Origin of the sequence: Microbacterium plantarum (assembly GCF_035231185.1) — a bacterium.
In the GTDB taxonomy this organism is placed as follows: domain Bacteria; phylum Actinomycetota; class Actinomycetes; order Actinomycetales; family Microbacteriaceae; genus Microbacterium; species Microbacterium plantarum.
In genome coordinates this window covers 1080065-2002810 of the sequence record NZ_CP141117.1, presented here as the reverse complement: position 1 = coordinate 2002810, position 922746 = coordinate 1080065, and the positions used below count along the sequence as shown (strand labels likewise).

The following is a 922746-nucleotide window of genomic DNA, read 5'->3' as shown; positions in this document are numbered from 1 at the left end:
GAGGTCGACCCCGACCAGATCCACCTCTACGGCGCCGCGGCCGTCGAGCCGACCGACGATCCGGATGTCGTGAAGGTCACCGGCCTCGTCGAGAAGCCGAAGAAGGAGGACGCCCCCTCCAATTACGCGATCATCGGGCGTTACGTCCTCAAGCCGAACGTGTACGAGATCCTCGAGCGCACCGAGCCGGGCAAGGGTGGCGAGATCCAGCTGACCGATGCGCTGCAGGAGCTCGCGACGACCGAGGGAGTCCTGGGTGTCGTCTTCCGCGGACGCCGTTATGACACCGGGGACCGACTGGACTACATCAAGGCCATCGTGCAGCTCGCCTCTGACCGTGATGACCTCGGACCCGAGCTCCGCCCGTGGCTGAAGGACTTCGTCGGAAACCTCTGACACGAGAACCGGAACGCGCGTGGATGCCACCGCACCCCGCCACCACGGATCGGTGGCCATTCGGCTGATCAGGCCGCGCGATGCCCGCACTCTGCAGGCAGAACTCCTCGCGAACCGTTCCTGGTTGCAGCGGTGGGAGGCGACGAGCCCGGACGGGCCGGTGTCTTTCGACATGCGGCTCGGCATCCGGCGTCTGTTGCAGCAGTACCGTGATGGCGCCGGTGTGCCCTTCGTCATGGAGCACGACGGGCAGATCGCGGGACAGCTGAACGTCTGGGGCATCGCGCGCGGCTCACTGTCGTCGGCGACGATCGGGTACTGGGTGAGCGAGCGGTTCGCCGGCAAGAGCATCACGCCGACCGCTGTCGCCTTGGCGACCGACCTCTGCTTCGAGGAACTGCGGCTGCACCGGATGGAGATCTGCATCCGGCCGGAGAACCGGGCGAGCCTGCGGGTGGTCGAGAAGCTCGGATTCCGCTACGAGGGACTCCGCCGTCGCTACATCCACATCGACGGCGACTGGCGCGATCACTTCGCTTTCGCGCTCGTCGCGGAGGAGGTGCCGCGCGGCGTCCTCGGGCGCTGGCTCGAGGGCGCAGTGCCGCCTGATGCAGCGGCCATCCCCCGTGCCGACCGTCGCGCGGCCGGACTCGAACCTTAAAGTTGAACAAGAACTTCAGACACGCGTGTGTCTGGGGTGTCACCACGCGGGATGCCACGTACGGTTGTCCCCATGGGTGGGCAGGTTCTCGGCGGCGGCGTGATCGTCCTCGTCGCGGTCGCGTTGTGGATGGTCTATCTGCTTCCGTCCTGGCACAGTCGTTACCGCTACGACGCCGCCGAGCGCAACGCCGTCCGCCTGAACCAGGCGCTGCGCGTGCTCGCCGAGACGGCTGAGGCGCCGGAGGAGGTGCGGGTCGAGCTCTCGACGCGCACCGCGCTGGCGCAGCAGAAGCTCGCGCGTCAGGTGCAGCACGAGAAGGAGCAGCTGCGACTCGAGAGCGAGCGCCGCCGGCTCATCGAAGCGCGCCGCGAAGTGCGTGTCGCGCGCTCCGCACGCATGACGTCGCCCGAGCACCGCGCGCGTGTCCGTCGCCGTCTCCGCCTGGCGACGACGATCGTCGCTCTGCTGGCTGTCGGCGCGAGCGGCGCCGGCGGCTGGATGCTGGCATCGTCCGGATCGGCCGCGCTGCTGATCGCGGGCATCGCGACCCTGCTCGTGGCCACCGTCGTGCTCAACCGTATGGCTGCGGTTGCTCGACGCGCCGCCCGCTCTGCCGTCGTCGCGCCGTCTGTCACCGCTACCGTCCAGCCGGCCTCGGCCGTGGTGCCCGAGTTCGAGTTCGCCGACGCGCGTGCCACCTGGACTCCCCGCGAGCTGCCCCGCCCGCTTACGGCCTCGGCCGGGTCGCGTGCCGCCGCCGTGCTCGACGAGGTCGACGCGCGCGAAGCTCTCCGTCAGGCCGCCGTCGGTGAGGCGATCCAGCGAGAGGCCGCGCGTCGCGCGCCGGCATCCATTGCCGCCAGCCGCGCCGCCAAGGCACCCACCCCGGCGTTCGTGCCGACGGGTCAGGTCGACGACGCGCAGATCGAGGACCACGTCCGGCGACTTCTCGCGCAGCGCGCAGCAGGCTGATCCCGGCTCAGCGCTGCAACAGGACGCGCCCGTTCCCCACGACGAGCTCGCGCTCGGGCGTCCGAACGAGGGCGTCCATCGGGTTCTCTGCGTCGACGAGGATGATGTCGGCGCGAGAGCCCGCCTCGATCCGGCCGACCGGCAGTCCCGCGAAGGGGGCCGAACCGCCCGTCGCGATGTCGACCACACGGCGCAGGTCGTCGTCGCGGACGAGGCTCGAGGCGCGGGCGTACTGCCAGGCGATGCCGAGCAGATCACCGGTGCCGTAGGGGCTCCACAGGTCGCGGATGCCGTCGGTGCCGAAGCCGAAGCGCACGCCCGCGGCATCCATCTCGTGAAGCGGCAGCTGGGAGAGGCGCAGGGGCGCCACTGTCGTCATCGTGATGTCGAGCGCGGCCATCGCCTGCAGCAGGTCGCGTCGGTGCGACGCGCCGACCTGTGCGAGCGCGAACCCGTGCGCGAGGTTGACGCGTCCCGCGAGGCCGAACCGCTCGGTCCGCTCGATGATCAGCTCAATCTGGAACGCGCCGAGCTCGGCGGGGTCGTGCAGATGCAGGTCGATTCCGACCCCGCGGTCGGCGGCGACGCGGAAGAGCGCGTCGAGCTGGCCGACCGGGTCGCGATCGATCGACGCAGGATCCAGCCCGCCGATGAACTCCGCGCCGGCGGCGGCCGCCTCGTCGAGCAGGTCGATGACGCCGGGGCGGCGCAGCACGCCGTCCTGGGGGAAGGCCACGATCTGCACCTGGAGGGCCCCGTCGTATGCCGCGACCGCTTCGCGCACCGCTTCGATGCCGCGCTGGGCGACACCGAGGTCGACATCGACATGCGTGCGGATCGCGGTCGTGCCGTGACGGACGAACTGCTCGAGGACGTGCGCCGTCGTCGCGACGCTCGGGATCCCCAGCTCGTCGCGGCGGGCGCGTTCGTGTCGGATGCGGCCATCGGTGCCGCCCTCGCCGCCGTACGACTGCCACGGCAGGCCCCACCACGACTTGTCGACGTGAGCGTGGGTGTTCACGAGGCCGGGCAGCGCGAGCATCCCGCGTCCGTCGATCTCGAGGCCTGTGTCGCCCGCGTCTGCCGACGGCGCCTGCGGCGTCGCCGGCTCGATGGAGGTGATCACGCCATCGGCGATGCGGATGTCGACGGCGGAGGCGTCGGAGACACGGACATTACGAATCAGGGATGCCGCGGGGTGGTGCATCCCTCCATTGTGCGCGCACGGAGCAGTCCCGACAGCGTGATAGTGTGGGGGAGTTCCGGGCCTGTGGCGCAGTTGGTAGCGCGCTTCGTTCGCAATGAAGAGGTCAGGGGTTCGAATCCCCTCAGGTCCACCGAGAAAGCCCCCGCATCGCGGGGGCTTTTCACATTCTGACGACGCGTACACTGTATGCAACTGAATCGATCCCCCGGGAGGTTTCGTCCATGACCACCTACAACGTCGGCGTCATCGTCGGCAGCATCTCGTCGACCTCGATCAACCGTCGTCTTGCGAAGGCGCTCACCAAGCTCGCCCCGCAGGCCGACCTCGAGCTCACCGAGATCCCGATCGCCGCGCTGCCGTTCTACTCGGCCGACAACGACGCGTCGATCCCGGCCGAAGCGGCCGAGTTCAAGGCTGCGGTCGAGAAGGCCGACGGCGTCATCATCGTCACCCCGGAGTACAACCGATCGGTGCCCGGCGTCCTGAAGAACGCTCTCGACACCGCGAGCCGTCCGTGGGGCGACAACAGCTTCGCCGGCAAGCCGTCCGCCGTCATCGGCATCTCCATCGGCGCGGTGGGCACCGCCGTCGCGCAGCAGCACCTGCGCTCGATCCTCTCGTTCCTCGCGTCGCCCGAGCTCTCGCAGCCCGAGGGCTACCTGCAGCTCACCGAGGGGCTGATCGACGACGACGGCACCGTCACCAACGAGTCGACGTCCGAGTTCCTGCTCTCGTGGCTGAAGGCCGTGCACGCGCACGTCGCGAAGAACCTCGCTGCCGCCAGCTGATCAGCAGACCCCTCTCGACAGGGCGCCCGACCACACGGTCGGGCGCCCTGTCGTCGTGATGCACCCCGGCGCATGGTGTCGTCGCCGGTAGGGTGACAGGCGTGACGCGCCCTCCCGAGACCGACGAAGCCCAAGCGGTGCGCGCTCTCGGCGCGACCGTCCGTGACTCGCGTAAGCGCCTCGGGCTGAGCGTGCACGCCCTCGCGGAGAAGGCGGGAGTGAGCTTCGGGCTCGTCAGCCAGCTCGAGCGCGGAATGGGCAATCCGTCGCTCCAGTCGATCCATCGACTCGCGGGTGCCCTCGGTGTGCCGGTCGGCCAGTTGCTCGACGAGCCGGCGGGTGAGCTCGCCGTCGTGGTCGCCGGCCAGGGGCACCGGATGCCGCCGATCGCCGACATCCCCGCCGATCAGCAGTCGGTCCGCGAACTGCTGACCCCCCGGGGGGAGTCGATGCTGCAGCTGATCCGGTCGACCCTGCCGGTCGGGTTCAGCAACGAGAGCCGCCCGTTCCGGCACATCGGCACCGAGACCGTTACGGTCGAACGCGGGGTGCTCATCGTCGCGCAGGGCGAGCGCCGCGTGCGGCTCGAAGCCGGCGACACGGTGACCTACGGCTGTTCCGAGGCGCACTGGTGGGCCAACGGGCACGACGATGTGACGGTCGTGCTCGGCGCCGTTACGCCCTTCGAGCGCTGAGATCCGCGCGCAGATCGCTCGCGCGCAGCTCGACGAGCCGGTGGAGCTCGGCGAGTGGGTTGCCGTGGTCATCGACCCGGAGGTCGACCCATGCGTCTCCGGCGAGACTCGGCGAGGTCACGACGACCGCAGCGCTCTGGCGACCCCGGCGATCACCGCCTTGCGCTTCCCCCGCCGCGAGAGCGGCGACGAGACGCGCGGCGAACGCGGCCGCATCGGGGGCCGGGGCGACCTCGCCATCGTCGTCACCTGCCATCCAGGCGTCTCGGATGGCAGTGAGCACGTCTTCGCCGGTCAGCAGGTTGCCGGCGACGACGAGGTCGTGCTCGACGAGGTGGCCGCTCCACGGCGAGGTGTTCGCGCCGGTGTGCGCTGCGCCGGGACCTGCCGACGGCAGGACGGCGGCCTGGCGCAGTGCCGGCTCGTCATCCCAATGGGGGATGAGGGCGACGGCATCCGCTGCGGATCCCGACGCGACGGCGTCGAGAAGGCGGCCCCGCAACGCCCGGTTGGTCCAGGCCTGGCTCGCCGCCGCGCCGACGCCCCGCCGCACCTCGATGACGGCGTTGCCGACGGCGAGCGACCTGCTCGCCGTGGCGGCGCCGATCAGGCCCGTGCGGCCGTCGCGTGCCAGGACGGTGAAGGTCATGCGATTCCTCTCGCGGGGCGATTGTGAAGATTCTGTTTCGAGATGGGCCTGTGCTTGTCGCCCTCCCTCATGGTGGCACATACTGATCGAATCATCATCAAAATGATGCACCAGCGATGATGCCCTGACCGATGACCCGATAGGCAGACCATGAACAAGCGCACCGCATTCGGCGCCGTGACTTTCGTCGCGGCGCTCACCCTCGTCGGTTGCTCCGCGGGCGAAGGCGTCGACCTCGACGGCGCCGCCGGCGTCGAAGGAGACGTCCTCGTCGCGGCCATCGGCGGTGAACCCGACCAGCTCGACCCGCATCGCACGAGCTCGTACTTCGCGTTCGAGGTGCTCGAGAACGTCTTCGACACGCTCGTCGCCCCCGATGAGAACCTCGAGATGCAGCCCGCTCTCGCCGAGAGCTGGGAAGTCAGCGACGACCAGCTCACCTGGACCTTCGATCTGCGCGACGGCGTCACCTTCCACGACGGATCCGACTTCACCAGCGCGGATGTCGTCTACTCCTACGACCGCATCATCGACGAGGAACTCGCCAACGCCTGGAAGTTCAGCGCGGTCACCGACGTCACCGCTCCCGACGACGACACCGTCGTCATCACCGTGTCGCAGCCCACGCCGAACCTGCTGAGCAACCTCGGCGGCTTCAAGGGCATGGCGATCGTGAAGAAGGAGAACGTCGAGTCGGGCGACATCACCACCGCGCCGATCGGCACCGGACCGTTCTCGGTCGCGAGCTACACGGCCGGTGACCGCATCGACCTCGCCGCCAACGAGGACTACTGGGGTGGTGCGCCCGACCTCGGCGGTGTCGAGTTCCGCTTCATCTCCGAGCCGGCGACGGCTCTCGCCGCGCTCCGCGCCGGAGACATCCAATGGACCGATGTCGTGCCGACGCAGCAGGTCTCCGACCTGCAGGGCGACGACGCCGTGCAGCTCGGCCTCACCCCCTCGAGCGACTACTGGTACCTGGCTCTGAATGAAGCGCGGGGACCGTGGAGCGACGTGCGGGTGCGGCAGGCGATCGCGTATGCGATCGATCGGGACGCGATCGTCCAGGCGGTCAGTTACGGAACCGCAGCCCAGAACCAGCTCGCGATCCCCGAGCAGAGCGTCTGGTACACCTCGTACGACCGGTACTCGACCGACCTCGACACCGCCCGCGGGCTGCTCGACGAGGCCGGCTTCGCCGGCGGAACGCTCGACCTGCTGGCCACGTCCGACTACCCCGAGACCGTCACGGCTGCACAGATCATCGCCGCGAACCTCGAACCGCTCGGCATCGACGTGCAGATCCGCCAGCCCGACTTCTCGACCTGGCTCGACGAGCAGAACTCCGGCAACTTCGACATGCTCATGATGGGCTGGCTCGGCAACATCGACCCCGACGACTTCTACTATTCGCAGCACCACACTGACGGGGCCAGCAACGCGCAGAAGTACTCCAACAGCGAGGTCGATGGACTGCTCGACGCCGCTCGCGTCGAGGTCGACCAGGACGCGCGCAAGGGCCTCTACGCCCAGGCCGCGACGATCATCGCCGACGAGGCCAGCTACATCTACCTCTACAACCCGTCGGTCATCCAGGTGTGGTCGCCGCAGGTCTCGGGCTACGAGACGCGTGCCGACCGCGCCATCCGGTTCGACGACGCATCGATCGGCGACTGAGGTGACGACCTCGAGCAGCACGGTCCGTCCGAGAGGAGGCCTCTTGAGAATCAGCCCCGCGCGTATCGCCCGGTTCCTCGGCGTGCGCCTGCTCTCGTCGGCGCTCGTGCTGCTCGGGGTCGCCGTCGTCGTCTTCGCCCTCATCCAGCTCGTGCCGGGCGACCCGGTGCGCCTGGCCCTCGGCACGCGGTACACGCCCGAGGCCTACGAGGCCCTGCGCGCGGCATCCGGCCTCGATCGCCCCCTGTGGGAACAGTTCTTCGGCTACCTCGGCAGCGCCGTCACGGGTGACCTCGGGGTGAGCTTCCGCAACGGGCAGCCGGTGACCGTAACGCTGCTCGACCGCCTGCCCGCGACGGTCTCGCTGGCTCTGGTGGGTCTCGTCATCGCCCTCGTCCTGGCCGTCCCCGCGGGAATCCACTCGGCGCTGCGCGAAGGACGCGTGAGCGATGTCATCGTGCGGCTCACCAGTCAATTCGGCGTCTCGATCCCGGACTTCTGGCTCGGGATGCTGCTCATCTCGCTGTTCTCCGTGACGCTCGGCTGGCTGCCGGCGAGCGGCTACGTCGCCTTCGGAACGGATCCCGGCGGATGGCTGCGACAGGTGTTCCTGCCGGGGCTCACCGTCGGCCTGGTCGCGGGGGCGATCATGACCCGCTACATCCGAGCGGCCGTCATCGACGTGGCGTCGGCAGGGTATGTCCGCACCGCGGTGTCGAAGGGGCTTCCGCGCCGAGTCGTGACATTCCGGCATATCGTGCGCGGAGCCCTGGTGCCGGTTCTGACGATCGCCGGGATTCAGCTCGCGACCATTCTCGGCGGCGTCGTCGTCGTCGAGGTGGTCTTCGCCTGGCCGGGTCTCGGACGTCTCGTGTTCGAAGCCGTGGCCGCGCGCGACTATCCGCTCATCCAGGGGGCCGTGCTGCTGGTGGCCGTGATGTTCATCGCGGTCAACCTCATCGTGGACGTGCTCTACGCGATCGCCGACCCGAGGATCCGTGTCTCATGACCATCGACGCCTCTTCCGCCCCCGAGCCCGCCACGGCACCCGCCGCCACCGAGCGTGGCCGCACGCCTGCCTGGCGTCTGCTGCTGTCCAACCCGACGACCGTGGTGAGCGGTGCGGGCCTGCTCGCCATCGTGCTGCTCTCGGTGCTGTCGGGCTGGATCGCCCCCTACGGCATCAACGACATCGACGTCTCGCGTGCGTTGCAGCCGCCCGGCCCCGAGCACTGGTTCGGCACCGACGAGCTCGGTCGCGACGTCCTCTCGCGTGTGCTCGTGGCGGGGTCGACCTCGCTCACGATCGCGGTGGTCGCCGTGCTGTTCGCCCTCATTCTCGGCCTCGCGATCGGGGCCATCGCGGGCTATCGCGGCGGTTGGGTGGATGCCGCCCTCATGCGGGTCGTCGACGTGATGTTCGCGTTCCCGGTGCTGCTCCTCGCGCTCGCGATCGTCGCGATCTTCCAGCCCGGCCAGGTGACGACGACGATCGCGATCGGCATCGTCTACACCCCGATCTTCGCCCGGGTGGCTCGAGCCAGCGCGCTGTCGGTGCGCACCTCGGCGTTCGTTCAGGTGTCGCAGACGATGGGGACGCCCGGATGGTGGATCCTCAGCCGCCACGTCCTCCCCAACATCGCCGGACCCGTCGTCGTCCAGACGTCGCTCTCGCTCGCCTTCGCAATCCTCTCCGAGGCGGCGCTGTCGTTCCTCGGACTCGGCGTGCAGCCTCCCGCGCCCTCGTGGGGAGGGATGCTGTTCACCGCGCAGGGCTTCCTCGGCCAGGCCTGGTGGATGAGCGTCTTTCCCGGCGCCGCGATCTTCGTCACGGCGCTCGCCTTCAACCTCGTGGGCGATGGCCTGCGCGACATCCTCGATCCGCGTCAGCGGACCCTTATCGAAGCGAGGAGGGCGCGATGACCGCCGCTGCTCACCCGGTGCTCTCGGTGCGCGATCTGCGCGTGACCATCGGTACGAGAGAGATCGTTCACGGCCTCGGCTTCGACGTCGCTGCCGGCCAGACCCTCGGTATCGTGGGCGAGTCGGGGTCGGGCAAGACGATGTCGGTGCTCGCCGCGACCGGGCTCATCGACGCACCCGGGGCGCGTGTCAGCGGGTCGAGCGTGCTGCGGCGCCGGAACGAGGACGGCAGCATCGATGCCACGGGTGTGGAGCTCGTCGGTGCATCCGAGCGCACGCTGCGCAGCGTGCACGGCGACCGTGTCGGCTTCGTCTTCCAGGATCCGTCGACATCGCTCAACCCCTTCCTGACCGTGGGCCGCCAGATCACCGAGTCGCTCGAGACCCATCGCCGCCTCTCTCGTCGCGCGGCGCGTACGCGCGCGATCGACCTGCTCGACGCTGTCGGGCTGCCGCGGCCCGACGAGCGCGTCGACGCCTACCCCCACCAGTTTTCCGGCGGTCAGCGTCAGCGCGCGATGATCGCGATCGCGCTGGCCTGCGATCCGGCGCTGCTGATCGCCGACGAGCCGACGACTGCGCTCGACGTCACCACCCAGGCCCAGATCATCGACCTCGTGCGCGAGCTCCAGAACGAGCGCGGCACCGCCGTGGTGTGGATCAGCCACGACCTCGGCGTCATCGGGCAGGTGGCGGACGACGTCCTCGTACTGCGCGAGGGACAGACCCGCGAGCACCGGCCCATCGGCGACATCTACGCCGCCCCCGAAGACGACTACACGCGAGAGCTGCTCCGCGCGCGGCCGCGGATCGTGGCGGATGCCGGCCCGCCCGAGCCCGCGACATCCGACGTCCTTCTCGACGTGACGGATCTCGATGTGTCGTTCACGATCCCGACTCCCACCGGACGTCGCACCATCCACGCCGTTGACGGGGTGTCGTTCTCGGTGCGGCGGGGCTGCACGACGGCCCTCGTGGGGGAATCGGGTTCGGGCAAGTCGACGATCGCGAACACCCTGACGGGTCTCGTGCGCCCCGACTCGGGCACCGCCACGCTCGCCGGACGCGACGTGCTGCGTGCCGGGCGGCGCGAGCGCCGGCGGATCTCCATGGTCTTCCAAGACCCGTTCGCCTCGCTCGACCCGCGACGGAGCGTCGGCGACGCCATCGCCGAACCCCTCACCGTGCACCGGCTCGGCGGGCCGAACGCCGTCGCGAGAGAACGGCGCACGGCAGAGCTCCTCGACATGGTCGGTCTTCCCGCGGCATTCGCGACCCGGTTCCCCCACGAGCTGTCGGGCGGGCAGCGTCAGCGCATCTCGATCGCTCGCGCCCTCGCCCTCGAACCGGAGCTGATGATCCTCGACGAGGCGACGGCGTCGCTCGACGTCTCGGTGCAGGCGCGCGTGCTCGACCTTCTGCGCGACCTGCAGGGCGAGCTGGGACTGACGTACCTCTTCATCGCCCACGACCTCGCGATCGTGCAGCAGATGAGTCACGACGTGGTCGTGCTGCGCGACGGCAAGGTCGTCGAGTCGGCGCCGGCCCGGCAGATCTTCGCCGAGCCGTCGGATGACTACACCCGGCGACTCCTCGCCGCCGTGCCGCCCGAGGAGCCGCGCGTCCGCCTGTCGCTTCCGTGACCTGGCGACGGCGCGGGTCGCGACGGCGCTGGTCGCGACGGCGCTGTCGGGTTCGTTCAGGTGCGAGGCGTAGCATGGTCGGCGGGGTTCGGCCCGCGGCATCCGATGTTCCGCCGCCCGGCCCGTGATCGACGGCAGATCCTCTTCTGTCCGTCGTCGACCTGCGAGAAAAAGGAAGCGAGGTGAGGTGCTCCATGAGCGGTGATAGTTGCCATCGCGAGATCATCAGCGCCGCGCCCGCTGCCGCCCCGCTCGTCGACCGAATCGACTCCTGAGCGGACGAGCCGCGGTGCGTCGCACCAGCAGGCTTCGCGATGTTCTCCGTGCCGTCGTCGTCGTGACGACGCCGCGGATGCGCGCGCGTCCACATGAGGAGGGCTCCCATGACTCCGGAGCAGATCAACGAACTGACCATCGTCGTCGACGGCATTGCCGCGCCCCTGTCGCGCGGCGATCTGGCGTCCGCCGCGGCCGCTCTCGCCGCGGTCGAGCCCGAGCGCCTCGCTGACGTCCTGGAGCGCCTCGACGGGCGACGCCGCGCGGTGGCCTACCGGCTGCTGCCGAAGGGACACGCCCTGCAGGTGTTCGAAGCGCTGTCGCCGAACATGCAGGGCGAACTGATCGGTGACCTGCGCGATGCCGAGGTGGCGCACATCTTCGGTGATCTCGACCCCGACGACCGCGCCTGGCTCGTCGACGAGCTGCCGGCCTCGCTCGCATCCCGCCTGATGCGCGGGCTTCCCGCGCACGAGCGCGAGATGACCGCGGCGGTGCTCGGGTACCGCCGGGGATCCATCGGGCGCCGCATGAGCCCGGAGTTCATCTCGGTTCCGATCGGCAGCACCGTCGCAGGAGCGCTCGAGCGGGTGCATGCGCGACTGCACGACGCCGAGACGGTGTACACGCTCCCTGTCGTCGACGCGGGTCGTCGTGTCGCCGGAGTCGTCAGCCTGCGCGATCTGCTCGCCGCCGAACCCTCCGATGCCGTGCGCGACATCATGCAGGCCGCGCAGACAGCGGGGGTGGACGACGACGCCGAGACCGCCGCGCGCCGGTGCACCGAACGCGGCCTGCTCGCGCTGCCCATCGTCGACAGCGAGGAGCGACTCGTCGGCATCCTGACTGTCGACGACGCCGCCCGCATCCTGGAGCACGAGGAGAGTGAGGATGCCGCGCGCCAGGGTGGCGCCGAACCCCTGCGCCGGCCCTACCTCTCGACGCCGATCCTGCAGATCGTGCGATCGCGGGTCGTCTGGCTGCTCGTCCTCGCCGTCGGAGCCACCCTGACCGTGCAGGTGCTGTCGGCGTTCGAGGCGACGCTCGCGCAGATCACGGTGCTCGCGCTGTTCGTCCCGCTGCTCATCGGCACCGGTGGCAACACCGGCAATCAGGCGGCGACGACGGTCACGCGTGCGCTCGCGCTGGGCGACGTGCGACCTCGCGACGTCGTGCGGGTGCTGAGCCGCGAGGTGCGCGTGGGATTCTTCCTCGGCAGCATCCTGGGGCTCGTCGGGTTTGCGGTCACAGCACTCGTCTACGAGCCGCGCATCGGTCTCGTCATCGGGGTGACTCTGATCGCGGTGTGTACGATGGCCGCGACGGTCGGGGGCGTCATGCCCCTGCTCGCGCGTGCGATCCGGGTCGATCCGGCCGTCTTCTCGAACCCGTTCATCACGACGTTCGTCGATGCCAGCGGCTTGATCCTGTACTTCCTGATCGCCCGCGCCATCCTGCAGATCTGAGCCCATGCCTGCGCCGTGGGTCGGTGCCGGGATGCAAGGGATCGGGCGCGGCGCGCCGGTGCGGATGCCGTTCCGCCGGCGTGTCGGCCACGATCCCTTGCATCCCGGTTACGCGGTCAGACCAGGGCGTCGCGCGCTGCCCCGGCGGCGAGGCGTTCGGCGGCGAGCGACTCCGCGGCGGCGAGCGGCGTGACACCTCGGGCCTCTGCCTCGTCGAAGATGCGCCGCAGCACGTCGCCGATGCCCTCGACGCGCGTCGCGATCACGCTGCGATCGCGCTGCTTCGCGGCGAGGTCGAGGTAGATGACGCCGCCCGCGTTCACGACGAAGTCGGGGGCGTACAGGATGCCGCGCGCGGCCAGGCGGTCGGCGCCGGAGCGGTGCGCCAGCGGGTTGTTCGCCGGTCCGCACACCGCCTGCGCATCGAGGGCGTCGATCACCTCGTCGGTCAGCACCCCGCCGATGCCCGCTGGCACGAACACGTCGGCCGAGGCGAGATGAGCCTCCGCGGGCTCGATCCACGTCGCACCCAGGCTCGTCGCGAGCTCGCGCTTGGCCGGGTTCACATCGGTCACGGTCAGCTCTGCTCCCTCGGCCGCGAGCTGCATAGCCAACCGGCTGCCCACCTGTCCGAGCCCGGCGATCGTGACCCGGCGTCCGGCGACCTCGCGAGAACCGGTCGCGCGCTCGAGCGTCGCGAGCAGCGACGCGTGCACGCCGATGCTCGTGGGGCCTGCGGGCTCGCCCGAGCCGCCCACACGGTCGGGGAGCCCCACGACGTGTGCCGTTCGCTCGCTGACGGTCAGCATGTCGTCGGTGGTCGAGCCGACATCCTCGGCCGTGCGGTACAGGCCGCCCAGCGACTCGACGGCGTCACCGAGGTCGAGGAATGCGGCACGGCGCCGCTCGGCGTCGAGCACGGTTCCCGGAGGCAGTCCGATCACGGCCTTGCCGCCGCCGGCATCCAGACCCGCGGCTGCGTTCTTCAGCGTCATCGCCGCCGACAGGCGCAGGGCGTCGCCGAGGGCGTCGCTCCAGTGCGGGTACGTCCACACCCGGGCGCCACCGAGGGCGGGGCCGAGCACCGAGGAGTGCAGCGCGGCGGCGATGAAGAGGCCGCTCCGCCGCCCCGTGATCACCTCCACGCGCTCGTGCGTGAAATCGGGCAAGGGCAGGGCGTGGGTCATCGCGATCCTCTTTCGGCGGAGCCTTGTGGGCTCATGCTCTCCGTGCCGCGGCGTTGCGGCATCCAGCCCATTGTGCCCCTTCTAGAGTGTGAGCGTGACCACCGATCTGCCTCCACGAAGCCGAATCGTCCACGCCTCCCTGCGCGCTGCCGGCATCCTCGGCGACATCGTCGTTCTGCCGGATGCCGCATCCACGGCCGCCCTCGCCGCAGCGGCGCTCGGCGTCGAGGTGGGGGCAATCGCCAACAGCCTCGTCTTCTGGTCCGACGGCGAGCCGCTGCTGGTCATGACCAGCGGGGCGCACCGCGTCGACACGGCCGCACTGGCCGAGCGCACCGGGCGCAGCGCGATCACGCGCGCGAGCGTCGAGCAGGTCCGCGCCGCGACGGGACAGGCGATCGGCGGGGTCGCGCCGACGGGACACCCGGCACCTCTCGCGACGCTCATCGACGAAGACCTCGCGCAGTACGACGAGATCTGGGCGGCCGGCGGCACCCCGCACACCGTCTTCCCGCTGACCTTCGACGAGCTGGTGCGCCTCACCGGCGGAACGGTCGTCGCCGTCGTCTGAGCGGGGCTCAGCCCTTCGGGCTGTCGAAGGTCCATTCGTCGGGGTCGGTCGCGGTCGCGACATCCCAGTCGTCGGTCCGCCACGTGAAAGTGGCCACCGCGCACGTCGGCATCCCGCCGATGCCGCCGTTCGACAGACGCTCGGCGAGCACCGTCATCCCCGGGTCATGCGCCACCACGAGCACCGACCGCGCACCGCTGCCGCTCGCCGCGTCGAGGAGCACGCGCGCCGAGGCGCCGTAGAGCTCGTCGCGCAGTTCGGGTTCGAGCCCGAGCACGGCACCGAAGGCGGCCGCCGTCGTGCGAGCGCGAAGCGCGGTCGAGGCGAGGATGCGCTCGACCTCGACGCCCGTGCTCGCCAGCCGCTCAGCCATCGCGGGGGCGTCGCGCATGCCGCGGTCGTTCAGCGGACGGTCGTGGTCGTCGAGTGAGGGCGAGCCCCAGTCGCTCTTGGCATGCCGCGCGAGGATGAGCGTCGTCATGGAATCATCCTCCCGCGCCGAAGACCGCGTGGGCGATCGTGTAGATGACGAGTCCGGCGAGCGATCCCACGATCGTACCGTTGAGTCGGATGTACTGCAGGTCGCGGCCGACCATGAGCTCGATCTTCTCGGTCGTCTCCTGAGCGTCCCAGCGCTCGACCGTCTCGGTGATCACCGAGGCGATGTCGGCCCGATGCCGGGCCACGAGCGTCGCGGCGGCGTCGATGACGCGCGCGTCGATCCGCTGCTGCAGTGCCGTCTCGGTCGACAGGCGTTCGCCGACCTCGGTGAGCGCGGCAGCGATGCGACGGCGGAGCGGGCTCTCGGCGTCGCCGAGCGAGCGGACGAGACCGGCCTTCGCCGTGCCCCACGCCTCGGCGGCCAGGGCGCGAACGCGAGGACTGTCGAAGACCGCCGCTTTGGCGGCCTCGAGCCGCGCCGCCGTCTCGGTCTCGCCCTGCAGATCGCCGGCGAGACGAGCGAGGTAGCCGTCGATGGCCTTTCGTGCCGGGTGCTCGGGGTCGTTTCGCACGGCCGCGACGAACGTCAGCGCCTCGCGGTAGACGGTGTCGTCGACGAGCCGTGTTGCCACCGACGGTAACCACGACGGCAGGCGGCGGGAGACGAGCCCGGTGAACACCGAACGGTTGGCGACGAGCCAGGTCTCGATGTTGTCGATGGCGAGATCGACGGCGCCGTGGTGAGCGCCGGCGCCGACGACGCGCTCGAGCCATCCCCCGATCGAGGGCCCCCAGGAGGGGGCCAGCAGGTGCTCGCGCGCCAGGTCTTCGAGCAGGTCCTGCACCTCGTCGTCGCTCAGCGCCGTCAGGATGCCGGATGCCGCCGCCGATGCCTCGGCCGAGACGCGCTCCGCGTTCTCGGGACGCCGCAACCACGCGCCGAGCCGCGTCGCGATGCCCATCGATTCGAGCTTGCCGCGGATGACGCCCGCTTCGAGGAAGTTCGTCTCGACGAACTCGCCGAGGGTGTGGCCGATCTCGTCCTTGCGCCTCGGGATGATCGCCGTGTGCGGGATGGGCAGGCCGAGCGGATGCCGGAACAGCGCCGTGACGGCGAACCAGTCGGCGAGGGCTCCGACCATGCCGCCCTCCGCGGCGGCGCGGACATAGCCGAAGGCGGGGACGGTCTGCTGCAGGGGGAAGGAGATCGCGAAGACGATCGCCATGAAGATCAGCGCGCCGAGGGCGACGGCCTTCATCCGCCGCAGCCCCTGGCGTCGAGCCTGGTCGGCGGGGGAGAGCAGGGAGGTCGGCGTGCGTGCCATCCGGTCATCCTCCCACGGGGCTTCGCCGAGCGGGGCCGGTCTCGGCGTATCCTGACCGCGTGATCGACGACATCCAGAAGCGAGCCCTGCGCCGCACGAGCATCCTCGAAGGCCAGGTCCGCGGGCTCGCCCGGATGATCGAGAACGAGGACTACTGCATGGACATCATCGCCCAGTCACGGGCCATCCAGAAGGCACTCGCCTCGCTCGACAAGCTCCTCATCGAGAACCACCTCCGCACCCACGTGACCCACATGTTCGAGAACGGCGGCGCCGATCGCGAGCAGGCCGTCGCCGAGCTCCTCAAGGCCTATGACCTCGAGACCCGCTGACCGCATCCGTCCCTCCGCCTACCGTCGAGTCGCCAGGAATTGCGGATCCGGTGGCCCCGGCATCCGCGGTTTGTGGCGAGTCGACCGGCCCGGGCCGAGCGGGCAACCGGTCAGGGGGTGAGAGGGCCGAGCCAGGCGGCGGCGACGGTGCTGTGGGCGGACTCCGGATCCGAAGGGTGGAACATCCCTGCTACGACGTCACGGTAGAGGCGACCGAGCTCGGAGCGGGAGAAGTACGACGACCCGCCCGCCACCAGCATCGCCTCGTCGACGACGGCCTTCGCCGAGGTGACGGCGCGGTGCTTCAGCCCGCTGAGCTTCGCGAACCAGAGGCCGCCGTGATCGGCCCGCTCGTCGATGTCGCGCGCGATCGCCTCGAGCTGCGGCAGCATCCCGTCGTACATGAGCGCCATCTCGGCGATGCGCCAGCGGATGTCGGGATCCTGGCTGTACGCCAGCCCCGTCTTCTTCGAGGTGCGCGACCGGGCGGCGACGACGGCGACGTCGAGAGCGCGTCGGGCGATGCCGGTGTACACCGACGCGAGCAGCAGCTCGAAGACCGAGAAGATGCCGAAGACGAGCGGATCCGGGTTCGGGCCGGGGGAGAGCCGACGGACGACGCGGTCGGGTGATGCGATGGCGCCGTGCAACTCGGTCGTGCGCGACTGCGTCCCCCGCATGCCGACGGTGTCCCAGTCGTCGCGCGTGCGCACCGCGTCCGTGCGGTCGACGAAGGCGAACACCATCTTCGGCGCGTCCTCGCTCGTGGTGTCGAGGCCGTGCAGCCCGAGGTGGTCCCACACCGGAGCGAGCGAGGTGAAGATCTTCGTGCCCGTGAAGGCGTACCCGCCGTCGGACTGCGGCTCGGCCACGGTGTCGCTGCCGAACAGGACGAGGTCGTTGCCCGCCTCGCTGATGCCGAACGCGAACACCTCGCCCGCAGCGGCGCCCTCCTGCACGATGCGCAGGGCGTCGTCACCGCGGTCGGACAGCACCTTGGCAACACCCGTCCACACGAGGTGCATGTTGATCGCGAGCGCTGTCGCGGGCGCGGCACCGGCCAGCCGCTGCTGCAGAACGGATGCCTGCGCGAGCGACAAGCCCGCGCCGCCGAGCTTTTCCGGAACGAGGATGCCGAGGTAGCCGGCTTCTCGCAGCTCGGCGAGATCCTCGTCGGGGAAGACGTTGTCCGCGTCGACGCCCGCGGCTCGCCCGCGGATCCGTTCGATGAGGCTGTCGGGAAGGTATCGGGCCGGGTCGAAGTCGCTCACGGCATCCATTCTGCTCCCGCCCTCCTCACCCGGTCGCCTGGTGCAGGATGGGGGCATGATCTCGACCGACGCCGCGCTCGCCCTGCGCGAGGCCGGGCTCGTCTGGCGCCCGGCATCTGGAGACCGCTTCCAGCTCAACGAGCCGGAGTTCGAGGCCGACGTCTTCACCGTCAGCGAGATGACGATCGAGCCGCGGCGCTATCCGACCGGGACGATCCTCGCGTTCAACGGCACGACGGAGTGGGCGCTCGACTCCGTCGCGCTCGACGAGGCGCTATGGCTTCCCCGTGAGGACCAGCTGCGTGAGATGCTCCGCGGCGGCTTCCGGAGTCTGCGCCGGCTCGCAGACACTCACCGCGTGGAGATCGAGTTCGCCGGCGAGGAGCTGGCGTTCGAGCATCCGCAGCCCGAGGATGCCTACGCGGCGGCCGTCCTCGCGATGCTGCAGCGCGTCAACGACTGAGCGATCGTCTGCGCGGAACCAGCCTCACGTGATCGTGTGGACCGGTGCGGTGTCGGGAATGGGTGACGCGTCGCGCCCGCGGAGGTCGGGGAACCACTGCACGCACGTCACCGCGACGAGGAGGCCGACGACGGCGAACAGGGCAGCGGCCACATATGCGCCCTGCGGGCCCACACCGTCGATGAGGAAACCGGCGATGGCGGAACCCGCCGCGGCTCCGATGAGCTGCCCGGTGCCGATCCAGCCGTAGGCTTCGGCCGTCTCGCTGAACTTCACGCTCGCCGAGGTGATGGCGAACATGACCGCGAGCGCCGGCGCGATGCCGATGCCGGCGACCAGCAGCGAGCCGCCGAGCCACCAGGCGTTGAGCGAGAAGATGGTCGCCGCCAGCCCGACGGTGACGATGAGGAAGCGGCGAGCCATGGCCCACCGTCCGATCGGGATGTGGCCGAACGACAGGCCGCCTGCCAGGCTGCCGACGGCGAAGACCGCGAGGACGAGGCCGGACTCGAGTCCGCCGTGACCGAACGACGCGACAACGCCCGCTTCGACCGCGGAGCACGCGCCGATGAGGAGGAAGCCGGTCGCGGTCGCGAGCATGACCGGCGGCTTGAGCAGCACGCGGCCCAGGCTGCGCCGGCTGCGCGGGATGCGGACACGTCCGAGCTCCGGCGAAGAGATGAACCATGCGCCGCCGCCGATGAGGATGACGACGACGAGCAGGAGCCCCGGCACGGTGCCGGCCTGCAGCGCGACGAAGGTGATGAGCACCGGCGCGATGATCCAGATGATCTCCTGCAGCGATGCGTCGAGGGAGAAGAGGGGGGTGAGCTGCCGCGACGTCACCATCTTCGGGTAGATCGTGCGCACGGCCGACTGCACCGGCGGGGTCGACAGGCCCGCGATGAGACCGAGCGCCATGTAGACCCAGAGCGGCACGTCGAGCACCGCGAGCAGAGCGATCGACGCCGCGCACACGGCGAGCGTCAGCGTCAGCACCCGCCGCATGCCCCAGACGCCCATCCATCGACTCGTCACCGGACCTGCGATCGCCTGTCCGACTGAGGTCGCCGCCAGGACCAGACCGGCCGACCCGTAGGACCCGGTCACGTGCTCGATGTGGAGCAGGATGGCGAGGCTCGTCATCCCGCTCGGAAAGCGAGCGGTCAACTGTGCGGCGATGATGCGCGCGACACCCGGTGCGCGCAGCAGTTCTCTGTATCCCGCCACCCCTCAACGGTAGCGATTCCGAAGCCCGGTCGGCGACGCCCGGGCGGCTGCCGTGGCGACACGCCCGCGACACGCCGATGCGACGAGATCCGCCCGAATCGGATGTCGGTGGGTCGGTCTAGCGTCCGACCTGTGGACAGACTCGCTCGACGTCGCCCGGAAGCGCGGAATCACGCGTCGAACCGGGCTTCGATCGAGTCGCCGATCTGTGGATGAAACGGTGGACAAGATGTGTTGTACCTGGGGAGAGCGGTGCAAAACTACAGACTTGTAACTACTACCCCTTGTGGTGCCCCCCGATGTCGGCACCCATATGTAGTATTGAGGCTCCGGCAGGTTCTCAGCCGGAGATGCGTAAGAAGCGAAGGGAAACCACACTCGACATGGCGATCACGGTCTACACCAAGCCCTCCTGCGTGCAGTGCAACGCGACGTACCGTGCGCTGGACTCGAAGGGCATCGAATACGACGTCCTCGACCTCTCCGAGGACCCGGCGGCGCTCGAGCGCGTCAAGTCGCTCGGCTACCTGCAGGCCCCCGTCGTCATCACCGACGAGGACCACTGGTCGGGCTTCCGTCCCGACAAGATCGACGAGCTGGCCGCTCGCTTCGCCTGAGCCATGAGCACGGCGGTCGCGACGCGGGCGCCTCTGCTCGTGTACTTCTCGAGCGTCTCCGGCAACACCGCGCGATTCATCGACAAGCTCGGACTGCCGGCGCTCCGCATCCCCCTTCACTCCTCACCGACGCCCCTCGTCATGACCGAGCCCTTCGTGCTCGTCACCCCCACCTACGGCGGGGGACAGGGGCGCGGTGAGGAGAAGGGTGCGGTGCCCAAGCAGGTCGTTCGCTTCCTGAACGACGTGCGCAACCGCACCCTCCTCCGGGGAGTCATCTCCACCGGCAACACGAATTTCGGCGAGTCGTACTGCCTCGCCGGCGACATCATCAGTCGCAAGTGCTCCGTGCCGCACTTGGACAAGGTGGAACTGTTCGGCACGCCCGAAGACGTCGAGCGCGTGAGCGCAGGATTGGAACGATGGTGGAATCAGCACTGGAAACAGCCTTGACCGATAACGGCTTCAAGGTCGACGCGCGCTTCGACGGGCTCGACTACCACGCCCTCAACGCGATGCTCAACCTCTACGGCGCGGACGGCAAGATCCAGTTCGACGCCGACAAGCGCGCCGCGCGGGAGTACTTCCTCCAGCACGTCAACCAGAACACGGTCTTCTTCCACTCCCTCAAGGAGCGTCTCGACTACCTCGTCGAGAAGGAGTACTACGAGCCCAAGGTCATCGAGAAGTACTCGCTCGAGTTCATCCAGAAGCTCAACGACTTCGCCTACGGCAAGAAGTTCCGCTTCGAGACCTTCCTCGGCGCGTTCAAGTACTACACGAGCTACACGCTGAAGACCTTCGACGGCAAGCGCTACCTCGAGCGCTTCGAGGACCGCGTCGTCATGACCGCCCTCGGCCTCGCCGACGGTGACGAGAACCTCGCGATGCAGCTCGTCGACGAGATCATCTCGGGTCGTTTCCAGCCCGCCACCCCGACGTTCCTCAACACGGGCAAGGCCCAGCGCGGCGAGCTCGTGTCGTGCTTCCTGCTCCGCATCGAAGACAACATGGAGTCGATCGCCCGCGGCATCAACTCCGCCCTGCAGCTCTCCAAGCGCGGCGGCGGCGTGGCCCTGCTGCTGTCGAACATCCGCGAGGCCGGCGCTCCGATCAAGCAGATCGAGAACCAGTCGTCGGGCATCATCCCCGTCATGAAGCTGCTCGAAGACAGCTTCAGCTACGCCAACCAGCTCGGTGCGCGTCAGGGAGCCGGCGCGGTGTACCTGTCGGCGCACCACCCCGACATCCTCAAGTTCCTCGACACCAAGCGCGAGAACGCCGACGAGAAGATCCGCATCAAGACGCTGTCGCTGGGTGTCGTCATCCCCGACATCACCTTCGAACTCGCCAAGAACGGCGAGGACATGTACCTGTTCTCGCCCTACGATGTCGAGAAGGTCTACGGCGTTCCGTTCGGCGACATCTCGGTCACCGAGAAGTACCGCGAGATGGTCGACGACGCGCGCATCAAGAAGACGAAGATCAACGCTCGTGAGTTCTTCCAGACCCTCGCCGAGATCCAGTTCGAGTCGGGCTACCCGTACATCATGTTCGAGGACACGGTGAACAAGGCCAACCCGATCAAGGGTCGGATCAACATGTCGAACCTGTGCTCGGAGATCCTCCAGGTCAACACGCCGACGACGTACAACGAGGACCTCTCGTACGCCCAGATCGGCAAGGACATCTCCTGCAACCTCGGGTCGATGAACATCGCGCTCGCGATGGACGGCAAGGACCTCGCCCAAACCGTCGAGACCAGCATCCGCGCCCTCACCGCGGTCAGCGATCAGAGCCACATCGCCTCGGTCCGCTCGATCGAGGACGGCAACGACCGTTCGCACGCGATCGGTCTCGGTCAGATGAACCTGCACGGCTACCTGGCGCGCGAGCACGTCCACTACGGCTCGGAAGAGGGCCTGGACTTCACGAACATCTACTTCTACACGGTGCTGTTCCACGCGCTGCGGGCCTCGAACAAGATCGCGATCGAGCGCGGCACGTACTTCGAGGGCTTCCCCGACTCGACCTACGCGTCGGGCGAGTTCTTCGACAAGTACATCGAGCAGGAGTGGGCGCCCCAGACCGACAAGGTGAAGGGTCTGTTCGACGGCATCCACATCCCGACGCAGGACGACTGGCGCGAGCTGAAGGCATCCATCCAGCAGCACGGCATCTACAACCAGAACCTGCAGGCGGTGCCCCCGACCGGCTCGATCTCGTACATCAACAACTCGACGTCGTCGATCCACCCGATCGCGTCGAAGATCGAGATCCGCAAGGAAGGCAAGCTCGGCCGCGTCTACTACCCGGCGCCGTTCATGACGAACGACAACCTCGAGTACTACGAGGACGCGTACGAGATCGGCTACGAGAAGGTCATCGACACCTACGCCGCCGCGACCCAGCACGTCGACCAGGGTCTGTCGCTCACGCTGTTCTTCAAGGACACCGCGACCACGCGCGACATCAATAAGGCCCAGATCTACGCCTGGCGCAAGGGCATCAAGACGATCTACTACATCCGCCTGCGGCAGATGGCGCTCGAGGGCACCGACATGTCCGAGTGCGTCAGCTGCATGCTGTGACGGATGCCGGAACCCGAACCAGGAACTGAAGCGACATGACTCCCGAACCGCTCAAGCTCGTCGACCACGTGCAGGCGATCAACTGGAACCGCATCCAGGACGATAAAGACCTCGAAGTCTGGAACCGTCTGGTGAACAACTTCTGGCTGCCCGAGAAGGTGCCGCTGTCGAACGACATCCAGTCGTGGAACACGCTGACGCCCGATGAGCAGACGCTCACCATGCGCGTGTTCACGGGGCTGACGCTCCTCGACACGATCCAGGGCACCGTCGGCGCCGTCTCGCTCATCCCCGATGCGATCACGCCGCACGAGGAGGCCGTCTACACGAACATCGCGTTCATGGAGTCGGTGCACGCGAAGAGCTACTCGTCGATCTTCTCGACGCTCGCCTCGACCCCCGAGATCGACGACGCGTTCCGCTGGTCGGTCGAGAACCCGAACCTTCAGAAGAAGGCCTCGATCGTCATGGACTACTACCGTGGCGACGAGCCGCTCAAGCGCAAGGTCGCCTCGACCCTGCTCGAGTCGTTTCTCTTCTACTCGGGGTTCTACCTGCCCCTGCACTGGTCGGCGAAGGCGAAGCTGACGAACACCGCCGACATCATCCGCCTCATCATCCGTGACGAGGCCGTGCACGGCTACTACATCGGCTACAAGTTCCAGAAGGGCTACGAGCAGCTCACGCAGGCCGAGCGCGACGAGATCAAGGACTACACGTTCTCGCTGCTCTACGAGCTCTACGACAACGAGGTGCAGTACACGCAGGACCTCTACGACGCCGTCGGCCTGACTGAAGACGTCAAGAAGTTCCTGCACTACAACGCCAACAAGGCGCTGATGAACCTCGGCTTCGAGGCGATGTTCCCCGCCACGGTCACCAACGTGAACCCGGCGATCCTCTCGGCCCTGTCGCCGAACGCCGACGAGAACCACGACTTCTTCTCGGGGTCGGGCTCGTCGTACGTCATCGGAAAGGCCGAGGCCACCGAAGACGAGGACTGGGACTTCTAAAGTCCCTGACCAATAGAGAATTCTGCAGAGGAGGTGAAGATGAGCAAGCGCAGCACCACGATCGATCGACAGCGGCAGGTGCGTTCCCGTGCCCACATTCTGCCCACGGCTCATCGACACCGATTCAGCGCGACGTTCTCGTCGCGCTCCTCGGCAACCCGATTCGAAGGGCCCTCGCGCATACCCGCGAGGGCCCTTCGCCCGTTGTCCCCGGCATCCGCATCGGGGCGAACTGCATCGAAAGGAGGTACCCCGCAATGACGAAACACTTCCCTCAGGGGCCTGACGGCTCCTGGAAGACCGGTCAGCGCGTCCCGTTCGACGGAACGTGGGCTGACCAGCACGGGATCGTCAGCTTCCACGAACGTGGAGCGACGTTCCCGCCGTGCATCGACCGCAAGGGAGAATGCGCGTTCCGTTATCTGGTCGAGGCTGTTGCAGCAGCGTAATTCGATCAGCTGAGTAAGGCATCGGCCCCCGACTTCGGTCGGGGGTCTTTGTCGTTCACGGGGGGGTCAGCCTTGCGGTCGACGCACGGTGGGATCAACAGACAGCATCGTTCACGTATGCCCCCCGCCGCAAGTTGGGATCCCGGGCGTGTCACGAAACCGCTGACGCGCGAGCGACGGACATCGCAGCGGCCACCGCGTCGAGGTCATCGTCGAATAGGTCGGCGTAGACGTCGAGCGTCATTGCCGCCGAAGCGTGTCCGAGCATCCGCTGTACGGCCTTCACGTTCGCGCCCGACGAGACCGCGAGCGACGCCGCGGTGTGCCGTAGGTCGTGCGGAGTGATGCGAGGGAACGTCGCGTCTATCGCTTGGGCCGCCTTCACCGCTCTCGCGAACCATCCGCTGGTCGCATGGGTGTGGGCGAGCGGCGCAGCGCCATCGCCGAACAAAAAGCCGTCGGGGCCCTTGCCCTCGCAGAGTCGCGCGAGCTCCTGCACGAGATGGGGCGGCATTGGGACGATGCGAGCGAGCCCGGACTTCGGCGTTCCGATCTCGTAGGTGCCCTTCACCGTGACGGCGTTCTCCTCGACGGAGATCCGTCGCCGCAGCATGTTAATGTGGCGCACACGTAGCGCGACAGCCTCACCCCAGCGCAGGCCCGTGTACGCGAGGAACTCGATGACGAGCGACTTGTCGCCGGCCGCTTGAGCCAGTGTCGCGACCTGCGCGTGCGTCAGGTAGCGCGCCGGCTTCCGACGCTTCTTCGGGAGCGCAATCCCGGCCGCGGGGTTCGTCGGGCGTGCGCGCTCTCGCACGGCGATCGCAAGCACGCCGGAGAGCACGAACACGATCCGTCGGATGGTCTGCGCTGACTTCCCAGCCGCGAGCATCTCGGCGACCCACGCCGCGATCTCCGACTCGCTGATCCCGGCGACACCTCGGCTCGCCCACTTCGGCTCGACGTGCACGCGCCAGGCGGTCTCCATCGCGTGACGAGATGAGGGCTTGAGTAGAGCGAGGCGTTCCGCCTTCCACTGCTCGCTGAACATGCTGAGGGTGCGGCGCCCGTCTGACGGGTCGACATACTCGCCGCGGGCCTTCGACACGGTCACCGACGCCAAGAACAGCTCGGCATCTCGCTTCGTCTTGAAGCCGCGCTTATCGGTCTGAGACTTGTCAGGCTTCCGGTAGCGCACCCGGTATCGGCGGCCTTTTGCCGTCTCGTACGGGTCGATCGAGCCGGCCACGTCAGGCGATCTCCTCGCGGTGCGCCCACATCCCGGCGCCCATCTTCGGCGCGATGTAGACCGTGTCGCCCACGCGCAGCAGGATGCGCTGGTACGCCTCGACGATGCTGCGGACGACGCCGAGGTCGTGCGCCATAGCGCCGGCATGGCCGTGGTGGATCGCTTCCGAGTTCCTGTAATCCTCGTGGCGGATGAGTCGCATCGCTGCCCACTCGTCCGCACGGCGCTCTTGCTTGGCGTTCAGCGGTCCGAACATCGACGGCTCGTCGCCGAAGACAGCGTGCGCGCATTCGTGGGTCAGGACGGAGCGGTGCAGGCGGTTCGTCATCCCGTGACGGAGCCGGATCAGCTTCCGCTGGTGGACGTACTCGCCGTCTCGGTCAGCGGGGAGAGCCGCGTACTCGATGCGCACGCCCATCGCGTCGAGAGCATCGTGGATCTGGTCGTCAGGTGTCATTGCTCCTCGCCGCGGTCCGGATCGGCCTTGCGTGCCGCAGCAGGGAGATCCTCTCGGCTGGCTCCGACATCTCCACGCGGGCGCAGCTCAGTGACGGTCGCGGTTCGTTCTCCTGCAGCCCTCGTGAAGATGACCTCCGGCTCGACGCCGAGCGCGTCGGCCAGCTTCGAGATGTCGTCGGTCGTGAGCGCGGTCTCTCCGCGCATCTTCACGAAGAACGTGTTCCGGCGGATGCCGGAGCGGGCGATGATCTCTGCGCGAGTCAGGCCGCTGTCGTTGATGAGCTTCTCGATCTGGTCGATCACGCGCCAGTTGAAGGTTCGGGGGGTCACGTTGGTAGACGCTACCCAATTTCGGTACTTTCGGCAATAAGTACTGATTTCGGTTGCGAGACGGTACGGAAATCGGTACCGTCTCCCGCATGGCAACCGAACTTACCGACTTCTCGCTCCGGGTGGCGGGTGCAGTGAGGGCCGAACTGGCCCGACGCAACCTCTCCCGTGAGCACCTCATCCCCGTGCTCGGCATCGGCAAGAACGCCGTTTATGCACGCATCCGCGGCGAGCAGTCTTTCGAGGTCGAGGAACTCGCGAAGATCGCGGCGCACCTCGAGATCGACATTTCGGCTCTCGTCTCTCCGGCGATGCAGCCTGCGATGGCGGTGGCCTCGTGACTGCGCCCGTCGTGCAGCTGCGCCCGGCTCCCGCCGCCGCATCCACCAAGCGCTACCTTTCGCCCGAGCAGGTCTGCGAACTCATCCCCGGCATGACCGTCGCGAACCTCAAGGACCTCCGCGCGTCGGGCAAGGGCCCGGCCTACTTCAAGCCCACGGGAGAGCGCGGGCACGTCACTCTCTACAGCGAGGCCGACATCATTTGCTGGGTCGAGGCGAAGCGCGTGACGACTCGGGAGCAGTCGTGAGTATCGCTGCTCGCGCTCTCGGCATCGTAGTGCTGGTCGTTCTCGTCATCCTCGCGGCGCCGACCGCCGCCGCCCCCGTCCTCAACTCGGCTGACTTCGTCTGCTGGTCGGCTCCCTTCATCTTCATCGCGCTGGCCATGCCGCGCCGATCCCAGACCCCCGCCGGGGACCTCGCGTCCCCCAGCGCCTCGGCTTCCCCCATCGCCGAGTCCCCGGCGGGTTCCCTCCAGTAGCGCACTCGCGCACCGCACCCCACCTCCACCCTCGCGTCGCGGCACCCGCTGCGGACCGCTATTCGTCGCGCCCTGACGCGACCTGACCAATCCAAGGAAGAGACATGACCATCGACCTGACGACCACTCCCGAGCTGCCGGCACCTGTGCCCGCTCGCGGCGGCGAGGGTGTCGACGTCCGCGTGAGCCGGGACGACGAGGTGCTGGCGCGTGTCGCGCTGGCCTCGCTCGCTGGCTTCGGCGCTGCCGTGCTCATGCTGCTCGTGTTCGGGATCTCGGCGATCTCGTGAGCACCGTCATGGGCTACGACACAAGCCTCAGCATCACCGGTGTCGCGCAGATCGATCTCGGTGTCGGCGCGTTCGATCAGGTCGAGGCCGTCGGCTGGACGTGGGGCCGCCCGAAGATCGATGCGATCGAGGATGTCTCGCCGCTCGGGATGCGTCGCCGCCAGCGCGCGATGCTTCGCGAGGTCCTGGCGCTCACCCCGGACCGGTTCGACCTCGCGGTGGTTGAGGGCCCGTCGATGAACCAGAAGTTCGCGGCCCTCGCTGACGAGCGCGCCGGGCTCCGGTGGATGCTCATCGACCAGCTGCTTGCCCGCGGGCCGGTGGTGCTGCTGTCGCCCAAGACTCGGGCGCTGCTGGCGACCGACAACGGCAACGCGGGCAAGGCCGATGTGCACGCCGCGGTGCTTGAGCTGTTCCCGCGTGCGCAGATCCCGAAGACGGGTACTGGCCGGTTCGACGTGGCGGATGCCGCGGTGCTCGCCGCTGCTGGCGCGCACGCCCTGGGGATGCCGTGGCCCGGCGTCCTGTCCAAGAAGCAGATTTCGGCGCACGCGAAGGTCGCGTGGCCGGTGACGACGGCCGCCTGAGCCGTCGGAAGAGAGGAAGAAACCATGGAGACCAAGCCCACCTCATTCGCCCGTGGCGTGCCGCCCGAGGAGCGCAACGGCTTCTTCGGCATCGAGGAGGAGCTGATCGCTTCGGCCGCGGATCCGCAGCCCGTCATCGCGATCGTCACCTACCAGCTCGACGAGGTCGTCACCAAGACGATCGCCGGTCAGACGTACCCGGTGATGAAGGCGTTCTCGATCGAGCCGCTGCACAACGAGGACGCGGTGAAGGCCGCGAGCGCGCTGCGTGACGCCGCGATGAAGGCACGGACGGGCGTCGAGGCGCTCGACCTGCCGGAGATCGACGACTGATGGCCGCCGCAGCACCCGCCCTCGCCGGCGTCAGCGCCGGTCGCTTCCGTCGACGGAACTACGGCCGCAACCACGGATACCTGCTCGACGGCCAGAAGATCATCTCCGTCACGAAGATCCTCAGCCTCGGGATGCCGAAGCCCGCGCTCATCAACTGGGCGGCGAATGAGGCCGCGCAGCTCGCGTGGGAGCAGCGTGAGGAGCTGTCGAAGGCCGGCTACTCCGAGTTCATCATGACCGTGGCGAAGGCCCACGAGCGGAAGCGGAACACGGCGGCCGTGAAGGGCACCGCGGTGCACTCGTTCGGCCAGCGCCTCGTCACCGGTGAGCGCGTCGACGGCATCCCCGACGAGGTCGCGAAGAAGGTCGACCAGTACGTCCGGTTCCTGAACGAGTGGCAGGTCGAGCCGATCGCCGTCGAGCGTGCGATCTGCAACCTGTCGACCCCGTACGGCGGGACGTTCGACCTCGTGTTCCGGTCGCCGCTGTTCCCGGGGCGCGTGTTCCTCGCCGACATCAAGACGGCGAAGGCGGTCTACGGCGACAACGCGCTCCAGCTCGAGGGCTACGCCCGCGGCGACTTCTACGTCGGTGAGGGTGAGGGCGAGGTGCCGATGGCTGACCTCGGCATCACCGACCACGTCGTGATTCACCTCGAGGAGGAGCGGTACAACATCGTCGAGATGGTCCGCGGCGATGACGTGTGGGCGATTTTCCAGTCGGTGATCGGCGTCGCGAAGGCGATGGACGGTCCCCGGGGTGAGTCCGAACTGGACTCGATGGTCGTCGGCGAGCTGTACCGTCCCGGGCAGGGCTGGCTGTGAGCGCCGGCACGATCGAGCGTCGCCCGACGATCGCGCTCCCGACCACGTCCGACCCGGAGCTGTGGACCGACGACGAGAAGGCGCTGCTCGACGCCGCCGGCCTCGTGGTGCGGAAGAAGGGCAAAGCCCCGGAAGCCGCACCGCGGCCGACGGTCGTCGCCTTCCTCGCCCACTGCCAGCGCACGGGGCTCGACCCGATCGCCCGTCAGATCTACGCGATCGAGCGCGGCGGCAAGTGGGGCATCCAGGTGTCGATCGACGGGTTCCGACTCGTCGCCGAGCGGTCGCGGCAGTACGCCGGCCAGAAGCCGGTGGAGTGGACCGCCGACGGCACCACCTGGACGGACGTCTGGGTCGCCGAAGGTGCGCCGCTCGCCGCCCGCGCGACGGTGCTTCGCCGGGACTTCGACGAGCCGCTCGTCGCGGTCGCGCGCTTCGCGTCGTACGTGCAGCTCATCGACGAGTACGAGGGGTCGTACGACAACCGGCGCAAGACCGGCAGGAAGGTCCCGGGCGACATGTGGGCCCGGATGCCCGAGGTCATGATCGCGAAGGTGGCGGAGGCGCTCGCGCTCCGCAAGGCGTTCCCGATGGAGCTGTCCGGGCTCTACGCGGAAGAGGAGATGGACCAGGCGCTGAACGCCGATGCCGCTCCGCAGACGCCGCGCGCCGCGGCGCCGACGCTGGAGCCGGGTACCCGCTCGGCGCAGCGCGACCCGCTGCCCTCTGCGGTCACCGAGGCGTCCGGTGAGGTCACGACCCCCGCAGATCCTGCTGAGCCGTCCACGGCGACGTCAGAGCCGGTGGCGGGGGAGGACGACCCTCTGCGGCCGACTCCCGAGGAGCTGGCGGAGTGGGGCGGGCAATCGTGAACGGGCTCCGTGGCGACGTCGACGAGGCGGTGCGGGAGTACGTCGCGCAGCCGGCGAACTTCGGCGTCGACACTAACGACCTCCGCGCTGCAGAGGGTGACGCGTTCCGGGCGGCCGTGAAGTGGACGCTCGACAACGCCGACTGGCGGGTGCTCGCCGGGTTCATCCCGGGTGCACTGCGGGTCACCCACCTGCGGGTCGGCGACGTCGTGGTGGCGCAGGGCGTGACGGGGACGGTCATCTCGATCGTCCCCGGCGCGCGGGCCACGCACTTCGTCGTCCGCACCGAGGGCGGCGCGGAAATCGTCCTCGAGCGGCAACCGTCCGAGCGTGTCGCGGTCCGTGAGACGGCGGCGATGGCATGAGCGAGCACGAGGATCAGTCGCTCGTCTGGCCGAACGGCGAGATGGTGACCGTCGAGTCTGTCGAGGGATACACGGAGGATGCGCGGGTCGTTGCGCACCCGCTCGACGACGCGCAGATCCTCACTCCGGACTGGGTGATCTCGCAGCTCACGGACGTCTCCCGATGGGCCGCGAGGATGCCGAAGCTGACGGCGAAGGCGGAAGCCCTGAAGAAGGATCGGAAGCGCGAGCTGGATGCGAAGCGCGCGCAGGCGGTCCTGGATGTCGCCAAGTACCCGGTCCGGGAGCATTCCGCGCGGGTGACGCTCGCGATCGCCGAGGAGCGGCGCGCATACGACCGGGCCGCCGTGGCCTTCGAGGAGGCGCGTCGCGTCGGGAACCTCCTGTCGGACTACACCAGTCGGCTGCAGTCAATCGGCAAGCAGGTCGAGCTGGTCTACCGCGGCGAGGGGCGGCAGTGATGGGCGCCGAGTACTCCGCCGCGAAGGTCCGCCACCTGTTCTTCGAGCGAGAGGGGCAGCGGTGCTTCTACTGCCGTCGCCCGCTGTCCTTCTCGCTCCGGGGATCGATGCTCGCCGGCGGCTGGTCGCTGCACCACCGGAAGGGGCGCCGCGGCGACGACACGTCGTACCCGAACGCGCTGATCCTCTGCGGCACCGGGAACACCGGATGCCACGGCTGGGTCACCGAGCACCCCGATCAAGCGCTCGACCTCGGCCTCGCGATCCGTCGCCTCGCGACGACGCCCGAGTTCGAACCCATCAACGTTCGCGCCCGCGACAAAGCGGGTCGCTGGTTTCTGCTGACCGCCAACGGTCGAGCAGTGGAAGTGGAGGACACGCCATGGGCGTGAGGAGAACGCACCTCGATTTCGAGGGCAAGTTCACGCAGGTCCCGAACGCATGGGCCCGCGATGAGCGGCTGTCGCGAAAGGCCCGCGGGCTGTTGGTCGAGATCATGTCGCACCGAGTCGGCTGGCACGTCTCGGTGTCCGCGCTGCAGAAGGCAGGCATCGAGGGTCGCGACGCGATCAAGTCGGGCCTCGTCGAGTTGAAGGACGCCGGCTACCTGCGGGTGTCGCAGTCCCGCGGCGAGCAGGGCCGGTTCAACGAGGTCGAGTACGAGCTCCAGGAACCGCCCACCGCGAGCGGGTTTTCCGTCACCGGTGGATCAGCCGCTAACGGGTCGACCGCTGACGGGTCATCCGCTAGCGGCCAATCCGCTACTAAGAACACCAGTCCTATAGAAGACCAGTCAGAAGAACATGGTCTGTTCTCTGGGGATGGGCTCGAAGTGCCGACGGCGCCGACGGCGACGTTCGATGAGTTCTACTTCGCGTACCCGAGGAAGGTCGGCCGGGCCGCGGCGCAGAGGGCGTTCGAGCGCGCGGCCAAGACGACCGACCCGGCTGTCATCGTGGCCGGCGCTCGCCGGTACGCCGCGGATCCGAACCTGCCCGACAAGCAGTTCATCCCGCACCCGTCGTCCTGGCTGAACGCAGGACGCTGGGACGACGAGGCCGAGGCTGCGCGTGACGGCGACCAGCGTCCCGCGATCGCTGCCGAGGACGAATGGATGTTCCGGTGAGCGCCGACACGTCGACGTCGGTCGCCATGGCGGAGAAGTACGTGATCGGCGCGATCTTGCAGTCGCCGTCGATCCTGCGGTCGGTGATGGAGGAGGTCGTCCCGGCCGACTTCGAGGACATCCGCCTCGGCGCGATCTACGGCGGCATCTGCCGGATGCAGTCCGACCGCGAGCCGATCGACTACATGACCGTCTGGGAGAAGTTCGACGTCTGGGACGTCCGCGGCGTCGACCTCACGCAGCTCGGCACCTGGATGGACAACGTCCCCACGGTGTCGAATGCCGGCTACTACGCGGGCATGGTCCGGCGGGCGGCGCTGCGGCGCGAGCTGCAGGTCGTCGCGACGCAGCTGCGCGAGGACGCGGCGAAGGACGAGACGGCCGCGCTCGAGCGGGCGATGTCGAACCTCACGCTGCTGCGTGACCGCGACCTCACGTCGAACGCCGACACGTCGAAGACGCTGCGCGAGATCCTCGACGTCCCCGAGCACGAGGACGCGTACGACTGGGTCGTTCCGGGTCTCCTGGAGCGCTCTGACCGGCTGATGCTGACCGGCATCGAGGGCGGCGGCAAGTCGACGCTGCTGCGGCAGGTGTGTGTGCTCACGGCCGCGGGGCTGCACCCGTTCCAGTTCGTGCCGGTGCAGCCGATCAAGGTCGTCGTCATCGACGCGGAGAACAGCGAGCGGCAGTGGCGTCGTGCGGTGCGCAGCATCGCGGACGAGGCCAAGCTGCGCGGCGCGCGTGACCCGGGGGACTCGATCAAGCTCCGCTTCATGCCGCGGTCCGACGTGACCCGCGCGGACGTGCTCGGCAGCGTGCACAAGCTGCTCGACCAGGAGAAGCCCGACCTCCTGATGATCGGCCCGCTGTACCGGCTCACGAAGGGTTCGATCAACAACGACGACGACGCCGCCCCGGTGCTCGCCGCGCTCGACTCCATCCGGGATCGGGGCGTCGCGATGCTCATCGAGGCCCACGCCGGCCACGCCGTCGCGAACCACGGCGAGCGGGATCTCCGGCCCCGCGGATCGTCGGCGCTTCTCGGGTGGCCGGAGTTCGGGCTCGGCCTCCGGCGCGCGAAGGAAGTGCACCAGGGCCGGGTCGCATTCGAGCTCGTCAAGTGGCGAGGGGACCGGGATGCCCGCGCGTGGCCGACGCGGCTGTCGCGGCATCCGTCGCAGGTATGGCCGTGGGAACCGGCCGGTCAGTGAATCAGGAAGGAACGAAGTACATGGCACAAGCAACCAAGCCGCGCCGCACGCAGGTCGAGGCGGTCGACGCTCTCGCCGCGGAGGTGCGCACATCGAATCTGATCGCGGTGCTCGCGCTCGGCACCTCGGCGCTCGACGACGTCGACGTGTCGAAGTTGAAGCAGCCCGCGACCGTCGCCCGGCAGGAGCGTCTGAACGTCGCTCGCGCCGGCATCCGGGAAGGACTGGGTCTGTGAGCGAACGAATCGACCACGCCGCGGAAGCGGCGAGCGACATCCGCTACGCCGACGAAGTGCTCGAGCAGGGCGCAGACCTCGAGGTCGCGAAGGCGATCGCTGCGGTCGGCCAGGTGCAGGCGACGCTCGCGCTCGTCGAGCAGCAGCGCATTGCGAACATCATCGCGCTGAGTTCCCCTCAGGAAGCTCTCGATGGGGCGGAGTGCCGCATCCCTTCGTTCGTGCGCTCTGGGTCCGTTCCGGACCTGCGCGACGACATTCGGGAAGGACTGGGGCTGTGAGCGCGGTCGTTGACGGAATGGCGCAGGCGATGTGCGCCGTCGAGACCAGATCGAAGGCCGCGACGCTCGAAGAGGTGGCAGACGGCATCCAGCGCTGGACGCGTCATCGCTACGAGGCGGAACGTCTGATCGACGAGCTTCGGGACCACGGCCTCCAGGTGACGCCGATCCCCGAGCCGCCCACCGAGCCGAGCGTCGAGGAGTGGTCCGCCGCGATGGACGCTGAACGCGCCCGGCAGATCGAGCACGGCTACGACGACGCTCACGACCAGGAGCACGGCCCCGCCCATCTCCTGAACTGGGCCATGGACTACGCCCGCCGAGGCCGGGTGCTCGAAGCCGCCACGATGATGCGGTCAGCGCTCCGTCTGCTGTCCGCCGAGCCGCCCACCGACGACGAGCGGGAAGCGCTCGCGGACCTGCTCGACGAGGTGCACGACGGATGCATCACCGAGGGTGGCTGCGAGTTCCGAGGATGGGTGCGGGGATACCGACCTGGCGACGCGGCGAAGCCGAGCGCCCACGTCGACCGCATCCTCACCGAGTGGCGCGACCGTGGGCGCGGACCGATCACCGACGACGGCGCGTCGCATGCCGGCACCGAGTACGCGCTTGAGGTCGGCCATAACGAAGACACCGAGGGGGTGTATCTCGCCGACGCGTTCGAGGAGATGGCAACGCCCGCCGAGCTGCTCCCATACGTGCCTGGTGCCCGCCTCGTGAAGCGCGAGTGGTCCGTCACCGACTGGGCGCCCGTCCCCGCCGACGAACTCGACGACGACGAAGCCGCTCGCGATGCGGAGGTCGGCCGATGAGCATCACGATCCAGGTGGAGCTGCCCGTCGTCGATGTCGAGGTCACGAACGACTACACGGTGGCCGTCACGGTCACTGACCCGCTCACGCACACGACCGCGACCGTCTCGCTCGACCAGGAGCAGACCGCCGAGTTCATCGGGATGCTGCAGGTCTCGAAGGCTGAGGCGCTGTCGGCGTACTGGGAGGACCGTCGCGCGCGGCCCGTGACTCGGATCCACGGGTTCGACACCGACGGGCCCGTGCACCCCGAATGCCGCCAGGGGAAGTGCGGCAACTGCGACGGCCAGACGATGGACGGCCGCGACCAGATGGTCCCGTGCACGCACGGATGCCACGCCGGAGGCCAGGCATGAGCGCGCCGGCTCTGTCGCCCACCGAGCGAGCCGAGGTCGACCGCTTCGGTGCGCACGACGAGGAGATCCTCGCCCATCTGGAAGAGCACGTCGACGAGGAGCCGGAGTGCCAGGTCGCGCGGTGCGAGGAGGCGGCGACGCACGTCCTCGTCTGCGAGTACTGCGGGAAACAGGCGGGCCTCGTCTGCGGGACGTGCTCGAAGCGCATCGGCAACTCGCTCACCCGCGCCGAGCACACGCCGTGCCACGCCGTCGACATGGTGTGCCTGCTGCTTCGGTCGGTGCCGTTCTGAGTACCGACGTCGTGCACGCCGATGGACGTGCGCTGCACCACACCACCGGCCGCGCCTACTGCGGCCGCAAGACCAAGAACACCGAGAAGGACTGGAACCGGGTCACCTGCGTGGACTGCCACGCCGCCCGACGAGCAGACGAGGAAGCACGATGACCGCTCTACTGACACTCAACACCGGGAACGATGGTTCCCTCGACTACGAAGCGTTCCTGCGCGAGAAGGTCGCGTTCGACCGTGCGTTCGGGTTCGAGGTCACCGATGACCAGCTCTCGCCGATCATGCGCGAGGGTCACCCCGACTTCAAGCCGCACCAGGCCGCGATCGTGAAGTGGGCTGTCGCCGGCGGCCGGCGCGCGATCTTCGCCCGCTACGGGCTCGGCAAGTCCGTGATGCAGCTCGAAGTACTCCGCCTCGTCGTCGAGCACGCTCACGAGCACGGCGAGCGGGATGCGCTCGGGCAGCGGGTCCGCCGCGGCCTGATCGTCGCGCCGCTCGGGGTCCGCTTCGACATCATCCGCGACGGCCGGAAGCACCTCGATACCGAGGTCCGCTTCATCCGCCACTCCGACGAGATCGACCCGGACTGGTCGGGCCTGTACGTCACGAACTACGAGTCCGTGCGCGAAGGCAAGATCGACGTCGACCGGTTCACCGCCGTCTCGCTCGACGAGGCCGCGATCCTCCGCTCGTTCGGCTCGGAGACCTACCAGCGGTTCCTGCCGATGTTCGCCGACGTCGCGTTCCGGTTCGTCGCGACCGCCACGCCGTCGCCGAACCGCCACAAGGAGCTGATCCACTACGCCGGCTTCCTGGGCATCATGGACACCGGCCAGGCGCTGACCCGGTTCTTCAAGCGCGACTCGACGAAGGCCGCGAACCTCCAGCTGTACCCGCACAAGCGCCGCGAGTTCTGGCTCTGGCTGAACACCTGGGCGTGCTTCATCCAGCGGCCCTCCGACCTCGGCTTCTCCGATGAGGGGTACGCGCTTCCCGCGCTCGACGTCGTCTGGGACGAGGTAACCGTCGGGCTTCTCTCCGACCAGGTGGAGCGCGACGGTCAGGGCGTGCTGGTGCGTGGGGGAGCGATGTCGATGGTCGACGCCGCTCGCGAGAAGCGCCACACCCTCGAGGCTCGGATCGAGCGCGCGATGAAGATCGTCGGTGCGCACCATGACTGGAACTGGGAGCCCGAGGTGTACGGGGCCCGACCCCAGATCATCCTGTGGTGCGACCTGAACGATGAGCAGGAGGCGCTCGAGCGTGAGCTGCGCGACCGTGGCATCTCGTTTTCGTCCATCCACGGCGGCCTCGCCGACGAGCAGATAGAGCAGCGCCTGCAGGAGTGGCTCGATGGCGGGACGTACGCGCTCATCGGTAAGCCGGTGCAGCTCGGCCGCGGATTGAACCTCCAGCAGTGCTCGGCGGCCGTGTTCGTCGGCATCACCCACAAGTACGAGCAGATCATCCAGGCCGTGCACCGCATCCACCGCTTCGGTCAGACCCGGCCTTGCACGGTGCACCTGATCTACGCCGAGACCGAGACCGAGGTGCGGTCCTCGCTCGAGGCGAAATGGGCGGAGGACGATGCGCTCACCGACACGATGTCTGAGGTCCTCCGCGAGTTCGGCCTCTCGGCATCCGCGATCTCGCTCGCCCTTGTCCGGGCGATGGGTGTTGAGCGTGAGGAGCACTTCGGCGACGCGTGGACGATCGCGCTGAACGACTCCGTCGCCGAGGCCCGGGACCACCTCGAGGAGAACAGCGTCGGCCTGATCGTCACGTCGATCCCGTTCGGCAACCACTACGAGTACTCGCCGAACTACGCCGACTTCGGCCACACCGACGACAACGCGCACTTCTGGTGGCAGAACGACTACCTCACCCCGTCGCTCTACCGGGCCCTGATGCCCGGCCGGATGCTCGCCGTGCACGTCAAGGACCGGCTGCTGTTCGGCTCCGTCACCGGCCGCGGCGTCTACACCGTCAGCGAGCTGCACGCCGAAGCGATCGCACACTACCGACAGCACGGGTTCGACTACTACGGCATGATCACCGTCACCACCGACGTCGTGCGCGAGAACAACCAGACCTACCGGCTCTCGTACACGAAGATGCTCCGCGACCACACGCCGATGGGCGTCGGCTCGCCTGAGTACGTGCTGCTGTTCCACAAGCCCCAGACCGACCGGTCGAAGGGCTGGGCCGACGAGCGTGTCGTGAAGGACCGCGACGAGTACTCCGTCGGCCGGTGGCAGATCGACGCGGCCGCGGACTGGCGGGCATCCGGCGACCGGCTCCTGTCGATCGACGAGCTCGCAGTACTCGACCCCGGCACCCGCTCCCGCCTGTTCACCCAGCAGGCGCAGCTGTCGGTCTACGACTACGAGCAGCACGTCGCCCTCGCCGAGCGCCTGGCCGCCGCCAACGCGCTCCCGGGCACCTTCGCGTCGCTCGTACCCGGGTCGGCCCGCCCCGACGTGTGGACCGACATCCTCCGCATCGAGACGCTGAATTCCGCGCAGCGTCGCCGCAACGTCGAGCAGCATATCTGCCCGTTCCCGCTCGAGATCCCGCGCCGCCTCATCGCGCAGTACTCGAACCCGGGGGAGCTGGTCTACGACCCGTTCAGCGGGCTCGGCTCCACGGTGCTCGAGGCTGTGCGCCAGGGCCGCCGCGGCTACGGATCCGAGCTGAACCCGGCATCCGTCGCCGACTCGCTGGTCTACCTCCGCCAGCACGACGCGGCCGAGACGACGCCGACGCTGTTCGACCTGCTCGACCTCGAAGGGACCGCAGCATGAGCGCGTTCGGATCTGCGGCGCCGGGCTCACGCCGAGATGCCACGCCGCTGTGGACGAAGGCACCGGACGGCTTCTGGCCGCACGGCGACGCGTGGACCGCGAGTGTCGCTGACGGTCAGCTGCGCGCTCTTCGTTCGACTGATGCCGGTCGCCTCCACGTCTCCGTGTCGCATTCGTCACGGCTGCCGTCGTGGGATGAGCTTGCCGACGCGCGGTACCGATTCATGCCGGATCGCATGACTGTCGGTCAGCTCCTCCCGCCGCGCGCCGAGTGGGTTGATCACCACCCGCGCACGCTTCACCTCTGGGAGCTGCCCGAGGCTTCCGACGTCGACGAGAACCTCGCACCATGAGCGGCCGCCAGCTTACGGAGCAGCAGCGCGAGCGGGTCGTCGCGCTGCGCACCGAGGGACTGCCTGCCCGGTGGATCGCGGAGGACCTCGGGACGACCGAGAACACCGTCACGAACGTCTGCCAGGCGCGACCGGAGGAGGTCGCCGAGTGGCGGTCGGTCTTCCAGTACATCCGCCGTCATCCGGAGCTGTTCAAGCTCCACACCGAGATCGCGCCGAAGCGCAAGAGAGGGGCATCCCGATGAGGATTCTCACCGTTCGCCAGCCGTGGGCGTGGGCGATCATCCATGGCGGCAAGGACGTCGAGAACCGCGTCCGCAACATCGCCGGGGGCTATCGCGGGCCCGTCGCCATCCACGTCGCCCGCGAGATCGACACGCACGCGATCGCCACCCCGTCTCACATCCATCCGTCTTTCCGTGAGGCGGCAAAGCGCTACATGGCGGCCAACACGGACCCACTCAAGGGATCACCCTGGATGGGCGGCATCGGACACATCATCGGTGTCGTCGACCTCCTGGACGTGCACAGCGCCTCGGTGATCAACGGCTGCGGCCGCATTGATCACCACTGCGCCGAGCACCCGGCTGGATGCCGCCACCACTGCTCCCCGTGGGCGATGGGCCCGGCACCCGAGGGCTGGTATCAGCACCTCGTGCTCGCGCATCCGCGCGCCCTGGTTGAGCCGATCCCGTATCGGGGTGCGCTCGGTCTCCGCCGACTCGACGACGACACGGTGTCTCGCATCGAGGCGGCGATCGCGTGAGCATCCCGCTCGACGCCATCGACCCCGAGGCGGGGTACCGCGAGTGGGTGCGCCAGTATCTCTGGCACATCGACCAGATCCCCGCGCTGTTCGAGACGGTCGGCGTCCTCGCAACGCCGAGCATCGGCGTCTCGCGCGGCGGCTCCCGCTTCGACGCGGTTCAGATCACCGGCGGCGGCTACTACGACAACGTCCCGATCCGCGACGGCGCCGCCACGGCGGACTCCGAGGAGCTCTGGATGACGGTCCGCCAGTACCTCGACGCGGTGCGCCGACACGGGACCGACGCGCCAGCCCTCGCGCTCAGCTTCCCGGGCGTTGTCGACGTAGCGCGGCGGGAGGCATACCGGGTCACGGCATGGCTCGCCGAGCACGTCGAGCACATCGTCGACTGGGGGGACCTCGGCCAGCTCGAGGACGAGATGTTCAGCCTCATCCGTCGGATGAAGGGCCGCTACCGCGGAGCCGGTACCGAGCGCAGGGCCCGGCCGCGCGTGTGCGCGTCGTGCGCGGAGCCTGCCGTCGTCATCGACTGGATCGACGGCCCGAACGGGTCGCCGAAGCCCGTGCAGGTCGGCGTGTGTCGCTCCTGCGGTGCCACCTACTCAGAAGGCGCATCGCCCACGGAAGCAGCTGGGGCAGGAGGCGGAGGATGAATTCCAGGAGGTCGATGTCGATCATGCAGGCATCGTGTCGGGGCGGAAGCCCGACCAGCGGTCCGTGCCCTCCCTCGTGAAGACTCTGACCTACCGGCAGGCCGCCGCGCGCACCCGCCGAAGCATTCGGACTATCAACCGGTGGCGCAAGCGTGGGATGCCGATGACGTGGGAGCTGCGCGGCGGTCAGCGCGTCCGGGTGGTGGAGGAGCGCATCCTTCTCGCGTGGTGGCGGGACCGTATGACGGCTGACCCGGTTCACCAGATCCGGCTGCGCCGAGCACTCGCCGCTCAGGCCGCGCAGGACGACGATCCCTCACCCGCACCCACGGAACGGCGTTCAGGGACGCCACGAGGCGCACACGACCGGTGAGATACGAATCCGAGTTGACACGTCCGCGGTGTCAGACCCTACGTTCATGGTTAGACAGTTCTCACACACCGAGAACACGATCGAGAGCCCCGGCCAGCCACACGGCAACCGGGGCTCTCGCATTCCCCGTAGACGGTCCCGGGCAGGCGCGCCAACGCCCACCCGAGACCTCACCCACACCATCGAGTGCAATCGATAGGAGGGCTGCCGTGGAGCCTAACCACGGGCACGGACACGACTACCTCGCCACGAACCGTCGCAACATCGAACGGCTCCGCGACGACCGGGATCGTGCCGGACTCATCCAGCTCGCCGACGTCCTCGACGGCCGGCACACGCACGACGCCCGCACCCTCGCCGCCGAGGCACGCGACGCGGCCGCGTTCATCGACTCCACCGCACCCCGCACCTTCGACGTCGACGACGCCGACGGCATCCGGGTCGGCGACATTCTCCGGTACTGCCGGGGCAGGCACACCCGCGAGGGCCTGGTGCTCTCCATCGACGGATACACCGTCACCACGAACCACGGCGACCAGGTCGCCATCTAGATCCCTCGGCCGGGGGTTCGAGCCCATGGCACGCAGCGACATCGGGATTCGCGCGTCCAGCTCCTCCCGGCCGAGGTGACCAGACCGGTGTCAACGCGGCGATCTTCCCCGCGAAGGGCTCCCACAATCGCCTGCCATCTGCTCAGGCGAGGAGATACCTGCACCGCCCGAGGGGCGCCGAACCGTGACGGCGCCGGCGCCCCTCGTCACCACCTCAGGAGGCACCGTGGCGAGAACGAACACCCGCCTCGACCACGACCTCCGCGACGAGTTCTTCGACGAGGGGAAGCGGCTCGACGCCGAGCCCGAGACCCGGCCCGCGTCCGTCTGCTGGCTGTGCGACGGCCGCATCGACTACAACGTCGGCGCCGGCACCGCCCCGGACTCGCACCACCTCGACCACTACTTCCCGGTGTCCACGCATCCCGAGCTGCAGCAGGACCCCGACAACTTCCGCCACTCGCACATGCTCTGCAACCAGCAGCGCGGCAACGGATCCCCGGCGCCCGAGCTGGGCGACATGGTGCCCGACTGGTGGTAGCGGATAGCGGTAGCAGGCGCTGACGCTCTAGCCGTCGAGGTCGATGGGCTGCCACGACTCCATCAAGTCGAGGCTATCCGTTACTCGAGTCACGCCATTACGAGCCGGCCGCAACGCCTTTCGGAGCGGAACGGAGATCACTTCGGCGGGCTTGAGGCTATCGAGAAGGCTCGTCAGCTGGTCACGAACGGTGCCCATCCCTTGCAGGGGAGCTATAAGTTCGTTGTAACCCCTCGCGTACGCGGTTTCCGGCAGCAGGCTCTTGGTCAGCTGTCGCACACGCCGCATGTCGACGTCGAGCGCCTTGGTCACGTTGAGCATCTCCTCGCCCTGGGAGGCGAGCGCGTTGGCGGGCTCCTCGAAGGCACCAGCCGCCCGGCGACTCCACGCCTGCAACTGCTGCGGCGTTTGAGGCCGAGAACCTTGGTTACTCTGCCTCGCTGCTTCTCCCAATTGCTGCACAGTAGGTGTCAAGCTCGACGCGATGCTGGTGACGCGGTTCACGTTGTTCTGAATCGATTCCATGAGCTCTGCCAATACCGGACCATCGTCGTCGAGGTCGCCGTCACCGTCGGCGTCGTCGCTGGCGTGGTGGTCCCCGGCTTCGTTGGCTGGCTTGACCGGCTGCAGGTCGGCGCCGTCGAGCGTCGCGAGCCGCGCCTCGGCTGCGGCGTAAGAGTCCACAAAGCGGTCTGCCAGATGGGCCATCGTCACCTTCCACGCCGACGTGCCTGGATCGGACAGCACAGCGTCCTCGATCACCTCCCACTGGCGAGCCGCGGCATCACGCACTAGTTCATCGTCGGAGTTGCGATTGAAGATAGCCGGAGCGTTCAGGAGAAGCACCGGAAGGATGAGTTCTCGAACGCCGAGCGCCGAGGCATTCGAGTGAAAACGGTTGAACTCCCAGCGGCAGTTCTCGCTGTCCAGGTAGCTCGCGCTGAGCATGGGGATGAACACCGAAGCTCCGAGGATCCGAGTCTCGAGTTCGTTCTCCCAGATGTCGCCCCACCGGAGGTCGTCCTGGTCGAAGAAGGCCTTCACCTTGCGACCGGACTTCGCGTGAACGAAGTGGATAAGCAGCTCCTTGAAGTGGCGCACCATCTTGTAGACCTTGTCGTCAGCTCGTGCATAGCTGAGAAAGATCGTGATCTCGCCGTCCTCCGACTCACGCATGGTGCCGCTTGTCGTCGAACTGAGTGAACGGTTGTTCCCTTGTGCAGGGTTCTGCGGACGCTTGCCGCTTCGTGCCTTCGCCATAGTTGCCCCCCAGTGCTCACGATTGCTGCCCCCGACGGTAGCGGAACGGCGCGTTCGGTTGCGACGCCAGTTCGCTTGGACGCCCAGAAAATCCAGCAAGTCCATCGGGGGTGGACCAGAGCCCGGGGGAGCTGTCCTCTCTCCCCGGGCGATCTGCCCACCCCCATCACGCGCGCCCGCGCAGAAAAGAGGTCCAGCGATGCTGTCCGTGGTCCGTTTCCCCGTCGACGAGCTGCAGGTGTTCCATCGGAACCCGCGCCGTGGCGATGTGCGGGCGATCGCGGCGTCGCTGGATGCTCAGGGTCAGTACCGGCCGATCGTGGTGAACGTCGGGACGCTCACGGGGCGGCCGAACGAGATCCTGGCGGGGAATCACACCTACCTCGCGGCGTGCTCGCTCGGGTGGGCGGACATCGAGGCGACGACGGTCGACGTCGACGAGGCGACCGCGCACCGGATCGTGCTCGCTGACAACCGGCTCGCGGATCTCGGCGCGTACGACGACGCCGACCTGATCGCCGCGATGACGGCCGCGGGTGACCTCGAGGGCACCGGCTACACCGGCGCCGACCTCGACGCGCTGCTCGCCGCCGCCGACGAGCCCGTCTCGCTGACGGACCCCGACGACGTGCCGGCCCGGCCGGATGCCACGGACGCCGTGTCGCGCCTCGGTGACGTGTGGCAGCTCGGCCCGCACCGGCTGCTCGTCGGTTCGTCTGGCGACCTGGACGCCGTGCGCGCCGCGATACCGGAGGGCGTCGCGTTCGACTGCGTGTGGACGGATCCGCCGTACGGCGTCGAGTACGTCGGCGGCACCGGCCTGAGCATCCAGAACGACGGCGAGGCGGACGCGATCGCGGTGTCGGTCGCGTTCCTGGAGGTCGCCGCGCAGGTGTGCCGCCCCGGCGCGCCCGTCTACGTCGCGCACTCCGACGTGCTGCGCGTCCCGCTGCAGGCTGCGATGGGCCGGCTCGGCATCCGGTACCGGCAGACGCTGATGTGGGTGAAGGACCGCTTCGTCCTCTCGCGCGCCGACTACCACTACCAGTCCGAGCCGATCCTGGAGGGCGAGGTCGACCGCGACTTCGACCCGATCGCGTACGGCTTCACCGCCGGCGGCGATGGTCGCCTCGGCCGTGGCGGTCCGCAGTGGTTCGGCGACAACCGCTCGTCGACGGTGTTCGACGTCGCGCGGCCGTCGCGGTCCGCGGAGCATCCGACGATGAAGCCCGTCGAGCTGGTCGAGCGGATGCTGACCAACTCGTGCCGTCCGGGCGGCTGGGTGCTCGACGGGTTCGCCGGATCCGGTACGACCCTGATCGCCGCGCATCGCCTCGGTCGCCGCGCGATGGTCGTCGAGCTGGACCCGACCTACGCCGACGTGATCTGTCGCCGCTACCAGGAGCACACGGGCGTTCAGCCGGTGCGCGGGGGCGTGGCCGTGGACTTCTCGGAGATGGTCGATGCCTGACGTCGATCCGTCGAAGGCGTTGGCGCTGTTCCGTGCCGCGATCCCGTACGACACGATCGCGCAGCAGCTCGACTGCACGGTCGACGAGGCGCGCGATGCGGTCCAGGTCGCGATCGCCGCATCGCCGGTCGCGCTCGACCAGACCGCGTCGCGCATCCTGGAGCTCGAGCGCCTCGACGCTCTGCACCGTGCGATGTGGAAGAAGGCGATCAACGGCGACGTCGCAGCGACCGACCGCGTCATGCGGCTGATCGAACTCCGGCAGCGACTGCTCGGCGAGCCGAACCGCGTAAAGGACGCCATCACCGACGCCTTCGAGGACACACTCAAGGAGCTGAAGACCGAAGGCGCGGATGCCGCGCTCATCGCGTCATGCCGCCAGGTCGCTCGGCAAATCGACCACGCCGTCGCGAACGGCACGTCCCTCGAGGCGACCAAGGCGCTCTACCTGCTCCCGCACCTGTGGAACGGGCTGCGCGAGCTCGGCGCGACGCCGGCCGCGCGCGCCGCCCTGAACGCATCGGTGCCCGCACCCACCGACCCGCCATCCGGCGAGTCGACGTCCGACGAAGGAGGTCCGGTTGACCTCGGTAGCTTCAAGGACCGGCGCCGACGCGGGGGAGCTGCAGGCTGACCTGTCCGACCTCGTCGGCCGGGAAGAACCCCGGCTGTGGACGCGACCGCTGCGCCCGCTCACGGAGGAGACTTCGCTCGGCTTCGAGGTGATCGAGTTCGCGCTCGTGTTCCTCGGGGTCGACCTGTACCCGTGGCAGAAGTGGCTTCTGATCCATGCGCTCGAGCTGAACTCGGACGGCACCTTCCGGTTCCGCCGCGTCGTCGTGCTCGTCGCCCGCCAGAACGGCAAGAGCATGCTCGCCGCAGTACTCGCGGCGTGGTGGCTGTTCGTGGACTCGGACCGCTTCGAGGACCGCCTCCCTCCGTTCCGGTTCAAGGTGCTCGGCACCGCGCAGAACCTCGACACCGCTCAGGACGTGTGGAACCTCACGGCCCGCTGGTGCGACGAGGACAACGACGGCTGCGTGCCGGCGCTCGCGAGGGTGCTGTCGAAGATCCAGCGGAAGAACGGCCAGCCCGGCATCTACCTCCGCAACGGCGCACACTACGAGGTCCGCGCGGCATCCCGAAAGGGCGGCCGCGGCAAGTCCGCCGCCCGCGTCCTGATGGATGAGGGTCGCGAGCAGCAGACCTGGGATGCGTGGGACTCCGTCGCGCAGACCACGAAGGCCGTGTTCAACTCCCAGCTCTGGATGATCTCGAACGCCGGCGACGCCCGGTCGGTCGTGCTCAAGAAGCTCCGCGAGAACCTCATCGACGAGATCGAGGCGTGGCTCGAGCGCGGCATCGACGAGCTGGAGGCGTACGCCAACGGCGAGCTCGCGGCGCCGACGTCGGCCCTGTTCGAGTGGTCGGCGCCGGACGGCTGCGCTCTCGACGACATCGACGGCATCCTGCAGGCGAACCCGAGTATCGGGTACGGCGAGATCACGATCGAGATGATCCTCCAGGACTCGCGCGACATGCTCGAGGCGTCCTACCGCACCGAGGTGCTCTGCCAGTGGGTCACGTCGAAGGTCCGTTCCTTCATCGCCCCGAAGGACTGGCGGCAGCTCCACGTGCCCGTCTCCGAGATCGTCATCCCGCGAGGCACCCGCACGGTGTGGTCGATCGACACCTCAACGCCCGACAGGTCGACGACCTGGATCGGTGCGGCCGCGATGACCGCCGACGGACGGCCGTTCGCCACGGTGCGCCACCGCCGCGCCGGCATGCTCTGGGTGCCTGACTACATGGCCGAGCTCGCTGAGGCATCCGGCCAGCGCGAGGTCGTCATCCAGGCGCGCGGTACCGCGGCGGTCGAGTTCATCGAGCCGCTGAAGGCGCTCGGCCTGCACGTGCACGCGCTTGACGGCGGCACGTTCGCGACCGCGACCGGCCGGATCCGCGACCGCGTTCGGGATCGCCGGCTCGTTGTCGTCAATCAGCCCGCGGTCGACCTGGCCGTCGAGGGCGGTGTGGTCACGCAGTACGCCGAGAACCTCGCATGGTCGCGGCACAAGTCGCAGCCGGTGGACATCGCCGGGCTCGTCGCCATGACCGAAGCGCTCTACGGGCTCGAAGTACTCGAGCCTCCGGCGGCGCCGACCATCAGCCCGCCGCCGCCCGCGGCTCGCATCATCACCCGCGACGACGTCGCGAACGACGAAGAGAACCTCGCTCACGCAGCGTTCTGACAGGAGGTCCCGTGACCGAGATTGGATACCAGTCCGGCGGTGCCGTCCGATCGTGGGCGGGCCTGACCGCGGAGACCCACGAGACGAATCGCGACCTCCAATGGCCGCAGTCGCTGAACGTCTTCGATCGCATGCGCCGCGAGGACCCGCAGGTGAAGTCGGTCACGCGGGCGGTGATGCTCCCGATCATGCGCACGGAGTGGGCGATCGACGGCACGGGATGCCGTGACGAAGTCACCCGGCTCGTCGCCGAGGATCTCGGCCTGCCAATCAAGGGGCAGCCGCCTGTTGCGCCGCTGCGGACGAAGGGCCGCTTCTCGTGGAAGGAGCATCTTCGCCTCGCGCTGCTGGAGCTCATCTACGGCCACTCGTTCTTCGAGCAGGTCTACGACCAGTCCACGGGTCGCACGCGGCTGGCGAAGCTCGCCTGGCGACCGCCTCGCACCATCCGCGAGATCAAGGTGGCTCGCGATGGCGGCCTCGAGGGCATCTTCCAGTACGACGTCGATCGGATGATCGGCGTCGACCGGCTGGTCGCCTACGTCAACGAGCGCGAGGGCGCCAACTGGATCGGCGAGTCGCTGCTGCGGTCCGCCTACAAGATGTGGCTCCTGAAGGACCGGGTGCTCCGCATCCAGGCGCTCACGGCGGAACGGAACGGGCTCGGCCTGCCGACCTACACCAGCGCACCGCCGCCCGACGGCGCGACCTACGAGCAGGTCATGGCCTGGCTCAAGGAGGAAATTGACCGCGGCCTCGACATCGCGAAGAACGCGCGGGCAGGCGAAGGTTCCGGCGCCTCGCTGCCGCACGGTGCGCTGCTGAAGTTCCTTGGCGTCGAGGGCGACCTGCCCGATACCGATGCGCCGATCCGGTACTACGACGAGCAGATCGCGCGCGCAGTACTCGCGCACTTCCTGAACCTCGGAACCGAGACCGGATCGTGGGCTCTCGGGTCGACGTTCGCGAACTTCTTCACCGACTCGCTGAATGCCGTCGCCCAGCACATCGCCGATGTCACCCAGCAGCACGTCATTGAGGATCTCGTCGATAAGAACTGGGGCGTGACCGAACCCGCGCCCCGGCTCGTGCCCGCCCAGATCGGCGAGCGGCAACCCGTCACCGCCGCCGCGCTCGAGCAGCTGGTGCGCTCGGGTGTCGTTCGCCCTGACGACAAGCTCGAGGACTTCGCTCGCGACCGCTTTGGCCTGCCGATCCCGGATCTCTCGACCCGCCGGGAAGTCACCGTCCCACCAGCAGCCAAGGAGGCCGCATGACCAAGGAAGCGAAGCAGACGAACCGCTTCTGGGGGCAGAAGCCTGTCCCCACGACCAAGGCAGAGTTCTTCAACGCCGTCACGACGCCGGCACCGTCGGGAGACGGCACCGTGGCGACCATCCGCATGTACGGGCCCATCGACTCGTGGGGCGCATTCTGGGGCATCTCTACGAAGGACATCGGCCAGGTGCTCGACGCGATGCCGGACTCTGTGGACCAGATCATCCTGCGCATCAATTCGCCGGGCGGCGAGGTGTTCGAAGGTGTCTCGATCCTCAACATGCTCCGGGCGCACAAGGCGAAGGTCACTGCGGTCGTCGACGGGCTCGCCGCGTCCGCTGCATCCGTCATCGCGGCGGGATGCGACGACACGGTGATGTCGCCTGGAACCCAGATGATGATCCATTCGCCGTGGACGTTCACCCTCGGGAGCGCTGCCGAGCTGCGGAAGGACGCCGAGCGGCTCGATGGTATCGAGTCCTCCATCATCGAGATCTACGAGGACAAGGCCGGGGTCAAGAACTGGACCCAGCTCCTCGCCGATGAGACCTGGATGAACGCCACGGAGGCGGTGAACCTCGGTCTCGCTGACCGTGTCGCCGTCATTCCCGACGCCGGTGAAACCGAGACCGTCGGCGAGTCCGAACAGGTCATCGTCATCCCCGACGACGACGAGACCGACGACAGCGCTGCCGCGCGCGTCGTTCGGATCACGGCGCGCGCTGCGGCCGCGCCCTCCATGCCCCCCGTCTCGACCGAGCCGGGGTCCACCATCCGAAAGGAGAACGTCGTGGGATACGACGACCTGAAGGCTGGCTTCGCGCAGCGGCTCGGTGTGACCGACGCCGACCTGACCGACGAGTCGCTGCTTGCAGCGCTCGACGAGGCGCTCGAAGAGCAGACCGACACCAACCCCACCCCGGCCCTCGCGGTCGCGTCCGTCGAGACGCTTCCCGACGGCGCGATCGTCGTGGACAAGGCCGCGTACGAGGAGCTGCAGAGCAACTCGGCCGCCGGCCGCCGTGCGATGGATGCGATCGACGGTGCGCGCCGTGACGGCGTGATCGCGTCGGCGCTCCGCGAGGGCCGCATCGCTGCGTCCGCGAAGGACGACTGGCGTGCCCAGCTCGATAAGGACGAGGACGGCATCACGAAGCTGCTGGCCTCGTTCCCGAAGAACGCGGTGCCCGTGACGGAGATCGGTAAGGCCGACTCGCTCACGAGCGCTGACGACGCGCTCTACGCCTCCGCGTGGGGCTCCGACGAGAAGCAGGAGGCCTGAGATGGCTGACCACATCCACCTGTTCGAGCCCGGCGCGAAGATCACCTGCGTCGCCGGCGCCGACGTCATCGGCGGCCGCCTGGTCGAGATCAGCGGCCCTCGCGAGGTGTCGCCGGCCGCAGTGTCGAGCGTGAAGGTGTTCGGCGCCGCCGCGCGGGATGCGAAGGACGGCGAGGACGTCCTCGTGCTTCGCGGCGGCGTGCAGAACCTCGTGGCCTCCGCCGCGATCACCGCGGGCACCCGCATCAAGGCCGCCGCCGACGGCAAGGTGCAGGCCGTCGCAGCGGGCGAGACCGGCAACGGCCTCGCCATCACCACCACCACCGCGGCGGACCAGCTGGTCCAGGTCGCACTGGACTGAGAAGGAGAACGAACTGATGGGAAGCTCCCTGACGTACCCGGTCCCGGCGATCGATGACACCGCGGACCTCACCCCCGAGCAGATCCACCAGCTGCTCGGTTCGCAGTCGGCCATCGGCCGGCGCATCCGCACGCTCGCGGCTCAGCGCTTCATCTCCGACGCGCTGCTGAAGGGCCGCTTCCGCAGCATCGGCGGCGCGGTGCTGTACGAGAACGGTGACCCGCTGTTCGCGCCCGACGACCCCGAGTCGATCGCGCCCGGCGGCGAATACCCGCGCTCGCAGGTCACGGCCGGCGACCTCGCGGCTGCGCGAGTCGACAAGTGGGGCCGCGACGTGCCGGTCACCGACGAGTCGATCAAGCGCCGCGGCATCGACGTCGTCAATCGCGCGCTGCTGCAGCTCGTGAACCGCATGGTGAAGTTCGTCGACTCGGCGGCGCTCGGCGTCATCGCGTCGAAGATCACCGCCACGATCGCGTCGCCCGGTCCGTGGACCGACGTCGTGAACATCGTCCTCTCGGTCGAACTCGCGAAGGCCAAGGCGGAGGAGTCGGGCGAGGGTCACAGCCTCGACACCATCGTCCTGACGCCGACCGCCTACGCGAAGGTGATGGCGGCCTTCCTCCAGGCTGGCCTCCTGCCTCGCGAAGCCGCGAACCCGCTCATCACGGGCACGTGGCCGACGGTGCTGGACCTGATCTGGCTCCGCTCGCCGCACACGCCCACCTCCGCGCCGCTGCTCATCAACAGCGACGAGCTCGGCGGCATGGCGGACGAGGACCTCGGCGGCCCCGGCTACACGAAGGCGCTCCCGGGCGTCGAGACGAAGTCGATCCGCGAGGACAAGACCGACAGCTACCTGCTGCGGTCGCGGCGCGTCACCGTGCCGATCGTCCTCGACGCCACCGCGGGCGTCACCATCACCGGAACGGAGCTCTGATCATGGCAGCCAAGACCCGCCACCGTGTCACCGCGGTCATGATCGTCGCGAAGGTGCCCGGGGCGCAGGGCGGGGAGACCTACCTGCGCCAGGGCCGCTTCCTCCCCGACTCGGTCACCGCGGACGAGGTCAAGCGACTCAGGGGCCTGGGTCTCGTCGAGACCGTGAAGGTCGAGGACGCGGTGACCGACGAGGCTGCCGCCGCAGCCGCGGCCGCGAAGAAGGCAGCCGACGACGCCGCGAAGCAGCAACAGACGCCGCCGGCGTCCTGACCGAAGGGGCGATGATGCCGATTAAGCATTCGGATATCACCACGGACGAGGACCTCGGCCGTCGGGTGCTGGTGCGGGCTCGCATCATCGCCCCCTGCCTCGACTCGCTCGACACGGAGACGGAGGCGGGGAAGGATGCGATCGCGATCCTCAAGGGCGTGATCGCGGAGCTCCCCGCCGCCGGCTCCCGGCGTACACGGTCCCTGAGCCGCAACGGCACGTCGATGTCCTTCGAGGCGATCGACGCTGCGTTCGATTCCGACTCGCGCGCCTCTCTGCGTTCGCTGTGCGGCCTCACGTCCGCGCCTGGGCTACCACGGGGGAGCTTCCCCGTTGAGTCGCCCATGGCGCGCGTGTGGCCTGAGGGGCGGTATTCGTGACCTGGCCTGCTGCGTTCTTCTTCCCCGACAAGGTGCGCATCAAGGCGTACCTCGGGTCGGGCGGCGCCGGCGAGGTGTTCGCGGACGAGGTGCAGGTCGACGCTGAGGTCATCGACAAGACCGAGCTGATCCGCAGCGCGGACGGCGACGAGGTCGTGTCTTCCTCGCGCGTCACTGTCCCGCTCGAGACGATCGTTCCGCCCGGATCGCTCGTCACGCTGTGGCCCAGCCGTGGCTTCGAGCGGACGGCGAGCGTCCTCCAGGTGGCGCGGGAAGAGAACCCGCCGCCGCTGCCGTCGCACCTCGTGCTCTACCTGAAGTGAGGGGGCCCCGTGGCGAAGTTCAATCCGATCGTCACCAAGCTCGAGAAGTCGATCCAAGCGGGCCTGCGTGACGCCGGCCGCGCGGTGCTGAAGGTGTCGCGCGCGAAGTCCCCCGAGGACGCCGGCGACCTGAAGAAGGAGGGGTTCGTCGCGGTCGATGACCTGACAATGCAGATCGGGTATCAGTCGCTCAAGGCCCGCCTCAATCACGAGGACCTCGACTACGAGCACGACGACGGCCAAGCGAAGTTCCTCGAAGCAGCCGCCGACGAGGTCGATATCGGCCCGATTCTCGCCGCCCGGAACCGGAAGGACCTCGGCGGTGGATGACGCGGCCCTCACTAACTGGCTATGCGAGCAGCTGGGCTCCATCGACGGGTGGCTGTACGACGCCGGAGGATCCGCCGTCTACACGTCCGACGTCGTCGGCGTCCGTCAGGGCCGCCTCGCCGCGTCCCCGGACCGCGGCGTAGGAGTCCGCATCTACGACGGCTCCGACGACCCGGAGACCGGCACCAAGACGCGTCGCGCTCAGCTGCGATCCCGCGGTGCGCCCGGCGCGCTGCTCGGCGCCGACCAGATCGCGGATGCCGCGTTCGATCGCCTCTCGCAGCTCATGCGGGAGGGGGTCATCAGCGAGGTCATCCGCCTGTCGTTCTCGCCTGCGGGCGTCGACGTATCCAAGCGCGAAGAGCGCACCGACAACTACCTGATCATCTTCGACAATCCGGAGGCATAACCACCATGAACAAGCGCGTTCCCCTGCCCGAGGGCTTCGTCCGGGGCAAGTCCTACGAGTACGGCATCGACGTCAACCTCGCCCCTCGCGGCGAAGAGAAGATCTGGCAGCCGCTGCGGCGCATGTTCGGCTACCAGCCGAACGAGACGCCCACCACCAGCGACTCCCGCACCTACGACGACCTCGGCGCTCAGAACAACAGCGTCGACGCCTGGTCGTTCGGCGCGTCGGTGTCCACCCACGTCAACCGGTCCCGGACGACCGGCGAGTACCTGCCGGAGATCGAGGCGCTCCTCGATCGCATCCGCCCCAGCGCCCTCGACGAGGACGCGGAGATCGAGATCCGCGAGTACCACAAGCCGGCCAAGGGCGCCCCGAACCTCCGGGACGCGCGGCAGGGCTACGTCACCGTCGCCCGCCAGCGCGGCCAGACCGGCGCCGACGGCCAGACCGAGACGTGGAACTGGACCTTCACCGGCGTCGGCTCGGCCACCGAGATTGAGAACCCGTGGGGCGGCTGGGACGGCGACGCCCCCCTCGTCTCCCACGTGGACCCGATCAGCGGACCCGCCGCCGAGCTCGTCACCCTCCGCGGCACCGGATTCAAGGACGGCCTCGGCGCCGTCCTCGTCACCGGCGCCGACGGCGTGAAGTTCGGCGGCGCGAACGCCGTCGACTACACGGTCGTCAACGCCACGACCATCGTCGCCCTCGTGCCCGCCGGCGCGGACGGCCCCGCGCCCATCACGGTCAAGACCGTCAACGGCACATCCACCGCCCGGCCCTTCACCCGGACGGCCTGACCGTGGCCACCGCGGTCGACTTCGCCGAGTGGGCCGCGCCGGATCTGAGACTCACGCTGGGGGAGCGCACCTACAAGGTCGCGCCCCCCAGCGTGAGCCGGGCCCGGAAGATCATCGCGCTCGCCGCTCGAGCGGAGATCAATCTCCGCATCGTCAAGGGCGAGCTCGACGAGGACACTCGCGAGGTCATCGACAGCATCGGCCCGATCGAACGCCCCGGCCTCGGCAAGGCAGCCGCCAAGATGGCCGCCGACGACATCGACGTCGAGACCATCGACCGGATGGAGTATTACGCCATCTTCTACTGGGCGCGCGGCAAGATCTACGCCGACGCCATCGCCATCGCGCTCTGGGCGCCGCGCGCGGATGCCCTGGACGGCGGTGACGCGCCGGCCCCAAAAGCGCGGACGCGCTCACCTCGAAAGAGTGGGCGCAGTACGGCGTAGGCGAACCCATCGACCACGACGAGGCTGGCATCCCGATCTACGCCGACTACCGGCTGCCCCCGGAGATGCAGGCGCCCGCCATGACCCGGGCGCCCGAAGTCGAGGTCGACGGCTCGTGGGTCGCCCTCATTCGCCACTGGCGTCTCGTGGTCGCTGACCTCCGCAAGGAGGAGGGTATCGACCTGTACTCGCCGGCAGTGCTCGCCGGGTCGTGGCTACCCGTCCGGTCCGCGATCTTCTCGCTCCTCGACTCGCCGACGCGGCTGAGGAGCGCACTCACCCGGAGGTGATCCATGCCCGCTCTGCGCGCCGCCGAGCTCGAGGTGCTCTACACCGCCAACACGGTCGGGGTGCAGAAGGGCGAGAAGGAGGTCAAGGACTCCGCTGAGCGGATCGAGAAGAAGCCGGTCGTCAAGAAGGTCGGCGCCGACACCAGCGACGCCGTCGCGGGCATGGACCGTGTCGAGGCCGAGGCTAAGAAGCTCGTCTCCGAGCGCGCGGTGCTTCAGGTCGAGGCCGACATCACCCGCACAGAGAAGAGCCTGCAGCGCGCACGCGACAAGGTCGAGGACCTGCAGATCCGCGGCGAAGCCGGGTTCGAGGTCACAGCCGAGACCAAGCGCGCCGAGGCCGCGGTCGCCCGCCTCGAGCAGCAGGCCGAGCGGCTCGGCAAGCTCCGCGAGTCGATCACGGTCGAGGCCGAGACAGAGCGCGCCGAGAGCGGCCTCAAGAGGTTCCTGGCCCTCTTCAAGCGCGAGGCCGAAGACGCCGGTACCGAGTCCGGCCGGTCCCTGTCGCAGGGCCTCGACACCGCCACCCGCGGCGCGGGGGAGAAGGTCGGGCAGGTCGTCGGCGGTGACATCGAGGGTTCCCTCATCGCCGCGCTCACCGCGATTCCGATCGCCGGCGGCATCGTCCTCGGCGGCGTCGCGATCGGCAAGGCCATCGCCGCCGGCGTGCAGGACGGACTGCAGCAGGAGGTCAGCTTCGACCGCCTCGAGGCGCTCACGGGCATCAGCCCCGAGCAGGCGATGCGCATCGGCCGGGCTGCCGGCGAGGCGTACACCAATGTCTTCGGCGAGTCGATCGAAGCGAACATGGACACCGCACGGCTCGCGCTGCAGTTCCGCATCATCGACCCCGACGCCTCCAACCGCGACGCGCAGAAGGTCGTCGAAGGGCTCTCCGGCATCGCCGACGTCCTCAGCGAAGACGTCCGGCCCGTCGCGACCACCGTCACGCAGCTGCTGCGCAACGGCCTCGCCGGGTCGGCGCAGGAAGCGTTCGACCTGCTCGCCACCGGTGCCCGCAACGGCCTCAACGCCAACGAGGACCTGCTCGACACCCTCACCGAGTACCCAACCCTGTTCCGTCGCCTCGGCCTCACCGGACCTGAAGCGCTCGGGCTCATCAACCAGGGGCTCGCCGCCGGAGCCCGCAACAGCGACCTCGCCGCCGACGCGCTCAAGGAATTCCAGATCCGCGCGACCGACGCCTCCGAGCTCTCGGCCGAAGGTTTCCGCTCGCTCGGACTCGACGCCGAGGAGATGACCGCCAAGATCGCGGCCGGTGGCCAGGGCGCGCGCGACGGGCTCGACGAGGTCCTCCGCAAGCTGCGCGAGACCGAGGACCCCGTCCTGCGCAACGCCGCCGCCGTCGCCCTCTTCGGCACCCAGGCCGAGGACCTTGGCGACGCGCTCTACGCGATGGACCCCTCCAACGCCGTCGCGTCGCTCGGCCAGGTCGAGGGCGCCGCGCAGCGCATGTTCGACACCCTCGCCGACAACGACGCGACCAAGATGGAGCAGGCTCAGCGCAACATCGAGGTCGCCGCCGACGGCATCAAGGGTGCTCTCGCTGCGGCGTTCTCGGACCCGCTGCAGGACTTCGCCGACTTCGTGTCGCAGAACCGTGGTCCCGTGCTGCAGTTCTTCCTCGATATGGCCAACGGCGCTCTCGACTTCGCCGAGACAGCATCCGACGGGTTCGGTGACTTCGTCACGGGACCGCTGCGAGAGACGCTGCAGGGGCTCCGCGACTTCGTCGAATGGCTGCCTGGCGATGCCGACCTCGAAGGGCTCGACGCGGTCATCGAAGGAATGGGCGACGTCGACAAGACCACCGACGCCATGTCCGACAAGATCGCGGACGCGCGGGACCGGCTCAACGAATTCGCCGAGCCCGCGGTCAGGATTGGCTACCTCAACGACGCGCAGCTTCGGCTCGCTGAGGCGATCGACATGGTCGGGGAGTCCGCCACCGAAGGGCGGTCGCTCCTCGACGGACTGACCGAGGCGCAGGACGGCAGCACCCGGGCCACGGGTGAGCTCGACGCGCAGATCCGTTCTGCGGTTGACGCGCTGATCGCGCAGCAGACTGCGGCCGCGGCAACCGGTGAGGAGCAAGACGCTCTCAGCGGCCGGTGGCGCGATGGTGCCGGCGCGATCGCTGAGCAGCTGCAGCAGATGGGACTCACCGAGGTGCAGGCGTGGAAGCTCATCGCCGCGTACGCCGGCATCCCGGAGTCGGAGGTCACCGAGATCCTCTCGAACGCTCCCGACGAGCAGTCGAAGGTGCAGGCGCTCGTCGACCGGGTCAACACCATCCCCGACGGCGCGACGACGATCTACGCGGACACATCGCCCGCCGAGGAGGCTATTCGCGCGCTCCGCTCGAGCATCGCTGCCGGCGCCACCCTGGGCGTCAACGTCGCAACCGTGGGCGCGCGCGATCGACCCGGCGGCGGCCAGTTCGCCAACGGCGCGATCGTCGAGTTCATGGCCGCCGGTGGTCTCCGCGGCCTGCGTCCGATGGAGCCGCTCGCGCAGATGGTCCCGGCAAGCTCCTGGCGCGTCGTTGGCGACCGAACGGACGTCCCCGAGGCATACATCCCGCTCGACGGGTCAGCACGCTCGCTGGCGCTCCTTGCGGAGACAGTTCGTCGGATGCCGGGGCTCGAGATGCAGAGCCCGGGAGACAGTGCCCCTCGGCACGTCTCCGTGTCGCTGGCAGGAGCCGTGTTGACCCTCCTGGTCGACGGGCAGCCGATCCGCGCTGTCATCCAGGAACAGATCGTTGGCTCCCGTGCCGAGTCCGGGCGCCGGCTGTCGAGTGGGGAGTCGTCAAGGTGATCGTTTCGCTCATCGCGCACGCCGACTTTGTCCCCGTACCCCGGGTGGAGGTCCGGCTGCAGGACGCCCCAGCACTCCAAGGCGGATCGCCCGGGGAGACGGGGCCCGTGTTGAGCGGCGGAACGCCCTCGGTGATCGGTGAGCCGATTACTGGGGGTGCGGCAGCCCAACTCAACGTCACAGTTCCGGAGACGGCCGATGCGTTCACCCTGTGGCGCGTCGACGGGGATCGGAGGCGAAAGGTCCAAGGAGTCGTGGATCGCCCGTACGCCGGCGCCGCGTCGGCGATGGACTTCGCTGCGCCCCCGGATGCGACGAGCTCCTACGAATGTGAGTTCACCTCGCAGGGCTACCCCGTTGGGAATGTGCCTTTGGGAACCGTCTTTCTCCCGTGGTCAGGGCCCGACAAGCACGTTCTGATTCAGAACCCGCTCAATCCGAGCCTGAGCGCTTTGGCGAAGAACATGGCAGGGTCCTGGCCAGAAATCAGCAGGACGGCTCCTGGGGCGGACGTGTTCGTCGAAGCGGATGACCTCCCGGTCTTCGTCGGAGGGGGGCCACTGACCGGGATCGAGGCGCTCGCGGTCGACTTCCAGGTGCCTGATCGGCAAACAGCGGCGCGGGTGTGGGCGACGTTGGGGACGAAGGAGCAGCCCCAGGTCCCCGTCTGGCTAGTGCGCTCGCCCAACCCGGGCTTGATGCCTCGGGTGTTCTACGGGCGGGTGTCGTCACTTCAGGAGTTGGACCGCACCGTTGGGCGTAGCCGCGGCGCGGGCGGAGGCGGCTCGTCCCGATTCCGAGCCACCCTGATCGAAACCCGACAGCCCACCCCGGGGATCATCGCACCGTCGCTGCGGTACTCGGATCTCGCAGCCGCGCTCGGTGGCACGTACAGCGGCATCGCGGACGTGCTGCCGCGGTATAGCGAGTGGGCCTCGGCGTGGGAGTACAGCGGCGCAGCCGGGTAGAAGGGAGCGCGTCGTGCGACAAACATCCGCTCGTATCAGTCAGGCGATCGCGGACGGCGGGACGAGGAAGTCGTGGGTGTTCGACCTCATCTACGACAATGCGCGTCGTCTCGCGAACGTCCCAATCCAGCGCGAACCCGCGCTCGACTGGGACGCGTCCCGCTTCGTTACTGGGTCCGGGTCGGCGCGCGTCGTCTGGACCGACGACCACGCGCACACCCTCGTGCCGCGCGAGATCGGCGACTGGTTCTCCCCGTTCGGTGCTGAGATGCAGGTCGACTGCATCATCGGCGCCGGAGTGTTCGCCGAGCGCATCCCCACCGGGCGGTTCGTCATCACCGAGGTGCCGGACGCGACGGAGTCGCGGATGCTGTGGGAAGGGCGCCTGATCCACCCCGGCGAGGCGTTCACCGTCACGTTGAAGGACCGGCTCGCGAAGGTCCAACGGGACGACTTCGGGATGCCGGCCGCGCCGCGCACCGCGTCGGTCTGGGATGAGATCCAGGACCTGACGGGGATGCCGGTGGTGCGGAACCTTCCGGATGCTGCTATCGGGGCAATCGCCTACGAGGGGCCGAAGGAAGACGCGCTGAAGGCGCTGTACGACCGCATCGACGCGTGGGCGCACCCCGACGCTACGGGGGCGCTCACGGCCCGCCCGAAGGCGTGGCCGGAGCCGGTCGACACCATCCGGAACGTCGTGTCCGCGCCCACGTCGATGACGTCGCAGTTCACCTACAACCGGGTGGTCGTGAAGGGCCGCTCGGCGGAAGGGCGGCCGCTGTACGGCGTGCGGGAGATCACCGAGGGGTTCCTCCGCGTGCGGAACAGCAACGGCTCCCAGTCGCCCTACGGCGGCGCGACGTACACCTACCCCGACACCCTCGGGGTGCTGGATACGCAGACGAAGGTGGACGAGTACGCCGCGAGCCTGCTTCCTCGGGTGTCTCGCATCCGGTCTGTGACCCGCGAGGTCACCGAGCCTTTCAACCCGCTGCGAGAGATCGGTGACGTCCTCGTGTTCGAGGACCGCCGGGCGTACGGCACGGCCCCGGTGCGGGTGCAGACCCTCCGGCACCGCGGGGCGCACACCGTGATGACGGTGGAGGTGCCGGATGGATGACATTCAGGCGATCCGCGCGCTCGTCGCGGGCAAGTCGCGGGTCACCCCGTACGTCGGGCGGTATGTCGGGAACGACAGCATTCACGCTCTCGTCGACATGGGCGGTGAACGGCTGACGATGCCGTTCGTGTCCGCTCTGGTGCCCGAGATCAACGAGCCCGTGCACGTGTGGTCTATCGACGGTGCGATGTTCATGGTCGGCCCGTCCACCCCGAAGCCCGGCATGGGAGTGGTGAAGACAACCAGCGGCGACTTCGTCACCGTCGGCACCGATTTCGGCGACTTCGTGATGCCGTACGGGCCGCCCGGAGAACCGCCGACATCGGGCGACACCGTCGCGATCAACTGGTCGACCAGCCCGTCCTGCATCAAGCTCTCCACCTCACCCGACCCGGTCGAACCACCGCCCGCGCCTGGTGGAGGTCAGGCCAGGGAGCAGACGGTCGAGATCCGTGCCTCCGAGGCCGGGTCGATCGCGAAGACCGGCGCCAACGGGTGGTGGCAGGCGCGCCCGTGGAACTCGCCCAGCAACTACGGGGTGTGGTTCTACCCGCGCATCGCGGACCTCATTCCCGCCGACGCGGAGTTCGTGTCGCTCGAGATCTTCCTGACGTGGGCGGTCCGCCGGTACGACAACACCCTCCGTTGGGGCACGCACACCTCCCCGTCGAAGGGCGCCGGCCTCCCGGCGGTGAACGGCAGCGCACCGTGGGACCCCGGCCGCGGTGCCGGCTGGTTCACCCCACCGTGGGCGCAGGACTGGTTCAACGCCGCGAAAGCGGGAACCTTCGGTGTCGCTCTGAACGCTCAGGGCGTCGGCCGAGAAGAAGCGAAATCACTTGCCGAGGACGGCCAGTCCGGAGCTCTCAGGATCACCTACCGGAGGTAGCGGATGGGAAACACCAAGAGCGCGAACGGGTCGCTCACCATGAACGACGACGCCACGAACGACGGCGGCCCTGTCGCTGACTTCCAGGCGATCGCTGACCGTGTCGAGCAGATCGGCGGCGTGCTGAAGCTCCCCTCCGCCGAGCGTGAGCAGCTCGTCGCCTCGTCGACGAAGGTCGGGTGGCTGCTGGTTGAAACGGACACGAGCCGGATCTTCCTCCGCACCCCCGACCGCCCGCAGGGGCTCCTCATCATCGAGGACACCGGGTGGATCGACCTGACCCTCGCTTCCAACTGGAAGAACTGGGGCGAAGCGTACGAGCTCGCCCGGGTCCGACGCGTGAGCCGGGTGGTGCACGTCACCGGCCTGATCCGCGACGGCGAGCCCGGGGTCGGGACGCTCCTCACGACCCTGCCCGTCGGGTTCCGTCCCGGGAAGGTGCAGCAGAAAGTCGTCTGGGCGAACGGGCAGGCCCGCCAGGTCGACATCTACCCCGACGGCCGCATCCTCGTCGGCGACACCCCGGTCTCGTCGTTCCGCACCACCCTCGACCTGTCGTTCGTCGCGGAACAGTAGGAGGCGGATCATGCTCACCCGAGCTGAGTTCTACGCCGTCCGCATGTGGACGCTGCTGTTCGCCGCTTGGGGCGCCGCGTACTCGATCGTCGAGTTCCGGCATATCGGTATCGACATCGGCACGAGCCGACAAGCGATCGACGTGCCGGCGCTGCTGGGTGGCGCCGTCGTCCGGGTCATCCGGATGTCGCAGACGCTCGGGTCCGTTGTCGTCCTCGACGTCGGACACGGCCTGTTCCATTCGTACTGCCACCTGTCGAAGGACCGTCTCCCGGCGGTCGGGCAGTGGATCGGGGCTGGTGACCGGGTCGGCCGTCTCGCCGGCGGGCCGCGCACCCTGCCCTTGAGTCACATCGATTACCCCGGCAGCGCATGGGGCGGCATCCACCTGCACCTCGTCATCAGCACCCACCCCGATTCGGCGCACAGCAAGGTGCGAGGTCACCGCACGCTCGGCGCGTTCCGTGACCCCGCCGAAACCATCCGCGCGGTCCTCGCGCAACCCGCTGGCGGCAACAGTCGCCCGTTCGTCCCGCAGGCCGTCGAGGTCGTGGAGGAAGAGGAAGAGATGAAGATCATCACGTCGAGCATCGGTCAGTCGCTCGTCATCGGCTCCTTGGTCGTGCAGTTCGGCTCGCCCGAAGAGGTCGAAGTCGCCATGTCGAAGGGCCTCGAGGTGCAAGAGGTTCACCCCGAGACGCACAAGCGGATGATCGCGGAGTCGAACCTCCGGCGCCACGACCGGCTCCCGTTCGTGCTCGTCTACGGCGACCCGTCCGGCACCGTCTACACGTTCGCCGGCGACGAGCTCAACCCAGTGTTCGATCCCGCGACGCTGCCGGTTCTGAAGCAGTCCGCGTACGACACGGTCACGTGGTCGCCGGAAGAGATCCGCCTACGGCTCGCCCGGCAGGCCGCGGCGACGAGCTGACGCGTGGCCGAGTCGGAATCGATCGAGATCAAGCTCGCCCGCCTCGATGAACGCACCAAGGGCACCGCCGACGACGTCGCCGAGATCAAGCTCAACATGGCGACCCGCTCCGACCAGGCCCGCGTCGACGAACGCATCCGCGACCTCACCGGCGCGCTCGAGCGTGAGCGCGCCGAGAGGGTCGCCGCGGTCGACGCGGAGAAGGCCGAACGCATCGCCGCGGACGAGAAAGAAGCTGCCGAGCGGAAGGCCGTCGCGGGCCGACTGCAGATCGTCGAGGACCGCATGGAAGCACGGAAGTACAACACCGCGATCGCAATCCTCCTGTCATTCCTCGGCACTGCGCTCGGCGTTATCGCGCTCGTGTTCCGACCGATCTTCGGAGGCTGAGATGACTCGCGCACATCGTTCACGGACAATCTTCGTCGGCCTCGTCGTCGCGCTCCTTGTCGCGATCGCCGCCCTGGCGACGTTCACGCTCAGCAACCTCGCGCAGCGCGTCGGCGCGGCGAATGACCGCAACGCCGCGCAGGCGCAGCAGATTGACGGGCTCCTCGACGACCTACACGCGTCGCAGGAGAACGCGCAGCGGTTGTACGACCAGCTGCTCGCGCTCGGCGCCCCGCCAGATGGCTCGTCGCCGGACGATGTCGTGACCGGCCCCAGCGGGCCGTCTGGGCTGCAGGGGGCTCGAGGCGAACGCGGGACCGCCGGTGAGCCCGGCATGCCCGGTGAGCCCGGCGCACCGGGAGAGCCCGGACCTGCTGGTCCTCCTGGCCCGGCAGGCACCGACGGCGACAGCGGGGCGCCCGGAAGCACCGGACCTGCGGGCCTGTCCGGACCACAAGGCGAACCGGGTCCGGCAGGACCGCAAGGGCCAGCAGGCGAAACCGGACCCGCCGGCGCACCAGGACCGGCCTGCCCCGACGGCTACTCCGCCTATGCCTTCGACGTCCAAGTCATCGACCCGGACACGGGCCTACCCACCACACAACAGGCCGCGCTCTGCGTCCCCACACCTTCGACCTGAGGAGGTCATCATGAACACCCCCACGCGCCAGGAACTCATCCTCGCCACCATCCGCACCGCTGTGCCGGCCGCGATCGGCTGGCTTCTCGCATGGCTGATCGGCACCATTCCCGCCGTCGCCGGCATCATCGCGACCATCGACGGCATCCTCGCGACGTCGGCGCCCGGTTACACGGTGTCCGTGATCCTTACGGCGATCTCGATCGGTCTCGTCACCGCCCTCTACTACTGGGTGGTCCGTGAGCTCGGGAAGCGGTGGCCGATCGTGGAGCGGTTCCTGCTCGGCTCCGCGAAGCAGCCGACGACTTACGTGATGCCCGAGGGCACCTACAGCACGCGCGTCAACGGCGCACACAACGAGTAACGCGGGGAAGGAGAGCAGCATGGCCGAGGTTCGGCAGATCATCCTTCGCTCGGGCACCAGTGCCGAGTGGGAGGCATCCGGCGCGGTCCTCGCGCTCGGTGAGCTCGGATTCGACTCGACCGTCGGGCGGGTGAAGACCGGCAACGGTAGCGACTCGTTCGCGGGCCTGCCGTGGTCGACGATGTCCGGCGCGGAGGTGCAGCGCGTGCTGGACGCGGCGGAGATCATCGAGTCCGCCGGCACCGCGACGGACGCGGCGATGGCCGTTGAGCTCGCGAAGCCCGACTCGGCATCCCGGGCTGTACTAAGCGACGCCTTCGTCGAGGCACTGGAAGAGGACGCGGCCTCACCTGCCGGCGTCATCCCGATATCAGTGGCGTCCTATGGCGATGGCCGCTACGCCGCATTCAGCAAGATGAAAGCTGGCTCCCTTGCCGCGGCTTTCGGAACCGTTCGTGAGCCGTTCCCGCCGGTCACGGCAGACGCACCGGCGATCGTCCACGCAGCGGCGACGGGAATGTCGGGCGCTTTCGAGATCGTTTCGGCGCAGGACGCGCGCATCACAAAGCTGGGACACCCAGGGGAATGGAACTCCACCTTCGGGCAACTGCGAGTTTCAGGGCCCGGGCACGCGGTTGGCTTCATCGTGGGGAGCGCGACGTTCGAGATTCGTTGGTATAACAACGCTCCTGACAACGTTCTCTGGCTGTGGGTTGATGGTCATCCGATGACCGTCTCGCCTGAAACGCCGGCCGGGCTGTCGGCGGCGACGCTCTACACGAAGCTCACATTCCCGACCGCGAAGGTGCGACGCATCGAGTTCTGGGCGCAGAACAATGACAGCTGGCTCGACGTTCGCGTGCCCATCGGCGCGTACGTGGCTCCGCTACCGAAAGCACCAAATATCGCCTTCGTCGGCGACTCGTTCCTAGCGGGAAGCGACACCACCTTCTGCCCAACCCAGAAGACCGCCGCCTACGTGATGGCACGGTCGCTCGGCGCGCGAGCCTACAACGCTTCTATCGGCGGGACGGGGTACGCGACGCCCACTGCGGCAACCCGATTCGGTTCCGCGGATCGGGTTGCGCTCGTGGCGAAGACACCCGACCTTGACCTCATCGTCATGGAAGGTTCCGTCAACGACGACCCCTACGCTGCAAACGTCCAAGCTGCTGCCGAAGCGACCTACGCCGCTTACGCTGCAGCGTGCCCGGGCGTGCCGATCATCGTCTTTGGCCCGCAGCCTTCCAACGCCACAGATACGATCAGCGCCAACCGGCGGAACAACGTCAACGCGGTGAAGGCCGCTGCAGCATCGGCTCCCAATGTGATTGCCTTCATCGACATGGTGGGAACCGCGGGGCCGGCGATCCCCGCATGGTCGTCTGCCACCACCTACAGCACGGGGTCACTGGTTACCTATCGCGGTTCCGTGTGGGAGGCCGCCAACGGAACAGGCACCGTCTCGGGCTCAGGGGAGACCCCCGGGTCATCCATCCGCTGGAAGCTCCGAACTCTCCTGTACACCGGGACTGGGAAGGTCGGCGCCACAGTAGGAGACGGCACGCGCGACACTGTGCTGTACTCAGACTCGGTGCACCCCACCGAGACCGGGTCATACCTTATGGGGCTCCGTCAAGCCGGAGACATCATCCGGGCACTGCAGCTGTATGCCTCTGGTGCCTAACCTGTCGCACGCAGGGGTGTCCGCCCCTATCGCAAGAGGGGTGCAGGGCGTGCTCCGCTACGCCGAGATGCCGCAGAAGGGCTTCGGCGGGACGTCGATTCGGTGCAGAGCCACCAGACGAGCATGATGACCGCGAGATTTGCGACAGCCTGCAATAAGGAGCCGCGCCAGAGGAAGATGAGGTAGAAGGGGATGACGCTTCCGAGGACAGTGGGCGCGCCCCAGACACGCATCTGTGCTTCGTTCCTCTCATCGGCACGACGCAGGACGATGCCGATCGCGAGCATGGCGATGATGACGCCCGGCCAACCGAAGTTGATGAACGCTTCGGCGGGCAGGGGAGCCGAGAGATTCTGGAAGACGTAACCCTTCTGCTCGGCGAGAAGGATGCCCGTGTCGACAGGCTTCGTAGGCCACAATGCGCGAGGTACGAAGAATAGGGCGACCCCGAGCAGCTGCAAGCCCCAGGTGAGACCGAACGTGTCGACGCTCCACGCAGTGTTCACAATTTGCCCGAAACCGTCGAAATCACCGGACAGCAGATCCTCAAGCGGGTTCGACTGTTCAAGGACGCTCGATTCGCGGCGGAAGGAGTCGAGGATCGGGAAGACCGTGACGAGCCCGACGACCGAGGCGACGGCGGCGATGCGGTATCGCCCCATGGAACGGAAGAACCCGCCGGCAGCGAGCAGCCCGAGGATCGCAACGGCGAGGATGAACCGCGCGGAAGCGAAGGGATTCACCAGCAGGATGAGAATCGCCGTGGAGCCGGAAGCGAGCATGATGGGCGCTTTCACGCCGGCCGCGCGTCGACGTCGGAACAACTCGTATTGGCTGACCACCGCCACCAGAAGGCCGACCGTCACGAATGCGATCAGGAGCGTGCGTAGCGCCTCATCTGACACGGCGGACTCCGTGGCGAGGTTCCGGGCCTCGCGGTTGACCAACAAGTTGCTTGCCCCGATAAGGCCGATGTAGGCGGCGGACAGCAATAGCAGCAGCATGGAGACGGAGGTCGCGCGCGATCCGCTCAAGCGACGGCGGGGCTCGTGAATCTCGCGACTGGCATTCCGCTTCCCGAAGGAGCTGCCGGCGATCAGGCAAACCTCGCTCGCGAGCACGATCGCCCAGGCGGTCCCGTCATATTGGTGAAGAAGGTTGGGTGTGGTACCCGGGTCGGTGGCGAGTCGCAACTGCACCAACGGCGCCAGCCCAAGGAAGATGTAGAAGAACAGCCACGTCATCAACTCGTACAGACGGCGCGTGGCGGACCCGATGATCCAGGTGAAGCGGGCTCCGGAGATGACCATGGAGACGATCGCCCAGGGCCAGGACTGGATGGGCGCCGCGCTCTCTGTCGCCTCGACCACCACGAGCGGGACGGCGACGCAGAGTGCAAGACCCACGTAGGTTGCGAGGAACGGCGCGGTCTTACCTTGTCGGTGAGTTGCCGAGTCGTGTGCTTCGTGTGCGCGGAAAGCTGCCATGTTTTCAGTCCTCAGATGGGATGCGTTCCTGCACCAATGGCCTCACGAAGTCGGCTATGGCGACGTGACCGGCATCATTCGGGTGGACGCCGTCAGCGCCGATCAAATCGTCGCGGTCGGCGAGGAGCCCGGTCTCGGTCGGATCGACGAAGTCGAATCCGTGTGCGGCAGCAGCCTCCGACAGGGCCGCATTGATGTCGATGATGCTGTCGGGGACGTCGCTCGAGGTCCACGGCGGTCCGATGATCAATACTCGCGCGTTCGGCGCCTTCACGCGCACAGCGTCGTACATGGCGTTCGCGGCGTCCTGCACGTCGTCGGCGTCGTCATCGTTGCGGCTGCCCATAATCACGATGAGGTCCGCGGTGGAGGGAATCTCATCGGCGAGCGTAGGCAGTGGAGGCCCGACCGGCCCCTCATTTACATACCCGGACCCTCCGCGCGCGAGCACTGTCGCTGCGAGGTTCAGATCATTGTCGAGCAGCGTCGTCCACCGTGCGTCAGGGCCGGAGTCCTCGCCGGACCCGCCTGTGTACGAGTCGCCGATGAAGACGACCTGCGCTCGGTCGGGCTGCCCGTTCGAGAAGCTGAAGGTCGGGACCGGACGCGGCTGCTGGTTCGGGTCTGCGTTGCTCTGTGCAGGCATCGCGAGCACTGTGCCGACGCCGAGCGCGACGAGCAGCGCAAAAGCGCCCACGATGCCCCACAGCGGCATCCCGCCGAACTCTTGACGCCAAAACCCCCCGGGCTGGTCGTAGCTGCGGCGGCCGCGTCGTTTCCCCATGCGCGCGATTCTATGCGAGCGTCGACCGACCCCCGACGCTGCATCGTCGAAAGCACAAACAGCAGTTGCCCCCGCATGACGGCGGTGCCGCTCAGCAGACGTCAGCGCATGTCGGAAGCGGGCTGCTCGACCGGTGGGGACGCCGGACGGGCCGGCCGGTCAAGGCGCTTCCTCAGCGCTTGGACCGGCCGCTCGACGAGCCACCAGCTAGCCGTCGCAGCCACGATCGTCAGCACGATGGAACCAATTGCGGCGATAGGGGAGAGGGGCCGATCGCCGAGCCACAACACGATCGGATAGTTCCACAGGTACGCGGCGTACGAAATTGTCCCCAGCGCGAGCAACGGGCGCAGCACCGGGGACGGCAGGTCCCGCCACGACGACCACGCCATCATCAGCGCTACGGTCACTACAGCGACAACGGGGCCGAGCAGCAGGTAGCCGAACGGCGAATTTTTCGGGTCGGGGATGAACGACAGTGCGACGAGGATGAGCGCCGCGGCGCTACCTCCGGCTCGCGGGGTGAACCACGTCGGCATCGTTCCACGCACCTGGTGCTCCCACACCTTCGCGGCTGCGCCGATGATCATGGCAATCGCCCAGGACGTCGGCAGCGTGTAGATGCGGTGGATGTTGGGGGCCGTCAGCAGGATCGAGGCGACGACTGCGGTCGCGAGGAGCACCGTCGAGATGCCGAAGGCTCGGCCCATCGATTTCCGACGGAACGCGAACGTAAGTATGAGCGGCCACACGAGGTAGAACTGCTCCTCGGTCGCGAGCGTCCAGAGGTGGTCGACGGCGGCGGAGCCGTGATCGTACGGCAGGTTGCCCGTGTAGGTGACGGCGGTGAAGATCGCCCGCACGATGCCATCGCGATCGTCGAGGGGATTGAGCGTCAGGGTGACTACGACGAACCCCGCCAGCATGAAGAGTAGTGGGGGGAATAGACGCAGCGCTCGGTTCCGGTAGAAGCGGCCGTAGCGCACGCGGCCGCGCGAGCGCACGTCCTTCATGAGAATGCCGGTGATGAGGTAGCCGCTGAGCGCGAAGAACGCGACGACGCCCACGATGCCGCCTGAGCCGACGATCTCAGGCCACGCGTGCCGCAATAGCACGAGACCGATAGCTATTCCTCGGATGAGGTCCAGTCCGGCGAGTCGACCGTGCACCCCGGTTCCTGCTGCTGACGTCATCTCGGCACCTTCCAGACTCGGCTTAGAGTACTGGGCCGGGATCACCTATGCGTGACGCGATCGACCCAGCAGTTCTCCACAGATAGTTCAGCCCCCGGCTGCCTCACCTCGAGGCGGCCGGGGGCTTTCGTCGTTCCGCGAGCTCACGGGCGCGGGATCGGCGCACCATGCCGGGGGATGCCGCGTCGTCGCCGGCCTTCGGTGACCCAGCGCTCAGCACCCGGGAGCGCGCGCAGTGCGGCCGCGAGCGCGCGGGTCTCGGCGCCATCGAAGTAGCCGGCCCAGATCCCAGCGGCCCGTGCGAGGACGTCGTCTCGTCCGCCCGCCGCGGCCGTGAGTTCAGCGATGACCGGCGCCGGGTCGCGGGTGTACTGGTTCCGGGCGCAGATCGCGGACAGCGTCACGTCCAGCATCGCGTCCGGGTCGAGCGGTGATCTCATGGCCGGGCATCCCTTCCCCGGCCGAGAGGATGCCATCGTACGCCGACATAGGCTGGCCGCATGGACGAGTTCGACGACTTCGACATCGGCTCGGAGCCGCGGTGTGAGGTCTGCGGAACCGTCATGCGCACCGTCGACGGTGCCTACCGCTGCGGCGGGTGTGGGTGGGAGATCGAGGTTCCCTGGATCGAGCACCCCGGTCCTGGAGACGTACCTGGCATCCACGGTGGGTGAGCCGGTGGCTAGGCTCTCGCCTGTGAAGAGAGTTTGGAGCACGGCAGTCGTCGCTGTGGTGCTAATCCTGTCCGGCTGCGGCGCGCAAGGTGACGCGGGAGAATCGACTGCGACGTCGCCCTCTGCGTCCCCGACTGCGGACCTCAGCGCCCTCGACGATCTCCGGGAATCCTACGTGGCGGCCGGAGGTCAGTGCGCGACCATGACCGCGAGGGAGACCGCCGTGGCGGAGGACGCAGGGGACTGTGATGGGGGCGCTCTCCTCACGACCTATCGGTCCGAGTCGCAGCGTGACATCGCGATCGACACGCTCGAGGCTCTTCAGGAATCGAACCCCCGCCCGCATGTCATCGCGGTCGGCCCCGACTGGATCGTCAACGGCACCGACGCCGAGTCTCGCGCAGAGGCGACGGGGGGCGCGGTAGTCCAGATCGGGCGACCCGCTGCCTCTGCCCCTGCATTCGACTTGGCCACCGACGAAGGCCTGTGCGCCGCCGACGCGGACATGACGAACCTCGAGCTCAACGACGCGCTGGCTCCGCTTCTCGGGTATCCGGCTCATCGTGATGCTCGGACCTCTGACCAGGACGACGCGATCCGCGAGTACAAGAACGCAGCGTTCGAGCGGGCGTGCCCCGCACGTGCCGGTTGATCTTCGGCCCCTCCCTTTGCTTCGGCCCCCATCCTGATCCTCAGGGTGGGGGCATCTTTGCGTCAGCCGGAGTGCTTCGTAGCCTGGGCTCGTGCCCACACTTTGCCCACAGGTGCTCCCAACATGTGCCTGCGGCTGCCCCCGCTTTCCTACGCGCTCACCGCGTGTTTCTGCGGGTCGGGCCCGACAATGCGACGAAGCCACGAACCACGACTTCTTCTCGGGGTCGGGCTCGTCGTACGTCATCGGCAAGGCCGAGGCCACCGAAGACGAGGACTGGGACTTCTGAGCCGACTCGCGCACGAAAGCGGCGCGTGTGACGGGATCGCTCCGGCGATTCCCGGCGCACGCGCCGCTTTTTCGTTGACGCCGCGCCGCGCCCACGCATAGGGTTGCGACGCCGCGCGAATCCGCACGGCATCACCGGAGGAACGACATGACCACGCGCAACGAGCGCCTGATCGCAGCGGACCTGGACCAGTTCCAGCTCCGCAATGAGTCGTACCCTCCGGTGCGAGACGTCTGACCCGCCACTGTCAGAACGCCCCGCACCGCACAGGTCCGGGGCGTTCGTGTGTTCCTCTCCATGCGCCCGTTCCCGGACCGTCATCACAAGGAAAGGAACCATGGAGAAGCTCTCGAACAGGCTGCTGTCGTGGGCGAGCATCATCGACGAGAAGACCCTCGATCAGGCTCGCACCGCGTCTGGCATGCCGTTCATCCACCCGCATCTGGCGCTCATGCCGGATGCGCACCTCGGCAAGGGGGCGACCGTCGGATCGGTCATCCCGACGCTCGGGGCGATCATGCCGGCTGCCGTCGGCGTCGACATCGGATGCGGCATGATCGCCGTCCGCACGCAGTTCACGAAGTCGCAGCTGCTCGGCCGCGACCTGGGGGCGCTGCGTGAGCAGATCGAGCGGGCGATCCCGCTGTCGGCCGGTCGCGACAACCGCAGAATCGTCGCGACCGCTGAGCCGCGCGTCGCCGAGCTGGAGGAGCTCGCCGAGAAGAACGAGTTCGACCCCGCCCGCTATGCCGGGCACTGGCGCAACCAGCTCGGGTCGCTCGGCTCGGGCAACCACTTCATCGAGGTGTCGGTCGACGAGACCGACGCGGTGTGGATGTTCCTGCACTCCGGCTCGCGAGGAGTGGGCAACAAAATCGCGACGCACCACATCGGGGTCGCGCAGCGGCTAGCGAAACAGTGGTGGATCGACCTTCCCGACCCCGACCTGGCGTACCTCGTCGAGGGCACGGAGGAGTTCCGGCGCTACATCCGCGAGCTCCGGTGGGCGCAGCGCTTCGCGCTCCTGAACCGCGAGGAGATGATGGACCGCGTCGCCCGTCAGCTGTCCGAGACGATGGGCGCCGATGTCGAGGAGCTCGAGCGCATCAACTGCCACCACAACTTCACCGAGAGCGAGAAGCACTTCGGCAAGCAGGTGTGGGTGTCGCGCAAGGGCGCGATCCAGGCGGATGCCGGCCGGCCCGGCCTCATCCCGGGATCCATGGGCACGGCGTCGTACGTCGTCTCGGGGCTCGGCAACCCGCTGTCACTGAACTCGTCCCCGCACGGGGCGGGGCGGGAGTACTCGCGGTCGGCCGCGCGCCGGACCTTCACGCACGACCAGTTGCGTGCGGCGATGGCGGGGATCGAGTTCCGCGACACGGATGCCTTCATCGACGAGATCCCGCAGGCCTACAAGCCGATCAATCGCGTCATGGCGGATGCCGCCGACCTCGTGGAGGTGCGGCACACACTGCGTCAGCTGGTCAACGTGAAGGGCGACTGACCCTCGTCGTGACGGATGGGAGGGGCGGATTCTGCGGCATCCGCCCCTCCCTACCCGCGGTACCGGAGCAGACCTGCACAAAGGAGGTGGCCCAGGGGGAAATCACCCTCCGTTGTGCGGATCTCCTCCGGAAGCGGTCAGGCGTCGCCCTGGCCGATATCGGCGGCCTCGGCGAGCGCGGTCTCGTGCGGGCGGCCGAGGTGGCTGAGGGTCCGGCCGGCGAAGGCGAGGATCGCGATCGCGACGATGAGCGCGGCGACACCGAGCCAGTAGGGCGCACTCGGGGTGATCGCGGCGGCGAGGGGGCCGGCCACGGCGGGAGCGATCGCGCCGCCGATGAAGCGCACGCCCGAGTAGGTGCCGCTCGCGACGTTCCGGGGGAGGTCGGTGGCTTCCATGACAGCCTCGGTCAGCGCGGTGTTCAGCACGCCGAGGAACAGACCGGCCACGATGACGGTGACGATCAGCACGGTGGCGCTGTCGATGCCGATCGCGAGGACGGCCTCGGCGACGGCCAGCAGCCCGAGCATCGTGAAGAGAACGGGCCGCAGGCCGAGCCGCCGGGTCAGCACGGGAGCTGCGAGCACTGACGTCAGTGCGACGGCGAGCCCCCAGCCGAAGAAGACGAGTCCGAGCTCGTGGGCTCCGAACGTCATCCCGGCCTGCGCCGCGGCGGACTCGATGGGATACGGGCTATAGGCCAGCAGCACGAAGAACGCGACGTTGTAGAAGAACGCCGTCAGCGACAGCGTCAGCAGGGCCGGGTTGCGCAGCGCGCGGAACGACGCGAGAAGCGACACCTTCGCCGGCGCGGCGGCACCGGCCGCCCGCGCGGGGGAGCGGAACACGACGAGGATCGCGAGCAACGCGATGGCCATGAGTGCGGCGGTGCCGAAGAAGGGACCGCGCCACGACAGGTCGCCGAGCGCGCCGCCGAGGAGTGGTCCGACCGCCAGGCCGATGCCGAGGGATGCCTCGTACAGCACGATCGCCTGACGGCTTCCGCCGCTCGCGGCTCCGACGATCGCGGCCAACGCCGTCGCGATGAAGAGCGCGTTGCCGATTCCCCAGCCGGCGCGGAAGCCGATGATCTCGACCACGCCGCCAGAGAGTCCTGCCGCCGCGGCGAACACGACGATCAGGGCGAGCCCGAGCAGCAGGGTCTTCTTCACCCCGAGCCTCGACGACACCCAGCTGGCGAAGAGCATCACGATGCCCGTGATGAAGAGGTAGCTGGTGAACAGCAGCATCGTCTCGGACGGCGTGGCATCCAGCTCGCGGCTGATCGCCGGGAGGATCGGGTCGACCAGGCCGATGCCCATGAACGAGACGGTGCAGGCGAAGGCGATCGCCCATACCGCGACGGGCTGTCGCCAGATCGACGCCTTCGCGGTCTCGGCTGTCGCCTTCGTCTGATCGCCGGTCGCGGGCCGTTCTGTATGCATCGCGCTGGTCACGCGCACCTTCCTCTCTTCGGCGTCTGTGGTGGTCATTGCAGTTCCGGCTCCTCGAGCAGCCCTGCAAGGAGCTCGGCAGCGCGCGCAAGGGTGGATCGGTCGGCGGCGCTGAGCCTCGCCCAAGCCGGCCCGGTCACCTCGAGCGCCTGCGAGCGGAACGCCTCGAACTGGCGCCGCCCCTCCGCGGTGATCGACACGAGCGAGGCCCGGCCGTCCTCGGGGTCGGCTGCGCGCTCGACGAGCCCCTCCGCTTCCATCCGACGCACCAGCGTCGTCATGGTGGGCTGGCTGACGCGTTGCCACTCGGCCAGGTCGCTCACCCGCGTGGGGCCGAGCTCGTCGAGGGCGGCGAGCGCACGCCACGTTCCCGCGGCGGCGGCGACCTCGACCCGGCGGGCCACAGCACGGTTGAACCGGCTCGACGCCGACATCAGGAGGATGGGGGAGTCGGAGAACTGCATAGCTCAACTATACAACATGCATAGAGGAGCTATCTAAAAGGCTCGACCCCCGAAAATGACGAAGCCCCCGGCATCCTCCTCGCGAGAGAGGATGCCGGGGGCATTCGCGTGGCGTCAGCGGCCGCCGTTGATCAGCCCGAGCCATTGACCGAACGGCTTCTCGCCGCGGATGTCGGTGTGTTGCTCGTTCTGCTCTTCGTTCGTGATCATGGTGACCTCCCCGCTTCTTCCGTGGAACTCATCATGAACATCGGCTCGCGTCGGCGCGCGGTCCTTGACGAACGACGCTCGGCGCGTTAGGCGCGCGACACAGCTTTTCTCGGTCGCCATCACCGCATGAGAGAGCCCGCGCCTCCTACAATCGTGACCGTGTCGGAAACTCCTGCCCTCACGCGCGAGCCGCGCTTCAGCCCGGTCATCGCGCTCATCGCCGTCTCGGCGTCGTGGGAAGGCCGGCTCTCCGCAGCCCTGCGCGACCTCGGCCTGTCCACCCGCAAGTTCGGCCTGCTCGGGCACATCGGGTCAGAGCCCGGAATCTCGTTCTCCGAGCTCGCCCGCCGGTCGCACATCACGGTGCAGTCCGCGCACACCGCGGTGCGCACCCTCGTCGACGAGGGGCTCGTCGCCGATGCGACCGCGCACGCCGGCTCGGCATCCGATCTGCGCATCACAGCGAAAGGCATCGCAGTCATGGAGCAGGCCCACCAACGGCTGCTCGAGCTCGACGCGACGCTCAGCGACAACATGCCGGGGCTGGCCTCGTCGATGGACGGCATCCGCGCAGGAATCGTCTGAGTCGGCTGGATAGGGTTCGAGGGTGTTCCGAACCCCGCTGACCGCATTCCGTTCGCTCGCGATCGCCGAGGCATTCTCGTGGACGCTGCTCATCCTGGGCCTCATCCTCCGGTCCGCCTTCGACCTTCCGATCGCCGTGACGATCGGCGGGGGCATCCATGGCTTCGTGTTCCTCTGCTACGGCGCGACCGCGGTCCTCGTCGCGTGGAACAACCGGTGGTCGCTCGTCCCGACGATCTGCGCCGTCGCCGCCGCCGTGGTCCCGTACGCGACCGTGCCGACGGAGATCGTGCTGCGTCGTCGCGGGCTCCTCGAGGGGGAGTGGCGCACCGAGGCGACCGACGACCCGCGCGACCAGCGGGCAGTCGACCGATTCCTCCGGTGGTTCGTCCGCCGTCCGGCGGTGCTCGCCGTGATCCTCGCGGTCGGCATCATCGCGGCGTACGTCGTGCTGCTGGTGATCGGACCTCCCGGACGGGCGTAACGTGATCGAATGCTGCGCATCGTTGCCCGCTTCGCCCTTGCCGCTCTGCTGATCGTCGCGGGAGCCGCGCATCTGACCGTGCTCCGGCGGGGGTATCGCATCGCGGTGCCCGACTGGGCGACGCGGCTGCTGCACACCGACAAGGACATGTTCGTCGTCGCCAGCGGCGCGGTCGAGATCATGCTCGGCACCGGGCTCATCGCGCTGCCGCGCGAGCGCCGACGCATCGCCGCCGCGATCGCCGCCTTCTTCGTCGCGGTGCTCCCGGGCAACATCCACCAATGGCGCACCGGAGCCGCGGCTCCCGGCCTCGACACCGACGCGCGGCGATTCGGCCGCCTCTTCCTCCAGCCGGTGCTCGTCGCCTGGGCGCTGTGGGTGGGCGGCCCCGCGCGCGACACGTCAGCGTCGTCGCGCTGACGACGCAATACGCGGACACGGAATTTCTCGGGACGGCCCCGCGTTTGGTTGCCTGTCATGGTGAGCACATCCGCATCCGCAGCAGCATCCGTCTCTTCGGCTGAGTCCGACTACCGAGCCTGGGCGGCCTACCGCCGGGAATCGGTCTCAGCTCCGCAAGGGTCCCTCGCCCTCGTGCTCACGCACTGGTCGGCTCCGGGCGAGCCCGCCGTCGACGACGAGACGGCGCGTGCGGGGCATCCGGTCGACGCGCTGCTCACCCGACTGCAGCGAACCGACATCGAGACCGGTCTTCCCCAGGAGGGCTACCGCATCTGGCGGCAGGACTCGCCCGCCAACGAAGCGTTCGAAGACATCGAGCGCTGGGAGTACGACCCGGCCTGGGTGATCGAGGGCCGCTTCGAGCTCGTCGACGAAGACCGCGTGGTCCCCTTCGAGCACATCAAGGACGGCGGCGCGACGCGCGGCCTCCCGGTCTCGGGCGACCTGGTCTTCGAGATCGACGGCACCGAGTACCGGCTCGCCGCGTTCGACACCAACTACGGCGGTCCCAAGCTGCACCTCGTCTTCGGCGACCAGACCAACGGGGCCGAGTCCTACGGCGCCGGTCGCTTCCTCTTCCTCGACCACCCCGGCGCGACCGGCGACCTGGCCCCCGGCGACAGCACGCCGGTCACGGTCGACTTCAACCGGGCCGTCGTTCCGCCGTGCGGCTTCTCGAACCAGATGAACTGCCCCCTCCCGCCGCTGCAGAACCGCCTGCCCTTCCCGGTCCGTGCCGGGGAGAAGAAGGTCCGGTTCGCCGGCGACTTCTCGCTCTGACCTTTCTCCCGCACCACTCGAAACGGCGAGCGCCCGCACCTCGCTCCGCCGCCCCCTCCACACAGCAAAGGAACACCCGTGACTTCACGCGGCTTCTCCCGGATCGTCGCCGCCACCGCGGCAGCGACGGCCGGTCTTCTCGTCCTGGCCGGATGCTCCGGATCCACCGAGCCGGCCGGTTCGGCCGGCGCGAGCGACCCGAATGCCGAGATCGTCGTCGGATCGCAGAACGAGCCGACCAACCTCGACCAGATCTTCGGCGGCTCATCCGGGGTCACCGAGGTCTTCACGGGGAACGTGTACGAGGGTCTGTTCCGGATCACCGATGACGCGCAGGTCGAGCCCCTTCTGGCAGCCGAGACGACGGTGTCGCCAGACGGGCTGGTGTACACCTTCACCCTCGAGGACGCGACCTTCCACTCGGGTAAGGAGCTCACCGCGGATGACGTGAAGTACAGCCTCGAGCGCTTCGTGGGCGACGAGTCGATCGCGGCGCGCAAGCGCCAGCTGAGCGTCATCGACACCGTCACGGCGGTCGCCGACAAGACCGTCGAGGTGACCCTCTCGCAGCCCTCGATCAGCTTCACCTACAACCTGGGCTACGTCTGGATCGTCAACGAGGATGCCGGCGACCTGACGGCGACTGCCGACGGCACCGGTCCCTACGAGCTCGGTGACTACCGCAAGGGCGACTCGATCACCCTCGATGTCAATGACGCGTACTGGGGCGACGCGCCGAAGAACGGCGGAGTCGTCTACCAGTACTACGCCGACCCGACGGCCCTGAACAACGCTCTGACGACCGGGGCGGTCGACCTCGTCACGAGCCAGTCGAACCCCGACAGCATCGCCGAGTTCGAGGCCGCCGGCTTCCAGGTCATCGAGGGCACCTCGACGACGAAGGAGCTGCTGGCGTTCAACGACCGGATCGCTCCGTTCAACGACGCGCGCGTGCGCAAGGCGATCTACTCGGCTATCGATCGCGAGAAGCTGCTCGATGCGATCTGGGACGGCCGCGGCGAACTCATCGGCTCGATGGTGCCGCCCTCCGAGCCCTGGTACCTCGACCTCGCGGACAACAACCCCTACGACCCGGCGCTGTCGGAGAAGCTCCTCGCCGAGGCCGGTCAGCCGGGAGGGTTCACGTTCACCGTCGACACCCCCGACTCGGGCGTGCACTCGACGGTGGCCGAGTTCCTGAAGTCGGAGCTCGCGAAGGTCGGAATCACGCTGAACATCAACATCATCACCGACGACGAGTGGTACCAGAAGGTCTACACCGAGAAGAACTTCGAGGCCACGCTGCAGGGCCACGTCAACGACCGCGACATCAACTTCTACGGCAACCCTGACTTCTACTGGGGTTACGACAACGCCGATGTGCAGACGTGGCTCGCTGACTCCGAGGCGGCCGCATCCGTCGACGAGCAGACCGAGCTGATCAAGAAGGCGAACCAGCAGATCTCGGATGACGCGGCCAGCGTGTGGCTCTACCTCAACCCGCAGCTGCGCATCGCGGCCGAGGGCGTGTCGGGCGTGCCCAAGAATGGACTGAACTCGTTGTTCTACGTCTCCGACATCACGAAGGCCTGATCTCCATCACCCGGTATCTGATTCGACGGACAGGATTGCTGCTGCTGGCCTTCGCGCTGGCGGTGGTGATCCTGTTCGTCGTGCTGCGCGTTCTCGGCAACCCGGTTTTCGCCCTCATCTCGGTGGGGGCGACGGACGCCGAGATCGCGGCCGCCGCCGCGCGGCTCGGCGTCGATCGGCCGATCCCGGAGCAGTTCCTGGCCTACCTCGGCCAACTCGCGAGCTTCGACCTGGGGCGATCGTTCACGAACAACCTGCCGGTCGGCGACGAGATCCTCCGTCGGCTGAACGTCACGCTGCCCCTGACGCTCATCGCGTTCGTCCTGTCGGTGCTGATCGCGGTGCCGGTGGGGTTCATCGCGGCCTGGAAGGCGCGCACCTGGTACGGGACCGCGTTCTCGGCCGTGTCGCAGCTGGGCGGAGCGATCCCGGTCTTCTGGGTCGGCATCCTGCTCGTCGCGGTGTTCGCGCTGAACTGGCGATTGCTGCCGGCAGGCGGCTTCCCGCGGCGCGACTGGGAGGACCCCGGCGCCGCGCTCGTCTCGCTCACGCTCCCGGTGCTCACGATCGCGCTCGTGGCGGGCAGCGATCTCGCGCGGTACGTCCGCAGCGCGACGCTCGACGTGCTCGGCCAGCAGTATCTGCGCGCGGCTCGGGCCACGGGGCAGAGCTTCGCCACGGCGATCTGGCGTCACGGCGTGCGCAACGCCGTCGTCCCGTTGATCTCGATCCTGGCGATCCAGCTGTCGACGACTTTCGTCGGCGCCGTCATCATCGAGCGGGTCTTCGCGCTCCCCGGTCTCGGCGACATGCTGCTGGTCGGCATCAAGGAGCAGGACTTCCCGAGCGTCCAGGGGGTGCTGCTCTTCTCGACCGCCCTCGTGCTGCTGCTCGGCTTCGCGGCCGACATCACGCAGCGCATCATCGACCCGCGACTGCGCGACACGATCTCGGGCAATCGCAGAGCGAAGGCGGCGGCATGACAGCGACGACCCTTCCGGACTCGGGTGCCGTCAGGGCGCCCGGGCGCGGGCGCCCGCGACGCCGGCGCTCGGTGAACCTCGCCGTCGGCGGCATCCTGTTCGGTGCCATCGCGGTGATCGGCCTGATCTCGCTGCTGTGGACCCCGTTCACCTTCGACGACACCAGCGGCGGCCGGCTGCAGCCGCCGTCCGCCGAGCACTGGGCCGGAACCGACCGCCTCGGGCGCGACCTCTTCACGCAACTCATGATCGGGGCGCGGCTCGCGCTGACCGTCGGATTCGGGTCGGTGCTGATCGCGGCCATCGTCGGCATCGGGCTCGGTCTGCTCGCGGCTGTGGCCCGGCGGTGGGTCGATGATGCGCTCACGAGCCTGCTCGACATCGCGATCGCCTTTCCGACCCTGCTGCTGGCGATGCTGATCGTCGCCTGGCGCGGGGCATCGGTCGACTCGGCGATCCTCGCGATCGGTCTCGCCGGCTCGGCGGTGATCGCCCGGCTCACCCGCATCGCCGCGACACGCGTCCTCGCGATGGACTACGTCACCGCCGCTCGAACCTCGGGCACGAGCAGGCTCGGCATCGTGTTCCGACACGTGCTGCGGAACGTCTGGCCGACCCTCATCGTGCCGCTCGCCCTGCAGTTCGGCGGCGCGGTCGGCGCGGAGGCGTCGCTGTCGTACCTCGGGCTCGGCTCCCCGCCGCCCAACGCATCGTGGGGCCGGATGCTCGAGGAGGCGCAGAGCACGGTGCTCGTCGCACCGACGGCGGCGATCCTCCCCGGCGTCCTGCTGGTCGCCTTCATCATCGGCGCGAACCTGCTGGCCGACGGCCTGCGCGACATCGCCGATCCGACCACGAGGAGCATCGGATGACCGCCGCGCTGACCGCATCCGGTCTCGGCGTCCGGATCGGCGACGACCGCACGCTCGTGCACGGCGTCGACGTGACGCTCGAGCCCGGCGAACGTCTGGGCATCATCGGCGAGTCCGGCTCGGGCAAGTCGCTGACCGCGCTGGCGATGCTCGGTCTGCTCGCGTTTCCGCTGACGCCGTTCGGTTCGGCGACGATCGCGACCCCCGACGGCCGGGTCGAGGTTGTCGGAACCGCCTCGCGCCGCCTCGACCGGGTGCGCGGCCGGACGATCTCGGCGGTCTTCCAGGAGCCGCTCGCCTCGCTCGATCCGCTCATGCGTGTCGGCAGACAGCTGGCGTGGCCGCTCGCCAAGCACCGCGGCCTGAGCGGTGACGGGCTGCGTCGCGGCGTGCTCGATGCGCTCGCGGACGTGCAGCTGCCCGACCCCGAGCGCATCGCGCGATCGTTCATCCACGAGATCTCCGGCGGCCAGCGACAGCGCGTCGCGATCGCGCTCGCCCTGGCCGCCGGGCCGAGCATCCTCATCGCCGACGAGCCGACGACCGCGCTCGACGTGACGGTCCAGGCAGGCATCCTCGATCTGCTCCAGCGCGAGGTGAGCGAGCGAGGGATGACGCTGCTGTTCATCAGCCACGACCTGCCGGTCGTCTCGCGTATCGCCGACCGCGTCCTCGTCATGCGTGATGGGCGTCAGGTCGAGCTCGGCGACACGGCGCAACTGCTCCGGTCTCCCCAGCACGAGTACACCGCGCAACTGGTCGCCGCCTCGCGCGCTCTCGACGACTTCCTGCCGGCGAAGGGAACCCGATGACGGCCGACGGTCGCGCGACACTCGCGCTCGAGCATGTCGACTTCGCCTACGGTCGCAGCGCGAATGTGCTCCACGACGTATCGCTCTCGCTCGCTCCCGGCGAGACCGTCGGGCTCGTGGGGGAGTCGGGCGCGGGGAAGACGTCGGTACTCCGGCTGCTGCTGGGCCTGGCGACGCCGACATCGGGGCGCGCGCTCTTCGAGGGCGCGCCGCTTCGCGGCGCGGACCGTGCACAGATGCGTTCGCTGCGCCGAGCGGTGCAGCCGGTCTACCAGGACCCGTTCTCGTCGCTCGACCCGCGGATGACGGTGGGGCAGTCGATCGCCGAACCGCTGCGGTCCCTCCGCATCACCCGCGACCGATCGCAGCTCGACGCCCGGGTCGCCGAGCTCCTCACGGCGGTCGACCTCGACGCGGATGCCGCGGGCCGCTACCCGGACGCGTTCTCCGGAGGACAGCGCCAGCGGATCGCCATCGCTCGCGCCCTCGCGCCGCGGCCCCGACTGCTGCTGGCGGATGAGCCCGTGAGTGCTCTCGACACGTCTGTGCGCATGCATGTCATCCAGCTGTTCCAGCGGCTCGCGGCAGAGCAGGGCATCGGAATGCTGCTGGTCTCGCACGACCTGACGATCGTGTCGGCGCTGTGCGAGCGGATGACGGTGCTCCGCGCCGGTCGCGTCGTGGAGGAGGGCCCGACGTCGCGGCTGCTCACTTCGCCGGCGAACGAGTACACCGCGCAGCTCGTCGACGCCGTGCCCCGTCTTCCCGCGGAATGACGCGGATCTGCGGACGCGACACGCCCGGGATGTCGCGTCGCTTTGCCACGATGCCGGGAGCCGCGTAACTTATTACTTGTTCGCCCCACAGGGAAGAGCGAGAGGGCCGGAAGGTCCCGCCTCCCTCAAGCGGAGAACAACCCGAAACAGACGCTTCCGAGCGTCGCAGGTCCAAGGCCTGCCACAGGGTCCCCATCACACCCCCACAACTGACTCGGTCTCCGAGTCTCGTTCTGGAACAGGTCGTCGGTGGGGTATGGTTGTGAAGTTGCCCTCTGGGCTGGCTGTGAGGTCAGTTGGGGGAGCGTCCGATCCTTGAGAACTCAACAGCGTGCACTTGTCAAATGCCAAATAACCTCGACTCCACTTCGGTGGGGTGAGATTCCTTTGGATCAAAGACCTTCCCTTCGGGGGAGGCAACGGATAGTCAGCAATGATTTATCTCTTTGGTCAGCATCAAACTCGCTGCTCCAGTCTTTTTCCGGCTGGTCGCAGCAAATTTTCTTTACGGAGAGTTTGATCCTGGCTCAGGATGAACGCTGGCGGCGTGCTTAACACATGCAAGTCGAACGGTGAAGCAGAGCTTGCTCTGTGGATCAGTGGCGAACGGGTGAGTAACACGTGAGCAATCTGCCCCTGACTCTGGGATAAGCGCTGGAAACGGCGTCTAATACCGGATACGAGCTGCGACCGCATGGTCAGTAGCTGGAAAGAATTTCGGTCAGGGATGAGCTCGCGGCCTATCAGCTTGTTGGTGAGGTAATGGCTCACCAAGGCGTCGACGGGTAGCCGGCCTGAGAGGGTGACCGGCCACACTGGGACTGAGACACGGCCCAGACTCCTACGGGAGGCAGCAGTGGGGAATATTGCACAATGGGCGAAAGCCTGATGCAGCAACGCCGCGTGAGGGATGACGGCCTTCGGGTTGTAAACCTCTTTTAGCAGGGAAGAAGCGAAAGTGACGGTACCTGCAGAAAAAGCGCCGGCTAACTACGTGCCAGCAGCCGCGGTAATACGTAGGGCGCAAGCGTTATCCGGAATTATTGGGCGTAAAGAGCTCGTAGGCGGTCTGTCGCGTCTGCTGTGAAAACCCGAGGCTCAACCTCGGGCCTGCAGTGGGTACGGGCAGACTAGAGTGCGGTAGGGGAGATTGGAATTCCTGGTGTAGCGGTGGAATGCGCAGATATCAGGAGGAACACCGATGGCGAAGGCAGATCTCTGGGCCGTAACTGACGCTGAGGAGCGAAAGGGTGGGGAGCAAACAGGCTTAGATACCCTGGTAGTCCACCCCGTAAACGTTGGGAACTAGTTGTGGGGTCCATTCCACGGATTCCGTGACGCAGCTAACGCATTAAGTTCCCCGCCTGGGGAGTACGGCCGCAAGGCTAAAACTCAAAGGAATTGACGGGGACCCGCACAAGCGGCGGAGCATGCGGATTAATTCGATGCAACGCGAAGAACCTTACCAAGGCTTGACATATAGAGGAAACGTCTGGAAACAGTCGCCCCGCAAGGTCTCTATACAGGTGGTGCATGGTTGTCGTCAGCTCGTGTCGTGAGATGTTGGGTTAAGTCCCGCAACGAGCGCAACCCTCGTTCTATGTTGCCAGCACGTAATGGTGGGAACTCATGGGATACTGCCGGGGTCAACTCGGAGGAAGGTGGGGATGACGTCAAATCATCATGCCCCTTATGTCTTGGGCTTCACGCATGCTACAATGGCCGGTACAAAGGGCTGCAATACCGTGAGGTGGAGCGAATCCCAAAAAGCCGGTCCCAGTTCGGATTGAGGTCTGCAACTCGACCTCATGAAGTCGGAGTCGCTAGTAATCGCAGATCAGCAACGCTGCGGTGAATACGTTCCCGGGTCTTGTACACACCGCCCGTCAAGTCATGAAAGTCGGTAACACCTGAAGCCGGTGGCCCAACCCTTGTGGAGGGAGCCGTCGAAGGTGGGATCGGTAATTAGGACTAAGTCGTAACAAGGTAGCCGTACCGGAAGGTGCGGCTGGATCACCTCCTTTCTAAGGAGCATCTGACTCTTCGGAGTCCAGAACCCAGTTCGAAGGCACATGTTCTTCGCTGGGAGCTCATGGGTGGAACATTTGACATGGTGCGAAGGATGAGGTTCTTCTCTAGTACGCCGCTTGCGGTGGGAACGGGGAGGGTTTCGGAGGTCGCACCTGCACGCTGTTGGGTCCTGAGGGACCGGATGAGAGTCCGCAACCTCTGGGCCTTTTCTTCATGCTGCTTGGGTGGCATGTGGGGAGGGTACCGCCCGTACTTTGAGAACTACACAGTGGACGCGAGCATCTTCGATGCGACACCTTCGGGTGTTGTGTCGTGAAGATGATCTTAAAGATCATTAGTCAATTTTTTGACGATTCAACTCATGTGATTTCAAGTCTTTAAGAGCAAACGGTGGATGCCTTGGCATCTGGAGCCGAAGAAGGACGTAGCAATCTGCGATAAGCCTCGGGGAGTGGATAAGCACACTGTGATCCGAGGGTGTCCGAATGGGGAAACCCCGCTGGGCGGCGTGCCGACCTAGTGACTCCCGCCTGAATATATAGGGCGGGTAGAGGGAACGTGGGGAAGTGAAACATCTCAGTACCCACAGGAAGAGAAAGCAACAGCGATTCCGTTAGTAGTGGCGAGCGAAACCGGATCAGGCTAAACCTTGCGTGTGTGATAGCCGGCAGGCGTTGCACGTTGGGGGTTGTGGGACTTTTCTGATCATTCTGCCGAGTGGTCGACGTTACAAGAAGGTATAGACGAACAGGTTTGAATGCCTGGTCATAGAGGGTGCGAACCCCGTAGTCGAAATGCTTCTCTTGGCGTGAAGAGTATCCCAAGTAGCACGGGGCCCGAGAAATCCCGTGTGAATCTGTCAGGACCACCTGATAAGCCTAAATACTCCCAGATGACCGATAGCGGACAAGTACCGTGAGGGAAAGGTGAAAAGTACCCCGGGAGGGGAGTGAAATAGTACCTGAAACCGTTTGCTTACAAACCGTTGGAGCCTCCTTAGTAGGGGTGACAGCGTGCCTTTTGAAGAATGAGCCTGCGAGTTAGCGATACGTGGCGAGGTTAACCCGTGTGGGGTAGCCGTAGCGAAAGCGAGTCTGAATAGGGCGATTCAGTCGCGTGTCCTAGACCCGAAGCGAAGTGATCTATCCATGGCCAGGTTGAAGCGACGGTAAGACGTCGTGGAGGACCGAACCCACTTAGGTTGAAAACTGAGGGGATGAGCTGTGGATAGGGGTGAAAGGCCAATCAAACTTCGTGATAGCTGGTTCTCTCCGAAATGCATTTAGGTGCAGCGTTGCGTGTTTCTTGCCGGAGGTAGAGCTACTGGATGGCCGATGGGCCCTACAAGGTTACTGACGTCAGCCAAACTCCGAATGCCGGTAAGTGAGAGCGCAGCAGTGAGACTGTGGGGGATAAGCTTCATAGTCGAGAGGGAAACAACCCAGACCACCAACTAAGGTCCCAAAGCGCGTGCTAAGTGGGAAAGGATGTGGAGTTGCTCTGACAACCAGGAGGTTGGCTTAGAAGCAGCCACCCTTGAAAGAGTGCGTAATAGCTCACTGGTCAAGTGATTCCGCGCCGACAATGTAACGGGGCTCAAGCACGCCACCGAAGTTGTGGCATTGACATTATTGGTAGGCCTTCGTGGTCCAGCCGTGTTGATGGGTAGGAGAGCGTCGTGTGCCGGGTGAAGCGGCGGGGTGACCCAGCCGTGGACGGCACACGAGTGAGAATGCAGGCATGAGTAGCGAAAGACGTGTGAGAAACACGTCCTCCGAAAGACCAAGGGTTCCAGGGTCAAGCTAATCTTCCCTGGGTAAGTCGGGACCTAAGGCGAGGCCGACAGGCGTAGTCGATGGACAACGGGTTGATATTCCCGTACCGGCGAAGAACCGCCCAAGCTAATCCAGTGGTGCTAAGAGTCCTAACCCGGGCTTAGTTGATCCCTTCGGGGTGAGACGGTCCGGTCTAACGCTCGACCCCATGCTGGTGCGGCTAGCGTATTAACAGGTGTGACGCAGGAAGGTAGCCCAACCCGGGCGATGGTTGTCCCGGGGCAAGTGCGTAGGCCGAGTCATAGGCAAATCCGTGACTCATCAAGGCTGAGACACGATGCGGATAAAAAGTGGGTGATCCTATGCTGCCGAGAAAAGCATCGACGCGAGGTTCTAGCTGCCCGTACCCCAAACCGACTCAGGTGGTCAGGTAGAGAATACCAAGGAGATCGAGAGAATCGTGGTTAAGGAACTCGGCAAAATGCCCCCGTAACTTCGGGAGAAGGGGGGCCTTCCACTTATTAGGATTTACTCCGAAAGGGTGTGGAGGCCGCAGAGACTAGTGGGTAGCGACTGTTTACTAAAAACACAGGTCCGTGCCAAGTCGCAAGACGATGTATACGGACTGACGCCTGCCCGGTGCTGGAAGGTTAAGAGGACCGGTTAGCCGCAAGGCGAAGCTGAGAATTTAAGCCCCAGTAAACGGCGGTGGTAACTATAACCATCCTAAGGTAGCGAAATTCCTTGTCGGGTAAGTTCCGACCTGCACGAATGGCGTAACGACTTCCCAACTGTCTCAACCGCGAACTCGGCGAAATTGCACTACGAGTAAAGATGCTCGTTACGCGCAGCAGGACGGAAAGACCCCGTGACCTTTACTACAGCTTGGTATTGGTGTTCGGTGTGGCTTGTGTAGGATAGGTGGGAGACTTTGAAGCGGTGACGCCAGTTACCGTGGAGTCATTGTTGAAATACCACTCTGGTCACTCTGGATATCTAACTTCGAACCGTAATCCGGTTCAGGGACAGTGCCTGGTGGGTAGTTTAACTGGGGCGGTTGCCTCCCAAAAAGTAACGGAGGCGCCCAAAGGTTCCCTCAACCTGGTTGGCAATCAGGTGGCGAGTGTAAGTGCACAAGGGAGCTTGACTGTGAGACTGACAGGTCGAGCAGGGACGAAAGTCGGGACTAGTGATCCGGCAGTGGCTTGTGGAAGCGCTGTCGCTCAACGGATAAAAGGTACCTCGGGGATAACAGGCTGATCTTGCCCAAGAGTCCATATCGACGGCATGGTTTGGCACCTCGATGTCGGCTCGTCGCATCCTGGGGCTGGAGTAGGTCCCAAGGGTTGGGCTGTTCGCCCATTAAAGCGGTACGCGAGCTGGGTTTAGAACGTCGTGAGACAGTTCGGTCCCTATCCGCTGCGCGCGTAGGAAATTTGAGAGGATCTGACCCTAGTACGAGAGGACCGGGTTGGACGAACCTCTGGTGTGCCAGTTGTTCCGCCAGGAGCACCGCTGGTTAGCTACGTTCGGGATGGATAACCGCTGAAAGCATCTAAGCGGGAAGCCGGCCTCAAGATGAGATTTCCATGCCTTCGGGCGAGAGGCTCCCAGCCAGACTACTGGGTTGATAGGCCGGATGTGGAAGCGTGGTAACACGTGAAGCTGACCGGTACTAATAAGCCGATGACTTGATAACACACCGTTTTTGGTGCTTGCGTCCACTGAGTGGTTCTCGATGTACGGTCGAGAACCGCATAACGAATTGATCGTTGTGCAGACTGAAACATCAATAGTGTTTCGGCGGCCATAGCGTGAGGGAAACGCCCGGTTACATTCCGAACCCGGAAGCTAAGCCTCACAGCGCCGATGGTACTGCAGGGGGGACCCTGTGGGAGAGTAGGACACCGCCGGACTTCTTTCGTAAGAGGGCCACCCAATGCTGGGTGGCCCTTTTTCGTGCCCCCGGGGCCGTTCGCTTGACGTACTGAGCCAGGTAGTGTGCAATATATTGCATGCCGCTCGTTCCCGTCTCTCGCCCAGCCTCTCTGCGCGACCACGCGTACACGGCGCTTCGCGACGCGATCGTGAGTGGCAGGCTCGAGCCGGGCGCTCGTCTCCGCGATAGCGAGCTCGAGGAGTGGCTCGGGGTCAGCCGTACGCCGATTCGCGAGGCGATCGCCCGTCTGGAGGCCGCGGGGCTCGTCCGGACGCGGCGGGCGAAGGCCACGGAGGTGGCGCCGCTCGATGAGCGCGAGGCTCTCTCGGCGCAGCGTATTGCGGCATCACTGCATGAGTTGGCGGTGCGCGAGGGAGTGCGCCAGCTCACGGTGTCGGACCTCGATGCGATGCGTGCTGCGAACGACCGGTTCGCGGACGCACTGCGCGCGGATGACATCGACGCAGCGCTCGCGGCCGACGACGACTTCCATCGCGTCGCGGTTTCGGCGAGTGCCAACCCTCTTCTCGGCACTCTGCTCGAGCAGGTGACACCCCTTCTGCGACGCCTGGAGCGTGCTCGGTTCTCGAGCCTCGCCGGCCGCGACTCGGTGGCGGCCCATGCCCGCATCATCGAGCTCTGCGCCACCGGCGAGGGCGAGGCGGCCGCTGCAGCGACGCGTGAGAACTGGCTGACGCTCGAACGCCTGTTGACCCATCCCGATCCCGCCTGAGCTCCACCCGACCCCAGGAGAACCGATGTCCCTCGCCGACTTCCCTCGTCACCCGCTCACCTTCGGACCCAGCCCCGTGCACCCGCTGGATCGCCTCTCAGCCCATCTCGGGGGTGCCCGTGTCTGGGCGAAGCGAGAAGACGTGTCGAGCGGCCTCGCATACGGCGGCAACAAGACTCGCAAGCTCGAATACATCATTCCGGATGCTCTCGCTCAGGGCGCCGACACGCTCGTCTCCATCGGCGGGATCCAGTCGAACCACACTCGCCAGGTGGCGGCGGTCGCGGCGCACCTGGGGCTGAAGGCCGTCGTCGTTCAGGAGAACTGGGTCGACTGGCCGGACGCTGTCAACGACCGGGTCGGCAACATCCTGCTCTCGCGGCTCATGGGAGCGGATGTCCGCCTGTCGCCCGCGGGCTTCGACATCGGATTCCGAGACTCGTGGAAGGAAGCGATCGCCGATGTGGAGGCCTCCGGCGGCAAGCCCTATGCGATCCCGGCGGGCGCGAGTGATCACCGCCTCGGCGGACTCGGGTTCGCCAATTGGGCGCACGAGGTGCGCCAGCAGGAAGAGCAGCTCGGTGTGTTCTTCGACACGATCGTCGTCTGCACCGTGACGGGGTCGACCCACGCCGGGATGGTGGCCGGGTTCGCCGACCTCGCGGAGAACTTCGGTGACCGTCCCCGGCGGGTCCTCGGCATCGACGCCTCGGCCACGATCGACAAGACCCGTGACCAGGTGCGCCGGATCGCGCGTCGCACGGCGGAGCTGATCGGTGTCGGCCGTGAGCTGCGCGAGGATGAGATCCAGGTTCTCGAGGGCTGGGCGGGGGAGCGCTACGGCATACCCGTGGACTCGACGGATGAGGCGATCTACCTCACGGGGCGCCTGGAAGGAGTCATCCTCGACCCGGTCTACGAGGGAAAGTCCATGGCGGCTCTGATCGACCTGGTCTCTTCCCGCGACATCCCCGCTGACTCGAACGTGCTCTATGCGCACCTCGGCGGGCAGCAGGCGATCAACGCCTACAGCGGCCGCTACCACTGAGACGGTCAGCGGCGCGTGGACACCGTGACCGTGAACTTCGGGTCTCGGGCCACCTGCCGGGTGGGGCCGACAACGCGCTCGAGCTCCGCTCGGTACTGCAGCGCGGAGTTCCAGACGCACCACAGTTCGCCGCGCGGCCGCAGCACACGCGCCGCATCGCGGAACAAGCGCGGGGCGATGCGGTCGCTCACCGCGGCACCGGAATGGAACGGCGGGTTCAGCGCGATCAGCGACGCGCTCGCATCCGGGCGCCGGGCGAGCAGGTCATCGCGTACCACCTCGACGCGCTCGGACACACCGTTGGCCCGCATCGTGGCCGCCGTGGACGCCACGGCTGCGGCCGATTGATCCGAGGCATACACGCGGACGTCGGGGTGACGGGTGGCCCACGCGGCCGCGACGACTCCCGTGCCGCAGGCGAAGTCGATCCACGGGTCGTCTGCCGTTCCGCCCGGTGCGGTCTCGGGCAGGTTCGCGAGGAGGAGTCGTGTCCCGATGTCGAGGCGCGGACCCGCGAACGCGCCGCCGTACGCGCGGATCTCGATCCCGTCGCTGCGTCCAGATCGCGCCTCGGGAAGCGTCGTCTGCGGGAGTGGACCGCGGGCGACGAGCACCCGCGACTTCCCACGCGCATGCGTGACGTCGAGGCGCTCGAAGGAGCCGCGGAGAACGTCGTTCATCGCGACCGTCATGTGCTTGATTCGCCCTCCGGCGTAGACGACGACGTCGGGGGAGGCCGCCGCCGCGATGGTGGCGGCGATGTCGGCGAGAGCATCGAGCGAGCGTGGCAGCCGAAGCAGCACGACTCGCGCGCCCGCGACGAGCGCGGCATCGAGCGGGAGAGAGGTGAATGTCGCCTGGGGGACGAGACGCTTCGCGTTCGCGGCGAGAGCGGCCTCGCCGCTGAGGGGGTCCTGGTGGACTCGGATGCCCTCGGCTCCGGCGGCCGCAGCGCCCAGGGTGAGCGCGCCGTAGCTGTCTCCGATGACGGTGACCTCGTCGGGGCCCGTTTCGGCGCGGGCAGATTCCGATTCATCCAGGATCAGGAGATCGGCGGCATCGGCGGCGACGAGACCGGGCGCTTCGACGTCGGGCCAGCGGCGGAGAAGGGAAAGATCGAGCGCGCCGGACACCCGGGTAAGCCTAGTGCGGAGAAAGCAAGGGTTCGCCGGGCGGCCGTGGAGCGCGCAGACTGAACGCATGAGAACCGCGCTCCGCTGGCTGCTCGCCGGCGCCATGATCTTCGCCGGCCTGAGCCACCTGTTCTGGGCGCGCCGTGACTTCCAGGCCCAGGTGCCTGACGCGGTCGTCGAGAAGCTCCCGATCGATCGTGATGGCGTCGTCGTCGCCTCCGGAGCGGTGGAGGCACTGTTCGGGGTGGCGCTGCTCGCCTTGCCGCGCGAGCGCTCGCGCATCGGTGCGCTGCTCGCCGCGTTCTTCATCGCCGTCTTCCCCGGCAACATCGATCAGTGGCGAAAGGGACGCAGCGCCTTCGGGCTCGACACCGATCGGCGTCGATTCGTCCGGCTCTTCTTCCAGCCCGTTCTCGTCACGTGGGCCTGGTGGTCGACGCGTCAACCGCGCGACGCTGCGTAACGGTGCTCCGGGCGGCCCGTCGATCCGTAACGCAACCGCACGTCGACGACCCCGCGCGCGGCCATCGCCGCGAGGTGGCGCTGAGCCGTCGCCCGTGAGATACCGCATTCGGTCGCGATCTCGCCCGCCGATGCCTCCCGCGCCCCGAGGGTCGTGAGGATCATCTGCTCGGTCGCCGAGCGCGTCGTGGTGGCGGGACCGCCGTGGACGATCGACAGGGCGCGATCGATGTCGTCCTGCTCCACGTCGGCGGTGTCGAGGACGTTCCGGTAGCGGGCGTACCGCTCCAGGCGCTCGCGGAGAGCGCGGGAATCGAACGGCTTGATCAGGTAGCCGATGGCCCCCGCACGCAGGGCGCGGCGCACCGTCTCGGCATCGGAGGCCGCCGACAGCACGATGGCATCGGTGTCGATCGAGCGCACGAGCTCGACGCCCTCGCCGTCGGGCAGGTAGTTGTCGATGAGAACGAGGTCGGGGCGGTGCTCGGCGATCGCGGAGCGAGCTGTGCCGATCGACCGGGCCGGCTCGAGCGCGCGGAACCCGGGAACCGCGTCGACGGCGTCGCGGTGGAGATCCGCGACGCGGAAGTCGTCGTCGACGACGAGGACCCGGAGCGGGGCTGTCGTGGTCATGAGTCGTCCTCCTCGGGGCGGGGTGCGGTCGGCTCGGTAGTCGCGGTCGTGTCGGGCGCCGCGGTGCGCAGCACGCCCGGTAGCCGGGCGGCGAAAACCGCTCCGGATGCCGCGGAGCCGCGGCCGCCCGGATCGATCAGCCACACGTCGCCGCCGAGACGGCGCGCCAGCTCGCGCGAGAGCGGCAGGCCGATCCCGCGCCCGCGCACGCGGTCGTCGCCCGGCTCCGCAGACGGCGCGAAGACATCGCGGCCGTCCGCCACACCGGACCCCGAGTCGGCGACGGTCGTCACGAGCGCGTCGCCGTCGCCGAAGAAGGTGACCTCTACCCAGCGGGGTTCGGCTTCGCGCGCCGCGGCGGCGACGGCGTTGTCGATGAGATTCCCGATGACGGCCGCGGCATCCTCGACACGCGAGAGCTCTCCGAGGACGAGGGTGTCTTCGCCGACGGCGATGCCCACTCCGCTCGCGGCTGCTTCGGTCGCTTTCGCCGCGAGGAGCGCCTGGAGGAACAGGTCGTCCACCCGCTCGATGCCGGCGACGGCGATCGGAACGCTGCCGCGCTCGAGGAGTTCGTCGAGGAACGCTCGGGCGTCGCCGACCCGCTCGGCGTCGATCAGGCCTGCGGCGACATGCAGGCGGTTCGAGAACTCGTGCCGCTGCACCCGCAGCGCCCCGGTCACGGTCTGAACCGACGAGAGCTGTTCGCCGAGCTCGGCGACATCCGTGTGATCCCGAACGATCACCACGTCCCCGAGCTCGCGGCCACCGCGCCGCACCGGATGCACGTCAACGGCCAGCACGCGGGGGCCTACGACGACACGGTGCAGCGGAAGCCCTTCCATGATCGCGGAGACGACAGCCGCGGGCAGGGGCAGAGCGGAGAGCGGCTGCCCCACGGAGCGCTCGAGACCGAGCAGCTGTTCGGCAGTCGTGGACGCGACCCGCACGACACCGTTCTCGTCGAGGGCGAGCACGCCGTCTCCGATGCCGTCGAGGACCGCGCTCTGCTGCTGCACCAGCGCGGTCAGCTCCTCGGGCTGCAGACCGAGCGTCGTCTTCTCCCAGCGGCGTCGCAGAACCGAGCCCGCGGCGATGCCGATGCCGAGTGCAAGAAGCGCGGCGATCCCGATCGCGAGAAGCACGGACGGCAGGTCGTCGAGCACGCTGCCCTCTTCGAAACCCACACTCACCTCACCCACCGGCTCGCCGCCGTCGGGCGGGAGGACGGGCACCTTGGCGCGTGCGGAGCGCCCGAGGGTTCCGACCTCCCAGTCGACGACCTCCTCGCCGCCGAGAACGCGGTCGAACGGGGTCGACACGGTCTCGCCGAGACGACGCGGATCGGGGTGGGCGAGCCGGATGCCGTGGTCGTCGGTGATCACGACGAAGAGCGCGTCCGTGCGCTCGGCGATCGCGAGAGCCGTGCTCTGCAACGATCCGCCGACGAGGTCGGCAGCATCCGGGGTACCGGGGTCGTCGGACCACCGGGCGACGGCGGTGCGCACCTCCGGGGTCGCTGCGACCGAGCGCGCGATGTTGAGGGCGCTCTCTTCCGCGGCGTTTCGCACCTGCGTCACCGCGATCACCGCGAACGCCGCCGTGCACACGAGCAGCACGGTCGCGACGACGCCGAGCTGCACGAGGAAGAGCCGCGTCGTGAAGCGCATCCGACCTCCCCTTGCTCGCGCGCAGAATGCGCAGAACACACGCTACGCGCTCAAGTCGCCGGAATGAGCCCAAGCGCGCGGGTCGACGGCGAAGCGACCTAGATTCGACCGATCGCACCGTGGGTCCGTGCGCCCGCCGACGAAGGAGTCGACATGACAAATCCTGTGAACCTCGTGGCCGCCGCCGCGGCCGAAGAGGGGTACGACCTCGCCTTCATCCCGCCCGAGGGCGTTCTCGTCGCGCTCGGGTTCACGATGGTGCTGACCTTCATGGCGCTCATCATGACGCGCCGGCTCACCCCGATGGTCGCGCTCATCATCGTGCCGACGGCATTCGGCCTCTTCGCCGGCGCCGGCCTGGGGCTCGGCGACATGATCATCGACGCCATCACGAGCATGGCGCCGACCGCGGCTCTGCTGATGTTCGCGATCATGTACTTCGGCATCATGATCGACGTGGGGCTCTTCGACCCCCTCATCCGGGTGATCACCCGCGTGCTCAAGGACGATCCCGCCAAGGTCGTGCTCGGGACCGCTGTGCTCGCGGCGGTCGTCTCGCTGGACGGCGACGGCTCGACCACGTTCATCATCACGACCTCGGCGATGCTGCCCATATACCTCCGCCTGGGCATGAGTCCCGTCGTGCTCACTTGCGTCGCGGGCCTGATGAACGGCACGATGAACATCGTCCCGTGGGGCGGGCCGACCGTGCGTGCGGCGTCGGCGCTCGGTCTGCAGCCGACCGACGTGTTCGTGCCGATGCTGCCCTCGCTCGCGGCAGGCATCGTCGTCTCGCTGACCTTCGCCTGGTTCCTGGGACTCTCGGAGCGTCGACGGCTCGCGGGCAGCATCGACACGTCCCGTCTCGGCGGGGGAGACGGCGTGCTCGGTGGGCCCAAGCTCTTCCGCGGTGCCGACCCGCGACCGGGCGCGCTGGCAACGCTGCGCACCGGGAACGTCGTGACCGTGCGCGGCCGGAAGCCCGTTCCGGCGGCGCAGTGGGTCGAGGAGCGCGACACCGCTATGGCCGACACGATGCTCGACCCGAACCGGGCCACGCTGCGTCCGCGCCTGGTGTGGGTCAACCTCGCGCTCACGCTCGTGGTCATGGTCCTGCTCGTCCTCGACCTGTTCCCGCTCGCGTACGTGTTCATGGTGGGCGCGGCGCTCGCCCTCGTCATCAACTTCCCGAAGCTCAAGCAGCAGGCGGACGAGATCGTCGCCCACGCGCCCTCCATCGTCGGCGTGGTCTCGATGGTGCTCGCGGCGGGCGTGCTCGTGGGCGTGTTGAACGGTACGGGGATGGTGGCCGCGATGGCCTCGTGGGTCACCGAGGTGATCCCGTCGCAGCTCGGACCGCACCTCGCAGTGATCACGGGCGTCCTGTCGATCCCGTTCACGTTCTTCATGTCGAACGACGCCTTCTACTTCGGCATCCTTCCGATCCTCGCCGAGAGCGCCGCGACCTATGGCATCGAGCCGGTCGAGATGGCGCGTGCGTCGATCACGGGGCAGCCTGTCCACCTGCAGAGCCCGCTCGTGCCCGCCATCCTGCTCCTCGTGTCGCTGGCGAACGTGAATCTGGGCGACCACCACAAGAAGGTGCTGTGGCGTGCGTCGATCGTGTCGCTCGTCATGCTCGCCGTCGCGGTGCTCGTGGGCGTGGTGCCGTTCGCCGCCTGAGCGGGATCACCCTTCCTGCGGGTAGCGCACGCCGATCTGATCGCGGATATCGTCGAGCACGCCCATGATCGCGACGGTCTCTGCGATCGGCAGAACGTCGCCGTCGGTCCGTCCGGCGGCGACGAGGGCCTCCGCCTCGAGGGCCTGGAACTGCATGCCGCGCCCCTCGATCTCCGAGCGGTACTCCTCGAGGATCGTGCCGTCGTGCGATACGACGCGGAAGTCGGTGGCCGCGTACCAGACGCCCGAGATCTCGACCCGCGCTTCGGTACCGACGATGTGAGCGGTGTTCGGCCCGGCCCCGCGGGAAGACGACACGGTCGTCGAGACCGCACCCGAGGGGTGGGTCATGACCGTCGCGACCTCGGCGTCGGCGCCTGTCTCCATCAGCCGCGCGAGCGCCCTCACCTGCGTCGGGAGCCCGAGGAGGTCGCAGACGAACGACACGGGGTAGATGCCGAGGTCGAGCAGCGCGCCGCCACCCAGCGAGAGATCATTGAGACGGTGCGTGGGATCGTCGGAGATCCGCTGCGTGTGATCGGCGAACACCGTCCGGACCTCGCCCAGGGTTCCGGCGGCGACGATCTCGCGCAGGCGGACCATGTGCGGGAGGTAGCGAGTCCACATCGCCTCCATGACGAGGACGCCCGCGTCGGCTGCCAGATCGCGCAGCGCCACGGCCTCGTCACGGTTGAGGGTGAACGGCTTCTCCACCAGCACGTGCTTGCCGTGCTGGATCGCGAGCGCGGCGGCGTCGCGATGACCCGGATGCGGGGTGGCGATGTAGATGATGTCGACGTCGGGGTCGGCCGCGAGCTGCTCGTACGAGCCGTGAGCGTGGGGGATGCCGTATTCCTCGGCGAAGCGTGTCGCCGAGTCCTGTGTGCGTGAGCCGACGGCCACGACCTCCCGGCCCGCTGTTCGCAGATCGCGGGTGAACGCGTGGGCGATTCCGCCGGTCGCCAGAATGCCCCATCGCAGGCCGGTGTCGGAGCTGCCGGACGTCGTCTGATTCGTCATAACGCGAGCCTAGCCAGCGGCTGACCGACCCGCGCGGCGTAGGCTCGCAGGGTGGACACCGCTGCCGTCGATCGCTTCCGCGAGCTGTTGCGGATCCCCACCGTCTCGCACGCGGAGCCGGCCTCGTCCGATGGGGCTCAGCTCGTGCGCTTCCGCGAAGCGGTGCGTCGGCTCTACCCACGCCTGCACGACGAGCTCGAGTACGAGACGGTGGGGGAGCACGCGATGCTCTACCGGTGGCGGGGCCATGCCTCGGACGCGTCGCTCGTACTCATGGCGCACTACGACGTCGTTCCGGTCGTTCCCGGCGAATGGATGCATCCGCCATTCGACGCCGTCCTGGCCGGCGAGGGCGAGGAGAGGACGATCCATGCGCGCGGTGCGATCGACGATAAGGGCTCACTGGTGGCGATTCTCGAAGCCGTCGAGGCTCTCGTCGAGGAAGGATGGCGGCCGGCGCGCGACGTGTATCTCGCCTTCGGGCACGATGAGGAGGTCGCCGGTCTCGGTGCTCCCGCGATCGTGGAGGTGCTGCGCTCCCGTGGCGTCCGGCCGGCGCTCGTCCTCGACGAGGGCGGGGCAGTCGTCTCGGGTGCCGTGCCCGGCGTCGACGTCGAGACCGCGATGATCGGCGTCGCCGAGCGCGGGGTGATGACGCTCGGGCTCACGGCGCGCGAGGCGGGAGGGCACGCGTCCACTCCGCCCCCGCTGCCGGCCACCGCGCGACTGGCGCGGGCGATCGACCGGTTGCATCGACACCCGGCGCCCGTGCGGCTCGTGCCGCCGGTGCGGGCGATGTTCCGCACCCTGGCACCATTCGCCCGCGAGCCGTTCCGCTCCATCTTCACCAACCTCTCCGTCACCGGAGCGCTGCTCGCGCGGGCGCTGCCTCGCTTCGGCGCCGAGACCAACGCACTGGTGCGCACGACCGCGGTCGTGACGGAGCTCGACGGGGCGGATGGCGAGAACGTGCTCGCCACGGCTGCTCGCGCAGCCGTCAACATCCGCCTGCTCACGGGCGACTCGGTTGCTGCGGCAACCGAGCGCGCGCGGCGAGCGATCGCCGATCCCCGGATCGAGATCGAGGTTCGCCACGGCTCGGACCCATCGCCCGTGTCACCCTGGCGCGGCGAGGGATGGCGCCGGATCGCGAGTGCGGTCGGTTCCGCTCTCGGCGAGGACGTCGTCGCCACGCCGTACCTGCAGCTCGGGGCGAGCGACAGTCGGTGGTTCACCGCGATCTGCGAGAACGTCTACCGATTCGCGCCGTTCCGGCTGACCGCCTCCGAGCGCGAAGCGCTTCACGCGCACGACGAGCGGATCCGTGTGCACGTGTGGCTTCGCGGGATCGAGTTCTACCGCGACCTGCTGCGACTCAGCTGACGGGGGAACGCCGGGGCGGCGAATCGGAGACGCCGGTGAGGAACGCGACGATCTCGTCGGCGCTCGCCGAGATCTCGGGTCCGCGACCGAAGGTCCAGCCGGCGTCGGTCGCGCGCACGGTGTGGCCTGCGATGGCGGCCCGTCGTGCGAACGGGGCGCTCGTCGAGGCCGCGAGCGCGACCGCGCCCGCGATATCGAACGGGAGCGGACGCCGGTCGCTCGGCAAACGGAGGTAGGCACGCGCGACCGCCGTGAGTTCTCGGACGCTGCGCCGTCGCCCCCGCGCGATACGGCCGGCGAGTTCGGCGAGGGAAGCGCCGTCGCCGTCGCCCGACAGGCCTGCTTCGTCGACGAAGGCGCGGCGGCGATCGAATGGAGCACCGTCGAGCGCGGAGGCTGCGAGGGCGACCACCGTCGCGATCTGCCCACGACGGTCGGAGGGGGCCGCCGCGGCGTCATCCGCCGACCGGTGACTCAAAGGCAGGAAGCGCGCCAGGTCGGACATGCGGTCAGCATACGGCGGTGTCGGGGCGGGAGGGCTTCTCGCCGCTGGTGTGACGCGAACCGCGGTCGTCACATGGCCGCGGAGCGCTCCGTGTGACTGTCACATAGAGCGGACCACGTGTTTTCGAAACCCGCGGTGCATAATGGGCACGAGCCGATGTGAACGTGCGCATCGGGCCGGAGGAACCATGAGCGAAGACGCTACGGGCCGTCGCCCGAGCATTCGCGATGTCGCGCGTCTGGCCGGTGTATCGCATCAGACGGTCTCGCGCGTGCTCAACAATCATCCGAGCATCCGCGCGGAGACGAAGGATCGCGTGCTCGCGGTCATGGCGGAACTGGACTACAGCCCCAATCGGGCGGCCCGCGCGCTCGTCACGAGCAGGTCGCACACGATCGGAGTGCTGACGTCGTCGGCGACCCAGTACGGTCCCGCGTCCTCGATCGCGGCGATCGAGGCGGCCGCGCGCGAACGCGGCTACTGGGTCTCCACCGCCAACGTCGACGCCCGGGATCCGAGCTCGATCCAGGCCGGGCTCGCGCACCTGGTGGCCCAGGCGGTCGAGGGACTCGTCGTGATCGCGCCGCAGGTGCGCGTGTTCCGTGCCCTGGCCGCCCAGCCGATCGGCATCCCGTACGTCACGCTGCAGTCCACCGAGGTGGATCCCGGCCACGCCCTGTCGGTCGACCAGATCGCCGGCGCCCGACTGGCCACACGGCACCTCATCGAGCTCGGCCACCGGTCGATCTACCACATCGCCGGCCCCCAGGACTGGATCGAGGCAGAGGCGCGGATGCGCGGATTCCTCGAGGAGATGAGCGATTCCGACATCCCGACGACGGCGCCGGTGCTAGGCGACTGGACGGCCGAATTCGGCTACTACGCCGGGCGCGAGCTGCTCCGGGTCCGTGACTTCACCGCGATCTTCTCGTCGAACGATCAGATGGCGCTCGGGCTCCTGCACGCCATCCGCGATGAGGGGCTGGACTGCCCGCGCGACATCAGCATCATCGGGTTCGACGACATCCCCGAGGCCGCGCACTTCTGGCCGCCGCTGTCGACCGTGCGTCAGGACTTCGCCGAGCTGGGGCGTCGTTGCGTGGATCTGTTGCTCGGCCAGGGCTCGGGCGAGGTGGACCCGGCGGTGCTCGTGCCCGAGCTGGTCGTTCGCTCGTCCACCGGGCCGCGCCGCTGAGTCGTCGTTATCGATCCGAGACACGCCGGGAGTTGACACTCCCGTTCGGACCGTGGCTATAGTGTCGCAATGTGAACGGTCACATCGATCGTCACACGATCGAGGCCCGCCGATGGTGGCCGGGCGAAGGAGCACTCGAGTGGCACGCAACGCAGCGATCAGCAGCGAGTACGTCGACGGCGTGAAGGTCGAAGTCGCGGTGGCGCGGGTTCGGGCCGAGGTGGCGTCGTTGCACGCGGAGCTGGTGCGTTACGGGCTGGTCGTGTGGACCGGTGGCAACGTGTCGGGGCGGGTTCCGGGGGCTGATCTGTTCGTGATCAAGCCGTCGGGGGTGTCGTATGACGAGTTGGCTCCGGAGAACATGATCGTGTGCGATCTGGACGGCAATGTGGTGCCGGGGACGCCGGGCAGTGACCGGTCGCCGTCCAGTGATACGGCGGCGCATGCGTATGTGTATCGGAACATGCCCGAGGTGGGTGGTGTGGTGCACACGCATTCGACGTATGCGGTGGCGTGGGCGGCGCGGGGTGAGGAGATCCCGTGTGTGATCACGGCGATGGCTGATGAGTTCGGGGGGCCGATCCCGGTGGGGCCGTTCGCGATCATCGGTGATGACTCGATCGGCCGGGGGATCGTGGACACGCTTCGGGGGCATCGTTCCCGGGCGGTGTTGATGCAGAACCATGGGCCGTTCACGATCGGGTCGAGTGCGAAGGATGCGGTCAAGGCTGCGGTGATGGTGGAGGACGTGGCTCGCACGGTCCACATCGCCCGGCAGGCGGGGGAGTTGCTCCCGATTCCGCAGGACGCGATCGATGCGCTGTACGACCGGTATCAGAACGTTTACGGACAGACCACCGACGACCGCCGGTAGCCCCGCACCGGGGCGCGGTCACCATTTCCCGCAAGACAGTGAAGTCACTGGAAAGGACACACAGTGAACAAGAAGTTCCTGTACGCAGCAGCGACGCTCGCCGTCGGCGCCCTGGCGCTCTCGGCATGCTCCAGCACCGGCGGCGGCGCCGGCGGCGGTGAGGGCGGCGGAGACGGCGGCCTCATCGGCGTCGCGATGCCCACCAAGAGCTCGGAGCGCTGGATCCAGGACGGCAACGCCGTCAAGAAGGCCCTGGAGGACCAGGGATACCAGGTCGACCTCCAGTACGCCGAGGACGACATCCCGACCCAGGTCTCGCAGATCGAGAACATGATCACCAAGGGTGCCGAGGCGCTCATCGTGGCCTCGATCGACGGCACGACGCTGACCGAGGCGCTGCAGAACGCCGCGGACGCGGAGATCCCCGTCATCGCCTACGACCGACTGATCAAGGGCACCGAGAACGTCGACTACTACGCGACGTTCGACAACGCGCTCGTCGGCCGTCAGCAGGCCTGGACGGTCCTGAACGGCCTCGGGCTGACCGACCTCGAGGGCAAGCCGCTCGACGGCGCGCCGGCCGGTCCCTTCAACATCGAGCTGTTCGCCGGCTCGCTCGACGACAACAACGCGTTCTTCTTCTGGGACGGTGCGATGGAGGTCCTCGAGCCGCTGATCGACGACGGCACCCTCGTGGTCAAGTCGGGTCAGACCGACATCGAGCAGGCCGCAACGCTGCGCTGGGACGGCGAGACCGCCCAGAGCCGCATGGAGGACATCCTGACGGCCAACTACTCCGACGGCACGCAGGTCGACGCCGTCCTCTCGCCCTACGACGGCATCTCGCGAGGCATCATCTCCGCGCTCGAGGGTGCGGGATACTCCACCGGCGCCGAGTGGCCGATCATCTCGGGCCAGGACGCCGAGGTCGACTCGGTCAAGGCGATCCTCGCCGGTGAGCAGTACGCGACCATCTTCAAGGACACCCGCGAGCTCGCCAAGGTCGCGGCCGACATGGCCGCCGCCGCTCTGAAGGGCGAGGAGCCCGAGGTCAACGACACCGAGACGTACGACAACGACGTCAAGGTCGTGCCCTCCTTCCTGCTGGCGCCGGTTCCCGTCGTGAAGGACAACGTGGAGTCGTCGCTCGTCGACACCGGTTACTGGACCGCCGAAGAGCTCGGTCTCTGAGCCGCGGCATCCGCCCATCCTCGGAACGGCGGCGGGAGCGAACCGCTCCCGCCGCCGCACCCGAGAAATCATCCACCCCCACAAGGAAGTCGGAGACGTGAGCGAAACCATCCTCGAGATGCGCGGGATCACCAAGACCTTCCCCGGCGTCAAGGCGCTCTCGAATGTCAATCTCGCCGTCCAGCGCGGCGAGATCCATGCGATCTGCGGTGAGAACGGCGCGGGGAAGTCGACCCTCATGAAGGTGCTGTCCGGGGTCTACCCGCACGGCGCCTACGACGGCGAGATCGTCTACGCGGGCGACACCGTCGAGTTCAAGAATCTGCGCGACAGCGAGGCGCGCGGGATCGTCATCATCCACCAGGAGCTGGCGCTCAGCCCGTACCTGTCGATCGCCGAGAACATCTTCCTGAACAACGAGCGGAAGGGCGCCGGCGGCCTCATCGACTGGAACAAGACCAACTTCGCCGCGGCCGAGCTGCTGCGTCGCGTCGGGCTCAAGGAGAACCCGACGACGAAGGTCAACCAGATCGGCGTCGGCAAGCAGCAGCTCGTCGAGATCGCCAAGGCTCTGTCGAAGGAGGTCAAGCTGCTGATCCTCGACGAGCCGACCGCCGCGCTCAACGACGAGGACTCCGACCACCTGCTCGATCTGATCCTGAGCCTGCGCGAGCAGGGCATCACGTCGATCATCATCAGCCACAAGCTGAACGAGATCAAAAAGGTCGCCGACACCGTCACGGTCATCCGCGACGGCAAGACGATCGAGACGATCTCGAAGAACGACGTCACCGAGGACCGCATCATCAAGGACATGGTGGGCCGCGACCTCGAGCACCGCTATCCCGATCACGAGCCGCAGATCGGCGACGAGCTGCTGCGGGTCGAGAATTGGACTGCGCACCACCCGCAGGACCCCACCCGCGTCGTCGTCGACGACGTTTCGGTGACGGTCCGGGCGGGCGAGATCGTCGGCATCGCCGGGCTCATGGGCGCCGGACGTACCGAGTTCGCGATGAGCCTGTTCGGCCACAGCTACGGCACCCGCATCTCGGGCAAGGTGTTCATGCGCGGCAAGGAGATCCGCACGCGCACCGTCTCGGAGGCCATCGCCAACGGGCTCGCGTACGCCACCGAGGATCGCAAGACCTACGGGCTGAACCTCATCGAGGACATCAAGCGCAACATCTCGATGGCGTCGCTGAAGAAGCTCGAGAAGGCCGGGCTGGTCGACGACAACGAGGAGTTCTCCGTCGCGAACCAGTACCGCAAGAGCATGAACATCAAGGCGCCGACCGTCCTCGCCAAGACCGGGAAGCTCTCGGGCGGCAACCAGCAGAAGGTCGTGCTGTCGAAGTGGATCTACTCCGACCCCGAGGTGCTCATCCTCGACGAGCCCACGCGTGGCATCGACGTGGGGGCGAAGTACGAGATCTACACGATCATCAACAAGCTCGCCGCAGCGGGGAAGGGGATCATCGTGATCTCGTCCGAGCTGCCCGAACTGCTCGGCATCTCCGACCGCGTGTACGCCCTCTCCGAGGGGCGCATCACCGGTGAGCTGCCCATCGCCGACGCGACTCCCGAGTCGGTCCTCAAACTCATGACCATGGAGAAGCCCCGCTGAGCGGGGCCGCAGGAGATCCTCGAATGTCTCAGAACAACGCCCCAAACCGCCGCCGGCGGCGGGCTCAACCCGACCGAGAACCGCTTCACGCGCTGGATCGGACACATCCTCGCCGACCTCGGCAAGAACGGCATCTTCATCGCGCTGATCGCGGTGGTCGCCCTGTTCGCCATCCTCACCAACGGCATCCTGCTGCGCCCGCAGAACCTGTCGAACCTGGTCGTCCAGAACGGCTACATCCTGGTGCTGGCCATCGGCATGGTGATGATCATCATCGCCGGCCACATCGACCTCTCCGTCGGCTCGGTCGCAGCCTTCATCGGCGCCGTGTCCGGTGTGTTGGCGGTCAAGATGGGGATGCCGTGGTGGCTCGCCATCGTCCTGTCCCTCCTGATCGGCGCGCTCGTGGGAGCCTGGCAGGGCTTCTGGGTGGCCTACGTCGGCATACCCGCGTTCATCGTGACATTGGCGGGCATGCTCATCTTCCGCGGTCTCGCGCTCGTGGTGCTGGGCAACGCGAACATCGGCTCGTTCCCCACCGAGTATCGAGCGCTCGGCAACGGCTTCCTGGCGGGCATCTTCGGTGAATCCGATCCCGACCTGTTCACCCTCGTCATCGGTGCGCTCGGCATCGTCGCGCTGATCGTGCAGCAGTGGCGGACTCGCGCCGGACGCCAGAAGTACTCGCAGGACGTCGAGCCGCTCGTCTGGTTCGTCGCGAAGCTCGCCCTCATCGCGGTCGTCATCGGGTGGTTCACGTGGGCCCTCGCCTCGTACAAGGGCATCCCCGTCACCCTGATCGTGCTCGCGGTGCTGGTGCTGGTGTACGGCATCGTCATGAACCGCACCGTGTTCGGCCGTCACATCTACGCGATCGGCGGCAACCGCCACGCGGCCGAGCTCTCGGGCATCAAGACGCGCCGCGCGGACTTCTGGCTGTTCGTCAACATGGGCGTGCTCGCCGCTCTCGCCGGTCTCATCTTCACCGCCCGACTGAACCTCGCCGGGCCCAAGGCCGGTGACGGATTCGAGCTCGAGGCGATCTCCGCGGCCTTCATCGGCGGTGCGGCGGTGCAGGGTGGTGTCGGCACCATCGGCGGCGCGATCATCGGTGGTCTGATCATCGGTGTGCTGAACAACGGCATGTCGATCATGGGCATCGGCATCGAGTGGCAGCAGGCCGTGAAGGGTCTCGTGCTCCTGCTGGCCGTCGCCTTCGACGTCTACAACAAGCGGCGCTCGGGCAACTGACGACCCGCGCCTGAGCGAAGCGGCGCCCGCGCCGGCATCCTTCCGAGGATCGCCGGTGCGGGCGCCGCTTCGCTGTGGTCGGGGGAGCTGCCGGTCAGGGCAGGAGCGTGATCTTGCCCGGAGTGTGTGCGGCGACGAGACGGTGCGCCTCTGCAGCCTCGGCGAGGGGCAGTTCGGGTCCGAGCTCGACGCGGAAGGCGCCGGCGGCGAGCAGCGCCGCGGCCACCGGGATCGCCTCGGCCCGCCAGGCCACCTGCTGCTCGGTGAGCGGCTCGGGGCTTCCCCCGGAGAACGCGCGGATGCCGAGCCCCGCGGCATCTGCTCCGCGCACGATCGTCGCGATGCGGGAGCGGTCGGCGACCAGCTCGAGCGAGACGTCGAGCGCCTCGTCGGTGCCGGCGCAGTCGAGGGCCACGGTCACCCCCTGCGGGGCGGCCGCGCGGACACGGTCGGCGAGGCCGTCGCCGTACCCGACGGGCGTCGCGCCAAGATCGCGGACACGGTCCGAGCGGGCCTCGCTCGCCGTGGCGATGACAGCAGCTCCCCTCAGCCGGGCGAACTGGATCGCCGCCTGACCGACCGAGCCGCTGCCGCCGTGCAGCAGCAGGGTGTCGGCGGGTCCGACGTCGAGCGAGCGCAGCGACTGATACGCCGTCGCCACGGGGATGCCGAGAGCGGCGCCGACCGCGGGGGAGACCCCGGCGGGGAGCGGCGTCAGCTTGTCGGGCGTGACGACGATGTCGGTCGCATAGACACCGCTCGCCCCGAAGACCACGACCTCGTCCCCGACACGGAAGCCGTCGACATCCGCGCCGACCGCCGTGACAACGCCGGCGCCGTCATTACCGATGCGCCGCGGCTTCGAGATCCTCGCCGACGGCCGCAGGCCCGCCCGCAGCTTGTGGTCGATCGGGTTCACACCGGCCGCTGTCACGCGTACACCCACCTGACCGGGGCCCGGAGCGGGCACCTCGATGTCGCTGAGGGAGAGGACCTCGGGTCCGCCGAACTCGGAATACGTCACTGCGTGAGCCATGGGGCCACGCTACCGACTGATCAGCCCGTGCCGGCCAGCGTCTTCGTGATCCGCTGGATCGACACGGGCTCGGCGGTGCCGAGACGCTGTGCGAAGAGGCTGACGCGGTACTCCTCCAGCAGCCAGCGTGCGTGTCGCAGGTTCGGCGGAGCGTCGTCCGCTGGTGGGATCGTCCCGCCTGCTTCCGTGAACAGCGTCGCGGCGCGCTCGTACTCGGTGAGGCGCTGCCGGTCGCGTCCGGGGTTGTCGCTCAGGGACGACACCCGTTCGAGAGCGCCCTGGAGGTACCGCGGCAGGTGCGCGAGCCGGGACGTGCCGGTCCGTGACAGGAAGCCGGGGAACACCAGGCCGGCCAGTTGCTGCTTCACATCGCCGAGAGCGGCGAGCAGGACCATCGAGTTCTCCTTGCGGATCGCCCGCTCGACGTCGCGCTGAAGGGTGAGGATCCGCGCGCTCAGCGAGACGGTCTGGAACAGCTCCTCGACCACGGCCGCCGAGAACGCGGCGCGCACCGCCTGGAACTGCGCCGGCGTGCGGACGGATGCCGCGGTGCGGTCGATGACAGCATCCGCGACAGCGACACGCGCATCCTCGATGAGAGCCTTCGCCGACGCGTACGGGGATGCCGCGAGCGCGAGCTTCTCGGGCGCAGTGAGGTGGTCGAGGACGTACGTGGCCGGAGAGGGGACGGAGAGCAGGACGAGTCGCCTGACGCCCGCGCGGGTCAGGCGATGGGCCCGCTCGGGGGTCGCCTCGATACGCAGGGCGACGGATGCTCCCTCGTCGACGAGGGCGGGATACCCCCGCACGATGCCGCCGGCGACCCTGGTGTCGACGAGCTCGGGAAGATCGCCGAAGGTCCAGTCGGTCAGGCCGGTCTGCTCGACGATCCCGGTCCGCTGGTCGCCTTCCGGTCCGGCACCCGTCGGCGCGGCCGGTGACGCTGCGGCGGGCTGCGCGCCGGGACGCGGGGCGGCCTTCGCGAGGGAGCGGGCGACGGAGGCCCGGCTGCGGTTCGCGAGTCGCTGCTGCAGCTCGGCGAGATCGCGCGACGAGCCGAGCGGGCGCCCGCGCTCGTCGACGGCGCGGAAAGACATCGACAGGTGCGCCGGCACGCGTTCGAGGTCGAAGTCCGATGACGTGACCGGCTGATTCGCGACCCGCTGGATCTGCGCAGCGAGCGCGTCGCGCAGCGTCAGGGCGGGCAGGCCGTTCCGCGACTCGGGTCCATCGCCGGCGAGTTCCTCGGCGAACCGGGAAGCCCAGTCCGCGGCGGGCACGACGTGCCGGCGGATCGCCTTGGGGAGAGCACGCAGGAGGCCCGCGATCAACTCGTCGCGCAGCCCCGGCACCTGCCAGTCGAACCCGTCCGGGCGGAGCGAGGCGAGCAGCGCGAGGGGGACGACCACGCTGACGCCGTCGTCGGGCGCGCCGGGTTCGAAACGGTACGCGAGCGACAGCACCTGATCGCCCTGGCGCCAGCGCGCCGGGAAGGCGCGCTCGTCGCTTCCCGCGGCATCTCCGGCGAGGTCGCTCTCGGTCATGTCGAGCAGACGCGGCGTGCGGGCGCTGGCGTCGCGCCACCACGCTTCGAAGGATCGGACATCGAACACGTCGCGCGGGATGCGGGCGTCGTAGAACGCGAACACCGCTTCGTCGCCCACGAGGATGTCGCGACGCCGTTCGCGTTCCTCGATCTTCTCCAGGCGTCGCCGCAGCTCGAGGTTGCGGCGCTCGAACGCCGTCAGGCGCTTGTCGAGGTGCGCGGAGTTCCAGTCGCCCTCGACGAGCGCGTGCCGGAGGAACAGCTCGCGGGCGAGCTCACGGTCGCGCCCGGCCAGCTGCACTCGCCGGCGCGGCACGATCTCGACCCCGAAGAGGGTGACCTTCTCGGCGGCGACGGCGGCTCCGGCATCCTTCGACCAATGCGGATCGCTCATCGAGCGGTGCGCCAGATCTCCGGCGAGTTCTTCGGCCCAGGCGGGGTCGATCGCCGCCACCGTGCGGGCGTACAGGCGCGAGGTCTCGACGAGCTCAGCGGCCATCACGGCGTCCGGTGACGCCTTGCGCAGACCCGAGCCGGGGAAGATCGCGAACTTCGCGCCGCGGGCGCCGCGGTACTCGGCACGGGGGCGCTGGGGCTTGCCGCCGCCGCTTCGACCGGCCGCGGTCCGCGTGGCCGAGGTGCTCCGGGTGTCGAGAATGCCGATCTGCGAGAGGAGACCGGCCAGGATCGCACGGTGCACATGGTCGGGCTGCGCGGCGCCCGTCGTCGCGATGGGCTCGTCGCGTCCGCGCTTCCCGCGGTCGCGGTCTCCGCGGGCGAGCGCGCTCAGCTGGCGGTGGACGTCGAACCATTCCCGCACGCGGACGTAGTTCAGGTGTTCTGCGCGGCAGGTGCGGCGGAACGCGCTGGAACCGAGCTCGCGCTGCTGGTCCTGCAGGTGGTTCCACAGGTTGAGCAGCGTCAGGAAGTCGCTCGTCGGATCGGTGAACCGGGCATGCAGCCGGTCGGCTTCCTCGCGCCGCTCTTCGGGGCGCTCCCGCACGTCCTGAATCGACATGCCCGCCACGATCGCGAGGACGTCGCGCGTCACGCCGAGCGTGCGTGCCTCGACGAGCATGCGCGCGAAACGCGGATCGATCGGAAGACGCGAGATCTCGCGGCCGGTGTCCGTCAGGCGCCAGGCGCCCTTCTCGTCGCGGCGTACCGCCCGCAGCTCCACGAGCAGATCGAAGGCCGCCTTCACACCGCGGGAGTCGGGCGGGGTCAGGAACGGGAAGTCGGCGATGTCGCCGAACCCGAGCGCGAGCATCTGCAGCACCACCGACGCGAGCGATGTCCGCAGGATCTCCGGCTCGGTGAACTCGGGCCGCGAGATGAAATCGTCCTCGGCGTAGAGGCGGATCGCGATACCCGCCGAGGTTCGGCCGGCACGCCCGGCGCGCTGCTGCGCGGAGGCCTGCGACACGGCCTCGATCGGCAGCCGCTGGATCTTCGACCGGTTGCTGTAGCGCGAGATGCGCGCCGTTCCGGCGTCGACGACGTAGCGGATGCCGGGGACGGTGAGGCTCGTCTCGGCGACATTGGTCGCGAGGATGACCCGGCGCCGGACTCCGGCGACCCGCGAGGGCTCGAAGACGCGGTGCTGTTCCGCGGCGGAGAGCCGCCCGTACAGAGGGAGCACCTCGGTGGGGCGTGCGTCTTTCGCGTACGCGGAGCGCACGGCGTCCATCGCGTCGCGGATCTCCGCCTCGCCGGGGAGGAAGACGAGCACATCGCCGTCGGGCTCGCGGTCGAGTTCGCGCAGCGCCGCGATGAGCCCGTCGACATCGTCTGCGGTCGTCTCATCCTCGCCGTTGTCGTCGTGCGGCCGGTACCGCACCTCGACGGGGTAGGTGCGCCCCGAGACCTCGATGATCGGCGCGGGGGCGCCTTGGGCGTCGGCGAAATGCGCCGCGAAGCTCTCCGGATCGATCGTCGCCGAGGTGACGATGACCTTCAGGTCGGGGCGGCGGGGGAGGATGCGGCGCAGATAGCCGAGAAGGAAGTCGATGTTGAGCGAACGCTCGTGCGCTTCGTCGATGATGATCGTGTCGTACCGGCGCAGCATCCGGTCGCGGTGGATCTCGTTGAGCAGGATGCCGTCGGTGACCAGTGCCACTTGCGTGTCGGCGGAGACCTGGTCGGTGAACCGGACCTTGTAGCCGACGGCGCCGCCGAGGGGCACCTCCATCTCGGCGGCGATGCGCTCGGCCACCGTCCGCGCGGCGATCCGACGCGGCTGAGTGTGGGCGATGCTCGTGCGTCCGAGCTCGAGACAGATCTTCGGCAGCTGAGTGGTCTTGCCCGACCCGGTGGCACCCGCGACGATCACGACCTGGTGGTCTCGGATGGCGCGCGCGATCTCTTCCCGTGCCCCGCTGACGGGCAGCTCAGGCGGGAAGGAGATCACAGGGGCGGGCGAGGACACAGCCCTCCATCGTACGGCGCTGCGGCGCGGTTCAGGCCTGTTCGCTGCGGATCTCGTCGAGCAGTGGCAGATCTGCGGCGGTCACGAGGCGTGAGAGCACCGCGTGCTCGACGAGTCGCGCCCGCCGATTGGTGGCCAGCTTGCCCACGCCGCCGCGGAGGCCGCGCACGCCCTCACGGTCGAGCTTGTCGCAGACGTTGTCGAGCTTGCGGTTGAACGTCGTCAGCGGCCAGCCGAGACGCTCCGCCGCCGCAGCCGACGTCGGCACCTGGCTCGAGCCGACCATGCCTCCCCGGAGGATCGGCTCGCACAAGGCCAGCAGCAGCAGACGCTGGCTGGAGGTCAGCGCGACGGCGCCCACGGTCGTCGTGCCGACGTGGTCGTCCGTCGTGCGAGGAAAGCTGTCACGGACGGTGAATCGAGACCCGTCGGTGTGGACCGTCAGCTCGTAGGTGTACGCGCCGGCCGTGAACATGACCACGAGAGCGGGGAACACGAGGGGAACCCGCGCTCCCGGGCCGAGTACGGCCTGATAGGCGCCGTCGGGAGTGGCGAGACTGACGGAGATCGACTGTCCGATGTTCGACAGCCACCACAGGCCGTGCTCGGCATCGATGGCGAGCAGCCGACGGTGCAGGTACGGGTTCGTGTCGATGACGAGGTCGGCGTCGCGGCCGATCGCGTAGGTGGTCCCCGCGACCGGACGGAACCACTCGCCGCAGAACTCGATCGCGACGCTCTCGGCAGTCTCGCCGGCAGCGGCGCCCACCTCCTCGCGGTCGTGCTCGTCGGTGTCGTGCTCGATGGCTGTCATGCTCCTCCTCCGATGATCAACACGATGGCCGTCGCGGCGGCGCCGAGGAGGATGACCCCGGCCCCGACGACCGCGATGACCGTGCCGTTCCCGCGGCGCTTCGCGGCGGTCGCCGCGGGCTGGCGGACGGGCGCCTCCACGCGGACGCGCGCGACCTCCGGGACCTCGCGCGGCGCGCGGGCCCGGTAGCGCTCGCCGTCGGCATCCGGCCCGACTGCGAGACGATCGGTGTCGACGCGGCCGCGCACCACCTCATCACGCAGCGCTCGCCGCACGAGGGTCGTCGGCTCGCTGTCGGGACCAGCCAGGGGGAGGTCCTGCGGCGGCCGGGATCCCTGCGCGCCGGGGAGGGACCGCGACACCAGACGCGTGTGATCGTTGTCGGGGTCGCTGCTCCGGGCCGAAAGGACGGTGCGGTCGTCAGCCTCGGCGGCGCGACGGACGGCCAGAGCGGTGCGGTCGTCGTCGGGGCCGGTGCGCCGCGCGGCCAGCACGGTGCGCTCGTCGGAATCGTCGTCGACCGGGTCGCGGCGGCGTTCGGCGAGCACGGTGTGGTCGGGGGCGTCGTCGTCGCCTTCGGGTCGGCGCCGACTCGCCAGCACGGTGTGCTCGTCTGCGGGAGAGTGCCGCGTCGACAGCACGGTCCGCTCGTCCTCGTCGGGCGGAGCGTCCGCCGTAGCCGCAGCATCCTCTTCGACCGGCTCACGGACGTCGAGGTGCGTGACCGGGAGGTGACAGTCCGACTCGATGCGCTGCAGCTCGAGGCCGAACTCGGCGGCAGACGGACCTCGCCCCGCCTCCGTCGACTCGAGGGTCGCGAGGACGAGCGTCTCCAGTTCGGCAGGAACCGAGTCGACCCCCTCGAGCGGCGATGCCGTGTCGGCCACGGGGCGTCCCGTCAAGAGCTCGGTGGCCGCCGCGGCGAGGCCGTGCACATCGGTGGCTCGCGCACGAGGCGACAGGTCATGCCCGTCGCGAAGAAGCAGATCGTCACTGTCGAAGCCGATGATGGCGGGCCAGCCGTAATCGGTCGTCAGAACGTTCTCGATACGGATGCGGCCGTGGGCGATTCCGCTCCTGTGGGCGGTCTCGACAGCGCCGCAGAGGCGGACGAGCAGCCGGAGGGTCTCGGGCACGCTCATCGGACGCCGCGAGGCGGTCTCGGCGAGGGCAGCGCGCGAGCAGTACTCCATCACGAGGTACGGTCTGCCGTCGTCGGTCGTGTCAGCGGAGTGCACCGTCGCCGCGCTCGGATGCGTCGTCAGGGCGATCAAGCGCGCGGCGGCTGCGGCGAACGCCGTGCGCTCGCGCTCGCCGAGCGGATGGCGGAAGACCTTGACCGCTACCGGCTTCCTGCCGGCGGCATCCCGGTACAGGTGAACGTCCGCGCGGTCGCTCGACGACAGCACTCGGTCGGGGTTCCGGCCGTCGATGGCCGCAGGGACCGGGACCGGCGGGCGGGACCGACGACGCAGCTCAGCCATGGTCCGCTCGGCGGCGTCGAGAGCGCGCCGTGGCGACCTCGACCGTCGCGGTGACGGACTCGCTGTTCATGAAGCCGCCGGTCGTGTCCTCGAGCCGAGGACTGATGCCGCCGGCGACGACGTCCAGGACGATCGTGCTGATGTTGTCGCGGCCGCCGTGAGCCAAGGCCTGCGTGACGAGGGACTCCGCGGTCTGCGCGGGGGAGCCGCCCATCATGAGCCCCGCGCGAAGAGCCTCGTCGGAGAGCTCTCCGGTGAGCCCGTCGGAGCAGACGACGATGCGCTCACCGGTGACGATCGGGATGAGCCAGAAATCGGCGCGGCTGCGCTCGCCGCCGATCGCTCGGGTGATGACGTTCCGGCCCTCGTACGTCGACATCTGATCACGGGTCAGCTGCCCGGCATCCACGAGCTCCTGCGCGACCGAGTGGTCGATCGTCAACTGCTCGAGGCGCTCGGCGAGCAGACGGTAGACGCGCGAGTCGCCGACGTTGACGATGAGCCAGCGCCGCACCCCGCCCTGCTGCACGGCGACGACGCCGGACAGGGTCGAGCCCGCACCGCGGGAGGTTCCGGCGGCGACGACGGACACCGCGGAATGGGCCCGTTCGACAGCGTCGGCGACCTCCTCGGGGCGCAGGTCGTCGCGGCCCACGAGCGGCCGGAACACCTCGATGACCGCGGCAGATGCGCGATCGCCGGCATCATGTCCGCCCATGCCGTCGGCCACGACGAACACGGGGTACTCGGCCAGCAGAGCGTCCTCGTTCACCGACCGGCGGCGCCCCGTGTCGGTGCGGCTGCCGCTGGTCACATGGACGTCGATCGGAGGAGTGGCGGTGGTCATCAGGCCTCGGTGAGCTGGAGCTCGGCGTCGCCCAAGTGGAAGACGCCCGATACCGGCGTAGGCCCGGAAGCCTCGACATCGTCGGGACCGACGAAGACGCCGTTGGTGGACGCCAGGTCGGTGATCGTCCAGACCGTACCGGTGTGCTGCAACAGCGCGTGCGTCTTCGACACCGTGCGGGTGACATCGTCGATCGCGATGATCTGCGCGTCGGGCGCTGCGTCGGGGGCGACCGGGTTCCGGCCGAGGACGACGGCCGCAGCGGAGAGCGCGACGGACGACCCGTTCGGCAGACGGAGCGTGGCCTGCGGTCCGCGGCGGGCCGCGAGCACGGTGCGCTCATCGACATCCGCCTCATCGTCGACGGGCGCGGCCACCGGGGCGGCCACCGGGGCGGCCTGCGCGACCGGTGCCGCAACCGGCTGCGGTGCCGGCGAAGGCGAAGCCGTCGGAGCGGACCACGACTGGGGGGCCGGATCCGCAACGCCGGGCCCGGCGGGCGGAGGCGGCGGAGCCCAGGGGCTCGCGCTGATCGGCTCGGCTGCGGGGGCGGCGGGCGTCGGCACGCCGGGCGCGGCGTTCGACGGTGCGGCGCTCGCGGGAGCGAAGAGCGGCGGTGCCGGTGGCGCGGCCGGCGCGGGCGACGCGAGAGCGGCCGTGGCCGGGGCGGACGGGACACCGGCATCCGTCGGGGGACTGCGGAAGGGCGCCGGCTCGGCGGGCGCCTCGCGGCCGAGCCACCGGGCGGAACCCCACCCGACGACGCTCGCCCACACCGGGAAGAGCAGGGCGCCCAGCACGACGAACCCCGTGCCCAGGCCGAACCCGCGGCACAGGGAGCGCAGCATGCGGATCTGGATCACCAGCGCGAAGGCGAGGAAGCCCAGCCAGATGAGAGCGGGCACGACCGCCGCGGCAGCCAGGGCGCCGGCGGCGCTGCCCGCGTCGCCGCCGAAGCCGGCGTTGAGGGCGATCCCGGCGAAAACCCCGGCGACGACCCCCGAGATGATCGTGACCAGCACGGCACCGCCTGCCAGCACCGCCGCCCACCAGCCGCGCATTCCGGCGAGGACGTAGAGCTCCCAGAAGTTGAGCACCGGGACCCACGCCCGCCAGGGATCGACACCGGTCTTGCGGAACACCGCCGTCAGCGCGAGCGCGGTCCACACATAGATGCCGATGCCGAGCACCACCTGGACGATTCCGAGCGCCGCGAACGCGCCCGAGGGCCCGCCGTTCCCACCGCCGAGCGCCATGACGGTCGTCGCAGCGTCGATCGTGAAGCCGTGTGCCTTCACCTGTTCTCCTGCCCTCGAGCGCGGTGCATCCCGCGCGTGCCGCGTGCCACCTTATCGATCCCGTCGGCTGCGCGGCAGTCGTTGCGCACGGCTGATGCGACGTTCCCGTCGCATCAGCGAACGCAGCGACACCCGCGCGCGCAGCCGAGCCCAGAAGCTCAGCCCCTCGTCGAGCCGCGAGCGCTCCGACTCGACGATCCGCCAGAAGCGATCGGCGTCGTCCTCATCGGGCGGTGCGACATCGAACACGGAACGGTCCGCGAGCGTCGCCAGCTCGGCTGCTCCGGCCGAACCGCCGTACGCCGTGACGAGCTCGTGCCGCGTCCGTGAGCCGGGGCCGGGGAGACCGTGGTCGACCGCGGAATCGACGAACTCCTGCCAGCCGCCGGTGAATCGCGCGACCGGGTCGGTGCTCGTGCGGCGACCGCGGCGCCGCGCAAGCTTGACCAGCACGATGAGCGCGAACGGTCCGAAGAGCAGCAGCAGGACGAGCAGCGAGACCCCGCCGATGCGAAGCGCCGTCCACAGGGCGGTGAGGTCCTGCGAGGTTGCGGAATCGTCGTTCGGACTCCGCCCGCCGTCGCTCGGATTGGCGTCGGCGGGCTGCACCGTCTCGGCCTGCTCCTGTCGCACGTCGGTCGGGATCTTCGGGTCCTGCCGCTGCTGCGTATCGGGAGAGGGGAACACCGCGTGCTGGGGAGTGACGTCGACGGCAACCCACTCGGGGCCGACGCCGCGTACCTCCAGCCAGGCCGAGACGTCGCCTGCCGCGCAGACCCCCTCGTCACAGGTCGTGAGCGTGTCGTCGGTCGAATCCAGCCGCGCGCCCACGACGATCCGGGCGTCGAAGCCGAGCCGATCGGCGATCATCATCGCCGCCACGGCGAACTGCTCGTCGTCGCCGACCGCGGCGACCAGCGCCGCGTCGTCGTCACCGCCCACCTCGTCCTCGCGTGCGAGGAGATCCGCGAAGAGCTGGTCGATGCGATCGGTGGAGTGCCCGGCCCGGCTCGGCTGGAACGCGTAGTCGCCCAGCTCGGCAGTCCACGCCGGCGGTGCCGCCGGATCGATCGTGAGCGCATGGCTGAGGAAGCCCCGTGCGCGCAGCAGCTCCACGAGCTGTTCGAGGCCGGCGCCTCCGGACCCGCTCGCGTGCTCGTCCACCCACCGCACGAGAGTCTCGGGCACGACATCCTCGCTGAGCGTCGGACCCGATCGTGCCGGCTCAAGCGAGCCGAGAGTCGGCGGATCCTCGCGATACGCGGTGCCCTGTCGGTACTCCGCCCCGGGCGCGAGCCCCGGCGGGGCCAGCTGGACCCCCGCGGCCGTCTCGGCGTTGTAGTAGAAGCCGTCGGCGAGGGTTGCGGCATCCGATCCGTCGAAGTCGACCGAGGTGACGGCGCCGAGCGTCGGCATCCAGACCTCGTTCCACCCCTCGATGACGATGCGCCCGGCACCGGCCGCGGAACCGGGGTCGGCAGGCAGCGCCGACGGAACCCGGGTGAAGGAGGAGCGCGCGTCACCCGGCGCCGCGGCGGGGTCGACGACCCGGGCCGACCGGCCGTCGTAGTACGGCAGCGTGGCCAGGCGCACGCGGTCGACACCCGCCGGCGCGGCCACACGGAACATCGTCTGGTCGAACCGGTCGTCGCCGAACCAGGTGCGGTACTGCCCGAGGGGGCTCAGCTCGGCGGCGATCTCGAGTCGCGGGTCGACCTCGGCTCGCAGAACGTCGCGCGAGGTGCCGGCGAGCGCCCACGGCGCGACGACGGTCGCCGCGACCAGCCCGACGGCGACCATTCCCGCCGCGGTCGCGGCGCGGCCGGCGAGCCCTCGGATGGGGCGGTTTCCGCTCCGTACCCCCGTCGCGGCCGTCGCGGCCGCTATCGCGCGTCGGCGATCCGCCGTGGTGCGCCACACGATCGCGACGAGAGCCATCACGAGCGCGGCCATTCCGACCAGCGCCTCCCGGCTCAGCGACACCGGCCCGACGCTCAGGCCCGGCATCGGTGCGGTGGCGCCGAAGGCGATTCCGAAGACGGTCGGGAGGAGTGTCGTGACGACGGCCAGCGGCCACCATCGTCCGCCCCGCCACGCGATCGAGAGGGCGAGCACCGTCGCAGCGAGGAAGACCAGAAAGGCCGGTGCGAGTGTCGCCTGGTAGCTGCCGAGCGGCAGCTCGAGCGTCAGCAGGTCCTTCCATCCGGTGACCGGGGCCGTCACGACTCCCCGCAGTCCCTGAAGGGCCTGAGACACCGAGCCGAGCGAGCCGGGGGCCGCGAGCGGGAGGCCGAGGACGACGTACGTCGCGATCGTCGCGAGCGCGAGCCACCAGCCGTTCAGGCGCCAGCGCAGGCCGGCTGCTGCGAGGGCCGTCCCCGCGAGCATCGCGGCGACGACGACGATGACGAACGCGGCGCTGCGATAGATCGGCCAGGCCGCGAGAGCGCCCACGGAGATCACGAGCAGGAGGACCGCGGCCTGCGCGATGAGGAATCGCCACGCGGTTCGGGGGGTGCGTCGAGCCCGCAGGTCGCGCCGTGCCGGGGCGCTCACGACTGCGCCGCCCGCGACAGCAGCTGACGGAGGTCGTCGAGGAGCCCGATGGAGAGCACCGACATCGACCCGAGGGCCTTGAAGCCGGGCTCGGCCTCGAGTGAGCAGGTCACCGCGATGACCCCGACGTCGGCGGGGAAGGCCAGCGCGGCGGACTGCAGCTGCGCGGCGGTCAGGGTCGAGCCGCAGACGAGGAACGCGATCGACACGTCGGGGTGGCTCTCCGCAGCGAGCGACGCGGCATCGCGCAGGGGGCTGACATGCTCGATGCGGTCGAGCCCGGCGAGGTCGTCGAGCAGCGTGCGGGTCGTGATGGTGGTGAGCTCGCGGATGGTGCGGATGCGCCGACGTGCGAACTCGGGCACCTCGCCGCCGACGACGACGTCTACGTCGCGGCCGTCGCGGATGCCGCGGATGCCGAGTGAGGCGGCGGCGCTGACGGCGAGCTCGAACTCCTCGTCGGAGGCGTACTCGTCGTCACCGACCGCGAGGGCGATGACCATACGACTGCGCCGGGTCTCCTCGTACTGGCGCACCATGAGGGTGCCGGTCTTCGCCGTCGACTTCCAGTGGATCTGGCGCTGCGAGTCACCGGCGACATACGGCCGGATGGCATGGAAGGAGAAGTCCGCGTCGACGACGGTGCGCGACGCGCTGCCCTCGAGATCGCGGATGTAGCCGGTCGTGGTGCTGCGCAGCGTGGTGGTGACGGGGTGGATGTAGAGCGTGTGCACGTCGTCCCACGTCCCCTCCCGCTTGAGGATGCCGAGGGGGTCGCCCCGCACGGTGCGAGCGGGGCCGACCGTGATGATGCCGCGCCGGTGCGTCGGCACCACGACCTGTTCGGTGTGGGTGTGTCCGTGGCGCAGCAGGGGAACGTGCACATCGACGATGCCGTCGCCCACCGGGACGTCGATGCGACCGGGCAGGGCGGGCGCTGTGCCGACGTTGGTCACGACGAGCGTCCCCTCGACCTGCGTTCCGGCGACGACCCGGTCGTGCTCGAGCTGCAGGTCGACCTGGTAGGCGCGTGCGCTGAAGAGGAAGGGCACCGACAATGCGAGGAGCACGAGGGCCGCCACACCGGCGGCGGCGAGCTCCATGAGACCGAGCGGCAGTCCGACACCGAGCCCGACGACAGCGGTGATGACCATGAGCCACCCGGCCACCGTGACCGTCTCGGAGATCCATCGCGCCGTGGCCGTGGCTGCGCGTCGCAGACGCCGCCACGATTGCACGCCGCGCACCGCGAGCACGGTGGTGCGGCCGGTCGTGCCGAACCGCGTGCGCGCGAAACCCGTGCCCTCCGAGAAGGAGGTGCGGGTGAGGCGGGACTCGGTGTCGAAGCTCACACGGTCTCTCTCTGGCTGGGCGGCACCGTGTCGAGGAGCACCTGCCCGATGACGGCGCCGGCCGTCACACCGTCGAACTCGGCCTCGGGGTCGAGGATCAGCCGGTGCGCGAGCACCGGCTCGGCGAGGGCCTTCACGTCGTCGGGCGTGACGTAGCTGCGACCGTGGGCGATCGCCCAGGTCTTCGCCGCCTTCGTCAGCGCGATCGCGCCGCGGACGCTCACCCCGAGGCGCACTTCGGTGGCGAGGCGGGTGGCCTCGATCAGACGGGCGATGTAGTCGAGGACGAGCGCGTCGAGGTAGACCCCGCGCGCGATGTCGGCCATGCTCACGACGCCCTGGGGGGTGATGACGGGCGAGACCTCGCGGCGGGTCTCGGCAGCGCCCTCGAGGATGCGCACCGTTGCCGCGTGGTCGGGATACCCGAGTGTCGTCTTCATCAGGAAGCGGTCGAGCTGCGCCTCCGGCAGCCGGTAGGTGCCCGCCTGCTCGACGGGGTTCTGCGTCGCGACGACGAGGAAGGGCACACCCACCCGGCGGCTGACGCCGTCGACGGTGACCTGGCCCTCTTCCATGACCTCCAGCAGCGCCGACTGCGTCTTGGGCGAGGCGCGGTTGATCTCGTCGGCGAGCACGACGTTGGCGAAGATCGGACCCTGGTGGAACTCGAACTCGCCGCGGCTCTGGTCGTAGACCGTGATGCCGGTGACATCGCCGGGCAGCAGGTCGGGGGTGAACTGGATGCGGCTGCTCGTGCCCTGCACGGTCTGCCCCATGGCGCGGGCGAGCGAGGTCTTGCCGGTGCCGGGGTAGTCCTCCAGCAGCAGGTGTCCCTCGGAGACCATCGCGGTGAACGCGAGCTCGATGACATGCCGCTTGCCGAGGACGACCTTGTCGACGTTGTCGACGAGCGTCGCGAACGTCTCCTGGAACCAGGAGGTCTGCTCCGGTGTGATGCTCATGGGGTCCTCTCGCTTCGCCGTGCGGCGGGGGTCAGGGGGTGCCGTCGCCGGCACCGCCGGCGGGGTCGGTGGGAGTCGGTTCCGGTGCGGCGATCTGCTCGCAGGTGCGTTCGAGGGTGAGCTTCTGCAAGCTGGACAAAGGCCCCGCCCACGTGATCGTGTAACGGTTGCTTCGTACCGCGCCCGTGCCGCCGACGGCCTCGGAGGCCACCGAATACGTGCCCGACGGGAGACCGGGCGGATTCCAAGCCGGAACCGACGTCTGATCCGAACGGCACGACGGTAGCGAGTTCGCGGACACCTGAACCGGGAAGGAAGCCGTGGACGACGCAGGACCGATGGGTGAAGCATCCGAGCAATTGGTCGGGTAGCCGAGGAACGTGTCGCACCACTGTCCCGACCAGCCAGTCACCGGTCCGTTGTAACTCGGCGCGAAGTCGCGGGCCGGGTTGCCACCCTGCAGCAGGCGGAACTGCGCGTCGTCAAACGGGGGGTTGGTCGGCTGATTGAGCCGGGCGTCATAGGTGTACGTCGTCCCATCGCCGTTCGGCCGCGTGTTCACGGAGAACGTGATCCCGTCCGGCGCCTCGACGTTGCCGACGGGACGCGCAGAGATCTCGGCGCCGGTGACGCCGAAGCCCTTCTTGCCGTTGAACGTGTGCTCAGCGCATGCCCACACCGTCTTGCGTTTGAACGCCTGCGCTTCGAACTGCTGACTCGTCGCCGAACCGGTGGGCACGCATGCGTCGGCCGAGACGTCGCTGAAGCCGATGAGGGTCTGCGTCCCATCGCCGTTCGAGGTCACCGATGCGGTCACGCGCATCGAGTTCGACGTGTTGGTCTCCGACAGGGTCAGGCCCGGGGCCCCGACTCCGTGCGCCGTCACGGCACGCGACTGTCCTTCGCTCGAGCCCGCCGCGATGGGAGGCAGGTCGAAGGTCGTCAGCGGCGTCGCAGTGAGCGTGGTCGCGGAGTTGGAGCCGACGTCGTAGTTCGTGAAGGTCGCGGTACCGCCGACCACCGGACGCGTGTCCGATCCCTGGCGGCCGCCGGTCAGTCGGACGCTGCCGGTCGTGGCGTCGAGTCCTGTCACCGTGATCGTCGCGCGGCCGCCGTCGCGGCCGTTGGGCACCGGCTCGAACGACGAGCCGGCGGGCTGTGCCGGCGGGCGGTAGGCCCAGGCCTGCGCGCGGACGGTCGAGCGCGATTCGCCGACCGAACTGTACGCGCGGGCCTCGTAGGTGATCTTCTCGCCGACGGGCGCGGAGATCGGCGAGCACGACCCGGAGGCTGGGCACGTGGCGACCTCGCGACCGTCCGCCGTGATGCGGTAGCCCTGGACCGCGGGGTAGGAGCCGCCGTCGGAGGTCACACGCAGGCTCACCGAGTCGCCGGTGTACGCGGTCCACTCCATGCGGGCGGGATTCGCCGGAAGGCCTTGCAGGTCGAGGATGACCTGTCCGTTGCGGGCACCGCTGGACTGCCGCCCCTGCGCGTCCTCGACGGTGAAACTCCCCGTGCACTCGGCCGCGCCCGGCGCATCCGAGCTCCACGTCGCGCGCACCGCGGTGTCGCTCGCCCGGGAGAAGGACACCCCGGTGCAGTTGCCAGGGCCGCTGGCTCCGACAAGCCGCAGCGGAGTGCCGGGCAGCGGGTTGACCTCGCCGGCGCCGCCGATCACTTCGATCGTGCACGAGGTCGCGCCGCCGGACTGCGAGCAGGTCTGCACCGCCGACCCGCCCTTGGGGAGCGTCGACGGTGCCGGACCGACGGTCAGGAGGAGGTTCGCCGGTGCGGCGTCGGAGTGACTCGGGAGCGAGATCGCGACCGGTTCCTGGCGGCCGGGGCGCGCGGTATCCGCTGCCGTCACCGTCGCCGTGTTTCCGTCGACTGTGACGGTGAACTGGTCGCCGCCGTACGAACCGGCGTAGCGGACCGACTCCCAGTCGGCGCGGCCGGCCCACTGGACCATCTGCGCGAGGTCGTAGGTCTGCGTCGATCCGGGACTCACGGTGAGCGACGCGCTCCGCAGAATCGGCTGCGGGATCTCGGCCTCGACGGTCACGCGGAGCGTCAGGAACGTCGGGACGTCTTGCGTGCTCAGCCGCGCCGGCACGATGCAGCTGTCGGTCCACGGTGCACCGGCGCCCGCGGTGTAACGGATCGTGGTGCCCGATACGACGCTGCAGACGGCTTCGCCGCGCGCGCCGCCCGTGCGGATGCCGTCGTCGATGACCAGGGTCGCGCCGCGGGGCACGCGCACCGCGTCGGCGAGGTCGACCTCGACGCTTTCCTTCTCGCGCACCTGCAGGGGCGGGTAGCCTTCACGCAGCGCGAGCCGGACGTCGGCCTCACCGGGCACACGGAGGAATCCGTAGGACGTGACCTCGGTGCCGTCGAAGGCGGTTCCGGTGACCTCGAAGGGGATGAGGCGTGATCGCTCGGGCAGCTCACCCGAGATCTTCCAGCCGTCGACGTCGAGATCCGTCGGTTCGCCCCAGAGCGAGAGACGCAAGCCCGAGGCGTCGCCGGTGTTCCACGACACCTGTCCGTCGAGGACATCGACGCCCTGCGGGAAGTCCTCACGGTTCTCGAGCGTCAGCACGGTGTCGCGCACGACGGGATAGTCGGGAACCGGCTCGCGCACCGTCTTGACGACGATAAGTCCGATGGCGGTGTCGCCGCGCTCGTTCCTCACGGTGTAGGTGTACGAGAAGGTGCCGAGCACGTCGCCGGCCCGCAGCGTCACGGCGCCGTTGTCGACGGTTCCGATCAGGCTCTGCAGGGTCTCGTACTCGCTCGAGCCTTCCTGAGCGTTGGGGGCGACGCCGATCAGCTCGAGGTCGCTCCCCGCGGGATCGATGTCGTTGTCGGTGGGCCGCACGACCGCCGTGCTCTCGGCGCCGACCTGCACCTGCAGGTAGTCGCTGTAGGTGACCGGGCTCGGGTCGGTCTGCGTGTCGATGACACCGACGCGGACATCCGCGGTGCCGGTCGCGCCACTGGGGTCCCGGACGGCGTACGGGAACCTGACCTGACCGCTGAAGCCGTCCGGGCTCGTGTAGATGATGGCCGAGCCGTCTGCGGAGATCGTCGCCGACCCCTGCTCGGGCTGCGCGACGATCCGATCGAGCACGACGGGGTCGCCGTCGGGGTCGACCGCGTAGCCGTCGAGGGGGATGCTGACCGATTGCCCGCTGAGGACACGGCCGACGAGCGTGCGCGGGAGCGGAGCCTGATTCGACTCGTCGCCCACGACCGTGACCGTCACGCGGGCCGTATCGGTGACCTCGGGGAAGCCCAGCCGGAAGACCGTGTAGGTCAGCGCGTACGTCCCGGCCTGCTCGGGCGCGAGATAGCGCAGCAGACGGCTGGTGGCGAAGGCGAGTCCGCCGCCGGTCTCGTTCACGATCGACGACGGGTCGATCGCGATGAGCGCGCCCGACGGGGCGGTGTCGTTCGCGAGCACGGGGATGTCGATCTGCGTGCCCGCTCGCACCGTCACAGCATCGTCGACCGCGATGGGAGGCTCGGCGCTGGCCGAGGGCAGCAGGACCACGGTGAGCTCGCCCTGGGCTGTCGCGGCTGCACTGCCGGTCCCGTCCGAGACGGTGTACCGCACGACGCCGAGGCGCCCCGGCTCTCCCGAGTCGGTCGTCCCGCTGACCCGCAGCAGGCTCTGCCCGACCAGGTCGACGCCCAACGATGCGAAGGGATCGCTCTCGGGGCGGATGTCGCTGAGCAGCAGCACCGAACCGGCGGGGTTCGACACCGCCGCGGCGACGTCGATGGTCGCGTCCTCGTTCGGCCGCACGAACGCCGTGAGAGGCGGGGTCGTGATGCCCGCGGATTCGGGCGCGAGCATCGTGACGCGCACCATCGCGGTGGCCTCTGTCAGCGAATCCCGCACGTTGTACTGCACGAGATATGAACCGGGGGCCGAGGCGGTCACGACCATGCTGAGGGCGGCGGGGTTCGCCGCCGCCGTCGTCTGCGCCTCGTTGAGCGGCACGACGCCGGTGAGGGAGACCGGCCCGGCGGCGCCGGCGACGTACGGCGCCACGGACACATCCAGGGGCTCACCGACGACTCCCGTAACGGCGAACGACTCAGCCGTGAGCTCGGGCGTCGGGGTCACGGTGATCGTGAGCGGCTGCGTCACCGTCGCTCCGCGCGCGTCGGAGACCGTGACCGTGATGGTCACGGCCAATCCCTCCGTCGTGTTGGGATCGGGATGCTGGTAAGTGAGCGTCCCCTCGGGCGACGTCGTCACGGTTCCCACGCCGGTGTCGTTGGTCGCGCCGGCGAGGAAGACCGGATCGCCCTCCGGATCGACCCAGCCCTCGAGCAGCTCCGCTGAGACGGTTCCGCCGGGAGCCACCGTGAGCGATGGCCACGTCGCGAGGCATCCCTCGACGCCGCACCACACCGGCGGGCTGTTCTGATCGTCGGGGACGACCGTGAGGGTGACGGTGGCGACCTCGGAGAGCAGGCCGTCGGCGGCAGTGCCGTCGGTCACGCGGTAGCGGAGCGTCGCCGTGCCGGAGGCCTCGGGGGAGACCGCGACCGTCAGCTGCTGCTGCGCGCCCGTGATGGACGCCGTGCCGAATGCCGGATCGAGGTTCTCGAGCGAGGCCGGGTCGATGCTCAGCACGTCCTCGTTCGGGTCGTGGTCGTTGAGCAGGACGGGCAGGAGCGTCACCGAGCCGGCGCGGACGCCGAACGCGTCGTCGACGGCCACCGGCGGCTTGGGGTCGACCACGCGCTCCGAGGTGGCATCATCCTGCTGCTCGACCTCGACTTGGCGATCGAGGTCCCACTGCTGCGACGATGCGATGAGGGCCCCGTCCGGGACGTTCCACACCCAGCCGGAGCGGCGATCGTTGAGTGCGAGCCTGGTGCCGTTTCCGACGAATGCCGGGTCGACGTTGTCGCCGATGTCAGCGCCCCGGTAATCCAGGTCGGTCACGGCGCCGGGATCGGCGCTCGACCAGAGCGAGCCGGCGGATTCACCGTCGCCGAGCCACGCGGCGTACACCGTCGTGTCGAGCACGGCCGGCTTGGCCGGGGTGCCGGCGCCGGGGCGGTCGAGCACCCGCGATGCGGTGCCGCCGGAGATATCGACGGCCACGACGCCCTCGGCGTCGGCGACGTAAGCCCGGTCTCCCTCGGGAGCGGCATCCTGCAGCCGCGCGCCGGTGGCGAGGTCGGTCGTGATGGGCTCGTCGCGGCCGCGCAGCCAGACGTCGCCGGTCGCTTCGTCGAGGAGCACCCAGCGGGTTCCGACGACACTGAGCTGCGCCGTCTCGAGCTCCGCCGGTCCGGTGTCTTCGCCGAAGATGCTGCCCGTGCGCGAGTCGGCGCGGACCACACGACCCTCGTCGGCCGAATAGGCGTACACCACGCCTGCCGCGTCGACGGCGACGGCGGTAGCGACGAAGCGGGGCCGCTCCTCGCCCTCGGGCACCTCGGCGTCGGCGTACGGATCGATCGGGATGCCTTCGCCGCCGCCGGACAGGCTCGACCCGAACACGGCGCCGGCGTCCGTCCGGTACGCGATCGCGTCGCCGGTCACGGCGATGTCGGCGGTTCCCGGAGGCGTCGGGGTGAAAGCGTCCTCCGCGTCGTCCGTGAGGTCGGCGGGACGCCCCATGTCGACATCGGAGAACTGGGAGGCGCCGTCGCTGTAGACGAACAGACGGTCCGTCGTCTGCGCGACCGCACTGCCGTTGTCGACCTGCTTCACGGTGTCGATCTCGCCGAGCTCGAGGTTGACACGGGCGTATCCGCTGCCGGCGCCGTTCTGCAGCGCCCACACGGTCGGGTCGTCGGGCGGCGTCTGCTGCGCGTCGTATCCGGGCCACACGACCGCCAGGGCCGCCGTGACCGCGAGGACCGCCGTCACGGCGCCCGCGGCGATCCAGGTGGTCCGGCGCACGCGGGGTCGCGTGCTCTCGCGCCGCGCCATCTCAGAACCCTCCGCCGACGATGAGGAGCGTCGTCGCCGCTCCGGCTCCGGCCACCAGCAGAGCGCCGCCGGCGATCAGCGCGACCCGCGCGGCGGTGCCGAGACGGCGGGTCGGCTCGGCCCCGGCGAGGATCGTCCCCTCATCGGGGCGACGGTCGACGGCCTTCGCTGCCCGCGCCGGGCGACGCGACTCGTATGCCACCGACGGACGGACGGGTCCGCGCGCACGGTCATCGGCGAAGTCGACGCTGGCGCCAGCCGCGGCCCACTCGTCGACGGCGACCTCCATCGGAGTGTGCGGGAGTCCGAGTTCGTGCTGGACGAGCTGCAGGTCGTGGGCGAGGTCGGCTGCCGTGGCGTGCCGCGCACCCGGATCGCGACTCATCGCGCGTGCGAGGACCTGTTCCAGGCGCTCGGGCACGTCGCCGCGGCCGATCGGTGTGTACGACGCTTTCCGGATGCGCGACTTCAGCTGCTCGCGGCTGTTCTGGCCGCTGCCGGCACGCTCGAACGGGCTGCGGCCGGCGAGGAGTGAGTACAGCGTCGCCCCGAGTCCCCAGACCTCGGCCGTCACCGAGCCCGAGATGCGCTCGTCGATGATCTCGGGAGCACTCCAGGGCACCGACATCGCGAACACCTCGTCGCCGTCGGAACGGCCCGAGATGGCGGCGGCGATGCCGAAATCCGACAGCACCGGAGTTCCGAAGGTCGTGATGAGGATGTTGGACGGCTTGATGTCGCGGTGGAGCAGTCCGGAACGGTGCGCGGTCTCGAGCGCCGAGCCGATCTTCACGCCGAGCTGCAGCACCTCCGCGACCGGGATCACCTCGCGGCGGTAGCGATTGGTGAGGGAGGTGGGGCAGTACTCCATCACGATGTAGGGCCGACCATCGGAGGAGATCGAGGCCTCGTAGATGGTCAGGATCGAGGGATGCGAGCTCAGACGCGCCATCACGTCGGCTTCGGCATTGAACATGCGGAGCAGGTTCTCGTCGACGATGTCCTCGAGGAGCACCTTCACGGCGACAGGACGGCGCGGGAGGTTCTGCTCGAAGAGGAAGACATCGGCGAACCCACCGGTTCCGAGGGGGCGGACGTAGGTGAATCCCGCAAGACCGGGCGGCGCGGAGGGCAGTCTCGACGCCACAGTCATGCACCCCCTGTCAACGGGGGCGCGATGTCATCGTCCCCCGGAATCCGAATCCGGTGAGATTTTTCTAACACACCGAGGTCGGGCCGGGAAATCGCTTGTCGTCGCCTCACGAGAGCGACTCGAAAGTCGCGCGGATCCCGTCGCCGAGATCGAGCACGGCCCCGGGGGAGACGCGCGAGGCAGCGCCGCTCCGCAGCAGGCCGGCTTCGCCCGAAGCGTCGCGCACGATGGTGCCGTTGGTCGAGCCGAGGTCGCGCACGACGAGCGCGCCATCGTCGAGCCGGACCTCCACGTGAGTTCCCGACACCTCCTTGCGGGGCGAGGGCACGGCAACGATCCGGGCGCCGGGATGCTGCGCCGCACGGGGCGCCCTCCCCAGCACAATGGGGCGGTCGAGCGGGTAGTCGCCGCCGGGCTCGAGACGCAGGACGTACCGGTGGGATGCGGGTGCGTCGGCTACGGGGGCGGGGGCGCGACGGGACCCGAGGACCGTGCTGTCGTCGACCTCCGCCTCCCGAGGCGATTCCGGTTCCGATACCAGTTCGGGTTCGGACTCGGGTTCGGGCTGCGGGCGCCGTCGCGGCCCGAAGGGCGGGGTCAGCGCGCGTCGGTCGACGGCGACGGTCTCGAGCGGGTCGGCGTCTTCGAGCGCGGCAACGGGGTCCGCGGAGGATGCGGCGGAAGCCGTCATCGCCGCGACGGCGGCGCGTGCGGTCGCGCCCCATTCGAGGGCGTCGGTGCGGACGACGCCCCGACCGATCGGGAGCAGTGAGCGACCGGGCTCGGTGCCGAGCCCGAGCGAGATGCCGGCCACGTGCTGAGCCGATCCCTCGACCCACGTCCCGACGCCGGTTCCGGCATAGCTGCTGCGCTGCGGACCGTGCAGGTCGATCGTGGCCGCGCCGCGGACGGCGACCGAGACCGCGCTCGATCCGGCGTCGACGACCTCGACGAGGGCGAAATCGGGCAGGGCTCCGATGCCGACGGCCGCGATCGCCGAGAGGACGTCCTCGAACGCGGCATCCCTTCCCGTCATCGCCTCCCACACCGCAGCGGCGAGCGCCTCGCCGGCACCCGGACCGAGCAGCAGGGCGAAGTGATCGGTGACCATCGCGAACCCCGCGCCGCGGGTGTCGTCGGGCGTCGGGTAGCGGAACACGCGCCTAGCCTACGGTGCCGCGCGCGGCGGGCGTCAGACCCAGCCGGGCAGCCAGTTGTGCAGCCGGTAGAACTCGTAGGGCACCGAGATCGCCGACCATAGCGGGAACCAGAATGCGGCGAGGACCAGGACGAGGCCGAGGAACACGATGACGACGCGTTCGACGCCGCGGGTGGTTCCTCGATCGCGACGCGCGGACCGGACCGCCGATCGGATGACGAACACCAGAGCGAGCAGGAGGAACGGCTGGATCAGGACCGTGTAGAACTGGAAGATCGTGCGCTCGGGGAAGAGCAGCCACGGCGAGTACGTCGCGACGACACCGGTCAGGACGATGCCGTACGCGCCGTCACGGGTGCGGAACAACAGGTAGACGAGGTACAGCACGCTCGCGACGCCCGCCCACCAGACGATGGGGTTCGGCATGCTGTACAGGATCTCCCAGCAGCCGTTGGGGTCGGTGCACGAACCGGTTCCGCCGGGCGTGCTGCCCGCGTACATCGAGGTCGGGCGCAGAAGGAGCGGCCATTGCGCCGCGGGGCTCGCGTAGGCGTGGGGAGTCGACATCCCGGCCGTCGACCCGTACATCGACTCGTGATATCGCCACAGGCTCTGCAGCGACAGGGGTACCCATGACCAGAATCCGGTCGCGGGGTTCGCGTCCGCAGCGTGCCGGTCGTACCCGCCGTCGGTCACGAACCAGCCGGTCCACGACGCGAGGTACACCACGAGCGCCACCGGCACGAGCAGCACGAACGACACCGCCCCTTGCCGGACCGTCGCGTCGGCGGGCCAGAACAGGATGCCGGCGCTGCGGCGGGCGAGGGCATCGCTGACGACGAGATAGATGCCGATCGCCGCCAGCACCCAGACGCCCGACCACTTCACCGCTGTCGCCGCGCCGGCCGCCGCACCCGCGGCGATCACCCACGGGCGGTTCCACAGCACCGGTCCCCAGGCGGGGGCGCCGACGTCGTCCCATCGCGCCGCGATGCGCTCGGCGAGAACGACCCGGCTGCGTTCGCGGTCCAGCACGACGAACCAGAACGCCAGCAGGGTGAACAACGTCAGGAAGATGTCGAGCAGCGCCACCCGGCTCATCACGATCCCGAGGCCGTCGATCGCGAGCAGGCCGGATGCCAGCGACGCGAAGACGATCGAACCGGTGAGGCTGCGTGCGAGGAGGTAGAGCACGAGCACGCACGCCGTGCCGGCGAGGGCCGTGCCCAGGCGCCAGGCGAAGGTCGAGTCGGCGCCGAACAGGGCCATCGGCAGCCCGATGAGGTACTTGCCGAGCGGCGGGTGCACGACGAAGCTGCCCGTCGTCGTGAAGATGTCGGTCTCGCCCGCGAGGAAGCGTTCGTCGGCGCCGTCCGGCCAGGTTGCGGCGTACCCGAGCACCCATTGGCTCCAGGCGTCCTTGACGTAATAGGTCTCGTCGAAGACCACGGCGTGGGGATGAGCCAGGTTCCACATCCGCAGGACGGCGGCGATCAGCGTGATCACCAGCGGTGCGATCCAGGCCATCCGCCGGGCGAAGGCCGGGTCGCCGCTGAAGCGGGCGTGCCACCGGGCGAGAAGGGTCGGCCGACGCCTCTCGGGGAGCAGCGGCTCAGCGGTCGTCGTCACGTCGCCAGCCTATGCTGGGGCGGTGATCATCCTCGCCGCGACGCCCATCGGCAACCTCGGCGACGCCACGACGCGGCTCGTGACCGCGCTCGAACAGGCGACGACCATCGCCGCCGAGGACACACGCACCACCCAGCGCCTGCTCCAGGCCCTCGGGGTGACCAACCGTCCCCGTCTGATCGCCCTTCACGACCACAACGAGAAGCAGCGAGCCGTCGAGCTTGTCGAGCGCGCCCGTACCGAAGACGTCCTCGTCCTCAGCGACGCCGGGATGCCCACGGTCAGCGACCCCGGGTTCGGGCTCGTCGCCGCTGCGGCGGCAGCAGGGGTCACCGTGACCGTCCTGCCCGGCCCGAGCGCCGTGCTCGCCGCGCTCGCCGTCTCCGGGCTTCCGACGGACCGGTTCGCCTTCGAGGGCTTCCCGCCCCGCAAGCCGGGGGACCGGCGCCGGCTCTTCGACCAGCTGGCCGGCGAGCAGCGCACGCTCGTCTTCTTCGAGGCGCCGTCGCGCATCGCCGAGGTGCTGCGGGCGATGGCCGAGGCGTTCGGAGGCGACCGCCGAGCGGCCGTCTGCCGCGAGCTGACGAAGCTGCACGAGGAGGTGGCGCGCGGCACGCTCGATGAGCTCGCCGAGTGGGCTGCCGACGGCGTCCGCGGCGAGATCGTCATCGTGGTGGAGGGCGCCGGGGCGCGCGAGATCGACCCCGCCGACGCGCTCGCGCAGGTGCAGCGGCTCGTCGCCGACGGCATCCGGCTCAAGGAGGCCGCCGCCGAGGTCGCGGCCGCGACCGGCCTGTCGTCCCGCGACCTGTATCAGGCCGCTCTCGCCGCCCGCGCTGGGTCCTGACGCGGGCCCGTTCGCGCGAGAACGCACCGACCCCGCGAGAACGCACCGTATCGGGCACGTTCTCGCGACGACGGTGCGTCTTCGGCGTCAGCTGCGCCGCATGCGGGCGCCCCGCCGGACGGCGAGGGGCAGACCGACGAACACGAGAAGCGCGGCGGCCGTGAGCGCGGCGAGGGGGAGTGCGCCGCCGGATGCTGCCAGGGCATCGGGTCCGGCGGTGAGCGCGGACGCCGTGCCGGGCAGCGCAGGTGCGGATGCCTCGGGGGCGGGCACCAGCCCGACGAGCGCATCGAGCGCAGCCCGGAGCGTCGTCGTCGAGGCGTCGACCTCCGCCTGCGGCGTCGCCGGGGCCGCCAGGACCGAGCGCGCAGACGCCAGTGCCGCGTCGACCGCGGCGAGGGATGCCGCGGTGTACATCGACCGGTCCAGCGAGGCGGCCTCGACCGTCGCCGCGGTCAGCGCCGCGAAGTCCGCCGCGGGTGCTGCGCGGACGAGCGCGACGTCGTCGATCGTCCCCCAGGCGCCGGCGGGCAGGTCGCCTGCGATCCGGACGGTGAGCGTATCGCCCGCTGACGCGAACACGGCGTCGGTGACCGGGGTCGACCACACGCGCCAGCCGTCGAGGGCGAAGCCGGTCTCCGCAGGCAGCGCGCGGGCAGCAGCCGCTTCGTTGGACAGGCTGAGCTGCAGGCGTCCGTCGGCCCCGGCGGCCCCACCCTGGGCGGCCGCGGAGGCGGTGTACCAGCCCGCCTCCGGCACGACGACCTCCTGCGCGAGGGAGAAGCCGTACGCGGCGTCGGCCCAGAAGTGCGCCGAGTACGTGCCGGTACGAGGATCGTCCTCCGCCCGCACGGTCAGGCCGCCTCCTTCCGAGCGCCACATCGAGACGTCCGCGTCTTCGAAGCCGCCGTTGCGGAGCAGGTTCCGCGCGATGACGGTGACCGTCGCCGACGTGGAATGGCCTGCCGAGGTGGTGCCCGAGAAGGTGTGCACGCCCACGCCGTCGACGGCATCCGGTCCCGGGGTCCAGTCGACGCTCTGCTCCTCGGTCGTCCCATCGGTGTACGACACGGTGACGGTGTCGGGCAGCGCGATCGGGTCGCCGTCCGTGACGGTGAGCGCGACACGCTCGACATCGCTGACGGTCCGCGGAGCGATCGCGCCGGTGCGCACGTACGAGAACACGTTCAGCGACGCGAGGGGGTAGCCGTCGTGGTCGAACAGGGCCTGGTTGTCCCACGCGGAACCGCCGAACCACTGTCCCGCGTCATGGGGCTCGTAGCCGCCGGCGTAGCTCGACGCCCAGCCGGATCCGTCGCGCTCCCAGAGCACGCGGTTGGACTCGAGCTGCTCGGGCGGACCGACCGGCAGCCACGCGGGCTCCCAGTAGAAGACGCCGAGCCCGGCCTCGCCCACGTTCGCCACGGCTTGCACGACGTCGCGTACGGCGGTGGCCTGGCCCTGCACGCTCACGGGGTAGCGCGTCGCGTCTTCCGGGGTCTTCACGACGTTCGGGTGTCCGTCGCCGTCGTCGAGCGTGTACGCCCACGACGTCTCGGCCACGAGCACCTTCTTGTCGTACGTCGAGGCGATCTGCGACAGCACCGCCGTGAGGTTCTCGGGCGTGCCGTGCCAGAACGGGTAGTACGACGACGCGAACACGTCGTAGTCGACATCCCGCGCCTCGAGCTCCCGGGCGACGCCCGCGTAGAACCCGGGGCGCTCGGGGTTGGTGAAGTGCAGCACGACGCGGGCGTCGGGCATGACGTCGCGGATCGCGGCCGACCCAGCGCCGAAGATCCGCGCCATGTCATCCCACCCGGTCACCCCGGCGATGCCGCCATTGGTCTCGTTTCCGACCTGCACCATTCGCACGTCGACCCCGGCGTCGCGGAATCGTATGAGCGCGTCGCGCGTGAACGCCCCGGTCGCCGCGACCTTCTCGTCGACGGTCATGCCCGCCCAGGCCTTCGGAGCCTGCTGCTTGGCGGGGTCTGCCCAGAAGTCCGAGTAATGGAAGTCGACCAGGACGCCCAGGCCCGCCGCCGTCGCGCGACGGCCGATCTCGATCGCCCGGGTGACGTCGACGTCGCCACCGCCGTACCCGTTGCCGTCGGCGTCGAAGGGGTCGTTCCAGACGCGGATCCGGATGTCGCTGACCCCAGCATCCCGAAGGATCCTGAACAGGTCGCCCGGGTTGCCGTCGGCGTCACGGAACACCACGTCCGACTCCTCGAGCGACAGCACCGACGACACGTCGACGCCGCCGATGAAGTCGGCCGGCAGGTTCTCGACCCGCGGCACGGTGATCGTGCTCGGGACTGGCGCCGGGTCGTCGGCTGCCGACGCCGGCAGCGCGAGCGCCCCCAGCGACAGGACCGCCGCAGTGACGGCCGCGGTCAGCCGCGGGATGATTCGTGGCATGTGCCTCTCCTTCGAGGTCGGCGCGCGCGGGCGCGCGAGAGCGTACGGTCCCGGCGAGTGCGTACCGGGGAGGGTGTTGTTTGGGCGAGAGGGTGCGTTCTCGGGCGTCAGCCCTTGACGGAGCCGGCGGTCAGCCCGCCGATGATGTAGCGCTGCAGGCCGAGGAACAGTGCGAGCACGGGGATCGCGGCGAGCACCGCGCCGGCCGCGAAGAGGCCCCAGTTGCTCGCGAGCTGGTTCGACACCCACTGGTACATGCCCACGGCGAGGGTCCAGTTGTCCTGCGACACCAGCACGATCTTCGAGATGATGTAGTCGCCGAACGATGCGATGAACGCCAGTAGGGCCACGACCGCGAGGATCGGGGTGACGAGCGGCATGATGATCCGCCAGAACACCTGGGCGTGCGTTGCGCCGTCGATCTTGGCCGACTCGTCGAGCTCCATCGGGATCGTGTTGAAGAACCCGTACATGAGGAAGGTGTTCACACCCAGGGCGCCGCCGAGGTAGACGCAGATGAGCGCGATCTTCGAGTTCAGGCCGAGGGCGGGGAACACCTCGCCGAGGGCGAGGAGCATCAGGAAGATCGCCACGAAGGCGAGCGCCTGCGGGAACATCTGGATGATGAGCAGGGCCGTGAGGCCCGGACGGCGACCGCGGAAGCGGAACCGGGAGAAGGCGTACGCTGCCGCGGCCCCCATCAGGACGGCGCCGACCGCCGACGCCCCGCTCACGATCAGCGTGTTGCCGTACCAGGTCCAGTACGACGTGCCGCTGAGGGAGGCGAAGTTCGCGAGGTCGAAGACGCCGAACAGCTGGTTGCTCGCGGCGAGGCTGCCGCGCGGGTTGAGCGCGGCCGAGATGACGTAGAGCAGCGGGAACATCGCGTAGAAGAGGATGACGAGCGCGACGAGGTACTTCCAGCCGACTTCGAGCAGCCACCGGCGGCGGCGAGCGCCGACGCGGCTGGGCGGGGTGGCGACGGTGGTGGTTGCGGACATCACTGGTACTCCTCCAGCTTGCGGGTCTGGCGGAACGCCAGGGCGGAGATCGCGCCGACCACGATGAACACGAGGATCGACAGGGCGCTGGCCAGGCCGTAGTCGGCAGCGCCGCCCGAGACTCCCGAGATGTCCCAGATCGCGGAGATCAGGATGTCGGTGGATCCGAGCGCATAGGGCGCGCCGGGGATCGCCGGCCCGCCGCTGTTGAACATGTAGATGACGGTGAAGTTGTTGAAGCTGAAGGCGAACGACGAGATCAGCAGCGGGGCGGTCGCGACGAGCACGAGGGGGAGGACGATCGCACGGAACTGCCGGAACCGGCCCGCGCCGTCGATCGACGCGGCCTCGAGCGTGTCGGACGGCAGTGCCTGCAGCGCGCCCGTGCACACGAGGAAGTAGTACGGATAGGTCAGCCACACGTTGACGAAGAGCACCGCGATGCGAGCCAGCCACGGGTCGCCGAGCCAGTCGATGTTCGCGCCGCCGAAGAAGAACTCATTGATGACACCGAACTCGGCGTTGAACATGCCGCGGAACAGCAGGGCCGACATGAACGCCGGGAAGGCGTACGGGAGGATGAACAGCGTCCGAAGGATCTTGCGGCCCTTCACCCGCGGGTCGTTGAAGATGAGCGCCACCACGAGCCCCATCGCGAACGGAATGAGCACCGACAGCGCCGCCCAGACGAACGTCCAGAGCGTGACGAGCGCGAGCGGCTCGAGCAGGCCCGGGTCTGTGACGAGGCGCAGGAAGTTGTCGAACCCGACGTTCACGACCCAGCCGGTGGGCAGGGCCGCTCCGTCCGCGGAGACGAATCGGCCGTCGTCTGTTGCCGTGTAGACGGCACCGGATGCCGTATCGGTGATGGTCTGCGCGTCGGCATCCCACGTCAGCGTCGAGAGGTACACGGCGCCGGTCGAGCCGTCGCGCGTGCGGATCGAGCCGTCGTTGGGGTCGTCCGAGACCGGTACGCGCAGCTCGACGATCTGCTCCTGCAGCGCGGGGTCGCCGAGGAAGGTGCCGCGGGGAACGACGTTCCAGCCGGGAACGTCGGTGGGGGCGCCCGAGCCCGACGCGTCACCGACGACCTCGAGCGGCCGGTCGGTGGCCCCGGCCTTGATCTCGCCGTCGTCGACGATCGCGAAGCCGTACTCGCCGCCCTGTTCGACGACCGAGAGCGGGTACGAGGGCGAGGTGTCGATGCGTCGCTCGCCCTGGGCCAGGGCAGCGGCCACCGCCTGGTCCTGCGAACCGACGTGGCCGGCGCCGTAGTTCGTGAAGGCGATGTACGCCGTGTAGCCGAAGATGAAGACCTGGAACACCAGCAGGAAGGCGAGCCCCGGGAGCAGGTACTTCAGCGGCAGTGCGCGCTTGGTGAAGTACACGATGTCGGCGGCGACGAGCAGGACGGCCGCCGCGGTCGCGATGAGCCACGACTCGGCTTGGACGGCGGCGAACACCCCCATCAGGCCGAAGGCATTGACGATCGCCATCAGCACGAGCTTCACGACGAAGCCCCAGCCGATGCCCGACCAGCGTCGGCCATGCGGTTCTGACTGCTGCGAGCGGTCGGGGGAGCGAGGCGGCGGTGCGCTCTCGCTCACGGTTCCCTGGGGGACCGACATGTGCATCTCCTTCACGAGAGAGGTCCGGGGGCGGAGCGGTGTGCTCCGCCCCCGGAGGGGGTCAGCCGATCGCGGCCTGGACGTCGGTCACCATGGTGTTCCAGGTGCTGACGGGGTCGCCGCCCTTGATGATCTGCACCTGTGCGGCGTTCCACAGGTCCCAGACCGAACCCATCTCGGGGATCGAGGGCTGCGGCACGCCGTTCGCGGCGGAGGCGAGGAAGCCGGCGACGACGGGGTCGGACGAGACCTCGGCGGCGAGGGTCTTCCACGCGGGCAGGCGCGGGTCGGCCTCGTAGAGGGCGCGCTGCGCGTCATCCGTTGCGAGGTAGGTGGTCAGGAACTCCTGGGCCAGCAGCTTGTTCGCGCTCTCCGAGCTGATGTAGAAGCCCTGGACGCCCACGAACGGCGCGGCGGTCTCGCCGCCGGCCGACGGGATCGGGTTGACCTTGACGTTCACACCGTTGGCGGTGAGGGCCTCGATCGCCCACGGGCCCTGAACCGTGTACGCGGCGGTACCGGCGGCGAAGAGCTCGTTGTTGGTGTCGTAGTCGATCGTGGTCGAGATCTCGCCGGAGCCGGCCTCGCCGTGCGCGCCGAGCCAGGTGGCGAAAGCCTCGCCGCCCGCGCCGCCCATGCCGACCTCGGTCGTGTAGGAGCCGGTGGCGTCCTGCACGAACACCGGGGCGCCGAACGACGTCTGGAACCCGTACATCGTGTACGCGTCGCCCTTCTGACCCGCCGTGTTGATGACGAACGGACGCTCGGCGCCCGCGGTCTGGGCGCGGGCGATCATGTCGTCGAACGACGACGGCGCCTCTTCGCCGACGAGGTCGGTGTTCTGCACGAGCGCGATCGTCTCGAGCGCGTAGGGGAAGCCGTAGAGCTGCCCGTCGTAGGTGAACGCGTCGACGGCGACCTTCTCGATCTGGTCGGTTTTGTCGCCGAGGTCGATCGTGTCGACGACGCCGGCCGAGACGAAGGAGCCGAGGAAGTCGTGGGCGCCCACCGTGATGTCCGGACCCTCGCCGGTCGGCACCTGGTTGATGAAGTCGTTGCGGATGTCCTCGAAGTTCTTCTGGACCAGCTCGATCTTGGTGCCGGTCTCGTCTTCGAAGGCCTTCGCCGCCGCCTCGATGGCCGGCGCGCGGTTGGCGTCGGTCCAGACGACGAGCGAGCCGCCGCCCGAGCCGCCTTCGGCGTTGCCGCTGTCGCTGGGGGTGCTGCCGCCGGAGCAACCGGCGAGCAGGACGGTGGTCGCCGCGATGGCGACGATTCCGGTCCCGATCTTGCGCATGGATCTTCCTTCCGAAGTGGTCGATCGGAAGGGCCTCGTGCGAGGTCGCTCCGTCACGACCGATGTGGATGCCGCTGCCGGGTGGCGGCGGCGCTTTCTCAGTGCATGCCGTGAGACGTCGGCTGTCTCCCGGCGTCGGGGTGGGTCAGTGACCACCCCCGGGTGCTGTGCGCGGTGCGCGGATGACGGCGACGTCGCCCGCACTCACCTCCAGCGTGCCCCGGACGGCGCGCCCTGAGAACAGGTCGACACCTTCCAGGGCGAGCTCAGCGTCCGTCGCCGCATGGTTGATCGCGATGACGTAGTCATCGGCGTCGCCCGCGCGGCGGACGATCTCGAGGCCGGCCGGCGCGTCGACCGGGGCGATGCCCGCGTCGGCGTAGACCTCCGCCATGATGGCGGCGAGGCCGGCGGCATCCGGTCGCGTACTGACGTACCAGCCGGTGCCCGCTCCGTGCCGCTTGCGCGTCACCGCGGGCATCCCGGCGCCCGGTCCGTCGACGTAGGTCGCGCGGGTCTCCGCGTCCGACACCACCAGGTGCTCGTGCCAGACGTCGGCGGTATGGGACGCGCCGCCGAACTCGATCGTCGTGGTCGCGCCCGCGCGCAGCGGCAGGTGCTCCTCGACGCGGACTCCGAGCGACGGCTCGAGGGGAGCGGCGAAGCCGCCCGGGTGCACGGCATCGTTCTCGTCGACGACGGCCGAGAAGAACGAGACGACCAGCGTGCCGCCGGCTTCGACGTACCGGTTGAGGTTGTCGGCGTCAGCCTGACGCAGGAGGTACTGCGCGGGGGCGATGACGAGCTTGTAGCCGGAGAGATCGTGGCCCGGCAGGGCGAAGTCGACCGTGATGTTGTCGCGCCACAGGCGCTCGTAGAACGCCCGGATCCGCTCGTCGTGCGAGACGTCCTCCGAGGGACGCCACTCGAGGTCCTGCGCCCAGAACGACTCGAAGTCCCACAGGATCGCGACGTCGGCGTGGACGCGCGAGCCGCGCACCTCGGTGAGGCGATTCAGCTTCGCGCCGAGATCGACGACCTCGCGGAAGACGCGTGACTCGGTGCCGGCGTGCGGCAGCATCGCCGAGTGGAATTTCTCGGCGCCCGAGCGCCCGGCGCGCCACTGGAAGAAGAGGATGCCGTCGGCACCGCGGCCCAGGTGCGACAACGAGTTGCGCGCCATCTCGCCCGGTCGCTTGGCGACGTTGCGCGGCTGCCAGTTGACCGCCGAGGTCGAGTGCTCCATCAGGATCCAGGGCTTGCCGCCCCCGACCGAGCGTGAGAGGTCGGCGGCGATGGCCAGGCCGATCTCGCCCTCGACGTCTGCAGCCCACAGGTAGTGGTCGTCCGAGACGATGTCGACCTCACGCGCCCAGGCCCACAGATCGCAGCCGTGGTGCTGATTCGCCATGAAGTTCGTCGTCACCGGAAGGGACGAGAACCGCCGGATGGCGTCGCGCTCCGCGATGAAGCACGCGCGCAGCTGGGCGTCGGTGAACCGCGCGAAGTCGAGCCGCTGCGCGGGGTTGACGACCGAGGGAGCGGCAGCGGGGACGCCGACGTGCTCCCAGACGCCGTAATGCTGCCCCCAGAAGGCGGTGCCCCACGCCGCGTTGAGGGCGTCGAGCGAGCCGTACTTCTCCTGCAGCCAGCCGCGCCAGGAGCGCTGGGCGTGCTCGGAGTAGTCCTCACCGACGGGGACGCCGTACTCATTGTGGACGTGCCACATGACGACGGCCGGGTGGTCGGCGTAGCGCTCGGCCAGCGTCGAGGCGATGCGCACGGCCGCCTCGCGGTAGGCGGGGGCCGAGTGCGACGCCATGCCGCGCGACCCGAAGCCCATCACCACGCCGTCGCGGTTGACGGCGCGGGCATCGGGGTGCTCGGCGAAGAACCAGGCCGGCGGGGATGCCGTCGGGGTGCCGAGGTCGACGGCGATGCCGTTCTCGTGGAGAAGGCCGATGATCTCGTCGAGCCAGTCGAAGTCGAAGACGCCCTCGCTGGTCTCGATGAGCGCCCACGAGAAGATGCCGACGCTGACGAGGTTCACTCCGGCTTCGCGCATGAGGCGGACGTCCTCGCGCCAGACCTCGCGGGGCCACTGCTCCGGGTTGTAGTCGCCGCCGTAGGCGATCCCGTCGATGGCCGGCCAAACGCTCGCAGGCATGAAACGCGTCCTCGTGTCTCTCAGATGCGCCGGTCGTACTGTGACCGGTCACAGGGGTGTGTGACCACTGTAAGCGCGCGACCGATTCGCGACCCGCCCCGTTATCGAACTGTGACCGGTCCCAGAAGGATTGCCAGCCTCGGCGCGTCCTCCAGGGCGCGAGACGGGTGAACGTCCCGTCCGGAGTAGGCTCGCGACGTGAACGGCTCCACCGGCGCGTCGCGCAAACCGACCATCCGCGACGTCGCGGCAGCGGCCGGCGTCTCGCACGGCACCGTGTCGCGGGTCATCAACGGCGGGCACTGGGTGTCGCCCGAGGCGCGGGACGCCGTCGACCGCGCGATCCGCGAGACCGGCTACACCGCGAACCACGCGGCCCGGAGTCTCGCGACGGGGCGGTCGAACTCGCTGGCCTTCCTGCTGACCGAGCCCCAGCACCTGCTCTTCGCCGACCCGACCTTCGCCCTGCTGCTGCGCGGAGCGACCGAGGCACTGGCCCAGCGTTCGATGACCCTCGTGCTGATGATCGCCGACACCGCGGCCGAGCGGGCGAACGTCGAGCGGTACGTCCGCGCGGGTCACGTCGATGGCGTCCTGCTCATCTCGTCGCACGAGTCGAACCCGCTGCTCGCCTCGCTGATCTCCGCGGGCGTGCCCACCGTGTGCACCGGTGTCCCGCTCGGCGATCGCGCGCACGTGCCCACCGTCTCGGTCGATGAGCAGGAGTCCGCGCGCATCATGACGCGTCACCTCCTCTCGCGTAGCCACCGCCGCATCGCTGTGATCACCGGGCCCGACGACACCCCGGGCGGTCGGTACCGCCTGCAGGGGTTCCGCGAGGAGATGGGCGATCTGTTCGATCCCGAGCTCGTCGAGCAGGACGTCTATTCGAGCGACGCCGGCGCGGCGGCCATGACCCGTCTGCTGGAGCGCGCCCCCGACATCGACGCCGTCTTCGCGGCATCCGATGTCATGGCGGTGGGGGCGATCGCCGCCATCCGCCGCAGCGGACGGCGCGTTCCGGACGACATCGCCGTGGCCGGCTTCGATGATTCGGGCCTCGCGGCGACGCACGATCCGCCCCTGACGACGATGCGTCAGCCGTGGAACGAGATCAGCTCGGCGATGGTCGACATGGTGCTGCAGGTCATCGCCGGAGGCGACCCGGAGCCGCTCGTGCTGCCGACATCCCTCATCGTGCGCGAGACCGCGTGACGCATCGCCGTGTCGACACACGGCCGCGGCGGTCCGCGCACTCGAACTAGAATCTCGGGGTGAGCAACGGCCGCAGCTTCTACATCACCACGCCGATCTACTACCCGAGCGACCTGCCCCACATCGGGCACGGCTACACGACGGTGGCGGTGGACACGCTCGCGCGCTGGCACCGCCAGGCGGGCGACGACACGTGGATGCTGACGGGCACCGACGAGCACGGTCAGAAGATGCTCCGCGCCGCGGCGGCGAACAACGTCACCGCTCAGGAGTGGGTCGACAAGCTCGTCGAGGAGTCCTGGTTCCCGCTGCTGCGCACCCTCGACGTCGCGAACGACGACTTCATCCGCACGACGCAGGAGCGTCACGAGGAGCGCGTGAAGGTGTTTGTGCAGACGCTGTTCGACCGCGGATACATCTACGCGGGCGAGTACGCGGCGCTGTACTGCGTCGGCTGCGAGGAGTTCAAGCCCGAGGCCGAGATCGTCAACGGCACCGGTGCCTTCGAAGGCCTCAAGGTCTGCGCCATCCACTCCAAGCCCCTCGAGCTGCTGCAGGAGAAGAACTACTTCTTCAAGCTCAGTGAGTTCCAGGACCGCCTGCTCGAGCTGTACAAGACCGTCCCCGATTTCGTCCGCCCCGAATCGGCGCGCAACGAGGTCGTGTCGTTCGTGAAGTCGGGCCTCAAGGACCTGTCGATCTCGCGGTCTGCGTTCGATTGGGGCATCACGGTGCCCTGGGACCCCTCGCACGTCATCTACGTGTGGGTAGACGCTCTGCTGAACTACGCCACTGCGATCGGCTACGGCACCGACCCCGATGAGTTCGCGCGGCGCTGGCCCGCGTATCACGTCGTGGGCAAGGACATCCTGCGGTTCCACGCCGTGATCTGGCCCGCGATGCTGATGGCCGCCGGGCTCGACGTGCCACGCGGCGTCTTCGCGCACGGCTGGCTGCTCGTCGGCGGCGAAAAGATGTCGAAGTCCAAGCTCACCGGCATCGCGCCGACCGAGATCACCGACGTGTTCGGCTCGGACGCCTACCGGTTCTACTTCCTCTCGGCCATCGCGTTCGGCCAGGACGGCTCGTTCTCGTGGGAAGACCTGTCGGCCCGGTACCAGGCCGAGCTCGCCAACGGGTTCGGCAACCTCGCGTCGCGGACGATCGCGATGATCGAGCGCTATTTCGAGGCGATCGTGCCGGCGCCCGCCGAGTACACCGAGAGCGATCTCGCGATCCAGCGCATCGTCGCCGACGCCGCCGTCGCCGCGGACACTGCGATGGAACGGTTCCGGCCCGACGAGGCGATCGCTGCGATCTGGACGATCGTCGACGCGCTCAACGGCTACATCACCGAGAACGAGCCGTGGGCTCTCGCGAAGGACGACGCCCAGCGGGCGCGTCTGGGCACCGTGCTGTACACCGCCGCCGAGGGGCTGCGCGCCCTCGCGGTGCTCCTGTCTCCCGTGATGCCCGAGTCGACGCGCAAGCTGTGGGTGGCGCTCGGCATCGACGCCCGGCTCGAGGACCAGCCGCTGCGCGACGCCGGCACCTGGGGTGTGCTCCCCGCCGGTACGACGGTCAACGGCCTCGCGCCGCTGTTCCCCCGCGTCGAGCAGCCCGCCTGAGCATGGTCGACTCGCCAGAAAGCGCGGATCCGGCAGGCCCGACATCGTCACGTGGTGGCGAGTCGACGGATGACGTGTCGCAGTACGTGCGCCAGCGCTCCCAGGCTGCGCGGGATGTGCGCTGGCCGGAGGCGCCGGAACCGCTTGCGGTGCCGGTCTACGACAACCACACCCATCTCGAGATCGAGGACGGTGACGAGCCCCGCTCTCTGGCGGAGCAGCTCGAGCTCGCGGCATCCGTCGGTGTGATCGGCGTCGTCCAGGCCGGCGGCGACATCGACTCGTCGCGGTGGTCGGCGTGGGCGGCGGCATCCCAGCCGCGCGTCCTCGCCGCCGTCGCCATCCACCCGAACGAGGCGCCCCTCTACGCTGCGGCGGGCCGGCTCGGCGAGGCCATCGCCGTCATCGACGAGCTGGCCGCGCAGCCGCGCGTGCGTGCGATCGGCGAGACGGGGCTCGACTTCTTCCGCACCGAGGAGGACGGGCTGCCTGCCCAGTTCGAGAGCTTCGAGGCGCACATCGAGCTCGCGAAGAAGCACGGTGTCGCGATGCAGATCCATGACCGAGACGCGCATGACGCGGTCCTCCAGACGCTCGAGCGGGTCGGTGCCCCCGAGCGCACGGTCTTCCACTGCTTCTCGGGCGACGCCGACATGGCGCGGATCGCCGCCGACCGGGGTTACTGGCTGAGCTTTGCCGGCAACGTGACCTTCAAGAACGCGCAGAACCTGCGCGACGCCCTCGCGGTCACGCCCCGCGAGCGCATTCTCGTCGAGACCGACGCCCCGTTCCTCACGCCGACTCCGCACCGGGGGCGGCCCAACGCTCCGTACCTGATCCCGGTGACGCTGCGCTTCATGGCCGCCGAGCTCGGGGTCGACGTCGAGGAGCTGTCCGCTCAGGTCGCCGCGAACACGCTCGAGGTCTACGGCGAGTTCTGACGCGTCAGCGCGTCGACGAGCCGCGGACGATCTCCCATGGAAGGTCGACGACGTCGGGCGACGTGGCATCGCGGATGCTGCTGAGCGCCTGGAACATCGCGGCGGGGGCGAGCTCCGGGTGCACGCAGACGTGCGTGACGCCCAGGCGCGTGTTCACGGCGCAGTCACTGGTGCACAGCGCGACGAACTGCATGTCGCGCGGGATGACGAAGTCCATCTCCTCCAGCTGCAGGTAGATGGCCGGCCCCTCTTCGGCGAAGGAGAAGATCGCATCCGCGCCGGCATCTCGGAGCTCGCCGACCCGGCGGGGGAGGGCGCCGTGCTCCGCGTCGAGATAGGCGACGAGGGGTTCACGGCCGCGCACGGTGCTCCACGCGCGGTACGCGGTCTCGCCGATTTCGTCGCGGGGCGAGCCCGCATCGTCGACGAGGAACCCGATTCGCCGGGCCCCACCGGCTTCGAGCAGGGCGAGCGCCGCGCGCACCGCCTCGTCGTAGCCGGTGCGGACGGTGATGGACAGCTCGGTGTCGACGTAGAGGTCATTGGTCGCGACGGGGATGCCGCGGGCGATGGCCTCGCGCAGCAGCAGGTCGTCGGCGGCCACCTCGGCGAAGTAGACGACGTCGATCTGCGCACCACGGAGCAGATCGGGTCGTGCCGCGGGCAGCATCGTGACCGTGAAGCCCTGATCGGCGGCAGCGCTGACGAGCGCGCCGATGTGCCGGCTGCGGTGGAGGGCGCCGCGCTTGGACAGGTCGAGCTCGGCATCCTGGGGAACGACGAAGCCGACCGACATCGTGCGGCCGCTCCGCAGCGCCGCGGCGTACTTGTTCGGCTGATAGCCGAGCTCGGCGGCGATCGCCTTGATGCGCTCCCGGGTCTCGGGGCGCAGGCTTCCGCGATCGTTGAGCGCCTGACTGATGGCGGCCGTCGAGACACCCGCGCGCAGCGCGATGTCTTTCAGGGTCACCGGCCGGCTCATGACCGACCGGCTCCCGCTTCGGCGTCGCCCGGGGCGCGCTCGGTCGGGACGGTGCCGCCCGGCGAGGTCGCTCCGGGCGCGGCGGGGAAGACGGTGGCCACCGCATCGGCCCAGGCTGCACCCGAACCGGAGGAGGCGAGCGTGTGCCCCTGCGCGATCAGGCGATGCAGCAGGACGCCGGAGAAGTGGCGCAGCGCAGCCTCGACCTGAGGCGATTCGCCCCGCAGGTGAGCCCGCTCGAGCTCGTCGTCGAGGATGCCGGTGATGTAGCCGCGCATCGCCACGACCGACGGGGCGACCTCGTGCACGCGACGCGCGGCGGCGTGCCGTGCTGCGGCTCCCGCGACGATCTCGCGCGCCTCGTCGAGCGTCGCGAATTCGTCGATCGGCGCGTGGATGCGGATCGTCTCGAGGTCGAGCAGCTCGATGTCGGGAACATCGCGCAGCGCCGGGTCGACGTTGCGGGGCAGACCGAGGTCGATGATCAGCTGCGTGCGGTCGGCGCCGCTGCGCCGTGCCGCGTGCTCGGCAGCGGTCAGAGCGTAGGTGTCGGTCGTGGTCGTGCAGGTGATGATGACATCGGCGGCTGCCGCCTCTTCGGCGTAGTGCTCGGCGTAGACGGCGACGAGGTGCTCGCGCTGGGCGAAGCGGCTGCGGCCCGAGCGCGAGTGCACGCGGACGTCGACGGCACCCTTGTCGCGCAGAGCGGCGAGGGATGCCGCGGCGTAGCGGCCGGTGCCCACGAGCAGAACCCGTGCAGTGGACCAGTCCGCCACCCGCGAGGATGCGAGCTCGAGGGCGAGTCGCACGAGCGAGCGGCCCGACTCGCCGATGCGTGTGCTGTTCTTCACGGCGCGCGAGGTCTCGGTGGCCCGCTGGAAGAGGTGCTCGAGGGGCGCCGTGGTCAGTCCGCCGCGCCGCGCGTCGTCGAGGGCGCGGCGCACCTGGCCGGCGATCTCGTCCTCGCCGACGGCGACGGAGTCGAGTCCGGATGCGACGGAGAAGAGGTGGTGGGCGACCTTGTTGCCGTGAGCGAAGTCGACGGTCTCGCGAACGGTCCGGTACGGAAGATCGCTCAGCTTCGCGATCTCTTCCATCGCGGCATCCATCGCCGGGATCGTCGAGGGGAAGTCGGCGTCGTCGCGCAGGTCGAAGTACGCCTCGAAGCGGTTGCAGGTCGCGAGCACGACGGCACCCTGGATGGCGTCATGGGCCTCTGTCAACCGGGTGCCGACTTCGTCTCCGATGACGGAGAGTCGCTCGAGTGAAGCGAGCGGCGTGGAGCGCTGATGCGCGGTGAGAGCGACGAGCACGTGCGGAAGAACCCCCTGGAATCGTGACTAGTATATCGATTAACTCATTCGAGGAGATCATCATTCCGGCATCCGCCCACCCTCTCGTCACGCACGCCACCGGCTCGAGCCGGCTCGTGCGCACCCTGCTCGGCGAACGCGTCGAGAAGACCCCCGTCTGGTTCATGCGCCAGGCCGGCCGGTCACTGCCCGAATACCGTGCGCTGCGCTCGCAGGGCACGATGCTCGACGCCTGCCTGACGCCCGAGCTCGCCAGCGAGATCACGCTCCAGCCGGTACGCCGGCACGGCGTCGACGCGGCGATCTTCTTCAGCGACATCATCGTGCCGTTGGCGATCCTCGGCATCGAGGTGGAGATCGCGGCGGGTCGCGGACCCGTCTTCGCCCAGCCGCTGCGGACGGCGGCCGACATCGCCCGCGCCGTCGAGATCGATCCCGCTCTCGTGCGCGAACGCGGCGAGGCCATCGCCCGTGCCGTCGAGCTGACGACCGGGATGCTGGCCGAGGAGTCCGAGTCGCGCGGCGAGCCGCTGCCGCTCATCGGCTTCGCCGGAGCCCCGTTCACCCTCGCCGCCTACCTCGTCGAGGGCGGACCGTCCAAGGACCACCTGGCCGCCCGCCGTCTGATCCACGAGGACCCGGCTGCCTGGCGAGCGCTGACGGAGTGGCTCGCCCGCGTGACGGGGGAGTTCCTCGCGCTGCAGGTCGAGTCCGGCGCCAGCGCCGCGCAGCTGTTCGACTCGTGGGCGGGCGGTCTCCCTCCCGAGGACTACCGCGCGGCGGCTCTGCCGGCATCCGCGGCGTCGTTCGACGCCGTGCGAGCTCTCCCGGTCCCCGTCGGCTCGGGCATCGACCACATCCCGCTCGTGCACTTCGGTGTCGGGACGGGCGAGATCCTGCGTGACATGGCCTCGATCGGCATCGACGCCCTCGGAGTCGACTACCGCGTGCCCCTCGACGAGGCCGCTCGTCGGGTCGGCGGCGACCTGACGCTGCAGGGCAACCTCGATCCCGCGTTGCTCTTCGCTCCGACCGAGGTCCGCGACGCGGCGATCGCGCGCATCCTCGAGGCCGGGCGTGCGGCCCGCGCACACGTGTTCAACCTCGGGCACGGGGTGCCCATGGAAGCCGATCCCGACGCCATCAGCTCGGTGGTGCGGACAGTTCACGCCTGGCGGTCGGCATGACCGTCGAGACCGACGTCGTCGTCGTCGGGGCCGGTATCGCCGGGCTGGTCGTCGCGCTCGAAGCCGTGACAGCGGGGAAGCGCGTCACCGTCCTCGAGTCCGATGACCAGATCGGCGGGATGCTGCGCCGTGGGCGCATCGCCGGAATCGACGTCGACCTCGGGGCGGAGTCCTTCGCCAAGCGGACCGATGCGGTGCCGCGACTCATCGCCGACTTCGCCCTGCCGCTCGAGGTCGTCGCACCGCGGTCGGGTCCCGCGCACCTGGTCTCGCAGCACGGCGTCGGCCTGCCCGGCACCCGGTGGAGCCGTCTGCCGTTGCCGCGACGCACGGTCATCGGCATCCCGGCCGACCCGCTCGCTTCGGATGTGGTCGCGATCATCGGCGACCGCGCGGCCGAGCGGGCCGCCGCCGAGGTGCTCGACGCCCCGATCGACCCGACCGCCTCGCTCGCCGACGTCGTCGAAGAACGCCTCGGCGAAGGCCTCCTCCGTGCTCTCGTGGATCCGCTCTGCCGCAGCATCTACTCGCAGCCGGCCGCGGCCGTTCCGCTCCCGCGTCTTCACCCGAAGATGTGGGCGGCGTTCGAGCGAACCGGATCGTTGCTGGCCGCGGCCGCGGAGGTCGCCCCGAACGCGCCCGGCGGAACCGCTGTGGGCGGGATCTCCGGGGGCATGTGGCGGCTCGCCGACGCCGTCGCCAGCCTCGCCGCCGAGCGAGGCGCGGTGATCCGCACCGGCACCGCGGTCGGCCGGGTCGATTCGGCGCGGGGCTCCGGCGTCACGGTGGCGCTCGCCGACGGCGGGACGATCCGGGCCGAGCACGTCGTCATCGCGACCGGCCCGCGAGGCGCCGCAGCCCTGCTCGGGCAGGACAGCGGCGCCATCGACGCAGCCGCCACGGCGCCGATCCAGCCCGCGGTTCGCCTGCTCACCGCGGCGGTCACCTCCGACGACCTGTCTGCGGAGCCGGTCGGCTCCGGCGTCATCGTCGCTCCTGACGCGCGCACCGCGGCCAAGGCTCTCACCCACATCGACGCGAAGTGGGCCTGGGCCCGGGAAGCGCTGCCCGAGGGAACGCATGTCGTGCGCCTCTCAGCGCGTGCCGACGACACCGCCGGCCTCGACTCCGCCGCAGCCGTTGCCCGCGAGATCTCGCATCTCACCGGTGCGCGCGTCGACCGAAGCGACGTCGGTGAGATCATCACCACCCGCTGGCGCGATGCCGTCGTCCCGGCCGAGTCCGAGGCGTGGACGGCGACGGTGATGGATGCCGCCGCCCGCGGCATCCACGTCACCGGCGCCGTCGCCGCCGGGACCGGACTCGCCTCGGTCATCCCGCACGCCCGCGCGCTGGCCCATGAGCTCTTCGCCGTTCCCTCCGTTCGAAAGGACTCCCGATGACCGAAGAACAGATCCCGCTCGGTTACACCCTCTTCGCGATCCTCGCGGGCCCGCGCCCGCGGCCGCAGACGCCCACCGACGCCGACCTCGCCGAACTCGAGCGCGTCGTCGCCGGACTGCCCGACGCAGGAGTGACGGTGCGTGGCCTGTACGACGTCACCGGCATGCGTGCCGGCGCCGATCTGATGGTCTGGCTGCACACCGCCCCCGGCTCCGACGACGACCCGGCGGCGCTGCAGCGCGCCCTGCGCGAACTTGGGCGGACGGCCGCGCTGGCCGCCTTCGACCTCGAGTGGAGCGCCATGGGCGTGCACCGCGAGGCGGAGTTCAACAAGCGGCACGTTCCCGGTTACCTTCGCGGCGAGCACGCCCGCGACTGGCTCTGCCTCTACCCGTTCGTGCGCAGCTACGAGTGGTACCTGCTGCCCGAGGAGGAGCGCTCGGCGATGCTCGCCCAGCACGGCCGCCGCGGCGCGAAGTTCTCGGACGTCATCGCCAACACCGTCTCGACCTTCGCCCTGAGCGACTACGAGTGGCTCCTGCCCCTCGAGAGCGACGAGCTGATCAGTCTCGTCGACCTCATGCGCGACCTGCGCGCCACCGATGCGCGGCGGCACGTCCGTGAAGAGGTGCCCTTCTACACCGGCCGACGCGTCGAGGTGTCCGAGCTGGCGGAGGTGCTGTCCTGATGAGCGCGAACGAGTTCCGCCCCAAGCCCCCGCGTGCCCAGAGCGCGCCGCCGTGCGCCCCCGGCTGCGCGGTTCCCGCCGCCGGTCCGGCGTCGTGCGGGGGAGCGCCCCACGTGAGCGAGCCCACGTCGTACGACGCGCTCCTCCTCCTCGGCTTCGGTGGCCCCGAGGGCCAGGACGACGTTCTGCCGTTCCTCCGCAACGTCACCGCCGGGCGCGGCATCCCCGACGAGCGCCTCGAAGAGGTCGCGCACCACTACCGCCACTTCGGCGGCGTGTCGCCGATCAACCAGCACAACCGCGAGCTCAAGGCCGCCCTCGAGGCGGAGATCGCCGCGCGCGGCCTCGGGCTGCCGGTGTACTGGGGCAACCGCAACTGGATGCCGTACGTCGACGATGCCCTGCGCGACCTGCACGCCGACGGGCATCGTCGCGTCATCGCGATCGCGACGAGCGCCTACAGCTCCTACTCGTCGTGCCGCCAGTACCGCGAAGACCTGGCCGACGCGATGGAGGCCACCGGACTGGCGGGCGAGGTCGAGATCGATAAGGTCCGGCAGTTCTTCGACCACCCCGGGTTCGTCGCTCCGTTCGTCGACGGCATCCGCGACGGCCTGGCGAAGGTGCGCGAGCGCGGCATCGCCGAGGAGGACATCGAGATCCTCTTCTCGACGCACTCGATCCCGAACTCCGACGCCGACCGTTCCGGCCCGCCCGAGCGCGGCTTCGGCCCCGGTGGCGCGTACGTCGCGCAGCACACCGCTGTCGCGGAGGCGATCGTGGCCGAGCTCGGCACGACGAGCCCGTGGCAGCTGGTGTTCCAGAGCCGGTCGGGCCCGCCGTCCGTGCCGTGGCTCGAGCCCGACATCAACGACGCGATCGCCGAGCTGCCCGCCGCGGGGCGCAAGGCCGTGCTGATCGTGCCGCTCGGGTTCGTCAGCGACCACATGGAGGTGCTCTGGGACCTCGACACCGAGGCGATGGAGACGGCCGAGGAGCACGGGCTGTTCGCGGTGCGCACCGCGTCGCCCAGCACGCACCCGGCCTACGTCGCGGGTCTGGTCGACCTCGTCGAGGAGCGGCTCGAGGGGACGCCCGTCGAGGAGCGTCCCGCGGTGACCTCACTGGGCCCCTGGTACGACGTGTGCCGTCCCGGATGCTGCGAGAACAAGCGCCTGGGCTTCCAGCCGGCGCTCGCGGGGGTGGCGCCGTGACAGCCGGTGCACACGACGTCGACAGGTCCGCGGCGCCGGTGCTCCGTCTCGGGACACGGGCGAGCCTGCTCGCCACGACCCAGTCGCGCCACGTCGCCGACGCGATCACGGATGCAACCGGGATCACCGTCGAGCTCGTCGAGATCACCACTGACGGCGATGTGCTGACCGGCTCGCTCGCGCAGATGGGCGGTACCGGTGTGTTCGCCACCGCCTTGCGCGAGGCGCTGCTGCGGGGCGACTGCGACCTCGTCGTGCACTCGATGAAGGACCTTCCCACCGCGCCCTACCCGGGATTGACCATCGGTGCCGTGCCGCCGCGGGCTCCGCAGCGCGACGTGCTGTGCGGTCCGAGCGAGGAGACGACTCTCGACGGTCTGCCCGAGGGGGCCGTCATCGGCACTGGGTCGCCGCGCCGCGTCGCGCAGGTCCTCCGGCGCCGGCCCGACCTGCGTGTGCGCGACATCCGCGGGAACATCGACACGCGCCTGCGCAAGATGCGCGACGGTGAGTACGACGCGATCGTCCTCGCCGAGGCGGGGCTGCGGCGCATCGAGCGCGACGCGGCGATCGGCGAGGTCTTCGGGCTCGACCAGTGGCCGACATCGGCCGGTCAGGGAGCCCTCGCGGTCGAGATCCGCACGGTCGACCTCGACGGACCGATCGGTCGCGCGGTCGCGCTGATCGACGACGCCGAGTCGTCGTCGCGCGCCCTCCTGGAGCGTGCGGTCCTCCGCCGCCTGGAGGCCGGGTGTGCCGCGCCGGTGGGGATCTCGGTCACCGGGCTCGCGGCCGAGTCCGTCTTCGTCGCCGAGGTCTACGCGCCCGGGGGCGACCGCACGGTGCGCGCCCAGCGTGCCCTGCGCGCCGACCTGACCTCCGAGGGCGAGCGTGAGTCGGTCGCCGCCGATGTCGTCGCCGAGCTGCTGGACGGCGGTGCCGCGGACATCGCCGATCTGCCGGGGACGAGCCGATGACGGGCGGCCTGAAGGGACGCCGCATCCTGATCCCCCGCGGGGGATCCTGGGGCGAGCGCGTGCGCGATGAACTCGAGCGCCGCGGCGCGACCGGCGTGATCGCGCCCCTCATCCAGTCGCGGCCCCCGCGCGATCTCGCCGCCCGCGACGCCGCCTTCACCGCTCTGGCTGCGGGGGAGTACGCCTGGGTCTTCATCACGAGCGCCGCGACCGTCGAGCAGCTCGTCGCCCAACGAGTGAGCATCCCGATCGGAACGCGCATCGCCGCGGTCGGCCGCCCGACTGCGCGCGCCGTGGCCGACGCCGGCTTCGAGGTCGAGTTCGTGCCGGTCGGCACCTCGTCGGCGACCAACATGATCGCGCAGTGGTGCGCCGGACGCTCGCCGCGATCGACGGGGCGCTGTCTCGTGCTCCGCTCGGACCTGGCGATGGCCGTCATCAGCGACGAGCTCGAGCTCCAGGGCTACGAGGTCGACGTCTGCATCGCGTACCGGACGGTCGGGGTCGACCTGACCCCCGAGATCGCCGAGGAGGTGCGCACCGGGAAGATCGACACCGTGCTCCTCACGTCGCTCAGCGTCGGGCGCGAGCTCCGCCGTCAGGTCGGCATCCCCGGGCCCGAGGTGTTCATCGCCTCGATCGGTCCCGGCACCACGCGCGACGCCGAGAAGCTCGGCTACACCGTGCACCACACCGCACACTCGCAGAGCGTCGACGCCCTCATCGCAGAGCTCGACGCGCGACCCGCACCAGAGGATTCCCCATGAGCACCTTCCCCGAGCGGCGCCTGCGCCGCACGCGCCGCACCCCCGCGATGCGCCGCCTGTCGACCGAGCACCACCTCGTCGCCGCGCAGCTGGTGCTGCCGGTCTTCGTGAAGGAGGGCATCGACGAGGCGCTGCCGATCGCCAGCATGCCGGGCGTCATGCAGCATCCGATCGAGGCCATCGCGAGCGTCGTGACGGATGCCGCGGACGCGGGCATCGGCGGCATCATGCTCTTCGGCGTTCCGGCCGTCCGCGACGCCGAGGGATCGGGGGCGGTCGCCGAGGACGGCATCCTCAATCGCGCGATCCGCGTCGCGCGAGACGCCGCTCAGGGACGCATCACGGTGCAGGCCGACCTGTGCCTCGACGAGTTCACCGACCACGGTCATTGCGGGCTGCTCGCGGCCGACGGGTCGGTCGACAACGACGCGACCCTCGAGGTCTACGCGCGGATGGCGCTCGCCCAGGCTCGGGCCGGTGCCGAGGTGCTGGGGCTGTCGGGGATGATGGACGGCCAGGTCGCCGTCATCCGAGCCGCGCTCGACGAGGCCGGTCACAGCGACGTCGCGCTGCTGGCGTACTCAGCGAAGTACGCCTCGGCCTATTACGGGCCCTTCCGCGACGCCGTCGAATCGACTCTGCAGGGCGACCGCCGTACGTACCAGCTCGACCCCGCCAACGGGCGTGAGGGGCTGGCCGAGGCGATTCAGGACATCGCCGAGGGCGCAGACTACGTCATGGTCAAGCCCGCGGGCCCGTACCTCGATGTGCTCGCGCGCGTCGCGGAAGCCGCCACAGTGCCGGTCTGGGCGTACCAGGTGTCGGGGGAGTACGCGATGATCGAGCTGGCCGCGCGGGCCGGCGCGATCGATCGTGACCGTACGATCGCCGAGTCGCTCGTCGGCATCCGGCGCGCGGGTGCCGATGTGATCCTCACGTACTGGGCCCGCGAGGTGGCGGACTGGATCCGCGCTGGAAAGGACTTCGCATGACCCGCAATGACGAACTGTTCGACCGTGCCCGGGCTGTCATCCCCGGAGGTGTGAACTCCCCGGTCCGCGCCTTCGGCTCGGTGGGGGGCACACCGCGCTTCTACGTTTCCGCGACCGGTCCCTACGTCACCGACGCGGAGGGACGCGACTACGTCGACCTCGTCGCGAGCTGGGGGCCGGCGCTGGTCGGACACGCTCATCCCGAGGTCATCGACGCCGTCGTCGACGCTGCCCGCCGCGGTCTGTCGTTCGGTGCGTCGACCCCCGCCGAGACCGAGCTGGCGGAGGAGATCCGCCGCCGCGTGCCGATCGCGGAGAAGATCCGTCTCGTCTCGACGGGCACGGAAGCGACCATGACCGCCATCCGGCTCGCGCGCGGTGCGACCGGACGTGACCTGCTGGTGAAGTTCTCGGGCCACTATCACGGTCACTCCGACGGGCTCCTCGCTCAGGCCGGCTCGGGACTCGCGACCCTCGCCCTGCCCGGATCGGCGGGCGTCCCCGCTCCGATCGCCGCGCAGACCCTCGTGGTGCCCTACAACGACCGGGCCGCCCTCCAGGCCGTCTTCGCCGAGCACGGCCCGAACATCGCCGCGGTGATCACCGAGGCCGCCGGCGCGAACATGGGGGTCGTCCCGCCCGTGCCCGGCTTCACGACGTTCCTCCGCGAGCTCACGACCCGGCACGGCGCGCTGCTCATCAGCGACGAGGTCCTGACCGGATTCCGCTCCGGACCCTCGGGCTACTGGGGAGTCCTGCGCGAGACGGGCGAAGACGTCGCTCCCGACCTGCTCACCTTCGGCAAGGTCGTCGGAGGTGGTCTTCCGGTCGCGGCGCTGGCGGGACGCGCTGAGATCATGGATCTGCTCGCGCCCCTCGGCCCCGTCTACCAGGCCGGCACGCTCTCGGGGAATCCCGTCGCGGTCGCGGCCGGTCTCGCCACCCTCCGGCTCGCCGACGCCGACGTCTACGCGCGCATCTCGCGAGCGGCCGACACGGTCTCCGTCGCGGCCTCGGCCGCCCTCGATGCGGCCGGTGTGCCGCACATCGTCCAGCGCGCGGGAACGCTCTTCAGCGTCTTCTTCGGCTCGGCGGTGGTCGCGGGCGTCCCCGACTACGAGACGGCGACGCGTCAGGATGCCGGCGCCTACGCGGCCTTCTTCCACGCGATGCTCGACGCGGGGGTGTCGCTTCCCCCCTCGGCGTTCGAGGCATGGTTCCTCACCGCCGCGCACGACGACGTCGCCCTCGGCCGGATCCTCGAGGCGCTGCCGGGCGCCGCTCGGGCTGCCGCTGGCGTCTCCGCGGACGTATGACCTGCAGCGCCGCGCCGTCCGCCGGGCGACGCGGCGCCGCGCAACTAGGCTGGTCCTCATGCCTGTGACCCTGCTCGGTGCCGCCGAGATCCGCGCCCTCGCGGCCGAACTCGACGTGACGCCGACCAAGAAGCTCGGGCAGAACTTCGTCGTCGACGCCAACACCGTCCGCAAGATCGTGCACGCCGCCCGCGTCCAGCCCGGTGAGCGGGTCGTCGAGATCGGACCCGGTCTGGGGTCGCTGACGCTCGCGATCCTCGAGGCCGGAGCGAGCGTCACAGCGGTCGAGATCGACCACCGCCTCGCCGCGCACCTTCCGGTCACCGCGGCCCGGCACGGCGTCGCCGACGGCGCGCTGACGGTCGTCGACGCCGACGCGCTGCGCGTCACCGAGCTTCCGGGCGAGCCGACCGTGCTCGTCGCGAACCTGCCGTACAACGTCAGCGTTCCCGTCCTGCTGCATTTTCTCGAGACCTTCCCGTATCTGCGGCGCGGTGTGGTGATGGTGCAGGCCGAGGTGGCCGAACGCCTCGCCGCTGCGCCCGGGTCGAAGATCTACGGCTCGCCGAGCGCGAAGGCCGCGTGGTACGGATCGTGGCGTCTCGCCGGCACGGTGTCGCGGCAGGTGTTCTGGCCCGTCCCGAACGTCGACAGCCTGCTGGTCGCCTTCGAGCGGGATGCCGAGGGGCGCGGCGACGAAGCCCTCCGCCGCCGCACGTTCCAGATCATCGACGCGGCATTCGGCCAGCGGCGAAAGATGCTCCGCCAGGCGGTCTCGCCGCTGTTCGGCGGAACCGCGGCGACGGCGTCGGCGGCTCTCGAAGCCGTCGGCATCGACCCGACCCTGCGTGGCGAGCAGCTCACGATCGACGATTTCGTGCGGCTCGGGGCATCTGTTCACTGAACGCTCATCAGCGCGTCATCGGGTTCTCCCGAAACATGCCGGTAACATTCGGGACGAGCCGCGAACGTCGCGGCGAGCATCACCCGACCCGGAAGAGACGATGCGAACCGCCGAGTACCCGGCACCCGAGAGGGTGCTGCTGCACCTGAGCGACACCCACCTGCGAGCGGCCGGCTCCCAGCTGTTCGACCGCGTCGACGCGGCCGCCCACCTGCGCCGGGCCCTCGACGCCATCGAGACGGCCGCCCTCCGCCCCGACGGGATCGTCTTCACCGGCGACCTCGTCGATCTCGGCGAGCGCGGTGCGTACGCCGAGCTGCGCGACCTGGTCGAGCCGTTCGCCGAGCGTCTCGGGACGCGCGTCTTCTGGGTCATGGGAAACCACGACGACCGTGAGGGATTCCGCGAGACGCTGTGGCGCGAGCCCGGCACCGCTGAGGCCGCCGATCGCGTCGACGAGATCGACGGGCTTCGGCTCATCACGCTCGACACCAGCGTCCCCGGCGCCCATCACGGCGAAGTGCGCCCCGCGCAGCTGGCGTGGCTGCGCGAGGTGCTGTCGACCCCCGCCCCGCTGGGGTCGATCCTCGCCATGCATCATCCGCCGGTCCCGAGCGTCCTGCCGCTGGCGGCCAGCGTCGAGCTCCGCGACCAGCGCTCGCTCGCCGCTGTGCTCGCGGGCTCGGACGTGCGCGCCATCATCGCGGGCCACCTGCACTATTCGACCTTCGCGACGTTCGCCGGCATCCCGGTCTCGGTGGCGTCCTCGACCTGTTACGCGCAGGACCTCACGGTTCCCGTGGGAGGCACGCGCCCGCAGGACGGCGCGCAGTCGTTCAACTTCGTCCACGTGTACGACGACACGGTCGTGCATTCGGTCGTGCCGGTCGATGCGCCGGCCACCCTCGAGTACACCGACGCGGGCGAGGCTCAGCGGCGGCTTGCCGAGGCCGGGATCGCGCCCGTCAGCGCTTCACGCCGGAGCGCGCCGCCGACGCGTCCCGTGCCCGTCCTTCGCTGACCGCCGGGATCTCCCAGGGCGCGCGGATCGGGAACATCCGCTCCAGCACATCGCGCAGCGATGCGACCCGGATCTCCTCCGGAACCTCGGTCTCGCCGCCGTCGTTCAGGCAGAACATGTCGATGTCGCGACGCTTCGCCAGCCGCTCCATTCCGGCGAGCGAGCGGGCGAGCGTCGTCTGCACGTACCGGGTGCGCGGCACCGATGTCGGCAGCGCGCGCCCCGTGAACATCGCGTAGTAGTGGTAGAGCGAGTTGGTCACGGAGATGTCGGTCGCAGCGCGGAAGCGGGATGCCGCGGTGCGGCGGAAGTCCTCGGGGAACGTCTCCTCGAGCTCCCGCATGACGCTGCGGCGCAGGGGAGCGGCGCAGTGCTCGAGGTCGCGGACGATGACGCGCCCGAAGCGCTCCTGCAACAGGGCTCGGTTGACGCGCAGGCCGTTGTCGTGGCCCGAGCGCTCCAGGCGCGGGTCGCCCGCGCCGATGCGCACGTCGCACTCGACGAACGACGAGATGCCGCCCGGCGAGAAGAAGAGCTCGGGATGCACGGGGCGACCGAAGAACATGTCGTCGTTCGAGTACAGGAAGTGCTCGGCCAGCCCGTCGATGCGGTGCAGCTGGGCCTCGACCGCGTGCGAGTTGTGCGTGGGCAGAGTGGAGGGGTCGGCGAAGAACTCCTCGCTGCGCACGATCGTCACCTTCGGGTGGTCGGCGAGCCATGCGGGCGCGGGGGAGTCCGTCGCGATGAAGATCCGCCGCACCCACGGCGCGTACATGTGCACGCTCCGCAGGGCGTAGCGGAGCTCGTCGACGTGCCGATAGCGGGCCGGACCGTCATCTCCCTCGCCGACGACGTACTCGGAGAGCTGGGCGGCGCGCTGCCGCTGGAACTCGCTCGCCGAGCCGTCGACCCACGAGAACACCATGTCGATGTCGTGGGTGACCTCGCGGGGGTGCGGGTCGAGCATTCCGACCACCGTCTGCCATTCGCGTCCGTACCGCGACCCGCTCACGATGTGCACGTCCTGCGCCGGCGTGATGCGCCGCATGAGCGCATTCGCCTGCGGAGCCTCGACGGCCGTCTCGCCGAACCGCCAGAACTCCACGCGCACGCCGTACTCGTGGTCGTACCGCCGGCCTCCGCCAGCGCTGACGCGGGGGCGGTAGGCCCGGAGCGCGTGGGGTGCGGAATCGGGGATGTCCGCATCGGCCGCGAAAACAGGGGCCGTGCCTTTCGCCTTGAGATACAGCGGCTCGCGCTGACCGAGGCTGCGCAGGGTCGCCGCCGTCCTGTGCGCGTCCGCGAGGTCGATCGCGAGCGCGGGCGTGTGGAGATCGTGCCGGATGAGCAGCGTGCGGATGCCGGCGGACTCGAGCGCGTCGGCGATCAGCAGCAGGTCGGCGGTGCGGGCGCCGTCCGGCGTCGTGGTCTCGTGGACGAGGCGCAGGACGCCTTCGTCGAGGATCACGTCGTCGCGGCTCGCGGGCAGATCGATCCAGGGGTTCTCGCGGCGGGGCAGAGCGGAAAGGGCCAGGGTTTCCTCCTCGGGGGATGATTGTCTCGGTAGGCAGACTAGACATTCTCCGTTACATCGGTGTTTCCGCGCACCTCGGAGACTCTGCGCGAATGAGGACGCAGGCGGGTGCGCGCTCGATAGGCTCGGACGGTGACCGCCTCGCCCCGCTTCCCCGCCTCGCGCGGCGGAGACCTGCACCGTCCCTATACCGCAGCCCCCGATCGCTACGAGAGCAGCGGGTACCGCCAGGTCGGGGCCTCCGGGCTGTTCCTGCCGCCGATCTCGCTCGGGCTGTGGTGGAACTTCGGCGACAACATCCCCTTCGACCGTCAGCGCGAGGTGCTGCGCCACGCCTTCGACCGCGGCATCACGCACTTCGATCTCGCCAACAACTACGGGCCGCCCTACGGTTCGGCCGAGACGAACTTCGGACGCATGATGCGCGAGGATTTCGCGCCCTACCGCGACGAGCTGATCATCTCGTCGAAGGCGGGGTACGACATGTGGGACGGCCCCTACGGCAACCACGGTTCACGGAAGTACCTGATCGCGAGCGCCGAGCAGTCGCTGAAGCGGATGAGCGTCGACTACGTCGACATCTTCTACTCGCACCGCGAGGACGACACGACCCCGATCGAGGAGACGGTGGGAGCGCTCGACGCGCTCGTGCGTCAGGGCAAGGCGCTCTACGTCGGGATCTCGTCGTACTCGGCCGAGAACTCCGCTCGAGCCGCCGCGGTGGCCCGCGACCTCGGCACGCCGCTGGTGATCCACCAGCCTTCGTACTCCATCCTCAACCGCTGGATCGAGGACGGCCTGACCGACCAGCTGCGCCGAGACGGGATGGGCGCCATCGGCTTCATGCCGCTGCAGCAGGGTCTGCTGACGGGGCGGTATCTCGACGACGGCACGTCCGAGCGGTCGATGCAGCGCTTCTCGCTGCCCGATGACGGGCGGCTGTCGGCGTCCGCACTGGCGGGCCTGCGCGAGCTCGGCGACCTCGCGCGCGATCGTGGGCAGACCCTCGCCCAGCTCGCCATCCGGTGGACGCTGCGTGACCCGGTGGTTGCTTCGGCTCTCATCGGCGCATCGCGCACCGCTCAGCTGGACGAGAACCTGGCGGCGCTCGACGGGCCCGACCTCACCGAGGACGAGCTCGAGCGGATCGACGACATCGCCTCCCGCATCGGCTCGATCTGGGACGGGCCGGACGGCTCATGAGCCTCAGCGCCGTCCCCGACCGCGTGCGTGTGCGGGCTCCCGGCAAGATCAACCTGTTCCTCGACGTCGGGTCCGTCCAGGACGACGGCTACCACGACGTCGCCTCGGTCTATCAAGCCGTCTCGCTGTACGAGGACCTGGTCGCCACACCGGCGGACGACTTCAGCGTGAGCGTCGTCGATGAGGCGGGTGCGCCCGTGCCCGGCGTTCCGCTCGATGATCGCAACCTCGCTCTGCGCGCCGCACGGATGGTGGCGCGCGAGGTGGGGTATCTCGGCGGCGTGCACCTGGAGATCTGCAAGGCGATCCCGGTGGCCGGCGGCATGGGCGGAGGCTCGGCGGATGCCGCCGCCGCCCTCGTGGCCTGCGACGCGTTGTGGGGCGCCGGGCTCACCTCCCCGGCACTGCAGGAGCTGGCAGCGCGACTGGGCGCCGATGTCCCCTTCTCTCTCATGGGCGGCAGTGCCGTCGGGACGGGACGCGGCGATCGCTTGAGCCCGGCGCTGGGGCGGGCCCGCTTCGACTGGGTCGTGGTGATCGACGAAGCCGGACTCTCCACCCCCGAGGTGTACGCGCAGCTCGATCGGCTGCGAGCCGAACGCCGTCCCGACATCGCGCCACGGCCCGAGCCGCCGGAGGTCGACCCGGTCGTCCTGCAGGCCCTGCGTTCGGGTTCCCCCGACCTGCTCGCGGGCGCGTTGCGCAACGATCTGCAGGATGCCGCGTGCGCGCTGCGCCCCGACCTGGGCGAGCTGCTCGATCGCGCCGTCGAGATCGGCGCGCTGGCCGGCCTCGTGTCGGGCTCCGGCCCCACGCTGGCCTTCCTCGCCGCCGACGCCGACGCGGCGCGCGGCATCGAGCAGAACCTGTCCGCGATGGGCCACCGTGCCCGTCACATCTCCGGCCCGGTGACGGGCGCGAAAGTGGTGACCCGATGACCGAGCCCCAGACCTCCTTGCTGAACCGTGACGTCGACGAGGCGTCGCATCGCGCGCTCGCCGAGCGCGGCTTGACGTACCTGACCGTGGCCGCCGGCGAACCGGCGTTCGAGGGCTGGATCCAGGCCGTCTCGCGCGGTTTCCAGGACGGCGAGCGCTCGCCCGAGCAGATCGCCGGCGCACGCGGCAGGAACAGCGGTCGGCGCCTGACCGGCGTGTTCGACGAGAGCGGGCCGATGCCGGAGGTGGCGGTCGGCACGATCGCGTCGTGGCCCTCCGAGCTCACCGTGCCGGGCGGAACGATCCCCGCCGGTGCGATCAGCGCCGTGACCGTCGCGCAGACGCACCGGCGCCGAGGCATCGCGCGGGCGCTCCTGGAGGGCGAGGTGCGCACCGTCGCGGCGGCCGGGCTTCCCATCGCCATGCTCACGGTGACCGAGTCGACGCTCTACGGCCGTTACGGCTTCGCCTCGGCGGCTTCCGCCGCGATCCTCGACATCGACACCCGCCGGGTGCGCTGGGCGGGTCCGACGCCCGACGGGCGCCTCGATTTCATCGATCGGACGGCCGCACGCGACCTCGTGGCGACGCTGCACGAGCGCACGCGTCACCGCACCCCCGGCGACATCGCGCTGCCGCCGGGACACGGCGACCGCTTCACCGGCACGGATCCCGACGAGAAGGACGGGGGAGCGATCCGCTGCGTGCAGTATCGCGACGCCGCGGGCGAGGTGCGCGGCATCCTGACCTACTCGCTCGCGCCTCATGAGCGGGACATCGTCAAGGGCACCGCGAAGGTGACGATCCTCATCGCCGAGACCGACGATGCGTACGCGGCGCTCTGGCGGTTCCTGCTGGAGCTCGACCTGGTGGCCCACGTCCGCGCGGAGCTGTGCTCGGTCGACGAGGCGGTGCTGTGGATGATCGGCGATCGGCGGGCCGCCTCGGTCTCGGTGTTCGACCACCAGTACCTGCGCATCCTCGACGTGCCGGCCGCCCTCCGCGCGCGCACCTACGGCTCCGCGGGGCGCGTGCTGCTGCGAGTGAGCGACCCGCTCGGGATCGCCACCGGCGAGTACCTCCTGACGGTCGATGACGACGGCGAGGGCGCGGTGGCGACGGCGGCGGATGCCGATACGGCCGGCGCCGATGTGCTCGAGCTGTCGGTCGTCGCGCTCGCGGCCGTCTATCTCGGCGGTGTGTCGCCCGAGACTCTCGGGCGCGCTGGACGCCTGACCGGCACCGACCTCGCGGCATCCTCGCGCATGTTCGCATCGACGATCGTTCCCCGCGTCGGCCTCTGGTACTGATCGCTCCGCCCGAGCCGGGATGCGCTGTTTAGTCCATTTCGCGACATGACGCAACACGGCCCGAGTGTCGGCTCCGAACGCTAGCGTGAGAGACCACAACGGAGGGCGGCGCCATGCGTGCACGACTGGGCGACACGATCATCGCCGAAGCCGACGAGAGCGATCTCGTGCGGATCGAGGGCAACTGGTACTTCCCGCCGCGGAGCATCGCTCCGGGCGTCCTGACCGAGAGCGACACCGCGTACACGTGCGCGTGGAAGGGTGACGCCCAGTACTTCGACGTCGCCGGTTCCTCGGACAAGGCGTGGTCCTACCCCACGCCGTACCCGACCGCGATCGAGCGCGTCGGCACAGATTTCTCCGGCTACGTCGCATTCGACCGCTCGGTCGTCATCGAGAGCTGAACGCGTGATCGAGTTCCGCGACGTCGTCAAGGAGTTCCCCGACGGCACCCGCGCGGTGCAGGACTTCTCTCTGGTCATCCCCTCGCACAAGACGACCGTCTTCGTCGGATCGTCGGGATGCGGCAAGACGACGCTGCTCCGCATGATCAACCGCATGGTCGAGCCGACCTCCGGAGCCATCGAGATCGACGGCGAGAGCGTCGCGACCGGTTCGCCGGTGCATCTGCGCCGCCGTATCGGATACGTCATGCAGAACTCGGGGCTGCTGCCGCACTTCACCGTCGCCGACAACATCGCCACGGTGCCCGTGCTGACCGGCACGAGCCGGCGTGACGCGCGTCGCCGGGCGCTCGAGCTGATGGAGACGGTCGGTCTCGACACCCGGATGGCCGATCGCTACCCGAGTCAGCTGTCGGGTGGCCAGCAGCAGCGCGTGGGAGTTGCCCGGGGCCTCGCGAACGACCCCAACATCCTCTTGATGGACGAGCCGTTCGGCGCGGTCGACCCCATCGTGCGTGACGAGCTGCAGCAAGAGCTGCTGCGTCTGCAGCGCGAGCTCGGCAAGACCGTCGTCTTCGTCACCCACGACATCGACGAGGCGTTCCTCCTCGGCGACCAGGTCGTGATCCTCGCGGCCGGCGCCCGGAAGCTGCAGGTCGGCTCGCCCAGCGAGATCATCCGCGACCCGGCCGACGAGTTCGTCGCGAGCTTCATCGGCGTCGACCGGGGCAAGCGCGCCCTGCGCGTCGAGCGGACGGCCAACGGCGCGGTTCTCGTCGATTCCGAGGGGCGCACGCAGGGCACCCTGGTCGAAGGCGACGCCTGACGTGTCGTGGATCTGGTCGAATCTCGACCTCATCTTCTCGCTCGCTCTGGATCACATCCGGCAGAGCGTCATCGCGATCGTGCTCGGGTTCGTCCTCTCGGTGCCGCTCGGGTGGGTCGCGTGGCGCTATCGCCTGCTGCGCGGGTGGGTCATCACCCTGACGGGGCTTCTCTACACGATCCCCTCGCTCGCGCTGCTCGTTCTGCTGCCGAGCGCGCTCGGGTACGGCATCCGCACCGAGACGAACCTCATCGTCGGGCTGACGATCTACGCCATCGCGATCCAGACCCGCTCGGTCGCCGACGGCTTCGACTCGGTCGACCCCGGCGTCCGGCAGGCGGCCACGGCCATGGGATACGGCGGGTTCCGTCGTTTCTGGGCGGTCGACCTGCCGCTGTCCGGACCCGTGCTGCTCGCCGGCCTGCGGGTCATGGCCGTCTCGACGGTGTCGCTCGCGACCGTCGGCATCCTCGTCGGCGTCACCAACCTGGGGTATCTCTTCACCAACGGCATCCAGCGCCGCCTGCTCGAAGAGGTGTTCGCCGGCATCGTCGCCGTCGCGATCATCGCGCTCGTTATCGATGCGCTGCTCGTACTGATCGGACGACTCGTGATGCCTTGGGCGCACGCGGGCTCGGCCCGCCGCGATCGTCGCGCGCGCCGCCGACGGGAGGTGACCGCATGAACGTCTTCGTCGACGCGATCGCCTGGATCCTCGACCCCGCCCAGTACACGGGCAGCAACTCGGTGCCGTTCCTGATCGGCCAGCAGCTGTTCTACACCTTCGTCTCGGTCCTGATCGCCGCGCTCATCGCCGTACCGATCGGCTGGGCCATCGGCCACACGGGGAAGGGCCGCGAGTTCGCCGTGGCCGTCTCGGGAGCGGCCCGCGCCATCCCCTCGTTCGGACTGCTGATCCTGCTGATCCTGCTGCTGGGCGTCACCCAGAAGACCGAGGCGGCGTTCATCACGTTCGTCGTGCTGGCGATCCCGCCGCTGCTCGCGGGCGCCTACAGCGGACTGCAGGCGATCGATCGCCGCACGATCGACGCCGCCCGGGCCGTCGGCATGACGGAGTGGCAGATCCTCTGGCGCGTGGAGGTTCCTCTGGGCCTGCCGCTCCTGATCGGCGGACTGCGCTCCGCGGTGCTGCAGGTGGTGGCGACCGTGACGATCGCGGGGTACACCGACCTCGGGGGGCTCGGCTTCCGCATCATCCAGGGCATCGACCTCCGCGCGATCGACCAGGTGCTCGGCGCCGCACTGATCCTCGCGCTGCTCGCCCTCCTGCTCGACGCCGTCTTCGCCCTCCTGCAACGTCTCAGCGCGCCACGCGGTGTGCGCGCCGCCGACGCCCCGCAGCGGAACCGCCGGCCCGTCGCCGCGACCGCCTGACCGACCTTCCCGACCCACAGCACCGAACTCCCGCACCATCGAAAAGAGGAACCCATGTCCCGCTTCACCACCCGCCGCCTGCTGACGGCCGGTGTCGGCGTGCTCGCCGCCACCACCCTGTTCGCCGGATGCGCGAGCTCCGACCCGCTCGCGGAAGGCGGCGGCGAGTCGGCGGCCCCCGCCGACGGCACCATCGTCATCGGCTCGCAGGACTACTACTCCAACGAGATCATCGCCGAGATCTACGCCCAGGCGCTCGAGGGCGCAGGCAAGACCGTCGACCGTCAGTTCACGACCGGCCAGCGCGAGGCGTACCTGCCCGAGCTCGAGAGCGGCTCGCTGACGCTGTTCCCGGAGTACACCGGCAACCTGCTGCAGTACTTCGACGAGGACACCACCGCCCGCACCTCCGAGGACGTGTATGCCGCTCTCGCCGACGCGCTCCCCGAGAACCTCACGGTGCTCGACCAGGCGACCGCGAGCGACCAGGACTCGTACACCGTGACGGCGGCGTTCGCCGAGCAGTGGAACCTGACCACGATCGCCGACCTCGCGAACGTCACCGAGCCGCTGACCCTCGGCGGCCCGGCCGAGCTCGAGCAGCGTCCCTACGGCCCGACGGGCCTCGCCGACACCTACGGCATCGAGGTCGGCTTCCAGGCGACCGGCGAGACCACGGTCGACGACCTCGTCGCCGGCACCGTCAACGTCGCGAACGTCTTCACGGCCGACCCGCGCATCCAGACCGACGACCTCGTCGTGCTCGAAGACCCCGAGGGGCTCTTCCTCGCGTCCAACGTCGTCCCGGTCGTCAACAAGGACCTCGCTGGCGAGGTCGAGGACACCATCAACGCCGTCAGCGCGAAGCTCACCCCCGAGGCCCTGGTCGCCCTGAACGTCCAGAGCACGGTCGACAAGCTCGAGCCGGCCGCGATCGCGAAGAAGTTCCTCGAGGACAACGGACTCGTCTGATCCGCAATGAAGCCCCCGGTGCGCACAGCGCCGGGGGCTTCGTCGTGCGGCGCGCACTCAGCCGTCGATGGCCTCGCCGAGCTCGAGCCAGCGTTCCTCGAGGGTCGTCGTCTCGGCGACGAGTTCATCGCGCCGGCGCTGCAGGCTCATGATCCGCTCGAAGTCGTCGTGAGCCTCCGCGAGCTGGGCGTCGACGGCCGCGATCTCGCCCTGGATCTTCTCGAGACGGCGGTCGATCGCCGAGATCTCCTTCTCGGCCGCTCGCCGCTCCGCGCCGCTCAGAGTGGGGGCCGCCGGGCTCGCCGCCCCGCCACCCGATGCCGGAGCGGATGCCGCTGAGGTCGACCCCGTGCGCCCGGGCTGCTCGCGTCGCAGCCGCAGGTACTCGTCGACACCGCCGGGAAGATGTCGCAGCCGCCCGCCGAGGATCGCGTACTGCTGATCGGTCACGCGCTCGAGGAAGTAACGGTCGTGCGAGACGACGATGAGTGTGCCGGCCCACGAGTCGAGCAGGTCCTCGATGGCCGCCAGCATGTCGGTGTCGAGGTCGTTGGTCGGCTCATCGAGGATCAGCACGTTCGGCTGGTCGAGCAGGATGAGCAGCAGCTGGAGACGCCGCTTCTGCCCGCCGGAGAGGTCCTTGACCGGCGTCGAGAGCTGCGCCGAGCTGAACCCCATGCGCTCGAGGAGCTGCCCCGGGGTCAGGTCCTGCGCCTTCGATCCCGAGCCGATCGTGTAGCTCGTCCGCAGATTCGAGATGACGACGCGGACCGGCTGGTCGAGGTGCTCGTCCAGTTCGCTCATGCGCTGGGAGAGGGTCGCGACCTTGACGGTCTTGCCGTGCTTGACGCGTCCCGCGGTCGGCTCGACGGTACCGGAGATGAGCCCGAGGAGCGTCGATTTGCCCGCGCCGTTCACGCCGAGGATGCCGGTGCGCTCGCCCGGCGCGATGCGCCACTCGACCTTCTCGAGCACGACGCGATCGCCGTAGCTGACACCGGCGTCGAGGACGTCGACGACATCCTTACCCAGTCGCGACACCGCGAGCGACTGCAGCGCGACCCGATCGCGGATCTCGGGAACGTCGGCGATCAGCTCGTTCGCCGCGTCGATGCGGAACTTCGGCTTCGAGGTGCGGGCGGGGGCGCCGCGGCGCAGCCACGCCAGCTCCTTGCGGGCGAGGTTCTGCCGTCGGGCCTCGATGGCGGCGGCTTGCCGGTCGCGTTCGACCCGCTGCAGGATGTACGCCGCGTAGCCGCCCTCGAACGGTTCGACGATGCGGTCGTGGACCTCCCAGGTCGCGGTGCAGATCTCGTCGAGGAACCAGCGGTCGTGCGTCACGACGAGGAGCGCACCGGAACCGGCCGACCAGCGGCGCTTGAGGTGCTCGGCGAGCCACGAGATGCCCTCGACGTCGAGATGGTTCGTGGGCTCGTCGAGGAAGATGACGTCGTGATCGCCCGCGAGGAGCGCGGCGAGCGAGACGCGACGGCGCTGACCGCCGGAGAGCCCGCGGATCGGACCTTCCCAGTCGAGGTCGCCGAGAAGGCCCGCGATGACGTCGCGCACGCGGGCGTCGCCCGCCCACTCGTGATCGGCGAGGTCACCGACCACCGCGTCGCGCACCCGGAGGTCGTCGTCGAGGTCGTCCGCCTGCGCCAGGACGCCCACCCGGGTGCCGCCGCGAACCGTCACGCGGCCCGAATCGGGCTCGACGAGCCCCGCGAGCATGCGCAGGAGGCTCGACTTGCCGTCGCCGTTGCGGCCCACGATGCCGATGCGGTCGCCCTCGTCGACTCCGAGGGAGACCCCGTCGAACACCACTTTGGTCGGATACTCGAGGCGAAGGCCCTCGGCTCCCAGAAGATGCGCCATATTGCTTCCAGGCTAGGCCACGCCCGCGGCGGGGCCGCTGTCAGCCGGAGCGGGATGCGTCAGGCGGACGCCGGCGGGGGAGAGCCGTCGAACCCCAGCGACAGCTTGCGCAGCAGCGACGCCAGGCGGTCCCGGTCGCCCTTCGACAGGCCGGACAGAAGCACGGCTTCCGCGTCGACGAGACGCGTGATGGCCGCATCCACGCGGATGCGTCCGTCGTCGGTGAGGGTCACCAGGACACTGCGCCCGTCGCCCGGATCGGCCTCGCGCCGAACGAGCCGGCGCGCGACGAGCCGGTCGATGCGGTTGGTCATCGTGCCGCTCGAGACGAGGGTCTGCTGCAGCAGCTGCTTCGGGCTCAGCTGGTAGGGCTCGCCCGCGCGGCGCAGGGCCGAGAGCACGTCCCACTCCCACGGCTCGAGATCGCTGCGGCGAAACGCCTCGCGCCGCGCCCGGTCGAGGTGACGCGACAGCCGGTCGACGCGCGAGAGCACCCCGAGGGGGGAGAAGTCGAGGTCGGGGCGCTGCAGCGACCACGCACCGACGATGCGGTCCACCTCGTCGGTCTCGTGTGCCATGGCACCATTATCCCGACCCGCGGGGCGGGACTCAGCCGCGGCGCAGACGCGACCCCGCGCGCTCTGGCAGACTTGTCGGGCTGCACCTGCGTGCGGCGTTCCGCCGTGGTGTAATGGCAGCACGACAGCCTTTGGAGCTGTGAGGTCTAGGTTCGAGTCCTGGCGGCGGAGCATGAGCGACACCCCACTCGACCCCCGTCTCGCTGTCGTGATCCTCGCCGCGGGGCAGGGGACGCGGATGAAGTCCTCCCTCCCGAAGGTGCTGCACCGCATCGGCGGTCGCCCCCTCGTCGGCCATGTGCTCGACACGGCACGCGACCTCGCACCCGCTCACGTGCTCGTCGTCGTCCGGCACGAGCGCGATCGCGTCGCCGAGGCCGTGCTCGGCGTCTCGCCCGAGGTCGTCGTCGTCGACCAGGACGAGATCCCCGGCACCGGCCGGGCCGTCGAGGTCGCTCTCGACCAGCTGCCGGACTTCGACGGTGACGTGCTCGTACTCAGCGCGGACGTCCCCCTTCTCGATGACGCGACGCTCGGCGAGATGCTGCGCACCCATCGTGCATCGGGCGCCGCCGCCACGATGCTGAGCGCACGCCTGAGCGACCCGACCGGTTACGGTCGCGTCATCCGTGACACCGCGGGCAGCGTCGACCGCATCGTCGAGCACAAGGACGCGTCGGATGCCGAGCGCGCCGTCGACGAGGTCAACGCCGGGGTCTACGTCTTCCAGGCAGCGCCGTTGCGCGAGCGGCTCGGCCGCATCAGCATCGCCAACGTGCAGGCCGAGAAGTACCTCACCGATGTCGTCGGCATGCTCCGCAACGACGCGCTCGCGGTCGCCGCGCAGCTCGTCGCGGACGCGAATCTCATCGTCGGCGTCAACGACCGGGTGCAGCTGGCCGAGGCCGCGCGCCTGCTCAACGCCCGCACCGTGCGCCGCTGGCAGCTCGAGGGGGTGACCGTGCAGGACCCCGCCACGACGTGGATCGACGTCACGGCGACGCTGGCCCCCGACGTGACCGTTCTGCCGAACACGCACATCCTGCGTGCCACGGTGATCGCGGAGGGTGCGACGATCGGGCCCGACACCAGCCTCTCGGACTGCGAGGTCGGCGCGGGCGCGACCGTCACGCGGAGCGACGCGACCCTCGCCGTCATCGGGGCCGACGCGACCGTGGGGCCCTTCTCGTACATCCGGCCGGGCACGCAGCTCGGCGAGCGCGGCAAGATCGGCACGTTCGTCGAGACGAAGAACGCCGTCATCGGGGAAGGCAGCAAGGTCCCGCACCTGTCGTACGTCGGCGACGCCGAGATCGGCCGCGGCGTGAACCTGGGGGCGGGTGCCATCACCGCGAACTACGACGACCTCGCCAAGCACCGCACCGTGATCGGCGACGAGGTCCACGCCGGCTCGCACAACGTCTTCGTCGCGCCGGTTAAGATCGGTGAGGGCGCCAAGACGGGCGCCGGAGCGGTCATCCGCAAGGACGTCCCGGCCGGTGCTCTCGCGCTCAGCGTCGCCCCCCAGCGCAATGTCGCAGGGTGGGTCGAGAAGAACAGACCCGGTACTGCAGCCGCCGCAGCAGCGGCACGCGTGCGGTCTTCACAGGAAGCGGACGATGGCTCGCAAGAAGAACACGGTTGACCTCGACGTCTCGCGGGGCATCGCCCCGGGACTGGTCGCCAAGACCAAGAAGCGTCTCGTCGTGGCATCCGGTGGCTCGCACCCCGCGCTGTCGGCCGATGTAGCAACGCAGCTCGGCACGGAGCTCGTCCCGACCGAGCACCGCACCTTCGCATCGGGCGAGATCCTCACCCGCTTCGAGGTGTCGATCCGCGGATGCGACTTCTTCCTGGTGCAATCGTTCGGACCGCCGGTCAACGAGTGGCTCATGGAGACGCTGATCATGCTGGATGCCGCCAAGCGCGCGTCCGCCAAGCGCATCACCGTCGTCGCGCCGTACTACCCCTACTCGCGGCAGGACAAGAAGGGTCGCGGCCGCGAGCCCATCAGCGCGCGTCTCGTCGCCGATCTGTTCAAGACGGCCGGCGCCGACCGCGTGATGAGCGTGGACCTTCACGCCGCGCAGATCCAGGGGTTCTTCGACGGTCCCGTCGACCACCTGTTCGCCAAGCCGGTCCTGCTCGAGCACTTCGAGCGCACGCTGAGCCCGGAGGACCGCGAGAAGCTCACCGTCGTGTCGCCGGACACCGGCCGCGTCCGCGTCGCCGACACCTGGTCCGACAGCCTCGGCGCTCCGCTCGCGATCATCCACAAGCGGCGCGACCCGAACGTCGCCAACCAGGTCACCGTCAACGAGATCGTCGGTGATGTCCGGGGTCGTGTCTGCCTGCTGGTCGACGACATGATCGACACGGGTGGCACGATCGTCAAGGCCGCGCAGGCCCTGAAGAACAACGGCGCCGAGCGCGTCATCGTCGCGGCGACGCACGCCGTCTTCAGTCACCCCGCGGTCGAGCGTCTGCAGGATGCCGCGATCGACGAGGTCGTCGTCACCGACACGATCCCGCTCGGTGACGACAAGCGCTTCCCCGGCCTCACCATCCTCCCGATCGCCCCGCTCCTGGCGCGCGCGATCAAGGAGGTCTTCGAGGACGGCTCTGTCACCAGCATGTTCGACGGCGCCGCCTGATCCCCGTCGCGCCCGGCTTCGGGCCTTGCGCGGCGGGCTCCGGTGTTTCGCGAGGCCGCACGCCGTAGGATCGGCCGCATGGCTGCCCCTGTCTCCGAGGCGGACCTCGAGTCGCCTCACCCATACGCCCACGCCGGAGGCGAGGTCGCTGCGGCGCTCGGCACCGGCCCCGACGGACTGAGCGCGGACGAGGCGGCGAGGCGCCTGGCGAGGGTCGGGCCCAATCTCCTGCCCGAGGCGAAGCGCACGCCCGCGTGGCTGCGGTTCCTGTCGCACTTCAACGACACGCTGATCTACATCCTCCTGGCCGCCGCGGCGATCAAGGCCGTCATGGGCGACTGGCTCGACGTGTGGGTCATCCTTGCTGTCGCGATCATCAACGCGGTGATCGGGTTCGTCCAGGAAGGACGCGCCGAGAAGGCTCTCGCGGGCATCCGCGGGATGCTGTCATCGGAGGCGAGCGTGCGTCGGGACGGGGCCTGGCGCCGCGTCGCCGCCGCTGACCTCGTGCCGGGCGATGTGGTGCGCCTCTCGCCGGGCGACAAGGTGCCCGCCGACATCCGGCTCCTGCAGGCCAGCCAGCTGCGCATCGACGAGGCGGCGCTGACCGGAGAGTCGGTGCCCGCGTCGAAGCAGACCGACCCTGTCGATGCGGATGCCGGCGTCGGCGACCGCGCGTCGATGGCGTTTTCGGGCACCATCGTGGCTGCGGGTCAGGGGCGCGGCATCGTCACGGGCACCGGCGCACGCACCGAGATCGGCAGGATCCAGGAGCTCGTCGGGGGAGCGGGTTCGCTCGCCACGCCCCTGACCAAGCAGCTCGACGCCTTCGGCAGGATCCTGACCCTGGTCATTCTCGGGATGGCCGCGGCCATGATGCTCATCGGCCGGTTCGCGCACGGGATGCCGTTCGGTGAGCTCGTGTCGGCGACCATCGGCTTCGCGGTGGCGGCGATTCCCGAGGGCCTTCCGGCGCTCGTGACGATCACGCTGGCGATCGGCGTCCAGCAGATGGCCCGCCGTCGGGCCATCACGCGCAAGCTTCCCGCCGTCGAGACGCTGGGTTCGGTGACGACCGTGTGCTCGGACAAGACGGGCACCCTGACGAAGAACGAGATGACGGTTCGCCGCATCATCACCCCGATCGCTCGTTACGAGGTCTCGGGTCTCGGTTACGAGCCCGCGGGGGAGATCACGCGGGCCGACGGCGACGGCGTCTCGGGCACCGACCTCGCTGCCCTGCTGGCGGTCGCCGATCTGTGCAACGACGCCGATGTGGTGGCGGATGACGACGGCTGGAAGCTGGTCGGCGAGCCGACCGAGGGCGCGCTGCGCGTCGTGGCGATGAAGGGTGGACGCGTCGGCAATGCCGAGGGGGTCAAGCGCATCGACGTGTTGCCGTTCGACTCGGCGAACAAGTTCATGGCGACGCTGAACGAGGGCGCAGACGGCTCGCGCGCGCTGCTCGTCAAGGGGGCGCCCGACCGGCTGCTCGATCGTTCGACGCGCCAGCGCGGGGCAGCGGGGTCGGATGAGCTCGACCGCGACTTCTGGGAAGCCGCTGTCGCCGAGCTGAGTGCGGAGGGTCTGCGTGTGCTCGCTGCAGCGCGCAAGCCCTCGCGGCTCGACGAGGTCGCCATCGACGACGTCGACGAGCTCGAGTTCCTCGGGCTCTGGGGCATCGTCGATCCGCCGCGTCCCGAGGCCATCGAGGCCATCGCCGACTGCCACCATGCCGGCATCCGCGTGAAGATGATCACGGGCGACCACGCGGGGACGGCGGTGGCGATCGGCCGCGAGATGGGATTGGTCGCGGACGATGAGCCTCGTGTCCTGACCGGCAGCGAGCTCGAGTCGCTCAGCCAGGAGAAGCTGAAGGATGTCGTCCGCGACGTCGACGTCTACGCGCGCACGAGTCCCGAGCACAAGATCCGCATCGTTCGCGCACTCCAGTCGCATGGTGAAGTCGTCGCGATGACGGGAGACGGCGTCAACGACGCTCCGGCGCTGACGCGAGCCGATGTCGGGGTCGCGATGGGCATCAAGGGCACGGAGGCGACCAAGGAAGCAGCCGAGATCGTACTGGCCGATGACAACTTCGCCACGATCCGCTCGGCCATCCGCGAGGGGCGGCGGATCTACGACAACCTGCGGAAGTCGATCGTCTTCCTGCTTCCCACCAACGGCGCGCAGTCGCTCGTCATCCTCGTCGCGGTGGTGTTCGGGCTCGCTCTTCCCCTCTCGCCGGTGCAGGTGCTGTGGGTCAACATGGTGACCGCCGTGACGCTGTCGCTCGCGCTGGCGTACGAACCGGCGGAGCCGGGGATCATGTCCCGTGCGCCACGAGCGAGCGGAGGACCGATCATCTCGCTGCGCGAGCTGATGTTCGTCCTGGTCGTATCGGTGCTGATCGGGGGCGCGACGCTCGCCGCCTTCGCGATCAGCCGGGCGACGGGCGCAGACCTCGAGGTCGCACGCACCGTGTCGGTGTCCGTGCTGGCGCTCGGGCAGCTGGCGTTCCTCCTGAACTGCCGGTTCCTCACCCGGTCGAGCCTGACCGCGGACGTGCTGCGCGGGAACCGGGTGATCTGGTGGTCGGCTGCGGCCCTGATCGTGCTGCAGCTCATCTACACCTACGTGCCGTTCATGAACGCGCTGTTCGATTCGCGCCCGCTCGCGGTGCAGGACTGGCTGCTTCCGCTCGGATTCGCCATCGCGATCTTCCTGGCGGTGGAGGGGCTGAAGGCGCTGCGGCGATCGCGCGAGCAACTCGATGCAAACGCATAGGAACCGCAGAGGGGAGGCATGGCATCGGGCCGCTAGCGTGAGATCAGCCCACCTCCCCCCGGAGGGGCACGACACAGGAGGACCCGCCATGATCCGCGCCACTGCCGTACCCCGTTCGCTCCGCGTCACCGCTGCGGCGGCATCCGTCGCCGGCCTCGCTCTTCTCGCGGGCTGCGCCGGACAGGCCGACGCCGAGCAGACCGTTTCCGGCTCGACGCCGTCCGCCGACGCGACACCCGCGACCGGATCGACCGGCTCGGCCGGTGGGGCGGGCGCAACCGGCGGCACGTACACGGACGGCACCTACACGGCTGAGGGTACGTACCAGACGCCCGAGGGACCCGAGACGATCACCGTTGAGCTCACGATCGCGTCCGATGCCGTGACCGCTGTCGAGGTCACGGGCGAGCCGACCCGCCGCGAGAGCAAGCAGTACCAGTCGCAGTTCATCGGCGGCATCTCGGATGCGGTCGTCGGCAAGAGCCTCGACGAGGTGAAGGTCGATCGTGTCGCCGGCTCATCGCTCACGAGCGGTGGCTTCAACGCCGCCGTGGAGGAGATCCGTACCGACGCGGCGGCATGATCCCTGCGCCTGTCGCGCCCGGCCGGTGGGACTTCGAGGCCATCGGCACTGCGTGGCGCATCGACAGCGAGGCGCCGGTGCGAGACGCCGATCGTGCGGCCGTCCTGGCGCTGGTCGACGCGTTCGACCGGGACTGGTCGCGGTTCCGCGCGGACTCGACCGTGAGTCGGCTCGCGACTGGTGGGACGGTAGCGGCGCCGCGAGATGCTGAGGCCATGCTCGGGCTGTACGACGAGCTGGCGGATGCCACGGACGGCTCCATCAACCCGCTCGTCGGTGACGCGCTCGCCCGACGCGGCTACGATGCCTCGTACTCGATGCGCGACCGCGGCGCAGCGGCTGCGCCTCAGCGCTGGCGGGAGGTCGTCGACCTCTCCGGAGACAGCCTGACCCTGCACCGTCCCGCCACGATCGACGTCGGCGCCGTCGGAAAGGGGCGCCTCGTCGATCTCGTCCGGGCAGAACTGCGGCAGCGGACCACGGGGTGGCTCGTCGTCGACGCGAGCGGCGACCTGGCGATCGACGGGGTGCAGCAGCGGGTCGCGCTCGAGCATCCGTACGATCCGTCGCGAGCGGTGGGCGTCTGGACGCTGGATTCCGGGGCGCTGTGCGCCTCGGCGACCAACCGCCGCGCGTGGGGCGACGGGTTGCACCACGTGCTGGACGCCCGTACGGGTGAGTCGGTGCGGGAGTACGCGGCGACGTGGGCGGTCGCCGCCGATGCGATGACGGCGGATGCCGTCGCCACCGCCCTTTTCTTCGACGGCGGCCCGCGGTTCGCGCAGGCGCAGGGGGCATCGTGGGTGCGGATGCGCACCGACGGTTCCGTCGAATGGTCACCTCACTGCGAAGCGGAGTTGTTCGTATGACGTCCCTGACAGCCTTTCGGAATCGGACCGTCGGCGCGCTCGGGCGAGTGTCGATGTACCGGTTCGTCCTCGTCGCACTCTCCGCGCTCGCGGTGATCGCTTTCGTGCTCACTCTCGTGGGTCAGATCGCCGGCGACCCGCTCGCGCTGCCGGTGTCGCTCATCGTGCTGGCCGTCGCGATCATCGCGGTCGATGCCGTTGCGCAGCGGATGCTCGGTCGCACCTGGCGCATCGAGTCGGCGCTCATCACCGCGCTCATCCTGTTGTTCGTCCTGCGCCCGACGCTCGAGCCGGTCGGACTCCTGGGGCTCGCCGTCGCGGGAGCGGTGGCCTCGGCCTCGAAGTACCTGCTGGCCTGGCGCGGGCGGCACATCTTCAACCCCGCGGCGGCGGGCGCGACCGTGCTGACGGTGCTCAGCATCCCGTTCCCCGACCTCGGCGCATCCGCATGGTGGGTGGGTTCGCCTGTGCTGGCCGTGCCGGTCATCGTGCTCGGCGGGCTGGTGCTCGTGCGCACGGAGAAGGTGCGGGTGGTCGCGGTCTTCCTCATCGTCGCGGTGGCCGTCGCGCTCGTGCGGACGTTCGTGCAGTACGCGCAGGTGTCGCTCCCCGTCGACGCGTCCGTCATCGCGCAGGTGCTGTGGTCGTCGCCGTTCCTGTTCCTCGGCGCGTTCATGCTGTCGGAGCCGTTGACCCTGCCGCCGCGTCGGCGGCAGCAGTACGCGGTCGCGGCTCTCGTGGGGGCTCTCGCGGGATGGCCGATCCTCGTCGGCGACGTGAGCCTCGGGCAGGAGCGTGCGCTGCTGATCGGCAACCTGCTGGCGTTCTTCTTCGCGTACCGCGCCGCGGTGCGGCTGACCTTCGTCGAGCGCACAGCCCTGACTCCGTCCGTTCGCGAGCTGACCTTTCGGGCGCACCGGGGTTTCCGATTCCGCCCGGGTCAATACCTCGAGCTCGAAGTGCCGCACCGTCGCCCCGATGCGCGGGGGACCCGACGCGAGTTCTCGATCGTCTCGGCGCCCGCGGAGCTGCCGGAGGTGCGGATCGCTATCCGCGAGGGTTCGCAGTCGAGCTATAAGAAGGCGCTCGCACTGGTCGAGCCCGGTCGCGATCTGCCCGTCACCGGCGTGTGGGGCGATTTCGTGCTGCCCGCACGGACCGATGCCAAGGTGCTGCTCGTCGCGGCCGGCATCGGGGTGACCCCGTTCGTGTCGCAGTTGCGCGAGATGCGTCTGGCGGGGGAGCGGCGGGATGTCGTCATGGTCTACGTGGCATCGGATGCCGACGAGCTGGCCTTCCGCGATGACATCATCGCTGCGGAGATCCCGGTGATGGTCGTGACGCGAGACGAGCCTCGGAACCTGCCCGACCACTGGACGTGGACGGGCGGGGCGCGGCTGACCGCGGCATCTCTCGCCACGCTCGTGCCGGACCTCACCGAACGGCACGCGTTCATCTCGGGACCGCCGCGGCTCATCGCCGACCTCGCCCCGGCGCTCTCGAAAGCGCGGTCGCTCACCACGGACGCCTTCGCCGGATACTGAATTCGCAGTGCGTGTCGAGATCGCGCGACGCATCAGAAGGGTCGCGACGCATCAGAAGGGTGGAGCGAGATCCGGCGGCGGCCCGCCGGATCCGACGCGAGATCGCGGTGGGCCGGAGGTGTCGATGGTGAAGCACACCGCGGGTATGGGGACGTCTTCGCGGTAGACCCTGCCCAGGGGTGAGGTCCATTCGAGAACGCCGCCGCCGACCTGCCTGACCTCCCACTTGGTGAACTGCTTCATGGAGTGGTGTCGTTGGCAGAGGTGGGCGAGGTTGAAGATGTGGGTGTGCCCACCGAGGGCGTAATCGATCGTGTGGTCGAGTTCGCAGCGGATCGCGGCCCGCCGGCATCCCGGGAACCGGCAGTGCTGATCCCGAGCCATCAGGAGCTTCTTCATCGACGCGGTCGGCCGGTAGGTGTCGATCTCAACCGGCGTCCGGGTGACGGGGTCGATGAACAGCCGGTCCCACTCGCTGACCTGCCCGGCGAGCTGCCGCACGGTGTCAGCATCGACGAGCCCGGCCCCAACGGCTTCGGCGGGGTTCTCGTCGCGCCCCATCAACGTCTCGGCGGTGACCGCCACCTGCACGCGTGCCCGGATCGCCCCGAGCCCACCAGCCCGATCGATCCCATACGTCGGGTCAACGACCGGCGCCCCGCCGAGCACCAGGTCGCCGAGGATGTCGGCCCGCAGCTGATCCATCGTCCGCGTATCGGCGGGCTCGCCCGCCCCGACGGCATCCGCCCCGGCGGCATCCGCCCCGGCACCCGCACCCGCACCCGCATCCGCACCCACGGTCCGGGCGTCCTTGACGGACTGTCCCATCTGCGTGAGCCGGTCGAGCATGCCCACCGCGATCACGGTCGGGACGGTCGCGATGACATCCGACATCCCGTCCGTTCCGTGTGAGACCCGCACACACCGCCCGGCGGCGGCGTCGCGGTGCCGGTCGGTGAACGTGCGCTCATGAAGTCTCTCCGCGAGGGCACGCAGCGCCGGTTTCACCCGGGTGGCGATGTCGCGCTCGCACACCGCGATCGCCGCGACCTCGAACTCGCCCCGCACCTCATCGGGCAGCCCGGTCCCCGCTGTGACGACCGCGTCGACGTGGTCGCGGGTGATCCGCCGCTCCTCCCACGCCGAGAAGACGGTCGGGTAATCGTCGACGATCGTCAGCGCATGGTCGATGTCGGCCTGCAGGCGCCGGTCGGTCCGCCGGGCCAGCCCCGCAGCTTGAGCCGCGACCGACCGCAGCTCCATGTCCGAGGCCATCCCACGCACTCCGTCACGGCGCGCCTCACGCAACGCGGACCGGCCCAGCTCGGCCAGAGCCCGCACCGAAGCGACATCCGCGTCATGCACCAGCGCGAGCGCCTCGCCGTAAGCCGCGATCGCGGGGCCGTGCGGCGAGACCTCGATCTCGTCCGAGCCGCCACCCCTGTTCGCTGACATGTTCCCATTGTGGCAGCCGGGTCAGACATTCACATCGAACATAGCTACGAAATGCAAAACTCGTCAGACCCCACCCCTGGGGAGGAATCGCCGACCGGCTCAGCCGCCCGCCCGACCGCGCCCGTCGATCTCGGAACAACGGTGTTCGACAGCACGTGCGATGTCATCCACCGCGCGCCACAGCGCCGTCGATGCATCCGTCGGCGACGGGCTGGCATCCCCGCGGAGACGGCGCTTGAGGAGGTCCTTCGCTTCAGCGCGTTCGATGTCGGCGGCGAGCTCGAAAGCGAGAACGTCGAAGTCGCGCTCCGCATATCCGTCTACGGTCGCTCGTACTCTGCCCAGCTGCGCATCGTCGCTCTCGAGGTGCAGGTGAGTGCGGAGCGCTGGGTCGTACGGTGTCGCACCGACGTAGGCGATGTCGCCTGTCGCCGCGTCGACCCAGACGTAGATCCATGAGCTGGACGGCTGCACCCGCCCGCGGCGGACCGCCACGATCCGCGGCTCACCGAGCGTCACGGCATGTCCTGCGTTCCGCTCGCCTGCTCATTCGTGGTCGGTCCCGTCCCGGCATCCGACGGCTCGCCCGTCTCCGGGGCGGCCGGTCTCGCGGTCAGGCGCAGTTCGAAGGTGGTCGAGCCGGGCTCGCTCTGCACGGTGAGCGAGCCTCCGTGCGCGGCAACGATCGCGCGCGCGATCGACAGGCCCAGCCCTGTGCCGCCGGTCTGACGCGCGCGGGAGCGATCACCGCGTGAGAAGCGTTCGAAGATTTCGTCAGCCACGGCGGGGTCGATACCCGGGCCGTCGTCGTGCACCGACAGGATCGCCGTGCCGTCCGCAACGCGCACGGAGGTGGTGACGGTGGTCCCCGCCGGGGTGTGCACGCGGGCGTTCGCCAAGAGGTTCGCGACGACTTGCGTGATGCGGGTGGCATCCGCGGCGACGATGACCGGATCGTCGCCGACGTCCAAGCGCCATTCGTGGTCCTGGCCCGCGGCACGCGCGTCGGCGACGGCATCGACCGCGAGCGCCGTCAGGTCGACGGTGCCGTAGACGAGCTCCTGGCCCTCGTCGAGGCGGGCGAGGAGCAGCAGGTCTTCGACGAGCCTGGTCATGCGCAGCGACTGCGCCTGGATGCGCTCGAGGGCGGCCGTCGTCGTCTCTTCGACCCCGGGCACGCCCTGGCGCATCGCGCGCAACGAGAGCTCCGAGTATCCGCGGATCGAGGCGAGCGGGGTGCGCAGCTCGTGGCTGGCGTCGGCGACGAACGACCGCATGCGCTCCTCGTTGCGCTGGCGTGCGATGAGGGATGCGTCGACATGGTCGAGCAGCGTGTTGAGGGCGGCGCCCACGCGGCCGATCTCATCATGGTCGTCGGTCTCCTCTGCGGGCACGCGCTCGGTGATGGAGACAGCGCCCTGCGCGAGGGGGAGCGACGCGACCCTCGTCGCGGTGTCAGCCACAACGCGCAACGGCCGGAGTGAGCGCTGGATGACAACCGCGATCGCCGCGCTGAGGAGGAGCAGGCCGCCGACGGTCACGATCGTGATCGTGGTGACGACGATTGCGACAGTCGTATCGACCTGTGCGAGCGGAAGAGCACCCAGCCCGGTGATGTCGCCCGCTTTGAACGACACGACGCGGAACGCGCCGAGATCGCCGATCTCGATCGTCGCCGGAAGGGCGCTGAGGTCGGTCGAAGCCAGATCGTTGAGCTCCGCGGTCGTGAGGCTGCGCACTCCCTCGTCGCCGTCGAAGGTCGCGCCGGTGACGGGACCGCGCGGGTCCTGCACCAGCAGCGTGTAACCATACGGGAGACCCGTCGTGCCGGCGATCGTCTCCTCCGCGGAGCGCACACGCACGACGTAGCCGCTGCTGTCGAAGAGTTTGAGCCCGCGCGTGAGCGATTCGGCGTTGGTGGTGACGGTTGAGACCAGCACAGTTCCGATCGTGGTCGCGAGCCCGACGGCGCTCGAGATGAGCGTCAGCGCGACGACACCGACCACCGTGACCATCAGCCGCGTCTGCAGCGTCCAGCGCTTGCGGGCGCGCCGGTCCGTGCGCCCGTGCGCGCCGGCGCCATCCGGGGCGGACGTCACTGCGGAGCTTTGATCATGTAGCCGACACCCCGCACGGTGTGGATGAGCGGCTCGCGACCCGCATCGATCTTCTTGCGCAGGTACGAGATGTAGAGCTCGACGACCGAGGATCGCCCGCCGAAGTCGTAGTTCCACACGCGGTCGAGGATCTGGGCCTTCGACACCACGCGGCGCTGGTTTCGCATGAGGTAGCGCAGGAGCTCGAACTCGGTGGCGGTGAGCTCGATGCTCGTCCCGCTGCGTTCGATCTCGTGCGAGTCCTCGTTGAGCGTGAGGTCCCCGACGCGTAGCACGGGGTCGGCGCCACCGGCTGTCGCGGTTCCGGCGCGCCGCATGAGACCCCGCAGCCGTGCGACGACCTCCTCGAGACTGAAGGGCTTCGTGACGTAATCGTCGCCGCCCGCTGTGAGCCCAGCGACGCGGTCGCCCACGGAATCCTTCGCGGTGAGGAACAGCACGGGAACATCGTCGCCGGACTGACGAAGGCGCTGCAGCACCGACATCCCGTCGAGGTCGGGCATCATGATGTCGAGCACCATGGCGTCCGGCTCGAATTCCCGGGCGAGCGAGAGCGCCTCGAAGCCGGATGCCGCGGAGCGGACCTCCCAGCCCTCCATCTTCAGTGCCATCGAGAGCAGATCGGTGAGCATCTGCTCGTCGTCGACGACGAGGATGCGCAGCGGGGAGCCGTCGGGACGCTGCAGTGCCGTGGGAGCGGGAGTGGTCATGAGCCCATTGTGAGGCGTTCGCTATGGAGAAGCTATGGACGATGCTATGTGCGCGCTGTGAGCTCGGGATGTGGCATACGGTGACGTCATGACGAACGTTGAGGCGGCGGTGTATGTCGACGGGTCGCGGATCGGCGACGGTCTGGCGCCGCGCGACGCCGCGGTGCTCGCGCGCGAACGGGGCGGCTTCGCGTGGGTCGCGTTGATCGACGTCGACGACGCGCAGATCGAGTCTCACGCGGTCGAGCTGGGGGTATCTCCCATCGCGGTCAAGGAAGCCCTCCGCCCGCATCAGCGGTCGATCTTCGAGCGGTACGGCGACCACGCCTTCGTGGTGCTGCAGCCCGCGCATTACGACGATGCCTCCGAGACGGTCCGCTGCGACGAGATCGACGTGTTCCTCGCACCGCACCTCATCGTGACCGTGACGCGCTCGGATCGCATCGACCTCAGCGAGCTCCAGGGTCGTCTCGACAGCCACCCCGACCTGCTCCGCCGCGGCCCGGCATCCGTCATGTGGGTACTCGCGGAACTCGTCACGACCGGTTACCGCGACGTGCTCGACGGCGTCGAGAACGACATCGACGAGATCGAGGATCAGCTGTTCGGCGACGACCCCGGAGTGTCGAGGCGCATCTTCGACCTGCAGCGGGAGGTGATCGACCTCGCTCACGCCACGACGCCGCTGCCGGACGTCCTGACGCGGCTCGGTTCGACCCTCACGGATGCCGCGGCCGGCGCCGAACCGGCCGGATGGGACGACGTCCGCGGCCGCGCGCAGTACGTGGCGGAGCGCGTGCAGTCGATGCGACACACGCTCGACGACGCGTTGACGATCCACGCGACCCTCGTCAACCAGCGGCTGGACGAGAAGATGGCTGACCTCACCGTCGTCCAGGTGCGCCAGAACGAACAGGTCAAGAAGATCTCGTCGTGGGCGGCGATCGGATTCGCCCCGACGTTCGTCGCGAGCGTTTATGGCATGAACTTCAGATTCATGCCCGAGCTGGACCAACCGTGGGGCTACCCGATGGCGCTCGGGCTGATGGTGCTCCTGAGCGCCGGTCTCTACGGGATCTTCAAGCGCAACGACTGGCTCTGACGTCTCGTCGTCGCGTACAGCGAAGGCCCCGCCGAGCGGAGATGCTCGACGGGGCCTCGTGACCTCAGGAGTGGGGTCAGTGCGTGTCTTCGGCCTCGACCTCGGAACGGTCTCCCGACCACAGCGTGTGGAAGGTGCCGTCCTTGTCGATGCGCTTGTAGGTGTGCGCACCGAAGAAGTCGCGCTGGCCCTGGATGAGGGCTGCCGGCAGGCGCTCCGCACGCAGGCCGTCGTAGTACGACAGCGACGAGCTGAAGGCGGGAGCGGGGATGCCGGCGCCGGCCGCGGCCTGCACGACGTGGCGCCACGCGTCCTGGGCGCGGCCGAGCGCCTCGACGAAGTACGGCGCGGTCAGCAGGACGGGGAGCTCGTCGCCGGTCGCGTACGCGTCGGCGATGCGGTTGAGGAACTGCGCGCGGATGATGCAGCCGCCGCGCCAGATCTTCGACACCGCGCCGAGGTCGATGTTCCAGCCGTACTGGGCAGCGCCGGCACGGATCTCGTCGAAGCCCTGCGAGTAGGCGACGATCTTGGAGGCGTAGAGCGCGAGGCGCACCTGCTCGATGAAGGCGTCGGCGTCCTCGACCGTGAACGACGCGTCGTCAGGGCCGGGCAGCGAGCCGGACACGTCGCGCTGCTCGCGGTGGCTCGAGAGCGAACGCGCGAAGACGGCCTCCGCGATGCCCGAGACGGGCACGCCGAGGTCGAGCGCGGTCTGCACGGTCCACGCGCCGGTGCCCTTGGCACCGGCCTGGTCGACGATCACGTCGACGAGGGGCTGACCGGTGGCGGCATCCGTCTGACGCAGCACCTCGGCGGTGATCTCGATGAGGTACGACTCGAGCTCGCCGCGGTTCCACTCGGCGAAGATGTCGGCGATCTCGGCGGGCGTCTTGCCGGTGCCGCGGCGGATGAGGTCGTAGGCCTCGGCGATGAGCTGCATGTCGGCGTACTCGATGCCGTTGTGCACCATCTTCACGAAGTGGCCGGCGCCGTCGTGGCCGACGTGCGTCACGCACGGCTCGCCCTCGGCGACCGCGGCGATCGACTTCAGGATGGGGCCGAGGGTCACCCACGACTCGTCGGGGCCTCCGGGCATGAGCGAGGGCCCGAGGAGGGCACCCTCCTCACCACCGGAGACGCCCATGCCGACGAAGTTGAAGCCGGCCTCGCGGACCGCCTTCTCACGACGGATGGTGTCGGTGAACAGCGAGTTGCCGCCGTCGACGATGATGTCGCCCGGCTCGAACACCCGCATGAGCTCGTCGATGACGGCGTCGGTGGGGCGACCCGCCTTGACCATGATGATCGCGGTGCGCGGCTTCTGTAGGTTCGCCGCGAACTCCTCGTACGAGAAGGCGGGGATGAAGTCCGCCTCGGGGTGAGTCTCGATGAGCTCGTCGGTCTTCGAACGCGACCGGTTGAACACGGCGACCGTGTTCCCTTCGCGGCTCGCGAGGTTGCGGGCGAGGTTCGAGCCCATGACGGCGAGTCCGACCACACCGATGTTCGCGGAGCCGGACCCGGCCTCGGCGGGAGCGCTGCTCTCGTCGGGGGTCGGGCGGTCGACCTCCTCGGGACGCGGGGCGCCCTCGTGGACCGTGGCCGCTTCGTGCGGCGCCTGATCCTGATCGGTCGAGGGTCCTGTCGGTGAGGGGGTCGACGCCATGCGTAGCTCCAGGTTCGCGTGCGGGTGGGGTGGCCAGGTGCTGCGAGAGAGCCCGGCTCTCTCGCCACTTTATCCGTTCGGCAGGCCGGCCGGAGCGGCTTGCGACAAGGCGTCGACACGTGCGACCGCGTCGGATGCGGCGCGGGTGATGGCGGCGGCATCGCGTGCTCGGACGGCGGTCCGCGGCAGCATCCACGAACCGCCGACGGCGGTCACCTGCGGGTGCGCGAGATAGGCGTCGAGGTTCGTGGCGTCGATGCCGCCGGTCGGCACGAACCGCAGGTCGCCGAAGGGGCCGGCGAGAGCACGCAGGGCGGGGAGGCCGCCCGAGGTCTCGGCGGGGAAGAACTTGACCGTGGTGATCCCGGCCGCGAGCGCCCCCATGATCTCGCTCGCGCTGACGGCTCCGGGAATGAGGGGAACCCCGAGGTCGGCGGCGCGGTCGGCGACCGCGGGGTGGAAGCCGGGGGAGACGAGGAAGCGGGCACCGGCGGCGACGGCGGTGTCGACCTGGGCGGGCGAGACGATCGTGCCCGCGCCGACGAGCACGTCGCCTCGTTCGGCGATGGCTTCGATGGCGGCCGGTGCTGCGGGGGTGCGGAAAGTGATCTCGGCCACCGGGAGCCCGCCCTCGGCGAGCGCAGCGGCGATGAACAGGCCCTCGTCGGCGGTGTCGGCCACGACGACCGGAACGAGGCGGTGGCGGGCGATCTGATCGAGAACAGCGACCATGATGTTTCTCCTCGGGGTGTCCATCGTCGGCCGAATGATCATATCATTGAGTCTCGGCGACGCTGCTGCCCGCCGGACACCCGACGATGGGCCCCTATGAAGATCCTCGCTCTCGAAGCCAGCACCACCTCGGCGAAGACCATGCTCTTCGACACGGACACCGGCGCGGTCGCCGTTCGCAGCCGCCGGTTCGAAGTCGATGGGCCCGATTCGGCCGTCCGAGATGCCGACGCGATCTACATCCAGCTCATGGCCCTCGGTCGCGAGGCCGCAGCCGGCCAGCGGATCGACCTCATCGTGCTGAGCGGCACGTGGCACGGCCTCACCCTTCGCTCCGACGACCTCTCGGCGGTCACCCCGGTGATGGAGTGGCCCTACACCGGCGCGCAGGACCTCAGCGCCGCCCTCCGTGCGGACGACGACTTCACGTGGTGGTTCTACGAGCGCACGGGCTGCATGGTCAATGCCATCTATCCCGTGTTCAAACTTCAGCACCTCCGTGCGCAGGGGCTCGACATCGACGGGCTGCTGGCCCTCGACCAGGCCAGCCTCATCTTCGCTCGGATGACGGGTGAGGTCTGGACGAACGATTCCCTGGCCTCAGGCAGCGGGCTGCTCTCCGCCACCGATGCGACGTGGGACAGCGAGGTCATCGACCGGTTCGATCTCGGTCGCGTCCGGCTGCCCGAGCTGCACGAGACCACTGCCACGGCGCCCCTGTCGGCCGAGGCCGCGGTGCTCCTCGGACTCGCCGCGGGCATCCCGGTGCTCACCCCCGGCCCGGACGGCGGCTTGAACCAGATCGGCGACCTCGCGACCGAGCCCGGCGAGATGACCTTCTCGATGGGGACGAGCGGCGCCCTCCGCGTCGCGTCGCGTCATCCGGCGTTCTCGCCCACGCTGAGCACCTGGTCGTACCGCTCGCCGCTCGGTGCGCTGAGCGGCGCAGCGACCTCGGGATGCGGCAACTGCGTCGACTGGGCGCGCGACCGCCTGTTCGGGGCTTCGACCGACTACCTCGACATCGAGCCGTCGCTGTCGACCGACCGGGTCGACCTGCCCGTCTTCCTGCCCTTCTTGTTCGGCGAGCGGAGCCCGGGCTGGCAGGACCAGCGCCGCGGCGGCTTCGTCGATCTCGCGCCGGCACACTCGCGCGTGGACATGTACCAGTCGGTGCTCGAGGGCATCGTGTACTCGCTCTACCACTGCTACAAGGAGCTCACCGCCCTCGGTGGGACGCCTCGTCGCATCGTCCTCTCCGGCGGCGTCCTGTCGTCGCCGTTCTGGACGCAGCTCACGGCCGACGTGTTCGGGGTCGAGATGCAGGTCTCGGCGCAGCAGCACACCTCGATCGTCGGTGCGGTGCGGATGGGGATGCTCGCGAGCGGGCTCGACCTGCGGCATCCGGCCTTCGACGACGTCGAGGTGCGGACGATCACGCCTCGTGAGCAGCACCGAGATCGATACGACGAGGGGTTCGCCCGGTACCTCGATCAGTATCAGCGCACGGTGCCCGGATCGTTCGAGGCAGTCCGATGAAGGTCCTGGTGACGCCGACGTCTCTGTGCCGCGACCCGCACGGCGCATCGCTCCGCCGCCTCCGCGAGCAGGTCGGCGAGGTTATCCTCAATCCTCACGGGCGGCCACTCACGGCGGCGGAGCTCATCCCGCTCGTCGCCGATGTCGACGGCATCATCGCCGGGCTCGACGAATACGACGGGGCCGTCTTCGCGGCCGCGCCCCGATTGCGTGTTCTCGCTCGCTACGGGGTGGGTGTCGACCGGGTCGACCTGGACGCCGCCGCGTCGAGAGGCGTCATGGTCACTCGGACTCCCGGCGCGAACGCGATCGCGGTCGCCGAGCTCGCGATCGGCCTCGTGCTCGCCGCAGCGCGGGGCATCCCGCGGCTCGACGAGGCGGTGCGTGCGGGGGAGTGGCCGCGCCTCGAGGGCAAGGAGCTCACGGGCACCACCGCGGGGGTCGTGGGCTTCGGCGCCATCGGCCGCCTGGTCGCCGAGCGTGCGCGAGGGCTCGGTATGGAGGTGGTCGCGTACGACCCGATGCTGCCCGACGAGGCGTTCGCGCAGGCCGGGGTCGAGCGGGTCGGCATCGACGAGCTGTGCCGCCGCAGCGATGTGGTGAGTCTGCACGTCCCGCTGCTGCCCGAGACCCGTCATCTGCTCGATGCGCGCCGACTGAGCCTGCTGCCGCCGGGAGCGATCGTCGTCAACACCGCGCGAGGCGGCCTGCTCGACGAGGCCGCGGCGCGCCGCGCACTCGACGAGGGGCGCCTCCACGGGGTCGCCGTGGATGTCTACGAGACCGAGCCGCCGTCCAGTTCGCCGCTCGTCGGGCATCCCGGCGTGGTGGCGACGCCGCATGCGGGAGGGCACACGAGCGGTGCCGTGCAGCGAATGACGGATCAGTCGATCGATGCGCTGCTGGCGGCGCTGCGCGGCGAGCAGCCCGACGGCCTGGTCACACCAGCGCCCGGACCTCGCTGAGGACCGCGTCGACGTAGCCACGGGTGTGGCGCTCCGCACCGTCGGCGTCGCCGCGCGCGATCGCCGCGGCGGTGCGCACGTGGTTGTCGAGCGCCGCTTCGTAGGGGATCGCGGGAGTGAGTCCCACGTCGGAGCGCCCGGCGATGACGGCGGCGATCGCCGCCTTGTTCGCGGCGAGCATGAGGTTGCCGCTCATGTCGAGGATGAGGTCGTGGAACTGGATGTCGACCTCGAGGTACTCCGGCGATGCGCCCTTGCCGCTGCGACCGAGCTCCTCGAGACGCGCCGCGAGGCCGAGGAGCTGCGAGCGCTGCACGTCGGTGCCGCGCTGGGCGGCCAGTCGTGCGGCGATCGGCTCAACGGCGGACCGCAGCTCGTTCACCACGACGATCTGGTGGTCGCGGCGCGGTGATGCGAGCTGCCAGCCGATGAGGCGGGTATCGAGCGCGCTCCACTCGTTCGTCGGCGTCACGGTGAGACCGACGCGTCGGCGCGACGAGAGCATCCCCATCGCCTCCAGCACCCGAACCGCTTCGCGGATGACGGTGCGGGAGACCCCGAACTCGGCTTCGAGGTCGGCCAGAGTGCACACCGATCCGGGGGCGAGTTCGCCCGAGGCGATGCGCAGGCCGAGCGCGTCGAGCACGGATCCGTGGGATGCCTGCGCCATGACGCCTCCGATAAATACGATCAGTGGTTGTAAAAAATACGATCATTGTGCGAGGATCGCTCTGCTCCGCTGCCGTGGCACGGGGCAGCTCGAATCCTAACGCGGGACGATCCGCGGGGCTCAGCCCTCGGTCGTCCGCTTCCCGACATCAACGGAGATACCGATGGAAGACTGGACCCAGACCCTGGGTGCCGGACCGCTGCTGCTCATCGCAGTCGGCGCGATCGCCCTCATCCTGTTCCTGATCATCGTCTGCAAGGTCCACGCCTTCCTGACGCTGATCATCGTCTCGCTGCTCACCGCGTTCGTCGCGCAGGTGCCGGTCTCGGCGATCGCGAAGACGCTCACCGATGGATTCGGTGGGACACTCGCCGGAGTCGCCCTCCTCGTCGCCCTCGGCGCGATGCTGGGCAGGCTCATCGAGCACTCCGGCGGCGCCAAGGCGCTCGCCGACAAGTTCGTCGAGGTCTTCGGCGAGAAGCGAGCACCCTTCGCGCTCGGCATCGCCTCGCTCATCCTCGGCTTCCCGATGTTCTTCGACGCGGGCCTGGTGATGATGCTCCCGATCATCTTCGCGATCGCCCGCCGCGTCTCGAAGGCGAACGTCCTGCTCTTCGGCATCCCCGCCGCCGCGGCGTTCTCCGTCATGCACGTCTTCCTGCCGCCGCACCCCGGCCCCGTCACGGCGACCGAGGCGTACGGAGCCAACCTCGGTCTCGTCCTTCTCCTCGGCCTCGTCGTCGTCTTCCCCGTCTGGTACGTCTCCGGTTACCTGTGGGGCAAGTTCATCGCCGCGCGCATCCCGCTGCCGGTGCCGGCTCTCTTCGGCGAGAAGGATGACGACCAGCCGGCGAACCCGCCGCGTCCGCTGACGATCGTCCTGCTCCTGCTCCTGCCGATGTTCCTCATCTTCATGAACACGGGGCTCACGACCCTCGCCTCCGCCGGCGCCGTGTCGACGGACGACCTGTGGGTCCAGGTGCTGGTGCTCCTCGGCAACTCCTTCGTGGCTCTGCTCATCACCGTCATCGTCGCGACCTTCGTGCTGGGCACGCGCCGCGGCGAGAACGGCACGGCGCTCGAGAAGGTCGTCGACTCGGCTCTCGGTCCTGTCGCCTCGGTCATCCTCATCACCGGCGCCGGCGGCATGTTCGGCGGCGTCCTGCGCGCCTCGGGCATCGGCGACGCGCTCGCCGACACGCTGTCCGACCTCGGCCTGCCGATCATCGTGGCCGCATACGTCATCGCCGTCATCATCCGCCTCGCGCAGGGGTCGGCCACCGTCGCTCTGGTGACGGCAGCAGGCCTCGCGGCGCCGGCTGTCGCTGCGGGTGACTTCAACCCGCTCCAGGTGGCCGCCATCGTCCTGGCCACCGCGGCCGGCTCGGTGTTCGCCGGACACGTCAACGACTCGGGCTTCTGGCTCGTGGGCCGCCTCATGGGCATGGACGTGAAGACGACCCTGAAGACGTGGACCGTGCAGCAGGCCATCGAGTCCGTGACCGCGTTCGTGCTCGTGCTCGGTCTGTTCGGGCTCGCGTCCCTCATCTGAGCCGCTGCTGACGGCTCTGCCCTGACGTTAAGGAGTTCCGATGTCCTCTCTGTTCGATGTGACCGGACGCGTCGCCCTCGTGACGGGCTCGTCGCGCGGGCTCGGGCGCTCCCTCGCGCTCGCGCTCGCCCGCGAAGGCGCACGTGTCGTCGTGCACGGCCGTGATGCCGAGGCGGTCGAGCGCACGCGGCGTGAGGCCGCCGAAGCCGGTTCGCCGGAACCGGTGGCGGCGGTCTTCGACGTCACGGATGCCGCTGCCGTCGAGGCGGGGGTCGCGGCCATCGTCGCCGAGGTCGGGGTGCCCGACATCCTCGTCAATAACGCGGGGATCCAGCGGCGGGCCCCCTTCGCGGAGTTCTCGGTGTCCGACTGGGACGAGATCGTCGCGGCCAACCTCAACGGCGTCTTCTACGTCGCGCGCTTCGTGGCCCCGGGAATGGTCGAGCGCGGGTCGGGGAAGATCGTCAACATCGCCTCGGTGCAGTCGGCGCTGGCGCGCCAGACGATCGCGCCGTACTCGGCGACCAAGGGCGCGGTAGCGCAGCTCACGAAGGGGATGGCGGCCGACCTCGCTCGACACAACGTGCAGGTGAACGCGCTGTCGCCCGGCTACTTCGCGACCGAGATGAACCGCGCCCTCGTCGACGACGCCGATTTCAGCGCGTGGCTCACGCAGCGCACCCCGGCACAGCGCTGGGGCGACTTCAGCGAGCTCGATGGGGCCCTGCTCTTCCTCTGCTCGGATGCCTCGAGCTTCGTGTCGGGGCAGAACATCTTCGTCGACGGCGGCATGACCGCCGTCGTCTGATCCGGAAGGACCGCCATGCGCGCAGCGCACATCCATGGAAAACAGCACATCGAGATCTCGGACGTCCCCGAGCCGTCGCCCGGCGAGGGAGAGGTGCGGATCCGGGTGGACTTCGTCGGCATCTGCGGGTCCGACCTCCACTACTACTACGAGGGTGCCAACGGGGCTTTCGTCGTGAGGGAGCCGCTGATCCCGGGGCATGAGCTCAGCGGCCGCATCGATCTCGATCCGACCGGGGAGTGGGAGTCCGGCACGCCCGTGACGCTTCACCCCGCCACCTTCGGCCGCAAGGTCGAGGCGATCGCCGACGACCCGCACCTCTGGCCGGGCGGAGCGTATCTGGGCAGCGCCTCGACGACGCCGCACACCCAGGGCGCCCTCGCCGAGCTCATCGTCGCCGATCGGTCCATGGTGCGACCCCTCCCGCCGACGCTGCCGGTCCGTCGTGCCGTGCTGGCCGAGCCGCTCGCGGTCGCCCTGCACGGGCTGAGCAAAGTAGGCGACGTCGCGGGTGCGCGGGTCCTCGTGACCGGTGCCGGGCCGATCGGACTGCTCGCGGTGGCAGCGGCGACCGCTGCCGGGGCGGCGGAGGTGCACGCCACCGATGTGCTGGCAGGACCCCTCGACCGTGCGAGCCGACTCGGCGCGACCCGAACGTTCGACGTCACCACGGAGCAGCCCCCCGCCGACGCCTACGACGTCGTGCTGGAGTGCTCGGGCGTCGCGGCGTCGGTGTCCGCCGCGTTGCGCGCCGTGCGGCCGGCGGGGCGCGTCGTACAGGTCGGCATGGTCCCCAACGAGCCGCGACCGGTCAACCTGGCGCCCTTCATCTCCAAGGAGGTCGTCTACGTCGGCACGTTCCGCTTCAAGGACGAGATCGACGAGGCGGTGCGCCTCCTCGACGAGCGACCCGAGATCGAGCAGGTGATCACCCACGTCGTCGACGCCGCCGACATCGTCGAGGCGTTCGCGACGGCGAGGGACTCGGAGGCGTCCGGCAAGGTCGTCGTCGCGGTCTGGCCCGCCTGAACTCGACACGAAAGCGCGAGGCTGACGGAGACGATCGACCCGAGCGTCATCGCTCCGATGACCCACAGAAGCACGTGAGAGAACCAGCCGTATTCCATTTTTCCTCCGGGCGTAGACGACGTCTCACCCACCCTACCCAGCGCTGGTAGAGTAGGGGTGTACTTCGGCGAGGGATGCCGCGTGCCCGCTGTGCGGGAACCGGGATCCGTGATCGACGAGGGTGTGTGCAGGACGTTTCCTCTCCACGCGCTCGCGTTCGCGTCGAACCCGCATACCGCTGAGCAGGGCCCCGGGCCCACAAGGAGAAACGCATGTCCATCGAGACCGACACCAAGGTCGTTGCAGAGACGCGCACCAACTTCGGCAAGGGCTTCGCCCGCCGTCTGCGTGCCGCCGGTCAGATCCCCGCCGTCATCTACGGGCACGGCACCGACCCCGTGCACGTCGCCCTGCCGGGCCACCAGATGCTGCTGCTCGTCCGCCGCGCTAACGCCGTCATCGAGCTGACCATCGACGGCAAGGAGCAGCTGGTCCTCGTCAAGGACGTCCAGCGCGACCCCGTGCGCCAGATCATCGAGCACATCGACCTCCTCGTCGTGAAGAAGGGCGAGAAGGTCCAGGTCGACGTTCCCGTCGTCGTCACCGGCGAGCCGTTCTCGGGCACCATCGCGACGCAGGACGCGTCGTCGATCACGCTCGAGGTCGAGGCCACCCACATCCCCACCAACGTCGAGGTCGACGTCGAAGGCCTCGAGGACGGCGCGCGCATCACGGCCGCCGACCTGACGCTGCCCCGCGGCGCCACGCTGGTGACCGACCCTGAGACGCTCGTCGTCGCCGTGTCGGTCCCCGCAGCGACGCTCGCCGCCGTCGACGAGATCGAGGCCGCCGACGAGGCGACCGCCGCCGAGCAGTCCGACGAGGCTGAGGGCGACGAGAAGTCCGAGTAATACTCACCCCTGCGGAGCCCGTTCTCACCTCGTGAGGACGGGCTCCGTCGTTCGAAAGGCGCGCCATGGCGGATACCTGGCTCATCATCGGTCTCGGCAATCCGGGGCCGCGCTACGAGGCGACCCGGCACAACATCGGCCAGATGGTCATCGACGAACTGGCGAGCCGGCGCGGTGAGACGCTTCGTTCGCACAAGGCCAACTCCTGGGCAGCCGAGTCCTGGCTCCGGCCCGGTGCTGCCAAGATGGTGCTGGCCAAGCCGAAGACGTTCATGAACGTCTCGGGAGGCCCCGCGGCTGCGCTGGCCTCCTTCTACGGCGTCGACCCGGACCACGTCGTCGTGGTCCATGACGAGCTCGACATCCCCTTCGACACCATCAAGCTCAAGACGGGCGGCGGCCACGGCGGCCACAACGGCGTCCGTGACATCGCCAAGGCGCTCGGCACCCCCGAGTTCGCGCGTGTCCGCGTCGGGATCGGGCGGCCCACGGGGTCCCAGGATCCGGCCGACTGGGTGCTCGACCCCTTCTCGGCGACCGAGCGCAAGACGCTCGGCATCCTTGTCTCGGATGCTGCGGACGCGGTCGAGGCGGTCGTGGGTGATGGTCTCCTCGCCGCGCAGCAGCGCTTTCACGCACCGCGCTGAGCACGCTGCCCGGGCACGGCGAGGCGCCCGTGTCGGCGGCCGGCGGTAGGCTTCTGTGGTGACAGTTCCCGGGATCGTGCGCGCCCTTTCGCAGGCTGACTCCTTCCGGGAGGCGGTGACATCCGGTGCGGTCGGCAGCGTCGACTACTCGCTGGCCGACGGCCTCGACGCCCCGCTCCTCGCCGCGCTGCTCGAGCAGCGCCGGAGCGAGGGCCGACCCGCTGTCGTCCTCGCCGTCGCGCCCACCGGTCGTCGCGCCGAAACGCTCGGTGCTGCGCTGCAGTGTCTCGTCCCCGAGGCCGAGATCGTTCACTTCCCCGCCTGGGAGACCCTGCCGCACGAACGTCTGAGCCCGAGCCCCGAGACGGTGGGGCGTCGGCTCGCCGTGCTCCGCCGTGCAGCGGCCCATGATGGCGGCACGCCGTTGATCATCACCGCCTCGGTGCGCGCCGCTCTGCAGCCGCTTGCCGCGGGCCTGACCGACGCCGAGCCGATCTCGCTCACGGTGGGCACGCGCGGGAGCGACCTCGAGCAGGTCGTCCGCCGTCTCGTCGAACTCGCCTATCACCGTGTCGACATGGTCTCCCGCCGCGGCGAGTTCGCCGTGCGCGGCGGCATCCTCGACGTCTTTCCGGCCGCGGCCGACCACCCGCTGCGCATCGACTTCTTCGGTGACGAGGTCGACCAGATCCGCGCGTTCTCGATCGCCGACCAGCGGTCGCTCCCGGGCGAGGTCGAGAAGGCCGAGCTGCTTCCGGCCCGCGAGCTGCTCCTGACGCCGGCCGTCCGCGAGCGCGCTGCGGCGATGGCGCCGACGTTCCCCAGCCTGACCGGCATGCTCGAGAAGATGTCGCAGGGCATCCCCGTCGAGGGGATGGAGTCGCTCCTGCCCGCGCTGGCGGAGGGGGTCGTGCCGCTCGTCGACTACCTGCCCCGAGGCTCCGCGATCGCGCTGGTCGATCCCGAGCGCTCGCGCACTCGGGCGCGCACGCTCGGCGAGACGAACCGTGAGTTCCTCGAGGCGGCGTGGAGCGCGGCCACCGCCGGGGCGGACAGCCCGGTCGATCTCGGCGCGGGCGACTTCCTGACGCTCCCCGCGCTGCGCGAGGCGATGCGTGAACGCTCCGGCGTGTGGTGGACGCTCAGTGCGTTCGACTCGGGAGCAGCGGATGCCGCGGACGAGGGGCTGACCGACACGGGCGACGACCTGCGCATCGACGGCAGTGCGGTGCCGTCTTTCCAGGGCAACGTCGACGGCGCCACTGCTCATATCGGTGACCTCCTCTCGCGCGGCTGGCGCGTCGTGGTGTGCGCGTCCGGTCCCGGGCTCGTCGACCGTGCCCGCGACGTGCTCGCCGAGCGCGGCATCGCCGCACGTACGAGCGATGGGGTCGCCGAATTGGCCGACGAGGCCGTCGCGGTCTGCGTCGTCGCGTCGCTCGAGCGCGGCTTCGAGTCGGCGGAGGCGAAGCTCGCCGTCCTGACCGAGAGCGAGTTCTACGGGCGCACGATCGGCAGTGACGGCCGCGTGGTGAAGAAGCTCGCGACACGACGGCGCAACGTCGTCGATCCGTTGCAGCTCAAGCCCGGTGACGTCGTCGTCCACTCGACCCACGGCATCGGAAAGTTCGTCGAGCTCGTGCAGCGCGAGGTATCGAGTGGCGGACGCAACGCGGTGAAGACGCAGCGCGAGTACCTCGTGCTCGAGTACGCGCCCGCCAAACGCGGCTATCCCGGCGACAAGCTCTTCGTGCCGACCGATCAGCTCGACCAGCTCTCGCGCTATGTCGGTGGTGAGGCGCCGGTGCTCTCGAAGATGGGCGGCAGCGACTGGGCGGCCGCGAAGGGCAAGGCGCGCAAGGCCGTTCGTGACATCGCCGTCGAGCTCGTCAAGCTGTACTCGGCCCGCATGGCGTCGAAGGGTCACGCGTTCGGGCCCGACACCCCGTGGCAGCGCGAGCTCGAAGAGGCGTTCCCGTTCGCGGAGACGCCCGACCAGCTGCAGACGATCGACGAGATCAAGGCCGACATGGAGAAGCCGATCCCGATGGATCGCCTGCTCTCGGGCGACGTCGGGTTCGGCAAGACAGAGGTCGCCGTCCGCGCCGCGTTCAAGGCGATCCAGGAGGGGAAGCAGGTCGCGATGCTGGTCCCGACCACGCTTCTCGCGAAGCAGCATCTCGAGACGTTCACCGAGCGCTTCGCCGGATTCCCGGTCAAGGTGCGCCCCCTGTCGCGGTTCCAGACTGCGAAGCAGGCCCGCGAGACGGTCGACGGGCTCGCCGACGGCACCGTCGACATGGTCATCGGCACCCACCGCATCCTGACCGAGAAGGTCGCCTTCAAGGATCTCGGGCTCCTCATCATCGACGAGGAGCAGCGGTTCGGTGTCGAACACAAGGACTCGCTGAAGAAGCTGAAGACCGGCGTCGACATCCTCGCGATGAGCGCGACGCCGATCCCGCGCACGCTCGAGATGGCCGTGACCGGCATCCGCGAGATGTCGACCCTGGCGACCCCGCCCGAGGAGCGGCATCCGATCCTGACCTATGTCGGACCCCGCAGCGACAAGCAGATCGCGGCGGCCATCCGACGTGAGCTGCTGCGCGAGGGCCAGGTGTTCTTCGTGCACAATCGCGTGCAGTCGATCCAGCGGGTCGCGGCGCAGCTCGGTGAGCTGGTGCCCGAGGCGCGCATCGCCGTCGCGCACGGCCAGATGGGGGAGCACCAGCTCGAGCAGGTCGTGGACGATTTCTGGGAGCGGCGTGCCGACGTCCTCGTCTCGACGACGATCGTCGAGACCGGACTCGACATCTCGAACGCCAACACCATCATCATCGACCGTGCCGACAAGTACGGACTGAGCCAGCTGCACCAGCTGCGCGGCCGGGTCGGGCGCGGGCGCGAGCGCGCTTACGCGTACTTCCTGTACGACGAGAACAAGCCGCTGAGCGAGACCGCCGCCGACCGGCTCGAGACGATCGCGGTCAACAACGACCTCGGCTCGGGCATGCAGGTCGCGCTGAAAGACCTCGAGCTGCGTGGCGCGGGCAACCTGCTGGGCGCCGAGCAGGCCGGTCACATCGCCGGTGTCGGATTCGACCTCTACCTGCGGATGATCGGCGAGGCCGTCTCGACCTTCCGGGGCGAGGAGGTCGACGGGCCGGCCGAGCTGCGGCTCGAGCTCCCCGTGGCGGCGCGCATCCCCGAGGACTACATCGACAGCGAGCGCCTGCGCCTCGAGGCCTATCAGAAGCTGTCGGCTGCGGCAGCCGTCAGCGCGAAGGATGACGCGATCGATCTCGTCGTCGAGGAGCTGACCGACCGGTACGGCCGCCCGCCGGCCGAAGTGGAGGGACTGCTCGCGGTCGCTCGTCTGCGTCGTCGGGCCGCCCAGTCGGGGCTCACCGACGTCGTCGCGATGGGGCCGAACCTGCGGGTCGCGCCGGCGCGCCTGCCCGAGTCGATGCGCATCCGACTGCAGCGGCTGTACCCCAAGGCCAAGCTCCTCGCCGGCGGCGAAGCCCTCGTGGTCCCGCTGCCGACGGCAGGCGGCACCGTGCTCGGCGATGCGGATCTCATCGCCTGGACGGGTCAGCTGCTCGAGCAGCTCTTCCCCGTCGCCGCGCCGACGACGCCCGCCGCGACGTCCTGACGCGTCTCGGCCTCCTCGTCGGGGGCGCGCGTCAGAGGGTGATGCGACCGGTCGCCAGCAGCACGACGGCGCACACGGCACCGAGCACCGACGCGCCGAAGATCACCCATTCGATGCGCGTGAAGACGCGGGCTCCGGCGCGCCGACGCGCCGCGGCGAAGAGTGCTGTGCCCGGCACGATGATCAGCAGCGAGAGCAGGAGGTAGTGCGCTCCGGCAGCGATCAGGAGGAACGTCGTGTACGCCGTCGCGATCACGGCGACGACGAGGTCGCGCATCCGCGCACGATCGCCCGGGCGATAGGTCTCGCCGGTGACGGTGAGCTTGAGCGCGTACCCGGCCGAGAGGACGAACGGGATCAGCACGAGGACACTCGTCAGATCGAGTGCCACCGAGAACGCGTTCTCGGCGAAGAGGACCACGACCAGCAGCACCTGCACCAGCGTCGTCGACAGGAGGAGCGCACCGACCGGCGTGTCGTCGGCATTGGTCCGCGAGAGGAATCTCGGGAGATCGCCCGACCGCGACGCCTCCAGCAGGACCTCCGCGGCCATCAGGGTCCACGACAGGTACGCGCCGAGCACGGCGACGATGAGGGATGCGCCGATGAAGACTGCACCGGCCGGGCCGACGATCGTCTCCAGGACTCCGCCCAGCGACGGCTCGGGCAGAGCGGCGATCTCCTCCCGCGGCAGCACGCCGAACGAGACGATGGTCACCGACGCGAACACCGCAAGCACGCTGAGGAAGCCGAGGAGGGTCGCGCGGCCCACGTCGCGGCGCGACCGGGCGTGCCGCGAGTTGACGCTCGCGCCCTCGAGACCGATGAAGACGAAGACGGTGACGAGCATCGTGGCGCGGATCTGGTCCCACAGCGGAGCGCCCGACGGGCCCGCCCAGTTGGCGGCGAACACCGCGGGATCGAAGACGGTGGCGCAGAGGATGACGAACACGACGATCGGCAGCGTCTTCGCGATGCTGACGACGCGGTTGACGGCGGCCGCCGATCGCACTCCGCGGCGGATCAGGATGAAGAACAGCCAGAGCCCCGCCGAGGACACGGCCACGGCTGCCACCGTGTCGCCTGCGCCGAGGGCCGGGAACACCGCTCCGAGGGTGGAGGTGATGAACACCCAGTAGAAGACGTTGCCCGCGCACGCGCTGGCCCAGTAGCCGAACGCCGAGAAGTATCCGAGGTACCTCCCGAAACCGGCTCGCGCGTAGCTGTAGACACCCGCGTCGAGATCCGGCCGACGATTGGCCAGAAGCTGGAACGCGAAGGCGAGCGCGAGCATGCCCCCGCCCGCGACCGCCCACGCGATGAGCGTCCCGGCGACCCCGGTCTCGGCCGCGAAACCAGCGGGGAGCGAGAACACGCCCGCTCCCACCATCGACCCGATGACGAAGGTCGACAAGGTGAGCATCGACACGGTCGCCGGGCGGGCTCCGGGGCGCGTGAGAGCGGACTCCATGGGGGAGGAGGGGTCGGAAGGCACGGGGTGAAAGCCTAACCCGGCTCGCACCCCGCCCGGCCCCGCGGCAGCGTCAGATGACGCCCTGGGCGAGCATCGCGCGTGCCACGCGCTCGAACCCGGCCGCATTCGCCCCGACGACGTAGTCGCCCGGGTGGCCGTAGCGCTCCGCGGCCGCGAATGCGGCGTCATGGACGTTCTTCATGATCTCGCGGAGCTTGTTCTCGCTGTCGGCGAAGCCCCACCGCTGGCGCGACGCATTCTGGCTCATCTCCAGCGCGGATGTCGCGACACCGCCCGCGTTCGCCGCCTTACCGGGGCCGAAGAGCACTCCGGCCGCACGGAACGCATCGACAGCCTCGGGGGTCGAGGGCATGTTGGCTCCCTCGACGACGACCCGGACGCCGCTGTCGACGAGCGCGCGGGCGTCGTCTCCGTCGAGCTCGTTCTGCGTCGCGGACGGGATGGCGACGTCGACCGCGGTGCGCCACGGGCGGCCACCTTCGATGAACGTCGCGCGGGGCCGGTGATCCAGGTACGCCGAAATGCGTCGGCGGTCGATCTCCTTGACCTGCTTGAGCACGGCGAGGTCGATCCCGTCCTCGTCGACGATGGTGCCCGACGAGTCGGATGCCGTGATCGGGGTCGCACCGAGCTGGTACGCCTTCTCGATGGCGTACGTCGCGACGTTGCCCGAACCCGACACCGCGACGCGCTTGCCCTCGAGCGAGTCGCCCGCGACGGCGAGCATCTCCTGCGCGAAGAAGACCGCGCCGTAGCCCGTCGCCTCGGTGCGGACCTCGGCCCCGCCCCACTGCACGCCCTTGCCCGTGAACATGCCCGACTCGTGGCGGTTGGTGATCTTGCGGTACTGCCCGAAGAGGTACCCGATCTCGCGCGCACCCACGCCGATGTCGCCGGCCGGGACGTCGGTGTGCTCGCCGAGGTGGCGGTACAGCTCGTTCATGAACGACTGGCAGAAGCGCATGATCTCGGCATCCGAGCGACCGTGCGGGTCGAAGTCGCTGCCGCCCTTGGCGCCGCCGATGCCCTGACCGGTGAGGGCGTTCTTGAAGATCTGCTCGAAGCCGAGGAACTTCACGATCGACAGGTTCACGGTCGGGTGGAAGCGCAGCCCGCCCTTGTACGGTCCGAGCACTGAGGAGAACTGCACGCGATAGCCGCGGTTGACGCGAACGGTGCCGGCGTCGTCGAGCCACGGCACGCGGAACATGATCTGTCGCTCGGGCTCGACCAGACGTTCGAGGATGCCGTCGCGCGCGAGCTCGGGCTGGACCTCCACGACCGGCGCGATCGCCTCGAGCACCTCGTGCACGGCCTGCTGGAACTCGGGCTCGTGCGGATTGCGCTGGAGGACGGTGTCGAAGACCGGCTGAACGGAGGAGGGCAGGGGAGCGTGGTGTTCGGTCATGGTGGAGCTTTCTGGCCGAGCGGGCGGGACCCGATCCACGCTAGCGGGCACGACGGTGCGCGCCCGGCCATATGACGATCACCCGGTGTTCTGGAGGCCCGCCGCGACGCCGTTGACGGTGATGAGCAGCAGGCGCTGCCACTCGGGCGGGGTGGGTGCGTCCTGCTCGGTCGAGCGGAGCACACGCAGCGCCCGCAGCTGCAGGAGCGAGAGGGCGTCGACGTACGGGCTGCGCATCTTCACGGCGCGCTGGAGCACGGGCTTGTTGGCGAGCAGACCGTCGCCTCCCGCGATGCGCACGACCCAGTCGCGGGTGAGCAGCATCTCGTCGACGACGAGCTGTGCGAGATCATCGCGGTCGGCGAGCGCGAGGTGCCGACGAGCCATGCGCGGGTCGGCCTTCGCGAGGCTCATCGCCACGTTGTCGATGACCGTGCGCAGCAGGGGCCACTGCTGGTACGCCTCACGCAACAGCGCTTCGTCTCCGACCGCCTCGAGTGCGGTTCCGAGCCCGAACCAGCCCGCGAGGTTGATACGCGCCTGCGTCCAGGCGAAGACCCACGGGATCGCGCGCAGGTCTTCGAGCGACTCGACGGACAACCCGCGGCGCGCCGGGCGCGAGCCCAGGGCGAGGAGGCCGATCTCCTCCATCGGCGTGACGGCGGCGAACCACGGGGCGAACCCGGGTGCCTTCACGAGGGAGAAGAAGCGCTCGCGCGAGGCGGCATCCATCGTCGCCGCCACGTCGGCATACCGCTCGGCGGCTCGGCTGTTGCGCTCTTCGATCGACGGCGCGGAAGCGAGCAGGATCGCGGCGGCCACCTGATCGATGTGGCGCAGGGCGATGTCGGGGTCGCCGTAGCGGGCGAAGATGACCTCGCCCTGTTCGGTGAGCTTGAAGCGACCGTCGACCGAGTGCGGCGGCTGGGCGAGGATGGCGGAGTTGGCGGGCCCGCCGCCGCGGCCGAGAGCGCCGCCGCGGCCGTGGAACAGAGTGAGCTCGATGCGCTGCTCCTGCGCCCATGCGGCGATGCGTGCCTGCGCCTCGTAGAGGGCGAGGTTGGCTGCGACCGGTCCGACGTCCTTCGACGAGTCGGAGTAGCCGAGCATGACCTCCAGGCGCCGGCCGGTGGCTTCGAGGCGCGCGGCGAACGCCGGGTGGTCGACGATCTCGGCGAGGATTCCGGGAGCTGCCTGCAGATCGGCGAAGGTCTCGAACAGCGGGATGACGTCGAGGACCGGCGGGGTCCCGTCGGGACCGACGGCGTGACGCGCGAGGGCGTGCACGTTCGCGAGGTCGTCCGCCGACTGCGTGAACGACACGATGTAGCGGCCCGCGGCCCGCGGGCCGAAGCGCTTCTGCACCTGCGAGATGGTGCGGAAGACCTCCAGGACCTCGTTCGCGAGATCGCTCAGCTCGCCGCCCGCCTCGCACTCGGCGAGAACCTTGGCGTGGACGGCGGAGTGCTGCCGGACCTCGAGCTCCGCGAGGTGGAAGCCGAAGGTCTCGACGGCCCAGATCAGCTGCTGGAGCGCGCCGAAGGCCTGGCGCTTGGCGCCGGCCTCGTCGAGCGAGCTCTGCACGACACGCAGGTCGGCGAGGAACTCCTCGGGGTCGCTGTAGGCGAGGTCGGCGTTGCGCGCACGGGTGGCGCGGATGCGGCGTGCGAGCAGCATCATGACGCGCTTGTGGTGCTCCCCGGGGGCGCGCTTCACGGCGTCGGCGGCGCCCTCGTCGTCGGACGCGGCGAGGCGATCCCACAGTGCTCGCAGCGCGGGACTCGGGGGCGTCGTGTCTCCCGACATGGTCAATCCGCGGCCGACGCGCTCGGTGCTGCGCTCAAGGCCGAGGAGCACGTGCTCGGCGGCGATGCCGGCGGCCTTCTTCGTGACCGACGCGGTGACGAAGGGGTTCCCGTCACGGTCGCCGCCGACCCATGTACCCAGACGCACGAACGGCGCCACCACCGGGGGACGGCTGCCGGCGACCTCGCCCTGCAGGGCGTCGTCGAGACGACGGTAGACCAGCGGGATCGTCGTGTAGAGGGTGTCGTCGAACACGGCCATGACGGCGCGGACCTCGTCGGTCGGCGTCGGCTTCTCGGCGCGCAGCGGCGACGTGCGCCAGAGCGTGTCGATCTCCTCGAGCATGCGGCGGCGGGCCCGTCGGTGCTCGGCGCCACCGGCAGCGGAGTTCTCGAGCGTCTCGAGCAGGGTCACGAGCCTCCGGATGCTCTGCGAGACCGCGCGGCGACGTGCCTCCGTGGGGTGCGCCGTGAAGACGGGGTGGAAGCGCAGTTCGCGCAGCCGGCGCGCCGCTTCGTCCTCGCCCACCTCGGACGACAGCTGCGCGTACGCGGCGGGGATCGAGTCGCTCGCGCTGTCCTGATCGGAGATGCCCGCGCGCTCGCGCAGGAGGCGCACGCGCTGGTGCTCCTCGGCCAGGTTCACGAGGTGGAAGTAGACGGTGAAGGCGCGTGCCACCTCGTCCGCACGCGCGACGCTGAACGACTCGGCGATGGCTGCCGCGCGCTCGAATGCCTCGGGGGAGTCGTCGGTGTACGCCTGGATCGTGGCGCCTCGCAGGCGTTCGACGTCGTCGAAGAGGCCGGGCGAGCCGCTCTCTCGCAGCACCTGGCCCAGCATCGAGCCGAGCATCCGCACGTCGGCGCGCATCGCCTCGGGGATCTCCTGCTCGGCCTCGTATCGGCCGACGAGATCGATGGCTTCGGTTCGGGTCAGCTCGCGCATGCCTCCAAAGTACTGGCACGCGCGACCGCGCTTTGACACGGGCGTCACACACGCGCCGTCGGCTGCCGCTGTGTTACGGCGGGGCTAGCCTGGGACCGTCCCGTACGAAGGAGCCCGATGTCCGATCCGCTGCGTGACGCCGCCGAGACGATGCGCGCCGTGCGCGACCGATGCGTGTGGACGGCGCAGATCTCCCATCGCGATCTCGTCCCGTACCTCATCGAGGAGTCGGCGGAGGTGGTGGATGCCGTCGAGGCGGGCACGGTGGACGACCTCCGGGAGGAGCTCGGAGACCTGCTGTGGCAGGTGCTCTTCCACGCTGAGATCGCGTCGCGTGCGGCATCCGATCCGTTCGACATCGACGACGTCGCCCGGGGTCTGACTGAGAAGATGGTGCGGCGGCATCCCCACGTTTTCGGCGACGCGACGGCCGAGACTCCCGAGCAGGTGCTCGTGCTCTGGAACGCCGCGAAGTCGGCCGAGAAGCGTGCGCGCACGAGTTTGCTCGACGGAGTGTCCGCCCACATGCCGACGCTCGCCCTGGCCCAGAAGATGCTCGCCAAGTCGGAATCCGTCCTGTCGGCCGCACCGGCGCCACCCGCGGAACCGCCCGCCGACGAAGCCGGGCTCGGTGACGCGCTGCTCGCGCTCGTCGCTCACGGCCGCGCCCAGGGCTGGGATGCCGAGCGCGCCCTGCGCGAACGACTGCGCACCCTGGGCGCCGACATCCGCGAGGCCGAGGGCACCAGTGGCGCCGCCGCCGACCTGGAAGGATAGGACGGTGCCCACCGTGAACCCGCCGCGCGGCATGCGCGACTTCCTTCCCGCCGACAAAGCCCGCCGCGAGCGCGTTCTCGCCGTCGTCCGCGAGCGCTACCGAGCGCACGGCTTCGACGAGATCGAGACACCCGTCATGGAGGAGTACGGACGTCTGCACGCCGGAATCGGCGGCGACAACGAGAAGCTCGCTTACAACGTGCTCGCGCGCGGACTCGACGCCGACGGCATCCGTGCCGCGGCGGACGACCCTGCCGCGCTCACCGATCTGGGGCTGCGCTACGACCTGACGGTGCCGCTCGCCCGCTTCTACGCCTCGCACCGTGCCGAGCTGCCCACGGTGTTCCGCGCGATCCAGATCGCGCCGGTGTGGCGCGCCGAGAGGCCGCAGAAGGGTCGCTACCGGCAGTTCGTGCAGTGCGACATCGACATCATCGGCGACGCGACCTCGCGAGCGGAGACCGAGCTGATGACGGCGAGCCTCGACGCTCTCGACGCGCTCGGGCTGACCGGTGCGTCGGTGCGCATCAACGACCGGCGCGTGCTCGATGCGATGCTCGCGACGTTCGGGTTCGCCGAGTCCGAGCGCCCGGGAGTGCTCATCACGATCGACAAGCTCGACAAGCTCGGGACGGACGGCGTCGTAGCCGAGCTGCGCGAGCGTGGTGCGACCCCGGCCGCCGCGGACGCGTTCGAGGCGTTCCTTCGCCGCCCGCAGTCGGATGCCGCGGCCTTCGACGCCGACGGCATCCGCTCGCGACTTCCCGAGGGCGTGGGCGACCACGTGATCTCGCACCTCGTCGGCATCGGCGAGGCCGTGCGGTCGGCGCGGGGCGGGTCGACCGAGGTGCCGCTCGTCTTCGACCCGTTCCTCGTGCGGGGCATGGGCTATTACACCGGCACGATCTTCGAGCTGGCGCACCCCTCGGTGTCGTATTCGCTCGGCGGGGGCGGCCGCTACGACGGCATGATCGGCCGGTTCCTCGGCTCGGACGTGCCGGCCGTGGGCTTCTCGCTGGGGTTCGAGCGGCTCGTCGACCTGCTGGGCTCGTCGGCGGGCGATGACCGCACCGGCGTCGTGCTCGTCCACGATCGTGACGTGCCGCTGCCCGAACTCCTCGCCGCGAAGGCACACCTTCTCGCGACCGGTTCGCGGGTGCGGCTCGAGCAGCGCCCGAAGAACCTCAAGGCGCTGCTCGAGCGCGCCGCTGCCGACGGCTACGCCGCCTTCGTCACGCTGCGTGCGGGGGAGGACGTCGGATCGGTCGAGCCACGCCCGATCGGCTGAGGGACTCCCGACGTCGTTCGCGCGAGCGTCGGATAGTCTTCCGCGCCCGTTCACTCGACGATGTTGTGCTGGCGTCATGACCACACCTGTCGTGCGCATCGCCGCGGCCGTCGGCGGCGCCGTTCTCTCGGCTGGAGCCGTCGCGCTGGCCTCGGGCGTCGTGCTGGCACGGCAGGCCGCGCTCGCGCGAGAGCGAATCGGCAAGCCCCTGGGTGAGCTCGCCCTCGACGCCGACCGGCTGTGGCGCCGCTCCTATGCGGGCGAGCCGGTGCGTCTGGTCATGCTCGGCGACTCGCTCGCCGCGGGCCTCGGGGCCGAGCGTCGGAAAGACACTCTCGGCGGACGGCTCGCGCGCGGACTGGCGAAGCGGGCGCGCCGCCCCGTGCGGCTCCGGACCGGCGCCGTCGTGGGCGCGGAGTCCTCGACGCTGCCGGACCAGATCGCAGCACTCGGCGACGATGCCGCAGCCGATGTCGCGGTGATCGTGGTCGGCGGCAACGACGTCACGCACCGCATCCCCGCCGCTGACGCGGCTCGCAGCCTCGCCGACGCCGTCGAGACGTTGCGCGCTCGGGGGTGTGCGGTCGTGGTGGGCACCTGTCCGGACCTCGGGGCCCTCCGACCGGTCCCGCAGCCGCTGCGGAGCTTCGCATCGCGGGCGTCGCGGGCGCTCGCGCAGGCTCAGGAGACCGCGGCGCGGGCAGCCGGCGCGCGGGTCGTCTCACTCCGCCGCGCTGTGGGACCGGTGTTCGTCGACAATCCGGACGAGATGTTCTCCCTCGACCGATTCCACCCGAGCGCACTCGGGTACCGGCGCACCGCTGACGCGCTGCTCCCGGCGGTCGCCGCCGCCCTCGACGAGGTGATGGCGGAGCGGATGCTGGCGCGCGCGGACGCCGTGCGGTTGGCTGAGAGCATGACGACCGACCCCACTCCCGACAGCTGGCGGCGTACCGACGCGTACCTGACGGCGACTCTCGTCACGCCCGATCCGGATCTGGATGCCGCCCTCACCGATCAACGCGAGGCCGGGCTTCCCGCCATCGAGGTCTCACCGCTCAGTGCCAAGCTCCTGCAGCTGCTCATCCGGATCGGTGGCGTTCGGCGGGTCCTCGAGATCGGCACGCTCGGCGGCTTCTCGACGATCGCGATGGCGCGCGTCCTGCCGGCGGACGGACGGCTGCTGACCATCGAGGCCGAGCCCCGGAACGCGGAGGTCGCCCGAGCGAGCATCGCGCGCGCCGGCGTCGACGACCGCGTCGAGGTGCGCGTCGGACGCGGCGCGGACGTGCTCCCCGACGTCGACGAGGAGTTCGATCTGGTCTTCATCGACGCCGACAAGGAATCCAACACGATCTACCTCGATCACGCCGCGCGGCTGACCCGGCCCGGCGCGATCGTCGTCGTCGACAACGTCGTGCGTGCGGGCCGCGTCAGCGACCCGGCGACGGAGGACGAGCAGGTGGCCGGCACCCGCCGAGGACTCGAGATGCTCGCCCGTGATCCGCGCTTCGAGGCGACCGCGCTGCAGACGCTCGATCTCAAGGGCTGGGACGGGCTCGCGATCGCGCTGCGAGTCGACCCCGCGTCATAGTCCCGGCAGACCCGGTGGCGGCGGCTCCGGTCATCACTAGACTCAGAGTGGACCGACGACGCTCCACGACTCACCCTCCACAAGCAAGGAGTACCCCTGTGGCACTGATCGAGGCTGTAGGCGCACGCGAGATTCTGGATTCGCGTGGCAACCCGACCGTCGAAGTGGAGGTGCTCCTCGACGACGGCATCGTCCAGCGCGCGGCCGTCCCCTCCGGCGCATCCACCGGCGCGTTCGAGGCGTACGAGCTCCGCGACGGCGACAAGAGCCGCTACGGCGGCAAGGGCGTGCTCAAGGCCGTCACCGCCGTTATCGACGAGCTCGGCCCCGCCATTGAGGGCGTCGACGCGAGCGAGCAGCGCATCATCGACGAGATCCTCATCGAGACCGACGGCACCGAGAACAAGTCGCGCACCGGCGCGAACGCCATCCTCGGCGTCTCGCTCGCCGTGGCCAAGGCGGCCGCCGATTCGGCCGACCTGCCGCTGTTCCGCTACCTCGGTGGCCCGAACGCGCACGTCCTGCCCGTGCCGCTGTTCAACGTCATCAACGGCGGCGAGCACGCCGACAACGGCATCGACATGCAGGAGTTCTTCCTCGCGCCGATCGGCGCCGAGACCTTCAGCGAGTCGCTGCGCTGGGGTACCGAGGTCTACCACGTCCTCAAGGGCGAGCTGAAGGCCGCCGGCTACGCCACCGGTCTCGGCGACGAGGGCGGCTTCGCGCCCGACCTGCCCAGCAACCGCGAGGGCCTCGAGTTCCTCGTCAAGGCGATCGAGAAGGCCGGTTTCAAGCCCGGCTCCGAGATCGCCCTCGGCCTCGATGTCGCGGCGACCGAGTTCTTCAACGACGGCGTCTACCGCCTCGACAATAAGGACTGGAACGCCGAGCAGCTGACGGACTACTACGTGCAGCTCGTCAACGACTTCCCGATCGTCACGATCGAGGACGCCCTCGCCGAGGACGACTGGGACAACTGGACCGCCCTCACCGAGAAGCTCGGCGACAAGGTGCAGCTGGTCGGCGACGACCTCTTCGTCACCAACCCGGCGCGCCTGGCCGACGGCATCCGCCGCCAGGCCGCCAACTCGCTGCTGGTGAAGGTCAACCAGATCGGCACGCTGTCCGAGACGCTCGACGCGATCGCGGTCGCTCACCGTGCGGGCTACACGACGATGCTCTCGCACCGTTCGGGTGAGACCGAGGACACGACCATCGCCGACCTGTCGGTGGCGGTCAACGCCGGTCAGATCAAGAGCGGCGCGCCCGCGCGATCGGAGCGTGTGGCGAAGTACAATCAGCTTCTGCGCATCGAGGAGGAGCTGGGTGACGCCGCGGAGTTCATCGGCCGCGCTGCGTTCCCGCGATTCCAGGGCTGATCTGCGCTGAAACGTGACGAGAGGGGGAGCCGTGGTCAAGACGACGGCTCCCTCTCCTCGTTCCCGGCGGCGGGTGGACGTCCGCGAGTGGATGGGCGGCATCCGCGTGTCGGGCTTCGCCTTCATCATGCTCGGGCTCGTCGTGCTGGCCGCGTGCGTGCTCGTCCCCTCGGTCAGCACCTACCTCGATCAGCGCGCTCAGATCGCAGCGCTGGAGGAATCGGTCCGTGTCAGCCAGGAAGAGGTCGACGCCCTCTCCGCGGAGCGCGAGCAGTGGCGTGATCCGGCCTTCATCATGACGCAGGCGCGCGAGCGCCTGTACTACGTCCGTCCCGGCGAGGTCGTCTACCTCATCGACGACGATCTGCCGGCATCCGCCCTGCCCGATGATCCGGCCGCTGTCTCGAGCGACGTCGAACGCACCCGCACCGACTGGATGTCGCAGTTCGTGCGCTCGGTCGTGACCAGCGGATCCGCTCGAACGGCAGCCACCGGCCCCTGAGCACCGCTGCCGTGCCGCCCCAGGAGTCGGCCAGCGGCGGACGGTAGCCTGTCAGAGTGACTGCTCCCGCTCTGACGCCCGCGACCGACGCCGACCTCGAGGTCATGCGCGAGCAGCTGGGACGCCCGATGCGCGGCGTGGTCGGGATCGCGGCGCGTTGCGTGTGCGGCAACCCGACGGTCGTGTCGACCGAGCCGCGGCTGCCCGACGGCACGCCGTTCCCGACGTTCTACTACCTGACCCACCCCGGTGCCACCGCCGCGATGTCGGCCCTCGAGGCGACCCACGTGATGCGCGAGCTCTCCGACCTGCTGGCCGACGACTCCGACATCGCCGCGGCCTATCGGAGCGCCCATGAGAAGTACCTCGCCGACCGCGCCGCGTACGGTGAGGTCGAAGAGATCGCGGGGATCTCCGCCGGGGGCATGCCGACGCGCGTCAAGTGCCTGCACGCCGTCGCGGCCCACGCCCTCGCGGCGGGGCCGGGGGTCAACCCCATCGGCGACCTCGCGCTGGAGCGATCCACCTGGTCGCCCGAGCGGTGCACGTGCGCGAACCCCCGGGTGGCCGCGTGACGCGGCGCGTCGGGCGGCTTCTGCGCGCGGCCGTCGTCGGCGTGCTCGTCGTCACCACGACGACGGCCGGTGCGGTGGTGCCTCCGACAGACCCCGCGCGTCAGGCGGAGTACTGGCTCGACGACTACGGCATCCGCACGGCGTGGCAGACCACGCGCGGTGCAGGTACGACGATCGCGGTCATCGACACCGGCATCGGACGCGGACCGGCCGAGTTCGAGGGGGCGGTCACCGCCGGAGCGGACTTCTCGGGCTCGGGCAGCGCCGACGGCCGCACTCCTGTGGGAGGCGACGACCGCGACCACGGCAGCTGGGTCGCCTCGCTCGCGGCATCCCGCGGCACCGGCCCGGACACCGGGATGATCGGCGTGGCTCCCGAGGCGAAGCTGCTGTCGCTCTCGATCGGCTTCGGCGGCAGCTCCGACATCCCGTTCGCCACGCAGGTCGCCGATGCCATGACGTGGGCTGTGGACCACGGGGCCGACGTCATCAACCTCTCGTTCACGACGAACCTGCTCGAATGGGACCCGTCGTGGGACACGGCCTTCCAGTACGCCTACGACCACGACGTCGTGGTCGTCGTGGCCGCGGGCAACCGGGGGACCGGAACCGACCGCGTCGGAGCGCCGGCGACGATTCCGGGTGTGCTCACGGTGGGCGGCGTCGACCGAGGCGGGCTCGCGAGCCAGGAGGCCTCGACGCAGGGCATCACGATCGGCATCTCCGCGCCGAGCGAGGGGCTGCTCGGGGTTTCCGCCGACGGACGCATCGTCGTATGGGACGGCACGAGTGGCGCAGCCCCCATCGTCGCGGGCGTCGCGGCCCTGGTGCGCTCGGCGCACCCCGGGCTCGACGCGAACAACGTCATCAACCGCATCATCAAGACCGCGCGCGCGGTGCCCGGCGTCTCGGCGAAGCCCGACCCGCTCTACGGCTACGGACTGTTGGATGCCGCTGCCGCGGTGAACACCGCCGTTCCGGCGGTTTCGGAGAACCCGATGGGTGATCTCGCCGAGTGGGTGCGCATCTACCGTCGGGCAGAGCAGGCGCCGGCGCCGCAACCCTCGACATCGCCGGTCGCGCTTCCGGAGATCCCGGCCGCGGATCCGCCGTCCGAGGCTGGTTCGCCGCTGCTGCCGAGCCTGAACACGCTCCTGTACGGGACCGTCCCGCTCGTGGGTGTGACCATCGCCGCTATACTGGTGGCGCTCGGCGTCACTGCTGCTGTCCGGCGCATCCGATCGGCCCGCGCGTCGCGCTAGCCGAGCCCCCGATCAAGGAGTTCTTCCGAACGTGTCCACATCTGTGCCCCAGATCCTCGTCGTCGGTGGCGGCTACGCCGGCTTCTACACTGCGTGGAAGCTCGAGAAGCACCTCCGCAAGGGTGAGGCCGAGGTCACCATCGTCGACCCGCTGCCGTACATGACCTACCAGCCGTTCCTCCCCGAGGTCGCGGCCGGTGAGATCGAAGGCCGCCACGTCGTCGTCGGCCTCCGTCGTCATCTCAAGCGCACGAACGTCGTCAACGCGAAGGTCACCAAGATCGACCACGCGAACAAGGTCGCCACGATCACCCCCGCTCAGGGCGAGCCGTGGGAGCACCGTTACGACCAGATCGTCGTGACCGCGGGTGCTGTCTCGCGCACGTTCCCGATCCCGGGCATTGCGGACAACGCGATCGGCCTGAAGACGGTCGAAGAGGCCATGGCCATCCGCGACCGCATCCTCACGAACTTCGACCGCGCGGCGAACCTGCCGGCCGGTCCCGAGCGCGACCGCCTGCTGACCGTCGTCGTGGTCGGCGGCGGCTTCGCGGGCATCGAGGTGTTCGCCGAGCTGCGCGCGATGGCGTCGTCGCTCCTCAAGAGCTACCCCCAGCTCCGTTTCGAGGACACGCACTTCCACCTCATCGAGGCGATGGGCCGCATCATGCCCGAGGTCTCCCTCGAGACCAGCCAGTGGGTCCTCAAGGACCTCGCGAAGAAGGGTGCCAACGTGCACCTCGACACGCAGGTGCAGGGCGCCGAGGGCGGCAACGTCGCGCTGTCGACGGGTGAGGTCATTCCCACCGACGTCATCATCTGGACCGCCGGCGTCATGGCGAACCCGACGGTCGTCCGCGGCAGCGACCTGCCCGTCGAGGAGCGCGGTCGCATCCGTACGCGCGCTGACCTGCGCGTCGGGACGCCCGAGGAGATCGTCGAGGGCGCCTGGGCTGCCGGTGACATCTCGGCCGTTCCCGACCTCACCGGCGGCGGCGTGGGCGGGTACTGCGTGCCCAACGCGCAGCACGCCGTACGCCAGGCCAAGCTGCTCGCGAAGAACCTCGTCGCGGTTCTCCGCGGTGAGACGCCTCGCGAGTACTTCCACAAGAACCTCGGCGCAGTCGCCGGTCTCGGCCTCGGCAACGGTGTCTTCCAGTCCGGCAAGATCGCGATCAAGGGCTTCTTCGCCTGGGTCGCGCACCGCGGCTACCACGGCCTCGCGATGCCGTCTTGGGAGCGCAAGTGGCGCGTCGTCGGCGACTGGTGGATGAACTTCTGGCTCGGCCGCGACAACGTCGCGCTCCAGGGCACGCTCACCCCGCGCGCCGCGTTCGAGGAGTTCGCCGCGCGTCCGCGTCCCGCTCAGCCGGCCGCGGAGAACCCGCAGCCGCCGATCGACCCGAAGAGCGTCGCGAAAGACGAGGGCGCCGCAGCGGTCGCTCCCGCCGAGAAGGACAACAAGGTCGACGCGAACTGATTTCGCCCGTCACGACGAGGCCCCCGCACCGCACGGTGACGGGGGCCTCGTCGTTTCTGCGCAGTGCGCTCAGTTGGCAGGTTGCGCCGCTTCGTGGGGTGCGAGTGGGCGTGTGCTGCCAGGTGAAGGGTCACCCCTGGGCCCGAGCGGCCACCCGGGGGCCGGTAACGTGGGACCGGGCCCCCGTAGCCCAATGGCAGAGGCAGGCGACTTAAAATCGCTTCAGTGTGGGTTCGAGTCCCACCGGGGGTACGTCGGGGATCTTCGGGCCCCGCTGTGCGACGGCGGCGGTCACCGAAGCGAGCACCGTGACGAGGCCGGCGGTTTGGAGGGCGCTCAGCGTCTCGCCGGCGACGAGCAGCCCGAGCAGGACCGCCACGACGGGGCTCAACAGCCCCAGGAACGCCGGAAGGCGCGTCGGCAGCGCCCGCACGCCGCGGAACCACAGCAGGTAGGCGAGCGCCGTGCCGATGAGCGTGAGGTACGCGTAGGCCCCGAGTTCGGGCGCGGTGGGAAGCGCGTCCGGCAGCGGCTCGAGGAACGCCGTGAGCACCGCGAGCAGGATCCCGCCCGTGACGAGCTGCCACGCTGTGATCGTGAGCGGCGGCTGCCCCGCGCCCCAGCGCTTCGTCAGGACTGTGCCGACGGCCATCGAGACTGCGCCGCCGAGCGCCGCGGCGATACCGATCGGGTCGAGGTCGGCGCCTCCGGGCGCGACGATCATCCCGACGCCGATGACACCGGCGACTCCGGCGATCGACGTCAGCACGGTCAGCCGCTCGGAGAGGATCCACCAGCCGAGCATTGCGACGATGAGCGGCTGGATCCCGCCGACGACGGCTGCCACGCCGCCGGGTAGCCGGTCGGCGGCGACGAAGAGGCACCCGAAGAAGACCGTGAAGTTGAGGGCGCCGAGGATCCAGGCGCGCCACCACCACGACCCGGTGGGCAGACGTCGGGCCACGAGAAGCAGGATCAGCCCGGCCGGCAGCGCGCGCACGGTCGCGATGAGCAGCGGATGCCCCGGCGGAAGGAACGTCGTCGTGGTCAGGTACGTGGTTCCCCAGACCAGGGGCGCGATGGCGGTCAGGGGAACGAATGCGGTCCGATTGCTAAGCACTTAGTGACTATAGCTCAGTGCTTAGCCAGTAGGATCGAGGACATGGACCGCGTCGACCGGATTCTGGAACAGTGGGCGCGTGAGAGGCCCGGCCTCGACGTGACCCCGATGGCGGTCATCGGGCGGCTCGGGCGGGCGGCGGCCGCCGTCGATGCGCGCCTCGCGGCCACGTTCGTGCGTCACGGTATCGACGCGGCGACCTTCGATGTGCTTGCGACGCTCACCCGGCAGGGGAAGCCCTATGAGCTGACGCCCGCTGAGCTCGCGGCGGATGCCATGATCACCTCGAGCGCCGTCGCCCAGCGGCTGAACCGGCTCGAGGGCCTGGGCTACGTCAGCCGCCATCCTGACCCCGCGGACGGACGGGGGAAGATCGTGCGCCTGACCCCGAAGGGGCTCCGGGTGGTCGACCGCGTCCTCCCGGACCATCTGGAGAGCGAGCGTGCGGTGCTCGCGCCGCTCACCGAGAGCGAACGGTCTCAACTCGCCGTGCTCCTGTCCCGGCTCGCCCCGGGTGGGTAAGACCTGCGAGTTCGCGTGCGTGGCCGGTTCGGCCGGATACGCCCTGGTTAGACTGGTCGCGGAGAAGGGGGACATGCAATGGAGTGGCTGATCCCGGTCATCGTCATCGTCGCACTGCTTGCCGTGATCGGCATCTACCTGTGGGCGACCTACAACTCGCTCGTGGCGTTGAACGTCCGCGTCGACGAGGCCTGGAGCGACATCACCGTGCAACTGAAGCGGCGCGCGGACCTTCTCCCGAACCTCATCGACACGGTGCGCGGCTATGCCGCACACGAGAAGGCGGTCTTCGAGAACGTCACCCGTGCTCGTGCCGAGATCCTTTCTGCGAACGGGCCGGCCGAGGCGGGAGTAGCCGAGGGGCACGTCCAGCAGGCGTTGAAGTCGCTGTTCGCGGTCGCCGAGGCGTATCCACAGCTCCAGGCGAGCCAGAACTTCCTGCAGCTGCAGCAGGCGATCGTCGACACCGAGGACAAGATCCAGGCGTCGCGTCGCTTCTACAACGGCGGCGTGCGAGAAATGAACACGAAGATCAAGGTGTTCCCCAACAACCTCTTCGCGCGCAGCCTCGGGTTCTCCGAACGAGAGTTCTTCGAGGTTCAGAACGGCGCGGCGATCGCGGAGCCGCCGCGCGTGCAGTTCTGAGCGGACGCTCTGAGACCGCCCCCGACGGTCGGACGCGCCCGCGGCGCAGTCTTAGACTGGCCGGATGAGCGACGACAAGGTCGGGCGGTCCTTCTTCGACGCCCTGCGCACCCGAACCGTTGCCACCGAGACGTCGACGGGAATTCCCCGGGGCCTGCGTTTGGCCACGGCGTACTCCTGGCGGCTGCTCGTGGTCGCTGCCGCCGCGGGCGTGGCCATCTGGATCATCATCCAGCTCAAGCTGCTCGTCATCCCGCTGCTCATCGCGATCCTGATCGCGGCGCTGCTCTGGCCGGGTCTGCTCTGGATGCTGGAGCACCGTGTGCCGCGCTGGGCGGCGATCGTGGTGAGCGTGCTCGCGACCATCGCCGTCATCTCGGGCCTCCTCTGGCTCGCGATCTGGCAGATCAGCCGGCAGTGGTCTTCGGTTCAGGCGAGAACGGTCGAAGCCGTCGGCCAACTTCGTCAGTACCTCATCGACGGTCCGCTCCATCTCACTTCGACGGAGATCGACGGTCTGCTCCAGCAGGGCTGGGGCTTCCTCGAACAGCAGGCGTCACTCCTGTGGTCGGGCGCCCTCGCCATCGGCTCCACCGTGGGGCACGTCGCGACCGGAGCGCTGCTCGTGCTCTTCATCCTGCTGTGCATCCTCGCCGACGGCGGGCGCATCTGGCGTTGGGTCGTCCGGCTCTTTCCCCGTCAGGCTCGTCCGGCGGTCGACGGCGCCGGCCGGACGGGGTGGCGCACCGTCGTGACCTACGCGCGCACCCAGCTGCTCGTCGCGACGATCGACGCAACCGGTATCGGTCTGGGCGCCCTCTTCCTCGGCGTGCCGCTCGCGGCCCCGATCGCTGTGCTCGTGTTCCTCGGTGCCTTCATCCCCTTCGTGGGGGCCGTGGTCACGGGGGCCCTCGCCGTCTTCCTCGCGCTCGTCTACAACGGCCCCTGGATCGCGCTGTGGATGCTCGTCATCGTGCTCGGCGTGCAGCAGCTCGAGGGGCACATCCTGCAGCCGCTCCTCATGGGCTCGGCGGTGAAGGTCCACCCGCTCGCCGTCGTCATCGTCGTCGCCGGCGGTGCGATGATCGCCGGCATTCCCGGGGCCCTGTTCGCGGTTCCGCTGGCCGCATTCATCAACGTCGTCGTGCTCTACGTGTCGCGACGTTCGTGGGAGACCGGGGTCGCCCCGCGGCCCGATGAGATGATCTGGAGCACCGTGCCCCGAGACCGGAGGAAGAACGCATGACCGGACCCACTCCGGCCGACCTCGACGCCGCAGCGGCCGTGCTCGACGGCGTCGTCACCCGCACGCCGATGGAGTACTCCGAGCACCTCTCGGATCTCCTGGGCGTGCCCGTGCACCTGAAGCTCGAAAACCTGCAGCGCACCGGCTCGTTCAAGATCCGCGGAGCGACCTACCGCCTCTCCCGCCTCACCGAGGAAGAACGCGCGCGCGGCGTCGTCGCGGCGTCGGCCGGCAACCACGCCCAGGGCGTCGCGCTCGCAGCGCAGAAGCTCGGTATCCGGGCGACGATCTTCATGCCGCTCGGCGTCCCCGTCCCCAAGCTCCTCGCCACCCGCGGTTACGGCGCCGATGTCGTGCTCGAGGGCGCGACGGTCGAGACGCCCCTGCGCCTGGCCGCCGAATTCGCCGAGCGCACCGGTGCCGTGCTGATCCATCCGTTCGACCACCCCGACGTCATCACGGGCCAGGGGACTCTCGGACTCGAGCTCGTCGACCAGGTGCCCGACATCGAAACACTCCTGATCCCGATCGGGGGAGGCGGTCTCATCGCCGGCGTCGCCGCCGCAGTGAAGGGCCGCGCTGCCGCCGAGGGGCGCCGCGTGCGCGTGATCGGGGTGCAGGCGGAGAACGCGGCTGCGTATCCATCGTCGCTGGCTGCAGGGATGCCGCTCGCGGTCGAGACGACCCCGACGATCGCCGACGGCATCGCGGTCGCCCGCCCCGGCGACGAGACGTTCGCGGTCATCCGCGAGCTCGTCGACGAGGTCGTCACGGTCTCGGACGACGACATCGCCCGTGCGCTTCTGGTGCTGCTCGAGCGCGCGAAGCAGGTCGTCGAGCCCGCCGGCGCAGTGGGTGTCGCAGCCATCCTCGCGGGCAAGGTGACGGCGTCGGGCCCAACGGTCGCGGTGCTCTCGGGCGGCAACATCGACCCTCTGCTGCTGCAGCGCGTCGTCGCCCACGGCCTCGCGGCATCCGGTCGGTACATGACGCTGCAGATCCCGCTTCCCGATCGGCCCGGCCAGCTGGCTCGCGTCTCGGAGCTCCTGTCGGTCGCGGGCGCGAACGTCATCGAGGTGCTGCACACCCGCCACGGGCAGGGGCTGCAGATCAGCGAGGTGATCCTCCAGCTGAGCGTCGAGACGCGGGGTGAGGAGCACCGCGCTCAGGTCATCGCGATCCTCGAGGATGCCGGCTTCGCGCCGACGGTCGTCGCCGATTGACGGACGCCGGCGCGAAGCTCGCGGGTCACTGGCCCGAGTAGGTCTCGACCTTGACGATCTCGACGGAGATGTCGCGCCCGTTCGGCGCGGTGTACGAGGTCTTGTCGCCCTCCTTGAGGCCGAGGATGGCCTCGCCGAGCGGTGACGCCTCGCTGTAGACATCGAGCTCTGAGCCGGCCGCGATCTCGCGGCTGCCGAGGAGGAAGACCTCCTCGCCGCCGGCGACGAGCGCGGTGACGACGGTGCCCGAGAGCACGGTGCCGTCGGATTCGGGAGCCTCTCCGACGGTCGCGTCCTTGAGCAGCTGCTGCAGCGTGCGGATGCGCGCCTCCTGCTTGCCCTGCTCGTCCTTCGCGGCATGGTAGCCGCCGTTCTCCTTCAGGTCGCCCTCCTCGCGCGCGGCCTCGATGCGCTTGGCGATCTCCTCGCGGCCCGTCGTCGAGAGGTGTTCGAGCTCCGCGACGAGACGGTCGTAGGCGTCCTGCGTGAGGAAGGTGACGGGAGCGTCGTTCGACATGTGATCTCCTTGGACTGGCGCGGCGCACAGCCGCCTATGGCGAACGCCCCGGCATCCGACCGGGGCGCACAAGAAATGCCTAGACTACGGGATCCAGCAAGAGGTCACCAAACCATTGGTCGCCAGCGCCACGGTCGGGATGGTCTCGGTGAACGCTCGTGAGACACCGTCAGCGGCCGGATACTCGACGACCCGCCACCCGACGACGCCGTGCTCGGTGTCCTGGGCCTCGAGGGCGCACGCGAGCGGCTTGTCTCGCGCGCCGCTGACCTGGAACGAGACGACCACCGAGTGCTCGTCGATCACCTGGAATCCGGTCGCGTCGGTGTCGACGGAGTCGATGGCGCCGGTCACGGTCGTCCAGGCGACGAGTCCGAGAACGCTTGCCCCCACCACCGCAGCGGCACCGATCAGAATCCGCCGGGACCGCTTCTCACGCGTCCGACCGTAGCGCTGGTCGAGCTTGAGCTGCGTGGTCATGATGACGGTCTCCGGGGTGGTTCTGACGGGATTAGGCTGGTGGTTCCAGGCTAAGCGCTTCTCGCGCAGATCGAGGAACCATGAACTCCCTCCTGTGGCTCACGTCGGCGGCGACACCGCTCCCCGAGATCACGGTCGACCCCACGTCGGTCACGCCCGGCCCGTGGGGCTTCGGAGCGATCGTGATCCTGACGATCGCCGTCGTGCTCCTCCTGCTCGACATGCTGCGACGGGTACGTCGGGGCCGATACCGTGCCGAGGTGCGCGAGCAGCTCGACGAAGAGGATGCCGCCGCTCGCGGCGAACGGGACGCCGACACGCGCTGACCTAGGGGGCCGTCGGCCTCGTCCCTCCGCGACCTCAGCCCGCGTGATACGCGGGCTCGAGCGCGATGAGGAGGCACGCCGTCCAGTGGCAGAGGAATGCCAGGACCGTGCAGACGTGGAAGATCTCGTGGAAGCCGAAGTGGCCCGGCCACGGGTTCGGCTTCTTCAGCGCGTAGACCACCGCGCCGCCGCTGTAGAGCAGGCCGCCGATGATCACCAGGATCATCATGGCGGCGTTGGCCTGGAACAGCGGAACGATGTACATCACCGCGGCCCAGCCCAGCGCGAGATAGAGCGCGACATAGAGCCAGCGCGGTGCGTGTATCCAGAACACGCGGAAGAAGATGCCCGCGATCGCTCCGCCCCACACCAGCGACAGCAGCAGCACCGTCTGCTCGGTGGGAAGGGCCAGCACCGCCAGCGGCGTGTACGTTCCGGCGATCAGGAGAAGGATGTTCGCGTGGTCGATCCGCTTGAGGATCGCCTTGGTGCGCGGCTTCCAGTCGAACCGGTGGTAGAGCGCGGAGTTGCCGAACAGCAGCAGCGAGGTGGTCATGAACACGGCGCTCGCCCACTTGGCCGGCGCGCCCTGTGCGAGCACGATCAGAACGATGCCTGCGGCGATCGCGACGGGGAAGGTCGCCGCGTGGATCCAGCCCCGCCACGACGGGCGCAGCTCGACCTGAGCGCTGACGGCAGCGGCGTCCAATAGGGGAAGCTGGGGCATCTCGACGCCCTCATCGGGTGCGGGTCGGGTCACAACACGAGCGTACGCTCTGGCATATGCCAGCGTTCACATGAGGGCGAGGAGTAACGTGGGGGAGTGGCTGCGAACCGCGGACGAGGACCCCTCTATCGCCTGTATGCGTCCCGGCTGCGCCGGCACCTGACGCCGGAGACCGTTCCGCATCACGTCGCGATGATGATCGACGGCAACCGTCGGTGGGCGCGCCAGGCGGGTTACCCCACGCCCGCCGAGGGCCACCGCGCCGGAGCCGCGAAGATGCACGAGTTCCTGCGCTGGTGCGACGAGCTCGGCATCCGCGTCGTCTCGCTCTATCTGCTCTCGCACGACAACCTCGCCAAGCGCGACTCGCGCGAACTCGCCGACCTGCTCGAGATCATCGCCGAGCTGGCCGAGACGCTCTCGAGCGAGCCGGGGTGGCGCGTGCAGCACGTGGGCCGCGCGGGCCAGCTGCCCGAGGATCTCGCCCGCGTGCTCGCCAAGGCGGAGGACCGCACGCGCGAGAACACCGGTCTGCACGTCAACCTCGCCGTGGGTTACGGCGGGCGGGGCGAGATCGTGGATGCGGTGCGGAGCATCATCACGAGCCACCACGAGCGCGGCGGATCTATGGAGGAGCTCGCGGAGAGTCTGACGCCCGAGCAGATCGGCGAGCACCTCTACACCGGTGGCCAGGCCGACCCCGATCTCGTCATCCGCACCTCCGGCGAGCAGCGCCTCAGCGACTTCCTGCTCTGGCAATCGGCGCACAGCGAGTTCTACTTCGTCGAGGCGCTCGGACCCGACCTGCGTGAAGTGGACTTCCTGCGCGCGATTCGCGACTTCGCGACGCGCGACCGCCGCTTCGGCGGCTGACGCGCCAAGCACGGCACGCAGAGTTCACGTTCGCGAAACCTTCGCGGGCGTGTCGCGCTGGCGGGCTGCCGGTCGCCCGCCGTACTGTCATCGCAACGGGCACGGCGCCCGTTCGAGTCGGCCTTCTCACGACTCGTGACCCCTGGTCGACTCGTGTGAATCGGGTGAGACACCCGAGGCGGGGAGTGGGTTGTGGCCGCACGAGCAACAGAGCAGCAGCGTCACGTCATCCACGGCGGAGGTGACGAGCTCGACCAGGAGCTGCGCACCTACGTGCTGGACACGTCGGTCCTGCTGAGTGATCCGCGAGCATTGTTCCGCTTCGCCGAGCATTCGGTCGTCGTCCCCGTCGTGGTCGTCACCGAGCTCGAGGGCAAGCGGCACGATCCCGAGATCGGCTATTTCGCCCGCCAGGCGCTGCGCCACCTCGACGACCTGCGGGTCGAGCACGGCCGGCTCGACTTCCCCGTTCCCGTCGGCGAGGGCGGCACTCTGCGGGTGGAGCTGACGAACACCGACCCCTCGGTGCTCCCCGCCGGGATGCGGCTGGGTGACAACGACACGCGCATCCTCGCCGTCGCGATGCACCTCGCTCAGGAGGGGCAGCCGGTCACGGTCGTCTCGAAAGACCTGCCGATGCGGGTCAAGGCGGCTTCGCTGGGCATCAGCGCGGAGGAGTACCTCGCCGAGCAGGCTGTGGACTCCGGATGGACCGGCATCGCGAACATCGACCTCTCCGGCGACGAGATGAGCGATCTCTACGAGAGCGAGGTCGCCACGAGTGACGAGGTGCGCGGCGTCCCGGTCAACACCGGGCTGGTCATCCACTCCGAGCGGGGGTCTGCCCTCGGGCGTGTGACGGGGCCGGGCTCGTTCCGCCTCGTGCGGGGCGATCGTGACGTGTTCGGACTGCACGGACGCTCGGCGGAGCAGCGGATCGCGATCGACCTCCTGCTCGACCCGGATGTCGGCATCGTCTCGCTCGGCGGTCGCGCGGGCACGGGAAAGTCCGCGCTCGCGCTGTGCGCTGCCCTCGAGTCGGTGCTCGAACGGCAGCAGCAGCGCAAGATCATCGTCTTCCGCCCGCTCTTCGCCGTCGGCGGTCAGGAGCTCGGGTACCTTCCCGGCGACGCCCAGGAGAAGATGAACCCCTGGGGTCAGGCCATCTTCGACACTCTGGGCTCGGTTGTCTCGGGCAACGTGGTCGAGGAGATCATCGCGCGCGGGCTGCTCGAGGTGCTGCCGCTGACGCACATCCGCGGTCGCTCGTTGCACGATGCCTTCGTCATCGTCGACGAGGCCCAGTCGCTCGAGCGCAACGTGCTGCTGACGGTACTCAGCCGCATCGGTCAGAACTCCCGCGTCGTCCTCACCCACGACGTCGGCCAGCGCGACAACCTGCGGGTCGGCCGGCACGACGGCATCGCCTCCGTGATCGAGACGCTCAAAGGCCACGACCTGTTCGGCCACGTGACGCTCACGCGCTCGGAGCGGTCGGCGATCGCGGCGCTCGTGACGGATCTGCTCGAGGCGGGCGAACTCAGCTGATCCCGGATGAGGTCGGCCTCGGAAATACCGGGGCCGGCCTCAATCCCAGCGGTACCCCTCGCCGCGTACCGTGACGATGCGCGAGGCGCCGACCTTGCCCCGCAGGTAGCGCACGTAGACGTCGACCACGTTCGACCCCGGGTCGAAGTCGAGCTCCCAGACGCGGCTCAGCAGTGTCTCGCGGCTGAGCACCTCGCCGGCATGGCGGAGGAACTGCTCGGCGAGCGCGAACTCCCGTGCGGAGAGGTCGATGTCGCGACCGTCGACGGTCGCGCGTCGGGTCAGCATGTCGAGGCTGACGCCGTCGCGGGTGATCACGGTCGTCGGGCCCGCGCTCTCGCGCAGCCGCGAGCGTACCCGGGCGAGGAGTTCGGCGACGACGAACGGCTTGGACACGTAGTCGCTCGCCCCCGCATCCAACCCTTCGACGGTGTCGTTCGTTCCGCTCCGAGCGGTGAGCATGATGACGGGCACAGCCGATCCGGACGCGCGGAGGCGGCGCAGCACCTCGAACCCATCGATTCCCGGAAGCCCGACGTCGAGGATGACGAGGTCGACCTCCTCGCCCTCGAGCAGGTCGAGCGCCGTCTCACCGTCCTCGGCGACGAGCGGCTCCATGTCGGCGGTGCGTACCGCACGCTCCAGGAGGCCGATGATGTGGGGCTCGTCGTCGACGAGCAGGATGCGGGTCATCCGATCTCCTTGCGCTGGAGGACGACCTCGTCAGCCCGCACCGGCGCGGGGAGGCGCCGGGCCGAGCGGAGCGGGATCGTGATGGTGAAGGTAGCGCCGCCGCCCGCGGTCTCCGTGACCGTGCAGGAACCGCCGTGGCCCTTGGCGATCGCATCGACGATGGCGAGGCCGAGACCCGAGCCGCCGACCGACCGCCGGCGACCGCCGCGATCGAATCTGCGGAAGATGCGATGCCGGGCCGCGGGCGGGATGCCGGGGCCGTGGTCGCGCACCCAGAGGTGGAAGGCGCCCGCGTAAATGCCGCTGCCGAGCTCGATCGCGGTTCCCACCGGGGTGTGCTTGGCGGCGTTGTCGGCCAGCTGCAGCCATGCCTGGAGCAGGCGGTCGGCGTCGCCGTGGATGATCCCGCGCTGCGTCGATTCGACGGCCCAATCGTGCCCGGGGATGACGGTGACGAGGTCGACCACGCGCTGGGTCAGGCTCTCGATGTCGACCTCGTCGAGGGCGAACCGCTCGCCCTCGACCGAGGCCAAGAGATCGATGTCACCGATGAGGCGGGTCATGCGATCGAGTTCGCCGATCGAGATCTCGCGGACGGCGTCGACATCCGCCGGGTCATCGGCATCGACGAGTTCGAGGTGCCCCCTCACGATGGCGATCGGTGTCTTGAGCTCGTGACGCACGTCGTCGAGCAGACGTCGTTGGGCCTCGACCGCCGCGTCGAAGGCGTCCTGAGCCGCCGCCTCGCGCGGCGGGGTGGCCAGGAGCGGCCAGCCGACGAGCCATACCGTCACAAGAGTGCCGGCGCCGGCGACGGCGAAGACCAGAACAGCCGCCCAGGGGAGCTCGACTCCGAGCAGCAGGAACACCAGCAGCGAGCCGATCGCGGCTACGACGAAGCCGGCGCACACGATCGCGAGGACGATCCCCAGGATGCGTGCGCGCCGGGCTTCCGACCGCGACGGGTTCACCCTCCGATTATCAACCAGGGTGCGTCATCGAGAGCAGATCGAGCTTCTCGTCGAGCTGCGCCTCGGTCAGCTCGCCCCGCTCGACGTATCCGAGGTCGATCACGGCCTCGCGGACCGTGATGCCCTTGGCGACGGAGTGCTTGGCGATCTTCGCGGCGGCCTCGTACCCGATGAGCTTGTTCAGCGGGGTGACGATCGACGGCGACATGCCTGCGAACGCGGCGGCGCGTTCGACGTTGGCCTGCAGACCGGCCACCGTCTTGTCGGCGAGCACGCGCACGGCGTTCGAGAGCAGGCGGATCGACTCGAGCAGCGCCGTGCCCATCACCGGGATGGCGACGTTCAACTCGAACGAGCCGGATGCCCCGGCCCACGCGACCGTCGCGTCGTTGCCGATGACCCGGGCCGACACCATCAGCACGGCTTCGGGAACGACCGGGTTGACCTTGCCGGGCATGATGGACGAGCCGGGCTGGAGGTCGGGGATGTGGAGCTCACCGAGACCGGTGTTCGGGCCCGAGCCCATCCAGCGGATGTCGTTGTTGATCTTCGTCAGCGATACCGCGATCGTGCGCAGGGCGCCGGATGCCTCGACGAGGCCGTCTCGGTTGGCCTGCGCCTCGAAGTGGTCCTTCGCCTCGGTGATCGGAAGCTCGGTCTCGGCCGCGAGCAGCTCGATGACCTTCTGCGGGAAGCCGAGGGGCGTGTTGATGCCCGTCCCGACGGCGGTGCCGCCGAGGGGGACCTCGCCGACGCGGGGCAGCACGGCCTGGACGCGCTCGATGCCGAGGCGCATCTGGCGTGCGTAGCCGCCGAACTCCTGACCGAGGGTCACGGGCGTGGCATCCATGAGGTGCGTACGACCGGACTTCACGACGTCCTTCCACTCCTCGGCCTTCGTCTCGAAGGCGACCGCGAGGTGGTCGAGGGAGGGGATGAGGTCGTCGATGAGCGCCTGGGTCACGGCGATGTGCACCGACGTCGGGAAGACGTCGTTCGACGACTGCGACGCGTTGACGTGGTCGTTCGGGTGCACCGTGCTGCCGAGCGCGCGGGTCGCGAGGGTGGCCAGCACCTCGTTCATGTTCATGTTCGACGACGTGCCGGAACCGGTCTGGTACGTGTCGACGGGGAAGTGCGCGTCGTAGCGCCCGGTGACGACCTCATCGGCTGCTCCGGCGATCGCATCGGCGATGGCGGGGTCGAGCGTGCCGAGCTCCTTGTTGGCGAGCGCGGCGGCCTTCTTGATCCGCGCGAGTGCGGCGATCTGGCTCGACTCGAGCCCCGAGCCCGAGATCGGGAAGTTCTCGACCGCGCGCTGGGTCTGCGCGGCGTAGAGGGCGTCCTTCGGGACGCGGACCTCTCCCATGGTGTCGTGCTCGATGCGGTACTCGATGTCGGTCACGTCGTTGTTCCTCTCTCGGTGGGATGTCGTCAGGATGCGGCGTCGTCGTGGACGTCGCCGAGGATGATGGAAGCCTCAGCGGCGCCTTCGCCGAGGCGGTAGTTCGCTCCGATGATGGCCAGTCGGCCCTCGGCGACGGCGGTGCTGATGAGCTCGGACGCGTGGAGCAGCTGACCGACCGTGTCGCGCAGGTGCTCGCGGCCCACGACCTCGGCGTCCACGTTCTCGGCGGTGACGCCGGCGTCGGCTCCTGCCCGCAGGACGCGGCGCACGGCGGGCACGATGGGGGAGATCTGACGCCAGATGAGCGGCGGCAGCGGGGGAGCGTCGATGCCTGTGCTGTCGATCGCGGCACGCACGGCGCCGCAGGCGTCGTGGGCGAGGACGACGATCAGCGGCACGTTCAGCACGGCGACGGCGTACTCGAGGCTGCCGACGACCGAGTCGGAGATGACCTGACCGGCGTTTCGGATCACGAAGAGGTCGCCGAGGCCCTCGTCGAAGATGATCTCAGCCGCGAGGCGCGAGTCGGAGCAGCCGAAGAGCGCGGCGCGCGGAGTCTGCGAGCCGGCGATCTCGTGGCGGCGCTCGACGTCCTGCCGGGGGTGGCGCGGGGCGCCTTCGACGAATCGGATGTTTCCCGCGCGCATCTCGTCCCAGGCTTCCTGGGGCGTAGGGGATGCCGGAGCGGCCGCGGTCGACGTCATGGTGTCTCCTCCTGCAGTTCGACGATCTGGGTCGCGAGGCCGCGCGCAGCGGTGCGCACGGTCTCGGCGTCGATGGCCCCGCCGCCGTAGACGAGGATGGTGTCGACTCCCGCCTGGGTCGTCAGGGCATACGAGATGTTCCCGGCGCGCGCGGGATCGGGGATCTCGAAGACCTCCCACGACACGCCGTCGATGGTCTCGGTCGACGTCGTGCGCGAGCCGCTGACCTGCCGCGACGCCCAGCCGGCATCGGCGTCGAACGCCTGCTGCACGTTGACGTATCCGCTGGCTGGCGCGTAGACGATCTCCCAGGTCTGGACGTCGTCGCCGGCGAGCTCCGCCTTGTTCACGCGCCACGCTTCGGGCACCTCGGGAGCCACGAGCTGGCGACCGATGCCGGAGCCGACATCCGTCGCGACCGCGGCGACGTCGATGCCGGGCTGTTCGGGGACCGAGCCGCGCGGCACGGCGAACACGATGACCGCGACGACGGCCACCGTGACGATGAGGGCGGCGAGCAGGTTCCGCACGTTCTGGCTCGAGCGGTAGACCTGCGACGACGCCGCCTTGCGGGCGGCGGTCTCGTCGGGCGTCTCGGGGCGGCCGAGCTCCGCGACGACGCGGGGCCCCTTGGCCATCACGCGTCGTCCGCGCGCGTGGCGCGCGCTTCGTCGAGCCGGCGCTTGGCGCCGAGCAGCCATTCCTCGCATCGTGCGGCGAGCTGCTCGCCGCGCGTCCACAGGGCGAGCGACTGCTCGAGAGTCGGCGCACCTTGTTCGAGCTCGGCCACGACGCGCACGAGCTCGTCGCGCGCCTGTTCGAAGCTGAGGGTCTCGACGTCGGCGGAGAGCCCTTCGGCCGGCGGAGTCATGTCAGCCATTCTAGGACGGGTCCGCCGGTGCGCCCGCCGCCTCAGCGGGCGCGGCCCCGTCGTCGACGACGCCTTCGGAGCGCGCCGCGAACGCGCCGCGGCCGACGGTGACGGTGACGTGCGAGCCCGCCGGGGCCTGCGCGGCGTCTCGGATGATGACTCCCGCATCGAGATGAGCGATGGCGTAGCCACGGTCGAGTGTGGCGCCCGGCGAGAGCGCCTGGAGTGTGGCGCGGAGCCGGGCGATGTCGTGGCCCGCGGCATCCATGCGGCGCGTCACGACGTCTCGACCGCGCGCCGTGAGGACGTGCAGTTCGTGCGCGCGGGTCGTCATGAGCGATTCCGGATTGCGCAGCACCGGCCGCGATCGCAGTTGCTCGAGCTGCGCGAGATCGTGCGAGACGCGCTGCGTGAGGCGCGTACGGGCGCGGCTGCGCAGCTGCTCGACGAGCGCGCGCTGCTCCACGACGTCGGGCACGACCCGCTTGGCGGCATCCGTCGGCGTCGACGCGCGGAGGTCGGCGACGTCGTCGAGGAGCGGATGGTCGTTCTCGTGGCCGATCGCCGACACCACCGGCGTCGTCGCCGCGGCCACGGCCCGCAGCAGCCTCTCGTCGCTGAAACCGAGGAGTGTCTGCGGGTCGCCGCCGCCGCGCGCTATGACGATCACATCGACCTCCGGGTCGGCGTCGAGGGCGCGCAGAGCCGCGATCGTCTCGGGAACGCACCGATCGCCCTGCACCGCCGCGTGCACCGTGCGGAAGGTGACGTGCGGCCAGCGCAGCTCGGCGTTGCGGTGCACGTCGCGTTCCGCGTCGCTGCGCTCACCCGTGATCAGGCCGATCATATGGGGGAGGAACGGCAGGCTCCGCTTGCGGGACGGATCGAACAGACCTTCCGCCCGCAGCTTCGCGCGTAGACGCTCGAGCTGGACGAGCTGATCGCCGAGACCTGTCGGTCGCATGGCCGACACCGTGAACGAGAAGTCGCCGGACTTCACGAAGTAGTCGCTCTTGACGCACGCGACGACGCGGTCGCCGACCTGCGGGCTCGAGCCGAGGCGCTGCAGGGTGCTCGACCAGAGGCGGAACGAGAGCGCGGCATCCGCTTCGGCGTCCTTCAGGCGGCCGAAGACATGACCGCCGCGGAGGTTCCAGGAGGTGATCTCGCCCTCGACCCACACGGCGTTCCACCGCTGCACGAAGTCGCGGATGGTCTCGTTGAGCCGCGAGATCGAGGTCGGCGTCTGCGGCGACGAATCGCGAGGATGGACGGCATCCGGCGGCGGCGTCTGATCGGGCGCGGTCTCGAACGACGGCATGGGGCTCCTCACGGCCGGTTCCGAGCGGCTGGCAGGATGCGCCTCGTAGAATCGAGGAGTGAGCACTCCCGCCGTCCGGCTGCCCGTTCCCCGCGTGCCGGGGCGTCACGGCCGTCTCCAGGATATCCCTGTGGGCGCCGCCAAGCGGGTGCTCCTGGCAGCTCCGCGAGGATACTGCGCCGGAGTCGACCGCGCCGTCGTCGCGGTCGAGAAGGCGCTGGAACGCTTCGGTGCGCCCGTCTACGTGCGCAAGCAGATCGTGCACAACATCCACGTCGTGCGCGAGCTCGAGGAGCGCGGCGCCGTCTTCGTCGACGAGGTCGACGCGGTGCCCGAGGGCGCGCACGTCGTCTTCAGCGCGCACGGGGTGTCTCCCGCGGTGGTCTCGGCGGCGTCCGATCGGGGGCTGCAGGCGATCGACGCGACCTGCCCGCTCGTGACCAAGGTGCACCGTGAGGCCGTGAGGTTCGCGCGCGACGACCGCGAGATCCTGCTGATCGGCCACGAGGGGCACGAGGAGGTCGAGGGGACCGCCGGCGAGGCGCCCGAGCACATCACGATCGTGACGTCGCCCGAACACGCAGACACCGTCGAGGTGCGCGACCCGTCGCGGGTCGTCTGGCTCTCGCAGACCACGCTCTCCGTCGACGAGACGATGGAGACCGTTCGGCGGCTGCGCGTGCGGTTCCCCGAACTGCAGGATCCGCCCTCGGACGACATCTGCTACGCGACCCAGAACCGCCAGGTCGCCATCAAGAAGATCGCCGCCGAAACCGACCTGGTGATCGTCGTGGGGTCGGCGAACTCGTCCAACAGTGTGAGGCTCGTCGAGGTCGCGCTCGAGTACGGCGCTCGCGCCGCGTACCGCGTCGACTATGCCGATGAGATCCGGCAGGAGTGGCTCGACGGCGTCCGGACGGTCGGGGTCACGAGCGGCGCTTCGGTACCCGAGGTGCTCGTGCAGCAGGTGCTCTCCAGTCTCGCGGATGCCGGTTACGCCGATGTCGACGAGATCCGAACGGCCGAGGAAGACCTCATGTTCTCCCTGCCGAAGGAGCTGCGCACGGATGCCGCCGGGAAGCAGGACGCCCGCGCACGCGGCGGACGGGGGCGGTCATGAGCGAGCAGGAACGTCCGCGCCCGCAGTACGGCGAGTACGCCACCCCCGAGGAGCAACGCGCCCGCATCGCGGCACTGGGCGGGGAAGCACCGCACCCCGATGTGGTCGAGACGGCGCAGGTGCCGGCCGGCTCAGCGGCACCCCGTCCCCATGAGTCCGCACGACAGCAGCTTCCCTCGCCGCGCCCGACCACGTCGGCTGCGCGCCCCACGCGGCTCGCCGACCGGATCATCACGGTCGCGCTGCTCGCGTACGGGCTGGTGACGGTGCTCGGAGCCATCCCGCAGCTGGTCGACTTCACGGGCTTCGCGCAGACGTGGATGGACATGGCTGGTATCGACGGGACGCTCGCGGACCCGGCGGGCGGACGGGCGTGGGGCATCGCCGCCGCCGTCGTCTACGGCGCGGGGTGGCTGCTGACCGCGGTGCTGTCGTGGTGGTCGCTGTCGCTGCGGCGGCTGTCGTGGTGGATCCCGCTCGTCGGCGCGATCGTGACATTCATCATCGTGAGCCTGCTGCTGGCGGTGCCGCTGCTGTCCGACCCGGCTGTGCTCGACGGGTTCTCGACCAGCCGCTGACGCGCACCCGAGAACGACAGAACGGCGCCCCGCGAACGAATCCGCGCGGCGCCGTTCCGTGTGGCCGGCGGTCAGCTCTGGGACTGGCCGAACGAGCCGAGCTGGCGGGTCGCCTCGACGACGCGAGCGGCCATGGCCGACTCGGCCTTCTTGCCCCAGGCGCGCGGGTCGTAAGCCTTCTTGTTGCCGACCTCGCCGTCGACCTTCAGGACGCCGTCGTAGTTCTGGAACATGAACCCGGCCACCGAGCGCGTGAACGCGTACTGCGTGTCGGTGTCGATGTTCATCTTCACGACACCGTTCGCGACGGCGAGGGCGATCTCCTCGTCGGTCGAGCCGCTGCCGCCGTGGAAGACGAGGTCGAGGGGCTTCTCGCCGGTGCCGAACTTCGACGCGATGCCGGCCTGGATCTCGCCGAGCAGCTCGGGCTTGAGCTTGACGTTGCCCGGCTTGTAGACGCCGTGGACGTTGCCGAAGGTGAGAGCGGCGATCCAGCGGCCCTGGTCACCGAGCCCGAGAGCCTCGACGACCTGCGAGACGTCACCGGTCGTGGTGTAGAGGGCGTCGTTCGAGCCCTCGTGCTGCACGCCGTCCTCTTCGCCGCCGACGACGCCGATCTCGACCTCGAGGATCGCGCGGATCGCCTTGATGCGGGGAAGCAGCTCCTTGGCGATCTCGATGTTCTCGGCGAGCGGCACGGCCGAGCCGTCCCACATGTGCGACTGGAAGATCGGCTGACCGCCGTCGGCGACGGCCTCCTCCGATGCCGAGATGAGTGGCAGCAGGAAGTCGTCGAGGGCGGGCTTCGGGCAGTGGTCGGTGTGGAGCGCGACCGTGACGGGGTAGTTCTTGGCGACCTCGTGGGCGAACTTCGCGAAGGCGAGCGCACCGGTCGCGCGGCCCTTGACGGTGTGTCCGGCGAAGTAGTCGGCGCCACCGGTCGTGACCTGGATGATGCCGTCGGAGCCGGCCTCGGTCAGGCCCTGAAGAACGGCGTTGATGGACTGCGAGCTGGCGGCGTTGATGGCGGGGTAGGCGAAACCACCGGCCTTCGCGCGATCCAGCATCTCTGCGTACTGTTCGGGGGTGGCGATGGGCATGAGAGCTCCTCAAATCGGCGGTGTTACCGAGCCCACTTTATCGAAGGCCGCTCTCGCCGTCCGCGGGGCGGCCGGAGAAACGACGCTGCTTGTTGTCACGTGTTCGCGACGCGGCTGGATGTACGGATTCGTTAAGAATCCCGATTCCTTCGTGGGCGCGCGGCCGAAAGCGGCGGATCCCCGCGCCTGCCCGCACCTATGCTGTGGCGCATGGTGAGTTTGACCGCCGACATGAGTCCGCTGCATCCCGATCGAAACCTCGCGCTCGAGCTCGTGCGCGCGACAGAGGCGGCGGCGATCCGTTCGGTGCCGTTCATCGGCCGCGGGCAGAAGGAACTCGCCGACGGGGCGGCCGTCGACGCCATGCGCGCGTTCCTCACGACGGTCAACTTCGACGGCGTGATCGTCATCGGCGAGGGTGAGAAGGATGCCGCACCCATGCTCTTCAACGGCGAGAAGGTCGGCACCGGTCGCGGGCCCCAGGCCGACATCGCCGTGGATCCGATCGACGGCACGACCCTCACCGCGGAGGGGCGCAACAACGCGCTCTCGGTCATCGCGGTCGCCGACCGGGGAGCGATGCTCGACGCCTCGTCGGTGTTCTACATGGACAAGCTCGTCACCGGCCCTGCGGGTGTCGGCGTCGTCGACATCCGACTGCCCATCGCCGAGAACATCCGGCGGCTCGCGAAGGCTCTCGGCAAGCCTGTCGATGAACTGGTGGTCTCGGTCCTGAACCGTCCGCGTCACGCGGAGCTGATCCAGGAGATCCGGGATGCCGGCGCGGGCACGCGGCTGATGAGCGACGGCGACGTCGCGGGTGGGATCAACGCGGCCCGGCACAACGCGCGCACGGACATGTGCGTGGGTGTCGGCGGCAGCCCGGAGGGCATCGTCACCGCGTGCGCCATCAAGGCCCTCGGCGGTCACATCCAGGGCCGGTTGTGGGCGCGCGACGACGACGAGAAGCAGCGCGGCATCGACGCCGGGCTCAACCTCGACGGTCACGTCTACGAGGCCGACGATCTCGTCCGCGGCAAGAACACGATCTTCGTGGCGACCGGTGTGACCAACGGCGAGCTCGTCGGGGGCGTTCGGCGCGAAGGCGACTACGTGTACACCGAGAGCGTGGTGCTGCGCGGCGCGTCGGGGACGCTGCGTCGGATCACCTCGGAGCACCTCACATCCAAGTGGCTCTGAACTCGGTCGGGTAACTATCACGACACGACTGCGTGTCAACCACTGATGCTCCCAGCAAGGCTCTGTCAGAATGGCAGCGGTATCAACGGCGATGACCACCCTTACGTCAGCACCCGGGAGAACCATGTCGATGACAGCAAACAACCCGCCGACCGGCCAGGTCGCGGTGACGATCGACCCCGCTCGACGTCCGGACGTGCTGCTGCGTCGGCGCCACCCCGAGGGACATCAGATGAGTGCCTGGTGGATGATCGGCGCCTTCCTCGCCGTCTCCGTCGCCGTCGTCGGCCTCGTCAACATGTTCCCGGCCTGACCGGACAGCTCGCCTCCCTTCCCCTCCGCCGACGCGTCACAGCCGTTCGCGAAGCTCGCCGACGTCCGCGCTGAGCAGCTCGGGAGCCGTCGTCATCCGCGTCGACGTCTCGATCGGGCTCGGCGCGCTCGTTGCCTCGAGCCGTGTCTCGTCGATGCCCGGGAACTTCCGCGCCGTCACGAGCACCCTGCTCTCGAGCGTCCCCACGAACTTGTTGTAGGACTCGACCGTCCGCTCGATCGCACGGCGCAGGTCGCCGGCGTGGGAGGCAAGCCCTCCGAGACGCTGGTACAGCTCGTTGCCGAGGTCGAACAGGCGCCGGGCCTCGTCGGAGACGTCTTGCTGGGTCCACGTGTATGCCACGGTCTTCAGCACCGCCCACAGGTTGACCGGTGACGCGAGTGCGACGCGCCGGCTGAAGGCGTAGTCGAGCAGCGCGGGGTCTTCGTCGAGCGCCGCCGCGAGAAGCGATTCGCTCGGGATGAAGCAGACGACGAACTCGGGACTCGAGCTCAGGCCCTGCCAGTAGGCCTTCTTCGCGAGGGCGTCCACGTGGGCGCGCACCGCCTTGACGTGCGCCGTCAGCAACGCTTTGCGGCGTCGCGCCTCCTCACCCTGCGCGGTGACGGGTATCGCGCTCGCCTCGAGATACGAGTCGAGCGGCACCTTCGCGTCGACCGCGAGCGCCTTGTCGCCGGGGAGACGGACGATCAGGTCGGGGCGCCCCGCGCCGCTGTCGGACGAGATGCTGGACTGCAGCTCGAAGTCGACGTAGCGGGTGAGGCCGGCGGACTCGACGATGCGTCGCAGCTGCGTCTCGCCCCAGACGCCACGGGCCGCGCTCGAGCGCAGGGCGCCGGCGAGCGACTCCGTCGTCGAACGCAGCGCCTCGTCGGTCTCGCGTCCGAGTCGCAGCTGCTCCGCGACCGAACCGAACTGCTCGCTGCGTTCGCGTTCGAGGAGCTCGACCTTGGCCTGCATCGCCTGCAGCGACTCCTGGACGGGGGCGAGCGCTCGCAAGACCGCCTGCTCGCGGCGTTCGCGTTCGTCGCGAGCGGCCTGGTCGAGCCGCGCCTGGGTTCCCAGCTCGCGCTGCAGCTCGCGCTGTCGTTCCAGTTGCTCGGCGTGGGCGTCGCGCTCGGCCTCAGCAACGGCCGCGCGAGCCTCGAGACGGACTCGGTCGGCTGCTCCCTCGCGTGAGGTGCGCGCGGAGCCCGCGAACCAGCCACCCGCGGCGGCGATCGCGGCGACGACGATGAGGATGAAGACGAGAGCGGCGTCCATGTGTCCAGGATGCCCGGTGGCTCTGACATCGCACGGAGGCGGGGCGTGCGGCGCGGCTCTCTCCGCGCCCGGAGCGGACGGTGCGGCAGGATGTCGGCATGAAAGGCTACGTGCGCCCGACCATCGACACGCCGGTGTTCCGCGATGCCGACGGCGCGGTCATCGAGTACGGCAGACGTTGGCCGGGATCGCCTCCAGAAGACGCCTATTCGGTCGACACGCACCCGGAGCGCTTCGCGCCGCTGCATGCTGTCGGCGATGCGCTCATCGCTCACCTAAGCGAGACATTCGAGGTCGACGTCGAGGAGGGTGTTGAGGTCGCCTCAGATCTGAACAGACCGAGCTCTTTCGCTGTGCTCCGTGCGGTGCGCCTGCAGCCCGCCGACCCGCAGTGCGCATCGGTGACTTTCGTTTTCGATGCGTATCCGGGTCTCTCGGTGCACTCGGGACTGCTGCATGACGCTCACTACCCCCATTGCGGGTGCGACGCATGTGACGAGGAATGGCGGTCTGTCGCAGACGAACTCGAGGAGCAGGTCTTCGCGGTCGTGACGGGGAACTTCCGCGAGGCTATCGTGCCCGGCGCCGAGCTTCCGGTGGAGCACGCGTTCACATTCCCCGAGGGCAGCCGATCCGGCCAATCGCGCGTGGAGGACTTTCCGGTGCAGCGGCTGTCGAGCGCCGCGGAGGTGCTCCGCACCGCGGCGGACGGGTGGGCACCGTGGCCGCGCACGCAGGCGTCGCCGGGTGATGGCGCGTAGTCCCGCACTCCCGCGCGCGGCGCTGACATGGAATCATCAATCGGCCGCGCTGAGCAGGCGACCAGGGCGAACCGAACGATGGACTCGTCAGAACCGTGGAAGCCGGGGTCGGGTGGGTCTGTGCACGCTCAATCGGTGACCGGTACCGGCGAAACGGCGAGCTGCGTACGCGCGAGTGCGCCAGCGAGCGCAGGCCGAACCCGGTCCGTGCACGCCGAACCCACGACCAGCGCCAACCGAAGGGCGAACTCGTCAGAACGGTGGAAGCCCCGGTCCGGGTGGAGCCGCGACGGTGAATGCGACGAGTGGTGGTGGTGCGTCTTCGCGATAGACCCGTCCGGTGGGTGATGTCCAGATCAGCCTCCCGCCCGGGAGCTGTTGGACTCGCCATCGGGTGTGGTGTTTGACGTCGTGGTGTCTCTTGCAGAGGTTGGCAAGGTTGCACACGTGGGTGGCACCGCCGTCGGATGCGGCGATGGTGTGGTCGAGTTCGCAGCGGATGGCGGGTTGCCGGCATCCGGGGAACCGGCAGTGCCGATCGCGGGCCCGCAGCAGTCGCACCATCGCGGCGGTGGGCCGGTAGCTGTCGCACTCGAGCACCGTCCCGGTGACCGGATCGGTCAGCAGCCGGTCCCACGAGGTCGCGTTGCCCGCGAGTTCGCGTGCGGTGGCGGCGTCGATGGGCGAGCGTCCCGCCAGATCCGCGGGCCCTTCATCTTGACCCATCAGCGTGAGTGCCGACACGGCCACCTGCACGTGTGCCCGGATCGCGCCCAGTGTTCCGCCGCCGTCGCCGGTGCCGGTGGGATCGAGGGCCGGCGTCCCGGCGAGGAGCAGGTCGGAGAACACGTCGGCGCGAACCTGGTCGATCGTGCGGGCATCGTCGATGAACGACGACCCGTCGCGAATCGTCGTGTCGGCATCGGGTAAAGCGCCGTTCGCGTCGGCTCGAGTGTCAGGCGTCCCAGGCGCATCAGCCTGAGCCCGCGCGTTGATGATCTCCCGCGCCTGCCGCGTCAACCGGTCCACGATCCCGTCCGCGATCACCGTCGGCAAGGTCGCGATCAGGTCCGACATCCCATCCGCCCCGGGCTGCACCCACACGCCCCGCCCCGCCGCTGCTTCCTCGTGCCGCTCGGTGAACGTCCGCGGGTGAATGCGCTCGGCGATCATCCGCAGCGCGTCCCGCACCCGGTTGGGTCTCTCGCCCTCGCAGCGCTCGATCGCGACGCGTTCGAACTCCGCGCGATCTCCCGCGGGCACGATGCATCCGATCTCGTGGATCACCCGCACGTGCCCGCGGACGATGCGTCCGGCCTCCCAGGCCGCCATCGTCACCGGGTAGTTCTCGACCAGATCGCGGGCTTCATCGATGCGACGCTGCAGGGTCCGGTCGGTCGCCACGAACACCCCGGCCAACTCCGCCGCGATGCCGCGCAGAGCCATCTCGCGCGCCTTGACCTTCTCCGGTGCTCCCGCGGACTCGGACTCGGCCAGCTGGCCGGCGGCAGCGAGGAGACGAACCTCCCGGACCTGTGCCGCGCGCGCGGCATCCGCTATGCCCTCGGCATCCGCGACCAGCTGAGCGAGTGTGTCGACGTCTGCGTCGCTGCCCATCCCGCTACCAAGCCCGCCATTCGAATGCATGTTCGAATCATGTCATGGACCTCCGACATCGTGCCGGAACCTTCCACAGACCCGCGGACGACCAGCGACCCCGTCAGGCCGGGCTGAGCAGCGAAGCCCCGATCGGCTCGTGCTCGGGCACGCGCACCCCCAGCAGCATCGCTAGTTCGACGAGGTCGTGCGCGCCGGCCCGGCGAGCCGCGTCGATGGTGATGTGTGCGCAGGCGAGCGCGTCCGCGAGGGCATCGTGATGCGCGAAGTCGAGGAACCCGACGGCAGCAGCAACGAGCGGCAGCCGGTAGGAATCGAGCTGATACGTCTTCCGCGCCAGCTGCACGCTGCACACCGAGCGGATCGCCGGGAGCGCGGTATCCGTCGCCTCGCACGCGCGGCGCAGCACTGCCATGTCGAAACCCGCGTTGTGGGCCACCAGCACGTCGTCACCGATGAACTCGAGAAGCCGGGGGAGTTGCGCTACCCAGCCGGGGGCATGCTGCACCGCATCGGCGGTGATGCCGTGGATGGAGACGTTGATGTCGAAGAAGCGGTCGTGGCCCGAGGGCGGGCGAATCAACCAGCCGTCGGAGGCGACGACCTCACCGTCGCGGACGCGAACCAGGCCGACAGAGCATGCGGATGCACTGGAGGAGTTCGCCGTCTCGAAGTCGATCGCGGTGAAGTCCAGTGCCACGGGACAAGCGTCACCCGTGTCCGGAGGACGAGAAGGGAGGCGCGCCGCCGAGCCGGGCGATCCGGATCGGTCGGAGGCGATGTCGGTGGGCCACGTAGACTGGATGCCCGTGGCTCTCACCATCGGAATCGTAGGACTGCCCAACGTCGGCAAGTCGACCCTCTTCAACGCCCTGACCAAGAACCAGGTTCTCGCGGCGAACTACCCGTTCGCGACGATCGAGCCGAACGTCGGCGTGGTGAACCTCCCCGACCCGCGCCTGAAGGTGCTGGCCGAGATCTTCCACTCCGAGCGCATCCTCCCCGCCGCGGTGTCGTTCGTCGACATCGCCGGCATCGTGCGCGGTGCGTCGGAGGGTGAGGGGCTGGGCAACCAGTTCCTCGCCAACATCCGCGAGGCCGACGCGATCGCGCAGGTCGTCCGCGGCTTCGCCGACGACGACGTCGTGCACGTCGAGGGTGCGGTGAACCCGCAGAACGACATGGAGACCATCAACGCCGAGCTGCAGCTCGCCGATCTCCAGACCCTCGAGAAGGCGATCACGCGCTACGAGAAGGAGGTTCGCGGCAAGAAGCTCGATCCCTCCGTGCTCGAGGCTGCAAAGGCTGCGCAGGATGCGCTTCAGCGCGGCGAACTGCTGTCGGGAGCCGACTCCAAGATCGACCTCGCACCCATCAAGGAGCTCGGCCTGCTGACGGCCAAGCCCTTCATCTTCGTCTTCAACGTCGACGAGGCCGTTCTCACGGATGACGCGCGCAAGGCGGAACTCGCCGCGCTCGTCGCTCCTGCCCAGGCGGTGTTCCTCGACGCGAAGATCGAGTCGGAGCTCATCGACCTCGACCCCGAGGAAGCCGCAGAACTGCTCGCGTCGACCGGTCAGGACGAGTCGGGCCTCGACCAGCTCGCGCGCATCGGATTCGACACGCTGGGCCTGCAGACCTACCTCACCGCGGGCCCGAAGGAAGCGCGCGCCTGGACGATCGGCAAGGGCTGGAAGGCTCCGCAGGCTGCCGGCGTCATCCACACCGATTTCGAGAAGGGCTTCATCAAGGCCGAGGTCATCTCGTTCGAGGACCTCGTCGCGACCGGCTCGGTCGCCGAGGCCCGCGCGAAGGGCAAGGCGCGCCTCGAGGGCAAGGACTACGTCATGCAGGACGGCGACGTCGTGGAGTTCCGCTTCAACGTCTGACGCCCTGCCGCTATCGGTGAAGCCCACCGCCCACGGCTGGCACAATCGAGGCATGCCACGCGAGCGCGCCGGAGATCCGCAGTACGACGGGTCGCCCGGTGTCGACACGCCCACAGATGACACTCTGCAGGCGTACGACCGACGAATCGGAGCGCTCGTGATCGAAGACCAGGTCGTCGGTCATGTGGCGAGCGTCGTCCGCGAGATGCGATTTCCGTCGAGGCAGCGCTGGTTGTGGTTCACCGTCGTGTGGCCCGATGGATCGCGTGAGCTCCCCTTCGAGGACTACGGTCCTGGATGGCACACGGTTCGCGAGCTCGAGGCCGGGTACCTTGCTTACCACCTGCAAAGCACGGTGCACGAGCGGCGTCTGTTGGGCCGCCACTGGCTCTCGGCGAGGTGGGGTGCGTCGCAGACGTTCGGCGTGCGATGGCTCGAGGGAGACGTCGCCGCTCGTCGTTGGCTCGAACTCGGTCTTCGTGACGAAGACTTCTGAACACCCGTTACCAGCCCCCGCACGTTCCATCAACCGGTGGGCGCCGCGCCCTCGCCCTGCCTAGCGTGGATGTCATCTCGACTCGAGGAGGCAACACTATGGCCACGAACACCACCACCACGCGCAACAAGCGCCGCGCTTCCGGCGCCGGTCTGACCAACGAGCAGAACGCCGAGAGCGGCTTCCGCGCCTCGCAGAAGCTCAGCGAGAACACCCAGAAGGTGCTCGTCGACCTCATCGAGCTGTCGCTCCAGGGCAAGCAGGCGCACTGGAACGTCGTCGGACGCAACTTCCGCGACACCCACCTCCAGCTCGACGAGATCATCGACGCCGCCCGCGAGTTCGCCGACACCGTCGCCGAGCGCATGCGTGCGCTTCACGCCCTCCCGGATGGCCGCAGCGACACCGTCGCCGAGACCACGACGCTGCCCGAGTTCCCGCAGGGCGAGATCGACACCGCCGAGGTCATCGACCTGATCACCGAGCGCCTCGAGGCGACGATCGGCACGTGCCGTGATGTGCACGACGAGGTCGACGAGGAAGACCCGACGACCGCCGACATCCTGCACTCGATCCTCGAGCGCCTCGAGCAGCTCGCCTGGATGGTCAGCGCCGAGAACCGCAAGCCCCAGGGCTGATATGCCCCAGGGCTGACCAAGTCCCGGCCGGGTAGTCCCGGCGACGAAGACCCCGCTCGTGACCACTGCGTCCGGGCGGGGTCTTCGCGTATCGCGTGTGTCAGACCAGCCGCGGATCGATCATCGTCATGCCCGCCGCTGCCGCGGTGTCCATGGCCGGCAACAGTCGCGCACCTTCCTCCAGTCCGACGACCCGCTGCACGAGGTCCTGCGGGCGCAGGCTGCCGTCGCCGATCAGCGCCATCATTCCGGGGTAGTCCACTGCTGCCATGCCGTGGCTGCCGAGCAGGTCGAGCTCCCACGCGATGACGCGGGCCAGGGGAGCGGCGCTACGACCGGATGCCGAGGGCAGCAGCCCGATCTGCACATGACGTCCTCGACGACGCAGGCTCAGAATCGCATCGGATGCGGTCTGCTCGCTGCCCACCGCATCGACCGAGACGTGGCTGCCCCCGCCCGTCAGCTCGTGAACGACGGCGGGGACGTCCTGCCCGTCAGCGACGACGTGTTCGGCGCCGAGCTCCGAGGCGGTCTGCAAAGCGCCAGGCGACCGGTCGACCGCGATGACCCGCGCTCCCAGAGCCCGTGCGATCATCACGGCGCTGAGGCCGACACCGCCTGCGCCGACGATCGTGATCCACTCGCCGCCGCTCAGGGTCGCCCGGGCGATCAGCGCGCGGTACGCCGTGGCGAAGCGGCATCCGAGCGCCGCCGCGGCTTCGAACGAGACGCCGTCGGGGATGCCGACGAGGTTGACGTCGGCCGCGGGCACGACGACCCGCTCGGCGAACGAGCCGGCGTAGGTGAAGCCGGGCTGCTGCTGGTGCGGGCAGACCTGGGCGTCCCCGCGTGCGCACCACTCGCATCGACCGCAGCCGATCACGAACGGCGTCGTGACGCGATCACCCACCTGCCAGCCCGCGACTTCCGCACCGACCTCGGAGATGACACCTGAGAACTCATGCCCGGGGGTGTGGGGGAGTGCGATGTCGTCGTGGCCGGCCCAGGCGTGCCAGTCGCTTCGACAGAGCCCGGTGGCGCGCACCGACACCACCACCCCGTCGGCGGGGACGCTCGGATCGGCCACCTCGCGAACCGTCACCGGCCCGCGGATGCTGTCCATGACCATCGCTCGCACGTTCGGCCACGCTACGCCATCGAGCGAGTCAGCGCCGCACGGTCGACGGCAGTGTGACGCGAAAGGTCAGGCGTCGCGGAAGCCCTCGAGGTCGGGGTCCCACTGTGCGGGTGCCTCGTCGTCGAGGGCATAGAGGTGAGCGCCCTCGGAACGGCGCTGAGGGTAGCTCTCGTGTGCTCGAAGGTCTTCCGCCCCCTCGGAGAAGTCCGGTTCATCGGCGTCCCAGTCGATGGGCGCGGACAGCACGTCGTTGCCGACCCCGATGACAAGTTCGGCCTCATCGACACGCCCGCTCGGTTCGAGCACGATCGGAATCCTCACGGCTTCGGCGCGGCCGTAATTGGCGACCGCCGCCGTGAGCTCCACCAGTGCCTCCGCAACGTCATCCGTCGTGATCACCGTGTCGCCCGCGTACGTGATTCGTCTCATGACAACACTGTGTCGGCTAGCGCCGCCGGGCACCTCGCACTTGCGCTGACGATCGTCATCGGATACGGCTCGCATCGGCCGAGGATCATTGCACGAGGCTCCCGGCTGGTCAACGCGCCTGACGCGATCGGCGGCGCTGCCTAGCGTGGTCGAGAGCGTCGGAATCGGCGCGCCGACAGCGAGGGAGACGTGATGAGCCAGCAGGACCCGGCGACCGACCAGGAACCGCTCTCCGAGCCGGAGGCGGTCCGCAAGGACATGCGCTACAGCCCGGCCAGCGACACCGAGACCCGTGAGAAGCAGGACGAGGCCCCGACCAGCCCCGACGAGGACGTCGATGACGAGCTCGTGCGTGCGCGTCCGGGAACCGGCGGTCCCGACGATGTCGGCGACGTCGATTTGCCCGCCGAAGACCTCAATCTGCCGTGGCGCGACGACGAGGCGGGCGCCTGACAGTCCACCGTCTGTTGGCGCGGGCGATCAGTTCCACCCGACGGTGTTGAACCACTGAGCCCGGGCCTCGGCCTCGGCGGCATCCGTCGTGCCGCGGAAGGCGTCGTGGCGGTCGATGCGACCCTCGCTCAATTCGACGAAGGCCGTGCACACGGGGCACAGTCCCCGTCCGAAGGGAAACCCGCCGGGCAGTGTCGGCGACGGCTGCGCAGGCTCACCGCTGCCCGAGCATCGTGGCGGATCGGCCTGCGCGTCTGACCACATCTGCGACGTTCCGAGCCGGTTATGCAGCCCCGCGTGTCCCCTCGGGCGGGTGCACAATGCCGATCCGCGGCGGGACCGGCACCACAGCGCGGTCGGATAGTTCGCGGCGGCCGGTTCGCTCACGCCGTCAGATCCGGATGCCGCAGACGCCGCACTCGCCCGCGGCGGACACCTCGACGAAGCAGTCCGGGCACATCGCGCGGACGACATCCGAGGGTGCGGGCGCCTTCGGAGTGCGCGGCGCTGCAGCGCGGGGCGCGGCGCGTCGCGCGGGTGCCGGACGTGTCGCGACCGCGACGGGTTGCTTGCGCTCCGGAACGTGCGACTCGCAGTAGAACCGGACGAAGCCGCCGTGGTTGGTCGGGTGGCGGTGCTTGACCGCCCACAGGTGGTCGCGATCATGGGCACCGGCGTCGGCGGGGCAGGCGGCGCATCGCGCGGGATCACCCGGCATGACGTCGGCGACGCGGTAGGGCGTCTCGTAGGTGAGGCGATCGCGCCAGTCGGCCGAGTCGACGATTCTCATGATGGTCCTCTCCGGCACTCGCGCGCCGGATTCCAGCGTACCCGCGGCGCCGGGGAGGCGGTCCGCCCACCATCCGGTGAACATTCGCGAAACGGCGTGCGCCGCCGCGCCGCGGGCCCGGCGGCCTTTGCGACAGTGAGGGGGTCACCACGGGCGAGAGGGCGCGAATGGAACTGGCGACCCCGGCACCGATGGACGTGCTGCTGCGTCCTGCTGCACTGGCACGCGCATGGATGGGGCCGGGCCGCGACCAGGAGACGATCGCCGTGCCCGGCGTCGTGCTCGGGCCGGGCGAAGTGCTCGTCCGTGTCGAGCTCGTCACGATCACCGAGGACGACATCGCGATCACGGACGGTGAGGAGCAATGCCCGGTGCCGACGGTCCTCGGCCGTGAGTTCGTCGGCAGGGTCGCGGCGCTCGGCGGCGCGGTCGCGGCGGCGGACGGCATTCCGCTCGAGCTCGGGGAGCGCGTCGTGAGCGCCGTGGGACCGCATGAGCGCATCGGAGCCCATCGCGAACTCGTGGGCGGCTTCGCGACGCACGTGCATCTGGTCACCGGCACGCCGATCGTCCGTGTGGGCGAGGCGCTCCCCGCCTGCATCCTGGCCCCCGTGTCGGGCGCGGTCGCGCGAGCGGCCGGGCTCGTGCGACGGCTGGAAGAGATCTCCGATCCCGAGGACCTGCTCGTGACCATCGCCGGCACCGGCGCCGATCCGCTCGTGCTGTCCGCCATGATCGCCGAGCGGGGTGGACGAGCGCGGCTCGCCTCAGCCGATCCGCGGGTGCGCGCGCGGGCCGAGCGCTTCGGCGCTGCGCTGGCGCCCGAGCACGTGCCCGAGACGGATCTGAGCGCGCGCTTCCGTACCGCGAGCGAAGCCTCACCGGAAACGACCCTGCGGGTCGGCGTGCCGACATCCGCCGACCTCGAGGCTGCCGTCGCCTTCATGCGCGCCCCGGGCACCCGCCGCTACCCGTTCGCCGACCTCGTCTCGACGCCCTTGCCGCTCGACCGGCTCGACGACGCGATCGAGCTTGCCCGGTCGGGTCGCCACCTGCGCGTGGCGATCGCCCCCGGAGCCTGAGCTCGCGGGGGCGATCGGAAGCCGTGTCGGCGGCGTTCAGGACCGACGGGTCACGCGGTCTGGCCGGCGTGCTCGCCTTCTTCGATCTCCTCGATGACCTTCGCGTTGAAGGCCGGGAGGTCATCGGGCGTTCGGCTCGAGACGAGGCCCTGGTCCACGACGACCTCCTCGTCGACCCAGGTGGCACCGGCGTTCATCAGATCGGTGCGCAGGCTCGGGAAGCTCGTCAGGGTGCGGCCCGAGAGGACGTCGGCCTCGGTCAGGATCCACGCCGCGTGGCAGATCGCGCCAACGGGCTTGTGCTGTTCGAAGAACGCGCGCGCGAAGTCGACCGCGTTCGCGTCGAGTCGCAGGTTGTCGGCGTTGACGACGCCGCCCGGAAGCACGAGCGCGTCGTACTCGTCGGCCTCGGCATCCGCCGTGACGACGTCGACCTTCTGGGTGTGGCCGTTCTTGCCGGTGATCTCGCCCGATTCGGGGGCGATCATGACGACGGTCGCGCCCGCGTCGGAGACGGCCTGCCAGGGCGAGGTCAGCTCGCTGTCCTCGAAGCCGTCGGTTGCCAGGAATGCGATTTTCTTGCCATCGAGAGTGCTCATGTCGCCGACGCTACGCGCGGCCGACGGCGGCTGCGACGCGCTTGACACGCTCCGCGACGCATGGTCCGCTGCGGGGTTACGATGGCGATATGTCCACAGCATCCACGCCCCAGCCTCAGACACTGCAGCCGGTTCCCGATGAGAAGAACCTGCTGGTCACCGCGAACGACGACGCAGGTTCCTGCTGCGGCGGAGGATGCTGCTCGACCTCTTGAACCTCGCCTCGAGGCGTACGACGAAGCCGCCGGTGCATGACGCACCCGGCGGCTTCGTCGTTCTCGCGCGATGGCGGTGAGGCCGGCTCAGTGCGCCGCGGGCACGCCTTCGGGGCTGTCGGCCGGCTTGCGGATGAGCAGCGCCCCGATGATCAGCGGCGACGCGATGATCGCGGCCACGAAGAAGGCCGCCCGCGCGCCCGCGGCGCCGGCCGCCGTCGTCCCCGGATCGGCGGCGCCGGCCTCGGCAGCGGCCATCACCGTGATGAGCAGAGCGATGCCCGCGGCGCCCGCGACCTGCTGGATGGTCGAGACGATCGCGCTGCCGTACGAGTAGAACCGCGGCTGCAGAGAGCCGAGGGATGCCGTGAACAGCGGCGTGAACGACATCGCCAGGCCGAGCGAGAGACACGTCTGCAGCGTGAGCAGCAGCCATACCGACGTGTTCTCGGTGAGGGTGGTGAAGCTCCACAGGATGCCGGTGACGATGACGGCTCCGGGGACGAGGAGCACGCGCGTGCCCCAGCGGTCGTAGATGCGCCCGATGAACGGGCCGGCGATGCCCATCGCGAGAGAGCCCGGCAGGACGATCAGCCCGGACTCGAGCGCGGAGAGCCCGAGGACGTTCTGCATGTACAGCGGCAGCAGGGTGATCGCGCCGAAGAACGCCATGGACATGACGCCCAGCTGGGCCACCGAGAGCGAGAAGTTGGCCGAGCGGAACACGCGCAGGTCGAGCAGCGCCTCGTCGTTGCGCTGCAGCACGAGCTGACGCCACACGAACGCGCCGAGCGCCACGACCCCGACCGACAGGGAGATGATGAGCGGCAGGTTCGACGCGGGCGCCGCGGCCGCGGCATCCCCGCCGCCGTGGCCTCCGGCGCCGATCTGGCTGAGCCCGAACACGAGGCCTCCGAAACCGAAGGCCGAGAGCACGACGGAGAAGACGTCGAGTGGCGCGCGCCGGGTCTCGCCGAGGTTGTGGATCCAGCGGACGCCGATCGCGAGCGAGACCAGGGCGATCGGGAGGACGACGCCGAAGATCCAGCGCCAGCTGAGGGTGTCGAGGAGGAACCCGGACAGCGTCGGCCCGATCGCGGGAGCGAGCGACATCACGATGCTGACCCGGCCCATCATGCGGCCCCGAGCGTGGGGCGGGACGACCGTCATCAGCGTCGTCATCAGCAGCGGCATCATGATCGCGGTTCCCGAAGCCTGCACGACACGCGCGACGAGGAGGAAACCGAAGCTCTGCGCCAGGACGGCGATGAGCGTTCCCGTCGAGAACAGGCTCATCGCAGCGGTGAAGACAGCCCGCGTCGTCAGACGTTGCAGCAGGAAGCCGGTGATCGGGATCACCACCGCCATCGTGAGCATGAACGCGGTCGTGAGCCACTGCGCCGCCACCGCCGTGATGCGGAAGTCGGTGATCAGGTGCGGGATCGCGACGCCCATGGTCGTCTCGTTCAGGATCGCGACGAAGGCGGCGACGAGCAGGAGCCAGATCACCCGGTTCGCCTCGGCGGTCACGACGGTGGGCACGGCGGGCGATGCGGCGGATGCGGGGGCGTTCGTGGACGACGGCGCGACGGCCATGGGCAACTCCTCGGTCGGAAGATCGGTCGTCACCCGAGGGCGGACTCCGCAGGGCCAACGCCCCGACGGATCGATTATTCCCGGGGCCGACGACACGGCGCCAGCATCAGCTTCCGGTCGGTCGACGCGGATGCGCGCGGCGGATCACCAGAGGCGGGCGATGTCCCACAACTCCGCGGCTGCCGGGTCGGCGGCCCGGTGACCCGGTGCTCGTTCCCGGAAGTCGCGGACCAGCCCGCCGATCCGCCGACGGTACTCGGGATCGGGATGGGTCGCGGCGATGCGCACGAGCGGGGGAACGTCCATGTCGAGCACGAGCCGGACCCGGGCCGTGGCCGCGGCACGGGCATCGGCGGCGTCGAGCACCGCCAGGCCCGACCGCAGCGCATCGAGATAGTCGATGAGCACGGGCAGCTGTGCACGGTGCTGCGTGATCGACGACCCGTCCGCCCGCTCGCGCCAGTGCACGACGACGTCCGGAATCACGTCGAACGCTCGGGCGCGGGTGTACATCTGCTGTGCGACCAGCTGGTCCTCGTACAGCCGGTTCTCGGGGAAGCGCAGTCGGTGACGTCGCCAGAACTCGATGCGGCTCGCTTTCGACCACGCGACGATGTTCCCCGATGCCTCGGGATGGTCGGCGAGGGTGGTCCCGATGCGGGCAGGCCGAGTGGATGCCGCGACCCAGGGTTGCACGGGGCCCGGGACGTAGCCCTCATCGGTCGGACGCAGTCGCACGTAGGCCCCGGCGACGAAGTCGGAGCCCGAAGCGTCGAGCGTTCCGATCCAGCGCTCCAGGGCCGACGGGGTGAGGACGTCGTCCGCGTCGAGGAAGGCGACGAACGGGGTGTCGACCCGATCGAGCCCCGCGTTCCGTGCGGCACCCAGCCCGACGGCGCGATCGTGTGCGATCACGCGGAACCGCTCGTCCGACGCGGCCGCTTCCGCGAAGATGCGTCCGGTCGTGTCGCGCGATCCGTCGTCGATGAGGATCGCGGTCCACTCGCCGAGGGTCTGGGCCTTCAGGGAAGCCAGCGCTTCCTCGGCGTAGGGGGCGACGTCGCGGCCGGGGACGATGACGGTGACGACGGGCGAGCTCACGACCCCGATCGTACTGCCGAGACGGCGTCGGCCACCGCGCCCGCGAGCGCTCCCGCATCCGGCACCGTCGCGCGATCGAAGCTGAACCGCACCGCGGTGCGGGCGTCATCGGCGTCGAGACCCATCGCCGTCAAGACGTGCGACGGCTCGTCGCTGCCCGCGGCGCATGCCGACCCGCTGCTCGTGACTATTCCACGCCGTTCCAGTTCGAGGAGCACGGCCTCGCCCGAGGTCGCGGCGAACGTGAACGAGGCGAGGCCCGGAAGCCTCCGATCAGGGTCGCCGGTCGCGCGCGATCCGGGGACGGTGCCGAGCACGCGGCTCGTGAATGCGTCGCGCGCCGCCGCGGCCCGCGCAGCGGCCTCGGGGCGCTCGCGCTCGGCCAGCTCGAGCGCGAGCGCGAGGCCCACCGCCCCCGCGACGTTCTGCGTGCCCGAGCGCCGGCCGCGCTCCTGGCCGCCGCCGTGGATCACGGGCTCGAGGGGGAGCCGGCCGCGGACCGCCAGCACACCGATGCCCTGCGGCGCGCCGATCTTGTGGCCCGCGACCGACAGAGCCGAGGCGCCCGTGCCGGTGAGGGGAAGCCACCCGGCCGCCTGCACGGCATCGGTGTGCACCGGGACCGAACCCGCTGCTCGCGCGATCGCCGCGACATCCTGAACGGTTCCGACCTCGTTGTTGGCGTAGCCGATGCTCACGACGGCGGTGTCATCGCGCACGGCTCGGGCGACGGCGTCGGGGTCGACGCGTCCGAGCGAGTCCACGGGCAGGACGTCGACGTCGTATCGATGCATGCGCTGGAGGTAACGACAGACCGCCAATACCGAATCGTGCTCCACCGCCGTCGTGACGATGTGGCCGGGAGCGCGTCCGCGGGCCCCGAGGGCGGTGCCCGCGATCGCGAGGTTGTTCGCCTCGGTTCCTCCGGACGTGAAGACGATGTCGCCGGCGCGCATGCCGACCACCGCCGCCACCCGCCGCCGCGCGTCGTCGAGGGCGCCGGCGACGTCTTCACCGACCGTGTGGATGCTCGACGGGTTGCCGAATCGCCCGGTGAGGAATGGTGCCATCGCCTCGAGCACCTCACGACGCACCGGACCGCCCGCGGCGTGGTCGAGGTACAGCATCAGCGCGCGTCGACGACGAGGTCGAGCCCGAGGTCGAGCGAGGGCGCGGAGTGCGTGAGCGCTCCGACGGAGATCACGTCGACACCGGTCTCGGCGATCGCACGCACGCTCTCGAGCGACACTCCGCCCGACGCCTCGACGACCGCGCGACCGGAGACGATGGCGACCCCGCGGCGCAGATCGTCCAGCGAGAAGTTGTCGAGCATGATCGTGTCCACGCCGGCGGCGAGCACGGGCTCGATCTGATCGATGCGGTCGACTTCCACCTCGACGTGGGTCGTGTGAGGAAGGTCATCCATCGCGCGTCGCAGCGCTTCGGTCAGCCCCGTCCCATCGGCGGTGATGACACCGAGGTGGTTGTCCTTGAGCATGACCGCATCCGACAGGGAGAACCGGTGGTTGTGGCCGCCGCCGTCCCGGACGGCCTGCCGCTCGATCAGACGCAGCCCCGGTGTCGTCTTGCGGGTGTCGACGATGCGGGCACCGGTCCCCGCGACTTCGTCGACGTAGCGACGGGTCAGCGTGGCGATCCCCGACATCCGCTGGGTGAGGTTCAATCCGACGCGTTCGGCGGTCAGCACGGCGCGCGCCGGACCGCGGACGGTGGCCAGCGTGTCACCGGGGCGGATGCGCGAGCCGTCGGGCACGTCGATCACGACGTCGCAGCTCGGATCGGTGAGCGCGAAAGCCGCGGCGAAAACTGCCCCGCCGCTGAGGATGCCGTCGACGCGCGAGACGAGCGCGGCCGTGGCCCGCGCCGCCCCGGGGATGAAGGCGGTGCTGGTGAGATCGCCCCATGGGGCGTCCTCATCGAGTGCGGGGCCGACGACGGCAGCGATCTGTCGGGGTGTGAGCATCATGCGACCTTCTCGGGAGCGGCGGCGGGTCGGACGGATTCGTCGGCGGTCAGCGGACGAGCGGTGGTGTCGTCGCTGCGGTGGTGTGCGCCGATCGATCGGGTGCGTGCGAGCGCGGCGGTGGTCATCGAGCTCGCGACGAGGAGCAGGTTGGCGTCCTCGTGTTCGCGCCGGGAGCGGGGTGCGACTGCGGCGCGCGACCACTCATCGAAGATGTCGAGCGCGAGAGCGAGCCCGGAGGCGTCCCGCTCGAGTCCGACGTGCCGCCACATGAGCGACTGCAGGGCCGCCCGGCTGAACGGTCCGTTCGCCGGTATCCGTCGCGGCGCACGGGACCGGCCCGCCACGGCGCGAGGTGACGACGAGACGCTCGGAGACGCCGTTGCGACCCGCGGGTCGCCGTCGACGACGGCATCCGCGGTGCGCAGGGCGAACACGACGGCTTCGAGCAGCGAGTTGGAGGCCAGCCGATTGGCGCCGTGCACGCCCGTGCGCGCGACCTCGCCGACCGCGAACAGCCCGTCGACGTCGGTCCGACCGTCGAGATCGGTCACGACGCCGCCCATGAGGTAGTGCGCGGCGGGAGTGACGGGAACCGGATGCCGCGACCAATCCCATCCGCGCGCCCGCACGGACTTGTCGATCGTCGGGAACCGGTGGGCGAGGAAGGCAGCCGTCGCCGACGGAGTCTCGCGCAGACCGGTCGCGTCGAGCAGCACCGGCCGGCCGCCCTGACGCGCCATCGCCGCCGCGATCGAGCGGGCCACGACGTCTCGTGGAGCGAGTTCCGCATCGGGATGCGCATCGACGCAGAAGCGGCGCCCGCGCTCGTCGATCAACACAGCACCCTCGCCGCGCACGGCCTCCGACACGAGCGTCCCATCGGTCAGGGCGGTGGGGTGGAACTGCACGAACTCCAGGTCGGCGACGGTCGCGCCGGCGCGCAGGGCGAGCGCGATCCCGTCGGCGGTCGCCACCGCGGGATTCGTCGTGTGGGCGTACAGCTGTCCCGCCCCACCGGTCGCGAGGACCACGGCATCCGCGGCCAGCGTCTCGGTGCGGCCCTCCGAGAGCACCCGCACACCCCGCGCCGCCCCGTCGGAGACCACGACGTCGGTGACGAGAGCGTCGGAGCGGATCTGGACGGGCGCGAGAGCCAGCGCGCGGTTCAGAGCGCGCTGGATCGCGGCTCCGGTCGCATCGCCGCCGGCGTGCAGGATTCGCGGAACCCGGTGCGCACCTTCCAGGCCGAGTCGCAGCGCGCCGCTGTCGTCGCGGTCGAACGCGACCCCGATCGCCTCGAGCGTCGCGACGGCGTCCGGCCCCGCCGATGCGAGCGTGTGCACGGCGTCGCGCTCGCCGAGGCCCGCGCCGGCGCGCAGAGTGTCGTCGACGTGGGCGAGAACCGAGTCGCCCGTGGCCGTCACGGCGGCGATGCCGCCCTGCGCGTAGGCGGTGTTGCCGTCGCCGAGCGCTCTCTTCGTGACCAGGACGACCTCGCAGCCGGCGTCGGCGGCGCGCAGGGCGCACATGCCGCCGGCAAGACCGGAGCCCACGACCACGACACGCCGGGTCATGGCCGCGCCGCCAGCATCCGTTCGAGGGCGGCCCGTGCCGGCACGGCGACGTCGTCGGAGACCCGGATGCGGTTGGGGGTCCGTCCCGCGCAGAGCTCGTCGAGGACCCACGCCAGGTAGCCCGGGTGGATGCGGTACATCGTCGAGCACGGGCAGACGACGGGATCGAGGCAGAAGATGCGGTGCTGCGGGTATTGCGCGGCGAGCCGCTGGACGAGGTTGATCTCTGTGCCGACCGCGAAGATTGTGGGCTCGGTCGCGCCGTCGATCGCGCGGCGGATGTACTCCGTCGATCCCGCCTCGTCCGCGGCGTCCACGACCGGCATCGGGCACTCGGGGTGGACGATGACGCGGACGCCCGGGTGTTCCGCACGCGCCTGCGCGATCTGCTCGACGGTGAAGCGGCGGTGCACCGAGCAGAAGCCATGCCAGAGGATGACCCGAGCATCGCGCAGGGACGCCTCGTCGTTGCCGCCGAGCGGGCGGCGGGGGTTCCACATCGGCATGCGGTCGAGCGTGACCCCCATCGCCTTGGCGGTGTTGCGTCCGAGGTGCTGGTCGGGGAAGAACAGCACCCGGCGGCCGCGTGCGAAGGCCCACTCGAGCACGGTGCGGGCGTTCGAGGAGGTGCACACGATTCCGCCGTGCCGGCCGACGAAGCCCTTGATGGCGGCGGAGGAGTTCATGTACGTGACGGGGATGACGGGGAGAAGTCCTTCGGCGTCGGGGCTGCCGAGGTCGCCGTAGATCTCGCCGAGCTGCTCCCAGCACTCCTCGACCTCGTCGATCGACGCCATGTCGGCCATCGAGCATCCGGCGGCGAGGTTGGGCAGGATGACGGACTGCTCGGGCCGCGACAGCAGGTCGGCGGTCTCGGCCATGAAGTGGACGCCGCAGAAGACGATGGCCTCGGCCTCGGGGTGGGCCTTCGTCGCTTCCGCGAGCTGGAACGAGTCGCCCACGTAGTCCGCGTGCCGCACGACCTCTTCGCGCTGGTAGAAGTGCCCCAGGACGACGACCCGGTCGCCGAGGGCGGCCTTGGCGGCGGAGATGCGGTCGTGCAGCTCGTCCTCGTCCGCGGTCCGGTAGTACTCCGGGAGCTCGCCCTGGCGGGGCGCCCCGGTCGGGATGACGTCGCCCATCGACGAGCCTGGGCCGTACCCCGGCCGTGCGTCGAAGCTCCACGGTCCCGCGGCGAGATCGGTGTTGCATGTCTCGGCGTTCGACGCGCCGGCGACGATCGCCTGGATCCCGTGATCGACGCTCGGGTCGATCGGTCGCGGCGACAGCGTGAGCGGAGAAGTGGTCATGCGCGTTCCTTCATCGGGGGAGCGGCCCGCGGTCGGCGAGCTCGACGTCGTGGTTGTAGCGGTAGAGCCGGGCGGGGCGGTGGCTGCCGGTGCGGAACTCGCGTGTCGGGATGAGGGTGCCCGACCCCTCGACCTGGCGGCGGAAGTTCGCCGGATCGAGGCGCTTGCCGCCGATGGCCTCGTACACCTCGCGAAGCTCGGCGAGGGTGAACAGGTCGGGCAGAAGCCCATGCGCGATACGGCTGTAGCCGACCTTGTTGCGCAGCCGCCAGAGCGCGTACTCGATGATGCTCCGGTGGTCGAACGCCAGCTCCGGCAGATCGGCGGCGTCGAACCACGCGACGTTCTCGTCCTCGGGCAGCGGTGTCGATGCGACGTCCTCGCGCACCAGCGCCCAGTAGACGATCGACACCACTCGCGAGGGAGAGCGGCCGACGTCGCCGAAGACGTAGAGCTGCTCGAGATAGCTCGGAGCCAGCGCGGTCGTCTCGGCCAGGGTCCGGGATGCCGCAGCCTCGAGGTTCTCAGACACATCGAGCCATCCGCCAGGGAGCGCCCACTGTCCGGCGTGGGGATCGCGTGTGCGACGCACCAGGGGGAGCACGACGGAGGGAAGCTCGCCGCCGTCGTGGCGCAGGCTGAAGATGACCGTCGAGACGGCGACCCGGATGTCGTCCTGCGGCCCATCCGTGGTGGTTCGTGTCATTGTGACGCTAACTGTCGCACCGATCTTATAGTCATCGCGACACGAAGCGCAAAATGGGGGACTCACAGCGGGACGCCGTACGCTGGCCTCCGTTCCCGAGGAGGTCCTGTGCTGCTGGTCGACGTCATCGTCGTGATCCTCCTCGTCGGCTTCTTCGCCATCGGCGTGACACGAGGCCTCGTCGCGATCGCGGGCTCGCTCGCCGGGCTCGTCATCGGCTCGCTCCTCGCCGTATGGGCTGTGCCCCTCATCGCGCCCGGCGTCGCCGACTGGGAGTACCGGTCGCTCGTGCTCGCCATCTGCGCCATCGCGATCATCATCCTGTGCACCGCGCTCGGCACCGCTGTCGGTGCGGCGCTGCGCCGCGGCGTCGACCGAGCCAAGCTGCGCATCCTCGACCGCATCCTGGGTGCCGGCGGGGCGACGATCGCCGGCGGACTCGTCCTCCTCCTCGGCGCCGGCGCGGTCACCGCGAGCGGCATGCCGCTCGTATCCACCGCCGTGGCCTCATCGCGCGTGCTCTCGTTCATCGACGGTCTCACCCCCGACCCCGTCGACAGCGCGCTCGCCGAGGTGCGCGGATTCGTCGTCGACGAGGGGATCCCCCGCATCGGCGAGCTTCTCCGGCCCGAGGTCGCGCCGACCGCGCCCGCCGTCGCGCTCGATGATCCCGAGCTGCAGCGCGCGGCGGCATCCGTCGCCCGCATCAGCGGCACGGCCTACGCCTGCGGTGTGTCGATGACCGGGTCCGGATTCGTCGCCGCCGACGACCTCATCGTGACCAACGCCCACGTCGTGGCGGGCGTCGACACCCCCGTCGTCGAGCTGCCGGGCCGCGACGCGCGTGAAGGGCGCGTGGTGTACTTCGACCCGATCGACGACCTCGCCGTCATTGCGGTCTCGGACCTGGGCGTGGCGCCCCTGCCGGTCGTTCCGCCGGTCGCCGCGGGAGCAGCGGTCGCGGTCCAGGGATACCCGCTCGGCGGGCCCTTCACGAGCGGAGCCGCCTTCGTCCTCTCGGTGGGCTCGGCCCCCGTCCCCGACATCTACGACGAGTCCAGCGCTCCGCGTGAGATCTACGCGCTCGATGCCGACGTCCGCCCGGGCAACTCCGGCGGGCCGCTGTTGACCGACGCCGGTGAGGTCGCCGGCGTCGTGTTCGCGCGCGGCGCCGAGGACGAGCGGCGGGGCTACGCGATGACGACGACGGAGCTGCTGCCGGTGCTCGCGGGCGCCTCTGCGGACGCTCCGGCCGTGACGGCGGGGAGCTGCACGCGCTGAGCGGCCCAGTACAGCGGAGCCTGCGCGGTCTCGCGCGGTGACGCTATGCTGATCGCGCAACTGAAGACAGGCCGCATGACGCACGCGGGAGAGCCCCGGAGAATTCCGGGCACCGAAGGAGCAAGCCTCCCCGCCAATCTCTCAGGTCCGCGTACCGCGCGCGTCCGGCCGCTCTGGAAAGCGATCCCCTCGGGGATCCGCCGACGGTGAAAGCCGGGTTCGCCCGGTGAAACTCTCAGGCCCAAGACAGAGGGGGAGTTCCGGATGCCGCAGCCGTGGCAGCCGCCCGCCCGCAACGGGAGAACTCATGTCAGATCCCCGCTCCACCGTCCTGCACCATCGTCACGCTGCGCTCGGCGCATCGTTCACCGACTTCGGCGGCTGGCTCATGCCGGTCCGCTACACGTCCGACCTCGCCGAGCACCACGCGGTGCGCTCCGCCGCCGGATTGTTCGACATCTCGCACATGGCGGAGTTCGAGGTGACCGGCTCGGTCGCCGGGGACTGCCTCGACGCCGCCCTCGCCGGCAGGATCTCGACGATGGCCGTCGGGAAGGCGAAGTACTCGCTCGTCCTCGCCGACGACGGCGGGATCATCGACGATGTCATCGTCTACCGCCTCGGCGACGACCGCTTCCTCATCATCGCGAACGCGGGCAACCGCGAGCCCGTATGGGCGGCGTTGCAGGAGCGTGCCGAAGGCTGGGACGTCGAGGTGCGAGACCTCACCGATGACTACGCGCTCCTGGCCGTCCAGGGCCCGGCGGCGCTGGCGGTCCTCGAGTCCACCCCGGGCCTGTCGACGCCCGACGTCGCGCTCGCGGACACGCGGTACTACGCGTGGACCGCCGGCGAGTTCGCGGGCGAGCCGCTGCTCCTCGCACGCACCGGGTACACCGGCGAAGACGGATTCGAGCTGATGATCCCGGCCCGCGCGGCCGAAGCCCTCTGGGATGCCGTGCTCGCGGCCGGGTCACCGCTCGGGCTCGCTCCGGCGGGCCTCGCGTCGCGCGATACGTTGCGGCTCGAAGCCGGGATGCCGCTGTACGGACACGAGCTCTCGCGCGACGTCGCTCCTGCGCAGGCGGGTCTCGGCCGCGTCGTCGCCACGGACAAGGGCGCCTTCGTGGGCCGCGAGGGCCTCGAGTCCCGCGACTCCTCGGGCGGGCCGGTGCTCGTCGGTCTCGTCTCGGCGGGCCGCCGCGCCGGCCGCGCCGGCTACGCCGTGCTCGGCCCCGACGGCGAGCGCGTCGGTGTGATCACGAGCGGCGCCCTGAGCCCGACCCTCGGGCATCCCATCGCCATGGCCTACGTCGCACCCGGATACGCCGCACTCGGCACCGAGCTGGCGCTCGATGTCCGCGGTACCCGCATTCCCGCCACCGTCACCACGCTGCCGTTCTACCGGAGGAAGAAATGACCGATCTCGACGCCCTGAAGTACACCGCCGAGCACGAGTGGGTCGCCCTCTCGGGCACCACCGCGACGGTGGGCATCACCGACTACGCCGCCGAGAAGCTGGGTGACGTGGTGTTCGTCGATCTCCCTGCCGTCGGAACCGCGGTGACCGCCGATGCCGTCTGCGGCGAGATCGAATCGACCAAGTCGGTCGGCGAGCTCTACGCGCCGCTGAGCGGAACCGTCGTCGAGGTCAACGAGGCCGTCGTCGACGACCCGTCGCTCGTGAACGCCGGGCCGTTCGGCGACGGGTGGCTCGTTCGCATCGAGATCGATCCCGCCGACGCGGACGGTTTGCTCGACCGCGCCGCCTACGTCGAGCTCACCGGCGGAGACCGATGACCTCCGCTTTCGTCGCCCGTCACATCGGCACCGACGGCGCCGCGCAGCAGCGCATGCTCGAGGTCCTCGGTTATCCGGACGTCGACGCTCTGCTCGCCCGAGCCGTGCCCGCGGCCATCCAGGTCGATGCGGTGCCCGACAGCGTGATCCCGGCCGCGGCCGCCGAGCACGAGGCGCTCGCGGAGCTGCGCGAGCTGGCATCGCGCAACCGTCCGGCACGGGCGATGATCGGCCTGGGGTACTACGACACGCTCACGCCTGCCGTCATCCAGCGCAACGTCCTCGAGAACCCGTCCTGGTACACCGCGTACACGCCGTACCAGCCGGAGATCTCGCAGGGCCGCCTCGAAGCGCTCATCAACTTCCAGACGATGGTCACCGACCTGACCGGGCTCGCGACGGCGAATGCGTCCATGCTCGACGAGGCCACCGCCGTCGTCGAGGGCATGCTCGTCGCACGGCGGGCCTCGAAGTCGCGCAGCAACGTGTTCCTCGTCGACGCGGATGCGCTGCCGCAGACGAAGGCGCTGCTCGGCCATCGAGCGGCGGCGCTCGGCATCGAACTGCGCGAGATCGACTTCGCCGGCGGCGCGGGCACGGCCCCGTCCGACGAGCCGGTCTTCGGTGCATTCGTGCAGTATCCCGGTGCGTCCGGCCGTGTGTGGGATCCGAGCACGGTCATCGCGGAGGTGCAGGCTGCGGGCGGTCTCGTCGTCGTGGCGGCGGATCTCCTCGCGCTGACCCTGCTGCGATCGCCCGGCTCGCTCGGGGCGGACGTGGCCGTCGGCACCACCCAGCGGTTCGGCGTGCCGATGGGCTTCGGCGGACCCCACGCCGGGTACATGGCGGTGCGTGCCGGCCTCGAGCGCCAGCTGCCCGGACGGCTCGTCGGCGTCTCGGTCGACGCGGCGGGCGATCCCGCCTACCGGCTCTCGCTCCAGACGCGCGAGCAGCACATCCGTCGCGAGAAGGCGACGTCGAACATCTGCACCGCACAGGTCCTGCTGGCGGTCATGGCGTCGATGTACGCCGTGTACCACGGCCCGGACGGGCTCCGGCGCATCGCCGAGTCCGTCGCCGGTCACGCGGCCCTTCTCGCGGAGTGGCTGGCCGATGCGGGGGTCGAGGTCGAGCATGATGCGTTCTTCGACACGCTCGTGGTGCGCGCGCCGGGCCGGGCAGCAGGCGTCGTCGCGGCGGCCCGCGAATCCGGTTACCAGCTGTGGCACCGCGACGACGACACGGTCGGTGTCGCCGTCGACGAGACGACGACCGTCAGCGATCTGCACGCGATCGTCCGAGCATTCGGCGGTCCCGAGCAGCGCGCATTCGCATTCATCGGCGGATCGACGTGGGCTGACCGGCACGCGCCGGCGTCGCTTCGGCGCGAGGACGAGTACCTCACCCATCCGGTGTTCAACAGCCACCACTCCGAGACGGCGATGATGCGCTACCTCAAGCGCCTCGCCGACCGCGACTACGCGCTCGACCGTGGCATGATCCCGCTCGGGTCGTGCACGATGAAGCTGAACGCCGCGACCGAGATGGCCGCCGTGACCTGGCCGGAGTTCGCCCGCGTGCACCCGTTCGCACCCGCCGACGACGTGCGCGGCTATCTCGAGCTCATCGAGCAGCTCGAGGGGTGGCTCGCCGAGGTGACCGGTTACGACGCCGTGTCGCTGCAGCCCAATGCCGGCTCGCAGGGCGAGCTCGCGGGGCTGCTCGCGATCCGCGGCTATCACCGGTCGCGAGGCGACGACGACCGGACCGTCTGCCTCATCCCGTCGTCGGCGCACGGCACCAACGCCGCGTCTGCCGTGCTCGCCGGTATGCGCGTCGTGGTCGTGGCCTGCGACGAAGCGGGAAACGTCGACCTCGACGATCTCCGCGCCAAGATCGACGAGCATGCTGCGGCGCTCTCCGCTCTCATGATCACCTACCCCTCGACTCACGGGGTGTACGAGCACGAGGTGCTCGCGATCACCGATGCGGTGCACGCGGCGGGCGGTCAGGTCTACGTCGACGGCGCCAACCTCAACGCCCTCCTCGGTTTCGCGCGCTTCGGCGACCTCGGTGGCGACGTCTCGCATCTCAACCTCCACAAGACGTTCGCCATCCCGCACGGGGGCGGCGGACCGGGCGTGGGCCCCGTGGCTGCCAAGGCGCACCTGGCGCCGTTCCTGCCGTCGCACCCGCACGCCCAGCGGGCCGAGCACGCGGGCGGGTTCGTCTTCGAGGGCGGTCCGGTCTCGGCCGCGCCCTACGGCTCGGCATCCATCCTTCCGATCTCGTGGGCGTACGTGCGCATGCTGGGGGCAGCCGGGCTGCGGGCGGCCACGGGAGCTGCGGTGCTCGCGGCGAACTACATCGCGGCGCGGCTACGCGAGCACTATCCGGTGCTCTACGCCGGCGAAGGCGGACTCGTCGCGCACGAGTGCATCCTGGATCTGCGTCCTCTGCGGGAGCGCACCGGCATCACCGTGGACGACGTCGCGAAGCGGCTGATCGACTACGGCTTCCACGCGCCGACGATGTCGTTCCCGGTGGCGGGGACGCTCATGGTCGAGCCGACGGAGTCGGAGGACCTCGCCGAGATCGACCGTTTCGTCGAGGCGATGATCGCGATCCGCGCCGAAGCCGACCGGGTCGCCGCGGGGGAGTGGCCGGCCGATGACAACCCGCTCGTCGGCGCGCCGCACACGGCTGAAGCGGCGGTCGCGTCGGCCTGGTCGCACGCTTACTCGCGCGAAGAGGCCGTCTATCCCGTGCGGTCCCTCGTCCGCGGCAAGTACTGGCCACCGGTGCGTCGTATCGACCAGGCCTACGGCGACCGCAACCTCGTGTGCGCCTGCCCGCCGCCGGAGGCCTTCGCCTGACGCCCCCGGCGTCGCGAGAACGCACCGTCCCGTCGAGCTCGCACCGTTCAGCGTGCGTGCTCGACGCGGGGGTGCGTGCTCGGTGAGCGCGACGTGTCAGAAGAGCCCGGGCCACCACGATGCGGCCAGCGGGTAGCCGATGAACGCGATGAGGTCGATCACGACGTGCGCGACGACGAGCGGCATGACCCGGCCCCAACGGTGGTAGACCCACCCGAAGACCACGCCCATCGCGATGTTCCCGAAGATCGGGCCGACGCCCTGGTACGCGTGGTACATCCCGCGGAGCGCGGCGGTCGACAGGATGATCGTCCACGTGCTCCAGCCGAGACGGCGAAGCCGGTCGAACAGGTAACCGATGAAGATGACCTCCTCGGTGAGTCCCGCCCGCAGGGCGGCCAGCGCGAGGAGCATGACGGCGGTCCAGCCGCCGTCGAGCGGTGCGGCCCCCACCTGGACGGTGATCCCGAGCGCCCGTCCGAGTGCGTACAGCCCGAGGCCCGGCCCGCCGATGAGAACGACGAGCAGGATGCCGGCGCCGGCATCCTTTCCGAACACCCGGAAGTCCAGACCGATCCGCCGCAGCGCCGAGAGGCCGGGCTCCCAGAGGAAGTAGATCGCCAACGCGACGGGCGCGAGGTTGAAGAGGTTCGAGAAGACCTGCGACACCACCTGCCACGGGTCGACGGTCGCTGCACCGGGATTGAGCGAGGTCGACTGGTCGCCGAGGCTCACCGGGCTCGTCACCGCCTCGAGGAACGACAGCACCGAGAAGAACGCCGACCGGCCGACCGAGAGCGCCAGAACGAGGGCGATCTCCCACCACAGTCGGGTCCGTGACACGTGCGTCATTCTTCCTCCCGGGTCGATGTTAAGCCGGGGGATGGCGGGTCACGGGCGGCGGCGTTTGCGCGCGGGGGTCTCGGTCGCCAGGACGTGCTGCAACGGCTCGGGATCGGCGAGGCGGCCGATGGCGAGCATGGTCTCGACGCGGTCGATGCCCGGGATCGGCCAGACCTGCTCGACGAGCAGTCGCTGCAGATCGGCGTGGTCGCGGACGCGGAACCGCGCCATCAGGTCGTACCCGGCCGCCAGGACGATGACCTCGGTCATGGCGTCGATCGCCTTGAGCGCGGTCAGCACTGCGGCAGCGTCGGCGTTCCCGGTCAGCCGTAACGGCATCACGACGAGCATCGGATAGCCCAGCGCCGCCCAGTCGAGCTCGATCGTGTGCCGGCGGATGACGTGCCCGCGTTCCATCCGCGCGATGCGTTCCGCGACAGCCGGAGCCGACATCCCGACGTCCGCCGCGATGCTGCGCATCGACGCACGGGCGTCCTCGTGCAGGCGATGCAGGATCCGCCGATCGACGTCGTCGATCTCGAGGACCTCGCGCTCGGGTTCGAGCAGCGAGCGCAGGTGCGCTGGATCGGTCGTCATGCCCCTCCCCGGGGTGTGTCGGCGAAGCCGCTGCGTTCGAGCTCCCGGAGGACGTCGAGGGTGAACTGGACGTGGTCGAGGAAGTCTTCGACGTAGCCGTGCTCATCGTAGCCGTGCATGTTCCCGGCCGGTCGCAGGGTGCCCGTGGGGGAGATGATGGGGGCTCCGAGGTGCTCGAGGAACAGGGCGCCGGGACCCGCTCCCGTCATCACGTCGTAGACGACCGCGTCGGCGCCGAAGGCATGCCCGGCGGCGCGCACGACGGCCTCGCCGAAGGCGGACTCGACCGGTGAGTACGCGGGCGCGAGGGCGCGGATGACGGATACCGAGATGTCCGGATGCCGTGCGGAGAGGTGGGCGCGGACAGCATCCACCACGCGCTCCGGCTGCATCCCGGGGACGAGCCCGAAGCGCACGCGTGCAGACGCCGACGCCGGAATGCTCTGCCGCACGCCGTCGTCGAGGTCGAACCCGGAGAGACTCATCGACGGCTCGAAGACGAACCGCGTCGAGAGCTCCGCGTCCGTCCCCGGCAGATAGGGCGACACGCCGTCACGCGCGATCGAGGGTCCGGGCAGGGTGATGTCCGCCGTGCGGCGACGCGCGCGCTCGTCGGGGACGAGAGCCTCATCCCGCACACCGGCGACGGCGATCCGGCCGTCGTCGGTGCGCATCGACGAGATCGCCTTCATCAGCTCGAGCGGTGCGGAGCGCAGGATCGAGGAGTACGACGGATGCTGCGCCGCGGCGAGGATGTCGAGCGACAGCTCGATCTCGAGCGAGCCCCGGCATCCGAACCCGACGGCGGGGCGCCCGTCCTCCTCGCGGAGGTAGCTCTCCCACAGGCACGCATCGGCGCGCAGCTCGGCCGCGTGCGCGGCGAGGACAGCGTCCAGGCCCGGGCTGCCGATCTCCTCGCACGGGTCCGCGAGGTAGATGACGCCGAACGGAGTCTGCCCGTCGTGGTCCTCGATCCAGAGGCGGAGCGAGGCGAGACGGCCCGCCACGTCGGCCTTGTCGTCGCACGCGCCGCGCGCGTACATCGCACCGTCCCGGATCTCCGCGGCGTACGGCGGCGAGGTCCAGCGCGACGGATCGCCCTCGGGCTGGACGTCGTAGTGGTTGTACAGCAGCAGCGACGCATCGCTCGCCCCGGCTCGGAAACCGACGACGACGGGTCCATAACCGGGGATGTCGTAGCGCACGACGCGATCCATCAGCGGCGCGAGGCGCTCCTCGATCCAGTCGGCGGCCGCTGCGATCGCGTCGAGTCGACCGGCGACTGTCGGGAACCGGCACAGTTCCCGCCAGATCTCGACGATCTCGTCGGCGCGGTCGTCGATCCGGGCGTCGCGCGCCATCCTCACTTGCCCCGGGGCAGCGAGACGGGCACGAGGTCGTAGGGGTAGTCCGAGATGAGCTCGTAGCCGTCCTCGGTCACCAGCACGATGTCCTCGAGGCGAACGCCTCCGAAGCCCTGGCGGTAGCAGCCCGGCTCGATGGCGATGACGTCACCGGCCACGAGGACGGCATCGTTCTGGTTGAGGCTCGGCGGTTCGTGCACCTCGAGGCCCACGCCGTGTCCGAGCGAGTGGAAGTACCCCTCGTCGAGCACCTCGCCCGGCTTCTTCGTCAGCTGGGTCGGCTGGCCGGCGGCCTCGATGGGCTCGCACGAGATGCGGTGCAGCTCCGCCACCGGCAGTCCCGGACGGATCGCCGCGAGCGTCGCGTCGAACGACTTCTTGACGATGTCGTAGTAGAAGGCGAGCTCGTCGTCGATGTCGCCCTTGACGAAGGTCCGGGTCATGTCCGAATTGCCGCCCGAGGCGATGTCGCGCGGGCAGATGTCGACCGTGACCGGCTCGCCTTCGAAGATCTGACCCGATCCGGCGTGGTGTCCGATGCACGTCTGGGCTCCGTGGGCGACGATCATGCCCGCGTCTTCGCAGCCGTTGCGGAGGAAGACCGACCGGATGCGGTCCTTGAGGTCCTCGCAGGTCAGCGGCGTGCCGTCGAGCAGAAGGCCGCCGTCGGCGTCGACGGTGGCGCGGTGCATGGCATCGGCGACGAGCGAGACGCCCGCCTCAGCGGCGACCTGCGCGCGGCGGATGCCGGCGAGCTCGTGCGGAGTCTTCACGCGACGGCGCTGCACGAACAGGTCACGGTCCACGCGGACCTCCACCCCGTTGGCGCGCAGGTGGTCGGCCACCTCGAGGGGGAAGGTGGGCGGCACTGCGGCGTGTGTCACGCCGAGCTTGCGGCAGGCGGCGACGAGAGTGGAGAGCTCCGCGAGGTCGGGGTCCTGGCCTGCGGCGCGGAAGTCGTCGAAGCCGAGCTCGTCGAGGGGGAACACGGTCATACCCGGCACATCGCGCATGCGCGCCGCCTCGAGCGACTTGATGGCCACGTGCGGCGCGCCGTCGACCTCGATGTAGAGGAACGGGTCGTGCACGTCGTGGGGGATGACGTGGCGCATGTCGGCGGCCAGCGTGCTCGCGTAGATGAGGATGGCGTCGTCCACCACAGCGGCTCTCCTTCGGTCGTGAGTTCCGGTGGGATCCGGGACGACTCGACCTTACATCAGAGAGGTGGTCGCGCCCGTTCACCTTCATATCCAAAGCTTACGTGGGCGCTCGCGAGTGAAGTGGAAGGTTCCCGCGGGTGGTCGCGATCGGGTGGCTGGCAGCCCGGTTGACGCACCGCCCAGAGGGCGAGGCTCACCCGGTGCACGATGACAACCCCACGGGCGCGATTGTTGCCGACATGTAACGGTTTGGGCCTGGATGCGGTCACAGGGCGGGAGCGCGCTTATCGTCGGGGGTATATCCCGTGCTCCGGACACCGGTGTGTCTTCGCCGCCGTCGACCGTGAGCGCGTACCCGTCACCCAGGAGGAAACATGTCGAGACGACGTTGGGGAGTCGGCGCGATCGCGCTGGTGTCCGCCGTCACGCTCACGCTGGCCGGTTGCTCGGCCGGCGGCGACAGCAACACGGGCGGGGGCTCCAACGCCTCCGCGATCATCACCACGAACGGCACCGAGCCGCAGAACCCGCTGCTGACCTTCGGCACCACCGAGACCGGCGGCGGCCGCATCCTCACCTCGATGTACGCGGGCCTGGTCAGCTACAAGGCCGACGGCACGATCGAGAACGAGGTCGCTTCCTCGATCGAGAGCGACGACAACGTCGTCTGGACGATCACCGTCGCCGACGGCTGGAAGTTCACCAACGGTGAGGAGATCACCGCTCAGACGTTCGTCGACACCTGGACCGCGGGCGCGCAGGATGAGAACGGCGCGTACTGGTTCTACACGATCGAAGGCGCGTCCGACGACGGCAGCACCGCCCCGAGCGGCCTCGCTGTCGTCGACGACATGACCTTCACGGTCACGCTCAAGGCTCCCGACGCGGACTTCCCGCTGCGCCTCGGCTACACGGCTTACATGCCGCTGCCGTCCGTCGCGTTCGAGGACCTCGAGGCGTTCGGTGAGAACCCCGTGGGCAACGGCCCGTACATGCTCGACGGCGAGGGCGCATGGCGCCACAACGAGGGCATCAACCTCGTTCCGAACCCCGACTACAAGGGTGTGCGCGAGGTCAAGAACGACGGTCTGAACATCGTCTTCTACACCTCCCTCGAGTCGGCCTACGCCGACGCGCAGGGCGGCAACCTCGACGTGCTCGACACCGTTCCCGACACGGCTTTCGCGACCTACGAGACGGACTTCCCGGAGCGTTCGGTCAACCAGCCCGCGGCGATCTTCCAGGGCTTCAACATCCCCTTCTACCTGCCGAACTTCGGCAACGACGAAGAGGGTCAGCTGCGTCGCGCGGCGATCTCGATGGCGATCAACCGCGAGGAGATCACGGACACGATCTTCCAGGGCACCCGCACGCCGGCCACCGACTTCACGTCGCCGGTCGTCGAGGGCTGGAGCGACGACCTGCCCGGCTCCGAGGTCCTCGAGTACAACCCCGAAGAGGCGAAGGCGAAGTGGGCCGAGGCCGAGGCGATCAGCCCGTACGCCGGACCGTTCACCATCACGTACAACTCCGACGGTGGCCACCAGGCCTGGGTGGATGCTGTCGCGAACAGCATCGCCAACACGCTCGGCATCGAGGCGGTCGGCTCACCGCAGCCGACGTTCGCCGCTGCGCTCGACCTGCGCACGACCGGCACCCTGACCGGCGCCACCCGCGCCGGATGGCAGGCGGACTACCCGTCGCAGGGTAACTTCCTGTCGGCGCAGTACAGCACCGGCGCAAGCTCGAACTACGAGGGCTACACCAACCCGGAGTTCGACCAGCTGCTGACGCAGGCCGCATCGGCTCCGTCCATCGAGGACGCTGCCGGCCTGTACGAGCAGGCTCAGGAGATCCTGATGCGCGATCTGCCCAGCGTTCCGCTGTGGTACCAGAACGCCGTCGGTGTCTGGGGCGAGGGCGTCGACAACGTCGTCTTCGGCTGGGACTCGGTGCCGCTCTACAACCAGGTCACCAAGGGCTGAGTTCGGCTCCAGGCGATCATCGAGTACGGTGTCCGGGGCGCATTCGCGTCCCGGACACCGTGCTGACCGGGGCCCTCTCGCCCTCACTACCCGAACCCATTTAGGAACTATTCGTCGATGCTCTGGTTCATCGGTCGACGGCTGCTGCAGCTGATCCCCGTCTTCTTCGGGGCGACCCTTCTTATCTACGCCCTCGTCTTCCTCTTGCCGGGAGACCCGATCGCCGCCCTGTACGGCGAGCGTCAGCCGTCTCCCGCCGTCATCGAGGCGGTGAGGGCGCAGTACAACCTCGACAAGCCGTTCATCGTGCAGTACTTCCTGTACATCGGGGCGCTGCTGCAGGGTGACTGGGGCACGACGTTCTCGGGCCGCCCCGTCATCGACGTCATGGCTCAGGCGTTCCCCATCACGCTGCGACTGGCGGTCCTCGCCCTCGCGATCGAAGCGTTCTTCGGCATCGTCGTCGGTCTCATCGCGGGCCTGCGCAAGGGCAAGCTCTTCGACGCCACCGCTCTGGTCGTCAGCCTGCTCCTCATCTCCGTGCCGACCTTCGTCATCGGTTTCGTTCTGCAGTACATCCTCGGCATCCAGCTCGGCTGGTTCCGCACCACCGTCAGTGCGGGTGCGCCCTGGAACGAGCTCCTCCTGCCGGCGATCGTGCTCGCGACGGTCTCGTTCGCGTACATCGTCCGGCTCACCCGCTCTTCCGTCGCGGAGAACCTCTCCGCTGACTTCGTCCGCACGGCGACGGCCAAGGGCCTCAGCCGCCGTCGCGTCGTCACGGTGCACGTCCTGCGCAACTCGCTCGTCCCCGTGGTGACCTACCTGGGCGTGGATCTCGGATCGCTGATGGTCGGCGCGATCGTGACCGAGAGCATCTTCAACATCAACGGCGTCGGCGGCACGATCTATCGCGCCATCACGATCGGTGAGGGACCCACGGTCGTGTCCTTCGTCGCCATCATGGTGATCATCATCATGCTGGCGAACCTGCTCGTCGATCTCCTGTACGCCTGGCTCGACCCGAGGATCCGCTATGCCAAGTAATCTCCGCCGGAATCAGGAACACTTCGTCGCTCCCGAGGAGGAGACGCCGCTCCAGGCGATCGACGCCGTCTCGACCGACGACAAGCCGCGCACCGTCTGGAGCGACGCGTGGCAGTCGATGCGCCGCCGGCCCATGTTCTGGGTCTCCGCCGTGCTCATCGTGCTGATCCTCGTCGTCGCGATGTTCCCCGGGCTCTTCTCGCCCGTGTCGCCGACCGCGAACTGTCAGCTGGCCGACAGCAACGCCGGTCCGCGTGCCGGACACATCTTCGGATTCACCCGCCAGGGCTGCGACGTCTACGCCCGCGTGATCTACGGCACGCAGTCGTCGGTCATGGTCGGCTTCATCGCGACGCTCATGGTGACGATCTTCGGCTCGATCGTCGGCGCCCTCGCCGGATACTACGGCGGCATCCTCGACGCGATCCTGTCGCGCGTGGCGGACATCTTCTTCGCCATCCCGACCGTGCTCGGCGCCATCGTCTTCATGTCGGTCGTGCCCGACCGGACGCCGCTCGTCGTCGCCCTCGTGATCGCGGTCTTCGCGTGGCCGCAGATCGCTCGCATCATGCGCGGCGCGGTCCTGACGGCGAAGCAGGCCGACTACGTCGTGGCGTCCATCGCGCTCGGCGTCTCGCGCTGGCGCGTGCTGCTGCGTCACGTGCTGCCCAACGCGATCGCACCCGTCATCGCCGTGGCCACGGTGTCGCTCGGAACCTTCATCGTCGCCGAGGCGACCCTGTCGTTCCTCGGCATCGGCCTGCCCGGGACGGTGATGAGCTGGGGCAACGACATCAACTCCGCGCGCCAGTCGCTCACCACGAGCCCCATGGTGCTGATCTACCCCGCCGCCGCCCTGTCGGTGACGGTCCTGTCCTTCCTCATGCTGGGTGACGTCGTGCGCGATGCCCTCGACCCGAAGGAGCGTGCGCGCCGATGAGCGACACCACGTCCTCGGATGCCACGCCGCTGCTGGACATCCGCAACCTCCACGTCGGGTTCCAGACGAAGGCCGGACTCGTCCCGGCCGTCCGCGGCGTCGACCTGACGATCTACCCGCGCCAGTCGGTCGCGATCGTCGGCGAGTCCGGTTCCGGAAAGTCCACGACGGCTCAGGCGATCATCCGGCTGCTCCCGGGCACCGGGCGGATCACGGACGGCCAGATCATGTTCGAGGGCCGCGACCTCGCGGCGCTGTCGAACCGCGAGCTGCAGGCCGTGCGCGGGGCGCAGATCGGCTACGTCCCGCAGGATCCCATGTCGAACCTCAACCCGGTGCTGACCGTCGGGTTCCAGGTGCGCGAGGCTGTCCGCTCGAACCGCAGCGCGACCGGTCGCGCCGCGGTCCGCGATCGTGCCGTCGAGGTCCTCACCGAGGCAGGGCTGCCCGACGCTGCCGACCGGATGCGGCAGTACCCGCACCAGTTCTCCGGTGGTATGCGTCAGCGTGCGCTCATCGGGATCGGTCTGTCGGCGCGTCCGAAGCTCCTCATCGCCGATGAGCCGACGTCGGCTCTGGACGTCACCGTGCAGCGCCAGATCCTCGACCACCTCGGCACGCTCACGACGGACTTCGGCACGTCGGTGCTGTTCATCACCCACGACCTCGGCCTGGCGGCCGAGCGCGCCGAGCACCTCGTCGTGATGTACCGCGGTCGCGTGGTCGAGTCGGGCCCGTCGCAGGAGATCCTCGCCGATCCGAAGCATCCCTACACGAAGCGACTCGTGTCCGCGGCCCCGAGCCTCGCCTCACGTCGCATCCAGGCGGTGCGCCACCACGAGGACGTCGACGTCTTCGGCGCGGGGGAGCAGTTCCTCGCACGCGCCGAGGAACGCGAGGCCGAGGCAGAGGCGGTCGCTGCGCGCAGTGACTTCATCGACATCCGCAACGCGCGGCGTGTCTACAAGGTGCGCACCGGCGGCCTCTCATCGAAGCAGATCGTCGCCGTGGACGACGTCAGCATCCAGGTGGCGAAGGGAACGACGACCGCGATCGTCGGCGAGTCGGGGTCGGGCAAGTCCACGCTCGCCAAGCTCTTCCTGCAGCTGGAGCAGCTGACGTCGGGTGAGATCCGCTTCGACGGCAAGAAGCTCGGCGGGCTCAGCCGCGCCGAGGAGCTCGCTTTCCGCCGCCGGGTCCAGCCGGTCTTCCAGGACCCGTACGGCACCCTCGACCCGCAGTACAGCGTCGGCGACACGATCGCCGAGCCCATGCGGGTGCACAAGTTCGGCACCCAGAAGGAGCGGTCGGCGCGGGTACGCGAGCTGCTCGACCAGGTGTCGCTGCCGGCAGCGGCGAAGGATCGCTATCCGAGCGAGCTCTCGGGCGGGCAGCGTCAGCGCGTCGCGATCGCCCGTGCCCTCGCGCTCAAGCCCGACGTGCTCGTCCTCGACGAGGCCGTCTCGGCGCTCGATGTGCTCGTGCAGGGTCAGATCCTGAACCTGCTGACGGAGTTGCAGACGGAGCTCGACCTGACCTATCTGTTCATCACCCACGACCTCGCGGTCGTGCGTCTCGTGGCCGACAACGTCTCGGTCATGCGACGGGGTCGCCTGGTGGAGTCGGCGACGACCGACGAGGTCTTCGACCACTCGACCGAGGAATACACGCGCGAACTGCTCGCGGCCATTCCCGGCGCCGGATTCCAGTTCGGCGTCTGAGCCTCCGCAGTATGCGCAAGACCTACCGGCCGGCGTCGGCGACCATCGCGGTCGCCGGCGCCGGTCTGCTCGGTGCGTTCCTCCTCGGTGACGCCTTCGTCCGGGGCGGCGTCGTGCAGGGTCTGCTGCTGGCCCCCTGGGTCCTCCTGGCGGTCTGGATCATCTACACGCTGCTCTACGCGCCGTTCATCGCGACCGACGAGAACGCGATCGTCATAGCGAACCCGCTCCGGGTGACGCGTGTGCCCTGGCCGTCCGTCACCGACATCCGATTGCGCTGGCAGGTCATTGTCGACACCGCCCAGGGGCGGTCGATCTCCGCCTTCGGCGGCCCCTCTCCGAGCCGGCCGTCGCGCGTCGGCCGTGGTGCCTGGTCGAGCGTCCGGGAGGAGGCGGAGCGGATGCCGGCGGCGGTGCGGGAGATCGAGGAGATCCGCTCGGCGTGGGAGGAGCACGCGCCCGAAGCCCCGGACGAGGCCGTGACCACCGCCTGGAACCGCGCGGTCCTGTTCCCGCTCGCGGTCATCGCGGTCTGGGCCGTCATCGCCCTAGCCTTCGGCGGCTGACGACGCCGGGGCTCCCGGCTGCCTATGTGCTCAGCCGTCGCCTTCCGCGATGAGCAAGGCGTGCGCCGACGGCGGCATGGGTAGGACACATTTTGCTAACGAACTCGTTTCGCGCAACACGTTGGAAACGAACGCACGCAAGGGTAGTGGTCATCTGAACTCGGCGGCCGTGTCGCCGAGCGGGGAGCGGAAAGGTCTTCCGTCGCCCGGATCATCAAGAGAACAGGAGTGGGAATGCGTTTCACGCGTATCTCCATGGCGGGCGCGAGCGCCGCTGCCCTGGCGCTCGTCGTCGCCGGCTGCGCGCCGGCGGACGGCGGCGAACAGGAGACGACGACGGCGAGCCAGTCCATCGCCGTTTCGGTCGGTCCGAACGACTTCATCAGCTACAACGGCTTCACGCCCGAGACGTACTCGACGTACAACTCGGCGATCGTGGACCGGCTCCTCGCGGGCTTCAGCTACTTCGACGAGGTCGGCGCCATCCAGCCGAACACCGATCTGGGCTCGTACGAGCTGATCTCGGAAGACCCGATGGTCGTCGAGTACACGATCGCCGACAACGCCGAGTGGTCCGATGGCACGCCCATCACGGTGGCCGACGCCGTTCTCGCCTGGGGTGTCCAGAACCCCAACCTCGCCGGCGCCGAGGGCCCGCTCTTCAACTCCGTCTCGCAGGACTTGGGTGACACCGTCCCCGAGGGCCCGCAGGGCGACGCTGACGCCAAGTCGTTCACGGTCCAGTTCGCCGCGCCCGACCCCGACTGGCAGATCCAGACCTGGATGCTCAGCCCCGCGCACGTCGTCGCCGAGCAGGGCGGTCTGTCGACCGAGGAGCTCGTCGAGGCGATCCGCGGCGGCGACGCCGCTGCTCTCGCAGACGCAGCCGAGTTCTGGAACACCGGATGGAACACCGCCCCCGGCACGCTGCCGGACGAGGCGCTCATCCCCAGCTCCGGCCCGTACGTTCTCTCGTCGTGGGAGGCCGGCCAGTCGGTGACCCTCAAGCGCAACGAGAACTACTACGGCACGCAGGCAGCCAATGACGAGCTCGTCATCCGCTTCGTCGCGCAGGACGCGATGGTCCAGGCGCTGCAGAACGGCGACCTCGACGTCATCGCCCCCCAGCCCACGGTCGACACCGTCTCGCAGATCGAGGAGCTCGGCGACGCCGCTCAGCTGCTCACCGGCCAGACGCTGACCTGGGAGCACCTCGACTTCAACTTCAAGGGCAACGCGTCGCTCGCGAACAGCCTCGAGCTGCGTCAGGCGTTCGCGATGTGCGTGCCGCGCCAGCAGATCGTCGACAACCTCATCAAGCCGGTCAGCTCGGACGCCGAGGTCATGAACGCGCGCGAGGTGTTCCCCTTCCAGGAGAACTACGACGAGGTCGTCTCGGCCGCGTACGACGGCCGCTACGACGAGCCGAACCTCGAAGAGGCCAAGGCTCTCGTCGACGCCGCCGGCGCTGCCGGCACCGTCGTGCGCATCGGTTACTCGGCCCCCAACCCGCGCCGTGCTGACGAGGTCGCTCTCATTAAGTCGTCTTGCGACCAGGCCGGCTTCGACATCCAGGATGTCGGCAACGCCGACTTCTTCCAGCCCGGTGGTACCCAGGAGCGCGGCGATTACGACGTGGCGCTGTTCGCCTGGGCCGGCTCCGGCCAGATCACCTCGGGCCAGAACATCTACGCCACCGACAAGCCGCAGAACTACGGCGGTTACTCGAGCCCGGTCGTCGACCAGGCGTGGGAGACGCTCGCGACGAGCCTCGACGAGTCGGTGCACCTCGAGCAGACGAAGATCATCGAGAAGCAGCTGTGGGACGACCTCTTCGGCATCCCGCTGTTCGCTCACCCCGGTGTCGACGCCGCTGCCGCCGACATCGAGAACGCACAGCACTCGGTGGGCCAGAGCGGCATCATGTGGAACGCCGAGAAGTGGTCGCGCGCAGAATAAACGTATTCTGTCTCTGACACGACCAGAGTGTGGGCCGTCGCTGCGGTGACGGCCCACACTCCCGTGAGGGGCACATGCGTGCCCCGCGTACGACCAAGGGACCTCGACTTCCGTGCTGAAATTCATCATCCGCCGTCTGGCGGCAGCGGTGGGCATCATGCTCGCCGCATCCCTCTTGATGTACGTCCTGACGATCAACTCCGGCGACCCGCTCGCCGATCTGCGAGAGAGCAACGCAGACAACCGCGAACAGTTGATCGCTCGGCGTATCGAATACATGAACCTCGACCAGCCCTGGTTCCAGCGCTATCTCGGCTGGCTCGTGGGCGCGAGCAAGTGCCTCATCGGCCAGTGCGATCTCGGACTCACCCGGCAGGGCGTCGAGGTCACCACGCTCGTGGGACAGGCGGCTGCCTCGACGCTGAGGCTCGTCCTGCTCGCCACGATCCTGGCGCTAATCATCGGCATCGCCATCGGCATCATCACCGCGATCCGGCAGTACTCCGGCCTGGACTACGCGGTGACGTTCCTGACGTTCCTCTTCTTTTCGCTGCCGGTCTTCTGGGCGGCGGTGCTCTTCAAGGAGTACCTCGCGATCGGATACAACGACTGGATCCGTGATCCGGAGCTCTCGCCGATACAGATCATCGTGATCGCCGTCGTCATCGGCTTCGTCGTGCAGGTGCTCGGCGGCGGCTCGCTGAAGCGCCGGGCGATCACCTTCGCCGCCACCGCCGCGGTTCTGGGGGCAGCGCTGCCCCTCATGCTGGCGACGAACGCGTTCCGCGAGCCGCGCCTCACCGTCATCGGTGTGGCCGTGCTCACCGTTCTGCTCGCGCTCAGCGCGACAGTGGCATCGGTGGGACTGCACAACCGGCGGGTGCTCGTCATCGGCCTGGCCAGCGCAGGACTCGTGGTCGTCATGCACCTGGCGCTGACCAACGTGTTCATCTATTACATGAACTGGGGCGTGCTCGCCGGCGGTGCACTGCTGGCGATGATCGTGCCGTTCCTCATCGGACGGTTCTTCGGCGGGCGTTTCCGAGGGCCGGCGACAGTCGTCGCGTTCGTCACGATCTTCGGCGGTGCCCTCCTGACGGTCGTGGACGCGCTCTTCCGCGTGTGGCCCTCGTTCCTGCAGCGCAAGCCGCGTCCGATCTCGACGATCGGCGCGCAGACGCCGAACTTCGACGGGACGTTCTGGCAGACCTTCCTCGACATCGGCACGCAGATGCTGCTGCCGACGCTGCTGCTGACGGTCATCTCGCTGGCGTCGTACAGCCGCTATACGCGGACGTCGATGCTCGAGGTGGGCAACCAGGACTTCATCCGCACGGCGCGGGCGAAGGGCGTGCCGGAGCGGCTGGTCATCTTCCGCCATGCATTCCGCAACGCCCTCATACCCATCGCGACGATTGCGGCGTTCGACTTCGCCGGACTCATCGGCGGGGCCGTGGTCACCGAGCAGGTGTTCGGGTGGAAGGGCATGGGCGACCTGTTCGCGACCGGACTGCGCGAGGTCGACCCGAATCCCGTGATGGCCTTCTTCCTCGTGACCGGCCTTGCCGCGATCGTCTTCAACATGCTGGCGGACATCTTCTACGCCGTCATCGACCCGAGGATCCGAGTATGACGAACCCGAACGACAACGTGCCGACCACGACGTCGGTCCTCTCGGTCGCGGAGGCCGAGGACGCTGCGCTCGCGAAGAGCACGGCCGCGCCCCGCTCACAGGCCCGCATCGTCTGGGGACGCTTCCTGCGGCACCGCGCGGCGACGATCTCCGCGGTGATCCTGATCTTCCTGACGCTCCTGAGCTTCACCTCGGTCGGTTTCTTCGGCATCCCGGGATGGTGGCCGCACGACTACCGCGCCGCCGGTGACGTGGTCAACGGGGGCGCCCCGACGCTGAGCCTGATCCCCGAGTGGCTCGGTGGCGACGGCATCCGCATCGGCGAGCACCCGTTCGGGCAGGAGAACACGGGCAAGGACTTCTTCGCACTGACCATGATGGGCACGCAGCGTTCGATTCTGCTGGGCCTCGTCCTGGGCATCTCGTCGACCGTCATCGGAAGCATCGTCGGCGCTGTCGCCGGCTACTACCGAGGCTGGGTCGACTCCATACTGATGCGCATCACGGATCTGTTCATCGTCATCCCGCTGCTCGCCCTCGCAGCTGTCGTGGGTCAGATCGCCGGGAACATCGGCAAGAACCCGATCGTGCTGGCTTTCATGCTGTCGCTCCTGACCTGGACCGGTCTCGCGCGTCTCGTTCGTGGTGAAGTGCTCTCGCTCCGCGAGCGCGACTTCGTGCTCGCCGCCCGCGCCTCGGGCGCCGGGGGAGCGCGCATCATCTTCCGACACCTCATGCCGAACGTCGTGGGCGTCATCGCCGTCAACGCCACGTTCGCGATCGCCGGCGCGATCTTGCTCGAGAGCTCGCTGTCTTACCTCGGATTCGGCGTCGTCCCCCCGGAGACGTCGCTGGGCCTGCTGATCAGTCAGTATCAGGGCAGCTTCACCAGCAGGCCGTGGCTGTTCTGGTGGCCGGGCATGATGATCCTCGCGATCGCCCTGTCCATCAACTTCCTGGGCGACGGCATCCGCGACGCGTACGACCCGCGCCAGTCGCGCAGCGTGCGTCGGGAGATCAAGAGGAGGAACCGCGCATGAGCGTCACCGCCACGCGTACCGCACTGAAGTTCACCGACCTTTCGGTCACGTTCCTCACCGGATCGGGCGATGTCAACGCCGTCAAGGGCATCTCGCTCGAGGTGCGCCCGGGCGAGGTCGTGGCCGTGGTCGGCGAGTCCGGCTCCGGAAAGTCGGTGACCTCTCTCGCCGCCATGGGGCTCCTCGCGGAGAACGCCATCACGCGAGGATCCATCACGGTCGGCGAGACCGAGGTGATCGGGCTCCCGAACGAGCGCATGCGCAAGCTCCGTGCCAGCGAGATCGCGATGATCTTCCAGGAGCCGATGACGGCGCTCAACCCGGTGCTCACGATCGAGCGTCAGCTCACCGAGATCTTCGAGCTCCACGACGTCGCCTACGGCGAAGACGCGCGGGACCGGTCGATCGGCCTGCTGCGCGACGTCGGCATCCCCGAGCCGGAGCGGCGCATCAAGCAGTACCCGCACCAGTTCTCGGGTGGTCAGCGTCAGCGCATCGTCATCGCGATGGCGATCGCGCTCGACCCCAAGGTCATCATCGCGGACGAGCCGACCACCGCCCTCGACGTCACCGTCCAGGCGGAGATCCTCGACCTGCTCCGGCGGCTGAAGGACCACCGCGATGCGGGCATTCTGCTGATCACGCACAACATGGGCGTCGTCGCCGACATCGCCGATCGCGTCGCTGTGATGTACCGCGGTGACTTGGTCGAGGTCGGCGACGTCGAGGACGTCCTCACCCGGCCGCAGCATCCCTACACGAAGAAGCTGCTCGCCGCCGTTCCCCGTCTCGACCCCGAGCTGACGGCGCGAGTCGCCGCCAGCGCCACGCGCGACGTGGTGCTGGAGGCGAAGGGACTCGTCCTCGAGTACGCCGGGCGCGGCAAGACGTTCCGCGCCGTCGAGGACGTCTCGTTCGACCTCGCCGCCGGCGAGGTGCTCGGCATCGTCGGCGAGTCCGGCTCGGGCAAGTCGACGATCGCGCGCGCCGTGCTCGGGCTGATGCCGGTCGCGGACGGGACGCTGAGTCTCGGCGGACGAGACCTCGCGAAGCTGCGCGGGCGCAAGGCGAAGAACGTACGGCGCGAGATCGGCGTCGTCTTCCAGGACCCCGCGGCATCCCTCGACCCGCGGTTCCCGATCGGCGACTGCATCATCGAGCCGATGGCCATCCACCGTGTCGGCACCAAGGCGGAGCGGCTCGACCGGGCCCGCGAGCTGCTCGACGCCGTGCGGCTGCCGCGCGACGTGCTCGAGCGCTACCCGCACGAGCTGTCGGGCGGTCAGCGTCAGCGCGTCTCGATCGCGCGGGCTCTCACGCTGCGGCCGAAGCTCTTCGTCGCCGACGAGCCGACGTCGGCGCTCGACGTGTCGGTCCAGGCCGCGGTGCTCGACATGCTGAAGGAACTGCAGGAGACGTACTCGTTCGCCTGCATCCTCGTCAGCCACGACCTCGCCGTGGTCGACCAGCTGTCGGACCAGATCCTCGTGCTCAAGTCGGGGCGAACGGTCGAGCAGGGGCCGACGTCGCGGGTGCTGCTGCAGCCTCGCGAGTCGTACACCCGGGAACTGCTGGCCGCCTCGCCGGTGCCGGATCCGATCGAGCAGCGCCGGCGCCGCGAGGAACGCCGGGCCGCTCTCGACGCGTCCTGAGGGTCGGACTCCGACCTTCTCGCAGGCGCCCCGCGAACTCGCAGGGCGCCTGCGTTAAACTGTCCCGTCGGCATCCCGGCGTTTTCCCTTCATCCTGAGGACCCCCTTCATGGCGCATGCCCTTCGTCCTGACCTCCGCAACGTCGCGATCGTCGCGCACGTCGACCACGGCAAGACGACGCTCGTCGATGCCATGCTCCGCCAGACCGGCTCGTTCGGCGACCACGCGCACGTCGAGGAACGTGCCATGGACTCGAACGATCTCGAGCGTGAGAAGGGCATCACGATCCTCGCCAAGAACACGGCGATCACCTACAACGGCGTCCACACCGACGTGCCCGTGACGATCAACGTCATCGACACCCCGGGTCACGCCGACTTCGGCGGAGAGGTCGAGCGCGGCCTGTCGATGGTCGATGGTGTCGTGCTGCTCGTCGACGCGTCGGAGGGTCCGCTGCCGCAGACCCGTTTCGTGCTGCGCAAGGCGCTCGAGGCCAAGCTCCCCGTCATCCTGCTCGTCAACAAGACCGACCGCCCCGACGCCCGCATCGCGGAGGTCGAGGAGGAGGCCCACGACCTGCTGCTGGGCCTCGCCGGCGACCTCGTCGACGACGTGCCCGACCTCGACGTCGACGCGCTGCTCGACGTGCCCGTCGTGTACGCCTCGGGCCGCGCGGGCGCGGCGTCGCGCAACCGTCCCGACAACGGCGAGCTCCCCGACAACGACGACCTCGAGCCGCTCTTCGAGGCGATCCTCGAGCACGTGCCGGCGCCGTCCTACGACGACGAGGCCCCGCTTCAGGCCTGGGTGACCAACCTCGACTCGAGCCCGTTCCTCGGACGCCTCGCCCTGCTCCGCGTCTTCAACGGCACCCTCAAGAAGGGCCAGACGGTCGCGTGGGTCCGCCACGACGGTTCGCACTCGAACGCGCGCATCACCGAGCTCCTCAAGACGAAAGCCCTGGATCGTTTCCCGGCCGAGTCCGCCGGCCCGGGCGACATCGTCGCGATCGCGGGTATCGAGGACATCACGATCGGTGAGACCATCGCCGACCCGGAGGACGTCCGGCCGCTCCCGGCGATCACCGTCGACGACCCGGCCATCTCGATGACGATCGGCACGAACACCTCGCCGCTGATGGGCAAGGTCAAGGGTCACAAGCTCACCGCGCGCATGGTCAAGGACCGGCTCGACCGCGAGCTCATCGGCAACGTCTCGCTCAAGGTCGTCGACATCGGACGCCCCGACGCATGGGAGGTGCAGGGTCGAGGCGAGCTCGCGCTGGCGATCCTCGTCGAGAACATGCGCCGCGAAGGCTTCGAGCTGACCGTCGGCAAGCCGCAGGTCGTGACGCGCCGCGACGAGAACGGCAAGCTCACCGAGCCGTTCGAGCACCTGACCATCGACGCCCCCGAGGAGCACCTCGGCGCGATCACGCAGCTGATGGCAGCTCGCAAGGGCCGGATGGACACGATGACGAACCACGGCACCGGCTGGGTCCGCATGGAGTTCGTCGTTCCGTCGCGTGGCCTGATCGGGTTCCGCAGCGAGTTCCTCACGATCACGCGCGGCACCGGTATCGCGAATGCCATCTCGCACGGCTATGACGAGTGGGCGGGCGCGATCTCGACCCGTCAGAACGGCTCGATCGTCGCCGACCGCTCCGGCGTCGTCACTCCCTTCGCGATGATCGCCCTCCAGGAGCGCATGAGCTTCTTCGTCCAGCCCACCGAAGAGGTCTACGAGGGCATGGTCATCGGCGAGAACTCGCGCGCCGACGACATGGACGTCAACATCACGAAGGAGAAGAAGCTCACGAACATGCGTTCGTCGACCTCGGACTCCTTCGAGTCGATGACGCCCCCGCGCGTGCTGACTCTGGAGGAGTCGCTCGAGTTCGCGCGTGACGACGAATGCGTCGAGGTCACCCCTGAGAAGGTGCGGATCCGCAAGGTCGTGCTGGATGCGACCGAGCGCGGCCGCGCCGCGTCGCGCGCGAAGCGCCAGGACGCCAACGCCTGATCCGGCTCCCCGAAGCCCGCCACGACCCCGGATTGCCGATCCTCGGCCTCCGGGGTCGTGGCATTCGCGGGGGCCTCCGGTTCGGCGGGTCGATAGCATCGGAGCGATGGAGCAGGATGCCGCGACGCGGCGCGCGTGGCGCGATGGGATCGGCGTATCCGTCGCGACGAGCGCCTACGGCGTATCGTTCGGCGCGCTCGGGGTCGCCGCGGGGCTCGATGTCTGGCAGACCTGCGTGCTCAGTCTCCTGATGTTCACGGGCGGCTCGCAGTTCGCCTTCGTCGGTGTCGTCGCGACGGGTGGCTGGGCGGCGCTGCCCGCGGCCATCGCCTCCGCAGCACTCCTGGGCGTTCGCAATGTGGCATACGGTCTTCGCATGGCGCCGGTGGTCGGCGGGAGCATCGCGCGGCGGCTGAGCGCCTTCCCGTTCACGATCGACGAGTCGACGGCAGTCGCCCTCGCGCAGTCGGGCCCCCGCGCACGCCGCATCGGCTTCTGGGCGACCGGAGTGGGCATCTATATCGGATGGAACCTCTTCACACTCCTCGGCGCGCTGCTCGGCGACGTCCTCGGCGACCCCCGGGCTTATGGACTCGACGCGGCCGCCGCGGCAGCCTTCCTCGCGCTGCTGTGGCCGCGGCTCCGCCGGCTGGACGCGGTCGTCGTCGGAGTGGCCGCCGGAGTCGTCGCCGGTGTCGCGACGCCCCTCACGATGCCCGGGATCCCCGTCCTCATCGCCGGCGTCGTGGCCATCGTGGTCGCCGCGGCCATGCCGGGCCGGCGTTCGTCGCGGGGCGATGACGCGAAGACGACGGGGGAGGCCCGATGAGCCCGTGGACCGGCATCCTCGTCGCCTCGATCATCTGCGTGGCGCTGAAGGCGCTGGGATACCTCCTTCCGCCGCGATGGTTCGACGGGGAACGCGCGCAGCGCATCATCGACCAGCTGACGATCGCTTTGCTCTCCGCGCTGGTCGTCGTGCAGACGCTCGGCGCGGGCGCCGCGATCGTGGTGGACGCGCGCCTGCCTGCCGTGGCGGTGGCCGCCGTCCTGCTCGCCGCGCGCGCCCCCTTCCTCGTGGTCGTGGCGGGGGCGGCGCTGGTGGCGGCGGTGCTTCGGGCGTGCGGATGGGCCGCTTAGACTGGCTCGGTGAATCAGACCTGGACCCGCTTCGCCGGGTGGCTCGTCGCCGCGATCGCGGGAGCCGTCTACGGTGTCGCGGGGACGATCACCCAGGCGTACTCCTGGGGTGTGCTGCCGGTGGGGCTCATCGTCGCTGTCGCCGGCGTGACCGCCCTCGTCGCGGGGCTGCGGCTGCTCACCGACGACCGGTGGACGGCGCTGGCCTGCGGGCTGGGCGCTCTCGTCGCAACCGTCGTCTTCTCCGGACGCGGGCCCGGCGGCTCGGTCGTCGTGCCTGCCCCGCCGGACGGGCAGCTGAGCACCGGGCTGATCTGGACGTTCGCTGTGCCGGTCATGGTGGCCGTCGTGGTCGGTTGGCCCTCGTTCGCGGGAGCACGCCGGGCGGCCGCGTCCGATCGCACGAACTAGACTCGTCATGTGACTTATGTGATCGCCCTCCCGTGCGTGGACGTGAAGGACCGCGCCTGCATCGACGAATGCCCCGTGGACTGCATCTACGAGGGTGAGCGCTCGCTGTACATCCACCCGGATGAATGCGTCGACTGCGGCGCATGCGAGCCGGTGTGCCCGGTCGAGGCGATCTACTACGAAGACGACCTGCCGGACGAGTGGCAGGACTACTACACCGCGAACGTCGAGTTCTTCGACGACCTGGGATCTCCCGGAGGCGCCGCGAAGGTCGGCGTCATCGCGAAGGACCACCCCCTCGTGGCCGCGCTGCCGCCGCAGGGGGAGGGGCATTGAGCGTCCGCGACCTCGCCGACTACCCCTGGGACGCCGTAGCGCCCTACGCCGAGAAGGCCCGCCGCCACCCGGGCGGCATCGTCGACCTGTCCATCGGGTCGCCGGTCGACCCGACGCCTGAGGTCGTCGCCCGCGCCCTGCGCGAAGCGACCGACGCGCATGCGTACCCGCAGACCGTCGGCACCCCCGCGCTTCGGGAGGCCATCGTGCGGTGGTACGAGCGTCGTCGCGGTGTCACCGGTCTGGCCCCCGACAGCGTGCTGCCGACGATCGGGTCGAAGGAGCTCGTCGCGCTCCTCCCGCTGCTGCTCGGCCTCGGTGCCGGCGATGTCGTCGTGCATCCCCGCGCCGCCTACCCGACGTACGAGGTCGGCGCCCGCCTGGTCGGTGCGACGCCGGCAGCCGCAGACGACCCGGCCGACTACCCGGAGGGCACCCGACTCGTCTGGGTCAACTCGCCCGGAAACCCCGACGGACGCGTGCTGGACGTCGCGGAGCTGCGGCGGATCGTCGCCCGCGCACGCGAGCTCGGCGCCGTCGTCGTCTCGGACGAATGCTACGCCGAGCTCGGCTGGGACGGGCCCTGGGCGAGCGAGACGGTGCCGAGCGTGCTCGACCCGCGGGTGAGCGAAGGCGACGTCAGCGGTCTGCTGTCGGTGTACTCGCTCAGCAAGCAGTCGAACCTCGCGGGTTATCGGGCGGCGTTCCTGGCCGGCGACCCGACGATCGTGGCCCGGCTTCTCACCGCGCGGAAGCACCTGGGACTGATGCAGCCCCTGCCCGTGCAGCGGGCGATGGTCGCAGCCCTGGGCGACGACGATCACGTCGCCCGACAGAAGGACCTGTACCGCCGCCGTCGCGATGTGCTCCGACCGGCGCTCGAGCGCGCGGGCTTCCGTATCGATCACAGCGAAGCGGGACTCTATCTGTGGGCGACGGCGCAAGAGGACGCGTGGGAGACGCTCGGCCGGCTCGCCGAACTCGGCATCCTCGCGGGCCCCGGCCACTTCTACGGAACGCAGTTCCCGCAGCACGTTCGTTTCTCGCTGACCGCGTCGCAGGAGCGGATCGACGCCGCTGCCGCACGCCTGACGGGGTCGTAGGTTCTCTCCTACCGATCCGCTGATCCTTTGGCGCCGTACGGAGTAGGCCCGTGCGCCCGATAGGCTGTAATGACCGCACCGGACGATCGCAAGGAGGCTTCGTGAACGACACGGGCACCCCGCAGAAGGCCACCGTCACCATCGGTGACCGCACCGCCGAATTGCCGGTGCTGCACGGAACCGACGGAGTTCCGAGCGTCGATTTCTCGACGTTCACCAAGCAGACGGGCCACACGAGCCTCGACTACGGCTTCGTCAACACCGCGGCCACGCGGTCCGCCATCACCTACATCGATGGTGACCAGGGCATCCTGCGTTACCGCGGCTACCCGATCGAGCAGATCGCCAAGCACTCGACGTACCTCGAAGTGGCCTGGCTCCTGCTCTACGGCGACCTGCCCACGGCTGACGAGCTGGCTGACTTCGACGACCGCATCCGTCGTCACACGCTGCTGCACGAAGACCTCAAGCGCTTCTTCTCGTCCCTACCGCACACCGCGCACCCGATGTCGGTGCTGTCCGCCGCCACCGCCGCCCTGTCGACGTATTACGAGGACCAGTCCGACCCGAACAACCCCGAGCACGTCGAGCTCAACACGATCCGGCTCCTCGCGAAGCTGCCCGTGATCGCCGCGTACGCGCACAAGAAGAGCGTCGGGCAGGCCTTCCTCTACCCCGACAACTCGCTGAGCTTCGTCGACAACTTCCTGCGCCTGAACTTCGGCGTCCTCGCCGAGAACTACGAGGTCAACCCGGTCGTCTCGCGCGCGCTCGAGCGTCTGCTCATCCTGCACGAGGACCACGAGCAGAATGCCTCGACCTCGACCGTGCGCCTGGTCGGGTCGACCGGTGCGAATCAGTTCTCCTCGATCTCGGCCGGTATCAACGCGCTCTACGGGCCGTTGCACGGCGGCGCGAACGAGGCCGTCCTCGACATGCTGGCCCGCATCCGCGACTCCGGCGAGAGCGTCGAGCGCTTCGTCGCCCGCGTGAAGAACAAGGAAGACGGCGTGAAGCTCATGGGCTTCGGGCACCGGGTCTACAAGAACTACGACCCGCGCGCGAAGCTCGTCAAGGAGTCCGCGGACGAGGTCCTCAACGAGCTCGGCGTCGTCGACCCGTTGCTCGATCTTGCGAAGGAGCTCGAGGAGATCGCCCTGAGTGACGACTACTTCCGCGAGCGTCGCCTGTACCCGAACGTCGACTTCTACACGGGCGTCATCTACAAGGCGATGGGCTTCCCCACGCGCATGTTCACGCCGCTGTTCGCGATCGGTCGGCTGCCCGGCTGGCTCGCGCACTGGCGCGAGATGCAGAACGACCCGCAGACGAAGATCGGGCGTCCGCAGCAGCTGTACGTCGGCTCGGCGGAGCGGGACTACCCCACCTCCTGAACGGCGCTCGACGATCACGAGAGGCCGGCACATCACAGCGATGTGCCGGCCTCTCCCATGCGGTCGCGGATCGCGCCACGTTACCTCGACGTCCGCGGGGTGCCGCTGGACCGGGGCACCCCGTGTGTCACTTGTCGATCAGTGTCGCCGCGTAGTCGGGGACGTATCCGTCGAGCTGCTGCGGCGGGCGGTCGTAACCCCCGGATGGCGGGCGCGGTGGGATCTCGATCTCAGGCCGCTCGACCACTTCGTAGGGGATCTGTCCGAGCAGATGGTGGATCATGTTGATCCGGCCTCGGCGCTTGTCCTCGTTGTCGACCTCGTGCCAGCGCGCCTCCGGGATGTCGGTGTGCACGAACATCGTGTCCTTCGCGCGCGAGTAGTCCTCCCACTTGGTGATCGAGAGCACGTCGTTGGGGGAGAGCTTCCACCGCCGCATCGGATCCTCGTTGCGCGACCGGAATCTCTTCTCCTGCTCGACATCCGACACACTGAACCAGTACTTCAGCAGCAGGATGCCGTCCTCGACGAGCATCCGCTCGAAGATCGGCGCCTGATGCAGGAACCGGTGGTACTCCTCGTTGGTGCAGTAGCCCATGACCCGCTCGACCCCGGCGCGGTTGTACCAGGACCGGTCCATGAGGACGATCTCGCCGGCGGCCGGCAGATGCGCGACGTATCGCTGGAAGTACCACTGCGAGCGTTCGCGCTCGGTCGGCGCGGGAAGCGCGACGATGCGCGCGACCCGAGGATTGAGATACTCGGCGACGCGCTTGATCGTGGATCCCTTGCCCGCGGCGTCGCGCCCCTCGAAGATCACCACGATGCGGGCGCCGGTGGCCTGCACCCAGGCCTGCATGTCGACGAGCTGCGCCTGCAGCCGCCGCAACTCGGCTTCGTACACCTTCTTCGGCAAGCGATCGGCCATCGAGCCACCTCCTGACGCGAGCATACGCCCCCCTCGCGCGGGTGTGCGGCCCGGTCTAGGGTGGGCCGCACGCACGAGCAGGGGAGCGAAGCATGTGGATGCAGACGACCGATCCGCTCGGCTCGCTGGCGCTGTCGGCACTCGTCGCCGCCATTCCGATCATCGTCTTCCTCGTCGCGCTCGTCGGACTTCGCCTCAGCGGCATCCTCGCCGGTCTCATCGCGCTCGTCGCGCAGCTGCTGGTGGCCGCACTCGGATTCGGGATGCCGCTCACGGCAGTCGGGGGTGCGGGCCTGCTGGGCCTGCTCACGGCGGTCTGGCCGATCGCCTACATCATCGTGATGGCGGTGTGGCTCTACAAGCTCGCTGTCGCGAGCGGTCGCTTCGACGTCATTCGTTCATCGATCGGGGGCATCTCGAAAGATCAGCGGATCCAGGTGCTCCTCATCAGCTTCTCCTTCGGCGCCTTCCTGGAGGGCGCCGCCGGGTTCGGCGTGCCCATCGCCATCTGCGCCGCGCTCCTGGTGCAGCTCGGGTTCCGCCCGCTGCGGGCGGCCATGATCTCGCTCGTCGCCAACGCGGCGGCGGGAGCATACGGCGCCATCGGCATCCCCGTGATCGTGGGTGCGCAGGTCAGCGGCCTCGAGGTGCAGGAGCTGTCGCGTGCAATGGTGCTGGTGCTGCAGCCCCTGACGCTGCTCATCCCGTTCTTGCTCGTGGTCATCCTGGACGGTTTCCGCGGGCTGCGTGAGACGTGGCCGGCCACGCTGCTGGTCACCATCGTCTTCAGCGGCGTGCAGGCGGGCGTGCTGTGGTTCCTCGGCCCCGAGCTCGCCGACCTCGGTGCAGGCCTGGCTGCGATGGTCGCGCTCTTCCTCCTCGGCCGGGTCTGGCAGCCTCGGCGGGTCCATCGTGAAGTCGGCGCGCCCGAGCCGGAGCCGCACAGCGCCAACGTACGTGAGGTGATCGGGGCATGGAGCCCGTTCTACATCCTGACGGCGGTCATCCTGGTCTGGAGCCTGCCGGTGTTCAAGAACCTGTTCGCCGCGGGCGGGCCCTTGGCCGCGCTGGTGTTCGCGGTTCCGATGCCCGGGCTCACCGGCAGCGTGCAGACCCCCGGCGGTGATGTCGTCACGGCGACGTGGGGCTTCACTCCCATCAACGCGACGGGCACGGCGATCCTGCTGGCGGTGATCGTGTCGTTCTGGACGACGCCGCGCCTGCGCGCGGCCGACCTGGTGTGGACACTGGTGGAGACGGTGCGCGGCCTCTGGCGCGCGTTGCTGCTCATCGCGATCATTCTCGTCCTGGCCAACGTCGCGAACTACTCGGGCGGCTCGGCCTCGATGGGCACGGCTCTGGCGGCGGTCGGGCCGCTCTTCCCGTTGCTCGCACCGATCATCGGCTGGATCGGCGTCTTCCTGACGGGGTCGGTCGTCAACAACAACACGCTGTTCGCGCCCCTCCAGGTCGCCACCGCCGAGCAGATCTCCGTCGACCCCGGGTTGCTCGTCGCTGCGAACACGGCAGGCGGCACAGCCGCCAAGGTCATCTCGCCTCAGTCGATCGCGATCGCGGCCGGTGCGGTCGGACTCGCCGGACGCGAGTCGGAGATCCTCCGGGCGTCGCTCTGGTACAGCCTCGGCATGCTCGCCGTGGTGTGCCTGTGGGGCGGTCTGCTCTCGGCGCTCCTGCTCTGAGCGCCGCCCGGATCACGCGACGCGATCAGGCGTGCAGAGCCTCGTTGAGCGTGACTCCGACGCCCGCGCGGCGAACAGCCTCGATCGCGCCGGTCAGCGAATTCCGGCGGAACAGGATGCCGTCGCGCCCGGACAGCTCTGCGCCCTTGACGCTCGGACGCGCACCCGAGGCCGTGGCGGGCTCGTCGGCGAGGACGATCTTCGACCCTGCCGTGACGTAGAGCCCGGCCTCGACCACGCAGTCGTCGCCGAGCGAGATGCCGATGCCGGCGTTGGCGCCGAGCAGCGTGCGACGGCCGATCGACACCCGGTGGCTGCCGCCGCCGGACAGCGTGCCCATGATCGAGGCGCCGCCCCCGATGTCGCTCCCGTCACCGACCACGACGCCCTGCGAGATGCGACCCTCCACCATGGAGGCGCCGAGCGTGCCGGCGTTGAAGTTCACGAAGCCCTCGTGCATCACGGTGGTGCCCGGTGCGAGGTGCGCGCCCAGGCGGACGCGGGAGGCGTCGGCGATGCGCACTCCGGGGGGAGTGACGTAGTCGAGCAGACGGGGGAACTTGTCGAGGCTGTGCACCTGGATGCCGTCGCGCTGGAGCAACGGCCGACGGCGCGTCGCGTCATCCGGGTGCATCGGGCCCGCGGTCGTCCAGGCGACGATCGGGAGGTGCCCGAAGATCCCGTCGAGATTGACGGTGTTCGGTGCCGCGAGGCGGTGTGAGAGCACGTGCAGGCGGAGGTACGCATCCGGGGTCGACGCCGGCGCCGCATCGAGGTCGATCGAGATGGTGACGGCCTCGACCGTCACGCCCCGGCGCTCGTCGTCCGCTGCGAGCGGCGCCCAGGTCACCATCGCGGCGGCGGACTCGGCGGCCGCCGGTGTCCCGAGCGCGGGCTCCGGGAACCAGGTGTCGAGTGTCGTGCCATCGCTGCTCGAGGTCGCGAGTCCCACGCCCCATGCCCACCGTTCGCTCATGGCTCCAGGTTATCGGTGCAGTCGCCGCCGATAGAATCGCCGCATGCCCGAGCTCGATCTGACCGTGTCCAGCGCCGATCTGACTCGGGCGGTGTGCGACATCCCCAGCGTGTCGGACGACGAGACGGCCCTCGCCGACGCCATCTTCGCCGCCGTATCGCCGTTGGCGCACCTCGAGGTCATCCGCGACGGCGACACGATCGTCGCGCGCACGCAGCTCGGTCGCGCGCAGCGCGTCGTCATCGCCGGTCACATCGACACCGTTCCCATCAACGCGAACCTGCCCGTTCGCGAGATGGTCGAGGACGGGCAGGAGTTCCTGTGGGGGCGAGGGACCGTCGACATGAAGGCGGGCGTCGCGGTGCAGCTGAAGCTCGCGGCAGAGCTCGTCGACCCGCGCGTCGACATCACGTGGATGTGGTACGACCACGAGGAGGTCGCCGCCGAGCTCAACGGCCTGACGCGGCTCGCGGCGAACCGTCCCGACCTGTTCGCGGGCGACTTCGCGATCCTCGGCGAGCCCTCCAACGGTCAGGTCGAGGGCGGCTGCAACGGCAATCTGCGCGCGATCGTGCGGACGCACGGGGTGCGTTCCCACAGCGCCCGCGCGTGGATCGGCGACAACGCCATCCACCACGCGGCCCCGATCCTCCAGCGACTGTCGGAGCACACGCCCGCCGACGTCGAGGTGGAAGGACTCGTCTATCGCGAGGGGCTCAACGCCGTCCGGATCTCGGGCGGCATCGCCGGGAACGTCATCCCCGACCTCTGCGAGGTCGAGGTCAACTACCGCTTCGCGCCGAGCCGTTCGCCCGAAGAGGCCGTCGCGATCGTCCGCGAGTTCTTCCACGGCTTCGAGGTGGAGGTGGTCGACCTCGCCGGAGGTGCACGACCGGGCCTGGATGCGCCGCTCGCCCAGGAGTTCGTCGCCGCGGTGGGAGCCGAGCCTCGCCCCAAGTACGGCTGGACGGATGTCGCCCGGTTCTCGGCGTTGGGAGTGCCCGCCGTCAACTACGGCCCGGGCGACCCCTCGCTCGCGCACCACGACCAGGAGCGGGTGCCGGTCGAGCAGATCGACGCCGTCGAGCGCGGCCTGCGCACCTGGCTCTCGAACCGGTGACCCGGCGCGCATGAGGTCGCTGCGTCGCGCCGCGATCGCGCTGCCGCCCGCGGTTGCGATCGCGCTGATGTACCTGCTCTCGCGCGCTGTCACGACGGGCTTCCTGCTCGGAGCGGCCGAGCTGAGCGGACCCCGGTCCCGCTTCGGCGCCGACGCGACTCTGGGCACTCTGACGATGGGGTGGGACGCGCAGTGGTACTGGCTCATCGCGTTCAGCGGATATCCCGCCGAGCTGCCGCTCGACGCGGCGGGCCACGTCGCCCAGAACGCGTGGGCGTTCATGCCGGTCTACCCCGTCATCACAGGCGCCGTGGGGTGGGTCGTCGGCGGATTCCCGGTCGCTGCGCCCCTGGTGTCGGCAACGGCCGGCTATCTCGCGTGTCTCGTCCTCTTCGCTCTGCTGCGCCGCCGCATCGGCCGCGCGGCAGCGATGTGGGCGGTCGCCTTCTTCAGCTTCGCGGGCCCGATGGCCGCGCTGTTCCAGCTCGGCTACGCGGAATCGCTTTTCCAGCTCTGGCTGCTCCTCGCGCTCCTCGCCGTGGAGCGCCGCCGGTGGTGGTGGCTGTACCTGTGGATCCCGCTCATGGCTTTCACGCGGCCCGGTGTCCTCGCCTTCTCGCTGATGCTCGCGCTGTACGGGATCTGGCGGTGGTTGCGGCGTCAGCACGACGACCTGCACCCGCCGGAGATCGCCCACGTCGTCGCGAGCGGGCTGCTGGCGGCCGCCTGCGGATTCGCCTGGCCCGTCATCACCGGCATCGTGACGGGTGATCCCGGGGCCTACCTGCAGACGGAACTCGCGTGGCGACGATCCTGGATCGGGGATCACGGGGGGTTCGTGCCCTTCGACGGCACAATGCAGGCCGCCGTGCTGTGGTCTGGAATCTGGGGGATTCCGGCGTGGGTGTGTCTCGCGGGGCTTGCGGCGATCGTGGTTCTCACCACGCTCCTGCTCGTCGCTGATCGCCGCGTGCGTCGCCTCGGTGTTCCGATACGTCTGTGGTCGGCCGCGTACGTCCTCTACCTGCTGGCGGTCTTCTTCCCCCAGTCGAGCACGTTCCGACTGCTCGTCCCGCTGTCACCGCTCTGGGGCGCCGTCGCGCTGCCCCGCGCGCTCTGGTGGCGCATCAGCGTGCTGGTGCTCGGTATAGCCGCGCAGTGGTGGTGGATCCACACGATGTATGCGCTCGGAAGCACCTTCGCTCAGATTCCCTGAGGGACGTGTCCGCGCTGTGCCTGCGCTGCACGATAAACTCTTCAGGTAGTCCTCATGACGAAAGGGAGCCGCGATGGCAGCCATGAAGCCGCGAACCGGAGACGGACCGATGGAGGCCGTGAAGGAGGGGCGCCTGATCATCGTGCGTGTCCCCCTCGAAGGCGGAGGGCGTCTGGTCGTCTCGGTCAATGATGAAGAGGCCAAGGAACTCCACAGCGTGCTGAGCGGAGTCGTCGGCGCAGCCTGACGATGCTGCACGGAAACGGCCGGTCCCTCTGGGGCCGGCCGTTTCCGTCTCTGCCGCTGAGCCGCCGTCAGGCGGTGGCTGCCGTCGTGAGTTGCAACAGTCCCTCTCCGACGATCGACAGCGCACCGAGCACCGCCGGCGACGACTGCGTCTCGTGGATGAGCGAGCGGTAGGCGCGGGTGATGTCGTCGCGGCGGACGGGGTCGGCGACGGCCCCACCTGCCAGCACACGGGGCACGAGGACCATCCCGCCCGGGCGTACGAGCCGAAGCCCATGCTCGACGTACTCGATGACACCGTCGGGGTCGGCGTCCACCAGCACGATGTCGTACGAGGCCTCATTCATGCGGGGGAGCACATCAGCCGCGCGGCCCGTGATGAAGCGGGCACGAGCCGGAGGGATCCTCGCTTCGGTGAAGGACTGCCGGGCGACGGCCAGATGCTCGGGCTCGATGTCGATCGTGGTCAGCGTGGCGCGTGGCGCCCCATGGAGCAGCCAGAGCGCGGAGACGCCGCCGCCGGTACCGATCTCGACGATGTTCAGTGCGCCCGTCGCGGCGGCGAGCACAGCGCATTGCGCGCCCACCGGCGCACTGATCGGCGCGGCTCCGATCTCGAGGGCGTGTGCACGCGCGCGAGAGATGTGCTCCGGTTCCACCGTCGCCTCCATCGCGAACCTGCGGATCGCTTCCTGATCACCCATGCATTCCTCCTTGTTCCAGCGTAGGCGCGCGGATGGCTCCGGCCGCTGAGGCGCACGGGTAATCTGGGGTCATGTTCTTCGGCCTAGACGGGGACAAGCTCATCCTCATCGGGGTCGCCGCTGTCCTGCTCCTCGGACCCGAGCGCCTTCCGCAGCTCGCCGAGATGCTCGCGCGTTTCACGGTCCGGGCACGTGATTGGGTCAACGGCGCGAAGGACCGCGTCAAGGACGAGATGGGAGAGGACTTCTCCGACGTCGAATGGCGCAAGCTCGACCCTCGGCAGTACGACCCGCGTCGCATCATCCGCGACGCTCTCCTCGAGGACGCCCCCGTACCGACGGTGCGCGCGGCCGCCGCGGGTGCGGCGATCAGCACGGCGACCGCCGTCGGGATGGATGCTGCGGGCGAGGCGGCGAAGCGATTCGAGCGCGGTGCCGACGTTCCGTTCGACGACGAAGCGACCTGATCAGCCCACACGCAGAGGCAGCGGGCGGCCGCGGAGATCGCGTCCGGTGCCTGCGATGGTGTCGGCGATGCGCGCGATCGCCTCGGCGGCGGCGTCGTCGGGATGCGCGACGACGACCGGGACTCCGCTGTCGGCGTCGCTGCGCAGAGCCGGGCTGAGCGGCACGGAGCCGAGCATCGGCACCGGCTGGTCGGTCGACAGGGCCTCGGCGACCCGCATCCCGCCGCCGCTGCCGAAGAGGTCGAGCGATGTCCCGTCGGGAAGCGTCATCGCCGACATGTTCTCGATGACCCCGATCACGCGCTGCCCGGTCTGCCGGGCGACGAGGCCGCTGCGCACCGCGACGTGGGCGGCGGCCGTCTGCGGAGTCGTGACGACCACGACGTCGGCGTGCGGGAGCAGCTGACCCACGCTGATGGCCACGTCGCCGGTGCCGGGGGGCATGTCGATCAGGAGGACGTCGATGTCGCCGAAGAACACGTCGGTCAGGAACTGCGAGACCGTGCGATGCAGCATCGGCCCGCGCCAGGCGACCGCGCCGGGGCTCCTCTGATCGCGCGGCAGGAACATGCCGATCGAGATCGTCCGGACCTCGTGCGCGATGGGCGGGATCATGAGCCCGTCGATACGCGTCGGCTGCGGTGGCAGGCCGTCGGCATCGACGAGACCGAGCAGCGCGGGAATCGAGAAACCGTGCACATCGGCGTCGATCAGCCCGACGGCGAGGCCGCGCTGCGCGAGGGCGACAGCGAGGTTCGCGGTGAGGGTCGACTTGCCGACGCCCCCCTTGCCGCTCGTGATGGCGATGACGCGTGTGAGCGAGTCCGGACCGAACGGGTTCTCGCGGGCGGCCTTCCCACCGCGCAGCCGCTCGGTGAGTGCGGCGCGCTCCGCCGGGGTCATCACCCCGACCTCGACCGAGACCGTCTCGATGCCCGGGGCGGACAGCGCGGCATCCCGGACGTCGCGCTCGATCCGATCGGCTGCAGGGCAGCCGACGATGGTCAGCGCGATGCCGACACGAGCGTGGGCGCCATCCACGGCGATGTCGCGCACCATGTCGAGCTCGCCCAGGGGCTTGCGCAACTCGGGATCGCGCACCGCCGCGACGGCCGCGCGGACGGCGTCCGTGCTCATCGCGTGTCCGGGCGCTCGTCGGAGTCGAGGCGGTCGAGCGCGGTACGCAGCTCGGCGCGCAGCGTCTCTTTGGTGACGAGTCCGTCGGTCAGGTCGGAGATCGCCATGCGCAGGGCGACGACCTCGCGTGCCAGGTACTCCGTGTCGGCCAGGTTCCGCTCGGCACGCTGACGGTCCTGCTCGATCTGCACGCGGTCGCGGTCGTCCTGCCGGTTCTGCGCGAGCAGGATCAGGGGCGCGGCGTACGACGCCTGCAGCGAGAGCATGAGCGTCAACGCCGTGAAGCCGTTGGCCGCGGAGTCGAACCGGAGCTCGACGGGCATGAGCGTGTTCCAGGCGAGCCACGCCGCACAGAACAGCGAGAGCGCGACGAGGAAGCCGGGCGTGCCCATCGCCCGGGCGATCCACTCGGTGAACCGACCGAACCGGTCGCGGGACGGCTGCGACGTCCGCTGACCGAGCACACCGCTGACACCGCTGCGCCGTCCACGGGGCGCCTCGAGCGAGGGGGTCTTCGACGAGCGGGCCATCAGCGGCGCCCCCGCATCGCAGCGGCATCCTGGGGCTCGACGTCTTGCGACCGCCAGTCGTCCGGAAGCAGATGATCGAGCACATCGTCGACGCTCACGACGCCGACGAGCCGGCGGGCCTGGTCGACGACGGGAACCGAGACCAGGTTGTAGCTGGCCAGCATGCGTGCGACCTCGGCCGCGGACGACGACGCCGCGACCGGGTCGACGGTGTCGTCGATGATCGCGCCGAGTCGCTCGTGAGGCGGGTAGCGCAGCATCCGCTGGAAGTGCACGGTGCCCAGAAGTCGCCCCGTCGGCGTCTCGTACGGGGGGAGCGTCACGAAGACGGATGCGGCGAGGGCCGGATGCAGCTCGTGTCGGCGGATGAGCGCGAGCGCCTCAGCCACCGTCGCCTCCGCCGACAGCACGATCGGGTCGCTCGTCATGAGGCCGCCCGCGGTGTCGGGACCGTACTCGAGGAGGGCGCGGACGTCCTCGGCCTCCTCCGGCTCCATGAGGTCGAGCAGCTGCTCGATGCGGCCTTCGGGGAGCTGACCGAGCAGGTCCGCCGCGTCGTCGGGCTCCATGGCGTCGAGGATGTCGGCGGCGCGCTCGTCGCCGAGCCGCTCGAGGATGTGGACCTGCTCATCCTCGGGCATCTCCTCGAGCGCGTCGGCGAGGCGCTCGTCGGGGAGTTCCTCGGCGACTTCGAGCAGGCGCTCCTCCGGAAGGTCGAGCAGCGTGTTGGCGAGGTCTGCGGGCTTGAGCTCCGAATAGGTCGCGACCAGCTGCTCGGCGGACTGGGCGGCGCCCGAGGACTGGTCCTCGCGCACGTCTTTCCAGGCCGCGAAGGTCGTCGGCCCCTTGGCGAACGGCGACGCACTCGTCTTGGGACGGCGGAGGAAGAGCTGGCCGATGTCCCATTCGCCGAGCCGGTTGCGCTCGATCGCGACATCCTCGATCACTGCGCCGCCCGACCCGTCGCGCAGGTAGACCTTCCGACCTAGGAGCTCGGCCATGACCCGCACCTCACCGCCGCGTTGCTGGAAGCGCCGCACGTTGATGAGACCGGTGGTGATCACCTGGCCGGTCGCGATCGAGGTGACACGGCCGATGGAGAGGAAGACGTTGCGTCTGCCCGGGATCTCGACGACGAGGCCGATGACTCGCGGAGGGTCCGATTTACGGAAGATCACGACCACGTCGCGGACCTTGCCGAGACGGTCGCCTGCGGGATCGAACACGACGCACCCGACCAGGCGCGCGACGAAAACCCTCTGCGTACTCACCGCTCCAGCGTAGTCGGCGACCGCGAAGGTGGCCGTGACACAATGACGGAATGAGCATGATGGGCGGGACGCCCGCGGTCACGGGTGAGAAGGTCGCCGAGTACGCAACGTACGAGGCCGCGCAGAAGGCGGTGTCGACTCTCATCTCGGCCGACATCCCGGCCCGTGAGATCGCCATCGTCGGCTACGGACTGCGGTCGGTCGAGACGGTCACCGGCCGGCTCGGATATGCGACGGCGGCGCGGACGGGTGCGATCAACGGCATCCTCCTGGGGCTGATCTTCTCGCTGATCTTCGTCTTCGGCACTCCTGACGCCGCCATTCAGCTTTTCCTCGGCGTGATGCTGGTCGGCGTCGCGATCGGCATGATGATGAGCCTCGTCATGTTCGCTCTCGTGCGCCGTCGTCGCGACTTCGCATCGGTGACGCAGGTCGTCGCCGACCACTACGAGGTGACCGTGCAGGCGAGCAGCATCCATCGCGCCCGTGGCGCGCTGAACGTCGCGCCGGCCCGGCCCGCGGCGCCGGCCACGCCGGTGCCGGACGGGCCGCCCCGGTACGGCGAGCGCATCGACCCCGTGCCCGCTCCGTCGGGCGATCGGCCCGCCCCCGGTCCGGCGGCACCCGCGGGCAACCCGATCGCGCCGCCGTCGGGATCGCCCGCCCCCGGCCCCGCCGACGCCCCGCTGCCGCCGGCCGTGGGCCCGGTGCCCGGCGGCGAGGCCCCCGGCCCGCAGACTCCGGGTACGCTCGAGCCCCCGGCGACCGATCCGCAGCGATGATTGACGCGGTGCCGGTCGACATCGCGGCCGGGACCGTCGACCTGCCGCTGACGTACGACCGCGCTGAGCGTGCGGACGCTGTGATGATCCTCGCTCATGGCGCGGGCGCCGGACCCGAGCATCCGTTCCTCGGCGGTTTCGCGCATGCCGGCGCGGCGGCCGGGATCGATGTCGTGCGCTTTCCGTTCCCCTATGTGGTGGCGGGCCGCCGACTGCCCGGCGCCGCCGGTGACGCCATCGCGTCGTGGGCGGCGGTCTTCCGCGCCATCGCCGACGCGCACGCCGGGGTGCCCATCGTCGCGGCGGGGAAGTCGTACGGCGGCCGGATGGCATCGATGGCGGCCGCTTCCGGAGCGATCGACCCGGCTCTGCTCGTCTACCTCGGGTACCCGCTGCATGCGCCCGGTCGGCCCGACCGTCCGCGTGCGGCTCATCTGCCGGAGGTCACGTCGCCTCAGCTGTTCGTGTCCGGGACCCGCGATCCGTTCGTCGACCCGGTGACCGACCTCGAGAGCGTCGTCGCCGGATGCGCCGACGCGGAGTTGCTCTGGGTCGAGGGCGGCCGCCACTCCTTCGAGGTCGCGGGACGCAAACGGGATGCCGAGGAGGTCGGCGGCGCCGTGGCCGAGCTGGTCGCGCCGTGGTGCCACCGCCGGTTGTCGCAATGAGGGCGGGCGCTCCGCTTCAGCGACCGGCCGCGTAGCCCTGCATCCCGCGCGGGTTCGACGCCGCCCAGAGCAGTCCCCGCGACCGGTCGATGCCGACGGCCGAGAGACGTCCGAGGCTCCACGGCCCGACCACGGTGACGTCGTGCCCCCGCGCGCGCAGGCCCGAGGCGACCTCGTCGCCGAGCCGGTCTTCCATCACCACTCCTGCGGGCGTCCAGGTGCGCGGCCAGAACGAGTCGATCATCGCGGTCGTGTGAAGCGTCGGCGCATCGATCGCCGATTGCGCGTCCCAGCCCCCGACCAGCATGCGCAGCAGCATCGGCAGCTGCCACTGGTCCTGCTGGTCGCCTCCGGGCGTCCCCATCGCGATGTCGGCCCGGTCGCCGGTCATGACGAGGGTCGGGGAGAGGGTCGTGCGTGGGCGGGCGCCCGGGCGGAGTGCGGCGGGCGACGTCTCGTCGAGCCAGGTCATCTGCAGCCGCGTGCCCAGCGCGAAACCGAGTTCCGGGATCGCGGGGGACGACTGCAGCCAGCCGCCGGACGGTGTCACCGAGATGATGTTGCCCCACCTGTCGACGACGTCGATGTGACAGGTGTCGCCGCGCGTCTCGCCCGCTCGCCCGACCGTCGGTTCGCCCGTGCCGGCGACGCTCGTCCCGTCGGGACGCACGAGCGGCGGACGATGCGGTGCGCGCCCCGCCACGGTACCCGGGCGCCATTCGTGCGAGGCATCCGGGAGCAGCTGCGCACGACGCGCGGCGAGGAAGGCGGGGTCGAGGAGCTCGCTGACCACGCTGTCGTGGCCGAAGTGCGCGTCGCGGTCCGCGAGGGCCAGCTTGAGGGCCTCGACGATCGTGTGCGCGCCCTCCGCAGTCGCGGGGTCGAGGCGCGCATCGGGCAGCGGATCGAGCAGGGCGAGCGCCTCGAGCAGTGCGGGACCCTGCGTCCACGCGCCGGCCTTGACCACGGTCCGTCCGCGGAAGGTCGTCGTGAGAGGCTCCTCGTACCCTGCGGAGAAGTCGGCGAAATCGGCCTCCGTGATCACGCCGGCGTGGTGGCCTCCGGTCGAGTGTCGATGGGGCCGGGCCGCGAACGCGGCCGTCGCGTGCGCGACCGTGCCCGTCCGCCACTCGGTGCGAGCAGCCTCGATGCGCGCGGCCCGGTCTGCGGCGTCTCGTCCCGCCGCCACGAGACCCTCGAACACCGCGGCGAGCGCGGGGTTCCGGAACACATCGCCGGCCCGCGGCACGGTGCCCCCGGGCAGCCACAGATCGGCCGAGGACGGCCATTCGTCGCGGAAGAGCTGCGCGACGCGTGCGATGGTCGCTGACGCGGACGCGAGCAGAGGGTGCCCGTCGCGGGCGTAGCCGATCGCGAAAGCGAGGACGTCGGCGAGCTCCCACGTGCCGTAGTCGCGCAGCAGGACGAGCCAGGCGTCGACTGCTCCCGGCACCGCGGCCGCGAGGGCGCCGGCGCCCGGCACGGTCTCGAGCCCCTCCGCGCGGTAGTGCTCGATCGTCGCGCCGCGAGGCGCCGGCCCCTGGCCCATGAGCACGCGGGGCCGTGGATCCTCGGCCGCGTGGAAGAGGCCGACGAGATCGCCCCCGGGCCCGTTGAGGTGGGGTTCGACGACCTGCAGGACGAAGCCGCCCGCTGCGGCGGCGTCGAAGGCGTTGCCCCCGCGTTCGAGCACAGCCTGGGCCGTGGCGGTGGCGAGCCAATGGGTCGCCGCGGCCATCCCGAACGTGCCGGTCAGCAGCGGGCGCGTCGTCTGAGCGGGCGGCGGCGAGAACCGATCGGTCACGAGGTCGCGCGTGCGATCCAGGCTTCGACCTCGTCAGCTGTGCGCGGGATGTCCGCAGAAAGGTTGACGGGTCCGCTCTCGGTCATGAGGATGTCGTCCTCGATCCGGACCCCGATACCGCGGTACTCCTCGGGCACGGTGAGATCGTCGATCTGGAAGTACAGACCGGGCTCGATCGTGAACACCATGCCGGGCTCGAGGATGCCGTCGTAGTACATCTCACGGCGCGCCTGCGCGCAGTCGTGCACGTCGATCCCGAGGTGGTGGCTCGTGCCGTGGACCATGTAGCGCCGGTGCTGGCCGCCCCGGTCGGCGTCGAGCGCCTCGTCCGCCGTGACGGGGAGCAGACCCCAGTCCGCGACGCGGGCGGCGATGACCGTCATGGCGGCCTCGTGGATCGAGCGGAACGTCACACCGGGCCGGGCAGCGGCGAACGCGGTGTCGGCCGCCTCGCGAACGGTCTCGTAGATGCGGCGCTGGATCTCGGTGAAGCGTCCCGACACGGGCAGCGTGCGCGTGATGTCGGCGGTGTAGAGGCTGTCGACCTCGACGCCGGCATCGACGAGAATGAGGTCGCCGGGCACCACGGGCCCGTCGTTGCGCGTCCAGTGCAGGTAGCAGGCGTGAGGTCCGGAGGCGGCGATCGTGTCGTAGCCCTCGCCGTTGCCGTCCGTGCGCGCGCGCAGGTGGAACACGCCCTCGACGACGCGCTCGCCCCGGGGGGTGGCGATGATGCGGGGGAGGTCGGCCACGATGTCGTCGAAACCACGTGCGGTCGCCGCGACAGCGAGACGCATCTGCTCGATCTCGTACTCGTCCTTCGTCAGCCGCAGCTCGGACACGGCCCGCGTCAGGTCGGGATCTGCTTCGAGGACCAGGTCATCGGTGCGTAGCTCGACATCCGCGAGATGCGCGGTCGCAACACCGAGATCGGCGGCGACGTCGGCGAGCGCCGGGCGCGGTCCGATCCAGAACTCGCCGACCGAGGCGTCGGCGTAGAACTCGGCCGTGGTGCGATCGGCTCGGTCGCGGAGGTACAGGGTGACATCGTGTCCCCCGGCGGTGGGCTCGAAGACGAGCACCGAGTCGGGTACGGCGTCGCTGCCCCAGCCCGTCAGATGCGAGAACGCGGAGTGCGCGCGGAAGGGGTAGTCGGTGTCGTTCGAGCGCTGCTTGAGAGAGCCCGCGGGGATGACGAGGCGCCGACCGCGGAACTCGCGTGAGAGCCGTTCGCGGCGAGCGGCGGCGAAGCGCGCCGCGTCGCGGGGCGGCGTCGTCGTCTCGGGCCGCGATCCCCAGCCCTCGGAGATCGTGTCGAGGAAGCCCTGCGGGAACGGCTGACGCCGGTTGGTGTTCTCGGCGGGCGCTTCGGTCTCGGCGGTCGCGGTTCCGATCGTGTCGGTTGCGGTCGGCTCGGTCTCGCTCGTGGTCATGCCTCCAGTCTCGCACCCGGAGGCGGCCGCCGCGACGGTTCAGCGCCGCGTGTACTGCACGACGAGCGGGCGATGGTCGCTGCCGGAATGATCGAGCGACGAGATGACGACCGAGCCTTCGGGCTTCCAGGACGCGGTTGCCATGATGTGGTCGATCGGCGCTCCGAGCGGAGCCGGCAGGTCGGTCGGCCAGGTCCCGATACCGCCGTTGCCGGTGGACCGGGCGGCGTCGTGGCAGCGACCCAGATCGGCGTCGTCGACTCCGAGACGCGCCATGTGGTCGAGCGTCGCGTTGAAGTCACCGGCCATGATGACATCGTCCGTGGCGCACTGGTCGGCCAGCCACTGGAGGTCGCTGCGCCAGCTCGCCATCTCCTCCGGCCGCGGGGCGACCGCGTGCACCGCCACCACCACGGGGCCGTCGCCGTCGACGGGCATGGCGACGGCGCTCGGGACGATGGTGGTGTTGGTCGTACCGGCTGCCTCGGACTCGATGACCGCGTAGTCGCCGAGCTCGGGTGAGATCAGCAGGGCCGTCGAGTTCGCGTCCCAGCTGTCCGGCCCCTCGTAGCTGTCCACGTGCGCCCACATCGGGCGCCCGCGCTCGCGCATCGCCACCGCGACCGCGCGTCCGGTGTCCATCGTCGTCTCGGGCAGCGCCACGATGTCGGCCTGCATCGCCACGGCGGTCTCGGCGATGGTCTGCGCATCGGTCGCGGGACCGGCGGTGTTCCAGGTCATGACGCGGATGCTGTCCTCCGTCTTCGGCGGCAGCGTCTCCGCGCCGAGCCCCCTCACCGCCAGGGTTCCCGCGCCGCCGATGGCGACGACCACGGAGACGAGCACGACCCACAGGCAGAAGGCACGGATGCGGCGGCCCAGCGAGAGGACGAGGAAGATCAGGGCGATCGCGACGAAGGCGCCGATCAGGAACGGACGCAGCGCGACCGCCTGCGCGAACGGGAACTCGCGTTCGAGGCGAAGAAGCTCCGGCCAGGTGGCCACGATGGCCCCCGCTGCGAACAGGGCCACCACGAGGGCTCCGAACACGCGCTTCACGCCTCGACTCTAAGAGAGCGAGCCTGGACGATCGCCGGGCACGGCTACGCTGTGGAGGATGGGTACGGCAGAGCGCGCGCACGGCTTCCACGGCCCCAGCGATCTGCATCTGCACTCGGTCCGCTCCGACGGGACGGAGCCTCCCGCCGGAGTCGTGCAAGCCGCCCACCGTGCGGGTGTGCGAACGATGGCGCTCACCGACCACGACACGACGGCCGGCTGGGCCGAAGCGGCCGAGGCCACGGCGTCGCTCGACATGACCTTCCTCCCGGGTATGGAACTCAGCGCCCGCCACGAGTGGCGAACCGTGCACCTGCTCGCGTACCTCTTCGATCCCGACCATCCGCGGTTGCGCGCAGAGATGGAGCGCATCCGCGAGGACCGCATCGGCCGGGCCGAACGGATCGTCCGCAGCATCGCCCGTTCGCACGACCTGACGTGGGACGACGTGCTCGCGCAGACCGGTGCCGGCGCCACGGTGGGACGGCCCCACATCGCCGACGCTCTCGTCGCGCGCGGCCTCGCCGTCGATCGCGCGGCGGCGTTCGCCGGCATCCTGCACCCCAGCCAGGGACATTTCACGCCGCACTACGCTCCCGACCCCGTCACCGCGGTGGAGCTCGTCGTCGCCGCCGGGGGAGTGCCGATCCTCGCGCATCCCTCGCCGAGCGGACGCGAGCGGATGATGCCGCCCGCGGTGCTCCGCGAGCTCGTCGCCCACGGCCTCGCGGGCTTCGAGGTCGGGCACCGCGAGAACACAGCGGACGGCAAGCGCGTCCTGCGTGCTCTCGCCGCAGAGCTCGACCTCATCGTGACGGGGTCGAGCGACTACCACGGTCTCGGCAAGCCGAATCAGCCCGGTGAGAACACGACCGACGATGACATGGTCGCGCGCATCATCGCCCGGGCAAGCGGAACGGCGCCCGTCTACGCGTAGTCGGGCGCCGTCGCGCGAGATGGCCGTATCAGCCTGCGGCGGGAGCCGTCGAGCCTGCCGCGCCGGATCCCGATCCGCCACGACGACGGCGACGCCGGCGGGGGGAGGTCTTGCCATCGCGGTGCTCGGATCCGCCACCATCGTGCGTGCCCGTCCCGGCATCCGTCGACGCGGCCGCCGAGCCCTCAGCGGCCGCCGCACCGTCGCCCGAGCCGCGCGAGCGGCGGCGACGGGGACGCTTCGTATCGCCCTCGGACGATTCCGTCGAGACCGTCTTGACGCTCTGCGTCGTGGGCAGCTTGCGGAGGCGTCCCTTGGTTCCCGCGGGGATGTTCAGGTCCTCGAAGAGGTGCGGGCTCGACGAGTAGGTCTCGACGGGCTCGGGCTGACCGAATTCGAGCGCTCGGTTGATGAGGGCCCACTTGTGCAGGTCTTCCCAATCGACGAAGGTGACCGCGATGCCGGTGCGGCCGGCGCGACCGGTGCGGCCCGCGCGGTGCAGGTATGTCTTCTCGTCGTCGGGGATGGTGTGGTTGATGACGTGGGTGACGTCGTCGACGTCGATGCCGCGCGCGGCGACGTCGGTCGCGATCAGGACGTCCTTCTTGCCGGCCTTGAACCCGGCCATCGAGCGCTCCCGCGCTTCCTGGCTCATGTCGCCGTGGACCGCGCCGGCGTTGAAGCCGCGGTCGTTCAGCTCGTCGACGAGCTTCTGGGCCGCGCGCTTGGTGCGCGTGAAGATGACGGTCTTGCCGCGGCCTTCGGCCTGGAGGATGCGGGCGATGACCTCGTCCTTGTCGAGCGAGTGCGCGCGGTAGACGAGGTGCTTGATGTTCGCCTGGGTCAGGCCCTCGTCGGGGTCGGTCGCGCGGATGTGGATCGGGTTCGACATGAACCGGCGCGCCAGCGCGACGATCGGTCCCGGCATCGTCGCCGAGTAGAGCATCGTGTGACGGACGGGAGCGACCTTCTGGAAGATCTTCTCTATGTCGGGGAGGAAGCCGAGGTCGAGCATCTTGTCGGCCTCGTCCAGCACGACCTCCGTCGCGTTGGACAGGTCGAGCAGACGCTGGCCCGCGAGGTCGATCAGGCGGCCCGGGGTGCCGACGACGATCTGCGCTCCGGCCTTCAGCTGGTCGATCTGGCCCTCGTAGGCCTTTCCGCCGTAGATGGCCACGACACTCGTGGACCGGTTGCGGGTGAGCATGTCCATGTCCTCGAACACCTGGACGGCGAGCTCGCGGGTGGGGACGACGATGAGGGCCTTCACGCCGGGCGCGGGGTCGAGTCCCAGGCGCTGCACGACGGGGATGCCGAAACCGAAGGTCTTACCGGTGCCGGTCTTGGCCTGGCCGATGATGTCCTGGCCGGGCAGGCCCAGCGGGATCGTCTGCTCCTGGATGGGGAAGGCGTCGACGATGCCCTTGTCGGCGAGGGCGTCGACGATGTCCTGGTCGACGCCGAGGTCAGCGAATGTGGTCATGGGTGACGTGCCTGTCTGGCGGTGAGAAGCCGCCGGTGATGTGGGTCCACGCCCTTCACTCAGCCACAGGCGCGGGGCCCCGGTCCGATGCCGGGGCGCATCCAGCCTACCGCGACCCTAGGCTGGACCCGTGGTGAGCTGGTTCTTCAAGCGCAAGCGTCCTGTCGGTCGCACCCTGCGGCTGCGATCCCGAGGCGACTACGGGGATGTCCGTCGCGTCGATTTCGAGGAGCTCGCTCCCGATGTCGACACCTTCCTCGGTCAGGCCGCGTATCTGCAGCTCGGCTACTTCGAGACGCTGAGCGACCTGATCGCCTCGACCCCCGAGCTGTCGCAGAAGGAGTCACTGTCGTTGGCGGCGGGCACAGCCCTGCTCAAGCACCGCGAGCTCGTCGGCGTGATCCGCGATCGCGGCGCCGATCCGCTCGAGCTGATGCTGCCCTTCCGTGAGCCGCTCGATGCCTTCCGCCGCGCGACGCACGGCGCACGGCCACTCGAGACGATGCTCTCGGTGCACCTGACGGCCGGCATGCTCGACGACTTCTACCTCGCGCTGTCGGCGAGCTACGGCGACACCGGACGGCAGGTCGCCGTCATCCTGCGGGCGCACGACGACCGCAGTGCTCTGGTGCGCATCATCACCGATGCGATCGCCGCGGACGAGCAGTGGCGGGGACTGCTCTCGCTCTGGGGCCGCCGCCTCGTCGGAGACACGCTGCTGATCGCCCGGGCGGCGCTGCGGTCGACATCGCTGCAGCCCGCGGACGAGAAGAGGGTCGAGCCCACCTACGCCGACGTGATGGCCGCGCATTCGCGCCGCATGGCCGCGATGGGCCTCGAGGCCTGACGCCTCGGGCGGTCAGGCGATCCGGAGGCGACGACGCTCAGCGGCATCCGTCCGGGCTCGCGAGCGCGTCAGCAGCAGGAGGACAGCGGGCACCAGCACAGCCGGAGTCACGATGGCGACGAGCCAGATGACGGGGTTGTCGACCGCGAGACCGGCCCAGGTCATCACTGCCCACGCGACGCCGCCGATGACGGCGCCGAGAACAGGCGCGAGCGCGGCACCACGGGCCTCGCGCCCGGGAATCGCGAACTCGGCGGCGAGGCCGATCGCGGCGCCCATGATCAGCGCCAGGACGATCTGCACGGTCAGGCCACGAAGCCCACGCGGCGGGTCTGGTCGGTGCCGACCTCGACGAATGCGATGCCCGCGGTCGGCACGATGTAGGAGCTGCCCTTCGCGTCGTTGAGCTCGACGAAGGGAGCGCCGGAGGTGAGAGCCTCGGAGACGGTCGCCCGAACGGCGTCCGCCGACTCGTTGGATTCGAGGCTGAGCTCGCGGCCGGTGTTCGCGATGCCGATACGGATCTCCACGGATACATCCTCCTCCGCGCCCGTGCGTCGGGCGCTCTTCGACTCTACGACACCGGTCGGACCGGGATGCCGGCCGGGTCACGCCCTGGGCGAACGCCGACGGCGAACCGGTGTCGGCGGTGCCGGTTAGCGTGGAAGACATGGGTCAGGTCTCCGTGGGCGTCGTGCCCGACGCCGCGCAGTCGCGCGCGCTCGAGCTCCCGGCCGAGGCGAGCGCCGTCGTCGTCGGCGCGCCGGGCACAGGTAAGACGCGGACCATCGTCGAACGGGTGCGACGGCTGGTCGTCGACGGACTCGACCCCGACGCGCTCGTCGTCCTGACGGCCACGCGCCAGGCGGCCACGGACCTGCGCGACGACCTCGGCGTCGCCGTCGGCGTGGCGACGGCCGGCCCCCTGGCCCGGTCGGTTCCGGCCTTCGCCTTCCAGATCGTGCGTGCCGAAGCGGTCAGACGCGGCGTCGAACCGCCGCGTCTGCTGACGGGCGGCGACGAGGACGCGATCATCCGCGACCTTCTCGACGGCGACGCGGAGGACGAGCGCGACGGGCGGTCGCGGTGGCCGGACGAGCTTCCCGCGCACGTGCGCGACTCGCGCGGCTTCCGCGCCGAACTGCGCGCTTTCATCGCGGAGTGCACGGCCTCGGGCATCGACCCGAGCACTCTCGTCGCCCGCGCCGTTCGCGAGGGGCGACCGGCCTGGCGGGCCACTGCGTCCTTCATGTCCGAGTACTTCGCGGTCCGCGACGCCATGCGCGGCGCCCACCGCGACGCAGCCGGGCTCATCCGTGAGGCGGTCGAGATCGTCTCCCATCGGGGGATCCCGCAGCTGCGGGTCGTGCTCGTCGACGACGCGCAGGAGCTGACCGCCGGCGGCGTCGACCTCCTCCAGGCTTGTCGCGCTCGCGACATCGCCGTCGTCGCGTTCGGTGACCCCGATGTGGGCTCCGGTGCGTTCCGAGGCGCGACGCCCGAGAACTTCGCCCGTCTCGCCGCGGGCCGCGACGTCGTCGTGCTCGACACGGTCCACCGGGCCGAGGCCCGCCACGCCCCGCTCGTCTCCGCCATCACCGCCCGCATCGGCGCGGTCGGGCTGGTGGCGCATCGACGGGCTCCAGAACCGGATGCTCCCATGGTCGGTGTCCGGGCGCTGGCGCTGCGATCGCGCTCGGAGGAATTCGACGCCGTGGCGCGGCTGCTTCGCGAGCGGCACGTGCACCACGGAGTGCCGTGGGAGGAGTGCGCGGTCATCGCCCACGACAGTCGTCAGGTCACCGCGCTCGAGGCCGAACTGGCTGCGCGCGACGTCCCGACGGCGACCTCCGGCACCGGTACCTCGCTCGGGGAATCGCCCGTCGTCCGCGACCTGCTGCGGCTCGTCGATCTGGCGGCACGTCCGGGTGAGACCTGGGAGCGCGACGAGGTCATCGCCGCACTCTCCGGCGCCGGGCTCGACGCCGTCGACCAGCGCCGGCTCCGGTCTGCGCTCCGTCAGGCGTTCCCGCCGCGCGAGGGCGAGCCGGTGTCGGCGTGGGAGCTGCTGCGCTCAGCGATGCTCCACCCCGCCGAGCTCGCACTGCTCGATCTGCGTGAGGCGCGTCGGGCGGCGCGTGTTGCGGACACTCTGAGGACCGTCGCCGACCTCATCGCCGACGGTGCGACGGCACACGAACTGCTCTGGGCGTCGTGGGAGGGGTCAGGCCGGGAACGAGCCCTGCGCGAAGCCGCTCGCGGCCACGGGCCGCTGGCCGCGCAGGCGGATCGAGATCTCGACGCGGTCGTCGCCCTGTTCCAAGCCGCCAAACGCCACGGCGAGCGCGAGGACGGCACGACCCCCGTCGTCTTCCTGCGGGGCATCCTCGACGCAGACGTCGGCGACGACCGGTTCGTTCCGCCGCCGGTGAGCGGAGCGGTGCGGGTGCTGACACCGGCCGCGGCTCTGGGCACCGAGTTCGACACCGTCGTGGTGGCCGGGGTTCAGGAGGGCATCTGGCCGAACCTTCGCGTGCGCGGCGGCCTGCTCGACACCTGGCGGCTGCCCTTCGACGACCCCGCGGTCGCGGACGCGCTCGATCGCCGTCGCGGTGTCCTGCACGACGAGCTGCGGCTTTTCGCGCGTGCGGTCTCGCGAGCACGCGAGCTCGTCGTGGTCACGGCCGTCGATGACGACGACACGGGACCGAGTCCGTTCTTCGGGCTGCTGCCCGAGGCGGAAGGGGCCCCGCCGGAGGCGGCGCACCCGCTGACCCTGCGCGGTCTCGTCGCACGGCACCGACGTGCCCTCACGGATCCGCGCACCGCGGAGAACGACCGCCGACGCGCGGCCGGGCAGCTCGCGCTCCTGGCCGATGCGGGTGTCGCGGGCGCCGATCCCGACGAGTGGTTCGGCATCCGTCCGCCGACCACGACGGCGCCGCTGCGCGACCGCGAGGTCGAGACGATCCGCGTCTCGCCCTCACGCCTCGAGACCCTCGAGGAGTGTCAGCTGAACTGGGTGATCGCCGACCTCGGCGGTGACGCGTCGAGCGCCACAGCCGGTATCGGCACGATCGTGCACAGCGCCCTCGAGATCGCGTCTCCCGACGAAGAGTCGCTCTGGCGGGCCGTGTCGGCGCGGTGGAGCGAGCTCGAGTTCGAGTCCGCCTGGCGCGAGCGCGCGGAACGGATGCGCGCCCGTGATCTCGTGCGACGGCTCGCCCGCTATCTCCGGGATTTCGAACGCGACGGCGGCCGTCTGCTGGGGGCCGAGCCGCGTTTCGAGGTGGAGCTCGCCCATGACGACGCCGACGGGCGCATCGTCCTCAGCGGCGCGGTCGATCGCGTGGAGCTGCGTGCCGACGGCAGCGTCGTCATCGTCGATCTCAAGACCGGGAAGCGCGAGCCGCAGACCGACCGTGCCGTGACCCATCACGCGCAGCTCGCGGCGTACCAGCTCGCACACGAGCACGGTGCGATCCCCGCAGCCGCGGGCCTGCCCCCCGGGGGTGCGATGCTGCTCGTGCTGCGACCGACGGCCGCGACGAAGGACTACGCCGCGCCTCGCCAGCCGCCCTTCGGCGACGACGAGCGCGTCGGCTTTCTCGGCCGCGTCCGCGGCGCCGCACGCGTCATGGCCGGGAGCAGCTTCGAGGCTCCGTTCGAGGAGCATTGCCGGGACGATCATTCGTTCGGGCTCTGCCGCATCCACACGATCGCGGCGGTGAGTGCGACATGATCGTCTCGCCTGCAGCCCTGGCGTCCGCCCTCGGTCAGTTCCCACCGACCCCGGAGCAGAGCGCGGTGATCGCCGCGCCGCTCGCGCCGGCGCTCGTCGTCGCCGGCGCCGGCAGCGGCAAGACCGAGACGATGGCGGGCCGCGTCGTGTGGCTCGTCGCGAACGGACACGTCCCGCGCTCCGGCATCCTCGGCCTCACCTTCACCCGTAAGGCGGCAGGCGAGCTGAGCGAACGCATCCGGCGGCGACTCGATCGCCTCGCGGAGTTCGAGGACGCGGGCCTGCTGCCGTATCTCGACGCGCTGCACCGACGAGGAGCACTGGACGTCTTCGGCGAACTCGAGCGAGCGGGCGACCCGGGCGGCGCGCGACGTCACGCCGCGCAGCGCCGCCTCGTCGACGACACCGGTGCGCGCACGCTCGGACCCGCGACGGACTCGCTGCTCGAGCGCCCGACGGTGTCGACCTACAACAGCTTCGCCGACGGCATCGTGCGCGAGAACGCGGTGCGCATCGGGCGCGACCCCGAGGCGGCTGTGCTCAGCGAATCCGCCGCGTGGCTGCTGATGCGGCGCGTCGTGCTCGAGTCGGATGACGAGCGTCTCGAGACGCGGGAGAACGCGCTTCGCAGCATCATCGACGGGGCTCTCCGCATCGCGCGCGACGGCGTCGACAACCTCGTCGACTTCGACGAGCTCGCGCGTTTCGGGGCGGCGTTCCAGGATGTCCTGGAACGCCCGTCGACCCGCAGCGGCACGACCGTCTACGCCGATGTCGCGCGGGCGGCGGAGCAGGTGTCGGGCCTGCCGCTGCTCGCCGACCTCGCGGTGGAGTACCAGCGTCGCAAGCTCCGCTCGGGTGTCATCGACTTCTCCGACCAGGTGGCTGGGGCGCTGACGATCGTCCGCGCCCACGCAACGGTCTCCGCCGACCTCCGCGCGCGGTATCCCGTCGTCCTCCTCGACGAGTATCAGGACACTTCCGTCGTCCAGACCGAGCTGTTGAGCGCCGTGTTCGCCGGTACGTCGGTGATGGCGGTCGGCGACCCGCACCAGTCGATCTACGGCTGGCGCGGCGCGAGCGCCGGCAACCTGGGCGACTTCGCGGCCGCCTTCGCGCCCGGCGGCGGCTCGGGCAGGTACTCGCTCGCGACGAGCTGGCGGAACAGCGAGCGCATCCTGGATGCCGCCAACGCCGTGCTCGCCCCCCTCGCCCAGCGATCGCCGGTGCCGGTCGACCGGCTGCGGCCGCGGCCGAATGCCCCCGCAGGCGGGGTCGACATCGTCTTCGAGACCGATCTCGACGCCGAGACCGAGCGCGTCGCGGCATGGTTCGAGGAAGTGAGAGCGGACCGGCAGCGGCGCGGTCTTCCCACGAGCGCGGCGATCCTGCTGCGCAGCAAGAAGCACATGGTGCGCTTCGCCGACGCCCTCGCGCGGCGCGGCATCCCGCACCGCATCCTCGGACTGGGCGGGCTGCTGAGCACCCCCGAGGTCGTCGACGTCGTCTCGGCCCTGCGTGTCATCAGCGATCCGACGGCAGGGTCGGCATTGCTCCGACTGCTCGGCGGGCCGCGCTGGTCGATCGGTCTTCGCGACCTGCGTTCGCTCGCTGAGCTCGGGCGCCGACTCGCGCGTTCCGACGTCGGGTTGCAGCCGCTGGCTGCTGAGCACGCGACGGAAGAGAACGCGTCGCTGATCGACGCGCTCGACTTCTTCGTGCGCGTCGGCCCCGATCACGGTTGGCTGGCTGACTTCAGCGCACCCGGCCGTGAGCGTCTCCGCGAGGCGGCGGCCACGTTCGCCGGGCTGCGGCGCGCGTCGTCGATGCCCATCCCGGAACTCGTGCGACTGATCGAGGCGGAACTGCGCCTCGACGTCGAACTCGCCGCGAACGAGAGCCGGGGCCCCGCTCGGGTCGCCTCCGATCAGCTGCGTGCCTTCGTCGACGAGCTGCAGGGTTTCCTCGCGACCGATGAGTCAGGATCGCTGCCGAGCCTGCTCGCCTGGCTCGACCACGCCGAGCGGCAGGACGAGTTCGCCCCGCGCACCGAGCCCCCCGAGGATGACGTCGTGCAGATCCTCACGATCCACGGATCGAAGGGACTGGAGTGGGATGCTGTCGCCGTCGGCCGGGTCGTCGCCGACGAACTCCCCGCTCGGCCGCGCGACAAGCAAGGGTGGCTCGGATTCGGAGTCTTGCCGTACGCCTTCCGGGGTGATGCGCGCTGGCTGCCCGACCTCGGGTGGGAGGCGCACGTGGCGCCGAGCCAGCAGGACCTCAAGGCGGCGCTCGCGAGATTCGCCGAAGACAACGCCGATCGACAGCGCGAAGAGGAGCGTCGTCTGGCATATGTCGCCGTGACCCGCGCTCGCGACGCGCTTCTGCTCAGTGGGTCACCGTGGTCGGGCACTCGCAACCCCCGCGGTCCGAGCCCGTTCCTGCGCGAGATCGCGACCGCGCTCGAACACGACCTCGCCGATGCCGAACCGGGGGAGAACCCCTACCTCGATCGTCGTCAGACGATGCAGTGGCCGCTGGATCCCCTGGGCGCGCGGCGCGCGCGGGTCGAGGCGGCTGCGCAGCGTGTGCGCGACGCCTGCGACGCGGGCGGGCGGGATCAGCCCGAGCGCGACCTCGCCCTCTTGCTGGCGGAACGTGAGGAGAGGGCCGGAGGCGTCCGACGGGTCGCCCCCATCCGCATCCCCGCGTCGCGCTTCAAAGACTTCGCCGCCGATTACGACTCCGCCGTGGAGGCGACTCTGCGGCCGATGCCGGAGCGTCCATACCGTGAGACGCGGCTGGGTACGCGCTTCCACGCCTGGGTCGAGCAGCGGTCCGGTCTCACCGCACGGGGGCCGCAACCCGATGCGCCGCTGTGGGAGGTCGATGACCCCGCCGATGACTCGGGCGGTGGCGCGGACGACGATCTGAGCCGTCTGCAGGAGAACTTCCTGCGCTCTGAATGGGCCGAGCTGCAGCCGATCGAGGTCGAGACCGAGATCGACTTCGCCGACGACCGGGTGCTGGGCGACGGCCGCCCGCACGTCATCATCTGCAAGCTCGACGCGGTCTACCGCCGTGCCGACCGAGATGGGCGCATCGAGATCGTCGACTGGAAGACGGGGCGACCGCCGCGAACACCGGCGGAGCGGTCCGAGCGGATGCTTCAGCTCGAGCTCTATCGCCGGGCGTACTCGATCCGCCACGGCATCCCCGAATCCGAGATCGACGTCGCGCTGTTCTACGTGGCCGACGACCTCGTCCTGCGGGGCTGAGCGCGACTCGTCAGTCGGCGGTGGACCAGCGCCGCAACGCGTTGCGCGCGGCTTCCGCGTGCTCGGGGTCGTCGCCGTCCTCCTGCTGTCCCGTCGCAGAGGTCGGCGTGACGGTCGGTGCGGCGCCGGTGTCCCCGCGCCGGTCGCTCGAGGCGCCGTCGGGCGTCCAGTCGGACAGGTCGATCGGAACCGTTTCGATGTCGGCCTGCTCAGCGGTGTCCTGGTCGGCAAGGTACGCCGCCAGAAGTGCCGGGTCGTAGGTGTCGGTCTGCATGGAGGTGTCGCCCGCAGCCACCGCAGCCGGCGTGCGGCCGAGCAGCTCGAGCGCGTCGTCGACGGTGCTGTAGTCCTCCGGCAGGAGAGGCTCGTCGCGCACGCCCTCGTCGAGCGCGTTCAGCAGCGCGACGGCATCCTCCACGACCCGGGCAGCACCGGTCTCGTGGCCGTGTGCGAGCCACCGCGCGAACTCGAGCTCCGCATACAGACGCGAGCGCGCAGCGAGAGCGGCGTCGGGCGTGTGGTGCGCGGCCTCGGCGTAGGCGGCGAGCACGTCGTCGCGGGCATCCGGAGCCGAGGCGAGCCAGCGGAGGTCCTCGGCAGGGTCGCCGACGCCGAGACCGTGCCAGGCGAGAAGACCCGTGACAGTGGGGCCGGCGGCGGTGTCGCTCAGGACGAAGCGGCCCGGGTCGACCCCGCCCAGCGTGACCGTCGCCTCGAAGCGCCAGAGACGGTCCTCGCCGAGTGCCGTGCTCCAGCGTCGGAGGAGACCGAAAGGCAGCGAGCCGGTGGCCTCGGCGCGGTCGAGCAGACGTTCGGCGTCTTGGCGCACGTCGGCGCTCGTGCGGACACGCAGGCCGGCGTCGCGCGCGACCGCGTGGGGGAGGGCGTGGACGCGCGCTATGGCCGAGCCGAGCGACCAGGCCGCGCCGCGGCCCGGCGGAATGTGGCCCGCTTCAACACGGTAGCCGGGGACGTAATCCTGCACGACCGCGGTGAAACCGCCCATCCGGGCTGTGCCGAGAACCGCGGGGGCCTCGAAGGGAAGCAGGCCGCGCACACCCGGCGTCAGGGCGCGCAGCGCGCGGGTGTCGGCGACGAGTTCGAGGTCGGCGTCGACGTCGACCGGCACGCGCACGACGACTCTCCGGCCGTCCTCGAGGGTCACCAGGGCACTGTCGTATCTGCCCTCGGCGCGCTCGGTGAGCTCCGCGGCATTCACGACGGCAGCCCCGGGGAGAGCCGAACTGACGGACGCGGCTAGAGTGAAGGGAGAGCGAGCCATGCCATCAGGGTAGGTCGGGCGGCCGCGCAGGCCGACGCGCCACGCCCGCGAGAGAGGTCCCCGAGATGCGAATGCAGCCGCCGGCGCTGGCCCGGTCCGTCTTCGAACCGTCACCGGAAGAGCGCTCCGATGAGACGCTCATCGATCGTCTTCGTGCCGACCCGGCGACCCGCGTCGTGCAGATACACGGTGACCGTGCCCGTGTTCGCGGGAACCGACTCGTCTGGGACGAGCCCGCGGCTGTCGAAGAGGCCGGGGACGCCACCGAATGGGGCTTCCTCGGACGTGCCGTCGACGGTTCGGCGCGGCTCGTCGCGGCTGTCGCGTCGCCGGTCGACGGCGATGACGCGGGCGCGTGGGCGTCGCTGCGGATGTCGGGGGGCGACCTCGTCGACGAGGACGCGGGTGCCTTCGTGACTGCTGTGGCCCTCGGACGCTGGTTCTCGGATTTCCGGTTCTGCCCGCGCTGCGGTTCCCCCGCACGGCTGCGGTCGGCGGGGTGGTCCCGCGCGTGCAGCGGGTGCGGTCGTGAACAGTTCCCACGGACGGATCCCGCGGTGATCGTCGCGGTTCGCGACGTTCGCGACGAGCGACTGCTGCTCGGGCAGAACGCGGCCTGGGCCGTGGACAACCGGTTCTCCACCTTCGCGGGGTTCGTCGAAGCGGGTGAGTCACTCGAGACGGCCATCCGCCGCGAGGTGGCCGAAGAAGCGGGCGTGGTCGTCGATGACCTCGTCTATCGAGGCTCGCAGGCGTGGCCTTACCCGCGCTCGCTGATGCTCGGGTTCCACGCCGTAGCCGCAGATGCGCCGGCGGCCCGGCCGGACGGCGAGGAGATCGTCGCCGTGCGATGGTTCGACCGCGAGGAGATCCGCAGTTCGCTCGCCGGCGCCGGGCCGGTGAATCTTCCCGGCACCGCCTCGATCGCGCGTCGGCTCATCGCGGACTGGTGCGGGGACGCGGCGTGAGCGACTCGCTCGCCGGCCTCGACGAACAGCAGCGCGAGGCCGCCTCGGCGTTGCGTGGCCCCGTCTGCGTCCTCGCGGGCGCCGGGTCGGGCAAGACCCGGGTCATCACGCACCGGATAGCCCATGGCGTCGAGACCGGGGCGTACTCGCCGAGCCGGGTGATGGCGGTGACCTTCACCGCCAAGGCCGCGGGCGAGATGCGGGGCCGCCTCCGGGCGCTGGGCGTCGGGGGCGTGGCCGCTCGAACCTTCCACGCCGCCGCCCTCGCGCAGCTGAACTACTTCTGGCCGCAGCTCGCCGGTGACGCGGCCCCCACGATCCTCGGCAGCAAGGTGCGGCTGCTCGCTCAGGCTGCCGACACCATCGGCGTCGATCCCGACCCGGCGGTGCTTCGCGATGTCGCGACACGCATCGAGTGGCGGAAGATCACGATGCGCTCTATCGAACGCTATGCGCTCGATCGTCCCGAGCCGGTGGGGTCTCTCTCGCTGGACGCCGTCGTCGCGCTGCAGCGCGCTTACGAGCAGCTCAAGGACGAGCGCCGGCAGCTCGACTTCGAAGACGTCCTCCTCGCCTGCGCGGGAATGCTCGAAGCCGAGCCGCGTGTCGCCGCCGAGGTTCGTGAACAGTACCGGCATTTCACGGTCGACGAGTTCCAGGACGTCTCACCCGTCCAGCACCGGCTGCTCGAGCTCTGGCTCGGTGAGCGCCGCGATCTCTGCGTCGTGGGCGACGCGAGCCAGACGATCTACTCCTTCGCCGGTGCCGACCCGTCGTATCTGCTGGACTTCGGGGTGCGCCATCCCGATGCGCGCGTGCTGCGACTCGAGCGGAACTATCGATCAGAGGCCGGCGTCGTCGCCGTGGCGAACTCGCTCATGCGGGGTCGTCCCGGCGCGCTCGAGCTCACCGCGAACCGGGCGACACCCGACCATCCCCGCCCGACGATCCGTGCGTTCGCCGACGACAGCGCGGAAGCCGACGGCGTGGCGGAAGCAGTCGCCGACCAGATCGCTCGGGGCATCGATCCGCGCGACGTCGCCGTCCTGTACCGCGTCAACGCGCAATCCGCACCACTCCTGGCGGCCCTGGCTCGGCGCGGCATCGCCGCGGCGGTGCTCGGAGGGAAGCGCTTCTTCGACATCCCCGAGGTGCGTCAGGCCGTCATGGCGCTGCGGGGTGCGTCGGTCGCCCCGTCGTCGGGCGACCTCGTCGGAGACGTCCGCTCGATCCTGCGTTCGCTCGGGCTGACAGACGAGCCGCCGCCGGCGGGCGGGCCGCTCCGTGATGCCTGGGAGGCGCGCGCGGCGCTGCTCCGTCTCGCCGAAGAAGCGCCGGCGGGCACCACGATGCGGGCCTTCACCGACGAGCTCCAGGTGCGCGCGAAGGACCAGCACGAGATCCCGACCCGCACGGTGACGCTGTCGACGCTGCACGCCGCGAAAGGGCTGGAGTGGGACCACGTTCACCTCGTCGGCCTCGCGGAGGGACTGCTGCCCATCGCTTACGCCACGACCTTCGAGCAGATCGACGAGGAACGGCGCCTGACCTACGTGGGGGTCACGCGGGCAGCGCGCACGCTGACGATGTCGTGGGCCCGGGCGTCGGGACGGTATGAACGCCAGGTGTCGCGCTTCGTCCGGGAGATCGGCACCAGCACGCTGGATGAGGTTCGTGGTCGCGCCACGCCGCCTCGGCGGTCGACGCCAGCACGGTCAGCGAGCGGGTCCGCTCCGTCACCGGCGCGCTGATCAGACGCATCGCCGTGGCGCATGCCGCGGCGATGGCGGCGGGCTCGGTGGGAGAACAGGGCCGGGCGAGCAGTTGCGCGGCAAGCACCGGCCACGCGGCATCCTGAGCGCGACGGTGTTCGTGAAGGCACGCCAGACATCCGGTGCGACCGGGAACGACGAGCGGCCCCACGGTGACCTGGTCGCCGGCGAGCTCGAGGGCGAGATGCGGGATGTCGCGGGCCACGAGGGATGCGGCCCGGCGTGGCTCGACCAGCCGGGAGGCGACGAGGATGACGACGCCGGTGGAGTCCGGGTTGGTTGACGCCCGCAGCCGTGCACCGGCCGCCGCGAACGCATGGTCCACCGCGGCCCGATCTGCGGCCGCGACCTCGTCGCCGAAGGACACGGTGACGGACACGGGGGACCGGGGCCGAACCAGCACGGGACGCAGCGACTCGCGCAGGAGTTCGATCTGAGCCGGGTTCGCGCCGCCTTCTCGAGCGATCGTGTCGAAGAGCTCGTCGGGGATGCCGGTCACCAGCGCGTGCAGCAGCCGTTCATGCCACGATTCGACCGGCTCCAGCACGATGCTTCCCGGCTCGTGGCCGAGCTGCACGGCGGTGGGGGAGCGCCACAGCGGCGCAGCGGAGGGCGCGAGACGGATCATGCCTCGATTCTCGGCTCGGGCCGTGGTCCCGGGGGCGGTCTCCACAGGAAGCATCGCGTCGGACTGACGAAGAAGCAGTGGGGAGGAGACGCGGCCGCTCAGACGGGCGAAGGCCCGCCGGGTCCGTCGTCGTCCCGCCGCGTCCGATCCTCTTCCGGGGCTTCGTGCGTCGAATCGTCGCCCTCGGCCGCGGAGGCCAGCAGCGCGTCCAGCGCGTCGTCCATCTCGTCGCGTTCGGGTGCCTCGCCGCGTGCCCGCGCCTGCAGACGCGCGATGAGAGCCGACGGATCGTCGACATCGGCGGGTGCCGGCATGAGGTCCGGGTAGTCCCACAGGCTGTCGCGGGCGTCGCGCCCGACGGCATCCGTGATCGCGCGCCACATCGCCGCCGCCTCGCGCAGACGACGCGGCCGCAGCTCCAGGCCGACCAGCGACGCCATCGCCTGTTCGGCGGGACCGCCGACGGCACGGCGACGACGCACAGCCTCAGCGATGCGGTCCGCGGCGGGAAGACGCGTCGTCGCGTCCGCGGACACGACGTCGACCCAGCCCTCGATCGTGGCGAGCAGGTGCTCGAGGCGCGTGAGCGCGGCGGACTGGGCCTCGGATCGCTGGGGGAGCAGCACGCCGCTCTCGAGCGCCTGGCGGAGCTCCTCGGGCTGAGAAGGATCGAAGCGCGAGGCCAACTCCTCGAGGGCGTCGGTGTCGACGTGGATGCCGCGTGCGAAGTCCGTCACCTGCGAGATCACGTGCAGGCGCAGCCAGCGGGCGTGTCGGAAGAGCCGAGCATGGGCGAGCTCGCGGGTGGCGAGGGAGAGAGCGAGCTGCTCGTCGTCGATGCCCAGGTCGCGACCGAAGTCGGCGAAGTTCTGGGGCAGGATCGCGGCTTCGCCGTCCGGCATGACGGGGATGCCGACGTCGCCGCCGGAGACGACTTCGAGTGACAGCTTTCCGACCACCGCGCCCAGCTGCGCGGCGAACAGGGAGCCGCCGACCGTCCGCATCAGGCGACCAGCGCCGGCGATCATGCCCTGCATGTCTTCCGGAGCCTGCGATTCCAGGGCCGCGGTCAGCGCGTCGGCGACCGAGGTTGCGACCGGCTCGGCGAGTTCCTGCCAGACCGGGAGGGTCGCTTCGACCCACGCCCCGCGGGTGAGGGCTCGCGGCGGCGTGGCCAGATCCGAGATCGTGGTCGCCTCGCTCAGCCACAGCGTGGCCAGCGCGAACGCCTCGGAGAAGTCCTGCTTGTCGCCTGCGCTGATGCCGTGACCGTCCTTATTGGCCAGGTGCAGCGCCTGCGTCCGCGTCGCGCTCCAGTCGACGCCGCCGTCGCCGCCCGCGGCGAAAGCGCCCTGGAGATGCTGCACCATCTGCTGCAGCATCGCGGGGTCGACGCCCATTGCCGACAGGCGTTCGAGCTGCTCGGGCCCGAGCGTGCCGCCCTGGCCCAGCAGGCTGCGGAGCAGCTCCTGGAACTCGTCCTCGGGAGAGCGGTCGTCATCAGCCATGTCAGGCGCCTTTCAGCAGGGCGGTCAGCTCGCGTTCTACGCTAGCCGCACGACCTCGTCGCACGGCGCGAACGGACCTCGTTCGCTTTCGCCGGTCGCGAACGACCGGGACCAGAAAGCAGCACGTGTCACTTTTCGACGAGAACGCACCCGCCCCTGCGCCCCGGCGCCGCCGCATGAGCCGCGCCTCACTCGCGGGTCTGTGGGCGGTGTCCTTCTCCCTCATCGCGCTGCTCATCCTCACCGTCGTGCCGACGTCCTTCGTGATCCAGCGCCCCGGGCCGGTCTACGACACGCTCGGTTCCGTGGCCGCCGGCGACGGCGAGCAGCGCCCTCTCATCAGCGTGTCGGGTGCGGAGACGTTCCCGACGTCGGGCTCGCTCGACCTGCTCACGGTCGAGGTTCTGGGAAACCGCGAGCGTACGCCCTCGTGGCTGGAGCTGGCGGCCGCCTGGTTCGATCCGGCCCGCGCGGTCGTGCCCATCGACGAGATCTTCCCCGCGGGCGTGACGACCGAGCAGCGCAACGACGAGAACGCCGCGCTGATGGTGGACTCCCAGAAGGAGGCCACCGCCGCCGCCCTCTCCGAACTCGGGTACGACGTCACGTCGCTCGTCCGTGTCTTCCAGCTCGCCGACGACTCGCCGGCGGCCGGTCTCCTCGAGCCCGACGACGTCATCCGCTCGGTCGACGGGGAGTCCGTCGCGACCACGGCGGCTCTGCGAGACGCCGTGAACGCCGCGGGCGGACGTCCCCTCACGCTCGAGGTCGATCGCGCGGGAGAGCGGCTGTCGGTCGAGGTCACCCCGAAGCAGATGACGGTCGACGGCGAGACCCGGTGGGTCATCGGCGTCACGATCGCGCAGGACTTCGACTTCCCGATCGACGTGACGCTTCAGCTCGACAACGTCGGCGGCCCGAGTGCGGGCATGATGTTCGCCCTCGGCATCATCGACACGCTCACCCCCGGAGAGCTGACCGGCGGGGAGCGTTTCGCCGGGACCGGCACGATCGATGCGACGGGCACCGTGGGCCCGATCGGCGGTATCCGGCAGAAGCTGTACGGCGCCAAGGATGCCGGAGCCGAGTGGTTCCTCGCCCCGGAGCGCAACTGCAACGAGGTCGTGGGTCACATCCCTGATGGCCTCCGCGTGTTCTCCGTCGCGGACCTCGACGACGCCCTTTCGGTGGTCGAGACCGTCAGCACGGGCGGCGATCTCGACGCTCTTCCGACCTGCACCGCGGGCTGAGGCTCGGCGTCCCCCCAGCGGGCGGCGCCTAGGATGGAGGGGTGACCACGACCTCAGCGCCGAACCCGGCCACACCCAGCAGATCCCGCCGCGCCGTCGGCATCACCCTCGCCGTCATCGCGGCCGTGGTGGTGGCCTTCTTCATCTTCGCGAGCCTCTACGCCGATTGGCTGTGGTTCCGTCAGCTCGGCTTCGACGGCGTCCTGGTGACTCAGTGGACCGCCCGCGCGATCATGTTCGTCGTCGGCTTCGTCGCGATGGCGGTGCCCGTCTGGCTCTCGATCCAGCTCGCCTACCGGTTGCGGCCCGTCTATGCCCGCCTGAGCTCGCAGCTCGACCGCTATCAGGAGGTCGTCGAGCCGCTGCGTCGTCTGGGCATGTGGGGCATCCCGACCTTCTTCGGCTTCTTCGCCGGCTTCGCCGCTTCGGCGCAGTGGGAGACGGTGGCCCTCTGGCTCAACGGCGGCACCACCGGCACCGCCGATCCGCAGTTCGGGCTCGACACCGGCTTCTACCTGTTCACGCTGCCGTTCCTCTCGGCGGCCGTGGGCTTCGTCTCGGCGATCGTCATCGTGTGCCTCCTGGTCACCGCCCTCGTGTCGTACCTCTACGGCTCGGTCCGGGTCGGCCAGCGCGAGCTGCGGATCTCGAAGTCGGCGCGCATCCAGCTCGCCGTCATCGCCGGCATCTACCTTCTGGTGCAGGGCGTGAGCATCTGGATCGACCGTTATCGCACGCTGGTCACCCCGAATGACCGCATCACCGGGGCCGGGTACGTGGACGTCAACGCCGTCATCCCGGGGCAGACGATCCTCGCGATCGCCGCCGCGATCGTGGCGGTGCTGTTCTTCGTCACTGCGATCATCGGCCGCTGGCGCTTCCCGCTCATCGGCACCGGCCTCCTGGTCGTCACCTCGCTCGTCGTCGGCGTCGCCTACCCGTGGTTCGTCAACAACGTGCAGGTGCGGCCGAACCAGCTGACCCTCGAGTCGCAGTACTACGAGCGCAACATCGAGGGCACGAAGGCGGCCTACGGCATCTCCGGCCTCGAGAAGACCGACTTCCAGGCAGTGACCGACGTCGAGCCGGGTCAGCTGCGGGCCGATGCCGACACGACCGCTTCGATCCGCATCATGGACCCCGCGATCATCGGACCGACGGTGCGGCAGATCGAGCAGTACCGCTCGTACTACCAGTTCGCCGAGCCGCTCGACGTCGACCGCTACGAGATCGACGGGCAGTCGCAGGACACCGTGGTCTCGGTCCGCGAGCTCAACGTGAACCAGCTCGGCGACGCGGCGTCCTGGTACAACACGACGCTCGTCTACACCCACGGTTACGGCATGGTCGCGGCGAAGGGCAACGAGCGCACGGCCGACGGCAACCCGGTCTTCGTCGAGCGAGGCATCCCGGCATCCGGTGAGCTGACGAACGGCCAGGAGTACGAGCCGCGCGTGTACTTCGGCGAGTTCTCGCCCACGTACTCGATCGTCGGGGCGCCCGAGGGGTCGTCTCCCATCGAGCTCGACTATCCGCGCGGGCAGGAGGGCGAGAGCCAGACGAAGACGACGTTCGAGGGAGACGGTGGTCCGTCCATCGGCGACGTCTTCCACCGCCTGATCTACTCGCTGAAGTTCCAGTCCACCGACATCCTGTTCTCGGACGCCATCAACGAGGACTCGCAGATCCTCTACGACCGCGACCCGGCGACGCGCGTGCAGAAGGTGGCGCCCTACCTCGAGCTCGACAACGACCCGTACCCGTCCGTCGTCGACGGACGCATCGTCTGGATCGTCGACGGCTACACGCTGAGTGCGAACTACCCGTACTCGTCGATCGTCAGCCTCAGCGACGCAATCTCCGACTCGTCGAACCCGCAGCCCCGTGTCGCGCTCGACAACATCAACTACATCCGCAACTCGGTCAAGGCGACCGTTGACGCGTATTCGGGCGAGGTGACGCTGTACGCGTGGGACGAGACCGACCCGCTGCTGCAGGCCTGGCAGAAGGTCTACCCCAACACGCTCAAGCCGATCAGCGACATGAGCGGCGACCTGATGAGCCACGTGCGGTACCCGACCGACCTGTTCAAGGTGCAGCGCGCCATGCTCGGCACCTACCACGTCGACACGGCGCAGTCGTTCTACTCGCGCGACAACGCCTGGAAGACGCCGAACGACCCGCAGCAGGACACGCAGCTGCAGCCGCCGTACTACCTGACGATGAAGATGCCCGGCCAGGACGCCCCGTCGTACTCGATGTTCTCATCGTTCATCCCCGGCGGTCAGGACACTCGTAACGTCCTGATGGGCTACCTGTCCGTCGACTCCGACGCCGGTTCCGAAGCTGGTGTCGTCAGCGGTGAGTACGGCAAGCTCCGGATGCTCGAGGTCAATGCCGAGACGCCGGTTCCGGGTCCCGGCCAGGTGCAGAACACGTTCAACGCCGATCCCGTCGTGTCGTCGTTCTCGAACATCCTGCGTCAGGGTCAGTCGGAGGTCATCAACGGCAACCTGCTGACACTGCCCGTGGGTGGCGGTCTGCTCTACGTCCAGCCCGTCTTCGTGCAGTCGTCCGGAGCTACCAAGCTGCCGACGCTCCAGAAGGTGCTCGTCGGCTTCGGCGACCAGGTCGCCTTCGAGGACACCCTGCAGGAGGCGCTCGACAAGCTGTTCGGCGGCGACTCGGGTGCGAGCACCGGAGACACGGATGTCGTTCCCGAGCCCAGCCCCGGCGACGAGGCGACTCCGGGCACCGGCGACGGCGGAACGGCGCCGACGACTCCCGCCGCGGACTACCAGGCGGCGCTCGACCAGGCGCGCGATGCTCTCGCCGAGCGCAACACGGCGATGCAGAACGCCGACTGGGCGGCGTACGGTGCCGCAGATGCCAAGCTCACGGAGGCGATCTCGCGTCTGCTCGAGCTCGGTGAGCAGGGCGAGAACTGACCCCACCTGAAACGGAGAGAGGGCCCCGACCTCGGTCGGGGCCCTCTCTTCGTCGTGTCCTGCTTCTTTTCACCGCCGAGGATGCACGAACGCACGGTGCCCAGGGGCTGGGACCGTGCGTTCGTGCTCTCTCGCGAAGCGCGGGGCGTCAGTCGCGGGTGTAGCGGCGGGCGCGCCCTGCGAGGCCGGCGAAGTGGAACGGGCCGGGGGAGGCGGCCGCGATCTCGACGTCGACGGTGCTGTCGCGGTGCGTCGCGTCGTGGAGCTCACGGTAGGTGGGGACATCGACTGCGGTCCGCGCGGCGAGGATGGCCTCGGTCTCCGCGCCGCGGGTCGCCTCGCGGTAGCCGGGCTGGACGACGAGGGTGAAGAACTCGCTGACCGACCCCGAGCCGTAGCTGAAGAGCCCGATGCGCGAACCAGTGAGGTCGTTCTCGCCGTCCAGGAGCGCTGCGAGAGCGATGTAGAGCGACGCCGTGTAGGAGTTACCGATCCGGCGGTTGTAGCCGGTGGTCGCGGTCACGAGCTCGGGGTCGAGTTCGACGCCGACGTGCTGACCGAGCGCGCGATGCGCCTTCACGGCCATCTTGGTGAACGGCTGGTGGTGGCAGAACCAGTCGATCTGATCGATGTCGACGCCGCCGCGCGACCGGTAGTCGTCCCACGCGCCTGCGACACCGTCGAGGTAAGCGCTGACGGAGAGCTTGCCGTCGACGACCGCGGTGACGCTGTCGTTGGGACGCCAGAAGTCGTCGACCTCCGCAGTGTAGACGCCGGCGGCGGTCTCGAGGACGGCGAGCGCCGGCTCAGCCGACACGAGGAAGGCGACCGCCCCTGCACCCTGCGTCGGCTCAGCCGCGGTGTCGAGCTCGTACCGGGCGACATCACTGGCGATGACCAGGACGCGCTCGTCGGGGTTGCGCGCGATGAGACCGGCCGCAGCCTGAAGGGCGGCCGTCGCGGAGTAGCAGGCCTGCTTCAGCTCGACGACGCGGACCGAGCGGGGGAGGCCGAGCAGCTCGTGGACGTGCACCCCGGCAGCGCGCGACTGGTCGATGCCGGTCTCGGTGGCGAAGAACAGGGTCCGGATGCCGTCGACACCGTGCCGGTCGATGATGCGCTGCGCGGCCGCGGCGCCCATCGTGACGATGTCCTCGTCGAGGCCGGGGATGCTCATCTGCTCCTGGCCGAGCCCGATGCGGAACTTCGCGGGGTCGATGTCCGCGCGTGCGGCGAGGTCGTCGAGCTCGACGACGTGCGAGGCCGTGGCGACAGCGAGGTCGTGGATGCCGATGGTGGTCACTTCGTGGAATCCTTCCGGCGCTCGAGGAGCAGGTGCGACTGCATGAGCTCCCCGGGATTGGTCTGGGCGGCGAGCAGCGAGAGCTCGCCGCAGAGGACGGTGGCGGCGATCAGCCCCGCGAGGCGTCGGGCGTTCTCGCCGGAGGGACGCTCCTCACGGCAACCGAGGCGCGCGAGAGCGTCGTCGACGGCAGGCAGGTCCTTGCCGTTGCCGACGGTGCCGACGATGAGGTGGGGCAGCGTGCACGAGAAGTACAGGTCGCCGTCGCCGCGGACCTCGGCCCAGGTGAACCCCTGCGAGCCCTCGACGATGTTCGCGGCGTCCTGACCCGTAGCCAGGTAGAAAGCCAACAGCATGTTGGCGTAGTGCGCGTTGGCGGAGCGCAGCGCTCCGGCGATCGTCGAGCCGACCAGGTTCTTCTGAACGTTCAGATCGACGATGCGCTGCGCGGTCGACCGCAGCTGCTTCTGTACGAGGTCTGCGGGGATCACGATCTCGGCGATGACGTTGCGCCCGCGGCCGAGGATGCCGTTGACGGCCGTGGCCTTCTTGTCGGTGCAGTAGTTGCCGGAGATCGAGCCGTACGAGAGCTCGGGGTGCCACGAGAGCACGCGCTCCATGAGCGTCTCCGCGGCGAAGGTCACCATGTTGTGGCCCGAGGCGTCGCCGGTCGTCAGCGCGAAGCGGAGGTAGAGCAGGTTGCCGACGACCTCGGTGTCGAGGTCGATGAGCTTGGCGTGGCGGCTGCGCTCCGAGACGGCGGCAGCGAGCTCGTCGAAACGGGCGACGATGGCGCGCGACGCAGCGACGGCGGCCGCCGCCGACTGGGCGACGAACAGTGACGAGCGCGTCATCCGTTCGTCGATGACCGTCACGCGGATGCCGTCCTCGACGAGCCGCGAGATGCGCGCGCCGCGGCCGACCGAGGGCCACAGCGGCGACTCGTAGGTCGCGAGCGGGACTTCCTGCTCGGTCTCGACGTCTCCGGTGAGCCGAAGCGGTCCCACCCACCGCAGGGGGATCGGGGTGAACTCGGCGCTCATCGCGCGTCCTTCCCGCCGGCGCGACGCGCCAGGCTGTCGATATCGATACCGCGGGCTCGCGCGAACTCCGCCGCGCGTCCGTGGATGATCAGGTCGGTACGGCGGAGATCGTCCGGACGGGTCGCCCCCACCAGGGAGTGCAACGCCGTGAGGTGGTCAGACCATTCCCGGATACGGGAGATCAGCGCCTCCGCGCCGCCGTCGAGCACGACCGAGAGGAACGAACCGGAGGCGCCGACCGCACGCGCGCCGAGCGCGAGGCCGCGCGCGACGTCGAGGGGCGTGCGGACGCCGCCGGACGCCAACAGCACGGGCGCGTCGGCCGGGGCCTCGAGCAAGCACTCCACCGCGGACTGTCCCCACCCGGCCAGGTACGCGTAGTCGCGGCCCGATCGCCGGTCGTTCTCGATGCGCATGAAGTCGGTGCCGCCGACGCCGGACACATCGGCGAAGCGCACACCCAGGTTCCCCAGACGGGACAGCGTGGCGGCGCTCAGACCGAACCCCACCTCCTTCACCACGACGGGCACCTCGACGGCGGCGACGATGGCCTCGAGCGAGGCCGGCCAGCTCGAGAACGAGCGGCTGCCCTCGGGCATCACGGTCTCCTGCATGGCGTTCACGTGCACCTGGAGAGCGTTCGCCTCGAGGGCGTCGACGGCGCGCCGCGCGTCTTCGGGAGACCGTTCGATCCCGACATTGGCCATGACGAAGCCATCGGGGTTCTCGTCGCGGATCACGCGGAACGTCCCCATGAGGTCGGGGTTGTCCAGCGCGATGCTCAACGAGCCCGATGCGATCGCGACGCCGGTCTCACGCGCGGCGATGGCGAGGTCGCGGTTGATCGCACCGGTCGAAGCGCTGCCGCCGGTCATGGCGTTGACGTAGAACGGCAGTGCCCAGCGGGCACCGGCGACCTCGACGCCGAGATCGACGCGCTCGGCGTCGACACCGGCGAGGGCATGGTGGACGAAGCGGACGTCGTCCCAGCCGTTCGGCCGCGGCGGCTCCTTCTGCTGTGCGGCGGCGAGACGGACGTGGTCGTCCTTGCGCTCGGAAGCCAGTTCAGCCGGCATGATGCTCTCCTTCCGGCGGGTGCACGCCGATCGTGAGGTGTCGGATGTCGTTGGTCTCCCAGACCCGGAGCATGCCGGCGACGTCAGCGCCCGCGGGCGCGAGCACGATGCCGCAGTCGCCACCGCCCGCCCCGGACGGCTTGGCTGCCGCGCCGATCGCCTCGGCCGCGTCGCAGAGGATCCTCAGGCGGTCGGTCTCGATCGTCACACCCGTCCGTGCTCCGAGCGCCTGCAGCAGGCGACGGTTGCGCCGGATCGCGTCGAGCGCGAGCGCGTCGTCGGAGGCAGCGCGGGGCGGTGTCGTTCCGGGCGGCGAAGCCGCGAGCGCGCGCCACAGATCCTCCACGCAGGCGCGAGAGGCATCCAGGAAGCCCGTATGCGCGCCGTCCGCGACGTCGGTGCCGCGCGAGACACCGCTGACCAGGCGCTCCGTCGACGCCGGGTGCCCCGTCCAGCCGACGAGCAGGTCGAGTCCCGCGGGAGGCGCGAGACGTGTGATCTCCGTTCCTCGCCACGCGTCCGAACCCAGGACACGGGCGACGTCGTTCTCCGCGCGCGCCGCGCGCAGGCGGTCGCGGTCGGGGGAGCGATAACCGATCCAACCGCCGTAGGTGCTCGCGGCGACGTCACCACCGGAAGCATGGGGGGCGACGGCGATCGTGGCGAGCATGGCGAGCTCGTAGCGGCCGCGTGTGCCCAGGTCGAATCCGTAGAACCGGTCGATCGCGGCGATCGTCGCGACGGTGACGGCAGCCGACGAACCGAGGCCGAACTTGCGTCCGCTGGGGTCGTCGAGCCCGCTCTCGATGAAGAGGTCGAAGAAGCGGGGACGCAAGCCCCGCTCGGCGCGCAGACGCTCGGAGACCTCGATCGCGGCGATGACGTAGTCGTAGGGGTGGTGCTCGCGATCGAGCGTCAGCCCGTCCTGCCCCCGGGTCCAGCGCACCGGCATCCGGCTGTACTCCGGCGAGTGGATGCTGCCGGCGTCGACGCTCTCGGACAGCGACACCGTCAGGTAGCGGTCGACGGCGATGAGCACGGATGGCTCACCCGGTGAGACCACCGCATACTCACCGGCCACGAACAGCTTGCCGGGCGCACGCGCGACGATCGCGCGGGTCGAGTCGACGGTGGTCATTCGCCCGCTCGCGAGACGAGAGCTGCGGCGGGTCCGGGGTGGGCGACAGCGAGCTCGGCGAGACCGTCGAGCGCGGCAGTGACCGCATCGACGGACGCGGGCCGCGTCAGGATCACGACGTTCGGTCCGGCATCGGCGGTCGCCCAAGCTTCGACGCCGGACTCGCGCAGGGCCGAGATGCGGTCGAAGATCTCGACGCTCACGGGGCTCAGATAGCGGATGGGCGGGTCGCACGACTGGATCAGGGCGTGCATCCGCAGGGCGTTGACCTCCGTGATGCGGCCGAGGCGCTCGACATCGCCGTCTCGGCATGCTTCCGCGGCTGCTTCGAGGCTCTCGGCCGTCGACGAGACCCAGGCGGGGTAGAAGGGCGAGGTGAGCACCGTGCGGCGCATCGCCTCACGGCTGGACACCGGCTTCTCGCGCTTCTCCACCATCGCCACGACCATCGCGAGATCCGGCGCTGCCACGGGCTCGGCGAAAGAGGTCTCATCGCTGTCGCCGGCGTGCCAGATGGCGAATCCGGGGATGACCGAGCGCGACGCCGATCCCGAGCCGCGGCGGGCGAGTCGGCTCAGGGAGCGGGTATCGAGGTCCAGCCCGTAAGCCGCGGAAGCGGCGACGGCCAGCGCGGCGAAGCCCGAAGCGGACGACGCGAGACCGGCGGCCGACGGCACGGTGTTGACTGTCTCGACGCGAGCGGAGAGCGTGCTGCCCGCCATCTCGCGAACGATGTCGAGGAATCGCGTGACCCGCTCGGAGGGTCCGTCGACGCGCTGCTCGCCGTTGAAGACGAGGACGTCGCCGGACGCTCCCTCGTCGAGGCTGACGGTCGTCGTGGTGGGGAAGATGTCCAGCGTCATCGACAGGCTGCCCGTTGCGGGGAGGTTCAGTGCGCTGTCGCGCTTGCCCCAGTACTTCACGAGCGCGATGTTCGGGTGCGCGATGGCTGTCGCGGTGCTCATGCCGCTCCTTCGACGGTGGTGGTCCAGACCGCGGCGGCGCCGGCGCGGGTGAGTCGGTCGCCGAGCTCGGCGGCGGATGCCGCGTCTCGAGCGAGCGCGAGGACGCAGCCGCCCCGGCCGCCGCCGGTCAGCTTGGCGCCCAGGGCGCCGCCGGCGGTCGCGGCCTGCACGAGGTGGTCCAGCGCCGGATCGCCGACGCCCAGGCCCGTCAAGAGGACGTGGGCGCGGCTCATCGCGCTTCCGATCGCCTCGCGGTCACCCGTCGAGACGTCGCTGCGGAGGTCGGTCGCCAGCGCGCCCAGCTCGTCCAAGGCGGCTTCGACCGCGCGCGGATCGCTCTCCCGCCGCTGGGCGACGGCGGCGACGGCTTCACGGGTGCGCCCCCGGACTCCGGTGTCCGCGATGACGAACACGAGATCGCGCCCGACGGAGACGGGCTCGATGCGGCCCTGATCGAACCACACGGCCGCCCGAGCGCGCACGGTGCGCGCGTCCAGTCCGCTCGGTGCGCCGTGGGCGGCGCGCTCGGCCGTCTGGATGAGCTCGTGCATCGTCTCGTCGTCGGCCGCGAAGCCGCACGCTCCCAGCACTGCCTCGATGACCGCCGCGGACACGGCGGCGCTCGACCCGAGCCCGCGTTCGGCCGGGATGCTGCTGTCGATCGAGATGTCGAGCTCGGCGCCCGGCCTGCCTGCCGCCGCCAGTGCGGCGCGCATGGCTGTCAGCGTGACGTGCAGCCGCTCGGGCGCTCGGGCGATGGGGCCGTGGAAGAGCGTGCTGGCGAGGTGACCGGGGCCTTCGGCCGGCTGCGCGTGCGCCTCGACTCCGAGAGCGTTGACCGGGATCGCGATCGCCGGGCGGCCGTACACGACGGCGTGCTCGCCGAGGAGGATAGCCTTCGCACCGGCGCGGCCCGTCGCTCCGGGCTCCGCGGCCGAGCCGTGCGTTGCCACGTGCAGATGGGCGTCCGGTGCGATGGGGACGTCGGTCGGTGCAGTCATGGAATTTCGTCGAGCGTAACAGTCCGCCCCCGGGCGAGGCCTGAGTGGCCATGGATGTGCTCCGGAGGCCTCCGAGCGCTATCATGGGCGCCGCACCCAGCAACCTTTAACCCCGTCCTGTGAGGCGGAGAAGGGAGCGGCGGATGAGCACGCGCACCGTGCTGCATGAAGCCGACATCGCGCGGGCCCTGACGAGGATCTCCCACGAGATCCTCGAGTCGAACAGGGGACCCGCCGACCTCGTCATCCTCGGCATCCCGCGGCGGGGCGTTCCCCTCGCTGCACGCATCGGCTCTCTCCTCGCGGAGATCTCCGGGACGGTCGTCCCGGTCGGAGCACTCGATGTGACGATGTACCGCGACGATCTGCACCGCAACCCGACGAGGGCACCGCAGCCGACCGAGATTCCGGAGGGCGGCATCGACGGCAAGGTCGTCGTCCTCGTCGACGACGTGTTGTTCTCCGGACGATCGATCCGCGCGGCCCTCGACGCGCTGCAGGACATCGGTCGCCCCGCGGCCGTCAGACTCGCGACTCTCGTCGACCGCGGCCACCGCGAACTGCCCATCCGACCCGACTTCGTCGGCAAGAACCTGCCCAGCGCCCGCGACGAGCGGGTCAATGTGCGCCTGCGCGAAGTCGACGGCATCGAGGAGGTGACGATCGGAGCATGAGGCACCTGCTCGACACCAAGGACCTGGATCGGCGCGACGCCCTGCGCATCCTCGACGTCGCGGAGGACATGGCGGCTACGCAGCAGCGCGAGGTCCGCAAGCTCCCCACGCTCCGAGGCAAGACCGTCGTGAACCTCTTCTTCGAGGACTCCACGCGCACCCGGATCTCGTTCGAGGCCGCCGCCAAGCGCCTCTCGGCCGACGTCATCAACTTCTCGGCTAAGGGCTCGTCGGTCTCCAAGGGCGAGTCCCTCCAGGACACGGCACAAACGCTGCAGGCGATGGGGGCCGACGCCGTCGTGATCCGCCATGGCGCCTCCGGCGCACCGCAGACCCTGGCCGGCAGCGGATGGATCAGCGCCGGTGTGGTCAACGCCGGTGACGGCACGCACGCGCATCCGACGCAGGCCCTGCTCGACGCATTCACCATCCGCAAACGATTCTTCGGCGAGGCCAGCCGGGGCCGCGACCTCGCCGGTCTCCGGGTGACGATCGTCGGCGACATCCTGCACTCGCGCGTCGCGCGATCGAACGTCTGGCTGCTGACGACCCTGGGTGCCGAGGTGACCCTCGTCGCACCGCCGACCCTCGTGCCGCAGGATGTGTCGGCCTGGCCGGTCCGCGTGATCTACGACCTCGATGAGGCCATCGCCGCGGGTCCGGATGCGCTCATGATGCTCCGCATCCAGCTCGAGCGCATGAACGCCGCCTATTTCCCGACTGAACGGGAGTATTCGCGGATGTGGGGCCTGGATGCCGCGCGGCTCGGCGCGCTCCCGGCCGATAGCATTGTCCTGCACCCCGGCCCGATGAACCGGGGGATGGAGATCTCCGCCGCCGCCGCCGATTCGCCGCGCTCGACCGTGCTCGAGCAGGTGGCGAACGGTGTCTCGGTGCGGATGGCCGTGCTCTACCTGCTGCTCGCGGGCGAGCGCACCGAAGCTGAGGAGGACGGACGATGAGCGAGAGCTTCCTCATCCGCGGAGCGCGCCTGGCCGGCAGCGACGCGACGGACATGCTGGTCATCGACGGGACGATCGCCGAGGTCGGCACCGGCCTGAGCGCCAGAGGTGCCACCGTCGTCGACGCCGACGGGCTCATCGCCCTGCCGGGGCTCGTCGACCTGCACACCCACTTGCGCGAGCCGGGGTTCGAGGCGTCCGAGACGATCCTCACCGGGTCGCGTGCCGCAGCGGCGGGCGGGTTCACCACCGTTTTCGCGATGCCCAACACCTCGCCCGTCGCCGACACCGCGGGTGTCGTCGAGCAGGAGCTCGCCCTGGGCGAGGCCGCCGGGTACGTGCACGTCCAGCCGATCGGCGCCGTCACGATCGGGCAGAAGGGCGAGCGCCTGGCCGAGCTGGGCGCGATGGCCGCCTCGCGGGCGCGCGTCCGCGTGTTCAGCGACGACGGCTTCTGCGTCTTCGATCCGCTCATCATGCGCCGCGCCCTCGAATACGTGAAGTCGTTCGACGGCGTCGTCGCCCAGCATGCTCAGGATCCGCGGCTGACCGAGGGCGCCCAGATGAACGAGGGCACCGTGTCGGCAGAGCTGGGACTGACCGGCTGGCCGGCGGTCGCCGAGGAGTCGATCATCGCGCGCGACGTCCTGCTCGCCGAGCACGTCGGCTCTCGACTGCACGTCTGCCACCTCTCGACGGCGGGCTCGGTCGACATCATCCGGTGGGCGAAGAAGCGGGGCGTGAACGTGACCGCCGAGGTGACCCCGCACCACCTGCTGCTGTCGGAAGAACTCGTCCGCGGCTACGACGCGCGTTTCAAGGTCAACCCGCCGCTTCGCCGTGACGAGGACGTGCGGGCAGTCCGCGAGGGCCTCGCCGACGGCACGATCGATATCGTCGCGACCGACCACGCGCCGCACCCCGCCGAGGCGAAGACGTGCGAATGGGCCGCCGCGGCGAACGGCATGGTCGGTCTCGAGTCCGCGCTGCGGGTCGTGCAGCAAGCGGTCGTCGACACCGGACTGCTCGATTGGGGCGACGTCGCCCGCGTGCTCTCGACGGCTCCCGCTCGGATCGGCCGCCTGGCCGATGCCGGCACGCCGCTCGAGGCCGGCCGCCCCGCCTCGTTCACGCTGTACGACCCGCGCCCGGTCCGCACCTTCACGGATGCCGACCTGCGGGGTCGCAGCGTGAACTCGCCCTACGTCGATCGCGAACTGCCGGGCGAGGTGCGCTGGACGTTCTTCCGCGGCACGCCGACGGTCGCCGACGGTGACCTGCTCGAACGCCCGGGAGCCCGCGCGTGACCCGCGAAGGAGCTCTGCTCGTCATGGTCGCGGTCGCCCTGGTGCTGCTCGCACTCGGGGTCTGGGCCTGGCGACGACGAACGAGGCGCGACAGCGGCCTCACGGCACCGGTGGGCGAGTTGCCCGCGGGCGCCGTGCAGACGGCGGCGATCTCGGGACTCTACGTCGCGACGACCCGCCACGACGAGCCGCTCGAGCGCCTCGCCATCCGCGGGCTCGGATTCCGCTCCCGCGTCGACGTCATCGTCGCCGCGGGAGGCGCGGGTGACGGCGTGGCCATCGACCTGACCGGTCAGCCGCGCCTGTACATCCCCGCCGGGCGCATCGTCTCCGTCGATCAGGCCACCGTCGCCATCGACCGTGTCGTCGAGAAGCAGGGCCTGACACGCCTGAGCTGGCTGATCGATGACGAGACGATCGTGGACAGCTACTTCCGGCCCCAGACCGCATCGGCCCGTGCGCTGGCCGATGCCATCCAGACCATCGTGACCCCCACCCAGACCCCAGGAGGCGACGCGTGACACTGTTCACCCGTGACCCCGCCGTGCTCGTGCTCGAGGACGGATCCCGCCACATCGGCCGCGCCTACGGCGCGCGCGGCACCACCCTCGGAGAAGTCGTCTTCGCGACCGGCATGACCGGCTACCAGGAGACCCTCACCGACCCGTCCTACGCGGGCCAGATCGTGCTGCAGACCGCACCCCACATCGGAAACACCGGCATGAACGGCGAGGACGTCGAGTCGCGCCGCATCTGGGTCGCCGGCTACATCGTGCGCGACCCCTCGCGCGTCGTGTCGAACTGGCGCTCGGAGCACTCGCTCGACGAGTCGCTCGAGCGCGACGGCATCGTCGGCATCAGCGGCATCGACACGCGCGCCGTCACGCGCGTCCTGCGCTCGGCGGGCTCGATGCGCGGCGGCGTCTTCAGCGGCGACGCCGCCGAGATCGATCCCGAGGAGCAGCTGCGCATCGTCCGCGAGGCGCCGGAGATGACCGGTCGCAACCTGTCCGCCGAGGTGTCGGTGCCCGCCGCCGAGGTGACCCCGGCGACGGGGGAGCGGCTCGGAAACCTCGCGGTGCTCGACCTCGGCGTGAAGCAGGCCACGGTGAACAACCTCGCCGCCCGCGGATTCGACGTCCACGTCCTCCCGCAGGACGTCACGTTCGAGCAGCTCCGTGCGATCGACCCGATCGCGGTGTTCTACTCCAACGGCCCGGGCGACCCGGCCGCGAGCGACCACCACGTCGAGCTTCTGCGGGGCGTCCTCGCCGAGAAGCTGCCGTTCTTCGGGATCTGCTTCGGCAACCAGCTCCTCGGCCGCGCCCTCGGCTTCGGCACCTACAAGCTGCCCTTCGGCCACCGCGGCATCAACCAGCCCGTGCTCGACAAGCAGACCGGGCGCGTGGAGATCACCGCGCACAACCACGGCTTCGCCGTCGACGCGCCGATCGAGGGCGTCGTCGACAGCCCGGCCGGCTTCGGCCGCGTCGAGGTGAGCCACGTCGGCCTCAACGACAACGTCGTGGAGGGCCTGCGGGCCCTCGACCTGCCGGCATTCTCGGTGCAGTACCACCCCGAGGCCGCCGCCGGCCCGCACGACGCCAACTACCTCTTCGACCGCTTCCGCGACCTCGTGGTCGCGACCCAGGAGAACAAGAACTGATGCCCAAGCGCGACGATATCCAGAGCGTCCTCGTCATCGGGTCGGGGCCGATCGTCATCGGCCAGGCCTGTGAATTCGACTACTCCGGCACCCAGGCGTGCCGCGTGCTCCGCGAGGAGGGCGTCCGCGTCATCCTCGTCAACTCCAACCCGGCGACGATCATGACCGATCCCGACTTCGCCGACGCCACGTACATCGAGCCCATCACGTGGCAGGTCATCGAGACGATCATCGCCAAGGAGCGCCCCGACGCGATCCTGCCGACCCTGGGCGGTCAGACCGCTCTCAACGCGGCGATCGACCTGCACAAGCACGGCATCCTCGAGAAGTACGACATCGAGCTGATCGGCGCGAACTTCGAGGCGATCAACAAGGGCGAGGATCGGCAGATCTTCAAGCAGCTCGTCATCGACTCGGGAGCGGATGTCGCCGACAGCCGCATCTGCCACACGATGGACGAGGTGCTCGCGGGCGCCGCCGAGCTCGGCTACCCGCTCGTCGTGCGCCCCTCCTTCACGATGGGCGGGCTCGGCTCGGGCTTCGCGTACGACGAGGAGGACCTGCGCCGTATCGCCGGAGCGGGCCTGCGCGACTCGCCCACGACCGAGGTCCTGCTGGAGGAGTCGATCCTCGGGTGGAAGGAGTACGAGCTCGAGCTCATGCGCGACTCGGCCGACAACACCGTGGTCGTCTGCTCGATCGAGAACGTCGACCCGGTCGGCGTCCACACCGGCGACTCCATCACGGTCGCGCCGGCACTGACGCTCACCGACCGCGAGTACCAGAAGATGCGCGACATCGGCATCGACATCATCCGCGCCGTCGGCGTCGACACCGGTGGCTGCAACATCCAGTTCGCGGTCGATCCGCAGACGGGGCGCATCATCGTCATCGAGATGAACCCGCGCGTGTCGCGTTCGTCCGCGCTGGCGTCGAAGGCGACCGGGTTCCCGATCGCGAAGATCGCCGCGAAGCTCGCGATCGGCTACCGCCTCGACGAGATCCCGAACGACATCACGAAGGTCACCCCGGCGAGCTTCGAGCCGACGCTCGACTACGTCGTGGTCAAGGTGCCGCGCTTCAACTTCGAGAAGTTCCCGGCCGCCGACACCACCCTCACGACGACCATGAAGTCGGTGGGCGAGGCGATGGCGATCGGGCGCAACTACGCCACGGCTCTCCAGAAGGCGCTGCGCTCGCTCGAGAAGCGCGGATCGAGCTTCCACTGGGGCGACGAGGAGCGCTCGGTGGACGAGCTGCTCGAGATCGCGAAGACCCCGACCGACGGCCGGATCGTGGTCCTGCAGCAGGCGATGCGCAAGGGCGCGACGGTCGAGCAGGCTTTCGAGGCCACCGCGATCGACCCGTGGTTCCTCGACCAGATCGAGCTGATCAACGAGGTCGCGGCGTTCGTGGCCGACGCGGGCGAGCTCGACGAGTACGTCATTCGGACGGCGAAGGACCACGGGTTCAGCGACGCGCAGATCGCGCAGCTGCGCGGCATCACCGAAGAAGAGGTGCGCGGCGTCCGCCACGGCCTCGGCCTGCGGCCGGTCTTCAAGACGGTCGACACCTGCGCCGGTGAGTTCCCCGCGCTCACGCCGTACCACTACTCGTCGTACGACACCGAGACCGAGGTCACGCCCTCCGAGCGCACGAAGGTCGTCATCATCGGCTCGGGCCCCAACCGCATCGGGCAGGGCGTCGAGTTCGACTACTCGTGCGTCCACGCCAGCTTCGCGCTGGCGGACGCCGGCTACGAGACGATCATGGTCAACTGCAACCCCGAAACGGTATCGACCGACTACGACACGAGCGACCGGCTCTACTTCGAGCCGCTGACGCTCGAGGACGTCCTCGAGGTGCTGCACGCCGAGTCGCAGTCCGGCACGATCCTCGGCGTCATCTGCCAGCTCGGCGGTCAGACGCCGCTCGGGCTCGCAAAGGGCATCGAGGCGGCCGGGTACAGCATCCTGGGCACCCAGCCCGCGGCGATCGATCTGGCGGAGGAGCGCGAGCTCTTCTCGCGTCTGCTCGACGACGCCGGTCTCGTCGCCCCGCGCAACGGCACCGCCATCGACGTCGAGGGGGCCGTCGAGGTCGCCGAGTCGATCGGCTACCCCGTCCTGGTCCGCCCGAGCTTCGTCCTCGGTGGCCGTGGCATGGAGATCGTCTACGACACCGAGAGCCTGCGCGACTACTTCGTGCGCGTCGCCGACCAGGCGATCATCGGCCCGGGCCTCCCGCTGCTCGTCGATCGCTTCCTCGATGACGCCGTGGAGCTCGACGTCGACGCGCTGTTCGACGGTGAAGAGCTGTACATCGGCGGCGTGATGGAGCACCTCGAGGAAGCCGGCATCCACTCCGGTGACTCGAGCTGCACGCTGCCGCCGATGTCGCTCGGCCGCACCGAGATCGACCGGGTGCGCGAGGCGACTCTCGCCATCGCCCGCGGTGTCGGCGTGCGGGGTCTGCTGAACGTGCAGTTCGCCGTTTCGGCGGGCGTGCTCTACGTCATCGAGGCGAACCCCCGCGCGAGCCGCACCGTGCCCTTCGTGTCGAAGGCGCTCGGCATCCCGCTGGCCAAGGCCGCGTCGCGGATCATGGCCGGGTCGTCGATCGCCGAGCTGAAGGCCGAGGGGCTGCTGCCCGCCGAGGACGGCTCGCGGGTCCCGCTCGATGCGCCGGTCGCCGTCAAGGAGGCCGTACTCCCCTTCAAGCGCTTCCGCACCGCTGACGGCCGGACGGTCGACTCGGTCCTCGGCCCGGAGATGCGCTCGACCGGTGAGGTCATGGGCATCGACCGCGACTTCCCGACCGCCTTCGCGAAGAGCCAGGCGGCCGCCTACGGCGGCATGCCCACCTCGGGCACCGTGTTCCTGTCGGTCGCCGACGACGACAAGCGCGCCGTCATCCTGCCTGCCCACCGGCTGCAGGAGCTCGGCTTCCGCCTGATCGCGACCGAGGGGACCGCCGAGATCCTCGCTCGCAACGGCATCCGCGTGGAGGTCGTCGGCAAGTACTCCGAGACCCAGGGCTCGGGGGAGCGAAACGTCGTCGATCTCATCAACGCCGGCGAGATCGACATGGTCGTGAACACGCCCTCGGGCGGCGTCGCTCGCGCAGACGGCTACGAGATCCGGGCCGCGGCCGTGGCGGGCGACCGTGCCCTGTTCACCACGATGGCCGTCCTCGGTGCCGCCGTGAGCGCGCTGCCCGTGCTCCGGGAAGGGTTCGAGGTCAAGAGCCTGCAGGACTACGCCCTCGAGCGGGCGGGGCGCAGGTGACCGCATTCGGGGAGCGCCTGTCCGGCGCGCTCGACACGTATGGGTCGCTCTGCGTCGGCATCGACCCGCACGCCGCACTGCTCGCGGACTGGGGCCTTCCGGCCTCGGCCGCGGGCGTGCGCGAGTTCGGTCTGCGCGTGGTCGAGGCCGCGCGCGAGCGGGTGGGCATCGTCAAGCCGCAGGTCGCCTTCTTCGAACGCTACGGGTCAGCGGGCTTCGCCGCGCTCGAAGAGGTGCAGCGCGCCGCACGCGACGCGGACCTCATCGTCATCGCGGACGCCAAGCGCGGCGACATCGGCAGCACGATGGACGGCTATGCCGCGGCGTGGCTCGAGCCGGGCGCCCCGCTGGAGGCGGACGCCGTCACCGTGAGCCCGTACCTCGGCCCGGGGTCGCTCCGCGGCACGATCACAGCCGCGGCGCGCGCCGGCAAGGGCGTCTTCGTCCTCGCCGCCACCAGCAACCCCGAGGCGTTCGGACTGCAGTCGGCGGAGGTCACCGTCGTCGAGGCGCAGCGCGGCCAGACGGTCGCGGACTGGGTCGCCGCCGGCGTCGGATGGGCGAACCGTGCGGCGGCGGACGCGGGAGGTCTCGGTCACGTCGGGCTCGTCGTGGGTGCGACCGTCGACCGCGACGAGCTCGGTCTCACGCACGAATCGCTTCGCGGCGCACCGATCCTCGCTCCCGGCTTCGGCGCGCAGGGCGTGGCGCTCGGCGCGGTGCGTTCGGTGTTCGGACCGCTCGCGGGCCAGGTGGTCGCGAGCGCCAGCCGCAGCGTGCTCGCCGCCGGTCCCGACGGAATCATCGACGCCATCGACGCGCATCGGCGGGAGCTCGCCGAGGCAGAGGAGGAAGCCCGTGGCTGATCGTCCCCACCCACCCGAGGTCGACCGCGCCGCGGCGTCACGCCGTGCCGTCGAAGCGCGACGCGAGCGGGCGGCGCTGAAGAAGGATGTCGCGATGCGCGTCATCTCACCTCAGGAGCTCCTGCGGCGCGCTCTCGCCGATCCCGAGTCGGCGGCCGGCGCCATGCGGGTGACCGACTTCCTCACGGCGATCCCGGCGATCGGTGAGAACAAGCGCGACCGGATCCTCGCGGATCTCGACATCTCGCCCGTCAAGCGCCTCGGCGGGCTGGGGTCGCGTCAGCGGCTCGCGCTTCAGCAGTTCCTGGATGCCCGCCTGCCCGAGCCCCAGCCGCGTGCCGGCCGATCGCGGCTGCTTGTGCTGGCCGGGCCCACTGCCGTCGGCAAGGGAACGGTCGCCGCGCACATCCGCGACAACCATCCCGAGATCATGCTGTCGGTGTCGGCGACCACCCGGGGCCCGCGGCCGGGAGAGGTCGACGGCGAGCACTACTACTTCGTCGACGACGCCGAGTTCGACCGTCTCATCGCCGAGGGCGAGCTGCTCGAGTGGGCCACCGTGCACAACCGTCACCGGTACGGCACGCCGAAGGCGCCCATCGAGGCGGCACTCGCGGCGGGGCGCACGGTGCTGTTGGAGATCGACCTGCAGGGAGCCCGTCAGGTGCGCGCGGCCGCGCCGGATGCGACCCTCGTCTTCCTCCTGCCGCCGAGCTGGGACGAACTGGTCGACCGGCTGGTCGGGCGGGGAACCGAGGACGCCGAGGAACGCGCCCGTCGCCTCCGTACGGCGCGTGTCGAGCTCGCCTCGCAGGGCGAGTTCGACTACCGCGTCGTCAATGACACCGTCGCGCGCGCGGCCGACGAGGTCGCCGCGCTGGCCGACTGATCGCGTAGACTGGGGGGATGCCTGCGCCTGCGGCGCGGCAGCAGACTCTCCACCGACATCGATCCCGGAAGGATCCGCCATGGCCGGAAGCAACGAAGGCATCATCGACCCGCCCATCGACGCCCTGCTCGACAAGGTCGACTCGAAGTACCAGCTGGTCATCTACGCGTCCAAGCGTGCGCGTCAGATCAACGACTACTACTCCGACCTCCACGAGGGCAACCTGTTCGACAACGTCGGCCCGCTCGTCGACTCGTCGGTCGAGGACAAGCCGCTGACGATCGCGATGCACGAGATCCACGAGGACAAGCTCCGCCTGCGTTCGCTCGACTGATCCGGCGGTAGACCCGTCACATTTCTGCCCGCGGCAGCCGGATGTCGGCCGCCGCGGGCAGAATCGTCTCCGTCCCGATCCCGCCCCGTTCCGTCCCACAGGGAGCCCCGATGAGCCAGCTGCGCCTGTTCACGTCCGAGTCCGTCACCGAGGGGCACCCCGACAAGATCTGCGACCAGATCTCCGACAGCATCCTCGACGCGCTGCTCACGGTCGACCCCGGCTCCCGTGTCGCTGTCGAGACCCTCGTGACGACGGGTCTGGTGCACGTCGCGGGCGAAGTGCGCACCGACGGTTACGCCGACATCCCCGGCATCGTCCGCGGCGTCGTCAACGGAATCGGGTACACCTCGAGCGAGACGGGCTTCGACGGCGACTCGTGCGGTGTGACGGTGTCGATCGGCGAGCAGTCGTCCGATATCGCCGCCGGCGTCGACAACGCCCTGGAGCACCGCGAGCAGGGTTCGATCGATCCGACCGATGCGCTCGGCGCCGGCGACCAGGGCATCATGTTCGGCTACGCGACCAACGAGACGCCGCAGCTCATGCCGATGGCCATCTGGACTGCCCACCGCATCGCCGAGCGTCTGACATCGGCCCGCCGCACCGGGGCCCTGCCGTTCCTGCGGCCCGACGGCAAGACGCAGGTGACCCTCGGCTACGAGGGCGCGGTGCCCCGCACGGTCGAGACCGTGGTGCTCTCGACACAGCACCAGCCCGACATCTCGCTGCCGGCGCTGCGGGCGGCCGTGCAGGCCGAGGTCATCGAGCCGGTGCTTGCCGAAACCGGTCTCGACATCTCCGACGTCGAGTACGTCATCAACCCCGCGGGGCCGTTCGTCGTCGGCGGCCCGAAGGGGGATGCCGGACTGACCGGCCGCAAGATCATCATCGACACCTATGGGGGCGCCGCACGGCATGGCGGCGGAGCCTTCAGCGGCAAGGACCCGTCGAAGGTCGACCGCTCCGCGGCCTATGCGATGCGGTGGGTCGCGAAGAACGCCGTCGCCGCAGGCCTGGCCGACCGTCTCGAGGTGCAGGTCGCCTATGCGATCGGGCGCGCCGCACCCGTGGGGCTCTACGTCGAGTCGTTCGGTACGGGCCACGTCGCCGACGAGGTCATCTCGGCGGCCATCCGCGACGTGTTCGATCTCCGGCCGCAGGCGATCATCGACCGCCTCGACCTCCTGCGGCCCATCTATGCGAAGACCGCCGCGTACGGTCACTTCGGCCGCGAGCTGCCCGAGTTCACCTGGGAGCGCACCGACCGTGTCGAGGAGTTGCGCGCCGCCGCGGGCCTGTGAGCGACGCGCCTCGGCGGGTCGCCCGAGTATTGATCGATTCGCCCCTGCCGCAGCTCGATCGCCTCTTCGACTACGTCGTTCCCGACGTCCTCCGCGAGGCCGCGTTGCCCGGTGTGCGGGTCAAGGTGCCGCTCCGCACGGTCGGGCGCACCGTCGAGGGCTACCTCGTCGAGCTCGGCGACGAGACCGACGGCGACCGTCCCCTGTCCGAGCTCGAGGATGTCGTTTCGCCCGTCGAGGTGCTGCCGGAGCGGCTCTACGCCCACGCACGCCGGGTGGCCGATCGGGCCGCGGGGTCGGCGAGCGATGTCCTGCGGCTGGTGATCCCGAAACGGATGGTGCGGGCCGAGAAGGCCTGGGCGGCCTCCGGTCCGCCTGACGTACCGGTCGTGAGCGCGGAGTCCCTCGCCTGGGCCCGCGAGACGACGGCGGCGTACCCCGATCTGGAGGGTGCGGTCGAGAACGGCGAGCGCCTCGCGGTCGACGCCCCGCCCCGCCCCGCCGAGGACGTCCCCGCCTGGTCCGAACTGCTCGCCGCGCTGGCCGTGCTCACGCTCGCGCGGGGCAAGAGCGCGGTCGTCGTCGTGCCCGACCACCGAGACGAGGCGCATGTCCTCTCCGTCCTGGCGCGTCGGGTCGACGAGGGAGCGGTCGTCAGGGACGATGCGCGCCGCTCGGGCCCCGAGCGCTACGCGGGGTACCTTCGGCTGCTGGCCCCGGTGCCGTGCATCGTGGTGGGCAATCGGTCGAGCGTGTGCGCCCCTGCCCATGACGTCGGCGCCGTCCTCCTCTGGGACGACGGCGATCCGCTGCTCGCGGAGCCGCTGAGCCCGGGTGTGCATGCGCGAGACGCCGCCCTCGTCCGGCAGGAGCTCCAGGCCTGCGCGCTGGTCTTCGTCGGTCTGACACGGACGACCGACGTCGAGCGTCTCGTAGCACTCGGCTGGGTGCGCGAGATCGCGGCCCGCCGTCGTGAGAGCCCCCGGGTCGTGCTGTCGGCGACGCGCGAGGGCGAGTCGCGGGGCACGCGGGTCCCGTCGGCGGCGTTCGCCGCGGCGCGCGAGGCGCTGACGCACGGACCCGTTCTGGTGCAGGTGGCACGACCCGGGTACGCCCCGGTGCTGGTGTGCGCCGACTGCCGCACGCCGGCGCGCTGCACGCATTGCGCCGGTCCGCTGCGCGCCCGTCGGCCGGGTGCCGTTCCCGAGTGCGCGTGGTGCGGGCGGGGTGCGCCGGCGTGGGGATGCGCGTCATGCTCCTCCCAGCGCCTGCGCATGGCGTCGTCGGGGAGCGAGCGCACGGCCGACGAGCTCGGACGCGCCTTCCCGAACACCCGTGTCATCGTCTCCGACGGCGAGCACCAGGTCACCCACGTCGATGCGAGACCCGCCCTCGTGATCGCGACGCGCGGCGCGGAGCCCTTCGCCGCCGGCGGGTACCACGCCGTCATCCTGCTCGACGGCGATCGGATGCTGATGACCGAGCAGCTGCGGATCGCCGAGGCGTGTCTGCGGTGGTGGTCGGATGCTGCGGCTCTCGCGGCGCCCGGTGCGCCGGTGCACCTCGTCGGTGTCGCAGGTCCCGCCGCCCGCGCGCTCGCGACATGGACGCAACCGGCGTACGCCCGGGCGGAGCTCGCCGAGAGGGCCCCGCTCCACATGCCGCCGACGGTCCGCGTCGCGGCCGTGGAAGGGACCGCGTCAGCCGTATCGGAGGCGATCGAGCAGCTGCGGGCCGATGTGCCCGCTCTGACCGAGACGTCGATTCTCGGCCCCGTGCCGCGCGAAGACGGCGTCCGTGCGCTCGTGCGGTTCGAGTACGCGCTGGGGCGCGCGGTGGCCGAGTCGCTTCGGGCGTCGGTCGTCGCCGCGGCGCTGCGCGGGCGTCGTCGGCGCGGGGCGCCGCCAGGACCGCGCAATACACTCAGAGTACGTCTCGACGTGCCCGATCTCGATCTGTGAGGAGCGCCATGCGCATCGTCTTCGCCGGGACACCGGAACCCGCCCTGCCCTCGCTCCGGCGACTCGCCGCCTCTCGCCACGAGATCGTCGGAGTCGTGACGCGCCGCGACGCGCCGCTCGGTCGCAAGCGCGTGCTGACGCCCTCGCCGGTCGGCGCGCTCGCGGCTGAGCTCGGACTGCCGGTGCTGAAGACCGACCGCCTCGATGCGGCGGCGACGGAGACGATCACGTCGTGGGGCGCCGACCTCGGCGTCATCGTCGCGTACGGAGGGCTGGTGCGCGAGCCGCTCCTGTCGGCACCGCGGCACGGGTGGATCAACCTGCACTTCTCGCTGCTGCCGGCCTGGCGCGGGGCGGCGCCGGTGCAGCATTCGCTCATCGCCGGGGACCGGGTGAGCGGCGTAAGCGTGTTCCAGCTCGTTCCTGAGCTCGACGCGGGCGATGTCTTCGCGCAGACGCGCCACCCGGTGGACCGGGGCGCCACCGCGGGGCGACTTCTCGCCGAACTCGCGGATCTGGGTGCGGACACCGTCTCGGATGTCGTCGACGCGATCGCCGACGGCACCGCGACCGCCGTCGCGCAGACGGGCGAGCCGACCCTCGCTCCCAAGCTCACGCTCGCCGACGGGCTCCTCGATTTCGCACTGCCCGCCGACACGGTGCTCGACCGCTTCCGCGGCACGACGCCCGAGCCCGGCGCGCACACCACGGTGGCCGGGCAGCGGCTCAAGGTGCTGTCTGCGAGGCGCGGGCCGGATGCCGCTGCCCTCGCACCGCGCGAGATTCGCCTCGTCGGTAAGGAGGTCCTCGTCGGAACCGCCGACGGCACGATCTCGCTCCTGTCGGTGCAGCCCGCGGGGCGCGGCGCGATGCCGGCTCCCGACTGGTGGCGCGGACTGCGCGTCGACAGCCTCGAGGCGGGATCGTGAACCCCGCACGCCGTGTCGCCTTCGACGTGCTGCGCGCGGTGGCCGACTCCGACGCGTATGCGAACCTCCTTCTGCCGCAGGAGCTCCGGCGGGCGGGACTGAGCCCTGCCGACGCCGGGCTCGCGACCGAGCTGACATACGGCACGCTGCGCCGCCAGGGCACCTACGATGCGATCATCGAGCAGGCGTCGGGGCGTTCCATCGACACGATCGATCCGCCGGTGCGCGACGCGCTGCGCCTCGGTGTCCATCAGCTGCTGTCGACGCGGGTCGCGTCTCATGCCGCGGTGAACGAGAGCGTCGAGCTGGTGCGGCGCGCGGGCGCGCCCAACGCGGCCGGTTTCGCCAACGCGGTCCTGCGACGCATCGCGCGGGACAACCCGGGCGATTGGCTGCAGCGGGTGGATGCCGCAGCACGCTCGGACGACGAGCGGCTCGGGCTGCGCTACTCCCACCCGGTATGGGTCATCCGTGCGTTCCGTCGGGCACTCGCGGCCGAGGGGCGCGCGGACGAACTCGACGAGCTGCTGGCCGCCGACAACGTCTCGCCGAGCGTCACGATGACCGCGCTGCCGGGCCTCGCCGACATCCCCGCCGACCGGGCACGGACCCCGTACTCACCGCTCGGTTTCCGCCTCGACGGCGGTGATCCCGAGCCGATGGTGCGTCGCGCGGAAGGCCGCATCCGCGTCCAAGACGAGGGTTCCCAGCTCGCGGCGCTCGCGCTGTCGCGCGCGCTCCCGGTCCGCGCCGGTGAGCGCTGGCTCGATCTGTGCGCCGCGCCGGGCGGCAAGACCGCTGTCCTGGCCGCCGAGGCCCTGGCGGGAGGGGCCGTGGTCGAGGCCAACGAGATCTCGTCTGCGCGCGCACGTCTCGTTCGATCCTCGGTCGCCGGCGTTCCGCTCGAGGTGCCGGTGTCGGAGGAGGACGGGCGCGAGCGTGCCGGCCGAGGTCGTTACGACCGCATCCTCGTCGATGCGCCCTGCACGGGGCTCGGCGCGCTCCGTCGCCGGCCGGAGGCGCGCTGGCGCAAGAGCCCCGCGGATGTCCCCGACCTCAGCGCCCTCCAGCGCGAACTGCTCTCCGCCGCCGTCGATGCGCTCGCCCCGGGCGGGGTCGTCGCCTACGTGACCTGTTCTCCCCACCTCGCCGAGACCGCCGTGGTCGTCGCCGACGTGCGAGCAGCCCACCCCGATCTCCGGGAGCTCGATGCCCGCGAGGTCGTCCGGGCGGTCAGTCGGGGAGAGATCGATCTGCCCGAGCCGCAGGACGGGTCGGGCCGCGCGCAGCTGTGGCCCCACCGCCACGGCACCGACGCCATGTCCATCACCCTGCTGCAGAAGCCGTGAACGGCGATAATGGGGGAGTGAGCGACGCCGACGCCCTGCGCATCAACCCCAGCATCCTGGCCGCGGATTTCGTGAACATGCAGGCCGAGCTCGGCCGCATCCGATCGGCCGACTTCGTCCACGTCGATGTGATGGACAACCACTTCGTCCCGAACCTGACGTTCGGGCCGCAAATGGTCGAGCGGATCCAGGCCACGAGTCCGATTCCGCTCGACGTCCATCTGATGATCTCGGACGTCGATCGCTGGGGTCCCGGCTACGCCGAGCTCGGTGCCGCGAGCGTCACCTTCCATCTCGAGGCCGCCACCGACCCCGTCGCGCTCGCTCGCCGGCTGCGCTCGATCGGCTCACGCGCCGGTGTCGCCGTCAAGCCCGCAACGCCCGTCGAAGGCCTCTTCGACGTGCTGGACGAGTTCGATCAGATCCTCGTCATGACGGTCGAACCGGGCTTCGGCGGCCAGAGCTTCATGGCCGACCAGATGCCCAAGCTCCGCCGGCTCGCCGACGAGGCGCGCCGTCGCGGTTCTTCCGTCTGGCTGCAGGTCGACGGCGGCATCTCCGAGTCGACGATCGCGCAGGCGGCCGAGGCCGGAGCCGACACGTTCGTGGCCGGCTCGGCGGTGTTCGGCGCCGACGATCCGGATGCCGCGATCGCGAGCCTCCGCGATCGGGCGCTGCGGGCGCACCGGCACTGATCCGTCGCCCGCCGCGGTCGGATCGCCCGTCGCGGGCCGGTACCCTGGCTAGGTGAAGACGTTCGACGCGCTGTTCGCAGAGCTCACCTCTATCGCCGAGACCCGGCCCGAGGGCTCGGGCACGGTCGCGCAGCTCGACCGCGGTGTGCACGCCATCGGCAAGAAGATCGTCGAAGAGGCGGCCGAGGTCTGGATGGCGGCCGAGTACCAGTCCGATGCCGAGACGGCCGAGGAGATCTCGCAGCTGCTCTACCACCTGCAGGTGCTCATGATCAGCAAGGGTCTGAGCCCCGAAGACGTCTACCGACATCTCTGAGCGACGCCCCGCCCTCCCGCTCCGAGACAGAAAGACCCCCATGCTGCGCATCGCCGTCCCGAACAAGGGATCGCTCGCCGAGACCGCCGCCGAGATGCTGGCCGAGGCCGGATACACCGGACGCCGCGACTCGAAGGACCTCCACGTCATCGACCCCGTCAACGAGGTCGAGTTCTTCTACCTGCGTCCGAAGGACATCGCCACCTACGTCGGCTCGGGCGCCCTCGACGTCGGCATCACCGGCCGCGACCTGCTGCTCGACGCCCGCATGCCGGGCGCGCGCGAGATCGAACGGCTCGGCTTCGCGGGTTCGACCTTCCGCTTCGCGGCCCCGACCGGCACGTTCACCGACGTGGCCGAGCTCGCCGGCAAGCGCATCGCGACGTCGTACCCCGGGCTCGTCGACGCGTTCCTCGACGAGCGCGGGATCGCCGTCGACCTCGTGCCGCTCGACGGTGCCGTCGAGTCCGCGGTCCGCCTGGGCGTCGCAGATGCCGTCGCCGACGTCGTCGAGACGGGCACGACCCTCCGTCAGGCCGGACTCGAGGTCTTCGGTCCCGAGATCCTGCGTTCGGAGGCCGTGCTGATCGCGGGTCCCCACGATGCGGACGGCACCGAGCGGCTGCTGCGCCGGCTTCGCGGCGTGCTCGTCGCGCGCCGCTACGTGCTGGTGGACTACGACCTGCCGGCCGCGCTGGTGGATGAGGCCGTCGCTATCGCGGGTGGCATCGAGTCGCCGACGATCTCGCCGCTGCGCGACCCCGAGTGGGTGGCGGTCCGCGTGATGGTGCCGCGCGCGAGCGTGAACACGACGATGGACGAGCTGTACGCCATCGGCGCGCGCGCGATCCTCGTCACCGCGATCCACAACGCGAGGCTCTGACATGACGTTGGCACGCCGCGTCATCCCGTGCCTGGACGTCGCCGCCGGTCGCGTCGTCAAGGGCGTCAACTTCGAGAATCTGCGCGACATGGGCGACCCGGTCGAGCTCGCGCGACTGTACTTCGAGCAGGGCGCCGACGAGCTGACCTTCCTCGACGTCACCGCGACCGTCGACGGACGCGCCACGACCTACGACGTCGTCCGTCGCACCGCGGAGCAGGTCTTCATCCCGCTCACCGTGGGAGGCGGCGTCCGCTCGGTCGACGATGTGGCGCGGCTCCTCTCGGTCGGTGCCGACAAGGTCGGCGTCAACTCGGCCGCGATCGCTCGCCCCGAGCTGCTCGGTGAGATCGCCGACCGCTTCGGCGCGCAGGTCCTCGTTCTCTCGCTCGACGTCAAGCGCGCCGAGGGCACCGAATCGGGTTTCGTCGTGACGACGCACGGCGGGCGAACGGCGACCTCGATCGACGCGCTCGCCTGGGCGCGCGAGGCCATCGAACGGGGTGCGGGGGAGTTGCTCGTCAACTCGATCGATGCCGACGGCACCAAGGACGGCTTCGATCTGGAGCTCATCTCGCTGATGCGCGAGATCTCGTCCGTCCCGGTGATCGCCTCGGGCGGCGCGGGTGCGACGGAGCATTTCGTCCCCGCCATCGAGGCAGGAGCGGATGCCGTCCTGGCGGCATCCGTGTTCCACTCAGGCCAGCTCACGATCGGCGACGTCAAGGACGCGCTGACCGCTCAGGGCATCGAGGTGCGGCGATGACCGAGAGCATCGACGAGCGCATCGCCCGGGTCTCGTTCGACGCGAACGGGCTCGTCGCCGCGATCGTCCAGCAGCACGACACGCGCGAGGTGCTCATGCTGGCGTGGATGGATGCCGAGGCGCTGCGCCGCACGCTCACGAGCGGACGCGTGACCTTCTGGTCGCGCTCGCGCCAGGAGTACTGGCGCAAGGGCGACACGTCCGGCCACGTCCAGCTCGTCCGCGGGGCGCGGCTCGACTGCGACGGCGACGCCGTGCTCCTGCTCGTCGAGCAGGTTGGTGCTGCGTGCCACACCGGCACCCGCACATGCTTCGACGCGGACGACCTCGACCCCGTCGTCGCGGTGCCATGATCCGCCGGTCCCGCATGCTCGCCGTCCTCGCGGCCGTCGTCGGCGGCGGCCTCGCGGTCATCGGCGCGACCCAGCCCTGGCTCGAGGCGACGCTGCGCGACGGCGCCCAGGCGGTCCTTCCGGTGCCGGGCACCGAAGCGCTCCCGCTCGTCACCCCGCTCGGCCTGGCGGCGCTGGCGCTCGGTCTGGCGCTGTCGATCGTCGGCACGGTGCTCCGCTACGTCTTCGGCGTCATCGGCGTGCTCATCGGCGCGGCTCTCCTCGCCGAGTCGCTGCGGATCGCCCTCACGGCACCGCCGGAGGCCGTGGTCGGCGTCGTCGCCGACACGACCGGCCTCGCGGGGGTCGAGGCGGTCGGGACCCTCGTGTCGGCCATCACCGTCACCGCTTGGGCCTGGATCACGGCGATCGGCGCGCTGGCGGTGTTCCTGGGCGGCGTGCTCACTCTCGTCACGGCGCGCTCGTGGCGCAGCACCGCACGCCGCTATCGCACCGACCCTGCGGTCGAGGCCCGCCGTCCCGGCGGATCGCGTCCGCATGATTCGCACGATCCGATCGATTCCTGGGACGACCTCAGCCGCGGGTCCGATCCGACCGCCTGAGCCCCGGTAGACTGACCTCAGCCCGAGAAATCCCGCGAAGGAGAACAATGAGCAACATCGGCGACCCCGGCCACGGACACTCCCCGGCGGCGTGGACCGCTGTGGTGATCATGCTTCTGGCGTTCGCGCTCGGCACCCTGTTCTTCTGGCTCGACATGCCGGTGCTGGTCTGGGCGTCCGCGGGTCTCCTGGTCGTCGGCCTGATCGTCGGCTGGGCCATGGCGAAGGCCGGCTACGGCGCATACGGCGACAAGTACACCCCGAAAGCGCACTGACGTGCTGGCCGGTCTCACGGCCGGCGCCGTCGAGGATGCCGAGGCCCGTGCGGCCGAGCGGCCCCTCGCCGTCGTCGAGCGCGACGCGCTCGCTCAGGCCCCGGCCCGGGACGCCCTCGCGGCGCTCGCGCCGGCCGAGCGGGTCAAAATCATCGCCGAGGTCAAGCGCGCGAGCCCCTCGCGGGGCGATCTCGCCGCCATTCCCGACCCGGCGCTGCAGGCCGCGCGGTATCAGGAGGGCGGCGCATCCGTCATCTCCGTGCTGACCGAGGGTCGACGTTTCAAGGGGAGCCTGGCCGACCTCGAGGCCGTTCGCGCCGAGGTGTCTATCCCCGTTCTCCGCAAGGACTTCATCGCAGGCGCCTACCAGGTCTTCGAGGCACGGGCAGCAGGCGCCGACCTGGTGCTGCTGATCGTCGCCGCGCTTGAGCAGCCGGTGCTGGCCGAGCTCCACGAGCTCGTGCTCGAACTCGGCATGACGCCGCTCGTCGAGACCCACTCGCTCGACGAGGTGCATCGTGCCACCGACATCGGAGCGCGTCTGGTCGGCGTCAACGCGCGCAACCTTTCGACGTTCGAGCTCGATCGCGATCTCTTCGGCCGGCTCGTGGAGCACCTTCCGGCTGACGCTGTGAAGATCGCGGAGTCCGCCGTCCTCACCCCCGACGACGTGTCCCACTACCGTCGCGCGGGTGCCGACGCCGTCCTGATCGGCGAGGCGCTCGTGACCAACGACCCCGGGACCACCCTGCACGCATTCCTGGAGGCCGGCGCGTGAGCCTGCGAGAACAGCACGGTCCCTTCTTCGGTGAGTTCGGCGGGCGATTCATGCCCGAATCCCTCATCGCGGCGATCGACGAGCTGACAGCGGTATACGAGTCGGCCATGGCCGACCCCGAGTTCGCGGCCGAACTGACGCGGACCCTCGCGACCTACGCCGGACGTCCGTCCGCATTGACGGAGGTGCCGCGTTTCGCCGAGCACGCCGGTGGCGCGCGCGTGTTCCTCAAGCGCGAGGATCTCAACCACACCGGCTCGCACAAGATCAACAACGTGATCGGTCAGGCGATGCTGACCAAGCGTCTCGGCAAGACGCGCGTCATCGCCGAGACCGGAGCCGGTCAGCACGGCGTCGCGACGGCGACGGCCGCAGCCCTGTTCGGCTTCGACTGCACGATCTACATGGGCGAGGTCGACACGGAACGGCAGGCGCTCAACGTCGCGCGGATGCGCTTGCTCGGCGCCGAGGTCGTGCCGGTCACGACGGGGTCGCGCACCCTCAAGGATGCGATCAACGAGGCGTACCGCGACTGGGTCGCCTCGGTCGAGACCACCAACTACATCTTCGGCACCGCGGCGGGGCCGCATCCCTTCCCCGCCATGGTGCGCGATTTCCAGAAAATCATCTCGGAAGAGGCACGCGAGCAGCTCCTCGCCGAGACCGGTCGGCTTCCGGATGCCGTCGTCGCCTGCGTCGGCGGCGGATCGAATGCGATCGGCATGTTCGACGCCTTCCTCGATGACGAGGGCGTCGCGCTGTACGGCGTCGAGGCCGCGGGTGAGGGAGTCGACACCGAGCGTCACGCCGCGTCGATCGGGCGGGGCCGCCCGGGCGTCCTGCACGGGGCGAAGACTTTCGTGCTGCAGGACGAGGACGGCCAGACGGTCGAGTCGCACTCGATCTCCGCGGGACTCGACTATCCGGGCGTCGGCCCCGAGCACGCCTGGTTGGCGTCCATCGGTCGTGCGTCCTACATCCCGGCCACCGACACCGAGGCGATGGAGGCGCTGCGGCTGCTGAGTCGCACCGAGGGCATCATCCCCGCTATCGAGTCGGCCCATGCGCTGGCCGGTGCGCTGCGCATCGGACGTGAACTCGGCCCCGACGCCATCATCGCCGTCAACCTGTCGGGGCGCGGCGATAAGGACATGGACACCGCGGCGCGCTGGTTCGAGCTGTACGACGACGGTGCGGAGCCGGTGGTCGAGCCCGAACACGACGAGGCGGCGTCGGGCGAAGGAGTGGAACTGTGACCTCCCGCGTGGCCGCGGCGATCGAGGCCGCACACGCCGAGGGGCGCGGCGCGTTCGTCGGTTACCTTCCGCTCGGCTTTCCCGATCTCGAGACGAGCATCGAGGCCGCCGTCGCGCTGGCAGAGGCCGGCGCCGACGTCCTCGAGCTCGGCCCCCCGTACTCCGACCCCGTGATGGACGGCGTCGTCATCCAGGAGGCGACCCAGGTGGCCCTGGCCGCGGGTTTCCGACTGCGCGACACCTTCACGGCAGTCCGGGCGATCGCAGAGCGCGTCGACATCCCGATCCTCGTCATGACCTACTGGAACCCCGTGCTGCAGTACGGCGTCGACCGCTTCGCCGACGACCTGGTCTCGGCCGGCGGTGCAGGTCTGATCACGCCGGACATCACTCCGGATGCAGCGCCAGAGTGGCTCGCCGCGTCGGAGCGCACGGGGCTCGACCGCGTCTTCCTCGCCGCGCCGACGTCGACCGAGGAGCGACTGCGGATGATCGTCGAGGCCTCCACGGGCTTCGTGTACACCGTTTCGACCATGGGAATCACGGGGGAGCGGACGGAGCTCGACGCGGCCGCCCGCACTCTCGTCGGCCGTATCCGTGCGCTCGGCGCAGCCCACGCCTGCGTCGGCATCGGCATCTCGACGCCCGAGCAGGTCGCGGGCGTCGTCGACTATGCCGACGGCGCCATCGTCGGGACCGCACTCGTGCGTGCCCTGCGCGACGGGGGAGTGGCCGGACTCACCGACACCGCGCGTGAACTCGCGGCGGGCACCGCCCGCGAGCGCGTCTAGACTTTTCCGGTCGCACGACCACCGATTTGCGAGGGACGATCCGATGATCCACGCTGCACACACGCTCGTCGCGAGCATCCCGAGCCCGTCGGTGAGCTACATCGACCTGGGCCCGCTGCGCATCCACTTCTACGCGCTGTGCATCATCGCCGGGATCATCGTCGCGACGCTGATGACCAACCACCGCCTCACGAGGCGCGGTGCGGAGCCGTGGGTCGTCATCGACATCGCACTGCTGGCTGTGCCGTTGGCCCTGGTGGGTGCGCGCGCATTCCACGTCCTGACGCACCCGGGGTTCTACTTCGGACCCGACAAGAACCCGTGGGCGGTGCTCTTCATCTGGGAAGGCGGCATCGCGATCTTCGGTGCGCTCATCGGCGGTGCCGTGGGCGCCTACCTCGGCTGCAAGTGGACCGGCATCCGGTTCTGGAGCTTCGCCGACGCGCTGGCTCCGGGAATCCTGCTCGCTCAGGCGATGGGGCGCTTCGGGAACTGGTTCAACCAGGAGCTCTTCGGACTCCCCACCGACCTGCCCTGGGGGCTGGAGATCAATCCCAACAACCCCGCGTTCCCCGCGGGACTGGCTCCTGACACGCTCTTCCACCCGACGTTCCTCTACGAGGTGATCTGGAACGGTCTCGGCGTGCTCGTGCTGCTGTGGGTCGGTCGCAAGGCCTGGGCGCAGTGGGGCAAGCTCTTCGGTCTCTACCTCGTCTGGTACGGCGCCGGCCGCATCGTGTGGGAGTCGATCCGGATCGACCCGAGTGAGATCATCCTCGGCATCCGCACCAACGTCTGGGCGGCGATCTTCGCCGTCGTGGTCGGAATCGCGATCATCGTGGTGCAGACGCGACGTCACCCGGGCGACGAGCCGTCGCCTTATCAGCCGGGTCGCGAATGGGTCGCTCCGAGCGCGCTACAATCGCAGAGCACCGAAGACTTCGTGGATCTGAGCGCACCCCCGACGCCCGAAGCTCACGCAGACAGCGCCACAAGCGCAGTCACCTCGAAGCAGTAGTTCCCCAGGGCCGACGTCGTCCCGGTTTCAGCACCAATGTGAGGACGGTCAGTATGGCCTCGAGCCCTCGACCCCAAAAGTCCGGATTCGGTTCATTCCCTCCTAAGCAGGGCATGTACAACCCTGCGTTCGAGAAGGACGCGTGTGGTCTGGCGATGGTCGCCACGCTGCGCGGCGAAGCCGGTCACGACATCGTCGAGCTCGCCTTGACGGCTCTGCGCAACCTCGAGCACCGCGGCGCCATCGGCTCCGACGCAGGAACCGGAGACGGAGCCGGGATTCTGACGCAGATGCCCGATGCGTTCCTCCGCGAGGTCGTCGACTTCGACCTGCCGCCCGCCGGCGAGTACGCCGCGGGTATGGCGTTCCTGCCGCGCGACGCCGACGAACGCCACGCTCTGAAGGCCGACATCGAGGCGCTCGCGGCATCCGAGGGTCTGACGGTCCTGGGCTGGCGCGACGTGCCGACCGAGGATGAGAACCTCGGCAAGCTCGCCTTCGCCGCACGCCCCGCTTTCGAGCAGCTCTTCGTGTCGCGTCCTGCCGTTGGCGACGCGCCCGCCCTCGCCGGAATCGAGCTCGACCGCCGGGTCTATCGCCTGCGCAAGCGCGCCCGCCATGAGCACGACGCCTACTTCGTGTCGCTGTCGAGCCGCACGCTCGGCTACAAGGGCATGGTCACGACGCTCCAGCTCGAGCCGTTCTACCCCGACCTGCAGGACGAGCGCTTCGCGTCGGAGCTCGCGGTGGTGCACTCGCGCTACTCGACCAACACCTTCCCGTCGTGGCCGCTCGCGCAGCCACTGCGCATGCTCGCGCACAACGGTGAGATCAACACCGTCAAGGGCAACCGCAACTGGATGCGCGCGCGCCAGTCGCAGCTCGAGTCCGAGCTGCTCGGCGATGTGCAGCCGCTGCTGCCGATCTGCACGGACGGAGCGAGCGACTCGGCCTCGTTCGACGAGGTCCTCGAACTGCTCACGCTCACCGGGCGCAGCCTGCCGCACGCCGTCATGATGATGGTGCCCGAGGCGTACGAGAAGCAGACCGACATCGATCCCGATCTCCGGGCGTTCTACGACTACCACTCCATCCAGATGGAGCCCTGGGACGGCCCGGCTGCCCTCATCTTCACCGACGGCACGCTCGTGGGCGCCACTCTCGACCGGAACGGCCTGCGCCCGGGACGATGGACCGAGACCACCGACGGACTGGTCGTCATCGGCAGCGAGACCGGCGTGCTCGACTTCGCCCCCGAGCGGATCAAGCGCCGCGGTCGCCTGCAGCCCGGGCGGATGTTCGTCGTCGACACGGCCGCGGGCCGCATCGTCGAGGATGAGGAGATCAAGCGCGAGCTCGCGACGCTCCACCCGTGGCAGGAATGGCTCGACGCCGGTCGCGTGCGGCTCAAGGACCTGCCCGAGCGCGAGCACATCGTGCACCCCATCGCGTCGATCACGCGCCGCCAGCGCACCTTCGGCTACACCGAGGAGGAGGTGCGCATCCTCCTCACCCCCATGGGGCAGGTGGGAGCAGAGCCTCTCGGTGCCATGGGCAGCGACACCCCCGTCGCGGTGCTCAGCGAGCGCCCGCGCCTGCTGTTCGACTACTTCACGCAGCAGTTCGCGCAGGTGACGAACCCGCCGCTGGACTCGATCCGCGAAGAGGTCGTCACCTCCCTGTCCCTCGGGCTCGGTCCCGAGGCGAACCTGCTGGCCTGGGGGCCGCAGCACACCCGCACGGTGACGCTCGACTTCCCCGTGATCGACAACGACGAGCTCGCCAAGATCCAGCACATCGACACCGCCCTCAAGGGCCGCTCGTCGGTGACGATCCGCGGTCTCTACCGCGTCGAGGCCGGTCACAAGGGCATGCAGAAGCGCCTCGCGCAGATGTGCGCCGAGGCCGACCAGGCCATCGAGGACGGCGCGGAGTTCCTCGTGCTCAGCGACCGCGACTCGAACAAGGACCTCGCCCCCATCCCGTCCCTGCTCATGCTCGCCGCGGTGCACCACCACCTCATCCGGCAGCAAACCCGTATGCGGGTCGGTCTCGTGGTCGAGGCCGGCGATGTCCGCGAGGTCCACCACGTCGCGACTCTCCTCGGCTACGGCGCGTCGGCGGTCAACCCGTACCTCGCGATGGAGACCGTCGAGTACCTCGTGCGTGCCGGGTACATCACCGGCGTCACTCCCGAGAAGGCCGTCAAGAACCTGATCTACGCGCTCGGCAAGGGCGTGCTGAAGATCATGTCCAAGATGGGCATCTCGACCGTCTCGTCCTACGCCGGCGCCCAGGTGTTCGAAGCCGTCGGGCTCTCCGACGAGTTCGTGTCGAACTACTTCACCGGCACCGAGACCAAGCTCGGCGGTATCGGCATCGAGGTCATCGCGGCAGAGAACGCCGCGCGGCACGCCTACGCGTATCCGGAAGACGCCGCCGTCCGCGCCCACGAGCGGCTGTGGACCGGTGGTGAGTACCAGTGGCGCCGCGACGGTGCCCCGCACCTGTTCAACCCGGACACGGTCTTCCGCCTCCAGCACGCGACCCGCACCCGTCGTTACGACATCTTCCGCGAGTACACGAAGCTCGTCGACGATCAGGCGGCCGAGCTGAAGACGCTGCGCGGCATGTTCAAGCTGCGCACCGGCGTCCGGCCCCCGGTGCCGATCGACGAGGTCGAGTCGGTCGCGTCGATCGTGAAGCGATTCTCGACGGGCGCGATGAGCTACGGCTCGATCTCGAAGGAGGCGCACGAGACGCTCGCGATCGCGATGAACCGGCTCGGCGCGAAGTCGAACACGGGCGAGGGCGGCGAGGACGTCGAGCGTCTGCTCGACCCCGAGCGCCGCAGCGCGATCAAGCAGGTCGCCTCGGGCCGATTCGGCGTCACGAGCATGTACCTCACGCATGCCGACGACATCCAGATCAAGCTCGCCCAGGGCGCCAAGCCCGGCGAGGGCGGTCAGCTGCCGCCCGGCAAGGTGTATCCGTGGATCGCCCGCACCCGCGGTGGCACCCCGGGCGTCGGCCTCATCTCGCCGCCGCCGCACCACGACATCTACTCGATCGAGGACCTCAAGCAGCTGATCTTCGACGTCAAGCGCGCGAACCCGGCCGCCCGGGTGCACGTCAAGCTCGTGAGCCAGTCGGGCATCGGTGCCGTCGCGGCGGGAACGGCGAAGGCCCTCGCCGACGTCATCCTCGTCTCCGGGCACGACGGCGGAACGGGCGCGAGCCCGCTCAACTCGCTCAAGCACGCCGGTACGCCCTGGGAGCTCGGTCTCGCCGAGACGCAGCAGACGCTCATGCTCAACGACATGCGCGACCGCGTGGTCGTGCAGGCCGACGGCCAGCTGAAGACCGGTCGCGACGTCGTGATCGCCGCGCTGCTCGGTGCCGAGGAGTTCGGTTTCGCCACCACCGCCCTGGTCGTCGAGGGCTGCATCATGATGCGCGTCTGCCACCTCGACACGTGTCCCGTGGGCGTCGCGACGCAGAACCCCGTGCTCCGCGAGCGTTTCACCGGCAAGCCCGAGTTCGTGGTGAACTTCATGGAGTTCGTCGCGCAGGAGGTCCGCGAGTACCTGGCCGAGCTCGGTTTCCGCTCGCTCGACGAGGCGATCGGGCGCAACGACGTCCTCGACGTCGACGGCGCGATCGAGCACTGGAAGGCCAACGGCCTCGACCTCGGACCCATCCTCACCGGACCCGCGTTCGCCGACGACGCGCCGCGTCGTCACCGGCGCGACCAGGACCACGAGCTCGACACGCACTTCGATGTGCAGCTCATCGAACGAGCGCAGGATGTCGTCGCGCACGGCGGTCACATCGAGATCGATCTGCCCATCCGCAACACCGAGCGCGCCGTGGGCACGATGCTGGGCAACCGGGTCACGCTCGCGCACGGCGAGAACGGCCTTCCTGCCGACTCGATCGTGGTGAACCTGACGGGTTCGGCCGGACAGTCCTTCGGAGCCTTCCTCCCCGCCGGCATCACGCTGCGTCTCGAGGGGGACTCGAACGACTACGTCGGCAAGGGGCTCTCGGGTGGACAGATCGTCGTGCGCCCGCCGCGCGGAGCGGCCTTCGACGCGTCGGAGAACGTCATCGCGGGCAACGTCATCGGCTACGGTGCGACGCAGGGCACGATGTTCCTGCGCGGCGTCGTGGGGGAGCGGTTCCTCGTGCGCAACTCCGGGGCCACGGCCGTGGTCGAGGGCGTGGGCGACCACGCACTGGAGTACATGACCGGCGGCCTCGCCGTGATCCTCGGCGCCACCGGGCGCAACCTCGGCGCCGGGATGTCGGGTGGCAACGCCTACGTCTACCGCCTCGAGACCGCGAACGTGAACCGCGAGGCCATGGCCAGCGGCGAGCTCGTGCTCGGGGAGATGGGGTCCGGCGACGCCGAGATCCTCCGCGACCTGCTCGAGCGCCACGTCGCCGAGACGGGGTCCGAGCTGGCAGCCCGGCTGCTGGAGGACTTCGAGAACGAGGTCGCCAACTTCGTCCGTGTGGTGCCGCGCGACTACGCCGCGGTGCTCGAAACCCGACAGACGGCGGCCGCCGAGGGGCTCGACCCCGACGGCGACGAGGTCTGGAGCCGCATCCTGGAGGTGACCCGTGGCTGACCCCAAGGGCTTCCTGAAGATCACGGAGCGCGAGCTCCCCAAGCGCCGTCCCGTTCCCGTCCGCATCATGGACTGGCGCGAGGTCTACGAGCCCGGTGACAGCGCCGTGCTCCGCCGTCAGGCGGGGCGCTGCATGGACTGCGGCGTGCCGTTCTGTCATCAGGGGTGCCCGCTGGGCAACCTCATCCCCGAGTGGAACGACCTCATGTGGCGCGGCGAGGGGCGCTCGGCCATCGAGCGTCTGCACGCCACGAACAACTTCCCGGAGTTCACCGGGCGCCTGTGTCCGGCACCGTGCGAGAGCTCGTGCGTTCTCGGCATCAACCAGCCGCCGGTCACGATCAAGCAGATCGAGGTCTCGACGATCGACGAGGCGTTCGCCAACGGATGGGTCGAGGCCGAGCCCCCGGGGCGTCTGACGGGCAAGACGGTTGCCGTCGTCGGCTCCGGCCCCGCCGGACTCGCCGCCGCGCAGCAGCTGACCCGCGCCGGTCACACCGTCGCCGTCTACGAGCGCGACGACCGCATCGGCGGCCTGCTGCGGTACGGCATCCCCGACTTCAAGATGGAGAAGCGTCACATCGAGGCGCGCCTGCGTCAGATGCAGGACGAGGGCACGCGTTTCCGTGCCGGCGTTGAGATCGGCAAGGACATCTCGTGGGACGCGCTGCGCGCCCGCTACGACGCGGTCGTGGTGGCGACCGGCTCGACCCTGCCCCGCGACCTCGCGATCCCGGGCCGCGACCTCGCCGGCGTGCACTTCGCGATGGAGTACCTCGTCGAGTCGAACAAGGCCGTCGCGGGAGACCAGGTCGCGAACCAGATCCACGCGGAGGGCAAGCACGTCGTCGTGATCGGCGGTGGTGACACCGGCGCGGACTGCATCGGCACGGCGCACCGTCAGGGCGCGCTCAGCGTGACGAACCTCGCGATCGGCAAGCAGCCGCCGTCGGACCGCCCCGACACCCAGCCGTGGCCGATGATGCCGACCATCTTCGAGGTCGCCTCCGCGCACGAAGAAGGCGGTGAGCGCAGCTACCTGGCGTCCACGGTCGAGTTCCTCGGCAACGAGGCGGGAGAGGTGCGCGCGCTGCGCGTCGCCGAGACCGAGTTCGTCGACGGTCGCCGCGTGCCCAAGAGCGGGACCGAGCGCGAGATCCCCGCCGACCTCGTCCTGATCGCGATGGGTTTCACCGGTCCCGAGCGCTCCGAGCTCGAGGCGCAGCTGGGTACGTTGTTCACCGATCGCGGCAACGTGGAACGTGCCGACGACTACCAGACCACCACGCCGGGTGTGTTCGTGGCCGGCGACGCCGGGCGCGGACAGTCGCTCATCGTGTGGGCGATCGCGGAGGGCCGCGCCGCGGCATCCGCTGTCGACCGCTATCTGATGGGCGACACCGACCTTCCGGCGCCGGTGCGTCCGACCGACGTCGCGATCGGGCTCCAGCGGGCATAGGCTGGACCCAACCCCCCTCCCGACCCGAAACCACCGGAGTATCAGTGAGACGCGCCAAGATCGTCGCCACCCTGGGACCGGCCACAGCCAGCTACGAGATGGTGCGAGCCATCATCGACGCCGGTGTGGACGTGACCCGATTCAACCTCAGCCACGGAGACTATTCGGAGCACGAGGCCCGCTGGGCCAACGTGCGGAAGGCCGCCGACGACGCAGGTCGCCCCGTCGCGATCCTGGTCGACCTGCAGGGGCCGAAGATCCGTCTCGGCAAGTTCGAGAACGGGCCGCACCAGCTCGCGGTCGGCGACGTCTTCAAGATCACGACCGACGACATCCTCGGCACCAAGGAGATCGTCTCGACGACGTTCAAGGGCCTGCCCGGCGACGTCAAGCCCGGCGACTTCCTGCTCATCGACGACGGCAAGGTCCGCGTCGAGGTCGTGTCGGTCGAGGGCTCGGTCGTCACGACGAAGGTCATCGTCGCCGGTCCCGTCTCGAACAACAAGGGCATCAACCTGCCCGGTGTCGCCGTGAGCGTTCCGGCGCTGTCGGACAAGGACGAGGCCGACCTGCGCTGGGGGCTGCAGCAGGGAGCCGACATCATCGCACTGTCGTTCGTGCGGGATGCCGCCGACGTCACGCGTGTGCACGAGATCATGGCGGAGGAGGGCCGCAAGGTCCCCGTCATCGCGAAGATCGAGAAGCCGCAGGCGGTCGAGAACCTCGAGGAGATCATCGACGCCTTCGACGGCATCATGGTCGCGCGCGGTGACCTCGGCGTGGAGCTTCCGCTCGAGGCCGTGCCGATCGTGCAGAAGAAGGCCGTGGCGCTGTGCCGCCGTATGGCCAAGCCCGTGATCGTCGCGACCCAGATGCTGGAGTCGATGATTGAGAACCCGGTGCCGACGCGCGCCGAGACCAGCGACGTCGCCAACGCCGTCCTCGACGGCGCCGACGCCGTGATGCTCTCGGGCGAGACCAGCGTGGGCAAGTACCCCGTCGTCGTCGTCGAGACCATGGCGCGCATCGTCGACTCGACCGAGACCCACGGTCTCGAGCGCATCGCACCGCTGACGGCGAAGCCGCGCACGCAGGGCGGCGCGATCACGCTCGCCGCCATGGAGGTCGCGCAGTTCATCGAGGCGAAGTTCCTCTGCATGTTCACCGAGTCCGGCGACACCGCGCGCCGCATGTCGCGTCTGCGTCCCGAGATCCCCATGATCGCGTTCACCCCGGACCCGGCGATCCGTCGTCGCATGGCCCTGACGTGGGGCATCCGTTCGAGCCTCGTGGAGGAGGTCGCGCACACCGACCTGATGTTCCACCAGGTCGACGACTACTTCCTTTCGAACGGCCTCGCCGAGGTCGGCGACAAGGTGGTCGTCATCTCCGGGTCCCCTCCCGGAATCCAGGGATCGACCAACGACATCCGCATCCACAAGATCGGCGACGCCGTCAACGGCCGCGCGCCGATCTACCAGGCGATCCAGTAAGCGCCACGTGAATGCCGAAGGGCGGGCACCTCTCCACGAGGTGCCCGCCCTTTCGTCGTGCCGGTGGTGGGAGTCGAACCCACACGTCCGAAGACAACCGAGTTTGAGTCGGTCGCGTCTGCCATTCCGCCACACCGGCGCACGCACATCGACAATACCGCCTCACGCGGTGTCACCCGACGGAACCGTGTTCGGAACGCCCATACCGTAGGATCGAAAGGTGACAGAGCAAGAAGAGGTCCCCACGTCGGCCGCTCCCGCACCGCGCCGAGTCGTCGTGGCCGAAGACGAGTCGCTCATTCGACTCGACATCGTCGAGATCCTGCGCGACAACGGATACGACGTCGTCGGCGAGGCAGGCGACGGCGAGACCGCGGTGCAGCTTGCGACCGAGCTGCGTCCCGATCTCGTGATCATGGACGTCAAGATGCCCGTCCTCGACGGGATCTCGGCCGCCGAACGGCTCGGCAAGGCGCACATCGCGCCCGTCGTCCTGCTGACGGCGTTCAGCCAGAAGGAACTCGTCGAGCGGGCGACCGAGGCCGGTGCTCTCGCCTACGTCGTCAAGCCCTTCACCCCGAACGATCTGCTCCCCGCCATCGAGATCGCGCTCGCCCGCTACGAGCAGATCATCACCCTCGAGGCCGAGGTCGCCGACATGGTCGAGCGCTTCGAGACCCGCAAGCTCGTCGACCGGGCGAAGGGTCTGCTCAACGAGAAGATGGGTCTCAGCGAGCCCGAGGCGTTCCGCTGGATCCAGAAGGCGTCGATGGACCGCCGCCTCACGATGCAGGACGTGGCCAAGGCGATCATCGAGCAGCTCGCCCCCAAGAAGTAGTCCGCGGCGCCGCGGCGACGAGAAAGCCCCCTCCCGGTTCGGGAGGGGGCTTCGTCGTCGCGTCAGGATGCCGCGGGGGCGTCCTTGATGAGGTTCGTGATGCGGATGGTGGAGCACCGGCGCCCCTGCTCGTCGGATACGACGATCTCGTGCACTGTCATCGAGCGCCCGAGATGCAGGGGAGTGCACACGCCCGTCACGACACCGCTCGTCGCGGATCGCGTGTGCGTGGCGTTGATGTCGACGCCGACGGCGAGGCGTCCCGGGCCGGCGTGCATGTTCGCCGCCATGGATCCGAGAGACTCGCCGAGCACGACGTACGCGCCGCCGTGGAGCAGGCCCACGGGCTGGGTGTTGCCCGCGACGGGCATTGTCGCGACGCAGCGCTCGGTGGTGAACTCCGTGAACTCGATGCCCATGCGCTCGGCGAGAGCTCCCTTGCCGCGGCCCTGTGCCCAGGCCAGGCCGGTGTCGGTGTCGGTCTTCTCGGGCATGCTTCACCCCTCGGTCGCAGCGGGTCGTGGTGTCCGCGGTCGTCGTTAGGCTGGACGGGTGACGGACTCCGCAAAGCCTACCCTTCTCGTCGTCGACGGCCACTCGCTGGCTTACCGGGCGTTCTTCGCGTTGCCGGTCGACAACTTCACGACGAAGGACGGCCAGCACACCAACGGCATCTACGGGTTCCTGTCGATGTTCGTGAACCTGATCAAGGCCGAGAAGCCGACCCATCTCGCGGTCGCCTTCGATACGTCGCGACAGTCGTTCCGTACGCGCGAGTACACGGAGTACAAGGCCAATCGCTCCGAGTCGCCGGCCGAGTTCAAGGGCCAGATCCCGCTTCTGCAGGAGTGCCTCGCCGCGATGAACGTGACGGTGCTGACGAAAGAGGACTACGAGGCCGACGACATCCTGGCGACGCTCGCGACCCAGGGCGAAGCGGACGGATTCGAGGTCCTCGTCTGCTCGGGCGACCGCGACACGATCCAGCTCGTGACCGACGACGTGACGTTGCTCTACCCCAGCGTCCAGGGTGTTTCTCAGCTCAAGCGATACACGCCCGAGACCGTCATCGAGAAGTATGGTCTGCCGCCGCAGAATTACCCCGACATCGCCGCCCTCGTCGGCGAGACGAGCGACAACCTGCCTGGAGTGCCCAAAGTCGGCGAGAAGACCGCGGTCAAGTGGCTCACGCAGTGGGGGTCGCTCGACGCCCTGCTCGAGAACGCCGACAAGATCGGGGGAGTGGTCGGAGGGAACCTCCGAGAGCACCTCGACGATGTGCGGCGCAATCGTTCGCTGAACCGGCTGCTCCGCGACGTCGAGCTCGGGGTCACGCCCGCAGACCTCGCGGTGGGCCCGATCGACGCCGAAGCGGTGCGCGACATCTTCGCCCGGCTCGAGTTCCGGACGCTGCTGCCGCGCGTCTTCGAGGCAGCGGGGGCAGATCCCGCGATGGCCGTCGAGACCGCCGCGCCCGCCGTTCCGGCCCCGACGGCCGCGGAGCTCTCCGCCGCCGACCTCGCCGCGTGGGCGGCGGCCCGCGACGGCGAGGTCGGCGTGACCGTCATGGTCGCGGGAGGTTTTCCGCAGCGCATCGGTCTGGCCGACGCCGCCGAAGCGGTCGAGGGCACCTGGGGCGACGACGTCGCCGAGGCCCTGCGCCTGTGGCTCGAGTCCGACGCGCCCAAGGTGATCTCCGACGCCAAGCTCCAGGTCAAGGCGCTGCGGCGCGGCGGTGTCCGCTTGGGCGGGCTCGTCTTCGACCCGATCCTGGCCGGGTGGCTCCTGCGCCCCAGCTTCCCCGACAAGACGCTCGCCGACCTCGTCCACCGCTACCTCGACGAGAAGCTGCCGGAGGCCGATCCGACTCAGCTCGTTCCCGAGACGGAGGGTGCCACGCCGGGACAGCTCTCCTGGTTCGCGTTGCGCACGGCAGCGGCGGTTCGCGCCGAGATGCCCGCGCCCGTCCTCTCCGTGCTCTCCGATATCGAGCTTCCGACGCTCGACACCCTCGCTGACATGGAACTCGCGGGTGTTGCCGTGTCGCACGAGAAGCTCTCGACGTTCTCGGCAGAACTCGCGGCACGAGCGGACGACATCGCACAGCGCGCGTACGCCACGATCGACCGCGAGGTGAATCTCGGTTCGCCCAAGCAGCTGCAGGAGGTATTGTTCGAGCAACTCCAGCTGCCGAAGACCCGCAAGACGAAGACGGGGTACTCCACGGACGCGGCGGTGCTCGCCGATCTGCAGGAGTCGAACCCGCACCCGTTCCTCGAGCTGCTGCTCCAGCACCGTGAAGCCACCAAGCTGCGTCAGATCATCGAGTCGCTCGATACCGCGATCGCCGCCGACGACCGCATCCACACGACCTACGTGCAGACGGGAAGCCAGACCGGCCGGCTCTCGAGCACCGACCCGAACCTCCAGAACATCCCCATCCGCAATGAGGAGAGCCGCCGCATCCGGGCCGCCTTCGAGGTGGGCGAGGGGCACGAGACCCTGTTGACCGCCGACTACTCGCAGATCGAGATGCGCATCATGGCGCACCTCTCCGAAGACCCCGGGCTCATCGAGGCGTTCGTCTCGGGCGAAGACCTGCACCGCTTCGTCGGCGCGCGCGTATTCGGCGTCGATCCGGCCGATGTCACGCCGGCGATGCGCACGAAGGTCAAGGCCATGTCGTACGGACTCGTCTACGGCCTGTCGGCGTTCGGCCTGTCGAAGCAGCTGCGCATCGAGCAGTCGGAGGCCAAGCAGCTCATGCTCGAGTACTTCGCCCGTTTCGGGGCGGTGCGCGACTACCTGCGCTCGAGCGTCGAGCAGGCCCGCATCGACGGCTACACGGAGACGATCTTCGGCCGGCGCCGTCCGTTCCCCGACCTCGCGAGTCCGAACCGAGTGCTCCGCGAGAATGCCGAGCGCGCCGCCCTGAACGCACCCATCCAGGGCAGCGCAGCCGACATCATGAAGATCGCGCTCTTCCGGATCGACCGCGAGTTCCGCGCCGAGGGCCTCCGCTCTCGTGTGCTGCTGCAGATCCACGACGAGCTCGTGGTCGAGGTCGCTGCGGGTGAGTGGGATGCCGCCGAGCGCATCGTGCGCGATCGCATGGGCGACGCCGCTCAGCTCACGGTGCCTCTCGACGTGCAGATCGGGCGCGGCGGCGACTGGGACGTCGCCGGTCACTGACCTCGTCGCGCGGGGGTGCCGCAGTAGGCTCGGAGGATGACCGAAGCACAGCGCACCCCCACGCAGATCGACCGGATCGCCGATGCGTGGGTCGACACCCTGGCCGAGCTCTCTCCCGGGCTCGCGACGTACATCGGCCGTTTCGAGCACAACGCACGACTCGACGACTACTCGCCTGCGGGCACGGCTCGCGCACTCGAGGCCGCACGCAGCACCCTCGCCGCCCTCGAGGCGGCCGAGCCCACGGACGACGTCGATGTCGTCACGAAGGCGGACCTCGCCGGTGACCTGCGGCTGAACATCGAGCTGGCCGAGGCGGGCGCTCACCTGCGCGACGTGAATGTGATCGCGTCGCCCGCGCAGGAGATCCGCAACACCTTCGACCTCATGCCCACGGCTACGGTCGACGACTGGAGCGTCATCGCCGACCGTCTCGGTGCGGTTCCGGCCGCGATCGACGGGTACATCGAGACGCTCCGCGAGGGCATCGCCCGCGGCGTCGTCCCGGCGCGCCGTCAGGTCTCCGAGGTCGCCACGCAGATCGGTCGCTACACGGCGGACACGGGTTTCTTCGCGACGTTCGCGGCAGATGCCGCGCCGACCGAGGGCAGCCTCCCCGCATCGTTGGCTCGTGAGCTGGCGGACAACGCGAACGCTGCCCGCGTCGCGTACGACGCTCTCGCCTCCTTCTTCACCGGTGAGCTCCTCCCCGAGGCGGGCGAGACCGACGCGGTCGGGCGCGAGCTGTACGCGCTGCACTCCCGCCGATTCCTGGGCGCCACGATCGACCTCGACGAGACCTACGAGTGGGGCCTCCAGGAACTGGCCCGGATGGTCGCGGAGCAGGAATCGATCGCGAACGAGATCCTCCCCGGCGCCACGGTGGAAGAGGCGGTGGCGCACCTCGAGAAGGACGAGTCCCGGAAGCTCCACGGCACCGAGGCCCTGCAGAAGTGGATGCAGGAGACGAGCGACCGCGCCGTCGACGAGCTGGGTCGCACCCACTTCGACATCCCCGAGCCCATTCGCACGCTCGAGTGCATGATCGCCCCCACCAACGAGGGCGGGATCTATTACACCGGTCCGACCGACGACTTCTCGCGCCCCGGTCGCATGTGGTGGTCGGTGCCGGAGGGGGTCGACTCGTTCGACACCTGGCGTGAGCTGACGACGGTTTATCACGAGGGCGTTCCGGGCCATCACCTGCAGATCGCCCAGGCGGTGTACAACCGGTTCGAGCTGAACTCCTGGCGGCGGCTGCTCGCCGGGTCGAGCGGACACGCCGAGGGCTGGGCACTGTACGCGGAGCGCCTCATGGAGCAGCTGGGCTACCTCGATGACCCGGCGGACCGGCTGGGCATGCTCGACGGACAGCGCATGCGTGCCGCTCGCGTCGTGCTCGACATCGGCGTGCATCTGGGGAAGGAGCGCCCCGACGGAGAGGGCGTGTGGGACGCGGAGTATGCGCTCGAGTTCATGAAGCGCAACGTCAACATGCCCGAGGAGTTCATCCGCTTCGAGGTCAACCGCTATCTCGGCTGGCCGGGCCAGGCGCCGTCGTACAAGGTGGGTCAGCGGATCTGGGAGGAGATCCGCGATGACTACGCCGCGCGCGCGGGCGAGCAGTTCGACGTGAAGGCCTTTCACATGAAGGCGCTGCGCCTGGGCGGTGTCGGACTCGACACGCTCCGCATGGCGCTCGCACAGGGCTGAACACGACGACGGCGGGACGGGAATACTCTTCCCGTCCCGCCGTTGTATGCGGGTGAATGAAAGGTGGCCCCATGACCGCGACATCCGTCCAGTTCGCCCTCGACACGTTCGGCGACGTCACCCGCGGCGCCGACGGCGAGCTGCTGTCCGACGCGCAGACGATCCGCAACGTCGTCGACCAGGCGGTGCTCGCCGATGAGGTCGGACTGAGCTTCTTCGGCGTTGGGGAGCACCACCGTCGCGAGTTCGCCGTGTCGAGCCCCGAGATCGTGCTGACCGCTGCCGCGGCCCGCACGAAGGACATCCGCCTGGGCACCGCGGTCACCGTCCTCTCCAGCGATGACCCCGTGCGCGTCTACGAGCGCTTCGCAACCCTCGACGCCGTCTCGAACGGCCGGGCCGAGATCATCCTCGGACGCGGCTCGTTCACCGAGTCGTTCCCGCTGTTCGGGTTCGATCTCGCCGATTACGAGATCCTCTTCGAGGAGCGCCTCGACCTGTTCGGCCGGCTGCGGTCCGAGCAGCCGGTCACCTGGCAGGGCCGGACCCGACCGGCGCTGACGGACGCGGATGTCTTCCCGAAGACCGAGAACGGCCTCCGCGCGTGGGTGGGCGTCGGCGGCTCTCCCGAGTCGGTGCTGCGAACGGCCCACAATGGCTATGGCCTGATGCTGGCGATCATCGGCGGCGGCGCGGCACGGTTCCGCCCGTATGTCGATCTCTTCCACCGCACCCGCGATGCGATGGGTGCCGACCGGTTGCCGGTCGGGGTCCACTCGCCCGGTCATGTCGCCGACACCGACGAACAAGCGTGGGAGGAGCTCTTCCCGGCGATGAAGGTCAACCGCGACGCGATCGGCGCGGAGCGCGGGTGGCCGCCCTACTCGCGCCTGCAGTTCCAGCACGATCTCGGACCGGACGGTGCCGTGTACGCGGGGTCGCCCGAGACCGTCGCGCGCAAGCTCGCGCAGACGATCCGCACCCTGGAGCTCGACCGGTTCGATCTGAAGTTCTCGCACGGGACGCTCGCCCACGAGAGCATGATGCGCTCGATCGAGCTCTACGGCACGAAGGTCGCGCCTCTCGTGCGGGACATGCTCGCCGACGACTGAGTGAGTGGCGTCCGAGGGCGTCGCGGGTCAATAGCATGGTCGAATGACCGATACCGCGACGCCCTCGGTGGCGCGCCGCCTCGACGATCTGCCCTTCGGGCGTCGGCACCTGAGAATCCTCACCGGGTCCGGGCTGGGATGGGCCCTCGACGCGATGGATGTCGGGCTGATCTCTTTCATCATCACGGCGCTCATCGCGCAGTGGTCGCTCGACACCTCGCAGGCGTCGTGGATCGCGTCGGCCGGCTTCGCCGGCATGGCGATCGGTGCGAGCCTCGGCGGGCTGCTGGCAGACCGGTTCGGACGTCGCTCGGTGTTCGCGGTCACACTCCTCGTCTACGGAGTCGCAACCGGCGCGAGCGCTCTGGTCGGCGGACTCGCGATGCTGCTCGTCCTGCGCTTCGTCGTGGGACTCGGCCTCGGCGCCGAGCTGCCGGTCGCGAGCACGTATGTGAGCGAGTTCGCGCCCGCCCGCATTCGCGGCAGGGTCATCGTCATCCTCGAGGCCTTCTGGGCCGTCGGGTGGACCGCAGCCGCTCTGATCGGCTACTTCGTGATCCCACAGGTCGACGAGGGCTGGCGCTGGGCATTCGTCGTCGGCGCGATCCCCGCGGTGTACGCGCTGATCGTGCGCTGGGGGCTGCCCGAGTCGGCCCGATGGCTCGAACGCCGCGGCCGGCACGCCGAGGCCGAGGCGGTCGTCCGGAGCTTCGAGACGAACAGTGCGACCACGTCGCGCGACGTCGGCGCTGCCGTCGGAGCGGAAGCGATCGCGGCGCCGGCCGCCGTGTCGTCGACCGGCCGGCTCCGCGCGCTCTGGTCGCCCGAGTTCCGCGGCCGCACCGCGAGCCTGTGGCTGGTCTGGTTCTGCGTCAACTTCTCGTACTACGGCGCCTTCATCTGGATCCCGACGATCCTGTACACGCAGGGCTACGACCTCGTCCGATCGTTCGGGTTCACCCTGATCATCACTCTCGCTCAGCTGCCGGGCTATGCCGTGTCGGCCTGGCTGATCGAGGTCTGGGGCAGACGCCTGACCCTGTCGGTCTTCCTCATCGGCTCGGCGGCATCCGCCGTGGTGTTCGGGACGGCCGGTACCGAGACGGTCATCATCGCCGCGGGCATGGCGCTGTCGTTCTTCAACCTGGGCGCCTGGGGTGCGTTGTACGCGGTGACGCCGGAGATGTACCCGACGTCGCTGCGCGGCACCGGGGCCGGCTGGGCGGCCGGTGTCGGCCGCATCGCATCGATCCTCGCGCCCCTGTCGGTGCCGCCGCTCCTGTTGTGGGGCGGCGCTCCGGTGCTGTTCGTCGTGTTCGCCGTGTTCTTCGTCCTCGCCGCCGCCGGTGCGTGGGGACTCGTCGACCGCAGAGGAGAGTCGCTCGATGACCGCTGAGACAGAGGTTCGTTACGTCGCGATCGGCGATTCGTTCACCGAGGGCGTGGGGGACGAGCTGCCCGACGGCGCCGTGCGCGGCTGGGCCGACCTCGTCGCCGCCGGCTGGGCCGATGCGACGGGACGACCCGTGCAGTACGCCAACCTCGCAATCCGCGGCAAACTCGTCCGCCCGATCGTCGACGAACAGCTCGAAGCCGCCCTCGCCCTGCGCCCGACCCACCTGTCGTTCAATGGCGGTGGCAACGACATGCTGCGCCCGCGCACGTCGATCGCGCACATCGTCGACGCTTTCGTGCAGGTGCTGCGGCGGTGCGATGAGGAAGGCGTCCGCCTCATCCTGCTGTCGGGTGCGAACCCGTCCGCGCAGCTGCCGCTGGGCGGCCTGATCAACCGGCGGGGCGACGCGCTCTCGGACGCCGTCGTCGAGCGCATCTCAGGTCGCGACGACGTCGTCCGCGCCTTGAACTGGTACGACCGCGCATTGACCCATCCGTCCTACTGGTCGGCCGACCGACTCCACATGAACGCCCGCGGTCACCATCGGGTCGCCGCTCGGGTGCTCGGTTCCCTCGGCCTCGAGGCGCCGGGGGAGTGGTGGTCGCTTCCCGTCGACGACCAGCCGCCGGTGCTCGCCCGAGGCGAGTACTTCCGAGAGCACCTCGCTCCCTGGGTGCGTCGCCGACTCATGGGGCGTTCATCGGGTGATAACCGGCAGCCCAAGTTCGGCTCGTGGATCGAGGTCGCGCCGCGCGCCTGACACGCCGCGAGAACGCGTGTCAAGCCGGTGCGTGGAACCACGCGCGCGCGTCAGTATCAGCGGGTCCGCACACCCGAAGGGAACTGACATGAGCATTGGTGCCGGAATCGCATTGTTCGTCATCGGCGCGATCCTCGCGTTCGCCGTGAACGTCGAGGTCGAGTGGGTGAACCTCGACCTCATCGGCTACATCCTGATGGGTGCGGGAGCCCTCATCTTCCTCATCGGCCTGGTCCTGATGGTGCGCCGCCGTCAGACCGAGACGGTCAGCCGTACCGCCGTCGACCCCGCCAGCGGCCAGCGAGTCACCCGCAACAGCACGAGCACCTCGGGCGACCCCATCCTCTGACGCAGCTGCTGTGAACGGCCGCGGCGGGCTCACGCCCGTCGCGGCCGTTTCGGCATGTCCATCCCGATGTGGATGCGGGTGCGCTTGCGTTCGATCGCGATGAACGCACCGCCGATGAGCCATAGCGGCACCTGGGTGAGGAAGGCGATGCGGAAGGCTTCGAGCGAGTACGTCGCCGGCGTTCCCGCACCCTGCAGGTCGAGCGCCAAGCCGATGCTGAACACGGCGATCAGGGCGGCGAGGAAGCCGCCGGCGTTCGTCAGTCCCGTCGCCGTGCTGAGGCGATGCGAGGGGTTGTGCGTCCGGGCGTGATCGAACGCGATCATCGACGCAGGACCCCCGGTCGCGAGGGCGACGGCGAGAGCCACGAGGAGCCATCCCGGCGCGGTGCCCGGCCAGAGGATCACCGCTGTCCATGCGATGAGCTGCACGGCGACCGCCGGCAGGACGAGGGCGCGTGAGCGGAGGTTGGGGATGCGGCGGGAGAGCTCACCCATGATGGGTCCGAGCGCCATCCCCGCGAAGACGTAGAGCGTCGTGATGAGGGTCGCTTCGGCCTGAGTCCGGCCCTCTCCTGCCGTGAGGAACGGGATGCCCCACAGCAGGATGAACGCCGTGCCGGCGAACGGCGTCGTGAAGTGAGACCAGAACGCCAGCCGGGTGCCGGGGTGCGCCCACGCGGCACGGATGCCGACGCCGGTGTCGACGCTCGAGGTGACCACCCGGATGGCGCCCGTGTCGGTGTTGACGCTGACGTCACGATCGACCTCCGGCGGGTGGTTGCGCACCAGCAGGAAGACGAGGACCGCGAAGAGGACGCCGAGGCCGGCCACGCTGCCGAAGGCGACCGACCAGCTGGTGGCGTGCAGGAGTGCTGAGAGGGGGATGACGGCGACGAGCTGGCCGGCCTGACCGAGTATGCCGGTCATCTGAACCATGAGCGGCCCGCGCTGCGCCGGGAACCAGGTCGCGACGAGTCGGAGGACCGCCGGGAAGATGGCGGCGTCGCCGGCTCCGAGGAGCATGCGCGCGACGATGGCGACGCCGACGCTGGGGGAGAGGGCCATCGTCAGCTGGCCCACCGCCATGAGGATCATGCCGATCGTCATGATGGGCCGGGAGCCGTAACGGTCGAGCAGGACGCCGATGGGTATCTGCATCCCGCCGTACACCGCGAGCTGGACGACAGCGAACATCGACAGCGTCGCGGCGTCCGCCTGGAAGCGTTCGGCTGCGTCCACGCCCACGGCCGCGAGCGACGTCCGATTCGTGATGGACAGGACGTACGCGGCGACGCCGGTTCCCCAGACGAGCCATGCCCGGAGCCCCGGGCCGCTCGTCCGAGCCGCGACGCTCATCGGGTGACCCGTCCGAGCGGGCAGAGCGTCGGAGAGGTCACCCCTCTACGCTACTCCGCTGTCGGACGCCAGCTGCGCGCGCCTTGGTGTCCGCCGTCTCCGTCCTCTGAGATGATGCGGAGCATGAGTGCTCCGGTGGCCCCGCGATGACCGCGCTGACCGCGCTCGAGACCGATGCGACGATCGTTGTCGAGCACGTCGCGCGTCGCGAACGGCCGGTCGACGGCGAGACGATCGCGCGCCTTCGCGGCGAGTTCCCGCGGTTGCACCGTCTGTTCCGAGCTCTCTACGGCGAGCGTCCCGACGGGCTCGAGTCGCTCCTGCACCTCGTCGACGTGGCGCTGGATGCCCGGGGAGAGCGCACCGCCGAGCTCAAGCAGCTCGACCGCGTGCGCGCCGCGGACCCCGCGTGGTTCGAGTCCGAGAGGATGCTGGGCGGCGTCTGCTACGTCGATCGCTTCGCGGGTGACCTCGACGGCGTCCGCCGGATGATTCCGTACTTCCGCGAGCTCGGACTGACCTACCTGCACCTGATGCCCCTCTTCGACAGGCCCGACGGCGACAACGACGGTGGCTACGCGGTGTCGGACTACCGCACGGTCGATCCGGCCCTCGGGACGATGGCCGATCTGCGTGCGCTCGCGAGCGAGTTGCGTGAGGCGGGCATCTCGCTGGTCCTCGACTTCATCTTCAACCACACCTCGAACGAGCATGAGTGGGCGAAGCGCGCCCTCGCCGGCGACCCGGTGTACGAGGACTTCTACCTGATCTTCCCCGACCGCGAGCTCCCGGATGCGTACGAGCGGACGACGCGCGAGATCTTCCCGGACGACCACCCGGGCTCGTTCGTGCCGCTTCCCGATGGCCGGTGGATCTGGGCCACCTTCTACCGGTTCCAGTGGGATCTCAACTACGCCAACCCCGACGTGTTCACAGCCATGGCGGGGGAGATGCTGTTCCTCGCGAACCAGGGTGTCGAGATCCTGCGGATGGATGCCGTCGCCTTCATCTGGAAACGCCTCGGAACGGCCTGCGAGTCGCTGCCCGAGGCGCACCTGCTGCTCCAGGCGTTCAACGCCGTGCTGCGCATCGCGGCGCCGGCGGTGCTGTTCAAGTCCGAGGCGATCGTGCATCCCGACGAAGTGCAGGACTACATCTCGCCCGATGAGTGCCAGCTCTCCTACAACCCGCTGCAGATGGCTCTGACGTGGGAGGCGCTGGCGACCCGTGACGCGCGCATGCTTCAGCTCGCGCTGGACGAGCGTCACGCGTTGCCGCCCGGGACGGCGTGGGTCAACTACGTCCGCAGTCACGACGACATCGGCTGGACGTTCGCCGACGAGGACGCCGCGCGCTTCGGCATCGACGGCGGTCCGCACCGCCGGTTCCTCAACGACTTCTACATCGGTCGCTTCGACGGTTCGTTCTCGCGCGGCTACCCGTTCCAGGAGAATCCACGCACCGGTGACGCCCGGATCGCGGGCACCACGGCGTCGCTGGCCGGGATCGCCGCGGGCGATGCCGGGGGCGAAGACCGGGTCGTGCTCGCGCATGCGCTGGCGATGTCGACGGGCGGCATCCCGCTGCTCTATCTCGGTGACGAGGTCGCCCAGCTCAACGACGACACGTTCCAGGACGACCCCGAACGTCGGGGAGACAGCCGGTGGGCGCACCGGCCCCTGCGATCGACCGCGCGATACGCGCAGCGCCTCGACGAGTCGACCGTCGCCGGTCGGGTGTTCACGAGGCTCCGGGGTCTGATCGAGGTGCGCGCAGCGACGCCGGAGTTCGCCGGCAACGAGCTCGTCCCGTTCCACACGCCTCACGACGCGGTCGTGGGGTTCATGCGTCCGGCGGCGGATGGCGGCGGGGGAGCGGTCCTCGTCCTCGCCAATGTCGGCGATGCGTCGGCGGCCATCCGCCCTGAGACCACGAGCGGGCTCGAGGATTCTGCGATGGATCTCGTGAGGGGGGTGCCGGTCGAGCTCGGGCGTGGCGTCGTGCTGCCCGCGCATGGATTCGTCTGGTTGCGCGTGCGCCGACGCTGACGGGTCAAACCATCACAGGACGTCCTCGAGGATGAGGTCGCGCAGCGTGCTGCGGCGCAGATCGTGCGCGGTCACGACGGTGCCGTCACCGAGGTTGCTGCGGCCGCTGAGGTGCTCCGCGACACGGCGCGCCGCGATGCGGCGGTCCTGCTCGTCATCGAGCACGACGCCGATGGCTGTGAGATCACGGCCCAATGAGTTGCTCGAGTGGACGCTCGCACGATCGATGAGCTCGCTCGCGAAGACGCGGCCCTCGCTCAACCGCCCGGCCGCGTGCACCACCGCGACGAGGACGCGGGGCGACACGCGGCTCAACTCGTGCTCGAGCAGCGCGTCGACCTCTGCGATGCACGCGGGGAGCGCGTCGGACGACGCGGGGAGTGACACGCCGATCGTGAGTGCATCGGGCCGGTGATCGGGCGTCGCGACCTGCGTCAGTGCGTCGATGATGTCGGCATCCAAGCCAGCGATGTGCATGGCCGTCTCCCTTCGTCGCGCTCCATTCGAGCGAGGATGACCGATTACTGTACCAGCTGGACGGTACAAATGCAGGTCGGCGCGACGAGGTTCATCCGGAGGTGACCAGGATGCGACCTGGGCCGATGGGAACCAGGGGAGCGCGGTAGGCGAGGCCGGTGTCCGCGGGATGCAGCACCACTCGAGCCTCGCCGAACCGCCACAAGCGATTGAAGAGGAAGACGGTGATCTCCACGGCCTCGTCGGCGGGCACGAGCCAGGTGCCGACGCCCCATTGCGCGGGCTGTCCGCGGCCGTCGATCACGATGGTCGGGCGCACGCCGGGAATCAGGTGGAGCACGGGTCGGCGGAGATCCAGCGTGACGCGTCGTCCCGGTATCGCGGCATCGTGGGTCATGCCTGCATCGCTTCGTCGAGACGCGTCGGTGTCTTCATTTCACAACCGTATCGGGACGATGGTGCGGCACTCGAGATGGAAGCGGCGGTTCGCGGGTGCTCGATCTCGAGCCGATGGGGAAGATGCGCACCGACGAGCTCACACCTGAACTGACATAATGTGCATTATCGGATCAAACGGCAGAAGCCACTGAGGCCCTGCGGGAACGGGCCGACGGCATCCCGCCACTGACGGCAAGTGCACCGAGAACCGTCGCAATGATCGTGACCACCGTCAAGACAGCCGTGACGAGCGTGCGCCCGGAACCAGACGCGTAGAACGCACTCAGCGCGACGGCCGTGATCGCGCCGCCCATGACCAGGACGGGTGCGAGACCGCGCAGCCGGCGCTGCGGACGGGTCAGGACGGCCGCGGCCTGCCCATGACGGTGACGCGCCGCCGTGACGATCAGCGCGGCAATCGTGTACCAGAACCCCACGACGAGGCTCGCCGTGACGACATCGCTCGGTCGATGCCATCCGGCGGCGATCACACCCATGCCGGCGACGGCGGCCCAGGTGACCAGAACCGGTGCGAGGACGAACTTGATCCGGTTCGGTGCCGCGAACAATGCGGCGCACGCCGCGGCGATCGCGATGGTGGCATGGCCGGACGGCAGTGAGTTGCCATATGCGCCCCAGCCGCTCGCCAGATCCGGGCGTGCGATGACCTCGTGCTTCAGCACCTGTGTCACGACACTCGACCCGACGAAGATCACGGATGCCGCCGCAGCCTCGGCGAAGCGCCGCCGCACGAGGGCGGCGGTGATGCCGACGAGCATCGTCACGGCGGCGACCACGATGATGTAGTTCGCGCTGACGTGCTGAGCCGCGCGAAGGACGGGATTTCCGGACGCTGTCGTGGCGACCATGGCGGCCTGATCCGCGTACTGGCCGGACTCCGTGAACACGCACACCAGGATCGTCACCGCTATCGCCGCCAGCTGAACGCCCGCCAGCTGCAGGTAACGCACGTTGCGCCTCATCCGATCACCTCGCTCTCGCCGTCGTTCCACCGTACGAAGTGGCGGCTGTGAGCCGGGTCAACGCGCCCACTCCCCTAGGCTCGGAGGGTGCAGGTCGTGACCGGATTCGTCGTCGTCGGGGTCGCGATCATCGTCGGATACGTCATCGGCCGCATCGATCTGCTCGGGCCGCACGGCCGCCCGGTGCTCGCGCGACTGATCTTCTTCGTCCTGTCGCCCTTCCTCATGTTCGTCGTGCTCTCGCAGGCCGACGTCTCGACGCTGTTCTCGGCACTGCTGCCCGTCTCCGCCATCGCTGCGGCGTCGATGTTCGTCGTCTACGCGCTGATCGCTCGACTCGCGTGGCGTCGTTCGGTCGGTGAGACGCTCATCGGAATGCTGTCGGCCGGGCAGGTGAACTCCAACAACATCGGGATCCCGCTCTCGCTCTACCTCCTGGGCTCAGCCGCGCTGCCGGCGCCGGTCATCCTGATGCAGCTCATCGTGTTCACCCCGATCACGATGGCGATCCTCGAGGCCGTCACGACGGGACAGCGGCGGCCGCTCCCGATCCTCAAACGGACCGTCGGCAACCCGATCGTCATCGCCTCGGTCGCGGGCGTCATCGTGTCGGTCTCGGGGCTGGAACTGCCCCCTCTCGTGCTCGACCCGCTGCAGCTCATCGCCGACGCATGCGTGCCGGTTCTCCTCATCGCCTATGGGATGTCGCTGCACGGACAGCGCGTGCTGTCCGCTTCCGGCCGTCGGCGAGACATCCTGCTGGCGGCAGGTCTGAAGCTGATCGCCATGCCGCTCGTGGCGTGGGCCGTGGCCGCTCTCGTCTTCGACCTCTCCCCCGCCGACATCCTGGCGGTCACCGTGCTCGCAGCACTTCCGACCGCGCAGAACGTCTTCAATTTCGCGCAGCGCTACGACATCGGCGAGACCATCTCGCGCGACACGGTCTTCTTGACGACCCTCGGGTGCGTCCCCGTCCTGCTGGGTGCCACTCTCATCCTCGGCTGATCAGCCCGGCACCGCGCGGGGCCGCATCCGGGGCTCTGACGCCCGCCCTCCCGGTGCACTAGCGTGTGGCGTGTCGGGGGTGCTCCGCTCCCGCGAAGGAGGTTCCGTCATGGCAACTGCAGAGAACATCGCCGGAAGATTCGTCAGATCGCTGCGGACGTCGTTCATCGTCGGCGGCATCCTGACGCTGATCCTCGGCCTGCTCATTCTCATCTGGCCCGGTCGCACGGCGCAGGTCCTCACCGGCATCATCGCCGCCTACGCGATCATCGCGGGTATCGTCTACGCCGCCCTCGGGATCCTCTCGCGGACGAAGCGCGGCTGGGCGCGCGTCGGGCACGTCGCGCTCGGCCTCTTCTTCGTGATCGTCGGCATCGTGGCATTCGCCAACCTCGCAGCCTTCACCGCGTCGTTCGCCGTGTTCCTCGGCGTGCTGGTGGGCATCATGTGGATCGTCGAGGGCGCCGTCTCGCTGTCGGTCGTGAGCGAGTCGTCGTCGCGAGGGTGGACGATCGCGTTCGCGATCCTCTCGATCATCGCCGGCGTCATGCTGCTGTTCACACCGCTGTGGGGCGTGTTGGTGCTCTGGTGGCTGCTCGGCATCTCGGCCGTGGCCCTCGGCATCGTCAACATCATCCGGGGGCTCTCGTTCCGGCCCTGACCGGGACGGTCGTCACGCCGGGAGGTGGCGTCCCCACCACTCGAGGAGGGCCTCGAACCGTTCCACGCGGTGACGGGGCCGCCCCGAACGGGTGAGCTCGTGGTCCTCGCCGGGGAACACGAGGAGCTCCGCCTCCGTGCCCTGGCGGCGCAATGCCGTGTAGTAGCGGGTGGCCTGTTCCAGGGGGCACCGGAAATCGAGCTCCGAATGGATCACCAGGGTCGGCGTGGTGACGTCCTTCACGACGGCCATCGGGCTCTGCGCTCGGATCGCGGCCGCCTCGGTGCCGACGTACTCGTCACCGAAGAACGAGCCGATGTCACTCGTTCCCTGGAACGTCTCGGGATCGAGGAAGCCGCGCTCGACGACAGCGGCCGCGAACCGGTGGTCGTGCGCGATCGTCCACGCCGTCAGGTAGCCGCCGTACGACCCGCCCAGGATGCCGACGCGGCCGCCGTCGAGTCGCGCATCCGACGCCACGGCTCCGTCGAGGAAGGCGAGGACGTCACTCAGATCGTCGGTTCCCATACGGCCCCGGATGCTGCGGCCGTGGGCGCGCCCGTATCCAGCGCTGCCCCGGGGATTGCAATAGACGACGGCGTAGCCCGCCCCGACCAGGACCTGCGTCTCGTCGAAGAGGTGCACGCCATAGGACGCGTACGGACCGCCATGAATCTGCAGCAGGACGGGGAAGGGGCCCTCGCCCTGGGGCGTCGTGACCCAACCGTGTACGGGGTAGCCGTCGGGTGCGTTCACCTCGAGCTCGCGCGGGAGGACGAATCCGGCGCGGCTGGCGGCATCTCCGAATGACGTCAGCAACCGCGCCTCGATGCCTTCGCCGTCGAGGAGGAGAAGCTCGCCGGCCGACCGATTGGTGGCTACGGCGCAGACGATGCGCTCGCCTGCGGCATCGGCGGCGTGGCCGACGACCTCCATGCCGCGACGGAGGCGCGTGGCCGCGCCGTCGCGCGAGACCCGCAGCAGGTGCACTTCGCCGCGCGTACGGTTCTGCACCAGGAAGTCATCGCCGATCGGCGTGATGTGCGAGCCCACTTCGCCGAGGTCGATCGTCTCGGGGTCGGTGAGCCGACGGGGCTCGTCACCCTCGAGCACCCAGAGCGCGACGCCGGGCGCGACGAAGTCGGTGCCGTCCGGGCCCGGGTCGGAGGCCAGGAACGCGATGGTGCCGTCGGAGGCGACGGTGACGTCGACGATCGACAGGGTCGCGGGAACGACGACCCGCTCCCCCGTTCCGTCGATATCGATCGCGATCAGCGGCGAGCGAAGGTCCCGACGCTCGTGCTCGATCCCGTCCGTCGTCGTAAGGATCTCCGAGCCGTCGGCGGTGAACACGACCCCGTCGTGCGAGAGCGCACCGGAGGTGAGCTGACGTGCGTGCTCCGGAACCTTCCGCGGGGCGTCCGAGGAGCCGGAATCCGGTGCCGGGGCGGGAGTGTACGTCGGCTCGGAATGGAGGTCTGGTGCGGCGACGACGAAGACCTGAGCGGGGCGGTCCGCGATATACCCGAGACCGTTCGCATGCCAGCGGATGCCGGTGATCCGCCGAGCGGATTCCGCGTCGGGAGACAGCCCGTCGACGGTGCCGTAACGCCCGCGTTCAGGTATGCGTGCGGTGAAGGCGAGGAGCTCGCCCGTGGGCGACCAGGCGAAGGACCCGACACCGAGGGGTGCGTCCGTCACCTGAATCGCTTCCGAGCCGGATGCCGCGATCACGTGGATCTGCGGCTTGCCGTCAGCGTCTCCGCGGAGGAAGGCGACGTGTCGGCTGTCGGGCGAGAGCCTCGGAGAGGCGTCCGCGACACCGCGCGTGAGTCGGTGCGGCTGGCCCGACGGCAGGTCGACGCGCCAGAGCTGCCCCACGTTCCGATCGGCGGCGATGTCGGGGCGAGATGTCGCGAACACGGCGAAGGAACCGTCGGCAGCGACCGTCGGACGCCCGACAGCGATCAGCGCCTCGATGTCGGTGGGGCGCATGGTCACTCGCCGCCGAAGGACGAGATGTCTCCGACGAGGCGCGTGTTGTCAGCGGGAATCGGTTCGACGGCGGCGAGGGCGATCTCGGCGGCGAACTCCGAGACGTTGTAGAGCTTTCCGGCCGACTCGCGGCGCGTCTCGATGGCGCCCGGGTTCGCCCGCTCCAGCAGCGTCGCGGTGATGGTGCCCTCGATCATGTCTCCCGACACGACGACGAATCCGATGCCCCGTTCGGTCAGCTCGCCCACGCGCTCGCGGAGAGCGTCCTCGCCCGCCCGCTTCGACAGGGCGACCGCCTCGTACTCGGGCATCGTCGGCGTCGTGCGGATGAAGTGCGCCTGGTGGCTCGTCACGAACACGACACGCGACCCGTCTTCGAGCAGCGGCAGCGCCGCATCGAGGGTGCCGAGCTGCGCGTCACGGTTCAAGGTGAGGGCGTAGTCCTCGGCCATGCCGCCCTCCATGCCGCCTGATGCATTGAGCACGAGGATGTCGAGGCGGCCGAAGGTCTCGCGGACGGCGGCGAACATCTCGTCGACGGAGGCGCGGTCGGTCAGATCAGCGCCGACCACGAGGACCTCGACGCCGAGCTCTCGCAGCTCCGCGGCCAGCTTCTCGGCGCGGGGAGCCTTGTTGCGGAAGTTGATGACGACGTTCGCGCCCGCCTGTGCCAGGTAGCGCGCGGTGTCCGCGCCGATTCCGCGCGACGATCCGGTCACCAGTGCCGTGCGACCCGTGAGGGTTCCGGCGGGAAGGGGCTGAGTCATGTGGCGCTCCTGCGGGGAAGAAAGGCTCTCGGCACGGCGGACCGCCGGCACCGCACGAGCCTATCAACCGGCCCGGATCGAACCCCCGACTGATAGGTTCGGATGAGGGACGAAGGAGCGCCGATGTTGCCCGATCTCACGCAATACCTGTGGATAGCGTGGCTCGTGCTGGCCCTGATCTTCGTGATCGTCGAACTGCTCACCCTCGAGTTCACCTTCCTCATGCTCGCGGGCGGCACGCTCGTCGGCGGACTGGGAACGAATCTTCTCGGCGCCCCGTGGTGGCTGCAGGTCGCGGCGGCCGCTGCCGTCTCGGCCCTGCTCCTTTTCACGATCCGACCGCTCCTCCTGCGCGCTCTCCACCGCAGCAGTCAGCACATCCCGACCAATGTCGACGCTCTCGCAGGCCTCGGCGCGCGCGTCCTCGTCCCGTTCGTCGACGGCGCCGGTTCGGTCAAGCTCGACAACGGTGAGACGTGGACCGCTCGTCTCGTGGGCGAGCCGGGCGAGGCCCCCGTCGGTTCCCGTCTCGTCGTCCGCGCCGTGCGGGGCGCCACCGTGGAGGTCGGTTCCCCCTCCCAATCCCCCGACCCGAAGGAGAACACCCATGGTTGATGTCGGCGCTTTCGTCGGTCAGATCTTCGTGATCGTGCTTCTCGTGGTTCTGGCGATCTTCGTGATCGTCGTGCTCTTCCGAGCCATCCGCATCATCCCGCAGGCCTATGCGGGAGTCGTGGAACGGCTGGGCCGATACCAGCGCACCCTCTCCCCCGGGCTCAACCTGCTCGTGCCGTTCATCGACCGGGTGCTGCCGCTCGTCGACATGCGCGAGCAGGTGGTGTCGTTTCCGCCGCAACCCGTGATCACCGAAGACAACCTCGTCGTCTCGATCGACACCGTGGTCTACTTCCAGGTGACCGACGCGCGGGCCGCCACCTACGAGATCAACAACTATCTGGGTGCCGTGGAGCAGCTCACGACCACGACGCTTCGAAACGTCGTCGGCGGCCTCAATCTGGAAGAAGCGCTGACGAGCCGCGACAACATCAACGGTCAGCTGCGCATCGTGCTCGACGAGGCGACCGGCAAGTGGGGCATCCGCGTCTCGCGCGTCGAGCTCAAGGCGATCGACCCGCCCACCTCGATCCAGGACTCGATGGAGAAGCAGATGCGCGCCGAGCGCGATCGTCGTGCCGCCATCCTCACCGCCGAGGGGTCGAAGCAATCGCAGATCCTGGAGGCGGAGGGCCGCCGTCAAGCGGAGATCCTGAAGGCCGAGGGCGACAAGCAGGCACAGATTCTGCGGGCCGAGGGCGAGTCGGCTGCGATCCAGTCGGTGTTCCAGGCCATCCACGACGGGAACCCCGACGACAAGCTGCTGGCCTATCAGTACCTGCAGACCCTTCCGAAGATCAGCGACAGCGCGTCGAGCAAGCTCTGGATCATCCCGAGCGAGTTCACGGAGGCTCTCAAGAGCATGAGCGCCGGATTCGCGGGTCGTCGGGACGACCGCCCGGCGGCATCGGCGGACCGTCCTGCGCCTCCCGCGCCGTGACGCACCCGTACTTCGGCTCGGAGCGTCCGCGGGTTCTCGCGCACCGCGGTTTCGTGCCGGCGGATTCTGAGGGCATCGTCGAGAACACCTTCGCGGCCTTCGCTGCGGCACACGCGCTCGGCGTGCGGTACGTCGAGTCGGACTGCCATCTGAGCGCGGACGGGACGGTGATCCTGTTCCACGACTCCGACCTCTCGCGGGTCGCCGGAGATCCGCGCCCGATCGCGGATGTCGGAGACCGCGAGCTCGAGAATCTCATGGCCGACCGCGGCGGGCTGGTGACGCTCGCACAAGCCCTCGACGCGTTTCCCACGCTGTTCTTCAACCTCGACGTCAAAGCCGAATCGGCTGCAGAGACGGTCGGGCGCCTGGTGGCGCCGCATGCGGATCGGGTGCTGCTCACCAGCTTCTCCGACCGCACACGCGAACGCGCACTCCGCGCCGCCCACGATGCCGGGGGACGCCCCGCGACGTCGGCAGGCACGATCCGAATCGCGGCTCTCGTCGCAGCCGTCGCGTCAGGTGTGCCATGGTTGATGGGTCGTGCGTTGCGCGGCATCGACGCGGTGCAGGTTCCCGAGCGTCGGGGGCCCATCCGCATCGTCTCCCCCCGAATGATCCGCGCGGTCCACCGTGCGGGTGTCGAGATGCACGTCTGGACGGTCAACGACGCGGACGGCATGAGACGCCTGCTCGCGGCCGGCGTCGACGGTATCGTCACGGACCGAGCCGACCGCGCGATGACCATCGTGGCGGAAGAGCGCTGAATACCCCGACACGCTGAACATCGGCTGTGAAACCCCGAAGACCATCCCTTCTTCGGATGATGCACACAGCCGCGCACGTTACAACTGATAGCCGACGAGAGGACCACACAATGGCAGACCGCAGCTTGCGCGGCATCCGACTCGGCGCCTCGAGCCTACAGAGCGAAGAGGGCGTCGTCTTCCACGACCGGGTCAACCACACGTACGTGTGTTCGCGCTGTGCGCACGAGACCGTCATGACGTTCGCCGCCGACGCGGAGGCGCCCGAGACCTGGGAGTGCCGCGCGTGCGGCGCCGAGGCTCTCCTGCGCGTAGGCGAGGGCGTCGTCGAGGTCGATCACTCGGGCGACAAGGCCGCCCGAACCCACTGGGACATGCTGCTCGAACGCCGCACGATCCCCGAGCTCGAGGAACTGCTCGAGGAGCGTCTGGCCATGCTCCGCGAGCGCCGCGGCTCCCGCTTGAGCGCCTGAGCCTCCAGCTCCGCGCGAATGCCGTCGGTCCTTCGGGACCGACGGCATTCTCATGTCGCGGACGTGCTGCGTGAGCGTCGTCGCGCGACCGCGACGGCGACGCCGCAAGCGAGGAGAGCCAGGAGGCTTCCCCAGCCGAGGATGACCTGCACAGCGCCGCCGACGATGACGGCGGGCGTGAGTCCGGTGCGCAGCGGCACCTCGGTGATCATCGCACCGGCCTCCGCCGCCGGCAGGCCGTCGATCTCCGTGCCGTCGGGCGCGATGACCTGGCTCGTGCCGACCGTCGAGATGTTCACGACCGCTCGGCCGGTCTCGATGGCGCGCATGCGCGCGAACGCGAGCTGCTGGAGATTCTCGTCCGTGTCGCGGAAATCGGCGTTGTTGGTCTGGAAGACATAGAGCTGCGCACCGTCACGTGCACCCGTCCAGATCACGTCGTCGTAGAGCACGTCGAAGCAGATCGCGAGCCCGACGCCGATGCCGGAGACGTCCATGAAGGGCGGGTTCGTTCCCGGTGTGTACTCGCGCTGGATGAGACCGATGAGGTCTGGGACGATCAGCTCGAAGAACCACCGGTCGGGGACGTACTCGCCCATGGGAACCGGGCGTGACTTGTCGTGGATCGCGACGGGATTATCGGCGCCAGCCCGCCAGAGCATCGACGTGTTGTAGATGTCGTCACCGCGCTGCGTGGCTGCGTTGACCAGCAACGGCGCCTCGATGCGCGCCGACAGCCGATCGAGCGTGTCGACGACGGACGCATTCGACAGCGGGTCCGCATCGATGCCGCCCTCCGGCCAGACGAGAAGGTCCATGGGCTCGTCGATGATCGGCTGTGTGGCCGCGAGCTGCGAGCGCAGGACGTCGTAGGGCTCGCGAGAATCGAAGTATCCCGTGGGGCCGTCGCCCTGGACGGAACCGACGCGGTACGTCCCGGCATCCGTCGTCGGGAAAGCGGGCAGCGCCACGAGCGCGACGGCGACGACGGCCGCCGGGAGCGCCGTGCGGAGGTCGCGCAGCCTGCCCAGGCGCAGCCACTCGATGACCGCCGCTGTGACGAACACCATGAGGAATGTCAGGCCCGCCACCCCGGTCCAGGACGCGACGTGCGCGAGCGGGCTCTCGGACTGACTCATGCCGACGCGGCCCCAGGGGAAGCCGGTGTAGGGCCATGACCCCATGAAGAGCTCGCGCGCAGTCCACAGTCCCGCGACCAGGGCGGGGAGGGCGATCAGTCGTGCTCCCTGGCTTGGCAGCAGACGCGGGACCCAGCGGTACGCAAGAGCGATGGGGATCGAGCCGACCGCGAAGAAGAGCGTCTCGATGCCGGCGAGTCCGAACCACGGGATGGGCCCGAGATAACGGGTGATCCACGAGATGTGGATGAAGTAGAAGGACGCTCCGAAGACGGCCCCGACCGCGAGCGCACCCCACGCCGAGCGCCCGATCAGACCGGCGAGAGCGAACGCGACACCGGCGAACGCCAGCGGCCACCACCCGATGTCGGGGAATGCGGCGTCCAGAACCGCACCGCCGACGACGGCGCCGACCAGTGCCAGCCACAGCGGTATCAGAGGCCGCACCGCGGCCGGAGACGAGTCGGGCACGTGTTCGAGCCTAGACGCCGGAGTATGCGACGATGCCGCGCTGGACGGCATCCAGCGCGGCACGCGCTGTCCGCGCCAGATCGGCGTCGGCGACGAGCGAGAGCTGATCGAGGAGATCGATCGTCTGCTTCGCCCAGCGCACGAAGTCGCCGGCGGCCATGTCGGCCTCGAGCAGGACGCGATCGAGCATCATGCCGCGTGCCCACGAATGCATGGCCTTCGCGAGGCCCGTGGCCACCGGCTCGGTGCCGGGCAGGCGGTGGTCCTGTTCGAGGTCGTCGAGGACCGCCCACAGCTCTTGCGTCTCGGCCAGTGCCGTTCGGAAGGCGCCTCGCGGAAGCCCGTACTCGCCCGGACCGTCGCTCTCGCGGCGCGGCTCGTAGACAAGACTGCACGCGAGGGCCGCCAGACCGGCGGGATCGAGCTCGCGCCACAGGCCCCGGCGAAGCGCCTCGGCCACGAGGAGGTCGCGTTCACCGTAGATCCGACGCATCGTGGCGCCCGCCTCGGTCAGCGCGGTGGTGCCGTCGCTGTCGACCGAGACGTAGTCGAGGGCGGCCAGGACGTCGACAACTCGATCGAACACCCGCGCCACGGTGCCGGTGCGCGTGTCGATCTGCTGCCGCAGCTTCTGCACGTCGCGGCGCAGCCGCCAGTAGCGCTCGGCCCACCGGGCATGGTGCTCCCGGTCCGGGCAGTCGTGGCAGGGGTGCCGCTGCATCCGCTTGCGAAGGCCGGCCAGCTCGTCCTGACGGCGCTGACGGATGCGTGCCGGTGCGGTGCGGTCGTTGCGATTGAGCTTCTCGAGGTCGCTCAGCTCGCGACGGATGCCGGAGTACTCCGCGAAATCCCCCCGCTCGCACGTCATGGAGCGGGCGTAGCCGTCGAGCGTCTGCTCCTTCTCCTTGACCTGGCGCGCGAGGCCGACGACGGACCGGTCGGCCTGGAACTGGGCGAACGACGACTCGAGGATCTCACGTGCGCGGTCGCGACCGAAGCGGTCGATGAGGTTCACGGCCATGTTGTACGTGGGGCGGAAGCTGGAGTTCAGCGGGTACGTGCGCCGCGACGCCAGCGCGGCGACCGACTGCGGGTCGAGACCGTCGCTCCATTGGATGACCGCGTGCCCTTCGACATCGATGCCCCGGCGACCGGCGCGCCCAGTCAGCTGGGTGTACTCCCCCGAAGTGATCGCCACGCGTGCTTCGCCGTTGAACTTCTCGAGCTTCTCGAGGACGACGGTGCGTGCGGGCATGTTGATGCCCAGCGCCAGCGTCTCCGTCGCAAAGACCGCCTTGACGAGCTTGCGCTGGAAGAGCTCCTCGACGACCTCCTTGAACGCTGGCAGCAGTCCGGCGTGGTGGGCCGCGACGCCGCGCTCGAGGTTGTCGCGCCACTCCCAGAACCCCAGCACAGCCAGGTCTTCCTGCGCGAGCGCGCGGGTGCGGCGATCCACGATGGCGCGGATCTCATCCCGTTCCTCGGGTGTCGTGAGCCGGATACCCGACCTGCGCACCTGTTGGACCGCTCCGTCGCACCCTGCGCGGCTGAAGATGAAGAAGATCGCGGGCAGCAGATTGGCCCGGCCCAGGAGTTCGACGACAGCCGGTCGGTCGAGGCGTTCGAGGCGCTGCGCGGCCGCGGGGCGTCCCGACCCCTGTCCGCCACGGTGCTTGCGATGAGCCTCGCGGCCCCCCGCACCGCGGTAACCGTGCGAGCGCCGGTTGCTGTCGTATCGCTGGCCCTGCGGCGAGCGCAGGCGGGTCAGCTCCTGGTTGACCTGCGCAGTCGCCACACCCGCCCGGTCGTCGAACAGCGGCAGCAGATCGCCGCGGACCAGAACGTGCTGTTCGAGAGGAACGGGACGGATCTCGGAGACCACGACGGCGGTATCGCCTCGCACGGTGTCGAGCCAGTCGCCGAACTCCTCCGCGTTCGAGACCGTCGCCGAGAGCGCCACCATCCGCACCGAGCGGTGGAGATGGATGATGACCTCCTCCCACACGGCGCCTCGGAACCGATCGGCCAGGTAGTGGACCTCGTCCATCACGACGTAGCGGAGGCCACGCAAGGCCGGCGAGTCGGCGTAGAGCATGTTCCGCAGCACCTCGGTGGTCATGACCACGATGCGTGCGTTGCCGTTGATGTTCGTGTCGCCGGTGAGCAGGCCGACCTCATCCTCGCCGTACACGTCGACCAGCTCGCGGAACTTCTGGTTCGACAGGGCCTTCATGGGCGTCGTGTAGAACGCCTTCGTGTCGGGCTCGAGCATGGCCAGGTGCATCGCGAACTCGCCCACGATCGTCTTGCCGGCTCCCGTGGGCGCGGCGACGAGGACGCTCCGCCCGTCCTCGAGGGCGTGACATCCGGCGATCTGGAACGAGTCGAGATCGAATCGCTGCATGTCGGCGAACGCCGCGGTCAGCGGGTGGGCCCGGGCCGACTGCGCGGCGAGGAACCGCTCCGCGGGGCTGGACGCGCTCACGGGAGCGGATCAGTCGTTGGGGGCGGGCCGGGGACAGTGAGCTCGGGCGCGCGACGCGACCGGCGCAGGTCGAGGAGGAGTGAGAGCGCCGCGGCCGCGAAATAGAGCACCGTCAGGATCGCCGCCAGCATCAGCATGCTCACGATGTCGGCGGCGGGGGTTGCCAGGCCCGAGAAGACGACGGCGATGAGGATGGCGACGCGCCATCCCTTGAGGATCGCTTTCCCGCTCATGATGCCGGCGAAGTTCAGCGCGACAAGGAACACGGGAATGATGAACGCGACCCCGACGACGAGCAGGAGCTTGAAGACGAAGTCGTAGTAGTACTTGCCCTCGTAGAAGTTCGCCGACGCCTCCGGCGAGAACGTCGCCATGATCTCGACAATGTGCGGCATGACGAGCCAGCCGGTGTAGACACCGGCGAAGAAGAGGGGAACCGCGGCCGAGACGAATCCGACCGTGTACCGGATCTCTTTCCGGGTCAGTCCGGGCATGAGGAATGCCCAGATCTGCCAGAGCCAGATGGGAGCAGAGAGGATGATGCCGACCGAGAACGAGATGCGCAGGCGCATGTCGAACGGTCCGGTGATCGTCGAGTACATGAGCTTCACCGCTTCGGTGTCGCCTCGCTGCTCCGCGACGACGCGGATCGGCTCGGTCATCGCCCAGATGATCCAGTCGGTGAGGAAGAACGACACCACCATCGAGACCACCAGGGCGAGCGCCGAGATGATGAGGCGTCGCCGCAGCTCGATGAGGTGCTGCCCGAGGGACATGCGCTTGTCGCGCCGGGGCGCACCGTCCGCCCCTGAGCGCGTGCGCTCAGCCGTCACCACGCGGCGCTACGGTGTGGGAGCTGCGGGACCGCTCTTCGGGTCCGCAGGCTTCTCGACGGGCGCGACGTCAGCGGTCGTCGAGGCGGCGGTGCCGGCCGTGGCATCGTCTTCCTTCATGGCCTTCATCTCGCCCTTGAAGATGCGGGCGGACTGTCCCATGCTCTTCGCCAGCGCCGGCAGCTTCGCAGCGCCGAAAAGCAGCAGAATGACGATGAGTAGGATCCACAGGTGCGGGCCTGCGAACAGATTGCTCATTGAGTCTCCCCATCGATCGTTTCGCACAGTCTAACCCGCGCACCCGGCGGGAAGCCCGTCTCAGGCGTACTGATCGAGACCGGCTCGGGCCCAATCGCGGGCGGCACGCCGGGCCTCGGCCGGTGCGAGGACCTCGATGCTCCCCCCGCTGCGGGCGACCAGTCGTTTGAGCGAACGGGGGTCGGCGACGCGGATCATCGCCGTCTGCGATCCGCCCTCGTCGCGCACCTCTGCGTTCGTCAGGAATTCGCCCACGATCGTCGCCGCATGATGCGGGTAGCGGATCTCGGCGAGGATCTCGTCGTCGCCCGGCTCGAACAGCTCGGGCACCGGCTCCGTCGAGTGAAGGGCCGGGATCTCGGTGAGCGCCGGGTCGGTCACGCGATCGAGGTGGAAAGTGCGCATCGCGCGACGTGTGTGGCACCATCCCTGCAGGTACCAGCGGCCGGCGGAGATCGTCACCTTCACCGGGTCGACGGTGCGCGTCGTCGGCGCGCCGTCCGGTGCTGTGTAGGTGAACGCCAGGGCGACGCGCTCGCGCAGCGCTCGCGCCACCGTCTCGCGAACGTCATCGACCGGCGCCGGGGCGACGATGACGTCGGCGGGAGTCTGGCCCGCCCCGCGCGCGAGCTTGGCGAGGAGCCCCTGGACGATACCGCTGTCGCCGACACCCGGGACGGATGCCGCCAGCTGCAGACCGGCGAGCAGCGCTGCGGCCTCGCGCGCGGTGAGCCGCGGCGATCGCTGCAACCCCACGGTGTTGGTGATGACGATGCGGTCCTCGCGGTCGAGGAGGTCCCAGTCGATGTCGAAGAGGTCGTTGGCCATCTGCCAGAAGCCGCCCTCGCCGGGAAGCCCGATCACGGTGAGCTTCTCGACCATCGAGCGCATCTGCTGCGGCTCGACGTCGAAATCGCGCGCTGCGTCGGCCACCGTCACCTCTCCTTGGGCGATGAGGTACGGAACGAGCTGCATGATCAGGGCCGCGCGGTCGGTTGCGACGATGGGCTGGGCACTCACGACGTCACCGCCGATCGGTCAAGGGCACCGCGGAGGCGCTGCACGACCGCGTCGCGCAGATCGGCCGGCGCGTGCACCATCGCCTCCGGTCCGTAGGAGGCGAGCTCGTCGGCGAACACCTCGAGATCCACAAAGGGGATGCGCAGCCGTCGTCCGCTCGAGGCCTCGGCGAGAGAGCGTCGGCGCAGCCGCAGCTCAGCCTCCGTGCCGGGGACGACGGTGACGTCGGCGCTCTGACGGTGGGCGACGTCGCGCAGTCCCGACAAGGCGCGTTCTCCGGCGCCGGCACGAAGCGCGGCGTCGAAATTCTGCCGAGTCACGACGACGTCCGCGACGATGCGCGACAGCAGGAACGTCCGCTCGGCATCGACACCGGCATCCCACCCGAACAGGTGCCAGCGTGCCTCGAACTCGACGAGCGCGAGAGGCCGCACACGTCGTCGTCGCGGCCGATCGGACCCCGGGCGCAGATAGTCGAACTCCACCTCGCGAGCCTGCTCGATGGCGCGCTGCAACGGCAGGAAAGACGAGTCGTGAAGATCGAGTCGCGGGGCGAAGCCGATGATCGGCTCATCGACCTCGATCCCGAGGGAGCGGATCTTCCGCAGTCCCGACCGAGCGCCCGCCGAGAGCGTCTGCTCGCCCCACACTCCCCCGGCCAGCGTCAGCACAGCGAGCTCGGCTGGGGTGAAGCTGATGTCTGCGGGCAGCTCGTACTCCGTCGGCGGGATCCGGTAGCGCGCTTCGCGTAGGTCGTCGGGGTCGGCATAGTCACCGATCGTCTCGATCGGGACGCCCAAACCGCGCAGGTTCTCCTTGTCGCGTTCGAACATCTTCTCGAGCGCTTCGCGTCGGGCGCCCGCTTCTGCCTGCTCTCGATAACCGGAGACCGAACCCAGGATGGTGTCTTTCGTCACGCCCTGCTCGGTCGCCATGAGGGCGACGACGAGATTGACCAGGCGTTCCTCGGGCGGAACGCGAGTGGGCGAGACGGACACGCCTTCGATTCTAGGCGTGGCCGTCGTCCCCCGACTCAGGACGCGGCGTCGAGGCCGAGGATGTCGACGACGAACACGAGCGTCGAATCGGCGGGGATGCCGCCCTGGGCCGTGTCGCCGTAACCCTGGTCGGGCGGGATCACCACGAGGATCTGCGAGCCGACGGTCTGGCCTCGGAGCGCTTCGGCGAACCCGGGGATCGTCTTGTCGAGCTCCATCGGCTGCGCGCCCTGACCCCACGTGCTGTCGAAGACCTTCTTGTCGGCCCACGTCACGCCGGTGTAGTGCACGCGCACCGGCACATCGCCGGTGACCTCTTCACCGTCGCCCTTCTTCAGCACCTCGATCGCGAGGTCGCTGGGCGGGTCGTTGTCGGGGATGACGATGCCGGGGCGTCCGTCAGGAGCGACCACGACCGAGGGCATGCCGGCCCGATCGTTGAACTGCTCGGCACCGTCAGCGGCGGCGAGATACACCTTCTGCAGATCGAGGACGACGACCGTCGTGGCGTCTTCCGCCATGCCGAACCGTGCACGAGTGTCGGCCGTCACCTCGTCCGGGCCGAGCGCCATCACGACGCGCGAGCCTTCGGTCGCGCAGTGCAGGGCGTCGACGAGGCCCGGGAATGTGGCATCCCAGCTGTCGAGCGGGTAAACCTCCGACAGCTCGCCGGTGTATCCGGATGCCGCGATCGGCGCACCCGATGACCCGTCGAGGACCGTGAGGTCGAAGACGACGTCTTGTGCGTCGCTCGTCACCGCACGACCGTCTCCCGTCACGGTGTCGCGTGCTGCGAGACCGTCGACGTGGACCGGCGCCGAGAGGGCGACGGTGGGCTTCGTGCCGACGGGGCTGTCGCTGACGTCGACGAGATCGAGGGCCGAGGACTCGGACACGTCCCGCGTGCACGACGCTGAGCCCGAGGACGGCGTGGCACAGGCCGTCAGGGCGAGCACGGTCAGAGAGAGAGCGCCGGCGGCGGCGATGATCCTACGCACCGCAGCAGTCTACGCGGAGTCGTCGTCGTGCCCGTCCGGAACGGAGAGCGAGCTCCGCGCGGCCCGCTGCGCTTCGCGGACGCGCTTGCGGAGGTTCTTGTCCGTGATCTCGCGGTCGCCGACGGCTCCCGGCGTCCAGATCTCGACGTCCGCATCGTCGTACGACGGCTTCTTCAGCGCGCGCTTCCGGACATCGGGCGGGATGGCCCCCGGAGCGAGGCGGCGGGCGGTGATGAGGAATCCGGTGTGAGCCACCATCCGGTGGTCCGGGCGCACGGCCAGACCCTCGACGTGCCAGCCGCGGATCATCGTCTCGGACGCGTCGGGATCGGTGAACAGGCCCGTGCCGCGGAGATACTCGGCGACACGGCTGAGCTGGGTAGCAGTGGCGACGTAGCAGAGCACGACGCCCCCGGGGGCGAGCGCGTCGGCGACGGCGTCGATGCACTCCCACGGCGCGAGCATGTCGAGGACCACCCGGTCGACCGTCCCCGGCTCGACGGCGTCGGGCAGGCTCTCGACGAGATCGCCGACGATGACCGACCAGTTCGCGGGGGTACCGCCTGTGAACGTGGCGACGTTCGCCTCGGCGACCTCTGCGAACTCGGCGCGTCGCTCGAATGACACGAGCCGTCCGTGGTCGCCGATCGCCCGAAGCAGCCAGAGCGACAGCGCGCCCGAGCCGACACCGGCCTCGACGACGGTGGCGCCGGGAAAGATGTCGGCCGCGGCCAGAATCTGAGCCGCATCCTTCGGGTACACGATCGCGGCACCACGGGGCATCGACATCACGAAGTCGCGCAGCAGGGGGCGGAGTGCCAGGTACTCGTGCCCACCGCTGTTGGTCGCCACCGACCCGTCGGGCTGGCCGACGAGGACCTCGTGGCGCAGCACGCCGTGGTGGGTGTGCAACTCGCCGCCCTCTCGGAGGGTGATCGTGTGCATCCGTCCCTTGGGGCCGGTCAGCTGGACGCGGTCGCCGTAACGGAAGGGGCCGCGGGGCTGGAGGTCGTCGGTCATGCGGAAGCTCCGAGTCGGTGGCGGGTGAAGAGATCGGCCAGGTCTGCCACCGAGCGCCCCGCGAGGGAGTCCCAGAGAGCGTGAGCACCGAGGCCGTGCAGTGGGACCATCAGCGGTACTCCGAGTGCGACGGCGCCGGAGGCGACCGCCGAACGCAGGCCGTTGGGTGAGTCCTCGATGGCGACGGTGTCGGCGACATCGACCCCGAGCGCTGCGCACGCCTGGAGGTAGGGGTCGGGGAACGGCTTGGGGCGTGCCGCCTCGTCGCCGGCGATGACGACGTCGAACGCCTCGAACGGGATAGACGACACGACGGTGTCGGCCATGCTGCGCATCGACATGGTCACGAGCGCCGTCTTGATCCCGGCTTCGCGGAGCCCGGAGAGCATCTCGCGCGCACCCGGGCGGAACGGAGTGCCGCCGCGGCGCAACTGACCCGAGACCGTCTCGGTGAGGTGGTCGATGATCTCGCGCGTCTGCATCCGGACACCGGCATTCTGCAGGATGCGCGCGGAGTCCTCGAGCCCGAGTCCGACGAGGCTGAGCGCCTGCTCGGGCGTCCACACTCCCCCGAAGCTCTCGACGAGCGGACCCTCGGCCGCCATCCAGTACGGTTCGGTGTCGACGAGCGTGCCGTCCATGTCCCAGAGGACCGCGGCAGGGGAACGAGAAGTCATCCGCACCATGTTACCGATGCAGGGGTGAGACGCCGCGTGGCCCGACCCGCATGCGCTGGCCTCGGCGTATCGTGGAGCAGACCCGCTCGCGCAGAGCGAGCCGGCTCGGAACGGAGGACGGGTTGAACAGTCTGGGACGCCGCGTCCTCGTGGTCGCGTTCGACGGGTGGAACGATGCCGGCGAAGCCGCGACCGCCGCCGCGACACAGCTTCGCGAATCCCGTCCCTATGACGCCGTCTACTCGGTCGATCCCGAACTGTACTTCGACTACATGTACACGCGGCCGCACGTCCAGGCCGACGCTGACGGCCGCCGCTCGCTGAAATGGCCGGATGCGACGATCTGGCGACCGCGCGCGACGGCACGCGGCACGCGTCTATGGGTCCTCAGCGGCGCCGAACCAGCGCGTGCCTGGAAGTCGTTCGCGGCCGAGCTGGTGGATGCGGCGCTGAGCGAGGACATCACCGGTGTGGTCGCGCTCGGCTCGATGATGAGCGACGTTCCCCACACTCGTCCCATCACCGTCTTCAGCGGAAGCGACAACGAAGAGCTGCGCACGGCGCTCGGTCTCGAGCGCTCGACCTACGAAGGCCCCGTCGGCATCCTGTCGGTCATCGCCGCTGCGGCGGAGGAGGCCGGGATCCCTACGGCGGCACTGTGGGCGAGCGTGCCGCACTACGTTGCGGGCCACTCGCCGTCGCCGAAAGCGACCCTGGCGCTTCTCGACAAGCTCGAGGGCATCACGGGCGCCAAGGTCGCCCGCGGCTCGCTGCCGGGTGATGCGCTCGCCTGGGAGGCGACCATCGACGCCGCGGCGGCTGACGACGAGGAGATGACGGAGTACATCCGTCAGCTGGAGCAGACCCGCGACACGTGGGACTCCCCCGAAGCTTCGGGGGACGCCATCGCGCAGGAGTTCGAGAGGTACCTCCGGCACCGGGGCGACGGCGGCGACGGCCGTGGCCTCGGTCGCGGCCCGCATCGCTGAGACGCGCGCCGCGACCGTCCGGCCGGCTCAGTACGCCTGCAGGACTCCGAGCGAGAGCAGAACGATCAGCACCGCTCCGAGCCCGACACGATAGAGCACGAACGGCAGGAAGCTGCCGCGCTTGAGGTACTGCATCAGGAAGGCGATCACGGCGAGTCCCACGCCGAAGGCGACGACGGTGGCCACGGCGGTGTCGACGAGCGAGAACACCGACGCTCCCGGCTCACGGATCGCCTGCAGCAGCTCGTAGAGACCGCTGCCGAACACGGCCGGCACGGCGAGGAGGAACGCGACCTCTGCGGCCGCGGGCCGGGTGTACCCCAGCGCGAGCCCCATCGTCGTGGTGGCGCCCGAGCGCGATACGCCCGGGATGAGCGCGAGCGCCTGCGCGAACCCGAGGGCCAGACCGTGACCGTACGTCAGGTCCTTCTCGGTCCGGACGCGTCGCCCGAGCGCGTCGGCCGCCCCGAGGATGAGGCCGAAGACGATGAGCACGATCGCGACGAGCCAGAGATTGCGGAAGGTGTCGCGGATGACGTCCTGGAACAGGAACCCGAGAACGCCGATCGGCAGGGTACCGATGATGACGATCCAGCCGAGACGAACGTCGGCATCGTCACGCGGGACCGAACCGTTGAACGAGCGGAACCAGCGACCGATGATGCGGGTGATCTTCTTCCAGAAGTACACCAGCACGGCCAGTTCGGTCCCGATCTGAGTGATCGCGGTGAAGGTGGCGCCGGGGTCCTGCGCGGACGGCAGGAACTCCCCCACGATGCGCAGGTGGGCGCTCGAGGAGATCGGCAGGAACTCGGTCAGACCCTGGACGATGCCCAGGATGATGGCCTCGAGGAGCTGCATGGGCGGCCTTTCAGTACGTGCGGATGAGATCGATGAGCACGCGCTGCCCGAAGACGAGCGCGTCGATCGGGACGCGTTCGTCGACACCGTGGAACATACCCGTGAAGTCCATGTCGGCCGGGAGGCGCAACGGCGCGAAGCCGAATCCTGCGATGCCGAGCTCGGACAGCGCCTTGTTGTCGGTGCCGCCGCCCATGAGGTACGGCAGCACGGGCACGCCGGGATCGTGCCGGCCGAGCGCGCCGACCATGGTGTCGACGAGCGACCCCGCGAAGGGGACCTCGAGGCCGATGTCGCGATGCACGATCTCGATACGGATGTCGTCGCCGACGATTCGCTGGATCTCCGCCAGCACCGCATCCTCCTGTCCCGGGAGCGTGCGCACGTCGATCGCAGCGGACGCGGCATCGGGGATGACGTTGTGCTTGTACCCCGCGGTCAGACCCGTCGGATTCGTCGTGGTCCGGAAGGTCGACGCGAGGAACGCGGACGTCGGCCCGGTCGCGTCGGCGACGGCATCCGGATCCGACGCGTCCCGGCCACTGAGCGCCGCGAGGTCGTCGACGAGTCGTCGGGTCGTGCGCGTGAGCTCGATCGGCCAGTGCGCGCGACCGAGCTTCGCGACGGCCTCGGACAGACGCGTGATGGCGTTCTCCGGATGCAGCCGGCTGCCGTGGCCCGCTCGTCCGGTGGCGTGGAGCCGCAGCCAGACGAGGGCCTTCTCGCCGACCTGCAGCAGGTATGCCCGGTGCCCGTCGACGCCGATCGAGTATCCGCCGACCTCGCTGATGGCCTCGGTCGCACCGGCGAACCACTCGGGCCGATCGCGCACGACGAGCTGCGATCCCTCGACCCCGCCGTTCTCCTCGTCGGCGAAGAACGTGACGACGAGATCGCGCTCGGGCTGCTCCCCCGCGCGCAGGAGCTCGGCCACGGACGTGAGGATCATCGCGTCCATGTCCTTCATGTCCACGGCGCCGCGACCCCACAGCATCCCGTCGCGGACGACGCCCGCGAACGGGTCGACGCTCCAGTCTTCCGCCACGGCCGGCACGACGTCGAGGTGGCCGTGCAGGACGAGAGCCGGCTTCGAGCTGTCGCGACCCGGTATGCGCACAGAGACGTTCGTGCGCCGCGGGATCGGCTCGTAGTACTCGGGTCGAAGTCCGAGCGCCTCGAGATAGGCCCCCACGTACTCGGCCGCTTCGCGTTCGCCGCGCGAGCGCCCCTCGCCGAAGTTGGTCGTGTCGAAGCGGATCAGATCCCGCGCGACGCGGGCGACCTCGGGCAGATCGTCGTACTCGGACATGCTCTCCACGGTAGTCGTGAACCGTTCCGGGAAATGACGAAGGGCTCCGTTTCCGGAGCCCTTCTCTCACTGTGCGCGAGGGGGGACTTGAACCCCCACGCCCTATACGGGCACTAGCACCTCAAGCTAGCGCGTCTACCTATTCCGCCACCCGCGCAGTGTTTTTCAGTTGTTCCCAACCGAGGAACAACACTAACACGTCACCGGCGGGGCGGAGAATCGTCGGCACGCCGGGCGTGGCGCGCCGACGACGTCACGATCTCACGCGTGATCGCAGGACCGCGATGCGCGCCTGGAGCTGGGCCACGGTCGCATGCGACACAGCCGGTCCGCCGCACACGCGGCGAAGCTCGGCGTGGATCTGGCCGTGCGGCTCACCGCTCTGGCGGGCGTACAGGCCGACGAGGCTGTTCAGGAGCTGTCGCTGCTCCTTCAGCGACCGGTGCAACGGCTCGGGCAGTGTCGACTCGGCGCTGGGAGCATCCCCGCCGGATGCGGCACCCGCTGCGCTCTCGCGTGCCTCGCGGCTGTGCCGGTGCTTGGTCTGCCGCGACTGGCGCTGCATGAGCAGCTCGTGCACGTGCTCGGGCTCGAGAAGTCCGGGGATGCCCAGGAACTCCTCCTCCTCGGGCGTGCCGGGCACCGCGAGCTGGCCGAACTCGGCGCCGTCGAAGAGGACGCGGTCGAAGTGGGCGACGGAGCCGAGCGCCTGGTAGCTGAACTCCTGGGTGAGCTCATCGGAGGCCTTGTCCTCGCTCTCCGCCTCGGCGAGGAGGGTGTCTTCGAGGCCGTCGTCGTCGCCTGCCTCTCGGTCGAGCGCGTGGTCGCGCTGACGCTCCATCTCAGCGGCGAGGTTGAGCAGGACGGGCACGTTCGGGAGGAAGACGCTCGCCGTCTCGCCGCGACGACGAGCCCGGACGAAACGCCCGATCGCCTGCGCGAAGAACAGCGGGGTCGAGGAGGACGTGGCGTAGACGCCCACCGCGAGCCGCGGAACGTCGACGCCCTCGGACACCATGCGCACCGCGACCATCCACCGGGTGGTCGACTGCGCGAAGATCTCGATGTTGCCCGACGCGGACTTGTCGTCCGACAGCACGACGGTCGGCGCCTCGCCGGTGATCTGATGCAGGATCTCCGCATACGCCCGCGCCGCCGTCTGGTCCGTCGCGATGACGAGGCCGCCGGCGTCGGGCACGTCCTGGCGCACCTCGCTCAGGCGACGGTCTGCAGACCTCAGCACGGCGGGGATCCAGTCGCCCTCGGGGTTCAGCGCGGTGCGCCACGCCTGCGAGGTGATGTCCTTCGTGTTGTCCTGGCCGAGGTGGGCCTCGAATTCGTCGCCGGTCTTCGTCCGCCACTTCATGTGGCCGGCGTAGACGAGGAACAGCACAGGGCGCACGACACCGTCGGCGAGGGCGCGTCCGTAGCCGTAGTTGAAGTCCGTCTTGGAGAGGCGGATGCCCTTCTCGTTCGGGTGATACTCCACGAACGGGATCGGAGCGGTGTCGCTTCGGAACGGTGTTCCCGAGAGAAGCAGACGTCGCGTCGCCCTGCCGTAGGCCTCGCGCAGCGCATCGCCCCAGCTCAGCGCGTCGCCGCCGTGATGGACCTCGTCGAGGATGACCAGCGTGCGGGCATCCATCGTCAGCCGCTGGTGGACGGATGCCTTCACCGCGACCTGCGCGTAGGTCACAGCGACGCCGTGGTACTGCCGCGACGGCATCCCGTGGCGGTTGCTGAAACGCGGATCGAGACGGATGCCGACTCGGCCGGCGGCATCCGCCCACTGCGTCTTGAGGTGCTCGGTGGGGGCGACCACGATGATGCGATCGACAACGTCACGGCGCAGCAGCTCCGACGCGAGGCGGAGAGCGAACGTCGTCTTACCGGCGCCGGGGGTCGCAGCGGCGAGGAAGTCGCGCGGTCCGCGTCCGACACCCTCCGGGCCGTCGGCGCCGAAGTACTGGTCCAGCGCCTCTGCCTGCCACGCACGCAGGCGCTGAGCGGTACCCCACGGCGCACGCTGCGGGAACGAGGGTGACAGGTGTTCTGCGGCGAAGCTTCCGAAATGCTCCTGGGGGTCCTCTGTCACGATGGACCACCTTAAACGACCCCACCCACACGATCGCCCGGCACGAGATAGCGTGGCAGGTACGGAGCTTCGAGGAGGGTCATGAGAAACAACGAGCCATCCGAGGACACGCGGCGCACACCCTATGTGCCGAACGAGACCGCTCACCCGTGGCGTCGCATGGTCGCGATCGGCGACTCGTTCACCGAGGGAATCGGCGACCCCGAGCCCGGCAGCCCCGGCGGGCACCGCGGCTGGGCCGACCGCGTGGCCGAGGTGCTCAGCTCACAGGTGCCCGACTTCGCGTACGCTAATCTCGCCGTCCGGGGCAAGCTCATCGGCCAGATCGTGACGGATCAGATCGAGCCCGCACTCGCGCTCAAGCCCGACCTGGTCACCTTCTCGGCGGGCGGCAACGACGTCATCCGACCGGGGTCCGACCCCGACGCCGTTGCGCAGCAGTTCGAAGATGCCGTCGTACGCCTGTCGTCGACGGGCGCGACGCTCGTGCTCTTCACCGGCATCGACACCAACTTCACCCCGGTCTTCCGCGGCATCCGCGGCCGGGTGGCGATCTACAACGAGAACATCCGGGCGATCGCCGACCGTTACGACGCGATCGTCGCCGATCAGTGGGCGCTAAAGGAGGTGCAGGACATGCGCTTCTTCGACGACGACCGGCTGCACTACAACTCGCTCGGCCACCACGAGGTTGCGCGCATGGTGCTGCGGGCGCTCAACGTGCCCAACGACCTGCAACCGATGCAGCCCGACACGACACCGGTGCTGACCTGGCGGGCGGCCCGCGCGAACGACCTCGTCTGGGCTCGCGAGTACCTCATGCCGTGGGTGCTGCGCCGGCTCCGGCATCAGTCCTCGGGCGACCACATCACCGCCAAGCGGCCCGAGCCGCTGCCCGTCCTGCGGCGCGCCGACGACCCCGACTGATCAGCGCAGGGCCCAGAGCGACACCGCGGCGGCCGCGGCGACGTTGAGGGAGTCCACTCCGCCGGCCATCGGGATGGTGACGACGGTGTCGGCGACCGCGAGGGCGCGCCGGCTGAGCCCGTCGCCCTCGGTCCCCATGAGCAGTGCCACCCGATCGGGCCGCGCTGCGGCGAACTCATCGAGCGGGACGGCGCCGTCCGCGAGGGCGAGGGCGGCGAGGTGGAGACCGGCCTCGTGGAGCAGCGGCGCCGCCTCCGGCCAGGCCGGCAGACGCGTCCACGGCACCTGGAAGACCGTGCCCATGCTGACGCGGACGCTGCGGCGGTAGAGGGGGTCGGCGCAGCGCTCGCTCACGAGCACCGCATCGGCCCCCAGACCGGCGGCAGCTCGGAAGGCGGCGCCGACGTTCGTGTGGTCGACAATGTCCTCGAGCACCAGCACGAGCCGGGCGTCCGCGACGATCTCACTGACCGGTGCCGTGACGGGCCGGTGCATGGCGGCGAGGGCTCCGCGGTGCACGGCGTAACCGGTCACCTGCTCGGCGACCTCGTCCGAGACGACGAAGACCGGCGCGTCGCCTGCGAGGTCGGCCACATCCGGAAGCCATTTCTCCTGCACGAGGAACGAGCGCGCGCGGTGCCCTGCTGCGTGAGCGCGAGAGATGACCTTCGCCGACTCGGCGATGTAGAGGCCGCCTGCGGGCTCGAGCACCCGGCGCAGCGCGACATCGGTCAGGTCGCGGTAGTCCGAGAGGCGGGGGTCGGTGGCGTCGTCGATGCGGATCACGGGCACTGTCTCAGCCTGTCACGTCGCCCGGGCGATGCGCTGACGCTCGTAGAGTGGGACTGTGACGAACCCCGACCTCGAGACGCCCGCGGGCGACGAGATCGACAACGCCCTGCAGGTACTCGCGGGCCGTCGCATCGCGGTGCTCACTGGAGCCGGCGTGTCGACCGACTCGGGCATCCCGGACTACCGCGGCGCCGGAGCGCCGGTGCGCACGCCCATGACGGCGCAGCAGTTCCTCGCGAGCGCTGACGCGCGTCGGCGGTACTGGGTCGGCAGCCATCTCGGCTGGCAGGCTTTCGCGGCGGCGCGACCGAACGACGGGCATGCGGCGCTGGCGGATCTCGAGCGCTCCGGCGTCGTCACGGGCGTCATCACGCAGAACGTCGACGGTCTGCATCTGCGGGCCGGAAGCAGCCGGGTGGTCGAGCTGCACGGAACGATGCGACGCGTGTTCTGCCTGCACTGCGGTCAGGTCTTCGACCGGCGCGATCTCGCCGAGCGCGTGGAACGGGACAATCCGTGGATCACGGTCCCCGAGAACGTCGAGCTGGGCCCCGACGGCGACGTCCTGCCCGCGACGAGCGACGGCTTCATCGTGCCCACGTGCACGGTCTGCGGTGGCATGCTGAAACCGGATGTCGTCTTCTTCGGCGAGTTCGTGCCGCGTGAGAAGTTCGCGGAGGCCGAGCAGCTGGTGCGCACGAGCGACGCGCTCATCGTCGCCGGGTCGTCGCTGGTGGTCAATTCGGGCGTCCGGCTCGTCGAGCGCGCACGCCGCCGCAAGCTCCCGGTGGTCATCATCAACCGAGGCGCGACGCGCTCCGACCCGAAGGCAACCGTCAAGATCGATGACGGCACGAGTCATGTCCTGCGTGTGTTGGCCGACGCGCTGCCGTCCCGGCGGTGAGGTCGAGGTCGGACGACCGTCAGCGTAGGGTCGAGAGGTGACCATCCTGACCCTCGTGCGCCATGGTGAGACCGACTGGAATCGTGAACGGCGGATCCAGGGCTCCACCGACATCCCCCTCAACGACACCGGACGTGAGCAGGCTCGCGCTGTCGCCGCCGCCCTGCGGGAGTCGCTCGACGGGGATGCAGTCGTCGCCTCGAGCGATCTCTCGCGCGCAGCCGAGACGGCTCGGATCATCGCAGACGGGCTGGGGGCCGCTGCGCCGCGCACCTATCCGGAGCTGCGGGAGCGCGGCTACGGGGATGCCGAGGGCGTCGGGGTCGAGGAGTTCCACGCTCGCTGGGGCGAATGGGCCGTGGCCGACGTGCCGAACGCGGAGCCGTGGCCGGTGGTCCGCGAGCGGGCGCTGCGCGGGCTCGAGCGGGCCGTCCGCGATGCGCGTGCCACCACGGCACCGATCGCGGTGCCGCTGATCGTCGTCGCGCACGGCGCCCTCATCCGTGAGGTCATCCGGCATGCGACCGCAGAGGAGTTCCCGTTGCAGGGAGTCCGCCTCGCCAACGGATCGGCGCACACCTTCGTCATGGAGCGCGAGCGTCTGCGCCTCATCGACTCCCCCGCGCTCGCGACGATCTGACCCTGCCGCCGCCCCGTCGCTCGCCGCGAGAGGCGATGCTCCGAGGTGGGGCTCCGAGCGGTGTATCGTCCAGCATCATGACCATGCACGACCGCGTCGACCTCGCGTTGCTCGAAGCTCTCGCCGATGACCCCCGCGCGACGGTGGTCGCGCTCGCCGAGCGCCTGCGCATGTCACGCAACACGGTCCAGGGGAGGATGGCACGGCTGGAGCAGTCGGGTGTCTTCCTCTCGTACGAGCGGTCTATCTCGATGCGTGCTCTCGGCTTCCCGATCGAGGCGCTCATCAGCGTCGTGCTCCGTCAGCCCGACCTGCCCCGTATCGCGCAGGAGCTCGCAACCATCCCCGAGGTGCTGCAGGCTCAGGGGCTGAGCGGTCAGGTCGACCTGATGGTCCGCGTGGTCGCGCGCGACACGCAGCACCTTTTCGCCGTTGACGCGCGCATCCTCGCCATCGATGGGGTCGAACGCACGGAGACCTCGCTCATCATGGACGACGTGATCCCGCACCGGGTCAAGCCGCTGCTCGCTGAGGGGCGCGCGGGCTGACGGCTGCCGGTGCGCGTTCGGCGTCGAGCCGCACGAGGACCACACCGACGAGGATGAGCGCCCCGCCGACGAACTGGACCGGCGCGGGCGCCTCGGCCAGGAGCAGCCACGCGAAGCCGAGTGCGAACAGAACCTCCGAGAGACCGATGAACGATGCCAGACGCGACCCCGTGCGCGGAACCGCGGAGACTCCCAGGGCGTAGGCGGTCCCGGTCGCGGCGCCCACCCAGAGCAGGACGACGATGGGCGGCAGCTGCATCCCGACGACGTCTGCGAGCACGGTGCTCGTCGCGAAGGGCAGGAAGCCCGTGAGAAGGAGGGTGCCGATGATCGCGCTCGCGATGACCATGCCTCCGGCGGCCAGGACGAGGGGCGGCAGCGTGTCGCCGGTGCGCTCGGCCATGACGAAGTACACGCACGTGCAGAGGGCGGCACCGAGGGCGAGGAGAGTGCCCCAGAAGTCGAAACGGGCTCCGGCGATGTCGACGACCAGCACCAGACCCGCCATGGCGACGACGGAACCGGCGATCACCGTCGGTGACGGTCGGCGGCGGGTGGTGAGCCATACCCAGATCACCAGGAGGACGGGCGCCAGATACTGGATGAGGAGGGCGACGGCGACCGGCATCCGCTGCATCGCTGAGAAGTAGAACAACTGGCAACCGACGACGGGCATCGCACCGAAAGCGATCAACGCGAGTCCGTGCCGGCGCAGGAAGTGCCGTTCCCGAGCGATCGCGCGAATCAGGAACGGCGACAGCACGAGGGCTGCGACGCCGATCCGGATGAACAGCGCGGCGCCGAGCGACCAGCCGTTCTCGAGGAGCGGCTTCACGAGCGGACCACTCGACGAGAACGCCAGCGCGGAGGCGATGGCCATGGCCATGCCCGCGGTTCGCCTGCCCGGGACGCCAGTGGGCGGTGTCTCCGGTGCGCCTGCGATGATGGGCAGGGGCGCGGTCGGGTTCGTCATCGGCAGCCTCGGTGGTCAGGGGTGAAAGTTATCTACACTCGTGACAGTAACGCTCGCGATCGTCAGGAGTCAACGTGGTCTTCATCCATGACACGGAATTGTCGCTGCGCGCGACTGCTGCACTGGTCAACACGCTCCCGCTCACGAGCGCGGACGCCGCCGACACGCTCGTCGACGGGGACGACCTGGATGCCTTTCTCAGCGAGTTCGCCTTCACCGGCGCGATCGTGCGCGACGAGGCGGAGCTGCAGGCGATGCGCGGCATCCGGCCGCGCCTTCACGAGCTCTGGGAGCTCGACCGGGACTCCGCCGTGCCCCACGTGAACGCGATGCTGCGCGACGGCCGCGCGCAGCCTCAGCTGGTGATCCACGACGGATACGACTGGCATATCCACGCGACTCCCGACGACGCGCCTCTGGCAACGCGCGTGCTCGTGGAGGCCGGCATGGCGTTCGTCGACGTCATCCGCGCGGACGCGTACGACCGCGTGCGGATCTGCTCCGCCGACGACTGCGCGGCGGTCTACGTCGATTTCTCCAAGAACGGTTCGAAGCGCTACTGCGACACCGGCAACTGCGGCAACCGCATGAACGTCAACGCGTACCGTCGTCGGAAAGCGCGAGAAATCGCCTGATCGCGGTGGCGGCCTCGCGAGGCTTCTCGTAATGGATGAGGTGCCCCACCCCGTCGATCTCGACCAGCTCGGCCTCGGTGAACAGCTCGCGCAGCCGGCGCTCGGCCTCGATCGGGGTGATGTCGTCCTGAACGGCGGCGATGAGCAACGTCGGCTGCGGGATGCGCGGAGCGAACGCGCGGACGTCGTTCGAGACGGACGTCACGAACGCGTCGCGGAGCACGTCGCGATCGGCGAAGCTCGAGAAGTAGGTGTCGTGCTGCTCGTGGACGAACCGGCGCAGGGTCCGGTCTCGCGTCTTGACCATCGCGAGGCTCATCACCCGGACGATGAGCCGGTTGCGCAGCAAGGCTTCGCCCACCCGCCGCGGGAGGCGCGCCCCGACGTCGTAGTACCAGACGGCGAGGCGCGTGAAGACCCCACGGGGTCCCTCGAGGGCGGGCGCGCCGATGGGGTTGATGAGGATCATGCGGGGGGCAGGAAGCCCGCCCGCCACCGCAGCGGCGGAGACGATCGAGCCGAATGAGTGGCCGACGACCACCGCGCCGGGAGCGACCCCGGCCGCGAATGCGGTGAGCCAGTCGGCGTATGTCTGCAGGTCGTGTTCGCGGCCCGGTATCGCTGGGGTCTCGCCGAAACCCGGCAGGTCGGGCATGATGACGCGCACGTCGCCGAGGTGCGCGACGACGGGCTCGAGACCGTGATGCTCTCCCCGGAACCCGTGGACCGCCAGGAGCGTCAGAGGTGCCTCGTCGCGCCCGTAGACCCAGTACGCGGTCGTTCCGCCGAGGACCTCGGTCTCGAGGCGGCGCACCGGGATGCGCGCGAGCAGGGAGTCGTACGGGGAGACGGTCGGCACCCGTCGAGTCTACGGAGGCGGCGCGTCGAATCCTGCGTGTCCGACCCGAGCCGTAGCCTCGATTCCGTGGAGCCGGATCGCCCTCTTGTCGTCGCAACGCCCGAACTCGACCTGTGGCCCTGCTCGGCACCCGAATGGTGCCAGGTGGTCGGGGTCTTCGATCTGGAGACGACGGGCGTCGACGTCACCGTGGATCGCATCGTGACGGCGCACGTGGGCGTCCTCGACGCCGACGGAACACCGGTGCGGGCCGACAGCTGGCTGGCCGACCCGGGGATCGACATCCCCGATGGTGCGGCGGCGATCCACGGCATCACGACCGAGCATGCCCGTCGGCACGGACGGCCCGCATCGGACGTGGTCGCGGAGGTCGTCGCAGCCCTGCGCGGCCTGTTCGACGCCGGCATCCCGGTGGTGGCGTACAACGCGCCGTTCGATTTCTCGATGCTCAAGTACGAAGCGCTCCGGCACGGGATCGATCCGATCCACTCGCCCTCCCCCGTCATCGATCCGCTCGTCATCGACAAGCGGTACGACCGCTACCGCCGCGGGAAGCGCACCCTCTCGGTCGTCGCCGAGCACTACGCCGTCACGCTCACCGGGGCGCACGAGGCCTCCGCAGACGCGATCGCTGCGGGGCGCGTCGCGCAGATCCTCGCTGAGCGGTTCGCCGAGGGGCTGCCGTCGACCGCCGCCGAGCTTCACACCCGCCAGGTCGGCTGGGCGCGGGCTCAAGCAGAGAGTCTCACCGAATACTTCGTGAGCATCGGACGGATCGACGCCGACGTCGACGGCTCGTGGCCCATCCGCTGATCGGTCGGCGTCCGGAGTCTCGACAGGTGGAAGGCTGACGACGGAGCGGGGGCGGCCCCGACCGACCAGCGAGGCCGCCCTCGCGGCGGTGCGACGATCCTCAGACCGCGGTCAGCTCCGACGAGCGCTCGCGGGTGCGGATCGCGCGGTTGACGCACGATACGACGGCTTTGAGGCTCGCCGTCGAGATGTCGCCGTCGATGCCGACGCCCCAGAGTCGCTGGTCATCGACCTGCAGCTCGACGTAGGCCGCCGCCTGAGCGTCGCCACCCGAGCTCAGCGTGTGCTCGACGTAGTCGTAGAGCGAGATGTCGAAGCCGCGGTCGCGCAGCACCGCGAGGAACGCCGCGATCGGGCCGTTGCCGACACCGGACACATCGTCGTGCTCGTCACCGTCGCGCAGTGTGACGTCGAGCCGGACATCACCCGACATGTCGCTCTGCGTGCGGGTGCCGAGCAGCTCGAACCGGCCCCACTTGTCGTCGTCGGCCGGTGCGGGCAGGTACTCGTCGGTGAAGATCGACCAGATCTGCTCGCTCGTGACCTCGCCGCCCTCGGCATCCGTCTTCTCCTGCACGACTCCCGAGAACTCGATCTGCAGCTTGCGCGGCAGATCCAGGGCGTGGTCGGTCTTCAGCAGGTAGGCGACGCCGCCCTTGCCCGACTGCGAGTTGACCCGGATCACGGCTTCGTACGAACGACCGAGGTCCTTGGGGTCGACGGGCAGGTAGGGCACCGCCCACTCGATCTCGTCGATCGAGACGCCGTCGGCAGCCGCACGTGCGGACATCGCCTCGAAGCCCTTCTTGATGGCGTCCTGGTGCGAGCCGCTGAACGCGGTGAACACGAGGTCTCCGGCCCACGGGCTCCGCTCGGGCACGGGCAGCTGGTTGCAGTACTCGACCGTGCGCTTGATGCCGTCGACGTCGCTGAAGTCGATCTGCGGGTCGATGCCCTGCGTGAACAGGTTGATGCCGAGCGCGACGAGGTCGACGTTGCCGGTGCGCTCCCCGTTTCCGAACAGGCAGCCCTCGATGCGGTCGGCGCCGGCCATGTAGCCGAGCTCCGCGGCAGCGATCGCGGTGCCACGGTCGTTGTGGGGATGCAGCGACAGCACGACGTTCTCGCGATGCGCGAGGTGACGGCTCATCCACTCGATCGAGTCGGCGTACACGTTCGGCGTGGCCATCTCGACGGTTGCCGGCAGGTTGATGATGACCTTGCGGTCGGGCGTCGGCTCGAAGATCTCGATGACCTGGTTGCAGACGTCGACGGCGAACTCGAGCTCGGTGCCGGTGTAGCTTTCGGGCGAGTACTCGTAGTAGACGGCCGTCTCGGGGATGGTCTGCTCGTACTGGCGGCACAGGCGCGCGCCCTCGAGTGCGATGTCGATGATGCCCTGGCGGTCGGTGCGGAAGACCACCTCACGCTGCAGGATGCTCGTCGAGTTGTACAGGTGGACGATCGCCTGCTTCGCGCCAGCGATCGCTTCGTACGTGCGCTTGATGAGGTGCTCGCGAGCCTGCGTCAGCACCTGGATCGTCACGTCGTCGGGGATCAAGCCGTCCTCGATCAGCTGGCGCACGAAGTCGAAGTCGGTCTGGCTCGCGCTCGGGAACCCGACCTCGATCTCCTTGTACCCCATCTTCACGAGCAGCTCGAACATCACGCGCTTGCGCTCGGGACTCATCGGATCGATGAGCGCCTGGTTGCCGTCCCGCAGATCGACAGCGCACCAGCGGGGCGCCGTCTCGATGCGCTTCGCCGGCCAGGTGCGGTCGGGCAGATCGACACGGATCTGCTCGTGGAACGGCCGATACTTGTGGATCGGCATGCCCGAAGGCTTCTGGTTGTTCTCCATGGTCGTCTCGCTCTTCCTCATCGGGTGTGACGGGCCAACGCGAAGCTCCGCGACGAGAGAGGCCCTAGAACGAGGACTCGTCGCGGCGACTAAGGAGAAGCAGTCGGCCGAAGCGCATGCGCCCAGGCTACACCCCGCTCACCGCCGAGGCGCACACGGGCGTGCCTCACCTGAGACGAAGGCGTCGTGCGCGACACTGTGGGGATATGAGAACTGCGCGCGCGGGCTCGTCCGCCCTCCTGATGTGTGCGATCGCCCTGACGGCGGGCTGCGCCTCGACGCCCGCGGCCGGCCCGACTTCCCTCGACCCGGCGCCCCCGAGCGGCGATGTCGTGGCGCAGGGGACGGTCCTCGACGACGGCTCCGGTGCCGAGCTCTGTCTCGGCGCTGTTGCGGAGTCGGCGCCGCCCCAGTGCGACGGCATCCCGTTGAAGGAGTGGGACTGGTCCTCGCTTTCCGATGCGTCCACGATGTCGGGCTCGACGTGGGGTACCTATGCCGTCCAGGGACGGTACGACGGCTCTGCCCTGACGGTCACCGCGCCCGCCGTCCCGCTGGCGCTTTACGACCCGATGCCGATTCCCGACCCGACGGGCGGCGTGCCCGGCACAGCGGACGACGCGACGCTGCGAGACGTCGAACAACGGGTGCACGACACCCTCGGCGACACCGTGCTCGCCTCCGGTGCGTACGACGGCCGGCTCTGGGTCACGGTCGTCTGGGACGACGGAACGCTTCAGGATGCCGCCGACGCCGAGTTCGGCGCGGATGTCGTCGTCGTCCAGTCGGCGATGCGCGAGGCCGGCTAGAACCCGAGGCGTCCCAGCTGCTTGGGGTCGCGCTGCCATTCCTTCGCGACCCGGACCCGCAGCGAGAGGAACACCCGGGTCCCGACAAGCGGCTCGATCTGAGCGCGGGCACGAGCACCGACATCGGCGAGCCGTGAGCCTTTGCGGCCGATGATGATGGCCTTCTGGCTGTCGCGTTCGACGACGATGTTGGCGTACACGTCCGTGAGATCGGAGTCCTCGCGCGGCGCGACGTCCTCCACCGTGACGGCGATCGAGTGGGGCAGTTCGTCGCGCACGCCCTCGAGGGCCGCTTCTCGGATGATCTCGGCGATCCGGTCCTCGGTCGACTCGTCCGTCACCACGTCGTCCGGGTACAGCGCCGGCCCTTCGGGCATCAGCGCGAGCAGCTCGTCGGCCAGCACGTCGAGCTGGTCCTCGGTGACGGCGGACAACGGGATCACAGCCGCCCAATCCTCGCGAAGGCTGTCGACCTCCATGAGGCGCTCCATGATCTCGTCGCGGGTCGCCAGGTCGGTCTTGGTCACGATGGCGACCTTCTTCGCGCGGGTGTAGCCGTCGAGCGACGCGGCGATGCGGCGGTCACCGGGCCCGACCTTGTCCACGGCGGGCACGAGGAAGCCAATGACGTCGACGTCACCCAGCACCTGTTCGACGAGGTCGTTCAGGCGCTGGCCGAGCAGGGTGCGCGGCTTATGGATGCCGGGCGTGTCGACGATGACCAGCTGTCCGCCGGGCCGATTCAGGATGCCGCGGATCGCGCGCCGCGTCGTCTGCGGCTTGTCGCTCGTGATCGCGACCTTCTCCCCCACCAGGGCGTTCGTCAGCGTGGATTTCCCGACGTTGGGACGTCCGACGAAGGTCACGAACCCCGATCGGCTCTCTGCTGCGGTCATCTGCTGTCTTCTCCTCTTCGTGCCACGCGGACCTCTCCGGTCCGCGGGTGCGTCGTGTCGTCCGTCTCGTCGGTGGGAGCGCGTTCGACGAAGACGGTCGCGAGTCCCCGCCCGCGGCCACGAGAGACGCCGCCGGTGATCGTGATCCCGTCGACGGTCACGGTCGCCCCCGGCATCGGGACCCGGCCGAGCGTCTTGCCGAGCAGCCCGCCGATGGAGTCGACGTCGTCATCGTCCAGCTCGATGCCGAACAGCTCGCCGACCTCATCGAGGCCGAGCCGGGCACTCACGCGGTAACGGCCGGGTTCGAGCTCGACGACCTCCGCCGCGCCGCGGTCGTACTCGTCGGCGATCTCACCGACGAGCTCCTCGATGAGGTCCTCGAGGGTGATCAGGCCGGCGACCCCGCCGTACTCGTCGACGACGAGGCACACGTGGACGGCATCCCGTTTCATCTGCTGCAGCAGCGATTCGGCGCGCATCGACTCCGGGACGAACACGGCCGGGCGCGCCACGCGGCCCACGGGTACGTCTCGCCACCCCTTCGCCTCGCCGTACGAGAACTGCACGAGGTCCTTGAGGTATACGACGCCGACGATGTCGTCGCGCTCGTCGTCCGTGACCGGCACCCGCGACACACCGCGCTCGAGGAACAGCGCGAGCGCTTCGTGCGTCGTGGCCGTCTGCGGCACCGTGACCATGTCGGTCCGGGGCACCATCACCGCACGGACGAGCGTGTCGGTGAAATCGAAGACCGAATGGATGAGGTCGCGATCGTCGGCTTCGATGAGGTCCTGCGAAACCGCCTCGTCGACCATGCTCAGGAGTTGCTCTTCGGAGGCGAAGGAGGTGCCGCGCGAGACGCCCGGCGTGACGCGATTGCCCACGATCACCAGGAGGTGGGCGAGAGGTCCCAGCACGATGCGGGCACCGCGCACGATCGGAGCACACGCGATGAGCAGGCCACGGGCGTGCTGGCGCCCGACCGATCGCGGGCTCGCGCCGACCAGAACGAAGGACACCGCCGTCATGAGCAGGGCGGCGACGAGGATCGCCCACCACAGATTCTCGAGCGCGAGGGTCAGCGCCGCCGTGACGAACACCGCAGCCGTCGACTCCGCGAGGATGCGGATGAAGACGACGGCGTTCGCGTGGGCCGTCGTGTCATCGGCGATGCGGCGGAGCGCCTGCTGGCGCCGACTGGACTCCGCCCAGTCGGCGAGGTCAGCGCGCGATGTGACACCGAGAGCGGCATCGAGAGCGGCCATCAGACCCCCGAGCGCGACGAGGAACACCGCGCCGAGGACGAGGAGGAAGACGGTCACGCGCGGCGGCGCTCGCTTGCGTGGAAAGCCGAGATCAACTCGCGCTGGAGGCCGAACATCTCGCGCTCCTCCTCCGGCTCGGCGTGATCGAACCCGAGCAGGTGCAGCAGCCCGTGCGTCGTGAGGAGGATGAGCTCGTCGAGCGTCGTGTGGCGCGCGGCCTGCGCCTGTGCCTCGGCCACCTGCGGGCACAGCACGATATCGCCGAGAAGTCCCGGCGGGGTCGGGGCGTCCTCGGTGCCCGGGCGGAGCTCGTCCATCGGGAAGCTGAGCACGTCGGTGGGGCCGGGCTCGTCCATCCACTGCACGTGGAGAGACTCCATGGCGCCCTCGTCGACGAGGAGGATGGCGAGGTCGGCGTCCGGGCTCACGTTCAGCTGCGCGAGGTTGTGCTCGGTCAGGCGCAACAGCACGGTCTCGTCGACGGACACGCCGGATTCGTTGGTGATCTCGATGGTCATGAACGTCCTCGTTTCGGGAGTCGGTCGCGCGGACCGACGGGCCGTGTCGCGGTGCGCCGCTCGGCCCGGTTGGCGAACTCGCTGGCCTCGTCGCGCTCACGACGCGCGGCCAGCCGCTGCTCGTCGTACTCGCTGTACGCGTCGACGATCCGGCCGACGAGAGTGTGCCGCACGACGTCCTCGCTGGTGAGGGTGGCGAAATGAATGTCGTCGATGCTCTTCAGAACGCGTGTCACGGTGCGCAGGCCGGACGTCCCCTGGGGCAGGTCGACCTGTGTGATGTCGCCGGTGACGACCATGCGCGTACCGAATCCGAGACGCGTGAGGAACATCTTCATCTGCTCGGGCGTGGTGTTCTGCGCCTCGTCGAGCACGACGAACGAATCGTTCAGGGTGCGTCCGCGCATGTACGCCAGCGGCGCGACCTCGATCGTGCCGGTGGCCATGAGCTTGGGGACGAGCTCGGGGTCGAGCATCTCGTTGAGAGCGTCGTACAGCGGCCGGAGGTACGGGTCGATCTTGTCGGTGAGGGTGCCGGGCAGGAAGCCGAGGCGCTCTCCCGCTTCCACGGCGGGGCGCGTCAGGATGATGCGATTGACTTCCTTGCGCTGCAAGGCCTGCACCGCCTTCGCCATCGCGAGGTAGGTCTTGCCGGTTCCCGCGGGGCCGATGCCGAAGACGATCGTGTTCTCGTCGATCGCGTCGACGTAGGCCTTCTGCCCCAGCGTCTTCGGCCGGATCACCTTGCCGCGCGAGGAGAGGATCGCCTCCCCCAGCACCTCGGACGGGCGCGGGCCTTCATCGCCCTTTCGCCGCTGCAGGATGCGACTGGACGTCGACACGTCGCTCGGATCGAGGCCTTGCCCGGCCCGTGCCATGGCGATCAGCTCGTCGACGAGCGACTTCGCGGCGGCGACGTCATCGTTCGAGCCCGTCAGGGTGATTTCGTTGCCGCGGACGAGGACGTCGACGTCGGGGTGCTCCCGCTCGACGACGCGCAGGAGGCGGTCTTGGGGCCCGAGCAGCTGGACCATGGCGACACCGTCGGCGAGGATCGTCGCGACGGCGGGTTCGGAAGCATCAGCCACCGAGGCTCCCTTCGGAGAGGCCACCGGCGAGGACGTGCGCGTGAACGTGGAACACGGTCTGTCCTGCGCCGGGGCCGGTGTTGAAGATCAAACGGAAGTCGCCGTCCGAATGCTCGGCAGCGACGGAGTTCGCGAGCCCGACGAGCTCGCTGAGGAGAGCGGGGTCGCCCGCGGCGAGCTCAACCACGGTGCGGTAGCGCTCGGTCTTGGGGATCACGAGGACATGCACCGGAGCCTGCGGAGCGATGTCGCGGATCGCGAACGCATTCTCGGTCTCCGCGATGATCTCGGAGGGGATCTCGCCGCGGAGGATGCGCGTGAAGACAGACGGTTCGCTCATACGTTCAGTCTATCGACGGGGTGCGGTGGCGGGACGGGCGGCGTTACCAGCGACCGAGGGCGACGTTGACGACGCCGAGCGCAGCGGGGCCGGCCGTCGACGTCCGCAGGACCGTGTCCCCCAGACGCACGGCGACCGCGCCGGCCGCGACGAGCGCGTCCAGCTCCTCGGCTGCGATCCCGCCCTCGGGACCGACCACGAGCGACACGTCGCCCTCGCCCAGTTCGACCTCGCTCAGTCGCCGCGTCGCCGTCGGCTCGAGCACCAGCACTCGCTCGGAGCCGCATCGCGCCGCGAGCTCCGTCGTCGACACGGGCGCGTCGACGGTGGGCAGCCACGCGCGATGCGCCTGCTTCGCCGCTTCGCGCGCGATGGTCGCCCACCGCTGCACACCGCGCTCGACCTTCGGTCCGCTCCACCGCGAGACGCTTCGCGCAGCCTGCCAGGGCACGATCGCATCGACGCCGAGCTCGGTGCAGGCCTGCACCGCGAGCTCGTCGCGATCGCCCTTCGCGAGCGCTTGGATCAGCGTCACGCGCCGTGCGGGCGCGGAATGCTCGACTCGCGAGAGCGCCTCGATGCGGACGAGCTTCGGATCGGCTGCGGTGACGGTGCCCTCGAGCCACGCCCCCGCGCCGTCGCCCACCGTCACCGTCTCACCGACACGCACGCGACGGACGCCGGCCGCGTGATGAGCCTCGGCGCCGGTGAGGTCGACGAACTCGCCCGGCCGAGTGATGAGCGGCGGGTCGACGAGGAAGTGCAGGGCCATGCGCTCAGCTGTTCCGGAACCGATCGCGGAGCTTGGCGAAAAGGCCCTGGTGGAACTCCGCGAGCTGTGGTGCGGGCGACTTCGTGCGCTTCTTCAGCTCCTCGATGAGGGCCCGCTCCTTGGCATCCAGACGCGTCGGGGTGACGACGTGAACGCCGACACGCAGGTCGCCGCGCGTCGAGCCGCGAAGCGGCGTGATGCCGCGACCCTTGACGGTGAGGACGTCGCCGGACTGGACGCCGGGGCGCAGCTCGAGCTCGACCGGACCGTCGAGCGACTCGATCGTGGTGCTGGTGCCGAGGACGGCGTCGGGCATCGACACCTCGAGCGTGGCGAGCAGATCGTCGCCCTCGCGGCTGAACACGTCGTGCGGAGCGACCGTGACCTCGAGGTACAGATCGCCGTTGGGGCCGCCGGCGGGACCGACCTCGCCGGATCCGGGGAGCTGCAGGCGCAACCCGGTCTCGACACCTGCGGGGATGTCGAGCGAGACGGTGCGGCGAGCCCGGACGCGTCCCTGCCCCTGGCAGGTCGTGCACGGGTACGGGATCGTCGTGCCGTAACCCTGGCAGACGTTGCAGGGCTGCGACGTCACGACGTTGCCCAGCAGGCTGCGGACGGTGCGCTGCACGTTGCCCGCGCCGTGGCAGACGTCGCAGGTGACCGGCTGCGTTCCCGGCTGGCAGCACGAGCCCTGGCAGGTGTCGCAGAGCACCGCGGTGTCGACCTCGATGTCGCGATGCACGCCGAAGACGACGTCGCCGAGCTCGAGGGTGACCCGGACGAGCGCATCCTGTCCGCGTTCGCGCCGGGAGCGCGGACGCCCGGCGCGACCGCCGCCTCCGGCGCCGCCGCCGAAGAAGGTCTCGAAGATGTCGCTGAATCCGCCGAAGCCCGCGGCGCCGCCGAAGCCGCCGGCGGAGTCACCGCCCATGTCGTAGCGCTGACGCTGCTCCGGATCGCTGAGGACGTCGTAAGCATGCGTGACGAGCTTGAATCGCTCGGACGCATCCTCTCCCGGGTTGACGTCGGGGTGCAGTTCTCGTGCCAGGCGTCGGTACGCCTTCTTGATCTCGTCGGGCGACGCGTCGCGCGCAACGCCCAGGACCTCGTAGTGGTCAGCCACGGATCGCCTTTCCGCCCGTTCGGGCGTGGGTGGGGTGGGTCAGCGGGACTTCTCGTCTTCGTCGAGAAGCCGGCTGAGGTAGTGCGCGACGGCGCGGACCGTCGCGAGGTTCGTCGGGTAGTCCATGCGCGTCGGTCCCATGAGGCCGACGCGTGCATGCGAGCCCGGGACGTCGTAGTCGCTCGTGACGACCGAAGCTTCGGAGAGCCCGTACGCCTCGTTCTCGCGGCCGATTCGCGCTGCGACGCCGCGGTCGTCGGCGACCATCTCGCCCATGAGCCGAAGCAGCGTCACCTGCTCCTCGATGGCTTCGAGCAGCGGATAGATACTGCCGCGGAAATCCGCCTCTCGCCGCGCGAGCGTGGCGGTGCCGGCCATGACTAGGCGGTCCTGCCGGAACGTCTCGAGCTCTTCGACCAGGATGCGGGCGATCTCGCGCACCGCATCGCCGATCGGGTCGCCGACCGACTCGCTCTCCGCGAGCGCCGACACCGCGGTGACGGCGTCTCGCACGGCGACGCCGGTGACAGCGGCGCGCAGCGTCGCCTTGGCTACGGCGAATTGCGCTTCGTCGAGGAGGGTGCGTACCACGCCCACCCGCTGGGAGACACGGCCGGTGTCGGTGACGACGATGACGACGAGTCGTCCGCCGCCGAGGTCGACCAATTCGAGGTGCGAGACCTGCGCGCGCGCGAAGGAGGGGTACTGCACCATTGCGACCTGGCCCGTCAGCTGGGTGAGCGCACGAACCGTCCGCACGAGCAGGTCGTCGAGGTCGGTAGGGCCGTCGAGGAAGGTCGTGATGGCCGAGCGCTGGGCGGCGCTCAGGGGGCGAAGGCCTGCCAGATGGTCGACGAAGACGCGGTAGCCCTTATCGGTCGGCACGCGTCCGGATGACGTGTGGGGCGCGGCGATGAGCTCCTCGTCCTCGAGGAGCGCCATGTCGTTGCGGATCGTGGCAGCCGAGACGCCGAAGGCGTGGCGCTCGACGATCGACTTGCTTCCCACGGGCTCGCGGGTGTCGACATAGTCCTGCACGATCGCCCGCAGCACCTGCAGTCCGCGCTCTGAGACCATGTCCGTCACCTCCTGTTTGGCACTCGATGTCTGCGAGTGCCAATTCTACCGCGTGGGCGAGGCGGGTCGCCGCCCGGGATCACTCGGTGAGCGCCCGTACGACCGCATCGGCCATGAGGCGTCCGCGGCGAGTCAGGACGACCCGACCGCGGACGGCGTCCGCGCCTTCGATGAGCCCGTCGGCGATGAGCGATGCGACGGCACGGCGCGAGTCGTTCGCGAGCTCATCGACGGCGAGCCCATCCACGATGCGTGATCGCAGCAGGACGGACTCGAGCCGTCGGGCCTCGGCATCCGGGCGCTCGCGGCCTGCGGCGGGAGACTCGCCCGCGGAGAGCCGCTGAGCATATGCCGCCGGGTGTTTCACGTTCCACCAGCGGAGGCCCGCGATGTGACTGTGCGCGCCCGGCCCGTAACCCCACCAGTCGGTTCCGCGCCAGTAGGCGAGATTGTGGCGCGAGCGCTGGTCGGTCGACCGGGCCCAGTTCGAGACCTCGTACCAGGAGAAGCCGGCGGCGGCGAGACGGTCATCGGCCAGTTCGTACATGTCGGCCTGGAGATCGTCGTCGGGCGCGGCCACCTCACCGCGGCGGATCTGACGCTCGAGACGGGTGCCCTCCTCGATGATCAGCGCATAGGCGGACACATGGTCGGGTTCGAGCGCCACCGCGGTGTCGACCGAGCGCCGCCAGTCGTCGAGGCTCTCCCCCGGCGCTCCGTAGATCAGGTCGACCGAGACGTCGAGTCCAGCCCCGCGCGCGGCAGCCACGGCGGTGGCGACGTTGGCGGGATCGTGCGTTCGGTCGAGCGCTGCGAGCACGTGCGGAACCGCGGACTGCATGCCGATCGACAGGCGCGTCACGCCCGCCGCCGCCAGCTCGTCGGCGACCCGAGGGTTCATCGTGTCGGGGTTCGCCTCGACGGTGACCTCCGCGCCGGCGGCGATGCCGAACGTGTCCCGCACTCCGCTCAGCATCCGAGCGAGGTCCCCGGCCGGAAGCAACGTGGGAGTGCCGCCGCCGAAGAACACCGTCTGCGCCGGACGCCGGGGGCCGCGCTCGTCCATCACATCGGCCGAGAGGGCGATCTCGCGCAGCACCTCGTCGGCGTAGGCATCTTGCCGCGCGCCACGCAGCTCTGTGGCGGTGTAGGTGTTGAAGTCGCAGTAGCCGCACCGCACCCGGCAGAACGGAACGTGCAGGTACACCCCGAACGGGACGTCGGGGTCGATGACGAGGTCGTCCGGCAGCGTCCCGCCGACCGGCACCGGATCACCGATCGGCAGTGCCGCGCCCATCAGGCCTCAGGCGTCGCGTACAGCGGCGAGATCGCGCGGAGGTAGCCCTGGAACAGCATCCGGCGGCGGCGGCGGACGAGACTCTTGAGCATGCGGTAAGCCAATGCCGTCGGCCGATCGAACGCCCGCACGACGAACCAGACCTCATCGTTATCGCGCCATTCGAGGAGGAAGGACTCCTCGCCGCTCACGACGGAACCGCCGACGGTCCCGAGAGCGAACGCGACCCGGCGGGGCTCCTCGTCGACGAAGATCACGCGGAGCTCCGCATCCGCATTCAGCCCCGACACACGCCCGTGCACCTGAAGCGTGGTGCCGGCTCCGACGTAGGGGGTGCCGTCCGCCGCGAAGCGCTGCTCGTGTTCCATGCTGCTGGGCGCGACGGCGTTTCCCTGGTCGTCGAACGCGACGCCGGTGTACATCGGTCCCGATGCGGGCCGAACATCCGCGACGCGCAAACCCGCCCCACGGAGCGCTGCCCACGACATGAGGAGGTCGGCGGCGGTGTCGAAGCGAGCCTGCCCGCTGCCGATCCGCCATGCGTCCTCCGCGGGGATGCTGTGTTCGGGCGGATACGCCATGAGGTCGTGCGCGCGTGTCGCGCCGACCGCCGCGTAGTCGACGGTCTCGTCCCGGAAGGTCCCGCGTCGCTGATGCATGGGTCTCCTCGTTGCTCCCCGTGGGGCTACTTCTTGTCCTTGCCTTCGACGTCGCCCGACAGCGCGGCGATGAACGCCTCCTGCGGCACCTCGACGCGACCCACCATCTTCATGCGCTTCTTGCCCTCTTTCTGCTTCTCGAGGAGCTTGCGCTTACGCGTGATGTCACCGCCGTAGCACTTGGCGAGGACGTCCTTGCGAATCGCGCGGATGTTCTCGCGGGCGATGATACGTGCGCCGATGGCGGCCTGGATCGGCACTTCGAACTGCTGGCGCGGGATGAGCTTGCGCAGGCGCTCGGTCATCATCGTGCCGTAGGCGTAGGCCTTCTCGCGGTGGACGATCGAGCTGAACGCGTCGACCTTCTCACCCTGCAGGAGGATGTCGACCTTCACCAGGTCGGCGGTCTGCGACCCGGCGGGCTCGTAGTCAAGGCTCGCGTATCCCTGCGTGCGCGACTTGAGGTGGTCGAAGAAGTCGAAGACGATCTCGCCGAGCGGCATGTTGTAGCGCAGCTCGACGCGGTCCTCGCTCAGGTAGTCCATGCCGAGGAGAGTGCCGCGGCGCGACTGGCAGAGCTCCATGACCGTGCCCACGTAGTCCTTCGGGGCGAGGATGCCGACCTTCACGACCGGCTCGGACACCTCGGCGACGCGGCCGTCGGGGTACTCGCTGGGGTTGGTCACCACGACGGTCTCGCCCGTGTCGGTCGCGACCTCGTAGGTCACCGACGGTGCCGTGGTGATGAGGTCGAGGCCGAACTCGCGCGACAGGCGCTCGGTGATGATCTCGAGGTGCAGCAGTCCAAGGAAGCCGCAGCGGAACCCGAAACCGAGCGCGACTGAGGTCTCCGGCTCGTACTGCAGCGACGCGTCGGACAACTTCAGCTTGTCGAGAGCCTCACGCAGGTCGCCGTAGTCGCTCCCGTCGATCGGGTAGATGCCCGAGAACACCATCGGCTTGGGGTCGGTGTATCCGGGCAGTGCCTCGGACGCGGGCTTCCGATGATTGGTGATCGTATCGCCGACCTTGGACTGGCGGACGTCCTTCACGCCGGTGATCAGGTAGCCGACCTCGCCGACACCGAGTCCCTTCGTGGGGATGGGCTCCGGGCTCGACACGCCGATCTCGAGCAGCTCGTGCGTCGCGCGCGTCGACATCATCTGGATGCGCTCGCGCGGTTCGAGCTTGCCGTCGACCATACGGACGTAGGTGACGACGCCGCGGTAGGCGTCGTAGACGGAGTCGAAGATCATCGCGCGCGCCGGTGCGTCGGGGTCGCCGACGGGGGCAGGGATGCGGTCGACGATGCGATCCAGCAGATCCTCGACGCCCATGCCGGTCTTGCCGCTGACGCGGAGGACGTCTTCCGGGTCGCCGCCGATGAGGTTCGCGAGCTCCGCGGCGTACTTCTCGGGGTCGGCCGCCGGAAGGTCGATCTTGTTGAGGACGGGGATGATCTGCAGGTCGTTCTCGAGCGCGAGGTAGAGGTTCGCGAGCGTCTGCGCCTCGATGCCCTGCGCGGCGTCGACGAGCAGGATGGCTCCTTCGCACGCGGCGAGAGAGCGGCTGACCTCGTACGTGAAGTCGACGTGACCGGGCGTGTCGATCATGTTCAGCGCGAACGTGCCGGAGTCTTTCGACCACGGCATCCGGACCGCCTGGCTCTTGATCGTGATGCCGCGCTCGCGCTCGATGTCCATGCGGTCGAGGTACTGGGCGCGCATGTCGCGGTCGGCGACGACGCCGGTGATCTGCAGCATCCGGTCGGCCAGCGTCGACTTGCCGTGGTCGATGTGGGCGATGATGCAGAAGTTGCGGATGAGCTCGGGCGGCGTTGCGGCAGGCGCGAGCGGCTGGAGTGCGCGCGGAGACATGTCCCGGAGAGTCTACCCGGGGCCGCGCGACGGCACTGCCGCGAACCCTCGCGCGCGGGATGTTACGAGGCCGAAGGCCGGACACGCCAGCACTCAGCTGGGTGATAAACAATTAACCATTCCGCTACTTGCCGAACACGTCGATGACGTCGAATGCTCAGTGCGGCGGCCGGTGGTTGCGCGATATCCCCGCGCCCGGTCCGCCCCCGGGAGAGCACCGTGATCACAGCAGACCCTGTCGCGCCCGCGCGACGCCCCTGGCACAGATGGGTGGCCTCCAGCGCCGCCGTCGCGATCGTGGCGGGAGGTGTGGGGTGGGCCGCGATGCCCGCGAGTGCCGCGGTCGGCGCTGACGCGCCCGTCGTGATCAACGAGATCTACGGCGGCGGTGGAAACAACGGCGCGCCCCTGAACCGCGACTTCATCGAGCTTCGCAACACCTCGGATGCCGCCGTCTCGCTCGACGGCTGGAGCGTCCAGTACGCGTCGAGCACGGGAGCCAACTGGCAGGTCACTGCTCTCGCGGGTGCCACCATCGAACCCGGCGGGCACCTGCTGATCGGCCAGGCCATCGGCGGTAACGCCGCGCTGCCCGGCTTCACGGCCGACATCGAGGGCTCCATCCCGATGAGCGGCACGCAGGGCAAGGTCGCGCTCGTGAGCTCGACGGCCGCGCTCAGCGGCGGATCGGGCCTCGCGCAGAACGACGCTGTCGTCGACTACGTCGGGTGGGGCAACGCGACCGACTTCGCAGGCTCCGGCGCGGCACCGGCGACGTCCAACGCGACGAGCATCGCTCGGGACGACCAGGGCGCGAACACCGCCGACAACGGGGCCGACTTCACGGCCGGTGCACCGACGCCCCAGGGCGCAGCCGGGACGATCCCCGAGCAGCCGGGTGAGCCGGAGCAGCCGGGTGAGCCGGAGCAGCCGGGTGAGCCGGAGCAGCCCGGTGAGCCGGAGCAGCCCGCTGGGCCCGAGGTGGTCTCGATCAGCGAGATTCAGGGCACGGGCGCTCGTTCGCCCCTGGCAGGTCAGACCGTCACGACGGAAGGCGTCGTCACGGCGCACTATCCCACGGGCGGGTACAACGGCTACGTCATCCAGACAGGCGGCACCGGCGGTGCGATCGATTTCGCGACGCATCGGGCCTCCGACGCGATCTTCGTCTACTCCCCCGCTGCGGTCGGAGAGGTCACGACCGGTAGCACGGTGCGCGTTACCGGTGTCGTGGGCGACTACTTCGGGCTGACGCAGCTCACCGTCGGCCCGGGAGGTGCGACGGCGATCGCCGACGCGGCCCCGGTGGTGCCGGCGACGGTGGCGTGGCCGACCGACGACGCGCACCGCCAAGCGCTCGAGTCGATGCTGGTTCAGCCGCAGGGCGACTTCGTCGTCGCCGACAACTACAACCTCAACCGATTCGGCGAGCTCGTGCTCGCCACGGGTGCCGAGCCGCTGCGCCAGCCCACGGATGTCGCTCGTCCCGGTTCCGCGGAAGCGGCGGCCGTCGCGGCGGACAACGCCGCACGCCGCGTGGTGCTCGACGACGGCTCGTCGACTAACCTCGCGGCAGCCGGTGCGACACCGCCCTACATCTCGACCAGCGAGCCCGTTCGCGTCGGCGCTCGGGTGACGTTCGACGCGCCGGTCGTCTTCGATTACCGCAACGACGCTTGGAAGCTGAGCCCCGTGCGGCACATCGTCGCCAGTGAGAACCGTGACGACGACATCACCGTCGAGAACACGCGCACCGCCGTTCCGGCGGAGGTCGGCGGGGACGTCTCGGTGGCGTCGTTCAATGTCCTGAACTACTTCACGACCCTCGGTGTCGAAGACAGCGCCTGCCAGGCCTACACCGATCGTGAGGGCAAGGGGACCAACGTCCGCGGGGGCTGCGATCAGCGCGGGGCGTGGGACGCGGCATCCTTCGAACGCCAGCAGGAGAAGATCCTCGCCGCGATCAACGCGCTCGATGCCTCCGTCGTCGGACTCATGGAGATCGAGGACTCGGCGCGGCTCGGTGAGCAGCCTGACGAGGCGACCGCTTCGCTCGTCGCCGCCCTGAACGCGGCGGCCGGCTCGGAGCGCTGGGCGTTCGTGCCGTCGTCGGACGAGCTGCCGGATGCCGCGGGGCGCGACGTCATCACGAACGCGATCATCTACCAGCCGAGCGCCGTCGAACGCGTCGGCGACGCTCGGGCTCTCGGAACCGAGTCCGACGCGGGCGAGGCCTTCCAGAACGCACGGGCTCCGATCGCGCAGGCCTTCGCCCCGGTCGACGGCGGCGAGCCGTTCCTCTTCGTCGTCAACCACTTCAAGTCGAAGGGCTCGGCGGGTCCCTGGGCGGGTGACGCCGACACGGGAGACGGCCAGGGAGCCTCGAACGAGTCGCGCGTGCGACAGGCGCGCTCGCTCGACGCGTGGGTCGATCGGATCCAGGGCGACGTGGACTCCGTCCTGCTGGCGGGAGACTTCAACTCCTACTCGCAGGAGGACCCGATGCAGGTGTTCTACGAGTCGGGATATGTCGACGCGGGGATCACGTTCGATCCGACGGACACCAGCTACGTGTTCCAGGAGCTTTCCGGCTCGCTCGACCACATCCTCATGAACGAGGCCGCGTACGAGCGCGCCACGGGCGCCGACGTGTGGAACATCAATGCGGGCGAGTCCATCTTCCTGGAGTACAGCCGGTACAACTACTTCCCGGTGAACTTCCACGACGACGGCCCCTACCGTTCCTCCGACCACGACCCGGTCAAGGTCGGCCTCTCGGCGGAGGCCACGGCCCCGGTCGAGCCCATCGATCTGACGCTGCTCGGGATCAACGACTTCCACGGCCGCATCACCGGGGTCACGCCCGCCAAGCCCGCCGAGGGCAAGGTGGAGGCCCAGCCCGAGGTTCCGGGGACCGTCGGGTTCGCCGGAACCATCGAGGAGCTGCGCGCCGCTGCACCCGACGCTGTGCTGCTGTCGGCCGGTGACAACATCGGGGCTTCGCTCCCGGCGTCGTCACTCGCTCAGGACGAGCCGACGATCGACGTGCTGAACGCCCTCGATCTGCGGGCGAGCGCGGTGGGCAACCACGAGTTCGACCGCGGCTTCGCCGACCTGCGCGACCGCGTCATCCCGCGTGCGGACTTCTCGCACCTCGGGGCGAACGTCTACGCCGCCGGCACGACCGATCCCCAGTTCGACGAGTACGAGCTCATCGAGTCTCAGGGCCTCACGATCGGCGTCATCGGCGTCGTGACGGAGGAGACCGCGTCGCTGGTGAGCGGCGCGGGCATCGCCGGTCTCGAGTTCGGCGACCCCGTCGAAGCGGTCAACCGCGTCGCAGCCGACCTCACCGACGGCTCCGGCGACCAGGCCGATGTCATCGTCGCGCTCTACCACGAGGGTGCGGCCGACAGCGCCTCGGACGCGAGCCTCGACGAGGCCGTCGCCGACAGCGCGGTCTTCGCCCGCATCGTCAAGGAGACCTCCCCCGAGGTCGACGCCATCTACACCGGTCACACGCACAAGCTGTACGCGTGGTCGGCGCCGATCCCGGGAACGGACCGGACGCGACCGATCGTCCAGACCGGCTCGTACGGCGAGTTCGTCGGCAAGGTCGTCCTCTCGGTCGATCCCACGAGCGGCGAGGTCGTCTCGCACTCACAGGAGAACGTCGGCCAGACCGAGACGCCCGCCGCCGACCTGATCGCGACCTACCCGCGCGTCGCCGAGGTCGACGAGATCGTCCGGCAGGCGCTCGCGGACTTCGCTGAGATCGGCAACACGCCGGTCGCGACGATCTCCGCCGATATCACCAGCGCGTACTCGGGCGGCTCGTATGTCGACGGCGCCTATGCCGGCGGCAAGCGCGACGACCGGGCGTCGGAGTCCTCGCTCGGAAACCTCGTCGCGGAGTCGATCCGCTCCAACCTGGCGAACTTGCCGAACGGCGCGCAGATCGGCGTGACGAACTCCGGCGGCCTTCGGGCCGACCTGTTCGACACGCAGGCCGAGTTCGGGGCCAACGCGGTCGCGGGCGTGCCGGACGGCACGATCACCTGGGGTCAGGCGTACGCCGTGCTGCCGTTCAACAACACGATGGCCCTCGTGACCCTCACGGGCGCCGACTTCGTGCGCGTCCTCGAGCAGCAGTGGCAGCGCGATAAGGACGGCAACGTGCCGTCGCGTCCGTACCTGCAGCTGGGCCTGTCCGACAATGTGACCTACACGTTCGACGACACCCGCCCGGAGGGCAGCCGGATCACCTCGGTCACGGTCGACGGGCAGCCGCTCGACCTCGACGCCGAGTACCGCATCGGCACGCTCTCGTTCCTCGCATCCGGGTCGGGAGACAACTTCCGCGCCTTCGCCGCGGGCACCGACTACGTCGATACCGGCTTCCTCGACCACGAGGCCTGGATCGAGTACCTCGGCGCGCAGCAGCCCGTCGCGCCGTCGTTCACGAAGCACGCCGTCCGCGTCCAGGGCGTCCCCGAGACCGCTGCCGCGGGCTCGACGCTCGAGCTGACCGTGTCGAACCTCGACATGACGAGCCTCGGAGCCCCCCAGAACGGTGCGGTGGATGTCTCGCTCGGCGGCGAGGTCATCGCGTCCGCACCGGTCGCGGGCGGAAGCACGGTCGTGTCGGTGCCGCTTCCGGCCGACCTCCCGGACGGCGCCGCGGAGCTCGTCCTGATGACGGATGCCACGGAGACGACGGTCACGATCCCGGTCCGGATCGGCGAGCCGAGCACCGAGCCGGGTACCGAACCGGGCACGGCGGCGTGGGCGCAGGTCCAGCTCTCCACCACCCGCGTCGAGCAGGGCGGGTTCATCGATGTGCGGGTCTCGGGCCTCGAGCCCGGCCAGCAGATCGGTGCGACCCTCTTCAGCGAGCCGATCGAGGTACGTGGCATCCCGGCCGCTGACGGCTCCGGCGTCACGTCATTCCGGGTGGCGATTCCCGCAGACTTCGCGGTGGGAGCCCACACGCTGCGGATCTCGACGGCCGGCGAGGAGCCGCTGGAGTTCGCGATCACCGTCGTGCGCTCGGGGCAGCTCGCGGTGACCGGCGCGGAGACGCCGCTCGGCGTTCTGCTCGCGGGAGCGATGCTCCTCGTCGCGGGCGGCGTCATCGCGGTGACGCGGCGACGAGGTGCCGTCTCGGAGCGATGATTTCGCGGGCACGCTGATGCGACGTGAGGGCGGCCGGGATCACCGGTCGCCCTCACTCGTTCATGTGCTCGCCGAGCTGCTCCCCCGCGCAGGGTTCGGGTCCGTAGGGTGGAAGCATGACCGCGCAGGTGGTGCTCGTGCACGGGATCCGGACCTCGGCCACGATGTGGCGCGCTCAGGTGGCCCACCTCCAGGATCGCGGCATCCCCGTCACGGCGCTCGACCTGCCCGGCCACGGCACTCGCATGGCCGAGACCTTCACCCTCGATGGTGCGTTCGCGACGATCGACGATGCGGTTCGGGATGCCGCTGAGCGCGGCCCCGTGTTGCTGGTGGGCCACTCGATGGGCGGGCTGCTGAGCACCGCTTACGTCGGCCGCGAGGAACGCCCGCCGGTGTCGGCGTTCATCGCCGCGTCCTGCACCGCGATCCCCCGTGGCTTCGGCCTCGCGGTGTACCGAGCGCTCGCCCTCGGGTTCGACCGCTTGCCCGGCCGTGGCCAGCGGATCACCGACTGGGTCCTCGACCGCACGCTTCCCGTCGAGACCCGGCCGGACTTCGGCGCCGGCGGATACGCCTACGACGCGCAGGACGTTGCGCTGGCGAGCCTGTCGGTGCTCGACCTGCTCGCGGCGATCCGACGGATCGATGTGCCGACCTGGTTCGTGAACGGTCAGTACGACCAGCTACGCGTCAATGAACGGCTGTTCGCGAAGCTCGCCCCCGAGGCGGAACTGATCGTCGTCCCCCGCACCAGCCACCTCGTCACGGCCATGCGTCCGCGCGTGTTCAACGCGGTCATCGACCTCGCCCTCGCGACCCTCGCGAATACCGGCTCTCGCGACGCGACCTGATAGACTCTGAAGTCGGCTTGCCGTGTGGGTTCCTCCCTCACACGACCGCCGTGCGGCATCCCTCTACTGTCGCCCGGCACATCCACCGAAAACTCCGAACGAAAGATACGTCGAACGTGGCGAACATCAAGTCGCAGATCAAGCGCAACAAGACCAACGAGAAGGCGCGCGAGCGCAACAAGGCCGTCAAGAGCGCGCTGAAGACCGAGGTGCGTCGCACCCGCGAGGCCATCGCCGCCGGCGACAAGGCCGCTGCCGAGAAGGCGCTGGCCAAGGCCACGAAGAAGCTCGACAAGGCCGTGAGCAAGGGCGTCATCCACGAGAACCAGGCTGCGAACCGCAAGTCGGCTATCGCGAAGCAGGTCGCCGCTCTCTGAGCCGCCGCTGTCGAAGGCCCGTCCCCATGTGGGGCGGGCCTTTCGCTTTGCCGCTGAGCGATCAGGACCCGTAGGGTGACCGCGTCGCGATGACGGTGACAAGCCGCTCGACCGCGAAGACGGGGTCGCGCGAGGCGCCCTTCACCTCGGCATCCGCGCGGGCGGCCGCCTGGATCGCGGTCGCGAGGGCGGATTCCGTCCAGCCGACGAGATCGCGCTTGGCTCGGTCGACCTGCCAGTCCTTCATGCCGAGCCGGGCAGCGAGCGCGGCGGACGGCTCGCGCGTACCGACGACGCGGGCCATGGTGCGCAGCTTCGAGGCGATCGCAGCGACGAGCGGCACGGGGTCGGCCCCACTGGCCAGAGCGTGCCGCAGCGTGATGAGGGCCTCGCCGTAGCGGCCGGCGATCGCGGTGTCGGCGACGGCGAAGGCGGTCGTCTCGACCCGACCCCCGTAATACCGCTCGACGACCTGGTCGCCGATGTCACCGGGCACGTCCGAGATGAGCTGCTGACAGGCGGCCGCGAGCTCGGTCAGGTCGTCGGCGAAAGCGGAGACGAGGCTGCGCAGCGCCGACGGAGCGATCCGCTTGCCCGCAGCCTTGAACTCCCCCGCCGCGAAGTCGAAACGGTCGGAGTCGCGCTTGATCGCGGGAACTGAGATCTCGACCCCGCCCCCGATGCCCGAACGGATGGCCTCGAGCAGCTTCTTGCCCCGGACACTCGCACCCGTGTGCCGCAGGACGATCGTGGCGCCCTCCTGCGGATTCTCGAGATACGCGAGGGCCTCTGCGAGGAAGGCGTCGGAGCACTTCTCGACGCCCGCTACTCGCACGAGCCGAGGTTCGCCGAAGAGTGAGGGCGACGCCATCCCGAGAAGGGTGCCCGCGGCGTAGTCGTCGGCGCGGATGTCGGAGACCTCGAGGCTCGGGTCCTCGGCCTTCAGATAGTCGCGGAGTCCGGCGATGGCGCGCTCGGCGCACACCTCTTCGGGGCCTGCGACGAGCACGATGGGCGCCGGTTCCGGCGTACGCCACGACAGCTGCCGGATAGCCGACTTCGCGGCACTGCGGGCGGCAGGACGTCGGGGACTCGGCGGCATGCTCCCAGCCTAATCGCGACCACCGACCTCACCTGGCGCCACCCACAGGCAGGACACAAGCTTCCGAGCGGAGGAACTCTTGCGAAGTGACTGCGCAATGCGCGGTTCCACGATCATGGCTTGAGAGCCGGGGCCCATGAGGCATGATGGGGCGCGTGGTGAATAAGACTAATCCGGACCTGCGCATCGAGGAGTTCACCTCCCGAGCCGAGGAATCCCTCGCAGACTGGCAGGCTATCGACGCCGCGATCGTGGCGAATGGTGGGACGCTTCGCCTACGACGACGAGCGGCGACGGACTCCTTCATCTCGCTTGCGATCTCCTGGGAGTCGTTCATGTCGTCATGGTTCACCGCTGCCGTCAACCGCGAGCCGCGAAAGGCGATCAGATACCTGACCAATCAACTCTCGAGCTACGCGCAGAATGAGCTACGCATCCCTGCCAATATTCTGTCGAGCACACTGCTTACCTCCAGCCATGTGACGCATGCGGATGTGGTGAAGATCCTGGATAAGAACGGCCGCAACTTCGTCATGGCCGATTTCGCCGACTTCACGGAGAAGTCGAAGAGGTGGCTCTATCATCCATATGGCACACGGACTGCGACCATCAGTGAGGCCGAGTTTTCCACCGCTTACGCCGCGCGGATTCTCCGCAATCTGTTCGCGCACGAGTCCTCGTCCGCGGCGGCCGAAGCATGGAAGCTCGTGACGGAGTATGAGTCCCTTCTCCCCTCGCTGAAGGTGACTTCGCGCACCGAGAGGAAGTTCAGCATCACGAGCTGGCGCGGCTACATCCTGGAGTCCGTGGGAAAGAAGCCTCGCGTTCAGATTTTCCACGAAGAGCTTTCCTTGCTGGCCGGGAAGCTGCGAAGGTAATGCTTTGCGCCTCGCGCGGCTCCGAGATAGCCGCCTCGGCGTGGCTGCTTTCGGGCTATCCTGGCGCCACACCCGGATGCCGTCATCCGTCATGGTGAGCGCTGCCGCCCCGGTCTCGTCGGTGCGGACGATCTCGTGACCGAGCGACCGCAGGAGGGCGAGGGTTTCTTCGCGTGGATGGCCGTAGGAGTTCTCCCCCACCCCGATCAGCGCAACGCGCGCGCCGAGTCGGCGGTACAGCGACGCGGCTTGGTCGGCGCTGCCGTGGTGCGACACCTTCACGACGTCGTATGTCGACCGCAGCGAGGCGCCGAGGGCCAGCTGGGGCGTCTCCGAGAGATCGCCGAGGAGCAGCACGGCGGGAATCCCGCCTCCGCGGACATCGATCACTACGCTTGAATCGTTGCCGGGCGCGAACCCGCTCGCGCGACTGCGCGGCCACAGGACCTCCCACTCGGCGGCGCCCAGCACCCCCGCCAGCCCGGCGGAAGCTGTGCGAACCTCTGCCCCGGCAGCGGCGAGCCGCGCGAGCAGCTGCTCCTCCTGCGGCTCCGCGACCGGACCGTGAAGAACCGCACCGACGCGCCCCATGACCGCATCGCTGCCGCCGACATGGTCGAGGTCGAAGTGGGTGAGTACGAGGAGATCGATACGGCTGACCTCGAACCGGTCCAGGCACGCCGCGAGGGCCTCGGGATCGGGACCGGTGTCGACGAGAGCGACGGCGTCATTCGAGCGCACGAGGACCGCGTCGCCCTGGCCCACGTCACACAGCGCGATCGCCCAGTCCTCGGGTGTTCGCGCCCGGTCGAGCGGCCCCGTTACGAGGCCCGCGCCGACCGACCCGCCCACTGCGAGGGCGACGAGCCCCGTCGAAATGCGACGAACCCGGCGAGGGGTGCCGGGCAGCATAGCCAGCAGCAGCGCGGTGCAGAGGACCGTCGCCAGCATGACGCCCGGCGCACCCGGGATCCATGCGATCGAGTTACCCGGGACGGCGTCGACCGCTTCCGCCGTGGCGGCGATCCAGGCACAGGGCACCCAGGCGATCGCGGCGAGACCGCTCGCCAACAGCGGCACCCCGGCGCTCAGGCATGCCGCGAGGCCGGCGATGGTCGCCAGCGGTGCCGCGGGCGCGGTCAGCGCGTTGGCGAGCACGGCGTACACGGGCAGTCGCGGATCGATCATCACCAGGATCGGGGTGCACGCGAGCTGGGCAGCGGCCGGTACTGCGATAGCGAGCGCGAGCGGGCGCGGCATGAAGCGCCGAAGCGAGTCGCTCACAGGTCCGGCGAACAGGATCAGGGCTCCGGTCGCCGCCGACGACAGAGCGAACCCGATACTGCCGGCGAGCCAGGGGTCGGCGATCAGACACGCGACGATTGCCAGGCACAAAACGGATGTTCCCGCACCCGCGCGCCCGAGCAGCGCTGCGAGCATCGCGATCCCGGCCATGGCAGCCGCGCGCACGACGCTCGGCTCGGGTGAGACGAGGATCACGAAGCCCGAGAGCGCCGCGAGCCCGATCGTGACGCGCCACGGGCGGCGCAGCCCCAGCATCCCGGCGCCGACGAACGCGATGCCGACGACGAGCGCGCAGTTCGCCCCGGAGACCGCGGTGAGATGCGAGAGCGAAGCGGTCTTCATCTGCGCATCGAGCTCGACAGTGACCGCGGATGTGTCGCCGACTGCGAGCCCTGCGACCAGGCCTGCGCCCGGCTGCGGCAGCGAAGCGGCCTGCGCGAGCAGCGTCGTGCGGAGGCTTGAAGCCAGGGCGAGGGGACCCCGCGGCCGGGACACCACCTCGGGCGGGCCGGCCGCCGTGATGACGAGGACCGGCCGCTCCCCCGGCCGGGCGGGCGCGGCGGAGCCGGTGAGCGAGACAGTGGCACCGAGGTCGAGCCCGACGGGACGCTCGGCCGTACGGACGACGACAGGCACCCGGGTCGCGGTGACGTCGCCGCCGATCCGCACACGGGTGGCGACAGCGTCGAAACGCCAGCCCGTCGCAGAGCTCAGGATCTTTCCCGTGACATCGGCTTCGATCGCCACCACTCGCCCGCCGGAGAGGGGCAATGCGAGGACCCGATCGCGGTCCGGCGCGCTCATCGCGATGTGTGAGACGGCCGCGGCGGCGAAAGCGAGAGTGACGGCGAAGATCGTGATCGGCGAACGTCGCGGGCGTGCGGCGCCGCGGGACCTGCGAAGGGAGATCGCCACGGCCACCAGCAATGCCGTCGCGACCGTCCAGAGGACCGCCGCCACGATGACCGCGACCTCGGGATGGTGCGTCACCACGAGTGCGACGACCCAGACACCGATCGCGACGGGGAGCAAGCGGAGGTCGCGACGGCGGATGCGGGCGCTCACACGCGGACCCGATCCCGCAGTGCCTCCAGCATCTTCTCGCCGATCCCGGACACCGCCAGCAGGTCTTCGACGCTCGTGAAGCGTCCGTTCTCCTCGCGCCAGGCGATGATCCGCTCGGCCAGCGCAGGACCGACGCGCGGGAGGGTGTCGAGCGCAGCGGCATCCGCGGTGTTCAGATCGACGAGGCCGTCCGTACCTGCCCCGCCGGGCGCTCCACCTCCTGCCGATTCGGGCGGCGCTTGACCGGGCTCGGGGACGAAGAGCTGCTCGCCGTCGGTGACGGTGCGCGCGAGGTTCACTCCCGCCGGATCGGCCGTGTCGCTGAACCCGCCGGCCGCGGCCACAGCGTCGACCACGCGCGCGTCGGCGTCGAGGCGATACAGGCCGGGACTCACGACGGCGCCGTGGACGTGGACGTACACGGCGGCGGCGCCGGTGTCGCTGTCAGGCCCCGCCGTCGGCGTCACGACGGGGGTCACCACCGCCACCGGCGCCGCGAGCGATCGGATCATGCCGATCGCGACGGTGACCGCCGCTGCGGCGAGAACGAGGACGACCAGTGCCCCGACACCCAGGCGGCGCCGGGCCGGAGCGGGGTCGGGAGCAGTCACGCCGTCAGGCTAGGCGGGACGCTCCCGACCGCTCGGCCGCGGGTCGTCGCTTCGGGAGATCGTGGGCATCACCCTGTCTGGGGAGGGCCCGACGCGGCATCCGGCCGTCGTCGAGTAGCCGGCGCTGATCCCGGATCCGCACCTGCGGGTGGATCCGCCTCATGGGTGACCGGGACGCTCTTGTCCTCTGCGGTGCGCATGTCCCACAACGGCTTGCGCACGGCGTAGAAGATCAGCGGCGGTGCACCGAGGACGATGATCACCAGCCCGACGATCCAGGGATACAAGGCGGGTGAGAACGCGGTGAAGCCCGACGGCGGGATGAACGAAAACACGAACGCGGCAAGGCTCGCGAGCAACCCGACACCCGCGACCAGCCCCATGGCCGGGACGCGGTAGGTCCGCTTGACGCCGGGCTGAGTGCGCCGGAGCACGAGCGCAGCCGCGAACATCATCATGTACATGATCAGGTAGAGCGCCGCGGCCATGTCGATCAGTGCCACGAAAGCCGCGCTCACGTTGGGAACGACGATGAAGATCGCCGCCAGGATCGTGACGATCGTGCCCTGCAGCATGAGGATGCCGGACTGCACGCCGGCTTTGTTCTTCTTCTGCAGCAGCGGCGGGAGGAGCCCGGTCTCCGCGGCCGCGAGCACGCCCTTGGACGGACCGGCGATCCAGGTGATCACCGAGGCGAGCGGGCCCGCCGCGATGAGCGCCGACATCGAGGCCGTCGCCCACTGCCCCACGCCCCAGTGCTGGAAGTACTCCTGGAACGCGAGCATGATCCCGTTCGTCAGTCCGAGCTTCTCCTGCGGGACCGCGACCGAGATCGCGATGGTCGGCAGGATGAACACCAGCAGGATCAGGATCGACGAGATGAGGATCGAGCGCGGGAATCCGCGGCCGGGGTCCTTCATCTGATTCACGTGCACTGCATTGACCTCCATGCCCGCATAGGCGAGGAAGTTCGACACGATCAGCACGATCGATGCGATGCCGGTGAACGGCGGGATGACCGCATCCGGGGTGAGCGGCACCTGGCTCTGCTCGCCACCGAACACCCAGATCGCCCCGAAGACGATCAGGAAGGCCGCCGGGAGCAGCGTTCCGAGGATGCCGCCCCAGGAGCCCAGTTTTGCGAACAGGTTCCCGCCGCGGAGCGTCACGAGCGTCGAGCCCCAGTACAGCACGAGGATCACCACCGCCGTGAAGAAGCCCGAGCTCGACAGTGACGGATCGAGGAAGACGAACGCGAGGGCGGCGGCGATGAACGCGAGCTGCGTGGGGTACCAGACGACGTTCTGGATCCATTGGAGCCAGACGGCGGTGAAGCCCCAGCGGTTGCCCATCGCTTCGCGGATCCAGACGTGGATGCCGCCTTTCCAGCCCGTCGCGAGCTCAGCCGCCACGAGCGCTGTCGGAATCAGGAAGAAGATCGCCGGGAGGATGTAGAGCGTCACGCTGCCGAGGCCGAAGACGGCCATCGCCGGGAGCGAGCGCAGGCTCGCGACGACGACGAGCGTCAGGAGCGCGAGTTGGCCGACGCCGAGGTACGCCGTGACGCTCGACCGCGGCGCGAGGGGATGGTTCGGCGTCGTACGGGGGGGATGGTTGACGCGTGGACATGGCAACGTGCCTCAGTGGTGGAACGCCGAGTTCGCGGCGGCCGTGGGCATGGGCGACTGCAGGCCGTCGAGATACGCCACCTCGCGCTGGATGTCGGCGAGCAACGACTGGGCGAGATCCATGCTCAGCCCATTGCGCACGACGATGCGCTGGACCGTGATGTCGGTGAGGTCGTCCGGCATCGGATAGGCCGGTACCAGCCAGCCGCGCATCCGCAGACGATCCTGCAGGTCGTAGAGCGTCCAGTTGTCGGTGTGCCCCTTCTTCAGACGCCACGCGAACACCGGGATGTCGCTGCCGTCGTTCCAGAGGTCGAACGCGTCGAGAGCGCCGATCCCGGCCGCGAGATACTTCGCGACGTCCTGCGACTCCTGCTGCACGGCACGGTAACCCTCGAAGCCAAGCCGGAGGAAGAGGTAGTACTGCAGCAGCACCTGAGCGCCCGGCCGCGAGAAGTTGAGGGCGAAGGTGGGCATCTCGCCGCCGAGATAGCTCACCTTGAAGATCAGGTCCTCGGGCAGCCACCGTGCTTCGCGCCACACGACCCAGCGGAGGCCCGGATAGACGAGGCCGTACTTGTGGCCGGAGGTGCTGATCGAATGGACCCGCTCGAGACGGAAATCCCAGACGAGGTCGGGCTGCAGGAAGGGTGCGATCATTCCACCCGATGCCCCGTCGACGTGAACGGGGATGTCGAGCCCGGTGCGCTCCTGGATCGCGTCGAGTGCCGTAGCGACCTGCGCGACGGGCTCGTACATCCCTGTATACGTCACGCCCATGATGGCGACGACACCGATCGTGTTCTCGTCGACGTATTTCTCCAGGTCGTGTCCGTCGAGCGTCTTGTGTTCCTCGGTGATCGGAACGAATCGGGCCTCGACGACGAAGTAGTTGCAGAACTTCTCCCAGCACACCTGCACGGCGCTCGAAATGACGAGGTTCGGAGTGGACGCGTCCTTGCCCTGGGCCCGGCGAAGCTGCTGCCAACGCCGCTTGAACGCGAGCCCGCCGAGCATGCACGCCTCCGAAGAACCGATCGTCGAGGTTCCGATGCTGTGCCCGGCATCCGGTGAGTTCCACAGATTGGCGAGCATTCGCCAGCAATTGTCCTCGATAGCCGCGGTCTGCGGGTACTCGTCCTTATCGATCATGTTCTTATCGAAGGACGAGGTGTAGACGTCCTTCGCCTCGTCGTCCATCCACGTGCTCACGAACGTGGCCAGGTTCAAACGCGCATTTCCGTCGAGGATCGTCTCGTCCTCGACGATCTGCTTCGCGGTCGCGGGAAGGGATTCGCTCTGGGGAATCACGTGCCGCGGCGCGCCCTTCGCCTCCGTCGGCCGGGTGAACAGAGGGGCTGCCGGGCTGATCGTCTCGTCGTTCATTTCGTCTCCTCGTTGCACGCCGAAGAGAGGCGACAAGGGGTCGACCGTGTCCCGGCGGTCAATGCTGCCCCCGTGAATGCCCCTCAAGCTAGGCGGCCTTCCGAGCGCGAATCGCCCCCGAGACTGAGCTCAGGAATCGGAGGACGCACCGTCAGGTGCGAGCTATGTCCGGGCGCGCCCGACGATGCCCGTGCGCTGCAGGAGCAGGTACATCTCGCAGCCCAGACAGAATCCGAACGCGGCATTCAGGAAGGCTGCCGCGAATGCGAGAGCGGTAGCGCTCGGAAGGGCCCACGGCACTCCCGCGAGATGCAGAATCAGCCCGATCGCGGTTACGGCGAGGCCGACTCCTTGCGCGAAACGCGGTGGACGAGCGTCCTCAAATTCCCGCCGGGGCGACAGGCGCGGCCGCACCACGCGGCGGAAGAGCACACCCCAGGGCGCGCTCCGCGGTGACGAGACACCCCAGAGGAACAGCAGCGCGGCGATCAGTACGAGCACGAAGCCCGCGTCGACGACTCGGTCGGCAAGTGGCGCTGCAGGCAGGCGCCATTCGGCTCCCACAGACGCCGTTGCGATTCCGAGCAGCGATGCGAGGAAGGCCACGAGCAGCAGTCCCGCGGTGATGGACGCGGCGAACCGCGGTGCTCGGACATCGATACGCTCGATCGCGGTCACCTCAGACCTCCCGCAGCAGACGGCTGATCTCGGTCGCGAGCGCGGACCGATCCGGAAGACCACCGGTGCGCTGACGAACCCTCCCGGTACCGTCGAGCACGAGAACCGTGGGTGTCTGCATGACTTCGAACCGACGAGTCATGTCCGGGCGATGCGTGAGGTCCACCTCGACGTGGCGGACGCCGTCATGCTCCGCGGCGAGCGACGAGAGAACGCGTCGCGCCGCGGGGCACCGAGAGCACAGCTCGGTGCTGAACTGCAGCAGCGTGGCGGAGCCACCGAAGGCGCTCACGCCGACCATCGCGGGCGTCACGAGCTCGCCGTCTGCGACATCGCGGGAGCGACCCCGCGAACGCCGGGAGACCAGACCGACCGCCGTGACGAACGCGACGAGCGCGACGGTGAGGATGACGGCGGGAAGCGGCTGCACGATCGCCACCGTAGACCGCCGGCGACAGCGGCGGGGAAGTGTGTCATCGCGTGACGACTCCCCCGCCCTCGTCAGCGAGCGGTGGTGAAGCTGACCACCTTAGGCGCTCGCACCACGGCGCGGGCGATCTCACGACCGTTGAGCGCGCGGACGATCTTGTCGTCGCTGCGGGCGAGCGATTCGAGCTCGTCGGAGGAGATCTTCGCCGACACGCTGAGCGTGCCGCGGACCTTTCCGTCGATCTGGACGACCGCGGTGACGGACTCCTCGACGAGGAGGGTCGGGTCGGGCTGACGCCAGACGGCGAGGCCCACGAACGGCCGGTGGCCCAGCGTCTCCCACATCTCCTCGGCGGTGTGCGGGGCGAACAGGTCGAGGATGACGGCGATCGCTTCCGCTGCCTCGCGAACCGCCGGGTCGCCGGCGCCGGCGCCGCTGTCGATGACCTTGCGGGTGGCGTTCACGAGCTCCATGAGTCGAGCGACGACGACGTTGAACTTCGTCTGCTCGACGAGCCCCGGAGCGTCGGCCCAGAGGCGGTGGGTGACGCGACGGAGCGCGGCATCCCCCTCGGCCCAGACGACGTCGATCTCGCTGTCGACGTCCGCGGCCACGCGCAGCGCACGGGCGAGGAACTTCGCCGCTCCCGTCGTCGAGACGTCTGCCCAGTCCTTGTCGTCCTCGACGGGTCCGGCGAAGGCCAGTGCCACACGCAGGACGTCGGCGCCGTGCTGCTCGAGCTCCTCCTGGAAGAGCACGAGGTTGCCCTTGCTCTTCGACATCTTCGCGCCGTCGAGGATGACCATGCCCTGGTTGATGAGGCTCGAGAACGGCTCGGTGAACTCCACCTGCCCCATGTCGAAGAGAGCCTTGGTGATGAACCGTGCGTACAGCAGGTGCAGGATCGCGTGTTCGACCCCGCCGATGTAGAAGTCGACCGGGCCCCACTTGTCGGCCTCGCGAGGCGCGAAGGGCTGGCCTGCGTCGTTCGGCGACAGGAAGCGCAGGAAGTACCACGAGCTGTCGACGAAGGTGTCCATCGTGTCGGGGTCGCGAAGGGCCGGCTCCCCCGTCTCGGGATCGGTCGTGGTGACCCAATCGGTCGCCGCCCCGAGCGGCGAGGAGCCCTTCGGCGTGAGGTCGAGCCCCTCGACGGACGGCAAGCGAACCGGCAGCTCCTCGGCGGGCACCGGGACGATACGGCCGTCGTCGGTGTGGATCATCGGGATGGGCGTTCCCCAGAAGCGCTGACGCGAGATCAGCCAGTCCCGCAGACGGTAGGTCTTGGCTGCGCGCCCATTTCCGGTCGCGGTCAGCTGCTCGATGGCACGGGCGATGGCGTTGCGCTTGCTGAGCCCGTCCAGCGCGCCGGAGTTGATCATCCGGCCGTCGCCCGTCAAGGCAACACCCGTGCGGGCGGGGTCGACGTCGTCGATGGCGGGCGCCGGGTCGATCGGCACGCCCTCGTCGTCGAGCTCGATGACCGGCATGGCCCCGGTCACCGGCGCGGTGGTGTCGACGACGACGCGCACCGGCAGGTCGAATGCGCGTGCGAAGTCGAGGTCGCGCTGGTCATGCGCCGGAACAGCCATCACCGCACCGTGGCCGTAGTCGGCCAGGACGTAGTCCGCCGCCCAGATCGGCAGTCGCTCGCCATTGATGGGGTTGATCGCGAAACGGTCGAGGAAGACGCCGGTCTTCGGTCGATCGGCGGTCTGACGGTCGATCTCGCTCGTCTTCTGGACCGTCTGCAGGTACTCACGGAAACGCTGCTGCACCTCCTCGGACGACCCCGCCGCCAGCTCGGCGGCAAGGTCGGAGTCGGGCGCGACGACCATGAAAGTCGCACCGTGCAGCGTGTCCGGTCGGGTCGAGAAGACCGTGATCTTCTCGTCACGGCCCTCGATCTCGAAGTCGATGTCGGCGCCGACCGACCGGCCGATCCAGTTGCGCTGCATCTGGATGACCTTCTGCGGCCAGAAGCCCTCGAGCTGATTCAGATCGTCGAGCAGGCGGTCGGCGTACTCGGTGATCTTGAAGTACCACTGCGTGAGCTTCTTCTTGACCACCTCGGCGCCGCAGCGCTCGCAATGCCCGTCGACGACCTGCTCGTTCGCGAGCACCGTCTGGTCGTTCGGGCACCAGTTGACCGGACTCTCCTTGCGGTAAGCCAGCCCCTTCTCGTACAGCTTCTGGAACAGCCACTGGTTCCAGGTGTAGTACTCGGGGTCGCTCGTATGGAGCACGCGGCTCCAGTCGAACGAGACGCCGTACTCGTGCAGGCTCTGCTTCTGCTGGGCGATGTTGTCGTACGTCCATGCGCGGGGGTCGGCACCGCGCTTGATGGCGGCGTTCTCAGCGGGCAGGCCGAAGCTGTCCCAGCCGATCGGGTGCAGCACGTTGTAACCGCGGTGCCGCCAGAAGCGGGCCACGATGTCGGAGTAGAGGTAGTTCTCGGCGTGCCCCATGTGAAGGTCGCCCGAGGGGTACGGGAACATCGCGAGGACGTACTTGCGGGGACGCTTGTCGTCATCGCCGCCGGCCCGGAAGGGATCGGCGTCTGCCCAGCCGCGCTGCCACTTCGCCTGCACGGCGTGGGCGTCGTAAGCGGCGGAATCGGGCGTGTTGGCGCGATCAGTGGAGCTGTCGGTCACGGGTGAACCAATCTGGGAATGCGAAAAGGGCGCGAGAGCACCGCTCCCAGGCTACCGGACCCGTTCCCGCCACCGGGGCGGCAGGTCCGCTCCGAGTGCGGCCAGCGGCGCCCGCGCCTTCAACGCGACCTCGTCGACCTCGGCTTCCGGCTCGGATCCCCACGTGATGCCCCCGCCTGCGCCGACGTAGGCCTGCTCGCCGTTCACGACGATCGATCGGATGATCATCGCGAGATCGGCGTCGCCGTCGCGGCCGACCCAGCCGAAACAGCCCGCGTACGTCCCCCGCGGAGCGCCCTCGAAGCCGTGCAGGATCGTCATCGCCGAGAGCTTCGGTGCACCCGTCATGCTGCCGGCCGGAAACGCGGCGGCGAGCACTTCCGACAGCCGCGTACCGGGCCGGATCGATCCCGACACGCTGCTGACGAGCTGGTGCACCGCGGGGTAGGTCTCGACCTCCAGCAGACGCTCGACCACGACGGAACCCGGCGCACTGACGCGCTGGAGGTCGTTGCGCATGAGATCGACGATCATGACGTTCTCCGCGCGTTCCTTCGGGCTCGTCACGAGGTCCCGCACCAACTGATCGTCGGATGCCGCGTCATCGCCGCGCCGCCGCGTGCCCTTGATCGGACTGGTCAGCACGGTTCCGCCGGTGAGCCCGAGGAAGCGCTCGGGGCTCGCGCTGATCAGCGCCCGCTCCCCCGATCGGATCAGCCCGCCGTGATGCGACGACGACGCGGCACGCAGCCTCCGGAACACCGCGAGCGCGTCGAACGGGTGATCATCGCGAACGGTGAAACGCGTCGTGAGGCACAGCTGGTACGCGTCACCCCGGCGGATCGCGCTCCGGCAGTCCCCGACGAGCGCGGCGTACTGGTCAGGGTCGACGCGGGCCTGAGCGACGAGATCACCCGTCGCCGCGTCCCCCCGCGCGCGCGCGGAAGCCCCTGTGCGCCAGGTGTCGACCTGCGCCGCGAAGTCGTCGACGGCGTCGGCCGGCGCCGCCACCCATACGCGCCGCGCGGCATGGTCGAACGCGACGAACCTCTCCACTCGGAGCCAAAGAGCCTCGGGGTCCGCAGCATCCCGCTTCGACGGCGCGCCTGCTCGGGATGCCGCCGCGTCGTACCCCGCCCAACCGACCCAGCCGCCGACGAAGGGGCCCGTGCGTGCCTCGCGGCCCATCCTCTGCCGGGAGGATCCGTCGACGACCGGGTCCGGCGGATCGCCGGGCTCGCCCGAGCCGATCCAGCTCCAGCCCGAGGCGGCGTCGACGCCGGCGTCGAGCCAGAAGACATGCTCGCCGGGCACCTCGCCGATGAGGTTCGCGGGATCGGTCCAGCCGTCGAGGCAGCGGAAGCTCGTCGTCTCGGGCACGATCACAGGTTATGTCTTAGGTCACGCCCCTAGGCTCGGAGCGTGAACGAGATCCTCGACTGGATTCTGAACACCGTGCAGAGCATCGACCCGGTGTTGCGCACGGTCGTGGCGGGTATCGCGATCATGCTCGAGACCAGTGTGCTCATCGGGCTCGTGGTGCCGGGGGACACCGTGGTGATCGTGGCCGCGACCGCGGTCGGGAGCGTCGGCGAAGGCCTCATCCTGGGTGCTGCGGTCGTCGCCGGCTCGCTCGCGGGAGAGTCGATCGGGTTCGCGCTCGGGCGCTGGCTCGGCCCTCGCATCCGCTTCTCTCGTCTCGGGCGCCGCATCGGCGAGGACAACTGGGTGCGTTCGGAGCTCTATCTGAGACGCCGCGGCGGCCCCGCGATCTTCCTCTCGCGATTCCTGCCCGTCCTGCATTCGCTCGTGCCTTTGACGGTCGGCATGAGCGGCTTCTCGTATCGGCGCTTCATCGCGTGGACGGCGCCGGCCTGCGTGATCTGGACCTCTCTCTACGTCGGAGTGGTCGCGGCCGCGGCGAAGACCTATCGCGAGGTCTCCGACAACATCCAGTACGCGGGATACCTCTTCGTCGGCGTCATCGTGGTCTTCCTGCTCCTCGCCTACCTCGTGAAGCGACTGATCAGCCGCCGCGAGGCACGTCATCTGCGGCTCGAAGAGGAGAAGATCCGACGCGCGGACGGGGACGTGAAAGACTGAGGTGATGGCTTCCTCACCCGCACCACGGAAGAAGATCCTGTGGTTGGCGCGCCTCGAGCGCCGCTTCCACTCGTGGCGCGAACGACGCGCCCGCGCGCGCGGTCAACGACCGACCGTCGCCGCGTACCCCGGCTATGGCGGCGACGGCTGGGTCCGTGTCCTCGGACGCGTGCTGATCGCACCGAAGAAGCGCCCCGCGAAGGGTGGCGAATACGCCTCGGTCCGTGGGTGGCGCAGCTTCGCGTCGGTCCCGGTGGCGTTCGCGCAGGTGAGGGTCACCGTCGCGGGTACGACGCATGAGATCGTGGCCGATCGCGGCGGCGTCATCGACGTCGAGCTGCCCGGAGCCCTCGAGCCGGGCTGGCAGACGATTTCGATGACCGTCGAAGGCAGCGAGGTCATCGAGACCCGCGTCTTCGTGATCTCCGGCGACACCGACTTCGGAATCATCTCCGACATCGACGACACGGTCATGGTGACCGCTCTGCCGCGTCCCTTCGTGGCGGCATGGAACTCGTTCGTCCTCGACGAGCACGCGCGCCAACCGGTGCCCGGGATGGCCGTCATGCTCGAGCGGCTGACGCGCGACCGTCCGGGCAGCCCGGTGATCTATCTGTCGACCGGCGCGTGGAACGTCGCGCCGACCCTCATCCGATTCCTGCGACGCCATGTCTTCCCCTCGGGACCGATGCTGCTCACCGACTGGGGGCCGACCCACGACCGCTGGTTCCGCAGCGGACGTGATCACAAGGCCGAGAACCTGCGCCGCCTCGCGAAGGAGTTCCCGCATGTACGCTGGCTCCTGGTCGGCGACGACGGCCAGCACGACGACGCCCTCTACACGGCGTTCGCCAGTGAGTACCCCGATCGGGTGCGTGCTGTTGCGATCCGTCGACTGTCACCGGCGGAGGCGGTTCTCGCCGGTGGCCGCACCGCGGTGAACGATCACTCCGCGGCGCAGGTGCCGTGGGTCTCCGGCTCGGATGGAGCGGCGCTGCTCGACCGGCTCGCCGATGTCGGCGTGATCGCGCGCGACTGAGGTCGGCATCGCCCGGATGTCGCACGGGCGCCCTACGCTGAAGACATGTGCGGTCGTTTCGTCGTAGCCCGCGTCGGTTCCGAGCTCGCGAGCGTTCTGCACGCCGAAGTCGTCCCCGACGATCTGCCCCGTCCGTCGTTCAACATCGCGCCGACAGCGCAGGCGACGATCGTGCTCGACTCGGTCAAGACCGAGCCTCCGACGCGTCGCCTCGCCTCCGCCCGCTGGGGCCTCGTGCCCGGCTGGGCCAAAGATCCGTCGGTCGGATCGCGGGCGTTCAACGCCCGGTCCGAAGAAGCGGCGGAGAAGCCGACGTTCCGCGATGCGCTGGTCTCGCGCCGGGCCGTCATCCCGGCATCGGGCTATTACGAGTGGCGAGATCACGGCGGTGCGAAGACGCCTCACTTCGTCCGGCCCGAGAACGGTGAGCCGCTCTTCTTCGCCGGGCTCTACGAATGGTGGAAAGACCCGTCGCGCCCCGTCGACGACCCGGGCCGGTGGCTGCTGAGCTTCACCATCCTGACGCGCTCAGCGGTCGGCGGTCTGGCCGAGATTCACGACCGCATGCCGCTGATGATTGACGCCGAGTATGCCGATGTTTGGCTCGATCCCACCACCGAATACCCGGCCGACCTGCTCGACGCGGTGTCCGAGGCGGCTCCGGCCGTCGTCGACACGCTCACCTGGTTCGCCGTCGGCTCCGCTGTGGGAAACGTGCGCAATGACGATCCATCGCTCATCGAGCCGGCGTGACGCGGTTTCCCAGCGCACCGGTGTCTATCCTCGAGAGGTGACGCTCCGCCTCTCCGCCCCCGTGCAGTTGGCGCCTGAGACATGGCATCAGCTCGCCGACGAGCACGCGGAGCGCGCTGATGCGCTCACGGAGGCGCACCGGCGGCGCGCTTCGCGCGCTGAGAAGCACCCGGTCGAGGACTTCCTGTTCACGTATTACTCCTACAAGCCGGCCATTCTCCGGCGCTGGCATCCAGGCCCCGGTGTCGTCCTGAACGGCGGCGCGGACCAGCGCGGCGGCTGGCGCTGGTATGAGATCGTCGGCGGCCGCAACGTGCGTGTCGCAGACGAGCAGTTCCGCCAGGAGCGCGCGTCACTGTACCGCGGTGTGACGGGACTCCTCCGCGCAACGCGCGACCGCGCGGGGGTCTTCGGCTGCTTCGGCCTCCATGAGTGGGCGATGGTCTACCGGACCGATGCCACGCGCCACGAGATCCCGCTCCGGCTGGGCGCGGCGGGAACGGATGCCGTCGTCGAGGCCCACGACCTGCGCTGCACGCACTTCGACGCGTTCCGGTTCTTCACGCCCGAGGCCGTGCCGCTCAATCGCGAACCGCTCGACCGAGAAGGGGCCGTCGCACGCGAGCAGCCGGGTTGCCTGCACGCCGGCATGGACGTCTACAAATGGATGCTGAAGCTCGGGCCCCTCGTTCCCGGACATCTGCTCCTGGACGCCTTCGTTCTGGCTCGCGACATCCGCGAACTCGATATGCGCGCCTCGCCCTACGATCTGCGTGACTGGGGCTACTCCCCCGTTGCGATCGAGACTGCCGACGGCAAGGCCGAGTACGTGCGCCAGCAGCGGCTGCTGAGCGCCCGCGGTCAAGCGTTGCGCGCCGCGGTGCTCGACGTGGTCGACGCCGCAGCGGCCGTCTGAGCATTCGAGTCACGCCGGGTGTGTCGCCCGAGCCGCAGAACTCCGCCACTCGGGCGACACCACCGCCGTAAAAACACGAAATCCCCGCCGAAGCGGGGACTTGGTGGACCTGAGGGGACTCGAACCCCTGACCCCCTGCATGCCATGCAGGTGCGCTACCAGCTGCGCCACAGGCCCATGGTTTCCGCTCTCGCGGCAACTCATTTAGCTTACAACATCTCCAGGGGTGCTCGTGACCACGGCGGCCTCGATCGGGATGACCGGGCAGTCCTTCCACAGGCGCTCGAGCCCGTAGTAGACGCGCTCCTGCTCGTGGAACACGTGAACGACGAGGTCTCCGAAGTCGAGCAGCACCCAGCGCGACTCGGTGCGGCCCTCCCGGCGCAGACGCTTGTGGCCGGCCTCGAGCATGCTCTCCTCGACCGCATCGGCGATCGCGGCGACATTGCGCTCGCTGTTCCCACTGACGAGCAGGAACGCATCGACGAGCGGGAGGGGCTGCGACACGTCGAGGGCAACGAGGTCTTCGCCGCCCTTCGATTCTGCGGCCGTCGCGGCGACGGCGACCATGTCGATGACTGCTTGTGAACTCATCCGAAGACTCCTGTGAAAAGCGAGACGAGCAGAACGCCCGCCAGGGCGAGGGCGAGGGCCCCCGCGGTGATGGCGAGGGCGACCGTCCAGCGGCTGCCCTTCTCCGGCGCCGGCGGACGAATGACGTCCTCGGCGCTCTTGATGGTCGAGATGGCCGCGCTCGCGGCGATGGGAGTGGGCGAGGACGACGCCGGCAGCTCGCCGTCCACGAGAACCGCATCGACCTCCTTGCCGTCCGCAACGCCCGGGACGACACCGGTCGAACCGAAGTTCTCGGGCAGCGTGAACGTCCCGGTGATCAGAACCTCGCCGGTCGCGGTCACGGGTGCGACCAGCGGGCCGCCGTCGGGGTTCTCGGCGAGGATCAGTGCGTTCGGCGTCGTGAACGCGCCCGTCGCCGCGGCACTGCGCGACAGCAGCTGATCGAACGATGCGGGCACGTCGCTGGCGGCGGACTCCCCCGCGAGCAGATCGGCGCCGAGGTCGTTCGAGACGACGTGGCGCTCTGGTTCCTCTTCATCCGCGGTCTCGTCGATCGCGCGCTCGTCGTCACCGACAACATCGTCCTCGGCGATTTCGTGCGCGGCGCTGTCGTGCTCGGAGATGGACTCTTCGGGGACGGTCTGCTCCGCCTCGACAGCCTCGGAGCCCGCTGCCTCGGACTCGGTCTCGACCACAGCGTCAGTGACGTCCGGGGAGGCGGCTTCCGTTTCGGCATCCGCACCATCGGCCGCCTCGGCCTCACCGTCAGCCCCGGGGGCGTCGAGCTCGGCGCGGTCCTGGGCATCCTCGTCGGCGGCATCCGACTCGACCGCTCGAGCCGCTTCATCGGCGCCGTGTGGACCGGACGCGTCGGAGTCGTCGGATTCGGCCGCCACGGTCGGGTGCTCGCCGGTCGCTGTCACGACAGGGATGGATGCCGTGCGGATCTTCTCCTGCAGGCGAGCCTGGCGGCGGGTCAGCGCGGGCGAGCCGAGATCGACAGACGTCTGCGGGACGGGCGCCGGGGGAACCTCGACCGGCTCCGCAGCACGCGGCAGCGGCACCGGGGCTGGCGTCAGCTCCGCTCCGGTCGCCGACGCGTCGTCGGTGGCGTCAGGGTCGACGATGATCGGATTGGAAGCCGTGTTGCGCAGCTCACGCAGTTGTCGGCGCGTCAGCTGCGGAGTCGGTGGCTGTTGCTCGTTGTCGCTCATGCCTTGCTCCGATAGAGATGATGCTTCGCAATGTATTGGACGACCCCGTCTGGAACGAGGTACCACACCGGATGTCCGCGTCCGACTCGTGCCCGGCAGTCGGTCGACGAAATGGCCAGCGCGGGGATCTCGAGCAGGCTCACGTCATCACTGGGCAGTCCGGCACTGGAAAGCGTGTGGCCGGGACGCGAGACGGCGACGAAATGCGCGAGCTCCCACAGTTCATCATGGTTCCGCCAGCTGAGAATCTGCGCGATGGCGTCAGCTCCGGTGATGAAGAAGAAGTCGGCGTCGGGACGTTGTGCCTTCAGATCGCGCAGTGTGTCGATCGTGTACGTCGGACCGTCGCGGTCGATGTCGACGCGACTCACCGTGAACATCGGGTTCGAGGCCGTCGCGATGACCGTCATGAGGTACCGATGCTCCCCCGGCGACACGAACGACTTCTGCCACGGCGTTCCCGTCGGCACGAAGATGACTTCGTCCAGATCGAACGACTGCGCGACCTCGCTCGCGGCCACCAGGTGCCCATGATGAATCGGGTCGAACGTGCCGCCCATCACGCCGATACGCGGCGCACGCGTTCCCGTCATCGGTGCGGCCTCAGTGGTGGCCGTTCTCCGACTGCGTCAGTTGCTTGCCGTGAGCGGCGGCGTAGGCCTCGGCCTTGCCGTCGTGGCGGTTGGCGACGTTGCGGTACGACAGCGTCACGAGACCGAGAGCGAGGAAGATGACCAGGGCGATGACGCCGAAGATCATCGTCTCCGCCTGCACATTGCCGTGGTGCTCGGTCTGCTCGGCGGCGAATGCGGTGATCGTGGCGAGGGTCATCGTGGCTCCGTTCGTTTCGCGCGGCGGCGCGTATCAAGTTTAGGTGGTCAGGCGCGCGTCTGCCCGGCGCCGCGCGCGAGCCACTTCGTGCTGGTCAGCTCAGGAAGTCCCATCGGGCCCCGGGCATGCAGCTTCTGAGTCGAGATGCCGACCTCGGCACCGAAGCCGAACTCGCCCCCGTCGGTGAACCGCGTCGACGCGTTCGCCATGACGACAGCGGCGTCCACTTCAGCGAGGAAGCGCTCGGCATTCGCATCGTCGGCGGTCACGATGGCCTCGGTGTGCATCGTCGAGTAGCGACGGATATGGTCGAGAGCCTCGTCGAGATCGTCGACCACGCGCATGGCGAGGTCGAGGCTCATGTGCTCGGTCGCCCAGTCGTCGTCCGTTGCGGGAACGGCGGCGGGCACGAGGCGGCGCACGTCATCGTCGCCGTGGATCGTGACTCCTGCGCCGATGAGCGCCGCGGACACGGGCGGAACCAGACGGTCGGCCGCCGACCGCACGACGAGCACGGTCTCGACCGCATTGCAGACGCTCGGCCGCTGCGCTTTCGCGTTCACGACGATCTCGCGCGCCCACTCGAGCGGAGCGGACTCGTCGAGGACGATGTGGACGACCCCGGCTCCGGTCTCGATGACCGGCACCGTCGACTCGGTAACGACGGTCTCGATGAGCTGGGCACTGCCGCGAGGAACCAGGACGTCGACGAGGCCCCGGGCCCGCATGAGCGCCCGCGCGCCGTCGCGGCCGAAGTCATCGACGGTCTGGATGCCGTCGGGGTCGACCCCGGCTCGCTGCAGCGCACCCCGCATCGCCTCGATCAGCGCGGCGTTGGTCGACTGCGCTGCGGAGCCGCCGCGCAGGACGACGGCGTTTCCTGAGCGCAGCGCGAGCGCCGTGATGTCCACCGTGACGTTCGGCCGGGCTTCGTAGATGGAGGCGACGACGCCGAAGGGCACGGACACCTTCTGGAGTCGCACGCCGCCCGGCAGCTCGCGCTCATCGAGCACACGCCCGACAGGATCCGGGAGGCGTGCCACATCGCGCACAGCACGCGCGAGGGACGCGACGCGTGCCTCGTCGAGCATGAGGCGGTCGCGCAGACCGGCAGAGATCCCGTCCGCCTCGCCGTGCTCCAGGTCATCGCGGTTCGCCGTGACGATGCGGGCGGTGTCGGCGATCAACGCGTCGGCGATGCCGTCGAGGAGCAGGGTCTTGGCGGCATCGTCCAGAAGGCCGATCGAGCGGCTCGCCCGTTTCGCGGCGCCCAGGCGCTCGGCGACGTCGGATGCGACGGCTGTGGTCATCACGCCAGTCTAGCGACGGCGGCCTCAGCCCTGACCGACGCCGATCGCCCCGGTACCGGTGATCAGCGCGGGCGCGGGATTCGCCTCGAACCACGTGCCGACATCCGCACCCGCGAGGGCTTCGCTGGCGAGGTCGATGCTCGTCACGAGCGCCGCGACCCCGCCCTCGGCGGCCAGCCGCGCGGCCGAAGCCTTCGTTGCGGCACCGCCGGTGCCGACGCTGTTGACCACCGTCGCGCCGAATTCGTACCCGCTGAGGTCGTCATCGAAGGAGACGGTCTCGATGGGGCGCGCGCCCGGCTCGCTCGGCGGCCGGGTGTAGAGGCAGGCGATATCGCTGAGCAGCACGAGGGCGTCCGCCCCGACGAGGCGCGAGACGAGAGCCGCGAGCCGGTCGTTGTCACCGAAACGGATCTCGTGTGTCGCGACGGTGTCGTTCTCGTTGACGATGGGAAGGATGCGGAGCCCCAGCAACCGCTCCATCGCGCGGCGTGCGTTCGATCGGTGCGTCGGGTCGTCGAAGTCCCCGGCGGTCAACAGCACCTGGCCCGCGACGATGCCGTACTGTCGCAGGGCGTCCAGGTAGCGATAGACCAGGACGTTCTGCCCGACGGCCGCTGCTGCCTGCTGGGTGGCGAGGTCGGTCGGGCGCTCGTCGAGACGAAGGTACGGCATGCCGGTCGCGATCGCGCCCGACGAGACGAGCACGACCTCGGTGCCGCGGGCGTGCGCCTCTGCCAGCGCGTCGACGAGGGAGTCGATCTTGCCCGCGTTGTCCCCGCTGATCGAGGAGGAGCCGACCTTCACGACCACGCGTCGGGCACCGTTGAGCTCCCGGCGCGCGAGCAGGCTCACGCGTCGTCCTCTGCGACACCTCGCGACTTCTCAGCGCGGCGCTCTGCCTCGAGTTCCGCCCGAGCCTCAGCCTTGGCATCCATCCGCTCGCGGTACCGCTCGCGACGCTCATTCGACGTCCGGCGCGGATTGAGGTCGAGACGCGGATCGGTGCCGCGCGGAGCGGTCATGAGCTCAGCGGCCGACGACAGCGACGGATGCCAGTCGAAGACGATGCCGTCGCCCTCGCCGATCACGACCGTCGAGCCCGGGGTCGCACCGAGCCGGAACAGCTCGTCCTCGATGCCGAGCTTGTCGAGACGATCGGCGAGGAAGCCCACCGCTTCCTCGTTCTGGAAGTCGGTCTGCTGCACCCAGCGCACCGGCTTGGCGCCGAGGATGCGGTAGACGTTGCCGTAGGTGCCGCCTTCGACGCGGATAGTGAAGTCGCGTTCGGCGCCCTTGGGGCGGATGACGATCCGTTCTGCGGGAACCTCGGCAGCGGCGGCGACACGGTGCTCGGCGACGAGCTCGGCCATGGCGAACGAGAGCTCGCGCAGACCCTGACGGCTCACGGTCGAGATCTCGAACACGCGGTAGCCGCGGGCTTCGAGGTCGGGACGCACGAGGTCAGCGAGATCGCGAGCCTCGGGGACGTCGGTCTTGTTGAGAGCGATGAGCTGCGGGCGCTCCAGCAGCGGCACCTGACCCTCGGGAACCGGATACGCGCCGAGCTCGGCGAGGATGACGTCGAGGTCGGTGAGGGGATCGCGTCCCGGCTCCAGCGTCGCGCAATCGAGCACGTGCACCAGGGCCGAGCAGCGCTCCACATGGCGCAGGAACTCGAGACCGAGTCCGCGTCCCTCGCTCGCGCCCTCGATGAGGCCCGGCACGTCTGCGATCGTGTAGCGGATGTCGCCGGCCTGGACGACGCCGAGGTTGGGATGCAGCGTCGTGAACGGGTAATCGGCGATTTTCGGGCGGGCGGCGGACATCGCCGCAATGAGGCTCGACTTGCCCGCGGAGGGGAACCCGACCAGTGCGATGTCGGCGACCGTCTTCAGCTCGAGCTGGACATCGCCTTCCCAGCCCGGGGTTCCCAGCAGCGCGAAGCCGGGAGCCTTTCGCTTGGGAGACGCCAGTGCCGCGTTGCCGAGGCCGCCCTGTCCACCCGGAGCCACGACGAAACGCATGCCCGGGGTCACCATGTCGACGAGCGTCTCGCCCTCGGGCGACTTGACGACCGTGCCGACAGGGACGGGGAGCTCGAGGTGCTCCCCCGCCGCGCCCGAGCGGTTGTCGCCCATGCCGAAGCCGCCGTTGCCGCCCGACCGGTGGGGCGAGTGGTGATACGACAGAAGCGTCGTCACCTGGGGATCAGCGACGAGGACGACGTCGCCGCCGTCACCGCCGTTGCCTCCGTCGGGGCCGGCGAGCGGCTTGAACTTCTCGCGGCGCACCGACACGCAGCCGTTGCCGCCCTTGCCGGCACGCAGATGCAGCGTGACCCGGTCGACGAACGTCACCATGCGGTGCCTCCTGGAAAACAGGGCGAGGGGCGAGCCGAAGCCCGCCCCTCGCCGCGAAGTGGTCTGGTCCGAATTACTCGGCAGCCGCCACGATGTTGACGACCTTGCGGCCGCCCTTCGTGCCGAACTCGACGGCACCGGCCGCAAGTGCGAACAGGGTGTCGTCGCCGCCACGGCCGACGTTGGCGCCGGGGTGGAAGTGCGTGCCGCGCTGGCGGACGAGGATCTCGCCGGCGTTGACGGCCTGGCCGCCGAAGCGCTTCACGCCGAGGCGCTGTGCGTTGGAGTCACGACCGTTACGGGTGGAGCTTGCGCCCTTTTTGTGTGCCATCTCTGCGTCTCCCTGGCTTACTTGATGCCGGTGATCTTGACGCGCGTGAGGTCCTGACGGTGGCCCTGGCGCTTCTTGTAGCCGGTCTTGTTCTTGAACTTCTGGATCACGATCTTCGGGCCGCGCTCCTCACCGAGAACCTCGGCGGTGACCGTGACCTTCGCGAGCTTGTCAGCGTCGGTGGTCACGGCGTCGCCGTCGACGAGGAGAACGGCGGGAAGCTCGAGCTTGTCACCGATCTGAGCCGCCTGACGATCGAGGACGACGATCGTGCCGACCTCGACCTTCTCCTGACGGCCGCCGGCGCGCACAACTGCGTAAACCACTTCACACCTGTTTCTTCTGTGGAGCGCACGGCTCCGATTGTCTTTGCGAGACTGGAAAGTCTTGGTGCGCGTGCCCCAGAGGATCCTGTGGCTGAGCCGCAATCGTGACGGGACGTCGACGGACTCGCTGCACCAAGGGTCCACTTTACCGGATGCCGGGAGATCCGGCAAAAGGACGGCCGGGTGTGTCGCTTCGGAGCCGCCGAGCGAGGCGCTCCCTAGGATCGGAGGATGGTGATCCTCATCGACGATCCGCGCTGGCCGGCCCACGGCCGCCTGTGGTCGCACCTGGTCAGCGACACGGACCTCGATGAGCTCCATGCCTTCGCGCGACGCCATGATCTGCCCGCGCGGGCATTCGACCTCGACCACTACGACGTCCCCGATTCGGCATTCGAGCGCCTCATCGCCGGCGGCGCCCAGCACGTCTCTGGCCACGAGCTCGTACGCCGGCTCATCGCCTCCGGGCTGAGGGTCACAGCGCGCGAACGCCGCGGGATCTGAAGCGATCCCGCGGCGTTCGTCTCGACGATGGGCGTCAGTCGTCCGAAGCCGGCGCAGCCGACACCGGGGTGCCGCTGAGAGCGGCCGTGGTCACGCGACGACGTCCTCGTCCCTGACCGGGCGCCTTGGGCTCGGGAAGCGCGTTGAGGACCGAGTCGAGGAGAAGATCCTTCTCGGTCCGCGGCGCCTTGGGCTCGGCCTTCTTGCGACGGGGCTTCTTCGGGCGCTCGACGGGCGCAGGCTCGGCCTCGACGGGAGCCGCGATGATCTCGGCATCCTCATCGGCCGCGGTCGCCTGGATCGTCGAGGCAGCGATCTGCGCCAGGGCCGACTTCGCGCCCTCGGTGATGACGTGGGTGCCACCGTTCGCGGGAGCCGGTGCCGCGTTGCCGGAGCCGCGACCGCGCCGCGCCGAGCCGTTGCCGTTGCCGTTGCCGCCCTGAGCTCCGCCACCGCGGTGCTTGACGACCGGGTCGTGGTGAACGACGACCCCGCGGCCAGCACATACGTCGCACGCCTCGCTGAATGTCTCCAGCAACCCGAGGCCCAGCTTCTTGCGCGTCATCTGGACGAGACCGAGAGAGGTGACCTCCGCGACCTGATGCTTGGTGCGGTCGCGGCTCAGGCATTCGATGAGGCGCCGCAGGACGAGATCGCGGTTCGATTCGAGCACCATGTCGATGAAGTCGACGACGATGATGCCGCCGATGTCGCGCAGACGAAGCTGGCGGACGATCTCTTCCGCAGCCTCGAGGTTGTTCTTGGTGACGGTCTCTTCGAGGTTGCCCCCGGAACCGACGAACTTGCCGGTGTTGACATCGACCACGGTCATCGCTTCGGTGCGGTCGATCACGAGCGAACCTCCGGAAGGCAGCCACACCTTGCGGTCGAGGGCCTTCTCGATCTGTTCGGTCACGCGGAACGCGTCGAACGGGTCCTGCTCGTCCTCGTACTTCTCGACGCGCTCCAGGAGATCGGGAGCGACGCCGGTGAGGTAGGAGGTGATCGTCGAGTACGCCTCGTCACCCTGGATGAGCATTCGCGAGAAGTCCTCGTTGAAGACGTCGCGCACGATCTTCACCAGCAGATCGGGCTCGGAGTGCAGGAGGGCCGGCGCCTGGATCTTCTCGAGCTGCGAGCTGATGTGCTCCCACTGCGAGGTGAGGCGCTGAACGTCGCGCGTCAGCTGATCCTCGGTCGCGCCCTCGGCGGCGGTGCGCACGATCACACCCGAGGACTCCGGGAGCACCTCTTTGAGGATGCGCTTGAGACGCGCCCGCTCGGTGTCGGGCAGCTTGCGAGAGATGCCGTTCATCGCACCGCCGGGGACGTACACGAGGTAGCGGCCGGGCAACGAGATCTGGCTGGTGAGGCGCGCGCCCTTGTGGCCGACGGGGTCCTTCGTGACCTGCACGAGGACGCGGTCGCCCGACTTCAAGGCGAGCTCGATGCGACGGGGCTGGTTGCCCGTCTCGACGGCATCCCAGTCGACCTCGCCCGAGTACAGCACGGCGTTGCGGCCACGCCCGATGTCGACGAACGCGGCTTCCATGCTCGGCAGGACGTTCTGCACGCGGCCGAGGTAGACGTTGCCGATGAGGGAAGCGTCCTGGTTGCGCGCGACGTAGTGCTCGACGAGCACGTTGTCCTCGAGCACGGCGATCTGGATGCGGCCGCTCTTCGAGCGCACGACCATGACGCGGTCGACCGCTTCGCGTCGCGCGAGGAACTCCGCCTCGGTGACGACGGTGCGTCGACGACCGGCTTCCCGCCCGTCGCGGCGACGCTGCTTCTTCGCCTCCAGGCGAGTGGAGCCCTTGATGCGCTGGGGCTCGGTGATCAGCTCGACGGCGCGCTGGCGCGGAGCGGGCTCATTGCCCTCGTCGCCGTTCGACCCGCCGCGGCGACGGCCACGGCGGCGCGAGCTGCTCGAGCTCGACGAGGATCCGTTGTCGTCGTCATCGGTGTCGTCCGGCAGCGCGGGAAGAGGCGCGATCTCGGGCGCGTAGAAGTGCAGCGCGGTGGACACCGCCGATACGAACTCCGCCGGCAACAGGCCGAGCGAGACCGCGGTGGGCGGGCCGGAAGCGGCCGGCTCGTCCGTGGGCGCCGATTCCTCAGCGGTGGCCGGCTCCTCAGCTTCTTCGGCGGGCGCCGGCTCGCCGGTGGGGACGACGGGTTCCTCCGAGGGCGCGGCCTCCTCGACGGGCGGGGACTCGGGCGCGGGTGCGGCAGACGTCCCCTCGGTGCCGGTCTCCGCGGTCATTCCGGAACCGGGTTCCGGCACGGCATCCTCGGCGGCGCGCCCGCTGTCGATGTGCTCCTCGGTGGCGTCGATCGACGTCACCGCGTCAGCGAGCTCGGCTGCGGCGGGGTCTACCGCGTTCGCGGGCTCATCGGGGGTCGGGCTGTCGTTGCGATCATCGGCCATCACTGGCGTACTCCTCTTCGGGCGGCACCGCGCGCCACCCGGTACATCTCTGGCGGCGTCGCTCCCGGAAGGACGAGCCGCGAACTCACTCGGTGTGCAGCCGGCTCTCGGCGCGGCCTGCGTGGGCAGCCATTGCCCGAAGTCTCTCGTGATGTCCTGTCGCAGCGCGGCTGCAGACGAGCATCGGCATCCATTATCGCACTACGCGCGTCGCTTCGTGGGACACGGGGCCGATGCTCGCGGCGGGGTCATCGATGCCGATGGGATAATCGCGGTCATGTCCGCACCCCGTAGCCACGCCCGCCCTGTCGCACTCGCCGTCTGGCTGATGATCGCGGGCGTCATCGGGTGGATCGCAGCGTTCGCGCTGACGACAGAGCGGCTCCACCTGCTCGAGGACGCCACGGCCACGGCATCATGCGACTTCAACCTCGTCGTGCAGTGCGGGGCGAACCTGACCTCTGCCCAGGGTTCGGTCTTCGGCTTCCCCAACCCGCTGCTGGGGCTCACCGGCTGGGTCGCGCCGATCGTCGTGGGCGCCGCGATCCTCGCGGGCGCACGCTTCGCCCGGTGGTTCTGGCTGCTGTTCTGGGCGGGCATGGCGTTCGCGTTCGGCTTCGTGGTGTGGCTGATCTCGCAGAGCATCTTCGTTCTCGGAACGCTCTGCCCCTGGTGCATGGTCACCTGGTTCGTGACCATCCCGAGCTTCTACGCCGTCACCCTGCACCTGCTCAGGTCGGGTGTCGTGCCGCTGCCGCGTCGAGGCCGAGCGATCGCCGCCACCCTGACCGGCTGGGTGCCGCTCCTCGCCGTGCTCAGCTACGTCGCCATCGCCGTGATCGCACAGGTCCGGCTCGACTGGATCGGCTTCCTCTGAGACGACGACGCCCGCCGCTCGACGTCGTGACGTCGAGCGGCGGGCGTGATGTCGCGGATGCGGTCAGCCGAACCAGATCTCGAGCTCGCGCGCGGCGGACTCGGGGCTGTCGGAGCCGTGGACGAGGTTCTGCTGAACGGCCAGGCCCCAGTCGCGTCCGAAGTCGCCCCGGATCGTACCGGGTGCGGCCGTCGTGGGGTCGGTGGTTCCGGCGAGCGAGCGGAAGCCCTCGATGACGCGATTGCCGGCCAAGCGGATGGCGACCGAGGGGCCGCTCTGCATGAACTCGAGCAGCGGTTCGTAGAACGGCTTGCCGGCGTGCTCCTCGTAATGCTTCTCGAGCACCTCCCGGTCGGGTTCGACGAGCCGGATGTCGACGAGCGCGTAGCCCTTCGCCTCGATGCGGGCGAGGATCGCGCCGGTGAGGCCGCGGGCCACACCGTCGGGCTTGACGAGGACGAGGGTCTCTTCGGTGGGCATGTCAGTCTCCGTTCGATTCGTCGGCTGCGAGGGCGGCGTTCCGCCGGTCGAGAGCAGCCCCCTTGATGGTCGCATACGCGTACATGCCGCCGAAAACCAGCGCGACGATCCCGAGCGCCGGCACGAGGAACACCCCGAGCGCCAGGACCACCTGCAGCAGCCAGCCCAGGAGGATGCCCCATCGGTGCCGCAGCAGCCCTGAGGTGACGATCATCGTCACGGCGAGGACCGCCCCGGCGACCACTCCCCACCAGTCGGCGACGCCCTCCGGCAGCGCACCGAGTCCGTAGACGGTCAGTCCGCCGAGGAAGACCACGATGGATTCGAAACCGAGGACGACCGATCCGAGCGACTCCGCGGCACCGCGACGTCGGCGCTCGCGAGGCCGTCTCACGCCTGCCATCCCGACTTCCAGTCCTCTGCGGCGGCGAGGGCGATCGCTTCGCCCGCGAGTACGACCGAACCGGCGATGATCACCGCGCGCCGTTCCGCAGCCGCGGCCCACTCGCGCGCAGCCTCGGCCGCTTCGACGAGGTCGCGGTGCTCGGTGACCCCGAGTCCGCGCTCCTCGGCAAGATCGGCGACGAGGGTCGGCTCCGACGCGCGCTCCGAGTCCGGTGAGGTCGCGAACACGTGCGCGGCGACCGGTGCCAGGGCCTCGACGATCCCCGCGGCGTCCTTGTCTCCCAGAACACCGAGCACGACGCCCCACTCGTCGAAGTCGAACGACTCGCGCAGCGCCGCCGCGAGTGCCGCTGCCCCGTGGGGATTATGTGCACTGTCGACGAGCACGGTCGGGCTGATCCCGAGCAGCTGCAGACGACCCGGGGAGGTGACAGCGCCCAGTCCGTCCGCGACGACCTCCGCGTGGAGTGCCTGGTCCTCGGCGCCGATGAGAGCTTCGACCGCGGCGACCGCGAGGGCGGCGTTCTCGGCTTGGTGAGAGCCGTAAAGCGGCAGGTAGAGCTCGGGGTACTCCCCCGCGCGCCCCCGAACACTGATCTGCTGTCCGCCGACGGCGAGGCTGTGCGCGGTCAGACCGAACTCCTCGCCGGCGAACCCGACGGTGGCGGCCGCCTCCGCGGCGCGCGCTCGGATCTGCTCGGCCGCCTCGGGTGTCTGCACGGCCGAGACGACCGCCGCGCCGGGCTTGATGATGCCCGCTTTGACCGCGGCGATCTCGGCGATGGTCTCGCCGAGGCGGTCGGCGTGGTCGAGCGCGACGGGGCCGATGACGGCGACGTCCCCGTCGGCGGTGTTGGTCGAGTCCCACGATCCGCCCATGCCCACCTCGATGACCGCAACATCGACGGGCGCGTCGGAGAACGCGACGAAGGCGAGGACGGTGAGCAGCTCGAAGAACGTCAGAGGAGCGTCACCCGCCGCATCCAGCTCAGCGTCCACGAGGTCGACGAAGGGAGCGATCTCGTCCCACGCGTCGGCGACCGCGGCGTCGGCGATCGGCTCGCCGTCGATCAGGATGCGCTCGGTGAAGCGCTCGAGGTGCGGGCTGGTGAAGAGCCCGGTGCGCAGCCCGTGCGCGCGGACGAGGCTCTCGATCATCCGGCTCGTCGACGTCTTGCCGTTCGTTCCCGTCACGTGCACGACGCGGTAGGTGCGCTGCGGGTCGTCCAGCAGTTCGAGAACGCGTCGTGTCCGCTCGACGCGGGGCTGCACCCACTGCTCCCCCTGACGCTGCAGCAGCGCCGTGTACACGGCGTCGGCGCGGGCCTGATCGGTCATGCGGTCTCTCCTGTCAGCCGGGTGACGCTCACGGCGAGGTTTCCCCTGTTGGCGTAGGTCTTGGCCGCGACCACGGCCTCGAAGTCGGGCTCGGTCGCGGCGACGGACTCCGCAGACTCGGCAACGGTCGAGGTGCGTGAGCGCACCACCCATTCGCGCGCCAGCGTCTCGCCCGCCACATCGGCGGCATCGAACGCCGATGCGACAGCAGCGGCGTCCTCGTCGGAATCGAAGGTCAGCATCAGCCGGATGCGGTCGCTGACTTCGAAGCCGGCGGCCTTCCGGGTGTCCTGCACCGCGCGGATCACGTCGCGCGCCAGGCCCTCCGCCTCGAGCTCCGGGGTCGTGGTGGTGTCGAGCAGGACGAACCCGCCGCCCGACAGCAGTGCGATCGCGGTGCCTTCCGCCACCCCTCCCGCTTCGAGGGTCAGGTCGTACTCGCCGGGCTCGAGCGCGACGCCGTCGACGGTCACGACACCGTCCTGCTCGCTCCACAGGCCCGCCCGGGCACCCGCGATGACGTGCTGCACCTGCTTGCCCAGTCGTGGACCGGCCACGCGCGCATTGACCGAGAGACGCTGGCTGATGCCATACGAGGCCGCGAGGTCGTCCGAAAGCTCGGCCACAGCGACATCCTTCACGTTGAGCTCGTCGCGGAGGATGTCGGCGAACTGCTCCAGCGACGCCGCGTCACTCATCGCAACCGTGAGCTGAGGCAGCGGCAGGCGCACGCGCTTGCCCTCCTTCTTGCGCAAAGCGTTGGCCACCGATGAGACCTCGCGGACGGCGTCCATAGCCGAACGGATGTCGGCTGCGGGCGCGAACTCGTCCGCGTCCGGCCAGTCCTCCAGGTGAACGCTCCGTCCGCCGGTGAGGCCCTGCCAGACGCGCTCGCTCACAAGGGGCAGAAGCGGCGCTGCGACCCGGGTCAGCGTCTCGAGCACCGTGTAGAGGGTGTCGAACGCCTCCGTCGAGGAATCGTCGCCGGGCACGACGCCCACCCAGAAGCGATCGCGGGAGCGGCGGATGTACCAGTTCGTAAGCGCTTCGGCGAAGTCGCGCAGCTTGGCGGCGGCCATCGTGGAGTCGAGGGCCTCCAGGTCGGCTGCGACATCGCGCACCAGGTCGCCGGTCAGCGCCAGGATGTAGCGGTCGAGCACGTTCGTGGAGTCGGTCCGCCGCCGCGCCTCGTACCCCGCCCCGCCCTCACCGCCGGCCGCGTTGGCATAGGTGGCGAAGAAGTACCAGGTGTTCCACAGCGGAAGCAGGAACTCCCTCACGCCCGCCCGGATGCCCTCTTCGGTGACGACGAGGTTGCCGCCGCGGAGCACCGACGAGCCCATCAGGAACCACCGCATGGCGTCGGAACCGTCGCGATCGAAGACCTCGGACACGTCCGGGTAGTTCCGCAGCGACTTCGACATCTTCTGACCGTCGCTGCCCAGCACGATGCCGTGGCAGGCGACGCCCGAGAACGCCGGCCGGTCGAACAGCGCACCCGAGAGCACGTGCATGACGTAGAACCAGCCGCGAGTCTGTCCGATGTACTCCACGATGAAGTCGGCCGGCGCGTGCTCGTCGAACCACTCCCGGTTCTCGAAGGGGTAGTGCACCTGCGCGTACGGCATCGACCCGGAGTCGAACCATACGTCGAAGACGTCCTCGATGCGGCGCATCGTCGAGCGGCCCGTGGGGTCGTCGGGGTTCGGACGCGTGAGGTCATCGATGAACGGCCGGTGCAGGTCGACCTCGCCCGCCTCGTTGCGCGGTAGGCGACCGAAGTCGCGTTCGATGTCGGCGAGCGAGCCGTACACGTCGGTTCGCGGGTACTCGGGGTCGTCGCTCTTCCAGACCGGGATCGGCGAGCCCCAGAAGCGGTTGCGGCTGATGGACCAGTCGCGCGCGCCCTCGAGCCACTTGCCGAACTGCCCGTGCTTGACGTTCTCGGGTGCCCACGTGATCTGCTCGTTGAGTTCGAGCAGGCGGTCCTTGATCGCCGTGACCCGCACGAACCAGCTCGACACCGCCTTGTAGATGAGCGGATTGCGGCAGCGCCAGCAGTGCGGGTAGGAGTGCTCGTAGCTCGCCTCGCGAAGGAGACGGCCCTCGGCCTTCAGGAGGCGGATGAGCGGGCGGTTGGCGTCCATCCACAACTCCCCCGCGACGTCGGTGACCTGCGGGAGGAAGCGCCCGCCGTCGTCGAGGCTCATGATGAGCGGGATGCCGGCTGCACCGGTCACGCGCTGGTCGTCCTCACCGTAGGCCGGGGCCTGGTGGACGATGCCGGTGCCGTCGGTGGTGGTGACGTAGTCGTCGACGAGCACCCGCCACGCGGAACCCGTTCCCCAGGTGTCGGTGTCCGCGTAATAGTCGAAGAGCCGGTCGTACTGCACGTCCGAGAGCTCGCTGCCGAGAACGGTCCGCTCGATCGCGGCGCGCGCCTCGTCAACGTCGCCGTACCCGAGGTCCTTCGCGTAGCCCGCGAGGAGGTCTTCGGCGAGGAGGTAGCGGTGGGCGTCGGCCTCGACACGGTCCTCATGAACGTCGGCGGCGCCGGCCGGCCCGCCGGGCAGCACGACATAGCGGATGCCGGGGCCGACGGCGAGAGCGAGGTTCGTGGGCAGCGTCCACGGGGTCGTCGTCCACGCGAGAGCGCGCACACCGGTGAGGCCGAGGGACTCGGCCTTCGCCCCGACGAGCGGGAAGGTGACGGTCACCGACGGATCCTGACGCATCTTGTAGACGTCGTCGTCCATGCGCAGCTCGTGGTTCGACAGGGGCGTCTCGTCGCGCCAGCAGTAGGGCAGCACGCGATGCCCCTCGTAGGCGAGGTCCTTGTCCCACAGCTCCTTGAACGCCCAGAGCACCGACTCCATGAAGCCCGTGTCGAGCGTCTTGTACCCGCGTTCGAAGTCGACCCACCGCGCCTGCCGGGTGACGTAGTCCTCCCACTCGCGCGTGTACTCGAGGACGGATGAGCGCGCCTTGTCGTTGAAGGCGGCGATGCCCATCGCCTCGATCTCGCTCTTCTCGGTGATCCCGAGCTGCTTCATCGCTTCGAGCTCAGCCGGGAGGCCGTGGGTGTCCCAGCCGAAGACGCGGTCGACCTTCTTACCGCGCATGGTCTGGAAGCGAGGGAAGACATCCTTCGCGTACCCGGTGAGCAGATGGCCGTAATGCGGGAGCCCGTTCGCGAACGGAGGGCCGTCGTAGAAGACCCACTCGGGCGCCCCCTCGCGCCGCGCGATGGAGCTGCGGAAGGTGTCGTCGCGCTCCCAGAACGCCAGCACGTCGCGCTCGACGTCGGGGAAGCGGGGGCTCGGAACGACGCTGTCGGCGGCGGGGCCGAAAGCAGAGGACTTCGGATAGGTCATGGCTTCTCTCGCAGGGTCGGACTTCCTGCGAGGACGATCGTGCGACCGCGGTACCACCCCGCTTGCCCCGGAGGGCCACTCTCCCAGCGGCTGTGACGGGCCTGCCCCGCTCGGTTCTACTGGGCGGGTGACCGCCGTTCTTCCGAGAGCTCCCCGGTGATGGCCGGATCGGTGCTGATGAGCCCATCATACCGTCGGCATACGCTGAACGTATGGCCCGCCCTCGTACCCGTCCCACGCCCCCTCGGGTGAGCGAACCCGACCTGCCGCGTCACCTCGAGCCCGGTGTCCTCACTAGACACGGCGATCTCGTCGAGACGTCGATCGCACTCAACGGCGGCGCGGTCGACGGCGCCCACGCACGGCTGAGCGAGAGCGTCGTCGAGGCCGGGTCCCCCGACCGGCTCGATCTCACGGGCGCGGTGCTCGCCGACGTGGCCATCCGCGACCTCGCGACGGCCGAGTTCCGCTCGGGCGACGGCAGCTGGCGCACCGTGACCCTCAGCGGTGGGCGGATCGGCACCCTCGACGCCCAGCGTGCCCGCTGGGACGGCGTCATCCTCCGCGGCATCCGGATCGACTACCTCTCGGTGCCCGCCGCGACGTTGCGCGATGTGCTCATCGTCGACTGCCGCATCGGAACGCTCGATGCCCCGGGCGCGATGCTCGAGCGGGTCCGTTTCGTCGACACGACGGTCGACGAGTTCGACTCCCGTGCGCTCTCGAGCACGGATCTCGACCTCCGCGGCCTGGAAGCACTCGCCTTCACGGACATCCGGGCGCTGACCGGCGCCACTGCATCGCGTCGGCAGATCGAAGCGCATGCCCCCGCGTTCGCCGCTGCGCTCGGATGGGACGTGCGCGATGAGGCGTCCGCCGAGGAGCCGAGCCGATGATCGCCCGCACCGAACGTCTGGTCCTCCGGCTGATGACCGAGGACGATCTGGACCCGCTCCGCGAGATACTGACCGACCCCATCGCGATGACCGCCTACGAGGGGGCGTTCGACGACGACGAGAGCGCGCGGTGGCTCGCGCGCAATCTTCGTCGCTACGAGGAGGACGGGTTCGGCCTCTGGGCCGTCGACCTCCCTGGGGCCGGCATGATCGGGCAGTGCGGCATCACGCGGCAGTTCGTCGGCGACGAAGAGGTGCTCGAGGTCGGCTACCTCTTCCAGCGGGTGCACTGGCACCGCGGTTACGCGACCGAGGCCGCCGCCGCCGCGCGAGACTGGGGATTCCGCGAGCTCGGTGCTCCGGCCATCTGGGCCAAGGTCCGCGACACCAACATCGCATCCATGAACGTCGCCATCCGCCTCGGCATGACCGTTCGCCGCCGGTTCATGGTGCACTACCGAGGCGTGGACATGCCCCACCTCGGATTCGCCGTCGATCGCTGACGGCGCCTCGTCAGGACGCCGACCAGGCCTCGCCGCGTACCTCGGCGAGCGGCGATTCCCGCAACAGGCGCGAGATCGGGCAGCGATCGTGCGCTGCAGCGGCGAGTTCCGCCGCCTCGGAGGCATCCAGCCCCTCGCCGGAGATGAAAGCCGTAACGAGGAACTCGTACCCCGTGCGCCCCTCGGCGTCGCGCAGCTCGACCTCGACCCGCGCCTTCGTGCGGTGGCGGCCCGCCACGATCGCCTGCGCCGTCGCGTTCAGGCACGTCGACCAGGCCAGCGCGAGGAGCTGCTCGGGATTGCTCGCGGCGGTGTCATGGCCCGGCTGCAATGGATTCGACACGGCGACCTCCAGGCCGTCCGGAACGCGGCTGACCCCCGTGCCGCCGTCGTCGTTGAAAGCAGAGGTGCGGTACCGGGTGACCATGGTTCGACTATAGTTGAACGTCGTCCAACTATTAGGGGATGCCCTGTGCCACCGACCGACGCGCCGATCGCCCTCAGCGGCGTGAGCGTCACCTACCCCGGCGGAACCCGCGCTCTCACCGACGTCGATCTCGCTGTATCTCCGCGCGAGATCTTCGGAGTCATCGGCGAGAGCGGTGCCGGCAAGAGCACTCTCCTGGCTCTGCTCACCGGCGAGATCAGCGCGACCGCAGGAACCGTGAGGGTGCTCGATCAGGACCCGACCGGTCTCAGCCGGACGGCGCTGCGGGATCTGCGCCGGCGGATCGGCGTGGTCTTCCAGGGTGTGCACCTGCTGGCGAATCGCACCGTCCGTCAAAACGTCCTGCTCGCCCTCGAACTGCGCGACCGCCGGAACCGCCTGAGTGTGAATGAGCGACGCGCCGCGGCCGACGAGACGCTGCGTTTCGTCGGTCTCGGTGGTCGCGAGGATGCGTACCCGTCTGAGCTCAGCGGCGGTCAGCGTCAGCGCGTAGGGATCGCCCGCGCGCTCGTGGGCCGGCCCGAGGTCCTGCTCTGCGACGAGCCGACCTCCTCGCTCGACGCCACCACGACCGACGGCGTCCTCGCGCTCCTCCGCGAGGCCCGGGACCGGTTCGGAACGACAGTGGTCGTCGTGACGCACGATCTCGCCGTCGTGCGGCGCGTCTGCGACCGCGTCGCGCTGTTCGAGGACGGGCGTCTGCGCGACATCCTGCACGTCGAGCCCGCATCGGATCTGGGCCGGGAGAGCTACCTCGACCGCGCCCGGCGGGAGCTGGGCGCATGACCGGCCTGGTCGAATCACTCGAGCGCCGCGGCGGAGACCTGCTCGAGGCGCTCGGCGAGACCGGATACATGCTCCTCGTCTCACTGGCCGCAGCGGTGGTCCTCGGACTCCCCCTCGGGATGCTCGTGTACCTGACGCGGCGGGGCGGCGCCGCGCCGAACCGGTTCGTGTGGTGGATCGGAAACCTCTTCATCAACGTCGTGCGCTCCTTCCCGTTTCTCCTCCTGGTCGTGTTCCTCGTGCCGGTGACACGTCTCGTCTACGGGACGACATTCGGCACTCCTGCGGCGACGTTCTCGCTCTGCTTCGTCGCGGTCGCGATCTACGCACGACTCGTCGAGCAGATTCTGCGCGAGATCAGCCCGGGCATCCCCCGGGTCGCGCGCACGATGGGAGCGACCCTGCCTCAGACGATCCGGCGCTTCCTGCTTCCCGAGGCCGTTCCCGGCCTCGCCTATGCGCTGACCTCGGCGACGATCAGTCTGCTGTCGTATTCCACCGTGCTCGGTGTGGTCGGCGGTGGCGGCATCGGCGACTTCGCGCTGCGCTACGGCTACCAGGAGTACGACTATCCGCTGATGTACTTCACGATCGCCGTCATCCTCGTCGTGGTGCTGGTCATCCAGTCGGCCGGTCACCGCCTGTCGATCCGACTCGACCACCGTTGACCCTCGTCCACCCGCTCTCACAAGGAGAACCCATGCCCGTTCGCACCCTTCGCACCCGCATCGCCTCGGCGGCCATCGCCACCTTCGCGGTCGCCGGACTCCTCGCCGGCTGCGCCGGCTCGCCCGGAGACACGGATTCCGGGGTCACGACGCTCCGCGTGGGCGCGGTGACCGCCCCCGCGACGGACATCGTCGAGGCTGCCGGAGCCGCGATCGCCGACGGGTACGAGATCGAGCTCGTTCCGGTGTCGGACTACGTCACGATCAACAACATGCTCGCTGCCGGCGACATCGACGCGAACTTCTCGCAGCACGAGCCGTATATGACGGAGTTCAACGAGAAGAACGGGGCATCGCTCGAGGCGGTCCAACCCGTCTACAACTTCGTCATCGCCTTCTACTCGAAGACGCTGACCGACATCGGCCAGCTCCCCGACGGTGCCACGGTCGCCATCCCGAACGACTCGTCGAACACCGCGCGTGCGCTCAAGCTGCTGGCCGACGCCGACATCATCGACCTCGCCCCCGGCATCGACCCGTACACAGCGACCCTCGACGACGTCGCGGAGAACCCGAAGAACCTCCAGTTCCTGTCGCTGGAGATCAACCAGTTGAACACGGCGTACGACGAGGCCGACCTGGTCTTCCAGTGGCCGTCGCACATCGCCGCGCTCGGCCTCACGCCGCAGGACGACGGCCTGCTCACCGAACTCGACGACCGCTTCGCGCTGCAGCTCGTGGTCCCCTCGGCTGAGGCGGATTCCCCTGCCACGAAAGCACTCATCGACGCGTTCACGAGCGACGAGGTGCGAAAGGTCATCGACGGCAACGAGACCATCGAAGCCGCCTTCTGACCCCCGGTAGACTCGGACGACGCACACTCAGGCACGCTCACACAGTGCCGCACATATCGTCGAGGAGTTCCCATGACAGCGCACATTCCCGAGAAGCCCGCTCTGGAAGGCCTCGAGCAGAAGTGGGGCGCCGCGTGGGCCGAGCAGGGCACCTACCTGTTCGACCGCGCGCGTGCCGCGAAGACCGGCCGCGGCGGCGTCTTCTCCGTCGACACGCCTCCCCCGACGGCATCCGGGTCGCTGCACATCGGCCACGTCTTCTCGTTCACCCACACCGACCTCAAGGTGCGATTCGAGCGCATGCGCGGGAAGAGCGTCTTCTACCCGATGGGCTGGGACGACAACGGCCTGCCCACCGAGCGCCGCGTCCAGAACTACTACGGCGTGCGCTGCGACCCGACTCTCCCCTACGACGAGTCGTTCGTCCCGCCGTTCGAGGGCGGCGACAACAAGTCGAGCCGTGCCGCCGACCAGGTGCCCATCAGCCGTCGCAACTTCATCGAGCTGTGCGAGAAGCTGACGATCGAGGACGAGAAGCAGTTCGAGTCGCTCTTCCGCCAGCTCGGGCTCTCCGTCGACTGGACCCAGACGTACCGGACGATCTCGGACGAGACCATCCGCACCAGCCAGCTCGCGTTCCTGCGCAACCTCGAGCGCGGCGAGGCCTACCAGGCGCTGGCCCCCACGCTGTGGGACATCGACTTCCGCTCCGCCATCGCGCAGGCCGAGCTCGAGGATCGCGAGCAGCAGGCGTCGTATCACCGCATCGCGTTCCACAAGACCGACGGCAGCGGCGACATCCACATCGAGACGACGCGGCCCGAACTGCTTCCGGCGTGTGTCGCCCTCGTGGCGAACCCCGATGACGAGCGCTACCAGCCCTACTTCGGCAAGACCGTCCGCACGCCGCTCTTCGACGTCGAGGTGCCCGTCCTCGCCCATCACCTCGCTCAGCCCGACAAGGGCTCGGGAATCGCGATGATCTGCACGTTCGGCGACGTCACCGACATCATCTGGTGGCGCGAGCTCGACCTGCCCAACCGCACGATCCTCGGCCACGACGGTCGCATCGTGGCCGAGGCGCCTGACGTCATCGTCACGGATGGCGCACGCGCGGCCTACGCCGAGCTGGCGGGCAAGACCGTCTTCAGCGCCAAGAAGCGCGTGGTGGAGTTGCTGCAGGAATCGGGCGAGCTGCTCGAGGTGTCGAAGCCCTTCAGCCACCCGGTGAAGTTCTTCGAGAAGGGCGATCGCCCGCTCGAGATCGTCTCGACCCGTCAGTGGTACCTGCGCAACGGTGCCCGCGACGAAGAGCTCCGGGCGCGCCTCATCTCGCTCGGTCAGGAGATGTCGTGGCACCCCGACTTCATGCGGGTGCGCTACGAGAACTGGACCAACGGTCTCACCGGCGACTGGCTCGTCTCCCGTCAGCGCTTCTTCGGCGTACCGATCCCGATCTGGTACGGCCTCGATGAGAACGGCGAACGCGATTACGAGCGCGTCATCACCCCCGATGCCGCCCAGCTCCCGATCGACCCGACCACCGATGTCCCTCCGGGATACACCGCCGAGCAGCGCGGCGTGCCCGGCGGGTTCGACGCCGAGCGCGACATCTTCGACACTTGGGCGACGTCGTCGCTGACCCCGCAGCTCGCGGGCGGGTGGCAGCGCGACGAGGAGCTGTGGCAGCTTGTCGCGCCGTTCGATCTGCGGCCGCAGGGGCAGGACATCATCCGCACCTGGCTGTTCTCCACGATGCTCCGCAGCGCTCTCGAAGACGGCCGCGCACCGTGGTCGGATGCCGCGATCTCCGGCTTCATCGTCGACCCCGACCGCAAGAAGATGTCGAAGTCGAAGGGAAACGTCGTCACCCCCGCCGACATCCTCGCCCAGCACGGCACGGATGCGGTCCGCTACTGGGCCGCGTCGAGTCGCCTCGGTTCCGACGCCGCGTTCGATCCGCAGAACCCCACGCAGGTGAAGATCGGCCGCCGTCTCGCCATCAAGGTGCTGAACGCCGCGAAGTTCGTGCTGTCGTTCCCCGTGCCCGAGGGCGCGGCGGTGACCCACGACCTCGACGCCGCCATGCTCGCAACGCTCGACCGTGTGATCGTCGATGCCACGCGGGCGTTCGAGGCCTACGACCACGCTCGCGCGCTCGAGATCACGGAAGCGTTCTTCTGGACCTTCTGCGACGACTACCTCGAGCTCGTCAAGGAGCGCGCGTACGACCGCTCCGACGCGGGTCAGGCGTCGGCGGCGCTGGCACTGCGACTCGCGCTGTCGTCGCTGCTGCGTCTGCTCGCCCCGGTGCTCGCCTTCGCCGCAGAGGAGGCATGGTCGTGGTTCGAGGAGGGCTCCGTGCACACCGCGCCGTGGCCGGAAGCGAGCGGCATCGACGGCGACCCGGCCGTTCTCACCGCGGCCAGCGCCGCGCTCATCGGCATCCGCCGCGCGAAGACGGAAGCCAAGGCCTCGCAGAAGACCCCCGTCTCGGTACTGACGCTGCGCGCGGATGCCGCGACGATCGAGCGACTGCGCCGCGCGGAGGGCGACCTGAAGGCGGTCGGACGCATCGCCGAGCTCGAGCTCCTCGACGGTGACGGCGACCTGGTCGTGGAGCGCGTCGAGCTCGCGCCTCAGGAGGCGTGAGATGCGTTTGGGAACGCGGTGGACCAGCGGCGATGAGCCGCCCGTCTCGCTGCCGGCCGCTTTCCGCGACCGGGTTCGCGCGGTCGACGGCGGGCTCGACGCAGATCCGCGTCCGAAGTGGACTCTGACCTGGCTCGAGGGACGCCCCGTGGCCGAGCTCGAGACCGGTGTCGTGGTCTCGTTCGACGCCGCCGGTGAACCGGTCGTCGGTCAGATCGACGACGACGAGTTCTGACGCCCCGCTCTCCCGCCGCTCACTCCGACGCGGCGGGAGAGCTTTGCGCGGACGCGGAGCGGATGAGGCGCGTGCACGCGGCCGTCGCGGTGAGGCAGACAGCGCCCGCAGCGATGAACGGCAGCCGCAGGTCGATCGACGCGACCAGGCCGCCCAGGCTCGTCGCCACGGGGAAGAGTCCCCAGGTGAGCGTCCGGATGATGCCCAGAGTGCGCCCGAACAGCGCCGGCGGGATGATCTGCTGCCGCAGCGCACCCCACGGGACATTCCACACCGACACCGCGAACGCCATGCCCGCGTAGGCGATGACCGCGACGACGATTCCGGGGGCGAACCCGACGGCGACCATGCACGCTGCGGCGGCGAGGTTCGCGCCCCACATGACGTTGCCTCGGCCCCAGCGGGCGACCATGCGCGCAGCGAGGAGTGAGCCCGCGAGCGCACCGACCCCGACACCCGCCGTGACGAACCCGATGGCGAACTCGGGTACCCCGTGGACATCGAGGAAGTAGAGCAGCGTCGGAGCCTGCGCGAAAGCGAAGGCGCAGCCGACGACCGACGTGAACACGACCAGGGCACGCAGGAACCGATGGCGCCAGAGGTAGCGCAACGCTTCCCCGGCGGGAACGGCGACGTCCGGTGCTGCCGGCAGGGGCTCGGGGACGGCGCCGGCGACGACGTCGCCCTGATCCGCGCCGATGACGTCCGAAGCCCGTGAACGCGCCGCGGCCAGCGGGAGAAGGAGCGCCAGCGCGATCGGCACCAGGTAACCCGCGGCGCCGACCCACAGCGGTAGTGCGAGCGAGACGGCGAAGAGAACGCCGGCGACGGGCTGCGCTACGAAGCTGTCGATGGTGATCTGCGCGGCCTGGATGCGCCCGTTGGCCCGATCGAGCTGATCCCGCTCGACGACGCTCGGAATGATCGCGTTGGTCGCGTTGTCGAACAGGGTCTCGCCGAAGCCGAAGACGAGCGTGCCCACGAGCAGCCACACGATGTCGAGACTGCCCGTGACCGTGAGCACGGCCAGACCGACCGCGGCCGCGCCGCGCACGCTGTTCGCCAACGCCATGACACGGCGCCGGTCGAACCGATCGACGATGACGCCGGCAGGCACCCCGAAAACGAGCCACGGGAGGAAGGCGGCCGCGCCGAGCAACGAGATCAGCAGCGGGTCGCGCGTGAGTGTCGTGGCGATCAGGGGCACCGCCGTGCGGCCCAGGCCGTCCGCGAGGTTGCTGAACGCGGCGGCGGTCCACAGTCGCGAGAAATCGCGCCCGAGCGGACGGGGGCGCCCGGACTCGGGTGGGCGGGTCCGGGAGACGGTCACGCTGGTCATCGTCAGTCGCTCTCTGTCGTGATCGGAAACGCCTCGGCGCGCAGCGAGACGATGCGGTGTTCGGAGGACGAATGCGGGCCGGGGTCCGGGTCAACGCGGTACTCGTCGACGACGTCGTCGATGACTCTTTGGATACGCGCGTTGACCTCGCGGAGCTGCTCGACCGTCAGCGAGACGGTGGCCGAGGTGATGAGCGCGTTCTCGGCCCATGGGTCGAGTTCCTCGCGCAACGTGCTCTCCACGAAGCGCATGAGCTGCTCGTGTCGACGATCGAGGAACTCGCCCATGACGACCTGGGTCGCGGCGCGGCCCGCCGGCGTCCGCATCGTGTCCGCACCCGGGAACGAGACGCCGCCGGTGGGCCGTTCCCACCATCGCTCGCGCGCCGTGCCCCGATCGGGGATCTCGCGAATGAGGTCGTGCTTCGCGAGAGCGCGCAGGTGGTAGCTCGTCGAACCGGACGACTCCCCCGTCATCGCCGCGAGCGAGCTGGCCGTCTGAGGGCCTTGCTGACTCAGGATGTCGTAGAGACGCACGCGCACGGGGTGAGCGAGGGCACGGAGCGCGCCCGAGTCGAGCGTGCGGATGTCGCGAGGCGTCCGCTTCTCGGCGTTGATTTCGGTCATGGGTCCAAAGATAGCTTTGCAAGCATCTCTTTGCAACATAGTCTTTGGAACACATCGTAGGCTTGTGCCATGTCGGCATCTTCGAATTCCCTTCTCACCGCCTCGTCACTCGCGTGGGGCCTCCCCGACTACCGCGAGATCGACGTCAATGACTACCTGCCCGCCTTCCGCGAGGCCTTCGCTCAGCAGCGGCGCGAGATCGACGCGATCGCCGGCAGCACCGAGCCTCCGACGTTCGAGAACACGGTCGTGGCATGGGAAGAGAGCGGCCGGCTCCTGGGCGACGTAGCGCGCGTCTTCTACACGGTCAGCTCTGCGGACGCCACTCCCGCGGTGCAGGCCGTCGACGAAGAGCTCGCCCCGCTGATGTCTGCGCACTCCGACGCGATCCTCCTCGATCCCCGCCTGTACGACCGGATCGAGCGCCTGCACGCGAGCCGCGATGATCTCGGACTCACGGCCGAGCAGCGCTACCTGCTGGAGCGGCGGTTCGTCCAGATGACCCACGCCGGCGCCGGGCTCGACAGCAGCGCTAAGGAGCGACTGACCGAGCTCAACAGCCGACTGTCCGTTCTCACGACGACCTTCGAGAAGAACCTCCTCGCCGACACGAACGATCTGGCCGTAGTGTTCGAGTCGCGGGAGGAGCTCGACGGGCTGAGCGAGGGTGAGATCTCCGCCGCCGCGCGCGCGGCTGCCGATCGCGGGCGACCGGGGGCTTACGTCATCACCTTGACGCTGTTCACGGGCCACCCGGCGCTCGCCTCGCTCACGGACCCGCGGTCCCGTCGCCGCATCCTCGAGGCCTCGCGCGCTCGCGGCTCCCGCCCCGGCCGCCACGACAACCGGCCCGTGCTGCTCGAAATCGTCCGCCTCCGTGCCGAGCGCGCGGAACTGCTCGGCTTTCCCTCGCACGCGGCCTACGTCACTTCCGACCAGACGGCTGGCAACCCGGAAGCGGTATCCACGCTGCTGCGCCGGCTCGCCGCTCCTGCTGCGCGCAACGCACAGCGCGAGAAGCTGGCCCTGCAGGAGGTCGTGGACGGCGCCGAGGTCGGTCCGGAGGATTGGGCATTCGCAACCGAGCGCGTGCGCGCGAGCACGCTCGACATCGACACGCCCGCGCTGCGCCCCTGGTTCGAGGCCGAACGAGTGCTGCGCGACGGCGTCTTCTTCGCGGCGACACGTCTCTACGGCATCACGTTCCGTGAGCGCGATGACCTGCCTGCGTACCACGAGGACGCGCGCGTGTTCGAAGTCTCGAACGAGGACGGCTCCCACCTCGGACTGTTCGTGCTCGACCTCTACACGCGCGACACCAAGCGCGGCGGCGCATGGATGAACTCCATCGCCTCCCAGTCAGCGCTACGCGGGGCGACTCCGATCGTCGTGAACAACCTGAACGTCCCGAAGCCCTCCCCGGGCACGCCGACGTTGCTGACGCTCGACGAGGTGACGACACTCTTCCACGAGTTCGGGCACGCGCTGCACGGCTTGTTCGCCACGGTCACCTACCCGACCTTCGCCGGAACCAACGTTTTCCGCGACTTCGTCGAGTTTCCCAGCCAGGTCAACGAGATGTGGATCTACCGACCCGAGGTGCTGGCGAACTACGCCCGCCACGTCGACACCGGTGAGCCGCTCGCCTCGGACGTCGTCGAGCGCCTCGAAGCCTCGGGGGCCTTCAACCAGGGATTCGCCACGAGCGAGTATCTCGCCGCCGCATGGCTGGACCTCGCATGGCACTCGCTCAGCGCGGAGGATGCAGCAGCTGTCACCGACGTGGCAGCCTTCGAAGCCGCGGCCCTCGCCGACATCGGACTCGATGACTCCGCTGTGCCGACACGCTACTCGTCCGCTTACTTCGCGCACATCTTCTCAGGTGGCTACAGCGCCGGGTACTACTCCTACATCTGGAGCGAGGTTCTCGACGCCGACACCGTTGAATGGTTCGAGGAGAACGGGGGGCTGACCCGCTCGAACGGGGATCGCTTCCGTCAGCGCCTCCTCGGCGTCGGCGGTTCGAAGGATCCGCTCGAGGCATACCGTGACTTCCGGGGCCGTGACGCGCGCATCGAGCCGTTGCTCGCACGCCGCGGGCTGAGCGCCTAGGTCGCGTCTGCGGCGAGGAGTCCGTCGGTGGGAGCGCTTTGCGCGTCGCGCCCACCGACGGGGATCACGTCGTAGACCAGGCGCGCGAACGCCCCCACCCGTTCTGCTGAGCGCAACGCGAGCCGGTCCGACTCGATGCGACGCGGAAGCAGGGGCGCTCCCCCACCCAACGTCACGGGCGCAATGGAGACCGCGATCTGGTCGAGCGCACCGGCGTCGAGGAACTGACCGGCCAGGTCGCCACCGCCGACGACCCACACATCGTGCCCCGCAGCGGCCTCTCGGATATGCGCAAGCGCATCGGACACGGGCCCGGACACGAATCTGACGTCTGCGCCCGCCGGACGCGGAAGCTCGCGGGTCGTGAACACGAAGGTCGGCCGATCGCCGTGGAACTCCTGCCATCGCTCGGGGTGCGCGAGGATGTCCGACTCGGCGAGTACCCACTCGTAGGTCGTGGACCCCTCGACGATCACGCCCGCGTTCTCCGGGAGCAGACTCGCGTCGGGCTCGTCGCCGCCGTCGACCGCGAACAGCCAGGAGAGCGAGTTCGCGCCGTCGGCGATGAAGCCATCGAGTGAGCTCGCCGTGTCGAAGATGATGCGTCCCATATCGGCAGATTAACCGGGACCTCCGACACCGAAGCAGGCGATGCGACTCCGTCGTCAGGCGCTCTTGCGCTTCTGGCGCAGGACGAGCGTGGGCGGAGCACCGTCATCGACGGCAGCCCGCGTCACGATCACCTTGTCGACATCGTCGGCCGACGGGATCTCGAACATGATCGGGCCGAGAACGTCTTCGAGGATGGCGCGCAGGCCGCGGGCACCGGTCTTGCGCGCCACGGCGAGATCGGCGATCGCGCGCAGCGCCTCGTCTTCGAACTCGAGCTCGACGCCGTCGAGTTCGAACATGCGCTGGTACTGCTTGACGAAGGCGTTCTTCGGACCGGTGAGGATCTCGATGAGCGCCTTCTGGTCGAGCGGCGCGACAGACGTGACGACGGGGAGACGGCCGATGAACTCGGGGATGAGACCGAACTTGTGCAGGTCTTCCGGCTCGACCTCGCGGAAGAGGTCGAGTTCCTTGTCCTTCTCCTGCAACGGGGCGCCGAAGCCCACGCCGTGCTTGCCGACACGGGACGAGATGATCTCCTCGAGGCCGGCGAACGCGCCCGCGACGATGAACAGCACGTTGGTCGTGTCGATCTGGATGAACTCCTGGTGCGGGTGCTTGCGTCCGCCCTGCGGCGGAACCGACGCCACCGTCCCCTCCAGGATCTTCAGCAGAGCCTGCTGCACACCCTCGCCCGACACGTCGCGCGTGATCGAGGGGTTCTCCGCCTTGCGTGCGATCTTGTCGACCTCGTCGATGTAAATGATGCCGGTCTCCGCACGCTTGACGTCGAAGTCCGCCGCCTGCAGAAGCTTGAGCAGGATGTTCTCGACATCCTCACCGACATAGCCCGCCTCGGTGAGCGCGGTCGCATCGGCGACGGCGAAAGGCACGTTGAGGCGTTTCGCGAGCGTCTGCGCCAGATACGTCTTGCCACAGCCGGTGGGACCGAGCAGCAGGATGTTGCTCTTGGCGATCTCGACGTCGTCGGCGCGCTGTTCGGCGGGCTGGAGGGTCGAGTGCGCCCGCACGCGCTTGTAGTGGTTGTAGACCGCGACCGAGAGCGCACGCTTCGCCGGGTCCTGCCCGACGACGTACTCCTCGAGGAAGGAGAAGATCTCGCGCGGCTTGGGGAGGTCGAACTCGGCGACCGACTCGTCGCCCGACTCGGCCATGCGCTCTTCGATGATCTCGTTGCACAGCTCGACGCACTCGTCGCAGATGTAGACGCCGGGTCCTGCGATCAGCTGCTGGACCTGCTTCTGACTCTTTCCGCAGAACGAGCACTTGAACAGGTCGGCACTCTCACCGATGCGAGCCATGTACCCCTCCTGGATGCCGGAAACCATCGCTCACCTGAGAACGTGGTGCTCCGAGCCTAACCTCTCCCGCAGACATCCCCGCGGATTTGCGAGCCCTTCGAGTCGAACCGCCCCCATGACGCGTATGGCCCCGGCTCGTCGCCGGGGCCATACGCTGCGAACTCGCCTCGCTCAGGCGGTGATCGCGGCGGGGGTCCGCTTGCGCGACGTCAGCACCTGGTCGACGATGCCGTACTCCATCGCCTCGTGTGCCGAGAGGATCTTGTCGCGGTCGATGTCCTTATTGACCTGCTCCTGCGTGCGGTTGGTGTGGCGCGCCATGGTCTCCTCGAGCCACGTGCGCATGCGCAGGATCTCGGCCGCCTGGATCTCGATGTCCGACGCCTGACCGTGACCGGCCTCGCCGACGGCGGGCTGGTGGATGAGGATGCGGGCGTTCGGAAGCGCGAGCCGCTTGCCCGGGGCGCCGGCGGCGAGCAGGACGGACGCCGCCGAAGCCGCCTGACCGAGCACCACCGTCTGAATCTGGGGCGACACGTACTGCATGGTGTCGTAGATCGCGGTCATGGCGGTGAACGATCCACCGGGCGAGTTGATGTACATGATGATGTCGCGGTCCGGGTCCTGCGACTCGAGCACGAGCAGCTGAGCCATCACGTCATCAGCCGATGCGTCGTCGACCTGGACGCCGAGGAAGATGACGCGGTCCTCGAACAGCTTGTTGTACGGGTCCTGGCGCTTGTAGCCGTAGGCGGTGCGCTCCTCGAACTGCGGCAGGATGTACCGGCTCGAGGGCATCGCCGCACCGTGGGGAAGGCCGAAGGCGGGTGTGTTCATCGTTGTCTTTCTCCTTCGGTCGATCAGTTCTCGGTGCCGCCGCCGCCGACGACGTCAGTGGCCGACTCGCGGATGTGGTCCACGAAGCCGTACTCGAGCGCCTCCTGAGCGGTGAACCACCGGTCGCGGTCGCCATCGGCGTTGATCTGCTCGACGGACTTGCCGGTCTGGGCCGCGGTGATCTCGGCGAGACGACGCTTCATGTCGAGGATCAGCTGCGCCTGCGTCTGGATGTCGCTGGCCGTGCCGCCGAACCCGCCGTGCGGCTGGTGCAGCAGAACCCGGGCGTTGGGCGTGATGTAGCGCTTGCCCTTCGTGCCGGCGGTCAGGAGCAGCTGCCCCATGGACGCGGCCATGCCGATGCCGACGGTGACGATGTCGTTCGGAACGAACTGCATCGTGTCGTAGATCGCCATTCCGGCCGTGATCGAGCCGCCCGGCGAGTTGATGTAGAGGTAGATGTCCTTCTCGGAGTCCTCGGCGGCGAGCAGGAGGATCTTCGCGCAGATCTCGTTCGCGTTCTCGTCGCGCACCTCCGACCCGAGCCAGATGATGCGGTCCTTGAGCAGTCTGTCGAAGACGCTTGTTGCGATGAGGGGGTCAGCCATGTGTGCTCCTGATCCGAAGTTTCGTGACGTGTCGAATCTACCGACGCCGCCGCATGCGCCTGACCGTGTTCGCCGTGGGCATAGCCCGTGTCACCGCCGTCCCTGATGCGGAGCATCTGTCGGGCAGAGCAGAAGGGGCGGATGCCGCAGCATCCGCCCCTTCTGCCGGTCGGGCGACCGTCGCGATCAGGAGATCACTCGGCGGCAGCCTCGTCGGAGGCCTTCTTCTTGGCGGGGGCCTTCTTGGCCGGCGCCTTCTTGGCAGGAGCCTTCTCGTCGGTGGCGGGAGCGTCGTCGGCGGCATCCGCCTTCTTCTTAGCGGGCGCCTTCTTGGCAGGCGTCTTCTTGGCCGGCTTCTCCTCCGCCTCGGCGGCGTCGGCATCGGCGTCAGCGGCCTCGTCGGCGATCTCCTGCGCCTCCTCGACGACCTCGTCGGCGGCGGACTCCTCGCCCTCGACGGTGATGAAGCCGGTCAGGTCGACCGACTTCCCGTCGGTGTCGACGACCGTGACCTTGCCCAGGGCGATCGCGAGGGCCTTGTTACGGGCGACCTCGCCGACCATCACCGGAAGCTGGCCGTTCTGCTGGAGCGCGTTGACGAAGTCCTGCGGGGCCATGCCGTACTGCGCAGAGGCCTGGATCAGGTACTGGGTCAGCTCGTCCTGCGAGACCTGGACCTCGTGCGTCTCGGCGATCTTGTCGAGCACCATCTGCGTGCGGAACTGCTTCTCGCTCGCCTCGGTGACCTCGGCACGGTGCGCGTCGTCCTCCAGACGACCCTCGCCCTCGAGGTGCGCGTGAACCTCGTCCTCGACCAGTCCGGCCGGAACCGGGATCTCGACCTTCTCGAGGAGCGCGTCGACGAGCTTCTCGCGCGCGGCAGCGCCCTGCGTGAACAGGCTCTGCTGCGAGACGCGCTCGACAAGGCTCTCGCGCAGCTCGGCGATGGTGTCGAATTCGCTCGCCATCTGCGCGAAGTCGTCGTCGGCCTCGGGGAGCTCGCGCTCCTTGACAGCCTTGACCGTGACGGCGACCTCGGCCTCTTCGCCGGCGTGGTCGCCGCCGACGAGCTTGGAACGGAACGTGGTGTCCTCACCAGCGGTGAGCGACTCGATGGCCTCGTCGATGCCCTCGAGGAGCTCGCCCGAGCCCACCTCGTACGACACACCCTCGGCGCGGTCGATCTCGTTGCCGTCGATCGTCGCGACGAGGTCCAGCTCGACGAAGTCGCCCTTCGCGGCAGGACGGTCGACGGTGACGAGCGTGCCGAAACGGCCGCGCAGGCGGTCGAGCTCCTCGTCGATGGCGGCGTCGTCGGTGGCGACGGGCTCGACCTCGATGGTGATGTCCGCGTAGGCGGGAAGCTCGAACTCGGGACGCACGTCGACCTCGACCTCGACCTTCAGGTCGCCCGAGAAGTCCTTGTCGCTGGGCCAATCGACGACCTCGGCCGACGGACGCCCGAGGACGCGCAGCTCGTTCGCGGTGACGGCTTCGCGGTAGAAGCCGTCGAGGCCCTCGCTGACCGCGTGCTCGATGACCGCACCGCGGCCGACACGCTGGTCGATGATGGGAGCGGGCACCTTGCCCTTGCGGAAGCCGGGAATCTGCACGTCCTGAGCGATGTGCTCGTACGCGTGGGTGATGCTCGGCTTCAGCTCGTCCGGGCTGACCGTGATGTGGAGCTTCACCCGCGTGGGGCTGAGCGTCTCGACGGTGCTGGTGACCATGCCTGTCGTTCTCCTTTATCCGGCCGCGCACATGCGCGTCCGTTCGGTGGTCTGGGTTCGTGGGGCCGTTGTCGGGGCGACAGGATTTGAACCTGCGGCCTCCCGCTCCCAAAGCGGGCGCTCTACCAAGCTGAGCTACGCCCCGGGCGCGCAGCACACGTGCGTCGGAAAACGGCCGTGGTCAGTCTAGCCGACGGAGTCCGCTAGACTGTTCTAGTTGCCAGCGCTGGACATGGTTCTCAGCGTGAGGGCGATCCACATCCGATCCAGGTCGGATGCGGGGCTGTAGCTTAGTGGTAAAGCCTCTGTCTTCCAAACAGATGATGCGAGTTCGATTCTCGTCAGCCCCTCCGATGCTCCTCCTCGTCTTCGTATGCGGAGGAGCTTTTCATTCAGCGCAACGGGCGCCGTGATCGGTGGCCAGCTGCAGGTATGTCGCGGCGTTCCCGTGGAGCCCGCCCCGTTCGTCCTCCGTGAGCGCCCGGCGGACCTTCGCCGGCACCCCGGCGACGAGGGAACCGGCGGGGATCACGGTTCCCTCGAGCACGACCGCTCCCCCGGCGACGAGAGATCCGGCTCCGATCACCGCACCGCTGAGGATCGTGCTGTTCATCCCGATGAGGCAGCCGTCCTCCACCGTGCACCCGTGGACGACGGCGTTGTGGCCGATCGAGACGTCGTCGCCGATCTTCGCGGGCGACCCCGCGTCGACGTGGATCACGACGCCGTCCTGGACGTTGCTGCGATCTCCGATCACGATGCGCGACCGATCACCGCGGATCACCGCGTTGTACCAGACGCTCGACATCTCGCCGATGACCACGTCACCGACCAGTCGCGCCCCGTCCGCGACGAACACCGTCGGATGCAGGCGGGGCCGAGACTCTCCGAGAGACACGAGGGATGCGGACGAGGCGACGGGCATGGCCTCACGTTACCCCTGGTGAGCCCAGCCTTCTCTTGCTTGCGGAATGTTCCGGCGTGAGTAGCGTTTGGACAGATGCAGGCCACGACCTGCCAGAAGGAGCGCAGACATGACCGACACCAACATCACCACTCCCGCCCTCACCGCCGACCCCGAGGTCGCCGCCGCTGCCGCGCAGTTCCTCACCCCGGTCGTGCACAAGATGCAGGCGCTCGTCGTCAACGGCAAGCAGGCGCACTGGAACGTCCGCGGCTCGAATTTCATCGCGATCCACGAGTTGCTCGACACGGTGGTCGCCCACGCCCAGGACTACGCCGACACCGCCGCTGAGCGCATCGTCGCCCTCGGCCTGCCCGTCGACTCGCGCGTCTCGACCATGGCCGAGAAGACCAGCACCGCCGTGCCCGCCGGGTTCGCGCAGTGGCAGGACGAGATCAAGGCCATCGTCTCCGACATCGACGGGGTGCTCGTCGACCTTCAGAACGCCATCGACGGTCTCGACGAGGTCGACCTCACGAGCCAGGACGTCGCGATCGAGATCAAGCGCGGCGTCGACAAGGATCGCTGGTTCCTCCTCGCACACCTCGCCGAGTAATCCTCAGCGCCGAACGGGGCGGTGATCGGGACGAGGGCAGCTGGACGCTTCCCCACCGATCACCGTCCCGTTTCGCCTTCCCGGGACGCGTGCCCCGAAGAACGCGACTCAACCGATGTGCGTGATCCGGCCGCCGAGGAGGGTCGCCGTCACGCCGGTTCCGCGCAGAGCTCCGGGCGTGTCGGCGGCGAGAGGGTCACGGTCGACGATGGCCAGATCCGCGATGTCCCCCGGCGCGATCGCCGAGCCGGTCTGCGACCCACCCGCCGTTGAGGCTGCGAGGGCGACTGCAGCCGCGATTCGCTGATGCGGACGCCAGGGATCGCGCTCGTCACGCGTACGGAACACCGCGTCCGACATCGTGGTCCAGGGATCGAGACGGGCCACCGGCGCGTCCGAACCGAGCAGCAGGTTGGCTCCGGCCTCGACGAGCTCCCGCATCGGGTAGCCGACGGCCGTCTGCCCCGCCCAGAACTCCTCCGCCATGTCGCGATCATCGACGGCATGCGAGGGCTGCACACTCGCGCCGATGCCGAGTCGGGCGAACCGCGGGATGTCGGCGTGAGCGACGAGCTGAGCGTGCTCGATGGTCCCGGTGGCTCCCGTCATCGCGAAGGCGTCGAGGGCGTGCGAGTTCGCGACGTCGCCGATCGCGTGCACCGCGCAGGAGATGCCGGCCCCCGTTGCGCGCCGCATCAGCTCGACGAGCTCGGCAGGCGGCACGGTCATGACTCCGAAGTCGTGCTCGGCGTTCGGATAGTGGTGCGAGCACGCCGCCGTCCGGGTGCCGAGTGAGCCGTCGGTGATGACCTTGAATGGCCCCATCCGCACGAGCCCCGCCGGATCTATCGCGTCGCCGGTCTGCAGTCCCGCTGAAATCGCTCGATCCAGCATGCTGGCGTAGACGCCGAACGACACGCGCACCGCGTCGTATCCGCGAGCCAGCCTGCGATCCCAGGCCTCCGCGTTCCATGCCATGTCCAGGTCGACGATGCCGACCACGCCGCGGGCGGATGCCGCGGACATCGCCTCGATCACCGCGGCATCCGCGACCGCCGTGTCGAGGGCGTTCAGGCGGCGGGAGATCTCGAACGCGGGCTCCTCGCGCAGCAGCCCGTCGGCCGCCGACATCCCCTCACGCCGGAGCGCGGCGCTGTTGAGCCAGACGCTGTGGACATCGGAGTTGATCAGATAGGTGGGCGCGTCGCCCGTGGTCGCGTCGAGCAGTGCGAGCGAGGGCCGATCAGGCCAGAGCGCGTCGCGGAAACCCGAGCCGACGCGGCGACCGTCGAGCTCCAGTCCCGCTCGACCCATGACCGCCGCCGCCTCGGCAGCGCTCACGATGCCCTCGAGGTCGACGCGGCGCGCCGCCAGGGCCCACTGCAGGGTGTGAACGTGGTGGTCCCAGAGTCCGGGGATCAGCCAGCCCCCACCACCGTCGAGAACGACCCCGCGTCGCGGGAGGGCGCCCGCAGGCGCGATGTCGACCACGACATCACCCGCGACGTGCACGTCGACCAGATCGGCACCGAACGGATCCGTGCGCCCCGGGCCGGTCAGTCGGACGTCCGCGATGATGTCCACTGTCTCGCCCGGCGCTGCGAGGTTCACGACCGATCCTCGCGGGCGGCGCGCATCGCCTCGTGAGCCCGGCGCATCTCCGTCGCCAGCCGGGGGTCGGCATACGGTGTGGCGGTCTGCTCGAGCTCGGCGATGATGGTGTCGACCACGGCATCCGGCCGATTCTGGCTGAGCTTGCGTTTAGCCTCGACTCGGGCCGGTGAGAGACGGAATCCGACGGTCCCCCGCTCGAGACGCCGGACGAAGTCCTCATCGTTCGGCGCGGCCCACATGCCCCGTGGCGCACCCAGGCCCGACTCGAACCGGTCGACGAGGCGCTCGAGCACACGCAGGTTCTCTTCCGGCGCGAGGATCTCGGGCACGCCGGAAAGATGAACCGAGACGTAGTTCCAGGTGGGGACGGCAGGCACGTCGCCGTACCACTGAGGCGACACGTACCCGTGCGGCCCCTGGACCACGACGAGCAGCTCGCCGCCACCGAGGCCGTGGATCACGTCATCCGGGCGCCCGACGTGCCCCACGATCGTGAGGTCGTCGCGTTCGTCGTCGAGGAGCACGGCGTAGTGCGACGCGACGAGTCCGTCGGTGCCCGCACTGATGATCGTGACCCACGGGTTCTCGTCGATCACACGGCGCAGCTCGACGACATCCGTCATCGCGAAGCTGGGATTCTGTCTCATGCGCTCACCTCTGGCAGTTCGGGCACCAGTACAACTTGCGTGACGCCATCTCCTCGAGGACGATCGACGTTCCGCACACGCGGCAGGGCAGGCCCGCCCGGTGATACACCCAGTGCCGGTCGTCACGATGGGCCATCGCCCGGCGCCATGCCTCGGGATCGAGATCGTCCATCGTCATCATCTGCCCCGTCTCGACGCCGATCGCGAGGAGCCGTACCCAGTCGCGCCAGAGCTCTCGGACGGTCTCGTCCGGCACGCCGCGGCCCGGCGTGTGCGGATTCAGGCGTGCGCGGAACAGCATCTCCGCGCGATAAACGTTGCCGATTCCGCTGACCACGCTCTGGTCCATGAGAAGCAGACCGATCGCCGTCGGCTTGCGGCGGACGGTCGCGGCGAATCGCTCCTCGCCCTCCGTCACGTCATCCACGAGCGGATCGGGCCCGAGCTTCGCGATCGTCGCCTGAACCTCTTCCGGTGTCTGCAGCTGACAGGCCGTCGGTCCGCGAAGGTCGGCACAGGTCACGTCGGTGAGCAGGCGCAGGCGCACCTGACCGACGACGGGCGGCGGCCATCCCCCGTCTTCGGCAGCACCGTCGTCACCGAGCCCCGTGGTCTGTTCGCTCATGCGGACTCGTCCGCGGGCTCGTCGCGGCGCACCGATCGAGCTGAGGGAGTTCTCTCCGCCGGCGTCGTAGATCGGCGCGATCTCGGTGCCGCGCTGATTCGTGTGGCCCATCCGCCCGTTCGCGGACGCGATCGTGGGGTCGACGAGGATCTCGCCGGCGAAATCCCACGCGCCATACATCCCGAGGTGGACGCGCAACCAGACGTCGTCCTCGAACGCGAGGAACATCTGCTTGCCGACCGCCCGCGCCTCGATCGCCTCGCGACCGTCGAGCACCGCCGCGCCCTCGACGAACCGCCCTTGCGGGCTCGACGCGGCGACGACGCGGCCGACGACGTTGCGCTCGAACTGGCGGGCGATCCGGTGGACGGAATGGCCCTCGGGCATCAGCCCGCTTCCGGATCGAACGAGTCGGTTGCGGGCAGCGGCGACGTGGTGCCGCCGTCGACCGCGCGCGGGTCGGGCAGCAGGCTGCCGTCGGCTTCGTAGGCGGCGAGCTGGGCGATACGTCGCGCGTGGCGCTCCTCCCCGCTGAAGGGCGTCGCGATGAAGCGGTCGATGAAGGTGACCGCCTCGTCGAACGTGTGCTGGCGCGCGCCGATGGCGATGACATTGGCGTTGTTGTGCTCCCGCGCGAGCTCGGCCGTCGGGATGTTCCAGACGAGCGCTGCGCGTGCACCATGCACCTTGTTCGCCGCCATCTGCTCGCCGTTGCCGGACCCGCCGAAGACGACGCCGAGCGCCTCGACGCCCGCCTGCTGATCCCGGACGACGGCCTCCGCCGCACGGATGCAGAACGCGGGGTAGTCGTCTACCGGGTCGTACTCGATCGGGCCGTGGTCGACGACATCGTGACCCGCTTCGGCGAGGTGGTGCTGGAGCTGAGTGGAGAACTCGAGACCGGCGTGGTCGGTCGCGATATGGATGCGCATGGCACCATCCTATGAACGTGGGAGCCCCGAAAGCGTAGGCTGGCACGGTTGCCGTCGGCGCCAGCAGCGCGCGGCCCCGAATCCTCACCCCGACCCTGGGAGCAGAACGCACGTGCCTGGAGAGAACCTCACCCGCATCGAGGCGCAGGAGCGCCGCGCGATCGTCGACACGCAGAGCTACGACATCGCCCTCGATCTGACCGTCGGCGCGGAGATCTTCCGCTCGCGCACGGTCATCCGTTTCGCCGCCGCCGAGGGCGCCTCGACCTTCGTCGATCTGATCGCCCGCGATGTCCGGGAGATCACCCTCAACGGCCGGGCGATCGACCCCTCGGCATTCAGCGATTCCCGCATCGCACTCGACGGTCTCGCGGCGCAGAACGAGCTCATCGTCGATGCGGACTGCCTCTACACGAACACCGGCGAGGGCCTGCACCGCTTCGTCGACCCCGTCGACGGCGAGGTCTACCTGTACTCGCAGTTCGAGGTTCCCGATTCGCGTCGTGTCTTCGCGGTGTTCGAGCAGCCCGACCTCAAGGCAGAGTTCCGCTTCACGATCACGGCCCCCGTCGAGTGGAAGGTCGTCTCCAACTCCCCCACACCCGAGCCCGTGCCCGGCGACGGCGGGACGGCCACGTGGGCCTTCGAGCCGACTCCCCGGATCTCCTCGTACATCACCGCTCTCGTCGCGGGCCCGTATGAGCAGGTCTTCTCCGAGCTCACGAGCGCCGACGGGCGCGTGATCCCCCTCGGCGTCTACGCGCGCAAGAGCCTGTGGCAGTACCTCGACGCCGACTACGTCTTCGAGAAGACACGTCAGGGCTTCGCCTACTTCGAGGAGAAGTTCGGCGTCCCCTACCCCTTCGCGAAGTACGACCAGCTCTTCGTGCCGGAGTTCAACGCCGGCGCCATGGAGAACGCGGGCGCCGTGACCTTCACCGAGACCTACGTCTTCCGTTCCAAGGTCACCGACGCGGTGAAGGAACGTCGGGTCGTGACCATCCTTCACGAGCTCGCCCACATGTGGTTCGGCGACCTCGTCACGATGAAGTGGTGGAACGACCTCTGGCTCAACGAGTCGTTCGCCGAATGGGCGTCGACGATCGCGACGGCCGAGGCGACCGAGTGGACCGAGGCCTGGACGACCTTCAATGCGATGGAGAAGACCTGGGCCTACCGCCAGGATCAGCTTCCGTCGACGCACCCGGTCGTCGCCCGCATCAACGACCTCGAGGATGTCCAGGTCAACTTCGACGGCATCACGTACGCCAAGGGCGGCTCGGTGCTCAAGCAGCTCGCCGCGTGGGTCGGCGTCGAAGCGTTCTTCGCCGGCGTCTCGGCGTACTTCCAGAAGCACGCGTGGGGCAACACGGAGCTGTCCGATCTTCTCGTCGAGCTCGAGGCCACGAGCGGTCGCGAGCTCGAGACCTGGTCGAAGAAGTGGCTCGAGACGGCCGGCGTGAACACGCTCGAACCGGAGATCGTCACGGATGCCGACGGGATCATCACCCGCTTCGCCATCGTCCAGACGGCACCCGCCGACTACCCGACCATCCGTCCGCACCGCCTCGGCGTCGGCTTCTACTCCCTTCAGGGCGGCACGCTCGTGCGCACGCACCATGTCGAGCTCGACGTGGACGGCGATCTGACGGAGGTGCCGGAGCTGAAGGGTCGCGCGCAGCCCGACCTGGTCCTCCTGAACGACGAGGACCTCGCGTACGCCAAGATCCGCCTCGACGAGCGCTCGCTCCGTACGGCGGTCGAGCACCTCGCGAAGATCAGCGACCCGCTCGCGCGGTCCCTGGTGTGGGGCGCCGCGTGGGACCAGACCCGGGACGCCGAGGCATCAGCGACCGATTACATCGACCTGGTGCTCCGCAACATCGGCACCGAGACCGAGTCCACCACGGTGCGCACGACGCTCGGACAGCTCCAGCTCGCAGCGAACTCGTACGTCGATCCGCAGACCCGGGATGCCGCGCGTGCCCGCGTCGCCGACGGGCTGTGGGAACTCGCTCAGCAGGCCGAGGCGGGCAGCGACAGCCAGCTGCAGTTCGTGACCGCGTTCGCGTCTGCGGCGTCGACGGCTGCGCACGCGGACGTCGTCCGTGCGCTGCGCTCGGGTGAGACGGTGCTGCCGGGGCTGGAGATCGACGCCGACCTCTCGTGGGCGCTCCTGGTATCGCTCGCCGCGTCCGGTGCCGTCGCGGCGTCCGACATCGACGCTGCACTCGCAGCCGACAACACCGCGAAGGGCGGGGAGTTCGCGGCGCAGGCGCGGGCGGCACTGCCGACGGCCGAGGCGAAGCGCGCCGCATGGGCGTCCCTCATCGAGAGCGACGACCTGCCTAACACCGTCGTGCGATCGGCGGCCGCCGGCTTCACCCACCCGGCGGGCGTGACGCACCTCACGCCGTACGTGGCGGAGTACTTCCGGATGCTGCTGCCCATTTGGGAATCCCGCAGCTACCAGATCGCGCAGTACCTCATCGTCGGCCTGTACCCGGCGGCCCTCGCCAACGCCGAGCTGCGCGACGCGACCCGCTCGTGGCTCTCGGAGAACGCAGAGGCCCCGGCTGCGCTCCGCCGACTTGTCGCCGAGAACCTCGCGGGCGTCGAGCGGGCGCTCGCTGTGCAGGAGCGCGACGCGCAGGACTGACGTCATCCGCAATGCTGATGGGCGTCGTACTCCGGTACGACGCCCATCAGCGATCTCGGCACTCCCGGCGGACGACAGCGGGATGCGCCCGTCGATAGCGTGGGGCGCATGATCGTTGCAGAAGGCCTCACGAAGAGGTACGGAGACAAGACGGCCGTCGACGGGGTGAGCTTCACCGTGCAGTCGGGCAAGGTGACCGGCTTCCTGGGGCCCAACGGCGCCGGCAAATCCACCACGATGCGGATGATCGTCGGCCTCGACCGGCCGTCGTCCGGGCGCGTCACCATCGACGGCCGCGACTACCGCTCGCTGCGGTCACCGCTCACCGAGGTCGGCATCCTCCTCGACGCGAAGGCCGTCCACACCGGCCGCAGCGCGCGCAACCACCTGCGCGCGATGGCGGCGACCCACGGCATCCCTCGCTCCCGCGTCGATGAGGTGATCGAGATCACCGGCCTCGGCTCGGTAGCGGGCAAGCGCGCCGGCAAGTTCTCGCTCGGCATGGGGCAGCGCCTGGGCATCGCAGCCGCGCTCCTCGGCGATCCGCAGACCCTGATCCTCGATGAGCCGGTGAACGGTCTCGACCCCGAGGGCGTTCGCTGGGTCCGGCAGTTCGTCCGCGGTCAGGCGGCGCAAGGGCGGACGGTACTGCTCTCGAGCCACCTCATGAGCGAGATGGCCCTCACCGCCGACCACGTGATCGTGCTCGGCCGAGGCCGCGTGCTGGCTGATGCCGGCATCGACGATCTGGTCCGCTCGTGGACGAGCAACACTGTCGTCGTCCGCACCCCGCGGGCCGACGAACTCACCCGCCTCATCGCCGGCCCCGACGTCGCGGTGACCACGGGCGAGCCGGGACTCCTGCAGGTCGCCGGCCTGAGCGCGGCCGCGATCGGCGACACCGCAGCCGCGCACGGCATCCCGCTTCACGAGCTCACACCGCGCGTGGGATCGCTCGAAGACGCCTACCTCGCCCTCACCGAGGGGTCGGTCGAATACCAGACGAAGGGAGCGGCGCGATGACCGCCACCACCACCGTGCAGACCCCCGCGCCGGCGCGCGCCACGCCGCCGAACGCGCGACTGTCGTTCGGTCGCCTTGTCCGCAGCGAGACCATCAAGCTGCTCTCGTTGCGCTCCACCTGGTGGTCGCTGGGAGTCACGGCCGTCCTCGCGATCGGCATCTCGCTGCTCATGGCGTGGGCTTCGCAGGATTTCGGTGGCGACTTCAACCCGGTCAGCGCGATCGTCGCTCCGATGCAGTTCACGATGCTGGTGGCGGGCATCCTCGGTGCCATGGCGATCACCGGCGAGTACTCGACCGGCATGATCCGATCGACCCTGACCGCCGAGCCACGACGCGGTGCCGTGCTCGTCGCGAAGGCGGTCGTGGTCGCACTGCTGCTCGCCGCCACGACGGTCGTCACCACGATCGTGTCGGTCGTCGCCTCCGCGCCGATCTTCGGCGACCGTGCCATCGACTGGGCGGACGCGGAATCGTCGGTGCTCCCCCTCGTACTCGGTGTTCTGGCGATGGCCACGTTCGCCCTGCTCGGACTCGGATGGGGCTTCATCATTCGCAACGGCGCCGGCGCGATCGCCGCCACGGTCGGCATCCTGTTCGTCATGCCGATCGTCCTGAGCCTGTTCGCCTTCGGCGGGGAATCGTGGGCGTGGATCGTCGACCTGGGCAAGTACCTGCCCGCGAGCGCAGCGCAGACGGTGACCTCGCCCGGTTCCGACGACTTCGTCACGGGCCTCATCACGCTGCTCGCGTGGCCGACCGCGACGCTGCTCGGCGGCTGGGCTATCCTCCGCTCGACCGACGCGTAGGGTACGAGGAGTGTCTCCCGGAAGCCGTGGCTCATCGTCGCCCGACGATGAGCTGCGGCTTCCGCGTCCGCCCGGATTCCTCCGGCGGTTCTGGGGGCGGCACCCGGTCTTCGCCGACATCCTCACCGCGCTCATCTGCCTGGCCTTCTCGCTCGTCCCGGCGACGAGCTTCACGGATCGCATCGACGACGCGATCGGTGTCGGCCGGCTCTGGGCCACCACGGCTCCTATCGTCATGGTCGTGGTCGTGCTCGGGTGCGCCTCGCTCCTCGTGCGCAGGCGCTACCCGACGCTCGTGTTCGTCGGAGCCGTGGCGGTCGCGCTGGCTTACCTTCTTGCCCCTGCGCCGACCGGTGGGCCGATGCTCGGCATCGCGGCGTACACCCTCGCCGTCCATCGGAGTGCTCGGGCCTGCCTGATCGGTGTGGCCGTCGCGTTCGGCACCATCGCCGCGTTGGTGGCCGGCCTCGCGTTCACGGGAATGATCGGCCCGATGATCGCCTGGAACGCGCTGGTCGGCGAGGGCCTGAGCGCGCTCATCGGGGCCCTCATCGGCACGAATGTCGGCAACCGGCACCGTTACGTCGCCGCTCTCATCGACCGGTCGCGCCAGCTCGTCGTCGAACGCGATCAGCAGGCGCGCCTCGCCGCGGCATCGGAACGCGACCGGATCGCCCGGGAGCTGCACGACATCGTCGCTCACTCGCTGACGGTGATGGTGGCCCTGGCCGAGGGCGTCGCCGCATCGAGCGACATCGACCGCGCCCGTCCCGGCGCCACCGCCATCGCATCGACGGGGCGCGAAGCCCTCAGCGACATGCGCGCGACCCTCGGCATCCTCCGCGAGGACGACGCCGCTCCGCTCGCCCCGCTGGCACGCGACACGACCGCGGACACGGTCGATTCCGCGCGCGCCGCCGGGTTCGACGCGACTCTGACCATCTCGGGCGACAGACCGGACCTCAGCAGCGCGGTGCAACTCGCGATCTCGCGCATCGTGCAGGAAGGCGTCACGAACGCGATGCGCCACGCACGCGGTGCCGAACGGATCGACGTGCGGGTGGGTTACCGTCCTCACGCAGTCCAGGTCGATATCGTCGACGACGGCGAGCCGGTCGCTTCCTCGACGACGTCGTCATCGGGGTACGGCCTGCGTGGCCTCCGAGAGCGCGTGGTCCTGGCGGGCGGAGCGGTGACCGCGGGACCGGGATCGGGCCGTGGGTGGCGCGTGCACGCCGTCATCCCCCTCGAACAGGAGAATAATGACCGCTGATCCAGCTTCGCCGATCCGCGTGCTGATCGTCGACGACCAGCAGCTCATCCGCCTCGGCTTCCGGATGGTGCTCGACGCCGCTGACGGCATCGAAGTCGTCGGCGAGGCAGCCGATGGCGCGGCCGCCCTCCGCGCCGTCTCCGAGTCGTCGCCCGACGTCGTATTGATGGATGTGCGCATGCCGGTGGTCGACGGCATCGAAGCCACCGCTCGCATTCGGGGCGAGCATCCGACCGTCGCCGTGCTGGTGCTCACGACGTTCGACCTCGACGAGTATGCGTTCGGGGCGCTCCGCGCCGGCGCCGGCGGCTTTCTCCTGAAGGATGCGCGACGCGATGAGCTCGTCGCTGCCGTCCGCGCTGTCGCCGCAGGCGAGGCGACGCTCGCTCCGCGGATCACCCGTCGCATGATCGAGCTCGTGACCGCGACCGGGCTGCCCGCTCCGCAGCCCGTCACCCCGGCCGTTCTGACGGCGCGGGAGGCGGATGTGCTGGCTGCCATGGCGCGAGGACTGACGAATCTGGAGATCGCCGGTGAGCTCTTCCTCAGCGAGTCCACGGTCAAGACGCACGTCGGCCGCATCCTGACGAAGCTGCCCGCGCGAGATCGCGTGCACGCCGTGCTGATCGCGCACGGGCTCGCCGAGCCCGGCCTCGATGCCTGATGGCTCTCTCGGAAATGTCGTGGTGCCGCTCGGTAAAATCGGATCGATGACCACCGTGACCACTGCCGTCCCGCTCGCCTGGGAGTTCCCCGCCGAGGAGTTCTGGAAGTTCCTCACCGACGCGGGATGGAACATCGTCGCGGTCGCGGGCATCATCCTCGGCGCCTTCGCGCTCTCCTGGTTGATGCGCCGCCTGATCGCCCGCATCGTCGACCGCATCGTGCGCGGTGCGAAGACGCGGGCCGAGGCCGAGGACACGCGAGCGATCGACATGTCGCCGCTCGCACAGGTGCGTATCGTCCAGCGGACCCGCACACTCGGGTCGATCCTGACCAACATCGTCAACGTGACGATCGTCATCGTTGCCCTGCTGATGATCGTGGGCGTTCTCAGCCCCGACATCCTCGGGTCGTTCACCCTGCTGTCGGCCGCGATCGGCGCCGGTCTCGGTTTCGGTGCTCAGAACATCGTCAAAGACGTCCTGAACGGGATGTTCATCGTGGCCGAGGACCAGATCGGCATCGGCGACGTCGTCGACCTCGGACTCGCCACGGGCATCGTCGAGTACGTCAGCGTCCGTGTCACGCATGTCCGAGACGTCAACGGGACGCTGTGGTTCGTTCGCAACGGTGAGATCACTCGCATCGGGAACATGTCGCAGGGCTGGTCGCGCGTGATCATCGATCTCGGCGTGCCGACCGACGCCGACGTCGATGTCGTCGAGAAGACCGTGATCGACGCCGCGAAGGATCTCGCGCGCGAACCGAAGTGGCGCAGCCGCATCATCGAGAAGCCCGAACTGTGGGGGCTCGAATCGATCAGCGGCGACGCGTTGGTGATCCGTCTCGTCGTCAAGACGCGGCCCAACGCCAAGGACGATGTCGCGCGAGCCCTCCGCGCGCGACTCAAGGATGCCGTGGACGAGCTCGGCGTCGCGCTCCCCCAGCTCAACTCCACCGTCCTCACCGGTTTCGAGGGTGCCCAGAGCATCCGAGGCGCGAACCCGCCGCGGACCAAGCCCCAGCCGGTGGCACCGCCGCAGGTGAAGGCGCGCCCCCAGTGGCGGCCGAAGCGCAGCAAGGGGGCCTCGGCGTCGACGCAATCGCCCGACGCCCAGGAGGCGCCCGCCGGTGACGGCGACGCAACGGATCAGCAGAAAGACACCCCGTGAGCGACCAGGTCAGCTTCTACGACGAGGTCGGCGGTCACGAGACCTTCGTCCGCCTCGTCGATGTCTTCTACCGAGAGGTCGCCGCCGACGAGGTGCTGCGGCCGATGTATCCCGAGGCCGACCTGGGGCCGGCGGCGCACCGGCTCACGATGTTCCTCGAGCAGTACTGGGGTGGCCCGACCACCTACGGTGAGGAGCGCGGTCATCCTCGGCTGCGAATGCGCCACCGCCCGTTCCACGTAGATCCCGACGCTCGCGACCGGTGGCTGCGCCACATGCGCACGGCACTCGACGAGCTCGCGCTGCCCCCGCTCCATGACGCGACCCTGTGGGACTACCTCGAGCGCGCTGCGTACGCCATGGTCAACACGTTCGAGCCGGCCGGCATCGGTCCACAGGGCTCGGCACGGCGGCCGATGCTGGGCGTGCACCCCGCATCCGCCGCCGACGCCCCGGCGTCGGACTGAATCAGCGCGGCGTTCCCGTGGCGCGAACGGGAGTGAGACCCATCGCGACCGGCCCCCGTGTCAGGACGTGGCCCCGTGCGAACGACACCCGCGTCCAGACGTCGGTACGGCGGATGGTCGGGTGCTCGGCGCCCGCGATGAACCCCAGGCCGACCGCGGCGAACGCGACTCCCAGAGGAAGGCCGCCCAGATCCTCGTCGGGTGCTCCCCAGATCGACGAGCGGACGAGATGGACGACGTCATCGCCGGCGCCGGCGGGGAGTTGACGAGCGACCGCCGCGATCCCCCACTGCGCCCGGAGCGACACCTGAGCGGAGTCGAGGCTGCCGGCCTCGCGCCATCCCGAGCGCGGAGGCGACACGCCGGCCCAGGAAGCAGCGACCCCGCTGTCGGGAAGTCGCACGGCACGGTCGTCATCGCCATCGGGTGCGAGCGCAGCCGCGTCGATCGTCAGGTCGCATTCGAGCTCGGGATCGACGCGAGCCGTCCGGAGCGCAAGCACGAACGGAGTCGCGTCGGTCAGTGAACGCGGTGCCAGGGGCGCGCACGAGAGCGCTAGGACGCCGGCACGAGCGCGGAGCCGAAGGATGCCGTCGCCGTGGCGGGCTGCACGGCCCGCGAATGTCAGGACGTCACGGGCCACCTCGGGCTGCGGGAACAGGAGGCGCTCGGACATCCGTCCTAGACTACCGACCGATGCCCGCACACAGCTCAGAGCCCATGCCCGACAGCCTCACGGAAGAGACGGATCCCGTCGCCGCGATGCTCAGCGTGCTCGATCTCTCCTCCAGCGAGGCGCGGACCATGGAGGACATCTTCACCGGCAGGTCGCAGGTGATGCCCCAGGGTCGGGTCTTCGGCGGCCAGGTGCTCGCACAGGCGACGATGGCGGCGATGCGGACGGTGCCGCGCGAACGCGTGCCGCACTCGATGCACGGCTACTTCCTGCGCCCCGGCGACTCGTCGAGGAACATCACTTTCTCCGTCGATCGCATCCACGACGGGCGGTCGTTCTCGACACGGCGAACCCAGGCTTTCCAGAACGGGATGCCGATCTTCTCGATGATCGCTTCGTTCGAGGATGAGGATCCCGGCGTCGAGCACGCGGAGCCCATGCCCGACGGTCTGCCGCAGCCCGAAGACCTCCCCGCTCTGGAGGAACAGCTGAGCGGTATGCACCCGCTCAGCCGGCGGATCTTCTCCGCCAGCCCCATCGAGCTGCGCCACGTCACGGCGCCGATCTACCTGCAGCCCGACGACGACGCGACGCCTCGGCAGGCGGTGTGGGCTCGCACCCGCTCAGCCCTGCCCGACGACCCCGCGGTGCACCGGGCAGCCCTCGCGTTCCTCAGCGACCTCACGATCCAGGAGCCTGTGCTGCGAGCGCATGGGCTGGCGTGGGCGACGCCCGGCCTCAAGGTGGCGAGCCTCGACCACGCCATGTGGTGGCACCGCTTCGCGCGGGTCGATGACTGGCTGCTTTACGTGCAGGAATCGCCCAGCGCACGCGGCGGGCGCGGGCTGTCGACCGGGCGGATCTACGATCGGGCGGGCACACTCGTCGCCAGCGTCGCCCAGGAGATCATGGTCCGCGTTCCCGCGACCACGGATGCTGGTGACCCTAACGCCGATGAGCGTAGGTGATCGGCTCCCCGAGGATGGGCGCCCATGCGCGGTGCATCTCATCCGTCAGGCGGACGGGCCGACCGGTCTCGGTCGACACCATCACCACGACGGCAGTCGAGCGGGCGTAACAGGTCTGCGGGTCGTCCTCATGGGGACTGTAGACCTCGTAGCAGACGTCGATGCTCGAACCGCCGATACGGCCGATCCAGAGCTGGACGTCGAGCGGGCGCTGGCCGTACGGCACCGGAGCGAGGTACTCGATCTCCTGCCGCGCGATCAGCGTCATCGTCTCCGCCGACAGGCTCAGCGCGTCGAGGATGGCCGTGGTCGGGCCCGACATCCCTGCCTCGGGCTTCCAGAAGGCGCGCAGGCGCGCTTCTTCCAGCAGCTTGAGCATCGAGGTGTTGTTGACGTGCCCCAGAGCGTCGAGGTCGCCCCAGCGGAGATGGATAGGGATACGGACACGGGTGGCCCCGGCAGTTGTCACCACCGAGGCCACCGTGTGCGGCGTGTGCTCAGTCACGCGTCAGCTTGCGGTAGGTCGACTTGGCGGGGTTCGCGGCATCCGCGCCCAACCGCTCGATCTTGTTCGCCTCGTACGCCTCGAAGTTGCCCTCGAACCAGTACCACTGCGACGGGTTCTCCTCGGTGCCCTCGTACGCGAGGATGTGCGTCGCGATGCGGTCGAGGAACCACCGGTCGTGGGTGATGACGACCGCGCAGCCGGGGAACTCCAGCAGCGCGTTCTCGAGCGAACTGAGGGTCTCGACGTCGAGGTCGTTGGTCGGCTCGTCGAGGAGGAGGAGGTTGCCGCCCTCCTTCAGGGTGAGGGCGAGGTTCAGACGGTTCCGCTCACCACCGGAGAGCACGCCCGCCTTCTTCTGCTGGTCGGGTCCCTTGAATCCGAACTTCGACACGTAGGCCCGCGAGGGGATCTCGGTCTTGCCCACCGTGATGATGTCCAGTCCGTCGGAGACGACCTCCCAGAGGGTCTTCTCCGGATCGATGTTGCCGCGTGACTGGTCGACGTAGCTGATCTTGACGGTCTCGCCGATCTTCAGCTCTCCGCCGTCGAGCGGCTCGAGACCCACGATGGTCTTGAACAGCGTGGTCTTTCCGACGCCGTTGGGGCCGATGACACCGACGATGCCGTTGGGCGGGAGGTTGAAGCTCAGGCCGTCGATCAGCACGCGATCGCCGAACGCCTTGTGAAGCTTCTTCGCGTCGATGACGACGCTGCCCAGACGCGGGCCCGCGGGGATCTGGATCTCTTCGAAGTCAAGCTTGCGCGTGCGCTCGGCCTCTGCCGCCATCTCCTCGTAGCGGGCCAGACGGGCCTTCGACTTGGTCTGACGCCCCTTGGCAGAGCTCCGCACCCACTCGAGCTCGTCCTTCAGACGCTTCGCGAGCTTCGCGTCCTTCTTGCCCTGGATGTCGAGGCGCTCGGCCTTCTTCTGGAGGTACGTCGAATAGTTGCCCTCATAGCCGATGAGGCGACCGCGGTCGACCTCAGCGATCCACTCGGCGACGTTGTCGAGGAAGTATCGATCGTGGGTGATGGCGATGACAGCACCCTTGTAAGCCTGAAGGTGCTGCTCGAGCCAGAGCACGCTCTCGGCGTCCAGGTGGTTCGTGGGCTCGTCGAGGAGGAGCAGGTCGGGCTTCTGCAGGAGCAGACGCGCGAGGGCCACGCGGCGGCGCTCCCCACCCGACAGCGGCGCCACCGAGGCGTCGGCCGGCGGCGTGCGAAGTGCTTCCATCGCCTGGTGGAGCTGAGAGTCGAGGTCCCACCCGTCGGCCGCGTCGATCTCTTCCTGCAGCGTGCCCATCTCGGCCAGGAGCGAGTCGAAGTCGGCGTCGGGGTCGGCCATGAGCGCGGAGATCTCATTGAAGCGGTCGAGCTTCGGCTTGATCGCGACCCCGGCCTCGATGTTCTCGAGCACGGTCTTCGTGTCGTCGAGCTCCGGTTCCTGCATCAGGATGCCCACCGAGAAGCCCGGCGCGAGCCTCGCCTCACCGTTGGACGGCTGATCGAGCCCCGCCATGATCTTCAGGATCGTCGACTTACCGGCACCGTTGGGGCCGACCATTCCGATCTTGGCACCGGGAAGGAATGCCATCGTGACGTCGTCGAGGATGAGCTTCTCGCCGACGGCCTTGCGGGCGCGGACCATGGAGTAGATGTATTCGGCCATAACGTCTCGAGTCTAGTCCGGGAGGGCGCCGCGTTCGCCCGCCCGGACCCCGCGATTCACCAGTCGATGGGGCGCGTCTGGCCGATCAGGCAGCCACCGCTCGGCAGTTCGGGCAACACCGTCGCCGTGGGGGCGGGAGTCGATGGACCCACCTGTCCGACCAGGCACTCCCCCGCCCACAGGACCGAGAACTGCAAGCTGTCGACCGGGTCGTCGACGGAGGTGCGGTCGGCCGTCACCTGCATCGTCGACTTGTCGAAACCGGCTGCCACGAGCGCATCGATGTACGCCCGCCCCGCGACGCTGTCGGGCGACGCCGCCACCTGGTTCATCACCTCGGAGAACAGCGGCAGGTTGTCAGTCGCGGTGCTCTCGGGCGACAGGGGCGCCGGACCTTCCGTGGTGGTCGGTGCCGGCGTGGGCGCTGTGGATGTCGCCGGGGGCTCCTCGGGGAAGAGCATCGAGCACCCGGCGAGGGATGCGGCGAGGACGAGAGCGCCGGCCGTTCCCACGAGCGAGCGAGTGAACCGGGGACGAGGCGAGCGCATGTCTGAATTCTAGGCGGCCCCGGTCCCCGACTCGCGGCGTCAGAACGGCGTCGGCTCGACGGGGTCCCTCTCGGGCACCGGAGCGACGGCCCACTGGCCGTCGGTGGTCACGGGGTGGGCCGCGTTCTCGCCGGCGGCCTCGGTGCCATCGGCCGCCCCGCCGGGACGTGCGGGACCGGCCGCATCCGTGCGGGGGGTCCGTTGGAACGACGCGGTCCCCCACTTGAGGTCGGGACCGATCGCGTCGGCGTCGATCTCGATCTCGATGCCGCGCTTCTCGCCGGCTTCCCACTCCTTCAGCCGCAGCCGCCCGTCGACGATGACCCGCTGCCCCTTCCGCAGGGACGCGAACGCATTCTCTCCGAGCCCACGGAACACGCTGATCCGGTACCAGTTGGTGGTGCCGTCGATCCACTCGCCGGACTGGGCGTCCCGGTAGCGCTGGCTGCTCGCGAGACGGAAGCTCGTGACCGGGATGCCGGTACCCGTCCGTCGCTGCTCGGGCTCGGTGGCGATGTTGCCGATGACGGTGATGCGATCTGACATGTCTGCTCCTCAGCAGGGCACGGAAGGTGGGACGCTCCGACACCCGAGTGCCCGTCGGGTGCCGGAGCGCTTCCAGCCTCGGCCCCGGCGCCGGAACACCGAGGGCGGTTCCGCACATCGGTGCAGAACCGCCCTCGAATCGCGCTGGGGAGGAGTCAGCTGCGGGCGTACTCCGCGAAGCGCGCGCGCACCTTGTTCACCTTGGGAACGGCCACCGCGAGGCAGTATCCCTGCCCCGGGTTCTTCGCGAAGAAGTCCTGGTGGTAGTCCTCGGCCGGGTAGAACGTGTCGGCGGGTTCCATCGTCGTCACGACCCCGCCACCCCACATCTCGTCGGCGCGGTCGCGGGCCGCCGCGAAGAGCTCGCGCTGGTCTTCGTCGAGCGGGAACATGGCCGAGCGGTACTGAGTGCCGACATCGGCACCCTGGCGATTGAGCTGACGCGGGTCGTGCATCGTGAAGAACGCATCGAGGATGACGTCGGCCGGGATGACATCGGGGTCGAACGTCACCGACACCGCCTCGGCATGACCGGTCGTGCCGGTGCACACCGCCTCGTAGCTCGGGTGCGGAACGTGCCCGCCGATGTAGCCCGACACGACCTCGGACACACCGTCGAGCGCACGATAAGCGGCATCGAGGCACCAGAAGCAGCCGCCGGCGAGGATGAAGGTGGTGGTCATGGAAAGCTCCGTTCTCCCGCTTGCGCGAGGTCTCACCCTAGCCAACCACGGGCGCCGTCCGCGTGTTCCCGCGGATGTCCGAGGCCCGTTCTAGCCTCGTTCGCGAGGAGGAGATCATGACGTTGGTGCAGGCCCACACCCCACAGGCCCGGGAACAGCGGCCGGGCGGCGAGCTCATCGCTATCGGGACCGACCGCTGGCGAGTCGTCGAGGGCGATGGACACGTCAGGGGCCTCGTCGCGCGCGTCCAGACGCCCACCGGAGACCGCTTCCGCGCGCTCCGGTTCCACCCGCCGTCACGTTCCTTCCGGGCGATCGGCGAGTTCTGGCGCATCAATGAGGCGTCCGACACCCTCCGACTCTCTCGCTGACCTTCGCCCGCTCTGCCCGGCTCGCACAGCTCAGACCAGGGCGTCGAGAGGCGTGGGGCCGGCCGTCCGAGCTCCGCTCGCCAGGCGCGGCCACACCGAGGCCAGCACTTCGACGGCGCGCTCCAGTTCTGCAGGCGACGCGGTGAACGGAATCCGCAGACGGTTCTCGTGCCCGCCGTCGACCGCGAAGCGCTGTCCGCCGCTGAGATACACGTGCTCGGCACGGGCACCCAGAACGAGCGGTCCGCTGAGCGGCGCCGGAAGACCGACCCAGAGCGCCACGCCACCGCAGACCTCGGGGACGTCCCAATCCGGCAGCCTGTCGCGCAGCGCGGCTCGGACCGCGCGGTATCCCGTGGCGAGCAACTCGGCGCGTTGCGGCAGGATCTCCGGCATCCGCGGAATCAGCCTCGCCGCCACCTCCTGCTCGAACTCGGGCGTGCCGAGGTCGCGCGCCGGCCGCGCCGCATGCAGCCGCCGGATGACCTCCGGCTGGGCGCGAACCCATCCGACGCGCAGGCCGCCCCACACCGTCTTGCCGAGCGAACCGATCCGCACGACGTCGTCGTCCGGAAGGGCTGCGGGTGCCGGTGCGTCGAACGACAGTTCGGCCGTCGTCTCGTCGACGACGAGCGTGCACCCCCGCTGAGCCACCTCGCGCAGTGCATTCTGCTCCGTCGCCGTCATGGAGCGACCGGTCGGGTTCTGCAGCGTGGGCATCAGGTAGGCGAGCGTCGGTCGCGTCCGTCGCGGGGCTTCGTCCAGGCGGTCGAGGTCCCAGCCGTGCGCAGTCGTCACGGGTACGGCTACGAGCCGCGCTCCCGCGGCCCGGAGAGCCTCCGCCGCATGCGGATAGGTCGGCGTCTCGACGAGCACGCGATCGCCCCGCGCCACGAGCACCTCGGCGATGAGGTGGATGGCGCTCTGCGCGCCCGCGGTCACGAGGATCTGATCGCGCGACGTGGGAATGCCACGCGCGGTGTAGCGTTCGGCGATGGCGTCGCGCAGGCCGGTCGACCCGAGGGTGTCGTATCCGGTCCGCGAGACGAGTCGGGCCGCATCCGACGCCATCTCCGCCATCACGCCGGCCAAGCCCGGCCAGGCGCTCGGGCTCGCCTGCTGCAGGTCGATCGCCCCCGGTTCGGCGAACACCGTCCCACCCCCGCGCAACGGCTGAGCAGTGGTGACGCTGCCCGAGCCCCGCACGCTCTCGATGTGCCCGCTCGCGCGCAGGCTCGCATAGGCGCTCGCCACCGTCGTGCGGCTCAGCCCCAGCGTATGCGCCAGGGCGCGCTCGGCAGGGAGTAGGGTGCGCGCCGCGATGCGGTTGTCCAGACACAGCAGTCGGATGCCGTCCGCGAGCGCTTCATAGGCCGGCTCGCGGGTACGCCATCCTCCGAGCGACGCTTCCAGCGACCTGGCGGAGATCCGGGAGTGCATACGGCCACCATACGGTAATTGGCATCTTTTGCTACGGCCAATCCTGCAGTGCAATAGACGAGTGATACTCCGCTTCTCGCAGCTCATCGTCGGCCTCATCCTGTTCGGAGCGGGGTGCGCGGTGATGGTCGACGCGGGAATCGGTCTCGACCCCTGGACCGTCCTGGCCGAAGGAATCAGCAAGAACACCGGCATCGGGATCGGCTGGGTCGTCAGCATCACCGGGTTCCTGGTCCTGCTCCTGTGGATCCCACTCCGTCAGAAGCCCGGTGTCGGCACCGTCGCGAACATCCTCGTGGTCGGCGCCGCGATGCAGTTCACCCTCCCGCTCGTGAGCACGCCCGATCACTGGATCGCGCGGGTGGCGATGTTCATCGCGGGCACGGCGCTCGTCGGTGTCGCCTCGGGCATCTACATCGGGGCGCGATTGGGTCCGGGCCCCCGCGACGGCTTGATGACCGGAATCCATCAGCGGTGGGGCTGGCCCATCTGGGCGGGGCGGCTCGGGGTCGAGGCGACGGTGCTCGTCACGGGCTGGCTCCTGGGCGGCACGGTGGGCCTGGGCACAGTGCTCTTCGCCGTGCTCATCGGGCCCATGGTGCACGTGAGCCTGCCGGTCTTCGACGGCCGGGCACGCCGCCGACGTCACACAACACCAGCCGCGACGGTGGGCGGCCTCAGTGCTCCCGGAACCTAGGCCAGTCCGCTCCCGGCGCCATGTGCGCGTGCAGCGCGTTCTTGGCGATCTCCATCGTGGGGTACGCGCCGAGTTCGGCGTCCGCACCCGCCATCGTCACGATGTACTCGTCGCCGCGGTGGCGGATCATTCCCGCGACTCCCCCGGCGCCGTACGCCACCCACAGTGCGGTCGATCCTGTCTGCGCGTTCATCATCGAACCCCTTCCGACACCCGCAGGGTACGCCCCCGACCGCCCCGGAACCAGTGTTCCGCGGCATCCGGCCCGAAACCGGCGTCTCCGCGCGATAGCGTAGAAGCATCCGCCTCCGTAGCTCAGTGGATAGAGCAGCGGCCTTCTAATCCGTTGGTCACAGGTTCGAATCCTGTCGGGGGCACTCCAGGCGCCGCTCAGGCCTGCGGCGTGAATCTCCGCGCGGTGTCCGCCAGCAGCGGTCGAGCCATGAGCGCGAGCAGACCCGCGAACGCCCACAGGAGGAGCAGCACGACGGTCTCGCTCACCACGATCACGAGAAACACCGTCACGATCAGCAGGGACAGCACCCCCAGCGAGAACCGCCACTGGGAAGCGAGCTGCGCCGCCGCGACACGCGCTGCATCGCGCGCGCGACAGTGGAACCCGGCCGTCAGGACCACCATGTGCCCGGCCCAGACGAGGATCAGCAGCCCGAGGACGCTGTAGAGCGGGCGCAGCGTCGCCCCGCCGTCGACGCCGTCGAGGTGGACGAGATTGAAGGCGAGCAGAGCGAGAGCCACCGCCGCCGGGGCCGCCCAGCGGAGGGTCGGCACGAGCTCGCGGCCATACGCACGGAAGAAGTGCCGACCCGGCGACAGGTCGGTGCGCGGAACCATCGCCGCCGCCACCCCCGCCACGAGGGCGGGGGCGACGGGCAGCAGCGCGAGGACGAAGAGGGGGACGTTCGACGGGTCCCGGTCCAGCAGCAGCACCGCTACGACGGAGGGCAGCGACGCGAGCAGCAGCTGCGCCTCCAGGACCATCTGCCGGTAGATGAAGGCGGCACCGCGTGAGAGGGGGCCGCGGCCGACCTCATCTGCCGGGTCGCCGCGACGAATCGTGGTGGTTTCCGCATCCATTTCCTCGGCTCCTTCACTCGACGAGACGAGGCGGCCCGCCCCGGTCAGAAAGCCGGCCGCTCTCGGTCATCCCTGATTCTGCGTGCGCTCGAGCGCCGTGTTGAACGTGTCGATGAGCTGGCGCGACCCCAAGCCCTCGAGCTCGGCCACGTAAGCGTCCCAGTCGTCCTCGATGGAGCGCTGGCCCGTGATGAACGACGCGGTCGCCGCGTGGACGGCATCCGTCAGCTGCGTCTGCAGCAGAGAGGTCTGCTCGAGCTCGATCTCGTTGAGCAACGGAGCCGGGGCGGTGGGCAGCTGTTCCTTCTTCTCGAGCTGCTCAGCGGTCCACTCGGCGATCTCGTCGGTCATCATCGAGAGCACCAGCTCCTGGGACGAGCCGTTCGCGAGAAGGAAGACCCCGTTGCTGTAGCCGTAGTCGGCGTTGAGAAGCTGTGGGGCGCCGGCGTTGATCGAACTCCACGCGATATCGTCCATCAGCTTGCGAGTACCGTCGGCCTCGCGGGTGAACGTCTCGCCCTCGACACCCCACTGAGCGAACTCGAGGCCCTCGTCTGAGTAGTACAGCCAGTCGACGAATTGCAGCAGTGCCTTGAAGTACGGCTTCTCGGCCGCATCGCTCGAGATGAGGATGCCCGAGGTGAAGCGGCCACTCGGAAGCTTGTCGCCCGCCGGCCCGCCCGGGAGCGAGATCAGGCGGATCGGGACGTCGCCCTGCCCCGAGTCGGCGAACTTCTGCCGGTATTCCGCGATCGTCTGGGTATTCCCGGAGATCGCGGCCGACTTGCCCGAGATGAACTTCTGCACAGCCTGGTCATCGCTCTGGGTGATCTCCGGGTCCAGGACGCCTGCCTCGACGAGAGCAGCAGCATCGGACACGACCTGCTTGTATCCGTCCGATGCTCCCGTGAACACGTACTCGCCGGCATCCTGGTCGTACCACGTGTTCGCGTAGCCCCAGCCCGCGGCCGTGGGGTAGTTCGGCGCCATGATGCTGAGCAGGGAGCCGAGCGGTGTCGCATCCGTCCAGCGATCCGACATCGCGTAGTCCAGCTCGGGATTCGCCTGCTTCACCCTCTCGAGCTGCTCGAGGTACTCGTCCCAGGTCGCCGGATCCTCGGTGATGCCGGCCTTCTTCCACAGATCCTCGCGGATGGCCACCGAGTACTGGACATCGGGCACCTCGCGCAAGCCGGGAAGGTGGTAGATCTTCCCGTCCTCCTGGCGACGATTCCGGAGATCGTCCTCGAGGTCCCAATCAGCGATCTTCTGCTGGAAGTTCGGCATGTAGTCGAAGTAGTCCGAGACCGGCAGAATCGCACCGCCCGAGACGAACTGCGTCTCAGATCCCGCGTACGTCGACGAGATGATGTCGGTGGCCTCGCCGCTGCCGATGAGAAGAGACTTCTTCTGATCGAAATCGGCCATCGGGATGTCCGTACGGGAGAACGTGACGTTGTGGTCCTTCTCGAGATGCTCGAAGAACGACCAGTCGTCCTTCACCGGATAGTTGGGGTGGTCCCGATACATGATCGAGAACTGGACCGGCTCGGTCGCGGCGAAGGAGACCCCGGCCTCGAAGTCCTCCATTGCGCCGACGGACTGGGCCTCTCCGATCGTGGCACCGCCGTCGCGGGCGGCATCCTCGGTCGCGGGCCCGGAGCAGGCGGACAGCGCGACCGCGACCGCAGCCAGGCCCGCGGCACCGGCGAGGGTGTGGCGAGTGATTCTCATGGTGTTTCTCCTCTGTGTGAACGTCGTCGTTCGACGTAGGGGATTCAGCCCTTCACCGACCCGAGCATCACGCCCGAGACGAAGTAGCGCTGGATGAAGGGGTACAGGCAGATGATGGGGAGCACGGTGAGCAGCATCGTGACGGCCTGGATGTTCGAAGCGACCTGAGCGGACTCGCCGCCGATCGCTTCCTGGACCCCCGTCGCCGCCGCGATGAGGTTCCGTAGGTAGACGGTCACCGGGAACAGTGACTTGTCGTCCAGGAACAGGAAGGCGTTGAACCACGAGTTCCAGATGCTCACGGCGTAGAACAGCGTCATCGTCGCGAGCACGGCCTTCGACAGCGGCAGCACGATCCGGAAGAAGATGCCGTAGGTCGTGAGCCCGTCGATCGCTGCGGCTTCTTCGAGTTCCTCCGGGAAGTTCTCGAAGAAGGACTTCATGACGAGCAGGTTGAAGACGCTCAGCGCTCCGGGTACCACGACGGCCCAGATGCTGTTGCGCCAGCCGAGGTAGTTGGCGATGAGGATGTAGTTGGGGATGAGCCCGCCGCCGAAGAACATCGTGAACACCGCGATGCCGACGAAGAAGGTCCGTCCCTTCAGATACGGCTTGCTGAGCGCGTAGGCGTACGTCGTGGTGATCGCCATCGCGATGACGGTTCCGACGATCGTGTACAGGAACGTGTTCCCGTAGTTCGTCCAGAACGTGCCGTCGTTCATGACAACGCGGAACGTGTCGATGTTGAAGCCGCGCGGGATCAGGTTCACTTCGCCGGCGGCGATGTACCCCTCCGACGAGAACGCCTTGGCGACGAGGTTGATGAACGGATAGAGCGTCACGACGCAGACGAGCACGAGCGCGACGGCGTTCACCACACGGAAGGTGCGGTAACCCGCTGACTCCTTGATGATGCCGGTCTCCCGGCGCACGCGGGCACTGTCTGGCTTCGGGGGAAGGGCTTCGGTCACCACAGCGAGGTACCAACCAATCGACGGGAGAGGGCGTTCGCGCCGAGGACGAGCACGAGGCCGATGACGGCCTCGAACAGACCGATGGCCGTTCCGTACGAGAACTGGGCCGACTGGATGCCGACGCGGTAGAGATACGTAGAGATGACGTCCGCCGTCGAGTAGATGAGTGGATTCTGCAACAGCAGGACCTTCTCGAACCCGACGGCCATGAAGGAGCCGATGTTCAGGATGAGGAGGACCATCATCGTCGGGCGGATCCCCGGCAGTGTGATGTGCCAGGTCTGCTGCCAGCGATTGGCCCCGTCGATGCGGGCGGCCTCGTAGAGCTGATCGTCGATGGTGGTGAGCGCGGCGAGGTACAGAATCGTTCCCCAGCCGACCGTCTGCCACACCTCGGACGACACGTAGATGGAGCGGAACCACTCGGGGCGCTGCATGAACGGCACTGGGTCGCCCCCCATCGCCTCGACGACCTGGTTGACCGTCCCGTTCAGAGCGGTCAGCTGCAGCACCAGGCCGGCGACGATGACGACCGACATGAAGTGCGGAAGATACGAGATCGTCTGCACGATGCGCTTGAAGCGACGCGAGCGCAGCTCGTTGAGCATGAGCGCCAGGATGATCGGCAGCGGGAACGTGATCAGCAGGGTGAGGCCTCCGAGCACCACCGTGTTCCAGAACACCGTCCAGAACTGCTGGTTCGAGATGAACGCCTCGAAGTAGTAGAAGCCCACCCACTCGTCGCCGAAGATCGATCCTCCGGGGCGAAACCGCCGGAAGGCGATGACGTTTCCGAGCATCGGGATGTACCGGAACACGAGCAGGAAGACGACCGGCACGAGAAGGAAGGTGTACAGCCGCCAGTCGCGGACGAGGGCACGACGCCAGGTCTGCTTGGCTCGCGGGGTGCGATCACGGCGGAACAGTCGCCGCTTCGCGGGCGCCGTGGTGATCGCGCGCGTGGCGGTGCCCGGCCTCGGGCCCTCCCCGAGCCGAACCGGCGCGTGAACGGATTGCGTCATTCGGAACTCCACATCCTCGTGGTCTTCGTGACCGGGTCCCCGTCAGGGTGTCAGGACGGGCGCCGGCGACGGAGAGCCGATCACCGTCGCGCCCATCTGCGCGTGCAGGCTGAGCTCCGCCGCCATCAAGGCGTGGTCCTGGCTCATCGCGGTTTCGGTGCCATCGATGCAGTCGCGGATGAGCTGCCCGAAATACGGGAACCCCGTCATGCCGTTCGCGTTGAACCGGTGCTGCGCCTCCTGATTCACGAGGAGCACCTGGCCACCACCGTTGTCGGTCGTGATGTCGATGTACTTGCGCAGCTCGATGTACCCGTCGGTGCCCAGCAGAAGCGTGCGCCCGTCACCGAACACTCCCAAGCCGTCGGGGGTGAACCAGTCGACGCGGACGTATCCCGTCGCACCGTTGTCGAGGACCACGTGCGCGTCGCCGAAGTCCTGCAGGCCGGGAGTCTCCGGATGCGCGTAGTTCGCGATGGTCGAGGTCGACACCCGACCGGTCGTCGCACCCGTGTAATGGAGGATCTGGTCGAAGTTGTGGCTGCCGATGTCACAGAGGATGCCGCCGTACTGCGCCGGGTCGTAGAACCAATCGGGGCGTCCCCCGCCGATGCGATGCGGACCGAAGCACACGACCTGCACGACCCTGCCGATCGCGCCCCGCTGGACGAGCTGATCTGCGAGGATCGCCGCCTCCGAGTGCACGCGCTCGCCGTAGTACACCGCATAGAGCAGACCCGTCCGTGCGGTCGCCTCCCGGACGGCATCCAGTTGCGCGAAGGTCGTCAGGGGCGCCTTGTCGACGAAAGCGTGCTTCCCTGCGTCGATCGCCCGCAGTCCGATGGGCGCACGCTGCGACGGAATCGCGGCGGTCGCGACCAGCCGAACCGCGGGGTCGTTCAGGACCTCCTGCTCGCTCGAGGCGATGCGTGCCGTCGGATACTGCTTCGCGAACGCGGCGGCGCGTGCGTGATCCTCGTCGAACACCCAGGTCACCGTCGCCCCGGCGCCGATCAGTCCATCGGTCATGCCGAAGATGTGGCCGTGGTCGAGACCGACCGCCGCGAAAGCGAACTCGCCCGGAGCGACGACGGGGCGCGGGAGGGGGTCGAAAGTGTATGAATCGGTCATCGGGTGTTCTCCTGGTCTGTCAGGTCGTAGGCACGGATCCGTCCGCACATGCCGAAGGCGCGTTCCCCGGGGGGCGCGGGAGCGACACGGGCTCGGGCATCGCGCAGATGGGCGACGTCGCCGCGCGCGGTGGCCTCGGTGAGCGTCAGCGAGGTCTGCGCCTGAGCGAGCGCACCGGCGCGGACGAGCTCGCTCCAGGCGGCCGCCCGGTCGCGGACGAGCGCGCCGGCGCTTGCGTAGAAGTCGTCGAGCGGAGCCCGATCGCCGGCGGCGACCGCATCGCGCAAGGCCTGGAACCCCGTCACGGCCAGGTCCCGACGGCGAGCGGCGCGCGCGGCCCGCTCCTCCCCCTCGCCCAGTGCTGCCGCCTCGGCGTACGCCGCCGGGTCGCCGACGATATGCGGGGGGAAGGTCATGACGGCATCGCCGGCCTCCGGCAGTCCCGCGTTGCTCATCAGCACCAGCACCTTCAGCCCGCCGCGGTTGACCGCACGGTGGATCGTGCCCGGCGTGAACCAGACGACCGATCCGGCATTCAGCTCGGTCTCCCGGACCCCCTCGCCGTCGATCGTCTGAAGGGCGCCACGACCCTCGACGACGAGGTAAGCCTCCGTCGAGACGAGGTGGATGTGCGGACTGCCGCCGCAGATGCCATCGGGGGCGGCGTCGTGGTAGATGTCGAGGTGCGACAGCGAGGTGCCGCCGGGGAACGAGAGGCCGGTCACGATGCCGCCTCGATGAGTGAGTGCTGCTTCTCGTAGAAGCGGGGTGCGCGCTCGACGAGCTGGCCGGCGCGGTAGTAGGGGTCGTCGGCGGGGATCGGGAGGTCGACGAAGGTGCGCTCGATGCCCGCCTTGTAGATGGCCGAGACGACCTCGATCGCGTTGCGGCCGTCCCGCCCGTCCGCGACCGGAGCGCGCCCCTCCCGGATGGCGGCGAGCAGGTCTCCGATCTGCCCCGCGTGCCCGGTGTGCGCGAGAGGTTCCCGGGCAGTGACGACAGCCTCGATCGCTGCCACCAGCTCGGGATCACCGCCCTGCGCGGGGAATCCGCCACCATCGGCGCGCTCGGCGATCACCCGCCACGGCTGCGACACCCGGGCGTTCGCCCCCTGGATGACGATCTCCTGCTCTTCCCCGTGATGGACCACGGAGCTGGTGAGCTGGGCGAGCCCGCGTTCGTAGCGGAGGACCGCGACGGAGAGATCCTCGACCTCGCTGTTGTCGTGCTGCGCGTTGGCGAGCATCGCGGTCACCTCCATCGGGCGGCCGAGGAGCCACAGCAGCAGGTCGATGTGGTGAATCGCGTGGTTGAGGGTGCAACCGCCGCCCTCCTTCTCCCAGGTGCCACGCCACCAGAGGTCGTAGTAGGGCAGCCCGCGCCACCACGCCGAATCCACCCGCACGGAGGAGATCGGACCGAGAAGCCCCGAGTCGACGACGGTTTTGAGCGTCGCCAGGTCGTCGCGGAACCGGTTCTGTGCGACGACCGAGAGCACCTTGCCTGAGCGCTCCTGGGCGGCCAGCATCGCGTCGCACTCTTCGAGGGACGGCGCCATCGGCTTCTCGACCAGCACATTCACACCGCCGTCCAACGCCGCGATCGAGAGGGCCGCGTGCGTCGACGGCGGAGTCGCGATGCTGACGAGGTCCAGATCGGCCTCCGCGATCATCCGGAGCGGGTCGTCGTAGCCGGCGGCATCGCTCAGGCCGAACTCCTCGGCCTTCTGCGCCGCCTTTCCCGGCATGACGTCGGCAAGGGCGACGATCTCGCACTCCCCAGGGAACGCGAGGTACCCGCCGATGTGGGCACTCGCTATGCCGCCCGTGCCGATGATGCCGATTCTGAACATGCTTCCTCGCACTTCTACTACGTATTACTACGACGTAGTAGTCATGATGGTCGCATCTGCCGCGCGCGGTCAACAGTTTTCTAAAACGACCGTGTCGCGACCGGTCACTAGGATGGGCGACATGGTGGGAACAGCCGAGAACGACCGTCTCGTATGGATCGATTGCGAGATGACGGGGCTGGATCTCAGCGTCGACGAGCTCGTCGAGGTGGCGGTCATCGTCACCGACTACGAGCTGCGGCAGCTCGACCCGGGCTTCCAGCTCGTCATCCGTCCGAGCGAGGCGGCGCGAGCGAACATGGGCGACTTCGTGACCGCGATGCACGAGACGTCGGGCCTGCTTTCCGAGCTCGACTCGGGCGTCCCCCTCGTCGACGCTGAAGCGGCGGTGCTCGAGTACATCCAGCGCTTCGTGCCCGAAGGCAAGGCAGCCCTGGCCGGCAACACGATCGGCACCGACCGGATGTTCCTCGCGAAGTACATGCCCCGGGTCGACTCCTGGCTGCATTACCGCAACGTCGACGTCTCGAGCATCAAGGAGCTCTCGCGGCGCTGGTTCCCCCGCGCCTACTTCCAGGCACCGGCCAAGGACGGCGGACACAGGGCGCTGGCCGACATCCGAGAGTCGATCCGCGAGCTCGCCTACTACCGTTCCGCCGTGTTCGTGCCGGCGCCCGGACCCACGAGCGACGAGGCTCGGGCAGCCGCTGAGGCCGCCGTGTCGTCGTATGCCCCATCCGTGTAATACAATCGTCTGGTTGCCCGGTTTCACCGGGAGACATGGTGGCTATAGCTCAGTTGGTAGAGCACCGCGTTGTGGTCGCGGGGGTCGCGGGTTCAAGTCCCGTTAGCCACCCCACGTAAACACCCCGGTCCGGGAGTGCAGATGATCGAGATGGATGTCGAGGAGTTCGAGCTCCTCGTCACCGACGAGCTGGATCGCCTCCCCGACGACATGGTCGACGGACTCGACAACGTCATCTTCGTCGTCGAAGACCGCCCGGAAGACGGCAGCCTCGACCTGCTCGGCCTCTACGACGGCTACGCCCTCACAGAGCGCGAGCGCTACGGGCAGGGTGAGCTCCCCGACCGCATCATCGTCTACCGCGAACCGCATCTTCACGCGTGCGCCGACGTCGCCGGCCTTCGCGACGAGGTCCACACCACGCTGGTCCACGAGATCGCCCACTTCTACGGCATCGACGACGACCGCTTGCACGAGCTCGGATGGGCCTGATGAGCACCGCTCTCCCCGACCTCGACATCGAGACCGACCTCCGTGCTGCGCCCGACGAACCATGGCAGACCGTCGTGTGGAACGACCCGGTGAACCTCATGTCGTATGTGGTCCACGTCTTCCGGACCTACTTCGGGTACTCGCGCGACCGCGCGACGCAGCTCATGCTCTCCGTCCATCACGAGGGGCACGCGATCGTCGCCGAGGGTCCGCGCGAAGCGATGGAGGCGCACACGCGCGCGATGCACGAATTCGGCCTCTGGGCGACGGTCAGACGGGCGAACGAATGACCACGACCATCGTTTTCGCGCTGCCCGCGGCCGAGGCGGACTATCTCCGCGAACTCGTCGATCAGTACCTCGAGCTCGTCGAAACCCCCGACGATCCTCGGGATCCGGCAGCCCGCCGGCTCTCCCCCGACGCATACCCGGACGACCCGGCTGCCGCGACGGAGTTCCGCGCCCTCACACGAGACGATGTCGCTGCGACACGCGCCGCGGATGCGCGCCTGGTGCTGGCCACCCTCGCGAGAGGCTCCCGCGATCGCTCCACCCATACGGCGTCCGGCGAGGGACTCACGCTCGATCCGCAAGAGCAGACCGCGTGGCTGAGGACGCTCGCTGGGCTCCGTCTGGTGCTTGCGGAGCGCATCGGCATCACCGACGAGAGCATCATGCCGATGGGGGATCCCCGCTTCGACGTCTACGAGTGGCTCGGGTACCGGCAGGAGATGCTGCTGCAAGCACTCGACGGGTGATCAGACCAGTTCGACGACGTGCGTCGCGAGGCGGCGGGGATCGTTCCGAGCGATGTGGTCCTGCTCCTGCGCCGCCCAGCGCTCCCAGTGCGGCCGATAGGTGTCACCGTCGCGGTCCAGGGCACGCCGCTTGCGCACATCGCTCGGCGCGTCCAACCAGATCCGTACGGTCGCGAAGGCTGCGGCCGCAGCAGTCAGCGCACCGCTGCCCTCCAGGATGATCGACTCGTCGCCCTTCAGCGCGCGATCCTGGCCATAGCGGTCCGCCGCCCAATCCCACTGCTGCCAGCGCGCGGGCGCGCCTGTGCGACGCGGGGCGAGCACGCGCGCGACGGCGTACTCGGCACCCGCAGCGAGGCCATCCCATCCGGGATACAGCTCATCGAGCGCGACCAACTGCGGCGGCTGCGCGCCGTCCCACTGTCGCTGGAGCTCGCGCGCCAGCGTGGACTTTCCCGCGCCGCTGCGCCCATCGATGATCACGACGTCGCCCGGCGAGACCTCGTCGAGGACGGTGCGGACGAGCGCCGCCGAGGTCAGGCGCGCGACGGCCCTACTTCTTGAGGGCGCGGATGACACGGCTGAGAGCGCGGCCCACGACCCAGACGAAGGGAATGCCGACGGCGACCAGCGACACGAGGTTCGGCTCGAAACGCAGATCATCGCCCTTGCGCACGTACGCCCCGACGGGGATGGCGTAGCCGCCGCCCCCGCCGCCGCTGTTTCCCTCATTGTCCTCGCCGGCCCCGAAGCCGCTCCACGTCAGCGCGACCGGAATGAGCGTGATGCCGTCGACATCCTGCTGTTCGCCGTAGACGCTGGTGACGCCGAGATTCGCGGTCTGCTTGCCGAGTTCGAGTGCGAGGTTGGGCATGGACCCACCGTACCCTCCCCCGGGTGCCGCGGTACAGGTGTCAATGTTCGTGGTCGGGGCGCGGGTTGGTCGGCATGGCGCCGACGTCGCGACGAGGTCCGAGCACGCTCGCCCGCGTGACCGCACCCCGGCCGAAGCGGGCGCGGGCCCCGTCGAGGGCGTCGTCGACGCGGCGCCATTCCTCATCGTCGTCCCAGAGCGTGAGGCCTCCCGTGCCGTCCGGACGCAGCTTCTCGGCTCGGACGCCGATGAGTCGCACCGGTTGCGAGAGCTCCACCGACGAAAGCAACTCGATCGCCGCTGACCCGATGCGCTGCCCGACGTTCGTCGCCAGGGGCAGAGTCTGCGAGCGGGAGTACGTCGAGAAGTCGCTCAGTCGCACCTTGATCGACACCGTCCCAGCCTCCCAGCCGCCAGCGCGCAGTCGCGCGCCCACCCGGTCGGCCAGACGCCTGAGCTCGGAACGGAGCACCGTGAGGTCGGTGACGTCGTGGGAGAACGTCTCCTCGTGCGAGATGCTCTTCTCGGCCCGTTCGGTCTGCACCTGACGAGCGTCGTGACCGCGCGAGAGATGCCACACGCGCTCGCCCATCGCCGGACCGAGCGCACGGTCGAGGACGGAGCGCGGGGTGTCCCACACGTCGGCCACCGTCCGGATGCCGCGCGCGAGGAGGGCCTCGGCGGCTTTGGGGCCCACGCCCCACAGGGCACCGACCGGGCGACCTGCGAGGAAGCGGAGCGTCTGGTGCTCGGCGACGACGAGGAGCCCGTCAGGCTTGGAGATCGTCGACGCCATCTTGGCGACGTGCTTCGTCGCCGCGACCCCCACGCTGCAGGTGAGGCCGGTCTCGCTCAGCACGCGCCGTCGAATGAGCTGCGCGATCTCGCGTGGGCTCCCCCAGAGCCGACGGGCCCCGCTCACGTCGAGGAACGCCTCGTCGATCGAGAGCGGCTCGACCAGTGGCGTGATCGACCGGAAGATCTCCATCACGCGTCGAGAGAGCTCCGTGTAGCGCTCGAACGTCGTCGGGACCACGATGGCCTGCGGGCACAGCTGCAGGGCGCGCGCGACCGGCATCGCCGACCGGACGCCGAAGCGCCGCGCTTCGTACGAGGCGCTCGAGACGACGCCGCGGCGCTCCACGCCGCCGACGATGATGGGCTTGCCCGCGAGGGACGGGTCGTCCAGCACCGCGACGGCCGCGTAGAAGGCGTCCATGTCGACGTGGAGGATGCGGGTGCCGGTGTCGTCCGCATCCGGCGGCGACACGATGCGTCCCGTGCCGTCGCCGCGTCCCATGCTTCTATTGTCGCGGGTACCGCCGACAACGGCCGCGCCGTCGGACGACGCGGCCGTGCGACGAAGCTGCGCCTACTGGGCCGCGCGCTCGAGGATCAGCTCGCGCACGCGCGCGGCGTCGGCCTGACCCTTCATAGCCTTCATGACCGCGCCGATCACCGCTCCCGCAGCCTGCACCTTGCCGTCCTTGATCTTCGCCAGGACGTCCGGCTGAGCGGCGAGGGCGTCGTCGATCGCGGCGATCAGAGCGCCGTCGTCCGACACCACAGCCAAGCCGCGCGAATCCACGACCTCCTGGGGCGAGCCTTCGCCGTCGATCACGCCCTCGAGCACCTGGCGCGCCAGCTTGTCGGTCAGGGTTCCGGCATCCACCAGCTTCTGCAGCGCCGCCACGTCAGCCGGCGAGACGAGCGCCTGCGGCTCGGCCCCACGCGCGTTCGCGACGCGCGTGATCTCGCCGGTCCACCACTTGCGGGCCGAAGCGGGCGACGCCCCCGCCGCGACCGTCGCGTCGACCTCGGCGAGCAGGCCGCCGTTGACGACGTCCTGGAACTCGAGGTCGGTGAAGCCCCATTCGCCCTGCAGCCGGCGGCGTCGGGCAGCCGGCGGCTCGGGAAGGGCCGCGCGGAGCTCGTCGATCAGCTGCGGCGACGGTGCGACCGGCAGCAGATCGGGCTCCGGGAAGTACCGGTAGTCGTCGGCATCCGACTTCGGGCGCCCCGGCGAGGTCGTGCCGGTGTCCTCATGCCAGTGCCGAGTCTCCTGCGTGATGGTGCCGCCCTCGGCGAGGATGGCGGCCTGACGCTGGATCTCGTAGCGCACCGCACGCTCGACGGAGCGCATCGAGTTGACGTTCTTCGTCTCGGTACGCGTGCCGAGCTTCTCCTGGCCCCGGGGACGCAGCGACACGTTCGCGTCGCACCGCAGGTTCCCCCGCTCGAGGCGCGCCTCCGAGATACCCAGGCCGATGACGATGTCGCGGATCGTGCGGACATAGGCCTTCGCGATCTCCGGCGCGCGGTGCTCGGCACCGAAGATCGGCTTGGTCACGATCTCGACGAGCGGCACTCCGGCTCGGTTGTAGTCGACGAGCGAGAACTCGGCGCCCTGGATACGACCCGCGGCGCCGCCCATGTGCGTGAGCTTGCCCGCATCCTCCTCCATGTGGGCCCGCTCGATGTCGACGGTGACGGTGGTGCCGTCGGACAGCTCCACCTCGACCGCGCCCTCGAACGCGATCGGCTCGTCGTACTGCGAGATCTGGTAGTTCTTGCCGAGGTCCGGGTAGAAGTAGTTCTTCCGCGCGAAGCGGCTCGAGGGTGCGATCGAGCAGCCGAGCGCGAGACCCAGGCTGATCGACGACCGGATCGCCGTCTCGTTCACGACAGGGAGCGCCCCGGGCAGACCCATGTCGACGGGCGCGACGAGGGTGTTCGGAGCTGCGCCGTGGTTGTCGGGGTGAGCCGGGTTCGCAGCCGGCGAGAACATCTTCGTGCGCGTGTTCAGCTCGACGTGCACCTCGAAGCCGAGCACGGGCTCGAACAGCTCCAGCGCCTTGTCGAAGTCCATCAGTGCGACCTTGGCAGCCATCAGCGTGCCCCTCCCAGGATCGGTGCGCGGTCGAGCAGCGGGCCGCCCCAGCTGTCGACGAGCAGAGACTCGAGCGCGGCGCCCACCCGATACAGCTGTGCGTCCTGGCGCGCCGGAGCGATGAACTGGATACCGACCGGCAGACCATCGTCATCCGACAGCCCCGACGGAATGGAGATCCCCGGAACGCCGGCGAGATTGACCGGGATGGTCGTCACGTCGTTCAGGTACATCTGCAGCGGATCGTCGATCTGCTCGCCGAGACGGAACGCGGTCGTGGGTGCGGACGGAGTCGCGATGACATCGACCTGCGCGAAAGCTTCGTCGAAATCGCGCTGGATGAGCGTCCGCACCTTCTGAGCGCTGCCGTAGTAGGCGTCGTAGTAGCCGGCCGACAGGGCGTAGGTGCCCAGGATGATGCGGCGCTTGACCTCGTCGCCGAAGCCGGCTTCGCGGGTCGCCGACATGACGTCCTCGACGGTGCCGCCGGGCACGTCGACGCGAAGTCCGAACCGCACCGAGTCGAATTTCGCGAGGTTGCTCGACGCCTCGGCCGGGAGGATCAGGTAGTACGCGGCGACCCCGTACTCGAAGTGGGGTGCACTGATTTCGACGATCTCCGCGCCCTGCGCCTCCATCGCCGCCAAAGATGCGCGGAACGACGCGCTGACGCCGGGCTGGAAGCCGACATCGGCGAGCTCGCGGATGACGCCGACCTTGAGTCCGCGCAGCACATCGCCCCGGGCACCCTCGCGCGCTGCCGCGGCGAAGGACGGCCACTGGTCCGCCAGCGACGTCGAGTCGTGCGGGTCGTGGCCGCCGATGACGTCGTGCAGCAGAGCCGAGTCGAGAACGGTGCGCGAGACGGGACCGACCTGGTCGAGACTCGAGGCGAGCGCGATGGAGCCGTAGCGGCTGACGCCACCGTACGTCGGCTTCACTCCGACCGTGCCCGTGACGTGCGCGGGCTGACGGATCGAGCCGCCGGTGTCGGATCCGAGGGCGAGCGGCGCCTCGAACGCGGCGACGGCGGCGGCGGAACCGCCCCCGGAGCCGCCGGGGATGCGGTCGAGGTCCCACGGATTGCGGGTCGGCCCGTACGCGGAGTGCTCCGTCGAGGAGCCCATCGCGAACTCGTCCATGTTCGTCTTGCCGAGCGGGACGAGTCCCGCAGCACGAGCGCGCGCCACGACCGTCGCGTCGTACGGCGACATGAAGCCCTCGAGGATCTTCGACCCACTCGTCGACGGCATGTCCGTGGTGACGAGCACGTCCTTGATCGCGAGGGGCACACCCGCCAGCTCGCCGAGCTCCTCACCCGCGGCGCGGCGCGCGTCGATCTCGCCCGCCACCTCGAGGGCGTGCTCGGAGACGTGCAGGAACGCGTGCACGTCACCATCGACGGCGGCGATGCGGTCGAGGTGAGCCTGAGTCACCTCGACGCTGCTGATGCTGCGGTCGGCCAGACGGGCGGCGAGCTCGGCGGCGCTCGACCGGATGATGTCGCTCACTGCTCCTCCCCCAGGATCGCGGTCACGCGGAAACGGTCGTCCGCTCGTTCGGGTGCGTTCTGGAGAACCTGGTCGAGCGTGAGCATGTCGCCGGGGACGTCCTCGCGGAAGACGTTCTCGAGGGCGATCGGGTGGCTCGTCGCCGGAACATCCGGCGTCGCCACCTCCGACACCTTCGCGATGTTGTCGACGATCGCGTCGAGCTGTCCCGTGAGACGCTCGACCTCCTCGTCGTTCAGCTGGATCCGGGCGAGCACGCCGAGGTGGCGCACGAGATCGGGGGTGATTTCAGACACCCGACGATTCTAGTTGGGGCCCGATCGCCCGCGAGACCCGTAGGGTGTCAGCGTGACGACCTACGACCCGCCACGTCCCTGGATCGCCAGCTACGCCGACGGGGTGCCGGAGGACCTCCCGCCCATGGAGGGCTCGCTCGTCGACATCGTGGCGACGTCCGCACGGGAGCATCCCGACGCCCCCGCCCTGGAGTTCTTCGGCCGCACCGTCTCGTACCAGCAGCTGCAGGACCGGATCGAACGAGCCGCCGCGTACCTGCGGGATGCCGGTGTGCGCCGCGGCGACCGGGTGGCTATCGTGCTGCCCAACTGCCCGCAGCACATCGTGGCCTTCTACGCCGTTCTGCGCCTGGGGGCCGTCGTCATCGAGCACAACCCGCTCTATACCCCGCGCGAGATGCGCAAGCAGTTCGAAGATCACGGCGCGAAGGTCGCCATCGTCTGGAGCAAGCTCGTCTCGGTGCTGCTCGACTTCCCCGACGATCTGGCCCTCAACGCCGTGATCGCCGTCGACATCACCACGGCCATGCCGTTCCACATGCGGGCGGCGCTCCGCCTGCCCATCGCCAAGGCGCGCGAGTCGCGTGAAGCACTCACCTCTCCCGTGGCCCGCAATCGCGTGCACGGGTTCTGGTCGGATGCCGAACGCCACGATCCCCTGCCGGCGAGCCACGTGGGTCCGACCACGGGCGATCTCGCTCTGATTCAGTACACCAGCGGCACGACGGGCAACCCCAAGGGCGCGGCGCTCACGCATCGCAACCTCCTGGCGAACGCGGCCCAGGCGCAGGCGTGGACCCCGACGATCGAGCGCGGCGCGGGCTGCGTCGTCTACGCGGTGCTGCCGATGTTCCACGCGTACGGCCTGACCCTCTGCCTCACCTTCGCGATGTCGATGGGTGCGCGGCTCGTCCTCTTCCCGAAGTTCGATCCGGCCCTGGTGCTCGCGGTCCACAAGCGTCACCCGGCCACTCTCCTGCCCCTGGTTCCGCCGATCGCCGAGCGCCTGCTGGCGGCAGCCGATGCCGGGGGGGTGTCGCTCGCGGGCACGCGAGTCGCGATCTCCGGCGCGATGGCGCTCCCCCACGAGCTCGTCGTGCCGTTCGAGGCGTCGACGGGCGGATACCTCGTCGAGGGATACGGGCTGTCGGAATGCTCCCCCGTCCTGATGGCCAATCCCGTGGCCGAGAACCGTGTCCCCGGCACCGTCGGTCTGCCGCTTCCTGGCACCGAGTGCCGCGTCGTGGACCCGGACGAACCGACACGGGACGTCGAGCCCGGCGGGCGGGGCGAGCTGCTGGTCCGCGGCCCCCAGGTGTTCACCGGTTACTACGGCAAGCCCGAGGAAACCGAGAAGGTCTTCGTCGACGGCTGGTTCCGCACGGGCGACATCGTGACGATCGACGAGGCGGGATTCGTGCGGATCGTCGACCGGATCAAGGAACTCATCATCACCGGCGGCTTCAACGTCGCACCAACCGAGGTCGAGATCGCGCTGCGTCAGCACCCGCAGATCGCCGACGCCGCCGTCGTCGGGCTGCCCAGCGAGCATTCCGGCGAGGATGTCGTGGCCGCCGTGGTCGCCGCCCCCGGGGCGACCATCGACGAGGCCGACGTGCGGGACTTCTGCCGCGGCATCCTGACGCCCTACAAGGTGCCGCGTCGGGTGGTCGTCGTCGACGAGCTGCCGAAGTCGATGATCGGCAAGGTCTTGCGTCGCCAAGTCCGCGATCGGCTCCTCGCGGGCTGATCCCGGCCCTTCGCTCAGGCGCGGAAGGCGCCCGGCTCCGGCTGCAGCCAGCGCGGCCTGCTGTATCCCTCATCCCAGGGGAAGCGACCCTCGATATCGTCGTAGATCAGCTGGAGGGCCGGGACCGAGGCGAACGGCGGCCGGTCGTAGTACGAGTTGGCCGAGAACAGCACCTCGCCGGGGTTCGGAACCTCCGCCACGCTCACGCGATGCGCCCAGCCGGGGAATGACAGCACCTCGCCGACCGTGAGATCCGACCCGGCCCGCACACGCGCCGCAACGTCGTTGATGAGAGCACCCGCGTTCGCGTCATTCAATCCGAAGACGAGGACCTCGGGATGACCGAGGCCGAACAAGCCGATCGAATAGGCGAAGCTCGGCTGGCGGCGCGGCGGGTCGCCTATGACATACTCGGCCGCCACACCGTAACGCCGTATGGTCCCGGTGACGCGGCGGTGCTCCTGATCAAGCCAGGCGATCTCCTGCGGGGTGAGCGGATCTGACATGCGGCCTCCTTGTGATCGTCGTCACTCTAGGTCGAGCCGCAGACACCGGTCTCGCGTCATCCCCTGTTCAGGAATCGAGGGCCGCCGGCCCCTGCTCGACGAGGAGGCGGAACTGGGCGGCATCGATGATCCGCACACCGAGCTGTTCTGCCTTGGCCAGCTTGGATCCTGCGCCCGGCCCCGCCGCGACGAAGTCGGTCTTCTTCGAGACGGACGAGCCGGCCTTTCCACCGGCGGCGAGGATCGCCTCCTGGGCGCCTTCGCGGGTGTAGCCCTCGAGCGATCCCGTCGCCACGACGGTGATGCCCTCGAGAACTCCGCCCTCGACCACGGCTGCGCCCGGTCCGGGGTGACCCGGTACCTCGAGCCGCGCCCCGGCGGCTTCCCATCGCTCGACGATCTCGCTGTGCCAGTCGACCTCGAACCAGTCGATCAGAGAATCCGCGATGATGCCGCCCACGCCCTCGACGGCCGCCAGTTCGTCCCGCGTCGCGGCACGGATCGCGGCGATCGAGCCGAACCACTGCGCGAGGGCACGCGCCGCGACCGGACCGACGTGGCGGATGCTGAGCGCGACGAGGAACCGCCACAGCTCCTTCGTCTTCGCCTTCTCGAGCTCGTCGAGCAGCTTCAGCGCCTGCGCCGACGGTTGCGGTCCGGTCAGCCCATCCTTCTTCTCCGCAGCCGAGGGGTTGCGCCGGAAGGGAGCACGCCGCACGGGTTCGCCCGTCTTCTCGTCCACACGGGGCTCGCCCGTCTCGGAGTCGCGGACGATGACCTCGATCGGCACGAGCTGATCGAGGGTGAGCTCGAAGAGAGCGGCCTCCGTCACCAGCGGCGGGCTGGCATCGCCCAACGGCTGCGTCAGGGCGGCTGCCGTGACCTCTCCGAGCGCCTCGATGTCGAGGGCGCCGCGGGACCCGACGTGCTCGACGCGGCCGCGGACCTGCGCCGGGCAGGAGCGCGCATTGGGGCAGCGGAGGTCGATGTCGCCCTCTTTCGCCGGGCGCAGCGGCGACCCGCACTCGGGGCAGTTCGTGGGCATGACGAACGCGCGTTCCGTGCCGTCGCGCAACTCGACCACGGGTCCGAGTACTTCGGGGATGACGTCGCCCGCCTTCCGCAGCACCACGGTGTCGCCGATGAGGACACCCTTGGCGCGCACGACGTCCTGATTGTGCAGCGTCGCCTGCCGCACGACGCTGCCCGCGACGCGGGCGGGCGCCATCACGGCGAAGGGCGTGGCCCGGCCGGTGCGACCGACCGACACGACGATGTCGAGCAGCTTGGTGTTGACCTGTTCCGGCGGGTACTTGTAGGCGATCGCCCAGCGAGGTGCGCGACTGGTCGCGCCCAGCTCGTCGTGCAGCGCCAGCTCGTCGATCTTCACGACCACGCCGTCGAGCTCGTGCTCGACGCTGTGACGGTTCTCGCCGTAGTGCGCGACGTAGCCGAGCACGCCGTCGATGCTCTCGTGCGTCTGCGAGTGCGGGCTGATGGGCAGACCCCATTCGGCCAAGAGCGCATAGATCTCGCTCTGCGACGACACCGGCGGGTTCTGCCACGCGCCGATTCCGTGCACGTAGAGCCGGAGTGAGCGGACGCGGGCCTCGGAGGCTTCGAGCTCGAGACCCGTCTTCTTATCGAGCTGCTGCCGCAGGCCCCCGCTCGCGGCGTTGCGAGGGTTCGCGAAGGCCGGAAAGCGGCGCTCGGCGCTGATGCGCGCGCGTTCCTCGTCGAACGCGCGGGAACGGGACCGCGCCTCCTCGACCATACGATCGCGCATCTCGGCCTGAAGCCCGTTGAGTTGGGCGAACTCGGCGACGGGGATGAAGATCTCGCCGCGCACCTCGACGATGGCCGGGTGCCCCTCTCTCGCGAGCCGCTCGGGGATGCCGCTGACGCGCAGGGCGTTCACGGTGACGTCCTCACCGACGCGTCCGTCACCGCGTGTCGCGGCAGATGTCAGGACGCCGTTCTCGTAGCGCAGGCTGATCGCGAGTCCGTCGATCTTGAGTTCGGAGAGCCAACGGACAGGACGGCCGGCGGACGCCGCTGCCTTGACGCACCAATCGGTCAGCTCTTCGGGCGAGAAGACGTTGTCGAGGCTCAGCATCCGTTCGGCGTGCGTGACCGGCGCGAACAGCGTCGACTCGGCGGCGCCGACCGTCTGTGTGGGCGAGTCCTGCGACTGCAGCTCGGGATGCACTCGCTCGAGCTCGTCGAGGCGACGCATCCACCCGTCGTACGTCGCATCGTCGACGACCTCGGCATCGCGACCGTAGTACGCGTCGCGCGCCGCGGTGATCCGCTCGATCAGGTCACGGGATTCTGCGCGCGCCTCGTCGAGGGTGATCTCGGGGAGTTCTCCGTCTGCCACCTCGTCAGTCTAGGCAGGGGGTACGACGCCGCGGACGGGGTTCCCGTCGGCCGGCTGGATGCGGTACGTGAACGAACCGTGATAGCGGAAGAGCTCCCCGATCAGCCACGCCCGCACGCTCACCTCGACGCGCTGCGCCACGGCATCCGCGTGGTCCGCAGTCTCGGTCACGGCCACTCCCGCCACCGGAGGAAGCGGCAGCCGCGCCGCACCCAATCGGACGGCGAGTCCCACGGACCGCATCCGCATCCCGCGGAGGTCGGCTTCGGCGCGAAGGCGCACTTCCAGCCCGCCCCGACGACCGAGACGGTCGACGATCTCGCCGGTTCGAGCGCAGCTCATCGCGTCGACCATGCGCCGCGGGGCACCGGCGAAGAGGAAGTCGCGCTCCGCGTGGAGAGAATCGTCCCGCCGGGGCGTGTTCACGACCACGAACGGTACGTCGGTACCCCGTTCGGGGAACATCACCCCGCGCCCCGCGAACAAGCGGACGATGGGCCGCAGCCAGCGGGGGCCGCAGTAGCCCGCCTCGTCGTAGATGCCCTCTCCGACCCCGACGCACCCCGCGGGTATCGAGCCGAAGTAGACGCGGAGCACGGGCGGCATGCGCGAGAGGTCCCCCCCGAGCGCGCGTTCGTATATCGACCGATCGTGCGGACCGTTTCCTCCGGTACTGAACATGTTCAGAAACTACTACGATGACCGTATGAGCAACACCCGCCCCCGCGCCGTCGTGGCCGGCGCCTCCGGATTCATCGGCACCGCAATCGTCGACGCGCTCACGACCGACGGTTATACCGTCGACACGATCGGGCGCGCGTCCGGCAGGACGTGGGACGATGCGGCCGCCGTGGCCCGCCTCATCGACGGCGCGGATCTCCTCGTCAACCTGGCAGGCAAATCGGTGGACTGCCGCTACACCGATCGCAACCGCGACGAGATCCTGCGCTCGCGGGTCGCGACGACGCGCGACCTCTCCGCTGCCGTCCGCCGGGCCGCACAACCGCCGCGACTCTGGGTCAACGCGTCGACCGCCACGATCTACCGTCACGCGACCGACCGGCCGAACTCCGAATCAGACGGCGAGCTCGGGAGCGGCTTCTCCGTCGACGTGGCACGCGCATGGGAGGCGGCGTTCTTCAACGGCGAGCTTCCGCGGACGCGCCGCGTCGCCCTGCGGATGGCCATCGTCCTGGGCCCGGGGCCCGCCACCGCCATGCTGCTGACGCTGGCCCACGTCGGCCTCGGCGGCCCGCAGATCGATGGTCCGATCATGCCGCACCGCCGCTATCGCGGCATCGGCGATCACCCGACCGGGAGCACCGCACCCTGGTATCGCACGCGCGGGCGGCAGCGGTTCAGCTGGGTGCACATCGACGACGTCGTGGGCACGCTGCGCTGGGTCGATGCGCACGAGGACATGGCGGGAATCGTCAACGTCGTGAGTCCGCACGCATCGGATAACCGCACCCTCATGCGAGAGCTGCGCTCCACCGTCGGGATGCCGTTCGGCGTTCCCTCCTGGCGGTGGATGCTCGAACCCGCGATGTGGCTCCTGCGCACCGAACCGGAACTCGTGCTGAAGAGCCGTTGGGTCGTCCCCGAGCGCCTCCTCGAAGCGGGGTACCGGTTCCGCTACACGGAGCTGGCCGACGCGCTGCGCGCCGCCGCCGGCTCGATCAGGCGTCGACCGGGACGGCCGAGACGGTCCGGTCGATCGTGAACTGTCCGAGAACGCGCGAGCCGTCGTAGATCACGGCCGTCTGACCCGGAGCCACGCCGTCGAAGGCAGTGTCAGGGGTCACGACGATCTCGTTCTCGGTGATCTCGGCTCGGGCCGGGACAGGATCGGCGTGCGCCCGGATCTGCGCTTCGCAGGCGAAGACGCGCTCGGACGGCGCCCGCCCGGCCCACGTGAAGCGGCCCCCCGCGATCTCAGCGGTCGCCAGCGCCTCCTTCGGACCCACCACGACACGGTTGTCCACCGGGCGCACCTCGAGCACGAAGCGAGGCTTGCCGTCCGGCGCTGGAACGCCCAGCTGGAGGCCTCGGCGCTGACCCACGGTGAACGCGTGCGCCCCCTCGTGACGTCCGACCACCGCTCCCGTGCGGTCGACGATCTCGCCCGCCTCGGCGCCGACCTTCTCGGCGAGCCACCCTCGGGTGTCGCCGTCGGGGATGAAGCAGATGTCGTGACTGTCGGGCTTCTGCGCGACCGTCAGACCACGCTCGGCCGCCTCCGCGCGCACCTCGCCCTTCGAGGGCGTCGACCCGAGCGGGAAGTAGGTGTGGGCGAGCTGCTCCGCCGTGAGCACGCCGAGGACGTACGACTGGTCCTTCGCGGCATCCGACGCGCGGTGCAGCTCGCGTCCCTCGGGGCCGTCGACCAGGAGGGCGTAGTGACCGGTGCACACAGCATCGAATCCGAGTTCGATGGCGCGCTCGAGGAGCGCCGCGAACTTGATCTTCTCGTTGCACCGCATGCACGGGTTCGGTGTCCGGCCGGCGCGGTACTCCGCGACGAAGTCGTCGATGACGTCATCGCGGAAGCGCTCGGAGAAGTCCCAGACGTAGAAGGGGATGCCGAGGAGGTCGGCGGCGCGGCGCGCGTCCATCGCATCCTCGATCGTGCAGCAGCCGCGGCTGCCGGCCCGCAGCGTGCCGCCCGCGCGGGAGAGCGCGAGGTGTACGCCGACGACGTCGTGCCCGGCGTCGACGGCTCGGGCCGCGGCGACCGCCGAGTCGACGCCGCCGCTCATCGCAGCCAGTACTCGCATCGCCCCAGTCTACGTGCGGGCTGCACGCCCGGCGCGGGCGGCGACCGCACGCCGGTGCACCTCGGGAAGGGCCGCGAGGAACGCGTCGACGTCGGCGTCGGTGCTCGTGCGCCCGAGGGTCAGACGCAGCACCGCACGGGCGTCGTCGGCGTCACGTCCCAGGGCGAGCACGACGTGCGAGGGCTCCGTGACCCCGGCCTGGCAAGCCGAACCGGTCGACACCGCGATCCCGACCGTGTCGAAGAGGAACAGGAGAGTCTCGCCGATCGTGCCCGGGAAGAGCACATGGACGTTGCCGGGCAGCCGGTCGCGAAGATCGCCCAGGATGACCGCCGACGGCACGAGCGATCGGATGCCCTCGATCAGGCGACCGCGAAGGCGCTCGACCCGGACCGCCTCGTGGGCGCGCTCGGCCTCGGCGATGTCGAGCGCCGCCGCGAACGCCGCCGCCCCGGCGACATCCTGGGTACCCGCGCGAAGCCCCCGCTGCTGGCCACCGCCGTGCGCGAGGGGTGTCAGCTGCGCGTGGCGCGACACGACGAGCGCGCCCGTGCCCACTGGGGCGCCGACCTTGTGGCCGGAGACGGACATGGCCACGAGGCCGTCGGGCGTCGCGCCCCCGTCCCGCCACGCCGCGAAGTCGAGGGCGACGGTGCCGAGCGCCGCGACCGCGTCGAGGTGCAGCGGCACCCCCGCGTCGCGCGCCGCCCGGGCGAGCGCCGCCGCATCGTTGCGCGTTCCGACCTCGTTGTTGGCGACGAGCGCGGTCGCGAGAGCAGCGCCGGGCAGCGCGTCGGCGAACAGAGCGGGATCGATCCGGCCGACGGAGTCGAGACCGACGGGGCGCACGGCGGCACCCCAGCGCGACGCGAGCCACGCGACCGCATCGATCGTGGCGTGGTGTTCGCCGTCAGGCAGCACGATCGGCCCGATCGCGGAGGACTCGGCGCCGGCGTCGGCGGCGAGCCAGAGCCCCTTGACGGCCAGGTTGATCGCCTCGGTCCCCCCGGACGTGAAGATCACCTCGATGGGCTCGCAGCCGAGCGCCGACGCGACCGCATCGCGCGCATCCTCGAGGAGCCGGCGCGCCGCCTGTCCCGCGCCGTGCACCGACGAGGCGTTGCCGAGCGTCTCGTGGGCCGACAGCCACGCATCGCGCGCTTCCGGGCGGAGCGCGGTCGTCGCAGCATGATCGAGATAGACGACCATCCGACCTCCCCGGGCGTTCACCGACGCTCATTACTGTAGATCGCATGCCCGACAGCACCAGCCCAGCCGGACTGCACGATCCCCGGTTCACCGACCTCGGCGTCACGCTCCGCGAGAACGGCGGCACCCTTCGGGTCTGGTCCGAGCGGGCGACATCGATCGACGTGGTGCTGTTCGATGACGACGACCTCGACTGGGCCGTCGACGAGCGACCGCTCGAGCCCGTCGGCGACGGGATCTGGGCAGCCGACATCGAGACGCTGCGGCCGGGAGTCCGGTACGCGCTGCGCGTGGATGGACCGCACGGGGCGGGCAACGTCTTCAACCCCCAGACCCTTCTGCTCGACCCGTACGCTCGCGGCGTCGTCTCGGGCGCCCCGGGCGATCACCGCTCGGTCGTGATCGACTCGGGCTTCGACTGGGGCGGCATCCGTAAACCGCGGGTCCCCCGGGACCGCACGGTCATCTACGAAGCGCACGTCAAAGGCCTCACCAAGCGGCATCCCGACATCCCCCCGGCGTTGCACGGCACATACGCCGGACTCGGTCACCCGGCGATGATCGACCATCTCCGCTCGCTCGGCGTCACGAGCGTCGAGCTTCTGCCGATCCACGCCTTCGAGAGCGAGCCGCGGCTGCTCGCTCTGGGGCTGGCCAACTACTGGGGCTACAACACGCTCGGGTTCTTCGCGCCCCACGCGGCCTACGCCACGCAGGACGCGCGCCGCAGCGGCCCCACCGCCGTCCTGAAAGAGCTCAAACGCACAGTGCGCGCTCTTCACGCCGCCGGCATCGAGGTCATCCTGGACGTCGTCTACAACCACACCGCCGAACTCGAGCTGGGCGGACCGCGGTCGAGCTTCCGAGGCATCGACAACCGCGGCTACTACCGCCAGCAGGACGACGGCGCCTACATCGACGTGACCGGCTGCGGCAACTCCGTCGACACGTCGACCCACGCCGCCGCACGACTGATCCTCGACTCTCTGCGCTATTGGAGCGAGGAGGTGCAGATCGACGGGTTCCGCTTCGACCTGGCTGTGACCCTCGGTCGTGACGCCGAGCACGTGTTCGATCCGGACCACCCGTTGCTGCGGGCGATCGCCGACGACCCCATCCTGCGCGACGACAAGATCATCGCGGAGCCGTGGGACGTCGGGCTGGGCGGCTGGCACACCGGCGGGTTCGGCGACGGATGGCAGGAGTGGAACGATCGCTACCGCGACGGGGTCCGCAACTTCTGGCTCAGCGACATCGACTACCTGCGCCGAGCCGGAACCTCACCGGCCGGCGTCGGCGGACTCGCCACGCACCTCGCGGGCTCTGCGCCGCTGTTCGGCGCGAAGCGCGGTCCGCTGGCGGGGGTGAACTTCATCACCGCGCACGACGGCTTCACCCTGCGCGACCTGGTCTCTTACGACGTCAAGCACAACGACGCCAACGGCGAGCAGGGCCGCGACGGCGCAGACACGAACCGGTCCTTCAACCACGGCGCCGAGGGCGACACGTCGCTCGAGCACATCCTGTCTGCGCGGCATCGCGCGATCCGAAACCTGGTCGGGACCCTCCTGCTGTCGGCCGGAGTGCCGATGCTGACCGCCGGAGACGAGATGGGCCGCACACAACTCGGTAACAACAACGCCTACTGTCACGACAGCGCCCTGACCTGGGTCGATTGGCAGCTCGCGGACTGGCAGGTCGACCTGCTCGCGCACGTGCGGGAACTCACGCGGCTGCGCGCCGAGAACCCGGCCCTGCGCCCCGTGCGGTACGCCGCCCCGGACGACGAGGTGCCCGAGGCATCCGTCATCCAGTGGTTCGACGCGCAGGGCCAGCCCATGACGCAGGCGACATGGACCGATCCGGAGCAGCGCACCCTCCAATACGTCGCGACGTCGACGCCGGCGCACGAACCCGCCAACTGCGTGCTCCTCATCATCCACGGCCGCGAGGACGACGCCGAGGTCGTGCTGCCACCCGTCGGCGCGGCGTCATCTCTGGTGTCCCTCTGGTCGAGCGCCGACGAGCGTCCCCGAGAGAACGGCGCGCGATTCGCCCCGGGCGACCGCCTCACCCTCTCGGGGCCGACGTTGCATTTGCTCAGAGCGGAGTGAGGCGCAAGCCCGTTTTTCGAACTCGTCCACCGCGATAGATTCGAGCCGTGGCATCAACGACGCGCACGACCTCACCCGCCCCGTTCCGCAGCACCGCCGAGATCCCCGGCCGCCCCGCCGCGCCGCTTCCGTCGGCCGGCGACACGGTCACGGGACGCATCCCGCTCCAGCGCCCCGCCCCCTCGGTTCCGGGTGGCCGGTTCCGTCCCTCCGCCTTCGCCGGCGAAGCCGTGCCGTTCCGAGTCACGGCGTTCCGCGAAGGGCACGACGCGATCGGTGTGCATCTGCGGCTGTTCTCGCCCGATGGACGTGAGTCGTTGCACCGGCTGACGCCCCTCAACGACGGATTCGACCGGTGGTCCGTCCTCATCGCCCCGCTCGCCGAGGGCGTGTGGCGCTTCCGCTACGAGGCTTTCGGTGACGACTTCGCCACCTGGCAGCACGCCGCCGCAATCAAGATCGCCGCCGGAGTCGACGTTCCTCTGATGCGCGAGGCTGGCGCCCTCCTGCTCGTGCGCGCTGCCGCAGAGAAGTCCCGCCCCGCTGCCGAGCGCAAGATCCTCGAGAAGGCCGCCGCGAGACTTCGGGACGCCGCGGTCGACGCGGTCGATGCGCTCGCGGTCGTCCGCGACGCCGATCTCGCGCGCGTCTTCGCCGATCGCCCGCTCCAGTCGCTCGTGACGGTCGGCGACGAGCACGAGCTGCTCGTCGAACGCGAGCGCGCGGGCGTCGGCGCCTGGTACGAGTTCTTCCCCCGCTCCGAGGGCGCCGAACGTCTCTCCGACGGCTCCGTCCGCAGCGGCACGTTCGTCACCGCGCGAGACCGCCTGCCCGCCGTCGCCGCCATGGGGTTCGACGTCCTCTACCTGCCACCCATCCACCCGATCGGGCGCACTCACCGCAAGGGGCCGAACAACACCCTGACCGCCGGCCCGGATGATCCGGGCTCGCCCTGGGCGATCGGCGGCCCCGAGGGCGGTCACGACGCGGTGCACCCCGACCTCGGGACGCTCGAGGACTTCCGCGGCTTTCTCGCCGCGGCCTCCGGCGCGGGCCTCGAGGTCGCGCTCGACCTCGCGCTGCAGGCATCCCCCGACCACCCCTGGGTCGCGGAGCATCCCGAGTGGTTCACCACGCTGCCCGACGGCTCGATCGCGTACGCCGAGAACCCGCCCAAGAAGTACCAGGACATCTACCCGGTCAATTTCGACAACGACCCCGCGGGCATCCGCGCCGAGGTGCTGCGGGTCGTGCGCCACTGGATCGCGCAGGGCGTGCGGATCTTCCGCGTCGACAACCCGCACACCAAGCCTCTGCAGTTCTGGGAGTGGCTGATCGCGACCGTTGCCGACGAGACGCCCGGCGTCGTCTTCCTGGCGGAGGCGTTCACCCGCCCCGCCCCGATGCAGGGCCTCGCGATGGCCGGGTTCCAGCAGAGCTACTCGTACTTCACGTGGCGGAACACCAAGGAGGAGCTCGAGGAGTTCCTGACCTCGGTCGCCCACGACACGGCCGACTTCATGCGTCCGAACCTCTTCGTGAACACCCCCGACATCCTCACCGAGTACCTGCAATACGGCGGCCGCCCCGCCTACAAGATCCGCGCCGGGATCGCCGCCACCGCGGGGGCGTCCTATGGCGTGTACGCGGGGTACGAGCTCATCGAGAACGTCGCGCGCCCGGGGTCGGAAGAGAACATCGACAACGAGAAGTACGAGTACAAGTTCCGCGATTGGGCGGGCGCCGAGGCACGCGGCGAGTCGCTCGCTCCCTACCTCACGCGCCTCAACGAGGTACGGCGCACCCACCCCGCGCTCCGTCAGCTCCGGAACCTCTCGTTCCACTGGTCCGACGACGAGGCGATCGTGGTCTTCTCCAAGCATCTTCCCGGCGCACTGACGGCCGACGGCAGGGACGACACGATCCTCGTCGTCGTCAACGTCGACCCGCATTCGGCACGCGAGACGACGGTCCACCTCGACACGTCGGTCTGGGGCGTCGCCCCCGGCGACGAGTACGAGGTCGAGGATCTGCTCACCGGCGCCGTCTGGACCTGGAACGACCACAACTATGTGCGGCTCGACGCCTTCGCCGAGCCCATGCACATCCTGCACGTGAAGGAACGCCGATGAACGCCCCCGCAGACCACGTCCTCGACTCGGTCGCCACCGGCTCGTACCACGCTCCGCACGACGTGCTCGGCTCGCACCAGACCGAGGACGGCTGGGTGATCCGCGTGCGCCGCCCGCTGGCTCGCACGGTCACCGCCGTTTTCGCGAACCAGCCCGAGGCTTCGTTCCGCCACCTCCGCGCCGGCGTGTGGGAAGCGGCTCTCGACGAACGCCCTGAGGCCTACCGGGTCGTGGCCACATACGATGAAGCGCCAGCCTGGGTGTCCGATGACCCGTACCGTCACCTTCCGACGATCGGCGAGCTCGACCTGCACCTCATCCGCGAAGGTCGCCATGAAGAGCTCTGGCGCGTCCTCGGCGCTCATGTCCGCCTGCACAACGGCGTCCCGGGGGTGTCGTTCGCCGTCTGGGCGCCGAACGCGCGCGCGGTCCGGGTGATCGGTGATTTCAACGGCTGGGACGGCCAGGGCCACGCGCTGCGTTCGATGGGCGACTCCGGGGTCTGGGAGCTCTTCGTTCCGGGGCTGAACGCCGGCGCTGTCTACAAGTTCCAGATCCTCACGGCCGACGGTGCATGGATCGATAAGGCCGACCCGATGGCCCGCCAGTCGGAGGTGCCGCCCGCGACCGCGTCGATCGTCGCCGCGAGCTCCTACGAGTGGGAGGATGCCGCGTGGCTCGATCGGCGCAGCACGTCGACGCCCGTCTCCCAGCCGATGTCGGTCTATGAGGTGCACCTCGGGTCGTGGCGTTCCGGACTCGGTTACCGAGACGCCGCCGACCAGCTCATCGACTACGTTCGCGAACAGGGCTTCACCCATGTCGAGTTCCTGCCGCTGGCCGAGCACCCGTTCGGCGGCTCGTGGGGTTACCAGGTGTCGGGGTACTACTCCCCGACCAGCCGCTTCGGCTCACCCGATGATCTGCGCTACCTCATCGACCGGCTTCACCAGGCGGACATCGGCGTCATCATGGACTGGGTCCCCGGGCATTTCCCGAAGGACTCGTTCGCGCTGGCGCGATTCGACGGGCAGCCGCTGTACGAGCACCCGGACCCCCGCCGCGGCGAGCACCGCGACTGGGGAACGCTGATCTTCGACTACGGACGCAACGAGGTGCGCAACTTCCTCGTCGCGAACGCCCTGTACTGGTTCGAGGAGTTCCACGTCGACGGCCTCCGGGTCGATGCTGTCGCCTCCATGCTCTACCTCGACTACTCCCGCGAGGAGGGGCAGTGGGAGCCCAACGTGCACGGCGGGCGTGAGAACCTCGAGGCCGTCTCGTTCCTCCAGGAGGTCAACGCGACCTCGTACAAGCGCTACCCCGGCATCGCCATGATTGCGGAGGAATCCACGAGCTTCCCGGGCGTGACCGCACCGACGGAGTGGGGCGGCCTCGGCTTCGGGTTCAAGTGGAACATGGGGTGGATGAACGACTCGCTGCAGTACATCAAGCGAGACCCGATGTACCGGGGCCACCACGAGGGTGAGCTGTCGTTCTCATTCGTCTACGCGTTCAGCGAGAACTTCGTCCTGCCCATCAGCCACGACGAGGTCGTGCACGGCAAGGGAAGCCTGTTCACCCGGATGCCCGGCGACCACTGGCAGAAGCTCGCCAACATGCGCGCCTACCTCGCGTACATGTGGGGACATCCGGGCAAGCAGCTGCTGTTCATGGGGCAGGAGTTCGGGCAGATGTCGGAATGGTCCGAATCACGCGAGCTCGACTGGTGGATGCTCGACCAGCCGGCGCACCGTGGGCTGCACGCGTTCGTTGCGGACATGAATCGCACGTACCGAGACCAGTCCGCCCTCTGGTCCCGCGATTCGGACGGCGAGGCCTTCAGCCGTCTCGGCGCCCCCAACTGGAACCCGAACGTCATGGCGTTCGCGCGCCGCGACAACCACGGGAACACCGTCGCGGTGATCTGCAACTTCTCGGGAGTACCGCTGCACGACTACACGCTCGAACTGCCGGCGGATGGCGCGTGGCGCGAGGTCCTGAACAGCGACGCCGAGGCATACGGGGGTTCCGGTGTGGGAAACTTCGGCACCGTGCACGCGACCGACGGACGAGCGACCATGGTGATCCCTCCGCTCGGCGTGTTGTGGCTGCACCACGCTCCCGACGCCGCACCTGGGGTCTCGGAAGACTGAACGAACGCCGCGGGCCCGGGGTATGTCACCAACGTGACACCCCGGGCCCGCGGCGTTCGTCTCAGAACATCAGAGAGGTGAGCCGCCGGCGCGCGCTGATGACTCGCGGGTCGGCGTCTCCCACGAGGCCGAACAGCTCGAGGAGCCTGTCGCGCACCGTCGATCGAGCATCCCCGTCGACCGCGGCGAACAGATCCAGGAGTCGGCCGAACGCGTCGTCGACGTGACCACCGGCGACATCGAGGTCGGCGACGCGCAGCTGCGCGTCGACATCGTGCGGCGCGGCCGCGGCTGCGGCGCGGGCCTCACCGAGGTCGACGCCCTGCACGCGGTCGAGGAGCTTGACCTGTCCGAGACCTGCCTGAGCGTCGGCGTCGCGCGGGTTCTCCGCGAGCGCCCGCTCGTAAGCGCTGATCGCACGCGGGTAGTCGCCCGCTTCGATCGCAGCGAAGGCTTCGGCATGCAGCGGGGGCAGCGGCGGCTCGGCGGCCTCTTCCGGTGCGTCCGTCTCCCCTTCCAGGGGAACGGTGCCGGTGACACCGTGCTGAGACGCGAGTTGAAGCAGCTGCGCGAAGACCTCGCGCACCTGCTGCTCGGGCACCGCTCCGGTGAACAGCGGCACGGGCTGCCCTGCCACCAGCGCGACCACCATCGGGATCGACTGCGCTCGGAACCCTTGCGCGAGCTGCGGGTTGGCGTCGACATCGACCTTGGCGAGGACGACGCGACCGGCCAGCTCGGTGACGACCTTCTCGAGCACGGGGCTCAGCTGCTTGCACGGGCCGCACCATTCCGCCCAGAGATCCACGACGACGGGTACCGTTCGCGAGAGCTCGAGGACCTCACCGAAAGTCTGGTCGGTTACGTCGAAGATCAGGCTCGATGCACTCTCGGACGGCTGCCCGGCGGGTGCCGACGCGGGCGCCGGGCCCGTGGGGCGGTTACGCAGCGACGACAGATCGAGCGCGCCACGGAGCACGGCGTTGGAGGAAGGATCACTCATTCATACGACCTTTGCTGAGAGGACATTGGAACGGTAGCCGAGGAACTGGATCGGCTCGGATGAGCCGGCGCCGGGCACGAAGAAGAACAGCTGGTCCGCGTACGTGGTGGTGAAGCCGGTGGACGACTGCGACACTCCTGTCAGCGCGCTCGCGACCGGGTTGGTGTCGGGCACGTTGATCACGGCATCCGGATTGCTCGGCTTGAACGTGTGGTCCTCTGTGATGGTCACCGCCACGACGGCGCCGCTCTCGAGCGTCTGGAGGGCGATCGGCGGCTGCGTCCCGGCCTGGGTCGTGAACGAGACCGTGCCCGTCTCCGCACCTGTCTGGTTGAAGTCGTTGACGATCTGCTCGCGGTTGGAGGTGACGCCCGCACGGAAGGCGTCACCGTCCGCTTCGAACAAGCCCGCATAAGGACTCGCGTCGCCGTTGGTCAGCAGGTCGGCGTATGCGGCCGCGAGGTCCTTCGGCGGCAGGACGAGGAACGGCGAGTCCGGCGCCACCTGCGCGGCACCCAGGTATGCCGGTGCGAGTTCCGGGAACGAATCGGTCGCCAGCTCGGCGATGTAGCCGAGCTTGTAGTTGGACCAGGGATCCTGCTGACTGACCGTCATGATCGTGTCAGCTGCGCCCTCGCCGCCTTCGACGACCGCGAGGAAGGTACGCGGCCACTTCTCGAAAGTCTCCGGCAGGAGGATCTCGAGGGGTTCCGCCGGGATGGGCGGCAGGGGGGCACGATCGGTGATCTTGGAGCGGAGGGTGTAGTTGGTCTCGCGCTCCGCGAGCGCCGGCCCCGCGAGCCGCGTGCCGGCGAGGGCGGCGTCAGCGCTCGCGTCGGCGGTCGAGACGTCTTCCGCGATACGCGTGAGGATGCGCTCGGCCTGCTGCTGGGTCACCGCCGGCGGCGCCTGATCGGGGTCGGCGACGACCGTCGTCGTCGGCGAGGGAGTCGGGCTCGGGGCCAACTGGGGCCAGGCGTCCGCCGAGCACCCCGTCAGCGCCACGAGGGAGACCAGCGGGAGTGCCAGGAGAGCCTGACGCCCGCGTGTCAGGCGGCGTCGTGGCGGCGTGGACGAGATGACGCCCTTCGCTTCCGCGTCCGTCGCGAGATCGATGGGCTGAGTGGCGCTCATCGGAAGCCCCTTCCGTCGCGGACCGCGCGAGCGACGCAGATGGCGCCAGCCGAGCGCGTACATGACGATTCCGAACGCGAGGAGGATTCCACCGGCCACGATCAGCGGGCCGGCCCAGGGCGTGTTCGACTCGATCGGCCACGTCACCTGGATGTCGGCGGGCGCGGGCGCGGTGCCGTCCGATGCGATCAGGACGCTCATGTCCTGCGGCAGCTGCAGGGATGTGGTCAGCGCGTCATCGCGCTGGAACTCTTCGAGCCAGAGATCCGACCCGACCGGTGACGGCATCGCCGGGATGTTGCCGTCGGCATCCGGCGTCGGCGCGGACGAGGCCGCGACCTGGGAAGTCGTGATCGCCCCCTCGGCGTCGACGCCGAGGAGGGTGTAATCGGTGCGCGCGAGCCACGCGGTCACGTCGGACGTGCGGCCGTATGCGGCGAAGACGGTCCCGGTCCCCTGGACGCTCAATGCCTGCGCGCCGGGGCGCGAGGTGAGCACGGCGCCGTCGATGAGGGTGAAGGGGGCGTCTCCCGTCACCGTCACCGACTCGGTGACGGTCTCGGGCCCACGCAGGATCGTGCGCTGCGCGATACCCGCCCCGATCATGACGGTGGCCAGGACGAAGGCGACTACAGCCCACACGAAACGCACGAAGAAAACCTCTCCACATTCGGAACGGGACCACCGAACGCTTGATCGACGTTCCAGAGTATCCAAAACGACCTGAAAGGGTCGTGAAAGGGGCGCCTCCCAACGAAAGTTCGCGCGGCTCGTAAAGTGAAGTGATTCGACCCCGGAGGCGTTCGTGAAGATCCAGAACCCGTTTCGCACTGCGCTGATCGCCACGCTCGGCGTCGGCGTCGGCATCGTGATCATCGGGGGCATCCAGACCCTCTCGACCATCCTTCTCTATGTCGGCACCGCGCTCTTCCTCGCTCTCGGGCTCGACCCGGTGGTCTCGTGGCTCGAGCGGCGACGCCTACCACGGTGGGCAGCGCTCCTGATCACCTTCGCAGCACTGCTCGCGGCCTTCGCCGGCATCATCCTCATGGTCGTGCCGATCATCGTCTCGCAGATCTCGCAGCTCGTGGCCGCCATCCAGGACCTCGTCACCAACGGCGACTGGGACCCGGTCAACGCCGTCAAGGACTGGCTGACCGTCACCTTCCCGCAGCTGAACGTCGACGAGCTGTTCCAGTACCTCTCCGACTGGTACAACTCGCTCGACATCGGGGCGATCGGCGGGTCGATCACGGGCTCGATCATCCTGATCGGCGGTGGCATCATCAGCGGGTTCACCGGCGCGGTCATCGTGCTCATCCTGACGATCTACTTCACGGCGTCGACCCCGAACCTGAAGGCTGCGGTCTATCAGCTCGTGCCCGCGTCGCGACGGCCGCGCTTCATCGACCTGGCCGAGCAGATCACGGCATCCGTCGGCTTCTACGTCATGGGCCAGGTGTCCCTGGGCGTCATCAACGGTGTGCTCAGTGCCATCTTCCTGAGCGTGATCGGCGCCCCCTTCCCCGCGGTGCTCGCGGTCATCGCCTTCTTCTTCTCGCTCATCCCCCTGGTGGGAACCCTCACCGGGTCGGCGATCATCGTGCTCACCTGCCTGATACCCGGACTCGCGGAACCCCAGACCGCGCTGTGGGCGGCGATCTGGTACCTCGTGTACATGCAGGTAGAGGCGTACCTCATCTCGCCGCGCATCATGAACCGTGCCGTATCGATCCCCGGCGCGGTGGTGGTCATCGCAGCCCTCGCCGGAGCCGCGCTGGGGCAGCTCCTCGGAGCGCTCGTGGCGATCCCGGTGGCAGCCAGCATCCTGATCATCTACCGCCAGGTCGTGATCCCGCGGCAGAACGAGCGCTGACGCTCAGGACGCGTCGTCCGCCGCGTGATCGTCGTCCCACTCTTCGGCGAGCGGCAGCGCGTCGGGGTTGACGGCCGCGACGATCTCGGTGAGCACCCGACGGGTCTGGTTCTCCCCCACCCACAGGTGTTTGCCGCCCTCGACGGCGATGAGCGTCGCATGCGGGATCGAGGCGAAGCGCTGACGCGCCTCGTCCGGGCGGAGGTAGTCGTCGAACTCGGGCACCACGATGACGACTCGTCGATCGTCGCCTGCCCAGGCAGCGACCTCGTCGGCTGTGGCCCGGTGCAACGGCGGCGAGAGGAGAACGACGCCCTCGATGTCGTGGTCGCGCCCGTATTTGAGGGCGAGCTCGGTTCCGAAGGACCAACCGACCAGCCAAGGACGCGGCAGGCCCCGATCGCGCACGAACGCCATCGCCGCCGCGACGTCGAACACCTCGCCGACACCGCCCTCGAACGTCCCCTCGCTGGTCCCCCGAGGCGATGTCGTTCCTCGGGTGTTGAAACGCAGCACGGCGAGGTCGGCGAGGGCGGGGAGGCGCCCGGCCGCCTTGCGCAGGATGTGCGAGTCCATGAATCCGCCCGCCGTCGGAAGCGGATGCAGGGTGACGAGCGTCGCGACCGGTTCGCGATCCTGTGGCAGCGCGAGCTCGCCGACCAGGGTCAGCTCGTCGAGCGTGCGGAGCTCGATGTCCTCACGACGTGCGGGGAGCTGAACGGGTCCGCGGATTTCGAAGCTCATGCGATCCTCCAACAAGCCGAATGCCAATGCCGACGCGCGGCGAGGTCCGCGGCGTCGCCCAGGACACCGTCCGCCCGCCACGCGACCACATGCGCCGTGGCGGGCGCGATGTCACGCCCGCAGCCCGGGCAGGTATAGGTCTTCTGCGCTTGCGCGGCCGACACCGGCTGCACGGTCCATTCGACGCCACGTCGCGTCTCGGAGCGCTTCCAGCCGCTCAGCAGCCGCTCGAGCGAGTCGTCGCGCGGTTCCGGCCGTCGCCTGTTGGAACGGGGCATGACGCGCGCAGTCACCACCAGTGGTTGCTGGACCAGAAGGCATACGCCTCGCTCCAGCTGCCGTAACGTCCGACGGCGTAGCCGTTCGCCCACGTGAGGTTGTCGACGGGGTCGTACCCACTGCCCGGCACCTTGCTGCAGGGATAGGCCTGAACGAGACCGCAGGCCCCCGACGAAGCGTTCGTCGCGTTCGGGTTCCAGCTGCTCTCGCGCGACACGATGTAGTCGACGTAGCCCCAGTCGCTCTCCGGGATGCCGGCGGCGCTCAGCCAGTCGGCGGAAGATCCCCCGCCGGAGTACAGGACCGGCGCTGCGCGCGACGTCCCGGTGCTCTCGCCTTCCACCGGGGTGGGGGTCGGGGTGGGGGTCGGCGTCGGCTTGGGAGCGACGTACACGGTGAAGCCGCTGCGATCGAGCTGAGCGGGCGTCGTCGCCGTTCCGTCACCGGACAGCGCCTGCGCGTCGCCGCGCGACTCGGCCCACAGCGAGACGACTTCGACGGGCTTCTCCTGGGCGACCGCGAGTGCGGCGCCGAGCGGTGCCAGAGCGCCGCCCGCCATACCGAGCGCAGCGACCGCGGCGAAGACGGAGGACACACCGCGACGTCGCGACCAGCGCGCGGAGACCGGCGTGCTCCGGCGACGAGCCGGGACGCGCGTCGTGCGCCGGGAGACAGTCGAGCGGGAAGTCACAATGCCCTCGAGTTTAGCGAGGCGTGCAGCTTCTCTCCATCAGACTCACCCGATGGCGAGAATCACCGACACCACGCCGTCGAGAACCGCATCGACCTGCGCTTCGCGGTAGCCTCCGCGCTGCATGCGGAACGCGACCGATCGCACCTGCTCGACGGTGAGCGGTTCACCCGATTCGAGGTAACGGGCGATGCGGTGCGCCACGAGGTCGACCTCGTCCATGCGATAGCCGTACGACAGCACACCCACACGATCGAATCTCCGCCGCTCGGGACGCGACAGCCGGTCGAGGATCTCCTGGGCGAGATTGCGTGAGCGGCCGACCCAGGCGCGGGCGCCCGCACGTGACAGGGCACGTTCCCGCTCGCGCGCCGCGAATGCGTCCTCGATCCGTCCGATCGCGGCGTCGACGGGGGCGACGGCATACCCGCCGCGCACGAGCGGGAAGGCGGTCGCGCGAATCGCGGCGGAGTCGAGGTCGTCCTCCTCGGACGCCTCGAACGCTTCGCGAGCGCGCCGCAGGAAGGCATCCACAGCGGCTCGGTCGTATCCCTTGGCTCGTCCCTGCACCTCGGGGAACGGGCTCGTGGAAAGGGAGGTATCGGTCGAGGTCATGACATCACCAGAGGGGACAGAGCGTGGAAGAGGACGAGCGCCACGACGGTGGACGGCAGGATCGAGTCGAGTCGGTCGAGCACTCCCCCGTGGCCCGGCAGCCACGAGCTCATGTCTTTGATGCCGAGATCACGCTTGATCATCGACTCAGCCAGATCGCCGACCGTGGCGGAACCGAGGATGACGATACCGATGATGACGCCGGTCCACGCCGGGAGTCCGAGAAGCAGCCAGGCGAACCCGACAGCGACGAGCATCGCCACCACGCCCGCGCCTGCGAAACCCTCCCAGGTCTTCTTCGGGCTGATTCGCGGGGCCATCGGATGCTTGCCGAAGGCGAGCCCAGCGGCATAGGCGCCGGTGTCCGCGCCCACCACGACGGCGATCATCGCGAGGACCCAGAACTCTCCGCCGTCCTCGCGCAGGAGGATGAGCAGCAGGCTTCCGAGGAACGGGACGTAGAGCTGAACGAACCCGCTGATGAGCACGTCGCTGAGCACCTGGCCGTAGCTACGGCTCTCGCCGCTCACCATCTGCGCCATCAACCGCCAGACGATCACCGTGACCACGGCGGCGAAGACAACGACCCAGTGCGTGCCGGCATCGAGGAGGAAGCCCGCCGCCAGCACCGCGGCGCCGGCGACCAGCTGTGGTGCGACGTCCACGCGTCGTCCCGCGGCCTGCAGGGCTCGGACGAACTCGAAGACGCCGAGCAGCGCGACGGGGATCGCGAAGAGGACGAACACCCACTTCACGAAGATGAGCGACCCGATCACGACGACGCCGATGGCGACCCCGATCAGGATCGCGACGAAGAGATTGCGTCCGGTCCGCGCGTTGATGCGCTCGTTCGCCTGCTCGAAGTCGGCCCGAGCTCGGCCGATGTGCTGTTCGAACTCCGTTCGCGCGGCACGCACCTGATTCTGAAACGCCGAATCACCGTGCTCGCGCGAACGGGACCGCTCCCGCTCGGATCGAGACGGGGCGTCGTCGCCGGGTGCGCTCATCGGTCTCAGACCTCGAGAAGCTCGGCCTCTTTGCGCTTGAGCGCGTCGTCGATGAGGTCGACGTGTGCACGCGTGAGACCGTCGAGTTCCTTCTCCGCACGCACCAGCTCGTCCTCGCCGACCTCGCTCTTGAGACCATCGAGCTCGTCCTTGGACTTCCGCCGGATGCCGCGCAGGTGGACCTTGTGGTCCTCGCCCTTCGAACGGACGAGCTTGACGTACTCCTTGCGGCGCTCCTCCGTGAGCTCGGGCATGGTGACGCGCACGATGTTGCCGTCGTTCGTCGGGTTCACGCCGAGGTTGGGGGTGTCGCGGATCGCCTGCTCGATCGCCTTGAGCGCCGACTTGTCGTACGGCGTGACGATGATCGTGCGGGCCTCGGGGTTGTTGAGCGACGCGAGCTGCGCGAGCGGAGTCGGCGACCCGTAGTAGTCGACGAGGATCTTCTGGAACAGCGCCGTGTTGGCGCGCCCCGTGCGCACGGTGGAGAAGTCCTCCTTGGCCGCCTCGACGGCGCGTTCCATGCGGGCTTTCGTGTCAGCGAGGATCTCGGGGATCACGTCACTCCATTCGTCGGTACGTCCGGTCAAGTCTAGTCTGCAGGCGGGCGGGGCTCAGACGGTGACGAGCGTGCCGATGCGCTCGCCCAGCAGTGCGCGCGTGACGTTCCCCGCCGGCTCCATGCCGAAGACGCGCATGTCGATGCCATTGTCCATGCACAGGCTGAATGCGGTGGAGTCCACAACCTTGAGCCCCTGTTGCAGCGCCTCGCCGTAGGTGATCTGCTCGATCCTCTCCGCCGTGGGGTCCTTCTTCGGGTCGGCCGTGTAGACCGCGTCGACACCGTTCTTGGCCACCAGGACCTCATCGGCCTTGATCTCGAGGGCGCGCTGCGCCGCCACCGTGTCGGTGGAGAAGTAGGGCAGACCGGCGCCGGCGCCGAAGATGACGACGCGACCCTTCTCCATGTGGCGCTCCGCGCGACGGGGAATGTACGGCTCAGCGACCTGCGTCATCGAGATGGCCGACTGCACGCGCGTTGCGGCGCCGGCCTGCTCGAGGAAGTCCTGCAATGCGAGAGCGTTCATCACGGTGCCGAGCATGCCCATGTAGTCGGCGCGACCGCGGTCCATCCCGCGCTGGCTCAGCTCTGCGCCTCGGAAGAAGTTCCCGCCGCCGACGACGATGGCGACCTCCACCCGGTCGGCGGCCTCAGCGATCTCGCGGGCGATCTGCCCGACGACATCCGGGTTCACGCCCAGCTGGCCGCCACCGAATGCCTCGCCCGACAGCTTCAGCAGGACGCGACGGCGCCCGGTCTTCTCATCGTTCATCGTGTCCCTCTCATCGCTGTGTTGCAGAGTATCGCCCAGTTGGGCATGGAAAAGGCCCGCATCCGAAGATGCGGGCCTTTCGGGCTGCTACGCGCCGACCTTGAACCGAGCGAAGTCGGTGATGGTGATGCCGGCGTCCTTCGCGACCTGCGCGACGGACAGCTTGTTGTCCTTCGCGTAGTCCTGGTCGAGGAGGGCGACCTGCTTGAAGAACGCACCCACGCGGCCCTCGACGATCTTGGGAAGGGCGGCCTCGGGCTTGCCCTCGTTGCGGGAGATCTCGGTGACGATCTCGCGCTCCTTCTCGACGTCGGCCTCGGGAACGTCCTCGCGCGACAGGTAGCTGGGGTTCGCGAACGAGATGTGCTGCGCGATCGAGCGGGCGGTCTCCGCGTCCGAGCCCGAGTACGCCACGACGACGCCGATCTGCGGGGGCAGGTCCTTGCTCGTCTTGTGCAGGTAGATCTCGAACGAGTCGCCGGTCAGCGTGCGCACGCGACGCAGCTCGACCTTCTCGCCGATGATGGCGGCCTCATCGTTGATGAGCTGCTCGATCGTCTGGCCCGACGCGTCTGCGGCGAGGGCAGCCTCGACCGAGTCGGCGGATGCCGCGGCGGCCGCGTCTGCGACCTTGTCGGCCAGAGCGATGAAACGGTCGTTCTTCGCGACGAAGTCGGTCTCGCATGCGAGCTCGACGAGGGTGACCTTCCCGTCCTGCTCACGCGCGACGACGAGGCCCTCGCTCGTGGAGCGGTCGGCACGCTTCGCGTTGCCCTTCGCACCCTTGAGGCGGAGGATCTCGACGGCCTTCTCGACGTCGCCGTCGGCCTCTTCGAGGGCCTTCTTGGTGTCGACCATTCCGGTGCCGAGCTGCTCGCGCAGAGCCTTGATGTCGGCGATGGTGAAGTTTGCCATGAGTGGCGGCTCCTTCTGTCTGTATGAAATCTCGTGGATGCCGATCGGCGCGGCCGGGCTCAGCCGCGGCCGCGCCGATCGTAGCTGGTCAGGAAGACGCGCTGATTACTTCTCGGTGGCCTCGGCGGCGACGGCCTCGGTCTGCGCCTCGGCACCGGCCTCGTCGGCGGCCGTCTCCGTCGCGGCGACCTCAGCGTCAGCGCCCTCGACCGGGGCGTTCTCGGCGGCAGCGGTCTCTGCAGGAGCGCTTTCGAGCAGCTCGCGCTCCCAGTCGGCGAGGGGCTCGGCCTCGGCCGACTCGTCGGACGGCTGGTGGCGCTGGATGAGGCCCTCGGCAGCAGCGTCGGCGACGATGCGCGTGAGCAGGCTCACCGAACGGATCGCGTCGTCGTTGCCGGGGATGGGGTACTGGAACTCGTCGGGGTCGGCGTTCGTGTCGAGGATGCCGATCACGGGGATGCCGAGCTTCTTGGCCTCATCGATCGCGAGGTGCTCGCGCTTGGCGTCGACGACCCAGATGGCCGACGGGGTCTTCTGCAGGTTGCGGATACCGCCGAGCGACTTGTGCAGCTTGTCGAGCTCGCGCTTCTTGAGCAGCAGCTCCTTCTTCGTGAAGCCGCTGGCTGCGGGGTTCTCGAAGTCGAGCTCCTCGAGCTCCTTCATGCGGGCGAGGCGCTTCGAGACCGTCTGGAAGTTGGTCAGCAGACCACCGAGCCAGCGCTGGTTCACGTAGGGCTGACCCACGCGGGTCGCCTGCTCGGCGATGACCTCCTGCGCCTGCTTCTTGGTGCCGACGAAGAGGATGGTGCCACCGTGGGCGACCGTCTCCTTGACGTACTCGTAGGCGCGGTCGATGTACGACAGCGACTGCTGCAGGTCGATGATGTGGATGCCCGAGCGCTCGGTGAGGATGAAGCGCTTGACTTTCGGGTTCCAGCGGCGGGTCTGGTGCCCGAAGTGGACGCCGCTGTCGAGCAGCTGGCGAATGGTGACGACGGCCATGGCCGTTCTCCTTCTGTTTCGGTTGATTCGCCGGGCCGACGGCCCGGTACTCCTGGCGCCCGACACACTTCCGCTCGCCGCCGGAGCGGGAGACCTGGGGAAGATGCGCCACGATCGGGAACCGATCGCTCAGGGCACGCGTAGTCACCTCGACGAGCGAGGCGCGGTGATCAGTGTAGCAGTGAGCCGCTCCTCCCCGACGCTGCGTGCGAACGGTTTGCCCACGTGTCGCGGCCGACGTCGCTGCGGCGGACGAACGGGACTCGAGACTCGACTCGTGACCCGTTCCCCGGCCGCCCTGCTCGCAGCAGCGCTCCTCATCGTGAGCACGTTTCTTCCCGACGCCGTCGCGCCAGGTGGTGAGCCGCGTCCCTCACCCGGCTGGACCATGCCGCTGCGCGGAGCCGCGGTCGCGCGAGGCTTCGAAGCTCCGGCACATGAGTACGCTCCCGGGCATCGAGGGGTCGACCTCGCCAGCGGGGGCGAGGTCGAGGTCGTCGCGCCGGCGAACGGTGTCATCGCGTTCGCGGGGCCCGTCGCCGGCCGCCCCGTCGTGACGATCGACCACGGCGACGGGGTGGTGACCAGTCTCGAGCCGGTCGACACGGCCCTGCAGACCGGGACGGCGGTGGTTCAAGGGGAGCTGGTGGGAACCGTGGCGTCCGGCGGCCATACGGGCGACGGCACGATCCACTTCGGAGTCCGGCGTAACGGTGAGTACATCAACCCGCTCCTGATGATGGGCGGCCTCACCAGGCCGATCCTGTTGCCGTGCTGCTAAGGGTCAGTCGTTCCCGATCATGTTGCGGTCACCGCTCTGGGTGACCGCTCCCAGGCGATCCGCGTCGACGTGGTTGTCGTTGCCCGATACCGCTACGGTGCCGACCTCGTCGGCGTCGACGGAGTTGCGGTCTCCCGCGATGGTGAGGGCGCCGACCCTGGCGGCATCCACATCGGCGGATTGCCCCGTGATCTCGAGCGAGTCGACCGAGCCGAGGTCGATCTCGATGCGATCACCACTCGCGAGGACATTTGCGACGCGCGCTCGCTCGAGGTCGACGTCGAGCGAAGCACCCTCGATGCGGACCACGTCGCACTCGCCGGCGAAGGCGAGGTCGAGGTCGGTTCCGCGGATCGCGACGACGCCGTCGATGCACGCGGGGTCGTTCGGCCCCGGCATCGCAGGAACCGTCGCGTCGGATGATGCTTCCGGCGTCGCGGCGGGCGAGGCCGAGGGAGACGCCGAGGTCTGCGGCGCCGTAGGCCGGACGATCCGGTCGGGCTCGTTCGACGCCACCGGCGCGCACGAAGCGAGCATCCCGACGAGCACAGTCGCGCCGATCGCTGCAGCAGCTCTTCTCATGCGTGCCCCCTCTTCGTGCTCCTCCGTGTGCTCTCCCAACGCTACGACGGCGGAGGGCCAGCGCACCATCATGCGCGCGGATGCGCTTGTCGATAGGCGGCGGCGAGCCGTTCCCCCGACACGTGCGTGTAGATCTGCGTCGTGCCGAGGCTCGCGTGCCCGAGGATCTCCTGAACGGCCCGCAGGTCGGCACCGCCATCCAGCAGATGGGTCGCGGCGGAATGCCGCAGAGTGTGCGGCCCGACGGCATCCACCCCGAGTGCGGGGCCGAGCTTCTCCGAGACCGTCGCGTATACGGCGCGCGCCGTCAGCCGACCACCGCGCGACCCGAGGAACACTGCACGCGCGGCTTCTGCTCGGCCTGCGGCGCGCGCCGCGAGCACCGGACGCCCGCGGACCAGGTAAGCCTGCACGGCGTCGAATGCCGGACCGCCTACGGGAACGACCCGGTCCTTATCGCCCTTGCCCATGACACGTGCCGTGCGGCGTTCGCTGTCGATGTCGTCGAGGTCCAGTCCGCATAGTTCGGACACGCGGATGCCGGTCGCGTACAGCGCTTCGAGGATCGCGTGGTCGCGGAGGAGAACCGGATCTCCGTCGGCCGCCCGCGCCCGCAGATCGTCGAGGACGGATGCCACCGTCTGAGCGGTCGCGACTTTGGGCAGGGTCCGCGCCCGCTTCGGTGACGCCAGGCGGAGGGCGGGGTCGCTGGCGATCGCGCCGCGCTCGGTCGCCCACGCGAAGAAGCCCCGGGCGGTCGCGGTACGGCGAGCGAGGGTGGACCGCGCCTCGCCCCGCTCACTCGCGCGCCAGACCCAATCGCGGAGCACCTCGATGTCCACCTCTTCGAGCTCGATGTCGCCCGACGCCGCAGCCAGATCGGCGAGGTCATTGCGGTAGGCGCGGACGGTGTTCTCAGCGAGCCTGCGGACGCGCAGCAGGTGGTCTGCGTACGCGTCCGCCGCCTCCGAGATGAGCATGCAGCCAGCATGACCGATCCGCAGGCACCGCCGGGCCAGGCTCGCGGGACGCCAGCCGTCAACTGCCCGCTCGACGCCACCCGCGTTCGTCGGACACGACTCGACCATCGAGCTCCAGGAGTCCCAGCCAGGCGCTCACTTCCTCGCCGGCCACGCCGGAGCGCCGAGCGATCTCTGCGACATCCCGGGGCGCTCGTGTGCTCAGCGCGTCGAGCACCCTCGTCGCATCGTCCGTACGGCCGTCGCTGTCGAGAGCCGCGGGAGGCCCGGGCTCCTTCGACCACCCGAGCAACTCCCGGACGTCGTCCGCGCTCGTGATGCACCGACCGTCGTACTCGCGGAGGATCCGGTGGCATCCTGCCGACGCCGCAGAGGTGACCGGCCCCGGTACCGCACCGAGGGCCCGCCCGAGCGCCGCTGCGTGGCCCGCGGTGTTCAACGAACCCGACCGCCACCCCGCCTCGACCACCACGGTGGCATCGGAGAGCGCGGCGATGACCCGATTGCGCTGCAGAAAACGCCACTTTGTCGGCGCCGTGCCGCACGGCACCTCGCTCACGACCACACCACGGCGCGACACCTCCGTCAGCAGGCCGGCATGGCCCGACGGGTACGCCTTATCGACGCCTCCCGCGAGCACGGCGATCGTGCTGCCGCCGACCGCGAGGCAGGCTCGATGCGCCGCAGCGTCGATCCCGACGGCGGCCCCGGACACGATCGTCACCCCCGCGACGCCCAGTTCTCCCGCGATCTCCCCCGCGACCTGCACACCGTACGCGGTCGCCGCGCGCGCTCCGACGAGCGCAACCGCCGCAGCTGGCGCCGCGAGAGCGTCTGCCCGTCCTCTGGCCCACAGCGCGACCGGGGCATGGATGCCGAGTTCCTCGACCCTCTCCGGCCAGGCGGGATCACCCGGCACGATGAGCCGTACCCCGACCCGCTTCGCCCGCTCGATCGCGTAGGAGTGGTCGTCCTGCCGCGGACGCCACCGGGCACAGGCGCGGCGCCAGTCCCGCACCTCGAGGCCGAGCTCCGCCGGGGGTGTGTCGTCTCGCAGCGCGCACTCGAGGGCGCGGAACGCCCCCAGCCGCTGTATTGCGAGCCCGGCGATGCCGTCTCCGGGCTCGGCCAGCACCGACCATCGGGCTCGCCCCCAGCGCTCGCGACCGCTCTCGGGATCCACGAGGCCGTCCGCGGGCACGAGCCCCGCCAACGCACTGCGCACCTCGTCGTCGCTCACTGCTGGAGCCCCTTCTTCAGGAACAGCGCGCGCCCGACGTCACCCGCGGTCAGCCGCTCGCGACCCGCGAGGTCGGCCACCGACCATGCCACCCGCAACACCCGGTCGTAGCCACGCAGGGTGAGCGCTCCGCGCTGGAGAGCCGCGTCGAGCGGAGCACGAACGCGCGGTTCGGGAGCGAGCGGTCCATCCCGCAGCCACGCGCCCGAGACAGCGGCGTTCGATCGCCACGGGGTCTCCGCCAATCGCAGAGCGGCACGCGACCGCGCGGCCGCGACCTGCTCGCGCGCGGTCGCCGTCGTCGTCTGCGCAGGACCGCGCGCCGTCAGGTCGGCGAGCGACACCCGCGAAAGTGAGAGCTCGATGTCGATGCGGTCCAGCAGCGGGCCCGAGAGCCGGCCGAGATAGCGGCGGATCGCGAGGGATGGGCACGAGCAATTGCCGCCACGGACGCCGTATTGTCCGCACGGGCAGGGGTTCGTGGCCAGCACCAGCTGGAACCTCGCCGGCAGAGTTGCCCGGAATCCCGCCCGGTGGATGTCGATCGACCCCGCCTCGAGTGGCTGACGAAGAGAGTCCAGCGCGTGGGCGCTGTACTCACCGGCCTCGTCGAGAAACAGGACGCCCCCGCTCGCCCGAGCGATCGCCCCCGGTCGCAGCGACCTGCTGCCACCGCCCACCAGCGCCGCGACGCTCACGCTGTGATGCGGCGCCTCGAACGGAGGAACTCTGCTCAGGCTGTCGACGACGGTGCCCGACAGCGAGCGAATCGATGCGACTTGCAGCGCGGTCTCGTCGTCGAGCGGGGGCAGGATCCCCGGCAGCCGACGTGCAAGCATGGTCTTCCCGGCACCGGGCGGACCGCTCATGAGCAGATGGTGGCCGCCGGCCGCCGCGACGACGAGCGCATCGATCGCCTCCTCCTGCCCTCGGATGTCCGAGAGATCGTCGACAGGCAGCCCGTCGCCGTCATGCTCTCCATCATCGGCGGGAACCGGCACCTCGGGTACCGCCTCGTCATCACCGTCGATCTCGAGCCCGTGCCAGCGCGCGACGCCCGCGAGGGTGCGGCATCCGACGACGCGGACCCCGTCGACGAGAGCGGCTTCTGCTCGGCAGGCCTCGGGGACGATGACCGTCCGCTTCCCCGCGCGCGCTGCGGCGATGACTGCGGGGAGAACTCCCGGTACCGGCCGCAGCCGCCCGTCGAGGCCCAGCTCGCCGATGTGGACGGTGTCGGCGAGCGACGTCGGGTCCATCGGGAGCTCCGTCGCGAGCGCCGCGACGGCGATGGCGACATCGAAGCCAGCTCCCTGCTTCGGAAGGCTCGCCGGTGAGAGATTGACCGTCACACGACGTCGTGACAGCGGCAGCCCGCTGTTCTGACAGGCGTTGTGCACCCGCTGCTGTGCCTCGGCGAGGGCTCGGTCGGCGAGTCCGACGATGCGGAACGCGGGCGTCTGGTTCGACAGGTCGGCCTCGACTTCCACGAGGTCACCGGCGAGCCCGGTGAGTGAGACCGCCCAGGTACGCCCGAGGCTCACCGCAGGTCCTCGACGTGCTCGAGCACCGCCGTATCGACGTCGTCGCCGGTGATACCGATGACGTCGAGACGGATCCGGCGACCGCGCACCTCCCCCGGGTGCGCGGCGATCCAGGCGCAGGCGAGCCGCCACAACCGGTCCTTCTTGCGTTCGTCCACCGCCTCGAACGGATGCCCGTACGCCGCGGTCCGCCGGGTCTTGACCTCGACGATGACGAGTTCGTCGCGCGATACGGCGACGATGTCGATCTCGCCCTGCCGATCGCGCCAGTTTCGATCCAGGATGTCGTACCCGAGGCGGGTCAGGTGCCGCGCGGCCCGCTCTTCACCGGCGCGGCCCCGGTCGTCTTTCGCTGCCATATGAGCACTCTCGCGCGGCGGCCGACGGCCCCGGGGTCACGGCTGCGCGGCCGTGCAGAACCGGCTCGACGACGGTCCTGGGGAGGAGCGTCAGCTGTCGAGCGAGAGCTCGTCGGGGAGCTCGAAGTCGCGGCGCTGGAGCTCCTCGACGTTGACGTCCTTGAACGTCAGTACACGCACGGACTTCACGAAACGGTCGGCGCGATAGATGTCCCAGACCCACACGTCGTTCATCGTCAGCTCGAAGTAGAAGTCGTGCTCGGTGTCGCGCCGAACGACGTTGACGTCGTTCGCGAGGTAGAAGCGACGCTCGGTCTCGATCACGTACTGGAACTGCGACACGACGTCGCGGTACTCCTTGTAGAGCGCCAACTCCAGCTCGCGGTCATAGTCTTCGAAGACTTCGTCATCCATGGTGCTTCCATCCTAGGCGGCGGCAGCACGGCGTTCTCGTCCCCGCGACCCCGCCCACCGAAGTCAGAACAGCGTCGGCGCGTCGGCGATCGCCCAGGACGCCCGGTGATGCCGTGACAGCCCGTGCTCCCGGATCGCGGCCCGGTGGAGCGCGCTGGCGTAACCCTTGTTCCGTGCCCACTCGTACATCGGCGTCTCGTCGTGCAGCTCGGTCATGTGGGCATCGCGCGCCACCTTCGCGATGACCGACGCCGCCGCGGCACTGGCGCAGTCACGGTCCGCCTTGATGATCGTCCGCACCGTCATGCCCGGTCCGGCCATCGGACTGACATAGTCGTGATTGCCGTCCAGGATGACGACGGTCTCAGCAGCGAAGGGATCCGCGACGCCGAGACCCTGGATCGCGCGAACAGCGGCCAGGCCGAGCGCCCGCATGATCCCCATCTCGTCGATCTCACCCGGCGTGGCCGACCCCACCGCCGAGGCCACGACCCAGTCGGCTGCTCGCAGCGCCAGCTCTGGTCGGCGAAGCTCGGTCACGAGCTTCGAGTCACGAAGCCCCTCGGGAACGCGACGACGCGCGCAGCGTGCGTCGAGCACGGCGGCACCGACCGACACCGGGCCCGCCAACGCGCCCCGCCCGACCTCGTCGAGAGCGATGACGAACTCGTACTCGCGCAGCAGCCGCCGTTCGACGGTCAGCCGGGGCGCGACGACGGTCATCGTCCTTCGGGCGCGGGGACCCCCGCGAAGACGTCGTGGTGGAAGTCGATGAGGCCGAAGCGGTCGAGGGGCCAGGTGATGAGGAAAGCTCGTCCCACGACGTTGTCGAGCGGGACGAAGCCCTGCGAGGGCTGGTCGCGGTTGTAGCGCGAGTCCCGCGAGTGATCACGGTTGTCGCCGAGCACCCAGAGCGAGTTCTCGGGCACCGTCACGTCGAACGGAACCTCTTGCGGGGCCGACTGGCCGTCCGCGAGCGAGACGTACGAGGATTCGTCGATGGGAACGTCGTTCACCGTGATCTGGCCGACGGCGTTGCAGCACACGACATGGTCACCCGGCATCCCGATGATCCGCTTGATGAGGTGGTCCTTGCTGTCGGGAGCCGACAGTCCGACGACGGAGAGCACCCAGTCCATGCCCTCGACGAGCGGCGGACGGGCCTGCTCGACGGTGGGAGGCAGCCACCCTCCGGGATCGCGGAAGACGACGACGTCACCCCGCGCGTAGCCGCCGAACCGGGGCGTGAGCTGGTCGACGAGGATCCGGTCGTCCTTCAGCAGCGTCCGTTCCATGGATCCGGATGGGATGTAGAACGAACGGACGAGGAAAGTCTTGACCAGAAACGACACCGCGAGAGCGATGGCGACGATCACGAGGATGTCGCGAAGAAGCAGGCCGAGGCGACGTGATCGTGAACGCGCGGGCTTCGGCGCCTGCGCGGCAAGGTCATCGGTGGTCATTCATCGCCTCTCATCCGACTCGCCCGCCGGGGAGCCCTACCCAGGGTCGCACATTCCGCGACCATCGCCGGTCACCGCGCAGCGGAGACGACGGATGCCCCGAGCCTGAGCCCGGGGCATCCAGAGAATGCGTCGCTGCGATCAGCGGTCGCGCTTCTCCTTGATCTTCGCCTTCTTGCCGCGCAGGTTGCGCAGGTAGTACAGCTTCGCGCGACGGACGTCACCGCGCGTGACGACCTCGATGTGGTCGATCACGGGGCTGTGGACGGGGAACGTACGCTCGACGCCGACCTGGAAGCTGATCTTCCGGACGGTGAAGGTCTCGCGCACGCCGTCGCCCGAGCGGCCGATGACGACGCCCTGGAAGACCTGGATACGCGAGCGGTTGCCCTCGGTGATGTTGACGTGCACCTTGACGGTGTCGCCGGGGGCGAATGCGGGGATGTCGCTGCGCAGCGATGCTGCGTCGACGGAGTCGAGGATCTGCATGATCTGTTCTTCCTGCGACCGCCTCAGGTCGACCACGAGAGAGTTGAATAAGGATGCGGTGCCCCGGGCGCCCGCCGGGCGCCGCTCCCCTGAGGCAGAGATCTATCAGGGCACAAGCGTTCATTCTGCCATGCCGGGCCCTGCTGACCAAAACGTCAGCCGTCGCTGCGCCGGACCTCTTCGATGATCACGACCTTCTCGTCGGCACGTCGTTCGGACGTCGGTCGCATCGCTTCACGCAGGTACGCCGGATCCGTGGCGACGGAGAACAGCGAGACGGGCCGCGCTTCCCGGAAGAGCTGCCAGAGCGACACCCAGAAGACGGCGAGGAACGCCGCGACCGCGGCGAAGAGCAGCGGCCAGAAGGCGCCCTCGGGGTAGAACCCGATGACGATGATGAGCGCGTGCCACACCGTGAACACGAGGACGTCCCACCACGACAGCATCCGCGAGTGCCGAACGGTGCCGCGTGCCCGCACCAGCAGTGTCGTCACGAGCTGACCGATCAGCACCGCCGGGACCGCGATGAACAGGACCCAAAGGAACACCCAGCCGCTCGCACCCGAGATCGCCCAGCCCACGACGAGCCACAGCGGCAGCGCCAGGGCCGCGGGAAGGAGCCAATGGAAGAGCGCGCGTCGCAGCCACATGCTCCCGATGCTACGCCGGTCCGGCAGGATAGAAGCTGAAGAGAGGATCACGATGATCGAGCTGCGCACCCCTGCCGAGATCGAAGCGATGCGTCCCGCGGGACGCTTCGTGGCCGAGACGCTGGCGACCCTTCGAGACGAGACGAAGGTCGGCACGAACCTCCTCGCGATCGATCGGCGCGCGCACGAGCTCATCCGCCGCGCCGGCGCTGAATCCTGCTACATCGACTACCACCCGTCGTTCGGAGCCAGCCCGTTCGGCAAAGTGATCTGCACGTCGATCAACGACGCGGTCCTGCACGGGCTCCCCCAGGACTACGCCTTGCGCGACGGCGATCTCGTCACGCTCGACTTCGCGGTCTCGGTCGACGGCTGGGTGGCCGACTCGGCCGTGTCGTTCGTCGTGGGAACGCCGCGAGACGAAGATCTCGCCCTCATCGACACCACCGAGCGCGCTCTCGATGCAGCAATCGGAGCCGCCGTGGTCGGCAACAAGATCGGCGACATCTCGCACGCCGTCGCGACGGTCGCCCGGGCCGACGGGCTGTCGATCAACACCGACTTCGGCGGCCACGGCGTCGGCCGGGAGATGCACGGCGACCCGCACGTCCCCAACGACGGCAAGCCCGGCCGCGGCTACCCGCTGCGCGCCGGCCTCGTGGTCGCGCTCGAGCCCTGGTTCCTGCAGAGCACCGACAAGCTGGTCACGGATGCCGACGGATGGACCCTCCGCAGCGCCGACGGGTCCCGCGGTGCGCACTCCGAGCACACCGTGGCCATCACTGCGGACGGTCCGGTCATCCTCACCGACCGGTCGTTCCTCGGCGTCGACTGACGTGTGCCCTGGGCCGGTCCGTCGTCGCGGCGGCCGGCTCAGGCCTCGAGGTCTCGGGGCAACAGGTCCGGACGGCGCTCGCGCGTCCGCTCGACCCGCTGAGCGTGCCGCCACTCCGCGACGCGGCCGTGGTGCCCGCTGAGCAGGACGGCCGGCACCTCGTGGCCACGCCAGGATGCGGGCTTGGTGTAGGAGGGGTACTCGAGCAGCCCGTCTTCGTGCGACTCCTCGACGAGGCTCTCGGGGTTGCCGACCACACCGGGAATGAGGCGGCCGATCGCTTCGATCATCGCCATCGAGGCGACCTCTCCCCCGTTGAGGACGTAGTCGCCAAGGCTCATGAGCCGGACGTCGCCGAGCGTCGCCGCGTATGCGAAGACGCGCTCGTCGATCCCCTCGTAGCGGCCACAGCCGAAGACGAGGTGCGACGCTTCGCTCAGCTCGCGAGCGGTGCCCTGCGAGAACCGCTCGCCGGCAGGCGAAGGAAAGATGAACGTCGGCCGGTCGCCCGCGTCCGCGACGATCGCATCCAGCGCGAGCCCCCACGGCTCGGGCTTCATCACCATGCCGGCGCCGCCGCCGTACGGGGTGTCGTCGACGGTGCGGTGCCGATCGGTGGTGTAGTCCCGCAGATCGTGGACGCGGACATCGAGGAGGCCGGCGCCTCGCGCCTTGCCGAGAAGCGAGACCTCGAGGACGTCGAAGAACGCGGGGAAGATCGTGACGACGTCGACGCGCACGTCAGTCCTCGGAGGAGGCGCTGTCGCCGTCTTCCACGGAACCAGCTTCCGCGGGGTCGTCGGACTCATCAGCGGGCAGGTCTTCGAACAGTCCCGCCGGCGGAGTCACGATGACACGACCCCCTGCGACATCCACCTCGGGCACGATCGCCTTGACGAACGGTACGAGGATCTCGGTGTCGTCGCCGTCGCGCTGGACGATGAGGAGGTCCTGCGCGGGGAGATGATCGACTCGTGCGATGCGTCCGACCCGCTCGCCGTCACGCACAACGTCGAGGCCGACGAGCTGGTGATCGAACCAGGCGTCGTCCTCGGCCGTGGCGTCGCCGTCCTGGTCGACCCAGAGGATGGCCTTGACGAGGCTCTCGGCGGCATCGCGGTCGTTGACGTCTTCGAGGAAGAGGACGGGGTGCGAGTTCATCCACCGGAACTCTCGGACGGTCACGGACTTGCCGTGCCAGGGAGACGCCTCGGGGACCTGCAACGTGAACGTCGCGCCCGGCACGAAGCGGCCGTCGGGATCATCGGTGTACAGCTCGAGCTTGAGTGCGCCCTTGAGGCCGTGCGCCTTGACGAGGCGCCCGACGCGCAGCTGAGTGCGAGCGGGGTCGGCGGCCATGTCAGTCGTCCGCGACGTCGACGCGAACGCGCGTGCCGTCGGCAAGCGCGGAGATCAGCGCGCGCAGCGCCTTGGCGGTGCGTCCGCCGCGCCCGATCACCCGTCCCCGGTCGTCGGGGTGCACGCGCACCTCGAGGACCTCGCCGCGGGGCGACGAGGAGGAACGGATGACGACGTCGTCGGGGTGATCGACGATCCCCTTGACGACGTGCTCGAGCGCGGCGGACAGCAACGGATTACTCCGCGTCGGTCGCGTCGGCGGCGGGAGCCTCGTCGGCGGGAGCCTCAGCGGCGGGCTCCTCGGCCTTCTTGGCGGCCTGCGGCTTGATGACCGACTTCTTCGACGCGTCAGCGACGAACTCGCCCTTGGCCTCGGCCGTGCGAACGGTCGAGACGGCGTTCCTGTCGCCCTTGAACTTGCCCCAGTCGCCCGTGAGCTTGAGCAGAGCGGTGACCTGCTCGGTCGGCTGAGCGCCGACGGACAGCCAGTACTGGGCGCGGTCGGAGTCGACCTTGATGATCGAGGGCTCCTCGGTCGGGTGGTACTGACCGATCTCCTCGATCACGCGGCCGTCGCGCTTGGTGCGCGAGTCGGCGACGACGATGCGGTAGTAGGGCGCGCGGATCTTGCCGAGGCGCTTGAGACGGATCTTGACAGCCACAATTCTCCTGAGTGGTGTGATGTGAAGTGAACGTCGCCTGGAGCGTGGGGTGCACACCCGGCGGGAGCTCTGAGGGTGGACCTTCCCGCCGGATAGAGGGTCGAGCGAGCGGTCCAACCGTCTATTTTGCCAGATGATGACGGTCGTCGCGAACCGCACCGCACCGCGTGTCAGACTGAGCGCATGACGGTCCCCTTCGCCACGTCTGCCCGTTCCTCCGTGGGGCTCGAGTGGGAGTTGATGCTCGCCGACCGCGACACCGGGGATCTGGCGCCCCGAGCGCCGGAGGTGCTCGCCGAAGTCGAGGAATCCTCCGCGCTCGAGCGCTACACGATCACGGGCGAGCTGCTGACGAACACCATCGAGGTGACCAGCGGTGTCGGCGACACCGTCGCCGCGGCGGTCGACGACATCGACGACGCGATCCAGCGGGTGCGCGAGTTCGCGGCACCGCGCGGTCTTGAGATGCTCTGCGCCGGCAGCCACCCCTTCGCCCGGTGGTACGAGCAGCAGATCACCGACAAGACCCGCTATCACAAGCTCATCGAACGCACCCAGTGGTGGGGCCGGAACATGATGATCTGGGGCATCCACATCCATGTGGGTGTCGAGGACGTGAACAAGGTGTTCCCGCTCATCAACGCGCTGTCGCTCTACCTCCCCCACCTGCAAGCCCTGTCGGCGTCGAGCCCGTTCTGGGCCGGCGACCGCACCGGGTACGCATCCAATCGCGCCCTCGTCTTCCAGCAGCTGCCCACCGCCGGCCTGCCCTGGAGTTTCACGCAGTGGAGCGACTTCGAGAACTACCTCGACGGCATGGTCCGCACGGGCGTCATGGAGGACGCGTCGGAGGTGCGTTGGGACATCCGCCCCGCGCCGAAGTGGGGAACGATCGAGATCCGCGCCTGCGACGGGATGTCGACGCTTCCCGAGCTCGCGGCCGTGGCATCCCTCGTCCAGGTGCTCACCGAGCACCTCTCGCGACAGCTCGACGAGGGGCGCGAGCTCCCGACGATCCCCCCGTGGTTCGTGCGGGAGAACAAGTGGCGCGCCGCCCGGTACGGGCTGGACGCGCGTCTGATCGTCGACGCCGATGGCACGCAGCGACACGTCGCCGATCACCTCCGCGACACGATGGCCGAGCTCGAGCCGATCGCCGAGGAGCTGCACTGCGCACGCGAGTTCCGCGGGCTGAACACGATCCTCGATCAAGGGGCGAGCTACCTCCGGCAGACACGCGTCGCGGATGCGGCCGACGGGGACCTGCGCGAGGTCGTCCAGCACCTGATCCGCGAGTTCCGCGACGGCCCCACGCTGCGCCAGCACCTGGCGCAGCCGGACGTCGGCCGCTGATTCAGGGCGGCTGACTCAGCCCTTGCCGAAGAGCTTCTGGATCTCGGCGAGGTCGGCCTCGCTCGGCTGAGCCTGACCGCCGGCTCCGAGACCGAAGCCCGAACCGGTCGGCGCCGTCGCGGTCGCGAGGCCGGCGTTCTCTGCGGCCCGCTTCGCCGGGTTGCCCGAACGCGAACCGCCCTTGTTCTTGGCCTGCTTGCCGCGCTTGCTCGAGGCGCCGGGCTTGCCGCCCATCGGCCCCATGCCGGGGATGTTGGGAACGCCACCGCGAGCGACCGTCTTCATCATCTTCGCCGCCTGCTCGAAGCGCTGCACGAGCTGGTTGACATCGGTCACCGTCATCCCCGAACCGCGGGCGATGCGCAGGCGGCGCGAGCCGTTGAGGACCTTCGGGTTGCGACGCTCGGCCGGCGTCATCGACCGGATGATCGCCTCGGTGCGGTCGATCTCGCGCTCGTCGAACTGCTCGAGCTGCTGCTTCATCTGCCCCATACCCGGCAGCATGCCGAGCATCTTCTTCATCGACCCCATCTTCTTCATCTGCTGAAGCTGGTCGAGGAAGTCCTCGAGCGTGAACTGCTCCTTCGCGAGCTTCTCGGCGACCGCGAGGGCCTCCTGCTCGTCGAACGCCTGCTGTGCCTGCTCGATCAGGGTGAGGATGTCGCCGAGGTCGAGGATGCGGCTGGCCATGCGGTCCGGGTGGAAGGGCTCGAGGTCGTCGAGGCCCTCACCCGTGGACGCGAAGATGATCGGCCGCTGGGTGACCGAGGCGACCGAGAGCGCAGCACCACCGCGTGCGTCGCCGTCGAGCTTGGAGAGGACGACACCGGTGAAGTCGACGCCTTCCTGGAACGCCTTCGCGGTGTTTACCGCGTCCTGACCGATCATCGCATCGATGACGAAGAGCACCTCGTCGGGATCGGTGGCCTTGCGGATCGAGGCGGCCTGCTTCATGAGCTCCGCATCGACGCCGAGGCGTCCCGCGGTGTCGATGATGACGACATCGTGCTGCTGGCGGCGTGCGTGCTCGACACCGTCACGCGCGACTCGCACGGGGTCGCCGACTCCGTTGCCGGGCTCGGGCGCGTAGATGGCGGCGCCGGCACGCTCGGCCACGACCTGGAGCTGGTTCACGGCGTTCGGCCGCTGGAGGTCGCACGCGACCAGAAGGGGGGTGTGGCCGTCCTTCTCGAGCTGCTTCGCGAGCTTGCCGGCGAACGTGGTCTTACCCGAGCCCTGGAGGCCCGCGAGCATGATGACGGTGGGCGGGTTCTTCGCGAACTGCAGTCGCCGCTGCTCGCCGCCGAGGATGCCCACGAGCTCCTCGTTGACGATCTGAACCACCTGCTGCGCAGGGTTCAGCGCACGGTTCACCTCATCGCCGAGCGCGCGCTCACGCACCTTGGCGGTGAACTCCTTGACCACCGCGAGGGCGACGTCGGCGTCGAGAAGCGCGCGGCGGATCTCACGGACGGTCTGGTCGACGTCAGCCGCCGAGAGCTTTCCCTTGGTGCGGAGATTCCGGAAGGTCTCGGTAAGACGGTCGGAGAGCGTGCCGAAAGTTGCCATGATCCCTCGATTCTATGCGAGCAGCCGACCCGGTCAGTGCCCCCGGACGATCGCGATCGCTCGGACCATCTCGTGCGCCAGATCCGTCCGACCCGCTCCCCCGCGCGCCCAGGAGCGGACGGCTCCGAGCACAGCACCGCCCCAGGCGGCACCGAGGATGTCGGCTTCGAGCCGTTCCGTCCCCGACCCGTGCAGGGCCGCGGCGACGGCTCTAGCGATGCGAGCGGCCCGCAGTGCGGCATCTCGCGCGAGCTCGTCGGACAGCCCCATCGCGACATCGTTCACGATCGCGAGCGCCAACGCATCGGGGGCGAAGCCGCGGGCGAGCTCCGCCACCGCGGACGCGACGTCGTCGACGCCGCCGGCGCGCCGCAGACCGAGCTCGAGCACGCTGATCCGCTCGTCGAGTCCGGCCCACAGGACGGCCGACTTCGACGAGAAGTAGTTGAAGAAGCTCGAACGGCTGACACCGGCGCGTCGGGTGATGTCGGCGACCGTCGTCGCCTCATAACCGCGCTCGAGGAAGAGCTCGCAGGCGGCCTCCGCGAGGGTCTCGCGGGACGATACGCGAGGCCGGCCGGCGCGGCTGGAAGACGTCACCAGGACAGCCTAGGCGTGTCGTATTGTTGGACGCGGTCCAGTATTCGAGGAGGAACCGTGCTCGATGTCCGCGTCGTGGGGCTCGCCCCCGCCGTCGTCCCCTACGCAGAAGGCTGGGAGCTGCAGCGCCGCGTCCACGATGCCGTCGTGGCCGGTGGTCCCGACACGCTGCTCCTGCTCGAGCACGAGCCGGTGTTCACCGCGGGCGCACGTACCGAGCCCGGCGAGCGACCGACAGACGGCACCGCCGTCGTCGACGTCGACCGCGGTGGCAAGATCACCTGGCACGGACCGGGCCAGCTGGTGGGGTATCCGATTCTGCGTCTGCCGGAGCCGGTGGACGTGGTCTCGCACGTGCGGCGGCTCGAGCGGATGCTCATCGACGTCGTCGCCGACCTGGGCGTCGCGGCCCGTCAAGTGACGGGCCGAAGCGGCGTCTGGGTGAGTCAGGACGGCCGAGACGCGAAGATCGCGGCCATCGGTGTGCGGGTTCAGCGCGGCGTGACGATGCACGGCTTCGCCCTCAATTGCGACAACGACCTCGCACCGTTCCAGCAGATCATCCCGTGCGGCATCGCCGATGCCGGCGTCGCTTCCCTCTCGACAGTGCTGGGCAGAAGCGTCTCCCCCGCGGATGTGGTGGACACCGTCGCGTGTCGGTTCCGCGCCGAGTTCGAGACGGCGGCCGCAGCATGAGCGGCGGCTGCGCCGTGCCCGCCGCTCCCGCCGCGGGTGGTCCGGACGGGCGCAAGCTCCTGCGACTGGAAGTGCGCAACGCGCAGACGCCGATCGAACGCAAGCCGGAGTGGATCAAGACGAAGGCGCGGATGGGCGAGGAGTATCGCGCTCTGCATGACCTGGTCAAAGAAGAGGGACTCCACACGGTCTGCCAGGAAGCGGGATGCCCGAACATCTACGAATGCTGGGAGGACCGGGAGGCGACCTTCCTCATCGGCGGCTCGCAGTGCACACGTCGGTGCGACTTCTGCCAGATCGACACGGGCAAGCCGGCCGAATACGACACCGACGAGCCGCGCCGCGTCGCCGAGAGCGTCAGCCGGATGCAGCTGCGCTACGCGACGGTCACCGGGGTGGCGCGCGACGACCTCGCCGATGGCGGAGCCTGGCTCCACGCGGAGACGGTGCGACGGATCCACGCGGAGAACCCGGGCACGGGCGTGGAGATCCTCGCGACGGACTTCAACGGCGACGCGGCGCAGCTCGACGAGGTGTTCGCGTCACGACCCGAGGTCTTCGCACACAACGTCGAGACGGTCCCCCGCATCTTCAAGCGGATCCGGCCAGCCTTCCGTTACGAGCGCTCCCTGGGCGTGATCACGCGCGCCCGTGACGCCGGACTCATCACCAAGTCGAACCTCATCCTCGGGATGGGCGAGACGCCCGAGGAGGTCGTCCAGGCCCTCCAGGACCTCCACGACGCGGGCACCGACATCATCACGATCACGCAGTACCTCCGTCCCACGCCTCGTCACCTGCCGGTCGACCGCTGGGTCAAGCCGGAGGAGTTCGTCGGCTTCCGTGAGGAAGCGGAACGCATCGGCTTCCTCGGCGTGCTCGCCGGACCGCTCGTGCGGTCGTCCTATCGGGCCGGGCGCCTGTGGGCGCAGTCCATGACTGCCAAGGGCCGGGAGATCCCGCCCCATCTCGCGCACCTCGCCGACTCGGCCCAGTCCGGATTCGCGCAGGCCGTCTGACGGCGTGCCGGCCCGGCCGCGAGGTCTCAGGACGCGGTCGGGTCCGGCGGCCAGACATACGGCAGGTCGTCGGGAACGTCACCGAAGCGCGGCCGGTAGAACGCGGCATCCTTGCGCACGAGGTTCGAGCGGTGAGACAGGTGGAACGCCTCATCGCCCAGCCACGGCGGCATCTCGAGTTCGCTCTCGGGCATCCCGTCGACATCGGGCGCGAACTGCAACAGCTGCGGCCGGACCGTGTCCGGGCGACCGGCGGCGATCCACGCGTCCGTCATCGCGAGGCCGTACGCCGTGAGAGCGGGCAGATAGCCGCGCCACATCTTGGCGGCCGGATGGTTCCGCCATCCGTATCCCGGGACCGTGTTGGCCCGGAGCAGCTGCAGCGTCTCCACGCGCTGCTTGCCGAGCCGCGCCGTGTCGAGGGCCGCCGCCGACTGGGCGAACGAGGGATACGGCAGAAAGGTCTGCACGTCAGTCGGCGCTGGTGACCGACTGGATGCTGCCGTCGCTCGTGAGATTCACCAGGAGCACCTCTTCGGTGGAATCGGGGTCGAGCGCGTACTCGAGCACCGCGAATGGGTCCGATCCCCCGTGCTCATCGGCCAGGATCGTCATGCTGATCAGCTGCAGCGACCGGATGACGTCCATGTGGACGTCGCCCGAGATGTCCACGAGGTACGACTCGATGTCCTCTCCGAGCTCCTCCTGCTGCTGGAGGATGAACTCCGTCACCTCGCTGGTGCGGTCGTTCAGCTCGGAGACCATCGCGTTGCGAGCGGAGAGATCGATCGATTCGATCGCCGAGATCATGGCGGCGGCGACATCCAGCGCGGCAGCCGAGACGTCGTCCTGATCCGGAGCCGTCAGATCGACGGTGACCGTCTGATCGCCGATCTCGACGTGATCCGACCAGAAGATCGATCCGTCCGGCCCCGACTCGAGGAGTCCGAAGTAGTCGTGCTCGATCGCCATGTGTTTATGAAACCAGCCGTGAGGGTGCGGGGGAAGTGGTGATGCGGCGCGGCGCGCGACTCAGTCGACGAGCGCCGACGCGAAGACGTGCGGGGTGAAGCCCGTGAGGTCGTTGATTCCCTCGCCCTGGCCGAGAAGTTTCACGGGGATGCCGGTGCGCTCCTGCACGGCGAGGACGAATCCGCCACGTGCGGAGCCGTCGAGCTTCGTCAGGACCAGGCCGGTCACTCCCGCGTGCTCGAGGAACGCCTCGGCCTGCATCACGCCGTTCTGCCCGGTCGTCGCGTCGAGAACGAGCAGCACCTCGCTGATCGGCGCCTGCTTCTCTATGACGCGCCGGATCTTGGTGAGCTCGTCCATCAGCCCGCCCTTGGTGTGCAGGCGGCCGGCTGTGTCGACGAGCACGATCTCCGTGCCTGTCCGCTTGGCGTAGTCGATCGTCTGGAACGCAACCGAGGCCGGGTCCTGGCCTTCCTGTTGCGGACGGACGATCTGCGCGCCTCCGCGCTCGGCCCACGTCGCGAGCTGGTCGACCGCGGCCGCACGGAAGGTGTCGGCGGCTCCGACGACGACCGACCGACCGTAACGCTGGAGGAACTTCGCGAACTTGCCGATCGTCGTGGTCTTCCCCACGCCGTTCACCCCGACGACCAGGACGACGGCGGGACGCTCCGTCAGACGCAGGGTCGAGTCGAACGCGGCGAACCGCTCCTCCAGGGTCTCCTTGAGCATGCGCTGGAGGTCGCGGGGGTCGGTCGTGCGGTACCGCTCCACCTTGTCGCGCAGGTCATCGACGAGACGCTCCGTGATGTCGGGCCCGAAGTCGGCGGTCAGCAGCGCCGTCTCGAGATCGTCCCACGTGTTCTCGTCGATGGTCGGCTTGACGAAGAGCCCGCGCAGCGCGCGCGAGAGCGACCAGGGATTGTCGGCCATACCCTCAGCCTACGGCGCCCGCGCGCTCCCGAACGCGCTGACCGACGACCGCCGACACTCCGTCCTGGCGCATCGAGACGCCGTAGAGCGCGTCCGCGATCTCCATCGTGCGCTTCTGGTGCGTGATGACGATGAGCTGGCTCGATTCGCGGAGCTGTTCGAACACGCCGAGCAGGCGTCCGAGATTCGCGTCGTCGAGCGCTGCCTCCACCTCGTCGAGGATGTAGAACGGGCTCGGCCGCGCCTTGAAGATGGCCGTCAGAAGAGCGACAGCGGCGAGGGAACGCTCGCCGCCCGAGAGGAGCGACAACCTCTCGATCTTCTTGCCCACAGGTCGCACCGCGACCTCGATGCCGGTCGTGAGCGGGTTGTCGGGATCGGTCAGCGAGATGCTGCCGGTGCCCCCGGGGAACAGGATCGGGAATACCTCGCCGAATGCGACCTTCGTGTCCTCGAAGGCGGACAGGAAGATCGTCTGCATCCGCTCGTCCAGCTCGCCGATGATCGTCAGCAGGTCCGAGCGGGTCTGCGTCAAATCCGCGAGCTGTTCCGTGAGGAACGCGTGCCGCTGCTCGAGCGCGGCGTACTCTTCCAGCGCCAGAGGGTTCACGCGCCCGAGCTGCGCGAGCTTCCGCTCCGCCTCCGCGAGGCGACGGCGCTGAGCGGCGCGATCGAAGGGCACCGGCTCGCCGGAATCGTCGAGGGCGGGGTGGTCCGGCCCATATTCCGAAACGAGAATGTCCTCGTCGAAGCCCAGTTCCGACCCGACGCGTTCGAGCAGACTCGTCACGTGCAGCTTCTTCTCGTGCATCTGCATCTCGAGTCCGTGCACCGACTCGGTGAGGGCCGAGAGCCGGCTGCGCGCCGACTGATCCTGGCGGCGCAGCTCGGCGAGCTCGCTCGTGATCTCGCTCCGCGCCTGCTCAGCCCTCCCCAGTTCCACGCGGGCGGCGGCGACGGACCTGTCGATCGATTCGAGCAGCGGCGGCAGTTGTGCGGCGACGGCATCCGCGATCGCACGCTGCTGCCGCCGGATGACGGCGCGTCGGGCGGCCTCGGCGGCGGCGGCGCGCTCTCGCTCGCGCTGGCGTTCGAGCTGAACCACGCGGGCCTCGCCGGCTCGCACACGCTCTCGCAGGGTCTCGACGTCGAGGCGTGCGCGCATCTCGCGTTCACGAGCCTGTTCGAGGGCTTCGAGGAGACCGTCACGCGCCGATGCGTCGAGGATCGGGCGCGGCGCCGCAGCCGCCGCCGCGAGCGCTTCCTCGGCATCGCGGGCCGCTGACTCGGCCTCGGTCGCGGCCGAGACGGCCGGCGCGATGCCTGCCTCGAGCCGGTCGCATTCTGCGATGGCCGCTTCGTACCGCACTGTGGCTCGGTTGAGCTTTTCCGCGTCGGCCGCAAGCGCCGCATCGTGGGCACGCAGCGTCTCGAGCGCTGTCCTCGTCCGGGCGCGAGCCTCGGTCCAGGCTGCCTGTGCATCGGTCAGCGACTCCCGGAGCGCGTCGGCGACGACGGTCATCTCGCTCAGCCGGTCAGCCGCCGCGTCTCGCTCCGCGGCGAGTTCGAGACGTGACCGGCCCTCGCCGGATCCGGCTCGGACCGTGCGCCACGAGACCAGCTCGCCCTGCTTGGTCACGACGACGGCGCGTCCGCGTTCGCTCGCCGACCATGCATCGCGGATACGGACTGCTGTCTCGAGGTCATCAGCGACGAGCACGTGCTCGAGCTGGCCGACGACGCCGTCGGGCCCGCTGACGACGTCGATCGCACGCACAGCGCCCGGCACGGCGTTGACAGCCTCTCCCCGGTCGGCATGCGCGAGGACGATGTCGACGACACCGAGGTCGTCCTCGGCAGCGGTGGCTGCCGCCCGCAGCGCTGCGGGCACATCGGCGGCGAGCACGCCCTCGGCCAGCGCCCCCAGCGCCGCAGCGACAGGCGCTTCGTATCCCGGTTCCACCTTCAGGGCGTCGGCGACGAGTGACCGCAGCCCATCGTCGCCGCGCGACAGCAGATCGGCGGCCGCGTTGCGGACCTCGAGCGCCCGCCCGAGCGCAGCCGTCTGCGCCGTCAGCGACTCGACCTCGCGCTCGGCCGCGTGCAGCCGCTCACGGATGCCCGCGAGCGTCGTCTCCGCCTCCGTCGCCTCGCGCTGAGCGCGCTCGTACGCAGCCGTGTGCTCGGCCGAGCTCGCCTCGGGAGCCGCTTCGGACTGGACCTGCTCGAGGGCCGCCTCAGCCTCCGCGCGCCGCGTCCGTGCGGCGTCCAGCCCCCGCTGCTGCCGTTCGACCGTCGCGCGCAGAGCTTCCAAGCGCGACGCGGCGGCGTCTGCTCGGCCGCGGAGCTTGGTCAGCCGCATGTCGTGCTCGGAGACGAGAGCGCTCTGCGCGGCGATGTCGGAGTCGAGAGCATCCAACTCGGCACGCGCTCGAATCACATCCCGGGATGCCGCGGCGGCGGCATCCTGCGCGTCGCCGACGCCCGAGGCGATCTCGTCGACCTCCTGGCGGGCCTCGTCGATCGCCCCCTGTCCTACCGTGGCGACCTCGATCGAGAGCTGGCCGTCGTCCTCGAGAAGAGCGCGGCGCTGCGCCGCGAGCGTGTGCAGTCCGCGCACCCGCTCCTGGACCTGCTCGAGCGCGAACGCGGTGGCGCGTGCCCTGTCGACGGCCTCGGATCGCTGCTCGGCCTCGAGCTCGTCGATGCGTCGTTTGACGCCGTCGAGCCGGTCCTGCAGCACGAGGCGTTCGGCGTGCCGCTCGTGCTCGTCGCGTGCATGGTCGGCGAGCTGGGAGCGCAGCGCGACGAGGTCGTCGGCGTACAGCCTCGCCTTCGCGTCGCGGACGACGGCGGCGATCGTCGCGGCTTCACGTGCGATCTCGGCCTGCTTGCCGAGGGGCTTCAGCTGCCGCCGCAGTTCGCCCGCCAGGTCGCTCAACCGCGTGAGATTGGCCTCCATCGCCTCGAGCTTGCGAACCGTCTTCTCTTTGCGGCGGCGGTGCTTCAGAATGCCCGCCGCTTCCTCGATGAAACCGCGCCGGTCCTCCGCGCTCGCCTGCAGCACGGTGTCGAGCCGGCCCTGCCCGACGATCACGTGCATTTCGCGACCGAGACCGGAGTCGCTCAGGAGCTCCTGCACGTCGAGCAGTCGGCACGTCTCGCCGTTGATCGCGTACTCGCTCGATCCGTTGCGGAACAGCGTGCGGCTGATCGTCACCTCGGCGTACTCGATCGGAAGCACGCCGTCGTGGTTGTCGATCGTCAGCTGGACCTCGGCGCGACCGAGCGGACCGCGCGTCGCAGTGCCGGCGAAGATGACGTCTTCCATCTTCCCGCCGCGGAGGGTCTTGGCTCCCTGCTCGCCCATGACCCAGGCGAGCGCGTCGACGACGTTCGACTTGCCCGAGCCGTTGGGCCCGACGATGCAGGTGACGCCCGGCTCGAGCACGAAAGTGGTCGGTTGGGCGAACGACTTGAAGCCCTTGAGCGTGACGCTCTTCAGGTGCATGTCGGGCCCTCCCGGCGCTCGGTGGATGCCCACACGCTACCGGAGGATGACGAGCCGGACTTGACGCCGCACCGGGCGGACCGCTAGCGTCACTTCCCGCATCCCTGACGAAAGGAGGTTCCCCGATGTTGATTTCTGTCACCGCGTTTAACGCTGTTGCTGTTCGTTCCGAGCACCGCGACCGTTTCTCCTGCGTGATCGGTGGAGCCGCCGTCATGGGTGCTCCGCTGAACGTCTGAGTCCGCGAGTCCCTCGCCCCGTTCCGCCTCTCCGCCCGCGCGACACCTCGCGCCGGGCCGCAGCCGACGGCTGCACCTGCGACGCACATCGTCGCCATCGCACGTCCGCCCTCTTCGAACGAGGACACCATGAACACCGTCGTACAACGACGTCCCGAGGTCGCGCCTGCGCGGCCCGCCATTTCCGAGCAGACGGCTCTCGGCCGTCCGACCCTCGCCCAGCGCCTTGCGCTGCGCATCGCACTGCGCCTCATCGTGTGGAGCGCGAACCGCGGCGCCAGCTCTGCGCCCGAGGTCGCGTACCGCCGCGAACAGCTCGCCGCCCGCGAGGCGCGCGAGCGGCACTGGGAACGCGCGTACCTGCTCACTCCCTACCGTTGATCCGCGTGGGGTCTCGGTGACGAGACCCCACGCCGCCGAAAGAGAATCATGAACGACATCACTGCGCGGCTCGAGCTGCGCCCCCTCCGCATCCCCGAGAGGATCGATGCACCGGACGCCGCGGATTTCTGCGAGATGGTGCGCGTGCGCAATCTCGTGTATCGCGAGATCACCGGCGGCGATGACGATACCGCCCGCCCCGACGAGCTGCTCCCCCACTATCGCCCGAGCCCGGACGAGACGAGATTCAGCTGGCTCGCGGTATGGGACGGCAGAGTCGTCGGGCGCGTGGGGCTCGACATCCCCCACGAAGCCGGATCCGACAGCGCGTACTGGCTCATCGAACTCCTGCGCGAGGTGCGCGGACTCGGCATCGGTTCGCAGGCCCACGCGCTCGTCGAGCGGACCGCCCGCGACCATGGCCGCCACGTTCTGCAGACGTACGCCGAGCATCCCGATGAGCCGGGCGACAGGCTGGCCGCACCGACGGGGTACGGCGACATTCCGCGCGACCATGCCGCGCGCTTCCTGCTGCGTCACGGCTACACGCTCGAGCAGATCAATCGGAAGAGCGTGCTCGATCTGACCGACTCCGCCACCGTCGTCGATGATCACCTGGCGAAAGCCACGGTGGCGGCCGCCGGCTACCGCGTGGTGCGATGGACCGCGCCGACGCCGCCGGAGTTCGTCGAAGGGTACGCCTGGCTCAAGTCGCGCATGTCGACCGACGCCCCCGCCGCCGGCCTCGAGGTGGACGAGGAAGAGTGGGATGCCGCGCGCCTGGCCCGCCACGATGCGCGCTACGTCGAAGCGGACCAGACACTGCTCGTGACCGCGGCGCAGCACATCGAGACCGGCGAGCTCGCGGCCTTCAACGAACTCATGATCGGCTCCGACCGCACCGGCGCGACCCATCAGCACGACACGCTCGTGTCGGCGAGCCACCGGGGCCACCGGCTGGGAATGCTCGTGAAGTGCGCGGGCCTCGTCGCGTGGCGCGACATCGCCCCCGAATCACCCCGCGTCATCACCTACAACGCCGAAGAGAATCGCCCGATGCTCGACATCAACGAGGCCCTCGGGTTCCGCCCGCTGTCATACGAGGGCGCTTGGAAGAAGCGGCTCAGTGGCGACGACGCTGGCAGCGCGGGCAGTAGTGCGATGAGCGATTCGTGAACGCGACCCGGACGATGGCCGAGCCGCACCGCGAGCACTCCGCTCCGGTGCGGCCATAGGCCTCGAGCGAGTGCGCGAAGTAGCCGGCCTGGCCGTTGACGTTGACGTACTGGGCGTCGAAGCTCGTGCCGCCTTCGGCGAGAGCCTTCGTCATCACCGCGACGACGGCCTCGAGGAGGCGCTCACGCGCGGGCCGCGAGAGGAGGGATGCAACGGTCTCCGGATGGACGCGGGCAGCCCACAGCGCCTCATCGGCGTAGATGTTGCCGATGCCGCTGACCACGCCCTGGTCGAGGAGGACGCGCTTGATGCCGGACGACCGCCGGGCGAGTTCCCGATGGAACCGCGGAGCGTCGAACGCCGGGTCGAGGGGGTCGCGGGCGATGTGCCGCACCTGCCCCGGGATCAGTGCCGCATCCGTTCCGCGCCCGGCTGGTGCGCCGTCCACCGTGGGTTCGAGGTCGTCCACCGCGAGAGAGCCGAAGGTCCGCTGGTCGACGAACAGAACGGAGAGCTCGCCGTGCTCCGGGTGCACGATGTCCCAGCGGATGCGTTCGTGGCGTTCGGTCGGCGCACCGGGCTCGCGCAGCAGCATCTGCCCGCTCATTCCGAGGTGGGCGATGACCGCACGCTGGGTGCCCTCTACGGGAAACCAGAGGAACTTGCCGCGTCGCGCGGCGGCGGTGAGGGAGCGGCCGGTCAACTCCTGCTCGAACGACGCCGGCGTTCCGACGTGGCGCGTGAGCGCGCGAGCGTCGAGCACCGTGCACGCCTCGATCCGTGCGCCGACGACGGCCGGCTCGAGACCGGCGCGCACGACCTCGACTTCGGGCAGCTCAGGCACGGGCAGACAGCACGTGCCACACAGCGAGGGCGGCCGCCATCTCGGCCTGCTTCTTGCTGCTTCCCACGCCCTCGCGTGACACGTCCCCGACGGTGACGGTCGCGGTGAAGACCCGGTGGTGGTCGGGTCCCGAGGCCTCGATGCCGTAGACCGGCGGCGCAACGCCCAGGTGAGCGGCGAGCTCTTGCAGGGAGGTCTTCGGGTCCATCGCCGCGCCGTAACGCGCGGGGTCCGCCAGAAGTGGCGCGACGAGACGGAGGACGAGTTCCTGCGCCCGCTCGGGACCGGCCGAGAGAAAGGCCGCTCCGATCACGGCCTCCATGGCGTCGGCGAGGATCGAGTCTTTGTCGCGCCCGCCGGTCTGCGTCTCGCCGCGGCCCAGCTTGATGTGGTCGCCGAGCCCGATCGTCCGAGCGACCTCGGCCAGGGCGATCGTCGACACGACGCTCGCGCGACGCTTGGCCAGCGCACCCTCGTCGAGATCGGGATGCGTGCGGAAAAGATGCACGGTCACGGCTTGGCCCAGGATCGAGTCGCCGAGGAACTCGAGACGCTCGTTGTGAGGCGTCCCGCCGTTCTCGTACGCGTACGAACGGTGGGTGAGGGCAAGCGACAGAAGCTCGGGGTCGATGTCGACCCCGAGCTTGTCGGTGAGCGCGGAGCGCTCGGTGGTGTTCTCAGTCACGCCGCGCGTCGTCAGACGTCAGCGACCTTGCGACCCTTGTACTCGAGGAACAGCTCGGTGCCCTGCGAGTCGGTGACGACCTTCGCCTGGTGGGGGCGGCTGTAGACGACCTTTCCGTTCTCGATGGTCTTGACGAGCGTGGGAGCCTCGGCCTTCCACTGCGCGCGACGCGAACGCGTGTTGGAGCGGGAGACCTTCCGCTTCGGGGGGTTACCTGCCATGGCTAGCTCTTCTCTGTGTCGGGCGCGACGCGGTGGTCTGCGTCGTCGTGGTCTGGGGTGTAGGCCGTCAGCGCGGCCCAGCGCGGGTCGATCTGCACCTGCTCCGCAGGTTCCGCTCCCGGCGTCAGCTTCTCACCCGTGACCGGGTCGAGCCCGGGGCAATCCGGCTGACACACCGGTTGGAACGGAAGCGCCAGGACGATCGAATCCCTGACCGGAGTTTCAAGATCCACGTGGTCGTCTTGAACCTCGAAGTCGGACGCTTCGTCCCCAGAATACCCGAAGAGCTCCTGAAACTCGATTCGGAGGGGGCGTGTCAGTTCCGTCAGGCACCGACCGCAGACGCCGTCATACACGGTGTCGGCCTCAGCGGTGGCCAGGATGCCCTCGTGCACCGACTCGAGGCGCACCTCGAGATCGATCGGCCGGCCCGCGGCGACCGAGACGAGACCCTCGCCCCACTTGTCGGGCGCGGGCACGCTGAACGCGAACTCCCGCATCTCCCCCGGCTGGCGCACGATGTCGCGCACGGGGATGACGAATGGTCCGGTGACGTGCTTTCTACCCACGATCGACCATGCTAGTCGCCGTGGCGTCGAGCGGACTCAGATGCCGCGGGATCCCGTGTCGAGGAACCGCGCGACGGGGCCCGGCACGAAGGGCGACACGTCGCCGCCGAGCGAGGCGACCTGCCGCACGAGCGAGCTCGACACCAGCGCGTGCGCGGGGTCGGGAAGCAGGAACACGGTCTCGATCTGAGCGAGGTGCCGGTTGACGATCGCCATCGGCGTCTCGTAGGCGACGTCGACCTGCGACCGGATCCCCTTGACGAGGATCCCGGCACCGACGTCGGTCGCGTAGTCGACGAGCAGTCCCATGCTCCACGCCGCAACGACGATCTCACCCTCGATCCCGGTCTCGTCGATCGACTGCTCGAGAAGCGCCTGACGCTGCGCGATGGGGAGCATCGCTTCTTTGCCGGGGTTGTGGACGACCAGGACGTGGAGCTGGTCGTACAAGGCAGCGGCCCGACGGATGACGTCGAGATGGCCGAGGGTCGGCGGATCGAAGGAGCCGGGCACGACCGCGATCCGGTTGCTCATGGTCTGAGCCTAGTTCCTGTGGAGCGCGCCGCGCTCGTCCTCGCCCAGGCGCCGCGCAATGGCTGCGGCGAGCCCGGGATGCTCCGACAGATCGGGGTCGTTCTGCAGCACGGATGCGGCTTCGTCGCGCGCCTGCGCGATCAGGTCGGCATCCGCGACGACTCGCAGCAGACGAAGCGATGACCGCGCACCTGACTGAGCATCGCCGAGGACGTCTCCCTCGCCCCGCAGCTCGAGGTCGACCTCTGCGAGGGAGAAGCCGTCGGTCGTGGCCGCGACGGCCTCGACCCGTGACCGCGCCGCCGTATCGGGGTCTGCCTCGGTGACCAGCAGACACAGCCCGGGCACGCTGCCCCGGCCGACGCGGCCGCGCAGCTGATGAAGCTGCGACACTCCGAATCGTTCAGCCTCGAGGATCACCATGGTCGAGGCGTTCGGCACGTCGACGCCGACCTCGACGACTGTCGTGGCCACGAGCACGTCGATCTCACCGCGGGCGAACGCCTGCATGACGGCATCCTTCTCGTCTGCGGGCATCTTGCCGTGCAGCGTCGCGACGGTGAGGTCGGCGAACGACGGATGCTGTGCGAGCATCTCGGTGGCCTGAACGACTCCCCAGCGAGTCCGCGTCCGCGTGCCGTCTTCGAGCATGCCCGCGTCGTCGGTGTCGTCGACCACGGCCTTCTCCGCGTCGATCGCCGCACACACGACGAAGGCCTGTCGTCCCTGAGCGACCTCTTCGGCCACGCGCTCCCACACCCGGCCGAACCAGCCCGGCTTCTCGGCCAGAGGCGCGACGAAGGTCGAGATGCCCGCGCGCCCGGTCGGCATCGTGCGGATCGTCGACACGTCGAGGTCTCCGAAAACGGTCATCGCCACGGTGCGCGGGATCGGCGTCGCCGTCAGCACGAGCACGTGGGGCGAGGTGCCCTTCGCGCGGAGCGCCTCGCGCTGCTCGACGCCGAATCGGTGCTGCTCGTCGACGACGACCAGGCCGAGGTCGGCGAACGTCGTCGACGCACTCAGCAGCGCGTGGGTGCCCACCACGATCCGTGCCTGGCCGGATGCTGCCCGCAGGGCAGCCTTGCGCCGCTCAGCGGCCGGCTGCGCCCCCGTGAGCAGAGTGGGCATCAGCTCGGGGGCGAGCCGCGGCCCCAGCATCTTCGCGATGGATCGCACGTGCTGCGCCGCGAGGACCTCCGTCGGAGCGATGAGTGCTGCCTGCCCGCCGGACTGCGCAACCTGCAGCATGGCGCGAAGAGCCACGAGCGTTTTACCCGAACCCACCTCGCCCTGCACCAGCCGGTTCATCGGCCACTCGTTCACGAGATCGTCGGCGATCACGTCGCCGACGGCGATCTGATCGGGGGTGCGCTCGAAGGGCAGAGCGGCGTCGAACTGCTCGAGAAGGTCTCCCGCCGGTCGGGCAGTGGCGGCGAGTCGCCGCACCTGGATGCGGTGCTGCAGGAGCGCTGCCTGAAGGACGAAGGCCTCGTGCATGCGGAGGGTCTCGAACCCCGGCCGCACGTGCTCGGGGACGGTCGGGGTGTGCACCTGAACGAGCGCCGTCCGGGCATCGAGGAGCTGACGCCGTTCACGCAGCTCGTCGGGCAGCGGATCGGCCACGTCACCGAGCCGCGCGATGACGTCGGCGATGATCTTGCGCAGCTGCCAGCTCGTGATGGTGCTGGTGGCCGAGTAGATGGGGATCGGTTCGAGGCTTCGCGCGACCGCCGTCACGCGCGCCTCGACCTCGTCGTCGAAGAGCTCGTAGTCGGGGTGGGCGAACTGCTGCTTTCCCTTGAACACCCCGACCTTGCCCGAGAAGATGCCCTGTCGCCCGACCCGGAGCTCTTGGAGACGCCACTTCTGTCCGAAGAACGTCAGCGTCGCTTCGCCGACGCCATCGCTGATCACGACCTCGATGAGCGACCCTCGGCGCTGACGCATCGGACGCTCCGAAACCGATTCCACCTCGGCGACGATCGTCGCCATCTCCCCCACGGGCAGCGACGAGATCGGGGTCAGCTCGCCGCGGCGGGCGTAGCGACGCGGGTAGTGCGCGAGGAGGTCACCGACCGTCGACATCGCGAACGCACGCGAGAGCGTCGCGGCGACCTTCTCGCCCACGGCCTGCGGCAGCGGGGTATCCAGGTCGACCTGCGGCATGGAGTCGAGTCTAGGCAGGAGGTCGGACACGCTGCCGCCAGGCTTTACGGTAAGAGCATGCTCCGACGCGCGATCGCCCGCATCTTCTGGACGTTCAGCCGCTGGCGCCTCGTCAGCACGCCCGCACCCACACGACCCACCATCCTCATCGGTGCGCCGCACACCTCCAACTGGGATTTCGTGCTCATGCTCGCGATCGCGTGGCGTCTGCAGATCCCGGTCCGGTGGCTGGGCAAGAAGAGTCTGTTCCGCGGCTGGCGGAGCGGTCCGATGCGTCGCCTCGGCGGCATCCCCGTCGACCGGGACGACCCCTCGCGCGTCGTCGACGATGTCCTCGCGCAGATCGCGGCGGGCGAGGTGTTCGGTCTGGTCATCACCCCGGACGGGACCCGCACCTCCCGTACCGGCTGGAAGTCGGGGTTCTACCGCATCGCCCGCGCCTCGGGCCTGCCGGTGACGCTCGGGTACGTCGACCGCACCACCATGACTACCGGCCTCGGACCGACGATCGAGCTCACGGGCGACGTCGCCGCCGACATGGCCGTCATCCGCGAGTTCTACGCCGACAAGGCGGGGTTCCGCCCCGAGCTGCGTAGCGAGCCGCGCCTCCGCGACGAGAACGGCGGCAGCGCCGGCGACGAGGCCGCGGAACATACGGCGGGCCCGTCATGACACGCATCATCGCCGGCGCCGCCGGATCGCTCGTGCTGCGGGTTCCCGACCGCGGCACCCGACCGACGAGCGACCGGGTCCGCGAGTCGCTCTTCGGGGGGCTCGATGCCTCGGGCGTTCTCGACGGCGCGCGCGTGCTCGACCTCTACGCCGGTTCGGGTGCCCTCGGTCTCGAGGCCGTCAGTCGGGGCGCGGCGTCCGTCGACCTCGTCGAGAAGTCGGCGTCGGCGGCCGCCGTGACCGACCGCAACGCGCGAACCGTCGCTCGGGCCGTCGGCTCGTCGGCGGTCCGGGTCCATCGCAGCAGCGCCGACGCGTTTCTGCAGTCGGCATCCGGGCCCTTCGACCTCGTGTTCATCGACCCGCCTTACGACCTCGATGACGAGGCCCTCGCGATCACTCTCGCACTGCTGGCCGACGTCACCGCGCCAGGGGCGGTCGTCATCGTGGAACGCGCGAGCCGCTCCCCCCAGCCGCGCGTTCCGGCGCAGCTCGAACCGCTGCGCAGCAAGCGTTACGGCGATACCGCACTGTGGTGGTACGAACGCGCGGACAACGGTGGTCAGCCGCCCGCGCCGTCCCAGTCGCGGTAAGGGTCCCATCCGCCGGCCGAACGTTCCGGCCTACCGTCCACGGTGAGCGGGTCGAGGCCGGCCTGCTTCACCGAGCCGATGCGACGGAAGCCCGCGGGAAGCACCGTCCCGGCGGCGAAGGTCGCGAGGAGCGCATGATCCTCGCCGCCGCGAAGCGCGCGATCGCTGTCCGGGCCGAGCGTGCTCCGCTCGAGATCGATCGTCACGCTCGAGGCCTGGCCGAGACGACGAGCATCACGCACCAGGCCGTCGGACACGTCCATCATCGCGGTCGCGCCTGCTCGCGCCGCAGCTGTGCCGGACCCGATCGGTGGACGCGGGCGGAGCTGCCCCCGCACCGCGACGCGCTCGGACGGGCTCAGCGCAGCGTCATCGACGGCGATCGCCGCACCCCGCTCATCTCGGAACCGATCGAACAGGATGTCGAGACCCGCGGCAGCGAGACCGACATCGCCGCAGATCGCCACCATGTCACCGGGGCGTGCCCCGGAGCGCAGCACCGGAGCCCGGCCCGGGTCGAGCTCGCCGACCGCGGTGACGGCGATCGTGAGCGTATCGGAGCTCGTGAGATCGCCTCCCTCGACCCGGCATCCCGGGGCGAGCTCGTCGCACGCCTCTCGAAGCCCGGAGGCGAGTTCGCCGACGAACCCGATGCTCGTCTCGGGCGGCATGGCGAGAGCGACGAACAGGGCGACGGGTCGGGCACCCATCGCGGCGACGTCCGCGAGGTTGACGGCCGCAGCCTTCGCGCCGAGGTCTCGCCCGGACGACCAGGCCAGCCGGAAATCCGGACCGTGGATCAACGTGTCGGTGGTCACCACGACGCGTGCATCGGCGAGCCGCAGCACCGCGGCATCGTCGCCCGGCCCGACGAGCGCCTGGCCCGGGCCTAAGCGCTGGAGGATGTGCGCGAGCACAGCCTCTTCCGACAGGGAGCCGACGGGGGTGGCGGGATCGACGTCGGGCATGGTCCCACGCTACCCCGGCGGTCGTGGCCCCTCACGGCCCAGTACCCTGGAGGGATGCCGCTCCGCCGTACGATTCCCGCACTCGTCCTGGCCTCGGTGACTCTCGCCCTCGCCGGCTGCGCCGGGACCGTCAACGTCCCCGCGGCCCCGGAGGCGAATGCTCCCGAATGCGCAGACCTGATGGTTCGGCTTCCGCAGCAGGTCGCCGGCGCAGAGCGCCGCTGGACGGACAGCCAGGCAACGGCCGCGTGGGGCGATCCGGCGACCATCATCTTCTCGTGCGGTGTCGCCTCTCCCGGTCCCACGACGCTTCGCTGCGAATCGGTCGCCGGCGTCGACTGGGTCATCGACGAATCGGAAGCGCCGCGCTTCCGTGTCGTCACGTACGGGCGAAAGCCTGCAGTCGAGCTCTACTTCAACACCGAGACCTCGGCCGAGGTGCAGGGCGTATCGAGTCGAGAGGTCCTCGACGAACTGTCACGGGTCGTGTCGCGGCTGCCCAGCGACGGGGGTGCATGCGTCGACCGTGCGGAGGCGACCCCCGTCCCCTCGCCCGTCAGTCCCTGACGGCGCGCCCGACGGGCCGGGAGAGCGCGACCTCGATCAGCTCGGCGATGAGGTCGCTGTAGCTGAGGCCGGAGGCGATCCAGCACTTCGGGAACATCGAGATCGGCGTGAAGCCCGGCATCGTGTTGAGCTCGTTGACATACAGGCCGTCGGCCGTCTGGAAGAAGTCGACGCGCGCGAGCCCGCGGCCGTCGACGGCGGTGAATGCGGCGACCGCCATGTTCTGGAGCGCCTCGATCTCGTCAGCCGTCACATCGGCCGGACAGACGACCTCCGCGCCGTCACCGCCGAGGTACTTGCCCTCGAAGTCGTAGAACTCGCGCGTTGTGAGCACGATCTCCCCCGGCAGTGACGCTCGGGCGGAGTCTTCGCCGCGCCCCTCCAGAACCGCGACCTCGACCTCGCGGCCGACGATCGCCGGCTCGATCAGCACCTTGCCGTCTTCCGCGAACGCCAGCTCGAGGGCCGCGTCGAGCTCGGCCGCCTCGTGGACCTTCGACACCCCGACGCTCGATCCGGCGCGCGCCGGCTTGACGAAGCTCGGAAAGCCGAGGCCTGCGGCATCCACACGAACACCGTCGGGGTCTCGACGCCACCGGGTCTCTTCGACGGTGACCCAGGGAGCGACGGGGATGCCGGCAGCCTGCAGCACGATCTTCATGAAGTGCTTGTCCATGCACAGGGCGGAGTCGAAGACCCCGCCGCCGGCGTAGGGCAGCTGCAGCGTGTCGAAGAACCCCTGGATCGTGCCGTCCTCGCCGTGCGGACCATGCAGGATCGGCAGCACGACGTCGATCTCGCCGAGCGCCTCGACGGAGCCGTCGGCGCGGCGCACCCGGAGCTCTCGCCGGCCGCCGGGCTCGGGCCACAGGATGCGCGTGCCGTTGTCGACGACCTCCGGCATCCGTTCCGGGTTCAGCGCGAACTTATCGGCGTCGTCGTCCTCCAGGACGAACGCACCCTCGCGCGTGATCCCGACGGGGATCACGCGGTAGCGCTCACGATCGATCGCGCGCAGGACTCCGGCCGCCGTTGCGGAACTGATCGAGTGCTCGCTGGAACGCCCGCCGAAGAGCACCGCTACTGTTGTCGTCGCCATGGGGGGTCCTCTCGCCGGTCGGCTTGTCGTCGTCGGTGGTCAGGTGGGGCGCGATGTCGCGCGGGTTCATGGTGCCGTCGAGGACCATCTTGACCTGCTCGACGATCGGCATCTGCACTCCCGCCGCGCGCGCCAGTGTCAGGACGGGCGCGACCGAGGCCAGGCCTTCGGCGGTCTGGTCCATCTGCTTCACGACGTCCTGGAACGAATAGCCCTGCCCCAGCAGGCGCCCCGCCGTGTTGTTGCGGCTCAGGGGCGACTGGCACGTCGCGATGAGGTCGCCGAGGCCCGCGAGTCCCTGGAGGGTTTCGGGGTGAGCCCCCTGCGCCACGGCGAAGTCCGTCATCTCGACGAGACCGCGCGTGATGATGGACGCCTTCGTGTTCTCGCCGTACCCGACGCCGTCGACGATGCCGATCGCGACGGCGATCAGATTCTTCAGCACACCGCCGAACTCGGTGCCGATCACGTCGGTGTTCACGAACGTGCGGAAGTAGGAATTGCGTGCGCGCAGCGCGACCGCCTCAGCCGTCTCCTGGCTCGCAGACGCGATCACGGCGGCCGTCGGCTGTTCGCGTGCGATCTCGAGGGCGAGATTCGGTCCGGATGCGACCGCGATGCGGTTCGGGTCGCAGTCGAGCCCCTGCTCGATCACCTGGCTCATTCGCAGGCCTGTGCGCTTCTCGACGCCCTTCATGAGGGAGACGACGGGCATCGTTCCGCCGGCGATGAGGGGCCGGATGGCCGTGAGGTTCTCACGCAGCGCCTGACTCGATACGGCGAGGTACACCTGCTCGGCGCCCTGCAGCGCCTCCGAGAGATGGTGGGTGGCCGTCATCGAACGCGGGAGGTTGATGCCCGGCAGATACCGGCTGTTGCGCTTGCCTTCGCGGATCTCATGCGCGAGCTCGGCACGGCGCGCCCACATCGTGACCTGGGCGCCGCCGTCGGCGAGCACCTTGCCGAACGTGGTTCCCCAGCTACCCGAACCGATGACGGTGACCCGGGGTCCGGAGGTCTCGGGCTTACGGCTCAAGGCGACCCGTCTCCTTCTGGCCGTGCTGTCCCGGGTTCCAGCGCTCGGCGGGCGGGGTCTCGCCGCGAAGCTCGCCGAGCAGCCCCGAGATGCGGGCCATCACGGCGTCCGTTCCCGCCACCAGCTGCGTCGGCGACGGAGTCATGCCCGGTTCGAAAGGAAGCTCGACGCGCGGACCGAAGCGCACGCGGATGCGCTTGCGCAGCGGCCAGGCGCTGAACTTCCCGTAACGCGGGAGGATCGACTGAACGCCCCACGTGGCGACCGGGATGATCGGGATGTCGCCGGCCGCCGCGACCCGGACGGCACCCGACTTCCCTCGCATCGGCCACAGATCGGGCTCGCGCGTCAGCGAACCCTCGGGATACACGATCACGCCGCGACCGTCGGCCACGAGCTCGGCGGCCTGCGAGATCGCCTGGCCCGCCGCCGAGGCCGACGTCGTCCGCGAGACGGGGATCATGCCGAGGCCCTTCAGCACCGCACCCACGACGGGCACGCGGAAGAGGCTCTCCTTCGCCATGAATCGCGGTGCCCGGCCCAGGCGCCAGGTCGCCACTGCGATGACGATCGGGTCGAACTCGCTGTAGTGATTGGGCGCGAGGACGTACGGGCCCCCCTCCGGAAGATGCTCCCCGCCCTCGATCTCGATCCGGGCCAGCAGACCGACCGCGGGCACGACGAGGGCCGCGGCCAACCAGAACGGGGTCGGCTTCGTCTTCTCCGCGGACGCGCGACGGCGGTTGTGCGACACGCGTCAGCCGATGATGTCGAAGTCGGCGCCGAGCGCCTCGAGCTTGTCGAAGAACTTCTCGTAGCCCCGGCGGATGATCCCGACGTTGCGGACGACCGACGTTCCCTCGGCCGCGAGAGCCGCGATGACGTAGCTGTATCCGCCGCGCAGGTCGGGCACGACGACATCCGCACCGTGCAGCGGCGTCGGGCCCGTGATGACCGCGGCCTGCTCGAGGGCGCGACGCGGGACGCGACGGTCCGGGCTCGCGATGCCCTCGGGGTGCACCACGATCTGCGCGCCCATCTTGTTCAGCGCCTGAGTGAAGCCGAGACGGTTCTCGTAGACCGTCTCATGCACGGTCGAGACGCCTTCGGCCTGCGTCAGGGCGACGATGAGCGGCTGCTGCCAGTCGGTCATGAATCCGGGGTGGACATCGGTCTCGACCGAGACGGGACGCAGCGCGCCGTCGCGACGGAAGCGGATGCCGTCCTCCTGGATGTCGAAGTCGCCTCCGGCCTTGCGGAAGACGTTGAGGAAGGTGAGCATCTCCTGCTGCTTCGCACCGCCGACGAAGATGTCGCCGTCGGTCGCCAGGGCGGCGCACGCCCATGAGGCTGCTTCGTTGCGATCGAAGATCGACCGGTGGTCGTACCCGCGGAGCTTGTCGACGCCCTCGATGAAGATCACGCGATTCGGCTCGTAGGAGATGATCGCGCCCATCTTCTGCAGCACGGCGATCAGGTCCATGATCTCGGGTTCGATGGCGGCGTTGCGCAGCTCCGTCGTGCCCTTGGCCCGCACCGCAGTCAGCAGCACCTGCTCGGTGGCGCCGACGCTCGGGTAGGGCAGGTCGATGTCCGCACCGTGAAGTCCCTCGGGCGCCGAAAGACGGATGCCGTTGGGCTGCTTGTCGACGATCGCGCCGAACTTGCGGAGCGCGTCGAGATGGAAGTCGATGGGGCGGTCCCCGATTCGGCATCCGCCGAGGTCGGGGATGAACGCCTGGCCGAGCAGGTGCAGGAGCGGCCCGCAGAAGAGGATCGGGATGCGCGAGGCGCCGGCGTGCGCGTCGATCTCCTCGAAGCCGGCCGATTCGGCCCCGCTCGGGTCGAGCCGGTACGTGCCCTCGCCGTCGTCGGCGACCGTCACGCCGTGCACCTCGAGAAGGGACCGGACCACGGCCACATCGCTGATGTCAGGAACGTCGCGCAGGACGCTCTCGGTCTCGCCGAGCAGCGAGGCAACCATGGCCTTCGTCGCGAAGTTCTTCGCTCCCTTGACGTCGACACGTCCGACGAGGGGCCGCCCGCCCCGGATCTCGAGGATCTCGCCGTCTTCGCGACGGTTGCCGTTCTCCGATGCGGACGGCTCACTCGGCGGAGTGCTCATGCAGGACTTCCTCACTTGGTGATCGAGGGCGGGGCGGATCTTCGCCCCACGGTTCAGGGCGTGATCCGGGGCTACGCGACGGGGAGTGTCCGGGGTCGCCACGCCTCGCGGCGCGCCTCGAACTGCGCGATCGCCTCTTCATTGCGCAGCGTGAGCCCGATGTCGTCGAGTCCTTCGAGGAGCCTCCAACGAGTGTAATCGTCGATCTCGAACGGGACTCGGAGGTCGCCGAGAGCAGCGACGCGTGCCTCGAGATCGACCGTCATCCGCACCCCCGGCTGCGCATCCACGGCAGCCCAGATCGCCTCGCGATCCGACTCCGAGATGACACCGGCGAGGAGGCCCTGCTTGCCCGCGTTGCCGCGGAAGATGTCGGCGAACTTGGGTGCCAGCACGACGCGGAATCCGAAGTCGCGCAGCGCCCACACCGCATGCTCACGGCTCGATCCGGTACCGAAGTCGGGCCCGGCGACGAGGATCGACGCCCCCGCGAAAGCGGGCTGGTTCAGCACGAACTCGGGGTCCTGACGCCAGTTGGCGAAGAGCGCGTCCTCGAAGCCGGTCTTGGTGACGCGCTTCAGGTAGACGGCCGGGATGATCTGGTCGGTGTCGACCGCGGAGCGCTTGAGCGGTGCGACGACACCGGTATGGGTCTCGAACTTCTCCATGGTCAGGCCTCGACCTTCTCGCGTGCGGGCAGATCGCTCGGCGATGCGAGGCGCCCGAGCACAGCGGTGGCGGCGGCCACGAGCGGCGACACCAGGTGCGTACGGCCGCCCTTGCCCTGGCGTCCCTCGAAGTTGCGGTTGCTGGTCGACGCGCAGCGCTCGCCCGGAGCGAGCTGGTCGGGATTCATGCCTAGGCACATCGAGCAGCCGGCGAAGCGCCACTCGGCCCCGAACTCCGTGAAGACCCGGTCGAGGCCCTCTGCCTCAGCCTCGAGCCGAACGCGGGCGGAGCCCGGAACGACCATCACGCGAACTCCGTCAGCCTTCGTGCGCCCCTCGATGATCGACGCGAACGCGCGCAGGTCTTCGATGCGGCTGTTGGTGCACGAACCCATGAAGACGGCGTCGACCGGGATCTCCTTGAGCGGAGTACCCGGCTGCAGGTCCATGTACTCGAGCGCGCGTTCAGCCGCCGCCTTCTCGTTCGGGTCGCTGAAGTCGTCGGGCGAGGGAACCGTCGCACTGAGCGAGACGCCCTGGCCGGGGTTGGTTCCCCACGTGACGAACGGCTCGAGCTCGGCCGCATCGATGAAGATCTCGGCGTCGTAGACGGCGCCCTCGTCGCTGGGGAGCGTGCGCCAGTAAGCGACGGCGTCATCCCAGTCCTGCCCGGTCGGCGCGTGCGGGCGACCCTTCACGTATTCGAAGGTGATCTCGTCGGGGGCCACCATGCCCGCGCGGGCGCCCGCCTCGATCGACATGTTGCACATGGTCATGCGCCCCTCCATGGAGAGGGCGCGGATGGCGCTGCCGCGGTACTCGAGCACGTAGCCCTGGCCGCCGTTGGTGCCGATCTTCGCGATCACGGCGAGGATGATGTCCTTCGCCGACACGCCTTCCTTCAGCTCGCCCTCGACGGTGATCGCCATCGTCTTGAACGGCTTCAGCGGGAGGGTCTGCGTCGCCATGACGTGCTCGACCTCGCTCGTGCCGATGCCGAACGCCATCGCGCCGAACGCACCGTGCGTCGAGGTGTGGCTGTCGCCGCACACGACCGTGATGCCCGGCATCGTGAGGCCGAGCTGGGGTCCGACGACATGGACGATGCCCTGCTCCGCGTCGCCGAGCGAGTGGAGGCGGACGCCGAACTCCTCGGCGTTGCGCCGAAGGGTCTCGATCTGCGTTCGGCTCGTGAGGTCCGCGATTGGCTTGTCGATGTCGAGCGTCGGGGTGTTGTGGTCCTCGGTCGCGATCGTCAGGTCGAGGCGCCGCAGCGGACGCCCCTCGGCACGCAGACCGTCGAAGGCCTGCGGGCTCGTGACCTCGTGCACGAGGTGCAAGTCGATGTAGATCAGGTCGGGCTGACCGTCTTCACCCTTGACGACGAGGTGGTCGTCCCAGACCTTTTCGGCGAGGGTGCGCGGGCGCTCGGGAGGGGTGGGAATGCTCATGGGTTTCGTTCTCCTTGCGAACCGGGATCAAGCCCACGACGGACTCCGCGGCGAGGAGGGGCTCAGAACGAGACCTCGCCGCGGCCGCTAAGGAGAAGGCGAGCGATCCGCATGCGGTCAGAATACCACCGGGCGCCGCGGCGGCGTCCGGTCACGAGCGCTCGTCGTCGCGCGGGTGCGGCTGCTCGACCGTGGGGGGCGTGCCCTGCTCGTCGGCGACGGCGGCCGCAGCCTGGGTCGGGCCGGCCGCGTCGCGGTCGTGCCGCGCGGCGATCAGACTGGCGACGGTCGCGACGAGCATGGCGCCGATGATGACGCCGAGCGACACCCACGTCGAGATCTCCGGCGCCCAGGCGATCCCGTCGCCGCCGTTGATGAACGCGAGCTCGTTCTCGTGCATCGCGTGGAGAATCAGCTTCACGCCGATGAACGCGAGGATGAACGCGATGCCGTAGTGCAGGTACTTGAGCCGGTCGAGCAGATCGCCCAGCAGGAAGTAGAGCTGGCGCAGCCCCATCAGCGCGAAGATGTTCGCGGTGAACACCAGGAACGGGTCCTGCGTGATGCCGAAGATCGCCGGGATCGAGTCGAGGGCGAACAGCAGATCGGTGACGCCGATCGCCACGAAGACGATGATCATCGGGGTGAACATCCGCTTGCCGTTCACGACGGTCCGGACCTTGGGGCCGTCGTACTCGTCGGAGATGTCCACCGTGCGACGGATGATGCGGACGAGGAAGTTCTCCTTCTTCACGTCGTCGTCGTGGTCGCCCTCGGGCAGCGCCTGCTTGATCGCCGTGTAGATGAGGAAGGCACCGAAGATGTAGAACACCCAGCTGAACTGCTCGATGATCGCCGCCCCCGCGAGGATGAAGAGACCTCGAAGCACCAGCGCGATGATGATGCCCACCATCAGCACCTTCTGCTGATACCGGCGCGGAACCGAGAACTGGCTCATGATCAGGACGAACACGAAGAGGTTGTCGATGGAGAGGCTGTATTCGGTCAGCCATCCGGCGACGAACTGTCCGGCGTGCTCGACGTCTGCAACGGCCCAGAGGATGCCGGCGAACACCAGCGCCAGGGAGACGTAGAACAGCACCCACAGCGTCGATTCCTTCGGCGACGGGATGTGGGGCCGCTTGACGATGATGAGCAGATCGGCGACGAGCACGAGCACCAGGACGACGAGCGCGACGATCTGGAACGGCACGGGGAGGTCCATGCGAGCCTTTCGGGGAGGAAGCCTCCCGAGACTACACCCCGGCTCCTCCGCGGCCCGGGTGTGAGACGGTTCGCGACGACGCGACACTGATGGGATGAGGGAAGGAACTCAGACGCATGGTCGACACGATCACACGCGGTGATGCCGAGCTCGTCGAAGCTGCGGTGTCCGGAAGTGAGCACGCCTTCCGTACGCTCTATCGCGCCTACGTGCGACCGGTGTACTGGCTCGCGCATGGCCTGCTGGGCGATCGCGTCGAAGCCGAGGACGTTACGCAGGAGACGTTCCTGGTGGCCTGGCGCAAACTGCCCGAGCTCGAGCTGGCGGGCGAGTCGCTGCTGCCGTGGCTCGTCACCATCTGCCGGTTCCAGAGCGCGAACCGCATCCGCCGACGGCAACGGGAACGACGCCACACGACGGATGAGGACGCCGCCGAGGTCGCCGACACGGTGGACGTCGAGCGGCAGGTCGTGCAGAGCGATCTCGTCGAACGCATCCTCGCGGCCGTCGGCTCGCTGAGCCCCCTCGACCAGGACATCTTCCGGCTCTGCGCCGCGGAGGGGTTCGCGTATCAAGCAGCAGCCGACCAGCTCGGCGTCAGCCACGGGACGGTCCGGAACCGGCTCTCCCGCATCCGCACATTCGTCCGCTCGAGCGTTGAACCGGAGCAGTCATGAACGATCTACCCGCCCTGGATGACAGCCGTATCGATGCGATCGAAGAGGCTCTGTTCGCGGACATCGGGCGCGAGCGGGCCGAACGCCGCGCCTCGGCTGACCGGGCCGCCGCGCAGCGGACGCGACGGCGGCGGGCCTGGTGGGGCGCGTCCGGCGCCGCGGCAGCCGTGATCGTCGTGGCCGCGGCCATCGCGCCGCAGCTGACGAGCAGCAGCGGCGGGGCATCCTCCGTCGCGCCCGCCACCGCCCCGGAGGGGTTCTTCGGCACGACGGAGAACGGTGCAGTGTCGCGAGACGCCGGCGACTCGGCGGCGCAGCCCGAGCCGTTCGCGTTGGACGGTTCGACCGATGAGGGGTCGGCCTCCGGCGCCGTGTCCGACTCCCCCGCCGGGCGCGACGTCATCGCCACGGCATCCGCGACAGTGATCGCCGACGATCCCCGTGACGCGGCGGAATCGATCGCCGCGGCCGCCGTCGCCGCGGGCGGCTATGTCGAGTCGATGAGTCTCGGGGGCACGGCGGCGGGCGCGTTGCCGTACGCGGATGACCGCGCGGTCTGGCCTGCCTCAGTCGGCTCGGCCTGGGTGTCCGTCCGGGTTCCCGCAGCGAGCCTCGAGGAGGCCATCGCTGCGCTCGCGGACGTCGGCGAAGTCGAGAGCTCGCAGGTCTCACGCGACGACGTGACAACGCAGACGACCGACCTGCGCGCCCGGGTGGCCGCCGGGCAGGCATCGGTCGAACGGCTGACGGAGCTCATGGGCGAAGCCGGGTCGGTCGCCGACCTCATCGCGGCGGAGTCTGCTCTCGCGGACCGGCAGGCCGAGCTCGACTCGCTGCGGCAGCAGCTCACCGCGCTCGAGTCGCAGGTCACCCTGTCGTCGCTCACGGTGCAGCTGCAGACCCCGGCCGAGAAGGTGGACGCCGATCCCGCGGGCTTCGGCGACGGACTCGCGACGGGGTGGAACGGGCTCATCGCCACCTTCAACGGGATCGTCGTGGCGCTCGGGTTCCTGCTGCCCTGGCTCGTCGTGATCGGTCTCACCGCCGCGCTGATCTGGCTCGTCGTCTCGACGACGCGCCGGCGCCGAGCGCGACGGAGCTCCACCGGCGACTGACCTCGCGGGGCCGGAGGCCGGTTCCCGAGAAACGCGAAACGCCCATCCGATCGGATGGGCGTTTCGCAGTGGTGACCCCAGCGGGATTCGAACCCGCGTTACCGCCGTGAGAGGGCGGCGTACTAGGCCGCTATACGATGGGGCCGTACTTTTTTGTCTTCCCCGGGGCTCCGGAGGCAACCGTTAAAGTATGCCACGGGCTCGCGCATCCGGCAAAATCGAGGCCCCCATTGCCCTCTCGGGCGTGTCGGGCGTTGACTGAGGGCATGCATGTCACCAAGCACGAACACGCCTGCCTGCGCCTCGAGCGCGACGGCAAGACCCTGATCATCGACCCCGGCACGTTCACCTCGCCGCTCGAGGATCTGCATGACGTCGCGGCTGTCGTCGTCACGCACGAGCACCCCGACCACTGGACGTCGCAGCACCTGTCGACGATCCTCGAGCAGTTCCCGAACATCCCCGTCTACGGCCCGGAGGGTGTCGTGCGCGCGGCCGCAGGGTTCGACATCCGCGAGGTCTCCCCCGGCGACAAGCTCGAAGCGGGCCCGTTCAGCCTCGAGTTCTTCGGCGGACGCCACGCGGTGATCCACGAGTCGATCCCCGTGATCGACAACGTCGGCGTCCTCGTCGACGACGCGTTCTACTACCCCGGTGACTCGTACGCCGTGCCCAAGGGAGCGAAAGTGGAGCTTCTGGCGGCGCCCGTCGGCGCCCCTTGGCTGAAGATCGGCGACGCGATGGACTTCGTGCTCGAGGTCAAGCCGCGGCGTGTCTTCGCGACCCACGACATGACCCTCTCACCGGCAGGCCTCGCGATGGGGCGCGAGCGGCTGACGTGGGCGGCCCAGCAGAACGGCGGCGACTTCGTCGCGCTGGACCCGGGCGACTCCACCGACATCTGACCCGCGCGGGAACGACGGATGCCGTGGACCCGAAGGTCCACGGCATCCGTGTGTTCCGAGCGGATCAGGCCGCGTCGTGGTCGATCTCGAGGAAGGCGACGAGTTCATCGAGAGCCTTCTCGGCACCCTCACCCTCGGCCTTGAGCGTCACGACCGAGCCCTGCGAGGCGCCCAGGCCCATGATGCTCAGGATGCTGCCGGCGTTCAGGTCGGGGCCGCTCTCGACGGCGATCGTGACGGGAACGCCCTTCGACTGCACCTCCTGCACGAAGAGCTTCGCGGGGCGGGCGTGCAGTCCGGAGCTGCTCGCGATGGTGGCGGTGCGTTCTGCCATGGTGGTGTCTCCTCAGACTGTCGCGGTCGCCGCGGCCGGGGCCGGGGCGGTGGAGCTCTTGCGGACGTACTTCTTGAGCACGACGAGCAACAGCGCAGAAACGACGGTACCCGCCAGAAGCGCGACGAAGAAACCCCACACCGGCGAGATGGCGAACAGCACGAACACGCCGCCGTGCGGAGCGAAGCTCTGGACGCCGAACCACATGCTCAGCGCACCGGTGATCGCCCCACCGGCGAGCGAAGCCGGGATGACGCGCAGCGGGTCGGCCGCGGCGAACGGGATCGCCCCCTCACTGATGAACGAGGCGCCCAGCAGCCATGCCGCCTTGCCGTTCTCGCGCTCAACCGGCGTGAAGAGCGGACGGGCGAGCACCGTCGACGCGAGCGCTAGAGCCAGCGGCGGCACCATGCCCGCCGTCATGACCGCGGCCATGATGAGGTACGGCGCGGTGTTCTCGGTGGAGGCGGCCGCGAGTCCGGTCGTCGCGAAGACGTAGGCGACCTTGTTGATCGGACCGCCGAGGTCGAAGCACATCATCAGGCCCAGGATCACGCCGACGACGATGAGGCCCGCACCGCTCTGGGTGAGCGACGTGAGGCCATCGGTGAGGAGCGCCATGAGCGCGGCGATCGGCCGGCCGAGGAACAGGATCATGAGACCCGAGGCGACGATCGAACCGAGCAGCGGGATGATGACCACGGGCATCAGACCGCGCAGCCAGCGCGGGGCGGGGAGGCGCCCGAGCCACCAGGCCACGAAGCCGGCGAGGAAACCGCCGATGATGCCGCCGATGAAGCCGGCGCTCATCGTGACGGCGATCGCACCGGCGACGAATCCGGGAGCGATGCCCGGACGGTCGGCGATCGCGTAGGCGATGTAGCCCGCGAGAGCGGCCACCAGGAAGCCCATGGATGTCGAGCCGATCATGAACGCCACCGACCCGAGGTACTGGCCGAGCGGCCCGAACGGCGAGGTGATGTCGGTCGTGGGCAGGTTCCACAGCGCGTTGTCGATAATGACCTTCGACGCGTTCGCCGTGACCTCATAGCCGCCGAGGGCGAAACCGAGGGCGATCAGCAGCCCACCGCCGGCGACGAAGGGGATCATGTAGCTCACGCCCGTGAGCAGGATGCGCTGGATCTTCGCCCCCCACGACAGATTCTGCGACGCGGTGCCCGCACCGGAACCCGCATCCGCTGCCGCACCGCTGACGCGGGCGGCGTTCGGGTTGGACGCGGCGGCGACGGCCTCACGGATCATCTCCGCGGGCTGCTCGATGCCGCGCTTGACGCCCGAACGGATCACCGGCTTGCCGGCGAACCGTGAGATCTCACGGACGTCGACGTCGGTGGCGAAGATGACCGCGTCGGCGTTGTCGATGACGGATGCCGGCAGCGCCTGGTAGCCGCTGGAGCCCTGGGGTTCGACCACGAGGTCGATCCCGGCTTCCTTACCTGCGGCAGTCAGCGCGTCGGCAGCCATGAAGGTGTGGGCGATGCCCGTCGCGCAGGAGGTCACGGCGACGATGCGGGCGGGACGGCCGTCGATCGTCAGGTCGCCGGCGGTGGCCTCAGCCGGCGCGGCCGAGGTCGCCGTCGGCGCGGCGGCAGCGGGTGCTGGGGCGGCATCGCCCTCGCCGATCGCCGCGCGAACCGTACGCACGACGTCGTCGGCGGATGCCGCGGCGCGGAGGTCGCTCGTGAACGAGTCCTGCATCAGGCTGCGGGCGAGACGCGACAGCACCGCGAGGTGCTCTTCAGCGGCGTTCTCGGGCGCGGCGATGAGGAAGACGAGGTCGGCCGGGCCGTCGGGGGCTCCGAATGCCACGCCCGGCTTCAGTCGAGCGAACGCGAGCGAGGCCTGGGTCACCGCAGCGCTCTTCGCGTGCGGGATCGCGATGCCGCCGGGAAGCCCGGTCTCGTCCTTCTCTTCGCGCGCGATGGCGTCTTTCGCGAGGGCGTCGGCGTCCGTGGCGCGGCCCTGCGCTGCGACGAGGCGAGCGAGGGCGCGGATGACGTCTTTCTTGTCGGTCCCGAGGGGCGCGTCGAGGCTGACGAGCTCCGGGGTGATGGTGTCGGACACGGTGTCCTCCTGGTTCGAGTGTTGCGGGTCGTTCGGATCAGTGATGGAGCGCGCGGACGGGGATGTCCGCGGTGGGGAGATCGGTCGGCGTCGGGGCTTGCGTTCCCTCGAGCGCCGCGGCCGCCGAGCCGTACCGGATGGCGGAGACGAGCGCGGCTGCCGGGTCCGCGCCGCGCGAGTCGGCGAGGAGGAAGCCCGCGAGCGAGCTGTCACCGGCACCGACCGTGCTGCGGACGCGGGTGGGGGGCGGAGTCGCTGCCCACGCGCCGCGGTCGGAGACGAAGACCGCACCGTCGCCACCGAGGGTGACCAGCGCCGCGCCGACCGCCGCGGGGACCAGCTCGCGAGACGCGAGGTGGACGGCGTCGGCGAGGGTGTCGGCCGCCGGCAGCGGCGCGCCCAAGAGATCGGCGAGCTCCTCGTCGTTGGGCTTGATGAGGTCGGGACGTCCGTCCGCGACGACGGCGCGCAGCGCGGCTCCCGACGTGTCGACAGCGATCCGTGGGGCTTCCTCCCCCAACCGGTCGCGAACCGCGCGGATGACGCGGACGTAGGCGTCATCCGGCAGGCCGGGCGCGAGCGAGCCGGCGAGCACGAGCCACTGGGCACCGCGCGCGCACTGCGCGACGACGTCGATCACGTCGTCGAGGTCGGCCGCGCTCAGAGCCACACCGGGGAGATTGATCTTCGTCGTCTCGCCGGTCGGGTCTGTGACCGCGATGTTCGCGCGAGTGCGGCCGTGCACCGCGACCGTGCGCACGTCGACATCCCCGTCCGCCAGCACCGCAGCGAACGGGTCGGCGGGGTCCAGGGGAAGCACGGCGAGACTGTCGACCCCCGACGCGTGCAGCACGCGCGCGACGTTGATGCCCTTGCCGCCGGCATCCTCGCGGACGGCGGACGCCGTCTGCACCTCGCCGACGCGCAACGACGCATCGATCGAGATGGTCCGGTCGAGCGACGGGTGCACCGTCAGGGTCACGATCATGCGATCCATACCTCCACGTCGGCCTCGCGCAGGGCGCGGGCGAGCTCCGAATCCGGCTCCCGGTCGGTCACGACGACGTCGAGGTCCGAGAGGTCGGCGAACGACACGAGCAGTTCGGCGTCGAACTTGTCGGCATCGACGAGGAGGATCACGCGCCGGGCTCCGGCGACGATGGCGCGCTTCACGGCGGCCTCGTCGGGGTCGGGCGTCGTGAGTCCGGCATCTCGGGCGATGCCGTTCGTGCCGAGGAAGGCGACGTCGGGCCGCAGCCGCGTGATGGCGCCGACGGTATCCGATCCGACGGCCGCCGCGGTGAGGCCCCGGACGCGTCCGCCGATCGCCGTCAGGCCGATACCGGCCGCTCCGGCGAGCGAATGGGCGATCGTCATCGAATGGGTGACGACCTCGAGCCCGGTCGGCGCACTGCGCTCGATGAGTGCGTCCGCGAAGGCGCCGGTGGTCGTGCCGGCATCCACGTAGATCGATCCGGTCCCGGACGGGAGCGCTGCCAGAGCACGCCGGGCGATCCGTTCCTTGGCCGCCGAGTGGCGCTGGGAGCGTTCCGCGACGGATGGCTCGGCGGTGCTGACGCGCTCCGCCGACACCGCGCCGCCGTGAACCCGGCGGAGAACGCCGGTCTCCTCCAGGGCCGCGAGGTCGCGCCGGACCGTCTCGGTCGTGACATCGAAACGCGAAGCGAGGTCGACGACGGCCACGCGACCGTGGGCGGCGAGCATTCGTTCGATGAGCTGCTGGCGCTCCATTGCGTACACGACATCCTCCTTCGGATGCCCACACGTTACAACGCATTCACACGCAAAGCAACAGAAAGCAACACGGTATTTGGTCCCACCGCGAAGGACGAAGAAGGGAGGTGCCGGCCGCAGCCGACACCTCCCCTTCAGGCGAGTCCGAGGCTCAGGCCTCGCTCATCGCGATGACCTCCTGCTGACCGCGTGCTGCGAGCGCGGCGGCACGAGCGGCGATGCGGCGCTCCTGCTCGATCTGGCCGGCGTCGAGGGTCTCCTGGTCGACCGGGTAGCTCTCCACCTTGTTCACGCCGTTGTACTTGGCGATGTAGGCATCGAGCTCGGGACCCGACTCCCACGAGGTGATGAGGCAGTAGCGCGGCTCGTCACCGTAGTGAGCTGCCGCGTGCCACAGGCGCTGGGTGTCGACGATGAGCTGCGCACCGGCGGGCAGCGCGATGCGGGTCTCCTCGCTGGGGTCGGTGCGGTTCTCACGGAGCACGAAGTAGCTCGTCTTGTCATCCGTCAGGTTGAAGAAGCCGCGAACGACCCAGCCCGTGCCGTCGGGGTTGAGGCGGTTGTTGTCGTCCTGGTGCAGGTTGTAGAGGCAGTCGGCGTACGTGTTCGGCTGCAGCTCGATGATGCGGCAGCGGCCGACGTTGGCGCCGGGCTCCTGCGCACGCGCGGTCAGCGTCGGAGCGATCGCGGTCTGCGAGTCGATCCACACGCCGTCCTTGTCGGTGCGCGGCGGCTTGTGGTTCCAGAAACCGTTGCACTCGATCTCACCCTTGGCCGAGGCCAGCGGAGCGAAACGGGTGTCGCCGGAGGACTTCCAGTCGACGTACTCGACGTCGAGCCACTCCTTCGGATCGATCTCCTTGTTGTAGCGGTCGAGGACGACGTAGCCGGTCTCCTCGAGGGCAGCGGACTTGATGTAACCCATGACGGATCATGACCTTTCTGTCGGACAAGCGAAGTTTTTACAGGCCCGACTTAGGTCAGCCTACCTAGGGCTCCTGAACGCGCCGGTAGACTCGTCCGGGGTTTTCGAGGAGCGATTTCGGAGAACATGAGCACTGCCACGAATGTCGAAGCGACCGCCGTCAACACGATCGGCTGGCTCTCGGCATCCGAGACCACCATCGTCGTCCCGGTCTATCAGCGGCAGTACCGCTGGGACATCGGCGGGTGCGAGCAGCTGCTCGGCGACATCCGGTCGGTGTCGGCCTCCGACGACACTCATACCCACTTCATCGGATCGATCCTCTCCACCGCGAGCACCTCGTCCGACGACGACGCGCAGCTCGTGCTCATCGATGGTCAGCAGCGGATCACGACCCTGATGCTGCTCGTCGCGGCACTCCACCACACGCTGCGCGACGACGATCCCGACCTCGCGCGGGAGCTCGAGGCGGTGCTCGTCCGCGCCGACGACCCGACGCGCACCAAGCTCCGTCCCCACCGAGCCTGGGCCGACGTCTTCGAGAGCGTCGTCCTCGACCGGCGCTCCCCCGAAGACGAGCAGCGCGCCTCGCGCTTCGACGACAACTACGCGTTCTTCCGCAGCCAGATCCGGCCCGGCGAGGCCGCCGCGCTGTGGCGCGGCCTGCAGAAGCTCGAGCACGTCGCCATCACTCTGGGGGCGCAGGCCAACGCTCAGCAGATCTTCGAGAGCCTGAACTCCACGGGCGAGCCGCTGCGCGACCACGAGCTCATTCACAACTACGTGCTGATGGGGCTCACGCACGGCGAGCAGAACGAGATCGAGCAGGAGTACTGGCTCCCGATCGAGCAGAACACCGGCGACGCGATCGGGTCATTCTGGAACCACTACCTCGTCATGCTCACGGGGCGCGAGGTGCTCATCACCGGAGGACGCGGCGTCTACGACGTCTTCCGGCAGCAGTTCCCCCGGCTCGACATCGGCAGCCTGCGGGAGCACGCGACGAGCTGGCGGACGTTCTCGGAGATCTACCGCGAGCTCCTCGACCCGGCCACGAGCGACGACCCCGAGGTCGGCCGGCAGCTCGGCTACCTCGCGGTGCTGGGACGTCAGATGTTCCCGCTCGCGATGCGGCTCGTTCACGACCAGCGCGCCGGCATCCTGCCCCGCGACGAGCTGATCGCCCGTCTCGAAGACATCCAGTCGCTCCTGCTGCGCCGTGTCGTCGTCGGCATCGCGACGGAGCGGCTCGTCGCACGGCTGTGCCGTGCGTACGCCGAGGGGCCGGACGCGCTGACCCGCGCCATCGCGCGAATAACGCCCTCGGACGAGCGCGTGCGCGTCGGACTCAAGTACAGCGACCTCCCCCACCCGCGCTACGTTCTCGGCCGCCTCGCCGACGTGGATCCCGCAGACCTCCTCGACGTTTCGCCGGTCTTCCCTGCCGGTGCCGGCGACGACTGGTCGGGAGACGGCACGCGACGCTTCGCCGATTACAGCGAAGACGAGCAGAACAGCCACCGCGCCCTGGCGCACACGATCGGCAACCTCACGCTGCTCGAACAGGATCGCGCGGAGCGCGCGCTAGACGCGACCTTCCCGCAGCTGCGTCCTCTCCTCGCGGGCAGCTCGGTGCAGATGTCGCGCGACGTGGCCGAGCGCCCGAGCTGGGACACCGCAGCCATCGGGGCGCGTACCGAGGAGCTCGCGGCGCGCTTCGTCGAGGTCTGGCGCCGTCCCGCGCTGACAGGGATCGACGACGACAACCTCACGCCGATCCTGGATGCCAAGCTGCGACGGGGCTGGCCGCGTGGCTGGCAGCGCGAGTTCGACTACGTCGAGTTCCGTGGTGAGCATTGGGAGGTGCCTGACGTCCGGTACCTGTTCAACCGCGTCTTCAAGCGCCTCTGGGTGGACTCCCGTCAGAGCGTCGTCGACTTCAGTGCTCGTCGCGGGGGCCCGGTGTACCCGGCGATGGCATGGAACGGCCAGTGGGACGAGCTCGGCGAGGGCAGCTATCTCTACATGGGTTGGGACTCCCGTTACATGCTCACGGCCGTTCAGGGTGTGCTCGAAGAGGCCGGCTGGGCGTCGGAGGTCTTCCTGAAGTACTCGTACATCGGCGAGGCGATGCGCTGATCGCCTAGCAGAGTCGGAAGCGCGGCGTCAACGACCCCGACGCCCCGCCTGCGACCGCGTAGCTTCACTGTTGTACGTGAGCGGCTCGGTAGAGACGGTGTTCGGGTCACTTTCTCCCAGGGCTCACTGACGGCCCCGCCGTGAGATCTCATCTCCGGCGGGGTCGTCCCCTTCTCCGGAGTCGTTCAGACCGGGTGTCGTAGAATTCCGTGTGCTTCCCGACACGATCTCCCCCGCTTCCGTAGCGCCCAGCGGCATCGATCCGGCCGACCTCGCCGCGACGCTCCGCGTTCTGGAGCAGCTCGCCGATATCGACCATGCCCACCCGGACTACGTCACGGTGCGTCGCGCGACAGCGGCGATGTTCAAGGCGGCGAAGAAGGTGCGGCGCCGTGAGATCCGGGATGCCGTTGCCTCCGCCGACCGCGCCGTGGTGCACGCCACCGCGACCGGCGCCCCCGACCGTATCGACGACGAGACCCGCGGCATCCCGATCTCGTCGTCCACGACCGCTCCGATCGCCGGGACCCTCATCAAGGCGCGCGCCTGCTACATCTGCAAGCAGCCGTACACGATCGTGGACGCCTTCTACCACCAGCTCTGCCCGGACTGCGCCGCCCTCAGCCACGCGAAGCGCGATGCTCGCACCGATCTCACGGGTCGCCGAGCGCTGCTGACGGGAGGCCGAGCCAAGATCGGGATGTACATCGCGCTCCGACTGCTGCGCGATGGCGCGCACACCACCATCACGACGCGTTTCCCCCGCGACGCGGTTCGCCGGTTCACGAGCCTGCCCGACTCGCCGGAGTGGATCGACCGGCTCAAGGTCGTCGGCATCGACCTGCGCGATCCCGCCCAGGTCGTCGGACTCGCGGATGACGTCGCCGCGGCCGGTCCGCTCGACATCCTCATCAACAACGCGACGCAGACAGTGCGGCGCTCCCCCGGCGCCTACCAGCCCCTCGTCGACGCCGAGCTCTCCCCGCTGCCGGACGGACCGCTGCCCGAGCTGGTCACGTTCGGTCACACCAACGACATGCACCCGCAGGCGCTCGAGCGTTCGGTGAACGCTCACCCCATCCTCGCCGCCGCAGCCTCGCGCGCCGACGAGCTCACCGAGCAGGCGATGGCCGCGGGTTCGAGCTCGCTCGAACGCCTCGCCGCCGGCACGGCGATCGACGCCGGCGGACTCATTCCCGACCTCGACAGCGTCAACTCGTGGACGCAGCGCGTCGGCGACGTCGACCCGCTCGAGATGCTCGAGGTCCAGCTCGCCAACACCACGGCCCCCTTCCTCCTGGTCTCGAAGCTGCGCGCCTCGCTCGCCGCGAGCCCGGCCCGCCGCACCTACGTCGTCAACGTCAGCGCGATGGAGGGCGTCTTCAACCGCGGTTACAAGGGCCCCGGCCACCCGCACACGAACATGGCCAAGGCCGCCGTGAACATGCTCACACGCACGAGCGCGCGGGAGATGTTCGAGACCGACGGCATCCTGATGACGAGCGTCGACACCGGATGGATCACCGACGAGCGTCCCCATCCGACCAAGGTCCGTCTGGCCGAGGAAGGCTTCCACGCCCCGCTCGACCTCGTCGACGGCGCCGCCCGCGTCTACGACCCGATCGTTCGCGGCGAGGCCGGCGAAGATCTGTTCGGGGTCTTCCTCAAGGACTACTCCCCCGGCGCATGGTGAGGCTCCCCGCCCCCGGCAGCCGTGTGGTAGTCCGCTACCTGCTGCCGACGGGACAGGCGACGGACGCGCTTGGCGAGCTGCTGAGCGCCGACGACGAGCTGGTCGTGGTGGACGGCAAGCGCGGGGTCGAACGTATCCGCCGCTCGGACATCGTCGCGGCCAAACCCGTCCCGCCGCCGCCGGCGCCGAGGCCGCGCCGCACCTGACCTCCGCTCCTGCTCAGCAAGAACACGAAAGCCCGCGAACCGATGACTCGGACTCGCGGGCTTTCGCTTCGAGGCGTCAGGCGTCAGGCGTCGGAACGCACGAGGATCTTCGCCCCGGCCCCACCACGGAGCTTCTCGATGGCGCCGACGACACCGTCGATCGGGACCTCCTCGACCCATCCCGTCGTGTCGTAGACGCCGCGCGACATCGCGTCGATGACGGCGTCGAAGTCGGCCGGCAGGTACGCCAGCGCCCCGGCGATCTCGGTCTCGGCCATCACGAGCTGCGTCGGCGAGAACTCCATCGCGCGCTCGTGGATCGCCACGACGACGAGGCGGCCGCCGGGCACCAGGCTCGCGAGTCCCGACGTGATGGCGGGGCCGGCGCCTGCGGCGTCGAACGCGACGTCGGCACCGCGTCCGTCGGTCAGCTCGGCCACCGCGGCGGCGAGGTCGCCCGAGACGGGGTGGACGACCGTGGCACCGAGCGCGGCGATCGTCTCACGCCGCGAGGCGCTCGGCTCTGAGACGAGGACCTTCTCGACACCGCGAGCCTTGAGAGCGAACCAGACGCCGATGCCGATGGGACCGGCACCCGCGACGATCGCGGTCTGCCCCGCCTTCACGAAGGAGCGCTCGACCGCGTGCCACGCGACGGCCATGGGCTCGACGAGGGCGCCCATCCGCAGATCGACGTTCTCGGGGAGCTTGTGGAGCATCGACGCCGGAACCGTCGTGTATTCCGCCATGCCGCCGCCGTGAGAGCTGAGGCCGTGGAAGCCGATCTTCTGGCAGGCGTTGAACATGCCCTTCTGGCACGCGGGGCACTCGCCGCAGTAGTAGACGGGCCAGACGGCGGCGCGGTCGCCGACCGCGACCCCCTCGACCCCGTCGCCGACCTCGACGACGGTTCCCGCGAACTCGTGACCGAGGATCTGCGGAAGCTGCGCGCCCGTCACGGGGTGCGGCTCGTCGAGTGTGAGGCCCGCGGCCTCCGGAGCGTAGTAGACGTGCAGATCCGACCCGCAGATACCCGCGAAAGCGTTCTTCAGCTTCACCTGGCCCGCGTTCACCGTCGGTTCGTCGACGTTCTCCACACGGAGGTCTTCCTTCGCGTGGAACACTGCTGCCTTCATCGTGATCTCCTCTCGTTCGGCCGCGTTACCGCAGCCACCATTCCGGTGATGCGGCGAGGATCGCCCTCGTCGCCCACGCCACGTCGTCCGCGCCGGAGCGCAGCCAGACCTCGATCGCCGCGACCGTCCCGCCCGCCGCGTACGCGACGGCGATCTCTCGCGTCGACTGGTCGTCCATCGCGGGCGGCTCGATCTCGGGATGCCGCGCGAGCCATTCCTCGAGGCCGCCGGCGACGACCCGCTCGAGCACGCCACGAATAGGTGCGGCGAGCGAAGGATGCAGCGCCCCGCGGTACACGTCGGCTCGCTTCTTGACGTGCGAGAGCAGCAGGGCCTCGGCTGTCGAGAGCGAGTCGAGCTCGCCGACGTCGGAGAGAGCCTCCGCCAACTCGACGCTCAGCGCGTCGGCGACGAGCGCGACGGGCGAATCGGCGTGACGGTAGAACGTATCGCGTGTCACGCCGGCCGTGCGGCAGATCTCGGAGACCGACAGATCCGCAAGCGGACGAACAGCGGCCAGATCGAGCGCGGCCCGGCGCAGTGCCTCTCGGCTGCGCATCGACCGCGGGTCCATGTGATCAGCCTATCCGACACCTGTCAGACAGTGGGCGGCTCGCTGCGTGATCCCGGCTCGCCGTCGGCGTCGGCGTCGGCGTTTTCATCCTCCGTCGCGGTCGGAACCGCCAGCGGAATCGAGATCGACGCGATACCGCCCCCGCCGAGCAGGTCGCCCGCAGGGTCGGCGGCCGGCGGCTCGTCGGGCAGCAGCTCGGCGTTCGACTTCCGACGAACGGGCTCGGAGGGCAGACCCGCCCATTCGCTCGGTTCCTCGGGTCGCTGCGTGAAGAGTCCCATACGCCCATTGTCACTCGGCGGCACGCCGTTCGCGGCCGCATGGCCGTCGCCTTGCGATGATCGTCTGGGTGCTTTGCACGACCCGCCCCTCCGCTGCACCCGACGGCGCCCCCGGACGGCATATTCGAAGCTCAAGAGAAACCAACGTGCAGATTCCCTCTCCCGCTGCCGCAGCACCGCGTTCCGCACCCACCCCGGCGCTGCTCACGACGCAGTTCCTGTTCAACACGGGCTTCTACGCCGTCGTGCCCTTCCTCGCGCTCGTCCTCACCGAGGACTTCGGCGTCGCGGCCACCACGGTCGGACTGATACTCGGGGTCCGCACGTTCGCCCAGCAGGGCATGTTCCTCGTCGGCGGGGTGCTCGCCGACAGAATCGGCGCGCGCCGCGTCATTCTCCTCGGCTGCGCCGTTCGCGTGGCCGGGTTCACGACGCTCGCGGCATCCCTACTGCTGGCACCGCCCCAGCTCGCTCTCTTCGTCGCCGGGACCGTCCTCACGGGCCTCGGCGGAGCGTTGTTCTCACCGGGGCTCAACGTGCTCCTCGCGGACGCCGAGGGCCGGCGACCGGCCGCGGGAACCGGACCACGTGCCTCGCTTTTCGCCTGGCTCAGCATCACCGGCGAGCTGGGAGCTGTGACCGGCCCCGTCATCGGTGCCGCTCTCCTCGGCTGGGGCTTCGAAACGGTCGCCCTCTGCGGGGCCGGCTTCTTCGTTCTGATCGGACTGTTCCTCGCATTCTCGCTGCCCGCCGCGAGCCGCGAACACACGTCGAAGGTCGCGGCGGGCCCGACGAGACGCTGGTGGTCGTTGCGTGACCGGCGCTTCGTCGGCTTCTCGGCCGCTCACGCCGCCGATCTGCTGGCGTACAACCAGCTCTACCTCGCGTTGCCGTTGCAGCTCGCCACCACGGACCACCCGGCCACCGCGACCGCCGGGATGTTCGCGTGGGTGTCGGTCCTGACGCTGACGCTGCAAATCCCCGTCGCCCGCTGGTCGGCGCGCGTCGGCGCGCCGGTCGCCCTTCGCACCGGCTACCTGCTGTCCGCCGCCGGCTTCGCCGTCGTCGCGGTCGGCGCGCTGACGCCGGTGGCGGATGCCGCACGCGTCACGATCGTCGTCGTCGCGGCATCCCTCGTCGTGGCGGGCCACATGACGACCAACCCGACAGCCCTGTCGCTGGCGCCCCGCTTCGCGGAGGATCGTCCGACAGGGTCGTTCTTCGGCCTGCTCGCCACCTGCGGGGGCATCGCGGTGCTCATCGGCAACCTCATCGTCGGCGTCCTGCTCGCGATGCCCGGGACATCGGCTGCCGCCTGGCTCTTCTTGGCCGCACCGCTGATCGTGGCGGCGGTCGTGGCACCGCGGCTGGCACCGTCTGCCCGGCCTCGCTGACCGCGGCCACGTCGCACACGAAACGGAAAAGCCCCGCCGAAGCGGGGCCTTTCTCGAAGCTGGGGTACCTGGACTCGAACCAAGAACAACTGAACCAGAATCAGCCGTGTTGCCAATTACACCATACCCCATGGTCGGTTTGACCTCAGTCGCACCGAGGATCAACTATACCCGACGGATGCGGTGGGGCCTAACCGAGCGCCGCCCGGGCGCGTCAGCCGACGCGCTGGACGAGCGCGTCGAGCCGGCGGATGGTCTCGGCCTTGCCGAGCAGCTCCATCGACTCGAACAGCGGCGGCGACACGCGACGTCCGCTGAGGGCGACACGCAGCGGGCCGTAGGCGACACGCGGCTTGAGCCCGAGCCCCTCGATGAGGGCGGGCGCGAGGGCATCCTGCACCGCGGCTGCGGTGAAGCCCTGCTCGGGAACGAGCTCGAGGGCGCCGACCGACGCGACGAGCACCTCCCCCGCGTTCGCCGGAAGACCCGAGAGCGCATCGTCGTCGTAGGCGACCTCGGAGCGGAACAGGAAGCCGAGCAGACCCGGTGCATCGCCGAGCAGCTGCATCCGCTCCTGGACGAGGGGCGCCGCGGGCGCGAGGATCTCGCGCTGCGCCGCCGTGGGAGGGTTCTCGATCAGCCCGGCGCCGGCGAGGTAGGGCACGAGGCGCTCGGCGAAGTCGTCGGGCGCGAGCATCCGCACGTGGTCGCCGTTGATCGACTCGGCCTTCTTCTGGTCGAAGCGGGCCGGGTTCGGGTTCACGTCGGCGATGTCGAACGCGGCGATCAGCTCGTCGCGCGTGAAGACGTCGCGATCGGGCGCGATCGACCAGCCGAGGAGCGACAGGTAGTTCAGTAGCCCCTCGTGAATGAAGCCCTTCTCGCGCTGCAGGAAGAGATCGGCCTTCGGGTCGCGCTTCGACAGCTTCTTGTTGCCGGTCTCGCCGAGGACGAGCGGCATGTGACCGAACCGCGGGACGAAATCGGTGACCCCGGCCTCGATGAGCGCCGCGTACAGCGCGAGCTGACGCGCCGTCGACGGCATGAGGTCCTCGCCGCGCAGAACGTGGGTGATGCCCATGAGCGCGTCGTCGACGGGATTCACGAACGTGTAGAGCGGAACGCCGCCGGCGCGAACGATGACGAAGTCGGGGAACGACCCGGCGGGGAAGGTCACCTCGCCGCGGATGAGATCGACGAAGGTGAGGTCGTGGTCGGGCACGCGCAGGCGCCATGCGGGCTCGCGACCCTCGGCACGGAAGGCGGCCTTCTGCTCGCCGGTGAGGTCACGGTCGAAGTTGTCGTAACCGAGCTGCTTCGCGCGGCCGTTCGCCTCGTTGCGGGCGTCGATCTCCTCGGCGGTCGAGTACGACTCGTAGACGACCCCGGCGGAGATGAGCTTGTCGAGCACCTCGCGGTAGATCTCGTGGCGCTGCGACTGGCGGTACGGCGCGTGAGGGCCGCCCTTCTCGACGCCCTCATCCCAGTCGATCTCGAGCCACCGCAGCGCTTCGAGCAGCTGCTGATAGCTCTCCTCGCTGTCGCGCGCGGCGTCGGTGTCTTCGATGCGGAAGACCATCTTGCCGCCGTTGTGGCGCGCGTAGGCCCAGTTGAACAGGGCCGTGCGGATGAGGCCGACGTGCGGCAGACCGGTCGGCGACGGGCAGAACCGCACGCGGACATCGGTTCCGGCGGCGGTCGTGGTGGCGGGGTGCGGTGCGGTGGACATCCCCTCCAGCTTAGTTCTCGTGAGCGTCGCCGCCGGTGAGCTCCGCGACGACCGCCCGCAGGTGGCCGAGGACCGATGCCACCGCGGGAACCCGGCCCGCTCCGCCCGCGGAGACCGCGTGGATGGCGCGGCGTTCGCTCGCGGGAAGCGGTCGCGTCACCACACCGGGGAGGAGAGGGAATGACGCGACCGCGAGCCCGGGAAGAGTGGCGACACCGATTCCCTGGGCCACGAGCTGCTCGACCGCGACGAAATTGTCGGTCTCGAAGCGGATCGCGGGCTCGAACCCGGCTCGGCCGCACACCTCGAGCAGATGACCACGGCAGCGGGGGCATCCGGCGATCCAGGCCTCGTGCGCAAGTGGCGCGATCTCGATGGCCCCCGACCCGCGGGCGGCAGGGTGGTCGGCCGGCAGCACCGCCAGCAGGTCGTCGTACCCGATGACCTCGGTGTCGAGTCCTCGGACGTTCTCACCGTGCGGGTCGCTCCGATCACCCGGGTAACCGAACGTCAGAGCGATGTCGGCCCGGTCTGCGCGCACATCGGCGATCGCCTCGGGCGGCTCCGCCTCGACGTATGTCAGGGTCAGCCCCGGCTCCGCCAGGGCGAGCCGGTCCATCAGCCGCGGCAGCACCGTCGGCGAAGCGGAGGGGAAGCCGACCATGCGCACGGTCCCCGACCGCAATCCGGCGAGCTCGGCCAGTTCACCGGAGGCCGCCTCGATGACCGTCGCGACCGCCGCCGCGTGCCGGGCGATCACGCGGCCTGCTTCGGTGAGCCGCATCCGTCGCCCGACCCGCTCGACGACCGGCACGCCGAGGCGCTGTTCCAGCCGCTTGATCTGCTGGCTCACGGCCGGCTGACTGTAGCCCAGGGCCGTCGCTGCCGCCGTGATGGAGCCACCGTCGGCGACGGCGCGCACGACGCGCAACTCGGTGACGTCGAGACGATAGTCCGGGGTATCCATCCGGATAGATAACTAGGCGTGATGCTTTGTATGCAAATCCTGCCGTAGACCAATAGATCACGATTGCGCAGCCTGGATGCATGCAGACGACGACTCTCACACCGGAGGAGCTTCACGCCGCGTTCCCGGGGGCTCGGGGCTATCTCGCCGCCTGCAGCACGGGCCTGCCGACGGTCGCGACGCGGGCGGCGGTCGTCGCCGACCTCGATGCCCGGCCCGATCTCGTTCATTACGCGGACGTGGCCGAGCGTTGCCGCGCCCACTTCGCCCGATTGGTGTCGACCGACCCCGAGCACGTGGCCATCGGGTCGCAGACGTCGGTCCTGGTCGGCATGATCGCGGCTTCGCTCCCCGATGGCGCAACCGTGCTGTGCCCCGAGGGCGAGTTCTCCTCGCTCGTTCTCCCGTTCGCGCACGCCGGGCGCGGCATCCGAGTCCGCGCCGTCCCGCTCGCCGACCTCGCCGACGCGATCACTCCGGATGTCGACCTGGTCGCATTCTCGATCGTGCAGTCGGCCACGGGAGAGGTCGCCGACGCGGCCGCGATCGCCGAGGCCGCGCAGCGTGCCCGAGCACGCACCCTCTGCGACGCGACGCAGGCGGCGGGCTGGCTCCCCCTCGACGCCGGGCAGTTCGACGCCCTCGTCTGCCACACGTACAAGTGGCTGTGCGCGCCTCGCGGCGTGGCGTTCCTCGTGCTCGCCGACGACTTCGCAGCGACGCTCACACCCCTCCACGCCGGATGGTACGCCGGCGAGGACCCGTGGGCCGCGTGCTACGGCGTCGACGCGTCACTCGCGCGCTCGGCGCGGCGCTTCGATGTGTCGCCAGCGTGGCAGGCGATGGTGGGCGCCGAACCAGCACTGGCGATGTTCGCGGATGCCGACCCTGCGGCCCTGCACGCGCGGGTGACCGGTCTCGCCTCAGCCTTTCGCGAGCGGCTCGGACTTCCCGAGCCTCTGCGGGCGACCCCGATCGTCACGTGGCCCGACCCCGCCGGTACGGATCTCGCACGGCTGACGTCCGCCGGGGTGGCGGCATCCGGCCGTCGCGGCAATGCGCGCATCGCGTTCCACGTCTTCAACGACGAGGCCGACGTCGAGCTGGCCGCGACCGCCCTCCTCGGCTGATCAGCGGAGCACGGCGGTGGGCGGCGTCACGCTGTCAGTGCCCACCCGGTCGACGCGAGCGCATCGGCGATGTGGGAATCACCCGCGAAGTCGATGCCATCGGTGAAGAAGCTGATGATCACCAGCGCGAACATCAGCGCGATCGAGAGGAAGAGGATCGCGCTCGAGACGAGGGCGATGATCAACTGTGCGCGGTGGCTCATGACTCCACGGTGCCAGCCTTCCGCCCCGGAGCAAAATGCTTGCCGCTGAGCGGCCCAGGGTCTAGGTGCCGACGGGGTGGTTCGAACGGTCGGGCGAACGCATAGACCGGCCAGCCAGAAGTCCGCCGATCACGACGACAGCGACGACAGCGAGAGCGCACACCGCTAGACCCGCGTAGCCGAGGACGCCCAACACTCCCCCGGCCGCGGCGGCGCCCGCGGCCCCGACGACGTTCATGATGGCGTCGCTGCGTCCCTGACGCGCGGTCCGGCGCTCCGGCGACGACGCCTCGGTGAGCAGCGCCGATCCCGCCACGGTGGCTCCGCTCCAGCCGAGCCCGAGCAGAATCAGTGAGGCAGTGACAGCGAGGGCCGAGTCGGCTCCCATCGCGGCGACGACGAGCGAGGCGGCGAGCAGAGCCTGACCGAGCAGGACCGTCGCCACGCGCCCGAGACGGTCGGCGAGGATGCCGAAGAGAGGTGACAGCGCATACATGCCGGCGATGTGCAGGCTGATGGTGAGCCCGACGACCGAGAGTTCCGCACCGTGGTGGACGAGATGCAGAGGCGTCATCGCCATGACCGACACCATGACCCCGTGCGATCCGGCGATCGCGAGCACGGCGTATCGGGCGGCACCGGGTCGGTCGGCCTGCGCCCGGCGCGTCGCCGGCGCCTGGGGTGCCTCGGCGCTCGCCGTGCGCGCGAGCAACAGCGGGTCGGGCCGCAGAGCGACGAGGTATAAGGCGATGGCCAGCAGCTGCGCGACCGCCGTGAAGAGGTACGGCCCGGTCAGGGGAGGCATCCCCACCACGTCGCCGAGCGCCTCACCGGCGCCGATCAGGTTCGGACCGAGCACAGCGCCGATGGTGGTCGCCCACACGACGATCGAGAGGTCGCGCCCGCGCGTGCGATCGGTCGCGAGATCGGTCGCGGCGAACCGGGACTGCAGATTCGCGGCCTGGCCGGCGCCGATCAACGCGAAGGCGACGAGCAGAACCGGGAACAGCGCTGCCGCCGTCCCCACGACCACGAGCGCGACGCCGACGAGCGCCAGCAGCATCCCGAGGGCGAGCGCCGGGCGTCGCCCCGACCGCGACGCGAACGAGGCCAACGGCACCGCCAGCAGAGCAGCCCCCAGCGTCACCGCAGCAGTCGGGAGACCCGCCAGAGCCTCGTCGCCCGTGAGCCGCTCGGTGATGACCGCTCCGAGCGAGATGGTCGACCCGAAACCGATGCCGCCGAGCACCTGGCCGAGCGAGAGCACGACCAGCGCGCGGCGCCGCACGACCTCCCGTGGGACGCCGGCGGACGCCGCGCTCGGAGCAGGAGTTCCGATCGTGTCAGGCATCCCGGACGATGTTGCGCAGGATGCCGAGACCATCGATCTCGACCTCCACGACATCGCCCGCGCTGAGTGGCCCGACGCCGGCAGGCGTTCCCGTCAGGATGACGTCGCCCGGCAGCAGCGTGAACGCCGCCGAGGCGTAGGCGATGAGGTCGGCGATGCCATGGACCATGTCGGTCAGCGGTGCACGCTGCTTCTCGTCGCCGTTCACCCGGGCGACGAGCTCGGCCTGTGACGGGTCGAACTCGGTCTCGATGGCCGGCCCGAGCGGGCAGAACGTGTCGAAGCCCTTCGCCCGCGTCCACTGGCCGTCGCTGCGCTGCAGGTCGCGTGCCGTGACATCGTTCGCGATCGAGTAGCCGAACACATGGCTGAGCGCGTCGTCGGCGGAGACGTTGCGGGTGACCTTGCCGATGACGACGGCGAGCTCGCCCTCGAAGTCCACCTGCTGCGACTGGGTCGGGCGGATGATGGCGTCGCCGGGACCGATCACCGAGGTGTTCGGCTTGAAGAACAGCAAGGGTTCCGCGGGCACCTCATTGCCGAACTCCGCGGCGTGCTCGCGGTAGTTCCGGCCGACGGCGATGATCTTGGATCGCGGGATGACGGGAGCCAGCAGCACGGCGTCGCTGAGCGCAACGCGCTCGCCCGTCGTGTCGTAGCCCGCGTACATCGGGTCGCCTGCCAGGGTCACCAGGTCGGTGCCGTCGAGGATGCCGTAGCGGATGGCCTCGTTGTGGGAGAACCGTACGATCTTCATCTCAGCCGTCCAATCGCACGAGCCAGCCGTGCTTGTCTTCGCGTCGTCCGTACTGGATGTCGGTGAGCTCTTCGCGCAGCGACAGGGCGAGCTCGCCGACCGGCTGCTCGTCGAAGAAGTCGTGGCCCTTGAGAATCCCAATCGGCGTCACGACGGCAGCGGTACCGCAGGCGAAGACCTCGACGATGTCACCGGATGCCACGCCCTGGCGCCACTCGTCGAGCGAGACGGCGCGTCCCTCGACCTTGTGCCCGCGGTCGCGCGCGAGCTGCAGGATCGAGTCGCGGGTGATCCCTTCGAGGATCGAGTCGGACTGCGGCGTGACGATCGTGCCGTCCTTGTAGACGAACACGACGTTCATGCCGCCGAGCTCCTCCACGTTGCGGTCCTGATCGAGGAAGACGACCTGGTCGCATTCGTTCTCGTACGCCTCGGCCTGCGGGAGCAGGCTCGACGCGTAGTTGCCGCCGGTCTTGGCGGCGCCCGTGCCGCCCTTGCCTGCGCGGGCGTAGTCCTCGCTGAGCCAGATCGAGACAGGCTTCACACCCCCGGTGAAGTAAGCACCCGCCGGGCTCGCGATCAGGTAGTACGCGACCTTGTTCGCGGGGCGCACGCCGAGGAACGCCTCCTTCGCGAACATGAACGGCCGCAGATAGAGCGACTGATCAGCGCCGGAGGGCACCCAATCCCCATCGACGGCGATGAGCTCGCGGAGCGACTGGATGAACCATTCGACCGGCAGCTCGGGCAGCGCGAGGCGGCGCGCGGAGCGCTGGAGCCGCCGACCGTTCTGGTCGGGTCGGAAGGTATGGACCGAGCCGTCGGCGTGACGATAGGCCTTGATGCCCTCGAAGATCTCCTGGCCGTAGTGCAGCACCGCCGCAGCCGGATCGAGGGTGATCGGACCGTACGGCTGGACGCGCGGGCGGTGCCAGCCGCCCCGGACCGACCAGCAGATGTCCACCATGTGGTCGGTGAAGTGGGTGCCGAACCCGGGATTCGCGAGGATCTCCTCGCGACGGGCAGCCGAGGCTGCGGTGAGGTTTCGCGTGACGGCGAACTCGAGGACTTCGAGTCCGGCGTCGGGGTCGTTTTCGAGGAGCGTCATCTGTCTTCCCAGAGAATGTCGGGCGGCGGGCGGCTTCCAGGCTACGCCTGGAGTCGAGCCGTGATCGCGTCGCCGATCTGTGTCGTGGTGCGCGGGTCCGAGCTGCGGTCCGCGATGTCAGCCTCGACCGCGCGTGTCACGCGTCGAGCGGCCTCCGTGAGCCCGAGGTGATCGAGCAGCAACGAGACGGAGAGGATCGCGGCCGTGGGATCGGCCTTCTGCTGGCCCGCGATGTCGGGCGCCGATCCGTGAACGGGCTCGAACATCGAGGGGAACGCGCCGTCGGGGTTGATGTTCCCCGAAGCGGCGAGGCCGATGCCTCCGGTGACGGCGCCGGCCAAGTCGGTCAGGATGTCGCCGAAGAGGTTGTCGGTGACGATCACATCGAAGCGGCCCGGGTTCGTGACCAGGAAGATCGTCGCCGCGTCGACGTGGAGATAGTCTACGGCGACGTCGGGGTGCTCAGCGGCCACCTCGTCCACGATGCGCTTCCAGATCCCGCCCGCGTGCACGAGAACGTTCGTCTTGTGCACCAGCGTCAGCTTCTGCCGCCGGCGCTCGGCCAGATCGAACGCGTAGCGCACGACACGCTCGACACCGAAAGCGGTGTTCACCGAGGTCTCGTTCGCGACCTCGTGCGGGGTGCCGCGGCGGATGCTGCCGCCGTTGCCGACGTACGGCCCCTCGGTGCCCTCGCGGACCACGACGAAGTCGATCTCCCCGGGGTCGGCGAGCGGACCCGGAACGCTCGGATACAGCTTCGACGGTCGGAGGTTGACGTAGTGGTCGAGCTCGAAGCGAAGCTTGAGCAGGAGTCCCCGCTCGATGTTCGCGTCGCGCAGCCGCGGGTCGCCGGGCACTCCCCCGACCGCGCCGAGGAGGATCGCATCGTGCCCCGCGATCGCCGCGAGGTCGTCGTCCGTGAGCGTGTCACCGGTCTCGAGGTAGCGCGCCGCACCGAGCGCGAACCGCGTCCTGTCGATGACCACATCCGTCCCCGCCACGGCCGCGTCGAGCACCTTCTCGGCCTCGGCGACGACCTCGGGACCGATTCCGTCGCCCGGAATCACGGCCAGCTTCACGACGCGCGACATCGCTCTCCTCGTTCTCGGCGAAGCGGCGCGCCGAGCGCTCAGTGCTCGGCGGGCCGCGAGTGGGATCCCTTCAGCGTAGTGGCCGCGATGATGCCCGCGCAGACGACGAGCACAGCGCCGATCGCCGCGGTCACGCCGACGCCGGAGTCGAACGCGTGCGCGGCCGCATCCATCAGCTGACGTCCGATCGGCTCGGGCAGACCCTGCGCGACGTTGACGGCTCCCGCGAGAGTCTCGCGCGCTGCATCAGCGGCCTCGGCTGGCACCCCTTCGGGGACCGCCATCCCGACGCGATACATCGCGGTGAGGATGCCGCCGAGCACCGCTGTTCCCAGCACGGCGCCCACCTCGTACGCAGTCTCGGACACTGCACTGGCCGCTCCGGCCTTCGCCGGCGGGGCGCTCGCGAGCACGAGTTCGTTCGACACCGTCTCCGCCGCGCCGATGCCCATACCCAGCAGGGCGAACGCGAGCACGAGCTCGATCATGCTCTCGGCGTCGGTCAGGAGCGCGATCATGACGTACCCGGCGGCCGACAGCGTCAGTGCCGCGGGCACGACGATGCGAGGCGACACCCGGCGCGAGATGGGCACGACTCCCAGGCCCGCGACGATCATCATGGCCAGACCGGGCACGAGCGCGAGCCCGGCCTGCAGCGGCGAGAGACCGACGATCAGCTGCAGATGCTGCGTCACGAAGTACAGGAACCCGACGAGGGCCACGACGCTCAGGAGGTTGACCAGCAGCGCACCACTGAAGGTGCCCCGGGAGAACAGTCGCATGTCGAGCATCGGTTCGTTCACGCGAAGCTGGCGCCGCACGAAGAGCCAGCCGAACACCAGCCCGAGCGCGAACAGCAGCGGCGGGGTGATGCCCCACCCCTTCACCGCGAAGTCCTTGATGGCGTAGACGATCGGCACCATCGTCAGCATCGACAGGGCGATGCTGATCGGATCGATGCGCCCCGGCCGCGGATCGCGGCTCTCGGGAACGAGGAAGGGCGCGAGCACGAGCAGCGGCACGAGTACCGGCACCGCCATGAGGAACACCGACCCCCAGCTGAAATGCTCGAGCAGCACGCCGCCGACGATCGGACCGAGCGCGGCGCCCGCCGAGAACATCGAGGCCCAGACCGCGATGGCGAGCCGGCGCTGGTCCCGGTCGGTGAAGATGCTTCGCAGCAGCGACAGCGTCGACGGCATCAGCATGGCGCCGAACACGCCCATCGCCGCCCTCGCCGCGATGAGCATCTCGGCGTTGGGCGCGAAAGCCGCCAGGGCGGAGACCGTTGCGAACCCGGTCGCGCCGACCAGCAGCATCCGGCGCCGACCGAAGCGATCGCCGAGCGACCCCATCGTCACGAGGAGTCCCGCGAGGATGAGCGGATACACGTCGATGATCCAGAGCTGTTGCGCGCTGGTGGGACTCAGGGCTCGTGCGATCTCGGGCAGCGCAAAGCTCAGCACCGTGTTGTCCACCGATACGAGCAGCACCGGCAGCATCAGCACGCCGAGCGCGGCCCACCCCCGCCAGCCGACCCGTCGGCCCTGGCCGTCTGCGATTGCGATCTCTTCTGTCAACGTCATTAGTTCACCGTCCAGCCGGTATAGTAACAGGACCGAACGCCGAGACGCGAGAGGATTGAGGACATGAGTCGTCCCCCACGCGCACGCGAGAGCGTGCTCGACGCGTACGAGAATCTCCTGATCTCCGACGGAGCCCGCGGCGCCACGATGGACGCTGTCGCCGCCGCAGCCGGGGTCTCGAAGGGAGGGCTGCTGTACCACTACGCCTCGAAGGAGGCGCTCGAGACGGCCCTCCTGGAGCGGATGATGGAGCTCGCGCGTCTCGACGTCGACGACATGGCGCAGCATCCCGAGGGGATCGTCGCGGCCTATCTCCGCACGTCGGTGATGGAGGACAGCGCGCTCGATCGCGCGCTCTTGGCCGGTTCCCGTCTGGCTCAGAGCGGTCACCCCGCCGCGAGCGCCGCGCTGCGCGACGTCCGCACCCTGTGGGAAGAGGCGCTCCGCGAGCACACGCGCGACGAGACGGCGCTGCAGCTCGTGCTTCTGGTCGGCGACGGCCTCTACTTCAACAACGCGCTGGGGGCGGGCGCTGTCGTGGGTCCACTCCCCCAGGGCGAAGACTTCGACGCACTCATCCGGCTGGTGCTCAGCGTCGCCCGACCATGACCGATGCCCGGGACGAATCCGCCCCGGGCATCGAATAGAGCACTCAGACCTCGGTCAGCTCGATCTGGCGGAACAGGTCTGCGGCCACGGCCTCGCGCATCTCGTCGAGAAGGTGGTCGGGCACCGGCGAATCGACCGTGAGCACCGAGAGCGCGCGGCCCGAGGCGTCCGGCCGCGCGACCTGCAGACCGGCGATGTTGATGCCCGCCTCCCCCAGCTTCTGGCCGTAGATCGCGACGATGCCGGGCCGGTCGGCGTAGCGCATGACGACGTGGTGACGCTCGATCGGCACCTCGACCTCGTAACCGTTGATACCGACCACCTTCGGAACCATCCGCGTTCCGGCGAGAGTGCCCTCGACCGTCAGGACCGACCCGTCGGAGAGGGTGCCCCGGAGAATGGTGATGTTGCGGTAGAGCGGGCTGTCGGCCTCGACGATGAGACGAGTCTCGATGCCGCGCTGCTCGGCGAAGAGCGGTGCGTTCACGTACGAGACGTTCTCGCTGACGATATTGGTGAAGATGCCCTTCAGCGCGGCGAGACGGTACACGCTCACGTCGTAGGCGGCCAGCTCGCCGCGGACCTCGATGTCGAGGCTCGTCAGTGCGCTGGGCGCAAGACCCGTGAAGATCTGGCCGAGCTGCTCGACGAGCGCGATGCCGGGGCGGACGAAGGGGTCGATGACACCCCCGGCGACGTTGACGGCATCGGGCACGAGGTCGCCCTCGAGAGCGAGCTTGACCGACTTCGCGACCGAGACGCCCGCCTTCTCCTGAGCCTCATCGGTCGACGCGCCGAGGTGCGGCGTGACGACGACGTTCGGCAGAGAGAGCAGCGGGTACGCCGTGCCGTCCTCCTTCGGCGGCTCGCTCGTGAACACGTCGAGCCCCGCCCCGGCGATCTCGCCGGTCGTGAGAGCGGCGTAGAGGGCCTCCTCGTCGATCAGGCCGCCGCGAGCGACGTTGACGACGTAGGCGGACTTCTTCATGCGCGCGAACTGCTCGGCGCCGATCATGCCGGTCGTCTCAGGCGTCTTGGGCATGTGGATCGTGACGAAATCGCTCTGCGCGAGCAGGTCGTCGAGGCTCAACAGCGTCACGCCGAGCTGCTGTGCACGGGTGGGAGTGACGTAGGGGTCGTATGCCACGACGTTGACGCCGAATGCCTGCAGTCGCGCAGCGATCAGCGCACCGATACGGCCGAGGCCGATGATGCCCACGGTCTTCTCGAACAGCTCGGTTCCGGTGAAGGACGAGCGCTTCCACGCACCGGTCGCGAGCGACGCGTGAGCCGCGGGAATGTGGCGCGCAAGGCTGAGGATGTGGCCGACGGTGAGCTCGGCCGCGGAGATGATGTTGGATGTCGGAGCGTTGACCACCATCACACCGGCAGCAGTTGCGGCCTTGATGTCGACGTTGTCGAGTCCGACGCCCGCGCGAGCGATGACCTTCAGCGAGGGCGCGGCAGCGATCGCCTCGGCATCCATCTTGGTCGCCGATCGGATCAGCACAGCATGCGCGTCGGCGAGAGCCGGCAGCAGCGCGGCACGGTCGGCGCCGTCGACGGATCGGATCTCGAAATCAGGACCGAGGGCATCGATCGTGGCGGGCGAGAGTTCTTCGGCGATGAGCACGACGGGCTGGGGCACGGACGATCCTCTGGAGCATGCGCAGAAGCGCGGAACGGGTGGTCGCCACGACAGCCGACGGCGGTGCGGCGGGTCGTCTCAGCCTAGCGCGGCGTCGGCGACACCCATGACCGTGTGACGTTCCGCCGCGTCAGACCGCACCGGAGGTGAGCGCGAACGAGATGACGTTGAGGAAGAACACGGACGCAAGCCCGAGGCCGCCCAGCAGAATGAGCGCGAACGCCCAGGACGGCCGGCGCCAACCGAGCGCGAAAGCCCCGGCGAAGATCACGATCGGCATCACGACCGCGGCGACGACCGCCACCCACCCGACAGCGGTGCGTGCCGGAGAGGGCGCGAAGAGGAGCGGGACCGCCGCCCAGACCGCATACGCGTAGAACAGACCGAACGCGCCCGCGACAGTCGCCACCCGCCAGACCGGGGGCGCCTTCCGTGACGGCTGCGCTTCGTTCGACACCATCAGCTCACCGCCCCGAGCGTCGCGAAGGGCCACGGAACGAGAAGCAGCGCTCCCGCGACGAGCCAGGCGAATCGAATCCACGCGCGCGAACTCCGAGTGAGGACGTAGGCGGCCGTGAACCAGATCGCCGGCGCGGCGACGGCGAGCACGAGCACCGGGATGGTGACGGCCGTCTCGATCCCGAGCAGTCCGCTCAGGTTGTGGACGCGCATGCCGCCGACGAACCAGCCGACCGAGTACAGCAGATAGATCCCGCCGAGGACACCGAGCGAGATGAGAGCAGCACTGCTCAGGCCCTCGGACGAGGGGTGCTCCGCCGACTCGGCAGGCAGGTCGGACGCCGTCTCCCTGGAATCGTTCTCCCTAGGGCCGGACGCCGCCGGCGTGGGCTGACCCGTGGCCGCGGACACGAGTGTCGGATCGTCGTCCCCCGCCCAGCTCAGGGCGTCGTCATCGCGGCTCGTCACCTGCTCAGAGTACCGCGCGACCACGGCCGGCACGGGCGCGGCGCCGTGCCGCGCCGATCAGCGACCGATCTGACGACCGCCGCGCAGCACCAGAATCGCGACACCGGCGCCGGCCAGAGCGAGCGCTCCGGCCCACGGCGCCCAGACGACGGGTCGCGTGAGTTCCTCGCCCGACCCGTCGTGCAACGATCCGACTCGGACCGCGTCGGTCCGCCCCGTCGGGTCTTCAGCGGGGACGGAAGCGCCGAGCTGCGCCGACCCGCCCACGTCAGGACCGCCGTCGATGTGGACCGCGTCGCTCGGTTCGGGGGTGGGCGTTGCCATGTCGGTGCCACGCGGCGCGAGCCGCAGCAAGGCGCCGAGTCGGATAGCAGTAGAAGCGCGCAGCTCGACCTGGGCGTCGGTCTCGATGCGCGGCGGCGTCGGCGCGGGCGGCTGCTCGACGGGCACCGTCGGCGGGGGGTCCGCCGGAGAGGACGGGCTCGGTGCCGGACTCGTGGTCGGCGCCGGAGTCGGCTCGCCATCCGTCGGCGACGGTTCGCTGGTCGGCGCCGGCGACGGCGTCTCGGTCTCACCCGGCGCGGGCGTCGGGACGCCCTCGTCCGATTCCTCATCCGGGATCACGGGCGCAACCGGGGCGTCCGATCGCGGGACGACCTCGATCTCATCGGCGGTGACCGACCAGGCGGACGGTGCGGTGATCGCCCCCGCGATCACAGAAGCTGCGACGCACACCGCCCCCAGGCGCGCGCGAGCGAACTGCTTCTTACGGACGGGCATGCATCCATCGTAAAAGGTCACGACTGTGGGGGCACGCCGAAAGCCCGGCCCCTGATGGGGACCGGGCTTCCGTGGCACGAGGCCGGGCTCGACGGGGTGCCGCCGAGGGTCGCGGAGCGGACTGTGCCGCTCGTGACGGGTCAGCGCGCGGCGCTGCCCTCGATGTAGTCGCTGTCCTGCTGCTTCCAGGCGAAGAGTCCGCGCAGCTCCTTGCCGGTCGCCTCGATCGGGTGGCCCTGCTCCTTCTCGCGGAGGCCGAGGAACTCGGTGGCGCCGTTGTCCTGGTCGGCGATGAAGCGCTGCGCGAACGCGCCCGACTGGATGTCGGCGAGCACGGCCTTCATGTTCTCCTTGACCTCCGGCGAGATCACGCGCGGGCCCGAGACGTAGTCGCCGTACTCGGCGGTGTCGGAGATCGACCAGCGCTGCTTGGCGATGCCGCCCTCCCACATGAGGTCGACGATCAGCTTGAGCTCGTGCAGCACCTCGAAGTACGCGATCTGGGGCTGGTAGCCGGCCTCGATCAGCGTCTCGAAGCCGTACTGGACGAGGTGGCTCATGCCACCGCAGAGCACGGCCTGCTCGCCGAAGAGATCGGTCTCGGTCTCCTCCGTGAAGGTGGTCTTGATGACACCCGCGCGGGTGCCGCCGATGGCCTTCGCGTACGAAAGCGCGGTGTCCCAGGCCGAGCCGGACGCGTCGCGCTCGACGGCGATGATGTCGGGGATGCCGCGACCCGCGACGAACTCGCGGCGCACCGTGTGGCCCGGGGCCTTCGGGGCGACGAGGATGACGTCGACGCCCTCGGGAGCGTCGATGTAGCCGAAGCGGATGTTGAAGCCGTGCGCGAACGCGAGGGTCTTGCCCGCCGTGAGCTTGTCCTTGATGGAGTCGGCGTAGATCGAGCGCTGGTGCTGATCGGGAGCCAGGATCATGATGAGGTCGGCCCACTCTGCGGCATCCGCGACGTTCTTGACCTCGAAGCCCTCGTCCTGCGCCTTCGCGGCCGACTTCGAGCCGTCCTTGAGCGCGATGACGACCTCGACACCGGAGTCGCGGAGGTTCTGGGCGTGGGCGTGTCCCTGCGAGCCGTAGCCGACGATCGCGACCTTCTTGCCCTGGATGATGGACAGGTCGGCGTGGTCGTCGTAGAAGATCTCGGCCATGTTCGTGTGTTTCTCCTTGATTCGTGGTTCGGAAGGTCAGCCGCGCAGAACGCGCTCGGTGATGCTCTTGCCGCCGCGCCCGATGGCGAGCAGGCCGGACTGGGCCAGCTCCTTGATGCCGAAGGGCTCGAAGGCGCGGAGGATCGCGTCGATCTTGCCGCGGTCTCCGGTCACCTCGACCACCAGCGCGTCGGGGGCGTAGTCGACGATCGCGGCGCGGAACAGGTTCGCGACCTCGATCACGTTCGAGCGGGTCTGGTTGTCGGCCCGCACCTTGATGAGGATGTGCTCGCGCTGCACCGACGACGAGAAGTCGAGCTCGACGATCTTGATGACGTTCACGAGCTTGTTCAGCTGCTTGGTCACCTGCTCGAGCGGCAACTCCTCGACATCGACGACGACCGTGATGCGCGAGAGCCCCGGCACCTCGGTGACGCCGACGGCGAGCGACTCGATGTTGAAGCCGCGTCGGGCGAACAGCCCGGCGACACGGGTCAGCAGACCCGGCTTGTCCTCCACCAGGAGGCTCAGCACGTGGCGCGACATCTCAGGCCTCCTCGTCGAATGCGGGCGCGTGCTCGCGGGCGTACTGGATGTAGCTGTTGCTCACACCCTGCGGGACCATCGGCCACACCATCGCGTCTGCGCTCACGACGAAGTCGATCACGACGGGGCGATCGTTCGTCTCGAGGGCGAGCTTGATGGCGTCGTCGATCTGGTCCTCGGTCTCGACCCGGATGGCGAGGCAGCCGTACGCTTCGCCGAGCTTGACGAAATCGGGGACGCGCGCCGTTCCGTGGCCGGTGTTCAGGTCGGTGTTCGAGTGACGGCCATCGAAGAACAGCGTCTGCCACTGCCGCACCATGCCCAGCGACGAGTTGTTGATGATCGCGACCTTGATCGGGATCTGGTTGATGACGCAGGTCGCGAGCTCCTGGTTCGTCATCTGGAAGCAGCCGTCGCCGTCGATCGCCCAGACGACGCGCTCCGGCTGAGCGACCTTCGCACCCATGGCAGCGGGCACCGCGTAGCCCATCGTGCCGGCGCCGCCGGAGTTGAGCCATGAGTTGGGGCGCTCGTACTTGATGAACTGTGCGGCCCACATCTGGTGCTGGCCGACGCCCGAGGCGTAGACGCCCTCGGGGCCCGTGAGCTCGCCGATCCGCTGGATCACGTGCTGCGGCGACAGCAGCCCGTCGGTCGTCGGGGCGTAACCGAGCGGGAACTCCTCACGCAGCCCGTCGAGGTAGGCCCACCACTCGGTCGTGTCGGGCTTGCCGTCACCGATGACGCCGCGGAAGGCCGACTCAAGGTCGACCAGCACGTCGCGCACATCGCCCACGATCGGGACGTCGGCGAAGCGGATCTTCGAGATCTCGGCCGGATCGATGTCGACGTGCACGACCTTGGCGTGCGGCGCGAACAACGACGCCTTGCCGGTGACACGGTCGTCGAAGCGCGCACCGAGGGCGACGATCAGATCGGACTCCTGCAGCGCGAGCACCGCGGGCACCGTGCCGTGCATGCCCGGCATGCCGAGGTGCTGCGGGTGCGAGTCGGGGAAGGCGCCGCGCGCCATGAGCGTCGTGACCACGGGTGCGCCGGTCGCCTCCGCGAGCGTCAGCAGCTCGTCGGATGCGCCGCCGCGGATGACACCGCCGCCCACGTACAGCACGGGCTTGTGCGACTCGGCGAGAAGCTGCGCAGCCGCCTGGATCTGCTTGCCGTGCGCCTTGGTCACCGGACGATATCCCGGCAGGTCGATCCTCGGCGGCCACACGAACGGCGCGCTGTTCTGCTGAGCGTCCTTCGTGATGTCCACGAGAACCGGGCCGGGGCGGCCGGTGCCGGCGATCTCGAACGCCGCGGCGATCGCGCCGGGGATCTCCTCGGCGGTCTTCACGAGGAACGAGTGCTTCGTGATCGGCATCGTGATGCCGACGATGTCGGCTTCCTGGAAGGCATCCGTGCCCATGAGGGTCGAGAACACCTGCCCGGTGATGCAGACGAGCGGGACGGAGTCCATGTACGCGTCGGCGATCGCCGTCACGAGGTTGGTCGCGCCCGGGCCCGAGGTGGCGATCGCGACGCCGACCCGGCCGGACGCCGCGGCGTAGCCCTCGGCCGCGTGCCCTGCACCCTGCTCGTGACGGACGAGGATGTGGCGCACCGCCTCGTCGTCCATGAGCGGGTCGTAGACGGGCATGATCGCGCCGCCCGGGAGCCCGAAGACCTCGGTGACGCCGAGATTGTCGAGCGATCGGACAACGGCCTCTGCTCCCGTGATCACGGGTGCCGAGGGTGTGCGGGACGGCGGCCGGGGAATGGCCGCGGAGATGTCGGTGGACATGGTGATGAACCTCGCTGGAGAAGAGGAGACGATGTCGGAGCCGAAGTCAGCCGGTGGTCGCGCCCTCCGCGGCGGAGCGCACGAGCTTGGAGTACTTGGCCAGAACGCCACGGGTATAGCGCGGGGGAAGAGGGGCCCAGCCGTCACGGCGGGCGTTCAGCTCAGCCTCGTCGACGAGTAGGTCGAGGGAGCGAGCCGCGATATCGACCCGTATCAGATCACCATCGCGCACGAATGCGATGGGACCTGCGTCCACCGCTTCGGGTGCTATGTGGCCGATGCACAGGCCGGTTGTGCCGCCTGAGAATCGTCCGTCCGTCAAGAGTAGTACATCTTTTCCGAGCCCGGCGCCCTTGATGGCGGCGGTGATGGCGAGCATCTCGCGCATGCCCGGTCCACCCTTCGGGCCTTCGTAGCGGATGACGATGACCGAGCCCGGCTCGATCTCACCGTTCGCCACGGCATCCATCGCCGCGCGCTCGCGCTCGAACACACGCGCGGGCCCCTCGAACACCGCGGCGTCGAAGCCTGCGGTCTTGACGACGGCGCCCTCGGGGGCGAGCGAGCCGTGCAGGATCGTGATGCCGCCGCTGGCGTGGATCGGGTTGTCGAACGTGTGGATGACCTTGCCGTCGATCGGCTCCGGGTCGAGGTCGCGGAGGTTCTCGGCGAGAGTCTTTCCGGTCACGGTCAGAGCGTCGCCGTGCAGCAGCCCCTCGTCGAGCATGGCCTTCATGACGACGGGGATGCCGCCGTGCCGGTCGACGTCGTTCATGACGTACTGGCCGAAGGGCTTCATGTCCGCGACGTGCGGCGTCTTGTCGCCGATGCGGTTGAAGTCGTGCAGGCTCAGGTCGACCTCCGCCTCGCGGGCGATCGCGAGGAGGTGGAGGACGGCGTTCGTCGAGCCACCGAGGGCCATGACGAGGGCGATCGCGTTCTCGAAGGCCTCCTTCGTCAGGATGTCCTTCGTCGTGATGCCCTGACGCAGGAGGTTGACGACGGCCTCGCCCGAGCGATGGGCGTAGTAGTCGCGACGGCGGTCGGCCGACGGCGGCGCGGCGGAGCCCGGCAGGCTGAGGCCGAGGGCCTCGCCGACGGAGGCCATCGTGTTGGCGGTGTACATCCCGCCGCAGGCACCCTCCCCCGGGACGATCGCGCACTCGATGCGCTTGAGGTCCGCCTCGCTCATCTTTCCGGCACGGCACGCGCCGACACCCTCGAACGAGTCGATGATCGTGACGTCCTTCTCGGTGCCGTCGCTCAGCTTGACCCAGCCCGGCATCGTCGAGCCGGCGTACAGGAAGACGCTCGACAGGCCGAGGCGCGCGCTCGCCATCATCATGCCGGGGATCGACTTGTCGCAGCCGGCGAGCAGGACCGTGCCGTCGAGGCGTTCGGCCATGATGACGGCCTCGACCGAGTCGGCGATGACCTCGCGCGACACGAGGGAGAAGTGCATGCCCTCGTGGCCCATCGAGATGCCGTCCGAGACGGAGATGGTGCCGAACTGCAGCGGGTAGCCGCCGCCCGAGTGGACGCCCTCCTTGGCACCCTGCGCGAGCCGGTCGAGGCTCAGGTTGCAGGGGGTGATCTCGTTCCAGCTCGAGGCGATGCCGATCTGGGGCTTGTCCCAGTCCTCGTCGCCCATTCCGACGGCACGGAGCATGCCTCGGGAGGTCGTGGCTTCGATGCCGTCGGTGACGGCACGACTGCGGGGCTTGATGTCGATGGTCTCGGAGCTGTCGGACATTCTCGAATTCTATGCCCGTGCGGCAGGGCTCATTCTCCCGCCCGGGCCTCGGCGAGCCGTCCCAGCAGGACCGCGAGGGCGGCGGCATCCGCCACCCGGTATTGAGCGACCGTCTCTCCCCCACCCACGCGGATCCCCACGTCGCCCGGGTCGAGCGAGGCGAGCGCGTCCTCGTCGGTCACGTCGTCGCCGGCGAAGAGGACGACGTCGGCCCCGACCCGATCACGGAGGCTGCGGACGGCCGAGTCCTTGCCCTCGTGCCGCGAGGCGAACTCGAGGATGTCCTGGCCGGTGCGGCGGCGCCACGCGGGCGCCTCGGTCCGGACGAGATCATCGATCCGGGTGGCTGCCTCGGCGGCCTGCTCCCGATCGGCCAACCGCGTGTGGAGGGCGAACCCGAACCGCTTGTGCTCGATCCATGCGCCGTCGAGGCCTCCGATGATCTGCTCCGCGCGCGCCGTGAGCTCGTCGCGGAGTGAGACGTCGCTGTCGCTGTCATGGGCGGAGTCCGCGCCCGGATGCCAGAACTCGGCGCCGTGCGAGCCGGCGAGATGTATCCGCGAATCCGGCTCGCGCTCGGAGATCTCGGCCAGGTGTTCGAGCGTACGACCCGACACGAGCGCGACCGTCGTCGCGGGTGCGTGAGCGAGCCGCGCGAGCGCGTCGCGCGCGGCGGGCAGCATTCTGGCCGACATCGGCTCATCGACGAGCGGGGCGAGCGTGCCGTCGAAGTCGAGCGCGATGAGGAGGTGCCGTGCGCTCGCTGCGCGCGCGACGGCTTCTGCGAGACCGTCGGGCGATGTGTACGCGACGGCGCTCATGCGCTGTGCTCCGCTTCGGTGGCGGCGGTCGAGACGGCGCGCGCGGTGGCAGCCGACTCAGCCGGGCTATTGGACTGAGCGGCGGTCGCGAGCGCGTCCAGGAACGATCGCGACCAGTCGTCGACGTCGTGTTCGCGGACGCGCTTGCGGAGAGCCCGCATGCGCCTCCCCTGCTCGGCTGCGGGCATCTCGATCGCCCGCACGATGGCATCCTTCATTCCGTCGATGTCGTGCGGGTTGATGCGCACGGCGCTCGCGAGTTCGTCGGCAGCACCGGCGAACTCGCTCAGGACGAGTACCCCGCGGTTGTCGATGCGACTGGCGACGTACTCCTTCGCGACGAGGTTCATGCCGTCACGGAGCGCGGTGACGAGCATGATGTCGGCGGCGAGGAAGAGGGCCACCATCTCTTCGCGCGGGAACGCCTGGTGCATGTAGCGGATCGCGCTGTGACCCCAGGTGTCGTGGTCGCCGTTGATGCGCGCGACGGTCAGCTCGATCTCGTCGCGCAGCTGCACGTACGACTCGACGCGCTCCCGGCTGGGGCTGGCGACCTGCACGAGAGTGGCGTCCTCGACGGAGACCCGTCCGTCCTCGATGAGCTCGCCGAAGGCCTTGAGGCGGTGCCGGATGCCCTTCGTGTAGTCCAGCCGGTCGACGCCGAGCAGGACCGTCTTGGGGTTGCCGAGATCCTCGCGGATCTCCGCGGCCCGCGCCTGGATGTCAGGACGCTGTGCGAGCTCGATGTAGTCGTCGGTCGAGATCGAGATCGGGAACGCCTTGGCGAGTGCCGTGCGGTGCCCTCCGCCCGGGGCGGGGACGCGGATGCCGCTGGCCTTGGTTTCGTACCGCAGTTGACGCCGCACAGCGCGCGCGAAATTGCCGGCGTCGGCCACGCGCTGGAAACCGATCACGTCAGCGCCCAGGAGGCCCTCCAGCACCTGCTTCCGCCACGGGAGCTGCGAGTACAGCCCGTAAGCGGGGAACGGGATGTGGTGGAAGTACCCGATCGTGAGGTCGGGACGCATGTCGCGCAGCATCTTCGGCACGAGCTGCAGCTGGTAGTCCTGCACCCACACGGTTCCGCCGTCCGCTGCCACCGCAGCCGCAGCCTCGGCGAAGCGCCGGTTCACGCGCTGGTATGCCTCCCACCAATTGCGCCGGTATCGCGGGGCGGCGATGACGTCGTGGTAGAGGGGCCAGATCGTGTCGTTGGAGAAGCCCTCGTAGTAGTCCTCGACGTCGGCGCCGCTGAGGGCGACGGGAACGAGGTGCATGCCGTCGAAGTCGAACGGATCGAACTCGAGGTCGGGCTTTCCGGGCCAGCCGACCCACGCGCCCTCGGTGCGGCGCATGACGGGCTCGAGGGCGGTGACGAGCCCTCCCGGCGAACGGCGCCATTCTCCGTCCCCACCACCGTCCGTGTTCCGGTCAACCGGAAGCCGGTTGGCGACGACGACGAAATCAGCGGTGCTCATGCATGCCTCCAGGCTGCGATCGGCGGTGATCCCAGCCTACCCGCGCGCCCAGCGCCCCCTGCGGGCGGCTACGTTTGTGGTATGCGCAAGTACCTTTTCGGCACCGGCCTCCTCTCCGCGATCACCGGTGGCGTGACGCTCCTCCGCTCGGCCCGCAGCGACGAGCCGTTCACGTGGCGCACCGCCCTGGCATGGCTCAGCTGGGGCATCACGATGGCGCTGGCGATCGGCGCTGTCGTCGACAGCTACCGCGGTGCCCGTGGGCGGCTCGTGGCGGACGACTCGAACGTCGACCGCGACAAGCTCTTCGCGGAGCGGGTCAAGCGCGGCCGGCGCTGACCCCGGGTCGAGGCGGACTCAGCGCGTCAGGATGAGCGCTTCGCCCTGACCGCCGCCGCCGCACAGACCCGCGGCCGCTGCGCCGGCTCCGCGGCGCGCGAGCTCATGGGCGAGATGGACGACGAGCCGTGCTCCGGAAGCGCCGATGGGGTGCCCGAGCGCGATGCCGCCGCCGTCGATGTTGACGATGTCAGCAGAGACGCCGAGCCGGCGCACCGAGGCTGCCACGACGGCGCCGAACGCCTCGTTGATCTCGACGAGATCGAGCTCCGAGACCGTCATACCCTGCTTCGCCAGCGCCCGCTCGATCGCCGCGGCCGGCTGCTCGTGAAGCGAGTTGTCGGGACCGGCGACCTGGCCGTTGGCGCCGACGATGGCCATCACCGACCATCCCTCCCGCTCGGCGCGCTCGCGCGTCGTCAACACGACCGCCGCTGCGCCATCTGAGATCTGAGAGGCATTGCCGGCGGTGATCGAGCCGTCCTTCGCGAAGGCGGGACGCAGCCCACCGAGGGTGTCGACGGTCGTATCGGCACGGATGCCCTCGTCGGTATCGACGATGAGAGGCTCGCCCCGACGCTGCGGCACCGCCACCGGGGCGATCTCAGCCGCGAAGCGGCCTGCGTCGCGGGCTGCCGCAGCACGCTGATGAGAGCGCGCGGCAGCGGCATCCTGGTCCTGCCTGGACACAGCGAACCGAGGGTTGAGGCGCTCGGTCGAGGCGCCCATGCTCTCGCGGTCGTACGCATCGGTGAGCCCGTCGAAGGCGGTGTGGTCGAGCACCTCGATCGATCCATAGGACCAGCCCGAACGCGAGCCCGGGAGGAGGTGGGGCGCCCGGCTCATCGATTCCATGCCGCCGGCTACCACGACCTCGGCGTCGCCGAGCGCGATCATGCGCGCGGCGTCGATGATCGCCGTGAGGCCGGAGAGGCAGACCTTGTTGACGCTCGAGGCCGGGACGTCCCAGCCGATGCCGCCCGCGAGCGCGGCCTGCCGAGCCGGATTCTGTCCATTGCCCGCGGGGAGGACCTGCCCCATGATGACGGCGTCGACCGCAGTGGCGGCGACGCCTGATGCCGCGAGAGCACCGGCGATGGCGGCGCCACCGAGCTCGGGGGCCGGAACGGACGACAGACTCCCCTGCAAGCGCCCCTGCGGCGTGCGGGCGGCGGCGACGATGACGATCTCGGGCGTGGTCATGTTCTCAAGCCTACGAGCGTCCCCGACGTCGATGGCCCGTGCAGGTCCCCGCCGCGGGGACGAGATTCCGGCCCCTGTGGAGAGTGGCGGGCCGATGTCGGGGGCTCGTGACAGTATTCGAACATGTATTCGAATGACGAACTCGGCGGCCGGCCTGGCAGCGGGATGGGCAGCGACGGTGACGTCGATGCCCTGGCGGTGCTGGTCGCGGATGCCGAGGGCGCGGCGGATGCTGCGCGGTTGGCGCAGATTCGTGAGGTTCGGGTGCTCGCTGCGGCGGGGGTTCTCGCGGAGAAGCAGGCCGTGGGCGCGTCGGAGAAGGTCAAGGCGCGCGAGATGGCGTTGCGCGGGATCGCCGCGGAGCTGGCCGGGGTGTTCGTCGCGACCGACCGGACACTGCAGCGGCGGATCGACGAGGCGCGTGATCTGGTCGAGAACTACCCCGTGACGATGGCCGCGTGGGAGGTCGGGCGCATCGTGCGTGGGCATGTGCGGGTGATCCAGGAGGTCGGATGCCTCGTGCCCGTGGAGGGCCGGGCGGAGTTCGAGCGGGTCGCGATCGAGCGGTGCGAGGGCGAGAGACCCAACCGGGTGCGGGACGCGTTGCGGATGATCGCGGAGCGGATGCACCCGCGGACGTTCACCGAGCGGCACGAGGAGGCAGCGGCGGGACGGTGCGTGTGGGTGCAGGCCGGGGCGGATGGGATGTCCGATCTGATCGCGACGCTGCCGACTGTGATCGCCGACGGAATCGTGGACCGGCTCACCCGGCAGGCGCGCGAGATCATCAACGCGCGGGCTCAGGCTGAAGCCGCGGGCGTTGACGCTCGAGCCGACGCGCCTGACGCTCGAGCCGAGGCGCGTGACGTTCGAGCCGACACCAACGGCGGCGCGCCCGGCGCCGACACGACGATCCGCGACGGGTCGTCGTTCGTCGACGACGCCCGCACCATCGACCAGGTCCGCGCCGACGTGCTCAGTGACCTCCTCCTCGCGGGGACACCCGCCCTCGACCCGACCGGCACCGGTGACGGAAACGGAACCCTCGGGGCGATCCGGGCACACGTGCAAGTCGCGATGTCGGCACTGACATTGATGGGACAGGACGACGGGCCAGCCGACCTCGCGGGACGCTCCCCCGTCGACGCCACCACCGCACGCGAACTCGCAGGCAACGCGACCTCCTGGGACCGGCTTCTCACCCACCCGGTCACCGGGACGGTGCTCGAGTGCGACAGCTACCGGCCCACGGCGGCGATGGTGCGGCTGCTGCGGGCACGGGACCGGCACTGCCGGTTCCCCGGATGCCGGCAACCCGCCATCCGCTGCGAACTCGACCACACCATCGCCGCATCCGACGGCGGTGCCACCCACGTGTGCAACCTTGCCAACCTCTGCAAGAGACACCACGACGTCAAACACCACACCCGATGGCGAGTACGACAACTCGCGGGCGGAAGGCTGATCTGGACGTCACCGACCGGGCGGGTCTACCGCGAAGACGCACCACCACCACTCGTCGCCTTCACCGTCACGGAACCGCCCGGCGGTGACGGACGGCACTCCGTCCTGCACGCAGCACCGACCGGGTCGGTCGCTGTCGCGCGGCCCACTCCCAGCGCTCCGACGTTCTGAGGCGCTCGACCGCGCCCTGACGGCAACACACGAAGGCCCCGCAACTGGCGAGAGTTGCAGGGCCTTCGTGCTGGTGCACCCCCTGGGACTCGAACCCAGAACCCACTGATTAAGAGTCAGTTGCTCTGCCGATTGAGCTAGAGGTGCAGGCTGTTCGCAGTGAAGCGAACCGAGGAGAAACGTTACCCCACTTCGCGTCGTCGCGCCAATCGAGGCCCCCGGCGCGTCGTATCCTGGAGCCGTGACCCCCACCACACCGGATCTGACAGCGCCTTCTGCAGACGCCCTGACCGACGACCTGGCATTCGCACTCCGGTTGGCAGACGCCGCCGACGCGGTGAGCATGGCCCGCTTCGACGCGGCCGACCTCGACGTGCGCCTGAAAGCGGACGCGTCGCACGTCACCGAGGCAGACCTCGCCACAGAACGCGCCATCCGCGACATGCTGGCCGCCGAGCGCCCGGACGACGGCGTGCTGGGCGAGGAGTATGGCGCCACCGGCGACGCACGACGCCAGTGGATCATCGACCCGATCGACGGCACCGCGAACTACCTCAAGGGCATCCCGATGTGGGCGACCCTGATCGCGCTGTCCGTGGATGGCACGCCTCGCGTCGGCGTCGTCAGTCAGCCGGCCATCGGTCGTCGCTGGTGGGCCGCGACAGGGCACGGGGCGTGGACGAACGTCCCGGGCGAGACGACGCCGCGGTCACTCTCGGTCTCGTCGATCGACGACCTCGCGCAGGCGAGCATCAGCTTCCAGAGCATCCACCAGTGGGATGAAGTCGGCCGGGGCGAACAGCTCCTCGCACTCTCGCGCCGAGTCTGGCGCGATCGTGGCTACGGCGACGCGTGGCCCTACATGCTCCTCGCCGAAGGACGGCTCGAGTTCGTCGCCGAGTTCGGTGTCAAGGAGTACGACCTGGCCGCCCACGTGCCCATCGTCACCGAGGCAGGGGGACGCTTCACCGACATCGACGGCGCTGAGACCCTGTCGACGCGCTCATCGCTCGCGACCAACGGCATCCTGCACGACACCTTCCTCGAGATGCTCGCTCACGAGGGCGGTCGCGCATGACCCGGCGGCACGCATCCCTCGTCCTGGCGACCGGCTCGGCCCTGGCTCTGACGTTCCTGACCGGCTGCTCCGCACCCGAACCGACGGAGACCGCGCCGCCGGAAGCCGCCCCCTCCTCTCCCGTCGCGACGCCAGAGGCCACCGCCTCGGAGCCGGCGCTCCCGGACCCGACCTGCGAGAACATCATCCGAGAGGCCAGCCTCGAAGAGCTGCAGTCGCAGGGCTGGGAGTACCAGCAGGGCCCGTTCATGATCGGCGAGATGCAGATCGACGCGGGCGTCTCCTGCACCTGGACGAACGCGGCCGAACCTGGCGGGAACATCCTCCAGTTCGGCTGGGCACCGCTGACAGCCGCCGAGACCTCAGACGCCGAGCGCGCCCTTGTTTCGGAAGGCTGGATCCGCGAAGAGGGCGACGGCGGGGTCTACATCACCGAAGATCCGGCGTTCGCGCTGAACATCGACGGCGACGGATACGGCGTCACATACTTCTTCGGCGAAGGCTATGCCCAGGTCGCCGATGTGAAGCAGGGCCTCGTCGTCATCGAGCGACGTTGATGGGAGAGCTTCACGCCGTCGGTGTCGCCGACGATCTGGCGGGCCGTATCCGCGACGCCGAACGCGACCTGCTCACCAGTGCCGTCCGGCAGGACGCGCGCCGCCTCCGCGAGCTCATCCACCCGGACTTCACCGAGATCGGCCGGTCCGGCCGCCTATGGACGCGCTCCGACCTTCTCGTCGAGCTCCTGGAGGAGGCGACCCGCGACACTCCGCATACGGACGAGTGGGTCATCCAGCGCCTCGACGTGGACACGGTGCTCGTGACATACCGGCTCATCGCCGGTACCCGGATCAGCCGGCATTCGTCGGTCTGGGCCACCTCGGGTGACGCCCTCGCGCTGCGCTTCCACCAGGGCACCGAACAGTCGGCTGCCGACGCACGTCCGTAGCCTCGCGCATAGAGTCTGCGGCCCGCGAGGTCAAGCACCTGCGTCGAGGGGGCACCCACGTGCACAATCGAGGCATGCCTGCACTTGCGATCATCCTCATCATCATCGGCATCGCGTTGCTGTTCACGGGAATCTTCGTCGAAGCGGTGAAGTTCCTGCTCTTCATCGGCATCGCGCTGATCATCATCGCGGTCATCGCCTGGCTCATGCGTTCGATTCGCAACAAGACCTGAGACCGCACGTATCAGCGAAAGCCCCTGCGCCTCAACCGAGGTCGGGGGCTTTCGCTTGCGCCGACAGCATCACTCGGGACCGTCGTCGTGTGCGGCAGCGCCGTCACGACGGGCCCTGACGACGCCGATCAGTGTCGCGACCCAGAACACCAGCAGCACGCCGAACAGCACCGCGAGCACCATCGTGAATGCACCGCCGTCACCGCGCGCGACGGACCAGACGTTCATGGCGAGCAGGCCGGCGGCCACCACAATCTGGACGATCAACAGCCACAGCCGCGATCCCGACCACGTCCTCACGTTGTCCCGCCAGTACGCCATGCCCCGAACGTAGCGCACGACGGTGTCGGCTCGACATAGCAGAAGCCCCCGATCCCCTGTTTCCAGGGGGATCGGGGGCTTCACAGTGTGACAGCGGCAGTGGTGGAGATGGGGGGAATCGAACCCCCGTCCATCGCTGAGATACGGCGTCTTCTCCGGGCGCAGTCTGTAGAGGCGTTCTGCTCGGCCCCGACTTTCAGTACAGACACATAAGTCGACGGGCCCAGTCCGGGAAGAGTCCCGCGTGACGTCCGGACGCCGTCGCGCAGCAAGATCCCTAGATGACGCCAGGGTCCGTGGCGGGATCACACACGGTCTGACGGACTATCGGGCTCGCTTACGCAGCGAGGGCGAAGTCAGTGCGCTTGGATTCGGCACTTATAGTTTTGCAGAGATCGTTAACGAGATAACCCTGCATCCTCGGCCCGCTTCTCGCCGACACACAGGCGATGTCGAAACCGATCATCCCCATGAGCCTTCGGTCGAAGGGCCGCTGTCACACTGTGGACTTACCAAACCGGATGCCGCAGCACCCGAGCACTACAGACTACAACCGATCGGCGCCCCACGCCATTCCCACCCTTCGCGCCTAGAGTCGGAGCATGGCAGACATCCTCATCTCCGTCCGCGGCGAGGCCGAGCGACGCGTCTCGCCCGAGGTCGCGATCGTCTCCGCCGCCGCCTCCGCCGACGGTCCTCAACGGACCGCCGTCGTCTCCCGGGCGACCGCGACGATCGCACCCCTGCGCACGCGCCTCGAGGAGCTCACACGAGCGCGCGTCGTCTCGAGCTGGTCGAGCGGGTCCGTCTCGACCTGGTCCGACCGGCCGTGGAACCCCGAGGGGAACCAGCTCGCGCCCGTGCATCACGCGACGATCGACCTCGTGGCCACATTCGACGACTTCGTCGCGCTCGCGGAATGGGTGTCTCTGCTCTCCGACGACGAAGGGATGCGCGTCTCGAACGTCGAGTGGCAGCTCTCCCCCGCGACACGGGCGACGATCGAACGCGAGGTCGCGACCTCCGCCGTCGGCGTCGCTGTGGCACGCGCCTCGGCGTACGCGACCGCGCTCGGTCACGGCACGGTCGAGCCTGTCGAGATCGCCGATGTCGGGCTCCTCAGCGGCGCCGATGCTCCGCCTGCCGCGCCGATGTTCGCGCGAGCGGCGACGATGTCAGCCGACGCGTCGTCCGGGGGCATCGAGCTCCGGCCCGCTGAGATCGTCGTGACCGCCGCGGTCGAGGCGCGCTTCCGCGCCCGTTGACGACCGGACGGCGAAGCGGGATACCGCTACTCGCCGAGTCGGTTGCGGGTGCGCATCGCCCGCTCCGCCTCGCGCTTGTCCTCGCGCTCGCGGATGGTCTGTCGCTTCTCGAACTCGCGCTTACCCTTCGCGACCGCAATCTCGACCTTCGCCCGGCCGTCCGAGAAGTACAGCCGTAGCGGTACGAGGGTGTACCCCCCGGCGCTGACCGCGTGCGAGAGCTTGATGATCTCCTCTTTGTGGAGCAGCAGCTTTCGCGTGCGTTTGGTCGCGTGGTTCGTCCAGTGACCCTGCGAGTACTCCGGAATGTGCACGGCATCGAGGTAGGCCTGACCGTTGTCGATGTAGGCGTAGCCGTCGGTGAGGTTCGCGCGGCCCTGCCGCAGCGACTTCACCTCGGTGCCGGTGAGCACGAGACCCGCCTCGTACGTCTTCTCGATCGCGTAGTCGTGTCGGGCGCGCTTATTGCTCGCCACGAGCTTCTCGCCCTGTTCCTTCGGCATGACGCGCCTCCTTCCTGGTGCACTGGCGCAGCCCTACAGTCTAGGGGTACGGCGACGCGCGGGCGACGCGGCGGGGTTCGGCCTCAGGCGCGCAGCCACCGTCTGATCGCGAACCCGGCCGAGACGGCGGCCAGCACGACGCCGATCACGATGACAGCCGGAACCACCAGCGCGACGTCGCCCAGGTTCACCCAGGTCGTCACGAAGTCGATCTGCGACGACAGGTAGTCGCCGACTCCGACCTGCACCATCGCGATGATCGCGACGCTCGCGAGAGCCGATCCGATCAGCGCCGCGAACACCCCCTCGAGGATGAAGGGCGTCTGGATGAACCGGTTGGAGGCTCCCACGAGCCGCATGATGCCGAGCTCCCGCCGCCGCGCATAAGCCGACAGCCGGATGGTCGTCGCGATGAGGAGCACCGCAGCGATCAGCATCAGACCGGCGATGCCGACCGCGATGTATGTGGCGACGGTGAGCGCCGAGAACAAGGGGTCGAGATACTGCAGCTGGTTCGCGACCTCCTCGACTCCGTCGAAGTCTTTGAACGCCTCGCTGATGACGTCGCTCTGCGACGGGTCGGCGAGGTTGACCCAGTAGGTGTTGTTCAGCTGCTCGGGGCTGACGAACTCGGCGTAGTCCTCCCCCATGAGCGAGAGGACGTTGTCGTACGCCTCCTGACTCGTCTCGAACCGCACATCGCGCACGACGCTCTGCAACGCGGGCGAGGCCAGCCTCTCGGCGACCGCCGCGATCTGCTCCTCGGTCGCGGGACCGTCGGCGCAGTTCTGCACCGTCGCTTCCTCACGGCACATGTAGACGGCGACCTGCGCACGCTCGGACCAGTAGTCCTTCGTCTTGCTGATCTGCATCTGCATGAGCATCGCCGCACCCACGAAGGTGAGCGAGACGAAGGTCACGAGGACGACGGAGATCACCATCGACGCGTTGCGGCGCAGGCCCGTCAGAGCCTCGCCGAGGATCAGGCCGACTCTCATGACGTGGGCCCCACTTCGTCGCTGCGATCGTCGCGATCGCCGAGTCCGAGCTTCTTGGCGACGTCGGGCAGTCCGAGGCCGGCAAGATCGATGTCGGGGGCGACGATCGGGATGGCCCGCGTCTCCCCGACCGGCGGCGGCGGCTCCGCCGGCGCCTCGGGCTCGTCGGGCACCGGGACGTGCGCGGTGGGCGGGGTCTCGGCGATCTCACGCTGCAGCTCCAGAACCGCCGTGAGAGCAGCGACCGCGGCGGCGCCGCGCACCGGCTCGGGAGCCAGGCTCGGGAGTGCCGAGGTGTCGCCGTACCCGCCGCCGACCTCGTCGCGGACCATGACGCCACCGCTCAGCTCGATCACGCGGCGCTGCATCTGGTCGACGAAGCCGGCCTCGTGCGTGGCCATCACGACCGTCGTGCCGTTGGCGTTGATCCGGGCGAGCAGCTGCATGATGTCGACGGATGTCGCGGGGTCGAGGTTTCCGGTGGGCTCGTCGGCCAGGAGCACCTGCGGCCGGTTGACGATCGCGCGCGCGATGGCGACGCGCTGCTGCTCTCCGCCCGAGAGCTCGTGCGGCAGCCGCTTCTCCTTGCCCGCGAGGCCGACGAGCGCGAGCGCCTCCGGAACGGCCTGCGAGATGAAAGCGCGAGACGAGCCGATCACCTGGAGGGTGAAGGCCACGTTCTGGAAGACGGTCTTGTTGGGCAGCAGCCGGAAGTCTTGGAAGACCGCGCCGATGTGGCGACGGAAGTAGGGCACCTTGCGCGTCGACAGGCCGCGCAGGTCGCGGCCGAGCACGACCACGCGCCCCTCGGAGGCGACATCCTCGCGCAGGATCATCCGCAGACACGACGACTTGCCGGATCCGGAAGCGCCGACGAGGAAGACGAACTCGCCGCGCTGGATCTCGAAGTCGACGTCGCTGAGCGCGGGCTTCGAGGTGCCGCGATACCGCTTGCTGACGTGTTCGAACCGGATCATGACTCGATGAGCCTAAGCGGCTCCCCCGCACAACCACGCCGCGACACCCGCGCGCCGCGGCATCCGCGCCTCAGCACTCGATCAGGCGTCGTCGTCCTTGCGCTTGCGCCACCGGATGCCCGCGGCGATGAACCCGTCGAGATCGCCGTCGAAGACGGTCGACGGGTTGCCGACCTCGTGGCCGGTCCGCAGGTCCTTCACGAGCTGCTGGCCGTAGAGGAAGTAGGAGCGCATCTGGTCACCCCAGCTCGCGGTGATGGTGCCCGCGAGCTCCTTCTTCTTCGCCGCCTCTTCTTCGCGCTGCAGCAGCATGAGTCGGGTCTGCAGAACACGCATGGCCGCTGCGCGGTTCTGGATCTGCGACTTCTCGTTCTGCATCGACACGACGATGCCGGTGGGGATGTGGGTGATGCGCACGGCCGAGTCGGTGGTGTTGACCGACTGCCCACCGGGGCCGGACGAGCGGAAGACGTCGACGCGGATGTCGTTCTCGGGGACGTCGACCTCGACGGCCTCCTCCATCACCGGGATGACCTCGACGGCGGCGAAGCTCGTCTGGCGCTTGTCCGCCGACCCGAACGGGCTGATGCGCGCGAGACGGTGCGTACCGGCTTCGACAGACAGCGTGCCGTACGCGTAGGGCGCGTCGACCTCGAACGTGGCCGACTTGATCCCCGCACCCTCGGCGTACGAGGTGTCCATGACCTTCACGGGGTACTTGTGGCGCTCGGCCCAGCGCAGGTACATGCGCAGCAGCATGTCGGCGAAATCAGTGGCGTCGTCGCCTCCCGCGCCCGAACGGATCGTCACGACCGCCGCACGGTCGTCGTACTCGCCGTCGAGCAGGGTCTGCACCTCGAGCTGGCCGATGACCTCTTCGAGCTGCTTGAGCTCCTTGCGCGCCTCCTCAGCCGATTCCTCATCGTCCATCTCGATCGCGAGCTCGACGAGGACATCGAGGTCGTCGAGTCGGCGCTCGACCTCGGTGACGCGCTTGAGCTCGGCCTGGCGGTGGCTGAGGGCGCTGGTGACCTTCTGAGCCTTCTCGACGTCATCCCAGAGATCGGGCGCGCCGGCCTCCTCGGAGAGGCGGGCGATCTCGGCCCGGAGAGCCTCGACGTCGACCACCGCCTGGATGTCGGCGAACGTGGAGCGCAGGGCCTGGATGTCGGCGGAGATATCGAATTCGAGCATGGCACTCCAGAGTATCGTGGAAGCAATGGGAGCCAGCGACGAGAACGAACCGATCCGCCGCGTTCTCTGGCGCCTCGCCCCGATGATCTACGGCCCGACGACCCTGTTCGGTCTCGGCGAGGGCGCCGTCATCCCCCTCATCCCGGTCATCGCCGCCGAGCTGGGCGCCGACGTCGCCACCTCGGCGCTCGTCGCCGCCGCACTCGTGGTGGGACAGCTGTGCGGCAATCTGCCCGCTGGGTGGGCCGTCGCCCGCATCGGCGAGCGGGCCACCATGATCATCGCCGGGCTGCTCGCCCTCGTCGGTGTCGGGGCTATGGCCTTCGCCCCGGTGCTGGGGGTGTTCGCGGCATCCGTCTTCCTCATCGGCATCTGCGCGGCCGCCTTCGGAGTCGCCCGTCACGCGTTCATGACCACCCGCGTGCCGCTCACATTCCGCGCTCGGGCCCTGTCGCTGCTCGGCGGCAGCTTCCGCCTCGGCATGTTCGTCGGACCCTTCATCGCCGCTGCGCTGCTGTGGGCGTTCGGCGACGAGCACGCCACGATCTGGTTCTTCGGCGTCTGCCTCGTCGCGATGATCGCGCTGGTCGCCTTCGGGCCCGAACCCGAGAAGCGGCTGGGACCGCCGCCCGCCATCGCACGGACCGTCGAGGGCGAAGCGATCACGACGGCGCCCGTCCGGACGCGCCGCGTCCCCGGCACCGGTGTCGTCCGCACCGCTTGGCGCAATCGCGACGTGCTCGCGCGGCTCGGCGTCGCCGCCGCGTCGCTGTCGGCGTTGCGATCCACGCGCCAGGTGCTGCTGCCGCTGTGGGGCGTCGCGATCGGACTGGACGGCTCGACGATCGCACTCGTCGTGGGCGTCTCGGGAGCCATCGACTTCGCGCTCTTCTACGCCAGCGGTCAGGTCATGGACCGCTTCGGCCGCCTGTGGGCGGCTCTCCCCGCCATGCTGCTCATGAGCGCGGGCCTCATCGCGCTGGCACTCACGTCGGCCAGCGCGCAGCCCGAGCTCTGGTTCGCGCTCTTCGCCGCCGTGCTCGGTGTCGGCAACGGACTTTCGAGCGGCATCCTCCTCACGCTCGGAGCGGATGTCGCGCCGACGGCGAACCCGGCCCCGTTCCTCGGCTCCTGGCGCACGCTCACCGACGCGGGCGGTGCCGCCGCCCCGCTGCTGGTCTCCGGGATCACGGCTGTCGCCTCGCTGCCGGTGGCAGCCGGTGTCATGGGCGTATTCGGTCTCGTCGGCGCGTTGGGGTTCATCCGGTGGGTTCCCCGTTTCGTCCCCCGCTCCCGGATCAGCCGTGATCCCGAGGGCCCGGAGGGCGGCCCCGACGACCGGGACGACCCCGCGTAGCGTGCTCGTCGTGCGCAGATTCGCGGAGGCCGGCTCGGCCATCCTGATCGCCGCCCTTCTCTCCGGCTCCGCTGTCGGCATCCCCGGGCACGGGGATGCGAAGAGGGATGTCGCCGAGTCAGCTCACGCCGTGGGCGTCACGCTGCCGCCGGTCGGCGGAAAGCCGGACTACCAGCTGGGCGGAGCGTACCCGCCCGGCGAGGCCGTGGAGATCGTCGGCCGCGACCGCACAGCGGAGCCCGCGCCGGACCGTTACTCGATCTGCTACGTCAACGGGTTCCAGACGCAGCCGGCAGAACGCGACCTGTGGGATGACGATCTGCTCGTGACGGTGGACGGCGAGCCCCTCATCGATCCGGACTGGCCCGACGAGGTGCTGATCGATTCATCGACGGCCGACAAACGCGAGCGCATCCTCGCCCTGGTCGCCCCCTGGATCCGCGGCTGCGCCGAGTCCGGGTTCGACGCGGTCGAGTTCGACAACCTCGATTCGTTCACGCGCTCCGAAGGCATGCTCGACATCGACGGCAATCTCGCTCTCGCCGCCGCCTACGTCGACATCGCCCACGATGCGGGTCTCGCCGCGGGTCAGAAGAACGCCGCGGACTTCGCTCACCAGCTCCGCGACGAGGCAGGCTTCGACTTCGCCGTCGTCGAGGAATGCGCCGCGTATCTCGAGTGCTCCCGCTACACCGAGGTCTATGGCGAGGCCGTCGTCGACATCGAGTACACCGACAATCTTCCGCGCACCTGGGACGAGATGTGCGCCGATCCGGAGACCCCGCTTTCGGTCGTGCTGCGCGATCGGGGCCTGACGGTGGAAGGCTACCCTGAGCATGTAGCGACGCATTGCTGAGGCGAATCTTGGTCTGAACGTCGTTCCTGGCGCAACCCGTTTCAGGTTGCGACCGGGGGCTGACAGCGTTGCTCTCGACCGAGGGAGATCGATGGTCTTCGAGACGACGTTGGGCCGCGAGGGGACGCGGCGGGATGCGGCGCGCCAGTCGAAGAAGTCGTCGAGACGTCTCGCACTGATCCGCCTGGTGGTTCTGCTCGCAGCGATCTCCGGTGTGAACTACATCGTCTGGCGCTGGCTCGCCTCGGTGAACTGGGAGGCGTGGTGGATCGCCGTGCCCCTCGTGCTCGCCGAGACGTACAGCCTGATCGATTCGCTCATCTTCGCCGTCGGCGCCTGGCGGCTGCGCGAACGCCACGATGCGCCGCCGCTGACACGCGAGGTCACGGTCGACGTCCTCGTCACCACGTACAACGAGCCGCTCGACCTCGTCATGCGCACGGCGCGCGCCGCGCAGGCGATCAGCTACCCGCACGAGACCTGGATCCTCGACGACGGCGACCGGCCCGAGCTTCGCCGTCTCGCCGAGGCGGAGGGCATCGGCGTCGTCACCCGGTCGCAGGCATGGCGTGACCGGCCGCGCCACGCGAAGGCCGGGAACATCAACAACGCCCTCATGGTCACGGAGGGCGAGTTCCTGCTCATCCTCGACGCCGACCAGGTGCCCTCGCCGAAGATCCTCGATCGCACGCTCGGCTGGTTCATGGACGACAAAGTCGCCCTCGTCCAGACGCCGCAGTGGTTCGTCAACGTTCCACCCAGTGACCCGCTCGGCAGCCAGGCGCCGTTGTTCTACGGCCCGATCCAGCAGTCGAAGGACGGGTGGAACGCGGCGTTCTTCTGCGGATCGAACGCGATCCTCCGCCGCGAGGCACTGATGCAGCTCGGGGTTTCACGCTACGTCGACGAAGTCACGCTCGCCGTCAACCGCGGCGTGCGATCCTCCCGTCGCGTTCTCGCACGCGCCCGCCGGGATCACGGATCGGACCCGCGCATCGCGGCCGCCCTCGACACCGTCGCGGACGCCCTCGATCAGGTGAAGGTCGAGATCGCGCGCGGCGATGCCCTCGCGGATGTGACCTACGCGTTCCAGAGCCGCATCGACCGGGTGCGTCGCGAGCTGAGCGATCAGGACGTCTCCGACGTCCGCGAGGAGTTGCGCGCTCTCGCCGAGCTCACCGCCGACACCGAGGCCCTCGCCGTCATCGATGAGGTCACTCTCGACGCTCTGGGCGATCGGAGCCTCTCTCCGCTGGCTGCGCTCGAGTCGATCAGCATGCTCGTCTCGGCGTTCGATGTCGGGCGCGACGAAGAGGCCCAGGCGATCATGCCCCTCGCGACCATCTCGGTCACGGAGGACATGGCGACCTCGATGCGGCTGCACGGCCTGGGCTGGAAGTCGGTGTACCACGACGAGGTGCTGGCCGAGGGTCTCGCCCCCGAGGATCTGCCGACGATGCTGACGCAGCGGCTGCGATGGGCTCAGGGCACCATGCAGGTGATGTTCCGCGAGAACCCCCTCGTGCAGCGCAGCCTCAGCTGGGGCCAGCGGATCATGTACTTCGGCACGATGTGGAGCTACCTGGCCGGCTTCGCCGGCATCGTCTACATCGCCGCGCCCGTGCTCTACCTGACGTTCGGCGTCATGCCCGTGCAGGCGTGGAGCGTCGACTTCTTCGCGCGCTTCATCCCCTTCTTCCTCCTGAACCAGCTGCTCTTCCTCGTCGTCGCCAACGGACGCCCGACCTGGCGCGGTGCCCAGTACTCGCTCGCGCTCTTCCCCGTCTGGATCCGCTCCGTGACGACGGCGTTCGCGAACGTCTACCGCGGTCGAGCCTTGGGGTTCGCCGTCACCCCGAAGACGCGCGCCGCCGAGGACAGCCCGCGATGGGACCTCGTGAAACCGCAGCTGATCGCGATGGCTGCGCTCGTCCTGTCGCTCGTCGCCGTCGCCATCCGGTACGCCGTCGGGCAGGCGCAGGGCATCGCGCCCCTCATCAACATCGTCTGGGTGCTGTACGACCTCATGGTCTTCAGCATCATCATCCGCGCCGTGCTGTACCGACCACCGGCTCACCTGGAACTGAAGGAGACCTGACCCATGCTGGACCTCGATATCGACGTACGCGAGAACGGTCGGGTCATCCGCCCCCACGGGCGGCTCACCATGGTCTCGGCCCGTCCTTTCCGCGAGCGGGTGACCGAAGAGATCGCCGCAGCGGGCGAATCGCCCGTGATCGTGGACCTGTCGGATGTCGCCTTCATCGACTCGTCGGGCCTCGGCGCCCTCGTCGCGTGCCTCAAGACCGCACGTCAAGGCGGCGGCGACCTGCGGCTCGCCGCGCCGAGCGAACAGGTGACCATGGTGCTCGGTCTGACGAACCTCGACCGCGTGCTCCGGCCGCGCGCCACCGTGCAGGACGCCCTCGATGGCTGAGGTCGTCCACCGGTCGCTCGTCGCCGATGTCTCGCTCGAGAGCGTCGAGGCCGTCCATGATCTGCTCGCATCGTGGTGGGAGGAAGCCGGCGACGTCGAGCCCCGTACGCGCTTCGCATTCGAGATCGCCGTCGTCGAGATCGCGGGCAACATCGTCGAGCACTCCGTAGCCGCGCACGGCGCCGAAGGACGGCACTTCACCCTCGACCTGCAGGCCACACCCGAGGCATTGACGGCGACCTTCGAGGACGACGCTCAGCCCGCCGAACTCGACCTCAGTGCTGTGACCATGGCCGACGCCGACTCCGAGGACGGCCGCGGCCTCGCCCTCGCCCTCGCGAGCGTCGACTCCGTCGAGCACCGCTACGAGAACGGGCGCAACGTCTGGACTCTCGAGTGCCGCCGCGAGTGACGCGGCACCTGCGGCGGGCGCTGGCGGCCCTGGCTTTAGCGACGGCCACCGCTCTTCTGACGGCGCCCGCGGCGATCGCTGATACCGGCGAGCCTGCCCCCGTCGCGCAGGACGGACTCTGGTTCGGCCCGGAGCTCGACTGGGGCTCGGACGGCCCCGACGGATACGCCGACCGGCTCGGCGAGACGCCCGCGACCTACGCCATCCGCTTGTCGTACCCACTCGATGACAGAGCCCGCCAGGACTGGTCCCGCGCGGCCACGGCGGCCTCCGCCCAGGGCGCCGTCCTCGTCCTGAGCATGGAACCGCGGGTTCCTCTCGCGGACCTGACGCGCGACGATGCCGCGGCGTTCAACGCGATGCTCGAGAAGATGCAGGGCGACTACGACACGCACCATCTCGTGCGTTTCGCCCCCGAGATGAACGGTTCGTGGACCTCGTGGGGGCAGCAGCCGCGCGAGTTCGTGCGCGCGTTCGAGGCCGTGTCCGACGTCGTCCACGACGGCGGATCGGGAGCCGAGATGGTCTGGGCCCCGTCATACGGCGCGGGGTACCCCTTCGAGCGCGCCGACGGGCGCCTCGACGACCTCTCCCCCGCGGACCTTCGAGCTCTCGACACCGACGCGGACGGACTGCTGACCGAGGCCGACGACCCGTACGGCCCCTACTTCCCCGACGCGGATGCCGTCGACCGGGTAGGCCTGACGATGTTCTACTTCGGCAAGGGCGAGTCGGGAGCTGCCGCGGGTCGCGACGTGCCGCTCGTGTCGAACAGCGCTCCTGACGAGGGTGAGGTGGCCGCGCGCCTCGACGAGCAGTGGGGCTACACCGTGCCGCAGGCGGAGACCTTCTACGACAGGTTCGCGGCGGGCGAGAGCCGGGACCTTCTGCTCGACACCGGCGCGCTCTACGACTTCTCACTCGACGGAGACACCGAGATCGCCGTCAAGCAGGGCTGGTGGCGCCAGGTGCTCGCCGAGCTGCCCGACCACCCGCGGATCACCGCGGTCACCTGGCTCGAGGCCGTGCGCGAGGAAGCCGAGGCCGGCGCCCAGGAAGTCGACTGGCGTCTGACCGCCTCGGGTGAGCTGGCGAGCGCGTTCCGCGCCGACCTCGCGGCATCCGGGCAGGTGCAGTGGAGTCCGATCACCGACGTGATCACCCCCGAGCAGGCCTCGGCCAGCACCGTGCAGGTGCGCGAGGGCAACGACGAGATGAACTGGATCACCGGCGCCGCCGCCGTGCTCGCCATCGCGTTTCTCGTCTCGGGGATCGTGGGACGGACGCTGCCGTCGTGGCGCTACCCCGACGATTCCGCGACTCGCGACCTGCGCATCGACATGATGCGGGGCTTCGTCATCATCGTGGTCGTCGTGACGCACATCGAGGTGCTGAGCCCCTACTCGTTCGCGTCGCTGAACATCATCGGCGCCATCACGGGTGCCGAGCTCTTCGTCCTGCTGAGCGGCGTCGTCCTCGGCATGGTCTTCCCCGCCGCAGTGAAACGCGGCGGGGAGTGGGGCGCGGCGCTCGCTGCGTGGGCGCGAGCGCGGAAGCAGTACCTCGTCGCGCTCGCCGTCATCCTGCTGATCTTCGTCGTCAGCTTCGTGCCGTTCATCGACGCGTCGGCGATCATGACGTTCACCGACCGCGGCACCGGCGAGGACGGTCAGGCGACCTCCGGCCGCGTCTACGACCTCTACCCGAATGCCGATCGCCTGCTCGACTACCCGCCGCCGTGGTACGCCGTGCGCCAGCTGCTGCTGCTCGAGATGGGACCGTGGCCCTTCAACATCATGGGGCTGTTCGTCGTGCTGAGCCTGGCCTACCCCGCGCTCATGTGGCTCATCCGCCGGCGCCTGTGGTGGCTCGTGCTGGCGGGCAGCTGGGGCCTGTACGCCCTCCACATCACGATGCCGGAGCTGTCACCGCTGCCGTCGCAGTTCAACGCGGTCTTCCCCCTGCTTGCCTGGCAGGTGCTCTTCACGCACGGACTCGTCATCGGGTACTACCGGCGCCAGATCATCCGGGCGCTCACCTCCACACCGGGGAAGATCCTCGTCGGGCTCTTCGTCGTCGGCTACGCCGGGTTCCTCGTCTATCTCTGGGCGGGCGACAGCTTCGGGTTCGAGCCGGCCCCGTTCCCTGCCGGCCTCTACGGGATGCTCTACGACTCGGGCTACCCGCGGATCGATCTGCACTGGGGGCGCCTGCTCGACCTCGTTCTCGTGATCACCTGCAGCTACGCCGTGCTCACGGTGGCCTGGAGGCCGATCAACGCGGTCATGGGGTGGCTCTGGATCCCGCTCGGGCAGGCGAGCCTCTACGTGTTCATCGTGCACGTGTTCTTCGTGCTCGCCGTCGCGAACATCCCCGGCCTCGACCGGCAGAGCTTCTGGCAGGGAACGCTGATCCATACCGCGGTCATCGCGCTCATCTACCTGATGGTGCGGCGGCGGTTCCTCTTCTCGGTGATCCCCCGCTGACGCGCGGTCAGAGCGCGCCCGCGCCGTGCGTCAGCGCACCGAGATGACCACCGCCGTCACGTCATCGTCGACGACGTGCTCGGAGACGCGGATGGACAGCTCGTCGAAGAAGGCATCCGGTTCGCTGGCGCGGCGGAGGTCTTCGCCGATGAGACGCAGGCTGTCGAGCGTGGAGTCATAGGCGTCGAGGGCCCCGTCCGAGACGGAGACGATCAGGTCGCCGTGACCGACCACGGTCTCGCCCGCCTCCCACTCGGCGTCGGAGGGGCGCAGGCCGAGCGGGAGGTTGCGGGAGCTCAGGCGCTCGCTCGTGCCGTCGGCGCGGAGAAGCAATGTGAGCCCGTGCCCCGCATCGACGTAGGCCACCCGGCCGCTCCGGGTCTCGATAACCGCGTGGAACAGGGTGGCGAAGGTCTCGCGATAGCGCTTGTCGTGCCGGGCATAGTCCTCGACCGAGAGCATCGCCTCGACGGGGTCGAGGTGGGCGCGCTGCTGGAGTGCGCCGATCAGCTCCTCGGCGAACCCGCCGGCCTCTTCACCCTTGCCCATGACGTCGGCGAGAGTGACGATGATGCGGTCTCCGACCTGTTGCCAGCTGCTCCGGTCACCGCTGACCTGCCCATACGGGATCGCCAGGGCGGCCAGGCGAACCTCCCCCGCCGCCAGACGGTCATCACGCACGGCCGGGGCGACCGACGCGGCGGGCACGGGCCCGGCACCGGAGACACCGGGATCGTCCATGCGCATCTCGGCCTGCGCCCATAAGCCGAAGCGCTCGAACGCGTCGCGGTCGGCGTCGCTGAGATCACGAGGCGAGGTGTCGAGCAGGCAGAGTGTGCCGACGGTCTCTCCCGCATCGGTGTGGATCGGAAAGCCCGCGTAGAAGCGGATGCCGTGCTCGGCGACGATCGCGCGGTCGGCGAACCGCGGGTCGGCGCGGCCGTCGGGAACCTCGAGGACGGCGGGCTGCTTGACGGCCTCGCCGCAGAACGAGTCCTCGATCGGGGTGTGCCGGAAGTCCGACTCCGCCGGCTGCGACTTCGTGAACACCGTCTCGGAGTTCACGACGTTGACGACGGCGTAATCGACGTCGAACATCTCGCGTGCGAGCCGCGTGATGCGGTCGAAGCGCTCCTCCGGGGCGGTGTCCATCAGACCGAGTCGCGTCACCGCGTCGTCGTTGACATCGAGTTGCTGGGTCATGAGTGGGCTCCCATCCACGCATTGCCGGTCCTCCGACCCTAGTCAGCGCGAATTCCTCCGGTAAGGAGGTTGCATCATCGCTGCGCGTCCGGGACTCAACGCAGCACGGTCCGGCTCGTCGCGGTCGCCTCGACCCTCACGCCGTCGGGCACGAACACCGATGACACCGGAGGGTGCCACACCGTCGCCACGGTGACTCGCGCGGACACCCCATCGGGCGTGCCGGCTTCGACCAGCGTCACGTCACCGGTTGCCGCGATGACCTCGGCGGCCAGGTCACGGACGTCGGCCGGGTCGAGCACAGTGCGCGGTGAGCCTTCGTCGACGACCAGCGCAAACCCGTCGGATGCCGCCAGGGCCGCGGCATCCGCGACGGCGTCCGCCCGCTTGTGGGCGAGATACAGGCTCATCGCGTCCGCGCCGACGAGGACGAGCACGATGGCGAGCAGGGCGTATCCGAGTGTGAGGGGCAGCACGCTCCCCTCGTCCCCCAGCCGGTGATGACGCCTCATGGCGCGCCCCACAGGCGCGGCATCCGTTGCACCGCGGTCGCCTCGATCGGAACACGGGCGAGCCGGTCGAGGCCGAGCACGGGAGGCACGAGCGGAAGCGTCGCCTCGGTCTCCGCGGTGACGCGGAACATCTCGCCCGGTCGCGGGCACGGACCAGCCCCGTCGCACGAGACGGCGAGCGCGAGATCGTCCGCCGCCATGCCGTACTCGGCGGCGATAGCGCGCGTGATCGCTTCAGCGCGCGTGTCGGCCTGGGCTACATCAGTGGCTGTCGCAACCGCGCGGGCGATGTGTCGTGCTGCCGCCTGAGCCGCGAACGTGTGCGACTGAACGATGCCGAGGGAGACGATCAGGTATACGACGGGGACGAGCAGGATGAGTCCTGCAGTCAGGAACTCGAGCGACGCCGACCCGTCGTCAGCACGGTGCCGCTTACTCCCCGTCGTCCGCAGGCGCATGCGCGGTCACCTCCCACGCTGCCGGGATGCCCATCAATCCGACGAGCGGCAGGGTCAGCCGCATCGTCACCTGCACCATGGTCGCGTCGTCGACCGCAGTGCGCTGTGCCCGAACGCCCTGCACGAACCCCGCCCCGAGCGTCCGGTCGACGATCTCCCGGGCGCGCGCGGCTCCCTCTCCGTCGGTCACGTCGGCGAGCGCGGCGTCGTAAGCGCCTTCGACAGCCGCGTCGTGAGCGACCCCTCGAACGTAGACGGCGAGAGCGAGCTGCATGACCCCCAGGGTCAGCAGGGTCAGCAGCGCTCCGACCATCACGAACTCCGCCGGACTCGACCCGCGGTCGTCGAGAGCGAACGCCATGTCAGAGTCCGGACACTCGCGCGATGGCCTGTTCGAACAGATTCGACAGCGCGGGCCCGGCGAGCGCCCAGATGACGACGACGAGCCCAGCCGTCATCAGGGTGACGAGCACCCAGCCGGGAACATCGCCTCGCTCGTCATGCCGGAGGTCTCGTGCGGCGCCGCGGGCCATCGCGACCGTTCGTCTCATGGTGTTTCCTTTCTTCGTCTTGGCCATGGCTCACAGTCCCAGGCGCAGCATCACGATGCCGGGGAACACCGCGAACAGAACCGAGAGAGGCAGCACGAGGAAGACCAGCGGAAGCAGCATGAGGATCTCCTTGCGCCCGGCCTGCTCGATCAGAACCCGCTTCGCGTCCTCGCGCGCATCGGCAGCCTGGGTCTGCAGGACCTGCGCCAACGGGGCGCCACGTTCGATGGCTCCCACGAGCTGGTCGACCGCGCGATCGATACTCCCCACGTCGAGGGAGCGCGCCATGTCGCGCAGGGCATCGATCAGGGTCGACCCGGTCCCGGCGGCCAAGACGGCGGCGCGCAGATGTGCGGTCAGTTCGCCGGCGCCCACCTCGCTGACGCGGCGCAACGCATCGTTGAGGCTCTCGCCCGCAGAGAGGCAGAGCGCGAGGAACTCCAGCACCGTGGGCACCTCTTCTCGCACCTGCCGCATCCGCTTCTCCGCGGCCTGGGCCAGCACCATGTGGAGACCGAGCATTCCGGCGGCAGCGAGAACGACCGGAAGCAGCAGCGTGGCGCCGTTCGCATCGCCGCGCATCACGACGGCGACGGTCAGCGCGGTGCCGAGCGTGAGTCCCCCGACCCCCGCGAGCAGCTGCCGGAGACGGAACCTCTCGGGCGTCAGCGCCCAGCCGGCCCGCAGGAGCCGTCGCCGGAGGGCTACCGGGCCGCCCAGCTTCGCGCCCATCCGCGTGGCGCGTTCCCGCCAGCCTGCGAGCCACGACGAGCCCGCATGGAGCGGGGTCAGGCCGATCGGATCGGCGATGTCGCGCAGATAGGGCGCAATCCTGCGCTCAAGAGGTGGCGCGACCCATCGCGGCATTCCGGAGATCGTGAGAAGCACACCGGCAGCAAGCGCTGTGCCCAGCACGACGGCAATGGCGAGCTCCGACACCCCGGTCACCGCACCCACCGCCGCGGTTCGGGAAGCCGGCCGATCCGCAGCATGACCCGGTATGCGAGGAACGACACCGCCGCGCCCACGATGATGAGGATCGCTCCCTCCGCCGAGGCATACGCGCGGGCCCCTTCCGGTCGAAGTGCCAGGAGCGTGAGCACCACCCAGGGAGCGATCAATCCGAGCACGGCTGCGCCTCGGATCCACGACTGGCGCGCCTCCACCTCGGCGCGGAGAGCCGCATCGGCGCGGACGGACGTCGACAGCGCCCTGAGAACCGGGACCAGCTCAGTCCCTCCGACCTGCCGGGCCATCCGGAGGGTCTCGACGATGCGGTCGGCCACCGGGTCTGCGAGAACCGCCTGCAGACGCGCGGCACTGGTGTCGAAATGACCGGACGCGGCGAGATCTCGCGCGAAGCCCCGGAAGGCGAGTCGCAGGGCGGCCGGCCCGGTCTCGGCGATCGACGAGACCGCGTCACCGAGCGGCATCCCGGCCCGAACCGATGCGACGAGCAGATCGCAGACGTCGGGCCAGAGCCCCCGGCGCACTTTCCGAAGTCGGCGGGCGCGCGAGCGCAGCCAGGCCGTCGGCAGCAGCGCTCCTGCCCCGGCAGCGACGGCGGCGACGACGGGGAGGGAGGTCACCAGCCAGGCAGCCGCGGCGGCGAGCGCTGCTGACCCGACCGATATGGCGCCGAGCCCGCTCACCGGCGCATGTGCGAACCCGGCGGATTCGAGGAGGCCGCGGCCGAATCCGCGAGCGCGACCGGATGTGGCTGGTGTCATCGCCTCACGAGGCGACAGCCACGGCGCGACGATGAGCACGAGCCCGGCGCCGAGGGTCGCGCCCCAGAAAAGGGTCACCCGTGGCTCCGATACACCGACCGGGTCGCGATCACACCGTCGGTCACCGCGCCGGTGGGCGACACGATCTCGGCGACGCGTCGGCGCCCCGAGTCCAGGAGCTCGCAGTGCACCACGATGTCGACGGATGCCGCGAGCGCGTCACGCACGAACTCGACGTCGATGTTCCGGCCGGCTAGTAGCGGGAGGGCCGAGAGCTTCCGCAGCGCGTCCGCGGCGGAATTGGCGTGCACCGTGGCGGCGGCGGGGACGCCGGTGTTGAGAGCGAGGAGCAGGTCGAGAGCTTCGGCATCGCGCACCTCCCCCACGACGAGACGGTCGGGTCGCATACGGAGCGCCTCCTTCACGAGGCGCCGCAGCGTCACTTCTCCCCCGCCCTCAAGGCTTGGCTGCCGGGCCTGCAGGGCGACGACGTCGGGCAGATCAACGGATAGCTCGAACGTCTCCTCCACCGTGACGACGCGCTGCTCGGCGGGGCTCGCTGCCATCAACGCGCTGAGCATGGTCGTCTTACCCGTGTGGGTGGCCCCGGACACGATGATGTTCCGTCCGCTCGCGATCGCGGCGCGCAGGATGTCCGCCGCCTCGGCCGTCACCGAGCCGACCGCCACCAGTTCGTCGAGCGTGCGGAACGTGCGGAGGAACTTACGGACGTTGACGGCCCAGTGCCGCGTGATGTCGGGGATGACGACATGGAGCCGGGAACCGTCGGGAAGCGACGCGTCGGCGAAGGGCTGACTCAAGTCGACGCGGCGACCGCTGGCGTGCAGCATCCGCTCGACCAGGTCGCGCACCTGCTCCTCGGTCAGGGTCAACGCGACCCTCTCGCTCCGTCCGCCGCGCGCGACGAAGACGCGGTCGGGAGCGTTGATCCACAGCTCCTCGACACTCGGATCATCGAGCAGCGCCTGCAAGGGCCCGTAACCGGCCACGGATGCCAGCACGCGGCGCACCGCAGCGGACTCGTCGTCAACCGCTTCGAGCCCGCGTGCCAGAGCGAAATCGTTGTGTCGCTGCACCTCCGCGACCGCGACGCGCTCGACCTCATCCGGGCGCGCGGCAGGATCGATGCCCTCCGACCGCAGCCGATCGCGCAGACGGCACGCGATCCGCGTCTCGGGCGGCAGGTCAGGCGGCTCGGACCCGGAAGCGGACGAGAGGGAATTGCTCACCCGCAGCATCGTGGTCGTTACCTCGTCAGCCCGTGGCGACTTTCCACAGGGCTAGCTCCAGCGCTCAGGCCGGCGCCGGCGATCGAGGCGCTACCCTGCCTGATCCCGGGCCTCGTGAAGCGTTCGCGCGAGCGACAGCACTGCCGTCTTGTACAGCTCGGGTCTCACATTCTCCGGGTCGAAAAGGGCCAGCGCAGACAATCCCAAGTCGAGGGCCGTCAGGATGCGGAACTGATCGGCGGGAGGCATTTGCGCGAACCTGCTGTCGGCCGGGATCGGGGACGCGTCGGCCGGGATGTCGTCGGGCGGCGATATGAACCCGAGGAACTCAGCCGTTAGTCGGTCATCCCGCAGCGCGTAAGGAATGAAGTCGAAGACCAACCGCGCGTAGCTGGCGCGATCGCCGCTTCTCGCAGTGCGGATCCAGATGTCGCACCACGCTTCGAGTCGTTCATCGTCATTCGTCGCCCTCTCGAGGGTGGCACGAAAGTCCTGTGCCTCCGGCGAGAGCGCCTGACGGTATCGGATGACCTCCAGGATCAGTTGACCTTTGTCGCGGAAGTTGGAGTAGACCGCCCCCTTCGTCAGTCCGGCTTCCAGCGCCACGTCGTCGAGAGAGGCGCCTGCAACGCCGTGCGCGGCGAAGATCCGCTCTGCCGCTTCGAGCAACAGCGTCCTGTTCCGCTGCCGCTGTTCATCGCGGGTCGTCCGTGTCATGGGTCGAATCCTAGAACAGCGCGACCAGCCGCCTTCGACACCGTCGAGGCGTTGATCCGGGTTTCGAATACTGTCAGTATCTGGATATGGAACGCGTGGCAGCTGGCACCGACGCCCTATCGCTGGAGCAGATCACCAAGATCTACAAGCGAGGGGGTACTGCGGCGAATCGGGCGGTCAGCCTGACCTTCCGCCCGGGTGAGCTCGTCGCGTTGGTCGGCCACAACGGGGCGGGGAAGACCACACTCCTCAATCAGATCATCGGAGTGGTGAAACCCACCTCCGGGGACATCCGTTACGGAGCAGCCTCGCTCGTTTCGTCACCGGATCTCGCGCGCCGGGTCGCGTCGATGATGCCGCAGATGCACGCTCCGCTGACGGGCGTGACGCCGTGGCAGGCGATAACGTCGATCGCCCGATTGAGGGGCCTCTCTGGATCAGATGCCAAGACCGCCGCGCTCGGCTTGATCGACTCGCTCGACATCGAGCCCTGGAAGAACACGGTCGGCGAGAAGCTCTCGGGCGGCCTGCGTCGACTGACGTCGTTCGCGATGGCTGTGATCGCGCCCCCACCGGTGCTGTTGATTGATGAGCCCACCAACGACGTCGACCCGATCCGGCGGCCCCTGATCTGGCGACATCTGCGCCGGCTCGCCGATGACGGACATACCGTCGTGGTGGTCACGCACAACCTGGTCGAAGTCCAGCGCGCCGCCGACTGGTACGTGTTGCTCCAGAACGGCACGGTCCTCGTCGACAGCACGCCGAGCCAACTGCGTCAACAGGCGCGCACCGCCACCCTCACCGTTTCTCTCCATCCCGGTTGCGAGGTCACGACAACTCCCCCGGTCGCAGCGCACATGGTCGACGACGACGGGCAGCTCACACTCGACCTGGAACCGGCGCAGATCCCCGCCGCGATCGAATGGGTGCTCCACCTGGTCGATACCGGCACCGCTGACACCTATGCGCTCGCGCCGGCATCGCTCGAAACCCTGTACGAAGGGATCACCCATGGCCGTTGACGTTCTCACGACCCCGACGATCAGCGTGCCACGCCGGCGCGCGTGGCTCGGCAGCTGGTGGGGTCTTGTCCGGTGGAGCCTGACTCGGCACAAATACCTCTTGCCGGCGTTCACCGTCGTGCAAGCCCTGTTCGCCATCGCGATCGTCTACGGCCTCGCGCTGATGATCCCGAACATCGGTACCGAGGCAGCCCGCTATCTCTCCTCAGGCGCCTGGACGCTGGGAATCATTGCCGTCGGGTGCGTGCTCGCCCCGCAGATCATGAGCACCTCGAAGCAGGAGGGCCTGCTCGACTATCAGAGAACCCTTCCGGTTCCGCGCTCCGCGATCCTCCTCGCTGACGCCGTCGTCTGGAGCTTCGCCGCGTTGCCCGGGATCGCGGTCGGAATGCTCGCCGCGTTCCTGCGCTTCGGGCTCGACATCCACATCGACCTGCTCACCGTGGCCGCGATCCTCGCTGCGCAATTCACCGCGGTGAGCATCGGCTACGCGATCGCGCTCTGGCTGCCGATGGGTGCCACGTCTCTCGTGACGCAGGTCATCATGATCGGGGGCTTGCTGTTTTCACCGATCACCTACCCCGCCGAGCGCCTCCCCGAATGGGCCGTCACACTCCACCAGTTCCTTCCGTTCGCGCCGATGGCAGACATCATCCGCGAAGCGGCTTTTCGGACCGGCGAGAGCCCGGTGGTGAACATCATCGTCGTGGCCGCGTGGGCGACGGCGGCATACTCGACGGCCTATCTCGCGCTTCGCAAGAGGCGATGATCTCGCCATCAGCCGTTCCGTGCGCGTCTACCGCGCAGGCGAGCCCCTGTCATACGCCATGCCCGCGGCATTTATGACGGAGATGTCTGCTTCCAGTTTGGGCGGACTTTCCATGCGACGAAGGCGCTTGCTGCGAAGATCGCTCCGAGCACGGCAGGGATCCAACTCTGCACGGTGGCGTCATCGCCGAGCGCCGCTGGTAGCAACCAGATCAGGCTCGCTCCCGCCGCCGCTGCGATGATGAAGAAGAGCAGAAAGTGGCCTCTCGAACGCTTCATAACTCACCTCCGGTGAAGCAGCCCATGACGGCTCCGATAGACGCGCCGCCAACGGCCGCGGTGCCGCCGATGCATGCTGCACAGATGGTAGCAGTGGGGGCGTAACGGGCACCCGGCATCGTGGCCGCTACCCCGTGAAGCGGTGGCGACCTTCCACAGGGCCGGTCGGCTCACCACCTCGCCACCCCAGCCTCACCCGAGCAATTCGATGCCGAACCCCGCGACGACGGCCCGCACCTCGTCGAGATACCGCTGCGCCTGCTCCGTGAGCGGAACAGCCGTGCGGCCGATCCAGCCGATCTCGATGCGCTCGTCGACGTCGAGGGGCACGGCGACGATCTCGGGGTCGAGGTCGTCGCTGATGATGCCCGTCGAGATCGTGTAGCCGTCGAGGCCGATCATGAGGTTGAAGATCGTCGCACGGTCCGACACCCGGATCTCCTGCTTGCTCGAGAGCGTCGAGAGGATCTCCTCGGCGAAGTAGAACGAGTTGTTCGCACCCTGGTCGAACGTCAGGCGGGGCAGGTCGGCGAGGTCGTCGAGCGTCGCGCGGGCCCGCGAGGCGAGCGGGTTCCGGCGCGCGACGAAGATGTGCGGCTGGGCGACGAACAGCGGGTGGAACGCGAGCCCGGAATCGCGCAGCAGCTTGTCGATGACATTCCGGTTGAAGTCGTTGCGGAACAGGATGCCGAGCTCGCTGCGCAGCGTCCGGACGTCTTCGATGATGTCCCACGTCCGGGTCTCGCGCAGCGAGAACTCGTACTCCGGCGCCCCGGTGCTCCTGACCATCCGAACGAACGCGTCGACGGCGAACGAGTAGTGCTGCGTCGAGACTCCGAGCAACCGGCGCGACGGCGGCCGCCCCAGGTAGCGCTGTTCGAGCAGCTCGGCCTGCTCGACGACCTGGCGCGCGTATCCCAAGAACTCCACGCCGTCGGTCGTGAGAGTCACCCCGCGGGCCGAGCGGACGAGCAAATCGCGGCCCACCCGGGTCTCGAGGTCCTTCATCGCGGCTGACATCGTGGGCTGCGCGACATAGAGCAGATCGGATGCCGCTGAGATCGAGCCCTCAGCGGCCACCTCGATGAAGTACTGCAGCTGCTGCAGGGTGATCCCGCTCCGACGACCGGCCATAGGCCCAGGCTATAGCAAAGGATAGTGACAGCGGATTACCCGATGGCTTCCCTCTACCCGCACCATGGAGCCAACATCTTCCGCATGGCTCCTCGGAGCTCCGCTCGATTGGCTGCTCATGGCGAACGACTTCACGTTCCGCATCTCGACGACTCGCTTCGACGAGGACTACTCCCCCTCCGACTCATCGCGGATCACGACGAACTTCGCCAACCTCGCCCGCGGCGAGCGCCGCCGGGAGAACCTCCGCGCAGCGCTCTCGATGATCGACGCTCGCCTGAACGACCTCGCCCGCACCGACAACCCGGAGGGCGACTGCTACACCGCCGAGCTCGACATCGTCTCGGCGAACCTGCGGTTCGAGGATGACGCCGAGGACGCGGCGACGCACGCTGCCGACGACCGCGAGTTCCCGTTGCTCGAGGTGCTCGACATCCACATCCTCGACCGGCAGACCGGCGAGCGCCACCACGGCATCGTCGGCAACAACTTCTCGTCGTACCTGCGCGACTACGACTTCAGCATCCTGTTGCCGTCCGCGCAGCAGACGCCCGGTGCGTTCACGGTGCCGGATGGGTTCGGCGACCTCCACGGGAAGCTCTTCCAGCACTTCCTCGAGTCCGAGGCCTACCGCGAGCGGTTCCCCCAGTTGCCCGTCGTGTGCATCAGCGTGTCGACGAGCCGGACCTACCAGCGCAACGGCAACCGGCATCCGGTCCTCGGCGTCGAGTACGAGCAGGACTCGTTCTCGCTGACGGACGAGTACTTCGCGAAGATGGGGCTGCAGGTGCGGTACTTCATGCCGCGCGGAAGCGTCGCGCCGCTGGCGTTCTACCACCGCGGCGACCTGCTCGGCGACTACACCGATCTGCAGCTGATCGGCACGATCAGCACGATGGAGACGTTCCAGAAGATCTACCGGCCCGAGATCTACAACGCGACCGTGCCCGCCGGCGAGGTCTACCGGCCCACCCTCGAGAGTGACGACTTCGTGCGGACGGACATCACCTACGACCGGGTCGAGCGCAGCCAGCTCGCCACGACGCAGGGCAAGTACGCCGAGGAGCACTTCGTGACCCCCCACCGTCAGGTCCTCAGCCGCTGGGCCGCCCGCTACGCCGCCCCGACCGCCGAGGCCGTGCCGGCCGCGCTGACCCGCTGAGACGAAGGACGATCCGTGTCGCACACCCTCTTGCCCGCGTCCACCGTCGGCAGCCTGCCCAAGCCGTCCTGGCTCGCCAAGCCCGAAGTTCTGTGGTCGCCGTGGGAGCTGACCGGCGATGTGCTCGTCGAAGGAAAGCGCGACGCCCTCCGCGCTGCCGTTCACGAGCAGGAGCGCCGCGGACTCGACATCATCAGCGACGGCGAACAGACGCGCCAGCACTTCGTCACGACCTTCATCGAGCACCTCGACGGTGTCGACTTCGAGCGGCGCGAGACCGTCCGCATTCGCGACCGCTACGACGCGAGCGTCCCCACGGTCGTCGGCGCCGTCAGCCGCCGCCGGCCGGTGTTCGTCGATGACGCGGCCTTCCTCCGACAGCAGACCGACCGGCCCATCAAGTGGGCGCTCCCCGGCCCCATGACCATGATCGACACGCTGGCCGATCGCCACTACGCAAGCCGCGAAAAGCTCGCGTGGGAGTTCGCCACGATCCTCAACCAGGAGGCCCGCGAGCTCGAGGCCGCCGGCGTCGACATCATCCAGTTCGACGAGCCCGCGTTCAACGTGTTCTTCGACGAGATGAAGGACTGGGGCATCGCCGCGCTCGAGCGAGCAGCCGAGGGCCTGCGCGCCGAGACGGTGGTGCACATCTGCTACGGCTACGGCATCACGGCGAACAACGAATGGAAGGCGACGCTCGGCCCCGAGTGGCGGCAGTACGAGGAGTCCTTCCCGCTGCTGCAGCGCTCGAGCATCGACGTCATCTCGCTCGAGAGCCATCATTCGCGTGTTCCGGTCGAGCTGATCGAGCTCATCCGAGGCAAGAAGGTCATGCTCGGCGCCATCGACGTCGCCAGCCACGAGATCGAGACCCCGGATGAAGTGGCCGAGACCCTTCGTCGCGCCCTCGCGTTCGTCGACGCCGACAAGCTGATCCCGAGCACGAACTGCGGCATGGCGCCGCTGCCCCGCACTGTCGCGTACGACAAGATCAGCGCTCTGGTGGCCGGGGCCGCCATCGTCCGAGCCGAGGTCTCCGAGCCGAGCGCGCTCGCCGCGCGCTGACCGGGGTTATCCCCGGCCCGCCGCCCCCTTTCCGCCCGCGCATCGAGCGCACACTGGCGGCGGAAGGACGGTGATCCCGTGCTCACGATCCCCGAGGCGCTCGCCGCTCAAGCCGAGAACGGCCGACACAAGGCGGACGGGCTGCGCTCCCCGGCTCGCTTCACGGTGTCGGGCATGCTCGCCGGCGCCTACATCGGTGTCGGGGTCGTGCTCATGGTCACGGCAGCCGGGCCCCTCTTCGCGGCAGGCTCGGGGTGGGGCAAGCTCGTGTCGGGACTGGTGTTCGGGGTCGCCCTGACGATCGTCGTCATCGCGGGCGGCGAGCTCGTGACCTCCTCGATGATGACGGTCCTCCAGGCGGCGCTCATGAGGGCCGTGCCGGCGGGGCGCGCCGCCGGGGCGGTCCTGTGGACGTTCGGCGCCAACCTCGTCGGATCGGTCGTGTTCGGAGCGCTGATCGTCGCGTCGGGGGTGCTGCACAGCAACACCGCGGCCGGCACGATGATCTCCGACATGCTCGCCGCGAAGGCACACGAGTCGCCGATCGAGCTGTTCGTCCGCGGCATCCTGTGCAATGTGCTCGTCTGCATCGCGATCTGGATGACGGTGCGGCTGCGCAGCGAGACCGCCCGCATCCTGGTCGTCTTCGCGGCGATCCTCGCGTTCATCACCTCCGGCTTCGAGCACGTCGTGGCGAACATGACCACGTTCACGATCGGTCTGGTCTCCGGCGACCCGTCGGCGACCGTGGGCGGCTTCGCCCTCAACCTGCTGCTCGTCGGCGCCGGGAACCTCGTCGGCGGCGGACTCGTCGTCGGCGCCGGATACTGGTTCGTCGGCGGCTCCCCACGGCTCGCTGACGCGTCAGCGAACGTCCCGAACTCCGGACTCAGGAGCTCCATCGCGCGATAGGTGGGCCCGAGCGGCCATGCGCGCCGCGACCGCCCCATCGTCTCGGCGAATTCGGGGGTTATCCGGACGGATTCGCTTATCGCTGACGCCTAGACTGAACCCGTCCGCGGGAGTGGTGGAATTGGCAGACACGCAGGATTTAGGTTCCTGTGCCTCACGGCGTGTGGGTTCAAGTCCCACCTTCCGCACGGATCGGGCGTTCGCCCGCCCTCGCGTCATCCTCTCCCGACGGGAAACTCGTGCATCAGATCGCCCTCATCCCCTGGCTCGACCCCGCCACCATCATCAGCGCGGCGGGTCCGTGGGCTCTGCTCGTGGTGTGCTTCATCATCTTCGCCGAGACGGGACTGCTCGTCGGCTTCCTGCTCCCCGGCGACACGCTGCTGATCATGGCCGGCCTGCTGTCGAACCCGGTCACGCACGCCCCCCACGGAGTCTTCGGGATCAACGTCTGGATCGTCGGTCTCCTGATCGGATTCTCGGCATTCCTCGGCGGTGAGGTGGGCTACGTGATCGGTCGCAAGGGCGGTCCCGCCGTCTTCGAGCGCAAGGAATCGGGCCTGTTCAGTCGCCGCAACGTCGAGCGCACGAACGCGTTCTTCGAGCGATACGGCGGCGTCACCGTCATCCTCGCCCGATTCGTGCCCATCGTCCGCACGTTCGCGCCCGTCGCCGCCGGTGTCGGCAAGATGCCGTGGCATCGGTACTCGCTCTACAACCTCATCGGGGCCGTCATCTGGGGCTTCGGCCTGACCGTGATCGGCTACCTCGTGAGCCTCATTCCCGGCGTCGGCGAGTTCGTCGCGAAGTACATCGACGTCATCCTGCTCGCGGCCGTCGTCGGCACCGTCTTCTTCATCGTGTGGCACTACTTCGCCGAGAAGCGCAAGGCGAAGAAGGAGATGGCTGCGGGGCCCGACGAATACACCGACGCCGACGAGGCGCGCGAGCTCGTGCTCGACCCGGAGGTCTTCCGCGAGCACGGCCACAGCGCTCCGCACGCGCACCGCCCCGACGCGTCCACGACCGACACCGACCGGCGCACCGACCCGCGGAGCTGATCAGGAGGCTTTCGCGCTCTTCTTCGCCGGAGCCTTCTTCTCGGCCGGCTTCTTCGCGGGAGCCTTCTTCGCGGGAGCCTTCTCGTCCGTGTCCTTCTTCGCGGCGCTCTTCGCGGTGCTCTTCTTCGCGTCCGTCTTCGTGCCGGAGCGCCCCGCGTCGCCGCCGTCCGACGTCTTCGAGCCCCCGCCACGCGCCGCACGGCTGCGCTCGACACTCGCCCGCAGCGCCTCCATCAGATCGATGACCTCGCCGCCCTCCTTCTCGGCCTTCTCACCGAAGGTCTCCGAGGTGTCGAGGGCGTCGCCCTTCTCGAGCTTGGCGTCGATGAGCGTCCGCAGCTCCTCCTGGTACTCGTCCGTGAACGCCTCGGGATCGAAGTCGCTCGAGAAGCTCTCGACGAGGGATGCCGACATCTCGAGCTCCTTCGCCGAAATGCGCACCGACTCGTCGAGGGCGGGGAACGCCGCCTCCCGAACCTCGTCCGCCCACAGCAGCGTCTGCAGCACGAGCACATCACCCCGCACGCGAAGCGCGGCGAGCCGCGTCTTCTGCCGCAGGGAGAACCGCACGATCGCGGTCCGGTCGGTCTGCTCGAGCGTCTTGCGGAGCAGGACGTACGACTTCGGCGAGGAGGAGTCGGGCTCGAGGTAATACGCCTTGTCGAGCGTGAGCAGGTCGATCTGATCGCTCGGCACGAACTCGACGACGTCGATCTCGCGGCTCCGCTCGGAGGGCAACGACGCCAGGTCCTCCTTCGTCAGGACCACGGTCTGCTCGCCGTCGTCGTAGGCGCGATCGATGTCGGCGTAGGGCACGACCTCACCGTCGATCTCGCAGATGCGCTGGTAGCGGATGCGCCCGCCGTCGGCGTTGTGCACCTGGTGCAGCGGCACGTCGTGGTCCTCGGTCGCCGAGTAGACCTTCACCGGCACATTGACGAGCCCGAAGGTGAGGGCGCCTTTCCAGATCGATCTCATGCACGAAGTACACACCGCAACCCCTCACCGACGCCAGCGGGTGGCGCAATAGCCTGTCGGCATGGCAGGAGAGCAGACGGTCCAGGTCGACGGCCGCCGGCTGCGCCTGTCGAACCTCGACAAGGTGCTGTACCCGAGAACGGGCACCACGAAGGGCGAGGTGATCGACTACTTCTCGCGCATCGCGCCGCTGATGCTGCCGCATCTCGACCGGCGCCCGGTGACACGCAAACGCTGGCCCGAGGGCGTCGAGCAGCCGGACTTCTTCGCCAAGGCCCTCGAGCCCGGAGCCCCGTCATGGCTCCCCCGCCTGCCGATCGACCACTCCAGCGGGTCGAAGGACTACCCCCTCGTCGAAGAGGTCGCCTCGCTCGTCTACCTCGCACAGGTCGCGAGCCTCGAGCTGCACGTCCCGCAGTGGCGCTTCACCGACGCCGGCGAGCGCGGCGCCGCCGACCGGCTCGTCCTCGACCTCGATCCCGGCCCCGGCGTCGGCCTGGCCGAGTGCGCCGAGGTGGCGCGGTGGGTGCGCAGCATCCTGTCGGACATGGGCATGGAGCTGTTCCCCGTCACGAGCGGAAGCAAGGGCATCCATCTGTACGCTCCGCTCACCGGCACGCAGACGAGCGATCAGGCCTCGGCGTTCGCCAAGGAGCTCGCCCGGGCGCTCGAGGCCGACCACCCCGACCTCGTCATCAGCCAGATGACCCGCAGCGCCCGGGCGGGCAAGATCTTCCTCGACTGGAGCCAGAACAACGGCTCTAAGACCACCATCGCTCCCTACTCACTGCGTGGCCGCGACGAGCCGACAGTGGCCGCGCCACGGACGTGGGACGAGCTGGACGACCCCGACCTGCGCCATCTGCGCTTCGACGAGATGCTCGAGCGCGCCCGTGACCTCGGCGACCTGCTGGCGCCCCTCGCGCCCCGGCGGACGGCACCGCTCGCGCCCTACCTCGCCAAGCGCTCCGCGGACCGGACTCCCGAGCCGATGCCCGAGGCGGTGTCGGTGAGTGCGTCGGGGGTTCCGGGTACCGGCTCCGCCGGCAAACCCCGGTTCGTCATCCAGGAGCATCATGCTCGCCGCCTCCACTACGACCTGCGACTGGAGCGGGATGGCGTACTCGTCAGCTGGGCCGTGCCGCGCGGCATCCCCGAGACATCGGACCGCAACCATCTCGCCGTGATGACCGAGCCGCACCCGATGGAGTACCTGACCTTCCACGGCGAGATCCCGGCCGGTGAGTACGGCGCGGGAACGATGACCATCTGGGACACCGGTCTCTACGACCTCGAGAAGTGGCGACACGACGAGATCATCTTCACGCTCCGAAGCACGAACGGCGGAGGGGCAGCCGATGCGCGCCTCGTGCTCATCCGCACCGGCGGGTCGGGTGAGAAGTCGCAGTGGTTACTGCACCGGATGAGAAGCGACGTCACGGATGCGGCAGGCGCGGCGAGCCCCGGTTCTTCAGCATCCGAGACAGCCGCGTCGTCGCTGGGCGCGGCGGGTCCGGTGCCGCCCATGCTGGCCGTCCCCTCGTCGCCCGGGCCCGCCCGCGCGGCCGCGGAACGGTGGGGTCCCTGGGTCGAGTTCAAGTGGGACGGAGTCCGGGCGATCGCCTTCTGGGACGGCAAGCGGATGCGGTTGTACGCGCGAAGCGGTACCGACATCACCGCACGCTACCCCGAGCTCACCGACGCAGATGCCGATCTCGGCCTGGGCGACATTCCCCTCGTGCTCGACGGTGAGATCGTCGCGCTCGACGAGGCGGGCCGGCCGAGCTTCCCGCTCCTGCAGAACCGGATGCACCTCACCAAGGCCCGCGAGATCACCCGAGAACGGGCTCGGACTCCGGCCGACTTCTTCGTCTTCGACCTGCTGCGGCACGGTGACCGTGATGTCACTGATCTCCCGCTGCGGGAACGTCGTCGCCTGCTCGAGTCCGCGTCGGCGCGAGCACGGCCTCCGCTGGCCGTGCCGCCGGTGACGGATGACCTCGACGCTGCGCTCACCGCGGCCCGCCAGCTCGATCTCGAGGGCGCGGTCGTCAAAGACCCCTCGTCCCGCTATCGCATCGGCGTCCGTTCCGAAGAGTGGCTCAAGGTCAAGCTGACGCGAACGCAGGACGTCGTCGTCGGTGCCATCCGGCCGGGCAAGGGCGCCCGACGGGGCGGCATCGGGTCGCTGCTGCTGGGCATCCCCGACGACGACGGGGCGCTCCGGTACGCCGGTCGCGTGGGGTCGGGGTTCTCGGATGCCGAGCTGACACGGCTCACCGCGGCCCTCGACCCCCTCCGCACCGATCGGAATCCGTTCGTGGGTGTCCCGGCGGCCGACGCATCCGATGCGCTGTGGGTGCGACCCGAGCTCGTCGGCGAGGTCGAGTTCGCCGAGTTCACCCCCGGCGGCATCCTGCGCCATGCCCGGTGGCGCGGCCTGCGGCCGGATCGAGCGCCCGGCGACGTCCGCCGCGACGACGGCTAGAGCGAGCGCAGCACCTCGGTGAGCGCTACGAAGGCTCGCGCCCGGTGCGACGCGGCGTTCTTCTCCGCGGCGGACCACTCCGCGACGGTGCGAGCGGGCCCGGACTGCCCGTCGGGAACGAAGACGGGGTCGTATCCGAAACCGCCCTCGCCAGCCGCCTCGGTCGCCAGCCGGCCCGGCCAGACGCCTTCGACGACGTGCTCGGTGTCACCGTCGACGAGGGCGATGACCGACACGAACTGTGCGGTGCGGCGCGGGTCGGCGATGTCCGAGAGCTGATCGAGCAGCAGAGCCGTGTTGGCGGCGGCATCCTTCTTGTGGCCGGCCCAGTAGGCCGAGAAGGCACCCGGGGCTCCCCCGAGGGCGTCGACGCAGATCCCCGAGTCGTCGGCGAGCGCCGGCAATCCCGTGTGCGCCGCTGCGGCCCGGGCCTTGATCAGCGCGTTCTCCGTGAAGGTGACGCCGTCCTCGACCGGCTCCGGACCGTCGTAGCCGATGACTTCCAGATCGGGGCGGACCGCCGCGACGATCGCGTGGAACTCCTCGACCTTGTGCGGGTTGTGGGTCGCCAGGACGATGCGGCCGGTCATGCCAGCGTCGCCGCCTGGATGTCACGCAGCTGCGCGCATCCGTTCACACCGAGCTCGAGCAGCGCGTCGAGCTCGCGCTTGTCGAAGGGCGCGCCTTCGGCGGTGCCCTGCACCTCGACGAAGAGTCCGCGGCCGGTGACGACCACGTTCATGTCGGTCTCGGCCCGCACGTCCTCGACGTAGGCGAGGTCGAGCATCGGCGTTCCGTCGATGATCCCGACCGACACCGCCGACACCGAGTCGACCAGCGGCGCGGAGCGCTGTGCGATGAACTTCTGCGACCGGCCCCACTCGATCGCGTCGGCCAGGGCCACGTAGGCTCCGGTGATCGCGGCGGTGCGGGTGCCGCCGTCGGCCTGCAGCACGTCGCAGTCGATGACGATCGTGTTCTCGCCCAGCGCCTTCGTGTCGACGACGGCGCGCAGGGCACGACCGATGAGACGCGAGATCTCGTGCGTCCGCCCGCCGACCTTGCCCTTGATCGACTCGCGGTCGTTCCGGCTGTTCGTCGCGCGCGGCAGCATGGCGTACTCGGCCGTGACCCAGCCCTTGCCCTTGCCCGTCAGCCAGCGCGGGACGCCGTTGGTGAACGACGCCGTGCAGAGCACCTTCGTACCGCCGAAGCTCACGAGAGCCGATCCTTCGGCATGGGCGCTCCAGCCGCGCTCGATCGTCACGGTGCGGAGCTGGTCGGCGGTGCGCCCGTCGGCGCGCAGGGAATCGGTCATGAGGGGTCTCCGATCGGACGGCGGATGAGGGTCAGGATGCGGGTGGGGCGAGCTTCGGCAGCACGATCGCTCCGGTCTGGACCATGCGGACCGACGGCACGCCACGACCCATGAGCCGGTCGGCCAGGTTCAGGAAGTCGTCGCCGGAGTCGCCCGTGGCCTCGTAGACGTGACGGGGAACCGCGTCATCGTTCGCGAGCAGGCCGCGGGAGACCAGCTGTCGGTACACGTCCTTCGCCGTCTCGGAGTCGCTCGACACGAGCGCGACGTCGGGGCCCATGACGTAGCTGATCGCGCCTTCGAGGAAGGGATAGTGGGTGCAGCCCAGGACGAGCGTGTCGACCCCGGCGTCCCGGAGCGGCGCCAGGTACTCCTCGGCCACGGCGAGCACTTCGGGAGACTGCGTGATGCCCGCCTCGACGAACTCGACGAACCGCGGGCAGGATGCCGCGAACACCTCGAGGCGCTCGTTGACCTCGAGCATGTCCTGATACGCACGAGATGCGATCGTGCCGATCGTGCCGATGACGCCGATGCGGCCGTTCCGGGTGGTGGAGATCGCCGCGCGCACGGCAGGGTTGATGACCTCGACGACCGGGACGTCGTAGCGCTCCCGCGCGTCGCGCAACAGGGCCGATGAGGCGGTGTTGCACGCGATCACGAGCATCTTCACGCCCTCGTCGACCAGAGTGTCGAGGACCTCGAGCCCGTAGCGCCGGACGTCCGCGATGGGCTTCGGGCCGTAGGGCGAATGAGCCGTGTCGCCGATATAGAGCAACGACTCTCGTGGCAGCAGCTGCGAGATCGCCCGTGCCACCGTGAGCCCACCCACACCCGAGTCGAAGATTCCGATGGGCGCGTCATTCACGATCATCGAGCCTACCTGGCGTCGCGCCCTCACATCCCGAGGCGCTGCAGCGGGATGCGGCGTCGCTACAGTGGCACACATGGCCTCCAGCGCTCTGCTCACCGACCGTTACGAGATCACGATGCTGCAGGCTGCGCTGCGCGACGGCACCGCCGATCGGCACTGCGTGTTCGAGGTCTTCGCGCGTCGGCTCCCGGGCGGGCGGCGATTCGGCGTCGTCGCAGGCACCGGGCGACTGCTCGAGGAGGTCGAGAACTTCCGCTTCGGCGACGAGGAGCTGGAGTTCCTGCGCGAGCACGGGGCGCTCGACGAGCAGACTCTCGCGTGGCTCGCCGACTACCGCTTCACGGGCACGATCACCGGGTACCGCGAGGGCGAGCTCTACTTCCCCGGCTCGCCGGTCCTGACTGTCGAGGGCACCTTCGCCGAGGCGGTCGTGCTCGAGACCCTCGTGCTCAGCATCCTCAACTACGACTCCGCCGTCGCCACGGCGGCGGCGCGTATGGCGATCGCCGCCGGTGACCGCCCGCTCGCCGAGATGGGCTCGCGTCGTGCGCACGAGCGCAGCGCAGTGGCTGCGGCCCGGGCCGCGCACATCGCGGGCTTCGGCGCGACCAGCAACCTCGAGGCGGGCCGCACGTGGGGCATCCCGACCATGGGCACCGCCGCACACGCCTGGACGCTGCTCCACGACACCGAGGAAGCGGCCTTCCGCAGCCAGATCGACGCTCTCGGCGTCGACACCACGCTGCTGATCGACACCTACGACATCACCGAGGGCGTCGCGACGGCGATCCGAGTCGCCGGTACCGGCCTCGGCGGCGTTCGGATCGACTCGGGCGACCTCCCGACCGTCGCAGCCGACGTCCGCGCGCAGCTCGATGCACTCGGCGCGCGCGACACACGCATCACGGTCACGAGCGATCTCGACGAGTACGCGATCGCGGCCCTGGCGGCATCCCCCGTCGACGCATACGGCGTGGGGACGTCACTCGTCACCGGCTCGGGCACCCCTACAGCGGGCATGGTGTACAAGCTCGTCGCGCGGCAGAACGACGACGGATCGTGGCTCTCGGTCGCGAAGGCGTCAGCGGACAAGGCCTCCCACGGGGGTCGCAAGACGGCGTTCCGTGCGCTCGACGGCGGTACGGCCAAAGAGGAGGTCGTCGTCGTCTCCGACGGCTTCGAGCCGCTCGACACCCCTGCCGAGCACCCCGACGCGCGCGCACTGCAGACGACGCTCTTCTCGGATGGGCGTGCTGTGACCGAATGGATCGGGGCCGCGGGGGTTCGCGCCGCCCGCGCCCACCACGCCAGCGTGATCGAGGAGATGCCGGTGCGCGCTCTGGCGCTCAGCCGATCCGAGCCCGCGATCCCCACGGTTTACCGCGACGCCGATTGAGGTCGCCGCGTCGACTGGGCCCACAACGCCGAAAACGCCGGGTCCAGCGACGACGCGTCAGCGCGTCATCGACTCGTAGATCTCCTTGCATGTCGGGCAGACGGGGAACTTCTCCGGATCACGACCCGGCGTCCACTTCTTGCCGCACAATGCGCGCACCGGCTTGCCGGTGATCGCCGACTCGAGGATCTTGTCCTTCTTGACGTAGTGCGAGAACCGCTCATGGTCGCCCGGCTCGATCGTCTCCTCGCGGATCAGCTCTTCGAGCTCGCGGTCGAGGGTCGCGAGACCGCCCTGGTCGGGAGAATCGAGAGGAGTGCTCATGCGGGAATTCTATCGGCGAACGATCAGGTCGTCTCGGCGAATGCCATCAGCCGGTCCCCGCGGCGGTCGAACAGCAGACCCCCGATGAGGATGCCGACTGCGAGCACAAGCAGCCCGACCCCGAGTCCGGTTCCGAGAGCCCACCACTGCGCGTGCGCCTCCCCCTGCAGGAACCGCCAGGACCACCACAACGCCGGCGATGCGGCGAGAAGCGCGCCGACCAGCACCGCGCCCTGAGCGACCCCGCCGCCCGTGCGCTGGGGCTGCTGGAACGGACTGTCTCCGTGCCGGGCGACGGCGTAGGGAGCGAGGACGGACGACACCGACGAGAGGCCGAGGCCACCGAAGAGCAGCGCGGAGCACACCCCGACCATCACCGGCAGAACGTTCCAGTCACCGTGGATGCCGATTCCCACCGGGATCGCGATTGCGAGCAGCGGCAGTGCGACCAGGAGCAGCGGCACGAGTCGCCCGATGCGGTCAGACGCACCGCGCACAGCGCTCGAGATGTGCAGCCACACCGCCGAACCGTCGTACGCGAGGTCATTGTGGACGACCCAACCGAGCAGGAGGGCGATGAGCGGAGCGGGGATCAGCGCCGCGATCTCATGCGGCACGCCGACGATGATGAGAGGCACGACCGCGACGACGGCCGCGACCGGGATGATCGCGATGTCGACGAGGTACCGCGGATCACGCAGCCAATACACGAGAGAGCGCGCCGCCACCGCGCCTCCGGGCGTGCCCGGGGTGACGGTGAACCAGCCGAGTCCCCGGCGCTCACGGACGGATACGGGTCGCTCGGTGTGGGTGAGCATCCGTCGCACGATCAGGATCCATGCTGCGGCCAACGCCGCGACGGACAGAACCGCGACGATCACGACGGCCGGACGCGGATCGAGCGGCAGAACCCATGCCGCCCCGACGGGGGTGACCGCGAGGGTCCTCACCGCAGCGAGTAGGGGGCCCGGAACGCCGTCGTCCCAGTTCAGCGATGCGAGGAAGACCGCGACCGGGATCGCGACCACCGCGATGCCGAGCAGCAGCAGCGTCGTCAGCTCGCGCGACCGGCGGTCGGCGAGCACGAGAGCGGCGACCCCGAGGGCTACTCGCGCGAGCAGGAGCTGGGTGACGACGATCAGCGCGGCGCCGAAACCCGCCGCTACCGGGTCGACGCCATGGGCGATCCAGGTCAGGGCGACGGCCACCGCGACCACGATCACGGCCGCCGAAGGCAGACTCAGCGGACTGGCCGCGGCGGTCGCGGCCGCGACGAGCCGCCAGTCACGGCCGGTCACGATGAAGGCGCGCGGATCGAGAGGGTCGCGAACGGGAGTGACCAACGGCACCACCGCGAAGCAGGCCGACACGGCCGCCCCACCGACCGCGAGCACCACCAGTGCGCTCGCGAGGGGCGCGTCCTGCAGGCGCAGGAGCGCGAGGACGATCGCACCGACCAGCACGACGGCCGCGGCCAGCGCTGTCAGAGCGCGGGCACGGTGGAATCGCAGCGCCCCGACCAGGACGTCGAACCTCAGTCGGAGAACGTGTGCAACCATTCGAGGCCCTCCACCGCGCTGGTCCCGCCGGCGAGTTCGAGGAACCGCTGTTCCAGCGTGCGCCCGTCCCGCACCTCGTCGACCGTCCCGGCTGCCAGGATGCGGCCGCCGACGAGAACGGCGACGCCGGAGCAGGCGCGCTGGACGAGTTCCATGCCGTGACTCGACAGGATGACGGTGCCGCCGTGGGCGACGTACTTCTGCAGGATGTCGAGGATGGCGGCGCTCGATACGGGATCCACCGACTCGAAGGGCTCGTCGAGCACGAGAAGGCGCGGCGCGTGGATCATGGCACCCGCGAGCATGACCTTCTTCGTCATGCCGGCCGAGTAATCCGAGACGCTGCGTCCGAGCGCGTCGGTCAGATCGAAGGCCGCAGCGAGGTCGTTGATGCGATTCTCGACGACCGCGGGCTTCAGTCCCCGCAGGACGCCGTAGTAGTACAGGAGCTGACGGCCGGACAGCCGGTCGAAGGTCCGCAGGCGGTCGGGCAGGACGCCCATCTGCCGCTTCGCCCTGGCCGGGTCTCGACGGATGTCGATGCCCGCGATCTCGACAGCCCCCTCGTCGGGACGGAGGAGTCCGGCGATCATCGACAGCGTGGTCGTCTTGCCGGCACCGTTCGGACCCACCAGCCCGTAGAACGACCCCGCGGGGATCTCGAGGTCGATGCGGTCGACTGCACGCGCCTCGCCGTAGGCCTTGGTGACGCCGCTCAGACGCAGCGCCGGGGGCGCGGCTTCCGTCTCCACATCGGCCACAGCATCGGCCGCCGGCGCGGTGACGACGGGCTCCGGCTCCGGCTCAGGTTCCGGCAGGGGCTCGGGCTCAGGTTCCGGCTCCGGCTGCGGTTCTGGCTCCGGCTCAGGCTCGGGCTGCGGCTCCGGCTCCGGCTCCGGCTCCGGCAGGGGCTCGGGCTCGGGCTCGGGCCCGGGCTCGGGCTCGGGCTCAGGTTCCGGCTGCGGTTCTGGCTCCGGCTCAGGCTCGGTCGCCGGGGCGCTCTCCGGTCCAGCCGCGTCCGTCGCTGCCTCGTCGTGCAGCTCAGCGGGCGCGGATGCCGCGTCGCCCACGATCGCATCGCTCGATGCCATGCCATCCGACTCCGCGTTCTCACGCGCGGCGTCCTCCGCCGGTGCCACGAACGCGGCCGCAGCGACGGCTGCGGGAATCTCAGGCTTGGGCGGCGTCGTACCCGCCGCGGTCGAAGCGCTCGCGGAGCGCGGCTTCCGCGGGGACTTCTTCGCCGCGGGTGCCCCCGACGCGCGCGGCTTCCGCGGCTTCGCCGTCTTCACGGGGGACTTCTTGCGGTCCGTCGACGCTTCTTCGGACGAGGCGGCAGCCGACGTCGCGGCGACCGCGAGTCCGGCCGCAGCGACCTCGGCGGGGATGTCCGGCAGAGGTGGCACAGAGGTATCGACAGGCGACTCGACACGCTTCTCGATCTGGGGGGCGGAGGTGTCGTCTGTCACCCCCCAAACCTATCAAGCGGGTGGTCAGCGCCACGGCTCGTCGTCATCAGCAAACACCGAGAATCGCGCTACCAGGAAGGTCACGAAAGCGCAACGGCTCCGAGTGTTCCGGCGAGCTCCCAGAAGCGGTCGGTACCATGAAAAACGCTCTGCCGGGGTTTCACCTCGGTGAATACTGATCTAACTCGTAACTTCAGGAGATGCTCGTGGGCCTTCAGATCGTGATCCTCGCCGCAGGGATGGGTTCCCGTCTGGGCCGTTCCCTCCCCAAGCCGCTGACCGAGCTGAACGACGGCCGGAGCATCATGCAGCAGCAGCATGACAACATCCGCGCCGCTTTCGGCGACGACGCGCGCATCACGACCGTCGTCGGCTACCGCGCCGAGACGATCGTCGACGCATTCCCGGATGTCGACTACGTCTACAACGCCCGCTACGACGAGACGAACACCTCGCAGAGCCTGCTGCGCGCACTCAAGGCCTCGGGCCGCGGCGGCGTGCTCTGGATGAACGGCGACGTCGTGTTCGACCCCCGCGTGCTCGGACGCGCCGTCTCGCTCATCGAGCGGGATCAGTCGTTCGTCACGGTCAACACCGCGAAGGTGAGCGACGAAGAGGTCAAGTACACCGTGAGCGGAGAGGGCTTCATCAAGGAGCTCTCCAAGACCGTCCGGGGCGGCATCGGCGAAGCGGTCGGCATCAACTACATCTCCGGGCGCGACAAGAAGGCTCTCATCGCGCAGCTCGGTCGTGTCGACGACCAGGATTACTTCGAGCGCGGACTCGAGCTCGCGATCGCCGAGAACGGCCTGCTGCTGGAGCCGATGGACATCTCCGACCTCTACGCCGTCGAGGTCGACTTCGCGGAAGATCTCGAACGCGCGAACCTCTACGTCTGACCCCGCCGCGCCCGCGGCGCGAGAGGATGGGTGTCATGGCCCGAAAGGTGCATCGCATCGACTCTCTTCCCGACGACGCCCCGCGCCGCGACGCGGGCGACCCTGAGGGAGCGCAGCATCCGCTGACCGTCCGCACGCTCGACCGGCTCCTCGCCGTGCAGCGTCCGGTCGTCCTGGCACATCTGCGCGGCATCCGGCAGCGGCACCCCGGTGCCACGACCGCCCAGGTCGTGCAGATGCTCGAACGTCGATACCTCACGGCGGTCACCACGGGCGGCGCGGCGGTCGGTGCCACGGCGGTGATCCCCGGGATCGGCACGGCCACGACGCTCGCCCTCAGCGGCGTCGAGACGGCGGGATTCCTCGAAGCGACCGCTCTGTTCGCGCAATCTCTCGCAGAACTGCACGGCATCCCGGTCGACAACCCTGATCGCGCTCGAGCCCTGGTCCTCGCGCTCATGCTGGGCCGCGAGGGCGCGGATCTGGTCGGTCAGTTCGCACGACAGGCCAGCGGCAAGGGCGCAGCGCGCAGCTCCTACTGGGGCGAGCTCGTGACGTCATCCCTCCCCCGTACGGCCGTCGGTCCTGTCCTCGACCGGTTGAAGCACGCTTTTCTGCGCCGCTTCGCCGCGGCGGGAGGCGCGTCGGTCGTCGGCAAGGCGCTTCCGTTCGGCATCGGCGCAGCGATCGGCGGCACGGGCAACCACATCCTCGGGCGCCGCGTCATCTCGGGCGCACGCCGGGCCTTCGGCGTTGTCCCGAGCGCGTTCCCGGCGACGCTGGATCCCGGAGAGGAAAATCAACCGAACGGACGAGGTCCGGCGCTCGTGGCGCGTCGGATCAGCGGCACGTTCGCCGAGGGCGGCCGTCAGATCGGCTCGCTCGCCTCTCGACCGTTCCGGCGTGTCGAGCGGCGCAGCGCTCGAGAGAAGGGCGCGAACGACGCTTCCGCCGATCGGAGAGAATCATGATCGCTTTCGTCGTGACGATCCTCCTCGTGGGCGCCGTCTTCAACATCGTCACGTGGCCGACCTTCCTGCGACGTGTCTCACGCGACCCGCGCGCGAGGGATGCCGACGGGCGGCGTACCCGGTTCTTCACCGTGCATCTGGTGCTCGTCGTGATCGCCGTCGCGCTCGCGGCGCTCTTCCTCGCCGGCGCGGCGATGATCGGGCTCGCCGGGATCTGAGCCGGCGCTGGTCCCGGTCAGGCGTCGTCGAACTCCGCCTCGTCGCGTTCGTCGGCGACCGTGACCGTGCGTGCGTCCCACTCCGCCCATCGCTGCATGAGCAGCTCGATCGCGGCGTGGAAGCGCGCCGTCGCGGCCCCCGGCGACGTGTCGCCGAAGTAGTGTTGCGACCACCCGCGCAGGTGCCCGGACGCGTCGGGGTCGTCGGCGATGCGGTCTGCCATCTCGACGATCGATGCCGCCGAGGCCGCGTCGAGCCAGGCGGCATCCGCGAGGTAGCCGCCCGTATCGACGAGCGCTGCCGGATCCGCGGGCCGGGTGACGAGCAGCGGCTTCGCGACCGCCAGCCGGTCGTAGATCATCGCGGAGATGTCGACGACGGCGAGATCGGCGGCGGCGAGCTGCCACCCCAGCTCGGGACCATCGTCGTACACGTGATGAGCGAGCGGGTCAGCGCTGTTGGCGGCGGCGATCGCCGCGACGATGCGCCGATGCGCGTCACCGTACGCCGCGTCGACGACCCCGGACCTCGGATGCGGCCGATAGATCAACCGGTGCTGCGGTGACGCGAGGACCGCGGCCGCCAGAGCCTCGCCGTGCGAGGCGATCGAGCCATAGTGCGCGGCGGGGCGGTCGCCCTCCCAGGTGGGCGCATAGAGGATGACGCGGCGCCCGTCCTCGGGGTACGGGAGCGATCCCGAGAAGTGATCCGCCTGCGGCCGACCGATCGCGATCGTGCGCGCGTCGAGGTCGTAGTCCCAGAGAACGCGACCGAGACGCTCTCGAGCCGCATCACCTGCGATCAGGGCATAGTCGTACGCCTTGAACTGGTTCGTGGTCATGTACATCTTGTCGGACTCGCCGTGGTTGATGAACACATGCCATCGGTGCCCGTAGCGGAACATCTGGAAGTTACGGGTGTTCTGATTGACGTACAGGACGACCCGGATGTCCTGCGCGGCGACCACCGATTCGAGGGCCCGGACGGTCGGGGCGAACAGGACGGGCAGCGCACCATCGGCGAGGATCGCCTGCGCGCCGGTGGCGCTGCGGCTGATGACGACGACCGGCCAGGTCTTCGCGAGGAGTTGGAGCGGCTTGTACCACTGCCGTATCTGGTACATGTTCACGTCACCGTCGGCGAAGTACACCGCGATGCGGAAGTGACCGGCGGGTGGCTGCGGCGCCCTGGTGAGGGAGCGTCGCACGTCGACGTACGCGGCCCGGTTCGAGACGGCACGCCGCACCAGGGCGACGGCTTTTCGGACGTCCGAGATGATTCCCACCCTTCCAGGGTACCGAGCGGGTCAGCCGGAGCGTATCAGCGGGAGCGGGCGCGCGTGACATGATCGACGGATGCATGACGACGCGCACGGATGGCGTCCGGCGCCCGTACCGGACCGAGGCGCGGGCGTGTCCTTCGTCATCCCCGTGCTCAATGAGCGCGACTACCTCGAACACGCCGTGCGCAGCGTGCTCGCTCAGGACCTCGACGCGCCCATCGAGGTGATCCTCGCGCTCGGCCCGTCCTCCGATGGAACGGACGCGGTGGCCCGCCGGCTCGCCGACGAGGAACCGAGGATCCGTCTCGTCCGAAACCCCGCGGCTCACATCCCCGTCGGCTTGAACATCGCGATCCGGGCGGCTCGCTACCCGACGATCGTGCGGGTGGACGCGCATTCGGAGCTCGAGCCCGGGTACGCGCGCGCCGCACTCGACACGCTCGCTCGGGTGCAGGCGGCGAACGTCGGCGGTGTGATGCGCGCCGAAGGCCGAAGCGCTTTCCAGCGAGCGGTGGCCCGCGCCTACAACTCGCGCATCGGGCTCGGCGGCGGCGCATACCACGGCGGTACCACCGAGGGCCCCGCCGAATCCGCCTACCTGGGCGTGATGCGGCGCAGCGTCCTCGACGAGGTCGGGTTGTTCGACGAAGGAATCCGCCGCGGCGAGGATTGGGAGCTCAACCTCCGCATCCGGCGAGCCGGGTATCGGGTGTGGTTCGACCCCGACCTGCACGTCACCTATTGGCCTCGCGACAGCTGGTCCCGCCTCGTACGGCAGTTCCGGGCGACCGGCTCATGGCGGGGCGAGCTCGTACGACGTTTCGGCAGACGGAACGGTCTGCGCTTCTTCGCTCCCCCGGCACTCGTCGTGGCGACCGCCGCATCGCTCGTCGTCGGCGCGGCCCAGCTCCTCGGAGCGGCGCCGGGACGCGCCGGCATCCTGCTGTCGATCGCCCATGCGCCTGTCGCGGCCTACGCGGCCCTCATCGCCGTCGTCGCGGCCGGGCGCGGCGGCGGTCGCGGACTGCGAGACCGCCTCTGGACCCTCGCGGTCCTGCCGTCGATGCATCTGTCATGGGGCGTCGGCTTTCTGCAGGGCGCCGCGCGCGGGGCGCGGGGCACCGTCGACACATCGCGTCTCGAGCGGAACACGCCGCTTCCCTAGGTCAATCGCGCGAGACCAATCCCTGGTCGAGGATCCGCGCGACCACGCGCTCTGCGGCCCGAGAGTCATCACGAGCGTTGAACCGGGCGCGCCAGCGGGCGTACCGCTCGGGGTCGCCCCCCTCGCCGGAGGTGATGGCGCGAACCAGTTCCTTCTGCGTCCGCACGACCGGACCGGGGGCCGCATCCGTCAGATCGAAGTAGAATCCGCGCAGCTCACCGCGGTAGTGCTCGAGGTCGGGAACGAAGAAGTACATCGGCCGCCCGGTGACGGAGTAGTCGAACATGACGGACGAGTAGTCGGTGATGAGTGCGTCCGAGGCGAGCTGAAGCGCAGCCAGGTCGGGGTACGACGTCACATCGATCACGCGGGCCCCGCGCTCGTCGGCGCCGGGCGCCAGCGTCCGCGAGTGCCCGCGGACCAGCACCACGGCGCCCGTCGCCTCGGCGAGCGCTGGCAGATCGAGGAAGTCGACGATCGTCTGACGGTCGTCGCGCCACGTGGGCGCGTACAGCAGCACCTGCTCTCCGGCATCGATCCCGAGGGACGCGCGCACGGCTTCCCGATCGCCGGTGTGCAGTTCATCCGTCCGCGGATACCCTTCGACCCACACCGGCTTGCGCCGGAACGCGTACGCCGCCCGGAGCACACGTGCGCTGTAGGGGTTCTGGGCGAGGAGGATGTCCCAGCGCCTGCTCTCTCGGAACACGGCGAGGGCCCGTCGCGGGTCGAAGCCCGGCCGGTGGAGAGCGAGTCGTTTGAGAGGCGTACCGTGCCAGGTCTGGAGGACGACCTGACCCGGTTTCCGGACGAACTGCCGGCGCAGCCAGTCGTTGACCACGAGCAGTCGGGCGGCGCCCCGGGCTCGCCACCATTCGGGGCTTCCGTCGACCACGGCGATCGCTCCCTCGGGCACCGCGACCGAGAGATCGACAACGCTCCAATAGCGGGTGACTGCGGGAGCCACGCGTGCCAGTTCGCGGTCGATCGCGAGCGGATTGTCGCTCGCGCTCCGGCCGTAGAAGCTCTCGAAGAAGACGGCGTTCTCGAGGGGTCCGCGGTGAGCGGCATAGCGCTGTTCGAGGGCCCGACTCCCCTCTCCCGACGCGAGCGCCGGATCGACGGGCGGCCCGATGCGCAGCAGTGCTCCGTCCCAGCTCGCGCGAAGCGTGCGCCCGTGGAAGGGCGCCGGCATCTCGGTGTCCTGGCCGCCGTCGCCCTGCATTCGGACGCCGTCGATGACGAGGTCGTAGCTTCCCCCGGGCAGCGGGAGGGAGGCGCCGCCCCAGCGGGACGCGTGCAGAGGGACACGCGCCGTCCAGCCGCCGGCCACAGTCGTCACCTCGGCGCGAGATCGCGCCCGCGGGCCGACGACCTGAACCTCGCCGGGCGTGGGGCCGGCACCGCTCACGGTGAGGACGGGTGAGCCCTCGACATCGAACCCGATGATCATCACGACCGCTCCCCTGCAGCTTCCGGCACCGCAGCGACGATCGCCTCGTGTACTCGACGCGCGTTCCCGCCGTCTCGCCACGCGTGCATGCGCAGGCTCAGCTCAGCCGATCGGCGGCGACGACGATCCGTTTCCGGTCCTCCCGCGAGGAGCTCGTCGAGCTGCGAGCACAGCTCGGGCCACGATCGGGCGGCGTCGTCGCCCGCGACCTCCCCGTAGGTGCCGTAGAAGCCGCGAGTGCGGGCGTAGCGCTCGACATCGGGGGCCAGGAAGAGCGTCGGCAGCGGCACGAGCCCGGCGTCGTAGACGAGAGAGGAGTAATCCGTGACGAGCGCGTCCATGGCCGGGAGCAGGGGCGTCACGTCCGGGACGAGGTCGCTCCCGAGTATGCGGACGCGCGGCGTCGGCGACGGTGGGGTGTAGTCGCCCCCGCCCAGGGGGTGAGAGCGGACCAGGAGAACGGCGTCGTGCGCCTCGAGAACGGTAAGGATGCGCTGCCAGTCGGCAGCGTCGGGCGTCGCCGGATCGGGGTCTCCGTCGCGCCAGGTCGGCGCGTACAGCACGGCATGAGCATCTGCGAGGCCGGGGACCGCGGTCTCGAGGCGCCGACGCGCGTCCTGTCGCCCCTGTCGGCGGTCCGCGGGCGAGAGCACGTCGACCCGCGGCTCACCGAGCACGGGCACATGGCTGTCGTCGAGCCCGAAGGCGCTCTCCAGGCGGCCGCGCACGCGGTGGGACGCTGCCGGCAGGAGGTCGATCTGAGCCTGCGTGCGCCGATACGCCAGAGCCAAGAGACGCCGGATGCCGGGAACACCGCCCAGCCGACCGGGGTCCGTCGTGACCGGCGCGTCGAGGCCGATCCGCTTCAGCGGGATGCCGTGCCACAGCTGCACGAGGAACGCACCGCCGACGCCGTAGCGATTGACGTCGCCCAGACCATGCGTGACCACGACGACCCCCGCCCGGGCCGTATGCCAGAAGCCCGCAAGCGAGTCCCGCTGCACGGTCGGGATGCCGAGGCGCTTCGCATCGTCGGCCTGCCGCTGCGACGACACCAGCCACACGGCCCGGCGACGGGGCGCCGCCTGCCAGAGGGCGAGCGCCCCATCGGCGATGCCGACGGCGCACCCGAACACCCAAGCGGATCGATCACGCGGGATCACGAGGGTGGCGAGCCGTCCCGCGAGATAGGCGGGGATGCGCAGGACCTTGCGCACATTGCCCGCGCCGAACGAGAAGGACGCCACCCCGCGAGCCTATCGCGGGGTGGCGTCCGGGCCGGTACGGCGCTTACTGCTGCAACTGGCCGAGGGTCACGGTCGCGGTCTGCTCACGGCCGTCACGCACATACGTGAGCTTGGCTTCGCTGCCTGCGGCCAGTGCGCGCACCTGTGCGGTCAAGTCGACCTGGTCGGTGATGGCGATCCCGTTGAACTCCGTCACGATGTCGCCGTTGCGCAGGCCCGCCGACGCGGCGGCCCCACCCGAGCTCACCTCATTGATGAGAGCGCCGGCACGCGTCGCGCCGGGTGCCGCAGCGGCATCTCCGACCGTCGCGCCGAGGAGGCCGTGGGTAGCCGAGCCGTTGTCGATGATCTCGTTCGCGACGCGTTCGGCGACCGTCGAGGGGATGGCGAACCCGACACCGATGGAGCCGGCCTCGGTGGACGCCCCGCCCGCGCTCGCGATCGCGACGTTGATGCCGATCAGTCGACCCTTGCCATCGACGAGGGCGCCGCCGGAGTTGCCCGGGTTGATGGCGGCGTCGGTCTGGATGACCGAGATCGCGATCGACGACTTCGGCTGGGACGGCGTCTGCTGACCCTGGCCGAAATCGAACTCGAACGGCGTGCGCCCGCCCGGGGTCTCCTGCTGCGATCCGCCTTCCGATTCGGGCGCCGCCGACGACGCGATCTGGATCGAGCGGTTCAGCGCGCTCACGATGCCCGTCGTCACGGTGTTGGACAGCCCCAGAGGCGCGCCCACGGCGACCGTCTGGTCGCCGACGTTGAGCTTGCTCGAGTCGGCGAACTCGATGGGGGTGAGGCCTGAGGCGTCGGTCAGCTTGATGACCGCGAGGTCGTACGTCGGGTCAGTGCCCACGATCGTGGCCGCGTACACCCGGCCGTCCGAGGTGGTGACCGAGAGCTTCGGGTCGCCGGTGGCTCCGTCGAGCGTGACCACGTGCGTGTTCGTCAGTACGTAGCCGTCTTCGCTGAGGATCACGCCGGAGCCCGTCCCGCCGGAGGTGCCGGACGAGGCGGAGATGGTCACGACACTCGGCAGCACCTTCGTCGCGATGGCCGTGGTCGCGTTGACCGAGTCGGGGTTGTTGACGGTGATCGACGACGGGCCCGAGCTCTGGGAAGCGGGAGCCGCGACGAACGACGATCCCACCGCCGCCGCGCCACCGACACCGGCCGCACCACCGACGAGGGCCGCCGCAACGAGGATCGCCGCGATCTTCCCGCCTCCGACCTTGCTTCGGTCGTGAGACTCGGGGGCCGCGGTCGTCGCGAAGGGCTGACCGAAGGCCGGAGCGCCACTGTGCGGTGCGGGCTGGCCGTAGGGCTGAGTCGGCTGGGTGTGGAAGGCCGGGCCGGGGTCCGCCGGCGCGCCGGGCAGCGGCGGGCGGGGCGGGATGGACGCGTCGGCGCGCGGCGTCGCTGCCGCGTCAGGTGCCGACACGGGCGAGGTACGGGCGTGGTCGGCAGGCTGCTCGGCGTCGCTGCGCGCGTCGGGAGTCCGGTCGTCGGGGAAGTTCTGATCGCTCATCGAGGTTGCTCCTTTGTCCAAGCAAGAACAGGTTGCCGCCCCATGCTGTGGTTTGCCTATGCCGAGGATGGGACACGCCTATGCGTGTAGCCTGAGCCGGATGCACGAGGTTCCCGGCGCGTGGCGCCGCGCCGCACGAGGCGCCGGTCTCCTGACCGATGACGGTCTGCCCGTCCCCACCATCTTCGCCGAGATGACCGCGCTCGCCGCTCGAACGGGCGCGATCAACCTGGGTCAGGGCTTCCCCGACGAGGACGGGCCGCAAGAGGTCCTCGAGGCCGCGCGCGCGGCCATCGCCGGCGGCCGTAACCAGTACCCGCCCGGTCGCGGAGAGCCGGAACTGCTGGCCGCGATCGCCGAGCACCAGTCGCGTTGGTACGGCATCGAGCTCGACGCCGACACGCAGGTGCTGGTGACCGCCGGCGCTACCGAGGCTCTCGCCGCGACGGTGCTCGCGCTGGTCGACGGCCCGGATGACGAAGTCGTCGTCTTCGAGCCCTACTACGACGCGTATGCGGCCCTGGTCGCGCTGTCCGGTGCCCGCCTCGTGGGCGTTCCGCTCCGGTGGCCCGACTTCCAGCCCGACCTCGACGAGCTCGCCGCAGCCGTCACCGATCGCACCCGCATCATCCTGGTCAACGACCCGCACAATCCGACCGGGACGGTCTTCTCACGCGAGACGATCGACGAGATCGTCCGCTTGGCGCATCGGCACGACGCCGTGATCGTCACGGACGAGGTGTACGAACACCTGACCTTCGACGCGCCCCACGTCCCGATCGCGACCCTGCCCGGCGCCGCTGGGCGGACGCTGTCGATCTCGTCCGCAGGCAAGACGTTCTCGGTGACGGGCTGGAAGGTCGGGTGGGTCACGGGCCCCGCCGAGCTCGTCCGCGCAGTCCTCGCGGTCAAGCAATGGCTCACGTACGTCAACGCCGGCCCGTTCCAGCTTGCCGTCGCCGCCGGACTGCGGCTTCCCGACGGCGTCTTCTCGGGTATCGCCGATCGTCTGCGCGCGGGTCGGGATCTCCTCGGCGCCGGGCTGCGCGAGGCCGGCTTCGCCGTGTCGACCCCAGCCGGTTCGTACTTCACCGTCGCGGATGCCGCGCCCCTCGGGGCTTCCGACGGCGACGCGTTCTGCCGGGAGCTGCCGGACCGTGCGGGTGTCGTGGCGATCCCGCTGACGGCCTTCGCGTCGCCCGCGCACCGGACCGAGTACGCCACGCTGGTGAGGTTCGCCGCCTGCAAGCGCCCGGACGTCCTGGCCGAGGCGTCAGCTCGACTCGCGCGGGCCTTCTGACCGGGGCACGACCTCGAAGCGGCGCAGCCGAAGCGCGGGGTTGACCCGTCGGACGCGCTCGACCGCATGGACGTCGATGTGGGCGACGGCGACGTCGCTCGACGTTCCCACCGCGGCGATCTCCACACCCTGCGGATCGAACACCCCGGAGTTGCCGACCCCCAGCGGCGGCGGATGGTCCGCGGCCGCGACGAAGAAGGTGTTCTCGATAGCGCGAGCCCGCAGCAGCGTGTTCCACTGCAATTCCTTGAGCGGGCCGCGCACCCACTGTGCGGGAACGAGGACGACGTGCGCGCCGGTGTCGGCGAGTACGCGGCCGATCTCCGGGAACCGCAGGTCGTAACAGGTCATCAGCGCGAAGCGCACGCCGTCGATCTCGAAGGTCTCGGGCGGCGCGATCGCACCGGGCTCGACCCAGTCGGACTCGCGCTGCCCGAAGGCATCGTAGAGGTGCAGTTTGCGGTACGACGCGACGAGCCCGTCGGGTCCCACGGCCACGACCGTGTTGCGCACGCGCTCGGCGTCCGAAGCCCGCTCCAGAAGGCCCGCGACGATGTGCACGCCGTGATGACGTGCGAGGTCGCCGAGCCCCTCGACGAACGGACCCTGGAGGTCCTGGGCGTTCTCGCGGAGCGTCTCGTCGAACGGGTCGACGAAGTAGCTCGAGTACTCCGGGAAAAGGACGATCTGGGCTCCGCGCGACCGAGCGCGTTCGACGAACCCGGCGATCGCGCGGAGGTTGTCGTCGACGTCGGCCGCGGGCGCGAACTGGGCCACGGCGAGAGCTGTCATCGGTCCTCCGAACGGCGGTGGCGGTAGATGAGCGGTGAGACCACCCAGAGCAGAGCTATGAGGAACGCCAGCGCGCCCCCCGCTACCCAGGATGCCGCAGTGCTGACCACGACGTCGAAGACGAAGACGACCACGCCCACCAGCAGGACCGATACCGTCACCAGCGCGAACAGCAGAGCCGTGTGACCGAACGCGACGACGGCGGGCTTGGCCCGGCGGCGGAACAATCCGCGATGGAGGGCCACCGGCGACAGGGCGACGATCGCGCTGAGTGCTGCCAGCACGACGAGGGTCAGATAGAACACCCGCTGCGGCCCGCTCAGGTCGCGGAACGCCGGTTGGAAGGCGAGAGCCAGCAGAAAACCGGTCAGGATCTGGGTGCCCGTCTGCAGGACGCGCAACTCCTGGAGCAGCTCGTTCCAGTTGCGGTCGGCACGCTCGTCCGCCGACTCGGCACGACCGTCGTCTGCGACGTCATCGCCTCGGTCGGCGACCGGGGTGGCGGGACTCATGTCGCTATCTTCCTCGCCCCGGACCGAGGACGCCAACACCCGAATGCCGGTCGCGTCACGACACGCCCGGGACGCTCCGGATGCCACCCCGATTGGACGCCCCTCGGACCCCGTGCTAGTGTTATCTCTTGTGCCGCGGGGTGGAGCAGCTCGGTAGCTCGCTGGGCTCATAACCCAGAGGTCGCAGGTTCAAATCCTGTCCCCGCAACAAGAACACGAAGGCCCCGTCGTAAGACGGGGCCTTCGTTGCATGTAGCCACGCCCGCCGAAAGCCAGCGGAGCAAGTCTCAGCGGCTCTTCGTCAGTCGGCCAGCATCGCTTCGCTCATGCCGTCGAGGAAGCGTGTGACCGTCGCGAGCTCCTCGGGACTGAACGGGTCCATCGCCTCTCGCATGCGGCGCAGGCGCGCGGCGAAATGCCGGCCGAAGTCCTGCCGGGACGATTCGGTGAGCGTGATGACCAGTGCACGTCGGTCGTTCGGGTGCGGCGCGCGCTCGATGAACCCCTCCTTCGCCAGTCGATCGAGCATCTTCGTCGTGGAAGCGCTCGATATACCCAGATGGCGCGCGAGGTCGTGCGGCTTCACCAGCTCACCGCGCTGCTCGCGAATGCTGAGCATGCGCAGCGCCGAGAGGTCGGTGGCGTTCATGTCCATGTCCGAGCGGAGCCCGGTATGCATGCGATCCATCGCGTCGCTGAACGCTCGCACGGCTTCGAGAGCCGAGCGCTCTACACGACTTCTCGCCACCTCGGCATTCGGGTCAGCCATGTGGACACCACCTCTCGAGCCTGGTTATCATCGGCTCAAACGCTAGTTAAGCTAGCAAAAACGCCTCGCGAATGGCATATCCAGGACGGTGAACGTGATCTCCTTGCCCGATGACAGCAGAGCCGCTGTCGATCGCGCGCTCGAGGAGGTCCTCACCAGGCTCACACAGCGGGCCATCCCTCGGGGCTCATCGGCTCTTGCCCTCATCCGCGCCGCCTCGGCGGCGACATCCGGCGGCAAGCGCTTCCGCCCGGCTCTGGTGGTGGCGTCGTTCGACGCGTTCGGCGGCGACCGCCTGGCCACGCCCGGCCTGTGGGACGTGGCAGCCGCGTTCGAACTGCTCCACAGCGCGTTCGTGATCCACGACGATCTGATCGACCGCGACATCGAGCGGCGCGGTGTTCCCAACGTCGGCGGGACCTTCCGATCGCACGCCCGGTCCCTGGGCGTCAGCGCAGACGACGCCGAGCGGGTGGGCGATGCCGCCGCCGTCCTTGCCGGCGACATCCTTCTCTACGAGGCGGCGCGTCTCGTGGCCACGGCCGACGTCGCGTCGGATCAGCGGGTACCCCTGTTCGATCTGCTCGACGATGCCGTGCTGGTTTCGGCCATCGGAGAGCTCGCCGACGTCGAGCAGGCCGTCGTCCCTGCCGAGCCGGAGACCGCGCAACTGCTCAGCACGGCTCACGACAAGACGGCGGTCTACTCCTTCTGCGCACCGCTCGCGGCGGGTGCCGTGCTCGCCGGGGCGGACGACGGTGATCGCGGCGTGCTGATGTCGGTCGGAGCGGACCTCGGCCTCGCCTTCCAGCTGGTGGACGATCTGATCGGCACCTTCGGCGACGAGGCGCAGGCCGGCCGGGGCGCCGGCGCGGACCTCCGCGAGGCCAAGCGCACGCCTCTCATCTCCTTCGCCCGCGACTCGGCATCCTGGCCACAGGTGTCGTCCGCGCTGGCGATGGCGCCGACGGGTCCGATCGCCGTCCAGGCGGCACAGCGCGAGCTCGACGCCAGCGGCGCCCGCGAGCAGCTGGTGACCCTCATCGGCCAGACGCTCTCCTCGGTGCGGCGTCGAGCGGCCGAACTGCCACCCGCCGCGCGTGCGCTCATCGAGCAGCTCGCCGACGGCATCGAAGGACGGATCCCGTGACCCCCGACGACTCCGCGATCGCCCTGTACGACCGAACCGCGCGCGACGCCGCAGCCGTCGTGATCTCGGCCTACTCGACCTCGTTCGGGCTCGCTGCGCGGCTCCTGGGGCCGCGCGTGCGTCCGCACGTGCGGAACATCTACGCCTTGGTTCGCGTGGCCGACGAGATCGTCGACGGATCCGCCGAGCAGGCCGGGATGCCCCTGACGGCACAACGACGCGTCCTCGACGCGCTCGAGGAGGAGACGCTCCTGGCGGTCGAGGAGGGCTTCAGCGCGAACCTCATCGTCCACGCGTTCGCGTCGACGGCGCGGGAGTGCGGTATCGGCGCAGACCTCGTGCGACCCTTCTTCTCCTCGATGCGGACCGATCTCGAGGTGTCGTCCCACGACGCGGGCTCGCACGCCTCCTACGTCTATGGTTCGGCCGAAGTCGTCGGACTGATGTGCCTCCAGACCTTCGTCAACGCCGGCGGCTCGCACCCGCGCCCCGCCGACCCCGATCTCGTCGACGGCGCACGTCGCCTCGGCGCCGCATTCCAGGACGTGAACTTCTTGCGTGATCTCCCCCACGACGTCGGATCCCTCGGCCGCGACTACCTCGGTGTCGACGGCGCCGACGGCACCGCCTCGCGCGTGGAAGTGCTCGACCGTATCGACGCCGACCTCGACGCGGCCGGCGCCATCATCCCGCGCCTGCCGGCGGACTGCCGACGCGCCGTCACTGCAGCGCACGATCTGTTCACGGCGCTCTCCCGCCGCCTACGACGGGCCGGTGACACCGACCAGCGAGTCCGCGTGCCGAACACCGTGAAGCTCGGCCTGGCCGCTCGCGCGACGGTCGGCGCCGCTCCCCTGCGAGCCGGCGCATGACCCGGGCACGATCGCAGCGCCCCGCGCCCGGCTCGCGCGTCGTCGTGATCGGCGGCGGCATCGCCGGTCTCGCCACGGCTGCGCTGCTGGCCGATGAGGGTCACGCCGTGACGGTTATCGAGGCGCGGGAGGAGACGGGCGGACGGGCCGGCACATGGGAGCGCGACGGCTTCCGGTTCGACACCGGGCCGAGCTGGTACCTCATGCCCGAGGTCTTCGAGCACTTCTTCGCCCTGCTCGGGACGACGGCGGCGGCTGAACTCGACCTGGTCCCCCTGGTCCCGGCCTATCGCGTCTACGCGGAGCCCGAGGGCGACGGCATCGGAGATCACATCGACGTCGTGTCGGGGCGAGCCGAGGCGACAGCGCTGTTCGAGAGCCGTGAGCCCGGTGCCGGCGCACGACTGGACGAATACCTCGATTCCGCTGCCGACGCCTACGACCTCGCGGTATCGAAGTTCCTGTACGACACGTACGCCTCGTCCGAGGGGCTCCGCGACCCCGACATCCTGCGGCGCATCCCGACGCTCGCTCCGCTGCTCACCCGCTCGCTGAACCGGTTCGTCGACAGCCGGTTCCAGGACCCGATGCTGCGTCAGGTCCTCGGCTACCCCGCGGTCTTCCTCGGCTCGTCGCCGTATGACGTGCCGAGCCTCTACCACCTCATGAGCCACCTCGACCTCGACGACGCGGTGCTGTACCCGCGCGGCGGCTTCACCGAGATCATCGCGGCGATCGAGCGCTTGGCGCGCGAACGCGGCGTCGAGGTGCGCACCGGCACCGCCGTCGCGCAGATCCTCACCGCCGCGGACGGCAGCGCCCGCGGGGTCCGTCTGGCCGACACGAGCGAGGTCGCCGCCGACATCGTGGTGTCCGCAGCCGATCTGCACCACACCGAGACGGTCCTGCTCCCTCCCGAGCGGCAGACGTACCCCGAGCGCTGGTGGCGCAAGCGCACGCCGAGCTTCGGCGCGCTGCTGATCCTCCTCGGCGTCGAGGGCGAACTGCCCGAGCTGTCGCACCACACCCTGCTCTTCACCCGCGGTTGGCGCGAGAACTTCGATGCGATCTCGGGACGGGACACCCACATCCCCGATCCCGCGTCGCTGTACGTGTGCCGTCCCAGCGCGACCGACGACACCGTCGCTCCAGCCGGATCGGAGAACCTGTTCGTCCTAGTTCCCATTCCGGCCGACCCCGAACTCGGCCGCGGAGGTGTCGACGGGGCCGGTGATGCCGCGATCGAAGCCGCCGCCGACCGGGCGATCGAGCAGATCGCGCAGTGGACCGGGGTGGACGATCTCGCTTCTCGCGTACGCGTCCGCCGCACGATCGCACCCGCGGACTTCGCGCGCGACCTCGGGGCGTGGCGCGGAAACTCCCTGGGACTGGCGCACACGCTGGGACAGAGCGCGTTGTTCCGCCCGGGGAACGCCTCCAAGAAGGTTCCCGGTCTCTACTACGCCGGCGCTTCCGTGCTCCCGGGCATCGGGCTGCCGATGTGCCTGATCTCGGCAGAGCTCGTCGTCAAGCGCCTGCGCGGAGACACGACCGCCGGCCCGCTGCCCGAGCCGGCCGCCCCCACCGGGTGAGCGGTGCCGGGCCTGTACCTGCTCGCCTTGCTCGTATCGCTCTGCGGTGTCGGGCTGCTCGATCGTCGGTTCCGCCTGGCGTTCTGGCGCGACCGTCGACGCACGGTGATCGCCTCTGTGCTCGGCACGGCATTCTTCCTGCTGTGGGACGCTGTCGGCATCGCAACGGGCGTGTTCGTCAAGGGCGACAGCCCCGCGCTGCTCGGTGTCGATCTCGCCCCGCACCTGCCGCTCGAAGAGCCGGTCTTCCTCCTCTTCCTCAGCTACCTCGCGCTGGTCGCCTACGGCGGCGCGCGGCGCAGGCACGAGGGACGGCCGCACGAGCCCCGCCGGAGGGATGTCGCGCCATGACCTATCCCCTCATCGTCATCCCCTTCGTCCTCGTGACCGTCGTCGTGACAGCGATGTCCGCTCGGCGCCCGCGCTTCGCCGCCCGCATGGCCTGGTCCTCGGTCGCCGCGGTCGTGCTCCTCCTGCTGACGGCGGTATTCGATAACGTGATGATCGCCGCCGGGCTCTTCACCTATCCGGAAGAGCACCTGAGCGGCATCCGAATCGGACTCGCGCCGCTCGAAGACTTCGCCTACCCGCTGTGCGCGGCCTTCCTGGTGCCTGCCGTCGCGACCCTCTTGGAGAAGCCGAAACGATGACCGCCCCCGCGCTCGCGCGCCAGCTCCTCGTCGCCTCCCGCCCGGTGAGCTGGATCAACACCGCCTACCCGTTCGCGGCGGCGTACCTCCTCACCACTCGCCAGATCGACGCGACGCTGCTCATCGGCACCCTGTTCTTCCTCGTCCCGTACAACCTCGCGATGTACGGCATCAACGACGTCTTCGACTACGAGTCCGACCTGCGGAACCCGCGGAAGGGCGGCGCGCACGGCGCCATCCTCGACCGGCGGGTGCACCGGGCGACGCTCTGGGCTGCCGCCCTGTCGTGCTTGCCGTTCGTGGCCTATCTCGTCGCGGTCGGCTCCCCGCTGTCCTGGCTCGTCCTCGCCGCGAGCCTCTTCTTCGTCGTGTTCTACAGCGCTCCCCCGCTTCGGCTGAAAGAGCGGCCGTTCGCCGACTCGATCACGAGCAGCATCCACTTCTTCTCCCCCGCCGTATACGGGCTGGTCCTCACCGGCGCGACCTGGACGTGGCAGCTCGTCCTCATCCTGCTGGGCTTCGCCGCATGGGGCGTCGCCTCGCACGCGTTCGGGGCCGTACAGGACGTCCAGGCCGACCGCGAGGCGGGGATCGCGTCCATCGCGACCGTGCGCGGCGCGCGCTGGACCGTGAGGTTCGCGCTGGGCTGCTACGCCCTCGCCGGCGTTCTCATGCTCGCGACCAGCTGGCCGGGCCCGCTTGCGGCTCTCGTGGCGGTCCCGTACCTCATCACGCTGTGGCCGTTCCGAAACATCACCGACGAGACGTGCGAACGGGCCACCGCGGGCTGGGACCGCTTTCTCTGGCTCAACCAGCTCGGCGGCTTCCTCGTCACCCTGCTGCTCGTCTGGTGGTGGCTGATCACGTCGTGATCGGCCACCACCCGTTCGGCGCTGACGAGATCAGGCGGCGGGGTTGGTCGCGTTCGCGGTCTCGATGATGCGGCTCGCGCGAATCGGGTGTCCCTGGGTGGTCAGGCATCGCCCGGTCGCGAGGTCCCACTTCCAGTCGTGCAGCGAGCAGGTGAGCACACCGTCCTCGATCTTGCCCGTCTTCGTGAGGTCTGCTCGCAGGTGCGGGCACCGGCGCTGCACGGTCCAGTCGCCCAGTTCGGCATCCTCGGTCTGATCCGACTGCTCGGCGTACCAGTTCTCGACGTACTCGATGCGATCACGGGACAGGCACTTCAAGAACGTCGTGAGGAACTCGTTGAACTTGCCGCTGCGGCCGACCTCGAACTGCATCGACAGGAAGATCGAGTTCGACCAGTCGATCTCGTGGTCGCGGATGTTCGTCGACACCAGGTCGGCGGGGATCGTGTACCAGTAGATGCACTCCTCACCGGCGTACTCGCGGACCTTCGCCTTCGGGAAGTCGACCACCATGTCGAGCTCGCCGATGCGGAAGCGCACCATCCCGCCCACACCGTTGCGGATCGTCCGCGCGCGGCGCAGAAGCGGCTCCCACCACTGCTTGATCGCAGCCAGCATCTCGTCGGGCGGCAGGATCGGGGCGCGACGCTCGATCTCGGCGCGGACCTCGGCCTGACGACTGTCGCGCTGCCCGGCGAGGTAGGCCCACTTGTCCGAGAAGATGCGCTCGATCTCGGCATCCGTGTACAGCGTCTGGGTGACCTCCAGCACGCCGTCGTTGAGATCGACCTGCGTTCCCGGAACGAACAGGTAGCCCTTCTGATCGGGACGCTCTTCGGCCATATGCGCCAGGAACTGCGCCTGATCGGTGAAGATCGAGTCGTTCTGCTCGCCCCAGCCGTTGTAACGGAAGAGCTCTTCGCGCAGGAACATCGGCGGTCCGGCCATCGGGAAGACGTGAGGCGCGTCGACCTTGTCGATGTAGTACATCGCGCGCTTGTTCTGCGCATCGCGCTTGAGCTGAGCGAAGTTCTGCTTCGCGTCCTGCGGCAGGTCGTAGACCATCGGCCACCAGATCGCGCCGGACACCTGGGTGAAGTAGGCCTCGGGCTTGCCGAACGACATCAGCTTCTCGAGATCCAGCGGGTGGGAGTCGTTCTGGTTCAGCACCGAGGCGGTGCCGTCGTCGACCGACAGGGACGAGTCGCCGATCGGGCCGTCGCTCGGGGCGCGCAGGGGCGTGACCATGACCTTGAGGTCGCCGAACTCCAGGGGCACACCCGCCTGCGTGTAGATGATGTTGTCGTACCCGAGATCGCGGAGATCGCGTTCGAGATCGTCGGTCGGGTAGTCCGGCAGAAGCACGCGGATGTCGGTGGGGACGTGCGCGCGCAGCAGCGCGGGGTCGAAGTGATCGCGGTGCCGGTGCGAGATGTACAGGAAGTCGGCGCGCCCGAAGCGCTCCCAGTCGAGGCCCCGGTTGTCGGGGAACGGGAACCACGAGCCGAAGAAGCTCGGTCCGACGACCGGGTCGCAGAGGATGCTGCCCCCTGCCGTCTCGATGAACATTCCGGCGTGTCCCAGGCCTGTGATGCGCATGACGATGACCTCCTGTTGCGACTGGTCGAGTCTACGTGAGGCGTCGGCGACCCCTGCCCGCCGTGGGCCGTGTCAGTTCACCCGACGTCGATGCGAGGGGAAGCTCACGCCAGCAGGAGGCGGATGTCGTCGGCGGTCAGGGCGTTCGAGAACGCGCCGTCGGCGTCGAGGACCGCACCGACGAGTCGTGCCTTGCGCCGCTGCAGCTCCACCACCTTCTCCTCGATCGTGCCCGCCGCGATCAGGCGGTACACGCTCACTGGCCGGTCTTGGCCGATGCGGTGCGTGCGATCGATCGCCTGCTGCTCGGCCGCCGGATTCCACCAGGGATCGAGCAGGAAGACGTAGTCGGCCTCCGTGAGGGTCAGCCCCACGCCGCCCGCTTTGAGGCTGATGAGGAACACCGGGTCATCGCCCTTCCGAAACGCTTCCACCACCGCCGCCCGGTTGCTCGTCGAACCGTCGAGGCGGACCACTCCGGTGCCGCGCGCCCGGAGGTCGGCTTCGACGATGTCGAGGAACGAGGTGAACTGACTGAACACGAGCGCTCGGTGCCCCTCGGCGATCACCTCGTCCAAGCGCCCGCGGAGCGCCTCGAGCTTGCTCGGGACGAGACCCGGCCCACCGGCGTCCACGAGAGCGGGCGCGAGAGCCAGCATGCGCAGAAGAGTCAGGGATCGGAAGACGATGAACCGCTGGCTGTCGAGATCGTCCAGCAGCCCGAGCACCTTCCGGCGCTCCCGCTGCAGCACGCGCTCGTAGACGGCACGGTGACCGCTCGAGAGCTCGACGCGCACGTCCTGCTCCTGTCGAGGCGGCAACTCGGGAGCCACGACATCCTTCGTGCGTCGGAGCAGGAACGGCCGGATGCGCCGCCGCAGCCGCGCAAGCCGGCGTTCGCGCGCGGGGCCCCCTTCGAGGTTCTCGTCGACACGGCCACGCTCGATCGGCTGTACATACTCCTCCCGGAAGCGTCGGGCCGAGGGGAAGAGGCCGGGGCTCGTCAGCGACAGGATCGCCCAGAGGTCGGTCAGACTGTTCTCGAGCGGTGTGCCGGTGGCAGCGAAGACGACATCGGCACGCAGGCCGAGCACGGCGCGGTGCACGCGCGTCCGCGGGTTCTTGACGTACTGCGCCTCATCGAGCACGACCGTCGACCACTCGCGCTCGGCGTACGCGGCGGCATCGAGGCGGAGCAGCGCATAGGAGGTCAGGACGAGATCCGCCTCGATCCGCTCGGGCGCGGCCCCCACACCGTCGACCACGACAGTGCGCAGGCCCGGGGCATGACGCGCAGCCTCGTCGCGCCATGCCGACACGACCGAGGTCGGCGCGACGACGAGCGCGGGCCGACTCGAACCGCGCTCGCGCTCGCGCTCGAGCAGCGCGAGGAGCTGCAGAGTCTTGCCGAGCCCCATGTCATCGGCCAGGATGCCCCCCAGGCGCGCGTCGCGCAGTGCCGCGAGCCACGCGTACCCCTCATGCTGGTAGGGCCGCAGGGCGGTGACGATGCCGACCGGCGTCTCCGCGGCGGCCGCAGGCACGCCCTCGGCTGCCGCATCGCGGAAGTCGCCGACGGCCGCACGCCACCGTACGGCCGGCTCCGCCTCGTCGGCGACGTCCTCGAACGCCGTCCAGAGCTCCACCTGATAGCGGCTGACGCGGGCGCTGCCGGTCTCCCATTCGACCAGGTCGCGCGAATCCTCGATGAGCTCGCGCAGACGGTCGAGTGCCGGATGCGAAAGGGAGAAGTACGCACCATCGGACAGCAGCATCTTCTTCCGACGCTGCGCGAGGGCGGTGAACAGGGGGCGGAACGGAACGCGGCGTCCCTCGACCTCGACGTGCACGCCGAGGTCGAACCAGTCCGCGTCGGTGGTCTCGACCGTCTTCACGGTGATGCGCGGGTCGCCCGAAAGCTCCCGATACGACCGCGTCACGCCCGACACCTCGACGCGGACCCCGTCGAGCGCCTGCAGCACCGGCAGCACCTCGGTCGTGAACTCCGCCGCCTCGACGCCGCTGCGGGTTCCTTCGGGCACGAACGGGTCGTCCGTAGCGCTCGCCCACGCCGCCTCGAGGGCCACTCGGAGCTCAGGATCGGCGGACGCCGATCCCGCGGCAGCGTCCCACGCGACGCGGCCTGCGCCGGGCACCTGCCAGGCGAACGCGTACGCGAGCTCGTCGCGCGGGCCGTGATCGACCGTGACGACGAGCGTCGTGCGTTCGGGCGGGGGCAATCGGACTCCCGGGGCGGGCACGACGACCGTCTCGCGGGCCAATCTGGGGTATGCCTCGCGGAGGAACTCTTCGCGATCCGCCGCGGGAACGCGGATCGAGTCGCCGGCCGCCAGGAGAGATCGGACACCCGGGCCGAAGCCCACCGGTGCGAAGACGACCCGCAGGCCATCCGCGACCTGGCTGGCGCCGTAGATGCCGACATGTCCGAGCGGGCGCGCATGGGCAGCGGTTTCCTCACCGCCGGCGAACCGCACGACGGGCGTGAGCTGCAGGTCACCGTCGACGCTGTCCACCCGCACCTCGATCGACGCGCCGTCGGCCAGGAGCACCTGCTGATCGGGTCGGGTCGGCACGATCGGGATGCCGAGACCGGCCGCGGCGCGAAGGTGGGGCCAGAGGAGCTCGGAGTCGGCGCCGTCGAGCGTCAACCACTCCGAGTCGCCGTAGCCGCCGAGCAGCCGAGCGTCATGCGCGATGCCGTACAGCGTCGAGAACCAGCGCGCGCGCACCGGATCGACCCGCCACGCACCACGTCGCAGCGATTCCCAGCTCTCGTCGCCCTGCACCCATCGGCCACTGGTTCCGCTGCGAGAGAGCGGACGCACCGCGAGCCGGAGCTCGCCGTCGGAGGTGGCGACGCTCCGCGGGGTCGCCGGAAGCACCCGACGCGGCCCCCAGTGAGCCGCGGCGGCGCTTTCTCGCTGGCGCAGCTGCACGCCCAGGGCGACCGCGTTCTCACCCGACGCCGCCGGCGCCAGGACGGCGCGCCACGACGGCGCTGCCCTCTCGATCACGGGTTCGACCTCATACGAGGATTCTCGAGGGCGCCTCCAACGTCGGTCAGCCCAGTCGGGCGACCCGACCGAGGACGCCGTGGACGAAAGCGCTCGACCCGTCGGTCGAGAACTCCTTCGCGAGCTCGACGGCCTCGTCGATGGCGACTGCGGCGGGAACCGCGTCGTTGTACACGATCTCCCAGACGCCGAGTCGGAGGATCGCCCGGTCGACGGCCGGCATCCGCGCGAGGGACCAGTCCTTCGCGAACGTCGTGATCTGCTCGTCGATGTCTTCGCGGTTGTCGATGATGCCGTCGATGATCTCGCGCGCGTACAGCCACGACGCCTCGCGGGCGGGCTCGAGAGCCGCGCGCTTCGCCTCGGCGGCGAGGGTCACCCCGAGGTCGTCGCCGCGGATGTCGGACTGGTAGAGGATGTCGAGGGCGCGCTTGCGCGCCTTGGAGCGAGCGCTCATCGGGCGGGGACCGGCGTCAGTTCACGCGGCCGAGGTAGTCACCCGTGCGGGTGTCGACCTTGACCTTCGTGCCCTGCTCGACGAACAGCGGAACCTGGATCTCGTAGCCGGTCTCGACCGTCGCGGACTTCGTGCCCGCCGACGAGCGGTCGCCCTGCAGGCCCGGCTCGGTGTACGTGATCTCGAGGACGACCGAAGCGGGCAGCTCGATGTAGAGCGGGTTGCCGTTGTTCAGCGCGATCTGCACCTGCTGGTTCTCGAGCAGGTAGTTCTTGGCGTCGCCGACGGTGGCGGCGGGGACCGTGATCTGGTCGTAGTCGTCGACGTCCATGAAGACGAAGTTGTCGCCGTCGTTGTACAGGTAGGTGAAGTCGCGGCGGTCGACGTTCTCGATCTCGATCTTCGCGCCGGCATTATAGGTGCGGTCGACGGTCTTGCCCGACACGACGTTCTTCAGCTTCGTGCGCACGAACGCACCACCCTTGCCGGGCTTGACGTGCTGGAACTCGATGACGTTCCAAAGCTGACCGTCGATGCTGAGGACGACGCCGTTCTTGATGTCTGCGGTCGATGCCATGAGTGTGGAGTTCCGTTCGTGTGGTCGGGCGGCCGACGGGCCGAGGATCGATTCTACGCGAGGATGTCGAGCAGCTGTCGCGTCGCGCGCGCGTATCCGGCGACACCTTCGCCGATGACATGGACCGAGGCGACGTCGGCGACGTAGGAGTGGTGGCGGAAGCTCTCGCGCTCGTAGACGTCGGAGATGTGGACTTCGGCCACCGGCAGGGACACTCCCGCGAGCGCATCACGGAGGACGACGGAGGTGTGCGTGAGCCCGCCGGGGTTGATCACGATGCCGACGCAGTCCGCACGGGCCTCGTGGATGGCATCGATGAGGACGCCCTCATGGTTGCTCTGCACGCAGCGCACCTCGACGCCGCGTTCCCCGGCCGCCGCGATGACGAGGGCCTCGACGTCGGCGAGGGTCTCGCGTCCGTAGATCTCGGGCTCGCGGGTGCCGAGCAGATTGAGGTTCGGCCCGTTGACCAGCAGTAGGCGTCGAGGGGTGCTCACGCGCCCACCCTACCGATGACGCGCCGGCTCAGGCCCCCACCTCCTGGTAGGCGGCGAAAAGCAGCGACTCATCGGGGGCCTGCAGAACGGTCGGCTTGGCGATGTCGTCGAGCACGATGAACCGCAGCATCGAGCCGCGGGTCTTCTTGTCGCGCTGCATCGTCGCCAGCAGCTGGCGCCACGCACCCGCACGGTACGAGGTGGGCAGCCCGAGGGTCTCGAGGATGTCGCGGTGACGCTGGGCTGCGGCATCCGGGAGTCGTCCCGCCAGACGCGACAGCTCGGCCGCGAACATCATCCCCACCGAGATCGCGGCGCCGTGGCGCCACTGGTACCGCTCGGCGTGCTCGATGGCGTGCCCGAGCGTGTGCCCGTAGTTGAGGACCTCGCGAAGCCCCGCTTCGCGCAGGTCCTCCCCCACGACCTTCGCCTTCATGTCGATCGCGAGCTCGATGCTCCGCCGGAACGCGTCGCTGTGCGGGTCGACGGCCGCCTCGGGATCCGCTTCGATCAGGTCGAGGATCTCGGGGTGCCAGATGAAACCGGCCTTCACGACCTCCGCGAAGCCGGCGACGCGCTCGTTGCGCGACAGCCCGTCGAGCAGGTCGAGGTCGCAGACCACGGCGACCGGGGGCCAGAAGGCACCCACGAGGTTCTTTCCCTCCGCGGTGTTGATGCCCGTCTTCCCGCCGACGGCGGCATCCACCATGCCAAGCACCGTCGTGGGGACCTGCACGACCGCGATGCCGCGCAGCCACGTCGCGGCGACGAAGCCGGCGAGGTCGGTCACGGCGCCGCCGCCGAACCCGACGACGGCATCCGTGCGCGTGAAGTCCGCTTGGCCCATGACCTGCCAGCAGAACGCCGCGACCTCGACGCGCTTGCCCTGCTCGGCGTCGGGGATCTCCGCCAGCAGCACCTGGCGGTCCGACCCCAGGATCTCGCGGAGACGCTCGGCCTGAGCGGACAGCGTCGGGGGGTGCACGATGAGCACCTTGCGCGCGGCCTCGGGCAGCGCCGAGCCGACGAGCGGAAGAATGCCGCGCCCGATGGTCACGTCGTAGGGCGCGGTGCCCCCGACGGTGATGACGGTGGTGTCTGTCATGACGTCTCCTCCTGAGCCCACGCCGCGATGGCGTCGACGATGTCCTGGATCCGGCCGGTGGATGTGTCGAACCGCGCGTCGGCGAGCCGCTCGTAGAGCTCGCGTCGACCCTCGGCGACCTCGCGCCAGCGACCCACCGGGTCGTCACCCTGGAGCAGGGGGCGCGTGGTGCCGGCGAGGCGTGAGGCGATCGTCTGCTCAGACACGGTGAGCAGCACCACGCGGTGCGCGGCGATGTCGCTCCGCGTATCGGGATGCAGCACCGCGCCGCCACCGAGGGCGACGACGCCGCCGCGCCCGAGGGCCTCGGCGACCGCGAGCCTCTCGAGCTCACGGAAGCGCTCCTCGCCATGCTCCGCGAAGAGCCGTTCGATCGGGCCGTGGTCGCGGACGACGAGGCCGTCACTGTCGGTGAACGTCGTGCCGAGAACGCGCGCCAGCTTCTTGCCGATGCTCGACTTGCCCGCGCCCATCGGTCCGATCAGGACGATCGCGGGGGCGGTCATCCGATCGCGTCGTCGCTCAGCGCCGCCGAGCGCAGCGTCTCGGGGATCGCCGCGAGGTATCCCTCGAGGTTGCGGCGGGTCTCGGCGACGTTGTCGCCCCCGAACTTCTCGAGCACGGACTCCGCGAGCACGATCGCGACCATCGCTTCGGCGACGACGCCGGCTGCCGGCACCGCGCACACGTCGGACCGCTGGTGATGAGCCGTCGCCGCGTCGCCCGACGCGACGTCGACCGTGCGCAGCGCCTTCGGCACCGTCGCGATCGGCTTCATGCCCGCTCGGACCCGCAGGACTGTGCCCGTCGACATCCCGCCCTCGGTGCCACCCGCCTTGTCGCTCGAGCGCGCGATGCCCGCGTCGGTCGCGAAAAGCTCGTCGTGTGCCGCGGAGCCGCGACGACGCGTGGTCTCGAAGCCGTCGCCGACCTCGACGCCCTTGATCGCCTGGATACCCATGAGCGCCTGGGCGAGCTTCGCGTCGAGACGGCGGTCCCACTGCACGTGGGATCCGAGCCCGGGCGGGAGCCCGTACGCGAGGACCTCGACGATGCCGCCCAGCGTGTCGCCGTCCTTCTTCGCAGCGTCCACCTCGGCGACCATCGCGGCAGAGGTCTCGGCGTGGAAGCACCGCAGCGGATCGGCATCCAGCACGTCGACATCGTCGGGCGTCGGCAGCGCCGAGCCGTCGGGCACCCGCACGGGGCCGATCGAGAGCGTGTGGCTGACGAGCCGGATGCCGAGCTCGTTCAGGAACGACCGGGCCACCGCGCCGAGAGCCACGCGCGCGGCCGTCTCACGGGCGCTCGCGCGCTCGAGGATCGGTCGGGCCTCGTCGAATCCGTACTTCTGCATGCCGACGAGGTCGGCGTGGCCGGGGCGAGGCCGAGTCAGGGCGGCACCGCGTCCGCGGGAGCGCTCGGTGAGCTCGATCGGCTCGGGGCTCATCACCTCGACCCACTTCGGCCACTCGGTGTTGCCGATGCGCAGAGCGATGGGGCTGCCGAGGCTGAAGCCGTGTCGGACGCCCGTCGAGATGGTGAGTTCGTCCTCCTCGAACTTCATGCGCGAGCCGCGGCCGTAGCCCAGCTTGCGCCGAGCGAGGTCGGCCTGGATCGCGGCACGTGAGACCGGCACGCCGGCGGGGAGGCCCTCCATGAGGGCGACGAGTTCGGGGCCGTGCGATTCGCCGGCCGTGAGCACGCGGAGCATTCGTCTATCCTCCCATGAGCGCCCGGCGCATGACGGCGACGACGTCCTCCTCGCCGGGCAGCGGGTCGTCGGGCGAACCGGTCGCGAAGATGCGGATCTGGAGCACCGCCTGATGCAGCAGCATGGTCGCGCCCGGGTGGGCCGGCTGTCCTGCGGCGAGCCAGGCGTGTCCGAGCGCTGTCGGCCACGTGCCGTAGACGACGTCGTAGAGCGTGCCCCCGCTCGCGGCGAGACCCGCGGAGACGGCGTCAGCGACCGGCGCGTCGCCCGGGAGGGTCGACACGGTCAGCTCGACCTCCCCCGCCGGCGCGTCGAGGGGCGACACCGTCGCCGCGATGCCTCGGCTCGCCGCGAGCGTCCGCAGCGGCTCGGCTGCGGCGGGCCGTCGTGCCGCGATGTCGATCCGGCCGACGCCGACGCGCTCGAGCGCGAGGAGCGCCGACGTCGCCGTCGCGCCTGCGCCGACGATGCGGGCACGAGGCGCAGCCGCGGACCCGATCTCCGCGAGCGCAGCCGCGAGTCCGCCGACGTCGGTGTTGAACGCCGCCCACCCATCGCCCGTCCGGAGGAGCGTGTTCGCTGCGCCGGTTGCGGTCGCCGCGGCATCCCGCATCCGAGCCGCGTCGTGCGCGAGTGTCTTCAGCGGCATGGTGAGCGACAGCCCGTGGAACTCCGGCCCGAGGGCTGCCAGCTCGCTCGCGAACGACGCCTCGTCGACGTGCCGCCGCCCGTACCGCCACGGCAGACCGAGCCGGTCGTACGCCGCGGTGTGGAGGACCGGCGACAGGCTGTGGTCGATCGGCGAGCCCCACACCTCGAAGCGGCGCGGGTCTTCCGCAAACGGATCAGCAGCCGCGGTTGTCATTCGCGTCGCACCACGCGTGCCACTGCTCGATGCCGGCCTGGTGCTCCTCGTAGGTCGCGGAGAAGATCGTCTCGCCGGTGTCCATGTTCCAGGTGACGAAGTACAGCCACGGCCCGTCTGCGGGATTCATCGCCGCGTCGATCGCCTCATCGCCGGGATTCGCGATCGGCCCCGCCGGCAGCCCCGCTCGGACGTAGGTGTTCCAGGGATTGTCGTCCTCGAGCGCCTCTGCCGACGAGCTGACCGTACCGTCGTGCATCTCGTTGTACCCGTACTGGGCCGTCGAGTCCATCTGCAGGGGCATGCCGTCTGCGAGGCGGTTGGCGATGACGCGAGAGACCTTGTAGAAGTCGTCGGACAGACGCGCCTCGCGCTGAATGATCGATGCCGTCGTGAGGATCTCCTCGTGGCGCTCCTGCGGAACGCCCGCGGCGTCGAGCGACTCGAGCGTGCGGTCGACCATCGTGCGCACGATGTCCGTGGCCGAGAGCCCGGGGTCGAACTGATAGGTCGCCGGGAACAGCCAGCCCTCCAGCGTGTCGGCCGCGACGCCGTACGCGGATGGGTCGGCGACAGCGGCGGTGAAGTCCTCGACCGGCATACCCGTGCCCTGCGCGAGCACCTCGACGGTCTGGTCGACGGTCAAGCCTTCTCGCAGCTGGGCGGCGTTCTGTCGCTTGCTCGCGGGATCGAGGATGAGCGTCAGGGCCGCCTCGGACGTCATGCGTTGCTGCAACGCGTACACCCCCGGCTGGAACGTCGGGTCCTGTGCCGTCGCGATGAGGTGATCGTAGAACGCAGTGGGCGTCTTCGTGACGCCCTGATCGAAGAGCGTCTGAGAGATCGTCGACCCGGTGTCGCCGCTCACGACGGTCACCAGCACCTCGCCGGTCGCCTCGCCGGGCTCGAAGTCCTTCGGCTCCTCCCACCCCATCACGGAGCGGATCTGAGGCTCGTACGTGTTCCACACCCATGCGCCCGCGGCCACGATGCTGCCGAGGATCGCCAGGATCACGATGAGGACGACCCATTTCGCGATCCGGCTCTTCTTGCGGTCGCGATCATGCCGGCTGGGAACGGCGCCCACCTCGTGCGTGCTCACGTCGCCCGTGAAGAGGGCGTCGAGTGTGCCGACAGCAGGCGCAGCGGCCCGCGGCGTCTGCCCGTACGACGCCTGTTCGCCCAGAGCCTGCTCGCGGGACGCCGGTGCGTCCACCGATCCGCGGTGCTCCGCGGCCGGAGTCGGGGTGTGCTCCGCACGCGAGGAGTCGTCGGGACGCGCTGCGCCTCCCGGCGTGGATGCCGGACCCTGGGACGCCGGACTCTGGGATGCCGCACGCGCGGCGCGTCGGCTCGTCGGGACGCCATTGTCGTGCGGCGGGCGGTCAGTCATGTCAGGGGTGCTCCTGCAAGGGTGCGACGGGAACACCGGGCGGGTTACCGGTGCTCTTCTCGACGTCGAGTGCCTGCTGGAGGAGCACTACGGCGGCGACCTGGTCAACAATGCTACGAGACGATCGCTGTGATCGGCCCGAGCCGCGCAACGCACTGTGGGCGCTCACGGTGCTCAGCCGCTCGTCGACGAGACGGACACGGTGTCCGGCGGCCGCGAGAGCCTCGGCGAAACCGCGTGCGTCTGCCGTCGACGCGGTCTCCCGCCCGCTGAGCGCGACCGGCAGGCCCACAACGAGCTCGACGGCGTCGTACTCCTCGGCCAGAGCGCCGATGCGTGCGAGATCTCCCTCTGCGCGCGGCACGGTCTCGACCGGAACCGCGAGCAGGCCGTCGCGGTCGCATCGGGCGACGCCGATGCGGGCCGTACCCACATCGACGCCGAGCCGCACGCCCGGCCGGAATCCGCTCACAGGCCGCTCGCCGCGTCGCGCACCGCGCGGAGGGCCACGGGAAGCGCTGCGGCGTCCGTACCGCCGCCCTGCGCCACGTCGTCGCGCCCGCCGCCACCGCCGCCGAGAGCGGATGCCGCGGCCTTCGCGAGCACACCGGCCTTGGCTCCTGCCGCGCGGGCGGCATCGTTGGTGGCGACGACCACGACGGGGCGGTCCCCCACGACGGCCCCGAGGGCGACGATCGCTGCGGCGTCGGCTCCGAGACGGTCGCGCACCTGCAGTGCCAGGGTGCGGACATCGTCCGCCGATCCCGCCGAGCCGAGCGATTCGGCGACGATCTGGAACGGGCCGGCGGCCGCCGCAGCGCCCACCAGCTGCGGCAGCCGGTCGGCGAGGGCGCGAGCCTCGAACTGGGCGATCCGCTTCTCTGCGGCCTTCAGGCTCGCGGCGAGCTCGGCCACGCGAGCGGCGAGCTGGTCGCGCGGCGTCTTCAGCGAGGTCGTCAGCTGCGACACGATGGCACGCTCGGCGGCGAGCTCACGGAAGGCGTCCTGCCCGACGAGCGCCTCCACGCGCCGGTTCGACGCGCCCACCGACGATTCGCCGATGAGGTTGATGAGTCCGACCTCGGCGCTCGACGACACGTGGGTCCCCGCGCACAGCTCGCGCGACCAGGGGCCGCCGATGTCGACCATGCGGACGGTCTCGCCGTACTTCTCACCGAACAGGGCCATCGCGCCGGCGGCTTTCGCCTCGTCGAGCGACATGATCCGGGTCGTGACCTCGAGGTTGTCGCGGACGGCGTTGTTGGCGATCTCCTCGATCTCGGTACGAGTCTCGGGCGAGAGCGCCTGACCCCAGGAGAAGTCGAAGCGCAGGTAGCCGGCGCGGTTGAGCGAGCCGGCCTGGGTCGCGCTCTTGCCCAGCGTGTCGCGCAGTGCGGCGTGCACGAGGTGCGTCGCGGAGTGAGCCTGCTGCGCAGCGCGGCGGTTCGCGGCATCCACCACCGTCGTGGCGGCCTCGCCCACGGCCACTTCACCCGTCGTCACCTCGACGGTGTGGCTGACGAGACCGGGCACCGGCTTCTGCACGTCGAGGACCTCGAGCTCGTAGCCCGGGCCGACGATGACGCCCTTGTCGGCGACCTGGCCACCCGACTCGGCGTACAGCGCCGTCTCGGCAAGGATCACCTCGGCGATCTGACCTTGGCTGGCGCGGTCGACGGAGACGCCGCCGACCAGAAGGCCGAGTACCCGCGAGCCCGTCTCGAGCTCGGTGTAGCCCGTGAACACCGTCTCGCCCTGAGCGCGGAAGTCACGGTAGACGCTCGTGTCGGCGAGCTGCCCCTTGCGGGACCGCGCGTCGGCCTTGGCGCGCTCGCGCTGCTCCTGCATGAGCGAATCGAAGGCGCCGCGGTCGACGCTGAGCCCCGCCTCCTCGACGATCTCGAGAGTCAGGTCGATGGGGAACCCGTACGTGTCGTGCAGAAGGAACGCCTGCGCGCCGCTCAGCTTGCCCTCCCCCGCCTTCTTGGCCTGCTCGACCGACTCGTCGAGCAGCTCGGATCCCGCGGCCAGGGTGCGCAGGAAGGTCGCCTCCTCGGCCAGAGCGTACTGCGAGAGCCGCGCGTAGTCGGTCTCGACGATCGGGTACGCCTCCTTCATCGCGTCGCGCGACGCTGCGAACAGCTCCGCGAAGCTCGGTCCGTCGACGCCCAGCAGGCGCATCGAGCGGATGGCGCGACGCATCAGACGGCGCAGGATGTAGCCGCGCCCGTCGTTCGACGGCGTCACGCCGTCGGAGAGCAGCATCAGCGACGACCGGATGTGATCTGCGATGACACGGAACCGCACGTCGTCTTCGTGGTTCGCGCCGTAGGTCTTGCCCGAGAGCTCGACGGCCTTATCGAGCACGGGACGCACCTGGTCGGTCTCGTACATGTTGTCGACGCCCTGCTTGATGAAGGCGACGCGCTCGAGCCCCATGCCCGTGTCGATGTTCTTGTTCGGCAGCTCGCCGACGATCGTGAAGTCGTACTTCGAGCGCACGTCCGCGATCTCGTACTGCATGAACACGAGGTTCCAGATCTCGACGTACCGGTCGTCGTCGGTCGCCGGTCCGCCGTCGATGCCGTACGCGGGACCGCGGTCGAAGAAGATCTCCGAGCACGGGCCGGCAGGACCCGGGAGGCCGGTGCTCCAGTAGTTGGTGTCCTTGCCGAGACGCTGGATGCGCTCGTCGGGCAGCGTCGAGTGCTTCAGCCACAGCTGGCGCGCCTCGTCGTCCTCTTCGTAGACCGTGACCCAGAGATCCTTCGGGTCGAACCCGAGGCCGCCCTCCGATTCGGGGCTGGTCAGCAGTTCCCATGCGAACGAGATGGCGCCCTCTTTGAAGTAGTCGCCGAAGGACCAGTTGCCGAGCATCTGGAAGAAGGTGCCGTGGCGCGGCGTCTTGCCCACCTCTTCGATGTCGTTGGTGCGGATGCACTTCTGGACATCGGCCGCTCGCGCGTACGGGGCAGGGACGTCGCCCGAGAGGTAGGGGATGAAGGGGACCATGCCCGCGACGGTGAACAGCAGCGCGGGGTCGTCGGTGACGAGCGATGCGGAGGGCACGATCGTGTGCCCCTTCTTCTCGAAGTAGTCCAGGTAGCGCTGGGCGATCTCGGCGGTCTTCATCGGGTTCCTTCGGCAGGCAGGCATCGGCGTCGCGCCCGGAGGCACGACGTCAAGATCAGGTCGGGTGTCAGTGTGAGGAGTCGGCGGCGTTCTTGGCCTTCGCGACCGCGTCGCGCGCTGCGTCCGCGGCGTCGGAGGCGGCGTCCGCGGCCGAGTCGAGGGCGTCGGAGGCCACGCCCTTCACGTCGGCTGCGAGACCCTCGATGCGGGCTTCCTGCTCGCGGTAGGCATCGCCGATCCGATCGGCGAATTCGGAGATTCGCGCGTCGACCTCGGCGAGCATCTCGTGACCGCGCGGATCCTTGTTGACCACGTGCGCGGCGACGAAACCGCCGGCGACGCCCAAAACGAACCACAGCGCGTTCTTCATGGCATCCATGTTAGGTGCAAAGCATGAAGGGCGCCGGGAGAACCCGACGCCCTTCATGGCAGTGCTGAGACTCAGCGAGCCGTACGACTCAGCGCGCGGCGTAGTACTCGACGACGAGCTGCACGTCACACGTGACGGGCACCTCGGCGCGCTTCGGGCGGCGCACGAGGCGCGCCTGCAGCTTGTCGAGCTCGACCTCGAGGTAGCCCGGGACCGGGGGCAGGACGTCGGCGTGACCGCCGGCGGCTGCGACCTGGAAGGGCTCGAGCGACTCGCTCTTCTCCTTGACGTGGATGAGCTGACCCGGCTTCACGCGGAACGACGGGCGGTCGACGAGCTGGCCGTCGACGAGGATGTGACGGTGCACGACCAGCTGGCGGGCCTGTGCGGTCGTGCGGGCGAAACCGGCACGAACGACGAGCGCGTCCAGACGCATCTCGAGCTGCTCGACCAGGTTCTCACCGGTCAGACCGTCCTTGCGGCGGGCCTCGTTGAACTGGATGCGCAGCTGCTTCTCGCGGATGCCGTACTGCTCGCGCAGACGCTGCTTCTCGCGCAGACGGACGGCGTAGTCGCTGTCGGCCTTGCGCTTGGTGCGGCCGTGCTCACCCGGAGCGTAGGGACGCTTCTCGAGGTAGCGGGCGGCCTTCGGGGTCAGCGCGACGCCGAGGGCGCGCGACAGACGGACCTTGCGGCGGTCCTGAGACTTCGTGGTCACGAAGCTCTCCTTCCGATGACGTGGTCGCGACGTTCACGACTCACGGACGTATCTCCGTCTCCTCGCCCGTCTCGGACTGCACGCCGGGGCACGCCGAGAGGTCTTGATCAGAAGAGAGGGATGCCCGAAAACTGGGCTTCGAGCCGGTCGAGTCTATCAGACGGCGTCCGCGTCGACCGCGGCGGCGAGGTCGAGGACGCCGGCCGGGTAGAACGGGGTCGCATCCCGTCGCAGGTCGTCGATGCGATACCAGCCGACGGAGGTGTCTCCGTCGAGCACAGGGAGCCGTTCCCCGAGGGGCAGCGCCTCGAGCGTGGCGCTGCGGACGGCGAAGACATGCGCGATCTCGTGCCCGCTCTTGCGACCGTCGTCGAAGATGTTCTCGCTCACGGTGAGCAGCGTGAGTTCGTCGACGCCGGCGGCGAGCTCCTCGCGCAGCTCGCGCCGCATGGCGGCCGCCGCGGTCTCGCCGAACTCCACGCCGCCGCCGGGTGCTCGCAGGAACCGCCCCGCGCCCGGCCCGCCGGGGTACTCCTCGGCGAGGACGTACCCGTCGGCGACGATGACGGCCACCGAGATAACCCGGATACGGCGAGGCGAGGTGAGGTCGGCCGCGTACCCCTCCACCGAACGGCGGTAGGCCGGGAGGTGGGGCGCGAGCGCCTGCAGCGCCGTCCGGAGTGCGGGCGCGGGCTTCTGATCGCTGAACAGCGCCAGCGCCTCGAACGCCCGGGCGGCGTCGACGAGCGGATCGGTGTCGGGAAAGCGGTGCAGCAGTGCGAGAGCGCCCGAGGGATCGCCGACGTTGCGCAGCGAGCTCGCCAATTGGATGATGCACGCCGAGCGCCGCTTTCCGGCCAGGCCCTCATCGAGCGCCGACCGGTACAGCGGGATCGCCTCCGCCTCCTCGCCGAGGAAGTCGTGCAGCGAGGCGCGCTCGTAGCTGCGCACCGCCTCGGCCGAGTCCGCGGCGAGCGGGTCGAGCTCGGCCCACAGGGCGGCGGCGTTCTTCCCGTCGGCGGCATCCCAGAACGCGTCGAACGGATCGGCACCGGCCGTCGTGTCGTCGTCGGCGGGGAACGTCGCGAGAAGCTCCCGCACGCGAGACTGCAGACCGCGGAGTGCGGGGTCGACGCCCCGACTCGCCGCGAATCGGATGAGCCCCCGCAGGGCGGGCCCGCCGTCGCTGGTCTCGCCGGCAGTCAGGTGATCGATGAGGTCGGATGCCGCGATCGTCCGCACCCGGCCCGTCTCGTGCTCGCCCCACTCCGGCGCGGCGACGCGCAGACAGTCGGCGGCGATGACCACGTGCCGTCGTCGCCGGGCGTTCGCGGCGGCCCACTCGCCGCCGGCGTCGAAGACGGCGCCGGCACGATACCCGGTCTCCTCCAGCAGCTCTCGCACGCCCGCCGCGACAGCGTCCTCACCGGGATCGATCAGCCCGCCGGGCAGCTCGCCCAGCACGCGCTGGGGGCCGACGCGGTACTGATCGAACAGCACGACGGTGTCGTCGGGCGTGACCGCGACCACCGTGACGGTGTCGCCGACCTCGACGACATCCCAGTCGCTCTCACTGCCGTCGGGCAGCAGGTAGCGGTCGCGGCGCACGCGCACGTAGCCGTCGAAGGCGGGCGACGAGCCCAGCAGCGTCCACGCGGGTACGGGATCGTCCACGGCTCAGTCCCCCAGGATCTTCCGCAGCTTCTCGACCCGCGCGCCGATCTCGCGCTCGACACCGCGATTCGTCGGCTCGTAGTACCGCTTGCCACGCAATTCGTCGGGGAGGTACTGCTGCGTCGCGACGCCGACCTCGAGGTCGTGCGGATAGACGTACCCCTTGCCGTGCCCCAGCCGCTTCGCGCCGGCATAGTGAGCATCGCGCAGATGTTTGGGCACGCGACCGAACCCGCCGGCGCGGACATCGGAGATGGCCGCGTTGATCGCGTTGTAGGCGGCGTTCGACTTGGCGGTGGTCGCGAGATACGCCGTGGCCTCGGCGAGCGGGATGCGGCCTTCCGGCATCCCGATGAAAGCGACCGCGTCGGCGGCGGCAACGGCGATCGTGAGAGCCTGCGGATCGGCGAGGCCGATGTCCTCAGAGGCTGAGATGACCAGGCGCCGCGCGATGAACCGAGGATCTTCGCCCGCCTCGATCATCCGAGCCAGGTAGTGCATGGCGGCATCGACATCCGATCCGCGGATCGACTTGATGAACGCGCTGATGACGTCGTAGTGCTCGTCGCCCTGCCTGTCGTACCGGAGCAATGCACGGTCGACCGCCTGAGCCACGTGGTCAGCGGTGATGACCGGCGCCTCGTCGTCATCGCCGGGCTCGGCCATCGTCGCGGCGGCTTCGAGCGACGTCAGCGCGCGTCGGGCATCGCCGGAGGCCAGCCGGATCAGCGCCGTCCGCGCATCGTCGGCCAGGACGACCGAGCCGGCGAGTCCGCGGGCGTCCGCGACGGCGCGGTCGATGAGCCCGCCGAGGTCGTCGTCGCTGAGCGGCTGGAGGGTGAGCAGCAGCGAGCGGGACAGCAGGGGCGCGACGACGGAGAACGACGGGTTCTCGGTCGTCGCGGCGATGAGCAGGACCCAGCCGTTCTCGACGCCCGGCAGCAGAGCATCCTGCTGCGCCTTCGTGAAGCGGTGGATCTCGTCGAGGAACAGGATCGTCGAGATGCCGTAGAGGTCGCGCTGCGTCATCGCCTCTTGCATGACCTCGCGCACGTCCTTCACGCCTGCCGTGACCGCCGACAGCTCGACGAAACGGCGGCCCGACGAGCGGGCGATCGCCTGCGCGAGCGTGGTCTTGCCGGTGCCGGGCGGCCCCCACAGGATGACGGATACCGCTCCCGCCCGGTTGCCGTCGGGCGACGCGAGGGCGACCAGGGGCGAGCCGGGCCGCAGCAGATGACCCTGGCCGGCGACCTCGTCGAGCGACGTGGGGCGCATCCGCACCGCGAGCGGCGTCTGCCCGGAGAAGAGCGCGCTCGAATCGGTCATCCTCTCAGGCTACTCGCGCGCGCGGACACCGGGATTTTGTCGCGGCGCAGACCCGCGCCATAGGCTTGAGCGGCCCGCAACGGGCACGAAGGAGGCAACGTGGCAGGTCGCGGCAAGAACCGGGACGATCGCGCGGCGCACGAACGCGCTCGTCTCTATGCGGCCCGGCGCGAGTACCACGACGGCCTCGCACGGCGCCGGTCGCGCGACAACGTCATCGCCGCCGTCGCCGGCGGCGTGCTGATCCTCGCCGCTATCGGCGCTCAGGTCGCATACTTCACCGCAGGTCCCGGAGCGCCCGCGCCCGCCGAGAGTCCGGCGCCCTCTCCCACGGAGACCTTGTCACCCACGCCGACGCCGACACAGACCCCGACACCGGCGGATTCCACTCCGACAACGATCCCGTCGCCCTGACGCCCTCCGTACTAGGCTGTCCCCCGACCTGACCCCCATGCGGCGCGAGCCGCGACGAGGTGCCTTCCGTGACTTCCACCCCTGACTCCACGACCACCCCCGCCGACGACGCCCCGTGGGGTCGCGTCGATGACGACGGCACCGTCTCGGTGCGCGAGGGGGCCGAATGGCGCGTCGTCGGCCAGTACCCCGACGGCACGCCGGAAGAGGCGCTCGCCTACTTCCAGCGCAAGTTCTCCGACCTCGCCGGCGAAGTGACGCTCATCGAGGTCCGTCACCGCCGCGGCGGAGCGTCAGCCTCCGACCTGCGCTCCACCGTGAGCACGCTCCGTTCCCGCATCGCGGGGGCTGCGGCCGTCGGCAACCTGGCCGCGCTGGAGGCGCGCCTGGTCGCGCTGGAGGGCGAGCTCGACGCCGCCTCCGAGTCCGAGGCGGCGGAGGCCAAGCAGGCGCTCGACGCCGCGATCGCCGAGCGTACGGCGCTCGTCGAGGCGATCGAGGCGATCGCCTCGCGCGATCCGAAGTCGATCCAGTGGAAGCAGACCTCCGCAGAGGTCACCGACCTCTTCGACCGCTGGCAGCGCCATCAGGCCGACGGCCCGCGTCTCCCCCGCGGCACCGGCCAGCAGCTCTGGAAGCGATTCCGCGACGCCCGATCGACCATCGACAAGCACCGTCGTGAGTTCTACGCCAGCCTCGACGAGACGCACAAGAGCGCGCGCGACGCGAAGCAGCGCCTCATCGAGCGGGCCGAGGCCCTCGCTCCCCGCGGCGAGGACGGCATCGGCGCCTATCGCGATCTGCTCGAGCAGTGGAAGCAGTCGGGCCGCGCGGGCAAGAAGGCCGACGACGCGCTCTGGGCACGGTTCAAGGCCGCAGGCGACGCGCTCTACGGTGCCCGAGCGGAGCGCGAGCAGGCCGACGCCGAGGCCTCGCAGGAGAAGATCGTCGCGAAGCGCGCTCTGCTCGACGAGGCCGCCGCCGTGACCGCAGAGAAGGACACCGCTGCCGCCCGGGCGCTGCTCACGGGCATTCAGCGTCGTTGGGACGAGATCGGTCGCATCTTCCCCCGCGACAAGGAGCGCGCCCTCGACGACGAGCTCCGCAAGATCGAGCAGTCCGTGCGTGCGCGCGAGGACGCCGACTGGAAGAACAACAACCCCGAGACGAAGGCGCGCCAGGGCGACATGCTGTCGCAGCTGCACGACGCGATCGCGAAGCTCGAAGCCGAAGTCGCCGACGCGGAGGCGTCGGGCGACAAACGCGCCATCGCACAGGCCAAAGAGGCGCTCAGCGCCCGGAAGGCCTGGCTCAGCGCTCTCGGCGGCTGACTCTCTCCCCGCGAACGGTCTGTGGAGGCCATGCTGTCCACAGACCGTTCGGCTCTCTCCGCGCGGTTCGGACGCACCCGCCAGACTGACGGAATGATCTGGCCGTTCGTCTACACCCCGGGTACCCAGCTCTCCCTGGCCGAGCTGGCTGCTGCACGCCTCGACGGTGACGTCGTCGAGGTCGGCGAAGCATTCATGCCTGCGGACGCCGTCGAAGGACCCGAGATCCGGGCCGCATCGCTGCGCCCCCTCGTCGCGCCGGGCCTGGCCCTGACGCACGAATCGGCTGCCTGGGTCCACGGCGCGCTCGCCGACCCCCCGGTGCGGCACAGCGTGCAGCGCTGCACCGAGCGACGCCGGAACCACGTGCTCGATCATCGGCTGCACTACCGCGACCTTCAGCTTCCGGCGCGAGAGACCGTGCATCTGGGCGGGATGCCCGTGTCGAGCCGCGTCCGGACCCTGTGCGACCTGTTGCGCGCCGATGCCGCCGCCAGCGACGCGCCACGCGCGGGCGCCGTCGCGATGATCGCCGCGTTCCCCGGCATCCTCGACGAGGCGCATCGGTCGTTGGCGTCGAGCGGCCCCCTGCCGTTCAAACGGCAGGCCCTGGCCTGGCTGGAGCGCCCGCCGGTCAGGACGACGTGACGCGGTACACGTCGTAGACCGCGTCGATGCGCCGCACCGCGTTCAGCACGCGGTCGAGGTGGACGGTGTCGCCCATCTCGAACACGAACCTGCTGAGTGCGAGCCGATCGTTGTTGGTCTGCACCGACGCGGAGAGGATGTTGACGTGGTGCTCGCTGAGCACGCGCGTGACGTCGCTGAGGAGCCCGGCGCGGTCGAGCGCTTCCACCTGGATCTGGACCAGGAAGAGACTCTTCGTCGTCGGCGCCCACGACACCTCGATAAGTCGTTCCGGATCGCGCATGAGCGACTCGACGTTCGTGCAGTCGGAGCGGTGCACCGACACGCCGCTCCCGCGGGTGACGAAGCCGACGATCTCATCACCCGGAACGGGCGTGCAGCACTTCGCGAGCTTCACGAGGATGTCGGGCGCGCCGCGGACGAGAACACCCGAGTCGCTGTCGCGCTTCTGGCGCGACCGTCCCACAGCCGGCAGCTGGATCGGTCCGGTGGAGGTGTCCTCCTCTGCCCGGACGAGCGCGGTGACCTTCTCGATCACCGACTGCGTCGAGACGTGCCCCTCGCCCACAGCCGCGTAGAGCGCAGTGACGTCCTCGTAGCGCAGCTGGTGCGCCACTTCCGTGAACGCGTCCTGCCCCATGAGGCGCTGGAGCGGCAGGTTCTGACGTCGCATCGCCCGAGCGATCGCGTCCTTGCCCTGCTCGACGGCCTCTTCGCGCCGCTCCTTCGTGAACCAGCCGCGGATCTTGTTGCGGGCCCGCGTGCTCTTGACGAATGTCAGCCAATCCTGGCTCGGGCCGGCGTCGGGGTTCTTCGAGGTGAACACCTCGACGACATCGCCGCTGGAAAGGGTCGACTCGAGCGGCACGAGACGCCCGTTCACCTTCGCACCCATCGTGCGGTGGCCGATCTCGGTGTGCACGGCGTAGGCGAAGTCGACCGGGGTGGCCCCCGCCGGCAGGCCGATGACCCGACCCTTCGGGGTGAAGACGTAGACCTCTTTCGCGCCGATCTCGAATCGGAGCGAGTCGAGGAACTCCCCCGGGTCGGCCGTCTCGGCCTGCCAGTCGGAGATGTGCGCGAGCCACGCCATGTCGTTGTCGATCGCCTTGGCGTCGGCCTTGCCGCCCGCCATCCGCTCCTTGTACTTCCAGTGCGCCGCGACACCGAACTCGGCCTGCTGGTGCATCTCGTGGGTGCGGATCTGGATCTCGACCGTGCGACCACCCGGTCCGATCACGGTGGTGTGGAGCGACTGATACAGGTTGAACTTCGGGGTCGCGATGTAGTCCTTGAATCGCCCGGGCAACGGCGTCCACCGCGCGTGGATCGAGCCGAGCACGGCGTAGCAGTCGCGGACGGTCGTCACCAGAACACGGATGCCGATGAGGTCGTAGATGTCGTCGAACTCGCGCCCGCGCACCACCATCTTCTGGTAGACGGAGTAGAGCTGCTTCGGTCGCCCCATGACGCGACCGCGGATGCGGAGCTCACGGAGATCCGTCTCGACGGCGTCGATCACGGTCTGCAGGTACTGCTCGCGCTGCGGGGTGCGCTGGGTGACGAGGCTGTCGATCTCGGCGTACAGCTTCGGATGAAGGACCGCGAAGGAGAGATCTTCGAGCTCGCTCTTGATGGCCTGGATACCCAGCCGGTGCGCGAGCGGCGCGTAGATCTCGAGGGTCTCGGTCGCCTTCTTCGCCGCTTTCTCCGGCGGCACGAAGCCCCAGGTACGCGCGTTGTGCAGCCGGTCGGCCAGTTTGATCAGCAGGACGCGGATGTCGCGCGACATCGCGACGATCATCTTGCGCACGGTCTCGGCCTGCGCGGCGTCGCCGTACTTGACCTTGTCGAGCTTCGTGACGCCGTCGACGAGCATGGCGACCTCGTCGCCGAACTCCGCCGTCAGCTGGTCCAGACCGTATGAGGTGTCCTCTACGGTGTCGTGGAGCAGCGCGGCTGCAATGGCCCTCGGGCCGAGGCCGAGCTCGGCGAGGATCTGGGCTACGGCGAGCGGATGCGTGATGTACGGCTCGCCGCTCTGACGCTTCTGCTGCGCGTGCGCCCGTGACGCCGTCTGATAGGCGCGATCGATGATCGCGATGTCGCCCTTGGGGTGATGTGCGCGCACCGTCCGGACGAGCTGCTCCAGCCCCTCCCGCGGCGCAGCGCGGGAGAAGATCCGAGGAACGAGGCGCCGGAGCGAGCTCTGGGCAGGGGGCGGGGTGATCTCCGTCATACCCTCACCTCCGCCATGCAGACATCGATTCTACGCGCCCTCGCGGCGCTCAGGCCTCGACCGAAGCACGCTCGCGCGACTCGAGAACCCGGGTGTCGTTCGCCTTGATGGCGGGCTCGTTCTCGCGCAGCAGGGCGAACAGCGGCACCGCGACGAAGAGCGTCGAGTAGGCGGCGACGAGCGTTCCGACGAAGATCGACAGCGAGATGTCGGTGAGAGTCTGAGCACCCAGCCAGAGCGCACCGATGAAGAGGATCGCACCCGTCGGAAGGGCCGCAACGATCGTCGTGTTGATCGAGCGCACGAGCGTCTGGTTGGCCGCAAGGTTGACCGACTCGCCGAACGTCCGCCCCGACTTCTCGCCGTCTTCGAATGTGTTTTCGCGGACCTTATCGAACACGACCGTGGTGTCGTACAGCGAGTAGGACAAGATCGTGAGGAAGCCGATGACCGCCGCGGGAGAGATCTCGAACCCGAAAAGCGAGTAGACGCCCACGGTCACGACGAGCACGTCGACCAGGCCGATGATGGCGGCGACGGACATCTTCCAGGTGCGGAAGTACAGCGCCAGGATCAGGAACGTCAGCGCGAGGAAGATCGCCAGGCCCCACAGCGACTGTCGGGTGACGTCCTGGCCCCAGCTCGGCCCGATGAACGATGAGCTCACCTCGGCGGCCGGGACGTCGTACGCCTCGGCCAGTCGCGCCGTGACGTCGCGGGTCTCGGCGTCGGACATCTGGTCGGTCTGCACGCGCACAGCGTCCTCGCCGATCGTCGTCACCTTCGTCGTCGCGCCGGGCACGACCTCCTGCACCGCGTCGGTCGCGAGCAGCTGATCGGTGTTCGACACGTTCGTGACGGTGAACTGCGATCCGCCCGTGAACTCGATCGAGAACTGCGGCGGCTTGACCACGAGGACGAGCACCGAGCCCAGCACGAGGGCGGCGGCGATGATGAACCACAGCGTGCGACGGGCGACGAAGGGGAACGAGAGCTTCCCCGTGTAGAGGTCGTTGCCGAACCGATTGAAGAAACGCATCAGTGCTTGTCCCCCGTCGCATCGCGCTGGTCGCCTGCGGCCTGTTCAGCACGCTTGCGCTCCGCGATCGTCTGTCGCCGTTCGGCCTCACCACGCGACTTCGCTGCGCGGCGTCCTGCAGAGGTCTTCGCCGCCGCGGCGACCGGCTCGCGGAACTGCGCCCGTCCGCGGTACACGGCGCCCAGAGCGTCCGGGTCGAGACCCGACAGCTTGTGCCCCGACCCGAAGAACCGCGTGCGCACGAGCAGCTGCAGCACGGGATGCGTGAAGAGGATGAAGATCAGGATGTCGATCGCGGTCGTGAGCCCGAGGGTGAACGCGAAGCCCTTCACCGTCGAGTCGGCCAGGATGTACAGCACGACCGCGGCGAGGATGTTGATCGACTTCGAGATGAAGATGGTCCGCTTGGCGCGGGACCAGCCGTCCTCGACCGCGCTCGTGATCGACTTGCCGTCGCGCAGCTCGTCTCTGATGCGTTCGAAGTAGACGATGAAGGAGTCTGCGGTGAACCCGATGGTCACGATGAGGCCCGCGACACCGGCCAGCGAGAGCCGGAAGCCCATGCGCCAGGCGAGGATCGTGAGCGCCGCGTAGGTGAGCACGGCCATGACCACCAGTGACGCGATGATGACGGTTCCGAGCGCCCGGTATACGACGAGCGAGTACACCGCGACGAGCGCGAGGCCGATGAGGCCGGCGATGAGACCGATCTGCAGCTGCTGGGAGCCGAGCGTCGCGGAGATCGTGTTGGTGCTCTGCACCTCGAAGCTCAGCGGCAGAGCACCGAACTTCAGCTGGTCGGCGAGCACCTTCGAGCTGTCCTGGTCGAACGTGCCCGTGATGGACGGCTTGCCGGTGAGGATGACGGCATCCATGGAGGGCGCCGACAGCACAGCGCCGTCGAGCACGAAGGCGAACTGGTTGAGCGGCGACTGCTGCCCGTAGAGTCGCTGGCTGATCTTGCCGAACGTCTCGGTGCCCTGCTGATCGAACGTGATGTTCACGGCCCAGCGACCGGTGCTCTGCTCGAGACCGTTCGTGGCGTTGTCGATGGACGAGCCGTCGAGCTCGACCGGGCCGAGGATGTACTTCGCGGTCCCGGTGCGGTCGCAGGTGACGAGCGGCTGATCGGCCGGTGCGTCCGCGGGGTCGTTCGCCGGATTCGCGCAGTCGTAGGCGAGGAACTGAGCCTGCAGCGCCTCGGTGATCCACGCCGGGTCGCTGCCATTGGACGGCGTCGTCGACGGGGTCGCCGGGAGGTCGGGATCGGGAGTGGGGTACGGCGTCTCGTTGCCGTCGTCGCCGACGAAGCTGGTGGCGGGTGAGCCGGTGTAGAGCACCGCGCGCAACTGCAGCTGGGCCGAGGCGTCGATACGCTCACGGGTCTCGTCATCGACCTCGCCCGGAAGCTGAACGACGATCTGGTTGCCGGCCTGCGTGGCGATGTCGGCCTCGACCAGGCCGGATGCGTCGACGCGCTGTCGGATGATGGACGCCGCCTGCTGCATCTGCTCGCTCGAGGGCGCCGCCCCGTCGGACTGCGCCTCGAGGATGATCTGCGTCCCGCCCTGGAGGTCGAGTGCGAGCTCCGGAGCCCACGAACTCGCCTTGAACACATAGACGCCGAGCGCGTTGATACCGAACAGGAGCGCCGTCAGGACCACGAGTCCGGTCAGCGCGCGCCAGGCACGGCGCACAGGTGTGGAAGTCGCCACGGGGAGGTCAGCTTTCGTCGAGCGAGCGCCGGGTCAGCGGCGGATCAGGCGCGGGGCTTGTCGTCGCGGTCGACCGCGCCCTCGGAGGCGGCGTCGGCGCGATCACGCGCGGCGTCGTCGCTGACCGAGGTGATCAGACCCTGCTCGACATCGGCGACGTACTCGTCGTGGTGCTCTTCGGCCTCGATGTACTCGTCCTCGGTGAGCGTTCCCTCTGCGGGGTCGACCACCCGCAGGATCGCCTGGCTGTGCACCTCGACCTCGACGCCGGGCGCGAGCTCGACACGAGCCGACTTCGAGAGGTCCTCGCCGTCGTACTCGACGATCGTGCCGTAGAAGCCGCCCTGCAGCAGCACCTTCGCTCCGGGAAGCAGCTGGCGGGACTTCTCCGCCTGCTCCGCCTTCATCCGCTGCGCGCGACGGCGCTGGCTCCAGAACATGAAGACGATGAGCAGCGCGAGGATGATCAGCAGACCGTACTCGGCGAAGAACTGCACCGCCGGGTTCGCGGGAGGGGCGTCGGCCGGAGTGGTGGCGAAGAAGAGCATGGAGGTGGGAGCACCTTTCACGGGTAGGCACGCGAAGAATGCGCACCCTCGGGATTCGTCGGCGAGAAGCCTTCAGCGATTATAGGTCATCGATCTCGAGCGCCCCGTCGGCGCGGGGAACGCCCAGGTGGCGGTAGGCCGAGGGCATCGCGACGCGGCCGCGCGGCGACCGGCCCACGAACCCGATGCGGACGAGGTACGGCTCGACGACCGACTCGATCGTCTCCGCTTCCTCCCCGACCGTGACCGCGAGGGTGTTGAGCCCGACGGGCCCACCGCCGAATCGGCGCACGAGTGCGTCGAGCACGGCACGGTCGAGCCGATCGAGGCCGATAGCGTCGACGTCGTACAGCTCGAGCGCGGCCGCGACATCCGCCTCCGTCGCACCCGCCGCCGTGTCACCGTGCACCACGACGAAGTCTCGGACGCGGCGCAGCAGGCGGTTCGCGATGCGCGGTGTGCCGCGGGAGCGGCGCGCGATCTCAGCCCGTGCGACGGCCGGGACGTCGACGGCGAGGACGCTCGCGGACCGCTGGATCACGCGTTCGAGCTCCTCCGGCTCGTAGTACTCCATGTGCGCGGTGAACCCGAACCGGTCGCGAAGCGGGTTGGGCAGGAGGCCCGACCGGGTCGTTGCGCCGACGAGGGTGAACGGGGCCAGCTCGAGAGGGATGCTGGTGGCACCGGCACCCTTGCCGACCATGATGTCGATGCGGAAGTCCTCCATCGCGAGGTACAGCATCTCCTCCGCCGAGCGCGCCATACGGTGGATCTCGTCGATGAAGAGCACCTCGCCGGGCACGAGGCTCGACAGCAGCGCCGCGAGATCGCCCGCGTGCTGGATCGCCGGGCCGCTCGACATCCGCAGCGGCCGGCCGCTCTCGTGGGCGACGATCATCGCGAGCGTCGTCTTCCCGAGACCGGGAGGTCCCGACAGCAGGATGTGGTCGGCTGGACGGTCCTGCATCGCGGCCGCCTGCAGAAGCAGCTCGAGCTGCCCGCGCACCTTCTGCTGTCCGACGAACTCCGCGAGCGAGGTCGGCCGTAGTGCCCCCTCGACGGCCAGTTCGGTCTCGTCGGCGGCGAGCTCGTGCGCGTCAGACACCGGTCTGCTCCGGTCGCGCCGGCCCGAGCTGCGCGAGCGCGAGCTTCAGCAGAGCGGGCACGGTCGCGGGGGCCGCAGCATCCGCCGTGACCTGCGCGACGGCATCCGCGGCCACGCGTTCGCTCCACCCCAGAGCCACGAGCGCTGCGACGACCTGACCCACGAGCGTCCCTCCCCCCGAGGGAGCGGACGCCGGCTGAGCAGACGGCACCGCCTGCAGCTTGCCCGCCAGCTGTACCACGATGAGCTTCGCGGTCTTGGGCCCGATGCCCGACACCCGTCGGAACGGGGCGTCGTCTTCGGCGGTGACCGCCTCGGCGATCTGGGCGACGCTCAGTGCCGACAGCACGCCGAGAGCCGACTTCGGTCCGACACCGGTCACGCCGATGAGCAGCAGGAAGACTCCGAGCTGCTCGCGCGTCTCGAAACCGAACAGCGAGAGCGCGTCTTCGCGGACGACGAGGTTCGTGTGCAGCACGATCTCATCGCCGACGTGGAACGAGCGCGGGATGTCGGGGGTCACGGCGACCGAGAACCCGACCCCGCCGACGTCGATGACGACGCTGTCGGACTCGAGGTGCAGCACGCTGCCGCGCAGGGAGGAGATCATGATCCGAGCCTAGGCGCCGCTTCGCAGGTATGTTCGAGCGACACGCGTCGCTCACCACCGGGTGGGAGCGTCAGCGCCGGGCCAGGCGCTCGGCGTCCGCCCACGCCCGCTGCGCCGGAGTGAGCGCCGCTGTGCCGGACGACGACGCCGGGCCGCCGACACCGCGTCGCCACGCATGGCAGATCGCGAGGGCCAGCGCATCAGCGGCATCCGCGGGCTGGGGCAGCGAGTCCAGGCGCAGCACGCGGGCGACCATCGTCTGCACCTGCAGCTTCTCCGCCGAGCCGTAGCCGGTGATCGCCGCCTTGACCTCGGAGGGCGTGTGGGTCGCGGCATCGAGGCCGCTCTCCGCGGCGACGAGCAGCGCGATGCCGCTCGCCTGCGCCGTCCCCATGACGGTGCTCCGGTTGTGCTGAGCGAAGACCCGCTCGACGGCGACGACGTGAGGCTGGTGCTCTGCGATGACCGCGCGCAGGCCCGCTGCGATCGTCGCGAGCCGCCGCTCGATCGGCAGCTCGACGTCGGATCGGACAACCCCGACATGCACGAGGGCGGCGGATCGATCGCGGGCGACGTCGACGACGCCGACTCCGCATCGGGTGAGCCCGGGATCGACACCGAGCACGCGCAGAGAGGTCACTCCCCCACGCTACGTCTGCCGCAGCCGAGCGGAGCGGCGACAACCCGCGAAACGCGCAGTTCCCGGCATCCGACGCGAAATGGGCTGCGCGGGATGCCGGGAACTGCGAGCGATGCTCGGACTGTTACTCGTCGTCGCTCTCGAGCTCGGCCTGCACCTCGGGGGTGAGGTCGAAGTTCGTGTAGACGTTCTGCACGTCGTCGCTGTCCTCGAGGGCGTCGATGAGACGGAACACCTTGCGGGCGGTGTCGGCGTCGACCTCCACCTTGAGCGAGGGGACGAACTCGACGTCGGCGGAGTCGTACTCGATGCCGGCGTCCTGCAGGGCGCTGCGCACCGACACGAGGTCGGAGGCCTCGGTGATGACGCCGAAGCCGTCGCCGTGCGGCTCGACCTCTTCCGCCCCCGCTTCGAGGACCGCGAGCATGACGTCGTCTTCGGTCGTGCCCTCGGACGGGACGACGATGACGCCTTTGCGGCTGAAGTTGTAAGCGACGCTGCCCGGGTCGGCCAGCGTTCCGCCGTTACGGCTGAGAGCGGTGCGGACTTCGGCCGCGGCGCGGTTCTTGTTGTCGGTCAGACACTCGATGAGGAACGCGACGCCGTTCGGTCCGTAGCCCTCGTACATGATCGAGGAGTACTCGACGGCCTCGCCGCCGATACCGGCGCCGCGCTTGATCGCGCGGTCGATGTTGTCTTTCGGGACCGAGGTCTTCTTGGCCTTCAGGACGGCGTCGAAGAGCGTGGGGTTGCCCTGCAGATCGGGGCCGCCGAGCTTGGCAGCGACCTCGATGTTCTTGATGAGCTTGGCCCACGACTTGGCACGGCGCGCGTCGACGACGGCTTTCTTGTGCTTGGTCGTGGCCCATTTGGAGTGACCGGACATGCGCTCGATCTTACCGGGCGGATGCGCTCGCCTCGCGGACGTGCACGAGGAACCTCTCGTGGAAGCGGCGCTCGCCCGAGACCTCCGGGTGGAAGGCCGTCGCGAGCAGACGACCCTGCTCGACCGCGACCACCCCGCCATCCGGCAGGGTCGCGAGCGACCGCACCTGCGGCCCGAGCTCGGTGACGAGGGGCGCTCGGATGAACGCCGCGTGGACGGGTGGGTCCCAGCCCGCGACGGCGAGCGCCGTCTCGAACGATTCGGTCTGACCGCCGAAGGCGTTCCGCCGCACGGTCACGTCGAGCCCGCCGAAGGTCTCCTGACCCGCGATGGCCCCGTCGAGGCGGTCGGCGAGCAGGATGAGCCCGGCGCAGGTGCCGTAGACGGGGAGGCCCGCGGCGATCGCGTCGCGGATGGGCTGCTGCATCCCGAACGCGCGTGCCAGCTTGTCGATGACGCTCGACTCACCGCCCGGCAGGACGAGACCGTGTACCGCCGCCAGGTCGCCGGGACGACGGACGAGGGATGCCGTCGCGCCGAGCTCCGTGAGCACGCGCAGGTGTTCGCGGACGTCTCCCTGCAGGGCGAGGACTCCGACGTGCGGCGGCATCCCTTCGTCCACCGACTCACCAGCCGCGGTCGGCGAGACGGTGCGGGGCAGGCAGATCGGAGACGTTGATGCCGACCATCGCCTCGCCGAGTCCGCGCGAGGCCTCGGCGACGACGGCGGCGTCATCGTGGAAGGTGGTCGCCTTCACGATGGCCGCGGCACGGCGAGCGGGGTCGCCCGATTTGAAGATGCCGGAACCCACGAAGACGCCGTCCGCGCCGAGCTGCATCATCATCGCGGCGTCGGCAGGGGTGGCGACACCGCCCGCGGTGAAGAGCACGACCGGCAGGGTGCCGGTGGCTGCGACCTCGGCGACGAGGTCGTACGGCGCCTGGAGCTCCTTCGCCGCGACGTACAGCTCGTCGGGGCTCTTCGCCTGCAGAGCACGGATCTCGGCGGTGATCGTGCGGATGTGGCGCGTCGCCTCCGAGACGTCGCCCGTGCCGGCCTCGCCCTTGGAGCGGATCATCGCGGCCCCCTCCGTGATGCGACGCAGAGCCTCGCCGAGGTTTGTGGCACCGCACACGAACGGGACGGTGAAGCCCCACTTGTCGATGTGGTGCGTGTAGTCGGCCGGCGACAGCACTTCGGACTCGTCGATGTAGTCCACACCGAGCTCCTGGAGCACGCGCGCTTCGACGAAGTGCCCGATGCGCGCCTTCGCCATCACGGGGATCGACACCGACGCGATGATCTCGTCGATCAGGTCGGGGTCGCTCATGCGCGCCACCCCGCCCTGGGCGCGGATGTCGGCGGGGACGCGCTCGAGCGCCATGACGGCCACGGCGCCGGCATCCTCCGCGACCCGTGCCTGATCGGCGGTGACGACGTCCATGATGACGCCGCCCTTCAGCATCTCTGCGAGGCCGCGCTTGACGCGCGATGATCCGGTGACGGTCTGGTCGTTCGACACGATGGGGCTCCGATCCGGCCGTCTTCTCGGGATGCAGTTCGGCCTAGGCCAAAAAGTAGCATGGCATCCGACATAAGATCGTCCCGATGACTTCCCGTGACACGATCACCGGACACACGGCGGGTGAGATCGCCGACAGCGTCCGGATGCTGCTCGAGCGAGGCGCCCTGCGCGCGGACGACGCGCTGCCACCGGTGCGCGCCCTGGCGGAGCAGCTCGGCGTCAACCGGAACACCGTGGTCGCCGCCTACCGGCTCCTCGCGCAGGCCGGCGTCGTCGTGGCCCGCGGCCGCGGCGGAACGCGAATCGCCGAGGTCTCCCCCGTCGCCGCCGAGGGCGTGGCCGCCGACACGGTGCTGCGCGACGTCGGGTCCGGAAATCCGGATCCTGCTCTCATCCCCGATCCGCGCGGCGTGCTCGGCCGAGTCGCCGGACGCCCCGTCCTGTACGGCGAGCCGGTCATCGACGCCGGTCTCGCAGCCTGGGCCAGGAACTGGTTCGCCGCTGACACGGCAGCGGATGCCGACATCCACCTCACCGTCACCGGTGGCGCCGTCGACGCCGTCGAGCGCCTCCTGGCGCAGGCTCTCACCCGCGACGACGCGGTTGCCCTCGAAGACCCGTGCTTCCTCGCGAGCATCCACACGGTGCGCCTCGCCGGCTACCGCGCGATCCCGGTGCCCGTCGACAACGAGGGCATGACGGTCGATGGACTGCGAGCAGCCCTGGATGCGGGCGCCCGCGCCGTCGTCATCACCCCGCGAGCGCAGAATCCCACCGGTGCGAGCCTGTCGGCCGAGCGCGCGGCAGCCCTGCGCGCGGTACTGGCCGATCATCCGTTCGTCCTCGTCATCGAGGACGACCACTTCTCCCTCCTGTCGACCCAGCCGTACCGCTCGGTCATCGGCGACCAGCACGAACGCTGGGCACGGGTGCGCTCGGTGTCGAAGTTCCTCGGACCGGACATGTGCCTCGCGGTCACGGCATCCGACCCCACGACCGCGGAACGCCTGGCCCTGCGCCTCGGCTCGGGCACCACATGGGTCAGCCACCTGCTGCAGCGCCTTACACACGCTCTCGTCTCGGACGACACCGCCGCCGGCACGATCGCCACCGCTCGGGCTCACTACGCCGACCGCAACAGCGCCTTCGCAGCCGAGCTGACGCGCGCGGGCCTCCCCTGCGCACCCGGTGACGGACTCAGTCTCTGGGTCGAGGTACCCGGCACCGCCCGCTCCGTCGCCGACGCCCTGATGCGCCGGGGCTGGCTCGCGCGCACCGGCGACGAATTCCGGCTGGCCGACGATGCACCCTCGCGCCACCTGCGGCTGACCGTGCACGACCTGAACGACGCCGACGCCGCACTGCTCACGCGCGACCTCGTCGCATCCGCCCTCCCCTCTCGAAAGGCATGACCCCATGAAGGTGCTCTCGATCCAGTCGGCCGTCGCATACGGACACGTCGGCAACTCCGCCGCGGTGTTCCCGCTGCAGCGCATCGGCGTGGAGGTCATGCCGGTCTACACGGTGAACTTCTCCAACCACACCGGGTACGGCGCCTGGGGTGGCCCGATGATCAGCCCGGACGACGTCCGCGCCGTCATCGCGGGCGTCGAGGATCGCGGCGCCTTCCCCCAGATCGATGTCGTCCTGTCGGGCTACCAGGGTGGCGAGGGCATCGCCGACGTCATCCTCGACACCGTCGCGCGCGTCAAGGCCGCGAACCCGGATGCCGTCTACGCGTGCGACCCCGTCATGGGCAACGCGAAGTCCGGGTGCTTCGTGGCGCCGGCGATCCCGATCCTGCTGCGCGAGCGCGTCGTGCCGGCCGCAGACATCATCACGCCGAACCAGTTCGAGCTCGGCTTCCTGACCGAGACCGAGCCGACCGATCTCGACTCGACTCTCGCCTCCGTCGACGCCGCCCGCGCGATGGGTCCGCGCACCGTGCTCGTGACGAGCGTCGAGCGCCCCGACCGACCCGAAGGCACGATCGAGATGCTCGCCGCGGACGACGCCGGGGCTTGGATCGTCCGCACGCCCCACATTCCCATGAAGGCGAACGGATCCGGCGACGTGACGGCGGCCCTGTTCACCGCTCACTACCGCAGCACCGGCTCCGCGGCCGAGGCGCTGGCGCGCACGACCTCGAGCGTGTTCGACCTGCTCACGCGTACGCACGAGTCGGGCGAGCGCGAACTCCAGCTCGTCGAGAGCCAGGAGGCCTACGCGCACCCGCGGATGCAGTTCACGGTCGAGCAGGTGCGCTGACCGGCGTCACTACTGTCCGCCGGACTCCGTCCACGCCTGCTCCCACTGCGGAGCGTCGTCCGGGCAGAGGAACCGCGTGCCGAAGACCATGATGCTCACGGCGCCCTCGCGCGACGCGTCGTCGACGGCGAGGCTCTGGATGAGCGGCGACGACGTGACGTGCATCTGGAACACGTTCTGGTCGACCTGGTGCCCGTTGAGGATGGAGGTCTCGCACGCGTCCAGGGCAAGGGCGAGCGTCACGGTCTCGGCCTGCTCGGACCACTGTCCGCCGTTCGCCTCGAGGTGCGCGCGCTGTTGGGCGACGAGCTCCTGCTGCGCGGGCGTCTTCGCGGCGAGCGTGGGCTGTCCCACCGGCTGCTGCTGCTCCGCGATGAAGGCGTCGCGCTCGGCGAGAGCGTCGCCCGCGTCGGGGGTCGCAGCCGAGCTCTCCTCCTGCGCGGACGCCGTCGGAGCCGGAGTCGGAGTCCCCTCCGAAGAGCCCGCATCACTCGCGGGCGTGCACCCCGCCAGGGCGACCACGCCCAGGACGGCCAGTGCGGCGAGGGTCGCGGTACGGGGACGGGCGGTGATCGACATGGTGCCTCCTCAGTGAGCGCTCAGGTTATCGTCCCCGCGGCGCCCCGCGGCGGGGCTTGCGCTCGGGGTGGAGCACGAGGAAGGAGTGGTCAGTCGGTCGGCCAGGCGCCCGCGACCGCTTCGCGGACCTCGCCGAGCAGCTGCGGGAGTGCCTTCGTCTTCGCGATGATCGGGAAGAAGTTCGCGTCGGTCGCCCACCGGGGCACGACGTGCTGGTGCAGGTGCCCGTCGACGCCGGCGCCCGCGACCGCGCCCTGATTCATCCCGAGGTTGAAACCGTCGCACCGCGACACCTCCCGCAGCACGCGCATGGCCGTCTGCGTCAGCGCGCCGATCTCGGCCACCTCCTCAGCGGTCGCGAGGTCGTACGTCGGGATGTGCCGGTACGGGCACACCAGCAGGTGACCCGAGTTGTACGGGAAGAGGTTCAGCAGCACGTAGGCGGTGCGCCCCCGCGCGACGATGAGGCCGTCGGCATCCGACTTGCCGGGCGCCGCGCAGAACGGGCACTCGTCGCGCAGCGGCTCGGGGCCAGCCTGGATGTACGCCATCCGGTGCGGTGTCCACAGCCGCTGGAACTCGTCGGGCACCCCGGCCAGGCGCGCGGCGTCCTCAATAGGGCGCGGGGTGTCCGACGAGCCGGTCACGCGAGCTGTCCCGCAGCGTCCAGGTGCTCCGCCGTGTCGACGAGCGTGCGGTTCGCGATGGCCGCCAGGATGCGCTCGACGGCTTCGTCCACGGCGACGCCGTTGGTCTGCGATCCGTCGCGGAAGCGGAACGAGACCGTGCCTCCGGCGCGGTCCTGTTCGCCCGCGATGAGCTGCAGCGGAACCTTCTGCGTGGTGTGGGTGCGGATCTTCTTCTGCATCCGGTCATCCGAGCGGTCGAGCTCGGCACGGACGCCGGCCTTGCGCAGACGCGAGACGATCTCCTGCAGGTACGGCGCGTAGTCGTCGGCGACGGGGATGCCGACGACCTGCACGGGCGCGAGCCAGACCGGGAAGGCACCCGCGTAGTGCTCGAGCAGGATCGCGAAGAAGCGTTCGATCGACCCGAACAGAGCACGGTGGATCATCACCGGGCGGTGCTTCTCGCCGTCAGGGCCGGTGTACTCGAGTTCGAAACGCTCGGGCTGATTGAAATCGAGCTGGATGGTCGACATCTGCCAAGTGCGGCCGATCGCATCGCGGGCCTGCACCGAGATCTTCGGGCCGTAGAACGCCGCGCCGCCGGGATCCGGAACGAGCTCGAGACCCGACCCCTCGGCGACACGCCGGAGCGTCTCGGTCGCCTGCTGCCAGAGGGAGTCGTCGCCGATGAACTTCGGGTTGCCCTCCTCCTTCGTCGACAGCTCGAGATAGAAGTCGTTGAGTCCGTAGTCGCGCAGAGTCTGCAGCACGAACTCGAGGCTCCGCACGAGCTCGTCCTCGACCTGGTCGGGGGTGACGTAGATGTGAGTGTCGTCCTGGGTCATGCCGCGCACGCGGGTAAGCCCCGAGAGGGTGCCGCTCTTCTCGTAGCGGTAGACAGACCCGAACTCGCTGAGCCGCAGCGGCAGCTCGCGGTAGCTGCGTCCGCGCGAGCGGAAGATCAGGTTGTGGAACGGGCAGTTCATCGGCTTGAGGTAGTACTCCTGCCCCTGCCGCGTCACGTTGCCCTCGGCGTCGACGGTCTCATCGAGCTTCATGGGCGGGTACATGCCGTCGGCATACCACTGCAGGTGGCCGCTCGTCATGAACAGATCGCCCTTGGTGATGTGCGGCGTGTTCACGACCTCGTAGTCGTTCGCGAGCAGCTGCTCGCGCATGTAGCGCTCGATCTCGTAGCGGATGATGCCGCCCTTGGGGTGGAACACCGACAGGCCGGGGCCGATCTCGTCGGGGAACGAGAACAGGTCGAGCTCGACGCCGAGCTTGCGGTGATCGCGGCGGGCCGCCTCGGCCAGGCGTTCCTGGTACGCGCGCAGTTCGTCTTTCGACGGCCAGGCGGTGCCGTAGATGCGCTGCAGCTGCGGGTTCTTCTCGCTGCCGCGCCAGTAGGCGGCCGCCACCCGGGTCAGATCCCAGCCGTTGCCGACCATGCGGGTGCCGGGCACGTGCGGTCCGCGGCAGAGGTCCTTCCAGGCGGTCTCCCCGTCGCGGGTGACGTTGTCGTAGATCGTCAGCTCACCGGCGCCGATCTCGGCCGACGCGCCCTCGGCGGCATCAGCGCCCGACCCGGGGCCGCCGGCGAGGTCGACGAGCTCGAGCTTGAAGGGCTCGTCGGCGAGCTCGGCGCGCGCCTCGTCAGCGGTGACGACCCGGCGGACGAACCGCTGGTTCTCGCGGACGATGCGCTCCATCTCCTTCTTGATCGACTTGAGGTCCTCCGGAGTGAAGGGCTCATCGACGCCGAAGTCGTAGTAGAAGCCGTCGTCGATGGGCGGTCCGATCCCGAGGTTCGACTGCAGCCTGATGCGCTGCACCGCCTGGGCCAGCACGTGCGCCGTCGAGTGGCGGAGGATCGCGAGACCGTCGGGGCTAGACACGGTCACCGGCTCGACGGCATCCGTCTCGGCGACGACCGTCGCGAGGTCCTTCAGATCGCCGTTGACGCGCAGAGCGACGACGGAGCGGTCGGGGAAGAGGGCGAAGCCGTCGGCGGGGTACGACACGTCCGACGGGGAAACGACGTCAGTCAAGGGAACATCTCCAGATGGGTGGCTCGGATCAAGGCTACTCAGCTTCGGACGCTCGCCGCGTCCCGCCCGCTCAGGCCGAGAGCGTTCGGCCGGCGGCGACGAAGCGGGTGAGCACACGGCCTCCGATCCGGCGTCGTTCCATGCGTCGATCCTACTCGTGAGCGTCGTCGGCTTCAGAGCGGGCCCCGAGGGCCCATGATGGATGCCGTGAAGCTCGCCATCGCCGGAGCCGCACTGCTGCTCGTGGCGGCGGGCGCGGTGGTCTCCGGCGTGCTGCCCCCGGACGATCTCGTCGGGATCGCCGAGCGTGTCGCCCCGATCCTCGCTTTCGTGGTCGCCGTCACGATCGTGGCGGAGCTGGCGGCGAAGGCCGGCGTGTTCGACGTCGCGGCCGGCCGGCTCGCCCGCGCCTCCCGGGGCCGGACCATTGTGCTCTGGCTCCTCGTCGTGGCGCTCGCCGTCCTCGCCACGGCCTTCCTCTCGCTCGACACGACCGCGGTGCTGCTCACCCCGGTCGTCGTCGCCGTCGCACGCGCCAACGGACTGCCGCCGCTGCCCTTCGCCTTCACAACGGTGTGGCTCGCGAACACCGCTTCGCTCGTGCTCCCCGTGTCGAACCTGACCAACCTGCTGGCCCTCAGCCGGCTGCCCGAGGGCGGCCCCCTGGCGTTCCTCGCGCTGATGGGGCCGTCTGCAGCCGTCGCGATCCTCGTGACGGTCGCGCTGCTGTTCGCCGTCCATCGGCGCTCGCTCGTCGGGCGCTTCGAGCCCGCGCCTGTGCCGCGCGTCACCGACCGGATGCAGCTGGTCGTGGCATCCGTCGTCGTCCTCGCACTCATGCCGGCCCTCGTCAGCGGGCTGGAGCCGTGGATCCCGGCGACGGTCGCCGCGATTCTGCTCATCGGACTCTTCGCATGGCGATCGCCCCGCGGGCTCTCCGCGCGCCTCGTCCCGTGGCAGCTGCTCGTGTTCGCGGCGGGACTGTTCACCGCCATGGCGGCGCTCGAGTCCCTCGGCTCCGCAGCGGTGGTGTCGCTGGTCGCCGGAGAGGCCGGCGGGCCGTTCGAGCTGTGGCGCATGGCGGGCACCGCCCTCGTCGCGGCGAACACCGTCGACAACCTGCCCGCGTACCTGCTGCTCGAGTCGGCGGCGGGAACCCCGGAGCGTCTCGGCGCGCTGCTCGTCGGTGTCAATGCGGGACCGCTCATCACCCCGTGGGCGTCGCTCGCGACGCTGCTCTGGCACGAGCGGCTGCACGCGGTGGGTGTCGACGTCCCCTGGCGGCGCTTCATCCTCTGGGGCCTCGTCGCGGCACCGCTCGTCGTCGGCTTGTCGGTCCTGCCGCTCGCGCTGCGCTGAGCCACCTCGCCCGGCCGTAGCCGCCAGAGGTGTCGAGGCTCACGTCAGGGTGAGGTCGACCTGGATCTCACCCGCGAGACGCTCGAGGTCCGCCACGATGTCGGCGGCGTCGAACTCCGCGGGCAGGCGGACCACGAGAGTCGCCTCGAACAGCGTGCCGCCCGCCATCGGAGCGTCGAGGGTGCGGCTGGTCAGCGCGTCGATGCTCAGCGCGTGGGCGCCGATCGCGTCGCTCACCTCGCGCACGATTCCGGGACGGTCGTTGCCGAGCACCGTGAAACGCAGCACCTGCCCGCTCGCGACGACTGGCGTCAACGGCTGGTGGGTCGTGATGCGCAGCAAGCCGTCCAGACGCTCGAGCGCCTCGACGAGGCCGGCCTCGCGATCGGCGGGCACCTCCACCAGCACGATCCCTGCGAAGGCGCCGGCGAGCTCCGCGAGTTCGCTGCGCTCCCAGTTGCCGCCGTGCGCGGCGACGGTGTCGGCGAGCATGCGGACAAGTCCGACCCGGTCGTCTCCAACGACGGTGAGCACGAGCTGAGTCATGGCGCCGAGCCTAACCGGCGGAGAACTCCGGCGCAGCGGAGACCCAGGTCACCGACCCGCAAACGACAAAACCCCCGGCAGAACCGGGGGTTTCTCGGTGCGCGATACTGGGATCGAACCAGTGACCTCTTCCGTGTCAGGGAAGCGCGCTACCGCTGCGCCAATCGCGCCTATACAGGCTGTTCAGTTATGAGGCGAGGTGGCGACGGGATTCGAACCCGTGTAAACGGCTTTGCAGGCCGGTGCCTAGCCGCTCGGCCACGCCACCGTGTGTGGTTCTGACCCACGTGCCGGATCTCCCTGACGGGAGATCCTCGCACTCGAGCGGATGACGAGATTCGAACTCGCGACCCTCACCTTGGCAAGGTGATGCGCTACCACTGCGCTACATCCGCATTTCGTTCCGGATCGCTCCGGCACTTGTTAAACATTAGCCGACGATCGCACGAGTGCAAAACCGGCGTCGCCCCGCGCGTGTCTCGCCGCCGCGTTCGGGAACCGTCGCGGCATCCGGTATGCTCGTGTCTCGGCCCTCACGGGCCAGATGGGCGATTGGCGCAGTTGGTTAGCGCGCTTCCTTCACACGGAAGAGGTCGTGGGTTCGAGTCCCGCATCGCCCACCACCCCGCCCCGGCTCTCACAGCCGGGGCGTTTTTCGTTGGGCGTGCACTCTGCGGACGGCGAGGACGCACCAAGGCCGCGAGCACGCACCGAACACCATGCGTCCTCGCGTCAGCGGTGCGTTCTCTCCGCGCTCGACATCGCACGCGGGAGCCGGGTCAGACGGCACCGGAGACGCCGAGGAGCGAGCCCACCGTGAAGGTCGCGATCAGCGCGAGTGCCCCTCCGACGACGACCCGGATGACGGGGCGAAGCGGCGGACTGTCGCCGAGACGCGCGCTCAGGTAGCCGGTGAGAGCGAGAGCGATGAGGACCGCGACGAAAGTGACGGGAACCCGGATGCCGGCGGGCGGCAGGAGGATCGCGAGGAGCGGCAGCAGCGCGCCGATGGTGAAGGCCAGCGCACTCGCTCCGGCCGCCGACCACGGACTGACGACCTCGTCCTCGGTCAGCCCCAGCTCGGCCTCGAGGTGCGCGGCGACCACATCGTGCTCGGTCAGTTCCTCCGCCACCCGTCGCGCGGTCTCGGACGAGAGCCCGCGCTGCTCGTAGAGCCCCGCCAGCTCGATGAGCTCCGCCTCGGGGTCCTCGGCGAGCTCGCGGCGCTCCTTGGTGATCATCGCCCGCTGACTGTCGCTCTGACTGCTGACCGAGACGTACTCGCCGAGCGCCATGGAGATCGCGCCGCCCACGAGGCCCGCGACGCCGGCGGCGAAGATCGGTGCGGCACCCGTCGTCGCCCCCGCGACACCGACGACCAGGGCCGCGGTCGACACGATGCCGTCATTCGCGCCCAGGACGCCCGCGCGCAACCAGTTCAGCCGCCCCGACATGGACGACGCGTGCGGCTCCCCCGGGTGCGCCCCCGGGGCCTCCGAGAACGATTCGCTCATGACGCCATGAAACCACCCGTGCGGCGATCACGGCAGGCCCCCATGCGCCGAGGACGCACCGTCTCCGCGAGAGCGCACGCTCCCCGGCACGTCCTCGCCGAGAGGGTGCGCTTTCGAGGCGCCGAGCCGGCGCGGGTCAGCGCGCGGCGCGCCAGCCGTAGCGCTGCGAGAGGGCTTGCGCGACCCGACCGTAGGTCGCGCGGTCGAGGGCGCCGGCCGTGCGGCGGATGCCGCTCGTGGGCACGAGGTAGATCTGGTCGACGTCGAGCCACGATGGTCGCCGCTCGCGGTCCCAGTCCCCCGTCCCGAGCGGGATGTGGTCGCGCTCGCCGTCGTGCGGCTTGCTCGTGAGCTTCATGGCCCAGCTGCGGCCACTGTCGGCGCGTGCGAGGACGAGCAGCGGGCGATCCTTGCCGCGCGCGGCATCCTCCGCATACGGAACCCACGCCCAGACGATCTCGCCGGGATCGGGTTGCCCGTCGGGCGTCGGCTCGTAAGCCAGACGCAGGCTGCGCGCATCGGGCAGCGCCACCTCGACGACGGATGCCGCGCCCGCGCCCCCTCCGCCCGACGCGGACGGCATGTTCGGGCGAGCCGGCGTGACCGCCCCCGGCCGCGGACGCGCAGCGGCCGGCCGACCCGAGCCATCCGCCGTCCGACGCGGTCGCAGCAGGTCCCACACACGCGAAAGCACACCCATGCGCCCAAACCTACCCAGCTCGCGAGGCGCGCGCCCCCGTCTCCCCCTCCGCTTCGCCTGGCAGCTCGCGCCGCTTCACCTCTCGCGAAGCGGCGCCGCCTGCCAACCGAGCGCCAACGAGAAACAGGGCGGGACACCGCGGATCACTCCGCGATGCCCCGCCCGGGTCAGAGCCGGGGTCTGATCAGACCTTCGCGTCCGAGAGGGTGTAGCCGACCTCGCCGTGCATGACCGTGTCGATGCCGGCGATCTCGTCCTCGTTCTTCACGCGGAAGCCGATGGTCTTCTCGATCGCGAAGCCGATGATGAAGGCCAGCACGAAGGAGTAGACGAGGACAGCGAGGGCCGCGATCGCCTGGACGATCAGCTGGCTGGCGTCGCCGCCCATGAACAGGCCCGTGCCGTTGGCGAAGAAGCCGAGGTAGAGCGTTCCGATGAGGCCGCCGACGAGGTGGATGCCCACGACGTCGAGCGAGTCGTCGAAGCCGAGCTTGTACTTCAGCTCGATCGCCAGCGCGCAGGCGGCACCGGCGATGAGGCCGAGCACGATCGCCCAGATGGGGTCCACCGAGGCGCACGCCGGGGTGATGGCGACGAGGCCCGCGACAGCGCCCGACGCGGCGCCGACGGAGGTGGGCTTGCCGTCCTTGATCTTCTCGACGAGCAGCCAGGCCAGGAGAGCCGCGGCGGGAGCGGCGATCGTGTTGATGAAGGCGAGCGCGGCGGTGCCGTCGGCAGCGAGCTCGGAGCCCGCGTTGAAGCCGAACCAGCCGAACCACAGCAGACCGGCGCCGAGGAGCACGAACGGCGGGTTGTGGGGAACGTGGACGCCCTTCTGGAAGCCGACGCGCTTGCCGAGGACCAGGGCGAGGGCGAGAGCCGCAGCACCGGCGTTGATGTGCACCGCGGTACCACCGGCGAAGTCGATCGCCCCGACGCCGAAGACATCCTGCAGGCCCTTGGTGATCCAGCCGCCGTATTCGAAGGAGCCGTCATCAGCGAGGCCGAAGTTGAAGACCCAGCTCGCGACGGGGAAGTAGACGATCGTCGCCCAGACGCCGGCGAACAGCATCCACGCACCGAATTTGGCGCGGTCGGCGATGGCGCCCGAGACGAGCGCGACGGTGAGGATCGCGAAGGTCGCCTGGAAGCACACGAAGGCCATCGGCGGGAAGTCGGCGTCGGCGGGCGTCTCGAGCAGGCTGCTCAGACCGATCGCGCTCCAGTCGATCGACCAGGGGGCGACGGTTCCCTCAGCGCCGGGGAAGGCGATGGCGTAGCCGAAGAGCACCCAGAGGACGCCGATGAGCCCGAGGGCGCCGAAGCTCATCATCATCATGCTGATGACGCTCTTGGCCTTGACGAGACCGCCGTAGAAGAACGCGAGTCCTGGCGTCATCAGCAGGACGAATGCGGCCGCGATGAGTATGAATGCGGTGTTGCCTTGATCCATCTCGAAGGGAACCTCTCTGCAGGGACGCAGGTGTAGCGTCGGGTCCCCTCAGTGTCGAGGCGCTCAGTTTCCCCCGACGGCGCAGTCGTGTTTCCGAACGGTTACGCTGCCGCTCCCCCGGTAAACATCAGGTTTCCTCGCGCCGCACGACTCCTGCACAGGCGCTCAGGAGTGGGTGAGAGCCACGAGGCGCGAGATGGCGCGCAGGTACTTCTTGCGGTATCCCCCGCCGAGCATCTCGTCGCCGAACACCTCGTCGAGCGGACGCCCCGTCGCGCGGATCGGGATCTGCGCGTCGTAGGCGCGGTCAACGAACGCGACGAAGCGCAGGGCGGCCGACTGGTCCGTCAACTGCGTCACGTCACGCAGGCCGATCGTGGCGATGTCATCGACGAGACGGATGTAGCGCGAGGGGTGGACGGTCGCGAGGTGCGCGATGACGTCGGCGAACGCGTCGTCCGAGACGAGTCCGGATGCCGCGGCCTCCGCGATCGTCGCCTCGTATTCATCGGGCGCGAGTGCGACGGCGTGCCCGTCGACGGCACGCTGCCGGTAGTCGGTGCCGTCGATCCGGATCGTCTGGAAGCTCGCCGACATCGCGTGGATCTCGCGCAGGAAGTCCTGAGCGGCGAATCGCCCCTCGCCCAGCGCGTTCGGCGGCGTGTTCGAGGTCGCCGCGAGACGCGTGCCCGACGCGACGAGCTCGCCGAGGAGCCGCGTCATCACCATCGTGTCGCCCGGGTCGTCGAGCTCGAACTCGTCGATGCAGAGCAGATCGGCCCCGCGGAGGAGCTGCACGGTGTTCTGGTAGCCGACGGCCCCCACGAGCGCGGTGTACTCGATGAACGACCCGAAGTACTTCCGGCGTGCCGGCATCGCGTGATAGATCGCGGCGAGCAGGTGGGTCTTGCCGACGCCGAAGCCGCCGTCGAGATAGACGCCGGGCTTCGTCTCGGGCACCTTCTTCGCACGGCGGAACAGTCCCCCGCGCGCCGCGGGGGCGCTGCCCCCGGCGAACGCCTCGAGGAGGTCCTTCGCCTCTTGCTGCGACGGGTACTGCGGGTCGGCCCGGTACGAATCGAACGTCGCCGCGTCGAACTGCGGCGGCGGCACCAGGGCGGCGAGCATCTCGGTGCCGCTCACCTCGGGACGGCGGTCGCTGAGACGCAGGATTCCGGCGGATGTGCTCGTCACGGATCAACCCTAACCGCGTGAAAGGATGACGCCGTGCGTGTGACCGAGATGCTTCCGGAAACCGGCGAAAGCGCCGATTCCGCGACGGATGACGGACGGGCGTGGCTCGAGCGGCGCTACCGGCGAGCGCCGGGCGCGTACGTCCGCCTGAACATGGTGACCACCCTCACCGGGTCGGCTTCCGGCGGTGACGGGACGAGCGACACCATCACGAGCCCGACCGACCGCAGCATCCTCGGCATCATCCGCCGGGATGCCGACGTCGTCGTCGTGGGCGCGGAGAGCGTCCGGGCCGAGGGCTACGTCGTCCCGCGCACCGCTGCCCTCGCGATCGTCTCGCGGTCGGGGCGTCTCGACGGCCACCGCCTGGCCGAGGCCGAGGCCGGGCGCGTCGTCCTCGTCGTCCCCGACGGCATCCACCCCGAGGCGCCGGCCGGGGTCACCGTCGTCACCGCTGGCCGCGGTCCCGATCTGTCCCCAGACGACGTGCTGGCCGCCCTATCGGCCCGCGGCTGGGAGCGCGTCGTCTGCGAGGGAGGACCGACCCTCGCAGCGCAGTTCGTCGCCGCGGGCGTGGTCGACGAGATCTGTCTCACGGTCGCGCCACGGATCGGCCCCGTCCGGCATGCGGTCCTGCCGGTCGCCGACGACCCGCCGACCGCCGTCGCGGGCGCCCTGATGGATGCCGCGGGCTTCAGCTATCTACGGCTGAGCGTCGGCGCTCGAGCCACTCGCGGATGACCGAAGTCCACCGTTCGGGGTCGTAGTTCCACAGCTTCGTGTGCCGGGCGGTCCGGAACACCTCGAGCTCGACGAGGTCGGGACGCGCCTCCGCCAGCTGATACGACGCGTCCGCGGGGACGAAGCCGTCGTCGTCGCTGTGCAGGATGAGGATCGGATGCCGCAGCTCGGCCGCACGCGCGACCACGTCGAGCCGGTCGAACGGTATCGGCGTGTTCAGCCCGACGACCCGCGAGCCCCACTCACTGTCCAGTGCCCGCACGGCCGTGCTCGCGACCGGCCCCGGGATGCGCAGCAGGTGCGCCTGGTAGTCGAGCACGATGCGCCAGTCGATCGCCGGCGATTCGAGCACGACTCCGGCGATGATGTCGCGATGGGCCGAGTTGAGTGCCACCTGGAGGGCGATCGCGCCGCCCATCGACCAGCCCATGAGGAAGATCCGGCGCGCGCCGCGGCGGCGGGCCGCTCCGATCGCGGCATCCACGTCGCGCCATTCGGTCGCGCCGAGCATGTACGTGCCCGAGCGACTGCGCGGCGCCTCGCCGTCGTTGCGATACGACACCAGCAGGGATGAGACACCGGCGGCGTGGAACACCGGCACCGCGCGGAGCGTCTCGGTCCGCGTCGTGCCACGTCCGTGGATCTGAATGACCCAGGTGTCGCTCGGCGCTCCGGTTTCGTCCGTGGCCGGGAAGAACCATGCCGGGCAGGGTCCGAGCGGGGACCCGACGAGCTCGGAGTGGTACGGCAGGTGCAGCTCCGCAGGATCGGAGTAGTACCAGCCGCTGAACGCGGCAGCAGCCGACAGCCGGTCGTCGGTTCCGATCTGCGTGAGCAGCTTGCGCTTGACCGAACTCTCGTCCAGAGCCAGCACGGCACCGACCTTGACGTACGACGCGGTGCCCGTCGTGAACAGCCCGTATCGACCGGGGAGCTCGGTGTCTGGGGTGCGCGAGAGGGTGAGCGTCTGCGCGGCAACGTCGACGGCGAGCAGTTCCGTATCGGGCACCCGCCCCGCGGGCGTCACGACTCTGCGAGCTACGCGCATCGACACGGTGCCGAGCGCCGCGAGCGAGATACCGAGGGCTCCGGCGAGCGCCGCGATCGTCGTCTTCGCGGCGGTGGCTGCTGCGGGAGATGCGCCCGCAGCCCCGGCGCGCCTGGAACCCATCATCGAGGCCTCACTCTAGTCTGTCGACGTGGCCGATTCCCGTCCTCCCGCCGACGCGACGGCATTCGTCGTCGCTCGCGATGCGGTGCTGGCGATGACGTTCCGCGACGACCTCGTGGTGCGCGAGATCCCCGCACCGACCGGGCTCGCGCCGGAGGCCCTCGCACTCGCGGGCGATGTGCGGCCCGAGGATCACGCCGTCGACTCCCCCTACGGCACCGGGCGCATCGTCATCCTCCACGACGACGACGAGCCCGACGCCTGGGGCGGTCCGTGGCGCATCGTCGCTTTCGCTCAGGCGCCGCTCGAACCCGAGATCGGAGTCGATCCGCTTCTCGCCGAGGTCGCCTGGTCATGGCTGATCGACGCTCTCGATCACCGCGACGCCTCGTTCCACTCGGTTTCGGGGACCGCGACGAAGACACTCTCGCGCGGCTTCGGGAGCCTTGCCGAGGAGGGCGACGGTGCGCAGATCGAGCTGCGCGCCTCGTGGACCCCCGTCGGAGACATCACCGCCCACATCGACGCCTGGGCGGAACTGACCTGCATGCTGGCCGGCCTTCCTCCGGGGTCGGAGGGCGTCGCCGTTTTCGGAGCACGCCGGGGGAACCGTGGCTGAATACACCGTCATCGCCGATGACGCCGGACTCGAACGCGCCGCGGAACTGCTCGCGGCCGGTGACGGCCCCGTCGCCGTCGACGTCGAACGGGCGTCGGGCTTCCGATACTCGCAACGCGCCTATCTCATCCAGGTGTTCCGCCGCGGCGCGGGCGTGCACCTGTTCGACCCGCCGGCGATCTCGACCTTCGCGCCCCTCCAGGCAGCGATCGGCGAGATCGAGTGGGTGCTGCATGCCGCGAGCCAAGACCTGCCTTCGCTGCGCGAGGCCGGCCTCGACCCGACATCGATCTTCGACACCGAGCTGGCCGCACGGCTGCTGGGCCACGCCCGCGTCGGGCTCGGCGCCGTGGTCGAGGACACGCTGGGCATCGTCCTCGCGAAAGCGCACTCGGCCGCCGACTGGTCGACGCGCCCGCTGCCGCAATCGTGGCTCGAGTACGCCGCTCTCGACGTCGAGCACCTGATCGACGTCCGCGACGTGCTCGCCCGCGAGCTCGAGGCCCAGGGCAAGGTGGAGTTCGCGGCCCAGGAGTTCCAAGCCGTGCTCGACCGGCCGGTCAAGCCGCCCCGCGAGGATCCGTGGCGCCGACTCAGCGGCCTGCACACCATTCGCGGCCGGCGTGCCCTCGCCGTCGCTCGTGCGCTGTGGACCGCGCGCGAGGAGTACGCCCGCGAGCAGGACATCGCTCCGGGCCGGCTCGTCCCCGACCGCGCGCTCGTCGCGGCGCTCGCCGCCGACCCGAAGACGAAGCAGGACCTGGCGAAGGTCAAGGACTTCACCGGCCGCGCGAGCCGCTCGCAGCTCGACCGCTGGTGGGCGGCCTTCGAGGCGGGCCGGGCCGAGCAGTCGTTGCCGCCGGACCGGCTGCCCGGCGACGGACTGCCGCCGGTGCGGGCCTGGGTCGACCGGAACCCTCCCGCCGACGCCCGCCTGAAGGCGGCGAAGCCACTCGTCGAGCAGCGCGCCGAGGAGCTGTCGATGCCGACGGAGAACCTGCTCACGCCCGAGCTCCTGCGCCGCGTGGCGTGGGCGCCGCCCGCCGAGATCTCCGCTGAGACGGTCGGCGCAGCACTTGCCGAGCTCGGCGCACGTCCGTGGCAGATTGAGCAGACCGCACAGGTGATCGCGCAAGCCTTTGTGGATTCCGTGAACGGGGATGCCGCGCCCTCCTCGAGCGGTTCGTAGGTTCGACCCAACCGATTTTCCCGGCCTCCCCGGCTCTCTAGGCTGGAGTCGATCCCATCTTCTGGAGGCAAAGTGGCCGAGATCTCGGACGTCTACTTCATCGACGGCATGCGCACCCCGTTCGGGCGCGCCGGCGAGAAGGGCATGTACTGGAACACCCGAGCGGACGACCTCGTCGTCAAAGCGATCCGGGGCGTGATCGAACGCAACCCCGATGTGCCGCTCGACCGGATCGATGACGTGGCGATCGCCGCGACGACGCAGCAGGGCGATCAGGGCCTGACCCTCGGCCGCACTGCGGCGATCCTCGCCGGCCTTCCGCAGAGCGTGCCGGGCTTCGCCATCGACCGCATGTGCGCAGGCGCGATGACCAGCGTCACCACGATGGCCGGGTCGATCGGCATCGGCATGTACGACCTCGCCCTCGCGGGCGGCGTCGAGCACATGGGCCGCCACCCGCTCGGCGGCGGAGACACCGACCCCAATCCCCGCTTCCTCACCGAGAAGCTCGTCAGCGCAGATGCCCTGAACATGGGCATCACCGCCGAGCGCCTGCACGACCGCTTCCCGGTCCTCACGAAGGAGCGCGCCGACCGGTTCGGCATGCGCAGCCAGCAGAAGGCGCAGGCCGCGTACGACGCCGGCAAGCTGCAGCCCGACCTCGTTCCCGTCGCGGTGAAGTCCGCGGACGGCGCGTGGGGCCTCGCGACCGAGGATGAGGGGCGCCGGCCCGAGACCACCATGGAGGGCCTCGCGCAGCTGAAGACCCCCTTCCGGCCGCACGGCCGCGTCACCGCGGGCACTTCGTCGCCCCTCACCGATGGCGCGACCATCAGCCTTCTCGCCGGCTCGCGCGCGGTGAAGGAGCTCGGGCTCACCCCGAAGATGCGGATGGTCTCGTTCGGCTTCGCCGGCGTCCAGCCCGAGGTGATGGGCATCGGCCCCATCCCCTCGACCGAGAAGGCGCTCGCCAAGGCCGGCCTGACGATCGACGACATCGGGCTCTTCGAGCTCAACGAGGCGTTCGCGGTGCAGGTGCTCTCGCTGCTCGACCACTTCGGCATCGACGACGACGATCCGCGCGTCAACCCGTGGGGCGGCGCGATCGCGGTCGGTCACCCCCTGGCGGCATCCGGTGTGCGTCTGATGATCCAGCTCGCCGCGCAGTTCGCCGAGCGCCCCGACGTCCGCTACGGCCTCACCGCGATGTGCGTGGGCCTCGGCCAGGGCGGATCCGTGATCTGGGAGAACCCGCACTACACCGGCAAGAAGAAGACCGCGAAGAAGTGAGGCGCGCCGACATGACCTACGACGACATCGACTTCTCCCCCCTCGACGCCCTCACCGGTGACGAGGTCGTCACGCATTCGCTGGTGCGCGATGTCCGGCTCGCCTCGGGCCGCACGCTAGCGCTCGTCACCCTCGACAACGGACGAGACCACACCCGGCCGAACACGCTCGGTCCGGCGACGCTCGCCGAGCTGGGCGGCGTGCTCGACACGATCGCCGCCCGTGCGGCGGCCGGGGAGATCGACGCCGTCGGCATCACCGGCAAGCAGTACATCCTCGCTGCGGGCGCCGACCTCTCCGATGTCTCACGGTTGCCCTCGAAGGAAATCGCGAGGCTCGTCGCGCAGCGCGGGCACCAGGTGCTCGGGCGTCTGTCGCAGCTCGGCGTCCCCTCCTTCGCTTTCGTGAACGGCCTCGCCCTCGGCGGCGGTCTCGAGATCGCGCTCAACAGCACCTACCGCACCGTGGACGCCTCCGCCGCGGCGATCGCGCTGCCCGAGGTCTTCCTCGGGCTCATCCCGGGCTGGGGAGGCGCCTACCTGCTGCCGAACCTCATCGGGATCGAGAACGCGCTCGAAGTGGTCATCAGCAATCCGCTCAAGCAGAACCGCGTGCTCAAGCCGCAGCAGGCGTACGACCTGGGCATCATGGACGCGATCTTCCCCGCGGTGAGCTACCTCGAGGACTCGCTCGCCTGGGCCGACCGCGTGCTGTCGGGCGCCGTCTCGGTCACGCGCAAGAACGAGCCCGGCAAGCTCGAGCGCCTGACCAAGTGGCCGATCGCCGTCAAGGTTGCCCGCGGCATGCTCGAGTCGAAGATCGGCACCGTCCCGAAGGCCCCCTACCTGGCCCTCGAGCTGCTTGAGAAGGCCCGCGGCGGCTCACGCGACGAAGGCTTCGCCCGCGAGGACGACGCTCTGGCCGAACTGATCTCGGGTGACCAGTTCGCCGCGTCGATGTACGCCTTCGACCTGGTGCAGAAGCGCGCGAAGCGGCCGGTCGGCGCTCCCGACAAGGCGCTGGCGAAGAAGGTGACGAAGGTCGGCGTCATCGGCGCGGGCCTCATGGCCAGCCAGTTCGCGCTGCTGTTCGTCCGCAAGCTCCAGGTGCCCGTGCTCATCACGGACCTCGATCAGGCGCGCGTCGACAAGGGGCTCGCCTACATCCGCGACGAGATCGGCAAGCTCGAGGCGAAGGGCCGCATCGATTCCGACACGGCGGGCAAGCTCCGCTCGCTCGTGCACGGCACGGTCGACAAGAGCGAGTACGCCGACTGCGACTTCGTCATCGAGGCGGTGTTCGAGGAGGTCGGGGTCAAGCAGCAGGTCTTCGGCGAGATCGAGAAGATCATCGCCGACGACGCGATCCTCGCGACGAACACCTCGTCGCTGTCCGTGGCGGAGATCGGCGCGAAGCTCGCCCACCCCGAGCGTCTCGTCGGCTTCCACTTCTTCAACCCCGTCGCGGTCATGCCGCTGATCGAGGTCGTGAAGACATCGCAGACGACGGATGCTGCCCTGTCAACCGCGTTCGTCGTCGCGAAGGGCCTCGGCAAGAACGCCGTCCTGACAGCCGACGCGCCCGGCTTCGTCGTGAACCGACTGCTGGCGAAAGTCATGGGCGAGGCGGCGCGTGCCGTCTACGAGGGCACGCCGGTCGCCGATGTCGAGAAGGCCTTCGCGCCGCTCGGGCTGCCGATGGGGCCCTTCCAGCTCATCGACCTCGTCGGCTGGAAGGTCGCCGCACACGTGCAGGACACGATGACCTCGGCGTTCCCCGACCGCTTCTATGCGAACGAGAACTTCCACCAGCTCGCGGAACTGCCCGAGGTCGTCGAGAAGGACAAGGGAGGACGGGTCACCGGCTTCACCAAGGCCGCGGAGAAGATCGCGAAGAAGGCGACGGGTTCGTCGCCGGTCGCGGCCGACACGATCCTCCAGCGCGTTCAGGACGGCCTGGCGCAGGAGATCAAGCTCATGCTCGACGAGGGCGTCGTTCCCGAGGTCCAGGACATCGACCTGTGTCTCATCCTGGGCGCCGGCTGGCCGTTCATCGACGGCGGTGCTTCGCCCTACCTCGATCGGGAGGGCGCATCGGAGCGGGCGTTCGGCGACACGTTCCACCACCCGCCCATCCGCGGGATCGCGAACCGCTGACAGCCAGCGCTGCACCGCCGACGAGGACCCCGTGGCATGAAGCCGCGGGGTCCTCGTCGCGTCACGCCGGTCGGCCCTGCGCGCTCTGCACGCGCAGGTCGCGCTCGCGGACATCGCGCTGCTCGATCACGATGCGACGCAACGCGGCCGGCGCCCCGGGGTTCGAGTCCAGCCACGTCGTCGCCGCCGTCAGGTCATCCGTCGCCGGGAACAGACCGCGCACGAGGCGGCGCGCGATCTCGATGCTCCGGGTCTCCCAGACTCGGCCGATGCGCGAGAAATAGTCGCCGTCGAGGGCCGCGATGAGATCGCGCCGCCCTCCGGCGCGGACACCCGCGATCGTGGCGTCGAGCTCGTCGTTCGACAGGGTCTCGTCTGTCCACGCCGCGACCCACGCGGCCTCGCGCACCGGCGCCTCCGGCAGCGCCGCTCGGGCGGTGCGGTGGGCTCGCCTGCCCTTCGCGGTATCGTCGCGGACCAGCTCGGCGTCGATCTCGGCGGCGCTGGCCTGGCCCGTCGAGGCGAGCGCGAACAGCCAGCTCCATCGCAGGTCCGCATCGAGCACGAGACCCTCGGGGAGCTGCCCTTCGCCGGCGAGCAGCTGGCGCAACGACGCCGCACGCCCCGCATCCACCGCGGCGGCAGCGCCCAGGGCGCGCGCCCAGACAAGCTGGGCGTCCGTCCCGGGGCGGGCTTCGTGCAACGACCGCCAGACGGTCTCCAGCCAGCGCGCGGCGAGCGACTCGCGCTGTGCGGGAGCGGCGTAATGGGCGATCGCGTAGTCGGCATGCGCTACCGCGTCGGTGAGGAGGCCGATGTGGGTCTCGGCCGCGGCGTGTGCTCCGACGATCTCGAGGTAGCGCGCCACTTCGAGGCGACCGTCGCGAACCGCGTTCCAGAGCGCGGCCCACGCCACCGAACGAGCGAGCGGGTCGCCGACCGTCGAGAGCGAGCGCTCGAGGGCTGCCGTCGTGTCACCGTCGAGGCGCACCTTGGCATAGGTGCGGTCGTCGTCGTTCGGGATGATCACGCCCGCGGCATCACCGGGCAGCGGCGTCCGGGCGTCGACGAGATCGAGCTCGACCCCGCCCTCTCGGCGGAGCGCCCCCTCCGACGCCGCGTACCGTCCGATCGTCACGCGGTGGGGTCGGGGATCGGTCTGGACGATCGTGACGCCGTCCGATCCATCGCGCTCGACCGACAGATCCGACATCCCGGTGGTCTCGAGCCAGGCGCGACTCCACGCCCGCAGGTCGCGCCCGGAGGTGTGCTCCAAGGCGTCCAGCAGATCACCGAGCGTGGTGTTCCCGAAGGCGTTGTCGGCGAAGTACTTGCGCGCGCCGGCGAAGAACGCCTCCTCCCCCACGTACGCGACGAGCTGCTTGAGCACGGACGCTCCCTTGGCGTACGTGATCCCGTCGAAGTTGAGCTTGGCCGCCTGCAGGTCGGGAATGTCGGCCACGATCGGATGCGTGGTCGGAAGCTGGTCCTGCTCGTAGGCCCACCCCTTCCGCCGGCTCGCGAAGCTCACCCAGGCATCCGGATAGAGCCCGGTCGCGACAGACGCATGCGAGCCCATGAAGTCCGCGAAGGACTCCTTGAGCCACAGGTCGTCCCACCACCGCATGGTCACGAGGTCGCCGAACCACATGTGCGCCATCTCGTGGAGGATCGTGTTGGCGCGGGCCTCGCGCTGCGCGGCGGTCGCGGCCCCGCGGAAGACGTACGCCTCGGTGAACGTGACGAGACCGGGGTTCTCCATCGCGCCGAGGTTGTACTCGGGCACGAAGATCTGGTCGTACTTGCCCCACGGATAGCCGAGCCCGAACGCCTCACCGAAGTACGCGAGCCCACGGCGGGTGATGTCGATGATCTCCTCGGCGTCGAGGTACGGCGCCAGCGAGGCACGGCACAGGACGCCCAGGTCGACAGGTCCCTCGGGTCCGTCCCAGACCGCGCCGACGCGGTGGTAGGGGCCTGCTGCGACGGCGGTGATGTAACTGGAGATCGGGAGGGTCTCAGCGAAGGTGACCTCGGTACCGCCGTCGAGGTCGCGGCGGTCGGTCTCCGCACCGTTGGACAGCACCCGCCAGCCCTCCGGCGCCGCGACCCGCATCCGCCAGCGTGCCTTCAGGTCCGGCTGCTCGAAACACGGGTAGACGCGACGCGCGTCCGCGGGCTCGTACTGCGTGTACAGGTAGACGGCGCCGTCGACCGGGTCGACGAAGCGGTGGAGGCCCTCCCCCGAGCGGCTGTAGACGCCGCGCGCCGCGATCGAGACGGTGTTGCGCTCCGCGAGGTCACGGATGCGGATGCGCGCGCCGTCCCATTCCACGGGCCGGCTCTCGCCGTTCACGATGACCGCATCGACGCTCGAACCGAGGAAGTCGACCCAGGCCTCACCGCCGACGCGCGCATCGAACGACAGGATCGCGCGGGTGCTGAACGTGGTCTCCTCGGCGCGCGGGGCGTCACGGACGTCGAGGGAGACATCGATGGTGTGGAGCCGGACCTCGGCTGCACGATGCTGGGCGTCGGTACGGGTGAGGTTGTCGCCGGTCATCCCTCCATGCTTCCACGGGAGCGGGGAAGCCTGTGGCCGGGGTTGCCTGCACGCTAGTATCTGAACATGTTCAGCACCCCGGATCCGACCGGATCGAAGCGCCACCGCACACGTGCCCTGATCGTCGAGACGGCGCTGCGTTCGTTTCGCGAACGCGGCTACGACGCGACCACCATCCGCCGCATCGCGTCGGAGGCCGGCGTGTCGGTCGGGACGACGAACTACCACTTCGCGTCGAAGAACGAGCTCGTGCAGGAGTTCTACCTGCAGGTGCAGCAGGGTCACCGCGCGGCCGCCCTGCCCGGACTCGAGTCGGAGCGCGACCTCAAGGACAGGCTCGCGATCGTCTTCCACACGGGCCTCGATCAACTGACGCCGACGCATGGCCATGCGCCCGAGTTCCTGACGGCCGCCGTCTCGCCGCGATCGTCGATCAACCCGCTGTCGCCCGAGTCGAACGCCTCGCTCGCGATCGTGGAGGATCTGTTCCGTACCGCCGTCGACGGTGCCGACCACAAGCTTCCGAAGGACATCGCCGAGGCGCTGCCCGGCGCGCTCGTTCTCGCGCATCTGCTGCTCGCGATGTACTGGGTCTACGACGAGTCCGATCACCAGGCGAAGACGCGGCGCTTGCTCGACAAGGGCCTGGCACTGCTCGCGATGGCGCTCCCACTGGCGCGCCTCCCGATGCTGCGGCGGCCGGTGCGGGAACTTCTCGACCTCATCGCCGAGGCCCGGTCGTGACGGGCGCCGGCCCGCAACAGCAGCGCGCACCACGTCGAGACTCGCCCCGCACGGATGCCGAACCCCTCGCGTTCACCCGCGCCGAGTTCCTGGCGGGCATCGCCCGCGCGTGGGGCGCGACCACGCTGCTACTCATCGTCGCCTGGGCGGTGCTGACGGGCGGCTTCAGCTTGGTCGTGGGCACCGTGATGATCTTGGTCGTCTCCGTGCCCGCTGTGGTGATCGGCTCCCCCGGCGCATACGCACTCGGCCGCCTCCTGCGACGTTCGCCACGTGTCGGCGCACATCTCATCGCTTTCACGGCCTACGGCGCGCTGGTCGGCTTCGCCACCACGGCCGTCGCCCTTCCCTTGCTCATCGGCGACTCGGGCGACGGGTGGATCGAATCGATCGCCTTCCTCGTCAACGTGCCTCTCAGCGCCCTCGGACTCGCAGGCGCCTGGTTCATCACCATGCGGAGAGCCCTCCGCCTCGACGCCGAGGTGTTCGGCGACGTCGTGCCGACCTCGAACCCGGACGCCGCCACCGAGGATGCCCTCGACGAGAACTACCGCATCATCTACCCCGACCGGCGACGACGTCAGCGGCCGCGAGGCTGAGGCTCGCCGTCGCTCGCACCCGCGCGGCCCGGCGCGTCGGCGGCATCCGCCCAGTCCGTCGCGGCATCCGCGCTGGGCCGGGCGATCGGGATGCGGGTACCGAGGACCTGCGCGACGACGTCGTGCGCGATCTTCGCGGACGTCAGCCCCGCGTCGTCGAGGATCTCGTCGCGCTCCGCGTGATCGATGAACTCGTCGGGCAGTCCGAGCTCGTCGACGGCCGTGTCGATGCCGGCCTCGCGAAGAACCTGGCGGATGCGTGTGCCGATACCACCGACACGGATCCCGTCCTCGATGGTGATGACCAGCCGGTGTCCAGCGGCGAGGTCCACGACCGAGCGAGCGACCGGGACCACCCAGCGAGGATCGATGACGGTCGCGCCGATTCCCTGCGCTCGCAGGCGCTCGGCGACCTCGATGCCCAGGCGCGCCATCGGGCCGATGCCGACGATGAGGACATCGTCCGATTCGCCCCGCACCAGCACGTCGGTTCCGTCGTCCAGACGTTCCACAGCGGGCAACTCGTCGCCGACCGATCCCTTCGGATAGCGAACGACCGTGGGCGCGTCCTCGATGTCGACGGCCTCGCGGAATACCTCGCGGAGACGCTCAGCGTCTCGCGGCGCCGCGATACGGACGCCGGGCACGAGCTGGAGCATCGCGAGGTCCCAGATGCCGTGATGGCTGGGTCCGTCGGGTCCGGTCACGCCGGCCCGGTCGAGGACGAACGTCACACCTGCACGGTGCAGCGCGACATCCATCATCATCTGGTCGAACGCGCGGTTCATGAACGTCGCGTAGATCGCGACGACCGGATGCAAGCCGCCGAAGGCGAGGCCGGCGGATGCCGCGACGGCGTGCTGCTCCGCGATGCCGACGTCCAGGACACGGTCGGGGAACCGCTGCGCGAAGGGCAGCAGCCCGGTCGGACGCAGCATCGCCGCAGTGATCGCGACGACATCGCCGCGGCGCTCCCCCGCAGACACGAGCTCCTCGGCGAACACGTCGGTCCAGGTCGTCTTGCCACCGGAGGAGACCGGCTGGCCCGTCGCAGGGTCGATCTTCCCCACGGCATGGAACTGGTCGGCTTCGTCGAGTCGGGCGGGCGCGTAGCCGCGGCCCTTCTCGGTGATCGCGTGCACGATGACCGGAGCACCGTACGACTTCGCGAGGCGCAGGGTCTCGATCATGGCCTCGAGGTCGTGGCCGTCGACGGGTCCGAGGTACTTGATATCGAGATTCGAGTACAGGGCCTCATTGTTCACGAACCGGGACAAGAATCCGTGAGTCCCACCGCGGAGTCCACGGTAGACGGCCCGCGCCGCCGGCCCGAGGCGGCCGAAGAGCGACGCTGAGCCTTCGTGCAACGACCGGTAGCCCTCGGTGGTGCGCACCTTGTTCAGGAAACGCGCCATGCCGCCGATCGTCGGCGCATACGAACGGCCGTTGTCGTTGACGACGATGACCAGGTTGCGATCGTTGTCGTCGGAGATGTTGTTGAGCGCCTCCCACGTCATCCCGCCGGTCAGCGAGCCATCGCCGACCACGGTGACGACATGGCGATCGGTGCGACCGGTGCGGGCGAAGGCCCGTGAGATGCCGTCGGCCCAGCTGAGCGAGCTCGACGCGTGCGACGACTCGACGACGTCGTGCTCGCTCTCGCTGCGCTGCGGGTAGCCAGCCAAGCCGCCCCGCGAGCGCAGCCGCGAGAAGTCCTGGCGGCCCGTGATCAGCTTGTGCACGTAGGACTGATGCCCGGTGTCGAAGACCACCGGGTCGTTCGGAGAGTCGAAGACCCGATGGATCGCGAGGGTGAGCTCGACGACTCCGAGGTTGGGTCCGAGGTGCCCGCCGCTGCGCGCGACGTTCTCGACGAGGAACGAGCGGATCTCACCGGCGAGCGTCTCGAGCTGAGCGATCGAGAGGGCGTCGAGATCGCGCGGGTGCGAGATCGAGGAGAGCAACGACATCGAGCTCCTCCTTCCATCGGGTGCCGGTAAGTCTAATCAGCGGGATGCACGAGAGGCCGGAGCTGGACGCTCCGGCCTCTCGTGGACTACTGCAGCTCCGTGTCTCAGACGAGCGAGCGCAGCACGTACTGCAGGATGCCGCCGTTGCGGTAGTAGTCGGCCTCACCGGGGGTGTCGATGCGCACGATCGCGTCGAACTCGACCGTCTGCTTGCCCTCGGGCGAGAACTCGCTCGGCTCGGCGACGACCTTCACCGTCTTCGGGGTGACGCCTTCGTTCAGCTGCTCGAGGCCCGTGATCGAGATGATCTCGGTGCCGTCGAGTCCCAGCGACTTCCAGCTCTCGCCGGCGGGGAACTGCAGCGGGACGACGCCCATGCCGATCAGGTTCGAGCGGTGGATGCGCTCGAAGCTCTCGGTGATGACGGCCTTCACGCCGAGGAGGTTGGTGCCCTTCGCCGCCCAGTCGCGCGACGAGCCCGAGCCGTACTCCTTGCCGCCGAAGATGACGAGCGGCGTACCCTGCGCCTGGTAGTTCTGGCTCGCGTCGTAGATGAACGACTGCGGGCCGCCCTCCTGAGTGAAGTCGCGCGTGTAGCCGCCCTCGACGACCTTGCCGTCGTTGACCGCTGCCGTGAGCTCGTTCTTCAGACGGATGTTGGCGAAGGTTCCGCGGATCATGACCTCGTGGTTGCCACGGCGCGAGCCGTAGGAGTTGAAGTCCTTCTGCGCGACGCCGTGCTCGGTGAGGTACTGCGCGGCCGGGGTGCCGGCCTTGATGTTTCCGGCCGGGCTGATGTGGTCGGTGGTGACCGAGTCGCCCAGCGTCGCCATGACGCGCGCACCGGTGATGTCGGCGACCGGGGTCAGCTCCATCTGCATGCCGTCGAAGTACGGCGCCTTGCGGACGTAGGTCGAGTCCTCGTCCCACTCGAACACCGGGCCGGTCGGCGTGGGCAGGTTCTTCCAGCGCTCGTCACCGTCGAACACGGTGGCGTACTGCTTGATGAACTGCTCACGCGAGATCGACGAGTCGATGATCTCCTGGACCTCATCGGGAGCGGGCCAGATGTCCTTGAGGAAGACGTCGTTGCCGTCCGAGTCCTTGCCGAGCGCATCGGTCTCGAAGTCGAAGTTCATCGACCCGGCCAGGGCGTACGCGACGACCAGCGGCGGCGAGGCCAGGTAGTTCATCTTGACGTCGGGGCTGATGCGGCCTTCGAAGTTGCGGTTGCCCGAGAGCACCGCGGTGACCGCGAGGTCGTTCTCGTTGATCGCGGCCGAGACCTCTTCGATCAGCGGGCCGGAGTTTCCGATGCAGATCGTGCAGCCGTAGCCGACGGTGTAGAAGCCGAGGTTCTCGAGGTCCTTGTCGAGGCCGGACTTCTCGTAGTAGTCGGTGACGACCTTCGAGCCGGGGCCGAGCGTCGTCTTGACCCACGGCTTGCGCGTGAGGCCGCGCTCCGAGGCCTTGCGGGCCAGCAGACCTGCGGCGATCATGACCGACGGGTTCGACGTGTTGGTGCACGACGTGATGGCCGCGAGCGTCACTGCGCCGTTGTCGAGCATGTAGCTCTCGCCCGACGGCTGCGTGACCTTCACCGGGTTGGATGCCGCATGGCGTGCGCCGCTCGAGAGCAGACCCGCGTGCGCGTGGTCGTGCTGGTGCGAGACGGTGTCGTCGGAGTGGGTCTCGTGCTCGACGCCCGGGGCGTTGCCCGGGTCCGACGCCGGGAAGGTGCCCTCGACCTCGACGGCCTCGTCGGCGGCCGTCGCGTAGTTGAGGATGTCCTTCGCGAACTGCTCCTTCGACTCCGACAGGAGGATGCGGTCCTGCGGGCGCTTCGGGCCGGCGATCGACGGGACGACCGTCGAGAGGTCGAGCTCCATGTACTCGCTGTAGCTCGGCTCGTTCGCGGGGTCGTGCCAGAGCGACTGCTCCTTCGCGTACGCCTCGACGAGGGCGACGGTCTGCTCGTCGCGGCCGGTCAGGCGCAGGTAGTCGAGCGTGACGTCGTCGATGGGGAACATCGCGGCGGTCGACCCGAACTCGGGGCTCATGTTGCCGATCGTGGCGCGGTTCGCGAGCGGGACGGACCCGACGCCGGCGCCGTAGAACTCGACGAACTTGCCGACCACGCCGTGCTTGCGCAGCATGTCGGTGATCGTCAGCACGACGTCGGTCGCGGTGACGCCCGCGGGGATCTCGCCGGTGAGCTTGAAGCCCACGACGCGCGGGATGAGCATCGACACGGGCTGACCCAGCATCGCGGCCTCGGCCTCGATGCCGCCGACACCCCAACCCAGGACACCGAGGCCGTTGACCATCGTGGTGTGCGAGTCGGTGCCGACACAGGTGTCGGGGTACGCACGGAGCACACCGTCGACGTTGCGGTCGTAGATGACCTTCGCGAGGTGCTCGATGTTCACCTGGTGGACGATGCCGGTGCCCGGGGGGACGACCTTGAAGTCGTCGAACGCGCCCTGACCCCAACGGAGGAACTGGTAACGCTCGCCGTTGCGCTCGTACTCGATCTCGACGTTGCGCTCGAGGGCGTTCTCGCTGCCGAAGAGATCGGCGATGACCGAGTGGTCGATGACCATCTCGGCGGGCGAGAGCGGGTTGATGCGGTTGGGGTCACCGCCGAGCGCGGTCACCGCCTCGCGCATCGTGGCGAGATCGACGATGCAGGGCACGCCCGTGAAGTCCTGCATCACGACGCGGGCCGGGGTGAACTGGATCTCGGTGTCGGGCTCTGCCGACGCGTCCCACGAACCCAGCGCGCGGATCTGCTCCTGCGTCACGTTCGCGCCGTCCTCGGTGCGCAGGAGGTTCTCGAGCAGCACCTTGAGGCTGAAGGGAAGACGGTCGTAACCCTCGACCGTGTCGATCCGGAAGATCTCGTAGTCGGTGCTGCCGACCGTCAGGGTGCTCTTGGCTCCGAAGCTGTCAACAGTGGACACGTCTGCTCTCCTTCATCGGCGGGCCGCGCGCTCGCGCGCACTGTCCCATCATCCCCTCGCCGCACCGGTCGATCTAGTGAGGCGACCCTTAGTCGGATCGGGGGAAATTTATCTTGACGTCAAGATAAATGTATCACTCGGCGGGCCGCTTATAGAGCGCCCGCACGGCGAGCCAGGTGACGGCCGCGAGCGGGGCGAACAGCGGCAGGCCCATGACGAGCTTCAGGGTTCCGAGGGCGGCGACTTCGTCGGCGAAGTACAGCGGCAGTTGCACGGCGAGCCTGAGGTAGAAGAGCCCCGCCCAGGCGATCGCGAGCCAGAAGTAGACGCGGCGCTTGCGCTTGTCACGCCTCCAGGCGACGCCCTCGTTCATGAGGAATCCGGCGGCGAGTCCGATGAGCGACCATCCGATGAGGGCCGAGACCAGGAAGGCGGTCCCGTAAGCCGCATTGGTGATCAGACCCGGGATGAAGTTGTCCTGCCCCCGCCCCGTCCACAGCGCCAGCCCCGCGGCCGCAGCGGTCGCGATGAGACCTCCGAATGCGGCTCCTGCCGGGCCGCGCTGGATGAGGCGCAGCAGCGTGAACACCGCGGCGACACCGACCGACAGCCCGAGCGACAGCCAGAGATTCGCCTCACGGGTCTGCGGGTCCGTCGTGAGCGTGAACACGACGATGAAGACCAAGCCGGGGAGGACGGCCTCGACGATGCCGCGGAAACCGCCCATCGCGCGCCAAACGACGCCCCCGGTCGAAGCCTCGGTGTCGGGATCGAAACCGGCCTTGCGCGCAGCCTCGCCGAGCGCGGCTCCGAGAACGCCCGAGGTCGAGGCCACCGGTTCGGGCGGGGTCAGATCGGCGGGACGCTCGGTCGCGGCCTCGCGCCCTTCGTCAGCGCTCACGCCGAGCCGGGGGTCGCCGGCATCTTGAGCGGGATGAGGTCGCGCGGCGGCATCGGCGATCCGCCGCGGACGACCACGAGCGACCGGAAGAGATCCTCGACCTGCGCAGCGGCGTCGACGTCATTGGTCGCCGCACCGCCGATGACGCCTCGGAGGAACCACCGCGGCCCGTCGACGCCCACGAAACGCGCGAGACGCTTTCCGCTGCCCTCCGCCCCGGCCATCACGGGGACCTCGGCGAGCAGCTCCGGGCCGAGCGGGCCTTCGCGCTCCTCGACGCGACCGCCCTGCTGGCGCACCTGCTGGCGGATCTGCTCGCGCGTCTCCTCCCAGAGCCCCGTCGAACGGGGCGCTGCGAACGGCTGGACCTGAAGCGTCGAACCGGCGTAGTCGAGACCGACCGCGACGATGCGCTTCGTCTGTTCCTCGACCTCGAGACGCAGGTTCAGCCCCTCGCGCGGAAGCACCTTGATGCCGCCCAGATCGATGTACGGACGAACCGGGTTGGCCTCGGACTCGTCGAAGGGGCCTGCCGTGGCCCGGTCGGCGGGTGCCGACTTCGCGTCGTCGCTCATGCGGGTACTCCTGTCTGCTGCTGATAGCCGGTCGAGCCGAAACCGCCCTCACCGCGAACGCTCTCGGGCAGGGTGTCGACGGGGATGAAGCGGGCCCGGGTGACGGGCATGACGATCAGTTGGGCGATGCGGTCGCCGGGCGCGATGTCGTACGGCTCGGCGGTGTCGGTGTTCAGGAGCGTGACCTTGATCTCTCCGCGGTACCCGGCGTCGACCGTTCCCGGCGAGTTGACCACGGTGATCCCGTGCTTCGCCGCGAGCCCGCTGCGCGGCACGACGAAGGCGGCGAAGCCGTCCGGCAGGGCGATTCGGACACCGGTCCCCACGAGTGCGCGCTGCCCGGGCTCGAGACGCAGCTGCTCGACGGACACGAGATCTGCTCCGGCATCTCCGGGATGGGCGTAAACGGGAACGTCGGCGGCGATAATGGGGACGTCCACGGATTCGGTCACCCCACGAGGCTAATGCACAGTTCCGCCCCCGCCACCTCGCCCGCCACAAGCTACCGCGAGCGCTTGAGCCCATCCCTGTGGGCTCTGGTGAGCGCCGCCGTCTGCGGGCCGATGGTCGCTCTCGTGCTCGCCCCGCTCGACTCGGTGGTCGGGCTCATCGCCGGCATCGCCGTGGGAGCCCTCGTCGTGGCAGGACTCATCGCCCTCTCACCGGTGATCGAAGTCACCGGCGAGCGGCTCCGAGTCGGGCGCGCGAGCATCGAGCTCACCTACCTCGGCGAGATCGAGACGTTCACCGGCGACGCCGCGCGGCAGGCACGCGGGCCCGGCCTGTCGTCGAGTTCCTGGCACCTTCTGCGTGGCGGCATCGACGGAGTCGTACGGATCGCGATCGAAGACGACGACGATCCGGTCACCCACTGGGTGTTCTCCTCGCGGACGCCCGCCCGCGTCGCCGCGGTGATCGAGAGCGCCCGCGCGACCGCCGCCCCGGCCGGCCCCGACGCGTAACGCCGCCCGGTAAAAGACAGACCCCCGACGCCGGAGCGTCGAGGGTCAGCGAAGGTCGTGCGATCAGGCCGCGCACTCGGTGCAGATGGCGCCGACCTTGGTCTCGTGATCGATCTGGGTGCGGTGCTTCACGAGGAAGCACTCCATGCACGTGAACTCATCCTCCTGCGGGGGCAGGACGACGACATCGAGTTCGAGGTCCGAGAGGTCGGCCCCGGGCAGCTCGAAGCCCGACGGGTTGTCGGCGTCCTCGTTGTCGATCGAGCCCGACGACTTGTCGGGCACGCGCTCCTTCAGGGCCTCGATCGACTCGCTGTCGTCCTCGGTCTTGCGGGGTGCGTCGTAATCCGTAGCCATGTCGAAAGGCCTCTACTTCCAGGTGTTGCCGGTTGCCGCGCCGAGTGGGGCGGCGATAGTTTGCATGACCGGCGCGATTTTCGCAAAACGTCGCGGAAGATCCTTCCGGGAACGGATGCGCACGACCGGTTCGCCCCCCGAAACCGGCGGCGCGCCCCGGATATTCCCGCGGTGCCCGGATGCCTGTGACACCATGACGGCACACGTATCGCTGGGAGGGTTCTGCGCATGGAACAGCTCAAGGTCATCGGGACCGAGGAGGGCATCCTCGTCCTCGCCACCGAGTCCGGGGAGCGCTTCGCGTTGCCGGTGAACGAGACGCTGCGCGCCCAGCTGCGCCGCGCCCGGCCGACGGACGAACCGCGGGCTCCTCGCCCCAGCCCCCGCGAGATCCAATCGCACATCCGCTCCGGGATGAGCGCCGCGGACGTCGCCACCCTCCTCGGAGTCCGGGTCGAGGACGTCGCGCGTTACGAGCGCCCGATCATCGCCGAACGCGAGCACATCGTCGGGCAAGCGCTCGCCGTGCCCGTCCTCATCGCAGGCGAGCTGGAGCCCGATGCGCAGCCGACCTTCGGAACGGCGGTTCGAACCAAGCTCAGCGAGGCAGGCGCGACCGGCGAGCGGTGGAGCAGCTGGCGCGAACCCGACGGCTGGATCGTGAAGGTCGAGTTCACGGTCGGCGAGGTGGAGCACGACGCACGGTGGTCGTTCGACCCGCGGCGCTCGTCGCTGGCACCGCTGAACTCGGATGCGACGCAGCTGTCGCGGCAGGGGTCGCTGCCGGAAGGTCTGATCCCCCGTCTCCGTGCCCTCGACACGCCACAGGCCAAGGACGAGTCCCGGTTCGACAGCGGCGCCTTCGGGCCGCGGCATCCCGCCGCCGCCGCCGCCGCTGACGCTGACGCGGTCGCGTCGAACTCGCTGCGCAGCACGAACGCGAAGGACGCGGCGATCAAGCGAGCGCCCGAGCCGGTCGTGACCTCGTCGGAGACCGCCGATCTGCTCGAAGCGCTCCGGCGTCGCCGAGGCCAGCGTGAGCCGATGCCCGGCGAGGACCGCGGTGCCGACACGCGTGAACGCACTCCGGTCGCCCTCTTCGATGCCCTGGAGGCCGGTCAGCGCGAGCCAGCCGAGCCTGCGCCGTCCGAACCCGAGACGCCGAAGACCGAGCCCGCGAGCGAGGATTCCGCGCCCGAGACTCGCCGTCGCGGTGGCCGCACGTCGATGCCCTCGTGGGACGAGATCGTCTTCGGCGCTCGCAGCGAGGACGCCTGACCGCTCAGGCGAACGCGCCGAGACGGACGAGCGGAACGATCCGCTCCTGATCCGTCAGAGATCCGTGCTGGCCGACCATGCGCTGCGGTTTCTTGTCGGCGAGACGATCGTCGTAGTAGGCCACCGCTGAGCGCGCGGCGACCAGCACGTCGCCGATCCGCGGTACGACCTCGGGATGCACCGGTCCGAACAGCCCGGCGTCGATCGCCTCCTCGCGCGTCACGACCCAGGAGCGATCCGACTCCGCGTCGCGCCAGCGCGAAGCGACGCGTTCGGCCGCGCCGTCGGACGCATAGAGGTGCAGCATCCGCGGCTCGCCGCCGATGACTTCGACCTCGTCGAGGAGCGGGTCCCCCTCTCGGAGCAGCACATGCCGGTGCGCGGGAACGTCGATCATGCCGTGGTCGGCCGTCAGCACCGCGCCGATCCCGGGTGCCAGTTGACGGTCCCAGCGCCGCAGCTCGGCGTCGAGCGACTCCAGCTCGGCCGACCACCGGTCGCTCTCCCAGCCCTGCGCGTGCCCGATGACGTCGAGCTCGGGAATGTAGACGTAGACGAGGGACCCGTCATGAGTGCCCGCGAGGGCCTCAGCCATCGCGAGACGCTCGCCGATCCCCGAGGCCGCGACGAACTCGGCCCCGCGCACCGTAGCCGTCGTGAACCCCGTGCCGGCGTACTGCGCCCGGCTCACGACGAAACAGCGTCTTCCCCCGGCGACCTCGCGCTCGAAGACCGGCTGCGAGCGCTGCCACGAGAGCGGATCGAGCCCGTCTTGCTCCCACCCCGTCAGCTGATTGGGAGCGGATGCGGTGCCCGGCACGCGGACGCGATAGCCGACGATGCCGTGCTCACCCGGAAGCACGCCGGTGAAGAGGCTGCTCAGGGCGGCGGCGGTCGTCGCCGGGAACACCGTGCGAGCGGCATCCCGCTTGGCCATCCGCTCGGAGAGGAACCGGGCGTAAGCGGCCCGCTGAGCGAGGTTGCCGCGCCCCAGCCCGTCGGCGACGATGACGATCGCCGATCGCGCCGGAGCGAACCAGTCGGATCGACCCGAGACGGAGGCGATCAGCTGCGGCAGCACACCGGTGAGGCTCCGGGCCGTGGGCGGGTCGATCGGTAGGCTGGAGGGCATCGCGGACAGTCTCGCACACCCGGCATCCGCACTCCCATCCCCGATCGAGGTCCGTACAGCTCCATGGCCGCATCCCGCACCGCTTCACCCGTCCCCGACCAGCCGGAGCGCATCGAGGACGTCGACGTCTCGGCGGAGATGCAGGGTTCGTTCCTCGAGTACGCGTATTCGGTCATCTACTCCCGCGCGCTTCCCGACGCGCGTGACGGCCTCAAGCCCGTGCAGCGGCGCATCCTGTTCCAGATGGCCGACATGGGCCTCCGTCCTGACAAGGGGCACGTCAAGAGCGCCCGTGTCGTGGGCGAAGTCATGGGAAAGCTGCACCCGCACGGCGACTCCGCGATCTACGACGCGCTCGTCCGTCTCGCACAGGACTTCGCTCTGCGCGTGCCCCTGGTCGACGGACACGGCAACTTCGGCTCGCTCGACGACGGGCCTGCGGCAGCGCGGTACACCGAGGCCCGGCTGGCGCCCTCCGCGCTCGCCCTGACCGAGAACCTCGACGAGGACGTCGTCGACTTCGTCCCGAACTACGACGGACAGTTCCAGCAGCCGGCTGTCCTTCCCGCCGCGTACCCGAACCTGCTCGTCAACGGAACGACGGGCATCGCCGTCGGTATGGCGACGAACATGGCGCCGCACAACCTCATCGAGGTCGTGGCGGCAGCCGTGCACCTGCTCGAGAACCCCGACGCGACGCTCGACGAGCTCATGGAGTTCGTGCCGGGCCCCGACCTGCCCGGCGGCGGCGTGATCGTCGGACTCGACGGCATCAAGGACGCCTACACCAACGGGCGCGGCACCTTCCGCACCCGCGCGAAGGTGTCGGTCGAGTCGCTCGGGCCACGACGCACCGGTCTCGTCGTGACCGAGCTGCCGTACATGGTCGGCCCCGAGCGGATCATCGAGAAGATCAAGGACGCCGTCAACGCCAAAAAGCTGACCGGTATCTCGGATGTCCAGGACTTCACCGACCGCAACCACGGGTTGCGCCTCGTCATCACGATCAAGACGGGCTTCGACCCGAACGCGGTGCTCGAGCAGCTCTACCGGCTGACCCCGCTCGAGGACTCGTTCGGCATCAACAACGTCGCGCTGGTGGAGGGACAGCCCCAGACGCTCGGACTCAAAGAGCTGCTGCGCGTCTACCTCGACCACCGCATCGAGGTCGTCACACGGCGCAGCCGGTACCGCTTGGCCAGGGAGCAGGAGCGCCTGCACCTCGTCGAGGGCCTGCTCATCGCGATCCTCGACATCGACGAGGTCATCCAGGTCATCCGCGCGTCCGATGACGGGGAGCAGGCGAGGACGCGACTGATCGACGTCTTCGATCTCTCGCAGCCGCAGGCCGAGTACATCCTCGAACTACGTCTACGCCGCCTGACGAAGTTCTCCCGCATCGAGCTGGAGACCGAGCGCGACCAGTTGAAGGCCGAGATCGCGCACCTCGAGGAGCTCCTCGCGAGTGACGTGCTGCTCCGAGCCCAGGTGGCCCGCGAGCTCGAGGCGGCCGCCGAGACGTACGGCACGCCGCGTCGCACGCTGCTGCTCAACGGCGGACCCGTGACCGCACGCTCGGGCAAGAAGGCCGGCGTCGACCTGCAGATCGCCGACGCGCCCTGCCGCGTGTTCCTGTCGGCGACCGGCCGCATGGTCCGCGCAGAGCTCGGCGAAGATCTGCTCAGCAGCGGCATCGTCCCGCCTGCGCGGCGGAGCAAGCACGACGCCATCCGATCGGCCGTCGACGCGACGGTCCGGGGCGACCTCGGCGCCGTCACCAGCACGGGGCGCCTCGTCCGCTTCTCGCCCGTCGATCTGCCCTCGGTTCCCGGCAACAGCGTTCAGCTCGCGGCAGGCTCGAAGGCCGACCAGTACCTCGGGCTCGGCCCGAACGAGCACGTCGTGGCCATCGTGCCGTTGACCGGCGAACCGCCGATCGCGCTCGGCACGGCTCAGGGCGTGGTCAAGCGTGTCGCGGCCACCGAGCTCGCGCCGGGGAAGCCCGACGCCGAGATCATCTCGCTCAAGCCCGGTGATCGCGTCGTCGGCGCCGCGCCCGCCCCCGACGGTACCGAGCTGGTCTTCGTCACCTCCGACGCCCAGCTGCTGCGCTTCGACGCGGCTGCGGTGCGGCCGCAGGGTCGAGCCGCCGGCGGCATGGCGGGCGTCCGCGTCGCAGACGGCGAGCGAGTCATCGCGTTCACCGCCGTGACCGCGTCCGAGAACACCGTAGTCGTCACGATCGCTGGGTCGACGCAGTCGCTCGCCGGTGCTGACGCCGGCAGCGGCAAGGTGTCGGCATTCTCCGAGTTCCCGGCGAAGGGCCGCGCGACCGGCGGCGTCCGTGCGCAGCGCTTCCTGCGCGGCGAAGACACGCTGACCCTGGCCTGGGTGGGCGACTCCCCCCGCGCGGTCGGTCCTGACGGTGCGACCCGCGCTCTGCCCGAGGCAGGAGCCAAGCGCGACGCGTCAGGCCAGCCTCTGGATGGCGTGATCGGGGCGGTCGGCACCGTCGTCGCCTGAGCCGCCGGCCCCCGAACCTCGGAGAATGACGTCGACCTCGGACCCCTAGCCGAGATCCCTCCGAGGCTCGCGTCGTCCTCCGAGCTTCGTGCGCGCAGCCGCGGCGTGGGTCAGGCGTCGATGGCCTCGCGCGAGAGGCGGTCGCTCGAGGTGACGATGAAGTCGCGGCGCGGCGCGACCTCGTTGCCCATGAGCAGCTCGAAGACGGCGTTGGCCGCATCGGCGTCCTCGACACGGACACGGCGGAGCGTACGGCCGGCGCGATCCATCGTGGTCGTCGCGAGCTGATCGGCATCCATCTCGCCGAGACCCTTGTAGCGCTGCACGGGCTCCTGCCATTTCCGCCCGGACTTGCGGAGCTTCGTGAGCAGCCCGTGGAGTTCGGCCTCGGAGTATGTGTAGATCGTCTCGTTCGGCTTCGACCCCGGGTTGACGACGACCACGCGGTGCAGCGGCGGAACCGCAGCGAACACGCGACCCTCCTCGATGAGCGGTCGCATGTACCGGAAGAAGAGCGTGAGCAGCAGGGTACGGATGTGTGCGCCGTCGACGTCGGCGTCGCTCATCAGGATGACCTTGCCGTAGCGAGCCGCGCTCAGGTCGAACGAGCGTCCCGACCCCGCGCCGATCACCTGGATGATGGCGGCGCATTCGGCATTGGAGAGCATATCGCTGACCGACGCCTTCTGCACGTTGAGGATCTTCCCGCGAATGGGGAGCAGCGCCTGATACTCGCTGTTGCGGGCGTGCTTGGCGGTGCCGAGCGCCGAGTCACCCTCGACGATGAACAGCTCGGACTCGGCCACGTCGTTGCTGCGGCAGTCCGCGAGCTTCGCCGGCAGCGACGAGGACTCGAGAGCGGTCTTGCGCCGCTGCGTCTCCTTGTGGGTGCGCGCCGAGATGCGCGCCTTCATCTCGGAGACGACCTTCTCGAGCAGCTGCCCGGTCTGCGCTTTGTCGTCGCGTCTGGTGGATGAGAACAGCGCACCCAGTTCACGGTTGACGACGGATGCCACGATCTGCCGCACCGCCGGTGTTCCGAGGATCTCCTTGGTCTGGCCCTCGAACTGGGGCTCGGGCAGACGGACCGTCAGGACCGCGGTGAGCCCGGCCAGGATGTCGTCCTTCTCCAGCTTGTCGTTGCCGACCTTCAGGCGCCGAGCGTTCTGCTCGACCTGGCTGCGGATGATCTTCATCAGACCCTGCTCGAAGCCCTGCTGGTGGGTTCCGCCCTTCGGAGTCGCGATGATGTTCACGAACGACCGGGTGACGGTCTCGTAGCTCGTGCCCCACCGCAGCGCGATGTCGACCTCGCACGATCGCTCGACCTCGGTCGGGACCATCGCACCGTTGGCCTGGAGCACGGGCACGGTCTCGGTGAAGTTTCCCGAGCCTGTCAGCCGCCAGGTGTCGGTGATGGGGGCATCGGGAGCGAGGAACTCGGCGAACTCGGAGATGCCGCCGTCGAAGCGATAGCTCGTCTCGACCCGCTCCTCGCCGCGCTCGTCGACGATGACGATCTCGAGGCCCGGGACGAGGAAGGCGGTCTGCCGTGCCCGCTGCACAAGCTCTTCGAGATGGAAGGCGGCATCCTTCGTGAAGATCTGACGGTCGGCCCAGTAGCGGATGCGGGTACCGGTCGTGCCCCGGGGCGCCTTGCCGACCACACGCAGCTCGGACGAGCGCTCGAACGGGGTGAACTCCGAGTCGGGCGTATCGCCCGCGAAGAGCCCCGGCTCGCCGCGATGGAACGACATCGCGTAGGTCTTGCCCGCGCGGTCGACCTCGACGTCGAGGCGCTCCGACAGGGCGTTGACGACCGATGCGCCGACACCGTGGAGACCGCCCGACGCCGCGTACGAGCCGCCACCGAACTTGCCGCCGGCATGCAGCTTGGTGAAGACGACCTCGACACCGGTCAGGCCGGTGCGGGGCTCGACGTCGACGGGGATGCCGCGGGCGCGGTCACGCACCTCGACGCTGCCGTCGGCATGGAGCACGATGTCGATGCGCGAGCCGTATCCGCCCAGGGCCTCGTCGACGGAGTTGTCGATGATCTCCCAGAGGCAGTGCATGAGGCCGCGGGAGTCGGTCGAGCCGATGTACATGCCGGGGCGTTTGCGGACGGCCTCGAGCCCTTCGAGCACCTGGAGGTGGTGGGCGGAATACTCAGCAGTCACGATCTCCAAGCGTATCCGCGGGCGCCGACACGCTGGGGAGGACACACGAGGTCACGGCGGTCCCGGTCCGGTCTGTGCGCGGTGAGCGTACGCGCAGAGCGAAATGCACGTCAAATGGGGCATACCCCCGGCTGGTCGTGGTTGTATCGAAGGCACTCAGTTGCACGACCCGATCGACCGAGGAGGCACCCATCATGACCACGAACACTTCCGAGAGCACCGCCGTCCTCGAACACCGCCTGACTGCGGCAGATCGCTGTGACTCGTGCGGCGCACAGGCTTACATCGCCGCCGAGGTGAACGGCAGCGAGCTCCTCTTCTGCGCGCACCACGGCCGCAAGTACGAAGAGAAGCTCCGCGCCGTCGCCACCAGCTGGCACGACGAGACCTCGCGCCTCGTCGCAGCCGGCTGAGGACGGCCTCACGACGAAAGCCCCGAGCATCGCGCTCGGGGCTTTCGCGTACCGGGAACCTACCGGGAACCGCGGCCCAGTTCCGGTCGTCAGGTCAGAACCCGACGGCCGCCTGGTACACGGGAAGCAGGCCGGTGCGCACGCCCGAGGCCGACGGCTTGGGCTGGAACACGCTCGAGTTGTGATTGCCCTCGATGACGACCGGACCGTTCGGCGTGATCGCCAGGTCCCACCCGACATAAGGCGCCTCCGGCGTCCGGCGAGCCAGCTGTTCGGTCAGCGCGAGCACCTGGTCGAACAACGGAACGGTGAAGCCGACGATCGGGGTGCCGGTCACGGGGTGCTCGCGGTAGACGTTCGAGTTCTTGTCCACGCCCGGGTAGAGCGCGACGCCGTGCTCGTCGAGCATCGTGAACATCCCGCCCGAGGCGAAGTTGTCGATGACGTCGCCGTTGCCGATCCGCAGCACACCGGCGAGGAGGCGCACGTCGCCCTCCGGGGCGAGGAACGTGATCATCCGTACCGTGTTGACGCTGTCGGGGTAGAGCGAGGCCATCTCGGGATGCTGCACGATGAACTCGTCGACGATCGACTGCCCGGCGGCGGTGGCCTCGGCGCGGAAGGCCGCAGCATCCGTCACGTTCTCGTGCAGGGTGATCCCGCCGCCGCCGTGTCCGTCGAGCGGCTTCGCCAGAACCTTCGGGTGGCGGCCGAGGAACGCACCGAGTTCCGCGTCGTCGACATCGCGCAGGTCGAGCGTCTCGCGGCCGAGCAGGTCGGCGTACTCGCGAGCGAACCGGCGCTTGTCCTCCAGCTTCGCGCGCCCCTCGGGCGTGTTGTGCATGCGGGTGATCCGGAACGACTTCGGGTGCGTCATCCAGGTGGCGCGCTCGCGCGCGTTCAGCAGACGGATGTCCCAGACCGCGTAATCGCGGAATCCCATGTCGTACTTGACCGAGCACCAGAGCATGTCGGCGATGATCAGCGGCAGCGGTGCCTTCGACACCTTCTGCACCTGGCGCCCGAACTCGACGAGGTTGCCGACCCGGACGTTGCGGGCACGGTCGAGGAGGTAGCCCAGCCGTACGCGTGATCGACCCATTGCTCGTTCTCTCCGTGTTTCTCGGTGTTCCGGTGGCGGATCCAGCGGACCTCAGAAGCGCATGGCGGCGCGGTAGCGCGGCAGCAGCCCGCGCCGGATGCCCGACACCGACGGCTTCGACTGGAACACACCCGTGTTGTGATTGCCCTCGATGACGACGGGCCGCTCGGGCGTGATCGCGATGTCCCAGCCGATGTACGGCATCTCGGGAACCCGTCGGGCGAGCCGATCGACGAGCTCGAGCACCTGCGGGAAGAGCGGAACCTGATAGCCCGTGATCGGGACTCCGGTGATCGGGTGCGTCTCGAACGGGCGGCCTTCTTCATCGCTCGCGGCGTGGAGGGCGCGGCCCTCGTCGTCGAGCATCGTGTACATGCCACCGTTGGAGAAGTTGTCGATCACTCCCCCATTGCCCACCTTCAGCACCGAGGCGAGGACGTGAACCACATCGTCGGGGTCTCGATAGGTCACCACGCGGAGCGAGTTGACGCTGCCGGGATAGAGCCGCGCCATCTCCGGATGCTGCACCAGGACCTCTTCGACGAGCGTCTCACCCGACGCCAGAAGCTCCTCGCGAAGCGCGGCGACGTCATCGATCGAGGCGACCTCGCGCATCGTGATGCCGTTGCCGCCGACTCCCCCGGGGTTCTTGGTGATGACGCGGTCGCGACCGTCGAGGAAAGCGGCGAGGGCCGCCGCGTCGGAGGTGGTGACATCGAGCCACGCCCGTCCGAGCTCGTCACCGAACCGCTGGGCGAACTGGAGCTTGTCGTCGAAGACGCCGCGCACCGAGTTGTCGTTGAGACGCCGCGACAGGTGGAACGACTTCGGGTCGGTCATGTACGTCCGGCGCTCACGCGCCTTCAGGATCCGGAAATCCCACTCCGAATAGTTCTCGAAGGTCGTCTCGTAGCGAACGGCGCACCACGCCATGTCGGCGGCGACCCACCACACCGGCGCCTTCGAGAGCGCAGCGGACTGGCGGGCGAACTGGAGCACCCGCTCGCGGTCGAACGATGAGACGCGACGGACGAAGAAACGCGCACGCCGGTAGAGTCGGTTCACCGCTCCCACGTCAGACCTCGCGGATGACGCCGAGCGGCGTCGACTCGTGGCCCTGACCGAGCGGGTTGTCGCGGAGGATCCGCACGAGCCGCTGCTCTCCGGCCTTATCGAGCGTCGAGCCGAGGATGTTGCCGCCGATGTCGTTGATGTCGACCACCGCGACCTCGGCGACGCCGCCCAGCTGCGACTTGATCCGCGCGGCGACACCCTTCGGGTCGGTAGGCCCGAGGACGACCGCCTTGTTGTAGGGCGGGATGGTTCCGGACGTGGGCCCGTCGATGGCGCGCGCCTTGTCTCCGGCCACGCGGTAGAAGTCGCCCCGGCGGCCGAAGACCTTCGTGACGGCGCTGACGGCGGCGGCGAAGAGGATGCGCGGCGTGCCGCACTCGCGGAGTGCCATCTCCATCGTCTCGGGCATGCCGAGGCCGATGCCGTACGGGGTGCGCGTGACGTACTTCGACAGGAATCGGGCGAGCGGGCGCACCTCGATCTCGTCGAGCGTGTAGGAACGACCCTGCGTGATCGCCACGATCTTCTCGGTGACGAAGAGCAGGTCTCCCGGCTGGACGGTGGACGCGGCGTACTCCGAGATGACGGCCTCGAGATCGTCGCCCGGCATCACCACACGGGTGCGGATCGGGATCCGCGCGTAGGACGTGCCGTCGACGACGACCTCGAGAGCCTTGCCCTCGTTGGCGGCGCCGGTCACTCGAGGTAGTCCCGGAGCGACTGCGAACGCGACGGGTGGCGCAGCTTCGCCATCGTCTTCGACTCGATCTGACGGATGCGCTCGCGAGTCACACCGAACGTGTCGCCGATCTGGTCGAGCGTCTTCGGCTGGCCGTCGCCGAGGCCGAAGCGCATGCGGATGACGCCGGCCTCGCGCTCGCTGAGCGAGTCGAGGAGCGACTCGAGCTGACGCTGCAGCATGGTGAAGCCGACCGCGTCGGCCGGGACGACCGCCTCGGTGTCCTCGATGAGGTCACCGAACTCGCTGTCGCCGTCTTCACCGAGGGGTGTGTGCAGCGAGATCGGCTCACGACCGTACTTCTGCACCTCGATGACCTTCTCGGGGGTCATGTCGAGTTCACGGCTCAGCTCTTCGGGCGTGGGCTCGCGTCCGAGGTCCTGCAGCATCTGACGCTGCACGCGGGCGAGCTTGTTGATGACCTCGACCATGTGCACCGGGATGCGGATCGTACGGGCCTGGTCTGCCATGGCGCGCGTGATCGCCTGACGGATCCACCATGTCGCATAGGTCGAGAACTTGAAGCCCTTCGTGTAGTCGAACTTCTCGACGGCACGGATGAGACCGAGGTTGCCCTCCTGGATGAGGTCGAGGAACTGCATCCCGCGGCCGGTGTAGCGCTTGGCGAGCGAGACGACCAGACGCAGGTTAGCGCCCAGAAGGTGGCTCTTGGCGCGCTGACCGTCACGTGCGACCCACTGCAGGTCGAGACCGAGCTGGTTCGACTTCTCGGCCGCCGACATGTGGGAGAGCTTCTCTTCGGCGAAGAGTCCGGCTTCGATGCGCATCGCGAGCTCGACCTCTTCGGCCGCGTTCAGCAGCGGGACCTTGCCGATCTGCTTGAGGTAGTCCTTGACCGGGTCCGCCGTCGCGCCGGTGATCTGCGTCGAGTAGACGGGGACGTCCTCCTCGTCGCTCGACGAGATGACGATGGCGCCGGTCGGCAGCGCCTCGGTGACGACGGGCTTCTTCGACTCGTCGTCGTCCTCGTCGTCGTCGGCCTTGGCCGCATCGCCCGCGGGGGCGGCGTCGTCGGTCACGTCGTCGGTGTCGACCTCGACGTCGTCCTCGACGTCCTCGTCGTCCATCTCTTCGTCGTCGGCCTTGGCCTTCGCCTTGGAAGCCTTCGCGGGGGCGGCCTTCTTCGCGGCGGTCTTCTTCGCAGGCGCCTTCTTCGCGGCGCTCTTGGGCGCAGCCTTCGCTGCGGTAGCGGGCGCGTCCTCGACGAGTTCGGTGTCCTCGCTCGCGCGGGTGCGGGTGGTCTTCGTGCCTGACGTCACGGTTAGCCTCTCACCGGTGCGAACGCACCGGGTTCTCGGACACTAGTAAGACCCTTGTCAAGTCCCCCGCCACTCGAACGACGAGGAGCACAGGATCGACAACGGGTCAGGTCCTTCATTGTCTCATATCTCGTGCGCTGTTCCTGCGCAAGCATTCATTCCTATGAGAACGCCGACGGCCTACCGGGCATTCCCACCATCGGAGATGACCAGGGCCGGAGGGGCAAGCTCAGGAGCGACCGCGCTTGTCGTCGTCCCCTGGCGGGCGCGAAGCGAGGAATCGTTCGAGCTCGGCAGCGAGCTCATCCGCACTCGGAAGATCACCCGTATGGATGATGGGCTGTCCGAGCGCCGACCCCGCCATGTACGAGTCGTAGCGTTCCTCGAGCGTGTGCAGCATGGTCGTCAGCTCTTCGCTGCCGGAAACCTGATCAGCGACCTTCTCGAGGTAGTCGCGGTTCTCGTTGCGCAACGTGTCGCTGTCGAAGACGAGCCCGGTCGCGACGCTCAGGCTGTCGAGGCCGGCGATGGCCGCAGCCGGGTACTCGGTCTCACCGAGGTAATGGGGCACGAGCAGGGCGAAGCCCGCGACGCGCGCGTCGGCCTCGGCGAGACGGAGCTCGAGCAGATGGCCCGCCGTGGCGGGGATCTGCGTTCGGGGCTGCCAGACGGAGTGGGCCGCCGTGAGTTCGGAGCGGGTACCGCTGACCGTCGCACCGATGGGTCGCGTGTGCGGCACGGGCATGGGAATCGCGTGCACCCACGTGATCGAGGCGACCTGCATCCCCTCGGCCAGACCCACGACGGTTTCGGCGAACGCCTCCCACGCGAAGTCGGGCTCGTAGCCGGCGAGCAGCACGAACGGCTGGCCGAGCGAGTCGTGCGCGAGAGAGAGCTCCAACCGCGGCGCGCGGTAGTCGGTGAGGTGATCCTCGTCGAAGGTGACGATCGGCCGTCGTGCGCGGTAGTCGAACAGGACGTCGTTGTCGAACGCGACGACCGTCGTGGGGTCGAGCTCGCCACGGAAGTACTCGACGATGCGCGAGACCGCACCGCCGGCATCCGTGAACCCGGTCAGCGCGATGACGAGCGGCAGCCCCGCGGGGACGGGCGGAGACCCGGCGGCACGTGCGTAGAGCGGTCCGGACAGCGGCATGGTTCAACTCTACGAGGCCCATCACACCCCCGAGGCGGCTCACCCCCTCGCTGTCAGCGAACGCCCGCGGCGCGCGAACCTAGGATGGGAGGATGCCGTTCCCCGAGATCGCGCACAGCAGCGCGCCCGTCACCGAATCCGACGCCGACGCTCTCGTCCTCGTTCTGCCACCGCTCGATGAGCAGGCCGACGTCGCCGACTGGCCGGGCATCACCGAGATGCTGACCGCCGTCGGGTTCACCGGCGCGCGAGGATCGGTCCATCGCGTCTTCCTGCCGGCCGTGTCGTCGACCCCCGTGGTCGTCGTCGGATCGGGAACCGATCCCGACGCCGCCGCGCTGCGCGACGCCGTCGGCACGGCAGTTCGCGTCACGACAGGTTTCGCCTCGCTCGCCGTGGCCGCGCCGCTCGCGGCGGCGGATGCGTGGGGCGCTCTCGCGGAGGGTGCCGCCATCGGCGGGTACCGCTTCGCCGGGTACAAGGGCGGCACGCCGAAATCGCGCGCGGAACGGGTCACGATCCACTCGTCGGCTGAGCCGTCCGCCGAGGACGTCGCGGCCGTCAACGCTCTGGGTCGGGCGCTCGCGCTGGTGAAGGACCTGGTCAGCACGCCCGCCGAGTGGCTGTCGCCCGCAGACCTCGCGGAGCGCGCGATCGAGGCCGTCGCGGGGCTCCCCGTCGAGGTCGAAGTCCTCGACGAGAGCGAGCTCGAACGTCAGGGCTTCGGTGGGGTGCTCGGCGTCGGGCAGGGCTCCGACCGCCCGCCCCGCGTCGTTCGCATCGACTACTCCCCCGCGGACGCCGCACGTCACGTGGCACTGGTGGGCAAGGGCATCACCTTCGACACGGGAGGCCTCTCGCTCAAGCCCCCGGCGAGCATGGTCGGCATGAAGTACGACATGGCCGGTGCCGCGACGGTGCTGGCGGTCGTCCAGGCGGCCGCGGCGCTCGCCCTTCCGGTGCGCGTCTCGGCATGGCTCTGCGTCGCCGACAACATGCCCTCGGGGCGCGCGACGCGCCCGGGCGACGTGCTCCGCATGCTCGACGGCACGACCGTCGAGGTTCTGAACACCGACGCCGAGGGGCGCCTCGTCCTCGCCGACGGCATCGTCGCTGCCAGCCGAACGCGGCCGGACGCGATCGTCGACGTCGCGACTCTGACCGGGGCGATCATCGTCGCCCTCGGCAACCGGCACACCGGTGTCATGGGAGACGAGGCCGCCGTCGCCGACTATCTGGCGGCGGCCGAGCGGGCGGGCGAGGACGCATGGCACCTGCCGCTCCCCGCTCACATGGAGGACGAGCTCGACTCGCCGATCGCCGACATGCAGAACGCGAAGATCGGCGACCCCTCGGGCGGCTCCCTCTTCGCGGGCCTCTTCCTCCAGCGCTTCGTCGGGCGTACGGGTGACGATGACGACGCTCCTCGGATCCCCTGGATCCACCTCGACATCGCCGGGTCGGGTACGACGAAGGCCGCCTTCGGCGGCACCGACAAGGGCCCGACCGCGGCGACCGTCCGCTCGCTCGTCGAGTACCTCCGGGGTTCGCAGCGATGACCGATCACAGCGTCGATCTCGTGATCCTCGGCGGTGGCAGCGGCGGTTACGCGACCGCGCTGCGCGCCGCGGAACTCGGCTCATCAGTCATGCTCATCGAGAAGGACAAGCTCGGCGGAACGTGCCTGCACCGCGGCTGCATCCCCACCAAGGCGCTCCTGCACTCCGCAGAGGTCGCCGACAGCATCCGCGGCTCGGAGCACGTCGGCGTGCGCGCCACGCTCGAGGGAATCGACATCGCTGGTGTCCACGCATATCGCGAGGGCATCGTGGCCAAGAAGCACAAAGGCCTCGAGGGCCTGATCGCGGCACGGAAGATCACCGTCGTGCACGGCGAGGGCAGACTCGAGGCGGACGGCGGCGTGACCGTCGGCGACGACCGTTACCGCGGCACGGATGTCGTGCTGGCCACCGGCTCGTACAGCCGATCGCTGCCCGGACTCGAGCTCGACGATCGGATCATCACGAGCGAGGGCGCCCTGGCACTCGGCACGGTGCCGCGGCATGCCATCATCCTCGGCGGCGGCGTCATCGGAGTCGAGTTCGCCAGCATCTGGCGATCCTTCGGCGCCGAGGTGACGATCATCGAGGCTCTCGACCGGCTGCTGCCCGCTGAGGATGCCGCCATGAGCAAGGCCATCGAGCGCGCGTTCCGCAAGCGCGGGATCAGCGCTCGCACCGGAGTGCGCTTCGCCGGCGCCGAGAGCCGAGCGGACGGCGTCCGGGTGTCGCTCGAAGACGGCACCGAGCTCGAGGCCGACGTCCTGCTGGTCGCCGTCGGCCGCGGCCCCGCGACGGCCGGTCTCGGTCTCGAAGAGGCCGGAGTCGAGCTCGATCGCGGCTTCGTCCGCGTCGACGAGCGGCTGCGCACGACGCGCGACCGGGTGTGGGCCGTCGGCGACATCGTCCCGGGCCTGCAGCTCGCTCACCGCAGCTTCCAGCAGGGCATCTTCGTGGCCGAGGAGATCGCGGGCCTGCGCCCGACCGTCGTCCCCGACAGCCTCGTGCCGCGCGTCACTTACAGCAGCCCGGAGGTCGCATCCGTCGGGCTGACGGAGGAGCAGGCCCGTGCCGAGCACGGTGACGCGATCGTGGTGCGCGAGTACAACCTCGCCGGAAACGGCAAGAGCGAGATCCTCGGGACGGCGGGCCTGGTTAAGGTCGTTCGACGACTCGATGGCCCCGTCGTCGGGGTGCACCTCGCCGGCGATCGCGTCGGGGAGCTCATCACCGAGGGCCAGCTCGCGGTGGGCTGGGAAGCCCATCCCGAGGACATCGCACCTTTCATCCACGCCCATCCGACGCAGAGCGAAGCTCTCGGAGAAGCATTCCTGGCGCTGGCGGGCAAACCGCTGCACGCGCTCTGACCGGTCGACCGATGCAGATCAGTAAGCTAGAAGGACATCGGCATTTCTTGAAGGAGACAGATTCATGAGCACTTCCGTGGTCCTCCCCGCGCTCGGAGAGAGCGTCACCGAGGGAACGGTGACCCGCTGGCTCAAGAAGGTCGGTGACACCATCCAGGAAGACGAGGGTCTTCTCGAGATCTCCACCGACAAGGTGGACACCGAGATTCCGTCGCCCGTGAGCGGCGTCATCGAAGAGATCCTCGTGCAGGAGGACGAGACCGTCGAGGTCGGCGCCGTTCTGGCGAAGATCGGTGACGGTTCGGGCGCGCCCGCAAGCGACGCACCGTCCGAGCAGGCTCCGGCTGAGGAGGCTCCCGCTCCCGCGGAGGAGGCTCCTGCCGCCGAAGCACCCGCCGCACCCCAGCAGGCCGCTCCCGCTCCGGCAGCTTCCGGCGACGCGAAGGATGTCGTGCTCCCCGAGCTCGGCGAGAGCGTGACCGAGGGCACCGTCACCCGTTGGCTCAAGCAGATCGGCGACGACGTCGCGGTCGACGAGCCGCTTCTCGAGATCTCCACCGACAAGGTCGACACCGAGATCCCCGCGCCTTTCGCCGGCACGCTCGTCGAGATCCTCGTCCAGGAGGACGAGACCGTCGAGGTCGGCGCGGCACTCGCGCGCATCGGCTCGGGTGCTCCCGCCCCGGCCGCGGAAGCGCCCGCCGCCCCCGAGCCCGCCGCAGCGCCCGAGCCCGCAGCTGAGAAGCCCGCCGCGCCGGCCGAGGCCCCCGCGCAGGAATCGGCGCCCGCTCCGGCTCAGCAGGCCGCTCCCGCTCAGCAGGCCGCTCCCGCTCCGCAGGCCGCTCCCGCGGCTCCGGCGGCTCCGGCCGCTGAAGCAGCGTCCGCCTCCGACAACGACGGCGTCACCTACGTCACGCCGCTCGTGCGTCGCCTCGCCCAGCAGCAGGGCGTCGATCTGTCGTCGATCAAGGGCAGCGGCGTCGGCGGTCGCATCCGCAAGGAAGACGTCCTCAAGGCCGCGGAAGCAGCATCGGCCCAGCCCGCCGCCGCATCCGCGGAGGCTCCCGCCGCCCCCGCGCAGGTCGAGGTCTCGGAGCTGCGCGGAACGCGCGCGCCGATGTCGCGCTTGCGCAAGGTGCTCGCCAAGCGCGCCGTCGAGTCGATGCAGCAGACCGCTCAGCTGACGACCGTCGTCGAGGTGGACGTCACCAAGTTGTCGGCGTTCCGCGACAAGGTGAAGGTCGACTTCAACGAGAAGACCGGCGCCAAGCTGTCGTTCCTGCCTTTCTTCGCCCTCGCTGCAGCCGAGGCGCTGCAGACCTTCCCGATCGTCAACTCGACGGTCGACGGCGAAGAGATCGTCTACCCCGCCACCGAGAACATCTCGATCGCGGTCGACACCGAGCGCGGGCTGCTCACGCCCGTGCTGCGCGACGCAGGCTCGAAGAACCTGGCCCAGATCGCTCAGGACATCGCAGACCTCGCCGCACGCACGCGTGACAACAAGCTGAAGCCCGATGAGCTCGCAGGCGGAACGTTCACCATCACTAACACCGGATCGCGCGGCGCGCTCTTCGACACCCCGGTGGTGTTCCTGCCGCAGTCGGCGATCCTTGGCACCGGCATCGTCTACAAGCGCCCCGGCGTCGTGACTGTGGACGGCAAGGACGCGATCTCGGTGCGCTCGTACGTGTACCTCGCGCTCTCGTACGACCACCGCACCATCGACGGCGCCGACGCAGCTCGATTCCTGAGCGCGATGAAGGCACGCCTCGAGGGCGCCCAGTTCGAGGGGAACCTCGGCTACTGATCAGCTGAGCACCCACCTCACGGCTGGTCCGCGACGTCATACACGTCGCGGACCAGCCGTTTGTCGTCACGCCGAACCAGCACGACGACTTGCGCAGGCAGCGTCCCGGATGGGTCGTCGACGCGAACCACCTCGACCCCGCCCAGATCATCCAGGAGGTTCGCCTCTCGGGGGCCGGCGGACGTCGCGACGCCTTCCGGGAGCGCCGCATCCGGACGCTCCAGGATCGCCGCACGGCATTGCTCATCCTCCTCCCGCCAGCATCGCGCGAGTTCGTCGATGGCGCTCCCGACCGGGTCGGCCTCCTCGTCGTCTTCGGGCGCGTCGGAGACCGGCGCAGAAACCTCCTCCGCGGCGGGGACCGGCGCGGCCGACGTCTCCTGTGCTGCGTCATGCCTCGGCGTCGGGCGCATGATCGAGTCTTCGGGCACGTCTCGGGCCGAGGCGGATCCGTTGTCGCTCTCGCCACCCTCCGGCCACAGCAGACCCACCACGAGCGTCGTGGCGACCGCAGCGAGCGCGACCATCGGGACGCGTCGCCGCCCGGTCGCGGTTCCCCCGCTTTTGTCGTCGGCCTCGGCGCCATGGCCTCGCCGCCGGGCCGGGAGCCGGTCGGACACGCGTCGGACTGCGGCGCGCACCGAGCTGAGAACATCGGTCAGGCGCTCGACGACCTCGCCGTCGACGAGCCCGGCGGCAGCATCCCGTGCCAGCGGAGCCGGGCCCGGCCGGGCGCCGAGATGGCCAGCGGTGTCGTGCTCGCGAACGTTGCGCGCGGACGGAGATGACGCCGACACCGACACCGCGAACGGCTCCGGGGTCGCCACCGCGAAGAGGTCGTCCTCGAGGCCGGGCACCGTGAAAGGCAGCGTGACCCGGTCGCTCAGCGCCTCGTCGAGTCGGTCACGGATCCGCCGGGGCAGCACGGCGTCCGCGATCCGGTCGAGCACCAGCCGCGACGAGAGTTCCCATGCGCGGTCTCCGCTCGGCACGAGCACAGGTCGTCCCTGGGTCGTCGACCACCACTCCCCCTCGTGGCAGTCCGATTCCGCCGCTTCGGCCGCCCCTCGGAGGACGCTGACCGCAAGTGTCACCGCCTGGCCGGGCGTGAGGTCGAACGGCTGCTCACCACCGCACAGGCGTGTGTCGAGCAACGGCAGAATCGCCACGGTCGTCCCCGCGATCCGGTCCACGTCCTCGACGGCGAGCAGGTGACCGTCCGGCCGCGCCGCCCACACCGGACGCGGCACGTCCGCCGCAGAGACTCGGTACACCGCGCCGTCGGACGTCGCCAGGATCTCCCCGGCGAAAGGCACCTCCGGAGGCGCGACGCGGCGTAACGGAGTGGTGACGTCGAGATTGCCCGTTCGGATCATGGCCCCAGTCTCGCGATGGCGCCCGGCGCGCCTGCGACCTTCCGGTGCCGATGTGCACAGTGATCGCGCGACGGTGCCTGTGCAGGCGGAACGGGGCGGCCGAAAAGGTAGGCTGTGAGCATGTCGTCCCGCAGCACCGCACCCGAGAAGCGCCCCGGATTCTTCTCCCAGCTCCGCTCCCTCTTCACCTTCACGAAGGAGTACTACAGCTGGCTGCCGTGGCTGCTCATCGGCATCGTGGTCGTCGGCATCGGTCTCGGCGTCCTCGTGGGCTTCCTCATCCCGCCGGGAGCGATCTGGAGCATCATCCTGTGGGGCGTCACGGGTCTGCTCTTCGGCATCCTCGGCGCCATGATCACCATGACGCGACTGGCGACCCGGGCGATGTACAAGCGCATCGACGGGATGCCGGGAGCGACGGGGCACATCATCTCGACCAACCTCGGCCGAAAGTGGCAGGCTTCGGAGATGCCCGTCGGCGTGAACCCGAAGACTCAGGAAGCGGTCTACCGGGCCGTCGGCCGTGGCGGTGTCGTCATCATCGGCGAGGGTGCCCGCGGACGTCTGACGCGACTGATCAACGACGAGCGCAGCAAGGTCAAGCGCGTGGCCTCGGGTGTGCCGATCCACGTGCTGTACGTCGGCCACGGCGAGGACGAGGTCCCCATCGCCAAGCTCGCCCCCACCATCAAGGCGCTGCCGAAGGCGATCGACCGTACGACGATGGCGGCCGTCATCAAGCGCATCGAGTCCGTCTCGCAGTCGGTCACCTCGCTGCCGATCCCGAAGGGCGTCGACCCGATGAAGGCCCGCGCCCAGCGACCCCGCTGAGCTCCACCCGACCCGAGGCTGGTGGGATCAGGCCCGGACGAGGATCGTGCCGGCCGCCTTGTCGTGGAGGCCCCGCTGGTCGGGATCGAACACGACGGCGGGGATGACGAGGACGAGGAGCAGCGTCCGGATGATCGGACGCCAGAGGCCCGTCCAGCCGCCGTGCAGGAGCTCGAGGCGCAGGCCCACGATGCGGTGACCCGGGCTGCCCCCGATGAGCGGGATGAAGATGACCTGGAGCGCGGCGAAGACGGTGATCGGCGCGAACTGCGTCACTCCCGCCTCGCCCGGAAGAGCGAACTGGTTGAAACCGAGGAACGCGGTCGCGAGCAGCGTGGCCGCGGCGTAGTCGATCACCAGCGCCGCGAGCCGCCGTCCCAGGCGGCCGACGCTGCCGGGGCCGTACTCGGGACGCCCCAACCGCTCGCCGGGATAGGTGTTCTCGCGCAGGGGTTCGGGCACTCCCCCAGCCTAAACGGGGGCCGGCCGCGTAACATCCCGGAAACATCCGAGATACTGCCGGGCAACTGGATGCCGATAGGTTCGAAGAGGTCTGGATGACTCCAGGCTGTTCCTCACCCGATCTTGGAGACTCCATGTTCAAAGATTCTTCCGAGGTGCTCAAGTTCATCCAGGACGAGGACGTCAAGTTCCTCGACATCCGTTTCACGGACCTCCCTGGCGTGCAGCAGCACTTCAACATCCCGGCCTCGACCGTCGACGAGGAGTTCTTCACGGTCGGTCAGCTGTTCGACGGCTCGTCCATTCGCGGCTTCGCGAACATCCACGAGTCGGACATGCAGCTGATCCCGGACGTCTCGACGGCCTACGTCGACCCGTTCCGCGAGGCGAAGACGCTGATCATGATCTTCGACATCTACAACCCGCGCAACGGCGAGATCTACGCGAAGGACCCGCGCCAGGTCGCGAAGAAGGCCGAGAAGTACCTCGCTTCGACCGGTATCGCCGACACCGCGTTCTTCGCCCCCGAGGCGGAGTTCTACATCTTCGACGACGTCCGCTACGAAGTGAAGCAGAACTCGAGCTTCTACTCCGTCGACTCCGAAGAGGGCGCCTGGAACACCGGCCGCGTCGAAGAGGGCGGCAACCTCGCCAACAAGACCGCGTACAAGGGCGGCTACTTCCCCGTCTCGCCGGTCGACAAGACCGCCGACCTGCGCGACGACATCTCGCTCAAGCTCATCGAGTCGGGCCTCGTGCTCGAGCGCGCCCACCACGAGGTCGGCACCGGTGGACAGCAGGAGATCAACTACCGCTTCGACACCATGGTGCACTCGGCGGACGACATCCTGAAGTTCAAGTACATCGTCAAGAACACCGCCGAGATGTGGGGCAAGGTCGCGACCTTCATGCCCAAGCCCCTCTTCGGCGACAACGGCTCGGGCATGCACACCCACCAGTCGCTGTGGCTGAACGGCGAGCCCCTCTTCTACGACGAGAAGGGCTACGGCGGGCTCTCCGACATCGCGCGCTGGTACATCGGCGGCTTGCTCAAGCACGCTCCCGCGGTCCTGGCGTTCACCAACCCGACGCTCAACTCGTACAAGCGTCTCGTCAAGGGCTACGAGGCTCCGGTCAACCTGGTCTACTCGGCCGGCAACCGTTCGGCGGCCGTCCGCATCCCGATCACGGGCACCAACCCCAAGGCCAAGCGCATCGAGTTCCGCGCCCCGGACGCCTCGGGCAACCCGTACCTCGCCTTCGCCGCTCAGATGATGGCCGGCCTCGACGGCATCAAGAACCGCATCGAGCCGCACGAGCCGGTCGACAAGGACCTCTACGAGCTGCCGCCCGAGGAGGCCAAGAACATCCCGCAGGTTCCGAACTCGCTGCTCGACTCCCTCGAGGCGCTGCGCAACGACCACGAGTTCCTGCTGGCCGGCGGCGTCTTCACGCCCGAGCTGATCGAGACCTGGATCGAGTACAAGATCGAGAACGAGATCCAGCCGATCAACGCGCGTCCTCACCCCTACGAGTACGAGCTGTACTTCGGCGTCTGACGCACCAGCCGTGACGAGCCCCGTCGCCCGCTCTCCGAGCCGGGCGGCGGGGCGCCGTCATTTTCTGGAGCTTGCACAGCGGCGACAGCGAAGCGATCCTGATCGGGTGAATCTCACCGACATCCCCGGACCGTTCTTCCACGGTACGAAGGCGTCGCTGCGCGTCGGCGACCTGCTCACCCCGGGCTTCCCATCGAACTACCGCCCGGAGATCACGATGAACCACGTGTACTTCACAGCGCTGAAGGACGGCGCCGGTCTCGCGGCCGAGATCGCCCCAGTCCCGGGTGAGCCGCATGTCTACGTCGTCGAGCCCACCGGCGAGTTCGAGGACGACCCGAACGTCACCGACAAGAAGTTCCCCGGCAACCCCACGCGGTCGTACCGCTCTGCAGCTCCCCTGCGCGTCGTCGCCGAAGTCACCGATTGGACGCGGCTTTCGGCCGAGGCGCTGCAGACGTGGCGGGAACGCATCGATCGGATGGCGGCGGAACACGCCGAGATCATCAACTGACGAGCGTCACTCGGCCAGCCGCACGACCTCGGCGATGACCCGCGGGTGCGCGAGGATGCGGAAATGTCCTCCAGTCTCCAGCCGGACGTTGCGGGCGCCGTCGAGCTCGCTTCCACCCGGAATGTGAGGGTCGAATTCGCCGTAGACCGACACGATGTGCGGGTTGGGTGCGACTTCGCGCGCCAGCGCCAGAATCCCAGGCGCAGTCGGCGAGAACGCACGCAGCGTCGGCACGAGCATGAGCCGGCCGTAGACCGATCCGGCGAACGGACTCGCGACGGCGACCATCCCCCGGACCCGACCGCCGACGGCGGCATCCGCCATGACCTGCTTGCCGACGAGGCCGCCCTTGCTGTGCGCGACGATCACGACGTCGTCGACATCGTGCTGCTGCAGGTACTCCGCGACGTAGCGCGCGGCACGCGGCACCGGCCAGCGGTTCCGCCCCAACGCGGCGATCACATGAACCGGATGCCCGCGGTCGTGCAGCTCGGTGATCAGGGGCTGCAGGAAGCGCCACGTCTCGTAGACGCCGGGCAGCACCACGATGGGCGTGCCCTCCCCCGACCCGAAGTCACCGGGATCCGTCCGCGAGAAGAAGGCGCGAGCCTGCCAGACGACGGCGTAGGCGTAGTCCGCGATCCACCACGCGGCATTCCTCAGGGGGCGGAAGATCACGGGCCCTCTCCCGGGTCCCTCGACGCGGTCATCGCGAGGATGCCGCGGGCGACAGGTTCCGCCGCCGTGCGCTCGACGTGGTGGCCCTTACCCGGTACGACGAGGACGCTGCCCCGTGCCGTTCGGGCGGCGAGGCGCTCGACCCACGCGTCCCCCGCGATCGGGTCGCGGCCGCCGCGTACGAGAAGCGTCGGCACATTCAGCTGCGCCACGCGCTCCTCGATGGGATAGGCGAGCATGTGCCGGACCTGCGCGAAGAACCAGCGGGGGCCGGTGCGGAAGTAGTCGAGCGTGACGCGGGCGTTCACCCGGGGCGGCTCGAGCAGTCCATCGCGGGACAGTGCCAGGGCCTGCGCGCCGAGCGTGCGGTGGTGATCATCGACGACCGGGCCGATCAGGGCGAGCCCACTCACCAGATCCGGATGCCGCGACGCCGTCTCCACCGCCCACTGCACCCCCATCGAGTGCCCGACGAGCACAGCGGGTCCCGCGAGCACGCGGCCCAGCACCTCCGCCAGCGCATCCGACATTGCGGCGACCGGCACATTCCGACGCGGCGCCGGGAGGCCCGCGAAGCCGGGCAGATCAACGCTGTGCACCGATGCGCTCCGCGCGAGCAGCGGGTGCAGCCGGAGGAACGAGCGGTGCGACATCCCCACCCCGTGGAGAAGCACGATGTTCGGAGGCGACGCTTCAGTGGCGGAGCTCCAGACGCGGAACGCGAGCCCGTCGACGGAGATCCGCCGGGGCGACCATCCGACACGCTCCGGGCGAGGCAGCGTCGAGGTCGTCATCACCTCGTCAGGCTATGAGAGCCGTGAACCGAGTGCAGGCGACTTGACTTCGTGTCAACCACCGTGACCGGATGCCGACGCCGCGGTGGACTGCTGTCATGACCGATGCATCCCGTGACCAGCAGCCCATCGCCGACCCCGCCGCGCAGGACACCGATCGCGACGACACCTCGATCGTGCCCGATCTCGACACCGACCCCGTCGAGGCGGAGCAGAACCGGATTCCGAACGCCGAGCGCGGCGAGCGCTGACGCTCAATGCGTGCCGGCGCCTCCGGCATGCTGCGGTTCGCTGTGCCGGAGGCGCCGGATCACCGTGAGCACACCGACGATCACGAGCCCGGCGAGCAGCCCGGCGATCGCCGACACGGCCGTCTCGCCGATCCAGACGACCACACCGCCCGCGGCTTCGAGCAGGTGCTCCACCCCGTGCAGCAGGTCGAGGGTGAAGGTCACCCCAACCTCGCCGAGGTTCGCGAGCACGAGGTGACCGCCCACCCACAGCATCGCGACGGTGCCCACGACGCTGATCACGCGGAACACAGCGGGCATCGACCGGACGATCCGCATGCCGGTGTGCCGGACGCGAGATGACGCGTTCTTCGCCATCCGCAGGCCGATGTCGTCGATCTTCACCAGGAGCGCGACCGCTCCGTAGACGATTCCCGTCATGAGCAGGGCGATCACGGCCAGGACAGCGAGGGTCTGCCAGATGCCCATCCCCTCGTCGAGGTTCGAGAGCGAGATGAGCATGATCTCGGCTGAGAGGATGAGGTCGGTGCGGACAGCGCCGAGCACGAGCTTCTTCTCGTCGCGCGGGCCGTCGTCCTCCGCCCCGTGGTGCACCCCGAACCACTCCAGCACCTTCTCGGCTCCCTCGTAGCAGAGGAACATTCCACCGAGGATGAGAAGGAAGGGCAGCACAGCCGGCGCGAACGCGGTCAGCAGCAGCGCGACCGGAATGATGATGAGGAACTTGTTCGCGATCGAGCCGAGCGCGATCTTCCCCACGACCGGCAGTTCCCGAGCGGGCGTGATCCCCTGCACGTACTGGGGCGTCACCGCGGCATCGTCGATCACGACACCCGCCGACTTCGCGGAGGCGCGCAGCGCCGCGCTCAGGATGTCGTCGACGACAGCCAGCAGACCAACCGACATGTTTCCCCTTAGCCGTAGAAGAGCTTCTCGAACACGCGGCGGGCTTGACGCGCAGCGCGCATCCAATCCTCCTCCACGATGGTCGCCGATCGCGCCGGATACTCCAGCAAACGACCGATTCCGTCCAGGCGGCCACGATCGGTCGGCAGGACGTCGCTCGTCTGTCCCGACAGCAGGGTGTTCGCCGAGCGCAGCCGACTGGCCAGCCGCCATGCCGCAGCGAGCTTCTCCGCGGCATCCCGCGGGATGAGGTCGGCCTCTACTGCCGCCCCGAGTGCGGCGATCGTCGAGGTCGTGCGCAGGCCCGCTACGCGGTGAGCGTGCTCGAGCTGGATGAGCTGCACGAGCCATTCGACATCGCTCAGGCCCCCCGGACCGAGCTTGAGGTGCCGGGAGCGGTCCTGCCCCTGGGGCAGTCGCTCGCTCTCGACGCGCGCCTTGATACGCCGGATCTCGCGGAGGCCCTGAGGGTCGGGGGCCACCGGATAACGCAGGTCGTCGGCGAGGGCGAGGAAGCGATCGATGAGCGTCACACTGCCCGCCACGCCCCGAGCGCGCAGAAGCGCCTGCGCCTCCCACGACAGCGACCAGCGCCGGTAGTACTCCGCGTACGACTCCAGCGAGCGCACGAGTGGACCGTTGCGACCCTCGGGGCGCAGGCCCGCGTCGAGCTCGAGCGGCAGACGGTGATCCTCGGAGTATCGGCGCACGCCGTGAACGAGCTGGAGGGCGAGCTCCTGAGCCCGCTGCGCCGGCACCCCATTCGCGTCGAAGACGTAGATGATGTCGGCGTCCGATCCGAACCCGAGCTCGGCACCGCCGAAACGCCCCATCGCGATGACCGAGAAGTCGAGGCGGTCGTCCTCTGGCGGCACCACCTCGCGCCGCACGGCGCGCAGTGTCGCCTGAATGGTGACCTCCGTAATGGTGGTCAGGCCTTCGGCAAGCTCTTCGATCGACAGCTCGCCGACGACGGCCGCCATCGCCAGGCGCAGCAGCTCACGCCTCCGGAGGGCGCGAACCGCCGACATCGCGTCATCGATCGAGGCGTGTCGGGTCTGGATCGCGCGCGCCTCCTCCTGCAGCACGAATCCGGGTCGCGGCCGGAGCTGATCAGGCGAGTCGAGCCAGGCGATCGACTCGGGGATCCACTCCATCAGTTCGCCCACGTAGCGCGAGCCCGAGAGCAGGCGGGTGAGACGCTCGGCGGCGCCCGCCGAGTCGCGCAGCATCCGAAGGAACCACGGCGTGTTCCCCAGCCGTTCGCTGACGCGGCGGAACGCGAGCAGTCCGTAGTCCGGATCGACGCCATCGGCGAACCAGCGGATCATGACCGGCATGAGGTGTCGCTGGATGACGGCCTTGCGGCTGAGGCCGCTCGTCAGGGCGCCGATGTGCCGCAGCGCGCCCGCGGGATCACGGAACCCGATCGCGGCGAGACGGGCCTTCGCCGCGTCGGGCGAGAGCGTGTGCTCATCGGCGGGCAGCGCCGCGACGGCCGAGAGGAGCGGCCGGTAGAACAGCCGCACGTGGATCTCACGCACCTCGCGCTTGATCTCCTCCCACACCGCGACGACCCGGTCGCCGCCGTCGCCGATGCGCGACGAGCGCGCGAGCGTTCGCAGCGCCGCCCCGTCCTCGGGCATGAGATGGGTCCGGCGCAGCTCGCGCAGCTGCAGCCTGTGCTCCATGACACGCAGACGCCGGTAGTCGAATGCGAAGCGTGACGCGTCCTCGCGTCCGATGTACCCCTCCGACACGAGCGCGTCGAGGGCGTCCAGAGTCGACCGTTCCCGGATGCGGTCATCGGAGGCGCCGTGCACGAGTTGCAGCAGCTGGACGGTGAACTCGACATCGCGGATGCCGCCCGGTCCGAGCTTGAGCTGCCGCGCGACCTCGCCCGGTGGGATGTGGTCGGTCACCCGCTCGCGCATCTTCTGCACGCTCTCGACGAAGTTCTCGCGAGCCGCGCTCGCCCACACCATCGGCTGGACAGCGTCGACGTACTGCTCCCCCAGCTCCGGGTCGCCGGCGAGCGGCCGCGCCTTGAGCAGAGCCTGGAACTCCCAGCTCTTCGCCCAGCGGTCGTAGTAGGCGACGTGCGACTCGAGGGTGCGCACGAGTGCCCCCTGCTTCCCCTCGGGCCGCAGGTTCGGGTCGACCTCCCACAGGGGCGGCTCGACCTCCACCTCCGAGATGCCCCGCATCGTCTGGATCGCGAGTCTCGTCGCGATCTCGACGGCCTGCGACTCCGAGACGACGGCTTCGTCGGCTGATCCGCCGACGAAGATGACGTCGACGTCGCTGACGTAGTTCAGCTCACGCGCCCCGGACTTGCCCATCCCGATGATCGCGAGGCGAGTCGCGGCGACGGCGTCGCGCTCGGAACGCGCCGCGCCGGGGACGCCGGCGACGAGCCTGCTGCGCGCGACGGCGAGAGACGCCTCGAGGGCGGCACCGGCAGCGTCGGCGAGGGCCGCAGCGACCGCGTGCAGGATGATCGTCGGGTCGGATGCCGCGAGGTCGAACCGTGCGATGCGCGCCAGCATCCGGCGGTATCGCACCCGCAGCGCGACCCAGGCCTCGTCACCCCAGGAGGCCGCGAAGCCGTCCTCGGCGCCGACGGCATCCAGCATCTGCGCGCTCAGCTCGTCGCGTGTGGGAAGTCCGTCGCCGTCGGAGGCGAGATCGGCGAGCTCCTCGGGATGCCGCAGGTAGAAGTCGGCCAGCCCGAGCGACGCGCCGAGCACCGACCACACCGCCGCAGGCCGCCGTCGCAGCGTGTCGGTGACGATCTCGGCAGCCCGGCGGGCGATGCGCAGCAGCGCCGCCACCGCTCCGTCGGGGTCCGCCGCCAGCTCCGCCGATCCGACGAGCTCCTCGCGCTCGATGCCGGTCAGCTCGGCGAGCTCGGCGAGGTCGGCATCCGCGCGCGCGAGGTCATCGAAGCCCGCCCGGGCCAGCCCCGTCAGCCCGGTCGAACGAGGTGACCGGGTCATGGCCTCAGAGCATCTCCAGGTTGCTCTTGAGCTCGAACGGCGTCACCTGGGCGCGGTAGTTCTGCCACTCGCGACGCTTGTTCAACAGCACGTAGTTGAACACCTGCTCGCCGAGCGTCTCGGCGACGAGCTCGGACTCCTCCATGTACTCGAGAGCGTGATCGAGGCTCGCGGGAAGCGGCGCGTAACCGAGGGCCCGACGCTCCGAATCGGTGAGCGACCAGACATTGTCCTCGGCCTCGGCGGGAAGCTCGTAGCCCTCTTCGATGCCCTTCAGTCCCGCTGCGAGCAGCAGTGCGTAGGCAAGGTACGGGTTGGCAGCCGAGTCGAGCGCACGATACTCCACGCGGGACGACTGGCTCTTGTTCGGCTTGTACATGGGCACGCGCACGAGCGCCGAGCGGTTGTTGTGACCCCACGTGATGAAGCTGGGGGCCTCGTCGCCGCCCCACAGACGCTTGTACGAGTTCACGAACTGGTTGGTGACCGCCGAGATCTCGTTGGCGTGACGGAGGAGACCGGCGATGAACTGTCGACCGGTCTGCGAGAGCTGGTACTGCGCACCCTCTTCGTAGAACGCGTTCACGTCGCCCTCGAAGAGCGACATGTGGGTGTGCATACCGCTGCCCGGGTGGCCGCTGAGGGGCTTCGGCATGAAGGTCGCGTAGACACCCTGCTCGATCGCCACTTCCTTGATGACGGTCCGGAAGGTCATGATGTTGTCGGCCGTCGCGAGGGCGTCGGCGTAGCGCAGGTCGATCTCGTTCTGGCCCGGGCCGCCCTCGTGGTGGCTGTACTCGACCGAGATGCCGAGGTCTTCGAGCATCCGCACCGAGCGCCGGCGGAAGTCATGCGCCGTGCCGCCGGGGACGTTGTCGAAGTAGCCGGCTGAGTCGACCGGCTCGGGACCGTCTGGCCCGTACGACGACGACTTCAGCAGGTAGAACTCGATCTCGGGGTGCGTGTAGAAGGTGAACCCGGCGTCCGCGGCCTTCGCGAGGGTCCGCTTGAGCACGTTGCGCGGGTCGGCGACGGCGGGCTGGCCGTCCGGCGTCGTGATGTCGCAGAACATCCGAGCGGTGGGGTCGATCTCGCCGCGCCAGGGCAGGAGCTGGAACGTCGTCGGGTCGGGGTGCGCGAGCAGGTCCGACTCGTAGCTTCGGGTCAGTCCCTCGATGGCCGAGCCATCGAAGCCCAGGCCCTCCGCGAAAGCACCCTCGACCTCTGCCGGGGCGATCGCGACCGACTTCAGGGTGCCGATCACATCGGTGAACCAGAGCCGCACGAATTTGACGCCGCGCTCCTCGATCGTTCGCAGTACGAAGTCCCGCTGCTTGTCCATCGCGTCCTCTCCGAGACAGGGTCGGATCCCAGACTACTGGCGGCGAGCGCCCTCCGACGGCGGCGTGCCCCAGTCGTCCTCCCGAGCCTCATCCTCGCGCCATGCCTGCGCACGTTGCGCCATGATCTGCGGAGCCCGCGCTGCTTCCTCGGCGGAGGCGAAAGGGCCGGCACGATCGGCGCCCGGCGACTGCTTGCCGTGCTCCACCTCGTGCGTCGTGAGGTTGTACCAGTACTCGTCGTGGCTCTCGGGCATGGTCGCTCCAGACTGCGCCTGCGGTGGCGCTCAGCCCGAGCCTAATCCGACCGGCTCGCGCTCGATAGGCTGAGCCGTATGAGTGCGAGTGCGACGCGGGCCGTCGGAGTGGACATCGGCGGAACCGGCATCAAGGGAGCCGTCGTCGACCTGTCGACGGGCGAGCTCCTGACCGATCGGATCAAGGTCGCCACGCCCCACGGGGCAGAGCCCGAAGACGTCCTCGATGCCGTCAAGGTCGTGCTCGACCGACTGGAGGTGACCGACGCGGGCGACGTGCCGCTCGGCGTGGCCTTCCCCGCGATCGTGAAGAACGGCCGCACCCTCTCGGCGGCCAACGTCGCAGACACCTGGATCGATTTCGAAGCCGAGAGCTTCTTCGAGAAGGGCCTCGGCCGTCAGATCCACTTCGCCAATGACGCGGATGTCGCCGGCGTCGCCGAGCTGCGTTACGGCGCCGCGCGCGACCAGGATGGGCTCGTCATCCTGACGACGCTCGGCACCGGCATCGGCTCGGCCATGATCTACCACGGCGTGCTCATCCCGAACTCCGAGCTCGGGCACGTGCACCGGGCGAAACACGGCAAGGATGCCGAGGCCTGGGCCGCGTACTCGGCGATGGAGCGCGACGAGCTCGACTGGCCCGAGTGGGCCGAGCGCCTGCAGTGGTACTACAGCCACATCGAGTTCCTCTTCTCCCCCGATCTCTTCGTCGTGGGCGGTGGAGTGTCCAAGCATGCCGACAAGTTCCTGCCGCTGCTCGACTTGAAGACGCCGATCGTGCCCGCCGTCCACCGCAACAACGCCGGCATCATCGGCGCAGCGGCCCTCGCGCTCGCGGGCGAACGCCCCGGTGTCCTCGACGAGACGACGGAAGACCTCGCCGGCACGACCGCCCACTGACCCCGCACGGCGAGGTCTCGCCGGCAGCTGCGGCTTCGGGCGCACTTCCGCGCATCCCGCGCGCTTCAAGCCGCGCCTGATGCGCGGAAGTGCGCCTGACGTGAAGCGGGGTTAGGCGAATGGGCCGGCCTGTACGCCGGGCTCTGTGGCCGGGCATAACGGCCCTGCGCCCACGCTGTAGCTGAGCGTTCGTCACGCTGTGCGCGTCCCCGGGAGCAGAAATCGGACGATGCGACACCACCGAGCGACGATACGCCGAGCGGAAGAGACCTACGCGCTCAGCCATGACCGCGGGGGTGCGAGATCAGGAGGCGATGAGCTTGTTTGACTTAGAACGGTTGCAACGCCAACAGAGCGTCTGCAGGTTCTCCTCAACCGTCATCCCGCCGCGCGACACAGGGACGATGTGGTCGACTTCCAGGAGGAGATTCGGTTCGACCCGAACGGACGCGCCACAGCTCTTGCATGCCCATCCGTCGCGATCCTTGATGTAGGCGCGGAGCCTGGCAGTCATCAGCGCCCGCTGCCCCGCGGCAGACTTCCGGAACCTGATCGACTGAGCGAGGAACTCGACCATCGCGTCGATCGCCGGAGTGTCCAACTTCACCGTGGTGCGCTGGGAGCTGTTGCCGCCAGCGCTCACATACTCGAATCGGTACTCCGGGTAGGGAACGGACACAGGCGACAACTTGACGCCGACCTGCGACATGAACTCGTCCGCGAAGTACCTCATGATGAACGGAGGCGGGCTAACTACGCCCACGATCTGCGACTCGCGGGCCCGAAGGTTTGCTACTGCCGCTTCGAGGCTCGCGATACTCTCCCCCAGCGTCTCGACGTCGGCGAGCGTGTCCTCGTCTGCTTTAATGTCAAAGTACTTAGTTACGTACTTGATCGGGTTGCTCGCGGCGTTTCTGACCAACTGCAGCGAGCAGTTGTGCACGTTACTCGCCGCGTACTCCGCGACATTGCGGTCCCGTCGATAGTTGTGGGCGCTGGTGTTCTCAAACGTGGCGAGGTGCGCGTGCCGCCCCGTTCCCGTGGCGCCGACCTCAAAGGACCCGCGATCCCGAATCTCGGCGACGTACTGGGTGACCTCGTTGTGTTCATAAGTGAGCGCCGCTATCTCCGCCTTATGCGCAGCGAAATCCTCACTGGCGAAGTACCTACGCTTGCGCATCTCGCGAACAATGCTCGGCGTTTTCCAAGCAATCACCGCGATGATCGCCGCGGGAATCGCGAGGTACCAGAAGTTCACTAGCAAAGAGATGATCAAGACGATCGCGAAAAATATGATGACGTACTGCACCTTAAGGCTCCCCCCAAGCTCAGGTATTGCGCTCATTTAGCATAGCCGCTAAATCGCGCTGCCTAGCATCGATGATTCCACCCACACTGAGATTCAGGTCCCAGGTTCGCGCTTCTCGATAGCGAGGATAGGACGCACTCAGGAAGCATGGCGCTGCCTCGCGGCATCCGTACTCGCGCCTGATGCGGGGAAGTGCGTCTAACGCGGGCGCGGGTCGAGGCGGTTAGGCGAATGGGCCGGCCTGTACGCCGGGTTCTGTCCGGGGGCGTGAGCCCCGTGGACGGCCATCTCTCTCGGCGACACGTTGCCGTGCCGCTCCAGCGGTCTACCCGGGGACTCGGCGGACCGCGTCAACATCCCCTGTCTGACCTTGCTCCGGACGAGGTTTACCGTGCGAGTCGTGTCACCACGACCCCGGTGGTCTCTTACACCACCCTTTCACCCTTACCGGCGCGGACGCCGGCGGTCTGCTTTCTGTGGCACTGTCTCGCGGATCACTCCGGGTGGGCGTTACCCACCGTCCTGTCCTGTGGAGCCCGGACGTTCCTCGGTGCGGTTGCCCGCCACGCGACCGTCCAGCCGACCCATTCGCCCGTCGAGTCTACCGGCGGGCCCACCCACGCCCGTCGTCAGCTCTTGTCGGCGGATGCCGCGATGCGCACGTCCAGCAGAAAGTCGAGGGGGAACGAGCCGAAGAGCAGTCGTCCTGCCGCGTCTGCGGCCTCGCGGACGGCTGCCGCGGCGGACTCGGCGTGCTCGACCGGGGTGTGCACGATGATCTCGTCGTGGAGGAAGAACGCGAGGTGCGCGCGCCCCGTGACGGGGTGGTCTCCGACGCTCGGAAAAGCCGCGAGGCGCTGCCGGAGGTCGGCGAGCCAGGCGAGCGCCCATTCGGCCGCCGTCCCCTGAACGACGAAGTTTCGGGTGAAGCGGCCGCGCTCGCGCGCCCGTGATCGCGCGAGCGTCTTGATGGCATCGGATGCCTCGGGCTCGGCGGCATCCGCTTGGAGCTCGCGCCACGCCGCGGACGGCGCCGGGCTGGTGCGACCGAGCAGCGTGCGCACCGAGCCGCCCTCCTCTCCCACGCGCGCCGCGTCATCGACGAGGGCCATCGCGCGCGGGTACGCGCGGCGCAACGACGGCACCAGCCGCCCGCTGTCTCCGGTCGTCGCGCCGTACATCGCGCCGAGCAGCGCCATCTTCGCCTCCTGACGCGAGGGCACGGTGCCGCGGGCGACGATGCCCTCGTAGAGGTCGCGCCCCCGCGCGGCATCGGCGAGGGCGAGGTCGCCGGACATCGCCGCGAGGATGCGCGGCTCGAGCTGAGCGACGTCCGCGACCACCAGCTGCCATCCGGGGTCGGCTCGCACCGCGGGGCGCAGCATCCGCGGCAGCTGCAGCGCTCCCCCGCCGGACGACGCCCAGCGGCCCGTGACGACCCCTCCCGGCACGTAGACCGGACGGAACCGGTCGGTCGGGATCCATTCGTCCATCCACGCCCAGCCATTGGCGCTCAACAGCCGCATCGCGCGCTTGTAGGCCAGAAGCGGCTCGATGACCGGGTGCTCGTGACGTCGGAGCTCCCACTTGCTCGTCGACTCGACGAGCACACCCACCCGGTGCAGCGAGCGCAGCAGGCGCGGCTGCGAGTCGAGGCTCGCGGTCGGGTCGCCGAGCGCCTTCCGCACCCGGTCGGCCAAGTCGCGCACGAGGCTCGGAAGCTCACCCGGTCGCGGACGGGGGCCCAGCGCGTCCGCGAGGATCGCGTCGTGCACCTCGCGACTCCACGGGACACCGGCGCCATGCAGTTCGACCGCGACGAGCGCTCCGGCGGACTCCGCGGCCGTCAGCAGCCGCAGACGACCGGGGTCGGTCGCGCTCTCGATCGCCCGGGCCTGACGCGCGAACTCCGCCAGCGTCGCGTCGAGGTCATGCGGAAGGGCGTCGGCAGCCGGCTCGAGCGAGAAGAGGACGTCGCGGTCAGACACCGGGTCTTCGGGCGCGGCGTCCCAGGAGGTCGCGGCCCGCAGCTGTGCCGGTTCCGTGACGAGCGAGCTATCACGGAGGATCGCATGGCACAGGCGCAGGTCGTGACACCGCGCCACCCGGACGCCGGCGGCCAGGATGTCGTGGTACCAGGCCGTGGTGTCGGACCAGATCCACCGCGCATCGGGGTCGGCTGCGATCTCACCCGCCAGCTCGCCGGCGGCGACACGGCCGCGCTCGATCACCGCGCCGGCGGCATCCACCACCGCGATGTCGACGTCTCCGTCATTGCGGCGTCCCACCGCGCGCCACCGGGCGCGCGGTGTGGTCATCGACGGGTCACAGACCGGATTCGTCGGTGCGGACGAGGATGCAGCCGCACTCGGGGCACGTCACGACCTCGTCGGCGGCAGCCTGCCCGATCGCCTTGAGGTCGGTTCCGGAGAGCTCCATGTGGCACCCGCCGCACGTGCGGCGCTGCAGGAGGCCGGCGCCCGGCGTCCGCTCGGCGAGCGACTCGTAGCGTGCCAGGAGATCCGCGGGCACCTTGGCCGCGACCGCCGCGCGGTCACGGGTGGCCGCGTCGAGACGAGCCTGGGCGTCCGCGACGGCGGCCTTGCCCTCGGCGCTCAACCGCCCGCCTTCGGCATTGACCTCGGCGATCAGGGCCTGCTGTGCGGAGACCGCGGTTTCCGCGGCCTCGAGGCGCTCCATGGCTTCGAGCTGCGCGTCCTCCAGCTCGCTCTTACGGCGGGCGAGCGAAGCGATCTCGTGCTCGAGGCCCTGGGCGTCCTTCGGGTTCGAGGTCGCCGCGAGTCGATCGGCATCGCGAGCCGCTCGAGCGTCGACGACAGCGACGTCCGATGCGATGCGCTTGAGCTCGGCCTCGATGTCGTCGCGATTGCCGAGCAGGCCGGTCAGCTCGACGGAGAGCTCCTGACGGCGTGCGAGCAGCTCGTTGACACGCGCCGCCTGAGCCGGATTGCGCTTCGCGGCCTCCGCTCCGCGCGCCTGCGCGTCGAGGCGGGCGATGTCCAGCAGCAGCAGCTGATCTGCGGGGGTGGCTTTCATGTGGGCCCAGAGAGACTCGAACTCCCGACTCCCTCGGTGTAAACGAGGTGCTCTAACCAACTGAGCTATAGGCCCCTGCTCTCAGTGTACGAGAGCGCCGACCCCTCCGAGCGTGAGTAGGCTGTCGTGCGGTGCTTGTGCGCGCCCGACAATGCCCGCGCCCTGCCCGTGGTGATTACCTGGCACGATCTGCCATACGAGAAAGGTCGCCCGTGACTGTCAACGATCAAGACCCCTACTCCCAGGACGCCCTGGACAGCGACCCGGAAGAGACCGGTGAATGGCAGGAGTCGCTGCGCCAGCTGGTCGATGCGAAGGGCTCGGGTCGCGGTCGCGAGATCATGCTGAGCCTGCTCCAGGCCTCGCACGAGCTGCAGCTCAACGTCCCGCAGGTGCCGGTGACGGACTACATCAACACCATCGCGCCCGAGAACGAGCCGGAGTTCCCCGGTGATGAAGAGCTCGAGCGTCGCTACCGTCGCTGGATCCGCTGGAACGCCGCGGTCACCGTGCACCGCGCCCAGCGTCCCGGCATCGGTGTGGGCGGACACATCTCCACCTACGCGTCGTCGGCCTCGCTCTACGAAGTCGGCTTCAACCACTTCTTCCGCGGTCCCGACCACCCGTCCGGCGGCGACCAGATCTTCATCCAGGGCCACGCCTCACCCGGCATCTACGCCCGCTCGTACCTCGAGGGACGCCTCAGCGAGAGCCAGCTCGACGGCTTCCGCCAGGAGGCTTCGAAGGCGCCCGACGGCATCCCGTCGTACCCGCACCCCCGTCTGATGCCGGACTACTGGCAGTTCCCGACGGTCTCGATGGGTCTCGGTCCGATCAACGCCATCTACCAGGCGATGAACAACAAGTACCTCACCAACCGCGGCATCAAGGACCTGTCCGACTCGCACGTCTGGGCCTTCCTCGGCGACGGCGAGATGGACGAGGTCGAGAGCCGCGGTCAGCTGCAGGTCGCAGCCAACGAGGGACTCGACAACCTCACGTTCGTCATCAACTGCAACCTCCAGCGTCTCGACGGCCCGGTCCGTGGAAACGGCAAGATCGTCCAGGAGCTCGAGGCGTACTTCCGCGGCGCGGGCTGGAACGTCATCAAGGTCGTCTGGGGACGCGGCTGGGACGAGCTGCTGTCGCAGGATGACGAGGGCGCCCTCGTCCGCCTGATGAACACCACCCCCGACGGCGACTTCCAGACCTACCGCGCCGAGGACGGCGCGTTCATCCGCGAGCACTTCTTCGGGCGCGACGAGCGCACGGCGGCGCTCGTGAAGGACTGGTCGGACGACGACATCTGGGGCAAGCTCCGCCGCGGCGGTCTCGACTACCAGAAGGTCTACGCCGCCTACAAGCAGGCGATGGAGCACAAGGGCCAGCCGACCGTCATCCTCGCGAAGACGATCAAGGGCTATGGTCTCGGTCACCACTTCGAGGGTCGCAACGCGACCCACCAGATGAAGAAGATGACGCTCGAGAACCTCAAGCACTTCCGCGACTCGATGCGCATCCCGATCACCGACGCGCAGCTCGAGGAGAACCCGTACCTCCCGCCGTACTACCACCCGGGCGCCGAGGACGAGACGATCCGCTACATGCTCGAGCGTCGCCGTGAGCTCGGCGGTTTCCTGCCGCAGCGTCGTACGAAGCACGCGCCGCTGACGCTGCCCGGCGACGAGTCGTACGCGCTGCCGAAGAAGGGCTCGGGCACGCAGGAGATCGCCACCACCATGGCGTTCGTCCGACTGCTCAAGGACCTGCTGCGTGCGAAGGACTTCGGCCACCGCATCGTGCCGATCATCCCCGATGAGGCGCGCACGTTCGGCATGGACGCGTACTTCCCGACCGCGAAGATCTACAACCCGCACGGGCAGAACTACACCTCGGTCGACCGCGAGCTGCTGCTGGCGTACAAGGAGAGCCCGCAGGGTCAGATCCTCCACGTCGGCATCAACGAGGCCGGCGCCGTCGCGGCGTTCACCGCGATCGGAACCTCGTACGCCACCCACGGCGAGCCGCTCATCCCGGTCTACGTCTTCTACTCGATGTTCGGATTCCAGCGCACCGGCGACGCGCAGTGGGCCGCGGGCGACCAGATGGCCCGCGGGTTCATCATGGGCGCGACGGCCGGCCGCACGACCCTGACCGGCGAGGGCCTGCAGCACGCTGACGGCCACTCGCACCTGCTCGCTTCGACCAACCCCGCCACTGTGTCGTACGACCCGGCCTACGGGTACGAGATCGCCCACATCGTTCGTTCGGGTCTCGAGCGCATGTACGGCGGGAACCACCCCGACCCGAACGTCATGTACTACATCACGCTCTACAACGAGCCGCTGGTGCAGCCGAAGGAGCCTGAGGATGTCGACGTCGACGGCATCATCCGCGGCATCCACCGCGTGAGCGTCGGCGAGGGCGACGGGCCGCGCGCGCAGCTGCTCGCGTCGGGCGTCGGCGTGCCGTGGGCCTACGAGGCGCAGAAGCTCCTCAAGGACGACTGGGGTGTGATCGCCGACGTCTGGTCGGTCACGAGCTGGACCGAGCTGCGTCGTGACGGTCTCGCCGTCGACGAGCACAATTTCCTGCACCCGACCGACGAGCCCCGCACGGCCTTCGTCACGCAGAAGCTCAACGACTCCGAGGGCCCGGTCGTCGCGGTCAGCGACTTCATGCACGCCGTGCAGGACCAGATCCGGCCGTGGGTGCCGCGTCGCTTCGCGACGCTGGGCGCGGAGGGCTTCGGCTTCTCCGACACCCGCCCGGCCGCTCGACGGTTCTTCAAGATCGACGGGCCGTCGATCGTGGTGCGCACACTCCAGGCTCTGGCCGAGGACGGCGTCGTGGACCGCGGTCTGTCGGCGCAGGCGATCGAGCGCTACCGTCTGCACGACGTGACGGCGGGCACGAGCGGAAACGCGGGCGGCGAGAGCTGACCCTTCGGTGACCGACGACAGCTCGAAGGCGGAGACACTCGCGTGGCTCCGCCGGATCCCGGGTGATCTGGCCACAGCCACGATCAATCGGCTCGAGGAGACGCTGCCCTGGTACGCCGAGATGCCGCCTGCGCGCCGGTCCTCCGTAGGACTGGTCGCGCAGGCGGGCATCACCTCGTTCATCCAGTGGTACGAGGATCCGACCTCGACCCCGCGCATCGCGGCCGACATCTTCGCCGCGGCTCCGCGCGAGCTGTTGCGCAGCGTCAGCCTGACGCAGACCCTGCAGCTCGTGCGGGTGACCGTCGAAGTCACCGAGGAACGGGTGGCGCACCGCGGCGACGATGTCCGCGAGGCGATCCTGAAGTACTCGCGTGACGTCGCTTTCGCAGCGGCAGACGTGTACGCGCGCGCCGCCGAGGCGCGCGGGTTGTGGGATGCCCGCCTCGAGGCGCTCGTCGTCGATTCCATCCTCACGGGTGAGACCGACGAGGAGCTTCCGAGCCGGATCGCCGCGCTCGGCTGGCACGGGCACGGTGCGGTCGCCGTCCTCGTCGGCACCGCTCCCCCGCAGTTCGACGTCGACCAGCTGCGCCGTGCCGCGCGCAAGATGGGCGTCGACGTCCTCGTCGGCGTTCAGGGCCTTCGCCTGGTGATCGTGATCGGGCGTGCCGACCTACCAGGCCGGGCGGAGCCGGTGCCCGAGCTGACCTTCCTCGAGATAGCGGCGAGACTCGAGCCCGGTTTCGGCCCCGGTCACCTGGTGCTCGGCCCCACCGTGCCCGCCCTGGTCGATGCGAGCCAGAGCGCTCGCGCGGCTCTCGCCGGCTTCGCGGTCGCGAGTGCCTGGCGTCATGCGCCGCGACCCGTCGAGGCCGACGATCTGCTTCCCGAGCGCGCGCTGGCCGGCGATCCCGTCGCCAAGGCAACTCTGGTCGAACGGATCTATCGTCCGCTGCTCGCCCACTCTGCGGACCTCGTCGCTACCCTGTGGAGCTACCTCGACAACGGTCGTTCCCTCGAAGCGACGGCCCGCGAGCTCTTCGTGCATCCGAACACCGTCCGGTACCGGCTGAAGCGCGTGTCGGACGTCATCGGCTGGGACGCGACCGGGCCCCGTGAGGCGCTCATCCTGCAGACTGCGCTCATCCTGGGCTCTATCGGCAATGACCTCACGAGACGACGCGCGCCGCAGTCGCGCCGGAGCTGACGAGGCCGCGCCTCCGTCGGACGCTCCTCATGACCCGTCGACTGTACGGTCGACACAAAGGTTCGCCGCATTGTTGTGCGATCGTCGCCAGCGGTCGACCGACTGAACTTGGAAGGATGTAACAGTGATCATCGCCGTGTTCCCCGGGCAGGGGTCGCAGTCCCCCGGCTTCCTCGCCCCGTGGCTCGAGCTGGAGGGTGCGCGTGAACGCCTCGAGCGCTTCTCCGAGCTCGCCGAGGTCGACCTCGTCGCCGCCGGTACCGAGTGGGATGCGGATCGCATCCGAGACACCGCCGTGGCCCAGCCGCTCATCGTCGCCGCCAGCCTGCTGTCGTACAGCGCGCTCGTCGCCGACGGCGCTCGCCCGGCAGGCGTCGCCGGCCACTCGGTCGGCGAGATCGCGGCACTCGCCGCCGGCGGCGTGCTGAGCGACGATGACGCGATGCGTCTGGTCGGACTCCGCGGGCGCGCCATGGCGGATGCCGCGACCCGCGAGCAGACCGGCATGAGCGCCGTGCTCGGCGGCGACCAGGATGCCGTCGTCGCCCGTCTGGAGGAGCTCGACCTCACCCCGGCCAACTACAACGGTGGAGGACAGATCGTCGCGGCCGGCGCACTCGACGCTCTCGCGAGCCTCGCCGCCGAGCCCGTCGCTGCGACCCGGGTCATTCCCCTCCAGGTCGCCGGCGCGTTCCACACGCGGTACATGGCGCCGGCCGTCGACACGCTCGCCGCGGCGGCATCCGCCACCTCGGTGAACGACCCCGACCTCACGCTGTGGTCGAACCGCGACGGCGCCGTCGTCGCCGAGGGCCGTGACGCTCTCGACCGTCTGGTCGCCCAGGTCGCGTCTCCCGTGCGCTGGGACCTGTGCATGTCCTCGTTCGCCGAGCACGGCGTCACCGGCATCATCGAGTTCGCCCCCGCCGGCACCCTCGTGGGCCTCGCGAAGCGTGCTCTTCGCGGCGTCCCCTCGGTCGCCGTCAAGACCCCCGACGACCTCGTCGCCGCATCCGCTCTCATCTCCGGAGGTGCCGCATGACCGCCGCCATTCGCCAGGCCACCGGCCCCGCTCACACCCGCATCTACGCGTACGGCGCGGCTCGCGGTGAGAACGCCGTACCCAACGACGACCTCGTCGGACCGATCGACTCGAGCGACGAGTGGATCCGTCAGCGCACCGGCATCGTCACTCGCGTGCGCGCGGACAAGGAGACCACCGTCATCGACCTGGCTGCGGATGCCGTGGCCGAGGCGATCGAGCGCAGCGGCGTTCCCGCCGACCAGGTCGACGCCGTCATCGTCTCGACGATCTCGAACCCGAAGCAGACCCCGTCGGTCTCGGCGATCGTCGCCGACCGCGTCGGGGCGAACCCGGCGGCGGCGTACGACGTCAACGCGGCGTGCGCAGGGTTCTCCTACGGAGTGACTCAGGCCGACGCACTCGTTCGCGCGGGTGCGGCCCGCTACGTCGCCGTCGTCGGCGCGGAGAAGCTCAGCGACATCGTCGACCCCACCGACCGCACGATCTCGTTCCTGCTCGGCGACGGCGCGGGCGCGGCGATCATCGGGCCGAGCGACACCCCGGGCATCGGTCCGACGGTGTGGGGCTCGGACGGGTCGAAGGCCGACGCCGTCGGCATGAACCACACACTCGTGGAGTTCCGCGACGGGACTGCGCCGTGGCCGACACTCCGGCAGGAAGGCCCGACGGTGTTCCGCTGGGCGGTCTGGGAGATGGTCAAGGTCGCACGGCGAGCCATCGAGGAGGCCGGCATCCAGGCGGGCGACCTCGCCGCCTTCATCCCGCACCAGGCGAACATGCGCATCATCGACGAGTTCGCCAAGCAGCTCGGGCTGCCCGAGACCGTCGCGATCGGTCGTGACATCGAGACCACCGGCAACACGTCGGCGGCATCCATTCCCCTCGCCACTCACCGCCTGCTCGAGGAGAACCCCGAGTTGAGCGGCGGTCTGGCCCTCCAGATCGGCTTCGGCGCGGGGCTCGTCTTCGGCGCGCAGGTCGTCGTCCTTCCCTGATCGGGCGGGTCCCCGCACCTAGACTGAACAGCGGCCCGCGTCCGGGTCGGTCCAGAGATAACAAGGAGAAACCCCATGGCATTCAGCAACGACGAGGTCCTCGCAGGACTCGCCGAGCTCATCACCGACGAGACCGGCATCTCGGCCGACGAGGTCGCCCTCGAGAAGTCCTTCACCGACGACCTCGACATCGACTCGATCTCGATGATGACGATCGTCGTCAACGCCGAGGAGAAGTTCGGCGTCACCATCCCCGACGAAGAGGTCAAGAACCTCAAGACCGTCGGCGACGCCGTCACCTACATCACGTCCAACCAGGCGTAACCCCCACCGGCGGGGGCACACGCCCCCGCCGGGGTTCCACCGAGGAGATCCATGAGCACCCCGCGTATCGTCGTCACCGGAATCGGAGCGTCGTCGCCCCTGGGCGGCACCGCACCCGAAAGCTGGGAAGGCCTGCTCGCCGGCCATTCCGGCACGCGCACACTCGAGCACGAGTGGGTCGAGAAGTACCAGATTCCGGTTCACTTCGCCGCCGAGGCCATCGTGCGCCCCGACACCGTGCTGGAGCGCCCTGTCTCCAAGCGTCTCGACCCCGCGTCGCAGTTCGCGATGGTCGCCGCGATGGAGGCGTGGGCGGATGCCGGCAGCCCCGAGGTCGACCCCGAGCGTCTCGGTGTCGACTTCGCGACCGGCATCGGCGGGGTGTGGACGCTGCTCGATGCGTGGGACACGCTGCGCGAGAAGGGACCGCGACGCGTTCTGCCCATGACGGTTCCGATGCTCATGCCCAACGCCGCCGCCGGTAACCTCTCGCTGCACTTCCGGGCGCGCGCCTTCGCCCGGACGGTCGCGAGCGCCTGCGCCTCGAGCACGGAGTCGATCGTCAACGCGATCGAGCACCTGCAGGACGGCCTGGCCGACATCGTCATCGCCGGTGGCACCGAGTCGGCGATCCACCCCATCACGATGGCGTCCTTCGCGTCGATGCAGGCACTGTCACGCCGCAATGACGACCCGGCGACGGCCTCGCGCCCGACGAGCATCGATCGCGACGGCTTCGTCATGGGTGAGGGCGCCGGTGTGCTGATCCTCGAGACCGAAGAACACGCCAAGGCTCGCGGCGCGAAGATCTACGCCTACGCGGTGGGCGGCGGCGTCACCGCCGACTCGTACCACATCACGGCCAACGACCCCGAGGGCGCCGGCGCCTCGCGCGCGGTCCGCGCTGCTCTCGAGCAGGCCGATGCCTCCCCCGATGATGTCGCGCACATCAATGCGCACGCGACCTCGACCCCCGTCGGCGACCCCAACGAGTACCAGGCGCTGCGCAGCGTCTTCGGCGACCGCATCGACGAGATCCCGGTCTCGGCCACGAAGGCGTCCACCGGTCACCTGCTGGGTGGTACCGGTGCCCTCGAGGCGATCTTCACGATCCTGGCGCTACGCGAACGGATCGCGCCGCCGACGATCAACATCACCGAGCAGGACCCCGCCGTCCCGTTCCGGGTCTCGGGCGAGACCCAGAGCCTCGGCGACGGTGATCTGCTGGCGATCAGCAACTCGTTCGGCTTCGGCGGACATAACGCCGTCGTCGCGTTCCGATCGGCCTGACCGGTCTCGGAACACGAAACAGACCCCCGCGGACGGCGTTCCGCGGGGGTCTGTTCTTCTTTCGGGTCAGTCGTCCCGTACGTGCTCCCGTTCCCCGGGATCATTCCACCGGGGCTCGGTACGAACGCACGGGCCGACTGGGTCTGTGCGACTCGGAATCAGCCCACCTTGTGCAGCCACACCACGGCAGCATCGTCGCCGGCGTGACGGAAGGGTTCGAGCTCTTCGTCCCAGGCTGCGCCCAACGCGACGTCGAGCTCGCGCTGCAGCTCGCGCACATCGCCCGCCGCGATCTCCATGGCGTAGCGGATACGGTCCTCACCGATCACGACGTTGCCCGTTGCATCGGTCTGGGCGTAATGGATGCCGAGGCTCGGGGTGTGCATCCACCGGCCCCCGTCGCTGCGCGGCGTCGGATCCTCCGACACCTCGAATCGCAGGTGCTCCCAGCCCCGTATCGCCGTCGCGAGTGCTGCTCCGGTTCCGGCCGGGCCCTCCCAGTAGAACTCCGCGCGACGGCTGCCGTCGAGCACCGGCTGGTCCTCCCAGTCGAAGCTGACCGCGCGTCCGAGCGCGCGCCCCGCCGCCCACTCGAGGTGCGGGCACAACGCGCGTGGCGCGGAGTGGATGAAGATCACTCCACGCGCCTGTGGTGTCGCCATGACTTCTCCGTTTCATCAGGTACGTCTTCCCCTACGACCTGAGCCCGGATGTCGGCGATGTGTTCGGTTACGGCGTCGATTATCGCGCACGAACCTGAAGAATCACAACCGTGTCACGATTTCTCCCGGCATCCGATGTCAAGCGCCTTCCTCGCGACCCACCCGAGCGGCAGGCTGGATCTCACACCCCGAGGAAAGGATGCCGCATGTCCGACAGCACTCCCCACCACCGCGACGCCGATGACGCACACGCCGACAGCGCCGCGCCGACGGATGCCGCCAGCGATGAGGTGAAGGCCGACGCGGCTCGCGCGGGCTCCGACCTCGGCGACACCGATCTCAAGGCGGGCGACGACAACACCGACTTCCCGCAGGATCCCGCGATCACGCACCCCTGACGCTTCACGCCCCTGTGCGTGCGAATGGCCGCCCGCGGGCGGCCATTCGTGCGTAGGGCGGGTGGGACTTGAACCCACGATCGTCGGGTTATGAGCCCGCTGCCTTGACCAGCTTGGCCACCGCCCCGTGCCGTATCGAGCCTAGCGCGAGCCGCCTCGAACCGACGCGACCGCTCAATCGTCGAGGCGCTTGCCCTTGCTCCCGCGCGGAATCGGCAGCTGCTGACTGTCGAGCACGACCTGCGGATGGTTCCGCGCCAGCGACGTCACGCCATAGACCGCGATGGCTCCGGCGACGACGAAGCCGACGAATGCCGGCAACGGCGCCGTTGCGGCCTCACGCAAGATGGCGATGCCGATGATGACGGCGACGATCGGGTCGATGACGGTGAGCCCGGCGATGACGAGATCGGGAGGCCCGACGGAGTAAGCGGTCTGAACGAAGTACGCACCGACCGCGGTCGCGGTGATCAGGCCGACGAGGCACAGGAGCGTCAACCACTCGAAGTCGCCGTTCTGGATGCGCGAGATCACGACCTTCGCGAGCGTCGCGACGAAACCGTAGATGATTCCCGAGGCCGCGATGTAGAAGAGCGGCTTCGCGCCCTTGCGCACCAGCATCCACACGGCCCCCGAGATCAGCAGCACCCCCGCGAGCAGAGCGAGGATGGTGATGAGCTGCGCCTGATCGATCGGCTCCTCCGTCGCGACGAGCGCGGCCACCGTGACGAAGGCGAGGATGCCTCCGACGCACAGGATGATCGAGCGAACCGACCGCTTCGTCGGCTTGACGCCGGTGATGCGTGCATTCAGCAGGGTCGTGATCACGAGAGAGATCGCACCGAGCGGCTGAACGAGGATGAGCGGCGCGAAAGTCAGCGCTGCAAGCTGACACACGATCGCGAGCCCGAGCATGATCGTCCCCGCCACCCACGACGGACGCTTCAGCAGACTCAGCAGCTGCGAGCCGTTGAGCCCGGCGCTTCCCGACGAGTTGGTGAGACGCTCGACCTTCTGCACGCCCCGGTGCTGGTAGAGCGCTCCGAAGGACATGAACACGGCGCCGAGCAGCGCGAGCGGGATTCCGATGAGGATTCTGGGTTCGCGGAAGACTCCGATCAGCTGATCGGTTACGTCATCGAGGGACGCGACAAACGGAATCACCTTTCGACCATAACGGCGAAGCGGGCTCGATTAGGCTCGCAACGTGCCCGTTCTTCCGATTCGCATCATGGGCGATCCCGTGCTGCACGCCCCCGCCGAGCCCGTCACCGAGATCACGGACGAGATCCGCCAGCTCGTCGCCGACATGTACGAGACCATGGATGCCGCCCCCGGGGTCGGCCTGGCTGCTCCGCAGGTCGGCGTCGGCCTGCGGATCTACGTCTACACGTACCAGGACGACGACGGCGAGCCCTGGCGCGGCGAGATCATCAATCCCGAGCTCTGGATGCGACCCCTCGAGCCCGGATCACCCGATCCCGACGACGAGTCGGAGGGGTGCCTCTCCTTCCCCGGTGAGCGGTTCCCGCTGCGGCGCTCCGAGGAGGTGCTCGTGACCGGCACCGACCTCGCCGGCTCCCCCGTCGAGATCCGCGTCGATGGCTGGCGCGCGCGCATCATGCAGCACGAGTTCGATCACCTCGACGGCATCCTCTACGTGGACCGCCTCGACGACTCGGACTGGAAGACGACGCAGAAGATCGCGAAGAAGCGCGGCTGGGGCCGTCCGGGCAACGCCTGGATGCCGGGCGTCGACGATCTCGACGCCTGACGCCATGAGCGACGCCAGCGGTCCGCGTGCATACGATCTCGACGCTCTGCGTGGACGGTTGCTGCCGGCGCGCGACGGTGAACGCTCGACGAGCATTCCGGAGCTCGCCGACGCCGACCGCGACCTGTGCGCGATCGCACTGGCTCTGCCCGACGGCTCGGTCCGATCGTCGGTGGATGGGGAGGTCCCGTTCAGCATCCAGTCAGCCGTCAAGCCGTTCCTGTTCGCCCTCGCTCTGGCCGACACCGACGGCGCAGCTCTAGACCGGGTCGGCATCGAGCCGACGGGCGAGGCGTTCGACGCCATCAAGCTCGAGAGCGGCACGGGAAGACCCCCGAACCCGATGGTGAACGCCGGCGCCATCCTGACCTGCGCGCTGGTCGATGGAGACGATCCCGACGAGCGGGCGAGCCGCATCGTGGCCGGGCTGTCGGGATTCGCCGGTCGCCGACTGGAGGTGGACGACGATGTCGCCCACAGCGAGCACCTCCTCGGCGACCGCAATCATGCACTCGCGCATCTGATGCGCGATGAGGGAACGCTCGCCGTCACGGCCGATGACGCTGTCGCGGTCTACGCCCGTGCGTGCGCCGTGCTGGTGGACGCGCAGACCCTGGCCGTCATGGGCGCGACGCTCGCTCTCGGCGGGGTGAATCCCGTGACCGGCGAACGGGCGGTGTCTGCGCGGATCGCGAGAGACGTCGTCGCCGTCATGGCCACGTGCGGCGTCTACGACGGATCGGGTCGCTGGATGCGAGCCGTCGGCGTCCCCGCGAAGTCCAGTGTCTCCGGCGCGATCGTGTTGTCGGCTCCGGGCAAGCTCGGCGCTGCCATCGTGAGCCCGCCTCTCGACGAGCACGGGACGAGCGTGCGCGGTCGCATCGGCGCGGAGGCGCTGAGCGACGACCTCGGACTGCACGTCTTCGGCTGATCGTTCGCGCGATCGCACGTCTCCGGTTGGCACTTCGCGCCGCTTCGAGGCCGAGGAACGGGCATCGAGTGCCAGGCGAACCTCAGACACATGAGTAAAGGCCCGGGGTGGAAGCCCGGGCCTTCGGTGAGAGCCGCGGTAGATAACGCGGGTCTCTCGCTCCCCGGCTTGGACTCGAACCAAGAACCTATCGGTTAACAGCCGATTGCTCTGCCAATTGAGCTACCGAGGATCAGCCGCCCCGCTCGCGCCGGGCAACCCGTCTATATTAGCAAAGCTCCGGGGGTGCTCACGACATCGGCCGACCGCCGGGCGGGTCGCGGCCGTCAGGACGCTCGCGATCGCCCGTCCGGCGTCCAGACCACATCCGATGCGGTCTGCCCGTATCCCACGGGCCGGCCACCGTGCAGGACGAGAGCCGCGGCATCCAGCTCGTCGGCGGTCTCGACGTCGTTCGTCGCGATGACGATCGCCATCCCCGTGTCGTCGCGACGCGAGAGCAAGGCCTCTCGAGCCGCGATACGCACCTCGATGTCGAGGTTCGCGTACGGGTCATCGCCGATGAAGACCTTCGGGTCGAGCACGAGAGCGCGCGCGAGCGCGACGCGCTGGCGCATGCCCGCGCTGAGCTCGTAGGGATACTGCGAGGCCGCCCCCAGCGGAAGGTGCAACTCGTCGAGGAGCGAGGCGACCCGAAGCGACAGAGCGCGCTGACTCACCCGCCGGTCACGCGAGGTGATGGGCTCGGCGATGACTTCGGCCACGGTCAATCGAGCCGGGAGCGAAGCGCCCGCCGCCTGTGGCATGTGCCCGGCGTAATAGGTGAGCATGCGGCGCGAACGGCCACCCTTCCGCACCGAGAGGCCGGCCACCTCCGCAGCACCGCCGACGACCCCGACATCGGCCGGCGCATTGCCGGCCAGGACGGAGAGCAGCGTCGACTTGCCGGATCCGGTCGCGCCCATCACGGCGAGGGCTTCTCCCGCCCGGACCGTGACGCTGACGCCCTCGACGACGCGATCGGAATCGCCCGTCCGCGCTATCGACAGATCGTCGCAGCGCACCGCGATCTCCGCGTCGGGTCGTCGGGACATGCGCATCATCCTGCCGTTTTCATCGCTCGACCGCTACTCGTCGCCGACGGCGGCTACTCCGACTCCATGAGCTGCCGCAGCCGAAGGTCGAGATCGCGGATGGCGACGCCGATGGAACGGAACTCGGGCGAGCCCGGTTCCAGGCGCTGCTGCGCGCTTCGCAGCTCGGCCTTCTCGCGTTCGAGCGCCCGCTGGCGGAGTTTGCGCAGCGACTCCATCGCCGTCGTCTGCGCGATGCGTTCGGTTCCCGCGGGGAAGTCCGCCGTGAGCAGTTCGATCGCGAGCGTGCGATAGGGCTCCCGAGTCGCGTCCACCGCAGCCGAGGTCCATCCGGGCCGGGTGAGATCGGTCTGCATCGAGACGGCCTGACGGACGGCTTCGAGAGCCGGATGCGGCATGGGCAGACCCAGCGCGATGTCGACGGCCTGCTTGTCGAGCAGGTGCCCGTACTGCAGCACGCCCATGAGCGCGCGCTTCTCGAGCTCGAGGGCGGCCGGCAGTGAGGCGAGGGTGACACGGACCGACACGGGCGGCGGTTCGGAGGCCGCGCCGGGCGCGCCTGAGGGCTGCGCTCGGCCTGCGCCCGGTGCCTCGCCGCGAGTGCGCTCCCCTGCGCTCCCGGACGCCGACGCGCGGCGCGCGGCCCGCTCGACCTCGGGCTGCACCTCCGAAAGGTCGAGCCCGAGCTTTCCGGCGAGGACACGCGTGTAGCCCGGTCGAAGCGCGGCATCGCGGATGTCGGCGACGATCGGTGCCGCTGCCCGCAGAGCGCCGATGCGTCCTTCGACGGTGGAGAGGTCGAACGTCGACAGACGCTGATCCATGACGAACTCGAACATCGGCGCCTTCGCCTCGATGAGCGAGCGCACCGCTGCATCACCCCGGTTGAGCCGCAGATCGCACGGGTCCAGCCCCTCGGGGGCGACCGCGACGTACGTCTGCGCCGCGAAGCGCTTCTCGTCGCCGAAGGCGCGCAGCGCGGCCTTCTGGCCGGCGGCATCCGGGTCGAACGTGAAGACGACCTCACCCGAGCTGCCCTCGCTGTCGCCCATGACGCGACGCAGCACCGTGATGTGATCGGTACCGAAGGCCGTGCCGCACGACGCGATGGCTCCGGTGACCCCGGCGAGATGGCACGCCATCACATCGGTGTAGCCCTCGACGACGACGACGCGATGCTCCCGCGAGATCGACTTCTTCGCGAGGTCGAGGCCGTAGAGGACCTGCGCCTTCTTGTAGATCGGCGTCTCTGGCGTGTTGAGGTACTTCGGACCCTGATCGTCGTCGTAGAGGCGGCGAGCGCCGAAACCGATCGTCTGACCGGCGACGTCGCGGATGGGCCAGACGACCCGTCCCCGGAACCGGTCGTAGACGCCGCGCTGCCCCTTCGAGACCAGTCCCCCGGTGAGCAGCTCCTCGTCGGTGAATCCCTGCGACCGCAGTGCGTCGCGAAGCGCCGACCAGCCTTGGGGCGCGTATCCGACCCCGAAATGCGCGGCTGCACCGGCGTCGAAGCCTCGTTCGCCGAGGAACTGACGTGCGGCCTGCGCGTCCGGGGCGGACAGCTGCGACCGATAGAACTCGGCCGCGGCGGTGTGGGCGGCGTACAGCCGGGAACGACCGCTCGTCTCGGGAGCCGCAGCGCCGTCCTCGTAGTGCAGTGAGTAACCGATGCGCGCCGCGAGGCGCTCCACGGCCTCGGTGAACGAGAGGTGATCCATCGCCCGCAGGAACGAGTAGACGTCGCCCGACTCACCGCATCCGAAGCAGTGGTAGTACCCCACCTGCGGCCGGACGTGGAAACTGGGGCTGCGTTCGTCATGGAACGGGCAGAGCCCCTTCAGCGAGCCGACGCCGGCGGACTTCAGGGCGACACGCTCGCCGACGATGTCGCCGATGTTCGTGCGCGCCTTGACCTCTTCGATGTCGGTCTGCCGGATCCGTGCCATCAGAGCCCTTCGATGGGCTCGGGCAGCGCGAAGTGGCTCGGCGCCGTCGCGCGCGGATCAGACGACCACAGGCCCAGCTCGCGAAGGTCGACCGGGCCCACCAGGCGGCCGTGCCACTCGATCGCGAAGCGGTCGGTGAGGGTCGCCACCTGGTCGACGATGACGCGGCGGCGGGCGGCATCCGTCACCGCCGCGGCGAAGTCCTCGGCGTGCAGCGCGTCGAGGTGCTCCGGACGCTCCCACAGGGCGTCGGCGAGGCGGCGCAGGACGCGGCGCTGCTCCTTGTAGAGCCCCTTGCGTCCCTCGATCGAGACGACGAAGGCGCCGATGACTCCCTTGAGCACCGCCATCTCGACCTCGATGACGCGCGGGACGATGACACGACCGCGGAAGCGGGTCAGGACGGGGATGTCGTAGTGCTCGCGGGTCGCCGCCGTGGCGGCGCGCGCGAACCGGCCGATGAGATCGGAAGTGAGGTTCTTGAGACGTGCCATCGCCGCGCGCGAGCCGTCGTACGACTCGAGCCACTCGGGAAGCAGTGTCAGACGGTACAGCGCATCGCCGAGCTCGTCCTTCGTGAAGCCGTAGCCCACCCAGCTCTGGATCGCGGTGAGCAGCGCCTCGCGTTCGCGCGGATCCCCGAGCCGCGCCGGATCGAGGTAGCCGTTCAGGACCGCGTCCTCGAAGTCGTGCACCGAGTAGGCGATGTCGTCGGAGAGATCCATGACCTCGGCCTCGATGCAACGCAGGCGACCCGGGGCGCCCTCACGCATCCACTGGAACACCGCCTCGTCCTCGGGGTAGACGCCGAACTTCTGCCGTCCGCCCGGGTCGGGGATGGCGTGCTCGACCGTCCACGGGTACTTGCACGTCGCATCGAGGCTCGCCCGCGTGAGGTTCAGGCCCGCGCTCTGACCGAACGCATCGACGACCTTCGGCTCGAGACGCGAGAGGATGCGCAGCGACTGCGCGTTGCCCTCGAAGCCGCCGATGTCCTCGGCCCAGTCGTTGAGGGCCCGCTCACCGTTGTGGCCGAACGGCGGGTGTCCGAGGTCGTGGCAGAGGCAGGCGGTATCGACGACGTCGGGCGAGAGCTCCAAAGCGATGGCCAGCTCGCGCCCGACCTGGGCGACCTCGAGCGAGTGCGTCAGGCGGTTGCGCGCGAAGTCGGCCGGGCTCGCCGGACTCAGCACCTGCGTCTTGGCGGCGAGACGGCGCAGGGCGCCGGAATGCAGCACACGGGCGCGATCGCGGGCGAAGCTGTCGCGGCGCGAGCGGTGCTCCTCGCGGTGGAAGCGGGCGGCGTCGTGGTCGTTGTAGCCGGAGGGGCGTCCCGCCGAGACGCCGACACCGCTCGTGACCTCAGCCCCCACTGTTCTCGACCTCCGCTGCGGCGATGGCCGACGACTCGGCCGCGTCGACGTCGCGGGAATCCAACCAACGATCCGGCAGCGCGGGACGCTTGGGGGTTCCCGCGCGACCACGCTGCCCCTCCGCAGCCGAGCCGGGGTAGGGCGCCGCCCAGTCCAGCGTCGCGAGGATGTCGTCGATCTCGGCGAGGCTCGACGCGGTCGCCAGCCGCGCCCGCGTGTCACCGCCGACCGGGTAGCCCTTGAAGTACCACGCGACGTGCTTGCGGATGTCGCGGCATCCCCGGCCCTCATCCTCGAAGAACTCCACGAGAAGCTCGGCGTGCCGGCGGAAGGCGGTCGCGACGAACCCGAGCGTGGCATCGACCTCGGGCCCAGCTGAGCCGGGTTCGCCCAGCGCTCGCGCGAGGTCTCCGAAGAGCCACGGTCGCCCGAGGCATCCGCGACCGACGACGACGCCGTCGCAGCCGGTCTCCGCCATCATGCGCACGGCGTCGTCGGCGGACCAGATGTCACCGTTGCCGAGAACCGGAACGCTCGTGACGGCTTCTTTCAGCGCGGCGATGGCCGACCAGTCGGCGTGCCCCGAGTAGAACTCCGCCGCGGTGCGTGCGTGGAGCGCGACCGCCGAGACCCCGGCGTCCTCCGCGATGCGACCCGCGTCGAGGTAGGTCAGGTGGTCCGAGTCGATGCCTTTGCGCATCTTGACCGTCAGCGGGACGTCGCCGGCCGCGCGCGCGGCGCGCGTGACGATGTCGCGGAACAGGTCGAGCTTCCACGGCAGGGCGGCTCCCCCGCCCTTGCGCGTCACCTTGGGCACGGGGCATCCGAAGTTCAGGTCGATGTGGTCGGCGCGGTCCTCCTCGACAAGGAGCCGCACCGCGGCCTCGGTCGTGGCGGGGTCGACGCCGTAGAGCTGGATGGAGCGCGGCTTCTCCGACTCGTGATGGGTGATCAGGCGCATGGTGGTGGCGTTGCGCTCGACGAGTGCGCGGGTCGTGATCATCTCGCTGACGTAGAGACCAGCGCCGTACTCGCGGCACAGCCGACGGAAGGCGGTGTTCGTGATCCCGGCCATCGGCGCCAGGACGACGGGTGCATCCAGGGCGATCGGGCCGATCCGCAGGCGCGGGGAAGCGGAAACGACGGTACTCACCAGATCATTCTCCCAGAAGGACGGATGCCGGAAGGCGGCCGGGCGTAGCCTGGGGACGTGACCGAAGCGACCACCGACATCCGTTCGATTCCCTTCTCCGCAGCCGACGGCACCGCCACCACGCTGGACGAGCTCGGCGACGGTGTGCTGCTCGTCGTCAACGTCGCCTCGAAGTGCGGCCTGACGCCCCAGTACGAGCAGCTCGAGCAGCTTCAGCGCACCTACGGCGAGCGCGGGCTCCAGGTCATCGGATTCCCCTGCAACCAGTTCATGGGTCAGGAGCCGGGCTCGATGGAGGAGATCCTCGATTACTGCGCGATGACCTGGGGAGTGAGCTTCCCCATCATGGACAAGATCCGGGTCAACGGCTCGCACGCCGCTCCCCTGTACAAGGCGCTGAAGAAGATCCGCAACGAGGAAGGTGCGCGAGGCCCGGTGATGTGGAACTTCGAGAAGTTCGTCATCACGCCGAGCGGTGAGGTGCACCGCTTCCGCCCCCAGACGAAGCCCGACGCGCCGGAGATCGTCGCGGTCATCGAGGCGAACCTCCCGCGCTGACCCTGCGCGCGTGTGCGGACCGCGCTCAGCCCGCGGTTTCGACGCCGTTCCGCTCGGCCCACACCTGACGGGCGATCTGCGCGAACGCCTCGGCAGGCTGCGCTCCGGAGACGCCGTACTTGCCGTCGATGACGAAGAACGGGACACCGTTGATGCCGTACGAACGCGCCTGATCCTGATCGGCGCGAACGGCCGGCAGGTGCTCGCCCGACTCGAGCGCGGCGCGGATCACGTCGCGGTCGAGTCCGACCTCGGCCGCGAGCTCGACGAGATCGTCGATCCGTCCGACGTGGCGGCCCTCGGTGAAGTACGCCGCCATCAGGCGCTCGGCCATCTCGTGCTGACGGCCCTCCGCCTTCGCGGCGTGCAGCAGCTCGTGCGCCTTGACCGTGTTGGTGTGCTTGAGGATGTCGAAGTGGTAGTCGAGGCCAGCGTCCTTCGCGACGCCGGTGACGTTGTCGAGCATCTGCTGCACCTGCTCGCGCGGCATCCCCTTGTGCGTCGAGAGGAAGTCCAGCTCGTCGCCCTCGAAATCGACCGGAGTGTCGGGCGAGAGCTCGAACGAGTGGAAGGTCACCTCGACGCGCGGAGCGTCTTCGTCATCCGCCGTGGCCGCGAGGCCCGACTCGAGGTTGCGCTTGCCGATGTAGCACCACGGGCAGGCGATGTCGCTCCACACGTCGATCTTGATTGCGTCCGTCACATCGGGTGCAACGTCCCGGCGCGCGCGAGCTATTCCCGTTAGCGCATCACGCGGTGGGAGCGTCGACAGCGCCGCCGAACCGGCGGTCGCGCGAGAGATACAGCTGGATCGCACCCCACAGGTCGGAACGAGAGAAGTCGGGCCAGAGCGTGTCGAGGAACACCATCTCGGCGTAGGCCGCCTCCCACAGGAGGAAGTTCGAGGTCCGCTGCTCTCCGCTCGAACGGATGAACAGGTCGACGTCGGGCATGTCGGGCACATAGAGGTGCCGGCGCAGGGCCTTCTCCGTGATGGCGGAGGGCTTCATCCGCCCCGCGGCGATCTGCTCCCCCATCGCCCGCATCGCATCGATGATCTCGTGCCGGCCGCCGTAGTTGACGCACATCGTGAGCGTGAGGACGTCGTTGTCGCGGGTGAGCTGCTCGGCGTACTGCAACTCGGAGATGACCGAGCCCCACAGGCGCGGCTTGCGCCCAGACCACCGCACACGCACGCCCCACTCATTGAGCTGATCACGACGACGGTGGAGGACGTCACGGTTGTAGCCCATGAGGAAGCGCACCTCATCAGGCGACCGCGACCAGTTCTCGGTCGAGAACGCGTAGACGCTCAGGTGCTTGACGCCGGCCTGGACGGCGCCGGCGACGACGTCGAGCAGCACCTCTTCGCCCGCGCGGTGCCCCTCGATGCGGGTGAGTCCGCGGCGGTTGGCCCATCGTCCGTTGCCGTCCATGACGATCGCGACGTGGTTCGGGACGCCGCCTCGCGGGAACGCCGGCGGGTACACCCCGGTCCAGTCGAGGGGGCGATAGGGAACCGCGTCGCGGTGCGTGTACGGCTTGGGACTCATCGGTTCGAGCCTAGGCGTTCGAGCTGCCCGCCATCACCGTGGTCAGCGCGCCGCGCCGATGTGTCCGAGTGACCGGATGCCGCGCTCGAGATGCCACTGGGCATACGCGGCGATCAGCCCCGATGCCGCGTTGGCGGTGCCGGGGCTGCCCGCGTCAACGATTTCCCATTCGCCGGCGATGAGGGCGCGGAGCCGGGCGCCGGTCTCCGGTGCGATGCGGGCCGATCCCGCCGGAGCGCAGGCATCGCAGACCGAGCCCCCGAGGGGCGCGACGAACCCGTCGTGCGGCCCGGTACGACCGCAGCGGGCACAGGCGTCGAGCGAGGGCGCCCACCCCGAGAGCGCCATGGCGCGAAGGAGGTAGGAGTCGAGCACAGCGCGACTGTCGTGCTCGCCACGCGCGAGCGCGCGGAGGCCGCCCACGAGCAGCAGGTACTGCTGCGGCGTCGTCTCGGCCTCGTTCAGACGGTCGGCGGCCTCGACCATCGCCGACGCCGACGTGTACCGGTCGTAGTCGGTCGCGATGTCGGCCCCGTACGACCCGAGCGACTCGGCCTGCTGCACGATGTCGAGCGACCGTCCCTTGTACATCTGCACGTCGGCGACCATGAACGGCTCGAGGCGCGCCCCGAAGCGCGACGACGTGCGACGTACTCCCTTGGCGACGCCACGGAGCTTGCCGTGCCGACGGCTGAGCATCGTGACGATGCGATCCGCTTCACCCAGCTTGTGGGTGCGGAGGATCACGACCTCGTCGCGGTAGGTGGGCACCCTCCAATTATCGCGCCGACCGACGACAATGGTTCCGTGACGCAGTCTCAGTTCGTGATCCCGCTCTGGGCGGATCTGACCGCTGTCGGCCTCGGCGGGGTGCAGGGCGCTCTGTTCGCCTCGGGGTTCGTGGGCAAGCAGCGGCTCGACCCTCTCGGCGTGGTCATCATCGGGATCCTGATCGGGATGGGCGGCGGCCTCATCCGCGATCTGCTCCTCGGCGTCCAGCCGGTCACGCTGCAGAGCAACTGGTACCTCATCACCGCTACCTCGGCAGCCCTCGTGGGAATGCTCCTGTCGAACGTCTTCCGACGGCTCAACGCCGTCATCATCGGCCTCGACGCCGTCGTCATCGGCTTGTTCGGCGCATTCGGAACCAGCAAGGCCCTCGTGCTGGGACTTCCGATCGTCCCGGCGATCTTCATCGGCTCGTGCGCGGCGGTCGGCGGCAGCATGTTGCGCGACGTCATCCTCGGGCTTCCCGTCGCCATCATGCACGTCGGCTCCCTCTACGCCGTCGCGGCAGCGGTGGGGTGTGCGGTGCTCGCCGGCGCATCGGCGCTCGGAGCCCCGATCGTGGCGGCGGCCATCGTCGGCATCGCTGTGACCACCGTCATCCGTCTGCTCGCCGTCGTGTTCGACATCTCCCTGCCCGAGCAACGCGCCCTGCACCGCCGCAAGGTCGCCGCCGAGACGGCGTCGATCCCGATCGTCAAGCCGTGATCGCGTGAGCGGGCACAGCACACCGCCGAGAACGACGAAGGCCCCGCCGAAGCGGGGCCTTGATCGAAGAACGACTTACTTGGAGCCGAAGTTCTTGAAGCGCTGGTTGAACTTCTCGACGCGACCGGCCGAGTCCATGATGCGCTGCTTGCCCGTGTAGAACGGGTGCGAGGCGGACGAGATCTCGACGTCGATGACGGGGTAGGTCTCACCGTCCAGCTCGATCGTCTTGTCGCTCGAGACCGTCGAACGGGTCAGGAAGGTCTCGCCGGAGCCCAGGTCGCGGAACACGACGGCGCGGTACTCGGGGTGGATGTCAGTCTTCATGGGATTCCTTACGTGGTGCCCTGGATTTTGCCAGGGCGAGGGAAGTCTGCGATGCGTCTGCACCAAAGAGCGATCCTACCAGGTTCAGGATGCCGCCCGAGCCGCGTAGCGACCGCCCTCCTCGGTGAGCGTGATGGAGAGCCCGAACGTCTCGGTGAGGTTCTCCGCGGTGAGCGTCTCGGCCAGCGGACCGGCAGCGACCACTCCACCCTCGCGAAGGAGGAGCACGTGCGTGAACCCGACCGGGATCTCCTCGACGTGGTGAGTCACCATGATCATCGCGGGCGTGGTCGGGGCCTGGGCATAACCGCCCAGGAGAGCGAGCAGCTCCTCGCGAGCGCCGAGGTCGAGGCTCGCCGTCGGCTCGTCCAGAAGCAGGAGCTCGGGGTCGGTCATGACGGCGCGGGCGATCTGGACGCGCTTCTGCTCACCGTCCGAGAGGGTGCCGAAGGTGCGCTCGGCCAGACCGTCGAGCTTCCATTCTGCGAGCACCCGCATGGCGCGCCGCTCATCGATGTCCTCGTAGTCCTCGCGCCAGCGCCCGGTCACCGCGTAGGCGGCGGTGAGGACCACGTCGAGTACGGTCTCCTCAGCCGGGATGCGGCGGGCCATCGCCGACGAGGCGAACCCGATGCGCGGGCGGAGCTCGAACACGTCGGTGCGCCCCAGGCGCTCGCCCAGGATCTCGACGGTCCCCGAGGTGGGGTGGAGCAGGCTCGCCGCCAGCTGGAGCACTGTCGTCTTGCCCGCGCCGTTGGGGCCGAGCACCACCCAGCGCTGATCATCGGAAACCGACCAGTCGACCCGGTCGATGATGTTCCGGGCGTTTCGGCGGACGACGACGTCGGAGAACTCCAGGACCTGCGGCATGGGTTCAGCCTAGCGGCCGAGCCCCGCCACTCTCGCGTACAACGCGGCGGTCTCGTCCGCGATCGCGGCCCAGCTGAACGAGTCTGCGGCACGCTCGCGGCCCGCGGCGCCGTAGCTTCGCGCCGTCTCGGGATCCGAGACGACCTCGGTCAAGGTGGCCGCCAGATCGGCGACGAACCTGTCGGGATCGAGCGGCGTCCCGGTGCCGTCGTCCGACTGCTCGATGGGAACGAGGCGCCCGGTCACGCCGTCGACGACGACCTCCGGGATGCCGCCGGTCGCAGTACCGACGACGGCGGCGCCGCACGCCATCGCCTCGAGGTTGACGATGCCGAGCGGCTCGTAGACCGACGGGCAGACGAACGTCGTCGCGGCGGTGAGGATCGCACAGAGCTCGTCGCGCTGAAGGAACTCCTCGATCCAGACGACACCCGAGCGCTCGGCCTGCAGCTCGCGCACGAGCCCCTGCACCTCGGCCATGATCTCGGCCGTGTCGGGCGCGCCCGCGCAGAGGACGACCTGGACGTCGGCGGGCAGGAGACGAGCCGCGCGCAGGAAGTAGGGCAGCCCCTTCTGCCGCGTGATGCGGCCGACGAAGACCACCGAGGGGCGTGCGGGATCGATGCCGTGGCGCTCGAGGACCGCGGGATCGTCGACGGGACGCCACGACTCGACGTCGATGCCGTTGTAGATCACCGAGACCTTCTCGGGATCGAGATCCGGATAGCTGCGCAGGATGTCGCGGCGCATGCCGTCGCTCACGGCGATGATCGCGGCCGCGTTCTCGTAGGCCGTCTTCTCGATGTAGCTCGACACGGCGTAGCCGCCGCCGAGCTGCTCGGCCTTCCAGGGACGCAGCGGCTCGAGCGAGTGCGCTGTGACGACGTGCGGGATGCCGTGCAGGAGCGAGGCGAGGTGACCCGCGAAGTTGGCGTACCAGGTGTGGCTGTGCACGACGTCCGCGCCGGCGACATCCCCCACGATCTCGAGGTCGGTGCCGAGCGTCTGCAGCGCGCCGTTCGCGCCGAGGAGTCCGACCGGGGTGGCATAGGACGTGGTGTCGGGCTCCTCCCGGTCGGCCCCGAAGGCGCGCACCTGCACCTCCATCGACGCGCGCAGGGCGCGGACGAGCTCGGTGACGTGCACCCCCGCTCCCCCATAGATCGCGGGAGGATACTCCTTCGAGACGATGTCTACACGCATGTCTCGAACGCTAGTACAGGAGCGTTCGGCGGGCCTAGTGTGGTGCCATGCCAGCAGCGCCCAAGGTCTTCGGAATCGTTCTCGCCGGCGGCGAGGGAAAGCGCCTGATGCCGTTGACGGCAGACCGCGCCAAGCCCGCCGTCCCGTTCGGCGGCCAGTACCGCCTGATCGATTTCGCGATCTCCAACCTGATCAACTCGGGCCTGCGCCAGGTCGTCGTGCTGACCCAGTACAAGTCGCACAGCCTCGACCGCCACGTGTCGCAGACGTGGCGCATGTCGGCCCTGCTGGACTCCTATGTGGCTTCCGTTCCCGCACAGCAGCGTCTGGGAAAGCGGTGGTTCTCCGGCTCGGCCGACGCGATCCTCCAGTCCCTGAACCTCATCAACGATGAGAAGCCCGACATCGTCGTCGTGATCGGCGCCGACCACGTGTACCGCATGGACTTCCGTCAGATGCTCGACGCGCACATCGCCTCCGGCGCCCGCGCGACAGTCGCCGGCATCCGCCAGCCCATCGGGCTCGCCAACCAGTTCGGGGTCATCGACGTCGACCCCGCTGACGAGACCCGCATCCGGGAGTTCCTCGAGAAGCCGCAGAGCCCCGCCGGGCTGCCCGACTCGCCGCACGAGGTGCTGGCCTCGATGGGCAACTACATCTTCGACACCGACGCCCTCATCGAGGCGGTCGAGGCCGACGGCGAGCTGCCGACGTCGAACCACGACATGGGCGGCGACATCATCCCCTACTTCGTGAACCGAGGCGAGGCGGCCGTCTACGACTTCAAGCGGAACGACGTGCCCGGCTCGACCCCGCGGGATCGCAACTACTGGCGCGACGTCGGCACCATCGAGTCGTTCTTCGACGCCCACATGGACCTCATCTCGACGCTGCCGATCTTCAACCTGTACAACACCGACTGGCAGATCCACTCCCAAGCCGTCAACTCGCCGCCGGCGAAGTTCGTCCGCGACAGCGTGGGACGCATGGGCAATGCGATCGACTCGATCGTCTCGCTCGGCTCCGTGCTGTCGGGGACCCATCTCGAGCGCAGCGTCGTCGGCCCGTGGACACTCTCCGGGGGCGGCGCGACCATAACCGACTCGGTGCTGTTCGACTACGTCAGCGTCGGCGCGGGGGCGCGTGTGCACCGGGCGATCCTCGACAAGAACGTCGTGCTCGAAGACGGTGCCACGGTGGGCGTCGACCGTGAGCGCGATCTCGCCCGCGGTTTCACGGTGACCGACACCGGCATCACCGTCGTCGGCAAGAACGCGCGCGTCGAGCGCTGACGCGCGTTCCCGCTAGCGTGGTGGTCATGCCCCACGCGCGTTTCCTCGTCGTCTTCGATGCCGACTCGACCCTCCTGCGCAACGAGGTCATCGAGCTCATCGCCGACGAAGCAGGACGCGGCGCGGAGGTCGCCGCCGCGACGGAGGCGGCGATGCGCGGGGAGGTCGACTTCGCGTCGAGCCTGCGCTCACGCGTCGCACAGCTCGCGGGAGTGCCGCTCACGGCCTTCGAGCGGGTGCGGTCGCGCGTCGAGCCGACGCCGGGCGCGGCTGAGCTCATCGCCGCCATCCACGAGCGCGGCGGCGCTGCCGCTGTCGTCTCCGGGGGCTTCCACGAGGTGCTCGATCACATCGCTCCCGGGCTGGCGGTCGACCTGTGGCGCGCCAATCGGCTCGGCACCGACGGCGCGACGCTGGACGGCACGGTCGCGGGCACCATCGTCGACGCGGAGGCCAAAGCGGCGTCCCTGCGCGAATGGGCGGATGGTCACGAGGTCCCTCTCACCCGGACGATCGCCATCGGCGACGGGGCGAACGACCTGCGGATGATGGCGGCTGCCGGCCTCGGCGTCGCGTTCAACGCCAAGCCCGCGGTGCGCCGCCAGGCGGACGTCGTGGTCGGCCCGGTCGACCTGCGAGAGGTCATCCCGCTCCTCCCCTGAGACGAGGCTGTCGCGTGTCCGGGCCGAGCGCTACGGTCGGGTCATGCACGTGATCGTCATCCCGGGCCTCTGGCTCGACGCCTCGTCCTGGGACGATGTCGTCCCCGCCCTCCACGATGCCGGACACCACCCGCACGCCCTCACGATGCCCGGTGTCGGTGACACCGCCGGAGCGCCCTCGACGACGCTCCGCGACTGGGTCGACGCGGTGGTCGCCCGTATCGACGACCTCCCCGGCCAGCTCGCTCTCGTAGGGCACAGCGGTGGCGGGAACGTCGCGTGGGCGGCCGCTGACCGGCGCCCCGATCGCATCGCGCGGGTCGTCCTCGTCGACACTCTTCCGCCCGCGCCCGGCGCCGAGATCTCGGCGTTCCCGGTCGTCGACGGCGTCGTGCCGTTCCCCGGTTGGGAGTTCTTCGACGAACCGGATGTCGCCGACCTCGACGACGGCACGCGTGCCCGGTGGGCGGCTCGCACGCACCCGGTTCCGGCCGCGGTGCCGACCGACGCCGTCGAGCTGCGCGACGCCCGCCGACACGGCATCCCGGTGACTGTCCTGTCGGGCTCGGCCGACGAACCGGGAGTCCGCGAGATGCTGACGGCGTGGCCGCCGTTCCTCGAGGAGTTCGACGCTCTCGACGACGTCACGGTCGTCGAGCTCGGTTCAGGTCACTGGCCGCAGTTCTCGCAGCCCGACCGCCTCGGGCGCGAGATCGTCGCCGCGCTCATGTGACGCTCGACGGCGCGTCAGTGTCCCATTCCGAGGCCGCCGTCGACCGGGATGACAGCGCCGGAGATGTACGCCGCGTCATCCGAGGCGAGCCAGGCCACAGCCCCGGCCACCTCGGCAGACGAGCCGTAACGACCCGCCGGAATGCTGCGCTTGTACTCGGCCTGTGTTTCCTCGGGAAGAGCCGCCGTCATGTCGGTCTCGATGAACCCCGGCGCGACGACGTTCGCGGTGATGCCGCGCGCGCCGAGCTCTCGGGTGAGCGAACGGGCGAAGCCGACGAGCGCGGCCTTCGACGAGGAGTAGTTGATCTGCCCCGCCGAACCGAACAGCCCGACGACGCTCGAGATGAGGATGACGCGGCCCCACTTCGCCCGCAGCATGCCCTTCGAGGCGCGCTTGACGACACGGAAGGCGCCACCGAGGTTCGTCGCGACGACGGAGTCGAAGTCGTCCTCCGTCATACGCAGCAGAAGCGTGTCCTTCGTGATCCCGGCGTTCGCGACCACGACCTCCACGGGACCGAGTTCACTCTCCACCTGGGTGAACGCTGCGTCGATGGATGCCGCATCCGTCACGTCGGCACGAACCGTCAGCGCACCCTCGGGGCCTTCGCCCGACCGTGCCGTCACAGCGACGCGGTGACCGTCGGCGATGAAACGCTCCGCGATCGCGCGGCCGATGCCGCGGTTTCCTCCGGTGACGAGAACGACTCGGGACGTGGACATGCGACTCTCCTGTGTCTGCGGCGGGAACCCCGCAAGCCTAGCGGGAGCGTGCGCGAGGCTGACGACCGATAAGCTGGCGGCCCGACGTCGACGAGGAGCAGATGTGAGCGACCAGCCCCAGCCGCAGCAGCCGTACCCCGCGCCCGGACAGCCCGCCTCCGGCGCGCCGGTCCCGCCCCCGGCGCCGCCGTACGCCACCCCGCCCCAGCAGCAGGCGTACCAGCCGGCGGGGTATCCGCCCCCGGCGTACGGCCACGGCGGTTACCAGCCGCAGAAGACGAACACGCTCGCGATCGTGTCGATGATCGCCTCGATCGTGGGCTTCATCTGGCTGCTCCCGGTCATCGGGTCGGTCGCCGGTGTGATCATGGGCCACATCTCGCTGTCGCAGATCAAGCGGACCAACGAGAACGGGCGAGGAATGGCGTTGGCCGGCCTCATCGTCGGCTATGCGGGCCTCGCTCTCGCGATCGTCGGCATCATCATCGTCGCGTCGTTCATCGGCTGGGCCATCGAGCAGGACAGCTACACCAGTTACTCGTCGAGCTTCTGAGCCCGGCCGCACCACTCACCGCGGGCGTATCCTTGATGCACCGTGAAGCATCAGACCGCCACACCGTCGGCGACCTCGCTCCCGCGAGCCCCGCACGACGACTCGAACCGTCGCATGACGAAGTACTTCATCATGATGGCGGTGCGCGTGGTGTGCTTCGTCCTCATGGTCGTCATCGCCCCCTACGGCTGGCACACGGCCGCCCTCGCGGTCGGTGCGATCTTCCTCCCCTACTTCGCGGTGGTCATCGCGAACGTCGGCGACGACGTGCGCGAACCCGCGGCCGTCTCACCCCTCGCGGCGCTGCCCGAGCGCCCGGAGGAGTCGCCGAGCAAGCCGCAGGAACCCGCGAAGCCGACCGTGATCGAGATCCGGGAGTCGCGGCCGGAGTGAACGACATCGAGTGCTCCCGCGCCGGATGCCGCGCGTCGGCACGGTGGCGGGTCATCTGGCGCAATCCCCGCATCCATACCGCCGACCGGCGGAAGATCTGGGTGGCCTGCGACGACCACGTCGCATACCTGAGAGAGTTCGTCGCCGCACGCGACTTCCCCGTGAGCGTGGAGCGTCTCGTCGTCGACAACAGCGAAGCAGGTGGGTCGTGAGAGGCAAGACCGCTGTGCGCTGGACGGGCTATGTCGCCGTCGCCGTGGCTTTCGCGATCGCCTGCGCCTACCTGTCGAACTGGCAGTTCACGCGCAACGAAGAGCGCAGCGCTCAGCTCGAGCTCGTCGAGCGGAACTACGACGCCGACCCCGCGCCGCTGTCCGACATCCTGCCGTCAGGCGCGGAGCTCGACCCGGCGGACGAGTGGCACCCCGTGGAGCTGATCGGCCAGTACCGCGCCGACGATCAGGTGCTCGTTCGCAACCGCCCGCACGGGGGCACATCGGCCTTCGAGGTCCTCGTGCCGTTCGAGACGACGGACGGTCGCATCTTCGTCGTCGATCGCGGCTGGGTTCCACCGGCGTCCGACAGCCCCGTGCCGGCCGCGATAGCCGCACCGCCCTCGGGCACGGTGACGGTGGTGGCCCGGCTGAAGCCCGCCGAAGCCGCCCCCACCTCGGGGCGCTCGGCGCCCGACGGCCAGGTCCCGACGATCAACGTCGACCTCGTCGCCGGAGAAGCGGGCCTCGCCGGCGATGTCGTGACGTCGGCGTACGGGCTCCTCGTCTCCGAGGACCCCGCCCCCGCCGACAGCCTCGGAGCCATGCCGAGCCCGTCCGAGGATCCGGGACCGCACCTGTCGTATGCGATCCAGTGGATCCTGTTCGCGATCATGGGCTTCGTCTTCATCTGGTACATGATCCGCACCGAGCGCCGTCACCGGCGTGAAGACGAAGAGGATGCCGCAGCCGCCGCCGCGCTCACCGCCCCGGTCTCCGAGGAATCACCGGCGCCTGCCGTCACGGCATCCGGTCCGCACGAGTCGTCGGTCGTCCCGCCCAGCCTGCGTCGCCGTCGCGACACCAAGCGCGACCGCGACATGGAGGACGAGGACGCGATCCTCGACTCGTCGCGCAGCTGATCGCGCGGCCCGGTCGGCTCAGGCCCGGCCAGGCCAGGTCAGGTCAGGTCAGGTCAGGCCAGGGTGATGAGCTCGAGGTAGTCGCGTCCCCAGATGTCCTCGACGCCGTCGGGCAGGATCAGCACTCGCTCGGGGTTGAGGGCCTCCACCGCGCCCTCGTCATGCGACACCAGCACGACAGCGCCCTCGTAGTGCGCGAGCGCACCGAGGATCTCGTCGCGTGAGGCGGGGTCGAGGTTGTTCGTCGGCTCGTCGAGCAACAGCATGTTCGCCGACGAGACGACGAGGGTCGCGAGCGAGAGCCGTGTCTTCTCTCCGCCGGAGAGCACACCCGCGGGCTTGAGCACGTCGTCTCCGGTGAACAGGAACGACCCGAGCACCTTGCGCGCCTCGGTCTCGGTGATGTCCGGCGCCGCGGACATCATGTTCTGCAGCACGGACCGCGCCACATCGAGGTTCTCGTGCTCCTGCGCGTAGTAGCCGATACGAAGCCCATGCCCCGGCTCCAGCACTCCGGTATCGGGCTGATCGACGCCCGCGAGGATGCGCAGCAGCGTCGTCTTGCCGGCACCGTTGAGCCCCAGCACGACCACCTTCGAGCCGCGGTCGATCGCGAGATCGACGTCGGTGAAGATCTCGAGCGACCCGTAGGACTTGGACAGCCCTGACGCCATCAGCGGCGTCTTGCCGCACGGGGCGGGCTTGGGGAAGCGCAGCTTCGCGACGCGGTCCTCCTGGCGCACCTCGTCGAGACCGGAGAGCAGCTTCTCAGCGCGTGCCACCATCTGGTGCGCCGCGGCGGCCTTGCTCGCCTTCGCACCGAACCGGGCCGCCTGCTGCTGCAGTGCGGTGGCCTTCTTCTCGGCGTTCGCACGCTCCTTCTTGCGGCGCTCCTCGTCGGCGACCCGCTGGCGCAGGTAGTTCTTCCAGTTCATGTTGTAGACGTCGATGACCTGGCGCATGGCGTCGAGGTAGAAGACGCGGTTGACGGTCTCGCCGACCAGCTCCACATCGTGGCTGATGACGATCAGTCCGCCCTTGTATCCCTTGAGGAACTCGCGCAGCCAGACCACGCTGTCTGCGTCGAGGTGGTTCGTGGGCTCGTCGAGGATCATCGTCTGCGCGTCCGAGAACAGGATGCGGGCGAGTTCGATGCGTCGCCGCTGCCCACCGGACAGGGTCTTCAGCGGCTGGTCGAGGATCCGATCCGGCAGCGACAGGTTGTGGGCGATGGATGCCGCTTCGGCCTCGGCTGCATAGCCGCCGAGCGCCTCGAAACGCTCCATGAGGTTGCCGTAACGGCGCATGGCTTTTCCCGCCACGGCTTCGTCTTCGGAACCCATCTCGAGCGACGCGCTCTGCATCTCCACCGCGATCGTGCCGAGGCCGCGCGCGTCGAGGATGCGCGTGCGTGCGAGCATCTCCGGGTCACCCGATCGGGGGTCCTGCGGGAGGTAGCCGAGCTCGCCCGAACGTTCGACCTTGCCGTCACTCGGCAAGAGGTCACCGGCGAGCACCTTGGTGAGAGTGGTCTTGCCCGCGCCGTTGCGCCCGACGAGTCCGATCTTGTCGCCGTCGGAGACGCGGAAGGACACGTCCGCCATCAGCGTGCGCGCGCCCACGCGGATTTCGAGGTCGTGCACGGCGAGCACAGCGAACGTCCAATCGTCAGGAACAGGGAGGTCGGCCGAACGGCCAGCCTCTCATCCTACTCGGTGTCTGCGCTCCCGCTCCGCGGGTCCCCTGACCTTCAGGGCGACTGCAGCGGATTGGCGGGATCGGCATGGCGGACGTAAAGTAAGCCTGCCCTTACTCACCTCTCCTCTTGGAGGACCCTGTGCCCCGCATCCGCACAGCCGCCGCAGCCCTGATCGCAGCCACGCTGCTCCTCGCCGGCTGCGGTTCGACCGCCGCTCCCGACTCGGCACCCGCCGCCTCCGGTGACGCATCGTCCGACGCCTTCCCCGTCACGATCGACCACGCGTTCGGTCAGACCACGATCGAGAGCAAGCCGACGCGCGTTGCGACCGTCTCTTGGGGAAACCAGGAGGCCGCGCTCGCCCTGGGGGTCGTCCCGGTCGGCATGCCCGCCGTCACCTGGGGCGACGATGACGGCGACGGGATCCTCCCCTGGGTGGAGGACAAGCTCGACGAGCTCGGCGGCGAGACTCCCGTGCTCTTCGACGAGGCCGAGGGCATCGACTTCGAAGCCGTCGCGGACACGCAGCCCGACGTCATCCTCGCGGCCTACTCGGGTCTGACGCAGGACGACTACGACACCCTGACCAAGATCGCGCCGGTCGTCGCGTACCCTGACATCGCGTGGGGCACCAGCTGGCAGGAGCTCACCGTCATGAACGGTACGGCGCTCGGCCTCAAGGACGAGGCGGAGGCGCTCGTCGACGACCTCACGGCGCACCTGGACGAGCTGACGGGCGCCTACCCCGACATCGCCGGCAAGACGACGCTCTTCAGCTCCTTCGACGCGACCGACCTCAGCCAGATCGGCTTCTACTCGACCGCCGACCCGCGGCCCCTCTTCCTCGAAGACCTGGGGCTCACGCCGGCCGCGACCGTTACTGAGCAGTCCCAGGGCACCGACCAGTTCTGGATCACCAACAGCACGGAGGAGATCGAGCGGTTCTCCGACCTCCAGGTGCTCGTGACCTACGGCGACGATTCCACGCTGGCCGCCATGCAGGCCGATCCGCTGCTGTCGCGGATCCCCGCCGTCGCCTCGGGAGCCGTGGTCGTGCTGCCCGCGGCGAACGACCCGCTCGCCGCGGCGGCCAACCCCAGCCCCCTCTCGATCACCGACCCTCTGACGTCGACGTACGTCGACATGATCGGCGCGGCGGCCGCGAAGGCGACCTCGTGACCGCAGTCGATCCTCGTCGGATGCCGTGAGCGTTACGACCGTGCCGACGGCCCCCGCCGCCGTGAGCGCGCCCCCGCGGCGCCGCTCCCGGCGGCGGCGGGTCGTCTGGCTCATCGTTCTCGCACTGCTCGTCCTCGCGGCCGGCATCGTCTCGGTGACCTTCGGAACGCGAGCGGTCACTTTCGACGACATCGTCGCCGGGCTCAGCGGAAGCATCGAGAGCACCTCCGCGGCCGCGGTCACCAAGCGTGTTCCGCGCACCGTGCTCGCTCTCGTCGTCGGAGCCGCCCTCGCCGTATCGGGCGCCGTGATGCAGGGAGTCACGCGCAACCCCCTCGCCGACCCGCAGATTCTGGGCATCAACGGCGGTGCGTCGCTCGCGGTCGTCATCGGGCTCGCGTTCTTCGGCGTCACCGGCGCGTTCGGCTACATCTGGCTCGCGATGCTCGGCGCGGCGATCGCGGCGGTCTTCGTCTACACGATCGGCTCGCTGGGCCGGGGCGGCGCGAGCCCCCTCAAGCTCGCCCTCGCCGGAGCCGCCACAGCAGTCGCCTTCAGCTCCCTGATCAGCGCCATCCTCCTCCCCCGCATCGACGTCATGAGTGTCTTCCGGTTCTGGCAGATCGGCGGCGTCGGCGGTGCCACCGTCGAGAAGATCCTGCTCGTGCTCCCCTTCCTCGCCGTCGGCATGGTGATCTGTCTCGCGGCCAGTGCCGCACTCAACTCCCTCGCGCTCGGCGACGAGCTCGCCGCGGGCCTGGGCGAGCGTGTGCGCGCGGTACGTCTGATCGCCGCGCTCGGCGCCGTCATCCTGTGCGGCGCGGCGACCGCCGTCGCCGGCCCCATCGGCTTCGTCGGGCTGATCGTGCCCCACATCTGCCGCCTGCTCGTCGGTCCGGACCATCGGTGGCTCCTGCCCGTCTCAGCTCTCGTCGGCGGGGGCCTTCTGATCGTCGCCGACGTCGTCGGCCGTGTGATCGCCCGGCCTCAGGAAGTCGAGGTCGGGATCGTGACCGCGCTCATCGGCGCTCCTTTCTTCATCGCGATCGTCCGCCGACAGAAGATGCGCGCGCTGTGACCGCCGCCGCTCACCGCACGACGGTCGACATCGTCGTCTCCGGCCGCGCCCGCCGCGCCTGGCGCCGACGCATCGTCCTCGGCTCCCTGCTGACGGCCGTCGTGGTCATGTACGCGGTCTCGCTCATGGTCGGTCAGACCTTCTACACTCCCGCCGAGGTGTGGGGCGTCATCACCGGCCAGACCGTCCCCGGCGCTTCGTTCACCGTCGGCGAGCTGCGACTGCCCCGAGCCACCGTCGCTCTCCTCACCGGCCTGTGCTTCGGCATGGGCGGCGCGGTGTTCCAGACGATGCTGCGCAATCCGCTCGCCAGCCCCGACATCATCGGCGTCAACGCGGGTGCGAGCGCGGCCGCCGTGGTCGGCATCGTCTTCCTCTCGCTCAGCGAGACCGGCATCTCCCTGCTCGCCACCGTCGCCGCCCTCGTGACGGCGCTGATGATCTACCTGCTCGCTTTCAAGGACGGCGGGGCCGGGGCTCGCTTCATCCTCATCGGAATCGGCGTCGCGGCGATCTTCAACAGCGTCGTGTCCTACGTGCTCTCGCGCGCGGCGGAGTGGGACCTGCAGGCGGCGATGCGGTGGATCACGGGCAACCTCAACGGCGCCTCCTGGGACCAGGCCATCCCCCTGGCCCTCACGATGGTCGTGGTCGTCCCGGCCCTGCTCTGGCTGACCCGCGATCTCGAACTCATGCGACTCGGCGACGACACCGCGGCAGCACTCGGCGTTCCCGTCGAACGCCGTCGCGTCCTGCTGATCATCGCCGCGGTTGCGCTCCTCGCCTTCGCGACCGCCGCCGCCGGCCCGATCTCGTTCGTCGCATTCCTCTCCGGCCCGATCGCCGCACGGATGCTCGGGCCCGTCGGCTCCCCCGTCTTGGCCGCCGGACTCTTCGGGTCGCTGCTCGTCCTCGTCGCCGACCTCACGGCGCAGTACCTGCTCGGAATCCGTCTGCCCGTCGGAGTCGTCACCGGGGTGCTGGGCGCCCCCTATCTCATCTTCCTGCTCATCCGCAGCAGCCGCTCAGGAGGCTCACTATGACCGCGGACCGCTCACTCGAAGCACGCGGCGTGCGCCTCGGCTACGGCGACCGCATCATCGTCGACGAGCTCGACCTCGTCGTACCCGGGGGCCGCGTCACCGCGATCGTCGGCGCCAACGCGTGCGGCAAGTCGACGCTGCTGAAGTCGATGGCACGCCTGCTCACCCCCCGCACCGGCAGTGTGCTGCTCGACGGCAAAGACATCCACCGGCTGCCCACGAAACAGGTGGCCCGCGATCTGGGTCTGCTGCCGCAGTCGCCGATCGCGCCGGAAGGCATCTCGGTCTCCGACCTCGTGAGCCGCGGACGAACCCCGCACCACGGGCCCCTGGCGCGGTGGACGCGCACGGACGACGAGGCAGTGGCCCGGGCCCTCGACGCCACCGACACCGCCGCCATCGCCGATCGCTCCGTCGACGAGCTGTCGGGCGGCCAGCGTCAGCGCGTCTGGATAGCGATGGCCCTGGCGCAGCAGACCGATGTGCTCCTGCTCGACGAGCCCACGACGTTCCTCGATGTGAGCCACCAGATCGACGTCCTGGACCTTCTCACCGACCTCAACCGCAGCCGCGGCACGACGATCGTGATGGTCCTGCACGACCTGAACCTCGCGGCGCGGTACGCCGACCACCTCGTCGCCATGGCCGGCGGACGCCTCTACGGTGCCGGAGATCCCACCGAGGTCTTGACGGCCGAGACCGTGCGCGCGGTCTTCGGGCTCGACAGTCGCGTCATCCCCGACCCGCTCACGGGGCGGCCGCTCGTGCTGCCGATCGGCCGTCACCACGTGCCTGCAGAGCTGATTGGAAAACCATGACTCGTCCCGCGCTCGACTTCTTCCGCGTATCCGTCGCGGCGATCACCGACCTGACCCCCAGCTTCCGCCGGTTCACCTTCCGCGGCGACGACCTGGCCGAGTACGGTGATCCGGGCTTTGACCAGCGGGTGAAGATCCTCTTCCCCACAGACACCGCGTCGATCGACACGATGCCCACGGGCCCCGACTGGTACGAGGGGTGGCGCGCGCTCTCCCCCGACGCCCGCCCCGTGATGCGGACGTACACGACGCGCGCCGTCCGCCCCACCGTGCAAGAAGTCGACATCGACATGGTCGCCCACGACGTCCTCGGGCCGGCGTCGGCATGGATCGCGAACGCACGCGTCGGCGACGAAGTGCTCATCCTGGCGCCGACGACCACGCACGTCGGAGTGAGCTACGGGATCGATTTTGTTCCGCCGGCGGATACCGACGCAATCCTGCTCGCCGGCGACGAGACAGCAGCGCCTGCGATCGCGACGATCCTGGAGCAGTTGCCGCTCGACGCTCGCGGCACCGTGGTGCTCGAGGTCCCCACGGCGGCTGATATCGACTACCTCCCCCACCACCCCGGGTTCGAGCGTCACATCGCCGCGCGCAGTGATGACGGCGAACGTCACGCGCATCTGATCCCGGCGGTGGAAGACACCGCTGCGCGCCTCGCCCCCGCGGGCATCGGCGCCGAGGTGGAGGAGATCGACATCGACGCCGACATCCTGTGGGAGGTGCCGCGTACGGCGAAGGGCGGCGCCGCCCTGAAACGCGCGCCGCTGTACGCCTGGCTCGCGGGAGAGGCATCCGCGATCAAGACGCTGCGACGCCACCTGGTCGGCACCGTCGGGGTCGACCGCCGAGCCGTCGCCTTCATGGGCTACTGGCGTCTCGGGCGCTCCGAGAACTGACGACGCGCGTGCGGCGCCACCGATTCAGCCGCGGGTGAGCACCGTCTGACGCGCGAACGCACCGACACGGCTGACGGCGTCTCGCAGTACCTCGGGCCCACAGCCGAAGTTCAGGCGCACGTGCCCGATGCCCTCCGTACCGAAGAACGGGCCGTGGTGGAGGGCGACACGGGAACCTTCTCGGATCGGGTCGGCTGGATCATCGCCCCAGCCGTACGCCGACACGTCGATCCACGCGAGGAATCCCGCGTCGGGGATGCGAAAGCGCGCCAGCGGAAGGTGCTCGGTCAGCAGCTCGCCCAACAGCCGCCGGTTGACATCGAGGCGCGCGAGCAGGCCGTCGAGCCAGGCATCGGATTCCGGCGAGAAGGCGGCGATCGCTGCGAGCGCGCCGAAGAGCCCCGTGCGCCACTCCACCTCCCAGGGCAGTCCCCGAACGACGTCAGCGTTCGTCTCGGATGCCGTCACGAGCACGGCGCATTTCAGTCCAGCGAGGTTGTAGGCCTTCGACGCGCTCGTGACCGCGAAGCCGACGGCGGCGGCTTCCGGCGATGCTGTGAGGAACGGGGTGAAGACGACGTCGGCTGCCGCGAGGGGACCGTGGATCTCGTCGCTGATCACGACGGCGCCGTACCGGTGGGCGAGGGTCGCGAGCGCACGGAGCGATTCCAGCGAGTGCACGGTTCCCGTGGGGTTGTGCGGATTGCAGAGCAGAACGGCCCGCGCGCCCCCGGCGAGGGCTCGCTCGATGCCGTCGAGGTCGAGCTCCCAGGCCGTGCCGGTGTCGACGAGGGGCACCTCTTCGACGATGGCGCCCGCCTCGGCCACCGTGTCGAAGAACGGCGGATACACCGGAGGGTTGACGACGACGCGATCGCCCGGCGAGACCGTGGCGCGCAGGAGCTCGACGACGCCCATCATGACGTCCCCGGTCCAGCGGACCCGGCTCGGGTCGACCGTCCATCCCCATCGCCGCTGGGCGAACCCGACGAACGCCTCCGCGATACCGGGCTGCGGAGGCGTATAACCGGTGTCGCCGATCTCCACCGCGTCGCGCAGAGCCTGCGTGATGGGCTCCGCGAGCGCGAAATCGGTCTCCGCGACGAACATCGGGATGACGTCGTGCGGGTACGATCGCCATTTCGTGCTCGACCGTCGCCGCAGCGTCTCGAGCGGGAGGGCGTCGAGGGGCTGGATGCTCATTCCGCGAGCCTAGTCGCGGGTCCGGGCGCGCCGCCGGCAGGTGTCGCCGCATGACGAAAGCCCCCGTCTCCGCCGTCCGGCGGCCACGGGGGCTTGTCTGCGGAAGTCGTCAGATCGCGAAACCGAGGGCGCGCATCATGTCGCGGCCATCGTCCGTGATGCGCTCGGGGCCCCACGGCGGCATCCACACCCAGTTGATGCGGAAACGGTCCACGACGTTGTCGAGAGCCTGAGCCGTCTGCTCCTCCAGCACGTCCGTCAGCGGGCAGCCCGCCGAGGTCAGCGTCATGTGGATGATGAGAGCGTCGTTCTCGTCGTCCCACGCGAGGTCGTAGATGAGGCCCAGGTCGACGACATTGATCCCCAGCTCGGGATCCATGACGTCCTTGAGAGCCTCGTTGACCTCGTCGTACTTCTCGGGCGCGAGTGTTGCGGTCATGTAACGATCTTACGCGTCGACGGGGGTGTCGGCGTCGAGGAAGCGGTCGTAGCCCTCTTCCTCGAGTCGGTCGGCGAGCTCGGGGCCGCCCTCCTCGACGATCCGTCCCTTGACCATGACATGGACGAACTGCGGCTGGATGTAGCGCAGGATGCGGGTGTAGTGCGTGATCAGCAGCACGCCCAGGTCGGTGTCGGCCTTCGCGCGGTTCACACCTTCCGAGACGATCTTGAGCGCGTCGACGTCGAGGCCGGAGTCGGTCTCATCGAGCACCGCGATCTTCGGCTTGAGCAGCTCGAGCTGGAGGATCTCGTGGCGCTTCTTCTCGCCGCCCGAGAACCCTTCGTTGACGTTGCGCTGCGCGAACTTCGGGTCCATGCGCAGGTTGGCCATCGCCTGCTTGACATCCTTGGTCCACGAGCGGATCGCCGGAGCCTCGCCCGCGACGGCCGTCTTGGCCGTGCGGAGGAAGTTGGTGACCGTGATGCCGGGCACCTCGACCGGGTACTGCATCGCGAGGAAGAGGCCCGCGCGGGCGCGCTCGTCGACGGACATCTCGAGGACGTCCTCGCCGTCGAGCGAGATCGAGCCGCCGGTCACGGTGTACTTGGGGTGTCCGGCGATCGCGTAAGCGAGCGTCGACTTTCCGGAGCCGTTGGGCCCCATGATCGCGTGGGTCTCGCCCGTGCGCACCGTGAGGGTGACACCGTTGAGGATCGGGGTGGCCCCCGCCTCGGTCTCGACCGTCACGTGCAGGTCGCGGATCTCGAGAACAGACATGTCGGGTTCCTTACTTCACTTCACATCGCGGGTCACGGCGGGGTCGATGAGGATGTCATCCCCGTCGATCGTGACCTCGTAAACGGGGACCGGCTCGTAGGCCGGAAGATTCAGGGGCTGGCCGGTGCGCAGCGAGAATGCCGAGCCGTGCGCCCAGCACTCCAGCGTGTCGCCCTCCACGAAGCCCTCGGCGAGCGAGATGTCGCCGTGGGTGCAGGTGTCGCCGATCGCGTGCACCTCGCCGTTGGCGTCGAGGACGACGGCCATGGGGACCTTGTCGATGACGACGCGCACCGCCGTGTCCTGCTCCAGCTCGCTGAGCTTCAGGACCTTCTGCGCGGTCACGCGCCGGCTCCGGCTGCGAGCTCGGCCTCGATGGCCTGCAGCAGCTCGTCCGCAAGCTCGTCCACGCCCATCTTCTGGACGATCTCGGCGAGGAATCCGAGCACGACCAGGCGGCGCGCCTCGGCCTCGGGGATGCCGCGCGCCTGCAGGTAGAACAGCTGCTGGTCGTCGAACCGGCCGGTCGCGCTCGCGTGACCCGCGCCCTGGATGTCGCCGGTCTCGATCTCGAGGTTCGGGATCGAGTCGGCACGCGCGCCATCGGTGAGGACGAGGTTGCGGTTCGCCTCGTAGGAGTCGGTGCCCACGGCGTCGGGGCCGATCAGCACGTCGCCGATCCAGACGCTGTGAGCACTCTCGCCCTGCAGCGCACCCTTGTACAGGACGTCGCCGACGGTCTGGGGGCCCTTGTGGTGGAGGTACACCTGGCTCTCGAGGTGCTGCCCCGAGTCGGCGAACGACAGACCGTACATCCGCCCCTCGGCCCCGGAACCGGCGAGTTCGAGCGACGGGTTCACGCGGACCACCGCGCCACCGAGGCTCACCACGACGTGGGTGAGCGAGGCGTCCCGGTCGACGCGGGCCTGGTGCGCCGCGGCGTGGACAGCGTCGTCGTCCCAGCGCTGCAGCGACACGACCGTGAGGGCCGAGCCGTCGCGAGCGATGATCTCGACGTTCTGCGCGTGGGCGGCGGTCCCCTCGTGGCGGAGGATGACGGTGCCCCGCGCGTTCGGCATGGCTTCGATCACGACGTGCGCGTGGGCCAGGCCGCCGTTGCCGCGGAGGCTGACCACGACCGGCTCATTCAGCTCGACGCCTGCGGGGATCCGCAGCAGCGGCGCCTCGGCCTCTTGCGACCACGCGATGGCGCTCGGCAGGTCCTCGGGACGGAAGACCTCGCCGCGGGGCGCGTCGCCGACGCGGAGCCGGGCCTGCTCGACCTCGGCGGGCGCGCTCACCTCGACCGAGACGACGCCGGTCGGGCCGGCCTCGTCGACCAGCAGCGGGGCCAACCGGTCGATGGGGGTGTGCTTCCAGTTGACCTCGCGGCCCGTCGGGGCGCCGAAATCGGCCGGGTCGTACGACGACGGCCGCTCGGAACGCGTCTGGACGGGCACGAATGCCGCTGCAGGGTCGATGTGGCCCTTCTCGCCGGTGGCGGGGGCCTGGGTGACGCTGGTCATATCAGCCGACGCTGCCTTCCATGCCCATCTCGATGAGCTTGTTGAGTTCGAGGGCGTATTCCATCGGGAGCTCGCGCGCGATCGGCTCGATGAAGCCGCGCACGATCATGGCCATCGCCTCGTCCTCGGGCATACCGCGGCTCATGAGGTAGAACAGCTGCTCCTCGGACACCTTCGACACGGTGGCCTCGTGCCCGAGCTGGACGTCGTCGACGCGGATGTCGATCGCGGGGTACGTGTCGGACCGCGAGATGGTGTCGACGAGCAGGGCGTCGCAGCGCACGGTGTTGGCCGAGTGATGCGCGTTCGCGTCGACCCGGACCTCTCCGCGGTAGCCGGCTCGGCCGCCGCCGCGCGCGATCGACTTCGAGACGATCGACGACTGGGTGTAGGGCGCCATGTGGATCATCTTGGCGCCGGCGTCCTGATGCTGACCGGGACCGGCGAAGGCGACCGACAGGGTCTCGCCCTTCGCGTGCTCGCCCATGAGGTAGATCGACGGGTACTTCATCGTCACCTTGGAGCCGATGTTGCCGTCGACCCACTCCATCGTCGCGCCTTCGTGGGCGACGGCGCGCTTGGTGACGAGGTTGTACACGTTGTTCGACCAGTTCTGGATCGTCGTGTAGCGAACGCGGGCGTTCTTCTTCACGATGATCTCCACGACCGCCGAGTGCAGCGAGTCGCTCTTGTAGATCGGCGCGGTGCATCCCTCGATGTAGTGGACGTAGCTGTCCTCATCGGCGATGATCAGCGTCCGCTCGAACTGCCCCATGTTCTCGGTGTTGATCCGGAAGTAGGCCTGCAGCGGGATCTCGACGTGGACGCCCTTGGGGACGTAGACGAACGAGCCGCCCGACCACACGGCGGTGTTCAGGGCAGCGAACTTGTTGTCGCCCGCGGGGATGACGGTGCCGAAGTACTCCTCGAAGAACTCCGGGTGCTCCCGCAGGGCCGTGTCGGTGTCCATGAAGATGACGCCCTGCGCCTCGAGGTCCTCGCGGATCTGGTGGTAGACGACCTCGGACTCGTACTGGGCGGCAACGCCGGCGACGAGACGCTGCCGCTCGGCCTCGGGGATGCCGAGCTTCTCGTACGTCTCGCGGATCTCCTCGGGGAGGTCCTCCCACGACTGCGCCTGCTTCTCGGTCGAGCGCACGAAGTACTTGATGTTGTCGAAGTCGATGTCGCTGAGGTCAGCACCCCACGTGGGCATCGGCTTGCGGCCGAACAGCTGATAGCCCTTCAGACGCGTCTTCAGCATCCACTCCGGCTCGTTCTTGAGGGCCGAGATCCCGCGGACCACGTCCTCGTTGATGCCGCGTTGCGCGACAGCGCCCGCGGCATCCGTGTCGTGCCAGCCGAACTCGTACACCCCCAGGCCTTCGAGTTCCGGTCGGTCGATCAGCACATCCGACATGACTTTCCTCCTCTTCGCACCGCAACGGTGTCATCCGTCCCGGCATTCCCGACTCCGACGGGAGTCACGTGGACGGGGATGCCGATTCGCGGGCCTGATGGACGCGGATGCCGCGCCTAGACTATGAGGGACGACGTGCACACGCGCCGCCATCCCGAACACACCCGATTCTACAGGCAACGCCCCCATCCGCGGGCCTGCCCGGAACGTACGAGGCGCGAATCGAGCGCCCCCGGAGGAGTCCGATGTCACTGGTCCGAACCCGCCCCGGACTCGTCGCGACGATCATGCCGACCGCCATCACGCGATGGACGCGCATCATGGGATGGCTGCTCGTCATCACGAACATCGGCATCGTCGGCACCGGCGGCCTCGTCCGGCTCACCGGATCGGGCATGGGGTGCGAGACGTGGCCGTACTGCACGGAGGGATCGCTCACCCCGACGCCCGAGATGGGCATCCACGGTCTCATCGAATTCGGCAACCGCACCCTCACCGGCGTGCTCGTCATCGTCGCCCTGCTCGCTTTCCTCTCCGTCGTCCGCCTTCGCGCGACGCGACGCGAGCTGCCCGTCCTGAGCTTCCTGGTCGGCCTCGGGATCATCGTGCAGGCCGTCGTGGGCGGCATCACGGTCTGGCTTCACCTCCACCCGAGCATCGTCGGGCTCCACTACCTCATCTCGGCGGCGCTTGTCGCGCTGGCGACGGCGTTCCTCGTGCGCGTCTATGCGACGCCCGGCCCGCGCGCGCGGATCGTGCCGCGGGCGTACGCCATCACCACGCACGTGACGACGCTCGCGGTGACCGTGACGGTCGTCGTCGGCATCCTCCTCACCGGAGCGGGGCCCCACGCCGGTGACGACGCCGCCGCCCGCAACGGCCTCGACCCGATCTTCTGGCAGCACGTGCACAGCTGGCCCGCATACATCACCCTCGTGCTGACGCTCGTCCTCGTGTCGGGCGCCATCCGGCTCCCCCGCACGACCGGCTTGCAGCGCTGGACGGGCCTCTTGCTCGGCATCGAGCTGCTGCAGATCGCGGTCGGCCTGTGGCAGGCGCGCACGGGCCTGCCGATCGCGCTCGTGAACATCCACATGGTGCTCGCCGTGGCCCTCGTAGCCGCGATGGTCGCCGTCGTGATGTCGCTGAAGGCTCCGCTGTCGAGCGTGGCGCCCGCGACCGAACGAGAGGTCGCGCACACAGAAGCCTCATAGGCTTCGGAAGGGGCACGCAGAGGTCGATCCCCCAGAGTGTTCGAGGCCGCCGACAGCGGTCGCGACACGAAGGAGCACCATGAGCGTTCACCCCCGCATCGTCCGCAGCATCCCGTTCTGGATCCTCGTTGCCGGATCGGTTGCCGCGATCGGCGGTGGCACCTACGTCCTGGTCGAGAAGCTCAGCCACATGGAGGCGACCATTCTCGACAACACCGCCACGGGTGTCGACGTCTACGTCGGCCAGATCTGGGGCGTGTTCGGCGGCATCCTCCTCGGCGCCGGCGTCGTCGGTCTGGCTCTGGCCCTCGCCACCGCGGCGCTGAGCTCGGTCTTCCCGCGGGAGCCGCGCCGCACCGCCGGAGAGCAGGATCGGCATGCAGCTGTGCCCGCCTCGGAGCATGTCATCTCGGAGCCCGTGGTCTCGGAGCGCGCGGCCTCGGAGCCGGCGGTCTCGACCGAGACGACCGGGGTTTCGGCCGCAGACACGACGGCGCCCGACCCGGCCACGACCTCGACCCTGGAGTCGCCGTCCAACGACCCGCAGCAGCGCTGACCCGCGCCGCCACACCCTCAGAACGGCCGTCCTCCGCGGCACTCGGGCTTCCCGGGTGAGGAGGGCGGCCGTTCTGCGCGCGCCAGCACTCGGGTCGACCCCGACCGGGTTCACCTGGCAGCCTCGCGCCCCCACCCATGCGCTGAGGGGGCGCCCCTGCCAAGTGAGCCCAGCGACCCCGGGCCTGCAGATCCAGGTGGGCAGCTCGCGCCCCTACCCACGCGCCGAAGGGGCCCCACACCTGTCAAGTGAGCCCAGTGAGCCCAGCCGCGCGGGTGCGGCCTCAGAAGGGCAGCAGCGGGTCGACCGCGATGGCCACGAAGACCAGCGTCAGGTAGGTGATCGAGGCGTGGAACACGCGCATGGGGCGAGCCTGCTCGCCGCGGACGGCGCGGTTGTACAGACGGTGCGACTCGTAGAGGAACCACCCGCCGAAGACGATCGCCGAGACGGCGTACACGAGCCCCATCGGCGCCACCGGGATGAGCAGCAGCGAGCACGCGACGGTCGCCCACGCGTAGAGGATGACCTGAAGGCCGACCTGCGACCCGTTGCGGGTTGCGCCCAGCATGGGCACGTCGACCTCGTCGTAGTCGTTCTTGTACTTCATCGACAGCGGCCAGTAGTGCGGCGGCGTCCAGAGGAAGACGAGAACGAACAGGATGAGCGCCGCCCACGAGAGCGAGCCGGTCACGGCCGACCATCCGATCACGACCGGGAAACAACCCGCGATGCCGCCCCAGACGATGTTCTGCTCCGTGCGGCGCTTCAGGATCATCGTGTAGATCACGACGTAGAAGAAGATGGCGAAGACGCTGAGGGATGCCGCGACCCAGTTCGTCGTCACGGCGAGCCACACCGTGGATGCCACCGCGAGCGTCCACGCGAAGATCAACGCGCCGCGGGCCGAGACCTCGCCCGTCACGATGGGTCGGTTCTCGGTGCGCTTCATGTGCGCGTCGATGTCGCGGTCCAGGTACATGTTGAACGCGGCGGCGGACCCGGCGCTCATCGCGCCTCCGACGACCGTCGCGAGCACGAGCCAGAGATTCGGAAGACCGCCGGCCGCGAGGATCATGACCGGCACCGTCGTGACCAGCAGCAGCTCGAGCACGCGGGGCTTCGTGAGCGCGACATACGCGCGGACGGTCGCACCGAACGACGTGCCACGAGAGGTGTCGACGGAGGCCGAACCGGCAGTCGTCATGATGTCCATCGCTCCCCGCATCTCACCGCTGTGAACCTGTCCAGTCTAGGGCATCCGCCGAGGAGGGCCTCCGCGGGGCCGCCCTACCACGACTGTCACATGACGACGTGCGCGCCCCGGCCGTCTGGCGTCCTCGCTATGCTGAGGTCATACGCGCGCCGGCGCCGAACCCCTCCCTTCCTGACTGCGGAGCGGCATGCGCAGGCGCTGCCTCTCGAGAAAGGCGACCGAGTGTCGGAACTTCGTTGGGACGAGATCGATCGGCGCGCGGTGGACACCGCCCGCGTCCTGGCCGCGGATGCGGTGGAGAAGGTGGGCAACGGCCACCCGGGTACGGCCATGAGCCTCGCCCCCGCCGCCTACCTCCTGTATCAGCGCGTGCTGCGGCACGACCCCACGGACACCGACTGGCTCGGGCGCGACCGCTTCATCCTGTCGGCGGGTCACTCCTCCCTCACGCAGTACGTGCAGCTCTACCTCGGCGGCTTCGGTCTCGAGCTCGATGATCTGAAGGCGTTGCGCACCTGGGGCTCACTGACCCCGGGACACCCCGAGTACGGCCACACCAAGGGCGTCGAGATCACGACCGGCCCGCTCGGCCAGGGCCTCGCCACCTCAGTCGGCTTCGCCTACGCGGCTCGCTACGAGCGCGGTCTGTTCGACCCCGAGGCGCCGGCCGGCACCTCGCCGTTCGACCACTTCATCTACGTCATCGCGAGCGACGGCGACATCCAGGAGGGCATCACGGCCGAGGCCGGATCGCTCGCCGGACACCAGCAGCTCGGCAACCTGATCGCGATCTACGACGCGAACCAGATCTCGATCGAGGACGACACGAACGTCGCCTTCACCGAGGATGTCGCAGCGCGCTACGAGGCCTACGGCTGGCACGTGCAGACGGTCGACTGGAAGAGCACGGGCGAATACGTCGAAGACGTGGCCGCCCTCTACTCCGCGATCGAGGCGGCGAAGGGCGAGACCGACAAGCCCTCCCTCATCGTCCTCAAGACGATCATCGGCTGGCCGGCTCCCGGCAAGCAGAACACCGGCAAGATCCACGGCTCCGCGCTCGGCGCCGACGAGCTCGCCGCCACGAAGAAGGTGCTCGGGTTCGACCCCGAGAAGAGCTTCGAGGTCGCCGACGACGTCATCAGCCACACCCGTTCCCTCGCCGAGCGCGCCGCAGCCGAGCGCGCCGAATGGCAGAAGTCGTTCGACGCCTGGGCCGAGGCCAACCCTGAGCGCAAGGCGCTGCTCGATCGCCTCGAGTCCGGCGAGCTGCCGGCCGACGTGTCGGTCCCCGCGTTCGAGGCGGGCAAGGCCGTGTCGACCCGCGCCGCGAGCGGTCAGGTCATCAACGCGCTCGCCGACCAGCTCCCCGAGCTCTGGGGCGGATCCGCCGACCTCGCCGAGTCGAACCTGACGACGATCAAGTCGGGCAAGAGCTTCATCCCCACCGAGTGGTCCACGCACGAGTGGTCGGGCGACCCGTACGGCCGCGTCCTGCACTTCGGCATCCGCGAGCACGCGATGGGCGCGATCGTCAACGGCATCGTCCTGCACGGCAAGACGCGCGCCTTCGGCGGCACCTTCCTCATCTTCAGCGACTACATGCGCCCCGCGGTGCGCCTGGCCGCCCTGATGAACATCCCGTCGATCTACGTGTGGACGCACGACTCCATCGCCCTCGGCGAGGACGGCCCGACGCACCAGCCGATCGAGCAGATCTCGTCGCTGCGACTCATCCCCAACTTCACGGTCGTCCGTCCGGCCGACGCCAACGAGACCGCGGCCGCGTGGCACGAGCTGCTGCGCCGCCAGGCCGGCCCCGCCGGCATCGCCCTGACGCGACAGAACATCCCGGTGTTCCCGCGCGGTGAGGACGGCTTCTCAACGACGGACGGCGTGGCGAAGGGCGCGTACGTGCTCATCGATGCCGAGGGCGGCCAGCCGGACGTCATCATCATCGCCACCGGTTCCGAGGTGCAGCTGGCTGTCGAAGCCCGCGAGGCTCTCGCCGCAGACGGCATCCAGGCCCGCGTCGTCTCGGCCCCCGCGCTCGAATGGTTCGCCGAGCAGGACGAGGCGTACCGCGAGTCGGTGCTGCCCGCAGCCGTCCGTGCGCGCGTCTCCGTCGAGGCCGGTGCCACCCCGCTGTGGCGCTCCATCGTCGGCGACACCGGACGCTCGGTCGGCATCGACCACTTCGGCGCTTCGGCCGACTACCAGACCCTGTTCGAGAAGTTCGGAATCACCACCGAGGCCGTCGTCGCGGCCGCCCGCGCAACCGTTGAGGAGAACAACGCATGAGCACGCCCACCCAGGACCTCTCCGACGCCGGCGTCAGCATCTGGCTCGACGACCTGTCGCGTCAGCGCATCACGACCGGCAACCTGCAGGAGCTCATCGACACCCGCAACGTCGTCGGCGTGACGACGAACCCCTCGATCTTCCAGGCCGCCATCAGCGCGGGCGTCGGCTACGAGGAGGCCATCGAGGCGCAGGCCAAGGCCGGAGCCTCCACCGACGACACGATCTTCGAGCTGACGACGACGGACGTGCGCAACGCGTCCGACATCTTCCGCCCGATCTTCGACCAGACGGGCGGCGTCGACGGTCGCGTGTCGATCGAGGTCTCCCCCGACCTCGCGCACGACACCGACGCCACCATCGCCGAGGCCAAGAAGCTGGCCGCCGCGGTCGACCGCCCGAACGTCCTGATCAAGATTCCCGCGACCAAGGCCGGCCTGCCCGCGATCACCGAGGTCATCGCCGCCGGCATCAGCGTCAACGTCACGCTGATCTTCTCGCTCGAGCGCTACAGCGAGGTCATCGACGCCTACCTCGCCGGCCTGGAACGCGCCCGCGAGGCGGGCATCGACCTCGGTGGCATCCACTCGGTCGCGTCGTTCTTCGTCTCGCGTGTGGACACCGAGGTCGACAAGCGCCTCACGGCGATCGGATCGGATGCCGCGAACGAGCTGAAGTCGCTCGCCGGTGTCGCCAACGCGCGCCTGGCCTACGAGCTCTTCGAGAAGAAGTTCGCCGAGCAGCGCGCCCAGGACCTCGTCGCCGCCGGCGCGAACCTGCAGCGTCCGCTGTGGGCCTCGACCGGTGTCAAGGACCCCGCGCTGCCGGACACCCTCTACGTCACCGAGCTCGTCGCCCCCGGCACCGTCAACACGATGCCCGAGAAGACCCTCGAGGCGACGTTCGACCACGGTGTGATCTCCGGCGACACCGTCACCGGCGCCTACGAGGCCGCGCACAAGGTCTTCGCCGACCTCGCCGAGGTAGGCATCGACCTCGAAGACGTCACCCAGTTGCTGGAGGACGAGGGCGTCGACAAGTTCATCGCGTCGTGGCACGACCTGCAGGGCACGGTGACGGCGGCTCTGGAGAGCGCCCGTTGAGCTTCGAGATCCACGTCTCGGGGCATGTCTCCGACGTCGTCGAGAAGACCGTGCCCCGGCTCGTGGCCGATCTGGTGGCGAGCGGCATCACCGCCGGTGACGCCGACCTGTGGGGTCCTGATGCCGCCGCCGAGGCGTCCCGCCGACTCGGCTGGGTGCAGGCCGTCACCGTGTCGCGTCCGCTCGTCGCCGAGATCGAGGCGCTGCGCTCCGAGCTCCTCGGCCGGGGTATCACGCGCGTCGTGCTGGCCGGGATGGGTGGCTCGTCGCTCGCTCCCGAGGTCATCGCCCGCACGCACGGTGTGCCGCTGACGATCCTCGACTCCACCGCCCCCGGGCAGGTCCTGGCGGCCATCGACGGCGACCCGGAGACAGGCGGTCTCGCCGAGACCGTCCTCGTCGTCTCGTCGAAGTCGGGTTCGACGGTCGAGACCGATTCGGCGCGTCGCGCCTTCGCTGCTGCGTGGAGCGATCTCGGTATCGATCCGGCCGATCGCATCGTCGTCGTCACCGACCCGGGCTCTCCGCTCGAGCGCGAGGCGCGCGAAGCGGGGCACCGGGTGTTCACCGCCGACCCGACGGTCGGGGGGCGCTATTCGGCGCTCACGGCCTTCGGCCTCGTGCCGGCGGGATTGGCGGGGGCCGACATCGGGCAGCTGCTCGACGAAGCCGACGCGACCCTGCTCGAAGTGGCCGTGGACGACCCGCGCAACCCCGCTCTCGTGCTCGCCGCGGCGATCGCGGGCGGCGAACCGCGCCGCGACAAGCTGGCCCTCATCAGCGACGGGACCCACATCGTGGGACTCCCCGATTGGATCGAGCAGCTGGTCGCCGAATCGACCGGGAAGGCCGGCACCGGCATCCTGCCCGTCGTCGCCACCCCGCTCTCCCCCGAGCTCGACCTCCTTCCCGATGACCTGCAGGTCGTGCGACTCGTCGGCGACGCGGTCCACTTCCAGATCCTCGAGCAGCACCCCGGCGAGGTGCTCGTCAGCGGTTCCCTGGGCGCTCAGTTCCTGGTGTGGGAGTACGCCACAGCGATCGCCGGTCGCCTGCTCGGGATCAACCCCTTCGACCAGCCCGACGTCGAGGCTGCGAAGACCGCCGCGCGTGGCCTGCTCGATGCGCAGCCCGCGTCGACCGCGCCGCTGTTCGTCGAGGACGGCGTCGAAGTGCGGGTGTCCGATCCCGCCCTCGCGGCGGATCGCACGCTCGCGGGGGTCCTCGCGAATCTGTGGCGGGTCGTCCCGGCCGACGGATACGTCGCCGTCCAGGCCTATGTCGATCGCACCGCCGTGCCGCAGCTGGCCGGCGTGCGCGAACTGATCGCCGCCGACTCCGGCCGCCCCACCACGTTCGGGTGGGGACCGCGGTTCCTGCACTCGACCGGTCAGTACCACAAGGGCGGCCCCGCGAACGGCGTGTTCGTCCAGATCACCGAGCGCACGGACGTCGACCTCGAGATTCCGGGTCGTCCCTTCACGTTCGGCCGTCTGATCGAAGCGCAGGCCTCCGGCGACGCCGCGGTCCTCGCCGAGCGCGGCCGCCCCGTCGTGACGCTCACCCTGACGGACCCCGCGACCGAGGTCCTCACCCTTTTCGAAGCCGCCCAGTAGGAAGACCCCTCCCATGACCGTGGAGATCTCGCGCGCCCACAACCCCCTGCGCGATCCCGACGACCGCCGCTTGAACCGCATCGCAGGGCCCAGCGCTCTCGTGATCTTCGGCGTCACCGGCGACCTGTCGCGCAAGAAACTCATGCCCGCCGTCTACGACCTCGCCAACCGCGGGTTGCTGCCCCCCGGGTTCGCCCTCGTGGGCTTCGCCCGACGCGATTGGGAGGACCAGGACTTCGCGGAGGTCGTGCACTCGGCGGTGAAACAGTACGCGCGCACGCCGTTCCGCGAAGAGACCTGGAAGCAGCTCCTCCAGGGCATCCGCTTCGTCTCCGGCGAGTTCGGCGACGCCGATGCTTTCCGTCGGCTCCGCGAGACGGTCGAGAAGCTCGATGTCGATCGCGGGACGATGGGGAACCACGCGTTCTACCTGTCGATCCCGCCGAAGGACTTCCCGATCGTCGCGAAGCAGCTCAAGGACTCCGGCCTGGTCGACGAGCACGCGGATGCCGACACCTGGCGCCGCGTGGTCATCGAGAAGCCGTTCGGCAGCGACCTGAAGACGGCCCGCGAACTCAACGAGGCGCTCGAGGTGGCCTTCCCGGCCGACTCGATCTTCCGGATCGACCACTACCTCGGCAAGGAGACGGTGCAGAACATCCTCGCACTGCGCTTCGCGAACGAGCTGTTCGAGCCGATCTGGAATGCGAACTACGTCGACCACGTGCAGATCACGATGGCCGAAGACATCGGCGTCGGCGGGCGTGCGGGATACTACGACGGCATCGGCGCGGCCCGCGACGTCATCCAGAACCACCTTCTCCAGCTCCTCGCCCTCACCGCGATGGAAGAGCCCATCTCGATGGAGGCGGGCCACCTGCGGGCCGAGAAGGAGAAGGTGCTCGCCGCTGTCCAGCTGCCGGCCGATCTCTCGACCGCGACCGCCCGCGGACAGTACGCCGGCGGGTGGCAGGGCGGCGAAGAGGTCACCGGCTTCCTCGACGAGGACGGGATGAATCCCGAGTCGACGACCGAGACCTACGCCGCCATCAAGGTCGACATCGCCACGCGCCGCTGGGCAGGTGTGCCGTTCTACCTCCGGACGGGCAAGCGCCTGGGCCGCCGCGTGACCGAGATCGCGGTCGTGTTCAAGCGGGCCCCGCAGCATCTGTTCCTGCGCAATCAGACGACGGAGCTCGGCCAGAACGCCCTGGTGATTCGCGTCCAACCCGACGAGGGCGTCACGATCCGATTCGGCTCCAAGGTGCCGGGGGCCGCCACCGAGGTCCGCGACGTCACGATGGACTTCGGCTACGGCCATGCGTTCACCGAATCCAGCCCCGAGGCATACGAGCGGCTCATCCTCGATGTCCTCCTGGGCGATCCGCCGCTCTTCCCGCGGCACGAGGAGGTCGAGCTCTCGTGGCGCATCCTCGACCCCGTCGAGGAGTTCTGGGCAAAGCAGGGCGGTCCGCTCGAGCAGTACGCGCCCGGCTCCTGGGGCCCCACTTCCGCAGATGAACTGCTGGCCCGCGACGGCCGCGTCTGGAGGCGTCCATGATCGTCGATCTGCCCGACACGACCGTGTCGAAGATCGCCCGCGAACTCGTCAACGTGCGCGAGGAGGGCGGTGCCGTCGCCCTCGGACGCGTCCTCACACTCGTCATCGCGACGTCGCACGGGCTCGAAGAAGACGCGATCGAGGCGGCCAACGACGCCTCGCGCGAGCACCCGATGCGCGTGATCGTGCTGATCACCGATGCGAAGGGCGAATCGAAGCTCGACGCGCAGATCCGGGTCGGCGGCGACGCCGGTGCAAGCGAGGTCGTGGTCCTGCGCGCCAGCGGTGGCGCAGCGAGCAACGACGAGGCTCTCATCACGGGCCTCCTGCTGCCCGACGCGCCTGTTGTGGCCTGGTGGCCCGACCACCCGCCCGCAGACCCGTCGCAGTCCCCCATCGGCCGCATCGCGCAGCGCCGGATCACCGACGCCGCCACGCTGCCCTACGACAGTGGACGGCTCGCCGCGCTGGGCGACGGCTACGCGCCCGGAGACACCGATCTGGCGTGGACACGCCTGACGCACTGGCGCGAGCAGCTCGCGGCCGTCCTCGACCAGCCTCCCTACGAGCCGGTGACCGAGGTCGAGGTCGTCGGCAGCGGCAGCTCGCCGTCGACAGGACTGCTCGCCGCCTGGCTGTGCTTGATGCTCGATGTACCGGTGAACTGGCAGTACGCTCCCCGCGACGAGTGGGAGCACGGCATCCGCAGTGTCCGCCTCAAGCGGCCGAGCGGTGACGTCCTGCTCGAGCGCACGACGACCGTCGACGCGACGCTGACCCAGCCGGGCCAGCCGTCGCACGATCTCGTCCTCCCCCGTCGGACGCTCCGCGAATGCCTCGCGGAAGAGCTCCGACGCCTCGGGCCCGACGTCCTGTACGGCCGGGTCATCACGGACGGCTGGGCGCGGCTCCACCGCTCGCCTGCCGGAGACGCCTGAGATGCCGACCGCTGAGAAGCGCGTCGTCATCAGCCCCGACGTCGAGACCCTCACCGGCTCGATCGCGGCACGTTTCCTCGATCGCGTGGCGAAGTGGGGAACGGACGGAAGAACCGTCAACGTCGGTCTCGCGGGCGGCGGCATCATGACGGATGTGCTCGAGCGGCTCGGGTCCCACCCCGAGCGCGACACTGTCGACTGGTCGCGCGTGCACTTCTGGTGGGTCGACGAGCGCTTCGTCGCCCGCGACAGCGAGGATCGGAACGAGGCGGTCGCACGTCGCGCTTTCCTCGACGCGATCGAGCTGCCGACATCGAACGTGCATCCCATCGCGGCGTCAGACGAGGCGCCGGATGCCGAAGCCGCCGCCAGCGCGTACGCCGCCGAGCTCGCTACGGCGGGCATCGACGGCGCGGCCTGGCCCGTCTTCGACATCTGCTTCCTGGGCGTCGGCCCCGACGGCCACATCGCCTCGCTGTTCCCGGACCGCGGCGAGATCCGCATCACCGACAGCGCGGTCTCAGCCGTCCACGACTCCCCGAAGCCCCCGGCCGAGCGCGTGACGCTCACTCGGCCGGTGATCAACGCGTCGAAGCGGGTATGGATGGTGCTCGCCGGTCCGGACAAGTCAGCCGCGCTCGGGCTCGCGCTTGCGGGTGCCAGCTACCACAGCGTGCCGGCAGCCGGTGCGAAGGGCACCCGTCGCACCATTCTCTTCACGGATGAAGCGACCGCCGCGCAGGTTCCGCCGGAGCTCATCGACGACGAGTACTGACTCGCGCGCACATACGAAGAGAGCGGATGCCGTGGCATCCGCTCTCTTCGTATGTTGCGACGTGTGCCGCGTCAGTTCAGTCCGCGGCGTTCGCGAAGCTGCTGCAGCGCTTCGTCGAGCAGCTGCTCGGCCTCTTCGTCGGAGCGGCGCTCCTTCACGTAGGCGAGGTGCGTCTTGTACGGCTCGGTCTTGGCGACGGCAGGCGGATTCGCCTTGTCGCGACCGGCCGGCAGCCCCGAGTGGGGCGAGTCGATGGTCTCGGGGATCTCTTCGTCCGCGATGCCGGCGGCGAAGTAGCGCACCGTCTCGTTGCCGAGAGCGTCCCAGTACGAGATCGCCACGCGATCAGCGTGGTGTCCGTGGTCCTGCTCGCCCATGGGGCCCGCACCCACGCGGGTGCCGCGAATGGCGTTTCCTCCGGTGGCCATCAGAGCACCGTGAACTTCGTGATGAGGCCGAGGGCGACGATGGAGAGGAACCACGCCAGCGCGAGCACGATCGTGAAGCGGTTGAGGTTGCGCTCCGCGAGGCCCGACGAGCCCATGGCGGAACTCATCCCGCCGCCGAACATGTCGGACAGGCCGCCGCCGCGCCCCTTGTGGAGCAGGATCAGCAACGTCAGGAGCAGGCTGGTGATGCCCAGAAGCACCTGCAGCACGAACTCGAGGATCTGCACGGTGGTCGTCACCTTTCCGGCGATCGTTCCGATCGCACGAGGGTCAAGTATATCCAGCAGCCGCACGGATACGCGTACGGCCCGGCGACCGGTGGGTCGCCGGGCCGTACGACGTCACACGCCGACGTGCTTCTGGTAGCGGATGATCGCGGCGAACTCGTCTGCGACGAGGCTCGCGCCTCCGACGAGAGCGCCGTCGACATCGGGCTCGCGCATGAAACCGGCGATGTTGGCCGACTTCACCGATCCCCCGTAGAGGATGCGGGTGCGCGCAGCCGCATCGGCGCCGAGCACGGAGCCGACGACCTCACGGAGCTTCGCGCACACGTCCTGCGCCTGCTGCGGGGTCGCAGCCTGGCCCGACCCGATGGCCCACACCGGCTCGTAAGCCACGACGATGTCGGCATCCGCCGCCACGCCTGCGAGGGCCGCCTCGAGCTGCGCCACCGGAACAGCCGACGCGCCGTGCTTTTCCAGGTCTTCCGCCGTCTCACCGACGCAGATGACCGGCGACAGACCGTGACGGAGGGCCGCCTGGACCTTGGCCGCGACGACCTCATCGGTCTCGGCGTGGTACTCACGACGCTCCGAGTGCCCGATGATCACGTACCGGCAGTCGAGCTGCTTGAGGAACGCTCCCGAGATCTCGCCGGTGTATGCGCCGGAGTCCTTCGTGGAAAGATCCTGGGCACCGAGAGCGAAAGCGATCTTGTCGGCGTCGAGCAGCGTCTGCACCGTACGCAGATCGGTGAAGGGCGGGAAGACCGCCACCTCGACGGAGTCATCCTCGTGCTTGGCGTCCTTCAGCGTCCAGTGCAGCTTCTGCACGAACGCCACCGCCTGCAGGTGGTCGAGGTTCATCTTCCAGTTGCCCGCGATGAGGGGAATACGGTTCATGCCCATCCGAGCACCTCCAGACCGGGCAGCTTCTTGCCCTCCAGGAATTCCAGCGACGCACCGCCGCCGGTCGAGATGTGACCGAACGACGAGTCGGCGAACCCGAGCTGCCGCACCGCGGCCGCCGAATCTCCGCCGCCGACGACGGACAGCCCGTCGACCTCGGTGAGCGCCTGAGCCACGGCTCGCGTGCCTGCCGCGAACGCGGGCATCTCGAACACGCCCATCGGGCCGTTCCAGAACACGGTGCGCGAGCTGCGGATCGCGTCGGCGAACAGCTCTGCGCTCTTCGGGCCGATGTCGAGGCCCATGCCGTCGGCACCGAACGGGGTGTCCTCCAGAGCATCGGCCGCCGCGACCACGTGATCGGCGTCCGCCGCGAAGCCGGAAGCCATGACCGCGTCGACGGGGAGCACGAGTTCGACGCCGCGCTCCTTCGCCGTGGCGATGTAGCCCTTCACCGTCTCGAGCTGGTCGCTCTCGAGCAGGCTCTTGCCGACCTTGTGTCCGAGCGCGGCGAGGAAGGTGAACAGCATCCCCCCGCCGACGAGGATCTTGTCGGCGCGCGGAAGCAGGTGCTCGATGACACCCAGCTTGTCGCTCACCTTCGACCCGCCGAGCACCACGGCGTACGGACGCTCGGGGTTCTCGGTGAGGCGGTCGAGGACGTCGACCTCCTTCTCGATGAGGAAGCCGGCCGCCGACGGCAGGATCTCCGCGAGGTCGTAGACCGAGGCCTGCTTGCGGTGCACGACACCGAAGCCGTCGGAAACGAGCACATCGCCGAGCGCGGCGAGCTGCTCGGCGAACGCGCGACGCTCGGTCTCGTCCTTCGCCGTCTCGCCCGCGTTGAAGCGGAGGTTCTCGATCACTGCGACGTCACCGTCGCCGAGCGACGAGACGACCTGCTGCGCCGACTCGCCCACCGTGTCGCCGGCGAAGGCGACGGGCTTGCCGAGCAGCTCCGACAGACGCTGTGCGACGGGTTCGAGCGAGTACTTGGGGTCGGGGGAACCGTCGGGACGTCCCAGGTGCGAGCACGCGATGACGCGAGCTCCCTGGCCGATGAGGTGGTCGATGGTGGGCAGTGCCGCACGCACACGGCCATCGTCCGTGATGACTCCGTCCTTCAGGGGGACGTTGAAGTCAACACGGACGATGACACGCTTTCCTGCGAGCGGGCCCAGCGAATCGAGGGTTCGCAGAGCCATGGTCGTCAGAGCTTGCTGGCGACGAGCTCGGTGAGGTCGACGAGGCGGTTGGAGTAACCCCACTCGTTGTCGTACCAGCCGACGACCTTGACCTGGTTGCCGATGACGCGGGTCAGGCCGGCGTCGAAGATGCAGGAGTGGTCGTCGGTGACGATGTCGCTCGAGACGATCTCGTCCTCGGTGTACTTCAGGATGCCCTTGAGCGGACCCTCGGCAGCAGCCTTGTACGCAGCCTTGATCTCCTCGACCGTGACCTCGCGCTCGAGCTCGACCGTGAGGTCGGTCGCCGAACCGGTGGGAACGGGCACGCGAAGAGCGAAGCCGTCGAGCTTGCCCTTCAGCTCGGGGAGGACGAGGCCGATGGCCTTGGCCGCGCCCGTCGAGGTGGGGACGATGTTGAGGGCGGCGGCGCGGGCACGGCGAAGGTCGCTGTGCGGGCCGTCCTGCAGGTTCTGGTCGGCCGTGTAGGCGTGGACCGTCGTCATGAGGCCCTTGACGATGCCGAACTCGTCGTTCAGGACCTTCGCCAGCGGCGCGAGGCAGTTCGTGGTGCACGACGCGTTCGAGATGACGTTGTGGTTCTCGGGGTCGTACAGGTCCTCGTTCGCGCCGATGACGAACGTGCCGTCCTCGCCCTTCGCGGGAGCCGAGATGAGAACCTTCTTGGCGCCGCCCGCGATGTGCTTCTTGGCGTCCTCGGCGTTGGTGAAACGACCGGTCGACTCGATGACGATGTCGACGCCCAGCTCGCCCCAGGGGAGGTTGGCGGGGTCGCGCTCTTCGAAGACCTTGATGGTCTTGCCGCCGACCGTGATCGAGTCCTCCGAGTACGTGACCTCGGCGTCCAGGCGACCCAGGATCGAGTCGTACTTGAGCAGGTGGGCGAGAGTCTTGTTGTCGGTGAGGTCGTTCACCGCCACGATCTCGAGGTCCGCGCCCTGAGCGAGGGCGGCGCGGAGGTAGTTGCGTCCGATGCGGCCGAAGCCGTTGATGCCGATCTTGACAGACACGATGTCTCCCGTTTCTTGTCGCGCCGGAAAAGCCCGTGCTGGCTGACCGAAACGCGATCTGATGAAAAAGAAGAGGATGCCGGGTTCGGCTCCCGTTGCCGGGAGGAGCCCGGCATCCTCACCTGTTTATGACCCTACTACGCGAGCAGGCCGGCCGTCTTCTCCCGAGCCGTCACAAAGCGCTCGGCGACGTTCTGCCAGTTCGCGATGTTCCACGCCGCCTTGACGTAGTCCGCCTTGACGTTGAGGTAGTCGAGGTAGAAGGCGTGCTCCCACATGTCGAGCTGGAAGATGGGGATGGTTCCCTGGGCGGTGTTCGACTGCTGGTCGAACAGCTGCTGGATGATCAGCTGTGCGCCGATCGGGTCCCAGCTGAGCACGGCCCAGCCGGAGCCCTGGATGCCGGTGGCGGCAGCCGTGAAGTGCGCCTGGAACTTGTCGAATCCGCCGAAGAACTCGTCGATCGCCGCGCGGAGCTCGCCCTCGGGCTCGCCGCCGCCCTCGGGCGAGAGGTTCGTCCAGAAGATGGAGTGGTTGACGTGCCCGCCGAGGTTGAACGCGAGGTCCTTCTCGAGCTTGTTGACGTTCGCGAGGTTGCCGGTCTCACGGGCCTCCGCGAGCTGCTCGAGAGCGGTGTTGGCGCCGTTCACGTATGTCTGGTGGTGCTTGGAGTGATGAAGCTCCATGATCTTGCCGCTGATGTGCGGCTCGAGTGCCGCGTAATCGTAGGGGAGCTCGGGAAGGGTGTACTTCGTCATTCTCTATCTCCTGTCAGCACCGCGCAGCGCGCGGCTCGTGCTGTCGAAGGCGCGCGACCGCACGCCTCGTGGACGTTTCTCATCCTATTGAGGGGCAACGCGTCGCACACCCCGTTGCTTCCCGCTCGGAACGCGGTGTAACGCGGGCGTGGTCGCTCAGTCGGAGAGTCCCGCGGGAACCGCCGACTCGGTGTCGGGCAGTCCTTCAGCGGCGGCCTTCTTGTCGGCCATCGCGAGAAGGCGGCGGATGCGGCCCGCGACAGCGTCCTTCGTCAGCGGCGGGTCGGCGTGATGACCGAGCTCATCGAGGCTCGCGTCGCGGTGTGCCAGACGGAGATCGCCGGCCTGCTTGAGGTGGTCGGGCACCTCGTCGCCCAGGATCTCGAGGGCTCGCTCGACGCGCGCGCAGGCCGCGACGGCCGCCTGGGCCGAACGACGCAGGTTCGCGTCGTCGAAGTTCACGAGGCGGTTCACGCCCGCGCGCACCTCGCGGCGCTGCCGCATCTGGTCCCACGTGTCGGCCGTGCGGGTGGCGCCCATCTCGGCGAGGGTCTGCCGAATCGCCTCGCCGTCGCGGACGACCACACGCGGGATGCCGCGGACCTCGCGCGCCTTGGCCGCGATGCCCAGACGGTGAGCCGCGCCGACGAGGGCCATGGCGGCCTCGGGAGAGGGGCAGGAGATCTCGAGAGCGGCCGAACGTCCCGGGTCGGACAGTGAACCGGCAGCGAGGAAAGCACCGCGCCACAGGGCGGCCAGGTCGGGACGCGATCCGGTCGTGAGCCTGTTGGGAAGGCCGCGCACCGGGCGGCGCCGCTGGTCGAGAAGGCCGGTCTGACGTGCGAGGGTCTCGCCTCCCTCGCGAACGCGGACGGCGAACGTCGCGCCGTCGCGGCCGCCGGACGCCTGGATGCGGGCGAGCTCGGGCCGCACGCCGTAGATCTCGACGAGTTCGCGCGCCACGCGGCGGGCGAGGATCTCCGAGTCGACCTCGGCCTCGACGGCCACTCGGCCCGCGATCGAGTGCAGACCGCCCGCGAAGCGCAGGATCGCGGTCACCTCGGCCACACGGGCGGCGGGTCGAGGGTCGCGCATCGCAGCCAACTCGGTCTTGACGTCAGCGGTCAGCGGCACGGCGCTCCTTCGGGAGGGGGTTCGGGGGACGAAGGGATAGCCTACTCGCGACCGAGGTCGCGGTGCTTGAGTCGCACCGCCACGCCGGGCAGCCCCGACAGCCGCTGCGCGAGTTCTCGAGCCGTGACGACGGAGCGGTGCTTGCCTCCCGTGCATCCGACGGCGACCACGGAATGGCGCTTGTTCTCGTCCTGGTAACCGCGCAGCACGGGGGCCAGCGCCGCAGCGTAGGCATCGATGAACTCGCGTGCGTTGTCGTGCGAAAGGACCTCTTCGCGCACAGCGTCGTCCTCGCCGGTGAGCGCCTTGAGGTCAGGATTCCAGAACGGGTTCGGCAGAAAGCGCATGTCGGCCACGAGGTCGGCGTCCGGCGGCAAGCCGTATTTGAAGCCGAAGCTCATGACGGTCACGGTGTGCCGAGCAGCACCGTCGTCGGCGAACAGATCCCCGATGTAGGTCGCCAGCTGATGAATGTTGTCGCGAGAGGTGTCGACGATCACGTCGGCGCTCTCGCGAATCGGGGCGAGGCGTTCGCGCTCGCGGCGGATGCCGTCGACGAGCGTGCCGTCGCCCTGGAGAGGGTGCGGGCGACGCACGGACTCGAACCGGCGCACGAGCACCTCGTCGGCGGCATCCAGGAACAGGATCCGCAGAGTGCGCCCGTGCCGAAGCGCGCGCGTGATCTCGGGCAGCGCGGCGAACAGCTCACCACCGCGGACGTCGACGACTGCCGCGACTCGCGGCAACGCATTGCCGGCCAGCTCGCTGAGCTCGAGCAGCGGACGGAGCATCTGCGGCGGCAGATTGTCGACGACGTACCACCCCAGGTCTTCCAGGGCGTTCGCCGCCGTGGTGCGACCGGCACCGGACATGCCCGTGACGATGAGAATCTCGCCCGCGGGTACCTCGTCGGTCACCGTCACCACCCCTGTCTCTCGCCGACGTCCAGCCTATCCGTCCGCGAGATGGCGATGGATCGCCTCCGCGAGACGAGGACCGATACCCGGCAGCTCCTGGATCTCGTCCGGAGTGGCCTGCTTGAGCTTGGAGACCGAGCCGAAGTGCCGGAGCAGAGCCTTGATCCGGGCCGCGCCCAGTCCCGGCACCTCGGCGAGGACCGAGGTGATGTCGCGCTTTCGCCGCTTGCGCTGGTGGACGATCGCGAATCGATGGGCTTCGTCTCGCAGCCGCTGAAGGAGATACAGCGACTCGGACGTGCGCGGGAGGATGACGGGGTACTCCTCCCCCGGCAGCCAGATCTCCTCGAGCCGTTTGGCGATGCCGCAGAGAGCGATCTCGCTGTGTCCGGCGTCGGCGAGGGCTCGCGCTGCCGCTTCGACCTGAGGCTTGCCGCCGTCGACGACGAGCAGCTGCGGACGATAGGCGAAACGCGGGCGCTTGCGTGCCGTCACGACCTCGCCGTCGGCGGTTGCGTCGGGAACCGGCTCATCGTCCTCGTCGGGTCGGTCGAGGTAGGCGAGGCGGCGCGTCAGCACCTGGTACATCGAGTCGGTGTCGTCCGTCGTCTCGTTGACGCCGAAGATCCGGTACTGGTCCTTGCGGGGAAGCCCATCCTCGAAGACCACGAGAGACGCGACGACGTTGGTGCCCGACAGGTGCGAGACGTCGTAGCACTCGATCCGCAGCGGAGCCTCCTCGAGGCCGAGGGCCTCCTGCAGGTCGGTCAACGCCTGGCTGCGCGCGACGTAGTCGCTCGTGCGACGGGTCTTGTGAAGCATGAGCGCCTGCTGCGCGTTGATGTTGGCGGTCTTCATCAGATCCGCCTTGCGTCCGCGCTGCGCGACCTGCACGGTGGCGCGCTTGCCGCGGCGGGTCTGCAGCCATTGCTCCAGCTCGCCGGCATCGCCGGGCAGCGTCGGAACGAACACATGCCGAGGGATGTCAGCGGGCGCGGCATCCCCGTACGTCCGCTGGAGCACCTGATCGACCAGATCGGCCCCGGAGATGTCGATTTCCTTCTCGATCGTCGTCGCCCGCACACCGCGAATGCGACCGCCGCGCACGACGAAGTGCTGGACGGCAGCGGCGAGCTCGTCCTCGGCGATGCCGAAGAGGTCGGCATCCATATCGTCCTCGAGCACGAGGGCGCTCTTGTTGAGGACGGCGTCGATCGCCTGCAGCTTGTCGCGGTAGACAGCCGCCGACTCGTAGTCCATCGCCGCGGCCGACTCGCGCATGCGCGTCGTCAGCTCGCGGGCGAACCGCTGATCACCGCCCGACATGAAGGCGACGAAGTCATCGACCATCGCGCGGTGCTCTTCGATCGTGACCTTCATCGAGCACGGCCCGCCGCAGCGGCCGATCTGACCCGGGAAGCACGGACGCCCCGAGGCCATCGCCTTCTTGTACGACGAGTCGCTGCACGTGCGGATCGGGAAGACCTTGATCATCAGATCGATGGTCTCGTGCACCGCCCAGACCTTGGGATACGGCCCGAAGTACTTCGCACCGGGAATCCGCCGGTTGCGCGTCACGATCACCCGCGGCGCCTCATCGGCGAGAGTGATGGCCATGAACGGGTAGGACTTGTCGTCGCGGTAGCGGACGTTGAAGGGCGGATCGAACTCCTTGATCCACATGTACTCCAGCTGCAGCGAGTCGACGTCGGTCGCCACGACGGTCCATTCGACCGAGGCCGCGGTGGTGACCATGCGGCGGGTGCGCTCGTGGAGGGTGTGGAGCGGAGCGAAGTAGTTCGACAGCCGGGCCCGGAGGTTCTTCGCCTTGCCGACGTACAGGACCCGCCCTTCCGCGTCGCGGAAGCGGTAGACCCCGGGGTCTGTGGGGATCTCGCCGGCTTTCGGCCGGTACGGAAGGACGTTCGCCACGTCAGCCCGCCTTGCGCGCCGCCGGGGCCCCCAGGATCTCGGCGAGGAACTGACCGGTGTGGCTCTCGGCAACGCCCGCGACCTGCTCGGGCGTACCCGTGGCCACGATCGTGCCGCCGCCGGCACCGCCCTCGGGACCGAGGTCGATGATCCAGTCGGAGGCCTTGATCACGTCGAGGTTGTGCTCGATCGTGATCACGGTGTTGCCCTTGTCGACGAGACCGTTGAGCACCTCGAGCAGCTTGCGGACGTCTTCGAAGTGCAGGCCCGTCGTGGGCTCGTCGAGCACGTAGATGCTGCGGCCGTTCGAGCGGCGCTGCAGCTCCGTGGCGAGCTTGACGCGCTGCGCCTCGCCGCCCGAAAGCGTCGTGGCGGACTGACCGAGCCGGACGTACCCGAGCCCGACGTCCACCAGCGTCTTCAGGTAGCGGTGGATCGCCTGGATCGGCTCGAAGAACTCCGCGGCCTCCGAGATGGGCATCTCGAGGACCTCGGCGATGTTCTTGCCCTTGTAGTGCACAGCGAGCGTGTCGCGGTTGTACCGCTTGCCGTGGCACACCTCGCAGTCGACGTACACGTCGGGCAGGAAGTTCATCTCGATCTTCAGTGTGCCGTCGCCGGAGCACGCCTCGCAGCGACCACCCTTGACGTTGAACGAGAACCGACCCGGCAGGTATCCGCGGACCTTCGCCTCGGGCGTCTCGCTGAACAGGGTGCGGATGCGGTCGAAGACGCCGGTGTAGGTGGCGGGGTTCGATCGCGGGGTGCGGCCGATCGGCGCCTGGTCGACGTGAACCACCTTGTCGAGGTTATCGAGGCCGGTGACGCGCGTGTGCTTGCCCGCGACGCGGCGTGCACCGTTCAGGCGGGTCGCCAGCACTTCGTACAGGATGCCGTTGACGAGCGTGGACTTGCCCGAGCCGCTGACTCCGGTCACCGAGGTGAGCACACCGAGCGGGAACTCGGCGGTCACGTTCTTGAGGTTGTTGGCCCGGGCGCCGACGACCGTCAGCATCCGCTTCTTGTCGATCTTGCGACGCTTCGTCGGCGTCTCGAGCGACCGGCGTCCCGACAGGTAATCGCCGGTCATGGAGTTCTCGTCGGCCAGCAGAGCGTCGTACGGGCCGGAGTGGACGACGTTTCCGCCTTCGACGCCGGCACGCGGGCCGATGTCGACCACCCAGTCGGCGGCGGCGATCGTCTCTTCGTCGTGCTCGACGACGATGAGCGTGTTGCCGAGGCTCTTCAGCTTCACCAGCGTGTCGATCAGCCGGCGGTTGTCGCGCTGGTGCAGTCCGATCGACGGCTCGTCGAGGACGTAGAGGACCCCGGTGAGGCCCGAACCGATCTGTGTCGCGAGCCGGATGCGCTGTGCCTCGCCACCCGAGAGCGATCCGGCGGCGCGCCCCAGGCTGAGGTAGTTCAGTCCGACCTCGATGAGGAAGTCGAGTCGGGCGCGGATCTCGCGCAGCACCGCTGCCGCGATCTTGGCCTCGCGCTCGGTGAGCTCGAGCTGGTTGAAGTAGGTCTGCGCCTCGGCGAGGCTCAGCCGCGCGACGTCGGCGATGGAATGCTCGTGGACGAGGACCGCGAGCACCTCCGGCTTGAGCCGGTCGCCGTCGCACGCGGGGCACGGGACCTCGCGCAGGTACTCCGCCCAGCGCTGACGCTGCGTGTCCGTCTCGGCCTGGAGATACTGACGTTCGATGTACGGGATGACGCCTTCGAAGCCCGATGCGTAGCGCATCTCGCGCCCGTAACGGTTCTTCCACTTGACCGTCACCTTGTAGTTCTCGCCGCGCAGCACCGCGTCCTGCACCTCCGCCGGCAGTTTGCGCCACGGGGTCTTGAGCGAGAACTTCAGGTCGGATGCGAGCCCTTCGAGCAGCCGCTCGTAGTACTGGAAGAGTCCCTTGCCTTGCGTTGTCCAGGGCAGGAGGACGCCCTCGGCGATCGAGAGCTCCTCGTCGCCCAGCATGAGCTCGGCGTCGACCGACATCCGGGTGCCGAGACCCGAGCACGTCGGGCATGCGCCGAAGGGTGCATTGAACGAGAAGGTGCGCGGCTCGATCTCGGTGAGCTGCAATGCGTGGCCGTTCGGGCAGGCGAGCTTCTCGCTGAAGCTCTGCCACGCCGCGTCGCCCTCTTCGTCGACGAAGTTGATCTTGATGACGCCGCCGGCGAGTGCCAGGGCGGTCTCGACCGAGTCGGTCACGCGCCCGAGCAGATCGGGGCCGGCGACGAGGCGGTCGACGACCACCGCGATGTCGTGCTTGTAGCTCTTCTTGAGCGTCGGCGGCTCGGCCAGCGAGATCACGTCGCCGTCGACGACCGCCCGGGCGTAGCCCTTCGCGCTCAGCTCCTTGAAGAGGTCGACGAACTCGCCCTTCTTCTGCGTCACGACCGGCGCGACCACCTGATAGCGCGTGCGGTCGGGCAGTTCCATGAGCTGGTCGGCGATCTGCTGGACGGTCTGACGCTGGATCCGCTCGCCGCACTCGGGACAGTGCGGCACGCCGATCCGCGCCCACAGGAGGCGCATGTAGTCGTGGATCTCGGTGATCGTGCCGACCGTCGACCGCGGGTTGCGGTTAGTCGACTTCTGATCGATCGAGACGGCGGGGCTCAGGCCCTCGATGAAGTCGACGTCGGGACGATCGACCTGACCGAGGAACTGTCGCGCGTATGCGCTCAGCGACTCGACGTAGCGGCGCTGGCCCTCGGCGAAGATCGTGTCGAAGGCGAGACTCGACTTTCCCGAGCCGGAGAGGCCGGTGAAGACGACGAGACTGTCGCGCGGGATGTCGAGATCCACGTCCTTGAGGTTGTGGACGCGGGCTCCGCGGACGCTGAGTTTCGATGAGGAAGCGACGGGGACGATGGGCACCGCACAAGTCTAGGTCGGGCCTCCGACACCGGCTCCGCGGTTCGCCCTGGGCTCACTCTTGCGCTACAGGCGGCTGCTCCCGAGGGACCCGCCGCCCGGCGAACGGCTCGAGTCCGTCGCGCAGAGCGGTCACCTCGTCGACCGTCATTCCGACCGCCGCCATGACCTGTTCGGGGACACGCACCGCGTCCGCGCGCAGCGCTCGGCCCGCAGCGGTCAGCCCGATCTCGAGCACGCGTTCGTCGCCTCGCCGCCGCGCGCGCGTGACCAGCCCCTGGGCCTCGAGACGTTTGACGAGCGGAGACAGCGTCGCCGGCTCCATCGCAAGGTCGGCCGCCAGCTCCCCCAGCGCCTGCGGTGACGATTCCCAGAGGGCGAGCATGACGAGGTACTGCGGGTGGGTCAGGCCGAGCGGCTCGAGAATCGGCCGGTAGATGGCCACGACGTTCCGGGCCGCGGTGACCAACGCGAAGCAGAGCTGGTTGTCGAGCTTCAACATGTCGTCGGCGGAGTCCACCCTCGCATCCTATACGCCCTAATCGTTAGTACACTGATGATCATGACCGAGCACGACCGCCGCCCACCCCTTCGCACGCGCGTCCGCGAGGCGGGCGGCTGGTACGCCTATCTGAACTCGCGGCTCATCCGTGCCGCCGGGCCGGCGTCCGTCGGCCCGTACGAGAGCGAGCCCGAGCCCGAGCGCACCGGCCGCGCGTGTCCGTTGTGCGGCCACCCGATGACCGAGCACGACGTGGACCGAGCCGGGCCGAAGCCCCTGCTCCACTGCCCCCGTTGACCCGGCGCCGCCGCTGACACCTCTCGCGGTCAGGCGTGCCCGGCTCGCTCCATCGCACGCAGCTCCTTCTTGAGGTCCTGCACCTCGTCACGGAGGCGCCCTGCCAGCTCGAACTTGAGTTCCGCTGCCGCGGCGAGCATCTGCTGCGAGAGGTCTTCGATCGTCGCCTCGAGCTGCTGAGCCCCTTCTGCGGCGATCCCCTCACGGCGCAGCTGCGGGGTCGGGCTCTTGCCCTTGCCCGACTTGTTGCGAGCCGTCGCCTTGCCGTTCAGCAGGTCGCGGGTATCGGATGCCTCTCGCGCGAGGGCATCCGTGATGTCGGCGATCTTCTTCCGCAGCGGCTGCGGATCGATGCCGTGCTCGAGGTTGTAGGCGATCTGCTTCTCACGGCGACGCTCGGTCTCCTCGATGGCTGCGGCCATCGAGTCGGTGATCTTGTCGGCGTACATGTGCACCTGGCCCGAGACGTTTCGCGCCGCGCGCCCGATCGTCTGGATGAGTGAGGTTCCCGAACGCAGGAACCCCTCCTTGTCGGCGTCGAGGATCGCGACCAACGACACCTCGGGCAGGTCGAGTCCCTCGCGGAGCAGGTTGATGCCGACAAGCACGTCGTACGCGCCCTGGCGCAACTCGGTGAGGAGCTCCACACGGCGGAGCGTGTCGACGTCGGAGTGCAGGTAGCGCACCCGCACGCCGTGCTCGCCGAGGAAGTCGGTGAGCTCTTCGGCCATCTTCTTGGTCAGTGTCGTCACCAGGACGCGCTCGTCGCGCTCCACGCGCAGCCGGATCTCCTCGAGCAGATCGTCGATCTGACCCTTCGAGGGCTTGATGATGATCTCGGGGTCCACGAGACCGGTGGGCCGGATGATCTGTTCGACCACGCCGTCGGCGATGCCCATCTCGTACCGCCCCGGTGTCGCGGAGAGATACACGGTCTGCCCGACGCGCTCTTTGAACTCGTCGAAGCGGAGCGGCCGGTTGTCCATGGCGCTCGGCAGACGGAACCCGTGGTCGACGAGGGTGCGCTTGCGGGAGGCATCCCCCTCGTACATCGCTCCGATCTGGGGAACGGTCACGTGCGACTCATCGATCACGAGGAGGAAGTCGTCGGGGAAGAAGTCGAGCAGCGTGTGGGGCGGGTCACCCGGGGAACGACCATCGAGGTGCCGCGAGTAGTTCTCGATGCCCGAACAGAAGCCGAGCTGCTGCAGCATCTCGAGGTCGAACGTCGTCCGCATCCGCAGACGCTGCGCCTCCAGCAGCTTTCCCTGGCTCTCGAACTCCTTCAGACGCTCGCCCAGCTCGTGCTCGATCGTTCCGATGGCGCGCTGGACCGTCTCGGTGCCCGCCACGTAATGCGACGCCGGGAACACCGGGACGCTGTCCAGCTTCTGCACGACGTCGCCCGTCAGCGGGTGGAGCATGTACAGCGCCTCGATCTCGTCGCCGAAGAGCTCGATGCGGATGGCGTACTCCTCGTACACCGGGATGATCTCGATCGTGTCGCCGCGCACCCGGAAGTTGCCGCGCGAGAAGTCCACGTCGTTGCGGTTGTACTGCATCGCGATGAACTTGCGGATGAGGGCGTCACGGTCGTATCGCTCGCCCACCTGGAGCGCGACCATGGCACGGAGATACTCCTCCGGCGCACCGAGGCCGTAGATGCACGAGACCGTGCTCACCACGACCACGTCGCGACGACTCAGGAGCGAGTTCGTGGTCGAGTGGCGCAACCGCTCGACCTCGGCGTTGATCGACGAGTCCTTCTCGATGAAGGTGTCGGTCTGCGGGACGTACGCCTCGGGCTGGTAGTAGTCGTAGTAGCTGACGAAGTACTCGACCGCGTTGTTCGGCATGAGGTCGCGGAACTCGTTCGCCAGCTGCGCGGCGAGCGTCTTGTTGTGCGCCATCACGAGCGTCGGACGCTGCACCTGCTCGATGAGCCACGCCGTCGTCGCCGACTTGCCCGTACCCGTGGCACCCAGCAGCACCACGTCAGTCTCGCCCGCGTTGATCCGGCCCGCGAGCTCGGCGATCGCCTGGGGCTGGTCACCGCTCGGGACGTATTCGCTGATGACCTCGAAGGGCCTCACGGAGCGCGTGGTCTGCATGATTCCAGCGTAGGCGGGGCCACCGACATCGGACCCGGCCTTCGCTCAGAGCGTGCGCGCGTGCTACGAGGCCGGCGCCGCGGTGAGCTCGGCCCAGAGGGCGTCGACCTGCGCCAGCGTCGCCTGGAGGTCACCCGCGGTGTCGATGACGACGTCGGCGATTGCGAGCCGCTGGTCATCGTCGACCTGCGCCGAGATCCGCCGATCGGCCTCCTCCGCCGTCATCCCGCGAAGGCGCTGCAGACGCTCACGGCGGACGGATGCGGGCGCGTGCGCGACGACGACGGAATCCCAAGGGTCGTCCGCGCGAGCCTCGACGAGCAGAGGCACGTCGTACACCACGATGGTCCCGTCCCCTCGGCCGAGCGCTTCGTCGAAGCGTCGCTGCGACTCCGCGCGCACCGCCGGGTGGACGATCTCGTTCAGCCTCGTTCGCGCTTCCGGGTCGGCGAACACGATGGCCGCCAGCGCGGCGCGGTCGAGTTCGCCGTCAGCCGCGATCACGCCGGACCCGAACTCGGCGCTGATGGCCTCGAGCACGGGAGACCCGGGTCGCTGGACGTCCCGCACGATCGCGTCCGCGTCGACGACAACGGCCCCGTGCTCGGCCAGCCGACGGGCGATCGTGGATTTGCCGGACGCGATCCCGCCTGTCAATGCGATCAGAGGCATACACCCGAGGATGCCACGGGCGCTAGGCCGAGCGCGAGGTCGCCCGGTCGATACGATGGATTCCACACAACCCGCGGAAGGTGGGATCACCGTGGAACGCACCGCCGTCATCGTCGAAGACCAGGCCGACATCCGCAGCCTGCTCTCGGCGATCCTCGAATCGAGCGGATTCTCGGTGCACGCGACCGAGAACGGCCTCGACGCGGTCGAGCTGATCCGATCGGTCTCTCCCGACGTCACGACCCTCGACGTCAACATTCCCGGCATCGACGGGTTCGAGGTCGCGCGTCGCGTCCGCGCGTTCAGCGACACCTACATCATCTTCATCTCCGCCTTCGTGGAACCGGGCGACGCCGAGCGCGGCAGGGCAGCCGGCGGTGACGAGTACCTCGGCAAGCCGTTCCGGCCGCGCGATCTCAAAGCACGCCTGGCAGCCATCCCGTCACAGCGGCGACGCGAGGAGGCGCCCGTCGTGGATGCCGCACCGACGGCGACCCCGACTCCGGCCGCGCAGAACCTCTCCTATGGCGACGTATCGGTGACCGACGGCGTCTTCCGCCTCGCGGGCGTTCCGATCGAACTCGCGCACGCCGAATCGTCCGTGCTCCGCGCCCTCCTCCTCGCGCAGGGACGCACCCGGACGAAGCACGACCTCGCACTCGCTCTTCGGTCCCGGTCACGCGCAGAAGCTCCCGATCCCGACGAGGTGCGGGCGATCGAGCGCAGCGTCGAGTCGCTGCGCGGGACGTTCGCGGCCGCCGCGACGTCGACCCTGATCGCCTCGGACCAGGGCACGGGGTACCGGCTCGACCAGCGCTGACAGCGGCGCGGCCAGCGTCAGGACGGTTCGGCGAGCAGCACGGCCGAAGCCACCCCCGACGAGGCACGGGTCGCCGCGGCCGCGGCCGCCTCGATCAGGGCATCCGCGTCGTAGCCGACGGCATCGCTCAGCGCGACGCCGATGCCGATGGCGGGAAGCACGCCGCCCTCGACCGAGCCGAGCGCCTCGAACAGGGAGCGGTAGAGCGCCAGCGCCTGCCGTCGCGCGTCCGCCGCGGATCCGACGACCGTGATGACTCCGATCCGCTCGGCCCCGACCTCGCCCAGAACAGCGAGCGTCGGCGCGTTCGCCGCCATGGTCTTCCGCCACGTCCGTACGACCGCATCGCCTACGTCGAGACCGAATGCGGTGGCGATGTATTCGAGGCCGTCGAGCTCGATGACCCAGACCGCAACCAACTCGCGCCGTGCGCTGGCCCGCTGGGCACTCACGCCGACCGCGCGCCGGAAGCCCGCGATCGTCGCGATCTCGCCCGAACCGGCATCGCGCCCCTCCGGCGAATCGGACCCGCGCACACCGACCCGGCCCGCGCGGAGGACCGACGCACTGACGACCGCCGTGATGGAGAGGACCACGGTGAGGATGCTCGTGGGTATGGAACCCGCCCACAGGTCGAAGACCTCGCCGTATCCCAGCGTCGCGACGATCACGACGCGCACGAGGTAGAACGGCGCCTGCACGCCGAAGACGATGCCGAGCGGGAGCGCGGTACGGGAGGCGCCCAGGGCACCGCGGAAGCACTCCACCGACGCGGCCGCGGCCAGCACGCTCAGCGCTCCGAACATCACCACGGCTCCGGACCAGTCGTCGCCGCCCAGAGCGAACTCGACGGAGGCGGCGACTGCGGCAGCGGTGCCGCCGAGCGCGACGACGACACCGGCTCCGCGCACCGGCCGCCGGTTGTAGGCGCGGCATCCGAGCCACATGAGACCCGTACCGACGACGGCAGCGGTGTTGCCGCACACGACGGCCCAGGCGGTTTCAGGGGCACTGGCCCAGACGACGTAGAACATCGTGGTCAGCACGGCGGAGAGGAATCCGACTGCCCAGAATCGGCCGCTCTGCTCGGGCCGACGCAGCAGAGTATCGAAGATGAACAGCACGGCGCACACCAGCACCACGACGGCGGTCACGAGCGAAACGGAGAACTGATCGATCATGATGTCGCCGTCCCGGGCCGCCGCGCCGGAAGCGTCACCGAGAAAGTCGAACCGACGCCCAGAACGCTGGTGACCGTGATGTCCCCGCCGTGCCTGCGCACGATATCGCGGCTGATCGCCAGACCGAGCCCGTTGCCGGTGACGGACGAATCGCGGACGGCTGCCCCCCGGTAGTAGCGCTGAAAAACCGAGCCGAGGTCCTCCTCGTTCAGCCCGACCCCGGAGTCCTGCACGGCGATCAGCGCCCACTGGTCGCCGACCGAGGTGGCGACCGAGACACGGCCGCCCGGTCGGTTGTACTTGACCGCGTTCGAGAGGAGGTTGTCGAGAACCTGCCGGATGCGAACGGGGTCCGCATAGGCCCGAGCCGCTTCCACACGGGACACGTCGATCACGATGCCGCGCTCCCCCGCGCTCACGAGGATCGACTCCACCGCGGCGTGGACGATCTCGACGAGATCGATGTCCGCCGGCGAGACGGTGAGCTGCGCCGCGGATTTGTGCTGACTCGACGCCGCCAGCACGTCTCCCACGAGGCGGAGCAGCTGGTCGGCGTTCCGATCTGCGACGCGCAGGTTCTCGAGCGCCGCCTCGGGAACACCCGGCGTGTCGATGGCCAGTTCGAGGTAACCCAGGATGGACGTCAAAGGGGTCCGCAGCTCGTGCGAGACCGACGACACGAGGGCGTCGCGCTCTCGCAACGCGTCGGTTTCGGCCGTGACGTCGCGCGTCACGACGACCGCGCCGGAGTCCCTGCCATCCGGCTCGATGATGCGCCGCGCCGACACGCTCAGAACACGGCGGTCCTCGCCCTGGCCGACCTGGATGCGCGCGTCGGTGAAGGCTTCGCCGTGCCGGACGCGCGCCAGTGGATGCTCGTCAGCGGCCAGCAGCGTCGAACCGTCGGCCGAGAACACGTCAGGCTGTCCGCTGGTGCGCGACCCGCGCTGCAGGCGCGCGTGGGCGTCATTGATGATCGAGGCCGAGCCGTCCGACTCGATCCGCGCGACGCCGAAGTCGACGCGGTCGAGGGCCTCGGTGAGCACCTGCTCATGTCGGCGCGCTCGCTCGAGAGATTGCGTCAGCACCGTCGCCTGACGGTCGAGGAGCAGCCGCTGTGCGCTGGCGCGCCGGCTGCTGAGGAACGTCGACGTGCTCACGGCGATGAGCAGGAGAGGCAGAAGCAGGAAACCGAAGGATGACGGCGACGACCGGACGATCGCGTCCGTCACGCCGTATGCGGCCAGAGCCAGCAAGATGCCCCCGAGCCAGCCGGCGGCGCCGAAACCCGCCGCGAGCCAGATGACCGGGAAGACCCAGAGCAACCCGAATCCACCGGTCGGCTCGGCGACGCGCATGACGCCGATCGCGACGATGTCGCCCAGCGGGATCAGAGCGAGCCACAGCGGCGGGATATGCCCCCACGGGACGATGATCGATGCGCCCGTGAGCACGAAGACAGCGGTGACGGCGAGGAAGAACAGGGCCGTGTCACCGCGGAATCCCACCATGAGGCCCGCGATCGCGACGACGAGCACGACGGACGTCGTCACGATCTGGTTGAGCATCGCCGATCGCGCGCGGTCACCGTCTCCGAGGACGGCATCCACCCACCGCGGGGGCGCGGGAAGAACGTAGGTCGCGCGCGTTCGTTGCGGCGTCTCGTTCTCCATGCACTGAAACTATCGCGTCACGGACGCCCGCGCGCACGGCACGGCGGAATCTCACTCCGTCGCCCGGAAACGGCGAAAGGGCCGGAGCACGAGGCTCCGACCCTTCCGTCGTATCAGCGTGGGCTCAGCGACCCGAGAGCTTCTCGCGCAGAGCGGCGAGAGCCTCGTCGTCGGCCAGCGTGCCGCCGCCGGTGCTCGCGGACTGGACGTCCGACGAGAACGACGAGCCGTTGTCGGCGGGAGCAGCCGCCTCGGCCTCGAGGGCCTTGACGACAGCAGCCTTGTGCGCCTCCCAGCGACCCTGAGCTGCCGCGTACTCGGCCTCCCAAGCCAGACGCTGCTCGTCGAAGCCTTCCTTCCACTGGTTGGTCTCCGGGTCGAAGCCCTCGGGGTACTTGTACTCCCCGTTCTCGTCGTACTCGGTGACCATGCCGTAGAGGGCGGGGTCGAACTCGGTGCCGTAGGGGTCGACCGACTCGTTCGCCTGCTTCAGCGAGAGCGAGATGCGGCGACGCTCGAGGTCGATGTCGATGATCTTGACGAAGACCTCTTCGCCGACCGACACGACCTGCTCGGCGAGCTCGACGTGCTTGCCCGACAGCTCGGAGATGTGCACGAGGCCCTCGATGCCGTCAGCGACGCGAACGAACGCACCGAACGGAACGAGCTTGGTGACCTTGCCCGGCGCGACCTGTCCGATCGCGTGGGTGCGGGCGAAGACCTGCCACGGGTCCTCCTGCGTCGCCTTGAGCGACAGCGAGACGCGCTCGCGGTCGAGGTCGACCTCGAGGATCTCGACGGTGACCTCCTGGCCGACCTCGACGACCTCGGAAGCGTGCTCGATGTGCTTCCACGAGAGCTCGGAGACGTGCACGAGGCCGTCCACGCCGCCCAGGTCGACGAACGCACCGAAGTTGACGATCGACGAGACGACGCCCTTGCGGACCTGACCCTTGTGGAGGTTGTTGAGGAACGTGGTGCGCGACTCGGACTGCGTCTGCTCGAGCAGGGCGCGGCGCGAGAGCACGACGTTGTTGCGGTTCTTGTCGAGCTCGAGGATCTTGGCCTCGATCTCCTGGCCGAGGTACGGCGTGAGGTCGCGGACGCGACGCAGCTCGATGAGCGATGCCGGCAGGAAGCCGCGCAGGCCGATATCGACGATCAGACCACCCTTGACGACCTCGATCACGGAGCCGGTGACGACACCGTCGTTCTCCTTGATCTTCTCGACGTCACCCCAGGCGCGCTCGTACTGCGCGCGCTTCTTGGAGAGGATGAGGCGACCTTCCTTGTCCTCCTTCTGGAGAACGAGGGCTTCGACCTCGTCGCCGACCTTGACGACCTCGTTGGGGTCGACGTCGTGCTTGATGGAAAGCTCGCGCGAGGGGATGACACCCTCGGTCTTGTAGCCGACGTCGAGGAGGACCTCGTCGCGGTCGATCTTCACCACGGTGCCTTCAATGAGGTCGCCGTCGTTGAAGAACTTCAGAGTCTTCTCGACCGCGGCCAGGAAGTCCTCAGCAGATCCGATGTCGTTGATAGCGACCTGCTTGGTGGCCGGGGCGGTCGTTGCGTTAGTCATGTAGTGGGTTGTCCTTGTTGGGTCAGGGTGTCGGGCCGCGAATCCGGGGCTCGTCGTCTCGGGGACGACGGCCGCGATCGAGGCGGATGGTTGTGGATGATGCGTCAGATGCGCATGGCGACGAAGCCACACGAGTGACGATCCAGGGTATCAGAGCGAACCCGCTCGATTCCAGTCCTCCAGCGCTTCCTGCTCGCCGCGGCGGCGCCGGGTGCCCGGCCCGTCCCGATCGGTCACGCGGAGGGGTCGACGACACCACCGACGTAGAGCCATCGGCCGCGTACTCGAGTGAATCGGCTGACCTCGCGGAGCTCTCCGGAATCGGAACCGGAGCGCCACCGGGCCCGGAACTCGACGATGCCCGTGGCGTCGTCCGCGCCGCCGGCGGCCCGAACGACCGTGAGCCCCGTCCACTCCTCCGGGCCGTCCGCCTCGAGATCGTCGGGACGCGTCGCAGGGTGCCAGGTTCGCGCGAGATGGGTACGGTCTCGCACGGCGAACGCGGTGTAGCGCGAACGCATGAGCTGCTCCGCAGTTCCCGCCGCCTGCCCGTCGAGGATGGGACCGCAGCAGGCGCCGAACGCCCCGCCGCCGCACGGGCAGGGCGCCGCGTCCGTCGGACGCCGCCTGAGCGCCGCCTCACCGAACGACATGTGCACCACCACTCCGCATCCCTCCAGGCTACGAGACAGCCCTGTGGAAAGTTCCCGCGGGCGGAGGATCGGGGTCGCTACGTTCGGGGCATGTTCGTCCGACGCCGCCATGCTGTCGCCGCCGTCCTCGCCGTCGCACTGCTGACAACCGGATGCGGCTCCCCCGCGTCCTCGCCCACCCCCGAGCCAACGGCGACAGCACCCTCCCCCACCGACAGCGACACCGCCGCTTTCGCCGCCGCCGAAGCTACCTACCGCGCCTACGTCGACGCCCTCAATGCCGTGGACCTCTCCGACCCGACAACGTTCGAACCCGTCTATGCCCTGACCACCGGCGAGATGCGGGACGAAACGACGGCAACCTTTTCCGAGATGCGGGATCAAGGCTGGCGCGTCGAAGGCGAAAGCACGGTCCGTTCGCTCTCATTAAGTGGAGCGACGCCGGAAACCGTCGAACTGTCGGTTTGCCTCGACGTTCATGAGGTCCTAGTCAGGGACTCAGCGGGGTCACCGGTCACGTCTAACGAACGCAGCCCGGTCCAGACGCTGACGATCACCGTCGCGCTGGACTCTGGTCGAGGCCTAATTCATCGAATCGCCCCACGCGATAACGGTCCGGCATGTTGATGGCCCTCATCACAGCGGCGATCCTTCAGAGCGCAGCGACTGGATGCGCCACTCCAGGATGGATCAGCGACTGCGCGGGTTCTGTGGCTGGCGACTCTGTCAATGTAAGTGGACAATTGACACGGCCTCCGAGCACGAGCGGGAGCGACGAAACCGACGCCCAGCCAGCCCGACCGAGAGACTGCGGGGCGCTGAACCGGTGCGACGACTTCACCGTCTCGCTTCTGCCGCAGGCGACGATCGCCGATGTCGCGTCCTTCGCTCCGCAACCGGGTGCGCTCAGCAGCCAGCCGGTCGGCTACGGTGTCGCCGGGCTCCCGCTCGACTTCCTGATCGCGGCGTCGCAGCACACGGCGACGGGAACGCTGTTCGACCTGCCGGTCACCGTGCGCTTCACGCCGGACGAGATCGTCATCGCTCCCGGCGACGGCAGCACCCGCACCGTCGCAGCCACCGCCCGGACACCGGCGAGCCACACCTACCGCTCGCGAGGCAGCTATGTCGCGACCGCCACCATCCGCTACGGCGCGGAGGTCGATTTCGGCCGCGGCTGGCGACCGGTGCCGGGCGCCCTCGAGATCCCGACCGCCGGGTACACCGTCGAGGTGCTCGAGGCACGGGGAACGCTCGTCGATCGGGTCTGCACCGAGCCGCCGTCGGGGCCCGGATGCTGAGCAGTCTGGATCAGTACGATGCTGCAGGGTCCGCCTCCCGTGCCAGGATGATGCGATGAGCGACCGACTCATGCTGCTCGACAGCGCATCCCTGTACTTCCGCGCGTTCTACGGCGTCCCCGACACCGTCAAGGACTCCGAGGGCCGGCCGGTCAATGCGGCCCGCGGCTTCCTCGACATGATCGCGAAGCTCGTCACGGCGTACGAGCCGACTCACCTGATCGCCTGCTGGGATGACGACTGGCGACCGCAGTGGCGTGTCGACCTGATCCCGACATACAAGACGCACCGCGTCGCCGAGACGGTCGAGACCGGTCCCGATGTCGAGGTCGTGCCCGACCCGCTCGAGGCGCAGATCCCGACCATCCGCGAGAGCCTCGACGTCCTCGGCATCCCGATCGTCGGGGCACCCGACCACGAGGCCGACGACGTGATCGGCACGCTCGCGACGCGCGCGACGATGCCCGTCGACGTCGTCACCGGCGACCGCGACCTCATCCAGCTCGTGGACGACACGCGGCAGATCCGCGTCGTCTACACCGGCCGGGGCATGAGCAACCTCGATGTGCTCACGGGCGAGGCGGTCGTGGCGAAGTACGCCGTGCGCCCCGACCAGTACGCCGACTTCGCCACGATGCGCGGTGACGCTTCCGACGGACTCCCCGGAGTGGCCGGCGTGGGCGAGAAGACCGCGGCGACCCTCCTCGCCGCTCACGGCGACCTCGACGGCATCCTGGCGGCGGCAGAGAGGGGCGAGGGCATGAGCGCCGGGGTCCGCGCGAAGCTCGCGGCGGCAGCGGATTACCTCGCGGTGGCTCCGCGAGTCGTCCGGGTGGTCCGCGACCTGGACCTCGGCGCTGTCGACGGACGCATCCGGCGCACCGATGCAGACAACGTCGCAGAGGTTGCCGATCGTCGTGGGCTGGGCGGTTCGCTCGCACGCGCGGCATCCGCACTCCGCGACCGCACCTGACTCCACCGCCGCGCTCTCAGGAGCGGGTGCGACCAGTCCATTCCCGCAGCCGGTCGAGAGGCCATGTCGTGACGATGCGATCGGCGGGAACCCCCAGCCGCTCCGCGCGCTCGGCCCCATAGTCGATCAGCGACAGCTGCCCCGGGGCGTGAGCGTCGGAGTCGATCGAGAACAGGCACCCCGCCGCGATCGCCTGTTCGATGAGGTCGTCTGGCGGGTCCTGCCGCTCCGGCCGCGAGTTGATCTCCACCGCCACCCCGTGTTCCACGCACGCCGCGAAGACGGGCTCCGGATCGAACTCGGACGGCGGCCTCGTCCCCCGGGAACCTTCGACCAGTCGGCCGGTCACGTGCCCGAGCACGTCGACGCGGGGATCGGATGCGGCGGCCACCAGGCGTCGCGTCATCGCCCCACGGGCCATCCGCAGCTTCGAATGCGCCGACGCGACCACGATGTCGAGGCGCTGCAGCAGCTCGTCCTCCTGATCGAGCGCCCCGTCGTCGAGGATGTCCACCTCGATGCCGCTGAGCAACGTGAACCCCTCACCGCTCATCCCGGCGACGACGTCGAGCTGATCGCGCAGGCGCTCGGGAGACAGCCCGCGGGCCACCCGGAGTCGCGGCGAGTGGTCGGTCAACGCGAGGTACTCATGCCCGAGGTTCCGGGCCGCGGCGACCATCTCGGCGATCGGGGTCGTCCCGTCCGACCAGTCGGAGTGGCAGTGCAGGTCGCCGCGGAGTCGACGTCGGAGCTCGCCTGCGACGACCACACCGCGCCGCTCCCGCAGATCCGCGAGGTATGCGGGCACCCCGCCGGCGCGGGCTTCCACGATCACGGTCAGCGTGCGATCGCCGATCCCCGGACGTCGGCGCAGCGCGGAGACGTCGTCGAGAACGTCGTCCGGCAGATCTCGAATCGCGTCGGCAGCGGCGCGGAACGCCTTCGACTTGTACTTCGACGACCGTTCGCGCTCGAGCAGCTCGGCGATCTCGGTCAGGGCGTCGACAGGTTCCATATGCATGCCGGAGGCCCGCGCCGCGGCGCGGGCCTCGCTCCTCCCTGTTCAGCCGGAGGTGACCGCCGACCGGCGGACGACCACCGGGGCCGAGGCCAGGCGGTGAATCGCGAAGCCGAAGATGATCGACAGGATACCGACGCCCATGGCGAAGGCGGCGACGCCGAACGACACGACGGAAGTGAACAGCGACGCGCGCAGGAACGACGCGTTCATCATGGTGGCCCGGACGGGATCGTCCTTGTCCAGCTCCGCATACGTCTTGCCGCCGGACGCGTCGAGTGCGTGGTGCTGGATGATGTCCGCCTGCACGTATGCGGTGAACGGCCCAGCCACGGTCTGGCCCTGGAAGGCGGCCGCGTCTTCGGGGACGGTGATGTTCTCCGCGCGGAGCTGACCCGACACGATCGACCAGACGACGAGCCCGCCGATGATCAGCACGACTCCGCCCAGCATCCCGAGCACGCCCAGGATCTTCACGAGGCCGGCTCGGCGGACGGGCGCTTCGACCGTATCGGCGGTGGGGGTGGTGTGTGACATCGGGTCCTCCTCGGGTGCGTTGCGCCTCACGCTATGCATCCGGGCTCTCGGCGCCGTGCGCGCGATGCCGTGAAAAACCGATGTGGTCTGACCTCAACCGGCCGACGCGGAGATCCAGCGCTCCAGAGTGCCGGCAGCGGCGCCGGAGTCGAGGGCCTGCGACGCATCGTCGGCCGCCTCCGCGAGGCGCTCGAGGATCGGGCGCTGCACCTGGGCAGCATCCCGCCACAGGCGGTACGCCACGATTCCCGCCGCCGCGTTCAGCACCACGATGTCACGCACCGGCCCGGTCTCTCCGGACAGAACCCGGTGGACGACCGCGGCGTTGTGCTGCGGGTCCCCGCCCAGCAGATCCTCGATGCGCGCGAGCGGCATCCCGAGATCACGCGGATCCAGATCGTGCTCGTGGATGTCGCCGCGGCTGACCTCCCAGATGCGGCTGTGGCCGGTCGTCGTCAGTTCATCGAGCCCGTCGTCACCGCGGAAGACCAGGGCGGTCGCACCGCGAGTGCGGAACACGCCCGTGATGAGCGGCACCCGGTCGAGGTGCGCGACGCCCACCGCGTTCGCCTCAGCGCGCGCCGGGTTGCAGAGCGGCCCGAGGAAGTTGAAGACAGTGGGGATGCCGAGCTCAGCTCGGGCCGCGCCGGCATGCCGGAATCCGGGGTGGAAGGCCGAGGCGAACGCGAAGGTGATCCCCGCTTCCTGCAGCACCCGTGCCACATCATCGGGGTCGAGCGAGAGGTCGATGCCCAGCGCGGCGAGGACGTCCGACGAGCCCGACTTGGAGCTCGCCGCCTTGTTGCCGTGCTTGACGACGGGAACGCCGGTGGCAGCCGCGACGATGGACGCCATGGTCGACACGTTCACCGTGCCGAATCGGTCGCCCCCGGTCCCCACGATGTCGAGCGCGTCGGTCGGAACAGCGAGAGGGAGCGCCGCCTCGAGGATCGCGTCGCGGAAACCGACGATCTCGTCGACGGTCTCCCCCTTAGCGCGAAGAGCCACGAGGAACCCGGCCAGCTGCGCGGCGGATGCGCGACCGGCCATGACCTCGCGCATCGCCCAGGTCGCCGCCGACACGCTGAGATCGCGCTTCTCGAGAAGGTCGGTCAGGATGTCGCGCCACGCGTACTGAGCCATGACACACGATCCTATCGGCCGGTTGTCGGGCGACTTTCGGCTGATTCTTAGGTCGCCCTAACCGCGGCGCGATCCGACCAGACCTTCAGCGATGCAGAAACCACCCTCCAGATCGGCCATAATGGATGCCGTGACGACCACTCCAGCGACGTATTCCCAGGCCCTGCGCTCGGTCAAGCGGCCGGACCCGGTCGCTGTGGGCACCATCGTGTGGCTCGGCAGCGAGGTGATGTTCTTCGCGGGGCTCTTCGCGATCTACTTCACCCTGCGCAACACCTCTCCTGAGTTGTGGGCCGACCGCACCGAACTGCTGAACATCCCGTTCGCCGCGGTCAACACGCTCATCCTCGTGTTGTCGTCGGTGACGGCGCAGATCGGTGTCCACAACGCCGAGCACTTCCGCCCCTACCGGTCGGGCTCCTTCTGGAACCTCCGCAAGTGGGGAATGGTGGAGTGGTTCTTCCTGACCTTCATCATGGGAGCGATCTTCGTCTCCGGCCAGGTCTGGGAGTACGCGACGCTCGTCGCCGAGGGCATGCCCATCCAGGCCGACTCGTACGCTTCCGCGTTCTACATCACCACCGGCTTCCACGCCCTCCACGTCACCGGTGGTCTCGTGGCGTTCCTCCTCGTCATCGGGCGCGCCTTCGCCGTCAAGAACTTCGGCCGGAAAGAGATGACGTCCGCCATCGTCGTGTCGTACTACTGGCACTTCGTCGACGTGGTGTGGCTCGTCCTGTTCGCCGTCATCTACTTCCTGAAGTAAACCGGAGCTGATTCACCCATGGCATCCAAGAACCCGCGCCGCAACGGCGGTCGTCGCAGCAAGTGGGCTGCCGCCGCGCTGATCGGCATCGGACTGCTCGTCACCGGCGGAGGCTACGCCGGCGCCACCGCCGCGATGGCGGCGGGCGACACGACGCAGACGGCATCCACGCTCACGGTCGAGGACGGCAAGAAGCTGTTCCAGGCCAACTGCGCCACCTGTCACGGTCTCGACCTGCAGGGCACGAACGACGGCCCCTCGCTCTACGGCGTGGGCGAGCTGTCTGTCGAGTTCCAGGTGGCCACAGGACGCATGCCGCTGCAGATGCAGGGGCCGCAGGCTCCGCAGAAGCCCGTTCAGTTCACGCAGGAGCAGATCGAGGCCATGGCGGCCTGGGTCCAGTCCGAGGCCCCCGGCCCGACCTACCCGGCTTCCGAAACGCTCGACGGTGAAGGCGACGTCTCACACGGTGCCGAGCTCTTCCGCATCAACTGCGCGATGTGCCACAACGTCGCCGGCGCCGGTGGTGCACTCACCGAAGGCAAGTACGCACCGCCGCTGACGACCACGTCGCCGCTGCACATGTACGCAGCCATGGTCACGGGCCCGCAGAACATGCCCGTCTTCAACGACATGACCCTCACCACCGAAGAGAAGCGCGACATCATCAGCTACCTGATGATGCGCCCGACCGAGAACTCGCCCGGCGGCTTCTCGCTCGGTTCGCTCGGCCCCGTCTCGGAGGGTCTGTTCATCTGGATCTTCGGCATCGGCTCGCTCGTCGCCATCTCGGTGTGGATCACCGCGAAGTCGAACTGAGAACCGTGACGATCGAAGCAACGCACAAGGAGCAAAATGGCTGACGAGAAGGCGCCCGAGCAGGTTCCTGCTTCCCCGGTGCCCTCATCGGGGCTCGCCGTAGCGGTGTCCGACCCGGTGCACAACCCCGGGCTCGCACCCCACCGCAAGCGCATGACCGACAAGGACCCCGCCGCCATGACGCGCGCGGTCCGCACGGTGTACACCCTGTTCTACCTGTCCGCAGCGGCAAGCATCTGGGCCATCGCGGCGTACCTGATCTTCCCGATCGAGAGCGGGATGATCAGCGACATCCGTCGCAACAACCTGTTCATCGGTCTGGGCATCGCGACCGCCCTCCTCGCCATCGGCATCGGCGCGATCCACTGGTCGAAGGCCGTGATGAACGACACCGAGTTCATTGAGGAGCGCCACTCGACGCGTGGCAGCGAGAAGACCCGCGCCGCGGCGGTTCAGGTCTTCGCGGACGCGAACAACGAGTCGGGCTTCGGCCGCCGCACGATGGTGCGCAACTCGCTTTTTGTGGCGCTCGCGGCATCCGTCCTCCCGGGGATCACGCTGTTCCGCGGTCTCGCGCCGCACGGCTCGCCCGAGCACCCGCACGCGGGCGACCCGGTTCACCTGCTCAAGCACACGATGTGGGAAGAGGGCATGCGCCTGGCGCACGACCCGACCGGCAAGCCGATCCGCGCCGCCGACCTGACGCTCGGCTCCGCCGTGCACGTCATCCCCGAGTCCCTCGCGACTCTCGCGCACCACGACGGCTACCTCGAGGAGAAGGCCAAGGCCATCGTCCTCCTCATGCGTCTGCTCCCCGAGCAGCTGAACGAGGCGGATGACCGCAAGGACTGGTCGTACGACGGCATCGTCGCGTACTCCAAGGTGTGCACGCACGTCGGATGCCCGGTCGCCCTCTACGAGCAGCAGACCCACCACCTGCTGTGCCCGTGCCACCAGTCGCAGTTCGACGTGACCAACGCGGCGGCCGTCATCTTCGGCCCCGCAGCACGTCCGCTGCCGCAGCTCCCGATCACCGTCGACGACGAGGGCTACCTGATCGCACGCAGCGACTTCACCGAACCCGTCGGCCCGAGCTTCTGGGAGCGTCATTGAGCACCTCCACCCACCCCACGGAGAACGTCACGACCGCACCCGCGGTCCACGCTGACGGCCCGACCCGTCCCTCGGACAAGCCGCTCGGCGGCAAGTTCGTCGGCGGCGTCGCGAACTACCTCGACGAGCGCACGAGCATCTCGGGCCTCGTCAAGGAGCTGGGCCGGAAGATCTTCCCCGACCACTGGTCGTTCATGCTCGGCGAGATCGCGCTGTGGTCGTTCGTCGTCGTCCTGCTCTCGGGAACGTTCCTGACGTTCTTCTTCGAGGCATCGATGGCGGAGACGCACTACTACGGCGCTTATGCACCGATGCGCGGCCTCGAGATGTCGGCGGCCATGGCCTCGACCCTCGAGATCTCGTTCGACATCCGCGGCGGCCTCCTCGTGCGTCAGCTGCACCACTGGGCGGCGCTCGTGTTCGTCGCCGGTATCGGCGTGCACATGCTGCGTGTCTTCTTCACCGGTGCGTTCCGCAAGCCGCGTGAGCTCAACTGGGTCATCGGGTTCATCCTCTTCATCCTCGCGATGGCAGAAGGCTTCACCGGATACTCCCTGCCCGATGACGTTCTGTCGGGCAACGGTCTGCGCATCATCGACGGCATGATCAAGGGCATCCCGCTGATCGGAACCTGGACGTCGTTCCTCCTGTTCGGCGGCGAGTTCCCGGGCACCGAGATCGTGGGGCGCCTGTACGCGCTGCACATCCTGCTGCTGCCGGCCATCCTGGTCGCGCTGCTCGCGCTGCACCTGATGCTGATGATCGTGAACAAGCACACGCAGTTCGCCGGCCCCGCGCGGACGAACAACAACGTCGTGGGCTACCCGATGATGCCGGTCTACATGTCGAAGATGGGCGGCTTCTTCTTCATCACCTTCGGCGTGCTGGTGCTCATCGCGGCCCTGTTCACGATCAACCCGATCTGGAACTACGGCCCGTACGACCCCTCCCCAGTGTCGGCCGGTACGCAGCCCGACTGGTACATCGGCTTCGCCGACGGCGCGCTGCGCCTCGTCCCGCCGCACTGGGAGTTCGTGCTGTTCGACCGAACCTGGTCATTCAACATCCTGGTCCCGCTCGTCGGACTCGGTCTCTTCATCGTCATCGTCATGCTCTACCCCTTCATCGAGGCGTGGGTCACCGGTGACAAGCGTGAGCACCACATCGCCGAGCGCCCGCGCAACGCGGCGACCCGCACCGCGATCGGTGCAGCCGGTGTGACCTTCTACGCCGTCCTCTGGGCAGCTGCATCGTCGGACATCATCGCGACGCACTTCCACCTGACGATGGAAGGCGTGATCCACACGCTGCAGGCGCTGCTGATCCTCGGACCGGTGATCGCGTACTTCGTCACGAAGCGCATCTGCATCGCGCTGCAGAAGAAGGACCGCGAGATCGCTCTGCACGGCTACGAGTCGGGTCGCATCGTGCGTCTGCCCGGCGGCGAGTACATCGAGGTGCACCAGCCCGTCGACGAGTACGAGCTCGTCAAGCTGGTCGACTACACCACGAACGCTCCCCTGGTGGTCCGCCCGAACGACAAGGGTCAGATCCCGTGGCATGAGAACCTTCGTGCCGGACTCTCGCGCTGGTTCTTCGAAGACCGTCTCGCGCCCCTGACTCAGGCAGAGATCGAGGCTGCGCGGGCACACGCCCACCACGACCTCGAGCACATCAGCGAAGAAGAGGACGCCGAGATCCAGGGCGCCCACGAGCGCGCCGGTGTCCCGAACGCTCCGCATCAGCCCATCGATGATGGCAAGGGCGTCGAGACCGCGAACCGTCCGTCGAACATCATCGTCCCCGATGAGGATGCCGACGGCGAGGCGCCGAAGAAGAGCTGACCCGGACCTGTCCGGATTACGGCGGGGTGTGACCGATCGGTCACACCCCGCCGTTCGTCTGTCTGCGTAGCGTGTCCACCATGACTGATGCACTCGCCTACTTCACCGCCAAGCTCGAGCATGAGACGGATGCCTCCGACGTCTACGAAGCGCAGCGCGCGGACGAGCCCTTCACGCTCGTCGATGTCCGCAGCGCCGAGGCATGGGCGCAGGGGCACGCTGTCGGAGCCGTGCATCTCCCCCACCGCGAGATCGCAGCGCGCGCCGCGGACGAGATCGACCGTTCACTCGACGTCGTCGTCTACTGCTGGAGCCCCGGCTGCAACGGCGGCACCCGCGCCGCGATCGAGTTCGCCAAGCTCGGATACCGGGTGCGTGAAATGATCGGTGGCTTCGAGTACTGGGCTCGCGAGGGCTACCCGGTGGCGAACGCGCACGGTCCCCTCCCCCGGCTCTCCGACCCCCTGGTGGCCCTCGTACGCTCCTGAGGCGTTCACGGCCTCACGTCGGCCGCCTGACGTCGCGGAGGCTGACCTGGCGACCCGGCTCGCTGCAGGCGACCCCGTGCCGCCGGGTTGCCTGCAGCGGCATCCCTGACGGCGTGTGTGCCGCGATGCAATGGTTCAGGCGCAACACCCCGTTCCGTCCGTGCCCGACGCGGGGTGTCGGTGCTGTTCCATTGCATCGCGGCGTGCCCCCGCCTCCGGGCAGCCGGCACGGTGACGTTCCCGGCCGTCGCAGAGCTCGCGAGCCGGCCACCGGGTCATGTCGCACCGGGACAGTCATCCCCGGGGCAACTCTGCCCGCTGACTTCGGCCGGGCCTGGATGCAAGAGGGCAGCGGCGACGCGCTGAGCCCCAGCGCTACGACGCGGCGTATTGCGGCGACGACCTTGCGTCCCGGGACAGCGATCAGCGCGGGCCTTCACACGTCGCGGGCGAGGCGCGTGAGGCGGGCGAGGCGCGTGAGGCGGGCGAGGCGCTTGAGGCGACGGTCCTACCGACGGCGCAGAAGGTCGGAAACGGCGACGGCCACCGCACCGGAGTGCGATGGCCGTCGTGCAGCGCGTGGGATCAGCGCGCGAAGTAACCGCGGTAGTACTCGTAGACCCATCCGACGATCGCCACGATGAAGATCGCGAACCCGATCGGCAGGAGGAACTGGCCGACCGCGAGTCCGATGATGAACACCGAGGCAGCGAAAGCCAGCACGAGCGGCCACCAGGACCACGGGCTGAACTCGCCGACCTCGGGGTCGCCGTCGTCGATGTCAGCGGTGAGCGAGTCCTCCGGGAGCTCGCCGCCCTGCGCCTTGTGCACGCGCGAGACGTAGAACGCGATCATCGCGCCCATGAAGCCGGTGAACAGGAGGGCGGTCGAACCGACCCACTCGATGCGGTGCCACCAGACACCCTGGTCGGTATGAGCAACGAGGTTCCACACGGTGTAGGTGATGAACACCGCGAAGAAGAACCAGGTGAGCACCCACCACAGGTTGATGTTGGTCTTCACGGCTTACTTCACCTCTCCATCGGCGACATCCACAACCGGTGCATCGGGGGCGTCCTTCGCGGGGCCCACGCCGACCGGGATGGCGGCCTCGGGGTGGTTCAGGTCGAACGCCGGCCGCTCGCTGCGGATACGCGGGATCGACGTGAAGTTGTGTCGCGGCGGCGGGCAGCTCGTCGCCCACTCGAGCGACGCTCCGTAGCCCCACGGGTCGTTGACCGTGACCTTGGGGGCGGTGCGCGAGGTGATCCAGACGTTCAGGAAGAACGGGATCATCGAAGCGCCGAGGATGATCGCGCCGATGGTCGAGACCTGGTTCTGCCACGTCCAGCCGTCAGCCGCCGAGTAATCCGCGTAGCGACGCACCATTCCGTCGACACCCAGCCAGTGCTGGATGAGGAACGTCATGTGGAAGCCGATGAACAGCATCCAGAAGTGCACCATGCCGAGACGCTCGTTGAGCATGCGCCCGGTCCACTTCGGCCACCAGAAGTAGAAGCCCGCGAACATCGCGAACACGACGGTGCCGAACACGACGTAGTGGAAGTGAGCCACGACGAAGTACGAGTCGGAGAGGTGGAAGTCGAGCGGCGGCGACGCGAGGATGACACCGGTGAGACCGCCGAAAACGAACGAGACGAGGAAGCCGAGGGTGAAGACCATGGGCGTCTCGAACGTGACGGAGCCCCGCCACATCGTTCCGATCCAGTTGAAGATCTTCACACCGGTCGGAACCGCGATGAGCATCGTCATCAGCGCGAAGAACGGCAGGAGCACAGCACCCGTGACGTACATGTGGTGCGCCCACACCGCCACCGACAGGGCAGCGATCGCGATGGTGGCGTAGATCAGCGTCTTGTATCCGAAGATCGGCTTGCGGCTGAAGACCGGGAGGATCTCGGAGACGATGCCGAAGAACGGCAGCGCGATGATGTAGACCTCGGGGTGGCCGAAGAACCAGAACAGGTGCTGCCACAGCAGGACTCCGCCATTGGCGGTGTCGTAGATGTGCGAGCCGAGGACACGGTCGGATGCCGCCGCGAAGATCGCAGCCGCCAGAACCGGGAACGCCATCAGGATCAGGATGCTCGTGACGAGGGTGTTCCACGAGAAGATCGACATGCGCCACATGGTGAGGCCGGGCGCGCGCATCGTGATGATCGTGGTGATGAAGTTCACCGCGCCGAGGATCGTGCCGAAACCGCTCATGCCCAGACCGAGCATCCAGAGATTTCCTCCGGCTCCCGGCGAGAACGTCGCGTTCGCGAGCGGCTGGTACGCGAACCAGCCGAACGACGCGGCGCCCTGCGGGGTCAGGAAGCCCGAGATCGCGATGATCGAGCCGAAGAGGAACAGCCAGAAGGCGAAAGCGTTCAGACGCGGGAAGGCGACGTCGGGCGCGCCGAGCTGCAGCGGCAGGATCGCGTTCGCGAAGCCCGCGAACAGCGGCGTCGCGAACATCAGCAGCATGATCGTGCCGTGCATCGTGAAGAGCTGGTTGTACTGCTCCTTGGTCGGCACGATCTGCATGCCGGGCTCGAAGAGCTCAGCACGGATGATGAGTGCCATCACGCCGCCGAGAAGGAAGAACATCACCGAGGCGATGAGGTACATGTACCCGATCGTCTTGTGGTCGGTGGAGGTGATCCACTTGACGATGATGTTGCCCTTCTGCTCGACGCGCGATGCGCTGAGCAGGGCCGCCTGGCGCGGCGGCAGGGTCGTGGGGCGGCCTGCGGGCTGTTCGCCCTGAAGCGGAAGTGTCGTAGCCATCAGTGGCTTCCCTCACCGGAGTCGTCGGTGACCGCGCCCGTTCCCGGAGCGTTCTGGAGGCGGTCATATGCCGTGTTGATGTCGCCGGTCTGGCCGCTCTCGCGCAGGGACTCGAGGTACTCCTCGTACTCCTGCTCGGACACGACCTTGACGTTGAACAGCATCATCGAGTGGTACTCGCCGCACAGCTCGGCGCACTTGCCGGCGTACGTTCCCTCGCGGGTGGGGACGAAGGACCACGAGTTGGTGTCGCGGTGCGGGTACATGTCCTTCTTGTAGAGGAAGTCGATGACCCAGAACGAGTGGATGACGTCGCGCGACTGGAGGTTGATCTTGACCTCCTTGTTGACCGGCAGAACGAGCGTCGGCAGCTCTGCCTGGTCGATGTCGCCGTTGGCGTCGGGCTGCGCCTGGACGCCCATCGTCCAAACCGCGTCGGAGTTGTCGGACTCGTCGCCGTTGTACTGGAAGTCCCACGCCCACTGCTTGCCGATCGCCGTGATCGAGACCTCGGGATCGTCGTACTGCGTCTCGAGGATCGATTGGTCGCGCGCCGTGAAGGCGAAGAACCCGATCACGAGGATAAGCGGCACGATCGTGTAGAAGATCTCGATCGGCATGTTGTAGCGCAGCTGGACCGGCAGACCCGTCTGACCGCGACGGCGGCGGTACGCGATCGCGGCGAAGGCCATGAGGCCCCACGTCAGCACGCCGACGGCCAGGAGCACGATCCAGGAGTTCACCCAGAGGCCCGACACCATCTCGGTGCGGTTCGTCGCCTGCGTACCGTCGTCGGTGAAGCCCGGGAGGTAGCCGTTCAGCTCCGTCGGTGTACAAGCTGCGAGGGAGACTGCCGTGACGATCCCGAGTGGGATCACGGCCCAGCGGAGGCGGCGTTTGAAGCGCACAGTGCACCTTTCCGGGACGAATGGTTCGACCTTCAGTCTAGGGCAAGCTTTCACCCTATTCAGGCCATCCATTCAGGATGTCGGAGACGGGGGATGTCGCGGGCGAGGCTCAGTGGAAGCTGTCGCCGCACGCGCACGAGCCCGCCGCGTTGGGGTTGTCGATCGTGAAGCCCTGCTCCGAGATCGTGTCCTTGAAGTCGATCGTCGCGCCGTCGAGGTAGGGCACGGACATGTCGTCGACGATGACCTCGACGCCGTCGAAGTCGACGGCCTTGTCGCCGTCGAGGAACCGCTCGTCGAAGTAGAGCTGGTAGATCAGTCCGCTGCAGCCGCCGGGCTGGACGGCGACCCGAAGACGCAGGTCGTCGCGGTTCTCCTGCGAGAGGAGGCTCTTCACCTTGAGCGCCGCCTCATCGGTCAGCGAGACGCCGTGGGCACGGACGGTGTCGGACGTGGCGATGTCGGTCATGATTCTCCCGAGGTCTCGGGCCGCGAGACACGCGGCCGGTGCCACGATTCTACGCGTGAGCACCGGCCGCGGGTCGGTCCGAGACGACGTCGTGACTGTCAGCGCGAACTGGCGTCCAACCGCTCGAGCAGCAGCGCCTCGGACACGAGGGCGTGCCGGAAGGTGTCGAGGTGGAGCGACTCGTTCGGGCTGTGGGCGCGGGCGTGCGGGTCTTCGACACCGGTGACGAGGATCTGGGCCGCCGGGAACTCCCGCACGAGGTCCGCGATGAACGGGATGGACCCGCCCACACCGATGTCCACGGGATCGACCCCGTAGCCCTCAGCGAGGGCCGCGCGAGCGTGCGCGACGGCGTCTCCGCTGGTGTCGACGAGGAACGGATTCCCGGTCTCGATGTCGCGGAAGCTCAGTTGGGCCCCGAACGGTGCATGGGCGCGCAGGTGCGTCTCGATCGCTTGGTACGCCTCTTCGGCGGACTGTCCCGGAGCCACGCGGGCGGAGATCACCACGGAAACCTCGGGACTCAGCGTGTTCGATGCGTTGCGCACGCTGGGAGCGTCGATGCCCGTCACCGTGATGGAGGGCTTGTTCCAGATGCGCGAGAGGATCGTTCCCGATCCGATCGGCGAGACACCCGGCGGGAGACCGGCCTCGGAACGGAGCGTCTCCTCCGAGTACTCCGGCGTCTCCGCGTCGCGCTCGGACAGTCCCTCCACGGCGACGCCGCCGTCGTCGTCCCAGAGCGTGGCGAGCAGCTTCACCGTCGCCAGCATCGCGTCCGGGACCGCTCCCCCGAACATCCCCGAGTGCGACGCGTGCTCGAGCGTGCGCACCGTCATCGTGAAGCGCGCGTTGCCCCGGAGCGAAACGGTGAGCGCAGGCGTGGTCGCATCCCAGTTGCCGGAGTCGGCCACGACGATCACGTCAGCACGCAGGGCGTCGGCGTTGTCGGACAGGAAAGCCGCGAAGGACGCCGACCCGGCTTCCTCCTCACCCTCGATGAAGAGGTTGACGCCGAGGTCGAAATCTTCGCCGGCCGCCTCGACGAGAGCACGCAGGGCGCCGATGTGTGCCATGACCCCGGCCTTGTCGTCGGCTGCGCCGCGACCGTACAGGCGACCATCACGGACGGTGGGCTCGAAGGGAGCGGAGTCCCACAGGGCCTCCTCGCCGACCGGCTGCACATCATGGTGCGCGTACAGGAGGATCGTCGGTCGGCCATTGCGCGCAGCGCGAGTCGCCAACACCGCCGGCATCCCCTCCTCGCCCGTCTCCGGAATGGTCGCCGTCGCCACCTCGACGCGATCGAAGATGCCGAGCCCGCGCGCCAGATCGGCGACGGCCGCGGCGCTGCGCTCCACTTCAGCCCGGTCGAATCCGGGGAACGCGACCGAGGGGATCCGCACGAGCGCGCCGAGATCGGCGAGGGCGGCGGGGACGGCGGAGAGGGCGGCGTCGCGCACAGCGACGGACCGAGGAGATTCGGAGGTCATGCGGGTAATCTTAAGAGGCACGTTCGTCGCAGAACCCGAGGATCCCCGTGGCCAAAACTCCCGCTGCCCCTGCTCCGGACGACGCCGCTCAGGCGTCGACGGGCTCCGGCAAGAACCGTCCCACCCCCAGCCGCGCCGCCCAGGAGGCGGCCCGCAAGCGCCCTCTGGTGCCGGACACCAAAGAAGCGAAGGCGCGCGCTCGCGCAGAGCTCGCCGAGCGCCGCGACAAAGCGCGTATCGGTATGGCCAACGGCGACGAGCGCTATCTGCCGATGCGCGACAAGGGACCGCAGCGTCGTTTCGTCCGCGACTACATCGACGCCGGATGGCACCTCGGCGAACTCGTCATGGGCGCGATGGTGCTCGTCATCATCGTGACGTTCCTCGGCTCGAACGCGGTGACCTTCTACGCGTTCATCGCCCTGTGGTCGTTCATCCTGCTCGTGATCGGCGACATGGTCATCACCAGCATCCGCGTGAAGAAGGCCGTTCGAGCGAAGTTCGGCGCAGAACGCATGGAGAAGGGCCTCGGCTGGTACGGCGCGATGCGCTCGATCCAGATGCGCTTCATGCGTCTGCCGAAGCCTCAGGTCAAGCGCGGCCAGCGCCCCGTCTGAGCTCGACCAGACCACGGTTGATCTGCCGTGCCCACAGGGGGCCGCGGTAGATGAACGCGGTGTACCCCTGAACCAGATCGGCGCCCGCGGCCAGCCGCTCCTGCACGTCCACCGCGGTCTCCACTCCCCCGGCTGCGATGACGCAGAAATCATCGGGGACGGCCGACCGCACCACGCGCAGCACCTCGAGCGCGCGACGGCGAAGCGGCGCGCCCGAGAGTCCGCCGGCGCCGATCTGCTCGATAGTCGCCTCGTCCGTCAGCAGGCCGTCGCGAGAGATCGTGGTGTTCGTGGCGATGAGGCCGGCCAGGCCGGCGTCGACGGCCATGCGCGCGATGGCCGTCACCTCGTCATCCGCGAGGTCGGGCGCGATCTTCACCAGCAGGGGCGTCATGCCGGCCGCATCCCGCACGGCCTCGAGCAGCGGGCGGAGCGTCTCGACCGCCTGCAGCCCGCGGAGCCCGGGTGTGTTGGGCGACGACACGTTGACGACCAGATAGTCGGCCTCGGGGGCGACCAGACGCGTGCTCGTGACGTAGTCGGCGGTGGCCTGCTCGACGTCGACGACGCGGCTCTTGCCGATGTTCGCTCCGACGATGGCATGGTTCCGGCCGCGACGCAGACGCCGGAGGCGGGATGCCGCGGCCGCCGCGCCGCGGTTGTTGAAGCCCATGCGGTTGATGAGCGCACGATCCGGAATCAACCGGAACAGCCGAGGCCGGGGATTGCCTTCCTGCGGCACAGCCGTCACGGTACCGATCTCGACGTGCCCGAAGCCGAGGGCGCCGAGCCCGCGCACCATGACCGCGTTCTTGTCGAACCCTGCCGCCACACCGAACGGCGAGTCGAAGACGAGTCCCAGCGCCTCGGTCCGAAGCGACGCGTCCGGACGGGTCAGCGCACGGGCGATGGTCGAGAAGGGCGGGACGCCGAGCAGACGGATGACCGGGACCACCAGGTGGTGCGCCGTCTCCGGCTCCATGCGCGAGAAGACGGTGCGGAAGATGAACGGATACATCGCCGTCCAGCCTAGAGCGCGCCCGACCCCTCCGATGTCCGTGCCGCGATGTGATCGGCACGCAGCTGTTCGATCGCTGCTTCGAAATCTTCGAGCGTGTCGAACGCCTGATACACACTCGCGAATCGCAGATAGGCGATCTCGTCGAGATTGCGCAGCGGTCCGAGGATCGCGAGGCCGATCTCGTTCGTATCGATCTGCGACGAACCGGTCTGGCGCACGGCCTCTTCGACCGCCTGCGCCAGTACGGCGAGGTCGGCCTCGGTGACCGGTCTGCCCTGACACGCCTTGCGGACGCCCGACATCACCTTCTCGCGGCTGAACGGCTCGATGACTCCCGAGCGCTTGATGACGTTGAGGCTCGCCGTCTCGATCGTCGAGAAACGGCCGCCGCACTTCGGGCACTGGCGCCTGCGACGGATGCTGAGGCCGTCATCGCTCGTGCGGGAGTCGATGACGCGGGAATCGGGATTGCGGCAGAAAGGGCAATGCATGACGAGCCCAGATTACGCGTCGAACCGCGCCGAGACCGCTTCGCCGTGCGCGGGAAGCTGTTCCGAGTCGGATAGAGCCAGGATGCCGTCGTGCACCGCGCGCAGCGCCTCACGGTCATAGGTGATCACCTGCTGCGATCGCAGGAAGGTCGCGGCACCGAGACCGGCGGCGTAGCGCGCCTGTCCCCCGGTCGGGAGCACGTGGTTGCTGCCGGCGAGATAGTCGCCGAGGCTCACCGGGGTGTGCGAACCGACGAAGACGGCCCCCGCGTTCACGTACTCGTCAGGACGCGGATCGCGCAGGTGCAGTTCGAGGTGCTCGGGCGCGTAGGCGTTCGAGAACGCGGCCGCAGCCGGGATGTCGTCGACGAGGACGATCGCGGACTGGGGGCCGTCCAGGGCGATCGCGACGCGGTCCGCGTGACGTGTACCGGCCGCACGGACTGAGACCCGCTCCGCCACCGCGGCGGCGAGATCGGCGGAGTCCGTGACGAGGACGGCGGCTGCCTGCTCGTCGTGCTCGGCCTGGCTGACAAGGTCAGCAGCCACGAGATCGGCGTCGGCGTCAGCGTCGGCGACGATCAGGATCTCGGTGGCGCCGGCCTCGGAGTCGGTGCCGACGACGCCCGCGACGACGCGCTTCGCGAGGGCGACGAAGTTGTTGCCCGGCCCGGAGATGACATCGACGGGATCGAGCTCGAGAGAGTCGACGCCGTACGCGAACGCGCCGATCGCGCCGGCTCCGCCCATCGCGTAGACCTCCGAGATACCGAGGAGACGTGCCGCCGCGAGGATCACCGGGTGAATACGCCCGCCGTGGTCGCGCTGCGGAGGCGAAGCCAGCGCCACCGTCTCGACACCGGCGACCTGCGCCGGCACGACGTTCATCACGACACTGGAGGGATACACCGCTTTACCGCCGGGGACGTAGACCCCGACGCGCCGGACGGGTCGCCAGCGCTGCTCGACGCGGGCACCCGGGCCGAGCTCGGTGACCCGGTCGGGCGGGACCTGAGCGGCCGACGCCAACCGCACGCGGCGGATTGATTCCTCGATCGCAGTTCTCACGGCCGGGGAGATACCCTCCAGTGCCTCATCGAGGTGTTCAGCGGGAACTCGTACCGCGTGATCTTCGACCCCGTCGAAGCGAGCCGCCTGCTCACGGAGCGAAACCTCTCCGCGAGCGGCGACATCATGCACGATCTCAGCTGCCGTAGCCAGAGCAAGCCCGCGGGCGGCTTCGGCCCGGGGAACGGCGGCGAGCAACTCGGCGGGCGTCAGACGACGGCCGCGAAGATCGATAGTGCGCATCGTTCCAGGCTAGCGCGCGCCCGCGGCGGACTCAGCCGCGCGTGACATCGCTGGTCTCGTGGAGATATCCGACGCGGCCGTCCTCGTGGCGGACCACGAAGACCTCGCCGCGATCCTCGATGACGAGGGCCCATGCCGTCGGCCCGATCCGGAAGAGCGGCGCACCCATCTCGTCGAGGACATCGCGCTCATCCGGGACGAGCGCCCAGAACGCCTGGGGCGCGGCAACGGGCTCGATGACCGTCGTCGCGCCGGTGTCGAACGGCTCCGCAGCGTCGGCCGGTGCCGACTCGGGCGCGCCGGAGGATGCCGGAGCCTCCGCGGGGACGGCGTAGCCGGCCGGAGCCGCGTAGCCGGTGTAGGCGGGGGTGCCGGCGCCTGCTGCGTGCGGAGCGCTGTGCGCCGATGCGGTGTGCGACGGGCCGGTGTGCGGGGCCGGGCGGGCGGATGCCGGCCGGGCGACGACCGGACGCGTCGCCCGCGCCACCCGGTGCGCCGGCGATTCGGGCCGGTGCGCGAAATCGTCGCCGAGAACGGGAAGGTGGGGCGCGACGACGGTGAGCACGACCCCCGCCAGAGCCAGGATCACCTCGACCCACACGACCCAGCTCGCGAGGAACACGCCGGACTGTGCGAGGCCCGCGAACGAGCTCCAGATGATCCCGAGCCACACGGTGGCGGAGACCGAGAAGGCGACCGACGCGAACTGATCGATGCCGAGGGAGCCGACACGGCGGATGCCCTGCGGCGAGAAGCGGCGCAGCAGCACCAGGAAGACCGCGACCGTGGGCACGCCGATCGTCAGGATCCAGTCGATCCCCGCGCCCCACACCGACACCCCGGCACCGAAGCGGCCGTACACGGGGAAGAACGAGCAGATGAACGCGACAGCCCAGACGCCGGCGAGAGCGACCTCGCGGATCGAGAGCGGACCCACGCCGTACTGCGGCGGCGCCTCCCCCGACGAGCCCACGGCGGACTGCGCGCCGCGCTCGTCCGAGCCGGGAAGGACCGAGGTCTGCCCGGCCACGGCGGACGCGGCAGAGGTGCCTTCGGATGACGCCGGCATCTCCGCCGCGTCGTCGACCGGGGCGTGCTCGGCGGGCTCCTCGATCACGACGGGCTCGACCGCGGACTCGTCGATCACGACCGCTGCATCCGCTGCGGGCGCGAACGCGTCCGAGGCCGCGTCGGTCTGCGCACCGTCGAAGTCGTCGGTGGCTGTGGTCTCGTGTGCCGGCTCGGCAACGCCGGGCGCTGCGTCCTCGGGACGGCCGTCGTCGGAGTGGATGTTCTTCTCGTCGGTCACGATGTTCCCTTCGTCGCGGCGGTTGCGCTGCGGTGGAATCCTACCCGGCTCAACCCAGACACTGAGGTCCCAGAAGTCCCTTGAGCTCACCGTAGAGATCGGGCGTGACGCGTACCGGATGCGGCACCTCGAACACCTTCGCCGTACCCGCCCTGTGGAGCTTCAGCGACACCTCGGTCTCACCGCTGTGACGACGCAGGACGGCCGCCAGCTCGCCGATCGTCGACTCCGTCGCACGCTGCTCCGGAAGCAGCAGCACGAGCGGCCCGGCGGCATCGAATGAACCGAGGTCGGGAGAGAACGCGGATTGGCCGTGCAGGTTCAGCCCGTCGTCGCGTCGCGACACCCGCCCTCGGACGACGAGGATCGAGTCGGCCACGAGCATGCTCTGGAACTCCGTATACGTCTTCCCCATGAACATCACGGTCACTTCACCATCGAAGTCCTCGACGGTGATCATGCCGTAGGGGTTGCCGCTCTGCTTGGCGACGCGGTGCTGCACGCTCGTGACGAGCCCGGCGACGGTGACCTGATCGCCGTCCTGGACGTCATCCGACGCCAGCAGGTCGTGGATCGAGGTGGAGGCGTGCTTGGCCAGCGGGATCTCCAGCCCGGCGAGCGGATGGTCGGACACGTAGAGTCCGAGCATCTCGCGCTCGAAGGCCAGCTTGTCCTTCTTCGTCCATTCGGGCCGCTCGGGCACCTTGGCCGGCATGACTTCCTCGGCCTCGTCGTACAGGCTGTCGAAATCGAATCCGATCGCACCGGTCGCGGCCTTGCGCTTCGCGTCGACCGCGGCTTCGACCGCGTCCTCGTGGATCTCCATCAGGGCGCGGCGGGTCGAGCCCAGTGAGTCGAACGCGCCAGCCTTGATGAGGGACTCGACGGTCCGCTTGTTCGCGACGTGGAGCGGGACCTTGGTGAGGAAGTCGTGGAAGCTGACGTAGTTGTCATCGGCCCGCGACGCGATGATGCCGTCGACGACGTTGGCACCGACGTTCCGCACCGCGCCCAGACCGAATCGGATGTCCTCGCCGACGGCGGCGAAGTATCGGATCGACTCGCCGACGTCCGGCGGCAGCACCCTGATGCCCATGCGGCGGCACTCGTTGAGGTACACCGCCATCTTGTCCTTCGAATCGCCGACGCTCGTGAGGAGTGCGGCCATGTACTCGGCGGGGTAGTGCGCCTTGAGGTAGGCCGTCCAGTACGAGACCAGGCCGTACGCAGCGGAGTGCGCCTTGTTGAACGCGTAGTCGGAGAACGGGAGCAGGATGTCCCAGAGCGCTTTGATAGCGCCCTCGCCGAAGCCGCGTTCCTTCATACCGCCCGAGAAGCCCTCGTACTGCTTGTCGAGTTCGGACTTCTTCTTCTTGCCCATCGCGCGGCGGAGGATGTCGGCCTGGCCGAGCGAGAAGCCGGCGACCTTCTGCGCGATCGCCATGACCTGCTCCTGATAGATGATCAGGCCGTAGGTCGTGTCGAGGATGTCGCGCAGCGGCTCTTCGAGCTCGGGGTGGATCGGCGTGATCGGCTGCAGGCCGTTCTTGCGCAGTGCGTAGTTCGTGTGCGAGTTCGCGCCCATGGGGCCCGGCCGGTACAGCGCGATGACAGCCGAGATGTCCTCGAAGTTGTCGGGCTTCATCAGGCGGAGCAGCGATCGCATCGGTCCGCCGTCGAGCTGGAACACCCCGAGCGTGTCGCCGCGGGTGAGCAGGTCGTAGGCCGGGCGGTCGTCGAGCGCGAGATGCTCGAGGTCGAGCTCCTCACCCCGGTTCATGCGGATGTTATCGAGCGCATCCGAGATGATCGTGAGGTTGCGCAGCCCCAGGAAGTCCATCTTGATGAGACCGAGCGTCTCGCACGAGGGGTAGTCGAACTGCGTGACGATCTGACCGTCCTGCTCGCGACGCATGATGGGGATGATGTCGAGCAGCGGCTCCGACGACATGATGACGCCGGCCGCGTGCACGCCCCACTGCCGCTTCAGGCCCTCGAGCCCGAGGGCGCGATCGAACACGGTCTTCGCCTCGGGATCGGTGTCGATCAAGGCGCGGAACTCGCTGGCTTCCTTGAACCGCGGGTGCTCCTTGTTGTACATGCCGTCCAGCGGCATGTCCTTGCCCATCACCGCCGGCGGCATCGCCTTGGTGAGCTTCTCGCCCATGCTGAAGGGGAACCCCAGCACGCGGCCGGCATCCTTCAGTGCCTGCTTCGACTTGATCGTGCCGTAGGTGACGATCTGCGCGACGCGCTCGGAGCCGTACTTCTCGGTCACGTACTCGATGACCTCGCCGCGGCGACGGTCGTCGAAGTCGACGTCGAAGTCGGGCATGCTGACACGATCGGGGTTGAGGAACCGCTCGAAGATGAGACCGTGCTCGAGAGGATCGAGGTCGGTGATGCGCATCGCGTAGGCCACCATCGATCCGGCGCCCGAGCCACGCCCGGGACCGACCCGGATGCCGTTGTCCTTCGCCCAGTTGATGAAGTCGGCGACGACGAGGAAGTAGCCCGGGAAGCCCATCTGGAGGATGATGCCCGTCTCGTACTCGGCCTGCTTGCGCACCTTGTCGGGGATGCCGCCGGGGTATCGGTAGTGGAGCCCCGCCTCGACCTCTTTCACGAGCCAGCTGTCTTCGGTCTCGCCGTCGGGTACGGGGAACCGCGGCATGTAGTTGGCCGAGGTGTTGAACTCGACCTCGCAGCGCTCGGCGATCAGCAGGGTGTTGTCGCACGCCTCGGGGTGGTCGCGGAACAGCTGCCGCATCTCCTGGGCCGTCTTGATGTAGTAGCCGTCGCCGTCGAACTTGAAGCGGTTCGGATCGTCGAGCGTCGAGCCTGACTGCACGCAGAGGAGCGCCGCGTGCGCATCGGCCTCGTGCTGATGCGTGTAGTGCGAGTCGTTGGTCGCGACGAGCGGGATGTCGAGGTCTTTCGCCAGCCGCAGCAGGTCGGTCATCACCCGGCGCTCGATCGACAGGCCGTGATCCATGATCTCGGCGAAGTAGTTCTCCTTGCCGAAGATGTCCTGGAATTCGGCGGCCGCGGCGCGAGCGGCGTCGTACTGACCGAGGCGGAGCCGCGTCTGCACCTCCCCCGAGGGGCAGCCCGTCGTCGCGATGAGCCCCTTGCCGTAGGTCTGCAGCAGCTCGCGGTCCATGCGCGGTTTGAAGTAGTAGCCCTCCATGCTCGACAGGGAGCTCAGCCGGAAGAGGTTGTGCATGCCCTCGGTGCTCTGGCTCCACATCGTCATGTGGGTGTAGGCGCCGGAACCGGAGACGTCGTCGCTCTTCTGCTCGGGCGATCCCCACGCCACGCGCGACTTGTCGCTGCGGTGCGTTCCCGGCGTCACGTAGGCCTCGAGACCGATGATCGGCTTGACGCCGGCCGCCTTCGCGGCACGGTAGAACTCGAAGGCGGCGAACGTGTTGCCGTGGTCGGTCACCGCGATCGCGGGCATGCCGTAGTCGGCCGCCGCCTGAGTCATGGCCGCGATCTTGGCTGCACCGTCGAGCATCGAGTACTCGCTGTGCACGTGCAGATGAACAAAGGAGTCGGATGCCACCAGACGAGTCTACGTTCGGGCTCGGACACCGGTCCTAGGCTGGGCCCATGGCCACTCCCGACTTCGTCCTCGATCTGCGCAAGAAGATCGGCACCGCTCCGCTGCCCCTCGTGGGGGTCACCGCCGTGGTGTTCCGCGATGAGAAGGTGCTCCTGGGCAAGCGCGCCGACAACGGGAGCTGGCAGCCGGTCTCCGGCATCGTCGACCCGGGTGAGGAGCCTGCAGACGCCGCGGTCCGCGAGTGTCTCGAAGAGGCGGGCGTCGTCGTCCGTGCGGAGCGCCTCGCCCTCGTGCACCAGATCCCCCGCATCGTCTACGCCAACGGCGATCAGGTCGACTACCTCGACCTGGTGTTCCGGTGCTCCTGGGTCTCGGGCGACCCGCACCCTGCGGACGGCGAGCTGACCGACGTCGGGTTCTACGACCTCGGACAGATGATCGACGTCGCGCCCGAGCACGTCCGCAAGATCGCCCTCGCCGTCGCCGAGGATGACCCGGCGACGTTCCGGGGCGGCCGGTGAGCTCGCGCGTCGCCCTGGGCGACCTGCTCGACGCCCTCGCGCGGGACAACGGCGACCCCGGCGGCGGAGCGGCCAGCGGAGTCGTGACGGCCGTCGCGGCGGCACTCGCTCAGATGGTGAGCCGCTACAGCTCCGCGGAGCCGGCCGCGGACGGGATCGACGACCGTCTCGCACGGCACCGCGACGCGGCCATCTCCGCGGCTGACGACGACGGCCGGGCGTCGGGCGCGCTCGGTGCGGCGCTGAGGCCGGACGACGACCCGGGCGAGCGCGACCGTCGCATCGTCGATGCGGCGACCCGCGCCATCGAGACGTCGGCTGCCCTCGGCGAGATCGCGCTCGGCGTGTGGGACGAGGTGCGCTTGCTCGCCGACGTCGGCAACCGCCACCTCATGTCGGACGTCGCCGTCGCCGCTGACACAGTCGCCGCGGGCCTGGGCGGCGCGGCGGCGAACCTCCGCGGCGGGCTCGCTCTGCTCCGCGCCCACGGCGATGCCAGTGCCCTCGAGTCTGCGCACGACGGCCTGTCTGATCGACTCATCGCAGGGCGTCGCGAGGCGCGTGCTCTCGCCGATCGGCTCGGCGAGCCGTGATCGCGACGCGAGGGGCCAACGCGGGCCGACCCGTCAGTCGCCGCTGAGGATCTCGAGGGCGCGCGCGAGGTCGGGGGCGTAGGGCGACGTGAACGCCGACCACTCCCCCGTCACGGGGTGTTCGAATGCGAGGCGATGAGCGTGCAGCCATTGACGCGTCAACCCGAGCCGGGCGGACAGTGTCGGGTCGGCACCGTAGAGCGGGTCGCCGACGCACGGATGCCGGTGGGCGGCCATGTGCACGCGGATCTGATGGGTACGACCGGTCTCCAGGTGGATCTCGAGCAGGGAGGCGCCGACGAACGCCTCCAGCGTCTCGTAGTGGGTGACCGAGTCCTTCCCGGTCGGCGTGACGGCGAACTTCCAGGAGTGCGACGGGTGGCGGCCGATCGGGGCGTCGATCGTCCCCGAGAGCGGGTCGGGGTGACCCTGCACCACCGCGTGATAGATCTTCTCGACCTCACGCTCCTTGAACGCGCGCTTGAGGGCGACGTAGGCTCGCTCGCTCTTCGCGACGACCATGAGACCGCTCGTCCCGACATCCAGGCGGTGCACCACGCCCTGGCGCTCGGCCGCCCCGGTCGTCGCGATGCGATAGCCGGCAGCGGCCAGAGCGCCGAGCACGGTCGGGCCGTCCCAGCCGAGCGAGGGATGGGCGGCGACACCCGCCGGCTTGTCGACGACCACGATGTCGTCATCGTCGTGCACGATGCCGAGGTCGGGAACCGCGACTGGGACGATCTGAGCCTCTGCTCGCTCCTCCCAGAACACGTCGAGCCACGCTCCGGCGGCGAGCTTGTCGGACTTCCCGAGCGTGCGACCGTCGAGCGTCACACCACCCGCAGCCGCCACCTCCGCGGCGAAAGTCCGTGAGAACCCGAGCAGCTTGGCCAGCGCGGCGTCGACACGGACGCCGTCGAGCCCGTCGGGAACCGGGAGCGCGCGTTGCGGCATGTCAGCGTTCCGTATCCGCAGTGGCAGCGGCCCCGGCGGCCTCGTCCACGTTGCGGCGCTCGCGTGAGCCGTCGAAACGGACGCCGATCACGACCAGCACGGCGACGGAGATCATCATCGTGACGATGAACATGTCGGCGACGTTGTAGATCGCCGACGGGAACCACAGCCACATCCACGGGGTGTGGATGAAGTCGACGACGTGCCCGACGAGGAAGCCGGGTTCCCGGAGCAGGCGATCGGTGAGGTTCCCGAGGACGCCCCCGAGGAGCAATCCGAGGACGATGGCCCACGACCTCGTGCGCACGCTGCGGACCGTGAGCACGATCACGACGACCGCCACAGCCGCAAGTGCGAGCGTGAAGAGCCAGGTGACCCCCGTGCCGAGCGAGAACGCTGCGCCGGGGTTCTTCGTCAGATACAGCTGGAAGAACTCGCCGAGGACCGGAACCTCACGCTGGTACGGCAGGTTCTCGAGCGCGAGATACTTCGTGAACTGGTCGGCGGCCAGTACCACTGCCGCGAGAATCGCGACGAGGGCACCGGCCGCCGGACCGTTCAGACGCTTGCGCGACGCCAAGGATTACGCGCCGGCCGAGACGCCGGTCGTGTCGAGGTCGCGGAGCTTGCTTTCGATGAAGCCGCGGAGCTGGCCGCGGTAGTCCTTCTCGAACTGCTGCAGCTCGGAGATACGACCTTCGAGCGACACGCGCTCGGCCTCGAGACGCGCCACCTCGTCGCGGCCGCGGGCCTCCGCCTCGGAGATGATCGACGCAGCCTGAGCCTGCGCGTCGGCGATGAGCTTGTCGCGCTGCGCCTTGCCCTCGGCCACGTGCTCATCGTGCAGGCGCTGGGCCAGCTCGATGATGCCGGCGGATGCGGCGGCGGGAGCCATGTCGGCGGCCGGGGCGGGCTGCTCGACGGCGGGAACCGGCGCGGGCACGTCCTCGACGACGGCGTCGTCGGCGGGAGCTGCAGCGGGCGTCTCACCCGACTCGTAGGCAGCGAGCTTCGCCTTGAGCTCGTCGTTCTCGGCGATCGTCTTGCGCCATTCCACGACGATCTCGTCGAGGAAGTCGTCGACCTCATCGGGGTCGAATCCTTCCTTGAAACGCACGTGCTGGAACTGCTTGGTGACGACGTCTTCAGGGGTCAAAGCCATGGTGTTGTCCTCTTTCAGGGCTCACGACGCGGGCCGGTCAGCCGGCACCCGCCGCAGCGGGCCGTACCCACCCAGCATAGTCCGACGCCTTCGCGGTCGCGACGATCCCGCCGCGACCGCCTCAGGAGAAGGCGATCACGCGGGTGATCGACAGCAGGATGAAGCACGCCAGCATGGTGAGCGGGAATGCCAGATCGATTGCGATGACGCCGAGTCGGATCGGAGGGATGACCCGGCGCAGTGTCTTGATCGGGGGGTCCGTGATCGTATAGACGACCTCGGCGAGCACGAGGGTGAAGCCCCGCGGGCGCCACTCCCGGTTGAACAGGGGGATGTACTCCAGGATCAGTCGGACGAACAGAACGAGGATGTACAGCAGCAGAGCGAAGTAGACGAGCGCGGCGATCAGCCGAACGACATCCACGTCAGGTCACTGCGCGAACGGCGCCGCCTCAGGCTCAGCCTGAGCCACAGCGCCGTCGCCGGAGACGGCGATGTTCTCGGGTGAGAGCAGGAACACCTTGCTCGTCACGCGCTCGATGCGGCCGTACAGACCGAGGGAGAGTCCGCTCGCGAAATCGATGAGGCGCCGCGCGTCGGCGTCGCTCATCTGCGAGAGGTTGATGATGACCGGCACACCCTCGCGGAAGTTCTCGGCGATGACCTGCGCATCGCGATACTGCTTGGGGTGAACGGTCAGAATCTCGCTGACGGTTCCCGTGGTGGGCTGACGCACGACCGCCGGACGGTGCAGCGGAGTCACCGGCGCGGCCGGCTTCTCGACGGGCTTGTCACGGCGGGCCTGCTGCTGCTCGGCCTGCGGCTCTTCGTACATTTCTTCCTCATCTGCGAGGCCCAGGTAAACCATGGTCTTCTTCAGCGGGTTCGACATCGCATCCTCCGTTTGCTCGTCTGTTCCGAGGCTATCCGCGGTCCGGGCGCGGTCCCGTGATTGCCGATCCGATCCGCAGGTGTGTCGCACCGGCGGAGATCGCTTCGACGAAATCGCCGGTCATCCCGGCGGAGATCCAGGTCGCGTCGGACGCGACGGAGCGCAGGGCGACGGACGCCTGCGCGAGACGGGCGAAGGCCGCGGCCGGCTCCTCGCCGAGGGGAGCCACAGCCATCACACCGCGCATCCGGAGACTCGTGCAGTGCTCCGCCACGTGGGCGGCGAGGGCCTCGACACCGCTCGGCGCGACGCCACCGCGGCCCGGGTCGTCGGTCAGATTGACCTGCACCAGCACATCGAGCGGCGCCCCCTCGGGAGCCGCCACATGGAGCGCGTCGGCGATACGCGCGCGATCCACCGAGTGGACGACATCCGCTGCGGCTCGCACGGCACGGGCCTTGTTCGTCTGCGCCTGCCCGATGAAATGCCAGTGCATGCCCTCGAGGTCGGCGAGCTCATCGTGCTTGGCGGTGAGCTCCTGCTGTCGGTTCTCCCCCACGTCGCGCACGCCGAGGGCGTGCAGCTCAGTGATGAGCCCCGGAGGGTGGAACTTGGTCACCACGATCCGCGTCACCTCATCCGCGGCGCGACCCGACGCCCGCATCGCAGCTGCGATGCGGGCGTCGACGTCGGCGAGCCGTGCGGCAAGGTCCGGCATGGATCGTTCGGTCTACTTCAGGAAGTCGGGGATGTCGAGGTCATCGTCACCGAAGACCGAGTCGTACGACTCGCTCTTCGCCGAGACCGGCACCGTCTCCTTGGCCTCACGACGCTCGACCGGCTCGGATGCCGCGGCCTGCTCAGCCGGGATCTCGGGGACCACCGGCGGCGCCGACAGCCGGGCGGCGGCGATCGGCTCGATGCGAGCCTGGGGCTCGCCGCCGTCGAAGCCCGCGGCGATGACGGTCACGCGAACCTCGTCGCCGAGGGTGTCGTCGATGACCGTACCGAAGATGATGTTGGCCTCGGGGTGCGCCGCCTCCTTGACGAGCTGCGCCGCGTCGTTGATCTCGAAGATGCCGAGGTTCGATCCACCCTGGATCGACAGCAGGACGCCGTGGGCGCCTTCGATCGAGGCTTCGAGCAGTGGCGACTCGACAGCCAGCTCGGCCGCCTTGATGGCGCGGTCGGCGCCACGAGCGGAGCCGATGCCCATGAGAGCCGAACCGGCGCCCTGCATGACCGACTTCACGTCGGCGAAGTCGAGGTTGATGAGGCCGGGCGTCGTGATGAGGTCGGTGATGCCCTGGACACCGGCGAGGAGCACCTGGTCGGCGGTCGCGAAAGCCTCGACCATCGAGATGCCACGATCGCTGATCTCGAGCAGGCGGTCGTTCGGGACGACGATGAGGGTGTCGACCTCTTCCTTCAGCTTCGACACACCGGCCTCGGCCTGGCTCTGGCGACGACGGCCCTCGAACGAGAAGGGCTTGGTGACGACACCGATCGTGAGCGCCCCGATCGACTTGGCGATCCGCGCCACGACAGGAGCACCGCCGGTACCGGTTCCGCCGCCCTCACCGGCGGTGACGAAGACCATGTCGGCACCTGCGAGCGCCTCCTCGATCTCCTCGGCGTGATCCTCTGCGGCGCGGCGACCCACCTCGGGGTCGGCGCCGGCACCGAGGCCTCGCGTCAGTTCGCGGCCGACGTCGAGCTTGACGTCCGCGTCGCTCATGAGGAGCGCCTGCGCGTCGGTGTTCACCGCGATGAACTCGACACCCCGCAGCCCCAGCTCGATCATCCGGTTGACGGCATTGACGCCGCCACCGCCCACACCGACGACCTTGATCACCGCGAGGTAGTTCTGGTTCTGGCTCATGCCGGCCTCCATCTCGTCCCGAACCCTGCTCGTAAACCTTCAACCTCACGTAGAGGTTTAAAGAATTGCCGGGTATGCAATTCCTGAGTTGAAGCTACGCACTCAGGGACTCACCCGCCGGACGTGCGCGGCGTGTCGCGACATCCCGTGTTGCGCGTTTCTCGGAGCAGCGGAAAAGGGGCAGGATCGACGCCTCAGCGGACGACTGCCGCCTGCGGCGACGACACGTCGTAGCCGGAGGCATCCGGCCGAGCAGCCATGAGCGCTTCGAGCGCCTGGACCTTCTTGGCCGAGTCGCTCGCCCCACCCCAGACCACCGAGCGGCCGTCGGTGAGCGTGAGCGTCACGTCGTTCGGCGTCGTCGCGGACAGCACCGTGACCTGGGTCCGCAGGGACTCCGGCAGCGAGCGGAAGACCTGCCCCGCGGCGGCGAAGGTGCTCGACGACAGGCCTCCCTCGACCTCGAGGAGCGGCTGGCCGGACGGCGGTTCCGGGGTGGTCGACAGCGCGACGCCCGCGGCATCGACCAGCGTGTAACCGGCCTCGCCCTGCACGGCGCCGACCGGTGTCCGCTCGACGATGCGAACCACGAGCTCGTGCGGAGGACGCGCTTCGAGGCTGTACGACTCGACCAGCGGGAAGGAGACGAGTGCTGCCTTCACAGCGCTCTCGTCGACGAGGGGCATCGGCGTCCCGATCTGACCCTCGAGCGCTGTCTCGACTGCGCCGGCGTCGAGTTGCGAGGTTCCCACGATCGTGACGCGTTCGACCGCGAACAAGGGGCTGTAGGCGGCGCCGATAGACCCGAGCACGAGAGCCGCCAGAACGCCGGCGGAGATCAGCCAGATACGTCTGCGCCGACGCTGACGTGCCGTGAAGCGCCGCACCTCGCGACGCAGCGCCCGCCGCCTCGCACGCGCCGCGCCCCACAGATCGCGCGCCGTGAGCGGCCGGTCGGGCTCGTCGACATCCGAGACATCGGATGCGGGCGGCGCCGCCGACTCTCCGCGGGCGGGCGGATCGAACGGGATGATCGGCGCTATCCCGTAATCGCGGCCGCGCTGGTGCCACAGCTCCTCGACGGGCTGGGTCTCGGTGGCGTCCGGCGAGACGCTTTCCGCCACGCCCGCACCCCGCTCATCGGCGTCGCGCCGCGGTGGGTCCACCCGCCGCGGAGCCGACGTGGGACGGTCGGCCGGCGCACTGGCGCCGTCCTGCCCGCCGCGCGGCCGCGGGGACGGTGGCAGCGGACTCGGGCGACGCACCGGCTACCCCTCCGCCCGGGCGAGCGACTCGAGCACCTGCGGGATGATCAGGTTGACGTTGCCGCAACCGAGGGTGACGATGAAGTCGCCCTCGCGCGCGACGCCCGCCGCGTAGTCGGCGGCCTCCTGCCAATCGGCGACGAAGTGCACGTGCCCGGGGTCGGTGAACGCGCCGCTGACCAACTCGCCCGTCACTCCCGGCACCGGATCTTCGCGCGCTCCGTACACATCCAGGACGACCGTGTGGTCGGCATGGGTCTCGAGCACGTCGGCGAACTCGCGGAACATCTCCTGCGTGCGCGAGTACGTGTGCGGCTGATGCAGGGCGATGATCCGCCCGCCGCCCACGACGGTCCGCGCTGCGGAGAGCGCCGCAGCCACCTCGGTCGGGTGGTGCGCATAGTCGTCGTAGACGCTGACGCCCCGGGTGACGCCGTGGAGCTCGAACCGTCGGGCCGTGCCGCCGAATCCTTCCACCGCTCGGAGGGCGCGCTCGAGCTCGTATCCGAGGGCGACGAGCACGGCGACGGCGCCCGCCGCGTTGATCGCGTTGTGGGCGCCCGGCACCGAGAGCCGGCCGTGGGCCGTCTCTCCCCCGGCGGTGAGCGAGAACGACACCGGCCCGTCCGTCACGATGTCGGAGACGCGGACGTCGGCGTCGGCGGCCTCACCGAAGGTGACGACGCGGCGGTGGCTGAGGGCGGCCGCGACGCGTGCTGCACCCGGGTCGTCGGCGGAGATGACGACGGCCTCGCGCGCGCCATCCGCGAAGCGGACGAAGCCGTCGTAGAACGACTCTCGGGTCTGCCAGTGATCGAGGTGATCCGGATCGACGTTCGTGATGAGGGCGATGGAGGTGTCGTAGAGAAGGAAGGTGCCGTCGGACTCGTCGGCTTCGATGACGAAGACATCGTCGTCTCCGGTCGCGCTCGAGACACCCAGGTCGGCGATGACACCGCCGTTCACGAAGGTCGGCCGCGTCCCGAGACCACGGAGCGCCGTGACGATCATGCCCGTGGAGGTCGTCTTGCCGTGCGCACCCGCCACCGACACGAGTCGGCGGCCGCCGACGAGCCAGTGCAGGGCCTGCGAGCGGTGGATGACGTGCAGGCCGCGCTCCTTGGCGAGGAGGAACTCGGGGTTCTCGGGCCAGATCGCCCCGGTGTGGACGACCGCGTCGGCGTCATCGGGAAGATGCGCCGCGTCGTGTCCGATGTGGACGTCGGCGCCGCGGGCGGCCAGCGCGCGCATCGCAGGGCTGTCGGCCCGGTCGGATCCCGAGACGCGGATGCCGCGGTCGAGGAACATCCCGGCGAGGCCGGACATGCCCGATCCACCGATGCCGATGAAGTGCGCGGCGGTGATGTCGGCGGGGATCGGGAGGCTCAAGTCGGGTCTGATCATGACCCGTCAAGTCTAGGTCGCCCGGCTGACAGCACCGCCCGCCACGCCCTCAGCGTCGCTGGGCGGCATCCAGGAGGGCCACCACGTTCGCCGCCCCCTCGCGTGTGCCGACGGCGCCGGCTGCGCGCCGCATCCGCTCCAGTTCGTCGCCGTCGCTCAGCAGGGGCACGACCTCGGAGCGGACGCGCTCGGGCGTGAAGTCGGCGTCGTCGATGATGCGCGCGGCTCCGGCGCGCACGGCTCCCGCGGCGTTCAGCGCCTGCTCGCCGTTGCCCACCGCGTAGGGCACGTAGACGGCGGGGATGCCGAGCGCGCTGATCTCGCTCACCGTCGCCGCCCCCGAGCGCGAGACGACGACGTCGGCGAGGGCGAACGCCAGGTCCATTCGATCGAGGTAGGGCACGACCCGGTAGTCCGGCGACGCGGCCTCGGAGACCTCGTTGCGCTCGCCCGACGCGTGCAGCACCTGCCAGCCGGCATCGACGATGTCTCGCCACGAGCCCGCGAGCGCCTCGTTCAGCCGACGAGCGCCCAGCGAGCCTCCGAAGACCAGCACGACGGGGCGCGCGGGGTCGAGACCGAAGGCCGCCGCAGCCTCGGCACGACGCGCCGCCCGGTCGAGGTCGACGATCTCGCGACGAAGCGGCATTCCGACCACCTGCGCACCGCGCAGCGGGGTGCCGTCGAACACGATGCCCGTCGCGGCCGCGCGTCGGGCGCCGAGCACGTTCGCGAGCCCGGGACGGGCGTTCGCCTCGTGGACGACGTAGGGCACGCCCTCGCGGCGCGCCGCGACGTAGGCCGGAGCGGCGGCGTAGCCACCGAAACCGGCGACGACGTCGACTCCTCGCTCGCGGATATATGTGCGCACGTGCGCGACCGCACGCAGCCAACGGGCCGGGAAACGGATCGCGGCACCGTTCGGACGCCGGGGGAAGGGCACCTTGTCGACGATCAGCAGTTCGTAGCCCCGTTCGGGGACCAGCCGGGACTCGAGCCCCTCGCGGGTTCCGAGTACCAGAACCGTGTCGTCGGGTCGTCGGTCGCGCAGGGCATCGGCCACGGCGAGAAGCGGATTGACATGGCCCGCCGTGCCGCCGCCTGCCAGAAGGTAGGTCGTCACTGCACCGAGCCTACCGGCGGGCCGAGCGTGCCTCGGCGCCCGCGGGACGCACCGGTCGCGCCCCCGAGGCGACCTCGAGCGCCGGAGCGCGAACGGGCAGCGTCCGCGCGAACGAGAGCAGAACCCCGGTCGCCAGCAGACCCGACACGAGAGAGGTCCCGCCCTGCGACATGAAGGGCAGCGGCACGCCCAGGACCGGGAAGATGCGCAGGACGACGCCGATGTTCACGAGCGCCTGACCCACGATCCAGATCGTGATGCCGCCCGAGACGATCCGCACGAACGGATCGTGGGTCTTGCGCACGATGTGGAAAGCCCCGACGGCGTAGAGCGCGAAGAGAGCGAGTACGACGGCGCAGCCGATGAGGCCGAGCTCCTCCCCCACGATCGCGAAGATGTAGTCATTCGCGGCGGCGGGCAGCCACTGGTACTTCTCGCGCGAGTTGCCGAGCCCCAGACCGAAGATGCCGCCGCTCGCGAGCGCCCAGATCCCGTGGAGGGGCTGGTAGCACGAACCCGCATCGGCGAAGTAGCAGTCGGTCGAGTCGACGTTGAGGAAGCTCATGATGCGCGCCATGCGGTTCGGGCTCGTGACCGCGAACACCGCAGCAGCAGCCACGACCAGGATCAACGGGATCACGAAGAGCCGAAGCTTGACGCCGGAGAAGAAGAGGCAGCCGAGGAGGATCGCCATGAGGATCATCGCCGTGCCCAGATCGTGACCGCCCATGACGGTGCCGATCACCAGAGCGCCGACGGGAACGACCGGGATGAACACGTGCTGCCACTTCGACAGGAGCGTCTGCTTCCGGTAGAGCACGAAGCCCAACCACACGGCGAGGGCGAGTTTGAGGAACTCCGACGGCTGCGCCTGGAACCCGAAGACCGAGATCCAGTTGGTGTTTCCATCGTTGCGGACGCCGAGGCCGGGCACGAAGACGAGCAGCTGCAGAAGGATGCCGGCGACGAGGGCCGGCCACGCGATGCGTTTCCAGAACCGCAGCGGCATCCGGCTCGCGATGAACATCAGCGGGATGCCGAGCAGCGCGAACACCGCTTGCTTCAGCACCGTCTCGAAGGGGCTCGCGTTGGCCGTCGCCATCGTCGCCGACAGCACCATCACGAGGCCGAAGCCGGTCAGGATGAGGGCGGTCGAGGCGAGCAGCAGGAATTCGCTGGGCACCGGCGCGAACACGCGCCCCAGCGACACACGCGCCGCGAAGCCGCTCCGCGTCTGACCGTCGTCAGCGAGCTTCTTCGGCGGGGGCGTCGGGCGGCTCGGCGTCGTGGTCACCGTCTCCCCTTCCGATCCGTTCGCGCACGGCCTCCGCGAAGCGACGACCGCGGTCTGCGTAGGAGGCGAACTGATCGAACGACGCCGCAGCGGGTGCGAGGAGCACGACATCCCCGTCACCGGCGACGCCGGCCGCCAGTTCGACGACCCGTGCCATGACATCCTCAGTCTGAGTCGCCTCGACCTCGATCACCGGAACCGCGGGGGCGTGTCGCGCGAACGCGGCGAGCACGGCGGTGCGGTCCTCGCCGATGACGATGGCCGCTTTGGTCGCCGCACCTCGTCCCGCGACGAGTTCGGAGATGTCGACGCCCTTGAGGAGCCCGCCCACGACCCAGATCGCGCCCGGGAAGGCGGCGAGCGACGAGGCCGCCGCGTGCGGGTTGGTCGCCTTCGAGTCATCCACCCAGGTCACGCCCGACACGCGAGCGACCACTTCGATCCGGTGCGGGTCGAGGCGGAACGCCAGCACCGCCTCGCGGATGGCGGCGGGCTCGACATCGAGCGAGCGAGCGAGGGCCGCCGCGGCGAGAATGTTCGCGACGATGTGAGGAGCCGCGAGGCCGCGCGCCGCGAGCTCGACGACCGTCGTCAGTTCGAGAGCCGACGAACGCCGGTCCTCATGGAAGGCTCGATCGACGAGGATCCCGTCGACGACCCCGAGATCGCTCGGGCCCGGAACCCCCAGGTCGAACCCGATGGCGCGGCAGCCCTCGACGACCTCGGCCTCCTCGACCATTTCGCGGGTGGCTGCATCCGACTTGTTGTAGACGCACGCGACGCGGGTGTTCTCGTACACGACGGCCTTCGCGTCGCGGTACGCCTCGAATGAACCATGCCACTCGAGGTGATCGTCCGCGAGGTTCAAGCACACGCTCGCGTGAGGCGAAAGCCGGTCGGGGCCCTCGGCCAGGCCGAGGTACCAGAGCTGATGGCTCGACACCTCGACGACGAGGACGTCGAAACCACCCGGATCGCGGACGGCGTCGAGCACCGGGACGCCGATGTTGCCGCACGGGGCGGCCCGCAGGCCGCCGGCGGCGAGCATGGCCGCGGTGAGCTGCGTCGTGGTCGTCTTGCCGTTCGTGCCCGTGATGAGCACCCAGTCAGCCGGGCTGCCGTCAGGACGGACGACCTTGTCGCGCACGCGCCACCCGAGCTCGATGTCGCCCCAGACGGCGATCCCGTTCTCGCGGGCCCAGCGGATCACCGGGTGGTGCGGGGGGAACCCGGGGGATGCGATCACGACCTCCGGCGTGTGCGCGACGACCCTCTCCGGGACGCTCTGCAAGGAGCCGTCATGGAGCGAGACGCCGATGACGGGCAGAAGCCGCGCGTACTCGGCATCCGCGCCCTCGGTGGCAACGAGCACATCGGCGCCGAGCTCGGCGAGGGTGTCAGCGACGGAGAAGCCGGTGACCGACAGCCCGAGGACGACGACGCGGAGTCCGCGCCAGTCAGCGTGCCAGCTCGTGAGGCTGTCCAGACGGGTGGTCATACCGCTGCCAGCCATGCGACGTAGAAGAGACCGACGCCGCCGACCGCCAGCATTCCGGCGATGATCCACATCCGGACGACGATCGTCACCTCGGGCCACCCCCGCATCTCGAGGTGGTGGTGGAACGGGCTCATGAGGAACAGGCGCTTACCGCCGGTGGCCTTGAAGTAGTAGCGCTGGAGGATCACCGAGCCGGGCGCGATGATGAACACGCCGGCGATGATGACCGCGAGCAGCTCGGTGCGCGAGAGCACGGCCATAGCGACGATGACCCCGCCGATCGCCATCGATCCGACGTCACCCATGAAGATCTTGGCCTTGGGCGCGTTCCACCAGAGGAACCCGACGAGCGCGCCGACGAAGGATGCCGAGATGATGGTGAGATCCATCGGGTCGTTGGTCGTGTAGCAGGCGGACTCGTACGCCGGCACGAGAGCACCGCTCGCGCAGCGCTGCTGGAACTGCCAGAAGGTGACGAGGCTGTAGGCCGACACGGTGAAGATGCCCGCGCCGGTCGCGAGCCCGTCGAGTCCATCGGTCAGGTTCGTCGCGTTCGACCAGGCCACCGCCTGGAACGAGATCCACGCGAGGTAGAGAAGCCAGCCGGCGACACCGCCGAGCGCCATGAACGACAACCAGTCGATGTCGCGGAACAGCGAGATGAAGGGGCGACCGACCGGCTCGCCGCCGTCGTTGGGCACGAGCAGGGCGAGGATGCCGAAGGAGACTGCCACGATCACCTGGCCGGCGACCTTGCGCCATCCGGACAGCCCCAGGCTGCGCTGTGAGCGCACCTTCATGTAGTCGTCGATGAACCCGACGATTCCCAGCCCGACCATCATCCAGATGACCAGGAGACCCGACATCGATGGCGGCGCCCCGCCGGTGAGCGTGCCCACGAGGTAGCCGACGATCGTGCCGACGATGAAGATGATTCCGCCCATCGTGGGCGTTCCACGCTTGGCGTGGTGACTCGGGTTCGTCGCGTCGTCCGGCGTGCGGATGACCTGGCCCCAGCCGAGCTTCTCGAAGATCCGGATGAACAGGGGCGTCAGGAAGAGTGTGAACGCGAGCGAGATCGTCGCGGCCGTCAGCAGAGATCTCACGAGAAGAATTCTCCCAGACGATCACCGAGGTGCCGCAGCCCCGCGGAGTTCGACGACTTCACCAGCACGCGATCGCCCGCCCGCAGCTCCTCGATGAGGTAGTCGTACGCGGCATCGGCGTCGGCGAAGAACACCGCCTCGCCGTCCCACGACCCCTCGCCGATCGCAGCGAGGTACAGGCGTCGCGCCTCGGCGCCGACGACCACGATCCGCTCGATGCGGAGGCGGACGGCCTGGAGGCCGACGCGATCATGCTCGTCACCGGCGAACTCACCGAGCTCGCTCATCGCACCGAGCACGGCCACCTTGCGCTCGCCGGGCTGCGTGATCTGCGCGAGAGTGCGCAGAGCTGCGGCCATCGAGTCGGGGCTCGCGTTGTAGGCGTCGTTGATGATGCGCACGGACTCCGACCCGAGCGGCTGCATCCGCCAGCGCTCTGCGAGCTCGACCGTCTCGAGCCGCGCGATGGCGTCTTCGAGCGCGACCCCGAGCTCGAGAGCCGCGGTGATCGCGGCCAACGCGTTCATGACGTGATGCTCGCCGAGGACCCGCAACCGCAACGGCATCCGCTGGTCGCCGACCACGACGACGCACGAGGTCCCCGATGCATCCACCTCGACGTCGTCCGCACGCACCTCTGCCGCGGCGCCCCGCCCGAACCAGCGGACGCGGACGTCACGAGCCTCCGCGACCGCAGCCATCGTCGCGACGCGCGCGTCGTCGGCGTTGAGGACGGCCACGCCGCCGGGACGGACCGCCTCGACCAGCTCGGTCTTGGCCTTCAGCGTCGCCTCGACGCCGCCGAACCCGCCCGCGTGCGCCATGCCGACCATGAGGACCACTCCGACGTCGGGGGTCACGAGACCGGCCAGACGTGCGATCTGACCCGAGCCGTCCGCACCGAACTCGCTAACGAGGAAACGCGTGTCGGCGGCGACACGAAGCATGGTCAACGGCGCACCGACGGAGTTGTTGAACGACGCCCGCGGCGCGACCGTCGGCCCCTCCCCCTCGAGGATGCGCGCGAGGAGGTTCTTCGTCGTGGTCTTGCCGTTGGAGCCGGTGATCCCCACGACGCGGAGATCACCCGTCGCGCGCACGCGTCCGACGACCTCGCGAGCGAGGTCAGCCAGCGCCGTCACGGCGTCGGCGACGACGATCTGCGTGATCTCGGCGTCGACGAGGTGCTCGACGACCGCCAGCGCGGCTCCGGCCTCGGCGGCCGCCGGCACGAAGAGGTGACCGTCGGTCGCCTCGCCCGGCTTGGCCACGAAGACGTCGCCCGGACCGATGTTCCGCGAGTCCGTGTCGACCGTCCCTTCGACCCGGGTGTCGGGAGCGTCGCTCCCGGCGAGGTGGAGGGTGCCGGAGAGCACTCGAGCGATGTCGGACAACGGAAGGGAGATCATGTTCAATCCTCGGACGCGCTGATGCGCATCACTGGGTCACGGGGAGCAGTGGCGTCTGCGAGTCGGACGGCATGATCCGGTAGTGCTTGAGCACCTGGGTCATCGCCTTCTGGAACGCCGGCCGGTTCGCTGCCGAAAGGCGCAGGGTCTTCGGCTCGTCGAATGCCGTCAGGACAACATACTTCGGATCGTCGGCGGGTGCGTAGCCGACTAGCGACGTGTAGTACAGGTTGTCCTTGTACGCGCCGGTGTTCGGATCGACCTTCTGAGCGGTTCCCGTCTTGCCCGCCATACGGTACCCGGGGATCGCGATGTCGTCCGCGAGGGTCCCCTGAGCGAAGACGTTCTCGAGCATCTCGCTCACCTGGCTGGCGGTGCTCTCCTTGATCACGCGCACCGGCTCGGGAAGATCCGGCTCGGTCACTGTTCCGTCCGACGCCGTGCAGGACTCGACGAGGCTCAGCGGCTCGCGCACACCGCCGTTGGCGATCGTCTGATACACCGATGCCACCTGCGGCGCCGTCACGGTGAAGGCCTGGCCGAACGTCGTCGTGTAGTAGGTCTGGCTGTCCCACTGGTCGGTCGGGATGTACGTGCCCTTGGGTTCACCCGACCAGTTGAGCGCGGTGCCCTCTCCGACACCGAACTTCTTGAGGTACTCCAGCCGGGTCTCGGGGTCGACCTGCGAACCGAACTGCGACAGGGCGACGTTGGACGACGTGACGAGCCCTCCCGTGAGCGTCAGGTTCTGGGCCTCGTGGTGCTCCGAGTCGTTGACGACGGCTCCGTTGGGGAATTCCATCCGATCGGGTGACCATGCGGTCGAGAGCGGGGTCAGCCCCGCCGCTTCGATGGCGGTCGCGGCCGTCACCGGCTTGAAGGTCGATCCCGGCTCGTACGAGTCGCGGAAGAGGCGGCTGCCCCGGTCCGCGGGATCGGATGCCGCGATGTCATTGAGGTCGACGCTGGGGTACTCGGCAGCGGCGCGGATCTTCCCCGTGGCGACCTCGACCACGAGGATCGAGCCGCTCTCGGCGCCGAGGTTCTGCGTCTGCTCCGCGATGAGCTGCTGCATGTACCACTGCAGGTCGCGGTCGATCGTGAGGCGGAGCGTCCCGCCGTTCACCGGGGCGGGGTCTTCGATCTCCGTCCCGGGGATGACGACGCCGTCGAGGCTGCGCATGTAGCGGACCTTGCCGTCGCTGCTCTGCAGGCACGAGTTCTGCAGGGCTTCCATGCCCTCGAGCGGCGCTTCGTCCGAGCCGACGAAACCGATGACGTTGCCCGCCACCGCCCCGTCGGGGTAGGTCCGGTGGGGGTGGGGGTCGAACCCGACGAACGGGAGCTTCAGGTCGGCGAGAGCGCGGTACTGGGCCGTCGAGATCCCCCGCTCGAGGTACGCGAATCGCGACTCCGGGTCGGCGGCGACGGCCGTCGTGACGATGCCCTCGACCTCGGCGGCATCCTGCCCGGTCACGGCGGCGATCTCGGCGGCCAGCTCGGGCCAGGTGACCGTGACCGTCTGACCGTCGTCGTTCTTGCGCTTGATCCCCTCGATCGCCAGCTTCGGGTCGATCTTCGCGTCGTAGACGGAGGTCGTCGTGGCGAGGGTCGCGCCGTTGGTGTCGGTGATGTCGCCGCGCGTCCCGAACAGGTCGGTCCCGGCCTCCATCGCGAGGTTGCGGGCGTCGGCCTCGTGCTCCTCGGCGTTGACGACCTGGATGTCGACGAGCCGGACGATGAACGCGACAAGGACGGTGAGGACGACGAGGAGTGCGACGACCGTACGGCGGCGCGGACTGCGGGTGGCTCGTGTCGTCATGTGTCTCAGTGTGTGGTCGGGGCGGGCAATCCGTCGGCGATGGGCGGGGGTGTCGCTCGATCGGCACCGACCAGCTCGTCGGTGCTCGTGCCGGTCTCGAGGCTGGCAGCGGGATCGGTGACCAGCGGGACGCCGGCGACGAGCGAATTGGCGACGGCGGCGCGGCCGAGGGCGTCGACGTTCGAGTGCGCGCCCGCGGCGCTGGCGGATCCGAGCACGGCGCCGTCGCTGAGTCGCAGATAGTTCGGAGACTCGGCGATCACCATGCCCAGGGCGGTCGCATTGGCCGCGAGGTACTGAGGTGAGGCGAGTCCCGCGAGATCATCCTCGATGATCTGCTTCTGCCAGGTGAGCTGCCGCTGCTGCTGCGAGAGCGAGGAGATCTCATACGAGGTCTGGGTCGTGAGGATCGACAACCCCATCTGCACCGCCCCGATGAGCACCGCGCCCGACACGGCGATGACGCCGTAGAGCATGCGCGGGCGACGGCGACGGGAAGCGCCGGCGACGAGGCGCAGATCGCGCTGACGCTCCCGCTCCCCCTCGCGCGGCAGGCGACCGGGAACGCTCGCGAAGAAGTCGTCGCCGAGCGGCGATGGGATGCGGGCGGTGTTGTCGGCAGTCACGAGGCCTCCCTCATCCGTTCCGCCGCACGCAGCCGGACCGGCGTCGCGCGGGGATTGCGTTCACGTTCTTCCTCGGACGCCAGTTCCGCGCCGCGGACCAGCAGCCGGAACCGCGGCGCATGCTCGGGGAGCTCGACGGGCAGGCCGCTGGGGGCAGTCGATGACGACGCCTCGGCGAGCACGCGCTTGACCGCGCGGTCTTCGAGCGACTGGTACGACATCACGACGATGCGTCCACCGACGGCCAGCGCGTCGAGCGCCGCCGGCAGCGCGCGCTCGAGCACGGCGAGCTCGGCATTGACCTCGATGCGCAGAGCCTGGAACACGCGCTTCGCGGGGTGCCCGGAACGGTCGCGCTGCACGGCGACCGGGGTCGCGGCGATGAGGACGTCGACGAGCTGACCTGATCGTGTCAGCGGCGACCGGCCCCGCGCCTCGATGATGGCCCGCGCATACCGCCCTGCCAGCTTCTCCTCGCCGTAGCGCTCGAAGATGCGCCGCAGGTTGCCCTCGCTGTAGGTCGCGAGGATCTCTGCCGCGGTCGTGCCCGCAGTCTGATCCATACGCATGTCTAGAGGAGCATCCTGCGCGTAGGCGAACCCCCGCTCGGCCTCATCGAGCTGGAGGGACGAGACACCCAGATCGAAGAGGATGCCGTCCACGCGCCGGATGCCGAGCGAATCGAGGGCCTCGCGGATGCCGTCGTAGACGGTGTGGACGAGGTCGACGCGGTCTCCGAACCGGGCGAGGCGCTCCCCCGCGATGCGCAGGGCGTCGGTGTCACGGTCGAGCCCGACGAGCCGAACGCCGGGGAACCTCTCGAGAAGCGCTTCGGAGTGACCGCCCATGCCTTCGGTCGCGTCGACGACGACGGCGCCCTCGCGGTCGAGCGCGGGCGAGAGCAGCTCGACGCAGCGGTCGAGCAGGACGGGGGTGTGGATGTCGTCGTTCGTCATGGTCGTGGCGGGACGGGTCCCGGAGCCCTGATCCCCCTCCGCTGCGACCTGACACCGGGGAAGTGCGTCAGGGCCAGCGGCTGAGGATCACGGCCACGGGTCAGAAGAGTCCCGGGATCACCTCCTGCTCCATGTCGGAGTAGGCGTCTTCGTTGCCTGCGGCGTAGGCGTTCCAGGCATCCGCGTCCCAGATCTCGGCGTGCGCGCCGACACCGGTCATGACCAGTTCGCGCCCCAGCCCGGCGTAGGTGCGCAGGTGCGGCGGCACGGTGATGCGGTTCTGGCTGTCGGGCTTCTCCGCGCTCGCGCCGGAGAGGAACATCCGCTGGAAGTCACGCGCCTGCTTGTTCGTGAGAGGCGCTTCGCGGATGCGCTCGTAGACACGCTCGAACTCCACCGTGCTGAACACGTAGAGGCACCGCTCCTGTCCGCGCGTGACGACGACACCGGGGCCGAGGTCGTCGCGGAATTTGGCGGGGAGGATGACGCGGCCCTTCTCGTCGAGCTTGGGGGTGTGCGTGCCGAGAAGCATGGTGCTCCACCACCCCCTCCCGGCCCGTCGGTGGCCACCACTTTACTCCACTTTCCTCCACTTCACTATGGCCACAGCACCCATTCCTCCCCAGGGCACAAAAAAGAGCACCGACCCGAAGGTCGGTGCTCTGAGGAGAAGCGGGATGCGTCAGCGTTCGCCGTTGCGGCGGTCCCAGCGGTCGTTCATCCGGTCCATGAAATTCGAGGACCGGGCGGCGGGCTTTCGCGTGCCGGTGGTCGCCGTCGGTCGGCTCGCTGTTCCGTTGCGAGAGGGCGTCAGCGCCAGCACCACCCCGCCCACCATGACGAGGAAGGCCACGACGCCGATCGCGATGATGCTGCTCGAGACGCCGGCGATGAGACCGCCGAGACCGAGGAGGACGAGCACCGCACCGTAAACGATGTTGCGGTAGCTGAGGGACTGACCTTCGCGCGGAGCACTGACGACGTCTGCTTCATTGCGCATGAGATGGCGTTCCATCTCGTCAAGCAGCCGCTGCTCCTGTTCTGACAGTGGCATGCATCCCCCTCTGTTCGGGTACCGATGCGCCCGATTCTACGCGCGCTGATGAGAACTAGGCTAGGCCTGTGACGAGCTCCGCCGACCCGATCTCGACCGTTTCCCAGCGACTGGAAAGCTTCGCGGCGGAACGGCGGGCCGAGGCCGCCGATCTCGGGGCCGAAGCGGTCGATTTCGTCGACCGCGCCTTCGCCGCCGTCGCCGGCGGCAAACGGCTCCGCGCGCGGTTCCTCACGGCTGGGCACGCGGTGGCCGGGGTCTCTTCCGACGACGCCGACATCGCAGGTGTCGCCGCTTCCCTGGAGATCTTCCATGCGGCCGCGCTCGTGCACGACGATCTGGTCGACAACTCGGACACGCGACGAGGACGCCCCGCCGCCCATCGCGCCCTCGAGGAGGCGCATCGCCGATCCGGCTGGCTCGGTGACGCCGACGCGTTCGGACGGGCCGCCGCGATCCTGCTCGGCGACCTGCTCATCGCCTGGAGCGACGACCTCCTCGAAGAGGCCGTCGACGGACACCGCTTCGCGTCGGACGTCCGCCGCCAGTACGCGACGATGCGGCGCGATGTCACGGTCGGGCAGTATCTGGACGTGGCCGAAGAGGCCGCGTGGGCCACGGCACCCGACCACGAGCACGCCGCCCGAGCACTGCGGGTCGCGTCCTACAAGTCCGCTCGATACAGCGTGCAGCAGCCCCTCCTGATCGGCGCGGCACTCGGCGGCGCCACCGCGGCCCAGCGCGAGGCCCTCGCTGAGTTCGGCCACTCCGTCGGTCTCGCCTTCCAGCTGCGCGATGACGTATTGGGCGTCTTCGGCGACCCCGCGGTGACGGGCAAGCCGTCCGGCGACGATCTCCGCGAGGGCAAGCGGACCGTCCTCATCGCTTACGCGCGCGAAGCGATGGACGCCGACGGCCGCGCCGACCTCGATGCTGCGCTCGGCGACCGGGCACTCGACGAGGCGACCATCGGACGCCTGCAGCGGGTCATCGACGAGAGCGGCGCCGTCCAGCGCCTCGAACAGGAGATCGCGCAGCTCGCCGCCGCAGCCGATGCGGCGCTCGATGACGCGCTGATCGGTGGTGCCGAGATCGCAACGCTCCGAGAGATCGGACAGGCCGCGATCCAGCGGACCGCCTGAGCGTCCGGAGCCTCTGCTCCGGTCAGGCGAGCGTCTGCGCGACCCTGCGGACCTCGGTCTTCCGTCCTGCGCGCAGGGCGGCGATGGGAGCGGCGCCGATGGAGTCCTCGGTGGTGAACAGCCAGTCGATCGCCTCGTCGTCCGAGAACCCGGCGTCGTGCAGCACGGTGATGGTGCCCCGGAGCGACGACAGCGGCGCGCCGTCGAGGAAGAAGGCCTCCGGCACGCGAAGCGTTCCGTCCCGACGCGAGCCGATGAGGTGATTCTCATCCAGCAGTCGCCGGACGCGGCTGAGCGTCTCGCCCGTCAGCTCGACGACCTCGGGCAGTGTCAGCCAGGACAGGGGAACGGCGGGGTAATCGGGAGTGCTCACCCCTTCACTATGTCACTTCCGATCGGCGTCCCGGCCCGCCGTCGGGTCGGCTTTCACACGAGTCACAGCAGTCACTTCGGTTGACACCTCTCACAGCAACATGTCAGCGTTTCCGAGACCTCCGAGAAGGGACCCTCCGTGCGCCGCGACTCGAACTCTCCCCCGCACCGCCCGCGACCACGCCTGCGTAGCGCCGTCGCACCCGCCGTCGTCGGTTCCATCGCGCTCAGCCTGACCGCGCAGCCGGCGACGGCAGCGCCGATGACCGAGACCGCCCAGCGCGACGCGGTCCCCGGCGTGTCGTTCCGAGCCGCCACGGTCGGCACCGCGGGCCCGGTGCGCCCGCTCTCGTCGCGTCCCGCAGAGCACACCGTCGTGCTCGGCGACACCGTCAGCCGCATCGCGTCCGCTTACGGACTCCGCACGGTCGATCTCCTGGCCTGGAACGGTTTGAATTGGTCGTCGGTCATCCGCCCCGGCGACCGCATCCGGTTGAGCGCGGAGCCGGGCGCCTCGGCGACGCCGGCTGCGGTCCCCGTAGCCCAGACCACCTCGACGGGACTCACCCATACCGTCGCGAGCGGCGACACCCCGTGGTCGGTCGCTCAGGCTCACGGCGTCGACGTCGCCACACTCCTGGCAGCGAACGGGCTCGCGGACGGTGCCGTGATCTTCCCCGGTCAGACGCTCGCGGTCCCGGGGTCGCCCTCGGCCGCCCCGACCCCGGCGCCCGCAGCCGCGGACGCCTCGCAGTCCGTGCCGATCGCCGCCGCGGCGCACACCGTGTCGGCAGGCGACACGCTGTCGGCGATCGCCGCCGCTCACGGTCTCGGCCTCGACGCCGTACTCGCGGCGAACGGGCTCGACCGCTCCTCGATCATCTATCCCGGCCAGCAGCTCGTGATCCCGGGAGCCGCCGCAGCACCCGCCGTCCAGACCGCCGCTCTCCCCGACCTCGGCCTCGACGCGGAGCAGATCACCAACGCGCGGCTGATCATCCAGGTCGGTCGGGAACGCGGCGTTCCCGACCGCGGGATCGCGATCGCCCTGGCGACTGCGATGGTCGAGTCGTGGATCCGCAACCTCGACTGGGGCGACCGCGACTCGCTCGGCCTCTTCCAGCAGCGTCCGAGCACCGGGTGGGGCACCCCCGATCAGGTGAGCGATCCCGCTCGCTCCATCGCCACGTTCTACGGCGGCGCGGCCGATCCCAACGGCACCGCGACGCGCGGACTGCTCGATATCCCGGGGTGGGAGAGCCTCGCCTTCACCGACGCCGCGCAGGCCGTGCAGATCTCCGCCTACCCCGAGCGCTACGGCGAGTGGGAGCAGCAGGCCTATCGCTGGCTCGCCGCACTCGGCTGACTCCGAGAACGCTCGGAAGCCATGTCGCCGACGCACGAGGGTGAGCCGTTGCCCGGGCTCGCAGCATCCGCTCCGTAGAATCGCTCCGTGAGCATGAGCCAGCAGACCGACCCGCTGATCGGCCGACTGGTCGACCAGCGGTATCGCGTCCGCGCTCGCATCGCCCGTGGCGGCATGGCCACGGTCTACGTCGCGACCGACCTCAGACTCGAGCGACGCGTGGCACTCAAGGTCATGCACGGGCATCTGTCGGACGACTCGGTCTTCCAGAGCCGCTTCATCCAGGAGGCCCGCTCTGCGGCGCGTCTGGCCGATCCGCACGTGGTCAACGTCTTCGACCAGGGCCAGGACGGCGAGATGGCCTACCTGGTGATGGAGTACCTCCCGGGCATCACTCTGCGTGAGCTGCTGCGCGAGCAGAAGCGTCTGACGATCCCTCAGACGATCACCATCATGGATGCGATCCTGTCCGGTCTCGCCGCCGCCCACCGCGCCGGGATCGTGCATCGCGACGTCAAACCGGAGAACGTCCTGCTGGCCGAGGACGGTCGCATCAAGATCGGCGACTTCGGCCTCGCTCGGGCCACGACGGCGAACACCGCGACCGGGCAGATGCTGCTCGGCACGATCGCCTACCTGGCACCTGAACTCGTCACCCGGGGCACGGCCGACGCCCGCAGCGACATCTACGCCCTGGGCATCATGCTCTACGAGATGCTCGCCGGCGAGCAGCCCTACAAGGGCGAGCAACCGATGCAGATCGCCTACCAGCACGCGACCGACTCGGTCCCGCGCCCGAGCGCGAAGAACCCGGGGGTGCCCGAGCAGCTCGACGAGCTGGTGCTGTGGGCGACCGAACGCGAGCCCGACGAGCGTCCCCTCGACGCCAAGGTCATGCTCGATCGGCTGCGAGAGATCGAGCGTGAACTCGGGGTGTTCCCCCAGGTCGTGCGCACGGCGCCGTCCGGCGCGCCGGTGGTGGTCATCGACGACGACGGCGAAGGTTCCGGCGAGCTCACGAAGGTGATGCCCGGGACGTTCACGGCGCCCCCCGTCACGACGGATGTCGACAACGCGACCCGGCTGCGCCGACACGCACGTCGCAACCGGACGAAGGGCGCCTGGCTCGTCACGATCGTGCTTCTGCTGGCGGCTCTCGCCGGCGGCACGGGATGGTGGTTCGGCTCGGGGCCGGGCTCGCTGGTCGCCGTTCCCGATGTGCGCGGAACGAGCTTCGCCGATGCGCAAGCCGCCATCATGGCACAGGGACTCCAGGCCCAGGAGACCGGCGAGAACAGCCTCGACGTCGCAGAGGGGCTCGCCATCCGCACCGACCCCGACCCCGGCTCCCGGCTCGATCGAGAGGCGGTCGTGACGGTCGTGATCTCGCGGGGCCCGGCGGAAGTCTCCATACCCGCGTTGTCGGGTCAGACCGAAGACGCAGCGCGCGAGATCCTCCGCCAGAACGTCATCGCCGTCTCGGACGATGCCGACGCGGAGTTCGATCCGGATGTCGCCGACGGCACCGTCATCCGCGCTTCCGGCACGCCTGCGGGGGGTGGCGAACCGGTCGACTGCTCCGGTGGATGCACGCTGCGCCAGGGCGATTCAGCCGCACTGCTGGTCTCTCGGGGTGCCGTGCCCGACGTCGCGGGCCAGAGCGTCAACCGTGCCACCGGAATCCTGACGGACGCCGGACTCGAGGTGTCGGGCGAGACCCGCACCGAGGCGAGCGAGCGCATCGCGAAGGGCGATGTGATCGGCATCGCCGACCGCGGTGAGGAAGGCAACTGGCGGCCGGGTGACGTCGTCACGCTCATCGTCTCGAGCGGTCCCCCGCTGTTCGAGGTGCCGAGCGTCGTCGGACAGACCCGCGATGCGGCCGCACAGACGCTCCGCGACGCCGGCTTCGAGGTCAGCTTCTCCGCGCTGTGGAACATCTGGCCGGACGGACTGACGAAGGTCACCGCTCAAGACCCCGCCGGTGGCAGCAAGCACGTGCGCGGCACCACGATCACGCTGCAGATCACCGCGACCGGCTGACCCTCTCCGCCGCCGCGCGCCGATGACCCGGTACCCGGCATCCTCGAACAGCTGAACGCGCGTGAGGTCGTCGAGCCACCGTCGCCGCAAGGTGCGGTGCTCGACCCCCTGGTACTCGAGGGGCAGCCGGTGCGCGACGCGCAACAGCGACTCGCGGGCGGGAGCAGGCCTCGCCGACCCAGCGCTCTCCACAGCCGGGAACGGCGAGAGCGCACATCTGCACGGTGGGGAGACCCCACAACCGTGCGGATGTGCGCTCTCGCGCGGCCGCGGAGCCCGGAGCTCAGCGCTTCTCGAGCTCCTCGGCGACCAGGAAGGCCAGTTCGAGGCTCTGCATGTGGTTCAGACGCGGGTCGCACAGGCTCTCGTACCGCGTGGCGAGCGTCGCCTCGTCGATCATCTCGGAGCCGCCGAGGCACTCCGTGACGTCGTCACCCGTGAGCTCGACGTGGATGCCGCCCGGGAAGGTGCCCACCGCACGGTGCGCCTCGAAGAAGCCGCGCACCTCGTCGACGACGTCGTCGAAGCGACGCGTCTTGTAGCCGGTGGGCGTCGTGATGCCGTTGCCGTGCATCGGGTCGGTGACCCACAGCGGCGTCGCGCCCGAGTCCTTCACGGCCTCGAGCAGCGGCGGCAGCGCATCGCGGATCTTGCCCGCCCCCATACGAGTGATGAAGGTGAGGCGACCCGGCTCGCGCTCGGGGTCGAGCTTGTCGATCAGCGCCAGCGCGGTGTCGGTCGACGTCGTGGGGCCGAGCTTCACCCCGATGGGGTTGCGGATCTTCGAGAAGTAGTCGACGTGCGCGCCGTCGAGCTCGCGCGTGCGCTCGCCGATCCAGAGGAAGTGCGACGACGTGTTGTACGGCGTGTTCGTCCGCGAATCGATGCGCGTCATCGGGCGCTCGTAGTCCATCAGCAGGCCCTCGTGGCCCGTGTAGAACTCGACGCCGCGCAGCTCGTCGAAGTTGGCCCCGGCCGCCTCCATGAACTTGATGGCTCGGTCGATCTCTCCCGCGAGGCCCTCGTAACGGGCATTCGCCGGGTTCGACGCGAAGCCCTTGTTCCACGAGTGCACCTCGCGCAGGTCGGCGAACCCACCCTGCGTGAACGCGCGGATGAGGTTCAGCGTCGACGCGGCCGTGTGGTAGCCCTTGAGCAGCCGGGCTGGGTCGGGCTGACGCGAGGCGGCGGTGAAGTCGTAGCCGTTGACGATGTCGCCGCGGTACGCCGGCAGCGTGACGTCGCCGCGCGTCTCGGTGTCGCTCGAGCGGGGCTTGGCGAACTGCCCGGCCATGCGACCCATCTTGACGACGGGCATCGAGGCGCCATAGGTCAGCACGACCGCCATCTGCAGCACCGTCTTGATGCGGTTGCGGATCTTCTCCGCGGTCGCGCCGGCGAACGTCTCGGCGCAGTCACCGCCCTGCAGGAGGAAGGCTTCTCCGGATGCCGCGCGCGCGAGGCGCTCGCGGAGGATGTCCACCTCACCGGCGAAGACGAGGGGCGGGAGCGTCGCGATCTCGGCCGACACCGCAGCCACGGCGTCGGGGTCGTTCCACGCCGGCTGCTGCTTGATGGGAAGATCGCGCCACGAGTCGAGTGAATCCAGCGTAGGCACGCGCCAAGTCTAGTGCTCGGCCGACACCCCGCCGGCCGTGTGACGATCAGGCCTGCTGCTGCGCTGCGCGCTCCTTGACCGACGATGCGTACACGTCTTCGTACTCCTGCTCGCCCAGCCGCTGCAGCGCGACCATGATCTCGTCGGTCACCGAGCGCAGCACGTACCGGTCGCTCTCCATCCCCTGGAAACGAGAGAAGTCCAGCGGCTCGCCGATGACCATTCCCACCCGTCCGACCCGGGGGATGCTGCGCCCGATGGGCATGACCGCGTCGGTGTCGACCATGACGACGGGGATCACGGGCACGCGGGCCTCGAGCGCCATGCGCGCCAATCCGGTACGTCCGCGGTAGAGCTTGCCATCGGGGCTCCGCGTGCCCTCGGGGTAGATCCCGAGCAGATCGCCGCGGCCCAGCACCTGGAGTCCCGTGTTGAGCGAGGCTTCGGACGCCTTGCCCCCCGTCCGGTCGATGGCGATCTGACCCGTCGCCTTCATGAACACCCGAGTGGCCCAGCCCTTGAGGCCCGTTCCGGTGAAGTAGTCGCTCTTGGCGAGGAACGACATCGGCCGGTCGATCATGAGCGGCAGGAAGATCGAGTCGCTCACAGAGAGGTGGTTACTGGCGAAGATCGCCGCACCGGATGCCGGGACGTTACGGCGCCCCACGATCCAGGGCCGGAAGATCGCCTTCACGACGGGTCCGATGAAGATGTACTTCATCAGCCAGTAGAACACCGGTCACCGCCCCCCGGCCAGATCGGCGACGCCGATCAGGCCCGCGTCGTTGCCGAGCGTCGCGATCGCGAAGTCGGCGGGAGCCGCGTTCTCGCCGCCCGGGAGCGCGCCACGGTAGGCCGCCCGGACCGGCGCGAGGAGCGTCTCGCCGAGCTGGGCGACGCCGCCGCCGATGACGAAGATCTCGGGGTCGAGCGTCGCCTGGAACCCGCCCGCGGTCTCGCCCAGCGCCGTCGCGACCCGGTGGAGCGCCTCGAGCGCTCCGGGATCGTCGGCGAGGATCAGGCGCGAGATCGCGTCGCCCGGGATCGAACCGTGCTCGTCGCGCACCTGCGCGAGCCCGGCACCGAGCTCGAGGTCGTCCGCGATGGCCACCGCCTCGCGCTGCAGCGCGCGTCCCGAGGCGTACTGCTCGAGGCATCCCTTCAGGCCGCACCCGCACAGGCGCCCGCCGCGCTCGAACCGCACGTGGCCGAGCTCGCCCGCCGCTCCTCGACCGCCGATGAGGAGCTGCCCGTCGATGATGACCGCTCCCCCGACGCCGGTGCCGAGGGTCAGCATCACCATGTTGGAGCTGCCGCGGCCGGCGCCGAAGCGGTACTCCGCCCACCCCGCGGCGTTGGCATCGTTCTCGAGCACGACGGCGACGCCGACGCGCGCCTCGAGCTCGGCTCGCAGCGGGTGCTCCACCCAGTCGATGTTCGGGGCGTGGCGCATGATCGACCGGGTGCGATCGAGGAATCCCGCGGCAGCGACGCCGACAGCGGTGACGTCGTGCGATGCGCGGAAGTGCCGCACCATGTCAGCGACGGCGTCGGCCAGCGCGTCGGTGTCGGCGGGGGTGTCGACGCGGATGCGGTCGACGATCGTCCCGTCGGCGGAGACGACACCTCCGGCGATCTTGGTTCCGCCGATGTCGATGCCGATGTTGAGCACGCGTGGTCCTTTCCGTCGGCCGTCCGGCGGCGACCCGCAAAGTCTAATGGGGCACCGCGTTCGCGCGCGGGCTCGGCGGCCGGGCGGCCGATAGAGTGTCTGTACCCTGCCAGACGCTTCCGGTACCGAAGGAGTTGCCGCCCATGAGCGCCGTCCAGTTCGAAGTCCCCGCTGTCGTTCCAGCCGACCCTGACGCGAACATCACCGATCTCCTCGTCGACCGGGTCGCCGCGACCCCGTCGCGAGCGCTCTTCGCCGTGCCGCACGACGGTGGTTGGCGAGACATCTCCGCGGCCGAGTTCCAACGCGAAGTCATCGCGCTGGCGAAGGGTCTCGTCGCCGCCGGTGTCGAGCCCGGCGACAAGGTGGCGTTCATCGCCCGCACCACGTACGACTGGACGCTCGTCGATTTCGCGATCTTCTTCGCCGGCGCCGTGATGGTCCCCGTCTACGAGACGAGCTCGGCGTCGCAGATCGCCTGGATCCTCGGCGACTCGGGCGCGACATTCGCGATCGCGGAGTCGGCCGACCACGCGGGTCGCATCGACGAGATCCGGTCGACCGTGCCCCTCGTCCGCGAGGTGTGGGTCATGGCTTCGGGACATCTCGACACGCTGCGCTCGAGCGGGGGCGGCGTGTCCGACGAGGAGATCGAGCGGCGACGGAACCTCGCCGTCGGCTCGGACATTGCGACGCTCATCTACACCTCGGGATCGACCGGGCGCCCGAAGGGCTGTGTGCTGACCCACAGCAACTTCGTCGAGCTCGCCCGAAACTCCGGCGAAGCACTCAAAGAGGTCGTCAACCACCCCGGCGGCGCATCGACGCTGCTGTTCATCACCACGGCTCACGTCTTCGCTCGCTTCATCTCGATCCTCAATGTCCATGCCGGGGTCAAGACCGGGCATCAGCCCGACACCAAGCAGCTGCTGCCTGCTCTCGGCACGTTCCAGCCGACCTTCCTGCTCGCGGTCCCGCGCGTGTTCGAGAAGGTCTACAACTCGGCGGAGCAGAAGGCCGAAGCCGGCGGCAAGGGCAAGATCTTCCGCGCCGCCGCGCAGGTCGCGATCGATCACTCGCGGCTGAAGCAGGAGGGCAAGAGCATCCCGCTGCTGACCAAGCTCAAGTTCCGTGTCTTCGACAAGCTGGTCTACGGCAAGCTCCGCGCCGCCATGGGCGGCCGCGTCACCTACGCCGTCTCGGGATCCGCTCCCCTGGGCCCGCGCCTCGGCCACTTCTTCCACAGCCTCGGCGTCACGATCCTCGAGGGCTACGGACTCACCGAGACGACGGCTCCCGCGACGGTCAACCTCGCGACGAAGTCCAAGATCGGCACGGTCGGGCCGGTCCTGCCCGGCGTCGGAGTCCGCCTCGGTGAGGACGGCGAAGTCGAGGTGCGCGGCATCAACGTGTTCGCGGAGTACTGGCGCAACCCCGAGGCCACCGAGGCGGCGTTCAACGACGGCTGGTTCAAGACCGGCGACATCGGATCGTTCGACGACGAGGGCTTCCTCACGATCACCGGACGCAAGAAGGAGATCATCGTCACCGCCGGCGGCAAGAACGTCGCCCCCGCCGTGCTGGAAGATCCCATCCGCGCCAATCCGATCGTGGGCCAGGTCGTCGTCGTGGGCGATCAGAAGCCCTTCATCTCCGCGCTCGTCACGCTCGACCCGGAGATGCTGCCGACCTGGCTGACGAATAACGGCCTCTCCGGAGACATGTCCCTCGCCGACGCGGCGAAGAACGCCGAGGTCCGCGCCGAGGTCCAGCGCGCGATCGACGAGGCGAACCGCAACGTCTCGCGCGCAGAGTCGATCCGCAAGTTCACGATCCTCGACACGGAGTGGACCGAGGCGAGCGGCCACCTGACGCCCAAGATGAGCATCAAGCGCAACGTCATCCTCACCGACTTCTCGGACGCCATCTCCGACATCTACGACGAACCGGTGAAGACGAGCAACGTCCCGCTCGGATGATCGGATGACGCAGAAGCGGGGCCCGGCTGGTGATGACCGGCCGGGCCCCGCTTCTGCGTGACGCGTCAGAACCAGGACGACTCGCGCACCTCGCGCATGGCGATCCGACGCTCGGCGGGCGAGAGCCGGTCGAGGTACAGGATGCCATCGAGATGATCGCACTCGTGCTGCAGGGCCTGCGCCATCAGCCCCTCGCCCTCGAGGACGATCTCTTCGCCGTCGAGATGGATGCCCACGGCGCGCGCGTACGGGTGCCGGAGCGTGTCATGCCACAGGTTGGGTACCGAGAGGCATCCCTCGCCGATCAGAGACGGTTCACCGGAGACCTCGACGAGACGCGGATTGAGGATGTAGCCGATGACGCCGTCCACGTTGTAGCTGAACGCGCGCAGGCCCACGCCGATCTGCGGAGCGGCGACGCCCGCACGACCGGGCAGCTCGACGGTGTCGAGGAGGTCCTGGACGAGCGAGCGCACACCGTCGTCGATCGTCTCGATCGGAGCTGCCGGCGACTTCAGGACCGGGTCGCCGAAGAAGCGGATCGCGCGAACCGTCATGTCAGGCCGCCCCTCCCAGACGCAGACCTTCGACCACGCTCGCCGCGAGTTTGCGCGCCGCTTCGCGGGTCGCCGGCTCGAGGTCGCGGAACGAGACCGCGCTCCCCGCCGCCAGGTGCGGGTCGTACGGAACGCGCAGGACGGAGCGCACGCGCGTGGCGAAGTGCGTCTCCAACTCTTCCGCGCGAACCATCGGCGTTCCCGGACGGGATGTGTTGAGCACCACGACGGCGTTCTTCACGGCGTCGGCGAAACCGTTGGATTCGAGCCACGTCAACGTCTCGGAGGCCAGCCGGGCCTCGTCGACCGAGAGACCGGCGACGACGACGATCTGGTCGGACAGTCCGAGAGTCGCGCCCATCACGGAATGCACGATCCCGGTGCCCGTGTCGGTGAGGACGATGGAGTAATAGTGCGCCGCGATCGCGGCCACATCCTCGTAATCGTGATCGCTGAACGCTTCGGATACGTGCGGATCGGCGTCGGAGGCCAGCACGTCGAGCCGGGTTTCGTCGCGCGCGACGATGGCGGAGAGGTCGTTGAAGCCGACTACCTCACCGCGTGCACGCGCCAGATCGCGCACGGTCTTCCCGCTCGTTCGGCCGATGCGATCGGCCAGCGTGCCACGGTCGGGATTGGCGTCGATGGCGATCACGCGGTCATCGCGGGCATCTGCGAGAGCCATGCCGAGGAGGGTCGTCACCGTCGTCTTGCCGACGCCGCCCTTGCGCGAGAGCACGGGGACGAACTTCGCGCCACCGACCAGCGGCGCGGCGATGCGTCGGTCGAGCTCCTTCCGCGCCCGCGCGCGCTTTCCGTCGCCGAGGTTGATGCGATGGCCGGAGACGCTGTACAGCAGCCGCTGCCAACGGCCTTCCGGATCGGCTCGCACGACCTGCGAGGGGTCGAGCAGACGTTCGGCCGTGAGGAGGTCGGCGGACTCGCGCCCGGGCTCGAGGTCGCCGATACGTCGCGATTGGAGGACGGGCTCGGTCGTACGTGCCACGGACACGCGCTCGCTGGCGTGACGCACCTGCTCGGCGGCCTGGTGCGCTTGCCGGCGCGTCGTCGGCACGGTCCCGGTGATCGGGGTGGAGGTCGGCACGACCGTCGCGACGACGGCACCGCCCTCGAGCGTTTCTCCGACGTCGGGCCTCGGGGCGTCGTGCTCGACGGCGGCGTCCGTCGCGTCGCCGGACTCATCACGCACGTCCAGAGCCTCGCCGGCTGCACCCGCGGTCATCGGTTCCGAGTCGTCCTGACCGTCGGTCTCCGCGTCCTCGTCGTCGATCGTGGCGGTGACGACCTCGTCGGCCGGCTCGGCTGCGTCGTCATCGGTCGCGACGTCGTCGTCGGTCGCGACGTCCTCATCGGTCGCGACGTCGATGTCGTCGTCGTCGACGACGAGGTCGGCTGCTTCGGCCTCCGTCACCTCGTCGTCCGGCTCGCCGTCGCTCGACCGATCCGGCGCCGCGAGGTCGTCGTCGTGGTCTGGAGTCGCGTGCTCGCCGACGCCCGCCTCGTCGTCGGAAGCACGCGATGTGTCATCCTCTGACGCGTCGGCATCGTCGTACGGCTCGCCCGGTCCCGCCCCGAGGGGGATGTCGCCGGTCGTCAGCTGCTCGTCGCCGACCTCGCCGTCGATGACGTCGTCGTCATCGAGGTCGTCTTCCGCGACGGGAAGCGCGACGTCGACCTGCGCGGTGCCGCCGATGATCCCGATCGCCGTCGTGTGAATGCTCTCGCTGTCGGCGAGGACCGCGGGATCGGTCTCTTCGGGCTGATTCTCGTTGCGCTCAGGCATGTTTTGCTGCGTCCACTCCCAGGTCTCGAGCTCGCGCCCGACCCCTTAGGCTACCCGCCGGGCCGGACGACGACCAAAAGGTCACCGGCTTCGACCGCTGCGGTCGGATCGACGACGAGCCGCTCGACGACGCCCGCCACGGGCGCCGTGATGCCCGCTTCCATCTTCATCGCCTCGATCGACGCGACGGGCGCCCCGGCCTCGACGGCATCGCCGACGGCCACCTTGAGCGTGACGACGCCCGAGAACGGAGCCGCGACCTGACCGGGAATCGCGGTATCGGCCTTCTCTGCTTGGCGGGCCTCGACGCTGATCCCGCGGTCGCGGACGAAGACCGGCCGCAGCTGCCCGTTCAGGGTCGCCATGACCGTGCGCATGCCCTTGTCATCGGCCTCGCCGATGGCCTCGAGCCCGACGTAGAGCTGGACGCCCTTCTCGATCTCGACGACGTGCTCGGCGCCGGGAACGAGCCCGTACAGATAGTCCGCGGTGTCGAGCACGCTGAGGTCACCGTACGTCTCGCGTACCCGGTCGAACTCCTGGGTCGGCGCGGAAAAGAGCAGCGCGTTCAGCGTGCGCCGTCGTGTTGCGGAATCCGCGTCGAGGTCCGCCGCCTGCGCTGCCGACAGGTCGGTGACAGCGGGTCGCACGGTGCGCCCGGCGAGCACCTTCGACCGGAACGGTTCGGGCCATCCGCCCGGCAGGTCGCCGAGCTCGCCCGCCATGAAGCCGACGACCGATTCCGGGATGTCGTACGCACCCGGGTCGGCGGCGAAGGCTTCGGGATCGGCTTTGACGGCTGCCAGATGCAGGGCGAGGTCGCCCACGACCTTCGACGACGGCGTGACCTTCGGAACCCGGCCGAGGATCCGGTTCGCCGCGGCGTACATGTCCTCGATGAGCTCGAAATCGTTGGCGAGCCCGAGGGCGATGGCCTGCTGCCGCAGGTTGGAGAGCTGGCCGCCGGGGATCTCGTGGCGGTAGACCCGGCCGGTGGGGCCGGGCAGACCGGACTCGAACGGCCGGTACATGTGCCGCACGGCTTCCCAGTAAGGCTCGAGGTCCGACACCGCATCGAGGTCGAGCCCCGTGTCGCGGTCAGTGTGCGCGAGGGCGGCCACGAGAGCGGAGAGCGACGGCTGGCTGGTCGTGCCCGCCATGGGCGCGGACGCCGCGTCGACGGCATCCGCCCCCGCTGCGCTCGCGGCCAGAAGGGTCGCCAGCTGCCCGCCGGCGGTGTCGTGCGTGTGGACGTGGACGGGGAGATCGAACCGTTCGCGCAGCGCCGAGACCAGGCGCGACGCTGCGGCCGGCCGCAGCAACCCGGCCATGTCCTTGATGGCGAGGACGTGCGCTCCCGCTTCGACGATCTCCTCGGCGAGACGGAGGTAGTAGTCGAGGGTGTAGAGGTCCTCGCTCGGGTCGAGCAGATCTCCCGTGTAGCAGAGCGCGACTTCGGCGATCGTCGTTCCGGTCTCGAGGACGGCGTCGATGGCGGGCCGCATCTGCGTGACGTCGTTCAGTGCGTCGAAGATCCGGAAGATGTCGACACCCGCATCCGCCGCTTCCCGAACGAAGGCTTGCGTGACGGCTGTCGGGTAGGGGGTGTACCCGACGGTGTTGCGGCCGCGCAGCAGCATCTGCAGCGCCACGTTGGGAAGCGCGTCACGGAGCTTGTCGAGCCGTTCCCAGGGGTCTTCGCCGAGGAAGCGGAGCGCCACGTCGTAGGTCGCTCCGCCCCACGCCTCGACGGAGAGAAGCTGAGGAGTGAGCCGCGCAACAGCGGGGGCGACCGCAACGAGGTCCTTTGTCCGCACGCGGGTCGCGAGAAGCGACTGGTGCGCGTCGCGGAAGGTCGTCTCCGTCACGGCGAGCGAGGTCTGGCGGCGCAGGGCTTCGGCGAACCCCACTGGCCCGAGTTCGAGGAGGCGCTGACGCGAGCCCGCCGGTGGCGACGCAGCGAGGTCGATCCGCGGAAGCTTGCTCCGGGGGTCGACGCTCGTCGGAGTAGAACCGTGCGGGCGGTTGACGGTGGTGTCGGCGAGCCAACCCAGGATCTTCGATCCGCGGTCCTTGGACGCGCGTCCCTCGAGCAGCTCGGGGCGCTCGTCGATGAACGACGTGCTGAGGTCACCGCGAGCGAAAGACGGGTCGTCGAGAACCTGCTGCAGGAACGGGATGTTGGTCGAGACGCCACGGATGCGGAACTCGGCGAGGGCGCGGCGCGAGCGAACGACCGCGGCGCCGAAGTCGCGGCCCCGGCAGGTGAGCTTGGCGAGCATCGAGTCGAAGTGCGGGCTCACCTGAGATCCGGCGGCGGTCGTGCCGCCGTCGAGACGGATGCCGGCCCCGCCGGGCGACCGGTAGGTGGTGATCTTCCCCGTATCGGGGCGGAACCCCTGAGCCGGGTCCTCGGTCGTGATGCGGCACTGCAGAGCCGCGCCGCGCAGCTGGATGCGGTTCTGGGTGAGGCCGAGCTGCGCGAGGCTCTCCCCCGCCGCGATCCGCATCTGGGACTGGACCAGGTCGACGTCGGTGACCTCCTCGGTCACCGTGTGCTCGACCTGGATGCGGGGGTTCATCTCGATGAAGACGATCTCGCCCGCCCGGGGGCCGGCGGTCTCGAGCAGGAACTCGACGGTGCCGGCGTTCACGTAGCCGATGGAGGTCGCGAAGGCGATCGCGTGCCGGTGCAGGTCGGCCCGCGTCTCGTCGTCGAGATTGGGAGCCGGCGCGATCTCGATGACCTTCTGATGACGCCGCTGCACCGAGCAGTCCCGCTCGAAGAGGTGAACCGTCTCCCCCGTGGCATCGGCGAGCACCTGAACCTCGACATGGCGGGGTCGCTGCACGGCCTGTTCCAGGAAGACGCGCGCGTCGCCGAAGGCACTCCGGGCCTCGCGCATGGCCTCGGAGAGGGCCGGCGCGAGCTCGTCGGGGCTGGCGACGCGCCGCATCCCGCGTCCCCCACCACCGGCGACGGCTTTGACGAAGACGGGGAAGCCGATGTCGCCTGCCTGGGCCACGAGAGCGTCGATGTCGTCAGAGGCGTCGGTCGATCGCAGCACCGGCACGCCTGCGGCGACCGCGTGGCCCTTGGCCGTGACCTTGTTCCCCGCCATCTCGAGCACGCGTGCGGAAGGACCGATGAACGCGATGCCCGCCTCGGCGGCGCGCGCCGCGAGTTCCGGATTCTCCGACAGGAAGCCGTAGCCCGGGTAGATGGCGTCTGCCCCGCTCTCACGCGCGACGCGGATGATCTCGTCGACGTCGAGGTAGGCACGCACCGGGTGACCCTTGACGCCGATCTCGTAGGCCTCGTCGGCCTTCAGCCGGTGGAGCGAGTATCTGTCCTCATGGGGATAGACCGCCACGGTCCGGGCCCCGAGCTCGAACGCCGCGCGGAAAGCGCGGATGGCGATCTCACCACGATTCGCGACAAGGATCTTCCGGAACATGCTCACCTCGCTGGAGTGAGTCGCGCGGCAACGGCGCCGCGCGGGGGCTCGAATACCCTCACAGCCTAGGGGAAGGTAACGTAGAGCCTCGTGCACGTACTTTCCGTCAGCTCGCTCAAGGGCGGGGTCGGCAAGACGACGGTCACCCTGGGGCTCGCATCCGCCGCGTTCGCCCGCGGTGTCCGGACGTTGGTTGTCGACCTCGATCCGCAGTCCGACGTGTCGACGGGGATGGACATCCAGGTCGCCGGCCGTCTCAACGTCGCCGATGTCCTCGCCAATCCGAAGGAGAAGGTGGTCCGTCAGGCCATCACCTCGAGCGGATGGGCGAAGGTGCACCCCGGCACCATCGACGTTCTGATCGGCAGCCCGTCGGCCATCAACTTCGACGGACCGCACCCGAGCGTGCGCGACGTCTGGAAGCTCGAAGAGGCTCTCGCGACCATCGAGGCCGACTACGACCTCGTGCTCATCGACTGCGCTCCCTCTCTCAACGCCCTGACCCGCACGGCGTGGGCGGCCAGCGACCGCGTGATCGTCGTGACCGAGCCCGGCCTGTTCTCTGTCGCTGCCGCCGATCGCGCCCTCCGTGCCATCGAGGAGATCCGACGCGGCCTTTCGCCTCGCCTGCAGCCCCTCGGAATCGTGGTCAACCGCGTGCGTCCGCAGTCGATCGAGCACCAGTTCCGCATCAAGGAACTCCGCGACATGTTCGGTCCCCTGGTGCTCTCGCCTCAGCTGCCCGAACGCACCTCGCTGCAGCAGGCCCAGGGTGCGGCGAAGCCGCTCCACATCTGGCCCGGAGACTCCGCGCAGGAGCTCGCGTCCGACTTCGACGCGCTGCTCGACCGCGTGCTGCGCACCGGCCGCATCCCGGTCGCGGGCGAGACCCCCACGGCCATGCCGAGCTGATCGGCTCGCCGCCACACGAACGAAACCCCGGCCGCACCGCAGGTGCGCCGGGGTTCTGTGTATCGGGAGCGACTCAGGCGCTGCGCGCCGAGCGTCGCGCGGCGAGCTCGTCGACGGGGTCCGGCGCCTGGGGGTCGAACTCCACGAGCGTCGACTCGACCTCGCGGAGGACCTTCCCGACCGCGATGCCGAACACGCCCTGACCGCGGCTGACGAGGTCGATGACCTCGTCGTTCGACGTGCAGAGGTAGACCGAAGCGCCGTCGCTCATCAGGGTCGTCCCGGCGAGATCACGAATGCCGGCGGCGCGGAGCTGATCCACGGCGACGCGGATCTGCTGCAGCGAGATGCCGGTGTCGAGCAGTCGCTTCACGAGCTTGAGGACGAGGATGTCGCGGAAGCCGTAGAGCCGCTGCGACCCGGAGCCACTGGCGCCGCGAACGGTCGGGACGACGAGTTCGGTGCGAGCCCAGTAGTCGAGCTGACGGTAGGTGATCCCGGCGGCGCGAGCGGCCTGCGCTCCCCGGTACCCGGCTTCGTCATCCATCTCGGGGAGACCGTCGGTGAAGAGCAGGTCGGTCGTGAACCGCATCTCGCCGAGCGAATCATGCGCGGTCATCTGGTCCTCCTGCCGGACGGTCGGGTTTCTTCCACGCTAGATGAGGGATGCCGCCGCGGCAACGACATCCGTTCCGAGCCCGCGGCGTGTCGCGTGCGGCTCACCTGACGAGTCGGTCGATAGCCGCCTGGACGAACGCCGAACGGACGTCGTCGAGCCGGCGCACCAGTTCGGGAGCGAGCTCGTGGGCGCGTCCACGAGACGAGGAGTCGGTTCGGCGGAGCAACGGCGCGAGTGCCGTCTCGACGAGCGCGACGTCACGCTCGGCCGCCTGGCGCACCGTGCGGAGGTGGCGAGGACCGATGCCGTGACGATCGAGGGCGACGAGGGTACGCAGCAGCACCAGCGCGCGTTCGTCGTAGGTGTCGGCGGCGGGCAGCAGGCCCGCTGACACCGCGTCGCCGAGCAGCGCCGCGGTGGCCTCGGCCTGATCGATCAGCTCGTCGCGCCGATAGCGCCGATGCTGGACGATCGACGCCGGCAGCGCAGGCGGAAGCCCCTCGACCCCCGGTGTGTCGAGGTACTCACGGATGCGTGCCAGGGGCATGTAGTGGTCGCGCTGGAGCGTCAACGCCGTGCGCAGGCGCTCCACGTCCGCGGGCGAGAACTTCCGGTATCCCGACCCGGTGCGCGTCGGTGTGACGATCCCCTGGTCCTCGAGGTAACGGAGCTTGCTCGAGCTCAGAGCCGGAAACTCCGGGCTGAGCCGGGCGAGCACCTGACCGATGCTCAGATGACCCGCCGTCGTGGACCGACTGCGGGCGGCGGGGGCCGCGCTCACGCGCCGGTCGCCGGTCCGCGATCGAGCGGTGAGACGAAGAAGTTCAGGCGGAACTTGCCGACGCGCAGTTCGGCGCCGTCCGAGAGCACAGCTCGGTCGACGCGCTCGCCGTTCACGTACGTGCCGTTCAGGGAGCGCTGGTCGACGATCTCGAATGCCGAGCCGGTGCGAGTGATCTCTGCGTGCCGGCGCGAGACCGTGACGTCGTCGAAGAAGATGTCGGCCTCGGGGTGGCGACCGACGGTCGTCACGTCGGTGTCGAGCAGATACCGGGCTCCCGCCGTCGGGCCCGAACGCACCAGAAGCAGGGCTGCCCGCTCCGGCAGAGCCTGGATGGCATCGCGCTCGACAGCGGTGAGGTCAGCCCCGAACGGCACGAATGACAGGTCCAGGTCGTGCCCGAACGTCTGCGTCGTGTCCGAGGACCCGCTGTGCGGCGCGCGGTCGGGGCCGCGTCGGATGTCGTCGACGTCTCGATCCTTTTCGTCCACAGTGTCCTCCTCTTCCGGGCCAGCCTAACGGATCGACGACGAGTCGCGAACGCGATTCCCGAGGGCTCTCACGACCTTCATATGCCTCGCGGATTAGGCTCGGGGCGATGTCTCAACGCACCCCCGCTCTCCGCACGCGCCTCCTCGCCGCCCTCGGCCTCGCACTCGGTCTCGCCGTCGCCGCACCAGCGTCCCCCGCCCTCGCACACGACGAGCTGCTCGCTTCGGATCCGGCCGCCGATTCGACGGTGACCGCGCTGCCCGGCGAGCTGACCCTCACTTTCAGTGGCGTCCTGATCGACGAGGACGGGGTCAACGCGATCTCGGTGACCGACGCAGCCGGAACCGAGCTCGCCGAGGGCGCGCCGGCGCTCGATGGGACCACGGCGACCCAGGCGCTCAGCGGCGACAGCCAGGGCCCGATCACCGTGCGGTGGCGTGTGGTCTCGAGCGACGGCCACCCGGTCTCGGGCGAGTTCTCGTTCACCGCCGGCGACCCCGCGGCCGCGCCGACATCCTCCGTCGGCGGAGAAGCCGAGACCACCGCGGAGGAAGGCCTTCCCGCCGTGTTCTGGATCGTCGTGTCGATCGTCGTCGTCGCCGGCGTGATCGCGCTCGTCATCGCCCTCGTCGCGGCGTCTCGGCGGCGCACCGAGGACTAGGCTGGGAGCATGCCTCACTACAACGTCGTCATCCTCGGCGCGGGCCCCGGCGGGTATGTCGCAGCTGTCCGCGCTGCGCAGCTCGGACAGTCCGTCGCGATCATCGAAGAGAAGTACTGGGGAGGCGTCTGCCTCAACGTCGGCTGCATCCCTTCCAAGGCGCTGCTGAAGAACGCCGACCTCGCCCACACCTTCAAGCACAAGGCCGATCTCTTCGGCATCAGCGGAGATGTGAACTTCGACTTCGGCACCGCGTTCGACCGCAGCCGCAAGGTGGCCGAGACGCACGTCAAGGGCATCCACTTCCTGATGAAGAAGAACAAGGTCACCGAGTACGAGGGTCGCGGTTCGTTCCTCGACGCCAAGTCGATCCAGGTGACCAAGACCGATGGCTCGCAGGAGACCGTCACGTTCGACAACGTCATCATCGCCACCGGCTCGACGGTGCGCCTGCTCCCCGGCGTTCAGCTCAGCGACAACGTCGTGACCTACGAGGAGCAGATCCTCACTCGCGACCTGCCGAACTCGATCGTCATCGTCGGTGCCGGCGCGATCGGCATGGAGTTCGCCTTCGTGATGTCGAACTACGGCGTCAAGGTCACGATCATCGAGTTCCTCGACCGCGCCCTCCCCAACGAGGACGTCGAGGTCTCGAAGGAGATCCAGAAGCAGTACAAGAAGTACGGCATCGACATCCTCACCTCGACCAAGGTCGAGCAGATCGTCGACTCCGGCGACAAGGTCACCGTCTCGTACTCGGCCAACGCCGACGGCGCGAAGGGGCAGATCGAGGCCGACAAGGTCCTCATGTCGATCGGCTTCGCGCCCCGCGTCGAGGGCTTCGGTCTGGAGAACACCGGCGTGAAGCTCACCGAGCGCGGCGCGATCGACATCGACGACCACATGCGGACCAATGTCGAGGGCATCTACGCGATCGGTGACGTCACCGCCAAGCTGCAGCTCGCACACGTCGCCGAGGCGCAGGGCGTCGTCGCGGCCGAGACGATCGGCGGAGCCGAGACGCAGACTCTCGGCGATTACCGCAACATGCCGCGTGCGACGTTCTGCTCGCCGCAGGTCGCATCGTTCGGTCTGACCGAGCAGCAGGCGCGCGACGCCGGTCACGACGTCAAGGTCGCCAAGTTCCCCTTCTCGGCGAACGGCAAGGCGAACGGCCTGGGCGAGCCCGTCGGCTTCGTCAAGCTGATCGCCGACGCTGAGCACCTGGAGCTCCTGGGCGGACACCTGATCGGCCCCGACGTGTCGGAGCTGCTGCCCGAGTTGACCCTTGCTCAGAAGTGGGACCTGACCGCGCTCGAGGCCGCGCGCAACGTCCACACGCACCCGACGCTGTCGGAGGGCCTGCAGGAGGCCTTCCACGGTCTCGCGGGCCACATGATCAACCTCTGACGCTCGCGTCTCCAAGACGAACGCACCGCGCGGCTACGGCCGGCGGTGCGTTCGTCTTTTCGTCTGAGCGAGCTGCGGATACTCAGCGCCCGAGGGCGCGTCCGAGCTTGGATTCGGATGCCGCCGGCGCTCCCCCGACGGATGCCACGAGCTCATCAGCCGCCGCGAAGAGCTCGGCGACACCCGCCGCAGTGCTCGGGGCCGCAGGGCCCAGCTCGAGCTCCCACTCCCGCCACGAAGTCGTGCGCCCCGAGCGCTCGTCCGCGGCCGTCACCCGATCGTCGACGAACTCCGCGACCATGCCGCCCTCGGCATCGAGCAGAGCGAAGGCGGTGCGCGAGTTCCGGATGCGGGCGATGACCTCGAACGGCGGCTGCGCCACCTCGGCGAGCTCCGCGATGATCGCCTCGGGCACCTCGACCGGGGCCGAATCATCGGCGTCGTCGAGGGGCCAGTGCGTCTCGAGCTTGCCTTCCGGCGTCGAACGCTTGACGTGCCAGCCCGCGTCGGGACCGCCTGTACGTCGCCGCAGCGCGGTCAGCGCCTCGGCGAGTCGCCCGTCGGCGGTGTCGAGGTAACGCGCGTCGAGTTCGCGGGGCTCGGGCTCACCGACGGACGCGACTCCGGGAAGAGTCGACCAGTCGGGCACCGCCGTGCCGGCCTCGACGTCGTACTTGCGCTCGATCTCGAGCGAGCTGCGCGGCTCAGTCGTCACTGGTGACGCGGTCGTCGCGCTCGTCGGTCGAGGGGTCGATGTCGCCCTCCGCCTCGACGAAGTGGAACTCGGACGACGTCGGCCCGTCACCCTCGCCGCTGTGCTCCGGCTCGCCGGCGCGCTCGTAGACCACCTGGGTCTCGCTGTAGGGAAGGATGAGCCGGTCTGACGCGTCGTCGTCCAGCGGAAGGGTCTGCCCATCGAGGGGACCACCGTGCAGTCGTGCAATAGCCATGTTCTGACCTCCTGGTTCCGACGATACCCGCGCCGCCCGGACCGGCCGATACGCTTGCGCCATGCGTGCTCGGCGACTACGAAAGCTCCCCTCGGCGTGAAGCCGTTCGTGCTGCTCGCCACCCGCGCTGAGGACGTACCCGCAGACGAGGAGTACGAGCTCTTCCTCCGCCATACGGGCCTCGAGCCTGCTTCGCTCCGGCGCGTGCGGCTCGAGGCCGGGCCGATGCCCGACATCGACCTCGACGATGTGTCGGGCATCTTCGTGGGCGGCGGCCCGTTCAACGCATCCGATCCGTGGGAGCAGAAGTCTGCCGTGCAGCGCCGGGTCGAGGCCGAGTTCTCGGATCTTCTGGCGCGGGTCGTCACGCAGGACGCCCCGTTCCTCGGGGCCTGCTACGGCATCGGTACGGTGGGCGCCTTCCTCGGCGCCACGATCGACCGCCGATTCGGCGAGCCCATCAGCGTCGTCGACGTCGAGTTGATGGATGCCGGCAGGCGCGACCCGCTCCTGGCCGGGATGCCGCAGACGTTCTCGGCCTTCGTCGGGCACAAGGAAGCGATCTCAGAGCTCCCGCCGCGCGCCGTGCTGCTGGCTTCATCAGCCGGATGCCCGGTACAGATGTTCCGGGTCGGCGAGAACGTCTACGCGACGCAGTTCCACCCCGAGCTCGACCTCGAGGGCATCACCACCCGTATCCACGCCTACGCCGGATACGGCTACTTCGCACCCCACGAGCTCGACCTCACCCTGAGCGCCGTGCGTCGCAGCCCGGTCACCCACACGGGGTCGATCCTGCGTGCGTTCGTCGAGCGCTACGCGCGGTAGGTCAGGCGTTCGCTTTCGCGCGTTCCTCGGCCTCGAGCTCGCGGGCCTTGTCGAGTTCCCGGGCGGCGGCGGAGACGGCATCCTCGGCACGCTGCACGCGCCGCTGCAGGAATGTCGCGGCGCCGAACCGCGCACGCACGCGGTCTTCCTCTTCGCGCACGCCCGTGATGATGTACGCCGTGGCGATGAGGATGACCTGCGATGACAGGTTGAGCCACAGCAGCAGCGCGATGAGCGAGGCGAACGACGCCAGCAACGGGTTCGAGGTCGCGCCACCGACGAACAGCCCGGACAGCTGCTGCAGCACCGTCAGCCCTGCGGCACCGAGGAGTGCGCCGCTCCAGAGCGCACGCCTTCGCACCTTCACCCCGGACAGAACCCGGAAGAGCACGGCCACAGCGACGGCGTCGAGGGCGAACACCACCACCAGCGACACGGCCCAGCCGCCGAACTGCACGAGCGGGTTGTCGTCAGAGAAACCGAGGAGGTCGGCGAGCAGTCCCACCCCGGCCGTCCCGAGGAAGGTCACTCCCGCAGCGGCCACAAGGGCCCCGCCGATACCGATCGCGAGTGCGAGGTTGCGCAGCAGCACCCAGACGAACAGCACGTCGTCGGTGAGCTGGTCCGCGATCGCGCGCATCGCGGTACGGAGCGATCCGATCGCACCGATCGCCGCGCCGAGCAGACCGACGGTGGCGATGACTCCCGCGATCGTGAGTCCCGCGGGGGCGGTGATGTCGTCGAGCTTGATGAGGCCGTTCGTTCCGACGAGTCCCGGGATGACACGGTTCACCGCGTCGATGAGCGCCTGCCACGCAACCGGATCGCCGGCGAGCCAGAGCGCCGCGACGGAGAACCCCAACAGCACGCCGGCGAACACGCTGAACAGGGTGCGATACGTGACGCTGTCGGCGAGCACCGGTCCGCGATGTTCGCTGTAGAGCAGGAATGCGCGTACCGGCTTGCGCTGCAAGGCCCACGCGATCGAGCGGGAGATGAACGTGGACTCGGCCATGCGGCCACGATAGCGCGACGTCCACCTCCTCCCTCGCGCACTTGACAGGCATCAGCCCGCGACCCACGAACCTCCGACGGCGACCCATGCGCCGGCGAGCATGAAAGGACCGAACGGGATCCGCGTGCGTCGGTCGCCGCGGCGCACGGCGATCATGACGACGGCGACGAGACCTCCGGATACGAGTCCGAGCGCCGTTGCGACGAGCGGCGCTTGCCAGCCGTGCGGCCCGGTGAGAAGCCCGATCGCCGCCGCGAGCTTCACGTCTCCCCCGCCCATCCCACCGCCGGCGCGATGCAGGAGGTAGTACAGGACGAACAACGCCGCGCCACCGACAGCCGCCCCACCGAGCGGACGCATCGAAGCGTGCTCGATCGCCGCGAGCGTGGCGAGGCCCGCGGCTGTCCCGGCGAGTCCGAAGACGAGGCGATTGGGCAGCCGGTGCGTCGCGATGTCGACGGCCGCGAGCGCCGAGCTCAGCACTGCGGCGGCCGCGACGAGCACGATCATCGCCATCGAGACCGCCGTCACGCGTCGAGGACCTCGAGACTCACCCGGACGACACCGTCCGATCCGATCGATTCAGCTCGACGGATGGCCTGCTTCAGCGGCAGGACGTAACCGCCGCGACTCGCGTCCGGAAAGATCGAGGTCTGCCACGTCGATCCGCCGATCGTCGCCCGGACCCGTACCGCGCCGAACCCCCGCGGCATCCGCGGGATTTCTCGGATGTCGGCGCTGGGCTCTGCCGGGACGGCCGCGAAGTACCAATCCTGGGTGCGAGCCTCCCAACGGAAGACCTCCGCATCGAACTCCATTCTCACGCGATCAGCGTAGGCCGTACCTCGACCCGAGCGCCGGGGGTCTCCACAGGTGCTCGGCTAGGGCTGAATCAGGACCGGCGTCCCGGCCGGCAGCTGAGCCAGCCGGTCGACCGCGGGCCCGTCGAGGTAGATGCAGCCGAAGGATGTATCGCCCTCGCGCGCCCGGTAGTAGTGGAAGGCCGTCACAGCGACGTCTCCCCCGTCGAAGCCCGCCATCACGGGCGATTGGACCCCGAGGTAGACCATGGGATGCCCCTGGGTGTACCGGAACTCCGGCACGACCGTCGTCCACATGACGAAGGTCCGTCCGGTCGGTGTCGGTGTCGAGGGCTTTCCCCACGCGAACTGGTTCGACACGCGTTCGCGTCCGGCGGCGCTGACGATGTCGATCGTGTTCGCCGCGAGATGGACCTCGACGAACTGCGGGGTCGTGGTCAGCTCCACGTCGGCGACGCGCAGCCACCCGACGGTCTGCCCGCCGTTGCCCTCGGGCGGCACCCCCTGCCGGCCCGGCAGGAGCACCTTGACCCAGTCGGCCTGGGCCTCGACGACGGGCACGGTCGTGCCGCCGTAGTGGTGGTCGCGAGGAAGGTGCCCGACCGGTTGCCCGGTGGGGTCGGCGAACACGGGCGCGCCCGCACCCAGCGACCGCGCGAGCGATGAGGTCACCGGTCCCATCGGATCGTCGTCGACGGGCACCGCCGGGTTGACCGAGCGCACGTCGATCAACGGGAGAGCGGTGATGTCGTAGAGGGTGTCGTTGCGGGCGTAGGGTGCCGGCCCAGCATCCGTCGCCTGCGCCACGGGCGTGGATGACGGAGCGTCACTGAGGGCGGCAGCGGCCGGCGGCTCAGCTGTGGCGGCCGCGAGGTCGCGAAGCGGCGCAAGCGCCCAGTACCCCGAGACGGCCAGGACTCCGACCGCGACGACGGCCACGAGGGCTGCGGGATGCGGTCGCCGAGTCATACGCCCATGCTCGGTCGCACACGGCGATGACGCAAGAGCGGGCCGCGGGTCACCAGTGCGGGTGGATGTCTGCTCGCAGGAGCTCGTCGTAGACGTCGACGACCGCATCGGCGAACGCCGTCAGATCGGTGCCATCGTCGAGCAGATCCGCCGCGGCCGCGTTGGCGCGCGCCTGCTCTGTCGTCCGGGCTCCCGGAATGACGCTCGTGACGCCCGGACGCGAGGCGATCCACGCCAGCGTCGCCGCCGGCAGGGTGATGCCTTCGGGAAGAGCGGCCGCGAGCCGGCGCGCAGCCGTCAGGCCGGTCTCGAAGTCCACCCCCGAGAACGTCTCGCCGCGGTCGAAGGCCTCGCCGTGCCGGTTGTACGAACGGTGATCGTCGGCCGCGAACTCGGTCTGCTCGGTGTAGCGACCGCTCAGCAGACCCGACGCCAGGGGGACGCGCGCGAAGATCGCGACGTCGGCGGCCCGGGCCGCGGGAAGCACCTCGTCGAGCGGCTTCAACCGGAAGGGATTGAGGATGATCTGGATGTTCGTGACGTTCGGCCGAGCGATCGCCGCGAGCGCCTGCGCGGCGGTCTCGACCGAGACGCCGTAGGCCGTGATCGCTCCGTCCGCGACCAGTTCGTCGAGGGCGTCGTAGGTCGCGTCCGACTCGATGACCGCCGACGGCGGGCAATGCAGCTGCACGAGGTCGAGCGTGTCGACACCCAGGTTGCGCCGCGATCGGTCGGTCCAGGCGCGGAAGTTCTCGCGCGTGTAGTTCTCGGGAACCTGCGCTTCGCGGCGCCCCATCTTGGTCGCGACGGTGATGCCGTGCCCCGGACGGCCGGCGAGGAATCGGCCGATGGTCGTCTCACTGCGGCCATCGCCGTAGACGTCGGCGGTGTCGAAGAGCGTGACGCCGGCATCGGCGGAGGCCGCGAGGACGGCCAGAGCCTGGTCGTCGTCGACCTCGCCCCAATCGGCGCCGAGCTGCCAGGTGCCGAGGCCGATGGCCGAGACGGAACGGGAGGTCGAAGCGAGGCTGCGCTGCTGCATGGCTACAGCGTAGGCGCAGGGCCGGACACCTCGGTCCGGCCCTGCGCTCCGCGGATCGTCGTCAGGCGCCGTGCGCCGCCTTCGCCTTCCCGCCGTTCTTCTTCGTGGGGGCGTCCGAGGTCTCCGCGTTGACCGGCGCAGCCGGGAGGGCGGCATCCGCAGCCGCGACGGCCGCGGCGCGAGTGGCGCGCACCGCGCCGAACGACGTGCCGTAGTACGCGGCCTCCATGAGCGTCTTCATGTCATCGATCATCGGCATCCGCGGGTTCGCCGGTGCGCACTGATCCTCGTACGCAGCCATCGCGAGACTGTGCAGGTTGTCGAGGAAGCGGGCTTCGTCGACGCCCTGCGCCTGGAACGAGCGCTCGATGCCGACGCGGTCTCGCAGCTCCTCCACCGCGCGGGCGTAGCTCTCGACACCTTCCTCCGGCGTCGCGGCCGGAAGCCCGAGGTGCTGCGCGATCTGCTGGAAGCGCTCGGGAGCGATGTACCGCTCGTACTTGGGCCAGCTCGTGAGCTTCGTCGGCACCGTGCCGTTGTACCGGATCACGTGCGGCAGGTAGACCGCGTTGGTCCGCCCGTGCACGAGCTTGTACGTCGCGCCGGTGACGTGAGCCATCGCGTGCACGATCCCGAGGAAGGCGTTGCCGAAAGCCATCCCCGCGATGGAGGCCGCGTTGTGCATCTTCTCGCGAGCCTTGCGGTCGGCGCTGTCGGTCGAGCCCGGCTGAGCCTTCGTGCTGCGCTCGATGTTCTCGAAGATGAGCTTGATCGCGTGCAGGCAGAGCCCGTCGGTGTAGTCGTTGGCGTACACCGACACGTACGCCTCGGTCGCGTGCGTCAGCGCGTCGAAGCCGGCATCCGCCACGAGGAACCCCGGGAGCACCCGCGTCAGCTCGGGATCGATGATGGCGACGGACGGCGTGAGCGCGTAGTCGGCCAGCGGGTACTTCATCCCGGTGGCGTCGTCGGTGATGACGGCGAAGGGAGTCATCTCCGACCCCGTCCCCGACGTGGTGGGAACGCAGACGAGCTTGGCTTTCTTGCCCATCTCGGGGAACGTGAACGCACGCTTGCGGACATCGAAGAACTTCTCGCGCATGTCGGAGAACTCGATCTCGGGGTTCTCGTACAGCAGCCACATGACCTTCGCGGCGTCCATGGGCGATCCGCCGCCGAGCGCGATGATCGTGTCGGGCTGGAACTGGCGCAGCTGTTCCGCCCCGGCCACGACCTCCGACACCTTCGGCTCGGGGCGCACCTGATTCAGCAGCTGCACCTGGACCCGGTTCTCGCGACGGTTCAGGACATCGGTGATGCGGTCGACGTAGCCGAGCGAGGTCATGGTCTCGTCGGTGATGATGCTGACGCGTTCGACGCCCCGCATGTCGGCGAGGTAGCGGATCGCGTGCGGCTCGAAGTACGTCTTCGCCGGGATCTTGAACCACTGCAGGTTGTTGTTGCGCCGTCCGACGCGCTTGACGTTCACGAGGTTCACCGCCGAGACGTTGTTGGAGACGGAGTTGTGACCGTACGAGCCGCAGCCGAGGGTCAGCGAGGGCAGGAAGGCGTTGTAGATGTCGCCGATGCCGCCGAGGGCCGACGGCGAATTCTCGATGATGCGGACCGCCTTGACGACCTCCGCGAAGCGGGCGATCACGTCCGCATCGTTGGAGTGGATGGCGCCGGAGTGACCGAGCCCGTCGAACGCCACCATCTGCCGCGAGAGCTCGATGCCCTCATCCGGAGTCGAGGCACGGAGAACGGCGAGGACCGGGGCGAGCTTCTCGCGCGTGAGCGGCTCGTGCGGGCCGACGCCGGAGACCTCGGCGAGGAGGATCGAGGTGTCGGCGGGCACGGTGAAGCCCGCCTGCTCGGCGATCCACACCGGCGACTGGCCGACGACGCGCGCGTTGAGCTTCGCGTCGGCGCAGTTCACGCTGTCGGCTGTCACCCCGAAGATGAACGCCTCGAGCATCGCCTTCTCCCCCGTCGTCACCCGGTAGGCGTGCAGGCGGGCGAACTCGTCCAGCGCCTCCTCGGCGACGGGCTCGTCGAGGATGACCGCCTGCTCGCTCGCGCAGACCATGCCCATGTCGAACGACTTCGACAGCACGATGTCGTTGACGGCGCGACCGACGTCGGCGGTGCGTTCGATGAAAGCGGGCACGTTGCCGGCGCCGACGCCGAGGGCGGGCTTGCCGCACGAGTAGGCGGCGCGGACCATGGCGTTGCCGCCGGTGGCGAGGATGAGGGCGACGCCCGGGTGGTTCATCAGCTCGCCGGATGCCTCCATCGACGGCTCTTCGATCCACTGGATGCAGTCGGCGGGCGCGCCGGCCGCCACCGCGGCCTCGCGCACGATGCGGGCAGCTTCGGACGAGCAGCGCTGTGCGGACGGGTGGAATCCGAAGATGATCGGGTTGCGGGTCTTGAGCGCGATGAGCGACTTGAAGATGGCGGTCGAGGTCGGGTTGGTGACCGGGGTCAACGCACAGATCACCCCGACGGGGTCTGCGATCTCGGTGATCCCCGTCAGCTCGTCGTGCGCGATGACGCCGACGGTCTTCTGGTCGATGATCGAGTGCGTCACGTGCTCGCACGCGAACATGTTCTTCACGGCCTTGTCTTCGAACAGGCCGCGGCCGGTCTCTTCGACGGCCATGACGGCCAGCTCACCGTGATGGTGCAGCGCCGCGACCGATGCCTTGCGGACGATGTGGTCGATCTGTTCCTGGGTGAAGTGCGCGTACTCGTCGAGGGCACGCTGTGCCCGGGTGACGAGGGCGTCGACGGCGATGGACATCGTGAGCCTTCCCGGCGCGGACGGTCGCCGCGTCTGTGTCCGAATCCGGGATGGAGGGACCTCGACCCCGTGATCACAGTCTGCGCCATGTGGTCTGACCACAGTGTCCATGCGGGCCGGAACAAATCGGAACCGCGACTTTTCCCGATCCGACACCGGTCCGTCACGGACACCGCGGAGCAGACTGACCCCGTGGCGCAACTCCCGGTGTACTTCTTCTCCTCGACTTCTAACCTCATCCGCCGCTTCGCGAGCAACCTCCACGCCACCGACGGCCGTCCCGTGCGCGACCTCTCCGAGCGGACCGTTCGCTCGAGCGAGGCACCGGGACCCTGGATCCTGCTGACGCCTTCGTACAAGGCGGGGAACGACGCTCACGCGACCCTGCCGGCGGCGGTTCGCGCCTTCCTGCGCTCCCCCGCGAACCGCCGGCGCCTCGTCGGGATCATCGGCTCCGGCAACCGCAACTTCGGCGACCACTACCAGGCGGCGGCACGCGAGCTCGCTCGGGTGTCGGGACGTCCGGTGGTGTTCGAGTTCGAGCTGGCGGGCACCCCAGAGGATGTCGCGGAGTGCGCTCGCATCTTGACGGCTTTCGATGCGCGCTTCGGGAACGCTCCCGAGGCGCACGATCGATGAGTCGTATTGCGTCTTTCGGTGACGTTGCACGACGCGTCGCCCCACAAGCGTCCGAAATCGCGTAGCATTCGAGAGTCGGTGCGTCACGGCGCGCCTCTCCGTCGGTTCACTCCGACGTGCACTTCGTTTCATTCCGCCGTCGATCTCATGCACCCGGGCCGTGCTCTCGGCCCCGCGACCGCACCTATCTGGACAGGTCGCCCACACCGGCGAGTGTCTGCTCGCCCCCACACACTCCGCGGCGGCCCCGCCGCAGCGGTATCCGGATCATCACAGCGGTGGTCCCAGAACACAGAAGGAAAATGACGACATGGCCACTGGCACCGTCAAATGGTTCAACTCGGAGAAGGGGTTCGGCTTCATCGCTCCGGACGACGGCACCGCGGACGTGTTCGCGCACTTCAGCGCCATCGCCGGCACTGGACACCGCAACCTGTTCGAGAACCAGAAGGTTGAGTTCGACGTGGAGCAGGGCCAGAAGGGCCTGCAGGCGACGAACATCCGCGCTCTCTGAGCGTTCGACGCAGTGAAGGGGCCGGTCCGAAAGGGCCGGCCCCTTCCGCGTGCTAGCGGGCGCCGCTGCCCGCGGGCAGATCGACACGGCGCGCGACGTTCGCGGTGACGGACTCGAGTGGTCCCCGGCCACGGCTGAGCGCCCACATCGTGCATCCGACGAGAAGCACCACGACGCATCCGATCCAGAACAATCCGCTGACGGCGGGATCGCCATCCCACGACGCGAGATCGGGGGCGAGCCCAAGCGGGGAGATCAGGACCGCGAACGAAACGACGTGGGCTGTGTAGGCCGTCAGCGGCATGGAGCCGACTGCCGCGACAGGCACGAGCAGCGCGCGGAGCGGACGCGCGAGGAGCAGGCAGGCGCCGACGACGGCGAGCGCGAAGCCGCCGGACCCGATGATCTCCCACGTCCCTCCCGAGTGCGGCGCCACGCCCCACGCCTGAGACAGCGCGGCTCCCAGATCGACCTCGCTCAACCGTTCCAGATAGCCGCGCCCGTCGGGACCCATCGACGAGGGCGATCCCGGCACCAGCGAGGACGCTCCCGATGATGACAGCGCGGATTCCGACGACGAGACGCTCCCCCACCCCGAGAGCCACCCGCGGACCGTTCCGTTGAACGCGTCGCCCAGGCCGTAGCCGAAGGCGGCGAGCCCGACTCCCGCGCCGAACAGCACCGCCGCGGTCCGCGGTCGGTCGAGTCGCATCCGCCCGAGCGCCATCCCGGCGAGAACCAGGGGCAGCCACACGGTCAGCGGATACGAGCCGCTGATGAGGAAGTCGACCGCGGTGCCGCCGATGCCCTGCGGGATGCCGGCGCCCGAGAGCGTCACCGCACGCAGAAGCGCGACGACGGTCGGCCCCGCGACGGCGATCGCGGCCGCGGTGAGCGCGAGGGTACGGCGACGGAGTCCCAGGAACGGGATGAGGATCAGGAAGAGGATGCCGTAGATGGGCAGAATGACGGCGATCCCGCTCCCGAGCATCTCCAGCGCCAGCCCGAGGGCGAGAACGACGAGCGCACGGCCGGCCATACGCAGACGTGCGGACCGCAGTGCCTCTCCCCGGGGGAGCTGCTCACGCGCGGTCGCAAGCGCGACGGAAATGCCCGCGACGACGGCGAAGAGGATGGACGACCGCCCCTGGACGATCGCGGCGAGGTCGGGCCCGTCGGGCCCCGCGACCATCCACGAGATCCCGACGTGCGCGCCGATCATGCCGAAGATCGCGAGGCCCCGGGCGACATCGACGCCCATGAGCCGGGGCGGGCGGCCGAAGTCGCGCCACCGGTCGCGTACGGAACGGCGGGCTGACTCAGCGGGTCGAACGATCGAGGTGGACGGCAGGGACACGACAGGATCTCCTCGGCGATGGGCCGGACGACGACACGGGCGCGTGCGGCACGTGCCGCGCACCCGGTCGACGGTAGGTCTCGGCCCTGTGCGCGGATTAAGCGCGCGGGTGGCATCCGCCGGTCAGGCGGCGTCCGACGGGATGCGGATCCCGAAGCGCGTACCCGTGCTCGAGCTGGCCACCGACACGTCGTAGCCCGAGGCTGTCGCCAGCGCCTGCACGATCGCGAGCCCGAGTCCGACCGTCGTCCGCTCGCGCGTCTGCGTTCGGCTGCCTGCCTGGGTGAAGCGATCGAAGATGGTCGGTAGTGCCTCGGGATCGATTCCCGGCCCGTCGTCCTGGACGACCAGTTCGACGGAAGTCGCCGTCGTCTCGAGAGAGACGGTCACACTGGTTCCGTCCGGAGTGTGGTGCCCCGCATTGGCGACGAGGTTCAGCAGCATCTGACGGATCGCCCCCTCGTCCCCGACCACGGAGACATCTTCGTCCGGCAAGGCGATGCGCCAGATGTGCCCGGGATATGCGAACCGCGCGTCGGATGCGGTCTCCGCGACGATCATCGACAGCTCGACGTCATCGTGCGCGACCACCGGGTCGGCGTCGAGACGCGCGAGCAACAGCAGGTCGTCGATCAGCGTGCTCATCCGCGACGCCTCCGACCCGATGCGCTGAAGCGCGCCCTGCGTCTCGAGGGGGTCGGCGTCGGCATCGGGATGGGCGTAGAAGTCGGCGTAGCCGCGGATGGAGGCGAGGGGGTTGCGCAGCTCGTGGCTCGCCTCGGCGATGAAGCGACGCATCGATTCCTCGGCGCGGTGACGCGCGTTGAGCGAGAGCTCGACGTGGTCGAGCAGGCGATTGAGCGCGTCCGCGACGCGGTCCGTCTCCGACCCCAGATGCCGCACGTCACGGGGAACGCGGCGCTGCGGGGCGATCTCGCCGGATGAGAGCGGGGTGGCCGCCACTTCGTCGGCGATCTCGGCGACCCGTTCGAGGGGGTCGAGCTGCTGCCGGGTCCACCGCCAGCCGAACACCGCAGCGAATGCGGCGATCGCGATTCCGACGACCGCAAGCCAGAGGGCATAGGTGCGAACGACCGTGTCGGTGTCGGTGAGGCCCACACCGCTGACGACGGTGAACTCCTGCCCGTCTGCCGCCGCGACCTCGGAGGCCGTCACGAGGTACCCGCCGTCGTCGGCCACGTCGATCGTCGTGGTGAACCCGCTTTCTGCCATCCCGTCCCGAACGTGCGTGAGCTCGCGCTCGGTCATCGGGCGGTAGGTGTAGTCACGGGTGAAGAAGGCCGAGACCGCGACGCGGTCGCCCTCGACGACGAAGAAGAACCCGTCGGAGGGAACCGCCAGTGACACGTCGTCGAACGTCGGAACGCTTCCGGTCGCATCCACGGCCGAGAGAGTCTGCCCGATGGCGGTGTCGTTCGCCAGGTACAGCGTCGACTCAGCCTGGGTGACGAGATTCTGCCGGAGGATGGCTACGGAGACGACGCCGAAGACGGTGACGGCCGCGAGAAGCAGGCCCGACATCATCGCGACCGAGCGGCCGCGCAGGGTGCGCAGGCCTCCCGGTCGCGCCGACCTCACGACGATGCCGGCACCGTTGGTGCCGCGCGGAGGATGTAGCCGACCCGCCGCAGCGTGTGGATCATCGGCTCACGCCCGTGATCGATCTTCTTGCGCAGATACGAGATGTAGATCTCCACGATGTTCGACTCCCGTCCGAAGTCATACTCCCAGACACGATCGAGGATCTGCTCCTTGCTGAGGACGCGATCGGCGTTGAGCATCAGGAAACGCAGCAGCGAGAACTCCGTGGCGGTGAGCCGGATCTGCTCCCCCGCGCGCGTGACCTCGTGGTTGTCTTCGTTCAGTCGAAGGTCGCCGACCTCGAGCATCGGGGTCGGTGCACCCTGCATGAGCATGGGGCTGCGTCGCAGCAGCCCGCGCAGACGCACCACCACCTCTTCGACGCTGAACGGCTTGGCGACGTAGTCATCGCCGCCGGCGGCGATGCCGGTGATGCGATTGGCCACCGTGCCGTTGGCGGTGAGGAAGAGAACCATGGTCTCGCTCAGCTCGCTGCGGAGCGTGCGCAGCACCTCGACCCCGTCGATGTCGGGCAGCACGACATCGAGGACCATGAGATGCGGCCTCATGCGACGCGCGGTCTCGATCGCGCTCGCGCCGGTCGCAGCGACCTCCACCTGCCAGCCCTGCCGTGACAGCACCGCCCCGAGCAGATGGCGGAGGTTCGGCTCGTCATCGACGACGAGCACGCGGATCGCGGGATCGGACAGCGGAGACGACGAGAGCGACATGGCTTCATGGTCCCGCGTGAGAATATGCGCCCGTTAAGAAAACCTGAGACGAGTCTCAGGCGAGCACGAGGTTGACCTCGGGGTGGCCGGCGAACACGTCAAGCACCAGGTCGAAGTAGGTCTTCCCCGCGCCCCGGTCCAGTTCGTCGAGCGCCGCGCGCGCGGGCCGTGCCGCGTAGATGTCGGGGCGCTCGAGCTTTGCGGCGAGGTAGGCCCGGGTGAGCGGGATGCCCAGCGCCTGTCGCGAGATCGCCGAATCCGCCCACACGACGCGAGCGGACGAAGCGTGCGCGAGGACGCCGAACCCGCCGTAGAGCAGATCGTCGAGGGCGTCCAGGCTCTCCCCGAGAGTCCACTCCTCGTCGGGCATGAAGACACGGTTCAGCTCCGCGTAGAGCGACGGGATGTCGCGGACGCGCGCGCCCTCGATCCGCAGGTCGACGGCGGCGGACGGCGGGCGATTCACATGCCGAGGTTAGCCGCCGCGACGATGACGAGCGCGCGCGGCACCGCCGAGAGACAGCGTCGCAGGAGACGCGTGACGTTCGTGATCACGACGGGGATGCTCGTTGGAGCCACGATGACCGCCGCCCCGCTGGTCGCTGCAGCGGCCCTGGCAGAACTGATCCGGAACGGGGACTTCTCGACGGGTCACGAACCCTGGTGGTCGGTCGGTGTCGACGGCTTCGACACCGCAACCGGCGCCTTCTGCGCCGGCGTGCCCGACACCGAGAACCCCTGGGATGTGCTCATCGGCCAGAGCGACCTCGCGCTGGCCGATGGGGCCACCTACACGCTGACGGCGAGAGTTCGCGCCGATGCGCCCGGCACGCTCATCACTCAGGTGGCGCTGAAGGTCCCGGATACCGCCTACACGACGTACCTCGCCGAGAGCACGCCACTCGCCGACACCTGGCAGCAGATCAGCGCGGAGTTCACGGCACACGACCTGGGCCAGGGCACCGTGTCCGAGCTGCAGTTCCGCCTCGGCGCGAACGGCGCCACGCGATTCTGCGTCGATGACGTGAGCCTCGTCGCCCGCGACGCCGCGACTCCCCCGGTCACCCCGATCGGCGACGACGAGCTGCTCGCGAACCCGACACTGGACGAGAGCACGAACCCGTGGTGGACGAGCGGCCCCGTGGCGCTGTCGAACCCCGCCCAGCGGATGTGTGCGACGGTGACCGAGCGATCTGTCGAACTCGGCACCGAACCCCAGTCGTACGACCTGCCGTTCACCACGTCGCCGGCCGGCGACTATCACCTCGGGCAGGTGCAGTTCCGCCTCGGCGCGGTCGCAGCCGACACGGAGGTCTGTTTCGACGAGATCTCCCTCCAGGGAACCGCCTACTCCTACACCGCCGACCCCGGACCGGCCGTCAAGGTCAACCAGGTCGGGTATCTGACCCGGGGCCCCAAGCGCGCGACCGTCGTGTCTGATGCCAGCTCACCGTTGCCGTGGACCCTCGAAGCGCCGGACGGTACTGCCCTCGCCACGGGCGAGTCTCAGCCGGCAGGCTTCGACGCCTCCGCAGGGGCTTCCGTTCACACGATCGACTTCAGCGACGTCACCGAGGAAGCGGTCGATGTGAGGCTCCGCGTCGGCACGGACGTCAGCCATCCCTTCACGATCTCCGCCGATGTCTTCCGATCGCTGCGCGCGGATTCGATGCGGTTCTTCTACACGCCGGTGGCAGCATCGCTGTGCACCCGCTCGCCAACGACGTCGCCGGCGATGCCGACATCCCGCTCGATGCGGCGTCGCTCGCCCTCCTCGACGCGGCCGGCGCGCCGACCACCTCCGTCGTCACCGACGGACAGGGTCGATACGAGCTGAACGGGGACGTCGTGTCGTTCATCGCGGATGCCGGGTTCGAGGGAACGGCGGCCCCGGTGAGGTACCGGGTGGCGGATGCGCGTGGCACCGAGGTGACCGCGACCATCACGGCCACGGTGACGGCACAAGCCGGTGAACAGCCCGACGAGCCGGGCTCGGCGGGCTCGGCCTCTGCGGGCGCGGCGCGCAGCGTCCTCGCGAGCTCGGGCATGGACCCGCTGCCACTGTGGATGCTGGTCGGCGCGGGCGCGGCGCTGATGGCGGCCGGCGTCTCGTTGCTGCGTCGGCGACGGCTCGGCTGAGTTCGGGCGGGCCGCTCGGGACACGCTTCCGAGCGGCCCCCGTCGTCCGTGTTAGCTTTCGAGAACCGCGACCAACAGCCGGAACGAGATATGACCGACACTCCCTCCACCCGAAGGGCACCCCGGGTGACGCTGCGGGAGGTCGCGGAGCGTGCGGGCGTCTCGCGCTCGGCCGTCTCGTTCGTGATGAACGGTCGCACCGACCAGCGCCTGTCCGACGACGTGTTCGAACGCGTCCGTCGCGCCGCGGACGAGCTCGGCTACCGCCCCAACATCACCGCGCAGACCCTGCGCACCGGCCGCTCCGGCACGGTCGCGCTGGTCTCCGACTTCGTCAGCAGCACCTCGTTCGCCAACTCGATGGTCCGCGGTGCGATGCAGGAGCTACGCGAGCGCGACACCCTCCTGTTCACCGTCGACACGCAGGGCGATGCGGAACTCGAGGAGCAGCTGCTCCAAAGCCTCCTGGGCCGCGACATCGACGGTGTGATCTACGCGTCGATGTTCACGCGGACCATCGCGCTTCCGCGGGCACTCGAAGGCGTCCCGACGGTCCTGTTGAATTGCGTGACGGCAGACGGGTCGATCGACGCGGTCGTGCCCGACGAGCTCGCGGCAGGGCGTGACGCCGCGCGGATGCTGCTCGATCACGGTCACCGTGACGACATCTGGTTCGTCGGAGCGCTGCCGGCAGGCTCGAGAGGCGGGGCCGCCTGGCCGGAGTGGGACCCCATCGCTCTGGCCGAGCGTCGCGCGGGCATCGACGCGGTGCTCGCCGCGGCGGGAACGAGCCTCGCCGGCGTCACCGCAATCGACGACGACTGGGACGTCGCGAACGGGCGCCGGGCGGTGTCGCGGATGCTCGCGGAGCCCCGGGTCAGGCCGACCGCGCTCGTGTGCGCAAACGACGCGCTCGCCGTCGGCGCCTATCAGGCGCTCCATCATGCCGGGCTCGGTGTCCCCACCGACGTGTCGGTGATCGGCTTCGACGGCAGCCCCTACGCCCGCGCCGTCGAGCCCGAGCTCACGTCGATCGCGCTCCCGCACATCGAACTCGGGCGGCGAGCGGCGGCGACGCTCGCTGCCCCCGGCGATTCGCCGCGCCTCGAACGCGTGCCGATGCCGATCCGAGCGGGCGGGTCGGTCGGGGTCGCACCCTCCCGGTAGCGGCTCAGCGCCCTAGCGCAGCGGCAGGGCAAGCGGGGCGCCGTCGCGTCAGCGGAAGCCGCCCGGCGCGAAGAGGTCGGGGCGTTCGGCCTTCAGATGTGCCAGGAGCTGTCCGTAGCCCGTCATGGCCGAGGTCGCCGTGAAGGCCGTCCGCCGGCCGCGCTTCGCGAGAACCCCGCTGTGACGATGAGCCACGTGCGGGCGCAGCCGGGTGATGTCCGCCAGCTCGACCCGGATCGGCGGCATGAAGCCCCGCGAGACGAAGACCACCTGCGGGGCGACCTCGAGCCGCATCCGACTCATCCCGTGCGCCAGCCACAGGAGCGCCGCGCCGATGAACAGAGCGCCCAGCCCGACGATCCGCCTTGCGGGCGAGTCATCCGGACGGGTGAGCGGACCGACGAGATTGATGACGCCGATGATCGCCATCATGCAACCCCCGACGCGCACCATGATCCGCCGCCAGCGCTGCGTCGATACGACGAAGAGCACCGTGGCGCGTTCTTGACGCCACGCCGCAGCGACGTCGGACGATCGCGCCAGTACGGCGCTCGCGCCCGCGATCGCCAGCATGACGACAGCGACCGCGAAGCCGACCACGGAGAACAGAGCGTCCATGGGCGACGGGCCTCTCGTCGGGATCGGGCGACCCTCGACGGTATCGCATCAGCCGATCCGCTCGACGCGGACGTCGTCGATATTGAGCCAGTTACCGCCGGCAGCCTCGGCGTAGAACCCGAACTCGAGAGTTCCGTTCGAGACCGGCACCTCCAGAGACACCCGCTTCCAGTCGTTCGGACTCACCGGCAGCGCTGCCTGGCGCTCCGGCACGCCGGAGTTCTTCGCGTACAGATAGGCGGAGGTCTGGCCGCCGCTGTTGAGCGTCCACGCGGAGACCCGGTAGAGCCCCGACGGCAGCCCGCCGAGCGCCTGATAGGCCGACGCGGTGTAGGGCGTCGACTTCCAGAACGTGAGCTTGAGCGCACCGACGACCGCCGGGTCCTGAGTGAAGACCGCGTTGGCGTGGGCGCCTCCCGGCGACCACACACCCCAGCCGGTCGGATCGTTCGTGTAACCGTCCTGCTCGAAGCCGCCGTTGACGACGAGGTTCGGCGGCGGCGCCTCCCCGAACACGTCGAGTGTCGTCAGGGCCGCGCCGCTCCAGTCGAACAGCGTCTGGTTGTCCCAGGGGTTGGAGAGGACACCCGGGTCATCGTTGTCGATCTTTCCCGCCTCGGTCCCCCAGTTCGCGCCCGGGACGGGAAGCCAGCCAGGCTCCCACCAGATGAGTCCGCGCCCGCGCCCGTCAGGCACAGCACGGACGATGTCACGGAGGTCTCGCAGAAACGCCGTCTGGCCCGCGACGGTCGCCGGATACCCACCGGTCGCCGCCTCGGCGGTGTAGAACGAGTTGCCGAGGCCGTCGGCGTCGCCGAGAGTCCACCCGTAAGCGGTCTCGACGATGAGGACGTCCTTGCCGTATCGCGCACTGATGTCGTTGAGATTGGCCGCGAGCTGGCCCATGGTCCCGTGCCAGAACGGGTAATACGACAACCCGATGATGTCGAACGGAACACCCTGAGCCGTGATCGCGTCGAACCACCAGCGATAGAGGGCGTTGTCGCCGCCGTGGTCCAGGTGCAGGACGATCTCGATGTCCTCCCCCGTTCGAAGCGCCGCGTCGACCCCCGCGATCCCTGCTTTCAGCAAGCCAGCCAGCTGAGTGAAGTCCGAGACGCCGTTGCCGACCCGACCGTGATCCCAGAGGATGCCGCCGGGTATCTCGTTGCCCATCTGCACCATGTCGGGCAGCACCCCGGCCGTCCGCATGGCGTCGATGACGTCCTCGGTGTACGCGCGGACGGTCGACACCAGCTGCGGATAGGACAGCCCGCGCCACGCCTTCGGCACGGTCTGCGTTCCCGGGTCGGCCCACCAGTCGCTGAGGTGGAAGTCGAGCAGGACGTCCATCCCCGCGGCCTTCGCGCGCTGCGCCGTCGCGATGGTCGTCGCGAGGTCGTTGGTGCCACCGCCGTATGGTTCGCCGGCAGCCGTGTAGGGGTCGACCCACAGACGGAGCCGAGCGAGGTTCATGCCGGCATCGCCCATGATGTCGATCGGATCGCCCACGACTCCGCCCCGGGAGAACGTCCCGCCACGCGTTTCGACCTCGTGGATCATCCCGAGGTCACCGCCCATCACGAAGTCGTCCGGATCGAAAGCCGCGCTCGCGGTGGTCGCCGGAAGGAACGCCGCGACCAGGACGGCTGCGGCCGCGGTGGCAAGCGCCGTCGCTCGCCGCCGTGCTCGGTTCGTCATCTGTGTTCCTCTCTCGTGACTGTGGGCCGACCGGAGGTCGCCCCGAGTGCGCTCAGTGACGCGAGAACGCGCCCCCGCTCATCGAACAGCGTCTGGTTCGCCCAGCCGTTGCCGGGCTCGGCCACGTCGTTTCCGTAGTCCATCCCCGCCGCCGACGCCCAGGAGGTTCCGGGCACGGGCAACCAGGCGGGCTCCCAGTACACGATCCCGAGTCCCCGACCACCGGGCACTCCCCGCACGACCCCCGCGAGGTCGTCGAGATACCCGGCCTGACCCTCGACGGAGGCCGGGTAGATCGCCGCAGGCGAGCTCGCGTCGAACATCGAGGTCCCGCCGGGGTTGTCGGGCCGGTACGCGTACGCCGTCTCGACGACGATGACGTCCTTCTCGTAACGCTCGACGAGCTGGTGGAGGTTGTCGCGCAGGTCGTCCAGCGACCCGTGCCACAGCGGGTAGTACGACAGTCCGACGGCATCGAAGTCGACGCCTCTCATGGTGATCTCGTCGAACCACCGGCGATAGAGATCGGCAGCACCTCCGGCGTCGAGGTGAAGGACGATGCGCGAACGGGAATCGGCCGCGCGCACCGCACTCGACCCCGCCTGCAGCAGTCGGGCGAGACGGTCGTACTGCTCGGACGCCTCATCCGGCGACACCTCCTCGAAGGCACGGCTCTCGAGGTCGTACCGCGGCGTGCGGCCGTGCGGCCACAGCATCCCGTTCGTCGTCTCGTTGCCGACCTGCACCCATTCCGGGCTGCCCGCGCTCGACTGCACGGCGGTGATGACCTCCGCCGTGTGCGCGGCGACGGCATCGCAGACACCGTCGAGGTCGAGGCCCTCCCAAGATCTCGGCAGCGACTGCTTCTTCGGATCGGCCCAGAAGTCGCTGTAGTGCAGGTCGATCATCAGGTCGAGTCCGGCTGCCCGCGCGCGCTCGGCCAAGCGCAGCGTCGTCGCGAGGTCGTTCGTGCCGCCTTGGTACGGCCGTCCTGCGCTGTCGGTCGGGTCGACCCAGACCCGCAGGCGCGCGAGGTTCACGCCGTGGTCGGCCAGGATGCGAAAGAGGTCCCTCGTGCCCGCGGCATCCGAGAAGCTGCCGCCCAGCGCCTCGACCTCCGCGGTCATCGACACGTCGGCCCCGCGAATCGGTAGTGATGTCGTCGTCATTCCTTCTCTCCTCCTTGCGCTAGCCCCGCGACCAGGTATCGCTGGAGCACCATGTAGAGCACCGTGATCGGCACCGCGACGAGGATGGCCCCCGCCGCGAACGTCGTGAAGTCGTTCCGCGTCTGGTCGGAGATCAGCTGGAACAGCCCGATCGCGACGGTGTAGTTCTGCGGGCTGCTGATCAGAAGACGCGGGAGGATGAAGTCCATCCACGGCACCGCGAATTGGGTGACCGCGACGAAGGTCAGCATCGGCGTCATCAACGGCAGCAGAATGCGCGTGAAGATCTGCAGATGCGAGGCCCCGTCGATCACGGCCGCCTCGTCGAGGCTGGTGGAGATGCCGTCGAGGTATCCCTTGAGCAACCAGATGTTGTACGGCACCGCTGCCGCCACGCTCGCGATCACGAGACCGGTGAGACTGTCGAGCAGGCCGAAGTTCAGATAGAGGATGTAGATCGCGATCGCGGTCATGAACGTCGGGAAGATCTGGATCACCAGCATCACGAGCAGTCCCAGGCGCCGCCCCGCGAAGCGCAGCCGAGCGAACACATAGGCGGCGATCGCCGACAGCAGCACGCTGATCACCATGTTCGACACCGCGACGAAGAGCGAGTTGCCGTACCAGGTGGCGAACGGCGTCTCAGCGAACAGCCTGATGTAATTGGCGAGAGTCGGATCGGCCGGGATGGCCGACGCCTGCGCGAGTGAGCGCCCCGAGCCGAAGGAAGAACCGACGATCCAGGCCAGCGGGTAGAGGACGATGATCGCGACGATCAGCAGCTCGACATGGATCAGGACGGTGAGAAATCGGTTCCGAGTTCTATGCATCGGTGAACGCCTTCGAACGACGCAGGCTCCAGATCGAGAAGCTGCCGACGATGACGAAGATCAGGATCGACATCACCGAGGCGATGTCGTACAGACCGTTGTCGAGCGTGAGCTTGTAGAGCCAGGTGATGAGGATGTCGGTACCACCGGCGTACCGGTAGTCGGGATTCGCAGGGCCACCTTGGGTGAGGAAGTAGATGACCCCGAAGTTGTTGAAGTTCGCCACGAACGACAGGACGATCAACGGTGCCGTGGCTCGCAGGACGATGGGCAGCGTGAGGTAGCGCACCTGTTGCACCGCCGACGCGCCATCGATGCGCGCGGCCTCGTAGTAGCTCGGCGAGATGTTCGTCAGGGCACCGCTGATGAGAGCCATGAAGTAGGGGAAGCCCAGCCACAGGTTCACCAGAAGCGCGATGAGCCGCGCGAGCCAGGGGTTCGCCGGATCGGTCAACCACATCACCCGCTCGGGCGTGATGCCGAGGTCGACGAGCGCCTGACTGATGGGCCCGAACTGACCGTTGAACATCGAGCGGAAGACGAGAGCCGAGATCATGGCGGGCACCGCCCACGGCAGGAAGAAGATGCTCCGCCACAGGCGCGGCAGGCGTACGCGCCTGCTGGAGACGAAGACGGCCTGCAGAAAACCGAGCGCGTACGTCGTGGTTGTCGCCAGCGCCGCCCACAGCACCGTCCATCCGAGCACGCCGAAGAACGTCGCGCCCCAGGCGCCGGCTCCCAGCAGCTGCCGGAAGTTGGCGAGGCCGACCCAGTCGACCAGCTGCATCGGCGGCAGGTTGTCGCTGCTGTAGTCGGTGAATGCGATGAGGATGCCGAAGACCACCGGCAGGGCGGTGACGAACAACAGCAGGATCAGGGTGGGTGCGAGCACGAGGTAGGGGAACGCCGTCTGCCGAGCGGCGCGCACCCACTCCCCGGCGGTCAGCCGCTCTCCGCTCGTGATGAGTCGGCGCCGCGTCCGTGCTGCGTCGCGCACGGCTGAGACGGTGGTCGCCGCCATGAGCCCGAGGACGAGGACCGCGATGATGCCGTTGATCATGAGGACGATCGAGTGGTCGCCCGGCGACAGCCCCGCGACCGTCATCGTGCGCGGTTGCGTGCCGAGGGTGACGAGACCCCACAGACCGCGGACGAAGAACCCGCCGTGGGTGCGCGGCGTGTAACCCGAGAGGTCGGCGTAGTGGCCGGTGAGCAGCTCAGCGATCACCGCACCGGCGCCGACGACAGCGAGTGCCAGACCCTTGCCCCACTCCCGGTTGAGGAACTGCCCGAGACCGGGCACCAGCGCGGAGGCGAGCCCGAGCGTCCAGGGCGCCACGGGGTCCGCTCCGCGTCGGTGCGGGCTCACTCCCCCAGCCCGGTCAGGTCGGCGTAGCCGGCGACCGCCTGCTGCTGCGCTGTCGCCGGATCGAGGACGCCGTCCCACACGCCCGCGACGAGGTTGTTGCCGACCGTCCAGAGCGCGTCGCTCACGTCCGCGACGAGGTCGGAGCGCTCGGCCTGAGCGAGCACCCCGTTCGCGTGCGGATCGTCGGCGAGTCCGGGGATGGCTTGGGCGTTGAGCCTCGTCAGCGCCGGGATGCCGCCCGTCGTTCGATAGAGCGCAGCGGCCGCCTCGTCCGACGCGAGGAAGGCCGCGAACACACGCGCGGCGCCGGGATACTCGGAGTAGCCCGAGACGACCCCCACTCCCAGACCCGCGAGCGTCGCTGCGTCGCCTCCCCCTTGGGCCGACGGGAGGGTCGTCACGCCGTATTCGAAGCCGTTCTCCGCCGCCGCCGCGGTGAAGTCGCCGATCGACCAGGGCCCCGTGATCGCATAGGGCGTCTGGCCCTTCGCGAACTCCATCTCGATGGAGTCCCAGGTGGCGTCCGCCGAGTTGACCGGCCAGAGGTCGCGCAGCGCGCCGTAGTATTCGAGGCCGGCAGCGAGAGCCGGCGCATCGAGACCGGGATCGCCCTTATCGGTGCCGAGATGCCACCCGAGCGAGCTGAGCACCGGGTACGCGTAGTAGAGCTGCCCGCTCAGCCAACGAATGGTCCACCGGTTCTCCCGGGGGTCATTGTAGGTCGCGGCGAGCTCGCGGATCTGCTCCCAGGTCGTCGCCGGTTCGGTCGAACCCGTGAGCTGCTGCAGGAGGGTCTTGTTGTAGAACAGCGCGATCGACTCGGTCGACACCGGCACGCCGTACAACTCGCCGTCGCGGCTGACGACGCCCGCGAACGCGTCACCGACCCGCGAGGCGATCTCGTCCGCGTACTCGCCCAGCGGCGCAGCCACCCCGGACTCGATCGCGTTCGCCAGGTCGGTGAAGTTCGTGAAGTAGACGTCGGCGCCCGTGCCCGCCTCACCGTCGAGCGCCATCTTCGAGACAGCATCCACCTTCGACACCGTCGTCACCTCGACGCGGATGCCGGGATGCGCGGCGGCGAAGGCCTCGACCAGCGCCTCGCCGTACTCGGGGTATTCGACCCAGACCTTCAGCGGCACCTCTCCGCTGGCGATCTCCGGCTCGATCTCATACGCGCCCGCCTCGGCGTCCCAGGTCAGCGACGTCTGCTCGACCGAGGGCGCGCTCGAGCATCCCGCGCTGACCGCGACGGCGAGGATGATCGCTGTACCCACCGTTGCGCGGGTGATGGCTGCTGTGTTTCGGATGGTCATGCGAACTCCCTCGTTGCCGTGACTGTGACCGGTCCCAGTCAACTGGCGCGGTCCATCTGAGTCCATGACGGTAGTGGCAGGATCGCTGCTCCGACGCCCCTCTCCCCTGGGGAGGAATCGGCGGTGATCCCGGTCCCCCGGCTCAGTCCAGCGGCGTGACGACCTTGTTCTGATACGCCCAGACGACCGCCTGCAGGCGCGAACGCACCCCGAGCTTCGTCAGGATGCGCACCAGGTGCGACTTGACGGTGCTGACCTCGACCGTCAACGCCTCGGCGATCTCGTCATTCGACATTCCCTGCGCCAGCAGCTCGAGAATCTCGCGCTCGCGCGGCGTGAGGTGGTCGGCGGCCTCGGTGGCCGTCGACACCCGCTGCAATGCACGTCGGCGTGAGAACTCCCGCAGCACTCGCCGCGTGACGGCCTGATCGAGGGTGCCGTTGCCCGCGGCGACGTTTCGCACCGCTCGGACGATCTCTTCGGGCTCGGCGTCCTTCAGAAGGAATCCCGACGCCCCGGCCTCCAGCGCCTCGAACACGTAGTCGTCGATGTCGAAGGTCGTGAGGATCAGCACCGGGACGGCGGGTTCGTCTTCTCCCCGACCGGCAAGCGCCCGCGCCACCTCGATACCGCTGAGACCCGGCATCCGGACGTCGAGGCAGGCGACATCGGGCTGCAGCGACGTCGCCGATTCGAGCGCTTGGATGCCGTCGGATGCCGTCGCGACCACCTCGATGTCATCTTCAGCCGCGAGTAGCGCGGCGACCCCCGCCCGCACCAGAGGCTGATCGTCGGCGACGAGCACGCGGATCACGAGCTCGCTCCCGGGGCGCCGAGGGCCTCGGCCGGCACCGTGAGCCGGACACGCCAACCACCGCCGGCCTCCGGTCCCGCGTCCAGCGTGCCGCCCACCAGGCCGGCCCGTTCGCGCATCCCGAGCAGTCCGAATCCCTCGCGAGCCGCGCTGGCGGACGGCGCCGCGAGGGCAGGTGGGACACCCGCGTCACGCACGGTCGCGACGAAGACGCCGGGCCGAGTGCCGTCGAGGCGGACCTCGCACGGCGCCCCGGGAGCATGCCGAGCGGCGTTGGCGAGCGCTTCCTGCACCATCCGGTACACCACGAGCTGACCGAGCGGGCCGACCTGTGCAGTGCCTCGATCGATCGAGAACTCGACCGCGCGGCCCGTGGCCCGGGCGGCGTCGACCAGAGCGGCAACGGTCTCGATCGTCTCGACCGTGTCGCGCCCGTCGCTGTCGCGGCGAAGCAGTCCGACGAGCTGGCGGAGGTCGTCGAGCAGCACGCGGCTCTGTTCGCGCACCTGCCGGACGGCCACCCGAGCAGCTTCCGGATCTGTGGTGATCTGGCGCTCGATGACCCCCGACATCAACGCGATGCTCGATACGTGATGGGCGGCGATGTCATGCAGTTCGCGCGCCATCGCGGTGCGTTCGCGGGCGACCGCGGCGTCCACGACCGCGGCCCGTTCACGGCGAACCGCCTCGCTCTCGCCCTGCTCGGCACGACGGGCGTCGCGACGAGCTGTCACCGCGAGCACCCCCGCGGCCGGCAGAGCGACGATGGCGACGGCTTGCAGCAGCGCCGCGCCCACCGCGGCCGGCACGGTCACCGCGCTCGACCCGAGGATGTCGGCGGCCTGTCCGCCCGCGACGAGGATGCCGGCCACCGGCAGCACGACCCGAAGGGCTGGCACCGTCACGACCGGCGTGGCGCGCAGAACGGCGACCAGCACGGCGGCATCGGCGAGGCTGCCGAGTCCCGTCGGAGTGGTGATGCCGATGAGCAGCGCTCCGGCCGACGTGCCGAGCAGCACCGCGACGGGAGCAGAGCGCGCGAAGCACAGCGCGGCCGCCTGCACGGTGAGGACGGCGGCGAACACCCACCACGAGGCTGACCCGAGGCTCGGCGTCGCGTGATCTGCGAACAGCTCGGGCGCAGCCGCGAGCGCGAGCAGCGTCACCGCGCCGGTGCCGAGCGCCACGACGACATCCGTGACGCTCGGCGCACGCCGCATCCGACTCATGCCGCTATCTTTGCGGCTTCCGGCGCGCGATGCCCCATCACGGGCGAACCCGCCGGAAGTCCGAGACGCCCGCGGGTGAGCGCGATCGTGACAACCGCGGCCACTGCCGCACCGATCAGGAGCACGTGCTGCAACTGGTCACCGCCCACGGTCGGGAACATCTCCGCCCAGAACACCGTGACGGTGTTGTTCAGGCTCACATGGAAGAGCATCACGATCGGCAGGCTCTGTCCGGAACGGTTGAACAGCCACATGATCACGACGTTGAACAGCGCACTGAAGGCGACGAACTCCACGACATTCAGCCATGTCACGTCCGGCCATGATCCCCACTCGGTGAGGAACAGCGGCAGGTGCCAGATGCCCCACAGCGGCCCGAGGATCGCCGCGGCGCCGAGCGGACCGAAGCGCTCCTGCAGCGGCGGTAGGGCGAAGTCGCGCCAGCCCGGTTCTTCGGCCAACCCCGTCGTCAGCATCTGCAGCAGGAGTGCGGGCACGTACAGCGCGACCGCGATGAGGCTGGGCGCCTGCGCCTGCCCGCCGGATGCGACGAATCCGAGCGACAGCACGGCCAGCGGCACCGCGAGCAGCGCGACGGCGTACCACCGCGGCGCGACGCGCCACCGCAGCAGCCGGCCGACCCAGACACGCAGTCCCGCGCGTCCGCCCGTCACCGCGGTCACGACGAACGCCGCACCGAGCGGCCCGAGGTACGCGCCGAAGAGCATCCCGGTGAACTGCGAGGTGCCGAAGATCTGCGGGAACGCGTAATTCCAGACGCCGAGACCGTCGTTCGAGAGGATCCACGGGGTCCAGGCCACCCAGCTGAGACCCAGCGCGAGCACGAAGAACGATACGAGGGGCCGCCGGCGGATGATGCCGGTGACGCTCCTCTCGGAGGTGGAGCCGACGTGAATGGTGGCCATGAGGGTTTCCTTCCGGTCGTCGTCGGACCCCGAGGAACGGGGTCGTCGTCGACTGTAGGAAGGAGGCGGCGTGCGGCTCGACGTTCGAACGGCGGCAATCCGCGATCTCCATCGAAAGGTGGAGGACCAATCGCGCCGACCTCCGCGCCACTGGCACAGTGGGGGTATGAGCACGACGCAGAGCATCATCATCGACGAGCGAGCGCTTCAGGCCGCGCTCGACGAGGAACCGTTCTCGGGGATCGTCCGCGTCGACTCCGGCGATGTGTCCGTGTGGCGCAGCGCGCACGGGATGGCCGACCGGGCGAGCGAGACGCCCGTCTCCGAGAGCACCCGCTTCGCGATCGCGTCAGGGAGCAAGGCCTTCACGGCACTCGCCATCATGCGACTCGTCGAGGACGGTCGGCTCGCGCTCGACACTGCCGTTCGAGGCGTGCTCGGCGACGACCTGCCACTCATCGACGACGCGGTCACCGTCGAGCAGCTCCTCGGCCACACCTCGGGAATCGGCGACTACATCGACGAGGACGACGACCTCGATGTATCGGAGTTCTACCTCGGAGTGCCCGCGCACACGCTCACGACCGCGGAGGCGTTCCTGCCCCTGCTCGACGGCATCCCGCCGAAGGCCGCTCCCGGCGAGACCTTCGCCTACTGCAACAGCGGCTACGTCGTGCTCGCGATCGTCCTCGAACGGGTCACGGGCCGCGTCTTCCACGAGGTGGTGCACGACCTCGTCCTCGTCCCGGCCGGCCTCGTCGACACCGGCTTCCCCCGCACCGACGAGCTCGACGGGAATCATGCCCGCGGATACGTCTTCGACGACGGACTGCGCGTCAACACGCTGCACCTGCCCGTCCGCGCCAATGGCGACGGCGGCGCCTCCACGACCGCCGCCGACGTTCACCGGTTCTGGCGCGCGTTCTTCGCCGGACGCATCGTCTCGCCCGAAACCGTGGCGCTGATGACCGCCCCGCGTTCCTTCGTCGAAGACGAGGAGATGCGGTACGGTCTCGGTTTCTGGCTCAACGAGACCGGACCAGGTGTCGTCCTCGAAGGGTGCGACGTCGGCTCGTCGTTCCGGTCCGTTCATCACCCGCCGACCGCGACCACCGCGACTGTGATGAGCAACACGGCAGACGGAGCCTGGCCCGTCGCGCGCGTGCTGGCCGATGCGATGGCGCAGCTCGACGAGCGGTAGGCCGGTCACCCGGCCGCGACAGCCTCCGTCTCGTCGTCGACGGCTGGCGGAGCCGCCGCGATGTGCGTGATCGGACGCCAGACCAGCAGCAGGGTCAGCGCCGCGCCGACGAAGGCGAACCACCAGGGGCCGGTCGGCCCCCAGACCTGGGCGATGACCCCGCCGAGCGCCTGCCCGATCACGAGTCCGCCGAAGACCCCGACCATGTTGACCGAGGCGATGCGACCCTGCAGCTCGTGAGGAACGAGGCGCTGCCGAACGGTCGTCGAGATCGTCGCCCAGACGAAGGCGTAGGCGCCGAACGCGATCATGATCACGAAGGCGACCGCCCCCGAGGTCGTCAGGGCGAAAGCCAGGTGCATGAGCACCTCGGCGGTGAGGCACACGCGCATGAGCGCGGCGAACGAGAAGCGTCGTTCGAGCCTTCCGAAGAGCAGGGTCGCCGCCAGTCCGCCGATCGCGGAAGCCGTCGTCAGCGCGCCGTACCCGACCGGCCCCATCCGCAGGTAGTCGGTCGCGTAGAGGACGAGCACACCCCAGGGCGCGGCCCAGGTCACATTGAAGGTGAGGATGATGATCACGAGCGTCCGCACCGGCGGGTTGCGCCACAGCCAGCGGATACCGCTGAGGATATCGGTGTGCACCGGAGTACGCTCACGCGGTCCGTCCGCCGGTTCGACGCGCTTCGTCGCGGTGATCCGCGAGATGAGGACGATCGCGAGCGCGACGCACAGCCCCTGGACGGCGAACGGCCAGAACGATCCCACGGCGAACAGGAAGGCACCCAGCGGCGGACCGCCGAGCTGGTTCGCCACGAGGAACCCGGCCTGAAGGCGCGCATTGCCGATGCCGAGGTCGCTTTTGCGCACCATCATCGGCAGCAGAGTGCTGCTCGTCGTGTCGACGAACACCTCGGCGGTGCCGTAGAGGAACGCCACGATCAGCACCATCCAGATGCTGGCGAGACCGGTGACGAGGAAGACGCACAGACCGACCAGCACGAGAGCCCGGATGCCGTTGGCCACCATGATCAGGACCCGTCGGTCGACCCGGTCGGCGATGGCGCCGGCGTGAAGCCCGAACAGCAGCCACGGCAGGAACTGCATAACCGCTCCGGAAGCCACCAGGATGGGCGAATCGGTCATGGAGGCGATCAGGAGCGGCGCGGCTGCGAGGGCGATGCCGTCGCCGATGTTGCTCGTCAGCGACGAAGCGAACAGCCACCGGAAGTCACGGCCCAGACGCCGCGGCGCGACCCACTCTGCGATACCCACCGCACGAGCCTAGGGCGCACCTCCGACACGGGCGGAAACACCGCGATCTGCTCCGCGCCTCAGTCTGCCCGCGGCGGCTGCGCCGGTCAGGATGCGGGGACGATCCGCAGCGCTTCGACGAGACGGGCGTAGAGCGGGCTCGTCTGGACGAGCTCGTCGTGCGTGCCCGAGGCGCCGATGCGCCCATGGTCCATGACGAGGATCCGATCGGCGTCCATGACCGTCGAGAGTCGGTGAGCGATCGTGATGACGAGGGTCTCGGACGAAATTCGCTCGACCACATCGTGGATCGCCGCCTCGGTCAGTCCGTCCAGCTGCGCGGTCGCCTCGTCGAGCAGCAGCACCGCGGGGCGCCGGACGATCGCGCGCGCCACCCCGATGCGCTGACGCTGTCCGCCCGAGAGGCTGGTCGTGCTCACGGGCTCGTCGAGGCCGAGGGGGAAGCTCTCGATCAGGTCGCGCAGCCGCACGGCCTCGAGCGCCGCCCAG

Annotated in this window: 875 protein-coding genes, 22 tRNA genes, 3 rRNA genes, 2 other RNA genes, 2 pseudogenes and 2 riboswitches (2 of these 906 only partly in view); of the genes and pseudogenes, 422 read left to right on the top strand and 482 right to left on the bottom strand. The window is 69.3% G+C overall.

Going from position 1 to position 922746, the window contains the following annotated elements; genetic code table 11:
• The 3 genes from galU to VC184_RS09630 all read left to right on the top strand — a co-directional run.
• Positions 1-396, top strand: partial view of a UTP--glucose-1-phosphate uridylyltransferase GalU gene (gene galU, locus VC184_RS09640; RefSeq protein ID WP_112617022.1) — the final stretch only. The gene continues 483 nt to the left of window position 1, outside the view; only the last 396 of its 879 coding nucleotides appear in the window; the start codon falls outside the window, past its left edge; the stop codon is at positions 394-396.
• 19 nt (positions 397-415) lie between these two features.
• Positions 416-1057 carry a GNAT family N-acetyltransferase gene (locus VC184_RS09635; RefSeq protein WP_282501083.1) on the top strand — a complete coding sequence of 214 codons (642 nt, stop codon included), beginning with the start codon at positions 416-418 and terminating at the stop codon, positions 1055-1057.
• Positions 1058-1129: 72 nt separating this feature from the next.
• Positions 1130-2032, top strand: a complete 903-nt coding sequence (locus VC184_RS09630; protein WP_274178576.1) for a large exoprotein — start codon at positions 1130-1132, stop codon at positions 2030-2032.
• A 7-nt stretch (positions 2033-2039) separates the two neighbouring features.
• Here the strand turns inward: VC184_RS09630 and VC184_RS09625 are convergent, their stop codons facing one another.
• Complete coding sequence (locus VC184_RS09625; protein ID WP_323985955.1) at positions 2040-3239, bottom strand: amidohydrolase family protein; 1200 nt, start codon at positions 3237-3239, stop codon at positions 2040-2042.
• A gap of 57 nt (positions 3240-3296) precedes the next feature.
• Here VC184_RS09625 and VC184_RS09620 point away from each other — a divergent pair.
• The 3 genes from VC184_RS09620 (at position 3297) to VC184_RS09610 (ending at position 4722) form a co-directional block, all read left to right on the top strand.
• Positions 3297-3369: transfer RNA gene (locus tag VC184_RS09620), tRNA-Ala, on the top strand.
• 91 nt (positions 3370-3460) lie between these two features.
• A complete protein-coding gene (locus tag VC184_RS09615; protein ID WP_323985953.1) occupies positions 3461-4027 on the top strand; it encodes an NADPH-dependent FMN reductase in 567 nt (188 codons plus the stop codon).
• 101 nt (positions 4028-4128) lie between these two features.
• Positions 4129-4722, top strand: coding sequence for a helix-turn-helix domain-containing protein (locus VC184_RS09610; RefSeq protein WP_323985951.1), 594 nt, complete (start codon positions 4129-4131; stop codon positions 4720-4722).
• Here VC184_RS09610 and VC184_RS09605 read toward each other — a convergent pair.
• Positions 4703-5371, bottom strand: a complete 669-nt coding sequence (locus tag VC184_RS09605; RefSeq protein WP_323985949.1) for a DUF1028 domain-containing protein — start codon at positions 5369-5371, stop codon at positions 4703-4705. The genes VC184_RS09610 and VC184_RS09605 overlap by 20 nt on opposite strands.
• A gap of 150 nt (positions 5372-5521) precedes the next feature.
• Here VC184_RS09605 and VC184_RS09600 point away from each other — a divergent pair, with 150 nt between their 5' ends.
• From VC184_RS09600 to mgtE, 5 genes are all read left to right on the top strand, one after another.
• On the top strand, positions 5522-7048 hold the full coding sequence (locus VC184_RS09600) for an ABC transporter substrate-binding protein (protein WP_323985948.1): 1527 nt from the start codon (positions 5522-5524) through the stop codon (positions 7046-7048).
• A 43-nt stretch (positions 7049-7091) separates the two neighbouring features.
• Positions 7092-8057 (top strand): ABC transporter permease, encoded by a 966-nt coding sequence (locus VC184_RS09595; protein WP_064954928.1) that lies wholly within the window; start codon positions 7092-7094, stop codon positions 8055-8057.
• Positions 8054-8971 carry an ABC transporter permease gene (locus VC184_RS09590; RefSeq protein WP_323985947.1) on the top strand — a complete coding sequence of 306 codons (918 nt, stop codon included), beginning with the start codon at positions 8054-8056 and terminating at the stop codon, positions 8969-8971. Before VC184_RS09595 ends, VC184_RS09590 begins: the two co-directional genes overlap by 4 nt.
• Positions 8968-10614, top strand: a complete 1647-nt coding sequence (locus VC184_RS09585; RefSeq protein WP_323985946.1) for an ABC transporter ATP-binding protein — start codon at positions 8968-8970, stop codon at positions 10612-10614. Before VC184_RS09590 ends, VC184_RS09585 begins: the two co-directional genes overlap by 4 nt.
• A 383-nt stretch (positions 10615-10997) precedes the next feature.
• A complete protein-coding gene (mgtE, locus tag VC184_RS09580) occupies positions 10998-12356 on the top strand; it encodes a magnesium transporter (protein WP_323985945.1) in 1359 nt (452 codons plus the stop codon).
• A 116-nt stretch (positions 12357-12472) separates the two neighbouring features.
• Here mgtE and VC184_RS09575 read toward each other — a convergent pair whose 3' ends face one another.
• Positions 12473-13543, bottom strand: a complete 1071-nt coding sequence (locus tag VC184_RS09575; RefSeq protein WP_323985944.1) for a Glu/Leu/Phe/Val dehydrogenase family protein — start codon at positions 13541-13543, stop codon at positions 12473-12475.
• 94 nt (positions 13544-13637) lie between these two features.
• Between VC184_RS09575 and VC184_RS09570 the strand changes: the two genes are divergently transcribed.
• Positions 13638-14114: a YbaK/EbsC family protein gene (locus VC184_RS09570; protein WP_323985943.1), complete on the top strand. Its 477-nt coding sequence runs from the start codon at positions 13638-13640 to the stop codon at positions 14112-14114.
• 7 nt (positions 14115-14121) lie between these two features.
• Here the strand turns inward: VC184_RS09570 and VC184_RS09565 are convergent, their stop codons facing one another.
• Positions 14122-14595 carry a SixA phosphatase family protein gene (locus tag VC184_RS09565; protein WP_282501076.1) on the bottom strand — a complete coding sequence of 158 codons (474 nt, stop codon included), beginning with the start codon at positions 14593-14595 and terminating at the stop codon, positions 14122-14124.
• A 4-nt stretch (positions 14596-14599) separates the two neighbouring features.
• Entirely contained in the window at positions 14600-15880 is a 1281-nt protein-coding gene (locus VC184_RS09560) for a DUF445 domain-containing protein (protein ID WP_274178562.1), read from the bottom strand.
• A 59-nt stretch (positions 15881-15939) separates the two neighbouring features.
• On the opposite strand from VC184_RS09560, the gene VC184_RS09555 reads away from it, so the two are divergent.
• Positions 15940-16212, top strand: coding sequence for a metal-sensitive transcriptional regulator (locus VC184_RS09555; protein ID WP_023954607.1), 273 nt, complete (start codon positions 15940-15942; stop codon positions 16210-16212).
• 110 nt (positions 16213-16322) lie between these two features.
• On the opposite strand, the gene VC184_RS09550 is transcribed toward VC184_RS09555, so the two are convergent.
• A complete protein-coding gene (locus tag VC184_RS09550) occupies positions 16323-17492 on the bottom strand; it encodes an acyl-CoA dehydrogenase family protein (protein ID WP_323985942.1) in 1170 nt (389 codons plus the stop codon).
• 46 nt (positions 17493-17538) lie between these two features.
• Between VC184_RS09550 and VC184_RS09545 the strand changes: the two genes are divergently transcribed.
• Positions 17539-17946 (top strand): pilus assembly protein CpaE, encoded by a 408-nt coding sequence (locus VC184_RS09545; protein WP_112617009.1) that lies wholly within the window; start codon positions 17539-17541, stop codon positions 17944-17946.
• A 24-nt stretch (positions 17947-17970) separates the two neighbouring features.
• On the opposite strand, the gene VC184_RS09540 is transcribed toward VC184_RS09545, so the two are convergent.
• Positions 17971-19176: an MFS transporter gene (locus VC184_RS09540; RefSeq protein ID WP_323985941.1), complete on the bottom strand. Its 1206-nt coding sequence runs from the start codon at positions 19174-19176 to the stop codon at positions 17971-17973.
• A 383-nt stretch (positions 19177-19559) separates the two neighbouring features.
• On the opposite strand from VC184_RS09540, the gene nrdH reads away from it, so the two are divergent.
• The 4 genes from nrdH to nrdF are packed head-to-tail and all read left to right on the top strand — an operon-like array spanning position 19560 to position 23397.
• The gene (nrdH, locus tag VC184_RS09535; protein ID WP_023954603.1) at positions 19560-19793 is read left to right on the top strand and encodes a glutaredoxin-like protein NrdH; all 234 of its coding nucleotides are present in this window, start codon (positions 19560-19562) and stop codon (positions 19791-19793) included.
• Positions 19794-19796: 3 nt separating this feature from the next.
• On the top strand, positions 19797-20246 hold the full coding sequence (nrdI, locus tag VC184_RS09530) for a class Ib ribonucleoside-diphosphate reductase assembly flavoprotein NrdI (protein ID WP_023954602.1): 450 nt from the start codon (positions 19797-19799) through the stop codon (positions 20244-20246).
• Positions 20216-22384, top strand: a complete 2169-nt coding sequence (gene nrdE, locus VC184_RS09525; RefSeq protein WP_023954601.1) for a class 1b ribonucleoside-diphosphate reductase subunit alpha — start codon at positions 20216-20218, stop codon at positions 22382-22384. Before nrdI (VC184_RS09530) ends, nrdE begins: the two co-directional genes overlap by 31 nt.
• 35 nt (positions 22385-22419) lie before the next feature.
• Positions 22420-23397 (top strand): class 1b ribonucleoside-diphosphate reductase subunit beta, encoded by a 978-nt coding sequence (nrdF, locus tag VC184_RS09520; RefSeq protein WP_094259728.1) that lies wholly within the window; start codon positions 22420-22422, stop codon positions 23395-23397.
• 600 nt (positions 23398-23997) lie between these two features.
• Here nrdF and VC184_RS09515 read toward each other — a convergent pair.
• From VC184_RS09515 to VC184_RS09505, 3 genes are read right to left on the bottom strand one after another with little or no spacing between them, the layout of a single operon-like run.
• Positions 23998-25095: a tyrosine-type recombinase/integrase gene (locus VC184_RS09515; protein WP_323985938.1), complete on the bottom strand. Its 1098-nt coding sequence runs from the start codon at positions 25093-25095 to the stop codon at positions 23998-24000.
• Position 25096: 1 nt separating this feature from the next.
• A complete protein-coding gene (locus VC184_RS09510) occupies positions 25097-25552 on the bottom strand; it encodes an ImmA/IrrE family metallo-endopeptidase (protein ID WP_323985937.1) in 456 nt (151 codons plus the stop codon).
• The gene (locus VC184_RS09505) at positions 25549-25884 is read right to left on the bottom strand and encodes a helix-turn-helix domain-containing protein (protein ID WP_323985936.1); all 336 of its coding nucleotides are present in this window, start codon (positions 25882-25884) and stop codon (positions 25549-25551) included. The genes VC184_RS09510 and VC184_RS09505 overlap by 4 nt, the downstream gene beginning before the upstream one ends.
• Before the next feature lie 89 nt (positions 25885-25973).
• Here VC184_RS09505 and VC184_RS09500 point away from each other — a divergent pair, with 89 nt between their 5' ends.
• From VC184_RS09500 to VC184_RS09370, 27 genes are all read left to right on the top strand, one after another.
• Positions 25974-26225: a helix-turn-helix domain-containing protein gene (locus VC184_RS09500; protein ID WP_323985935.1), complete on the top strand. Its 252-nt coding sequence runs from the start codon at positions 25974-25976 to the stop codon at positions 26223-26225.
• Positions 26222-26473 (top strand): helix-turn-helix transcriptional regulator, encoded by a 252-nt coding sequence (locus VC184_RS09495; protein WP_323985933.1) that lies wholly within the window; start codon positions 26222-26224, stop codon positions 26471-26473. Before VC184_RS09500 ends, VC184_RS09495 begins: the two co-directional genes overlap by 4 nt.
• Positions 26470-26706, top strand: a complete 237-nt coding sequence (locus VC184_RS09490) for a hypothetical protein (RefSeq protein WP_323985932.1) — start codon at positions 26470-26472, stop codon at positions 26704-26706. Before VC184_RS09495 ends, VC184_RS09490 begins: the two co-directional genes overlap by 4 nt.
• A gap of 104 nt (positions 26707-26810) precedes the next feature.
• Entirely contained in the window at positions 26811-26996 is a 186-nt protein-coding gene (locus VC184_RS09485) for a hypothetical protein (RefSeq protein ID WP_323985931.1), read from the top strand.
• A complete protein-coding gene (locus VC184_RS09480) occupies positions 26993-27583 on the top strand; it encodes a hypothetical protein (protein ID WP_323985930.1) in 591 nt (196 codons plus the stop codon). Before VC184_RS09485 ends, VC184_RS09480 begins: the two co-directional genes overlap by 4 nt.
• A gap of 24 nt (positions 27584-27607) precedes the next feature.
• Complete coding sequence (locus tag VC184_RS09475) at positions 27608-27916, top strand: hypothetical protein (RefSeq protein WP_323985929.1); 309 nt, start codon at positions 27608-27610, stop codon at positions 27914-27916.
• Positions 27916-28740 (top strand): hypothetical protein, encoded by an 825-nt coding sequence (locus VC184_RS09470; protein ID WP_323985928.1) that lies wholly within the window; start codon positions 27916-27918, stop codon positions 28738-28740. Before VC184_RS09475 ends, VC184_RS09470 begins: the two co-directional genes overlap by 1 nt.
• On the top strand, positions 28737-29612 hold the full coding sequence (gene bet / locus VC184_RS09465; RefSeq protein ID WP_323985927.1) for a phage recombination protein Bet: 876 nt from the start codon (positions 28737-28739) through the stop codon (positions 29610-29612). Before VC184_RS09470 ends, bet begins: the two co-directional genes overlap by 4 nt.
• Complete coding sequence (locus tag VC184_RS09460; protein ID WP_323985926.1) at positions 29609-29977, top strand: aldose epimerase family protein; 369 nt, start codon at positions 29609-29611, stop codon at positions 29975-29977. The genes bet and VC184_RS09460 overlap by 4 nt, the downstream gene beginning before the upstream one ends.
• A complete protein-coding gene (locus VC184_RS09455) occupies positions 29974-30438 on the top strand; it encodes a hypothetical protein (RefSeq protein ID WP_323985925.1) in 465 nt (154 codons plus the stop codon). Before VC184_RS09460 ends, VC184_RS09455 begins: the two co-directional genes overlap by 4 nt.
• Positions 30435-30830: a hypothetical protein gene (locus tag VC184_RS09450; protein WP_323985924.1), complete on the top strand. Its 396-nt coding sequence runs from the start codon at positions 30435-30437 to the stop codon at positions 30828-30830. The genes VC184_RS09455 and VC184_RS09450 overlap by 4 nt, the downstream gene beginning before the upstream one ends.
• Positions 30827-31564 carry a hypothetical protein gene (locus tag VC184_RS09445; protein ID WP_323985923.1) on the top strand — a complete coding sequence of 246 codons (738 nt, stop codon included), beginning with the start codon at positions 30827-30829 and terminating at the stop codon, positions 31562-31564. Before VC184_RS09450 ends, VC184_RS09445 begins: the two co-directional genes overlap by 4 nt.
• Complete coding sequence (locus VC184_RS09440) at positions 31561-32778, top strand: AAA family ATPase (protein WP_323985922.1); 1218 nt, start codon at positions 31561-31563, stop codon at positions 32776-32778. Before VC184_RS09445 ends, VC184_RS09440 begins: the two co-directional genes overlap by 4 nt.
• 20 nt (positions 32779-32798) lie before the next feature.
• Positions 32799-33014 carry a hypothetical protein gene (locus tag VC184_RS09435; protein WP_323985921.1) on the top strand — a complete coding sequence of 72 codons (216 nt, stop codon included), beginning with the start codon at positions 32799-32801 and terminating at the stop codon, positions 33012-33014.
• A complete protein-coding gene (locus VC184_RS09430; protein ID WP_323985920.1) occupies positions 33011-33295 on the top strand; it encodes a hypothetical protein in 285 nt (94 codons plus the stop codon). Before VC184_RS09435 ends, VC184_RS09430 begins: the two co-directional genes overlap by 4 nt.
• Positions 33292-34110, top strand: a complete 819-nt coding sequence (locus tag VC184_RS09425) for a hypothetical protein (protein ID WP_323985919.1) — start codon at positions 33292-33294, stop codon at positions 34108-34110. Before VC184_RS09430 ends, VC184_RS09425 begins: the two co-directional genes overlap by 4 nt.
• Positions 34107-34466, top strand: a complete 360-nt coding sequence (locus VC184_RS09420) for a hypothetical protein (RefSeq protein ID WP_323985918.1) — start codon at positions 34107-34109, stop codon at positions 34464-34466. The genes VC184_RS09425 and VC184_RS09420 overlap by 4 nt, the downstream gene beginning before the upstream one ends.
• Complete coding sequence (locus VC184_RS09415) at positions 34463-34759, top strand: hypothetical protein (RefSeq protein ID WP_323985917.1); 297 nt, start codon at positions 34463-34465, stop codon at positions 34757-34759. Before VC184_RS09420 ends, VC184_RS09415 begins: the two co-directional genes overlap by 4 nt.
• 11 nt (positions 34760-34770) lie before the next feature.
• On the top strand, positions 34771-34914 hold the full coding sequence (locus tag VC184_RS09410; protein WP_323985916.1) for a hypothetical protein: 144 nt from the start codon (positions 34771-34773) through the stop codon (positions 34912-34914).
• Positions 34911-37562: a DNA methyltransferase gene (locus tag VC184_RS09405; protein ID WP_323985915.1), complete on the top strand. Its 2652-nt coding sequence runs from the start codon at positions 34911-34913 to the stop codon at positions 37560-37562. The genes VC184_RS09410 and VC184_RS09405 overlap by 4 nt, the downstream gene beginning before the upstream one ends.
• Positions 37559-37915 carry a DUF7694 domain-containing protein gene (locus tag VC184_RS09400; protein WP_323985914.1) on the top strand — a complete coding sequence of 119 codons (357 nt, stop codon included), beginning with the start codon at positions 37559-37561 and terminating at the stop codon, positions 37913-37915. Before VC184_RS09405 ends, VC184_RS09400 begins: the two co-directional genes overlap by 4 nt.
• Positions 37912-38160: a hypothetical protein gene (locus tag VC184_RS09395; RefSeq protein ID WP_323985913.1), complete on the top strand. Its 249-nt coding sequence runs from the start codon at positions 37912-37914 to the stop codon at positions 38158-38160. The genes VC184_RS09400 and VC184_RS09395 overlap by 4 nt, the downstream gene beginning before the upstream one ends.
• A complete protein-coding gene (locus VC184_RS09390; protein WP_323985912.1) occupies positions 38157-38681 on the top strand; it encodes an ASCH domain-containing protein in 525 nt (174 codons plus the stop codon). Before VC184_RS09395 ends, VC184_RS09390 begins: the two co-directional genes overlap by 4 nt.
• The gene (locus tag VC184_RS09385; protein ID WP_323985911.1) at positions 38678-39337 is read left to right on the top strand and encodes a hypothetical protein; all 660 of its coding nucleotides are present in this window, start codon (positions 38678-38680) and stop codon (positions 39335-39337) included. Before VC184_RS09390 ends, VC184_RS09385 begins: the two co-directional genes overlap by 4 nt.
• Positions 39338-39401: 64 nt before the next feature.
• Positions 39402-39710, top strand: a complete 309-nt coding sequence (locus VC184_RS09380; protein WP_323985910.1) for a hypothetical protein — start codon at positions 39402-39404, stop codon at positions 39708-39710.
• Positions 39711-39919: 209 nt separating this feature from the next.
• Positions 39920-40261, top strand: coding sequence for a hypothetical protein (locus VC184_RS09375; RefSeq protein WP_323985909.1), 342 nt, complete (start codon positions 39920-39922; stop codon positions 40259-40261).
• A gap of 226 nt (positions 40262-40487) precedes the next feature.
• On the top strand, positions 40488-40802 hold the full coding sequence (locus VC184_RS09370; RefSeq protein ID WP_323985908.1) for a hypothetical protein: 315 nt from the start codon (positions 40488-40490) through the stop codon (positions 40800-40802).
• Positions 40803-40829: 27 nt separating this feature from the next.
• Here VC184_RS09370 and VC184_RS09365 read toward each other — a convergent pair whose 3' ends face one another.
• Positions 40830-42062, bottom strand: a complete 1233-nt coding sequence (locus VC184_RS09365) for a toll/interleukin-1 receptor domain-containing protein (protein ID WP_323985907.1) — start codon at positions 42060-42062, stop codon at positions 40830-40832.
• A gap of 199 nt (positions 42063-42261) precedes the next feature.
• Here VC184_RS09365 and VC184_RS09360 point away from each other — a divergent pair, with 199 nt between their 5' ends.
• The 24 genes from VC184_RS09360 (at position 42262) to VC184_RS09245 (ending at position 63308) form a co-directional block, all read left to right on the top strand.
• Positions 42262-43533: a DNA methyltransferase gene (locus VC184_RS09360; protein WP_323985905.1), complete on the top strand. Its 1272-nt coding sequence runs from the start codon at positions 42262-42264 to the stop codon at positions 43531-43533.
• The gene (locus tag VC184_RS09355; protein WP_323985904.1) at positions 43526-44167 is read left to right on the top strand and encodes a terminase small subunit; all 642 of its coding nucleotides are present in this window, start codon (positions 43526-43528) and stop codon (positions 44165-44167) included. Before VC184_RS09360 ends, VC184_RS09355 begins: the two co-directional genes overlap by 8 nt.
• A complete protein-coding gene (locus tag VC184_RS09350) occupies positions 44115-45785 on the top strand; it encodes a hypothetical protein (RefSeq protein WP_323985902.1) in 1671 nt (556 codons plus the stop codon). Before VC184_RS09355 ends, VC184_RS09350 begins: the two co-directional genes overlap by 53 nt.
• 11 nt (positions 45786-45796) lie before the next feature.
• Positions 45797-47062, top strand: coding sequence for a phage portal protein family protein (locus VC184_RS09345; RefSeq protein WP_323985900.1), 1266 nt, complete (start codon positions 45797-45799; stop codon positions 47060-47062).
• Entirely contained in the window at positions 47059-48345 is a 1287-nt protein-coding gene (locus VC184_RS09340) for a head maturation protease, ClpP-related (protein WP_323985898.1), read from the top strand. Before VC184_RS09345 ends, VC184_RS09340 begins: the two co-directional genes overlap by 4 nt.
• Before the next feature lies 1 nt (position 48346).
• Positions 48347-48706: a DUF2190 family protein gene (locus VC184_RS09335; protein WP_323985896.1), complete on the top strand. Its 360-nt coding sequence runs from the start codon at positions 48347-48349 to the stop codon at positions 48704-48706.
• Between the two features lie 16 nt (positions 48707-48722).
• Positions 48723-49646, top strand: coding sequence for a phage major capsid protein (locus VC184_RS09330; protein WP_323985895.1), 924 nt, complete (start codon positions 48723-48725; stop codon positions 49644-49646).
• Positions 49647-49648: 2 nt separating this feature from the next.
• Positions 49649-49918: a hypothetical protein gene (locus VC184_RS09325; protein WP_323985894.1), complete on the top strand. Its 270-nt coding sequence runs from the start codon at positions 49649-49651 to the stop codon at positions 49916-49918.
• A gap of 376 nt (positions 49919-50294) precedes the next feature.
• On the top strand, positions 50295-50621 hold the full coding sequence (locus tag VC184_RS09320; RefSeq protein ID WP_323985892.1) for a hypothetical protein: 327 nt from the start codon (positions 50295-50297) through the stop codon (positions 50619-50621).
• 9 nt (positions 50622-50630) lie between these two features.
• Positions 50631-50951, top strand: a complete 321-nt coding sequence (locus tag VC184_RS09315) for a hypothetical protein (protein ID WP_323985890.1) — start codon at positions 50631-50633, stop codon at positions 50949-50951.
• Complete coding sequence (locus tag VC184_RS09310; RefSeq protein ID WP_323985889.1) at positions 50944-51360, top strand: phage tail terminator protein; 417 nt, start codon at positions 50944-50946, stop codon at positions 51358-51360. The genes VC184_RS09315 and VC184_RS09310 overlap by 8 nt, the downstream gene beginning before the upstream one ends.
• A 5-nt stretch (positions 51361-51365) precedes the next feature.
• Entirely contained in the window at positions 51366-52163 is a 798-nt protein-coding gene (locus tag VC184_RS09305) for an IPT/TIG domain-containing protein (protein WP_323985888.1), read from the top strand.
• Between the two features lie 2 nt (positions 52164-52165).
• Positions 52166-52609 (top strand): DUF7426 family protein, encoded by a 444-nt coding sequence (locus VC184_RS09300; RefSeq protein WP_323985887.1) that lies wholly within the window; start codon positions 52166-52168, stop codon positions 52607-52609.
• 80 nt (positions 52610-52689) lie between these two features.
• The gene (locus VC184_RS09295) at positions 52690-52899 is read left to right on the top strand and encodes a hypothetical protein (RefSeq protein ID WP_323985885.1); all 210 of its coding nucleotides are present in this window, start codon (positions 52690-52692) and stop codon (positions 52897-52899) included.
• Between the two features lie 3 nt (positions 52900-52902).
• Positions 52903-55740, top strand: a complete 2838-nt coding sequence (locus VC184_RS09290) for a phage tail tape measure protein (protein ID WP_323985884.1) — start codon at positions 52903-52905, stop codon at positions 55738-55740.
• Between the two features lie 254 nt (positions 55741-55994).
• Positions 55995-56708, top strand: coding sequence for a hypothetical protein (locus VC184_RS09285; RefSeq protein ID WP_323985883.1), 714 nt, complete (start codon positions 55995-55997; stop codon positions 56706-56708).
• Between the two features lie 13 nt (positions 56709-56721).
• Entirely contained in the window at positions 56722-57831 is a 1110-nt protein-coding gene (locus VC184_RS09280) for a hypothetical protein (RefSeq protein WP_323985881.1), read from the top strand.
• Complete coding sequence (locus VC184_RS09275; RefSeq protein ID WP_323985880.1) at positions 57824-58720, top strand: hypothetical protein; 897 nt, start codon at positions 57824-57826, stop codon at positions 58718-58720. The genes VC184_RS09280 and VC184_RS09275 overlap by 8 nt, the downstream gene beginning before the upstream one ends.
• Positions 58721-58723: 3 nt before the next feature.
• Positions 58724-59296: a hypothetical protein gene (locus VC184_RS09270; RefSeq protein WP_323985879.1), complete on the top strand. Its 573-nt coding sequence runs from the start codon at positions 58724-58726 to the stop codon at positions 59294-59296.
• Between the two features lie 10 nt (positions 59297-59306).
• Positions 59307-60227: a M23 family metallopeptidase gene (locus VC184_RS09265; protein ID WP_323985878.1), complete on the top strand. Its 921-nt coding sequence runs from the start codon at positions 59307-59309 to the stop codon at positions 60225-60227.
• Between the two features lie 3 nt (positions 60228-60230).
• Positions 60231-60617 carry a hypothetical protein gene (locus VC184_RS09260; RefSeq protein WP_323985877.1) on the top strand — a complete coding sequence of 129 codons (387 nt, stop codon included), beginning with the start codon at positions 60231-60233 and terminating at the stop codon, positions 60615-60617.
• A gap of 1 nt (position 60618) precedes the next feature.
• Entirely contained in the window at positions 60619-61257 is a 639-nt protein-coding gene (locus VC184_RS09255) for a collagen-like domain-containing protein (protein WP_323985875.1), read from the top strand.
• Between the two features lie 10 nt (positions 61258-61267).
• Entirely contained in the window at positions 61268-61621 is a 354-nt protein-coding gene (locus tag VC184_RS09250; protein WP_323985873.1) for a hypothetical protein, read from the top strand.
• 19 nt (positions 61622-61640) lie between these two features.
• Positions 61641-63308: a GDSL-type esterase/lipase family protein gene (locus VC184_RS09245; RefSeq protein ID WP_323985872.1), complete on the top strand. Its 1668-nt coding sequence runs from the start codon at positions 61641-61643 to the stop codon at positions 63306-63308.
• Positions 63309-63334: 26 nt separating this feature from the next.
• Here the strand turns inward: VC184_RS09245 and VC184_RS09240 are convergent, their stop codons facing one another.
• From VC184_RS09240 to VC184_RS09225, 4 genes are all read right to left on the bottom strand, one after another.
• Positions 63335-64795, bottom strand: coding sequence for an O-antigen polysaccharide polymerase Wzy (locus tag VC184_RS09240; RefSeq protein ID WP_323985871.1), 1461 nt, complete (start codon positions 64793-64795; stop codon positions 63335-63337).
• 4 nt (positions 64796-64799) lie between these two features.
• Positions 64800-65579, bottom strand: a complete 780-nt coding sequence (locus VC184_RS09235; protein ID WP_323985869.1) for an SGNH/GDSL hydrolase family protein — start codon at positions 65577-65579, stop codon at positions 64800-64802.
• Positions 65580-65680: 101 nt separating this feature from the next.
• Positions 65681-66772: an acyltransferase family protein gene (locus VC184_RS09230; RefSeq protein WP_323985868.1), complete on the bottom strand. Its 1092-nt coding sequence runs from the start codon at positions 66770-66772 to the stop codon at positions 65681-65683.
• A gap of 143 nt (positions 66773-66915) precedes the next feature.
• Positions 66916-67212 carry a hypothetical protein gene (locus VC184_RS09225; protein WP_323985866.1) on the bottom strand — a complete coding sequence of 99 codons (297 nt, stop codon included), beginning with the start codon at positions 67210-67212 and terminating at the stop codon, positions 66916-66918.
• Between the two features lie 60 nt (positions 67213-67272).
• Between VC184_RS09225 and VC184_RS09220 the strand changes: the two genes are divergently transcribed.
• The 3 genes from VC184_RS09220 to VC184_RS09210 all read left to right on the top strand — a co-directional run bounded on the left by VC184_RS09220 (position 67273) and on the right by VC184_RS09210 (position 69894).
• A complete protein-coding gene (locus VC184_RS09220) occupies positions 67273-67446 on the top strand; it encodes a hypothetical protein (RefSeq protein WP_323985865.1) in 174 nt (57 codons plus the stop codon).
• Between the two features lie 4 nt (positions 67447-67450).
• Entirely contained in the window at positions 67451-68098 is a 648-nt protein-coding gene (locus VC184_RS09215; RefSeq protein ID WP_323985863.1) for a hypothetical protein, read from the top strand.
• Positions 68099-68724: 626 nt separating this feature from the next.
• A complete protein-coding gene (locus tag VC184_RS09210; protein ID WP_323985862.1) occupies positions 68725-69894 on the top strand; it encodes an RtcB family protein in 1170 nt (389 codons plus the stop codon).
• A 137-nt stretch (positions 69895-70031) separates the two neighbouring features.
• Here VC184_RS09210 and VC184_RS09205 read toward each other — a convergent pair whose 3' ends face one another.
• The 3 genes from VC184_RS09205 to VC184_RS09195 all read right to left on the bottom strand — a co-directional run bounded on the left by VC184_RS09205 (position 70032) and on the right by VC184_RS09195 (position 72142).
• Positions 70032-71339 (bottom strand): MFS transporter, encoded by a 1308-nt coding sequence (locus VC184_RS09205; RefSeq protein ID WP_323987754.1) that lies wholly within the window; start codon positions 71337-71339, stop codon positions 70032-70034.
• Positions 71340-71383: 44 nt separating this feature from the next.
• The gene (locus VC184_RS09200) at positions 71384-71812 is read right to left on the bottom strand and encodes a MarR family winged helix-turn-helix transcriptional regulator (protein ID WP_274178558.1); all 429 of its coding nucleotides are present in this window, start codon (positions 71810-71812) and stop codon (positions 71384-71386) included.
• 114 nt (positions 71813-71926) lie between these two features.
• Complete coding sequence (locus VC184_RS09195; RefSeq protein WP_282501071.1) at positions 71927-72142, bottom strand: hypothetical protein; 216 nt, start codon at positions 72140-72142, stop codon at positions 71927-71929.
• Between the two features lie 39 nt (positions 72143-72181).
• Here VC184_RS09195 and VC184_RS09190 point away from each other — a divergent pair, with 39 nt between their 5' ends.
• From VC184_RS09190 to VC184_RS09125, 14 genes are all read left to right on the top strand, one after another.
• Positions 72182-72607, top strand: coding sequence for a MarR family winged helix-turn-helix transcriptional regulator (locus tag VC184_RS09190; RefSeq protein WP_112617533.1), 426 nt, complete (start codon positions 72182-72184; stop codon positions 72605-72607).
• Positions 72608-72629: 22 nt separating this feature from the next.
• Positions 72630-73091, top strand: a complete 462-nt coding sequence (locus VC184_RS09185; protein ID WP_112617002.1) for a DUF3817 domain-containing protein — start codon at positions 72630-72632, stop codon at positions 73089-73091.
• A gap of 9 nt (positions 73092-73100) precedes the next feature.
• A complete protein-coding gene (locus VC184_RS09180) occupies positions 73101-73511 on the top strand; it encodes a DoxX family protein (RefSeq protein ID WP_282501070.1) in 411 nt (136 codons plus the stop codon).
• A 57-nt stretch (positions 73512-73568) separates the two neighbouring features.
• Entirely contained in the window at positions 73569-74333 is a 765-nt protein-coding gene (locus VC184_RS09175) for a DUF1684 domain-containing protein (RefSeq protein WP_282501069.1), read from the top strand.
• A gap of 78 nt (positions 74334-74411) precedes the next feature.
• Positions 74412-75926 (top strand): ABC transporter substrate-binding protein, encoded by a 1515-nt coding sequence (locus tag VC184_RS09170; protein ID WP_323985857.1) that lies wholly within the window; start codon positions 74412-74414, stop codon positions 75924-75926.
• 35 nt (positions 75927-75961) lie between these two features.
• On the top strand, positions 75962-76909 hold the full coding sequence (locus VC184_RS09165; protein ID WP_323985855.1) for an ABC transporter permease: 948 nt from the start codon (positions 75962-75964) through the stop codon (positions 76907-76909).
• Positions 76906-77781: an ABC transporter permease gene (locus tag VC184_RS09160; RefSeq protein WP_114588264.1), complete on the top strand. Its 876-nt coding sequence runs from the start codon at positions 76906-76908 to the stop codon at positions 77779-77781. The genes VC184_RS09165 and VC184_RS09160 overlap by 4 nt, the downstream gene beginning before the upstream one ends.
• A complete protein-coding gene (locus VC184_RS09155) occupies positions 77778-78593 on the top strand; it encodes an ATP-binding cassette domain-containing protein (protein ID WP_274178554.1) in 816 nt (271 codons plus the stop codon). Before VC184_RS09160 ends, VC184_RS09155 begins: the two co-directional genes overlap by 4 nt.
• The gene (locus VC184_RS09150; RefSeq protein WP_274178553.1) at positions 78590-79369 is read left to right on the top strand and encodes an ABC transporter ATP-binding protein; all 780 of its coding nucleotides are present in this window, start codon (positions 78590-78592) and stop codon (positions 79367-79369) included. The genes VC184_RS09155 and VC184_RS09150 overlap by 4 nt, the downstream gene beginning before the upstream one ends.
• A 504-nt stretch (positions 79370-79873) precedes the next feature.
• Positions 79874-81393 (top strand): 16S ribosomal RNA (locus VC184_RS09145).
• 374 nt (positions 81394-81767) lie between these two features.
• Positions 81768-84874: ribosomal RNA gene (locus tag VC184_RS09140) — 23S ribosomal RNA — on the top strand.
• A 100-nt stretch (positions 84875-84974) separates the two neighbouring features.
• A 5S ribosomal RNA gene (rrf, locus tag VC184_RS09135) occupies positions 84975-85091 on the top strand.
• The 16S, 23S and 5S rRNA genes sit together here, the layout of an rRNA operon.
• Before the next feature lie 99 nt (positions 85092-85190).
• Complete coding sequence (locus VC184_RS09130) at positions 85191-85847, top strand: GntR family transcriptional regulator (RefSeq protein WP_323985853.1); 657 nt, start codon at positions 85191-85193, stop codon at positions 85845-85847.
• Between the two features lie 25 nt (positions 85848-85872).
• Entirely contained in the window at positions 85873-86895 is a 1023-nt protein-coding gene (locus tag VC184_RS09125) for a 1-aminocyclopropane-1-carboxylate deaminase (protein ID WP_282501065.1), read from the top strand.
• Positions 86896-86900: 5 nt separating this feature from the next.
• Here VC184_RS09125 and VC184_RS09120 read toward each other — a convergent pair whose 3' ends face one another.
• Positions 86901-88028: a class I SAM-dependent methyltransferase gene (locus VC184_RS09120; RefSeq protein ID WP_323985851.1), complete on the bottom strand. Its 1128-nt coding sequence runs from the start codon at positions 88026-88028 to the stop codon at positions 86901-86903.
• A 67-nt stretch (positions 88029-88095) separates the two neighbouring features.
• Here VC184_RS09120 and VC184_RS09115 point away from each other — a divergent pair, with 67 nt between their 5' ends.
• Entirely contained in the window at positions 88096-88491 is a 396-nt protein-coding gene (locus VC184_RS09115) for a DoxX family protein (protein WP_274179570.1), read from the top strand.
• Here VC184_RS09115 and VC184_RS09110 read toward each other — a convergent pair.
• Positions 88470-89123, bottom strand: coding sequence for a response regulator (locus VC184_RS09110; protein WP_269266033.1), 654 nt, complete (start codon positions 89121-89123; stop codon positions 88470-88472). The genes VC184_RS09115 and VC184_RS09110 overlap by 22 nt on opposite strands.
• Positions 89120-90793, bottom strand: a complete 1674-nt coding sequence (locus VC184_RS09105) for a sensor histidine kinase (RefSeq protein ID WP_323985849.1) — start codon at positions 90791-90793, stop codon at positions 89120-89122. The genes VC184_RS09110 and VC184_RS09105 overlap by 4 nt, the downstream gene beginning before the upstream one ends.
• A gap of 153 nt (positions 90794-90946) precedes the next feature.
• Here VC184_RS09105 and VC184_RS09100 point away from each other — a divergent pair, with 153 nt between their 5' ends.
• Positions 90947-92476, top strand: coding sequence for a CitMHS family transporter (locus VC184_RS09100; protein WP_114588223.1), 1530 nt, complete (start codon positions 90947-90949; stop codon positions 92474-92476).
• 6 nt (positions 92477-92482) lie between these two features.
• Here VC184_RS09100 and VC184_RS09095 read toward each other — a convergent pair whose 3' ends face one another.
• Positions 92483-93496 carry a Gfo/Idh/MocA family protein gene (locus VC184_RS09095; protein ID WP_112617948.1) on the bottom strand — a complete coding sequence of 338 codons (1014 nt, stop codon included), beginning with the start codon at positions 93494-93496 and terminating at the stop codon, positions 92483-92485.
• 51 nt (positions 93497-93547) lie between these two features.
• On the opposite strand from VC184_RS09095, the gene VC184_RS09090 reads away from it, so the two are divergent.
• Positions 93548-94879: a M20/M25/M40 family metallo-hydrolase gene (locus VC184_RS09090; RefSeq protein ID WP_282501062.1), complete on the top strand. Its 1332-nt coding sequence runs from the start codon at positions 93548-93550 to the stop codon at positions 94877-94879.
• Here the strand turns inward: VC184_RS09090 and VC184_RS09085 are convergent.
• Positions 94872-95384, bottom strand: a complete 513-nt coding sequence (locus VC184_RS09085) for a hypothetical protein (RefSeq protein ID WP_274179576.1) — start codon at positions 95382-95384, stop codon at positions 94872-94874. The two genes, VC184_RS09090 and VC184_RS09085, sit on opposite strands and share 8 nt — an antisense overlap.
• A 187-nt stretch (positions 95385-95571) precedes the next feature.
• Between VC184_RS09085 and VC184_RS09080 the strand changes: the two genes are divergently transcribed.
• From VC184_RS09080 to mmsB, 5 genes are all read left to right on the top strand, one after another.
• The gene (locus VC184_RS09080) at positions 95572-96579 is read left to right on the top strand and encodes a LacI family DNA-binding transcriptional regulator (protein WP_114588219.1); all 1008 of its coding nucleotides are present in this window, start codon (positions 95572-95574) and stop codon (positions 96577-96579) included.
• Between the two features lie 112 nt (positions 96580-96691).
• Positions 96692-97453: an L-ribulose-5-phosphate 4-epimerase gene (locus VC184_RS09075; RefSeq protein WP_282501061.1), complete on the top strand. Its 762-nt coding sequence runs from the start codon at positions 96692-96694 to the stop codon at positions 97451-97453.
• Between the two features lie 63 nt (positions 97454-97516).
• Positions 97517-98644 carry a multiple monosaccharide ABC transporter substrate-binding protein gene (gene chvE, locus VC184_RS09070; protein ID WP_181574275.1) on the top strand — a complete coding sequence of 376 codons (1128 nt, stop codon included), beginning with the start codon at positions 97517-97519 and terminating at the stop codon, positions 98642-98644.
• A 97-nt stretch (positions 98645-98741) separates the two neighbouring features.
• Positions 98742-100271 (top strand): multiple monosaccharide ABC transporter ATP-binding protein, encoded by a 1530-nt coding sequence (mmsA, locus tag VC184_RS09065; RefSeq protein ID WP_323985846.1) that lies wholly within the window; start codon positions 98742-98744, stop codon positions 100269-100271.
• 96 nt (positions 100272-100367) lie between these two features.
• Positions 100368-101522: a multiple monosaccharide ABC transporter permease gene (gene mmsB, locus VC184_RS09060; RefSeq protein WP_323987752.1), complete on the top strand. Its 1155-nt coding sequence runs from the start codon at positions 100368-100370 to the stop codon at positions 101520-101522.
• A 94-nt stretch (positions 101523-101616) separates the two neighbouring features.
• Here mmsB and VC184_RS09055 read toward each other — a convergent pair whose 3' ends face one another.
• The 13 genes from VC184_RS09055 to VC184_RS08995 form a co-directional block, all read right to left on the bottom strand.
• Entirely contained in the window at positions 101617-102558 is a 942-nt protein-coding gene (locus VC184_RS09055; RefSeq protein WP_274179563.1) for a quinone oxidoreductase family protein, read from the bottom strand.
• A 20-nt stretch (positions 102559-102578) separates the two neighbouring features.
• The gene (gene hrpA / locus VC184_RS09050) at positions 102579-106532 is read right to left on the bottom strand and encodes an ATP-dependent RNA helicase HrpA (protein ID WP_323985844.1); all 3954 of its coding nucleotides are present in this window, start codon (positions 106530-106532) and stop codon (positions 102579-102581) included.
• A 31-nt stretch (positions 106533-106563) separates the two neighbouring features.
• Complete coding sequence (locus VC184_RS09045; RefSeq protein ID WP_323985843.1) at positions 106564-107346, bottom strand: hypothetical protein; 783 nt, start codon at positions 107344-107346, stop codon at positions 106564-106566.
• A complete protein-coding gene (locus VC184_RS09040; protein ID WP_323985841.1) occupies positions 107343-108830 on the bottom strand; it encodes a protein kinase in 1488 nt (495 codons plus the stop codon). Before VC184_RS09040 ends, VC184_RS09045 begins: the two co-directional genes overlap by 4 nt.
• Positions 108823-109677 carry a PP2C family protein-serine/threonine phosphatase gene (locus VC184_RS09035; RefSeq protein WP_269266044.1) on the bottom strand — a complete coding sequence of 285 codons (855 nt, stop codon included), beginning with the start codon at positions 109675-109677 and terminating at the stop codon, positions 108823-108825. The genes VC184_RS09040 and VC184_RS09035 overlap by 8 nt, the downstream gene beginning before the upstream one ends.
• Entirely contained in the window at positions 109677-110975 is a 1299-nt protein-coding gene (locus VC184_RS09030) for an FHA domain-containing protein (protein ID WP_323985839.1), read from the bottom strand. Before VC184_RS09030 ends, VC184_RS09035 begins: the two co-directional genes overlap by 1 nt.
• Positions 110976-111026: 51 nt before the next feature.
• Positions 111027-113531: a transglutaminase domain-containing protein gene (locus VC184_RS09025; protein WP_323985837.1), complete on the bottom strand. Its 2505-nt coding sequence runs from the start codon at positions 113529-113531 to the stop codon at positions 111027-111029.
• Complete coding sequence (locus VC184_RS09020; protein WP_274179558.1) at positions 113528-114883, bottom strand: DUF58 domain-containing protein; 1356 nt, start codon at positions 114881-114883, stop codon at positions 113528-113530. Before VC184_RS09020 ends, VC184_RS09025 begins: the two co-directional genes overlap by 4 nt.
• Positions 114880-115845 (bottom strand): AAA family ATPase, encoded by a 966-nt coding sequence (locus VC184_RS09015; protein ID WP_323985835.1) that lies wholly within the window; start codon positions 115843-115845, stop codon positions 114880-114882. Before VC184_RS09015 ends, VC184_RS09020 begins: the two co-directional genes overlap by 4 nt.
• A gap of 31 nt (positions 115846-115876) precedes the next feature.
• Positions 115877-121813, bottom strand: a complete 5937-nt coding sequence (locus VC184_RS09010; protein WP_323985833.1) for an Ig-like domain-containing protein — start codon at positions 121811-121813, stop codon at positions 115877-115879.
• Between the two features lies 1 nt (position 121814).
• Positions 121815-122966 carry a serine/threonine-protein kinase gene (locus VC184_RS09005; RefSeq protein ID WP_323985831.1) on the bottom strand — a complete coding sequence of 384 codons (1152 nt, stop codon included), beginning with the start codon at positions 122964-122966 and terminating at the stop codon, positions 121815-121817.
• A 106-nt stretch (positions 122967-123072) separates the two neighbouring features.
• A complete protein-coding gene (locus VC184_RS09000; protein WP_323985829.1) occupies positions 123073-124125 on the bottom strand; it encodes an FHA domain-containing protein in 1053 nt (350 codons plus the stop codon).
• A gap of 33 nt (positions 124126-124158) precedes the next feature.
• Positions 124159-125754, bottom strand: coding sequence for a dolichyl-phosphate-mannose--protein mannosyltransferase (locus VC184_RS08995; protein WP_323985827.1), 1596 nt, complete (start codon positions 125752-125754; stop codon positions 124159-124161).
• Between the two features lie 22 nt (positions 125755-125776).
• Here VC184_RS08995 and rsmI point away from each other — a divergent pair, with 22 nt between their 5' ends.
• Entirely contained in the window at positions 125777-126601 is an 825-nt protein-coding gene (gene rsmI, locus VC184_RS08990; RefSeq protein WP_323985826.1) for a 16S rRNA (cytidine(1402)-2'-O)-methyltransferase, read from the top strand.
• Between the two features lie 87 nt (positions 126602-126688).
• Here rsmI and VC184_RS08985 read toward each other — a convergent pair whose 3' ends face one another.
• The 5 genes from VC184_RS08985 to VC184_RS08965 all read right to left on the bottom strand — a co-directional run bounded on the left by VC184_RS08985 (position 126689) and on the right by VC184_RS08965 (position 135118).
• Complete coding sequence (locus VC184_RS08985; protein WP_323985824.1) at positions 126689-129025, bottom strand: glycosyl hydrolase 53 family protein; 2337 nt, start codon at positions 129023-129025, stop codon at positions 126689-126691.
• Positions 129026-129132: 107 nt separating this feature from the next.
• A complete protein-coding gene (locus VC184_RS08980) occupies positions 129133-130026 on the bottom strand; it encodes a sugar ABC transporter permease (RefSeq protein ID WP_269266054.1) in 894 nt (297 codons plus the stop codon).
• Positions 130026-131654, bottom strand: coding sequence for an ABC transporter permease subunit (locus VC184_RS08975; RefSeq protein WP_114589280.1), 1629 nt, complete (start codon positions 131652-131654; stop codon positions 130026-130028). The genes VC184_RS08980 and VC184_RS08975 overlap by 1 nt, the downstream gene beginning before the upstream one ends.
• A gap of 61 nt (positions 131655-131715) precedes the next feature.
• A complete protein-coding gene (locus VC184_RS08970) occupies positions 131716-132951 on the bottom strand; it encodes a sugar ABC transporter substrate-binding protein (protein ID WP_274179551.1) in 1236 nt (411 codons plus the stop codon).
• A 145-nt stretch (positions 132952-133096) separates the two neighbouring features.
• Positions 133097-135118, bottom strand: coding sequence for a beta-galactosidase (locus tag VC184_RS08965; protein ID WP_274179550.1), 2022 nt, complete (start codon positions 135116-135118; stop codon positions 133097-133099).
• Positions 135119-135316: 198 nt separating this feature from the next.
• Between VC184_RS08965 and VC184_RS08960 the strand changes: the two genes are divergently transcribed.
• The 3 genes from VC184_RS08960 to VC184_RS08950 are packed head-to-tail and all read left to right on the top strand — an operon-like array spanning position 135317 to position 138902.
• Positions 135317-136333 (top strand): LacI family DNA-binding transcriptional regulator, encoded by a 1017-nt coding sequence (locus VC184_RS08960; RefSeq protein ID WP_323985822.1) that lies wholly within the window; start codon positions 135317-135319, stop codon positions 136331-136333.
• A 59-nt stretch (positions 136334-136392) separates the two neighbouring features.
• Positions 136393-137961 carry a methionine--tRNA ligase gene (metG, locus tag VC184_RS08955; RefSeq protein WP_323985820.1) on the top strand — a complete coding sequence of 523 codons (1569 nt, stop codon included), beginning with the start codon at positions 136393-136395 and terminating at the stop codon, positions 137959-137961.
• 2 nt (positions 137962-137963) lie between these two features.
• The gene (locus tag VC184_RS08950; protein ID WP_323985819.1) at positions 137964-138902 is read left to right on the top strand and encodes a TatD family hydrolase; all 939 of its coding nucleotides are present in this window, start codon (positions 137964-137966) and stop codon (positions 138900-138902) included.
• A gap of 4 nt (positions 138903-138906) precedes the next feature.
• On the opposite strand, the gene VC184_RS08945 is transcribed toward VC184_RS08950, so the two are convergent.
• Together VC184_RS08945 and VC184_RS08940 are read right to left on the bottom strand one after the other, a co-directional pair.
• Complete coding sequence (locus VC184_RS08945) at positions 138907-139872, bottom strand: LacI family DNA-binding transcriptional regulator (RefSeq protein WP_323985818.1); 966 nt, start codon at positions 139870-139872, stop codon at positions 138907-138909.
• A gap of 8 nt (positions 139873-139880) precedes the next feature.
• Positions 139881-141197: a glutamyl-tRNA reductase gene (locus VC184_RS08940; RefSeq protein ID WP_323985816.1), complete on the bottom strand. Its 1317-nt coding sequence runs from the start codon at positions 141195-141197 to the stop codon at positions 139881-139883.
• Between the two features lie 164 nt (positions 141198-141361).
• Here VC184_RS08940 and hemE point away from each other — a divergent pair, with 164 nt between their 5' ends.
• The 10 genes from hemE to VC184_RS08890 all read left to right on the top strand — a co-directional run bounded on the left by hemE (position 141362) and on the right by VC184_RS08890 (position 151667).
• Positions 141362-142384: a uroporphyrinogen decarboxylase gene (gene hemE / locus VC184_RS08935; RefSeq protein WP_282502583.1), complete on the top strand. Its 1023-nt coding sequence runs from the start codon at positions 141362-141364 to the stop codon at positions 142382-142384.
• Positions 142381-143787, top strand: a complete 1407-nt coding sequence (locus tag VC184_RS08930) for a protoporphyrinogen/coproporphyrinogen oxidase (protein ID WP_274179545.1) — start codon at positions 142381-142383, stop codon at positions 143785-143787. The genes hemE and VC184_RS08930 overlap by 4 nt, the downstream gene beginning before the upstream one ends.
• The gene (hemQ, locus tag VC184_RS08925; RefSeq protein ID WP_323985814.1) at positions 143784-144476 is read left to right on the top strand and encodes a hydrogen peroxide-dependent heme synthase; all 693 of its coding nucleotides are present in this window, start codon (positions 143784-143786) and stop codon (positions 144474-144476) included. The genes VC184_RS08930 and hemQ overlap by 4 nt, the downstream gene beginning before the upstream one ends.
• Positions 144476-145690, top strand: coding sequence for a ferrochelatase (locus VC184_RS08920; RefSeq protein ID WP_274179543.1), 1215 nt, complete (start codon positions 144476-144478; stop codon positions 145688-145690). The genes hemQ and VC184_RS08920 overlap by 1 nt, the downstream gene beginning before the upstream one ends.
• Complete coding sequence (gene hemC, locus VC184_RS08915) at positions 145687-146667, top strand: hydroxymethylbilane synthase (RefSeq protein WP_274179542.1); 981 nt, start codon at positions 145687-145689, stop codon at positions 146665-146667. The genes VC184_RS08920 and hemC overlap by 4 nt, the downstream gene beginning before the upstream one ends.
• Positions 146664-147434, top strand: coding sequence for a uroporphyrinogen-III synthase (locus VC184_RS08910; protein WP_112617980.1), 771 nt, complete (start codon positions 146664-146666; stop codon positions 147432-147434). The genes hemC and VC184_RS08910 overlap by 4 nt, the downstream gene beginning before the upstream one ends.
• Positions 147431-148426, top strand: a complete 996-nt coding sequence (hemB, locus tag VC184_RS08905) for a porphobilinogen synthase (RefSeq protein WP_323985812.1) — start codon at positions 147431-147433, stop codon at positions 148424-148426. The genes VC184_RS08910 and hemB overlap by 4 nt, the downstream gene beginning before the upstream one ends.
• Positions 148423-149742, top strand: coding sequence for a glutamate-1-semialdehyde 2,1-aminomutase (gene hemL / locus VC184_RS08900; RefSeq protein ID WP_282501046.1), 1320 nt, complete (start codon positions 148423-148425; stop codon positions 149740-149742). Before hemB ends, hemL begins: the two co-directional genes overlap by 4 nt.
• A 58-nt stretch (positions 149743-149800) precedes the next feature.
• Positions 149801-150646: a 16S rRNA (adenine(1518)-N(6)/adenine(1519)-N(6))-dimethyltransferase RsmA gene (gene rsmA / locus VC184_RS08895; protein WP_323985810.1), complete on the top strand. Its 846-nt coding sequence runs from the start codon at positions 149801-149803 to the stop codon at positions 150644-150646.
• 100 nt (positions 150647-150746) lie between these two features.
• The gene (locus tag VC184_RS08890; RefSeq protein ID WP_323985808.1) at positions 150747-151667 is read left to right on the top strand and encodes a phosphodiesterase; all 921 of its coding nucleotides are present in this window, start codon (positions 150747-150749) and stop codon (positions 151665-151667) included.
• Here the strand turns inward: VC184_RS08890 and VC184_RS08885 are convergent.
• Positions 151612-153135 carry a stealth conserved region 3 domain-containing protein gene (locus VC184_RS08885; RefSeq protein ID WP_323985806.1) on the bottom strand — a complete coding sequence of 508 codons (1524 nt, stop codon included), beginning with the start codon at positions 153133-153135 and terminating at the stop codon, positions 151612-151614. The genes VC184_RS08890 and VC184_RS08885 overlap by 56 nt on opposite strands.
• A gap of 198 nt (positions 153136-153333) precedes the next feature.
• On the opposite strand from VC184_RS08885, the gene VC184_RS08880 reads away from it, so the two are divergent.
• The 8 genes from VC184_RS08880 to VC184_RS08845 all read left to right on the top strand — a co-directional run bounded on the left by VC184_RS08880 (position 153334) and on the right by VC184_RS08845 (position 160249).
• Complete coding sequence (locus VC184_RS08880; protein ID WP_114589289.1) at positions 153334-154404, top strand: aldo/keto reductase; 1071 nt, start codon at positions 153334-153336, stop codon at positions 154402-154404.
• Positions 154401-155342, top strand: coding sequence for a 4-(cytidine 5'-diphospho)-2-C-methyl-D-erythritol kinase (locus tag VC184_RS08875; RefSeq protein ID WP_274179535.1), 942 nt, complete (start codon positions 154401-154403; stop codon positions 155340-155342). The genes VC184_RS08880 and VC184_RS08875 overlap by 4 nt, the downstream gene beginning before the upstream one ends.
• On the top strand, positions 155339-156652 hold the full coding sequence (locus tag VC184_RS08870) for a GNAT family N-acetyltransferase (RefSeq protein WP_282501044.1): 1314 nt from the start codon (positions 155339-155341) through the stop codon (positions 156650-156652). The genes VC184_RS08875 and VC184_RS08870 overlap by 4 nt, the downstream gene beginning before the upstream one ends.
• 113 nt (positions 156653-156765) lie before the next feature.
• Positions 156766-157056, top strand: coding sequence for a DUF427 domain-containing protein (locus tag VC184_RS08865; RefSeq protein WP_112617988.1), 291 nt, complete (start codon positions 156766-156768; stop codon positions 157054-157056).
• Between the two features lie 4 nt (positions 157057-157060).
• Positions 157061-157882 (top strand): ABC transporter ATP-binding protein, encoded by an 822-nt coding sequence (locus VC184_RS08860; protein ID WP_114589291.1) that lies wholly within the window; start codon positions 157061-157063, stop codon positions 157880-157882.
• A 1-nt stretch (position 157883) separates the two neighbouring features.
• Entirely contained in the window at positions 157884-158567 is a 684-nt protein-coding gene (locus tag VC184_RS08855; protein ID WP_282501043.1) for an ABC transporter permease, read from the top strand.
• Positions 158564-159277 carry an ABC transporter permease gene (locus tag VC184_RS08850; protein WP_112618041.1) on the top strand — a complete coding sequence of 238 codons (714 nt, stop codon included), beginning with the start codon at positions 158564-158566 and terminating at the stop codon, positions 159275-159277. The genes VC184_RS08855 and VC184_RS08850 overlap by 4 nt, the downstream gene beginning before the upstream one ends.
• A 54-nt stretch (positions 159278-159331) precedes the next feature.
• The gene (locus VC184_RS08845; RefSeq protein ID WP_023950327.1) at positions 159332-160249 is read left to right on the top strand and encodes an ABC transporter substrate-binding protein; all 918 of its coding nucleotides are present in this window, start codon (positions 159332-159334) and stop codon (positions 160247-160249) included.
• Positions 160250-160306: 57 nt separating this feature from the next.
• Here the strand turns inward: VC184_RS08845 and VC184_RS08840 are convergent, their stop codons facing one another.
• The gene (locus tag VC184_RS08840; protein WP_274179530.1) at positions 160307-162124 is read right to left on the bottom strand and encodes an ABC-F family ATP-binding cassette domain-containing protein; all 1818 of its coding nucleotides are present in this window, start codon (positions 162122-162124) and stop codon (positions 160307-160309) included.
• Positions 162125-162183: 59 nt separating this feature from the next.
• The gene (locus tag VC184_RS08835; RefSeq protein WP_274179529.1) at positions 162184-162702 is read right to left on the bottom strand and encodes a MarR family winged helix-turn-helix transcriptional regulator; all 519 of its coding nucleotides are present in this window, start codon (positions 162700-162702) and stop codon (positions 162184-162186) included.
• 99 nt (positions 162703-162801) lie between these two features.
• Here VC184_RS08835 and VC184_RS08830 point away from each other — a divergent pair.
• The 7 genes from VC184_RS08830 (at position 162802) to VC184_RS08800 (ending at position 171139) form a co-directional block, all read left to right on the top strand.
• A tRNA-Gln gene (locus VC184_RS08830) sits at positions 162802-162873 on the top strand.
• Between the two features lies 1 nt (position 162874).
• Entirely contained in the window at positions 162875-164347 is a 1473-nt protein-coding gene (gene glmU / locus VC184_RS08825; protein ID WP_274179528.1) for a bifunctional UDP-N-acetylglucosamine diphosphorylase/glucosamine-1-phosphate N-acetyltransferase GlmU, read from the top strand.
• Positions 164322-165356: a ribose-phosphate diphosphokinase gene (locus VC184_RS08820; protein WP_112617994.1), complete on the top strand. Its 1035-nt coding sequence runs from the start codon at positions 164322-164324 to the stop codon at positions 165354-165356. The genes glmU and VC184_RS08820 overlap by 26 nt, the downstream gene beginning before the upstream one ends.
• A gap of 78 nt (positions 165357-165434) precedes the next feature.
• Positions 165435-168143: an HAD-IC family P-type ATPase gene (locus tag VC184_RS08815; RefSeq protein ID WP_323985801.1), complete on the top strand. Its 2709-nt coding sequence runs from the start codon at positions 165435-165437 to the stop codon at positions 168141-168143.
• A gap of 88 nt (positions 168144-168231) precedes the next feature.
• Complete coding sequence (locus VC184_RS08810; protein WP_323985799.1) at positions 168232-168726, top strand: FMN-binding protein; 495 nt, start codon at positions 168232-168234, stop codon at positions 168724-168726.
• Positions 168723-169595: an FAD:protein FMN transferase gene (locus VC184_RS08805; RefSeq protein ID WP_323985798.1), complete on the top strand. Its 873-nt coding sequence runs from the start codon at positions 168723-168725 to the stop codon at positions 169593-169595. The genes VC184_RS08810 and VC184_RS08805 overlap by 4 nt, the downstream gene beginning before the upstream one ends.
• Entirely contained in the window at positions 169592-171139 is a 1548-nt protein-coding gene (locus VC184_RS08800) for an FAD-dependent oxidoreductase (RefSeq protein ID WP_323985796.1), read from the top strand. Before VC184_RS08805 ends, VC184_RS08800 begins: the two co-directional genes overlap by 4 nt.
• Before the next feature lie 51 nt (positions 171140-171190).
• Here VC184_RS08800 and VC184_RS08795 read toward each other — a convergent pair whose 3' ends face one another.
• The 4 genes from VC184_RS08795 to VC184_RS08780 all read right to left on the bottom strand — a co-directional run bounded on the left by VC184_RS08795 (position 171191) and on the right by VC184_RS08780 (position 175421).
• On the bottom strand, positions 171191-172594 hold the full coding sequence (locus VC184_RS08795) for an HNH endonuclease signature motif containing protein (RefSeq protein ID WP_323985795.1): 1404 nt from the start codon (positions 172592-172594) through the stop codon (positions 171191-171193).
• A gap of 99 nt (positions 172595-172693) precedes the next feature.
• Entirely contained in the window at positions 172694-173113 is a 420-nt protein-coding gene (locus tag VC184_RS08790; RefSeq protein WP_282501039.1) for a hypothetical protein, read from the bottom strand.
• On the bottom strand, positions 173110-174693 hold the full coding sequence (locus VC184_RS08785) for a sensor histidine kinase (RefSeq protein ID WP_323985794.1): 1584 nt from the start codon (positions 174691-174693) through the stop codon (positions 173110-173112). The genes VC184_RS08790 and VC184_RS08785 overlap by 4 nt, the downstream gene beginning before the upstream one ends.
• Complete coding sequence (locus VC184_RS08780) at positions 174690-175421, bottom strand: response regulator transcription factor (protein ID WP_274178006.1); 732 nt, start codon at positions 175419-175421, stop codon at positions 174690-174692. Before VC184_RS08780 ends, VC184_RS08785 begins: the two co-directional genes overlap by 4 nt.
• An 88-nt stretch (positions 175422-175509) precedes the next feature.
• Between VC184_RS08780 and VC184_RS08775 the strand changes: the two genes are divergently transcribed.
• A complete protein-coding gene (locus tag VC184_RS08775) occupies positions 175510-176523 on the top strand; it encodes a magnesium and cobalt transport protein CorA (RefSeq protein ID WP_323985793.1) in 1014 nt (337 codons plus the stop codon).
• A 76-nt stretch (positions 176524-176599) separates the two neighbouring features.
• Here VC184_RS08775 and gndA read toward each other — a convergent pair whose 3' ends face one another.
• Both gndA and eda read right to left on the bottom strand, forming a co-directional pair.
• Complete coding sequence (gndA, locus tag VC184_RS08770) at positions 176600-178192, bottom strand: NADP-dependent phosphogluconate dehydrogenase (RefSeq protein ID WP_323985792.1); 1593 nt, start codon at positions 178190-178192, stop codon at positions 176600-176602.
• A 69-nt stretch (positions 178193-178261) separates the two neighbouring features.
• The gene (eda, locus tag VC184_RS08765) at positions 178262-178924 is read right to left on the bottom strand and encodes a bifunctional 4-hydroxy-2-oxoglutarate aldolase/2-dehydro-3-deoxy-phosphogluconate aldolase (protein ID WP_274178003.1); all 663 of its coding nucleotides are present in this window, start codon (positions 178922-178924) and stop codon (positions 178262-178264) included.
• Positions 178925-179020: 96 nt separating this feature from the next.
• Between eda and VC184_RS08760 the strand changes: the two genes are divergently transcribed.
• Together VC184_RS08760 and VC184_RS08755 are read left to right on the top strand one after the other, a co-directional pair.
• Positions 179021-180463 carry a gluconokinase gene (locus tag VC184_RS08760; protein WP_274178002.1) on the top strand — a complete coding sequence of 481 codons (1443 nt, stop codon included), beginning with the start codon at positions 179021-179023 and terminating at the stop codon, positions 180461-180463.
• 8 nt (positions 180464-180471) lie between these two features.
• Positions 180472-181428, top strand: a complete 957-nt coding sequence (locus VC184_RS08755) for a phosphoglycerate dehydrogenase (RefSeq protein ID WP_274178001.1) — start codon at positions 180472-180474, stop codon at positions 181426-181428.
• Here VC184_RS08755 and VC184_RS08750 read toward each other — a convergent pair.
• Positions 181403-182098, bottom strand: coding sequence for a FadR/GntR family transcriptional regulator (locus VC184_RS08750; protein WP_114589581.1), 696 nt, complete (start codon positions 182096-182098; stop codon positions 181403-181405). The genes VC184_RS08755 and VC184_RS08750 overlap by 26 nt on opposite strands.
• A gap of 163 nt (positions 182099-182261) precedes the next feature.
• Between VC184_RS08750 and VC184_RS08745 the strand changes: the two genes are divergently transcribed.
• The 6 genes from VC184_RS08745 (at position 182262) to mfd (ending at position 190739) form a co-directional block, all read left to right on the top strand.
• On the top strand, positions 182262-183650 hold the full coding sequence (locus VC184_RS08745) for a GntP family permease (protein WP_274178000.1): 1389 nt from the start codon (positions 182262-182264) through the stop codon (positions 183648-183650).
• A 40-nt stretch (positions 183651-183690) separates the two neighbouring features.
• Entirely contained in the window at positions 183691-184458 is a 768-nt protein-coding gene (locus VC184_RS08740; RefSeq protein ID WP_112618007.1) for a glucose 1-dehydrogenase, read from the top strand.
• Positions 184459-184473: 15 nt separating this feature from the next.
• On the top strand, positions 184474-185487 hold the full coding sequence (locus VC184_RS08735; protein WP_274177999.1) for a zinc-binding dehydrogenase: 1014 nt from the start codon (positions 184474-184476) through the stop codon (positions 185485-185487).
• A 311-nt stretch (positions 185488-185798) separates the two neighbouring features.
• Positions 185799-186437: a 50S ribosomal protein L25/general stress protein Ctc gene (locus VC184_RS08730; RefSeq protein ID WP_323985791.1), complete on the top strand. Its 639-nt coding sequence runs from the start codon at positions 185799-185801 to the stop codon at positions 186435-186437.
• 65 nt (positions 186438-186502) lie between these two features.
• On the top strand, positions 186503-187084 hold the full coding sequence (pth, locus tag VC184_RS08725) for an aminoacyl-tRNA hydrolase (protein ID WP_323985789.1): 582 nt from the start codon (positions 186503-186505) through the stop codon (positions 187082-187084).
• Between the two features lie 58 nt (positions 187085-187142).
• A complete protein-coding gene (gene mfd, locus VC184_RS08720; protein WP_323985788.1) occupies positions 187143-190739 on the top strand; it encodes a transcription-repair coupling factor in 3597 nt (1198 codons plus the stop codon).
• 31 nt (positions 190740-190770) lie between these two features.
• Here the strand turns inward: mfd and VC184_RS08715 are convergent, their stop codons facing one another.
• The 3 genes from VC184_RS08715 to VC184_RS08705 all read right to left on the bottom strand — a co-directional run bounded on the left by VC184_RS08715 (position 190771) and on the right by VC184_RS08705 (position 196393).
• Positions 190771-192210 carry a basic amino acid/polyamine antiporter gene (locus VC184_RS08715; protein WP_112618011.1) on the bottom strand — a complete coding sequence of 480 codons (1440 nt, stop codon included), beginning with the start codon at positions 192208-192210 and terminating at the stop codon, positions 190771-190773.
• Between the two features lie 73 nt (positions 192211-192283).
• Positions 192284-193642: an NADP-specific glutamate dehydrogenase gene (gdhA, locus tag VC184_RS08710; protein ID WP_112618012.1), complete on the bottom strand. Its 1359-nt coding sequence runs from the start codon at positions 193640-193642 to the stop codon at positions 192284-192286.
• 78 nt (positions 193643-193720) lie between these two features.
• Positions 193721-196393: a phosphoenolpyruvate carboxylase gene (locus tag VC184_RS08705; protein ID WP_323985786.1), complete on the bottom strand. Its 2673-nt coding sequence runs from the start codon at positions 196391-196393 to the stop codon at positions 193721-193723.
• Positions 196394-196510: 117 nt separating this feature from the next.
• Here VC184_RS08705 and VC184_RS08700 point away from each other — a divergent pair, with 117 nt between their 5' ends.
• The 10 genes and pseudogenes from VC184_RS08700 to VC184_RS08655 all read left to right on the top strand — a co-directional run bounded on the left by VC184_RS08700 (position 196511) and on the right by VC184_RS08655 (position 205502).
• Entirely contained in the window at positions 196511-197170 is a 660-nt protein-coding gene (locus VC184_RS08700; RefSeq protein ID WP_323985784.1) for a MazG family protein, read from the top strand.
• Positions 197171-197201: 31 nt separating this feature from the next.
• The gene (locus VC184_RS08695; protein WP_323987751.1) at positions 197202-198458 is read left to right on the top strand and encodes a histidine--tRNA ligase; all 1257 of its coding nucleotides are present in this window, start codon (positions 197202-197204) and stop codon (positions 198456-198458) included.
• Between the two features lie 76 nt (positions 198459-198534).
• Positions 198535-199230 (top strand): annotated as a pseudogene (locus VC184_RS08690) (SGNH/GDSL hydrolase family protein); the annotation flags it as partial.
• A gap of 144 nt (positions 199231-199374) precedes the next feature.
• Positions 199375-200052 (top strand): O-methyltransferase, encoded by a 678-nt coding sequence (locus VC184_RS08685; RefSeq protein ID WP_112618045.1) that lies wholly within the window; start codon positions 199375-199377, stop codon positions 200050-200052.
• A 98-nt stretch (positions 200053-200150) separates the two neighbouring features.
• Complete coding sequence (eno, locus tag VC184_RS08680; protein WP_274177992.1) at positions 200151-201431, top strand: phosphopyruvate hydratase; 1281 nt, start codon at positions 200151-200153, stop codon at positions 201429-201431.
• Between the two features lie 31 nt (positions 201432-201462).
• Entirely contained in the window at positions 201463-201933 is a 471-nt protein-coding gene (locus tag VC184_RS08675; RefSeq protein WP_240309863.1) for an FtsB family cell division protein, read from the top strand.
• A gap of 104 nt (positions 201934-202037) precedes the next feature.
• Positions 202038-202508, top strand: a complete 471-nt coding sequence (locus VC184_RS08670) for a DUF501 domain-containing protein (protein WP_274178046.1) — start codon at positions 202038-202040, stop codon at positions 202506-202508.
• The gene (locus VC184_RS08665) at positions 202505-203770 is read left to right on the top strand and encodes a S8 family serine peptidase (protein WP_323985782.1); all 1266 of its coding nucleotides are present in this window, start codon (positions 202505-202507) and stop codon (positions 203768-203770) included. The genes VC184_RS08670 and VC184_RS08665 overlap by 4 nt, the downstream gene beginning before the upstream one ends.
• Positions 203771-203813: 43 nt before the next feature.
• Complete coding sequence (locus tag VC184_RS08660; protein ID WP_112618016.1) at positions 203814-205250, top strand: NAD(P)/FAD-dependent oxidoreductase; 1437 nt, start codon at positions 203814-203816, stop codon at positions 205248-205250.
• A 179-nt stretch (positions 205251-205429) separates the two neighbouring features.
• A tRNA-Leu gene (locus VC184_RS08655) sits at positions 205430-205502 on the top strand.
• Here VC184_RS08655 and VC184_RS08650 read toward each other — a convergent pair.
• A complete protein-coding gene (locus tag VC184_RS08650; protein ID WP_274178044.1) occupies positions 205462-206370 on the bottom strand; it encodes an EamA family transporter in 909 nt (302 codons plus the stop codon). The genes VC184_RS08655 and VC184_RS08650 overlap by 41 nt on opposite strands.
• A 42-nt stretch (positions 206371-206412) precedes the next feature.
• Between VC184_RS08650 and VC184_RS08645 the strand changes: the two genes are divergently transcribed.
• The 4 genes from VC184_RS08645 (at position 206413) to ilvA (ending at position 210006) form a co-directional block, all read left to right on the top strand.
• Complete coding sequence (locus VC184_RS08645; protein ID WP_274177990.1) at positions 206413-206892, top strand: MarR family winged helix-turn-helix transcriptional regulator; 480 nt, start codon at positions 206413-206415, stop codon at positions 206890-206892.
• A 78-nt stretch (positions 206893-206970) separates the two neighbouring features.
• The gene (locus tag VC184_RS08640; RefSeq protein ID WP_282501036.1) at positions 206971-207537 is read left to right on the top strand and encodes a LemA family protein; all 567 of its coding nucleotides are present in this window, start codon (positions 206971-206973) and stop codon (positions 207535-207537) included.
• 64 nt (positions 207538-207601) lie between these two features.
• Complete coding sequence (locus tag VC184_RS08635) at positions 207602-208783, top strand: AI-2E family transporter (protein ID WP_323985780.1); 1182 nt, start codon at positions 207602-207604, stop codon at positions 208781-208783.
• Positions 208780-210006, top strand: a complete 1227-nt coding sequence (gene ilvA, locus VC184_RS08630; RefSeq protein ID WP_282501035.1) for a threonine ammonia-lyase — start codon at positions 208780-208782, stop codon at positions 210004-210006. Before VC184_RS08635 ends, ilvA begins: the two co-directional genes overlap by 4 nt.
• A gap of 25 nt (positions 210007-210031) precedes the next feature.
• Here the strand turns inward: ilvA and greA are convergent, their stop codons facing one another.
• Both greA and VC184_RS08620 read right to left on the bottom strand, forming a co-directional pair.
• On the bottom strand, positions 210032-210523 hold the full coding sequence (greA, locus tag VC184_RS08625) for a transcription elongation factor GreA (RefSeq protein ID WP_112618021.1): 492 nt from the start codon (positions 210521-210523) through the stop codon (positions 210032-210034).
• An 84-nt stretch (positions 210524-210607) separates the two neighbouring features.
• Positions 210608-211003, bottom strand: coding sequence for a DUF4307 domain-containing protein (locus VC184_RS08620; protein ID WP_112618022.1), 396 nt, complete (start codon positions 211001-211003; stop codon positions 210608-210610).
• Between the two features lie 80 nt (positions 211004-211083).
• Between VC184_RS08620 and VC184_RS08615 the strand changes: the two genes are divergently transcribed.
• Complete coding sequence (locus VC184_RS08615) at positions 211084-211329, top strand: hypothetical protein (RefSeq protein ID WP_112618023.1); 246 nt, start codon at positions 211084-211086, stop codon at positions 211327-211329.
• Between the two features lie 34 nt (positions 211330-211363).
• On the opposite strand, the gene trhA is transcribed toward VC184_RS08615, so the two are convergent.
• Positions 211364-212056, bottom strand: coding sequence for a PAQR family membrane homeostasis protein TrhA (trhA, locus tag VC184_RS08610; protein WP_274178043.1), 693 nt, complete (start codon positions 212054-212056; stop codon positions 211364-211366).
• Positions 212057-212152: 96 nt separating this feature from the next.
• Here trhA and VC184_RS08605 point away from each other — a divergent pair, with 96 nt between their 5' ends.
• Positions 212153-212929 (top strand): isoprenyl transferase, encoded by a 777-nt coding sequence (locus tag VC184_RS08605; protein WP_112618024.1) that lies wholly within the window; start codon positions 212153-212155, stop codon positions 212927-212929.
• Positions 212930-213121: 192 nt separating this feature from the next.
• On the top strand, positions 213122-214477 hold the full coding sequence (locus VC184_RS08600; protein WP_407667094.1) for a PhoH family protein: 1356 nt from the start codon (positions 213122-213124) through the stop codon (positions 214475-214477).
• A gap of 39 nt (positions 214478-214516) precedes the next feature.
• Here the strand turns inward: VC184_RS08600 and VC184_RS08595 are convergent, their stop codons facing one another.
• From VC184_RS08595 to xseA, 7 genes are read right to left on the bottom strand one after another with little or no spacing between them, the layout of a single operon-like run.
• Positions 214517-215170 carry a response regulator transcription factor gene (locus VC184_RS08595; RefSeq protein ID WP_112618025.1) on the bottom strand — a complete coding sequence of 218 codons (654 nt, stop codon included), beginning with the start codon at positions 215168-215170 and terminating at the stop codon, positions 214517-214519.
• On the bottom strand, positions 215167-216141 hold the full coding sequence (locus VC184_RS08590) for a sensor histidine kinase (RefSeq protein ID WP_181574278.1): 975 nt from the start codon (positions 216139-216141) through the stop codon (positions 215167-215169). The genes VC184_RS08595 and VC184_RS08590 overlap by 4 nt, the downstream gene beginning before the upstream one ends.
• 10 nt (positions 216142-216151) lie before the next feature.
• Positions 216152-217546: a class II fumarate hydratase gene (locus tag VC184_RS08585; RefSeq protein WP_274177986.1), complete on the bottom strand. Its 1395-nt coding sequence runs from the start codon at positions 217544-217546 to the stop codon at positions 216152-216154.
• 29 nt (positions 217547-217575) lie between these two features.
• Entirely contained in the window at positions 217576-218253 is a 678-nt protein-coding gene (locus tag VC184_RS08580) for a carbonic anhydrase (protein WP_274177985.1), read from the bottom strand.
• The gene (locus tag VC184_RS08575) at positions 218250-218891 is read right to left on the bottom strand and encodes a DUF4245 family protein (protein WP_274177984.1); all 642 of its coding nucleotides are present in this window, start codon (positions 218889-218891) and stop codon (positions 218250-218252) included. Before VC184_RS08575 ends, VC184_RS08580 begins: the two co-directional genes overlap by 4 nt.
• Positions 218891-219124, bottom strand: coding sequence for an exodeoxyribonuclease VII small subunit (locus VC184_RS08570; RefSeq protein ID WP_023950420.1), 234 nt, complete (start codon positions 219122-219124; stop codon positions 218891-218893). The genes VC184_RS08575 and VC184_RS08570 overlap by 1 nt, the downstream gene beginning before the upstream one ends.
• A gap of 10 nt (positions 219125-219134) precedes the next feature.
• Positions 219135-220445 (bottom strand): exodeoxyribonuclease VII large subunit, encoded by a 1311-nt coding sequence (gene xseA / locus VC184_RS08565; RefSeq protein WP_323985778.1) that lies wholly within the window; start codon positions 220443-220445, stop codon positions 219135-219137.
• Between the two features lie 58 nt (positions 220446-220503).
• Here xseA and VC184_RS08560 point away from each other — a divergent pair, with 58 nt between their 5' ends.
• Together VC184_RS08560 and VC184_RS08555 are read left to right on the top strand one after the other, a co-directional pair.
• Positions 220504-221565, top strand: a complete 1062-nt coding sequence (locus VC184_RS08560; RefSeq protein ID WP_274177982.1) for a 4-hydroxy-3-methylbut-2-enyl diphosphate reductase — start codon at positions 220504-220506, stop codon at positions 221563-221565.
• Positions 221562-222143 carry a DUF6264 family protein gene (locus tag VC184_RS08555; protein WP_112618031.1) on the top strand — a complete coding sequence of 194 codons (582 nt, stop codon included), beginning with the start codon at positions 221562-221564 and terminating at the stop codon, positions 222141-222143. Before VC184_RS08560 ends, VC184_RS08555 begins: the two co-directional genes overlap by 4 nt.
• Before the next feature lie 71 nt (positions 222144-222214).
• Here VC184_RS08555 and fbaA read toward each other — a convergent pair whose 3' ends face one another.
• Positions 222215-223243 carry a class II fructose-bisphosphate aldolase gene (fbaA, locus tag VC184_RS08550; protein ID WP_274177980.1) on the bottom strand — a complete coding sequence of 343 codons (1029 nt, stop codon included), beginning with the start codon at positions 223241-223243 and terminating at the stop codon, positions 222215-222217.
• 210 nt (positions 223244-223453) lie between these two features.
• Here fbaA and glpX point away from each other — a divergent pair, with 210 nt between their 5' ends.
• Positions 223454-224443 carry a class II fructose-bisphosphatase gene (gene glpX / locus VC184_RS08545; RefSeq protein WP_323985776.1) on the top strand — a complete coding sequence of 330 codons (990 nt, stop codon included), beginning with the start codon at positions 223454-223456 and terminating at the stop codon, positions 224441-224443.
• 130 nt (positions 224444-224573) lie between these two features.
• Entirely contained in the window at positions 224574-224756 is a 183-nt protein-coding gene (locus VC184_RS08540; protein ID WP_240309861.1) for a UDP-N-acetylmuramyl pentapeptide phosphotransferase, read from the top strand.
• Between the two features lie 36 nt (positions 224757-224792).
• On the opposite strand, the gene VC184_RS08535 is transcribed toward VC184_RS08540, so the two are convergent.
• Entirely contained in the window at positions 224793-226040 is a 1248-nt protein-coding gene (locus VC184_RS08535; protein ID WP_274177978.1) for a DNA recombination protein RmuC, read from the bottom strand.
• 98 nt (positions 226041-226138) lie between these two features.
• Here VC184_RS08535 and VC184_RS08530 point away from each other — a divergent pair, with 98 nt between their 5' ends.
• A complete protein-coding gene (locus tag VC184_RS08530; RefSeq protein ID WP_282501030.1) occupies positions 226139-226801 on the top strand; it encodes a DUF6226 family protein in 663 nt (220 codons plus the stop codon).
• A 252-nt stretch (positions 226802-227053) separates the two neighbouring features.
• On the opposite strand, the gene VC184_RS08525 is transcribed toward VC184_RS08530, so the two are convergent.
• Both VC184_RS08525 and VC184_RS08520 read right to left on the bottom strand, forming a co-directional pair.
• Complete coding sequence (locus tag VC184_RS08525; RefSeq protein WP_323985773.1) at positions 227054-228418, bottom strand: HNH endonuclease signature motif containing protein; 1365 nt, start codon at positions 228416-228418, stop codon at positions 227054-227056.
• A 103-nt stretch (positions 228419-228521) separates the two neighbouring features.
• The gene (locus VC184_RS08520; RefSeq protein WP_323985771.1) at positions 228522-229118 is read right to left on the bottom strand and encodes an exonuclease domain-containing protein; all 597 of its coding nucleotides are present in this window, start codon (positions 229116-229118) and stop codon (positions 228522-228524) included.
• A 109-nt stretch (positions 229119-229227) separates the two neighbouring features.
• On the opposite strand from VC184_RS08520, the gene ychF reads away from it, so the two are divergent.
• The 3 genes from ychF (at position 229228) to VC184_RS08505 (ending at position 231441) form a co-directional block, all read left to right on the top strand.
• The gene (ychF, locus tag VC184_RS08515; protein ID WP_301114852.1) at positions 229228-230307 is read left to right on the top strand and encodes a redox-regulated ATPase YchF; all 1080 of its coding nucleotides are present in this window, start codon (positions 229228-229230) and stop codon (positions 230305-230307) included.
• A gap of 52 nt (positions 230308-230359) precedes the next feature.
• Positions 230360-230803 (top strand): hypothetical protein, encoded by a 444-nt coding sequence (locus tag VC184_RS08510; protein WP_323985770.1) that lies wholly within the window; start codon positions 230360-230362, stop codon positions 230801-230803.
• Positions 230804-230901: 98 nt separating this feature from the next.
• Positions 230902-231441 carry a Dps family protein gene (locus VC184_RS08505; protein WP_112614998.1) on the top strand — a complete coding sequence of 180 codons (540 nt, stop codon included), beginning with the start codon at positions 230902-230904 and terminating at the stop codon, positions 231439-231441.
• Between the two features lie 100 nt (positions 231442-231541).
• Here VC184_RS08505 and VC184_RS08500 read toward each other — a convergent pair whose 3' ends face one another.
• Both VC184_RS08500 and VC184_RS08495 read right to left on the bottom strand, forming a co-directional pair.
• A complete protein-coding gene (locus VC184_RS08500) occupies positions 231542-232579 on the bottom strand; it encodes a zinc-dependent alcohol dehydrogenase family protein (RefSeq protein ID WP_323985768.1) in 1038 nt (345 codons plus the stop codon).
• A 66-nt stretch (positions 232580-232645) separates the two neighbouring features.
• The gene (locus tag VC184_RS08495) at positions 232646-233008 is read right to left on the bottom strand and encodes a hypothetical protein (protein WP_112614994.1); all 363 of its coding nucleotides are present in this window, start codon (positions 233006-233008) and stop codon (positions 232646-232648) included.
• Between the two features lie 192 nt (positions 233009-233200).
• Between VC184_RS08495 and VC184_RS08490 the strand changes: the two genes are divergently transcribed.
• On the top strand, positions 233201-233461 hold the full coding sequence (locus VC184_RS08490; protein WP_323985766.1) for a hypothetical protein: 261 nt from the start codon (positions 233201-233203) through the stop codon (positions 233459-233461).
• A gap of 27 nt (positions 233462-233488) precedes the next feature.
• Here the strand turns inward: VC184_RS08490 and VC184_RS08485 are convergent, their stop codons facing one another.
• Together VC184_RS08485 and VC184_RS08480 are read right to left on the bottom strand one after the other, a co-directional pair.
• On the bottom strand, positions 233489-233614 hold the full coding sequence (locus VC184_RS08485) for a hypothetical protein (RefSeq protein ID WP_258524558.1): 126 nt from the start codon (positions 233612-233614) through the stop codon (positions 233489-233491).
• 238 nt (positions 233615-233852) lie between these two features.
• Positions 233853-234251: a glucose-6-phosphate dehydrogenase gene (locus VC184_RS08480; RefSeq protein ID WP_112614988.1), complete on the bottom strand. Its 399-nt coding sequence runs from the start codon at positions 234249-234251 to the stop codon at positions 233853-233855.
• A gap of 167 nt (positions 234252-234418) precedes the next feature.
• Here VC184_RS08480 and VC184_RS08475 point away from each other — a divergent pair, with 167 nt between their 5' ends.
• On the top strand, positions 234419-235333 hold the full coding sequence (locus VC184_RS08475) for an alcohol dehydrogenase catalytic domain-containing protein (protein WP_323985764.1): 915 nt from the start codon (positions 234419-234421) through the stop codon (positions 235331-235333).
• 50 nt (positions 235334-235383) lie between these two features.
• Here VC184_RS08475 and VC184_RS08470 read toward each other — a convergent pair whose 3' ends face one another.
• Positions 235384-235932: a type 1 glutamine amidotransferase domain-containing protein gene (locus VC184_RS08470; RefSeq protein WP_112614984.1), complete on the bottom strand. Its 549-nt coding sequence runs from the start codon at positions 235930-235932 to the stop codon at positions 235384-235386.
• 89 nt (positions 235933-236021) lie between these two features.
• Here VC184_RS08470 and VC184_RS08465 point away from each other — a divergent pair, with 89 nt between their 5' ends.
• The gene (locus VC184_RS08465) at positions 236022-236147 is read left to right on the top strand and encodes a hypothetical protein (protein WP_258524557.1); all 126 of its coding nucleotides are present in this window, start codon (positions 236022-236024) and stop codon (positions 236145-236147) included.
• 87 nt (positions 236148-236234) lie between these two features.
• On the opposite strand, the gene VC184_RS08460 is transcribed toward VC184_RS08465, so the two are convergent.
• The 7 genes from VC184_RS08460 to VC184_RS08430 form a co-directional block, all read right to left on the bottom strand.
• The gene (locus VC184_RS08460) at positions 236235-237743 is read right to left on the bottom strand and encodes a DHA2 family efflux MFS transporter permease subunit (protein WP_282501024.1); all 1509 of its coding nucleotides are present in this window, start codon (positions 237741-237743) and stop codon (positions 236235-236237) included.
• 144 nt (positions 237744-237887) lie between these two features.
• Positions 237888-238844 (bottom strand): glycosyltransferase family 2 protein, encoded by a 957-nt coding sequence (locus VC184_RS08455; protein ID WP_274177968.1) that lies wholly within the window; start codon positions 238842-238844, stop codon positions 237888-237890.
• Entirely contained in the window at positions 238841-239971 is a 1131-nt protein-coding gene (locus VC184_RS08450) for a cysteine desulfurase family protein (RefSeq protein WP_323985762.1), read from the bottom strand. The genes VC184_RS08455 and VC184_RS08450 overlap by 4 nt, the downstream gene beginning before the upstream one ends.
• On the bottom strand, positions 239971-240828 hold the full coding sequence (gene nadC, locus VC184_RS08445) for a carboxylating nicotinate-nucleotide diphosphorylase (protein ID WP_323987748.1): 858 nt from the start codon (positions 240826-240828) through the stop codon (positions 239971-239973). Before nadC ends, VC184_RS08450 begins: the two co-directional genes overlap by 1 nt.
• Entirely contained in the window at positions 240828-242405 is a 1578-nt protein-coding gene (gene nadB, locus VC184_RS08440) for an L-aspartate oxidase (protein WP_323985760.1), read from the bottom strand. The genes nadC and nadB overlap by 1 nt, the downstream gene beginning before the upstream one ends.
• Complete coding sequence (nadA, locus tag VC184_RS08435) at positions 242402-243715, bottom strand: quinolinate synthase NadA (RefSeq protein WP_323985758.1); 1314 nt, start codon at positions 243713-243715, stop codon at positions 242402-242404. Before nadA ends, nadB begins: the two co-directional genes overlap by 4 nt.
• Before the next feature lie 10 nt (positions 243716-243725).
• Positions 243726-244421 (bottom strand): NUDIX hydrolase, encoded by a 696-nt coding sequence (locus VC184_RS08430; RefSeq protein ID WP_323985756.1) that lies wholly within the window; start codon positions 244419-244421, stop codon positions 243726-243728.
• 108 nt (positions 244422-244529) lie between these two features.
• Here VC184_RS08430 and VC184_RS08425 point away from each other — a divergent pair, with 108 nt between their 5' ends.
• The 4 genes from VC184_RS08425 (at position 244530) to gcvP (ending at position 250378) form a co-directional block, all read left to right on the top strand.
• Positions 244530-245702 carry a MarP family serine protease gene (locus VC184_RS08425; protein ID WP_269266134.1) on the top strand — a complete coding sequence of 391 codons (1173 nt, stop codon included), beginning with the start codon at positions 244530-244532 and terminating at the stop codon, positions 245700-245702.
• A gap of 75 nt (positions 245703-245777) precedes the next feature.
• Positions 245778-245869, top strand: a riboswitch (glycine riboswitch).
• A 1-nt stretch (position 245870) separates the two neighbouring features.
• A riboswitch (glycine riboswitch) is annotated at positions 245871-245959 on the top strand.
• Positions 245960-246009: 50 nt separating this feature from the next.
• On the top strand, positions 246010-247122 hold the full coding sequence (gene gcvT, locus VC184_RS08420) for a glycine cleavage system aminomethyltransferase GcvT (RefSeq protein ID WP_323985755.1): 1113 nt from the start codon (positions 246010-246012) through the stop codon (positions 247120-247122).
• The gene (gcvH, locus tag VC184_RS08415; protein WP_114589552.1) at positions 247119-247502 is read left to right on the top strand and encodes a glycine cleavage system protein GcvH; all 384 of its coding nucleotides are present in this window, start codon (positions 247119-247121) and stop codon (positions 247500-247502) included. Before gcvT ends, gcvH begins: the two co-directional genes overlap by 4 nt.
• Positions 247499-250378: an aminomethyl-transferring glycine dehydrogenase gene (gene gcvP, locus VC184_RS08410; RefSeq protein ID WP_323985752.1), complete on the top strand. Its 2880-nt coding sequence runs from the start codon at positions 247499-247501 to the stop codon at positions 250376-250378. Before gcvH ends, gcvP begins: the two co-directional genes overlap by 4 nt.
• A gap of 96 nt (positions 250379-250474) precedes the next feature.
• Here the strand turns inward: gcvP and VC184_RS08405 are convergent, their stop codons facing one another.
• From VC184_RS08405 to VC184_RS08390, 4 genes are read right to left on the bottom strand one after another with little or no spacing between them, the layout of a single operon-like run.
• Complete coding sequence (locus VC184_RS08405; RefSeq protein ID WP_407667092.1) at positions 250475-251230, bottom strand: CPBP family intramembrane glutamic endopeptidase; 756 nt, start codon at positions 251228-251230, stop codon at positions 250475-250477.
• A gap of 39 nt (positions 251231-251269) precedes the next feature.
• Positions 251270-251818 (bottom strand): Lrp/AsnC family transcriptional regulator, encoded by a 549-nt coding sequence (locus tag VC184_RS08400; protein ID WP_023950488.1) that lies wholly within the window; start codon positions 251816-251818, stop codon positions 251270-251272.
• A complete protein-coding gene (locus tag VC184_RS08395; protein WP_323985750.1) occupies positions 251815-253179 on the bottom strand; it encodes a M20/M25/M40 family metallo-hydrolase in 1365 nt (454 codons plus the stop codon). Before VC184_RS08395 ends, VC184_RS08400 begins: the two co-directional genes overlap by 4 nt.
• Positions 253180-253181: 2 nt before the next feature.
• Positions 253182-254342 (bottom strand): M24 family metallopeptidase, encoded by a 1161-nt coding sequence (locus VC184_RS08390; RefSeq protein ID WP_274177960.1) that lies wholly within the window; start codon positions 254340-254342, stop codon positions 253182-253184.
• 374 nt (positions 254343-254716) lie between these two features.
• On the opposite strand from VC184_RS08390, the gene VC184_RS08385 reads away from it, so the two are divergent.
• The 16 genes from VC184_RS08385 to VC184_RS08310 all read left to right on the top strand — a co-directional run bounded on the left by VC184_RS08385 (position 254717) and on the right by VC184_RS08310 (position 273292).
• The gene (locus VC184_RS08385; protein ID WP_274177959.1) at positions 254717-256327 is read left to right on the top strand and encodes a peptide ABC transporter substrate-binding protein; all 1611 of its coding nucleotides are present in this window, start codon (positions 254717-254719) and stop codon (positions 256325-256327) included.
• A gap of 117 nt (positions 256328-256444) precedes the next feature.
• Complete coding sequence (locus VC184_RS08380) at positions 256445-257374, top strand: ABC transporter permease (RefSeq protein WP_023950495.1); 930 nt, start codon at positions 256445-256447, stop codon at positions 257372-257374.
• On the top strand, positions 257364-258314 hold the full coding sequence (locus VC184_RS08375) for an ABC transporter permease (RefSeq protein WP_023950496.1): 951 nt from the start codon (positions 257364-257366) through the stop codon (positions 258312-258314). The genes VC184_RS08380 and VC184_RS08375 overlap by 11 nt, the downstream gene beginning before the upstream one ends.
• Positions 258311-260035, top strand: coding sequence for a dipeptide ABC transporter ATP-binding protein (locus VC184_RS08370; protein WP_274177958.1), 1725 nt, complete (start codon positions 258311-258313; stop codon positions 260033-260035). The genes VC184_RS08375 and VC184_RS08370 overlap by 4 nt, the downstream gene beginning before the upstream one ends.
• An 11-nt stretch (positions 260036-260046) precedes the next feature.
• Entirely contained in the window at positions 260047-260601 is a 555-nt protein-coding gene (locus tag VC184_RS08365; protein WP_274177957.1) for a PH domain-containing protein, read from the top strand.
• A 234-nt stretch (positions 260602-260835) separates the two neighbouring features.
• Complete coding sequence (locus VC184_RS08360) at positions 260836-262560, top strand: ABC transporter substrate-binding protein (protein ID WP_269266146.1); 1725 nt, start codon at positions 260836-260838, stop codon at positions 262558-262560.
• Between the two features lie 112 nt (positions 262561-262672).
• The gene (locus tag VC184_RS08355; protein WP_282501015.1) at positions 262673-264193 is read left to right on the top strand and encodes an ABC transporter permease; all 1521 of its coding nucleotides are present in this window, start codon (positions 262673-262675) and stop codon (positions 264191-264193) included.
• Positions 264190-265233, top strand: coding sequence for an ABC transporter permease (locus VC184_RS08350; RefSeq protein ID WP_269266148.1), 1044 nt, complete (start codon positions 264190-264192; stop codon positions 265231-265233). The genes VC184_RS08355 and VC184_RS08350 overlap by 4 nt, the downstream gene beginning before the upstream one ends.
• Positions 265230-266885: an ABC transporter ATP-binding protein gene (locus VC184_RS08345; protein WP_282501014.1), complete on the top strand. Its 1656-nt coding sequence runs from the start codon at positions 265230-265232 to the stop codon at positions 266883-266885. The genes VC184_RS08350 and VC184_RS08345 overlap by 4 nt, the downstream gene beginning before the upstream one ends.
• Positions 266886-266994: 109 nt before the next feature.
• Positions 266995-268908, top strand: coding sequence for a translational GTPase TypA (gene typA / locus VC184_RS08340; RefSeq protein ID WP_274177954.1), 1914 nt, complete (start codon positions 266995-266997; stop codon positions 268906-268908).
• Between the two features lie 106 nt (positions 268909-269014).
• Positions 269015-269737 carry an AzlC family ABC transporter permease gene (locus tag VC184_RS08335; RefSeq protein ID WP_323985747.1) on the top strand — a complete coding sequence of 241 codons (723 nt, stop codon included), beginning with the start codon at positions 269015-269017 and terminating at the stop codon, positions 269735-269737.
• The gene (locus tag VC184_RS08330) at positions 269734-270048 is read left to right on the top strand and encodes an AzlD domain-containing protein (RefSeq protein WP_114589537.1); all 315 of its coding nucleotides are present in this window, start codon (positions 269734-269736) and stop codon (positions 270046-270048) included. Before VC184_RS08335 ends, VC184_RS08330 begins: the two co-directional genes overlap by 4 nt.
• 9 nt (positions 270049-270057) lie before the next feature.
• Entirely contained in the window at positions 270058-270459 is a 402-nt protein-coding gene (locus VC184_RS08325; protein ID WP_114589536.1) for a histidinol dehydrogenase, read from the top strand.
• A gap of 9 nt (positions 270460-270468) precedes the next feature.
• Positions 270469-270795, top strand: coding sequence for a ferredoxin (gene fdxA, locus VC184_RS08320; protein ID WP_023950512.1), 327 nt, complete (start codon positions 270469-270471; stop codon positions 270793-270795).
• The gene (dapC, locus tag VC184_RS08315) at positions 270792-271898 is read left to right on the top strand and encodes a succinyldiaminopimelate transaminase (RefSeq protein ID WP_274177951.1); all 1107 of its coding nucleotides are present in this window, start codon (positions 270792-270794) and stop codon (positions 271896-271898) included. Before fdxA ends, dapC begins: the two co-directional genes overlap by 4 nt.
• 101 nt (positions 271899-271999) lie before the next feature.
• A complete protein-coding gene (locus VC184_RS08310) occupies positions 272000-273292 on the top strand; it encodes a citrate synthase (RefSeq protein ID WP_274177950.1) in 1293 nt (430 codons plus the stop codon).
• A 127-nt stretch (positions 273293-273419) separates the two neighbouring features.
• Here the strand turns inward: VC184_RS08310 and ppk2 are convergent, their stop codons facing one another.
• Positions 273420-274220, bottom strand: a complete 801-nt coding sequence (ppk2, locus tag VC184_RS08305; RefSeq protein WP_274177949.1) for a polyphosphate kinase 2 — start codon at positions 274218-274220, stop codon at positions 273420-273422.
• 92 nt (positions 274221-274312) lie between these two features.
• Between ppk2 and VC184_RS08300 the strand changes: the two genes are divergently transcribed.
• Positions 274313-275920, top strand: coding sequence for an L-lactate permease (locus tag VC184_RS08300; protein WP_323985744.1), 1608 nt, complete (start codon positions 274313-274315; stop codon positions 275918-275920).
• Positions 275921-275945: 25 nt separating this feature from the next.
• Here the strand turns inward: VC184_RS08300 and dapD are convergent, their stop codons facing one another.
• On the bottom strand, positions 275946-276896 hold the full coding sequence (dapD, locus tag VC184_RS08295; protein WP_114589533.1) for a 2,3,4,5-tetrahydropyridine-2,6-dicarboxylate N-succinyltransferase: 951 nt from the start codon (positions 276894-276896) through the stop codon (positions 275946-275948).
• A 43-nt stretch (positions 276897-276939) separates the two neighbouring features.
• Between dapD and dapE the strand changes: the two genes are divergently transcribed.
• The 3 genes from dapE (at position 276940) to VC184_RS08280 (ending at position 279479) form a co-directional block, all read left to right on the top strand.
• Positions 276940-278016 carry a succinyl-diaminopimelate desuccinylase gene (gene dapE, locus VC184_RS08290; protein ID WP_323985740.1) on the top strand — a complete coding sequence of 359 codons (1077 nt, stop codon included), beginning with the start codon at positions 276940-276942 and terminating at the stop codon, positions 278014-278016.
• A gap of 10 nt (positions 278017-278026) precedes the next feature.
• Positions 278027-279232, top strand: coding sequence for a hypothetical protein (locus tag VC184_RS08285; RefSeq protein ID WP_323985738.1), 1206 nt, complete (start codon positions 278027-278029; stop codon positions 279230-279232).
• A gap of 73 nt (positions 279233-279305) precedes the next feature.
• Positions 279306-279479, top strand: a complete 174-nt coding sequence (locus VC184_RS08280) for a DUF3117 domain-containing protein (RefSeq protein WP_023950528.1) — start codon at positions 279306-279308, stop codon at positions 279477-279479.
• 67 nt (positions 279480-279546) lie between these two features.
• On the opposite strand, the gene VC184_RS08275 is transcribed toward VC184_RS08280, so the two are convergent.
• Entirely contained in the window at positions 279547-280182 is a 636-nt protein-coding gene (locus VC184_RS08275) for an O-methyltransferase (RefSeq protein WP_112614926.1), read from the bottom strand.
• A 71-nt stretch (positions 280183-280253) separates the two neighbouring features.
• Between VC184_RS08275 and VC184_RS08270 the strand changes: the two genes are divergently transcribed.
• The gene (locus VC184_RS08270) at positions 280254-280649 is read left to right on the top strand and encodes a Sec-independent protein translocase family protein (RefSeq protein WP_240309858.1); all 396 of its coding nucleotides are present in this window, start codon (positions 280254-280256) and stop codon (positions 280647-280649) included.
• Here VC184_RS08270 and VC184_RS08265 read toward each other — a convergent pair whose 3' ends face one another.
• From VC184_RS08265 to VC184_RS08255, 3 genes are read right to left on the bottom strand one after another with little or no spacing between them, the layout of a single operon-like run.
• Positions 280650-281786, bottom strand: coding sequence for an Mrp/NBP35 family ATP-binding protein (locus tag VC184_RS08265; RefSeq protein WP_323985735.1), 1137 nt, complete (start codon positions 281784-281786; stop codon positions 280650-280652).
• Complete coding sequence (locus tag VC184_RS08260) at positions 281783-282316, bottom strand: DUF1003 domain-containing protein (protein ID WP_112614922.1); 534 nt, start codon at positions 282314-282316, stop codon at positions 281783-281785. The genes VC184_RS08265 and VC184_RS08260 overlap by 4 nt, the downstream gene beginning before the upstream one ends.
• Positions 282316-283587: a magnesium transporter MgtE N-terminal domain-containing protein gene (locus VC184_RS08255; protein WP_112614920.1), complete on the bottom strand. Its 1272-nt coding sequence runs from the start codon at positions 283585-283587 to the stop codon at positions 282316-282318. The genes VC184_RS08260 and VC184_RS08255 overlap by 1 nt, the downstream gene beginning before the upstream one ends.
• A 50-nt stretch (positions 283588-283637) precedes the next feature.
• On the opposite strand from VC184_RS08255, the gene VC184_RS08250 reads away from it, so the two are divergent.
• Both VC184_RS08250 and VC184_RS08245 read left to right on the top strand, forming a co-directional pair.
• The gene (locus tag VC184_RS08250; protein WP_282501006.1) at positions 283638-284369 is read left to right on the top strand and encodes a general stress protein; all 732 of its coding nucleotides are present in this window, start codon (positions 283638-283640) and stop codon (positions 284367-284369) included.
• Positions 284370-284377: 8 nt separating this feature from the next.
• On the top strand, positions 284378-285037 hold the full coding sequence (locus VC184_RS08245) for an alpha/beta hydrolase family protein (protein WP_274177942.1): 660 nt from the start codon (positions 284378-284380) through the stop codon (positions 285035-285037).
• A 16-nt stretch (positions 285038-285053) separates the two neighbouring features.
• Here the strand turns inward: VC184_RS08245 and VC184_RS08240 are convergent, their stop codons facing one another.
• The 3 genes from VC184_RS08240 to VC184_RS08230 all read right to left on the bottom strand — a co-directional run bounded on the left by VC184_RS08240 (position 285054) and on the right by VC184_RS08230 (position 289333).
• Positions 285054-286775 carry a gamma-glutamyltransferase family protein gene (locus VC184_RS08240; protein WP_323987747.1) on the bottom strand — a complete coding sequence of 574 codons (1722 nt, stop codon included), beginning with the start codon at positions 286773-286775 and terminating at the stop codon, positions 285054-285056.
• Between the two features lie 62 nt (positions 286776-286837).
• A complete protein-coding gene (locus VC184_RS08235) occupies positions 286838-288274 on the bottom strand; it encodes an aminopeptidase P family protein (RefSeq protein WP_282501005.1) in 1437 nt (478 codons plus the stop codon).
• Between the two features lie 39 nt (positions 288275-288313).
• Entirely contained in the window at positions 288314-289333 is a 1020-nt protein-coding gene (locus VC184_RS08230) for an endonuclease/exonuclease/phosphatase family protein (protein ID WP_282501004.1), read from the bottom strand.
• A gap of 58 nt (positions 289334-289391) precedes the next feature.
• Between VC184_RS08230 and VC184_RS08225 the strand changes: the two genes are divergently transcribed.
• Positions 289392-290270 carry a PHP domain-containing protein gene (locus VC184_RS08225; RefSeq protein WP_112614912.1) on the top strand — a complete coding sequence of 293 codons (879 nt, stop codon included), beginning with the start codon at positions 289392-289394 and terminating at the stop codon, positions 290268-290270.
• Between the two features lie 28 nt (positions 290271-290298).
• Here the strand turns inward: VC184_RS08225 and VC184_RS08220 are convergent, their stop codons facing one another.
• Positions 290299-291753 carry a DEAD/DEAH box helicase gene (locus VC184_RS08220; protein ID WP_274177939.1) on the bottom strand — a complete coding sequence of 485 codons (1455 nt, stop codon included), beginning with the start codon at positions 291751-291753 and terminating at the stop codon, positions 290299-290301.
• A 130-nt stretch (positions 291754-291883) separates the two neighbouring features.
• Here VC184_RS08220 and VC184_RS08215 point away from each other — a divergent pair, with 130 nt between their 5' ends.
• Positions 291884-292600: a ferritin-like fold-containing protein gene (locus tag VC184_RS08215; RefSeq protein ID WP_023950553.1), complete on the top strand. Its 717-nt coding sequence runs from the start codon at positions 291884-291886 to the stop codon at positions 292598-292600.
• 12 nt (positions 292601-292612) lie between these two features.
• Here the strand turns inward: VC184_RS08215 and VC184_RS08210 are convergent, their stop codons facing one another.
• Together VC184_RS08210 and VC184_RS08205 are read right to left on the bottom strand one after the other, a co-directional pair.
• Positions 292613-292903: a hypothetical protein gene (locus tag VC184_RS08210; RefSeq protein WP_323985732.1), complete on the bottom strand. Its 291-nt coding sequence runs from the start codon at positions 292901-292903 to the stop codon at positions 292613-292615.
• Between the two features lie 2 nt (positions 292904-292905).
• Positions 292906-293130 carry a DUF3107 domain-containing protein gene (locus VC184_RS08205; RefSeq protein WP_323985730.1) on the bottom strand — a complete coding sequence of 75 codons (225 nt, stop codon included), beginning with the start codon at positions 293128-293130 and terminating at the stop codon, positions 292906-292908.
• Positions 293131-293270: 140 nt separating this feature from the next.
• Between VC184_RS08205 and VC184_RS08200 the strand changes: the two genes are divergently transcribed.
• Complete coding sequence (locus VC184_RS08200; RefSeq protein WP_323985728.1) at positions 293271-296342, top strand: ATP-dependent helicase; 3072 nt, start codon at positions 293271-293273, stop codon at positions 296340-296342.
• Positions 296339-299620 carry an ATP-dependent DNA helicase gene (locus VC184_RS08195; RefSeq protein WP_323985726.1) on the top strand — a complete coding sequence of 1094 codons (3282 nt, stop codon included), beginning with the start codon at positions 296339-296341 and terminating at the stop codon, positions 299618-299620. The genes VC184_RS08200 and VC184_RS08195 overlap by 4 nt, the downstream gene beginning before the upstream one ends.
• A gap of 10 nt (positions 299621-299630) precedes the next feature.
• On the opposite strand, the gene VC184_RS08190 is transcribed toward VC184_RS08195, so the two are convergent.
• Entirely contained in the window at positions 299631-300839 is a 1209-nt protein-coding gene (locus tag VC184_RS08190) for a protein kinase family protein (RefSeq protein WP_323985724.1), read from the bottom strand.
• Between the two features lie 128 nt (positions 300840-300967).
• Between VC184_RS08190 and nudC the strand changes: the two genes are divergently transcribed.
• Positions 300968-301870, top strand: a complete 903-nt coding sequence (nudC, locus tag VC184_RS08185; protein WP_274177935.1) for an NAD(+) diphosphatase — start codon at positions 300968-300970, stop codon at positions 301868-301870.
• The gene (locus VC184_RS08180; RefSeq protein ID WP_323985722.1) at positions 301867-303621 is read left to right on the top strand and encodes an ATP-dependent helicase; all 1755 of its coding nucleotides are present in this window, start codon (positions 301867-301869) and stop codon (positions 303619-303621) included. Before nudC ends, VC184_RS08180 begins: the two co-directional genes overlap by 4 nt.
• Before the next feature lie 747 nt (positions 303622-304368).
• Here the strand turns inward: VC184_RS08180 and VC184_RS08175 are convergent.
• Positions 304369-305778: a zinc-dependent metalloprotease gene (locus VC184_RS08175; protein ID WP_112614898.1), complete on the bottom strand. Its 1410-nt coding sequence runs from the start codon at positions 305776-305778 to the stop codon at positions 304369-304371.
• A 125-nt stretch (positions 305779-305903) separates the two neighbouring features.
• On the opposite strand from VC184_RS08175, the gene VC184_RS08170 reads away from it, so the two are divergent.
• A complete protein-coding gene (locus VC184_RS08170) occupies positions 305904-307028 on the top strand; it encodes a YlbL family protein (protein WP_112614896.1) in 1125 nt (374 codons plus the stop codon).
• A gap of 41 nt (positions 307029-307069) precedes the next feature.
• Positions 307070-309976 (top strand): UPF0182 family membrane protein, encoded by a 2907-nt coding sequence (locus VC184_RS08165; protein ID WP_323985720.1) that lies wholly within the window; start codon positions 307070-307072, stop codon positions 309974-309976.
• A 148-nt stretch (positions 309977-310124) separates the two neighbouring features.
• Here the strand turns inward: VC184_RS08165 and VC184_RS08160 are convergent, their stop codons facing one another.
• From VC184_RS08160 to mvk, 6 genes are read right to left on the bottom strand one after another with little or no spacing between them, the layout of a single operon-like run.
• A complete protein-coding gene (locus VC184_RS08160) occupies positions 310125-311279 on the bottom strand; it encodes a hydroxymethylglutaryl-CoA synthase (RefSeq protein ID WP_112614892.1) in 1155 nt (384 codons plus the stop codon).
• Complete coding sequence (locus tag VC184_RS08155; protein WP_323985718.1) at positions 311276-312322, bottom strand: hydroxymethylglutaryl-CoA reductase; 1047 nt, start codon at positions 312320-312322, stop codon at positions 311276-311278. The genes VC184_RS08160 and VC184_RS08155 overlap by 4 nt, the downstream gene beginning before the upstream one ends.
• Entirely contained in the window at positions 312319-313398 is a 1080-nt protein-coding gene (gene fni / locus VC184_RS08150) for a type 2 isopentenyl-diphosphate Delta-isomerase (RefSeq protein ID WP_112614888.1), read from the bottom strand. The genes VC184_RS08155 and fni overlap by 4 nt, the downstream gene beginning before the upstream one ends.
• Positions 313388-314536 carry a phosphomevalonate kinase gene (locus VC184_RS08145; protein WP_274177930.1) on the bottom strand — a complete coding sequence of 383 codons (1149 nt, stop codon included), beginning with the start codon at positions 314534-314536 and terminating at the stop codon, positions 313388-313390. The genes fni and VC184_RS08145 overlap by 11 nt, the downstream gene beginning before the upstream one ends.
• Positions 314533-315501: a diphosphomevalonate decarboxylase gene (gene mvaD / locus VC184_RS08140; protein WP_274177929.1), complete on the bottom strand. Its 969-nt coding sequence runs from the start codon at positions 315499-315501 to the stop codon at positions 314533-314535. Before mvaD ends, VC184_RS08145 begins: the two co-directional genes overlap by 4 nt.
• Positions 315498-316502, bottom strand: coding sequence for a mevalonate kinase (gene mvk / locus VC184_RS08135; RefSeq protein ID WP_274177928.1), 1005 nt, complete (start codon positions 316500-316502; stop codon positions 315498-315500). The genes mvaD and mvk overlap by 4 nt, the downstream gene beginning before the upstream one ends.
• Before the next feature lie 143 nt (positions 316503-316645).
• Between mvk and pyrR the strand changes: the two genes are divergently transcribed.
• From pyrR to pyk, 27 genes are all read left to right on the top strand, one after another.
• On the top strand, positions 316646-317176 hold the full coding sequence (gene pyrR / locus VC184_RS08130; protein WP_269266176.1) for a bifunctional pyr operon transcriptional regulator/uracil phosphoribosyltransferase PyrR: 531 nt from the start codon (positions 316646-316648) through the stop codon (positions 317174-317176).
• Entirely contained in the window at positions 317173-318138 is a 966-nt protein-coding gene (locus VC184_RS08125; RefSeq protein WP_274177927.1) for an aspartate carbamoyltransferase catalytic subunit, read from the top strand. The genes pyrR and VC184_RS08125 overlap by 4 nt, the downstream gene beginning before the upstream one ends.
• Entirely contained in the window at positions 318135-319445 is a 1311-nt protein-coding gene (locus VC184_RS08120; RefSeq protein WP_282500996.1) for a dihydroorotase, read from the top strand. The genes VC184_RS08125 and VC184_RS08120 overlap by 4 nt, the downstream gene beginning before the upstream one ends.
• On the top strand, positions 319442-319966 hold the full coding sequence (locus tag VC184_RS08115; RefSeq protein WP_274177925.1) for a PH-like domain-containing protein: 525 nt from the start codon (positions 319442-319444) through the stop codon (positions 319964-319966). Before VC184_RS08120 ends, VC184_RS08115 begins: the two co-directional genes overlap by 4 nt.
• Entirely contained in the window at positions 319963-321111 is a 1149-nt protein-coding gene (gene carA / locus VC184_RS08110; RefSeq protein ID WP_407667089.1) for a glutamine-hydrolyzing carbamoyl-phosphate synthase small subunit, read from the top strand. Before VC184_RS08115 ends, carA begins: the two co-directional genes overlap by 4 nt.
• Positions 321111-324398, top strand: a complete 3288-nt coding sequence (carB, locus tag VC184_RS08105; RefSeq protein ID WP_323985714.1) for a carbamoyl-phosphate synthase large subunit — start codon at positions 321111-321113, stop codon at positions 324396-324398. Before carA ends, carB begins: the two co-directional genes overlap by 1 nt.
• Positions 324395-325264: an orotidine-5'-phosphate decarboxylase gene (gene pyrF, locus VC184_RS08100; protein ID WP_274177923.1), complete on the top strand. Its 870-nt coding sequence runs from the start codon at positions 324395-324397 to the stop codon at positions 325262-325264. Before carB ends, pyrF begins: the two co-directional genes overlap by 4 nt.
• The gene (gene gmk / locus VC184_RS08095) at positions 325257-326153 is read left to right on the top strand and encodes a guanylate kinase (protein WP_323987703.1); all 897 of its coding nucleotides are present in this window, start codon (positions 325257-325259) and stop codon (positions 326151-326153) included. Before pyrF ends, gmk begins: the two co-directional genes overlap by 8 nt.
• Before the next feature lie 79 nt (positions 326154-326232).
• On the top strand, positions 326233-326487 hold the full coding sequence (gene rpoZ, locus VC184_RS08090) for a DNA-directed RNA polymerase subunit omega (protein ID WP_023950606.1): 255 nt from the start codon (positions 326233-326235) through the stop codon (positions 326485-326487).
• Between the two features lie 110 nt (positions 326488-326597).
• Complete coding sequence (gene metK, locus VC184_RS08085) at positions 326598-327791, top strand: methionine adenosyltransferase (protein WP_112614866.1); 1194 nt, start codon at positions 326598-326600, stop codon at positions 327789-327791.
• Between the two features lie 29 nt (positions 327792-327820).
• The gene (locus VC184_RS08080) at positions 327821-329752 is read left to right on the top strand and encodes a primosomal protein N' family DNA-binding protein (RefSeq protein ID WP_323987702.1); all 1932 of its coding nucleotides are present in this window, start codon (positions 327821-327823) and stop codon (positions 329750-329752) included.
• A gap of 8 nt (positions 329753-329760) precedes the next feature.
• The gene (fmt, locus tag VC184_RS08075) at positions 329761-330681 is read left to right on the top strand and encodes a methionyl-tRNA formyltransferase (RefSeq protein ID WP_323987701.1); all 921 of its coding nucleotides are present in this window, start codon (positions 329761-329763) and stop codon (positions 330679-330681) included.
• Positions 330678-332030: an RsmB/NOP family class I SAM-dependent RNA methyltransferase gene (locus VC184_RS08070; RefSeq protein ID WP_282500993.1), complete on the top strand. Its 1353-nt coding sequence runs from the start codon at positions 330678-330680 to the stop codon at positions 332028-332030. The genes fmt and VC184_RS08070 overlap by 4 nt, the downstream gene beginning before the upstream one ends.
• Positions 332031-332107: 77 nt before the next feature.
• Positions 332108-332725, top strand: coding sequence for a ribulose-phosphate 3-epimerase (gene rpe, locus VC184_RS08065; protein WP_240309867.1), 618 nt, complete (start codon positions 332108-332110; stop codon positions 332723-332725).
• 52 nt (positions 332726-332777) lie between these two features.
• On the top strand, positions 332778-333041 hold the full coding sequence (locus tag VC184_RS08060) for a phosphoribosyl-ATP diphosphatase (protein WP_023950618.1): 264 nt from the start codon (positions 332778-332780) through the stop codon (positions 333039-333041).
• A 40-nt stretch (positions 333042-333081) separates the two neighbouring features.
• The gene (gene hisG, locus VC184_RS08055; RefSeq protein ID WP_094261495.1) at positions 333082-333924 is read left to right on the top strand and encodes an ATP phosphoribosyltransferase; all 843 of its coding nucleotides are present in this window, start codon (positions 333082-333084) and stop codon (positions 333922-333924) included.
• Between the two features lies 1 nt (position 333925).
• On the top strand, positions 333926-334690 hold the full coding sequence (hisF, locus tag VC184_RS08050; protein ID WP_112614856.1) for an imidazole glycerol phosphate synthase subunit HisF: 765 nt from the start codon (positions 333926-333928) through the stop codon (positions 334688-334690).
• On the top strand, positions 334687-335043 hold the full coding sequence (gene hisI / locus VC184_RS08045) for a phosphoribosyl-AMP cyclohydrolase (protein ID WP_112614854.1): 357 nt from the start codon (positions 334687-334689) through the stop codon (positions 335041-335043). The genes hisF and hisI overlap by 4 nt, the downstream gene beginning before the upstream one ends.
• Entirely contained in the window at positions 335040-335645 is a 606-nt protein-coding gene (locus VC184_RS08040) for a Trp biosynthesis-associated membrane protein (protein WP_274177917.1), read from the top strand. The genes hisI and VC184_RS08040 overlap by 4 nt, the downstream gene beginning before the upstream one ends.
• A 47-nt stretch (positions 335646-335692) precedes the next feature.
• Positions 335693-335920 (top strand): DUF6704 family protein, encoded by a 228-nt coding sequence (locus tag VC184_RS08035; RefSeq protein ID WP_023950623.1) that lies wholly within the window; start codon positions 335693-335695, stop codon positions 335918-335920.
• 1 nt (position 335921) lies between these two features.
• Positions 335922-336698, top strand: coding sequence for an indole-3-glycerol phosphate synthase TrpC (gene trpC, locus VC184_RS08030; protein WP_274177916.1), 777 nt, complete (start codon positions 335922-335924; stop codon positions 336696-336698).
• Positions 336695-337954 (top strand): tryptophan synthase subunit beta, encoded by a 1260-nt coding sequence (gene trpB, locus VC184_RS08025; RefSeq protein WP_112614848.1) that lies wholly within the window; start codon positions 336695-336697, stop codon positions 337952-337954. The genes trpC and trpB overlap by 4 nt, the downstream gene beginning before the upstream one ends.
• Complete coding sequence (gene trpA, locus VC184_RS08020) at positions 337951-338745, top strand: tryptophan synthase subunit alpha (protein WP_112614846.1); 795 nt, start codon at positions 337951-337953, stop codon at positions 338743-338745. Before trpB ends, trpA begins: the two co-directional genes overlap by 4 nt.
• A 43-nt stretch (positions 338746-338788) precedes the next feature.
• The gene (gene lgt, locus VC184_RS08015; RefSeq protein WP_274177915.1) at positions 338789-339763 is read left to right on the top strand and encodes a prolipoprotein diacylglyceryl transferase; all 975 of its coding nucleotides are present in this window, start codon (positions 338789-338791) and stop codon (positions 339761-339763) included.
• Between the two features lie 53 nt (positions 339764-339816).
• Entirely contained in the window at positions 339817-344397 is a 4581-nt protein-coding gene (gene gltB / locus VC184_RS08010; protein ID WP_323987700.1) for a glutamate synthase large subunit, read from the top strand.
• Positions 344390-345856 (top strand): glutamate synthase subunit beta, encoded by a 1467-nt coding sequence (locus VC184_RS08005; protein ID WP_112614840.1) that lies wholly within the window; start codon positions 344390-344392, stop codon positions 345854-345856. The genes gltB and VC184_RS08005 overlap by 8 nt, the downstream gene beginning before the upstream one ends.
• Positions 345857-345900: 44 nt before the next feature.
• The gene (pyk, locus tag VC184_RS08000) at positions 345901-347349 is read left to right on the top strand and encodes a pyruvate kinase (RefSeq protein WP_112614838.1); all 1449 of its coding nucleotides are present in this window, start codon (positions 345901-345903) and stop codon (positions 347347-347349) included.
• 58 nt (positions 347350-347407) lie between these two features.
• Here the strand turns inward: pyk and VC184_RS07995 are convergent.
• Positions 347408-347488: transfer RNA gene (locus VC184_RS07995), tRNA-Leu, on the bottom strand.
• An 81-nt stretch (positions 347489-347569) separates the two neighbouring features.
• Here VC184_RS07995 and VC184_RS07990 point away from each other — a divergent pair.
• Complete coding sequence (locus VC184_RS07990) at positions 347570-348187, top strand: ANTAR domain-containing response regulator (protein ID WP_112614836.1); 618 nt, start codon at positions 347570-347572, stop codon at positions 348185-348187.
• 62 nt (positions 348188-348249) lie between these two features.
• On the opposite strand, the gene VC184_RS07985 is transcribed toward VC184_RS07990, so the two are convergent.
• Positions 348250-348681 carry a hotdog fold thioesterase gene (locus tag VC184_RS07985; RefSeq protein ID WP_282500991.1) on the bottom strand — a complete coding sequence of 144 codons (432 nt, stop codon included), beginning with the start codon at positions 348679-348681 and terminating at the stop codon, positions 348250-348252.
• Between the two features lie 58 nt (positions 348682-348739).
• On the opposite strand from VC184_RS07985, the gene polA reads away from it, so the two are divergent.
• From polA to VC184_RS07955, 6 genes are all read left to right on the top strand, one after another.
• A complete protein-coding gene (gene polA / locus VC184_RS07980; RefSeq protein ID WP_282500990.1) occupies positions 348740-351379 on the top strand; it encodes a DNA polymerase I in 2640 nt (879 codons plus the stop codon).
• Positions 351380-351415: 36 nt separating this feature from the next.
• Positions 351416-353092 carry a DUF885 domain-containing protein gene (locus tag VC184_RS07975; protein WP_274177910.1) on the top strand — a complete coding sequence of 559 codons (1677 nt, stop codon included), beginning with the start codon at positions 351416-351418 and terminating at the stop codon, positions 353090-353092.
• A gap of 71 nt (positions 353093-353163) precedes the next feature.
• Positions 353164-354204: an LLM class flavin-dependent oxidoreductase gene (locus VC184_RS07970; RefSeq protein ID WP_323987699.1), complete on the top strand. Its 1041-nt coding sequence runs from the start codon at positions 353164-353166 to the stop codon at positions 354202-354204.
• Between the two features lie 43 nt (positions 354205-354247).
• Positions 354248-355600: an MFS transporter gene (locus VC184_RS07965; RefSeq protein WP_274177908.1), complete on the top strand. Its 1353-nt coding sequence runs from the start codon at positions 354248-354250 to the stop codon at positions 355598-355600.
• A complete protein-coding gene (locus tag VC184_RS07960; protein WP_323987698.1) occupies positions 355590-356360 on the top strand; it encodes an SGNH/GDSL hydrolase family protein in 771 nt (256 codons plus the stop codon). Before VC184_RS07965 ends, VC184_RS07960 begins: the two co-directional genes overlap by 11 nt.
• A gap of 88 nt (positions 356361-356448) precedes the next feature.
• Positions 356449-356709, top strand: coding sequence for a DUF6458 family protein (locus VC184_RS07955; RefSeq protein WP_112614822.1), 261 nt, complete (start codon positions 356449-356451; stop codon positions 356707-356709).
• A gap of 29 nt (positions 356710-356738) precedes the next feature.
• Here VC184_RS07955 and VC184_RS07950 read toward each other — a convergent pair whose 3' ends face one another.
• On the bottom strand, positions 356739-358067 hold the full coding sequence (locus VC184_RS07950) for an MFS transporter (RefSeq protein WP_274177905.1): 1329 nt from the start codon (positions 358065-358067) through the stop codon (positions 356739-356741).
• Between the two features lie 146 nt (positions 358068-358213).
• Between VC184_RS07950 and VC184_RS07945 the strand changes: the two genes are divergently transcribed.
• The gene (locus VC184_RS07945) at positions 358214-360115 is read left to right on the top strand and encodes an alpha-amylase family protein (RefSeq protein ID WP_323987696.1); all 1902 of its coding nucleotides are present in this window, start codon (positions 358214-358216) and stop codon (positions 360113-360115) included.
• 12 nt (positions 360116-360127) lie between these two features.
• On the opposite strand, the gene VC184_RS07940 is transcribed toward VC184_RS07945, so the two are convergent.
• The 3 genes from VC184_RS07940 to VC184_RS07930 form a co-directional block, all read right to left on the bottom strand.
• Positions 360128-360592, bottom strand: coding sequence for a hypothetical protein (locus VC184_RS07940; RefSeq protein WP_282500984.1), 465 nt, complete (start codon positions 360590-360592; stop codon positions 360128-360130).
• Between the two features lie 91 nt (positions 360593-360683).
• On the bottom strand, positions 360684-360989 hold the full coding sequence (locus VC184_RS07935) for a hypothetical protein (RefSeq protein ID WP_323987694.1): 306 nt from the start codon (positions 360987-360989) through the stop codon (positions 360684-360686).
• Between the two features lie 172 nt (positions 360990-361161).
• Positions 361162-362013, bottom strand: a complete 852-nt coding sequence (locus tag VC184_RS07930) for a phosphatase PAP2 family protein (RefSeq protein WP_323987693.1) — start codon at positions 362011-362013, stop codon at positions 361162-361164.
• Positions 362014-362100: 87 nt separating this feature from the next.
• Between VC184_RS07930 and VC184_RS07925 the strand changes: the two genes are divergently transcribed.
• A complete protein-coding gene (locus VC184_RS07925) occupies positions 362101-363018 on the top strand; it encodes an AEC family transporter (protein ID WP_282500981.1) in 918 nt (305 codons plus the stop codon).
• 109 nt (positions 363019-363127) lie between these two features.
• Complete coding sequence (locus VC184_RS07920; RefSeq protein ID WP_323987692.1) at positions 363128-363679, top strand: HdeD family acid-resistance protein; 552 nt, start codon at positions 363128-363130, stop codon at positions 363677-363679.
• Between the two features lie 12 nt (positions 363680-363691).
• Here VC184_RS07920 and VC184_RS07915 read toward each other — a convergent pair whose 3' ends face one another.
• A complete protein-coding gene (locus tag VC184_RS07915) occupies positions 363692-365674 on the bottom strand; it encodes a S9 family peptidase (protein ID WP_323987744.1) in 1983 nt (660 codons plus the stop codon).
• Positions 365675-365676: 2 nt separating this feature from the next.
• Positions 365677-366441 (bottom strand): SDR family oxidoreductase, encoded by a 765-nt coding sequence (locus VC184_RS07910; protein WP_112614802.1) that lies wholly within the window; start codon positions 366439-366441, stop codon positions 365677-365679.
• A 123-nt stretch (positions 366442-366564) separates the two neighbouring features.
• On the opposite strand from VC184_RS07910, the gene VC184_RS07905 reads away from it, so the two are divergent.
• From VC184_RS07905 to VC184_RS07890, 4 genes are all read left to right on the top strand, one after another.
• Positions 366565-367056, top strand: a complete 492-nt coding sequence (locus tag VC184_RS07905) for an NfeD family protein (RefSeq protein WP_269266204.1) — start codon at positions 366565-366567, stop codon at positions 367054-367056.
• Positions 367049-367996: an SPFH domain-containing protein gene (locus tag VC184_RS07900; protein ID WP_323987691.1), complete on the top strand. Its 948-nt coding sequence runs from the start codon at positions 367049-367051 to the stop codon at positions 367994-367996. Before VC184_RS07905 ends, VC184_RS07900 begins: the two co-directional genes overlap by 8 nt.
• Positions 367993-368763: a glycerophosphodiester phosphodiesterase family protein gene (locus tag VC184_RS07895; RefSeq protein WP_323987690.1), complete on the top strand. Its 771-nt coding sequence runs from the start codon at positions 367993-367995 to the stop codon at positions 368761-368763. The genes VC184_RS07900 and VC184_RS07895 overlap by 4 nt, the downstream gene beginning before the upstream one ends.
• Positions 368764-368873: 110 nt before the next feature.
• Positions 368874-369236, top strand: coding sequence for an RNA polymerase-binding protein RbpA (locus VC184_RS07890; protein ID WP_112614794.1), 363 nt, complete (start codon positions 368874-368876; stop codon positions 369234-369236).
• Between the two features lie 50 nt (positions 369237-369286).
• Here the strand turns inward: VC184_RS07890 and lnt are convergent, their stop codons facing one another.
• The 9 genes from lnt to VC184_RS07845 form a co-directional block, all read right to left on the bottom strand.
• A complete protein-coding gene (lnt, locus tag VC184_RS07885; RefSeq protein WP_407667139.1) occupies positions 369287-370897 on the bottom strand; it encodes an apolipoprotein N-acyltransferase in 1611 nt (536 codons plus the stop codon).
• Positions 370857-373331: a DEAD/DEAH box helicase gene (locus VC184_RS07880; protein WP_407667136.1), complete on the bottom strand. Its 2475-nt coding sequence runs from the start codon at positions 373329-373331 to the stop codon at positions 370857-370859. Before VC184_RS07880 ends, lnt begins: the two co-directional genes overlap by 41 nt.
• Positions 373328-374107 (bottom strand): twin-arginine translocase subunit TatC, encoded by a 780-nt coding sequence (tatC, locus tag VC184_RS07875; protein WP_323987740.1) that lies wholly within the window; start codon positions 374105-374107, stop codon positions 373328-373330. Before tatC ends, VC184_RS07880 begins: the two co-directional genes overlap by 4 nt.
• A gap of 66 nt (positions 374108-374173) precedes the next feature.
• Positions 374174-374422: a twin-arginine translocase TatA/TatE family subunit gene (locus VC184_RS07870; protein WP_181574133.1), complete on the bottom strand. Its 249-nt coding sequence runs from the start codon at positions 374420-374422 to the stop codon at positions 374174-374176.
• Between the two features lie 60 nt (positions 374423-374482).
• On the bottom strand, positions 374483-375442 hold the full coding sequence (locus VC184_RS07865) for a helix-turn-helix transcriptional regulator (RefSeq protein WP_112614792.1): 960 nt from the start codon (positions 375440-375442) through the stop codon (positions 374483-374485).
• A complete protein-coding gene (locus VC184_RS07860; protein ID WP_282502575.1) occupies positions 375439-376377 on the bottom strand; it encodes a helix-turn-helix transcriptional regulator in 939 nt (312 codons plus the stop codon). Before VC184_RS07860 ends, VC184_RS07865 begins: the two co-directional genes overlap by 4 nt.
• Positions 376378-376475: 98 nt before the next feature.
• The gene (locus VC184_RS07855) at positions 376476-377438 is read right to left on the bottom strand and encodes an FKBP-type peptidyl-prolyl cis-trans isomerase (protein ID WP_112614790.1); all 963 of its coding nucleotides are present in this window, start codon (positions 377436-377438) and stop codon (positions 376476-376478) included.
• A gap of 9 nt (positions 377439-377447) precedes the next feature.
• Positions 377448-378458 (bottom strand): tRNA (adenine-N1)-methyltransferase, encoded by a 1011-nt coding sequence (locus VC184_RS07850; protein WP_112614788.1) that lies wholly within the window; start codon positions 378456-378458, stop codon positions 377448-377450.
• On the bottom strand, positions 378455-379135 hold the full coding sequence (locus tag VC184_RS07845; RefSeq protein ID WP_274177894.1) for an HAD family hydrolase: 681 nt from the start codon (positions 379133-379135) through the stop codon (positions 378455-378457). The genes VC184_RS07850 and VC184_RS07845 overlap by 4 nt, the downstream gene beginning before the upstream one ends.
• 122 nt (positions 379136-379257) lie before the next feature.
• Here VC184_RS07845 and VC184_RS07840 point away from each other — a divergent pair, with 122 nt between their 5' ends.
• The gene (locus tag VC184_RS07840) at positions 379258-380124 is read left to right on the top strand and encodes a PAC2 family protein (RefSeq protein ID WP_274177893.1); all 867 of its coding nucleotides are present in this window, start codon (positions 379258-379260) and stop codon (positions 380122-380124) included.
• Between the two features lie 27 nt (positions 380125-380151).
• On the opposite strand, the gene VC184_RS07835 is transcribed toward VC184_RS07840, so the two are convergent.
• From VC184_RS07835 to VC184_RS07820, 4 genes are all read right to left on the bottom strand, one after another.
• A complete protein-coding gene (locus VC184_RS07835) occupies positions 380152-380985 on the bottom strand; it encodes an undecaprenyl-diphosphate phosphatase (protein ID WP_112614784.1) in 834 nt (277 codons plus the stop codon).
• Between the two features lie 10 nt (positions 380986-380995).
• Entirely contained in the window at positions 380996-382294 is a 1299-nt protein-coding gene (locus VC184_RS07830; RefSeq protein WP_323987688.1) for a M20/M25/M40 family metallo-hydrolase, read from the bottom strand.
• 72 nt (positions 382295-382366) lie between these two features.
• Positions 382367-382451 (bottom strand) — tRNA-Leu (locus tag VC184_RS07825).
• A 96-nt stretch (positions 382452-382547) separates the two neighbouring features.
• Positions 382548-384392 carry a DEAD/DEAH box helicase gene (locus tag VC184_RS07820; RefSeq protein ID WP_404568564.1) on the bottom strand — a complete coding sequence of 615 codons (1845 nt, stop codon included), beginning with the start codon at positions 384390-384392 and terminating at the stop codon, positions 382548-382550.
• 78 nt (positions 384393-384470) lie between these two features.
• On the opposite strand from VC184_RS07820, the gene VC184_RS07815 reads away from it, so the two are divergent.
• Entirely contained in the window at positions 384471-385316 is an 846-nt protein-coding gene (locus tag VC184_RS07815; protein ID WP_274177890.1) for an SGNH/GDSL hydrolase family protein, read from the top strand.
• Here the strand turns inward: VC184_RS07815 and VC184_RS07810 are convergent, their stop codons facing one another.
• The gene (locus VC184_RS07810) at positions 385317-386108 is read right to left on the bottom strand and encodes a TrmH family RNA methyltransferase (protein WP_112614780.1); all 792 of its coding nucleotides are present in this window, start codon (positions 386106-386108) and stop codon (positions 385317-385319) included.
• 55 nt (positions 386109-386163) lie between these two features.
• Here VC184_RS07810 and VC184_RS07805 point away from each other — a divergent pair, with 55 nt between their 5' ends.
• From VC184_RS07805 to VC184_RS07795, 3 genes are all read left to right on the top strand, one after another.
• The gene (locus VC184_RS07805; RefSeq protein ID WP_274177889.1) at positions 386164-387012 is read left to right on the top strand and encodes a Sir2 family NAD-dependent protein deacetylase; all 849 of its coding nucleotides are present in this window, start codon (positions 386164-386166) and stop codon (positions 387010-387012) included.
• A gap of 37 nt (positions 387013-387049) precedes the next feature.
• On the top strand, positions 387050-387652 hold the full coding sequence (locus tag VC184_RS07800) for a histidine phosphatase family protein (protein WP_114589498.1): 603 nt from the start codon (positions 387050-387052) through the stop codon (positions 387650-387652).
• 77 nt (positions 387653-387729) lie between these two features.
• Positions 387730-388200, top strand: coding sequence for an Lrp/AsnC family transcriptional regulator (locus VC184_RS07795; protein WP_274177888.1), 471 nt, complete (start codon positions 387730-387732; stop codon positions 388198-388200).
• On the opposite strand, the gene VC184_RS07790 is transcribed toward VC184_RS07795, so the two are convergent.
• Positions 388166-389173, bottom strand: a complete 1008-nt coding sequence (locus VC184_RS07790; protein WP_274177887.1) for a DMT family transporter — start codon at positions 389171-389173, stop codon at positions 388166-388168. The genes VC184_RS07795 and VC184_RS07790 overlap by 35 nt on opposite strands.
• Before the next feature lie 74 nt (positions 389174-389247).
• On the opposite strand from VC184_RS07790, the gene VC184_RS07785 reads away from it, so the two are divergent.
• Positions 389248-389808, top strand: coding sequence for a CGNR zinc finger domain-containing protein (locus VC184_RS07785; protein WP_323987687.1), 561 nt, complete (start codon positions 389248-389250; stop codon positions 389806-389808).
• On the opposite strand, the gene VC184_RS07780 is transcribed toward VC184_RS07785, so the two are convergent.
• Positions 389768-390667: an alpha/beta fold hydrolase gene (locus VC184_RS07780; RefSeq protein WP_323987686.1), complete on the bottom strand. Its 900-nt coding sequence runs from the start codon at positions 390665-390667 to the stop codon at positions 389768-389770. The two genes, VC184_RS07785 and VC184_RS07780, sit on opposite strands and share 41 nt — an antisense overlap.
• A 111-nt stretch (positions 390668-390778) precedes the next feature.
• Between VC184_RS07780 and VC184_RS07775 the strand changes: the two genes are divergently transcribed.
• Complete coding sequence (locus VC184_RS07775; protein WP_274178036.1) at positions 390779-391480, top strand: 3'-5' exonuclease; 702 nt, start codon at positions 390779-390781, stop codon at positions 391478-391480.
• Between the two features lie 100 nt (positions 391481-391580).
• On the opposite strand, the gene leuA is transcribed toward VC184_RS07775, so the two are convergent.
• Positions 391581-393341, bottom strand: coding sequence for a 2-isopropylmalate synthase (leuA, locus tag VC184_RS07770; protein WP_269266218.1), 1761 nt, complete (start codon positions 393339-393341; stop codon positions 391581-391583).
• A gap of 206 nt (positions 393342-393547) precedes the next feature.
• Between leuA and VC184_RS07765 the strand changes: the two genes are divergently transcribed.
• Positions 393548-394150: a hypothetical protein gene (locus VC184_RS07765; RefSeq protein WP_323987685.1), complete on the top strand. Its 603-nt coding sequence runs from the start codon at positions 393548-393550 to the stop codon at positions 394148-394150.
• On the opposite strand, the gene era is transcribed toward VC184_RS07765, so the two are convergent.
• The 11 genes from era to lepA all read right to left on the bottom strand — a co-directional run bounded on the left by era (position 394147) and on the right by lepA (position 405068).
• Positions 394147-395046: a GTPase Era gene (gene era / locus VC184_RS07760; RefSeq protein ID WP_323987684.1), complete on the bottom strand. Its 900-nt coding sequence runs from the start codon at positions 395044-395046 to the stop codon at positions 394147-394149. The two genes, VC184_RS07765 and era, sit on opposite strands and share 4 nt — an antisense overlap.
• Positions 395043-396371: a hemolysin family protein gene (locus tag VC184_RS07755; RefSeq protein ID WP_274177883.1), complete on the bottom strand. Its 1329-nt coding sequence runs from the start codon at positions 396369-396371 to the stop codon at positions 395043-395045. Before VC184_RS07755 ends, era begins: the two co-directional genes overlap by 4 nt.
• Positions 396368-396832, bottom strand: coding sequence for an rRNA maturation RNase YbeY (gene ybeY, locus VC184_RS07750; RefSeq protein WP_023950734.1), 465 nt, complete (start codon positions 396830-396832; stop codon positions 396368-396370). The genes VC184_RS07755 and ybeY overlap by 4 nt, the downstream gene beginning before the upstream one ends.
• The gene (locus tag VC184_RS07745; protein ID WP_112615153.1) at positions 396829-397866 is read right to left on the bottom strand and encodes a PhoH family protein; all 1038 of its coding nucleotides are present in this window, start codon (positions 397864-397866) and stop codon (positions 396829-396831) included. Before VC184_RS07745 ends, ybeY begins: the two co-directional genes overlap by 4 nt.
• A gap of 46 nt (positions 397867-397912) precedes the next feature.
• A complete protein-coding gene (locus tag VC184_RS07740) occupies positions 397913-398260 on the bottom strand; it encodes an HIT domain-containing protein (RefSeq protein ID WP_274177882.1) in 348 nt (115 codons plus the stop codon).
• Positions 398261-398303: 43 nt separating this feature from the next.
• Entirely contained in the window at positions 398304-399032 is a 729-nt protein-coding gene (locus VC184_RS07735; protein ID WP_323987683.1) for a 16S rRNA (uracil(1498)-N(3))-methyltransferase, read from the bottom strand.
• A gap of 4 nt (positions 399033-399036) precedes the next feature.
• Complete coding sequence (gene dnaJ / locus VC184_RS07730; RefSeq protein ID WP_112614750.1) at positions 399037-400158, bottom strand: molecular chaperone DnaJ; 1122 nt, start codon at positions 400156-400158, stop codon at positions 399037-399039.
• A 39-nt stretch (positions 400159-400197) separates the two neighbouring features.
• Complete coding sequence (hrcA, locus tag VC184_RS07725; RefSeq protein WP_112614748.1) at positions 400198-401235, bottom strand: heat-inducible transcriptional repressor HrcA; 1038 nt, start codon at positions 401233-401235, stop codon at positions 400198-400200.
• Between the two features lie 79 nt (positions 401236-401314).
• Positions 401315-402532: a radical SAM family heme chaperone HemW gene (hemW, locus tag VC184_RS07720; RefSeq protein WP_323987682.1), complete on the bottom strand. Its 1218-nt coding sequence runs from the start codon at positions 402530-402532 to the stop codon at positions 401315-401317.
• Positions 402532-403191: a DUF1990 family protein gene (locus tag VC184_RS07715; RefSeq protein ID WP_112614744.1), complete on the bottom strand. Its 660-nt coding sequence runs from the start codon at positions 403189-403191 to the stop codon at positions 402532-402534. Before VC184_RS07715 ends, hemW begins: the two co-directional genes overlap by 1 nt.
• A gap of 26 nt (positions 403192-403217) precedes the next feature.
• Positions 403218-405068: a translation elongation factor 4 gene (gene lepA, locus VC184_RS07710; RefSeq protein ID WP_064956574.1), complete on the bottom strand. Its 1851-nt coding sequence runs from the start codon at positions 405066-405068 to the stop codon at positions 403218-403220.
• A gap of 219 nt (positions 405069-405287) precedes the next feature.
• On the opposite strand from lepA, the gene VC184_RS07705 reads away from it, so the two are divergent.
• The 3 genes from VC184_RS07705 (at position 405288) to rpsT (ending at position 411474) form a co-directional block, all read left to right on the top strand.
• Positions 405288-410243, top strand: coding sequence for an ExeM/NucH family extracellular endonuclease (locus tag VC184_RS07705; RefSeq protein ID WP_323987681.1), 4956 nt, complete (start codon positions 405288-405290; stop codon positions 410241-410243).
• Between the two features lie 116 nt (positions 410244-410359).
• Complete coding sequence (locus VC184_RS07700) at positions 410360-411097, top strand: alpha/beta fold hydrolase (RefSeq protein ID WP_023950752.1); 738 nt, start codon at positions 410360-410362, stop codon at positions 411095-411097.
• A gap of 116 nt (positions 411098-411213) precedes the next feature.
• Positions 411214-411474, top strand: a complete 261-nt coding sequence (gene rpsT, locus VC184_RS07695; RefSeq protein ID WP_112614742.1) for a 30S ribosomal protein S20 — start codon at positions 411214-411216, stop codon at positions 411472-411474.
• Between the two features lie 61 nt (positions 411475-411535).
• Here rpsT and holA read toward each other — a convergent pair whose 3' ends face one another.
• From holA to VC184_RS07650, 9 genes are all read right to left on the bottom strand, one after another.
• Entirely contained in the window at positions 411536-412576 is a 1041-nt protein-coding gene (holA, locus tag VC184_RS07690; protein WP_323987680.1) for a DNA polymerase III subunit delta, read from the bottom strand.
• 428 nt (positions 412577-413004) lie between these two features.
• Positions 413005-415824, bottom strand: a complete 2820-nt coding sequence (locus VC184_RS07685) for a ComEC/Rec2 family competence protein (protein WP_323987679.1) — start codon at positions 415822-415824, stop codon at positions 413005-413007.
• The gene (locus VC184_RS07680; RefSeq protein ID WP_323987678.1) at positions 415821-416435 is read right to left on the bottom strand and encodes a ComEA family DNA-binding protein; all 615 of its coding nucleotides are present in this window, start codon (positions 416433-416435) and stop codon (positions 415821-415823) included. The genes VC184_RS07685 and VC184_RS07680 overlap by 4 nt, the downstream gene beginning before the upstream one ends.
• A gap of 68 nt (positions 416436-416503) precedes the next feature.
• Positions 416504-418069, bottom strand: a complete 1566-nt coding sequence (locus VC184_RS07675) for an amino acid permease (protein WP_323987677.1) — start codon at positions 418067-418069, stop codon at positions 416504-416506.
• Between the two features lie 6 nt (positions 418070-418075).
• Complete coding sequence (locus tag VC184_RS07670; RefSeq protein WP_323987676.1) at positions 418076-419449, bottom strand: glutamate decarboxylase; 1374 nt, start codon at positions 419447-419449, stop codon at positions 418076-418078.
• A gap of 162 nt (positions 419450-419611) precedes the next feature.
• Positions 419612-420127 (bottom strand): DUF4395 domain-containing protein, encoded by a 516-nt coding sequence (locus VC184_RS07665; RefSeq protein ID WP_323987675.1) that lies wholly within the window; start codon positions 420125-420127, stop codon positions 419612-419614.
• Between the two features lies 1 nt (position 420128).
• Positions 420129-420557: a TlpA family protein disulfide reductase gene (locus VC184_RS07660; protein ID WP_323987674.1), complete on the bottom strand. Its 429-nt coding sequence runs from the start codon at positions 420555-420557 to the stop codon at positions 420129-420131.
• A 71-nt stretch (positions 420558-420628) separates the two neighbouring features.
• Entirely contained in the window at positions 420629-423211 is a 2583-nt protein-coding gene (gene leuS / locus VC184_RS07655; protein ID WP_323987673.1) for a leucine--tRNA ligase, read from the bottom strand.
• Between the two features lie 51 nt (positions 423212-423262).
• Positions 423263-424591, bottom strand: coding sequence for an anthranilate synthase component I family protein (locus tag VC184_RS07650; protein ID WP_323987672.1), 1329 nt, complete (start codon positions 424589-424591; stop codon positions 423263-423265).
• A 42-nt stretch (positions 424592-424633) separates the two neighbouring features.
• On the opposite strand from VC184_RS07650, the gene VC184_RS07645 reads away from it, so the two are divergent.
• The 4 genes from VC184_RS07645 to VC184_RS07630 are packed head-to-tail and all read left to right on the top strand — an operon-like array spanning position 424634 to position 428022.
• Complete coding sequence (locus VC184_RS07645; RefSeq protein ID WP_323987671.1) at positions 424634-425314, top strand: DedA family protein; 681 nt, start codon at positions 424634-424636, stop codon at positions 425312-425314.
• A 4-nt stretch (positions 425315-425318) separates the two neighbouring features.
• Entirely contained in the window at positions 425319-426353 is a 1035-nt protein-coding gene (locus VC184_RS07640; RefSeq protein ID WP_112614726.1) for an App1 family protein, read from the top strand.
• 45 nt (positions 426354-426398) lie between these two features.
• Positions 426399-427106 carry an SOS response-associated peptidase gene (locus VC184_RS07635; protein ID WP_274177871.1) on the top strand — a complete coding sequence of 236 codons (708 nt, stop codon included), beginning with the start codon at positions 426399-426401 and terminating at the stop codon, positions 427104-427106.
• A 37-nt stretch (positions 427107-427143) separates the two neighbouring features.
• Positions 427144-428022: a 3-methyladenine DNA glycosylase gene (locus VC184_RS07630; RefSeq protein ID WP_407667135.1), complete on the top strand. Its 879-nt coding sequence runs from the start codon at positions 427144-427146 to the stop codon at positions 428020-428022.
• 101 nt (positions 428023-428123) lie between these two features.
• Here the strand turns inward: VC184_RS07630 and VC184_RS07625 are convergent.
• From VC184_RS07625 to rplU, 10 genes are all read right to left on the bottom strand, one after another.
• Positions 428124-428199 (bottom strand) — tRNA-Ala (locus VC184_RS07625).
• Positions 428200-428226: 27 nt separating this feature from the next.
• Complete coding sequence (gene rsfS, locus VC184_RS07620; protein WP_112614722.1) at positions 428227-428616, bottom strand: ribosome silencing factor; 390 nt, start codon at positions 428614-428616, stop codon at positions 428227-428229.
• Positions 428613-429812 (bottom strand): prolipoprotein diacylglyceryl transferase, encoded by a 1200-nt coding sequence (locus VC184_RS07615; RefSeq protein ID WP_323987670.1) that lies wholly within the window; start codon positions 429810-429812, stop codon positions 428613-428615. The genes rsfS and VC184_RS07615 overlap by 4 nt, the downstream gene beginning before the upstream one ends.
• On the bottom strand, positions 429809-430405 hold the full coding sequence (nadD, locus tag VC184_RS07610; RefSeq protein WP_094261568.1) for a nicotinate-nucleotide adenylyltransferase: 597 nt from the start codon (positions 430403-430405) through the stop codon (positions 429809-429811). The genes VC184_RS07615 and nadD overlap by 4 nt, the downstream gene beginning before the upstream one ends.
• A 10-nt stretch (positions 430406-430415) precedes the next feature.
• Positions 430416-430643 carry a hypothetical protein gene (locus tag VC184_RS07605; protein ID WP_112614718.1) on the bottom strand — a complete coding sequence of 76 codons (228 nt, stop codon included), beginning with the start codon at positions 430641-430643 and terminating at the stop codon, positions 430416-430418.
• A gap of 47 nt (positions 430644-430690) precedes the next feature.
• The gene (locus tag VC184_RS07600) at positions 430691-431953 is read right to left on the bottom strand and encodes a glutamate-5-semialdehyde dehydrogenase (protein ID WP_323987669.1); all 1263 of its coding nucleotides are present in this window, start codon (positions 431951-431953) and stop codon (positions 430691-430693) included.
• A gap of 24 nt (positions 431954-431977) precedes the next feature.
• Positions 431978-432808: a glutamate 5-kinase gene (gene proB / locus VC184_RS07595; RefSeq protein WP_112614714.1), complete on the bottom strand. Its 831-nt coding sequence runs from the start codon at positions 432806-432808 to the stop codon at positions 431978-431980.
• The gene (obgE, locus tag VC184_RS07590) at positions 432805-434316 is read right to left on the bottom strand and encodes a GTPase ObgE (protein WP_274177868.1); all 1512 of its coding nucleotides are present in this window, start codon (positions 434314-434316) and stop codon (positions 432805-432807) included. Before obgE ends, proB begins: the two co-directional genes overlap by 4 nt.
• Positions 434317-434389: 73 nt before the next feature.
• A complete protein-coding gene (gene rpmA / locus VC184_RS07585; protein ID WP_023950785.1) occupies positions 434390-434647 on the bottom strand; it encodes a 50S ribosomal protein L27 in 258 nt (85 codons plus the stop codon).
• Positions 434648-434664: 17 nt separating this feature from the next.
• Positions 434665-434973 (bottom strand): 50S ribosomal protein L21, encoded by a 309-nt coding sequence (gene rplU / locus VC184_RS07580; protein WP_023950787.1) that lies wholly within the window; start codon positions 434971-434973, stop codon positions 434665-434667.
• Between the two features lie 231 nt (positions 434974-435204).
• Here rplU and VC184_RS07575 point away from each other — a divergent pair, with 231 nt between their 5' ends.
• Positions 435205-435477, top strand: coding sequence for a DUF4031 domain-containing protein (locus VC184_RS07575; protein WP_323987667.1), 273 nt, complete (start codon positions 435205-435207; stop codon positions 435475-435477).
• Positions 435478-435511: 34 nt separating this feature from the next.
• On the opposite strand, the gene VC184_RS07570 is transcribed toward VC184_RS07575, so the two are convergent.
• Positions 435512-437908: an Rne/Rng family ribonuclease gene (locus tag VC184_RS07570; RefSeq protein WP_323987738.1), complete on the bottom strand. Its 2397-nt coding sequence runs from the start codon at positions 437906-437908 to the stop codon at positions 435512-435514.
• A 277-nt stretch (positions 437909-438185) separates the two neighbouring features.
• On the opposite strand from VC184_RS07570, the gene VC184_RS07565 reads away from it, so the two are divergent.
• Complete coding sequence (locus tag VC184_RS07565; protein WP_274177867.1) at positions 438186-438785, top strand: vitamin K epoxide reductase family protein; 600 nt, start codon at positions 438186-438188, stop codon at positions 438783-438785.
• A gap of 63 nt (positions 438786-438848) precedes the next feature.
• Here VC184_RS07565 and ndk read toward each other — a convergent pair whose 3' ends face one another.
• The 4 genes from ndk to ileS are packed head-to-tail and all read right to left on the bottom strand — an operon-like array spanning position 438849 to position 444382.
• Positions 438849-439265, bottom strand: coding sequence for a nucleoside-diphosphate kinase (gene ndk / locus VC184_RS07560; RefSeq protein WP_114589474.1), 417 nt, complete (start codon positions 439263-439265; stop codon positions 438849-438851).
• Between the two features lies 1 nt (position 439266).
• Positions 439267-439668: a DUF4233 domain-containing protein gene (locus tag VC184_RS07555; RefSeq protein ID WP_274177866.1), complete on the bottom strand. Its 402-nt coding sequence runs from the start codon at positions 439666-439668 to the stop codon at positions 439267-439269.
• Positions 439656-441008, bottom strand: a complete 1353-nt coding sequence (locus VC184_RS07550) for a bifunctional folylpolyglutamate synthase/dihydrofolate synthase (RefSeq protein WP_274177865.1) — start codon at positions 441006-441008, stop codon at positions 439656-439658. The genes VC184_RS07555 and VC184_RS07550 overlap by 13 nt, the downstream gene beginning before the upstream one ends.
• Entirely contained in the window at positions 441005-444382 is a 3378-nt protein-coding gene (gene ileS / locus VC184_RS07545; RefSeq protein ID WP_323987665.1) for an isoleucine--tRNA ligase, read from the bottom strand. Before ileS ends, VC184_RS07550 begins: the two co-directional genes overlap by 4 nt.
• Positions 444383-444630: 248 nt before the next feature.
• Between ileS and VC184_RS07540 the strand changes: the two genes are divergently transcribed.
• Together VC184_RS07540 and VC184_RS07535 are read left to right on the top strand one after the other, a co-directional pair.
• The gene (locus tag VC184_RS07540) at positions 444631-445278 is read left to right on the top strand and encodes a hypothetical protein (RefSeq protein WP_274177863.1); all 648 of its coding nucleotides are present in this window, start codon (positions 444631-444633) and stop codon (positions 445276-445278) included.
• Positions 445275-445781: a GNAT family N-acetyltransferase gene (locus tag VC184_RS07535; protein ID WP_323987664.1), complete on the top strand. Its 507-nt coding sequence runs from the start codon at positions 445275-445277 to the stop codon at positions 445779-445781. Before VC184_RS07540 ends, VC184_RS07535 begins: the two co-directional genes overlap by 4 nt.
• A gap of 10 nt (positions 445782-445791) precedes the next feature.
• Here VC184_RS07535 and VC184_RS07530 read toward each other — a convergent pair whose 3' ends face one another.
• Positions 445792-446208 carry an OsmC family protein gene (locus tag VC184_RS07530; protein ID WP_274177861.1) on the bottom strand — a complete coding sequence of 139 codons (417 nt, stop codon included), beginning with the start codon at positions 446206-446208 and terminating at the stop codon, positions 445792-445794.
• Positions 446209-446253: 45 nt separating this feature from the next.
• On the opposite strand from VC184_RS07530, the gene VC184_RS07525 reads away from it, so the two are divergent.
• The 5 genes from VC184_RS07525 (at position 446254) to VC184_RS07505 (ending at position 451424) form a co-directional block, all read left to right on the top strand.
• Positions 446254-447015 carry a methionine ABC transporter ATP-binding protein gene (locus VC184_RS07525; protein WP_323987663.1) on the top strand — a complete coding sequence of 254 codons (762 nt, stop codon included), beginning with the start codon at positions 446254-446256 and terminating at the stop codon, positions 447013-447015.
• The gene (locus tag VC184_RS07520; protein ID WP_323987662.1) at positions 447012-447683 is read left to right on the top strand and encodes a methionine ABC transporter permease; all 672 of its coding nucleotides are present in this window, start codon (positions 447012-447014) and stop codon (positions 447681-447683) included. The genes VC184_RS07525 and VC184_RS07520 overlap by 4 nt, the downstream gene beginning before the upstream one ends.
• 32 nt (positions 447684-447715) lie before the next feature.
• Positions 447716-448537, top strand: coding sequence for a MetQ/NlpA family ABC transporter substrate-binding protein (locus VC184_RS07515; RefSeq protein ID WP_323987661.1), 822 nt, complete (start codon positions 447716-447718; stop codon positions 448535-448537).
• 72 nt (positions 448538-448609) lie between these two features.
• The gene (gene valS / locus VC184_RS07510) at positions 448610-451189 is read left to right on the top strand and encodes a valine--tRNA ligase (protein WP_323987660.1); all 2580 of its coding nucleotides are present in this window, start codon (positions 448610-448612) and stop codon (positions 451187-451189) included.
• 1 nt (position 451190) lies between these two features.
• Positions 451191-451424: a hypothetical protein gene (locus VC184_RS07505; RefSeq protein ID WP_274177856.1), complete on the top strand. Its 234-nt coding sequence runs from the start codon at positions 451191-451193 to the stop codon at positions 451422-451424.
• A gap of 19 nt (positions 451425-451443) precedes the next feature.
• Here the strand turns inward: VC184_RS07505 and VC184_RS07500 are convergent, their stop codons facing one another.
• Both VC184_RS07500 and VC184_RS07495 read right to left on the bottom strand, forming a co-directional pair.
• A complete protein-coding gene (locus VC184_RS07500; RefSeq protein ID WP_407667134.1) occupies positions 451444-452763 on the bottom strand; it encodes an MFS transporter in 1320 nt (439 codons plus the stop codon).
• A 2-nt stretch (positions 452764-452765) separates the two neighbouring features.
• On the bottom strand, positions 452766-453389 hold the full coding sequence (locus VC184_RS07495; RefSeq protein WP_323987658.1) for a helix-turn-helix domain-containing protein: 624 nt from the start codon (positions 453387-453389) through the stop codon (positions 452766-452768).
• Between the two features lie 69 nt (positions 453390-453458).
• On the opposite strand from VC184_RS07495, the gene VC184_RS07490 reads away from it, so the two are divergent.
• Positions 453459-455501 carry a M3 family metallopeptidase gene (locus VC184_RS07490; RefSeq protein ID WP_323987657.1) on the top strand — a complete coding sequence of 681 codons (2043 nt, stop codon included), beginning with the start codon at positions 453459-453461 and terminating at the stop codon, positions 455499-455501.
• Here VC184_RS07490 and VC184_RS07485 read toward each other — a convergent pair.
• The 6 genes from VC184_RS07485 to VC184_RS07460 form a co-directional block, all read right to left on the bottom strand.
• Positions 455498-456112 (bottom strand): dihydrofolate reductase family protein, encoded by a 615-nt coding sequence (locus VC184_RS07485; RefSeq protein WP_323987656.1) that lies wholly within the window; start codon positions 456110-456112, stop codon positions 455498-455500. The genes VC184_RS07490 and VC184_RS07485 overlap by 4 nt on opposite strands.
• A gap of 54 nt (positions 456113-456166) precedes the next feature.
• Positions 456167-457435: an ATP-dependent Clp protease ATP-binding subunit ClpX gene (clpX, locus tag VC184_RS07480; RefSeq protein WP_269266251.1), complete on the bottom strand. Its 1269-nt coding sequence runs from the start codon at positions 457433-457435 to the stop codon at positions 456167-456169.
• 171 nt (positions 457436-457606) lie between these two features.
• Positions 457607-458272, bottom strand: coding sequence for an ATP-dependent Clp protease proteolytic subunit (locus VC184_RS07475; protein WP_210004530.1), 666 nt, complete (start codon positions 458270-458272; stop codon positions 457607-457609).
• 23 nt (positions 458273-458295) lie between these two features.
• The gene (locus tag VC184_RS07470; RefSeq protein ID WP_023950833.1) at positions 458296-458880 is read right to left on the bottom strand and encodes an ATP-dependent Clp protease proteolytic subunit; all 585 of its coding nucleotides are present in this window, start codon (positions 458878-458880) and stop codon (positions 458296-458298) included.
• Positions 458881-459074: 194 nt separating this feature from the next.
• Positions 459075-460610: a trigger factor gene (gene tig, locus VC184_RS07465; RefSeq protein WP_323987655.1), complete on the bottom strand. Its 1536-nt coding sequence runs from the start codon at positions 460608-460610 to the stop codon at positions 459075-459077.
• A gap of 71 nt (positions 460611-460681) precedes the next feature.
• Positions 460682-460755: transfer RNA gene (locus VC184_RS07460), tRNA-Pro, on the bottom strand.
• Between the two features lie 134 nt (positions 460756-460889).
• On the opposite strand from VC184_RS07460, the gene VC184_RS07455 reads away from it, so the two are divergent.
• Positions 460890-460960: transfer RNA gene (locus VC184_RS07455), tRNA-Gly, on the top strand.
• A gap of 38 nt (positions 460961-460998) precedes the next feature.
• Here the strand turns inward: VC184_RS07455 and VC184_RS07450 are convergent.
• Positions 460999-461535, bottom strand: a complete 537-nt coding sequence (locus VC184_RS07450) for a gamma carbonic anhydrase family protein (protein WP_269266253.1) — start codon at positions 461533-461535, stop codon at positions 460999-461001.
• Between the two features lie 109 nt (positions 461536-461644).
• Here VC184_RS07450 and VC184_RS07445 point away from each other — a divergent pair, with 109 nt between their 5' ends.
• The gene (locus VC184_RS07445; RefSeq protein ID WP_269266254.1) at positions 461645-462130 is read left to right on the top strand and encodes a Dps family protein; all 486 of its coding nucleotides are present in this window, start codon (positions 461645-461647) and stop codon (positions 462128-462130) included.
• 108 nt (positions 462131-462238) lie between these two features.
• On the opposite strand, the gene VC184_RS07440 is transcribed toward VC184_RS07445, so the two are convergent.
• From VC184_RS07440 to VC184_RS07425, 4 genes are read right to left on the bottom strand one after another with little or no spacing between them, the layout of a single operon-like run.
• Positions 462239-463741, bottom strand: a complete 1503-nt coding sequence (locus tag VC184_RS07440; RefSeq protein ID WP_323987654.1) for an amidohydrolase — start codon at positions 463739-463741, stop codon at positions 462239-462241.
• Positions 463738-464391 carry an FMN-binding negative transcriptional regulator gene (locus VC184_RS07435; protein ID WP_323987653.1) on the bottom strand — a complete coding sequence of 218 codons (654 nt, stop codon included), beginning with the start codon at positions 464389-464391 and terminating at the stop codon, positions 463738-463740. The genes VC184_RS07440 and VC184_RS07435 overlap by 4 nt, the downstream gene beginning before the upstream one ends.
• A 4-nt stretch (positions 464392-464395) precedes the next feature.
• Positions 464396-465403 carry an Fpg/Nei family DNA glycosylase gene (locus VC184_RS07430; RefSeq protein WP_323987652.1) on the bottom strand — a complete coding sequence of 336 codons (1008 nt, stop codon included), beginning with the start codon at positions 465401-465403 and terminating at the stop codon, positions 464396-464398.
• Positions 465403-465948 (bottom strand): ribose-5-phosphate isomerase, encoded by a 546-nt coding sequence (locus VC184_RS07425; protein ID WP_323987651.1) that lies wholly within the window; start codon positions 465946-465948, stop codon positions 465403-465405. The genes VC184_RS07430 and VC184_RS07425 overlap by 1 nt, the downstream gene beginning before the upstream one ends.
• A 112-nt stretch (positions 465949-466060) precedes the next feature.
• On the opposite strand from VC184_RS07425, the gene pepN (VC184_RS07420) reads away from it, so the two are divergent.
• The 7 genes from pepN (VC184_RS07420) to VC184_RS07390 all read left to right on the top strand — a co-directional run bounded on the left by pepN (VC184_RS07420) (position 466061) and on the right by VC184_RS07390 (position 474014).
• Positions 466061-468607: an aminopeptidase N gene (pepN, locus tag VC184_RS07420; protein WP_323987650.1), complete on the top strand. Its 2547-nt coding sequence runs from the start codon at positions 466061-466063 to the stop codon at positions 468605-468607.
• 108 nt (positions 468608-468715) lie between these two features.
• The gene (locus VC184_RS07415) at positions 468716-469630 is read left to right on the top strand and encodes an ABC transporter ATP-binding protein (protein ID WP_274177847.1); all 915 of its coding nucleotides are present in this window, start codon (positions 468716-468718) and stop codon (positions 469628-469630) included.
• Positions 469627-470439, top strand: a complete 813-nt coding sequence (locus VC184_RS07410) for an ABC transporter permease (RefSeq protein ID WP_274177846.1) — start codon at positions 469627-469629, stop codon at positions 470437-470439. Before VC184_RS07415 ends, VC184_RS07410 begins: the two co-directional genes overlap by 4 nt.
• A 10-nt stretch (positions 470440-470449) precedes the next feature.
• Positions 470450-471712, top strand: a complete 1263-nt coding sequence (locus VC184_RS07405) for a sensor histidine kinase (protein ID WP_323987649.1) — start codon at positions 470450-470452, stop codon at positions 471710-471712.
• Complete coding sequence (locus VC184_RS07400) at positions 471702-472376, top strand: response regulator transcription factor (RefSeq protein WP_205289308.1); 675 nt, start codon at positions 471702-471704, stop codon at positions 472374-472376. Before VC184_RS07405 ends, VC184_RS07400 begins: the two co-directional genes overlap by 11 nt.
• Before the next feature lie 46 nt (positions 472377-472422).
• Positions 472423-473547, top strand: coding sequence for a mechanosensitive ion channel family protein (locus VC184_RS07395; protein WP_269266261.1), 1125 nt, complete (start codon positions 472423-472425; stop codon positions 473545-473547).
• Positions 473544-474014: a globin gene (locus VC184_RS07390; protein ID WP_114589451.1), complete on the top strand. Its 471-nt coding sequence runs from the start codon at positions 473544-473546 to the stop codon at positions 474012-474014. Before VC184_RS07395 ends, VC184_RS07390 begins: the two co-directional genes overlap by 4 nt.
• Position 474015: 1 nt before the next feature.
• Here the strand turns inward: VC184_RS07390 and VC184_RS07385 are convergent, their stop codons facing one another.
• Positions 474016-474690, bottom strand: coding sequence for a hypothetical protein (locus VC184_RS07385; RefSeq protein ID WP_274177844.1), 675 nt, complete (start codon positions 474688-474690; stop codon positions 474016-474018).
• A 44-nt stretch (positions 474691-474734) separates the two neighbouring features.
• Between VC184_RS07385 and VC184_RS07380 the strand changes: the two genes are divergently transcribed.
• Positions 474735-475658 (top strand): acyl-CoA thioesterase, encoded by a 924-nt coding sequence (locus VC184_RS07380; RefSeq protein WP_282502572.1) that lies wholly within the window; start codon positions 474735-474737, stop codon positions 475656-475658.
• Here the strand turns inward: VC184_RS07380 and VC184_RS07375 are convergent.
• The 5 genes from VC184_RS07375 to msrA all read right to left on the bottom strand — a co-directional run bounded on the left by VC184_RS07375 (position 475636) and on the right by msrA (position 479612).
• Entirely contained in the window at positions 475636-476163 is a 528-nt protein-coding gene (locus VC184_RS07375) for an acyl-CoA thioesterase (RefSeq protein ID WP_323987648.1), read from the bottom strand. The genes VC184_RS07380 and VC184_RS07375 overlap by 23 nt on opposite strands.
• Positions 476156-477835 (bottom strand): energy-dependent translational throttle protein EttA, encoded by a 1680-nt coding sequence (gene ettA / locus VC184_RS07370; RefSeq protein ID WP_114589449.1) that lies wholly within the window; start codon positions 477833-477835, stop codon positions 476156-476158. The genes VC184_RS07375 and ettA overlap by 8 nt, the downstream gene beginning before the upstream one ends.
• A gap of 56 nt (positions 477836-477891) precedes the next feature.
• Positions 477892-478383 (bottom strand): DUF6993 domain-containing protein, encoded by a 492-nt coding sequence (locus tag VC184_RS07365; RefSeq protein ID WP_282502535.1) that lies wholly within the window; start codon positions 478381-478383, stop codon positions 477892-477894.
• A gap of 39 nt (positions 478384-478422) precedes the next feature.
• Positions 478423-478929 (bottom strand): single-stranded DNA-binding protein, encoded by a 507-nt coding sequence (gene ssb, locus VC184_RS07360; RefSeq protein ID WP_282502534.1) that lies wholly within the window; start codon positions 478927-478929, stop codon positions 478423-478425.
• Between the two features lie 155 nt (positions 478930-479084).
• Entirely contained in the window at positions 479085-479612 is a 528-nt protein-coding gene (msrA, locus tag VC184_RS07355; protein ID WP_112614640.1) for a peptide-methionine (S)-S-oxide reductase MsrA, read from the bottom strand.
• A gap of 116 nt (positions 479613-479728) precedes the next feature.
• On the opposite strand from msrA, the gene VC184_RS07350 reads away from it, so the two are divergent.
• Complete coding sequence (locus tag VC184_RS07350; RefSeq protein WP_282502533.1) at positions 479729-479983, top strand: hypothetical protein; 255 nt, start codon at positions 479729-479731, stop codon at positions 479981-479983.
• 30 nt (positions 479984-480013) lie between these two features.
• Here VC184_RS07350 and yczR read toward each other — a convergent pair whose 3' ends face one another.
• Positions 480014-481423 carry a MocR-like transcription factor YczR gene (gene yczR, locus VC184_RS07345; RefSeq protein WP_323987647.1) on the bottom strand — a complete coding sequence of 470 codons (1410 nt, stop codon included), beginning with the start codon at positions 481421-481423 and terminating at the stop codon, positions 480014-480016.
• 61 nt (positions 481424-481484) lie between these two features.
• Here yczR and yczE point away from each other — a divergent pair, with 61 nt between their 5' ends.
• Positions 481485-482120, top strand: a complete 636-nt coding sequence (gene yczE / locus VC184_RS07340) for a membrane protein YczE (RefSeq protein ID WP_282502531.1) — start codon at positions 481485-481487, stop codon at positions 482118-482120.
• On the opposite strand, the gene VC184_RS07335 is transcribed toward yczE, so the two are convergent.
• Complete coding sequence (locus VC184_RS07335; protein WP_282502530.1) at positions 482101-482316, bottom strand: methyltransferase; 216 nt, start codon at positions 482314-482316, stop codon at positions 482101-482103. The two genes, yczE and VC184_RS07335, sit on opposite strands and share 20 nt — an antisense overlap.
• 108 nt (positions 482317-482424) lie before the next feature.
• On the opposite strand from VC184_RS07335, the gene VC184_RS07330 reads away from it, so the two are divergent.
• Positions 482425-482497 (top strand) — tRNA-Arg (locus tag VC184_RS07330).
• 13 nt (positions 482498-482510) lie between these two features.
• Here VC184_RS07330 and VC184_RS07325 read toward each other — a convergent pair.
• From VC184_RS07325 to VC184_RS07295, 7 genes are all read right to left on the bottom strand, one after another.
• Entirely contained in the window at positions 482511-483215 is a 705-nt protein-coding gene (locus tag VC184_RS07325) for a hypothetical protein (RefSeq protein WP_282502529.1), read from the bottom strand.
• A 66-nt stretch (positions 483216-483281) separates the two neighbouring features.
• Positions 483282-484949 (bottom strand): ABC transporter substrate-binding protein, encoded by a 1668-nt coding sequence (locus VC184_RS07320; protein ID WP_282502528.1) that lies wholly within the window; start codon positions 484947-484949, stop codon positions 483282-483284.
• Between the two features lie 44 nt (positions 484950-484993).
• Positions 484994-485881: a carbohydrate ABC transporter permease gene (locus tag VC184_RS07315; RefSeq protein WP_269266274.1), complete on the bottom strand. Its 888-nt coding sequence runs from the start codon at positions 485879-485881 to the stop codon at positions 484994-484996.
• A gap of 35 nt (positions 485882-485916) precedes the next feature.
• Positions 485917-486945 carry an ABC transporter permease gene (locus VC184_RS07310; protein ID WP_114589445.1) on the bottom strand — a complete coding sequence of 343 codons (1029 nt, stop codon included), beginning with the start codon at positions 486943-486945 and terminating at the stop codon, positions 485917-485919.
• 42 nt (positions 486946-486987) lie between these two features.
• The gene (locus VC184_RS07305; protein ID WP_323987646.1) at positions 486988-488076 is read right to left on the bottom strand and encodes a Gfo/Idh/MocA family protein; all 1089 of its coding nucleotides are present in this window, start codon (positions 488074-488076) and stop codon (positions 486988-486990) included.
• Complete coding sequence (locus VC184_RS07300) at positions 488073-488801, bottom strand: cupin domain-containing protein (RefSeq protein ID WP_274177835.1); 729 nt, start codon at positions 488799-488801, stop codon at positions 488073-488075. The genes VC184_RS07305 and VC184_RS07300 overlap by 4 nt, the downstream gene beginning before the upstream one ends.
• Positions 488798-489928: a Gfo/Idh/MocA family protein gene (locus VC184_RS07295; protein ID WP_323987644.1), complete on the bottom strand. Its 1131-nt coding sequence runs from the start codon at positions 489926-489928 to the stop codon at positions 488798-488800. The genes VC184_RS07300 and VC184_RS07295 overlap by 4 nt, the downstream gene beginning before the upstream one ends.
• A 121-nt stretch (positions 489929-490049) precedes the next feature.
• Here VC184_RS07295 and orn point away from each other — a divergent pair, with 121 nt between their 5' ends.
• The 5 genes from orn (at position 490050) to VC184_RS07270 (ending at position 491922) form a co-directional block, all read left to right on the top strand.
• Positions 490050-490673 (top strand): oligoribonuclease, encoded by a 624-nt coding sequence (gene orn / locus VC184_RS07290; protein ID WP_112614618.1) that lies wholly within the window; start codon positions 490050-490052, stop codon positions 490671-490673.
• 38 nt (positions 490674-490711) lie between these two features.
• Positions 490712-490787: transfer RNA gene (locus VC184_RS07285), tRNA-His, on the top strand.
• Positions 490788-490814: 27 nt separating this feature from the next.
• Positions 490815-491165, top strand: a complete 351-nt coding sequence (locus VC184_RS07280; protein ID WP_274177833.1) for a metallopeptidase family protein — start codon at positions 490815-490817, stop codon at positions 491163-491165.
• On the top strand, positions 491156-491455 hold the full coding sequence (gene clpS / locus VC184_RS07275; protein ID WP_112614614.1) for an ATP-dependent Clp protease adapter ClpS: 300 nt from the start codon (positions 491156-491158) through the stop codon (positions 491453-491455). Before VC184_RS07280 ends, clpS begins: the two co-directional genes overlap by 10 nt.
• Positions 491452-491922, top strand: a complete 471-nt coding sequence (locus tag VC184_RS07270) for a DUF2017 family protein (protein WP_274177832.1) — start codon at positions 491452-491454, stop codon at positions 491920-491922. Before clpS ends, VC184_RS07270 begins: the two co-directional genes overlap by 4 nt.
• Here VC184_RS07270 and VC184_RS07265 read toward each other — a convergent pair whose 3' ends face one another.
• The 6 genes from VC184_RS07265 to gatC form a co-directional block, all read right to left on the bottom strand.
• Complete coding sequence (locus VC184_RS07265; RefSeq protein ID WP_274177831.1) at positions 491923-492501, bottom strand: nucleoside/nucleotide kinase family protein; 579 nt, start codon at positions 492499-492501, stop codon at positions 491923-491925. It abuts the gene before it with no gap.
• Complete coding sequence (locus VC184_RS07260) at positions 492476-492796, bottom strand: hypothetical protein (RefSeq protein WP_112614608.1); 321 nt, start codon at positions 492794-492796, stop codon at positions 492476-492478. The genes VC184_RS07265 and VC184_RS07260 overlap by 26 nt, the downstream gene beginning before the upstream one ends.
• A 40-nt stretch (positions 492797-492836) precedes the next feature.
• Positions 492837-494096 carry a DNA polymerase IV gene (gene dinB / locus VC184_RS07255; RefSeq protein WP_114589364.1) on the bottom strand — a complete coding sequence of 420 codons (1260 nt, stop codon included), beginning with the start codon at positions 494094-494096 and terminating at the stop codon, positions 492837-492839.
• Positions 494097-494168: 72 nt separating this feature from the next.
• The gene (gatB, locus tag VC184_RS07250) at positions 494169-495686 is read right to left on the bottom strand and encodes an Asp-tRNA(Asn)/Glu-tRNA(Gln) amidotransferase subunit GatB (RefSeq protein WP_269266387.1); all 1518 of its coding nucleotides are present in this window, start codon (positions 495684-495686) and stop codon (positions 494169-494171) included.
• The gene (gatA, locus tag VC184_RS07245) at positions 495686-497197 is read right to left on the bottom strand and encodes an Asp-tRNA(Asn)/Glu-tRNA(Gln) amidotransferase subunit GatA (RefSeq protein ID WP_112614602.1); all 1512 of its coding nucleotides are present in this window, start codon (positions 497195-497197) and stop codon (positions 495686-495688) included. The genes gatB and gatA overlap by 1 nt, the downstream gene beginning before the upstream one ends.
• A complete protein-coding gene (gene gatC, locus VC184_RS07240) occupies positions 497194-497493 on the bottom strand; it encodes an Asp-tRNA(Asn)/Glu-tRNA(Gln) amidotransferase subunit GatC (protein ID WP_112614600.1) in 300 nt (99 codons plus the stop codon). Before gatC ends, gatA begins: the two co-directional genes overlap by 4 nt.
• 52 nt (positions 497494-497545) lie before the next feature.
• Here gatC and VC184_RS07235 point away from each other — a divergent pair, with 52 nt between their 5' ends.
• Positions 497546-499243, top strand: a complete 1698-nt coding sequence (locus tag VC184_RS07235; protein ID WP_323987641.1) for a long-chain-fatty-acid--CoA ligase — start codon at positions 497546-497548, stop codon at positions 499241-499243.
• 14 nt (positions 499244-499257) lie between these two features.
• Here the strand turns inward: VC184_RS07235 and VC184_RS07230 are convergent, their stop codons facing one another.
• The 3 genes from VC184_RS07230 to VC184_RS07220 all read right to left on the bottom strand — a co-directional run bounded on the left by VC184_RS07230 (position 499258) and on the right by VC184_RS07220 (position 502735).
• On the bottom strand, positions 499258-499749 hold the full coding sequence (locus VC184_RS07230) for a DUF4262 domain-containing protein (RefSeq protein WP_323987639.1): 492 nt from the start codon (positions 499747-499749) through the stop codon (positions 499258-499260).
• A gap of 67 nt (positions 499750-499816) precedes the next feature.
• Positions 499817-502129, bottom strand: coding sequence for an NAD-dependent DNA ligase LigA (gene ligA / locus VC184_RS07225; RefSeq protein WP_323987638.1), 2313 nt, complete (start codon positions 502127-502129; stop codon positions 499817-499819).
• 9 nt (positions 502130-502138) lie between these two features.
• A complete protein-coding gene (locus VC184_RS07220) occupies positions 502139-502735 on the bottom strand; it encodes a DUF4166 domain-containing protein (protein WP_274177825.1) in 597 nt (198 codons plus the stop codon).
• A gap of 100 nt (positions 502736-502835) precedes the next feature.
• On the opposite strand from VC184_RS07220, the gene VC184_RS07215 reads away from it, so the two are divergent.
• Positions 502836-503852, top strand: a complete 1017-nt coding sequence (locus VC184_RS07215) for an epimerase (protein WP_323987636.1) — start codon at positions 502836-502838, stop codon at positions 503850-503852.
• On the opposite strand, the gene mnmA is transcribed toward VC184_RS07215, so the two are convergent.
• Positions 503809-504906 carry a tRNA 2-thiouridine(34) synthase MnmA gene (mnmA, locus tag VC184_RS07210; RefSeq protein WP_323987634.1) on the bottom strand — a complete coding sequence of 366 codons (1098 nt, stop codon included), beginning with the start codon at positions 504904-504906 and terminating at the stop codon, positions 503809-503811. The genes VC184_RS07215 and mnmA overlap by 44 nt on opposite strands.
• A 9-nt stretch (positions 504907-504915) precedes the next feature.
• Positions 504916-506115, bottom strand: coding sequence for a cysteine desulfurase family protein (locus VC184_RS07205; RefSeq protein WP_323987737.1), 1200 nt, complete (start codon positions 506113-506115; stop codon positions 504916-504918).
• Between the two features lie 44 nt (positions 506116-506159).
• On the opposite strand from VC184_RS07205, the gene glgX reads away from it, so the two are divergent.
• The 3 genes from glgX to glgB are packed head-to-tail and all read left to right on the top strand — an operon-like array spanning position 506160 to position 512517.
• Complete coding sequence (gene glgX, locus VC184_RS07200; protein WP_323987633.1) at positions 506160-508229, top strand: glycogen debranching protein GlgX; 2070 nt, start codon at positions 506160-506162, stop codon at positions 508227-508229.
• A 47-nt stretch (positions 508230-508276) separates the two neighbouring features.
• Positions 508277-510361 carry an alpha-1,4-glucan--maltose-1-phosphate maltosyltransferase gene (locus VC184_RS07195; RefSeq protein WP_323987632.1) on the top strand — a complete coding sequence of 695 codons (2085 nt, stop codon included), beginning with the start codon at positions 508277-508279 and terminating at the stop codon, positions 510359-510361.
• Positions 510358-512517: a 1,4-alpha-glucan branching protein GlgB gene (gene glgB / locus VC184_RS07190; protein WP_282502524.1), complete on the top strand. Its 2160-nt coding sequence runs from the start codon at positions 510358-510360 to the stop codon at positions 512515-512517. The genes VC184_RS07195 and glgB overlap by 4 nt, the downstream gene beginning before the upstream one ends.
• Positions 512518-512578: 61 nt before the next feature.
• Here the strand turns inward: glgB and VC184_RS07185 are convergent, their stop codons facing one another.
• Both VC184_RS07185 and VC184_RS07180 read right to left on the bottom strand, forming a co-directional pair.
• Positions 512579-513520 (bottom strand): tetratricopeptide repeat protein, encoded by a 942-nt coding sequence (locus tag VC184_RS07185; protein WP_323987630.1) that lies wholly within the window; start codon positions 513518-513520, stop codon positions 512579-512581.
• Positions 513521-515305 carry a glycosyl transferase gene (locus tag VC184_RS07180; RefSeq protein WP_323987628.1) on the bottom strand — a complete coding sequence of 595 codons (1785 nt, stop codon included), beginning with the start codon at positions 515303-515305 and terminating at the stop codon, positions 513521-513523.
• Between the two features lie 154 nt (positions 515306-515459).
• Between VC184_RS07180 and VC184_RS07175 the strand changes: the two genes are divergently transcribed.
• Entirely contained in the window at positions 515460-516530 is a 1071-nt protein-coding gene (locus tag VC184_RS07175) for an AI-2E family transporter (protein WP_114589351.1), read from the top strand.
• A 3-nt stretch (positions 516531-516533) separates the two neighbouring features.
• Here the strand turns inward: VC184_RS07175 and VC184_RS07170 are convergent, their stop codons facing one another.
• From VC184_RS07170 to rpsB, 9 genes are all read right to left on the bottom strand, one after another.
• Positions 516534-517274 carry an alpha/beta hydrolase gene (locus VC184_RS07170; protein ID WP_274177818.1) on the bottom strand — a complete coding sequence of 247 codons (741 nt, stop codon included), beginning with the start codon at positions 517272-517274 and terminating at the stop codon, positions 516534-516536.
• Positions 517271-517552 (bottom strand): hypothetical protein, encoded by a 282-nt coding sequence (locus tag VC184_RS07165; protein WP_114589594.1) that lies wholly within the window; start codon positions 517550-517552, stop codon positions 517271-517273. The genes VC184_RS07170 and VC184_RS07165 overlap by 4 nt, the downstream gene beginning before the upstream one ends.
• Before the next feature lie 11 nt (positions 517553-517563).
• Positions 517564-518148 (bottom strand): aggregation-promoting factor C-terminal-like domain-containing protein, encoded by a 585-nt coding sequence (locus tag VC184_RS07160; RefSeq protein WP_323987626.1) that lies wholly within the window; start codon positions 518146-518148, stop codon positions 517564-517566.
• Positions 518149-518289: 141 nt separating this feature from the next.
• Positions 518290-518859, bottom strand: coding sequence for a DivIVA domain-containing protein (locus tag VC184_RS07155; RefSeq protein ID WP_274177816.1), 570 nt, complete (start codon positions 518857-518859; stop codon positions 518290-518292).
• The gene (locus VC184_RS07150; RefSeq protein WP_323987624.1) at positions 518856-519776 is read right to left on the bottom strand and encodes a phosphatidate cytidylyltransferase; all 921 of its coding nucleotides are present in this window, start codon (positions 519774-519776) and stop codon (positions 518856-518858) included. Before VC184_RS07150 ends, VC184_RS07155 begins: the two co-directional genes overlap by 4 nt.
• Positions 519777-519871: 95 nt before the next feature.
• Entirely contained in the window at positions 519872-520426 is a 555-nt protein-coding gene (frr, locus tag VC184_RS07145) for a ribosome recycling factor (RefSeq protein ID WP_112614568.1), read from the bottom strand.
• A 54-nt stretch (positions 520427-520480) separates the two neighbouring features.
• Positions 520481-521200 (bottom strand): UMP kinase, encoded by a 720-nt coding sequence (pyrH, locus tag VC184_RS07140; RefSeq protein WP_114589348.1) that lies wholly within the window; start codon positions 521198-521200, stop codon positions 520481-520483.
• 87 nt (positions 521201-521287) lie between these two features.
• Positions 521288-522115 (bottom strand): translation elongation factor Ts, encoded by an 828-nt coding sequence (gene tsf / locus VC184_RS07135; RefSeq protein WP_323987623.1) that lies wholly within the window; start codon positions 522113-522115, stop codon positions 521288-521290.
• A 105-nt stretch (positions 522116-522220) separates the two neighbouring features.
• Complete coding sequence (gene rpsB, locus VC184_RS07130; RefSeq protein ID WP_323987622.1) at positions 522221-523117, bottom strand: 30S ribosomal protein S2; 897 nt, start codon at positions 523115-523117, stop codon at positions 522221-522223.
• Between the two features lie 277 nt (positions 523118-523394).
• On the opposite strand from rpsB, the gene VC184_RS07125 reads away from it, so the two are divergent.
• Positions 523395-523898, top strand: coding sequence for a murein hydrolase activator EnvC family protein (locus tag VC184_RS07125; protein ID WP_274177813.1), 504 nt, complete (start codon positions 523395-523397; stop codon positions 523896-523898).
• A gap of 3 nt (positions 523899-523901) precedes the next feature.
• Here the strand turns inward: VC184_RS07125 and VC184_RS07120 are convergent, their stop codons facing one another.
• From VC184_RS07120 to VC184_RS07075, 10 genes are all read right to left on the bottom strand, one after another.
• Positions 523902-524480, bottom strand: a complete 579-nt coding sequence (locus VC184_RS07120) for a hypothetical protein (protein ID WP_274177812.1) — start codon at positions 524478-524480, stop codon at positions 523902-523904.
• A gap of 68 nt (positions 524481-524548) precedes the next feature.
• Positions 524549-525460 (bottom strand): tyrosine recombinase XerC, encoded by a 912-nt coding sequence (locus tag VC184_RS07115; RefSeq protein WP_323987621.1) that lies wholly within the window; start codon positions 525458-525460, stop codon positions 524549-524551.
• A 58-nt stretch (positions 525461-525518) separates the two neighbouring features.
• Complete coding sequence (dprA, locus tag VC184_RS07110; RefSeq protein WP_274177810.1) at positions 525519-526700, bottom strand: DNA-processing protein DprA; 1182 nt, start codon at positions 526698-526700, stop codon at positions 525519-525521.
• Positions 526697-528244 carry a YifB family Mg chelatase-like AAA ATPase gene (locus tag VC184_RS07105; RefSeq protein ID WP_323987620.1) on the bottom strand — a complete coding sequence of 516 codons (1548 nt, stop codon included), beginning with the start codon at positions 528242-528244 and terminating at the stop codon, positions 526697-526699. Before VC184_RS07105 ends, dprA begins: the two co-directional genes overlap by 4 nt.
• Positions 528241-528603, bottom strand: coding sequence for a YraN family protein (locus VC184_RS07100; RefSeq protein ID WP_269266407.1), 363 nt, complete (start codon positions 528601-528603; stop codon positions 528241-528243). The genes VC184_RS07105 and VC184_RS07100 overlap by 4 nt, the downstream gene beginning before the upstream one ends.
• A 90-nt stretch (positions 528604-528693) precedes the next feature.
• On the bottom strand, positions 528694-529017 hold the full coding sequence (locus VC184_RS07095; RefSeq protein ID WP_023950963.1) for a DUF2469 family protein: 324 nt from the start codon (positions 529015-529017) through the stop codon (positions 528694-528696).
• 63 nt (positions 529018-529080) lie between these two features.
• Positions 529081-529740, bottom strand: a complete 660-nt coding sequence (locus tag VC184_RS07090; protein ID WP_112614496.1) for a ribonuclease HII — start codon at positions 529738-529740, stop codon at positions 529081-529083.
• Positions 529737-530480: a signal peptidase I gene (gene lepB / locus VC184_RS07085; RefSeq protein WP_114589341.1), complete on the bottom strand. Its 744-nt coding sequence runs from the start codon at positions 530478-530480 to the stop codon at positions 529737-529739. The genes VC184_RS07090 and lepB overlap by 4 nt, the downstream gene beginning before the upstream one ends.
• A gap of 141 nt (positions 530481-530621) precedes the next feature.
• Complete coding sequence (gene rplS, locus VC184_RS07080; RefSeq protein ID WP_023950969.1) at positions 530622-530969, bottom strand: 50S ribosomal protein L19; 348 nt, start codon at positions 530967-530969, stop codon at positions 530622-530624.
• 155 nt (positions 530970-531124) lie between these two features.
• The gene (locus VC184_RS07075; protein WP_114589340.1) at positions 531125-531619 is read right to left on the bottom strand and encodes an MFS transporter permease; all 495 of its coding nucleotides are present in this window, start codon (positions 531617-531619) and stop codon (positions 531125-531127) included.
• Positions 531620-531671: 52 nt separating this feature from the next.
• On the opposite strand from VC184_RS07075, the gene map reads away from it, so the two are divergent.
• Positions 531672-532454 (top strand): type I methionyl aminopeptidase, encoded by a 783-nt coding sequence (gene map / locus VC184_RS07070; RefSeq protein WP_323987619.1) that lies wholly within the window; start codon positions 531672-531674, stop codon positions 532452-532454.
• 38 nt (positions 532455-532492) lie between these two features.
• Here the strand turns inward: map and trmD are convergent, their stop codons facing one another.
• From trmD to rpsP, 4 genes are read right to left on the bottom strand one after another with little or no spacing between them, the layout of a single operon-like run.
• On the bottom strand, positions 532493-533194 hold the full coding sequence (gene trmD / locus VC184_RS07065; RefSeq protein ID WP_274177808.1) for a tRNA (guanosine(37)-N1)-methyltransferase TrmD: 702 nt from the start codon (positions 533192-533194) through the stop codon (positions 532493-532495).
• Between the two features lies 1 nt (position 533195).
• Positions 533196-533813 (bottom strand): ribosome maturation factor RimM, encoded by a 618-nt coding sequence (gene rimM, locus VC184_RS07060; protein ID WP_274177807.1) that lies wholly within the window; start codon positions 533811-533813, stop codon positions 533196-533198.
• A gap of 1 nt (position 533814) precedes the next feature.
• Positions 533815-534045, bottom strand: coding sequence for an RNA-binding protein (locus VC184_RS07055; RefSeq protein WP_023950977.1), 231 nt, complete (start codon positions 534043-534045; stop codon positions 533815-533817).
• A gap of 4 nt (positions 534046-534049) precedes the next feature.
• On the bottom strand, positions 534050-534475 hold the full coding sequence (gene rpsP / locus VC184_RS07050) for a 30S ribosomal protein S16 (RefSeq protein ID WP_323987618.1): 426 nt from the start codon (positions 534473-534475) through the stop codon (positions 534050-534052).
• A gap of 183 nt (positions 534476-534658) precedes the next feature.
• On the opposite strand from rpsP, the gene VC184_RS07045 reads away from it, so the two are divergent.
• Complete coding sequence (locus VC184_RS07045) at positions 534659-535828, top strand: glutamate--cysteine ligase (RefSeq protein WP_112614484.1); 1170 nt, start codon at positions 534659-534661, stop codon at positions 535826-535828.
• Between the two features lie 15 nt (positions 535829-535843).
• Here VC184_RS07045 and ffh read toward each other — a convergent pair whose 3' ends face one another.
• Positions 535844-537397, bottom strand: a complete 1554-nt coding sequence (gene ffh / locus VC184_RS07040) for a signal recognition particle protein (protein ID WP_094261654.1) — start codon at positions 537395-537397, stop codon at positions 535844-535846.
• A gap of 33 nt (positions 537398-537430) precedes the next feature.
• The gene (locus VC184_RS07035) at positions 537431-537997 is read right to left on the bottom strand and encodes a TetR/AcrR family transcriptional regulator (protein ID WP_282502517.1); all 567 of its coding nucleotides are present in this window, start codon (positions 537995-537997) and stop codon (positions 537431-537433) included.
• A gap of 57 nt (positions 537998-538054) precedes the next feature.
• Between VC184_RS07035 and lipB the strand changes: the two genes are divergently transcribed.
• Together lipB and lipA are read left to right on the top strand one after the other, a co-directional pair.
• Complete coding sequence (gene lipB, locus VC184_RS07030; protein ID WP_274177804.1) at positions 538055-538693, top strand: lipoyl(octanoyl) transferase LipB; 639 nt, start codon at positions 538055-538057, stop codon at positions 538691-538693.
• The gene (gene lipA / locus VC184_RS07025; protein WP_407667133.1) at positions 538690-539712 is read left to right on the top strand and encodes a lipoyl synthase; all 1023 of its coding nucleotides are present in this window, start codon (positions 538690-538692) and stop codon (positions 539710-539712) included. Before lipB ends, lipA begins: the two co-directional genes overlap by 4 nt.
• 26 nt (positions 539713-539738) lie before the next feature.
• On the opposite strand, the gene VC184_RS07020 is transcribed toward lipA, so the two are convergent.
• From VC184_RS07020 to smc, 4 genes are read right to left on the bottom strand one after another with little or no spacing between them, the layout of a single operon-like run.
• A complete protein-coding gene (locus VC184_RS07020; RefSeq protein ID WP_112614476.1) occupies positions 539739-540182 on the bottom strand; it encodes an MSMEG_6728 family protein in 444 nt (147 codons plus the stop codon).
• Between the two features lies 1 nt (position 540183).
• On the bottom strand, positions 540184-540684 hold the full coding sequence (locus VC184_RS07015) for a DUF2004 domain-containing protein (protein WP_023950989.1): 501 nt from the start codon (positions 540682-540684) through the stop codon (positions 540184-540186).
• A 60-nt stretch (positions 540685-540744) separates the two neighbouring features.
• A complete protein-coding gene (ftsY, locus tag VC184_RS07010) occupies positions 540745-541617 on the bottom strand; it encodes a signal recognition particle-docking protein FtsY (protein ID WP_103840597.1) in 873 nt (290 codons plus the stop codon).
• A 4-nt stretch (positions 541618-541621) separates the two neighbouring features.
• Entirely contained in the window at positions 541622-545128 is a 3507-nt protein-coding gene (smc, locus tag VC184_RS07005) for a chromosome segregation protein SMC (protein WP_323987617.1), read from the bottom strand.
• Positions 545129-545496: 368 nt separating this feature from the next.
• On the opposite strand from smc, the gene VC184_RS07000 reads away from it, so the two are divergent.
• Positions 545497-545748, top strand: coding sequence for a hypothetical protein (locus tag VC184_RS07000; RefSeq protein ID WP_112614470.1), 252 nt, complete (start codon positions 545497-545499; stop codon positions 545746-545748).
• Between the two features lie 48 nt (positions 545749-545796).
• On the top strand, positions 545797-546924 hold the full coding sequence (locus VC184_RS06995; RefSeq protein WP_274177801.1) for a GNAT family N-acetyltransferase: 1128 nt from the start codon (positions 545797-545799) through the stop codon (positions 546922-546924).
• Here VC184_RS06995 and mutM read toward each other — a convergent pair.
• From mutM to VC184_RS06965, 6 genes are all read right to left on the bottom strand, one after another.
• Complete coding sequence (mutM, locus tag VC184_RS06990; RefSeq protein ID WP_274177800.1) at positions 546872-547768, bottom strand: bifunctional DNA-formamidopyrimidine glycosylase/DNA-(apurinic or apyrimidinic site) lyase; 897 nt, start codon at positions 547766-547768, stop codon at positions 546872-546874. The two genes, VC184_RS06995 and mutM, sit on opposite strands and share 53 nt — an antisense overlap.
• On the bottom strand, positions 547761-548453 hold the full coding sequence (gene rnc, locus VC184_RS06985) for a ribonuclease III (protein WP_112614464.1): 693 nt from the start codon (positions 548451-548453) through the stop codon (positions 547761-547763). The genes mutM and rnc overlap by 8 nt, the downstream gene beginning before the upstream one ends.
• Positions 548454-548464: 11 nt before the next feature.
• Positions 548465-548674 (bottom strand): 50S ribosomal protein L32, encoded by a 210-nt coding sequence (rpmF, locus tag VC184_RS06980; protein WP_019179169.1) that lies wholly within the window; start codon positions 548672-548674, stop codon positions 548465-548467.
• A gap of 2 nt (positions 548675-548676) precedes the next feature.
• Complete coding sequence (locus tag VC184_RS06975; RefSeq protein ID WP_112615121.1) at positions 548677-549174, bottom strand: YceD family protein; 498 nt, start codon at positions 549172-549174, stop codon at positions 548677-548679.
• A 105-nt stretch (positions 549175-549279) separates the two neighbouring features.
• Positions 549280-549777, bottom strand: coding sequence for a pantetheine-phosphate adenylyltransferase (gene coaD, locus VC184_RS06970; protein WP_323987616.1), 498 nt, complete (start codon positions 549775-549777; stop codon positions 549280-549282).
• A 9-nt stretch (positions 549778-549786) separates the two neighbouring features.
• Entirely contained in the window at positions 549787-551946 is a 2160-nt protein-coding gene (locus tag VC184_RS06965; RefSeq protein WP_323987615.1) for an ATP-dependent DNA helicase RecG, read from the bottom strand.
• Positions 551947-552003: 57 nt separating this feature from the next.
• Here VC184_RS06965 and VC184_RS06960 point away from each other — a divergent pair, with 57 nt between their 5' ends.
• Positions 552004-552618 carry a 1-acyl-sn-glycerol-3-phosphate acyltransferase gene (locus VC184_RS06960; RefSeq protein WP_114589327.1) on the top strand — a complete coding sequence of 205 codons (615 nt, stop codon included), beginning with the start codon at positions 552004-552006 and terminating at the stop codon, positions 552616-552618.
• The gene (gene rsmD, locus VC184_RS06955; protein WP_282502513.1) at positions 552615-553211 is read left to right on the top strand and encodes a 16S rRNA (guanine(966)-N(2))-methyltransferase RsmD; all 597 of its coding nucleotides are present in this window, start codon (positions 552615-552617) and stop codon (positions 553209-553211) included. Before VC184_RS06960 ends, rsmD begins: the two co-directional genes overlap by 4 nt.
• Here the strand turns inward: rsmD and thiL are convergent.
• Positions 553181-554179, bottom strand: a complete 999-nt coding sequence (gene thiL, locus VC184_RS06950; protein WP_282502512.1) for a thiamine-phosphate kinase — start codon at positions 554177-554179, stop codon at positions 553181-553183. The genes rsmD and thiL overlap by 31 nt on opposite strands.
• Positions 554180-554233: 54 nt before the next feature.
• Here thiL and VC184_RS06945 point away from each other — a divergent pair, with 54 nt between their 5' ends.
• Positions 554234-554746: a DUF3515 family protein gene (locus tag VC184_RS06945; RefSeq protein WP_112614452.1), complete on the top strand. Its 513-nt coding sequence runs from the start codon at positions 554234-554236 to the stop codon at positions 554744-554746.
• On the opposite strand, the gene VC184_RS06940 is transcribed toward VC184_RS06945, so the two are convergent.
• The 7 genes from VC184_RS06940 to VC184_RS06910 all read right to left on the bottom strand — a co-directional run bounded on the left by VC184_RS06940 (position 554736) and on the right by VC184_RS06910 (position 562350).
• Positions 554736-555845: a D-alanine--D-alanine ligase family protein gene (locus tag VC184_RS06940; protein WP_282502511.1), complete on the bottom strand. Its 1110-nt coding sequence runs from the start codon at positions 555843-555845 to the stop codon at positions 554736-554738. The genes VC184_RS06945 and VC184_RS06940 overlap by 11 nt on opposite strands.
• Positions 555745-556881: an NAD(P)H-dependent glycerol-3-phosphate dehydrogenase gene (locus VC184_RS06935; RefSeq protein WP_282502510.1), complete on the bottom strand. Its 1137-nt coding sequence runs from the start codon at positions 556879-556881 to the stop codon at positions 555745-555747. Before VC184_RS06935 ends, VC184_RS06940 begins: the two co-directional genes overlap by 101 nt.
• Entirely contained in the window at positions 556871-557635 is a 765-nt protein-coding gene (locus VC184_RS06930; protein WP_282502509.1) for a lysophospholipid acyltransferase family protein, read from the bottom strand. The genes VC184_RS06935 and VC184_RS06930 overlap by 11 nt, the downstream gene beginning before the upstream one ends.
• 3 nt (positions 557636-557638) lie before the next feature.
• Positions 557639-559006: a UDP-N-acetylglucosamine 1-carboxyvinyltransferase gene (gene murA / locus VC184_RS06925; RefSeq protein WP_282502508.1), complete on the bottom strand. Its 1368-nt coding sequence runs from the start codon at positions 559004-559006 to the stop codon at positions 557639-557641.
• A gap of 71 nt (positions 559007-559077) precedes the next feature.
• Positions 559078-559674 carry a 3-isopropylmalate dehydratase small subunit gene (gene leuD / locus VC184_RS06920; protein WP_023951020.1) on the bottom strand — a complete coding sequence of 199 codons (597 nt, stop codon included), beginning with the start codon at positions 559672-559674 and terminating at the stop codon, positions 559078-559080.
• A 2-nt stretch (positions 559675-559676) separates the two neighbouring features.
• Positions 559677-561125, bottom strand: a complete 1449-nt coding sequence (gene leuC, locus VC184_RS06915) for a 3-isopropylmalate dehydratase large subunit (RefSeq protein ID WP_282502506.1) — start codon at positions 561123-561125, stop codon at positions 559677-559679.
• 151 nt (positions 561126-561276) lie between these two features.
• Positions 561277-562350: a TerC family protein gene (locus tag VC184_RS06910; protein WP_112614442.1), complete on the bottom strand. Its 1074-nt coding sequence runs from the start codon at positions 562348-562350 to the stop codon at positions 561277-561279.
• 116 nt (positions 562351-562466) lie between these two features.
• Between VC184_RS06910 and VC184_RS06905 the strand changes: the two genes are divergently transcribed.
• Positions 562467-563027: an RNA polymerase sigma factor gene (locus tag VC184_RS06905; protein WP_282502505.1), complete on the top strand. Its 561-nt coding sequence runs from the start codon at positions 562467-562469 to the stop codon at positions 563025-563027.
• On the top strand, positions 563024-564142 hold the full coding sequence (locus tag VC184_RS06900) for a DUF4349 domain-containing protein (RefSeq protein ID WP_323987613.1): 1119 nt from the start codon (positions 563024-563026) through the stop codon (positions 564140-564142). Before VC184_RS06905 ends, VC184_RS06900 begins: the two co-directional genes overlap by 4 nt.
• A 69-nt stretch (positions 564143-564211) precedes the next feature.
• On the opposite strand, the gene VC184_RS06895 is transcribed toward VC184_RS06900, so the two are convergent.
• A tRNA-Glu gene (locus VC184_RS06895) sits at positions 564212-564287 on the bottom strand.
• 121 nt (positions 564288-564408) lie between these two features.
• Here VC184_RS06895 and VC184_RS06890 point away from each other — a divergent pair.
• Positions 564409-565047, top strand: a complete 639-nt coding sequence (locus VC184_RS06890; protein WP_323987612.1) for an MBL fold metallo-hydrolase — start codon at positions 564409-564411, stop codon at positions 565045-565047.
• A gap of 64 nt (positions 565048-565111) precedes the next feature.
• On the opposite strand, the gene VC184_RS06885 is transcribed toward VC184_RS06890, so the two are convergent.
• From VC184_RS06885 to VC184_RS06865, 5 genes are all read right to left on the bottom strand, one after another.
• Positions 565112-565381, bottom strand: a complete 270-nt coding sequence (locus VC184_RS06885; protein ID WP_323987611.1) for an HPr family phosphocarrier protein — start codon at positions 565379-565381, stop codon at positions 565112-565114.
• 12 nt (positions 565382-565393) lie between these two features.
• Positions 565394-567466 carry a PTS fructose transporter subunit IIABC gene (locus tag VC184_RS06880; protein WP_282502499.1) on the bottom strand — a complete coding sequence of 691 codons (2073 nt, stop codon included), beginning with the start codon at positions 567464-567466 and terminating at the stop codon, positions 565394-565396.
• A 37-nt stretch (positions 567467-567503) separates the two neighbouring features.
• Entirely contained in the window at positions 567504-568454 is a 951-nt protein-coding gene (locus VC184_RS06875) for a 1-phosphofructokinase family hexose kinase (protein ID WP_282502498.1), read from the bottom strand.
• A complete protein-coding gene (locus VC184_RS06870; protein ID WP_282502497.1) occupies positions 568451-569227 on the bottom strand; it encodes a DeoR/GlpR family DNA-binding transcription regulator in 777 nt (258 codons plus the stop codon). The genes VC184_RS06875 and VC184_RS06870 overlap by 4 nt, the downstream gene beginning before the upstream one ends.
• Positions 569228-569372: 145 nt before the next feature.
• Positions 569373-570146: a hypothetical protein gene (locus VC184_RS06865; protein WP_023951035.1), complete on the bottom strand. Its 774-nt coding sequence runs from the start codon at positions 570144-570146 to the stop codon at positions 569373-569375.
• 126 nt (positions 570147-570272) lie between these two features.
• Between VC184_RS06865 and VC184_RS06860 the strand changes: the two genes are divergently transcribed.
• From VC184_RS06860 to VC184_RS06850, 3 genes are all read left to right on the top strand, one after another.
• Positions 570273-572285: a DUF262 domain-containing protein gene (locus tag VC184_RS06860; RefSeq protein WP_323987610.1), complete on the top strand. Its 2013-nt coding sequence runs from the start codon at positions 570273-570275 to the stop codon at positions 572283-572285.
• A gap of 211 nt (positions 572286-572496) precedes the next feature.
• On the top strand, positions 572497-573978 hold the full coding sequence (locus VC184_RS06855) for an SDR family NAD(P)-dependent oxidoreductase (RefSeq protein WP_323987609.1): 1482 nt from the start codon (positions 572497-572499) through the stop codon (positions 573976-573978).
• Complete coding sequence (locus tag VC184_RS06850; RefSeq protein WP_269266438.1) at positions 573972-574184, top strand: putative acetyltransferase; 213 nt, start codon at positions 573972-573974, stop codon at positions 574182-574184. Before VC184_RS06855 ends, VC184_RS06850 begins: the two co-directional genes overlap by 7 nt.
• Before the next feature lie 83 nt (positions 574185-574267).
• Here the strand turns inward: VC184_RS06850 and VC184_RS06845 are convergent, their stop codons facing one another.
• Genes VC184_RS06845 through VC184_RS06835 form a run of 3 tightly spaced genes read right to left on the bottom strand, consistent with a single transcriptional unit; the run spans position 574268 to position 576175 of the window.
• A complete protein-coding gene (locus VC184_RS06845; protein ID WP_323987608.1) occupies positions 574268-575320 on the bottom strand; it encodes a 2,3-butanediol dehydrogenase in 1053 nt (350 codons plus the stop codon).
• Between the two features lie 25 nt (positions 575321-575345).
• Positions 575346-575894, bottom strand: a complete 549-nt coding sequence (locus VC184_RS06840; protein WP_323987607.1) for a TetR/AcrR family transcriptional regulator — start codon at positions 575892-575894, stop codon at positions 575346-575348.
• Positions 575895-575917: 23 nt separating this feature from the next.
• Positions 575918-576175, bottom strand: coding sequence for a hypothetical protein (locus VC184_RS06835; RefSeq protein ID WP_282502494.1), 258 nt, complete (start codon positions 576173-576175; stop codon positions 575918-575920).
• 146 nt (positions 576176-576321) lie between these two features.
• Between VC184_RS06835 and VC184_RS06830 the strand changes: the two genes are divergently transcribed.
• Positions 576322-577569, top strand: coding sequence for an MFS transporter (locus VC184_RS06830; RefSeq protein ID WP_323987606.1), 1248 nt, complete (start codon positions 576322-576324; stop codon positions 577567-577569).
• Between the two features lie 59 nt (positions 577570-577628).
• On the opposite strand, the gene VC184_RS06825 is transcribed toward VC184_RS06830, so the two are convergent.
• The 3 genes from VC184_RS06825 to VC184_RS06815 all read right to left on the bottom strand — a co-directional run bounded on the left by VC184_RS06825 (position 577629) and on the right by VC184_RS06815 (position 580265).
• A tRNA-Gln gene (locus VC184_RS06825) sits at positions 577629-577700 on the bottom strand.
• 83 nt (positions 577701-577783) lie between these two features.
• Complete coding sequence (gene gltX, locus VC184_RS06820; protein ID WP_323987605.1) at positions 577784-579298, bottom strand: glutamate--tRNA ligase; 1515 nt, start codon at positions 579296-579298, stop codon at positions 577784-577786.
• Between the two features lie 10 nt (positions 579299-579308).
• On the bottom strand, positions 579309-580265 hold the full coding sequence (locus tag VC184_RS06815) for a LysR family transcriptional regulator (RefSeq protein ID WP_269266444.1): 957 nt from the start codon (positions 580263-580265) through the stop codon (positions 579309-579311).
• A gap of 80 nt (positions 580266-580345) precedes the next feature.
• Between VC184_RS06815 and VC184_RS06810 the strand changes: the two genes are divergently transcribed.
• Entirely contained in the window at positions 580346-581395 is a 1050-nt protein-coding gene (locus tag VC184_RS06810; RefSeq protein ID WP_323987604.1) for an aminotransferase class V-fold PLP-dependent enzyme, read from the top strand.
• A gap of 26 nt (positions 581396-581421) precedes the next feature.
• Here the strand turns inward: VC184_RS06810 and VC184_RS06805 are convergent, their stop codons facing one another.
• The 6 genes from VC184_RS06805 to VC184_RS06780 form a co-directional block, all read right to left on the bottom strand.
• Positions 581422-581598, bottom strand: coding sequence for a hypothetical protein (locus VC184_RS06805; protein ID WP_269266446.1), 177 nt, complete (start codon positions 581596-581598; stop codon positions 581422-581424).
• A 61-nt stretch (positions 581599-581659) separates the two neighbouring features.
• Complete coding sequence (locus VC184_RS06800) at positions 581660-582949, bottom strand: MFS transporter (RefSeq protein ID WP_282502486.1); 1290 nt, start codon at positions 582947-582949, stop codon at positions 581660-581662.
• Positions 582942-583706, bottom strand: a complete 765-nt coding sequence (locus tag VC184_RS06795) for a fumarylacetoacetate hydrolase family protein (protein ID WP_323987603.1) — start codon at positions 583704-583706, stop codon at positions 582942-582944. Before VC184_RS06795 ends, VC184_RS06800 begins: the two co-directional genes overlap by 8 nt.
• A 1-nt stretch (position 583707) precedes the next feature.
• A complete protein-coding gene (locus VC184_RS06790; RefSeq protein ID WP_323987601.1) occupies positions 583708-584814 on the bottom strand; it encodes a branched-chain amino acid aminotransferase in 1107 nt (368 codons plus the stop codon).
• Between the two features lie 41 nt (positions 584815-584855).
• Positions 584856-585908, bottom strand: a complete 1053-nt coding sequence (locus tag VC184_RS06785) for a 3-isopropylmalate dehydrogenase (protein WP_274177778.1) — start codon at positions 585906-585908, stop codon at positions 584856-584858.
• 38 nt (positions 585909-585946) lie between these two features.
• On the bottom strand, positions 585947-587494 hold the full coding sequence (locus tag VC184_RS06780; protein WP_282502481.1) for an MFS transporter: 1548 nt from the start codon (positions 587492-587494) through the stop codon (positions 585947-585949).
• 63 nt (positions 587495-587557) lie between these two features.
• Between VC184_RS06780 and VC184_RS06775 the strand changes: the two genes are divergently transcribed.
• On the top strand, positions 587558-588103 hold the full coding sequence (locus VC184_RS06775; RefSeq protein WP_181574124.1) for a TetR/AcrR family transcriptional regulator: 546 nt from the start codon (positions 587558-587560) through the stop codon (positions 588101-588103).
• A gap of 43 nt (positions 588104-588146) precedes the next feature.
• Here VC184_RS06775 and serA read toward each other — a convergent pair whose 3' ends face one another.
• From serA to VC184_RS06725, 10 genes are all read right to left on the bottom strand, one after another.
• Positions 588147-589751, bottom strand: a complete 1605-nt coding sequence (serA, locus tag VC184_RS06770) for a phosphoglycerate dehydrogenase (protein WP_269266450.1) — start codon at positions 589749-589751, stop codon at positions 588147-588149.
• A gap of 130 nt (positions 589752-589881) precedes the next feature.
• Positions 589882-590211: a hypothetical protein gene (locus VC184_RS06765; protein ID WP_282502480.1), complete on the bottom strand. Its 330-nt coding sequence runs from the start codon at positions 590209-590211 to the stop codon at positions 589882-589884.
• Positions 590211-590678 carry a hypothetical protein gene (locus tag VC184_RS06760; RefSeq protein ID WP_282502479.1) on the bottom strand — a complete coding sequence of 156 codons (468 nt, stop codon included), beginning with the start codon at positions 590676-590678 and terminating at the stop codon, positions 590211-590213. The genes VC184_RS06765 and VC184_RS06760 overlap by 1 nt, the downstream gene beginning before the upstream one ends.
• 57 nt (positions 590679-590735) lie before the next feature.
• Positions 590736-591458, bottom strand: coding sequence for a hypothetical protein (locus tag VC184_RS06755; RefSeq protein ID WP_282502478.1), 723 nt, complete (start codon positions 591456-591458; stop codon positions 590736-590738).
• Between the two features lie 140 nt (positions 591459-591598).
• Entirely contained in the window at positions 591599-592624 is a 1026-nt protein-coding gene (gene ilvC, locus VC184_RS06750) for a ketol-acid reductoisomerase (protein WP_023951072.1), read from the bottom strand.
• A gap of 36 nt (positions 592625-592660) precedes the next feature.
• Entirely contained in the window at positions 592661-593170 is a 510-nt protein-coding gene (ilvN, locus tag VC184_RS06745) for an acetolactate synthase small subunit (protein WP_071918201.1), read from the bottom strand.
• 1 nt (position 593171) lies between these two features.
• Entirely contained in the window at positions 593172-594974 is a 1803-nt protein-coding gene (locus VC184_RS06740; protein WP_323987599.1) for an acetolactate synthase large subunit, read from the bottom strand.
• Between the two features lie 46 nt (positions 594975-595020).
• A complete protein-coding gene (gene ilvD, locus VC184_RS06735) occupies positions 595021-596727 on the bottom strand; it encodes a dihydroxy-acid dehydratase (RefSeq protein WP_112614394.1) in 1707 nt (568 codons plus the stop codon).
• Positions 596728-596756: 29 nt separating this feature from the next.
• On the bottom strand, positions 596757-597548 hold the full coding sequence (otsB, locus tag VC184_RS06730) for a trehalose-phosphatase (RefSeq protein ID WP_323987598.1): 792 nt from the start codon (positions 597546-597548) through the stop codon (positions 596757-596759).
• On the bottom strand, positions 597545-599026 hold the full coding sequence (locus VC184_RS06725) for an alpha,alpha-trehalose-phosphate synthase (UDP-forming) (RefSeq protein ID WP_269266456.1): 1482 nt from the start codon (positions 599024-599026) through the stop codon (positions 597545-597547). Before VC184_RS06725 ends, otsB begins: the two co-directional genes overlap by 4 nt.
• Positions 599027-599107: 81 nt before the next feature.
• On the opposite strand from VC184_RS06725, the gene VC184_RS06720 reads away from it, so the two are divergent.
• The gene (locus VC184_RS06720) at positions 599108-599365 is read left to right on the top strand and encodes a hypothetical protein (RefSeq protein WP_112614388.1); all 258 of its coding nucleotides are present in this window, start codon (positions 599108-599110) and stop codon (positions 599363-599365) included.
• A gap of 18 nt (positions 599366-599383) precedes the next feature.
• Here the strand turns inward: VC184_RS06720 and VC184_RS06715 are convergent, their stop codons facing one another.
• Positions 599384-600568 (bottom strand): acetyl-CoA C-acyltransferase, encoded by a 1185-nt coding sequence (locus tag VC184_RS06715; RefSeq protein ID WP_323987597.1) that lies wholly within the window; start codon positions 600566-600568, stop codon positions 599384-599386.
• A gap of 123 nt (positions 600569-600691) precedes the next feature.
• Between VC184_RS06715 and VC184_RS06710 the strand changes: the two genes are divergently transcribed.
• Positions 600692-602203: an HNH endonuclease signature motif containing protein gene (locus VC184_RS06710; RefSeq protein WP_323987596.1), complete on the top strand. Its 1512-nt coding sequence runs from the start codon at positions 600692-600694 to the stop codon at positions 602201-602203.
• Between the two features lie 71 nt (positions 602204-602274).
• Here the strand turns inward: VC184_RS06710 and VC184_RS06705 are convergent.
• A tRNA-Lys gene (locus tag VC184_RS06705) sits at positions 602275-602350 on the bottom strand.
• A gap of 94 nt (positions 602351-602444) precedes the next feature.
• Between VC184_RS06705 and VC184_RS06700 the strand changes: the two genes are divergently transcribed.
• The 4 genes from VC184_RS06700 (at position 602445) to VC184_RS06685 (ending at position 604463) form a co-directional block, all read left to right on the top strand.
• Positions 602445-603281: an inositol monophosphatase family protein gene (locus tag VC184_RS06700; RefSeq protein ID WP_323987594.1), complete on the top strand. Its 837-nt coding sequence runs from the start codon at positions 602445-602447 to the stop codon at positions 603279-603281.
• A complete protein-coding gene (locus VC184_RS06695; protein ID WP_323987593.1) occupies positions 603278-603838 on the top strand; it encodes a hypothetical protein in 561 nt (186 codons plus the stop codon). The genes VC184_RS06700 and VC184_RS06695 overlap by 4 nt, the downstream gene beginning before the upstream one ends.
• Complete coding sequence (locus tag VC184_RS06690) at positions 603838-604230, top strand: nuclear transport factor 2 family protein (RefSeq protein WP_112614378.1); 393 nt, start codon at positions 603838-603840, stop codon at positions 604228-604230. Before VC184_RS06695 ends, VC184_RS06690 begins: the two co-directional genes overlap by 1 nt.
• Before the next feature lie 74 nt (positions 604231-604304).
• Positions 604305-604463 carry a hypothetical protein gene (locus VC184_RS06685; protein ID WP_269266462.1) on the top strand — a complete coding sequence of 53 codons (159 nt, stop codon included), beginning with the start codon at positions 604305-604307 and terminating at the stop codon, positions 604461-604463.
• Positions 604464-604532: 69 nt separating this feature from the next.
• Here VC184_RS06685 and VC184_RS06680 read toward each other — a convergent pair whose 3' ends face one another.
• Positions 604533-604784: a hypothetical protein gene (locus VC184_RS06680; protein ID WP_323987591.1), complete on the bottom strand. Its 252-nt coding sequence runs from the start codon at positions 604782-604784 to the stop codon at positions 604533-604535.
• Positions 604785-604884: 100 nt separating this feature from the next.
• Positions 604885-605254: a transfer-messenger RNA gene (gene ssrA, locus VC184_RS06675) on the bottom strand.
• 132 nt (positions 605255-605386) lie between these two features.
• Here ssrA and VC184_RS06670 point away from each other — a divergent pair.
• Entirely contained in the window at positions 605387-606049 is a 663-nt protein-coding gene (locus tag VC184_RS06670) for an SIMPL domain-containing protein (protein WP_323987590.1), read from the top strand.
• Positions 606050-606075: 26 nt separating this feature from the next.
• On the opposite strand, the gene smpB is transcribed toward VC184_RS06670, so the two are convergent.
• The 4 genes from smpB to prfB form a co-directional block, all read right to left on the bottom strand.
• On the bottom strand, positions 606076-606552 hold the full coding sequence (smpB, locus tag VC184_RS06665) for an SsrA-binding protein SmpB (protein ID WP_112614374.1): 477 nt from the start codon (positions 606550-606552) through the stop codon (positions 606076-606078).
• An 83-nt stretch (positions 606553-606635) separates the two neighbouring features.
• Positions 606636-607550, bottom strand: a complete 915-nt coding sequence (gene ftsX, locus VC184_RS06660; protein ID WP_274177761.1) for a permease-like cell division protein FtsX — start codon at positions 607548-607550, stop codon at positions 606636-606638.
• Positions 607547-608527, bottom strand: a complete 981-nt coding sequence (gene ftsE, locus VC184_RS06655) for a cell division ATP-binding protein FtsE (RefSeq protein WP_023951105.1) — start codon at positions 608525-608527, stop codon at positions 607547-607549. Before ftsE ends, ftsX begins: the two co-directional genes overlap by 4 nt.
• 81 nt (positions 608528-608608) lie before the next feature.
• Positions 608609-609721 carry a peptide chain release factor 2 gene (prfB, locus tag VC184_RS06650; RefSeq protein ID WP_023951108.1) on the bottom strand — a complete coding sequence of 371 codons (1113 nt, stop codon included), beginning with the start codon at positions 609719-609721 and terminating at the stop codon, positions 608609-608611.
• 25 nt (positions 609722-609746) lie between these two features.
• Here prfB and VC184_RS06645 point away from each other — a divergent pair, with 25 nt between their 5' ends.
• The 6 genes from VC184_RS06645 to opgC all read left to right on the top strand — a co-directional run bounded on the left by VC184_RS06645 (position 609747) and on the right by opgC (position 617269).
• Positions 609747-611078: an MFS transporter gene (locus VC184_RS06645; protein ID WP_323987734.1), complete on the top strand. Its 1332-nt coding sequence runs from the start codon at positions 609747-609749 to the stop codon at positions 611076-611078.
• 10 nt (positions 611079-611088) lie between these two features.
• Positions 611089-611934: an endo alpha-1,4 polygalactosaminidase gene (locus tag VC184_RS06640; RefSeq protein WP_323987587.1), complete on the top strand. Its 846-nt coding sequence runs from the start codon at positions 611089-611091 to the stop codon at positions 611932-611934.
• Between the two features lie 91 nt (positions 611935-612025).
• Positions 612026-614032: a glycosyltransferase family 2 protein gene (locus VC184_RS06635; protein WP_274177759.1), complete on the top strand. Its 2007-nt coding sequence runs from the start codon at positions 612026-612028 to the stop codon at positions 614030-614032.
• Between the two features lie 3 nt (positions 614033-614035).
• On the top strand, positions 614036-614371 hold the full coding sequence (locus tag VC184_RS06630) for an STAS domain-containing protein (RefSeq protein WP_323987586.1): 336 nt from the start codon (positions 614036-614038) through the stop codon (positions 614369-614371).
• The gene (locus tag VC184_RS06625) at positions 614364-614783 is read left to right on the top strand and encodes an ATP-binding protein (RefSeq protein WP_323987585.1); all 420 of its coding nucleotides are present in this window, start codon (positions 614364-614366) and stop codon (positions 614781-614783) included. Before VC184_RS06630 ends, VC184_RS06625 begins: the two co-directional genes overlap by 8 nt.
• Positions 614780-617269, top strand: a complete 2490-nt coding sequence (gene opgC, locus VC184_RS06620) for an OpgC domain-containing protein (RefSeq protein WP_323987583.1) — start codon at positions 614780-614782, stop codon at positions 617267-617269. The genes VC184_RS06625 and opgC overlap by 4 nt, the downstream gene beginning before the upstream one ends.
• 30 nt (positions 617270-617299) lie before the next feature.
• On the opposite strand, the gene VC184_RS06615 is transcribed toward opgC, so the two are convergent.
• From VC184_RS06615 to VC184_RS06575, 9 genes are all read right to left on the bottom strand, one after another.
• Positions 617300-618472 carry a SpoIIE family protein phosphatase gene (locus tag VC184_RS06615; RefSeq protein ID WP_282502464.1) on the bottom strand — a complete coding sequence of 391 codons (1173 nt, stop codon included), beginning with the start codon at positions 618470-618472 and terminating at the stop codon, positions 617300-617302.
• A 95-nt stretch (positions 618473-618567) separates the two neighbouring features.
• On the bottom strand, positions 618568-618984 hold the full coding sequence (locus VC184_RS06610; RefSeq protein WP_282502463.1) for a pilus assembly protein TadG-related protein: 417 nt from the start codon (positions 618982-618984) through the stop codon (positions 618568-618570).
• On the bottom strand, positions 618981-619442 hold the full coding sequence (locus VC184_RS06605; RefSeq protein WP_282502462.1) for a TadE family protein: 462 nt from the start codon (positions 619440-619442) through the stop codon (positions 618981-618983). Before VC184_RS06605 ends, VC184_RS06610 begins: the two co-directional genes overlap by 4 nt.
• Entirely contained in the window at positions 619417-619803 is a 387-nt protein-coding gene (locus tag VC184_RS06600; RefSeq protein WP_282502461.1) for a TadE/TadG family type IV pilus assembly protein, read from the bottom strand. The genes VC184_RS06605 and VC184_RS06600 overlap by 26 nt, the downstream gene beginning before the upstream one ends.
• A 1-nt stretch (position 619804) precedes the next feature.
• Positions 619805-619993: a hypothetical protein gene (locus VC184_RS06595; RefSeq protein WP_146751994.1), complete on the bottom strand. Its 189-nt coding sequence runs from the start codon at positions 619991-619993 to the stop codon at positions 619805-619807.
• A gap of 30 nt (positions 619994-620023) precedes the next feature.
• A complete protein-coding gene (locus VC184_RS06590; protein ID WP_323987577.1) occupies positions 620024-620941 on the bottom strand; it encodes a type II secretion system F family protein in 918 nt (305 codons plus the stop codon).
• Positions 620938-621801, bottom strand: coding sequence for a type II secretion system F family protein (locus VC184_RS06585; protein ID WP_323987575.1), 864 nt, complete (start codon positions 621799-621801; stop codon positions 620938-620940). Before VC184_RS06585 ends, VC184_RS06590 begins: the two co-directional genes overlap by 4 nt.
• On the bottom strand, positions 621798-622973 hold the full coding sequence (locus VC184_RS06580) for a CpaF family protein (RefSeq protein WP_407667132.1): 1176 nt from the start codon (positions 622971-622973) through the stop codon (positions 621798-621800). The genes VC184_RS06585 and VC184_RS06580 overlap by 4 nt, the downstream gene beginning before the upstream one ends.
• Before the next feature lie 90 nt (positions 622974-623063).
• Positions 623064-623690, bottom strand: coding sequence for a TetR family transcriptional regulator (locus VC184_RS06575; protein WP_323987574.1), 627 nt, complete (start codon positions 623688-623690; stop codon positions 623064-623066).
• Between the two features lie 86 nt (positions 623691-623776).
• Between VC184_RS06575 and VC184_RS06570 the strand changes: the two genes are divergently transcribed.
• Positions 623777-624715, top strand: a complete 939-nt coding sequence (locus tag VC184_RS06570; protein WP_323987573.1) for an ABC transporter ATP-binding protein — start codon at positions 623777-623779, stop codon at positions 624713-624715.
• Positions 624705-625484 (top strand): ABC transporter permease, encoded by a 780-nt coding sequence (locus VC184_RS06565; protein ID WP_323987572.1) that lies wholly within the window; start codon positions 624705-624707, stop codon positions 625482-625484. Before VC184_RS06570 ends, VC184_RS06565 begins: the two co-directional genes overlap by 11 nt.
• Before the next feature lie 470 nt (positions 625485-625954).
• Here the strand turns inward: VC184_RS06565 and VC184_RS06560 are convergent, their stop codons facing one another.
• The gene (locus VC184_RS06560) at positions 625955-626896 is read right to left on the bottom strand and encodes a LysR family transcriptional regulator (RefSeq protein WP_323987571.1); all 942 of its coding nucleotides are present in this window, start codon (positions 626894-626896) and stop codon (positions 625955-625957) included.
• 118 nt (positions 626897-627014) lie between these two features.
• Here VC184_RS06560 and VC184_RS06555 point away from each other — a divergent pair, with 118 nt between their 5' ends.
• The 5 genes from VC184_RS06555 (at position 627015) to VC184_RS06535 (ending at position 631099) form a co-directional block, all read left to right on the top strand.
• Positions 627015-628058 (top strand): putative oxygenase MesX, encoded by a 1044-nt coding sequence (locus tag VC184_RS06555; protein ID WP_323987730.1) that lies wholly within the window; start codon positions 627015-627017, stop codon positions 628056-628058.
• A 15-nt stretch (positions 628059-628073) separates the two neighbouring features.
• Positions 628074-629126, top strand: a complete 1053-nt coding sequence (locus tag VC184_RS06550) for a methionine synthase (RefSeq protein WP_269266476.1) — start codon at positions 628074-628076, stop codon at positions 629124-629126.
• Between the two features lie 78 nt (positions 629127-629204).
• Entirely contained in the window at positions 629205-630038 is an 834-nt protein-coding gene (locus tag VC184_RS06545; protein ID WP_323987570.1) for a formate/nitrite transporter family protein, read from the top strand.
• 106 nt (positions 630039-630144) lie between these two features.
• Positions 630145-630226: transfer RNA gene (locus VC184_RS06540), tRNA-Leu, on the top strand.
• A 51-nt stretch (positions 630227-630277) separates the two neighbouring features.
• Complete coding sequence (locus tag VC184_RS06535; RefSeq protein ID WP_323987569.1) at positions 630278-631099, top strand: DedA family protein; 822 nt, start codon at positions 630278-630280, stop codon at positions 631097-631099.
• On the opposite strand, the gene ku is transcribed toward VC184_RS06535, so the two are convergent.
• On the bottom strand, positions 631100-632077 hold the full coding sequence (ku, locus tag VC184_RS06530; protein ID WP_323987567.1) for a non-homologous end joining protein Ku: 978 nt from the start codon (positions 632075-632077) through the stop codon (positions 631100-631102).
• A gap of 61 nt (positions 632078-632138) precedes the next feature.
• Between ku and VC184_RS06525 the strand changes: the two genes are divergently transcribed.
• Positions 632139-634565 carry an ATP-dependent DNA ligase gene (locus VC184_RS06525; protein WP_323987565.1) on the top strand — a complete coding sequence of 809 codons (2427 nt, stop codon included), beginning with the start codon at positions 632139-632141 and terminating at the stop codon, positions 634563-634565.
• Here VC184_RS06525 and rdgB read toward each other — a convergent pair.
• Genes rdgB through murI form a run of 3 tightly spaced genes read right to left on the bottom strand, consistent with a single transcriptional unit; the run spans position 634562 to position 636751 of the window.
• Positions 634562-635155: an RdgB/HAM1 family non-canonical purine NTP pyrophosphatase gene (gene rdgB, locus VC184_RS06520; RefSeq protein ID WP_323987564.1), complete on the bottom strand. Its 594-nt coding sequence runs from the start codon at positions 635153-635155 to the stop codon at positions 634562-634564. The genes VC184_RS06525 and rdgB overlap by 4 nt on opposite strands.
• On the bottom strand, positions 635152-635883 hold the full coding sequence (gene rph / locus VC184_RS06515) for a ribonuclease PH (RefSeq protein WP_112614334.1): 732 nt from the start codon (positions 635881-635883) through the stop codon (positions 635152-635154). The genes rdgB and rph overlap by 4 nt, the downstream gene beginning before the upstream one ends.
• A gap of 31 nt (positions 635884-635914) precedes the next feature.
• Positions 635915-636751 (bottom strand): glutamate racemase, encoded by an 837-nt coding sequence (murI, locus tag VC184_RS06510; protein ID WP_114587995.1) that lies wholly within the window; start codon positions 636749-636751, stop codon positions 635915-635917.
• A 79-nt stretch (positions 636752-636830) separates the two neighbouring features.
• Between murI and VC184_RS06505 the strand changes: the two genes are divergently transcribed.
• Entirely contained in the window at positions 636831-638153 is a 1323-nt protein-coding gene (locus tag VC184_RS06505; protein WP_274177733.1) for a nicotinate phosphoribosyltransferase, read from the top strand.
• Positions 638154-638210: 57 nt separating this feature from the next.
• Here VC184_RS06505 and VC184_RS06500 read toward each other — a convergent pair whose 3' ends face one another.
• From VC184_RS06500 to VC184_RS06490, 3 genes are read right to left on the bottom strand one after another with little or no spacing between them, the layout of a single operon-like run.
• The gene (locus VC184_RS06500; protein WP_023951164.1) at positions 638211-638477 is read right to left on the bottom strand and encodes a DUF3039 domain-containing protein; all 267 of its coding nucleotides are present in this window, start codon (positions 638475-638477) and stop codon (positions 638211-638213) included.
• A gap of 23 nt (positions 638478-638500) precedes the next feature.
• Positions 638501-640036: a hypothetical protein gene (locus VC184_RS06495; protein ID WP_274177732.1), complete on the bottom strand. Its 1536-nt coding sequence runs from the start codon at positions 640034-640036 to the stop codon at positions 638501-638503.
• Complete coding sequence (locus VC184_RS06490) at positions 640012-641505, bottom strand: ABC transporter ATP-binding protein (RefSeq protein WP_323987563.1); 1494 nt, start codon at positions 641503-641505, stop codon at positions 640012-640014. Before VC184_RS06490 ends, VC184_RS06495 begins: the two co-directional genes overlap by 25 nt.
• Before the next feature lie 206 nt (positions 641506-641711).
• On the opposite strand from VC184_RS06490, the gene VC184_RS06485 reads away from it, so the two are divergent.
• Genes VC184_RS06485 through VC184_RS06475 form a run of 3 tightly spaced genes read left to right on the top strand, consistent with a single transcriptional unit; the run spans position 641712 to position 643593 of the window.
• Positions 641712-642404: a phosphocholine cytidylyltransferase family protein gene (locus VC184_RS06485; RefSeq protein WP_112614328.1), complete on the top strand. Its 693-nt coding sequence runs from the start codon at positions 641712-641714 to the stop codon at positions 642402-642404.
• 35 nt (positions 642405-642439) lie between these two features.
• A complete protein-coding gene (locus VC184_RS06480; protein ID WP_282502449.1) occupies positions 642440-643375 on the top strand; it encodes a hypothetical protein in 936 nt (311 codons plus the stop codon).
• Positions 643372-643593 (top strand): SCO4848 family membrane protein, encoded by a 222-nt coding sequence (locus VC184_RS06475; protein ID WP_282502448.1) that lies wholly within the window; start codon positions 643372-643374, stop codon positions 643591-643593. Before VC184_RS06480 ends, VC184_RS06475 begins: the two co-directional genes overlap by 4 nt.
• Positions 643594-643610: 17 nt before the next feature.
• Here the strand turns inward: VC184_RS06475 and VC184_RS06470 are convergent, their stop codons facing one another.
• Entirely contained in the window at positions 643611-644879 is a 1269-nt protein-coding gene (locus VC184_RS06470) for a CDP-glycerol glycerophosphotransferase family protein (protein WP_282502447.1), read from the bottom strand.
• 70 nt (positions 644880-644949) lie between these two features.
• Here VC184_RS06470 and VC184_RS06465 point away from each other — a divergent pair, with 70 nt between their 5' ends.
• Positions 644950-646041, top strand: coding sequence for a glycosyltransferase family 2 protein (locus tag VC184_RS06465; RefSeq protein ID WP_282502446.1), 1092 nt, complete (start codon positions 644950-644952; stop codon positions 646039-646041).
• Position 646042: 1 nt separating this feature from the next.
• Here VC184_RS06465 and VC184_RS06460 read toward each other — a convergent pair whose 3' ends face one another.
• Genes VC184_RS06460 through VC184_RS06450 form a run of 3 tightly spaced genes read right to left on the bottom strand, consistent with a single transcriptional unit; the run spans position 646043 to position 650269 of the window.
• Positions 646043-647494 carry a CDP-glycerol glycerophosphotransferase family protein gene (locus tag VC184_RS06460; protein ID WP_282502569.1) on the bottom strand — a complete coding sequence of 484 codons (1452 nt, stop codon included), beginning with the start codon at positions 647492-647494 and terminating at the stop codon, positions 646043-646045.
• Positions 647494-648741 (bottom strand): CDP-glycerol glycerophosphotransferase family protein, encoded by a 1248-nt coding sequence (locus VC184_RS06455; RefSeq protein ID WP_282502445.1) that lies wholly within the window; start codon positions 648739-648741, stop codon positions 647494-647496. Before VC184_RS06455 ends, VC184_RS06460 begins: the two co-directional genes overlap by 1 nt.
• A gap of 43 nt (positions 648742-648784) precedes the next feature.
• Positions 648785-650269: a S1C family serine protease gene (locus VC184_RS06450; RefSeq protein ID WP_282502444.1), complete on the bottom strand. Its 1485-nt coding sequence runs from the start codon at positions 650267-650269 to the stop codon at positions 648785-648787.
• A gap of 100 nt (positions 650270-650369) precedes the next feature.
• Between VC184_RS06450 and VC184_RS06445 the strand changes: the two genes are divergently transcribed.
• Complete coding sequence (locus tag VC184_RS06445; protein ID WP_269266493.1) at positions 650370-651569, top strand: aminotransferase class I/II-fold pyridoxal phosphate-dependent enzyme; 1200 nt, start codon at positions 650370-650372, stop codon at positions 651567-651569.
• On the opposite strand, the gene VC184_RS06440 is transcribed toward VC184_RS06445, so the two are convergent.
• Both VC184_RS06440 and VC184_RS06435 read right to left on the bottom strand, forming a co-directional pair.
• Entirely contained in the window at positions 651543-652361 is an 819-nt protein-coding gene (locus VC184_RS06440; RefSeq protein ID WP_323987562.1) for a carbon-nitrogen hydrolase family protein, read from the bottom strand. The two genes, VC184_RS06445 and VC184_RS06440, sit on opposite strands and share 27 nt — an antisense overlap.
• Entirely contained in the window at positions 652358-652873 is a 516-nt protein-coding gene (locus VC184_RS06435; RefSeq protein WP_112614310.1) for a DUF6328 family protein, read from the bottom strand. The genes VC184_RS06440 and VC184_RS06435 overlap by 4 nt, the downstream gene beginning before the upstream one ends.
• 134 nt (positions 652874-653007) lie before the next feature.
• Here VC184_RS06435 and VC184_RS06430 point away from each other — a divergent pair.
• A tRNA-Met gene (locus tag VC184_RS06430) sits at positions 653008-653081 on the top strand.
• Between the two features lie 93 nt (positions 653082-653174).
• Here the strand turns inward: VC184_RS06430 and VC184_RS06425 are convergent.
• Positions 653175-653642, bottom strand: coding sequence for a MarR family transcriptional regulator (locus VC184_RS06425; protein ID WP_274177724.1), 468 nt, complete (start codon positions 653640-653642; stop codon positions 653175-653177).
• Positions 653643-653736: 94 nt separating this feature from the next.
• Between VC184_RS06425 and VC184_RS06420 the strand changes: the two genes are divergently transcribed.
• The 6 genes from VC184_RS06420 to VC184_RS06395 are packed head-to-tail and all read left to right on the top strand — an operon-like array spanning position 653737 to position 658778.
• Positions 653737-654792: a polyprenyl synthetase family protein gene (locus VC184_RS06420; protein ID WP_112615099.1), complete on the top strand. Its 1056-nt coding sequence runs from the start codon at positions 653737-653739 to the stop codon at positions 654790-654792.
• Positions 654789-655664 carry a phytoene/squalene synthase family protein gene (locus tag VC184_RS06415; protein WP_282502442.1) on the top strand — a complete coding sequence of 292 codons (876 nt, stop codon included), beginning with the start codon at positions 654789-654791 and terminating at the stop codon, positions 655662-655664. The genes VC184_RS06420 and VC184_RS06415 overlap by 4 nt, the downstream gene beginning before the upstream one ends.
• Positions 655661-657256, top strand: coding sequence for a phytoene desaturase family protein (gene crtI, locus VC184_RS06410; protein ID WP_282502441.1), 1596 nt, complete (start codon positions 655661-655663; stop codon positions 657254-657256). Before VC184_RS06415 ends, crtI begins: the two co-directional genes overlap by 4 nt.
• Before the next feature lie 3 nt (positions 657257-657259).
• Positions 657260-657607 carry a lycopene cyclase domain-containing protein gene (locus VC184_RS06405; RefSeq protein ID WP_114587808.1) on the top strand — a complete coding sequence of 116 codons (348 nt, stop codon included), beginning with the start codon at positions 657260-657262 and terminating at the stop codon, positions 657605-657607.
• The gene (locus VC184_RS06400) at positions 657604-657906 is read left to right on the top strand and encodes a lycopene cyclase domain-containing protein (RefSeq protein WP_112614300.1); all 303 of its coding nucleotides are present in this window, start codon (positions 657604-657606) and stop codon (positions 657904-657906) included. Before VC184_RS06405 ends, VC184_RS06400 begins: the two co-directional genes overlap by 4 nt.
• Positions 657903-658778 carry a prenyltransferase gene (locus tag VC184_RS06395; protein WP_282502440.1) on the top strand — a complete coding sequence of 292 codons (876 nt, stop codon included), beginning with the start codon at positions 657903-657905 and terminating at the stop codon, positions 658776-658778. Before VC184_RS06400 ends, VC184_RS06395 begins: the two co-directional genes overlap by 4 nt.
• Positions 658779-658808: 30 nt before the next feature.
• Here VC184_RS06395 and VC184_RS06390 read toward each other — a convergent pair whose 3' ends face one another.
• From VC184_RS06390 to VC184_RS06315, 16 genes are all read right to left on the bottom strand, one after another.
• Positions 658809-660377: a Rieske 2Fe-2S domain-containing protein gene (locus tag VC184_RS06390; protein ID WP_274177721.1), complete on the bottom strand. Its 1569-nt coding sequence runs from the start codon at positions 660375-660377 to the stop codon at positions 658809-658811.
• A gap of 104 nt (positions 660378-660481) precedes the next feature.
• Complete coding sequence (locus VC184_RS06385) at positions 660482-663412, bottom strand: DEAD/DEAH box helicase (RefSeq protein WP_282502439.1); 2931 nt, start codon at positions 663410-663412, stop codon at positions 660482-660484.
• A gap of 46 nt (positions 663413-663458) precedes the next feature.
• Positions 663459-663869: a transcription antitermination factor NusB gene (nusB, locus tag VC184_RS06380; protein ID WP_094261760.1), complete on the bottom strand. Its 411-nt coding sequence runs from the start codon at positions 663867-663869 to the stop codon at positions 663459-663461.
• 16 nt (positions 663870-663885) lie between these two features.
• Entirely contained in the window at positions 663886-664446 is a 561-nt protein-coding gene (gene efp / locus VC184_RS06375) for an elongation factor P (protein WP_112614292.1), read from the bottom strand.
• A 53-nt stretch (positions 664447-664499) separates the two neighbouring features.
• Positions 664500-664943, bottom strand: coding sequence for a type II 3-dehydroquinate dehydratase (gene aroQ, locus VC184_RS06370; protein ID WP_112614290.1), 444 nt, complete (start codon positions 664941-664943; stop codon positions 664500-664502).
• A 28-nt stretch (positions 664944-664971) separates the two neighbouring features.
• Positions 664972-666048, bottom strand: a complete 1077-nt coding sequence (gene aroB / locus VC184_RS06365) for a 3-dehydroquinate synthase (protein ID WP_112614288.1) — start codon at positions 666046-666048, stop codon at positions 664972-664974.
• Entirely contained in the window at positions 666045-666554 is a 510-nt protein-coding gene (locus tag VC184_RS06360) for a shikimate kinase (protein WP_282502438.1), read from the bottom strand. Before VC184_RS06360 ends, aroB begins: the two co-directional genes overlap by 4 nt.
• Positions 666551-667762, bottom strand: coding sequence for a chorismate synthase (gene aroC, locus VC184_RS06355; protein ID WP_112614284.1), 1212 nt, complete (start codon positions 667760-667762; stop codon positions 666551-666553). The genes VC184_RS06360 and aroC overlap by 4 nt, the downstream gene beginning before the upstream one ends.
• 4 nt (positions 667763-667766) lie before the next feature.
• Complete coding sequence (locus VC184_RS06350) at positions 667767-668627, bottom strand: shikimate dehydrogenase family protein (RefSeq protein WP_282502437.1); 861 nt, start codon at positions 668625-668627, stop codon at positions 667767-667769.
• Positions 668608-670020, bottom strand: a complete 1413-nt coding sequence (mltG, locus tag VC184_RS06345) for an endolytic transglycosylase MltG (protein WP_282502436.1) — start codon at positions 670018-670020, stop codon at positions 668608-668610. Before mltG ends, VC184_RS06350 begins: the two co-directional genes overlap by 20 nt.
• Before the next feature lies 1 nt (position 670021).
• Positions 670022-670492: a Holliday junction resolvase RuvX gene (ruvX, locus tag VC184_RS06340; protein ID WP_269266507.1), complete on the bottom strand. Its 471-nt coding sequence runs from the start codon at positions 670490-670492 to the stop codon at positions 670022-670024.
• The gene (gene alaS, locus VC184_RS06335) at positions 670489-673152 is read right to left on the bottom strand and encodes an alanine--tRNA ligase (protein ID WP_282502435.1); all 2664 of its coding nucleotides are present in this window, start codon (positions 673150-673152) and stop codon (positions 670489-670491) included. The genes ruvX and alaS overlap by 4 nt, the downstream gene beginning before the upstream one ends.
• Positions 673153-673219: 67 nt before the next feature.
• Positions 673220-673522: an ATPase gene (locus VC184_RS06330; RefSeq protein WP_114587817.1), complete on the bottom strand. Its 303-nt coding sequence runs from the start codon at positions 673520-673522 to the stop codon at positions 673220-673222.
• Positions 673523-673610: 88 nt separating this feature from the next.
• The gene (gene rpsD, locus VC184_RS06325; protein ID WP_023951228.1) at positions 673611-674240 is read right to left on the bottom strand and encodes a 30S ribosomal protein S4; all 630 of its coding nucleotides are present in this window, start codon (positions 674238-674240) and stop codon (positions 673611-673613) included.
• 156 nt (positions 674241-674396) lie between these two features.
• Positions 674397-675914, bottom strand: a complete 1518-nt coding sequence (locus VC184_RS06320) for a tetratricopeptide repeat protein (RefSeq protein WP_282502434.1) — start codon at positions 675912-675914, stop codon at positions 674397-674399.
• A 3-nt stretch (positions 675915-675917) separates the two neighbouring features.
• Positions 675918-677243: a replication-associated recombination protein A gene (locus VC184_RS06315; RefSeq protein WP_274177714.1), complete on the bottom strand. Its 1326-nt coding sequence runs from the start codon at positions 677241-677243 to the stop codon at positions 675918-675920.
• Positions 677244-677342: 99 nt separating this feature from the next.
• Here VC184_RS06315 and VC184_RS06310 point away from each other — a divergent pair, with 99 nt between their 5' ends.
• The 3 genes from VC184_RS06310 (at position 677343) to VC184_RS06300 (ending at position 679636) form a co-directional block, all read left to right on the top strand.
• Positions 677343-677657, top strand: coding sequence for a dioxygenase (locus tag VC184_RS06310; protein WP_282502433.1), 315 nt, complete (start codon positions 677343-677345; stop codon positions 677655-677657).
• 68 nt (positions 677658-677725) lie between these two features.
• The gene (locus VC184_RS06305) at positions 677726-678988 is read left to right on the top strand and encodes a DUF349 domain-containing protein (RefSeq protein WP_282502432.1); all 1263 of its coding nucleotides are present in this window, start codon (positions 677726-677728) and stop codon (positions 678986-678988) included.
• A 93-nt stretch (positions 678989-679081) separates the two neighbouring features.
• Complete coding sequence (locus tag VC184_RS06300) at positions 679082-679636, top strand: SAM-dependent methyltransferase (RefSeq protein ID WP_282502431.1); 555 nt, start codon at positions 679082-679084, stop codon at positions 679634-679636.
• Here VC184_RS06300 and VC184_RS06295 read toward each other — a convergent pair.
• The 10 genes from VC184_RS06295 to pdxS all read right to left on the bottom strand — a co-directional run bounded on the left by VC184_RS06295 (position 679623) and on the right by pdxS (position 689941).
• Positions 679623-681875 (bottom strand): RelA/SpoT family protein, encoded by a 2253-nt coding sequence (locus tag VC184_RS06295; RefSeq protein ID WP_112614264.1) that lies wholly within the window; start codon positions 681873-681875, stop codon positions 679623-679625. The genes VC184_RS06300 and VC184_RS06295 overlap by 14 nt on opposite strands.
• A gap of 49 nt (positions 681876-681924) precedes the next feature.
• Positions 681925-682914, bottom strand: coding sequence for a protein translocase subunit SecF (secF, locus tag VC184_RS06290; RefSeq protein ID WP_112614262.1), 990 nt, complete (start codon positions 682912-682914; stop codon positions 681925-681927).
• Positions 682914-684629: a protein translocase subunit SecD gene (gene secD, locus VC184_RS06285; protein ID WP_323987561.1), complete on the bottom strand. Its 1716-nt coding sequence runs from the start codon at positions 684627-684629 to the stop codon at positions 682914-682916. The genes secF and secD overlap by 1 nt, the downstream gene beginning before the upstream one ends.
• 44 nt (positions 684630-684673) lie before the next feature.
• Entirely contained in the window at positions 684674-685177 is a 504-nt protein-coding gene (locus VC184_RS06280; protein ID WP_274177711.1) for a preprotein translocase subunit YajC, read from the bottom strand.
• A 79-nt stretch (positions 685178-685256) separates the two neighbouring features.
• Positions 685257-686282, bottom strand: coding sequence for a Holliday junction branch migration DNA helicase RuvB (ruvB, locus tag VC184_RS06275; RefSeq protein WP_112614224.1), 1026 nt, complete (start codon positions 686280-686282; stop codon positions 685257-685259).
• Positions 686275-686892 (bottom strand): Holliday junction branch migration protein RuvA, encoded by a 618-nt coding sequence (gene ruvA, locus VC184_RS06270; protein ID WP_112614222.1) that lies wholly within the window; start codon positions 686890-686892, stop codon positions 686275-686277. The genes ruvB and ruvA overlap by 8 nt, the downstream gene beginning before the upstream one ends.
• A gap of 70 nt (positions 686893-686962) precedes the next feature.
• Complete coding sequence (ruvC, locus tag VC184_RS06265; protein ID WP_258524533.1) at positions 686963-687532, bottom strand: crossover junction endodeoxyribonuclease RuvC; 570 nt, start codon at positions 687530-687532, stop codon at positions 686963-686965.
• A gap of 124 nt (positions 687533-687656) precedes the next feature.
• Complete coding sequence (locus VC184_RS06260; protein ID WP_112614218.1) at positions 687657-688418, bottom strand: YebC/PmpR family DNA-binding transcriptional regulator; 762 nt, start codon at positions 688416-688418, stop codon at positions 687657-687659.
• 10 nt (positions 688419-688428) lie between these two features.
• Positions 688429-689028, bottom strand: coding sequence for a pyridoxal 5'-phosphate synthase glutaminase subunit PdxT (pdxT, locus tag VC184_RS06255; RefSeq protein WP_274177708.1), 600 nt, complete (start codon positions 689026-689028; stop codon positions 688429-688431).
• Between the two features lie 16 nt (positions 689029-689044).
• Complete coding sequence (gene pdxS / locus VC184_RS06250) at positions 689045-689941, bottom strand: pyridoxal 5'-phosphate synthase lyase subunit PdxS (protein ID WP_404568052.1); 897 nt, start codon at positions 689939-689941, stop codon at positions 689045-689047.
• An 86-nt stretch (positions 689942-690027) separates the two neighbouring features.
• Between pdxS and VC184_RS06245 the strand changes: the two genes are divergently transcribed.
• Both VC184_RS06245 and pdxY read left to right on the top strand, forming a co-directional pair.
• Positions 690028-691356: an aminotransferase class I/II-fold pyridoxal phosphate-dependent enzyme gene (locus tag VC184_RS06245; RefSeq protein WP_323987559.1), complete on the top strand. Its 1329-nt coding sequence runs from the start codon at positions 690028-690030 to the stop codon at positions 691354-691356.
• A gap of 4 nt (positions 691357-691360) precedes the next feature.
• On the top strand, positions 691361-692212 hold the full coding sequence (gene pdxY / locus VC184_RS06240) for a pyridoxal kinase PdxY (protein ID WP_269266518.1): 852 nt from the start codon (positions 691361-691363) through the stop codon (positions 692210-692212).
• A 9-nt stretch (positions 692213-692221) separates the two neighbouring features.
• Here pdxY and VC184_RS06235 read toward each other — a convergent pair whose 3' ends face one another.
• The 3 genes from VC184_RS06235 to thrS form a co-directional block, all read right to left on the bottom strand.
• The gene (locus VC184_RS06235) at positions 692222-692791 is read right to left on the bottom strand and encodes a hypothetical protein (protein ID WP_274177706.1); all 570 of its coding nucleotides are present in this window, start codon (positions 692789-692791) and stop codon (positions 692222-692224) included.
• Positions 692792-692880: 89 nt separating this feature from the next.
• Positions 692881-693438 carry an HIT family protein gene (locus tag VC184_RS06230; RefSeq protein WP_274177705.1) on the bottom strand — a complete coding sequence of 186 codons (558 nt, stop codon included), beginning with the start codon at positions 693436-693438 and terminating at the stop codon, positions 692881-692883.
• A complete protein-coding gene (gene thrS, locus VC184_RS06225) occupies positions 693435-695471 on the bottom strand; it encodes a threonine--tRNA ligase (protein ID WP_323987557.1) in 2037 nt (678 codons plus the stop codon). Before thrS ends, VC184_RS06230 begins: the two co-directional genes overlap by 4 nt.
• 198 nt (positions 695472-695669) lie before the next feature.
• On the opposite strand from thrS, the gene VC184_RS06220 reads away from it, so the two are divergent.
• Positions 695670-696830, top strand: a complete 1161-nt coding sequence (locus tag VC184_RS06220; protein ID WP_274177703.1) for an SLC13 family permease — start codon at positions 695670-695672, stop codon at positions 696828-696830.
• A 39-nt stretch (positions 696831-696869) separates the two neighbouring features.
• Here VC184_RS06220 and VC184_RS06215 read toward each other — a convergent pair whose 3' ends face one another.
• The 4 genes from VC184_RS06215 to VC184_RS06200 all read right to left on the bottom strand — a co-directional run bounded on the left by VC184_RS06215 (position 696870) and on the right by VC184_RS06200 (position 697771).
• Positions 696870-697376, bottom strand: coding sequence for a glycine cleavage system protein R (locus VC184_RS06215; protein WP_274177702.1), 507 nt, complete (start codon positions 697374-697376; stop codon positions 696870-696872).
• Positions 697377-697474: 98 nt separating this feature from the next.
• Positions 697475-697546 (bottom strand) — tRNA-Val (locus tag VC184_RS06210).
• Positions 697547-697573: 27 nt separating this feature from the next.
• Positions 697574-697644: transfer RNA gene (locus VC184_RS06205), tRNA-Cys, on the bottom strand.
• A gap of 55 nt (positions 697645-697699) precedes the next feature.
• A tRNA-Gly gene (locus VC184_RS06200) sits at positions 697700-697771 on the bottom strand.
• 151 nt (positions 697772-697922) lie between these two features.
• Between VC184_RS06200 and VC184_RS06195 the strand changes: the two genes are divergently transcribed.
• Positions 697923-697999, top strand: a tRNA-Val gene (locus VC184_RS06195).
• Positions 698000-698155: 156 nt separating this feature from the next.
• On the opposite strand, the gene VC184_RS06190 is transcribed toward VC184_RS06195, so the two are convergent.
• From VC184_RS06190 to zapE, 4 genes are all read right to left on the bottom strand, one after another.
• Entirely contained in the window at positions 698156-698890 is a 735-nt protein-coding gene (locus VC184_RS06190) for a VIT1/CCC1 transporter family protein (protein WP_323987555.1), read from the bottom strand.
• Between the two features lie 136 nt (positions 698891-699026).
• Positions 699027-699590, bottom strand: a complete 564-nt coding sequence (locus tag VC184_RS06185; RefSeq protein WP_274177700.1) for a type II toxin-antitoxin system PemK/MazF family toxin — start codon at positions 699588-699590, stop codon at positions 699027-699029.
• A 184-nt stretch (positions 699591-699774) separates the two neighbouring features.
• Positions 699775-701043, bottom strand: coding sequence for an ammonium transporter (locus VC184_RS06180; RefSeq protein WP_112614198.1), 1269 nt, complete (start codon positions 701041-701043; stop codon positions 699775-699777).
• 165 nt (positions 701044-701208) lie between these two features.
• On the bottom strand, positions 701209-702237 hold the full coding sequence (zapE, locus tag VC184_RS06175; RefSeq protein ID WP_274177699.1) for a cell division protein ZapE: 1029 nt from the start codon (positions 702235-702237) through the stop codon (positions 701209-701211).
• A gap of 33 nt (positions 702238-702270) precedes the next feature.
• On the opposite strand from zapE, the gene VC184_RS06170 reads away from it, so the two are divergent.
• Complete coding sequence (locus tag VC184_RS06170) at positions 702271-702978, top strand: dihydrofolate reductase family protein (RefSeq protein WP_282502422.1); 708 nt, start codon at positions 702271-702273, stop codon at positions 702976-702978.
• Here the strand turns inward: VC184_RS06170 and VC184_RS06165 are convergent.
• Complete coding sequence (locus VC184_RS06165) at positions 702932-704152, bottom strand: alpha/beta hydrolase family protein (protein ID WP_274177697.1); 1221 nt, start codon at positions 704150-704152, stop codon at positions 702932-702934. The genes VC184_RS06170 and VC184_RS06165 overlap by 47 nt on opposite strands.
• 25 nt (positions 704153-704177) lie before the next feature.
• Between VC184_RS06165 and VC184_RS06160 the strand changes: the two genes are divergently transcribed.
• The 4 genes from VC184_RS06160 to VC184_RS06145 all read left to right on the top strand — a co-directional run bounded on the left by VC184_RS06160 (position 704178) and on the right by VC184_RS06145 (position 709403).
• Positions 704178-704768, top strand: coding sequence for a DUF3000 domain-containing protein (locus tag VC184_RS06160; protein ID WP_114587835.1), 591 nt, complete (start codon positions 704178-704180; stop codon positions 704766-704768).
• On the top strand, positions 704761-705957 hold the full coding sequence (locus tag VC184_RS06155; protein WP_282502421.1) for a ribonuclease D: 1197 nt from the start codon (positions 704761-704763) through the stop codon (positions 705955-705957). The genes VC184_RS06160 and VC184_RS06155 overlap by 8 nt, the downstream gene beginning before the upstream one ends.
• A 72-nt stretch (positions 705958-706029) precedes the next feature.
• The gene (locus VC184_RS06150) at positions 706030-707247 is read left to right on the top strand and encodes a thiolase family protein (protein WP_112614188.1); all 1218 of its coding nucleotides are present in this window, start codon (positions 706030-706032) and stop codon (positions 707245-707247) included.
• Between the two features lie 11 nt (positions 707248-707258).
• Positions 707259-709403, top strand: a complete 2145-nt coding sequence (locus VC184_RS06145; RefSeq protein ID WP_323987554.1) for a 3-hydroxyacyl-CoA dehydrogenase NAD-binding domain-containing protein — start codon at positions 707259-707261, stop codon at positions 709401-709403.
• 61 nt (positions 709404-709464) lie between these two features.
• On the opposite strand, the gene pepN (VC184_RS06140) is transcribed toward VC184_RS06145, so the two are convergent.
• Positions 709465-711966, bottom strand: a complete 2502-nt coding sequence (gene pepN, locus VC184_RS06140; protein ID WP_323987552.1) for an aminopeptidase N — start codon at positions 711964-711966, stop codon at positions 709465-709467.
• 66 nt (positions 711967-712032) lie between these two features.
• Here pepN (VC184_RS06140) and VC184_RS06135 point away from each other — a divergent pair, with 66 nt between their 5' ends.
• Both VC184_RS06135 and VC184_RS06130 read left to right on the top strand, forming a co-directional pair.
• Positions 712033-712710 carry a TetR/AcrR family transcriptional regulator gene (locus VC184_RS06135; protein WP_323987550.1) on the top strand — a complete coding sequence of 226 codons (678 nt, stop codon included), beginning with the start codon at positions 712033-712035 and terminating at the stop codon, positions 712708-712710.
• Positions 712707-713309, top strand: coding sequence for a hypothetical protein (locus VC184_RS06130; RefSeq protein ID WP_323987549.1), 603 nt, complete (start codon positions 712707-712709; stop codon positions 713307-713309). The genes VC184_RS06135 and VC184_RS06130 overlap by 4 nt, the downstream gene beginning before the upstream one ends.
• On the opposite strand, the gene dxs is transcribed toward VC184_RS06130, so the two are convergent.
• The 5 genes from dxs to dut form a co-directional block, all read right to left on the bottom strand.
• On the bottom strand, positions 713291-715279 hold the full coding sequence (gene dxs, locus VC184_RS06125; protein WP_323987548.1) for a 1-deoxy-D-xylulose-5-phosphate synthase: 1989 nt from the start codon (positions 715277-715279) through the stop codon (positions 713291-713293). The two genes, VC184_RS06130 and dxs, sit on opposite strands and share 19 nt — an antisense overlap.
• A gap of 104 nt (positions 715280-715383) precedes the next feature.
• Entirely contained in the window at positions 715384-718242 is a 2859-nt protein-coding gene (gene acnA, locus VC184_RS06120) for an aconitate hydratase AcnA (protein ID WP_274177691.1), read from the bottom strand.
• A gap of 133 nt (positions 718243-718375) precedes the next feature.
• Positions 718376-719143, bottom strand: coding sequence for a DUF3159 domain-containing protein (locus VC184_RS06115; RefSeq protein WP_323987546.1), 768 nt, complete (start codon positions 719141-719143; stop codon positions 718376-718378).
• On the bottom strand, positions 719140-719718 hold the full coding sequence (locus VC184_RS06110; protein WP_112614172.1) for a DUF3710 domain-containing protein: 579 nt from the start codon (positions 719716-719718) through the stop codon (positions 719140-719142). Before VC184_RS06110 ends, VC184_RS06115 begins: the two co-directional genes overlap by 4 nt.
• Positions 719715-720170, bottom strand: coding sequence for a dUTP diphosphatase (gene dut, locus VC184_RS06105; protein WP_181574120.1), 456 nt, complete (start codon positions 720168-720170; stop codon positions 719715-719717). The genes VC184_RS06110 and dut overlap by 4 nt, the downstream gene beginning before the upstream one ends.
• A 63-nt stretch (positions 720171-720233) precedes the next feature.
• Between dut and VC184_RS06100 the strand changes: the two genes are divergently transcribed.
• Entirely contained in the window at positions 720234-720680 is a 447-nt protein-coding gene (locus VC184_RS06100) for a DUF3093 domain-containing protein (RefSeq protein WP_323987545.1), read from the top strand.
• A 63-nt stretch (positions 720681-720743) separates the two neighbouring features.
• Here the strand turns inward: VC184_RS06100 and VC184_RS06095 are convergent, their stop codons facing one another.
• Entirely contained in the window at positions 720744-721037 is a 294-nt protein-coding gene (locus VC184_RS06095; protein WP_023951316.1) for a DUF4193 domain-containing protein, read from the bottom strand.
• A 228-nt stretch (positions 721038-721265) separates the two neighbouring features.
• Between VC184_RS06095 and sepH the strand changes: the two genes are divergently transcribed.
• Positions 721266-722315: a septation protein SepH gene (gene sepH / locus VC184_RS06090; protein WP_323987544.1), complete on the top strand. Its 1050-nt coding sequence runs from the start codon at positions 721266-721268 to the stop codon at positions 722313-722315.
• Positions 722316-722319: 4 nt separating this feature from the next.
• Here sepH and VC184_RS06085 read toward each other — a convergent pair whose 3' ends face one another.
• Positions 722320-723447: an alkaline phosphatase family protein gene (locus VC184_RS06085; RefSeq protein WP_323987543.1), complete on the bottom strand. Its 1128-nt coding sequence runs from the start codon at positions 723445-723447 to the stop codon at positions 722320-722322.
• A gap of 63 nt (positions 723448-723510) precedes the next feature.
• On the opposite strand from VC184_RS06085, the gene VC184_RS06080 reads away from it, so the two are divergent.
• Positions 723511-725970, top strand: coding sequence for a DNA gyrase/topoisomerase IV subunit A (locus VC184_RS06080; RefSeq protein ID WP_323987542.1), 2460 nt, complete (start codon positions 723511-723513; stop codon positions 725968-725970).
• A 110-nt stretch (positions 725971-726080) separates the two neighbouring features.
• Here the strand turns inward: VC184_RS06080 and VC184_RS06075 are convergent, their stop codons facing one another.
• Positions 726081-728150: a DNA gyrase/topoisomerase IV subunit B gene (locus tag VC184_RS06075; protein ID WP_404568064.1), complete on the bottom strand. Its 2070-nt coding sequence runs from the start codon at positions 728148-728150 to the stop codon at positions 726081-726083.
• Positions 728151-728344: 194 nt separating this feature from the next.
• On the opposite strand from VC184_RS06075, the gene VC184_RS06070 reads away from it, so the two are divergent.
• Positions 728345-728563: a DUF7455 domain-containing protein gene (locus VC184_RS06070; RefSeq protein WP_112614164.1), complete on the top strand. Its 219-nt coding sequence runs from the start codon at positions 728345-728347 to the stop codon at positions 728561-728563.
• Positions 728564-728657: 94 nt separating this feature from the next.
• On the opposite strand, the gene VC184_RS06065 is transcribed toward VC184_RS06070, so the two are convergent.
• From VC184_RS06065 to VC184_RS06045, 5 genes are all read right to left on the bottom strand, one after another.
• Positions 728658-729665: a sugar-transfer associated ATP-grasp domain-containing protein gene (locus tag VC184_RS06065; protein WP_323987541.1), complete on the bottom strand. Its 1008-nt coding sequence runs from the start codon at positions 729663-729665 to the stop codon at positions 728658-728660.
• A 51-nt stretch (positions 729666-729716) separates the two neighbouring features.
• Positions 729717-730730, bottom strand: a complete 1014-nt coding sequence (locus tag VC184_RS06060) for a sugar-transfer associated ATP-grasp domain-containing protein (RefSeq protein WP_323987540.1) — start codon at positions 730728-730730, stop codon at positions 729717-729719.
• A gap of 10 nt (positions 730731-730740) precedes the next feature.
• Positions 730741-731439 (bottom strand): coenzyme F420-0:L-glutamate ligase, encoded by a 699-nt coding sequence (locus tag VC184_RS06055; protein WP_323987539.1) that lies wholly within the window; start codon positions 731437-731439, stop codon positions 730741-730743.
• Positions 731436-732758, bottom strand: a complete 1323-nt coding sequence (locus tag VC184_RS06050; RefSeq protein WP_112614156.1) for an RNA polymerase sigma factor — start codon at positions 732756-732758, stop codon at positions 731436-731438. Before VC184_RS06050 ends, VC184_RS06055 begins: the two co-directional genes overlap by 4 nt.
• Positions 732759-732987: 229 nt before the next feature.
• Positions 732988-733914: a proteasome assembly chaperone family protein gene (locus VC184_RS06045; RefSeq protein WP_112614154.1), complete on the bottom strand. Its 927-nt coding sequence runs from the start codon at positions 733912-733914 to the stop codon at positions 732988-732990.
• Positions 733915-734006: 92 nt separating this feature from the next.
• On the opposite strand from VC184_RS06045, the gene VC184_RS06040 reads away from it, so the two are divergent.
• The 3 genes from VC184_RS06040 to sucB all read left to right on the top strand — a co-directional run bounded on the left by VC184_RS06040 (position 734007) and on the right by sucB (position 738650).
• Positions 734007-735473 carry a leucyl aminopeptidase gene (locus VC184_RS06040; protein ID WP_282502412.1) on the top strand — a complete coding sequence of 489 codons (1467 nt, stop codon included), beginning with the start codon at positions 734007-734009 and terminating at the stop codon, positions 735471-735473.
• Complete coding sequence (gene lpdA, locus VC184_RS06035) at positions 735470-736840, top strand: dihydrolipoyl dehydrogenase (protein WP_282502411.1); 1371 nt, start codon at positions 735470-735472, stop codon at positions 736838-736840. Before VC184_RS06040 ends, lpdA (VC184_RS06035) begins: the two co-directional genes overlap by 4 nt.
• A gap of 64 nt (positions 736841-736904) precedes the next feature.
• Positions 736905-738650 carry a 2-oxoglutarate dehydrogenase, E2 component, dihydrolipoamide succinyltransferase gene (sucB, locus tag VC184_RS06030; protein ID WP_323987538.1) on the top strand — a complete coding sequence of 582 codons (1746 nt, stop codon included), beginning with the start codon at positions 736905-736907 and terminating at the stop codon, positions 738648-738650.
• A 17-nt stretch (positions 738651-738667) separates the two neighbouring features.
• Here the strand turns inward: sucB and VC184_RS06025 are convergent, their stop codons facing one another.
• Positions 738668-740026, bottom strand: coding sequence for a hypothetical protein (locus VC184_RS06025; protein WP_323987537.1), 1359 nt, complete (start codon positions 740024-740026; stop codon positions 738668-738670).
• 120 nt (positions 740027-740146) lie between these two features.
• Here VC184_RS06025 and VC184_RS06020 point away from each other — a divergent pair, with 120 nt between their 5' ends.
• Positions 740147-740857, top strand: coding sequence for a DUF4191 domain-containing protein (locus tag VC184_RS06020; protein WP_112614144.1), 711 nt, complete (start codon positions 740147-740149; stop codon positions 740855-740857).
• A gap of 27 nt (positions 740858-740884) precedes the next feature.
• Here the strand turns inward: VC184_RS06020 and VC184_RS06015 are convergent, their stop codons facing one another.
• Positions 740885-741319 (bottom strand): RDD family protein, encoded by a 435-nt coding sequence (locus VC184_RS06015; protein ID WP_240309658.1) that lies wholly within the window; start codon positions 741317-741319, stop codon positions 740885-740887.
• A gap of 134 nt (positions 741320-741453) precedes the next feature.
• On the opposite strand from VC184_RS06015, the gene glnA (VC184_RS06010) reads away from it, so the two are divergent.
• Both glnA (VC184_RS06010) and arr read left to right on the top strand, forming a co-directional pair.
• Positions 741454-742878 (top strand): type I glutamate--ammonia ligase, encoded by a 1425-nt coding sequence (gene glnA, locus VC184_RS06010; protein ID WP_023951345.1) that lies wholly within the window; start codon positions 741454-741456, stop codon positions 742876-742878.
• A 106-nt stretch (positions 742879-742984) separates the two neighbouring features.
• A complete protein-coding gene (gene arr / locus VC184_RS06005; RefSeq protein WP_323987536.1) occupies positions 742985-743392 on the top strand; it encodes an NAD(+)--rifampin ADP-ribosyltransferase in 408 nt (135 codons plus the stop codon).
• Positions 743393-743398: 6 nt separating this feature from the next.
• Here arr and VC184_RS06000 read toward each other — a convergent pair whose 3' ends face one another.
• Together VC184_RS06000 and VC184_RS05995 are read right to left on the bottom strand one after the other, a co-directional pair.
• Complete coding sequence (locus VC184_RS06000) at positions 743399-744070, bottom strand: esterase/lipase family protein (RefSeq protein ID WP_407667131.1); 672 nt, start codon at positions 744068-744070, stop codon at positions 743399-743401.
• Positions 744067-744864, bottom strand: coding sequence for an alpha/beta fold hydrolase (locus VC184_RS05995; protein WP_323987723.1), 798 nt, complete (start codon positions 744862-744864; stop codon positions 744067-744069). The genes VC184_RS06000 and VC184_RS05995 overlap by 4 nt, the downstream gene beginning before the upstream one ends.
• Positions 744865-744962: 98 nt before the next feature.
• On the opposite strand from VC184_RS05995, the gene VC184_RS05990 reads away from it, so the two are divergent.
• Entirely contained in the window at positions 744963-745115 is a 153-nt protein-coding gene (locus tag VC184_RS05990) for a hypothetical protein (protein ID WP_269266545.1), read from the top strand.
• A gap of 3 nt (positions 745116-745118) precedes the next feature.
• On the opposite strand, the gene VC184_RS05985 is transcribed toward VC184_RS05990, so the two are convergent.
• Genes VC184_RS05985 through VC184_RS05970 form a run of 4 tightly spaced genes read right to left on the bottom strand, consistent with a single transcriptional unit; the run spans position 745119 to position 750617 of the window.
• Positions 745119-746021, bottom strand: a complete 903-nt coding sequence (locus VC184_RS05985; RefSeq protein WP_323987535.1) for a DUF808 domain-containing protein — start codon at positions 746019-746021, stop codon at positions 745119-745121.
• 8 nt (positions 746022-746029) lie between these two features.
• Positions 746030-749020: a bifunctional [glutamine synthetase] adenylyltransferase/[glutamine synthetase]-adenylyl-L-tyrosine phosphorylase gene (locus VC184_RS05980; RefSeq protein ID WP_323987534.1), complete on the bottom strand. Its 2991-nt coding sequence runs from the start codon at positions 749018-749020 to the stop codon at positions 746030-746032.
• 4 nt (positions 749021-749024) lie between these two features.
• A complete protein-coding gene (gene glnA / locus VC184_RS05975; protein ID WP_064956796.1) occupies positions 749025-750362 on the bottom strand; it encodes a type I glutamate--ammonia ligase in 1338 nt (445 codons plus the stop codon).
• Between the two features lie 33 nt (positions 750363-750395).
• Complete coding sequence (locus VC184_RS05970) at positions 750396-750617, bottom strand: SPOR domain-containing protein (protein WP_114587856.1); 222 nt, start codon at positions 750615-750617, stop codon at positions 750396-750398.
• 78 nt (positions 750618-750695) lie between these two features.
• On the opposite strand from VC184_RS05970, the gene ppgK reads away from it, so the two are divergent.
• The gene (ppgK, locus tag VC184_RS05965; RefSeq protein ID WP_323987533.1) at positions 750696-751520 is read left to right on the top strand and encodes a polyphosphate--glucose phosphotransferase; all 825 of its coding nucleotides are present in this window, start codon (positions 750696-750698) and stop codon (positions 751518-751520) included.
• Between the two features lie 304 nt (positions 751521-751824).
• Here ppgK and VC184_RS05960 read toward each other — a convergent pair whose 3' ends face one another.
• From VC184_RS05960 to VC184_RS05940, 5 genes are all read right to left on the bottom strand, one after another.
• Positions 751825-752865, bottom strand: coding sequence for an HNH endonuclease (locus tag VC184_RS05960; RefSeq protein WP_274177677.1), 1041 nt, complete (start codon positions 752863-752865; stop codon positions 751825-751827).
• A 192-nt stretch (positions 752866-753057) separates the two neighbouring features.
• Positions 753058-753416: RNase P RNA component class A (rnpB, locus tag VC184_RS05955), an RNA gene on the bottom strand.
• Positions 753417-753458: 42 nt separating this feature from the next.
• The gene (locus VC184_RS05950; RefSeq protein WP_274177676.1) at positions 753459-755147 is read right to left on the bottom strand and encodes a bifunctional 3'-5' exonuclease/DNA polymerase; all 1689 of its coding nucleotides are present in this window, start codon (positions 755145-755147) and stop codon (positions 753459-753461) included.
• 7 nt (positions 755148-755154) lie between these two features.
• Positions 755155-755886 carry a zinc ribbon domain-containing protein gene (locus VC184_RS05945; protein WP_112614118.1) on the bottom strand — a complete coding sequence of 244 codons (732 nt, stop codon included), beginning with the start codon at positions 755884-755886 and terminating at the stop codon, positions 755155-755157.
• 1 nt (position 755887) lies between these two features.
• Positions 755888-755961 (bottom strand) — tRNA-Val (locus VC184_RS05940).
• 137 nt (positions 755962-756098) lie between these two features.
• On the opposite strand from VC184_RS05940, the gene aceE reads away from it, so the two are divergent.
• The 6 genes from aceE (at position 756099) to VC184_RS05910 (ending at position 763692) form a co-directional block, all read left to right on the top strand.
• Positions 756099-758828: a pyruvate dehydrogenase (acetyl-transferring), homodimeric type gene (aceE, locus tag VC184_RS05935; RefSeq protein ID WP_114587859.1), complete on the top strand. Its 2730-nt coding sequence runs from the start codon at positions 756099-756101 to the stop codon at positions 758826-758828.
• A gap of 7 nt (positions 758829-758835) precedes the next feature.
• Positions 758836-760038: a PucR family transcriptional regulator gene (locus VC184_RS05930; RefSeq protein WP_323987532.1), complete on the top strand. Its 1203-nt coding sequence runs from the start codon at positions 758836-758838 to the stop codon at positions 760036-760038.
• 124 nt (positions 760039-760162) lie between these two features.
• Complete coding sequence (locus VC184_RS05925; RefSeq protein WP_274177675.1) at positions 760163-761080, top strand: ACP S-malonyltransferase; 918 nt, start codon at positions 760163-760165, stop codon at positions 761078-761080.
• On the top strand, positions 761077-762078 hold the full coding sequence (locus tag VC184_RS05920) for a beta-ketoacyl-ACP synthase III (RefSeq protein ID WP_274177674.1): 1002 nt from the start codon (positions 761077-761079) through the stop codon (positions 762076-762078). The genes VC184_RS05925 and VC184_RS05920 overlap by 4 nt, the downstream gene beginning before the upstream one ends.
• A gap of 75 nt (positions 762079-762153) precedes the next feature.
• Positions 762154-762402, top strand: a complete 249-nt coding sequence (locus VC184_RS05915; protein WP_023951379.1) for an acyl carrier protein — start codon at positions 762154-762156, stop codon at positions 762400-762402.
• A 51-nt stretch (positions 762403-762453) separates the two neighbouring features.
• The gene (locus tag VC184_RS05910; RefSeq protein WP_114587862.1) at positions 762454-763692 is read left to right on the top strand and encodes a beta-ketoacyl-[acyl-carrier-protein] synthase family protein; all 1239 of its coding nucleotides are present in this window, start codon (positions 762454-762456) and stop codon (positions 763690-763692) included.
• 158 nt (positions 763693-763850) lie between these two features.
• Here the strand turns inward: VC184_RS05910 and VC184_RS05905 are convergent, their stop codons facing one another.
• A complete protein-coding gene (locus VC184_RS05905) occupies positions 763851-764354 on the bottom strand; it encodes a DUF3145 domain-containing protein (protein ID WP_112614106.1) in 504 nt (167 codons plus the stop codon).
• 206 nt (positions 764355-764560) lie between these two features.
• On the opposite strand from VC184_RS05905, the gene VC184_RS05900 reads away from it, so the two are divergent.
• Positions 764561-764752, top strand: a complete 192-nt coding sequence (locus VC184_RS05900) for a hypothetical protein (protein ID WP_269266554.1) — start codon at positions 764561-764563, stop codon at positions 764750-764752.
• 53 nt (positions 764753-764805) lie between these two features.
• Here the strand turns inward: VC184_RS05900 and VC184_RS05895 are convergent.
• Positions 764806-764879, bottom strand: a tRNA-Ile gene (locus tag VC184_RS05895).
• A 47-nt stretch (positions 764880-764926) separates the two neighbouring features.
• Positions 764927-765916, bottom strand: coding sequence for a DMT family transporter (locus tag VC184_RS05890; RefSeq protein ID WP_112614102.1), 990 nt, complete (start codon positions 765914-765916; stop codon positions 764927-764929).
• Between the two features lie 43 nt (positions 765917-765959).
• Here VC184_RS05890 and def (VC184_RS05885) point away from each other — a divergent pair, with 43 nt between their 5' ends.
• Together def (VC184_RS05885) and glsA are read left to right on the top strand one after the other, a co-directional pair.
• Positions 765960-766526: a peptide deformylase gene (def, locus tag VC184_RS05885; RefSeq protein ID WP_112614100.1), complete on the top strand. Its 567-nt coding sequence runs from the start codon at positions 765960-765962 to the stop codon at positions 766524-766526.
• A 4-nt stretch (positions 766527-766530) separates the two neighbouring features.
• Positions 766531-767457 (top strand): glutaminase A, encoded by a 927-nt coding sequence (gene glsA / locus VC184_RS05880; RefSeq protein ID WP_274177672.1) that lies wholly within the window; start codon positions 766531-766533, stop codon positions 767455-767457.
• A gap of 159 nt (positions 767458-767616) precedes the next feature.
• On the opposite strand, the gene VC184_RS05875 is transcribed toward glsA, so the two are convergent.
• From VC184_RS05875 to dusB, 5 genes are all read right to left on the bottom strand, one after another.
• Positions 767617-767689 (bottom strand) — tRNA-Asn (locus VC184_RS05875).
• 94 nt (positions 767690-767783) lie between these two features.
• Complete coding sequence (locus tag VC184_RS05870; RefSeq protein ID WP_112615079.1) at positions 767784-768551, bottom strand: ATP-binding cassette domain-containing protein; 768 nt, start codon at positions 768549-768551, stop codon at positions 767784-767786.
• A gap of 53 nt (positions 768552-768604) precedes the next feature.
• Positions 768605-770500, bottom strand: coding sequence for a DNA primase (dnaG, locus tag VC184_RS05865; RefSeq protein ID WP_274177671.1), 1896 nt, complete (start codon positions 770498-770500; stop codon positions 768605-768607).
• Positions 770500-771873, bottom strand: coding sequence for a deoxyguanosinetriphosphate triphosphohydrolase (locus tag VC184_RS05860; protein ID WP_112614094.1), 1374 nt, complete (start codon positions 771871-771873; stop codon positions 770500-770502). The genes dnaG and VC184_RS05860 overlap by 1 nt, the downstream gene beginning before the upstream one ends.
• On the bottom strand, positions 771863-773026 hold the full coding sequence (gene dusB / locus VC184_RS05855; RefSeq protein WP_274177670.1) for a tRNA dihydrouridine synthase DusB: 1164 nt from the start codon (positions 773024-773026) through the stop codon (positions 771863-771865). The genes VC184_RS05860 and dusB overlap by 11 nt, the downstream gene beginning before the upstream one ends.
• A gap of 57 nt (positions 773027-773083) precedes the next feature.
• On the opposite strand from dusB, the gene VC184_RS05850 reads away from it, so the two are divergent.
• Entirely contained in the window at positions 773084-773584 is a 501-nt protein-coding gene (locus VC184_RS05850; protein ID WP_323987531.1) for a glutathione peroxidase, read from the top strand.
• 25 nt (positions 773585-773609) lie between these two features.
• On the opposite strand, the gene VC184_RS05845 is transcribed toward VC184_RS05850, so the two are convergent.
• Genes VC184_RS05845 through recO form a run of 3 tightly spaced genes read right to left on the bottom strand, consistent with a single transcriptional unit; the run spans position 773610 to position 775908 of the window.
• A complete protein-coding gene (locus tag VC184_RS05845; RefSeq protein ID WP_112614088.1) occupies positions 773610-774287 on the bottom strand; it encodes a DsbA family oxidoreductase in 678 nt (225 codons plus the stop codon).
• A 46-nt stretch (positions 774288-774333) separates the two neighbouring features.
• Positions 774334-775137, bottom strand: a complete 804-nt coding sequence (locus VC184_RS05840; RefSeq protein ID WP_323987530.1) for an isoprenyl transferase — start codon at positions 775135-775137, stop codon at positions 774334-774336.
• A gap of 42 nt (positions 775138-775179) precedes the next feature.
• The gene (gene recO / locus VC184_RS05835) at positions 775180-775908 is read right to left on the bottom strand and encodes a DNA repair protein RecO (RefSeq protein WP_323987529.1); all 729 of its coding nucleotides are present in this window, start codon (positions 775906-775908) and stop codon (positions 775180-775182) included.
• Positions 775909-775944: 36 nt separating this feature from the next.
• On the opposite strand from recO, the gene VC184_RS05830 reads away from it, so the two are divergent.
• Positions 775945-776631, top strand: coding sequence for a trimeric intracellular cation channel family protein (locus VC184_RS05830; RefSeq protein ID WP_112614082.1), 687 nt, complete (start codon positions 775945-775947; stop codon positions 776629-776631).
• Positions 776632-776706: 75 nt separating this feature from the next.
• On the opposite strand, the gene VC184_RS05825 is transcribed toward VC184_RS05830, so the two are convergent.
• The 3 genes from VC184_RS05825 to glgA all read right to left on the bottom strand — a co-directional run bounded on the left by VC184_RS05825 (position 776707) and on the right by glgA (position 779031).
• A complete protein-coding gene (locus tag VC184_RS05825) occupies positions 776707-776958 on the bottom strand; it encodes a type B 50S ribosomal protein L31 (RefSeq protein WP_018186539.1) in 252 nt (83 codons plus the stop codon).
• 84 nt (positions 776959-777042) lie between these two features.
• Positions 777043-777828: an ABC transporter ATP-binding protein gene (locus VC184_RS05820; RefSeq protein ID WP_112614080.1), complete on the bottom strand. Its 786-nt coding sequence runs from the start codon at positions 777826-777828 to the stop codon at positions 777043-777045.
• Positions 777829-777837: 9 nt separating this feature from the next.
• Positions 777838-779031, bottom strand: a complete 1194-nt coding sequence (gene glgA / locus VC184_RS05815) for a glycogen synthase (protein ID WP_274177668.1) — start codon at positions 779029-779031, stop codon at positions 777838-777840.
• Between the two features lie 47 nt (positions 779032-779078).
• Between glgA and glgC the strand changes: the two genes are divergently transcribed.
• Genes glgC through VC184_RS05800 form a run of 3 tightly spaced genes read left to right on the top strand, consistent with a single transcriptional unit; the run spans position 779079 to position 781718 of the window.
• A complete protein-coding gene (gene glgC / locus VC184_RS05810) occupies positions 779079-780323 on the top strand; it encodes a glucose-1-phosphate adenylyltransferase (RefSeq protein ID WP_112614076.1) in 1245 nt (414 codons plus the stop codon).
• A 26-nt stretch (positions 780324-780349) separates the two neighbouring features.
• Positions 780350-780985, top strand: a complete 636-nt coding sequence (gene serB / locus VC184_RS05805; RefSeq protein WP_274177667.1) for a phosphoserine phosphatase SerB — start codon at positions 780350-780352, stop codon at positions 780983-780985.
• A 43-nt stretch (positions 780986-781028) separates the two neighbouring features.
• Positions 781029-781718, top strand: a complete 690-nt coding sequence (locus VC184_RS05800; protein WP_274177666.1) for an alpha/beta fold hydrolase — start codon at positions 781029-781031, stop codon at positions 781716-781718.
• Positions 781719-781732: 14 nt separating this feature from the next.
• Here VC184_RS05800 and VC184_RS05795 read toward each other — a convergent pair whose 3' ends face one another.
• Complete coding sequence (locus tag VC184_RS05795) at positions 781733-782443, bottom strand: beta-ketoacyl-ACP reductase (RefSeq protein ID WP_064956815.1); 711 nt, start codon at positions 782441-782443, stop codon at positions 781733-781735.
• 103 nt (positions 782444-782546) lie between these two features.
• Between VC184_RS05795 and VC184_RS05790 the strand changes: the two genes are divergently transcribed.
• From VC184_RS05790 to VC184_RS05775, 4 genes are read left to right on the top strand one after another with little or no spacing between them, the layout of a single operon-like run.
• The gene (locus VC184_RS05790) at positions 782547-782996 is read left to right on the top strand and encodes a DUF4190 domain-containing protein (protein ID WP_240309659.1); all 450 of its coding nucleotides are present in this window, start codon (positions 782547-782549) and stop codon (positions 782994-782996) included.
• 42 nt (positions 782997-783038) lie between these two features.
• Positions 783039-783389 (top strand): DUF3099 domain-containing protein, encoded by a 351-nt coding sequence (locus VC184_RS05785; protein ID WP_114587870.1) that lies wholly within the window; start codon positions 783039-783041, stop codon positions 783387-783389.
• Positions 783386-783601 carry a hypothetical protein gene (locus VC184_RS05780; protein WP_112614068.1) on the top strand — a complete coding sequence of 72 codons (216 nt, stop codon included), beginning with the start codon at positions 783386-783388 and terminating at the stop codon, positions 783599-783601. Before VC184_RS05785 ends, VC184_RS05780 begins: the two co-directional genes overlap by 4 nt.
• Positions 783598-784524, top strand: a complete 927-nt coding sequence (locus VC184_RS05775; protein ID WP_323987528.1) for an SURF1 family cytochrome oxidase biogenesis protein — start codon at positions 783598-783600, stop codon at positions 784522-784524. Before VC184_RS05780 ends, VC184_RS05775 begins: the two co-directional genes overlap by 4 nt.
• 53 nt (positions 784525-784577) lie before the next feature.
• On the opposite strand, the gene abc-f is transcribed toward VC184_RS05775, so the two are convergent.
• Positions 784578-786176, bottom strand: coding sequence for a ribosomal protection-like ABC-F family protein (gene abc-f, locus VC184_RS05770; protein ID WP_112614064.1), 1599 nt, complete (start codon positions 786174-786176; stop codon positions 784578-784580).
• Between the two features lie 185 nt (positions 786177-786361).
• On the opposite strand from abc-f, the gene VC184_RS05765 reads away from it, so the two are divergent.
• The 5 genes from VC184_RS05765 to VC184_RS05745 are packed head-to-tail and all read left to right on the top strand — an operon-like array spanning position 786362 to position 791243.
• On the top strand, positions 786362-787402 hold the full coding sequence (locus VC184_RS05765) for an iron-siderophore ABC transporter substrate-binding protein (protein ID WP_323987527.1): 1041 nt from the start codon (positions 786362-786364) through the stop codon (positions 787400-787402).
• 40 nt (positions 787403-787442) lie between these two features.
• Positions 787443-788480 carry a FecCD family ABC transporter permease gene (locus VC184_RS05760; RefSeq protein ID WP_323987526.1) on the top strand — a complete coding sequence of 346 codons (1038 nt, stop codon included), beginning with the start codon at positions 787443-787445 and terminating at the stop codon, positions 788478-788480.
• Positions 788477-789523, top strand: a complete 1047-nt coding sequence (locus VC184_RS05755; protein WP_323987525.1) for a FecCD family ABC transporter permease — start codon at positions 788477-788479, stop codon at positions 789521-789523. Before VC184_RS05760 ends, VC184_RS05755 begins: the two co-directional genes overlap by 4 nt.
• The gene (locus VC184_RS05750) at positions 789520-790341 is read left to right on the top strand and encodes an ABC transporter ATP-binding protein (protein ID WP_274177663.1); all 822 of its coding nucleotides are present in this window, start codon (positions 789520-789522) and stop codon (positions 790339-790341) included. Before VC184_RS05755 ends, VC184_RS05750 begins: the two co-directional genes overlap by 4 nt.
• The gene (locus VC184_RS05745; RefSeq protein ID WP_323987524.1) at positions 790338-791243 is read left to right on the top strand and encodes a siderophore-interacting protein; all 906 of its coding nucleotides are present in this window, start codon (positions 790338-790340) and stop codon (positions 791241-791243) included. The genes VC184_RS05750 and VC184_RS05745 overlap by 4 nt, the downstream gene beginning before the upstream one ends.
• A 24-nt stretch (positions 791244-791267) precedes the next feature.
• Here VC184_RS05745 and VC184_RS05740 read toward each other — a convergent pair whose 3' ends face one another.
• From VC184_RS05740 to sufB, 6 genes are all read right to left on the bottom strand, one after another.
• On the bottom strand, positions 791268-792446 hold the full coding sequence (locus VC184_RS05740) for a MalY/PatB family protein (protein WP_323987523.1): 1179 nt from the start codon (positions 792444-792446) through the stop codon (positions 791268-791270).
• A 109-nt stretch (positions 792447-792555) separates the two neighbouring features.
• Positions 792556-792885 (bottom strand): metal-sulfur cluster assembly factor, encoded by a 330-nt coding sequence (locus VC184_RS05735; protein ID WP_323987522.1) that lies wholly within the window; start codon positions 792883-792885, stop codon positions 792556-792558.
• Between the two features lie 9 nt (positions 792886-792894).
• On the bottom strand, positions 792895-793665 hold the full coding sequence (sufC, locus tag VC184_RS05730; RefSeq protein ID WP_112614050.1) for a Fe-S cluster assembly ATPase SufC: 771 nt from the start codon (positions 793663-793665) through the stop codon (positions 792895-792897).
• Between the two features lie 15 nt (positions 793666-793680).
• A complete protein-coding gene (locus VC184_RS05725; protein WP_112614048.1) occupies positions 793681-794010 on the bottom strand; it encodes a non-heme iron oxygenase ferredoxin subunit in 330 nt (109 codons plus the stop codon).
• Positions 794007-795191 (bottom strand): Fe-S cluster assembly protein SufD, encoded by a 1185-nt coding sequence (gene sufD / locus VC184_RS05720; RefSeq protein WP_112614046.1) that lies wholly within the window; start codon positions 795189-795191, stop codon positions 794007-794009. Before sufD ends, VC184_RS05725 begins: the two co-directional genes overlap by 4 nt.
• A gap of 1 nt (position 795192) precedes the next feature.
• Positions 795193-796611: a Fe-S cluster assembly protein SufB gene (gene sufB, locus VC184_RS05715; RefSeq protein ID WP_023951442.1), complete on the bottom strand. Its 1419-nt coding sequence runs from the start codon at positions 796609-796611 to the stop codon at positions 795193-795195.
• Between the two features lie 245 nt (positions 796612-796856).
• Here sufB and VC184_RS05710 point away from each other — a divergent pair, with 245 nt between their 5' ends.
• Positions 796857-797825, top strand: coding sequence for a COX15/CtaA family protein (locus VC184_RS05710; RefSeq protein ID WP_282502396.1), 969 nt, complete (start codon positions 796857-796859; stop codon positions 797823-797825).
• Between the two features lie 79 nt (positions 797826-797904).
• The gene (locus VC184_RS05705; protein ID WP_323987521.1) at positions 797905-798381 is read left to right on the top strand and encodes a dinucleotide-utilizing enzyme; all 477 of its coding nucleotides are present in this window, start codon (positions 797905-797907) and stop codon (positions 798379-798381) included.
• A gap of 283 nt (positions 798382-798664) precedes the next feature.
• Here VC184_RS05705 and VC184_RS05700 read toward each other — a convergent pair whose 3' ends face one another.
• Entirely contained in the window at positions 798665-799588 is a 924-nt protein-coding gene (locus VC184_RS05700; RefSeq protein WP_323987520.1) for a heme o synthase, read from the bottom strand.
• Between the two features lie 231 nt (positions 799589-799819).
• Between VC184_RS05700 and tkt the strand changes: the two genes are divergently transcribed.
• The 6 genes from tkt to pgl are packed head-to-tail and all read left to right on the top strand — an operon-like array spanning position 799820 to position 807891.
• Positions 799820-801898, top strand: a complete 2079-nt coding sequence (tkt, locus tag VC184_RS05695; RefSeq protein WP_323987519.1) for a transketolase — start codon at positions 799820-799822, stop codon at positions 801896-801898.
• Positions 801895-803001 carry a transaldolase gene (tal, locus tag VC184_RS05690; protein WP_274177656.1) on the top strand — a complete coding sequence of 369 codons (1107 nt, stop codon included), beginning with the start codon at positions 801895-801897 and terminating at the stop codon, positions 802999-803001. The genes tkt and tal overlap by 4 nt, the downstream gene beginning before the upstream one ends.
• Positions 802998-804617 carry a glucose-6-phosphate isomerase gene (locus tag VC184_RS05685; RefSeq protein WP_323987721.1) on the top strand — a complete coding sequence of 540 codons (1620 nt, stop codon included), beginning with the start codon at positions 802998-803000 and terminating at the stop codon, positions 804615-804617. Before tal ends, VC184_RS05685 begins: the two co-directional genes overlap by 4 nt.
• Positions 804618-804630: 13 nt before the next feature.
• Complete coding sequence (gene zwf / locus VC184_RS05680; protein ID WP_269266572.1) at positions 804631-806178, top strand: glucose-6-phosphate dehydrogenase; 1548 nt, start codon at positions 804631-804633, stop codon at positions 806176-806178.
• Positions 806175-807116, top strand: coding sequence for a glucose-6-phosphate dehydrogenase assembly protein OpcA (locus VC184_RS05675; RefSeq protein WP_112614032.1), 942 nt, complete (start codon positions 806175-806177; stop codon positions 807114-807116). Before zwf ends, VC184_RS05675 begins: the two co-directional genes overlap by 4 nt.
• 1 nt (position 807117) lies before the next feature.
• A complete protein-coding gene (gene pgl, locus VC184_RS05670) occupies positions 807118-807891 on the top strand; it encodes a 6-phosphogluconolactonase (protein WP_282502393.1) in 774 nt (257 codons plus the stop codon).
• Between the two features lie 71 nt (positions 807892-807962).
• Here the strand turns inward: pgl and VC184_RS05665 are convergent, their stop codons facing one another.
• The 11 genes from VC184_RS05665 to VC184_RS05615 form a co-directional block, all read right to left on the bottom strand.
• Positions 807963-808319, bottom strand: coding sequence for an RNA polymerase-binding protein RbpA (locus VC184_RS05665; protein WP_112614028.1), 357 nt, complete (start codon positions 808317-808319; stop codon positions 807963-807965).
• Positions 808319-808567, bottom strand: a complete 249-nt coding sequence (gene secG, locus VC184_RS05660; RefSeq protein ID WP_036304945.1) for a preprotein translocase subunit SecG — start codon at positions 808565-808567, stop codon at positions 808319-808321. Before secG ends, VC184_RS05665 begins: the two co-directional genes overlap by 1 nt.
• Positions 808568-808681: 114 nt before the next feature.
• Positions 808682-809470, bottom strand: coding sequence for a triose-phosphate isomerase (tpiA, locus tag VC184_RS05655; protein ID WP_323987518.1), 789 nt, complete (start codon positions 809468-809470; stop codon positions 808682-808684).
• Positions 809461-810675: a phosphoglycerate kinase gene (locus VC184_RS05650; RefSeq protein WP_112614024.1), complete on the bottom strand. Its 1215-nt coding sequence runs from the start codon at positions 810673-810675 to the stop codon at positions 809461-809463. The genes tpiA and VC184_RS05650 overlap by 10 nt, the downstream gene beginning before the upstream one ends.
• A 5-nt stretch (positions 810676-810680) precedes the next feature.
• Positions 810681-811685, bottom strand: a complete 1005-nt coding sequence (gene gap, locus VC184_RS05645) for a type I glyceraldehyde-3-phosphate dehydrogenase (RefSeq protein WP_094261864.1) — start codon at positions 811683-811685, stop codon at positions 810681-810683.
• Between the two features lie 137 nt (positions 811686-811822).
• A complete protein-coding gene (locus VC184_RS05640; protein WP_023951473.1) occupies positions 811823-812443 on the bottom strand; it encodes a superoxide dismutase in 621 nt (206 codons plus the stop codon).
• Positions 812444-812599: 156 nt separating this feature from the next.
• The gene (gene whiA / locus VC184_RS05635) at positions 812600-813577 is read right to left on the bottom strand and encodes a DNA-binding protein WhiA (protein WP_023951475.1); all 978 of its coding nucleotides are present in this window, start codon (positions 813575-813577) and stop codon (positions 812600-812602) included.
• Positions 813578-813618: 41 nt separating this feature from the next.
• On the bottom strand, positions 813619-814449 hold the full coding sequence (gene rapZ, locus VC184_RS05630) for an RNase adapter RapZ (protein WP_240309674.1): 831 nt from the start codon (positions 814447-814449) through the stop codon (positions 813619-813621).
• Positions 814450-814527: 78 nt separating this feature from the next.
• Complete coding sequence (gene uvrC, locus VC184_RS05625; protein WP_323987517.1) at positions 814528-816426, bottom strand: excinuclease ABC subunit UvrC; 1899 nt, start codon at positions 816424-816426, stop codon at positions 814528-814530.
• A gap of 1 nt (position 816427) precedes the next feature.
• Positions 816428-819313 carry an excinuclease ABC subunit UvrA gene (uvrA, locus tag VC184_RS05620; RefSeq protein ID WP_112614020.1) on the bottom strand — a complete coding sequence of 962 codons (2886 nt, stop codon included), beginning with the start codon at positions 819311-819313 and terminating at the stop codon, positions 816428-816430.
• Positions 819314-819365: 52 nt separating this feature from the next.
• Entirely contained in the window at positions 819366-819812 is a 447-nt protein-coding gene (locus VC184_RS05615) for a MarR family winged helix-turn-helix transcriptional regulator (RefSeq protein WP_205289228.1), read from the bottom strand.
• 60 nt (positions 819813-819872) lie between these two features.
• Here VC184_RS05615 and VC184_RS05610 point away from each other — a divergent pair, with 60 nt between their 5' ends.
• On the top strand, positions 819873-820109 hold the full coding sequence (locus tag VC184_RS05610; protein ID WP_378718155.1) for a hypothetical protein: 237 nt from the start codon (positions 819873-819875) through the stop codon (positions 820107-820109).
• Between the two features lie 29 nt (positions 820110-820138).
• On the opposite strand, the gene uvrB is transcribed toward VC184_RS05610, so the two are convergent.
• Both uvrB and coaE read right to left on the bottom strand, forming a co-directional pair.
• Complete coding sequence (gene uvrB / locus VC184_RS05605) at positions 820139-822220, bottom strand: excinuclease ABC subunit UvrB (RefSeq protein WP_112614014.1); 2082 nt, start codon at positions 822218-822220, stop codon at positions 820139-820141.
• A gap of 63 nt (positions 822221-822283) precedes the next feature.
• Entirely contained in the window at positions 822284-822892 is a 609-nt protein-coding gene (gene coaE, locus VC184_RS05600; protein ID WP_323987516.1) for a dephospho-CoA kinase, read from the bottom strand.
• 91 nt (positions 822893-822983) lie between these two features.
• On the opposite strand from coaE, the gene VC184_RS05595 reads away from it, so the two are divergent.
• Positions 822984-823712: a response regulator transcription factor gene (locus VC184_RS05595; protein ID WP_323987515.1), complete on the top strand. Its 729-nt coding sequence runs from the start codon at positions 822984-822986 to the stop codon at positions 823710-823712.
• A gap of 17 nt (positions 823713-823729) precedes the next feature.
• Here the strand turns inward: VC184_RS05595 and VC184_RS05590 are convergent, their stop codons facing one another.
• The 4 genes from VC184_RS05590 to VC184_RS05575 all read right to left on the bottom strand — a co-directional run bounded on the left by VC184_RS05590 (position 823730) and on the right by VC184_RS05575 (position 828813).
• A complete protein-coding gene (locus VC184_RS05590; RefSeq protein WP_323987514.1) occupies positions 823730-824893 on the bottom strand; it encodes a diguanylate cyclase domain-containing protein in 1164 nt (387 codons plus the stop codon).
• The gene (locus VC184_RS05585; protein ID WP_323987513.1) at positions 824890-826566 is read right to left on the bottom strand and encodes a sensor histidine kinase; all 1677 of its coding nucleotides are present in this window, start codon (positions 826564-826566) and stop codon (positions 824890-824892) included. The genes VC184_RS05590 and VC184_RS05585 overlap by 4 nt, the downstream gene beginning before the upstream one ends.
• Before the next feature lie 124 nt (positions 826567-826690).
• Positions 826691-828148 (bottom strand): 30S ribosomal protein S1, encoded by a 1458-nt coding sequence (gene rpsA, locus VC184_RS05580; RefSeq protein ID WP_023951490.1) that lies wholly within the window; start codon positions 828146-828148, stop codon positions 826691-826693.
• Between the two features lie 233 nt (positions 828149-828381).
• Positions 828382-828813, bottom strand: coding sequence for a YchJ family protein (locus VC184_RS05575; protein WP_323987512.1), 432 nt, complete (start codon positions 828811-828813; stop codon positions 828382-828384).
• A gap of 78 nt (positions 828814-828891) precedes the next feature.
• Here VC184_RS05575 and VC184_RS05570 point away from each other — a divergent pair, with 78 nt between their 5' ends.
• From VC184_RS05570 to VC184_RS05560, 3 genes are all read left to right on the top strand, one after another.
• Positions 828892-829428, top strand: coding sequence for a hypothetical protein (locus VC184_RS05570; RefSeq protein ID WP_323987511.1), 537 nt, complete (start codon positions 828892-828894; stop codon positions 829426-829428).
• Between the two features lie 116 nt (positions 829429-829544).
• Positions 829545-830102: a hypothetical protein gene (locus VC184_RS05565; RefSeq protein WP_323987510.1), complete on the top strand. Its 558-nt coding sequence runs from the start codon at positions 829545-829547 to the stop codon at positions 830100-830102.
• A 55-nt stretch (positions 830103-830157) separates the two neighbouring features.
• Positions 830158-831075 carry a 5'-3' exonuclease gene (locus VC184_RS05560; protein ID WP_323987509.1) on the top strand — a complete coding sequence of 306 codons (918 nt, stop codon included), beginning with the start codon at positions 830158-830160 and terminating at the stop codon, positions 831073-831075.
• A 16-nt stretch (positions 831076-831091) separates the two neighbouring features.
• On the opposite strand, the gene VC184_RS05555 is transcribed toward VC184_RS05560, so the two are convergent.
• From VC184_RS05555 to trpD, 3 genes are all read right to left on the bottom strand, one after another.
• A complete protein-coding gene (locus tag VC184_RS05555; RefSeq protein ID WP_323987719.1) occupies positions 831092-832090 on the bottom strand; it encodes a PHP domain-containing protein in 999 nt (332 codons plus the stop codon).
• 48 nt (positions 832091-832138) lie between these two features.
• Positions 832139-832630 (bottom strand): aromatic ring-opening dioxygenase LigA, encoded by a 492-nt coding sequence (locus VC184_RS05550; protein WP_269266583.1) that lies wholly within the window; start codon positions 832628-832630, stop codon positions 832139-832141.
• Between the two features lie 93 nt (positions 832631-832723).
• Positions 832724-833773, bottom strand: a complete 1050-nt coding sequence (trpD, locus tag VC184_RS05545; protein WP_323987508.1) for an anthranilate phosphoribosyltransferase — start codon at positions 833771-833773, stop codon at positions 832724-832726.
• Between the two features lie 121 nt (positions 833774-833894).
• On the opposite strand from trpD, the gene ctaE reads away from it, so the two are divergent.
• From ctaE to VC184_RS05520, 5 genes are all read left to right on the top strand, one after another.
• The gene (ctaE, locus tag VC184_RS05540) at positions 833895-834539 is read left to right on the top strand and encodes an aa3-type cytochrome oxidase subunit III (RefSeq protein WP_112613998.1); all 645 of its coding nucleotides are present in this window, start codon (positions 833895-833897) and stop codon (positions 834537-834539) included.
• A gap of 18 nt (positions 834540-834557) precedes the next feature.
• Entirely contained in the window at positions 834558-835358 is an 801-nt protein-coding gene (gene qcrC, locus VC184_RS05535) for a cytochrome bc1 complex diheme cytochrome c subunit (RefSeq protein ID WP_112613996.1), read from the top strand.
• A gap of 36 nt (positions 835359-835394) precedes the next feature.
• Complete coding sequence (gene qcrA, locus VC184_RS05530; protein WP_274177644.1) at positions 835395-836471, top strand: cytochrome bc1 complex Rieske iron-sulfur subunit; 1077 nt, start codon at positions 835395-835397, stop codon at positions 836469-836471.
• Complete coding sequence (gene qcrB / locus VC184_RS05525) at positions 836468-838315, top strand: cytochrome bc1 complex cytochrome b subunit (RefSeq protein WP_112613992.1); 1848 nt, start codon at positions 836468-836470, stop codon at positions 838313-838315. The genes qcrA and qcrB overlap by 4 nt, the downstream gene beginning before the upstream one ends.
• Positions 838316-838395: 80 nt before the next feature.
• The gene (locus tag VC184_RS05520; RefSeq protein ID WP_323987507.1) at positions 838396-838803 is read left to right on the top strand and encodes a rhodanese-like domain-containing protein; all 408 of its coding nucleotides are present in this window, start codon (positions 838396-838398) and stop codon (positions 838801-838803) included.
• 585 nt (positions 838804-839388) lie between these two features.
• On the opposite strand, the gene VC184_RS05515 is transcribed toward VC184_RS05520, so the two are convergent.
• From VC184_RS05515 to VC184_RS05495, 5 genes are all read right to left on the bottom strand, one after another.
• Positions 839389-839826, bottom strand: a complete 438-nt coding sequence (locus VC184_RS05515; protein WP_112613990.1) for a cytochrome c oxidase subunit 4 — start codon at positions 839824-839826, stop codon at positions 839389-839391.
• Positions 839827-839829: 3 nt separating this feature from the next.
• The gene (gene ctaD, locus VC184_RS05510; protein ID WP_112613988.1) at positions 839830-841596 is read right to left on the bottom strand and encodes an aa3-type cytochrome oxidase subunit I; all 1767 of its coding nucleotides are present in this window, start codon (positions 841594-841596) and stop codon (positions 839830-839832) included.
• Positions 841596-842504 (bottom strand): aa3-type cytochrome oxidase subunit II, encoded by a 909-nt coding sequence (gene ctaC / locus VC184_RS05505; RefSeq protein ID WP_114587897.1) that lies wholly within the window; start codon positions 842502-842504, stop codon positions 841596-841598. Before ctaC ends, ctaD begins: the two co-directional genes overlap by 1 nt.
• Before the next feature lie 109 nt (positions 842505-842613).
• The gene (gene erpA / locus VC184_RS05500; RefSeq protein ID WP_023951519.1) at positions 842614-842973 is read right to left on the bottom strand and encodes an iron-sulfur cluster insertion protein ErpA; all 360 of its coding nucleotides are present in this window, start codon (positions 842971-842973) and stop codon (positions 842614-842616) included.
• Between the two features lie 98 nt (positions 842974-843071).
• Positions 843072-844466 carry a dipeptidase gene (locus VC184_RS05495; protein WP_323987506.1) on the bottom strand — a complete coding sequence of 465 codons (1395 nt, stop codon included), beginning with the start codon at positions 844464-844466 and terminating at the stop codon, positions 843072-843074.
• Between the two features lie 47 nt (positions 844467-844513).
• On the opposite strand from VC184_RS05495, the gene VC184_RS05490 reads away from it, so the two are divergent.
• Positions 844514-845083 carry a DUF3043 domain-containing protein gene (locus VC184_RS05490; RefSeq protein ID WP_112613982.1) on the top strand — a complete coding sequence of 190 codons (570 nt, stop codon included), beginning with the start codon at positions 844514-844516 and terminating at the stop codon, positions 845081-845083.
• Here the strand turns inward: VC184_RS05490 and VC184_RS05485 are convergent.
• Genes VC184_RS05485 through dnaE form a run of 5 tightly spaced genes read right to left on the bottom strand, consistent with a single transcriptional unit; the run spans position 845058 to position 852735 of the window.
• Entirely contained in the window at positions 845058-846101 is a 1044-nt protein-coding gene (locus VC184_RS05485) for a quinone-dependent dihydroorotate dehydrogenase (RefSeq protein WP_282502384.1), read from the bottom strand. The two genes, VC184_RS05490 and VC184_RS05485, sit on opposite strands and share 26 nt — an antisense overlap.
• 11 nt (positions 846102-846112) lie before the next feature.
• Complete coding sequence (gene nrdR / locus VC184_RS05480; RefSeq protein ID WP_269266590.1) at positions 846113-846595, bottom strand: transcriptional regulator NrdR; 483 nt, start codon at positions 846593-846595, stop codon at positions 846113-846115.
• Positions 846596-846607: 12 nt separating this feature from the next.
• Positions 846608-847906, bottom strand: a complete 1299-nt coding sequence (gene hisD / locus VC184_RS05475; RefSeq protein ID WP_274177640.1) for a histidinol dehydrogenase — start codon at positions 847904-847906, stop codon at positions 846608-846610.
• Between the two features lie 31 nt (positions 847907-847937).
• Positions 847938-849215: a hypothetical protein gene (locus VC184_RS05470; protein ID WP_282502382.1), complete on the bottom strand. Its 1278-nt coding sequence runs from the start codon at positions 849213-849215 to the stop codon at positions 847938-847940.
• Positions 849216-849264: 49 nt separating this feature from the next.
• The gene (gene dnaE / locus VC184_RS05465) at positions 849265-852735 is read right to left on the bottom strand and encodes a DNA polymerase III subunit alpha (protein WP_282502562.1); all 3471 of its coding nucleotides are present in this window, start codon (positions 852733-852735) and stop codon (positions 849265-849267) included.
• A gap of 95 nt (positions 852736-852830) precedes the next feature.
• On the opposite strand from dnaE, the gene VC184_RS05460 reads away from it, so the two are divergent.
• Both VC184_RS05460 and VC184_RS05455 read left to right on the top strand, forming a co-directional pair.
• Positions 852831-853304 carry an NUDIX hydrolase gene (locus VC184_RS05460; RefSeq protein ID WP_112613972.1) on the top strand — a complete coding sequence of 158 codons (474 nt, stop codon included), beginning with the start codon at positions 852831-852833 and terminating at the stop codon, positions 853302-853304.
• Complete coding sequence (locus tag VC184_RS05455) at positions 853301-853897, top strand: cyclodeaminase/cyclohydrolase family protein (protein WP_274177638.1); 597 nt, start codon at positions 853301-853303, stop codon at positions 853895-853897. Before VC184_RS05460 ends, VC184_RS05455 begins: the two co-directional genes overlap by 4 nt.
• A gap of 33 nt (positions 853898-853930) precedes the next feature.
• On the opposite strand, the gene VC184_RS05450 is transcribed toward VC184_RS05455, so the two are convergent.
• From VC184_RS05450 to VC184_RS05360, 19 genes are all read right to left on the bottom strand, one after another.
• Entirely contained in the window at positions 853931-854851 is a 921-nt protein-coding gene (locus VC184_RS05450) for an RluA family pseudouridine synthase (RefSeq protein ID WP_323987505.1), read from the bottom strand.
• Between the two features lies 1 nt (position 854852).
• On the bottom strand, positions 854853-855431 hold the full coding sequence (gene lspA, locus VC184_RS05445) for a signal peptidase II (RefSeq protein ID WP_112613966.1): 579 nt from the start codon (positions 855429-855431) through the stop codon (positions 854853-854855).
• A 3-nt stretch (positions 855432-855434) separates the two neighbouring features.
• Positions 855435-856013, bottom strand: a complete 579-nt coding sequence (locus VC184_RS05440; RefSeq protein ID WP_112613964.1) for a DivIVA domain-containing protein — start codon at positions 856011-856013, stop codon at positions 855435-855437.
• A 121-nt stretch (positions 856014-856134) separates the two neighbouring features.
• On the bottom strand, positions 856135-856437 hold the full coding sequence (locus tag VC184_RS05435) for a YggT family protein (protein WP_112613962.1): 303 nt from the start codon (positions 856435-856437) through the stop codon (positions 856135-856137).
• A gap of 6 nt (positions 856438-856443) precedes the next feature.
• Positions 856444-856905, bottom strand: a complete 462-nt coding sequence (locus tag VC184_RS05430; RefSeq protein ID WP_112613960.1) for a cell division protein SepF — start codon at positions 856903-856905, stop codon at positions 856444-856446.
• Positions 856906-856936: 31 nt separating this feature from the next.
• On the bottom strand, positions 856937-857623 hold the full coding sequence (locus VC184_RS05425; RefSeq protein ID WP_274177637.1) for a YggS family pyridoxal phosphate-dependent enzyme: 687 nt from the start codon (positions 857621-857623) through the stop codon (positions 856937-856939).
• A gap of 12 nt (positions 857624-857635) precedes the next feature.
• Positions 857636-858787 (bottom strand): cell division protein FtsZ, encoded by a 1152-nt coding sequence (gene ftsZ, locus VC184_RS05420; protein ID WP_323987504.1) that lies wholly within the window; start codon positions 858785-858787, stop codon positions 857636-857638.
• Positions 858788-858981: 194 nt separating this feature from the next.
• Positions 858982-859911, bottom strand: a complete 930-nt coding sequence (locus VC184_RS05415; RefSeq protein WP_323987503.1) for an FtsQ-type POTRA domain-containing protein — start codon at positions 859909-859911, stop codon at positions 858982-858984.
• Positions 859912-860055: 144 nt separating this feature from the next.
• Complete coding sequence (gene murC / locus VC184_RS05410; protein ID WP_274177635.1) at positions 860056-861456, bottom strand: UDP-N-acetylmuramate--L-alanine ligase; 1401 nt, start codon at positions 861454-861456, stop codon at positions 860056-860058.
• 49 nt (positions 861457-861505) lie between these two features.
• The gene (locus tag VC184_RS05405) at positions 861506-862579 is read right to left on the bottom strand and encodes a UDP-N-acetylglucosamine--N-acetylmuramyl-(pentapeptide) pyrophosphoryl-undecaprenol N-acetylglucosamine transferase (protein ID WP_323987501.1); all 1074 of its coding nucleotides are present in this window, start codon (positions 862577-862579) and stop codon (positions 861506-861508) included.
• A gap of 10 nt (positions 862580-862589) precedes the next feature.
• The gene (ftsW, locus tag VC184_RS05400) at positions 862590-863873 is read right to left on the bottom strand and encodes a putative lipid II flippase FtsW (RefSeq protein ID WP_323987500.1); all 1284 of its coding nucleotides are present in this window, start codon (positions 863871-863873) and stop codon (positions 862590-862592) included.
• Complete coding sequence (murD, locus tag VC184_RS05395) at positions 863824-865371, bottom strand: UDP-N-acetylmuramoyl-L-alanine--D-glutamate ligase (protein ID WP_323987498.1); 1548 nt, start codon at positions 865369-865371, stop codon at positions 863824-863826. The genes ftsW and murD overlap by 50 nt, the downstream gene beginning before the upstream one ends.
• Positions 865368-866477, bottom strand: a complete 1110-nt coding sequence (gene mraY, locus VC184_RS05390) for a phospho-N-acetylmuramoyl-pentapeptide-transferase (RefSeq protein ID WP_112613946.1) — start codon at positions 866475-866477, stop codon at positions 865368-865370. Before mraY ends, murD begins: the two co-directional genes overlap by 4 nt.
• On the bottom strand, positions 866474-867886 hold the full coding sequence (locus tag VC184_RS05385; protein WP_323987497.1) for a UDP-N-acetylmuramoyl-tripeptide--D-alanyl-D-alanine ligase: 1413 nt from the start codon (positions 867884-867886) through the stop codon (positions 866474-866476). The genes mraY and VC184_RS05385 overlap by 4 nt, the downstream gene beginning before the upstream one ends.
• Positions 867887-867914: 28 nt before the next feature.
• On the bottom strand, positions 867915-869708 hold the full coding sequence (locus tag VC184_RS05380; protein ID WP_114587907.1) for a peptidoglycan D,D-transpeptidase FtsI family protein: 1794 nt from the start codon (positions 869706-869708) through the stop codon (positions 867915-867917).
• 5 nt (positions 869709-869713) lie between these two features.
• Positions 869714-870334 (bottom strand): hypothetical protein, encoded by a 621-nt coding sequence (locus VC184_RS05375; protein ID WP_112613940.1) that lies wholly within the window; start codon positions 870332-870334, stop codon positions 869714-869716.
• Complete coding sequence (gene rsmH / locus VC184_RS05370) at positions 870331-871290, bottom strand: 16S rRNA (cytosine(1402)-N(4))-methyltransferase RsmH (protein ID WP_112613938.1); 960 nt, start codon at positions 871288-871290, stop codon at positions 870331-870333. The genes VC184_RS05375 and rsmH overlap by 4 nt, the downstream gene beginning before the upstream one ends.
• A 100-nt stretch (positions 871291-871390) precedes the next feature.
• A complete protein-coding gene (mraZ, locus tag VC184_RS05365) occupies positions 871391-871822 on the bottom strand; it encodes a division/cell wall cluster transcriptional repressor MraZ (RefSeq protein ID WP_023951570.1) in 432 nt (143 codons plus the stop codon).
• 150 nt (positions 871823-871972) lie between these two features.
• The gene (locus VC184_RS05360) at positions 871973-872344 is read right to left on the bottom strand and encodes a DUF3040 domain-containing protein (RefSeq protein ID WP_112613936.1); all 372 of its coding nucleotides are present in this window, start codon (positions 872342-872344) and stop codon (positions 871973-871975) included.
• 68 nt (positions 872345-872412) lie between these two features.
• On the opposite strand from VC184_RS05360, the gene VC184_RS05355 reads away from it, so the two are divergent.
• Positions 872413-873486, top strand: coding sequence for a polyprenyl synthetase family protein (locus VC184_RS05355; RefSeq protein WP_323987495.1), 1074 nt, complete (start codon positions 872413-872415; stop codon positions 873484-873486).
• Between the two features lie 22 nt (positions 873487-873508).
• Here VC184_RS05355 and VC184_RS05350 read toward each other — a convergent pair whose 3' ends face one another.
• Positions 873509-873859, bottom strand: coding sequence for an Rv2175c family DNA-binding protein (locus VC184_RS05350; protein WP_323987494.1), 351 nt, complete (start codon positions 873857-873859; stop codon positions 873509-873511).
• Between the two features lie 261 nt (positions 873860-874120).
• Here VC184_RS05350 and VC184_RS05345 point away from each other — a divergent pair, with 261 nt between their 5' ends.
• Together VC184_RS05345 and pknB are read left to right on the top strand one after the other, a co-directional pair.
• A complete protein-coding gene (locus tag VC184_RS05345) occupies positions 874121-875224 on the top strand; it encodes a LysM peptidoglycan-binding domain-containing protein (RefSeq protein ID WP_456085783.1) in 1104 nt (367 codons plus the stop codon).
• 87 nt (positions 875225-875311) lie between these two features.
• On the top strand, positions 875312-877267 hold the full coding sequence (gene pknB / locus VC184_RS05340) for a Stk1 family PASTA domain-containing Ser/Thr kinase (RefSeq protein ID WP_274177627.1): 1956 nt from the start codon (positions 875312-875314) through the stop codon (positions 877265-877267).
• Between the two features lie 283 nt (positions 877268-877550).
• Here pknB and VC184_RS05335 read toward each other — a convergent pair whose 3' ends face one another.
• Genes VC184_RS05335 through VC184_RS05325 form a run of 3 tightly spaced genes read right to left on the bottom strand, consistent with a single transcriptional unit; the run spans position 877551 to position 880557 of the window.
• Positions 877551-878885: a class II 3-deoxy-7-phosphoheptulonate synthase gene (locus tag VC184_RS05335; RefSeq protein WP_112613926.1), complete on the bottom strand. Its 1335-nt coding sequence runs from the start codon at positions 878883-878885 to the stop codon at positions 877551-877553.
• Positions 878886-878931: 46 nt separating this feature from the next.
• On the bottom strand, positions 878932-879621 hold the full coding sequence (locus VC184_RS05330) for a lysophospholipid acyltransferase family protein (RefSeq protein ID WP_112613924.1): 690 nt from the start codon (positions 879619-879621) through the stop codon (positions 878932-878934).
• Between the two features lie 3 nt (positions 879622-879624).
• Positions 879625-880557 (bottom strand): ROK family protein, encoded by a 933-nt coding sequence (locus tag VC184_RS05325; RefSeq protein ID WP_323987492.1) that lies wholly within the window; start codon positions 880555-880557, stop codon positions 879625-879627.
• A gap of 143 nt (positions 880558-880700) precedes the next feature.
• On the opposite strand from VC184_RS05325, the gene VC184_RS05320 reads away from it, so the two are divergent.
• Positions 880701-882536 (top strand): AMP-dependent synthetase/ligase, encoded by a 1836-nt coding sequence (locus tag VC184_RS05320; RefSeq protein WP_323987491.1) that lies wholly within the window; start codon positions 880701-880703, stop codon positions 882534-882536.
• Between the two features lie 65 nt (positions 882537-882601).
• On the opposite strand, the gene def (VC184_RS05315) is transcribed toward VC184_RS05320, so the two are convergent.
• The 3 genes from def (VC184_RS05315) to VC184_RS05305 are packed head-to-tail and all read right to left on the bottom strand — an operon-like array spanning position 882602 to position 888355.
• Positions 882602-883093: a peptide deformylase gene (def, locus tag VC184_RS05315; protein ID WP_323987490.1), complete on the bottom strand. Its 492-nt coding sequence runs from the start codon at positions 883091-883093 to the stop codon at positions 882602-882604.
• 1 nt (position 883094) lies between these two features.
• The gene (locus VC184_RS05310) at positions 883095-884897 is read right to left on the bottom strand and encodes a MinD/ParA family ATP-binding protein (protein WP_323987489.1); all 1803 of its coding nucleotides are present in this window, start codon (positions 884895-884897) and stop codon (positions 883095-883097) included.
• Between the two features lie 50 nt (positions 884898-884947).
• Positions 884948-888355 (bottom strand): pyruvate carboxylase, encoded by a 3408-nt coding sequence (locus VC184_RS05305; protein WP_282502366.1) that lies wholly within the window; start codon positions 888353-888355, stop codon positions 884948-884950.
• Between the two features lie 90 nt (positions 888356-888445).
• Between VC184_RS05305 and VC184_RS05300 the strand changes: the two genes are divergently transcribed.
• A complete protein-coding gene (locus VC184_RS05300) occupies positions 888446-889267 on the top strand; it encodes a ParA family protein (protein ID WP_323987488.1) in 822 nt (273 codons plus the stop codon).
• 73 nt (positions 889268-889340) lie between these two features.
• Here VC184_RS05300 and VC184_RS05295 read toward each other — a convergent pair whose 3' ends face one another.
• From VC184_RS05295 to VC184_RS05285, 3 genes are all read right to left on the bottom strand, one after another.
• Positions 889341-889886: a MerR family transcriptional regulator gene (locus VC184_RS05295; protein ID WP_023951592.1), complete on the bottom strand. Its 546-nt coding sequence runs from the start codon at positions 889884-889886 to the stop codon at positions 889341-889343.
• 100 nt (positions 889887-889986) lie between these two features.
• Positions 889987-890667, bottom strand: coding sequence for a transcriptional regulator FtsR (gene ftsR / locus VC184_RS05290; protein ID WP_274177622.1), 681 nt, complete (start codon positions 890665-890667; stop codon positions 889987-889989).
• Positions 890664-891158 (bottom strand): FHA domain-containing protein, encoded by a 495-nt coding sequence (locus tag VC184_RS05285; protein WP_112613910.1) that lies wholly within the window; start codon positions 891156-891158, stop codon positions 890664-890666. Before VC184_RS05285 ends, ftsR begins: the two co-directional genes overlap by 4 nt.
• Before the next feature lie 107 nt (positions 891159-891265).
• Here VC184_RS05285 and VC184_RS05280 point away from each other — a divergent pair, with 107 nt between their 5' ends.
• Positions 891266-891820, top strand: coding sequence for a copper resistance CopC family protein (locus tag VC184_RS05280; protein ID WP_274177621.1), 555 nt, complete (start codon positions 891266-891268; stop codon positions 891818-891820).
• 9 nt (positions 891821-891829) lie between these two features.
• Complete coding sequence (gene lpdA, locus VC184_RS05275; protein WP_114587916.1) at positions 891830-893230, top strand: dihydrolipoyl dehydrogenase; 1401 nt, start codon at positions 891830-891832, stop codon at positions 893228-893230.
• Between the two features lie 82 nt (positions 893231-893312).
• Here the strand turns inward: lpdA (VC184_RS05275) and VC184_RS05270 are convergent, their stop codons facing one another.
• Together VC184_RS05270 and VC184_RS05265 are read right to left on the bottom strand one after the other, a co-directional pair.
• The gene (locus VC184_RS05270) at positions 893313-893945 is read right to left on the bottom strand and encodes a CYTH domain-containing protein (protein ID WP_323987487.1); all 633 of its coding nucleotides are present in this window, start codon (positions 893943-893945) and stop codon (positions 893313-893315) included.
• Positions 893935-894180 (bottom strand): response regulator, encoded by a 246-nt coding sequence (locus VC184_RS05265; protein ID WP_323987486.1) that lies wholly within the window; start codon positions 894178-894180, stop codon positions 893935-893937. The genes VC184_RS05270 and VC184_RS05265 overlap by 11 nt, the downstream gene beginning before the upstream one ends.
• 96 nt (positions 894181-894276) lie before the next feature.
• Here VC184_RS05265 and VC184_RS05260 point away from each other — a divergent pair, with 96 nt between their 5' ends.
• Complete coding sequence (locus VC184_RS05260) at positions 894277-895008, top strand: glutamine amidotransferase (RefSeq protein WP_274177619.1); 732 nt, start codon at positions 894277-894279, stop codon at positions 895006-895008.
• A 1-nt stretch (position 895009) separates the two neighbouring features.
• Here VC184_RS05260 and VC184_RS05255 read toward each other — a convergent pair whose 3' ends face one another.
• The 6 genes from VC184_RS05255 to adhE form a co-directional block, all read right to left on the bottom strand.
• Complete coding sequence (locus VC184_RS05255) at positions 895010-896023, bottom strand: YihY/virulence factor BrkB family protein (RefSeq protein ID WP_323987485.1); 1014 nt, start codon at positions 896021-896023, stop codon at positions 895010-895012.
• A gap of 51 nt (positions 896024-896074) precedes the next feature.
• Positions 896075-896554 (bottom strand): A24 family peptidase, encoded by a 480-nt coding sequence (locus VC184_RS05250; protein WP_323987483.1) that lies wholly within the window; start codon positions 896552-896554, stop codon positions 896075-896077.
• A complete protein-coding gene (locus tag VC184_RS05245; RefSeq protein WP_323987716.1) occupies positions 896551-896841 on the bottom strand; it encodes a DUF1905 domain-containing protein in 291 nt (96 codons plus the stop codon). The genes VC184_RS05250 and VC184_RS05245 overlap by 4 nt, the downstream gene beginning before the upstream one ends.
• A gap of 63 nt (positions 896842-896904) precedes the next feature.
• Positions 896905-897813: a L,D-transpeptidase gene (locus VC184_RS05240; protein ID WP_323987481.1), complete on the bottom strand. Its 909-nt coding sequence runs from the start codon at positions 897811-897813 to the stop codon at positions 896905-896907.
• 49 nt (positions 897814-897862) lie between these two features.
• Positions 897863-898855, bottom strand: coding sequence for an aldo/keto reductase (locus VC184_RS05235; protein WP_274177614.1), 993 nt, complete (start codon positions 898853-898855; stop codon positions 897863-897865).
• 61 nt (positions 898856-898916) lie between these two features.
• Positions 898917-901661 carry a bifunctional acetaldehyde-CoA/alcohol dehydrogenase gene (gene adhE / locus VC184_RS05230; protein WP_323987479.1) on the bottom strand — a complete coding sequence of 915 codons (2745 nt, stop codon included), beginning with the start codon at positions 901659-901661 and terminating at the stop codon, positions 898917-898919.
• A 192-nt stretch (positions 901662-901853) separates the two neighbouring features.
• Between adhE and nrdI (VC184_RS05225) the strand changes: the two genes are divergently transcribed.
• Positions 901854-902300, top strand: coding sequence for a class Ib ribonucleoside-diphosphate reductase assembly flavoprotein NrdI (nrdI, locus tag VC184_RS05225; protein ID WP_282502358.1), 447 nt, complete (start codon positions 901854-901856; stop codon positions 902298-902300).
• A 310-nt stretch (positions 902301-902610) separates the two neighbouring features.
• Entirely contained in the window at positions 902611-902814 is a 204-nt protein-coding gene (locus VC184_RS05220) for a cold-shock protein (RefSeq protein ID WP_023951622.1), read from the top strand.
• A 52-nt stretch (positions 902815-902866) separates the two neighbouring features.
• Here VC184_RS05220 and VC184_RS05215 read toward each other — a convergent pair whose 3' ends face one another.
• The 4 genes from VC184_RS05215 to VC184_RS05200 all read right to left on the bottom strand — a co-directional run bounded on the left by VC184_RS05215 (position 902867) and on the right by VC184_RS05200 (position 906970).
• Positions 902867-904171 carry a heparan-alpha-glucosaminide N-acetyltransferase domain-containing protein gene (locus tag VC184_RS05215; protein WP_323987478.1) on the bottom strand — a complete coding sequence of 435 codons (1305 nt, stop codon included), beginning with the start codon at positions 904169-904171 and terminating at the stop codon, positions 902867-902869.
• Positions 904172-904294: 123 nt separating this feature from the next.
• A complete protein-coding gene (locus VC184_RS05210) occupies positions 904295-905770 on the bottom strand; it encodes a sensor histidine kinase (protein WP_323987477.1) in 1476 nt (491 codons plus the stop codon).
• Positions 905767-906504: a response regulator transcription factor gene (locus VC184_RS05205; RefSeq protein ID WP_323987476.1), complete on the bottom strand. Its 738-nt coding sequence runs from the start codon at positions 906502-906504 to the stop codon at positions 905767-905769. The genes VC184_RS05210 and VC184_RS05205 overlap by 4 nt, the downstream gene beginning before the upstream one ends.
• A gap of 55 nt (positions 906505-906559) precedes the next feature.
• The gene (locus VC184_RS05200) at positions 906560-906970 is read right to left on the bottom strand and encodes a ribonuclease inhibitor (protein ID WP_323987474.1); all 411 of its coding nucleotides are present in this window, start codon (positions 906968-906970) and stop codon (positions 906560-906562) included.
• Between VC184_RS05200 and VC184_RS05195 the strand changes: the two are divergent.
• The 3 genes and pseudogenes from VC184_RS05195 to VC184_RS05185 all read left to right on the top strand — a co-directional run.
• Positions 906971-908029 (top strand): annotated as a pseudogene (locus tag VC184_RS05195) (carbohydrate binding domain-containing protein); the annotation flags it as partial.
• Entirely contained in the window at positions 907963-908643 is a 681-nt protein-coding gene (locus VC184_RS16350; RefSeq protein WP_407667138.1) for an Ig-like domain-containing protein, read from the top strand. The pseudogene VC184_RS05195 and the gene VC184_RS16350, both read left to right, overlap by 67 nt.
• A 90-nt stretch (positions 908644-908733) precedes the next feature.
• Positions 908734-909810 carry a LacI family DNA-binding transcriptional regulator gene (locus tag VC184_RS05185; RefSeq protein WP_323987471.1) on the top strand — a complete coding sequence of 359 codons (1077 nt, stop codon included), beginning with the start codon at positions 908734-908736 and terminating at the stop codon, positions 909808-909810.
• A 48-nt stretch (positions 909811-909858) separates the two neighbouring features.
• Here the strand turns inward: VC184_RS05185 and VC184_RS05180 are convergent, their stop codons facing one another.
• The 9 genes from VC184_RS05180 to VC184_RS05140 form a co-directional block, all read right to left on the bottom strand.
• Entirely contained in the window at positions 909859-910428 is a 570-nt protein-coding gene (locus VC184_RS05180; RefSeq protein ID WP_323987470.1) for a hypothetical protein, read from the bottom strand.
• A 48-nt stretch (positions 910429-910476) separates the two neighbouring features.
• The gene (locus tag VC184_RS05175; protein ID WP_323987468.1) at positions 910477-912129 is read right to left on the bottom strand and encodes a glycoside hydrolase family 53 protein; all 1653 of its coding nucleotides are present in this window, start codon (positions 912127-912129) and stop codon (positions 910477-910479) included.
• Complete coding sequence (locus tag VC184_RS05170; RefSeq protein WP_323987467.1) at positions 912126-913298, bottom strand: glycoside hydrolase family 53 protein; 1173 nt, start codon at positions 913296-913298, stop codon at positions 912126-912128. The genes VC184_RS05175 and VC184_RS05170 overlap by 4 nt, the downstream gene beginning before the upstream one ends.
• A complete protein-coding gene (locus VC184_RS05165) occupies positions 913295-914128 on the bottom strand; it encodes a sugar ABC transporter permease (RefSeq protein WP_274177603.1) in 834 nt (277 codons plus the stop codon). The genes VC184_RS05170 and VC184_RS05165 overlap by 4 nt, the downstream gene beginning before the upstream one ends.
• A complete protein-coding gene (locus VC184_RS05160; RefSeq protein ID WP_323987466.1) occupies positions 914121-915467 on the bottom strand; it encodes a carbohydrate ABC transporter permease in 1347 nt (448 codons plus the stop codon). The genes VC184_RS05165 and VC184_RS05160 overlap by 8 nt, the downstream gene beginning before the upstream one ends.
• 26 nt (positions 915468-915493) lie before the next feature.
• Positions 915494-916813 (bottom strand): extracellular solute-binding protein, encoded by a 1320-nt coding sequence (locus tag VC184_RS05155; RefSeq protein ID WP_274177601.1) that lies wholly within the window; start codon positions 916811-916813, stop codon positions 915494-915496.
• Between the two features lie 142 nt (positions 916814-916955).
• Positions 916956-917627, bottom strand: coding sequence for a response regulator transcription factor (locus VC184_RS05150; protein ID WP_323987465.1), 672 nt, complete (start codon positions 917625-917627; stop codon positions 916956-916958).
• A complete protein-coding gene (locus tag VC184_RS05145) occupies positions 917624-918856 on the bottom strand; it encodes a sensor histidine kinase (RefSeq protein ID WP_323987463.1) in 1233 nt (410 codons plus the stop codon). The genes VC184_RS05150 and VC184_RS05145 overlap by 4 nt, the downstream gene beginning before the upstream one ends.
• Positions 918853-919782 carry a CPBP family intramembrane glutamic endopeptidase gene (locus tag VC184_RS05140; RefSeq protein WP_274177598.1) on the bottom strand — a complete coding sequence of 310 codons (930 nt, stop codon included), beginning with the start codon at positions 919780-919782 and terminating at the stop codon, positions 918853-918855. Before VC184_RS05140 ends, VC184_RS05145 begins: the two co-directional genes overlap by 4 nt.
• A gap of 166 nt (positions 919783-919948) precedes the next feature.
• Here VC184_RS05140 and VC184_RS05135 point away from each other — a divergent pair, with 166 nt between their 5' ends.
• Positions 919949-920983, top strand: a complete 1035-nt coding sequence (locus tag VC184_RS05135; RefSeq protein ID WP_274177597.1) for a serine hydrolase domain-containing protein — start codon at positions 919949-919951, stop codon at positions 920981-920983.
• 5 nt (positions 920984-920988) lie between these two features.
• On the opposite strand, the gene VC184_RS05130 is transcribed toward VC184_RS05135, so the two are convergent.
• Both VC184_RS05130 and VC184_RS05125 read right to left on the bottom strand, forming a co-directional pair.
• Positions 920989-922257 carry an MFS transporter gene (locus VC184_RS05130; protein ID WP_274177596.1) on the bottom strand — a complete coding sequence of 423 codons (1269 nt, stop codon included), beginning with the start codon at positions 922255-922257 and terminating at the stop codon, positions 920989-920991.
• Positions 922258-922343: 86 nt separating this feature from the next.
• Positions 922344-922746: the final stretch of an ABC transporter ATP-binding protein gene (locus VC184_RS05125; protein ID WP_323987461.1), read on the bottom strand. Its footprint extends 1394 nt past the window's final position; the window shows 403 of its 1797 coding nt (coding positions 1395-1797); the start codon falls outside the window, past its right edge — the gene reads right to left on this strand; it ends in the stop codon at positions 922344-922346.

Excerpts from the sequence above, each read along its gene's own strand:
- VC184_RS09630 (WP_274178576.1), top strand. The coding sequence starts at position 1,130 with ATGGGTGGGCAGGTTCTCGGCGGCGGCGTGATCGTCCTCGTCGCGGTC.
- VC184_RS09625 (WP_323985955.1), bottom strand. The coding sequence starts at position 3,239 with ATGCACCACCCCGCGGCATCCCTGATTCGTAATGTCCGTGTCTCCGAC.
- VC184_RS09615 (WP_323985953.1), top strand. The coding sequence starts at position 3,461 with ATGACCACCTACAACGTCGGCGTCATCGTCGGCAGCATCTCGTCGACC.
- VC184_RS09605 (WP_323985949.1), bottom strand. The coding sequence starts at position 5,371 with ATGACCTTCACCGTCCTGGCACGCGACGGCCGCACGGGCCTGATCGGC.
- VC184_RS09600 (WP_323985948.1), top strand. The coding sequence starts at position 5,522 with ATGAACAAGCGCACCGCATTCGGCGCCGTGACTTTCGTCGCGGCGCTC.
- VC184_RS09590 (WP_323985947.1), top strand. The coding sequence starts at position 8,054 with ATGACCATCGACGCCTCTTCCGCCCCCGAGCCCGCCACGGCACCCGCC.
- VC184_RS09585 (WP_323985946.1), top strand. The coding sequence starts at position 8,968 with ATGACCGCCGCTGCTCACCCGGTGCTCTCGGTGCGCGATCTGCGCGTG.
- mgtE (WP_323985945.1), top strand. The coding sequence starts at position 10,998 with ATGACTCCGGAGCAGATCAACGAACTGACCATCGTCGTCGACGGCATT.
- VC184_RS09575 (WP_323985944.1), bottom strand. The coding sequence starts at position 13,543 with ATGACCCACGCCCTGCCCTTGCCCGATTTCACGCACGAGCGCGTGGAG.
- VC184_RS09565 (WP_282501076.1), bottom strand. The coding sequence starts at position 14,595 with ATGACGACGCTCATCCTCGCGCGGCATGCCAAGAGCGACTGGGGCTCG.
- VC184_RS09560 (WP_274178562.1), bottom strand. The coding sequence starts at position 15,880 with ATGGCACGCACGCCGACCTCCCTGCTCTCCCCCGCCGACCAGGCTCGA.
- VC184_RS09550 (WP_323985942.1), bottom strand. The coding sequence starts at position 17,492 with ATGGATGCCGTGAGCGACTTCGACCCGGCCCGATACCTTCCCGACAGC.
- VC184_RS09545 (WP_112617009.1), top strand. The coding sequence starts at position 17,539 with ATGATCTCGACCGACGCCGCGCTCGCCCTGCGCGAGGCCGGGCTCGTC.
- nrdH (WP_023954603.1), top strand. The coding sequence starts at position 19,560 with ATGGCGATCACGGTCTACACCAAGCCCTCCTGCGTGCAGTGCAACGCG.
- nrdI (WP_023954602.1), top strand. The coding sequence starts at position 19,797 with ATGAGCACGGCGGTCGCGACGCGGGCGCCTCTGCTCGTGTACTTCTCG.
- nrdE (WP_023954601.1), top strand. The coding sequence starts at position 20,216 with ATGGTGGAATCAGCACTGGAAACAGCCTTGACCGATAACGGCTTCAAG.
- nrdF (WP_094259728.1), top strand. The coding sequence starts at position 22,420 with ATGACTCCCGAACCGCTCAAGCTCGTCGACCACGTGCAGGCGATCAAC.
- VC184_RS09510 (WP_323985937.1), bottom strand. The coding sequence starts at position 25,552 with ATGACACCTGACGACCAGATCCACGATGCTCTCGACGCGATGGGCGTG.
- VC184_RS09500 (WP_323985935.1), top strand. The coding sequence starts at position 25,974 with ATGGCAACCGAACTTACCGACTTCTCGCTCCGGGTGGCGGGTGCAGTG.
- VC184_RS09485 (WP_323985931.1), top strand. The coding sequence starts at position 26,811 with ATGACCATCGACCTGACGACCACTCCCGAGCTGCCGGCACCTGTGCCC.
- VC184_RS09475 (WP_323985929.1), top strand. The coding sequence starts at position 27,608 with ATGGAGACCAAGCCCACCTCATTCGCCCGTGGCGTGCCGCCCGAGGAG.
- VC184_RS09470 (WP_323985928.1), top strand. The coding sequence starts at position 27,916 with ATGGCCGCCGCAGCACCCGCCCTCGCCGGCGTCAGCGCCGGTCGCTTC.
- VC184_RS09455 (WP_323985925.1), top strand. The coding sequence starts at position 29,974 with ATGAGCGAGCACGAGGATCAGTCGCTCGTCTGGCCGAACGGCGAGATG.
- VC184_RS09435 (WP_323985921.1), top strand. The coding sequence starts at position 32,799 with ATGGCACAAGCAACCAAGCCGCGCCGCACGCAGGTCGAGGCGGTCGAC.
- VC184_RS09420 (WP_323985918.1), top strand. The coding sequence starts at position 34,107 with ATGAGCATCACGATCCAGGTGGAGCTGCCCGTCGTCGATGTCGAGGTC.
- VC184_RS09415 (WP_323985917.1), top strand. The coding sequence starts at position 34,463 with ATGAGCGCGCCGGCTCTGTCGCCCACCGAGCGAGCCGAGGTCGACCGC.
- VC184_RS09405 (WP_323985915.1), top strand. The coding sequence starts at position 34,911 with ATGACCGCTCTACTGACACTCAACACCGGGAACGATGGTTCCCTCGAC.
- VC184_RS09400 (WP_323985914.1), top strand. The coding sequence starts at position 37,559 with ATGAGCGCGTTCGGATCTGCGGCGCCGGGCTCACGCCGAGATGCCACG.
- VC184_RS09395 (WP_323985913.1), top strand. The coding sequence starts at position 37,912 with ATGAGCGGCCGCCAGCTTACGGAGCAGCAGCGCGAGCGGGTCGTCGCG.
- VC184_RS09390 (WP_323985912.1), top strand. The coding sequence starts at position 38,157 with ATGAGGATTCTCACCGTTCGCCAGCCGTGGGCGTGGGCGATCATCCAT.
- VC184_RS09365 (WP_323985907.1), bottom strand. The coding sequence starts at position 42,062 with ATGGCGAAGGCACGAAGCGGCAAGCGTCCGCAGAACCCTGCACAAGGG.
- VC184_RS09360 (WP_323985905.1), top strand. The coding sequence starts at position 42,262 with ATGCTGTCCGTGGTCCGTTTCCCCGTCGACGAGCTGCAGGTGTTCCAT.
- VC184_RS09355 (WP_323985904.1), top strand. The coding sequence starts at position 43,526 with ATGCCTGACGTCGATCCGTCGAAGGCGTTGGCGCTGTTCCGTGCCGCG.
- VC184_RS09340 (WP_323985898.1), top strand. The coding sequence starts at position 47,059 with ATGACCAAGGAAGCGAAGCAGACGAACCGCTTCTGGGGGCAGAAGCCT.
- VC184_RS09335 (WP_323985896.1), top strand. The coding sequence starts at position 48,347 with ATGGCTGACCACATCCACCTGTTCGAGCCCGGCGCGAAGATCACCTGC.
- VC184_RS09330 (WP_323985895.1), top strand. The coding sequence starts at position 48,723 with ATGGGAAGCTCCCTGACGTACCCGGTCCCGGCGATCGATGACACCGCG.
- VC184_RS09325 (WP_323985894.1), top strand. The coding sequence starts at position 49,649 with ATGGCAGCCAAGACCCGCCACCGTGTCACCGCGGTCATGATCGTCGCG.
- VC184_RS09305 (WP_323985888.1), top strand. The coding sequence starts at position 51,366 with ATGAACAAGCGCGTTCCCCTGCCCGAGGGCTTCGTCCGGGGCAAGTCC.
- VC184_RS09295 (WP_323985885.1), top strand. The coding sequence starts at position 52,690 with ATGACCCGGGCGCCCGAAGTCGAGGTCGACGGCTCGTGGGTCGCCCTC.
- VC184_RS09290 (WP_323985884.1), top strand. The coding sequence starts at position 52,903 with ATGCCCGCTCTGCGCGCCGCCGAGCTCGAGGTGCTCTACACCGCCAAC.
- VC184_RS09275 (WP_323985880.1), top strand. The coding sequence starts at position 57,824 with ATGGATGACATTCAGGCGATCCGCGCGCTCGTCGCGGGCAAGTCGCGG.
- VC184_RS09270 (WP_323985879.1), top strand. The coding sequence starts at position 58,724 with ATGGGAAACACCAAGAGCGCGAACGGGTCGCTCACCATGAACGACGAC.
- VC184_RS09265 (WP_323985878.1), top strand. The coding sequence starts at position 59,307 with ATGCTCACCCGAGCTGAGTTCTACGCCGTCCGCATGTGGACGCTGCTG.
- VC184_RS09255 (WP_323985875.1), top strand. The coding sequence starts at position 60,619 with ATGACTCGCGCACATCGTTCACGGACAATCTTCGTCGGCCTCGTCGTC.
- VC184_RS09250 (WP_323985873.1), top strand. The coding sequence starts at position 61,268 with ATGAACACCCCCACGCGCCAGGAACTCATCCTCGCCACCATCCGCACC.
- VC184_RS09245 (WP_323985872.1), top strand. The coding sequence starts at position 61,641 with ATGGCCGAGGTTCGGCAGATCATCCTTCGCTCGGGCACCAGTGCCGAG.
- VC184_RS09240 (WP_323985871.1), bottom strand. The coding sequence starts at position 64,795 with ATGGCAGCTTTCCGCGCACACGAAGCACACGACTCGGCAACTCACCGA.
- VC184_RS09235 (WP_323985869.1), bottom strand. The coding sequence starts at position 65,579 with ATGGGGAAACGACGCGGCCGCCGCAGCTACGACCAGCCCGGGGGGTTT.
- VC184_RS09230 (WP_323985868.1), bottom strand. The coding sequence starts at position 66,772 with ATGACGTCAGCAGCAGGAACCGGGGTGCACGGTCGACTCGCCGGACTG.
- VC184_RS09225 (WP_323985866.1), bottom strand. The coding sequence starts at position 67,212 with ATGAGATCACCGCTCGACCCGGACGCGATGCTGGACGTGACGCTGTCC.
- VC184_RS09220 (WP_323985865.1), top strand. The coding sequence starts at position 67,273 with ATGGACGAGTTCGACGACTTCGACATCGGCTCGGAGCCGCGGTGTGAG.
- VC184_RS09210 (WP_323985862.1), top strand. The coding sequence starts at position 68,725 with ATGGAGAAGCTCTCGAACAGGCTGCTGTCGTGGGCGAGCATCATCGAC.
- VC184_RS09205 (WP_323987754.1), bottom strand. The coding sequence starts at position 71,339 with ATGCATACAGAACGGCCCGCGACCGGCGATCAGACGAAGGCGACAGCC.
- VC184_RS09200 (WP_274178558.1), bottom strand. The coding sequence starts at position 71,812 with ATGCAGTTCTCCGACTCCCCCATCCTCCTGATGTCGGCGTCGAGCCGG.
- VC184_RS09195 (WP_282501071.1), bottom strand. The coding sequence starts at position 72,142 with ATGGCGACCGAGAAAAGCTGTGTCGCGCGCCTAACGCGCCGAGCGTCG.
- VC184_RS09180 (WP_282501070.1), top strand. The coding sequence starts at position 73,101 with ATGCTGCGCATCGTTGCCCGCTTCGCCCTTGCCGCTCTGCTGATCGTC.
- VC184_RS09175 (WP_282501069.1), top strand. The coding sequence starts at position 73,569 with ATGGTGAGCACATCCGCATCCGCAGCAGCATCCGTCTCTTCGGCTGAG.
- VC184_RS09160 (WP_114588264.1), top strand. The coding sequence starts at position 76,906 with ATGACAGCGACGACCCTTCCGGACTCGGGTGCCGTCAGGGCGCCCGGG.
- VC184_RS09155 (WP_274178554.1), top strand. The coding sequence starts at position 77,778 with ATGACCGCCGCGCTGACCGCATCCGGTCTCGGCGTCCGGATCGGCGAC.
- VC184_RS09150 (WP_274178553.1), top strand. The coding sequence starts at position 78,590 with ATGACGGCCGACGGTCGCGCGACACTCGCGCTCGAGCATGTCGACTTC.
- VC184_RS09130 (WP_323985853.1), top strand. The coding sequence starts at position 85,191 with ATGCCGCTCGTTCCCGTCTCTCGCCCAGCCTCTCTGCGCGACCACGCG.
- VC184_RS09125 (WP_282501065.1), top strand. The coding sequence starts at position 85,873 with ATGTCCCTCGCCGACTTCCCTCGTCACCCGCTCACCTTCGGACCCAGC.
- VC184_RS09115 (WP_274179570.1), top strand. The coding sequence starts at position 88,096 with ATGAGAACCGCGCTCCGCTGGCTGCTCGCCGGCGCCATGATCTTCGCC.
- VC184_RS09110 (WP_269266033.1), bottom strand. The coding sequence starts at position 89,123 with ATGACCACGACAGCCCCGCTCCGGGTCCTCGTCGTCGACGACGACTTC.
- VC184_RS09105 (WP_323985849.1), bottom strand. The coding sequence starts at position 90,793 with ATGCGCTTCACGACGCGGCTCTTCCTCGTGCAGCTCGGCGTCGTCGCG.
- VC184_RS09100 (WP_114588223.1), top strand. The coding sequence starts at position 90,947 with ATGACAAATCCTGTGAACCTCGTGGCCGCCGCCGCGGCCGAAGAGGGG.
- VC184_RS09095 (WP_112617948.1), bottom strand. The coding sequence starts at position 93,496 with ATGACGAATCAGACGACGTCCGGCAGCTCCGACACCGGCCTGCGATGG.
- VC184_RS09085 (WP_274179576.1), bottom strand. The coding sequence starts at position 95,384 with ATGTCCGACCTGGCGCGCTTCCTGCCTTTGAGTCACCGGTCGGCGGAT.
- VC184_RS09080 (WP_114588219.1), top strand. The coding sequence starts at position 95,572 with ATGAGCGAAGACGCTACGGGCCGTCGCCCGAGCATTCGCGATGTCGCG.
- VC184_RS09075 (WP_282501061.1), top strand. The coding sequence starts at position 96,692 with ATGGTGGCCGGGCGAAGGAGCACTCGAGTGGCACGCAACGCAGCGATC.
- VC184_RS09055 (WP_274179563.1), bottom strand. The coding sequence starts at position 102,558 with ATGGCTCACGCAGTGACGTATTCCGAGTTCGGCGGACCCGAGGTCCTC.
- VC184_RS09045 (WP_323985843.1), bottom strand. The coding sequence starts at position 107,346 with ATGACAGCCATCGAGCACGACACCGACGAGCACGACCGCGAGGAGGTG.
- VC184_RS09040 (WP_323985841.1), bottom strand. The coding sequence starts at position 108,830 with ATGGCTGAGCTGCGTCGTCGGTCCCGCCCGCCGGTCCCGGTCCCTGCG.
- VC184_RS09035 (WP_269266044.1), bottom strand. The coding sequence starts at position 109,677 with ATGACCACCGCCACTCCTCCGATCGACGTCCATGTGACCAGCGGCAGC.
- VC184_RS09015 (WP_323985835.1), bottom strand. The coding sequence starts at position 115,845 with ATGAGCATCACACCGGAGCAGACCTCCTGGTTCCAGGAGACGTTCGCG.
- VC184_RS09010 (WP_323985833.1), bottom strand. The coding sequence starts at position 121,813 with ATGGCGCGGCGCGAGAGCACGCGACCCCGCGTGCGCCGGACCACCTGG.
- VC184_RS09005 (WP_323985831.1), bottom strand. The coding sequence starts at position 122,966 with ATGACTGTGGCGTCGAGACTGCCCTCCGCGCCGCCCGGTCTTGCGGGA.
- VC184_RS08985 (WP_323985824.1), bottom strand. The coding sequence starts at position 129,025 with ATGCCACGAATCATCCCGCGGCTGACCGCGGCCGTCACTGCGGCGGTC.
- VC184_RS08980 (WP_269266054.1), bottom strand. The coding sequence starts at position 130,026 with ATGTCCGCAACCACCACCGTCGCCACCCCGCCCAGCCGCGTCGGCGCT.
- VC184_RS08975 (WP_114589280.1), bottom strand. The coding sequence starts at position 131,654 with ATGTCGGTCCCCCAGGGAACCGTGAGCGAGAGCGCACCGCCGCCTCGC.
- VC184_RS08970 (WP_274179551.1), bottom strand. The coding sequence starts at position 132,951 with ATGCGCAAGATCGGGACCGGAATCGTCGCCATCGCGGCGACCACCGTC.
- VC184_RS08965 (WP_274179550.1), bottom strand. The coding sequence starts at position 135,118 with ATGCCTGCGAGCGTTTGGCCGGCCATCGACGGGATCGCCTACGGCGGC.
- VC184_RS08950 (WP_323985819.1), top strand. The coding sequence starts at position 137,964 with ATGGTCGACTCGCCAGAAAGCGCGGATCCGGCAGGCCCGACATCGTCA.
- hemE (WP_282502583.1), top strand. The coding sequence starts at position 141,362 with ATGCGCCAGGCCGGCCGGTCACTGCCCGAATACCGTGCGCTGCGCTCG.
- VC184_RS08930 (WP_274179545.1), top strand. The coding sequence starts at position 142,381 with ATGACCGTCGAGACCGACGTCGTCGTCGTCGGGGCCGGTATCGCCGGG.
- hemQ (WP_323985814.1), top strand. The coding sequence starts at position 143,784 with ATGACCGAAGAACAGATCCCGCTCGGTTACACCCTCTTCGCGATCCTC.
- VC184_RS08920 (WP_274179543.1), top strand. The coding sequence starts at position 144,476 with ATGAGCGCGAACGAGTTCCGCCCCAAGCCCCCGCGTGCCCAGAGCGCG.
- VC184_RS08910 (WP_112617980.1), top strand. The coding sequence starts at position 146,664 with ATGACGGGCGGCCTGAAGGGACGCCGCATCCTGATCCCCCGCGGGGGA.
- hemB (WP_323985812.1), top strand. The coding sequence starts at position 147,431 with ATGAGCACCTTCCCCGAGCGGCGCCTGCGCCGCACGCGCCGCACCCCC.
- hemL (WP_282501046.1), top strand. The coding sequence starts at position 148,423 with ATGACCCGCAATGACGAACTGTTCGACCGTGCCCGGGCTGTCATCCCC.
- rsmA (WP_323985810.1), top strand. The coding sequence starts at position 149,801 with ATGCCTGTGACCCTGCTCGGTGCCGCCGAGATCCGCGCCCTCGCGGCC.
- VC184_RS08890 (WP_323985808.1), top strand. The coding sequence starts at position 150,747 with ATGCGAACCGCCGAGTACCCGGCACCCGAGAGGGTGCTGCTGCACCTG.
- VC184_RS08875 (WP_274179535.1), top strand. The coding sequence starts at position 154,401 with ATGAGCCTCAGCGCCGTCCCCGACCGCGTGCGTGTGCGGGCTCCCGGC.
- VC184_RS08870 (WP_282501044.1), top strand. The coding sequence starts at position 155,339 with ATGACCGAGCCCCAGACCTCCTTGCTGAACCGTGACGTCGACGAGGCG.
- VC184_RS08865 (WP_112617988.1), top strand. The coding sequence starts at position 156,766 with ATGCGTGCACGACTGGGCGACACGATCATCGCCGAAGCCGACGAGAGC.
- VC184_RS08850 (WP_112618041.1), top strand. The coding sequence starts at position 158,564 with ATGAACGTCTTCGTCGACGCGATCGCCTGGATCCTCGACCCCGCCCAG.
- VC184_RS08845 (WP_023950327.1), top strand. The coding sequence starts at position 159,332 with ATGTCCCGCTTCACCACCCGCCGCCTGCTGACGGCCGGTGTCGGCGTG.
- VC184_RS08840 (WP_274179530.1), bottom strand. The coding sequence starts at position 162,124 with ATGGCGCATCTTCTGGGAGCCGAGGGCCTTCGCCTCGAGTATCCGACC.
- VC184_RS08835 (WP_274179529.1), bottom strand. The coding sequence starts at position 162,702 with ATGGCACACGAGACCGACGAGGTGGACCGCATCGTCGGTGCGTGGTCG.
- glmU (WP_274179528.1), top strand. The coding sequence starts at position 162,875 with ATGAGCGACACCCCACTCGACCCCCGTCTCGCTGTCGTGATCCTCGCC.
- VC184_RS08820 (WP_112617994.1), top strand. The coding sequence starts at position 164,322 with ATGGCTCGCAAGAAGAACACGGTTGACCTCGACGTCTCGCGGGGCATC.
- VC184_RS08815 (WP_323985801.1), top strand. The coding sequence starts at position 165,435 with ATGGCTGCCCCTGTCTCCGAGGCGGACCTCGAGTCGCCTCACCCATAC.
- VC184_RS08810 (WP_323985799.1), top strand. The coding sequence starts at position 168,232 with ATGATCCGCGCCACTGCCGTACCCCGTTCGCTCCGCGTCACCGCTGCG.
- VC184_RS08805 (WP_323985798.1), top strand. The coding sequence starts at position 168,723 with ATGATCCCTGCGCCTGTCGCGCCCGGCCGGTGGGACTTCGAGGCCATC.
- VC184_RS08800 (WP_323985796.1), top strand. The coding sequence starts at position 169,592 with ATGACGTCCCTGACAGCCTTTCGGAATCGGACCGTCGGCGCGCTCGGG.
- VC184_RS08795 (WP_323985795.1), bottom strand. The coding sequence starts at position 172,594 with ATGTCAGCGAACAGGGGTGGCGGCTCGGACGAGATCGAGGTCTCGCCG.
- VC184_RS08780 (WP_274178006.1), bottom strand. The coding sequence starts at position 175,421 with ATGACCACTCCCGCTCCCACGGCACTGCAGCGTCCCGACGGCTCCCCG.
- VC184_RS08775 (WP_323985793.1), top strand. The coding sequence starts at position 175,510 with ATGACGAACGTTGAGGCGGCGGTGTATGTCGACGGGTCGCGGATCGGC.
- gndA (WP_323985792.1), bottom strand. The coding sequence starts at position 178,192 with ATGGCGTCGACCCCCTCACCGACAGGACCCTCGACCGATCAGGATCAG.
- eda (WP_274178003.1), bottom strand. The coding sequence starts at position 178,924 with ATGGTCGCTGTTCTCGATCAGATCGCCCGCCACCGCCTCGTTCCGGTC.
- VC184_RS08760 (WP_274178002.1), top strand. The coding sequence starts at position 179,021 with ATGAAGATCCTCGCTCTCGAAGCCAGCACCACCTCGGCGAAGACCATG.
- VC184_RS08750 (WP_114589581.1), bottom strand. The coding sequence starts at position 182,098 with ATGGCGCAGGCATCCCACGGATCCGTGCTCGACGCGCTCGGCCTGCGC.
- VC184_RS08745 (WP_274178000.1), top strand. The coding sequence starts at position 182,262 with ATGGAAGACTGGACCCAGACCCTGGGTGCCGGACCGCTGCTGCTCATC.
- VC184_RS08740 (WP_112618007.1), top strand. The coding sequence starts at position 183,691 with ATGTCCTCTCTGTTCGATGTGACCGGACGCGTCGCCCTCGTGACGGGC.
- VC184_RS08735 (WP_274177999.1), top strand. The coding sequence starts at position 184,474 with ATGCGCGCAGCGCACATCCATGGAAAACAGCACATCGAGATCTCGGAC.
- VC184_RS08730 (WP_323985791.1), top strand. The coding sequence starts at position 185,799 with ATGTCCATCGAGACCGACACCAAGGTCGTTGCAGAGACGCGCACCAAC.
- pth (WP_323985789.1), top strand. The coding sequence starts at position 186,503 with ATGGCGGATACCTGGCTCATCATCGGTCTCGGCAATCCGGGGCCGCGC.
- VC184_RS08715 (WP_112618011.1), bottom strand. The coding sequence starts at position 192,210 with ATGGAGTCCGCTCTCACGCGCCCCGGAGCCCGCCCGGCGACCGTGTCG.
- gdhA (WP_112618012.1), bottom strand. The coding sequence starts at position 193,642 with ATGACCGAACACCACGCTCCCCTGCCCTCCTCCGTTCAGCCGGTCTTC.
- VC184_RS08705 (WP_323985786.1), bottom strand. The coding sequence starts at position 196,393 with ATGCGCGAGCTGACCCGAACCGAAGCCATCGATCTCGTCGGCCGATAC.
- VC184_RS08700 (WP_323985784.1), top strand. The coding sequence starts at position 196,511 with ATGTCCGATCCGCTGCGTGACGCCGCCGAGACGATGCGCGCCGTGCGC.
- VC184_RS08695 (WP_323987751.1), top strand. The coding sequence starts at position 197,202 with ATGCGCGACTTCCTTCCCGCCGACAAAGCCCGCCGCGAGCGCGTTCTC.
- VC184_RS08685 (WP_112618045.1), top strand. The coding sequence starts at position 199,375 with ATGACGACCGACCCCACTCCCGACAGCTGGCGGCGTACCGACGCGTAC.
- VC184_RS08670 (WP_274178046.1), top strand. The coding sequence starts at position 202,038 with ATGCGCGAGCAGCTGGGACGCCCGATGCGCGGCGTGGTCGGGATCGCG.
- VC184_RS08645 (WP_274177990.1), top strand. The coding sequence starts at position 206,413 with ATGGACCGCGTCGACCGGATTCTGGAACAGTGGGCGCGTGAGAGGCCC.
- VC184_RS08640 (WP_282501036.1), top strand. The coding sequence starts at position 206,971 with ATGGAGTGGCTGATCCCGGTCATCGTCATCGTCGCACTGCTTGCCGTG.
- VC184_RS08635 (WP_323985780.1), top strand. The coding sequence starts at position 207,602 with ATGAGCGACGACAAGGTCGGGCGGTCCTTCTTCGACGCCCTGCGCACC.
- ilvA (WP_282501035.1), top strand. The coding sequence starts at position 208,780 with ATGACCGGACCCACTCCGGCCGACCTCGACGCCGCAGCGGCCGTGCTC.
- greA (WP_112618021.1), bottom strand. The coding sequence starts at position 210,523 with ATGTCGAACGACGCTCCCGTCACCTTCCTCACGCAGGACGCCTACGAC.
- VC184_RS08620 (WP_112618022.1), bottom strand. The coding sequence starts at position 211,003 with ATGACCACGCAGCTCAAGCTCGACCAGCGCTACGGTCGGACGCGTGAG.
- VC184_RS08615 (WP_112618023.1), top strand. The coding sequence starts at position 211,084 with ATGAACTCCCTCCTGTGGCTCACGTCGGCGGCGACACCGCTCCCCGAG.
- trhA (WP_274178043.1), bottom strand. The coding sequence starts at position 212,056 with ATGCCCCAGCTTCCCCTATTGGACGCCGCTGCCGTCAGCGCTCAGGTC.
- VC184_RS08595 (WP_112618025.1), bottom strand. The coding sequence starts at position 215,170 with ATGACCCGCATCCTGCTCGTCGACGACGAGCCCCACATCATCGGCCTC.
- VC184_RS08580 (WP_274177985.1), bottom strand. The coding sequence starts at position 218,253 with ATGACGTCGACCGCGGCCGCTCCGGCATCCCCTACGCCCCAGGAAGCC.
- VC184_RS08575 (WP_274177984.1), bottom strand. The coding sequence starts at position 218,891 with ATGGCCAAGGGGCCCCGCGTCGTCGCGGAGCTCGGCCGCCCCGAGACG.
- VC184_RS08570 (WP_023950420.1), bottom strand. The coding sequence starts at position 219,124 with ATGACTCCGCCGGCCGAAGGGCTCTCCGCCGACGTCGAGACCCTCAGC.
- xseA (WP_323985778.1), bottom strand. The coding sequence starts at position 220,445 with ATGCCGTCGTTCGAGACCGCGCCCGATCAGACGCCGCCGCCGGATGCC.
- VC184_RS08555 (WP_112618031.1), top strand. The coding sequence starts at position 221,562 with ATGAGCGAGCAGGAACGTCCGCGCCCGCAGTACGGCGAGTACGCCACC.
- fbaA (WP_274177980.1), bottom strand. The coding sequence starts at position 223,243 with ATGCCCATCGCCACCCCCGAACAGTACGCAGAGATGCTGGATCGCGCG.
- glpX (WP_323985776.1), top strand. The coding sequence starts at position 223,454 with ATGGTGAGTTTGACCGCCGACATGAGTCCGCTGCATCCCGATCGAAAC.
- VC184_RS08540 (WP_240309861.1), top strand. The coding sequence starts at position 224,574 with ATGACAGCAAACAACCCGCCGACCGGCCAGGTCGCGGTGACGATCGAC.
- VC184_RS08535 (WP_274177978.1), bottom strand. The coding sequence starts at position 226,040 with ATGGACGCCGCTCTCGTCTTCATCCTCATCGTCGTCGCCGCGATCGCC.
- VC184_RS08530 (WP_282501030.1), top strand. The coding sequence starts at position 226,139 with ATGAAAGGCTACGTGCGCCCGACCATCGACACGCCGGTGTTCCGCGAT.
- VC184_RS08525 (WP_323985773.1), bottom strand. The coding sequence starts at position 228,418 with ATGGGCAGCGACGCAGACGTCGACACACTCGCTCAGCTGGTCGCGGAT.
- VC184_RS08510 (WP_323985770.1), top strand. The coding sequence starts at position 230,360 with ATGCCACGCGAGCGCGCCGGAGATCCGCAGTACGACGGGTCGCCCGGT.
- VC184_RS08505 (WP_112614998.1), top strand. The coding sequence starts at position 230,902 with ATGGCCACGAACACCACCACCACGCGCAACAAGCGCCGCGCTTCCGGC.
- VC184_RS08495 (WP_112614994.1), bottom strand. The coding sequence starts at position 233,008 with ATGAGACGAATCACGTACGCGGGCGACACGGTGATCACGACGGATGAC.
- VC184_RS08490 (WP_323985766.1), top strand. The coding sequence starts at position 233,201 with ATGAGCCAGCAGGACCCGGCGACCGACCAGGAACCGCTCTCCGAGCCG.
- VC184_RS08480 (WP_112614988.1), bottom strand. The coding sequence starts at position 234,251 with ATGAGAATCGTCGACTCGGCCGACTGGCGCGATCGCCTCACCTACGAG.
- VC184_RS08475 (WP_323985764.1), top strand. The coding sequence starts at position 234,419 with ATGGAACTGGCGACCCCGGCACCGATGGACGTGCTGCTGCGTCCTGCT.
- VC184_RS08470 (WP_112614984.1), bottom strand. The coding sequence starts at position 235,932 with ATGAGCACTCTCGATGGCAAGAAAATCGCATTCCTGGCAACCGACGGC.
- VC184_RS08465 (WP_258524557.1), top strand. The coding sequence starts at position 236,022 with ATGTCCACAGCATCCACGCCCCAGCCTCAGACACTGCAGCCGGTTCCC.
- VC184_RS08460 (WP_282501024.1), bottom strand. The coding sequence starts at position 237,743 with ATGGCCGTCGCGCCGTCGTCCACGAACGCCCCCGCATCCGCCGCATCG.
- VC184_RS08450 (WP_323985762.1), bottom strand. The coding sequence starts at position 239,971 with ATGCTGTACCTCGACCACGCCGCGGGCGGTCCGGTGCGTCGTGAGGTG.
- nadC (WP_323987748.1), bottom strand. The coding sequence starts at position 240,828 with ATGCTCACACCCCGACAGATCGCTGCCGTCGTCGGCCCCGCACTCGAT.
- nadB (WP_323985760.1), bottom strand. The coding sequence starts at position 242,405 with ATGACCCGGCGTGTCGTGGTCGTGGGCTCCGGTCTTGCCGGCGGCATG.
- nadA (WP_323985758.1), bottom strand. The coding sequence starts at position 243,715 with ATGACCACTTCTCCGCTCACGCTGTCGCCGCGACCGATCGACCCGAGC.
- VC184_RS08430 (WP_323985756.1), bottom strand. The coding sequence starts at position 244,421 with ATGACACGAACCACCACGGATGGGCCGCAGGACGACATCCGGGTCGCC.
- gcvT (WP_323985755.1), top strand. The coding sequence starts at position 246,010 with ATGTCAGATCCCCGCTCCACCGTCCTGCACCATCGTCACGCTGCGCTC.
- gcvH (WP_114589552.1), top strand. The coding sequence starts at position 247,119 with ATGACCGATCTCGACGCCCTGAAGTACACCGCCGAGCACGAGTGGGTC.
- gcvP (WP_323985752.1), top strand. The coding sequence starts at position 247,499 with ATGACCTCCGCTTTCGTCGCCCGTCACATCGGCACCGACGGCGCCGCG.
- VC184_RS08405 (WP_407667092.1), bottom strand. The coding sequence starts at position 251,230 with ATGACGCACGTGTCACGGACCCGACTGTGGTGGGAGATCGCCCTCGTT.
- VC184_RS08400 (WP_023950488.1), bottom strand. The coding sequence starts at position 251,818 with ATGACGACCGATCCAGCGCACCTGCGCTCGCTGCTCGAACCCGAGCGC.
- VC184_RS08395 (WP_323985750.1), bottom strand. The coding sequence starts at position 253,179 with ATGGCGCGCGACGCCCGGATCGACGACCGCGCCGACGAGATCGTCGAG.
- VC184_RS08385 (WP_274177959.1), top strand. The coding sequence starts at position 254,717 with ATGTCGAGACGACGTTGGGGAGTCGGCGCGATCGCGCTGGTGTCCGCC.
- VC184_RS08380 (WP_023950495.1), top strand. The coding sequence starts at position 256,445 with ATGCTCTGGTTCATCGGTCGACGGCTGCTGCAGCTGATCCCCGTCTTC.
- VC184_RS08375 (WP_023950496.1), top strand. The coding sequence starts at position 257,364 with ATGCCAAGTAATCTCCGCCGGAATCAGGAACACTTCGTCGCTCCCGAG.
- VC184_RS08370 (WP_274177958.1), top strand. The coding sequence starts at position 258,311 with ATGAGCGACACCACGTCCTCGGATGCCACGCCGCTGCTGGACATCCGC.
- VC184_RS08365 (WP_274177957.1), top strand. The coding sequence starts at position 260,047 with ATGCGCAAGACCTACCGGCCGGCGTCGGCGACCATCGCGGTCGCCGGC.
- VC184_RS08360 (WP_269266146.1), top strand. The coding sequence starts at position 260,836 with ATGCGTTTCACGCGTATCTCCATGGCGGGCGCGAGCGCCGCTGCCCTG.
- VC184_RS08350 (WP_269266148.1), top strand. The coding sequence starts at position 264,190 with ATGACGAACCCGAACGACAACGTGCCGACCACGACGTCGGTCCTCTCG.
- VC184_RS08345 (WP_282501014.1), top strand. The coding sequence starts at position 265,230 with ATGAGCGTCACCGCCACGCGTACCGCACTGAAGTTCACCGACCTTTCG.
- typA (WP_274177954.1), top strand. The coding sequence starts at position 266,995 with ATGGCGCATGCCCTTCGTCCTGACCTCCGCAACGTCGCGATCGTCGCG.
- VC184_RS08335 (WP_323985747.1), top strand. The coding sequence starts at position 269,015 with ATGGAGCAGGATGCCGCGACGCGGCGCGCGTGGCGCGATGGGATCGGC.
- VC184_RS08330 (WP_114589537.1), top strand. The coding sequence starts at position 269,734 with ATGAGCCCGTGGACCGGCATCCTCGTCGCCTCGATCATCTGCGTGGCG.
- ppk2 (WP_274177949.1), bottom strand. The coding sequence starts at position 274,220 with ATGGCCGATCGCTTGCCGAAGAAGGTGTACGAAGCCGAGTTGCGGCGG.
- VC184_RS08300 (WP_323985744.1), top strand. The coding sequence starts at position 274,313 with ATGTGGATGCAGACGACCGATCCGCTCGGCTCGCTGGCGCTGTCGGCA.
- dapD (WP_114589533.1), bottom strand. The coding sequence starts at position 276,896 with ATGAGCGAACGGTGGGCATGGGGCGTGGGACTCGCGACCTCGAGCAGC.
- dapE (WP_323985740.1), top strand. The coding sequence starts at position 276,940 with ATGCCCGAGCTCGATCTGACCGTGTCCAGCGCCGATCTGACTCGGGCG.
- VC184_RS08285 (WP_323985738.1), top strand. The coding sequence starts at position 278,027 with ATGAGGTCGCTGCGTCGCGCCGCGATCGCGCTGCCGCCCGCGGTTGCG.
- VC184_RS08280 (WP_023950528.1), top strand. The coding sequence starts at position 279,306 with ATGGCAGCCATGAAGCCGCGAACCGGAGACGGACCGATGGAGGCCGTG.
- VC184_RS08275 (WP_112614926.1), bottom strand. The coding sequence starts at position 280,182 with ATGGGTGATCAGGAAGCGATCCGCAGGTTCGCGATGGAGGCGACGGTG.
- VC184_RS08270 (WP_240309858.1), top strand. The coding sequence starts at position 280,254 with ATGTTCTTCGGCCTAGACGGGGACAAGCTCATCCTCATCGGGGTCGCC.
- VC184_RS08265 (WP_323985735.1), bottom strand. The coding sequence starts at position 281,786 with ATGAGCACGGACGCCGTCCGCGCGGCCGTCGCGGCGGTGCGCGATCCC.
- VC184_RS08260 (WP_112614922.1), bottom strand. The coding sequence starts at position 282,316 with ATGGCCCGCTCGTCGAAGACCCCCTCGCTCGAGGCGCCCCGTGGACGG.
- VC184_RS08250 (WP_282501006.1), top strand. The coding sequence starts at position 283,638 with ATGAGCATGATGGGCGGGACGCCCGCGGTCACGGGTGAGAAGGTCGCC.
- VC184_RS08240 (WP_323987747.1), bottom strand. The coding sequence starts at position 286,775 with ATGGCCGCGGCGACCCATTGGCTCGCCACCGCCACGGCCCAGGCTGTG.
- VC184_RS08235 (WP_282501005.1), bottom strand. The coding sequence starts at position 288,274 with ATGACCACGAGCGAGACCGAGCCGACCGCAACCGACACGATCGGAACC.
- VC184_RS08225 (WP_112614912.1), top strand. The coding sequence starts at position 289,392 with ATGGGTACGGCAGAGCGCGCGCACGGCTTCCACGGCCCCAGCGATCTG.
- VC184_RS08220 (WP_274177939.1), bottom strand. The coding sequence starts at position 291,753 with ATGACCACATTCGCTGACCTCGGCGTCGACCAGGACATCGTCGACGCC.
- VC184_RS08200 (WP_323985728.1), top strand. The coding sequence starts at position 293,271 with ATGGGTCAGGTCTCCGTGGGCGTCGTGCCCGACGCCGCGCAGTCGCGC.
- VC184_RS08195 (WP_323985726.1), top strand. The coding sequence starts at position 296,339 with ATGATCGTCTCGCCTGCAGCCCTGGCGTCCGCCCTCGGTCAGTTCCCA.
- nudC (WP_274177935.1), top strand. The coding sequence starts at position 300,968 with ATGCGAATGCAGCCGCCGGCGCTGGCCCGGTCCGTCTTCGAACCGTCA.
- VC184_RS08175 (WP_112614898.1), bottom strand. The coding sequence starts at position 305,778 with ATGGCTGATGACGACCGCTCTCCCGAGGACGAGTTCCAGGAGCTGCTC.
- VC184_RS08155 (WP_323985718.1), bottom strand. The coding sequence starts at position 312,322 with ATGAGCGCCGAGTTCACCCCGATCCCCCTGCGGTGGGTGGGACCGCTT.
- fni (WP_112614888.1), bottom strand. The coding sequence starts at position 313,398 with ATGCCGGCTGAACTGGCTTCCGAGCGCAAGGACGACCACGTCCGTCTC.
- VC184_RS08145 (WP_274177930.1), bottom strand. The coding sequence starts at position 314,536 with ATGACCACCGTCGACTCGACCCGCGCGATCGTCGCGCGTGCGCCCGGC.
- mvaD (WP_274177929.1), bottom strand. The coding sequence starts at position 315,501 with ATGAGCACCGCGACAGCCATCGCGCACCCGAACATCGCGCTCGTGAAG.
- mvk (WP_274177928.1), bottom strand. The coding sequence starts at position 316,502 with ATGACTGCACCGACCGACGTCCCCATCGCACCGGACGCCCATCTGCAC.
- pyrR (WP_269266176.1), top strand. The coding sequence starts at position 316,646 with ATGAGCACGCGCACCGTGCTGCATGAAGCCGACATCGCGCGGGCCCTG.
- VC184_RS08125 (WP_274177927.1), top strand. The coding sequence starts at position 317,173 with ATGAGGCACCTGCTCGACACCAAGGACCTGGATCGGCGCGACGCCCTG.
- VC184_RS08120 (WP_282500996.1), top strand. The coding sequence starts at position 318,135 with ATGAGCGAGAGCTTCCTCATCCGCGGAGCGCGCCTGGCCGGCAGCGAC.
- carB (WP_323985714.1), top strand. The coding sequence starts at position 321,111 with ATGCCCAAGCGCGACGATATCCAGAGCGTCCTCGTCATCGGGTCGGGG.
- rpoZ (WP_023950606.1), top strand. The coding sequence starts at position 326,233 with ATGGCCGGAAGCAACGAAGGCATCATCGACCCGCCCATCGACGCCCTG.
- metK (WP_112614866.1), top strand. The coding sequence starts at position 326,598 with ATGAGCCAGCTGCGCCTGTTCACGTCCGAGTCCGTCACCGAGGGGCAC.
- fmt (WP_323987701.1), top strand. The coding sequence starts at position 329,761 with ATGCGCATCGTCTTCGCCGGGACACCGGAACCCGCCCTGCCCTCGCTC.
- rpe (WP_240309867.1), top strand. The coding sequence starts at position 332,108 with ATGCAGGCCGAGCTCGGCCGCATCCGATCGGCCGACTTCGTCCACGTC.
- hisG (WP_094261495.1), top strand. The coding sequence starts at position 333,082 with ATGCTGCGCATCGCCGTCCCGAACAAGGGATCGCTCGCCGAGACCGCC.
- hisF (WP_112614856.1), top strand. The coding sequence starts at position 333,926 with ATGACGTTGGCACGCCGCGTCATCCCGTGCCTGGACGTCGCCGCCGGT.
- hisI (WP_112614854.1), top strand. The coding sequence starts at position 334,687 with ATGACCGAGAGCATCGACGAGCGCATCGCCCGGGTCTCGTTCGACGCG.
- VC184_RS08040 (WP_274177917.1), top strand. The coding sequence starts at position 335,040 with ATGATCCGCCGGTCCCGCATGCTCGCCGTCCTCGCGGCCGTCGTCGGC.
- VC184_RS08035 (WP_023950623.1), top strand. The coding sequence starts at position 335,693 with ATGAGCAACATCGGCGACCCCGGCCACGGACACTCCCCGGCGGCGTGG.
- lgt (WP_274177915.1), top strand. The coding sequence starts at position 338,789 with ATGATCCACGCTGCACACACGCTCGTCGCGAGCATCCCGAGCCCGTCG.
- gltB (WP_323987700.1), top strand. The coding sequence starts at position 339,817 with ATGGCCTCGAGCCCTCGACCCCAAAAGTCCGGATTCGGTTCATTCCCT.
- VC184_RS07985 (WP_282500991.1), bottom strand. The coding sequence starts at position 348,681 with ATGCCCGAGAAGACCGACACCGACACCGGCCTGGCCTGGGCACAGGGC.
- VC184_RS07975 (WP_274177910.1), top strand. The coding sequence starts at position 351,416 with ATGACCGAAGCACAGCGCACCCCCACGCAGATCGACCGGATCGCCGAT.
- VC184_RS07970 (WP_323987699.1), top strand. The coding sequence starts at position 353,164 with ATGACCGCGACATCCGTCCAGTTCGCCCTCGACACGTTCGGCGACGTC.
- VC184_RS07965 (WP_274177908.1), top strand. The coding sequence starts at position 354,248 with ATGACCGATACCGCGACGCCCTCGGTGGCGCGCCGCCTCGACGATCTG.
- VC184_RS07960 (WP_323987698.1), top strand. The coding sequence starts at position 355,590 with ATGACCGCTGAGACAGAGGTTCGTTACGTCGCGATCGGCGATTCGTTC.
- VC184_RS07955 (WP_112614822.1), top strand. The coding sequence starts at position 356,449 with ATGAGCATTGGTGCCGGAATCGCATTGTTCGTCATCGGCGCGATCCTC.
- VC184_RS07950 (WP_274177905.1), bottom strand. The coding sequence starts at position 358,067 with ATGAGCGTCGCGGCTCGGACGAGCGGCCCGGGGCTCCGGGCATGGCTC.
- VC184_RS07945 (WP_323987696.1), top strand. The coding sequence starts at position 358,214 with ATGACCGCGCTGACCGCGCTCGAGACCGATGCGACGATCGTTGTCGAG.
- VC184_RS07940 (WP_282500984.1), bottom strand. The coding sequence starts at position 360,592 with ATGCACATCGCTGGCTTGGATGCCGACATCATCGACGCACTGACGCAG.
- VC184_RS07935 (WP_323987694.1), bottom strand. The coding sequence starts at position 360,989 with ATGACCCACGATGCCGCGATACCGGGACGACGCGTCACGCTGGATCTC.
- VC184_RS07930 (WP_323987693.1), bottom strand. The coding sequence starts at position 362,013 with ATGAGGCGCAACGTGCGTTACCTGCAGCTGGCGGGCGTTCAGCTGGCG.
- VC184_RS07920 (WP_323987692.1), top strand. The coding sequence starts at position 363,128 with ATGGCAACTGCAGAGAACATCGCCGGAAGATTCGTCAGATCGCTGCGG.
- VC184_RS07915 (WP_323987744.1), bottom strand. The coding sequence starts at position 365,674 with ATGCGCCCCACCGACATCGAGGCGCTGATCGCTGTCGGGCGTCCGACG.
- VC184_RS07910 (WP_112614802.1), bottom strand. The coding sequence starts at position 366,441 with ATGACTCAGCCCCTTCCCGCCGGAACCCTCACGGGTCGCACGGCACTG.
- VC184_RS07905 (WP_269266204.1), top strand. The coding sequence starts at position 366,565 with ATGTTGCCCGATCTCACGCAATACCTGTGGATAGCGTGGCTCGTGCTG.
- VC184_RS07900 (WP_323987691.1), top strand. The coding sequence starts at position 367,049 with ATGGTTGATGTCGGCGCTTTCGTCGGTCAGATCTTCGTGATCGTGCTT.
- VC184_RS07890 (WP_112614794.1), top strand. The coding sequence starts at position 368,874 with ATGGCAGACCGCAGCTTGCGCGGCATCCGACTCGGCGCCTCGAGCCTA.
- lnt (WP_407667139.1), bottom strand. The coding sequence starts at position 370,897 with ATGCCGTCCAGCGCGGCATCGTCGCATACTCCGGCGTCTAGGCTCGAA.
- tatC (WP_323987740.1), bottom strand. The coding sequence starts at position 374,107 with ATGTCCCTCGGGCAGCACCTCATCGAGCTGCGGCGACGCCTCATCATC.
- VC184_RS07870 (WP_181574133.1), bottom strand. The coding sequence starts at position 374,422 with ATGAGCAATCTGTTCGCAGGCCCGCACCTGTGGATCCTACTCATCGTC.
- VC184_RS07860 (WP_282502575.1), bottom strand. The coding sequence starts at position 376,377 with ATGGCGACCGAGCAGGGCGTGACGAAAGACACCATCCTGGGTTCGGTC.
- VC184_RS07850 (WP_112614788.1), bottom strand. The coding sequence starts at position 378,458 with ATGACCGACGACCTCCAGCCCCGCGGCCCCTTCCGTTACGGCGACCGC.
- VC184_RS07845 (WP_274177894.1), bottom strand. The coding sequence starts at position 379,135 with ATGACTTCTCGTTCCCCTGCCGCGGTCCTCTGGGACATGGACGGCACG.
- VC184_RS07835 (WP_112614784.1), bottom strand. The coding sequence starts at position 380,985 with ATGCAGCTCCTCGAGGCCATCATCCTGGGCATCGTCCAGGGTCTGACC.
- VC184_RS07830 (WP_323987688.1), bottom strand. The coding sequence starts at position 382,294 with ATGTCCGAGTACGACGATCTGCCCGAGGTCGCCCGCGTCGCGCGGGAT.
- VC184_RS07815 (WP_274177890.1), top strand. The coding sequence starts at position 384,471 with ATGAGAAACAACGAGCCATCCGAGGACACGCGGCGCACACCCTATGTG.
- VC184_RS07795 (WP_274177888.1), top strand. The coding sequence starts at position 387,730 with ATGACCATGCACGACCGCGTCGACCTCGCGTTGCTCGAAGCTCTCGCC.
- VC184_RS07790 (WP_274177887.1), bottom strand. The coding sequence starts at position 389,173 with ATGACGAACCCGACCGCGCCCCTGCCCATCATCGCAGGCGCACCGGAG.
- leuA (WP_269266218.1), bottom strand. The coding sequence starts at position 393,341 with ATGGAGAACAACCAGAAGCCTTCGGGCATGCCGATCCACAAGTATCGG.
- VC184_RS07765 (WP_323987685.1), top strand. The coding sequence starts at position 393,548 with ATGAGAACTGCGCGCGCGGGCTCGTCCGCCCTCCTGATGTGTGCGATC.
- era (WP_323987684.1), bottom strand. The coding sequence starts at position 395,046 with ATGACCGCAGCAGAGAGCCGATCGGGGTTCGTGACCTTCGTCGGACGT.
- ybeY (WP_023950734.1), bottom strand. The coding sequence starts at position 396,832 with ATGACCATCGAGATCACCAACGAATCCGGCGTGTCCGTCGACGAGACC.
- VC184_RS07745 (WP_112615153.1), bottom strand. The coding sequence starts at position 397,866 with ATGGTCCAGCTGCTCGGGCCCCAAGACCGCCTCCTGCGCGTCGTCGAG.
- VC184_RS07740 (WP_274177882.1), bottom strand. The coding sequence starts at position 398,260 with ATGAGCGAACCGTCTGTCTTCACGCGCATCCTCCGCGGCGAGATCCCC.
- VC184_RS07735 (WP_323987683.1), bottom strand. The coding sequence starts at position 399,032 with ATGGCCCTGCACTTCCTCGTCGACCCGCCGCTCATCACTCGGCCGGGC.
- hrcA (WP_112614748.1), bottom strand. The coding sequence starts at position 401,235 with ATGGTCTCAGAGCGCGGACTGCAGGTGCTGCGGGCGATCGTGCAGGAC.
- hemW (WP_323987682.1), bottom strand. The coding sequence starts at position 402,532 with ATGGGCGCGGCACTGCCGATCGGTGATCCGGTGCCGGTCGGCGGGACG.
- VC184_RS07715 (WP_112614744.1), bottom strand. The coding sequence starts at position 403,191 with ATGCATCAGCGACGCGGGACCTTCCGGGACGAGACCGTCGACTACGCG.
- lepA (WP_064956574.1), bottom strand. The coding sequence starts at position 405,068 with ATGTCTCCGCGCGCACTCCAGCCGCTCGCGCCTGCCGCAACGCCGCCC.
- VC184_RS07700 (WP_023950752.1), top strand. The coding sequence starts at position 410,360 with ATGACCGCGCAGGTGGTGCTCGTGCACGGGATCCGGACCTCGGCCACG.
- holA (WP_323987680.1), bottom strand. The coding sequence starts at position 412,576 with ATGCCGCCGAGTCCCCGACGTCCTGCCGCCCGCAGTGCCGCGAAGTCG.
- VC184_RS07670 (WP_323987676.1), bottom strand. The coding sequence starts at position 419,449 with ATGAACGACGAGACGATCAGCCCGGCAGCCCCTCTGTTCACCCGGCCG.
- VC184_RS07640 (WP_112614726.1), top strand. The coding sequence starts at position 425,319 with ATGGCTTCCTCACCCGCACCACGGAAGAAGATCCTGTGGTTGGCGCGC.
- VC184_RS07635 (WP_274177871.1), top strand. The coding sequence starts at position 426,399 with ATGTGCGGTCGTTTCGTCGTAGCCCGCGTCGGTTCCGAGCTCGCGAGC.
- rsfS (WP_112614722.1), bottom strand. The coding sequence starts at position 428,616 with ATGAGTTCACAAGCAGTCATCGACATGGTCGCCGTCGCCGCGACGGCC.
- VC184_RS07615 (WP_323987670.1), bottom strand. The coding sequence starts at position 429,812 with ATGAGCGACAACGAGCAACAGCCACCGACTCCGCAGCTGACGCGCCGA.
- nadD (WP_094261568.1), bottom strand. The coding sequence starts at position 430,405 with ATGACGGGAACGCGTGCGCCGCGTATCGGCGTGATGGGCGGCACGTTC.
- VC184_RS07605 (WP_112614718.1), bottom strand. The coding sequence starts at position 430,643 with ATGACCCTCGCCACGATCACCGCATTCGCCGCCGAGCAGACCGAGCAC.
- VC184_RS07600 (WP_323987669.1), bottom strand. The coding sequence starts at position 431,953 with ATGACCACAGCCGTCGCATCCGACGTCGCCGAGCGCCTGGGCGCCGCG.
- obgE (WP_274177868.1), bottom strand. The coding sequence starts at position 434,316 with ATGGTGACGTTCGTCGACCGGGTCACGCTGCATCTGCGTGCCGGCAAG.
- rpmA (WP_023950785.1), bottom strand. The coding sequence starts at position 434,647 with ATGGCACACAAAAAGGGCGCAAGCTCCACCCGTAACGGTCGTGACTCC.
- VC184_RS07575 (WP_323987667.1), top strand. The coding sequence starts at position 435,205 with ATGGTGATCCTCATCGACGATCCGCGCTGGCCGGCCCACGGCCGCCTG.
- VC184_RS07570 (WP_323987738.1), bottom strand. The coding sequence starts at position 437,908 with ATGGCCGATGATCGCAACGACAGCCCGACCCCCGATGAGCCCGCGAAC.
- VC184_RS07565 (WP_274177867.1), top strand. The coding sequence starts at position 438,186 with ATGTCCGCACCCCGTAGCCACGCCCGCCCTGTCGCACTCGCCGTCTGG.
- ndk (WP_114589474.1), bottom strand. The coding sequence starts at position 439,265 with ATGCCCACCGAAGAGACCCTCGTCCTCGTCAAGCCCGACGGTGTGGCC.
- VC184_RS07555 (WP_274177866.1), bottom strand. The coding sequence starts at position 439,668 with ATGGCAGGCGTGAGACGGCCTCGCGAGCGCCGACGTCGCGGTGCCGCG.
- VC184_RS07550 (WP_274177865.1), bottom strand. The coding sequence starts at position 441,008 with ATGACCGATCAGGCCCGCGCCGACGCCGTGTACACGGCGCTGCTGCAG.
- ileS (WP_323987665.1), bottom strand. The coding sequence starts at position 444,382 with ATGACCTATCCGAAGTCCTCTGCTTTCGGCCCCGCCGCCGACAGCGTC.
- VC184_RS07535 (WP_323987664.1), top strand. The coding sequence starts at position 445,275 with ATGATCGCCCGCACCGAACGTCTGGTCCTCCGGCTGATGACCGAGGAC.
- VC184_RS07530 (WP_274177861.1), bottom strand. The coding sequence starts at position 446,208 with ATGGTCACCCGGTACCGCACCTCTGCTTTCAACGACGACGGCGGCACG.
- VC184_RS07520 (WP_323987662.1), top strand. The coding sequence starts at position 447,012 with ATGACCGGCCTGGTCGAATCACTCGAGCGCCGCGGCGGAGACCTGCTC.
- VC184_RS07515 (WP_323987661.1), top strand. The coding sequence starts at position 447,716 with ATGCCCGTTCGCACCCTTCGCACCCGCATCGCCTCGGCGGCCATCGCC.
- valS (WP_323987660.1), top strand. The coding sequence starts at position 448,610 with ATGACAGCGCACATTCCCGAGAAGCCCGCTCTGGAAGGCCTCGAGCAG.
- VC184_RS07505 (WP_274177856.1), top strand. The coding sequence starts at position 451,191 with ATGCGTTTGGGAACGCGGTGGACCAGCGGCGATGAGCCGCCCGTCTCG.
- VC184_RS07500 (WP_407667134.1), bottom strand. The coding sequence starts at position 452,763 with ATGACCAGCGTGACCGTCTCCCGGACCCGCCCACCCGAGTCCGGGCGC.
- VC184_RS07495 (WP_323987658.1), bottom strand. The coding sequence starts at position 453,389 with ATGACCGAAATCAACGCCGAGAAGCGGACGCCTCGCGACATCCGCACG.
- VC184_RS07490 (WP_323987657.1), top strand. The coding sequence starts at position 453,459 with ATGTCGGCATCTTCGAATTCCCTTCTCACCGCCTCGTCACTCGCGTGG.
- VC184_RS07485 (WP_323987656.1), bottom strand. The coding sequence starts at position 456,112 with ATGGGACGCATCATCTTCGACACGGCGAGCTCACTCGATGGCTTCATC.
- clpX (WP_269266251.1), bottom strand. The coding sequence starts at position 457,435 with ATGGCTCGCATCGGTGAGAGTGCCGACCTGTTCAAGTGCTCGTTCTGC.
- VC184_RS07475 (WP_210004530.1), bottom strand. The coding sequence starts at position 458,272 with ATGAACACACCCGCCTTCGGCCTTCCCCACGGTGCGGCGATGCCCTCG.
- VC184_RS07470 (WP_023950833.1), bottom strand. The coding sequence starts at position 458,880 with ATGGCTGACCCCCTCATCGCAACAAGCGTCTTCGACAGACTGCTCAAG.
- tig (WP_323987655.1), bottom strand. The coding sequence starts at position 460,610 with ATGGTCACCAGCACCGTCGAGACGCTCAGCCCCACGCGGGTGAAGCTC.
- VC184_RS07450 (WP_269266253.1), bottom strand. The coding sequence starts at position 461,535 with ATGCCCGTCGCCTCGTCCGCATCCCTCGTGTCTCTCGGAGAGTCTCGG.
- VC184_RS07445 (WP_269266254.1), top strand. The coding sequence starts at position 461,645 with ATGACCGACACCAACATCACCACTCCCGCCCTCACCGCCGACCCCGAG.
- VC184_RS07435 (WP_323987653.1), bottom strand. The coding sequence starts at position 464,391 with ATGAGACAGAATCCCAGCTTCGCGATGACGGATGTCGTCGAGCTGCGC.
- VC184_RS07430 (WP_323987652.1), bottom strand. The coding sequence starts at position 465,403 with ATGCCCGAGGGCCATTCCGTCCACCGGATCGCCCGCCAGTTCGAGCGC.
- VC184_RS07425 (WP_323987651.1), bottom strand. The coding sequence starts at position 465,948 with ATGCGCATCCATATCGCGACCGACCACGCCGGTCTCGAGTTCTCCACT.
- VC184_RS07415 (WP_274177847.1), top strand. The coding sequence starts at position 468,716 with ATGATCGTTGCAGAAGGCCTCACGAAGAGGTACGGAGACAAGACGGCC.
- VC184_RS07410 (WP_274177846.1), top strand. The coding sequence starts at position 469,627 with ATGACCGCCACCACCACCGTGCAGACCCCCGCGCCGGCGCGCGCCACG.
- VC184_RS07400 (WP_205289308.1), top strand. The coding sequence starts at position 471,702 with ATGACCGCTGATCCAGCTTCGCCGATCCGCGTGCTGATCGTCGACGAC.
- VC184_RS07395 (WP_269266261.1), top strand. The coding sequence starts at position 472,423 with ATGACCACCGTGACCACTGCCGTCCCGCTCGCCTGGGAGTTCCCCGCC.
- VC184_RS07385 (WP_274177844.1), bottom strand. The coding sequence starts at position 474,690 with ATGTCCGAGCGCCTCCTGTTCCCGCAGCCCGAGGTGGCCCGTGACGTC.
- VC184_RS07380 (WP_282502572.1), top strand. The coding sequence starts at position 474,735 with ATGCCCGACAGCCTCACGGAAGAGACGGATCCCGTCGCCGCGATGCTC.
- ettA (WP_114589449.1), bottom strand. The coding sequence starts at position 477,835 with ATGGCCGAATACATCTACTCCATGGTCCGCGCCCGCAAGGCCGTCGGC.
- VC184_RS07365 (WP_282502535.1), bottom strand. The coding sequence starts at position 478,383 with ATGCGCTCGCCTCGTCCCCGGTTCACTCGCTCGCTCGTGGGAACGGCC.
- ssb (WP_282502534.1), bottom strand. The coding sequence starts at position 478,929 with ATGTCAGATCGCATCACCGTCATCGGCAACATCGCCACCGAGCCCGAG.
- msrA (WP_112614640.1), bottom strand. The coding sequence starts at position 479,612 with ATGACCACCACCTTCATCCTCGCCGGCGGCTGCTTCTGGTGCCTCGAT.
- VC184_RS07350 (WP_282502533.1), top strand. The coding sequence starts at position 479,729 with ATGACGTTGGTGCAGGCCCACACCCCACAGGCCCGGGAACAGCGGCCG.
- yczR (WP_323987647.1), bottom strand. The coding sequence starts at position 481,423 with ATGCACTCCCGGATCTCCGCCAGGTCGCTGGAAGCGTCGCTCGGAGGA.
- VC184_RS07335 (WP_282502530.1), bottom strand. The coding sequence starts at position 482,316 with ATGATGAACGCGCAGACAGGATCGACCGCACTGTGGGTGGCGTACGGC.
- VC184_RS07325 (WP_282502529.1), bottom strand. The coding sequence starts at position 483,215 with ATGGATGCGGAAACCACCACGATTCGTCGCGGCGACCCGGCAGATGAG.
- VC184_RS07320 (WP_282502528.1), bottom strand. The coding sequence starts at position 484,949 with ATGAGAATCACTCGCCACACCCTCGCCGGTGCCGCGGGCCTGGCTGCG.
- VC184_RS07310 (WP_114589445.1), bottom strand. The coding sequence starts at position 486,945 with ATGACGCAATCCGTTCACGCGCCGGTTCGGCTCGGGGAGGGCCCGAGG.
- VC184_RS07305 (WP_323987646.1), bottom strand. The coding sequence starts at position 488,076 with ATGACCGATTCATACACTTTCGACCCCCTCCCGCGCCCCGTCGTCGCT.
- VC184_RS07295 (WP_323987644.1), bottom strand. The coding sequence starts at position 489,928 with ATGTTCAGAATCGGCATCATCGGCACGGGCGGCATAGCGAGTGCCCAC.
- orn (WP_112614618.1), top strand. The coding sequence starts at position 490,050 with ATGGTGGGAACAGCCGAGAACGACCGTCTCGTATGGATCGATTGCGAG.
- VC184_RS07280 (WP_274177833.1), top strand. The coding sequence starts at position 490,815 with ATGATCGAGATGGATGTCGAGGAGTTCGAGCTCCTCGTCACCGACGAG.
- clpS (WP_112614614.1), top strand. The coding sequence starts at position 491,156 with ATGGGCCTGATGAGCACCGCTCTCCCCGACCTCGACATCGAGACCGAC.
- VC184_RS07270 (WP_274177832.1), top strand. The coding sequence starts at position 491,452 with ATGACCACGACCATCGTTTTCGCGCTGCCCGCGGCCGAGGCGGACTAT.
- VC184_RS07260 (WP_112614608.1), bottom strand. The coding sequence starts at position 492,796 with ATGCCCAACCTCGCACTCGAACTCGGCAAGCAGACCGCGAATCTCGGC.
- dinB (WP_114589364.1), bottom strand. The coding sequence starts at position 494,096 with ATGGGACGCGGCGACGGCACGGGACGCATCGTGTCGCCGCCGGATGCG.
- gatB (WP_269266387.1), bottom strand. The coding sequence starts at position 495,686 with ATGGCTGCCAAGGTCGCACTGATGGACTTCGACAAGGCGCTGGAGCTG.
- VC184_RS07230 (WP_323987639.1), bottom strand. The coding sequence starts at position 499,749 with ATGTCAGATCCGCTCACCCCGCAGGAGATCGCCTGGCTTGATCAGGAG.
- VC184_RS07220 (WP_274177825.1), bottom strand. The coding sequence starts at position 502,735 with ATGCCGCCCGTGCTCCGCGTCTACTTCGGCTCGATACCCGCGGGGTGC.
- VC184_RS07215 (WP_323987636.1), top strand. The coding sequence starts at position 502,836 with ATGAGCAACACCCGCCCCCGCGCCGTCGTGGCCGGCGCCTCCGGATTC.
- mnmA (WP_323987634.1), bottom strand. The coding sequence starts at position 504,906 with ATGCGAGTACTGGCTGCGATGAGCGGCGGCGTCGACTCGGCGGTCGCC.
- VC184_RS07205 (WP_323987737.1), bottom strand. The coding sequence starts at position 506,115 with ATGGTCGTCTATCTCGATCATGCTGCGACGACCGCGCTCCGCCCGGAA.
- glgX (WP_323987633.1), top strand. The coding sequence starts at position 506,160 with ATGCCCGACAGCACCAGCCCAGCCGGACTGCACGATCCCCGGTTCACC.
- glgB (WP_282502524.1), top strand. The coding sequence starts at position 510,358 with ATGAACGCCCCCGCAGACCACGTCCTCGACTCGGTCGCCACCGGCTCG.
- VC184_RS07185 (WP_323987630.1), bottom strand. The coding sequence starts at position 513,520 with ATGAGTGATCCTTCCTCCAACGCCGTGCTCCGTGGCGCGCTCGATCTG.
- VC184_RS07170 (WP_274177818.1), bottom strand. The coding sequence starts at position 517,274 with ATGAGCTTCGAAATCCGCGGACCCGTTCAGCTCCCCGCACGTCGTGAG.
- VC184_RS07165 (WP_114589594.1), bottom strand. The coding sequence starts at position 517,552 with ATGCCCCGTTCCAACAGGCGACGGCCGGAACCGCGCGACGACTCGCTC.
- VC184_RS07155 (WP_274177816.1), bottom strand. The coding sequence starts at position 518,859 with ATGACCTCGACCGATACCTCCCTTTCCACGAGCCCGTTCCCCGAGGTG.
- pyrH (WP_114589348.1), bottom strand. The coding sequence starts at position 521,200 with ATGAACGATGAGAAGACCGGGCGCCGTCGCGTCCTGCTGAAGCTGTCG.
- tsf (WP_323987623.1), bottom strand. The coding sequence starts at position 522,115 with ATGGCAAACTTCACCATCGCCGACATCAAGGCTCTGCGCGAGCAGCTC.
- rpsB (WP_323987622.1), bottom strand. The coding sequence starts at position 523,117 with ATGGCCGTCGTCACCATTCGCCAGCTGCTCGACAGCGGCGTCCACTTC.
- VC184_RS07120 (WP_274177812.1), bottom strand. The coding sequence starts at position 524,480 with ATGAGAAGAGCTGCTGCAGCGATCGGCGCGACTGTGCTCGTCGGGATG.
- VC184_RS07115 (WP_323987621.1), bottom strand. The coding sequence starts at position 525,460 with ATGCTCATCTCGGAGGCGGCGGACGCGTACGCAGACCACCTGCTGCGC.
- VC184_RS07100 (WP_269266407.1), bottom strand. The coding sequence starts at position 528,603 with ATGGCAGCGAAAGACGACCGGGGCCGCGCCGGTGAAGAGCGGGCCGCG.
- VC184_RS07095 (WP_023950963.1), bottom strand. The coding sequence starts at position 529,017 with ATGGATGACGAAGTCTTCGAAGACTATGACCGCGAGCTGGAGTTGGCG.
- VC184_RS07090 (WP_112614496.1), bottom strand. The coding sequence starts at position 529,740 with ATGACCGTCGTCGCGCCCCGGCTGACCGTCGAACGGCGGCTGCTGCGC.
- lepB (WP_114589341.1), bottom strand. The coding sequence starts at position 530,480 with ATGACCACCGATGACCTTGCCGCGCAGGCGCCGAAGCCCGCGCGTTCA.
- rplS (WP_023950969.1), bottom strand. The coding sequence starts at position 530,969 with ATGCAGATCCTCGACTCCGTCGACGCAGCATCGCTGCGCAGCGACATC.
- VC184_RS07075 (WP_114589340.1), bottom strand. The coding sequence starts at position 531,619 with ATGTGGCTGCGACGCGCGCTCTTCCATTGGCTCCTTCCCGCGGCCCTG.
- map (WP_323987619.1), top strand. The coding sequence starts at position 531,672 with ATGATCGAGCTGCGCACCCCTGCCGAGATCGAAGCGATGCGTCCCGCG.
- rimM (WP_274177807.1), bottom strand. The coding sequence starts at position 533,813 with ATGGCCGCCGACCCCGCTCGCACTCAGCTGCGCGTCGGGCGCCTCGTC.
- VC184_RS07045 (WP_112614484.1), top strand. The coding sequence starts at position 534,659 with ATGACGGTCCCCTTCGCCACGTCTGCCCGTTCCTCCGTGGGGCTCGAG.
- ffh (WP_094261654.1), bottom strand. The coding sequence starts at position 537,397 with ATGGCAACTTTCGGCACGCTCTCCGACCGTCTTACCGAGACCTTCCGG.
- lipA (WP_407667133.1), top strand. The coding sequence starts at position 538,690 with ATGAGCGGCGGCTGCGCCGTGCCCGCCGCTCCCGCCGCGGGTGGTCCG.
- VC184_RS07015 (WP_023950989.1), bottom strand. The coding sequence starts at position 540,684 with ATGGCGATCGAGCACGACTACTTCGGACTCCTCGAGTCGGGGCCGGAC.
- ftsY (WP_103840597.1), bottom strand. The coding sequence starts at position 541,617 with ATGGCCGACAATCCCTGGTCGCTCTCGCGCGCGCTGCGCGGGCTCTTC.
- smc (WP_323987617.1), bottom strand. The coding sequence starts at position 545,128 with ATGCACCTGAAGAGCGTCACGCTCAAGGGCTTCAAGTCGTTCGCCCAA.
- VC184_RS07000 (WP_112614470.1), top strand. The coding sequence starts at position 545,497 with ATGAACACCGTCGTACAACGACGTCCCGAGGTCGCGCCTGCGCGGCCC.
- VC184_RS06995 (WP_274177801.1), top strand. The coding sequence starts at position 545,797 with ATGAACGACATCACTGCGCGGCTCGAGCTGCGCCCCCTCCGCATCCCC.
- rpmF (WP_019179169.1), bottom strand. The coding sequence starts at position 548,674 with ATGGCAGGTAACCCCCCGAAGCGGAAGGTCTCCCGCTCCAACACGCGT.
- VC184_RS06975 (WP_112615121.1), bottom strand. The coding sequence starts at position 549,174 with ATGCGGGAGTTCGCGTTCAGCGTGCCCGCGCCCGACAAGTGGGGCGAG.
- coaD (WP_323987616.1), bottom strand. The coding sequence starts at position 549,777 with ATGAGCAACCGGATCGCGGTCGTGCCCGGCTCCTTCGATCCGCCGACC.
- VC184_RS06965 (WP_323987615.1), bottom strand. The coding sequence starts at position 551,946 with ATGCCGCAGGTCGACCTGGATACCCCGCTGCCGCAGGCCGTGGGCGAG.
- VC184_RS06960 (WP_114589327.1), top strand. The coding sequence starts at position 552,004 with ATGCTCCGACGCGCGATCGCCCGCATCTTCTGGACGTTCAGCCGCTGG.
- rsmD (WP_282502513.1), top strand. The coding sequence starts at position 552,615 with ATGACACGCATCATCGCCGGCGCCGCCGGATCGCTCGTGCTGCGGGTT.
- thiL (WP_282502512.1), bottom strand. The coding sequence starts at position 554,179 with ATGCCCGACGTCGATCCCGCCACCCCCGTCGGCTCCCTGTCGGAAGAG.
- VC184_RS06945 (WP_112614452.1), top strand. The coding sequence starts at position 554,234 with ATGCCGCTCCGCCGTACGATTCCCGCACTCGTCCTGGCCTCGGTGACT.
- VC184_RS06940 (WP_282502511.1), bottom strand. The coding sequence starts at position 555,845 with ATGGCGACGACAACAGTAGCGGTGCTCTTCGGCGGGCGTTCCAGCGAG.
- murA (WP_282502508.1), bottom strand. The coding sequence starts at position 559,006 with ATGAGCACTCCGCCGAGTGAGCCGTCCGCATCGGAGAACGGCAACCGT.
- leuD (WP_023951020.1), bottom strand. The coding sequence starts at position 559,674 with ATGGAGAAGTTCGAGACCCATACCGGTGTCGTCGCACCGCTCAAGCGC.
- leuC (WP_282502506.1), bottom strand. The coding sequence starts at position 561,125 with ATGAGCATTCCCACCCCTCCCGAGCGCCCGCGCACCCTCGCCGAAAAG.
- VC184_RS06910 (WP_112614442.1), bottom strand. The coding sequence starts at position 562,350 with ATGGACCTCCCCGTGCCGTTCCAGATCGTCGCGCTCGTCGTCCTGGTG.
- VC184_RS06905 (WP_282502505.1), top strand. The coding sequence starts at position 562,467 with ATGGTCGACACGATCACACGCGGTGATGCCGAGCTCGTCGAAGCTGCG.
- VC184_RS06900 (WP_323987613.1), top strand. The coding sequence starts at position 563,024 with ATGAACGATCTACCCGCCCTGGATGACAGCCGTATCGATGCGATCGAA.
- VC184_RS06890 (WP_323987612.1), top strand. The coding sequence starts at position 564,409 with ATGCATGTCACCAAGCACGAACACGCCTGCCTGCGCCTCGAGCGCGAC.
- VC184_RS06885 (WP_323987611.1), bottom strand. The coding sequence starts at position 565,381 with ATGGCAGAACGCACCGCCACCATCGCGAGCAGCTCCGGACTGCACGCC.
- VC184_RS06875 (WP_282502498.1), bottom strand. The coding sequence starts at position 568,454 with ATGATCGTGACCCTGACGGTGCACCCGTCGCTCGACCGGACCATCTCG.
- VC184_RS06865 (WP_023951035.1), bottom strand. The coding sequence starts at position 570,146 with ATGGGTTACATCAAGTCCGCTGCCCTCGAGGAGACCGGCTACGTCGTC.
- VC184_RS06860 (WP_323987610.1), top strand. The coding sequence starts at position 570,273 with ATGAGCACTGCCACGAATGTCGAAGCGACCGCCGTCAACACGATCGGC.
- VC184_RS06850 (WP_269266438.1), top strand. The coding sequence starts at position 573,972 with ATGGTGAGGCTCCCCGCCCCCGGCAGCCGTGTGGTAGTCCGCTACCTG.
- VC184_RS06845 (WP_323987608.1), bottom strand. The coding sequence starts at position 575,320 with ATGAAGGCAGCAGTGTTCCACGCGAAGGAAGACCTCCGTGTGGAGAAC.
- VC184_RS06840 (WP_323987607.1), bottom strand. The coding sequence starts at position 575,894 with ATGGACCCGCGGTCGATGCGCAGCCGAGAGGCACTGCGCCGGGCCGCG.
- VC184_RS06835 (WP_282502494.1), bottom strand. The coding sequence starts at position 576,175 with ATGGGACTCTTCACGCAGCGACCCGAGGAACCGAGCGAATGGGCGGGT.
- gltX (WP_323987605.1), bottom strand. The coding sequence starts at position 579,298 with ATGTCCACCGCACCGCACCCCGCCACCACGACCGCCGCCGGAACCGAT.
- VC184_RS06815 (WP_269266444.1), bottom strand. The coding sequence starts at position 580,265 with ATGGATACCCCGGACTATCGTCTCGACGTCACCGAGTTGCGCGTCGTG.
- VC184_RS06810 (WP_323987604.1), top strand. The coding sequence starts at position 580,346 with ATGCAGACGACGACTCTCACACCGGAGGAGCTTCACGCCGCGTTCCCG.
- VC184_RS06805 (WP_269266446.1), bottom strand. The coding sequence starts at position 581,598 with ATGAGCCACCGCGCACAGTTGATCATCGCCCTCGTCTCGAGCGCGATC.
- VC184_RS06800 (WP_282502486.1), bottom strand. The coding sequence starts at position 582,949 with ATGCCTGACACGATCGGAACTCCTGCTCCGAGCGCGGCGTCCGCCGGC.
- VC184_RS06795 (WP_323987603.1), bottom strand. The coding sequence starts at position 583,706 with ATGAAGATCGTACGGTTCTCCCACAACGAGGCCATCCGCTACGGCATC.
- VC184_RS06790 (WP_323987601.1), bottom strand. The coding sequence starts at position 584,814 with ATGACGCTCCTCGAAAACGACCCCGACGCCGGACTCGAAGTCCTCGAG.
- VC184_RS06785 (WP_274177778.1), bottom strand. The coding sequence starts at position 585,908 with ATGTCGCGCGTCGTGAAGCTGGCCGTGATTCCGGGCGACGGAATCGGT.
- VC184_RS06780 (WP_282502481.1), bottom strand. The coding sequence starts at position 587,494 with ATGACGTTGACAGAAGAGATCGCAATCGCAGACGGCCAGGGCCGACGG.
- VC184_RS06775 (WP_181574124.1), top strand. The coding sequence starts at position 587,558 with ATGAGTCGTCCCCCACGCGCACGCGAGAGCGTGCTCGACGCGTACGAG.
- VC184_RS06765 (WP_282502480.1), bottom strand. The coding sequence starts at position 590,211 with ATGGTGTCGAACGAAGCGCAGCCGTCACGGAAGGCGCCCCCGGTCTGG.
- VC184_RS06755 (WP_282502478.1), bottom strand. The coding sequence starts at position 591,458 with ATGCCCGTCCGTAAGAAGCAGTTCGCTCGCGCGCGCCTGGGGGCGGTG.
- ilvC (WP_023951072.1), bottom strand. The coding sequence starts at position 592,624 with ATGGCCGAGATCTTCTACGACGACCACGCCGACCTGTCCATCATCCAG.
- ilvN (WP_071918201.1), bottom strand. The coding sequence starts at position 593,170 with ATGTCGCGCCACGTGCTGAGCCTCCTGGTGGAGGACAAGCCGGGTCTG.
- VC184_RS06740 (WP_323987599.1), bottom strand. The coding sequence starts at position 594,974 with ATGTCCACCGACATCTCCGCGGCCATTCCCCGGCCGCCGTCCCGCACA.
- ilvD (WP_112614394.1), bottom strand. The coding sequence starts at position 596,727 with ATGTCCGACAGCTCCGAGACCATCGACATCAAGCCCCGCAGTCGTGCC.
- otsB (WP_323987598.1), bottom strand. The coding sequence starts at position 597,548 with ATGAGCGCCGTCGCGTACACATCGCCCGACGGTCTCGCAGAAGCCGTC.
- VC184_RS06725 (WP_269266456.1), bottom strand. The coding sequence starts at position 599,026 with ATGAGCACCGCTGATTTCGTCGTCGTCGCCAACCGGCTTCCGGTTGAC.
- VC184_RS06720 (WP_112614388.1), top strand. The coding sequence starts at position 599,108 with ATGCGCAAGTACCTTTTCGGCACCGGCCTCCTCTCCGCGATCACCGGT.
- VC184_RS06715 (WP_323987597.1), bottom strand. The coding sequence starts at position 600,568 with ATGACCACGCCCGAGATCGTCATCGTCGCCGCCGCCCGCACGCCGCAG.
- VC184_RS06710 (WP_323987596.1), top strand. The coding sequence starts at position 600,692 with ATGTATTCGAATGACGAACTCGGCGGCCGGCCTGGCAGCGGGATGGGC.
- VC184_RS06695 (WP_323987593.1), top strand. The coding sequence starts at position 603,278 with ATGACCCGGCGGCACGCATCCCTCGTCCTGGCGACCGGCTCGGCCCTG.
- VC184_RS06690 (WP_112614378.1), top strand. The coding sequence starts at position 603,838 with ATGGGAGAGCTTCACGCCGTCGGTGTCGCCGACGATCTGGCGGGCCGT.
- VC184_RS06685 (WP_269266462.1), top strand. The coding sequence starts at position 604,305 with ATGCCTGCACTTGCGATCATCCTCATCATCATCGGCATCGCGTTGCTG.
- VC184_RS06680 (WP_323987591.1), bottom strand. The coding sequence starts at position 604,784 with ATGGCGTACTGGCGGGACAACGTGAGGACGTGGTCGGGATCGCGGCTG.
- VC184_RS06670 (WP_323987590.1), top strand. The coding sequence starts at position 605,387 with ATGGCAGACATCCTCATCTCCGTCCGCGGCGAGGCCGAGCGACGCGTC.
- smpB (WP_112614374.1), bottom strand. The coding sequence starts at position 606,552 with ATGCCGAAGGAACAGGGCGAGAAGCTCGTGGCGAGCAATAAGCGCGCC.
- ftsX (WP_274177761.1), bottom strand. The coding sequence starts at position 607,550 with ATGAGAGTCGGCCTGATCCTCGGCGAGGCTCTGACGGGCCTGCGCCGC.
- ftsE (WP_023951105.1), bottom strand. The coding sequence starts at position 608,527 with ATGATCCGGTTCGAACACGTCAGCAAGCGGTATCGCGGCACCTCGAAG.
- prfB (WP_023951108.1), bottom strand. The coding sequence starts at position 609,721 with ATGCTCGAATTCGATATCTCCGCCGACATCCAGGCCCTGCGCTCCACG.
- VC184_RS06645 (WP_323987734.1), top strand. The coding sequence starts at position 609,747 with ATGGGAGCCAGCGACGAGAACGAACCGATCCGCCGCGTTCTCTGGCGC.
- VC184_RS06635 (WP_274177759.1), top strand. The coding sequence starts at position 612,026 with ATGGTCTTCGAGACGACGTTGGGCCGCGAGGGGACGCGGCGGGATGCG.
- VC184_RS06630 (WP_323987586.1), top strand. The coding sequence starts at position 614,036 with ATGCTGGACCTCGATATCGACGTACGCGAGAACGGTCGGGTCATCCGC.
- VC184_RS06625 (WP_323987585.1), top strand. The coding sequence starts at position 614,364 with ATGGCTGAGGTCGTCCACCGGTCGCTCGTCGCCGATGTCTCGCTCGAG.
- VC184_RS06615 (WP_282502464.1), bottom strand. The coding sequence starts at position 618,472 with ATGACCCAGCAACTCGATGTCAACGACGACGCGGTGACGCGACTCGGT.
- VC184_RS06610 (WP_282502463.1), bottom strand. The coding sequence starts at position 618,984 with ATGAGGCGTCATCACCGGCTGGGGGACGAGGGGAGCGTGCTGCCCCTC.
- VC184_RS06605 (WP_282502462.1), bottom strand. The coding sequence starts at position 619,442 with ATGCGCCTGCGGACGACGGGGAGTAAGCGGCACCGTGCTGACGACGGG.
- VC184_RS06600 (WP_282502461.1), bottom strand. The coding sequence starts at position 619,803 with ATGGCGTTCGCTCTCGACGACCGCGGGTCGAGTCCGGCGGAGTTCGTG.
- VC184_RS06595 (WP_146751994.1), bottom strand. The coding sequence starts at position 619,993 with ATGAGACGAACGGTCGCGATGGCCCGCGGCGCCGCACGAGACCTCCGG.
- VC184_RS06575 (WP_323987574.1), bottom strand. The coding sequence starts at position 623,690 with ATGACACGGACGACCCGCGATGAACAGCGGCAGCGGAACAGGACGCTG.
- VC184_RS06570 (WP_323987573.1), top strand. The coding sequence starts at position 623,777 with ATGGAACGCGTGGCAGCTGGCACCGACGCCCTATCGCTGGAGCAGATC.
- VC184_RS06565 (WP_323987572.1), top strand. The coding sequence starts at position 624,705 with ATGGCCGTTGACGTTCTCACGACCCCGACGATCAGCGTGCCACGCCGG.
- VC184_RS06560 (WP_323987571.1), bottom strand. The coding sequence starts at position 626,896 with ATGGCCGGTCGTCGGAGCGGGATCACCCTGCAGCAGCTGCAGTACTTC.
- VC184_RS06555 (WP_323987730.1), top strand. The coding sequence starts at position 627,015 with ATGGCGAACGACTTCACGTTCCGCATCTCGACGACTCGCTTCGACGAG.
- ku (WP_323987567.1), bottom strand. The coding sequence starts at position 632,077 with ATGAGATCGATCTGGAAAGGCGCCCTCACCTTCGGGCTCGTCAATGTG.
- VC184_RS06525 (WP_323987565.1), top strand. The coding sequence starts at position 632,139 with ATGGCAGGAGAGCAGACGGTCCAGGTCGACGGCCGCCGGCTGCGCCTG.
- rdgB (WP_323987564.1), bottom strand. The coding sequence starts at position 635,155 with ATGACCGGCCGCATCGTCCTGGCGACCCACAACCCGCACAAGGTCGAG.
- rph (WP_112614334.1), bottom strand. The coding sequence starts at position 635,883 with ATGACCGATTCCCTGCGCGCCGACGGGCGCACCGCCGACCAGCTCCGC.
- VC184_RS06505 (WP_274177733.1), top strand. The coding sequence starts at position 636,831 with ATGGCCTCCAGCGCTCTGCTCACCGACCGTTACGAGATCACGATGCTG.
- VC184_RS06500 (WP_023951164.1), bottom strand. The coding sequence starts at position 638,477 with ATGAGCACTCCTCTCGATTCTCCCGACCAGGGCGGTCTCGCGACCCTC.
- VC184_RS06495 (WP_274177732.1), bottom strand. The coding sequence starts at position 640,036 with ATGGTTGCACACGTTCTCCGACTGAGGTTCGACGTCCTGGTCGGGGCG.
- VC184_RS06480 (WP_282502449.1), top strand. The coding sequence starts at position 642,440 with ATGGCCCGAAAGGTGCATCGCATCGACTCTCTTCCCGACGACGCCCCG.
- VC184_RS06475 (WP_282502448.1), top strand. The coding sequence starts at position 643,372 with ATGATCGCTTTCGTCGTGACGATCCTCCTCGTGGGCGCCGTCTTCAAC.
- VC184_RS06465 (WP_282502446.1), top strand. The coding sequence starts at position 644,950 with ATGCATGACGACGCGCACGGATGGCGTCCGGCGCCCGTACCGGACCGA.
- VC184_RS06460 (WP_282502569.1), bottom strand. The coding sequence starts at position 647,494 with ATGATCATCGGGTTCGATGTCGAGGGCTCACCCGTCCTCACCGTGAGC.
- VC184_RS06450 (WP_282502444.1), bottom strand. The coding sequence starts at position 650,269 with ATGAGCGATCAGAACTTCCCCGACGACCGGACTCCCGACGCGCGCAGC.
- VC184_RS06445 (WP_269266493.1), top strand. The coding sequence starts at position 650,370 with ATGCACGAGGTTCCCGGCGCGTGGCGCCGCGCCGCACGAGGCGCCGGT.
- VC184_RS06440 (WP_323987562.1), bottom strand. The coding sequence starts at position 652,361 with ATGACAGCTCTCGCCGTGGCCCAGTTCGCGCCCGCGGCCGACGTCGAC.
- VC184_RS06435 (WP_112614310.1), bottom strand. The coding sequence starts at position 652,873 with ATGAGTCCCGCCACCCCGGTCGCCGACCGAGGCGATGACGTCGCAGAC.
- VC184_RS06425 (WP_274177724.1), bottom strand. The coding sequence starts at position 653,642 with ATGGCTGACCCGAATGCCGAGGTGGCGAGAAGTCGTGTAGAGCGCTCG.
- crtI (WP_282502441.1), top strand. The coding sequence starts at position 655,661 with ATGACCCGGGCACGATCGCAGCGCCCCGCGCCCGGCTCGCGCGTCGTC.
- VC184_RS06400 (WP_112614300.1), top strand. The coding sequence starts at position 657,604 with ATGACCTATCCCCTCATCGTCATCCCCTTCGTCCTCGTGACCGTCGTC.
- VC184_RS06395 (WP_282502440.1), top strand. The coding sequence starts at position 657,903 with ATGACCGCCCCCGCGCTCGCGCGCCAGCTCCTCGTCGCCTCCCGCCCG.
- VC184_RS06390 (WP_274177721.1), bottom strand. The coding sequence starts at position 660,377 with ATGCGCATCACAGGCCTGGGACACGCCGGAATGTTCATCGAGACGGCA.
- nusB (WP_094261760.1), bottom strand. The coding sequence starts at position 663,869 with ATGAGCGCTCGCTCCAAGGCGCGCAAGCGCGCCCTCGACATCCTCTAC.
- efp (WP_112614292.1), bottom strand. The coding sequence starts at position 664,446 with ATGGCATCGACCGCAGACATCAAGAACGGCGTCGTCCTCAGCATCGAC.
- aroB (WP_112614288.1), bottom strand. The coding sequence starts at position 666,048 with ATGACAGACACCACCGTCATCACCGTCGGGGGCACCGCGCCCTACGAC.
- VC184_RS06360 (WP_282502438.1), bottom strand. The coding sequence starts at position 666,554 with ATGACCGCCCCCGCGATCGTCCTGATCGGACCGATGGGCGCGGGCAAG.
- aroC (WP_112614284.1), bottom strand. The coding sequence starts at position 667,762 with ATGCTCCGCGTGCTCACGGCCGGCGAATCGCACGGCCCCGAACTCGTC.
- VC184_RS06350 (WP_282502437.1), bottom strand. The coding sequence starts at position 668,627 with ATGACAACCGCGGCTGCTGATCCGTTTGCGGAAGACCCGCGCCGCTTC.
- mltG (WP_282502436.1), bottom strand. The coding sequence starts at position 670,020 with ATGACTGACCGCCCGCCGCACGACAATGGCGTCCCGACGAGCCGACGC.
- alaS (WP_282502435.1), bottom strand. The coding sequence starts at position 673,152 with ATGAAGACCGCCGAGATCGCCCAGCGCTACCTGGACTACTTCGAGAAG.
- VC184_RS06330 (WP_114587817.1), bottom strand. The coding sequence starts at position 673,522 with ATGAAGAACGCGCTGTGGTTCGTTTTGGGCGTCGCCGGCGGTTTCGTC.
- VC184_RS06315 (WP_274177714.1), bottom strand. The coding sequence starts at position 677,243 with ATGACCGATTCGAGCGCGCTCTTCTCCGGGCAGACGCCGCTCGCGGTG.
- VC184_RS06300 (WP_282502431.1), top strand. The coding sequence starts at position 679,082 with ATGATCTGGCCGTTCGTCTACACCCCGGGTACCCAGCTCTCCCTGGCC.
- VC184_RS06295 (WP_112614264.1), bottom strand. The coding sequence starts at position 681,875 with ATGACGGAGATCACCCCGCCCCCTGCCCAGAGCTCGCTCCGGCGCCTC.
- secF (WP_112614262.1), bottom strand. The coding sequence starts at position 682,914 with ATGCGTTTCTTCAATCGGTTCGGCAACGACCTCTACACGGGGAAGCTC.
- VC184_RS06280 (WP_274177711.1), bottom strand. The coding sequence starts at position 685,177 with ATGCTCTTCTTCGCCACCACTCCGGCCGACGCCCCTCCCGCGAACCCG.
- ruvA (WP_112614222.1), bottom strand. The coding sequence starts at position 686,892 with ATGATCTCCTCCCTGCGCGGCAGCGTGCTGCACCTCGAGTCCGACAGC.
- VC184_RS06260 (WP_112614218.1), bottom strand. The coding sequence starts at position 688,418 with ATGTCCGGTCACTCCAAATGGGCCACGACCAAGCACAAGAAAGCCGTC.
- pdxT (WP_274177708.1), bottom strand. The coding sequence starts at position 689,028 with ATGCCGCCGCACGTCGGAGTCCTCGCCCTGCAGGGAGACGTCCGCGAA.
- VC184_RS06245 (WP_323987559.1), top strand. The coding sequence starts at position 690,028 with ATGACTTCCCGTGACACGATCACCGGACACACGGCGGGTGAGATCGCC.
- pdxY (WP_269266518.1), top strand. The coding sequence starts at position 691,361 with ATGAAGGTGCTCTCGATCCAGTCGGCCGTCGCATACGGACACGTCGGC.
- VC184_RS06235 (WP_274177706.1), bottom strand. The coding sequence starts at position 692,791 with ATGTCGATCACCGCCCGTCCCCGTACCGCGACCCTCGCCGCACTGGCC.
- VC184_RS06220 (WP_274177703.1), top strand. The coding sequence starts at position 695,670 with ATGGATGCCGTGAAGCTCGCCATCGCCGGAGCCGCACTGCTGCTCGTG.
- VC184_RS06215 (WP_274177702.1), bottom strand. The coding sequence starts at position 697,376 with ATGACTCAGCTCGTGCTCACCGTCGTTGGAGACGACCGGGTCGGACTT.
- VC184_RS06190 (WP_323987555.1), bottom strand. The coding sequence starts at position 698,890 with ATGAGCGAATCGTTCTCGGAGGCCCCGGGGGCGCACCCGGGGGAGCCG.
- VC184_RS06185 (WP_274177700.1), bottom strand. The coding sequence starts at position 699,590 with ATGGGTGTGCTTTCGCGTGTGTGGGACCTGCTGCGACCGCGTCGGACG.
- VC184_RS06180 (WP_112614198.1), bottom strand. The coding sequence starts at position 701,043 with ATGGATCAAGGCAACACCGCATTCATACTCATCGCGGCCGCATTCGTC.
- VC184_RS06165 (WP_274177697.1), bottom strand. The coding sequence starts at position 704,152 with ATGATGGGTTCCAGGCGCGCCGGGGCTGCGGGCGCATCTCCCGCAGCA.
- VC184_RS06145 (WP_323987554.1), top strand. The coding sequence starts at position 707,259 with ATGACCTACGACGACATCGACTTCTCCCCCCTCGACGCCCTCACCGGT.
- pepN (WP_323987552.1), bottom strand. The coding sequence starts at position 711,966 with ATGACCGGCGACAACCTCACCCGTACCGACGCCCAGCATCGTGCAGCC.
- VC184_RS06135 (WP_323987550.1), top strand. The coding sequence starts at position 712,033 with ATGTTCAGCACCCCGGATCCGACCGGATCGAAGCGCCACCGCACACGT.
- dxs (WP_323987548.1), bottom strand. The coding sequence starts at position 715,279 with ATGTCGTTGCTCTCCTCGATCTCGCACCCGCGCGATCTCGACGCCCTC.
- VC184_RS06110 (WP_112614172.1), bottom strand. The coding sequence starts at position 719,718 with ATGAGCGACGACGCGAAGTCGGCACCCGCCGACCGGGCCACGGCAGGC.
- VC184_RS06095 (WP_023951316.1), bottom strand. The coding sequence starts at position 721,037 with ATGGCTACGGATTACGACGCACCCCGCAAGACCGAGGACGACAGCGAG.
- sepH (WP_323987544.1), top strand. The coding sequence starts at position 721,266 with ATGGAACAGCTCAAGGTCATCGGGACCGAGGAGGGCATCCTCGTCCTC.
- VC184_RS06085 (WP_323987543.1), bottom strand. The coding sequence starts at position 723,447 with ATGCCCTCCAGCCTACCGATCGACCCGCCCACGGCCCGGAGCCTCACC.
- VC184_RS06080 (WP_323987542.1), top strand. The coding sequence starts at position 723,511 with ATGGCCGCATCCCGCACCGCTTCACCCGTCCCCGACCAGCCGGAGCGC.
- VC184_RS06070 (WP_112614164.1), top strand. The coding sequence starts at position 728,345 with ATGACCACGAACACTTCCGAGAGCACCGCCGTCCTCGAACACCGCCTG.
- VC184_RS06065 (WP_323987541.1), bottom strand. The coding sequence starts at position 729,665 with ATGGGTCGATCACGCGTACGGCTGGGCTACCTCCTCGACCGTGCCCGC.
- VC184_RS06045 (WP_112614154.1), bottom strand. The coding sequence starts at position 733,914 with ATGCCGCTGTCCGGACCGCTCTACGCACGTGCCGCCGGGTCTCCGCCC.
- VC184_RS06040 (WP_282502412.1), top strand. The coding sequence starts at position 734,007 with ATGCCGTTCCCCGAGATCGCGCACAGCAGCGCGCCCGTCACCGAATCC.
- lpdA (WP_282502411.1), top strand. The coding sequence starts at position 735,470 with ATGACCGATCACAGCGTCGATCTCGTGATCCTCGGCGGTGGCAGCGGC.
- sucB (WP_323987538.1), top strand. The coding sequence starts at position 736,905 with ATGAGCACTTCCGTGGTCCTCCCCGCGCTCGGAGAGAGCGTCACCGAG.
- VC184_RS06025 (WP_323987537.1), bottom strand. The coding sequence starts at position 740,026 with ATGATCCGAACGGGCAATCTCGACGTCACCACTCCGTTACGCCGCGTC.
- VC184_RS06020 (WP_112614144.1), top strand. The coding sequence starts at position 740,147 with ATGTCGTCCCGCAGCACCGCACCCGAGAAGCGCCCCGGATTCTTCTCC.
- glnA (WP_023951345.1), top strand. The coding sequence starts at position 741,454 with ATGTTCAAAGATTCTTCCGAGGTGCTCAAGTTCATCCAGGACGAGGAC.
- VC184_RS05995 (WP_323987723.1), bottom strand. The coding sequence starts at position 744,864 with ATGACGACCTCGACGCTGCCTCGCCCGGAGCGTGTCGGATGGTCGCCC.
- VC184_RS05990 (WP_269266545.1), top strand. The coding sequence starts at position 744,963 with ATGACCGATGCATCCCGTGACCAGCAGCCCATCGCCGACCCCGCCGCG.
- VC184_RS05985 (WP_323987535.1), bottom strand. The coding sequence starts at position 746,021 with ATGTCGGTTGGTCTGCTGGCTGTCGTCGACGACATCCTGAGCGCGGCG.
- VC184_RS05980 (WP_323987534.1), bottom strand. The coding sequence starts at position 749,020 with ATGACCCGGTCACCTCGTTCGACCGGGCTGACGGGGCTGGCCCGGGCG.
- glnA (WP_064956796.1), bottom strand. The coding sequence starts at position 750,362 with ATGGACAAGCAGCGGGACTTCGTACTGCGAACGATCGAGGAGCGCGGC.
- VC184_RS05970 (WP_114587856.1), bottom strand. The coding sequence starts at position 750,617 with ATGCCCGAGAGCCACGACGAGTACTGGTACAACCTCACGACGCACGAG.
- ppgK (WP_323987533.1), top strand. The coding sequence starts at position 750,696 with ATGAGTGCGAGTGCGACGCGGGCCGTCGGAGTGGACATCGGCGGAACC.
- VC184_RS05960 (WP_274177677.1), bottom strand. The coding sequence starts at position 752,865 with ATGAGCGCAATACCTGAGCTTGGGGGGAGCCTTAAGGTGCAGTACGTC.
- VC184_RS05950 (WP_274177676.1), bottom strand. The coding sequence starts at position 755,147 with ATGACCACACCGCGCGCCCGGTGGCGCGCGGTGGGACGCCGCAATGAC.
- VC184_RS05945 (WP_112614118.1), bottom strand. The coding sequence starts at position 755,886 with ATGAAAGCCACCCCCGCAGATCAGCTGCTGCTGCTGGACATCGCCCGC.
- VC184_RS05920 (WP_274177674.1), top strand. The coding sequence starts at position 761,077 with ATGACCGCCGCCATTCGCCAGGCCACCGGCCCCGCTCACACCCGCATC.
- VC184_RS05915 (WP_023951379.1), top strand. The coding sequence starts at position 762,154 with ATGGCATTCAGCAACGACGAGGTCCTCGCAGGACTCGCCGAGCTCATC.
- VC184_RS05910 (WP_114587862.1), top strand. The coding sequence starts at position 762,454 with ATGAGCACCCCGCGTATCGTCGTCACCGGAATCGGAGCGTCGTCGCCC.
- VC184_RS05905 (WP_112614106.1), bottom strand. The coding sequence starts at position 764,354 with ATGGCGACACCACAGGCGCGTGGAGTGATCTTCATCCACTCCGCGCCA.
- VC184_RS05900 (WP_269266554.1), top strand. The coding sequence starts at position 764,561 with ATGTCCGACAGCACTCCCCACCACCGCGACGCCGATGACGCACACGCC.
- glsA (WP_274177672.1), top strand. The coding sequence starts at position 766,531 with ATGAGCGACGCCAGCGGTCCGCGTGCATACGATCTCGACGCTCTGCGT.
- VC184_RS05870 (WP_112615079.1), bottom strand. The coding sequence starts at position 768,551 with ATGTCCCGACGACCCGACGCGGAGATCGCGGTGCGCTGCGACGATCTG.
- dnaG (WP_274177671.1), bottom strand. The coding sequence starts at position 770,500 with ATGGCACGGATCCGGCAGACCGACATCGAAGAGGTCAAGGCGCGCACG.
- VC184_RS05840 (WP_323987530.1), bottom strand. The coding sequence starts at position 775,137 with ATGAGTCCCAAGCCGTACACGCACCGCGACGCGGTTCCCTATCGCCCC.
- VC184_RS05825 (WP_018186539.1), bottom strand. The coding sequence starts at position 776,958 with ATGAAGACTGACATCCACCCCGAGTACCGCGCCGTCGTGTTCCGCGAC.
- VC184_RS05820 (WP_112614080.1), bottom strand. The coding sequence starts at position 777,828 with ATGCCGCAGGTCCTGGAGTTCTCCGACGTCGTCGTCCGCCGAAACGCC.
- glgA (WP_274177668.1), bottom strand. The coding sequence starts at position 779,031 with ATGCGTGTAGACATCGTCTCGAAGGAGTATCCTCCCGCGATCTATGGG.
- glgC (WP_112614076.1), top strand. The coding sequence starts at position 779,079 with ATGCCAGCAGCGCCCAAGGTCTTCGGAATCGTTCTCGCCGGCGGCGAG.
- serB (WP_274177667.1), top strand. The coding sequence starts at position 780,350 with ATGCCCCACGCGCGTTTCCTCGTCGTCTTCGATGCCGACTCGACCCTC.
- VC184_RS05800 (WP_274177666.1), top strand. The coding sequence starts at position 781,029 with ATGCACGTGATCGTCATCCCGGGCCTCTGGCTCGACGCCTCGTCCTGG.
- VC184_RS05795 (WP_064956815.1), bottom strand. The coding sequence starts at position 782,443 with ATGTCCACGTCCCGAGTCGTTCTCGTCACCGGAGGAAACCGCGGCATC.
- VC184_RS05750 (WP_274177663.1), top strand. The coding sequence starts at position 789,520 with ATGACCGCGGACCGCTCACTCGAAGCACGCGGCGTGCGCCTCGGCTAC.
- VC184_RS05745 (WP_323987524.1), top strand. The coding sequence starts at position 790,338 with ATGACTCGTCCCGCGCTCGACTTCTTCCGCGTATCCGTCGCGGCGATC.
- VC184_RS05740 (WP_323987523.1), bottom strand. The coding sequence starts at position 792,446 with ATGAGCATCCAGCCCCTCGACGCCCTCCCGCTCGAGACGCTGCGGCGA.
- VC184_RS05735 (WP_323987522.1), bottom strand. The coding sequence starts at position 792,885 with ATGACCGCAACACTCGCGCCCGAGAAGTACGACGAGGTCAACGAGGCT.
- sufC (WP_112614050.1), bottom strand. The coding sequence starts at position 793,665 with ATGTCTGTTCTCGAGATCCGCGACCTGCACGTGACGGTCGAGACCGAG.
- sufD (WP_112614046.1), bottom strand. The coding sequence starts at position 795,191 with ATGACCAGCGTCACCCAGGCCCCCGCCACCGGCGAGAAGGGCCACATC.
- sufB (WP_023951442.1), bottom strand. The coding sequence starts at position 796,611 with ATGTCGGATGTGCTGATCGACCGACCGGAACTCGAAGGCCTGGGGGTG.
- VC184_RS05710 (WP_282502396.1), top strand. The coding sequence starts at position 796,857 with ATGTCACTGGTCCGAACCCGCCCCGGACTCGTCGCGACGATCATGCCG.
- VC184_RS05705 (WP_323987521.1), top strand. The coding sequence starts at position 797,905 with ATGAGCGTTCACCCCCGCATCGTCCGCAGCATCCCGTTCTGGATCCTC.
- VC184_RS05700 (WP_323987520.1), bottom strand. The coding sequence starts at position 799,588 with ATGACGACTGCCGGTTCGGCCTCCGTCGACACCTCTCGTGGCACGTCG.
- tal (WP_274177656.1), top strand. The coding sequence starts at position 801,895 with ATGAGCACGCCCACCCAGGACCTCTCCGACGCCGGCGTCAGCATCTGG.
- zwf (WP_269266572.1), top strand. The coding sequence starts at position 804,631 with ATGACCGTGGAGATCTCGCGCGCCCACAACCCCCTGCGCGATCCCGAC.
- VC184_RS05675 (WP_112614032.1), top strand. The coding sequence starts at position 806,175 with ATGATCGTCGATCTGCCCGACACGACCGTGTCGAAGATCGCCCGCGAA.
- pgl (WP_282502393.1), top strand. The coding sequence starts at position 807,118 with ATGCCGACCGCTGAGAAGCGCGTCGTCATCAGCCCCGACGTCGAGACC.
- VC184_RS05665 (WP_112614028.1), bottom strand. The coding sequence starts at position 808,319 with ATGGCCACCGGAGGAAACGCCATTCGCGGCACCCGCGTGGGTGCGGGC.
- tpiA (WP_323987518.1), bottom strand. The coding sequence starts at position 809,470 with ATGGGCATGAACCGTATTCCCCTCATCGCGGGCAACTGGAAGATGAAC.
- VC184_RS05650 (WP_112614024.1), bottom strand. The coding sequence starts at position 810,675 with ATGGCTCTGCGAACCCTCGATTCGCTGGGCCCGCTCGCAGGAAAGCGT.
- VC184_RS05640 (WP_023951473.1), bottom strand. The coding sequence starts at position 812,443 with ATGACGAAGTACACCCTTCCCGAGCTCCCCTACGATTACGCGGCACTC.
- rapZ (WP_240309674.1), bottom strand. The coding sequence starts at position 814,449 with ATGTCCGGTGCCGGTCGCACCACGGCGGCGAACGCCCTGGAAGACCTG.
- VC184_RS05615 (WP_205289228.1), bottom strand. The coding sequence starts at position 819,812 with ATGTTGAAGCTCGACAACCAGCTCTGCTTCGCGTTGGTCACCGCGGCC.
- VC184_RS05610 (WP_378718155.1), top strand. The coding sequence starts at position 819,873 with ATGACCGAGCACGACCGCCGCCCACCCCTTCGCACGCGCGTCCGCGAG.
- uvrB (WP_112614014.1), bottom strand. The coding sequence starts at position 822,220 with ATGCAGACCACGCGCTCCGTGAGGCCCTTCGAGGTCATCAGCGAATAC.
- coaE (WP_323987516.1), bottom strand. The coding sequence starts at position 822,892 with ATGCCTCTGATCGCATTGACAGGCGGGATCGCGTCCGGCAAATCCACG.
- VC184_RS05590 (WP_323987514.1), bottom strand. The coding sequence starts at position 824,893 with ATGATCGATCAGTTCTCCGTTTCGCTCGTGACCGCCGTCGTGGTGCTG.
- VC184_RS05585 (WP_323987513.1), bottom strand. The coding sequence starts at position 826,566 with ATGGAGAACGAGACGCCGCAACGAACGCGCGCGACCTACGTTCTTCCC.
- rpsA (WP_023951490.1), bottom strand. The coding sequence starts at position 828,148 with ATGACTAACGCAACGACCGCCCCGGCCACCAAGCAGGTCGCTATCAAC.
- VC184_RS05570 (WP_323987511.1), top strand. The coding sequence starts at position 828,892 with ATGTTCGTCCGACGCCGCCATGCTGTCGCCGCCGTCCTCGCCGTCGCA.
- VC184_RS05560 (WP_323987509.1), top strand. The coding sequence starts at position 830,158 with ATGAGCGACCGACTCATGCTGCTCGACAGCGCATCCCTGTACTTCCGC.
- VC184_RS05555 (WP_323987719.1), bottom strand. The coding sequence starts at position 832,090 with ATGGAACCTGTCGACGCCCTGACCGAGATCGCCGAGCTGCTCGAGCGC.
- VC184_RS05550 (WP_269266583.1), bottom strand. The coding sequence starts at position 832,630 with ATGTCACACACCACCCCCACCGCCGATACGGTCGAAGCGCCCGTCCGC.
- trpD (WP_323987508.1), bottom strand. The coding sequence starts at position 833,773 with ATGGCTCAGTACGCGTGGCGCGACATCCTGACCGACCTTCTCGAGAAG.
- ctaE (WP_112613998.1), top strand. The coding sequence starts at position 833,895 with ATGGATGCCGTGACGACCACTCCAGCGACGTATTCCCAGGCCCTGCGC.
- qcrC (WP_112613996.1), top strand. The coding sequence starts at position 834,558 with ATGGCATCCAAGAACCCGCGCCGCAACGGCGGTCGTCGCAGCAAGTGG.
- qcrA (WP_274177644.1), top strand. The coding sequence starts at position 835,395 with ATGGCTGACGAGAAGGCGCCCGAGCAGGTTCCTGCTTCCCCGGTGCCC.
- VC184_RS05520 (WP_323987507.1), top strand. The coding sequence starts at position 838,396 with ATGACTGATGCACTCGCCTACTTCACCGCCAAGCTCGAGCATGAGACG.
- ctaD (WP_112613988.1), bottom strand. The coding sequence starts at position 841,596 with ATGGCTACGACACTTCCGCTTCAGGGCGAACAGCCCGCAGGCCGCCCC.
- erpA (WP_023951519.1), bottom strand. The coding sequence starts at position 842,973 with ATGACCGACATCGCCACGTCCGACACCGTCCGTGCCCACGGCGTCTCG.
- VC184_RS05495 (WP_323987506.1), bottom strand. The coding sequence starts at position 844,466 with ATGACCTCCGAATCTCCTCGGTCCGTCGCTGTGCGCGACGCCGCCCTC.
- VC184_RS05485 (WP_282502384.1), bottom strand. The coding sequence starts at position 846,101 with ATGTATCCGTTCATCTTCCGCACCGTCTTCTCGCGCATGGAGCCGGAG.
- nrdR (WP_269266590.1), bottom strand. The coding sequence starts at position 846,595 with ATGCATTGCCCTTTCTGCCGCAATCCCGATTCCCGCGTCATCGACTCC.
- hisD (WP_274177640.1), bottom strand. The coding sequence starts at position 847,906 with ATGCGCACTATCGATCTTCGCGGCCGTCGTCTGACGCCCGCCGAGTTG.
- dnaE (WP_282502562.1), bottom strand. The coding sequence starts at position 852,735 with ATGCTCGACGGTGCAGCCAAGATCGCGGCCATGACTCAGGCGGCGGCC.
- VC184_RS05460 (WP_112613972.1), top strand. The coding sequence starts at position 852,831 with ATGGCCACTCCCGACTTCGTCCTCGATCTGCGCAAGAAGATCGGCACC.
- VC184_RS05450 (WP_323987505.1), bottom strand. The coding sequence starts at position 854,851 with ATGCCGCAACGCGCGCTCCCGGTTCCCGACGGGCTCGACGGCGTCCGT.
- VC184_RS05440 (WP_112613964.1), bottom strand. The coding sequence starts at position 856,013 with ATGGCTTTGACCCCTGAAGACGTCGTCACCAAGCAGTTCCAGCACGTG.
- VC184_RS05430 (WP_112613960.1), bottom strand. The coding sequence starts at position 856,905 with ATGTCGAACCCGCTGAAGAAGACCATGGTTTACCTGGGCCTCGCAGAT.
- VC184_RS05425 (WP_274177637.1), bottom strand. The coding sequence starts at position 857,623 with ATGCCGGACCTTGCCGCACGGCTCGCCGACGTCGACGCCCGCATCGCA.
- ftsZ (WP_323987504.1), bottom strand. The coding sequence starts at position 858,787 with ATGAGCCAGAACCAGAACTACCTCGCGGTGATCAAGGTCGTCGGTGTG.
- murC (WP_274177635.1), bottom strand. The coding sequence starts at position 861,456 with ATGATCAGACCCGACTTGAGCCTCCCGATCCCCGCCGACATCACCGCC.
- murD (WP_323987498.1), bottom strand. The coding sequence starts at position 865,371 with ATGACCACCCGTCTGGACAGCCTCACGAGCTGGCACGCTGACTGGCGC.
- VC184_RS05385 (WP_323987497.1), bottom strand. The coding sequence starts at position 867,886 with ATGATCTCCCTTCCGTTGTCCGACATCGCTCGAGTGCTCTCCGGCACC.
- VC184_RS05380 (WP_114587907.1), bottom strand. The coding sequence starts at position 869,708 with ATGACGACACGAGCCACCCGCAGTCCGCGCCGCCGTACGGTCGTCGCA.
- rsmH (WP_112613938.1), bottom strand. The coding sequence starts at position 871,290 with ATGACGAACGACGACATCCACACCCCCGTCCTGCTCGACCGCTGCGTC.
- mraZ (WP_023951570.1), bottom strand. The coding sequence starts at position 871,822 with ATGCTTCTCGGCACGCACACCCCCAAGCTCGACGAGAAGGGCCGCGTC.
- VC184_RS05360 (WP_112613936.1), bottom strand. The coding sequence starts at position 872,344 with ATGCCACTGTCAGAACAGGAGCAGCGGCTGCTTGACGAGATGGAACGC.
- VC184_RS05345 (WP_456085783.1), top strand. The coding sequence starts at position 874,121 with ATGACCGAGACCGCCCAGCGCGACGCGGTCCCCGGCGTGTCGTTCCGA.
- VC184_RS05320 (WP_323987491.1), top strand. The coding sequence starts at position 880,701 with ATGAGCGCCGTCCAGTTCGAAGTCCCCGCTGTCGTTCCAGCCGACCCT.
- def (WP_323987490.1), bottom strand. The coding sequence starts at position 883,093 with ATGACGGTTCGCGCGATCCGCTTCTTCGGCGACCCGGTCCTGAAGTCG.
- VC184_RS05310 (WP_323987489.1), bottom strand. The coding sequence starts at position 884,897 with ATGCCTGAGCGCAACGAGAATCAGCCCGAAGAGACCGATCCCGCGGTC.
- VC184_RS05305 (WP_282502366.1), bottom strand. The coding sequence starts at position 888,355 with ATGTTCCGGAAGATCCTTGTCGCGAATCGTGGTGAGATCGCCATCCGC.
- VC184_RS05295 (WP_023951592.1), bottom strand. The coding sequence starts at position 889,886 with ATGACCGCGCATGATTCGCTCGGCGAGATGCGGTTCACGACCGACCTG.
- VC184_RS05280 (WP_274177621.1), top strand. The coding sequence starts at position 891,266 with ATGTCTCAACGCACCCCCGCTCTCCGCACGCGCCTCCTCGCCGCCCTC.
- lpdA (WP_114587916.1), top strand. The coding sequence starts at position 891,830 with ATGCCTCACTACAACGTCGTCATCCTCGGCGCGGGCCCCGGCGGGTAT.
- VC184_RS05265 (WP_323987486.1), bottom strand. The coding sequence starts at position 894,180 with ATGGCTATTGCACGACTGCACGGTGGTCCCCTCGATGGGCAGACCCTT.
- VC184_RS05255 (WP_323987485.1), bottom strand. The coding sequence starts at position 896,023 with ATGGCCGAGTCCACGTTCATCTCCCGCTCGATCGCGTGGGCCTTGCAG.
- VC184_RS05245 (WP_323987716.1), bottom strand. The coding sequence starts at position 896,841 with ATGGAGTTCGATGCGGAGGTCTTCCGTTGGGAGGCTCGCACCCAGGAT.
- VC184_RS05240 (WP_323987481.1), bottom strand. The coding sequence starts at position 897,813 with ATGACTCGGCGACCGCATCCCGCAGCCCTCGTGGCCGTCGTCGCGGTC.
- VC184_RS05235 (WP_274177614.1), bottom strand. The coding sequence starts at position 898,855 with ATGCAGCAGCGCAGCCTCGCTTCGACCTCCCGTTCCGTCTCGGCCATC.
- adhE (WP_323987479.1), bottom strand. The coding sequence starts at position 901,661 with ATGTCCATCGCCGTCGACGCCCTCGTCACCCGGGCACAGCGTGCCCTC.
- VC184_RS05220 (WP_023951622.1), top strand. The coding sequence starts at position 902,611 with ATGGCCACTGGCACCGTCAAATGGTTCAACTCGGAGAAGGGGTTCGGC.
- VC184_RS05205 (WP_323987476.1), bottom strand. The coding sequence starts at position 906,504 with ATGTCGCTCTCGTCGTCTCCGCTGTCCGATCCCGCGATCCGCGTGCTC.
- VC184_RS05185 (WP_323987471.1), top strand. The coding sequence starts at position 908,734 with ATGACCGACACTCCCTCCACCCGAAGGGCACCCCGGGTGACGCTGCGG.
- VC184_RS05180 (WP_323987470.1), bottom strand. The coding sequence starts at position 910,428 with ATGGACGCTCTGTTCTCCGTGGTCGGCTTCGCGGTCGCTGTCGTCATG.
- VC184_RS05175 (WP_323987468.1), bottom strand. The coding sequence starts at position 912,129 with ATGACGAACCGAGCACGGCGGCGAGCGACGGCGCTTGCCACCGCGGCC.
- VC184_RS05170 (WP_323987467.1), bottom strand. The coding sequence starts at position 913,298 with ATGACGACGACATCACTACCGATTCGCGGGGCCGACGTGTCGATGACC.
- VC184_RS05165 (WP_274177603.1), bottom strand. The coding sequence starts at position 914,128 with ATGCATAGAACTCGGAACCGATTTCTCACCGTCCTGATCCATGTCGAG.
- VC184_RS05155 (WP_274177601.1), bottom strand. The coding sequence starts at position 916,813 with ATGACCATCCGAAACACAGCAGCCATCACCCGCGCAACGGTGGGTACA.
- VC184_RS05145 (WP_323987463.1), bottom strand. The coding sequence starts at position 918,856 with ATGAGTCGGATGCGGCGTGCGCCGAGCGTCACGGATGTCGTCGTGGCG.
- VC184_RS05140 (WP_274177598.1), bottom strand. The coding sequence starts at position 919,782 with ATGGCCACCATTCACGTCGGCTCCACCTCCGAGAGGAGCGTCACCGGC.
- VC184_RS05135 (WP_274177597.1), top strand. The coding sequence starts at position 919,949 with ATGAGCACGACGCAGAGCATCATCATCGACGAGCGAGCGCTTCAGGCC.